This is a genomic window from Halomonas sp. TG39a (assembly GCF_000744395.1).
GTDB classification, from domain to species: Bacteria; Pseudomonadota; Gammaproteobacteria; order Pseudomonadales; family Halomonadaceae; genus Vreelandella; species Vreelandella ventosae_B.
Genome location: NZ_JQLV01000001.1, coordinates 1 through 922746, shown reverse-complemented (window position 1 = coordinate 922746; position 922746 = coordinate 1). Strand labels below are relative to the sequence as shown.

The following is a 922746-nucleotide window of genomic DNA, read 5'->3' as shown; positions in this document are numbered from 1 at the left end:
TGAACCGCAGACGCCTTCACGGCAGCTGCGACGAAACGCCAAACCGCTGTCTTGCTCCTTCATCATATGAAGGACATCCAGCACCATCACATCGCGGCCTTTGGTATCGACCTGAAACTCCTGCATGTAAGGTGCGGAGTCGGTTTCCGGATTGTAGCGGTATACGGATACCTGAAGATTGGACATAGTGACTCCCTCTCGTCTATGCGGCGTTTAGTAGGTACGAACCTTAGGCTCGAACGTATCAACAGTTTTCGGCTTGAAGTTAACGTCGCGTTTTTTCAGCTCTTTCGTCGCCGGGAAGAACAGCGAGTGCTTCAGCCAGTTGACGTCATCACGGTCTGGATAGTCGTAGCGCGAGTGGGCGCCGCGGCTCTCTTTACGCTCAAGGGCAGCGATCGCCGTCGCTTCAGCCACTTCCATCAAGTTATCGAGTTCCAGCGCTTCTACACGGGCAGTGTTAAAGGCATTGGACTTGTCAGGCAGGTGGGCATTGGCGATACGCTCACGCAGCAGCGCTAGCTTGTCGACGCCTTCCAGCATGTTTTTCTCTTCGCGGAATACGCCGAAGGAGGTTTGCATGATTTCCTGAAGCTCAGCCTTCAGTTCAGGAATGCTTTCGCCGCCTTTAGACTCGTTCCAGCGCGTGATCCGCTTCATGGCCGACTCAATGTCAGACTCAGAAGCGTCCAGATACTCAATGCCTTCGTTCAGCGCACCTTCGATAAACATACCCGCGGCACGACCAAACACTACCAGATCCAGCAGCGAGTTACCGCCCAAGCGGTTGGCACCGTGAACAGATACACACGCTGCTTCACCACAGGCAAACAGGCCGTTAACGATATGATCCTTACCGCTTTCGTCCATGGTAATGGCCTGACCATGAATATTGGTCGGAATACCGCCCATCATGTAGTGGCAGGTGGGTACAACCGGGATCGGATCTTTCGCCGGGTCAACGTGAGCAAAGGTCTTAGAAAGCTCAACGATACCGGGCAGGCGCTTACCAAGCACTTCTTCACCCAAGTGATCAAGCTTCAGGAAGACGTGATCGCCCTTCTCGCCACAGCCGCGACCTTCCAGAATTTCCATGACCATCGAACGGGCGACAACATCACGGCCCGCCAAATCTTTGGCGTTCGGCGCATAACGCTCCATAAAGCGCTCGCCGTCTTTGTTGATCAGGTAGCCACCTTCACCGCGGCAACCTTCTGTGACCAGCGTGCCCGCACCGTAAATACCGGTCGGGTGGAACTGCCACATTTCCATGTCTTGCATCGGGAAGCCCGCACGCAGCGCCATGCCAATGCCGTCGCCAGTGTTGATCAAGGCGTTGGTCGTAGAGGCGTAAATACGCCCTGCACCACCGGTGGCCAGTACCGTGGCCTTGGACTTAACGTGAACCACTTCGCCGGTTTCGATGCACATGGCAATACAGCCGACCACGTCACCGCTGGCGTTTTTGACCAGATCCACCGCGTACCACTCATTGAGGAACACGGTGTTGTTCTTCAGGTTGTTCTGATAAAGCGTGTGCAGCAGCGCGTGGCCGGTACGGTCAGCCGCGGCACAGGTACGTGCTGCCTGACCGCCTTCACCAAAGTTCTTCGACTGACCACCAAACGGGCGCTGATAGATGCGACCGTTGTCTAAACGCGAGAACGGCAGGCCCATGTGTTCAAGCTCAAATACCGCTTTCGGGCCTTCAGAACACATATACTCCGCCGCGTCCTGGTCAGCGATATAGTCGCCGCCTTTAACGGTGTCGTACATGTGCCAGCGCCAGTCGTCGTTCGGGTCATCAGACGCGATTGCACAGGTGATACCACCCTGAGCAGAAACGGTGTGAGAGCGGGTCGGGAAAACTTTCGATAACACGGCCGTCTTTTTACCGGACTTCGCCAGTTCCAGAGCGGCTCGCAGGCCAGAGCCACCGCCACCAATAATAATGGCGTCAAACGTCAGGCTACGCAGATTAGACATGTAATCAAGCTCCCCACAAAATTTGAATGCCCCACACCAAGTACACGAAAATGCCCAGGATGATGACAGCTTGGGCACCCACGCGCAGGCGAGTGGACTTGAGATAGTCGGTGGTGACGGTCCACAGACCGATCCAGGCGTGTGCCGCTATGGCGACAAAGGCCAAAAGCGAGAAAATGCGCATCCACGTCTGGCTGAATAGGCCGCTCCACGCGTAGTAATCGAGGTTCGGATTAAACAGCAGGAAGGCAACGATAAAGACCGTGTAGAGGGCCAAAATAACAGCAGAAACGCGCTGCATCAGCCAGTCAGAAAGCCCACTACGGCCAAAACTTGTAATGTTAGTTACCATACCCAAACTCCTGCCAGAATAATCAGAACGGCGCTGACCACCACGGTGATCTGCGCTTTTTTAACGCCACCCTCAAGGGTTACTCCAATGTCGGCATCCATCAGCAGGTGCTTGATACCTGCTACAAAGTGAAATGCCAGTGCAGACAACAGCCCCCAAGCAATCAGCTTAGCCAAAAAATTATTGGCCAGCGCATCGCTAACGGCGTCGAAACCCGCAGGAGATGACAAGGATTTGCCCAGCGCCCAAAAAGCGAAAATCAGGCCAACGAACAGGATGACACCCGTGATGCGGTGTGTGATCGACGTCAGCGCCGGCAGTGGGAAATGTATCGTAGTAAGGTCTAGGTTTACGGGTCGTTTGCTATTCACGGCTTTGTACACACTCTCTTGGCCCGCTCTGCGACAGGTCGGGCATGGCCCGAGCGGGCGGTGGTTGCTGGAAGGGGCTCGGCCGTTGCCAAGTCGGGCACGACCACCTACCTGCCGGTCGCGCGACGTGGATTATAAGAACCTTCGCCCTCGCTTACAAACCGAACTCAGGCCTAACTCGACTATGGTGCAAGAAAATTGTCTTCATCCTGAGTCGATTTTGCGCTGCAGCATGGTTATAGTGGCAAGAGACTAGCAGTTTGATAAGCCTGTTAACATATTATGTTAGAATACAGGCAAAAATCTCTGGCGTTTTGCTACACTGCACGCCCTCTCATCATATACAAAAATTACCCACAACAACAATTCTTGTACAACATTCGGCTAGCGCTTAGGCTAATTGACAAAATGTCGCACGCTTCTATAGTGGGCAAGCCTTTTCGCCGGCGCGGTATGCGCAGCAATGACTTTACGTCCCAACCCGAATTCGAAAGGAGGCCAGCATGGCTGACAGGAAAGCGACATTGACGGTAGACGGTCTGGATAAACCGATCGAGCTACCCATGTATTCCGGCACACTTGGCCCCGACGTCATCGACGTACGCGGCTTAGGTGCTGAAGGCCTGTTTACCTACGACCCCGGCTTTATGGCCACCTCTTCTTGCCAGTCTGCCATCACCTATATTGATGGTGGCAAGGGCGTACTGCTTCACCGCGGTTACCCCATTGACCAACTGGCCAAAGAGTCCAATTTCGTGGAGGTGTGCTACACCCTGCTGTTTGGCGAGCTACCCAACGACGAACAGTACGCAGAATTTGAATCGCGCATTCGTAACCACACCATGGTTCACGATCAAATCAATAACTTCTTTAAAGGGTTCCGCCGCGATGCGCACCCGATGTCCATCTTGTGTGGCGTAGTAGGCGGCTTAGCGGCCTTCTACCATGACCATATGGACATCACTAAAGAAGAAGATCGCGAGATCAGCGCGATTCGCCTAATTGCCAAAATGCCGACTCTGGCGGCCATGTCGCACAAGTATAATGTCGGCCAGCCGTTCAACTACCCGCGCAACGACCTGAGCTATGCAGAGAACTTCCTCTACATGATGTTCAGCAACCCGTGCGAAGAGTACAAAATCAACCCGGTATACGCGAAAGCTATGGACCGCATCTTTATGCTGCATGCGGATCACGAGCAGAACGCCTCTACCTCGACAGTACGCTTGGCAGGCTCTACCGGCGCCAATCCATTCGCCTGTATTAGCGCAGGTATCGCGGCACTCTGGGGCCCTGCTCACGGCGGCGCCAACGAAGCCGTGCTAGCTATGCTTGACGAAATCGGCGAAGACTCCGAAGAGAACATCCAGCGCTTTGTCGATAAAGCCAAGGACAAGGATGACCCGTTCAAGCTAATGGGCTTTGGTCACCGCGTTTATCGCAACTTTGACCCGCGCGCCAAAGTGATGAAGGAGACCTGCGACGAAGTCCTCGCAGAGCTCGGCATGGCTGATGACCCCCAGCTTAAAATTGCCAAGCGTCTTGAGCAGATCGCCCTAGAAGATGAGTACTTCATTGAGCGCAAGTTGTACCCGAACGTCGATTTCTACTCCGGCATCATCTTGAAAGCGATGGGCATCCCGACCAATATGTTCACCGTGATTTTCGCGGTCTCACGCACCATTGGCTGGATCTCTCATTGGCACGAAATGCTCAGCGAAAGCTACAAAATCGGCCGTCCGCGTCAGCTCTATATTGGTCACGACCAGCGTGACTATCCGAAAAAATAAATCCCCCGCTTTATAGCACGACCAAAGGCCACCTCCGGGTGGCCTTTTGCGTATAACCCTGACTTAGGCCACCAAGGCAGCAACATGTCGCAAACGATTGATCCCATGCCTAGTGCCCTGCAAGGCAAGACAGCAGCCCAGAAGCCTCTTAGGCCCCTTGTAGTGATCGCTTGTAGTGATCGCTTGATGGGATAGCTTGATGATAGCTAGCGTGCCTACCGAGGAGGCACGCTCGATAGCATTTAACGCCGCCTTGGGGAATCATTCATTGGACCATCGCCCCACTATAGAACGCCTAAACAGCTGCTAATATCGCTTGACTTTTTTGCTGCCGGGTATTGATCAAGGTTTTCCACACTATCTGTGGATAACCCTGTTCACAACCACTTCAAAACGTCCCGAAATCGCCATGGGCAGTGGGCCAGCCTTAAATTGGTTATTTTTTAACCTAACATAACTGATTGTTTTTAAAGGGTTTAAGTTCTGTTCAAGATTTTTTGCGTCAACAACAAGGGGTTGTGCACAACCCTAAAACCAGAAACGCAAAAGTGGACAAGTCAAGCACAAAATCGTCCAAAAATTGTCGATTTGTAGCTCTTTTGTGAATGACAGACATGCAAAAACCAGCATATGAGAGGAGCTCATTGCTAGAGGAAATAAACGATTAGGAAGGGTACTGAAGTAGTGGCGTCCCATAGGGGGTTCGAACCCCTGTTACCGCCGTGAAAGGGCGGTGTCCTAGACCACTAGACGAATGGGACGTAATTGAGCCGCTTCGCAAAAACCATTACTGAAAAACCGTTACTTAAAAGTTATCACTAATTGGTGGAGCCTAGCGGGATCGAACCGCTGACCTCAACACTGCCAGTGTTGCGCTCTCCCAGCTGAGCTAAGGCCCCACATGTCGCGAAGACGGAGCGTATAATACTGATTATGCGGGTCTTCGTCAATAGAAAAAACGCCAATTCCTAAGGGTAAGAAATTGGCGCTAGCGCTATATCAATCACGGTTAAGCGATTTCACGAAGCGATTTCACGAAACTCTTTTTCAAAGCGCTTGGCCTGTTTTTTGGAGACGCCGCCTAAGACCTCTATCGCACTGCGCAAACGTGCGCGAGTAACGTCGGAGCCAAGAATTGCCATGGCGTCCATCACTGAGGTGCTTGAGCTGCTACCGGTAATGGCAATAAACACCGGTGCCAAGAAGGCCTTCATTTTCAAATCAAAATACTCAGCCAGTATCTTGACTTCGCTCAGCAATGCCTCTTTATGCCAAGCCGCAACGCCTTCAAACCGCCAGACAAGAAACTGGAGCAGTTTGACCAGTTCCTCCTCCTCGAGCTTCACGCTATCGAACGACGCTTTTGTTAGCGTCGGCAAACCCGAAAAGAAGTGCCCTGCCAACGGCATCACTTGGGAGAGCGTCTCTACCCGTGGGCGTACCTGTGGCAGTATCTGCTTAACGTAGGCTTCATTGAAGGCCCAATCGCGCAGCGCGCTCAACAGTGCATCGTCGTCGAGGTCTTCACGGATATACACGCCGTTCAACCACGTCAGTTTCTCCAGGTCGAACACCGGACCACCTAGGGAGACACGCTGAACATCGAACTCTGCCATCATTTCTTGCAGGCTGAATTTCTCGCGCTCGTCGGGCATCGACCAGCCCATCCGCCCCAAATAGTTGGTAACGGCCTGGGGTAAAAAGCCCATCCGGCGATAATAATTGATCGAAGTCGGGTTCTTGCGCTTGGAGAGTTTGGATTTATCCGGGTTGCGCAGCAGCGGCATGTGACAAAGTTGCGGCATTTGCCAACCAAAATACTCATACAGCAGTTGATGTTTTGGTGCGGAGTTAATCCACTCTTCCCCACGCAACACATGGGTAATTTGCATTAAGTGGTCATCAACAACGTTTGCTAGGTGATAAGTAGGCATACCGTCTGATTTAAGCAGAATTTGCGCATCCACCTGCGCCCATTCCACTTCAATAGTGCCACGCAGCATGTCATTGACGACACAAACACCTTCAGCAGGCACGTTCATGCGCACCACGTAAGGCCAGCTTTCCTGCTCACGGCGTGCTTGCTCTTGGCTATCCAGCGCTAAATCAGCGGGCTTCAATGCCAGCTGCAGCCCTGCGGCTTTACGCGTCTCGCGCAGCTCATCCAACTCTTCACTGGTGCGGTAGCATTTAAACGCATGCCCGGCATCCAACAGCTGCTGGGCGTATTGGGCATAAATATCGCCACGTTCGCTTTGCCGATAAGGGCCGTGAGGCCCGCCAACATCCGGGCCTTCATCCCACTCAAGCCCCAGCCAACGCAGCGAATCGAGAATCATCTGCTCCGACTCAGGCGTAGAACGCACCCGATCAGTGTCTTCAATACGCAGAATAAATTGGCCACCATGCTGACGCGCAAAACAGAGGTTAAAAAGCGCAATGTAAGCCGTACCAACGTGGGGGTCTCCAGTGGGAGAAGGGGCGATGCGAGTACGTACGGTCATGAAAACGTCCTATTGGCAAAAATGCATGGCAATATTATACGCACCTTAGGCGCAACCAACAGCGTTGCTCAGGGAACAACTAGCGCAAGAAAGCGTCAGAGAAATTAACTCAACGTTATTTGTCCACTAATGCGCGCTAAAGCACAATCGCTTAGTATGGCTCTGCAGCAACACCTTGGGCGCATACCCCAAGTTTGAGACAGACCAATAACGTATGTTCATAGCGCCACTATTTTTGTTTGTTGAAAGACATACCATAGTGGAAAACAGCCAACGAGCTTGTTTAGCTCATCATTAGGAAGACGAAATGGAATCGCTAGGCTCACGTATCAAGCAACTGCGGCTTAGGGCCAAGCTCAACAAAGCTGCCCTCGCACGCAAAGTTGGCGTGTCAGATGTCACCATTTCTTATTGGGAATCTGGGGCGATCAAACAGATCGGTCACGAACGCCTTGTTGCGCTCGCCGACGCCCTCGACTGCTCCCTGGCAACACTGCTGGAAGGTGACAGCGCCCCCGAGCTGTTAACGTTGACCCACACTGGCCCCCTCCCCTGGGAACAGGTACAGGCAACGACCATTAAAGTGCCCAGTCATCTGCCGCTGCACATCGACTGGAAAGCACCGTGCGTGATGGCAACACCCGGCCAAGGTACAGATTTTTCACCCGTTAATGCTGGTGACCTTCTGCTGCTTGGGCCAACACATGTGTTTCACAAAGCGGGCCACTATGTAGTGCAACGCGACGATCGTTTCGTCATTGAGCACTTCGCCAAAGCCCCAAGCGACACATCGATTCATGCAGTACTGTTAGCCCATTGGCATCCTGCCTAAAGCGTCTACCTCCCCGGACTCTCTAGCACCTCCACCTGGTCACGCGTTTGCCTTGGCTCACTCCCCACCAAGAAGCGCCGTGAGTAGGTGGCCACTTGGCCCAGCCCATGGCGGGATTGATTTACCAGCTCTCCCGCCAGGTGCTGGCCCTCGTGGCCAATACGCGCCTGAACGGCTTCCGGCTGCACACTGCCTTCGGAAACCTCAACCTGCACTATATAGCCACCATCGGGTAAGCCACTGCCTGGACCAAATGGCCCCGCTGCAAACACGCCATTTTGTATGCGTGTCCGCTCCCGCCAACGCACGCTGCTAATCTCGCGCTCGACGATAATCTGCACCAGTGTTTCGTCAGGTAAGTTGCTCTCGCCTTCCACCATTAAACGCCTATCGCTGCGCAGTGATACATGCGCAAATATCTCGACCACCAGCGGCGCTACTTCTTCCTCCTCATCTGCTTCTGTCTCGGCAGCTGTCGGTTCAGGGGCTGACGTTTGTGCTGCGGTTGAGGACGGTTCACTTGGTTCATCTGTTCCGCCACACCCTGCCAGTAGCGCAACAGACACTATTAACACGCCAACACTGCTCATTACATTGCGCATACACACTCCGAAATATTACTTGTTCTGCAGCTTACCACTGCATAGCCGCTACCACAGTGGAATACTCATTTTTGGCCCCGCGCAAGCCCTCGCTTCCGGTACAATATGCTTATCATGCTAACAAGACACTTTCAGGAGCAGCGGCTTTGGAGATCATTTGGTGGTTGGCCTATATAGCACTGGGCGGTTTCGTGGGTCTGATGGCGGGCTTATTGGGGATTGGCGGTGGGGGCATTATGGTGCCTATCCTAACGTCCCTTTTTGTACTGCAAGGCGTATCTTATGAGCACCTTGCCCACCTGGCCTTAGGCACCGCCATGGCGGCTATCATTCCCGCCTCCGCCTCCAGCCTGCTTTCCCACCACCGCCATGGGGCGGTTCGTTGGGATATCGTGCGTTTTATCACCCCAGGCATATTAACCGGCACCTTTTTGGCGACCTTTATCGCTGCCCTGATTCCCACCCGCGGCCTAGCCATCTTTTTCGCCTGTTTTATGCTGCTAATGTCGCTGCAGATGCTGGCGAATATCAAGCCCAAACCCAACCGCAGCTTACCTGGTCCTCTTGGGGTCAGCGGCGTCGGCCTCGGCATCGGCGGTATTTCTGCGCTCGTTGCCATTGGCGGTGGCTCACTAACAGTCCCCTTCCTCACTTGGTGCAATGTCAAACTTCCCCGCGCGATTGGCACCTCCGCAGCCGTAGGGCTACCGATTGCGGTTGCCGGGGCGCTAGGCTACGTCATCAACGGCTGGTCTACCCAAGGCCTGCCCAGTGCAGCGCTCGGCTACGTTTACCTACCCGCGCTACTATTAATGGCACCCTTCAGTATTCTTACCGCCCCTATCGGGGCAAAGCTAGCGCACAAGCTGCCCGTTAAACTCCTCAAACGAGTATTCGCTTTTATGCTGATGGGGTTGGCACTGCAGATGGTTTATGCAGTGTTTACGGCTTGAGGGGGTGCGAGCAGCAAAGCCTAAAGCGATTATTCTTAGCTAATAGCTAAAACAATCGGATAGGGACAGACCCTAAAGGGTAGCGCTGCTCAATCAGCGGGTGGGTGACGTCGCACGTATCTGATCGCGCCTGACTTTGTGATTAATGATCGCATTCACATGCCTGATCAATCGACCTTGCCATACGCCCACGCCTCGCATGAAATACTCAGGCCAATGAGGCGACTCAGGTATGGTAGAAAGAAAAGGGTGAATAAGAGAGGGGTACTGAGCTAATACACTACGCGTGTCTTTATGCCTTGATATGTCACGGTAAACATACTTGGCATAATCCAGGCTAGGCCGCCTAGCAGCGGGGTCTGAGAATATTTCAAGTGCTTGGTTCCACAGATCTTCACGCACGATTCGGCATAAGACTTCTGTACGCACTAGCTCACGTTCAACCGCTATCGGCCTCATACGCCGGTGTTTCAAATTAGCGATGCGCGTCCATAACAGCGCGGCTGGATTTAAAACATAAAAACGTAGAATTTCTTTACCGTCTTGGTGTAGATCCCACTCTACCAGCCTTGCCTTGGCGCGCATGCTATCAGCATCAAGCCCACCATACACCTGGTTCATAACATCTACTACGAAATGCCCGTCAGCCAATATTTCAGGGCGATAAAGCTCTATCAATGCCATGTTGGGTACATGGTCATCTGGCGTAGGAAAGCGTGGCACTCCTTTCCACTGCTCTGCTAATACCCTGACCCCTTCAACAGTCCCTGCTACAATGTCGAGGTCTGATGAAGTCAAAGCAGCAGTATGTACTTGATCTAACTGCCCTTCCAAAAAATAAGCACCCCAAAAAGCAATTGCCTGGCCTCCAATGAGCACCAGGCGTTCTTGATATTCTGGGGGAAGCTCTGCAATAAGTTTCAGAATAGGCTGTATTGAAAGACTATCTTCCATCCAAACTCACTACAGATAAGTAATAAATTTAGGTAGGCTCAGAGCGGCGCAGGAGCTGGAGCGCCACGAATAATTCGGGCATGCTGACGTGCGCCCTTGAACTGAGAAGCACGCTCGATTGCTTCCTTAGAAACCTGCATTTCTGCATATTCTTGGAAACGGTTGCGTTCTTTCTCTTGAAGACGTAGCACGAAACCATTCTTTTGATTTGCGCTAATATAAGAAACCATGATTTTCACCAGTAAAATCAGTTGGTTATAGAAGGTAGTGATGCTCACTCATCTGGCTAAGCTTTCTGTGAAAGCTTAGCCAGATGAGTGAGCTTCGTCAAGATTTGTTGACGTTCATAGATATTAAGTGATATTTCCACCCTGCGCAATCCCCCACCCATCCATGGCTGAGGATATCCCGTTGCCGCAATCTTCTAGCGAAACCCTGAGGAAACGCGTGCAACTAAGCGACATTTCCAGCTTGGCAAGTTTCTACCTAAATGAATGTAAGCCAACTCCGACACAATTTGTACGAGATCGCTTACACCGCCCAGCATCTCGTCTGCCTGACCACCACACACTTGAACTGCTGCGTGTTCACGAAGTAGCCCTGGCCACCATCCGGTGTCAACAATCGGCAACGGCTGCCCACACGGTGGGCTTTAAACAATCGGTACTCCCCTTCCACCTCCGCCACTACCAGATCGGCGGAGCCGAACGATCGCGCTTCATCTACCAGCAGCACATCGCCTTCCATGCACGGCCCGCCTAGGCGGGCGTCCTCGCTTATCTCCACCAGAAAGCAGCTGGGTGAAAATTTTCGATTATCCATTTCGGCTACCGCTGGGTGCTCCACGCCCACCGCTGCTGGCCCTAAGTAATTTACACGCATTCTGTTGCCATGTGCTTGCTCCACATTCGCAGTACTCGCCCCGCTAGTGGTCGAAATGGAACGCCCCAAAAACACTCGCGTGATCCTACACGCCGCCCAGCAAGCACTGGCAAAGATCTACCGGCCCAAATACGCTACAAGGCGTGATGCTGATCAATCTCACCGACGAGAAGCGCCAACAGCTCAGTTTGATGGGTACACCACAAACGGAAGAAGAACATCAACGCAGCCAAAAGCTAATGCCCACTATGGACGCGCTAAACGAGAAAATGGGAAAGCAAACGGTACGTCTAGGCTAGCGGAAAAGAACGCCCCTAGCACCTACGCTGCGCGAACCGAAGCCCGCGCTATACGACGCATTGGGATGAGTTGATGGTGGCATATACGGATGAGGGGGCGGCTAAAAGATCAACTACCATCAGAAGAAATTGAAATTAACCAGCCTATAAGAGAAGGTAAATTCCAAGTACAAACGGCAAGCATGATATAAATAAAAGCCGCTATCGCTAGAGCAAAATAGAAGGTATTTCTTCTCTTCTTTATAGGCTCTAAAAACCGGCTCTCTTTATCGTCACTAGAGGAATAATGTTGAAGTACATCAAGCCACTTTTCGCTTTCTTGGTCAGACAAAGCGATATCACGAAAATGAGCTGCAGATTGGATCATTAAAGACAAGATCAAATAACATGCTAAAACTTTAGATATAACAGACAGCCCAGCGCTACCAAGAAGCTCTGAAAAATTATCCTTATCAAACCTAGCAACAAAAGAAAAAGTTATAAATATCAATATACCAAGAGCATCACGAGCGATAGAGCTTACTAAATCTCTAACTTTTTGAGCATAAAGATCCGCCTGAGATTTCATATCTTTCATGAGTTCACGGATTTCTTTATGGTATGCATCCTTACGGTCTAGAATCACAAAAGCGTAGCTGTCCCGCGCCTGCTGTAAGGCAGCTGAAAGATGATGCTCCATGCCTGATGAAAGAGACTGGCCTCTTTCGATATCGATCGACAGCCGATCCATCAACAACCCTAACCGCGTCTCAGGTCGCTCATCATATACCCAGGAAACCGCTTCGATCATTCGTTTCAGCGTCTCTGAACTCGCTGCTGGACTGGTGTCGAGCAGTGGTAATGAAAGGCGCTTAGTGCCCTGCAACGTGGCTTCGTAGATACCATCGACACATCGTAGTTCTTGGACTAAACAGGCCGAGAATACGCTTGCACTTAATGTGACCAAGGGAGCAGTCTCGGCGCTATCGAGGTCCCCCCAGGTGAGGGCATATGCTTTCGGGCAAACCCGCAATGCCTTCGTGGCATTGGTATGTATCAAGCGATGCACATCCGCATGTTCTGGTAGTATCACTTCATCGATGCTTGGGGGCTCACCCTCTGGCGGCATAACCCAAAGCAGCGGGCCACCAACGCCATTAGAAAGCCCATGAACACGCACCGTTGTTGGGTTGGCCAAGTCAGGGATATTGCCAGTAGGATACAGAAACGGATCCCAGTTTTTGAGCCATTGATGGAATCCATCCACGCTGAAAAATACCAACGTGGTTTCGTCATCCCTTGCCTTCAAAAATTCAGAGATAGGCGTCTTTCCAAGAACCAAGCGCCAGGGACTATTATCGAAATCGTCACCTGACAGGTCATCGACATCAATCCTGTCGTTAGTATCGGCCGCCCAGATCGTTGGAGGTGATATTTCCAATTGCTCGCTAAGTGCTAAGGTATGGGATAGCTTCGCTCGAATCGACTCGTTCAGCGAATCACCTTCTATAATCAAGCGAAAGCTCTCTTCAACCGCCTTCGCAGCATGAGGGCGAAGAGCTTCAATGGCCTGTAGCAGATCCACTACGGCGGTCATGGCGACTAGCCTTTCGGTATTAAGTTATGGGTTTCAATGGTAACCCGCGACCTACCGCCATCCAAATTTTCAATCAGCATACCTACTTGTTCTGGGGTGCCTTCATAGGAGATCGTGATTCCCTCCGAAGTTTCGTAAATATGCTTGCGCTGCGCCTTGGGAAGGGAATCAGGGCGCGGCCGGAATGTTTGCCCCGCTATGCCTGCCTCTTCCAGGGCATCACGTAGAGACCGCACCAGCGCAACCTTCCTTTCTGGGTTTTCATCTCGTACTACTGTGTCCAGGAACGTATCCGTATCGAAGGTATCATGGTCCCTGAGATAGTTGAGAGCACGACCTCGATAGGTGTTCAAATCCTCACCAGGAGGCAATTGATCTTGTGGTATATCTTTCGCCCACTTCCTTACTGCCTGATCTGTCGACCTTGTCAGTACTGAATCTTGCTGACGCTCGATCACACCCAGAAAAGCTTGATAATAATCACCTAGCACAGGTTTCTTAACTCGATCGAAAGCCAGTACATCCCATGCAAACTGATTGCTAGTATCTATTAAAGCACTTTTCTGCACCGCTTTTTTGTTTTCATTCAAGGCATTCGGAATCTCATCAACAACAGCAACCTTTCGTCCCTGTATATCCTCATAGTTATAGGTAAACGATTCCTGCTGATCCATCTTGACCAAAAATACAAGTTGCTGCCAATCATGAGCCTTGGCTAAATACTTAACGACCGATACGATAAAAACACCTGCCGACATGTTACCACCATGTAGGCGCGCAAACTCTTGGGTCATCTGGTAAGAAAGGTCTACAAACCCATCTCGGTCTTCAACTAATCGTTGGCTTTGTTCCTGAAGGTTGGGCGCATCAGGATCAAAAAGATACTGAGTTCCTTCAGCTATATCACGCAGCCGGTCAAGAAAAAACGATTTCTGTTTTTCCTGCAACTGAACTTCATCAAGCTTTATGACCTTACCTGGCGCATCAGGATCAATGATATGAAAGATAAATTCGACGATCTCTAGGGTATCGCGTTGGCCCTGCGTAAGAACGCCTTCTAATTGTTGTCCTGCCATTCCGAATCCCCTTATTTTTGTGTTTCCTGCGCCGGTCACACCACATAACCTCGAGTATTACGAGGTTTAGCAAATATGCTGGCTAACTCTGCGGCGTTTAATAAACCGCCGAATACAACCTATCCTCGAGCCTCTCTGCCAGGCTCATCTTCTGCTACGCGAAACCGCCAATACCGATCAGGCTTTACCCAAACAACGTCTGACTCTGTCAGCTTACGGAAAGCCGTCAGCACCTGTGTTCCAACGACAAGATTTCCATCCGCGTTTTCACGCAGCAGTTCCTCTGCGTCCTGCTTTACCAAATAATCGACCACGTCGTCCTGATATAAGCAGCCTTCCCGCTCAATTAAAGCCAGCATCCACGCCGCTACATCGTTTGGCTTCATGATGAGGGTTGCTCAACCTTTTCGAGGGAATCTGTAGGAAAAACACCCTGCTCCAACTTCTTTCCTGCAAACCATTGGCACCTACATCTTTGACGCTCTTCGTCATAATCACTAACAGCCATTCCCGGGCCACCAGATTTGAGCTGAACGATATCCCCGACTACGAATTTCTTAGTCATTTTCTTTTCCTTTAAATCAATCAAAATAAAAATGAGCTATACCACCCGCCCAATCCAAATCTCACACCGCCCCAGAATCTCCACATCGTGCATATCCTGCGGCTTGATCATTTCCGGCTGGTAGTGGTCGTTGTCGCTGATCAAGTACAGCGCGCCGCCCGCCAGACGCTGTACCCGTTTAATTCTTCGCTCACCGCTCACCGCTCACCGCTCACCAGCAGCAAAAACACGCCTTTCTGTTTTGGGTCGCAGCATTTTGTAACATCCATTTACTAACCTTAAGAAAGCCTAACCCATCGATACGGCTAGCACCATTCACCTAATGCCCATTTACGGCTCTTTTTTTATTTCATTTTGGGTGATACCCAGCCTGATCTGCGACGTAAGCGCTATGGCAACTACCCTGCTATGTGCTGCGCGCCCTTTCTTACGTACAATAGCGCGCATACAACACGCTACCTGTGAGAAAGCTCTCAAGAAGTACCCAGATTTTGAGACATCAGTCCACTACCGCTATTGGGTAAACTTTGGGCACATCAGGTGCGTTAATTACGGAATTAAGAGGCAATATGACTGCATTCATTGCAGCTAACAGTGTTAATAAATGACTAATTTATTTAAAGAAAATAGTGCAGATCGAGGCAGGCTGTTTTCAGTCGCGCCCATGATGGATTGGACCACAAAGGACTACAGAGCATTCGCACGTACTTTAACCAAGCGAACGCTGCTGTACACCGAGATGGTCACTACCGGTGCGATTTTGCACGGGACGCCCCGTGAGCGCTTTTTGGGCTATAGCGAGGTGGAGCATCCGCTTGCACTGCAGTTGGGCGGCAGCGATGCCGGTGAGCTGGCGGAGTGCGCGGCGATTGCCGAGGCGTGGGGTTATGATGAGGTGAATCTGAACGTGGGTTGCCCGAGCGACCGCGTGCAGAACAATATGATTGGCGCATGCTTGATGGGCTACCCCGAAAAGGTGGCCGATGCCGTGCGGGCGATGCAGGCGGCGGTGTCTATACCGGTCACGGTGAAGTGCCGTATTGGCATCGATGACCAGGATGAGGACGCCGACCTTGAGCGGTTTATCGCTATCGTCGCGGACGCAGGCTGCGAAGTGTTTACCGTTCACGCCCGTAAGGCGTGGCTGCAGGGCTTGTCGCCCAAGCAAAACCGCGATGTGCCGCCACTTAACTACCCCCGCGTTCATCGTTTAAAGCAGAGTCATCCTGAGCTACATATCGGCATTAATGGCGGCATTAAAACGCTAGCCGAGTGCCGTGAACAGCTCACTCAGGTGGATAGTGTGATGGTGGGGCGTGAGGCGTACCAAAACCCGTGGCTACTCGCCGGTGTCGATGAGCAGCTATTTGGTGAAAAAGGCCCGGCGGCAAGCCGCTTGGATGCCGCGATTGCTTTCCGGCCTTATATTCAGCAGCGCTTAGATGAAGGCGCGAAGCTGAATCATATTACCCGCCACCTACTGGGATTGTTTCAGGGTTGCCCTGGAGGCAGGCGCTTCCGGCGCCATTTGTCAGAACACGCGCATAAAGAAGGTGCAGGATTGCGCCTATTTGATGACGCGCTTAGCTTGGTGAACGAACCCGAGTGCGTTGTATAAAAAACCCGCTACGCAGGCGTAGCGGGTTCGTGTTCCTAATAGCGTAAGCTTACTGACCGTTTTCCCGGCGGTTCGCCATTACGCCCTGCTCGACACGCTCGCCGATAGTTTGGTCGACGTTTTTCCAATACTCAAATACCCGTGATAGCACCGGCTCTTCAACACCGTCGGAAACGTGGCCCACAATGTTGTTTACCAATCGGTCGCGGGCAGCATCATCCATTACCTTATTGACTAGGTCATTGGCTTGGTTGAAATCGCCATCGCCCGGGCGCAGCGTGTAGGCGGCGCGAACCAACTCGCCGTCAGTCTCCCATACCGCATCTTCCGGGTACTTTTCAGGGTTGGCGTGCGCACCCCCTTTGCTATTAGGTGCGTACACCGGGTCGGTGGAGTGGGCAATACGCATCTGACCACCCTGGCTGTAGCTGTTAACCGGGACCTTGGGTGCGTTAACGGGGATATGTTGGTAGTTCACCCCTAAACGCGCACGGTGCGCATCAGCGTAGGATATTACCCGCGCCAACAGCATTTTATCCGGCGAGAAACCGGTGCCCGGTACGGCATTGCTGGGCTGAAACGCTGCCTGTTCGATTTGGCTGTGGAAATCGACGGGGTTGCGATCCAGCGTCATCTTACCGACTTCTTGCAGCGGGTAGTCGGCGTGGGGCCACACCTTGGTCAAATCGAAGGGGTTGATGTGGTAGGTCTTCGCATCTTCGAACGGCATAATCTGAACTTGCAGTGTCCAGGTGGGATAATCGCCGCGTTTGATGGCGTCAAACAGGTCACGGCGATGGTAGTCGGCATCCGCACCCGCCATCTTATCGGCCTGTTCCTGGGTCATGCACTTAATGCCCTGATCAGTCTTGAAGTGATACTTCACCCAAAAGCGCTCGCCTTCAGCGTTCACCCACATATAGGTATGGCTTGAATAGCCGTTCATGTGGCGCCAAGTGGCGGGGATACCACGATCACCCATTAGCCAAGTGACTTGGTGGGCAGATTGCGGAGAAAGCGTCCAGAAGTCCCACTGCATATCGTGATCACGCAAGCCGTTATCCGCTCGACGCTTTTGTGAGTGGATAAAGTGCTGGAATTTGAGCGGATCGCGAACAAAGAACACAGGGGTATTATTACCCACCATGTCGAAGTTGCCCTCTTCGGTGTAGAACTTCAGCGAGAAGCCACGGGGGTCGCGCCAAGTGTCTGGGCTACCCGACTCACCGGCCACCGTCGAGAAACGCGCCAACATCTCGGTTTTTTTACCCGGCTGGAGAAAATCCGCCTTAGTGTATCGGCTGACGTCGTGAGTTACTTGGAAGTGGCCAAAGGCGCCGCTCCCTTTTGCATGGGGCTGACGATCCGGAATCATTTCCCGGTTAAAGGCAGCCATCTGCTCCATCAAGTAGTGATCATGTAGAACGATCGGCCCATCGGGGCCTACTGAAAGTGAGTGTTCATCACTGTTGACTGCTATGCCCGCATCCGTTGTGGTGTGCTTAGGTTTATCGCTCGTCATCGCTTTTCCTCCATGTCACGGTAGACGTGGCGCTGGATCGCCACTCGTTCGAGTACGATGAAAGCTTAGCTGTTTGTTTTAGTTCCTATCATTTTTGCAGCCGCTAACAAAGCCCACCACTAGGTATAGTCAAACCGCTGCCAACTTGCCATTTACAGTAGCTAATCCTTAACTATCACAGCGATAGTTGTTAGCTATGAATAACGATTAATAAAACGAATCAGGGGGCGGCACCAAGCTTGAGTTAAAGCTTTCAACGGCAGTTTCAGCTTCATCAATTTCATCAAAGCGGGCAATATGGAACAACGCTTCGCCTTCGTTGGCTAGCGGTAAGCGGCTCATACCAATCACAATGCCATCGGCAACGGCGCGCACTTCGCCCTCGTCATTGCCAAAAGGGTCAGCGACTTTGCCCAGCACTTCACCTTTGGCAACGCGGGCACCCAGGCGCACCTTGGGGCGCAAAATACCGTCGATAGGCGCGCGCGCCCAGCTTGACCCTTTGGCCAGTTCCGCAGGCGCAGGTGTGCGGCGGCGCTGCTCGCCGGTCAGCATGCCTAAGCGGCGCATCACCCGCAGCACGCCGCGCACCCCTGGGGCAATCGCCCACTCGTCAAAACGCAGCGCTTCGCCTGCTTCATAGGTGAGCACCGGAATCCCACGCGTCTGGGCGTAGTGGCGCAGGCTACCTTCACGCAGTTCCGCATTCAGCACCACCGGCGCACCAAAAGCATCGGCCATACGCTGCGTTTCGCTGCCGGTTTGCAGCTGAGCACGAATTTGCGGCAGGTTGGTGCGATGAATAGCTCCGGTGTGCAGGTCAATAATGTGCGTGGCGTGATCGACAATTTTTTCGCGAAATAGCGCTGCGATGCGCCCGCCTAAAGAGCCCGACTCACTGCCCGGAAAACAGCGATTGAGATCACGCCGATCAGGTAAATAGCGCGTTTGCTGTAAGAAGCCGAACACATTCACCACCGGTACAGCGATCAAGGTGCCGCGGATACTATTGATCGCTTTCGCGCGCAGCACCCGACGGACAATTTCCACCCCATTGATTTCATCACCGTGAATGCCACCACAGACCAACAGCACCGGGCCATCCTTGCGACCGTGAACGACTTCGACAGGAATATGCAGGGGGGTATGGGTATACAAACGCGCTACCGGCACATCAATTTGTAAACGCTGACCGGGCATAATGGTATGTTCGCCCAGCTGAAAAGGAGCTCGCGCCATGCTTTATATCCTGTTTTTTTTAATCCGTTATGCTCACGTCATTAGTACGAGGTGGGCCAGTCTCATTGCCTGTTTATACGCTTTCAGTGGCCAAATGACGAATTTGTTAACCCACGTTATGAGGTAGGACATTTATCCATACAGTTTTGAATGTAAATGTGCTTCAGCTTAGGTTAAAATATGACCATACTGTGTCGATTATGAGGTTGCACTTTCATGGCAAGAAAGACCAAAGCTGAAGCCGCCGCTACTCGCGAAGCGCTGCTTGAAGCTGCTGAAGAGGTATTTTTTGCCAAAGGCGTGGCGCGCACCTCTCTAGAGCAAATTGCTCGCCATGCAGGCCTTACCCGCGGCGCCGTTTATTGGCATTTTAAGAATAAAGGCGATCTTTTCATGGCGCTGGTTGAAAAGGTGCGCATGCCGTTTCAGTCGTTGATGGATGAGGTCGACAAAGCTGACCCCGAACTATCACCGCTAGAAGCCATACGCCTAGCCTGCCATGCTGGCTTGGTGCGCATTGAGCAACCGTCTTACCAACGGGTACTGTCGATTTTGTTGCATCGCTGTGAGTTTTTCAGTGATATCAACCCGCTGGAAATGCAGGAAGAGATTGGCAACGAGTGCTTTGAAGAAATGCTCGACGTATTTATCCTTGCTAAACAGCAGGCGCTGCTGCGCGAAGATTTAAGCCCTCAAGTAGCAGCACGCTTGATGCAATCAATGATGGGTGGAGTATTCCACGACTGGCTACGTAACCCCGAGGCTTTTTCGATTCGCGAACGCGGTGGAGAGCTAATCGATGCCTCTATCCGTATGATGCAGCGCTAAACACCTCATCCAGCTCTCGCTGCAATGCAGCAAGTATGCTAATACTGGCCATATCGTTTTAGTCGTGTGAGCCAACTATGGATGCCTTAGCGTTTATCCGCGTACGCGAATTAGAAGTGGCCGTACGTATTTGGAACCCTACCGCGCCCCGCACCCTTATCGCCTGGCATGGCCTTGCTCGCCATGGAGGCGATTTTAGTGCGCTGGCGCGGGAGCTCGGTAGTGAATGGCGGATTCTAGCCCCAGACACTCCAGGCCGCGGGTTATCAAGCTGGTCGCTATTCCCTGCCCACGACTACCTTTATAGCCATTACATAACCGTTGCGATCGCGCTGCTCGATCACTTTGAACTTGATTACGTTGATTGGCTGGGCACCTCAATGGGAGGCCTGCTTGGCATGCTGATCGCCGCGGACCCACAGCATAGCGCGCGTATTTCCCGGCTAATTCTTAACGACGTCGGCCCCGAACTGAACACACAGGGCCTGATTGGTCTTTCCAGTTATTTCGGCGTTACCCACCGGTTTTCTACCTTTAGCGAACTCCAGCAAGAGCTCAACCAGCACTACGCCAGCTTCGGCATTACCGCTGAAGCGGCACGCCGCGAGCTCGCACTCAACAGTGCCCGTCGGTTGCCGGATGGCAGTTGGACGTACCACTTCGATCCGCGCATCGGTGAACAGTTTGTGCATGATACGCCCCGAGACATGTGGGCCGACTGGGCGAATATTCGCTGCCCAGTGATGGTCATTCGCGGGGAAGAATCAACGCTATTAGACCCGGAAACTCTACCAAAGATGGCCGAGGCACAGCCTAAGCTGGTAACGCTTAGCGTGCCTAACTGCGGTCACGCCCCCATGCTGGATAAACCGGCACAGGTTGATCCCATTCGCCACTTTTTAAACCGTCCCGCTCCTCGCCCAACGCCAAGTAATAAAACGCAAAACGCCACAGGCTGGCAGCTTGCAGTGCAGTGGCTGGCGCAGAAGTGGCGTCGGTGGTGGAAGTAGACCGGAATGCTTAAAATTTGTGCCTCCCGGTCACTATCTCCAGCAAAATGGCGTATCAGTGCGAGGCAGAGTAATGGGCTGAAGTGCGGTTTTTCTGATTGAGCCGCAGTCTGTTCAAACGTATCCGCGTTTCGAGATACGCCTGTTCAGAGACGCTACGGTAAGCCCCTTCTTCAGGCAAGTACTTCACCAGCACCCGGCGCTCCCCCTGCACAGGCAGGGCATCGCTTTTGCTAAGCAGCTTCACCGTGCTATTGGGCTCATCATCAATCACTGCAAACGCCTGCTCCCCCGCGCCTTGGCGCTCAGTCACTACGACCGTTTGGCCCAGTAAGCAGCGCCGGGTGAAGGGGCGGTAACGGTGTAGCCCGCGGTGCAATGCTTGGCAGAGCATCGACGCTACGGGGGAGGCAGCCACCAGCGAGCCCCATAACACCAGCACCCCTACCGGGATACGTATCAAGCCGAGAGGCAACCAACGCAGCACCAGCAGTTCGATCGCCAGTGTGATCACCGCGGCAATGGTTAAAATTACCGTTAATGCCAGCGTAGCGGGAACACCCGCGAAGCCTAAAGAGACCAGCGTGCTGGCAAGATGATCCTCTTTTAGACTATCGCGCTCAAAAAGCTCTAAGGGCGCTAAGCGGATAATCACTAATAGCCAGTAGAGGGCTAATAGTCCGAGTAATAGGGTAAAAACAATGCTCGGAAATTGCGTAGCAGCGTGCAGTAGCGATTGCATGGCGTGTTCTCCCCCGGTACTTAGCCGGTGATGTGTTGTTACTTCCAGCTTAGTCCAGGTTAGCTTTGGAATGCCACTTCTACTTTGACCTGGATCATCGCACTAAAAAAAACGGGTGCCACCCGAAGGTAGCACCCGCTTATTATCACCCTTGGTAAATCGCTAAAGGCTAGTGCTTGTCATGCTCCAGTGCGGGCTTAGCAGACTCATGTTTGTTCCCTTTCATCTTACGACCTAGCCAATCAGATGCCGTCGCAATCATGGCATAGAAGCTGGGAATAAACAGACTACCCAAAGTAGCCACCGAGAACATACCCATCGCCACTGTGGTGCCGATATGGTGGCTACTCACATCGCTGGCACCGGTGGCTAAGGCCAACGGCAAAGTGCCGAAGATAAACGCCAAGGAGGTCATTACAATGGGGCGGAAACGCAGTTCAGCTGCGGTAATAGCCGCTTCACGAATGGATTTGCCCTGTTCCTTACGCTGCAGCTCAGCAAATTCCACAATTAGGATCGCGTTCTTCGCCGCAAGCCCGACCACCACCAGCATGCCTATCTGGACATACACACTGGTATCCAGCCCACGTAGAACTATCCCGCCAATACCGCCGAGGAAGGCAAAGGGCGTTGCCGTCAGTACCGCCAGCGGTAACGACCAACTTTCATACTGAGCCGCCAGAATCAGGAACACCATCAACAGCCCGAAGACAATCGCCAGAGTCGCGGCGCTGCCCATGTTGGACTCTTGATAAGCCGTGCCGGTCCAGCCCATGCCCCAGTTAGAGCCTAGCGTCTCTTGTACGATGCTTTCCATCGCTTCAATCGCTTGGGCGGAACTGTAGCCAGCCGCAGGTTCACCCTGGAACTGAGCACCCGCGTAAACCCCAAACCGCGATACTACCGCCGGGCCGGTTTGGCGCTCAAGCTCGACAAACTCGGAAAGGGGAATACGTTCGCCGTTGCCGCCACGGACATAGACACTGCTGACGTCTTCCGGCGTTTTACGAAATTCGTCCTCGTTTTGCAGATACACCTGGAAGTTGCGGTTTTGATAGCTAAAGTAATTCACAAAACCATTACCAAACGTATTGCCTAAGGCCGAGTTAATATTCCCCAACTCCACGCCATAACTCAACGCTTTCTGCTGGTCGATATTGGCACGGTATGACGGCACATTAACGTTAAAGGTGCTGAAAACCCGGTTCAAGGCGGGATGCTGGTTAGCTTTTTGCATTATTTGCAACGAAGCTTCATAGAGCTCGCGCGTCGACGCCCCGTCAAAGGACTGAAGGTAACCGGTAAACCCGCCGGTGGTCGAAAGCCCCATGATAGGCGGCAAGTTAAAGGCCATGGCAGAGCCGCCATCAATACTGGCGCCTAACCCCATAATACGCCCGACCAGCTCAGTGGCTGTCAGTTCACGCTCCGACCAAGGGCTAAGATTGATAAACATTACCCCGCGAGCAGTATTCACAGCACTTGAAAGGATGTCATAACCCGCCACCGCCGATGAGTACTCCACCCCGGGAATATCTTCAATCGCCGAACTGAGTTTCGCCATATAGCGTTGCGTACGGTCAAGCGACGCCGCATCCGGCAAGGACACACTCACCAGCACAACCCCCTGGTCCGTTTCAGGCACCAACGTTGAGGGTGTATTAGCGTATAGCCAGTACGACCCCACCCCTGTCAGCACCGTGAGCGCCAGCGCCAACACCCAGAATCGCACCAGGCCTTTTACGACCCACATGTAAGCGGCGGTAATCCCTGCGAACATGCGATCGAACAGTCGGAACGGTGTGTTTAAAGCGCGCTTAAACTTGGACTGACCGGCACCAGCGATTTTATGTTTAATAAAGATCGCCGATAGGGCCGGTGTAAAGGTCAACGCCATTACCGCAGAGAGCGCCACCGAGATCGCCACGGTGATCGCAAACTGCTGGTAAATTTGCCCGGTAAAGCCGCCCAGGAAAGCCACTGGTACAAACACTGCGGCCATAATCAGCGAGGTCGCAATAACCGGCCCGCCAACTTCTTTCATCGCCCGGATAGTGGCGTCGCGCACGCTGATATCTTCCTCTTCACTCAGCACGCGCTCGACGTTCTCCACCACCAGAATCGCATCATCGACGACTATCCCTATTGAGAGCACCAGCGCAAACAGCGTCAGCAGGTTGATCGAAAAGCCAAATACGTAGAAGCCTGCAAACGTACCCACTACCGCGACGGGCACGACCGACATGGCAATCACGGTAAAGCGCCAATTCTGTAGAAAGATAAACAGAATGACGATTACGATTAGAAAAGCTTCAATAAACGTTTTTATAACCGTTTCTACCGACGCATCAATAAACAGCGTGGTGTCGTAAGGCGCTACATACTCAAGCCCGGGTGGGAAGCGAGTGGACAAATCTTCCATCGCAGTACGCACACCCTGAGCAGTTTCCAGCGCATTTGCGCCGGGCTGTTGGTTAATAATAATCGGCGCCATACTTGAGCCGTTCAAACGTGCGTCGACACCGTAAGAAGAGGCCCCAAGCTCAATGCGTGCAACGTCTTCCAAGCGAAGCGAAGAGCCGTCGTTATTGGTACGCAGGTAGATATTACGGAAGTCGTCGACATCATTAAGGCGACCTCCAGCGGTAATCGTATAGGTGTAAGCGCGCGGTTCACTTTGCGGCGTTGATGCCAAGCTACCGGCCGGAATCTCAGTGTTTTGCGCTCTAATCGCACTCGCCACTTCGCTAGGCGTCAGGTCGTACTGAGCTAATTTATCCGGATCCATCCAGATGCGCATGGCGAACTCACCACCGCCCAACACCTCTGCATTACCCACCCCGGGCACCTGACGCAGTTCATCAAGGACGTTCAAGGTGGCGTAGTTCTGCATGAAAATTTTGTCGTAGTCGCCGCTCGGCGAGGTCAACGCGATAAACATCAAAATAGAGTCGGAGCGAAGCTCAACGGTGACGCCTTGCGACTGTACGGCTTCAGGTAGCTGGGAGAGCGCCCCCTGAACGCGGTTATTGACGTTAATGGTATTAATATCGCCACTGGTACCGATATTAAATGCCACGCTTAAACTCATGGTGCCGTTATCAGAGCTGTTGGAGGTCATGTAAAGCATGTCCTCAACGCCGTTGATCGCTTCTGCGATGGGTGCCGCCACCGTTTGTGCAACAGTCTCTGCATCTGCGCCCGGGAATTGGGCCTGAACGGAAACCGTCGGCGGCACAACGCTGGGGTACTGCTCAATAGGCAGTATACGCATCGACATAACGCCCACCAGCGTCACGATAACTGCCAACACTGTGGCAAATATCGGGCGGCTGATGAAGAAGTTAGAGAAGTTCATTATTGCGCACCCTCTTCCCCTTCAGCGGGCTGACCATCGGCTGCCCCCTCTTCCATCTCTTGCGCCGCTTCTGCCTGCTCTTGCGCTTCTTCTTGCTCGGCCTCTTCGACCACTGCCTCCGCATCACCACTAAACGGCTGGGGATCAATCGCCATACCCGGCTCCAAACCTGCCGGATCACCGACAATCACACGATCGCCCGGCTCAATGCCTTCACGAATCAACTGCCAAGGGCCAGCGACTTCGCCCAATGAAACAGTTCTTTCGCGGGCTTTGTTATCTTCATCCAGGACAAACACTTGCGGGCCCATCAATCCTTGCGTCACCGCGATCTCTGGCACTGCCATGACATCAAAACGTTTCAGGCCCTCAATACGCACACGCACAAATTGACCGGGCAGTATGCTTGCGTCGGGATTTTCAAAGGTGGCTGACGCTTGCACGGTGCTGGTGCCGCTATCGACCCGCGAGCCCAGGAAGTCTAAATGCCCTTCCAGTTCTGAATCGCTGCCGCCACTGACGCCAGGGATGCTCAACCGCGCACGAATATCCGAGGTATCACCGCTGTCACTCAACTGGCGACGCAGTTCAAAAGCATCACGCTGGGGCAGCTGGAAACGCACTTCCAGTGGATCCAGCGGGGTGATCGTCGCTAATTCTGTACCGGAGGTAACCAGATTGCCCACGTTAATTTGGCTCAACCCAATCATGCCCGATACGGGGGCAGTCACCTGGGAGTAGCCTAGATCCAGGTTAGCGCTGGAGAGTGCCGCTTCTGCCTGTGCTACGTTGGCCTGGGCGACGCGTTGGTCTGCCAACGCCTGGTCATACTGTTGACGGCTCACCGAGTTTTGGCTGAGTAGCTGCTCAAAACGCTGGGCATCACGCTGGGCCCGGGAAAGCTCGGCACGGGCGCTCTGTAGATCCGCGTCACGCTGGTTAACCGTTGCCTGGTAAAGGTCTGGCTCGATGGTGTAGAGGAGATCACCCTCCTCGACTAGCTGACCGGGTTCGAAGTGGCGCTCCTCAAGAAAACCATTTACACGGGCAACCAAGGTGACCTCATCATCACTGCGCAGCAGCGAGGGGTACGACTTATCCAGCGGTATATCCTGACGCGCCATTTCAGCCACTTCGACCTTATGGGGCGGAGCTTCTTGACCGCCACCCTGCTGGGGCGCCTCGGCTTGCTCCTGACCACAGGCTGAAAGTGCCAACGCAGCTACCAGCGTCACCAGACTCGCTCGGCGTGAGTGAATCATCTTCTTCATACGTTGAATTCCCATATATCTTTTTTAAGGTGACCGATAGCACGCGCGCACCTGGAGCACTCCCAATCGACAAGCAATTAAGCGCCGGGCTGGGGCGGCGCACCGATGTTGAGCGCGGGTTCATAGCGGTCGTTGCCGCCGCTTTCGGGCAAGGTAAAGTTCACCTCATCGCCGGTTAGCCACGCATTGACTTCCTCAATGGCGTCTACATCCAGGCGCCCGGCCTGCTGGCGCAGCGAGAGCAGGTTCACCACATAGTCGTAGCGAGCCTCGGCGTAATTAGCGATGGCGTTATACAAATTCTGCTCAGCGTTCAAAACATCCACAATATTCCGGGTGCCGACTTCGTAACCGGCGCGGGTAGCTTCCAACGCACTTCGGTTAGAAACGATGGCCTGCTCCCGAGCCTCGACGGTTTCCACGTCATTACTGACTTGGGTATACAGCGAGCGTACCTGCTGGATCGACGAGCGACGCTGAGACTCGAAATCGTACTGGCTACTCTCCAGTTGATAGGTTCCCTGGCGAATGCTGGCGCTGGTACTACCACCGGTGTAAATCGGTAAATTAGCGCTTATACCCACCTGGCTAGAAGAATCATTCCCGGTGGTATTATCAATATCGCTGTCGCCAAATTGATAGTTACCAAAGGCTTGCAGAGTCGGCAAACGACCCGCGCGGGCAATGTCTACGCCGCTACGGGAAACCTCAATGGCCGCCTGTTGGGCCAATACTTGCGGATTAAGCTCAAGGGCTTGCTCTACCCAGTAGTCGCGGCTGCTGGGCTCAGGCAGTGCAATCGGCATGCTGTCACCCAGCGCTTCGATGCTGGCATAGCGCTGCCCGGTCAACTGCTCTAGTGCCTCAAAAGCCACCTGTAGATTGCTCTCAGCGGCAATCCGGTCAGCACGTGACTGATCAAAGGTGGCGCGAGCCTCTTCGACTTCAGTAATCGCAATCAAACCAACCTCAAACTGCTCGCCTGCTTGCTCAAGCTGGCGGCCGATGGCACGTTCTTGAGCAAGACGCGCCTCTAGGACCTCGTAAGCACGCAAAATGTCGAAATAGGCGCTAGCCACATCAATTAACAGCTGCTGTTCGGTCGCCGCTAGCAAATAGACCTGCTGGTCGATCTGTCGGTCGGCCTGGGTAACTTCCCGGCGGGTCACTTCATTATAAAGCGCCTGGGTGGCTTCAAGAGAGAGCGATACCGTGTTGTAACGGTCATCACCGGCACTCACATTCCCTGCGCCAGTACCTGCTCCCGCTTGGGATGAACCCTGACTTTCATACTGCTCGTTATGCGTCACACTGCCCGACGCATTGATTTGGGGAAGCAGCCCACCTCGTGCAACATCTCGACCTGCTTCAACGCCCAAATATTCGGAACGTGCCGAGGCAAGCTCAGCGTTATTGTCTAACGCATCACGGGTAATCGTGATGAGATCGGCAGCTTGAGCAGGCAATACAAAAGAAGCGGTAAATACCGCTAACAGTAGGGGTCGTAAAGGGGCATTGACTGCCCAGTGTGCCAGTCGCATGGGATTGCCTCTAGGTATCAGCGTCAGGTTGGCGAACGCACTCAATCAATCAGCGCACTTATTCAATCAAAGCACGGTGTCACTCAAAGTACGGTGCCACTCAGAAAGATGAGCATTATAGTTACATTCATGTATGTATGCTAGCCTTGAACAATCTAAAAATGTGTGTACAGCCTATTGTCAAGTCGCTTCCAGCTTACCTTAGTCCAAAGCATGATGGCTTGGCGATTAATGCGGCGCTCTTTTACGAAATTGCCGAGTGTCGATGCCCCATTTATTTAGCCGAGAAGCCAACGTCGTAGGCTTAATGCCAAGCAGCTCCGCCGCGCCCCCCGCCCCCGAGACCTTTCCCCCCGCCTGTTCCAGAGCGGCAATCGTGCTTTCACGCTGGCGCTGGCTCAGCGCATGCTCGGTGAGCAGCGTTGCTTCACTTTGCTCCACGCTGGCGTGAACCGGCGCAGGCACCGGGTTAGCAGAGCCTATTGAACGCGGCGAGTCCCCTAACAGCAGGTCATCAAACATCAAGCGCCTATCCTGGGTCACGATAACTTGGCGCTCAATAATGTTCTCCAGTTCACGAATATTGCCTGGCCAGGGGTAGTGCTGAAGAATCTCCAGCTGGGCGGGGGGAATGCGCACCCCTGGCTTATTAAACTTCAGGCAGGCGCGCTGTAAAAAGTGTCGCGCCAACAGCGGCACATCCTCAATTCGCTTACGCAGCGGCACCGAATCGATTGGAAACACATTGAGACGGAAATAGAGATCTTCGCGAAAATGGCCCGCGTCAATCATCTCGCGCAGCTCACGGTTAGTGGCGGCGATCACACGAACATCGACCTTCCGAGTACGGTTATCGCCCACCCGCTCAAACTGCTGATCCTGCAACACCCGCAGCAGCTTGCTCTGAAGCTCCAGAGGTATTTCACCAACCTCATCCAAAAACAGCGTGCCACCGTGGGCCAGTTCAAAGCGCCCGGTGCGATCTTGAACAGCACCGGTAAACGCCCCTTTAACATGGCCAAAAAACTCGCTTTCAAATAAGTCCCGTGGAATAGCCGCACAGTTCACCCGGATCAGCGGCCGGTCGCTACGCGTACTGCCAGCATGAATGGCGCGGGCAATCAGCTCTTTACCGGTGCCCGACTCGCCGCTGATCAGCACGTTGGCGCTGGTGGGAGCGACCAGTTCAATCTGCTGGATTAACTTTGCCACCGCCGGGCTGTTGCCGACAATATCACGGTGGTTAAGCTCCGCTTTTATCTCTTCTTGAAGGTACTCATTTTCCAATTCCAAACGCTGCTTGAGCGACTCCACTTCAGCAAGAGCATCGCGCAGTTGCTGCTCAGCGCGCTTGCGCTCGCGAATATCGCGAAACAGCACTACCGCCCCGACCAACCTGCCCATTTCGAAAATCGGCGTACTGGTGTATTCAACCGGAATCGCTTCGCTATTTTTATGCCAGAACACTTCGTTATCGACGTGATGTACTTGGCCGTCGCTAAACGAGGCATGGATCGGGCACTGCTGTACCGGAAAGTGGCTGCCATCGGCGTGGGTGTGATGGAACATCAGGTGGGCGTCGTGGCCCACCATATCCTCGGTGCTCCAGCCTAAAATGCGCTCGGCAGCAGGATTCACAAAGGTGGTTTTGCCTTCGGCATCCAGGCCGTAAATGCCCTCCCCCGCTGCGCCAAGAATAAGCTGGTTCTGCTTCTCAATCCGCTCAAACACCTGCTCGACCCGCTGCCAGCCCACTTCGCCCTGGCGGTGCTGGCGGCCTAGCTCCGCTTTTGCCCGCCGCTGTTCGGCTTTATTGCGATCAATCAACGTCAATAAAAGCTGCGAAGAGTCTTCAATATGTTGAGCATATACCTCGACCCGATACGGCTGGCGCAGCATGTCGAGCATCACCAAGTCATCTGACCAGGCCGCTTTCTGTGCCAACGCCTCACCGGTGAAGTTCACCCATAGCGGCAGTGAAGCGCTCAAGCGATGGCTAAAGGGAGCCCTCAGCGGTAGTGCTTCATCAATATTGAGCATCTCGCAGGCGGCAGGGTTTGCGTCGAGTAGTTGGTCGGCAAAAGGGTCGACCACGAGCATCGCAAGGGGGGAGATGCGGCCCATTAGTGCGGCGGTGTGAAGGCTTGCTGGCTCATCCATTGGCGTTAGGCTCGAGTTAGTTGTCCCTTAACCATTCAATTCCCGCGCCATTCACGACATTTCGTCAATAAAACAACGGAATATCGTGAATTACGATTTTTCGTAACACACAAAACGCTCCAAAAAGACTCGTGAAATAAAAAATAAATATATTAAAAACAGATATTTATAAAAAATACGCGCGAGTTGGCACACAAATAGCAACGGTAGTGAGGATAGTGCGATAGCGCCACACGCCTAATCTCTTTTGCACCAGGACGGCGCAGCCATCGGTTTTATTGCTTCTATTTATTGCTCCTACCAGGAAACACTAAAACTTTTGGGTTAGGCGTTAATTAACCGAAATGACACAGGAGACATACTTATGTCTTATTTAATGCCCAGTGAATTTGTCACCAAGTTGGTGGATCAGGGTGAGTCAAAAGTCTATATGGGCACCCGGGATACGCTTATCCGTTCCTTTATGGCAGGGGCGACCCTAGCGTTGGCAGTTATTTTTGCCATTACCATAGCGACACAAACAGGCAACTTTTTGATCGGGGCGCTGCTTTTTCCTGTCGGCTTTGTGATGCTTTATCTGATGGGTTATGACCTGCTCACAGGTGTTTTCACGCTGGTGCCCCTTGCATGGCTCGACAAGCGGCCTGGCGTCACACTACCTCGAATGCTCAAGTGCTGGGCGCTGGTGGGGCTCGGCAATCTTGGGGGCGCCCTGTTTATCGCCACCTTTGGCTACCTGAATTTCACTATGGGCGGAACCGAGGAGATCAACGCTGTCGGCCAAACGATGATGACTGTGGGTGAAAGTCGCACGGTGGGTTACCAGGACGCGGGACTTGCCGGTTGGATTGTGCTCTTCATGAGAGGCATGTTCTGCAACTGGATGGTCTCAATGGGCGTGGTAGGTGCTGCTATCTCCACAACGGTTTCTGGCAAAATCATGGCCATGTGGATGCCGATTATTGTCTTCTTCTATCTCGGTTTTGAGCACTCCGTGGTCAACATGTTCTTGTTCCCGATTGGCCTCATGATGGGCGCTGACTTCACCCTGTATCAATACATTATGTGGAACGAGATCCCCACGGTGCTGGGTAACCTGGTTGGCGGTCTGACACTGGTTGGTTTGGTGCTCTACACCACCCACGTCCGCACTCAAGCCAAAAAAGTCTTTTCTTGATTACTGCCTATTAGCCAAAAAAGGGCCTCAAACGCCCTCCACTCCAAAGGAGAACCATCATGGATAAGCTCGAAATGCGTCACACTCTGCTCGCCGCCAAAGCGCGTAAAAAGATGAGCTGGGACGATATTGGCAACGCGGTGGGTATGTCGCCGGTGTGGGTCGCTTCCGCCTGTTACGGCATGAACAGCGCCAGCCAAGCGATTGCCGATAAGCTTTGTGACTCCCTCGGCGTGGACAGCGATGTCGCCGAAGCTTTAGTGGCTTTCCCCACCAAAGCCTGGGACGAAGCGATCCCCCAAGACCCCTTCATCTACCGCCTGTATGAAGTCGTTGGCGTTTACGGGGAGACCCTGAAAGACGTGGTGCAGGAGAAATTTGGCGACGGCATTATGAGCGCCATCGACTTCACCATGGAAGTCGATAAAATCGAAGACCCCAAAGGTGACCGGGTACTATTAACTTTGAATGGTAAGTTTTTGCCCTATAAATCTTGGTAAAACGTAAGTCCTGGCAAGTCAGGCGAAAGACTCGAGCCTCGCCACGCTGCGCTCAACCGCCGAACGATAACCGGCACCGAACAGCAGCAGGTGATTCAGCAGCGGGTAAAGCTGAAACAGCGCTTCACGCCTCGGCCAATCGGTCGGGGCGTCGCCATTCCAGTAAGCATCAAAAAACGCCTCCCCCGGCGAGCCAAATAGCGTTAGCATTGCCAAATCTACTTCCGCGTAGTGACGGTACACCGCGGGGTCGATAACCGCGGGCCCCTTTGTCGTGAAGAGCACATTCCCCGACCATAGGTCACCATGGAGCAAGCTGGGCGGCGCATCCGGCAGCCAACTCTCCAAATCGTGAGCCAAACGCTCGATACGCCTCCGCAACTCGCCGTCCAATAGCCCACGCTGGTGACACGCCTCACACAGGGGTAATAAACGCCGCTCACGCTGGAAGGCCCGCCCGTCACTAAGCGCTGCATTAGGCTGGGGCGTGCGCCCACAGGCATTATCCTGATGCCAGCCGTGGGCGTCGCCAATCACACCGTGCAGCCCGCGCAGCCCTTCACCTAGCGCGGCTTCGCTCTGCGGCCCACCTGGCACGGTATCCAGCGACTCAATGACTAGCCAGCCCGCTGACAAACCTAACACTTCAGGCACCACCAACTGCGCAGAGGCGCTGCGCAGGGCACGTAGCCCTTCGGCTTCACCGCGCAGTTGTGTCGCGTCGTCGTGTTTAATCACCACCTGCCCCTGGCGCGTCTCCAGGCGGTATACGGCGGCGATATCCCCCCCACTTAGCGACTGCAAGTCTCCAGCAGGGGTTAACGAGATGGACTCTAACAGCTGGATTAGGGTGGCATCCATGTCACTCTCCCCGTTGCTCGAATTTAGCTCGATCGACTGACTTATGGCGCTTAGCCTAGTCGTTTATCGATCAGGCTCTCTAGCTCAAGCTGGTCATCGTGGAAGCGGCGGATGCCTTCGGCCAGCTTGTCATTAGCCATGGCGTCTTGATTGTGGCCCCAGCGGAAGGCCGATTCACTTAACGGTTCAGTCGGTTTGCCGCGACCTTCGCCAGATTGAATCTGCGCATTGACGCTGCCTTCTGTTGCTTCCAGCTCCTCCAGCAACGCCGGCGAAATCGTCAGCCGTGGGCAGCCCGCCAAGGCCAGTACTTGGCCGGTAGTGCGGAAGCTCGCGCCCATTACCACGGTGTCGTAGCCACCTTGGTTGGCACGCTGGCAAACGCCTTGAACAAACTGAACGCCCGGGTCGTTTTCTGGCGTGTAGTCGTTGCCGGTCGCTTTTTTGTACCAATCGGTCACGCGCCCCACGAAGGGCGAGATCAGAAACACTCCAGCATCAAAGCAGGCCTGGGCCTGGGCTTCGCTGAACAGCAGCGTCAGGTTGCACTGAATACCCTCACGCTCAAGCACCTCGGCGGCACGAATGCCTTCCCAGGTAGAGGCCAGCTTGATCAACACGCGGTCACGAGACACCCCGCGGGCATCATACAGCTCGATTAACTCGTGGGCCTTGGCTATGCTGGCCTGGGTATCAAACGACAACCGCGCAGCCACTTCGGTGGAAACACGCCCCGGAACAACGGCAGAAATCTCGCTGCCCATGGCCACCGCTAAGCGGTCAACGGCATATTTGACCTGCTCTTCACGGCTGCCGCCGGAGGCTTTTACACTGCTGAGCTCTTCGTCAATCAGCGCTTGGTAACCGGACAGGCTAAACGCCTTAAGCAGCAACGAGGGATTGGTGGTGGCATCCTGAGGCTGATACCGACGAATAGCGTCCAGATCACCGGTGTCGGCGACGACAAGCGAATGTTGCTTTAACTGCTGCAGCTGACTGGTCATAACATCTCCTTAATATCCGTCTAATTCTTAATAATCACTTCACGCCGCCATGGCGTTGTTCAAGTGCTGCGCAATAACGCGCATAAATCGGTTGGTAGGCGGCCACCCGTTCTGGATGGGGGTCGGCCAGCGACTGCGTATCCAGATGGACTAATTTTTCGCACAGCGCTTCCAGGGTGACCCCCTCTGAACGCTGGTCGCACCAGGCCGCCTGTATCGCCGCGCCCAGGGCGGCCGCGTCGGTAATCTCGGGGCAAATCACCTGGGTGTCGGTAATATCCGCGACCATCTGCCGCCATACGGGGCTGTTAGCGCCGCCACCGATCAGGCGAATCTGGCTAGCCCCGGCGGTTAAATCACCCAGCAATTCCAGCCCGTAGCGTAGCCCGAAAGTGGCCCCCTCCACCACCGCCCGGCACATATTAGCCTGGGTGGTATTAAGACTGGTCAGACCCAGGAAGTCCGCTGAGGCATTCGGCAGCATAGGCACCCGTTCGCCGTTGAAAAATGGCAGTACGGTAACGCCCTCGGCGCCGATTGGCGCGTTGGCCACTTTCCCGCTAAAGGCCGCCAAGTCCAAACCAAACAGCTCGCGCACCCGAGTTGTGGCGGAAGTGACATTCATGGTGCAAATCAGCGGCAGCCAGCCGCCGGTGCTGGAGCAGAAGTTGGCGACCATGGCGCTATCGCACTCCACGGGGGTCGCTGAGTAGGCGCAAACGGTGCCGGAGGTGCCCAAACTCAGCGTGATCAGCCCTGGGGTAATATTGCCGGTGCCAATAGCGCCGAGCATATTGTCGCCGCCGCCGGAGGAGACAACCACCTGATCAGTCAGCCCCAACTCGCGGGCCACGGCTGAACGCACGATGCCTACTGGCTCATGGGCTTCCAGCACCCGGGGAAGAACCCGCGTGGGGTCTAATTCAGGGGCAATTTCAGCAAATACGTCTAGCTGCCAGCAGCGCTTGCGGGTATCGAAGTAGCCGGTGCCTGAAGCGTCGCCCGCTTCGGTGACGCGTTCACCGGTGAGCCAGAAATTGAGGTAGTCGTGAGGCAGTAGCAGGCTCTCGATACGCTGATAGGCGTCCGGCTGCTGCTCGCGCAGCCAGGCGACTTTGGAGGCGGTATAGCCGGTTTGCAGTACCAGCCCCAGCTTCTCCAGGCAGCCCGCTTCGCCGCCCAAGCGGGCGACTAAAGCGGCGTTCTGGGCACTGGTTTCGGTGTCGCACCAAAGCTTGGCGGGGTAGACCGGCACGCCCTCTGCATCGAGAGCCACCATACCGTGCTGCTGGCCGGAAACGCCTATACCTTGCACTTGGCTAGCCGAGACACCGGCTTTGTCGAGTGCGGCAAAAAACGCCGCTTTCAAGGCCGCCAGCCATTCAGCAGGCGCCTGCTCGCGACGGCCATTCTCGCCTTCATCCAGGTGATGAGCACGGCTTGCTTCCGCAAGAATTTTGCCCTGCTCAACGTCTACTACCACTACCTTGGTACTCTGGGTACCGCAATCTACCCCGATATACATCACAATGTTCCTTTGGACGACGCCAGACCCTCTAGCGTAGCGCGTGCGCCGCGTTCGTGCAGTGAACTTAGAGCCGCTAAATAGGCTTCTACAAAACGGGTGCTGTCGATTAAGTCGCCAAACAGCTCACGATTTTCGATAAAGGCCGTGGGTCGAGCGCGGTTCTCAGCGGCAATCACCATCAGCGGGGCCTTCAAGCGGTCAACGATGTCAATCGACTCGCCCTGCTCGTCTACCCCTTCAGCGTAGCGTGCCCAGCTGGCCACCACAGCGGCGCTGCGCTCTATCTCGCCACCTTGCGCCAACTGCTGCCGAATCACCGGCACTAGCCACTTAGGAATGCGGTCAGAGCTCTCGGCGCAGAGGCGTGCCAAGGTATCTTTGATTTGCGGGTTGGCGAAGCGCTCAATCAGCGTTAAGCGGTAGGTTTCCAAATCAACCCCCGGCACTGGAGCCAAGGTCGGCGTGCCCTCTTCGCGCATATAACCCAGTAAAAAATCAACGAATAGCGGATCTTGGCACACCTCATGGGCGTAGCGGTATCCGGCTAAATAGCCAAAATAGGTCAACGCCTGGTGGCTGGCGTTGAGCAGACGCAGCTTCATCAGCTCGTAGGGTTCGACATCCTTGACGACTTGGACACCCACTTTATCAAACGCCGGGCGGCCAAGGGGAAAGTGATCCTCCAATACCCACTGGGTGAAGGGCTCACAGACCACCGGCCAAGCATCTTCAACGTCAAAGCGCTGGGTCAGCTCATCAATATCCGTGGTCGACGTTACCGGGGTAATACGATCCACCATAGCGTTGGGGAAGGCCACCTCTGCTTCCAGCCAGGCGCCTAGCTCCGCATCCCGCGCCTGGGCATAGGCGCCGAACATGCGTTTGGCCACGTCACCATTACCTTGAATATTATCACAGGACATTACGGTGAACGGTGCGATGCCCCGGGCGCGACGGCGAGCGAGCGCTTCCACCACCAGCCCGAAGCTGGTGGTGGGCTGGGTAGGATTGGCAAGATCGGCGCGCACTTGAGGGTTGTCGAGATCGAATTCACCGTTCACCGGGTGAAAGTTATAGCCACCTTCGGTTACCGTTAGCGACACAATGCGAATCGCCGGATCGGCCATCTGCTCGATCACGGCCTCTGTTTCTTCAGGCGCAAACAGATAATTCAGCATGCTACCGATCACCCTGGGCTCATACTGGCCGTCTGGATGTTTGACCACCAACGTGTAGAGATAGTCCTGCGCTGCCAGTGCCTGCTGCATGCGTTTGTCGCCGGGCATCACGCCCACACCAACAATGCCCCAATCCAGCGCTTCGCCCTGGTTCATCAAGGCATCCAGATACATCGCTTGGTGGGCGCGGTGAAAGCCGCCTACCCCGATATGCACGATGCCGGGGGTGAGCGTTTGGCGGTCATACTGAGGTTTGGCAACATCGTCGGTTAGCTTGCCCAGGTTGTGATTATTAAGACGGGTCATGGGACTCTCCAGCCAAGGCCTTCTTGGCGCGATGGGGTGAATAAAGGCAGGTAACAAGCGGCGCTATCAATGGGCTAACACACAGTACTAGCGCCAGCGCTGGTCAGGCGGTAAACAGCAACTCTTCACTAATTGAGCGTTAAGCATGTCTTTGTGGTGGGTGCGTTCCAGCGCACCGGTGCGATCCTCGCCCATCTCAAGCCAGCGATTGATCAGCCGCTCAACCAGCACGACGTCATCGACGTCTAGAAATAGCGTCCAATCAAACAGCGGTCGCAGTTCGCGCCAGGGGGAACGGTCAAGCAGCAGGTAGTTGCCCTCGACAATGACGATGCGCTGTTCAAGGGTGATCAGTCGTCCACCGGCACGGGCTAGATCCAGTGGGCGGTCAAAAACCGGCACCGCTACCGGATGAACCCCTTGGCGGATGCGCTCGAGGTCGCAGCGCAAACCCTCTACATCGAAGGTATGGGGCGCGCCTTTTACCGGCACCTGTTGCTCGCCCAACACAGCGTTATCGAAGTGGTAGCCATCCATGGGCACTAGTCCAGCCTGGCCTGGTAGGTGCTGATTAATGGCATCACAGAGCTGGGCGCTGCGATAGGATTTCCCCGCCCCCGGCGGCCCTGCCAGCGCTACCAGATAGCGTGAGGCGCCTTCGGCGGCGCGAATAATCTGATGGGCTAACGTATCAAAATCAGGGGTCATGGCCATCTCAGCTCATCCAGTTGCCGCCATCCACATTGAGCGTCTGGGCGACCACGTAATCACTGTCTTGGCTGGCCAAAAACACCGCCGCGCCGGTGTGGTCTTCGGGCAGGCCCATTCGCCCAAACGGCACCGCCTCGCCCACTAAGCGCTTCTTCTCGCCGAGTGGGCGGCCCTCAAAACGGGCGAACAGCGCGTCGACTTCTTCCCACATTGGCGTATCCACCACGCCGGGGGCGATGCCGTTAACATTGATGCGGTGTTTGATGAGATCAAGCCCGCTGGATTGAGTGAGGCTTATCACCGCGGCTTTACTGGCGCAGTAAACGCTTACTAGCGCTTCACCGCGACGGCCTGCCTGGGAGGCCATATTGATAATTTTGCCCCCCTGCCCGCGAGCCACCATAGACCGGGCAACCGCTTGCAAAGTAAAAAACATACCTTTGGTATTGACCGCAAACTGCTTGTCGAAGCTGGCTTCAGTCACCTCCAGCACCGGCGCCATATCAAAAACAGCGGCGTTATTGACCAAAATATCGATGCCGCCGAAGCGCTGCGTCACCGCGTCGACCATGGCGTTAATCGATGCCTGATCACAGACATTCAGCTCAATGCCCATGGCTTTTTCGGCGGGGGCTTGCTGGCCCAATGTTGCCAAAGCCGCCTCAATGGCGGCACCATCAATATCAGCCACCACCACACTGGCACCTTCGCTTAAATAACGCTGAGCAATGGCCAAGCCGATGCCCCGAGCGCCGCCGGTAATCACCGCGATTTTGCTATTTAGTTTCATTGTCATGCTCTCACTGTTAACTGCACTATTATGGGCAAGAAGCCTTTATCAAGTGGATAAATGGCCATTGGCTTGCCACTCATCCACCAAGGCTTCCAGGCCGTGCATATGCTCTAAAATACGCCAGGCACCGACTTGAGTAAGGCGCGCCGCTTGATCAACATCCACATGGCTGGCGCCGATAAACCCAATCACGCACATACCTGCAGCACGGGCGGCCGTCACCCCGGCCACGCTATCTTCTACCACTAGACAATCACGCGGCACTTGGCCTAAATGGGATGCCGCCAATCGGTAGAGTGCGGGGTCGGGCTTGGGATGCGCTACCTGATCAGCGGTAAAAATAGGCACCTCGCCAAACGCATCGGCCAACCCTGTGCTGGCCAGTGATGCCAATACACGACTGCGTCGACTGTTGGAAACCACCGCCTTTTCCAAGGTAATGCCACGAATCGCCTTGTCGGCGCCGTCTATAGCTTTAAGCTCCTGCGCCAAACGGGCCTCGATAGCAGTATCCACCTGCTCGGTGGCATCAGACGGCAGCGTGTGGGCGCTTAACGCTTCAAGATGAGCAAGAATAGCCGCCGTGGTCATCCCCAGCGCTTGGCCTAGTTCCTGGTCGATATTCAGATCGGGCAGCCAGCGGGAGAGGTACTCCACCAGCGTACCTTCAGCCAGCGCCTCGCTGTCGACCAGCACGCCATCACAGTCAAAGATGAGTGTCCTCATGCAGGCTCCTCAGAAGGCGAACCGGGCGCGCGGTTATCGTGTCGGGTTAGCCCTGCCAAGGGGTGCTGTTGCAAGCTGGGCAAGGCCAGGCCGCCAGCGTCAAACAGGTGGGCGCGCTCGGGGGCAAAGCCGAAATGCACCGTATCGTTAACCCGATAGGCCACGTCGCCATCGGCCATAATCGTGATGAGTTCGTCGTCCATCTGGACATAAAGCGAGGTTTGGCCACCTAGCCGCTCCAGCACTTTGATCTCGCCACTCAGGGGCCCCTGCTCTTCGAGTACTAAGTGTTCCGGGCGAACACCCAGCTCAAGGGGGGCGTTGGCCTCCAGGTGCTGACCGTCCACCGGAACGCTGCGTTCACCGCCGCCGGGCATACGAATCCCCACGCCTTCAGGCGAAACGCTGGTCAGCGTTACCGGCAGAAAGTTCATTTTCGGCGAGCCGATAAAACCCGCTACAAAGCGATTGCGCGGATGATGGTAGAGCGCCATGGGCGAGCCCACCTGCTCGACGACGCCGTCGTGGAGCACAACGATTTTATCCGCCATGGTCATCGCTTCGATCTGGTCGTGGGTGACGTAGATCATGGTAGCGTCCAGCTCATCGTGCAGGCGCGCTAACTCAATACGCATCTGCACACGCAGCGCGGCATCCAGATTGGAGAGCGGCTCATCGAACAGGAAGATGCTGGGGTTACGCACAATCGCCCGGCCAATCGCGACCCGCTGGCGCTGACCGCCGGAAAGCGCTTTGGGCTTGCGGTCCAACAGCGGTTCGAGCTGTAGAATCTTGGCTGCTTCCAGTACCTTGGCGCGCCGCTCCTCTTTGGATACCCCCGCCAGGCGCATGCTAAAGCCCATGTTGCCCTCTACCGTCATGTGCGGGTAAAGCGCATAGCTTTGAAACACCATGGCGAGGCCTCGGTCTGCGGGCCCAACGTCATTAATACGCTGACCGTCGATCAAGATATCGCCATCCGTCGCGCTCTCAAGCCCAGCGATCATGCGCATCAGGGTCGATTTACCGCAGCCGGAGGGGCCAACGAAGACCACAAATTCTCGGTCATTAACCTCAAGGTCGATACCCTTGATGACCTCGGTGTCGCCGAAACGCTTGGTAATATTGTGTAGTTGTAGTGTTGCCATGAGGAAGATCCTTTACTTGACGGCACCAAAGGTCAGGCCACGCACCATCTGTTTTTGTGTCATCCAACCGAGTATCAAAATCGGCGCAATGGCCATGGTGGAAGCGGCAGACAGCTTGGCCCAGAACAGCCCCTCAGGGCTTGAGAATGAGGCGATATAGGCAGTTAATGGCGCGGCTTTTGAGGTAGTGAGATTGAGACTCCAGAACGCCTCGTTCCAGCTCAAAATGACCGATAGCAACCCTGTGGACGCGATACCCGGCAGCGTGAGCGGCAGCAGCAGGAAGAACACTTCCTGGAGGGTGGAAGCACCGTCCATCCGCCCCGCTTCAAGAATGTCTTTAGGCATATCTTTAAAGAAGGTGTAGAGCATCCACACCACAATCGGCAGGTTCATCAACGTATAGACGATGATCAGACCGGTGCGGGTATCGAGTAGCCCAACGTCGCGAAAAATCAGGTAAATCGGCACCAGCACACCTACCGAGGGCAGCATTTTGGTAGAGAGCATCCACAGCAACGTGCCCTTAGTGCGCTTAGTCGGCAAAAAGGCCATGGCGTAGGCTGAGGGAATCGCAATCAGCAGCGCAAAGAACGTGGAGCCAAAGGCCACCGCGACGCTGTTAAGCGCAAAGCGGGTATAGCCAGAACGCGCGTGTACCGCCTGATAGCTTTCCAGGGTGGGCGAAAAAATTAGCGTGGGGTCGGCAATCGCCGCGGTTTCCGTTTTAAAGCCAGTCAGGATCATCCAGAAAATCGGAAAGAAGATCACTAACGCTACCGACCAGCCCAGTACCGTTATCATGGCTCGCTTGCTTTGCGCCGACCGCCATCCCGACACCGAGCGGGGCGCTGCGGGTTTGGAATTTAATGTTGTCATCGAAGTACTCCCAGGACACAAGTGCCGGTCTACTCTTCCAGGTTTTTGGCCACCATACGGACCAGGAAGATCGCCACGATATTAGCGAGAATGATCGCGATCACCCCACCGGCGGAGGCAGTGCCCACGTCAAAATCGAGCAGCGCACGAATGTAAATCAAGTAGGCCAGATTGGTGGTCGCCAAGCCCGGGCCACCGGAGGTGGTGACAAAAATCTCGGCAAAAATGGTCAGCAGGAAGATCATCTCGATCATGATGACCACGCTGATGGCGCGTTTAAGATGCGGTAACGTAATGAAGAAGAAAATCGCCACCGGCCCCGCGCCGTCCATTCTTGCGGCTTCCACCTGATCCTCATCCAGCGACTGCATAGCGGTTAGCAGAATCAGCAGCGCGAACGGCAGCCACTGCCACGCTACGATGATCACAATCGAGGTCAGCGGCAGCGAGGAGAACCAGTCGACGGCGGGCAGGCCGATAGACTCAGACAGCCACGCCAGCACCCCATTGGAGGGATGCATCATCATGTTTTTCCACACCAAGGCACTCACGGTGGGCATCACAAAAAATGGCGAGATCGCCAGCACCCGAGCGATCCCGCGCCCGGCAAACTCCTGCTGGAACAGCACCGCCAGCAGGGTGCCGCCAACAACGGTAATCGCCAGCACCCAGCCCACCAGCAGCAGCGTGTTACCCATGGCCGCCCAAAGGGCTGGATCAGTGAGCAAATATTGGTAGTTTTCAAGTCCGGCAAAGCCGGTCATGCCCGGCATTAGCAGGTTATAACGCTGGAAGGAGAACCATAGCGTCATGCCCAGAGGCACAATCATCCAAAGCAATAACAGCGTTACAGCAGGCGCTTGAAGTGAAAGCGTCCTTAGCCCGCCGACCGTCCGGCCAGAAGCACGTGTTTTATTCATGGGAATACCTGCAGAAACAGTGTGGGTGCAATGCCTGCCTGGCTAGCCAAGGCAGGCATTGCGGCCATCAGTCTAGATAACCAGCCCGCTGCATGGTGCGTTCGGTGGCACGCTGAGCACTGTCTAGCGCCTGCTCCACCGTGGTGTCACCGGTTAGCGCCGCGGCAATGGTTTGGCCAACCTGGGTGCCGATCGACTGAAACTCTGGAATGCCCACAAACTGCACGCCCACATAGGGATTGGGTTCCAGGGTGGAGTCGGTAGGGTCGGCGTCTTGAATAGCCTTCAGCACGAAGTCTGCAAAGGGGGCTGCTTCGGTGTACTGCTCGTTGGCGTAGGTCGACTCACGGGTGCCTGGGGGCACGCTGGTCCAGCCTTCGGTTTCACCGACCAACTCAATGTACTCTTGCGAAGTGGCCCAGGTAACAAACTCAAGCGCCGCTTCCTGGTTTTCTGAAGAAGCCGGTATTGCTAACGCCCAGGACCACAACCAGTGTGAACCTTTCGGCGTTTCGGCCACGGGTGCTGGAGCAAAGCCTAAGCTATCCGCCACATCGGACTCATTGCCGTCATACAGCTTGCCCGCTGCTGAGGTGGCATCTACCCACATCGCGCAATTGCCGCGGGAGAACAGCGCCAGGTTCTCGTTAAAGCCATTGGAGCTTGCGCCTGGCGGGCCGTAGTCATTGAGCAAGTCGACATAAAACTGGATAGCGTTAACCCACGCCTCAGAGTTGAGCTCGGGGTTCCACTCTTCGTCAAACCAGCGGCCACCATAGGTATTCACCAGGGTGGAAACAAAGGCCATGTTCTCGCCCCAGCCGGGTTTTCCGCGCAGGCAGATTCCCGCCACCCCCTCTTCGCTGCCGTGCAGCTCGCCTGCCCACTCGCGTACCTCTTCCCAGGTGGGCTGCTCGCTCATCTCAATACCCGCTTTCTCAAACAGATCCTGGCGGTAGTACATCATCGAGCTTTCGGCATAAAACGGCAGAGCGTGGAGCGTGCCGTCCAAGCTCAAACCATCGCGCACCGAGGCCAGCAGATCGTCTTCGTTATAGTCGTCGGGCAGGTTATCCAGGGGAGACAGCCAGCCGCGCTCTGCCCAGATAGGTACTTCGTAGGTGCCGATGGTCATCACGTCGAACTGGCCACCATCGGTGGCAATATCGGTGGTCATCCGCTGACGTAGCACGTTCTCCTCGAGCACCACCCAGTCCAGGGTGATATCGGGGTGAGCTTCTTCAAAAGCCTCGGTGAGGCTCTGCATTATCACCATGTCGTTGTTATTAACCGTGGCCACGGTAATTTCGGTCTGCGCCTGGGCATGGCCTGACATGGCAATGGCGGCCGCTAGCGTGGAGACGGGCAAGTGACGTGCGAGTCGCATAAAGAACTCCTAGTGGGCTGGTATTGGCATTGTTGTCGCCTTGATCTTATTGATCATCTATCGAACAAATGATCGTACGTAAGCCAAAAAAAAGCAAAGCCGATTAACTTAGACTTTACGCTAACTTATCACCTTTGACGCATGTTGCAGCGCACGCGCTACCACTCCAACCCCTCTCAACTTATAGCGCCTCAACAATCTGCCGTGCGGCTATTTCGTCGGTGACTAACCCTTTCAGCCAACCGCCACGCAGCGCGGCGTGTATCGCCGGGGCTTTTTCGTGCCCTCCCGCAATGGCTACCATATGGTGCTTCCCAAAGCGCTCCAGAGGCAGGCTAGTGACCCGTCGCGTAATTGAGCAGTCGATCACCTCACCGTCGCGGTTAAGCGGCCAGCCAAGCAACTCTCCCACCGCTTTTAGGTTCAGCAATTCATCCAGCTCGCTTTCGCTAATAAAGTGGTCTTGGAACAGCGTGGCCTGGCGGTCAATACGCCCGATGCCGATAAAGGCAGCCTCTGACTCTCTGGCCACATCAGCAATCGCCTTAAACAGGCGTTGCGCTAGCATCGCCTGTTTTTCAGCCAGCGACTCGGCGACTACCGGCGCGGGCAGTAAAAAGCGTTCGCCGCCGGTTTTATCCGCCATCACCATCACCGCATCGTAGCGGTTAGCTGAGCCATCCCTGGCAACATTCCCCACCAGCGACACAAAGCGGTGCTGAGGCCGCTCAACGCGGCTCAGCGCTTCAACCGCTGCCCGCACCGAACGCCCGGTGCCTAACGAAAGCGTCAACGGTTCGCTGCGTTCAACCAGTTGGGCAATGCGCTCAGCGGCAGCCACGGCCAAGTAAGCGGCGGCACTGTCGGCGGCGTGGTTATCGGCGGGCACCACTTCGCAGTAGGTCAAACCAAAGTGATCGCGCAGCGTGCTGCCCAGCGCCATGCAGTTCGAAATGGGGTGATCTATATGCACTTTCACCAGCCCTTCCTGGCGAGCCAACGCCAATAGGCGCTGCACCCCTGGCCGCGAAACGCCCAACTGGCTGGCAATCTCATCCTGGGTCATGCCACCGACATAGGACATCCAAGCGGCTCTGGCTGCTTGATCCAGCTTTACCTCAAATTTATCCATTCGATGGTTCCCGTATTGTTGATCAGGCATCATCATACAAAGCTAACCCCGCGACCAATAGTCGCCTATCCGCTAACATAGCCAGAATTACGCGTTTCACAATGGATCGACCGTTTGGAGATACAGCATGTACAAACTGGCTTTTTTTGTTCCTGTGGAAGATGCCGAAAGCGTTAAGCGAGCCGTATTTGAAGCTGGTGCAGGACGTATTGGCGATTATGAAAATGTCTGTTTTCAAACCCGAGGCACAGGGCAGTTTCGCCCTACGGAAGGTGCCCACCCGCATATCGGCTCGGTGGGCAGTCTGGAAACAGTCGAAGAGTTCAAAGTCGAATTGTTGTGCGATGAAGCGCATATCCATGGCGCCATCGCCGCCTTGAAACTTGCCCACCCCTACGAAGAAGTCGCTTATGATGTGTGGCCGTTAGCCGATCTATAATCAGCTGGTTAACGTCTTACGCACTGCCAAAATAGCGCTCCCGATCTTCGGGAGTCACCATGCTGATATGCAGCGGAAATTCGTTGTGGGCGCGGTCGGCGTAGAAGTGGCGTAGCGTGCGTTCAATGGTGGTGAAGGCCAGTTCATCCCAGGGAATTTCGTGCTCTTCAAACAGCGCGACTTCCAGGCTTTCCGGCCCGGCGCTGAAGCCACCGATTAACTCGGCGCGAAAGATCATATACACCTGATTGATATGCGGCAGGTCGATTAGCGTGTACAGGTTGGCCAGTTCGACCTCCGCACAGGCCTCTTCACGGGTTTCTCTGGAGGCCGCCTGCTGAGTTGATTCGGCGTTTTCCATATAGCCAGCGGGCAGCGTCCAGTAGCCTTTGCGCGGTGAAATCGCCCGCTTACAGAGCAGCACTTTACTACCGCTAACGGGCAGCGTACCGGCCACGATGCGCGGGTTCTGATAGTGAATCGTACCGCAGGCATCGCACAGGTAACGCGGGCGGTCATCGCCTTCTGGGACAGCAAAACGTACTTTATCACCACACTGGCTGCAAAAGTTCATCGCGTATTCTCAACGGCTAGTGAATAGAAGCCTCGACGCGCTTGACGTCAACGACCGCTGCTGGGTAAAAGAGAACAAAGTAACTGGATGCCCCATGTTAGAGAAACTGCGTAAACAGCTGCAACAACTGACGCCTCAACGCTTGGATCACATCGTGATGCCCGAGGCCGCCGTGCTGTTGCCGATTGTCGAACGTCCAGCGCCTACCTTACTGTTTACTCGCCGGGCCAGCCACTTGAGCACCCACAGTGGCCAAGTGGCGTTCCCAGGTGGCAAGCGCGAGCCCTTTGACAGCGACCTATACGCCACGGCACTGCGCGAGGCAGAAGAGGAGATTGCCCTCGACCCCGGTCTGGTGCAACCCCTGGGACGGCTGTCGGATGTCATTTCGTTGCACGGTATTCGCGTTACTCCCTGGGTCGGCATTATTCCACCCGACTTACCGCTGATTGCCGACCCCGGCGAGCTAGACGCCATTTTTGAAGTGCCGCTGAGTCACTTTTTAGACGACCACCGAACGCATACCGATGTGATTACCGTCGATGGCGTTGCCCACTACGTGCCCAGCTACCACGTAGACGGCCACGTTATCTGGGGGCTCTCGGCGATGATGTTAGTGGAGTTACTGGCCGAAGGCTTTGGTATGCCGATTGATTTGTATCAGCGACCTGCTGGGCCGCTGCACCACTACCCTGAACGCACAAGCCGACTCTCAAAATCCTCCACGAATACTTCGCGCCCGGCGCCATCGAGAACCAGCAAATGACCCCCAGTGTTGCTACTTCGTCACCTGCACTGCAGCCAGCGACTCAGGTCGCCCTTGTGGATGCACTGGTTGAACAAGGCTGGTATGTGGGCCGCGGGGTCATTGACCTTGGGCTATGCGAGGCGCTGAATCACGAACTTCTGCATCGGGCGGCCTATAACGGTCTGGATGAAGCGGGGATCGGTCGTGGCCAGCAGCACCTGCTGCGTAAAGATATTCGTGGTGACGCCATTCACTGGCTTGATCGCGAGAGCGCTGCCCAACGGCGTTACTTAGATACCATGAGCGAGCTACAGCAAGCGCTTAACCATGCGCTGTTTTTGGGCTTATTTGAGTACGAAGCCCACTTTGCCCACTACCCGCCGGGGGCTTTTTATCAGCGCCACCTGGATAGCTTTCGTGGTCGCGCTAACCGCGTCATCTCCACCGTTGGTTATTTGACACCAGACTGGCCAAGCGACGGCGGCGGTGAAATGGTGGTTTACCACCCGGACGCCCCCAACCAGGAGGTCGCCCGCGTAGTACCCGAGGCAGGCACTTTCGCCTGCTTCTTATCGGAAACCATTCCCCACGAAGTACTGCCTACCCGCCACCCGCGTACCAGCATTGCGGGCTGGTTCCGGCGCAATGCCTCGCTGGGTGGCGTGCTAGATCCAGCCCGCTAGCGTTTTCAGCCCCCCAACAGGCTAACCCCAATAGACTAACTAAGCGGAACGATTTGACCGTTGGCCTGCTCCAGCACTTCGCGCACCTGTTCGTAGTCAACGCTAGATGAATTGCCACCTTCGTGTTGCTCAATCAAGCCCACAACGTTTAACAGCATATCCATGCCAAATGCCTGTTCATCCGTTGCGGTAAAGGCTTGGATGTAATTTGTCCCGCTTTCACTCCAGCCTACTTTGATCGGTGAATCGATAATATTGACCTGAGTGCCCACCGGCACACGCCAGAAAACTGATTCAATATCCTCTGGATGCATACGGATACAGCCGCGGCTGGCACGCATACCAATGCCGTCCGGCTGGTTAGTGCCGTGAATCAGATAACCGGGGATATCCAGCAAAATAGCGTATTTACCTAAGGGGTTATCGGCACCGGGGGGCACAACCGCAGGGGCGGGATCACCACGCTCAGCGGCTTCACGCCGAATCGACTCAGGTGGGTACCAGGCCGGGTTTTCAAGCCGCATGGTGGTTTCGGTAATCCCCAGCGGCGTATTATAGGCATCGCGCCCAATACCAATGGGGTACGTCTCAACACGCGGCGTCTCGCCCGCCTCTACCTCTGGGTAATAATAAAGGCGCAGCTCCGCCACGTTGATGACAATCCCGGTTCGCGCCTCATCGGGCAAAATAAACTGCCCGGGAATCGTCACCTCGGTTCCCTCTCCCGGCACCCACAGGCTGGTATCCGGATTAGCCATACGAATTTCTTCGTAACCCACATTGTGTGCTTTAGCAATATCCAGCAGCGTGTCCTCTTCGGTCGCCGTGATGGTATACACTTGGCCCACAATATTGCCCTCTTCAGGCAGCAGAAAATGACCTTTGGGCAGCTCGCTGCTATCAGCTGTAGCGCTCAAGGCTAACAGCCACGCGCCTAGCGCAACGCTGCTGACGCAGAGCTGTTTTAACGTCTGCAAAGGGTGGGAAGTCATGGTCAGGGAGTCTCCTTTTTATGCGACCTCACTTTTCTCAAGGCGGGGATGAAAAGCGAGCCATTTGGAGACGAATATGAACACTGGACGGAAGCAGGTCAACTCGACAGACTGTCGCACGGCGGCCCAGTGGCGCCGTTAGGAGTGGGCTCAAAGCGATTCTGATACCTAAAAATTCACATTATTTGTTGTATTTCTGAGCACAGCGACTAGTCTAATATTTGTCTTAGCGCAGTGACGCGCAAGATAGCGTTAATTAAGCCAATGCATTAAATGCTATGTATTAAATACTCTGTATCAAATACCAAGCATAAAGTGCATAGGCGCAATTAACACAATCAGGAATGATAGCACCGGCGTTGATATCGCTTCTATTAAACGAAGTCAGTACCGTCGCTATCGATTTATTTGGGTTGTGACGCGGAGTCGTTAAGCCCCAATAAAATCGCAAGGAGCAAGCAAAATGAAAATGATCAAACCCGCTATTCTAGGTACTCTCATGGTGCCGGCCGTTATGTTCGCCGTAGGCACTGTTAACGCCGAAGAAAATACCACCACCATGGAAGCGACTTACCTGACGGAAACGCCAGCAGGTACTTTCCATTCCGATGCTTTAACCGGCAACCAAGTCAAAAGCAGCGTCGAAGATGATGAAGATATCGGCACCATCACTGACTTGGTGATCGATGAAGATGGCCAAATTAATGCTGTTGTCGTTGGTGTCGGTGGTTTCCTTGGGATGGGTGAGAAAAACGTCGCTATCGAATGGGACTCACTTGAGTTGACCAAAGAAGAAGATGGCGAAGATTATGTCATTACCGTTAATGCGTCAGAAGATGCACTTGAAGCTGCTGAAGAGTATCACCGTAGCGAAGATAAAAGCGAAGATGAGTAAATGCTAATTAGTTCTAAAAAAGCCTTGGCATTTGCCAAGGCTTTTTTATTATCAACACTCTTTCCTACTCGTTAAGACAATAAAAAATAATTAAAAATGCCGCCACATCAATCAATGTGGCGGCACCATAACTTATGCTATTAAAAAACGTAAGCTATCAAAAAGCTTATCGTCAGCCTTTTAATTTAGCCGTCATACTTACATCTGCATTAAGAACCTTGGAAACAGGACAGTTAGCTTTAGCCGTTTCCGCTGCTTCCTGAAAAGCGGCATCGTCGGCGCCGCTTATCTCAGCCACAACGTCCAAGTGAATTTTCGAGATATCAAACCCGGCATCGCTTTGGGAAAGAGTCACTTTGGCGCTGGTTTCGATAGAATCAGCGGTGTAGCCTTTCTCGCCCAAAATCATTGACAGGGCCATTGAGAAACAGCTGGCGTGCGCCGCGCCAATCAGCTCTTCGGGGTTGGTACCTTTTTCATCTTCAAAGCGCTTGCTGAAGGAGTACTTGGCATCTAAAACGCCACTTTCGGTTGAAACGGTGCCTTTACCATCCTTGAGACCACCTTCCCAACGTGCGCTAGCTTTACGATCCATGAACAACTCCTTGTGTGTGCCAATATGCATAGACATGTTGTCAGACAGGGCCTAACGACGGTTGCCGCTCGACCACCTAACCAGCGTAGCTGATTTTTTACGGTTTTGCTGTCCCCGCATGCTCAATAGCTTCCATCCCCCTCTATTCAGCCGTAAGCTAGTTAGCTACCTAATTGATTAGACGTTAAGGACTCACCATGTCGTCGGCTGATACGCTGCGCTTGATACTGCTCTCTTCGCTATGGGGGTTGTCATTTATCTTTATGCGCGTGGCCGCCCCCGAGTTTGGCGCAGTGCCGCTAGTGTTTGTGCGCATGGGGATTGGTGCCCTGCTCTTGGTGCCGCTGCTGATCAGCCTGCACTATCTGCGACTCATCTGGCAGCATAAGGGGCCGCTGTTATTGTTAGGGGTGGTCAATCATGTATTGCCTTTTTCACTACTGGCGCTCGCCACCACACAACTTGAGGCGGGCTTCACTTCACTGATTAACGCCACCACGCCGATTTTCACTGCGCTGCTTGGCGCGCTGTTCTTCGCTACCGCGATACAGCGCCAGCAGTACGTGGGGCTCGCCTTGGCGCTACTGGGTGTTTACATACTGTCTGCCAATCGGCTCGACTTTGCCCTGGGCGGGGACGGCTGGTTTATTTTAGCCGCCCTGGGGGCGACGTTTTGCTACGGCATTGCGAGTAACTACTCCAAAACGCGCCTGAGCCACCTACCGGCGCGTGTGCTAGCCGCAGGCAGTAGTGCCATGTCGGCACTTGTGCTGCTGATTCCCGGCATATTGCTGTGGCCAAACGACCCGATCAGCCCTTTGGCGTGGGGTAACGCCCTGGCTCTGGCTGGGCTCAGTACCACGCTGGCCTTCCTGCTCTACTTTGGCTTGCTCGCCAGCGCGGGCGCCACGGCTACCTCAACGGTGACCTTTCTGGTACCGGTTAGTGCGCTGATATGGGGCTATTTATTGCTTGGCGAAACCCTGAACCTACAGATTATCGCCGGGATGGTGATTACCCTGATCGGCACGGCCATCGCCACCAAATTACTGCGTATCAGGCGTCGCGAATCGTCACCACCAGTCTATCCCCCACACGAATAACGCTGTCTGCACCTTCAAGCAGCGTGGCGTTTTGGCCAAAGTACGCACCTTTTTGGGTGGGTTGAGTATTGAGCTCAATCAACGTTTTCAGCGGCTCTGCAGGGGCAGGCACTGCCGCCGTATGCTGATCAATGGTGGTGACTTTGCAGCGTTTACAGGGCTTACGCAGCGCCAACTGAAAGGCTCCGCTTTGCTCGGCCAGCGTTGCCCAACGATCCTCCGCCCACGCCTCATCGCTCTTTATCACGATATTGGGCCGAAAGCGGTTCATGGGTACCGGCGCCTGTCCCTTCGCTACCAAAGCTTGATTAAGAGCATCTAATGAGCCCGTGGTGGCAATCAAAAAGGGGTAGCCGTCGGAGAAGTAGGTATGCGCCGCGCCGCCATCCAGAAAATCCTCTTCAACGGCACGGGTAAACTCGGTGGCAAAACGCACCATGCTAAGCCCTTGGGCCTGTTCGCCCAAGGCGGCAACCAGCCAGCGCGAGACTTCTTCGCTCTCCGGCAGCGCTTTGCAGTGGTCATTCCACACGCTAACCAAGCGCAGATTTCCCTCAGGCTGGGTCAGTGGCACGTTCAACGGCTCGACATTGGGATGTGACAACACTAAGTGTTCGTCGGTCAGCGCGACCTCGACGGTGGCCAGCGCCGGGAGTTGGCGCTGAGTAACGAAACGCTGCTGCGCATCCACCAGCATCCAGCGCCGATCCCAGGCTAGTCCGTGCTCATGCACAGCACTGTGGGCAAGGCTGATGCCCTTGAGCGATTTAACGGGGTAGATGTTGAGTTGAGTAATCTGCACGGTGGCCTCGCGACATATGTAAAACACTACTTTAGCCACTCCCAACATTCGCGGCTACTCGAAAACGCGCCGCTTTGCTAACACCGCTGTACTAGAGCGTCATGCCTGCTTCGATGCGATAGCCCAAGTCTACTACTTGTTGGGTCAACGGCTCACCGCGAAGCCGAGCAAGCAGCTCCCCCGCTGCAGCTTCACCAATAGCCTGACGCGGGGTGACCACGCTGGCGAGCCGAGGGGTCATCACGTGCCCTACATCGTGGCCGTGGAAGCCGGCCAGTGCCATTCTCCCAGGCACATCAATGCCGCGCCGCAGGCACTCGAAGTAGGCGCCTACCGCGACGTCATCGTTAGTACAGAATAGTCCATCCGCAGTAGGGTAATCGGCAATCACCTGTTGCAGCAGCGCCGCCCCTACGCTGTACGAGGAGCGCTGAGTGCTTTGCAGAGTAACGGGCGTTAATGAATGCTCTTGCATGGCTTGGCGATAGCCCAGTTCGCGCTGGCGGGTACGCTCATCCAAGCGCACCGCTAGATAAATCACCTGGCGGCGACCGCGTCTGATCATCTCACTCACCATGTCGTACGCGGCTTGGACATTGTCGTAGCCTACGGCCTGCTGCAGTGGCGGGCGGTGGGTGTCCATGATTTCCACAATCGGGATACCGGCGGTTTCCAGCATCCTCAGGCTGCGCGGGGTATGGTCGCGATCCGAAAGAATGATTCCGTCGACGTTATAGGAGAGCAACGAGGCGAGGCTGCGCTCTTCAAGCTCGGGGCTATAGCCATAGTGAGAAAGCATCAGGTGATAGCCTGCCGGTTCCGTTAGCGTTTCGATACCGAGGATCACATCGGCGAATACCTGGTTGGTGAGCGACGGCACCAGAACTCCGATGGAGTGGCTGGTCGACCTGGAGAGTAAATCCGGCGCGCGGTTGGGAATATAGCCAATCTGTTCGGCAATCGAGAAGATGTGTTCACGCAGGCCTTCCGAGACGGTTTCAGGATCACGCAGGCAGCGGCTTACCGTCATTTTGGTAGCCCCTACGTGGTCGGCTATATCCTGTAGGGTGGGGCGTTTTTTCTTCAAAAAGTGACTGCCTTATGCAAGGTGTAAGCATTGTGGCCTACCTGAAAGAGGCGACCCCAATGCCCATTATCTCCTTTAATTTACTGTCCTTTAACTTACCTCCCTTGCGCTTATTTTCCTCTAAACGGACGAGCGGCTGGGCGGCGGCAGCGTAGCAGCAAATTGCGTCACGATCTCTTGGGGTGATAAGGCGATTGAGGCATTGAAGGCCTCCTCTTCACTAGGCGGCTCCAGGTCGGCCAGTTGACTGGCCAACATGGTATCGCCTTTAAAGAAGTGGCCTGCTCGGGTTTCAAGCCTTTCAAGCAGTAGCTCCCGGCTGCCCGCTAAATAGAGTATCTGCAGGGCGGGGTCGCCTTGTCTCAGCCGATCGCGGTAGCGTTTTTTCAACCCCGAGCAGGCAATCACCAGCGACTCTCCCCTTGCCCGATACTCGGCGAACAGCGCTGCCAAGGTATCCAGCCACTCGCTCCGGTCATCGTCGTTAAGCGGCGTACCACTGGCCATTTTGGCCACGTTGGCCGGTGAGTGATAATCGTCACCGTCAATAAAGGTCGAGCCCAGGGTGTCTGCCAGCTGCTGCCCAACATGTGACTTCCCACAACCAGACACGCCCATCACTAAAATACGCTGCGAGAGGTTCTTCACAGAGGCTCTCCTATTATTTAATTGCCGCGTACGGCAGTAAGATCAGGCAGCCAAGTGACGATACCGGGGAAAGCAATCAGGATCACTAGCACGACCAAAAGCGCCGCGTAGTAGGGCAGCATGGCTTTGACCAGCGACTCCATGGAGACTTTACCTACACCGCAACCCACATAGAGGCAAGTACCCACCGGTGGCGTTAATAGCCCGATGCCCAATACAAAGGCCATCAGAACACCGAAGTAAGCGGCATCGACGCCCACTGAGGTCACAATGGGTGCAAGCATAGGCGCCATGATCACCATCGCCGGGGTTAAGTCCATTACGAATCCCACCAAAAGTAGCAAAGTTGCCACAATCAGTAGCAGCATAAATGGGTCCTGGGTGATCGCCTGCACTTGGCTGACCAGGGTCTGCGGCACCATATTGATGGTAAGAAACCAAGCAATAACCGTCGCGAACGCCAGCAGCATCATCACCATACCGGTCAAACGAGCAGTGCGAATCAGCATACCGACCAGCTCTTTAAGCTTGAATTCGCGATAGACCACCAGCGAAATAGCCAGCGCATAGAGCAGGGCCGCAACGGCCGCCTCGGTCGCGGTAAACACGCCAAAAATGATACCGCCAATCACAATAACCGGAAGCACTAGTGCCAGCCAGGCAGCTTTAAAGGCTTTCCAGAGACGATCCCAGCGAAACTGCTGCACGCCACCACCATCCTTTTTAGCAAGAATATAGGTGGTCACCATGAGTGCAAAGCCAATCAACAGGCCGGGGATGATACCGGCGATAAACAGGCGGCTAATGGAGGTTTCGGTGACAATGCCGTAGAGAATCAGTGGAATTGAGGGTGGAATAATGATCCCGATCACCGACGAGACGGTATTAATCGCGGTGGCATTGGCCGCCGTGTAGCCCTGCTCTTTCATAGAGGGAATCATCATCGCACCAGTGGCAGCCGTATCGGCCACTGCAGAGCCACTGATACCGCCAAAGAACATCGAGCCGGTAATCGCTACCTGTCCCAACCCGCCGCGCATAAAGCCGACCAAGGCAGCCGCCAGTTCCATCAAGCGACGCGCGATACCGCCATTACTCATCACCTCGCCAACTAAAATAAAGAACGGGATCGCCAGCAGCGGAAAGCTGTTCACCCCGCGAATAGACTGTTCGATCATGATCGACAGTGGAATATCAGAGAGTACTGCCATCACCAACGCTGCAACGCCTAAACCAAAGGCAATCGGCAGCCCAATAACGATGGAGGCCAATAAAATGGCCAGAAAAATCCATAACATGATTAGCGCTCCCGCTCAGGGTGGCGAATAACGTTCAGGCTGACCCACATCCGCCACATCGAAACCACCGCAATAAAGATAACGCACAGCACCAGCGAAAGGCTGATCAAACTCAGCGGCACGTTCATAATCGCTGAACGCCCACTAGAGCGTGCCAGCACTTGGTAGCCGCCCCAAATCATTACCACCATCAGGCCGGTAATAATCAGGTGCTGCAGCAGATAGAGCATATGCGCCAAACGCAGCGGCAGGCGCCGCACCAGTGCGTCAACGGCAATATGCTCGTAGCGGGAAAAAGCGGCAGCGGCGCCGATAAACACCAGCCATATAAACAGCATGCGCGCTAGCTCATCCGCCCAGGGCAGCGAGTAATTAAACAGCGCACGCCCCACCACATTGCAGGAAACGGACACAATCAACGCCACTAAAATAGCGCCGATCAGATACTCCATCCCTAAGGTCAGCCAGCGGAACAGGGCTGGCCCTTGCCGGGTGTCGGTATCGATTTCCAGTGATTTGCGGTTGGGATCATCCAGATACACCGAGGGGTCTTCAATCGGCGTAGACGTATTGGGGGGTGTAGAGGAGAGTGACATAGGAACTCCAGGGCACTGACGCGTCGGGCAGGCGCAACGGCCTGCCCGAGTCGTGCGCTAAACGTAAGGTTTAGTTGCTGCTCTCTTCAACAATCTTTTGAATGTCGGCGATCAGGTCTTCACCAATGCGCGGCGCCCACTCTTCGTATACCGGCTGAACGGCGTCTTGGAACGCGGCTAACTGCTCGTCGTCCAGGCGGGTAATTTCCATACCACGCTCTGCTAGCTGGTCGCGAGACCAATCATCGTATTCAGCAGAGAGCTGAATTTCGTACTCTGCGGACTGGCGCGCGGCTTCCTGCACAAGTGCTTGATACTCAGGCGCCATACGATCCCAGGTACGCTCGGAAAGCATCATGATAAAGGGAGTATAGACATGACGCGTCTCGGTGCCGTAATCCTGCACTTCGTTAAAATTAGAGGTCAGGATGGTGCTCCAAGGATTTTCCTGGCCATCAACAACGCCCTGCTCCATCGCGGAGAACAGTTCACCAAACGCCATTGGCGTGGGGTTAGCGCCTAACGCTTCCCAAATCGCCAAGTGCACCGGGTTTTCCATAGTGCGAACGCTTAAACCGCGCACATCAAGACCGGCAACGTCGTCAGGGCTAGACACCGGGCGAGCGCTGTTAGAGAGCTGACGATAGCCATTTTCAGAGAAGGCCAGCGCCTTCAGACCGGTACCTTCAAAGGCGTCTAGCATGCCCTGAGCCACATCGCTCTGCATAACCGCCACGGCGGCTTCACGGCTAGGCAGCAGGAAAGGCAGGTCGAAGGCCGCCAGCGCTTCGACATAGCCCGTAGTCGCTGAGCTAGATGGATAGGTCATGTCCAGCGTGCCGGTTTGCAGCATTTCCAGCATTTGCACGTCGTCACCTAACTGGCTGTTAGGGAAAACGTTAACCGTGATACGGCCGTCGGTGCGCTGCTCCAGAATCTCACCAAAGTATTGACTGGAGAGGAACTGAGGTGAGCTTTCCGCAAGACCAATGCCCATGCGCAAAGTATGCGAACCGTGATCGCCGACTACATCGCCTTCTATCTCAGGCGGATCAGAGAGCTCAGGGCTTTGAGCATGAGCCATACCCAATGTCAGCGTGGTCGCGCCGACGAAGGTCAGTGTGTTGCGCCAAATAGCGGTCATAGCGTTATCTCCAAATACTCATTGTTGTTTATAGCAAAACTTAAAGACCGGTAAATTGTTACCGGTAACATTCAGTAAGCGAAGGCTAGCCACCTGCCCTGTGCGTGTCAAAACAAAACTGCCAACTTACGACCAACGTCTAGGGATAGCCACTAACTGCTTCCCGCGCTACATTAGGCGATGTATTTCGGATCGGAAACCATACTTGTGCAACCATCTTGTAGCGAATTAGAGCTCGATCACCAGCTTTGCTTTGCGCTCTATTCAACCTCGTTGATGATGACCAAAGTTTATAAGCCCCTACTCAAAGAGCTGGGGCTTACTTACCCGCAATACCTGGCCATGCTGGTATTGTGGCAAAACGATGGCATCACAGTAGGCACTATGAGTAAGCGCCTACTAACCGATCCTGGCTCACTGACGCCGCTGCTAAAGCGTCTTGAAGCCGATCAGTTGTTGAATCGCAAACGCAGCCATGAAGACGAACGCGTGGTTGAGCTTTATCTCACCGACAAAGGCAAAGCATTGCGCGAACAGGCATACCATATTCCTAGCTGTGTAGTGCATGCCAGTGAGCAGTCGATTGAGGCACTGACCACGCTGAAAGAGGATTTGGTGCTACTACGCGATAGCCTCCAAAAAAACCAGTAACCCTTCGTTTCTTGGCGAAGGGCTTCGATTTTTATTTGTCATTTATATTGCGCGCAAAATAAAGCTGCGCTAAATTAAAAGCGCAAGTTCATAATTATTAAAGCTAACAGGAGATTCAGAATGACGACGACCACTATCGAGAACGTTGTTTACCGTGCCCATGCTACCGCTACGGGTGGCCGTGAAGGTCACGCCAAATCATCCGACGGCGCGCTGGATGTCAAACTCAGTACGCCTAAAGAACTGGGCGGTGCAGGCGGTGATGGCACTAACCCCGAGCAACTCTTTGCCGCTGGCTACTCGGCCTGTTTTTTAGGCGCCCTAAAACACGTGGCGAGCCAGGAAAAAGTAACGCTTCCCCAGGACACGAAGATTGATGGCCATGTGGGTATCGGTGCCATTCCGACCGGCTTTGGTATCGAAGTTGAGCTAAAAATCAGCCTGCCCGGTCTTGAGCAAGACGTTGCCCAGCAGTTGGTCGATAAAGCCCATGTTGTCTGCCCTTACTCCAACGCCACCCGTGGCAATATTAACGTCACCCTGACACTGGTCTAAGCGTTATTAGTTGGATTAATCACTGAGTGCCCACACCACCGCTTTCTGAGCATGCAGAGCGGTGGTGTCGTAAAGCGGCACTGAGGTATCGCGCTGGCTCACCAGCATGGCGATTTCGGTACAGCCTAAAATTACCGCCTGGGCTCCTTGGGCATGCAGTGAATCGATGATGGCCAAATAGCGCTGTCGTGAGTCATCTTCAATGCGGCCCTGGCAGAGCTCTTGGTAAATGATCTGATGAACGACATCGCGCTCGGTCTGATCCGGCACGACGACCTCAATGCCGAACTGTTCTTCTAAGCGGCCGGTATAAAAGTTCTGCTCCATGGTAAAGCGCGTACCTAATAAACCGACGCGCGTAATGCCGTCCGCGGTGAGTTGTTCAGCAGTGGCATCGGCAATATGCAGCAACGGAATCGTAATCGCCTGTTCAATAGCGGGTGATACCTTGTGCATGGTGTTGGTGGCAATCAGCAGACAGTCGGCGCCCGCTCGCTCGATGCTTTGGGCAGCGCTGGCCAGCAGATTTCCAGCAGCGTACCAATCACCCTGCTGCTGCAGTGCTTCAATTTCGGCAAAATCGACGCTAACCATCACGATCTTAGCCGAATGAAAGCCACCTAGCGCTGCTTTTACGCCCTCATTTAAGGCTCGGTAGTAGCCTTGGGTAGATTCCCAGCTCATGCCGCCTAGCACACCAATAACACGCATCCGCCACCTCATTTGGGAAAATGAACTACTTTATTATCAGGCTAAGCACTAGCTAACCCTTGTAGCCGCTTTGTCACCGATAGAATATTTATAGCGAGGAAACTAATGAGCGACAACACCTATACTCCCCCGAGCGTTTGGAAATGGGAACCTGGCAACGGCGGTAAATTTGCCAACATCAATCGCCCCATTGCCGGCCCGACCCATGAAAAAGCACTGCCGGTGGGTAAACATCCTCTGCAGCTTTACTCCCTTGCCACGCCTAACGGCGTCAAGGTCACCGTGATGCTGGAAGAACTGCTGGAAAGAGGTGTAACAGGCGCCGAGTACGACGCTTACCTGATCCAAATTGGCGAAGGCGATCAGTTCAGCAGCGGCTTTGTCGAGGTGAACCCCAACTCCAAAATCCCCGCACTCATGGATCACTCTACTCATCCACCTCAACGGGTATTTGAGTCCGGCGCTATCCTGCTTTACTTGGCTGAAAAGTTTGGCGAATTTTTACCCAGCGACCCGGCGAAACGTACCGAGTGCCTCTCCTGGCTGTTCTGGCAAATGGGCAGCGCCCCGATGCTAGGCGGTGGCTTTGGCCATTTTTACGCCTACGCGCCGGAGAAATATCAGTACCCGATTGACCGCTACACCATGGAAGTAAAGCGCCAGCTTGATGTACTTGATCGCCATTTGGCGGAAAACCGCTTTATGGCGGGCGATGAGTACACCATTGCCGACATGGCGATTCACCCTTGGTACGGCGCGCTGGTGAAAAATCGCGTCTATGAAGCGGCTGAATTCTTGGAAGCCCACACTTACAAGAACGTTCTACGCTGGACTGAAGAGATTGATGAGCGCCCAGCCGTTAAACGCGGTCGGATGGTCAACCGCTCCTTTGGCGAGCCACACGAGCAGTTGCACGAACGCCATGATGCCAGCGACTTCGAGCTCAAAACGCAGGACAAACTGACTGATAGCGAGTAAGTAGCCACCAAAAAAAAGGGCCTACGCTTGATCTCTCAACGTAGGCCCTCATGGATGCTAAACACGGGGTTGCTCTCTTTAACGCTATTCAACCCGCGAGTTATTCAAAGCGCGAGTTATTCAAAGCGCGAATTATTCAAAGCATAGTTCCAAACCCGATAGAAGTAGAAAATATACCCTAAGCCAAAGGTGACCAGTGAAATCAGCATCCATAGGATGATGTGGCCGACATTGCTGAATAGATTGATATCGCAGACCATTTTTCGCTCGACGCCAGTGCTGGCATCCACTACCGACGTGCGATTAATGACGAACCGCGCAAACGAATAAGGGAAGAAAAATAGCGCTATGCCAAGCGTGATAATACTCAACACCACCCAGACAAGTAGATGGCCAATGATATCTAGAATGGAGAGGTCTGCTTTGATCTTCACAGGTTGCCCTTAGTATGCGTGGAAAGCGGCAGAGAGTAACACCGCAAGCCCCAACCGTGAATTATAAATTAATATAAATTAGGGGAGCTGCCCCCACCACTCGGCATAGGAACTGTTATGGGGCGCCAAACCGCCTTCATCGGGGGCGTCATCATCCCACCATACCGGGCCACGCTCTCCAAGGGCTTCTTTAGCGATTTGCACCGCGTTGCGGGCTTGGCGCAGCGCGTCTTCATCATCTTGCTGCTGGGCTGATCTAACCGCTCGACGGGCTTTCATCAATGCTTTGATATGGATGCGCTTTTCATCTTCACCTAAGCCCGGGTCGGTGCAGCGCCAAAGCCGGTTTTTGGCGACAAAATAGCGCCCATCAGGGGTGTGGGGGTACTTGTTAGCCATAAGAAATACTCCTTTCCCGTTGGGCGCTTCTACTCACCTCACCTAACCGTTTAGAAGCGCTTAGATAGGGTGATAGAACCGAATTTATCCTGCTCTTCCTGGCCATCGAATTCCCGAGAGCGTTGAACAGCCGCGTAAGTCACCTGCCAATCTTCCCAGGCCAACGCCAGCCCTGCTGATACGTCGCCTACCCACTCTTTGCGATCAACCGAGTGGCTATTTCTGAACGTATTGCCATCAAGCGTCAGGTTTTGCGCCATATAGTAACCATCGACGCTGGCAAACAGGTACCACTGCCAGCCCTCTTTAGCGGTCAAATGGTAGCGACTGCCGGGGTTTGGCGTCAGCGTAGGTATGCCGGGCGCCTCATCGCCCCAGCGAACGCTATACCCAGCACTTGCGTAGGTGTAGAGGTTGCCCAAAGCGGCGCTGACACTAGGGCCATGGGCAAACTGCTTGCCGATTAATGGGGAGCTGTGCCACCACTGGCGCCGCATGGCTACGTTGACGATCGCTTCATCGCCAAGCTGATTCTTCCAGCCATTGGGGCGATCACTATCGGTCACCCTGTGTACCTCACGCTGAATACTATCGGCAAGTGACGAGGGCCCAACCAAACCAATATCCAGATGCAGGTCAGTCGCTTGTCGCCAGCTCCCCATGGGCACATCTTCATAGAGCGATATACCTCCGTAAACAATCCCTGCGTAGGGGCGATCATCTTCGATCAACCCACGCTGCTCAATATTGTTGGGCGTATAAATTTGATGCACGAGCCGGAAAGCGGCCATATCAGCGTTGCCAATGAGGCTATCGGGCAAAGCAGTCGCCAGGCGCTGTGTCCAGCTTTGCGCTTCGGGTTCAAACGCCCAATTGAGCTCAAAACCGCTGGTAAAGTGGCCATCATCACTACTGGCCATGCCATCATTTTCGTGCTTAATCGAGAGGACGCTATCGTTGGCCTGCGCCAGCGTCGACAGCAAGCTTACGACAGCCACTAGCGGGAATAGCTGCCATCGTAAAGGGGTCATTGCTTTCATTACTCGTTCCTTGAGATTTTTCTAGGGAGCGTTTTTGGAGGCTGCTTTTTGATGAATATCAACAAACATTGTTGATTGTATGTAATTGTGCAAAAAGATAGCAAGCATACTTTTGCAAATTTCTACGCAAAAAGGCTAAAACACTAAAAATTAAGGATGGCTCATAGGCCACCCTTATGCTGTTGATTGCTTAGATTTATAGCGTAGTCGACTAGACGAAAGTTGGTAGGCTAATGATCAAGAATAATCACTATCTGTCACGCAGCAGCCACTGCGGGGTAATTTCATGCTGACCGTTTTCATCGGTAATAAACAGCGAGCCTTCGCTGATCATTACCGCCCAATTGATAGCCCTTGGCAAATCTTTAGCGATGGTTGCGAGCGCCTCTTGGGGCAGCCCCGCCACGTGCACATTTTTCAGCGATGCCACATTGGCGAGTACTTTGCTCTCCCATAGGTCTACCCGACCGTAGGCTAGCAGCGTCACGCGCTCGGCCCGGCGCGAGCACCAGGTGATACGCTCAGCATCCGGCAAGCCTACTTCAATCCAGTGCAGCAAACGCCCATCTAAGCTTTTCTCCCATAGCGCTGGCTCGTCCACATCGGAAAGCCCGCGCCCGAAGGCCAGCGTTTCGCTGTACCACAACACATAAGCCAGTAAGCGGGCGGTCATGCGCTCTTCGGTCTCTGAGGGATGACGAGCCACGGTAAAGCGCAGCGTTTCATATACCCCGCGATCCAGGTCGGTCAGATTAATATCAACTTTGTAGGGCGTTGCGCTAAGAGCCATGGACGTTTCCAAACGAAATTTGCGTCAGTGTACCCGATGCTGGGTACCCCTGGTGAATTGCCAAGTGGGTTAAAGTTTACGGTGATCAGCTGTTGCTTGGCCATTTTTCAGCGTATCAGTCTCATGCATGGGCTCGCGCCAGGGCTCCTCAAGCGCGGCTTGATACCAGGCTTGCATGGCAGGCAGTGCTAATAAGTGCTCAACATACGCCTGGGAAGCGTCACTGAGCGGTAAGTTGAACGTCTGCACGCGAAACGCCACGGGCGCATAAAACGCATCGACCGCAGTGAAGCCTTTGCCTGCTAAAAACGGCCCACCAAAGCGTTCAAGCCCCTGCTGCCATAGCGTATCCAGGCGAGCCACGTCGGCTTTGAGCTTGGCCGACAAGCTATTTAACGCCACTCGCATGCCACAGTTCATTGAGCATTCGTCACGCAGAGCACTAAACCCGCTGTGCATTTCGGCAGTAGCTGAGCGCGCCCAAGCGCGGGCGCCCTTATCGCTCGGCCAGACGTTAGGGTATTGCTCAGCCAGATACTCGACAATCGCCAAGGAGTCCCATACCGCCAGCTCGTCATCCACTAAACAAGGCACTAAGCCCGAGGGTGAAAAGCGGATAAAGGTGTCGTGGCTCGCACCGGTGCCCCCTTCAAAGGGCATTAGATGCTCGTTAAACGGAATTTCCAGTGCCTTCATCAGCACCCAAGGGCGCAGCGACCAGGACGAGTAATTCTTGTTGGCAATATACAAATCAAACATGCAGCGCTCCTTATATGAGGGTAAACAATTCGCCGGTTTGGGCAGGCATCCTTAACGCGCCACTTGCGCCAGCGTGTTACCGCCCAGCCCCATTAATACGCCACCGCCAATGCGCTGAATCAGCCGGGAAGAGCCGTGGGATTTTTGTAGCCATTTACGTAAGGGGCTCGCCAGTAGCACCACCACGACATCCGCAGATGAAAACAGCACATTGGTGGCAATCCCTAGCCAGAGCAGTTGCCAGGCCACCGGCATCGCGCTTTCGGGCTGCACAAACTGGGGCAGAAAAGCGACAAAGAAGAGCGCTGTTTTAGGGTTGAGCACTTCCACTAGAAAGCTATCGCGCAGCACGCGTTTAGTGGTGGCCAACGGAACTTCATCGCCTTGGGCACGGATACCCTGCTGCCATAGGCGCAGCCCCATCCACAGCAAGTAAAGCCCACCGATAATTTTCATGGCGATATAGGCAGGCGGAATCGCCGCAAACAGCAGCGCCAGGCCAAGAGCGGCGGCAATAACGTGGACATAGCAGCCTATATGCACTCCCAGAACCGCTAACCACCCTGCTCGTCGGCCACGCCCTAGGGTTTGCGCTGCGGTGTATAGCATCGCAGGCCCTGGAAGATAGGCAAAACCAAGCGCGGCGAAGATAAATGCGGCCCATTGCATCGTGGCAACTCCGAAGAGATTAGTAGTAAGAAGCCTTTGAGAATAAAACGGGGGTGGCGCAAGCGCCACCCCCTAAATAAGCAAAACTGGAACGAATAAAGCTGTAATTAATAAAAGCCTAGAAGTTAGCTTTACGCTTCTCGATAAAGGCCGACATGCCCTCTTTCTGCTCGTTACCGGCAAAGCAGAAGGCGAACAGGCTGGTTTCCAGCGCTAGCGCGCTGTCCAGGTCTTGATCTAACCCGTCGTGAACAGCTTGCTTGGCGCCACGCACCGATTGCGGGCCGTTACCCTTGAGCTGCTTGGTTAACTCTTCAACGTAGTTTTCTAGCTCCGCTTGCGGCATTACCCGGTTCACCAAACCGATACGTAGCGCCTCTTGGGCGTCGATTTTGCGCCCGGTGGTGACCAGATCAATCGCCATGGCAGGCCCGACGCGGCGTGGCAGGCGTTGTGTACCCCCAAAGCCAGGAATGACGCCCAGCAGCACTTCCGGCTGGCCGAAGACGGCGTTCTCGCTGGCTACCGCCCAGTCGCAGGCCAGCGCCAGTTCGCAGCCGCCGCCAAGGCAAAACCCGTTCACCAGCGCGACCACCGGCACGGGCAGTGTCTCTAGGCGTTTAATGGTACGCAGCGCCTGGCTGGCAAAGGCCCGCGCCTCTTCTGGCGTTTTATCACGCATTTCGGTGATATCAGCACCGGCTACGAAGGACTTCTCGCCCGCGCCGGTAATCACTACACCGCGTAGGCTGGGGTGAGACTCAAGTTCTACTAAGTGCGCTTCCAGCGCGGCAAGCACTTCACTGTTAAGGGCATTTAGCGCTTTAGGACGATTGATGGTCAGCTGTACCATCCCATCGTTATCAACCTTCTCGATGACTGCTTCGCTCATAGCGGACTCCTTATTTGATTTGTTATTGAACATTAAGTGAACACCACCCAACCCTAGCGAACGCTTGGTTGAGTGGCAATAACTTCTTTACGCCACGCTCTTTACGTCAGCGCAAGCTAATCGTAGTGATAAAAACCACGCCCGCTTTTACGCCCTAGGTAGCCCGCTGCAACCATGCGTTTGAGCAAGGGGCAAGGGCGATATTTGGGGTCGCCAAAGCCCTCTTGAAGCACCTCCATAATCGCCAGGCAGACATCCAGGCCGATCAAGTCCGCCAGCGCTAACGGCCCCATGGGGTGAGCCGCGCCGAGCTTCATGGCGTTATCAACCGCTTCAGGGGTCGCGGTGCCTTCCTGCACGATAAACGCGGCTTCGTTGATCATGGGCACCAACAGGCGATTGACCGCAAAACCCGGGGCATCGCCAACCGGCACGGCGGTTTTGCCCAGCGCCGTAGCGAGCGTTTCAATTTCAGCCACGGTCGCGTCCGAGGTCTGCTCCGCACGAATGACTTCCACAAGCTTGAGCACCGGCACCGGATTAAAGAAGTGCATACCCACTACGCGCTCGCGGTGCTCGCACACTGCCGCTAGACGGGTGAGTGATAGCGAAGAAGTGTTGGAGGCCAGAATGGCGGTACTGCTCAACTGGCTGAGGTCACGAAACAGCTTCTCTTTGAGTTCGGGTTGTTCTGGAGCTGCTTCGATAATCACCGCGCAGTCGCTTAGCGCGTCCAGCTCGGTGGTGGTGGAGAGTCGTGCCAGCGCGGCGTCTTTATCCGCCTCGCTAAGCTTGTCTTTAGTGACGAGCTTGCCCAAGCCTTTATCGATATTCGCTTTAGCACGGCCAAGCTGCTCCTCGGCCACATCGTAAAGGCGCACGTGAAAGCCACTAACAATCGCCACTTGGGCAATCCCCTGCCCCATGGTGCCTGCGCCTACAACGCCAATAAGTTGGTCGCTCATACACTCTCTCCTCTATCGATTATCAACATTAGGCGATTATCCATGCTGCTTGGCTTCTTCGCGCAAAACGAATTTTTGGATCTTGCCCGTTGAGGTTTTCGGCAGCTCGCTGAAGATGACCGTTTTGGGGACTTTGTAGCCCGCCAGGTGTTCGCGACAGTGGGCGATAATATCCGCCTCGGTGACTTCGCCATAACCGACTTTAAGCTTCACAAAGGCACAGGGCGTCTCCCCCCACTTCTCATCAGGTTTGGCCACTACCGCCGCCTCTTCAACCGCAGGATGGCCGTAAATCGCGTCTTCTACTTCAATGGTGGAGATATTTTCACCGCCGGAAATAATAATGTCCTTAGAGCGGTCTTTAATCTCGATATAACCATCCGTGTGCCACACCGCCAAATCGCCGGTGTGATACCAGCCACCGGCCAGTGCCTGTTCGGTGGCCTCAGAATTCTTTAAGTATCCTTTCATGACATTGTTGCCGCGCATCAGTATCTCGCCCATGGTTTTGCCATCTTTGGGGACGGGCTCCATGGTCAGCGGATCGGCAACGCAGAGCGCTTCGAGCATATGGTAGCGCACGCCCTGGCGGGCCTTAATTTTGGCCCGCGCTTCAATGGGTAGTTCATCCCACGCCTCACGCCAGGCGCACACCGTTACCGGGCCGTATACTTCGGTCAGGCCGTATACGTGGGTGACCTCAATGCCTAGCTTTTCGACCCCTGAAATCACTGAGGCTGGCGGCGCAGCACCGGCGGTGGTCACTTTCACCGGGTGATTAAACTCGCATTTGTCTTCAGCCGGTAGATTCACCAGGCCATTAAGAATAATCGGCGCCCCGCTGAAGTGGGTGACCTTTTCATCGGCGATCAACTGCATGATCTTTTTGGGATCAACGCGGCGAAGGCAGACATTCACCCCGGCGTTGGCGGCAATCGTCCAGGGAAAGCACCAGCCGTTGCAGTGGAACATCGGCAGCGTCCACAGGTAGATCGGGTGGTGGGGCATTGCCCACTCCATGATATTGCTCACCGCATTGAGATAAGCGCCGCGGTGGTGATAAACCACGCCCTTGGGCTTGCCGGTGGTGCCAGAAGTGTAGTTGAGCGAGATCGCATCCCACTCATCGGCAGGCAGTTGATAGGCAAAGTCAGCATCGCCCTCGTTAAGCAACGCCTCGTACTCAATTTCCCCGATGCCCTTAGCCTCGCCAAGAAACTCACTGTCAGCCACATCAATGATCAGCGGCTTTTGCTCTAGCTTGGCAACCGCTTGTTGGATGACCTCGGCAAATTCGGGGTCGACCAGAATAGCTTTCGCCTCGCCGTGCTCGAGCATATAGCTGATCGCCTCGGCATCCAGGCGAATATTCAGCGTGTTTAATACACAGCCAGCCAGCGGCACACCGAAGTGCGCTTCAAACATGGCGGGAATATTGGGCAGCATCGCCGCGACGGTTTGGCCCGGCTGAATGCCCCGCTTTTCGAGTGCAGAGGCAAGCTGGCGGCAGCGCGACCAGGTTTCGCCCCAGGTGCGTCGCGTGCTGCCATGTACCACCGCCGGGTAATCGGGATAGATCGACGCCGAGCGCTCGATAAAGGTCAGCGGGGAAAGGGGTACATGGTTGGCTACGGTTTTGGGTAAGCCTTGCTCGAAAATAGCGGTCATGGTCGGCTCCTGGCATTGTGGAAATCGTTGTTATTAAAAGCGATCGTTTTAAATAGTCGTTTTGATCGTTTGGAAACAACACCGCCGCCTCAAGGGGCGGCGGCGCGAAGCTAAACATTAGCGTTAATGAACCTCAAAATCGCTTAAACACTGTATACCCGCCTCAATCACGGCGCGCTGAGCACGGCCTACCGGCAGCCATTGAGTGATCGCAAATTCTGCGCTGCGCATCTTGGCCGTATAGAAGGGATCATCGCTGCCGTTGTTAAGGGCTGCTTGGGCACTAAGCGCCGCCTGACCCATTTGCCATGCACACAGCACGTGACCTGCCAAAGTGAGAAACGGTGTGGCGTAGGCCTGCACCGCATCCGCACCGTTGTCAGGATCGCTGCCTTGTTCCAGCACCATCGCTTGGGCGGCTTTTAAATCTTTCAAACCTGCGTCCAAGCCGCGGCCCAACGCTTTAAGTGCCGGGTCGGCGTTTAACTGCTCCACGGTGGCGGCAACCTCATGCAATAGTGCAGTGAGCGCTTCGCCGTTGTCGCGCTGGAGTTTACGGCCTGCCAAATCGAGCGCCTGGATACCATTCGTGCCTTCATAGATGGGGGCAATGCGCGCATCGCGCAGCAGTTGGGCGGCGCCGGTCTCTTCCACGTAGCCCATCCCACCGTGTACCTGAATCCCCATGGAGGCGATGTCTACCGCTTGATCGGTAGAAAAGCTTTTGATCACCGGAATAAGAATATCGGCGCAGGCTTGGGCAGCCTGGCGAGCATCGTTACTTTCAGCGTGGCGGGCGGTATCCAGCTCGGCGGCGCAGTACAACGCCAGGGCACGCAGCGCATCGGTGCGTGAGCGCATGGAGAGCAGCATACGGCGCACGTCTAAATGATCGCTGATGGTGCATTCAGCGCCGCCCCGCGTTTTTGGAGAGCGCCCCTGACGACGCTCCAGCGCGTAGGCAAAGGCGTGCTGGCAGGCGCGTTCGGCCACGCCAATGCCCTGAATACCGACTTTGTGACGCGCTTCGTTCATCATGGTGAACATATGGTTCAGGCCACGCCCCTCTTCACCGACTAAATAGCCAATGGCGCCACCATTTTCGCCAAAGCTTAGGGTGCAGGTAGGCGAGCCATGAATGCCCAACTTGTGCTCAATTGAGGCGCAGGTGACGTCGTTTCGCTCACCCAGAGAGCCGTCGTCGTTAACTAGAAACTTGGGCACCAGAAACAGCGAGATGCCTTTGTTGCCTTCCGGTGCGTCAGGCTTGCGGGCCAGTACCAGATGGATAATGTTTTCGGCGGCGTCGTGCTCGCCCCAGGTGATATAGATCTTCTGACCACTGATGCGGTAGTGGTCGTTTTCAGGTACGGCGCGGGTGCGCACTTGGGAGAGGTCCGAGCCCGCTTGGGATTCGGTAAGGTTCATGGTGCCCGTCCAGGTACCTTCCACCAGCTTGGGCAAGTAAGTCGCTTTTAATTCATCGCTGCCGTGGTGGGCCAGCGCCTCAATGGCTCCGGCGGTCAGCATAGGGCAGAGCCCTAGCGCCATATTGGCGCCGTGAAGCATCTCTTGAACGGCGCTGGCGACGACTTCAGGCAGGTTCTGACCGCCCAACGCCTCGGAGACGCCAATCCCGTTCCAGCCGCCGTCGACATACGCCTGATAAGCCGCCGCGAAGCCTTCCGGGGTCGTTACACTGCCATCGCTAAGGCGCTTAGCTCCCTGGTGATCACCACTCTTATTGAGCGGGCCCCAGACGTCGCCGGCTAGCTTTGCGGCCTCTTCAAGCACCGCCTCGACCAAATCCGGCGTGGCTTCTTCAAAGCCCGGCAGGCTGAGCGAACGGTGCGCTAATAGCTCTTCGAGTACAAAGCGCAAATCGCGTACCGGTGCGACGTAAACATTCATGGCGAACCTCGGGCTGAAAGTTAAACAATTGTTTGAAAGTATGCCCTAGATAGTAGTAATACTCTCTCACGTGCACCATTAGCCCAAGGTATCACCCGCTACCAATAACGTCTCCACTCGGTTTTATTTTCGCTCATTTGCTTGCTCCACATCATCATAGTAGGTGATATGGCTTTCATCTTCTGCGGGCGGCCCCACCACCGGTTCGGCGGCGTCGACGTCCCATACGGCATCGGACAGGTCCTCCAAGTGCTCATGCTCCAACGCGCCCTGCATCAACTCTTCGGTCACCACCAGCTCAGCACCTGCAGCGGTCATCGGCGTCGTAGGCGTAAACGGCGCCACGGGCACCGGCGCTGGGCGCACGCTGCGGCGCCAGGAGAAGAACATTAAGAAGAATAGGCTGAGTGAACCGAAAGCCCAGAACAGGCCCGCATCGCCCATCACGGTCATCACCGGGGAGATCATCAGCGGGCTGATCGTGGCGCCAATGGAGTTGATCAGCAGTAGCCCCTGACTCATGCGCACGAGTGCCCCTGCGGGGGCACGGTCGGCGGCGTGACTCACTGCCACCGGGTAGAGCGCGAATACTCCACCGCCGAGCAAGAACAGCAGCAGCGCCAGCAGTGGCGTCGAGAGCGGCAGCCAAAGCATCGCCGCGGAGATAAGCACACAGAAACCGCTAATACCGATCAGCACCATTTGCCGATCATGGCGATCCGACCAGCGGCCAATCGGGTACTGCAGCAGCATGGCCCCCATAATCACCACGGCCATCATCTGCCCAACCTGGCTGACACTCATGCCATTTCGCTGTAGGTAGAGTGGCAGTAGCGTATACGCCGCGGCAACCACCATCCCAGAGCCTAAGCTGCCCATTACACCGGTGGGCGTCAGGGTAATCAGGCGATGCGGAGGAAGCGGTTCGGCATGTTCCATAATTGGCGATACGCGAGGAATCATCGCCATGGGCAGCACAGAGAGCGAGGCCAGCAGGCCGATCACCATAAAGGGCGCGGTGACGCCCATAGCGTTGGTTACCCCCAGCAGCAGCTGACCCAACACACCAGCGGCATAGAGCGAAATCATATACAGCGCCAGCAGGCGGCCACGGACTTTTTGATCACCGGAGGTGAGTAGCCAGCTCTCAATAACGAGATAAACCCCTACCGTGGCCCAACCGCCAATTAGGCGCAGTACAAACCAGGCCCAGGGGTCGAAGAACAATCCCTGCAGCAGCACCGTGACGGCCACTAGTGAGGCAAAACTGCCGTAAGCGCGAATATGGCCAATGCGCAGCAACAAGCGGTCATTCACCATTGCGCCTAAGGCCAAGCCGATAAAGTAAGCCGACGAGACAATGCCGATGACCGTGGCCGACTCACCAGCGGCATCCAGACGCACGGTAATTAAGGTGGCGAGAAAACCGTTGCCAATCCCGAGAATAAAGAGCCCTAAAAGGGGCGCCAGCGCCATGGCTAGCAGTTGCCGCGACATGAAAACCTCGTCTTGCCTAAAAGTGGTGAAACAAAGGGCTGAAAACAGGCGTAAAAACGCTACTAAGCGTGTCCACAGAAACCGTCATCTCACCTGGCACATCGAGTCAGGCCGGGATAGCGGCGCGCAATTATTGCCCCCAAGCGGGCAAAGTCAATGCTTTTCTAACGTTACAATTATTCACGATAGCGTTTTGTGTAGAATAACCGTGTCAGGCCCAGGAAATTCCACTACTAAACTATTCTTTTGTGCCCACCAACGAAAGGTCTCCTCACTAAAAAAGCTGATATGGGTGGGGTCGCTAATATAGTGCCAGCGGGCAAACGCCTCCGGCGAAGTGACGCGCTTGGTCATTAAGCCCAGATAGCCACCTGGCGAGAGCTGAGCCGCCAACTGCGTAAGCACCTTGCCGGGCTGCGCCAAGTGCTCAACAACTTCTGTGGCGGTGATAAAATCAAACGTCTGGGTGAGAACCGAGGCATCAGGGGCATAAAAAGGGTCGTAGATGGCCATCGGGAGGCCCCGCTCGGCGAACATCACCGACAGCGCTGGCCCCGGTCCAGAGCCAAAATCGAGGCCGCGGGCGTTAGGTGCAAGCTTCGCTAACAGCGGGGTAAATAAACGCCCTAAGAAGCGTCGGTATCCCGTATCATGCGGCGAGTTTTGATGTTTATCGTATTCGGCCTTTTCTGCAGCGGCGCTCAAATGATGCTCGGGGGGGACAAATACCAGCTCGCACGTGGCACACTGGTAGTAGTCACGACGCCTATCCTGGTGGTAGAGCGCAGTAGTGGATTCCGCGCATAGCGGGCAGCGACGCATCATCGTATTCTCTGGTTTATCGTTAGGTATTAAGGAAGGTGGCATGCTATCAGGTCTGGATCATCTTGTTGTTACCGTGACCGACATGGGTCGCGCAGTCGATTTTTATTCACGTGTTCTTGGCTTAGACGTCCGCTATCGCGATGCTCAACGGGTCGATTTAATGCTCGGAGATACGGCGTTACGCCTGCATCAAACCGATACCGACATTGCCCCCATTTCAGCAACGCCTACGCCTGGCAGTCTGGATCTATGCCTGCGTTGCCAATTGCCGCTGGATGAGTTCAAGCAGCATTTGGATGCCCTGGCGATTGAGGTTGAGTTGGGCCCAGTCGCCCGCCAAGGCGCCAATGGGCCGATCGAGTCGATCTACCTACGCGACCCGGATGGCAATTTGCTAGAGATTTGCCGCCCCGCCTCACGCTAATGCTAAGTCTAATGAATCAAGGTATTATATGTCGCGCTTAAACAGCGCGAACTGATGTGCCATAGGCATCTTCACCCACTTAAGTATTTATACAGATTGAACGAAAGGAAACATTATGCTTGATAACGAAACTGATTCCCCACTCGAAGGCAACGTCGTCAGCGAAGAGCAAAAATCTCAGCCCGACACCACCATGGCGATGGTTATCTATGCGCTCTACCTGGCCAGTTTTCTCCTTGGCGTTACGTCGATTATTGGTGTGGTTATTGCTTACGTCTATAAAGGCAAAGGCCCTACGTGGTTGGACGAACACTACCGCTATCAGATTCGTACGTTTTGGATAGGTTTTGTATACGGCACTATTTGCACGGTGTTGCTCTTTGCAGTGATTGGTTTCCCACTTTTTGTGGCACTAGCTATATGGTTTATTATCCGCTGCTTTAAAGGGCTACAAGAGCAACGCGCGCCCTCCAGCGTAGACACTTGGTTGATTTAACGATGGCACCACAGGGGGCTAATAACGCTCGGCGTTTTTCCAAAGCCAGCGCGAGCGCGATCAGCTGGCTATGGCGTCAGTTGTCACGCTGGCCACTTGCGCGCCTATGGCGTATTGCTTCGGCGCTCGGCCCCCTGGTTTACCGCTTTAATAAGCGTGAGCGCTGGGTAACCGATCGCAACTTAGCGGTTGTTTACCCAGACCTCTCCATTGCTGAACGTAAAACCCTTGGTCAGCACAGTTTACGCCACTCAACGGCTACGATGCTGGAGCTGGGGCACGCCTGGATGGCGGAACCAAACAAGGTAGAGACCAGCATTTTAGCGGTACACGGTCGCGACAAGCTCGATAACGCCCGCACCGAAGGCCGCGGCGTGATTGTGCTTGCCCCCCACTTCGGCAACTGGGAGGTGCTTAACTTTTGGCTCTCGAGCCATTTCCCTTTCACCGCCATGTACGAGCCACCCAAAATCACTGCCCTCGATCCTGTGATTCGCCATGGTCGCGAGCGCATGGGGGCTAGCCTGGTGCCCACCAACCCCCGCGGTGTGGCGGCGCTGCTTAAAGCGCTGAAACGCAGCGAAGCGATTGGCATACTCCCCGACCAGGAACCCGACTGGGGCAGCGGCGTTTTTGCACCGTTCTTTGGCCGCGAGGCCTACACCGCCACCCTGCTACCGAAACTGGTCGCCCGGACTCAGGCACGCGTGGTCACAGGCGTCGCGCTACGTATCCCTGGTCAAGGATTTGAAATCCATTTTTTGGATGCCGACGAGCGGGTCTATAGCGACGATGATGTGCAGTCTGCCACCGGTGTGAATGCCAGCGTGGAGGCCGCGATCAACTTGGCGCCTGCGCAGTATCAGTGGGAATACAAACGTTACCGCAAAGTGGCGCAAGAGCAGCAAAACCTCGCCAACTTTCGCGACTATCGTCTTTACTAACAAGGGCTTACTGATGATGCAAAACGACCAATCGGGCGATGAAACACGCCCACCGCAGATTATTTACGCGCTTTACCTAGCGGGCATCGTCACTGCTAATATCACCCTGCTGATCGGCGTGGTGATTGCTTATGTTTACCGCAAGGAAGCGGCGCCCTGGCTGCAGCAACACTACCGTTACCTGATACGCACCTTCTGGATCGGTACGCTGTATGCCTGCATCGCCTTTCTACTCAGTATTGTGATTGTTGGCACCCTACTCTGGCCGCTGCTAGCGGTATGGTTAGGCGTGCGTTGCCTGCTGGGCTGGATCAATGTACGCAAGGGCCAGCCCCCTGCACGTCCCGCCAGTTGGCTGTGGTAATTCGCTCGTCACTCATCGTTATCGCGAGCATAAACATCATCTAAACGCTCGATATCGTCTTCACCCAGATAGCTACCCGACTGGACTTCGATCAGTTCCAGAGGGATTTTTCCGGTGTTTTCCAGCCGATGTAATGCCCCAATGGGGATATAGGTCGACTGATTTTCACTTACCAAGAAGCTTCGCTCCTCAAGCGTTACCCGCGCAGTACCTCTTACCACAACCCAGTGCTCAGCGCGGTGATGATGGCGCTGCAGCGATAGCCGCCCGCCAGGCTTCACCGTAATGTGTTTGACCTGATAGCGCTCACCGCTGTCCATCGCCTGAAAGCTGCCCCAAGGACGCTGCACCTGGGGTGCCGAGCACGGTTCGTTGCGCCCCGCCTGGGAAAGCGATGCCACCAGTTGCTTTACCTGCTGTGCCTGATGACGGTGGGCCACCAGCACGCTGTCAGAAGTCTCCACCACAATAAGATGTTGCACGCCCAACGTAGCCACCAAACGGTGCTCGGCAAACACCAATGAATCCTGGGTATCGGTCAGCCACGTATCGCCTTTAGTGGCGTTACCCGCCGCGTCGAGCGACGCTATGGCCCTCAGCGCATCAAAACTGCCGATATCGCTCCACTGGGCGACCAAAGGCACTACCGCAGCGTGGTCGCAGTGCTCCATGACCGCGTAGTCGATAGAGTCCGCCGAGCAGCGACGAAATGCTTCTTCACCCAAGCGTAGAAAATCCAAGTCGCGATGCGCGCTGCTTACCGCTTCCTCGCAGGCTTTAAGCATTGCTGGCTGCAGGCGCGTTAGCTGATCCAGATAGCTTGAGGCACGCAGCAAAAACATACCGCTGTTCCACAGGTAATCGCCGCTTTCAACCAGCACTGCCGCACACTTGGCATCAGGTTTTTCAATGAAGGCCGCCAGGTGGTGGCCCCCTTCCAGCGGCTCGCCGCAGGCAATATAGCCATAACCCGTTTCAGGCTGTGTCGGAACGACCCCAAAGGTGACGAGATAGCCTGCTTCGGCCAACGGCACGGCGGCTGAAACACTGTGTTCAAACGCTTGAACATCGCCAATCGCATGGTCTGCCGGGAGTACTAGCAGTAGCGGGTCATCGCCAGTTTGACGTGCCAGAAGCGCGGCACAGGCAATCGCCGGGGCGGTATTGCGGCCCTCGGGTTCAAGTACCAGAGTGGCGGTTTGATCCATTTCTCGCAGCTGTTCAGCCATTAAAAAGCGATGGCTATGGTGACCCATCAGCATTGGCGCAGCGGCGTGGAGCCCCTCTAGACGGCTCAGCGTTTGCTGAAGCAGGCTTTGTGATGAAGTTAAACGCAAAAACTGTTTCGGCATCTGCTCGCGGGAGAGCGGCCAGAGCCGCGTGCCGCTGCCACCGCTTAAAATCACTGGCTGAATCATTACTGCGTCCTTGTCGTTGTCCTTGAATCAGAAAACTCTCTTTCCTCAGAGGCTATCCCTGTTGCTGAACCAGTGCCTAGGCCAACCGTTAACTCACCAAAATCAGCCTGCAACCAGTGGCGAAGTTGGCTCATCCTGGGCGCAGTACTCGCCTGTTCGAGCGCAGGCAGGGTGCCGGGAACGAAGCCGCGCTTTATAAAGGGCGCCAATAATGCCGGGTCACCGCTGATAATATGCACCGGGACGGCCGCGCTGGCCTCGTCGCCGGTAATCAAAGGCGCGGCCTGATGGTCGCCCAGCACAATCATCAGGGTATTATCATCCACTACGCGCTCGGCCCAGCGGCCAGTGACTTTCACAGCGTAGTCAACAGACCAGGCATAGTGATCGCGAATACGTTCCACCTCCTGCCACAATACTTCGGGCGGATCGCCTGCGTCTTCCCAGGGGGCAAAAATACGCCCATCACCAATGGATGACCAATCATCCAGCACCGGCAGGATCGGCGTCCAGGGGGCATGACTGGAGATCAGTGCCAATTGGGCAAACACCGGTGTCTCGCCTAGCAAGTAACGCTGGGTGTAATCGAGGGTGAATTGATCCGGCATGGTGACCCAGTTCAGTGCGGGGCCGGCGTAGGCGATATCTCTCGCTGCGGCAATTTCATCGAAACCATAGGCCTCCCCTTCCGGCCACGCCATCGTAATGGCGGGCATCACACCAAGGGTGCGTTGGCCGGTAGCGCGAAAATCATCGATTAAAGTCGAGTGACCACTGTCTAACATCAACTGATACCACAGCTGATTATCGATCCAGCGGCCACTGAGGGCCGTCGCATGGGCCAGCCAGGACTGCCCACCGCTAATCGGCGACGCCATCAGACCAGAAACCACGTGGAGGTCACGCTCGCCTAGCCGCTGCTGCATCTCAGCTAAAGTAGGCAGCAGAACCTCTGCATAGCGTGGTTTTTCCAGCGCCGAGATACCGTAGGACTCAATAAAGGTGAGCAGTACGTTGCGGCCCTCAAGTCCCGGTAGCGGCTGGGCTTCCAACGGTGCGGCTTCCAGCTGGGCGGTAAAGGCGAGGCGTGCAGCGTGGGTATCGGTCACTTGCTGCCACTGAAAGCGCGTAGTGTTCACCATCGGCAACCGCGCGCTATCGATCAGCCGCACCCCATTGAGTTCAAGCGCCGCGCAGGTGGTGGCAATAACCAGCAGCGTTAATGCGGCCGCTCCAGGCAGCCGTTTGATCGAGTAAGCGACTGGTGGAAGCAGCAGGCGCGCCAAACCCAGGGTAATGGCGATTAGCACGGCCGCTCCTACCAGCATTGCGCAAACTGCCAACAGTTGGCCTACATTACCTACTAATAGGTGATAAATTGAGCGCAGCAAAGGTACGTCAAGATAGAGATTAAGTGGCCGGGCAAAGGCCATTTGGGTGGCGGCAGTGCCAAGATTCGCGGCGGTTGCCAGCATCACCCAACTGACCAGCCCAATCGCCACGATGCGGCGCGCTTTTCCAGCGGGAAGCAGTAACATGATTGGCGTGATGATCAGCGCCTCCCAAGCGAGCAAGTGTGTACTGATATCGCCAAAGCGCCACCAAAGTGGCACGATGAGTAGGAGATTCAGCATTAGCAGCGTTAGTAATAATCGACTCATTGCACCCTCTGTGTGCCTGCTTTAGCGAACAGTTTCAAAGATATAACCTTTAGTCTCAAAGCAAAGCTGTACCCAGTCGCAAGACAAGAGAGCAAGGAATAAGGCTGCTGAAAAACACAACAATCATGTACTGTAATATTTTATCGTATAGTTATTGTGTAAAAATTTCACGCTTTGCTTGATCATGCGTTTTGCAGGCCTTCACCGGAAAGGATTTCGCGTATGCGTTGTAACTATTTTGCTAGAAAGCTGGTTGCTAGAAGGCTGGTTGGTAGGTGGCGGGCCGATAAATGGATAGTTTTACTCAGTTGTACGCTAGCCTTACCGGCGTTTGCCGAAGACGATCAACATTTCAGCATGGTCATTGAACGCGCCCAACAGCTGGCCGAAGAAGCTTATCAAGCCCCGGAAGAAACACTGCCCCAGGTATTACGTGAGCTTAACTACGATACCTACCGGCAAATCCGTTTTAACCCAGAACACGCCTACTGGAAAGATGAGAGCCCCTTTAGCTTGCAGCTATTTCACAGCGGCTTTCTGTTTCAAACCCCGATTACCTTGAACGTTATCGACAACGATACGGTAGCGCCGCTGCCCTTTTCAGCACAGGATTACACCTACGATGGCAATGCCGCGACGCTGAAAGAGCAAGACTTAACCGGCAGCGGCCACGCAGGGTTTCGTCTTCACTACCCCCTTAACAGCAACGAGTATGACGATGAGTTTGGCGTTTTTCTCGGCGCCAGTTATTTTCGCATCGTTGGGCAGGGACAGGCTTACGGGCTTTCGACCCGGGGGCTGGCGATCGATACCGCCTCCCCTGAAGGCGAAGAGTTCCCAGCATTCCGCGAGTTTTGGCTGTATAAACCCGACGCTGATGCCAAACAGATTGAGCTGTTGGCGTTAATGGACAGCCCTTCGGTTAGCGGAGCCTACCGGTTTATCATCCAACCCGGCGAAAACACCCAGGTTGAAGTAGAAGCCGAACTATTTGCCCGGGAAGATATTGCCAAGCTTGGCGTCGCCCCGCTCACCAGTATGTTCACTTACGGTGAAGCAAGCCGCGAACGGCCGGACGATTTTCGCCCCCAAGTGCACGACTCCGACGGTCTGCTGATGCATACCGGCAGCGGCGAATGGATCTGGCGCCCGCTGAGCAACCCGGCTCACTTACATACATCGGCCTTTATCGACGACTCTCCCCAAGGCTTTGGTTTGATGCAGCGGGAGCGTGACTTTAACCGCTATTTGGACACCGAAGCCCAGTACAACCGCCGCCCCAGCCAGTGGGTTGTCCCGCTGGATGAGTGGGGACCGGGTCACGTGGAGCTAGTCGAGATTCCTACCCCCGATGAGACCCACGACAATATCGTCGCCTATTGGGTCGCGGACGACACGCTAGATGCAGGCGAGTCCCGCCGCCTGCACTACCTCACCCACACGCTGAATACCCAGCCTGACGCGCATAACCTTGGCCGTGCCATTCGCACTCGTCATGGCAGCGCAGGCGTGCCGGGGCAAGCGGACTCCCCTTCACAAGATCAACGCCAGTTTATCGTCGATTTTCAGGGCGGAGCGTTAGCGGATATTAGCGCCGACCAGCCCGTGGAGTTAGCTATCAGTTCCCAACCCGGTGAGGTTCTGTTGCCTCAGGTCACCGCGTTACCTGACGACAATGGCTGGCGGGCTAGTTTCCGGCTGCCCGCTAGCGACCAGCCCAGTGATGTTCGCCTAAGGCTCACCTTAAACGGAGAACCGATTAGCGAAACCTGGAATTACGTGTGGTATCCCGATGACCAATAGCACTGATAAAGCACTCCCTATATCGCCAGCGTCTGTGCGGATAAAGGCACGCCCATTCAGAGAGCCCAGCTAATGCGGCGCATGGCGCTGCAACGGCTGCGTAGCGCGGGTGGGCTAGCCCGCTCGCTGTTTATTTATTGGCGGCCGGGGCGCCAGCGGGGGCTAAAACGACTTTACCAACCGTTTATTCAGCCCGGCAATATCGCTTTTGATATTGGCGCCCACCTAGGCGACCGCAGCGCGGCTTTTCATGCACTGGGCGCCAGGGTGGTGGCGTTAGAGCCCCAGCCCGACCTCGCCAAGTGGTTTAAACGCCTTGTGAAGCCGCCGACTATCACCCTGCTGCCAGTGGCGGCTGGCCCAACGGCGGGCTTCGCCGAGATCGCGATTAGCCCCAGTAACCCAACCCTCGCCACGCTTGCCACCGAATGGCGTGAGCAGATTGGCCAACGCAACCCAGGTTTTAGCCAAGTACGCTGGGAACAACAATTACGCGTGCCGGTGACCACGCTGGATGCGTTAATTGACGAGTACGGCGAACCTAGCTTTATCAAAATCGACGTTGAGGGTTTTGAAGCGGAGGTTCTAGCCGGGCTAAGCTGCCCGGTGGCGGCGCTTTCGGTGGAGTTTGTAGGCGGTACATTAGAGGTAAGTCACGCCTGCGTGAGCCATTTAAGCCGCCTTGGCGAGTACCGTTATAATGTGGTGGCCGGTGAGCAGCGGCAATTCCGCTGGGCCGAGTGGCAAACGCCGCAAGCAATTAGCGAGTGGCTAAGTGCAGGGGCCGACGACCTGCCCTCTGGGGATCTTTACGCCTGTCGCTCAGACCATCCGCTGCTGTTGAATTTACTTTGATTATTTTGAATACTCCTATAGGCACGTCACGCAATGATTCACCACTGGCAAACCCTGACCGCTCCACAGTTAGCCGAATTCGCTCAGCACGACCCGGTAGCGATACTGGTACTCGGCGCCATTGAACAGCACGGCACTCACCTCCCGCTAGCCACCGACCTGACCATTGGCGAGGGACTGCAGGCCGCTATGCTGAAGGAGCTAGATCCGAACCTGAACGTTATCTGCCTACCACCGATGGCGGTCGGAGCCAGCGACGAGCATGCCAGTTTTCCCGGCACACTCAGCCTGCCCGCTCCGCTGGCGATTGCCACCCTAGAAGCCTACGGCGACAGTTTAGCCAGGGCAGGCATTCGCCGCCTGGTGCTGCTTAACAGCCACGGCGGCAATAAAGCGGTGATGGATCTAGCGGGGTTAACCCTGCGGCGGCGGCATGCCATGCGCGTGGTCAAGGCCACCTATACCCGCCTACCGCCTTTGGAAGCGGCTATTGATGCCGACGAATTGCGCTACGGTTTGCACGGTGGACTGCTCGAAACCGCGATGATGCGCTATTTAGCCCCCACTCTGGTACAGCTAGACGGCTACCAAGCGGCACCGCCCGCGGCGCCCCAAGGTGATGCATTAGTCAGTGCCGAAGGGGCCGCAGCATTTGCTTGGTTGGCGGAAGACCTGAGTGCCCAGGGCGTGGCCGGGGATGCCAGCCACGCCAGCGCTGAATTAGGCGAGCGGTTGGTGCAGCACTATGCTCGTCAGTTAGCGGCAGTGGTGACAGAAACCGCCCACCTACCGCCACTGACCAACTAAAACCGCTTTATCAATGGAAGACAGCTTTAGCTCGTGGCCGTTTTGCGTTCAGCGCTGATCGCTTAACACGTCTTCCAACAGGTGCCCGCCACGGGTTGCTTTGGCATTCAGGTAGCGCTGATTATGGTCGGTAACACTGCCATACAGCGCCTGACGTGAGACCACCTCAATGCCCCCCTGGCGCAGCGCTTCCATCTTCAACGGGTTGTTGGTCAGCAGTTGAACCTGATCAATATCGAGCGCATTGAGCATATCCACCGCCACCGCGTACTGGCGCTCATCGTCGCCAAAACCGAGTACCTGATCCGCATCCACGGTATCCAAGCCCCCATCTTGCAAGGTGTAGGCGCGCAACTTATTGGCTAAACCAATGCCCCGGCCCTCTTGCGCCAAATAGAGCAGTACACCACCGCCCATGGCTTGAATATCCGCCACGGCATTGCGCAACTGCTCGCCACAATCGCAGCGCAGGCTGCCAAACAGGTCGCCGGTTAAACACGCCGAATGCAGGCGCAGCGGCACCGCACCTTCCCAGCGCTCCGGCTTACCGATCACCACGGCAACGTGCTCGCGCAGGCCATCCGGCTCCCGGAAGAGTACAAAGCGGCTGTCGGCAGCATCCTCAAGGGGAATATTCGCTTCACTTACCCGTTTGAGCATACCCGGCGCCCCGGCTAGGCACTGCTCAGCGTCTTCAGCGGTGACCTGCAGCAGTCGCCCTGCTGCCAATTGCTGTTCTATACCCGCCGTGGCCTCTTCGCTAACAAAGGCACACAGCGCTGCAGGAACCAGCAGAGCACGGCGCATCAGCGTCACCGCGCCTCGCTCGGCTAACCCTGCGGGTTTCAAGCCACTGAGTAGCCCACCAGCGGGTTGCGAGAACGTTTCCGAAGTGGCCAGACGATGCAGTTCATCGGTGCTAACGTGGGCGGCCAGCGGCAGGCTGGCAGCCTCAGCGGTTAAGTTCATACCCATCGCCGCCAAACGGTGACGGGTAAGCACCAGAGAAGGTCGCTCGCCCGCTAACAGGGCAAGCGCTTCAACTGACTCACTGCCTTCCAACGCCTGCACGAGCAAACGTTGCTCGCCAGCATTTACCACCACGGGCAAGCCACGTCGAATATCGAAAATAGCGCGTTCAATCTGGTACATGTAGGCCTCCAGGCTTCCTTACGAGGGGGATGGCGCACGCTTGCGCTGAGCTATTTGTTTTAAACTGAACTAATGGTTGCCCTGAACTGCTTGCTCTTGACCAAGTAGCACCCGCATGATGAGACGGATTTTTTAGCACGGAGGCGTCATGCCCGAACCCCATGTCAACACTATTGTGCTGGCCGATGCCTGGGAATGGCTGTTGGCGTTGCGTCATCGGCACTCTTGCGATGCAGCGATCACCTTGACGCCAACCGGCGAGTGGCATACGGCCAAGCCGGTCGCCGCTGAGGCGCGAGAATTGCTCGATTGCCTGACCCCGCTGGCCAGTAGACCGGCCTGGGTAGTAGCACAACTGGGGCAGAGTATGGATGGCCGCATTGCCACAGAAAGCGGCCACTCCCACTACATCAACGGTCATGAAAGTTTGGTTCACCTGCACCGCCTGCGCGCTTTGGTCGACGCGGTGGTGGTCGGTGCGGGCACCGCCAGCGCCGATAACCCGCAGTTGACCGTGCGTCACGTTAGCGGCACTCACCCGACGCGGGTGGTGCTGGATCCGCGAGGCCGTATTCCCAATGACCTGGCACTGCTGAATACCGATAGCGCCCCAACGCTGCATATTGTGGGGCCTGTTCTGGGGCCTGAGTGGCAGGCGACAACGAGCCTGGCCCACGTTGAACGTTTCGTATTGCCGCTGAATGCCAGCGGTCAGTTCAACCCACACGACGTCATCACTCTGCTCGCTGGCAAAGGATTGCCCCGGGTGCTGATTGAAGGTGGCGGCATTACGGTGTCTCAATTTATCGAAGCAGGCGCCGTTGACCGACTGCACCTGCTGGTGGCCCCGCTGCTGATTGGCTCCGGCAGGCCAGGGCTTAAAATGACGCCCATTGAGACCCTTGAGAGTGCGCTGCGCCCGCCCTCGCGAACTTTCCGCTGCGGCGACGACACGCTGTTCGACCTGCGACTGCGGGATACCACCGCCTGACGGGTGGGCTTTTTCACGCCGGCTCAGCGCCACCCAAATGCCCGGTAGGCTCGCCAACAGCACCAGCACACCGTAAGCCAACGAGACTGCCACCCCTTGGGCAGACGGCAGGCCTACCAGCGTCCAGACACCGGCAGCGGCGCCTTCGCGCAGCCCCCATCCAGCCACCGAAAACGGAATCAGCATGGCCAGCAGCAATACCGGGGTAAGCGCGAGCACTTGCAGCGCCGGTAGCTCAACGCCAATCGCCCTGGCGGCGCACACCATGACCAGGCCATAACTCAGCACAATCGCTAACGATGACAGCAACTGTAGGGGCCATACGCCGTGCTGGAACAGGCCACGCCGTACATCACGAGCCAGGGCTTGGCACCAGCTCGGCAGTCTGGTCAGCCAGTGGCTAAAACGTTGACGCAGCAGCAGGCCGCTGACGATGGCCAGCGCAAGGCCTACCATCACGCTTAAGCCCACCGCCGTAATCACTGACCCACCCAGCGCGGTATGCCAGAGCGGTGAAAACAGCAGCGCCGTTAGCGTTAGCACCACCACGGCGACCTGCCCCGAGGCGCGCTCGATAATCACCGCTCGCCAAGCGCGGCCCCTAGACTGCGCTTGAGTGGCATGGCGGTGCGCCCGCCCGGCGTCGCCTAATACCCCGCCGGGCAACAGCTGATTGACCAGCAGCGCCAAGTAGTATTCACGCAGGGCGTAAGCAAACCGCAGCGGCACATCAATAAGCCCGGCAGTAAACTGCCAGCGCCAGGCGCAGAGCATAATCTGTAGCGTGCTGATGCCTAACGCCAGCACGACCCACTCAGCGGAGAAGCCCTGCACCTCTGCTACGATAGCCTGGGGCTCAACCCACAGCGCCACCGCACCCAGCAATGCCATGCTGACCACCACGCGGCGTAGCCATGGGCTTTGCAAGCCTATGCTTCTAGAAACACTGAACATCCGCTGAACAGGCCTCATAGGCTTAAGCCTCTTCCCTGGGCTTAGCAAAAAGAGGCGTCGCAAACAGATCGCGGTGCCCTACCCCAATACCCAGTTCGCCATTGGCCACTGCTTGCTGACGCAGCTGCAGCCAAGTGGCAATACGTGCTGAGGCTTGCGGGGCTTGTTCGGTGGCGGCTTCGGCCCAGCCCTCAAGCAGCGCCATCATTAGCGGCTGCTGAGCGTGGCTATCCGCGGCGAGTAGCCACGGCGTTTCCGCTTGTTCAACGCGATAATGGGCTGCCTCTAGCGCGCAGACTAACGCCTGGTGAGCCTGACCGCCCAACGCATCACCCAAGCCCTTATCGCGCTGCTGATGGGCAATAAACATGGCCCGCAGCCAGTGATCTTCATCATCCAGTACCGGCGCGCCTTGCAGGTCGATAAAATGCCACTCGCCGGTCACGCTAAGTGCTATCAGCAGCGCCTGCTGCTGCTCGGCAATGCTGGCCACCAAGGCATCAATCCACTGCTGGGAAACCAAATCCAGCAGCGCCGAGGCGGTCACCAGATGCGCATCATCGAGCGGCACATCGGCAAGCGGTTCAAGCGATACGCAGTGGGTCTCCACCGCCACGGGCTGCCCTTGACGATCACTTAGCCCGGCGGCTCGCTGGCGCGCCTGGGCTAACAAGATGGCGTCGTGATCAATCAGTTTCCAGCGCTGTTGGCCGCTCAGGCGCGGGGCCAGAAAGCGCATATTACTGCCCCGGCCACAGCCAAGATCCGCGATCAGTGGCGTTGGGTTGCGCGTGCTCAGCCACTCCGCAGCAAGCTCCGCAAGACGCTGGCTGCGGGAAGCGACATCTGCCGCCTCTCGCAGCGTTAGCCAATCGGACGCAAACTGGCTGCCTGCGCGCAAAGTCGGGGCATCGATTGGCGCGGTTAACGCCGTGGCGAACTCAACACCCGACTGCTGCCAGTCGCTAAGACCGTCGCGGGCCTGGGCAGCTCCCTGGCGCAGTTTTTGGCGCAACTTGGCATCATGGCAAAAGCGACTCAACGCGTCTTGAAGAGCGTCAGCATCGCCCGGCTCAACGTTTAACCCTGCACCTTCCGGCAAGGTATCGCGAAGCGCCCCGCCAGTGGTGGTAATCACCGGCAGGCCGTGAGCGAGGGCTTCGGTGACCACCATGCCGTAGCCTTCATACCAGGAGGGCAGCACCAGCGCGTGGGCCCCACGATAAGCCGCTTCCAGCGTCTCGCTATCGCACTCGCCATGCAGGTGCACGCTGGCCTGCAAGCCGTTCTGCTCAATCAGTTGCTCTACGCGCCGAGTGAACTCAGGGTCACGTGCACCGCCGTAGCAGTCACACTGCCAGTGATCACCGGCAACGCCCGCCAGCGCTTGCACCAGCACATCCTGCCCCTTGCGCGGCGTTAGCGTTGCCACACACAGCAAACGTAGGGTTTCATCGGGTTCTGCTGCAGGGCTGATCGGCGCCTGGGCTACGCCCGGCTCAACCACTGTTACATTAGCGTTTAGGGGTAGAGCGTAGTGGGCAGCCAGCTCGGGCAAGCGTCGGGCGGTAAAGTGACTGGTGACAATAATCCGCGCCACGGGGGCAAGCGCGGTTAACTCACTGCGATGAAAACGCTGCTGATCGGCTTCGTTCAGGCCCAATTCATCGCCTAAGGGGTGATGCAGCAAGGCAGTGATATCCAGCCGCTGGGCATGCTGAGCCACTATTTCGGGCAATGCGCCCATGGCCAAGCCGTCAATGACTACCGCCCCATGATCGGGTAGCGCATTAAGTGCCTGGGCAAGGGCTGCGGCTGCCTCGGCATCCGCGTCAGGAAAGGTACCCGCCAAGCCGACAACATTAATCGCCCAGCCCTGGTCACGTAAGGCCGAGACGATATGCGCATCGTAGATATAGCCGCCGGTGCGTTGAGCAGGGTCACCGGCAACGATTAACGTAAAACGCCGACTCATAGCGCGCCTTCGTAGCTGGCCCAGGCCACATGGGATTCATGCAGCTTGACCTCCATATGGGTAATCCCTTGAGCAGTGGTGCCCATTTTGCCCTCACCGATCGCCTTAGCGAGCCGGTCGAAGATCACCTTGGCCATAAACTCGGTAGTGGTGTTTTTACCCGCGAACTCAGGCACTTCATCCAGGTTGCTGAAGTTATAACCGGCGAGGACTGCCTTCACCGTTTCGCTAGCCAGGCCGATATCGATCACCAGGCCATCCTCATCCAGCTCAGGACGCTGAAAGACCACATCCACCACGTAGGTAGCGCCATGGGTGCGCTGGGCGGGGCCAAAGATCTCGCCATTAAAACTGTGGGCGATCATAAAGTGGTCACGAACACATAAACGAAACATAGCGTCTCCAAAAAATGAGCAAATGAGTTATACGGGATAGCGCAGGCGGTGACAGAGTTCAACGCTGCCGCGGCCAAACAGCCTAGGGGCCAGCGTTGGTAGCTGCGCGAATTCACTTTCGCCGCTGATCAAGGCATCCAACCGCTCGTCCACCAGCAGGCTCAGCGCTAACCGAAGGCGGCGTTGGTAGTCCCAGCGGGGGCGTAGTTTGGACGGTAGCTGGCCGACTTGGCTGGCCTTGAGCGTTAGTCGCTGAGAGTGGAAAGCACCGCCCAACGGAATGGCAACATCCCCCTCGCCAAACCAGCTCATTTCAATAATGCGCCCTTCACTACCGACTAATTCAAGCGCTTGGCGTAAACCCGCTGATTGGCCGCTGGCGTGGATCACACAATCTTGGTCAAGGGAGGCTTGTTCAGGCGTAGCGAAAGCCACACCCAGTTTCTCGGCCAATGGGCGACGCTCTGAATTAATATCGACCAACTGGACGGTCACACCGGGCACCTGGGCGCACAGATAAGCCACCAGTGCACCGACAACACCGGCGCCAATCACACAGATTCGTTCACCCAGCATGGGCTCTGCGTCCCACACGCCGTTAATGGCGGTTTCCATATTAGCAGCCAATACGGCGCGTTTCGCAGGTACATTGGCGGGCACTTCGAGCACCGCCGAAGCAGGCACAATGTAGCGATCCTGATGGGGAAACAGGCAGAAAACGGTTTTATTCAGTAGAGCGCTTGGCCCTTGCTCAACGCGACCAACGCTACAGTAGCCATACTTAACCGGGGCAGGGAACTCCCCCGACTGAAAGGGAGCCCGCATGCGCGAAAATTCGCTTTCAGGCACGCGGCCATTGAACACCAGCGACTCGGTGCCGCGGCTGATACCGCTGTACAAGGTGCGCACATACACCTCGTCTGAAGCGGGCGTAGTAAGCTGTTCACGCCGCAACTCGCCCTGTGCTGGGTGAGTCACCCAGAAGGCATTGGCCCAGTTTTTTGGGCAATCATAGGAAGTTTCGCCAACCTCGTCAGGCGCCGACATGAGCGTTCCTTTTCGTTACGAGCCCACATAGTCTGGGCTCTGTTTCATTCCGTTGAATGTGGCGTGGCACCATTAGGCTGCAAGTTAAGACTAAGGGAGACCCTGTGTGTCTTAGCCTCTTGCCCGGCCACTTACCATAATGATTGACCGCATATTGCATGGCCCTAGGCAGAACAGTTTTCAATGGTTCACCATCTTCAGCTTAGCGGGTGAAAAGAAAATATTCGATTAACCAGTTGCAACTAATCCGTCAAACTCTTGATCATATGGACAACCCTACCTTCTTCTACAAGAATGGTACATATAAAAATAGTTGCATCATTTATTTTAACTGCGGATAGCAACGCCGCTTCGTGAGAGACCATGCCGCTTTTCACTAATGCCTCCCTTTCACCCCAGCCCAAGCGGCTTTACAGCGCTGCAGAGCTACTGCTGGCCGGCTTGCTGCTAATCGCCGTGGGCAAAGGCCTGCCACTATTAATGGCGACGCCGGCTAACTGGGGGGTGGCCATTGCCTTCTACACCGTTATATCCACCCTGATCATATTTTTCTGGCCCTACGGCTCACTGGGGTGGGCAAACCGGGTCACGCTGGCCCGTGCGGTATTGGTTGCCCTGGTAGCGGGCGCGCTCGCCGATAATACGTTTACAGGGGCTATAGGCCAGTGGCTGGTTATCGCGGTGTTCGCCCTACTGCTGGATGGCGTTGACGGCTGGATTGCCAGGCGCACCAAAAGCCACACACCGTTCGGTGCCCGCTTTGATATGGAGTTGGATGCCCTACTGATTTTACTGCTTTGTGCGGGATTGCTGCGGTTGGAGTCACTAGGCGTTTGGGTACTGTTAATCGGTGGGATGCGCTACCTGTTTATCGCTGCCAGCTGGCAGTTCCCGTGGCTCTCACAGCCGCTGTTTGCAAGCTATCGCCGCAAGGCGGTGTGTGTTTGGCAAGTAGTCGCACTGCTGCTGGCATTAACGCCGCTTACTTCGCACCTTGTCGCCAGCCTGCTGGCCATTAGCGCATTGATATCTTTAACCTATTCGTTTGGTTTTGATATCTGGTGGCTTTATCGGCACCGCCACCGTTAAGCCACTCAATATTACAATACAGGGGCGGTAAAACTAAAAGCTCATGTGCTTGAAGCCTTGAAAGCAAGCCTGATGTTGATGAAGGCTTTTTTCTGAAGATAGTGTCTGCAATGTCGGTACGACTCTATTTTATCCTGTGCTTGTGAGGAGCTGCGTCAATAGAGACAGCGCAGCCCCAAAGCCTTAGGCAAGGATTAACTAGCCGTTTTGCGTTTGATATGGTCAATGACTAGGCCATGCTCATGTTGAGGGCTAAACATCACGATATCCGTATCTTCTTCCGCCCGAACGCTATGCCCAGGAGGCCAGTAAAACATGTCGCCTTCTCGAGAAGTTTCCTCTGTGTGATCGGAATACAACGCGGTAATCGAGCCTTTTACTACATAACCCCAGTGCGGGCTTTGACAACTATCCCCTTCCAGGCCGTGCAACAAATCGGTGATATCAGTACCGTTGCCAAATGAGAAATACTCAGCACCCATCTTCCCAAACCCCGTTACATCACCAAAATCCTTTTGTTGTCGGGCGACTGCTCCGGGTAAGTCTATCTGGACTGGAATGTCTTCTTTTGCAATATGCATAGCACGCCCTCCTTTTCGAGGTATAGGGCCAATTGGCCCATAAAAAGTGTAGCCGAGTGGAGGTTAAAAGCCATACGGGCGCAGTTATTCCAGAATTTCTGGTGCCTCCTCCTGCACTAAAGTTTTATCCAGGGCAGCGACAGAATACGCCGTCAGAGCAAACAGCTACCGCCAATAAAAAAGCCAGCCTCCTGTGTGCATAGGAAGCTGGCTAGCTCAGTTAAGGTAGTTAACTTTCTGTTTTTAAATATATTAGGCAGCCATAGCAGTGCATTCATCAGCGCAATGCAGACACGCTTTGGCACACTCTTGACAATGCTTGGCGTCGTGCTTGAAGCACTCATCACCGCAAGCCTTGCAAATATCAGCACATATCCGGCAGATATCTTTGGCGTATTCACTACCCTGTGCCATGAATGACGCCGCTAAACGGCATATTTGAGCACATTGGCGATCTAGACGAACGCACTCGGCCATCATTTTTGCATCATCTTCCTTTAAGCAGGCAGTGGCGCAAGATTCACAATAAACCGCACAGATATTGCACGCTTCGATACACGACTTATATTTTTCAAATTCCATCTTCCTAACCTCCTTTTATACAACGAATGCACAACCTGTCACCTGAACATCAGTTACAAGTTGCACTCTGAGCTCCCTGCGGAGCTCGTATAGAAGGTTAGTACAGATACCTTATGAAACAAGCGGGCCCCCCTCCCTCTAGCCCTAGCGTTCCAACCCCAGGCGCTGGTGCCACTCAGCAAGGCTTTCATCCGGGTACTCATCAAAGCATTTGTCTTGGAACTGCGCATTTACCTCCACCCAATCCGCCCTGCTTCCCAACATCATGTGTGTTCGCTTGGGTGGTGTCGGCAGTGGTGTATCGATTGCTGATGCGAAAGGGTGCACAAGCTCGGGCCAGTCGGGATCGTAAACCCATAGCGACGTGGCGCAATGCTTGCAAAAATGCCGCTCGCCCGTGCTTTGCACGCCATCGATGATCGCTCGATAGACCGAGATGTGCTCATCGCCACTCACATTTAGGGTTTTACTATCACCGCTGAGGTTGATGGCATAGCCGCCACCGCCCGCCGTTTTACGGCAAATAGAGCAGTAACAACGGTTGAATGGATAGGGATGCTGAGACCTTACATTGAACGTCACGGCCTGGCAGTGACATGATCCTTTGAGCAGCATAGTTACCTCCGTTTGCAGCGGTTACTCAACATGAGTATCGAAGCGCGACTGCATGAACCACGTGCGGTCTTCAGCTCTCTTTTAAGTTCTTTTTAAGCTCTCTCTTAACATTTTAGCGCATAGGTTATCCGGCGCCTTCAACGGGAAAGATTGACGCTGTTGGCAAGTCAGCGTGTCAGCGCTCATCCTTTAAGGCTTGCAACAGTTCAGCCACGGCCAATTCGCCTTCGGGTTCGTCAAACGCTTGAGCCAGCGAGCCTTGCACAAAGCTCAAAAAGCGATAGGCGGCGGGCGGTAAGCGACGCTCCCGACGCACCACAAAGTGCCAGCGGCTTTTCAGCGGAAAATCCTGCAAGGGCAGCTCTTGAACACCTTTAGGGGAGTCCGCAACCACATGTCGCGACAGCACTGCCAACCCCATTCCCGATGCCACTGCAAGCCGGATCGCCTCGTTGCTGGCGATCTGCTGAGTGGAGCGCAGCTCAATACCCGCACTGTATAACCAGGCATCAAAGGTATGCCGGGTCGCGGATCCCGGTTCGCGCAGTAGGAATCGCTCATTTTTGAGAGACGCCATGGTGAGGCCCTCCATGCCTGCCCAACGGCAATCCGTCGGCCCCACGACGACCAGCGGGTTGCTCAGAAAAGGCGCAGCGAGCACCGCGTCATCGCTGGGCGGGTGGCTAAAGACATAGATATCGTCTTCGTGACGCTCAAAGCGATTAAGCATCTGCTGACGGTTACCGATCTCCACCGTGACGTCTACCTGCGGGTTAGCCTGGCTAAAGGGCCCTAAAAGACGGGGCAGCACGTACTGGGCTGTGTTGACCAGGCCAATACTAAAATGGCCGCGGCCACCCCGGTTGTATTCGCCCAGATACTGGCTAAACACATCGGCACGGCTGAGTAAGTCCTGGCTTAGCTGATAGAGCGCTTGTCCGACTTCAGTGGGCACCACGCGACCATCCTCCTGGCGCACAATGGGTTCACCGACAATTTCCCGCAGCCGTTTCAACTGCTGAGACACCGTAGGTTGAGTCAGGTGGAGCCGATTCGCGGTGGCGGTAATCGAGCCTGTGCGTACCACGTCGGCATAAACCTGCAGCAGGCGGAAGGTCAGTTGTCGTACTTTCATCCTTTACACCATAGATAATTATCTATGACTGTATAAAGTTTATTTGTTTTCATCAATCTCTTTAGGTCGCTAAAGTAGCCGCTTTAAAACCCTGTAAAGGAGATCTTCCGTGCCGGATATTGTGGTCATGTTCTTTGTGCTAGGTGTGGTGGCCGGTGTGGTGCGCTCCGATCTCAGCATTCCCAAAGCCGCTTACGACATACTAAGCCTACTGCTGATGCTCACCATCGGCCTTAAAGGCGGCATGGCGTTGCACGGCAGCTTGAGCCTTTCACTGCTTATCGAGTTGGCCGGTGTCACATTATTGGGGATCATTATTCCGCTGGTTATCTTTCCGGTCGGCCGCTACCTAGTACGGTTGTCTATTGCCGACAGCGCCAGTCTCGCGGCCCACTATGGCTCGGTGAGTGCCGGTACTTTTGCTGTTGCACTAGCGTATACCGAAGCGCATAACCTGGTGACCGGCGGGCAAGTCACCCTTTACCTGGTGTTGCTGGAGCTTCCAGCCATTATGCTGGGGCTGATGATTTACCGGCGTTTTAGCCGTAATGGCACAACCAGCTCGGCCGCGGGCCTATGGCACGAAACCCTGACCAATCGCGGCGTTATTCTACTGGTAGGCGGTGTTCTGATTGGCTGGCTTTACGGCCCGAATGCAGGCGAATCGGTGACTGGCCTATATACCCACGCCTTCAAGGGTATATTGGCGCTGTTTCTGCTGGAGATGGGTCTGGTCGCGGCAGAGACACTGCGCAGCCTGCGCTGGGGACACAGCCGCCTAATCATCTTTGCTATGGCAGCGCCCATTGCGCTCTCCTGCTTAGGTTTGATGATGGCGTACTGGCTTGGGCTACCCGCAGGCTCCGCGGTTATTCTGGCGAGTCTTACTGCCAGCGCGTCATACATTGCCGCGCCTGTGGCCATTCGTGCCGCGATTCCAGACGCCAACATTGGCCTTGCCATGCTGGCGTCACTGGGGCTCACCTTCCCCTTCAATGTGCTAATTGGCATTCCGCTCTATCATCAACTTTGGGGATGGCTGGCGGGGTGAGCCACCGCGAGAATAATCTGTTGATTCTCATCAGAGAAACAATTCTCGTTAATGGCAATATAGTGCATCAGCCTGGTCTGCTTCATGGGGCCACCAGAACCAGCGAACGGGTACGTCGTCATCGTGACGGCTGGCGGGTAAAGGAAGGACTTTCGCCTGTTCGACCAACGCAAGCGCTCGGGCAAAACAATCCACGGATTCCTGCGTCTCGGCTGGTTCTGTTAAAGCGTCCTGATGCAAAAGCGTATCCAACAGTTGTGGTGTCACTGGCGCCTCAGGCTGAGTAGGCCGTTTCTGATACTGAGCGACCCAGACACCGGTGGCTTCATCGACTGAATATAATTTCAGCAATACCGGCGCATAACGGGCAATAAACTCGACTGCAGATATTATATAGTTAGCCGTCTCATTACTAAAAAAGAAGTTAAATCCGAGCCTTACCCAGCCTGGGCGATATATGCTTCTACCCTTTTGGACTAAAGCTTCATGCTCTGCTGCGGTCTCACTATCAATGGCGAGCAGTTCATGACCATAAGGCCCTGCACAGGAACACCCCCCTCTCGCCTGAATACCAAACAGGTCATTCAACATGGCAACCACCAGATTATGATGAATAGCCTTGCCACCGGCAGTAATGTTGAAAGAAAAAATCGCCAGCCTGGGCACATCAAGGGCCCCCAGCAGACGCACGTTAGCGACTTTTTGCCAGCGTGCCACGGCCATCGCTACCAGCGCTTGCTCGCGTGACTCAATCGCCTCGACCCCAACGCTTTCCTTAATACGAAACGCCAGCCCGGCTCGAATATCACCCAGGATATTCGGTGTTCCCGCCTCCTCCCGGCGCTCAACATCGCGCACATAACGGTGATGGGTCGCCGTCACATAGGAGACTGTGCCGCCCCCGGCTATGGATGGCTTGGCATTGCGGCACAGGGCTTTTCGAATCACCAATACGCCGGAACTGCCCGGCCCGCCAACAAACTTATGGGGCGATAGGAAGATGGCATCCAGGTGATCATCGTGGCCGCTGCCTGCCATATTGATCTTCACATAGGGCCCGCTCGCCGCATAGTCGAAGATAGCCAAGCCGCCGTATTGATGCGCTAGCCTTGCCACTTGGTGCACCGGTGTCAAAATGCCCGTTACGTTGGAAGCGGCCGAAAACGCTACCACTTTGACATCCCGTTGAGCATAGGCCTGCAACTCCTGTTCAAGCACCATGAGATCAGGGAGGCCATGGCCGCCAAGCGGAATGCGTACCACGTCCACATCGCACTCTCGCCACATCAGGTCATTGGAGTGATGCTCGTAGGGGCCAACAAACACCACGGGCTTGGCCGCTTGCGAAGTCCTCTGCTCAGGCGTCAACTCAAGGATCCGACAGCAGCGATCTATCGCCGCTGTCGCCCCGGCGCCAGCAAAAATAACCGCATATTCGTGATTGGCACCGACCGATTCCGCGACAGCCTGGCGGGCGGCTTCGCGCAGCCGCGTGGTCATCTTGCCGGTGTAAGAGGTTTCGGTATGGGTGTTGGCGTAGAGAGGCAGCACTTCTTTCTGAATTGCGCGCTCCACTATCTCCAGCGCCCTTCCCGATGCCGTGTAATCGGCATAGAGCAAGGGGCATGCGCCAAACGGGCCAGGGATCAAACGCCCTTCACCAATCACCCCGCTCTGCAGGCACTGCATCCACTCATGAGAGATCGCCGAGGGGGAGCTCGTTGGTTTTCTTGACTTGTTCCATTGAGAAGCACGATGTGACATTACTAAGCTCTATTCTCGCAATAAGCCTTTTATAAAAGGCGTCATAAGACTGGTTATCACGCGTAATGACCTTGAGTAAGTAGTCGTACTCACCTGCCAGGCGATTCACCTCTACAATTTCAGGAAATGCCTGTACGGTTTCCTGAAATGCATTAAGCCAAGCCTGATTATGTTTATCCGTTTTAACCATCACAAACACGGTGAGTCCAAGATTCAACTTTTCAGGGTTCAATACGGCAATTCTTTTTTCAATGACGCCGTCTTTTTCCAGTCTTTGTATTCGCCGCCAGCATGGCGTAACAGAGAGTCCAATCCCCTCTGCGAGCTGTGCTATAGAAAGAGTATCATCGCGCTGCAGCTGTTCAAGAATTTTCAAATCGAAACGATCAATAAGCAATTTATTTCCCCATGGCGAGCTTATTGAGCATTTTTTTCTAAAACAAGCGTTTTATCAAGGGATAAATGAAATATTTTTTCATGCCCCATAGCGTTTTTCTCAACACCACGTTAAATTTTTAAAGCGCACCATTAAGCGGGCACTCCAAAAGTAATTTTCAAAAAAATAAGCACATTAAAATATGCATAAAACTAAACACTAGAATTTGAGATTTACTTATCCAACCCGCCATCAGGCAGCCGTTTAACCGGAAAGGGGAAACCCACTGCCCAATTGATTAGTGAAAGAGGAGCAGTGGATTTTTATAGCAGAACTAAACGTTTTTAACCATGGCTACCTTCAGGCAAATTACCCTGATCGGCGTCTAAAGAAGTGCTGTGATGGCTGACCAGTGGGCCTGACAACTTGCGCAGCGCCACGTAGAACACCGGCGTGAGGAATAGGCCGAACAGGGTGACGCCGATCATGCCGGCAAACACCGCAGTTCCCAGCGCTGCCCGCACCTCGGCGCCTGCGCCAGTGGCCACTACCGAAGGTAACACCGCCGCCGTGAAGGCAATCGAGGTCATGATGATCGGCCGCAGCCGCAGTCGGCAGGCTTCCAGGGCCGCTTCCACTACGCCCTTGCCCTGCAGTTCCAGCTCACGGGCGAATTCCACGATCAGGATGGCGTTCTTGCACGCCAAGCCAATCAGCACCACCAGCCCCACCTGCACGAAGATGTTGTTGTCACCCCCACCAAACCAGACACCAATCAACGCCGCCAGCATCGACATGGGCACAATCAGAATCACCGCCAGCGGTAGCGTCCAGCTCTCGTAGAGGGCCGCTAACACCAGAAATACCAGCAGAATCGACAGCGGGAAGACCACCAGCGCCGCATTCCCCTGAGTGGATTGCTGGTAGCTCAGGTCAGTCCACTCCAGCGCCATGCCCGGCGGCAGCACCTCTTCCGCCAGAGCGTTGATGGCGTCCATCGCCTGGGCGGAAGAAAGCACGCGGGGGTCAAATTCGCCGGCTAGGTCTGCTGCTGGGTAGCCGTTGTAGCGCAGCACCGGGTCTGGTCCAAAGGTTTGCGTGATGTTCACCATCGTGCCGATAGGCACCATTTCTCCCTGGTCGTTGCGGGTGCGCAGGCGGGCGATATCTTCCACGCTGCTCCGGTAGGGAGCGTCCGCCTGGGCGATCACCTGCCAAGTGCGCCCAAAGCGATTGAAGTCATTCACATAGGTCGAGCCAAGATAGGTCTGCAGAGTGTCGAACAGCTCGGTCAACGGCACGCCCTGAGCCTTGGCCCTCAGCCTATCCACCTCGGCATCCAGCTGCGGCACGTTGGATTGATAGCTGCTGATCGGAAAGCCCATTCCCGGTGTTTGCGAAATAGCCCCCTGGAGCTGGTTCACCGCCTGCTGCAGCGCCCCATAGCCAAGATTGCCGCGATCCTCGATGAACAGCTGGAAGCCCGACCCATTGCCTAGCCCCAGAATCGGCGGTGGCATGAAGGAGAATGCGAAGCCTTCTTTCAGGCCGCCAATGCCCTGATTAATGCGGGCGTTTATCTCCGCTGCGCTAAGGCTGCGCTCACCAAAGGCGCTGAGGGTAAGAAAGGCCACCCCGGTGTTGGAGGTATTGGTGAACTGCAGCGCGTTCAGGCCGGGAAAGGCAATGGCGTGCTCCACGCCCTCGGTCTCCATGGCGATGTCCACGACGTCCTGAAGCATCTGGTCGGTTCTCTCCAGCGACGCGCCTTCCGGCAGAATGACGCCCGCGATCAGATAAAGCTTGTCCTGCACTGGAATAAAGCCGGGTGGCACCGCCTTGAACATCACGCCGGTGCCCAGCAACAACAGCGCGTAGACCACAAACACCGCGCCACGATGCTTCAGGGAGCGAGCCACGCCGCCCTGGTATTTGTTGGAGCTGGCGTTAAAGAAACGGTTGAAAGGACGGAAAATCCAGCCGAACAGCTTATCGATCACTCGGGTGAGGCGATCTTTGGGCGCGTCATGGGGCTTGAGTAGCATCGCTGCCAACGCAGGCGATAGGGTCAGCGAGTTGATGGTGGAGATCACCGTGGAGATGGCAATCGTCACCGCAAACTGGCTATAGAATTGACCGGTCACCCCCGAGAGAAAGGCCATGGGGATAAACACCGCACACAGAACCAGCCCCACCGCGATGATAGGCCCGGAGACTTCTCTCATGGCCTGATGGGCGGCGGCCTGAGGTTTTAGGCCCTCCTCAATGTTCCGCTCCACGTTTTCCACCACCACGATGGCGTCGTCCACCACGATACCGATGGCCAACACCAGGCCAAACAGGGTCAGCGTGTTAATGGAATAACCCAGTAGGTAGAGCGCGCCAAAGGTGCCTATCACCGAGACCGGTACCGCAAGCAATGGGATGATGGAAGCACGCCAGGTCTGCAGGAACAGCGTGACCACCAACACCACCAGCAGCACGGCTTCAAGTAAGGTGGCTATCACTGACTTTATAGAGTCATTAACAAAGATCGTAGTGTCGTAGACGGCTTCGTACTCAACACCTTCCGGGAACTGCTCAGACAGTTCCTCCATGGTGGCTATCACCTGCTCTCGGATATCCAGCGCATTGGCACCCGGTGCCTGGAATATTCCCACCCCCACCGCGTTGTTGCCGTCCAACTGCGAGCGCAGCGTATAGTCCCCGGCGCCCATTTCCAGCCGAGCCACATCCGCAAGCCTGAGTATCTCGCCGCTGTCGCCGCGGCTCAGCACGATGTCACCAAACTCTTCCACCGTTTCAAGCCGCCCACGGGCGTTAATCAGGGTGAGAAAATCACTATCCGCGATGGGTTCGGCTCCCAACTGCCCAGCGGACACCTGGACGTTCTGCTCTCGCATAGCCCCCACCACATCGCTGGCCGTTAGGCCGCGGGCAGCGATCCGATCGGGATCCAGCCATGCTCGCATGGCGTAGTCACCTCCGCCGAAGATTTGCGCATCCCCAATCCCTTCGAGCCGGGCCAGGCGGTCACGAACATTCAGCCGCACATAGTTACGTAGGTAGAGAGTGTCGTATTCACCACTGGGAGAAGTCAGGTGAACGACCATCAGAAACGTCGGTGACTGTTTCTGGGTGGTGACGCCTTGGCGGCGTACAGCTTCCGGCAACCGAGCCTCTGCCTGGCTAACGCGGTTCTGTACGCGAACAGCAGCCTGCTCAGCATCGGTACCGGGACGGAAGGTGATGGTCATTTGCAGTACGCCATCAGAACCCGCAACAGACTTGAGGTACATCATGTCCTCGACGCCATTGATGGCTTCTTCCAGCGGCGTCGCTACCGTCTCGGCGATCTCCTTCGGGTTGGCACCAGGGTAGACCGTGCGCACCACAACCGAGGGAGGAACCACGTCGGGGTACTCGCTGATCGGCAGGTTGGGAATAGAGATCAGCCCCACCGCAAGAATAATGATCGACAGCACCGCCGCAAAAATCGGTCGGTCAACGAAGAAACGGGAGAAATTCATGACGGTTTACTCCTCCCTGGCCGCAATGGTGGGCTGGTCGTCGGAAATAGGGCCATCAGCCGCCGGGGCGGCCGCTACGCTTTGCGGGCTCACTTCCATTCCGGGGAAGAACACTTTTTGCACACCATTGACGATCACTCGATCACCCGCTTGAAGCCCGTCGGTGATAACGGTTCGTTCTGCCACCTGCCGCCCTGTGGTCACCTGGCGCTGCTCTGCCAGGTTATTCTCATTGACGACATAGACGTAGCGGCGATCCTGATTAGTCAGCACTGCCTTACGGTCGACCAGTAATGCTTGCTCTAAACGAGCGACCGGCATTTCGACCCGTGCAAACTCTCCAGGCCGAATGCGACCCTCCGGGTTGGCCAGCACCGCCCGGAATTGCAGAGTGCCCGTGTTGGGGTTTAAACGGTTGTCGATAAAGTCCAGGGTGCCCGTGTACTGCCGCTGCGGGTCGCCGCCCAGCTCGATGGTCAGGCTATCCGTCGCGTCAACGGTCAATAGTGTCTGACTGGCAAACGCGGCCTGCTCATCTGCCTCAAAGTAAACGTGTACCGGATCAATGCTTACCAGCGTGGTCAGCAGGCTCTGATCGGCATTGGCCAGATTACCCCGGGTCACCATGGCCCGGCCGACGCGGCCACCGACCGGTGCGGTAATGCGGGTGTACTCAAGGTCGAGCTCGGCGGTATCTAACGCCGCTTGGGCGGCATCTACCATAGCGCGTGCGTTGTTTAGCGCCGATTGACGCTGATCATGTACTTCTTGAGAAATGGCCTGACGCCCCAGCAACACCCGGGCACGCTCGGCTTCACTGCCAGCCTGAGCCAGCTGGCTCCTGGCTTGGGCAAGATCCGCTTGAGCGGCACCTATACGCGCCTGATAAGGGCGCTGGTCGATCAGGAACAGCAGGTCTCCTTGCTCTACCAGTTCGCCCTCTTCAAAGGCCACTTCTTGGATATAGCCGCTAACCCGGGCTCTTAACTCCACCGTTTCTGCGGCTTCTACCCGCCCGGTGAATGACTCGCTCAGCACCACCGGCTGCGCTTCGATTTCCGCTACGTCAACCTCTGGTGGCGGCGAAGGCGCTGCCGCTTCCTCGCTTTTGGCTTCACAGCCGGCTAGTAAGACCGTTATTAGCAAAAACGGGATCACCGCTCGGCTGCTTGCAAAGCGGGCTCTTTGAGACAAACTTCCCATGATGACTTGCTCCCCTGGCTACCGGCATCCGGTAGCGGCGTTCGTTATATAGATGGGTAACGCGTTGGTAGTTATGTAGTCGGTTGAGCAGCGCCAGATTCGACCAGAGACCAAGCACCGACCGGATATCAGCTAACATAGGTGAAGGGGGCGTGGGAGAGGTATCGGGTTCCTGCGGGAAGATTGCCTAATTCTGTCGTGGCGGGTAAAAGCTTAAATAAGAGGGTGAGGCGAGATAACGACCTATTTCGGTGCATAGGCACGATGACAACGTGATGACACTTGGTGCGAATTGTCGGTTTCTACGGGGTGCTTGCCTGATTCTGCAAAACCAGCCGAAAAACCTTCGATTCCTCAAGCGAGGGCATATACTGCAAACTGTTAAGGAGGAGAGCCCGTGACCGTTATCGCACCTGAACAGATCACCCAATTCAGCGACAGCCTGCCGCAGCAATTGAGCCAAGTCGTCCGCCGCTGGTCGCCCCTTGAAGCACTTCAGGACACGGCGATTGCCGAAGTTCAATTGGTGCGCACTGACGCCCCTTCCAGTTTTCACTGCGCCGTCTATGAACCGTGCCTGTGCTTTGTCATTCAAGGCAGCAAGACTGTGTTACTAGGTGACAAAGAGATCGTATACACCGGCCCCAGCTACATGGCGAGCGCCGTTCACTTGCCAGTGGTAGGCAGGATTGACCATGCCTCCCCAGAAAAACCCTTTCTGGCGGTAAAAGTCTCTGTGGATCCTCAGGAAGTAGCGGGGCTGATACTGGAACTGGGTGATAAGGCACCGCTCTCGGGGAGTGATGCTATCTGTTCCGAGATGGACTGCGGATTAAAGTCGGCTCCCATGGATGCCCGTATGCAGGGCGCACTCTTTCGCTTATTAAGCCTGCTCGACTCCCCGGAAGATATTAAGGTGCTTTCGCCCTTGGCCCGGCGGGAACTGATCTACCGGGCATTAATGGGCGCATTGGGGCCACATATGCGCCGGTTTGCCGCCTCGGACTCCCAGGCTAATCGGATTGCGCAGGTTATCTACACCCTTAAAGAGCACTTTGCCCAGCCGCTTAAGATCCGTGAGCTGGCAGATGCAGCCAACATGAGCGAATCGACGCTTTATCACAGTTTCCGTCAAGTCACTCGCATGTCGCCCCTGCAGTACCAGAAGAAACTTCGCTTGCATGAGGCCCGGCGACTAATGCTGGCCGAAGGACTGGAAGCGGCCACCGCCAGCTATCGTGTGGGTTACGAAAGCCCTTCACACTTCAGCCGCGAATATAGCCGCATGTTCGGCGCGCCACCTCGCGCTGACGTCATTCAACTGCGGGCAGCGGGAACAGCTCCGCAGACTGCATGACTTCCAGTGTGATCGGCCTCTGGTTTTCCCGATGATTCTGATAAATGGCTATTTAGTCTTTTATAACTTCAAGCTACTTAATCTTGAATCACTGCAACTAAATCACCAACAACAATAACGCTATAGATAACTATAAATCTTTAACCTTAAAAGCACATCACAACGTCATCAAACATGACGAACACAATAGGTTCACATCTTTATCAAAAGTCACACAAGTATATTAAAAGCAAACAAAATCAGCTAACACACACATTGTTAGCCAAGGCTATGATAGTTCACTATTACAAACTTTATTTTTAAAGCTCTGTCTTGTTTGTTTAATAAATCGTGGTAGGATTCATCGCTATTGAATACCCGACTCTTACACTCAAGCATAGTATTACTACTCTGCCACTGGGTAAATGTGCGCGGTACTTTTCCAGCGAGCGAGTTCACACTCCATGACACCGATTACCCTGCTGTTTCTGGCCGTATCCATGTCGGCGGATGCCTTCGCCGCCTCCATCAGCAAAGGCGCCGAGCTGCAAAAGCCACGGTATCGTCACGCCATCAGTATTGGCCTGGTCTTTGGTGTGATCGAAGCCATTACCCCAGTACTCGGCTGGGTAGCGGGCAAGGCATCCCAGCAGTATGTGCAAGCCTGGGATCACTGGGTGGCCTTTACCCTGCTGACGCTTATCGGCCTTCACATGATGCATGCCGGGCTCAAAAAGGAAGACAAGATAGAGCATCGCAAACAGACGCTCTGGTTATTGGTGTTGACCGCCACGGCAACCAGCATTGATGCCATGGCCGTGGGCGCCAGCCTCGCCTTTGTCGATGCCAATATAATCGCCACCAGCCTAGCTATCGGCCTCGCTACTACGGTAATGGCCTCTATAGGCACTTTTCTGGGCAATAAGCTTGGCAAGTTTGTCGGTCACTGGGCAGAACTTATCGGCGGTATTGTGCTAATCGGAATTGGCTTAGCAGTACTGGCCGAGCACACGGCTTTTTTTAATGCTTAACCAGCAATTTATAACCGTTCCCCCTTTTAAACCTGGAAGTCCGACTTAATCAACATAAGCGCCAAAAGGGTGACACCACTTACTGCGGCGGCCATATTTATACCTTGCGTAAACGCAGACTGTGCTTGCTCAAGTATCTCATCGGAAAGCCGTTCAGCAACTTCACCGGGTGTTGAAGCAAAACTTTAACCGTCACAAGATCTCTGCTTCACGTGCTTCACTCGGCGGGTGTCCAATAATGCGTTTGAACGCGCGACTGAATGAAGCTTCGGAGTCATAGCCAAGCCGGTTCGCGGCCACGGCGATGCGCATATTGTCCCGGGCTATCCACTGTCGAGCCTGAAACATCTTTACCCGCGCCACATACTTGGCGGGAGTCACACCTAACATCCGGCTGAACTTATCGTTAAAGCTTGAGCGCGAAGCCCCCATGACATCCGCTAACTCGGCGACTGACCAATCGCGCTCCGGTTGTGTATGGATGGCTGCCAGCACCTTGCCTAGCTGTGGGCAGCGCACGGCGGCAATCCAACCGCTGGAGTCGTCACTGCAGGCACACTCAATCCAAGCGCGAATAATACTGGCGGCCAGCACATCGGCCAAACGGGCAAGTATGCCGCAGGCACCGATCCGATCCAGGCTAATTTCTCGCTCCATTGCCTCCAGTAAAGCAGGTACCGATGGGTCACGTTTAGCCAAATCGCTAGCGCGCATCATGTCAGGCATCATCGCGATCAGTGGATGTAGTGGGTCGAGGTTGAAGTGCATGGCGCCACAGAAAAGCACATCCGGCTCAATATCGCCCTCTTTGGTTCCACTGTTCACCAGATAAATATTTTCAGAGACCGGCCTGCGAGCCAACGTAGCCTTACCCACTGCAGGCACGTCCTGCGAGCTGGCCATGACGTGGGAAGCTCCGCGCGGAAAGAGCACCGCATCGCCAGCGTTCAGGTATGTCCACTCGGTTGTCTCGGTACGCAACCAGCACCCGCCTTGCGCCACAAAATGAAAATGTGCTGCTGGCTGGGCAGGGGTTGCGACGGCCCAAGGGGGGCGCAGCAGGCATCGTCCATACTCCACACCCTCAAGGCGCAGGCCGAGCAGAATTTCAGTTAAGGTGTCGCGCATATTAATGAACTCGGTTTGGACAAATAGTCATGCTTTACGTTTTTTATATCATAAAAAAGCCAAAACCTTAACTTTACACTGCAGCTTCAACTAACACTTTAGTAGGCCTGCAATGAACAACACTACTTGCTCCGCCAGCCCGTCATTACTAACAGCAACACCCACCGCTGAACCTACCTCAGCCAATTGGATGGGCATTGTCAGCCTCGCGCTGGGGGTTTTTGGTTTAGTGACTGCCGAATTTTTACCGGCCAGCCTGCTGACGGCCATGGCAGCGGATCTCAACATCTCCGTTGGCGCCGCGGGCCAAGCCGTCACGGCTACTGCTGCAGTGGCTGCGCTTGCCGCGCTAACAATCCCACTCCTGACCCGCAATTTTGATCGTAGGTTTGTGCTGCTTGGTTTATCGCTGCTGCTCGTCATTTCCAACGCGTTGGCAGCGACGGCGAATAGCTTTTTTGTTTTAATTTTTGCTCGAGTACTGCTGGGAATTGCCTTGGGAGGGTTCTGGTCGATGGCCGCTGCTCTGGCAATGCGCATGGTGCCCGACAATCTGTTTGCACGCGCCATGTCTATTGTTCTGACCGGCGTATCTGTCGCTACCGTTTGTGCAGCGCCTCTGGGCGCCTATATCGGTGGTCTCTGGGGGTGGCGAAGTGCGTTTATTGCCGCTGGTTTCCTTAGTCTGATAACGCTCGTGACTCAGCTTTTCACCATTCCCGCTATGCCGCCAAAAGACAATCCAAGCCTGCGCATTCTCTTCCAACTGCTTAAACGCACGCAGGTTCGCGTTGTGCTGCTAGCCGTAGTGCTGATGATTTCAGGCCATTTTGCCGGATTTACCTATATACGACCGCTCCTTGAAGAGGTGGCGCAGCTATCCGTCAGTGCAATCTCTGCGGTACTGCTCGGCTTTGGTATTGGTGGTTTTTTTGGCAATTTCGCCGGTGCATTTATCGCAGAACGTAGCGAGCGCAACGCCATTATCTTTGGTGGGGCACTCATTATTGCGATCACCATTACGCTACTGTTCGCGGGTAGTCTGGCCAGCGTTACTGCTGTATCTATCGCATTGTGGGGGTTTGCTTTCGGCGCATTTCCCATCGGATTTCAAGCCTGGATTGTTCGCGCCGCACCTGATCAGGTTGAAGCTGCGGGGGGCTTGATAGTTGCCGCCTTTCAGGTTGCTATCGCCAGTGGCGCCATAGGCGGTGGTATATTAGTGGATTACCTCGGCGCTTTAGGTGGCCCTCTATTAGCCCTGATCACTACCAGCCTGGGAACATTGCTTGTGTTGTCATTTGGGCCACGCACACAACGCCCAGCCTGGTAGAAGGAGAGCCGGGGTGAGTGAAACTCCCGGCTCTTCTGTTGACTAGCCCTCCAAGCGAGTACGCAATGGCTTAAGCGTTACATGCCCCTTGGAATTTCCGCTGTCCACCGTTTCATTGCCGCTCTATATCGAACAGAAAACTTTCTAAAATGGCACGGCTTTGGGCCAGTTTGGCTGCTTTCTGGTCGGCAAACTCAATTTGTTCGTGCAAGACATTGCGTAGTTCGTCACAGGGCTCGAAGACTGGGCCCTCCCCTCTCACACACGGTAGGAATTGCTTGATGGTTGCCAGAGTCATGCCTGCTGAACCGAGCAGTTTGATCCGCTCGACAGTACGGATCTCACCCTGCCCATAATGACGATAGCCATTGGCGGCGCGCGTTGGCTTAAGTAGGCCTTCCGCTTCATAGTAGCGCAGCATGCGAATGCTGACTTCGGTGCGTTTAGCCAGTTCTCCTATTTTCATTTCACTCTATTGACTCTTACAGCGCTGTTAGGGTTTAGGGTAGTGGCTCCTCACTGCAAATTCAATCAGGAGTCAATGCCATGTCCACTAACGCCAGCAATTTTCAGGCCCATATTAATGGGCAACCAGCCACTCTTTCAGAGCTGATCCCCCTAGCCTTTGCAGGGTTTGCCCATTTCACGGCCATGCAGGTACGAGATCGAGAGGTCAAAGGGCTAGATCTTCATCTTGCCCGTCTGCAGAAAGCGTCAAAAGAGTTTTTTGGAAAGATGCTTCCCGAAGAGCAGCTAATCTCCTACATCAAAACAGCTATTGATGAAGGCCCGAAAGACCAGTCATTAACGGTTACTCTCTTCTCCCGTCACGGTGAATTCACCGCGGCCAGCATGGATGCAGAGCCAGACGTACTCGTCCGTAGCAGCGCAGCGGCTAATGGCCCTAAAGGGCCGTTGAGGCTGAGTAAGGTAGATCACGAGCGACCTCTGGCTTCTATTAAGCACGTTGGTGAGGCGGGCAAAACTTACTATCTACATCAAGCTCTGCGCCAGGGCTTCGACGATGCAGCCTTTGTCGACCGCCATGGGCGATTGAGCGAGGCAACCATCTGGAACCTTGTTTTTTGGGACGGGGAGACGGTTATCTGGCCCCAGGCGACAATGTTGCAGGGCACCATGATGAGCATCGTCCAACGCCAACTGAACCGCCTTGGTATTGCCCAACGCCATGAGGAGATCACCATTGTTCGTCTTTCGGAACTGTCCGGTGCCGCGGTGATGAATTCATGGACACCCGGGATCGCAGTCACTGCCATTGCTACCACTGTTTTTGAAGAAGCAACACCACTCATCAGTTTGCTCCATAAAGCCTATCAGGCTGAGCCCAACAGTGTGTTGTAGGAGCCTACTTTGACTGCTTTTTAAATTATCGGAATGAAAGTTTGGAGCCGCGGCAATGCTCTAAGGAAGGGCATTGATTAGGCCGATTTTGGCGGCGGCTCATCACTTACAAGTCTTCCATATAGCGCGGAATCTGAACGGCAATGCAGAGGCTACAGCGCTAGTCGGCCGCTTTAGCTTTAGGTGGGCTAAACGCTTTACTGTAATAGCCAGATGGATCGAAGCAGCAAACGCGGCGCTTTCCAGAAGCAAGCATGTCGCAAGCATCGAGAATCCGCTTCGCTCGAGTCTTGGACTGCTTGGCGGACGTAATCCAATGAATCCAGTCCAGGCGAGCAATCGTCGTGGTATCGCTCCAAACGGCTTGAGCTTCTGGAGACTCTGCAAGGGCATCCTGCAAATCAGCGGGCACCTCGGGTTCAGGCTCCTGCTCTACAGGCGTAATCTCAAAGGTGACATCGTCGCCACTGTTAACGCCTGCCGATTCAAGCAGCTCTTTACTTACCCGCAACCAATGGCTCAATTGGCCGTCCGGTTCAAGAGTAGCCTGGAAGGCATAAGTATTGAGAGTGCCCTCTACCGTTGTCCTGCCTCGCCGTGGGAGCTTCTCACTCACGCTTTTGGGCAGCACGACAAAAGCCCATGAATTATCGCTATCCTGCTTGGCGGGACGAAGAAGCGTTGCTTTAAACTGAGATGTCATAGCTCTTTGTATCCTATGTTTAGTGTGGCAATTAACAGTACTCCAATCAAAAGGGGCAGCCCCTCCTTCAGAACGGGCTGCCTGTGGCATGCTGCTGCATAGCTCAAGGCCCCTAATCCTGATTATAGTCAGAGTGAGGCCCTATATTCAGACGCGATTTATTGATACTCCACCATCTGCCAATAGTGCCGTTCCGGTCGTAAAGCTGGATGCATCTGAAGCCAGGTAGAGGGCGGATTGAGCAATCTCTTCAGGCTTTGCCGTCCGCTTCATTGCATGCAGGCTGGCTACGAACGCTAACGCTTCGGGAGTGTTGGCAAACTCCCTGGCTGCAGCGGTATCCGTTCCCCCCGGCAGTAACGCATTCACCCGAATGTTATCAGGGCCATACTCGCAGGCGAGCACCTGCGTCAACCCTATTAGTCCCGCTTTACTGGCCGCATAAGCCGCCATGCCAGGCATTCCGGCGCTATAGCCAACAAATGTTGAAGTGAAAATTAACGAGCCACCGCCAGCCGACCGCATGGCAGGCAGTTGATACTTAGCTGCCAGAAAAGCGCTTGTTAAATTAGTCGTGATTACCTGATTCCAATCAGCCAATGACATCTCGGGCACCGGCCCCATCGCGCCTAAAATGCCTGCGTTGTTAAACGCAACGTCCAGTTGACCAAACCGCGCGAGTGTCTCGTCAACAAGCTTTTTGGCGAAAGACTCATCACCTACGTCGCCAGCAACCGCTAACGCTTGGCCACCCTCCTCTTTTATAGCGCTGACCAGCACCTCCAGCTCTGACTCTCTTCTGGCCGCTACCACGACAGTAGCTCCCTCCCTAGCGAAAAGCCGGGCAGTCGCTCTGCCAATACCTGCGCTGGCACCAGTAACAATGGCGACTTTATTTTCGAGTGCATTCATCTTTGTAATCTCCATCATTGTTCACAGATAGGGAAACCTCCCCATCAACAGCGAGGATCATAAGAAGCCGCTTACCTGGCGCCGACCCGAAACTTGCTACATTTCGCTGGTACATTAGTGCTGAACATGCCTGAAGCCTTTTAAGCGCACGGCGCACCCGATTCCCGGTGCAGCGGGTATTCACCTGTACTGTTCACGCTTAAGGGCGTAGGGTAGCCCTCCGGATCGACTCCCCCAGCGCTTTGTTGCGATTCACTGTGGAAATCCATCTGCCTCCCTATTTAAGGCGTTTCCAACGCCTGACACTTGCACGACCTGATCGCCAACCGCGATCTCATCTCGCTACAGACATACCTAGAAAGATGTTCTGTTTTTTGCTTACGTCCTGTCGCGGCCACTCCTTCAAGGGAACTGTGGTTGCTATTTAGGATGCTAGGGCTGCAAAGCCTATGGGTATTCAATGAACGAAGAAAATTTCTATCAATTCTCGACCGTGACTGTGCTCGCCTTGTTGGCGTTTTTTTACGGCGGCACTTACCTGCTGACCCTGCTGATTAAGAAGAAAAAGGAAAATACCGACGCCTTTATGGTGTCTAATCACCAGATCGGCTTTGGCCTTGGCGCTGCCAGCATGACCGCCACCTGGATCTGGGCAGCCTCGTTCTACGGCGCTGCTACCTCGGGCTATACCTACGGCATTTCCGGCCCTTTGCATTACGGGCTGTGGGGTGCGCTGATGATTCTGTTCATCTACCCCTTTGGCCGCCGCTTTCGCAAACTGGCGCCCAATGCTCACACCCTGGGCGAGCTTATCCATGCCCGGCACGGCTCTTCCAGCCAGTTGATTCTCGCCTCCTCCAACATTCTGGGTAGCATCATCAGTCTGATGGTGAACTTCACGGCTTCCGGCGCGCTGGTCTCGGTGCTTTCACCACTCTCGTTCCAGGCCGGTGTGGTGATTGCCGGGGTCGGGGTGCTCTCCTATACGCTGTGGTCAGGTTTCCGCGCCTCGGTGCTGACGGATTTCGCCCAGCTAATGGCGATGATGGCCGTGGCCATCCTGATTATTCCAGCGGTGATGTTCGCCCTCGGCGGCCCAGAAACGCTGTCAGATGGCATGAGTCTTCTTACGCCAGAACAAGCCAACCTGTTCTCGATGGACGCGATCCTCAATCAGGGTGCGCCCTTCTTTGTAGCGGTGCTGGCCTACGCCATTGGCAACCAGACTATTTCCCAGCGCCTATTCGCCGTGCGTGAAGACCATATAAAACCAACCTTCATCACCGCGACCATTGGTTACGGTGCCATTGTCATTGGCCTTGGCATGATCGGCTTGATGGCATTGATGACCGGCATGGAGCCCATCGATGGCGACATGAACAACCTGATCCCGCAGATGGTTTCGATGTACCTCTCGCCGGTGTTTATCGCGCTGTTCTTTATCCTGGTAATCGGTTCGCTCTCTTCTACCGCCGACTCGGATCTTTCCGCCATGTCAGCGATTGTGATGGCCGATGTATATGGCAAGAACATTGCTAAAAACAAACCTAATCCCACCAAGATGCTGTTTATCGGCAGGCTGACCATGGTCGTCGCAACGCTGATCGGGGTGATTCTCGCCAGCTTCTCGATGGATATTCTGATCATGCTGGTCTTCGTTGGCGCACTTTGGGGGGCGATTGTGTTTCCGGTCATCGCCAGCTGTTTCTGGGATCGAGTCACCAATACGGCCTTCACCTCTGCGGTCATCGCGGGGCTGGTGATGTTCTGCGTCGCACGCTTTGAGCTGCTGCCCTTGGTCGGCGTGGTCGGAGGGCTATTCGAATTACTCGCTGCCGTAGGTGGTGGTGTGGTGCTCGGTCTGATGGCCTTCGGCTTCTGTGGGCGCCGGGTCGGTGTGATCTTCGGCGCACTCAGCGCCATCGTGCTGGCCTACTTCAGCATTGGCTTCCTGCGCGACTACACAGTGCTGCTGGCGTCACTGATGGCCTACGGCGTTAGCACGGCTGTCTGCATCGCGGTCAGCCTGATGAGCTCGAGCAAGTTCGACTTCTCACAGATCGATCAGAAAGTGATCAACTACGATCCGGCCAAGCCTGCTGCTCAGGCCTAAGCCCTGTGCGAGCTCTTTGAAATAAGCCGAAATCACTTCATCAACTGGTGCGCCATTACGCACCAGCGAGACAATAGGAGAGCATATGCAAACCTTTATATTGGCATTATATGTACTGATCTGGCCGCTGATCTCACTTGTCATCTTGGCGGTAATTGGCATTGCTACCGTCAAAGATATTCGCGTGGCTAAGCGCGAGAAGCGTGAGCTGGTTTGAAACAACGGTTAATAGATGGACAGTAACAGTGTCAATTGGAAGGAAGCGGGACGCGGCAAAGGATTGCCGTGGTTGTAGCCACCTTTAACGAGAATGGCCTGACCAACCGCGCCTGCCCTTTTGGCGAGCGCCAGTATTCTTAAACATCATACTCGTCATGGCGGCGGTTCCATTCATATGGCTTGGTCTGAGGCCAGCCGTCTGGAGAGTCTTCCCACGTTTCCTGGCGACCATAAGGTGTTAAATCCAGGTACGTCCAGAAGCTACCTAAATATTCGACCCCACGCGCCCCGGTAAAATAGGTGCGATATATGTCGTTTCCGTCGCGGAGAAACACACTGGCTCCATGCCTTTCTCCATCCGCTGTCGTCACCCCAAAATCATAGTTAAAGTCACTCTCAAACGACGAGTACCAGGGAATCGTCCAACCCATACGCGTTTTGTACTGGTTGATTTTCTCTAGAGGAGCCCGTGAAACCATTACCAGCGAAGTATCACGAGCATGTAAATGAGCCGGGTGAGTCATGGCATCGGCAACCCACGAGCACCCGTCACACCCCGCTTTCCAATCAGGCGCGTACATAAAATGATAAACAATGAGCTGCCGACGCCCACCGAACAATTCAAGGAAGGATATGGGGCCTTCGTCGCCATGGAATTCGTAGTTTTTTGCTACTTTCACCATGGGTAGCTTTCTACGCTCCGCACTCAAAGCATCGCGTGCTCGGGTCAGCGCTTTCTCTTTTATAAGAAGCTGATCCAGCGCTAATTTCCACTCTTCTGAAGATACGATACTTGGCAGCGGCTGTTTAGTGGTTGCCATTACCTCACTCTCCTATGTGTTTCATGAGCGACTTCGAGTCGCACCAGCACTAACTATCTTCACCAAGACGGTAAGGGCTACTTACACGGCCAAACGGCGATTGTATGCATCAAGGCATTTATGCCACGCAGGCCGATCATGGCAGCGCGTTAAGTAGGCCGTCACATTAGGGAACATATCTAGAAGGTTTGTATGCTGTACCTGACTTAATGCAGCAACCATCAAAATGTCTGGATAGGTGAACTGGTCGCCAAGCAAATAATGCTTGCCGATGAGCACATCATTGATGACCTCAAGATAGTTCTTAGCCATCTCTACGAGCGCTGGACGTCGCAATTTTGCCCACTCTGCATCTGCTTCAAATAAGTCAATCACCGCAATTTGGGTCATGGGTGGTTCAACTGTATCCAGCGCAGCAAATGTCCATTGCAGGGCTTTGATGCGCTCTGGTTCGCTCGTTGGCAGAAGTCTTCCTGATTGCTCCGCCAAGTAGATAACAATGGCGCCTGATTCAAAAATAATCACGCCGTTATGATCGATAGCTGGCACTTTACCAAATGGGTTGATTGCCAAATAATCAGCGCCATGTAGTTCCCCAGCAACGTCATCGAGCCCATGAACCTGATGAGGCAATTCGCACTCTTCCAGCGCCCACAGCACACGTAAATCCCTTGTAATCCCAATTACCTGTGACGTTACTTTTCCAAATCCATACATAGTAATCATCATCAATTCCCTCACGAAAGCTGCTGCCCCAAAACTGGGCTGCACTCGAATGGTCAAACTATTACCTAGTCGTTCGAGAGTGAGCGAAATCGACAAGCTCCGATGTATTTTCTTGTTGGCAATATCTGCCATAACCGGCACGATGAGTGAGCTGTTTTCAGCAATATTCATTCTGATCGTCAGAACCTTCTCGCTGCCAGGTACCAAGACACGCCTCAATAGATTTTCGCAGACAGCAGGTGAGCGCTTTGAACTCCCACTGCTTCTCGTCCCAGCGATCCTCAATATTTCCGAGGTAACCTTGCTTAGCGTAGTCCAATAAAGCTGCGTGTTCCTTTGCTAGTTGGCCTTTTGCCCATTCAGCCGCGACATCTTTTGAAGCAATTTCACCCGTTGCTGCCGTTAGCCACATGCGAGACAAGGTTAAGACCACATTGCGTTCATCACCTGCTGTCTCTGACAGCAACGTAGGCAAGGAATCACGAATCGCTCTTTGGATATCAGCCATTGGCACTGGCTCAAGCACCTCAGCGGCATTGATCCCATATAGCGGCAGGCTATTATCGACCACTTTTTTCAGAACAATCGCTAGGTCAGGATCATAGGCTGGTTTCGGGATGTGCCCTGCCTCGAATTCATCCCGCAACCACTCACCGTATATAAGTTCCGCACGAGGCGGAAACCGCCAGGGCACAACATCAGAGACTGTGATAACCGTCAGCTCTATTGGCCTGGTAGCTTGTGCATTTCCAATCGTCCCAGAGACCTTCATTAGCTGGGCAATGAGGGCTTCCCTCTGCTTATGGGTTGGCGAATCATTAACAACCACCAGAATATCGACATCGCTATTACGCTTTAAGCCACCGGTAACAGCAGAACCAAATAGATAAATACCCACAATCGACTCACCATGCACGTCTTCAACGATGGACTGCGCTTGTCTTGCTTCGTCTGGAACCACGGGATACACCACTTTTGCTGGTATTTAGCTTCCTACAACAATGAAACGCGGCGATGGAAAAAAGCTGACCGGGCAGAGAGTATTTATGTGTTTTTTGGTGGCTCGATATCTTCACCAAAAATGATTTTATACCCCTCGGGAGTTGTGACACCAAACTCACGCATGCCTCACGATTTACCAGCAATTGCCTGAAAAATATCAGCTCCACGGCCCTGATAGTCATTATAAATTTCGTCAATACCTACACAGTTCACATAGGCAAAGTACGAATGTTCTTGCGTTTCACGAGCGGAAATTTCATCAGGGCAGTGGCCTAACATGATATGAAAACTGCCAAGGCTGAAAAACGACCAACCCTCCACGCGAAATTGGACAGAAAAGCCAAGCTTGTCGAGAAAGTAGCTTTCGATACGCTCAATATCCTTGACCGCAAGAACATGCTGGGTTGAGGTGACTGCAAACATTGATGGCTCCTTTCAGCGGTATGAATACTCACCATACCTGCAGAATTCATGGTTATTTACAGTTATCTACTAGCAAACTCTTCGAGCGCTTTGCCTGCCAATCGGTAGCCAACCCATTCATTTTGCGGCTTTGCGCCTATTGACTCATAGAACTGGATAGCCGGTTCATTCCAATCAAGTACGCTCCACTCAAAACGACCGCACTCTTTCGATACAGCAATACTAGCTAGATGTTTCAGAAGCGCTTTACCAGCACCAACGCCCCTATGTTCAGGAGAAACATACAAATCCTCAAGATATAACCCATGCTTACCAAGCCATGTTGAGAAATTGAAAAAATAAACAGCAAAACCAATAGGTTCGTTATTAAAGGTACAAATAACGGCTTTCGTAGTCGTGTTGGCACCAAACAAAGCGTTTTCTATATCCGCGACTGTCGCTAATACTTCATGCTCTGCTTTCTCATAAATCGCAAGTTCTACGACAAACTTATGGATTAAAGCCGAGTCTTCAATGGTCGCTTGACGGATGTCTACTCCTGACATTTTACACTCCAGTATTCAACAATATATAGCAGTAACTATAAGCCCAGACACGTAAACTTTAACCACCCGTGGCAGTGCCTCTTTAAGTGAATAGCGGCGCCCCCCTTATCAACTAAGCGGGTTGTAGCCACCGCCAGACTAAACCATGGGCATTAAACATCAGCAGGTTGCCACTCACAATCATTGCTAACCCTATAAGTGCATCCGCATGCCACTGGTAACCCTCGAACACCGTTGACAGCGCCAGCGCAACCAAAGGAAACAATACCGTCGCGTAGGCCGCTTTACCGGCACCAATCCGGCCAACCAGCATAAAGTAGGCACCAAAGCCTCCTACCGAGCCTATTACCGCCAAATAAACCAAGGCTCCCAAGTATCTCGGTTCCGCTGGCAGGCTAAAACTGGCCCCCTGCGACCATGCAATCGACCCCATTAGCACTCCCCCATACAGCATGGCAAAGGCGTTGGTAGTGTTGATTTTCAGACCCCGCCGCTGGTGCCTGACCGACACCATGTTACCCAGCGAAAACCCGTAGGTGCCCAGCAACGCCAAGCCAATGGCGCCCAGCAGTTCCCACGTAGCCTCAACGGTGACCAGATCCTGCCAGAAAATCAGCGCCATACCCGGCAGACCAAGGGCCAACGCCAGGTAGAATACCCGCGGAACCGGTGTGCGAAAGAACAGGTAGCCATTGACCGCATTAAACAGTATCGACATCGAAAACAGGATAGCAATCAGGCCGCTGGGTAGATAACCCGCAGCGGTATAGAAGCAGTAGAAATTCAGCCCAAACACACAGCCACCCTGCAACAGGCAAAAAAGATGATCCCTGGCTTGCAGAGCCTGACGCCTGCGAAACAACGCAAGCCCGCCCAGCAACACCAGCGCAGCGATGAGGAAGCGGTAAAACACCGAGACTGGCACCGCCACGTCGCCCACTTGCCAGGCAATAGCCAACCAGGTCGATCCCCAGATCAGAACCGTTGAGATATATAAAAAGCTATTCATGGCTTGCCCTTCCCTGAGTGGTTAGCGTCAGCCATAGTGTCGCTTCCAAGGTACAGACTGGCTTGCCAGCGATTGCCCTTGTTTGTCTATTCTTGCGGTTGAATGATCCGTTGGATTGAGTTTCGAACTGAGCCTGAGTACTGTTAACGAAGTGCCCAGGAGCCGCCAATGTTCACCGATACCTTGAACCACTATCCCAGGATGAGACAGACGCAGGCGCGTCTGGTGAGTAGCACCCAGCTAAAAAACGGCATGGCGCTGGCACGTTGGAGTAACTTAAAAGACCGTATTGAGAACATTCACTCAAACCACCACACTCTGAGCGTTTATCTTAACGGTGCAGAGAACTCCCTGCGCTGGCAGGGTTCACAAACCATTGCCAGCGCGACCAGCAACAGCGTGTGTTTAATGCCCGCCAACCTGGACACCAATTGGGAAGTACGCGGGCCTATCTCACATCTGCATTTCTATTTCAGCGACACTCACCTGAGCCAGTTGATCGAACAGGTATGGGATAAAGATGGCCAACGTGTACAACTGGACGAAATCGACTTTGCCGAGGACGCCCTGCTCACTCAGCTGTTTTGCACTACCCTTGGCCAGAGCAACTGGCAAGACCCTCTAGATCAAATAGCGCTGGATTCCGCCACCCAAACGGCATTGATACATACTCTACGCCACTACAGCCAGCGCCGCCTGCCGACTTTGCGCCCCACTGGTGGCCTGCCTACATGGCAATTAAAACGCGTGGTGGAGTTTATTGAGCATCACCTGAACCAACCGCTTACGCTAACAGACATGGCGGGCGTCACCGGCCTGAGTGACTTTCACTTCGCCCGTATGTTCAAACAAACCACTGGCTACCCACCACATCGCTATGTGCTGAACCGTCGTCTTACCCAGGCGCGCCACTTGCTGGTGGAGTCATTTCTGAATATGACCGAGATTGCATTACAATGCGGTTTTGGCTCTAGCAGTCATTTCAGTAACCGCTTTCGCGCAGAGACAGGCGTCAGTCCTACGGAGTATCGGGCGAAACAACGTAGCTAGAGACTAGCCCGCGTCTTATTCTGCTTTTCATTACTCATAGTTTTCCGCTGCCTACGTACAAATGCACAGGCAGCTTATATATTGCATTAGCGAACCAAGCTAGCCTAATAATGGCCCTGCCAGGCGTTGTTTCTGTGCACGAACAGTTTCTGTTAGAAAATCCATAAACGCATGAATCCTCACTACGCCACGTAGATCCGGGTGCATTAGAAACCACAAGCCGTATTCCAGCTCGGGGATGGGATCAGTGAGCTGGATAATGTCTGGGTCTTCGTCGGCAAGATAGCAGGGCAGAACGGCCAACCCCATACCGGAGCGAACAGCGCTGAGTATATTGACCAGGGTATCCACACGGTAGACACAGGCCGTTTTTAGCGCGTGCTTATCCATCCACTGATCCAATGCTGAATCCTGCAATCGTGATCCGGCACCAATCCAGGGTTGGCTAGCAAGGCTCTTGATGGAAGCCCCTGGTGTCAAATTGAGGCTTCGGTGTCCGTAGACAGCTTGTCCAATAGCGGTCAGCGGTCGCCCAATCAGATTTTCAGGGGGAGCGTTGGATGGACGGATGGCGACGTCAGCTTCTCTGCGTGTCAGGTTGAACAACTGGTTGGATACGGCGACATCCAGCACGATGCCTGGATATGTATGCTGAAACTGTGTGAACAGCGGAGAGAGCAGTCCCATCAACAAAGAGTCCGTTGTGGTAGTCCAAATTTCCCCTTTCGGCTCCAAGTCGCGCCCGGCGACTTTACGTTCGGCGTCCAAAGCTGCTTCATCCATTATTCTGGCGGTGCCGGCAAGCTCTTCTCCAGCAAGCGTTGGCCGGTAGCCAGTTCGGCTTCTTTCAAAAAGAGAAACACCCAGACGCTGTTCGATATCACCCAGCCGTCGGAAAACCGTGGCGTGACTGACGCCCAGAGCGCGTGAAGCACCAGACAAAGAGCCTGCATTCGCTATTGCCAGGACAACCTCAAAGTCATTCCAGGCCAGATGGCTCCTTGTATTCTGTGGAATGGCAGGGGGTTGCCGGAGATTCTTGCCTGTTCGTTTTTGCAAAGTTAATGCTCGCTTTTATGGAATACCTTGCAGTTTAGAACAAGATTAGCATGAACCTGAACCTATGAAACCACGCTTTCATCCCGTCACCTGGGACGACGCAATAGAGGTCAGGAACATGTTGAACTCAAGAAAAGAGCAGAACTTGCAACGCCACGTCTCGTTACCCTGCGGCGATAAAGATGGCATGCCAAAAGGAAGTGCCGACGATTCGCTCAAGGAAAGCATCCCTTCCAGATACTGCGATGGCCGAGGAGGCATTAATCTTGAGCGTGTGCGGCTGGATCAGCACGAGGCTCGGCGACAGGTCATTCAGTCGATGATACGCCATCTCCAACAGGTGTGGTCTCGCTGATGAGACACCGCATGAGCAACGTCTAATGCGGCCAATACGCGTAGCTTCGCTGTGGGTCTGGGCCACAATGGAAAGCCATCACTGTGACTACGCTTACTAGGCTCTTAAAGATCCCCAAACATTATTTTTTGTAATGCCAAAACATTAATGGCACATCAATACTCGGGCGGGGCGCCGGAGCACCCCTTTCTCAGTTTCAGTGAATGTCAGTCATACCAGTGGTGGATTACGCTCAGCGAACTGGCCGTTCCAATAGGGATAATAGGGGTAAGGCGGAGTCACCGCACTCGCCTCATCCAGACGTGCGACCTGGGTTTCATCAAGGCGCCAGCCAACCGCACCGAGATTCTGCCGTAACTGGGTTTCGTCCCGGGCCCCCATCAAAACCGATGACACCGTTGGACGGCGCAGCAACCAGTTAATCGCTACCTGGGGCACGCTCTTGCCGACTTCTTCAGCGATCTCAAATAGCACGTCCAGTACTCGGTACAGTCTTTCATTCGGCACCGGCGGCGCGAATTCTTCGGTCTCGTGAAGACGGCTCCCGGCGGGCAGTGGTTGGCCACGCCGAATCTTACCGGTCAGGCGGCCCCAGCCCAGCGGGCTCCACACCAGAGCACCCAGGCCTTGATCCTGCCCCAACGGCATCAGCTCCCACTCGTAATCCCTGCCCACCAGGGAGTAATACGTCTGGTTCGCTACGAAGCGCGCATAGCCATAACGCTCGGCAACGCTCTGGGACTTCATCAACTGCCAACCAGAGAAGTTGGATGCCCCTAAGTAGCGAACCTTACCAGCCCGCACCAGATCATCCAGTGCGGACATCACCTCCTCCACCGGGGTCATGGCATCGAAGTGATGCAGTTGCAGCACATCGATATAATCGGTTCCCAGCCTTTTTAGTGCGCGCTCGGTGGCGCGGATCAAGTGGTGTCGAGAGCTGCCCACGTCATTGGCGTCCTCCCCGCTGCGTAGTGACAGCTTCGTGGACACGATCACCCGGTCACGACGGCCTTTGATCGCCGCACCAAGGATCGCTTCCGATGCACCATCGGAATAAACATCTGCGGAGTCGAACAGATTGACCCCAGCGTCCAGGCATATATCGATCAGCCGCTTCGCTTGCTCAACATCGGTATTGCCCCAGGCACTGAACAGCGGCCCCTTGCCACCAAAGGTGCCAGCTCCAAACCCCAATGCAGGCACTTTGAAACCAGACCGCCCTAGATAACGATATTCCATCACACTCGCTCCTGTTCGCAGGAAATTGCCGAGGCAGGCCCAATGGACTCGCCATGCTCACGCTTGATTGCCCAGACGGCCACTGCCAGCCCGGTAAGAGCAACCAGTGCGGCGGCGCCAGGCACGGCGGTAAAGCTGCCGCTTCGCTCGATCACCACACCACCCAAGCCCGCACCAATGGCATTGCCCAGATTGAACGCACCGATATTGAAGCTGGACGCCAGGCTGGCCGCGCCTTCCGCCCGGTTAAGTACCCACAGTTGCAAGGGCGCCACCGTCGCGAAACCGGCCATGCCCAGCAGGCCGACGAAGACCACCGTTGTCCACTGATAGCCGAGCGCAAAAGGAAACAGGCCCAGCACCGCCGCCAGCACTGCCAATGTGGTTATCAGGGCCGGTGTCAGCCCACGATCCGCGAGACGTCCGCCGAGCAGGTTACCGATGATCATGCCGACGCCGAATACCAGCAGAATCAGCGACACCACATCCTGGGAGAAACCGGCGATGCCCGTTAGCATCGGCTGGATGTAGGTAAACACGGTGAACACCCCGGCGATGCCAAGCGCTGTCATCAACAGCCCCAATAACACCGTGGGTCGACCGATCGACGCCAGACTCTTTTGCCAACCCAATGTCTCACCGTCACCGCTGTCACGAGGCACCATGAGGGCGATCACCAGGGTCGCCAGTACGCCCACACCGGTAATTGCCCAGAAGGTGGTGCGCCAGCCGTATTCGTGCCCCAGCCAAGCGCCAGCGGGCACGCCCAGCAGCGTCGCCACGGTCAAGCCGGTGAACATCGTGGCGATGGCACTGGCCCGTTTGTCCGGCGCTACCAGGCCAGTGGCGACCACCGAACCGACGCCGAAAAAAGTGCCGTGTGCTAGAGAAGTCGCCACCCGGGCAACCATCAGCATCGAGTAGTTCGGAGCCAGCGCGCAGGCTAGGTTGCCGAGGGTGAAAATAATCATCAACGCCACCAGCACCCTCTTGCGAGGCCAGCGGGCGCTAGCAATGGTGAGCAACGGCGCACCCACGAACACACCCAAGGCATAGCCGGATATCAGCAGGCCCGCTTGGCGGATGCTCACATCCAGGTCAGCGGCCACTTGCTCCAGCACGCCCATGATTACGAACTCGGTGGTGCCGATGCCGAAGGCACCAATGGTCAAAGCGTAGAGCGCCCAGGGAACCGGGCGCGAAGAGATTGAAGTCATCATCGAAACATCCATCAGGGAGTGATGAAACGAATGCTAGACCCGCATCGCCCTCCTTGATACCTTTAGTATCTTCAATGACTTTCAAGATTTAATTGATAATGAGACGGCCATGGATCGCCTGAGCGACATCGCCCTTTTTCTTCGCGTGGTGGATCTGGGCACGATCAGCGCTGCCGCCCGCAGCCTTGACCTGTCAGTGGCCGTGGCCAGCCAGCGGCTACAGCGGTTGGAAAAGGGTCTCAATGTCCGGCTGTTGCACCGCACAACCCGTCGCCTCCACCCCACCCCAGAGGGGCTCGCGCTGGCGGAACAAGGCCGCGAGTTGGTGGAGGGGCTGGAAGCACTCACCCAGGATCTACGCGGCAGCGCCGACAACGTCACCGGCACCCTGCGCGTCACCCTGCCCCACTCCTTCGGGCGTCAGTACATTTCACCGCTGTTGCCCGAGTTCCTTAACCGTTATCCCCGGCTGGATCTGTGTGTCGGCCTGACTGACCAGGTAGTGGATCTGGTGGGTGAGGGCTACGATCTGGGCATTCGCATCGGCATTCTGGAAGATTCCAGCCTGGTGGCCCGACGCCTGGCCGACGACGAGCGGGTACTGTGCGCCTCTCCCGACTACCTGAAACGCCACGGCACCCCACAACACCCCGGCGACCTGGCCGATCACCAATGCCTGGTACTTTCCAGCAGTCGGCGTCGGCAGGATATCTGGCACCTCACCGACAACCAGGGGCAAAGCGAGGCGATACAAGTAGGCGGCCGCATACGCAGCAATCAGGGTGAAATGCTCACCGAGGCGGTACTCGGCGGCCAGGGGATCGCGCAGCACTCGGTGTGGCACATCCACGAATACCTGCGCAACGGCCAATTGAGCGTGGTGCTACCGGATTACCGGTTAACGGAAACCGGCATCTACGCGGTGATGCCCCAGCGGCAGCTGGTGCCGCCTCGGGTGCGGGCGTTTGTGGCGTTTCTAGAAGAGCGGCTCGCTGAACACCCTGTCTGGGCGTTGCGGCGGGAAAAACAGTAAGGGTCAATAATCCGCTTTACCTGCAGCTGTGTGTAATATTTCTGGCGGCCATAATCGTTGACCAAAACGTTATGCAATTTCTCTATGTAGCTTTTAATAGCACGCTTCTTCTTAAAGTTATCGAGTAGCCCCACCCTTAACCTCTATTCTTTAATAAATACCAGGAAACCTCTGGTTAACTATTACGCTTGGCCATACTCTATTAAGAATCGGCTCGTGCACGAGTCCAATCAAAGCACTCATTTACAACCCGTAACTTCGCACGCGAATCCGATTCTTTTTAATAGGCTGTGTCCTTACCTGGCCTGCGCACGCCGACTTTTCAGAAAAATCCTAGGCATTAGTCAGACTCTATAGGCAACTGTTTTTAAACTTCCCCTGTGAGCTCGTTAAGACGCTCTGTTTACTCATGGCCCAAACAAACCCTGTGACACCGCAAAGAGTGCGAAGAGAGGAATTGCCACGACCGTTGCGGCCGCATCAAATGTAATGGCAACAGGCGTTGCGATAACACGCCCGGCTGTATCGATGGGGCCCCTGGGCATGCTCATACTGACTTGATACTCCTTTTCGAGCTTTTCAAGCGGCAAACTTCCTTCAATGGTATATCGCTCGCCTCTAATCTCCCGTATCAACTGGAAGCTATCGGTGACGGGGTTTTTCGTAAAGCCCAATGCGGTTAATTGACTGACAAGTTCGGCTGAAGGGTTCTGTTCATGCAGTGTAAGCTTAATGCTGCCGGTCACCACATTGGAGCTAGAGAGCGAGAAGCCGCTAAATTCGGGAAGAAACTCAACTTCTCGGCTAAGCATCAGCGCCTGGCCAAGTTGCTGCTGAGAGGGAAATAAAAAAGCTTCACGCTGCGTGGTGACCACTAAATCGTTCGTTTCTTTATTAACGTAGAAGCCGTTGACGGCCATCACTCTCTCTGGCTTGGGCTCCCACAGTTTTGTGGTGCAGCCCGCTAAAAAAATACATAGAACGATCACTACTCGATACATGCTTCCCTCCTAGTTATGGCTCATGGCAGTCAAAGTAAACTTTACCTGACCAGAGCTTTAAAAAACCAGGTTTTTTATAAGTATAATTTCATATAAACCTGAAATGGGAGGAGAACGACTCTTCATCGCTATGATCAATACTACGGCGCACCAGCTCCTCGCTATGTTTCGACTGCCGACAGCCGCACATACTCAGGAACCCTTTCCTTGAGCAAGGTGATGAGTTCAGGCTGCATTAACTCGTAGTGGTCGGGAATATCCAGGCAGACTAATCTCTTCCCCTTGAGTAACTCCCCGTACGTCTTGGCGACTTCATTCCGATGGCTCTTTTCCATCACTAGGACGATGTCAGCCCACTCAATTAAGCACCAAGAAACCGGCGTTTTAGCACTCGAACTTGTTCCAGCTCCGATTGCTTGAATACCGGGGTAAGCTGAAAAGATACGTTCAGCCGTCGGACTGCGGAGTCTATTTGCGCTGCATATAAACAGAAGATTCAAAGCTCCTCCCTGGCCCGGCTTTACGACGTGCCTAAAGCACAGCATAATTAATTAGCAGTATTTCGTGCCGTCTATCTTTGCACTTTGCAACCTTTGTAACTTTCTCACGTTATTATAGTTGCTTAGAGCTAGTTAATTACTTAGAGCCAGCTAGTTACTTAGGGCTCGTTAGCTGCTTAGAAGAATTACGGCCCCCACGCCGCCACTCAACCGTAGAAGAGCTGTCATGGACGATAATCGCCTAAATACCCTGGACCGGGCCACCAGTCTGGGCTTGATTTTTCTCGCCTTTGTACAGGGTTGTGCGCTCTATGCGCTACATTTGGCTATCGACCATGAGTACTGGCTGGTCGCCGACCAGCGCTGGCTTAAGGCGCTCTACACCGTCGCAGTCGCCTTGCCAGCGTTTTATCTGATCAGCATCGTGCGACTGCGTGATCGCATCAACTTCCTACCGCTGCTGCTGGCTCCCCTACTGTTTTGGCTGGGCTGGCACCTTGGCTGGGTTGAGCAGGTGCCCGAGCCGCAGCAGTGGGGAGGCCACCCGTTTACCTTTGCCTTTTGCATGGCCGTAGGAGTTGCCTTGTTTATTCTTGCGCTGCTCTTTCGTAGCAGCGCCGCCAGTGGCACTTGGCCAAAAACCTATCAGCCCATGCTGGATTACTCATGGGAGCACGCCCTGACAATCGCCCAACTAGGCCTATTCATTGGCGTTTTTTGGAGCTTGCTATCTTTGTGGGCAGCGCTCTTTTCAGCCATTGGCTTAGACTTTTTCAAAACATTGTTCCAAACACCCGCTTTTTTCTATCCAGTCACCTGGCTGGTGATTGGCATGGGGCTGGTGATGATCCGCAATCGCTTTCGTTTTATCGCGAGCGTAAGACTGATGTGCGAAGCGCTTATCAAGGCGCTACTGCCGCTGGTCGCCCTAATCATATTGATGTTCTTTGCCGTGCTGCCCTGGACCGGGCTACAGCCGATATGGGATACCGGCAGAGCTGCGCAAATACTTATGGCGCTGATGCTGACCCTGCTGCTGTTCTTCAACGCCGTTTTCTATCAAACCGATAACAAGCTGCCCTATCCTATATGGTTACGCAGCGCCGTTATGCTCGCCGTCGTATTGCTGCCGATAGGTAGCCTGCTGGCCGCCTGGGCGCTCTGGCTACGAATCGACCAATATGGACTCAGCTTGGATAGGCTCTGGGCGGCACTGCTGCAAGTGCTAACCGCGGCCTTTACCTTCAGCTATAGTTTGATTCTGCTTTGGCAACGGCAAGCAGCAGTACCCAATCTACAGCGCGCCAATGTTGGCTTGGCCCTGCTGGTGGCCGGGGCGCTGATCGTGGTTAATACGCCGCTGGCGGATATGCGCCACTGGGTGGCCCAGCATCAGGTCAAGCGGTTGATAGACGGACGCACCACTGTGGATGCTTTCGACTACCGCTATCTACGCTTTCACCTCGGCCAGCCGGGCAGTTTGGCATTACAAGCACTCGCTGACAGCGAGTTTGCCCAATCGCGACCTGAGCTGATACGGCGTATTGATCTCTCGCTAAAGCAAACCAATCGCTGGAACCAGGATCCACTCGTGGATACCCACAACCTGGATGATGTCGCCCAGCAGTTTAGCGTGAACCCTGAAGACGCCACGCTACCCGAGCCACTGCTCGCCTTGTTAATTGAGCAGGGCTCAGCCTGCCTAAGCCAAGTTGAACCCTGCCAAGCGTTTCAGGTAAGCAATGAGCATGAATTACAATGGCTTATCTACGCGTCCTACAGCTCGCATGGACAGGTCTATACCGAGCACAATGCAGGCTGGCAGCATTGCGGCCCACCCTCGAAAGCGTCAGGCAACAAATACAAGCCCGCGCAGAGTCAAACGATGCTCGGATTAATTAAGGTGCCGGCTCCCCGCCTTGTCGAGGGTTTACGCGGGGGCTAAAGCCTTACCTCCACGGCTGGATCAGTGCCGGGCTCTAACTGCTCACCGACCCAGAGTCGATGCAACCTGGTTTTGAGAATATCGCCAGGCCCAGAGATGAATTTAGGTTGTCCGAAGTGAGTCATCACTTCGTGCTGGCGCTCTAGTGCACGACGATCCTGCGAGACCACTGGGGCCAGGAACAATCGTATGGCTGCTTGTTTGAGCCAGCTTGGCGCCAACCCCTTGGGTGTCGAAAAGCGCGCGAAAGGAGTGAAACTACTTCCTGTCGCTGGTGTGAAAATGGCGGTGACACACAGGGTTAGCTTGGTCTCACCTTCCCAGCGCGCTTGAACCGTAGTGGGCGGATAATAGCGCGATACACTGCGCGAGCGGTCGCGCTCCAAAAAGCGCGACATCAGACCATAGTCAGGCTGGGTTTGCTCGATGGCCATATCGATCCCGTCGCCGTGGCTGGTAACAATCAGCTCCACTGGCAAGCGTCGATCCCGGCGACGAATAAAACCATGATGCAGATGATTGGTGTGGAACGGATCCATCACATTTTCAACCGCATCGTAGGCGCGACCCACCCAGGTGCCTTGTTGCCACCAGAAATGATCAAGTTCAGGGTTGCCAAAATCAGGCGGTAACACGGGCTCGGGCGGTGCCGCGTCAGAAAGCGCCACAAAGATCCCGCCGTGCCGTTCGACTACGCGCAGTGCGTCGGCCTTCAGCTTTTGATCATGGGCCGTATCGACCAAACAACCGGGCACTTCGATACAGGTTCCATCGCTTGCGAAGCGCCAGCCGTGGTAAGGGCACTCGAGTGCCCCCTTGTGCACACGCCCTTCAGAAAGTGGGTAATTGCGGTGCGGGCAGCGATCAACCAAGGCGCCAATCCCCTCTTCGCTGCGAAAGAGTGCAATCGGTGTATCGCAACACATGACCTTTTGCGCTTTGCCGCGTTTCAGGTCTTTCGATAAGGCAACCATGTGCCAGGCATCACGGACTGACTGGGGGAATGTCATTAAGGCAGCTCCTCACCATTCCACTCGAGATCGTAAGTGGCGGCGGCATTCGTCGAGATATTGTGTTTGAAACCCGTCAGGGAGAAGGAGGCGGCGTCGCAAAGCGCACCAAGCAAAGGCCAGCGATCGCCAGGCCGAGACACCACGTCGCGCCCGGTAGCAACGCAGCGCCACCAATCGCGCATACGCGCACCACGCACCGCCTGCGACAGGCCAAATACGACCATCGCCGGGCCAAGATAAAGAGTGCGTGGCGCGGCTTCAGGTGCGGCGATCCCGTCACCGATTGCATGGGCAAGATGACCGGCACCAGTGAGCAGATGCACACCGCTGGTCGCGCGCGGATTGCACTCAAGCAAGTAAGCAACGCCAGCTTCATCGAACATTGCATCGCAGGCGAACTGCCCATGAATGGCGGCACACTGCGCCAGGCGAACAGCTATTTTTCGTAGCGCTTCGCGATGCTGATCAGCGACAGGTTCGAAAGCATAGCCAGCCCCTCCGCCCAGGCGCCAGCTGGAACGGTAGGCAGCAAAGGCAACCAACTCTCCCCGATGCGCCACGCCGTGAAAGCAGACTTCTTCGCCGTAAATACGCGTTTGTGCCATCCAGGGGTTGTCGTGGCTGGGTGTAATAGCGGACAACGCACGCCGGCCTGGGGCGACCAGTGCGCTATCACCGAATCGGCTAAAACGCGGTTTGAACACCCACTCGCGACTTCTGCTAGCGAAGCGAGTCAAGTCTTCTACGGAGTCTATCGGATGGCTGTCCGGCACGGGCAGGCCCCATTCGCCACAGTGGCGCGCAAAGGCGAGCTTGTCGTGTAGTTGGCGCAACGTGGCAAGGTTAGGCACAAACAGGCGCTCACCCAATCGGCACTGAAGGGCGGGCGCCGCAAGATGGAAAACCTCCTCGCAGGTCGGCACCACCCGCTCGAAACCGAAGGTATCGACTAGCTCGACAATACGCGCGCGAAAGGCTTCGCCCTGCTGCCGTGGCGCGGGATAGCGGTGAACCCGCGCAGGTGCTTGCGACCAGCGCGCCATGCGCACCGGTACGCTGTCAGCCAGATGCGGCTCCCATCCGGCGGCGGCGAAATCCCGGGCAATATCCAGCGCGGCAACCGCCCGGGCGCCGGTAATAAGCACGCGTCTAGCCATCACGCCACACCACTTTACGGCGCTTGGGGCCGCTCCACGCGCTTAGATCATGAAAGACCTCAACCGGCACCGGCAAATCCCATGCCTGGCTCAGCGCCTGTGCAGCCGTGGTTGAAATCGTGGCTGGGCAAGGCGGCGACAAATGCAGCACGACGCGCTCAGGCCCCGCTTCAGCCTGCCAGATCTTGTCGCCCCCCAGCACCGTCTCAAGCGCGGCTACCACTTGGGGTGGCGTAACGCTCTGATCTGCAAAGCGCCAGATATCGTTCACCCGGCCTTGAGGCGCATGGATGACGCGACCCGCAAAACCGCACGGGCAGGAACAAGCGTCGAGCTCAAGATAATCGTCGCCGCGAACACGGACAATCGGTTGGCTGGTGCGGCGAAGGTCGGTAATGATCGGTCGATAGCCGGGCGTGCCGGGAACCGGCTCAAGCTCGATAGCCATCGCATGATCGTTGAGATGCAGCCGGCCGTTGGCACACTCAGCGGCCAGAAACCCTTCGGTCGCTTGGTATATTTGGCGTGGCCTTACCCCTAACCGCTCAGTAAAGAAGTGGCGCTCAGCTTCACCGGCGGGTTCGCTGCCGCAAAACAGATGCTGCAGCGAGGGGAAATGCGCCCCTGCTTCAGCGAAAGCGGCCAGCCGATGGGGCGGTGCGATCAGGATCGTCGGCTCGAATTGCGCCAATTCCGCAACGCTCTGTTCAATCGACGCTTCGAGGGGGAAATGGGCAAACGTAAACCGCCCTCGCCCCACATCGCTGTAGAGCGCATTACTGGCGCGCAAATGCAGGGCGAGCCGCTGGCGCTTGAGCAAGGCACGCGCCGGTAGCAGTCGGGCCAGGCTCTGGCCGATGTAGTCGGCACGTTCTGCGGGGCTGGAGAGAAATAGCCCTCGCGCACCGCCTCCCGTTCCGGTCGACCAGCCTGCCGACAATTCGCCAACGGCTGTGCCTTGCTCTGAGGCGGCGGCCAACCCGCGCAGTTCCTCATCGCTCATGCCTAGGCTATTCCAAGCGCCGTAATCAGCACGAAGATCCGCGATGTCAGTGACCGGAAACTCCGCCAGATCACGACCGGCATATCTTGCCAGTGCGGGCGTAAGGGCGATGACAGGCTGCAGCTTGCGCCACATGCTGGCTCGCCGCGCAGCCAGTTGCCCCGGCGACAGGCTCAGCGCACGCCGCGTTCGTATCCATGCGGCTAAGACCCGGTCAGTTCGCATAATGGTCACCAAAACGCTTGGCACTGGCAGCGCAATGCGAAGGTAGGATGACCAAGTCGCCATTGCAGCACGACCCCTCGCTCAACAGGTTTAGCGTTGCTCGATAACGACGGGTATCACCGAGAAGCGTGGTGGTAAGCCACGGCGGCGGCCGGCGCTGCGTGATTGATTTGCCAAGCCACACCGCATCAGCAGCCAGCAAGACCTGGCGATCGTCGGTGGTGCGCAGTGCCAGCCCCCAGTGGCCGACGCAATGACCGGGCAGTTCGACGGCGATCAGACTACCGTCACCCAGGATGTCACGACCTTCGCTGAAGGGCGCGAACCCACTGGGTAACGCCACTGCTGGCGCATCTTCGAAAAAGCGAGCATTTGCATCGGCTGCCTGGGGAACCAGCGCAGGCAGCAGGCCCTGGCGCACGCGGCCAAAGCGACCCGGTCGGCGCAATTCGGAAAGGCCCGCACGGGCGCAATAGACCGGCCGCTGGGCAAGGTGGGTCATTCCCGCGACGTGGTCGCCATGAAAATGCGAGATGATGGTGCCAGCAATCGCGCTGTCTTCAATCCCATGGGTCGCGAGCCAGGCGCTCCACGCCTGCTGTGCATCAATTTTGACCGGCGTTGTCCAGCGATAGAACCGCTCGGGAAACGTCTCGGTTGCATCGATAAAAGCAGGATCATAGCCGGTATCAAACAACAAAATATCCCGCGTCGGGTGCTCAATCACCCCCACCATGGCGGGAAAATCAACCGCACATAGGCTCCCACCTGAGAGAGTGGCGATCTCTGGATGGCGGCATAAACCGCGTTCAAGCCAACGGAATCCGACGCGGATCATGGCTGCTTTTCCTGCGTGGCAAGCTGCCGCGCTTCGGCCAGCAGAGTCGCCAGTGCATCATGCTGGGGTCGGTAGCCGAGTAATCGCTGAGCAGGCTCGAGATCAAAGGTCTGAGAGTAGGCCAGCGTCGCCAGCTTGTAACGGGTCAGCATCGGCTCGCGAGCAGAGCGCATCAGCAGCGCAGCGTTTTCACTGAGCACAGCAATAGCACGCGCCAAGCCAACCGGCAGCGAGACAAGCTGCGGTGTTTTTCCCAACGCATCGGCGAGCTTACCAGCCACCTCTCGTACCGCAATGGGGCTACCTCCCGATATGTTGATTGCCTTTCCGGCAAGCCCGACTGCCTGCTCCTCAGCGGCGCAGATAGCCCATGCGGCGTCGCGCAGATCGGTCAACTCAATCAGCGCCCTGCCGCCACGCGGAAGCGGCATCCGCTCGCGCCCCGCAAGCTCGGCCAGCTTGGGCAGGATCACCTGATCGCCCGGCCCCACTAGCGCCCGCGGGCGAATGGCGCAGCAGGCCATGGCGTCTTCCCGCGGCGCAAGCACGCTGCGTTCCGCCGCGTGCTTGGTACGTGCGTAATGATTAAGTGGCTGAAGCGCGGGGCCGTCATATTCGCCGATGGCTATCCGGTCACGATACGCAGCAAAAACTGACGGCGAAGAAACAAACACGAAACGCTCAACGCCCGAGCGGCTGGCCGCTTCAAGCAGGCGTTCGGTCAGTTGAATGTTGTGAATCTCAAATGCTCGCCGGGGGCCCCAGCTGGCCGATAAGGCGGCGGCATGAATCACGCTATCGACATCCTTTAAGAGCCCGCGAAAATCAATTTCTGGCTGGGTAAGATCCGCCCTAACAAACTGCGCGCCGAGTGACGTAAGCGCCTCGCCCGCCGCCTGCGAACGCCCTGTGGCTCGCACAGCATGCCCGCGTTTTAGCGCCTCGCGCACCAGCGCCATGCCCAGCCCGCCGGTCGCCCCGGTGATAAGGATACGCCGTTGACTCATAGATTGAGCACCATTGCACTGGCACTGATCCCCGCGGCAGTGCCCAACAGCAGGATATAGTCACCCGGCTTGGCGACCCCCGTCGTGAGTGCGTGGGCGAGCACGCTCGGGATTGAGGCGGCGATCTGGTTACCGGTCGTTGGGAAGATATTGACCACGCGGTCACTGTTGGGCGCGAAAAGCCGCTTGATATGCTCGACCCCTGGCGCACTCGCCTGGTGGCAAATCACGCAGGCGAGATCATCCTTGCTTATTTCCGCCTGCTCGAGCGCACGCTCGATGACGCCAGGCAACGCTTTGGCAGCGGCCTTGAAGATGCCAAAGGCGTCCATCTCGAAATAGGAACCGGCGACCAGCGCCTGGTAACCTTCAGCGATGCGCAACTTTGTGCCGCCCGCGCGAAGCTGCGCTAGCGCATGGTGAGCACCATGGGTAACCGAAACGCTTGAACGCATTCCACAGATTGGGTCTGACGTCGCCTCAATCGCCAGTGCCGCTGCGCCATCGCCAAAGATGGAGCGCGTTTTCGGTTCCTCAGGATTAAGCCCTGCCGACGCAATATCGCTCGCAAATACAAGCGCTCGCCGCCAGCGCCCGCAGGCAATTCCCATAGCGGCGATATCCAGTGCCACCATAAAGGATAAACAGGTCTGGTTAACGTCGAAGCTAGGCACGCCGGACTGGCCAAAGCCGAGACGGTTCTGGACTAAAGCGGCTGTAGACGGAATCGGTTGCTCCATAACGCCACAACCGCCAATGATGACGTCGGGCGGTGTATTGCCCCAGCCAGCGCGGTTCAACGCCTCGCGGGCGGCCTCGGTCGCCATCATCGAGGTAGTCTCCTCCTCGCTCGCGACATGGCGCGCGGCAATGCCAAACTGACGTTCAGTCCAGCCGGGCGATTGACCTTGACGCTCGTCCAGGGCGCGCGAAGTTAACAGGGTGCGAGGGCGATAGCTGCCCCACCCGGCAATCGTAAAGTTGCTAATCATATGTCCAATTCTAATCGATTCGCTCTCATACTCTAATAAAGCTTAATATCAATCAATTAGAAATTAGACGATGTTCATTTTATGGTTAACTTGGCGGATTGCGTAAAGGAGAGCCAATCACACGCTAAATATAGTCTTCCAGCTGTCAGACCGGCGGCACCATCGTCAATGGCTGAGGCGAGATCCCACTCGATCACATAAGGCATGGCTGCGATGAACCACGACACCGATCAAAAACCCCAGCGCTGGCTTAATAGTGCCACCCATCACCACTGGCTGACCCGCGAAGGGCTCGCATTGTTCGAATTTCATCGCCAGGCGCGTCTGGCCTCTGGCGGTTTCGCAGTACTCAATGGTGACGGGCGCATTCCCGACGGCGCCAGCGCCGACACCATGCTCACCGCACGCATGGCGCACAGCTGTGCCCTGGCGGCGCTACAAGGCTTACCAGGCGCTGCAGCACTGGCCGAGCATGCCATTCGCGCGTTGTCTGGCAAGCTGCGCGACGAGCATCACGGAGGCTGGTTCGGGGCCGACCCCGCCACCAGCGAAGACCTCACTAAGCAGTGCTATACCCATCACTTCGTCGCCCTCGGTGCCGCCACTGCAACCCACGCCGACATTCCCGGCGCGGCGGCTCTGCTCGAAGAGGCCATTGGAGTGATCGACACCCGCTTCTGGTCGATGGATGAGCAAGCTTTTGTCGAGAGTTTTAGCCAGGACTGGAGCGAACTGAGCGACTACCGCGGCGGTAACAGCAACATGCACGGCGTAGAGCTGTGCTTAGCACTAGCCGATGTGCGCGACGAACCGCTATGGCTTGACCGGGCGCTAGCCATCGTTGAACGGCTGATTCACCACCACGCGGCTCCCCGGGATTACCGCATCCTCGAGCATTTTCATGGCGACTGGTCAGAATGGCCGGAGCACAACGCCGACCGCCCCGACGACGGGTTCTATCCCTATGGCGCCACGCCGGGACACGGTTTCGGGTGGTCGCGACTGATGCTACACCTGGAGGCAGCGCTTGAATCTCGCGGCCGCGCAGCTCCTTCTTGGTTATTCGCTGACGCCGCGGCGCTATTTGACGCCAGCCTGCGTGACGGCTGGGCCACCGACGGCGCCCCGGGGCTAGTGTATACCGTGGATTGGGAGGGTCGCCCAAACTCCCTGCGGCGTCGCCACTGGACTCACGCCGAAGCACTGGCCGCCTCTGCCGCGTTTCTACGGCGCACAGATCAGCCCCACTACGAGCGCTGGTATCGGCGGCTTTGGGATTTCATCGATACCACTTTTATAGATCGCGCGCGGGGCGGCTGGTATCAGGAACTCGACGGTAAGCTACAGATCGACACTACCGAAGGCGACATCAAGCCCGATCTCTACCACGCTTACCAGGCAACGCTGCTACCGCGGCTCCCCTTGGCACTCAATTTAGCGTTGACTGTCGAGCGGCTGTAGTAGTTCAATCTTATTAACTTATAGAGAAGTCTAGTCCCGCTGAAACGTCGGCAGGTTATCTGTCACCTCATCGACAACCAGGGCAAATAACGATGGCAATGTCTTCGCCCACCAATGTCGTTGCGCCAACGTCCTCGTTGAAAGCGCTTCCGAAAGACGAGTACCAGAGAATCATCCAGCCCATACGTGCTTTGTAGTGCGGCAGTTTAAGACACTACGTTATGATTTGTTGTACGCGACACACGTTTGAACAGCACTCGAAAATCGAGCCGGACTCTCCGCCATCATTAGATGCCCTGTGTCCGCAATGTTAATTCGCATCGTGCATGTCCGAGTTAACCAATCGGGTACGTCCCAACCATCAGGCGATCGAGAGCCAGCAATTAAACTGACGGCAAGGCCAGAATCGATAAGGCGAGAGAGGGTTTGGAGATACGTACTCGGCTTCGTCGCTTCGACTACCGCTTTGGCTTGCGCTTTTATGGTCGTCGCTGGCTGATTGGAAAGCCAGGAGGTAGCTAAACGCGACGTCCATTCCGTAATAGGCACGCCGGCGCTCGCGAACCAATCAGATGGCGCGTGCCTATAACCGGCCACTATTTCTTCAACTTTCTCTATCGGCATAGAGGCCAATTCGGCAGACCAGAAAGCGTCTTTAATAGTGAGGTTTCCTTCCACGCTGATTAAAGACGCCACTAGCTCTGGAAAACGATCGGCCAGCAAAACTGCAATTGCGCCTCCTACCGAGTGTCCTACGATGTGAGCCTGTTCAATTCCGGCGTCTAAAATGTACTTAGCAACGTGTTCCGCTTGAGCGAGTAAATCGATGCCTGCTGTTTCTTGCTGGGAAAGCGCGCCGTAGCCAATCAAGTCAGGCGCATGCACCTCTACTTGATCGAACTCTGCCAATATTTTCGGATCGTTCAAAGAGCCAAACAAACCGTGAATAAGAACGACCGCTTGCTTTCTATGCGTCATTTCAATTTCCTCGCTCAATAAGATTCTCAACATTATGTCGCTCGTTGAGCATACTCAAGGAGCGTCCGATGGATTGCCGTGTTGGTTGATTGGTAGCTTATACTCCTTCGGGTGGTTACTGCATTTAATGAACATGAGTCGGAACAGCATCACAACCGGGAAGAGACTATGCAGACGATCGAACTAGGCGGAGAAAGTGTACCCCGCATAGGCCAGGGAACCTGGCATATGGGCGAGAATGCCGGGCAGCGGCAGGCTGAGGTCAGGGCGCTGCGCGAAGGGCTGGATCTGGGCATGACGCTGATCGATACCGCCGAGATGTATGCCGAGGGTGGCGCTGAGGAGATCGTTGGCCAAGCTATCCACGGTCGGCGCGATGAGGTGTACCTGGTCAGCAAGGTCTACCCCCACAACGCCAGCACTAAGGGTGTACAAGCCGCCTGCGAGCGCAGCCTGCGCCGATTGGGCACTGACACTATCGATCTGTACCTGCTGCACTGGCGCGGCCAGTATCCATTGAGCGAAACAGTGGAAGCGTTTGAGCGGCTGCGCGAGCAGGGAAAGATACTGCGCTGGGGCGTGTCGAACTTTGATATTGACGACTTAGTAGAGCTCGACGCGCCAGCTTGCGCCACCAATCAGGTGCTCTATAACCCTGAAGCACGGGGCATTGAATACGACCTGCTGCCCTGGCAAGCGCAACACAACATGCCGCTCATGGCCTATTGCCCCATTGGGCAAGGCGGCGCGCTATTGCATAACGCCGCCCTGCAACGCATAGCCGACAAACACAGCGCCACCACCGCGCAAGTCGCCCTCGCCTGGGCACTGCGCCACTCTGGCGTGATTGCTATTCCTAAAGCCGTAAATCTGGAGCACCTCAAACAGAACTTTGATGCAGATAACGTCAGACTCGATGAAGATGATCTGGCCCAGATCGACGCCGCCTATCCTCCGCCAACGCGCAAGCAGCCTTTTCAGATGGTGTGAGCCCGAGCAATTAACGGCACAGCACTGGAGCGATGTCATGTCACTGCCCGCCCCAAAACCAACCCCCTGGATCAGTTTTCTCGCCGACCCTGAGTGGTCGATCTGGCGCACCAACTGGTTTGTGAATAAGGTATTTGTGCTGACATGCTTTGTGCTGGTGTTGGCTGCCACGGTGCCGATTCAAAAAAACCTGAAGGAGCGACCGCTATGAAGCCTCACATCAAGCATCGCATCACGCGCAGACAAAGCCTTACGCTCATCGGCGCCACGCTCGCCGCCATGACGCTCCCAACGGCATCACTTCTTGCCAACGCGGTCGGGATGCAACAGAAGGCTTTTGCGGGCACTGACAAAAAGCTGCCCGTTATCGGCATGGGCACCTGGCGCACCTTCAACGTTGGCAGCGACCCTGAGCTGCTCGATGCGCGTACCGAGGTGGTTAAGGCATTTTTCGAGCATGGCGGTGGCCTGATCGACTCTTCGCCCATGTATGGCTCGGCGCCGGATGTGATGGGCTATGCCTTGCAACAGCTCGGCACGCCCGAGAGTCTGTTTGCTGCAGAGAAGGTCTGGAGCCCCGCCGGTGGCTCCGCCCGCGAGCAGGTGGCGGAGCTTAAAGAGCGCTGGAAGGTGGAGCAGTTCGATTTGGTGCAGGTACACAACCTAACCGACTGGCGTGAGCACTTGGCAGCACTACAGGAGATGAAAGCCGAAGGCACCATCCGCCATGTCGGCATCACCACCTCCCACGGATGCCGCCACAGCGAGATCGAGCAGATCATGACGTCAGAGGATATCGACTTCGTTCAGCTCACCTACAACATCACCCACCGCGAGGCCGAAAACCGGCTACTCCCCCTGGCAGAAGAACGGGGCATCGGCATAATCGCTAATCGGCCATACGATGGCGGCAGCCTGATCAAGAACCTCAAGCGACGTAACGCGCCGTTGCCCGAGTGGGCCAATGAGGAATGCGGCTGCACAACCTGGGCGGACTTTCTGCTGAAGTTTATCGTCAGCCACCCGGCTTTAACCTGCGCGATACCCGCCACCACCCAGGTCGAGCACATGCGCGAGAACATGCGCGCCGGCCACTCCCCCATGCCTTTGGCCAATGCCCGGCAACGGATGATCGCCTATATCGAGTCGCTATGAACGAGTGGACAAGCTACCAGCTGCAGGACTTTATTCCCTTCACGGCGGAGGTTTACTTTCGCTTACTGGAGCGCATGGGCGAAACCTTCTGGCCGCTGCATCTACTGACACTCGGGCTCGGCGCCGCAACCCTTGCGCTGGCGCTGAAAAACCGCCCGCGAACAGCCTGCCTGCTACCCGCCCCGCTCTGGGCCTTCGTCGCCGTCGCTTTTTTCCTTCAGCGCTATGCAGAACTTAACTGGGCCGGAGGCTATGTTGGCTACGCCTTCATCGCCCAGGCCGTGCTGCTGGTAGTGATGGCGTTAACGGGGTGGGGAATGGATAACGCGCCACGCGCAACAAACCCACCGGTTGCGACAGGCATCACCATCACCCTCTTCGGCCTGATCATCATGCCGCTGATGGCGCCCCTAAGTGGCGGTTCCTGGCATCAGGCGGAAGTGTTCGGCATACATGCCGATCCCACGGCGGTGACCACACTGGGCCTGGTGCTTATCATACTCCGGGGTTTCGCCCTCTGGATCGCCGCCATCATTCCCGCGCTCTGGCTGGTCGTTTCAGGCCTGACTCTGCAGGCACTGGATTCAACAGGTTCCGTCGTGCTGTTCGCCGTGTTGGCGATCACTCTGGTTGGGCTGGTCTGGAAAAGCATCAAACCCAAGCGATAATGTCGTAGCATCGATTTCGTTGACGCGTAGGAAAAGGGGCTACGTGCCACGCTTGGTTAACGGTTTTGTTCGATATTTAAGCGGCGCTTGGTGTTATACCCAAGCTGCGCCATTAGCAGAACCAGCGCTTGAGTATCTTGGTGGGTTTATCTTCGATAAACTGTCTTCATGTTCCTACTATAGCGTTAAGCGCGAAACAGAGCCGCCAACAGTGACGATCTAAAGGTTTTCTAAACGCTGCAAAATGAACGTCGCGCGTTCTTCCACAGTATCACGCGGCACTTCCAGCGTTTTGTAACCCCATTGCGAATACCAGCTTTTCATCCCCTCGAATACCTCAAGGGACTCCTCAAACGTTTGATCACGCTCTGAATCTATAGCATAAATGTCTTCCCATGGCGGCAGAAGAAAGACAACGGGATTATAGAGGATCATTTGAACATAGTTGGCGATGTCCGCCCGTGACAACGCACTCTCCGCATTCAGCATGTACAGCGCATCCAGCACCCCACGATCAAAGAACGTGGCCTGCTCGCCAACAGCGACACTTCGGTACTTTTCAATATCGGATTTCAGAATATCCTGAGCGAAAGCGACCGGGTCTGGCCGAGGTGATAGCTCCGCCGCCAACCGCTCTTTGATGATGCTACGGGCAGACTCAGGTACAACGCGATAGCCCCGCTCCGCTAGGGCATCAAGGAGAGCAGTTTTGCCGCCACCGGGGCCACCGGTGAGTACGAATAGATGGTTCATATTATTAACGCCCTACAGCAGACAAGGAAAACGCTATTGAGTGAGATGCTGTCTCCCCCAACACAATAAAAGCCCAGGCTCCCCCATGATCTCATCTAGCTGCTCGCCCACTCGCACAAAACACCATGTTTCATAGGTGTACTCTGTTGGCGTAGATGTTAGATATTTATATCAACGCAGTGCTCCTTTTTAAAGACTTTTCTAGCCCACTTAACTAAAAAAAGCGTTAGCAAAAATACTAACGCTTAAAGCAACCTTACGATGCAGCAAGGTTCAGATCACTATACGCACAACTAGCCATAGACATATAATCAATTACAACTTTTTATTCAGGCCGAAGCCGCAGGTTAAAACCGATAGATAACACTCCCTTGTAGACGATCGACACTTCCACTACGGCCATCCACAGTATGCCGTGCAGCATGAGCCAACTCAATTCCGTAGGTTACGTTATGACCAGGACTCCATTGGTAATTAATATGCACAAGTTCACGTTCTTCATCATAAGCGCTTATAAACTCACTTGAACTACCAGTATTAACAAGAGAAACGCCATCGCGCTCGGCATTATCCCAATCTGCATTAACAAGTGAGTATGAAACGTTGAAAGCACCAGGGCCTATATCGTGACTAATGCCAATCGTTCCCCCCCATGCAAAGATGGTCTCTAGCTCGTTGCCTGCTCGATAAGCTGAGGGTGCCGGGTTTACTTTCATGTAAGCCCCAATCCCCTCACCGCCGGTTATTTGGCCACGCAACGTCGTATTTGGCGTAAGAGCGTAATTAGCCGCGACAAAAGCTCCCCACCCGATCTTTGAGTCCTTTGCTGCACCATCGTCAAAGGCCACTTCTCGAATCATGGCAGCTGATGCCCAACGTAATGCGCCAGCCAATGATTCGTACCGAAGCGTAATGTCTGGCAAGCCATCTTTACGATCAACATCAGTACCAGCAATGGATCTACCACCAGTCACTGCATCGTAGCCTCCGTCAAAAGAGTTGCCAGACATGGCACCACTCGGATCCTCAATAGCAACATGAAAATTATCTACTGAATACCGCAATTGTGCTTGTCGAAGGAATGCATCGCGACCTGCGGGGCCAGTAAAATCAAGAGTAGGAGTAGTGCTGAGAAAGGTGTGAAAATTGCTCCACGTTTGCCCTGCCGTAATACCGTTCCATGAGCCATAGGCCTGACGAAGCCGGAGATTACCGAAGAAAAAATCACCCTCGATATTGGTAATCAAGTCACCTTTCTCTGTCGACGTTGTAGTGCGGATACCTAGGCGTGACTCATTCGCATGCAGATTCGAATGCCCACTTGTATTTGGTTGGCCATCCACAGCAATTTTAGAGAAGTTCACACTATCGCCCATGCCACTACTATTCCCGGTCTTAACGTCGCCAATGTCATACATCACATCAAGCTTAGCGTAACCGTATAAAGAAACGTTGGTTCCATTCACATCATAATCAATTGCAAATACAGAAGGAGTAACGAATAGAAAAGAATAGCCTAAGAAAGGAAACACTCTGCGCCACAACAAAAACTTATTCATATCTTTATCTCTATATTTGTAATACTTTTATTTTCAACTTAACCCAGGAGCCTAAAGACAAGCTGAGAAGACATTGCGAAAATGGTCACCAACCCCACTAGAGCAAGCGTGGTTTGTAGAGGGCCATTTTTTAGATCCCCCATCACATCTTCACGTCTTGTCAAAAGAAAGAGAATAATTCCCAAAAAAGGTGCTACTAGGACGGTTAGGGCTTGAGCGATGATAATTAGCTCAATGGGAGAACCTTTCGCCACCACAGCAACCGTAGCTCCCCAAGCCAACACCCCATATACAAGCAGCTTGACTCTCCATCCGGATAAACTGCTGTTCCAGCCCAACGCATCCGCTAATAGCGTTCCTCCCGCAGAAGCATTTGCCGCCATTGATGAAAAGGCTGCTGCGAAGAACCCAAGGCTGAACAGTACCGCACCCACCTTTCCAGCCAGTGGCTCCAATACGCTTGCCAGCTGTGGAAAAGTCGTAGCTACAGTACCAGTGGAGTGAAGTACCGCTGAGGCTACAATGATGATGAGCATCGCCATAAATGCGGTTGCTACATTCCCCGGGAGAGTATCCATTAACGTAATAGCTCGGTACTGCTGCCTATTCAGCTTTCTTTCATGGATGGCATAGCCAGTATAAAAAGCTGAGTTAATGGAGAAATTTGTACCGATCAAAGCAATTAAAAGAACGCTGGCCTCAGCAGGAAATTTAGGAATAAGACCTTGCGCAGCAGCCGCCCAATCTGGGTCACTCAGTATGGTTGATGCTAAAAAACCTACAGACATAAGCCCAATCAAAGCGACCAACAAGCGCTCCATCGCCTTATAAGTATTCCGCATGGCTATTAATAAGCCTACCGCCACAGTGCTAGCGAGCGTCCAGCCTACTACCGAACCTCCTAAAAGCAGGCTTAGCGCTAAACCAGAGCCAACGGCATTGCCTACAGCAAACATCAAAGTGATAGAGAAAACACCGAAGCCAGCCATGACACCGATTGGGCGACCAAGTTTTTGCTTGGTGACTTGAACCACCGAGTCACCAGATGCAAGGCCCAATCGCACGGCCATATCATTAAACACAAACATTAGCACTGCAGACACAAGAATTACCCAAAGCAGCATGTAGCCATATTGGCTGCCTGCCTGGACAGCGGATGTCAGCGCACCGGGTCCGAAACGCCAAGCGCCAGCGACAAAAGCAGGCCCCATTAGCGCAAGCATTTGCGGCAACGTCAGAGAAAACCGATTTCGAGCGTTGTTTGTCGCAGGGGAAAGTGGCCCTGAATCATGTTTGGTATTCATACTCATCCTACGCTCCTATTAAATTTGTTATTTAGGATGCATAAGGTGATGCCTCATTGGCATCACCGTTCGGGGACGCCCAGCGCCTAAGGAGTAGTCAATCTCGGTTAGGCTAACCCGGCTTGTTTCATAGCAGCAGCAATTTCACGATCTGCGCCTTCGGCAAGCGGACGAAGCGGAGAGCGCACAGTAGCGTGATCAAGAATCCCCCGGGCTACTAGGGCCCACTTCAGAGCCACAGTTCCTTCCATATGCGAACCACGGTGATAGACATTCTTGGTAACGGGCAGGAGGCGATCATGCAATTCGCGCGCCTTAGCATAATCCTTGGCTTTTCCAGCTTTGATCAGTTCGATCAAAGGCTCCGGTGCAATACAGCCATAGCCAACTAGCGCACCATCGACATCAAACATGGTGTGAAGCAGGTACTCATCATGACAAGTCAGAATTTGTAGATCCGGATGCTCAGCGCGAATGACAGGAATTTCAGTATCCCAGCGCTTCATATTGCGAACACCATTTTTCATCGCAAACACACCAGGTTGGGCCGCAATATCAAGCTGCGTCTGGAGATTGTAAGTGGCTTTCGTGTTGTCCGGATACTGGAAAAGAATCAGCGGTAACCCACTTTCCTCATGAATGCGGCGATAGCGCTCTTGAGGCGCTCCCTCCTGATAACCAAACCTGAGCCAGCCATGAGATGGGTAGACTAGACCAGCAGATGCGCCCGCCTCGACAGCACGTTTTGCTTCTTCGGCTGCAATATGGTCACCTTCGCGAGTGATGCCCGCGATAATAGGTATCTCACCTTTTACCGATTCAACAAATGCCTCAATAACGCGCCTCTGCTCGTCAGAGGTCATGAATGTACCCTCACCAGCGTGGCCAAGAACAACGAGACCTTTCACGCCGTCGATGCCGCCCAACCAAGAGCCAAGCTTCTTGATTGCAGCAAAATCAACCTCGCCATCGCGAGTGAAAGGAGTAACCGGTGCGGGGGTCAAACCTCGGAGATCGAGAGACATGATGATTCCTCTTATATGGTTGTGTTATCGTTCCTGGGAACGATTGCAATCCTTTCACCAAATACACCACATCGAAAATTAGACGTTAGTCTACGACTCACAAATGATGTGTGGCTACGGAAAGCAAACTAATAGTAAATCAGTGGGGTTAGCGTCATATCGCTTATAAGATCGCTGTAAAACCGATAGAATGGTTCGCCTAAATGCCTGTTTATGCGAGCCAACACAGAGGTTCAGTAATCCACCTCACGTCATGGAATAATATATTCATGAACGGTAAGCCTATAACTATGCAAGACGTTGCCAAAGCCGCGGGCGTCAGCACGTCTACAGTCTCTCGCGTTCTTGATGAGCGCCTTCCGCCTTCCAATAGCCCAGCCGCTCAACGGGTTAAAAAAACGGCGGAAGAACTCGGCTATAAGCGTGACATTCTTGCCTCCAGCTTGAGGCGAGGTGGTACAGGCACTATTGGTGTACTGGTGCCTCGACTGAGCGATACAGTCATGGCTCTTATCTACGAAGCGATCTCTAAAGTTGCTCAAGAACGTCACTATTTCGCTATCGTAGCAACTAGTGGTGACGATCCTGAAAGCGAGCGTCAAGCGGTTGAATTGCTTCTTAATCGACGTGTGGATGGCCTAATTTTGGCTACCAGCCGACTTGATGACCAGTTGCCATCTCAACTGCGTGAAAGGGGAGTTCCGCACTCGTTGGTGCTTCGTACCGATGGTAAAAGCCCTTCTGCCTTGGGTGACGATATTCAAGGTGGATACCTTGCTACCCGGCACCTCATCGACCTAGGGCACCGCGACATTGGCCTTGTTGCAGGGCCTAGCTTTACCTCGAGCGCTCGTGACCGACAAAAAGGCTTCCGCAAAGCAATGAGCGAATCTGGGATTGCTGTGCGTGAGTCATGGATTATCGAGTCAGGCTATGGAATCGAAGCTGGCGAGGAAGCAGGGCTGGCTCTGCTCTCACAGGATGAGAAGCCAACAGCCATTTTTGCAGTCAACGATAACCTCGCTATTGGCGTGATGGCTGCTGCACATAGACTTGGCATTGAGGTAGGCAAAACGCTTTCATTAGTCGGATATAACGATATCCCTCTTGCCAGTCGCCTTCCTGTGCCGCTTACGTCTGTATACATACCTTTTGACTATATTGCACAACAGGCTGTCGACTTACTACTTAACGATAAACACTCTGGCTCGTCGATCAGTAGAGTGGCTATGCCTAGTTTGATCCCGAGATCATCATCAGTCCGACATATATAAAGTATTTATCAAATAAAAGAGATCAAACGAACCAACTCAGTCGCATTATCTGGATGGGCGCTTGCTCCGGCGGTCAAATAATCGCACTAATCGGGCGCGAGCCATACCTCGCACTGGTTCTGCCCGCGATCAACCCGTCAACCGGCATGTCGTCACGAAACAGGCCTTCGGCAACCACGTAACCCTTCATCCTCCTACTCCAGCAGCGCGCCGCAGGCCAGCGTTTTAAAGGTGCTGGACATAGCTAAGCGCTCATCCGCACTCACTTCCAAGCGCTGGCCAGTTTTTACTTGACCACTACAGTTGATGATGGTCGTGAGAGTGTCTTTTCACTTCATCATCATAGGTACGTATGTGCAGGCCAATATCTGGATGTTTCATGACCTTACTCAGCAATCGTGGGTATATTCACTTCCTTGACCTGATTCACCGGCCCTGTGAAGTGGGCCTTTGGGTAACGACGAAAAAGGCAACCCTCGCGGGAGCCTCCAGGCTCGGCGCACCATGAGTCAGGCACCGATGTCATTTCAACGGGTATGCCAATACTTTTTGTGTCATGACACGCCACAGTTGAAAGCTCCGCATCTAACGCTGCAAGCATGCACGTCTTTTTACTGGGGACGAAGCCGCAACGAAAACGGTTCACTTTGACGCCCAGCGCCTTAAGGCCCACAACGCCACTCGCCCTGCCAGTCACGCTGAGCGCCGTCGGCCCGGTCATATGTCAACGTCGCCGGCCTTGGCGGCGACTCCCCGCCTTCGGAGGGATCACCGGTGACCTCAATGTGGACGGTCTTGCCCTTGCCATTGAAGGTTGGAGACTCCGTAATGCCATTAAAACCACCAGGTGCCGACACGCGCTCCACATAACCGGCGACCTTGACCACCCCCTGCGCCGCATCGGACGACCCCACATTGCCCATGGCAAGCAGTAAAACCTCCCTATCATCCGTGGTGAATTGGCACCCCAGCTCACCGGGAAGGCTGGCCTCGTTCATGTCCTCCTCCGTAAGAGCATTCAGTGTAATCTCGGAACCATCACCACCCTGGGCCTGCCCTGCGGGAGCGGCACTTTCCTGTTTGTCGGAATCATTGGGTGCCTCGGCTGACGGCGGAGTCGACGACGGTTGCGCCGCCTCTTCCTCTGCGTCCGAGGACGGGTTCGAGCAGCCGGTGATCAAAGTGATGACCAGCAAACTTGCTAACAGGGTGGCGATGAGATTTGCACCGCGTTTGGGAAAGGGCATGGTTCCTCCTGGGAAAACAAAAATCTACTGTAGAGTAACTCGCACCACCATGAATAACCGCTCCTTGAAAGCCTGTAAAGGCCACTGGGAATCTATCTCAGCGACGTCCGGGCCCGAAGGGCCGTATTGCTTGCGATTGTTAAGGAGCAATGGCCACATAGCGCTGGACAACCTTTCCGTCATAGAGAATCTCAGACTCCAGGCTTCCACCATTCGCTTTAATCATTCTCGCCGAAGGCTCATTGTGTTTGTGGCAAAGCAACAATTACGCGCTTGTCGCGTGCATTGCTAAACGGTTCGTTGGCATGTCGTATCGTCAGAAAGCTCGAGAGTCAATCTCAGCATATCTTTATGCTGAACTCCATTTTCAAAGATTGGCTCCGGATAGTTCTTCAAAAAGAAACCCTTATCAATACAGTCCACTCTAAAACCCTGCCTTTGGTAGAAGGTCAGTTGGTAACCGAAAGTGCCGGTTCCGACCTCTAGGCTCTTTACACCAGCCTCCTTCATTTTATCGATAACTGTTTCTAGAAGCTGCGTTCCGATGCCACGCTGTTGATTCGATGGATAAACAGCAATATTCATCAATTCCAATATCCCCCCTCCGAGTGGCTTTAGAACGCAAGATCCGATCACCTCATCGTTGGTAAATGCAACAAAACACCTTGCCTGTTTCAGGTACTCTTTGATGGCATTTTCAGACGGATCTGCCAAAAGAAGTAGGTCTATCGGAACCTCTGAAGGTGGAACTTCGTCTATTCGCAACGGTATTTACCCCCGAAACTCGGTATTAGATTTAATGTCCCGCTCACACGCCGGTTAGAGCCACGAAGCAGCGGAAAATCGGTCGCTGTGCAGTCGATTGTTAACCCCACCAAGGTACGTCCTGCACATGACTAGAATCCTGTACAGGTGCGACTTAATGGATGCCATCAGCTACACAGCCGCTAGAACCAACCTAGCAAAAACGATGGAACAGGTCTGTGAAGACCATTCTCCGGTGATCATCACACGGAGCAAGTCGCAGTCCGTGGTAATGATCTCTCTCGAAGATTATGAAGCGCTGCAAGAGACAGCCTACCTTCTGCGCGCACCTAAGAACGCCCGCCCTTTGCTGGAATCCGTTACCGAGCTGGAGCATGGTGGTGGTCAGGAAAAGGAACTTCTTGAATGAAACTGATCTTCTCCGAGAATGGAGCCAAAGCACAATGTAAAGGTCGTCGCGGTGCCTGCTCTTGTCAGGAGTCCTTTAGCCAGCCTTGGTTCACGGCGTACTCAACCTTTGAAATAAACCAGTCGTATATTTCTGGGTTTTCCTGCTCTATGAACCCATGCATTTTCAACACTTGGCTCTTCCGTATACCATGGTCTCTCCAGGCACGGCCCTCGCTCGTTACATTGTGCAGAAAGGGTAATAGACGGTCGATGACTTTCAGAAGCCTTGCTTCCTTAGTTTCCCCAGTCTCTTGCTCTTCCCAGAGCTCCGGAAGATCTCCGATTGGGTTACCGGGATGAGAAGCCAGTTTCTCGATATACTTACGCTCTTCAATGTGGGCATCATTGCGGTTTGCGCTATAGAGAAATGTATCTCCTGCACCAATCTCACCAAGATCATGCACCAGGGCCAGTTTGAGTAATTTTAAGAGGTCAAAGTCTTCCTGTGACTGCTCCGCAAAAGCCCAGCAAGCCATCGCCAAGTGCCACGAATGTTCTGCTGAGTTCTCAACTCGCTCTCCGCAGTTGATGTAGGTTTTGCGGTTTACCGATTTTAACGCATCAAACTGAAGTAAAAACTCCGATATCTGAGTGACTTTTTTGGTCACGTATTTCTCCTAACTCCGAGCACAGCGGCGATCTTGAAATGGTGACGAAGGAGCCATGAAAGGGCGCCCGGCGGCCGCAGGCCGCGTACTGATGCGAGTTGTTATGGCGAACCTGCACTTAATGATTAGCGAAGAGAACTAAAAGCAAACCAATTGCTCCTGGCAATGCCTGGACAAATAGAATTTTCCGGTTTGCTGTTGCTGCACCGTAGATTCCGGCCACAACAACGCACGCCAAGAAATATAACTTGAAATCGTATCCTGCCGCACCTTGAAAGATACCAACCAAAAGACCGGCTGCAATAAAACCGTTATAAAGACCTTGATTCGATGCCAAAACTTTTGTCGTTGCGGCTTGCTCTTTGGAATGACCAAAGACTTTAAAGCCCATCGGCTTATCCCAAAGAAACATCTCCAATATCAAGAAATATCCGTGGAGCAAAGCTACCAATAACACTACCAAATCAGTAATCATTGCCATGTGCACTTACCTACTTTTGAGACATAATTGAGCTCATGTAGCCATCAAAATTAACTCTACCCCATTGATTCTTCAGGTGGCAAAGAAAATTTCGGCAGCACATCCAAGATTCGGGTGCTTGCGCGTTTTGCTCAACTCGATAACGCTGTATATAAGCACACATTTTGTAGGGAGCGTCCCCTATGAAACTGTTGGAGCGGGTGAAGGCTACCCTCAGAATCAAACGCTATACGGATTCAATATCTCGACCTTCCCCACTGATCACCATTGACCATTCAGGGAAAGCTACTCAGGAACGATCAGAATGTAGCTTCCCACCTTTAGCCCAATGCTCATCATCAAAATCTTGCAAGAATATTGTGACTGCCTCAGGGCTGGTTCCATATGCTTCTGAAAATGCTTCGGTTATCCGCTGCACTAAGAGCTCACGTTGCTCTTTAGTCCTGCCTGGAGACTGCTGAACGGTTACGATTGGCATATAGCTCTCCTAAAAAACCAAAGGTATATATAGGATTAAATGAGGCACGCTGGGCAAGCTTATTACACCTGACGGCTCTTCCATTGAAGTTCTATTAACTCGATCTTGACTCTACTCCACACTCTCACAACCAAGCAAAGCCTAATTCGGCAGTATCAACCTCCCCTTTGCATCTCCCCCACCTGCCTCCTACACTCCGCGAACGAACAGCTTGACGGGGTGCCGATGAATCCGGCTGAGATGGCGCAGGGCGTAGCAATGTTGCTGCCAAGCGCTCTGGTTCCGCTGAACCTGATCCGGCTAATGCGCTGCTCATATAAAGAGCGGCGCGGGTACCGGCGTAGGGATCAAGCGATGGCCATGGCTAGCTCTCTCTCGCAATCGCACGCCACCTTTCCGCGCCATTTCCTCGATCTGTCTCGCCTACCGTCCGGATCATTACCACCGGCGGCAACATGAGCTACCGCTTTACTGACCTCACCGCCGCCTGCCAGCAAGATTGGCGCGCCCTTATTGAGCGCGATGCTGGACTGTTGCGAAGCACTGAAACGCTGCCGGAAGCACTGACAAATCCTACTTAACACAAGCACTACTGAGCTGTATGTATGTCAATTATGCTGAACGATGTAAAACTGCTGTTCGCTGATTCCAGAGGTTTGTGTGTATCAAGTGTTAGGTATTCAAAGTCTTTCGATCAACATATCGATAAAGGCGCGTACAGCGGGGTTGGTGCTACGACTCTGTGGCCATAGCGCAACGATATTATGCCGCTCTACGCCGAAGTCGGACAGGATTGGTACCAGTTCCTTTCGCCTAACCCGCGGGGCAGCCATGAAACTTGCAGCCATCCCGATGCCTGCACCCGCGGTCATAGCGGCTATGACGGCTTCGCTTGAATCAACGACAACAGGGGAAGACGGCACTATCTCGATCTCTTTCTCGCCGATCCGGAACGGCCAGCGAAACATTTGCCCCGTACTTTGGTAGCGCAAATTGATCGTTTCGTGCCCCACCAGTTCATCTGGATGCTCGGGAGCACCATACCTAGCCAGGTAGTCTGGCGAAGCGTAGCAAGAGAGCCTGTAAGGTGAGAGCCGCCTGGATAAAAGTGACGAATCCGCAAGTTCACCGATCCGCACTGCAAGATCAATGCTCTCTTCAACCATACCGACGATATGGTCGCTCAGCCGCAGGTCGATCGTTACCTTCGGGTAGCGCGTTCGAAAATCCGTAATAGCAGGAGCAATCAGATGCAGACCCAATGGGAGTGATGCCGCAATTCGTAACGTGCCTGCGGGCTCGGAACGAGCAGACTTCACTACCTGCTCTATCTCTTCTGCCTGGCGCAACAGCTCTAGCACACGTCCATGCAAGTCGCGGCCCTCGGCCGTAAAAGACAGCGATCGTGTCGTACGAGTGAAAAGAGAGACGCCGAAGTGACGCTCCAACCGCTGGATGCTTTTGCTTATCGCAGAGGGCGAAACAGACAGCGAGCGCGCCGCAGCGGTGTAGCTGCCTAAGGAGCCGGCGCGTGCAAATGCGATAAGCCCCGTGAGGCGTTCCAATCCGATTTGTTCCTTCATGGAATTATTAAAACGAATCTACGCACCATTATCAATGACAAGGAACTTCCTTACTATTTGCCATGTGACTATTCTTGAGTGAGGTTGTGATGAACGACATGATGAAAGCAGTGCAGCTGCATAGTTTCGGTGGCCCAGAGGTCTTGCTTTACGAAGATACGCCCCGACCCGAAGTACAAGCCGGTGAAGTGCTTATCCAAGTTAATGCGGCAAGTCTTAACCCACCAGACCTTTACCTGCGCGACGGCTATCGGGCGCTACCTCCAGAATGGCAGCCTAGCCCACATTTCCCGTTGATATTGGGCACTGATGTGTCAGGGGTCGTTGCTGCCATTGGCGACGAGGTTTCCAAAGTCAGCGTAGGTGACCACGTCTTTGCAATGGGGCGTTTTCCCGAAGACCTGATGACGGGCAGCAGCACCTATGCCGAATATGTCAGCGTTCCTGAAAGCCACCTAGCGTTGAAGCCAAAGGGCATTTCTCATGTCGAGGCAGCAGGTGCCCCAATGTCACTGCTTACTGTCTGGCAGTTTCTGGTTGATCCTGGTAATGACCTACCCAATCCATTCCAGGCATTTCGGCATGTGCCTGTCCCACTCGAAGGCAAGACCGTCTTGATCAATGGAGCTAGCGGTGGCGTGGGGCATCTAGCGGTTCAAGTCGCTAAATGGAAAGGGGCGCGTGTGATCGCGGTTGCTTCAGGTAAGCATGAAGAGCTTCTTCGCGAGCTGGGTGCTGACGACTTCATTGATTACACCAAGGCAGCCGCCGAAACGGTCGCACATGACGTGGATCTGGTGCTTGACGCTGTGGGTGGCCCGAACATAGAACGCTTCCTCAGCATTATTAAACCAGGCGGCTCGCTCTTTCTGGTCAACCCCTTGGGCTTTTCTGCCAGGGATGAAGCCGACAGGCTAGGGATTACGGTTTCCTCACTACAGGTGCACTCAAACGGAATGCTGCTGGCGCAGGTCGGTCGCTTGCTCGACGACCGTACCATTCGGATCGTTATCGACAGTACCTATTCGTTGGCAGAAGCATCGGCTGCGCATCAGAGAGCTATGCAAGGCGGCGTTCAAGGTAAGGTCGTGCTTGTCGTTAAACAGTAAATTGTTGCCGCCAATCACAGCAATTCCTTGCTCCAGCGGCGGTATTATGAGGAATAAAACATGCTCATCGTTACCGGATATTTATACGTCGCCCCGGCTGAATTAGCGCGATTTATGACCCACCTAAAAGTACTTGCCGCCACCACGCGGCGGCGTGGTGGAAACATTTCTTATGACGCTGCGGTGGATGACGCGGACGCCGGACGATTGATAGTTTCGGAGCGCTGGGTTGATCAAGCCGCACTGACTGCCCACCTAAACGCCGACAAGACCGTACAGTTTGTCCATCAATGGAGCGGGAGGATGCGCGCTGATATCCGCAAGTACGATGCATTGAATGAACGTGGCCTCAGGGAGGATTAGAAACTCTGTAAACAAAGCCTTCGCGCATAGCTGGACTATATCCGTTACACCTGTGAAGCAGCCCGACTAAGAAGTGTTTGTGGTGCATTGCAGCTCGTTAAGCAAATTTAACGAACCTCTTCTCCGATGTCGCAAGCGCGCTCCAGTCCGCCTTCTGCAGCCATAGGGCTAGGCGCTATAGCCTCAGCATAGCGACGGCCTACCACTATCACATCAACTTCCACCTTTACCCAAGAGCAATAGCCAGCCCCTTGCATCTCCCCCGCCCGCCTCCTACACTCCACCAACGAACAGCTTGACGGGGTGCCGGTGAAATCCGGCTGAGATGGCGCAGGGCGTAGCAATTAATGCTGCCGAGCGCTGGTCCCGCTGAACCTGATCCGGCTAATGCGCTGCTACTTACACAAGTCGCAGCGCGGGTACCGGCGTAGGGATCAAGCGATGGCCACGGCTTCATTTCACGCCACCTTCCGCGCCATTTCCTCGATCTTATTCGCCCACCCCCCGGATCATTACCACCGGAGGCATCATGGGCTACCGCTTTACTGATCTCACCACCGCCTGCCAGCAAGATTGGCGCGCCTATATTGAGCACGATTTCGTGCGTCAGTTGGGCAATGCCACGCTGCCTGAGGCGTCGTTTCGACACTATTTAAAGCAGGACTACCTGTTTTTGATTCACTTCGCCCGCGCCTATGCGCTGGCTGTCTATAAAAGCCCCACCCTTGCCGATCTTCGCCAGGCCCATGAAGGCTTGAAAGCCATTGTGGATGTGGAGTTGGGCCTGCACGTGGGCTTTTGTCAGGAGTGGGCGATTTCCGAGCAAGAGCTGGCCGAACTCCCCGAAGCCAGGGCCACCTTGGCTTACACCCGCTATGTTTTGGATACCGGAAACCGCGGCGACCTGCTGGATTTGCACGTGGCGCTGGCCCCCTGCCTGGTCGGCTACGGCGAAATTGCCAACTGGCTGAACGACCAGCCTTCTACCCTGCGCGGAGCGCAAAACCCTTTTGATGCCTGGATTGCCATGTACGAAGGCGAGGAGTTTCAGGCAGCCATGCAGGCTGAGCTTGAGTGGCTCAATGCCCGCCTTGCCGATGTGTCGCCCGCCCGCTTTGCCGAACTGAGCAAAATCTTCCGCGACGCCACCCGCCTGGAAATCGATTTCTGGCAGATGGGCTTAGCGCTGATAGACGCAGACCCCACTCACTAACCCTGCAAAACAACAATCGTAAGGAGACCGTAATGAGCAAAACCAGCCATTTTTTAGCCGAAACCGCCCAGGTCGATGCCGCCGCCATTGCGCCGCTGCCCGGTTCACGTAAGGTATATATCGAAGGTTCGCGCCCGGATATCCGTGTGCCGTTCCGGGAAATTTCACTGTCACCGACCAAAACCACCGGCATTGATGAAGAGAACCCACCGCTGCTGGTCTACGATACTTCCGGCCCCTACACCGACCCTGACGCCAAGATTGACCTACGCCGTGGCCTACCGGCACTGCGCCGGGTCTGGATTGAAGAGCGTGACGATACCGAATTTCTATCAGGCCCCACGTCTGATTACGGCAACCGCCGCGCCAACGACCCGACGCTTGCCCAGCTGCGCTTTGATCTAACCCGCACACCACGCCGAGCAAAACCGGGCAAGAACGTGACCCAGCTGCACTACGCCCGCCAGGGCATTATCACCCCGGAAATGGAGTTTATCGCCTTGCGCGAAAACCAGCGCCGTCAAGCGCTGGGTACCGCTGAAGTAGAGCGCATTCTGGGCCATCAGCACAAAGGCCAGAGCTTTGGCGCCAGCCTGCCCGAAGAGATCACCCCCGAGTTTGTGCGCGATGAAGTGGCCCGCGGGCGGGCGATTATTCCCAATAACATCAACCACCCAGAAAGCGAGCCGATGATTATTGGCCGTAATTTCCTGGTCAAAATTAACGGTAATCTGGGTAACTCGGCGGTGACTTCTTCTATCGAAGAAGAGGTGGATAAGATGACCTGGGGCATCCGCTGGGGCGCGGACACCATCATGGATCTCTCCACTGGGCAGAACATCCACGAAACCCGCGAGTGGATACTGCGCAACTCGCCGGTGCCGATTGGCACGGTGCCTATCTATCAGGCGCTGGAGAAGGTCAAAGGCGTGGCCGAAGACCTCACCTGGGAAGTGTTTCGCGATACGCTGATCGAGCAGGCCGAACAGGGGGTGGACTACTTCACCATTCACGCGGGCGTACTGCTACGCTATGTGCCGCTCACCGCTAAGCGGGTCACCGGTATTGTTAGCCGCGGCGGCTCAATCATGGCCAAGTGGTGTTTGTACCATCACCAGGAGAGCTTCCTGTACACCCACTTCGAAGAGATCTGCGAGATCTGCAAGCAGTACGATGTGGCGTTCTCCCTCGGCGATGGCCTGCGCCCCGGCTCAGTGGCTGATGCCAACGATGAAGCGCAAATGGCGGAGCTAAAAACCTTGGGCGAGCTGACCCATATCGCCTGGAAGCACGATGTGCAGGTGATGATCGAAGGCCCCGGCCACGTGCCCATGCACCTGGTGAAAGAGAACATGGATAAGCAGTTGGAATACTGCGACGAAGCGCCCTTCTATACATTAGGGCCGCTGGTAACGGATATTGCCCCCGGCTATGACCACATTACTTCTGGCATTGGGGCGGCGATGATCGGCTGGTTTGGCTGCGCCATGCTCTGCTACGTCACCCCCAAAGAGCATCTGGGCCTGCCCAATAAAGACGACGTCAAAACCGGCATCATTACCTACAAGATTGCTGCCCACGCGGCGGATTTGGCCAAAGGCCACCCGGCGGCGCAGCGGCGCGATAATGCGCTATCCAAGGCGCGCTTCGAGTTCCGCTGGGAAGACCAGTTCAACTTGGGGTTGGATCCGGATACGGCCCGCGAATACCACGACGAAACCCTGCCCAAGGATTCCGCAAAAGTGGCCCACTTCTGCTCCATGTGCGGGCCGAAGTTCTGCTCCATGAAGATCAGCCAGGAGGTGCGTGACTATGCTAATGAGCACGGGCTAAACGGCGATCAGGAAGCGGTTATGAAGGGCATGGAAGAGCAGGCGGAGAAGTTTCGCCAGAAAGGTAGCGAGCTGTATCAGGAGGTGTAGGCCTACTTAACAGCTTCGCTGTGGAATGTGGCTCTTGAGTCTTAGCGAAACTCAAGGGCCACCTTTATGCCGCATGATTTTCCGACCTCTCCATTGATCAATACGCTTTGGAGTAATGATAAATTTTCACTCAAGTAGAGATTAATTATACATTGCTCGTGTATGATTCCCATTTACAGAGCGCTCAGCCCAACTCGGCTCATTTAAAACCAACACCATTCAAAGAACTGATTCCAGATGAAAACCAAACTTTCCATAGCGGTTACCCTTGCCCTCTTCAGCGCAGGCCTGCTCAGCGGCTGCAGCGATGATAACGAGCCAACCGAAGCGGCAACACAAGAGGAAGCGCCGAAAAATAACGTAGCGCCAATGCTGAAATACGTTCCGGCTAACTCCCCTTATTTCATGGCCACGCGCGAAGCGATGCCTGAACAGGATGTCTTTGATCTTTATCAGCGTATGCAGCCCATGGCGACCCTTGATTCTGATCTGGATGAACTGCGCGATACGCTGCCCCAGATAGAAGACGATGAAGTGCTGCATTCGATGATGACGCTGTTAATCGCCATGGGTGAAGAGTTAGTCGGGGTTGAGTCACTGGAAGATGTGCATGCGCTGGGGCTCAAGATGAGCCCTCAGGCTGCTTTCTATGGGCTGGGTATTTTGCCTGTTTTGCGCATGCAACTGCAGGATGAAGATGCCTTTCGCGAAACGCTGCAGCGCATCCTCGCCAAAGCAGACATCACTCCACGCACGGCCACCACTAACGGCACCGACTACTGGGTACTGACGCCTGAGGGCCCACTCCAGGCCATCCTAGCCATTGACGACCAGCAGCTACTGGTATCGGTGGTGCCGCAGGATGCCAGCGACGAGCTGCTGGCACAGGTGCTGGGTAAAGCGCTGCCCGACAGCAGCATCGGTGATACCGATGCACTGGCAGAGCTTGAGCAGCGCCATGACTTCACGCCTTACGGTGCCGGGCAGATCGACTCCTCACGGCTGTTTGATGAGCTAAGTAGCCCTACGCATTCGGGTACTCAAGCGTTGATGAATGCCGTCGATGCAGAACCTCTGGATCTATCCACCTGCCAGGCAGATATTGACCGCATTACCAGCCGCTTCCCTGGTCTGGTAATGGGCATGCGTGATTACAGCCTCGACCGCATGGAGATGAATCTCATCCTTGAGACCGATGAAGATATTGTCAGCGATCTGCGTGCCCTGACCACACAGGTTCCGGGCCTTGGCAGCACCGGTGGAATGGCCAGCTTTGGATTGGGTCTGGACCTGCCTGTACTGCTTCAAACCGTTCAAAAATATGCGCAGGAAGTGCGTCAAAACCCGTTCAGCTGTGATGAACTACAGGAGCTAAACGGTACTTGGAATGAAATTAACATGGCGCTCAATAACCCGATCACCATGATGATTGGCCCGTCGTTGTCTGGTTTCAATGCTCGCATTGACAGTCTAACGATGAAAAACGGGGCGCCCAGCGGTCTCGGTATCCTCACCCTCGCCTCACAAAATCCGCTGGCGCTGCTGTCTACAGTGAGCGCTTTCATGCCGGAGCTAGGGGCTCTTGGACTTGAACCAGGCGGAAAAGCCAAGCAAGTCAAGAGCATGATGCTGCCACCAGACGCACCAGCGCTTTACGCCGCTATGTCTGACACGGCGGTTGCGTTAGGCGTGGGTATTAGCGATTCAGCGACGCTGCAGTCAGAGCTACAAGCCCCTACTTCAGAGCATGACCTACTGTTTCACAGCCACATGACAGGCGAGTTTTATCATTCGCTGGCCGATGTTATGGAGCAGATACCCTCGGATGAGATAGCAGCGTCTGATATTGATATGCTCAAGCAATATGGTGATGCTTATAAGAACACTGAGTACTGGCTCAGAGTGGATGATGCAGGCGTTGAAATGAGTTTCTCACTGGAATTGAACTGATACCCGATAGTTCTTTCAATCCGAAAAACCCGCTGATATTAGCGGGTTTTTCTTTGATAGCCTCACTGCTGAGTATGTCACTTGAGTTTTATGAAACCTCAAGCGCCACTTTCAGTACCCCGTCGCGCTGGTGGGAGAAGAGATCGTAGGCTTCGACGATATTCTCCAGCGCGTAGCGATGGGTGACCATGGGGCCAAGATCCAACCGTCCCGCGGCGATGATGCTCATCAACCTGCGCATGCGCTCTTTGCCACCGGGGCATAGCGAGGTAATGATCTTATGGTCGCCAAGGCCAGCACAGAAAGCGCCTAGCGGAATCGTCAGGTCTTGGGAGTAAACGCCAAGGCTGGATAGCGTTCCGCCGGGTTTTAGTACTCGCAAAGCTGATTCAAACGTTTGTTGCAGGCCGAGTGCTTCAATGGCGGAATCGACCCCGCGCCCACCGGTGAGTTTGAGTATCTCCTCAACGACATCGACCTTGCGAAAATCCAGCGTCACGTCGGCGCCCATCTGCTTGGCCATGGCTAAGCGCTCATCAACGCCGTCGACAGCAATAATCAAACCCGCTCCACGCAGCCGCGCACCTGCAGTTGCGCATAGCCCAATCGGACCTTGGGCAAACACCACCACCGTGTCGCCAATTTTTATACCGGCAGCTTCAGCGCCAGCAAAACCGGTGGACATAATATCCGGACACATCAGTACTTGTTCGTCGGTTAGGCCATCGGGCACGGGCGAAAGATTGGCCTGTGCATCGGGTACCAAAAGGTATTCCGCCTGGGCGCCGTCGATGGTATTACCAAAGCGCCAGCCGCCCATCGGCTTGTAGCCGTGGCTGTGGTGGCCGCCATCCTGTGAGCAGCAGTCATCCTGGCAAGCGTAGGAGGTAAAACTCGGACAGATTGCCCCGGCAATCACCCGCTGCCCCTCCTGGTAGCCCTTAACGTTAGCACCCAATTTTTCAATAACGCCCACCGGCTCGTGGCCAATGGTTAAGCCGCGCTCAACCGGGTATTCGCCTTTTAAGATATGGATATCGGTGCCGCAGATCGTCGTCGTGGTCACGCGCATTAACGCATCATTGGGGCCAATCTCGGGAATGGGTTTGTCATCTATCTCGATGCGGCCGGGTTCAACTAAAATGGCCGCTTTCATCATGGTAGGCATGGGTCGCTTCCTCAGTGAGGGGAGTCATGGCACTTCACCATTAAGTCATAGCTAACAGCGTGAATGATTGCGCTAGATCAAGCTTCTAATTGACGTGGGGCAAGTCGCCAATCGTCCATCCGCTCTAGACTTAAGTCGCAACTCAAGCACTGCTTTATTGCCTGTGAGCGTACTGCACAGCCACCTACTTACTATAGGGCTCCACGATGCCGACGCTGCCTTTCAAACCCTGGCCAACCGCTATTGCGGTGGCGATCACTCTACTGATATGGCTGGCTATTCCCTTGCCAGAAGGTCTCACCTCTGATGCCTGGCTAATGCTGGCTATTTTTGTGGGGACGATTGCCGCGATTATTGGTAAGGCAATGCCCATAGGGGCCATCTCAATCATTGCCATTGCGATTGTGGCGGCGAGCGGGGTGACCAGCGACAACCCAGGCACCGCCATTAACGATGCTTTAAGCAGCTACTCCAACTCACTGATCTGGTTAATCGCTATCTCGATTATGATCTCGCGAGGGCTGATTAAAACGGGGCTAGGCGCCCGTATCGGCTACTATTTCATCTCTATCTTTGGTAAGAAGACGCTGGGAATCGGCTACAGCCTGGCCTTTTCAGAGCTCTCCATTGCCCCGGTAACCCCCAGCAATACCGCCCGTGGTGGCGGCATCATGCACCCCATAATGCGCTCTATCGCTAAAGGCTTTGACTCACGCCCGGAAGATGGCACGTCGAGCAAAATCGGCAAATATTTGGCACTTGTTAACTACCACAGCAACCCGATTACCTCAGCGATGTTTGTCACTGCCACTGCTCCCAACCCATTGACCGTAGAGCTGATATCTATCGCCACCGGGGCGGAAATCCAGCTGAGCTGGATGACCTGGGCGCTCGCTATGCTACTGCCTGGTTTGGTCGCTATCCTGGCTATGCCCTATATTCTTTACCTGCTTTATCCGCCGGATATTAAACAGACACCCCACGCCACGCAGATGGCGCGGGATAAACTTGCCGAAATGGGGAAGATCAGCCGAGACGAAGGCATTATGCTGTTTGTCTTCTTGGTGCTATTGCTGCTGTGGGCAGATATCCCGGCGCTATTTCTGGGCGATGCAGTCACCCTCAACACCACCACGTCAGCGTTTATTGGGCTATCGATACTACTGCTGACAGGCGTATTAACCTGGGACGATGTGCTGGCGGAAAAGAACGCCTGGGATACTCTACTCTGGTTCGGCGCCTTAATAATGATGGCCTCCCAGCTCAACCAGACCGGGTTGATCGACTGGTTCTCTACCAATATGCAGAACTGGATCACCATGATGGGCATTGGCTGGATGGGAGCATCCGCCCTGCTGGTGCTGACCTTCCTCTATACTCATTACTTCTTTGCCAGCACCACCGCACATATCACCGCAATGATGGCAGCTTTTCTTACCGTTGGATTAACGCTCGGCGCACCGCCCATGCCGTTTGTACTGATCATGGCCGCCACTTCCTCGATCATGATGACCTTAACTCATTACGCGACCGGGACATCGCCGGTCATTTTTGGCTCGGGCTATCTAACGCTGGGCGAGTGGTGGAAAGCGGGCTTTATTATGAGTGTGGTTAATCTTGCGATCTGGGTGGTGGTCGGCGGCTTGTGGTGGAAAATACTGGGTCACTACTAAGCAAACTTCTCCATGCTTCAGCGCTGAAGATGAGAAACGGGAGTTTCCAGACCGCATAAACGCCAACAGGGGGCCGAAGCCCCCTGTTGGTATCTGTGTTACATGACTAGCGCTGTTTTTTCTGGCTCTCCTTGGCGTCGCCTTTGCCTTTTTGCAGTTCGCCTTTCGCCTGCTGGGCCTTACCTTTAGCTTCAGTTTTGGTGCTACCTGTTGCCTTGCCCGCGGCTTCTTTCACTTTGCCTGCAGCTTTGTTGGCCGTTCCTTTTGCTTTATCTTCTTTACCTGTTGCCATGACGAACACCTCTAATCCGTTAGTAGGGAAACACATCAAATCACACGTCGACACACTCATCAGAGTAGCCTGTATTAAAAAAGTTGCGCTGATTTATTTGTGGCAGCTGTATTTATGACAGGCTGCTTTCTGGTAAGCGCGTTGACGTCCAGCAGTTCAGCGCAAAGTGCAGGCAGGCCATCGTCAGCAGTGTAAGCGCTAGCGCGACACTCATTGAGGAGAACCGGTAGAGTGCGCTGTAAACCAGATCCTGCTGCGGGCCCAGCGACTGGCCAAACAGAATCCCCAGGGTGGTCATCCCGCCAAAGCCAATCCCCGAGCCGCCGCCTTCATGAATATGCTCCCGGGCGAAGAGCATGAGCCCCAGCCAATAGAGCAACACCACCAGCAGGAAATGGTGGCTCTGGGTATACAGGAGTAGCTGCATGAGTAGCGCTAAATTACACCCCAACAGCGTTCCTACGGCTCGCTTGGCAGCTGATACCCGCGCACCGGAGTAGCCCAGCGTAAATAGCACCAAGATGGTCGCCATCTGCGCGGAAAGCGACCCCTGCAAGTCAAAAACTTGAAATACCACAAACGAGAGCGTCGCGGTTAGGCCGCCGATTAAGGTTTCATGGCGAATCTGGGAGGAAGTCTTGGTCACTCTGGGTGGCGGTTTACGCGCTTCCACGTCAGGGAACAGTGTATGCATCAGCATGGCAATAAACACCGCCAATAGACTGGCGACGAGGTTGCAGGCCAGTAAATCGCTCAAGTCTACATTGGGGTAGCTGGCAAAGTGGAGCAGGATGCTGAGCGTCAGCACGCCGTTGGCGCCGAATAGAAACAGCGGCCCTTTCGCCATCAAGTTAAAGCGAAATAGAAATATGCCCATGACCACCAGGGTCATCACTACCGGCATATGCTTGAGCAGTCCGACCACTAGACTCACCTCAAGCACATTGATAGATACGTTGGCCAAAAACTGACGCACGATATGGCCGTTCAAGATGGGTACCATACCCAGCAAGAACATTGGAAAAACGGTAAAAAACACCCCATAGTTCCAGCCCATCAATTGGCTGACCACAAACCCCAGCGCGCCTCCCCCGGCCACTCTCAGGCACTGACGCAGGCCATTCTTTGAGAGTTCGGGCTTACGCTTAGGCGCCGCTCTGCTAGACGCCCGCGCTCTGGCAAGCCTCTTTTTAATAAACCTGGCAGACCTCTTTTTAATACACATAATGCAGCCAACTGATCATATGCGCCTGTAGCCACACAAAGGGTTTGGCCAAGGCAGCATCACCGGGTTGAAGCTGCACGGTGGCGCGGGCACCGCTGGGCAATAAGTTGGCGATTGGTTGGCTTAGCTCCAAGTGAACGCGCATGCGCTGAGCATCGCGCACCCAGCGGTCAGTGGTAGGAATATCGGCCAATTGACCATCGGCGGCCAACTGCCCATCGCGAACCCCGGCATCCATGGCGAATACTTGCGCATCAAATACCTGCCCCGGCCAGGCATCAAACACCACTTTCGCTACATCGCCGGGCACCACATGGCGCAGGCTCTTTTCACGGAAATCGGCAATAATATCGATTGCATCCGCCACTACCGCTACCGCTGGTTGACCCGCCTGAACGTAGTCACCTACGTCTAGCTGAAGATTGGCAACGCTACCGGCTTGCGCGGCGCGTACCTGGGTATGGGCAAGATCCAACTGCGCCTGGGAAAGCGCGTTTTCCGCTTGGCGCAAACGCAGGTTCGTCTCACCAGCATCGCCCAACTGCACTTCCAGGCTCACAATTTTCGCCCTGGCCGCCGCCACGCTGGCCTGTGCAGTGCGTTCAGCAGCCACCTGCTGTTCGTACTGCTGGCGGGATACGCTCTGCTGCGCCACCAGAGTTTCCGCACGCTGCAGTTCACCCCGCCGCTCTGCAGCTGTGGCTTCAGCAGATGCCAATTCCGCTTGTGCGGAGGCTAGCTCTGCTTCCAACTGAGCATTCTCTCGTTCGGCCTGCTCGCGATTTAGCTGTGCCTGCTCAACCGCTAATCGAAACGGCGCGGGGTCTACCTGAAACAGCACATCGCCTTTGGTAACGTGTTGGTGATCACTCACCAACACCTCGCTCACTGGACCACTGAGTTCGGGCGCAATACGGGTTACCGGCCGCAGCACCCTCGCCTCAGGGGTCATGGGCATAAAGCTATCAGCCACCAGAAAATAAATAAAAAGCAGTACAAAGGCAGCCAGGGCTACCTTCACCCAGCGGGCAAATGTTTGATCGGGGGTCATGCAGGGCTCACTTGTTTGCCACCAGGCAACCACCTGGCCAGCGCCTCTATACGGGCGCGTATCGTTTAGGGGATAGCATTAGAGACGTTAGTCTAACAATTAATTAGCGCGCTAACAATATTCGAATACCACTTCCCAAAACGCACGATGCCGCCCTTAGGCGGCATCAATCACAACAATACGCACTTAACTCATTACCAAGATGGTCCGCTCATCAAATCAGGCAGCCATAACGCAAGACTAGGGAAAGCCAACACCAGCGCCAGCACCACTAACTGCGCGATGATAAAAGGCACTACACCCCAATACATATGCTTGAGGGTAATTTCTGGTGGAGTAATGGCTCTTAAGTAGAAAATTGCCGGGGCAAGCGGAGGTGTTAAGTAGCTCGTTTGTAGCACTACCAGAAAGGCTACGCAGAACCATATTTCATCAAAACCTAGCATACGCACAATCGGCATTGCCACGGGGATAATGATCAGCACGACAGAGATCAAATCCAACACGAAGCCCGCAATAAAGGCGATGAGTAGAATCAACCCGAGAATCATCCAGGGGCTTAATCCGGTATCCATCAGCATCGACTGCACCGTTGCCATACCGCCAGAGGCAAAGAAGACACCCGCAAACATACTGCCGCCCATTACAATCAGCAGAATCATTGCCGAGATGTTCATGGTTTTGATAGCTGCGTGCCACAGTACATCCCGCGTTAAATTGCGATAAGCCAGTGCCAATAATACTGAGCCAAGCGCTCCACAGGCTGCCGCCTCTGTTGGTGTAGCTAAGCCCATTAAGATGGTGCCAAGCACGGTAAAAATCAGCAGCATAGTAGGCAGTAACGCAACCGCCGTGACGCGTATTTTTTCCTGCCAACTTTCCTCTGGCTCGCTCTCGTCTACCCGAGGGGCCATCTGCGGCTTCAAGTAGGCCACGCCGACAATGTAGATCAAAAACATCGCCGCCATTAAAAAGCCAGGAATTAGCAAGCCACTGAAAAGCGACCCGACTGAAACGCCAGCAACAGGCCCTAACACCACCACCGTAATAGAGGGCGGGATAGCGGTGCCAAGCGAACCACTTGCACAAATCGTTCCTGAAATCAGGCTCTTGTTGTAGTGGTGTTTAAGCATTACCGGGATCGCAAGCATGCCGATAACCGCTTCGGTAGCGCCCACTACACCACTAGAGGCAGCGAAGAGCGTACCCATAATAATTGCGCCCACACCCAAACCACCGGGTAAGCGACGTGTCCACATATGGATTGCTTCGAATAGCCTTTCGGCGATTCCTGAACGCTCGAGCATTGCCCCCATAAAGATAAAGAGTGGCACGGCGGCGAGAATAGAATTAGACGCGGTATCTTCGATTTTGGTCAGCAGCTGATAAGCCGCCACATCACCAAACTGGATAATCCCAAAGCCTGTTGCCACCAAAATCATCGAAAATGCAATGGGAAAACCGGAAAAGATAAACAGCATCAACACCGGAAACATCATCAACGATAAATAACTGCTCATGATGCATCCTCCTCAGGTAGCGGCTGGCCACGCAGTACCGCTACCGCCTTTAATAGCTCTGCTACCACCTGCAGTGCTAGCAAGGTAAAACCGATACACCACACCGTCAAAATCGGCCACACAATAGGATTCCATGCGGAACGGCCCGAGCGCTCATTAGAGTTAAACGCTTGCAGTGCATAATGAAAAAGCTCCCACACAAGCCACGCTAAAATGGGCAAAAACAGTACATAGCCAATAATGCGCAGCAGCGCGTTAGTTTTGGCATTCAGCTGCATCGACACCAAATCCACACTGACGTGGTGGCCAATTCGCAGTGCATTGGCCATACCCAGCATGAACATGGCACCCATGACCATATAGCTAATTTCAAACGCCCATAGCGTTGGACGTCCGGCCACATAGCGGCTGAATACTTCCACTACTAGCGCGCCAACTAACGGAAAAATCAATATCGCACCTACCCAACCTGCCCAACGGGTTAGCGACTCAATCGCTTGAATTAGTTTCATGATGGCTACTCATCAACACGTCATAAAAGAGAGACTTGAACGTATGAAAGAGAGGCCAGAGACCTCTCTTTCATTTCGTTGATGGCTCGATTATCGACCCATACTGCCAATCGGTAAGCGATACTCAGGCCATACGCTCATGGTGTCTTTAAAGCTGCGCTGGGACTCAACGACGCGAGCAAACCACTCATTATCAGCCGCATACTCGTCTTCCCATTTCACAGTCTCTTCGTAGATAGTATCGATAAACGCCTGATCAAGATGAACAATTTCGTTGGGGCCATCGAGTAAGGCTTGATAGGCATCCAAGTCAGCAAAAGAGCTTGCCAGCCAGGTTTCAAAAACACTTAACTTGCCCGCTAAACGCAGCATGTCCTGTTCATCTTCACTTAATTCGCTCCAGGTATCTTCATTAACCTGGCACTCTAAAAAACCACCTGACTGATGCACGCCTGGAATAATCACGTACTGGGCCACTTCCTGAAAACCCGTGGGCTGATTCATTTCAGGGCTACCCCACTCGGCTGCATCAATTACGCCACGCTCAAGCGCGCTATAGATATCGCCGCCGGCCATTACCACCGTGGAGGCACCAAGCCGGGAAGCTAATTCAGACCATGCACCGGAAGTACGCAAGCGTAAGCCCTGGAAGTCTTCAAGAGTTTCAACACGTTTATTGGAGTGCAGGAAAATTTCGGTACCCAAAATCGCACAAGGGAAAGCGACAACGTCAAAGACATCGCGGCGGTACTCTTCATACAGTTCAACGCCTCCCCCTTCGTACATCCACATCATGAACTCTTCAGGAGTCAAACCACTTGAATGGCCTGCTAGAAGCGCGGTAGTGGGATCGGTGCCATAGTCATAATTAATGTAGTTGTGGCTTACTTCCGCAACTCCAGACTTGACCGTATTCGTTACCTTCAGTGCACTGCCTAAGGTGCCGCCAGGATAAACCTCAATGGCAATTTCACCATCAGAAAGCTCATTGACACGATCAGCAAACATTTGTGCATCACGTTCAAGCCACGGCCCACCACTCCAAGGTGTTGCCATACGCCAATTTTTTTCAGCGGCTTCAACCATAGCGGATGCTGCCATTAAACTTGAACATAAACCTACAGCTACAGCTACAGTCATTTTGCTTATTTTATACATGATAGTTTCCTCTTGAACGGAGCTTAATCAAGTTGAGCGCTGGACTTTATATTTTCGTTTCTTGCCAACGAGTCACTTCGACATTATCACCTTCGCAGTTGCAGCATTTGGCCCAAACTACGAAAAATTATGCCGAGTCTCTGACAGTCACCAAGCTGGAAATTAAGAAATGCTTGATGACCTAAGTGAGCACACACCTACACCGAGATATAATGACAGTAACTTCAAGCAAAAAACGTTCCTTTGCTCGCGAGGAAAGTATGGGGGGAAGCAAAAACCCCATGGCAAGAAGCCATGGGGTTTTTAGATATAACTAGCGATTAACGTTAAATTTTACACCGCTATTAGAACCGGTAACGTAAACCAACGCTGGCCGCATCAAAGGTGTAGTCAGATTTATCCAGGTAGCGCATGTAATCTGCGTTCACCGATAAATTAGGTGCTATGTCCATTTCAGCGCCGCCACCGTAGGAGAAATCGCTCTCCCGGTTGTCACTCACTTCAACTTCCGTGAAGCCCGCTAAACCGTATAACCGCACTTCAGGCGCTACCGGGAAAATCCCTTTGGCATAAGCACCGGCCAGATGGTCTAGATCAGCACCACCATCCGAGCCGCCCGTACCTAAATGGCCCTCAAGGGCAAAGTAGTCATTGAACTGGGCACCACCGCGCAGACGTAAGCCTACGTCGTCACGTGAAGAGCCTCTCTCTGGGTCAAGACTCCAAAACATGGCGTCACCACCCAAGTAAGCTTGTGGATAGTCGAAAGACTGTTGAGCTTGAGCAGACGTTGCGAAAGCGCCTACGCCAACCAGGAGTACCGCCGATGTAAGTGATAATACGGACATCTTCATAGCTTGTACCTCAGTTAAAAAACAGTGTTTCCTTACACGTTTGTATTGTGATCCATAACTATGAAGAACGCAAATATTTACCGCCCCTTGGATAGGCTCAGCACGATAATACCGCCGACTACCACGGCTCCCCCGACTAGCTGCCCTGGGCTAAGCATTTGTCCCAGCACGAAATAGCCCAACACCAGGGAGGCCACCGGTTCGATATTCATCACTGGCGCGTTACGCGCCATATCGAGTCGTGGCACAAAAATAAACAGCGTTGAGAACGCCGAACCATACAGCAGCCCGAGCAGCCCAAGCCCCAGCCAGCCGGTACTGTTATCCGGCAGACTCATCCCCCCAGGCACCACACCGGCGATGCCGCCAATGATCATGACGATAAACACCGTTTGCATGGTCAGCAGGCTACGCAATGTGCTGCCCACTCCGGCTAGGCGGTGCTCAGTGACCCATAGCGCGCAGGCAAATACGAAGGCCGCCATTAATCCAAAACCAATCCCCGCGATCCAGCCTGGCCCCATACCATCAGCACTGGCAATCCATGAAGGGATATCCAGCACCACCAGCAAGCCGATTAAAATAGTGCCCATAATCAAACAGCTACGTAGCGTCGGGCGTGGGCCGCCCAATGCCCAACTGAGCAGCGCCAGTTGAATCGGGAAGGTATTGACCAATAGCAGCGCAATCACCACCGGTAGCCTTGCTACCGCCGAGTAGAGGCTAACGCTCTGGATCGCGATCAGCAGACCCACCGCGAGCTGCCACGGCCAAGAACCAGCGGGCAGCCAAAGCCGCTTTCTCTGCACGATGACTAGCGCCACTAAAATCAGGCAGGCAACCCCTGAGCGGGTTAATACCGCCAGCAATAGCCCGGTTCCGTTATCAAACGCCAGCCGCGCGGAGACGTGATTGGCGGCGAACATGGTGGCCACGGTCATCATTAACACAATGGCCAAATGGCGCGGCAGTAGTTTTGGCAGAGAAGGCGCTGACATAGGAACGAAACGGCTCGTTGTAGTGGTTAAGGTGTAAGATGGGTGGCGGTCATGCAGGTCGCTAGAGCCCAGCATGCCTAGCTTTCACATAGAAGGCTAACGAAATCCTAGCGCTGCTTTTCCGCACTGCAGCATGTTATACTAAAGTCCAATGCTTTGCTCACTAACCTCCTAGCGAAAAGGTTTTTATGAACGCACCGGTGCTGGTAATTAACTGCGGTTCCTCCTCTATTAAATACGCGTTGATTGATTCAGACCCTCAGGCACCGCGACTTGAAGGCATAGCTGAACGCCTGAGTAGTGGGGAGGCACGTTTAAAGGGCAAAAACAGTGCCGGTGAACGTTTTACTCAACCACTGCCTGATGCCGACCATACCCAGGCACTTAACGCGATTCTTGAGCGGATGGAGGGCCGCTTACCGACGGCGGTGGGCCATCGCATCGTGCATGGCGGGGAGCACTTCACCCAAGCCGCGCTCATCGACAATAGCGTCATCACCGCGATCGAAACCACCGCAGCGCTCGCCCCCCTTCACAACCCTGCCAACTTAGCAGGCATCGCAGCAACCCAAAACGTATTCCCTGAACTGCCGCAAGTGGCGGTTTTTGATACCGCTTTTCATCAAACCATGCCGCCGCGTGCCTATCGTTACGCGCTGCCTGAAAACCTCTACGCCGAGCATGGTATTCGCCGCTATGGCTTTCATGGCACCAGCCACGCTTACGTTAGTCAGCGGGTGGGCAAACTAAGTAGCCGTGGCACAGGCGGTTGGCTAACCGCCCACTTAGGCAATGGCTGCTCTACCAGCGCGGTGTGGAACAATCAAAGCCAGGATACCAGCATGGGCCTTACCCCTTTGGAAGGCTTGGTGATGGGCACCCGCAGTGGCGATGTTGATCCCGGCCTGCACGCTCACCTGCACCGCCAATTGGGCTGGTCGTTAGACAAAATCGACGACGTGCTCAACAAACACAGCGGCCTACTGGGGCTTTCAGGCTTAACCAACGATATGCGTGAAATTGAAGAGGCCTCCGAACAGGGCCACGCCACTGCACAGCTGGCAGTGGAGGTATTTTGCTACCGGATCGCTAAATCGCTGGCGGGGCTCTCCTGCGCGCTGCCCCAGCTCGATGGGGTTATTTTCACCGGCGGAATCGGCGAAAACTCACCTATCGTGCGCCGTAATGTATTGTCACTGATGCCCCACTTCGGCTTTGCGTTGGATAACGACGCTAACGAAGCCACCATTCGCGGCAAAGAGGGCAAGCTGGATAGCCCTGACCACCAAGGCCCCCAGGTGTGGGTGATCCCTACCGATGAAGAGGGCCGCATTGCCATGGAAACCCGCCACTGCTTAGAGACCCGTGTATGACTGCCCACCCCGACCAGCCACAAGCCATTCTATTAGTGCCCACCAGCCAGGGTGCCGGGCTCACCTCCGCCTGTCTGGGGTTAATTCAAGCGCTGGATACCATCGGCCTGAAAGCCGGGTTTTTAAAGCCGTTTATGCAGAACGAGCTGAACGGCCCGGGGCTGGATCGCTCCACCGCGCTGGTCTCGCGGGCACTTAATCAGCGCCCGCCTTCGCCGATTTCCCAGGCTCGGCTGGAGCGCTTGCTGCGCGACGACCAAACCGATGAGCTCATGGAAAACGCCGTCGAGCTCTATGAACAGGTTGTCCAGCAGGCCCACCGCGATGGCAGCACCTTAGACCTTGTCGTGGTAGAAGGCGTGGTGCCCACCCAACACACCACCTACGCGACGCAAACCAATGCCCAACTCGCCAACGCGCTGAATGCGCGGATTATTCTGGTGGGCACCGGTGACTTAAACGAACCCCAGGCCCTGGCCGACCAGCTGGATATGCACGCCCGCAGCTTTGGTGGGGTTAGCTCCAGCCGCACTCTGGGCGGCATTTTGATGCGCATGAAAAACCTGCCCTACGCTCAGGAAGATGACCTTTCTGCGGCACCGGGCACTTTCAAACCACAGTTGGAAGAGTCGGTGCTCGCCGAGCTACGGCAATACTCTCCGGCCCTGGCGACGGATAAGTTCCACCTGATCGGCGTGGTGCCTTACAGTAAAACACTCAGTGCGCCGCGCACCCTGGATGTAGCCCGAGCGCTCAATGCCAAACTGCTAAACGAAGGCGATGCGGCCAGCCGCCGGGTGCTTTCCACCAGCCTCTGCGCCCGCAGCGCTGCAAATGCGCTGCATATTTTCACCCCTGGCAGCTTGATAGTGGCCTCCGGCGACCGCGACGATGTGGTGCTGGCCTCCGCACTGGCCACCATGAACGGCATTCAATTAGCGGGCGTACTGCTGACTAACGGCTTTATGCCCAACGACAATATGATTGAGATGTGCCGCCCCGCGCTCAAAACGGGCCTGCCTGTTTTGGCGGTAGAGACCGACAGCCTGACCACCGCCCAGCACCTCAGCCAGTTAAGCGGCGAAATTCCCATGGACGATTTCGAGCGCGCCGAACAGGTGGCTCGTTATGTGGCGGCCCATATGGATCTTGAGTGGCTGAAAGCCCACCTAAGCAGCGGTTATACCCGCCGCCTGTCGCCTTCGGCGTTTCGCCACCAGTTGGTGAAACTTGCTCAACTGGCCAAAAAGCGCGTGGTGCTGCCGGAAGGCGATGAGCCGCGCACCGTCGAAGCGGCGATTATCTGCCAGCGCCGCGGCATTGCCGACTGTGTACTACTCGGTAAGCGCGATGATATTGAAAATGTGGCGCGTAACCGCGGGCTGACGCTGCCCAAAGCGCTGACGATTATCGATCCTGAAAGCAGCCGCGCGCGCTATATTGGCCCGATGGTCGAGCGTCGTCGTGGCAAGCTCAACGAACTCACCGCCGAAGCGCAGTTGCAAGACAACGTGGTGCTCGGCACCATGATGCTGCAGCTGGATGAAGTCGACGGCCTCGTCTCTGGGGCAGTACACACCACCGCCAACACCGTGCGTCCCGCGTTCCAGCTGATTAAAACTGCGCCAGAATACAGCCAGGTGTCGTCGATCTTCTTTATGCTGCTGCCCGAACAGGTGGTGGTCTACGGCGACTGCGCGGTGAATCCCGACCCGGACGCCGAAACCCTGGCCGAAATCGCCCTACAAAGCGCCCGCTCCGCGGAGGCCTTTGGTATTGAACCGCGTGTCGCTATGATCAGCTACTCCACCGGTGACTCCGGCACCGGTGCCGATGTGGATAAAGTCCGCGAAGCCACCCGGATTGCTAAACAGCGCGCACCGCACTTAGCCATTGACGGCCCGCTCCAGTACGACGCCGCCGCCATTGAGAGTGTAGGCAAACAAAAAGCGCCCGACTCCCCGGTTGCCGGTAAGGCGACGGTGTTTATTTTCCCCGACCTCAACACCGGCAACACCACCTATAAAGCAGTACAGCGTAGCGCCCGCGTAGTGAGCGTTGGCCCCATGCTTCAAGGGTTGAACAAGCCGGTGAACGACCTTTCCCGAGGCGCACTGGTCGACGATATCGTTTACACCATTGCGCTAACCGCCATTCAGGCCAGTCAGCGGGAAAGCTGAGTTACAGAATTTTTCCCTAGCCAATAAAAACGCCCCGAGCAGATAACTGCTCGGGGCGTTTTATTAACGACTTAACGGTGTGTGAGGCCTAGACCCACATTGGCACCATCGATTCCAGCACCATGACTAAGCTCATCGCGGTGATGGTTAGGATAGAGACGCCAAATACTTTCTTGGCCCAGCGCACATCGTCGTCTAAACGGTAGCCGCGCAGCGCCAGGTAGAGCCAGTAGCCGCCCATGGTCAGCGCCACACACAGATACCCAGCGCCTGCCTGACTGGCCAACCCTAGCGCCAGCGAGGCGGGAATAAACGCCACAATGTAGCCAAGGATATGGTGTTTGGCCATTTTCACCCCGCGCACTACCGGCAACACCGGAATCGATGCCCGTTGATAATCAGCGTAGCGGAAGATCGCAATGGCATAGGAGTGCGGCATCTGCCACAGGCAGAAAATCACCAGTAGCATGATCGCACCGCTGTCGAACTGACCGGTCACGGCGCAGTAGCCAACCACCGGCGGCATGGCGCCGGAGAGGCTGCCTACCAAGGTGCCGTACTCCGAGCGGCGCTTCATATAGAGGCTATAAAGCCCCACATACACGCCCCAGCCAATCACCGCCAAGGCAACGGTTAGCCCATTGGTGCCCAGCGCCAGGCACACCACCCCCGATACACCCAGCAGCGCCGAAACGCCCAGTGCCTGGGTAATAGAGATGCTGCCTCTTACCAGAGGGCGATGGCGCGTACGCGCCATCAATGCATCAATATCGCGGTCAATAACGTTGTTACACGCACAGCCTGACGCGATGATTAATGCAATCCCCACCATGACCGAGACAAAGCTGAGCCACTCGAACTGCCCCTGGGCGGCGAGAAAATAGCCCCCCAGGGTGGCAATCAGGTTGCCGCCGATAATGCCCGGCTTGGTCAGCTCGAGCAGATCCCGCCAGCGGCTGGGCGCTGAGATTAGCCGATCATCATGTTGAGATGCAGATGCTGCATGATCCACAGCGAGCCTCCTACCACTAGGACGAGAATCGTCAGTGTGAAGACGAAGGACATCAGATTCCAGCCCTCGTCGGCTTTGGTACTCATATGCATAAACATGACCAGTTGCACCAGTATCTGCAACACCGCGGTCACGGCTATCACAATCACGGTAGCCAATACGCTAAAAGCGCCACTCATCACCACCGCAAAAGGGATAATGGTCAGTATCAGCGACAATACCAGTCCTGTCACATACGACTTAACGCTGCCATGGGCATTGGTTGAACTTGCACTCATCTCACAACACTCCCATCAGATAGACGAATGAGAAGACACAGATCCAGACAATATCGAGGAAGTGCCAGAACAGGCTTAGGCACAAAATCCTCGGCCGGGTCATATCGTTCAACCCTTTGGTCGACAGCTGTACCAACATGACCAAAATCCAGATCATGCCAAACGTAACGTGCAACCCGTGAGTACCTACTAGGGTAAAGAAGGCCGATAAAAAGCCGCTACGGTCCGGACCGTACCCTTCATGGATCAGATGCTGGAATTCATAGACTTCCATCCCCAGGAAGCACAAGCCCAGTAGAAAGGTAATAATCAGCCACACTTTCACTTGGCCAACACGGTTGGCATGCATTGCCAAAACGCCCATACCGAAGGTGAAACTACTGATCAGCAGTGCAAAGGTTCCGAAAAGGATCAAAGGTAATTCAAAGATATCAGCGCCGGTTGGCCCACCCGCCGTGCCTTTCATCAGCACGGCGTAAGTGGCGAACAGTGACCCGAAGATCACCAAATCGCTCATTAAGTAGACCCAGAAACCAAATAGCTTCGTGCCCGAAGCATCGTGATGCTCATGAGGCTCGGCCGTTGCGCCGTGATGTAACGTATCGGTTGCCATTACGCTTGCGCCTCCACGCGTTGTTGATGCTCACGTTCGATTCGCTCAACTTCAGCAGCGGGAACGTAGTAGTCGATATCGTCGTTAAATACCCGTGCCATAAAGCTGATGAATACACCCACGGCGCCGACGCCGGCTAACCACCAGATATGCCACACCAGGGCGAAACCGATGACCAGCGCAAAGAAGCTGATAACTGGCCCGGCCACGGTATTACGCGGCATATGAATATCGGTATAGGGGGCTTCTTCAAGCTGCTCTTCGCTACGCTGCTTTTGCGACCAGAAGCTGTCGATATCGCCCACTTCCGGTAGACGTGCAAAGTTGTAGAACGGCGCTGGAGAAGAGGTTGACCACTCCAAGGTGCGGCCGTTCCAGGGGTCGCCGGTGACATCAGCGTTCTGTTTGCGGTCGCGAATACTCACCCAGAACTGGATGATGGTGCAGACAATGCCCAGCATAATGATTACCGCGCCTACCCAAGCCAGAATCATCCACGGTTGCCATTCGGGGTTGGCGTAGGACTGCATGCGGCGTACGGCACCAAAGAAGGCCAGTACGTAAAGCGGCATAAAGGCGACGTAGAAGCCAATAAACCAGCACCAGAACGAACGCTTGCCCCACTTTTCGTTCAAAGTGAAACCGAACGCTTTGGGGAACCAATAGGTAAGCCCCGCCATCATGCCGAACACCACGCCGCCGATAATAACGTTGTGGAAGTGCGCAATAACGAACAGGCTGTTATGCAACACAAAGTTAGCTGCGGGCACCGCCAGCATAACGCCGGTCATACCGCCTAGGGTAAAGGTGATAATAAAGCCCAGCGTCCATAGCACCGGCGAAGTGAGTTCCAGGCTGCCGCGGAACATGGTGAACAGCCAGTTGAACACTTTCACCCCGGTAGGAATGGCGATGATCATTGTCATAATGCCGAAGAAGGCGTTGACGTTGGCGCCCGCCCCCATGGTGAAAAAGTGGTGCAACCAAACCACAAACGAGAGCAAGGTGATCGAAATGGTCGCCCACACCATGGTGGCGTAGCCGAACAGCCGCTTACGGGCAAAGGTCGCAATCACTTCAGAGAACACGCCGAAGGCTGGCAGAATCAGGATATAAACTTCCGGGTGGCCCCAGGCCCAGATGAGATTGACGTACATCATCATGTTGCCGCCAAAATCATTGGTAAAGAAGTGCATGCCCAAATAGCGGTCCAGCGTTAGCAGTGCGATGGTCGCGGTCAAAATTGGGAAGGAAGCAATGATCAGCACGTTGGCGCACAGCGATGTCCAGGTGAAGATCGGCATGCGGAACATCGTCATGCCTTTGGTGCGCATTTTAATGATGGTCACGAAAAAGTTAATACCGGTCAGCGTGGTGCCTATACCGGATATCTGCAACGCCCATATCCAGTAGTCGACCCCCACCCCGGGACTAAACTCGATCCCCGATAACGGCGCGTAAGCGAGCCAGCCGGTTTTGGCGAATTCGCCCACCACCAGCGAGATATTGACCAGTATCGCGGAGACCGCAAACAGCCAAAAGCTTAAGTTATTCAGGAAAGGGAAAGCAACGTCGCGGGCACCAATTTGCAGCGGCACCACCAGGTTCATCAAGCCGATGACCATGGGCATGGCGACAAAGAAGATCATAATCACGCCGTGGGCGGTAAAGATCTGGTCGTAGTGCTCGGGGGGTAAATAGCCCGCTGCATCCCCGGCGGCCATCGCCAGCTGGGTGCGCATCATTATCGCATCCGAGAAGCCGCGCAGCAGCATCACCAGGGCGACGATGAAATACATAATGCCGAGCTTTTTGTGGTCAACGGAGGTAAACCACTCGTTCCACAGCCAGCCCCACTTACGGTAATAGGTGATTAAACCAAACAGTGCGATCCCACCAATGGCCATAAAGGCCGCGACGACCATGATGATCGGCTCGTGGTAGGGAATTGACTCTAACGTGAGTTTTCCAAACACGGCTTAACCTCCCACTTCTACGCTAGAGGAATGGCTGCGCATGGCATTATCCTGACTAGCATGGTTGTTAGTGACATGACCTGATTCGGCCGCGTGATCGGCAGTCTTCTCATTTTCGCCATCGTGGGAGTCAGCATGATCGCCGCCCATCTGATGCTCGCCGCCGGTATGGAAGCTTCGTAAGATGCTTTCATACAGCGATGGTGAGATGGCTGAGAAGTACTCAACCGGATTCGATTCGCTAGGTTCCGCCAACGCTTCATAACCTTCTGGGTAGGTCAGCGTTTGTGGAGCAGCGCGTACCGTTTCCACCCAGGCGTCAAAATCCTCGGGGTTGGTCACCTTGGCTTCAAAGGTCATGCCAGAGAAGCCTGCGCCACTGTAGTTGGTGGAACGACCAGGGTAGCTACCAATTTCATCGGCGATGAGATGGACATCGTTATCCATGCCCGCCATGGCATAAATCTGGCTGCCAAGATGGGGGATAAAGAAAGCGTTCATCACTGAGCCTGAGCTGACCCGAAAGCGCACCGGTGTATCTACCGGAAAGGCCACTTCGTTAACACTGGCAATACCCTGCTCGGGGTAGATAAACAGCCACTTCCAATCAAGCGCCACCGCCTGTATTTCGATCGGCGCCACATCGCTTTCCAGCGGTTTGTGGGGATCAAGGCTATGGGAGGTCTTCCAGGTCAACAGGGCGAGCACCGCGATAATCGCACAGGGCACGATCCACACCACCGCTTCAATCACGTTGGAGTGCGCCCAATCAGGCGTGTATTTAGCCAGGCTATTACTACGCCGGTAACGCCAGCCAAACAGCAGCGTCATGACAATCACAGGAATAACTACAATCAACATTAGGCCAAAGGCGGTCAGAATCAGTGTGCGCTGCTCAGCGCCAATCTGGCCTTTTGGGTCTAGCAGCGCTGAACTACAGCCTGCTAGAAACAGACACAGCGCAAGAAGCACTAGCGTGCCTCGCCTGCGCCAAAGTGAGCGTCGTTGCATGGTGTGATCTCGTCAGAGGTTGTTTAAAACACTAGCTAGCCATGTCGCCCTTCTACATAGCAGGCTAACTACCACCCCATACTCTTCCCAAAACATGCTCTGCATGACGCTCTTGAAAACGTGCTAGGAAAACGCTCTCAAGGACAGTGCACACGTGACGCTGGGCGCCATTGCTCCGGGAAAAATATGCGTCGCCGGATGGGAATTGGCGACGAGCCTCGCTGGCCTAAGCACTAAAGGCTTAAGCAGTTAAGACTAAAGTATTTTCTATTGATCGAGATCATGAAAGAAGTGGCGCATTGCCGCACCCCAGGTATTGACTGCTATGAGCCCCCTCGCCATCGGTGACCACCACATCAAAATCGTCCAGGGCGGCGAAATAAGCCGGGCGCACCACGCCGAACTTGCTGGCATCTACCACTAACAGGCGCTGCATAGCGGTGGCAATGGCCGCTTGTTTCGGTGCCACTTCGTGAAAGTGGAAACAGCTTACCCCCCGCTCTAAATCCACCCCCGCCGCAGATATCAACGCTTTATTAATGCCTAAACGTTCGATAGCGGCGGCCATATTGTCGCTGCCAAATGATTGTGAGGCGGGATAAAATAACCCACCCAGCAGCACCAAACGCACGTTGGGGAGTGCGGCGACGGCATTGGCGACGTTAAGCGCATAGGTCACTACCGTCAGCTCATTAAAATGGCTTAATTGGCTCAACAGCGGCATCAGCGTTGAGCCGCAGTCAATAAACAGCGTATCGCCCTCTTCAATAAAGGCGAGTGCTCGCTGGCACAGGCGATGCTTCGCCTGGTAGTGGCTGGCCTGCTGCTCGGTTAGGTCATAAATAGGCGTGACGCCGGGGTAATTCGCCATCACTAAGCGCCCCCCCAGCAGGCTAATGGCGGAGACCTGGGTTGTTAGGTCGCGGCGGATGGTCATTTCGGAAACATCGCACAGCTCTGCTGCATCGCGCAGATGAAGAGTACCGCCACTGGCAAGCGCTTCCTGAAGTTTGGCAAGGCGCTGAGCGCTACGGCCATTCATGGTGGGCATCTCCTGACAAACCCCTCTTGTTGTGTTTTTCGCAACGACAGCATCGGTGTTGCGTCAATTTCTATGCTGAGCGAGCTGCGGCGTAATTTCCACTGCTACGACGGCTATTGATACTATTAGTGCCACAGTGAGAGCCATATGACATTTAAATAGCGTTGATGTGACAATACTTGCAAATCAACGTTAGAAAAATAACACTAAATGTTATAATTTTAACATTAACGCCAGCCCGCACAATTACAACCCTCGGATAGCCACACCCAAATGGCTCCGCGATAACCTTGTTGAGGCTTTTATGACAGTTCGTACACACTCTCACTCTTCTCGCTCCTCGTCTTTTGTCGCGCTTAGCGCTGGCGTAACGGGCGTATTGACGACGATGCTCACCACACCGCTAATGGCAGATGATGCTCAGCCCCATCCGCTTGATCGGCTGTGGTCATTCGCCAACGTCTCGGTCAACTATCTGGACTGGTCGAACGGCACCGAAGCGCGCACCGCTTCCAATGCGGCTAAAAGCGACTTTATGTTTCTCGAAATCGAAGGCGGCGCTGGCTTTAGCTGGGGCGAGTTTTATGGCTTCTTTGATTTCGAGAACCCCACCAACGACCAGTTTGATGAATCCAGCGGCGGCAAGGACAACTTCCGCACCGCAGGTAAAGTGACCTCGCACATTTATCTGGGCGATAGCCCGCTGTCGATTTATGCCCACCTGTATGACTTCCGCGATTACGGTTATAACAGCCGCGAGCAGGATCAGATTCTGGGCCTGGGCTACCGCACTACCTTCGACAATGGTCTGTGGTTTAAACCCTTTATCGGGGCGGCGCGGGTACAAAGTAATAGCTATACCGGCATGAACGGCTATATGGCAGGCTGGGTCGCGGGTTATGATTTCACCGCGCTCAACCAGAATTTCAGCGTCACCAACTGGCACGAACAGACGTTTGGCCGTGACGATGAGTATCTGGAACAGAACTACGTGGGCGATACAGCAGGCAGTGTAGGCACCAACGGTGCACTGAGCCTGTGGTGGCATCCGAGCGATTTGATCACCACCGGTATTCAGTATCGCTACTCTGACAACAAGTTGGGTACCCCCAACAATTATCAGAATGCGATGATTTACTCCGTCAAGCTCAACTTACTTTAAACGCGTTACTGTCTATAAAAACGTTACTTACGCGCTGACGCGAAGGATCCCCATATGACACTCCTTATGAGCTTGGTGGGTATGGTCACTCTGGTGGCCATTGCCCTGATCTTCTCTTATGACCGTAAATCGATCCGGCTGCGTACCGTGCTGGGCGCCTTTGCTATCCAGGCGGGTATCGGTGCCTTTGTACTTTACGTGCCGTTTGGCCAAGCGGTGCTGCAGGCCATTTCGTCCGGTGTTAGCCAAATATTGGTGTATGCCAACGACGGTATCGGCTTTCTGTTCGGTGGTTTAGCGGATGTTGATAACGTCGGCTTTGTATTTGCGATCAAAGTACTCCCCGTCATTATCTTCTTCTCGTCGCTAATTGCCGTGCTTTATTACATCGGCATTATGCAGTGGGTGATTCGTATCCTGGGTGGCGCCCTGCAAAAAGCGCTGGGCACCTCACGCACGGAATCACTCTCCGCAACGGCAAATATTTTCGTCGGCCAGACCGAAGCACCGCTAGTGGTGCGCCCGTTTATCGCCCGCATGACGCCATCGCAACTTTTTGCCGTTATGTGTGGTGGTCTGGCGTCGGTCGCCGGTTCAGTATTGGCGGGCTACGCCGCGCTGGGGATTCCCATGGAGTACCTGGTAGCGGCCTCCTTTATGGCGGCACCGGGCGGGCTGCTGTTCGCCAAGCTGATCATGCCGGAAACCCAAGACGTAACCGATAGCGACAGCGTTTCCAAGGTGGAAGAAGAGATTGACGCCCAGGAAGATAAACCTGCCAATGTGCTAGATGCTGCGGCATCGGGCGCCACCTCGGGTTTAATGCTGGCCGCCAACGTGGGTGCGATGCTGCTGGCATTTATCGCCCTGATTGCCCTGATCAACGGCATCCTGGGTGGCATTGGCGGCTGGGTGGGCTTTGACTCGCTGAGCCTGGAGCTGATCTTGGGCTGGTTGTTTGCTCCACTCGCCTTCCTGTTGGGTGTACCCTGGGAAGAAGCGACCCTGGCGGGCTCATTCATTGGCCAAAAACTGGTGGTCAACGAATTTGTCGCTTACATCAATTTAGCCCCCTACATTGACGGGGAACAAGTTGTTGCCGCCACGGGTCAGTTAATGACACCGCACACTATGGCGATCCTCTCTTTTGCGCTGTGTGGCTTTGCTAACCTCTCCTCCATTGCGATTCTGCTGGGCGGTTTAGGTAGCATTGCCCCCACGCGTCGTAAAGAGATTGCCCGCTTTGGTGTCAAAGCCGTGCTGGCCGGTACACTATCCAACTTGATGTCGGCCTCGATTGCTGGCTTCTTTATTGCGCTAAGTGGCGCGTCTGCATAGCGCTTGCCATTGCTAGCGCAGTGACGGCTACTTAACGCATCGGGCACTGCGGTTTTATCCGCAGTGCCCGTTTTTATCTTTTACTGATTTGTGAGAACTCCATGACTGCGACTGCCTCCCCTCATATCGTCCAAGCCGCCCGACAGGCACTCACCCTCATGGACCTGACGAGCCTGAACGACAGCGACACTGACAGCACCATCGAGGCGCTTTGCCAGCAGGTGAAAACGCCTTTCGGCAATCCAGCCGCGGTCTGCGTCTACCCGCAGTTTATCGTTACTGCCCAGCGCGCGCTTACCGCGCATAAACTCGATAACCAAGTTAAAATTGCCACGGTCACCAACTTCCCCAACGGCGACGACGACATTATGGCCGCCGCCCGTGAAACCCGCGATGCGGTTGCCTCCGGCGCCCATGAAGTTGATGTGGTCTTTCCCTACCGCGCGTTGATGGCAGGCGACGAAGAGACCGGCCTTGAGTTGGTTGAAATGTGCAAAGCCGCCTGTGCTGGCCAAGCGCTGCTCAAAGTGATTATTGAGTCCGGCGAGCTTAAAGAGCCCGAGCTGATTAAACGCGCCAGCGAACTCGCTATTGAAGGCGGCGCTGATTTTATTAAAACCTCGACCGGCAAAGTAGCCGTTAACGCTACGCTGGAAGCCGCTGAGATCATGTTAAGAGCCATCAAGGCCAGCGGCCAAGATGTTGGTTTTAAAGCGGCGGGTGGCGTCAAAACTGCCGAAGACGCGGCAGCATATCTGGCCCTTGCCAACAACATTATGGGCCCAGGCTGGGCAACGCCCGCGCACTTCCGCTTTGGAGCTTCCAGCCTGCTGGGCAATCTGCTGGCAACGTTGACCGGCAATACCAACGCCGCCGCCACAGACGGAGGTTACTAATGGCTGCCAACACGACTAAACACGCCCTGCTCCCCCAGGAACTGATTCGCCTTAAGCGTGATAACCAGCCGTTGCCGGCTGAAGAGATCAAAGCCTTTGTGCAAGGCATTGCCGATGATCGCATTAGCGACGCACAAATTGGCGCTTTCACCATGGCGGTGTTTCTTAACGGCATGAGCCGTGAAGAAGTCGTGGCGCTGACTACCGCCACCCGCGACTCCGGTCATGTGATGCAGTGGAGCGACCTGAACCTGCCCGGCCCGATTGTCGATAAGCACTCCACTGGCGGTGTAGGCGACTTGGTCTCGCTGGTGCTTGGCCCCTGGGTCGCCGCCTGCGGCGCCTTTGTACCGATGATTTCTGGCCGCGGCCTGGGACACACCGGCGGCACGCTGGATAAGCTTGAATCGATCCCCGGCTACGACCCCTACCCTGCGCCAGAGCGTTTCCGCGAGGTGGTGAAATCCACCGGCGTGGCGATTATCGGCCAGACCGGGGATCTTGCCCCTGCCGATAAGCGCATTTACGGCGTGCGGGACGTCACCGCCACGGTAGAGTCTATTCCGCTGATTACCGCCTCTATCCTGGGCAAAAAGCTCGCTTCAGGCCTGGACGCGCTGGTCATGGACGTTAAAGTCGGCAGCGGCGCTTTTATGCCCACGCCGGAAAAATCCCGCGAGCTGGCAAAAAGCATCGCCAATGTGGCCACCCAAGCGGGCACGCCCACAACTGCCCTGCTCACCGACATGAGCCAACCGCTGGCCCCCTGCGCCGGTAACGCCGTTGAAATCGTCGAGACCTTGGCGCTACTGCGCGGCGACCGCCCCAACAGCCGCGTGATGCAAGTCACCCGCGAGCTGGCGGTAGAGATGCTGATCGCTGGCAAGCTGGCTGGCTCACGTGAAGAAGCACTAACTAAGCTTGAGAAAGCGCTGACCTCCGGCGCTGCCGCGGAAGTATTCGCCCGCATGGTGCGCGAACTTGGCGGCCCCAGCGACTTTATGGAGCGCTCAGATCACTACCTGGCCAAAGCCGACGTGATTAAACCCGTGTATGCCGAGCAATCGGGTGTCGTCCAGAGTATCGATACCCGCGCCGTGGGCATGAGCGTGGTGGAACTGGGTGGTGGCCGCCTGCGTAACGATGCCAGCGTCGATCACAGCGTCGGTTTCACCGACATCGTCGAAATCGGTGAGAGCGTGGATAGCCAGCGGCCCATTGCCATGGTGCACGCCCGCAGTGACGCCGCCGCCGAGCGCGCCGCCGAACAGCTGCGTGCAGCGTTTACAATTGGCGAAGGTGCCGCCAACGCCGACACCCTGCTACAAGACACTTTCCGTGGAGAAGCCTTATGAGCCGCGCGATTGTACTGGTACTTGACTCCTTTGGGATTGGCGCCGCCCCGGATGCCGCGACCTTCGGCGATGAAGGCTCCGATACCCTGGGCCATATCGCCGCCGCATGCGCCCGTGGCGAGGCGGATAACGCCAACCGCTCAGGCCCGCTCAAGCTGCCCAACATGGCCAAGTTGGGGCTATTTCACGCCCACCGCGATGCCACGGGCAGCGTTGCCGAAGGCGTCACGCTGCCGGAAAGCCTGGAAGGCGCTTACGCCCACGCCAAAGAAATTTCCAGCGGCAAAGACACCCCCTCCGGCCACTGGGAAATTGCCGGCGTACCAGTACGCTTTGACTGGGGTTACTTTCTGGATAAAACCGACAGCTTCCCCCTTGAGCTGCTCGACGCCATTGTTCAGGAAGCCGACCTCACTGGGGTGATTGGCAACTGCCACGCCTCCGGTACCGAGATCATCGCCCGCCTGGGTGAAGAGCACATCGCCACCGGCAAGCCAATTGTTTACACCTCGGCGGATTCGGTCTTTCAGATCGCCGCTCACGAAGAGCATTTCGGCCTTGAGCGGCTTTATAAGCTGTGCGAAACCGTCCGCGAGCTGCTGGAGCCTTATAACATTGGCCGCGTCATTGCGCGTCCGTTTATTGGCGAAGACAGCAACACCTTCGCCCGCACCGGCAACCGCCGCGACTATAGCGTTGAGCCACCGGCACCGACCGTGCTGCAAAAGCTTGATGATGCCGGTGGCGAAGTGGTCTCGATTGGAAAAATTGCCGACATCTACGCCCACTGCGGCATTACTCACAAGGTAAAAGCCAGCGGCCACGATGCACTGATGGACGCCACGCTCAACGAGATCGAGCGCACCAGCCAGCGCGGCTTTGACAAGAAAAATCAGGGCGAGCGCGCCATGATCATGACCAACTTTGTCGATTTTGACTCGGTCTATGGCCACCGCCGGGATGTGCCGGGCTACGCTGCCGCACTAGAAGATTTCGACGCCCAGCTACCTAAGCTGCTGGCTGCGCTAAGCGAAGATGATCTGCTGATTCTCACCGCCGACCACGGCTGCGACCCCAGCTGGCACGGCACCGAGCACACCCGCGAGTACATCCCCATTCTGGTACATGGCCCCGGCTTTACCCCCGGCTCGCTGGGTGAGCGCGGCACCTTTGCCGATATTGGCCAAACCCTGGCCGACTTTTTCCTGCTTCCGGCCATGGCCGATGGCACAAGCTTTCTACCTGACGCTGCTTAAAGGCGAGCGCCGCTTAAAGGAGACCTTTGATGGCAACCCCACATATCAACGCTGCCCCCGGTGATTTTGCCGATACCGTACTGATGCCCGGTGACCCGCTGCGCGCCAAGTACATTGCCGACACCTACCTGGAGAATGTTCGCCAGGTCAACGACGTGCGCAATATGTTTGGTTATACCGGCACCTATAAAGGCCGCGAGATTTCCGTGATGGGCCACGGCATGGGCATTCCGTCGGTCTCCATCTATGCCAAAGAGCTGATCACCGACTACGGCGTAAAATCGCTAATTCGCGTGGGCTCCTGCGGCGCGGTACGCGACGACGTCAACGTGCGCGATGTGGTCATCGGCATGGGCGCCAGCACCGATTCAAAAGTTAACCGTATGCGCTTCAACGACCACGACTTCGCCGCCATCGCAGACTTTGAGCTGACCCAGCACGCCGTTGCTGCCGCCAAAGCCAAAAAAGTGCCAGTCAAAGTCGGCAACATCTTCTCAGCGGACTTGTTCTACAACCCGCAAACCGAAATGGCTGAAATGCTTAAGCGCTACGGCATTGTCGGCGTCGAGATGGAAGCTGCTGGTCTATACGGCGTCGCCGCCGAGTTTGGCGCCCGCGCCATGACCATCTGCACCGTATCGGATCACATCCTGAAAGGCGACTCGCTCTCCAGCGCAGACCGTCAAACTACCTTTGACGACATGATGCTGATTGCTTTGGACACCGTGTTACGCGACGACGCTGCCCGCGCTTGAAGCGCTGACATGGCCTAAAGCAAGGTTCTTCTTCGCTCAGTATGGAATTATCTCTACCAGCCTGATAGTTGCACCCGTGGGAGGTAGCTTTAGCTCGCGACCGCTTAGGCTGCCAGCCTGACAACACCGGGGTACCTTCGGCACCCTTCGCCCGCTGGAAGCGGCCTCCCACAATTAGCTTCCAGCCTGATAGTTGCACCTGTGGGAGATGACGAAGAACCAAAAGGAAAAATGATGGAACAGGTATCAGAAGAGATCGTTCAGAAGTTATTCAGCGCCCGGGCTAACGCCTATGTGCCCTACTCCGCGCATCCGGTGGCATCAGTGATGGTGACTCCCGATGGTCAGCAGTTTGCGGGCACCAATGTGGAAGTGGCGCACTACAAAGGCCTGTGTGCCGAAGCCTCGGCCATTTCCGCCATGATCACCGCAGGGCAACGCCAGTTAGCCTCCGTCTACGTCATGGGCCCAGGCGATCACTTATGCACGCCCTGCGGCGATTGCCGTCAGCGCATCCGCGAGTTCGCCACGCCAGAAACGCAAATCAAGGTGCTATCCGGCGGCGGCGAACTACTGAAAACCTACACCATGGAAGCCCTGCTACCCGATGGTTTTGGGCCAGAGCAGCTGCCGCCGCGCTAACTCGTTTCCCGTAGCACCAGCGCCACCGGCAGCGATACGTGCCGGGGCGCTTCTCCCGCCCTTGCTTCTGCCAGTAGTGCCATGCTCGTCGCCGCTATCTCAGCAATATTCTGCCGTACGGTGGTGAGCCCAGTGGCGAGGGTGGGCAGGTCATCAAACCCCGTTACTGCGACCTGAACAGGCACTTCAATGCCGCGGTCTTCCAGCGCGGCCACACAGCCCAACGCTAGTTCGTCGGTGGCGCATACCAGCGCATCAAAAGGCAGTGGTTGAGTGCCCTCTTCGTCTAAATAGCGATTTAGATAGCGATAGCTGTTAAGGGAGTCTGACGCTAGGCGGTGCGGTAGGCTGATCAAGCGTTCGGCAAGCCCTGCCTCTTCCAACGCACGCCGGTATCCTTCCAAACGGCTATGGGGACGCGGCACCTCTAGCTCACCGCCCATAAAGGCCAGCCGCTGGCGGCCCTGGGTAATGAGGTGGTGCGTTATTTCATACAGACCCTGCCTATCGTCTGGGGAGACGGAAAAGCCTTCCCCGGCGTCACCTATGCGTACAAAAGGAATCGCAGCGGCCTTAAGCAGCGCTGGGCGCTCATCGTCTGGGGCTTCACCAAGCAAAATGGCCGCCCCCGCGCGTTCGGGTAATTCAGCGGTTTGCTGGTGATTAAAGAACACCGGCACCATACCCTGCTGATGAAGGGCCACGGTAAGGTGTTGGTAGAGCAAAATATAGTAAGGACGCAGTTCGATATCCTGTCGCCCCAGTGATATGCCCACTACCGCCGTTTTGCCGCTGATGAGCTGGCGCGCGGCAGCACTGGGCTGGTAAGCAACCTCGCGGCTAATCGCCAAAATCCTCTCACGCAGGTTATCGCTGAGCCCCGGTTTGCCATTTAGGGCTCGACTCACGGAGGCAATTGATACTTCGGCCCGCCGGGCAATTTCTCGGATGGTGGCCGTTTGGGCGTTTTGTTTGCTCTTTATCACCGAATCTCTCACCGGCTATTTCCCGCCCTATTTTTCACCTGGAATGCCTCCAGTGTGCCGAAAAACGCCCGGCGTTGCGACGCTGATTACACTGCAATTTCCAGACTGCGATCTTCCTGACTGGATATAACGCAGGCATCAAGAACGGTTTGGATCGCCGCCCCTCGGGCAAAGTCCGGCTGGTCGTTTTCACCACTGCGAATGCTTTCCACAAAACGCTGATAGATACTGGGTGTTGGCGGTGCCTTCACTGTGCTCCAGCGCGCCGGGTGAACGTCATCGTCCAAACACACCTGCACGTTCTCTTTTGAGGCATCTAAATCGATTCGAATAGCACCTTTATCGCCGTGTACGCTCAGGGTTAGCGAGTTATGGTGCCCCGTCGCCCAGCGGGTGGCTTGAATGGTGCCCTTGGCCCCATTGGCAAAGGTCACTCGCATTAGCGCGGTATCGTTGGCATCCAATAGATAATCGCCGATGCGGTTATTCGGGGCTTTTTCAAAGCAGGTCAGTTCGCAGTTCACGCGACTAATATCACCGACCGGGAAGCTGGCGAAATCGACAATATGCACACCCACATCGCCCAATACGCCTTTGCTGCCATGGGCTTCCGAAAGCCGCCAAAGCCACTGACTCTCCTGATCCCAGCGCCCCCACTCATTGCTGACCAACCAACTTTGCCGGTAGCTGGCATCTACGTGGCGAACTTGACCAATCGCCCCAGCGGTAATCAGTGCACGAGCGTGCTGAATGGCCGGCGCATCGCGATAGCTAAAATTGACCATATTGATGACCTTGGCGGCCTGCGCCGCTTGGGCCATTTCATGAGCATCATCCGCATTCGTCGCCAGCGGCTTTTCGCACAGAATGTGCTTACCTGCGGTGATCGCGGCCAGTGACGTGCGCTTATGAACACCATCCGGCGTGACGTTGCTAACGGCTTGGATATCCTTCCGCGCCAGCATAGTCTTCAGGTCGTCATACGCATCGGCGATACCATAACGGCCAGCAAAATCACGGGCCTTGGCCAGCTCCATATCGCACACCGCCACCACTTCCACTCCCTCGATCCGGCTAAAGTGCTTGGCGTGTTCCCCCGCCATACTGCCAGCGCCAATAATCGCCAAGCGGATCATTTGAAGCCCCCTTCGCCGGGTTTATGCAGCCCTTCGCCTTTGATTTCCACCGGGTTGGGGGCCTGATCGGCAGGAATATTGGGGCAGCTGTCGATCCACCGGGAGCCTTCCGGGCGCGCCCATTTCACAGCGTTCTTCAGTACCGTTTTCACCTGTGCGTCGTAGTAGATTGGGTAGGTTTCGTGACCAGGGCGGAAGTAGAAAATCTTGCCGTTGCCGCGTTTGTAGGTCAGCCCTGAACGGAATACCTCACCACCCTCAAAAGCACTGATAAAGACCACTTCATCGGGGTTGGGTACCGCAAACGGCTCGCCGTACATTTCGGTGTGCGGCAGTTCGATATAGTCGCCCAGGCCCTGCACAATAGGGTGACCAGGGTTAACGACCCATAGCCGCTCGCGCTCTCCCGCTTCCCGCCACTTGAGCGAGCAGGTGGTGCCCATCAGACGTTTGAAGATTTTTGCGTAGTGCCCAGAGTGCAGCACAATTAGCCCCATACCCTGCAACACGCGCGCCTGCACGCGGTCGACGGTTTCCTCAAGCACATCGCCATGGGCAGCGTGGCCCCACCACAGCAGCACGTCGGTATTGTCGAGGAACTCGTCACTTAACCCCTGTTCAGGGTCTTGCAGAGTGACAGCACGGGCATTGAGCCCTTCAGCTTCGTTTAGCCCTTCGGCGATGCAGTGATGCATACCATCAGGATAAATTCTTGCTACAACTTCATTGGTTTGCTCGTGAACGTTTTCACCCCACACGGTGACGTTAATGGTCATATTTTCTCCTTAGCCATAGCGGCCTAACAGCGTAAAAACGGCTTTAAGTGACACCCAAGGTACAAAGTAAACGTTTACTATAAATACGTAAACGTTTACTTTTCTACATCTTTAGTCGCTATCCCCACCTCGACTATGTAGACCATCACTATTGGCATCGCGCCGAGGTTATCCGTATTCTGAAACGCTACCTCACGCTTTAGCGTGGCTAACAATGCGTGTTTAATTATTTGCTTCTAACAACAGGCTGTTCCACGACAGGCTGTTTCTAAAAACAGGAGAACGCCATGGCTGGTTTACTGCCCAACGTCGACCCCGACGGCTTGCTTGAGTACTCGGTGGTCTACACAGACCGCTCGCTGAATCACATGTCGCAGCAGTTTCAAGGTGTGATGCGGGATATTTCCGCCACGCTGAAAGAGGTGTACAACGCCCATGCAGCGGTCATCGTGCCCGGCAGCGGCACCTTTGGCATGGAAGCGGTGGCGCGCCAGTTTGCCCTTGACCAGAAAACCCTGGTCATTCGTAACGGCTGGTTCAGCTACCGCTGGACGCAAATTATCGAGATGGGCCGTTTAACCGATCAGCACAAGGTACTTAAGGCGCGGCGCCTGAATGGCGATGACCCTCGCTCGCCTTTTCAGCCGGTTCCCATTGATGAGGCCGTCGCGCAAATTCGTAGCGAAAAGCCTGCCGTTGTGTTCGCCCCGCAAGTCGAAACCTCTGCTGGTTTGCTGCTTCCGGATGACTATATTCAAGCGCTCGCCGAAGCCACTCACGAGGTAGGTGGCATGTTTGTGCTGGATGCCATTGCCGCGGGCACTCTGTGGGTGGATATGCAGACACTCGGGATTGATGTGGTAGTAAGCGCGCCGCAAAAAGGCTGGAGCGGTTCGCCCTGCTGCGCCATGGTAATGCTCTCAGAACGCGCCACACAGCGCTTAAGTGAGACCCAGAGCAACAGCTTTGCCTGTGATTTGGGCAAGTGGCACAGCATTATGCAGGCCTACGAAAATGGCGGGCACGCCTACCACGCCACCATGCCTACCGATGCACTGCGGCAGCTAAGGGACATTATGCAGGAGACCCGCGCTTACGGCTTTGCCAAGGTAAAAGAGGAGCAGCAGGCGATTGGCCGGGAAGTCCGCGCCATGCTTAAACGCCACGGTTTTGTGAGCGTTGCTGCGGAAGGTTTTGAGGCCCCGGGGGTAGTAGTGTGCTATAGCGACGATAGCGGCTTAGTGGGCAAACTTGCCCAGGCGGGCGTGCAAGTGGCGGGAGGCGTACCGCTGATGTGCGATGAAGGCGATAACTTCCAAACCTTCCGCATAGGTCTATTTGGCCTCGATAAACTGCATCACACAGAGCGCAGTGTGAATAGCTTGGAGCAGGCGATTAAAGCAGTGGTTTAAGAGCGTGTTGAAGAGAGTGCTTAAGAGAGCAAGGAAGGAAAAGCCCGCTATTTTAATAGCGGGCTTAAAGTCACATATAGCCCACGCCCCGCGGCATCATACCCAGATGGTTTTCGACTTGGGTAACCCCAGGTACGTTTTCCGCAGCGACGGTCACCGCTTGCTTCTGCTCAAGCGATTCGACCAGCCCCCATACCTCCACAGCACCGCCATCCACAATCACGCTAATACCTTCAACCTGTACGCCGGCATTATTCTCAACCTCGTTAAGAATAGCCTCGCGAATTTGCCGATCATTCGTGGGTGACTGGGTCGGCGCCACCGCCGCATTGGCAATACCTTGTAGCAGGTTTGCACGGCTGACGATGCCCACCAGTTTACCTTCACGCAGCACAGGCACCCGCTTGATATGGTGTTTTTCCAACATGCGCGCAATGGTGTGCAGCGGCGTGTTCTCTTCGACGGTCATTGGATTCGGGGTCATGACCTCGTGGGCTTTACGACCATGGGACTTAACGTAGTCGCCAGCATCCTTGCCGCCGGTAAACAGCGATAACCACCAGGAGTCGCGATGGTCACCGTCGCCTTTTACCCGGCGCATTAAATCGCCTTCACTGACAATGCCAATCACCTGGTGAGCCTCATCCACTACGGGAACGGCACTGATGCGGTGACTGAGCAACAACTGGGCAATTTCTCGCACTTCAGTATCAGGCCCCACACTCACCACTTTGGGGGTCATAATATCGATAGCTTGCATGGTTCTACTCCTTGCGCTCAACCCTTAAAGACTGGGCCGCAGATGCAGGTTAGTCTGCCTGTACTTTGAGACTAGTTCGCTGCTGGCAATTTGCCCATGTCGAGAGGCGATATCAATGAACGCATTGAGGCGGCGTTGATCTGGCGCAGTTTATTTGCCCCTTTCTTATTTGTGCTCCTTCACCACACTGCTCTCTTCGACTTTCTCAACATCGACAATGCCCGAGCGGCTAACAACCACCTTCCAGCGGGCGAGGTAGGGCGCATCCTCACTACCCGTCTCCCGAATCACCAAGTTGAACAGATGGCGGCGCTCGACGCCCTCACGCACCGCTTGGCCATCTTTTAAACGGTAGATATGATGCTTGCCCTTACTCATTAGCCGCGTCAGCATGGAGATATCCAGATTGAGCGTTTCGCGGGTGTGCTCGTAGCCGCTTAAAAAGCGCGTGGGCGACATACGTGAGCTTGAGCGGTAATGCAGCACCACCTCTTCCCGCTGAGCCACCTTGCGACGGCGCATCTGCTGAATATCCTCGCCCAGCGAGGCAAATCGCTTGTAGTCGAACCATTCCAGTTGACGCCCCACCAAGGCGTTATGCGTGGGGTCGCGATACTGTCGGCGCCACTTGGGGCGTCCTTTACGCAGCCAGCGCCAAAGGGTATTGCGCAAATCATCCTTAAACACTTCACGCATGGCGTAGAGCAGCGCCATAGCTAAGACGAACAGGGCAGTAATCCCGCCCAGCACGCTGCGCAATTGCAGTACACCCAAGGTCACAAATGTCATCACCACGGCTGTCGCCAGGGCCTTGACCGCTTTCTGCTCACCGCCACCCAGCTCTAACGCCGCTTGTTTCAGGGTAATCGGGTGCTCAATCAGCCGCCGCAGCAGGCGCATTTTATTCGACATGCGTGTTGGGTCTGCCATAACCCGCTCGGCGTTGTACTGCTGCTCGCGGCGGTACTCATCCTCTCGATGGCAGACGCTGATAAAACGGCGACGAATATCGGTAAACTCTCCTCCACGGGGCATATGGGCTATCAACGCCAGCAACTGCTGTTCGGTAAACCAGGAGAGGTAGTTATCGATATTGGCAAAGTACTTATTGAAGCTTTCATCATCGGGCTTATGGCGTCGCAGCCGCTTGAGAATGCCGTCACTTAGGTCGATCATCTCGTGCAGTTGGTCGCGTAGGGCGACAGCACTCTGTTGCACCTCACGGTTTTCTTCCCGCTCCTCTTGGCGAGCGTGGCGCAACTTATTGGCGTTCACCAGCATCGCTCGAGTCGTGCGCTCCATCGCTTCCACGTATTGGTAGGCGTAGAGGCTCAGACTCAACCGGTACGAATCGCTGCCGAGGCGGTTACGACTGGCCAATCGACTGTGCACCAAGGGTAAGAGATACTCGTCACTGTAGTAGGTGCGCGAGACATTGATGGCCGCATGATAAAAGGCTTCTTCTGAGATAAGCTGGGTGCTTAATCCAAGCTCGCCAGGCACAAAAAGATAGACGTCGAGGTTATGCGATGTCTCTTCCTTGAGCCGCCGGGTAAGACGCAGCTGAAAGCTGTTTTTACGCTCAACGTTGATCAACTCATCAATCTCCTACTCCTTTGGCTAACGTGATGATATACCATGGCTAAAATGATCATGGGGCTGCGCAAAGCCACCGCCCTTTGTTTACCTCTTCGTCTGTGGAGCTAGGAAATGCCCATTGCCCGTTTTTCACCCTTTGAGCTGCTGCTATTAAAGAGCCGTAGCCAAGTGGATACGGCAACCCTGCTGCTGTTGGCCTGGGTGCTGGTGCACCGCCAACACGTCTCAGAGGGGCAGCGGCGACGCCGCCTAGCTCAGGTGACCGCACAGTTTCGCCACGGGCATGAGTTAGGCCCGGTGATGAGTATTGCCCATAGCCAAGACCTGCAAGCGATCCAACTAGCGGCCGAGGTGGTTCGCAAAGAGTGCGGCACAGAGCGCTGCCTCAGCGTTATTCATCAAGCGATTACCGTTGCCACCGATGACGGCGAGCTGTCGCTGGCCAACCACTATATTTTGCGCTTTTTGGCCGATTTGCTAAGCGTTGCCCCAATGACCTTAAACACCCTGTTTAAGGAGCTCACCGGCACCTCGCTTACCACCCCCGAAGACCCCAGTCGTGATGCCTACTGGAAAACTCACGACCCAGATTACCATGCCCGAAAAGCACGCGAGGCAGAGGCGGCGGAACGGCAGCACCAACAGGCCAACGCCCAGGCCGAACAGCAACAGCGAAAAAAAGAACAGCGCCACCAACAGAAGCAGCAAAAACAGCAGGAGAAGCAGCAGCGCCAAGAGCAGGCTCGCCAAGCCCGCGATCACGAACGGCAACGCCAGCGGGAACAGACGCGCCAGCAGGAGCAGCACAGGCAACAACAGCAGCGCGAACAAGCCGAGCGGGAACAGCAACGCCGCTCTCGCGATCACTCTTCTCAGCAACGCTCTCGTCAGCAAGACTCTTATCATCAAGAGCAGCGCAATCGCCAGCAACGCGCTTCACCGCCACCGCCGGACCGCACCACGCGGGCGCTTTCGGTGCTGGGACTTACCCCAGGCGCCACCCGTATAGAAGTGCGCCACGCCTATCGGCGAATGGCACAGCTCCACCACCCAGACCGCTTCTATTCGGAGAGCGAGCACCAGGTAGCCCTGGCTTCAGCGCGGTTTCAGCGTATTAAAAACGCCTACGATTATTTGATGCAAACTTATTGAAGCCATGCAACGCTAGCCTGCTCGCACACCCTGTTTGGCCTACAAGAATTGACAGTCCTAAGAGAAACGATAGCCCCCTATGCGCGATTTGTACCAGCGCCTCGCGGTTTCCCCCGAGGCCAACGACCAAGAAATCAGCCAAGCCGTTGCTAGCTGCCAGCATAGCGCTCTACGCCAGGATGCCGAGGCGGTGTTCGCCGTTGCCGAACGCCGTGAAACCTACGATACGCTGCACGACACCGTCAGCGATATCGGCAGGCTACGCGCGCGCCTGGGGCTCAGCCACGGCGCCCACTGGCAGGGCGATGTCGCCAACGACTTTTCACTGCCCCCCGACCACGCTATTTCCCGTCACGACGAACTGGTTGACCGCGTTAGCCACGCGGTCTCGCTTTACAACCGCTGGCGCCGCTGGCGCGGGCCGTGGCTACTGATCGCCATGTTCGCCGCCGGGGCTGGCATAGGTATCGCTCTGGGGCTCGCCCTGTGCCTGGGGTTTGTGCCGATGTGAAGCCGCACGATTAGCCGTGTTATCGTGTTTACGCTCCTGTTCATCCTTGCGAATCTCGGCTTTTGTGGGGCGCGGCGCCGGTTTCGGCGGCGCGGGTTTCTTATGTTCCTCTGGATTTGATGTAGCTTCTTGGGCTGATTCACCCTTGCCCTGTTCACGCTCAGGTGGGTCGTTTTCTTGCGAGTCTGTGTCTAGCGAGAACGAAGTCCCCGCGGTAGCCTCCATACGGTCTTCGGAGCGCGCTTCCATACTGACACTGAGACGCGGCACGCCCAGGTCAATCTCTTGGGCTTCCATGCGCTGCTTCAGCAGCAGGTTAAACGCCCGTGAGACATCCCACTGCATCTCCGGTGCGGTACGAAAACGCATGCGTAGGATAGGGCAGCCATCCTCAAAGCCCTGGACCCCCTGCATTTCCAGCGGCGACCAAATATAGTGGCGCATCATCGGATCGCGGCGCAGCTCCTGGGCGGTCTCCTGCATCAGCGTAATCGCATCGTCGATTTTCATATCAAACGGAATACGGATACGCATCAGCGCGATGCCAAACTGGCGCGACATGTTATGAATCGACTCAATGCGGCTAAAGGTGATGATATGCACAATCCCATCCAAATCGCGCAGCCGCACGGTGCGCAGCGTCAGCCCTTCGACCGTACCCATATGGTTATTGATCTGTACAAAGTCATCTACCGCCAGCGAATCCTCAATCAAGATAAAAATACCGGTAATCAAATCCTGTACTAACGTCTGGGCGCCAAAACCAATCGCTAGACCGATCACACCCGCACCGGCTAGCAGCGGCGTGACATTGACACCCAAATTCGCCAGCCCAGCGATGAAGGCAATAATCAAAATGGTGACGAAGATAACATTGCGAATCATCGGCGTGATGGTTTGCGCCCGGGCCTGATTAACCCGCCGCCCCCGAGAGCGTGCCGACGACGTAAGTGCCCGCTGAATGGCGGTGTCAGCGAAGATCCACACTAGCCATGCCAATAGTACGGTGGCGCCCAGGCTCACCAGCGCTTGACCAATCCGCGCGCTGGCCACGGCCTGCTGGCCCAGCCCAAAGAACGAACTGCCCCACACCTGCATGGAGAGCTCGGCAAACACCATCCATGAACAGATATGCGCCAGCACAAAACCGAAGCGCTCTAAACGCTTACGATACTGGCTCTGGCGGTGTCGGTGTCGGCGCTTGCCCATCCGTTCCGCTTGGCGGCGCAGCAGCCCAGTGACCACCAGCGTTAACACCAACAGGCTGGCGGAAATAATTGAGCGTGCCAGCGCGGTGCCTACATCGCCAACGGTGATAAAAATCGCCAACAGTGAACCACTCACCATCAGTAACGCAGGTATGTGCCATAGCCCACCCAGGGAGCGGATCATCTCGACCGCGGCGCTGGCATCACGACGCTGCTTGAAGGGGCGATTGCAAATCAAATGGCGTACGGGGCGTTTGAATTTGATAATAAACCGCGCCGCGAGCAGCGCCGCCAACATATTGGAAAGCACCGACACTAGGCTCGATAGCTCGCTGCCAAGCATTTCGACCAAGCGAGAGGAGTTAACCGCATCGCCAAGCGCAATTAAGGCACCGATCACAAACAGGCCGCGCAGCGCGTGCTGTTGAAGCAGTTGAACCGCGGTAAACCGATGGCCGCGGCTAAAGAATGCGATAACCGTTTCAAATACCACCGAGAGCGCCCGACCACACAGGCAAATATAGGCCACCACCAGCACCAGCGTTCGCCCAGGGCTATCAGGCAGCACCTGACCAATGCCCAGCGTGATAGCAAACGACAACGCCCAAGGCAGCATACGGCGCAAGAAGTGCACCGCCATCAACCAGCCTTTTGGGTCCCGGGGTAAATCCAGCGGCCACTCCCGCCGGGTGGCCACCATGCGTCCAAAGGCAATCATGACGACCAGCAGCACGCCCCAAATCAGCGCAAGCACGGCGCCCTCGGCCACCGCCCGAATCGCCTCGCCCTGGTCGGCATCATCGTTAAGCGCGCGCAAATCATCTGCGCCTTGAACCAACTGGCGTGACCACTGATCAACCGGCGAGTCCCCCGCCTGGGCCTGATCACCCAGGTCACTTAAGGTGTCAGCGAGAGCCCCCAGCAGCCCTTGGCGCACCACGCCTTCATCCTCACTGGCAGCGTCAGCGGTGACCTGCAACTCGCGTAGCGATTTAAGCAGCTCGGTGCGCTGTTGCTCGCTTTCGAGCATGGTGATGACGTCATTCAAGGACGCCTGGAACTCTTCACCACTGACCTCGGCCGTTTGCTCTTCAGAACCACCGCCCAAGCTGGGAAGCGACACCGTTTGCGCCTGGGCCTGCGTAATTGCCGTACTCGTCAATACCAGGCTTGCCAAGACAAACAAGACAAGGCCTGTTAGCGAGTTGATTAACCAGTGCTGTCGCACGCCTTACTCCTGAAAATTAGCTTAGATGGCGCTCTGCTTATCATCTGCTGCCGCTACGCCAGTAATACGCACAGTCTCAACGCGTGACTATGATAGGCTGGAAACCTAAACGTTCACCTCAAGGATGGCGAGATGACGCTACAAGCTCCACCCAACCGCTTAAACAGCCATGGGAAAATTCGGCAGGTTGGCGTTGAAATTGAATTCGCAGGCCTGCCGCCCCGGGACACAGCGATGATTGTACGTGAGCTGTTTGGCGGGGAGCTTAACGTGGTAAGCCCTCATCGGCTACTCGTAGAGGATACACGCTGGGGCGAATTTGGTATCGAGCTCGACACTCAGTACGCTCATCCTGACAAAACACTCGTTGACGACCCGCACGCCCAAGACAGCGAGTGGGCGCGCCATCAGCATCAGCGGCGGATCGAGTTTCATCAAAAAACCCGCGAATTGATTGGTGATATGGTCACCGGTCTAGTGCCTACCGAAATCGTTTGCCCCCCCATCCCCTGGGATGAGCTGGAAGATTTAGACACGCTATTCGAGGCTCTGCGTAAGCATGGCGCCAAGGGCACCGATGCCAGCCTGTTGTATGGGTTTGGGTTACACCTAAACCCCGAAGTGGAGCGTTTCGACGTTGACTACTTGCTGGCCATGCTGCGTGCGTACCTGCTGCTAGCTAGCTGGCTGCGTGACGAAATTAAAGTCGATATTACCCGTGAGATGCTGCCCCACGCGAATCCATTCCCCAAAGCCTATGCGTTAAAAGTGCTTGATAGCCGCTATTCGCCGGATCTCGACACGCTGATTGACGACTATTTGGGCTACAATCCAACGCGCAACCGCGAGCTGGATATGCTGCCGCTATTTGCCTACCTACGACCCGATCATGCCCATGAATTACTGCATAAGCAGCTTACCAAGCCGCGCCCTACCTTTCACTATCGCCTACCCAACGCCCAGCTTTCACAGCCGGGGTGGGGCTCCGTGGTCGAGTGGAATCGCTGGGTAGAGGTTGAGAAACTGGCCGCTAATGCTGACGTTTTGCTCGCCCGGTGCGATGAGTACATCGCCGATCATAACCGCCCCATTTTGACCCGTGTAAAAGAGAAACTGACCCACTGGCTACGCCGTAAACACTAGTTTTTTTTCGTTCTTTATTTCCCGCAACAGTGAGTAACCACCCGCATGTCTCGGCCGCTTATCGGAATTACTACCTCTGACCAAAAAAGCCATTTAGCGTGGTGTTTCGATTGGTTTGCCGTCTGGCGGCATGGCGGCAAACCGCTGCGTTTATCGCCTTCGCGCCCGCAGCCAGAAAGCCTTGATGGTTTAATCATCGGCGGCGGCGACGATATTCAGGCCCACCTTTATGGCGGCGAAGTCCAACTGGATGTGCGCCTTGACCCCGCCCGGGATGAGCTGGAGCTCACCCTACTTGAGCGCTTTATCCCGCTGGATACCCCTGTACTGGGTATTTGCCGAGGGGCGCAATTAATCAACGTACACCTTGGCGGCACCCTGGACCCCGACATCTACACGACCCATGAAGGGCTAAAGCGGCGACGCACCGTACTCCCGCGCAAAACCGTTGATATCGTAGGAGCGAGTAAATTGCATCGCTTGCTAGGGGTTACCTGGTGTCGGGTTAACAGCCTGCATCATCAAGCCGTTTATCAAGCGGGTAAAGGGATTGAAATCGTTGCACGTGACAGGGATGGTTTGGTGCAGGGCATTGAGTCGCGGGAACACGGCTTCTTGATTGGCGTCCAGTGGCACCCGGAGTGGTTGATTTTCAATCGCCCCCAGCAGCGCTTGATTCGCGCGCTGGTGAGGGCGTCAGAGCGGCATGCTAAACGGCATACGAGCTAGTTCAGTACCGCCAAGGCAGCCTCATAATCAGGCTCGTTCTTCAACTCGCTCACCAGCTCACTATGCAGCACCCGGTTATCGGCATCCAGTACCACGACTGCACGGGCGCAAAGGCCTTCCATGGGGTTGTTGCACAGCGCTACGCCCCAGGCTTCGCGAAACTCAGCGTGACGGAAAGTCGATAGCGTTTCGACGTTATCCAAACCTTCCGCCCCACAGAAGCGCTTGGCCGCAAACGGTAAGTCCGCAGAGACAACCAATACTACGGTATCCGCAAGGTTAGACGCCAGCTCGTTAAAGTGCCGCGTAGACATGGCACAAGTAGGCGTATCTACACTGGGAATGATATTCAGCACTTTACGCTTGCCTGCATAGGTATCGAGCGTAACGTCTTGCAAATCAGTGTTGGTCAGCGTCATCGCAGGTGCCGGCTGCCCTTTTGCAGGCAGTGTGCCAGCCACATCTAGCGGTTCGCCTGCGCGGGTAATCTGTTGCATTCTCGTCTCCTTATAAGGTTAATAATGAATACGTGTTGGCCATTTGATAAGCCATGGTAGGCTATCTTCATGCCTTTGCGTTCTGCCTGAAAGGCCTTTGTTCAATGTTTGCGTTTCATCCTACCGAGGGAGTGATATGGCCTGTGTATTAATCATTAAAACCGGCGACGCTTTTCCGGAAGTTGTCGACCAGCACGGTGATTTTGAAACGCTATTTGAAAAGCAGCTTAGCACGGCTCTACCGGCACATTTAGATTTACAGGTATGGGATGCAACCCGCCAACCCAGCGCACCTGATCTTAAAGCACCCGCGGGCATTGTGATTACCGGCTCGCACAGCATGGTCAGCGAAGCCGAACCCTGGAGCGAGGCGCTTAAACCATGGCTGCAAGAGGCGCTGGCAAACGAAACGCCGATGCTAGGCGTTTGCTATGGTCACCAGTTAATGGCCGCCGCTTTTGGTGGCGTGAGCGACTACCACCCGGCGGGAAGGGAATCCGGCACGCGTACCGTGCGGCTAACCCAAGCGGGGCAGCAAGACCCTTTGTTTAGACAGCTACCGGAAAGTTTTTCCGCCCACCTGACCCATGCCCAATCGGTGATGCAAGCGCCTCACGGTTGCACAGTGCTGGCCCATAACAGCCACGACGCCCACCAGGCGCTACGCTACGGCCCACGCCAGTGGAGCGTCCAGTTTCATCCTGAGTTTACTGCGCCGGTGATGCGCGCCTACATTGAGCGCCAACGTGCCGCGCTGCGCGACCAGGGCGAAGAGCCCGATACTCTGCTGGCGAACATTGTGGACTGCCATGAAGCCACCAGCTTGCTGCGGCGCTTTTTGGCGTTTGTATAGCGCGTGGCCACTGCCCTTAGCCAATGCGACGCTGATCTCGACGTGAGGCCAAGCGATCCGCCAGCCGCGTTGGCTCAGGCAGCTTGGTACGTCCTAAGCAGCGCATCACCCATTCAAGCGATGTTTCCAAGGTGATGCGGTGCCCAGGCGATACGTACACTGGTTTAACCTTGGTACGGGAGCGCAAAACCGCACCAATGGTCTCTTGCCCCGCGTAAAGCGGCACCCTGTCACCGCGCTGCTCGCCCACCTCAGCGTGTTGACCACACAGGCGCGACTTGGCAATCCCAATGGTGGGCAAATCCAGCCATAGCCCTAGATGAGCCGCCACCCCTAACCGGCGTGGGTGCGCAATACCCTGGCCATCGACCATCACCAGCTCAGGCATCACGCTGAGTTTTTCAAACGCGCCCAGCGCAGCGGGGATTTCGCGAAACGACAGCAAACCAGGGATGTACGGCATGCGCGTGGGTTCGCGGTGGATCACCTGCTCTACCACGCTTAAATCGGGTGCGGTGGCAGGGTCCCACTTCAATACCACCACCGCTGCCCGGGTGATTTCGCCACGCTCTTCAAAACCGATATCTACCCCAGCGATATGCGTTACCGGCGCTAGGCGGTCGGTCATTTCCAAGCGCTTGGCCAGCTCTGTCTGCAGGGCTCTCGCCTCTTTAGGCGCCAAATTCCATTCGTGTAACGGTGCTGACATATCATCCTCCTTGATCTAGTGAATGGTAATCAAGGTAGCAAAAAAACGCCCCCGCACCTGGAAAGGTACGGGGGCGTTTGAGATTTTCTCAGGCGCCGTTTAACGGCGACTGATCAATCTTTAGGCGCGTTCGCGACGACGAACCGGCGCATCGCCTTCGTCGCGACGGCGGCGCGGTGCACGCTCTGCCGGTGCGCTATCTTCGCTGATTTCCAGCGGACGACCGGCAACACGGGCACGTGCCATCTTGGTCAGAATCGTTGCGGGCAAGCCGCTCGGCAGTTCGACCACAGAGAAAGCGTTGCGGATATCGATACGGCCGATACGCGCGCCTTCAATACCACCTTCATTAGCCAGGGCACCGACTAGTTGACCCGGCTTAACGCCATCTTTATGACCCACGGAAACGCGGTAGCGCGTCATGCCTTCGGTCGGGCCGCTAGTACGTTCACGACGAGCGCCCGGCTTACCGGCGGGTGCGCCATCACGCGAAGGCTTCTCTTTGCGCGGCGCCTGTAGGCGACCAATCGGCGCCTCGTCAGCGCGTGCCATGGCAGCAAACGCACAGGTCAGCTCAATCGGGTCATGACCTTCTTCGACCAGACGCTCAATCAGCGCACGCTGCTCTTCGGCGCCTTTGGTTAAAGAGGCAATAACGCGCTGATAGAAAACGTCATCGCGGTGGGCGCGAATCGCACTTTCATCAGGCAGCGGCATTTCGGTCATTTTCTGACCGGTTGCCTGCTCCATCCAGCCTACTTTACGGCCTTCACGGAAACCCGCAAAGGTAATCGCGATGCCGCTGCGGCCCGCACGACCAGTACGACCGATACGGTGGGTGTAGGCTTCCGCATCTTGGGGTAGATCGTAGTTGATAACGTGAGTAATGCGCGATACGTCTAGACCACGCGCAGCCACATCAGTCGCAATCAACACGTCGACTTTGCCACGCTTCAAGCGCGTAATGGTGCGCTCACGCAGGCTCTGATCGAGATCACCCGACAAGCCTGCGGCGTTAACGCCACGTGCAGTCAGTTGCTCAACCAGCGTGGTACACGCAGCACGGGTACGCACAAAGACGATAGCGCCATCGACCGGTTCAACTTCAAGAATACGCGACAGCGCTTCCAGCTTAGCGCCGCCATCAACGCGCACAATGCGCTGTTCGATGTTCTCGCCGGTAGTGGTGCCAGACTCAATGGCGACTTTCACCGGATTAACCAAATAGCGGTTAACGATGCGCTCAATTTCAGTCGGCAGTGTCGCCGAGAAGAACACACGCTGGGCATCTTTCGGGGTATCGGCAACCACGCGTTTTACGTCGTCGATAAAGCCCATGCGCAGCATTTCATCAGCTTCGTCCAGCACCAGGGCGGACAAGCCATCAAGCTTCAGGCTACCGCGATCCAGGTGGTCGATAATACGGCCTGGGGTACCCACAACCACTTGCGCGCCACGCTTCAGGGCGCCCAGCTGCTCACGGTACTCTTGACCGCCACATAGGGTGGCAACTTCAAGGCCTTTGAGGTTTTGGCCATACTTACTAAAAGAGGCGGCTACTTGCTGCGCCAGCTCGCGGGTTGGCGCCATCACCAACACTTGCGGCTCGCGGCGGGTCAGTTCTAAACGTGACAGTAACGGTAATGCAAACGCTGCAGTTTTGCCGGTACCCGTCTGGGCCTGGCCCAGCATATCGCGGCCTTCAAGCAGCGCAGGGATGGTTTGTGCCTGAATCGGTGAAGGAACTAGGTAGCCCTGTGATTCAACAGCAGACAGAACGGCAGGCAAAAGAGCCAGATCGCCGAAGCTCGGCGAGGCGACAGAAGTCGAGGTCATTAATCACACCTTGGTAGGCCGGTAAATACCGGCAAAAAACATCATAAGCGTCTCTGACTCTGTCATCGCACAACGGCATAAAGTGTGGTCGTTGTCGATAACAGGCACCGCCGTAGCGGTTAAAGCCATCAATGGAGTCGGAGACGCCGGTCGCACCTAGCATCCGGTTGGCAAGCACCGCGTTAACGGGCCAACCGTTGTGGCGACCTACTGCGCCGATCTCACCCGTGTGGTGAAATACTGGAGGCGCGCCATCTTCACAGCAATGAACATCTAGCAATTGGCGAGATGTTCCCGTAAGCGCCGCTACGCGTAACTATTAATATTGACTCATTAATAGCAATGTCATTAATAACTATCTCACTAACGACTACGTAGACAAACACTCACCGTCATGATGGAGGGGTCAACACATGCGAGGAAGGCGCATCCTAACACCGCATTTTACTCATGACCAGTTTTTTCACGTACACTCTCTTACCTCTCAATCTTGCACCACAATGAATCAAGAGCTTGCACTTGTGCATATATAGTCTAACCTAAGAATTGCCTAAACAAGTTCACTATTCTCAAGGAGCGATGCGATGAACTGGGATCAAATTGAAGGCAAATGGACAGAAATGAAGGGCAAGGCCCGTTCCAGCTGGGGCGAAATTACTGACGATGAATGGGATCAAATCGGCGGCAAGAAAGACCAGTTGGTAGGTAAGCTTCAACAGAGATATGGCATTGAACGTGAAGAAGCAGAGCGTCAAGCCGACGACTGGGCTGATAAGCAGTAGATTCCATTTTAAGTAGGTCGGCATTGTCAGCTATATCCGCTAAACGACCTACCCTTTATCGTAGCCACATGGAGAGATGCTATGCGTAAGACAATTCTGACTACAGCGATCAGTACTGCCCTACTGGGAAGCTTTGCGATGGGCGCTCATGCCCAAAACGAGCCCCAGGGCATGTATTCTGCCGACGATATTCTGGATGCAGAGGTCTATTTTGCCGGCGGTTCCGGTGAAGAGATCGGCGATGTTGATGACATCTTGTTTGATGAAGAGATGCGTATCAGCGCCATCGTGATTGAAAGTGGCTCAGTGCTTGGCCTGGGCGGTCGCGAAATCGTTGTCGATACCGATTACTTCACTCTCGAAACCGAGACTGAAGGCGACGGTGACACCGAGCACCGCATCATGGTTGAAGCCAGCCAGGAAGAGGTGGAAGCCTTCCCCGCTTATGATAATGACTGGTGGGAACAGACCAAAGCCAACGCCCGTGACGCTTGGCAAACCACCCAAGAAGGCGCTGAGAGCGCTTGGCAGCGAACTCGTGATGCGGTAAACGCAGACGAATAAAGTTAAGCCAAGCCAGTAAGCACCTATAAGCAAAAGGGCCACCCGTTTGGGTGGCCCTTTTTGATGGAAACCGCCTAGTGGCGCGTTCACTACTTACGCTACACGTCTATTTACGCCGCACCCCTTTGCCCGGCAAACGCTCTCGGTCGTGGGGCTGCTGAAAATCAAGCAGCGGTCCGGCAGGCACAATCCGCGTGGGGTTAATCGTATCGTGACTGTAGTAGTAGTGGCGCTTGATATGATCCATATTGACGGTCTCAGCCACTCCCGGCCACTGATAGATTTCCCTCACGTAATTGGAAAGATTGGGATAATCTTCAATGCGCTTAAAATTGCATTTGAAGTGGCCATAGTAAACCGCGTCAAACCGGATCAGCGTGGTAAAGAGACGAATATCCGCCTCGGTTAACCACTCCCCGGCCAAATAGCGCTGCCCGGCCAAGCGCGCTTCCATACGCTCTAGGGCGTCAAACAATGCCTTCACATGCTTCTCATAAACCGCCTGCTCGGTGGCAAAGCCTGATTTATACACCCCATTATTGATATGGTCGTAGACATCGGCATTGACGTCATCAATAACGTCACGCAGGTCGTGTGGGTAAAAATCCAGGTCGTTGCCGGTCAACGCATCAAACCCATGATTAAATATGCGTAGCAGATCCGCGGACTCATTATTAACGATGGCACTGCGCTGTTTGTCCCATAGCACGGGGACGGTCACGCGACCGGTGTAGTGCGGGTCGGTCATGGTATACAGCTGGTGATGGAAATCGACGCCGTTAATGGGGTCACCACTAGCGCCTTCGTCCTGGCGGTATGTCCAGCCTTGGTCGAGCATCAAGGGGCTTACATGGGACGTGCCGATCAACGGTTCCAGCCCTTTCAGCTTACGCATCATCAAGGTGCGATGCGCCCAGGGACAGGCGAGCGAGACATATAAATGGTAGCGCTCTTTTTCAGCCGGGTAACAGTGGCCGTCGGTCTCAGCCTGGTCGCCCACCCAATCGCGTAGCTGAGCTGATTCCCGGACAAATTCGCCGCCGTGTTTTTTGGTGTCATACCACTGGTCTTGCCATTCGCCGTTTACAAGTAGTCCCATGGGGCGTCTCCTGAACAGTTGTTTGGGGTGCTGAGCTAATACATTCTTTTTTTCAGCATACGCCCGCTTCAAGGAGGCTCAAGCGGATGTTTTACGGTCTTTCATTCGAGTCAGTCGAATCATGCAGCACGCACTCGCTTACCACGGCTTGTTTCAGTGCAGCCGCCATCGCATGCGCCGCAGGCCCAGCGCGATCCCGATCGCGAAAAATCAGCTGAACCGGCACTTCGCGAATCCCTCCCGCGGGCAGTGGCAGTGGCTTTAATTGGCCGCTTTTCAACTCATCAGCAATGCGTGTCTCGGGCATCCAGGCAAAGCCAAGTCCACGCCTTAGCATATCAAGCGAGGTGTTTAGGTGGCTGACGGTCCAGCGCTGCTCCGCTTTCAACCAGCCAGAATTGGTTGATTGGCGCAGGGCTGAATCACGCACCACCAACTGCCGATGCTGGGCCAGGTCGCGCAGGTCTAATGAGCGCCCCAGCTGGTGCAACACATGCTGGGGGTGTGCCACGGCAACAAAGCGCACCGTTACTAACGGCTCGCCCAAGAACCCCTGCGCCTCAATGCCAGAGACCACTAAATCGGCGCGGCCATCGTAGAGCATTTCAATGCCGCCATTGAGCACACTCTCGTGTAACTGAACGCGCACCTGGGGGTAGGTTTCAGAGAAGCGCTCTAACGCTTTGGCTTGAGCGGCGGCAGGAAACACCTGATCAATGGCCACCACCACTTCTGCTTCTAAACCTGCGGCTAGCCGGGTGGCGACATCCTCAAGTGACGCCGCGCTCTCGATTAATTGGCGCGCACGTCGAAGCAACAGCTCCCCCGCCTCGGTTAACCGCACCTGTCGGCCAATAGGCTCTAACACCTGGACGCCGAGCTGCTCTTCTAATTTATGCACGGCATGGTTCAGCGTAGAAGGGCTTTTATGTACCGCCTCTGCCGCACGCGCAAACCCACCGTGGTCAACCACGGCGGCCAACATTTGCCATTGTGAAAGTGTTACCCGGGACATTTCGATTTCCTCAACGCAATACAGCGAAACAATGCGCTTAATGTTCGAAAAAACTTGTGTTCGAAAACATGGCTAGAATGCCAGGAAATAGCCAACACTTCCGCCCATGCTTGTAAAATGCTTGAGAATAACCGCTGGCAACAGGCGAAAAGGCGTCCAACGCCCGCCCAAATACTCGACATCTCTTATAGGTAAACCTTAAAAAGCTTTGTTTTCATCTATCGTTAACATCAGCTATTTAGTTAGCACGCCTTATCGGTTACATTTGTTAGCAAACACTGTTTATAAATAGTGATTTGCGTTTATTATTATCATTTTCGCATTTAATTACATTTTATGTATAGGCATACAGTCTATGCACCCCTGCCTTCATCGGGTATGGTTTCTGGGTTTATTCACTTAATAGTTAATTTTAATCACGAACTCGGCGGTCCATTTACCCATGTTGCGAATCCTCCATTCGCTGCCTCGCACGCATAAATTATTACTGTTACCCGTGGCCACAATGGTCACCGTGCTGGGCACACAAAAATTATTGACGACATACCAAGATTTAAATCAGCCACAGACACCACTTGAAAGCGTGCTGGTACCGCTTCCAAGTGATTCTACTCCGGGCGTTCCTTCCCTGCGTCAAGAACGCACCCCGGTGGCAGATGCGATCGACCGCGCCTCACGCGCCCTCGACGCCACCCGCGAAAACATCCCCCTCAGTGAACTCACCGCAACCGAGATCGTTGATCTTGACGTCATTGCTAGCGCAGAAGCCGATATGGCGGTCCAACCCGCCTTGGGTGGCGATGCCACGGCACTGAATACTGCCGCACTGACAGGTGGCGGCCTTGATGGTGGGGCGCTGCATATGGCGATTGTGCTGGGCACGCTGACCAGCGGTATGCTGGATGTCGATCACGACGACTCCTCCGTTGAAATTGCCGATGCCACCTCTTATGAGGACTACGGCATTGAGCTATTCGATGATATCTCGTTTCTTAATTTAGAGCTGGCAGCTGAAGAGCCGTTTGTGCCGGAGTGGGAAACGCACATTGTCGAATCTGGCGAAACCTTCGCGGTACTGGCACAGAATGAATTAGGCCTTGGTTACAGCGAAGTGATGGCTCTGCTTGAGGATTTACCCGATCAGCGCTTGCTAACGAACTGGCGCGCCGGGCACAGCTTTGATTACCAGCTGGATGAAGATGGGCGTTTGTTATCGCTACGCATGATGAAAAACACCCGTGATGGCATATTGTTGGAGAAAGATGCAGACCACTTCGCCATCACCACAATTGAACGCCAGGGCGAGCCTGTTCAACGCCTCTATGCAGGCAGCGTCAGCGGTAGTTTCGCGCGTTCCGCTCAGGCGACAGGCTTGAACAGCGGCTCGGTAACAGAGCTGACAAAGCTGCTTGAGAAGAAACTCGATTTTCGGCGTGACAGCCGTCGTGGCGACCGCTTTCAGGTGCTGGTTGAGTCAGACATGATCGATGGGGAAACGCTGGATTCCCGCGTATTGGCGGTTCATTACGACGGCGAACGCATGGACTTAACCGTTGTACGTAATGCCAGCGACGATAATTTCTATACGCCCGAGGGTGGTAGCCTGGACCCTGCCTTTGCCCGCCACCCGTTTGAGGGCAGCTACCGCTTAAGCTCTAGCTTCAATCCTCGGCGCAAGCACCCGGTCACTGGTCGCATCAGCCCCCATAACGGCACTGACTTTGCCATGCCTATTGGCACACCGGTAACGGCTCCCGCCAATGGTGTCGTTGAGCGTGTGAGCAACCATCACGCCGCTGGTCGCTATGTCGTTATCCGCCACGACAATGGCTACCGGACGCGCTACTTGCATCTCTCCCGGCCGTTGGTTGAGCAAGGTGAACGAGTGACCATGGGCGAGCGCATTGCCCTTTCAGGCAATACAGGCCGTAGCACTGGCCCTCACCTGCACTATGAAGTCATCGTTAACAACTCGCCTGTGAATGCGATGACCGTCCCTCTGCCCGAAAACACCAGTTTGAGCGGCGACACGCTTATTGCCTTCCAAACCCAGGCCTCACCGATACTGGCTGCACTGGAAAGCGGCGAAACAGGGCCGGTTAATGTGGCTAACTATCAGCAGGAAAGCGACGACTAGCGCTTCGCTACGCAATAACGAGCGCTTATAAGTAACGCACCGCCCTCGGGCGGTGCGTTACGTTGGGGTGCACTATTTTAACTTTGCAGATGCTTAAACCGGACGCCGCAATGCGGCCAGTAGCGTTGCATCGCGGCGGTAGATGTCAGGCCTAAACTCCACCTCGCCTTCGGCATTCGGCCACGCGGTTAAGTAGTGCAGCGCAATGGGAATACGCTGGGTCAAACTCACGTTGCGATCGCTCCCGCCACTCAATAGCGTACTCATTTGGTAACGACTGCCGGTGTCTTGCAACAGCATCTGGGCTAGCTCAGCCACACCTTCAACTCGAATACAGCCCGAACTGAGCGCGCGCTGTTCACGCTGGAATAACCCCCGCGCGGGGGTATCGTGCAAATAGATCATGTCATCGTTGGGAAACCGCACCACGACACGGCCTAGCGGGTTACCTGAGCCCGCCACTTGACGCAACATAACGCCGCCCGGGCGCTGCCAATCAATCTCCTCAGCAACCAACTGCTCACCCGACAGACTAATCACCTGGATGTTTTTACGCGCCAAATAATCGATATCGGCACGTACCTGGGGTAACACATCCTCACGCATAATGGTCGGCGGGATCGTCCAGGAAGGGTTAATGGTTAAATGACTGATCGTGGAGTGGATAATCGGCGTCTCACGGCGCGATGAACCGACCACCACCCGGGCATCCCAATGCTGGCCGTTAGGCCGCACGTAGTGCATCCGGTAGCCCGCAATGTCGACCCACACCCGTGGTTCGGCAGACTGCATCGGACGAATCCAGCGCGCGCGCTCTAGATTGACCCGTAGTTGGTCGATTCGCGCCGCCACCGAAGTGTTCAAGGCCAAACGGGTTTGCTCACCCACCACGCCATCTTCCTGCAGCAGATGGCGGCGTTGAAAACGTCTCACAGCGGCCTCTAGCGGTGCGTCAAAGGTGCGACGGTTAGACGCCGCCTGCACGCTAATCATTGGATAAGCACTACCGTCGGCCACCTGCAACTCCGCCTCCCCCCATAGCGCTAAACGTTGGCGCAGCACGCTTACATCGTCGGCTTCGTCACCTGGGCGCAGCGACTCATCCCGAGCGTCTAGATAGGGCACGCTGCCCAAGTTAGCCAATTGATAATGCTGCTTCAATGTAGCGCGCAACTGCTGATATTCGGCGGATGAGGGCCGAGCTAACGCCATGGCGTTTTCAAGCTCACGGTCATCGACGGCATGCACAACCCGCAGCAACGAGTAGCCACGTTCAGGGCGCGGCGCATCCCACTGGGACTCGACATCACGCGGGTTCACCTTGCCGCGCTCTAAATGATCCAGCGCCAGCAGCAGCGACCGAGTCGCTTTAACATCAAACGACGCCTGGGCGGCTTCATCACCGGCCTGACTGCGCTGAAACTCATCCAGCAGCGTATCAGCGTGGTAGTCTTCGGGTGCCAGACCATCAATTGCCAAGCTATTTAGCCCAGCGACCAATGACTCAACCGCCACTGCCGACTGCCAGGCGGGCTGACCATCGCGCAGCTGATAAAACTCAGCGATGGGGAGCCGATGCGCTTCCACCGACGAGCTTAACTGCTGGGCTAGCGCCTGTTGTAGCGGCGCTGAATCCGCATACACAGTGCTGATGCCTAAAGGGCTGTGGGTAAGCGTTAGACCTAGAGCGACCCCTATCGCCCATCGTCTTAGTGGCAGTATCTCGTTCATCGCCCTCTCCTTGCGTTACTATAGTCTTCCACATCGCCGACCCTGTTTTTTTATCTTAGTCGGCTAATCTTCATAATGACTGATATTGCTTGTAGGATCGACTTTTATGGCTCTTCGATTAAATGTTGCCTCGTTATTATTCACCTTACCTTTTACATTATTTACATTACCGCTACACGCTGCCAGTTTCTTTGCCCAAGTTGATTCAACGCCACCCCGCGGCGTATTGCCTTTAAACCACCAGTTGCAGCAGCTCGCCCCTCAGGCATCACCCGAGGCACTGCGCTTAGCCGCTCAAGCCCTTAACTGTGCCGAACCTAATGCCGAGCGTCTGGCAGTGATCGATTACTCCCTGCCGTCTACCGAGCCGCGCCTATGGGTGTTTGATTTGCGCCAGCATAAGCTGCTCTTCGAAGAGCTGGTCTCTCACGGCCAAGGCTCCGGTGACGCCCAAGCCGAAACGTTTTCCAACACCCCCGACAGCCACCAGTCCAGCATTGGTCTATTTCGTACTATGAACAGCTATTATGGCCGCAACGGCTATTCGCTACGACTAGAGGGACTGGAGCCCAATGTTAATGACTTGGCGTTCGAGCGCGCGATTGTGATCCATGGCGCTGACTATGTGAGTGACGCGTTTATTACCCAAACCGGGAGGCTCGGGCGCAGCCATGGCTGCCCGGCAGTACGTGAAGACGTGACGTACCCGCTGATTGACAGTCTAAAAGAGGATCAGTACGTGTTCGCTTATTATCCTGATGCCGAGTGGCTTGCCACCTCAGCCTTTCTAGGCTGCACAGCTGCCGCCGCACAGCTTGCCCGGCGCTAATGTCCGGGCTTTTAATAAGCATAAGCGTTAACAACCTCAGTCTTGCAGGCAACCAATAGCTCATTTTCATCATTCACGGCAGCTAAATCATGCGCACAGCGGAACTCTCTGCAATACTTTGTGACAAATCAACACAAAACGTTGCTATCTGCCGTAGGTGTCTCTGCCATGTTCACCTTTATGCACCCATATCAAAAAATTCATCGCCTGGAACAGGAAGTCGCCGACTTACGCGCTCAGCTTGACGCTGCTACCCCGTCTCCCAGCTGCCGCCTGTTAAGCCTGATGAAACCAGCGCACTCCATCGGCATGCTGCAAGCAAGAGGAGCCGATATGCTGGCTTCTCTGAATAGCGGCATTCAAGAGTACGCCGACCAGTTGGCGGGTGAGCGCGCTACTCTAACGGAGACAGTTAATTTGATTGCCGCGGCTGAACACGCGATCAATGCCCTTGATCAGCGTTGCCACGACACAGAGCATGCCGAAGCGTTACCCCCGTTAGTCCTCGCCAAAACCTTACACGCCCTAAGCCAAATGCAGGTCGGTCTTGCACGCAGTGCGGGCCACGCCCAAGCGCTAGCGGTTAGCACGGCGCTCGAAACGGCCCATAGCCAAGGTCTACTTGGCAGCACTGACGCCGCAACCCAGCCATCGCCGGGGTTAGCAGCCATTGCTGATGACGTTCACCGCTTAGCACTTACGATGCATCGATTGAGCCACCAACTCAGCCTGCTGATGGAACAAGTGAATTGCCAGGTAAGAGAGCACTCACGGGCCGTGGTGAAAAAGCGCTTGGCTGACGATGAGATTGCCCTCTCGGCGCAAACAGCCAAGCAGGCAGTGCATCAACTGGCTGACCAATCCCAGCATATGCACAAGGTGATTCATCACAGCGCCACCGCTGCATTTTTACACTCCGCTAAGCTTGATCATGCGGTGTGGAAGTGCAGACTTTATAAGCAGCTACTGTCTGCCAACACAGACACTCCCTTAGAGGATCACCACCAGTGCCGTTTAGGCCGCTGGCATCAACAGGGAGAGGGTTACCAACGCTACGCACGCAGCGACGCTTATCGAGCGCTAGCGGCGCCCCATCGTCGTATGCACGACAGCGGTGCTGAAGCACTTAAGTTTGCCCGCCTGGGCGACCGCAATGGCCAACTGGCTGCCTTAGGCGTAATGGAAGAGGCCAGCCAGCAGCTTGCCCGGCAGCTGGACAAACTTATGGAGCACGCCATATTCGAGGCGCCCTACTCAACCAGCCATCGCTCTCCGCTAGCAGGGGCGCCTTAAGCGCCCATCATAGAGCTGCCCGCTAAATAGCCTTTCGTCTTCTCTAGCTGCCTATGCCATGCTGTTTCCACTGCAATCACTATTCCCACTAGTGACAATAGGAAAAAGCATATGGCACAGGTCAAAAAGCTAGACCTCGCGTTACAAGGCGGCGGCGCTCACGGAGCCTATACCTGGGGTGTCATTGATCGCCTACTGGCCGATGATCGTATTGAAATTGAAGGTATCAGCGGTACCAGCGCCGGAGCGATGAACGGCGTGGTGATGGCCGATGCGCTGACACGAGGTGATAAAGAGACCGCTCGGCAAGCACTGCACGATTTTTGGCAAGCAGTGAGCCGAGCAGGCATGGCCAGCCCCATCCGCCGCTCCCCCATGGATATCTTAACCGGCAACTGGAGCCTGGATCACTCGCCCGGCTTTGTTGCCATGGATCTGTTAAGCCGAGTGGCCTCCCCCTACCAACTCAACCCACTCAACATAAATCCGCTGCGCGATATCGTGGCCGATCACATTGATTTCGAGCGGGTGAGACAATGCCAGCAGCTCAAGCTGTTTGTGGCAGCCACCAATGTACGTACGGGCAAACAGCGCGTGTTCCGTCGTGAAGAGATGAGCGTTGACGCCGTGATGGCCTCCGCCTGCTTACCCTTTGTGTTCCAGGCGGTGGAGATCGACGGCGAAGCGTATTGGGATGGTGGCTATATGGGTAATCCAGCGCTGTTCCCTCTCATGGAAGAGTGCAGCGCGCGGGACATCCTGCTGATACAAATTAACCCTATCAGCCGTAATGAAGTACCTACCTCAGCGTCGGCGATTATGAACCGCCTTAACGAGATCACCTTTAATTCAGCACTGATTAAAGAGATCCGCATGATCGCACTACTTAAGCACGCCCTTGATGAGCAGGGCATTGAAAACTGTTATCAGCAGGCTCTGTTCCACCGCATCAGCGGTGAGCAGGCGCTTGAGGAGCTCTCGGTCTCTAGCAAATCCAATTCCGAGTGGCCTTTTCTATGCCATCTATATGAGCAGGGCCAAGCCGCCGCCGAACGCTGGTTATGCGAGCACTTCGATGCCATCGGTAGCCACTCCACACTGGATATAGACGCCGTCTATTTACATGAATAACCGGCGCCATAAACCACCATTGTTAAAAACTCCTCTAGCACCAAGATGCCGCAAAACCAGCACTGCATGCCCAATCATGCAGCATACTGTTGGCCTTTCAATTCTCACATGCTTAGCAAAAATAAATTAACATTTTGATTTTTATCAACAAACAATCAACTGGCAAACTACCTGCATAACTCCTACCAGTGGTGGTAGGCGTGGACCAGGCCCAACTGGGTACGAGTGCGTCGAGCCTGACCTTCAACGATGAAGGCATGTTCTCGTCAATTGTTTGCGTAACGCGCTAACTCGTTTGCGTTGCGTAGCGATCAACTCGTTTTATGCCCCGTGAGGCCATCCCATGGACATACGCAACAAAGCCAACCGCATTCGGTTATTCAATTTCTCGACCCCTCAAATGCGCGCTTTCCACTTTTCATGGTTCGCGTTTCATATCTGCTTTTTCGGCTGGTTCGGCATCGCCCCTCTTATGGCGATTGTTCGCGAAGACCTTTCGCTGACTCAAACACAAATCGGCAATACGATTATCGCTTCAGTGGCGATTACCGTCATTGTGCGCCTTGCGATTGGCGTACTGTGCGACCGCATCGGCCCGCGTAAAACCTATACCGGGCTACTGTTGCTAGGTGCTATCCCGGTGATGGGCATTGGCTTAGCCGACAGTTTTGAAACTTTTCTATTGGCACGCTTAGCCATAGGGGCGATTGGCGCCTCCTTCGTCATTACCCAGTACCACACCTCGATGATGTTCGCCCCCAATGTGGTTGGCACCGCCAACGCTACCAGCGCGGGGTGGGGCAACTTAGGTGGCGGCACTACACAAATTCTGATGCCGCTGATCTTCTCCGGCATGCTGATGCTGGGCGTTAACGAAGCCTTTGGCTGGCGCCTGGCAATGATGGTACCTGGTGTCGTGATGTTCTTTACCGGTATTGGCTACTGGTTCTTCACTCAAGATGCGCCCAATGGTAACTTCAGCGAACTTCGCGCACGCGGCGAATTGCCTGAAGCCTCGGGTGAAAATGGTGCCGCGCAAAGCTTTCTAGCCGCCGCCAAGGATATCCGTGTTTGGGCGCTGTTCGTCGTTTATGGCCTCTGCTTTGGCGTGGAACTCACGATCAACAACATTGCCGCCATCTACTTCTTCGATAAGTTTGATCTCACCCTGGCCACCGCTGGTCTGATTGCTGGCTTGTTCGGGTTAATGAATATTTTTGCGCGTACCCTTGGGGGCGTTTTCTCAGACCTTTTCGCCAAGCAAGGGGGATTGAAAGGACGCGTTCGCTGGCTGTTTATTGCCTTGGTTTGCGAAGGTATTGCCTTGGTGGCATTCTCACAGATGCACGTGTTAAGCCTTGCGATAGGTATCATGCTGGTGTTCAGCCTGTTTGTGCAGATGGCAGAAGGCGCTACCTACGGTGTGGTGCCGTTTATCAATAAAAAAGCCTTGGGGGCCGTCGCGGGTATTGTTGGTGCTGGCGGTAACGTGGGCGCAGTAGGCGCAGCATTTTTGTTCCGTAGTGAAAGCCTAACGTATCAACAAGGCCTGTTCTATTTAGGCCTCACGGTACTGGTGCTGGCCTCCTGTGTGTTGCTAGTACGCTTTAGCGATGCAACCGAAGCAGAAGAGGCCAAAGCCTACCGCGACGCGGTGGGTGATGACGTAGGCGCAGGCGCTCTGTCGTTACGTTAAACGCTTTCCAGTACAGTCGCGTACACTCCCATCTCGCTACTTAGCAGTATGGGAGTGTATTCATTTAGGGTTATTCGTCATCTAATGTGGATTTAATAGTAACCGGCACATTTTGTGCTTCACGGTTCAGACAGAAACCACCAAGCCAACTGTCTGTTGTGGGAGGCCGCTTCCAGCGGGCGAAGGTACCCCGGTGTTGTCAGGCTGGCAGCCTAAACGGTCGCGAGCTAAAGCTACCTCCCACAGGTCAACTGTCAGGCTGACAGAAATAATTCCATACCGAATGACGAAGAGCCTCATTTAGGTGGCAAGCCACTAAGGAAATTTCTATGTCTTCAGCGCAGCAACTGCTCTTAACCGCCATCCGTTGCGATATCGACAACCTTACCCACCTTGCCACCACCGCCGATATAGTCGGTGATATTAGCCGCTTTATTCATATGCTCCAGCGTGAACGGGGCGCCTCGACGATTTACCTTGTCTCCCAAGGTCAACGCTTCAAAACCCGCCGCGACACCTACCGGGAGCACAGCCAGCAGGCTGAGACATTAATGCGCCAACGGCTGGAAGCGCTCAGCGAGGAGGCTCGCCCTCAGGCCGCCGCGCGCTTACTGCGCCGGATTGCTGCCGTTTGGTACGCCCTAGACGAACTTGGCGCGCTTCGCCAGGCCATCGATACCTTTGCCATCACGCCCGATGCGGCGACACAGGCATTTAACCAGTTAACTAGCGGGCTGCTGGCCATTGTGTTTGAGGCCGCAGACACCTCTATAGATCCTGATATTACCCGCACGCTAGTGGCCATTTTCCACTTGATGCAGGGCAAAGAGCTGGCTGGCCAGGAACGCGCCTGCGGCGCTTTTGGCTTTACCCATGGCCACTTCGACGAGCCCCATCGCGCGCTGCTCAATCAACTCATGGCAGATCAACAGCGCTGCTTTGACACCTTTGTCGAGTTCGCGACACCTGAAGCGCAGCAGGCCTGGCAAAAGGAGCTTTCACCACGCACGCTGTCAGGTATCTGCCAACTGAGAGACACTGCCTGCCAGCGCTCATCGACAACGCCATCACCCTCCAAAGAGACACCTGATACGTTGGGTGAAACCTGGTACGAATTGACCACCCTGCGTATCGACTCAATGAAAAGGGTTGAAGATGCGCTGATCTCACAGCTGAGCGTACTGTGCCACCGCAAAATCGCCCAAGCGCAAGACGCTTTAGAGAAAACTAAAACGCAGCCTTGTACTTATGCACCTGCGCCGTGCGAACAACTGCTGGCGCTTAATGATGGGCAACCGTTAGGCGATCTGACCGCCAACGCCCTCACCTCACCATTAGGCCGCTCGCTAATTGAACTTACCCAAGCCCAGGCCAGCCGTTTGCAGGGGCTTAGCGATGAGTTGGAAAATACCCGCAAAGCGCTGCGTGAACGCAAACTGATTGAACGCGCCAAAGGGCTGATCATGGCCCACCAGGACATGAGCGAAGAAGAGGCCTACCGCTTTCTGCGTAAAACCTCGATGGATCAGAGCAAAAGCATGGCGGATATGGCCCAAGCAATACTGGATCTCTCAGCGATGCTAAAGCGTAAAGATGCTAAAACCTAACGCTGATGGGCATTCCCGTTAATGATTAATGAGCAGTGCCGTACCTGGCGGATCAAGGGATGTTTGCAGGATGGCATGAGGTTAGCCATGCTTAAGACTTAACTGTCTAAACGAGCAAGGAGCGCACCCCATGCATAACGGCGTGCTATTAATTACCGGCGCATCCAGCGGCATTGGCGCAGCCACCGCCCGAGCAGCCGCACGTGAAGGCTACAAACTGGTGCTGGCCGCCCGTTCTAGCGACAAGCTCACCGCACTTGCTCAAGAGCTGGGGCCGGAAAACGTGCTGACCTGCGAGCTAGACGTGACCAACATGGAGCAGCAACAAGCCATGGTCGAGCAGGCACTGGAAACCTTTGGTCGGCTGGATGCCGTCTTTGCCAACGCTGGCCGTGGCGGCTCACCCGGCGGCTTTAGCGAGGCTGACCACAACGCATGGCGTGAGATGATCCTTACCAACATCTACGGCGTGGGCCTCACTATCCAGGCTTGCTTGCCTGCCCTTAAACGTAGCAAAGGCCATGTGTTATTAACCGGTTCAGCGGCAGGCCGCACGACTATTCCAGGCTCTATGTATAGCGCAACCAAATGGGCGGTCACGGGAATCGGCTACAACCTGCGCGAAGAGCTCCGCGGTACAGGCATGCGCGTCACGCTGATCGAACCGGGAATGGTCGACACGCCCTTTTTTGATGAACCCCCAACACATGCCTTAGAGGATCGCGACATTGCCAATGCGGTGGTTTACGCGCTTGCACAGCCTGCCCATGTAGATGTGAATGAAATTCTTATTCGCCCCACCCCGCCGCTTGAGTGAATGTTTATGGTGCAGCGAACACCACCTGCACAATCCACACCTTGCAATTCACCTGCACTGGCCGCATAACGTGTAATTACCAAGCGCGCTAAGTAATTTTTTCACTCTACGCGCCCACGAATTTATTTGCAGGTGACCCATGAGCCAACTCGCTTCCACGGCACTTTCCGTCCTCGACCTGGCACCTATTCGTCAGGGGGGCAGCGCCGCTGAGACCTTCCGCGATAGCGTTGCCCTTGCACAATTAACCGAGCGGCTAGGCTTTACCCGTTACTGGCTCGCTGAGCACCACAATATTGCCGGTATCGCCAGCGCCGCCACCGCGGTACTGATTGGTCATATTGCCGGACAAACGTCCACTATCCGCGTAGGTAGCGGTGGCATTATGCTGCCTAACCATCCGCCGCTGGTGATTGCCGAGCAGTTCGGCACCCTGGAAACGCTCTACCCTGGCCGTATTGACCTGGGCTTAGGGCGTGCGCCGGGCTCGGATGGCGCCACCATGCAGGCGATGCGGCGCAACGCCCATGCGGGGGTCGACGATTTTCCACAACTGCTTAACGAGCTGCGCAGCTACTTAGCCGATGCAGAGCCCCAGCAGCGCGTGAAAGCGGTGCCTGGCCAGGGTACCCATGTGCCTATTTGGTTGCTGGGCTCCAGCGGCTACAGCGCACAGCTGGCGGCTAAGCTGGGCCTACCCTTTGCGTTTGCTGCTCAGTTTGCGCCGGGTTATTTATTTGAAGCCCTGCGCTTATATCGCGACAACTTCCGTCCATCGCAACACCTCGACAAGCCCCACGCCATGGTCGGCCTACCGGTGATGGCCGCAGAGAGCGACGCGATGGCTCACTACCTGGCCACGACCGCGCAGCAGAAGTTTTTAAACCTGATCCGCGGCAAGCCAACTCAGTCACAGCCACCGGTTGAGCAACTGGATTGGTCCCCGGTTGAGCAGGCCCAAGTCAGCCAGTTTTTAGGCGCGGCGATTATTGGTGGGCCAGAGACGGTGAAAGCGGAGCTGGAGGAGTTCCAAGCGCGCACTGGCGCCGATGAGCTTATGATTAATAGCGATTTTTATAACCACGCTGACCGCCTGCGTAGCTACGAAATTGTGGCTGAGGCAGCCCGTTAAGCGCTTCGCTGTACAGGATACTTATGACCACACTCGCTTTCTCTCCAATGACGGATGACGATTTTGCTGCTTTCTGGCCAACTTTCCAAGCCATTGTCGCAGCGCAAGAAACCTATGCGTTTGATCCCGATATCAGCTTTGAAGCTGCCCGTCAGCTATGGTGTAAAACGCCTAATGCGAGTGTGGTTGCCAAAGATGAAAATGGCCAAGTGCTGGGTGCCTACTACTTAAAAGCCAACGCGGCAGGCCCTGGTGGCCATGTATGCAACTGTGGCTATATGGTCACCCCTGCCGCACGGGGCAAAGGCGTAGCGCGTGCCATGTGTGAGCACTCCCAGCAACAGGCACGCGAACTAGGGTTTCTAGCCATGCAGTACAACGCCGTGGTAGCCACCAATGAAGTCGCCGTCGCCTTATGGCAGAAACTTGGGTTTAGCATTGTCGGTACCGTTCCTAATGCCTACCGTCATGCGCACCTTGGGTTTGTCGACACTTATGTGATGCATAAGACACTTTAACCGTTACGTTTAAGGTAACGATTGAAAGCACTGGCTTGAGTTAGGGGTTTACGCTCCTAATTCAGCCTTTGTTTCTTCCCTCCTTTACTCTACCCTCTTTCACTATAGAAATTAAAGCCCCTCTTTTAATCATCGAAAAAGCCTAAAAGCTTTTATTTTAAATAAAACTTAATACAAAAACTCTTCAAATAGCAAGCAAACATTTAACTATACAACTTTATCGTGATTAAGCATTTAAAAATATAATACATTAAAAACAGCTTAATTAACCCGCCAGCTTACCAAGCAATTGGTACCTTTTAAAACTCCCCTAGACACCAATTCAGGTGCGGGGAGTATTAGGAGAAGTATCAATGCAAAATATATCAGTTAAGAGAGTGATTGCTGGCGCACTGATTGTGCTTTTAGCCATGCTTATCATTTTGGGTGGCATGGGCGCCATGGCAGAACGCGAAGGTGCACAGCTGCTGGCAGAAATTAATGAGATCAGCGCTCAACAAGCGAGTGCTGCTAATCGTGCAGAAACAAATCTAATGGAAATGCGGGTCAGGCTAGAGCGCATGTCACAGCACTACCGCAATGGCAACGAAAACTATGCTGAGCGTGCGCTAGGAGAAGCGCTGGTGGGTTTGGAGAACTCCGACCAGCGTATTGCAGAACTTACTCGCCTTGAACTCCCAAGCGATTCTGATCGTCGCCCGCTAATCGATGCAATTGTCGATAGTTACAACCTTATTGTCACTGACACCTTACGAAGTGATTTAGCCAATGAGCGTTATGAGGCACTGGACGAATACCGTGATCCCATGAATCAGAAGTTCTCCGGCTTTAGCACTGCGATCAGTAATTTTAATGACTATGCACTGAGCAGAGGCAACCAAGTTCTCTCAGAAGCACAGCGCGACAGCATCATTTTTGGTATTACCGTAGGCGTTCTCACTTTAACCGCGATTGTGCTCTATATTGTGGTACAAATAATTATTAATCGGCTCGTTATCAGCCCCCTACAGCGGGCAGTCAGCATTTGCGAAAACATTGCAAAGGGGGATTTGACCAGCCATATCGACGACCTAGGGCGTAACGAGATCGGTCGCCTTTATAGCGCCATGGAGGATATGCAAGAGCGTCTGGAAGAGATGATTGGCACACTCAATCAAAGTAGCGAAGCCGTCGCCTCTAGCTCCAAGCAAATCGCTAGCGGCAGCCAAGACCTCGCCTCACGTACCGAGCAACAAGCTGCGGCTTTGCAGCAAACTGCTGCGAGTATGGATGAAATTTCATCGATTGTGCGGCAGAACGCGGATACCGCTGGTCAAGCACAGCAGCTAACCCAAGACGCAGCACAACAGGCGAATACCGGCAAACAGGCCTCTGAGCGCACTAGCCTACTGATGCGCGAACTGGAAGAAACCTCACACAAAGTCAACGATATTGTGCAGGTGATTGATTCGATCGCCTTTCAAACCAATATTCTGGCGTTGAATGCGTCGGTGGAAGCTGCCCGGGCAGGCGAACATGGCAGAGGGTTTGCAGTGGTGGCCAGCGAAGTCCGCTCATTAGCCACAAAAACGTCCACCTCTTCGAAAGAAATACGCACCATGATTGAAGATATCTCGCAGCGTATTGTGGTGGGTGCGGAACAAGCAGCGAAAAATGGCCATGATATGGCGGAAATTAACGAAGCAATTCGTAAAGTGACGGAAATGATGCAAGAGCTGGCTCTCGCCGCAAAAGAGCAGGAGTCGGGCATTAGCCAAGTGAGTACGGCAGTTTCTCAAATGGATTCCGCCACTCAGGAAAATGTTTCGTTGGTTGAAGAAACCAGTACGGCATCTGCATCACTCCAGGATGAAGCCACCCGTCTGGCCGAGTTAGTCACCACCTTCAAACTGAAGCGCGTGACTAATAGTGGTGCGGAAAGCCCCGCTGTCACTAGCTCGCAGCAGAAGTTTGCAACTACTCGCGCTTATCCATCTAAACAATTGCCTAGCGCCACGCCCGATTGGGAAGAGTTTTAGGCCACACTTCGGGGCCAGCTCGGCTGGCCCTTTTGCCACTGAGTTGCCACTAACGTTAATAAAAAATAACAACCAGTTAAATGCAAATATCGACAGAATAAGGTACGTTTTCCTACATAATGACAATTAAGTAAGTCACTCCTTTCCTATGTAATGGCAAATTATGTCTGTTGATACTTGGTTGTTTTCACGCTTCTCGTTGCGCTCTCGGTTTATTGCCCTGATTGCCACATTGGTGTTTGCCACGACGCTGCTACTGGGCTGGGTGGCATCGCGTGAATCAGCACAGCAAATGGAAGCCAATATTGGTAATGCAGCCTCTGAAGCCGCCTATCAAATGGTGGATAAGCTGGATCGCAGCATGGACGCACGCATCAAAGAGGTAAAACTCCTATTAGGTATGCAGGCGCTCACTAATGACACCACTACTAGCGCTCTACGGGAGCAGCTAGAGCGCCTGCAAGACAACCACAACGTCGTTTCGTGGATTGGCTTTACCGACCCAGAAGGTACTGTTCAAGCAGCTACTGGAGGAATTTTAGAAGGCGTTTCGATAGCGCAAAGGCCCGTATTTATTGAAGGACGCGAGGCACTCTGGATAGGCGATGTTCATGAAGCAGTGCTACTCGCTCAACTACTGCCTAACCCCAGCGGCGAAGAGCTTAAATTTGTCGATATTGCCACTCCAGTGTATGACCGCAATGAGGAACTCCAGGGCGTTCTGGCGGTACATTTGAGTTGGGAGTGGGCCGAATATATTCAGCAATCCATGTTTTCGCCCGCTAAGCAGCGGCAAGATAACGAAATACTACTACTTTCAGCCAATGGTACCGTACTGCTCGGGCCAGAGGCACTGATGGGAAAACCGTTAGGCAGCCTTGAACACCTACCTAGCCCTACCAATACATCGCCACAATGGGCCATTGAAACCTGGCCCAATGGCGAGAAATTTGTCACCGGCTATGCGCGCAGCAGTGGCTTTGAGGACTTTCCTGGATTGGGATGGATAGCCATTACCCGTAACCCCGTCGCATCAGCCTTTGCCCCTGTAGAGCAGCTTCAGGCAGCCATTATGGGCATAGGCATTCTACTGGCGCTGCTATTTGCAATGATTGGTTGGGTGATTGCCTCTCGAATGGTGGCTCCTCTCACCCGCTTAGCCAGGGCCGCCGATCAAATACAGGAGGGTGAGCACGCCGATTGTATTCCCCCGGAAAGCGGCTCTCCTGAAATGAAACGCCTATCGACCTCTATGCGTAACATGGTTAGCCGCTTGCTGGATCAACGGCAAACGATCCATCGTTTGGAGGATTTAGCCAATACCGACCCGCTAACAGGCCTGCCTAACCGTTCGTTTCTTAATCAATACCTGCAGCTGGCCATCCCAGAGGCTGAAAGAAACCAGCAAAGCATGGTGGTGATGTACATCGACCTGGATGGTTTCAAACAGGTCAACGATGAGCTCGGCCACCACGCCGGGGATCTGCTGCTCATTGAAGTCACTCAGCGGCTGAAAAACGCTCTGCGCAGTGGCGATGTGGTGGCACGCCTGGGTGGCGATGAATTCGTCATGGTACTTAAAACCAAGCCAGAACACCTGGAAATGCTTACTCACGAGGTTAGTAGGCGTTTACTTACTGCTATCGCTCAACCGATTTTATTACCCGAAAATAAGCGCGCTCACGTGGGCTGTAGCTTGGGCGCTGCTTGGTGGCCGCACCACGGTTTGCATATTGAGACGGTGCTAAAACTTGCGGATAGCGCCCTGTACGCAGCCAAAAGCAAAGGTAAGCACCAGCTAGTGATTCACAAGCCTGAGCCCTTTTAATTTCAAACCCAGGCCATAAAGCTCAAACGCTAGTCCTTCATATCAAAACAGTGCTGCAACTGCTGCTCAGCGGCTTCGCTGCCCATTGCCGTTAACTTAGCAATATTGCGCTTAGGGATAGCGTCGGTATCGCCGTAAAACTCAATCGCTTTTTCGACGCTCTCTTCGCGCAGCAGATGCACCATGGCATAGGGGGAGCGGTTGGTATAGTTAGCGGCGTCATCCGGCTCAGCACCGTCAAAACAGTAATCGGGATGGAAGGTAGCGAGCTGATAGATCCCTTCATACCCCTGGTCGACCAGGATGCTCTCGGCCAGCTCAACAAAATCCAGATAGTGATCAAAGCTTTTGAACAGCGTTGGAAATACCAGCAGCGTGGTTTCTGTTGCTGGGTGCTCGTCCAGCCACTGCACCTCGACCATTAACTCCTCAAGCGCCACTTCGATTTTCTTGGAGCGCACGACCTCAACGCGGACAGCTTCGCGCGAGAGCTCCCGCTGAGCGAACGGGCAAATATCATGCGCTACAATGAAGGTGCGCACCCAGTTCAGGGTTTGCACCACTATTTGGTTGTCTGCGTGCATAGCACCCTCTTTACTCCATTAGGTCGGCTGATAGCCAACACACCGCGGGCGGCAGTTTATCAATGGTTAACAGCTAATGTGTGTGACTAATGCTTCTTTACGCACTATACGTGCTCTTGGTAACGCTTCAGGGCGACTTCGTAAGATTTATGAATATGGTCATCCATTAATTCTCGCGCCATTTTAGCATCACGCTGCAGTGCCAGCTCCACGAGTTGATGATGCTGTTCATCCAGCTCCTGGCGAATCGTCGGCATTTTTGGGCCCAGACGCCGGTAGCGGTCAAATTGATCATGCAACTGCTCAATAAAGCGTAGTAACCAGACCGACCCACACGGCGCCACCAACGTACGGTGAAACTGGGTATGCAGATGCTCCCACTCCTCGCCTTTATCCAAGGTAATATCGGCCCGTTTCAGGCGATGCGCGGCGGCCAACAAATCGGCCTCCCAAAGCGAGTCGCCGTTAGCGATAGCCCGCTCGAGCGCCATTCCCTCCATTTCCAAGCGCATCTGAGCAATATCGTCCAGCTCATCACGCGACAACTTCGGCACCCGAAAGCCGCGCTGGTTCTCCTGCACCAGCAATCCATAGGCCGCCAGTTTATTGAGCGCTTCACGTAACGGGCTTAAACCGACCTGATAGCGATCTTTAAGCGCATTGATCGCGAGCTTTTCGCCGGCAACAAAACGCCCGCCGACTAAATCTTTGCGCAAATTATCAAATACACGGCTTGATGCTGTCCCGGCTAGCCCAGCTGGCCCTGCTGACTTAGGTAAAGAATTATTCATGACGATGTCCTTTATGCATCTCAGCTCCCGCTGTCCATTCCGTATCCACTGTTGACGTCGGATCGAGCACTACCTATATTCTATTTTAGACAAGATAATCGATTTTTTAATCTACAAACGATAAATAAGGCTCGGGTATGCTTTTAATCTCCTCATCGGCTTTACGGGATATGCGTCCATGAAACCACCCGCCGTTACCTGGCAACTGTTCTGGGCCTTTTTCCGTATCGGCATTTTTGGTTTCGGCGGCGGTCCAGCCATGATTCCTTTAGTGCGCGCCGAAGTCGTCACCCGCCACCACTGGCTTACTGATGAAGAGTTTGCCGATGTGCTGGCGATTGGCAATACCTTACCCGGCCCTATTGCGACCAAAATGCCCGGCTACATTGGCTACCGCGTAGGCGGCGTAATCGGCTGTATCGCCGCCGTTATTGCCATCATCGTGCCAATGATCGTGGCGATGATTGTTATGTTAGGCATTTTCAGCCGCTACCGCGATGTGGCATGGATTCGCGGTATGGGCCAAGCGGTCGTGCCCGTGGTCATGGTTATGATGGCACAGCTCACGTGGGATTTTTTTGATAAATCCCAGGCTGCCTTAGGCTGGCTGGCAAGCGCCATAATGGCAATCGTGGCCGCTGGGCTAATTTACTGGCTTGGTATTCACCCTGGCTGGGTGATTGGCGCCATTCTCGTTGCCGCCCTGCTACGCCCCTCAGGCACTAAACCTTCGGGAACTAAAAAAGCGGAGGGGCGCGCATGATTTATTGGGATCTCTTTTTAGCGTTTTTTATCCCTAACATTATTGGTTACGGCGGTGGCCCAGCGATTATCCCACTGATTGAGGCCGAGGTGGTGGGCCGCTATGGCTGGATGACGTCCCAGGCCTTTGCTGAAACATTAGCCTTAGGCAATGCGCTACCCAGCCCCATCGCCACCAAAATGGCAGGCTATGTGGGCTATGAAGTAGCCGGGGCTGGTGGCGCTTTCATCGCCGTGGCCGCCACCGTGATCCCCACATTGCTCTTGATGCTAGGCGCACTGGGGCTGCTGTACCGCCACCGTGACTCACCCCGCGTTAAGCGCATGAGCCAGTGGGTTCGCCCAGTTATCGCCATGATGATGGCCTGGCTGACCTTGGGGTTTCTGCTCGAAAGCCTCGACAACAGCGGTGCTATCCACACGCTGGTTATTGGTGTAGTGGCGGCTATTGCACTGATTCGCTTCAAAACACATCCCGCCTTTGTGGTCATGGGCGCCCTGGTTTATGGAGCCTTACTTCTCGGCTAACACCCACTTGCAGGTGCTTTTGCAAGACAACAAGAACCCGACAACGGGACCACGCGCTCACAACGTCGCCGCAGTAAAGGCGGCATCCCACAACACCAACCCTAATCTATAAAGGTGTATAAGAATGACGCGTTCAACATTTACTCTAAGCACTACATTAGCTGCCATCGGACTTGCGTCTAGTATGGCGTTCACCACCACGGTACAAGCTGACTATCCTGAGCAGGATGTACGCTTGATCATCCCGTACGGCCCGGGGGGAGCAACTGACATACTCTTCCGGCTGATTTCTCAGGAAGCCGAAAAGAGCCTTGGAGAGTCCATCGTTCCGGTCAATATGGCGGGTGCAGGGGCAACATTAGGGTCACGTAACGTAAAAGATGCTGACCCCGACGGCTACACGCTGCTGGGCAGCCACGACACCATTGCGCTTTCAAAACTAGCGGGCACCGTCGACTACTCATTTGATGCCTTCGAACCCATCGCACTGCTCACCCAAACCATCAATATTCCCACCGCCCATGCCAATCATCCTGTGCAGAGCGCCGACGAAATAGCTGACTTTGTTCGCGAAAACCCAGGCCAAGTGCGTTTCAGCATGATCCCCAGCTCCACTGACCACTTCTTCTGGGCGCAGTTCTTCCAGGAAACGGGCATCGATATGGCAGATGTACGCTTAGTGGGTTACCCAGATACCGGAGAGCAGGTATCGGCTCTAATGGCGGAGGAGGTTGATTTCGCAATGTTCAACCTTCCCTCGGGCGGCGCGTTCTTTGAGGACGGCACCTTCCGCGCTCTAGGCATCGCTCATCCGGAGCGTCTCGATAGCATGCCGGATGTGGCCACCCTGCGCGAACAAGGCATTGAGATGGATCACTCCACTAGCCGTGGTATTTTTGCTCCCAAAGGCACACCTCAAGAAGTTCTCGACACCATCGCTGATGCATACGAGCAGGCTCTTGAGAATGAAGAGGTACAAAGCCGTATCGAGAATGAATTTGGCTCTGTGGTGAGATTTCTAGCGGGTGATGATTATCAAGCGTTCTTGGATGACAACGAAGCGGCCCTCTCTGCTGCTGCCGAAAACATCGATTTCCAGAACTGAGGACGCATCCCTCTAGCCCTCGTAGCTACTTGGGCTAGCTACTTGGGCTAGAGCCATCCGGAGGCATCGCTAATGCTTACACTAACGAAAGACCGCGCCTTGGCGCTGGTACTGCTCTTGATTGTGGCCGTCATGTGGATGGAATCAGGCAGCATTGCGCCTCCTACCAGTTGGCAGCCCTATGGGTCGGCGCTGTTCCCACGCATTTTATTGGTAGTGATCGGGGGGCTGTCGTTAATGATTTTGGTGCGCTCATTATTAGTAAAAGTGCCTGAGCGTGCGGGCGCAAAACAGCTTCTCACAGATTGGTTTAAGAGCCGACGCACTATAGTCGCGCTATTCCTACTGTTTGGACTTTATGCCGCGTTACTCCCCTTAGTGGGTTATATCGCGGCCACGATAGGTTTCTTAGTCGCCTCTCTTGCCCTGTTGATGGGCACCAATACACGACGCAAGTGGATCATTAATCTCACTCTCAGTTTCACCCTGACGCTGGTGATTTTTGTGGTTTTCCGCTTCGGCCTGAATGTATGGCTGCCTTAACCTGTGGAGTAAATAATGACTAACTTTTTCCTCCAGGCGCTCGCGGAGGTCGGCACGCCATCGGTTTTGGGCCTGATCGTTATCGGAGTGCTGTTTGGGATTATTGGCGGCAGCATTCCTGGTTTCACCGTCACCATGGCCATCCTGGTGGTCTTCCCTTTCACTTTTGCGATGGATCCGGTGAGTGGGGTCTCGTTGATGGTCGGTGTGTTTGTGGGCGGCTACTCAGGAGGAATTGTATCGGGCGTAATGCTCGGCATCCCCGGCACTCCCTCCTCCATCACTACTGTTTATGATGGCTACCCCATGGCGCAGAAAGGCGAGCCTGGCCGTGCATTGGGGATTGGTGTTGCAGCTTCGTTTTTAGGCACCTTGATCAGCGTGGCGGTGCTCGTCTTTTTCGGGCCGCTGATTGCCAGCTTTAGCATGAACTTTCGTCCGTGGGAGATCACCGCACTGATTGTGTTCGCCCTAACGCTTGTGGCGGGGCTCTCCAGCGGTGCACTACTCAAAGGCCTGATGGCCGCGGCTTTAGGGCTTTTAATCACTACTGTGGGCTATGACCGCAACAGCAATCTGCGCTTTGATTTTGGCCTACCCGCACTAGGTTCAGGGTTTGAAATCCTACCGGTGATGATTGGTATTTTTGCGTTCTCACAACTACTGGGCAATATCGAAAAGCTAAAAGATGAGAAGAGCGGTGCCCAAAAAATCGATACCAATGTAACGATTCCCTACGGCCAAATACTCAAAGATATGGCGGGGCAAAAGCTCAATACGCTGCGTTCTTCTTTAATTGGCAGCTTGGTGGGCGCGCTACCTGGCACGGGTGGCACCGTGGCGAACTTCTTGAGTTACGACCAGGCTAAGAAATTCTCTCGACATCCTGAAGAGTTTGGCACCGGCACCCCGAGTGGCATCGTGGCATCTGAAGCCTCAAATAGCGCGGTGGCGGGTGGCGCTTTTGTGCCCACACTGGCGCTGGGGATACCCGGCGATTTGCCTATGGCGATCATGATGGGGGTACTGATTCTGCATGGCATTACGCCAGGGCCAATGATGTTTGAACAAAATCCGGTATTGGTCGGCGCCATTTATGCCAGCCTGCTGATTGGCGCGGTTGTCATGGTACTTTGCAACCTACTGCTGGTGCGCTGGTTTGCCAAAATATCGCTGATCCCCCAACAGATCCTCGTCCCCGTGGTGCTAATGCTGTGTGCCATTGGCGCCTACGCCTTGAATAACAACCTGTTTGATATCTGGGTGCTATTCATTTTCGGAATCATCGGCTACCTGCTCTGGAAGGCGGAAGTACCGCTCACCCCGCTGATACTTGGCGTAGTGCTTGGCGACAATCTTGAGCGCCAACTATTCCGGGCCTTAGAACTTAATGAAAGCTGGTTAACGTTCTTAACTCGGCCTCTCTCTGCGCTTTTCTTAGCATTAGCTGTCGCTTCTATTCTATTTTCGCTCTATCAAGATCGTAAAATTCAGCGCTTAAAGAGCGCCAGTCAGCAAGAGAACATTTGATGCGTAAATAAGTTTAGTCAACAACATTCTTTTAATAGGAAACTGTTATGCAACAAGACGCACTCTACTACCCCAGCGCCTCGCGCCGAATGGCAACCTTCGGTAAGCGTGGCATGGTGGCGACCTCACAACCGCTAGCCGCCCAGGTGGGCATTAGCATATTGCAGCAAGGCGGCAATGCGATTGACGCTGCCATTGCTACGGCAGCTGCATTAACCGTGGTTGAACCGACCTCTAATGGAATCGGCAGCGACGCCTTTGCCATTGTCTGGGTCGACGGCAAGCTACATGGCCTCAACGCCAGCGGCCCTGCCCCACAAGCAGCCACTATTGAAGCACTTAAAGCACTTGGCCACGACGCTATTCCTAATCACGGCATGCTGCCTGTCACAGTGCCTGGCGCCCCGGCTGCCTGGGCGGCGCTGTCTGAGCGCTTCGGTAAGCTGCCGTTTGCAACGTTGTTAGCGCCTGCGATTGCATTGGCCGATGAGGGCTTCCCGGTATCTCCCGTGATTCATCAGATGTGGAAAGAAGCTTTCAACACCTACTCGGCTTACGACGAGACTGCCTTCAAACCCTGGTTTGATACTTTCGCCCCCGAAGGACGAGCACCGGAAGCAGGCGATCTATGGCGATCTGAAGGCCATGCAAAAAGCCTAAAAGCGATTGCTGATACCCACGCCAAAGCCTTTTACGAGGGCGAGTTGGCCGAGGCCATTGACGCTTTTTCCAGGGAGCATGGCGGCTTGTTACGCAAAGAAGACCTGGCCGCTTATCAGCCAGAGTGGGTTGACCCGATTAGCGTGCGCTACAAAGGCCACGACATTTGGGAAATCCCACCCAATGGCAGCGGCATGATTGCACTACAAGCATTGGGGATGCTGGAGCACCTGGGCGAAGCGGGAGGCGATCAGGTCGAAATCCTGCACCGTCGTATTGAAGCTACCAAACTGGCCTATGTCGATGGCTTTGCCCACATTACCGATCTCGACGCCATGCGCCCAAGCATTGCGCAGATGCTTGACGATGAGTACTTAAAATCTCGTGCCTCACTGATCAACGAGCAGGCCGTTGACCCCGTACACGGCAACCCAATCAAGGGGGGCACCGTTTACCTGGCAACCGCAGATGATGAAGGCAATATGGTGTCATTCATTCAAAGCAACTTTAAAGGCTTTGGTTCGGGCATGGTAGTGCCCGGCACTGGCATCAGCCTGCAAAACCGTGGCTGGTCGTTCTCGCTTGATCCGCAGCATCCTAATGCCTTGGCGCCAGGCAAACGCACTTATCACACCATCATTCCAGGCTTTATCACCAAAGATAATCAAGCCGTTGGGCCTTTTGGTGTGATGGGCGGCTATATGCAGCCCCAGGGTCATGTGCAGGTAGTCACGGCCATGCTTGAAGATCAGCTCAACCCTCAGGCAGCGCTCGATATGCCACGCTGGAAGTGGACCAAAGGCAAAACCATTGAAGTCGAAGCCGACTTCCCCAACCACTTAGCCCTGGCGCTGGCCCGCCGCGGCCACGACATCGTCAAAGTTGCTGATTCCATCAGTTTTGGCCGTGGCCAAATCATTCTGCGCGCCCCTGATACAGGTGTACTGCAAGGTGGCACCGAGCCGCGCACCGATGGGGCAGTATTGCCTTGGTAAGTCGTTTATCTGGCAAGATCCTGCCCCACTAAACGTTATCCGCCGCGTTGCCGTTGAAGGCAACCGGCGGTTGTTATCTAGCTATCCTTACTCAATCCCCGCATCATGGCAGTTCCCTTATGCTAGGTAATCGCCCGTCATTTTATGCCTCCTTCTGAAACTACCTCTTCTTCGCCTGTGAGCGGTTTTTTTGGCGTCTTTCGCTATAGTCGCCGTGCCCTGGGCTTGGTCTGGGAAACCTCCCGCTGGATGATGCTGGGCTTAGCGCTGTGTACCCTGGTCGCCGGGGTTCTGCCTGCCGTGGCCGCCTGGGTGGGCCAGTTAATTGTAGACGGGGTGGTGAGCGCGATGGAGGCTCACCAAGCAGCCACTGACCCCAACCTGCTGGTGTCCATTACGCCAGTGCTAAAACTAGTGGGTATTGAAGCCGTTATTATTGCGCTCATCGCCCTTGCCCAGCGCGGCCTTTCGGCCCAGCAGTCTTTGTTGCGCGCGCTACTGGGGCAGAAGGTCAATGTGATGATTCTGGAGAAAGCCGGCCAGCTGTCACTTAGCCAATTTGAGGATTCAGAGCTTTACGACCAACTCACGCGCGCACGCCGTGAAGCCTCTACGCGCCCCCTTGCCCTGGTGAATAAAACCTTTGGACTGCTGCAAAACGCTATCTCACTAGGCAGCTTCGGGGTGCTGCTAGTGCAGTTTTCCCCTTGGGCGCTGCTGATCTTGGTGGCAGGCGCCCTGCCAGTATTTATCTCGGAAGCCAAATTTTCGGGCGATGCCTTTCGGTTGTTCCGCTGGCGCTCACCGCAAACCCGTATGCAGATCTATTTAGAAACGGTGCTGGCAAGGGAAGACAGCATTAAAGAGGTCAAACTGTTTGGCCTTGAAAGGCTATTTCTCAAACGCTATCGAGATATCTTTACCCAGCTATTTGCCGAAGACCGCCGCTTAACGTTACGCCGTGAAAGCTGGGGGTTTCTACTCGGTTTGCTGGGCACCTTAACCTTCTACGCTGCTTACGCTTGGGTAGTGATTGAAACGATTGCCGGAGCGCTTACCCTGGGTCAAATGACCATGTACCTAATGGTTTTTAAACAGGGTCAAGCAGCGCTCTCCGCCAGCCTGACGGCCATTAGTGGTATGTACGAAGATAACCTCTACCTCTCCAATCTTTATGAGTATCTGGAGCAGCCGGTGGAGGGCGGGGACGGTACGCTCACCCAGGGTACACTGCCCGGCGACGGACTCCGTTTCGAACATGTTAGCTTCTCCTACCCCGGCGGTGCCGATGTTCTTCACGATATCTCGCTGCATCTATGCCCTGGTCAAAGCTTGGCTTTAGTCGGCGAAAACGGCTCAGGCAAGACTACCCTTATCAAACTGCTAACACGTCTCTATCACCCTACCCAGGGGCGGATTCTGTTAGATGGCAGCGACCTACGGGAGTGGAGCACTCAAGCACTGCGTGAGCGCACCGGCGTGATCTTTCAAGATTTTGTGCGTTATCAACTACAGGTGGGCGAAAACCTGGGCGTTGGCGATACCCACGCCTTTAACGACGAACAGCGCTGGCAACGCGCCGCCCAACACGGTATGGCCGATGAGTTTATTACCCGCATGGCCAGCGGCTACCAAACGCAGCTAGGCCGCTGGTTTAAAAATGGTCAGGAGCTCTCCGGCGGCCAGTGGCAAAAAATTGCCCTCTCAAGGGCTTATATGCGCGAAAACGCTGACATCTTGGTGCTGGATGAACCCACCGCCGCCATGGATGCGGCCGCAGAAGCCGAGATATTCGCCCGCTTTCGCGAGCATAGTCGCGATAAGATGGCGATATTGATCTCCCACCGTTTTTCCACAGTACGCAGTGCTGATCTCATTCTGGTTATTGATCAAGGACATATTATTGAACGCGGCACCCATGAAGAACTCCTGGCCACGGCTGGCCATTATGCGAAACTATTTCAACTACAAGCGGCAGGTTATAAATAAACACTTAAACATAAACAATTCTTATTACAATCATGTTTAAATCGTTACACCGCTAATTAAAACGTGGAACGTGAACAAAAGTCACAAGCGTTACAAAGCTATCGACCTTTCTAATACTTTAAGGGTAATGTGCTCTCATGGTTTGACACTACAGGAGTGGCACATATGAACCGTCTTCATCAGATAAAAGTTAAGTATGCTCTTGCCTTTATTAGCGTTGCGTTAGCACTATTGGTTATTGTGGTTGCCGATGCACTGCTGGTTAATATGGTCAAGAAGCGTTTAGATACATTTATCACCAACTATATTCCGGCCACTTCAGCCACACTCAACGGCGACCGAGACCTTTATCAAGCACGCGTTGCTGAGATCGAATATCTGCTATCCGACCCCAGCTCCGAGCGAGCATCTGCGCTTATTGCCGACTTTGAAGAGAATGCTCAGCAGGCTTATGAACGCATGGGCCTCTATGCCGAACTGATGCAGAACTATCCTGAGTTAACCACGCAACTAGCTAACTTTGAAACGCTGTATAACGATTGGAAACAAGAGGCAACGCGTGTTTTTGAGCTGCACCAAAACGGCAATACCGCAGCAGCATTAACGATGCTTTCTGGTTCATCATTAGACGACTTTAATGCACTACGTGATATATATGATGTATCGGGAATAAATATTGAGACAGCCACTTATCAAGCGGAAGCAGCGGTAGTTGATAGAATCCAAGTTCAGCAAACATCCACTATTATCGTTGCATTAATCATCTTTATTGCAGCGACGCTTATTGCTCTACTAGGCCCATTAATGATGTCCCGGGCTATTCGCCAAATTAGTAGACGTATCAAAGAAATCACCGAGGGTGATGGTGATTTAACTGCCCGTATTGAGAGCCAACGTCGCGATGAAATTGGTGAACTCGCTCAGCAGTTTAATGGCTTTATTAAGCGCATTGACGATACGCTACAGTCAGTTAGCAACAGTACAGTTAGCCTCCAGCATGCCTCAACGGAAATTGCCAAAGGCAGCCAGGAACTTTCGGCACGCACTGAACAAGCCGCTGCGAATTTACAGCAAACCTCTGCTTCTATGGAAGAAATTGCAGCGGTGGTTAACAACGCCTCTGACTCTGCCCAACAAGCTGATCAACTAGCACTTTCAACCAAGGAGCTCGCACAACAGGGCTTACACTCCATGCATAGCGTCGAGCAGACCATGGATACCATTAACGACTCTTCAGCTGAAATCAGCAATATCGTTAGCCTGATTGATAGTATCGCGTTTCAAACCAACATCCTGGCGCTGAATGCGTCTGTAGAAGCCGCACGAGCCGGGGAACACGGTCGGGGCTTTGCAGTGGTGGCTCAGGAAGTACGTATATTGGCCAGCCGTTCCAGTGATGCCTCAAAGAGTATAGCTACGCTGATCAATACGTCGTTAAGCCGCACAAAATCCGGCGTCGACCAAGTTAAGCAAACCGGCAACACCATGCAGGAGATGGTAAAAAGCATCGAACGTGTGGCTGACGTGATTGCTGAAATTAGTGCCGGTGCTAAAGAGCAGAGCGTGGGTATAGGCCAAGTCAACGACGCGGTCAATGAGCTGGACAGCATGACCCAGCACAATGCCTCCATGGTTGAAGAGACCAGCGCTGCCGCCGCTGAACTCAGTGATCAAGCGAACCGGTTGAGCACTCTAGTGGGCGCCTTCAAACTCAGTAATAGCGATGAACAAGCCCTTTTTGGCAAAATAGCGCCTTCCTCAATGGTTAATAAGCCCTCGACTACGCCTGCCGCTCCGCGTCGTTTGGTGAGCACCCAGCCACCCGAGTGGGAGTCCTTCTAAGTATTCTCGGCTTCTCTCTCCCTAGGGTCTTGATAAGGCCCTAGGGGTTTAACCATTTGCTTTCAAGGCATGCGCTTTTCCAGCCACCGCGCCACGCGATAACCAATAGCCAATAGCCAATAGCCAATAGCCAATAGTAAGGGTCATCAAAGGAACCTCTATGCTGTCGAATGCGTTAATTATTGATGATGATCCGGATGTTCGACTGCTCGGCAAGACACTGCTCAGTCAACACGGCTATGAGGTACTAACGGCAGGTAGCCTTGGAGAGTTAGTGCGCCAGCCTGCGCTACTCAATGCGGAGCTTATTTTACTTGATTTCGGATTGGGCGAGTTTACGGGCCTAGATATACTCGACTACCTGTACGATTTGCGTATAAAGGCGTCAATCCTATTTATTAGCAGTTGTTCACAAGAAACCGCCGCGCTGGCGATTACAGCGGGTAAGACAATGGGTTTTCACATGCTCGGTTTTCTAGCTAAGGACAAGCTATTCACGGATCTAGCATCATTCCTTGAGCTATTAAAAAAAGCTCCCAAAGCCCCCACAAGCGATGAATTGGCGAGGGCTATCCAGGACAACCAGCTGTTTCTCGCCTATCAGCCCCAAATAGACCTTCAAAACAACCACGTTATCGGGGCCGAAGCACTGGTACGCTGGCAAGATCCCCAACGCGGGGTACTGTACCCCGATAGCTTTATTCCCTTGGCCGAGCAGAGTGACCAGATGGTTTCACTCACCTGGTACGTGATCGAGCTTGCCTTACAGCAACAAGCCCAGTGGCAAGCGCAAGGCTGGCACTTGAACATCTCGATTAATATACCAGCAGCCTTTATTCAAGCAGAAGGCGTACTGGAAGCGTTTGATCAGCTTACCCAACGCCACCATGCGGTGCTTAGCAAGATTACCCTGGAGCTCACTGAAACAGCCGGCGTTGAGTGTTTGGGCTACGCAAACTATGTGCTTAAAGCATTGCGGCAACGCGGTTGCCAACTGGCGTTAGATGATTTTGGCACCGGTCACTCGTCGTTAACTCAGCTCTATCGATTGCCTTTCAGCGAACTCAAAATTGATCGTAGCTTTGTGTCACTGATCGACCAGGACAAAGAAGCACTGGTGATAACAGCGTCGATTATCGACTTAGGCAAACGACTGGGACTGACCGTGGTCGCTGAAGGTATAGAAACAGCGGCGCAGCATGCTCTTCTCGCTGAAGCGGGGTGTCCGGTTGGGCAAGGTTACTTTCTCTCTCGCCCTTTAACCGCCGCTGCCTTTAATGCCTGGATGTGTGAACGTTCACTGCCCGACGTGATGACTCAAGAAGAGAGCATGTTTGCCCGCTGCAACGCTTGCTGTGTAGAGGTATGCAGCGCCACTAAACGCTCCAGATAGACAGCCAATTCGCTGAACGGGGCGTCTGAAGCCGCTTGCTCCAATTGGCTGGCTTGTTCAGCAATCGCCGCACAGCCGAGCGAAGACGCAGCACCCTTGAGTGAGTGAGCCTCTTGGCACAAGGCTGGACGATCCTCTGATTGCCAGTAGGCGTTAAGACGGGCACTACGCTCACCAAGCCGCGTTAAAAATGTCGTCAGCAGTGCCTCCAGCGCTCTTGGCTCAAAGGTGCTTTTCAGCTCTTCACAAAGGCGCTTATCGAGCACCTGAACGGCGCCGGCGGTGTCACCCAGTGATTTGGAGCTATTAGACGAGTGAACGTGAACGCTATCAGCCGCTAAGGTTTCGGCATTAGAGAGATAGCGGCAGATCACCAAGTACAGCTCATCCCGAGTAAAGGGCTTATGGATCATATCGTCCATACCGCTTTGCATACAGCGTTCGCGGTGCTCAGGCATCACATTGGCAGTCATCGCTACAATCGGCAGCCGGGGTAACTGATGCACGGTTTCGTAATCGCGCCACCGTTGGGTGGTTTCGGTTCCATCCAGCTTAGGCATCTGCATATCCATTAAGACCAAATCGACCCTGCCATGGTCTACTTTAAGCTGGTCAAGTGCTTCCAAGCCGTTCTCTGCGATGGTCACCTGCTGGCCAAGGCGTTCCAGCATCACCCGTGCTACCGTTTGGTTTAGTGGGTTATCCTCCACCACTAAAATATGCTGCTTAGCAGTGAGTGCGAGCTGGCTATCACCGGCTTGGTAAGCTGTCAGTAGTTCGGTTTCCGGCATGCTAACGGAGAACCAAAACCGACTGCCAAGCCCATGCTGGCTGTTAACCCCGATCTCCCCCCCCATGGCTTCGACCAAGCGCTTACAGATCGCCAGCCCAAGCCCTGTACCTTCATGCCTACGCGCCATGGAGGTATCCACTTGGGAGAATGCCGAGAACAGCTGTGCATGATCCGTGTCAGCGATACCACAACCGGTATCGTGAACTTCGACGAGGATATTGTCGTCTCCAAGTGGCTTTACTTGGCATTTAACGAAGCCCTCTTCTGTGAACTTCAACGCATTATTGATTAAGTTCATGATGACTTGACGCAGCCGTGCGATGTCGCCCATCACATAACGCGGTAGCAAAGGATCGATAGTATAACTAAAGGTGACCTTCGCCTTCGGCTCGCGCAGCGTGTAGCTTTCACATAGCTGGTCGATGCACTGATGGAGGTCAAACGGCTGACAGTCCAGATCAAGACGTCCAGACTCAATTTTGGTGTAATCAAGAATATCGTTAATCACCGCACGCAAATTCTCCGCACTGCGCTTTAGCGCGGCTAAATACGTCGCCGCGTTGGGTGTTTTCACCTCTTCGCTTAACAAATCCGCCATACCCACTACACCATTCAACGGGGTACGGATCTCATGACTCATTACGGCCATAAACTCAGATTTTGCGAGACTTGCTTTCTCTGCTTGCTTGGCAGCCTCATTTAACTCTTGGCTCTTGGCTTCTAACGCTTGAGCCTTGCGATCACTTGAGCGACGTTCCAGAATCAGCGCGCGAACCAGCATACCGCCTGACAACATTAACAGGACAATAAGCAACAGCACCAATCCGTAGAGGCGCGTCAATGTGCGGTGTTCCTCACTATGCATATGGGAGACATGGGCGTTGGTTTCGACCAAAATGGTACCGGTGAGCCGCTGTAGCTCACCCGCTTCCTGCAGGAGGGTAGCCGTTAAAGCGCTATTTAAATTGGTAGGGTTGTCCCATAGCGTTTCGAGTAGGGTTTCCATCTCTAAAATGCGGATTTGAGTTTGTCGAATGATCTCCTCAATATTTTCAAGTTTCGCCACGATTTTTCCTATTTCACCTTGAAAAAAAAGTGACTGTCGGCTGAAGAGGATTTCATAACGCAGCAACACGTCATCAACCGTAGCTTTCCCAGTACTCGTTTCGAATAGCGATAGGCGTAATTCGCGCACCTCTCGATCAAACTGATACCCGGCCCATAATAAGTTTTCGAGCAACCGATTCTCCAGCTCATGCTGACGGTTATAAATAACCCCACCGGTAGTAAGCGCAGAAAGAAAAAAAAGGATCGCCGAGAATGTAGCGACCCTCGTACTACGGGAAAAATAGAACTTAAAAAAGGCCAGCATGACAGCTACTCGGTTATATTATTCAATGTCAATTCTCGCCACCTGCCACACAGAGCGCGAGAATATCTCCTCATTTAGAAGCTCGGGATGCTTGTCAAAGGGGTAAATAACAAATAGTGGCCCCTGATCACGAATTCGCAATACTTCTCCGTTTGCCTGCATGGCTAGAATGACATCGTAATGCTCAAAATCACTGAGAGGTACTGTCGCCGCGTATTCATTCAACGCTATTACGCGAACATTCGCCCCCTCGGCACCGGCGGCTTCCAAGATAGCTCGCCCCAATGGGCCAGAGAAGCGCATCAAGCCATCGTGCCAGGGCGTACGGGTAACCGTTTCGTGCTGCCCCAATGCCTCTAGCATCGCTTTATCAAAATGGGCTTCATCACCCACATTTGGCTGACCAACCTTACCACTCACCACTAACATTACCGGGCCTTCAGGTGCTTCCAGGGCTATAGCATGAGTCGACGGCAGAGCAATGCTCAACGCGACGATAAAAGTCCTAAATTTAAGAACCAAAGAACGACGCATGAAGCTGCACCTCAGTATTAGCGATTGAAAGTGCAAGGAGTATATATCGGCCGTCTGCGAGCGAACTGTAAACCTTTGTGTCAACGCATCATTATCAACTAAACTTTATGCATGAGTTTTCCACGTCTACGCGTGTGACGTTTATAAGACGACAATAAGGGAAATCACCATTATGCATATTGGCGTACTTGAAGATGATCTCGACCAGCAGGCCTTTATTGAGCAGTGCTTACTAACGGTAGGCCACCAGGTTTCTTTATTTACTCGCGCTAGCGAGCTTCGTCGCGCGACACAACAACACAGTTTTGATTTGCTGATTATCGATTGGCGTCTCCCTGACAGCGACGGTATGGATGTTGTTGCCCATCTGCGCCAACACGACAGCTGGCGCGGGCCAATCCTGTTTATTACCGCCAGTCAGGGTGAAGACGACGTCGTGAAAGCACTCGAACAGGGCGCAGATGACTTTCTCGCTAAACCCCTTCGCCCCAGTGAGCTTATTGCCAGAGTAAGCGCACTAGGTAGGCGCTCAGGGTATGCCACACCGCGCCCAGCGCTGACCTGCCCCGACACCTTTACCCTGCATACCGAGGAGCATTACATCAGCGTGGCCGGTAACGCCGTGGATTTAACCGAACGTGAGTATCGGTTAGCTGCACTCTTCTTCTCAAAAATTGGTGAGTTAATTACCCGCGCGCACTTGCTAGAGCTGGTATGGGGCATCAAAGGGGACGTTTCGACGCGCACCGTGGATACCCACGTAAGCCGCCTACGCCGAAAGTTAGAGTTGGATGGTCGTCATGGCCTGCGTCTGCGCAGCGTTTACCAGTCGGGGTATCGCATGGAGACCTGCCAAACCACCAACATAGAACAAGTGGCTAATTAGACTTGACGCTCCCATAAACATCGGTTAAAAGATAAGGGCTGCCTTTAAAAAGGTAGCTCTTTTTATTAACCAGATTTTCAAAGTAAGACTTTTCAGAGAACCTCATTATGCGCTGGCAAATCCCCGCGACACGAATGAATAAGCTGTATCGCATTATTAATAATGCGGTATCAACTTATTGTTGTCGCGCGCCAGATATGTAGTGAGAAAATTGGCCGCGGCAGGTGTCGCGGCCATGTGATTTATCGTTACCTTTGATACTCCCTGATCGCGATGTTGCCCGGCCTCCTAACCCAGGAGACCTACCCCATGGCAATCGCAACAATGACTCGCAAGCTACTCAACGCGTTAAAGCACTCGCGCACTCAGCGGCGTTTTTATGAAGACCCACGCTTTCACGATCCGCACCTGTTAAAAGATATCGGCTTACGCTGGGAACAGGGCCAACTGGTATCCATTCATGGTGTAGAGGAGCCAAGCCAACGCAACCAGCGCCATCAGGCTGAAACCCGCGATGCCTACGAAAAATGTCCACATTGCGGGAGTAGTTTGGCATAGCCAACGCCCCGGTCACAGGACGTGGCCGGGGCGTTCGATCGTTTCAGGGTATAACAGAGATATAGCCAAATCGCTTATTTCAAACGGCTTAGCTTAAACAAGCAAGCTCAAGCGGCTTGGCTATATCCCTGCTTGACTCCTTTCTCGGTAACCCGGCCTTTACGAGAGTAACTGCCCTTACCTTTTTTCGGGGTTTGCTGCTGCATTTTAAACATTGGCGTCCGCAGCTGCGCTTTTAAAGCGTTGTCTTTTATCTTGCGCTGTTTCATCGTTTTCTCCGTTCTTTTTTTAAAGATGCCTGCTTGGCAGGCATCCACTACGACACACACTATCAATTGAAGTTCATCTATTAGCGTCCATCGTTTAGCGTTTCAAGCCTTGGTAATGCATTCCCCTTACTCATCCCAGGCAGGCGCAATTTCCGGGTTGGCAATACGCTCTTTACGATCCAGCTTGGCGATTTCAGCCATTTCGCTTTCGCTCAAGACTAAATCAAAGGCGGCGATGTTGCTTTGAATATTACGCGCCTTAGTGGAAGATGGAATGGTAATCATATTGCGCTGTTTTACCCAAGCAAGGGTAATTTGCGCGGGCGTGACGTTATGCGCCTCGGCGATCTGCTTAAGGGTCGGGTCGTCCATTACTTTGCCCACGGCCAGTGGCATAAACGCAGTGATCTGAATACCGTGCTGCTCGCAGTGAGCAACCAGTTTACGGTTCTGTAAGAAAGGATGAACCTCGATCTGGTTGGTGAGAATTTCACCTTTGCCCAGAATGCTGACCGCTTCGTCCACCTGTGCGCAGGTAAAGTTGGAAATACCAATGTTGCGCGCCTTACCCTCGGCTTTCACTTCTTTAAGCGCCGTCAGGTAATCGACCATTGGCACTTCGTCCTTAGGGGACGGCCAGTGGATTAACAGCAAGTCGACATAATCAGTGCCCAATTTCTGCAGACTTTCGTCCACGCTGGCTTTCAGCGTGGCGGGCTCTAGCTTATCGAACCACACCTTGGTGGTTAGGAAAATATCGCTGCGCGGGATGCTGCTATCGCGAATTGCTTCACCCACACCGGTTTCGTTACCGTAAAACTGCGCCGTGTCGATGTGGCGATACCCGGCCTCAAGCGCCGCGTGAATACTCTGTTTGAGCGTATCGCCTTCCAGGCGAAACGTACCAAAACCGGGGTTAGGCATCACATTTTGCATCATTAACATCCTTTTCTATTGATAGCGTGTTAACTAACATGGGGTGGCTACGGCACCACTTCAACCCTTTGCTATTGAAACTCTTACCATGATGACGCCATGACCTTCGCTAACGAAACATCCGCCAGCGACGAAGCGCCCTTACTCCCGCTTCACCGCCAATCAGGCTTTTTAAGTTTTTTGCTGTCGCGATTAGCCGCGGTATTTGCCATGCAGATTCAGGCCATTGTAGTGGCTTGGCAGGTTTACGATATCACCAGGGACCCGATGGCACTGGCCTATGTGGGTTTGGCGCAGTTCCTGCCAATGGTGCTATTGCTGCTACCTGCAGGGGATTTCGTTGATCGCTTCTCGCGCAAACGTATTTTGCAACTTAGCTGGATGGTGCAAGGGCTATGCAGCGCCCTGCTGCTGACCCTTTCGCTGAATGAAAGTCATAATGTGGGCGGCTATTACGCTGTTCTGGCGCTGTTTGGTGCCGCACGCGCCTTTACCGGTCCTGCCTTACAAAGCTTGCTGCCCAATATTGTGCCCCGGGCGCAGCTTGCCTCTGCGATTGCCTTGAATAGCTCTATCATGAAAATTGCCGTGATCGCCGGCCCGTTATTGGGCGGCATTCTGTATGGGTTAGGCGGTGGCAGCCTTGCCTACGGCGTGTGCTTAGGCTGTTTTATTGCGGCACTTGTGCTGCTGCTCCCGGTGCCCATTCGCTACGCTGAAACCGCCAAAATACTGGAAAGCACTGCCATAAAGCGCTTTACCGCAGGTATTCGTTACATCCGCCATCAGCCGATTATTTTGGGCGCCATTTCGTTGGATCTGTTTGCCGTGTTATTGGGTGGCGTCGTGGCGCTACTGCCTATCTACGCCCAGGAAGTGCTGCACGTTGGGCCGGAAGGGTTAGGCGCGCTGCGTAGCGCTATTGCGGTGGGCGCCCTCCTAATGGGGCTCTACTTAGGCATCCGCGGCATTCAGCGCCGCGCCGGGTGGGTAATGTTTATGGCAGTGGCGATTTTTGGCATTGCCAATCTGGTGTTCGCCGTTTCAACGATTTTTTGGCTCTCCCTGATAGCCATGTTGGTGGCGGGCGCCGCCGATATGATTAGCGTCTACGTGCGCATGACGCTGATTCAGCTTGCCACCCCAGATGAGATGCGCGGCCGCGTGAATGCCGTCAACATGTTGTTTATCGGTTCCAGCAATGAGCTAGGCGAGTTCCGCGCGGGCAGCATGGCAGCAGGGTTTGGCGTAGTGCCTGCGGCCATTATTGGCGGCGTGGGCACTTTGGCGGTGGTCGGCGCCTGGATGAAGCTGTTCCCAACCTTGCGCCGGGTTGACCGTTTTGACGATGCGCGCTGATAACACTGCATCCCACCATCATTAACGCACTAACAGAGCAATCACCACAATAGCCAGCGCTAGCGATACACTTTTCCAGAACAGCACCGGATCACGTTCCAGCAGCGGTAACTGGGCGCGCTTCAGCATGTCTGGGCTTGGCGAGCGTAGCTCGAAGATAAACTCCGAAAGCGCCGGAAAGCGTTTGTGGGGAGTGGGATGTAATGCCTTTTTGAGCACCTCATCCACCCAGGCGGGCAGTTCACGGTTTTCGCTAAGCGCCGATTGGTAGGCAAGCTTATGCTGCGCCGCCTGGGTGCGGGTTTTAGCCACCTCGGTGCCATAGGGCAGCGTGCCGGTTAGCATCTGATAAGTGATCACCGCCAGGGAGTATTGATCCGAAAGGGTCGAGCCCCCTTCGCCCAGAAAGTACTCTGGCGCGGTGTACTGGGCGGTGCCAAGGATATCGTCGCTAGCCGCACTGCCCTCTTCAGCGATCCCCGCCACCTTGGCAGCGCCAAAATCGATCAGCTTTACCGTACCTTGGGTGTCGATCATAACGTTGTCAGGGCGTAAATCCTGATGCAGCATTTCCAGGCGATGAAAGGCGCGCAGCCCCTTGGCGATCTGCTCGACGAGGGGCCGCACACTGGCCAAATCGGCATCCGGATGGTCGCGCATCCACTGGGTCAGGGTTTGCCCTTCGATATACGCCAGCACGGTATACAGGTAGTGGCGTGGCCGCTGTTGGGCAGGCGCTTTAAGCACGTGCACATTATTGATACGCCGGGCAATCCACTCCTCGCGCACGAACCGTTCAATGCTTGCCGGATCTTGGCTTAGCTCAGTCGAAAGCGTTTTTAGCGCGACTTTTTCACCACTCTCTATCTCTTCCGCCAGAAAGACATGGCTGCGGCTGCTGGCATGCAGCTGGCGCACAATGCGGTAGCCATCCAGTTCGCTTCCCTCACGCAACTCAGGCGGCTGCGGTAACGCGCCTAACGGCGCGTAAAGCTCATTGGAGTGACGTTCAGGCAGGCTATCAATGCGCACAATCTGTACGGTGAGGTTGTCATCGCTGCCGTTATCGAGGGCAGCAGCGATCAGTGCCTCGGCCGCCGCGTCCAGATCGCCCCAGTGGGCATGAATCAGCGCGACCATTTCGGCACTGGTCAGCCACTCATAAACACCATCAGTGGCGAGTAAAAACACATCACCGGCACTTAACGATACCGGGCGATAATCCAGCTCCAGATGCTGGCTGGCTCCCATGGCGCGGCTTAAGTGGCTGACTTCCCGCGAGGCCCAGAAGCGGTGATCCTCAGTTAACGGCTCCAGCGTATTGCCAGAGAGCTGATAGATACGGCTATCGCCAACATGGAAAAGGTGCGCGGTGGTGGACTTAATCACCATCGCGCTCAGGGTACACACATAGCCACGGTCCAGGTTGTAGCGATACTGGCTCTGGCGGGTTTGGGCGTAAAGCCACGCATTGGTGGCCTGCAGTACTCGTTGGGCAGAGGTTTTGACCGTCCAGGTCGCCGGGGTAGCGTAATAATCCGTCAAAAAACCGCCCACTGCCGCCTCGCTAGCCTCGCGGCTCACTTCGCTGCTGCTGATCCCATCCGCCAAGGCTATCGCAATGCCTTTAGTAGAACGCTGAGGTTCAGTGGGCAGGTAAACGCCATAAAAATCCTGATTGCTTGGCTTGCGCCCTTTATCAGAGTGCTGGCCGAGCGAAATGGTCAGCGCTGCCATTATGCTTCCCCTAAAAAAAGCCTCCGCCGCAGCGAAGGCTTGGTCAATGACAAACGGCTACCTATCAAATCATAGGGCTTTTTGCGGCGCGGTACGCACGTGAGTGGTGTAGAGCGTGAGCCCCGTTAATGCCAAGCCACCGATCAAGTTACCCAGCACTACCGGAATTTCGTTCCAGATCAGGTAATCCATAATCGAGAAGTTACCGCCCATCATCAACCCGGAGGGGAACAGGAACATGTTGACCACCGAGTGCTCAAAGCCCATACCGAAGAACAGCATAATCGGCATCCACATGGCAATCACCTTACCGCTCACCGTGGTTGAGATCATTGCCCCCACTACCCCCAGCGACACCATCCAGTTGCACAGTATGCCGCGAATAAAAATCGTCGCCATGCCGCCAGCGCCATACTCTTTATAACCGACGGTGCGCCCCTCTCCCACTTCGCCGATCACCCGCCCTACTTCGCTGGGTTCGGTGCTAAAGCCGTAGGTGAACACAATCGCCATGAGAAAGGCGACCGTTAATGCCCCACCAAAATTACCGATAAACACAATGCCCCAGTGCTTGAGAATACGATTAATCGTCACCCCAGGCCGTTTATCCAGCCACGCCAGCGGCGTTAACACAAATACCCCGGTCAGCAGGTCAAAGCCCATTAGATAGAGTATCGAGAAGCCCACCGGAAACAGAATCGCACCAATAATCGGGTAGCCGGTTTGCACCGCCACGGTCACCGCAAACACCGCCGCAATGGCCAAAATGGCTCCCGCCATAAAGGCGCGAATCAGCGCATCGCGGGTAGACATATGCAGCTTGGCTTCGCCAGCATCGACCATCTTGGTGGCAAATTCGGCAGGCAATAAATAGGACATAGAGTGCGTTTCCTTTGTTGTGAGTTTCAGGGTCAGATGAGAGGTGAAGCGCAAACATCAGTGATTTTTACAGCAGGCGTGGTGGCGACTCGCTGCACAACGCTGCCCACTACAATCAAACAGGGGGATGGCAAGGGAGTGGCGGCGAGTTGCTCGGGCATATCTGCAAGCGACCCCACCAGCGACTGCTGCTCGGGCTGACTGGCATTGGCCACCAGCATGATCGGCCACTCATCCGGCAGGCCTGCCTGGCGCAGGCCGTGACAAATCGCGTCGACCTTGGAAAGTCCCATATAAAACACCAGAGTTTCATCCTTACGCGCTAGCGATGACCAATCCGGAGTGCCATCTTCGCGGCATAGCTGGGCCGTCACAAAGCGCAGCTGCTGCGCATGGCCGCGATCGGTGAGCGGAATGCCCATACAGGCTGCGGCGGCTGAAGCAGCGGTGATCCCCGGCACAATGGCCGTGGGCACCTGGGCGGCGGCCAGGGCATCCAGCTCTTCGCCCATCCGCGCAAAAACCGCCGGGTCGCCACCTTTCAAGCGCACCACCGATTTACCTTCGCCGGCGAGTTTTACCATCAGCTCACCGATCTCAGCTTGGGGTACGCTGTGGTGACCGCGGGCTTTACCCACGTAGTAGCGCTCGCTGCCGTTAGGAATCAGCGCCAGCACGTCATCCCCTACCAAGCGGTCATACACGACGGCGTCGGCCTGCATCAGTAAGCGTGCGGCCTTGAGGGTTAACAGCTCTGCATCGCCGCTGCCCGCGCCGACCAGGTAAACCTGCCCGGCGCGGCACTCGCCACGCAGTGGCAAACGTATGTCTGCAGCCTGCTGAACCAACGGCGTTAGCGCGCGGTGAGACAAGCGCATAAAGGCGTTAAACCACTTCTGTAGCAAGGGGTTGCTTAGTGCGGGCATTGGGCCGCTCCTCTTCAATCAGTGATTTCAATTCAGGAATACAGCTACCGCACTGGGTGCCGCAGGCGAGCCTAGCGCCCAACGTTTCTACGCTGGTGTCGCCCTCTCGGATAGCATTGACGATGGTGGTTTGGCCCACCTGGTGGCAACTGCACACAACCGGGCCGGTATCCGCAGCGCCGTCGTCGCAGCCAGCCAATAGACGCCGGCGGTGAGTATCGCTCAGCGCTGCATCGCTAAAGCGCGCTTGCAGCCACGCCAACCCTGGCAACTCACTGGGTGGGCCAACCATTAGCCACCAGCGCAACTGACCATTTTCCACGCAGGCAGCGCGTAGCCGTCCGTTAGTGGGGTCTTGGCTGACCACCGAGACGTCCCCAGGTAGCCACGCTTTCATCTGCGCCAACCAATCATTGACCGACTGTGTATCGGCAAGCTGCCAGCGCTGGCAGCCCGCCATGGGAATCCGCGTCCAATAATGGTTCGCGCACCACGGCGTTAATTCCGTTACGCCATCGGCCACCAGCAGAGTCGCCTGCCACTCAGTGGCGAGGGGTGCCAACGCTACGGCGCCGTGTTTCGATTCCGGCTGCCCAGAGAGCGGGTCGGTAATACTGTCGATCAGCGCGCTGCTTCTGGCCTGCTGGGTGAAGCAGTCAGTCCAGTGGATGGGTACGAAGACCTCACCGCGGCGCTGGGCGTTGGAGACCCGTACCCGGGCGCGAAATTCGCCTTTCTCGGCGGTTAGCACCGCCAACCCCTGATCGGTAACACCGGCGGTGTGGGCATCGTCCGGGTGCACGTCCATAAAGGGTTCGGCGCGGTGATTCATTAACCGCGGTGAGCGAGCGGTGCGGGTCATGGTGTGCCACTGATCACGAATTCGACCGGTGTTCAGCCGCAGCGGGTAAGCGGCACTCAGCGCCTGTTCAGGCCCTTGGGGATGGATCGCCAGCAGCTTGGCGCGACCATTGGCGGTGGCAAACTCGCCATGCTCAAACAGTCGAGCAGTGCCATGGGGTGCGGCCGTTGTGACCGGCCATTGAATGGGGGCTAAGGCGTCGTAGCCATCCTGGCCCAGACCCACCAAACCCGATATATCAAACAACCGCTGCGGGCTGCCAGGCACCGTGCTGTTATCAATACTGTTTTCAAGCCCGTTTTCAAGCCCGTTTTCAAACCCAGAGAGACGCGCGTGCTCGTCGAAAATCTCCCAGGGGTGAGCGTAGTTAAACGCCTCGGCAAAACCCAACCGTTTCGCCACCTCACACATTATCCACCAGTCGTGGCGGGCTTCACCTGGGGGCGGCAGCATGCCCCTCTGGCGAGAGATACGCCGCTCAGAGTTAGTCACGGTGCCGTCTTTCTCGGACCAACCCGAGGCGGGCAGCACGATATCCGCGTAGGGCAGCAGATCGGTGTGGGCGGCGCACTCGGAAACGATGACCAGCGGGCACTTTTCCAACGCAGCGCGAACCCGCGCCGCATCGGGCAGACTAATGGCGGGGTTGGTGGCCATCACCCACAGCACTTTTATTTCACCGCGCTCGATGGCTTCAAACAGCGCTACGGCTTTATGGCCCGGCTCTTCCGGCAGGATCGGTGTAAGGCTGTCGGTAGCCCAGAAGCGGCTGACCAAATCCAGGGCGCCTGGGGTGTGGTAATCCATATGCGCGGCTAACTGGTTGGCCAACCCGCCTACTTCGCGGCCCCCCATGGCGTTGGGCTGGCCAGTAATAGAGAACGGCCCTGCCCCCGGCAAGCCGATTTTGCCGCCGGCCAAGTGGCAGTTAATAATGGCGTTGCACTTATCGGTTCCGCTGGCGGATTGATTAACCCCCTGGGAGTAGAGTGAGACCACATGCAGTTGGCTAGCGAACCAGTAATAGAAGGTTTCCAGCCGCTCGGCGTCAACATCACAGGCCGCCGCTACCTCCGCCACCGACCCCGCCGTTTGTTGCGCGGCTTCCAGGGCCTCGTCGAAACCTTCGGTATGGCGCTCAAGGTAGAGGGTATCGAGCTTGCGCCGCTTTGCCATCCACGCCAGCAGGCCGTTAAACAGGTAAGCATCGCTGCCTGGTTTAATCCCCAGGTAGAGGTCGGCGATTTCGCAGCTGTCGGTCACCCGCGGGTCGATCACCACCAAACGCATCAGCGGATTGCGCTCTTTAGCGACTTTAATGCGCTGATAGAGCACCGGGTGATTCCAGGCCAGGTTAGAACCCACCAGCACGATCAGCTCTGCCTCTTCCAAATCTTCATAGTTGCACGGCACCGCATCGGCACCGAAGGCGCGCTTATACCCCGCCACCGCCGAGGCCATGCACAGCCGCGAGTTGGTATCCAAATGGGGGGTGCCCAAAAAGCCTTTAAACAGCTTATTGGCGACGTAGTAATCTTCAGTCAGCAGCTGCCCCGAGAGGTAGGCCGCCACGCTGTGATGACCATGCTCGGTGCGCAGGGTGTTTAAGCGTTCGGCGGTGGTGCTTAGCGCGGTGTCCCAAGAGACCTCAACACCATCGACCCGAGGATGTGTCAGGCGGCCCTGTTCGCCCAGGGTTTCGTGTAGCGCAGACCCTTTGACACACAGCCGCCCGAAGTTAGCCGGATGCTCGCGGTCGCCCTCGACAGCGCTTAGCGTGCCCGCTTCAATGGTTGCCGTCACGCCACAGCCGACACCGCAATAGGGGCAAGTCGTTTTGGCCTGAGTCATAGCTACTCCTCGGGTTGCTAATTAACGCCACGCATAAAAAAACGCCCAGTCCCTTTCTCTAAGGCGCTATATAAACGCATTAAGAGAAGAGGGCTGGACGTCGTTGCCGCAGCGCACCTTCGTCGGTGCAAAATTTACATTAATTCAAACAGCTACAATTTAAACAGCTACACATTTTCTAACGGCTAGTTATTTTTCGAACGGCTTTGGAATTGTTCGCTGCCATCGCCTAACAATGAGCGCTTATCACTTGTTAACTAACTTGTTGCTTAGTAAAGATGCAAAAGCCAAGCCTAAAACCACCTCATTAAAAATTAATTCATAAAAAACAAATATTTAAAAATTAAAAAACAGTAATGAAGCGCTCGTTTTAGCACTCATCGCGGGCGAAATGGTGTGTGAGAGTGCAAACCACCCCACTTCTCGCACCATCACTGTGCAGAGAAGCCAAGGAGCCACGTTACTGCTTATCTTTTATCTATATCTAAGCAACTGACGTTGTTGAATAAATATTGATTAATGGCCAGTTGGCCAGTTCCTTGCTTGAAACAACACAAGGTTTTTAACCATCTGACAGCCAATGGCGGTTGTCGCACGTTTAAAACATACGCTTTTAAACAGCGCTATCGGGCAACGACGCCCCTGCTGTGCTCTCCTTCTGCAAATTGCAGAACAGAGGGCGCGACAGGGGCGTTTTTTTGTTTGGTGCTCACGCAGCCGCAACGACAAGAGGAGCCACCCATGGAAACCACTTCCCGGTGCTCACCCCACGACCATCTGGTGATTATTGGCAATGGCATGGCCAGCCACCGCCTCATCGAGGCGCTGGTCAAACAGCCCGCGCGCCCCCAGCGCATCACGGTGATTGGCGCCGAGCCCAACCCTGCCTATAACCGTATTCTGCTTTCGCCACTGCTTGCCGGTGAGATGCAGCAAGACGCGCTGACCCTGCGTGATACCGCATGGTACGCAGATCAAGGCGTCACCCTGATACTGGGTGAAAAGGTCGAGACGCTTGATCGTGCGCGCCAAACATTGATTACTGATAGCGGCCAATCGTTTGATTACGATCATCTGGTCATCGCCACCGGCTCGCGCCCAGCGCTGCCCGATGTTCCCGGTATTGAGCTTGAGGGCGTACACGGCTTTCGCGACCTGCAAGATGCCGAAGCACTTGAGGCCATTGCTCAGCGCGGCGACGACGCTGTCGTGATTGGTGGCGGCCTACTCGGTCTTGAAGCGGCTGAAGGGCTGCGTAAGCGTGGCAACGGTATCAACGTTAGCGTGCTTCAGCGCAGCGAGCGGTTGATGAACCGCCAGTTGGATACCACCGCCGCGCACCTGCTTAAAGACACCCTCACTCAACGCGGCTTGAACATTATCACCGGTGCCCAGCTAGCACGACTAGAAAGCGACGCCCAGGGCCGGGTCGCCAAGCTGCATCTTGCCGATGGCCGCCAGTTGAACGCCTCTAGCGTGATCGTTGCCGCAGGCATTACACCCAATGCAGCACTGGGTGATCAGGCGGGCCTCAAAACCGAACGCGCCATCATGGTGGATGAATTTCTGACCACCTCAGACCCAACGATCTCCGCCCTTGGCGAGTGTTGCCAGTTTGATGGCACCACCTACGGCCTGGTGGAACCGATCTGGCGCCAGGTAGAAGTGCTTGCCGCAACGCTGTGCGGCGCGGCCACCCAAGGCTACGCAGATGCCCCCAGCGCCACCAAACTTAAAATCAGCGGCGTAGCGCTCTATGCCTTTGGCCCCACCGAGGCTAGCGCCGAGCATGACGTACTGAATTACCACGACCTTGAACGCGGCGACTACCGCCGCCTGCTCTTGCGCAACGGCCAGATAGAGGGCGCGGTGCTTTACGGCGACACCAGCCAGGGCCCCTGGTACTTCGAACAGGCGCTTGCAGGTACCGACCTCAACGCTTACCGCCAAGCGTTGCTGTTTGGTGCGGCGGATGTCGAGGTGCTACGCGAAGCGGCATCTCCCCATACCCCTGATTCTTCTGAGCACTCTTCCACATGCTCTTCTTCAAAACACTCTTCTCATACAACGTCGGAGGCGGCTTAGATGTCTACCCAAACGATGGCTTCACAACAACAGCTTATTATTATTGGTAACGGTATGGTCGGCCACCACTTGGTCGAACAGCTGGTCGATAACGGCGCCCTTGAGCGCTATCAGGTCACCGTGTTTGGCGAAGAGCGCCATCGCGCCTACGACCGGGTGCATCTGTCTGAATACTTTAGCGGCCGCGATGCCGACTCGTTAGCGCTTTGCGAGGCTGATTACTACGCCACCAGCGGCGTTACACTGCGCACCGGTGAAGCAGTGATTGAGATCGACCGCGACCAGCAAGAAGTAATCACCGACCAAGGCCGTTACCCCTACGACCGCTTGGTGCTGGCCACCGGCTCCTTCCCCTTTGTACCGCCGATTCCCGGCAACGACCGCGAGGGCTGCCTGGTATATCGCACCCTGGACGATTTAGACGATATCCGTGCTGCCGCCGAAAACGCCACTACCGGTGTAGTGGTGGGTGGCGGCCTGCTTGGTTTGGAAGCGGCTAACGCCCTACGCGGTTTAAATCTCGATACGGCGGTGGTGGAATTCGCCTCACGCCTGATGCCCATGCAAGTGGATAACGAAGGCGGCGAGCTGCTGCGCGAAAAAATCGAAGAACTGGGGGTACAAGTACTCCTGGAACGGGCCACCCAGCGTATTGAGGATGGCGAAGCCAGCCGCCACCGCATGGTCTTCCAAGACGACAAAGTGCTGGAAACCGACCTGATTGTGTTCTCGGCAGGCATTCGCCCCCGCGACCAGTTGGCCCGGGGCTGCGGCCTGGAGATTGGCGAGCGCGGCGGTGTGGTGGTGGATAACCAGTGCCTGACCAGCGACCCGGCCATTCTGGCGATTGGCGAAGTGGCACTGTGGAACCAGAGCATTTTTGGTCTGGTGGCCCCCGGCTACCAAATGGCCAAAACCGCCCTTTCAACCCTGACCGGCGGTGATAGCCATTTTGGCGGCGCCGACATGAGCACCAAGCTCAAGCTGCTGGGGGTGGACGTAGGCTCAATTGGCGACGCCCATGGCAACCAGAACCCCGGCGCGCGGATGTTTCGCTACCTCGACCCGATCAAGCAGGAGTACCGCAAGCTGGTGGTTTCCAGCGACGGTAAAAAACTGCTCGGCGCGATGCTGGTGGGCGACAACGGCGTTTACGACACGCTTTTGCAGTACTACTCCAACGGTATTGAGCTACCCGATGAGCCCGCCTCGCTGATACTGCCACAAAGCAGTGGCGGAGCACCCACCCTCGGCCCCGGTGCGCTGCCGGAAACCGCCACTATCTGCTCCTGCCATAACGTCTCCAAGGGCGATATTTGCGCCTCCATTGATGCGGGTGCGATAGATTTAGGCGGGGTGAAAGGCGATACCAAAGCCAGCACCGGCTGCGGCGGCTGTACGGCGCTGCTTAAAAGCGTGGTGGATCATGAGCTGGAAGCCCGCGGCGTCGAAGTCGATAAATCGATTTGCGAACACTTCGCCCATACCCGTCAGGAGCTTTACGATATTGTGCGCGTGGAAGGCATCAAAACCTTCACTGACTTGATTGAAAAACACGGCAACGCCGACACCCACCGCCTGGGCTGCGACATCTGCAAACCCGCCGTGGCGTCCATTCTGGCCTCCTGCTTCAATGAGCCGATCACCGACGCAGCGCATATTCCCCTGCAGGATACCAACGACACCTTTATGGCCAACATGCAGAAAAACGGCACCTACTCGGTAGTGCCGCGTGTGGCCGGTGGCGAGATTACCCCAGACAAACTCATCGTACTGGGCGAAGTCGCCAAAAAATACAGCCTCTACTCCAAAGTCACCGGCGGCCAGCGGATCGACCTGTTCGGCGCCCGCCTGGAAGACCTGCCGGATATCTGGAGCGAGCTGATTGCCGCCGGTTTCGAGACCGGCCACGCCTACGGCAAATCGCTGCGCACGGTAAAATCCTGCGTGGGCAGCACCTGGTGTCGCTACGGCGTACAGGACAGCGTCGGCATGGCGATTCAATTGGAAAACCGCTACAAGGGCCTGCGCTCACCGCACAAGATCAAGTTTGGCGTTTCCGGCTGCACCCGCGAGTGCGCCGAAGCTCAGAGCAAAGACATCGGCATTATCGCCACCGAAAACGGCTGGAACCTCTACGTTTGCGGTAACGGCGGCATGCGCCCCCGCCACGCCGAGCTGTTTGCCACCGACCTGGACGACGAGCAGCTCTACCGCACCATTGACCGCTTCTTGATGTTCTACGTGCGCACCGCCGACCGCTTGCAGCGCACCTCGGTATGGCGCGAAAACCTCGACGGCGGCCTGGAGTACCTCAAAGAGGTGATTCTGGAAGACAGCTTAGGCATCAATGATGAGCTAGAGCGCCAGATGCAAACCGTGGTGGATACTTACCAATGCGAATGGGCGGACGCGATCAGCGACCCAGAGAAGCTCAAGCGCTTCCGCAGCTTCGTCAACGACGACCGCCCGGATCCGTCGATCATTATGACCTCCGAGCGCGGCCAGCTGCGCCCCGCTTAAGCGACGCTGGGCCCTGACACTGACAACGACACTGACACTGAATAAAAACGAGGCAACCCATGACCGCAACGGCACTGAAAAAAGAGAGGGATATGGCGGATATTCAAGACAGCCAAGCGTGGCAAAAAGTCTGTACCAAAGCCGATCTAGTCGCGTTCTCCGGCGTCGCCGCCTGGCTGGAAACCGCCGAAGGCCCCGCCCAGGTCGCTATTTTCTACTTGCCAGGCCTGGGACAAGGAAAGGGCGATGAGCTTTTCGCCCTAGACCACCATGATCCCTTCTCAAACGCCAACGTGATCGCCCGAGGCATCGTTGGCGACCTTAAAGGTGCGGCGGTAGTCGCCTCGCCTATCTATAAGCAGCACTTCCGGCTCAAAGATGGCCAGTGCCTAGAAGACGAAGAGGTCAAACTGCGTACCTGGAAGATTGAATTTAAAGGTGATGAGGTATGGGTTGAGGGGTAACTCAATTTTTATGCTACTGAAGTAATGCAGGCATATGGTCGCTGAGCGTCGGCCAGTCGGCCATATGCAACACATTAGTCTTGACTTAAAAAATGAAGTTTATCGAACAAAGTTGCTATGCTTGTCAGCCTTTTGGTTAGGTAAGCATAGGAGCAGAAAAAGTTCGTGAAGAGTGAATCAAGCACCTTATCCTTCTCCGCCTTTATGGCGCTGCTGATTGGCTGTGCTGGCATCGTGGCCACATTGGCATCTAACTCCCAAGCGATCTTGCTGGATGGGCTGTTTAATCTGATCTATTTCAGCGTCGCGCTGGTAACTATCAAGGTGAGCAAATTAGCCAGCCGTCCCGATAGCGAATCCTACCCGTTCGGCTATAGCTACTTTGAGTCGCTGGTGAATCTGTGCAAAGGGCTGCTTATTTTAGGCGTGTCTATTTTTGCCTTGGTCGATGCTATTGCGGCTCTGCTCACCGGGGGGCGTGAGATCGCAGCGGGCTTGGCAGTGCTGTATGCCCTGTTTGCCACCGCGGCCTGTTCACTAACAGCCTGGGTGATGCACCGCAGCCAGCGCCACGTCAGCAGCCCCTTGGTAGCGGCAGATAAACTCAACTGGTTAGTCAACAGCGTTATTTCGGCGGCCGTGTTAGCCGCTTTCTGCCTGGTGATGCTGTTTGAGCGCTTCGGTTGGCAAGCTATTCTGCCCTACGTGGATTCGGTGTTGGTGATTGCGGTGGTGGTGCTGTGCTTGGGCGTGCCTGTGCGTATGGCCTCCCAAGCGCTTCGGGAGCTGCTCAACAAAACCCCAGATGAGACTATCGCGGAGCCTGTACGCCAAGCCGTAGCGCGGGGTCTCGCTGATATCGACACCGTTGAAGTGCGCGTGCGCATGGTGCGTCCCGGGCGCTTACTGTATGTGATTGTGCATGTGGTGCTTCCCGAGGCATCTGACGTTTCGGTCACCAGGCAGGATTCGTTGCGGGTAAGAATTGATGACGAAGTGCGCCGCTACTACTCCCCCGTCGTATGTGATGTGGTGTTTACCACCAATACCCGCTGGGCGGCGCCCTCCTGTGGATTGTTGGTAGAGAAGCATCCCGCCTAACAGCTTGAAAGCGATTAGCTACCGCGCCTTGCGCAACAGAACTAGCGTGGCGATCACACCGCCCAGTAGCGCGAGGCCAAATAGTGTTAACGCCACGGTGTGCCCTACGGCATCAATCAGTATCCCGGTGGTGATCACCGGGATACTAAAGCCCAGATAGGCCATCAGAAAATAGCCCGCACTGGCTTGTTGGCTAGTCGACACATTCGCAATCGCCAATACACCGCTTAGCCCACCCAAATAGATAAACCCATAGCAGGCGCTACTGGCGGCCACCGTGCCCAGCAGCACCGCTGTAAGATAACCATGAACGGCACCCCAGGCGATCAGTGCATAGGCAATCGGCAGAATCACCAGCCCCAGCTGAGTAGCGGTAGGTGGCTCAAGCCGTCTCGCCCAAGGCTGAAACAGCACCCCGCAGCTGCAAATACCGAAGGTGGCGAAGCCGCTCCAGGCGGATAAACCGTGTTGGTTTAATGCCGAAGGTAGAATCGCGATGACCAACCCCACCGTGGCCCAGGCGAGCAAAATCGCCAGTCCATAGCAGAGCGCCCCCTTGGGGTAGCTGGGAAGGCGTAGCATAGGGCTTTTAGTCACATTCGGCGCACGATCCTTAAGCGTGGTGACCACCACCAGCGCCAGCGCAGCGATAGCGAGATAAAGCCACAGACTAGGAGGCGATACGCTTGGGGTGTGGAAAACAAACAGGCTGGTGACCGCCGCCCCCAAACCAAACCCCAGCGCGGTACTGGCAGTGACATAGTGGGTCGCCAAACGGTTATCCTGCCCACCCAACAGCAGCTGCATATAAGCGGGCGCCACGGCTGATGTCAGTCCTGTGCTGATACCCAGCAGAAAGCGTGCAACCCCTAGCGCCAATAAACCGGGTGCTATCAGGGTTATCGCGGTCGCCAAGAGACATAACAGCAGTGCGGTAACGAGTAGGGGCTTACGCCCTACCCGATCAGCCAGGCCATTTAACCCCAGCAGCACCGGCACAATACCCAACACATAGCAGGCGAAAGCGATGGTGGTGGCCCCAACGCCCAAACCATCCCGCGCTGCCAGCGCATCGTAAAGCGGGGCCTGTAAATTAACCGCCGTGGTGATCGTACATAGCGCAAACGCTAGGCAGGCGGCACTTTTTGTATTGATCGTTAGAATAGCAGCGCGATTCATAGCAAAGTCCTAAATAAGCGAGTCGTTGAACTGCTAAGCTCGCACGCTTACCGGGCAGCGGTAAGGTACACTTATTCACCACTTTTCAGACACTGTTCCGCCCTTTTAGCGAACAGTTGAAAACAACAGGGCACGTTATGCAGCTAGAGGTTAATCGGCACTCTGCAACTCCCATCGCGCATCAGCTCGAAGCGGGCATTCGTATTTGGATTGCAGCACACGGTGCCGGTGGTGGCCGTCGGCTGCCCTCTATTCGCCGCTTAGCGGCCACTCATCACATTAGCCGTAACACAGTGATTGAAGCCTACGAGCGACTTGTGGCGGCTGGATTAGTGCGCTCACAACCCGGCTCGGGGTTTTACGTCGCGGATAGCGCAGCAGCACTGGTGTCGCCATCGACCACAACGAACGGGCTGGAAGAGGTCACCAACGGGCTGTGGGGACTTTTCAGTGCTAATGAGCACACGCTAAAACTCGGCTGCGGCTGGCTGCCAAGCGATTGGCGCGAAGGCGACGACCTAACCCATGCTATTCGCCTAGTGGCACGTAAAAGTCGTTCTGGAATCTTCGAGTACAGCACCCCGCAAGGGCCGCAGGATCTACGCGGTTTGATCCAGGAACGCCTGCGCCCATTAGCGATTACCGCTGACGCACAGCAGATCGTGATGACCGGCGGCGGCAGCCATTCGTTGGATTTGCTGGTAAGAATGCTGCTTGAGCCCGGCGACGTGGTGCTTGTAGAGTCGCCAGGCTATTACAACCTGTTCGGCCTACTGCACTTACAGCGTGTTCGCGTGATTGGCGTGCCGCGGCTTGCGGACGGGCCGGATATTGAGCGTCTGGAGGCGTTGTTAGCCGAGTACCGCCCTAAACTGTTTTATATCAACAGCGTGTTTCATAACCCCACGGGCAGTACCCTCACCCCGGCGGTTGCGCACCGAGTGTTACAGCTCGCCGAGCAGCACGATTTTAAGATGATTGAAGATGATATTTACGCGGATTTTCAGCACACTCCCACCACCCGACTGGCCGCACTAGATGGCTTAAACCGGGTGTTCTATCTGGGCAGCTTCTCAAAAAGCCTCTCCTCTTCGCTACGAGTCGGTTTTATCGCCGCCCCGCCTGGGCAAGTACAGCGCTTGGTGGATATCAAGATGTTGACCAGTATTTCGGCTTCGCGCTTTGCCGAGCATGTCGTCACTACCATGCTGCAAAACGGCAGCTACCGGAAACTCACCGAGAGGCTACGTACCAAGCTCGCCAAGCAAATGGCGATGGCCTTAACGATGCTTAAAAATGCCGGCTGGGTGGTTTATAGCCAACCGGCAGGTGGGATGTTTGTGTGGGCAAAACCACCGGCGACCATCACGCCTGAAACCCTGAACGAGCTGGCTAACCGCTGGGAAGTCACCCTCTCGCCAGGACACTTATTCTTTGCTGACCACCAGCCGACGCCCTGGCTGAGGCTTAACGTTGCCTATATGCAGGATCCCAGGGCGAAGGCGTTTATTGAAGCAGCGAGTTAAATCCTTACCCTTCTGTTGCTTCTGTCTTTTTGGCTTCTTTCACTGGCCATACATCCGCATCCACCAGTTCAGGGCGCTTAAGAATGGCCGGGTCAAATATTGGTTCATGAATACCTGCGCGGCGCTGGCGCTCATAATCTTTCAGCACGGCGACAGCTATCGGCCCCATGATCAGAATGGCAAACAGGTTGGTGGTCGCCATCAGGCCCATCGCCAGGTCGGCAAAGTCCCAGACCACGCTTAACTCCGCGACTGAACCTAACAGCACCATGGCGATAATAATCACCTTGAACACGCTGACCGCTTTTTTGGCGTGGCGGCGAAATAGAAATTCGATATTCACCGACGAGAACGAGAAGTTGGCCAAGATAGACGTAAAGGCAAAAAACAGAATCGCCAGGGCGATAAATATCTCCCCAAAACCACCTAAGTGGTCGACCATGGCATCCTGGGTGAGCTGAATACCTTCGATGCTGTCTCCCGGCGACTCCGACATCAGCCGCTCATACACCCCGGAAAGCAGAATCACCACCGCCGTACAGCTACAGATCACGATGGTATCAACGAACACCCCAAAGGATTGCACCAGCCCCTGGGCGGCCGGGTGCTTCACGGTTGCCTGAGCCGCCGCATTAGGAGTGGAACCCATGCCCGCTTCATTGGAGAACAGGCCGCGCTTAACGCCATTTTCCATCGCCGCTTTAATGGCGTACCCCGCAGCGCCGCCCACCGCGGGGCCAAGCCCAAAGGCGCTCATCACAATCAGCGAGAGCATATCGGGCACGGCAGAAAGATTGGTTACCAGGATCCATAACGCCACTAGCAAATAAGCAATCGCCATCGCGGGGACAATTTTCTCGGCAGTACGCGCCACCGACTTGAGGCCGCCATAAATCACCAAGCCTGCCAAAATGGCAATCACCACACCGGTGAGCCAATTAGGAATGCCAAAGGCGCCGTTCATGCCTTGTGCAATGGTATTCGACTGCGCAGCGTTAAACGCTAAGCCATACGCAATAATCAAAAACACCGCGAACAACGCCCCCAGCCAGCGCCATCCCAAGCAGCGTTCAATATAGTAGGCAGGCCCGCCGCGGAATACGCCATCTTCATTACGGTGCTTATAAACCTGTGCCAGCGTCGATTCGATAAATGCGGTAGCGAACCCAAGTAGCGCGGTCACCCACATCCAGAAAATCGCCCCCGGCCCGCCAACCCACAGCGCCAGCGCCACCCCTGCTAAATTACCGGTACCCACACGCGCCGCCATTGAGGTGGCGAACGCCTGGAAACCGCTAATGCCGCTTCCCGCGCCGCGGGCGGTGAAAGTCACATAAGCCATATGCCTAAACAGACGAAACTGCATGCCCCGGGTCATGATAGTAAACAGTAAACCGGCACCTAGCAGCAGATAGACAAGAATATAGCTCCAGATAAAGTTACTGACCGGCATCATGATGGTATAGAGACCATCGCGCAGCGGGGCAATTAGTAAATCGAGGGTCTCCATGGGAATACTCTCCAGTTCGTTTTTCTTCACCCCTAAGTATTTACCCTACCTCAGGGTGCTGAGTCCGCTCGCCTAAATGGCGATGCCACCCCACGATTCTAGACAGTTTTTGACCCCGCCCCAAAAAAACGCATTAAAAACTAGCCAGCTGCAAGCTGCGTAAGCTCATCATATAGCGCCTTGGGAAAGCTAAAGCCATTGACTCGGCTCCGCTCTCTTGCCTCAAAGCGGCGCTGGGAAGGCAAGCGCGCACCTTGGCCCAGAATACCCTCGAAAAGAACTTCAGCGTGTTTGAGATGGCTCTCTGCGTCCTTGCCCAAAAAAGCCTCCGGCGACATGGCGATAATCAGCTCGCCATGAAAGGGCTTGCCGGTTTTCTCAGCATTCGCTGCCTGGGTTTCGTGGCCTAGCAGGTCGCCGATCAGCGGACCCGCTAACAGCTCCACCATGGTGGAAAGTGCGGAGCCTTTATAACTACCAAAGGGCAGCATAGCACCAGCTAGGGCTGCCACTGGATCCGTTGTCGAGTTCCCCTCGCTATCAATCGCCCACCCTTCGGGGATCGATTTACCCGCTCGCCGATGCAGCTCTATCTCGCCACGGGCGACCACGCTGGTGGCAAAATCAAACGTATAGGGCGTACTCCCTGGGCGTGGCCAAGAGAAAGCGATTGGGTTGGTGCCAAAAAGGGGCGAAGTACCACCCGCCGGAGCCACAAAGGCGTGGCTGGGGGTCATCGCTAACGCTACCAGCCCTTCTGCTGAAATCGCTTCCACTTCGGGCCACAGCGCTGAAAAGTGGAAACTGTTATTAATCGCAAGCGCCGCAATCCCGCTGCGTTTAGCCTTCTCAATCAAATGCGGCTTACCCATTTCAAACGACAGCAGCGAGCAGCCCTTATTCGCATTAACGTTGACGACGCTTGCTGCCTGGTCAGTGATCGTCGGCTCGGCTTGAGTATCAACACCGCCGTTTAAGGCGGTTTGGACACAGCCAATGAGCCGGTATAAACCGTGGGAATGGCACTCATCACGCTGGGCCGCCATGACGCTGCGCGTAATCGCATCGGCATGGGGCTGGCTAAAGCCGTTATGGGTGAGCACCTTATTACTCAGCGCTTCGGCTTCTTGTACAGAAATAGTAATATTGTCACTCATGGCATCACCTAAAATACTCTTTTTGTTACTTATTTATTTAAATCTTCGTTTAAAAACCGCACTAAAAAAAGCAGGCATTCAATGCCTGCTTTTGGACTGCAATAGTGGCAGCTGTCTTTTAAAGTTCGCGTTTGCCGTCAACTAACCGCGACACTTTCAGCGGGTTGCCCTCTTTAAGCGCCTCGGGCAGCAAGCCTTCCGGTAGTGACTGGTAACAAACCGGCCGTAGGAAGCGGTGAATGGCCGCCGAACCGACAGAGGTCGTACGCGAATCAGAGGTGGCTGGGAACGGGCCACCGTGCACCATGGCATGACAAACCTCGACACCCGTGGGCCAACCATTGGCGAGAATACGTCCTGCTTTACGCTCAAGCGTAGGCATCAGCGCTTTAGCGGCATCCAGGTCGGCGTCGTCCATATGCAGTGTGACGGTGAGTTGGCCTTCTAGCTGTTCAGCAACACGCTTTACATCCGCCGCATCTTCGCACTCAACAACCAGCGATGTGGCACCGAACACTTCCGCCTGCAGCGCTTCAGACGCAAGGAAATCACTCGCTGATGCAGCAAACAGCCCCGTTTGGCATTGATACTCGCTGCCGGTATGACCACGGGCGATTTCACGCACCTGGGCCGCACCGCTCAGGCTGGTTACACCCTCTTGATAAGCACGGTGGATCCCCGGCGTTAGCATGGTCTGTGCGCCGCTGGCTTCCACTGCACCACGTGCCGCCTCAATGAAGGCGTCCAGCTCCGGGCCTTTTATCGCAATCACCAGCCCCGGGTTAGTACAGAACTGGCCGGCGCCCATATTGAGCGAACCGACAAACGCTTCACCGAGCGCTTTACCACGCGCTTTTAGTGCTGCGGGTAGCAAGAAGACAGGGTTAATACTGCTCATCTCAGCGTAGACCGGGATCGGCTGAGGCCGTGCTTGGGCGGTTTTCATCAGTGCCATACCGCCGCTGCGCGAGCCGGTAAAACCAACGGCTTGAATGCGCGGATCATCCACCAGCGCTTGGCCGATTTCGTTACCGGCACCAAACAGCAGCGAGAACACGCCTTCTGGTAACTGGCAGGCTTTCACGGCTTTTTGAACCGCCTTGCCAACAAGCTCGGAGGTGCCGGGGTGTGCAGAATGGCCTTTTACCACTACCGGGCAGCCAGCCGCCAGGGCTGAAGCGGTATCACCACCCGCTACCGAAAATGCTAGCGGGAAGTTGCTGGCACCGAAAACAGCCACTGGGCCCAGGGCAATATGGCGCTGGCGTAGGTCAGCGCGGGGTAGCGGTTGGCGCTCTGGCAGCGCTGGGTCAATGCGTACATCCAGCCATTCACCGGCACGCACAACTGAAGCAAACAAGCGCAGCTGGCCGCAGGTTCTGCCCCGCTCGCCCTCGATGCGTGCCTGAGGCAGGCCTGTTTCGGCCATGGCGCGCTCAATCAGCTCACTACCAATCGCTTCAATTTCACTGGCAATAGTTTCTAAAAAGGTCGCCCGCTCTTCGAGGGACGTTTCACGATAGGTGGTATAGGCCGCTTCCGCCAGCTCACAAGCCTGCTCAACGTGTGCACGACTGCCGCCGACATAGATAGGTTCAAGCTTTTCGCCGGTAGCGGGATTAACTGCTTGAATGTTGGCCTGGGTGCCGGTCACTGATTGTTGACCAATCAGCATTTCGCCTCGCATTGTCATACATCGCTCCTTAGATGGTCAGTGATATCACTGGTCGCCATATCATGTGTCGCGTTGCTACTGTGCACGTTACTTCTGTCCGCGATACTACTTTTCCAGATACTGGGCATAGGTGTTGCGCGCCCGGTTAAGGTGCTGAAACATTGTTTCGCGGGCAGCTTGCGCATCGCGGGAAAGAATGGCTTCGAGAATATAGCTGTGCTCTTCCTGAACGCGCTCTAAATAGCGCTCGGAGGAGATCGGGTTAATATCAATACTCAGCAGTTTGGCGCGGGGAATCACGCTCTGACTCCACTGCTTATAAAAAGATTGGAAAAAGGGATTTTTGGTCGCCGTGGCAATCGCAAAGTGAAACAGATAGTCCTCTTCACGGGCTTGGGTTTTTGCAGCATAGGCGTTACTAAAGGCAAGGTGCTGCGCCTCAAGTCGCTGACGATCTTCATCGTCGTGGCGTAAGGCAGCCAGTTCAGCTGCCGCTGGCTCTAAGGTTAGCCGCAGTTCCAGCAGGTGCAAGATATCTTCCACAGTCGTCGGGTTAATACGCTCTGCAGGACGCGCCTCTACTGTGGAAGAGCGCAGCACCGAGGTACCTACACCTCGCCGGGTTTCCACCAGCCCCAGAGACTTCAGGTGGGTAATCGCTTCACGAATCACTGTGCGGCTAACGCCAAAGGAGTCACACAGGCTGTTCTCGGTAGGGAGTTTTTCCCCCACCGCGACTTTACCCTGGGTGATCAACGCTTCCAGTTGGTCGGCCACATGCACGGACAAGCTTCCCTGCTGCGTCACTTTAGTTACTTTAAGCGGTTTTAGGGCAGATGCCGTTGCGCTGGGTTTGGCCATGGAAGCTATCCTTCATTAATCAACTAGTTGTATTATATCGTACAACCTAGGTCTTATAAGCACCACTAAGCATCGTTAGGATGGCCTATTTTAGTAAATTTACCGCCCTGATACCTCACGGCTAGGTCATCTTTATCAATATCGCGGTCAAGCTGTTCCGTTTCAACCCGCCATGGCTCAGAGCTATCCTGCGGACGCCAGCCTAAGAAGCCAGCATGAGAATTGTCCCACCACTTCTCAGCATTATCCGACGCTCCGTAGATCACCGTATACCCTAAACGCGGCGTTACAAACGCACGCTGCAAAAGACTGACGAAATCGGCTAGGCTCAGCCAAGTTGCCATCATGCGGGTATCAGCAGGCTTATCAAAACACGAGCCGATTCTAACACTCAGTGTCTCGACACCAAATTTGTCGTGATACAGGCTAGCGAGGTTTTCACCAAAACATTTTGACACGCCATACAGGGAGTCCGGCTTTTGTACTACCTGGGTGTCGATACGCTGATGGCGCTCATAAAAACCGATGGTATGGTTGGAACTGGCAAACACAATGCGTGGTTTACCTTGCTTCCGAGCCGCTTCATAAAGGTGGTAAGTACCCATAATATTGGCCTGCAAAATGGCTTCCCACGGGCTCTCTACCGACATCCCACCTAAATGAACAATACCATCACAATCGCGCACTAGACTGGCAACAGCCTGCGCATCGCTTAAGTCAGCTTGAACCAGCTCTTCGCCCTCGCCCGCCGTACCTAAATCAGCAATATCGGATAGCCGGACATGTTTGGCGAGTGTACGAAGATGAGGTCGCAGGCTTTTGCCAAGCCCCCCGGCCGCACCGGTCACGAGAATACGGTTTAACATATAAACTCCTTACTCTATTTTTAGCTACAGACTTTTAATAACTGAAGGGTTAAAAGCCATAAAGCGCTGCAGGGTTATCCACCAAAATCTTTTGACGAGTGCTCTCATCCGCCCAATGCAACAAAACATCTAACTGTTCGGGATCGCTTGGAAACTGTTCTCTGGGTACGCCAACATGCGGCCAGTTGGATCCCCATATAATCCGTTCAGGAGCGTGCTCAATAAGCCGCTTAGCGATGGGGCCGACATCGGCATACTCAGGTCCGCCGCTCAGGCTGGCTTCATAACCCGCGCAGATTTTCATCCATGCATTACCGCGATCCAGCAAGCTAAGCAGTTGGTCAACGCGGTGATCGTCAGCGGCCACCGGCGGCATAAATTTGCCGATATGGTCGATGATGTAATCGGTTTCGATCGCTTTTAGCGTGGCCAGATAGTCATCAAGCTCACGGCCATTGAACTGCACCATCAAGTGCCAGCCGAAGGCTTTTATCCGTGCTTCAACCTCTGCTAATCGATCTATTCCAACAGCACCACCGGGCAACTGCATAATCCTGGCACCGCGTGCCCCTTGAGCGTGAAACGCTTCAATTTGGGATTCGTCAGCATCCGGCGCTATCGCTACAATCGCTCGGGCGGACTCCTGCCCGATTTCCGCCACACCCTGTAAAATCGCCCGATTATCAAACTGGTAGGCATTGGGCTGGGTCACCACAACGCGCTCCAACGAGAGCCATTTCTGAAGCTTTTGGTAGTCAGCAACGGTGGCTAGCTCAGGGATTTTGGGGCCACCCGGCTGCGCTTCATAGCCGGGTAGATAAAGGTGAACATGGCAATCTGTTGCCCCTGCAGGCGCTTTTAATGCAGGTGGTGGTCCTGTTAACGGACGTGTATTAGCGGGAATAGACAACGTCATTTCTCCTTGAGCGCGTAGGTGGACAGCGCGTCGCGATTAATCTCAATACCCAACCCAGGGCCATCAGGAATCATCATTACGCCCTGGTGATGCTCAAGGGGCGTTTGAACAACAGCCTGGCGGAAGGGGTTTTCGGTACGGTCGAACTCCATAATAGGTTCAATAGGCTTGCGGCGCGGCGGATTGGGCGGTAGCGCGGCCATAAACTGCAGGCTGGCGGCCAAACACACCGCGGTACCCCATACATGGGGCACCAAACGCACGCCGTGCATGGCCGCCATATCAGCGACCCGGCGCATTTCGCTAAAACCCCCTACGCCACAAATATCCGGCTGCACAATATCCACCGCGCGGCGGGCCAAGGGCTCATGCATGGCATAGCGACCGTGCCAGTTTTCACCGCTGGCAATAGGAATCGGCTGACCTGCCCGAACGGCTTCGTAGGTAGAAATTTGTTCGGGCAACACAGGCTCTTCAAACCAGTCGATACCAAACGGCGCGGCACGCTGCCCTAGCTCAATCGCTTCCAGGTAGTCGTAACCGTGATTGGCATCGATCATCATGCGCATATCCGGCCCGATGGCATCACGCACGGCGGCAATCACTTCCAGATCTTCCTCGACGTCAAAGCCGATTTTAATCTTGACGGCATGAAAACCTTCGCGGCGATAACCGGCCACTTCGGCAGCTATATCGGTTACCCGGTCAACACCTGCCCGGGCGAACGAACCAGTTGCGTAAGCGCGCACGCTATCTCGAAAGCGCCCGCCAAGCAGCGTTGAGATCGGCACGCCAAAGTGCTTGCCTTTGATATCCCACAGCGCAATATCAATACCGCTTAATGCCGTAACCGTTAAGCCGCGCTGGCCTTGATCACGTAATCGGTTATAGAGCGTTAACCAAACTTTTTCCGTTTGCAGTGGATCTTCGCCTATAAGTGACTGAGCGTAGACCTCCACAATCGCTGCGTTAGGCTTAGCCGGCCCTAAGCACTCGCCCCAGCCAATGGTGCCATCATCGCAGACGATTTCGACCAAACAATGCTGGCGGCGCGAAAAGTGCATGGAAGCGCTCTCAAACGCTGTCTCAAGCTGGTAATCGAGTATATGAGTCTTGACGGCGACGACTTTCATAATTGATCTATCCTTTTTAGCGGCTTGTTGAAAGTGCCCTTATTGGAAAAAACTGGGTAACGTCAAAGAGATAGCAGGTACGTAAGTCACCAGCATTAAGGCCACAAACAGCGCTAAGAAGAACGGCCAGATCGTGCGCACCGCCTCCTCGATTTTAATTTTGCCAATCACACAGCCAACAAACAGACAGGCACCGACGGGTGGTGTACATAGCCCTAGCCCCAGGTTCATCATCAAAATAATGCCGAACTGGATCGGATCCATACCGAACTGCATAGCAACCGGCAGGAAAATAGGCGTACAGATAAGGATTAACGCCGCCATGTCCATAATCATGCCTAAAATCAACAGGATGATATTAAGCATAAGGAAAATAACCAGCGGCTTATCGGAAATAGCCATCAAGCCCGTGGTCAGCATTTCCGGAACATTGTAGAGCGCGAGCAGGTAAGAGAACGCTGATGCACACCCGACTAGAATCATCACCAGCGAGGTGGTTTTTACCGCCTGAACAACAGCAGCTTTGAAAGAGGCCCAGGTCAATTCACGGTAAACCAAGCCGGTCACGACAATAGCGTAGATAGCACCGAAGGCGCCTGATTCAGTGACGGTTAGAATACCTGACAGCACCCCACCGACGATGATCACTGCGGTCATGAGCCCAGGTAAGGAGGCGAAAAAACTGATCATCAACGCATACCAGCCAGGGAATGCTTCACCCTTATAACCGCGTTTCACCGCAACGATATAAGCCGCAACGGCCAAGCTAACGCACATTAAAATGCCTGGAACAATACCGGCGATGAACAGCTGGGTAACGGAGATACCACCACCCGCCGCGACGGCATAAAGAATCATGTTATGACTAGGGGGGATCACTACGCCTGCGATTGATGAGGTCACGGTGACATTCACGGCATAGTCGGCGTCGTACCCTTTCTCTTTCATCACCGGGATTAGGATAGAACCCAATGCGGAAGTATCCGCCACTGCCGAGCCGGATATTCCTCCGAACAGCATGGAAGAGCTAATATTTACCATCCCTAAACCACCGCGCACCTTACCTACCATTGCAGATGCTAAGCGCACAAGGCGAGTGGAGATACCGCCGTGCATCATTAACTCACCGGCAAAGATGAAGAAAGGAATCGCGAGCAAAGAAAAAACCGAAATACCAGACAGTATGCGTTGAAAGGCGACAAATAGCGGCAAGCCTTCATACAGGAAGGTAACAACAGCGGCCAATCCGACGGCAAACGCAACCGGGGCGCCGACGATAAGACCTAAGAAAAAGATCCCGAAAAGAATAATAAGCCCCATCGTTTATACCCTCTTAACTTTTCGAGACAGTAAGCGCTGCGCTATATCAGCGGCTGCAAAAAGCATGATTAGCACCCCACAAATTACTAAGGGAGCTGCACGCCAACTCTCAGATAGACCTATCATGGGTATGGCTCTGTTCAGGTTTGACATAACTAATGTCCAGCCCTGAAAAGCCATGAACCCCCCAAAGGAAAGAATAAAAATGTCAGCCAGGTGATGCATTAAGCTACGGATCGGACCGGTAAAACTTTCACGAATAAAATCAATATTCAGATGGCTATGATGCCTGACCCCTGCCGCTGCGCCTAAGCAGGTGATATAAACAACCAGCACTAACGAGGCTTGTTCTACCCAAGTCGGGGTGTTGTTTAGCACATACCGGCCGAAAACCAACCACCCAAATATAATAATAAGGGTGACTAATAAGACCCCTGCAATAAGAATACATAAGCTGGCAACACCATCTAAGATTCGATTCAGCGAGCCGCTTTCTTCCGCGTCTTCCTTATCGACCTGCGATTCAAGTTCGATACTCACGGCACATTTCCTTTTCAACTCCCGGCAGCGACTAAGCAAGACCTAGCTAACTGCCGGAAGCGTGTGGGCGACAAATTTTACTCGGTAGCGCGAATTTCCTCGATCAACTCACCCGTGCCAGGGTTATTCGCAATGAACTCTTCATACATGGGTTCCATGAGCGCCTGGAAGGCGGCTTTATCGTCAACTTCATTAATCTCGACACCGTAATCAAGAACGATCTGACGACTCTCTTCTGAGCTTTCTACCCACAGTTCACGCTGACGTTTGGAAGCCTCTTCGGCTACTTCACGAACAATTTCCTGATCTTCTTGTGAGAGCTCTTCCCAGCTGGATTTAGCCACACACAAGCATTCAGGAATAATCAAGTGCTCGGTTAACGAGTAGTAACCCGTTGTCTCATAGTGGTTACTTGATTCAAAAGAGGGATAGTTATTTTCAGCACCATCGAGCACGCCGGTGGTTAAGCTTTGATACACCTCACCATAAGACATCGGCGTGGCATTACCCCCCATAGCGGCGATCATATCGACGTAAAGATCGTTATTCATTACCCGAATCTTTAAGCCTTCGACATCTTCAGGGGTTTTAATAGGGCGTTGAGTGTTGTAAATGCTGCGAGCACCCGAATCGAACCAGGAAAGAACTACCAAGCCTTTATCTTCTAAGGCGTCGGCAAAGCGCTCACCAATTTCACCGTCCATTACCGTATGCATATGCTCTACGTCATTGAATAGGAAGGGCAGCGAGAACACATTGGTTTCTGACACGATGGGGCCCATCGGTCCCATATTGAAATTGGCAAAATCCAGCGCCCCGTTGCGGGTCTGCTCAATAGCGTCTGATTGATCGCCTAGTACAGCATTGTTATATACGCGAGGCGTGACGCGGCCTTCTGTTTGCTCCGCAACAGCTTCAGCAAACTCCTCTAACGCCACTGTATTAGGATAACCGTCAGGGTGAATGTTCCAGCCACGCCAGTTGTCAGCTTGGGCAGGCAGTGCCAACGCCATGAGTGCCATTACGCTAGCGGTAGGCAGGATAGCTTTTAAAGAGCTGGTTTTCATAGTGCTGGCGATCATGCAGTTATTGTGTGTGCGCATGTCTAACTTCCTCTTATTATTGGCAATTGCTTACTAACTATTAGTGATAGTTAGAGTGGATTAATACTTCTTTGCTACATTGATAAGCGCTTCAAGCTGCTGGCACTCATCTTTAGTGGGCATAGCCAGCGGTGCGCGGACACTGCCTGCAGGACGGCCGACAATGTCAGCGCCTGCTTTGATGAGGCTCACGGCATAGCCTGCTTTTCGATCCCTGAGATCCACGAAAGGAATAAAAAAGTCGTTGGTAATCTGTTTCACAACCTCTTTATTGCCTTTGCGCAACTCCTTGTAAAACGTCACAGCCATTTCAGGCACAAAGTTGAAAACGGCCGAAGAGTAAGTATTCACTCCAATGGAGACGTAGGCTTCAGCAAAAATTTCAGCCGTAGGCACGCCGCCGATATACACCAATCTGTCGCCAACGGTTTTGACGATTTTATTTAACGCCTGAATATCGCCTTTGCCATCTTTTAGCCCCACTAAATTAGGGCAATGATCGGCCAACTGCTGAACCGACGAGGCGTTCAAAATACCGTTACCGCGGTTGTAATAAATCACGTTGATTGAGGTGGCATCACAAATCTGGCGGGCATACTCAACCAAACCATCCTGCGGGCACTCGGTGAGGTACGGCGGCATCAATAGAATGCCGTCGGCGCCTGCCTCTTCAGCCGCTTTTGCAAAGGCTTTGCCTGTCTCCACGCTTAAGCCAGCACTGGCGATCACCGGCAAACGTCCGTCAATCACCTCAACCGCCACGCTAACGATTTCGCGATACTCCTCTAGTGAGAGACTGAAAAACTCCCCCGTACCGCCCGCGACAAAGACCGCGGAAATCTCGTGGCTAATAAACCACTCAAGCCGCTTGCGATAGCTCGCTTCATCAAAACGGCCCTGACTATCGAAGTCCGTGATGGGGAACGACAACAAACCATCGCCAATGGCGTTTATGACTGCTTGTCTTGAAAATGTCACCTTAAGCCCTCTTTATTAATGCGTTGGCCATTGGGTGAGTAGACGCTACCGACCGACCAACAGATTATGTAATACATCATACAACAAAGAAGATAAGTACCGCTCCACCAAGGCGCAAGCAGAACTATCAAAATTCAAACCAAAGTCTAGGGTCAACGGACCAAGGCAGGCTTCTTTGGATCGAACTCCCAGCCTGTAATTAAAAACTGCATGGCCATGGCATCATTCCGCTGCATGGTACCTAACGACTTATAAAGATGGTGCGCTTCCATAAGCTTCTCTTCATCCAGCTCAACCCCTAACCCTGGTGTTGTGGGCACCTTGAGTTTGCCGTCTTGAATCTGGAAAGGGTTGTGCGTAATACGCTGGCCATCTTGCCAAATCCAGTGAGTATCAATCGCGGTAATCTTGCCAGGGCAGGCGGCAGCAACGTGGGTCATCATGGCTAACGAAATATCGAAGTGGTTATTGCTGTGAGAGCCCCAGGTCATGCCCCACTCATTGCAAAGCTCACCGACTTTGACAGCACCTTGCATGGTCCAGAAATGGCAGTCCGCCAAAGGTATATCAACCGAATTAAGCTGGACGGCGTATTGCAGCTGTTTAAAATCTGTCGCAATCATATTGGTAGCCGTGGGCAGGCCGGTGCGCTTTTTGAACTCGGCCATGGTCTCACGACCGGAGTAGCTTTCTTCCTGACCACAGGGATCTTCAGCATAGCTGAGTAGATGCTTAATCGGATCGAGTACGCGCACCGCTTCATCAAGTTTCCAGGCCCCGTTGGGATCAAGCGTCAAACGCGCTTCAGGGAAAGCTTCGTGGAGCGCGCGAATGCAGTCGGCTTCTTCCTCGCCTCTCAGCACACCACCTTTAAGTTTGAAGTCCTTAAAGCCATAGCGCTCATAGGCGGCTTTGGCCAAATTAGCCACGGCGTCGGGTGTTAGTGCTTCTTGATAGCGTATTTCGTCCCAGGTGTCCTGGGGGTTATGCGCTTTAGGGTATGGCAGGTCTGTCTTGCCAGGGTCTCCCAGTAAAAATAGGTAGCCCAATGCCTCGACTTCATCACGCTGACGACCGTACTGACCGAGTAGGTCAGCCACGGGCAGCTGTAGCGCCTGTCCATAGAGGTCTAACAGCGCCGACTCAATACCTGTAATCACATGCACCGCTACGCGCAAATCAAATGTTTGACGACCGCGCTCTTCGCGCCCGTTCTGGGCTAATCGCAGGCGAACCTGATTGAGGGTGTGCTTAATATTATTGATCGGCGAACCTTCAACTAACTCACGGCACTGCTCCAGCCTGTTAAGAATACCGCCACTGGAAGGAATCTCACCCACGCCCTGATTACCCGCATCATCCTCAAGAATGACCACACAGCGAATAAACCAAGGGGCATGGCCGCCACTAAGGTTAAGCAAGAAGCCGTCATAGCCAGCGACGGGAATTACACGCATTGTTTTGATTTTTGGATACATATGCCTACTACACTGTTAGTTAATAAGCAGATTGATGCTCTAAGTAATACATCATACAACAAGAAGATAAGTATCTGGGCGTAGGAGCGCAAGCAGAACCAGCGGAATTTAAACCAAAGTAGCAGTAGCGGTCATGCCGCTCACATCGCTATAGGCAGCCTAGGCCTATAGCTAATCTTTTGAAAAACCGAGCCTTTAGATATCAACCACCCACGCTGGCTTAAACAGCAGCGGATTAAACTCATCAGGGTATCCACCGGGGTTGGCAATGATACGCGTGCCGTTACGCAGAATATCCACGGGTTCGTGCACATGCCCATGCACCCAAACGTCCATCTTGCCCATTAAATGGGGCAAGTCGGAGGCAAACGCCGGGGATAACGCATCTTCCAAGTATTGATCAGGAATACAGTCGTGCAGTGGGGCATGGTGACTAATCACAACCTTAGGGCCATCAAAGGGTTGAGCAAGCTCGTTTTCAAGCCAAGCAAGTGCTTCAGCGTGCACCTGCTGGCTCGCCTGTGGTGTGAACGTAACGCCTGGTGACGTTTGAACGATTTTAAAGTCGGGCATGTATCGTAGTGCCTTAGCCTCTGTATCGGCGGGGTTTTGAGTTGGGTCTCCGGCGTAAAGTGCAAAGTCTGTCCATAGCGTAGTGCCATAAAAGCGCACGCCATTGAGGGTTATGGCACGATTGTCCAGAAGCTCAATGTCGAGCCGCTCGGCTTCGAGCGCCAGCTCATCACGCAGCAGCGGCATGCAGGTACCGTAAAACTCATGGTTGCCTAATACATAGATAATCGGCGTGTCCGGAAAGCGGCAACGCGCCCAGGCAAGACCTTCGCACTGACGGTGAATATCTCCAGCAAGGATGACTACATCGACATCCACCTCAGGCAACTCGCGGTTTCCGTCAAAAAACTCCAGGTGCAGGTCAGACAAAATACGCAAACGCATAGGGCTCCTCGTGGCAAATACTTATTCAAACTATCTTATCCAGCCTAGGTCATTTTGTCGCAGGCCAGCGGTGCAATGTCACTTTATGCTGCATTGCAACAAAAAAGCGCTATACTAAGAATGTAGTCCCACTAGGAGGACCACATATGACTTTTCTGATAACACCCCCTGCATACGATAATGAAGTTCTAGAGTTCTGGAACTTGAATGCTCAATGGCATCGTGCCGCAGTTGAAGCAGTGAAAGCCTATTTAGGCTAATTCAGGTGCTTTCTTCCCCTTGAGACCCAAAGCTAAACACCGAAGCCGGATTAATTTCCGGCTTTTTTATGCGGTTGAAAACATTCACCAGCGCGGCAATGAATGTAACGTCGACAGTTCCTGATGTCCTCCTACTGAAATTTGTAAGCTATAGCTTACAAAAAATGGCAAATCGCCTACATCGTTAGGACTAGCCCTCTGCAAAAAAAGCTCTTAATATCTCACCACAGCTAAATTGCTGCCCTGCACAATATCAGCTGTACATAACAAAATATTTCACACAACACACACCCTGAAAAAGGAGTGAACGCCATGCAACGAGCAGCCTCCCAAGGTCATACGTTGGAAGTTGATGTTATGGAAGTATGGGCACAGCGTGCTATACAGCAACGTGCAGCACTTGACGCTATTAAAGCTTATCTGCGTTAAGCCTGGATGCGGTACGCTACTCAGCCCCACACAACGTCTCGTTTTAGCGAGGCGTTTTTTAAGCCTTTTGTAGCCATTGAACAGAAAAATTCCGCCATCAACAACTGGATGCGATAAGCAACCTTCAAGCTGTACCTACGCTTTACACAACGATTTTCACACTGCCAAGTTTCAAAATCATACCTCTCCTTGACAAAATACGCCTGCGCAAGAAAGCCCTCTTCTAACAGGCTTCTATGCTCGTAAAGATGAATATTTTTAATGCTGCTACGGCTACGATTAATTACGCTTTGTGCAGATTTAACAACAACGCTTAGCGCAATCCTGCAATGAATGTAGTTAATCTCCATCGTTTCTGCACGAGTAGGTATGGAGTTATATAAAGAAATAGTCTAATATTAATTTGGCTAATGAAGGCGCAATACTCAACGTGCAGACTCTTCTTGTTATGCACGCATATTGACGAAGGAACGGACGATGCAAACACCTTTTTTGGTTCGCAAAACATCTTATGCTTTAAGTTTAGCGGCGACACTCGCCCTCAGCGGCTGTCAATCCGGCGCTGATCTCGGCGGCCTAATATCTGCGGGCTCCGGTTTCGCTGGCGCGGCTACGATGTCTGACCAGCAAATGCAACAACTTGGCGATCAAACCATTGCTCAGCTTGACTCCCAAAATCACCTGATAGCAGATAACAGCCAGTACGCAGAACGTTTGGCAAAATTAACTCAAGGTTTGGAAACAGTCGACGGCCATACGCTTGACTATAATGTTTATCAACTAGACGAAGTGAACGCTTTTGCGGTTCCAAACGGCTCCATTCGGCTGCATAGCGGGCTGATGGATGAGATGACCGACGATGAAGTGCGCTACGTTATCGCCCACGAGATCGGACACGTCGCACTAGGACACTCCAAGCGTGCATTCCAGGTCGCCTATGCCGCGTCTGCTGCACGTGAAGCAGCGGCTGCCAGCGGCAGCAGCACCGCTGCCGCACTTTCAAGCTCTGAGCTTGGTGACTTGGGCGAAAAACTTGTCAATGCCCAGTTCTCGCAAAGCCAAGAGAGTGAAGCTGATGACTATGCCATTGAGCTAATGCAGCGCCACAACATGAATGCAGAGGCTTCAGTTGCAGCCCTACGCAAGATAGAAGCCAAATACGGCAACGACAGCAGCCTCTTCTCCAGCCACCCAGCAGCGGGTGACCGTGCAGAACGCCTAGAAGCTTCGTTCCAGTAAAGCTCAGGCACCAGTACTCCTGCCAAGTTAGTCTTGATAATGAATGGCAGGAGTATTGGTTGCTAGGGTTTAAAGATTTTTTCTTACCTCCACTAAGCCCACTCGCCACCCTCTTCTTGCTGTTCGGACAGTTGCGTTAGGTAAGTGTCCTGCAAGATATACATCCGCTTTACATCACGGTACTTGCCATTAATAAAGAACTCCTGCACCAAGTGGCCCTCTTCTATAAAGCCACTTGCCTCGTAAAGATGAATCGCTTTAACATTTTCCACCGCCACTATGAGGTATACTTTGTGCAGGTTTAAAATGGTGAAAGAGTAATGCAGCGCTTGACGAATTAACGTGCGCGCAAACCCCTTGCCCTGATACTCTGGAGTAATAATGATTTGAAACTCGCCGCTGCGATGGATATAGTCGATTTCAATCAGCTCTACCAGACCAATGGCATTTCCATGGCTATCTTCAGCGACAAAGCGCCGTTCGGCGTTGTCATGGATGTGCTTGTTATACAGCTCTTCCAGCTCATCGAATGACTCGTAAGGCTCTTCAAACCAATACGACATAATGCTCTGGTTATTATTTAGTTCATGCACAAAGCGCAGGTCGTTGCGCTCCAATGCACGCAAATAAAGTGTGTGGCCCATTTCCCGCTATCCTTATGAATATCCGTTAAGAATACTCGTTTTAAACTTGCTCGCTACCCGGTTCTTGCATTTAGGTTAGGCCATTTTGGCCAGGCGTCTAAATGAAAACAGCTCCGCCAAAGGGTGTTCTCTACCCTCTATAAGCGCTCGCAGCAGTTTGGCGCCTATCATGCTATAGCTAATGCCGTTGCCGCCGTAGGCCATGGCAAAATGAACGCGAGGGCCTAGGGCGTCATGCGGGCCGAAAAAAGGTAGACCGTCGTCGGTTTCAGCAAAGGTGCCACCCCAAGAGAATGTAGGATTAATCTCGAGTTTAGGCCATAGCGTTTCTATTTTAGCAGTTAGCCCTTCGGCCTTCTCTTCTACCCGCGCATCGCGGCGCTTGGGAATATCTTCATCGTCGTCGTCGCCCCCTACGAGAAGTCGTCCATCGCAGGTAGTGCGCATATACAGGTAGGGGCGCGATGATTCCCACATCATGGTGTGGCGCAGTTTGCCCAATGCCTCTGGCGGTAGTGGGTCGGTGATCAGCGCGTAGCTACTGCGATTGACGGCCACCTTTTCTGGCAGCCAGGCTTGCGACTCATACCCTGCGGCCATCACTACGTACTGGCAACGCAGCTTGGCGCCATTGGCCAGAGTGAGCGTGACGCCTTGATCATCCGGCGTCATCGTCTCCATCTGTGTGCGGTCATATACTTCTCCCCCACGCGCGACCACCCTGGAAAACAGCTGATATGCCATGCGATAAGGATCAATAGTGGCGGCTAGCTGAGTAAGAATAGCGCCGGGTGCCTCAAAGCCGTACTCCGCCAAAATAGCCTCGCGTTCAAGCCATTCGGCTTCAAAACCGTGTTGTTGGCGCAGCGCCAATTCCTCCTGAAGCGATGCGACATCCTCTTCGCTACTGGCATAGTAAAGGCTTTGCTGACGCTCAAAGTCCACATCGCCCAGCCCTGCCGCCAGGGACTCAAGCTCACCAATGGCCTCTGCACAGGCGCGGTAAGCACGCACTGCATCGCCTTCCCCGTAGCGCTCGGCTAACTCTGTCATATGGGTGTCAATTTCGTACTGCAGTAAAGCAGTACTGGCGGCTGAACTGCCCCACCCAACATCCCGGCGTTCAAGCACCACCACATGGTGGCCACTGCGGCTTAGCTCATCAGCAATCAACGCCCCCGTAATACCGCCACCAATCACCACAACCTCGCATTGGTGATCGCGAGTCAATTGAGGAAAGGTTTTCAACAGGCCATTTTTGACCGCCCAAAAGGGATAACCACTTTTCAGATCCATCTGTTTGCCTTTGCTTGAGAGACTTGCAGTATGCTGTTAACCATAGATGGTTCCCCGGAACTTGCTTGAGAAAACGCTTCTGAGTGATCGCCCCACACAATAAAGGAGATGCACATGATTGATTTACGCAGTGATACGGTGACCCGTCCGACCTCTGCCATGAAAGACACCATGATGGCCGCCCCGGTTGGCGATGATGTGTGGGGCGATGACCCAACGGTCAACGCGTTTCAAGCCAACCTGGCCGAGCAGGCAGGTAAAGAAGCGGCGCTGCTGTTTCCTAGCGGGACTCAAAGCAACCTGGTGGCGCTAATGGCCCACTGCGAGCGCGGCGATGAGTACATTGTTGGGCAGTCCGCACACGCCTATCGTTGGGAAGGCGGTGGCGCCGCGGTGCTGGGCAGTATCCAGCCCCAGCCCATTGAAAACGCCGCCGACGGTAGCCTGCCACTGGAAAAAATCAGTGCCGCGATTAAAGCCGACGATTTTCACTTTGCGCGTACTAAGCTGCTGGCATTAGAAAACACCTTTGGCGGCAAAGTGCTGCCCGCAGAGTACGTATTAAAAGCCACTGAGCTTGCCCGCGAGCGTGGTTTGGCAACGCACTTAGACGGCGCGCGACTGTTTAATGCAGCGGTCGCCACGGATACCTCGCTCAAGCAGCTCTGCCTACCGTTCGATAGCGTATCGCTGTGCTTCTCAAAAGGCCTGGGTACGCCAATAGGGTCGGCACTGGTGGGCTCACAAGCATTGATCGACCGCGCTCGGCGCTGGCGTAAAGTGGTGGGTGGCGGTATGCGCCAATCAGGGATTATCGCCGCCGCCTGCCAGTATGCGTTAGATCATCACGTAGCCGACTTAGCCGACGATCACCGCCGCGCTGCTCGCCTGGCAGAGGGCTTAGCAAAGCTGCCAGGGGTCAAGATTACCGCCCAGGCAACCAATATGGTGTTCGTGCATTTCCCCGATGCGCATGTAAAGCCACTCTCCGCCTGGCTAAAAGAGCACGGCATTTTGATTGAGCTGCTTTACGCCACGCGCTTCGTGACCCATCGCGATCTTAATGATGCGGATATCGACAAAGTCATCGCGGTGATGGAGGCTTATTTTAGTCGGCATTAACCGGTGATCGGCTTAGCTAAGCGATGTCGCCCCTAGAGCAAGATGTACAGCGATGCCTGCCATCATCAAGCCAATCAGGCCATCGATAATGCGCCATGCGATGGGTTTTGAAAGCCAAGGCGAAAGCGCAGCGCCGCCCCAGGCCAGCAGACTAAACCAGAGTATGGACGCGGTTGATGCCCCCGCCACAAACACACCGGCGCTCTCCTGCTGGGCGCCAATGGCGGGTATTAGCAGCAGCGTATCCAGATACACCTGGGGGTTAAGCACGGTGACGGCAAGAGTGGCGAAAATCACTTTGGTTAAGCTGCGCGCTTTTCCGGCCTCAGCGCTTAACCCTTGCCGTCCGCTAAAGGCTCTAAATAATGCCTGGGCCGCCAGCCAGCTTAAAAATACTACACCCACCCAGCGCATGGCCTCCAACGCGCTGGGCATCGTCAGCAGAAAAGCACTCACGCCAAACATGCCCGCCGTGAGCAAGATAATATCCGCACTCATGCACAGCCCTGCCGACCACCAGTGGTACTCACGACGAATCGCCAGTCCTAGGATGTAGGCGTTTTGCGCTCCAATCGCCATGATAATCCCACCGCACACCACCAGCCCGGTAATATAACTTTCCCACATTGCCCTGCCCCTATTGCCGGAATTAGCGTCGCGTTAATTAATCTGGCAATAAAGTAACTGGGAATGCTGATTGCTAAAAATCATCCTGCTAATGGGGTATTAGTTTTACTTATAGAAGAGCCAGTCATTAAATTTTAAAAATGGTTCAACATGTTAAGAATCATGGTTGTCCTAGAGCCCTACCCAACGAGATCCGCGCTCAAAGCTGACTACCCGCATCAGCGCTACTCAGCCACCCGAGCCACCGCATCGCGGCTGGCGGCTTCTCGCTGTTCGCCGGTGAGTTCAACCAACTGCCCCTGGCGCATTTCCAGCAGCCGGTCGGCCTGGTCGAAGTAGTGGTCGTCGTGGCTGATCACCACCAGCGTCTTGCCCAGCGCTCGCAACTGCGGCAGCAGCTCACGGTAGAAGACCCGGCGGAACTGCGGGTCTTGGTCGGCGGCCCATTCGTCAAGCAGCAATAGGTCGCGCTGTTCAGCGACCGCCAGCAGCATCGCCAGGCGTTTGCGCTGGCCCTGGGAGAGGTTGACGTTGGTGATGCGATCGCCGTCGAAGTCAAGCTTACTGCGCATGCCCAGTGCGGCAAGCCACTCCTCCATCAGCGCGGGGTCGGGTGACTCGCCCGCAGGGCCCATCAAACGGTCAAAGAGATGCAGGTCGGTGTAAATGGCCGAGAAGTGCTGGCGATAGCGTGTCCAGTCCTCCTCCTGCAGCGGCCTGCCATCGACTCGGACACATCCACTTTGGGGTTGGTAAAGCCCGGTTAGCAGTCTCGCCAAAGTCGATTTCCCGCTGCCGTTACCGCCGATCAGAAATACCACTTCGCCACGCTTCAAGGTCAGATCGATAGGGCCGATGGCAAAACCTGATCGAGCCTCCTCATCCGGGTAGCGATAGCTGACCTCCTCCAGGGTTAGTTCCTGCCAGTCGTGGCGCAGCGCAGAGTGGCCGAACGCTTCGCGGTGCTCGGCCAGGTCTAAACTGCTGATTTTTTCAAACGCCACTCGGGCGTTAATCAGCGTCGGGAAAGCGCCTATGGCCTGCATCAACGGCGCGCGCAAAAACAGCAGCGTGAGTGAGAAGGTCGTGGCTACCTGCACCGATGCCCAACCCAGGCCGTTGGCCAAAAAGAACGCCACACCAATGGCGCCCAGCATCATGATGTTGAACCAGTTCACCGCGCTGAGATGGTAGGTATCACCAAGAATAAAATGACGCCGACAATCCTGTGCGTTAGGCGTATAGACATCACGATACAGCCATTCGGCACGGTCACGGTTGAGCGCCAGCTCCTTGCGTCCCTCGATCACCGACTGGTAATCCGCGTAGAGACGATCCTGTATTTCGCGCAGTTTGGCCATATGCCCATAGACCCGAGCCACCAAACGCATGCCAATCAACACCGTCACGATCACCCAGAGCGCGGTGACGCCCAGCATGGCAGGCGAAAGCCACGCCAGGTAAAGCGTGGCGCCTATCGTCAGCACCCCGCCCTGCACCAGCTCCGGCAAGCGTATAAAAGCAACGGTCACTGAACTCACGTCGGTGGAGAGACTCGCCAACAAACGCGCACTGCCAATCTGCTCAGCGCGTTCGATATTGGTATCCAGAATTCGCTTGATCAACTGCCCCCGCAGCCGGTAGACGAAATGGTGGCCCAACGTGGTCAGCGCCAACTGTGATGTCAAGGTAATGACCAGTAGCAGCGCTATCAGACCCAGGAATTCGGGCAGGATGCGCCAGGGGTCGGTGAAGGTGCCCAGCAGCCGTTGATTGATAAAGGCGATGACACCGATGCCCAAGCCAGCGCTTGTCAGGCTAAGCAGCACTACGGCCACAAAAGGCCAGCGGTAATCACGCCATACAATTCTCAACAGCTCCATAACCACAACTCCCCGGCATTCTGTTTTCTTTAACAGCTAAAAGCGCTGGTGATTACAAACGCCGCAGCCCCCACATAAAGTAGGCACCGCCAATCAGTGAAGCGACCAAGCCCGCCGGTATCTCATAGGGGAAAATAATCTGACGCCCCACCCAGTCGGCCAGCACCATCAGTAGCATGCCGATCAACGCAGCACCCAGCAGGTGCTGCCCTGCACGGGAGAAGCCCACCAAGCGCGCCATATGCGGCGCCAGCAGGCCAATAAACGAAAGCGGCCCCACCACGAGGGTGGCGCAGGCGGTGAGCAGTGCTACCAGTAACAGCAACGCCAAGCGGGCACGGTTGAGGGTTACCCCAAGCGCCTTAGCCGTCGGCGCGCCTAAGGGCAAGATATCCAGCCAGCGGGTGAAGGGCAGCGTGACCAGCGCCAGCACAGCGGCAATCCCCCCTACCACCACCGCATTGGTGACATCCACGTAATAGGTAGAGCCCGCCAGCCAAGCGATCACCTGCTGGCCACGAGGGTCGCCGCCCGCCAGCATCACACTGCGCACTGCATCAAACAGCGCACTGACCGCCACCCCGGTGAGCAGCAAGCGCTCGGGGAGATAACCGCTCTTGCGGTTGATACCCACCAACACCAGCAGCGTCGCGAAAGCACCCAGGGTGCCCACGCCAATCAGCATCATATTGGTGGGTGCGGGCAGTAGGAAAATCCCTAAAATCAGCGCAATGGCACAGCCACCGCTGATACCCAGCACTTCGGGGCTGGCCATGGGATTGGCAGAAAGCCGCTGAAGTATCGTCCCGGCAATCGCCAACATCAATCCGCTGGCAGCGGCCGCCATCACCCGGGGCATACGCCACTGCATGACATTCCAGTTATTGGGCGCCAGCCAATACCAGCCATCTACGCCCTGGCCAAACAGCAAACCGAGAACCGTTGCCCCCAGTAACGCAAGCAGTAATCCAGTAACTAAACGTGAAGGCGCTGGGTGACGACGGGCGAAAACACCGGCCCCTTTCGGCGGCTGGTCGCCCTGCAGTTTCAGGCGCGGAATCAGCCACATTAACAGCGGTGCCCCCAGGGCACCGGTAATCGCCCCGGTAGGAATAAAGGCTGCCACCATGCCACCAAACTGCTGCAGCAGCAGATCCGTGGTAGCCAGCAGCACGGCCCCTAATAGCGTCGACCAGATTAGCCGCGGCCCTAAGCGGCGCGCACCGGTCATGCGCACGATATTGGGCGCTGCCAAGCCGATAAAACCGATGATGCCTACCACGCTGACAATGCTGCCGGTAATAAATACTGCCAACCCCATCCCCGCAAAGCGCAGATAGGTCAGCGAGACTCCCAGGCTCTTGGCGCTAGCATCATCCAGTTCCAGCACAGCCAAGGGGCGCAGCAAAAACCACGCGGCCACGCAGCTAATCGCCAGCCGCGGCCAGAGGATTGCAACGCCGTCCCAACCGTTTTGTGCCAGCGAACCGGCCCCCCAAATCAGCAGCCCCGAGAGTGCCTCGTGGTTAAACAGCAGCAGCGCCGTAGACAGCGCCCCCAGGTACAGATTGACCACCAGGCCCGCCAGCACCACCACGATCGGCGCCAGCCCGCGCCGCCAGGAGAGCAGAAACACTAATCCAACCGCTAGCGCGCCACCCAATAAGGCGACCCATTCGCGCCCGGCGACAAGCAGCCCCGGCGCCAGCAAGGTGGCGGTCATCAACGCCAGGTTAGCGCCCGATGCCACCCCTAGGGTGGTGGGCGATGCCAAGGGGTTGCGCAAAACCTGCTGCATAAGTACGCCCGCTAGCCCTAACCCCCCCCCGGCTAACAGCGCAATCGAGAGGCGCGGCCACCACGCGTAATAAAGCAGCAGCTCGTCAACGTTTTCAAAAGAGGGCGCCACTAACGCCTGCAATCCCAGAGTAAAACCACCCTGCCCCTGCAGGCCCACCCAAAACAGCACGACCATCGGCAGGCTCAGCAACAGGCAGGCTTTCGCGGGCGACATTCCTCCCACTCGTTGGGCAACTTGTGAGGCGCCTAGCATAGCGAGCACCCTTTTGTGAGCACCGAACAGCTCGCCACGCGTGGCGTAATAGGCAGCAGCGTCATTGTCTAAGCCTTAATCGTTCTGGAGGTTAATAGTTAAATTATTGACAACGATTCTAAATGATAATAATTAGCACTACAATTGACTCCTTAATTGATGCACAAGTAACGGAGCCTCCTTATGGCAGCCAAACCGAGCTACCAGCTTTTTGATATCACCCTCGCCCGGCGCACCCAAGTCAGCGCCTCATTAGTCAGGTTTACTTTCACTGGCCCGGAAGTCAGCCAAATGGCGACCTATGCCCCGGATCAGCGCGTCAAGCTGTTCTTCCCCGAAGGCGGTGGTAGTCTCGATCCGCTGTTTGAAATTACCAAGCTGGAAGAGCACGACTGGTACGGCGCCTACCGCGCACTGCCGGATGCCCAAAGGCCCTCAGCGCGCACCTACACCATCCGTGCCCTGCGCCCGGAGAAGGCCGAGGTGGACGTAGAATTTGTACTCCACGGCGATAATGGCCCCGCATCGCGCTGGGCAATGCGTGCCCGCCCTGGTGACCGGCTAGCCATGACAGCCCCCGACGCCAGTGCGGAAGGCCCAAAGCTGGGCTACGAGTGGAAGCCGCCCCAAGGCGTGCGCCGTATTCTGATCATCGCCGATGAAACCGCCCTCCCCGCTGCTGCCGGTATTCTGGAAACCCTTGATGACTTGCCGCTCAAACCCAAGGTCGAAGCGCTATTCGAAGTGCCTCGTGGCGACGACGTTCAGCCGCTGCCCCAGGCCGCCAAACTGCGCTGGCTGGCCCGCGACGCGGAGCCCGCCTGCCAACACGGTGAGCTGCTGATGAGGGCGCTGCGTGATATCGATTTGCATAGGGAAATTCAAGCGCTAGGCGGCATGCCTGCTAATACCACTACCAGCACCACTACCAGCGCCACGACCAACGACGAAAGCGACGATGAGGATGGCCCACTCTGGGAACCCGCCACCCTAGATGACAGTGCGCCCTTCTACGCATGGATCGCCGCTGAAACCAAGGTCGCCATGAAGCTGCGTCGCTATTTGGTCAACGAGTGCGGGCTACCCAAGCAGTACGTTACCAGCATGGGCTACTGGCGCCTGGGCAAGGCCAATGGTTAAAGGAACGGCAAACAACACGGCGTTAAACAGTGATCTCACAAGCAAGCCAGCTCAAATGCCTATTGGCTGGCGAGACAGCCCCAACGGCTATGGGCGGGTCAGCCGTACACTTCACTGGTTGACCGCCGCGCTGGTCACGCTGCAATTTACCGTGTTGCTGGCCTGGAGAGGAATGGGCGAAAACGCTATCACGCTGTTCTTGGCGAGCATCGGGCCTCACGGCTCATTGGGTTTTATGATTCTGATAGTGACCCTGGCGCGCCTTGGCTGGGCATGGAACAACCGCAAGCAACGCCCGCCCCTATCACCTGGTCTAGGCGGGCGCATGGCGCGCTTTGTCCATATCACGTTTTATGGGCTGCTGCTGTGGCTGCCCGCTTTCGCTATTTTGCGCCAGATCGGCCGCGGTGGAGCGCTACGCTTTTATGGCATTGAGCTGCTACCCGAAGCGGAACGCGACATCACCTGGATGGTCGCCCCCGCCGAGCTCCTTCACGGCCCGCTTTCGTGGCTGTTATGTGGATTAGTCATCGGCCACATCATGATGGCGCTGATTCACCGCTTCTGGCTCAAAGACCGGGTACTGGCGCGTATGGTGGGGGCAAGTGGCCGATGAGGGTTCCGCTAGCGGCTCTTCGGCAGTCTCAGACTCAGCAGTCAACAGCTTGCCGCTCTCCAGCCGCACCAATTGATCCGCGAGGTGGAAATAGCGGTCATCGTGGGTGATGACCAACACCGCTTTGCCCATGCGTTTTAGCTCGGGCAACACCTCGCAGTAAAACACCTCTTTGAATAACGGATCCTGATCCGCCGCCCACTCGTCAAACACCAAGAAGGGCCGATCCTCAAGGTAGGCCACGACAAGCGCCAAGCGCTTACGTTGCCCCTGAGAGAGTGCTTGGGTGGTGAACGCACCGTTTTCAACCCGCACCTTGTGCTGCAGGTGCAACTTGGCCAGCAGGCGATTACCCTCCTCGTCCAGGCCATCACGCGGTGCCTCTAACAGACGTTCAAAGAGATGGAAGTCTGAGAACACCACCGAGAAAAGCTGCCGGTAGGCATCCAAGCCATCCGCTTCGACCCGCTCGCCATTGAGCAATACCTCACCACCTTCAGGCGGATAAAGCCCCACCACTACTTTGGCCAGCGTGGTCTTACCGCTACCGTTACCCCCCACCAGAAAAACCACTTCCCCCGGCGTAAAACTCAGATTAATCGGCCCCAACTCAAAGAAGTCATCGCTCTGCTCGTGGTAGTACTGATGGGTGACGTCGCGCAACTCGAGACGCTGCAAGGCAGGCACCTGAGGTGACACCTGCCTCTCCTGCCCCTGGGGCATCTCGCGTGTGATGTCATCAATTCGACTAGCAGCTACCCGCGCCATATTGATCCGCGGGATATTGATCAGCAAGCCTTCAAGGGGGGTCACCATAAACACAAACACCAGGGCAAATCCGGTCATTACCTGGGTTTGGTTAGGCCCATCGCCCGCCAACACAAACAACACCAGACCGATAAAGGCGTACATCAGGAACTGCCCCCAACTGGTCGAGATCACGAACAGCGACATGCCATAGGTACGCAGCCGCCGCACGCCTTCAACCGACTCCCCCAGTATCTGATCCATAAAGACACGGCTCTTGCGTTGGTGTAGCCGCAGCTCTTTTGCACCATCGGTCAGCGCGCGGAAATGTCCAAACAGACGATCCTGCTCGGATGAAGCGGACTGTAGGTAATGAATAGCGCGTAAGTGCACCAGATGGTAGCCGACAGCGCCCAGCCCAATCACCCCTAAAGCAAACAGGAACACCTGCCATGAGAGCATCGCCAGGTAGCCCAAGCACCCCACCACGATGACCGTATTGGTCAAAATCACCGGCAAGCTAACGAACAGTACCGCCACGTTATTGCTGTGCTCGGTGAGTGCCGACTGGATCCGCGCACTGCCCACACGCTCGAAGTGAGCAAAAGGGGTCTCGGCCACACACTGGGCGACAAAACTGCGTAACTCGGCCAGCGCACGCTGCCCCAACCGCTCAAACAGCGCCGTCGACACCATCCGACAGAGCATTAGGGCCACAGCAATCCCCGCGAAGCCCCAAGCCGCATTGGCACGGCTGGCGGCATCGCTGTTTAACGCCGCATTGATTTGGGCAATCAGCAGCACGCTGAAAAGCCCCGAGAGAATGCTGGCCAGCGCAGCAGCGGTCATCAACCCGCGAGTTCGACGAATCAGATAGGGAAGCACATTCACCTCATTGGAAAGCCATTAGAAAAAGCGACTGGAAATCGGCACCTACCTCTAATGACGAACCGCTCGCGTAAAAAGTTAACCAATTTTATGTAAACAAGCCTCATTCTCATTCGTCATTAGATAAGGAAGTCAGTAACGCCGCCCTCCGGCGGGGTGATTTTAATTCGTTTCTTTGATTCGTTCTTATTGATAGGAGCTTAGCGGTGTCCAGTTCTGTCCAGGCACAACCACAGGTACACGTACCCTCTGAAAGCCACGCGGTGGCCTCGCTGATCTCACGCCCCGAGGGCTACGACTATCAAGTCAGCTACGAGGTCACTACACAGTCGCTTTATGTGAAGGGTGATCAAGAGCGCCTTGAGTGGGCACTGGTGGATGACAACCACTGCTTGACGCTGCGCTGGCCGCAGCGCTCAGCACCACCGCTCCCGGCACTGCTTGCCGCTATCGAAGGCGCTTTTGCCTTTTACCCAGGCACTGTTGCATTACGCCTTCAGCTACCTAGTGCTTTGCACGCCAACCTGTGTGCCGCCGGCATCGCGGTTAAAGATAGCCATGGAGAGCTCTGGGTATATGCGGAGCTATTTTGGCAGTTACCCACGCTTTGGCTTAACTCGCCCCCCACGCGCCCTTACCCGCAGCAACCCATTATGGTGAGTGGAACACGACACCCACGCCGCCCGCCGCGCCCCAGGGGCACGGTCTATCAGCGTCATATTGCCTGGCTGGATGCCACCTTGAGCTTTCGAGTGCTTGACCTTGCACTTGACCTTGAACGCTTCAACCGCTGGATGAACGACCCGGTTGTCGCTCACTTCTGGGAAGAGCAGGGTGATTTGCAACAGCACCGCGAACGGCTGGAGAGCACATTGCAAAACCCCAGTGTGGTACCACTTATCGGCTGTATCGACGGCGAGCCCTTCGGCTATTTTGAGACCTACTGGGCCAAGGAGGATCGCATCGGCGCTTATTACGATGTCGGTGACTTTGACCGCGGCTGGCACGTGCTGATCGGTGAAGCCGCTTTTCGCGGGCGGCCTTATGTCGCCGCTTGGCTGCCCTCTATCTCGCACTACCTGTTCCTGGACGACTGCCGCACCCAGCGCCTGGTGATTGAACCCCGCGTAGATAACACCAAGATGCTGCGCAATCTTGCACAGTGCGGTTATGCCCATGTGAAGGCGTTCGATTTCCCCCATAAGCGGGCCATGCTCGGCATGCAGCTACGCGAACACTTTTTTAACGAGCGCAGTTGGATTCCGCTGCCCTCGCACCCTGGGTCAGCGCCACGACCCGATCCACGCTTCACCCCATAGACACATCAGCCACGAGGACTCTTATGCATATTCACGATTTGATCGGCATCGGCTTCGGCCCCTCCAATATTGCCCTGGCCATAGCTCTCGACGAACAGCGCCAGGCAGGGCAAGCGAAGGATGCCTTGTTTATTGAGCGCCAGCCCTGCTTTGCTTGGCACCCGCATATGCTGCTGGAAAATGCCCATATGCAAATCTCTTTTCTCAAAGATCTGGTCACGCCGCGCAACCCAGGAAGCCGTTTCAGCTTTCTCAATTACCTCCACAGCAAAGGCCGCCTGCAGGACTTTATCAATCTGCAGACCTTCTTCCCCAGCCGCCACGAATTCAATGACTACCTAAGCTGGACTGCCAGCCACTTTGAACACCAGTGCACCTATGGAGAGGATGTGTTTGAAGTGCTGCCCGAAACTGATAACGACGAGGTCGCCTACCTCCGCGTGCGTTCACGGGATGAGAGTGGCGCGGTGCAGGAAAGGCTCACCCGTTCATTGGTAATTAGCGTGGGGGGCGCGCCCAATGTACCTGAATGCTTCGCCGGGCTAAAAGACGACCCACGGGTCTTCCACTCCAGCCACTATCTGAGAGAGCTGGCGAAGCAAGACGCCCCCAAACGCATCGCGGTGATCGGTGCGGGCCAGAGCGCCGCTGAGATATTCCTTGATCTACACGGCCGTGAAGGCATTCAGGTGGATCTTATTAGCCGGGCATGGGCCTTTAAACCCTCCGACGATAGCCCTTTCGTCAACGAGATTTTCAATCCCGAATACACCGACTACGTGTTCAACAACCCCACCGGCCAGCGGGAAGCACTGCTGCAGGAGTACAAAAGCACTAACTACTCAGCCCCTGACTTGGCGCTGATTCAGGAGATTTACGATGTGTTCTATCAGCAAAAAGTAACCGGCCAGGCCCGCCACCGCTTCCGCCGCCGCCATGAAGTTATTGGTAGTCAAGCAGGCCCCGAAGGTATTGAGCTAAATGTTCGCGATTTAGAGAGTGGTCATACGGACTCCACTCGCTACGACGCAGTGGTATTAGCAACAGGCTATATACGCGACACCCATAAACAGCTATTGGCCCCCGTCGCGGACTACCTGCCTGACTTTGCCGTTAACCGCCACTATCAGCTCTACACCAAGCCTGCGTTCAAACCGGCTATTTTCCTGCAAGGCAGCTGCGAGCCCACCCATGGTTTAAGCGATACCCTGCTGTCGATTTTGGCAGCCAGGACAAGTGAGATCTGTGAAGTGCTTAATGAGGCACTGCCAACATCCTATTCAGGAGTATCAACTCCCTCACTAGTAGGCGCGGACTAACCAAGCACTATTAACGCATGGCCGCTTTCTCAGAGCGGCCCCTAATACCGAGACTTACGCCCATTATGTCCTTACATCCTGATGTCGCCGCTTTCTTAGACCTGGTCGCCGATAGCAGCAATCCGCCTTTCCACTCGCTCTCACCACAACAGGCACGCGCTGCCTACGAGGCATCATCACAGATGCTTGATGAGCCAATATCTAACGATGCAACGGCACTGAGCATTACCTGTCGAGATGGCCACCCTCTTGAACTACGCCGCTACCAAGGCGAGCAGTCTTTAGCGCCCACCCTGCTCTACTTCCATGGTGGCGGCTACCTACTGGGCAGCCTGGATTCTCACGATTCGCTCTGCCAAAGCATCGCTCAAGCAACTGGCTACACAGTGTTGGCTGTCGACTATCGCTTGGCCCCCGAGCACAAGTTTCCGACGGCTTTTCACGATGCTGAAGATGCCTATTGCTGGCTGCTGAAGCATGGCGAAGCGATGGGCATCGATACCTCACGTATCGCCGTGGGTGGTGACAGTGTAGGTGGCACCCTGGCCACGGCTCTTTGCATGTCAGCGCGTGATAATGGTTGGCACCTTCCACGCTGCCAGATTTTGCTCTACCCCTGTACCAGTGCCTGGCAGGACAGCGAGTCTCACCGCCGATACGCACAAGGCTACCTACTGGAAGCAGACACCCTGCAGTGGATGTTTGGCCACTATCTAAATAGCGATGAGGAACGCCACGACTGGCGTTTTGCGCCGCTGGAGGCTGCGGATCTCAAAAGCCTACCACCTGCATTTATCGCCCTGGCCGAACACGACCCCCTGGTCGATGAAGGCATCGCCTACGTGAACCGCTTACAGGAAGCGAACGTGAATACCCAACTGACCATATACCCCGGCATGGTGCACGACTTCGCACGCCTGGGCAGCATTACGCCCGATGCCACCGGTCAAGTACGCGCGGATATCGCCAAAGCACTTCAGCACCATCTTAGTAAGCACCCCAGCCCTGTTGATTTTTAATTTCCTCCCATGGGGCACGTCATGATTGGTACCTGTGGCGTCTCTTGCCCCAGGTACCATTTTGGGCAACAGAGTGTTGCAAGACAGTACAAATTCAGAACATAATACTAATAATAACAATTACCATTAACACATAAATATCATTCAAGGGGATTATCATGCACCAATTTCGTACCGGCCTGCGCAGGAAACTGCTCTCCGTGGCCATTGCTAATGCCTGCGCTGCGACGCTATTCGTGGCACCAGCTGCTCTCGCTCAAGACACTAATCTACAGCCAAATGAAAGCAGCGATACAAGCACCACACTACCGACCCTACAAGTAACCGAAAGCCGCCTCTATGAAGAAGCAACGGGACCAGTTGATGGCTATGTGGCCACACGTAGCGCGACTGGCACAAAAACTGACACTCCTCTTAACGAAGTGCCACAGTCAATATCTGTTATTACCCGCGATGAGGTTGAAGCGCGGGGAGCTCAGTCCATCGGTGACACCTTGAGTTATACCGCAGGCGTTATTGGTAACTCTAACGGGCTAGACCCAAGACGTGACTTTGTTTCCATACGTGGTTTCAGTGCTACAGAGCTTTTTTATCGCGACGGATTGAGGCTCACTGCGTTCAACAACCAGGGAAGAACCGTCTCAGAACCTTATGGTTTAGAGAGAATTGAAGTTCTCAGGGGGCCTTCCTCGGTTCTTTATGGACAAGGCGGCCCAGGGGGAATCGTCAATCTCGTTAGTAAAAAACCCACCGACATACCCCAAGGCGAAGTTCGAGTTTCTACAGGAAGTAACGATCTCAATCAGATCGCTACCGATGTTAGTGGTTATCTAGATGACCAGGGAGCACTGAAGTATCGTTTTGTAGGTTTACTAAGAGATGCGAATGCAGAAATTGACTATACAAAAAATGACCGTACTTATCTTGCACCAAGCCTCTCCTGGACACCGAATGATAGAACTTCTCTCACCTTATTAGCAGAATATAAAGAACTGGATACTGTTGGATCTTACTATGCACTCCCTCAGGCAGGTACATTGGATAGTAACCCCAATGGTGAAATCCCTCGCTCGCGTTTCATCGGTGAGCCTGGCACTGACAACTTCGAACAAACTTATTTTTCAGTGGCAAGTTTATTCGAGCATAAGTTCAATGACACAGTAACCGTTCGGCAAAATACCCGCTATCGTGAAGCAGAAACAGATATTACAAACATTTATGTTGGTCAATTGATGGATGACCTTCGTACAGTACCACGATATGGATTGAGACGAGATGAAAATGTTGACGCTATCACGACGGATAACCAGCTACAATTTGATATAAATACGCAAGGAGTTGATCATAAAATTCTGGTAGGTGTGGATTGGCAAAAAGCCAATAACGATTTCACTGTGGACTTACCTCAAGGCCTCACACCGTTAGATGTCTTCAATCCCGTTTATGGTACTAGCAGCCTCACGTGGACGACCCAAGGCAGCGCTTCACAAGAGTTAGAGCAGACAGGTTTATATCTTCAGGATCAAATAAAAATTGATGACCGCTGGGCTTTAACACTTGCTGGTCGTCATGACTGGAGCAGTCAAACTGATCGTAATCGTCTAACAAATACAGAAAATAAAGCAAGTGACAAAGAATTCACATATCGAGCAGGACTAGCTTACACTGCAGATAATGGATTAACACCCTACATTGGCTACTCTACCTCTTTTTTGCCAGTGGTAGGCCAAGGTGCTGATGGTGCAACTTTTGAACCAGAAACAGCCCAGCAATATGAGACTGGCATAAAATACCTTTCTAATGACGGCAATATTTCAATCACTGGTTCAATATTCGACCTGACTCGCCAAAATGTTACGACTTCCGATTTAAACAACCCAGGTTTCAATCAGCAGACCGGAGAGTGGCGCTCTAGAGGTCTTGAGCTTGAAGGAAGAGCAAGTTTACCAGTTGGTTTAGACCTAGTAGCCAGCTACACTTACTTGGATCTAGAAGTCACTGAAAGCAATACTGACAACCTAGGAAAAAGACCAACAGGACAACCTGAAAATATGGCGAACCTATGGGCCAACTACCACTTTAATAGTGGAACATTGAACGGTTTAGGTCTGGGTGCCGGTGTTCGCTACATAGGCTCAAGTTTCTATGATAGCGCCAATGAAAACTCACTACCTTCTACGACACTTTTTGATGCATCCATGAGCTATGATTTTTCAAGTATCGATGCTAGCTTTGAAGGCTGGCGTGCACAGGTCAATGCGAACAACGTTACAGATAAGGAGTACGTAAGTGACTGTGGATATTTCGGAAACTCGTGTAAGTATGGCGTAGGCAGGAGCGTAATAGGATCTATATCCTACGCTTGGTAAAACAAAGCCCCGAATTTAAATTCGGGGCTTTTTATTTAACCTATTCAATGTCAAAAACATGCTAAAAAAACTTCTACTTACTTTTATTGTTTGCCTATTCTCAAGCTACTCTGCTGGTTCTGAAAGACTGGCAATTGTCACTTCCGATTGGGCTACTGCTGAAACACTTAGCATGCTAGGAGTAACGCCTATAGCAATCACTCAGCTTAGAGGCTATCATATATGGACTGGCAATGAGACCCCATTAGGCGACGCTATCGACATAGGCTTAAAACCTATGCCCAACTTAGAGTTAGTAGCAGACTATAACCCTACGTTTATATTTGGTGATAATTCGATTTTATTACAGCATATTTCAGAGATGGCACCAACTTCTAATATCTCTCTTTACCCTTTTAAGGAAAACCCATGGGAATCTATTATTAATTTTACTTTCGACATTGCAGCACAACTTAATCTCTTGCAAGAAGCTGAGAGAGTTACTGCGCAAGCAAGCCAAAAAATGGCGATTTTAAGGGAAAAAATAGAAGATAAAGCCACTCCAGTTCTGATTGTTCAATTCAGAGATGATCGCCATGCTTGGGTTTACGGGAAAAACAGCTTACTACAAGGTGTTATTGATGAGCTAGGGTTAACCAATGCTTGGGATCAGCCCACAAGTGATATAGGGATTTCACTTGTATCTATCGACCAATTGGCAAGAACAGGAGGTCACCTACTTATTATTGAGAGCCCTGCTTTTCAGGCAACTATCCGTAATCGCCTTGAAAATAGCGGCATCTGGCGAGTACTTATTAGCCAACGCGAAGGAAAAATTACTTATCTTCCCGCCAAGTATTGGCCAATAGGAGCTCTTCCATCCGCTCTTCGGTTTGCAGACTCTTTGACCACCGCACTGACAGATGGTGGTAATGGCTCATAAATAATTGACTCTTCCCAGCATGAAGCTGGGAAGAGAGTTGCATGGTATAACAGCTACTTAGGCTAGGCCTTTATTAGCAATAGGCATATAACGTGAAGCTTCTCTTTCCTGTAATAACTCCACTAATTGCGAAAGTAATGTTTTACCAATGACGATTGAGTAATGATCATCAAAAGTGTTGATTGTGCGCCTCAATAGCTGGCCCAACTGATACTCTAGAGCTTGTCGCTGCTCCTTCGGTCGTCCATCTGCCCACCAGCAGTCTGCTGTACAGCGTAGTTTTGGCAAAGTACTAGTTTTTAATGAAAGAAACTTCAAGTGCCGCGCTACACAAAATATCCGGGCTAATTCCTCGCTACCCAATGCAGCGTAACCCTCACGGCCAGATGCATCGTATGATGCAATCAACCTTTCCAGATTAATGGCAAACTCCTCCTCACTAGGTTCCTTCACGCACGCCTCATTACCGTCGAGCGTTTCAAGCGATACACCTGGCAATATTACTGATGCAAAGTTAACAAAATCCTTCTGCCAATCATCAGCGCTCTTCTGGCCGCTACCGGGGATATAGGGATCCACCAGCGCCAACAGGCTCACCTCCTGGCCTTGCTTTTCAAGCCGTGCCGCAATCATTGCGGCCAAGGTACCACCTAAAGACCAGCCCAATAATCGATAGGGGCCCTGAGACTGCAAGCCCCGGATAGTTGATGCATAATCATCAGCCATCGCTTCCAACGACGTATCACAATGTTGAGGGTCGGTTAGCATTCGGCACGGTAGCCCATATACCGTGCATACTCCCTGTAGACGCCGTGCCAACGGTTGATAGTCGTAAAGGGTGCCCATACCTGCATGCAAACAGAATAATGGTGACTGCCCCTGGCTTTCGCCATTGAGCTTAACCACACCATCTAGCGAAGCATCCGAGGACTCTCCCAGCCCTAACAAGCCAGCAATGGTCGGCTTCTGCATCAGGTCGCGAAGTTTGAAATCGAGCTTAGCAGACTTAAGAGCCCGCACACGGCTTAATACCTTTAGACTTAACAGGGAGTCTCCACCCAGTTCAAAGAAGTTGTCGGTTTCGCCGACTCGTTTGACCCCCAAGACCTCCTGCCAAATTTCAGCCAGCTGCCAAGCTTCTGTAGTTGAAGGTGAAATGTATTCACGGGTTTCTTCTAAATAAGTTTTTGGTAGGGCATTGCGCTCCACTTTACCATTTGCATTCAGCGGTAGTGCATCAAGCATGACCACGTATCCCGGCACCATATAATCCGGCAACTGTTTTCCCAGTCGCTCGCGTAATGCACTTGTGTCTAGCTCAGTACCGGCTTGGAATACTACATAAGCCACCAGACTCGAACTACCGTTGCCTTCTTGGGCAACCACTACTGCTTCTCGAATTTCCGGCTGCGCTAGCAGTTCAGCTTCAATCTCACCTAGCTCAATGCGTAATCCTCGAATTTTTACTTGGTGATCAAGGCGGCCCAGGTACTCGAGCTGGCCATCTTCCCGCCAGCGCACCAGATCGCCGGTGCGGTAGAGGCGCTCACCCTCCGTGAATGGATCGGCGATAAAGCGCTCCGCTGTCAGATCACTGCGATTGAGATATCCACGGGCCAGGCTTACCCCGCCGAGATAGAGCTCTCCAGCGACTCCTGGCGGTGCCATGTTAAGATCACCATCCAAGACGTAGGTACGGGTACCGCTAATGGGTCGCCCAATGGGAATCTGGCGGTGAGCGTCATCACGACACCACCAGTGAGTGACATGAATAGTAGTTTCAGTAGGGCCATAGAGATCATGCAGGTGGGCACCATCAAGACACTCAGCCACATCTTGCTGTAGCGTCGCTGGAACGGCCTCGCCACCGCACATAATATGCTTGAGCCGCGTCTTGGTTTTAACATCGGGATAGGCCAGAAAGGCCTTGAGCATTGAGGGCACAAAATTGAGCGTGGTGACTCCGTGCCGCTGAATTAGCTCAATGATGCGTTCTGGATCCCGGTGGTCGCCTGGCTGGGCAATCACCAAACGTGCCCCGACACTCAGCGGCCAGAAAATCTCCCATACCGAAACATCGAACCCAAACGGCGCCTTGTGCAGTACGGCATCGGTATTGGTGAGTTGATAGGTCTCCTGCATCCAGACCATGCAATTGGTCAAGGCATCATGGCGGATGGCGGCGCCCTTGGGCCGCCCGGTGGATCCTGAGGTATAAATCACATAGGCAAGATGCTCGCCGTGCAGCGTCACCGCTGGATTGGTAGAAGCATGATGCGCAACATCTAGTCGATCCAACTCAACAACGCTTAGTCCATCAGCTACCGGCAATGACGCGCGCAAGTGGTGCTGAGTCAGCAACAGTTCAATGCCACTATCTTCGGCGATGAAGGCCAGCCGCTCCGAGGGGTACTCAGGATCCAGCGGCACATAGGCGCCCCCCGACTTGAGAATAGCCAAAAGGCCCACCACCATATCAATGGAGCGTTCCATGGCGATACCCACTCGAACCTCGGGTTGCACTCCCATCCCAATCAGATAGTGAGCCAAGCGGTTTGCACGAGCATTGAGATCAGCGTAATTGAGATGCTGATTATCAAAGATAAGAGCTGTACTCTCGGGGGTTACCGTAGCTTGACACTCAATCAGATGTTGGACTGGAGAAGGGTTGAGATACTGTTGAGCATTCTCACCCCACTTGCCCAGCAATTGACGTTCGTCTTTTCCTAACAGACTGATCTCGCTTATTGATTGCTGAGGCGCCGTTTGAAGACTCTTCACAATCCCGGCCATCGCAGCACTCATGTAATCACACAGCCGCTGGGCACCGATTACACGACTAACTTGCCCTTCCAGTTGGAAGCCATTACCCAGGTCATCCACCGACATAGTGATCGGGTAGTTAGTACGCTCTTGACCACCTAACATTTCCATACCTTCCCAGGTATGAGCGGGACGTCCCTCTCGTTGAGGGGCGCTATAACGGTAATTTAGCAAACTGGTAAACAGTGGAGTCCCTCCAGGTAAACCACTGCAGCGCTGTGCCAGTCCCAGGCTGGCATGCTCATGATGAAGTAGTTCAGACAGAACGTCATGAGTGTGGCGAAGACACTTACCGATACTTTGAGGCCCCATTTTAATACGCACCGGTAGCGTATTGATAAACATACCCAACGCCCGTTCGGCTCCTTCCACGCCTTGCATGCGTCCGAATAGCACGGTACCGAATACCACATCGTCATGCCCCGTGATTTTGCTCAGAACCAACGCCCAGGCTAAGTGGAACAGGCTGGCCGTGCTGACACCATGCCGCTGCGCCTGTCGCCGCACATGCTGGGCTAGCTCTGTTTCCACAGGAACGCGCACTTCTTCAATATCCCCACCATCGCCGAGTACGTCCAGCAATCCGAAAGGCGCTGTTGGCTCATCTATATCGCCCAGCCGCGCACGGAAAAAGGCCTCATGCTCTGCTAGGCTCACCCCTAACCGGGCCTGAGCTACAAAGTTGCGGAATGGGATCGGTCTAGGCAACTCGTCTTCACGGCCTTGTTGAATCAGAGCGATCTCATCTACCAATAGCTCAAGGGTGGTGTGATCCATCACCAAGTGGTGGCTAGGTAACTGCAAGAGCCAGCGGTTTTGCTCGGCATCGTATGCAGCAACCGCTCTTAGCATGGGTGCTCGGCGCACATCCAGGCGGTGATATTGGGGATCCACCTCGACGTTCAGCTGTTCGGCAATATTGAGAGAGGAATCTTGACTCACTTCCAGCCACTCAAGCTCCAGGGCAGCATGCTGGTACACCACCTGCACCGGCTCACGAAGTCCCTCCCAGAGTACGGCGGTGCGAAGAATATCGTGGCGCGCAATGAGCTGATTGAAACTAGCAATAAACTGTTCCAACCGTTCCTGACTATCAAAGCCCAACAGCCGAGGGGTCACATAGGCATCTCCCTTCTCCTGCAGCCGATGGTGGAAGAGAATTCCCTCCTGTAGTGGTGCTAGTGGGTAGATATCCTGGATGTTAGCAGCGCCGCTCGGCACTAGCGCTTCAATCGCGCTGATTTCTTCAATATTGAGTTCAATTAGCGTCAACATCTCAGGCTGCAGCGTTTGGCAGTCATAAGGAATCCGGTTGATGGGGATGACGACCTCGGCTTGCTGTGGCGCTTGTATCAGCGCTTGAGCGAAAGCCTCCAACTCCGGGTATTGGAACAAAGTGCGCACCTGGGCCTTCAGACCTCGATACCGCATTTTCTCCAGCACTTTCAGAGCCAGCAGCGAATGTCCGCCTAACTCGAAGAAGTTATCGTATCGGCCAACACGCTCTACGCTCAACACTTCAGACCAGATCTCTGCTAAGACTTCTTCCACTCCGCCCAGAGGCGGCTCGTACTCCGAGCCACTGTCTAAATCAGGCTCAGGCAATGCTTTACGGTCTACTTTGCCATTGGCATTCAACGGCAGCGCCTCCAGTGTGACCACAACTCCCGGCACCATGTAGTCCGGCAACCGTTGCCCTAGCGCCTCACGTAGTAAATTGGTGTCGAGTTCAAGGTCGGCCTGGGGAACCACGTAGGCCACCAGTCTCGAACCAGTGGAGCTTTCCTGCGCTACCACCACCGCCTCGCGAACCTTCGGCTGCGATAGCAGTTCAGCTTCGATCTCACCTAGTTCAATACGCAGGCCGCGTATTTTCACCTGGTGATCGAGTCGGCCCAGGTACTCGAGCTGGCCATCTTCCCGCCAGCGCACCAGATCGCCGGTGCGGTAGAGGCGCTCGCCCTCCATGAACGGATCGGCGATAAAGCGCTCCGCTGTCAGATCACTGCGATTGAGATATCCACGGGCAAGGCTTATCCCGCCGAGATAGAGCTCTCCCTCAACGCCCTGTGGTACTAGGTTCAGCTCACCATCCAAGACGTAGGTGCGGGTACCGCTAATGGGTCGCCCAATGGGAATCTGGCGGTGAGCGTCATCACGACACCACCAGTGAGTGACATGAATAGTAGTTTCGGTGGGGCCATAGAGATCATGCAGGTGGGCACCGTCGAGGCACTCAGCCACATCCTGCTGTAGCGTGGCTGGAACGGCCTCGCCACCGCACATGATATGTTTGAGCCGCGTCTTGGGTTTAACATCGGGATAGGCCAGGAAGGCCTTGAGCATGGAGGGCACAAAATTAAGCGTGGTGACGCCGTGCCGCTGAATCAGCTCAATGATGCGTTCTGGATCCCGGTGGTCGCCTGGTTGGGCGATCACCAAGCGTGCCCCAACACTCAGCGGCCAGAAAATCTCCCATACCGACACGTCGAACCCGAACGGCGCCTTGTGCAGTACGGCATCGGTATCGGTGAGTTGATAGGTCTCCTGCATCCAGACCATGCAGTTGGTCAAGGCATTATGGCGGATGGCGGCGCCCTTGGGCCGCCCGGTGGATCCCGAGGTATAAATCACATAGGCAAGATTTTCGCCGTGCAGCGTCACCAATGGATTGGTAAAGGCATGATGAGCAACATCCAGCCGATCCAACTCAACAACGCTTAGGCCATCAGCTACCGGCAATGACGCGCGTAAGTGGTGCTGAGTCAGCAATAGTTCAATGCCACTATCTTCGGCGATGAAGGCCAGCCGCTCTGCGGGATACTCGGGATCTAACGGCACATAGGCTCCACCCGCCTTTAGGATAGCCAGTAGCCCCACCACCATCTCGATGGAGCGCTCCATGGCGATACCCACTCGGGTCTCAGGTTTTACGCCTAGGCCGATAAGGTAGTGGGCCAACTGGTTGGCGCGGGTATTGAGTTGGGCGTAGCCAACTGACTGATCTGCAAATATTAATGCAGTAGACTCTGGCGTTAACGCGACTTTGTGCTCAATCAGTCGATGGATTGGCTGAGCAGCAAGATACTGGTATGAATTCACCCCCCATTCACTTAACAACCGCCGCTCTGCTTCTCCTAACAGGCTGATCTCACTTATCGCTTGCTGCGGTGCCGTTCGAAGCCTTTCTACGATGCCGACCACAGCCGAACGCATGTAATCACACAGCCGATGGGCACCAATCGAACGACTCACCTGGCCCACTAGCTGAAAGCCCTCTCCCAGATCGTCTACCGCCATGCCAAGAGGATAATTGGTACGCTCCTGGCCGCCCAACACTTCCATGCCCTCCCAGGTATGGCTGGAACTTCCTGCTTGCTGGGGAGCGCTATAACGATAGTTCAGCAAACTGGTAAACAGAGGCGCCCCCCCAGATAGATCACTACAGCGCTGCGCGAGACCAAGGCTGGCATGCTCGTGGTGCATTAGATCAGATAGAGTATCGTGGGTGTGACGCAGGCATCTATCGACACCTTGAGTGCCCATTTTGATACGCACAGGGAGCGTATTGATAAACATCCCCAGTGCCCGCTCAGCACCTTCGATGCCCTGCATGCGCCCGAACAGCACGGTGCCGAACACCACATCGTCCCTCCCAGTGGTCTTGCTCAGCACCAAGGCCCAAGCCAGGTGGAACAGGCTAGCCGTGCTCACACCATAGCGCTGAGCCTGTTGCCTCACCTGCTGGGCCAGTGCCGTTTCCAAAGTAACGCGAAATTCCTCGATCTCGCCGCCATCTCCTCGAATATCTAGCATCCCGAAGGGCGCGGTTGGTTCTTCAACATCGCCCAACTGCTCACGGAAGAAGGCCTCATGCTCTTCTTGGTTTATCCCTAGTCGGGTCTGGGCAACGAAATTGCGGAATGGGAGTGGTTTGGGCAGCTCATCTTCACGACCTTGCTGGATCAGGGAAATTTCTTCCACCAATAGCTCGAGGGTAGTGTGATCCATGACCAGGTGGTGGCTAGGTAGCTGCAGCAGCCAGCGTTTTTGCTCAGGATAATGAGCTGCTACTGCTCGCAGCATGGGAGCTCGACGTACATTGAGGCGGTGGTGCTCAGGGTTCACCTCGGCATTCAGTTGTTCGGCAACGCTTTGTGATGAGGCGCCATCCACGTTTAGCCATTCGAGAGCTAACTCGGCATACCGGTAAACCACCTGTACCGGCTCACGCAGGTACTCCCATAACACAGCAGTTCGTAGAATATCGTGACGGGCAATAAGCTGGTTAAAACCATCAATAAAGGCTTCCAGACGTTCTCGGCTGTCGAACCCCAGCAGACGCGGGGTGACATAGGCATCACCCTCTTCCTGCAAACGGTGGTGGAAGAGAATACCTTCCTGCAATGGTGCTAGCGGGTAGATATCCTGGATATTGCGGGCACCACCCGGCACGGCCGCTTCGATGGCGCTGATCTCTTCGCCATTGAGCTCAATCAAAGTCAGCATCTCGGGTTGGATTGCCGAGCAGCCACTTGGAATGCGGTTGGGGGGAATGATGATTTCCTGCTGCTCTGATGTCTGCGTCAATGCCCGGGCAAAGGCCGCCAGTTCTGGGCATTGGAACAGCGTGCGTACCTGCGCCGTCAGTCCCTGATGCCGCATTTTCTCCAACACCTTCAGAGCCAATAATGAATGGCCACCCAGCTCGAAGAAATTATCGTGTCGACCCACCCGCTCGATGCCAAGTATCTCCGACCAGATTTCCGCCAACGCTTCTTCTACATCTCCGTGAGGCGCGTCATACTGCGAGCCACTAGCTAAGTCCGGCTCTGGTAGCGTCTTGCGATCTACTTTGCCGTTGGCATTCAACGGAAGTGCATCAAGCGAGACCACAACGCCCGGCACCATATAATCTGGTAGCTTTTGACCTAGCGCTTCACGTAGTGAGCTAGTGTCGAGTTCACTATCGACTTGGGGAACCACATAAGCGACCAACCTAGAACCACCGGGGCCTTCTTGAGCGACCACTACTGACTCGCGAACTTCTGGCTGAGCTAATAGTTCGGCTTCGATCTCGCCTAGTTCGATACGCAGGCCGCGGATCTTTACCTGGTGATCAAGACGGCCCAGGTATTCGAGCTGACCGTCCTCCCGCCAGCGCACCAAGTCGCCGGCGCGGTAGAGGCGTTCTCCCTGCACAAAGGGATCAGCGACGAATCGTTCCGCCGTTAAGCCTTCGCGATTCAAGTAACCCCGTGCTAAGCCCACGCCACCGAGATAGAGTTCACCCGCGACCGCGGGCGGCACCATGTTGAGATCACTATCCAGTACGTAGGTGCGGATACCGGCGATCGGTTGACCTATAGCGACTTGGTTGAGTCCATCGTCTTGGCATGTCCAGTGAGTAACGTCGATGGCCGCCTCGGTAGGGCCATAGAGGTTGTAGAGTCCCGTGTGAGGCAGTCGTGCAAACACTTGGTTCTGCAACTCCGCCGGCAGCGCTTCGCCGCTGCATACCACGCGCATCAGACTCGTACAGGCTTCTTCTATCTCACCCACACCACCGCCATGCGCCAGGAAGGCCTGCAGCATCGACGGGACAAAGTGTAGCGTGGTGATCTTGTGGGTACGGATCAGCTCGACCAGTTGTGCCGGTTCGCGATGGGCACCTGGTGGCGCCATCACCAGTCGCGCCCCCTGCATCAGCGGCCAGAAGAACTCCCACACCGAGACGTCGAAGCTGAACGGCGTTTTCTGTAACACCACATCGTTGGCCGTTAGACCATAGGCCTCCTGCATCCACTGCAAGCGATTAGTCAACGCGTGATGGCGATTGGCCGCGCCCTTGGGTCGCCCAGTAGAGCCCGAGGTGTAGATCACATAGGCAAGGTGCTCGCTATGCAGCGCCACAGCTGGATTGGTAAAAGCATGATGAGCAACGTCCAGCCGATCCAACTCAACAACTCTCAGAGCATTGGTTACCGGCAATGATTCACGCAAGTGGTGCTGGGTGAGCAGCAGTTCGATGCCGCTGTCCTCGACCATATAGGCCAATCGCTCGGCGGGGTAATCCGGATCCAACGGTACATAGGCGCCCCCCGCCTTGAGAATACCCAACAGCCCCACCACCATCTCAATGGAGCGCTCCATCGCAATGCCCACTCGAGTTTCGGGACATACGCCTAGATCGATTAGATAGTGCCCGAGGCGATTGGCGCGAGTATTAAGCTCGCTATAGCTAAGCGACTGATCTTCAAATACTAGCGCTGTGGCCTCTGGATTTTCCGTAGTCTGCCGCTCAATCAGGTGCTGGATCGTACCAATTCCTATGAAGCGCGGAGAGTTATCCCCCCACTCGGCCAACTCTCGTCTCTCACTGGCGCCGAGAATATCAAGCTCTCCCAGGCGACTATTGTAATTCTCGCAAAGTGTCGTCAAGACCTGCTGGTAGCGCTCGAGCAGCTTTTCAGCAGTCCCCTGCTCGAAGAGATCGGTACGATACTCCAGATCGCATTGAACGCCTTCCTTTCCAATCACACAATTGAGGGAAAGCTCGAATTTAGTCGTGCCATTTTCTGCCCTCATTGGCTCAGCAATGACGCCATCAAATTCCAGTTGCTCGGCGTCACCATCCATCTGTACGCCAAACATAACCTGGAACAGAGGATTGCGTGACGGATCGCGCTGCTCACTACGAGCTTCCAATAGTATCTCTAGGGGCAGATCCGCATGATTCATCAACCCGAGAGCATCTTTCCTAACCTGCTGGACGATATCGCGAAGCGTCATAGCAGGCGATAAGTTGGCGCGAAACACTTGAGTAGATACAAAGTAGCCCATCAGGTCTTGCAGCTCATCGAACGGCCGACCAGCATGAGGCACTCCAACAGCGAACTCCATCTGATCGCTGTAGCGCGCCAGTAGGGCTTGCCATGCCGCTAATAGGATCATGAATGGCGTACACTTTTCTTTCCGACAGAGTTGTCGCAGCGCATCAACAAGGTCAGCAGGCAGAGCTATAGAAGAACGGGCACCTGAAAACTTCTGCACCCCAGGGCGCTTATAGTCAGTGGGGAGCTCGATGTCTGGTACTTGGTCACCCAGATAACTATTCCAATACGCTAAACTTTTCTCAAACTCACCACGCTCATATCTCTCGCGTTGCCAGGCTGCATAGTCTGTATATTGGATATTCAGTTCTGGTAGAAAGGCCTCATCCTGGGATGCCACTGCCAAGCAGTAAGCTGTTTTCAAATCCTTGGCGAGAATAGGGTTCGACCAAGCATCGGAAACGATGTGGTGCATACACACAGCAAGCACTTGCTCTTGCTCACCCACTTTTATCCATCTCGCCACTAAGGCCGGTGAGACGGTAAGGTCAAAGACATGGCTTGTAACTTCATTAATGGATACAGCCAGCCGAGCTTCTCGCTCTGACGGCGTTAGTATTGATAAATCCTCGCACTGCAGTTCGAACTTTGCACCGGTGGTAACCACTTGCATCGGTTCGCCGTTTCGTTCGACGAAATGAGTACGCAGTACGGCATGTCGTGCAATAACAGCCTTAAAAGCTCGCTCCAGTGCCTCAGGATTTACTTCCCCCTTTAGGTGAAAGACCCGTGGAAGATTGTAGGCACTCAACCCTGGCTCCATGTTCTGCAGTAGCCATAACTGATGCTGAGAGAAAGAGAGGGGAACGTGCTCTCCTACCTGGGTGCTCGCTACGATACTCTCTTGATACCGCCCACTCTGATTAGCGGCTAGAGATTCCTGACTCATACCATTCATTGATGAATCCTTAACTAGAGGCTGCTATTCGATTGAAAAGGAAGGATGTGCCTCTTCCTGTATTCCGTATTCACTCTCGCGTAGAGCGGCCCTCAGCTCGGCAACGGTGGGATGATCGAACACCACACCGGGGGCTATCTCGATGCCGAACTGCTTACGAATGCGTGCCACCAGCTTGATCACCAGCAAGGAGTGCCCACCCAGCTCGAAGAAGTCGTCATCAATGCCTACCTCATCGCGACCAAGCAGCTCAGCCATGGCCTGACACAGGTTGGCTTCCACGGCATCCCGGGGCTTCACCAAGGTTTTTCTTTCCGCTGTTTTTTGGGCCAAGGCTTCCAGCGCGGAGGTGTCTACCTTGCCGTTACCTAGGCGCGGGAAATGCTCAACAGGGATAAAACGAGAAGGAAGCATGGACTCAGGCAGTAGCACAGCCAGCTGCTCGCGAAGCTGGGCTTGGCCCTCAACGGACGTTACCTCGGCGTCAGCGATCAGGAACGCTACGAGTTCCTGGGTATCACCGCCCCGTCCCATCAGGCGAACCAGGCTCTGTTTAACCCCTGGCTGTGCTTGCAACATGCTTTCGATTTCCGCCGGTTCGATCCGGAAACCACGCAGCTTGACCTGATCGTCGGCTCGCCCAATAAGGCGTACGCCACCCTCGGGCAGCACACACGCCAGATCGCCTGTGCGATAGAGACGTTCACCGGGAATAAAGGGATCTTCGACAAACGCGGAAGCATCGCTATTGAGATAGCCGCGCGCCAGTTGGGCGCCGCCCAGATACAGCTCACCTACGCCACCAGTGGGGGTCGCGTGCAAGTTATCGTCAAGTACTCGGAAGCGGCAATTCGGCAGCAACTGGGTTAGCGGTAGCGGGCCCTCAACGTCTTGCGCCAGCGATACCGGGTGCACCATAACGCCCACCGTGGCTTCTGTGGGGCCATAGTGGTTGTATAGCTGGCACTCGGGGGAGATCCGCGCGATGCTCGAAAGTAAGGCAGATGAAGTTGCCTCACCGCCTAAAATCAGTGTTTTCGGCAACCGGGGAGCTTCGCACTCCAGCAGGGCCTCCAGATGGGACGGCACTATCTTGAGTGCATCGATATCGGCCGCCGACATAAAGCGCGCGAAGTGGTCGCCATCCTGCATATCGTCAGGTGCGGCGATCACCAGGCGGGCACCATTGAACAAGGCGCCGAACAGCGCCGTATTGCCCAGGTCGGTGGCCAGCGACCCGGTCAACGCCCAGCGCTGGCATACCGATAGCCCCATGGCCTTTGTGGCACCGGCGACGTAATTGAGCAGTTGACCATGCTCAATTACCACGCCTTTTGGCGTGCCGGTGGAGCCAGAGGTATAGAGAAGGTAAGCCACCTCGCCGAGGTCAGGCTCTGGAAACGACAAGGCACTACCCGCTTCATCCACTTCTTTTGGCAGCCCCACACTGCGGATGCCGGGAAGGGCCAGTGAAGTGGGTTCCGCCTCGGCGTTTTCAGCGCTTACTACTAGCGCGGGCTGGGCATCCTCAAGCACCCGCCGTTTACGATCTACGGGCCACTCTGGATCAAGCGGCAGGTAGGCGGCACCTACACGCCATACTGCCAGTAGCAGCACGACCAAATCAGTGGAACGGGGCAAATTGAGCGCTACATAATCTCCATGTTTGACGCCCTGATTATCCAACCACCGCGCGATACCATTGATGCGGGCTTCTAATTGGGCGTAGCTCAGCGTGCGGCCCTGCTCTTCAATGGCAATGGCATCAGGCGCCGAAGCCGCCCAGGCAGCGATATGGGCCGCTACGCTACGTTCCCCAACATCAACTTTTTCATCGTCGGCCAACAACAATGCCCGCTGCTTTTCAGGGGAAACAAGCGGCACCAAAAATAGTTTTTGCGCGGGGTCGGCTAGGCCCGCCTGTAGCAGCGCCTGGTACTGCCCCAGCAGACACTCAGCCGCCGCTCGGCTATAGCAAGATGGGTCGGCGCAGAGCGTCGCCACCACGCCGCTCTTACTGCGGCCTATCTGCAAGGCAAGTTCAAATTCTGCCGATGGCCCTGGCAACTCTCGCAAGCGCCACTGCAAACCTGCCGTATTTAACTCATTCACGCCTTCTGAAAATGCGAACCCCACTGCGAGGTGGCGCTTATCAGGCAGCGCATCAATCGACCAATACTCTTGGGCTTGGGTATGCGCTTCTAACTGCTCTGATAAACGGGCGATACAGCCAGAGAAATCGCTATCAGCGACACCTTCAACCAGTACCGGCAGTACCTTGTCGAAGAGCCCGATCGCCCCTTGCATCACCTCGTAATCCTGACGGCAGTCGTGTTGCCAGCCACCTAGCACACTCTCATTGCCGCTAATTCTGGCGAGTAACGCCCACCAAGCTGCCTGCAATACTGCCTCAGCGGATACTTGAAGCTCGTCTGCAAGGCTATCGATACGCGCCACTTGGTCTGGTTCGAGCCGACAAGCCACATATTCATGCTCTACCCGCACGCCATAGCGATTCGCTTGCCTTGCAGGTAAACAGCATGCGCCTGCCTGCTCGGCATGCTGCTGGTGCCTTTGCCAATACTCACGGCCCTCTTCAGCGTCATCGTCGTTTTCGAGAGAAGCGCGCCACTCGATGAACTGGGAATACTGCAGCGCAGACTCATCATCGGCTCCTCCGCTCTGATCGTAAGCCTCCACCAACGCCGAGAACAGCGACTGCAGGCTGCCGCGATCCGCCACCAACGCCGAAACAGCCAGCACTAATACCCAGTTTTTTTCACCAGTACGCAGCAGCGCTGGACGTAGCAGCTCGCCACTCTCGACCGCCATGGGCCGAAGCTTGAGTGCCTCGCTATAGTTTTTGAGAGCGTCATTGAGATCACCGTCGAGCAGTGGTTCCTGTTCATATCTGCCGCGTAAGTCCTCATACCGCCACTCAATAGCAGGTAGTTCTTCAAGCGCCTGGTGTCGCAGCCCGCGATACCCCGCTACGCTCTTCAGAGCCGTCGATAGGGCTTCATGCTGCTGCCTAACATTACTCAGTGCGCTTTCTAGCCGTGAGCTATCAAGTGCACCTTGAATATCGGCCACCATAACTTTGGCTTGCACCATGACATCGACCTGCGCAGACGCTGCCTGCTGGGTGCCACCTTCATTAGTTTCCGCCGCCGTCAGTACCGCGCGCTGTTCAGGGCTAAGCGGCCAATGGGCAAGGCTCTGCTGTTCCGTTATCGCATTCATTTATTGACTCCCAATACCCGTGACTTCATTGACCGACCAACTCGGCATCGGCACTTGCTCCTTGAGCCTCTTCCAGCGCCGAACGCTCATAGATGTCTCCCATCGCTACCACGATCTTGCGTGGCCCCTCGTAAGGATCCCGGGCATGGGCCGCTAACATGTTGTCGACCATCACCACATCGCCCCGGCGCCAGTCGAAGCGCACGGCACAGGCTTCGTAGGCCTCGCCGACAACCTTCATCATCTCGTCGCTAATCACGGAGCCGTCGCCGAAATAGACATTACGCGGCAGGCGCTCCTGGCCAACCATGCCAAGCAGGTCTTCTTTCACATCAGGCTCAAGGCAACTGACGTGGTGGAGCTGCACCTGATTGAAGAACACCCGGTCACCGGTCACTGGATGAGTGACTACCGCAGGGCAGCGCGTGCGTGTCTGCAGCTCATCGTCCCCAAACCACTGCCACTCGATTCCCGCTTCTTTGAGCCGCGCCTCCACTTCCTCCTTGCTATCGGTTTTGAAAAAGTCTTGCCAGCTCACGTCCAGGTTGCGGGTGAAGGTGCGCACATAAAGCAGCCCTTTACGCTCGAACTCCTCCACAACATCGGCGGGCAGTTGGCGCAACATCTCCCTGCAGTCAACGATCGGGGTGGCACCTCCCACGGGAGAAGGGAATTCGCAAAAGAACAGTTGCTTGCGCGGCCAGCGCTCCAAATGCGAGCTTTCGTTGTGATAAAGAATCATCTGGCGCTCGGGATAGGGGGTTGAACGGTAGGTATTGCGCCCCCCTTCTTTCTTGGGCAGGTCACCATAATTGCCGTAAAGTCCCGGCTGGATAGCCTCGGCAAAGGCTTCAAACTCTTGCGGTGTGGTCAGACCAAAGTTACGGAACAGAATGCCTGCATGCGTGCGTAAGTGTTGCTCAATAAAGTCGCGCTGGGAGGTTGCCCACGCCACCGCATCAAGGTCAGGATCCGTCGCTTCGATCACGAGAGGAAAGACCCTTTTTTCGTCGAGCAGCGCCGTTCGTATCGGTGAGTCACTGTTGGTCGAGGGGCGCGCACCTGGCTGGGATTTCAGGCTGCTAAGCTTGTTGAGTTTGGAACCTTTTGAAAGCTTGTTTTGCATAGCGTGTTTCTCCATTTGGGGTAAGCGAAACTCCTCGACGGGCGTGTTGGGAGCTTCCACGATCTGCGCTAGTAGCGACTGCCAGGCACCGGTTAAGTGCTCAATGGTTTCGCGTCGGTACAATGCGGTGGCGTAGACCCACTCGACTGATAGTCCGGTGTCACTCTCATTGACGAATATCGCCATATCGAACTTCGACTCTTGCCGAGGCTGAGGCATTACCTCCACTTCCAAGCCCGGAATTGAGAACCGCTCGGTTGGCGTGTTTTGTAGTACGAAGAGGGTTTGTATCAGGGGGGAACGGTCGCGCTCACGACCAATCCCCGAAAGCTCGACAATTTTGTCGAAGGGAACATTTTGATGATCGAAGGCATCCAGCACGCTGGTCTGTACTTGCTCAAGCCAGTGGCCGAAATCAATCTGGCCATCAGACAAACGAGACCGCAGCGGGATTACATTGACAAAAAAGCCAATCAACGGCTCAACATCGGGATGGCTACGGCCAGCGACATCGGTTCCCACAATCAGGTCGTGTTGACGGGTCTGGCGATGCATCAACAGCTGAAAACTCGCCAATAGAAGCGTAAATAGCGTGGTGCCACGCTGTGCGGCAAGCTTGTTCAACGCTTGTGATAGGTCTGGACTCAGTGTCATGCTCAGGGCACTACCGGCATGCGATATTTGGCTGGGCCTAGCGAAATCCCCCGGTAGTGTTGAGAGCGGGGGAGCATCACTTAGATAGCGACGCCAGAAGGTTGCACTTTGCTCGAAGGCCTCTCCCGACAATGCTTTCTCATGCCAAGCGGCGTAGTCCACGTACTGGATGGGGAGATCGGTCAACACATCTTCACCTTCTCCGATAAGCGCCTGATAGGTAGTGACGAACTCCTTGATGAAGACAGCTTCTGACCAACCATCAAATACAATGTGGTGAACACAGAGCAGCAGCAGATGCGACCGTGGTGCCAACCTAATTACGGCGGCACGGAGAAGCGGCCCCGAGGAGAGATCAAATGCGCGCTGGGCATGCTCCTCCATAAGCCACCGGGCTTGCTGACTCTGCTGGTTGCTCTCCAGGTTAACCAAGTCGACCCATTCAACCTCCATAGGGTTGCCGGATGCGACGACCGCAACCGGTTCACCTTCTTCGTTCTCAGGGTAACGGGTACGCAGTACTTCATGGCGATCTACAATTACGTCAAACGTTGACTTAATCGCTTCTGCATCAAGCCTCCCTGTGAGGGTTAGAGCAGTGGACATATTGTAGGCAGTTCGCTCGCGGGTAGAGCCTGCCAGCCGATCAACCATCCATAGCCGCTTTTGGGCCGGGGACAATGGCATTTCCTCACGCCGAGGGATGGAAGTTAGTGGCTCTCCACCAGCCATGTCATTCATACCGGTAGAGATAAGGGGGGCCAATTCGCACAGAACCGGGGACTTAAATAATTCACGAAGAGCCAAGCTATGCAGGCCTGCCGCTCGTATGCGTGCAAGCACCTGCATTGCCAACAGAGAATGACCGCCTAGCTCAAAAAAGTTGTCGTGGCGGCCGACCCGCTCAACACCCAAAACCTCAGCCCAGATTGCCGCTAGCGTTTCTTCCGACTGCCCCTGGGGAAGCTCGTACCGTGTGCCACTGGTCAAGTCAGGCTCAGGCAGGGCCTTACGATCCACCTTGCCGTTGGGGTTCAGTGGTAACGTATCGAGCGTGACCACGACTCCCGGCACCATATAGTCCGGCAGTCTCTGCCCCAGCGCCTCACGCAGTGAACTAGTGTCGAGTTTACTGTCGGCCTGGAGCACCACATAGGCCACCAGCCTCGAACCACCGGGGCCTTCTTGAGCGACCACCACCGCTTCACGAACCGCCGGCTGAGAGAGTAGTTCGGCTTCAATCTCGCCAAGCTCGATACGCAGGCCGCGGATCTTCACTTGGTGATCGAGGCGGCCCAGGTACTCAAGCTGGCCGTCCTCCCGCCAGCGCACTAGGTCGCCGGTGCGGTAGAGACATTCGCCCTGCGCAAATGGATCGGCGACAAAACGTTCTGCGGTAAGGTCAGGGCGGTGCAGATAGCCCCGTGCCAACCCAATGCCTCCGAGATAGAGCTCCCCCGCAACTCCCGGTGGCGCTAAGTTAAGATCTCCATCCAGCACATAGGTGCGGATACCGGCGATGGGTTGACCGATAGCTACGTGGTTGCGCCCATCGTCTTGGCAGGCCCAGTGAGTGACATCAATGGCCGCTTCGGTGGGGCCGTATAGGTTGTAGAGCTCCGTATGAGGCAAGCGGGCAAATACCTGATTCTGCAGTTCGGCCGGCAGCGCCTCACCGCTGCATACCAAGCGTGTCAGACTGGTGCAGTCTTCAACCTTGCCATGAGCCAAGAAGGCCTGAAGCATTGAAGGTACAAAGTGCAGTGTAGTGATGTTATGGCTACGGATTAGCTCGACCAATTGTGCCGGTTCGCGATGGGCTCCCGGCGGCGCCATCACCAGCCGCGCCCCCTGTATCAGCGGCCAGAAGAACTCCCACACGGAAACATCGAAACTGAATGGCGTTTTCTGCAGCACCGCACCGTCGGTCGTCAGCCCATAGGCGTCTTGCATCCACTGCAGGCGGTTGGTCAGCGCGTGATGACGGTTGGCCGCACCCTTAGGACGCCCGGTAGAACCCGAGGTGTAAATGACATAAGCGAGATGTTCACCGTGCAGTGCCACCTCCGGGTTGGTTGACGCATGATGCGCCACGTCCAATTGATCCAGCTCGATAACGCCAAGGCTCTCAAACACCGGCAACGTATTGCGAAGGTGCTGTTGGGTAAGCAGTAGCTCAATACCGCTGTCTTCAACCATATAGGCCAGACGTTCGCTGGGGTAATCCGGATCCAACGGTACATAGGCGCCCCCCGCTTTAAGAATGCTCAGCAGCCCCACCACCATCTCGATGGAGCGCTCAACAGCGATGCCTACTCGAGTCTCAGGTTGTACGCCTAAACCAATCAGATAGTGGGCCAAGCGATTGGCCCGGGTGTTAAGCTCGGCGTAGCTGAGATGCTGATCATCGAAAATGAGGGCTGTAGCTCCAGGCGCCATATCGGAACGACGCTCAATCAAACGATGGATCGGGGCTTCCCATTCGTAATGCTCATCATTGACGCTCCACGTCTCAAGCTGTTGCTGCTCAACGTCACTTAACCAGTCAATGTCACCGACTCGGCGAGTAGCCGACTCACTCAACTGTTTCAGCACTCCCACCAGATGCTGGATCAATATCTCGGCAGCGGCATCATCTAACTGTGACCGTGAATAGCCGCAGCAAAGCTCCAACGCCTCCTTATGGAAGACGACCAGCGTGACGGGATAATTGGTTTGCTCGCGGTTATCCACTTCGCCGAACGTCAGCCCGCCTGGCAAATTCTGGTGTAACGCGGCATCAACGGGATAGTTCTCGAATACCACCAAGCTATCGAACAGTGCCTGGCCACCCTGCCCCGCCCAGCGTTGGATTTCGTATAGCGGCGTATGCTCATGCTCGCGACTCGCCAAGTTTTGTGCCTGTAACTGGCACAACCACTCGTTGACGCGAAGCGAGGGGTTCAATGAAACAATGACTGGCAAGGTATTAATAAAGGGGCCGATCAAGTTTTCTGCTGCCGGTAGCTCAGCGGGTCGTCCAGCCACGGTAGCTCCAAAACAGATGCTATCTTGCCCCGTATAACGTGCCACCAGCAGCGCCCAGGCACCTTGCATTAAAGTATTGAGCGTTATGCGAGTCGCTTTGGCGAAACCCTCCAATCGTTGAGTGGTCGTGCTATCCAGTGACAGGGTTATCTCTTGATGCCCAGCTTGCGCCTCGTAAGGTCTAGGGGTGGTGCTCACTAGGTGCGTGGGTGCATCGAGACGCTGCAGCTGGTCACGCCAGTAAGTCTCACTGGCATTGGTGTCACGACGCTGTAACCATGCAATGTAATCACGATAGCGTCCTTCTGCAGATGGCAAGGCCTCTCCGGCGTAACAGCGCAACACCTCGCCCATCAGTTGCGACGTACTCCAGCCATCCAGCAGCAAATGGTGGCGCGTCCAGATAAAGCAGTATCGGGTTTCTGCAATTCGCACCAACGCCAAGCGCATCAGCGGCGGCGCCGTCATGTCGAACGGTTTCCGCTGCTCCTGGGACAGTCTCTCAAGCGCCGCTTTTAGATCCACTCGTTCGCGCCAATCCACTTCAAACCACGGCAGATCAACGTTGCGCGCCACCCACTGCAACGGCATTCCAGCACTCTCCAGGAAGCCACTGCGCAGAACCTCATGGCGCGCGAGTACTGCTTGCCAAGCGAGCTGGAAGCGTTTGACATCCAGGTCGTCAATTTCTACCTGCAACTGGTTCAGATAGGCTGAATCTTGGTCATCGTAAAGGCTGTGGAACAGCATGCCCTGCTGCAACGGGGACAGTGGGTAGAGATCCGCCAGCTGGTCAGTGTCAACAGGCAAGCCGTCAAGCTGCTCTTGACTCAGCCCCGCCAGCGGGAAGTCCGAAGGTGTTGCGCCACGAACGCCACTAGCACAGTGCTCAATCAATGCCTCTAGTTGCGCTTGGAAGCTTACTTGCAAGGCATGTATCGCTGCCTCGCTGTGAATCTCACGACTGTAATTCCAGTCGAAGCGCAGTTGGCCATCTTGAACCCAGGCCACCACCTCAATCCAGGTACGGCGCTTGCTTTGGGGCGCGCGAGCCTGCCCTGCATTCTCTTTAGCGAGCCGCCAGGCCCCATCGCCCTGTAGGGAGCGATCCAACTGGCCTAGATAATTGAAGGTGACCTGGGGGTAGGCACCACCGACCAGCGCGGGCTCTTCTTTCAAATAGCGCAGCACGCCGTAGCCGAGCCCCTTTTCAGGCACTTGGCGAAGTTGCTCTTTGATTGCTTTTAGGCTTGTACCGGGCTCCGCATTACCTGGGGTCAGGCGAACCGGGTAGAGCGAGGTGAACCAACCTACGCTGCGACTGAGATCGATACCGTCGAACAGGTCTTCGCGGCCATGGCCTTCCAGTTCGATTAGTACACTGTCTCGCTCCGCCCATTGGCACAGGGCGCTCGATAGTGCATTGAGGAGCAGGTCATCTACCTGGGTACGATAGGCTTTATGCACCGGCCCCAGCAGTTGCGTGGTGGCCTCGGTAGGCAAGCTGCCAACGAGCGATGCGGTATCGGCGACGGTGTTGCTGCCATGGGGATTCCGTGCCGGTAGGCTGGGCTCTGGCGCTGTGACGAGACTTTCCCAATAGGAGCATTGCTCAGCCAAAGCCTCCGATTTGGCATAGTCGGCCAGGGCACGCGCCCACTCATCTAGCAAGGTGGTTGCCGGTGGTAGGTCGACTGTCTTTCCTGCACTTAACTGCGCGTAGGCCGCTTGCAGGTCGTCGAGGATCACGCGCCACGAGACGCCGTCTATCACCAGGTGGTGAGCCACTAGCAGCAATCGCCCTCCGCGCTCGCCTCCCAGTGCCATCCAGATAGCACGGAACGGCCGCGCCAAACTCAGACTGCGTTGCGCAGCATCGGCAGCCTGGGTGATGGCCTGCGCCGGATCCGCATGATCGCTTACGTCCACGTGCTCGAAGAGATCGTCGGCTAGCTTGCCATAGGCTTGTTGCCAGCTATCGCCAACGCGCTCAAAGCGCAGCCGCAAGGCGCTATGGTGATCTACCACTGCCTCAATGGCACGCCGTAGCAGCGCGGTATCTACACCACTGGCCGCTTCCAGCATCAACGACTGATTCCAGTGCTGTGGCTCGGCAAAGTTCTGCTCGAAGAACCAGCGCTGTACCGGCAGCAGCGCAAAGGAAGCTGCTTTATTGGGCGCAGCCGCTTGTTTAGGAGCGGTAGCAGCTAGAGGCGTGGCCATCGCCGCCACGGCGGCCACAGTCTGCCCTTCCATCAACTGCTTAGGCGTTACCTTGTAGCCACGTTTACGCGAACGCGCGACGATTTGCAGACTGAGGATTGAGTCACCACCCAGCTCGAAGAAGTTGTCGTTGCGCCCCACCTGCTCGCAGCCGATTACGTCGGCCCAGACTGCGGCTAGGGTTTCCTCCGCTGCTCCCTGGGGAGCTTCGAATGCTTTACCACCACCCGCTTGTACTGGCTCGGGCAGCGCCTTGCGATCTAACTTGCCATTGGCGGTTAGCGGTAAGGCATCTAGCCGTACTATGGCACTGGGCACCATATAGTCCGGCACGCGTTCGCCAAGCTGCGCGAGTAACGCGGCGTCATCGATGTCGCTTCCGGCTGCCATAACCACGTAGGCGAACAGTTGCGCACGGCCTTCCTCGTTTTCCCGCGCTACCACTTCGGCCTCCGCGATGCACGGTTGATCGCGCAGCAGGGTAGCGATTTCGCTCGGTTCAACCCGATAGCCGCGAATCTTGACCTGATCATCCACACGGCAAAGAAACGTCAAGCTACCGTCGGCCAGTTGGCGCACACGGTCACCGCTGCGATAGAGCCGCTCCCCCGCATGGAAGGGGCTGGCGACGAAACGTTCCGCCGTTTGCCCCAGCCGCTGTAGATAGCCTTGAGCCAGTCCTGGGCCACCCAAGTAGAGCTCGCCGGCAACACCCTTCGGTACCGGATTAAGCCAGGGATCCAGCACCCAGGCCTGAGCATTGGCCAGCGGTGTGCCGATAGGCAGTGTGCTGGCAGCTCGATCGGCTATGTCAGCTTGCTGGGTGAGAATACCTACCGTGGTTTCCGTAGGCCCGTAGTGATTAAGCACTTGGCAGGTTGGCTTAAGCTCGGCGATACGTTCCAGTAGCGCCCAGTCGGTCGCTTCGCCGCCCAGAATCAGGCGCTCGTGCGGAAGCACGTCAGCCGGGGTTGCCGCACTCAGCAGTGCCCGCAGGTGGCTGGGCACAATCTTGAGCACATCCACCCGCTGTTCCCGCATATAAGCTGCAAAGGCATCCGGGTCAAAGGCGCACTCGGGAGAAATGAGGTGCAAGGTGCGGCCGGTGCACAAGGCACCAAACAGCACCGTATGCCCCAGATCCGCCGCCACCGTCGACACCATCGCCATGTTGCGGGCACCTTCTGGTAGCGCCAGCGCCTCCAGAACACCCTGTACGTAATTGGCCAGAGCACCGTGACTAACCGCCACCCCTTTAGGCTTGCCCGTGGAACCAGAGGTATAGATCACATAGGCAGTCTGCTGAAGATGGATGACGGGGGATTTATTCTCTACGGCAGCCGGAACATCGTCGGCAAACGCCAGCTCCATTACCGGAACAGCATCGCTCCAGTCGCAAGCCGTACTGCTCAGCATCAAGCGAGCGCCACTGTCAGCCAATTGATAGGCCAAGCGCTCGCGCGGCAGTTGCGGATCCAGCGGTACGAAAGCCCCGCCCGCTTTGAGTACGGCGAGGATACCGAGCACGTACTCGCACGAACGCTCGGCGTGAATGGCAACACGCACCTCGGAACCAACGCCTTTTGCGATTAGTGCCTGTGCCAGACTCTGGGCTTGGGCATCCAGGCTGGCATAGGTATAACGGTACTGCCCGTCGTTTACGGCTAACTCATCAGCATGAGCTACCACCACTTTCGACAGCAGGGTGGGTATAGCCTGAGTGAGAATCTCGCTTTGGTTTCCTTCCAACACGGAGATAGGCTCAGGTAGCGACAGCATCGCAGTGTGAGACCGCGGATCAGCTACGACCTGCTCGGCCAGGAATCGGAATGCCTGGCAGAAACGCTCGATCGTGGTGGCATCGAATAGCTCTGCGGAGTAAGCGAATAGACCTGCTATTCCCTCGGGCTCATCGCAAAAATCGAGACTCAGGTCGAAGTGAGCAATACCCGTGAATACCTGCTCGGCTTGAATGACTAGGCCAGCCACGTGACGCTCCGCCTGCCACATTTCCTGCTGAGTACACTTCACCTGAAATAGCGGATGTACCCCCGGTTGCCGTTCTAGCTGTAGCGCCTCCACCACTTGATCGAAGGGGACATCCTGATGCAGCTGGGCATCGATCAGGGTAGCGTTCACCTCATCTAACAAACGTTCGAAATTTCCAGTGGGATCAATCTGAGTGCGCAACACAACGACATTGATAAGGTACCCAATTAAGCCCTGAAGCTCGGCTTTATGCCGATTGGCAATCGGCGCCCCTACCTTGATATCTGTCTCACCGCTAAAGCGATACAACGTCTGCTTCAATAGCGCCAAGATCACGGCGTAGAGTGAAACGTTTCTTTCACGGGCTAGGCTACGTAGCTGCTCGCTCAACTCACCGGGAAGCGTAAAGCGCAGTTGGCCTTCGCTCGGTGCGGACATCGCTTGGCGTGGGCGATCCAAGGGCAACGCTAGCGGGGGATGATCCCCCGAGAGGCGTTCACACCAGTGAGCAAGTTGGCCCTGCCGCTCACTACTATGTCGCTCACTACTGTGCTTCTGACGCTGCTGCCAAACCGCATAATCTGCGAACTGTACTGGCAGTGGTGCAAGCTTGACTTCTTGCTGTGTGCACGCACCCTCATAAAGTGCGCATAGATCATCGATGAGCACCTGCACTGACCATCCATCGCCAGCAATGTGGTGCTGCACGACAGCTAACACATGGTGCTCCGTGGACAAGCGGTAGAGTGCGATGGTTAAGGGAGGTGCCTGATCCAGGGCAAAAGCCTTCCGGGCCAGTTTGGTGAGTGCGTCATGCAGTGCCTGCTCCCGTTCATCCACGGTATCACCGGGCATCTCGTCACAGATCAACTCAGGATGCCAATCCTGCGCTAGCCGCTGAACAGGTTCTCCCGCCTCACTCAAGGGGTAGTAAGTACGCAAAATGTCATGGCGTTGCACGAGATCCTCCAGCGCTGCATTGAGCGATGATGGATCCAACACCCCCTTGAGATGCAGTGCCCCTGCCATATTGTAACCAGCGCTCTGGGGATCAAGTTGCCACGTCAGCCATAGGCTGCGCTGTCCTTCCGACAGCGGTATGTCGCCTTGGCGCTGATCATCTTCAAGACGGGGGATGGCCATCCCTCGTTGATCCGATGATGCCGCCAAACGTGCTTCGATAGCTTTAGCCATGGCAGACAAGCGCGGTTGCTCGAACAGCGAGTGCAGAGATAGCTCGACGCCCCAGTAATCACTGATGGTGGCGGCTAGCCGCACCGCCGCCAGAGAATTACCACCGCTGGCGAAGAAATGAGCATCGCTGCCTAGCGGCTTACTTTGCGACTGGGTGTCGTCATCCCCCAGCACCTGGTGCCAGAGCTTCGCCAACGCCTGCTCCGTTTCGCTCCCAGCTTCCGCAGGCGATGGCGATGACTTTCCTCCGCCCTCAGCGTCACCATCACTGACAAAACGCCCAAAGGCGTGAATGGCGTAGGCATCCAGGCTACCCGCCTCCCAGCCTTGGCGGCAGGTGCTGCGCTGCAATTTACCGCTGGAGGTTTTGGGAAGACCGCCTGGGTTAAGCAGTAGCACTACCGAAAGCGGCTCGTGGCAAGCGGATCCCACCGTCTCGCTTAGTGCTTCGACCAGCTTCTCGGCGGGCACTAGCTTCTGTATGCCGCGGGAGACCTCTGCCGCGACGCCAATCCCCTCGGCGCCTTCAGGGGTGGTCACTGCAAAGGCTGCCACGCGCCCTTTGCGCACTGCTTCCACTTCCGCCTCGATAGCGCTCTCGATATCCTGAGGGTAGACGTTATGGCCGCGCAGAATGATCAGGTCCTTAATACGCCCGGCGATATACAGCTGCCCTTCGTGCAGAAAGCCTAGATCGCCAGTGCGCAGCCATCGATCATCGCGGGCGTCGTGGTTCTGTGCATCAGCATCATCGGTGCGCTGCCAACTGACCCCATCGCGGGTGACAAAGGCTTGCGCTGTTGCTTCTGGGTTCTGCCAATACCCGTGCGCCACGCTGGGCCCATTGACCCAGATCTCGCCGACGTCACCACTGGGCAGCGAGTGAAGCCCCTCAGGGTCGACAATATCGATAGCGTGACCGGGTTCCGGTGTACCGCAGCCCACCAGGGTGTTGCCTTCAACCGCTGAAACAGCCTTTCCCTCGGCCAGCGATTGTTGAGAAAAAGCAGTACCCACCACGCCCGTACCGCGCGAATTACAGCTAACCAATAGCGTTGCTTCGGCCAAGCCATAACAGGGTGCTGCGGTATCAGCGGCAAAGCCCGCTGGGCGGAAGCGTTCGATAAAGCCCGTGAGGGTATCGTGGCGTACCGGCTCGGCGCCTGAGAACGCGACCCGCCAGCTAGATAAGTCGAGCGCCTCAAGCTGCTCGTCACGGATACGCTCAAGACACAGTCGATAGGCGAAATCGGGGCCACCACTAATGGTGCCCCGGTGGCGGGAGATCGCTTCCAGCCAGCGTACCGGCCGCTGTAAAAAGAAAGTGGGGCTCATCAATACCGCAGGGATACCGCGATAGATGGGCTGCAGCAGGCCACCGATCAGCCCCATGTCGTGGTAAAGCGGCAGCCAACTGACGAAAACATCGTCGGCACCAATCGAGAAGCCCGTCTCAATAGCACGCTCGTTCGCCATCAGGTTCCCATGGCTAACCATCACCCCTTTGGGAGTGGCCGTGGAACCTGAGGTGTACTGTAAAAAGGCGAGATCACCACGCTTTGGGCGATGCTCAATCCAGTGTTCAGCGCGGCTCTCATCTACGGCATCCACGGGGATCAGTTCGGCGCTGCCGAAGCCTTCGCTTGCAGATGCGACCACATCGATAATCGTTGTAGAGGTGAGCACACAGGCGGCCTGGGAGTCGGCGGCAATGGCGAGCAGACGTGCCAGATGTTGCTGCTTGGCCGACTCTGGAGGGAAGACCGGCACGGCAATCACCCCGGCATATAGGCAGGCGAAGAACGCCACCACATAGTGTTCATCGTTATCCAGCAGGATCAAGGCACGCTCACCAGCCGGGAACCGCTGCTGGAGCTCGCTGGCCAGGGCGCGGGAACGCCGCTCCAGGGTGGCGTAGTCAAGGGTGGTCTCACCTTGTGCGTTCACTACAATCAGCGCCCTGTCGCTGGGCCTTTCCCGGGCCAGGCGACTTAAATGCTCAACGAAGCTGTGGTTAACAACGTTATGGGACGGGTGGCTGTTCATCGTCTGGGCGTGCCTTATATTCATATGCGTACCTGCTGGAACTCCTGGCCGTGGCGTGGGATTGAGCCGTTGTATTCAGTCTTTGGAGAGGTTGCCGTGACCTTCCGCCATGGCGACGACGACTTTGCGCGGCCCTTTGAACGGCGTGCGTGCATGGGCGACCAGCATGTTGTCGAGCATTAGCACATCGCCTGCCTGCCAGGGGAACATCACCGTTTCGTCGGCCAGTACGCCGCGGATCTCATCGAAGATGGCATCGTCGATGGGGCTACCATCGGCAAAGAAGACGTTGCGCGGCATGTCTTCGGGGTCAAGCAGCTCTTCCAGCGACTCTCGTACTTCTGGCTGCAGGTTGGAGACATGGAAAAGATGGCCTTGGTTGAACCACACCTGCTCACCGGTGACAGGGTGAGTCTCTATGCTTTGGCACAGTTGGGTGGTACGCAGGTCGCCATCGGGCTTCCACTCACAGCGAATACCCGCGCGCTGGCAGAATGCCTCCACTTCAGCGCGGTCTTCGGTGTTAAACACCTTTTGCCAAGGCATATCGAAATCACCGTAGTTGCGTACGTAGAGAATGCCTGGAGCAAAGCGCTCACGAATCTCTACTGGCATACGGCGGTAAATAGCGCGGCTATCGGCTATCGGCGTCTCTCCCCCTTCGGGGGAAGCGGTGACACAGTGGAACCAGATTTTCATCGGCCACTCGCGGGTGTAGGCCTGCTCATTGTGGAGGGGAATATGTTGATGGGCGGGGTATTCGGTGGAGGTATAAATGCCTGACGAAACCGCTGAGCGTGGCGTAGAAGCGAACTCATAGCTCAGCAGAGGATGACCAAAGGCGGCAGCAAACTGCTGAAAATCGTCCACGGAGGGAACATCGAAGCCTCTTAGCAACACCCCGCCGACTCTGGCCACCAACGTCTCAATATCAGCACGCAAATCGCCAAAGGCTTCCAGCAGCGGCTGCCCTGGATAGGTGGGGGAAATCATAATGGGCAGCTCCGAATCAGCAGGCCCCTGACGTTTGGATATGGTGTTGGTTTGTTGCGTTGGTGTTGCGCTTTGGCTGTCCATTATTGATCTCCTAAAAAGTCGTTGAGTAGCGTTAACTCTGGGCATAGCTCTTTGCATAGCCCAGGGCAGCGGCATAGCCACTCGGCGCTGGCAGCGGCCATGCCTGCAGAGGTGATGACACGGGAAGCGAGTGCTTAAGGCAGTAACTAGCAGGCGGCACTGCCGCTGGGCTAACCGAGAGCGCTTGCAGATGGTCCGCGATTCCTAAACCCAAGGTCTTGAGTACCGCTTCTTTAACCACCCAGCGCTCCATGAAGGGCAGCGTGGCACCGCGAATGTGGTCGCGCTGCTCGCTCGGCGATAGCACCAGCCCGTGCAGCGGCGCCAGTTCGGCCTCGGATCGACGACGCTCAATATCGACCCCCACCGAGCCGCCGGGAGCGAGCGCGATTAGGGCGACATGGCCAGAGTGGGAAACATTGAAAGCAGGCCCATCAGCGTTTTCCAACTCGGGTTTGCCGTAAGCGTTCTGAGTGAACACCAGCTTTTCTGGCGCTATACCGGTGTGCGCGGATAGCAGTCGCCGCAGGGCAGCGCGTGTCGCCACAGCGCGTACGACATCGGCGTGATGGCGAAGCCGCTGGGCGCGCTGCCACCCGGCTCGGCTCAGCAGCCGGCCATCGTCGTCGGCTACCGGGGCATTCAGGTCGAGCGCTAAGCGCCATACCTCAAGCCCCTCTGGCACCCCTTCAGCTAACCGCAGGCGCTGCATGAGGCACCTCCTCGAGCCGTCGGGCCAGTGCCCGCCTTAGGGTATCCAGCACTTGCGGTTGCTGCTGGCGAATAAAGAAGTGCCCTCCTTTGAACCAGTCTAAAGAGAACGCCCCGCCGGCTTCCCGCTGCCACGCTTCCAGACGCTCTTGCTCAATATCGTCTTCACGCCCGGCGAGTACCTGCAGTGGGTAAGCAAGCGGCGACCCGCCGCGATAGCGAAAACTGCGGCAGAGGCGATAGTCCGCCATCAAGATATCGAGGGTAAGGCGCAGCAGCTCAGGGCTTTCGAAGACCTCCTCTGGGGTGCCGCCCTGTTGGCGCAGATCTGCGATTAAGGCCTTATCGTTATCAAGCCCCGCCAAGCGCTCTGAGTCACGCATTGAGGGCGCCGCGCTGCCTGAGGCGAATAGCATCCGTGGCTGAGGGCGCCCCACATCGCGTAAGCGTACCGCCATGCCATAGGCCAGCAGCGCCCCCATGCTGTGGCCAAACAGGGCAAAATCACCGCGCATCCGCGTTGCCTGCTCTTCGCACAGCCGCACCACCTGGGTCTCGAAGTCATCGATAAGTGGCTCACCCAGGCGTTCGCCACGCCCAGGCAATTCGACGGGATATACCTCGACCCAGGCGGGCAACTTGCGCTTCCAGCGTAGATACATGGTGGCACTGGCCCCGGCGCAGGGCAGGCAGAGCAGCCTTAAACGCTTAACCTGCATTCACCTGCTCCGCCTCACTTTTGGCCTGCGCATCCATCCACTGGCGTAGCGACAGCGGCCGCATATCAGTCCAGGTCTTTTCGACGTAGTCGAGGCAGGTTGGCTTATCGCCGAGCACACCGGTATCGGTCCAGCCAGCGGGAATCGCTTTCCATTCTGGCCAGAGGGAGTACTGCTCTTCGTGGTTGACTAATACGCGGAAGACACCATCTTCACGATCAAAACAACTTGTCATGGAATTAACCTCATCGTTGCCAAAGGAATGAGAAATAAAACGCAATTGCTTCTCATTACTTAGTGACGAGTGAGGAACCAGAAAATTTAATGCTGGAAAGGAAGAAAGTAGAAAAAATAGGGGGAGGGGTCGCTAGGGCGTCGGCATAGCATGACTCTTGCCAGGCTAAAAATTGCTCCAGCGGGAGGCAGCGTTAGCTAGCGACCATTGAGTTAGCCTGAAAATCGAAGGAGGAGAGTAAAAAAAGTGGCTTATCAGCTGCGCTCATCACCGCTTGGGATCAGCCCTGTTAGCATCCAGAGCTGTTCTGCTTCATGAAAGACTCGGCGGTGCTGAGAAGAAGCCGCTAACCACGCATGCAGCGCCTCGCGATCAGCGTCGCTCAACGTCTCTTCATGCTCGCGCATCAGCCAGTCTAGCGCCGTTTGCCAAACGGCATCGTCGCCGCTGTCGTTATCCATCGTTACTGTCAAACCTCGCTACTGCTGCCTGCTGAACACCTGTCTCGGGAAGCGTGTAATATTATCAACGCTATTTGCTGACAGTGTAACAAAGCGACAACAAAGAAGGGACGGAACGTGGGCTTACCGATCTGGCAACGTCTGACCTAGGGTGCCTCTGATTAACGTAATGAGCGAAGGCTAGACAAGGCAAAAATCAACGAAAAAGCGGAGTTTACGAGCTGTAAATGAGCATTTTGAGGCGATTTTTAACGCCGTATAGGCAAGCGCAATAGTTAATCAGAGGTTCCCTTGTAGCGACTGGCGGCAATGAGTCATTGCATCGCGAATCATAAAATTAACTAACGTGGTGGAAATACCTAACAAGTGGGCCACTTCCCGCTGCGTATGACTTCCCGAACGATAGAGCTCAAAGGCGCGCCGCGTACGCTCGGGCAGCTCGTCCAACGCGTCCACCACCTGTGCCAAGGCCTGGCGGTCAATGGCGATCACCTCTGGGGAGTGTGACGCGTAAGAGGTGGTATCCCCTTCCTCTTCTTTTGCAAACAACGTTGACTCAAACACGGAACGACGGCAACGGTCAATGGCGAGATTGCGCACCACCCGTGACACGTAGGATATGGGCTGCTTTACCTCAAAAAGCGTGGTTGCCTCTGAAATTTTTAGATAGGCGTCTTGCACGACATCATCGGCTTGATCAGCATTGCCCAAGACTCTTGCGGCGACACAACAGAGCCGGGGCCGCTGATTAACGAAGATGTCTTCTAACTCAGCGCTCCAGGTCTGGGTATCCACAGCACGGCCTCCTGCCTTGATTAACACTACGGAATAAATGGCAATAATTATTATTTGCGTTATAGCCTGGTAAGTCAACGGGTGAGAGCTAACTCACTTTTTATAACGATATGCCTGCTGGTAAAGCGCCGGTGTGAGGCATTTATACCCCTGGCGCCTGCGCAGCGTTGACTTCGCGGCAAAGATACTCATAATGCAAACAAAAACAATTATCACTTAACCACGTGCTAAAATAGCCTTCCGTACGGAAGATGTCGACGCGTTGGGCTGACTGTGTAGATATGGACACTTAAACATTCGCCATGACGCTTTTATCCACAAAACACAGGCATGATCGTGGAATATCAACAGGGTACTTTCTGTCACTACGTACGCCGTAAAACCACTGCATTATCGGGTACTCTGCTAATCAGTTTATTGATGAGCACCGTGTCAATGGCGGGAAATGGAAGTATTGAAGCGCCCGTAGCGACGTTTGATTTCGCCATTGCCGAGACCCTCAACGCGATTGGTCATCCCCCGAGGTTTTTAGCGGGTCTAAAGGGATACGAAACCTACTCACGTCAAGATGGCGCTATCCCTAATACGACTAACCTTGGTTACCGTTTTCTGCCAAACTATGAACTACTGGCAAGCCACCCTCCGCAGCATATTCTGATTTCACCACCCGCCCATACCAGCTTATTGCCAAGGCTCAGTGAAATTGCCGATGTTAAGGAGTATCCGCTTTACAACTTTTCCGAAATTAATAGCGGACAGAGCCATTGGGAAGCAGTGGAGGCGTTGACGCGTCAGCTTGGAACCCTCGTCAATGACTCCGCTGCATCAGAGCAGTACATTGAGCAAACCAACCGCTACTTTGACGATTTAAAAAGCCAGCTTGATAGCATCGATGAAGCAGTTTTAATGGTACGTCTAGTGGATGAGCGCCATGCCCGCGTTTATGGCAAAGGAAGCGTGGAAGGTATGGTATTAAATCGCCTTGGCCTCCAGAACGCTTGGCAGGACGACTTAGGTCAGTGGGGGATGACGACCATTAGCGCGACACCTCTATTTAGCATCGACGCTAAAATGATATTCCTTGAAAGCCCCTACGACCCTCCGGGTGGGCAGCGTCAACTACTCGCTGATGGCCAGTGGCGGCATTTACCAACCGTGAAAGAAGGCAACTATCTCATTATTCCTACTAACTACTGGTCTTGGGGAGGCCTACCTGCGGCACTGCATTTTGCCGACAGTCTTGCCAGCCATCTTCTTGAAAGCGCCGCACCGCCATTAAGATAGGCGATGCGGCGCGAGCGATTAAAACACCCAATTCAGTGCCTATGCGCTACCACTTGTAGGACACAGTACCCAGCACAGTGCGTTCGGCCCCCCAATAGCAACGCCCTCCGTTGTTACAGCGAGCCACATACTCACGATCAAAGAGGTTATTGGCGTTAAGATTGGCACTCCAGTTATTGCCAAAATCATAACCGATGGCCGCATCAACGAGTGTCTCACTACCTACCTCTAGAGTGCCATAATCTAGGCTCTCCGGCGGGTAGGCGTAGGACTTGCCCAAGTAACGGACACCGAGACCCGTTTGCAGGCCGTTCAAAGCCCCCTGCCGGAAAGTATAATTGGCCCAAACAGAGGCCTGATGACGCGGAATCCCTGTAATTTGCTCATCTTCTAAACGCGAACCGGCATCTTCGACAATCCTGGCATCGATATAACTATAGGCAGCAGTCAGGCTCAGGCTTTCGCTAATACCGCTCTTAACCTCTACTTCTAAACCCTGGGATTGTGTCTCACCAATCTGGCGATAGTCACCGGAGCTGCCGTCGTAGCTAACATCATCTTGCTTAGTGATGTCATAAGCAGAAACCGTTACCTGGGTATTCCAACCCTCCGGCTCGTATTTCACCCCTAGCTCTACTTGGTCGCCGGTAATAGGTTTGAAGTTGTCTTCAGTGTTAAGTTGAACCGGCACGAAAGTGGTAGAGTAACTCACGTAAGGAGAGATGCCGTTGTCAAACTGATACATCAACCCGGTTTGCCAGCTGAATGCTTCGTCGGAGCGCTGAGTATCTTCATTAGCTGCAGTATAATCATCGTATTCACTATCCGCCCAGTCGTAACGACCTCCCACCAATGCAATCAACCCGCCGACTTTGCCCTGCCATTGAGCATAAGTTCCGGCCAAATTTTGCTTTAGATCGCCATCACTAGAGAGACTGGAGGTTTGCGGCTCGCTGCTATACTGAGGGTCAAAAATATCAATAAGATAGAATTCACCACTGGCAATGTCACTAGCATACTGGCTCTGTACGAATGACGTCCTATCGAAGCTGGCGCCGAACAACATAGTGTTTTCGAGCGCTCCGGTGGTCACATTGCCGACCACTTGGTTATCAATGGAGTAGATTCTAGACTCGTTGGCGCGATCAAGATTATAGGCGCCAATGTTAGAACCGTAACCTGCATCAACGAACTGCAACCAGGTTTCCTGCCGATCTACCAGAGATCGCGTATACCGCCCGTTTTGGCGAAACGTCCAATCATTATCAAAGCGGTGCTCGTATTCGTAACCTAATGTCCAAAATTCCCGCTCAAAGCCATCCCAGTCAGGGTGCCCTAGGTTGGTGTCGGTGCTCAATTTACCGCCTGGATTGTCGAGCAGAGTACCCGACGCCGGTAGCCCTAATTGAATCTCGGTGCTGTCTTTTTGATATTGTCCCAGCAATGTCAGGGTATCCCTATCGCTCAGATCGATGGCCAGCGAAGGGGCAAAGTAGATCCGGTCGTCCTCCATGCTATTGATTTGCGTATCAGCCTCGCGAATCAGGGACACCATTCGACCACGGACGCTGCCATCTTCATTCAGAGCGCCCGACACATCAGAGGAGAACTGCCGTCGGTCATGGGTTCCATAGCTAAGATTGACCTCTCCCTGTCGTTCATAAGTTGGGCGTTTACTGACCAGGTTTACTAACCCACCGGGCACGTTTTCGCCGTACAGAATTGAAGTCGGCCCCTTGAGTACTTCTACTCTCTCTAGACCATAAGGCTCGGCCGAAGTGGCATAGGCATTGGACTGCACGCGCAAACCATCGCGGTAGGTACCGTAACCATAATCCCTTTGGTTCATGCCGCGAATGTAGAAAATATCGCCTGCCAGAGCATCACCGCCAGGGTAGTTAGCACTGTTAACACCTGGCACATAATCTAAAATGTTACCTAGTGTTTGTGCTCCCTGATCCTCAATCTGATTCCTCGTTACCACCGAAATGGCGCGTGGTGTTTCAGACAGTGGGGTATCAGTTTTAGTTGCCGTTAGACTGCGATCTGCCTGATAACCCACATCTGGCCCCTGTGCCCCCACTCGCTCTGCTGTTACCGTCAGACTCTCCAATTCGGAGACCGATTCTTCTTCCTGAGCTGCTGAATAAACTGGCACCGCAACCAATGTGACGACCAACAACCCGCTTTGACAATACAGCGCGTATTTTCCCTTGAGCATACAACCGTTCCCCTTTTAAAAGGCTGATAAATTTTCAATAAAATAAATTATTATGATTATCATTTGCATTTTATGGTAAAAACTTTCCTCACCTCAAGTTCTCTTTGCCATTTCCCGTTCTCAAACCATAAGCAAATTCTCTTTTTTCAGAACGCTTACTTATTCCCGCTCTTTCACCTGAAGAGCAGTTTTGAACAGCGCGCCGCACAGAACATTCGAACTAGAACCTCGCTATGCAGAATGCCATCAGGGATACAGGGGTCGTTTAAAGCCAGCAGACTTAGTTTCTGCCCTGCTAAAAGTGCGAAGATCATCACTGTCATCTCCGTGTCATGAATGGCTAGTTACATTGAATAGATACAGTTTTGCCATTCACTAATACACGATGAATGCCCAGGGGAAATACAATGCTTGATAGCAGCAATGACCTACTCGAAACGGTGAAACAGGCGGCGTACGAGGCAGGTGCGCTGTTACGCGAGGGGTATTCGCTAAAGGGAAGAATTGCCTTTGAGCAAAAGGGGGCGTCAGACTTTGTCAGCTACTACGATACGGCCGCCGAGAACATCATTATCGACTGTATCAACAGCGCTTTTCCCGATATCGCTTTCCTAGGTGAAGAGAGCGGGCTGACGCCAACCGATAGTGACTATACCGTCATCATTGACCCTCTTGATGGCACCAGCAACTTTCTGCATGGGGTGCCTCACTTCTCGGTCTCCATAGCGGTTACCAAGGGCGATGAGCTGATCATCGGCATTGTCTATCAACCGCTGCTTGATGAAATGCTTTGGGCCAGCCTTGGCACCGGCGTCTTCCTCAACGACACGCCGCTCACGACGCCTGAACCGCGCCCACTGAACGAGATGCTGGTAAGCACCTGCCTGCCCTACCACGCTAAAGGCGACTGCACGACGTCCATAAATCAACTCGCCGTGCTAATGCCCCAAGTGGCTGGCATCCGCAGCCCAGGTTCTGCGGCGCTGGAGATCGCCTATCTCAGTCTAGGCCGCTTTGATGCCTTTTGGTCTCAAGGCGCGGCGCTTGAATTTTGGGATATCGCCGCCGGTATTGTGATTGCCCGAGAGGCTGGTTACACCGTCACGGATCTCACTGGCGAGCCGAACCCCGCTCAATGGAACAGTTTACTTGCGGCACACCCCGAAAAACATAGCCAACTGCTAGCGTGTTTAGCGCCTTACTGATAAACGATCAACGTCATTTCTAATCGCATCGGTTAGCCAATCAAGCAAAGGCTAACCGCCTAAGACCTACCCCTCGTCTGCTTTCCCCAAGGACGTTTACCCTCTATCACGTAAATCTTTTCATTTTTTTGTTAAAAATGAGAACCATTAGCACTAGAATGGAGGCATTATCATCAACCCTATCGCTAGGAGTCATTCATGTTCGAGGTCAAAGGCGCCACCTTTGAAATCAATGGTAAGCAGATTTTAAATCCCATTGACCACAGCTTTCATGAGGGCAAGGTTTACGGCCTGATTGGCCATAACGGCTCGGGTAAGTCGACGCTGATCAAGCTCATGGCCCAGCAGCAGCCAGTAAGCCAGGGGGAGGTTCACTTTGACCAGCGCCCGCTGAGTGACTGGGGAAATCGTGAGTTCGCCCGTCAGGTGGCTTACCTGCCCCAGCATTTACCAAGTGCAGAAAGTCTTACCGGGCGTGAGCTAGTCGCCTTTGGCCGCTACCCATGGCACGGGCTGCTAGGCCGCCACACCCAGAAAGACAAAGATGCCATTGATCGCGCCATTGCCCTGACCCACACAGAGGCCTTTGCCGACCGCTTGGTCGACACGCTCTCCGGTGGTGAACGTCAGCGAGTCTGGCTGGCGATGCTACTCGCCCAGGGCAGCCGCTTCCTGCTGTTGGATGAGCCGCTAGCGGCCCTGGATATCGCCCACCAAATCGAAGTGCTGGCGCTGATCCGCAAGCTGTGCGACGAGCTGAACTTGGGGGTTATTATCGTGCTGCATGATATCAACATGGCCTCGCGCTACTGCGACGAGCTGATGGCACTGCACAGCGGCCGCCTACTCGCCCACGGCGCCCCCAACGATATGATGTGCGACAGCACCTTAGAGGCTATTTATGGTCTACCGATGCAGGTCATGAAACACCCCAACGGAGAGCACAATATCGCCGTGGCGCAATAACGCTATTGTCCGAGGCAAGATACTTTTTAAAAGCACTCATTCGCAATCAAATGCTTCAACTGATACGCATTATCGATTAAGCTGAATGCCACATGTCCCTGTGTGCTGTGTCAAAACCTATGTGAAAGCCCTTGTTTGAAAGACCTGCGATGGAGCCTCGCGATGCCCTCTGCTCTGCGTCAGCCACAACTGTTCGAGCCTTCGTTAGCGTCCTGCTACACCGGGCCGTTGGCGAACTTTACGCCGCCGTTAATAGGTGGAACGCCACCGCTGGAAGCGTTCAAAACAGCCCGTTGGCGGAATGCCGATTGGCTTAAAGAGGATCTCTCCCGTTTCGCTGGGCAGTACCCAGACGGAGACCAGCGGGCAGTGGTATCGATCTGGTCGAAGTGGCACTTAAGCGCGCTAACCGTTCCCACACTGACAGCCAATCTGCTGCTTAACCGTGACTTGCCGGTGGGGCTAGACGACATGCAGGTTCTCTTTAACGATAAAGGCGCTACCTCGCGGCTGTGGGTACCCCACGAAGGCACCCCGATAACCACGCAAGATCCTTTTGAGCGTTTTGCTACTTTGATTGAGCAGCACTGGGCACCGTTAATTGAGCAATTAGCGGCCATCTCCGGCGCCGCTCAGCGGGTGTTCTGGAGCAATGCCGGTGGCTATCTGGATTTTTACGTCAATGCGCTAGGCGAGCACCCACTGGCTAATCGGCAGGCGTTTGAAGCAGCCAAGTCGCTGCTGGAAGCACGCACCCTGCCCAACGGCAAGCGCAACCCGCTGTTTCAGCCGGTGCGTTACTTTACGCCTAAGGGGAGTGAGGAGGTTAAGCGGGTGCGCAAGCTCTGCTGCCTGCGTTACTTACTGGATGAGTTTGATACCTGCGGTACCTGCCCACTTGAGGGCTGCGACCTGGAGGCGCGCAAACGCGCCAAACAGGCCGCCCGTTAAAGCGGTTTAGATATTTATTTGCGCCACCGCATCTTCACTTGCTCGCGCACGCTGCTCGCCTTTCAGCTCGCTTAATTGCCCCTTCGACATCTCCAGCAATCGGTCGGCGTGGACGAAGTAGCTGTCGTCGTGGCTGATCGCAAACACAGTTTTCCCCATCGCTTTTAAGTGCGGTAATAGCTCGCGGTAGAACAGCCGTCGGAACTGCGGGTCTTGATCCGCCGCCCACTCGTCGAGCAGCAAGATATCGCGTTTTTCGGCAATCGCTAGTAGCAGTGCCAAGCGTTTACGCTGCCCTTGGGAGAGCTGGGTGTTGATGACGCGATCACCCTCCCACTGCAATTTGTGCTGCATCTGCAGTCGCTCAAGCCAGGTATCAACGACCTGCGGGTCAGCAGGCAGGCCTTCAGGGCCCATGGTCTGATCAAACTGATGGAAATCGGTAAAAACGCTGGCAAAGCGAGCGCGGAACGCTTCCCACTGAGCAGCAGTGACCACCTCGCCATCAATCTTAATAGTGCCGCTTTGGGGGCGGTATAACCCCGAGAGTAGCCTTGCCAGGGTCGACTTACCGCTGCCGTTGCCGCCGATCAGAAACACCTGCTCACCGCGCTCTAGGGTCATATTGAGCGGCCCCACCTGGAAGCCCTCGCCTTGGGCAGTGTCCGGGTAGTGATAAGTGACTTCCTCCAGCTCCAGATGCTGCCAATCGGCCAGCGTATCGTCAACGGCAAAGCTTGATTGGTACTCGGCTAGCTCCAGGCTGCTCAATTTATCAAACGCGACCTGGGCACTGATCAGCGTTGGCCAAGCGCCCACCGCCTGAATCAGCGGCGTACGCAGGAACAGCAGCGTCAGCGCGAAGGTGGAAGCCACCGTGGTATTCGCCCAGCCCAATCCATTAGAGAGGAAAAACACCACCCCGATGGCACCCAACATCATAATGTTAGACCAGTTGTTAGCGCTTAAGTGGTAGGTATCGGCGCGGATAATGTGGTGACGGTAGTCACGGGCATTGGCGGTATAGCGCTCATCATAAAAGCGCCGGGCACGGTCGCGGTTCAGCGCCAGCTCTTTGCGCCCTTCAATGGCTGCCTGGAAATCTTTATAGAGGCTGTCTTCGCTTTCACGCACGAGGCGAAAATGGCGATACACCCGCGACACCAGCACCCAACCCACGCCCATGGTGAACGCGATCCACAGCACGGTGATCACCACCATTTGCGGCGAAAGCCATGCCAAATAGGCCACCGAGGCAAGCGTTAGCACCACGCCCTGAATCAGCTCCGGCAGACGCACAAAGCCAATGGTGATGTTACGCACATCGCTGGACAGGCTAGCAAGCAAGGTGGCGTTGCCCAACTGCTCCAAACGCTCAATATCGGTGTCGAGGATCCGCTTCACCAGCCGCGAGCGTAGGTCAAACACAAAGTGGTGCCCCAGCACGGTGAGCGCCAATTGCGTACTGAGTGTGACTGCCAGGAGCACCGCCAGCAGGCCGAGAAATTGCGGCAACGCCGCCATACTGCCTACTTCAATAAGCCGTTGGTTGATAAAGGCAATCACCCCGACCCCTAAGCCAGCGCTCAATAGGCTCAGAGCAATGGCGCCTAAAAAGGGCCAGCGGTAGTGATGAAATACTAAGCGCAGCAGTTCCATGGGGCTCCTTGCCTTCTGTAAAGAGCGCTGAAGTCTACCAGCAGCACCGCTCACCAAGAAGACGTCATTTATAATGGCTTCAAACCGGTGGTCTGACAGCCTGTTTCAGAGGGCTATCTCAAAGAGCTATTTCAAAAACCATATCAAAGCGCTATTCCTAAGAGCTATTCCTAAGAGCTATTCCTAAGAGCGGTTTCAACTGGCTATGTCTAACTGGCTAAGTCAGATGGTTATCCCAGCGGAGTTCCAGGCTGGCGAGTAGCTCAGGCATCGCCAAGTCAGGCGTTACTCGATAGAGCCCGCCCTGGCCGGAGGAGACCAGAAAACCGCCATTGCCATCACAGCGGGCACCAGCGGCGTCAGGGAGTGCCAGGCTGGCGACAAGATTGCCTTGTGCGGCATCCAGCAGCAGTACCCGGTTGCCGCGAGGGGCAGTCACCAGGACATTGCCAGAAACACGGCTAAACGCCACGCTGGCAGTGTAGTGCTTCAGACTGGCGGTGACTTCATCGGCCAGCGACAGTTCGGAGAAGTGCCCCTGGGCATCCAGTCGGCAGATCAGTGGGTGGGTCTCCCACTCGGGGCCTTCAAACTGATAACCCGCGATCACCGTACCATCCGCCGCCACGTCGAGATGACGGCAGCTGAGCTGGTGGTGTGAAGGTTCGTGACGGGCCAGTACCTCACCACTGTTACGATCCATCAGCATTAGCGCTGGTGCCATAGTGTCCAGGTTGAGCTTAACCCGGCCGTAGTCAGGGTGTGTCTGGATACCCCCCAAACCAATCACCAGAGTGTCACCATCCGGCATCAGCCTCAGCTCATGGGGCCCAATGCCGTCCAGCGGCATATCGCGCACATGGGCGTAGTCGTTGTCAGCGTCGTAAACGCGCACTAGCCCGGCGCTGTCCTCCAAGCGGTTGGCGGTGACATACAGATAGCGCCCGTTCAGGTCGAACACGCCATGCCCGTAGAAGTGGTAGCCCTCCCCAGCCGCAAGGGTGTGGGCTAATTGGCGGCTGTCCCCATCGATCACATGCATCCGTGTACCAGGGCGGCGAGCGAACAATACGGCCTGGCGGGAGTCAGGCCGTAAACAGCCGCCGTGGCAGCGCTCGGGCACCTCGATCATAAAGCGGGTCTCACCATCCAATGCCACCCCGGCGATGTAATGCCCTCCGCTGGGGTCGTCGACCGCGCTGAACAGCCAAGCGGCTTCCTCTCGCGCAGGCAGCGCCCAGCTTAACGGGGTCAGCGCCATGGCGACGCTGCCCAACCCCACTTTGAGAACCTGGCGTCGCTGCATGGTTTAATCCCCATCGCTGGAGTTAAAGCCTCGCACCAGCCCCAGTTCACCAGCGATCTCATTACCCAGCAGGTGGCGTAACTGGCTGATATCGAGGTAAAGCGACTGTAGACCGCGAAACGCCGCTTCGTCGTCCAGGGCAAGCACTAAGCCCGACGGCTGGTCGCGGGCCTGGGCGAGCGTCTTATCGAGCTGGTCACGAAATGCCTCGGCGAGCGGCAGTGCCTCGGCCTCGCGCAGCAGCGCGGTAAGGCCCGGCAAGAAGCCGGTACGCAGGCCCTCCAGGCTGCTCTCTACCAAACGGACCGAGTTGCCGCTACGCCAAGCTTCGGACAGGTAGCCGTTGGCGGGGGCGCCCTTAAGGCCCATGGGTTCCCCAAGGCGTTTATCTTCTAGGAGCTCAAGGGCCTGGATGGCGCTGGCCAAGGTGGTTTCCGTGTAGTCAGAGGTGCCAAGATAGTGCTCACCAAAGGCCTGCCAGTCGCGATGCAGCGCATTTGTGGTATCCGCGATATGCGTCGTGATGGCCTGCATCAAGTCGCAGGCGGCAGGATCGCTAAGAGCCTGTCCATCCATGGCGTCGTCATAAAGCAAGTACTCAAGGGCGGGAAAGCCCTGGACCGCCACGCTATCGCCGGCAATCACCTGGGCATCCAACGCGCTGGTTGCTTTTAACCACCCGTTCACCTTGCGGCCTACCAGGTTTTTGCGATCTGGCCAGAACTGGAGTTGCCAGCCCCGGCTGTTCTGCTCGACGGGGCCGAACTGTATAAAACGCACCGCCTGCCAGGCCTGATAGGCGCTCAGCCAGTCATTTTCTAACCGCTGCCTTAGTGCCTCGTCGGGGCTCTGACAGAAACGCACGGCGCTAGTCTCCAGGCGTTCAGAGGCGACGCTCAGTTCGGCATATTGCATCTCTACCGCGCCGTGCCATATATCCCGCGGCGTGGTGTTCTCCGTAGCAAAAGATAGCGGTGCAGCCAAAAGTGCACAGGCCAGCAAACCCAGCCGACGAAACGTAGCCATCACATAAACTCCTTGGCAATTAAGCCTTCCAGCAACACTTATAGGGATTCAAGAAAGCGAATGAGTTCAGCGCGCTGATCCTCAGGCAAGTCACGATAGCTCTGGGTGGCCTCTTCCGCCTCACCGCCGTGCCAGAGAATCGCCTCTTCCAGGGTGCGAGCACGGCCATCGTGAAGAAAGCCCGCTCTAGGGTTTACCGTTTGCGCCAGCCCGATTCCCCACAACGGCGGGGTGCGCCACTCGCGGCCATCGGCCTTGAACTCGCTGCGCTGGTCGGCCAGGGCGTCGCCCATGTCGTGGAGCAGCAGGTCGCTATAGGGCCATATTATCTGATCCGCTAGAGCCGGGCGTGCGGCATCCGCAGCGGTGCGATGGCGAGGGGTATGACAGCTGGCGCAGCCCAAAGCATTGAATCTTTCGGCACCCTGCTTCACCGCCGGGTCATCCATATCGCGGCGCATCGGCACTGCCAGGCTGGAGGCGTAGAAGGTCACAAAGTCGGCCACGTCATCACTGACTTCTGGCGTGCCTCCGTTGGGAAAATCATCGCAGCCCTGGCTCTCCATGCAGTCGGTCTGCGGCACCAAACTGGAGGTCAGCCCCATATCGCCAGCAAAGGCGTGCAGGCCCTGCTGCTCAATGCTGGGTTCACCCGCTTTCCAGCCGAAACGCCCCATAACGGTGCTGCCGGTACGCAGATCCCAAACCCGATTGGCGCGCCCGGAAATGCCGTCGTCATCCGCGTCGTCAGGGTCGGCGGCCGCCAGCAGGTCGGCTTCAGGAATTGCCGCCAGCAGCCCCAGGCCAATCATCGGCGGAGCCAGCCGCGGCGAGGTCTGCAGATCCTCGGGCAACTCACCGTAGGCGGGCTCGGCAATCGAGTAAAACGGCGCCTGCAGGGTAACGCTAGTGCCATCGGCAAAAGTCACCTCTCGAGGACGATACTCGATCAACATTTTTGCCTCTGGCTGCGCGCCGGAAATCGCCGCGGTTTGTAGCTGCAGGCCGTAGTTGGGCACCGGAAGCGCGCCGCGCTGTTCCAGAATCTCGGGCTCCGCTTGCTGAGAAGGTAGCGAAAGGCGCAGGAATAGCGCGATGGGGTTTTCATCACCGGCTGGTGGGTGGCCGCGACCATCTTTGAGGTGGCACCCTTGGCAGCTATTGGTATTGAATAGCGGGCCCAGGCCGTCGCGGGCATCGGTGCTGGCGGGAGCCGCCACCCAAGGGTTACGGAAGAAGCTATTACCCACGCTGAAATCCAGCCGTTTGGTCATCGACATATTACCCAGCGGCAGCGAATAAGCGTTATGGTCAAACTGCTCCACCGACCCATCGCCGCCACTCATGGGTGTCGATTGGAGGGGATAATCTTGGGTAGGTGGCTCATTTTGAGTAGGCGATTCATTTTGTATAGATGACTCGGCTGCCTGCAAGGGTGCTACCAACAGGGCCAGCAAGAAACTGCTTCTGGCTAATGTGCAGGGCACCCACTTGGCTAGGATAATAAACCGGGGTAAGCGGTACATGGTGATACCTTGAGAAGGATGTTACTGAATACGAGCCATTCGATAAAAGGCAACAGAGCCGCTCGATAGTAGAACTATCGGCGGCTCATGGTAGACGCTAGTTCGGTCTAGAACTGGTGACCGGCGTCATCGGGCTGCAGAGATGTCACCCCAAGCACGCCAGCGGATTCCTCAAGCGAGCCGGTTTGCGCCACCAACGCTAAAATCGCGCCGTTGATCAACTCGCTGCCCTTCACGTTACCCGGCGCGATCATCATATCGAAGGCCATTGGCGAGCTCTCAGTTTCTGCCGCCTGTTTGATCGCATCAAGGCGCGCCATACTGGCGTCAAGCTGCTGGCCCAGAGTGTCAGCAAGCTCGCTATCTTCTTGAGCCAACAGGTCTTGCAGCGAAGGTCCATCTACCACGCTGCCGTCTAGGCGCTGATAGCTGCCGGTGTAGATATTCTGAACACCCTGGCCGTTGTAGTAGTGGGAGTTGTGGGTATTGTCGCTGAAGCAGTCGTGCTCATCCTCAAAAGAGTTGGCCTCCAGAGCGACTTTTAAGCGCTCACCTGCTAGCTCGCCAAGCGACAGTGAGCCCATGCCGAACAGCATGCGGCGCAAGCCTTCCTGGTCGCTTTCCGCCAGCAGCTCCTGGCGGTAATTGCCCTCGGTGTCCGGCGCCCACTGGGCCACCATCCACTCAAGATCATCGACTAGCAGGTCGGACACCGCGTCCAGATAAGTGCGGCGACGGTCGCAGTGGCCGTGGGTGCAGTCATCGCCGGTTTGGTAATCGCTGACCGGACGTTCCCCGTTGCCTGCCTCAAAACCATGCAGATCCTGGCCCCACAGCAAGAATTCGATGGCATGGTAGCCGCTGGCAACGTTGGCTTCAGAGCCGCCGATTTCATTAAGATCGGCCAGGAGTTGCGGGGTAATCTCGCTAACGTCCAGGCTTTCGCCCCCAACATTGATTTGCTCGTTGGCAATGATATTGGCCGTGGCGCCTTTATTGCCCAGCTCATGCTGGTAGTCATCGCCTTCGACGTAATCAATCATGCCCTCGTCCAAGGGCCAGGCGTTTAGCTGCCCTTCCCAATCGTCGACCACCGCATTGCCGAAACGAAACACTTCACTCTGCTGATAAGGTACCCGCGCCTGCAACCAGGCTTGCTTGGCTCCGCTCAGGGTTTCGGCCGTGGGATTGGCGAGCAATTCGTCGATACGCTCGTTCAATGCTTGGGCAGCATTCAGTGCATCGGCGTAATTGGCATAAGCCAGATCGGCGTAGTGTTTAACCACGGCGTCAGCGCTAACGGTGTCGTCAGCAGCAGCGGTGTCGACAGCAACTGGGGCAAAAGGCATCAGCGCACTAAGCGCAACGATGCCAGCAAGAGGGCGACGGAGCATGATGGAGGGCATTACAGTGTCCTTTAGGCTATGGCGTTACAGAAACGACTAAAATAAAGTGCTAAGTCATCTCGCTAGGATGGGATGTTGCGCCCAATCTGAAATGTAATTCATTGGCTTATGAGACTCAATCCTATTTAATCTCATATCAATCGCACCGCCGGGTTTATTCGTTCTTTTTTTGCTTTACGTCACTTTTTGCTGCTCTGGGAATACCGCTATGCTGGATTACAAACTGCTTCACGCCTTAGCGACCGTAGTGGAGTGCGACGGTTTCGAGCGCGCAGGCGACGTGCTGGGGCTTTCGCAGTCGGCAGTCTCCCAGCGCATCAAGGCACTGGAAGTTCGCCTGGGCCAGCCGGTGCTGATTCGCCACCCGCACTTAGCCCCCACCCCTGCGGGCCAGCGGCTGTTGACCCACTACCAACAAGTCCAGCTATTAGAGCGTGACCTGCGGGGCTCTCTGCCCACGCTGGATGACCAGGCTCCGCGACTGCGTATCGCTATCAATGCAGATAGCCTGGTCACCTGGTGGGCCGAGGCCGTCGCACATATCTGCCAGCAGGAGGGAGTGCTGCTGGATCTGGTGATCGAAGACCAGGATGTCGGGCTCAAGCGCTTGCGCGATGGCGATGTAGCCGCTTGCCTGTGCGCAACACCACAGCCGATTGCCGGAGCACGCTGTGTGGCGCTGGGCGAAATGCACTACCATCCGCTCGCCTCACCCGATTATGTGGCGCGACACTTCCCGGATGGACCCAACGCTGAAGCTTTTCAAAAGGCCCCGGCCATCGTCTTCGGCCCCCATGATCAGTTGCAGCACCAGTTTCTCGCCCTGTGCGGTTACCATGGCCGCTTTCCTTACCACCTCTGCCCCTCTTCAGAAGGGTTTGTACGCTTGGCCGCGGCCGGGATCGGCTACGGCATGATGCCCCAACTACAGGTCGGCGAATTAATGGCAAGTGGCCAATTGACCAGTGTTGCTCCCGGCCACTCTTTAGCAGTGCCTCTTTATTGGCATTTTTGGCGCCACAGCGGCCAGTTAATCCAACGGCTTACCCAGCAATTGAGTCGTATCATGTATTAAGTATGAGGGTTTTAAACGCTATCTTTTGCCAAAGCCGACTACACTCAAATAGCTGATCGCGACACAGGTAGTTTAAGCAGCTAGCGCTATGTCGACGAATTAGCGCCCCCGGCGGGCAAGGGAACCCAGGGAACAGCGCACGGGGTAATAAAACGAAAAAAGCGATACCCTATGCATGCAATACGTTTAACGACGGGTGTTTACACTGGCCTATTGTTGCTGCTTGCGGTTTTGTTTATTCCGCGGGCTCAGGCAAACACTCTTTTATCCGCATCGCCAAGCCAGGCGAGCTATTCGCTTGCCCCTTATAACGAGTTCTGGCACGCCGACGAACCGTCTTTATCGATTAACGATTTACTCGCAAAACCGCGTACCTTTAAGCCCACCCACCAAGCCAAAGATTTAAATTTCGGCTATACCCGCGGTGATGTGTGGCTGCGCACCCAAGTGCGCAACGATTCGCCGGATCCCCAGAGCTGGGTGGTGGAGTTTGAGTACCCGTTCCTGGATTACGTTACCCTTTATACGTTTCGCCAACAGCGCAGCGAAGTGCAGCTAAGCGAAGTGCAACTAAGCGGCAGTGCGGTTCCCGTTGAACAGCGTGCGCTCGCCCACCGGCAGGCGGTTTTCCCCCTTCAGCTAGCCGCCCATGAAACGGTCACGCTGTATACCCATGTGGCTGCATCAGGCAGCAAGATGCTTAGCTATAACTTACTAGCACCCGAGGCATTTTATACCCAAAACGACCGACATAATTTTTGGCTGGCCACTTACTTTGGCATGCTGCTGGCGATGGGCTTATATAATTTACTGCTATTTTTTGGCTTCAAAGAGCGCGTATTTCTTCACTACTCGCTATTCGTCGCGGGCTTTGGGCTTGCCATCCTGGCGTTTAACGGCATTGGCACTCTCATGTTTTGGAGTTTTTTAGGTGAAAACACGTCACGCTTGGTGGCACTCGGCTTCACCTTTGCCTCCACCATGGCCACGCTGTTTGCGCAGAGTTTTCTTAACACCGAGACATACTGCCCACGCTGGCATCAGGTATTGAACACCTTTCGCAGCTACTGCTGGCTGGCCGTTATCGCGTCGCTGCTGCTACCCATTCCTGCGGCGCTTCACCTCATGGATGTGACAGGGTTTATGGCAGCCTTACTGCTGCTGATATGCGGCAGCTACTGCAGCTTGCGACGCATACCCAGCGCTAGGCTGTTCGTGTTTGCGTGGTCGCTATTTCTGCTGGGGGCAGGTGTCTTTGCACTGCGCAACCTGGGCGTACTACCCGCCAATTTTATTACTCTTCACGGGATTCAAATTGGCTCTGCACTAGAAATGTTGCTGCTTTCGTTTGCGCTGGCATCACGCTTTAACAAACTTAAACGGCAAAAAGAGCGTGCTCAAACCGCTATGTTAGCTGCGCTTAAAAAGCAGGAAGCCGTGCTGGAGCAAAAAGTCGCCGCCCGCACTAAAGCACTGGAGCATTTAGCCAACGGCGATATGCTGACCGGTTTATTAAATCGTCACGGCCTGGCGCGCTGCGCCGAAGAGGTTCTCGAGCGTAATCGTCAACTTGGTCAGCGCTTGGCGTTACTGATGCTCGATCTTGATCGTTTCAAACCCATTAACGACTGCTACGGCCATGAGGCAGGAGATTTTGTATTACAACAAATAGCTAAGCGCATCGCTAACCTGGCGCGTGTTGGTGATCACTGCGCACGCTTTGGCGGCGATGAGTTCATTATTATCATGGAGAATATTGAGCCCGACGATACGCTTGAGAATATTCAGGCCCGTATCGGGGAAGCCATTCGCTCACCGATCAAACTCCCCTGCGGCGAACGAGTCAGTGTGGGCGTAAGCATCGGCGTTAGCACTTGCCAGGGGACAGACAACACCACGCTAGAGAGTTTACTGCGTGAAGCCGATAGCCATATGTACGCTGTCAAATCTCGCCAAGCAGTAGAGTGCTATCGCTACGGCTCGGCGGGTTAGTCTTTAGCCATTTTCAATGGCCGTTAATCAAACAGGCTCATACGCTTCATCACGTTATCGCGTTTGATTTTCCAATGGAATATGGCCCCCGCGACGTGCAGTACCACCAAGCCTAAAATGGCCCACCCCAGGCGCTCATGCCACATAAACAGCTGTTCAGATAGCTGCTCGCGCTCGCCAATTAACCCTGGCAAATGCCAGTGGAAAAACTCAACGGGAAATCCGCCACTTGCCGTTGCTGCCCAGCCCAACAAAGGCATGATAATGAGTGCTAAATAGAGCAAATGATGGACGCTGGTACTGACTACTCGCTCAAAGGCGTTTAAAGGCGGTTCATGGTCGGGCACCACAAAGGCCAGTCGGGTAATAATACGTAGCGTCATTAGCAATAGTATCAACACCCCCAGCGTTTTATGGCTGGTATAAAGCAGGTTCGTAAGCATATTGCCGACTAGCGCAACGGTGCGCTCATAGCCCAAAAAGCCTAACGTTAAACCGCTGGCCAAAGAGAGCAACACTGCGCCCGCCACCAGCCAGTGCAACACCCGATGCGGGTAGATATAGTGATCCAGTTCGTGCATGTAGTGCTCCTAACTGCCAATGCATTGGCTTTTTAGTCTAGTCAGTAACGCTCCCTTACGCTGATTAAAGCACTACGCGGCCATCAACGCTAAACGTTACTAACGAAATACCTTATAGCGCCTGCTCGGGCGCTGCCAGCTGTTCGCGTATTAACTCGCCCAATCGGCGCGCAGGCTCCGAAGGCCGGTGCGGCGCACGGTGCAGCGCCAGCTCAATCATCGGCAGCGCCGGCAGCCCGCTGCTCTCATCCAGCGGCCTCAGCGCTGGGGTTAGCATGCTGCGAGTCACCACCACGATGGCCAACCCAGCGGTAACAATTGGTGCCAACCCCGCCATGGACTGGCTGGTATAGGCAACCCGCCAGCTACGCCCGGCTGATTGCAATGCCTGCTCGGCCACTTCACGAAACACATCTGCCCCAGGGGAGTAGAGCGCCAGCGGCAGCGGGTCACTAAGCAGCGGCTGCTGGTTCATTCCTACGGCCCACAATAAAGGCTCCCGGCGGATAACATCGCCGCCTGGCGAGTTACGCTGCCGGGTTACCAGGGCTAAATCCAACTCTTTGGCTTTCACCTGCTCGACGAGGTGCGTGCTGGTACCGCAGATCACCTTTAACCCGACCGCGGGATAAAGCTGATGAAAGTAGGCAAACACCGAGGGCAGCAGCGAGGCGTAATCTTCAGGAATCCCCAGGGTAAGATCCCCGGTGACCTGACGAGCCTGCATATCACTCCATGCTTCATCATTAAGCGCTAATAGCCGTCGGGCATGGCTGAGTAATCGCTCACCTTCTGAAGTAAAGCGTATTCGCCGCCCTTCCCGCTCGTGCAGCGTGAGCGATAACTGCGCCTCTAACCGCTGTAGCTGCATGCTCACGGTTGACTGGGTATACGCTAACCGCTTTGCCGCCGCCGTTACACTGCCGGTGTCCGCGATGGCCACCAGGGTACGTAGCAGGGTTAGATCCAACGTGGGTGCACGCATATACCAGTCCTCATCTATCAGCCCTTATTCATCTGCCCTTATTCATCACCATTCTTGATAATAACGATCATAAAAGATCGATATTGTGATGTGTTCATAATGAGTATGCTGCTCAGCACATTCACTAATCAAGGAGAACTCTTATGCATCCCGTTCACTCCCCCGCGTTATTTCCACGTTGGTACAGTGTTGGTGCGGCGTTAGTGGCCGTGATGCTTTGGAGTGCGGCGCCGCTGCTGGCCGAGTTTGCCAAAGCGACACCGCCCTTGCAGCTAACCGCCGTTACCCTGTTAGCAGGGTCATTAGCAACGCTACCGTTAAGCCGCCGGGTTAACGTCGCCGCCTGCGGCGCGGGCTGGCAACTGAGTGTTTGGGTGGGTATCCCGCTGCTCATCTTTGGCGCCGTCAGCACCTACTTTATTGGCATGCGGTTAGCGCCCGCCGCCGAAGCGGCGCTGATTACCTACACTTGGCCGGTGCTGTTTGTACTACTCAGCCAATGGAGCCGTTTTGGCCGCCTGCAGATTGCGGGGGTTGTCGGCGCACTGATTGCGTTTTCGGGTGCGGCGCTGCTGCTGGTTCCTCAAGCTATCAACGGGGGCTTGGGAGGCGCCACCACGGGCTACGCGCTAGCCTTGTTGGCCGCCTGCTGCTGGGCAATCTATTCATGGTTAAGCCAAGCAGCGCCAGTGGCGTTAACGCCGCTGCTGCCGCGGCTACTGCTCATCGCCTGTGCTATTGCCTTGACCGCGAGCCTGGCACTGGAAGGCACGCTAGCTTTTCCCAGCGGGGAGGCATTGCTGGCAGGTATCGCCCTGGGGTTAGGGCCGTACGGAGTAGCCATGGTGGCGTGGGATAAAGCGTTGCGCTGGGGGCACGCGAGCCTGGTGGGCAGCTTGGCCTATGGCGTGCCGATCCTGGCCGCCCTGCTGCTGGTGCTGGCAGGCATGAGCGTACTCGACTGGCGTTTACCCGCCGCGGCCGTGCTGGTGGTGGTAGGCTGCCTCAAAGCGAGCCGTTAATCTCCTCACGCCTAACTATTTACACCTTACGCCTCACCATTTACTCCTCACCACCGACCAATAGAGTAACGCCCCTATCACGATAAGCGACAGGGGCGTTGGGCATTATTGATTAACGCTGATAATTAAAGCTCTGGGGGAATATCCGTCGGCTCCATCTCAAGGCTTAATTCGAATAAGCCGCTACCGGTAGCGCTAAAGCCTCGTGCGCTTACCGTGTAAGTGCCGGGCAGCAACGGCTCTTGAAGACGTGAGTCGGTACCGCCTGCGCCGTCGTCATCGCTGATGGCAACGCCTTGACCACTAACTTCGATAAAGGTGTCAAAATCGGCAGAGCGCATCTCCAACGTCACTAACGAGCTCTCTTCTACCTCCAACTGGTACGTCAGCGGCTCTCCGCTGTACCAACCGTTCAGCGCTTCACCAGGGGTAAGCGTGCCTTCATTACGCAGTTCAACATCGGGCATATCGCGCGGCTCCATGGTGAGCGTAAACATGCCGCTGCTCTCGCCATAGGCTGTGCGTGCCGTTAACTGATATTCACCGGGAGCCAGAAAATCAGCGATGCTGGCATCTAGATTACCGGCACTATCATCATCTTCTCGGTAGTAACCGTTAGGCCCCTCAAGTACCAGATACGAGTCGATGTCGCTGGAGCGCATGTCAATCTGGTACATGCCAGCTTCTTCTACTTCTACTTGGTAGCCAAGGTCCTGACCACTGTACCAACCGTTGAGAGAGTCATCGGGAGTGAGCGCTCCATCATTGCGCAGCTCGCCATCTCCCGGTAACTCGTGAGGCTCTACTGAAAGCGTATAGATGCCATCACCATCACCGTAGGCGCTGCGTGCCGTTAGCGTATACTCACCGGGCTCCAGGAAATCAGCAATACGTGCGTCTAAATCACCGGCACTGTCGTCGTCTTCACGAGCGTAGCCATTCGGCCCTTCAATCTCTAGGTAAGCGTCGAAGTCGTCGGAGCGCATTTCCAGTTGGTAAAGGCCCGCTTCTTCTATATTCAGAGTGATTTCACGGGCATCCCCCTGCAGCCAACTGTCGATAGGCTCACCCACTGCCACTGTGTCCGCGTCCGTCAACTCAACGGCGCGGCTGTCAACGGTAAACGGGCCATAGCTGTGGGCATCAGCACCGCTAACCACCACCACGTAGTCACCACTCTCCTCAATACGGTGGCGCACGACGGGGGCATTATCGAGTAGCTGTAACTGGTCATCATAAAGCGCCACAACGCCCTGCAAGGCACCGTTGAGAGAAATCTCAACGATCTCATCCTCTTCCAGTGAAATGGCATAGCGCATGAAGCGGCTACCATCGTTACCGTTCAGTTCGCTGGCCGAGGTTATTTCGCCACGCAGGCGCTCATCAAGGGTGAGCTTTTCAAGGCCAACAATAGCCTCGGCAACCGCCGGCTGATCAGTTGTGTCTACGCTTTCCGCAGACGTTTCATCAGCAGTTTGCCCTGGCAAGGGAATAAGTTGCGCGGCGAGAAAACCCACGGCGGCGCCACCAACCGCCACCAATACAAACGCAAACGAAGAGGATTTAGCCATGAGCTGTTCCTTGTTGAGTCGTAATGACAATCATTAATTAGATAAGCAGTCGTGATTATAAGCTGCTTACTCAATTAAAGTGAGCGTTTCATAAAAAATGCTGCATTGCGCAACGACCATTCTTTATGCATCTCATACCTGGGCTGATAAGTCACTGAAACCCAAGGCCACATAAGCAGAGATTAAAAAATCTTGAAATTGAACCTATTTGCATCGATCTTCTCAAAGCTTGCTGACTCGTTGCGACAAGGGTAGTATCGACAAGCCTATCAGGCACCTCATCAAGAGTGCGGGATTCGCAACACGAAAAACTGAGGTACTCCTATGGGAGCCCAAAAACGACTGATCCGAACGATTTGTTTGGCAGCGGTACTAGTCAGCAGCGCTGCCAACAGTGCTTTTGCACACGAAACAGAAACACAGCAAGGCGTCGCCTCTTTTTACAGTGACCGCTTTCAAGGAGCGACCACCGCAAGTGGGCAACCCTTTGATCAACAGGCACTGACCGCCGCCCATCCGAGTTTGCCGTTTGGAACAAAGGTGTTGGTGACACGCCCGGACACGGGACAAGAAGTAGAAGTTCTGATCAATGACCGCGGCCCTTTCATTCAAGGACGCATTATTGATTTATCTAAACGCGCGGCAGCGAAGCTTGGCATGATTCGCCGCGGTACAGCTCCAGTGATGGTAACGCTGTTGGATTAACGGATAACACATCCTTGGTTGTTGTGTGATACCCATTAGCCTAATCAATGCGACAGCACACGAAGCATCGTTATCTTAAGCAGTCAACAGACAGGGCGACCAGCAATGGTCGCCCTGTTTTTTTTTATATGACTTACCTCATGTGAATTGCTTCCCGATACATTAACGAACTTGCAAGCAGGCTAAGGGTCTCTATGCTGCAAGGAGTTCGAACGCCCAGCCCAAAATACACAGCTCAAAACGCTAAGTATTCGCAGGAGAAATTTATGCAGTCACAATTTTATACGCTTACCGATTACCCCAAGGGCCTTCCCGACCGCGCGCTGTTCAAGTTAGAGACACAAACGCTTCCCGATCTGGCCGAAGGCGAAGTGCGCATTCGTAACCACTGGCTTTCCGTTGACCCTTACATGCGCGGCCGCATGAGCGGCATTCGCACCTATGTGGACCCGTTTGAACTCGGCAAGCCCATGGAAGGCGGCGCCATTGGCGAAGTTATAGAGACCAATGATCCCAGCCTGAAAGTGGGCGACAGCGTCAGCCATATGGGCGGCTGGCGGGATATCGCCCAACTGCCTGCACAAGGGGTCACAAAACTACCCGATCTTGATGTTCCTGAGCAGGCCTATCTAGGTGTACTGGGAATGCCCGGCATGACAGCTTGGACAGGCCTCAACCTGATTGCCGAATGTAAGCCTGGCGATAACGTTTTAGTCAGCGCCGCCAGCGGTGCAGTTGGCTCGCTAGCCGTCCAACTGGCTAAAGCGAAGGGCTGCCATGTGGTGGGTATTGCAGGCGCCGCTCATAAGCTAGCTTGGCTGGAGTCATTGGGCGTCGAGCCGGTCAGCTACCGAGATAGAGATGCTCACGAGCTTAGCGATGCCATTAAGCTCGCCAGCCCCAACGGTATCGATGTCTATTTCGAAAATGTCGGCGGCATTTGCCTTGAAGCGGCGCTTAGCCAGCTGAATGAAGGCGCGCGGATCGCCGTGTGCGGGATGATTGATGGTTACAATGCCAAAAAGCCGGCTCCTGGCCCTAGCAACCTTGCCCAGCTAATTATGCGCAAAGCCAAAATGCAGGGCTTTATCGTCACCGATCACTGGTCGAGTTACCCCTATTTCCTGAACGAAGTAGCTCCTCAGGTAGCGGAAGGCAAGCTGGACTATAAAGAGACAGTGAAAGAGGGCTTAGAAAGCACGCCCGACGCCTTTCTCGCCCTGTTTGATGGCGCCAACACCGGTAAAATGCTGGTCAAACTGTAGCGCTCCGTTCACCTCTATCCCATCCTCATTGCACTCTGGCCGCAGCACGCTTTTCGCTGCGGCCAGCGCTGCAGCTAAGAAAAAATTGTCAAAACGTTAGACCAATAGCGAATTGATAATTAAAATCATCTTTCAGAAATGTGTGTTTTAACCCATCGGCACTGTCGATGGGTTAGAGCGCGTTGTCGGTAGGTTGTAACAAGGGGACACCTCATGGAAGAAAGCACGCGTGATCACGGTAAATGGCCAGCGATTATCGTTGGCCTACTACTCCTTATTGTCGGCTTGGCGCTCGCTTTTGGCGGTAGCAAGCTCGTCAGCGTAGGCGGCAGTGCCTACTACTTAATCGCCGGGCTTAGTATTATTGCCTGCGGCGTTTTATTTACCCTGCGTCGCGGCGCCGCTCTATGGCTCTACGCGCTGATTCTTTTTGCCACCTTGGTGTGGGCCCTGTGGGAGGTTGGCCTCGACTGGTGGCAGTTAGTGCCCCGCGTCGCCATCCTCTGCTTAATCGGCATTCTGCTGCTCCTGCCCTGGTGGCGTAAGCCGCTAGGCTCAAAAGGCGGCAGTCTGGCGCTTGTTGGCAGCATTGCTGCCGCTGTTATCGTGGCCATTGCCAGTCAGTTTAACGATCCTGGCACTATCGAAGGGTCGCTGGCAGATAGCGAGACAGCCACCGCCGATAGCGTCAACCCTGCCCAAGTGGCAGGCGATGACTGGCCCGCCTATGGCGGCACCAATGCGGGCACCCACTACTCTTCGCTCGATCAGATCACTCCGGAAAACATCGGCGAGCTTGAAGAGGTATGGCGCATTCAAACCGGTGACGAAGCGGGCCCCAATGCGCCCCCCGAAATCACCAATCAGAATACCCCGCTGAAAGTGAACGACAGTTTGTATATCTGTACCTCGCACAGCCGGGCGATGGCGCTGTCTCCCGAAACGGGAGAAACCCTATGGGCGTTTGATCCTGAAATCAGCACTATGGGGGCGGATGACTTTTCTGGCTGGGCGCATATGACCTGCCGCGGCCTCGCCTACTATGACGCCGCAAACTATTCTACTGACACTAACGACGCTGCCACCGATAGCGCAGAAGAAACAAACAGTGACGCTGCGCCGAGCAGTGCAACGGCTCTCTCTTTCGACATCTTCGATGACAGCGATATTTTCAGTCTGGATCTCTCCTTCTTGTCCCTGCTGTTTGGTGTTGAAGAAGAAAACGGCGCCCCGCAGCAACCCATGCTCAGCGAGACCGACGTCATGTGCCCTCGCAGGCTGTACCTACCCACGGCAGATGCACGCTTGATTGCGCTGAATGCTGACACCGGTGAGCGGTGTGCCAGCTTTGGCAATAACGGTGAAATTGATCTCACCAACAATATTGGCGAGTTTTCTCCAGGCGGGTACTACTCCACCTCCCCTGCTACGGTGACTGAGAACCTGATTATTCTAGGCGGACATGTCACCGACAACAGCTCTACCGACGAGCCGTCCGGCGTTATCCGCGCCTTTGATGTACATACCGGCGAGCTGGTATGGAACTGGGATAGTGGCAACCCAGACAATACCGACCCGCTACCAGAAGGCGAAACCTACACGCGCAACTCCCCCAACGTATGGGCACCGATCAGCGTTGATGAAGCGCTAGGCTTGGTTTACCTGCCCATGGGTAACGCTACGCCTGACCAGTATGGCGCCGACCGCACTGAGAACGATGAAACCTACAGTGCAGGTCTAGTGGCACTCGACCTGGAAGATGGCCAGGTTGAGTGGGTTTACCAGTTTGTGCATCACGATCTATGGGATATGGATACACCCGCGCAGCCGGTACTGATTGACCTGGCCACCAATAATGGCACCCAGCCCGCGGTTATTCAGCCGACCAAGCAAGGCAGCCTGTATGTATTGAACCGCGAAACCGGCGAACCGATTGTACCCATTGAAGAAGTACCGGTTCCGCAAGGGGCTGTGGAGGGCGACTGGACGGCCGAGACACAGCCGCGTTCAGCGCTTAACCTGCTACCACCGCCGCTCACCGAGCGCGATATGTGGGGCGCTTCCCCGTTTGATCAAATGATGTGCCGCATTCAGTTCAACTCTTTGCGCTACGAAGGCCAGTACACGCCACCTTCACTGGAAGGCAGCATCGTTTATCCAGGTAACGTGGGTGTGATGAACTGGGGTGGCGTCGCAGTTGACCCCGAACGCCAAGCGCTCTTCACCGGGGCTAAATACCTGGCGTTCGTTTCCAAGCTGGTACCCCGCGAAGAGGTTGAAGAGGGCCAAGGCTCTGCCAGTGAGCAAGGCCTACAAGTTAATGAAGGGGCACCCTATGCTGTTGAACTCGGCCCGCTGCTTTCAGTACTCGGCCTGCCCTGCCAAGCGCCTTCCTGGGGCGATGTGGCGGGTATCGATCTGCAAAGTAACCAAGTGACCTGGAAACACCCCAATGGCACCACACGCGATAGCATGCCGTTTGACCTGCCAATTGGTTTGAACGTTGGCGTTCCGGCGCTAGGCGGCCCGCTGACCACCGCAGGCGGTGTTTCGTTCTTGAGTGGCACGCTGGATCAGTACCTGCGCGGATACGATATCACCACCGGTGAGGAGCTGTATAAAGCGCGCCTGCCAGCAGGTGGTCAGGCCACACCGATGACGTACACGGGCCAGGATGGCCGCCAGTATGTGGTCGTTACGGCGGGGGGTCACGGTACCTTTGGTACCAAGATGGGCGATTACGTGATTGGCTACGCACTACCGGAGTAACCGGTTAGCTTAGCCTCATCACCAACGAGAACGGGCGGCCTCATAAATGAGCGCCGCCCGTTTTTATTTATAAAGCTTTTAGAAACGTACCTCTAGCCCGCCATAAACACTGCGCCCTGGGGCCGGTTCATAGAAACGTCCATAAGTGCCATTCAAGCGAACATTGGCGTAGTGCTCTTCATCTAGCAGATTGCGCACGCCGACATAGGCATTCAACCGCGTATTGCTACCTAACTGCCAGCCATCCCCCACCCGCAGGTTTACTAACCAGTAGCTATCCACCTCTGTCTCATTGGCGTTGTCCGCCACCAAGTCACCTACGTACTGGGTTTCCAGCGTGGCAAAGCGCTCATCCAGACCCTGCCAAGTGAGTTGATTGACCCAGGTTTGCTCGGGCAGGCCAGGAATGCGATTCCCGCCAAAGCTTTCAGTTGGTGTAGCAAATTGATCAAACTCATAGCTCGCCAGCGTAAGAGCGCTATCCAACCGCCATTGGTCGGCGAGCTGCCAGCCTAGCGCCAGCTCAATGCCGTCGCGGTCGGTATCGCCTGCGTTTTGGTAGAAGGTGCGACCGCCGTCATCATAAGGCACCAGCTCATCGCGCACGCGTACCGAAAACAGCGCCAGATCGTAATCCATCGCCAGTGGCTCAATATAACCCCGCAGACCCACCTCACGGTTCCAGGCTTTTTGCGGCGACACCGACGGGTTAAAACCACCGCCCGCCGGATTGGCAAACTCGGAGAACGTCGGCGTTTCAAACGCCGTACCGGTATTGATATAGGCTTGATGCTGCGGACGATAACGGTAACTTAACCCCGCCGAACCGCTCCACTCATTGAAGGTCTGGTCACCGCTTTGATCGCCATCGTCCTGATAGCGATCATCTACTTCTAGCTCCACTCGGTCAAAGCGTGCGCCAAGCGAGAACGTTACCTGCTCGGTCAGCGCTAAATCGCCCTGGGCAAATACCCCAGCGGAGGTCGCCGTTTGGGTCTCTTCCGCCAACTGCTCGCCGACAACACCTTGGCCGTTTACATCGTTGCGGAAGCGCTCATCGTCTTGGCGGGCCACATCAACACCGGTGATATAGCTCAACGGCAGGCTACCCAGGCTGACTTCATGGTGATACTCAGCGCTCGCGCCCAGGTAATCACGCTGATAGCCAATGCGGCTATCACCCACATAGGGCAGCTGCTGCTCAAAATCGCGCTGGGCGATAAAACCTTTGAGATACAGCTCGCCAGGGCCAGCGGACAAATCCTCGTACTGTAAGCCAATAAGCTGCTGATCTACGTTCTGTCCTGCATCCAACGCTAATGAGTTCGGCGCCGCTTGATCACGGCCACTGGCCACTTCACCGGCGTTCAGCGCGCCGGGGTCTTCGGAGCGGGGATTGTCCAGTAGATTGATAATCGCGGTTAACGCCCGGTCGCTGCCTAACTCCCGGCGCAGCTTGGCATTCAGCAAGTATTTCTCTGTTGAGCTCTGCTCCCGATAGCCATCCACATTGAGCGCTGAAAAGCTCACATGGTGCGACCAATCCCCCTGGGCGCCCCCTGTTTGCACAACCGCCTTACGGTAACCATCGCTTCCCACTTCGGTACGCACACTCGAGCCAGGATTATCACGCCCATCGGCGGTGGTGATATCAATCACCCCACCTGCTGCGTTGCCGTAGAGCACCGAAGAGGGCCCACGAATCACTTCGATGCGCTCGGCGCTGTCCAGATCAATGGCATCTAGCTGCGCCTGGCCATCCGGCAGCGTATAGGGAATACCATCCACCATCACGGTAATACCGCGCACCCCAAACGGCGCCCGGGCGCCAAAGCCGCGAATGGAGATTCGCTGGCCTTGGGCGAAGTTATCGCGATTCTGCAAGAACACCCCTGGCACACGAACTAACGCCTCATCCAGTCGTGTACGCTGCTGCCCCTGAGCAATCACTTCGTGGTCAAGCGTTGAAACCGCAGCGGGCGTCGCGTAAAGCTCCCGCGATAGCCGAGGCGCCGTCACTTCCAGCGTGGCCAAGCTATTGCTATCGGTCGGACTCTCTTGAGCCCAGCCTGGGCTTGCACCAAGGCAGCTGAACAAGCAAAAAGACGTGGTGGTGACTTTTAACGGTACTTTTTTTAACGATGCTTTGAACACGGGATCCCTTCCAAACAGCATAGAGCGGAAATAAATGGCGGAGTTGAACGATTGTCTACTCGGCTAGTCGTAGAGAATTAGCCAAGGCATGGATAAATAGATTGATCGTGCCTACACTTGTACAAGTTACCCCAATGAAAGCAAAGGAGGCTTCATGGCGTTTACAGCGACTGATCCAATCAAGATGATTTTTGCCGTAATACTTCCCCCACTCGGCGTATTTTTTGAGGTCGGTTTTAAAGGGCATTTCTGGCTGAATATCATTCTAACGCTATTTGGCTTCGTACCGGGCATCATTCATGCGTTTTATGTAATATTGAAACACTAGGTTTTAATAGCCGGTTTTTAAGAGCCACGTATAGTCAAAACGATGCCGCCCAAGTTAACGCTTGGGCGGCTTTTTTATATCATCACGATAGGCGGGCATGGCGCCGCTTATGCAACGCATGAACGCGCTCATCCAGCTCCGCTATCGGGCCTTCCACCTTGAGCCCAGGCACCACCTGCTGAATAGGCAGGGTCGCGACTGGCGACGGGGCCACACCCAAATCGGCCAGCCAGAGACTCAGCTGTTGAGATGAACTGACGTAGACAATACGCCCAAGTCCTACCCAACCGTGGGCAGCGGCACACATAGGGCAGTGTTCACCCGACGTATAAACGGTCGCCGTTGCTCGCTCCGCCGGCGTCATATGCTGCGCTGCCCAGCGCGCCAGGAAGAATTCAGGGTGCTGAGTAGAATCCCCTTCAGCAATGCGGTTACGATCTTCTGCCAACACATCACCTGCGGCACTTACCAGTACGCTACCAAAGGGTTCATCACCCGCGTCAAGAGCCTCTTCGGCTAGCTCAACGGCACGTGTTAAGTAAGCGAGCTCTCGATCATCCAAAATGGGCTCTCCTTATAGTCGTCATTGGCCTACTGCATTTACCCCTTTGCCGTCGCTGGTGCTTTTTCGACAAACTCCTCTTGCAACTTCTCTCCTTCACTACGCGCTATCACGGAGGTGCCTACCAAGTCGCCTGTCACGTTCAGCGCCGTACACCCCATTCCTACCAGTGCATCGATAGCGGTGAGCAACGCGACGGTTTCAATTGGTAGGCCCACCTGGGCAAACACCGTGGCGATCATGATGATTCCGGCCCCCGGCACCCCTGCCGTGCCCACCGACACTAACGTGCCGATCAACACTATTTGCACCATGCTAATGAAATCCAGCGGTGCACCAATCACGTTGGCGGCAAACACCGCCGAGATGGCGATACGAATCGCCGCCCCATCCATATTTAAAGTAGCCCCTAACGGCAGACTAAAACCATAGATGCTTTTGGGAATTCCTAAGCGGTGGGCAGCATTAACCGTTAGCGGTAACGTACCCGAGCTGCTTTGGGTGGCAAACGCCGTGGCCATGGGCGTACGGGCTTCGCGAAAAAAGGTGCGCAGCTTCACGCTAAACAGCCGCATGATGCCGCAATAAATCAGCAGTTGAGTTGCCAGGGCGATATACAGCACAACCACCATATCACCTAGTGAGAGTAGCGTTTCCAGCCCCTGCTGACTCACCGTTTCGGCAACAATCGCAAACACGCCGATGGGCACGTAGTGCAATACCCCTGACATCACTTTTAGAGTGACCTCGTTTAGCGCTTCAATCACGCCATAAAGGCGTTCACCCATGGCATGCTGCCGCTCCGACTGGCGCATCTTTAGCAATGCGATGCCAAACACCAGCGCCGTAAAAATAATGCCCAACATGTTGAGCTCGGCAAACGCACTAATAATATTATCCGGCACTATATTCAGCAGCGTATCGACAACGCCTGGATTCTCGGGCACAGAGAAACTGGCACTCTCATCCAACGTCATACCGCTGCCAGGGCTAAACAGCGTGGCAACAGCTAAGCCCACCATAATAGCCAGCGCCGAAGAGGTAAGGTAATAGCCGAACACCTTACCGCCCACGCGACCCGCACTGCCCTCGCGGGACTGATTCACCCCCACCATTAGCGTAAACAGCACAATCGGGACAATCAGAAAAGTGAGCAGCCGTAGCAGCAAATCGCCTAACGGCGCTAACCAAACCGCTACCGGCTCCCCGCCCACCAGTCCGACCACAACACCCAACACCAGTGCGATGGTGACGCGTAAAATCAACGACGCCTGACAATAGGCCTTCCATATGCGAGTCATTTAAGTCCCTATAGGTTTGCATGTGTGAGCGGGTCTAATGTGAGCAGCACGTGCCCCATTTATACGTCTCATTCTATTAGTGTGGCACAGCGATATCGATAAGACAGGAGGCGGTAATAAATCAATGCGGTACGCACTTCCTCTGCAGACAGCCGGAGAAACAGCCCATCAATGTGGCAGGCCCGGTGGCTTTTTATAGTGCGCAGACGTACCAAGCATGCGCAGCCTTGTGCATGCTTGTTAATTTAGCGATTACTTTATGGACACCGATGGCGTTAACATACACTGGAAAGCCAAATACCCTCATTCAAGCATTGAGGTATTGTTAGCCCTAACGAAGCCCTCTGCAGCTAACGTATCAAGTCAGATTATCTTTACAAGAAAAGGAGTTTTCGCATGCGTTTTTCTCTCACCTGTTTAACGGTATCCACATTGGCATTGATGACAGCAGGCTGCGCACAACATTCCGCCACGACCAGCGAAAACAGTCTGGCTGAAATCCGTTATGAAGTAGGCCCTTGCTACGGCACCTGCCCTGTCTATAGCGTTGCGGTTGAGGCGGATGGTACGACCCGCTACACAGGTGAACGCCACACGGCCGTGGAAGGTGAGCGTACTCAGGCAGGCAATGAGACCATTTTTCGTTCGCTGCAAGAGCGACTAGCTGCCATGCAACCCGACATGGGAACAACGCAGCAAACCCTTGATTGCGAACCGCGTGCCACCGACCTGCCAAACTATACAGTGACTTGGGTTAATCAGGATGGCGCACAAGCGGTACTTGAGCACGATACTGGCTGTCACTCTGAAAACGGTCGCGAACGAACCGAGATCCTAAAGAGCCTTAATGCAGAGCTTGGCATTGAAAATTGGGTACAACAGTAAGTGCGATAGCCAGTGCATAATCACTAATGGCAGCTAACACGCGATATCTTTGCCCAAGGAGCGTCAATGCATACGATCAACCCGCGCAAGCTACACCAAAGCAAATGGACGGCTGCCCAGCCAAGCAATAAAGAGAAGCACTTTATGGTTACCCAGCTGCTGCGCGATGAAGAAGAGAACCTAGTAGAGGTCGTGATTGAGGCTGTGTACTCTCATCGCGAGCTCATTTTGCCGTGGCAAAGCTTAAAAGATGACAGCGTGTGGAAAGTGGGCTGGCAATAGAGGCTGTTTAGTGGGCACAACGGTAAGATAGTCAACAAAGGCTTTGACATACGCAACATTTCATGACACTGTAGCTACAGTTGGTTAGCAAGCAAGCATGGTTTCAGAAGTGTACGAAAAAGATTTAGAAATGTACGAGATAGACGTGTACAAAATCTTTCGGCAAGACTGTAATTGTATTCCTTGTTTTATCCGCTATTAATCTGGGTGATACCAGGAACTTTACTAAGCGCTTTGCGCGAAAGGATTTTTACTATGTCTACTGGCACAGTTAAGTGGTTCAACGATACTAAAGGCTTCGGTTTTATTGCTCCTTCTGACGGCGGCGATGACCTGTTTGCCCATTTCTCTGAAATTCAAGCAGACGGCTTCAAAACCCTGCAAGAAGGTGCTAACGTTTCTTTTGACGTTACCCAGGGCAAGAAAGGCCTTCAAGCTTCAAACATCAAGCAAATTTCCTAAGCCTAGGTCTAACAAGACATAGCGCTTTAGAATTTGCTCGAACCTTCCAAGGTTCGGATAACAAAGCCCGCTCATGCGGGCTTTGTTGCGTTTAGAGATATTACTTTTAGCAGATTCTTTTGGACATAGCCCAGGCTAGGTACGCAGCCACTGCACTACCCGCACATCTACCGTCACTTCCAGCCTATCAAGTGCCGCTGCGCGAGCACGCCCCTCAGCGCTGGCCCGGTAAAGATGCGGCGTCATCGCCAACAGATCGGCAATTTCCTCTTTTCCATTTAGCGCTAGCGAGTAGCTTACTCTCTCGCTGCTATGGTGCGTAAAGCCCGCTGGTGTTTCTACCTCGCTTGAACGCTCAGGCTTTAACGTCGGGTAGATAATCTCCCGTAACTCTCGCAAATGATCGGGCCCTGCCTCCACTTGTAGCCATACACCGCCAGTTTTCAATACCCGAGCAAACTCGCCCACTACCGGAAAGCCAAACATGCACAGCACGCTATCCAGCGCACCCGCCTGCACCGGTAAGTGCGCATTGCTGCCCACCACCCAACTGCTTAGCGGTGCCTGTTTCGCATCCTGCTTGGCGGCAGCCAGTACCGCCCACTTGGAAATATCCAGCCCCATCAGCGAAAGTGATGGTGAGGAGGCAGCAGCGTGAGCTAATTGACGCAGGTAGTAACCTTCGCCACAGCCTGCATCCAGGCAGCTAAACGGCTCACTGCTTAGCGTTTGGACCTCAGCGTGGTTCAAGACTGCACGACTGACGGCGTCCGCAATGGGCTGGTAGTGCCCCGCCTCAAGAAAGCGCTGGCGAGCAGCTACCATAGCCTTACTATCGCCCGGGTCATGGGAGCGCTTTTGCTGCACCGGCAGTAAGTTAATGTACCCCTGTTTAGCGATATCAAAACTGTGCCCGGCCGGGCAGCTCCAAGCGTTGCCCGATCGACTTAGCGGTTCGCCATCTAATGGGCAGGCCAGCGCCTGGAAGGGAGTGATGCTCATAGCTGTTTCTGTAACCATTGTGGAAGAGGTGTAAGCGCAACGGAGAGCGGATCACTTAGCGCGTCACCAAGACAATACCCGCCAAAATAACGCCGCCACCCAGCACGAAATTGATACTGAGCGGCTCATTGAGCAACAGGGTACCAAAAAGCACGCCGAAAAGCGGGCCTAGAAAAGAGAACACGCCCAACTGGGACGCGCGATAGCGGCGAAGCAGCGTGAACCACAGCATCAGCGCAGCAAATGAAATAATCAGCGCCTGAAAAACGAGGCTAGCAACCGCCATGGAAGTAAACTGCGCGCTCATTAACTGCCCCGACAGCGCCGCCACTGGCAGTAGCAGCAGCGCTGTCACACTCAGTTGATAGCTCAGGGTGAGCTCCGCGGGGGCCTCGGAAAGTGAGGTCTTGCGGATCACCACCGTCGTAGCCGCCCAAGAGAGCCCGGCGAGCAAACCCAGCGCATCGCCGATGATAATCTCGGTGCTATAGGAGCCGCTCGGCGCCATGGCAATCACCATGCCCAGAAAGGCCAGACCGACGCCCCACCACTGACGAGTGGAGAGCTGCTCCCCAGGCACCCAAAGATGCAGTCCAAGCGCGGCGAAGATGGGCGCGGTGTAGAGAAAGACCGACATATGCGATGCCAAGGTGTAGGTTAGTCCCCAAGCGACAAAAGCGAACTCAGCAGCAAACCCGAGCCCAACAAGTAACCCAGGCCCCCAGTGGTGCCCCACATCCACCCAGCGAATGCCGCGCCAATAGGCGAGCAACGCGACCAGGCAACCGGCGATGGTTGAGCGCAGGGCTATCTGCACCACAGGTGAGATATCCTCAGCCACCCCTTTAATTGCCACTTGCTGGAACCCCAGCACCAGACAAAACAGTAGCATTAGCGATGCTCCCATAGCATCCACAGACTTTCGCTGCGAACGCCCTACCCTGCTTGCAACATGGGCATTTGAGGCTAGCCTTTGATTATTCACTGTGAGCTCCTATAACATTAAGGCGCTCATTGCAGCAGGAAGCGAAACGGCATACAAACGATTACTTGTCGGGCCTAGGCTTAGGAAAACTCATGCTATGAGAATTGAGAGACTACCGCTGAATGCACTGCGTGCGTTTGCCGAAGCGGTACGAGAAAATAGCTTCAAAGCCGCCGCGTATCGTTTGGGGGTTACCCCTGGCGCCGTTAGCCGACAGGTCAAACAGTTGGAGGATCACTTGGGCGTGGTGCTGTTTGAACGTCACGCCAATGGCGTGTGTGCAACCGAAGCAGGCCGGGGGCTTGCTGAAGATGTGCAAGCGGGTCTTTTGCGCATCGCCAGCGGCGTGCAGAACGTCACCGAGCGCTCAGAAGACGCTTTTCGCTTGCTACTGAGTGCGCCACCCTCGTTCCTACAACTTTGGCTACTCCCCCGTTTACCCGGTTTTGAAGCCAATGAGCGGCAAATAGAAATCTCCCTGGATGCCGAGGCGCGCTTAACGCCGCCGTTATGGATGCCCAATAGGGCGCGCTTATCGCTGCGCTATGGCCAGGGGCCTTGGCCCGGCGTTACCAGCCAGCGTCTATTTGAAGACACCCTCTTTCCTGTTTGCTCGCCCACCCTGTTAGCGCAGGAAAATATACACGAGCCCGCTGACTTGCTGGCCCAGACACTGCTCACCGTGGATTGGTGCAGCCATGCGGTTCACCCTATCCCAAGCTGGCACGATTGGTTTAAAAACGCCGGGATGGCAATAAAAAAGATCCCCCAACAACGTCAATACTCGCTCTACAGCTTGGCGCTCGATCAGGCTATTGCCGGGCAGGGCGTGGTACTGGCCAGCTACCCATTGGTGGCCGACCGGCTCGCCAGCGGGGTATTGGTGCGCCCATTTGCGGAACGCTATCCGCTCGCTTCTCCGTTTGCCTATGAACTGATCCTGCCTTCTGAAGGCGTAACGCCACCGGCGGTGGCACGCTTCATCGAGTGGTTGGAGCAAGAAGCCGCTCGATTTCGGGACACATCGCTTTAGCCTTCTCGTTTGTAATCCTGAAACAGCCCATACTGCCACTGCCTTACTGCCAGCACTGAAGTGGTGCCAAATCGCTGGTGAATAGGCAGCCCGCTTTCCCGTTCACACAGGGAATGAAACTCTTTAGCAAGGCGCTGCATGGTCTGCTGCCATTCGGCATTACCCGCTGGGGATAGCAGGCCATTGAGCACTACGAGCTTTTCACGGTCACTATCAAAACGGGAACGGAAAAACTCATTGGCAATATGTTGTTGAAAGAAGCGTTGGATCGGCCCGTCCGCCCGCCAGCGGAAATTGGCGGCTACCCGCCGCCTGATGCGGTTGCCGGGAAGTAGCTCAATAAGTTTAAGCCGCTCAAGCTTGAGTAGCTGCCGGGTACACTCCGGTTCACTTAGCTGGTACTGGTGATGAATTTCGTCGAAGCTATAGCCATTGATAACGCACACAGCTACCAGAAACAGCTCTCGGTCATCGACAATGCTTTGCTCCTGGGCCTGGGTCAGCTCCTGCAGACGCTGCTCCTCTGCCTGCATGGCCTGCACCAGTTCAGCAAACTCAAGATTAAGCTGATCACAGATGCACTCTAGCCGCGCCAAGGTAAAGTGCTTTTCAGCGAACAGGCGCTTCACCGAGGCCTCGCTCAGCGCCAACCACTGAGCAACATCGGCATAGGTTTTACCCTGAGCGCGAAGCTGGCGTTTTAGCATTTCAATCAGCGAATCGGCTTGGGACATAAAAACCTCATTAGGCAACGTGAAAGGGCACGACGCATAAAAGTAGCAAATACTACTACCAATCAGCACCCATGACACAACTTCGCGCATCAGAGTTGCATCCAGCGAGCCTCATGTAGAAAGTGCTACGACTTCCAGAAATTGATAAGGCAACACCACCATGCATCGACTGCTGCACTTGAAGGGCGCCTTGCCCTATCTGATCGCCATCTTTCTCAATGCGTTTGTGGACCTAGGCCACAAGATCGTGATTCAGAATACGATCTTCAAAAGTTACGATGGCACTGCCCAGGTTGTGCTCACCGCGCTGGTCAACGGGCTTATCCTGCTGCCGTTTATCCTGCTGTTTAGCCCGGCAGGCCATGTGGCCGACACTTACCCCAAGGTACGCATTCTGCGCACATCGGCCTGGGCCGCGGTGGTAGTTTCTCTGGGCATTACGGCGGCTTACTATCAGGGCTGGTTTTGGCTGGCATTCGCGATGACGCTACTGCTGGCCATTCAGTCGGCCTTTTACTCACCGGCCAAATACGGCTTGGTGAAAGGGCTGTTCGGCAAGCCTCGCCTGGCGGAAGCCAACGGGCTGATCCAAGCCGTCACTATTGGGGCCATTCTGGCGGGCACCGTAGCGTTTACCGCGCTGTTTGAGACCTGGGTAATGCCAGATGATCAAACCCCAGCGCAGCTGTTGCGCCAAATAGCACCACTGGGCTGGCTACTGGTACTCAATAGCGCTATTCAGGTGGCGACGCTTTACCGCCTGCCGCTGGATAACACCACGCGACCGGATACCCCGCTCACCTGGCAGCGCTACATCAAGGGCGCTGCCCTGAAAGATAACCTGCGGATTATCGCTCGCCAGCCCGTGATCAGGCTGTCCATTATCGGCCTTGCCACGTTCTGGTCGGTGGGCCAAGTGCTCCTGGCTGCCTTCCCCGCGTATGCCAAAGATGCCCTCAGTATTGATAACACCCTGGTACTGCAAGGCATTCTAGCCGCTAGTGGTATCGGGATCGCGCTGGGCTCTATGCTTGCCAGCAAGCTTTCACATAACCGCATAGAAACGGGCTTGATTCCCGTCGGTGCCGTCGGGGTGGCCGTGGGTTTATGGTGCCTGCCGCTGTTAACCACACCTGTTGGCCAAGCGCTGAACTTTGTGTTTATCGGCATGATGGGTGGGCTGTTTATTGTGCCACTTAACGCGCTGATTCAGTTTCACGCCGCCGACAACGAGCTAGGCACCGTCCTGGCCGCCAATAACTGGATTCAAAACATCGCCATGCTGGGCTTTTTGCTGCTCACGGCGCTGTTCGCACTGGCGGGTGTTGATAGCCACTACCTGCTGCTACTCATTGCCACGGTGGCGATGGTCGGCGGCGGCTACACCATTATTAAGCTGCCGCAGAGTTTGGTTCGCTTTCTGTTGAGCTTCCTGCTGACACGCCGCTACCGGGTCGATGTACATGGCTTGCAGAACCTACCCGCCCAAGGCGGCGTGCTGCTATTGGGCAACCATATCAGCTGGGTGGATTGGGCCATGGTGCAGATCGCCAGCCCCCGCCCTGTGCGCTTTGTCATGCTCAGATCGGTTTACCAACGCTGGTACCTCAACTGGTTCTTCAAAGCACTCGGCTGTATTCCCATTGAGCGCGGCAGCGGTGCCGAAAAGGCCTTGTCCGATGTCGCTGAACAGCTCAACGCGGGCGAGGTAGTGTGCCTATTTCCTGAGGGGGCGATTAGCCGCACTGGCCAACTGGGCGAATTTCGCCGCGGCTATGAGCGCGCCTGTGAAATGGCTAACCCCGATGTAAAAATCGTGCCTTTCTACCTGCGCGGCCTGTGGGGCAGCCAGTTCTCCCGCTCCTCCAGCAAATTAAAAGAGCTACGCAACGCGCCGCTGCACCGTTCGGTAGTGGTCGCCTTTGGTAAGCCGCTGCCTAAAGATACCCCCGCTGATGTGCTTAAACGGCGTATTTTTGAGCAGGCTACCCGTTCCTGGCAGCGGGCCATGGGTGCGCTACCCACCCTGCCTAACGCCTGGATTCAAAGCGTTAAGCGCCGCCCTAGCGACCTTGCCCTGGCGGATACGCTGGGCCGCCCACTCAACGCAAGCCAAGCGCTCACCGCCAGCCTGCTGATGGCAAAACGTATTCGCAAGCTCAATCCAGGGCAGAACGTTGGCCTACTGCTGCCTACCAGCAGTGCCGGGGTTATCGCCAATATGGCCACGCTGCTAGCGGGTAAAACGCTGGTGAATCTTAATTACACCGCCGACCAAGAAGCGTTGACGTCCGCCCTTTCCCAGGCAGAAATCACCACCGTGTTCACCTCACAGCGCTTTGTGAAGAAGCTTGAGCAGCGCGGGCTCAACGTTAGCCAATTGCTTAGCGAGAAGCAGGTGGTCTTTTTAGAAGACCTGCAGACCACGATTGGCCATGCCGAGCGTTTGAGCACTTGGCTTGCCGTGCGCCTATTACCCACGTGGCTACTGCAGCGCTGCTTCTGCCACGGCCATGATGCCGATGCCACCGCCGCCATCCTGTTCTCTAGCGGCAGCGAAGGCGAGCCCAAAGGCATAATGCTCAGCCACCGCAACCTGATGGCCAATATCAAACAGACCTCTGACGTGCTTAACACCCAGAGCAACGACGTGGTAATGGGCTCACTCCCGCTGTTTCACGCCTTTGGCCTTACGGTCACCCAGTTGCTGCCGCTGATTGAAGGGCTGCCGCTGGTGTGCCACCCCGACCCCACCGATGCTCCTGGCATTGCGGGCGCGATTGCCAAGCACAAGGCCACTATCATGTTTGGCACCTCCAGCTTTTTAAGGCTGTTTGTACGTAGCTCAAAAGTGCATCCGTTAATGCTGGAAAGCTTGAGAGTGGTGGTTGCCGGGGCGGAAAAACTCGACGACAACGTACGCACCAGCTTTGCGCTGAAATTCCACAAGCCCGTATATGAAGGCTACGGCGCCACCGAAATTGCCCCCGTCGCTTCGGTCAATCTTCCCGATGCCATGGGCGTTCACTATCAGCAGGTGCAGCGTGGCAGCAAGCCAGGCACCGTGGGGATGCCGCTGCCCGGCACCAGCTTCAAAATCGTCGACCCGAAGAGCTTTGAAGAACTGCCCACCGGCGAGGCAGGCATGATATTGATCAGCGGCCCGCAGATCATGCAAGGCTACCTCAATGACGCCAAGCGCACGGCCAAGGCGCTCCACGAGTCCGATGGCCACCGCTGGTACATCACAGGAGATAAAGGCTTTATCGACGAAGACGGCTTTTTAACCTTGATTGACCGCTACGCCCGCTTCGCCAAGATCGGCGGCGAAATGATCAGCCTCAGCGCCGTTGAAGCGGCAGTTAAAGCGGCCTTGGAGAATACAGACACGGCGTTGATGGCGGTTAGCATCCCCGATAGCCGCAAAGGCGAGCGCATTGTGCTGCTGTCAGAAACAGCGTTAGACGCCAAAACCGTCAAGGCCACCATGCTCGCCAACGGTACGCCAGCCATGATGGTTCCCAGCCACTGGTTTACGGTGGAGACCATTCCTCATCTTGGCTCTGGGAAAGCGGATTTCGCAGAGGCGAAACGTTTGGCTCAAGCGCAGCTGGAAGATACTCGATAGGCGCTAAAGAACAGGAATGCTTTACCAACATGCCCCTCTTAGCTGCCAAGAGGGGCTTCTTTATGGAGGGGAAAATACTGAACCTTTATTCCATGAACTCAGGATTTAAAGGTGTTTTAAAAAGAAGCCTAACAACAGCTCGTAATGCTTATTCTGCCCAGCGCTACTGGGTATATGATCTTCGCCTTCGTAGTAATGCACTTCCGGGCTGCGGCCATGCTTGAGTAGGCGCTGTTCCAAGCGCTTGGTCATTTCAACCGACCACATACGGTCTTGCGTGCCATGGGAAAGAAACAGCGGCCCAGGGTAGCGTTCGATTTCAATCGGCGTGGTCGGCAGCAAGCCTTCGTGACTATCACGCCATGTCCAGGCGCGTTTGCTGACATCCCAGGCTTGCCAGCCCGGGTCACCCGCATCTCGGAAGCTACGGGCATCAAAGGCACCGCACACCACATCGGGCGGGCTATGGGCGGCGATAGCATCAGGCAAACCAGCAACGGTATCTCTAGCCATCAGCGAGCCGAGCAATAACGCGTGTTCGGCACCGCGTGAAATACCATAAAGCCCTACCCGCTCATCAACGAACTGGAAATCCCTTAAGGCTTTAAACGCTTCCACGCTGCGATCCAGTGGGTAATCAATAATATGCCCGGCGTTCCAGGCATTACCACCGCTTGAGTAGCCATAAGGAAACGCCAGGAAACCATGGGCGGCGAATAGCATCGCGTCACGATGGCTCCACCCCGCCCACGCGCCTTCAGAACCATGCAACAACATGACGGCTGGAAAAGGGCCATCACCCGGTGGGCCATAGGTAACGCCCCAGCCGGGTAGTAAACGCTGCAGGATATTTAAAGGCATCTAGCCAACCCGCCTTTCACCATAAACTTCTCTTTCCTCACCATGATACTTACCAAGCACAGTAAAAAGAGTGAAAGTGATGTAGAAAGCGGTCACTTCTTGTACCTAGGTAGTCTCAGCGCCATAAGGCTTTATAAGGTCAAAACACGTAGTTTTTCCCTGGGTTCTTTAAACGAGTCGGTAGCGATGCCAAACCGCTCCGAAAGCTCGCAGATTTGGCGCCAGTTCAGCTTGCGGCGCCCACTGAGAACTTCAGACACCACCGATTGAGCGCCAATTTCAGGTAGCTCGCTCTGCGCTATCCCATGCTCTTGCATAAGGTAGCGAAGTACCTCATTTCCAGACACCTCAGGCATCGGGCGATGTGCTTCATCATAGGACTCAATGATATCACCCAAGCGATTCGCCAGGCCGGCAAGTGGGTGTGTCTCATCGTCACCGACAAGATCAAGAATTTCATCAAGCGCCTCGACCCGGGCATCGTATTCAGCTTCGGAATGTGGATCGCTAAGAAGAGGGGCAAGATAAACCCAGTGTTCCGTCGCTTGCTCAACGAGTGCGTGCATAGTCACTCCTTTTTCCACTTACCCTTGTCATAACAAGACTACTTTATGGGTAAAATACGCGAAAGCGTTATCTGCCGCTGCACAAACACCCTTTATTCAGATGGTTTTACCTCAACACTATCCACTCCCCCCGTGCTTTTGCCTTGGGCCCCACGGGCGATATCGTTGTGACTGATCACCACAATTTCTCTTGGCCACCACTCGGGATGATTATCGCGGATAAAGGCCAACAGCTGCTCGCGTACGTTCATTTCCGCTGTCCAACCCGCCAAAGGGTCTGAGGTCATGAGGTAGCAGGTGACGGTTTGCGCCGTTCCTGTTTGTGCCGTTACGTAACAGAGCAGCTTATGGTGTTCGATAACGCTGTCTTCTTCTTTGGCGAATTCGAGGAATTTATCCCTTAGCAACCCAATATTGGCACTTAGGTGAAGCGTCAGCGTCAATGACCGGTACATCTTGGTACTTTTTACCGACAAATTATCGAAAGGCTTAGAGGTAAAATAGGTGACGGGCACAATCAAACGCCGCTCGTCCCACGACCTTAATCGAATAAAGGTATAAAAGATGCCTTCGACATAGCACCATTCGCCTTCAAAGATCACCAAATCGCCAATGCGAATGGGTTTAGCAAACGATAGCTGAAATGAGGCGAGGATATTGCCAAGCACCGTTTGGCCCGCCACACCGACTAATACAGCCAATACGCTGGCAGACGCCAGAATCGATAAGCCAAGAGTTTCGAAGAGCTGAACCTGACCCAGTATGTAAATTGATACGGCTGTCACGGTGAGCAGAATAATCCCCCGACGCAGCGCATAGAGTGAGGTTAGCAGTCTGCGTTCGTCTCTAGGCTTAGTATCATCGATTTCGCCTACGATACGACGCGTCAAACGTAGCATGATGGTATCCACCAAGCGCAACGCAATGGTGCCAACTCCCCAGGCCATAATACTGATTAACAGTACCCGAAAGGTTGTGGTGGCAACCGCAGAAAACGACACCACATAATCCAGTACCATCTGAGTGACTAGCGACATCGCAATCAGCGCTGCTGGCATACCAATTTGACTGGCAAAGATGCTGGATACCCCGGAAGGCAGCCATTTCGACATCAAGCCAATCGAACGGTGAACTCCACACCCTACAAGCCCGATAAATAGTACAAACAAGGGAATCGCAATCCACTCCCAAATTCTCAGGATGCCAAACGAGGCCTGGAAGCGTTCGGGAATATAGCTTTCCAATGCTGAGGGACCGTACTGCTCATAAAGCGCCGGAATGTAGGACACGCTGATGGGCATAATCAGCCAGGCTGGCTCCTGGTCACCCACACGGTATCGACCCAAGCGAATATCGTAGGTTTCGCCATCGGCTTTTAAAGAGGAGACTTCAACGTTGCGGCGGGTCTCGCCAACGCGGGGGTTTTGACCTGCGGGATCTTCAATCACCGCGTCTTCACGACCGGGCAGATCGGAAACGCTCAACCACTCGCCGCGTTGAAAAATCTCTGCCAGTTGCCGAGCCAGCTCACGCCCCTGCTCGCGCTGTTCCGCTTCCGAGAACTCGGAGAGGTTGAGTATATGGGCGGCGGCTGCATACTCCTCCTGATCCGTCAGTTCCAGAAAACTCCTGATCGCTTCCCGTGGTGTTACCCGGTTTACCTCTTCTGGGGCCTCACCAAGCCCGATATTCAGCGAGTCAACGGTAAACCACCGACTGTCCTCGCTCTCTCCTCCTTGAGTTTGCGCCGCACATAGGCTGGAGAAGGTCAGTGCCAGAACCAACAACCCCCATGCGAGCCACGAGCCGTTTGCTTTCATATATGCCTTATTCATTGAAGTGGGCCAATTTGCTGACCACCGACAGGCCAATTACATAGCCAGCCCCGCGTAAAACACGGCGCCATCCTTGTCAGTAGAAGCGCAAATTACAGCCTACCTTGCTTGATGGTGCAAGGCGCACCATGGTTATTGCAGGTGAAAGGTGGCCAACAACACGAAAACTGGCAATTACTTAGTCGTTTCACCCAACTGATTAAGCTCATCATCGTACATGGCTACCAATAGCGGCTCACCCTGGGTATTCACCCGAAACTGCCCGTAGCGGGCAGGCTCGTAGCGTTCGGCGTGGCCTTCCTGGAAAAAGAACGCATCGGTGGCAAAGCGCACTTGGCCATTGCGCAACCGATAGCGCAGTTGCCGTTCGTGATCGGCTAAAGAAGTGCCATCATCCAAGCGCTGGAAGTGAGCGATACGCTGTTCATCCAAGCGCACAACCACCACCCCATTGCTGGCTTTCAATAAATCGTTGTCACTCTCAGCTTGATGAAGCATGGTTTGAATTTGGTCTCCCAGCGCAAAGTTGAGCGCCATATAGTCGCCCTGCATCAGTGAACGCGGGTCGACGGGCGCCAGCTCCAGGTAGACGATTTCTCCCTCGGCCAAATGGCGCTCTTTCTGCCAAATCGCCCAGTTCACCACTGCGAGCATCAGCAGTGTGGTCACAATAACGACTGTCCGGTTCCACTTAGCGCTACACATCATGGTTTTGGCTCCCGCTTATCATCAAAAGGATCAAGCCGCCGTAAAAACCAACGTAACGATAAGAGCATTACCCCTATCACAATCAGCGTTAATGCCTTGATTAATAACGTGGTATCCAACCAGTAATAATAACTACCAATGGCCAGCAGTAACGAAAACACACCTAGCCCCACCAGCAAGCGATGGCCAATCGCAAAACCCAATAGCAACAATACAACGCCTTGCACAACCGCTGGCACGTAAACTGAAATCAGCAGTATCACGGCCACACCTAGAGCAGCACGCCGATACAGCATGGGTGAGCGATGGGTAAAAATGCTATGCAGCAGTAACGCTAGCGTCAGCGCTAGCAATGCGGCGCTTAACCCAGGGGCTATCCAACGATCTATCCAAATGTTCATCCAGGCGCTGTCGCCGCTGATTGGCCCTTCAAACCAAAACCAGAGTGGCTTGCCGCTATGCGCTAACCCTTGCATGACCAGCAGCCCCATTAGCAAGCCATAGCCCCACGCCTGCACACTCTTTATACGATGTGGCCAGCGAAACTCATTGAGCCAAACCAACGTCACTGCTAACAGCACCAGTCCACTGGCCGTTTGTTCCCCGCTGCTAATCGCCAAGGCCATATACAGCGCCAGGCTGGCGGCAAAAGCAGAAAATACTCGGTGCACGTAGCTTGGCATCACCAGCGCCAGCAAAGCCTGCAAGCCAAATAACGACCATCCCAGCAGCGACCAAAATGGGTAAGCGGAGCCACCCCAGAACTCTATAGCGGCCCAAGCCACTAGCAATTGCCCAGCCAGGCTCACCGCCAGCGCCAAGTGTTCAAGCACATCACTGCGCGCCGTGCGTAGTAACGCAAACGCAGCGCTTATCATAGCAAGCCCAAGGCCTAACGACGCCGCCGGACTCTCCACTACAAACACTACGCCCATGGCAATAAAGCCGAGCAGGAACAGCGCCGCCAGCCAACCGGAAAACGCCTGTAGTACGCGCACAAACCAGGGTGTTTCAAGCGGTGCTGGGGGAGCGGGCTCATTCAGCGTAACGCCTGCTTGGATCAGCCTAGCTTTTAAACCATCGACACTGCGCGTCACTGGGCAATCTCCCGATGTAGCCGCTTCAGCCATACCACTGCCCCTGCGCCCATGGCAAACACAGCTATCGTCAGCAGTAACAAACTGCCCGCTTGCCAATCGCCCTCCCATAGCAAGACCCTGGCAAGCAGTAGCGTGGCCACCGTTAACAACGAAATACAGCCACCCGCAATCATAAACAGCTCCGGCCGCCAGAAGCGGTAAACGCCATACAGCCCGGCCAGCCAGAGTGGGTAAATCGCCAGTACAGAAGACCATAAGAGGCCTGCATCGACGATCAAGGTGATCATTAACAGCGTTATCGGCACGCCGCTACCCACCGCCAGCAAGCGCACTGCCCACTGCCGTGGCCAACCTCGGTAACCGGCGCCCCACTCCCAGGCTGCCAAGGCCAGGGTATTAAACAAAAACAGCCCCCATTGAGCGGCCTCACTACTGGCCAAAACGCCAAATGGCCCGCCCCAGGTACGAAAATAGAGCCCGATGGCCAAATTGAGTACCCCCAGCCACAGCACCCAAAGCAGTTCAAAGCGCGCCACCCACACCCATGGCAGCGTAAGTAACGCCCAGGCAAAGAACAGCTGCCAAGTGTCAGCACCGGTTTGGTAGACCTGCCCAACTAGCGCCAGCAGAACGCCGACCAACAGCGACGCTGCCGTTAGCGCGACACGCCGAACCGTCGGGCTAGCCTTGCCCCAAACGGCGATACCCACCGCCAGCACTATCGCCACTTGCACCAAACAAAAGCGCAGCCAGCGCCCCATTTCTGCCCAGTTGTAGGCCACGAAAAACAGCACCGCGAAGGCCAACGCCAAGCCGCCTAGCCACAGCAGCAGGCGATCGATAAATACCGCCCAGGCGCGGGGAGAAGGATGTAGCCCGGCAACCTCTACGCCGCGCACCACCTGCTCAGGCGGTATTACTCCCTGTTCGATCAAGGCCACTAATTCACGGCGTGCCGCAGCCATCGCGTTTACTCCAGTTTGGTGAAACGAAGTCGAGCAATCCGAGCAGGCGGCAGGAAAGAGTCTGAGCGGGCATCTTCCCAATAGTGCTTGAACACCGTGTGCTCGCACTTTGCATTGAGCAACTCATTGGGCTTCAAGAAAGCAAATATCTGATCGTAGGACTGAATCTCATTTTCCGAGACACGCCGGATAATGTGCTCGGGCCCCAGTTCGCTAGGGTGGCTAAGCCCTGCGGCGCCCAGCATTTCCGCCAGCGCTTTTAGGGTATTACGGTGGAAGTGGTAGACCCGCGCAGTCTTATCGGCCACATCCAAATGGCGGCTGCGGCTGGGGTCTTGAGTAGCTACGCCGCTGGGGCACTTGTCGGAGTGGCAATTAAGCGCCTGAATACACCCCAGTGAAAACATAAAGCCCCTGGCCGAATTGCACCAATCAGCCCCTAGCGCCATGGTTCGGGCAATGTGAAAGCCGGACATGACCTTGCCCGCCGCACCAATACGAATCTCCTCGCGCAACCCGGCTCCCACCAGGGTGTTATGAACCAGCGTGACGGCCTCGGTTAATGGCACCCCCATGCGATTGATAAGTTCTAGCGGCGCCGCACCAGTTCCCCCTTCACCACCGTCCACGACAATAAAATCAGGCCGCTCACCGCTTTCCAGCATGGCTTTAACGATCGCAAACCACTCCCAGGGGTGACCAATCGCCAGCTTAAAGCCAACCGGTTTACCACCCGAAAGCGAACGCAGGCGGGCAATAAACGCCATCAGTTCCAGCGGCGTCGAAAAGGCCGAGTGAGCAGCAGGGGAAATCACGTCCTGCCCCATGGGCACTTCCCGCGCTTCGGCAATTTCTGCGGTGACCTTGGCCGCTGGCAGTATGCCGCCATGCCCAGGTTTGGCGCCCTGGGAAAGCTTAATTTCGATCATCTTCACCTGATCGTCACGGGCGTTGGCAGCAAAGCGCTCCTCGTTAAACGAGCCATCATCGTGACGGCAGCCAAAGTAGCCAGAGCCTATTTCCCAGACCAAATCACCACCGTGCCTGCGATGGTAACGGGAGATCGATCCCTCCCCGGTGTCGTGATAAAAACCGCCCTTACACGCCCCCGCATTAAGCGCTTCAATGGCGTTGCCCGAAAGCGAACCAAAGCTCATCGCAGAAATATTCAGTACGCTTGCCAGGTAAGGTTGACTGCAATGGCTGCCGCCCACGCGCACACGGAAGTCCGCGTTTTCAATAGCGCAGGGAAGTAGCGAATGGTTGATCCATTCATGCCCCGGCTGATACATATCCAGCAGAGAGCCGAAAGGCTTCTTGTCGCTCTCGTTCTTAGCGCGCTGGTACACCACAGCACGCTGCTCGCGGGAAAAAGGCCGCTCATCGAGATCCGATTGAATAAAGTACTGACGTATTTCCGGCCCGATGGACTCCAAGACATAGCGGAGGTGGGCCAAGATCGGGTAGTTACGGCTGACCGTTCGCCGCGTTTGGCGTAGATCATAAAGCCCCAGCCCAGCCAACATGCCAAAGATCGCCACGCCCCACAGCCACGTTAATGAGACTCCCAACCCTACCAGCGAAACCGCCAGCAGTATCAGGCAGACGACAAAGACAGTATTACGCAGAGGAATACGGGTTAACCCCCGAGCTTCGATCATCAGTACACGAGCTCCTTCTTAACACGCCGCCACAGAGGAAGGCCCTTCAAACCGGCGCTATTTAAACGTAATGGATTTGTGTAAGTTCTGGCGAACTTACGACACCCATTGATATCGAATGCAGCATTCACCCCGTATGCTACCCGTACAGGCTCTAGTGGAGACACCTAATGCTAATAAAGATTGCCAAACCGAGTGATTTACACGAATCCGATGTCACGCCGGAATCCATCTACCTCTCCCGGCGGCGCTTTATGGGCGGGATGGCAGGCCTAAGCGCGGGACTCGCCCTATCCGGCCACGTGCAAGCCAATGCCGACTACTCCGATGTACCCGAAGGCGATGCCCCCGCGTGGCTAAAGGAGAAAATCAGCGACACTCAATGGCGAGCTATTACCCCTAGCGACCCAGACAAAGATAAAATCGCCCCCTTTGATGATGCCAGTGGCTACAACAACTTTTTTGAATTCGGCACTGACAAGGGCGACCCCGCCCGCCATGCGGGTAGCCTGGAAACCCAGCCCTGGAGCGTGGTGGTCGATGGCGAAGTCAATAACAGCGGGCGTTTTGCCCTGGAGGACTTCGCCAAGCCCTCACAGTTTGAAGAGCGCATTTACCGCCTGCGCTGCGTCGAGGCGTGGTCGATGGTGATTCCCTGGCTGGGTATTCCGCTGGCGGAAATCATCAAGCGCGCCGACCCCACCAGCAAAGCCAAGTACGTGCGCTTTGAAACCCTGGTAGATCCCGAGCAGATGCGTGGCCAGCGCTCCTCGTTCTCAATCATCGACTGGCCCTACGTGGAAGGGCTACGTTTAGACGAAGCCATGCACCCGCTAACGCTGCTGGCCATGGGCATGTACGGCCGCGAGCTGCCCAATCAAAATGGCGCGCCCCTACGGCTGGTAGTGCCCTGGAAGTACGGCTTCAAGAGTATCAAGTCGATTGTGCGCATTTCGCTGGTGGAAGAGCAGCCGGTTAACTCCTGGCAGCAGATTGCCTCGGATGAGTACGGCTTTTATGCCAACGTTAACCCCGAGGTTGACCACCCCCGCTGGAGCCAAGCCACCGAGCGGCGTTTACCCAACAGCCTATTCAACCCCAATACCATCGATACCTTGATGTTTAACGGCTACGCCGATGAAGTCGCCGAGATGTATGCGGGGTTAGATTTGAGGAAGAACTACTGATGACAACGCAGCACAAATGGCTAGCCTGGCGCGTCGCGGTATTTCTGGCGGCGCTAGCACCACTGCTGTTTTGGAGCTGGCAGGTGGCGAATAACGCCGCAGGCCCCGAACCGGGGCGCTACCTGCTACTGAATATCGGCATTGGCGCGCTGTGGTTGCTGCTATTCACCCTTAGCCTTACCCCACTGACCAAGCTCACCCGCTGGAAAGGCTTTGCGCTGATCCGCCGCCAGCTGGGCCTCTGGACGCTGGCCTACGCCACCCTGCATATGCTCAGTTACGCGCTGTTTATTCTGGGGCTTAACTGGGCATTGCTGGGTAGTGAGATCGTCAAGCGTCCGTATATTATCGTCGGTATGATCGCGCTAATCGGCCTTGCCGTGCTGGGGGCGACGTCTAACAAGTGGTCGATGAAGCGCCTAGGCAAACGCTGGAAGCCGCTACACAAATTCTCCTACGCCATTTTGGGGCTGGTGCTGCTGCACTTCTTCTGGGTGGTGCGCGCGGATATGCAGGAGTGGGCCATGTATGCCGCTATTGCGGCGCTCATCATGTCCACTCGCCTGTCCCCAGTTGCCCGTACACTGCCTAAACTTCGCCATCGATTGAGTCGTACTTAGGGCTTGTAAGAAAAATCAACCGACGAAACCTAGCCAAGTACGCAGCGAAGATGCTTACGATAAGCCGCTTTATCGCGATCGACATCCGGCATCTTCATTACATCGTTGGCGATAAAGGTCGGCAGGGCTTCTAAGCCGATAAATTCCTGCGATTTGTGGAACGGGAAATAGACACCATCCACACCGCGCCCTTCGAAGAAGTTGTCAGGCTCATCGAACGCTTCCAAAGGCGCGTTCCATGTCAGCGATAGCATATAGCGACGGCCCTGCAGCAGGCCACCACTGCCGTACTGCTTGGTCGGATCTTGGCGGCTGCGGCCATCGCTGGCGTAGAGCGAACCGTGGCCTTCTGTGAATACCTCATCGATGTAGCGCTTAACGATCCAGGGCGTTCCCATCCACCAACCCGGCATCTGATACACAATGGTGTCCGCCCATAGGTAGTTCTGCACTTCGGTCTCAAGATTGTAGCCTTGATCAACTACCGTCTCGCGCACCTCATACCCCATTTCCTGCAACGTACTCACTGCCACGCCGTGCAGGGTATTGTTGAGCTCACCGCCAGAGTGGGCAAACGCTTTACCGCCATTAATCAACAGAACTTTCATCAAAACAACCTCTCACGATAGCTAGCACCCCCATGCTCAAAAGCTTTTGCATGGCGCTTAATGAGCGGTATTGTGGATTCAATGCATGCGAAAAAATAGCGACATTCAATCAAGACACTTTTGACTTAAAATCAACAACCCTATTATTTACCATTAAGGCAACTGATAACGTTATGAAAAGCACCCTTGAAGAGCAGCAGGCCTTTGTGACGGTCGTCGATAGCGGCTCCATCACCGGTGCCGCCGAACGGCTTGGCATTACCATTTCAGGGGTTAGCCGTGCGCTCAATCGCCTGGAGCAAAAAATCGGCGTTACCCTGCTACGTCGAACGACGCGCCGCTTAGAGCTGACTGAAGAGGGCGAAACATTTCTAAACCATTGCCGCCGTATTCTGGCCGCCGTGGAAGAGGCCGAAGAGGCTATGTTGGATCGCCATAACCAGCCCCACGGCCGGTTACGAATCAACGCCGCCCCCAGTTTTATGCAGTTCGTTATTGCCCCGCTGATTGGCGAGTTCCGCACCCGCTACCCTGGCATTACACTGGAACTCGACACCCATGACCGTTTTATCGACCTGCTGGAACAGCGGGTTGATCTGGCCATCCGCATCGGCAAGCTGGAAGACTCATCGCTTCACGCCCGCCTCCTCGGCTACAGTCCGCTGCGCCTTCTGGCCAGCCCCTCCTACCTTGAACGCCATGGTACGCCGCAAAGCACCGATGACCTTCTACAGCACAGTTTGCTAGGCTTCAGCCAGCTCGATCATCTTAACCAGTGGCCGCTTACCTGCGCCGACGGGCAGCGCTTACATATTACGCCAGTGCTCGCCGCCTCAAGCGGCAGCACGCTGATAGAACTGGCCATGGCCGGACAAGGCATTGTTTGCCTAGCCGACTTTATGACCATCACTCCGCGTCAGCAAGGCACCCTGGTGGATGTACTATCCGACTGTACTGAACTGCAGACCCAAGCTGTGAACGCCGTGTATTATCGCCAAACCACGCTTTCTCAGCGCACCCGATTGTTTATGGAGTTTTTAGCTGAACAACTGCCAGGGAAGTATTTGATCGCTTAAAACACTCGGTCAGCCGCCCCGAGTGCCCAGAAGCTGTTTGAGAACACGCGACTCCAGCACAAAGGGAACGGACATATGATCTTCGCCCTCCACTTTGTGGAAACTGCTACGTAAACCGTATGCCGACAGGTCTTCAAGCCGCTGATAAAGCTGACTAGCATCCTGCTGGTTCTGGAGTGAGTCGTTGTCGGCCACGATCAATGACAAGCTGTGATGAATAACACTGGTCTCTCCGGCTTCAACCTGCTGCCTGAAGTCGCGTTCATGTTTCAACAGATAGCTATTATTCCACCACAGGCTGGGACTGGCGGCGACGATGTGATTAAACAGATCCGGCCGAGTAAATAAGGCATAAATTGCAAACATACCGCCAAAAGAGTGGCCATAAAGACTCTGGTGATTAGCATCAACAGGAAAGCGCTCGGCGACGGTAGGCATCAAGCTGTGCTCGATAAAATCCAACAGCTCATCCTGTCCGCCCTGAGGTGGCGTGTTTTGCTCCTCGGCCACCGGCGGTGATAAATCGTAAGAGCGCCGCAGGAAGTTATGCGGCGCTTCGCCCGGATAAGCGATGCCCACAATAATGGCCTGGCGGAACGGCTCCTGTGCCCGCTTGGCCTCATGCAAGGAAGCGAAATAAGCGTTGCCATCCAGTACATAGATCACCGGGTAACCGCCGCTGTAGGGCACCTCGCCTTCCGGTTTGCTGATCAGGATACGATAGACGGCGCCTTGCTCGTTTTGCATCGTCCACTCCAGCGTCTGATCCAGAGTCACTTGACGCTCGTCCATTACTGGCGACGTCTGAGCATGCGATGTGGGCACTGATGCAGCCAACAAAACCAGCCCGGCAAACACTAAATTATTAACGAACAGTTTCATAAATCGTTGCCCCCACGATGCTGGTTCTCATCACCATTGGTAAGCGATGCTACCAATCAGACTGCGACCGGCTCCGCGATAGCAATAGATGCCCTCACAGGAGATATGCTCTTCATCCGTTACGTTGGTGGCGTTGAGGCTGGCACGCACCCCCTGCAAAGAGCCCGCAAAATCATAGTGTGCCGCCATATCAATCAAGCTGTATGCAGCGTTTTTATTGCTGTTGGCATTATCAATGTACTCACTACCGATATAGCGCACCCCACCGGAAAGACGCAGTCGTTCCAGCGCAGGAACGCGATAATCCAACCACAGGGACGCCAGGTGACGCGGGGTATTCGCCAGGTCACTGCCCTCGTTGCCATCATTATCCGCGGTGATTTCGCTGCGGTTGTAGTTGTAGCTTGCAGTCATGCGCAGGTCGTCGGTGACATTCCCGACGGCCTCAAGCTCCAGTCCACGGGTACGCACTTCTCCGGTTTGTACTTGAAATAGCGGGTTCTCGAGATCAGTGGTTTTACGATTGGCTTCATCGATCTGGTAGACCGCCGCAGTCAGCATCGCATCACTGCCCGCTGGCTGATATTTCAGCCCCAGCTCAAACTGCTCACCTTCGGTAGGATCGAAGTCATTGCCGCTCACATCGGTACCGCTCTCAGGCAGGAACGATTGCGCATAGCTGAAGTACGGCGACAGCCCCGAATCAAATGCGTAGAGTGCGCCAAAGCGCCAAGTGTTTTTCTCATCCCGGCTTTCGCTGGCAGTACCGGTGAGGTTGTTGCGAGTCTCGTCACGCGCCCAGTCGCGGCGGATTCCTGCGGTCAAACGCCAGTTATCGAGCTTGACCTGATCCTGTAAATAAAGACCTCTACGGTGGGCTTTCCCACTGTCTTTTGTCCACACGTTACTCGGCTGGGCTACAGGCTGACTGTAATCCGGGTTGTCGATATCGATCGACGGCGCGCTGCCGCCCGCATAAATGACATCGTTCTCGAGATAGGCGTAATCGGCGCCTAGCATCACCTCATGTTCCACCCCGCCCTGATCGAAGGTTGCCATCAGCCTAGTATCAGTACTAAGAGACTCCATCTCTTCGTAAAGGCCGACACTGCTGCGGCTTAGCGTTGTTCCGGACAAAGTGCCTGCTGAAAGGTACTGGTTGGTGGTATCCACCTGACCGTAGCGCACATTTTGCTGCAGTTGCAGCTGGTCACTCCAGCGGTGGTTAAATTCATAGCCCAGTGCCCACTGCTCTTGATCCAGCTTGTCAAAGTCTTCATCGCTGGACCAAAAATGGGTCAGGTTATCACCGTCCTGGTAAGGGCGCGGCGATGCCGAGGTCTGGCGCTCCTGGTACTGGGTAATGAAGGTAATGTCGGTACGATCGCTAATCTGCCAATAAAGAGATGGCGCCAGCAGCGAGACGTCATTATCGACCTGTTCAATGTCCGTTTGCGCATCGCGCATAACGCCCACCAAGCGGTACTGCACATCGTTGCCCATATCACCACCCACATCGAACTGGCCTTGCAGATGGTCATGGCTGCCCACCTGCAGTTGCACTTCCTGTGGCGCATCAGCACTTGGACGTTTGCTAACCCGGTTCACCAGCCCACCCGGTGATAGCTGGCCATAGCGCATCGAATCAGGGCCTTTGACTATCTCAATTCGTTCCAGATTATAGGGCACGGTGGAGTAGTAGGAGAGCCAACCGCTATTGGGTTGGCGCAAGCCATCCAGAAAATCGCCATGATATACCGTCGGATACCCCCTCACCGATATCAAGTCAAAGCGCGGATCCATCCCCGCTGCTTCAACCCGAACCCCAGCCGTATAAGCCACCGCCTGCTCTACTGACGACGGCTGCCGGTCACGAAGCTGCTCTTCGGTGACCACACTGATACTTTGCGCAAGCTCTATCAGCGGTGTATCGGTTTTGCTGCCCGCTGAGGTGCTGTAAGCTAAATAACCGTCACTACTGATTCGGCTGCCTACCACTGCCACGGTATCCAATACCATGTTTTCTGCCGTACCTGTTTTTTCCATTACATAGTCCGCAGGCCCGCGCTTGACCACTTTCAAACCACTGCCCTGAAGCAACTGGGCAAACCCCTCCTCCACGCTATAACGCCCATTCAATCCAGCGCTTTGCAGGTCATCAGTGAGATCAGCGGGGAAGGACAACACAATGCCCGCATGGCTGGCGAACTGGCTCAATACACTGCCCAGCGATCCCGGCTCGATGCTGTATGCCTGCTGGCTAGCAGCCTGTTGCGCCTGCCCGTCCGTTGTTTGCGCCTGCGCTGCTTGTAGGGGCAACAGTGCCATCGAACTCATCAGGGCACAGCCCAATGCGATACCACCAAGCGCGCACGTGGGTTTGCCATGGTGGTATCGGATGGATATGAATGTCTGCTTGGGGTTAAAGGGTGTGGTCATCTTTATCTCGTTAATTCCAGAATCGGTTGCTTTATCTCTGGGTCGAACGAGATCGAAAAAGGGACAATAAATAATCCAACTTTTTATTCGCTAGATTTGAGAGCTACCCAATATTGGGTCAGTCGGTCGACGCTAACCGGCAGCGCATTGGCAATGGCTTGCAGCGCCCGGTCGGTATCATCAATAGGGAAAGCGCCTGATACCCTCAGCCCGGCAATGGCGGGATCAAAACGCAGCACGCCTGTACGGTAACGGCTCAACTCTGCTACCAAACGGCTCAACGGCCAGTCCACCGCTACCAGCAGACCGCGTGTCCAGCTATCCGCCTGGGCGGTGGCGGTGGCAACCTCTACAGAGCGTGAGCTCATCTGCGCCTGCTCTCCAGCAACAAGGCGCTGGGTCTTGCCACCAGCCAACTGCGGAATCAACTCGACCTCATCCTCCAGCACGGTGACTTGGGTAGACGTGCCCTGCTTGCGCACGGTAAACACGGTGCCCAACGGCACAACAGTGCCTTGCTCGGTATGCACCTGCAGCGCTTTAGCGGCGGCAACGCCTTTCGCCCCTTGGCCCGTGCGAATAAAGATTTCGCCTTCATAGAGGCGAAGCAACCGCGTGGTCGAGGTTTCCACTACATCCAGCGCGGTGGCCGTGTTAAGTACCAATTGCGTACCGTCGGCCAGGGTATATTCGCGGCGCTCGCCCCGTGCGGTGCGGTGACTGGCCATCCAGCTTTCTATTGGCGCCTGCTGCCAGGCCAACGAACCCAGAACACTGCCTGCTGCCAACAAGGCAAAACTGCGCAGCACTGCTCGACGGCTATGCCCCTGGCGCTGCTTGATCTGCAACGCATCAAGCGAAGGGGCTCCAGGAATCTTCTGCAGTTGCTGACGCAGTTTTTCTACCTGCTGCCAAGCCCGAGCGTGGGCCGGATCCTCCGCTAACCACGCATCATGGGCGTTTTTTTGCTGTTCGGTAACCTCCTCCGAGCACAGCAGCGCATACCAGCGGGCGGCAGATCTGAGGATATCTTTGCGGGCTACCCGGGTATCGCTCATAGCGGTTCATCGCACATCAGTAGCAGGCAGTGCTCGGTGGCTTTGGCTATGTATTTTTTTACCGAACTGACAGAGACCCCCAAACGCTCGGCGATTTCGGCATAACGAAGACCTTCCAGGTGGCAAAGCAGAAACGCCTGGCTAACCTTTTTGCCCAGCCCTTCCAACATTTCATCGACCTGAAACAGCGTCTCCAGAATCAGGACCTGCTCTTCCGGCGAGATAAACACCGGCTCGGGTTGCTGCTTCAGGGCTTCCAGCCAGGCTTTTTCCAAGGCATCCCGACGCACAAAATCCACCCACACCCGGCGGGCAATGGTGGTCAGAAAGTTACGCGGTTCATGGAGTTTGCTAATTTGGTCGGCGTTACTCGGAGAGGTGAGAATGCGCAGAAAGGTATCCTGAGCCAGATCAGCCGCCTGCCAGCTGCAGCCCGTCTTGCGCTGCAACCAATGCTGCAGCCAGCCATGGTGAGCACTGTACATATCAGCCAGCGGCGTACTTTTAGCTGAACCCGGCATTCTCCCCCCCAAACGATCAGCAAACGGAGGGTAATTCTAATAACAGCATTCAGTTAATACAAATCATTATTATTTTCTTTAACTATATTGTCGCTCGCTTTAGTGGTGACCCACTCATTAAAGACCCGCTGCGTAGTATCGGTTCCCTTGTGGGCATAGTAGACCAGCCGCAGGTGGCGCTCTTCATCAACGGTGAGCGTCGTGTGTTCAAACGCGACAGCGCCGATCCCATCCAGATAAAGATGGCGCACGCCCTGACAAGGCGCGTTGACCTCCTGATTTTTCCACCATGCCTTAAACTCAGGCGCCACTTTGGTTAGCTCTTCAACCAATGCCTCTATGGCGGGATCTTCGGTCGCACGGGCAAAGTCGCGTCGGAAGCTGGATAGCATTTCGCAAACCTGCTCTTCCCAGGGTGATAACAGCTGACGCATGGCAGGCTCGGTAAATAACAACCAGAGCATATTGCGGCGTTCAGGTGCATGGGCAGAGAAGTTGAACAGCTTATCAGCGGCAGCGTTCCAGGCCAGCACGTCCCAGCGTAGGTTCAGGATATAGGCGGGCCGTGTGGGCAGGTCGTCCATCAAGGTTTGCACCAGTGGCGGCACGCTGCACCAGGTTTTGCCTAGCTCAGAGGGTAAACGCTGATGGGCAAGCAAGAACAGATGGCGGCGTTCAGCCGCATCCAGCTTGAGCGTCTTGGATAAGTTGTCCAGAAACGTCGCCGATACGCTAATATCGCGGCCCTGCTCCAACCAGGTATACCAAGTCAGCCCCACGCCCGCTAAAGCGGCGACCTCTTCGCGCCTTAACCCAGGCGTGCGCCTTCGACGGCCATGAGGCAGCCCCACCGCTTCCGGGGCAATTTTCTCGCGATGCTTGCGTAGAAACGCAGCCAAGTCTTCCCGCGTTCGATTTAGCGTCCGGGCAGCAGTCATTTTATTACCTTTAGTAACTTATCACTTTTAGTAATAGTATAAATAGTTAAATTGTACCCCTTTAAAAGCCTCTCCAGAATAGCCCTTCGCTGGCAAAACAGCGCTGGCGGATTCTCTTCTAATGCTTATGCCTGGAGTGCGTTATGGCTGACCAATCTCGTCTATCGGTATATCTCGTGGCACTGGGTGCGTTTGCACTTGGGATGGCCTCTTATGTCACTGCGGGACTAATTCCCCTCATTGAAGACGCCTTTAGTGTCTCTGCGGCCACGGCTGCTCAGTTAGTCACGGCATTTACCTTAGCTTATGGCTTAGGCTCGCCTGTAATCGTTGCGCTACTGCCTGGCAAGCACCAACGCCTGGGCCTACTACTAGCGTTAGCCGTTTTTATTGTGGCTAATATCGCCAGCGCCCTCGCCACCAGTTTTATATCCCTCGCCATATGGCGGGCGGTCGCTGGCGTTGGCGCAGGGGTTTACCTTGCCATGGGCATTGCCGCCTCAGTCGCCATAACTGCTGAGGCTCACCGCGGTAAAGCGATTGCCATCATTATGGGTGGTATGGCGAGCGGCACGGTACTGGGGGTGCCTATCAGCCTGTTACTGGCGGAGCGTTTCGGCTGGGAGTCAGCGATGTGGCTTATTTCAGCACTTGGGTTAATCGCCTACACAGGGCTACAGGTAAAACTACCTGCGATTCCATCCGCACCAACGCTTTCACTTGTTCGCAAACTCGCTATTTTACGAAGCCCTCATGCCATGGCCATACTGGCGGTTTCCTTATTGGGCGCCATTGCCAGTTTGGGCATGTATACCTTTATCGCCCCTTTTATGGCGGCCACCGAGTCAGGCGCTGTTCAGTCGATTACCGGTTATTTATGGGTATGGGGAATTGGCGGCGTCGTGGGCAGCTTTCTGATTGGCCCATTGGTCGACAAATTCAACGGTCCGGTAGTTACCTTGGCGATTATGCTGCTGCTCTTTATAGCGCTCATCGCCCTGCCTTTTTCGGCGTCGGTTCATCCTCTGCTAACGTTACTTCCGGTCGCGCTTTGGGGCGCCGTGGGCTGGGCGTTGCAAGTGCCACAAAACAACGAGCTCGTTCGTACGAGACAAACCCATGGCGACGGCAACTTGGCGGTCGCGCTCAATGAATCGGCGCTCTATTTAGGCAGTGCCATTGGTGCGGCGTGTGGCGGAGTTTTGCTTTCCCTCCACCTGCCCGTTTCGACATTAGCAGTGGTCGCGGGGGCTATCGCTGCAGTAGGGGCATTAGTACAGTTGGCGCTTTTGATAAATGCCCAGCATTAGTGCGCCAGTCTATCTATTAGCGGAGGGCGCTCAGGTACACAGCAAGCCTGATGCCAATGCAGTTTAGTCAATCGTAACTGTGCGACCGGCGAAGGGACGTCACTACCCGTTAGGCTCTTCTGGCGTCCATCAACTTACTTGCCGTACGCACTGTGATAACAATTGCGCTCAAGGGAACGATCATCAAAACCACCCCCAGCCCCAGCATTGCCTTGAAACCAAACAAATTGAACAACACAAATCCGACGACACACCCCGTTAGAAATGAAAAAATCGTCGTCAAATGCGTATAGAGTTGCTTTCGGCAAGAACGGCGGTCGGTCGCCTCACCCCGTGCCACCAAGGATGATAGGAACGAGCCTAACGCGATACCAGCATCCGTTAGTGTGCCGGTCACGTGAGTCGACCTCACCCGCCCGTTTGAGAGTTGCGTTGACGTCGCGTTGTGTACACCCATCAAGAAGCCCAGTGCTATCAGCACTTCCTCGTTGAAGCGTGTCGAGTAAAACAGCAGTTCAAACACCGACACTGCAGTCAATGCCACGCCCTCCGCCAAGAGAATCAGGCAGAAGATGGTTCTGAGTTTCTGCCCCACGACCACGGCAACGCGTGCGAGCGTACTGCCTATCACGAATGCCAAGAGCAGGGCTGCCAGAAACAACAAGCCATAGGTATCGGGGCTGACTACTTCCGTCGACATTTGTGAGGCGTTGCCACTCATATGCGAAGGGAGAAACCCAAAAGCACCCAACGCCATGGCATTGAGGATACCGGCAGCCGTCGCCAGTACCAGAGCCAAGCAGCGATCCTCGGTATGAGACCGAGCTTTCTTCTTTTTGATTAACAAACGCCTTCTCCGACTACCTAAGAGTTGGCAAGTACGACACTAATACTAAAGCATAGTTCTAATTTAACTAATTGAGAGTTAGCTTACATATCGACAGCTGAAGCCAAGCATTAAATGCCAGACATTAGCGTTCTATGGGTAGAAAGCCCTGCCATGGCGCCGTCGGCAACGGCAAACGTCACCGAGCCCGCACCACGCGCTAAGTCGCCGCAGGCGAACACGCCCGGGATTGAAGTAGCCTGCATTGCATCGGTTTTGACGATATTACCCATGGGAGACTCTTCAAGCTCGCAGCCCAATTGTGCTGCCAGTGGGCTAAGGTGAATGCGTGGCGCGACAAATAGACCCTCCAGTGGAAATACGCGGTCATCCTGCATTACCAGCTCGACACCCTCTGCTTGCGCACTAATACGTGCCGCTGCGCCATACTCTACCTGGGTGCCACGCGCCTTAAGCTGAGCCAGCTGTTCGGCATTGGGTTCAAAGGCATCGTTAAGAAACAGCGTGGTGGCGCCCCAGTCGGGCAGCATTAAGCCGTGGGGCATCGCGAGTTCTGAGGTTGCCAGCACACCGATACCCTCTTTGCCCAGCTCATAGCCATGGCAATACGGACAGTGAAAAACGCGTTTGCCCCACAGCTCGGCGAGCCCCGGTAAGCCTGGAAGCTCATCGGTAACACCCGCGGCCAGAATAATGCGCCGTGCCTGATAGGTGCTTCCATCAGCCAGCGCCACCAAGAAATTATCAGCCGCCCCCGTTACTGCCTCCACCCGCCCCGTGTGCCACTCAACCGTTGGGTACTCCATCAGTTGGCTACGGGCCTCTGCTGCTATCTCTGCGGGTGGCGCACCATCCTGGGTTAAAAAACCATGGGAGTGAGACGTAAAACGGTTGCGGGGCTGTCCCGCATCTATCAGTAATATTTTCCGCCTTGCTCGGGCCAGCTGTAGCCCTGCCGCCATACCCGCGTAGCTGCCACCGATAATCACTGTATCAAAACTCATTGCTCTTCCTCCGTGTGCACCCAGCCTTTTAAGCCCATGGTGAATAAACTAATTTCATGTATCTTTTATTGATGCATTAAAAAGCGCACAGAGGTCAATGGCAATGTTGAGAATGCCGATTAACGTCAATCGGGTAGGTGTTGAAGTATTAAGGCGTCGGCAGTTGGTAGCCTTTGCGCGTCGCAATATCGTCAAACTGAGTGGCCAATTCCGCTAGCGTGATCGCTCCCAAGCGGGCGATCAGTAGCGCTTCCGCTTCGCGCATGGCATCAAAAAGCGCCGCATTAACCACCTGCTCTACCGCGCAGTCCGGGTTATCACGGTCGGTGCCGATAGCGAAAATGCGCGGCCCGCCTACGGCGTTGTGTATATCCAGCAGCGTTACGCTGTGCAAATCACAGGCGATGCGCCAGCCACCGTTGTGGCCCTTCTCAGACTTTACATAGCCCGCTTTCCGAAGGCCCGCCATAGTGCGCCGTACCACGGCAGCGTTGGTGCCCAGCATGGCACCAATCTGTTCTGAAGTAATCGGTTGGGATTCCCGCGCGATGTGCAGTAGCACATGCAGCATACGAGAGAGGCGGCTATCTGTTCTCACGGGCAACAGTCAACTATTCAGAGGATAAACAAAGGAAAACGACGAAGCTGCACTTTAGCACACCCGCGAATAGGGCTGGGAATGAACCCTACCAGGGCCACCGCACACGAACCTACACCTCATTCGCCGTTATAAGGCAAACTATGCTCTCGCTCTCTATACTGGTGCTGAGTCACTTTCACTGGCAGGGGATAAATGTCTGGCACGTCATTAGCCCCATTTAGCGCCTCCCATTGTCGTTACTTCCAGGCCACTTAAGGATGTTATGGGTCTTCAAGAAATCGCTGTCGGTGGCATCTACTTAAGCCCTCTGTTGATCTACGCGCTGATCGGCTTTGTTGCTACGCTGACCGTTCGTTCACTACTGCACTGGGTGGTCGGCGAGTACGCGCTCTGGTACGAGGCGTGGTTCGACATTTCATTATTTGTCATCCTCACCGCTGCCACCACGTTCATTTTTACTGTTTTGCTTCAAAGCCCTTAAGACAGCCCTTGAGAGAATCGCCGATGCGCCCTTCGCTCCGTATTTTGCTCACCCTCGTTATTGTCGCCATTGCCGTTGCCGCCGGTGCATGGCTATGGCACTACTACCTCTATACCCCCTGGACTCGTGACGCTCGGGTTCATGCGGAAGTGGTGACGATTGCCCCCGATGTCTCTGGCTGGGTACGCACACTTGAAGTGGTGGACACCGACTATGTTGCCCAAGGTGATACGCTGTTTGAGATCGACAACACGCGTTACCAAGCAGCGGTGGACAGCGCCCAGGCGACGGTTGAACATCGTCAGGCGACCCTGGAGCTAAGCCGCGCCGAGGAGAGTCGACGTAACCAGTTGAGCAACAATCGGGCGATTAGCGCAGAAAACCAGCAGATTGCCCAGATCAACTCGCGCATTGCCGCTGCCGATTTACAGCAGGCCCAGGCAGAGCTGGCCAGCGCCCAGCTTGATTTAGCGCGCACCCAAATAACCGCACCGGTCAGTGGTCATATCCTCAATGTCCATCTTACCGCTGGTACTTACGCTAATCGCGGCACGCCGGTGATGGCGCTGATCGCGGATAATTCCTTCTATGTCGTGGGTTACTTCGAAGAGACCAAAATGACGTCGATCGACGTGGGCGATCCGGTGGATGTGATTCTGATGAACGGCGACACCCATCTGGCGGGCCGCGTAGCGGGTATTGGCCGAGGCATTGCCGATAGCAACACAACCCTTAACCAGCAGTTGCTACCGCAAGTGGAGCCCACCTTTAGCTGGGTGCGCTTGGCGCAGCGCATTCCGGTGCGCATTGCACTAGAAGACGTTCCTGATGACACTCTGCTAAGCGTCGGCATGACCGCAACCGTGCGTGTCCGCCCTGCTAAAAACGCTGCCGATCAGTCTGAGTAACCCATGTCGCCGTTTGTTAGCACCTACCTGACGCCCAACGCCACAGCGGTCAAGTTTGCCATCAAGACCACTCTGGCAATGATGCTCGCTCTCTATATCGCGCTGATGTTCGACTTGGAGCGCCCCTACTGGGCGCTGATGTCGGCAGCGTTTCTGCAGATCCGCCCCATGAGTGGCATGGTGGTAGAGAAAGGCATCTGCCAACTTGTCGGCACCTTTATTGGTGCCGTGGCGGGTATCGCGATCATGGCCCTATTTGCCCAGGCCCGAGTACCCGCGCTTATCGTGCTGACCGCTTGGATTATGCTGTGCACCTACGTGGGCTCACTATGGCGTAATAACTACACTTACGGCTGCCTGATGGCATCCGTCACCGCGATGCTGATCGTGGTTATCTCCAGCGGCAGTTCGCCCGCCGGGATTTTCGATATCGCTGTGGCGCGCCTTACCGAGCTTGGGCTGGGAGCCATCTGTGCCATGCTGGTCAGCTCGCTGCTCTGGCCGTCCCATGTGGGCACCCACCTGGCCACTCAGGCCGACAGCGTGATCAACGAAGCCTTCGAGCATGCCGCCCTGCGCTTAGAAGCCAGCGGCGATATTCCGGCAATGCAGAAAGCCCTGCGCAGCAGCCTCGTGCCGTTAACTCTGCTGGAAACCGACAGCCAGGCCGCCCGCTTTGAAGGCCCGGTAGGCCCCGGCCGAGTGCGCGCAGCCCATGTACTAACCCGCCGCACGCTGCGCTTTTTCGCCAATCTGCAGGCGCTGCATCAGCTAATGCACGACCACGCCGACCGACTCGCCCCACAAAGTATCGAACTCGCAGGTGAGGTCGCAAAAGGCTTTCGCGATGCTGAACACGTCAAAGGGGTCGTTGAGGCCAGAAAAGCCCTCCAGTCGCTACGCCACCGGGTTCATGAAAGCGAGGAAGAGGCCAGCTTAGCCCCTCTCGATCGGCGTCTGCGGTTGGGGCTCCGTGAATCGATCGGCCACGCCATGATCATGCTCGATGCCCGGGAGGCGATTGCCTCGCCGGAGAGCCATAAACTGCGCTCATCGCCACTGGCCTGGCACCGCGATCACCTCGCCGCCGGTATTAACGCCATTCGCTCAGGGCTAGTATTTTCGCTACTGGCGACTTTCTGGATCGTCACCGCCTGGCAGAGCGCCATGATCGCGATGATGCTGGGCACGCTGTTTTCAGCTTTTTTCGCCAGCCGTGATAATCCCCTGGCGATTACCATGATGTTCTATAAGGGCATGCTGGCGGCGATTCCCAGTGCTTTTCTGTTCGGCCATGTGCTGCTCTCACAGGCCAATGGCTTCCCGATGCTGGCCATGCTGTTTGGCACGCCGCTGTTTTTAGGCCTGCTGGGCGCCACTAACCCGGCGACCATGGGTTACTGCCTGGCCTTCACCATTTTCAATATTCTGCTCACCATGCCCGGAAACGGCATGGACTTCTCGTTCGATAGTTTTGCCAACCGGGTGGTGGCCGTAGTGATCGGGCTAAGCTGTGTGGTCATGGGCTTTCGCCTGCTGCCGGGGCTGGGCACCCGACTTCGGCGGCGGCGTTTAATCAATGCAATTTCCACCGATATCCATGAGCTAAGCCAGCGCTCGATTCGCGACGCCGAAACCCGCTTCAGCGGCCACATGGCGGATCGGCTTCTGCAACTGGCTCAGCATGACGACATGCTACCCGAAGACCAGCGCCACCTGTTTATTCTGGGTTTGACCGGACTGGATGTTGGCACCGCTACGCTGCGCCTGCGTGATCGGCTTGATGATGCACCTCACCCGAGCATCCGCGAGGCGCATCGCCACCTACTAGGCACGCTAGCTAGCGGGTTTGAAGAGAGCGCCAACGGGCGGCCACCTCAAGGGATTCGCGAAGCAGGTAAACAGCTGGATGAGGCGATTATGGCCTATGGCGATGTCCCCGCCGACCGCCGCGTACTGCTGGAGGGTTTGATTGAACGGCTCGAACTGGCCCTAGAGCGCCTTGCGCGCATCATGGCGGAGCGGCCTAGGTAGGCGGAGGCTTCTGGCAACTGGTAAGGGAAGCAAAGCTTAGGCCGAGGTGGTAGATGAACACTCAATCCGGGGCACTTTCCTCCAGTTTAAACTCGTCTCATCCAGCTTAAACTCGCCTCTCTTGCAGCAGATCGATGAAGGCACGCAGGCTTGGCGGCACAAGCCGATTATTCGGGTAGTAGAGAAACAGCCCAGGGATCCGTGGACACCACTCATTGAGCACGGTAACCAGCCTTCCATCGCTCAAATAGGCTTGAGCATAAGACTCTGGAACATAGGCAATGCCTAACCCATCCGCGGCGGCTTCCACCATAAGTGGGCTGCTATCCAAGGTCAGAGCGCCAGGCACATCAACCGCCACGTCCTGGCCATTCTGGTGGAACTCCCAGCGGTAGAGCTTGCCACTCGGCAGCCTCTGTCTTATGCATCGTTGAGACGCAAGGTCGCTTGGCGTTTCGGGTATCGGACGGCCCTGTAGATAGCTAGGTGAGGCAACGGCAAGAAAGCGCAGATCATGACCCACGGGGATGGCTATCATATCCTGAGGAACTGCCTCTCTCAGCCTGACGCCCGCATCAAACCCCTGCCCGACGATATCCACAAGCCGCCCCTCTGCCACAAGATCAAGCTCGACACCTTCATGAAGGGTGAGAAACTGCGGCACAACAGTTTGCAGCAACAAGCGAATGGCCGCTTCGCTACCGTTGATACGCAACCTGCCCGTGACCTTTCCTTCGAAGCTTGATGCATCTTCGAGAATCGTGTCCAAGTCACTCAATAGCGGACTCAAACGTAGTAGCAGGCGCTCACCGCTCTCGGTCAAAGAGACGCTACGGGTGGTTCGGTGCAGCAGCCTGGTTCCCAACCTTTGTTCCAGCGTACGTACGGTGTGGCTAAGTGAAGAGCGGCTGACGCCCATTAGGTCGGCTGCTCGGCGAAAGCTGCGGTGTTCGGCCACTGCCTGAAAGGCCTTGAGGTCGGCTAACGTTGGCTTACTCATTAGTGAATTACTTTCACCTCCTCGTGCCAATTGTTGAGTATTCTTTAACCAGTGATACTGCCCTAGCCTATGTCTTGCAACATTTGTTTAATGACTTAGGGGATTTCTTATGACTAAAACCTGGCTTATCACAGGCACATCCACTGGCCTCGGCCGCCTACTTACTGAACGGCTGCTCGAACGCGGCGACCGCGTTGTGGCCACGCTAAGACGCAAGGGTGCGCTGGACGACTTGTTAGCCCTACACGGAGATCGTTTGCGGCAGTTGACCTTCGACGTAACCGATACATCGACGATGAGAGATGCCATTTCACAAGCATTCGCAAAACTCGGTCGAATCGATGTGGTGGTCAGCAATGCGGGCTATGGTCTCTTTGGCGCTGCCGAAGAAGCTAGCGACCAACAGATCGAGCGGCAAATAGCGACGAACCTCACCGGCTCCATTCAATTCATCCGCGCAGTGCTCCCCCATCTTCGCGAACAAGGGGGCGGCCGCATTGTTCAGGTATCGTCGGAGGGCGGCCAGATCGCCTATCCAAGCTTCAGCCTTTATCACGCCACTAAGTGGGGCATTGAAGGGTTTGTCGAGTCAGTGGCGAAAGAAGCCGCACCTTTTGGAATTGACTTCATTATCGCCGAGCCTGGCCCCACGGCCACCAACTTCGCGGAAGGGCTAGACCGCACACACCCCATGCCAGCTTATGAAAACACCCCTGCGGGGGAGCTACGTAGAGCACTGGTATCAGGCGCCTTTGCCATTAAAGGCGATGCGACCAATACCATTGATGCCATTATTAAAGCAGCGGATATGCAGAACCCGCCATTACGCTTGGCGTTGGGAAGCACCGCCTATAACTCAATTAGTCATGCGCTAAACGAGCGGATTGATTCGCTTGAAAAGTATAAGGACATTGCCCTATCTGCCGACAAAGATGAGGCAAACTGATATGCGGTTAAACTTTGGTTACGCCTTTTATTGGGGATACCCGAGCTGACCGTCGAGTACTATTTAAAGAGGAAGGGCTGCACCGTTAGCGTTTATGCATCTGTCGATCAACGATAGGCGCATGCTGCGCCATCAAATCTACCACCCAATCAATGAACACACGCAGCTTGGCGCTGACGTGCCGATTCGGTGGAAAAGCGACGTACATCGGCATTGGGTCGAGATGCCAGCCATCAAATAGGCGAACCAGCTCCCCGCGAGATACGTGCTCACTGGCCATGTAGTCAGGAAGCCAAACTACGCCGAGCCCCGCTATTCCTGCTGCAAGACCGGCATTACCGTCATCAACCGAAACCACATAGCGCCCTTGTACGGTGACGCGCTCTCCGTTGCGGTACATGGCGTAGGGAGAACCCACCCCGGCCCGGGCCCACCGGAGCCCTACAATGTAGTGAGGGGGAGCTGAGAGTTCTTGCGGGTGTGAAGGCAAACCAGCACTTTTCAGATAGCTCGGCGCTGCGTAAATACCGATCTTCAGGTCGCCTACGCGGCGCGCCACTAACGATAAATCAGTGAGTTCTCCGCCGCGCACCACACAGTCCACGCTTTCACCTATCAGATCCACCATGCGATCACTCGCCCCCATATCGATTTGAATATCGGGATAGCGAGCGTGAAACGCGGGCAAGGCGGGAATCAGAATCATCCGGGCAAAAGGACTGGGTACGTCCACTCTTAATCGACCACGCGGCAACACCGAGGCATTGGAGAGGCTGGTTTCAGCATCATCCATATCGGCCAGAAGCTTGATAACGCGCTCGTAGTAGGCCGCGCCATCCGCCGTGACGTTAACCTTGCGAGTGGTGCGGTTGAGCAGCTTTACACGCAGCCGTGCCTCTAGCTGTTGCACCAGTTGCGTCACGCTGGTCTTGCTCATGTGCAGTGTATCAGCTGCCTTGGTAAAGCTGCCCGTCTCCACGACTCGGGCGAATGCCTGCATTGCGTTAAAACGATCCATGGCTAAGTCAAACACCTTGTGATTGTTTGAAAACTACAAACAATGTTGAACAGAATTCGCCGTTTATCCACCACGAATGCAGGCTTAAAGTGACTTCATCGTAAACAACGGGTCGGTTCCGGCCTACTGATGGAGATACCCATGGCTAAGCGTGACGTCGTTTTCCCCCAAGGCCGCCAGGCGCTTTATGAACAAAACACCTATTCCGCTGCTGTCCGCTCTGGCGATTTTCTGTTCGTGTCGGGCCAGGTCGGCAGCCGTGAAGACGGCTCGCCCGAGCCAGACTTCGCCGCTCAGGTACAGCTCGCGTTTAATAACCTGCAGCGTGTTCTGGAGGCAGCAGGCGCAAGCTTTGACGATATCGTCGATGTGACGAGCTTCCATACCGACCCGGAAGCCCAATTCCCTATCTGGTTGGAAGCCAAGGCGCGCGCGTTTCCGGAAAAACCTTACCCTAACTGGACAGCGGTCGGCGTCACTTGGCTGGCGGGCTTTGATTTTGAAATCAAGGTCATTGCCAAACTCCCCGAGTAAGCAGCCATGTACCTCAAGCGCCTATCCGTCTCGGCGGAGCGGCGCTTCTACTGGCGGCCCCGATGGTTTTCTGCAAGCGCAGTGCGTCACGCTTTGGCGGCGATTTGAAAAGACGGCCGTATTCGCGAGTGAACTGAGAGACACTTTCGTACCCCACTTCAAAGGCGGCATTGCTCGCGGTAACACCTTCGTCAAGCATCAGGCGGCGCGCTTCGATCAAGCGCAGCCGCTGCTGGTATTGGCCCGGCGTTAGCGACGTCATCTGCTTGAAGTGCTTGTGAAACGAGCTAAGGCTCATGCCCGCCTCAGTCGCCAACTGTTCCACCGGCACGCGTGAGGTGTAGTTAGCTCTGAGAATCTCGATAGCAGCGGCGAGGCGGCTTGCGTAACTATCCGGATCGGCAATCTCCCGCAGTGCATTGCCGTGAGGCCCCGAGAGCAGCCAATAATGCAGCTCCTGCATGATGCCGGGGCGCAGAAGCGGCTCGGATTCGGGACGATCCAGCAGTTTCATCAGCCGGGATGCGCAGTCAATCAACTCGGCTTCGGTGTCTTCGGCGAATAACGTCTGCATCTCGGATGGCCGCTGGGTACGCACGCTGCCCATGTGGGCGGTAAGCTCGCGCAAGATCCTTCTATCCAGGTCAATCGCAACGGCCAGATAGGGCTCACTCGGGCTGGCTTGGACAATCCGCCCGACGACCGGCATATCCGCGCTCACAATCGCCGACTCACCGGCCGCTACCACTCGGCTCTGGTGCCCAACCACCATGCGTTTTGCTCCCTGTAACACCAGGCAAACCAACGGCTTGTATACCGACTGCAAATCACCAGCAGGGGTTTCGACGCTCATCATGCTAAGCCCCGGCAATGGGGTTATCACCAGGCCATCGTGATTGGCATAGGTTTGAACCGCCTGTTTGAGTGAGTTCATATGCATTCCTCCAGCATCCCATCTCAACGTTAGCATGGCTCAGAAAGGGTTTCTCCACACCTGCAGGATCAGGCAAGTTTTGCGCAAGGCTTGGCAAGCCTTGCCATCAGCAAATGCCTACACTGAGATGACTCAGCCATTATCGCGGACGCCTCAATGGTCTTGAGTCATGCAGCGTTATTCACATTGATGGAGGGTTTAAAAGTGAAAACTTCAGGAAATACCATGCTCATCACCGGCGGTGGATCAGGCATTGGCCGTGAGCTTGCGCTTCGCTTCAACTCGCTTGGCAACACCGTAATCGTCGCCGGGCGGCGCATGGAAACGCTGGAGGAAACCATCGCTGGCCAGCGCGACATGCACGCGATGGTTGTCGATGTTGAGGATCCAGAGGAGATCACCGCCTTTGCTGAGCGTGTCATCGCCGAGCATCCCAACCTCAATGTGCTGATCAACAATGCGGGCATTATGCGTCGCGAGGACTTGTCCTGCACCCGAGACCTGAGCGATGCCGAGCAGACAGTCGTCACCAACTTGCTGGGGCCCATCCGACTGACAAACGCGCTCACTGACCACTTGGTAAGCCAGCCCGACGCCGTTATCGTGAACGTTTCCTCTGGCCTAGCTTTTGTACCGTTGAGCGGCACGCCAACCTACAACGCCACCAAAGCGGCCATTCACTCCTATACGATCTCCCTGCGCGAACAGCTCAAGGGCAAGGTCGAGCTTATTGAGCTGGCTCCTCCTGCGGTTCAGACAGAACTGACACCTGGGCAGTCGACCCGTGAAGGCTATATGCCGCTTGATGACTATATCGAAGAGGTCATGACACTGTTTCAACAGCAACCGACACCCAAGGAGATTTTGGTGGAGAAAGTCAATTTCTTACGCTGGGCAGAGCGTGACGGACACTTCGATCAAGCGGTCGAGATGCTCAGCAAGATGTGAGTTCCCCTATCCTCTAGCCTTCTAACTCGCACATGCACTGTTTGCTGATGGCCGCAGTGCATTTGTCCATTCACGTCTGCCAACCATGCTCAGAGCGAATAAAGGATAGAAGACAAGCCCTTACCTCAACGCAAGCTAACGATTACCCACCCTTCACTGCAATATTTTTAATTATGCGAGCAGGATTACCGCCTACCACCACATTATCGGGTACATCCTTGGTTACAACAGCGCCCGACGCTATGACCACGTTATTGCCTACTCTAACGCCTGGATTAATGATGGCTCCACCACCAATCCAGACGTTATCGCCAAATGTAATCGGCTTTGCGTATTCTTTACCCGCATTGCGCTCATGCGGATCAAGCGGATGGGTCGCCGTATAAATCTGCACATTCGGCCCAAGCATGCAGTTATCGCCAAAGCGTATTTCACAAACATCCAGCAGGATGCAGTCGAAGTTAGCGAAAAAGTTTTCACCTACATGGATGTTATACCCGTAATCCAAACGTAGATTGGGCTCTATATAGAGATTTTCTCCCGTCGATCCGAACAATGCTTTCAAGGCTTTCAAACGCTGGACGTCAGTTTCCAATACGTGATTGTAGAGCCTCACTTGTCGTCGTGTTTCTTCACGCTCTTTTAGCAGTACCGGATCAGCAGGGTTATAGAGCTCCCCTGCTAGCATCTTGTCTTTTTCTGAACGCATTAGTTGTTTTCCTTGCTAAAACCCATCGTTAATCAACGCTAGCCGTTATTATCCTGACGCCGCTTCGTCGTAACATAACGCAGCTGGTTGACGAGCAAGCATCGAGGTCATCAGTCCCTGAACACGGCTAAGACCATAGGGACGCTAAAGCTTGGATCGATGATCGCGCGCCCCAGCGATTCAGGCCGTGATCTTTCCACGCCCAGAGATTATTCCTGAACGACAAATGATCCATTGGGGTAATAGTTGCAGATGAACTCCACAAAGGCCCGGACTTTGGGGCTCTGTAAGCGTCGAGAGGTATGCAGAACCCAAAGCTCGACTTCGTTGCCGGCGGCGCCCCACGACACCAGCTCGCCTCTTTCCAGCAGGCCTCCAATGATGGATTGCGGCAACATGGCCGCTCCTGCACCCGCCACAGCGGCATCTCGAACAGTCAGGAGCGAGGACAGCCGTAAGACAGGCTGTGGTTCGACGGACAATTGGCCATCCTGGACGAACCAGACCTCACCTTCTCGATACGTCGGCATGACAATCGCCGGAATGCGGAGCGGCTCATCCCCGCTCTGCTTTGGTATCTGAACCGAGGGAGCTGCCACCAAGACAAGTCTGTCTCGGGCAAAACACCTGCCCACCAGCATGCTGTCCTTGTGCGGATTGATGCGGATGGCGACATCGAAATGCTCTTCGACGAGATCGGCGAGCCGGTCTTCGGCCACCGCTTCTATCTGCACGTCGGGATGGATCGCCTGGAAGGCGGCAGCCAGTCGCCCAAGCGCCACCTGCGAAAACAACAACGGTGCCGCTACGCGCAGCCTTCCTCTCGGGGTATCAAGGCCATCTCGCGCCGCCGCTACTGCTTCGGCCACCTCACGCATTGGCCCCTCAATTCGTGCGAGCAGCAGTTGGCCAGCTTCGGTCAGCTCGAGGCTGCGGTCACTTCGTTCGAAGAGTCGAACGCCTAGGTTTTCTTCCAGATCAGCCACTCGGCGCGACAAGGTTGCCTTGGATCTGCCGCTGGCCCGGCTTGCACGTCCAAAACCGCCGTGGACGGCCACCAGTTGGAAATCATTCAGAGCGTTTAGATCCATGATGTCTCAAATTTGATACGAACCATCTCTAATTTAGCGTCTTTGTTTTGAATATGAAACCACCTATTGTTCGGTCATACGCAACCCGAACCAAAGGAGTTCTTATGAAAAGCCCTAAGACACTAATCCTGACTTCCCTGGCAGACGAGCCGCGCGGTAACCATTCGGATGGGAATAGTAGCGACCCTGCTACCCATCGCGCCGAACGGCCAGGAATCGCCGTCACGCTAGAGTGCTTTATTCCTGGCGAAATCAAAGACGTTTTCGACTTCGTTGCTGCACAGGACGTACTGCCAAAGATCCTCACGGGTTACGGGCTTGTGCCAGCTGTGGCGTCAACGTCAGATGTCTCTGGCCCCTGGGATCGGCCCGGCTCGACACGCACCGTGCACCTTCACGATAGCAGTAGCGTGCGCGAAGGCCTCACGCATTACGACCGTCCAGCCTTTTTCGCCTACCACGTCAGCGACCCGAGCTTTTCGCTGAAGCACCTGATGTCGCATGCATGCGGCCAGTGGTGGTTCGTGGCAGTGGAAGGCGGAACGCAGGCTAAGTGGGCCTATACGTTCCACGCAAGAAACGGCCTGGCGGCGATTCCGCTTAGGCTTTTCGTAGGCACCCAGTGGAAGGGATACATGAAGGTCTGCTTGAACAACATCGTCGACCATTTCGACGCCGCGTGACGTCTTCACGCCCAAACCAGTATCAGTCAACAACCCGCAACCCAAGGAAATCATCATGACCATTCTCGTTACCGGCGCCACCGGCACTGTCGGCCGCCAAGTTGTCGAACAACTCGTCAAGCGCGATGCCGATGTCCGCGTGCTTGTCCGCGATACCCCTAAGGCCAACTTTCCTACGAGTGTTGGCGTCGTCCAGGGTGATCTGCTCGACGTGGACTCGCTACGCAATGCCTTCTCCGGCGTCTCGACGCTCTTTTTGCTCAACGCGGTGGTGCCCGACGAGTACACCCAGTCGCTGATCGCGCTTAATCTCGCCCGTGAGGCCGGCATTGAGCGAATTGTCTACCTCTCGGTCATCCACAGCGATCTGTACGTCAATGTGCCGCACTTTGCCGGCAAGTACGGTGTGGAGCGCATGATCGAGCAGATGGGCTTTAACGCCACCATCCTGCGGCCCGCTTACTTCATCGAGAACGATCTGACCATCAAGGAGGTAATCACCGGATACGGCATTTACCCAATGCCGATCGGCAGTAAGGGCCTGGCGATGGTCGACACGCGTGACATCGGCGAGGTCGCCGCCCTTGAGCTCCTGCGCCGCGAACAGTCAGCCGTACCGCTACCGATCGAGCGAATCAATCTCGTTGGCCCCGACACGCTAACCGGCCAGGACATTGCCGCTATTTGGACCGATGTACTTGGTCGCCCCATCGCCTATCCGGGTGAGGATACCGTCGCGTTCGAACAGAACCTATTGCAGCACATGCCGAGTTGGATGGCTTACGACATGCGCCTGATGAGCGAGCGTTTCATCACCGAGGGGATGCTCCCCGATACCGGTGACGTTGACCGGCTGACTGCCCTTCTGGGTCGCCCCCTTCACTCTTATCGCGAATTCGCCACCCAGGTCGCGGCCTCAGTCTGACGGCAGCGCACTCCCAATCAACATAAGGAAACTCACCATGATCTACTCGACCGCTACTGTCCCGGTGAACCCGGCAGGGGAAACCACTCTGACCCGCACGCAGGCCTGGCAAGGCCTGGTGCTCAAGGCCCGCGACGCCCGCCTATTCTTGCCCGAAGGCCTATGCACCCGCTGCGACGTCGTGGAGGAAAGTGCGACGCACTTCGTGCGCGAAGCCACCATCGCCGGCACCAATCTGCGTGAGATCATCACCCTGGAGCCGGAAAGCAAGGTCACTTTCTTCCAGGCCACGGGCCCCCGCGAAGGCGCGATCATCAACGAACTGTTCGAGGACGAGGCGGGGGCGCTCCAGCTTCGCTTTTACTGCTACCTCGGCCTGCGCGGTAAAGAGCCGGGCAGCACTGAGGAGCAGGCCGAACAGGCCCAGTTCGACAGCGACAAGGGCTACAAGGCCGCCTTGCTATCGACGCTCAAACGCACCCGCGAATTGATTGCGGACGGCAAGCTCTGAAACGGCCGTACGCTAATGCAGCTCTATCGTTGCGTAGCGAGCAACGATAGAGCTGAAGGCAAGACCAACTCCAGGGCTAAATTAGGTGCCCATTGTGTATGTGCCTTGCTTCACACAACGGCGCAGCCAATTCACTATGCCACTACACTTGTTGTATCTGGTCATTGAAACCACCGAACCTTCAACGCCGCACCGGGGTTCGGGGTCGAAGACCTGCAGCTTGTCGGGTTACCCATTGGCCTGCTCAACAGATGGTTATAGGGATTGAAGCCATGGTTGATTCACTCCGTATGCTGAAGCCGGCAATGCACCATCCTTGGTGTCTTAGCGATAGAACCTCGACAGCGCCCTGAGTACCTGGTTCGACACCCGGGCCTCAAGCTCGGTATCGTCGAGTTCGTTCATGCGGTAGTCATAGACCTCGAAGGCCCCTGTGGGATGCACGGCCACCTGATAGTCGGGCATCAGGATTCCATAACCCATATAGCTGCCTGAAAGCATCCAGTCGCGATGGGGGTCGACGTCCAACAAGCTTTGCCCCAGGGTGTAATGTTGAGGAGCCGATTCACAGTCGAGCAGTTCCTCGAGCAGCGTCGGTGCGATATCGGCGTGGTGCGTTCGCCGCTCCAGCACCCCACCGGACCGTCCCGGCAAATGCATCACCAGCGGAACCTGAACCTGCTCCGGCGTGTAGTTGCTGCCATGTCCCCAGTAGTTCTTGCCATATTCGTTGAAGGACTCTCCGTGGTCGGCAGTAATCACTATCGCAGTATCCTCAAGCCGCCCACGGCGCTCCAGGTCATCGAGTACACGTCCCAATTGCTGATCCACATAGCGCGCTGCCGTGCGATAGCGGTTCCAGTAAGGTTCGGGATCAAAGTCAGGCCCCAGGCTCATGTGGTTGATATGCTCCCAATAGGGTGTGAACCGTGGGAAGTCTGGCGGATGGCTGTAGCCGTGCACGGCATCATAGAACAGGAAACCAAAGAACGGGCGCTCATCTGACCTTGCCTCTTCTTTGTCCATCCAGGCTAGCCAGTCATCGGTGATCTGCTGGTCGCGCTCCCAAGGCTCACCCTGTGCTGCCTCCAGCGAGACATCCTTGAGGCCGGCGAAAACGTTACGGTCAAAGGCAGGGCTCACCAGCGTCGCCGAAGAGAGAACCTGAAAGCGGTAATCGGCAGCCTCTAATCGCTCCATCAGCACCGGGGGCGTCTGGCTGGCAGTAAATGCATCCCAGTAGGTGACTGGCAGGCCATAGAAGAGGCTGAAGACGCCTGCCTTGGTGGAGTTGCCACCACTGATATGCTCACGCGCCCTGAACCAACCGGGTTGATTGGCGTACCGGTAAAGATTCGGCATCACTTCAGGAGTAAGCATGTCGTGACGCAGGGCATCCAGCAACACCAGCAGCAGGTTGTCGGAAGGCACCGACGGCGAGCAGCTCAGCGGCGCAGAGGGGTAGACCAGATCCTGCGCCTTTCCCTCCGTCGCCTCGAGATCCACCCGATCGCGCACCGCCTGGGGGTCGACCCACCCCTGCTTGACGAAGAAGCGCTTGGCAGTGGCCGGATAGAAGACCGGCACATGACGCGTCATGCCGGTGATGTCACGGTCATAGTGGGCATCCGCCCAGGCATGCCAACCGTGCACCCCCAGCAGGGCCAACAAGCTCACTACCAGCATAGCGACCGCAGGACGTGCAGGTGGACGTCGCTTGAACAGCAGCCCGAGAGCACCCTGAACCGCCAACATGCCCAGCACGCCGCCGACGGCCAGTGTCCAGGCGACCCATGAGAAGCTGAACACGTCTCCCCCGGCGTTGAGCAGTAGGTCGAGGATGAAGCCGCTCAGGTGGAAACGATACTGAGCGTAGACGAAGGTATCAAGCAGCAGAAGCAACTGCAGGCCACTCGCCCACAGGGTGGTCAACAGCCATAGCCCGATGCCGCGCAAAAGCGTGGCCAGCACGAACATCGGCAAAGCTCCCAGCCATACCAGCAGCGAGAGATGACCGAGGAAAACCATCAGCAGGTAGCTCCACTGCTCGGCCCCCTCGGGCTGGATATAGCCGACATAGCGCAGCGAGATCATCCAGGCAAGCAGCAGGTTGGCCAGGGTCCAGGCGCCAAGCCAGCGCCACCGGTGCAGGAGTCGATAGATCATGCGCGAAGTCTCCAGAGACCCGAGGCTCTTCAGTCGACGTTGGGTGGAATAGAGCGTTGACTGTCGCAGCCGCTGGCTTACTGAAAACTTACGCAATACTTCTTGATCGTTCCGATCCCCCGCTAAGACTTCTGAATGACGCATTACCGGGCAGCCTCGTCCCATGCGACGAGGACACCACATGCTTCCATCCACCGATGTCATTCCTGATGCCTCTATGCCTTGCCGTCGCTGCTCAATGATGGGCCTCGACAGGTCTGTATTGGCCTAGACATGATCGGAGAACGGCAGACTACGGATCCGCTGCTGTGTGGAGGCGAACAGCGCGTTGGCCAGCGCAGGCGCGAGCGGGTGAATGCCCGGCTCACCAACGACGCTTGCCGGGAACGCGATGGTGACGTCGTCGAGCGCGACGATGGCGGACTCGCCAGAGCCGTATCGCTTGACTGCGCCGACGAGCATGGTCGTTGCGTCATCAGCGTTGGATGGCAGCGCCCTCCTGGACCGCCGATTGACGACCGTGGAATCTGGATTGGGGGACATGAGACCTCCGATGAGTGATTGGCCACTATGAGGGAGGCAAGAGGCATCGCTTGGCATCCTTTGGCTGTACTCTTGAGATACAGCCAAAGTGATCTCCGGTTATGGCCCGCTGACACCAATCGGCATCATTCGATCCCGGTCGGATGCGTCAGACCTTTATTCCAAACAGCTTTTCTGCATTTCGGAACGCAATTTTTTCCTTGGCTTCACGGGGCAGATCCACCGCCCGAAACCAGTCGGTTCCTTGCTTCATGTCTGCAAACGGGTAATCCGTTCCAAACATCACCCGATCCACACTGATGTACCTCAGCAAAAGATGAAGCAGTTCATCCTGGAAGAATGCGCTGGTTGTGTACCAGAAATTGTCACTGAAATATTGCCCGATAGGCTTGTTCAGCGAGTCTTCCGTCGACTCGCTCATATCTCCCACGATACGCTCGTAGTAGAACGGAAGGCCCTCTCCCATATGGCCGATAATCATCTGCAGTTTAGGAAATTTATCGAACACCCCAGTGATGATCAGTCGAAGACATTGAGTCAGCACCTCCTGGTGCCATCCATATCCTGATCCGCTGAAAATGTAGTTCTGGAACAATTGGTCATACCCTGGCCGCATGGTGTTGTAATAAATATTGAACACGTCTTCCGGGGGGAAGCCGGGATGCAGGTATATCGGCACATCAAGTGCCTCGGCGCGCGCCAGAAGGGGCTCGAAATCCGGGTGGTCGAGGAATTTGTTGCCAATGAATCCATTGGTCATGGCCCCCAGAAAGCCATCTTCCCGAACGGCGCGTTCCAGTTCGTCCGCTGATGCTTCCGGGTTCTGCAGAGGCAAGGTTGCATAGGCCTGGTACCGCCCCGGATGGGTGGCCATCGGGCCACCGGCAATCATCTTGTTGAGACGATAGGCAAAATCGATGCCCTCCTGACCAGGGACATTCTGCACGCCCGGCGTATGCGCGGAGAGGATTTGAACATTGATCCCCGCCTTATCCATTGCACCGATGCGGCCAGGGCCGAGTTCGGCAAGACCCGTTTCCCTGAGGTACTCTACGTGTTGATCGTTAATCGCGTTCAGCGCGATCAGTTCCTCGGTGGTATAGGTCTCTTCCGTGGCGATAAATGGCAGATCCTGGTCTCGCAATGCGATGACCGATTTCTCTGTCGCGGCAGCACTGGAGATAATGCCAGGCGCGGACAACCCAGCACCAACACCAAGTGCCGCCGCGCCAGTTAGAAAACTGCGGCGTCCCATTGTCAGGCTCTCTAGGTTTTTTTCGATCTGTTTCATGACAATTTCTACTCCGATGTTTGCGTTGCGTGGTTTGGGGGCAGCTTGAACCGCCCCGGGATATTGCCGATGTCATCCACGTAGCTGTACACCACCGGGATAACCAGCAAGCTCAGAAGCGTTGAAGTGAGCAGCCCACCAATGACCACGAAGGCCATGGGGGCCCGGAAGCTGGGATCGCCAGCCCACCCTAGGGCGATCGGCATCATGCCCGCCCCCATGGCAATGGTGGTCATCACGATGGGCCGGACACGTTTTTTGCAGGCATCGAGAATGGCGTCCACGCGTTCCAACCCATGCACCCGACGGGCGATGATGATGTAGTCCACCAGCAGGATTGAGTTCTTGGTGGCGATGCCCATCAGCATGATCAATCCGATCATGGCAGGCAGCGACACGGGCGTCTGCGTGAGGAACAACGCCAGGAAAGCCCCGGGGATGGAGAGCACCAGCGCCACCAGAATGGTGACCGGCTGCGTGAAATCCTTGAGCAGCAGCACCAGCACCATATAGATACACAGCACGCCGGTCAGCATGGCAATCCCGAAGCTTGAGGCAAGCTCCGCCATTTCCTCTGCATCGCCTTCTGGTGTCTGAAACACGCCGCGCGGCAACTGACGTAAACTGGGCAGTGCCTGCACGGCCTCTTCGATTTCTCCCAAAGGCTGCCCTTGCAGGCTCACCTCGAAATTGACGTTGCGCAGACGATCATGCCGGGTGATTTCCGAAGGTCCGCTGCCCCACTCAAAGGTAGCCACGCTCTCCAGCGGCACTGGTCCGTTCGCACCAGGCACTGGTAGCCGTTTAAGGGTCGCCATATCCTCCCGCGCGGCATCCGCCAGTCGGACCATCACCGGCACCTGACGCGAGCTGAAGTTCAACTTAGGAAGGTCCTCAGCGTTGTCGCCTACGGTCGCGATGCTCAGCGTGTCGGCGATGGCCTGAGCCGAGACCCCAAGGTCGGCGGCGCGGGCAAAATCAGGGCGTACAATGAGTTCAGGCCTGACCAGGCTGGCCGTCGAACTCACCGCGCCGATGCCGGGAATGGCGCGCATCTCCCGCTCGACTTGACGGGCATGCAGTTCAAGCACCCGGCTATCCTCACCGGCAAGCACCAACTCATAGCCATCCCCCTCATCACCTACGCGAGTTCGCACGCCGGGAAGCGTGGCGAGTGCAATACGTAACTGCTGCTCTATGTCTTGCTGCGTAACGCCCGCGCGGGTTGCGCGATCCGCCAAACCGACGGTCAGTTCCACAGAGGTCACATCAGAGTCACTGCTGCCGGAGTTCTCACCGATGGCCGCAAAAACGCTGACTACATGCCGTTGCGTCACCAGTCGTGAGCGTGCCTGCTCGGCAAGCGCCTCCGCTTCAGACAAGGTGCTGCCGGGCGGCAAGGTGAGCGTCGCCTGCGTCTGGGAATTATCATCGGGGGGTATGAAGGTCCCCGGCAGGGTCGAGGCCAGCCAGATACCTCCTGCAAAGCAGGCCGCCGCCGCGAGGAGCGTCGTCTTACGGTGGCGCAGGCACCCGTTAGCAACGATCAAGTAGTAGTTAATCCACGTTGGATCGCGCGAGGGATGTTGGGGTTTGCGCAGCAGATACGCAGCCAGCATGGGCGTGAGAAGGCGCGCCACCAGCAGCGAAAACAGCACCGCTACCGAGGCCGTCCAACCGAACTGAACGAAGAATTGCCCGACGGTGCCGCTCATAAAGGCCGTGGGTAGAAAAACGGCAATCAATGTAAAGGTGGTGGCGACAACGGCCAGGCCAATTTCCGCCGCCGCGTCCATGGCGGCCCGGCGCGGGGGCTTGCCCATTAGCAGGTGCCGTTCGATATTCTCAATCTCGACAATGGCATCGTCCACCAGCACCCCGATCACCAGCGAGAGCGCCAGCAACGTCACCACATTGAGCGAGAAGCCCATCAGGTGCATGAAAGCGAAGGTGGGGATGATCGAGAGGGGAAGCGTGACCGCCGCTATCAGTGTGGCTCGCCAATTGCGTAGAAAGCAGAACACCACCAGCACCGCCAGCGCCATCCCCTCGAATAGCATGTGCATGGAACCCTGGTAGTTCTCCAGCACCGGCCCAACAAAATTGAAGGCTTCTTCGACCTCGACATGGGGATATTGCGCCTGCAAGTCGGCAACAGCAGCCTGCACCCCCTCGGCCACATCCACCTCACCGTACTCCTCGGCACGGGTCATCTCGACGCCGACGACGGGCGCGCCATCAAGCAATGCCATCGAGCGCCGCTCGGCCACGGTATCGGTGACCGTCGCCACCTCATCAAGGCGAATACGGCGACCGTCGCTGAGTGCCAGCTCCATCCTCGCCAGCTCGGCTGCGGATTCAGCGTTGGCGATGATGCGCACGGCCTGTTCGGCTCCGCCGACATCCACGCGCCCACCGGGCGCCTCCAATTGCGCCTGGCGCAGCTGGCGTGAGATATCCAACGCTGTCGTGTTCATCGCCAGCAGGCGGTCCGGATCCAATGCCACGCGGACTTCGCGATCGACCCCGCCGATACGCCGAACCGAGCCAACGCCTGGCACCGACAAGACGGCCTTGGTCATTTTGTCATCGACGAACCAGGAGAGTGCCTCATCGTCTAGATCAGAGGAGGTCACCGCGTAACGTACAATCGGCTCACTGAAAAACTCACCCTTGCGAATCACTGGATCACGCAGGTCGGCGGGTAGATCCGAGCGGATGCGAGCAACAGCGTCGCGCACATCCTCAAGAGCCTCTTGCAAGGACTTTTCCAGCCTGAATTCAATAGCAATGTCGGCATTGCCATCCGTCAGCGTTGTAGAGATGTTTTTGACGCCGGAGACGGTAGCGATGGAGTCCTCGATCTTACGGGCAACCTCGTTCTCCATTAAGGCGGGAGCCGCCCCCGGCAATGAGGCGGAGACCTCCACGAGGGGCAGCTGTACATCCGGCAAGTCCTGAATAAACAAGCCTCGGAAGGAGATGAGTCCCCAGAAGGTCAATAGGATGAAGAGCAGAACAACCGGAATAGGATTGCGAATCGCCCAGGATGAGGTATTGAGCGTCATACCCCCTCCTCGGCGTCGGTCTCAACCACCCGCACCTGATCACCGTTGCCAAGAAAAGCACCGCCCGAGGCGACCACTCGGGCATCGGGTTCAAGCCCGGCGCGAATTTCGATTCGATCCTCCGTGTGCTGGCCCAGGGAAACTTTCTGCTCCGTTATCTGACCTTCATCGCTGACGCGATGGACGTAGCCAAAGCCATCGCGAAGCTGCACCGCGGCGCGGGGTAGCGTCATCACTTGGCGGGTGCCCAGCTCAAATTCACCCCGGGCAAACATTCCCGACCGAGCGATGTCGCTTAACGGTAGGTCGACATAAACCAGACCATTGCGTGTAGCGGTGTCCACTAGCGGCGCAATGGTGCGCAAGCGCCCTTCGAGCTCATATCCACCGGGCACGGTGACCCTGGCAGTCTGGCCCGGTCGCAGCTCATTCAGATCAGACGCGGCGACCTCTGCCCGCCACTCCAGGCGACCATGGCGCGTCAACCGGAACAGCTCCTGATCAGTGCCGGTGATAGCACCAACAGTGGCCGTGCGGGAGGTAATCAAACCGTCGTCCGGGGCGACCACCTGCGTCTGAGCCAAGCGTAGCGCTTGGGCTTCATGCTGCGCTTGCGCAACGCCTAGCCGCGCACGGGCGGTAAGTTCGGCGGTTTCGTATTGCTGAATTTGCTGCTCTGAAAGCGAGCCGGTGGTTTTCAAACTTCGGGCACGCTGGGCATTGGCATTCGCTTCCGCAAGCGTTGCCTCGGCTTCCGCCACGGCGGCGCGGCTCCTAGCCAGCTCTGCGCGCACCGTCGTGTCGTTATAAACGGCCAGCACCTGCCCTTCCGTGACCTCATCACCCACGTCTACCTTGACGTCTACCAGCCGCAGGCCACCGATTTCGGTACCGATAATGATTTCCTGCCACGCAGCGATATCACCATTGGCCGCAATCGTCGTCGGAAGCGTCTGAGGTTCTAATGTCGTCACGTTGACTGATAGTGAGGGCTGCGCTGTCGGTTCGGCGACGGCATCGCTTTCCGACGACACCGCCTGCATAAATGCCAGGGCGGCGGCGCTAGCGATCACGGCAATCGTAATGCCGAAACAACATTTTCGTTTTGGAAATGGCATAATCCAGGCCTGCTGCAAAGGGTTCAATTCATTGATGAAAAAGAAAATCCAAGAATTTCAGTTGAACCACTATCGGCCTGTCTTCCTTTCTCATTTCTTACTGACGTAACGTTTTAAATAAATCGGCACCAGTAAGAAACGCGTAAGATAGCGCTCCTGATGATGGCACTTTCATACCACTCTCACTTTCAAACCCTGCTAGGAGTACAACTATGAGTCCTCATCAATCGCTATTACTGAACGGCCGCCTCACCACTATGAGATTGGTGACAGCCGCATTTCTCGGTGGTCTTGTTATTGCCTCTCCGTTGGCGTTCGCCGACGAAGAACATTCAGACGAAACCACTTGGGGATTGGGCGTAGGTGCAATGAGCGACCAGGATCCCTATGCCGGCATCGACAGGGAAACCACCCCATTTCCCTTGCTCCTGATCGAAAACCGGTACATTAGTGTCTTCGGACCGGAAATCGAATTTAAACTGCCGAGTCTTGTCATCAGCGACTCACAACAGCTCAATTTCGGTATCGTCGCCCAGTACGATGAGAGCGGCTACGAGCAAGGCGATGCTCCGATTCTCAACGGCATGAGTGAGCGCGAGGGCGGCTTCTGGGCGGGGGCAAAAGTAGAGTGGGAAAGCGAGCTGTTCGAGGTCAGCGCCGAATGGCTCACCGACGTCTCCGGCAACAGCGACGGGCAGCGCTTCGATCTTGGCCTGGAGAGAACGTGGGATTTCGGCGAACATATAATGCTAACCCCATACTTAGGGGCGTCCTGGCAGGACGACAAGAACGTCGATTACTACTTCGGTGTTCGCGATAGTGAGGTTCGCTTCGATCGCCCCGCCTATAAGGGAGAGTCGGCTACCAATATCGAGGCGGGGGTGCGCGGCGTGTACCAGTTTGACCAGCATCACTCTGTGCTGGTAGGTGTTGAGGTCACGAGATTGGCGAACGAAATCAAAGATAGCCCGCTGGTGGATCGTTCGACCCAAAACGCCGTGTTAGTTGGCTATCTTTATACATTCTGATGAGCCGCATACTGCTGATCGAGGATCATGACCGGCTAGCCCACTTGATGTGCAAAGGGCTGGTGGACGCCGGTATCGGCGTTGATGTGGTCGACCGCATCGATTCGGCTTGGGCTGCCGTTCAGCAGATGCCCTACCAGGCACTGGTACTCGATCGTGGCTTGCCGGATGGCGATGGGCTGCTATTGCTCAAGAAGTTGCGCAACGCGGGCCTTAGCGTGCCCTGCCTGGTGTTAACGGCTCGCGATGCGCTGCATGACAGGCTAGAAGGCCTCGAAGCCGGTGCCGACGACTACCTCCCCAAGCCGTTTGCCATGGATGAGATGGTGGCACGTGTCCGTGCCTTGCTACGCCGCCCTGCGGAATTCCATTCAATCGACCCCATTCACGGCGACCTGAGGCTGCATACGGAAAGCGGCGTTCTGTTTAGCGGCGACAAGAGCATTACCCTCGCCCCGGCGGAGCTGCACATCATGCAGTTGCTGTTATATAAGCACGATGAGGTAGTTCGCCGCAGCGCGCTGGAAGCAGCGGCCTGGGGGCTAAGCGAGGCGGTGACACCGAACGCCTTGGATGTCGCCCTGCACCGTTTACGCCGCAAGCTGCTTGCCATCGGTTCGCGCCAGCGGATCGCCAACGTGAGAGGGATGGGATATGCGCTTCGTCAAGCGGATGACGCTCAATAGCCTGAGGCTGAAGGTGCTGCTGGCCTATTTGGCAGGTATGGTGCTGAGTATCACACTGCTGGTAATTGCCGCAGCGGTGGTGCTTCAGAGCGATCTACTGCCTCGTATGGATATGGCCGACGCGGCCGATGGGCTGGTGGACAATGTCGAGTTCGACACTCGTGGCCGGCCCGTTGGTTTCGACGCCAGCATGGACGACCGCGCTTGGCTATACGAAGGCCCACAACCCGAAACGGCGTACCGTATTCTGGATGATGCCGGGAACGTGGCGGTGGCCTCGAGTGCCGGAGAAGCTTTCTGGCCAGCCGACGGCGAGGTTCTACGTTTGGCGCGGGGCACCTTTTCCTTTGAGTATGACGACAGAACTTTCTACGGTGCCACGGAGCCCTTTGAGCATGGTGAAAGAACGTGGTATCTGCAGTTCGTCGCTAGTTCAAGATTCGTTGATGTCCTCTATCTCGTCGCCTTTCCACTGGTGGCAGCGGGCGTACTGGTGTTTGGCTTTGTCATGTTCGTTGCCTTCGGTCTATGCGCCTACATTACCTTGCGCTTAACCCTCAAGCCGCTGCGCGATGTTTCCAAATCGGCGGCGGCTATCTCGCCGCGCTCTATAGACGCCCGGCTCGATACGGACGCCGTGCCTGTGGAAATTGCCCCGCTGGTACATAGCTTCAATCACGCTCTGGAACGCCTTGAGCGGGGTTATCGCCTGCAACAGGAGTTTCTCGGCCACGCGGCCCACGAGTTAAAAACGCCCCTGGCGCTGATCCGCGGGCAGGTTGAGTTGCTCGAGGAAGGGCGAAATGACCGCAAGGCGCTATTGAGCGATGTCGAGTACATGACCCGCCAGGTGCAACAACTGCTACTTCTGGCCGAAGCGAGCGAGGCGCACAACTACCAGTTTAGCGTTGTTCGAATGCACGACATCGCCCACGAAGCTTCCATCTACTTGCAACGCATGGCGGAGTCCGCCGACGTGCATTTAACGGTACTCGCCGCCGACGATAAGGTGACATGGGAGGCTGATCGCGGGGCATGCTTCACTCTGCTCAAGAACTTGCTGGAGAACGCTATCCAGCACGCCCCCGAGCAGACCCTAGTCAGCATGGAGATCCAGGAAAATATAATAACTGTGCGTGACCGTGGCCCAGGCGTCGAATCAGAGCAATTGGCCCTGCTGTTCTCACGCTTCTGGCGTGGGGCGCATCGACGCGACCATGGAGCAGGCTTGGGGCTGGCCATCTGCCAAGAGATTGCCATGGCACACGGTTGGGAGCTTTCGGCCCACAACGCCCATCCCGGGTTGATCATGACCTTATGCAGAGAAAACGAGTCCAGTGAAAGCGATTCCCGCGAAAATATTACCAGCGAACGAGTGTACCACCGTCAAGATGAACGCCCACCCCAAGGTCATTTGAAAAGGCAGTGACATGGGTGGTTCCCCGCCTCGGTGATCGCCATGCCACCCCAGGAGTTGCCAACCAGGACAACGTCTCCAGGCTGGTTATCAATGGTGCGAGTAATAAAGAAGCCGCCCGCGCTCTGGGTATCAGCCCCAGCACCGTCGGTACCCATGTTGAGAGCATTTTCCGAAAACTAAACTGTGCCACACGTGCTGCAGCCACACTCAAGGCGCTCACGGCAGGCCTGCTTTAAATGGTTGGTCTTACGAATTGCAATGCGGTTTGGTGAAAACGCAATGCCAGTAAGAAACGAGAAAGAAAAGTAGGCCGATAGTGGAACCATAGGCTCGTCGAACATAGAAACTCCTAACCAGAATACAAATTAGCGACGACGTTGACTGCATGTATTGAAGACATGCTGACAACCAGCGGCCATTGCTCATCCAACAGAGTATCAGGCGCGATTGAATGGTCATCCTTACAAGCGACCCTATGAACGTACTAAGGAGGTGGTCATGCAAATTTTAAGACGCAAACCATTAAACCCGCCCAACCTGCCCAATACTTTGACCGAAGGCCATAGCCAAGCCGTATTAGTTCAGGGTGGCACCCGGGTGCTGATGTCTAGCCAGGTGGGCGTCGACACCGAGGGCCATTTAGCGGGCCCAGAGTTGCCCGAGCAGACCCAGGCAGCACTCGACAATATCGAACGGTTACTAACAAGTCTTGGGGGCGATCTCACGCGGGTGGTAATGCTACGAATCTACTTAGCCGAATCCGTGCGGTATGAACAGCAGGTGGTGATGGAGGCGTTGAAGCATCGATTCCCTATCGCGCCGCCGGCCGCCACCTGGTTAATTGTGTACGGCCTTGCCGAACCGGAATGGTTAATCGCTATTGAGGCCGAGGCAGTGCTGCCGGGGTTTGCCTTAAACAGCTAAATGATTGCAATACTTGAAATAATAATGCAACTCGTTATACACCGCACAGCCTGCCTGCCCGGTCATTCAAGGATAAGGGGGAGCACATTGGTGACTCTCTGTCAGAGGCAAGCAACTACAGAGAGGCTTCCATGATTCGCCGGCTTAGCGTTCTACTTTTCACACTTTTCTTGCTGACCTCCTGCGCCGTGCCACCGGATTCTCCACGCTTTCAATCCTCAGGCAGCCTGCCTCGCTATGATCAGGAGAGTTTCGATCAATATGTGCACGATACACGTGCATGGATTGCGGATAACCGCGCTTTCATCAGTGAAGATCGCGACCTTGAAATACAGCTCAATACGCCGTTCGAACTCCGCCCTGATAAACCGGCGAAACGCGGTATCCTGTTAGTTCATGGACTGGGTGCAAGCCCGTGGTATTTCATCGATATTGCCACCGCCATGGCGAATGACGGCTGGCTGGTTCGCTCCATTCTTCTGCCTGGCCACGGCACACGCCCCGCCGATCTGATGCTGCCTGATAATGATGATTGGGAAAAAATCATTGCCCATCACGCCAAACTGCTAGCAGCCGAGGTCGATGAACTTTGGCTTGGCGGTTTCTCAACCGGCGGTAACCTGGTCACCTCCCATGCGTTCACAGACGACAATGTCGATGGCCTACTGCTGTTTTCTCCTGGATTTTACCCCGATACCCACTATCTATTTCTCGCCCCGACCATTTCCTATTTATGGGACTGGCTCGATATCGATGATGAGGACAATATTGTCACTTACCAATCATTTCCTGCGCGTGGGGCCTCGCTCTATTACCACTCGGTCAGTACCGTGCAAAAAAATCTCAAAACCGCACACTTTAATAAACCTGTCCTGATGACGATGAGTCAACATGATAGCGTCCTTGACCCCAACGCGACGCTCACTGCCTTTCAAAACCGCTTTCCCAATCTACAATCGCGCTTCGTCTGGTACGGCGATCCACCACAGCACCGTGACGATCCCCGCGTCACCGCCCTGACCAGCCACCTTCCCGACCGGCGAATCAGCAACTTTTCCCACATGAATGTGCTGTTTGCACCCGAGAATACCTATTACGGTCAAGCGGGCAGCTACCTCATGCTGGAAAACGGCCAGGACGGCCTCGCGCCACCCAATGACCCCAACACCCTCTGGTTCGGCGCATGGGGTCAGAGCGACGCGGAAAAATACCACGCCCGCCTGACCTGGAATCCCTACTTTGACGACCTCCTTGATGATATTCGCGAGGTAACAGGAGACTGATCGACATCCCCCCGCCTGAGTTTTTCGGGGCTCATGGAGAATAGGTGCAATAAAATGGTTATATCTATACTTTCACTACCCAAGCGTTTTTTTGTGCTATGCATGAAAGAGAAAACGTCATTCTCAAATGTTTGGTTCCCGGAATCCCCTGGAACACTAAGCCATTCACAGTGCTTTGCGTTACGCATAACAATAACGTTAACTGCTTTTTTAGCTTTGCCCTTGATGCTTCTTAATGCTGGATCAATTGAAAGCGTCATTGCCGTCTTCAGCGTTGAAGCTAGCACTACGGCCTTAATCTTTTCAAAAATAAAATCAAAAAGCACTACAGCTTGGCTACTAAGTTATATTGAGGATGAGATAGTGGAATCCACAAACACAATAGGAATGGCAGGCGCAGGTACACTAATCTTTATATATCTTTTATCCTGACTGATTGCTTAATTGTCGTGCTTAAGGCCGGATAATTGACTGAATATTTACAAAAACTGAGGCGCAAAATCTAAGAGCAACTTCCGGAAAACCTACCAAGCAGTTCTCGCACTCACTAAACCATGCTCAGAATTGAAGGGCTTGCCACGATACTGCCGTGGCGAAGCGCCCATGAGGTGCTTTCGGATTCTTAGCCGAGGGAGAGAAATATAACGGAAACAGGATCACTGTAATTTTCTAACCTATCCACCACAAGAAGCATACGCCATCGCGTCACGTATCCCATGGATGACGAACCAATTGTCTCTATGAATCAAGAGCTTGCTGCGAAGACATTGACTCGAGATAAGCAATCTCTTTATCTTCACCGGAACCTCTCTCAACGGATGCTACACCTGTGTAAATGCTAATGTAAGAATTTAGGCTGCATTTAAAATCCTCATAACCTACTTCTTATCTTTAAACAACTAGCCATCTCTCAATAAACCCAGTGACATGTGATTAATTTAAACCTACATGCCACCGAGTAGCTTCAATGACTTTAAGTCACTTCATAACACACTACCTACAACCGCCCTATTAGGTTCGTTTAAGGATTGTCAGAAAGTACCTGGGAGGCCGGAACGTCCTGTGTGCCATTATCTGCAGATGTCGATCCAGAATAAACAATTCTGTTATCTTCATCCGAGCCTCTTTCAGCAAGCACTACGCCTGAAGAAAGCATTAATGCAATAATTAAGGCCGCGTTTAAAAACTTCATGATTTACTCCTTACGTTTAACTAATCGATCAACCTACTGAGCTAAAACCAACCTTATGGATCGCTTCCCCTCTAACTTCATACCTGTGAGTTAATCAGCTCTTTTAGAGAAGAAGGCTTGGTTTGCTAGTCGCTTCATCAGCACATGAATGATAGATTCAAAATGAATGGATCAGAATGCCAAATACTCTTCCTTTCTTGCCTGATCCAGTCTTTCGGTATACTCCCGATAATCTTTTAACATTGAGAAAAGAGATGCCAGCATGACGCTCTCGTCAGACAGCTCGTAATGAATAAAGGCAACTGCTAACCAAAACCTTCACCGAAATCGTGGATATAAGCATTTCGCCCCTCAATAGGCATATTCAGGACTACCACTGCAACGAGTCCGCTGCAGTATCAAAAAACACCGAGGCTGGGGACAATCCGGTAGCTTTTAGTCAAAAGCCCCCATGTCATCATTTAAGACGGAAAGCCTTTTTAATCCTCCCCACCAGCGAAGTGGGTGTCTAAAAAACACTACCCACAATTGTCCTGTTCTGATATCTCCACACGGTCGTAGACTTTGACCGTTTGGGAGTAATTGAGTAGTTCCAACGCCTTCTCTCCGTAGCCCTGTGCCACAAAAAACTGGTTCACACCTAGCGCTCTTCTAATGAATCAATGCTCGGCGAATAGTGAGAGGAAGGACTGACGGGCAGAAGACATGAAATCAGGCGTCACTGTTCATAGGAATGGGTATTAGTTGTGGACGCAAAGCAATCTGTCGCTCGTATCAACTGGTCGCAAATGCCGGGCTCGCTCCACGCGTGCCCTGCTCCTTCGACCAAATGGAATTCGGAATCTGGCCACGCTTGGTGAAGCGCCAACGCATTTCGAACGGGGCATGGCATATCGTAACGCCCATGAACAATAACGCCTGGGATGCCTTTCAAACGATAGGCGTTAGCGAGGAGTTGCCCTTCTTCCAGCCAAGCACGATGGGTAAAGTAGTGGTTCTCCAAGCGTGCAAATGCCAACGCATAATGCCCATCTCTGTACGGTTCTGATAACGCGGGATCAGGCAGGAGCGTGATGGTTTCACCTTCCCATATTGTCCACGCCTTAGCTGCTACGAGCTGAACATCAGGGTCATCTCCCACCAGGCGTCGCCGATAAGCGGCAACCATATCGTGTCGCTCTTCTAACGGTATGGGCGCTTGAAACGCCGCCCACTTGTCGGGAAACATCTCAGACACACCGAACTGATAGTACCAGTCGATCTCAGCCTGGGTGAGCGTATAGACGCCTCGCAAAATCAACTCACTGACACGTTCAGGATGCGCCTGGGCGTACGCAAGGCCCAGGGTAGAACCCCAAGAGCCGCCAAAAACCATCCACTTGGTTACGCCAACATGCTCACGTAGCCTCTCGATGTCTTCGACTAAATACCACGTAGTATTGGCTTCGATACTGGCATGGGGCTCTGAACGTCCACAGCCACGCTGATCAAAGAGAAGAACATCGTAGTGCTCAGGGTTAAACAGACGTCGATGATCAGGCGAAATTCCACCGCCGGGGCCACCATGCAGGAACACCGCAGGCTTACCGCCCGGTTTGCCAACACGCTCAAAATAGACCGTATGGCCATCCCCAACATTGATCATGCCTGTTTCGTAGGGTTCGATCGGTGGGTATAGGGTTCTCAAGTTCGTCATTCAAGTCTCCCGATTCAGTTTCACCTTTCCAAACACCGTTTGACACTTCCACCTTCGCCGACGACTTTACTACAGGCGATTCTCAAATGACCTCGAAGAGCGGTCAGGAATGCTAGTATCTAGGAAAGGAAGTGACCCCGGAAGTGGTACAGCCAGCACTGGATCAATCAGGCAATAAATGAAAGGACCTCATCATGATTGAATCAATAGAAGAACTCGACGCCATCCGAAAGTCGTGTCACTCGATGGTCACTAAAAGCTCGGGCCTTTCTGCGGGTACCGCGATCATCCCAGTACCTGGGTTGGATATTGGCTCAGACGTGGCCATATTGATGCGATTAATTCCCAAAATTAATGAAAAATTTGGCTTATCGCCAGAACAAATTGACGGTATGGATACTCAATCCAAGCTCTTTGTGATGACCGCTATTTCAAATACTGGAAGCAAATTGGCCGGGAAATACATCACCAAGAAACTTATCGTCATGCTGCTACGCAATATGGGCGTCAAGGTAGCGTCCAAAGGTGTTGCTAAGTTCGTGCCCTTTGTAGGTAGCGCTGTGGCAGGTGGCATTAGCTTCACCGCCATGAAGTACATGGGTAACAGCCATGTTGAAGATTGTTATCAAATTGCCTTGGCGGCACTGGAAAAAGAGCGTCGGGAACATGAAATAGTGATTGAATCAGAGCCAGACGTATAACCCGCCCCTCACTGCAGAGATACTCAGTAAAGCTGAATAGCGGTCTTTCTAATGTGGCTCCGCTAGTGGGCGGTGATATGCTCTAGCTGATTTCTTAACGATTACATCAGGAGAATTTAATGCCCGCTTACGTCGTACTAACTCGTGAACATACTCACGACGCCAAGGAAATGGAGCGCTACAGCGAGAAGGCGAAAGCCGCTCGTGAAGGCCACGATCCGCAACCGCTCGCTTTTTATGGCGATTTTGAAGTGCTTGAAGGTAGCGCTATGGAAGGTGCGGTGATTCTGCGCTTTCCGGATATGGCTGCCGCCCGCGCCTGGTATCAAAGCCCCGCCTACCAGGAAGCCCGCAAGCATCGCTTCCAGGGCGCCGACTACCGCGTTTTTATCGTTGATGGCCTAACAGAAGCCTAAAGAACCTCACCTGCAAAGGCGATGGAACCCTCGCCTTTGCGGGGCCGATTTTCCCTACCCCAATCATGACGCAACGATTACCCCCGCGTTAGCGCTCAACTTTCTTTAAGCAGTACAAAATGCTCAATCAATCGAATCATCAGCGTTTTCTGATCGGGCAGACTTTCCGCCACTAATAACGCTAACGCGACCAGCGTGTTGTCATTAATAAGCTGCTCAACAGGGCGTGCCAGTAACGCGGCGTTGCGGCGCAGGTACCACAAAAACAGAAAAGAGCCACAGCGCTTATTTCCATCAGCTAGGGGATGGTTCTTGATAACAAAATAAAGCAGGTGCGCCGCTCGGGTAGCCACATTGGGGTAAAATAGCTCATCACCAAAACCTTGTTCGATGGTGGCGAGAGCTGATGTCAAACCATCACCCCGCACCTGTCCAAAAAGCTCGGTTGCTTCGCCTTTGCTAATGAGAGTTCGCTTCAACTCACTAATGGCTTTCAGTGCCTCTTCCAACCCTAGCGAATGCATATCAGGCTGCTTGATGTTTAACTCAGCTAATTGCTGTTCATCGTAGCCCTGCAGCAAACTCCAGGAGCGTGCGTAGTCGCTAATAACACGCGCAACGGCTTCGCCCTCGATAGATACCAGCCCTTGGTTGGTCAAGGTTCGGCTGAGCAGATTGACTGCCTGTTCAAACTCGATACCGCGCTCGGTTAGTCGGCGTTGGTTAAGGGTATAGCCTTGAACCAGATATTGTTTGAGTACATCGGTAGCCCACTTGCGAAACTGTACACCACGCTGAGATTTCACGCGGTAGCCAACTGAAATAATGACATCAAGATTGAAGTGATCAACCTGATAAGCTTTGCCATCTTCGGCAGTATGTGCAAATTTTGCACATACTGAATTTCGCTCCAGCTCTCCCTCGTTAAAAACGTTACGAATGTGCTTTGTAATAACCGAACGCTCGCGCCCAAACAGTTCACACATCTGCGCCTGACTCAACCACACGGAGTCCTGTTCCAACGCCACTTCCAGCTGCGCTTTGCCATCTTCGCTGGTGAATATCTGTATTTGCTGGTCATTCATCGATTGCGCCCCCGTTTTTATCCCGATCTACCTGTCGCTAAAGCGACTCTCTTAGTTAGCTAAGTATAAATCGCGACTTAAACTGTACACCCATACAGCAAAAATCCCAAAAAATGTTTGCTGTTAAACATCCACGAACGCTCTGGGTGATGGAAAACGCGATACCAAAACGCCCCGAACCAAGTCGGGGCGTTTAGCGGTTGTTGCACCTCTGGGGTACAGGCGGAATTAAATCACCAGCGATAGCTCACTTTCGCGCTGATTTCGCGACCCGGATTATAGTAATCGGCGGTGCTTGAACCGACCACGTGCTGCTCGTCAAGCAAGTTGCTGACATTGACGGCTAGATCGGCGTCTTTGGTGAGCTGATAGCTGAAGGCCGCGTCAAAGAGCGTTGCCGCACTGCTTTTTGACGTATTGGCGACATCAAAGTAGTAGGAGCCGATGTAACGGGCGCCGAGGCCAACACTCATATCCTGGCTTGGCAAGGTATAGTAGCCCCACAGCGACGCCGTATGTTTGGGTGCTGCGGTGAACTCCTTACCCTCTCTGGCTGCGTTGCTGTCGCGTACCACTTCCGACTCCATATAGGAGTAACCACCGGCCACGCTAAAGCTATCGGTCAACTCAGCCTTCGCTTCCAGATCAAGGCCCCGTACGCGGGACTCACCTACGGTTTCCCGCTCGATAACGCCATTGTCCTGTACAACCGAGATGGTGACGTCGTCCCTGGTTAGGTCATAGATGGCCGCCGAAAACAGCGCATTCGTACCAAAGGGAGAATATTTCGCACCAATTTCGTACTGCTCGCCCCGTTCGGGATCGACACCAATCGTGGGCGGTGCGACCGACTCCACCATGCTGACATAGGTAGAGATTTCGTCGGTGACCCGATAGGTCAGCGCACCGCGAAGTGAGGTCTCAGAGAAGTCATCGGAATCGGTAACGCCCGCCATGTTGGTGCTTGAGACATCCATCGAGTCGTTGCGCACACCCGCTGTCACAATGAATCGGTCATAGAAGGACAAATTCTGAGTCAGGAAAACCGACTCGGTGGTGAAATCCTGCTTGTTGCTGCTATAGACGTTGAGGCTACTCGGCGCACCGCTAAAGACAGGATTTGCGATATCAATGGAGGTCGCATCCCCGTAAAACGAACTGTCTTCGGTTGAGGCATCGCGATACTCGACACCCACAAGCGTGCTGCTATCGACCTGATCAAAGCGGGCGTCGTATTGCAGGATAGCGTTGCCGATCAACTCCTGAGCTTCGTTGTCGGTACCAAAATAGTCGCGATCCACCACGCTGCCAACTCGCGCTGCAGAGTCAGTGATATAGACGTATCCGAAGTCGTCGGTCAGGTCGCTATAGCGCAGATTACCGCGCAGCGTCAGGCCGTTGTTGAAATCATGGGTGAGCTGCCCGGTGAGGCTGGTACGCTCAACATCGTGATAGTTGAAGCCAGGCTCGCCGAAGAAGTCGCTGCGGTCGTACTCCCGGTCGAGCGGATAACCACCGCTATTGGGGGTGTCATCACGCTTCAGGTAATCGAAGATAACGCTTGCTGAGGTGTACTCCGTCGGCTCCCAGGCCAAGCCACCCATCAAGAAACCATTATCGTCTTTGGAGTGATCGTATTCGCGGTCGCTGTCTCGGAGGGTGCCGGTAAAGCGGTAGGCCACTGTCTCGTCAGCGTTCAGCGTGTCCCCCACATCAACACCGGCCTCTTTGGCGTCGAATGAACCGTAGGAGAGATACCCCTCCCCAAAACGCTCAAAGCGTGGCCGTTTGCTCACGAAGTTGACCGAACCACCCGGATCCGCCGGACCAAACAGGGTGGAGTTGGCGCCGCGCAATACTTCAACGCGCTCGTAGGCGTAAGGCTCTTCGCGTACACCGCGCATTGAGCCTAGCGTCAGCCCGTCACGGTAAGTGGTGGCCTCGAATCCGCGAATTTTAAAATAGTCGTTACGGTCATCGGTGCCGTAATAATCAGTGAGCACGCCTGGCGTATATTGCAGCACTTCCTCAGTGGTAGAGGCGCTGCGCTGCTCAATCTCCTTCTCGGTGACGACCGACACGGAGGCAGGTGTATCAAGAATACTGGTGGCGACCTTACCACCCACCCACAGCTCCTGAGCCACTATCGAATTGGCATCATCATCAGCGTAGGCCTGGGCGTTGACGATAATGGGGGCGAGGCGATATCCCTCGTTATCGTCACTGCCTTCGCCGGTCTCCTGGGCGTTCCCGAGCATGGGAATACTCACCAGCGTGGTGCCGCACAGAATAGCGGTAGTGGTCTGCTGCCACCGTAACCGGCTTGCGCCGCGCCGGACTGTGCTACTGCTATCAGTCATGTTGAAGATCCCTTGAAATGATTAAACCGGCCCTGCTCGCCTTATGGTTTTCTTTTAAAAGGCCGTGAGAGTATCCAAAGGTGGCAGCACCTAGTCAATAGTAATAACACAAATCATAATCATTTATTTTGAACTTTAGTTCATGATTGCAATACACGTATGAGGTCATGCACCAGCCGACTACCCGTCCTATATCTGCAGCGCTCGTGTACCAGCGGCATCTGATCAACAAATAAAAAAAGCCCCGTGTTATCCAAAACACGGGGCTTTTGACAAAGGAGTGTGGCCTGGCTCAGTGTGCCTCGACAGCGGCACGCCCTTTGATGATAGAGCGGGCAAGCATCACATACCCCACCGAACCACAGGCGGCCATGGCCAGAATGACCGCTTCAAGCGTATGCGGTAGCAGTGCAGACAATCCACTCAGAATCCCAGCGATGCCGAACTGGGCGGCACCCAGCAGCGCTGCGGCCGTACCACTGCTAGTGGGAAAGAACTCCAAAAAGCAGGCCTGAATATTCGGCGAGATCGCCCCCACCGCGCCGATGGTCAGCATCATGGCGGCGAGGAAGGCGTAAAGCGACCAATCCATAAAGGCAGCCATCACCAGCAATAGTATGCCGACAGCCTGACAGCCCGTTGCCAACTGTAGGATACGCAGTGACGGTAGCCTGGAAAGCAAGACTCGATTGAGAATATTGAAGATAAGCATCGCGACGATATTCGCCGCAAACAGCATCGAAAAGCTTGAAGGTGACTGGCTGAAATGCCCCTGATAGATAAATGACGCATAGGTGATGAACATCATCAGGGTAGAAAAAGAGGCAGCCTGCCAAACGATGAACGGCAGGGCGGGTTTTGTCGATAATACCAATTTGTAACGCGCCAGCAGGCTCATCTTAGGGCTTTTCGCGCGCGACACCTTGCCCTTGCCAGTAAACAGCACCCGCACCAGCAACGGCACCAGCAGCACCGCGTACACCGCCAAGGCGAAAAAGATAGTGTGCCAGGAACCCAGCAACAAAATCGCGCTGCCTACGCTTGGCGCAATGCCAGGCGCCAGCACCATGATAAAGCCCATCATCGAGAACAGCTTCGCGGCGTCGCGCCCCGCCACCCGGTCACGCACTAACGCCGGTACCGAAACCAGAGTCAAGCCGGCGCCAATGGCCTGAATTGCCCGCCCACCGAGCAGGGTGTTCAGGGAATCCGCCATACCAATGACAATGCTTGAGAGCGCAAAAATCGCCAGCCCGCTCATCAACACCCGCTGGCGCCCGAAGCGGTCTGAAAGCGCACCGCCGATTAACTGACCCAACGCCAACGCAAATACATACACCGAAACACTCAACGATACCGCCTGCTGAGAAATCCCCAGCGATTCACCAATGACCGGAAAGGCCGGCAGATACGTATCCATGGAAAACGGGCCCAGCATCATGGTCATTGCCAGGCTCAGCACCACAATGAAAGGCGTTTTAGATTGGGTCATAGAAGCTCGCGGTAAAAGGCGTAATGATGGACAACACCCACGATATGATACCGACTGATGTCATCATGGCAATCGAATAGAAAATGAGGGGGTGGGCTGCAGGGCGGTAATCGACTAAACACTTAGCCAGTTTGTTATCGGTTTGCTCGGCCATACATTAAAAACTATTCTTAAAAACATGCTTAAAACCAAGCTTAAAAACCATGCTGACAGCACATCCCCAACGAGGAATGAGGAGGCAAGGATGTCTATGCCCCAGCCAGAACGACTTCATCTCGACAGCGATGCAGCGACCGGCTACCCCAATTCCCCTCTACCAGTGCTGATTTATCGTCAGGTTCTCGATATCAGCAATGCAGAGGAGCGGGCCGAGGCGTTCGAAGTGATGTTCAAACGCCACGGCTGGCCCCCTGCGTGGCGCTACCACCTGTATGACTTTGACCACTTTCACTCCACCGCCCATGAAGCACTGGGTATCTTTCGCGGGCGGGCACGGGCGCGGCTGGGAGGCCCTAACGGCCAGGAGCTGATGCTTTACCCAGGCGATGTACTGGTGCTGCCAGCGGGAGTTGGGCATGCCAGCCTAGAGGCGGATGATGATTTCTGCATGGTAGGCGCCTACCCTCCCGACCAAGAGCCGGAAATAGAGCGCGGCGACCCCGCACAGCTTGCGGCGGCACAAGAACGAGTGGCTGCCGTGGCCTTACCCGAGGATTCGCCGGTCGGCGGGTCTCTGGCAGGGTTGTGGGGGTAAAGCGACTGTTGCTCAACTGTTCGATGGAGGGGGCAGATAGATAAGGCTGCAACAGCACCCCACAACATTCACTTTGGCAGCTAACATCGGAGCTAGTACCGCATGGATGTACACCAGTGCCCAACCAACATCACTCGTGCGCACCCACCTTGTCTGGGTGGCTACCCAGCATCAGAAAAACCACCACCGACAGCAAGGCGATGAGAATCGCAGCAGCTGTTAGCAGGATCGAGTGCGTGGTGGAGAACGCTGCCTTCGCGGCCATGATGAGTGCATCCGCCTGATCTGCAGCCAGCCCTTGTGCCACAACGATGCTATCGCTCATTGAGCGCGCTGCCTGTGCAGCGAGGGCTGGCTCCAAGTGTGGCGGCAGTACAATAGTGCTGGTATAGACGCTCGCCATGAAAACCCCGAACAGGGTGATGCCGAGCCCACTGCCCAATTCGTAGCCGGTGGCTTCCAAAGAGCCTGCAGCCCCTCCTTTCCTGGCATCCACAGCCCCCATGATGGCAATCGAGGAAGCGGTCAGGCCAATGCTCAAGGTTAGCCCCAGCACGGCCAAGGCTGTTGGCACTGTCCAGTCAGGCGCGTGGAAGTCAGACTGCGCCAAGTAGCCCAACGCTGCTGCCGCGATCACCATCGACAGACTGGCAACCAGCCGTAAGCCAAACCGGTTGGACAGGTAACCTGCAACGGGCCCACCAACTGCAGCGGCCGCCATGATCGGCACCATGAACAGACCGGCCTGCAGCGGTGTCTTGCCCAGCACATATTGCAGCTCTTGCGCCAGCGTCAGCTCGACACCTGCCAGTGCGCCGGCAGCCACTAGCGCCATCACCAGGCCAGCGACAATGGCCGGATGACGAAATAGCGATAAGTCCAGCATCGGCTCCGCCGAACGCAGCTGGATACGTGCAAACCAGGTCAGCATCGCTAGCCCCAGGAAGAGCACCAACCCTGCACGCCATAGTGGCTGCCCCGCTCCCACCCCAGACTTGATGCCGTAGACCACCGAGATAATGCCAACAAGCAAAATCAACGCCTGGCCGAAAGACCACTTGCCTGGTGTCGTTGCCTCGCGGCGCGGCAGCAGACCATAGACGACCGCCACCACCACTAGCATGATCGGTACATTAATGAGGAATACCGAGCCCCACCAGTAATGTTCCAGCAAAGCCCCACCCACCAACGGTCCCACAGCCGCACCTGCGGCCCCCACCGTTCCCCATAAGCCAAGCGCCATCGCACGCTCGCGCTCGTCTTCGAAGGTTTTGCGGATGACACCTAGCACACAAGGCATAATCATCGATCCGCCAATAGCGAGCAGCACTCGAGCACCGATCAACATGGCGGGTGTCGTCGAGAATGCCGCCAGTAGTGACGCCACCCCGAACACGACGAGCCCGGTCAGCAGCACACGGCGCGTTCCGATTCGGTCAGCCAGCGTGCCCATCGGCACCAGCAGGCCAGCCATCAGCAGCGGATAAATATCGATGATCCACAGCACTTCGGTGCCAGTGGCACCCAGCGCTGGCGTCAGCACCGGTACCGCGACGTGCAGAATCGTCATATCGATAACAACAGGCAGGAACGCCAGCATGACGGCAAACAGCACTAGCCAACGTTGTGGGATAGCAGAAAACATTAAACACTTAACTCCTAAATAGTGGATATCACTTCCGACGCTGCCACTGAAAAGGTGTCTGACACAGGGGACGCCGACAGCGTTAGCACGATAGGCGGAATCAGTCGGCGCATGGCATTAATGCTCTATATCGTTATCGGGTTGTAATGATGAAGGGCGACGAGCCGTACGCCAGCTACTAACGCGCTCCTGAAGGCCTATCACGAAAACGAAGAACACCGGAACAAAGAGAATTACCAGAAGCGTTCCGCTAACCATGCCGCCGAAAACGCCCGTGCCTATCGCATGCTGGGTTTTGGCACTGGCGCCAAACGCGACCATCAACGGCACCACCCCTAAGCCGAAAGCGAGTGAGGTCATAAGAATCGGGCGCAGGCGCAGGCTGGCGGCTTCCACTGCGGCCTCCATCAGCCCTTTACCTTGCTCACGCAACTGCTTTGCGAATTCAACAATCAGGATCGCGTTTTTCGCAGACAGTCCGATCACGGTGACCATACCGACTTTGAAGAAAACATCGTTAGGCAGGTCACGCAGCAACATGGCGGCCACCGCCCCCAGCAACCCCAGCGGCACAACCAGGATGACCGACAGCGGAATCGTCCAGCTCTCGTAGAGAGCGGCTAACACCAGAAACACCGCCAGGATGGATAGCGCCACCAGCATGGGTGCCTGGGCAGCGGACTGGCGCTCCTGAAGGGACTGCCCCGTCCAGGCCACTGCGAAACCGGGCGGAAGTTGCTGCGCCAGACGCTCCATTTCAGCCATGGCGTCACCAGTGGAAGTCCCCTTCGCCGCACCGCCAGAAATACTAGTGGCGGGATAGCCCAGGTAACGCACCATTTGTAGCGGTGTTTCGTCCCACACCGGCGTGACCACCTCTGACAGGGACACCATCCCTCCCCTGCTATTACGCACGTGCAGCTTGAGCACGTCATCAACCTGCATGCGTGCCGACGCATCCGCTTGCATAATCACCTGCTGCATCCGGCCTTCATTCGGGAAATCGTTGATGTAGGATGACCCCATTGCGGTAGACAGGATTTCGCTAATGTTGGCGAACGACACGCCAAGCGCTTCGGCTTTCTGGCGATCAATATCAAGGCGAATGCTCGCCCCTTCTGGAAGGCCGTCGGAATAGACGTCGCTGACGACCTTGCTCTGCGCCGCCAGTTCCAGCAGCGTCGTCTCGGCAGCCTTAAGGGCGGCCGGCCCCTGGTTGCGTCGATCCTGCAAGAACATCGTAAAGCCGGACTTGGTGCCCAATTCATCAATGGCCGGCGGCAACATACTCATCACCGTCCCTTCGTTCAATTGACTCATGGCTGCCTGAGCTCCTTCCGCTTCACTCGCCGCCGTGGCACCGTCACGCTTCCCCCAATCCTTTAGCGTGGTGAACGTCAGCGCTGTATTCGCGCCAGACCCAGAGAACCCGAAGCCCAAAATAGACATATTGCCGTCTACGGCAGGGCGCGCCATGACGTACTCCTCATACGCCTTGACGACATCCAAGGTACGCTCGGTTGTCGCATTAGCGGGTAGCTGGATACTGGTCATGAAATAGCCTTGATCCTCTTCCGGCAGAAAAGCCGAAGGCAACTGGCGGAAGGCGAACACCAGCACGCCTGCGATGACCACAAACACCAGCATGACCCGACCACTGCGGGCGACCAGCCTCCCCACACGCGATTCGTAACGGGCGGTCATACGTTTAAGCGACCGGTTGAACACGCCGAAGAAACCGCCTTTGTCGTGGTGCCCCGGCTTAATGGGTTTGAGAAGGGTGGCGCATAGCGCCGGTGTTAGCGTCAACGCCAGAAACGCTGAGAACAGAATCGAGACCACCATCGCCAGCGCGAATTGCTGGTAGATCACACCGACCGAGCCACTCGAGAAGGCCATCGGGATAAACACCACCGTCAATACCAGGGTGATGCCCACCACCGCACCAGTAATTTCCTTCATCGCCTTGATGGTGGCGTCCTTTGGCGACAATCCCTCTTTGGCCATGATGCGTTCAACGTTCTCGACCACCACGATAGCGTCATCGACGATGATGCCAATCGCCAACACCATGCCAAACATCGTCAGCACGTTGATTGAGAAACCTGCCAGCAGCATCACCGTGAAGGTTCCCAACAACGCAATCGGCGCGACCAGTGCGGGAATCAGCGTGTAACGGATGTTCTGTAGAAACAGCAGCATCACCAGGAACACCAATACCATCGCCTCGATAAGGGTATGGATGACCTTCTCGATAGAAACCTTAACGAACGGGGCCGTATTAAAGGGGACCGATGAGCTCATACCCGCGGGTAGCGCCTGGTTTAACTCAGCCAAACGCGCTTGCACACTTTCCGACGTGCGGACAGCATTGGCACCGGGTGCCAGCTGTATGGCTGCCGCCGTCGCTGGCTGGCCATTCTCACGATTGGAGAAGCCGTAGGATTGGGCGCCCAACTCAACTCGCGCCACATCGCCCAACACCACTTTGGAGCCGTCGACATTAGCGCGAAGTACGATAGCGGCGAACTCTTCCGGCGTGCTCAATTGCCCCTGTGCGGTCAACAGCGAGGACACCTTTTGGCCGGGTAAGGCCGGAGACGCGCCGATGCTGCCCGGCACAATCGGTGCGTTCTGCTCCGTGATCGCGGTCGAGAGATCATTCACCGACAAGCCGAAAGCAATCAGCTTCTCCGGCTCTATCCAGATTCGCATTGCCTGCTCAGCACCGAACAGCTGCACACGACCAACACCGTCAATGCGGCGCAGTTCCTCGACGATATTGCGCGCCATATAATCGTTCAGGGCGATCTCATCAAAGCGCCCATCATCGGAATTCAGACCTACGATCATCAGAAAACTGGATGACGCTGACTCTACGCTCAGCCCATCCTGACGAACCGCCTGGGGTAACCGAGGCTCGACTGCCTTGAGTCTATTCTGCACATCCACTTGGGCCAGTTCCGGATTTGTCCCTGGCTTGAAGGTGGCGGTGACAGATGCCGACCCTGAAGAGTCCGCCGACGATTCGAAGTACAGCAGATTCTTGACGCTGGACAGTTCTCGTTCGATGAGACTGAGCACGGCATCGTTCATGGTCTGCGGTGTGGCGCCGGGGTAAGTCGCAGTGATGGTCACCGAAGGGGGCGCTACCGAGGGGTAGTGAGCGACCGGCAGCTTAGGAATGGCGATCACGCCCAGCAGGATGATAAACAGCGCGACCACCCACGCAAAGACTGGGCGCTGGATGAAGAACTGAGGCATTGCGGAGACTCCTGAAGCTTAATTAAGAAGATGCCACTGAAGCCTCAAGAGGCGATGACCTATGCCAATCAGTCGCGCTGACTTCGACACCATCAGAAAGTCGCTCTATACCCTCGACGACAACCTTCTGCCCCTCTGTCACCCCCGTCTTAATCCGATAATTACCGTTCGCCAATTCACCAAGCTCCACTGAGACCATCACCGCCTTGTCGCTGTCACCAATCAACCACACGTAGGGCTTACCGCCGATGCGCACCACGGACTGTTGCGGCACCGTCAACGCGTTGTCATAGCGTGCGTAGGGCACGCGGGCGCGCACAAACATACCGGGCAGCAGGCGTCGATTGGGATTGTCCACGAGTACACGCAGTAAAAAGTCACCCGTGCTGGCATCCACATTGATGCCCGAAAAAAGAATGCGTCCGGTGACATCGTAGGGTGTACCGTTGCTGCCGAGGATGGTGACCGGTAAACCATTATCTAGCGAAGGTTGCGCCGCCATCGCATCTTGAAGCGATTCAAGTGAGGAAGCCGAACGCTGAACATCGACATAAACTTTATCGATCTGCTGAACACGGGCCATGGGCGTGCTATCGCTGCTGCCGACAAGCGCTCCCACCGTTACCAACTCTTGATCAATTCGGCCAGCAATGGGAGACGCCACCGTGGAAAACTCTAAGTCAAGGCGGCGACGTGACAGCGTGGCACGCGCTTGAGCCACCTCAGCAGCGGCCTGCTGACTTTTGGATACGGCGTCGTCATAGGCCTGGCGGCTCACCGACTGCCCCCTGACCAGCGACTCCAACCGAGCGGACTGCGCACGGGCATTCGCAAGCTCGGCTTCGGCTTTCTGCAAAGCGGCTTCTGCCGTTTCCACTTCCGCTCGAAACGGCGCTGGGTTGATTTCGAATAATGGCTGCCCCGCACTCACGTCGGTTCCCTGTTCGAAAAGTCGACGTTGGACAATTCCGCTGACCTGCGGACGAATTTCCGCCACTTGAAAAGGAGCGACCCGGGCCGGTAAGTCTTCGGTCAGCTCCAATCTAACGGGTTCCAAGGTAACGACAGACACTCGGGCAGGAGACGGCGTTACTTCTTGCTCAACTGGCCCGCAGGCGGTTAGCACGCTTAGCAGCAAGGCACAGAGGCCACCATTGCGGTAAATATGTCGGATCGTCATGCATCTTCCCTTCAGGCATCGTTCTTTCAGACCTAGCTCATTGAGAAATAGGTAAACATTTGCCTAGCAATAAAATTGAAGGGGACTATATCGCTATAGCGTGGTATTAACGTCGACGGTATGTGTAGATATGATGGAGAACACAATTAATGTTTCATTAGGCACTTTTATGTCCACGACTCAACAGTCGCCAAATTCTTCTTCTGGCCTGCAAGCACTGGTTCTCATCGCCGAAGACGAGCCTGAGATCGCTGATATTCTTCAGGCTTATCTGAGACGTGAGGGCCTTCGAACTATCCACGCAGAAGATGGACGCAAGGCATTGGAAATGCATTTGTCGATGAAGCCCGATCTCGTCTTACTTGATGTAAAGATGCCTAAAATGGATGGTTGGCAGGTGCTGTCGGAGGTTCGCCATCGTGGTGAGACGCCCGTCATCATGTTGACCGCGATGGATCAGGACATCGATAAACTCATGGGCTTGCGTTTTGGTGCCGACGACTACGTCGTCAAGCCGTTTAACCCTGCTGAGGTTGTCGCACGCACTCAGGCAGTGTTAAGGCGCACCATGGCTGATGCTAGCCATCAACCCCGTGTCCTCCGGGTGCCGCCCTTTGAGATCGACCTGGAACAACACGAAGCCTTTGTTCAGGTAGGAGGAGACTCGCATAGCCTTGCGTTGACGCTCACCGAATTCAGGTTGTTGACGCACCTTGCACGCGCGCCCAAAAAAGTTTGCACCCGCGCAGAGTTATTGGCCGCCTGCCTCCCCGAGGGTGAGGCGCTTGAGCGCACTGTCGACAGCCATATCAGCAAGCTGCGTAAAAAACTGGAAGACGTCGATGTGAGAGGCATACCCGTTGGCATACGCGGCGTTGGGTATCGGCTGTGGGGAACAGAATGAAACTCATTGGATTGAGCCGGACAATCGCATTGACCATGGCAGCGATGGCGTTTGGGATAACACTGCTAGTCGTGGTGACCTCTTATGTGTTCTATTTCATTACCTTCCATTTTTGGCAGGGGTCGATTAACGAACCAAACATGTTCCCGTCGGGGCTAGAGTGGGCTTGGCTCGTTAGCACTACGCTGGTTGGGCTGGCGTTCGCCGTGATAGTGGGCATGCACTTGGCACGTCGCATTCTGGTACCCCTAAACTCCGTAACAGAAAGCATGCGTCGCGTCGCGCAAGGCGACCTGGACGCACGCGCCGCTACGGGTGATCGCTCTTTAGGCGAGGCCGCCGTTTTGGCAAACGACTTCAATGCCTTGGCAGACCAACTACAGCGTATGTCCAAGGAAATGACGTTCTGGAATGCGGCTATTGCCCATGAGCTGCGTACGCCCGTTACTATTTTACGCGGACGCCTGCAAGGCTTGGCAGAAGGCGTATTCCCCCCCGAAAAACCCCAGTTTCTGAGTCTCCTTACCCAAATCGATGGCATGGCACAACTGATTGAAGACCTTCGCGCCGTGAGCTTGGCCGAAAGCGGCCATCTGAACCTTGAGATCAAGCAATGTGACCTTTCTGCTGAAATTGAATCAGTTGTTGAATTTTGTAGACATACCCTAAATGCATCAAATCATTATCCAACCCTTGATCTGCAAGCTGGCGCCGTTTATTGCGACCCTGTCCGTATTCGTCAGGCATTGCTTGCGTTGCTGGAAAACGCTCGCCAGCATGCATCACCAGGGTCACTCATCATCCAAACGCGCCAGAATGACGGGTGGTGTGTTTTGCGTGTTATGGATTCCGGCCCAGGTATCCCTCAGGAAGATGCCTCTCAGATTTTCACGGCCTTCCGGCATGCGCGGGACGCTGACAGTGGTATGCCAGGAGACAAGCGAGGAAGCGGGCTAGGATTGGCGGTAGTCGCGGCTATTGCAAGAGCCCATGGTGGCGAGGCTAAATGCTACCCCTCTGATGAGGGTGGCTCTTGTTTTGAGTTGCGCTGGCCTTCTCAATCACACAGTACGTGATGACATAGCGCGTGATGACATAGCGCGTGATTGCTGAATGGTCGGCGGTCGGTGCCTATCCACTTCCACTAAGCCACGAGCCATAGGCAGAGCGCGACGACCCCGCACCACTGGCGGCAGCACAATCTCGAGCTGCTGCTAAAAAATGGCGAGCTGAGCTACAAGAGCCCAACCGCTTTCTCCAGTATGTTTCGTAAGGTGCTCGGCCAATCTCCAACGGCCTTCATTCGGGCGGCTAGTCGCCCGCCGGAGGAAGGCGGCGGTTCTGGCTTGGTTTGCTGTCGTAAACTTATGCAGCAGATGGGCAAGTAGATGAGGTATTCGGAGCCCTGCAGATAGTCCTTGTCGCTTATTTAATCACCCGGGACTCAACACATAGATAGGAAAGTATTACCTCGACCGCATGGGCACGCCGCTCAATCAACCAATCCGGGTCAGCCAGATCCTGCTCGAAGATGATGGATAGCGTGTCGCGTTGATTGATGTGAATGATTGATAGCGAAAGAATAGAAATGTAGAGCTGGGTAGGGTCTACAGCCGAGCGAAATACCCCTGCTGCTTCCCCTCGCTTTAGGGTATCCCGGATCATGCCTACGAGCGGCGTCGTTTGCTGGACGACTTTGCTCGATTTGCGCAGCATGCGCCCACCCAGCAAGTTCTCATTACGCACCAGGCTGGTGAACTCGGGATGCTCGGCCATATGATCGAAGGTGAATTCGACCAGCGCGCGCATACCTGCAACGGGCTCGAGATAGCTTAAATTGAGTGCCTGCTCCTTGGCGCGCAACTCCTCATAGACTCGTTCGAGAACAGTCAGGTAAAGACCTTCCTTGTCATCGAAGTAGTGATACACCATGCGCACATTACAATCGGCTGCACGCACGATACGTTCCATGCGAGCGCCATCGTAGCCGCGCTCGGAAAACTCTTGAGTCGCCGCTTGAAGCAGGCGCTCGCGTGTTTCATGAGCATTACGGCGGGTTTTTCCCCGGGTACGGGCACTCTGTTTCACATCGAGCGTATCGCTTTTTGTCATGTACACATCCTTGTTTCTATTGGTGCTATAGCCCTAACGCGATGCCATCGCTGCGAGGATCATGAGCCGCGTAAAAGCCTTTCGCCGGGTCGATAACGACCGCGCCGGGGTGGCCAGCTAGGGCACTTTGTGCGGGTAGCGGGCTCATCTGATGACCACGCCGGGTCAATTCAGCGAAAATAGCATCTCCCGCATCCTGTTCAAGTTTTAGCGTGTCACGTCCATCGGAAAAGGTTCGCCCCAGTAGGAAGCGCGGCGCTTTAAGCGCACTGAGCGGATCCATGCCATAGTCTATCAAGCGCGTCAGCACGGCAGCGAGGGTTTGCGGCTGTCCATCTGCTCCTTGAGTACCGTAAAGTAAACGAGGCTTTCCATCGACACGATACATACCCGGGTTAAGGGTATGAAAAGGACGCTTTCCGGGGGCAAGCGCATTCGGATGAGCAGGATCAAGACTGAACGCGGCACCACGGTTATGCCACAAAATCCCCGTATCACCGACACTGACACCGCTGCCCCAATCGTAATAAATCGTCTGCAGCATGGAGACGGCATTACCGAAACGATCAGCTGCCGCTAGATAAACCGTATCGCCATGCTGATAAGCGAAGGGCCAATCCAATGCTTTCCCCGCCTCCACTTTTGCCGCTTCAGCATCAAGATGGGCAGGCGATAACAACCTTTCACAAGGCACCGACGCGAAGTCGGGATCAGCCAGGTAGCTATTACGATCCAGGAAAGCGCGCTTTACCGCCTCCACCAGCAGATGGTAATAATCGGCGCTGCCCTCTTCGATCCTGAAGAGGTCAAAACGCGCCAGGATACCCATTATCTCTAGTGTCGTCATACCCTGGGTTGGGGGACGATGGGCCAGCAGCTCGCCACCCCGATAGGGCACCGACAGCGGCTTTTCTACTCGTGCTCGGGTAGCCGCCAGATCAGCGCCGGTGAGTGGAGACCCTGCCGCTGCCAGTCCAGCGGCGATTTTCTCCCCCAACTGCCCTTCATAGAAGTCTCGGTAGCCGTGGGTCGCAATGGACTGTAGTGAAGCGGCCAGCTGTGGCTGGTACAGTTTTTCACTCTCATGGGGAATCTTCCCGCCTGGCATAAAGTGCTCTCGCACGCCTGGCATCATAGCCATCTCATCACGACGAAAATCAAGCCAGAAGCGCTGCGATGGCGTTATCGGGAAGCCTTCCCTCGCTAGCTGTATCGCTGGCTCCATCAGCGCTGCCCAGCCAATTTGGCCGCCACAGTTCTGACGGGAAATCTCATGCGCCTGCCCCCAGGTGTCGACCGTGGCAGCCGTCGTCAACATGGAACCTGGCCCTCTCGTAGGCAATTGGCCAGACAGTTCCAACTTAGCCTGTGGCGCCTGGCCAATGCCTGACAGGGTTTGCACACCACCGTTTGCATCCGCAATGATCATGAAGGCATCGCCGCCAAGACCGGTAAAATGCGGATACGTCACTGCCAGACAGGCCCCCATGGTGATAGCAGCTTCAACCGCATTTCCACCTTTACGAAGTACCTTAAGACCCGCTTCTGTTGCCAGTGTATGTGGGCTGGTTACGACCCCCTCATGGGAATGCGCCAACGCTGATGAAGTTGTGCTAATAGACATTGCTACCATCCTTATTCTGGCTGTTTAGCCGCCATACACCATATTGGGTAGCCACATACTGATCGCGGGAATATAGGTCAGCAGTATCAAGGCAAACAGCGCAATGCCAATAAAGGGCAATGCACCACGTACCGCCTGGACGTAATCGACACCGTTGATAGTGCCCGCCACAAACAAGTTGAGGCCAAATGGCGGCGTAAACATACCAATCGCCCCATTCACGGTCAGTACTGCCCCCAGGTGGACAGGGTCAATACCAACGCGCATACCCACGGTGTAAAACAGGGGTGCGAGAATCACCATGATGGAGGAAGCATCGAGGAACATGCCGGCAATCAGTACCGTCACATTGATCAGAAGGAAGATATGGTACGGATTCTCTGATAACGACAGGATAGCGTTGGCCAACATCGCGGCTAACCCATTACTGGAAAGGAACCACGCCAGCACTGACGCAGCAGCGAGAATAATCATTACCTGAGCCGTTGTGGTCGCCGCTTCAATCATGCTTTGGAATAGCTCTGCAAAGCTCTTCTCACGATAAATCAGGGCGGAGACCAACAGGGCATAGATCACCGATACAGCGGCTGCTTCAGTGGGCGTAAAGATACCCAGGTAGATACCACCCAAGACGACGAGAGGCACACCCAACCCCCACGAAGCATCTTTGAATCCTGCTAAAACCTCGCCCCAACTGGGCGGCTCCACGGGCGTTACACCGTCCTTTTTGGCGCGGTACCAACAGTAAGGCAACAAACAGGCGGCGTATAATAACCCGGCACCGACCCCTGCCATGAACAGCGCGCCCACGGACACCCCAGTGACAGCCGCGTAGACGATCATCACTACCGAAGGGGGAATGATGATGCCCAATGAACCGGCAGACACCAGCACGCCAATCGAAAATTGACCGGAATATCCCTCCTTGCGCATGGCCGGATAGAGCAATGACCCAACCGACACAACGGTGGCCGGACTCGATCCGGAAATAGCACCAAAAAACATACTCGCTGATACCGCCGTCATCCCCATGCCACCGGTAAAACGCCCCACCAACAAGTTGGCCAAGCGGATAATACGCTGCGATAACCCACCCGCACTCATCAAACTACCGGTGAGAATAAAAAAGGGTATTGCCATCAATGGAAACTTATCCAACCCAGCAAACAAGCGCTCGGCAACTATGGTCAACGGAATATGGCTAAAACTCCCCATCGCCACCGTGACGGAACCCGCCAACGCAATAAAGATGGGCGTTCCCACTAACATCAAAACAGCTAATAGAACCAGGAAAGTGATGACCATATTCTTATCCAATTTGATCAAGGTGGGCAGAGGCTTGCTCTCGACCAAGCAACGTCCGGAAGAAATGCTGGGTAAAGCGAATGCCCATTAAGAGAGCGCCCACTGGAATGGCCAACTGAACGATCCACATAGGCGCCTGCAGAGCAGAGCTCACCTGACCGAACCGATGGGTTTGCTCAGTTAACTGGATACCGTAAACCACCAGGAAGAGGCAGAAAGCGATAGAAACCGCATGAACTAGCAACTCTATCCACTTCACCATAAGGGGAGGACTAAACCTGCGTAGAATATCGATCCCAATATGAATCCCTTGCCGTGCAGCAACGCTCGCGCCAAGCAGCACCATCCATACAATTTGGTAACGCACCAGCTCCTCAGCCCATGAAAAACCATCGTTAAACACGTAGCGTGCAATGACGTTGGCGAAAAGAATGAACGAGGCGGACAAAATCAGCAGGCCAATCAAAACCTCCTCGGCACGCGATATTAGGCGATCAAGTTTGCGCATAGCGGACTCCACCAGCGATGAAAACAATGGGGGAATAAAAGGGCTATCGGGATCACCGATCAGCCCTTTAATGGGTTACGCGCTACTACTCGGCATCAGCAATGGCTTGCTGGAATTCCGCCATTAGATCTGCGCCAATTTCATTGGCAAACTCATCGTGCACCGACGCTGTCGACTCTCTGAAAGCCGTCAGTTGGGCATCATCCAGTGTGCTCACGTTAGTGCCACTGGCTTCGATAGTGGCAATGTAGCCCGTTTCACGGCGGGCGGTTTCTTCACGCTGGAATGCGGTGGTTTCACGTGCAGCGTCCGTCAATAGCGCCTGGTTTTCAGGACTTAAGCTATCGAACCAACTCTGGCTAAACAGAAATGCATAGGCTAGATAAGCGTGGTTGCTGATAACCACATCCGACTGCACTTCATAAAATTTCATTTGTGTAATCGATACCAGCGGATTTTCCTGGCAGTCGACAATGCGTTGTTGCAGCGCGTTGTAAGTTTCGCCGAAGGCAATCGGTACCGGGTTAGCGCCCATCGCTTTAAACTGTTCCATGATGATAGGGCTTTGCATCACGCGTACCTTTTGGCCTGCGAAGTCTTCCGGGCCATTAACGGGTTGGTCGCAGGTAAATTGCTTGAAACCACTTTCCCAAAAAGTAACCCCCTTCAGCCCCACCTGTTCCACAGTCGCCAATAGATCATCACCGGCCTGCCCATCAAGAACGGTGTGGGCGATATCGGGAGAAGGGAACAAGAAAGGCAGATCGACGATCTGCATGGCGGGAACGAAGCCCGATAACTTGGCGGTCGGAATAATGGCAGCTTCCACAGCTCCCATCTGCAACTGTTGGGTGACTTCGACATCATCACCGAGTGTGTTATTAGGGAAAATTTCTACTGAAATCTCACCGCCGCTTCGCTCAGCCACCATGTCCCTGAAGCGCTCAGCCGCCAGGTGCTGTGCGCTATCTTCAGGCAAATCATGGTGAAACTTGATATTAATATCGGCGCTTGCCATACCAGTATGTGCCAAAGCACCCAACGCGAAACTACAAGCGAGAGCCTTCAGCTTCATATTCTTAAATTGCTTTTTCATGGTGTGATCCTTGCCATTGCGCCCATTCAGAAAACACTCTTCATGGAGCGAGTTAAGTAACTATTTACTTACTTAAAGAAATAGCAATTATCATGCCACCTTGAAAAATGAGAGATTCTGCGGGTTGTTGAGCGTACCGACGCATAAATTCGCACCAACTTTGTGCTGAAGGACTCAATATGGTGCGAATTTATTCGGGGCCTGATGCCACCTATCAAGCCATCGTCCTCTTAGTCAATTCTTGGCAGGATCGGGCCGGGAGCTCTTTGCCGCCCGGCAGTGTTTGAACAGCTTTTGCATCGAGGGCTTGGGGGTCGAACAGAGCGCGCTACTTGAAGGCTTTGAGGCAGCGCGCAGTTACTCCGTTACAAAGACGGCCAGCGGTGCTATTCCCAAATATACATAAGCCGACTGCTCATTAAGCCAAGCTCTGACGGCCGGATCAGGTTCGAGTTTCATCGCCTCGGAAATAACATTGGTATCAAGAACGATCATTCAAACCTCATCGGGTCGCGAGCTAAAGCTCGCCTCCCACAGGTCAGACCGCCAGAAATAACGAAGAGCCAAATTAAGGCATTACATTCAGTTTCTACGGCCAATTGGCATTACGATCCAAGTACAACACTGTCTGAGGCATTATAAGCAATCTAGATTAGCCATTATCATCATACTCGGATTAAAAAATACGGATTATAAAGCGCTCAAATACCGCTACTATAAAGATAATTAAAGACAAAAGGAGGCTTACTTATGTCTCGTGAAGGATCGCACTGCCCCTCGTGTCATATTGGTTTGATTGTAGGGGGGCACTGTAATAACTCTAAATGCTTGAGCAGTCCGTTTTACACACCAGGTGGTAGAAAAAATGGTAATGGAAAGAAGTTAGTGCCTCCTAAGAAGAAAGGCAGTTGGTCAACAACACTATTCCTTCTCATTATCATCGTGGTTATATTTGCCTTTTTGAACAAATAGAGATATTTATCGATTATTTACTTTACGGTTGAATGCAGTGTCAGCGTGCGGCTACCTTGAGCACATGCTCGCGCATCCAACTGAGGCGCCAATTATGGCGGGTTTGCTGCTACAGCAGGCAGCGCGGGACATACACGATCTGGTAGGTTTAGAGGCCCCACCTTGCTGTGGTACATAACATCCGGAACGGTAAGGTGGCGCGATCTGTCGACGAAAGGTTCACTGAACATAATACGGCTATCAAAAAACTCTGCACAGTGAATGCGAGGTTTATAGAACAGCTTTTTAGATCACTATTAGTGAGCCTATTGGCTACATTATGAACCCGCAATGTTATACCTGCGTAAGAAGGGTCGCGTTCAACACTCCCTCAAAAGTTGCTTACTCATAGGATTAAGCGACTGCTTTTTGGCCAAAAGGCAATCAGGTTGCGGTCATCCCCGCTTCTTTGCTCAGCGGGCACTACTGATCCACTTCAAGCGACTATGCATTACTGAGTATGAGCCATTGCATCAGATTCTTTCGTGGCATGGGAATGTCTGCCATCCTCAGCAGCCAAATACAGAAAGGGCAGTCACTTAGACGGCCCTTTCATTTTACGTGTTATGAGTGTGTATCGCCTAAGTGACGACGTAGCCACGCCTTGACATCGACGGTATCGATGCCCTTTTTATGATTATAAGTTTTTGATTTTTCCCACCACATACCGGAGCCGAGGGCGAATGCGGCACGGTAACGTAGCATTACATCATCCGGGGTAAGAGCGAGTTGGTGATTAAGCTCATCAAGGGATAACTCGACACACTTGACGGGTTTGCCTGTTAGCTCTTCGACGACAGCGGCCAGTTGGCCGTACGAAAGCGTATCGCCAGCGACAAAGACAACTTCGTTGGAGATGCGAGGATCCTCAAGATATATCTCGGTCGTTAGGCGACCAATATCCTCGGGTGTAGTGACCGTAACACGCGTATCCCAGCTTCCGAGTGCTCGGACGGTATTGGTCTCAAGGTCGACTACCCCAAAGGCAGGCTCGAACAAAAAGCTCGTAAACATCCCTGTTGAGATAATTACCCATTCTGTTTTTTGCTGTGAGCGTAGTAGCTTTCTCACTTCATATTGCTCGTCGAACACAGGCTGGCCGCTGCCTTTCCCAACGATGTCGTAATCGACCCCGAACTGCCAGGGAAAGTATCGTGAGACACCTGCCTTTAGGACTGCGTGCGCAATCTTTGTCTGTGTGCCAGATCCCGCCACGAACCCCGTACAGCAGATAACCGTATGAAATTCAGAAAATAATGCGGCTAGGTTAGCTTCAGTTCCATCAGACAAGTCGAAGGGAATGATCTCGACCCCATGCATCTCAAGCTCATTAGTGCTGTTCTTTTTGTACGCATCCGAAGATGTGGTGAAACCAGGTTCAACCAAGACGCAGACAGAATCAGAGTTAACCCTGGAGATCATATTTCTGATCACTTGCATACCGAGCTGGCCAGCGCCAAGAATAAGAACTTTTCCAACATCGCGGTTTTCGGTAACGGGCATGTGTATCACCTAGAAAGTATTCAATTGAGGTATCGTTGTTATTCAGGTTTCAGCAAAGGTTATGCATGGATCCAGTAAACCATCGGTTGATTGCTGCCTGAAACAACTCTCAAGCAGGCTAGATGCGAATGCATGGATTGTTAATGGCTATAGTTGGAAAAGACAATTCGGAATATCTAAATAGCGTGCCCGTTAAAATTATTGGCATTTATAGAAAAGCATTTTGCTTTTAATGGAATTAAAAGTAGTCAAGTGAACGTCTACCATGTGGGCAATGTTTTATTGATAGAGTTGCTCCATACCAATGACTTATTCTCCAACAGCACAAGTAGACTCACGAATCCCTGCCTTGGGCTATGGCTTGTGGCAGATACCCCCGGAAACGAGCGCCGAGCTGGTCAGTCGCGCTTTGCAGACCGGCTATCGACTGATTGATACAGCGGAGGCTTATTACAATGAAGAAGGGGTTGGCGAAGGGATTCGCGACAGTGGCGTAGCGCGTGAAGAGATCTTTGTGGCCACGAAGGTATGGAATACTCATCACGGCTACACTCAAACCCTACACGCCTTCGATGCCAGCCAGCGACGACTAGGCCTTGAGTGGATCAACATGTATCTGATGCATTGGCCCTCACGAATGCGTGATACCTATGTGGAAACATGGCAGGCAGTGATCCGCCTGCGTGACGAGGGCCGGGTCGGTGCCATCGGCGTTTGTAACTTCTCTGTTGGGCAACTACAACGCTTGATGAAAGAAACGGGGGTGACACCGGTACTCAATCAGGTTGAATTACACCCTTTCTTCCAGCAGAAGGAACTGAGAAAGTTTCACCGCGAGCAAGGCATCATAACCCAATCATGGAGTCCATTAGGTTTGTGGTGGCAGAAACCGAATCCTAGCTTATCGCCGCTGCAAGCCCCCCAGATACTCAAACTAGCAGAGCGGTATGGGAAGACTCCTGCTCAAATCATTCTGCGTTGGCATCTCGATAGTGGCCTAGCGGCAATCTCGAAATCCGTGCGGCCTGAACGTATTGTAGAAAACTTTCAGCTATTCGACTTTGCTCTGACGCCTGAAGAGACGAGGATGTTAGCCCAGCTGGACCGCCCTGATGGCCGCCTAGGGCCAGACCCAGAAACGGCCGATTTTTGACCCAACGAACCCAGCATTCGTTATGCTACCTAATCAGACGTTAGAGAGAACGCAACATGGATCGGCTGCAAGCCATGCAGATATTTGCCCGAGTGGTTGAGATGCACGGCTTCAGTAAAGCCGCAGAGAACCTGTCCATCCCTCCCTCTACGGTTACTCGCGCTATTAAGGAACTAGAGAATTTCCTGGGTGTGAAACTGCTCCAGCGTACCACGCGACACTTGAACCTGACCCCAGATGGCAGCCTTTACTACGAGCAATGTCGTCGTTTACTGACAGAGCTGGAAGCTGTCGAGGCCAGCTTTGCCGGTAGCGCCGGACGAGCCAAAGGCAAGCTACGCGTCGGCATGACAGCCTCAATGGCCCGCTTATTCGTATTGCCTGCCATTAAGACGTTCCAAGCCCGTTATCCCGATATAGAGTTAACCCTGACGATGAGTGACCGAACAGTAGAACTGGTTCCGGAAGGTATCGATTGCGTTATTCGAGCAGGAGTACCTCAAGATTCTCCCACCTTGGTAGCGCGCCGTATTGCGAGCTTTGAATGGTTAACGTGCGCCTCACCTGGGTATTTGAAAGAGCACGGTGAGCCACAGTCATTGGAAGATTTGAAGCACCACCACGCTGTCGGTTTTCTGCCTGGGCATCAAGGGCGATCAATGGATTGGCGCTTCGTGGTTAATGACGAAGAGCGAGTCGTACGGATGTCCGAGAACTTAATCGTTAACGACACTGACACCTATATCGCTTGTGGCCTGGAAGGCTTAGGCCTGATACTTGCAGCAAGTTATATGGTGCTGCCGCACCTTCATAGTGGAGAATTGCAGCGAGTACTGAGCCACAGCCAAGCTCCCGCAGTGCCCATATCGGTTATGTATCCACAGAACCGCCACCTATCACCCTCCGTGCGGGCATTCGTGGATTGGGTCATTGAACGCATACAACTTGCCGAACCACGGTGGCAAATTAGCAATATCATTTAAAGGTTTGCGCTCGCCCCCCTTGCTGTCCGGCACACGACTGTTGCCTAGGCAGAGCGATGCTTCGCAACGTGGGTACTACAGCTCACGGCTCCAAACTTGACCGACAAGATCCTTGCCGAAGCTGTGATGGGGCGTTTCCTCAACCAGTTCGAAACCCGCCCTTTCATAGATCTTTCGCGCACCAATAAGAACACTGTTGGTCCACAAGATGATTTTTTTATAGCCAGCTTGGCGGGCGAATCTTAGGCATTCATCGACAAGACGGCCACCTATTCCAAGACCGCGGGCGCAGGGATCGACATAAAGTAACCGCAGCTTTGCGGTCGCTTCGTCTTCCCTAACGACGAACACGGAGCCAACGACGCTGCCTTGCTTCTCGACGACCCAGCACCGTTCCCATTGCGGGTCATAATCACGCAGATACTTGGCGACGATGTCTGCTGTCAGTGCTTCATATTCACTGTTCCAGCCGTACTCCTGGGCATACAGAACTGCCTGTCGATGGACGATCCATCCCATATCGCCCGGCTGCGGGTCGCGCAGCATGTAACTCGAATCGGTATCGCCAAGCAGGCTCTCAATTTGATGCATTGCCTCAATCAACTGGTTTTGCTCAGGCTCCGAAAGCCGCTTGAGCATGGCAACAACTTCGCGCTGCGACGCATCACTCAACGGCAGGTAAGTTTCCCGCCCATGATCAGTCAATTGCAGTTGCGCCGCCCGGCGATCGGAGGGCAAGGGGATTCTGGTGATGAGCCCCTTCTTCTCGAAGCCTTTCAGCACCCGGCTCACGTAACCGGCATTGAGCCCCAGCTCCCGGCAAATATCTGAGCTGGTAAGCATCGGCCGATGCGCCAGCTCATACAGAATGCGAACCTCCGTTAACGAGAATGGGCTTTCCAGCAGATGCTCGTGCAGCACACCAATCTGACGCGTGTAGAAACGGTTGAAGCTTCGCACCGTTCCAGCTCGCTCATGCAAGCGTTGTTCTGCGGCCATGGAAGAGGCCTCCAGTTAGTTGCTTTAAGCACATAATTAATTGCTTTAAGCAACCATGTCAACAAGATCTCATAAGAAACTACTGACAAAATAAATGAAGCTCTCTCGACTGCGCGACGCCCTGAATATCAAGCGCCACACATCTCCCAAACAGGCATCTCCCAAGCAAGCAACACTCAATGAACAAAAACCATCACCACCAGCACCATGGTCAGCAATAGCAAGTACACCCTGGCATGAAGACGGTCAGGAATGCGTCCGATCCAGGTCGATGCCAAGCAGATACCGAGCCATGAGCCCACTGCCAATACCAACAAGGCGCGCAGATCCACATAACCGGCATACCAGTCCCCCACCGCTGGGTGATTTGCCGACAGCAACACATACGTCGCGGTGCCACTCACCGCCATGGGCAACGACAACGGATTGGCCATGGCAGTAGCTGCCGTCATACTCGCGCCTCTACGGCGCATGAGCGGTACGGTCATCACACTGCCGCCAACGCCCAGCAAGGCGGCCACCGCACCAATCACTGTCCCCGTCATCGCCGTTACCCCACGACCCATAGGATGCACATCACTCTCCGCCTGATGCAGAAAACCGGGTCGCAGAACAGCATCCGCAATCGTAATACTCAGATAGCCGATAAACGCCCAGCGCACCCACTCGCCACTTAATGACACGGCAGCCGCCGCGCCAAGCACGGCTCCCATGGCAATATAGACCACCAGCGGCCGCACCAGGTGCCATTGCACGGTTTGTCTTAGATGGTGGCGCCATGTGGACAGGGAAGCAGCAAAGATCATCAACGCCGTCGAGGTGGCTACCGCGATATGCATGGCCGCCTGACCGATACCACTATCCGGCCCGTGGACGTAAATCAGCAGGGTATACAGCAAGGGAACCACCACAAACCCACCACCGAAACCGAACAATACGGTGGTCACTCCCGCCAACCCGCCACAAAGCAGCAATACGCTATACACCGGCACTCTCCTGATGAAACCAAACAGCAGGCACTATATGCTGGCAAGGATTGGCCGACATTCGTCGTTCGGACAACCATCAACGCGTTTCAGCCAGGTTAACGCTAATGCTCAATACGCCTCTTTCAGATGTGGATCATGTAGCACGGCCCGTGGTGGCCATCGGCACTGACTACCGCCCCGGTACCCTCCTCGACTTTCATACCCATCGACGTGCCCAGTTTCTCTATGGCATGACCGGCTTGATGGAAGTCAATACGGATGACGGTACCTGGATGGTGCCGCCCTATAGCGGCGTCTGGTTACCTGCGGGCAAGCGCCACCAAGTGCGCATGAATGGGGTGAGCACCCGAAGCTTGTATATCGAACCCCACGTCGCGCCACGTGCTTCGAGCAACTGCGAGGTGCTGGTCGTGACGCCTCTCCTGCATCACCTGCTGCTGGCTTCCGCCCACATCCCCGCGCTCTATGATGAAAACGGCCGCGATGATGCCCTGGCTAAACTACTCCTATACGAACTGGAACAGGCTCAGGCCCTGCCACTATTTGCGCCTTTGCCCCATGACCTTCCGCTCGCCCGCCTGTGCAGAGAGTTTCTCGGCCAGCCGAGCATTCACACTCTTCCGGAGGAGTGGGCGCGGCAGTTACATTGCAGTCAGCGCACCTTCAATCGTCTATTCCGTCAGCAGACCGGACTCTCCTTTGGCGTATGGCGCCAACAGGCCTGCCTGATGGCGGCAATTCCCAGGCTGCTGTCTGGCAGTTCCGTTACCCGAACCGCACTGGAACTTGGCTACGACAGCCCAGCCGCTTTCTCCAGTATGTTTCGCAAGGTGCTCGGTCAATCTCCCAGCGCTTTTGTTCGGGCGGCTAGTCGCCAAAAGGAATAACTTCCTTAACAATACCTAGCTTTTCCACTTACTCTTGGGCAATGTGATTACCCCTTGCAGATAAGGCGCCACGCGGCCTTTGATAATCACGCGCTCGCCTTCCACGCTGCAGCTGAGCGCGCCTTTTCGGGCGCCGCCCTGGCGTGCGGTTAGCGTTTGCTTGCCTAACCGCTTAGCCCAATAAGGTGCAAGCGACGTATGGGCCGAGCCTGTCACCGGGTCTTCTTCAACGCCCACCTTGGGGCCAAACCAACGGGAAACAAAGTCCACATCATGGCTTTTAGCGGTGACCGCCATCCCCCGCCCCGGCAGCTGTTTAAGCTGTTGCATATCCGGTGCTAACGACTCAATCAACGTCGCATCATTAATCACCACCACGATATCGTCAGAGATCAGCAGCTCTTGAATGTCGATGCCGTTGAACGCCGCCGCTACCTCAGCGTGCATTGCCAAGGGTTCTAGCGTTTTCGCGGGAAAATCCATCGCCAGCTCGTCACCCTCACGCTTTACCAATAACTGCCCACTGCGGGTCTGAAATTGCAGAGTTTCTGAGCTATCACCTAGGGCATTAAAAATTACCCACGCAGCAGCTAAGGTGGCGTGACCGCACAGATCCACTTCTACCGAAGGGGTAAACCAGCGCAGATGGTAGCCTGCCTCCGTAGGTACAAAAAACGCGGTCTCGGAAAGGTTATTCTCCGACGCAATGGCTTGCAGTAGCGCATCATCCAACCATACTTTCAGGGGACAAACGGCCGCGGGATTACCTTCAAAGGGCTGGGAGGCAAAAGCATCTACTTGGTACAGGTCAATTTGCATGGCATTAGCTTCAAGAAAAAAGTTGGGTGGACATAAGGTTTATCAAAAAGCGATATAGCACACTATGAGTGAGCGCATTTAAAAATGTTTAAACTCCACAGCCAATAGGCCGAGCTCTTAACTACGGGGTAATACTCTACCTGTGTGTTTGCCATTCGTATTTTCCAGACGAGCCGACCATTCGCGGCTCCACCAACCAACACGTATTTCCCCCAGTCCCCCACCTGCCCTAGCATCATTTCCAGCTCATGACGTTGTTCAGCATGTTCGGTGGTGTTTTCGTTTTTCAGCTTGATGAGCTTCTCTTCACCGTCAACACGAGATGATAAATTATAATTTATCTAATATATTACGTCACTCTAATAACGTGATCCCTTAAACCCCAACACTAATTTAAGAAATTTTATGAACAAAGAACATATAAGATATACGGCGAGGTTATTTTCAGCGGCTTTCACAGTGATACTACTAGTGGCGGGCAAACCAAGTTATGCGACCAGTTTAGAGCCGGAAGATGGTTCACAGCGCCAGTACTATATTGGTATGCGCTCTGGCACAGGGGCCTCGGATACTATCACCGATAAGCTAGCTATCGAAAATATCGCTCGCTACGGCCTCAGGACACGAAACAACCATGCGCTTACCCTAAACATCGAGCCACGTTTTCTACGAATCACCTCGGGTGTCAGTGACGTGCTGTATGAAAGTAACCGGTCTAAAGAGCGCGAGCTTACCAGCGCAAGTACAATGGAAACTGATTTTGGTCTTGAAGTAACCAGCGATGGTAACGCCACACCCAATACAGAAAACAGCGCGTTCTGGAAGACAATAAATTCGCGGCAAGACGCATTCACTTCTGAGCAAGTGGGACAGGCACTCAGCATTCCTGGCCTAATAACTTCACTACCGTTGGAGGTGGGTGCAACGGCCGCTTTAAATGGTTTGCCGTCGCTTCCTGAAATGACACTGACGGTAACTGAGATAACTGACGAATGGATCACTGCCGATATCAGCGCGTCGGAGCATACGCAACCGGTGGTTTTACCCGTTGGAGCCGATGAAAGTGAAGTAACGGCAAACCTTGTCGAATCACATGGCCGCATACGCATTAACCGCGATACCGGCTGGCTCGAGTCGCTGGCGCTTTTTATTGAGCAAGCCGTTCATCATGGCGAGCGGACGGTGCCAAGACATTTACTCCTATATGTAACGGCCCTACCCGACGATACCGCTACCGGCGAGAACTTCCTCGACCTTTTGCGCTTCAGTTCTTCCGGACTGCCTACTAGTCTCAAGGACGATCCCACAACTTACGAGTTCGAGTACACGCTTCCTCAGGTCGAGACTAAAGCGCCCCTAAATAATACCCAGCCGACTGATGATATCGAAACACTCTTTCCTGATCGCGACCAAGCGATCTATAGAATCGATGAAGGAGACAATGTGCTGATACTCAGAGTGCCTTTTAATATCGAAGATCATCAAACGCCAGGCTACGCAAGCTTAAGCGAGCTAACGCTGACGGATGCTCAAGGAGAGAAAATCGAGTTCCCTCTGTTGACCACCGATGTCCTCCAAGGAGTAAGAAATACCGACGGCGTGACCATCGAGATAAGACTGAAGCCATTGGGGTGGAATGAAGTCGACTGGGGTGCTATCCACGGCGTATCGGCAACGCTTGCTTACCGTACTTATACGGTGGAAGAGCAGCTTTTTATCGAACTAGCCGATACGCCCCAAGAGATAACCAGGGGCGAGGCAACAGCAAAAACAATTCCGCTCGAAAGTGAGCCCAACCAATGGCGCTTGGTGCTTGAAAATCAACAGGATCAACTCATGATTGATCGCAGTGCGGGTTATAAAGACATCAATGCGTTCTCTACCTCCCGACTATACGATTCACCGCTGTCACTGACCGAAAAGAGCTTTTTGTATGGCATAACGGATCCTTTGTCTTGGGTTATGCAATTAAGGCTTGAAGGTGATCCCCAGCGCTTTCCCTTAATCCACGTGAAGTACGCAGACGTGCCAGAATACGTTGATGTCACATTTGAGCCAGGGCTATCCGCGAGGCGTTTGATGGATTGAAGGAGCGCAAGGCCGTCACGCTGGCAGCCGATATGAAGAATTTATCGACAAGCGTGCTCCATGCCTGCAGAGCAGAAAATGAGCCTATCACGGTGCCTATTCGGCTCAAGGGCTAGTCATAATGTGTTCCACACCTCGGCAGAACACAAAAGCAAATTGGAGGCACTACGGTGGAGCCTAACCCAAGATGCCGTAGAAACTAGAGCCGGTGTATTCGCAGACGTTTTTTCGACGGATGCCTTAATAAACGGTTTAGATAGCGAAATGCGATGCTTCAGAAAGGGCAGCCAATTGGACTGCCCTTTCTTTCGATGCGCTATGCACGAAAACCAGATACGTAATAAAAGCCAGATCAGCGCTTACCTTCAACACGCAGCTCAGCCACTTCATCTAGCGCCAAGCCTATCGCTTCAGCAATCTGCTCATCACTCAACACCTCACGCAGCCAACCCAATAACGCCTCGCTGCCTGGGCGCTGAGGTGCGCCTTGACGTGTGTATAGGACAATAGCATCGTGCTGGGGCGATGGGTGTCCGGAATCAGTGAACCACTACATAAAGCTGTTTAGTGCCGTAAAGTTGGCGCGGATCCTCGTGTAAACCAACTACTCGCCAACCAATGAAATTGGCTGGGCAAAAAGTTATTATCCAGCTAAATAATTTTTCTACCGAATTCATGCACTTTTATATCCTCTAACTGGACACTCTATGCATAACCTATGGATTCCCGTCGTCGCCATTTTCGTCGTTGCTGGCCTGGTATTCGGTAGCCAGGCCTATTCCGAGGCCCAGCGTGATGCCCACATCGCCGCGACTATATCTGAACGCCTCGACAGTCAGGCACCGGCCGAAATTTCCCACTTGACGCAAGTCAACAAGGGCTATGGGGTGTGCGGCGACTATGAGCTTTCAAGCGCCGAGTCCGGTCGTTTCTACTACAATCACGCCACCAAGCGCCTAGTGTTGGGCACCGATGCCCCGCTGTATCACGACAACTGCGAGGGCGTCTCTGACTGACCCCTTAGAACCTGTTCACGATCTTTTCAGCAGTAAAGTGATTGCGCACAAACCCCATACCCCTCCTCACGCAGCGCTTTTCTATGCCGCTGCTTTAGTGGCCCTTTTACCCCTCGAAACTTCCACCATATTCTCTCGGGACGAGATCAGTCTCTTCATCGCCAGTCCTGATAAGGTTGACGATCATTTGCGCGACCAATGACGGTGGGTGAGCTATCGAAGTAGCCCCATCTTCTTGCTCCTGTGCGGTGCTCAGGCCTGATTTCACCGAGCCATAGAACTCGGTCGCTGTCATGAAAGGGTGTATCAACGAGACGGTGATGCCTGCATCCTCCAGCTCAAGCCGTGCAACTTTCGAGATCATGTTGAGTGCTGACTTTGAGCTCGTATAAGCAGCCGAACCGGGGTAAGTCGCTAAAGTCGCGCCCGAGCTAACATTGACGATGCATCCGGCTCCTTGTTTGCGCATAAGAGGGATCACCGCTTGCATCATAATCAGTGGTGCAACTGTATTTAGATTGAGCAGTCCCCGAAAATCTTCAATGGCGATGTCTTCAATCGAGGCATATAGCCCCTGTCCTGCATTGTTGATCAAGACATCGATTCGACCATACCTCCCCTGCGCAATCTGGACAGTTTTTGTAACCTCGACTGGGTTGGTGACGTCGCAGGGTAAGGCAAGAACATCATTTCCCAGCTCTATCGCCAAATCGTCGAGCCTATCTTGACGTCTCGCCAACAACACAGCACGCGCGCCAGCTTGAACGACCGCGCGAGCTGTCGCTTCACCAATGCCTGATGAAGCCCCCGTCACAAGGACTACCGAATTTTTAATTTCCATAGCGTATTCCCTTTCTGTAAGACGTGAAGTTGTGAAAATAAACAGGGCTGTAACGCTAGAGCGTCCATGAAAGAGCCCAACGGGATCGTCAATATTTATAACAGTGCACCTAAACGGTGGCGTGTCTATTCCAGCCTATAAATTGCACATTCCTGCTTAATTCATGGATGCGCCATGCAAGCCATGCTAGAAGTAATGACATGAATAATTCGATTGAAAAACTCAGATCGCTTGTAGAGAAACGTGCGAAATCCGTTCTTACCCAAACTCATATCCCGCGTTTGGATATTCTCCGGGTTTGCGCACCGACCGAGCTTTTTCCTGAGATCTATCAGCCCCTGATTAGCCTGATCCTGCAAGGTAGCAAGAGGATTGTCATCGGAGATCAAGTCGTCAACTATCAGGCAGGACAAAGCTTTATTTCATCCGTCGAGCTGCCCGTGATTGGAGAAGTCGTAGAATCGAGTCCGACCACTCCCTACTTGGCTTTGCGCCTATCTCTCGACCGAGCTTTAGTCACAGAGATGTTATGCAAGGTTGATAGTCCTTTGAGCATGTCTGAGACGAGAGGCTTCTGCATTGACCACGTGAGTGACGATCTTGCTGATGCTTGGTACAGGATGGTTCGCCTTACCGATCAGCCGGAGGATATAGCCTTAATCGCGCCTCTCATCGAACGTGAGATCCTGTATCGAATGCTGCGCGGCCCACAAGGTGCGGTGCTAAGACAAATAGCAGGCATCGATGATCGCTTTTTCCAAATCCGGAGTGCTATCACATGGATTCGCCAAAATTACGCAACGGCATTCCGGGTTGAGGAGCTTGCGGCGACAGTAAATATGAGCCCTTCAGCTTTTCATCGACGCTTCAAAGCGACGGTTAGATTGTCGCCTCTTCAGTATCAAAAACAGATCAGACTCTATGAAGCGCGCAGAATACTCTTCACTGAATCTGGCGGTGTCACCGCCGTCGCTTTATCGGTTGGCTACGAGAGTCTGTCGCAATTCAGTCGAGAATATTCTCGGCTGTTTGGCGCGCCCCCTGCGCGCGACATAAGAACGCTTCGCCAAGATGCACGAGAGGGAGAGCCAACAGAGTTCACTGATCCCGACACTTTCAGTGCTCTGAGCCGTTAAAAAGCACCACCGCAAACACCGGCGTAAACCCTATTCGACATGCGCCTTCTTAACAGGAAGTAGGTGCACCACGCCCACCACCACCGAGCCCACCAAACAGCCAATCACCGCAGAGCACAGTGTATTGAAGCTCCAACCCAGCGTGCCGCCCAAGGCACCGGTTGCCTCGCTAATACCATGCTCAATATGGTGTACCCACTCATAGGGCGCGTTGAACCAACCCGTACCATCGGCACCTAGATTGGCCATCAGTATATGCCCACCCACCCAGAGCATGGCGACAGTACCCACGACCGAGATGGTCGCTAGCACCTTAGGCATATGGCTGTCACCAGACCACGGCCCAGTGTCTGCATTCCCGAACTATCCCCCTGGGCGAGCCTCAGGCCGATATCATCCATCCTGACCAACAGCGCCACTACGCCATACACCAGAAGTGTGATGACAAACGCGACCACCACCAGGCTAACCATCTGCGACCAGAACCCTTGATGGGAGACAGTGGCAAGCGCGATCACCATGATTTCGGCGGACAGAATCAGGTCGGTACGAATGGCGCCACCCACGATCTGTTTCTCGGCCTCTGGCCCCTTCTCTACCGCTGGCTTATCGTCGTCATGCTGACCAGAGAGCTTGTGCCAGACCTTCTCAGCGCCCTCAAAGGCCAAGTAGGTGCCGCCCACCATCAGGATGATCGGCAATAGCGCGGGCAAAAAGTGATTCAGCAGCAGCGCCACCGGCAGGATAAAAAGCAGCTTGTTGCGAATCGACCCCAGCGCGATCTTCTTCACAATCGCCAGTTCCCGCTCCGCTGTTACCCCCTGCAAATATTGCGGCGTCACCGCTGTATCATCGACCACCACCCCGGCCGCCTTCGCCGTCGCACGCCCAGCGGCGGCACTCACATCGTCCAATGATGCTGCGGTCAACTTCGCCAATGCGGCAATGTCATCCAGTAATCCTATCAAGCCGCCTATGGCCATGGATGCTTCCTCCGTGAATAACAGGTGCAGATAGTAGAGCACAAAGCGGCTGGGTAAGAGCACCAATAAGAGTAAGTATCGGGCACGACAGCCCAAAGCAGCCCTGCTGGCCCTTGCTAACGGCCATTCTGATGATAAGCGACCATGCCCGCGTATTTGTTAAGCTGGATATGGTCGCTTGGTGGGGAACGTCAGGTAGCGATCTGCGGTGAAGTAGCAGTTGCCTGCCCTGATGGCTCCACCATTGCCGCCTCTGCCGAGGAGAACTGTTTAGAAGGTTTGGTTAGCAAATAAATCTGAGCGCCAACGCTGATAGGCAACAGGCTGAGACCGACTGTTTTGGCCAGTAGAAACAGCCACTTATTATCATAAAACTCGTTTACTGCCAGCCAGACCGTACCGCCTCCGATGACGACTATCAGGGCTATACCCCAGCAGAAAATTACCGCCGTAGCATCGGTGAAACTGTTTAATCGCTTGACGATTAGCGTGAGGATCCAGATACCTCCCAACACTGCCAGTAGCAGCAGGAAAAAGCCACCGGTCTGCAACGTTGACTCGGCTGCCCCGTAGTAATCCATCACTGATAGGTTGTTCAAACGCCAAACCATGATGCCGCTAATTGCGACGCCCATTACGCTGATCACCAAATGGGCAAACAGGTAGCGACGCAAGAAGGCCAGGCAGTCCAACTGCTTTTCCGCAGGCATATCCGGGCGCTGACGCATGAGCGCATGTGACGGTTCGACGTCGCGGAGAGTGCATAACGTGAACCCCATTAACAGTGCCACGATGCCAATGATTGCCAGCACTCCTATCAATAGTAGCGGGTACCCTAAGTACTCCTCTATACGGTTCGATGACGCCCAATTGATCATTAAGGCAATAGCCCCTAATGAGTAGGTGCCGATCCCGGCGAGGCTACCCCAAACGCGACCGAAGGCATTGATACCCACGACGATGTGCAGAACAATCAACGCGAGATCTATGGATACGTACGGAGTGAAATAGCCCTCCCAAAAAAAGACGTCATTATAGTAGCGTGGTGCCATGTCCCATAAGAAATTGTCTTGGAGCAAGAGAAGAGCACTACCTATCTGTAAGCTCAATAACAGGTAGGCAGCCAGCCAGTAGCGGTGCCGATCCATGCGCGGCTCGCTCTTTGAGCGGAACCAGTAAAGTTCTTTCAAGATGTGAAACATATCATTCCCTTGGTATTACAGTAACATTCGAGGTGGGCGTACAGATGCTGAACAACAAGCAGGATATTGACCAGCAGTTGTTGAAGCGTGTTTACAAGATCATTCAAACTTTGAACACCTCCAATAAGCCCGAACCAATCATACTTTGCTGCTACTCCTCTTTGTAGTCTAATTCAATTTATTTAAACACACTGGCGCTTTATCCATTTATTCAGCTCTTCAGCGCTGGGGTTGGAAGTCACTTCTTGGGTTGGGCCAGAATATGCCTTGCCCAACCGCAGCAGGAATGACATTGATGGCACTCAGCTTCTATACGATTCCTTCCCCATATAGCCAGGAGGCCAATACCGTTATACTCAACGCAATGGCTACTCATATTCGCAATACAGCTATTCCTGAGTAACCGCATAACGTTCTGGGTCGCATCCAATGCTGTGACCTGAATGAAACGTGCAGCCTACTGGCACTGGGTCAGTTTTCTAATGTGGACGATAGTGTCAAGATAGCATCCTTCGGGAATATCGAATCATTGGATACGTATTCTGATACCATGCTTGATATTTCTACGTTTTAGGTAAGAGATGCATAAAGAATCGACGGTTTCCATCTATGTAAACGGTGAAAACAAAACTAGGCAGATCAACGATTGGAAGATAAGGCAAGGGGCTACATGGGATGCTCTAACGCTGACTTGCTACTTCCCCTCTGGCAAGTCTTACTCCCGCCCACTTCGCGAGTGCGAGATCATTCCTACCCAGGAATTGCATGAACAACTTGTCGTAAAAAAGGGGAGCACAGTATTTAGCGTCGTCGAGAAGCTCGTGTTATACGGTAACAAATGTGCCGTCATTCAATATCCCGGAAATCCAAAAGCCTACGTAATGAATATAGACGACATTGAAGTCTTACCAAAAACGGCGATGAAGGATGAATCGATATTCCAATATTTCATTTCTTTAGCAAACGAAAGAGTCAAGCAAGCGGCACCAAAAGATAAACCAATTGCCGAAAATGTGCTTCGCCAACTGAATCAGATTCTACCTCACGCTGAGACTGCGCTGCACGCTTACTGTAGCGGGAGCAATCAACCGCGAGAACCCGCAGGAAACGTTATCTACCCTTTCGGGATTAATGAAAGCCAGCTGGAGGCGGTGGAGCGTGCTTTCACTTCACAAATCAGTCTAATCGAAGGCCCTCCAGGCACAGGCAAGACGCAGACGATATTAAATATCATCGCTAATATCCTGCACCGTGGAGAAACCGTTGCCCTCTTGTCCAATAACAATGCCGCCGTGGAGAACGTCTACGAGAAATTAGATAAAGTCGGGCTGGGTTATTTGGTAGCCAAGCTGGGTAGCAAGGAGAACCGCGAGAGCTTTTTTGCCAGCGCATCCACCCCGCCATTGGATTCCCCTGCCCCTGCTCCCGACATTGAGCATATCCAGGCTCTTCTACAACATCTAAGGCAGTACTTGCATGCTCAGAATGCGGTGGCCCGGCTGCAAGCTGAAATCGACGAACTGACCATTGAACGTCGCTACCTGTTGCAATGGCAGCACGAAAATAGCGTGGAAGCGTCCACCGACCTAGATAAGTACAAGTTGTCTCCGCAACAAACAACGGATCTGTTGGCGTACTTAAACCAACTCGCCGAGCGGCGTATCGGTATCAAAGACCGAATTAAACTACTGCTCAACTTTAAAATTCTGCGCATAAAACCTTTCGATGAGTGGGAACAGCGCAAGTCCGCAATCTATACATTACAGCGTCACTATTACGACAAGGCTCTTCTGGAGAAAGAAGCGGCGTTAACAGCTTATCGTGAAGAACTGCAGCGCGGTCAATTCGAGACATTGCTGAATGATCTAACGTCCAGTTCTATGGCGTACCTAAAACACCATCTTCACCAACATACTCCCAGCCAGGGGACTTTCAATTCAGATAACTACCGCCGGAATTTCGATGAGTTTTTACAGCGTTACCCAATCATTGGTAGCAGTACGCACTCTATCGTCAACTCGCTCGGCAAGGGTGCGATTCTCGACTATGTCATCATCGACGAAGCCTCCCAACAGGATATTGTTCCTGGAATCCTGGCGCTGGGATGCGCGAGAAACCTGATCATCGTTGGCGACAGAAAGCAGCTCCCGCACATTCCAACGCCATTAGGTATCCCCACTCCCTCCGAATTTTACGATTGCGAAAAGTACAGCCTGCTCGACTCATGCGTCAGCGTTTTCAACGAATCGATCCCGATGACACTGCTGAAAGAGCATTACCGGTGTCACCCTAAAATCATCCAGTTCTGTAACCAGCAGTTTTATGGCAACCAGCTCATCCCGATGACGCAAGACAACGGCGAGAAGGCGTTGACGCTGCTCGTCACCGCCAAGGGAAACCACGCACGAAATAACGCGAATCTCAGAGAACTGGACTCCTTACTCAATAAGCTCGAAGGGGCTGGTGAGAGCGAATGGGATAGCGAGAATGGCAGAGGTTTTATTGCGCCTTACAACGCACAGGTTTCTCTTTCCCGCACTCACCTGCCCGCTGATTTCGCCAAGAACACCGTGCACAAATTCCAAGGCCGGGAGTGCGACGAGATAGTATTTTCCACCGTACTGGACAAGAAACATGGTAGCCAGAGCAGTCTAAGCTTTGTGGATGACCCTCACTTGGTCAATGTGGCGGTATCCAGAGCCAAAAATAAATTCACCTTGGTGACGGGTGATGATGTATTTGCCGCAAGCAATGGGCACATTGCCGCACTGATGCGTTACATCGAGTACTACGCCGATGAAAAGCAGATCCACCGTGCTCCTGTTGTTTCAGCCTTCGACTTACTTTATGAGGAGTACGACCAGTCGCTGGAAAGACTGAACGCTAGGCTGCTGGCCAGCGACTCACAATTCAAGTCTGAACAGATCGTGGCGCGGATACTGCGTGATACCTTGTTCCAGAAAGCATATCAGTCAATGATGTTCCACTCCCAGGTCGCACTTATTCAACTCGCTTCATCGGCCAACGAAGCCTTGACGGCGCGCGAAAGAGAATTCATGGAAAACCGCGCAAGTTGCGATTTCGTGATCTATTTCAGGGTAGGAAAGACACCGCTGGGGGTGATCGAGGTCGATGGCGGGGATCATGACAAACTACAGCAGGTTGAACGAGATGCTTTGAAAAACAGCATTCTGCAGAAGAGCAATATCCCCTTACTCCGGTTACAAACCGTCGAAAGCCAGATTGAAGAAAAGATCGCGGATTTCTTGTTTCAGTGGACAAACATTGCCTCAGCCGCAGAGTAGCTTAGCCCCCTGTGTCTCAACCTGAATCCAGGCCCCTCGGTAGCGTGATCTGATATAGCGGATACGAGTGTCCATTGGATACCAGAGCGCGTTTAAAGTTGGCATCTTTCCAGGCGGAAACAACCATTAGCTCTACCACCTATCAGAGTAGAAGAATCCATTAACTGGGCAATCTCGGCGGGCAGTATCAGCGCATTAGGGCTAACGCTGTATGTGTTATCGCGGGAGGGCCTGTAGCCATTATCAGCATTGTGATTGTGTCGATGTACCCAGTGATTCCCGTCGTGTTTGGATCACTGGTGCCCAGGCAAGGTTTAGCGGCAACGTTGTAAAGGGGATAGTGTTTTCAATTATGGCGATGGTGTTGATAGTGGCGGGGAGTGGTTAAAGCGTTTACAATAAATTAAAACTAACATGGAAGTTTATGAACCAACCTGCACACTCCTCAGATTTAAACTATAGCAAAGCTCAAAAGCCAGGGCTTAGCTTGGATATTTTGAATAGTCGCGGCCGATTAGGGAGGTTGCGCTTTTTAAAATATTCGCTGCTTATCTTTATTATATGGGCGGCAATAGGTGCTGCCAGCAATGTTCTATGGAGTCTTTACTATCCTGAGTGGCATAACGCACTGAGTCTATTCATGATTTTTGTAACAATTATGGTCTCAGTGATGGGAGTTATCTTTTGTACACGTAGATTAAATGATTTCAATGCAACAGGATGGTGGATGTTGATTTTCTTCGTTCCCATTGCGACACCTATAATGCTATTACTGATGTTATTATTACCAGGTACTAAAGGGGAGAACCGTTTCGGCCCCGTACCTCCTAAAAATAGTAAATGTGTATATGTGTCGTTACTATTGATGTTGTCTTTACTCTTTTTAACGGCAACTCTATAACGCATAAGTCACCATCGCAATTGGGCTCTCGTTGATTTTTCTTGGCGCGGGCTTTCAGTGCGTTGTGTACTTCCTCAGGAATGCTGCTGATCGTCATCATGCCCAGAGCTCGACCTCCTATCGCATGTGGTAAGCGCAGCGGCGCTCTATGTACATTCAAAATAGCATGTCGAATACATAAAGAAAGCACGTGGACGATGCTTTCGTCAGAGAGCTAGTTCGCTGAGGAGGCCGTTATAAACCTTCCGTTTGCAACGGTCATGGTGGTGCTATTCCCAGCGCCACACGAGCCGATTACACCGATGATAAAGATCATATTTTGAGCCGATTAAAATTTATATTCGGCTCATCACCCAACACCTCACGCAGCCAACCCAATAATGCTTCGCTGCCTGGGCGTTTAGGCGCGCCCTGGCGTGTGTATAGGGCGATGGCATCGTGCTGGGGCAAGCTCTCGGCCACCGGGCGGATCAGTTCGCCATTTTCTATTAATCGTTGCGTTGTGCGCCGCCATCCCAAGGCGATACCGTGCCCCGCGATAGCCGCTTGCAGCAGCAGCGGATAGCTATCGAAAACAGCACTCTCTGCTGATGAGAGTTCAAAGTGCCCCATGGCACGAAACCAGCCATCCCACTCCAGCCAATCCGCCGGGTCAGCGTGGTGGTGGAGTAGCCGCTGATTCAGCAAAGCGTTGAGGCTCAACGGGGTAGTGGCCCCTTTCAAATAAGCTGGGCTGCAGACCGGAAATATCTCGTCCTCGGCGGTAAACACCAATTGATGGCTCCCGCTAGGCCTACCGTTGGTTTGCAGCGCAATGTCGAAGTTGCCACTAAATTCGGTAATCGGCCTTGTCGACGTCGCCAGCTGTATCTCAATTTCAGGATAGCGACGATTGAAGTCAGCCAGCTGTGGCATCAGCCAATAGAACGCTTCGCATAACTGGCAGAACAACACGACGCGCTTATCATCCGGGGCGCCGCGCAGCGCCTGAGCCCCCGTGGCGACGCTTTCCAACGCCTGGGAAACCGTACGGCCAAACTCGTGCCCCTCGCGGGTAAGAAACACACTGCGATTACGGCGCTCAAAAAGCATCACGCCGAGGTCTTCCTCCAGAGCACGGATCTGTCGGCTGATAGCCGCCTGGGTCAGGTGGAGCTCATCCGCCGCGCGCGAAAAGCTTTCAAGCCTGGCGGCAGCCTCAAAGGGGCGCAGCGTCGCCAGCGGTGGAAGAGACTTGATGAAGTTATCCATAATCTGAGCTCATGCATTGTGACGCAGAAGTCGTTTGAAGCACTGCTAGAGGCAGCGGCATTCTAGAGCGGAATTCATATCTGGAACGCTGCAATGAAGGCCACCGCTGAACCACAAGATAATATCCTACAGGGCATCAGCCTTATCGTGGGGGCTGTCTTTCTGCTGGCGTTGACCGACGCCCTGGTTAAGTATCTCAGTGCCAGTATGTCGCTATGGCAACTCTATGTCATCGCCTCAACACTATCGCTGCCGATACTCTTTGGATTGATCATTGGTCATTCAGGCCCCCGCCCCAAGGTAAAAGCACGCCGCTGGGTGGCGATAAGAAGCCTGCTTCTGTTGCTGATGTGGATAGCCTACTACGCAGCACTGCCGCTGGTTCCACTCTCGGTGGCGGCGGTCGCCATTTACACCACGCCGCTGTTTATTGCCGTGCTGGCTGCTTTTGGGGCGGGCGAGCATCTTTCACGCCAGGCGTGGCTGGGCATACTCTGCGGATTCCTGGGCGTGGTGGTGGTGTTGCGCCCTGACGGCGACACCTTCACACCCGCCACACTGCTACCCGTGCTTGCCGCCCTCTTTTATGCGCTAGCCATGCTGGTCACTCGCCACCACTGCCAAAGAGAACACCCCTTACTTCTCACTCTGGGATTAAATCTAGCCTTCCTGGCAGCAGGCACTCTCTTCAGTGTGCTGGTCGCAATCCACAGCACAGCAACACTCGCCGAACGCGCGCCGTTCCTGTTCGCCGGTTGGCAACCGCTAGACGCCGAAGCGTTATTGATCGTGGGCGCCTACGCGCTACTGCTGATCATTGTGAATACCGGGGTGGCAAGGGCTTATCAAATTGCCCCTTCGGCGTTGATAGGCACCTTTGATTACGCCTACCTCATCTTTGCCAGTATTTGGGGTTACCTGCTATTCAGCGAAGTGCCCGATGCCATGACTTGGCTGGGTATGGGCATGATCTTAATCGCGGGAGTGATGGTGTTACGGCAACGGCGGGGCTAATCGAAATTTCTGCTTACTTATTCGCAACGTGCACCTATTTAGCATGCGCCTTCTTGGTAGGCATAAGGTGCCCCCCCCCCACCACCACCGAGCCCACCAAAAAGCCAATTACTGCAGAGCACAGCGTATTGAAGCTCCAGCCCAGCGTGCCGCCCAAGGCACCGGTTGCCTCGCTAATGCCTAGCTCAATATGGTGTACCCACTCATAGGGTGCGTTGAACCAACCTGTGCCATCGGCACCCAGATTGACCATCAGGATATGCCCACCCACCCAGAGCATAGCGACGGTGCCCACGACCGAGATGGTCGCTAGCACCTTGGGCATGGCCGTCACCAGCCCACGGCCCAGGGTCTGCATGCTCGAACTATCCCGCTGGGCGAGCTTCAGGCCGATATCATCCATCCTGATCAACAGCGCGACCACGCCATACACCAGAAGTGTGATGAAAAACGCGACCACCACCAGGCTCGCCAGCTGGGACCAGAACCCCTGATGGGAGACCGTGGCCAGCGCGATCACCATGATTTCAGCCGACAGAATCAGGTCGGTACGAACGGCGCCACTTACGATCTTTTTCTCAGCCTCCGGCCCTTTCTCAACCGCGGGCTTGTCGTCGACATGCTTGCCGGAAAGTTTATGCCAGACTTTCTCCGCGCCCTCAAAGGCTAGGTAGGTACCGCCCACCATCAAGATGATCGGCAATAGCGACGGCAAAAAGTGATTCAGCAGCAGCGCCACCGGCAGGATAAAAATCAGCTTGTTGCGGATCGACCCCAGCGCGATCTGCTTCACAAGCGACAGTTCACGCTCCGCTGCCACCCCCTGCAAATATTGCGGCGTCACCGCCGTATCATCCACCACCACCCCGGCCGCCTTCGCCGTCGCACGCCCAGCAGCGGCACTCACATCGTCCAGTGATGCTGCGGATAACTTCGCCAATGCGGCAATGTCGTCCAATAATCCTATCAAGCCGCCTATGGCCATGGATGCTTCCTCCGTGAATAACAGTTGCAGATAGTAAAGCATACGGCGGCTGAGTTACCTTCAAAGTGTTTTGAGGCAAAGGCATTCAGTTGCTATAGGTCGGTTTTCAATGCAAGCGATATGGTCTTACTGACAAAGCCCACTACTTACTGAGTGCCTTCATGAGTTTGCCCAAGTAACACCGAATAACGCGTGCTACGCCCACCGCCGGGTAGTTTGGAAAGGCAGCCCTTCTCCAGCAGTTCTGCCAAATCCCGCGTTGCGGTGGCTTTACTAACTTTGGCCAACGATTGGTACTTACGCGCATTGATGCCCTGCGCAAATTCCTCTCCTGCTGTATCCAATAAGCGGTTCAGCACCTTGATTTGCCGTTCGTTCAGCACGGTGGTCGCATGACGCTGCCAGGAGGTGGCTTTCATTAACACACGGCCAATCCTTAAAAGAGCCTGTTCGAGCGCCTCTTTCAGCGTGTCCAGAAACCACAACAACCACGGCGCAATAATGAGGCTTCCTTTCTGAGCGCTTTCAAGATAATCGTATTAAGCTTTGCGTCGCGACATGATAGCTATGCTCCTATATCTCGCGAAAACAAATGATAGGCTAGGGGTTAGCGGTGGTGTTCAATTGAATAAGAGAGTGCGCGCGTGAGCTATTTTCAGAGAAAACTGTGGTTTGCCGACCAAAGTGGTCAGCACCAACTGAAGCAAGACGACCTGCTTATGCTCCGTGAACCTATCGTCGTGCTTGGCGAGCCTGGTATGGGGAAGACCCAATTACTTAAGGAGCTAAGCGCGAAAGGTGGCAACGCTTTCTGCCGCGCTCAGCAATTGATTAATAAGCCGCGTCCACAGACTCTTCTCGGCGACAATGAACGTCTAGTTATCGACGCGCTCGATGAGGTTTCCTCTCAATCCGACGGCGATGCGGTCGATTTAGTACTGCGAAAGCTAGGGGAACTCGACTACCCCCCATTCATTCTCAGTTGCCGAGTGGCGGATTGGCGTGCTGCTATCTCAGCACAGGCGATTGCCGACCAATATGACGATGTGGCACCGCTGGAAGTGCACTTAGAACCACTCGACGAAGATGAACAGCATGAACTGCTCACTCAACTTATCGGCAACGCGAAGCGTGCCCAGACGCTGCTCGATCATTTCGTGCGGTTCGGCCTCGATTTCCTTGGAAATCCACAGACACTAGAGCTGGTAGCCGCCCTGCCTGAAGATCGGCAGTTGCCGACGACCAGCAGTGATCTTTTCGAGGATGCAATCGAAACACTCCGAAAAGAGCATAACCCTCTGAAAAACGAGCTGCCCCATGACGCGGTTCTTGATGCGGCGGGCGCAGCATTTTCAGCTCTGATACTCACGAGCAATGCACGCATCACCGATCAACCGAGCGGTGCGATTCATCCCACTGACAAGGCACTGCCATTGGCAGAGGTTGAAGCATTTGATAACGGCCACGTGAAGTTGGCGGCAAACACAAAACTTTTCGCAACCGATCTGGACGGCCTGACCTACACCCATCGCCGCATCGGTGAGTTTGTTGGCGCGCGCTGGCTAGCCGCGCGGGCCGATACGCGAGCGAAGCGACAACGTCTTCTCAGGTTGTTCCAGTCGCACGGGCTAGTGCCCGCTTCGCTGCGCGGTCTCCACGCCTGGCTGGCACGCGATCCGCAATTAGCAGATGCGGTTATAGACGCAGATCCAATGGGAGTAGTCGAGTATGGCGACGCGGAGGCACTAGCGCCCGAGCAGGCGCGGCGGTTATTCACAGCAATTGAACGGCTCTCTGCCAATAATCCTCGATTCAGCGGCTGGCAGGAATACCGCGCGGCGGCGTTGGTAACACCGCCTCTGATGAGTGAAGTTGTACGCGTAATTAGTAACTCTGGGGCCGAATTCGGACTAAGGGCATTCTTGTTGCAGCAACTCAAAGGCGCACCAACGGCTGAGAACCAACGCACGTTATTACGCGATCTCATGCTTGATGAGGCCGAGCCGTACGGTATACGGCATGAAAGCGCTCAGGTACTGGTTGCACTTGGTGACGAGAACTGGCCCGCGCTGCTTGAACAGCTAAGGCTGCAGGTGCGGACTGACTCCCTTCGGCTCGCGCATGAGCTGCTTGATGACATCGGCGTAGATACTTTCAACGATGAGCAAATTGTAGCGATTATCCTTGCCCGCGATGGGCTATCGGTATGCCCGATTAGAGCAGACTCCGAGAGCACTACTGTCTTTGGTTTCTATCGCCTTGCTAAGCATGTACCTATAGCTCGGCTGGACGGTTTGCTTGACCTCTTCGCAGCTCAGGCAGTCTCGCTTCTGCCCGAGCATGCGGGGATCGAAGAAAACGACTTGACCGATCTTCAATATGCCCTTGTACTCAAGCGCCTCAAAGATGGCAGGCCAGTCGAAACGCTGCGGCTATGGCAATGGCTCGAACCCTTCTGGGAGCAAACCTCCTACCAACGTGACCAAGGTAAAAAAACAGGAGAGTGGCTAAAGGCTAATCCGTCGGTACGCCAAGCGATCCAACGGCACGCCTTAATTGACAAAGTTGGCAACAAAAATATATGGCAGAGAGCTTGGCGACTCCAACAGGGGGTCATCGACCTGTATCCCACACAGGGCGAAATTATTCACCTGCTCCAATCGCTGGATCCCAATGACCGCACCGACGAACGCTGGCGAGAAATTATTATGCTTGGCCGCCCTTGGGGAAAGGAGGGTAAGGCACTGCGTGAAGCGTCTAAGCCCTTCGCGAAGCACCGGCCTGACCTGCTTACCTGGATTGATAGCTTAGCAGAGAGACAGATTCCGAACTGGGAGCGCAAGCAAGAGGAAAACAAACGACAACGCAGGGAGAAGCAGACTGCCAAATTCGCCAAGCGTCGCAGCAACTATCTTGCGAATATCGAAGAGGTCAAGTCGGGCCAATTTAGCCGAATCCTCCCGCCTGCAAAAGCATACCTCAACTGTTTCCAAGAGATTAGCGACGACCTACCAGCACACGAGCGTGTTGCCGAGTGGCTTGGGGAGGAGATCGCGGCAGCCGCGATGAAAGGCTTCGAGGCGTTTATGCAGGCTAGTCCGCCTAGACCTAGCGCTAGAGAGATTGCTCGGAGCTACGCCCAAAGTGAATTTTATCCTGCAGCCTATATCATCGTCGCAGCACTCGCCGAGCGAGTACGCACGCGAGGTGAGCCGTTTGAAAGTGTTAGCAGTGAGCGGCTAGCCGCAGGCCTATTCGAGTGCTGGAATGGGGCGACCGGCGATCAAGACGGGTTGAATGAACTTGCCCCCAAAATCGAAGCCGAATTGAAGCGGCGCGAACGATGGAAGCAGGTGATGCGGCTCTATATAGAGCCTCAGTTGAGGCGGCAGGTTCAGCATGTGGATCACCTTGGGGCGTTCATGCGAAGCGATGATGGTGGTTTCGGCACTGATCTCGCCGAAAACTGGCTAGCCCGCTATCCCCATATGTCGAGCGAGGCAGAGATAGAGATGATCGACCGATTGCTGCGAACCAACCGCCGTGATGTGTTGCGCTTGCTGATAGCTGACCGACAGCGCCGAGAGATTAGCGACGAGCGGCGACGGAATTGGGAAGCAGTAGCCCTGCTCATCGATTTCGAAGCGGCAAAAGAGGGGCTGGGCGATGTGATCGAGCCCGAGTTGCTGTGGCACCTCCAAGCTCGTGCTGGGCATGGTAGGCATAATAAGGAAACTGGCACGTTCCTAACGGTTGATCAGCTCACTTGGATGATAGCAACCTTTCGAGAGCAATGGCCCGAAGTTAATCGACCAGTGGGCGTAACAACTGGGGATACAAACCCATGGGACGCATCGCAATACATCCGAACACTGATCACTCGTTTAGGGAATGATATTTCAACTAAAGCCGTTACGGCACTTACTACTTTAAAAGACGCGCCTAGGGATGATTACACATGGGCTCTGCAGATAGTTTCTGCAGAGCAGTGGCAGAAGCAGGTTGACGAAAGCTATGCCCCGCCAACACTCGACCAGATCAAGATGATACTAGATGACGGCCCACCTAACAGCGTTGCCGACTTGCGCGCGATCGTGGCCGAAGAGCTTCGAGAGCTAGGCAGGCGACTACGTGGTAGTTCAGAAGATGAGATCGACCTGTACTGGACTGATGGTGGTCTCCCGCACACCGAGAATAAGTGCCGCGACAGGACCGTCTCATTGCTGCGCGGCCACCTCACGCCCCTATCAATCTTCACTGCTAATGAGGCTGACATGCCTCAGGATAAGCGCGCCGATATTGTCTTCCAGCACGACGCTTTGCTGTTGCCATTAGAGGCCAAGCGTCAGCAGCATCGGGAATTGTGGAACGCAATTGATGGTCAGCTTGAAGCATTCTATACCGGCCACTGGCAGGCGGAAGGACAAGGCTTATTCCTAGTATTCTGGTTTGGCTCCGGCTACCAAGTTCCCACACTTCCCGGAGGTGGAGCCAAACCGACCAGCGCCGACGATTTACAGAATAAGCTTGAACAGCACTCATCAGTGAGAGCGGGTCGGGTCGAAGTTATAGTGCTCGACTTATCGCGCTAAACCTCACCCTATTTTCAGCAAACGAACATCAAAATTAACACCAAATAGATAACGCCTTGCAACACAAAAGCCTGCCGGTAACGGCAGGCTTTCGCAGGAAGCGTGTGATGCGTCGGTGTTAGGGATCAATCAACGGCCCTGTTCTGCACTCACTCCCACTCAATAGTAGCAGGCGGCTTGCTACTCACGTCATAAGTCACCCGCGAAACCCCTTCCAACTCATTGATAATCCGGTTGGAAACCTTCTCCAGGAGCTCGTAAGGCAAGTGCGCCCAGCGGGCGGTCATGAAGTCGATGGTTTCTACCGCGCGTAGCGCGATGACCCATTCGTAGCGGCGGCCATCGCCGACTACGCCTACGGATTTCACCGGCAGGAATACGGCAAACGCTTGGCTGGTTTTTTCGTACCAGCCAGAGGCGCGTAGCTCTTCGATGAAGATAGCGTCGGCATCGCGGAGGATGTCGGCGTACTCTTTCTTCACTTCACCCAGAATACGCACGCCCAGGCCGGGGCCAGGGAACGGGTGGCGGTACACCATATCGTAGGGCAGGCCGAGTTCCAGGCCGAGTTTGCGCACTTCGTCTTTAAACAGTTCGCGCAGCGGCTCGACCAGCTTGAGCTTCATGGTTTCCGGCAGGCCACCTACGTTGTGGTGGGATTTAATCACGTGCGCTTTGCCGGTTTTGGAGGCGGCGGATTCGATCACGTCCGGGTAAATGGTGCCCTGGGCCAGGAACTCGACGCCGTCGATCTTGCTGGCCTCTTCATCGAATACATCGATAAAGGTATTGCCGATGATTTTGCGCTTGGCTTCCGGGTCTTTTTCACCCTTCAGCTTGCCGAGGAACAGGTCTTCGGCGTCTACGCGAATCACCTTCACGCCCATGTGCTTGGCGAAGGTTTCCATGACCTGATCGCCTTCCGCTTTACGCAGCAGGCCGTTGTCGACGAATACGCAGGTCAGCTGGGTGCCAATGGCTTTGTGCAGCAGCGCGGCAACTACGGAAGAGTCCACCCCGCCGGAGAGGCCAAGCAGTACATGGCGGTCGCCCACTTGCTCGCGCACACGCTGTACCTGGTCTTCGATGATTTGTGCAGGCGTCCACAGCTTCTCGGCTTTGCAGATATCCAGCACGAAGTGCTCGAGAATGCGCTGGCCCTGCAGGGTGTGGGTCACTTCCGGGTGGAACTGTACGCCGTAAAACTGCTTCTCTTCCCAGGCCATGGCGGCAATCGGGCAGCTCGGCGTGGAGGCGGTCACGGTGAACTCGGCGGGCGCTTCGGCCACCTTGTCGCCGTGGCTCATCCATACGTCCAGCAGGGCTTTGCCACTTTTGGCGTCTACGTGGTCTTTGATGTCTTTGAACAGCGCGTTGTCTTCGTCGATTTGAATCTGCGCGTAGCCGAATTCACGCTGGTTGGAGCCTTCTACCTTACCGCCCAGCTGCTCGGCCATGGTTTGCATGCCGTAGCAGATACCAAACACCGGCAGGCCCATCTCGAACACGCACTGGGGCGCACGCGGGGAGTCCAGTTCCGTCACGGATTCCGGGCCACCGGCCATGATAATGCCGTTGGGGTTGTACTCGCGGATCTCTTCTTCGGTGATATCAAACGCGCGGACTTCGGAATAAACGCCGATCTCGCGTACGCGGCGGGCGATCAGTTGGGTGTACTGCGAGCCGAAATCGAGAATCAAAATCTTATGGGCGTGAATGTCACTCATGGCGGGGTCTCGGTTAAGCGGTGTGGGTGCCGCTGGTAAGGCCAAAAAGCAAGCGGCGAGCTGTTGTGCCCGCCGCCGTTTTAACTAACTACGCTGGTTAGCTCACCCGATAGTTGGGAGCTTCTTTGGTGATCTGCACGTTGTGGACGTGGGATTCGTTAAAGCCAGCGCCGGTAATCTGAACAAACTCCGGCTTGGTGCGCATTTCCTGAATATCGCGGCAGCCGGTGTAGCCCATGGAAGCGCGCAGCCCGCCCATCAGCTGGTGGACAATAGCGCCCATCATGCCTTTATAGGGAACGCGGCCTTCAATGCCTTCCGGCACCAGCTTCTCGGCGCCTTCGCTCTTATCCTGGAAGTAGCGGTCGGCGCTGCCCTGGTTTTGCGACATGGCGCCCATGGAGCCCATACCGCGGTAGGCTTTGTAGGTACGGCCCTGGTAAAGCTCTACTTCGCCCGGTGCTTCTTCAGTACCGGCCAGCAGGCCACCGACCATCACGGCGCTGGCGCCAGCGGCAATCGCCTTGGCCAGGTCACCGGAGAAGCGGATACCGCCATCGGCAATCAGCGGAATGTCGTACTCTTTGAGCGCTTCGGCCACGTTGGAAACCGCGGTAATTTGCGGTACGCCTACGCCGGCTACAATGCGCGTGGTGCAGATTGAGCCAGGGCCGATACCGACTTTGACGGCATCCGCGCCCGCTTCAGCCAGCGCACGGGCCGCGGCGGCGGTGGCGATGTTACCGCCAATCACTTGAATGGCCGGGAAGTTCTCTTTGATCCAGCGTACGCGGTCGATCACGCCTTTAGAGTGACCGTGGGCGGTATCGACGATAATCACGTCTACTCCGGCTTCGACCAGTGCCGCAACGCGATCAGGCGTTTCCGGGCCAGTGCCTACGGCGGCACCTACCAACAAACGGCCATCGCTGTCTTTGGCGGCCATTGGGTAGGTGCGGGCTTTTTCGATATCTTGGAAGGTGACCAGGCCGCGCAGGTGGAACTCGTCATCCACAATCAGCATTTTTTCGATGCGGTGTTCGCGCATCTTGGCTTTGCTGGTTTCGAGATCGGTGCCTTCCTTGACGGTAATCAGCCGCTCGCGGGGGGTCATGATGTCCGCTACGCTGTCACCGTGGTTAGGCTGGAAGCGCATATCACGCTCGGTCACAATACCCACGAGCGTCTCACCTTCCACTACAGGGAAGCCGGAGAAGCCATTTTCACGGGCCATGGCGAGCAGGTCTTCCAGCTTGGCTTTCGGGCTAACGGTGACTGGGTCTTTTACAATCACGCTTTCGTGCTTTTTGACCTTGCGTACCTCGGCGGCTTGCTGGGTCATGGCCATGCTCTTATGGATGATGCCGATGCCGCCTTCCTGGGCCATCGCAATCGCTAGGCGCGCTTCGGTAACGGTGTCCATCGCGGCAGAGAGTAGCGGAATATTGAGCGAGAGATTGCGGGTCAGGCGGGTTTTGAGGCTGACATCCTTGGGGAGAATATCGGAGAAGCCGGGAACGAGGAGTACGTCATCGAACGTTAGTGCTTCTTGGGCCATACGTAGCATAGCGGCAACACCCTGATTGAGAGGAAGTGGGGCGTGAAAGGTTAATCCCCCATTATAGCGTTTTGAGGGCCTTCCCAGCAATGCAGTCAGGCTGTTGTGCTTATACCAATTGCTAATGACGTATGCTGTTAGGCTGATAGTGGGTTATTTTTTATTTAAAGGGGGCCTTTTGTCTCAACAGATTATTGTCTACACCGATTACGTTTGCCCCTTCTGCCTGCTAGCCGAAGAGGCCATTGTTCAGGCAACCGAGGGAATGGATGTGGAAATCCGCTGGCGGCCTTTCGAGCTGCGCCCTGCCCCGGTGCCCACGTTGAAGGTGGAAGACCCTTACTTGCCTAAGATATGGCAGGATTCGGTTTATCCCATGGCCAAAAAGCTCGGCGTGCCCATCAAGCTGCCCAATATTTCGCCGCAGCCGCGCACCGACAAAGCCTTTGAAGTGTTCGCCATGGCCGAAGAGCAAGGCTTGGGCCACGCCTACTCCATGGCAGCGCTGAAAGCGTTCTTCCAGCAGGAGCGCGATATAGGCGACCCGGAAGTGCTGGCGGATATTGGTGAGTCGGTGGGCCTGGAGCGCCAAGCGGTGCTTGATGCGCTGGCCGAAGGCCGCTACCGCGAGCAGCACCAAACGGCTCAGCGTCACGCGGTGGAAGAGGCGCTTATTCAGTCGGTGCCTACCTTGGTCATCGATGGCGAAGTGATTCAGGGCGTGCCTGATCCCGACGCCCTCAAACGTTTTCTATTAGAGCGGGCTTAACCCTATGCCCTCCCCCACTCCCCAGGCACTCTCCGTCAGTCAACTCAACCAGCGCGCCAAGCAAACCCTTGAGCGCGATGTGGGCGAGGTGTGGGTGGAGGGCGAGCTCTCTAACGTTTCCCGCCCGGCGTCGGGGCATGTCTATTTCACCTTGAAGGATGACCGGGCGCAGATTCGCTGCGCGCTGTTTCGCCAGCGGGCGAGGTTTGTCTCGGCGCCGATGCGCGACGGTGATCAGGTCAAGCTGCGTGGGCGGGTGTCGCTATTTGAACCCCGCGGCGATTATCAGCTAATTGCCGAGGCCGTTCAGGCGGCAGGCCTGGGCGAACTGCTGGCGGCGTTTGAGCGTTTAAAAGCGCAGTTGGAAGGTGAAGGTGTGTTTGCCAACGCCCGGCCGCTGCCCTTCCCGCCCCGCAAGCTGCTGATATTGAGCTCTGCCACCGGGGCAGCCATTCGCGATGTGCTGGCGGTGCTGGAAGCGCGCTGGCCGCTGGCGGACGTGACACTGATTCCGGTGCCGGTGCAAGGCGCCGAAGCCGCCCCGGCAATGATTTCGGCCCTAGGGTTATTAAACCGCCAAGCGAAGCTAGACCCGGAACGGGATGTGGTGCTCATTACCCGTGGCGGCGGCAGCTTGGAAGACCTGTGGGCGTTTAATAACGAGCATTTGGCGCGGGCAATTTTCCATTCCCGGCTGCCGGTAATGTCGGCGGTGGGCCACGAGGTGGATATCACCCTGGCAGATTTTGCCGCGGATATGCGCGCTCCCACCCCTTCTGCCGCTGCTGAGCGCCTGGTGCCGGATCAAAACACCCTTAAGCGCCAGCTGGAGCATCAACACAGCCGCCTGCTGCGGGCCATGCAGGCGCGCCTAGAGCGCGACAGCCAGCGGCTGGATACCCTGCGCGCCAAGCTGCGTCATCCCGGCGAGCAGCTCAACCGTCAGCGCCAGCACTTAACCGCCCTCAATCAGCGCTTGAATCGCGCCATGCAGCACACGCTTGGCCTGCAGAAAGCCCAGGTGACACAGCTGAGCAGGCGCTTGGCCAGCCAGGATATGGCGCGGTTGCACCGTGCAGAAAGCGAGCGTGTGAGCCAGTTACAGCGCCGTTTGGGGAGTGCGATGCAGCGCCAGTTGGAGAGCCGACAGGCACGCTTGAAAGCCGCCGCACGGGAGTTAAACGCGGTCAGTCCGCTAGCGGTGCTGGGGCGTGGCTATGCAATTGCCCAGGATGAGCAGGGCCAGGTCATTCGCCGCGCGGAAGATACCCAGCCCGGCCAGAAGCTGAAACTGAAGCTAGGTGAAGGCAGGCTAAGCGTGGAAGTTAAGCGGCGTTTAAAGTCCTAAGTTAAATGGCCGATATCTTCTAACAATGAGGAGAGGATACCGTCATGAAGATTGGATTTTCGTCTTTTACACTGATTAATCAGCGCCAAGATAAGCCGCAGTTTTTAACGCCCACCCGCGTCGCTCCCCAAAAGAGCGAGCCTGCTGAAGACGACCCGTTCACAAAGCGGCTTAAAAAGCAGCAGGAAGCGTTGGAGAGCTTGGCGTCGCTACCTACGCCAAAGGAAGCCTCCCAGCAGCAGGCCAGCGATAAAGTGGGCTTCCTGCGCCAGCGGATTGAAATGCTGAAAGCCATGATGGCCTTCGCCTCTCCTGAACAGCTTAAAAACATGGCCAAGGAGCTCAAGAGCATCGCCCGTGAGCTTGCCGGTGCGGCTAAGCTGTTGAACAATCAAGGTGGCGGTGGTGCAGGCATGACCGCGATTCCGTCCGTGGTTGCAACGACCGCAGTTCCCACGGCAGGAATCCCCACGACAGCAGCTCAACCGGCCGTCTCTCAAACCAGCGGAGCCGAATCAGCCGGGGCCCAGGCGGGTGGTGGTGAGAGCGCCCAGTCAACGGTTTCCAGTGACGCGCAGCAAGCCGAAGCGAATGCGCAAACAGCCGAAGATGATGCTGAAAAGGCTGCTGAGCAAGAGGCCGAGAAAGCAGCGGGCGAGCCTGAAGGTGATACATCCACCGAGGTCGGCGTATTACCTACCCTACCCACTCTCATTCAAAATGAAGACAACCGCTCGAAAGGCAATGGTTCCAGCGCTAGTGAACACGCCCTTCGCGGCGTACTGACTGACGCTCAGAAAGAGCTACGCGAAGCGGTTAACGCACTCAACGTTAGGCTGAACGAGGAGGATAAAGAAGCCCGCCGTGAGCTAAAGAAAGCTGAAGAAGCCATGGAAAAGACGGATCGTGCGGTTGCAGCATCCACTTCAGAGGCCCTCTACTCCTCATTGGGGCAGCTGCTGCCTACCTCGCTAGGTGACGTTGCCGTATCAACGTCCTCTATCAACATAGAGGTTTAGCGCTAATAGAAAAGGCGCTACTGAGAAGTAGCGCCTTTTTGTTTAGCGTTGGCCTAAACAATTCTGCATAGAAACAGTGTTGCATAGCTTATTTTTTGGAATCCTTACCTGACTTTTTATCGTCATCGGACTCCGGGTTTACATGATGGGTATCCGGCATCGGATTGGCCTCATCATGGTGGTCATCCTTCTCTTTAGGGGCTTTCTGGTCTTTATCGGGAACTTGAGTCATCGCTTCTTCCTTACCGTGGTGGGTGAGCGAAAGAGTGGGAGGCGTGCGTGGTGCCTCCTATCCCTGGCTGACTTAACTGTAGCCCTTCCCCTTCAACTTGCAATTCACCCTCATAAGCACACACGACATAACTGCAATTAAACAATATTTAAAACAAACACTTAAAAGAAGAAAATAGCTTTATAGCAGCTACATTAGCAATATTGATAGCTTCAATAACCTGCCACTATCATTTCTCTGGATGACCAGCCGCTTTATTGCTCAGCGTTCGCTTCCTGGTTTGCCGTTGTTACTACCTTGGTCTACGTTTACAGCGTGTAAGGTACTCGAGGATACGAGGGCCTGAACAGTGGTTAGTAAGTGATGTTTTACGATGACTAGCCGTATGTGCCAACCAAATTGTGCCAACAATGGAGTGACCGCACATGAGTGATCAACACCAACCACCCCAGCACCAGGATAAACAGCCTGGTGATGAACACGCCATGCGCCCAGAGCCCGAATACATTCGTGAAAGCTACCGGGGCGCCGATAAGTTACTGGACAAGGTCGCGATTATTACCGGTGGCGATAGCGGCATAGGGCGTTCAGTCGCCGTTCACTATGCCCGCGAAGGTGCCGACAGCGTGATCGTGCACCTTAAAGAAACCAAAGATGCGGAAGAGACCAAGCGGCTGGTGGAAGCCGAAGGCCGTCGCTGTTTGGTTTTGAAAGGCGATGTGGCAGCGCCAGCGTTTTGCCGTGAGATCGTTAAGCGCACCCTCGACCACTTCGGCAAGATCAATATCGTCATCAACAACGCCGCAGAGCAGTACGACTGGGACGATATTACCGAGATCCCCGATGATCAACTGCTGCGCACCTTCCAGACCAATATCTTCAGCCACTTCTATCTGAGCAAATCAGCCCTGCCGCATCTCAGCGAAGGCGACACCATTATTGCCACCTCATCGATCAATGCCTTTAAGGGCAACGATACGCTGATCGATTACACCGCCACCAAGGGCGCTATTCAGGGGCTGGTGCGCTCGCTGGCGATGTCGCTGATGGATCGTGGCATTCGCGTGAACGCCGTAGCGCCAGGGCCGGTATGGACCCCGCTGATTCCCGCCAGCTTTGAGGATGAGAAGGTGGCGTCGTTCGGCGGCCAGGTGCCCATGAAGCGTGCCGGGCAGCCAAGCGAAATGGGCCCTGCGTACGTCTATTTGGCCAGCGAGGAGTCCTCCTACATGAGTGGCCAAACCATGCACCTGAATGGCGGGGTTATCTTGAATACCTAAGGCATACAGCTAGAAATATAGGGGCAGCTTGGCTGCCCTTTCGCCAGCAACTTGCTGCCGCTCTAGATTCCCGCTCGGTAATATTTACAGCTCTCGATCTTTTCTAAAGGCTAAAAATTACCGATCGGGAATAATCGTTGGGTTTTATCCACTGATCCGCGTAAGCCTCTATCTACTATTACTTTTCTTGCTCATCGCCACTTACCAACCTCTACCCCGCCAACGCCTTCACCAGCACCTTCGATTTACGGGCGTGGTTGTAGGTTTCGCGCTTCAGTGGAGGCAGGTCTTCCAGGCTGGCGGCGCGAAAGCCGTGCTCTACAAACCAGTGGGCGGTATGGGTGGTGAGCACGAACATTTCTGTTAAGCCGCGCTGGCGGGCACGGCGTTCCATGGCTTCCACCAAGCGCTCGCCGCGCTCGCCGCCGCGGTAGCTGTCGTGCACTGCCACGCAGGCCAGCTCGGCAATGGTGGTATCCGTAAATACGTGCAGCGCCGCGCAACCAATCACCATGCCGTCGCGCTCAATGACCATGTAGTCATCAATCTCGTGTTCCAGGCGCTCACGGGAGCGTGCCACTAGCATCCCTCTCCGCTCCAGCGGTTCCAGCAGCTCCAACAGGCCCGCCACATCGTTAAGCGTGGCCGGGCGCAGTTGCTCGTAGCGGTGCTGGGTGATCATGGTGCCCACGCCGTCGCGGGTGAACAGTTCCCCCAGCAAGGCATCGTGGTTACGCCAGGAGAGCAAGTGCGTGCGCGCCACGCCTTCCCGTGCGGCGGTGCAGGCGGCCTGCAAATGGCGGGCGAGCTCGCTGCCTGGCACTGCGGCGCTTAAACGCGGCTCGGCTTCCGCTGGCGAAAGCTGACGCAGCAGCGCGCCCTGCTCATCTTCCAAGCCTTCGGATTCCCCCAGCAAAATCAGCTTGTCAGCTTTCAGCGCCACGGCGGCGTGTTGGGCCACTTCGGAAGCGTCTAAATCGAACACCTCACCGGTACTGGAGAACCCCAGTGGCGGCAGCAGCACCAGCGAGCCTTTTTCCAGCAGGCCTTCAATGGCGCTGGCACGCACCCGGCGCACTTCGCCGCTGTGGTCGAAATCCACCCCTTCGCGCACGCCTAGGGGCTTGGCGGTGACTAGATTTCCAGAGATGACGCTGAGCTCCACACCGTGCAGCGGTGTGCTGGGCAAGCCAAGAGAAAGCCGCGCTTCCAGCCATAGCCGCTGGTGAGCAGCTACCTGCTCCACATGGGCCATCACTGCGCGGTCGGCCACCCAGCGGCCATCGATGCGCGTGGGCTCTACGCCGGCAGCGGTTAGCGACTCGTGCACCTGGGGGCGAATGCCGAACACTACGACTAAGCGAACGCCCAGGGTATGCAGCAGGGCCAAATCCTGAATCAGTTGCTCCCCTCGGCCAGACGCCATGGCTTCGCCTTCAATTAAGATGACAAAGGTTCGTCCCCGGTGGGCATTAATGTAGGGGGATGCGTTACGAAACCAATCAACAAAGGGGAAGCGCGTATCCAAGGGCCGCTCTCCGGCAGCAGGTGAAAGAAAAATCAGACGTTTACCACATCTAATCAGGTTACTTTACCAGAGCACAAAAAACAGCGGCACCTTCTAATGCAAATCTGCTCAATCTAATGCAGATATACATGAAGATGCCGCTGTGATTTTATCGCTTAGGTCGTTCTTAATGCGTTCGAGCTTTGGCGTACTGCGCTTTTGCTAGCTTATTTATGAGCCGAACATGCCTTTGAACATAAAGAAGAACAGAATCGCGAGGCCCGCACCGGCAGGCAATGTGATCAACCAAGACGCCGCAATCGTACCAATAACCCGTAGGTTAAGGGCGGCCATGCCGCGCGCCAGACCAACGCCTAAAATCGCACCTACCAGTGTGTGCGTCGTGGAAATTGGCAAGCCGGTACCCGAGGCCAACACCACGGTAGTGGCCGCTGCCAAGGTAGCGGCAAAGCCACGGCTGGGGGTCAGCTCGGTAATCCCCGTGCCCACAGTGGCAATCACTTTATGACCATAGGTGACCAGACCCACCACGATACCGCCACCGCCGAGTACCAGCACCCACCAGGGCACCAGCGCGGAGCCGCCAATTTCGCCGCCGGTCTGTACCACGCTGATGACTGCCGCTAGCGGGCCTACCGCATTGGCCACATCGTTGGAGCCGTGGGCAAAGGCCATGGCACAAGCAGTGAAAATCATCAAAACGCCGAACACACGCTCAACGTTGGCATAGCCAAAATGATCATTGGCATTGTGTTCAAACTTGATACGCCGTTGCAAAATCAAGCCGATGCCCATAATCACCAGGCCCAGGAGGATCGACAGTAGCAGGCTCTGATTAAAGGTCAGATCCAGCCCCACGTGGGATAACCCTTTGGTCAGCGTGACCATCGCAACGATGAAACCTACCAGAAACACATAGCCAGGTACGTAGCGTTTGGCAGCTGTGAACGGGTTGGCGTCCTCGAATATCAAGTGGTGTACCGATTTAAACAGCACGAAACCGATGGTGCCTGCCAACAAGGGGGAGACCACCCAACTAGCGGCAATCGTGCCTACCGCGCCCCAGTCCACCGTGGCAGGGCCTAGCCCTGCGACCGCAAAGCCTACGATCGCGCCGACAATCGAGTGCGTCGTGGAAACCGGCCAACCTTTCATGGAAGCCACCAACAGCCATGTTCCCGCTGCCAGCAGTGCTGCCAGCATGCCGTAAACCAGCAATTGCGGGTCGTCCTGTAGCAGTTCGGGGTCGATGATACCTTTACGGATCGTATTGGTAACTTCACCACCGGCTAGCCAAGCACCCAGAAATTCAAAAATGACAGCAATCAGGATGGCTTGCTTGATGGTGATCGCTTTCGACCCCACCGAGGTTCCCATGGCGTTGGCTACGTCGTTCGCACCAACGCCCCATGCCATAAAGAAGCCAAACAAACAGGCCAAAATAATGAAGATTTCACCGTACTGGGCAATAATCAGCATGAAAGTCCCCTTAGCGGGCAGTCAGGATCTGCAGACGGCTACCTACGCGCTCGGCGCGATCGGATAGTTCGCCAACCCATTCAATGATCTTGTACAGAAAGATCACATCCACCGGCGGTAGCTGGCTCTCAAGCGCAAACAGCTGACGGCGAATGGTGATCTGTTGATCATCGGCTTGGTGTTCGAGGGTGTGCAGCTCACGGATCATCTTCTGCATCACGTCTGAGACGTTTTTGCCAAAGCCGGACTCCAGCAGGTCTTTCAACTCTTCTAGCGCTTGGCGTGCCTGGGCCACGCAGGCAACGCTGGTTTGGATATAAGCACGCATTGGCTCGGCCAACTCATCCGGCACGCGCATTTTACGCCCCAGCATAATGCCGGTAATGTCACGTACCTTATTGGCGATTTTGTCCTGCACGCTGATCAGATCGAGCAGGTCAGAGCGCGACACCGGTAGAAACATGGTGTTGGGCAGGTTCAACCGCAGCTCTGTTTTCAGCGTATCGGCGTCGTGCTCTAAGCGGGTGACGTTTTCGCGCAGTTCTGCCGCTTTGTCCCAGTCATCAGCTAGGGTTGCTTCAAAAAACGGCAACAGCTGATCGGCGCACTCATTGGCCTTGACGATATGCGCCAATAACGGCTGGAATGGCGAGCGGCCGAACATCGAAGAAAAAGGGTTGGAGGTAACCATAATGCCTTTTAGCCTGTTTTCGGGGAGCCTGGAAATGGCGGCGCCAGTATAAAGAGTGCGCCCGTCGCCGTCATGAAAAGTTCACAAATGTAATCAAATATTCATCTAAATGTCACGATAACGAGGTGGCTAGCGTCATGAAAAGCCCAACCCCCATGGAAGTGGAACTTAAACTGGCCCTTGCCCCGACTGGGCCTGCGGCGCTTACTCAACACCCGTATCTCGCTTCACACGCCGCGCGTAAACAAACGCTGACCAATACCTACTTTGATACCCCCCAGGGCGATTTGGCCAAGGCACGTATTGCGCTACGCCTACGCCAGGTAGACGGCCAGGTGCTGCAAACGGTAAAAACCGCAGGCCAGGGCGGCGGCGGGCTCTCGCAACGCGAAGAGTGGGAGTGGCAGGTGGCTGGCCCGCAGCTGGACCTCACCTCGCTTGCCGCGCTGCCCCCTTTTCAAGGTGAGCTCAGCGGTGTACTTGATGCCCTCGCCCCCCAGCTCAGCACTGATTTCACACGGCGTAGCTGGCAGCTAAAAGAGGGCGCACAAGGTCAGCAGAGTCATATTGAATTGGTGTTGGATGAAGGTGAGATTATTTGCGGCGGCTACCGCACGCCAATTCGCGAGGCAGAGCTCGAATTAAAAGGCGGCGAGCCGGAAGCGTTGTGGGCGCTGGCGCTTAAGCTTGCCGAACAAGTACCGCTTCGGCCTTCGGATAGCAGCAAGGCGTCCCGTGGCAATGCCCTTAGCACCCAACACTGGCCGCTACCCGAAGCGCACTCTCCGGCGGAGTGGCTGCACCGCGCCACGCTGGCGCTGGACGCCTATCACGACAGCCAGCAGGCCAGCTTTCTTAGCGACGCCCAGCAGGCGTTGATCGCCCTCGCCGACCATCCCGCGCTGGACACTACTGCGCGCAGCTATGCCCAGGCGCTTCCCAGCGCGCTTGATAAGCATGGCCAGCCCAATACGGCCTACGGTAAAGCGGCGTTGGCACTCGCCCATCGCTTGGCGTACCAAACCGCGCTACGCTAGCGGTTTAGCGCTCTATTTAGAACGGCATTGAGGCCCACTTCAGGATGATGCAATGAATTTAAACTTAACCCCTGGCGCGGAAGGCCTACGCACCCGTCTGTTTCACATTATTTTTGAGTCTGACACGCCGGGCGCAAAAGCCTTTGATATCGCCTTAATCGTGGCGATTCTGTTAAGCGTTGCGGTCATTCTGCTGGGCAGCATTGAGATTTATGCGGAGCGCTACGGGCATATATTTTTCTACGTTGAATGGATATTTACGCTGCTGTTCAGCCTTGAGCTAATTGTGCGCATTTACTGCCTTGAGCGCCCGCTGCTGTATTTAAAGAGCTTTTATGGGATCGTCGACTTAATCGCCGTATTGCCTACCTGGCTGGTATTGCTAGTACCGGGCGCCCACGGTCTGGTCATTGTTCGCTTGCTGCGAGTGCTGCGGATTTTTCGAATTTTGCGTCTCATGGAGTTTGTCGGCGAAGCCAGCCTGCTCATGGATGCCCTCAAACGCAGCATGCGTCAAATACTGCTGTTTTTCTCGGCAATTTTTATGGTGGTCACGCTATTCGCCGCGCTGATGTACACCATTGAATCACCGGAGGCAGGCTTCACCAGCATTCCGATGTCGATGTACTGGGCCATCGTTAGCATGACGACGGTCGGCTACGGCGATATCGTGCCCGCCACCGCGTTAGGCAAAGCCATCACCATGATTCTGATGTTGCTCGGCTACTCGATTATCGCCGTGCCCACAGGGGTATTCTCCGCTCAGGTAATCCGCTCGATTCGTGAGGATCGTTACTCAGAGGAAGCCTGCCCCGGCTGTGGTCATGACCGCCATGACAAGCGCGCCCGCTACTGCCTGCGCTGCGGCACTTGGCTGGACGAAGACAGCGAAGACCCGCGCAAGAAAGATGCCGACAAAAAAGACGACCAGGAAGACAAAAACGCGCCCCAGGACAGCTAAACTAGGTTGCTAAACCAAGTGTAGCTAAGCCGGGGGCGCGTGGTGTTCATTTAATACGGGAGGGAGTGGTTATCTCACCGATCACTCCACTTCGTGAGGGGCATCCCAGGGGTCTAGCTCGGCCTCGCTCCAGGCGCCATAGGTCGCATTGGGGAACACAATCCAGTCCTTGCCAAACCGCTCGGCATTCTCCTCAACGAGCGCGTGCTGCTGATACAGGTCGGCACCAGCGAACTCACCCGCGAAATCGTGTAGCGAGTCGCCTAGCTGCATTACCAGGGTGTGGTTATCCACCACCTCTGCGCGGCGCTCCGCCTTAGCAGGCCCCAGCAACATCACGCTCTGTTCCGAGACTTGGGGCAGCTCTAGCGCTTCCAAGGTGGCGATCGTATCGGCCTCGTTCTCCTGGTAGCGGTCAGAGACGTAAAAAATGGCTACGCCCTGCTCATCCGCGTAATCCAGGAACGCTTTAGCCCCCGGCATTAAACGCGGCTCGCCTTCACGCTCCCAATGCTTCCAAGTATCCCAGGTGGTGTAGTCGTGGCATGCCTGCATATCGCGAACCAACAGCGGGCTATTATCCAGCACCGTTTCATCCAGGTCGGTAATGATCGCCAAGTCGTCACTGCCGCCATGCGCCTCAATCTGATCTTCAAGCCGGTAGGTGGCGAGGGCAAACCCCTGACGCTGCAGAGCAGCCGCTTCTGCAGACTGCTGCTGATAGCGTAGGCCCATTGCATAAGCTTCCTGGGCACACATTTCTGCGTCATCACTATTTGCATGGCTGGTCAGTGGTAACGCGGTAAGGCTGGCTAACACTGCAAGGCTACATAGGCGAGAGGTAAAAGGCATCGTCATTAAATGATCTCCTGAGATAGGCGATCTCAAAAAGACGAGGCGACTCCTCGCCTTAAAGGATCACGATTTATTATCGAAAAGAACCGTTAGGATCATATTTTATTTTCATTGAACATTCAAATAATGAAAAATAGGCAAATTCCCTGCTCATTAAAGCTAAAAGCAGGGATTGCTCTGAAAAGTGTTCTTAGACGACGAAAGGAGAAATATCGCCGCGTCCTTCACGGATGATTTTCGGCGGCAGTTCGCGCAGGTCGATGACGCTGGTGGGGTCTAAGTGGCAGGCGCCGCCGTCGATAATGGCGTCCAGGTGGGCACCAAAACGTTCGCGGATCTCTTCCGGGTCGTTCATGGGCAGGTCATCGCCTACCGGGATCAGCGTGACGCTCATCAGTGGCTCACCCAGTGCGGCCAGCAGCGCGTGGGTAATGCGGTGATCCGGCACACGCACACCAATTGAGCGGCGCTTGGGGTGCAGTAATAGGCGCGGCACCTCGGATGTGGCATCCAGAATATACGTGTAAGGCCCTGGGGTATGTGCCTTCAGCAACCGGAACACATCGTTATCCACCTTGGCGTAGGTGCCGATTTCCGAGAGGTCGGAGCACACCAGGGTGAAGTTGTGTTTATCGTCCAGCGAACGTATCCATTTTATCTTCTCAATGGCTTTCTTCTCACCCAGATGGCACCCAAGGGCGTAGCCCGAATCAGTGGGGTAAGCCACCACACCGCCTTTACGAATGATCGCAATCGCCTGATCGATGAGGCGTTTTTGAGGGTTTTCCGGGTGAATCTGAAAATATTGACTCATTACTTACTCCTATCCGTAGGCATTATTCATACAGCATAGCTTAAGCGCTAAGCGAATCATCCCGCTTCCAGCCTACCTGGCGGAGCATCGCGCAGGTGAACCAGCCGGGGGTGCTGCCATATGGGTGGCGCCGCAGTGCGTGGCACCAGGCTCATGCTGCCGGGGGCTGCGTGGCTGCCGGGAAAGTGAAAATCGCTGCCCATGGACGCATACAGTTCGCGCTCCACTAGCTGACGCGCCAGGTCGCGGGTGCTATCCGGGTTCTGCTGGCCACTGACCAGTTCAACCGCTTGCCCGCCTGCCGCCTGGAAAGTATCCATCAACAGGCCCCGTTTGCGCCGGGTTAAGCCGTGGCGAAGTGGGTGGGCAATCACGGCCACACCGCCGGAATCGACAATCCAGCCCACCGCTTCGCTGATTTCCGGCCAGTGGGCTTTAACATCGCCCTTTTTGCCGCTGCCCAAATAGCGCTTGAAGGCGCTGGCCCAATCGGGCACCACGCCTTCCGCCACCAGCGCGCGGGCAAAGTCGGGGCGGCCTAAAGGGCGGTCACTGCCTGCGTGCAGGCGGGCTTTTTCCAGCGCGTTAGGTAAACCGACTTTTTCCAACCTTTCAGCGATGACTTCAGCGCGCTGAATGCGCGCTTCACGCTGCTGAATCAGACCTTCTACCATTGCCCCCTGCAGGCCGCCAGGCATTAGCGCCACCACGTGGATATTGACTCCCTGCCAGCGTGTGGATAACTCACAGCCGGGGATAAGGCATAGCCCTGCTTGCTTCGCCGCGTGGCCCGCTTCTTCAATGCCGTCCATGGTATCGTGGTCGGTGAGCGACATGTGCGTCAGCCCGCGCTCAAAGCACAGTGTCACCAGCTCGGTGGGCGATAGCGCACCATCGGAAGCGGTGGAGTGCATGTGCAAATCAACCGGGTAGCGCTGATCGGCATCAAAGGTATAAGGAAGTCGAGGCATAAGCATGACGCCGTGTGGCCAGTTTGTCAGAATGCGCTTTTCAGCTGTGAATAAAGCCTTCGCAATGGGTAAGATATGGTGCGCGCTTATGCCAGTGCGGTCAATTAGCGGTCACTTTGCATCCTCGTTTAATCAAGGAGTTAACCCCAAATGCTGTATGCCATTATGAGTGAAGATGTCCCCAATAGCTTAGAGCGTCGCTTGTCCGCTCGGCCCGACCATTTGGCGCGCCTGGAAGCGCTGCGCGATGAAGGCCGCATGGTACTGGCAGGCCCCCACCCCGCCATCGACGCAGAAAACCCCGGCGATGCGGGCTTTTCCGGCAGCTTGGTGGTGGCGGAATTTGCCAGCCTGGAAGACGCCAAGGCGTGGGCCGATGCCGACCCATACATGATTGCGGGGGTGTATGCCAAGGTAATTGTTAAGCCGTTCAAGAAAGTTTTGCCTTGACCCCAGTAGGCGAGTGTGGAGGGTTCGTCGGCTTTTTCACAGAGCCTGTGGAAAACTCTGTGCAAACCCGGCGGACGCTTTGCGCTAAGCCAGAGATAACGCCAGCGCCGACAAATTGATCATTTTTTAACCACCTGTTCATCAATACGGATAACCGCGTGACCCAACGTTCAAACGCTTTGCCCCCGCTGGCGGCATTAACCACGCCCATGCTTACCTGGAACGAGGGAGCCCCCCACGCAACAGCGTTTGATGATATCTATTTCACCCGCGGCGATGGGCGCGCGGAGACCGAGCATGTGTTCCTGGGCGCCAACCACCTTCCCGAGCGCTTTGCCGCCTGGGAAGCCGCGCGGCCCTTTGTGATTGGCGAAACCGGCTTTGGCACCGGGCTTAATATGCTCTGCGCCTGGGCCTGTTTCGAACAACACGCGCCCCCCAGTGCCCGATTGCATCTGTTATCCACAGAGAAGTTTCCCCTTGAGCTTAGCGCCCTTGAACAAGCACTAGCGAGCTGGCCCTCCCTTGCCACTTATGCACAGGCGCTTTGCGCCCAGTGGCCCGCTGCCGTTAGCGGTATTCATCGCCTGCACTTAACCAAGCGCGTCACCCTGGATCTGCATTTCGGCGATACTACCGAGCGTCTGGAGCAGCTGGATGGCCAAGTCGACGCCTGGTTTTTAGACGGTTTTGCGCCGTCTAAAAACCCCGATATGTGGCAGCCTGAACTGTTTAGCGCCATGGCCGCCCGTTCGCGCCCCGGTGCTACTTTCGCCACCTTTACCTGTGCAGGCATCGTTAAGCGGGGCTTGAAAGCGGCGGGCTTTAAATGGAAGAAAGTGCCGGGCTATGGCCGCAAGCGCGAGATGCTTGCGGGCAGTATTGAGTCGCCGCCAGCAGATATCCGCCGCCAAACAACGCCCTGGTTTACGCCGCCGCCTTTAGCCTCAGTCAAGCACGTTGTCGTCGTCGGCGCCGGGCTGGCTGGCAGCAGTGTGGCAGCAGCGCTGGCGCGACGGGGAGTGAAGGTAACCGTGGTAGAGCTCGAAGCCCCCGGCGCGGGCGGCTCGGGTAATCGCCAGGGCGCGCTGTATGTAAAGCTGGCTGCTGAGACCAATCAGCAAAGCCGGGTTTATCTCGCTGGGCTGCTGTATAGCCAGCGCTGGCTTTCGCAGCAGCTATTCACGCAGGCATTATCCACAGCTCCCTTATGGCAGCCCTGTGGCGTGGTGCAGTTGGCGAGTAGCGATAAAGAGGCGCGCCGCCAGCAGCGTTTTATTGAGCTGCATCCACTGCCCGGCGAGGTTGTCACCGCCATGGAAAACCCGGCGCTATCCAAGACGGCGGCCATGGCCATTGACGCCCCTCACGGGCTTTATTATCCACAGGCGGGCTGGGTGAGGCCCAAGGCGCTGTGTGAGCATTTACTTCAGCAGCCAGGCATTACTCTTCTACAAGGCGACGTTAACGCCCTGACCCAGCTAGAGGACGGCTGGCAGCTTAACTTGGCCGATGGCAGCACGGTCGAAGCGGATCAGGTGGTGATTGCCAGCGCCCATTTGGCTAACCGCTTTGCGCAAACGGCGGAGTTGCCACTGCAGTCGGTGCGCGGTCAGATTAGTGAATTACGGCTACCCGATGAAGTAGCAGGCCCTAAGCGGGTGGTGTGTGCCGGGGGTTATGTGGCACCTGCACTAGAGGGCGTGCTGACCTTCGGCGCCAGCTTTGTGCCCAATAACGCGACGACTGATGTGACGGTTGACGACCATCAGCGCAATATCGATGAGCTACGCCAAACGCTGCCCGCGTTGGTGGAGGAGTTGGCACAGGCAGGCATTGAGCTAACGCCGGAACAGCTTCAAGGCCGCGCGGCGGTGCGGGCGGCAAGCCCCGACAAAACCCCTTACGCGGGGCCGGTGCCGGTGGCAGCAGCATGGCGCGCTGACTATGCATTACTCAGCAAAGATGCCACCCGGGTGGCGGATACGCCAGGTGAGCACTACCCGGGCCTGTGGATATCCACCGCCCATGGCTCGCGGGGATTAGCCAGCGCGCCACTTTGCGCCGAGGTGATCGCCTCACGAATATGCGATGAGCCAATGCCGCTAGAAGCGCCGCTGGTGGATCATCTTCACCCAGGGCGGCGGATTATTAGCGCGATTATTCGTGGTGGGAACGCTTAGAAAAAAGGCTTAGATATCGCCCTCTTCCTCGTCGTCGGCGATATCGCGGCCAAAAGAACGCCACTGGGCCAGGGTCATCACTTCGGTCATTTCCAGCTCAAGGTCATGGGCGATGATCAGCTCATTGCGCTCTAGCTGCTTTTTAAGCTCGACTACCCAGCCGTGCATGCCCTCGCCCGTGGTATCGGTAGTGTCGTAGCCCTGACGGGTCACAAACGCCTCTAGCAGGGCATTGAGGGTATCCGGTGGCAGCATTCTGGCGGGTACTTCAATAAAACGGCTCATTAGCGCTGCTCCCACTCTGCCAAACGTTCAATAAAGGTAGCTTCGTCGACGACTTCCACGCCCATCTGTTCGGCTTTGGTCAGTTTACTGCCCACCGCTTCGCCAGCAACCAAACAGGTGGTCTTTTTCGATACGCTGCCTGCCACCTTAGCACCCAGCGCCTGCAGCCGCGCCTTACCTTCATCGCGGGTCATGCTCTCCAGCGAGCCGGTGAGCACCCAGGTCTGGCCTTCCAGTGGCGTTGGGCCCTGGGTGACTTCCGCTTCTTGCCAGGTAATGCCTGCGTCAATCAGCGCGGCAATGGTTTGCTGATTGTGGGGCTGACGAAAGAAGGTATGCACATGGGCGGCAACAATCGGGCCGACATCGTTAACCGCTTCCAGCGCTTCCAACTCAGCGGCTTGAATGGCGTCTAGGGTACCAAAGTGATTGGCCAGGTTGGCCGCTGTGGCCTCGCCTACTTCACGAATTCCTAACGCATAAATAAACCGCGCCAAGGTGGTCGACTTAGCGGTTTCAAGCGCGTTGACCAAGTTAGTGGCGGACTTCTCGCCCATACGCGGCAGGCTTTGCAACTGCTCGACGGTTAAGTGGAACAGCGCCGCGGGGGTTTCCACCCAGTCCAAATCGACCAACTGCACGATCAACTTTTCGCCCAGGCCGTCAATATCCAGCGCTTTACGGCTGGCGAAGTGCTTTAGCGCCTCTTTGCGCTGCGCCGCGCAATAAAGACCGCCGGAACAGCGCGCCACCGCTTCGCCTTCAAGGCGCTCGATATCCGAACCGCACACGGGGCAGTGTTCGGGAAAAACAATCGCCCTTGCATCCGCTGGGCGCAGCTCGGTATGGACACTCACCACTTGGGGAATTACATCACCGGCCCGGCGAATCGAGACCGTATCACCAATCATTACGTCTAAGCGCTTAATCTCATCAGCGTTGTGCAGCGTGGCGTTAGAAACCGTCACACCGGCCACGGTGACTGGTTCAAGTCGCGCCACGGGAGTAATCGCCCCGGTGCGGCCAACCTGAAATTCCACATCGTTCAGGGTGGTGACCTCTTCCTGAGCCGGATACTTGAACGCCACCGCCCAGCGTGGCGCGCGGGCAACAAAGCCAAGTTCACGCTGGTGGCGCAGGTCATTCACCTTGATCACCACGCCATCGATATCGAACCCTAGACCGTCGCGCTTCTCGCCTAACTGCTCGCAGTAGTCAGCAACGGCTTGGGGGCCTTTGACGACTTTAAGCTCTGAACTGGCACGAAAGCCTAGCGTGGCTAACCGCTTCATTAATTCACTGTGAGTCGCATCGCCCAGATCCGGCTCCAAGCGCGCAGCCTGGTAGGCGTGAAACTCTAGCGGACGTTTAGCGGTGATGCGCGGGTCTAGCTGACGCAGGCTGCCCGCCGCCGCGTTGCGCGGGTTGGCAAATACCTTACTGTCCTCTTGCCGGGCACGCTCGTTCAGGGCTTCAAAACCCGCATGGCGCATAATCACCTCGCCCCGCACTTCGAGCAGCGCAGGCACGTTTTTGCCCAGCAGCTTTAACGGTACCGAGCGCAGCGTGCGCAGGTTAGAGGTAATACCTTCCCCGGTACGGCCATCGCCTCTCGTTGCCCCGCTTACCAGTACGCCCTGTTCGTAGACTAGCGAGACGGCTGCGCCATCCAATTTTGGCTCGCAGGTAAACTCAACGTCGTCTGCGGCGCATTCAAGGCGCTCGGCAACTCGCTCGGCAAAGGCGTGGATATCGTCACGGCTAAAGGCATTATCCAGCGACAGCATGGGGATCGCATGGGCTACCGAGGGAAAGCCATCCGCGGGGGCAGCGCCAACGCGCTGGGTTGGCGAGTCAGGCGTGACCCGTTCTGGATGTTCGCTCTCCAACTGCTGCAAGCGCTGAAATTTGCGATCGTAGTCGGCATCTGTGAGCGTCGGTTCATCGAGCACGTAGTAACGGTAGTTGGCCTCGTCCAGGGCGGCCCGCAGTTGGGTAATCTCTTCCAGCGGTTGTGAATCAGACTGACTCATTTGAATGGGTTCCAGACTCGCAGCAAAAGTGCAAAAATTTGAAAATACAAAATGTGCTGCGTATTGAACAGAAACACCCGCCTTCTGGCAAGAAGGCGGGTGTTACGCAGCAACTGATGCTTCGTCGGTTAATGGTCGCCGTTTAGCGCGCTTGCATCTGACGATGCAGTCTATGGCGGCGCTCAAACTCACGCACCCGCTGACGGGCGAATTCGATTGTTTGCGCGGTCATTACGCTGCGGTTTTCGTCTTTCAACTCACCGCCCATATGGCGTACCACGACCATGGCGGTTTCCACCATCGCCTCAAAGGCGACTGAGCTATCAACAGCGCCGGGCAGCGGCATCAGCAGCGTGATACCGGGGGTCATAAACTCACCCATCTCTTCGATGGGGAAAGTGCCCGGTTTCACCACGTTCACCATCGAGAACTGCAGTTCGCTGTCATCGCTCTCGGTTTCAAAGCGGTGGAAAACGCCCATCGCACGACTGTAGCGCAACCCGCATACCATCATCAGGTCGAGCAGTTTGGTGCCGTCGAAACCTTCCGGGTCTCTGGAGAGAACGCTAATCACCACGACTTCTTCTGCGTTGGTCAGCGTTTCTTTGGCATGTTCACCATTTACGTCGTGACGTAAGGCTTTTTCTAACGTTGGGTGAACACGGACTCTCTCATTGACCTCACGTTCGTCGATAGCGTGGCTGTCATCAGCGGCGAAACGCTCGTCGGAATTATGTGCAAAGTTATCCTCGTGGGCAGCATACTCGCTGCTTGCGTAGCGACGCTCTTCTTCGTCAGCGACACGCTGCTGGGCGGCGAGCCTTTCTGCGGCGGCCGCATTGGCCGCGGCTTCTTCTTCACGAGCTTGCGCCTGCTCTTGAGCAAGGCGCGCACGCTCTGCGTCAGCGGCTTCTTTGGCTTCACGCCGTTGCTCTGCTTCCAGCGCTTTGCGCCCAGCCTTCTGCTGCGCCAAGGCTTTATCACGCACTGCTTTTTCGGCTTTTTTGCGCTGTTTCTCTTTACGCCGCGCAATCAAACGACGCTTTAGTGAGCGCCCCATGCCTTCAAAGTCGACTAAGCGATACTCATCAACTTCATCATCGTCTAACTCATCTTCTTCGCCTGCTGTGTCAGAACGCAACTGACGCCGCTTAGGCGAGTGCTCATTGGCATGCTTGGCAAATACGGCGTCTTCTGGCTCCGCCCTCAGTACCGGCTCTTGCTCAGACTCTGATGCATGTTCTGGTTCGGAGCGATGCGTTGTCGCCATTTCAGTATCTGCTTCGCTGGCAGACAGCGAGATGGCGTCAGAAGCGGCGGGTTGAGTCGCTTCAACTTCAGTTTTAACAACATCAGTTTTAGCCGCTTCAGTTTCAGCCGCCGCTGCACTGGGCGTCGCAGCAGCGTATGCAGGCTGCTGAGGTGCAGCCGCCTTGTCATGAGACATTTCAGCGGGCGAAGAGTCGGTCATTGAGATACTTGGCTCGCGGCGCTCCTGTTCTGACGCCTGCGTAGTAACCGGCCGTTCTGCTTTAACCGCTACACTGGGCGATGGCTGCGCAATTGATGCCGCTTTATCTAGTTTGTCTGCCTTATCTGCTTTGCGCTTGGCCGCTTTAGCAGAGGCTGAACGTCTAAACTCGGAAAGCACTCTGGAAGGCCCAGGATGCTCTTGACGTTCTAACTTTGGTTTATTACCTAAGCCACTATAGTCTGCCGGTTTAACAACTCGAGCACCGCCATTAGGAAGTTCCCAATTGATCTCCGCGGCTTTAGCAGCCTCATCGGGATCATCTAACGAACTGCCGGAAAGGTCTCTCTCCGCCTGATCTAGACGGGGTACACGTCGCTGACGTTGAAGCCTTCGCGCACCGTCAATAACGATGAGCGATACCAACGCCAGACCTAAGGAGGCTCTGAAAAAGTCTCTGCCTTCAGCGATAATACGAACATCGTCAACTGCATAGGGTTCAGTGCTGCCATGGATCAGATCACCTTCTCCGAAGCCGAGTACCAGAACAAAAAGCGAAAGACTCGCCGCGAACTCTTTCTGGAGCGGATGGACAAGCTGATCCCCTGGACGCAGCTGGAGAAGAAGGTAGCCCGTTATTACCCCAAGGGCGAGAGCGGGCGGCCTCCGTATCCATTGTCTGCCATGCTTCGAGTTCACTGTATGCAGTTGTTCTACAACTTGAGCGATCCGTCAATGGAAGATGCTCTCTACGAGATCGAGTCCATGAGGCATTTCGCCGGTTTGAAGCTAGACCGATTGCCGGACGAAACGACGATTCTCAAGTTTCGTCATTTTCTAGAACGACACAGCCTTGGCAAGGTGCTGTTCCAGGAAGTGAACAAACACCTGACGAAAAACGGCCTAATGTTGCGCGAAGGCAGCATTGTTGATGCCACTATCATTTCTGCGCCTAGTTCTACCAAAAACAAACATGGCAAGCGCGATCCGGAGATGCACCAGACTAAAAAAGGTGGCTCCTGGCACTTTGGTATGAAAATGCACATAGGTGTCGACGACAAACTTGGGTTGATTCACAGCATCGACACCACGGCTGCTAATGTGCATGACATTGTGCCTGCCGATAAGCTGCTTCACGGTGAAGAGCAGCGCGTCTTCGGTGATGCCGGTTACCTGGGCATTCAAAAGCGAGACGAGCTCCATCACCGCTGCGACGTCTCTTGGTATATTGCCAGACGGCCTGGCACGCGAAAGAAGTTGGATGCCAAGCAACAGAAAGTCGAAAAGATCAAAGCCAGCATCCGAGCCAAGGTGGAGCACCCTTTTCGGTACATCAAGCAAGTCTTTGGTTATGGCAAGGTTCGCTATCGTGGTCTTGCTAAAAACACCCAGCGCCTGCACCTGCTGGCGGCGTTCAGCAACCTGCTGATCAGTGAAAAATACCTGTGGGAATAGGGCTATTGCGCCCGTTTTCCGCTTAATGAGCGGTTAACGGGCAAAAAATGCACAAAGAACGGGAAAATAGTGCCTAAATTTGCAATTTTTTATCAGCTCAAGTGAGCGTTGACGAATATCGGTAATTATTCAGACCTTCCCTAATATGATTAGCCACTCTCTTAGTTCCATGTCGAACGTTCCATGGTCGTCTTGCCGTTTGCTAAGGCACTGGGTCTAAAAAGGCATGCCTGAATTTGGATAACTGTAACTGCTATTTAATAAGTACTTGTCACCAAGCATAGCGCGATTATGGTGAAAATGGCCAATTTTTGCTGCATTTAACGCGATTTTCACGCCTTGCCAAAATTCTGACACTGTTTAAGCCAAAGAAATCCGACCTTAACTTCAAACAAAAGTGCCACGATCATTAGATCTAACATCTATGATTAGCTTTATAAAGGAATCCTAGATGCAAGAAAAGCCGTTTTGACAACCGCCTCATCCACCAGAGTATATTCCCTCTATAAGCCGTTTAACCATCTCGCCCGCGCTATTGATAGGGGTAATATAGTTAAGTTGAACGCTTTAGGACATTTTTTTACGCATTTAGCCAACAAAAGATTACCCACTTGGCGTTTGTCTCTCCCACTCTGTCGCTCGAAATACACTCTTCAGCGCTTACTCAGAATACTTCCACAGCTTTGCTTGGCGAGTTTGGGAGAGTGTGAGTTTAATCAACCAACGCCGCGGCTTCTTCAATACCCACGGAAACCATGCGCGAAACGCCGGGCTCCTGCATGGTGACCCCCATCAGGCGCTCGGCGGCTTCCATGGCAATTTTGTTGTGGGTGATGTAAATAAACTGAACGTTTTCAGACATCTCCTTCACCAGCCTAGCGTAACGCCCTACGTTGGCGTCATCCAGTGGGGCGTCAACTTCGTCCAGCATACAGAACGGCGCGGGGTTAAGCTGAAAGATCGCAAATACCAGCGACAGCGCGGTCAGCGCCTTCTCGCCACCCGAGAGCAGATGAATGGTGCTGTTCTTCTTACCCGGTGGGCGGGCCATAATTGCCACGCCGGTTTCCAATAGATCATCGCCGGTCAACGTCAGCCATGCCGCACCGCCGCCAAACACCCGGGGAAACAGAGCTTGCAGCCCGGCATTGACCTGATCAAAGGTTTCCCGGAAGCGCACACGAGTTTCTTGGTCAATGCGCTTAATCGCCCGCTCGAGGGTTTCCAGCGCCTCAGTAAGCTCAGCGTGCTGCGCTTCCAGATAGTTACGCCGCTTGGCTTGCTGGTCATACTCCTCAATGGCGGCCAGGTTGATCGCCCCCAAACGGCGAATTTTATCCGTGGTGCTTTCCAGACGTTCTTGCCAACGGGTTTCAGTGGCCTCCTGAGGCAGCTGTTCGGCAAGGGTTTCGACGTTATGGCCTAGTTCAGCCAGCTGCTCATCCTGGGTGGTCGCTTTAAGTGCCAGCGCCTGCACATCCATTCGCCGCTGCTGCAGTTGCTCGCGGCTCTGTTCCAGGTTGCGCTCGTGCTGTTGGCGGGCAAGTTCATCACTGCGCAGCTGCTCTGCCAGCCCCTGAGCCTGCTGCTTAGTGGCGTTTAAGCGCCCCTCCTGCTGCTCGCGCTGGTGAAGCAGCTCTTCGAGCTCTTCTCCCGCCAGTTCATCGGGCTCGATCAACATTTCCCGCGACTCTTCCAGCTCGGCAATACGCAGTGATAGACGCTCTTCAGAGTCGCTGGAGCGCGCCTGCTGGGAGCGCAGGCTATCGCGCTCGGCACTCAAACGTTCGCGCTCAAGGGCTAACGCCTGCTGCTGTGCTTTGAGTGGGGCATGCTGCTGAGTAAGTTGCTCTCGCGCCTCGCGCTGCCGGTTGCGCTGCTCGGCGCTGGCTTCCCGCGCTTGCGCTGCGCTTTCCAGCTGTTCCATCGCCACGTCCCAGCGGGCGCGTTGCTCGTCGATGGTAAGCGCTAACTCTGCTTCATCCTCTTGCAACTGGGCAAGCTCAGCATCAAGTTCAGTGGCACGACTCTCTAGATGTTCCAGGCGCTGAGCCAGGCTGCGCTCTTTGACCGCCAACTGCTGCAGGGTGGCGGCGTGGGAACGCTCCTGTTCGGCCTGCTGCTCACGGGCCTGCTCCAGCGTTGCAATCGTCTCGTTGGCCGCCTCACACTGCTCCTCTGCCAACGCCAGCGCTTGTTCTTCACTTTCGCGCTGGGCGGTCAGCTCGGCGTAGCGGCGACGGGTTAGCAGCAGCCCATCGATACCTTCGCCGTTGGCCTGCTGGTTCAGCCAGCCGCGACCCAGCCAAACCCCATCCTGACTCACCACGCTTTCACCTGGGGCCAGGTGCGCTACCTGCTGCTCCGCCTCTTCGGCGGTTTGCGTATAGTGAATACTTGCTAACCATTCACCCAGCGCGCCTGCGCCTTTGACTAAACTGGCTAAGCGCTGCCCGGACGTTGAGGCAACAGGTGCCGTTTGATCAATCAACCGCCAGTCCGTGGCTAAGGCCTCGGGCAAAGCGGCCAATTGCTCGCGCGACACCAGGCGGGCATTCAGCCAGGGCGCCAGCAGCCAGGACACCAGCGTTTCCCAGCCGGGCTCCACCTGCAGCACTTCCCCCAGCTGGGGCGCATCCGCCAAGCCATGCGCTTCTAATGTGGTGCCAATGGCAGGGTCATGATCCGCCAAGGCGGCGTCTATTAACGCTTGCAGCGAGGCCAGTTCCCCCTGACGCTGGCTGAGCTCAGCACGCTGATGGTCGCGCGCTTGATTGGCCTGCTGGTAGGCCGCTTTGGCATCGCCGTAGCGCTGCTGCCACTCATCGCGCTGGGTTTGAAACCCTTCTGCCTGCTGCTGGGCATCGGCTAACTGCGCCTCACACACGGCGTGTTCTTCGCGTAGCGCGGTAAGGTCGGCGACCTCGCTGCGCTGCTGGCGGCGGCGCTGATTTTCCGCCTGCAAGCGCGCAATACGTTGTTCAAGGTCGCGTAGTTGATCCTGGCTGCGATCCGCATCGCGGCTGGCATCTCGCCAGCGCGTTTCGGCATCGGCCCACTGCTGTTCAGCGGCTTCTAGCGCGGGGGTTGCGTCGGCTAGCGCCTGTTCCAGGCTTTCAAGCTGCTCTTCCAGCGCTTCGTGTTCGGGGAGCAGGTCGTCAAAGCGCTCGTCAATGGCGGCTAAACGCGTCTGGTCGCCTTCGCTGACCCGGCGCTGCTCGTCCAGCTCACGCCGCGCCGTGGCGATGTCGCTGGCCAGCTGGGTTTCGCGGCTGCGGCGGTGGGCCTGATCCTGCTCTAAACGCGCAATCCGGGTGGTGGTTTCAAAGAACTGCTGCTGGTGGCGGTCAAGCACTTCCGAAAGTTCGTCGTGCTGCTCGCGAGCTTGTTCCAGCCGGGTTTCGCACTGGCGTACGCCGAAGACATCTTTTTCAACGGCTATTTCCAGTTCACGGACGCGGCTCTCCTGCTGGGACTGCTCCGCCCGCAAAGTGCGACCACGCAATAGCGCAAGCTCGCCCTTGAGCCGATACTCCTGCTCCTTTAGGTCTTGATAGCGCTTGGCGGCTTCGGCCTGACGTTTTAGACGCTCTAGCTGCTTATCCAACTCTTCGCGAATATCGTCCAGACGCTCCAGGTTTTCCTGGGTGCGCCGCATGCGGTTTTCGGTTTCCCGGCGGCGCTCTTTGTATTTGGAGATCCCCGCGGCTTCTTCCAGCGTCGAGCGCAAGTCGTCGGGGCGCGCTTCAATCAGCCGCGAAATCATCCCCTGGCCGATAATCGCGTAGGAGCGCGGGCCCAGGCCGGTGCCCATAAACAGGTCGGCGATATCCCGGCGGCGGCACTTCTGGCCGTTAAAGAAGTAGTTGGATTGCCCATCACGGGTGACCAGGCGCCTTACGGCAATTTCCGCATACTGGGCGTAAACGCCGCCCATGCCACCGTCGCGATTGTCGAATTTGAGTTCTATAGAGGCTTGGCTGATGGGCTTACGGCCGGTGGAGCCGTTAAAGATAACGTCGGCCATGGATTCGCCGCGCAGGGTTTTGGCGGAGGACTCCCCCATGACCCAGCGCACGGCGTCAATAATATTGGATTTACCGCAGCCGTTGGGGCCCACGATGGCGGTCATATTGCCATCGAAGGGCACCGTGACAGGGTCCACAAAGGACTTGAACCCGACTAAGCGAATCGACGTTAAGCGCATACCGAGGCGACGTTCCCGTTGCGGTTATTCAAAGACACGGTTAATCACCACTTCAGCCGTTTCATCTTCAGCTATCGGGCCGATGCTGACGCTCTCAAGGTCACCAAACAGGTCCCCTGGCTGGGGCGTTGCTTGGCCGGAGGGGGAAACGCGCACCACTAAGCGCGCTTCACGTACCTGGGAGATCTGCGCCTGGGGCGACATCGCAGTGCTATCGTCTAGCGTTACCGTCATGGGCAGCTCAGATACTTGCGCGCGCACCACAGCCAGCGGCGGCAACTCGCCTTCAAGATCGCGGGCAGTGATAAACACCGTGTCGTTATCGTTAACGCGCCCAGCGAGCTGTTCGTCTAACGCAACGCGCACCCGAATGCCATTGCCCTCGGCTACAGCCTCTTCAGGTTCAATGCCCATGCGCTCCTGAGCCACACGAATACCGTCGCGCAGCGAAGACACAGTGTTAGGGTCTTCAATGTTGGCGATTGCCCGGCGCCAGTGATCGATGGCCTGCTCATAATCGCCGTTGTCGAAGGCATTAATGCCTAGCAAACCCAGTACGGTAGGCTGGCGGGGATCCTGCTCCAGGGTTTCATCGACCAGCGCCTGCACGTCGTCGGTCAGTTGGCGCTCGGCCATAAAGAACCGAATTTGCGCCAGTTGCGCAAGCAGCGGCGGAATCCGCCCTTCAATCTCGATTAAACGCTCCAGGGCATCCACGGCTTTGGGCATCTGGCCGGTTTCGCGATAGAGCGGAAACAGCGAGCTCCAAACGTTGGGATTATCCGGCTGGCGTTCGGCCTGCTCTTCCATGCGTTCGATATACATGGCAAGCGAGCCATCAGGATCGTTCTGTACTTCTTGTTGCACCGCAAATAGCACCAAGTCGCCTTCCGCGCCCTTTTGCTGGTACCAAATGACGCTAACGGCCACTACAGCGAGCATCACTACGGGCACCACAATTCGGCCGGCACTGGCTGACTTGAGCGGCCGACGCTCGCTATAGGCGGTATCTTCCAGCAGGCTACGCTCAAGCTCCAAACGGTCTTCGTCGAAGCGGGCAGCATCGATATCACCACGCTCCCGGGCCGCTTCCAAGGACGCCAGGCGGCGCTGAAAAATCGCCACGTTCTGCTCGGCGGAGGTGTCGTTGGCTTCAAAGTCGTGCTGCTGGTCGTGCAGCGCACGCGCTTTTCTTAGCGGCGACACCAGCAGCCACAGCGCGGGGAGCAATAAAACGGCAATCGCAATCCAAAGCAGCGTCATGAAGACCTCTTACGGTTAGTCAGCGCTTCTATACGCTGGCGCTCTTCGGCGCTCAATGCTTTAGCAGAGGCGTTGCGGCGGGCGCGTATCATCATGACGACCACAATAGCCCCCAGCAACACCAGGGCGATGGGCAGGCCCCACAGCAGATAGGTGCGGCTCTCTAAACGCGGGTTGTAGAGAATATATTCGCCAAACCGCTGCACCATGTGATTGATGATTTCGATATCCGACTGCCCGTCTTGCAACAGTTGATAAACACGTTCGCGCATATCTGCCGAAATAGGCGCGTCGGAGTCGTTAATCGCCTGGTTTTCACACAGCGGGCAGCGCATGGAGGCGGTCAAGTCGTGATAGCGCTTCTCGGTGACTGGGTCGTCAAACTCGCGCAGTTCGATACCCCCAGCCACTGCACCAAACGCCATGACTAGCAGTAGTAGCGCTGTTAGGGTTCGCATTAGCGCCATTTTTCCACCTCCGGAAGAATTCGCTCGCGCACGTCTTGCGGTGATACATAGCCTTTATGGTGGTAGCGAATCACCCCATCGGCATCGACCAGAAAGGTTTCCGGGGCACCATAAACGCCAAGATCAAAGCCTAGCTCGCCGTCAGGATCAAAAATATTGGTTTCAAACGGATCACCAAACTCGCCGAGGAACTCCATGCCCTTCTCGCGAGTATCGCGGTAGTTAACCCCGACCATGCGAATTCCGTGATCAGCTAGTTCAAGCAGTTGCGGCATCTCCTGCTTACAGGCTGGGCACCATTCGCCCCACACATTCACCAGCGTCACTTCTCCCTCTAATAGCGTTTGGTCAACTCGGCGATTTTCATCACGCAGCGTGGTGGCTTCAAAGGTCGGGAACTCCCGCGCCATCAGCGCTGAATCGCGCTGGGAAGGGTCCAGCGAGAGGCCATGGTAAAAGAACAGCGCCAGGCCTAAAAAACACACCGGCAGCAGCAGTAGCAGTAGTCGTCGCTTCATACCGTCGCCTCCCTTGCGCTATCGCCCTTGCTGGCCACGTTCGGCGCTTCACGAGTAACCGTGGCGCGGCGGTAGCGCTTGTCGAGCACTGCCAGCACACCACCTGTCGCCATAAGCAGCGCACCTAGCCACAGCCAGCGAACAAAGGGCTTGTACTGCACCCGCATCGCCCAACTGTTATCGCCAAGATTTTCACCCATAGCCACATAGAGGTCGCGGAACAGCCCTGGGCGCAGGGCCACTTGGGTCATCGGCATACCGGTGGCCAGGTAAAGGCGTTTTTCAGGCCGCATGGTAAAGCTGCGGCCTGACTCGCCCCGCTGAACCTGAAGGATCGAGGTATCCGCCAGGAAGTTAGCCCCGCGACGCTCAGTGAGTTCGGTCATGGTGAACTGATAACCCGCCACTTCGACCGTGGTACCCGGTGACATACGCACATTGCGCTCGATGTTGTAGTTGGAGACGACCGTCACACCCACAATGGTAACGGCTACGCCCACGTGCCCCAGCACCATCCCCCAGTACGCCAGGGAGAGCTTGCGCACCCCGGCCACAAACGAGCTGGCATGGCGGGTTTTATCGAACACATCACGCACCATCGGCAGCACAATCCAGAGTGCGGCGACAATACCCAGCGAGACGAACAGGTTCCACTCACCGCGATACAACAGCGGCATTAAAATGCCTAGCACCAGCGCGGCAACGCCTGCCAGCCACAGCTTACGGATCAGATCCCGCGCTGCCATGCTTTTCCAGCGCGTTACCGAGCCCAGCCCCATAAAGATACACATCACCACGGTGAGCGGTACAAACAGGGCGTTAAAATAGGGCGGGCCGACGCTTATTTTCCCCAACCCCAGAGAGTCCAGAATCAGTGGGTAAACGGTACCCAGCAGCACGGTGACGGTCATAATCACCAGGAAGATATTATTGACCAGCAGCAGCGCATCCCGGGAGAGCCAGTTAAAGCCCACTTTATGACTTACCCGCGGTGCGCGTAGGGCAAATATCAGCAGCGACAGCGTTACCGTAATGGCCAACAACATCAGGATAAAGAAACCGCGGGCAGGGTCGTTGGCAAACGCGTGTACCGACGTCAGCACCCCGGAGCGCACCAGGAAAGTACCCATCAGCGATAGCGAAAAGGTCGAGATCGCCAGCAGCACGGTCCAGCTCTTAAACGAGCCGCGTTTTTCGGTGACCGCCAGCGAGTGAACCAGCGCGGTACCCGTTAGCCAGGGCAGTAGCGAGGCGTTTTCGACCGGATCCCAGAACCACCAGCCGCCCCAACCAAGCTCGTAGTAGGCCCACCAGCTGCCCAGCGCGATACCCACGGTAAGGAACGCCCAGGCCAGGTTTGTCCACGGCCGTGCCCAGCGGGTCCAGGCCGCGTCTAAACGCCCGCCCATCAGCGCCGCAATGGCAAACGCAAAGACCACGGAAAAGCCCACATAGCCCATGTAGAGCATTGGTGGATGAACCACCAGCCCGAAGTCTTGCAACAGCGGGTTAAGGTCGGCGCCATCCTGAGGCATATCGGGCAGTAGCCGCTCGAAGGGGTTTGATGTCATCAGAATAAACAGTAAGAAGCCGACACAAACCATGCCCATCACGCCCATTACTCGCGCGACCATATCCCGCGGCAGGTTGCCGGTAAATAGGCTGGCCGCAAACCCCCAGCCCGCAAGCATAAAGCTCCACAGCAGCACCGACCCTTCGTGGTTGCCCCACACCGCGCTGAACTTGTAGTACCAGGGCAGCAGCGAGTTGGAATTGTTAGCCACGTTGGCCACACTAAAATCGTCAAGCATATAGCTAGCGGTCAAACACGCGTAGGCAATGGCAATAAACACAAACTGCCCCACCGCCATGGGTTGACCATAGGCCATCCACAGTGGTCGCCTAGTCGCCGCACCGGCCAGCGGCATCACTGCCTGCACTATCGCCATCAGCAGCGCAATGATAAGGGCAAAGTGGCCAATTTCAGGAATCAGTTTGATCAGCATGCGTGCTCCAAATTGGGCTATCTACCCTAATATTCGCTTGCCTGGGGTACGCCTTCTTCGTCCAGGCGTTTGCCCACCTCGGCGGCTTTAGCTTGGTAATCGGCGGGCGAGTAGCCTGCTTCTTCCAATGCTTGGGCCACTTCAGGGGGCATATAGTTTTCGTCGTGACGGGCAAGGACTTTGTCGGCATACAAGCGACCATCGGTCTGAAGTTCACCCACAACAACAACGCCTTGTCCTTCACGGAACAGATCCGGCAGGATGCCGCTGTAATAGACCTCCAGGTCATCGACGTAATCGGTGACGGTAAATTCGACGTCCAGGCTTTCAGGGTCACGGGAAACCGAGCCCTCTTTGACCATGCCACCGGCGCGAATCTGCCGCTCCATGGGCGCATCGCCCTGGGCAATCTGTACCGGGCTAAAAAACAAATTAATGTTCGCGCGTAGCGCGTACAGGGTTAGCCCCACGGCAATCGCGGCCAGCGACACAATGCCCAGAATAACAAACAGTTTCTGTTTACGTTTAGGCGTCATTGGCCACTCTCCTCGCTCTGTTTTCGCGTCTTGCGCGACGCTTCAAGCCTTTCAGCAGTTGGCGTTGCTCTGCACGGGCATGCCAAACGATGGCGAGCAACAGCAGCGCGGTAACGCCCCAGGCAGACCATACATAAGGCGCGTGGCCACCCATGGCGAGAAATTCAGCAAGTGAGTCAAATGCCATTAGCGAGCCTCCTCGGCGTGTACGTTCACCACTTGGCCGTTGACCAGATCCTGTACCCAGCGCTTGTTAGCTTCGCGGCGCAGAATCTCGCTGCGCGTGCGCATCAGCGTTAAGGCAATAAAAAAACTGTAAAAACCCAGCACCATAATCACCAGCGGTAGCCACATCTCGGTCGGCATGGTCGGGCGCGACGTCAAGGTAAAAGAAGCGGGTTGGTGCAGGGTGTACCACCAATCCACCGAGTATTTGATGATGGGAATATTGATCACCCCTACCATGGCCAGCACCGAGGCTGCCCGTGAAGCGCTATCCCTGCTGGTGAAAGCGCCGCGCAGGGCAATCACGCCCAAATAGAGAAACAGCAGGATCAACATGGAGGTCAGCCGTGCATCCCACATCCACCATGTCCCCCAGGTGGGCACGCCCCACACGGCGCCGGAGAACAGCGCCACAAAGGTCATTGCTGCGCCAAGAGGGGCCATCACCGCTGCCGCCATATCAGCGACTTTAATTTTCCAGACCATAAACACCAGGCCGGAGACCGCCATGGCGATAAAAATGGATTGGGCTAAAAAGGCCGCAGGCACATGGACGTATATAATCCGGAAGCTATTACCCTGTTGGTAATCCGCCGGGGCAAACGCTAGCCCCCACAGCGAGCCAACGACCAATAACAGCACCGCCGCGGCCCAGAACCAGGGCTGCAGCTTGGCGCTAATGGTGTAGAACCACTTGGGTGATCCCAATTTATGTATAAAGGCCCACATAGCGTGTCCTGTCCTTAACCGTTGATACTGATACGCAGCGATGCGGCAATCGCCCACGGCGCCAACATGAGTGAGGCAGCGAGCAGCGCGCCCAGGATAGCCAGATGGGCAGCGACGCCGTCTCCGAAAATGGCTGCCTGCACCGCACCGGCGCCAAAAATGAGCACCGGGATATACAGTGGCAGCACCAGCAGCGAGAGCAGCACCCCGCCCCGCGCCAAGCCGACGGTTAACGCTGCACCAATCGCGCCAATCAAGCTCAAGCTTGCCGTGCCCAGGGCAAGCGACAGCGCCAGCACGGCGTAGCTACCCGCTGGCAGCGCCAGCATAATACCCAATATCGGCGCCATCAGCGCCAACGGTAGGCCGGTCAGCAGCCAGTGCACGGCCACTTTGGCCAAACTCAGCGCGGCTAACGGCTGCGGCGCCAATAACAGTTGCTCCAGACTGCCATCGTCATAATCGCTACGAAACAGGCTGTCTAATGACAGCAGCGCGGCTAACAGCGCCGCCACCCACAGCAAACCCGGCGCAATGACCGCTAACAGCTCAGGGTCGGGCGAAATCGCGATCGGAAACAGCGTGATCACCAGGGCAAAAAACACCAGCGGGTTGAGCACTTCGCCACGGCGCCTCAGCAACAGCGTTAAGTCACGCACTAGCGTGGCCTTCACGGCGATCATCAAGCCACCTTTGTGCTCACGCAGTGGCACTGCTAGCACCTGTTGGGTGGCATCTGAAGCTTGTGAAGAGCTGTGTGAAGCGCCATGTAAAGAGCTGTGCAACCCTTTCTCCTTTACCCGAGGGATATCCGTCTCAACAACGGTGAGGCGGTCAATTCGTGGTGTGTCGTTACCAGCACACAGCCCCCCGCCTGAGCGTGGGCCACAAGCTGCCTTTCCAGCTCAGCGACGCCGTGACGGTCTATCGCGGTAAAAGGTTCATCCAACACCCAGAGAGACCGGGGCGTCAGCGTTAAGCGTGCCAGCGCCACGCGACGCTGCTGGCCAGCAGAGAGTTGCCCTGCAGGCACATCTTCAAAACCTGCCAGGCCAACCCGCTCAAGGGCGTCCAGGCGCTGATCCTCGTTACCGTTTTCCCCGCTGAGCGCCTGATACCATGCCAGGTTTTCTAACGGGGAAAGCCCCAACTTAATACCTGGGGCGTGCCCTAAATAGAGCAAATTAGCGAGGAAATGTTCACGCGCCTCTTTCATCGCAGCGCCATTCCAGAAAAGCTCGCCCTGATAGTCACTGAGCTGCCCGGAGAGGATTTTCAGCAGGCTGGTCTTACCACTGCCATTGGGCCCCTCGATACGCACAATTTCACCGCTGCGAATATCTAGATCCAGCCCTTGAAACAGCCAGCGGTCGTCGCGTTCACAGGCAAGCTGTCGGGCTTGTAGACACAGGCTCAAGCGTCTCTCCTGGCATATTGATTTTGCGTCGAACTCTACACGTAAAGCCCCTTGCTCGCCACTCACACAATGCGGCGCTGGGTCGCAGCGTGATCTCCATCAAAGAGGGTTAAGACTAATTACTGCTAGCACTGTATGCAAAAACAGGTCTATACTAAAAACCACTGTATGAAAGAACATGCAATGGAGATTTCATAATGACCCTATCGATGGCATCACCTACCGCTACGTTCGGCCACATGCAAGCAGTACCACGTCCCTATGCGATGGCAGCTAACGTTACCCGACGCAATACCTATGCGCTCAAAGTGCGCGGCAATGCATTGTGTGATTGCAACTTATTCGATGGCGATGTCATTATTATCCGGCGCTATCAACACGATACCCAGATAGAAACCGCCGTTGCCGAAATTAACCAGCAAACAATAGCCTTGAAGCAGCTCTCTATCAGCCGCTTTGGCGTTGAGCTATGGCCAGAGGATACTCAGCAGCCAGCGCTTTTTTTGCATAACCGGGATATTCAGGTGCTCGGCATGGTAATGGGTGTGAAAAGTGAGACTACCTTCACGGAGCATTAATGCGCTATCGGGTTCCCGAGCTGTTCCCTGCGTCATGGCATACGGCTGACATTGAAGTCGAAAAGAGCCAATTTATTACCTGGGTCTGCTACGCCCCAGATATCAATGCATTCACTAGTCTGTTGAATGCGGCAAAAACCGCGCACCCTAATGCCAGCCACCACTGCACTGCCTATATTGCCGGGCCACCCGGCGAGCAAAATCTGATTGGCTTTTCCGATGATGGTGAGCCAGGCGGCACCGCTGGCCGACCCATGTACCAGGTTCTCCAAGGCAGCCAACTGGGCCAGATTGGCTGTGTGGTGATTCGTTATTTTGGCGGCACCAAGCTAGGCACCGGAGGTTTAGCCCGCGCCTACGCCCAGGCGGTTAGCCATGCCCTTGAGACGCTACCTACACGGGAAGTGGTTGAGCGCAACAGCTACACCCTGCGACTCACCTTTGCTAATGAAGCGATTGCCCGCGCCTGGTGCGAAGAAAGTGCGATCCCTATTGAGCAAGCCGACTATGATGGTGATGGCGTGCGCCTGACCATTGGCTGGCCACGGGACTGCCCATTTGATCTTACTCCACTGGAAAACCGTTTAAAAAGTGCTATCCATATTATCACTGACTAGCTCCCTGGCTAGAGCACCCATCTATACTCAACATCCCCTCTAGACTAAACAACACGCCTATAAAAAACGCGACATACCGAAAGTGTCAGTATGCCGCGCTCTGTTGACCCACTATTAAAACAGGCGGTGAACACCTGCCTTAAGCGTTACCCCAGGTACTTGATCATTACGCCTGCGGCGACTGCCGAGCCAATCACACCCGCCACGTTGGGGCCCATGGCGTGCATCAGCAGGAAGTTATGCGGGTTCGCCTCAAGCCCCACCTTGTTAGCCACTCGCGCGGCCATCGGCACAGCAGATACCCCCGCGGCGCCGATCAAGGGGTTGATGGGCATTTTGCTCATCAGGTTCATCAGCTTGGCCATCAATACCCCGGCGGCCGTGCCAATGCCAAAGGCAACAATCCCCAAGCCTAATATCCCCAGCGTCTCGAACGACAGAAAACTCTCAGCCATCAGCTTGGAGCCTACCGACAGGCCGAGGATAATCGTGACGATATTAATCAGGGCGTTTTGCGCGGTATCCGACAAGCGCTCTACCACACCGCACTCGCGCATCAGATTACCGAAGCAGAACATGCCCAGCAGCGGAGCGGCATCGGGCAGAAACAGCGCGACCAGAATCAACAGCACCAGTGGGAAGACCACTTTTTCCAGCTTGGAGACCGGCCGCAGCTGAGTCATCTTGATCTCACGCTCTTTCTGGGTGGTCAACAGACGCATAATCGGCGGCTGAATCAGTGGCACCAACGCCATATAGGCGTAGGCGGCCACGGCGATAGCCCCCAGCAGCTCCGGCGCCAGCACGCTGGAGACGTAGATGGAGGTCGGGCCATCGGCGCCACCAATAATACCAATGGCGGCGGCCTGATTAAGCGAGAAGTCCATCACCCCCATTGAGGTGAGCAACACGGCGCCAAACAGAGTGGCAAAAATACCGAACTGAGCCGCTGCACCTAAAAACAGCGTACGTGGATTGGCCAACAGCGGGCCGAAGTCGGTCATGGCGCCCACGCCCATAAAGATAATCAGCGGAGCAATACCCGAGGCAATCGCCACACTGTAGAAGCTATAAAGCATGCCATCGCCGTACCCAACGTTCATGGCGATATCCCGTGCAGCACGCACCTGATCAGGCGCAGCCCCCTCATGGGCTAGTGATTTTAACGACTCCCGCCAGGCGTCTAAGTTCGATAGCGGATCGAGGTTTGCACCCAGCGCTGCCGCCATCTGCTGCAGCACTGCAGGCTTGGCAACCTCAATCGCTTGGTCGAGCGCTGAAATGGCCAGCCCGGCCTCAGGGATATTGGCGAGAATGCCGCCAAAGCCAATAGGCACCAGCAGCAGCGGCTCAAACTTCTTATAGATCGCCAGGTAGAGCAGCAGTAGCCCCACGACCATCATCACCGCTTGGCCAAGCTCCAGGTTGTACAGCCCCGAGCCTTCCCATAACGTTACTAATTTATCCATTATTGGGCCCTTAGAGCTCGATCAGCGTGTCGCCTACGGCGACGCTATCGCCTTCGCTGACATTAACCTTAGACACAGTGCCTGCACTGCTGGCACGCACTTCGGTTTCCATTTTCATCGCTTCAAGGATGATCACCACATCGCCCTCTGCGACGTTGTCGCCGGGGCGTACATTCACCTTGAAGATATTACCGGCCAGCGGGGCATCGATGCTTTCTCCACTACCGCCACCGCTCGGCGCAGGCGCTTCGCTAGAGGATGGCTGGGCCGACGCCGTGCCAGAGGCAGTTTGCTCTTGCACTTCGCCCAGCTCACCGCCTTCAGAGACCTCTACCACGAAGGCTTTGCCGTTGAGTTTCACGGTATAGGTTTCCGGGCCGCTGCTAGCGACCGGCGCTTTGCTTTCCACCTTGGCGGGTGTCTTTTCGGCGCTTGCTTCAGCTGCTTGGGGGACAGGCTCAAAGGCGTCGGGATTGTCGCGATTTTTAAGGAACTTCAGACCAATCTGCGGAAACAGGGCATAGGTCAGTACGTCATCCACTTCGCGCTTACCTTCGGCCAAGCGGATACCTTCAGCGCTGGCTTTGTCTTTCAGTTCGGTGGCCAGCTTGTCCATCTCGGGCGAAAGATTATCCGCCGGGCGACAGGTAATCGGCTCGCCGCCTTCCAGCACGCGCTTTTGCAGCTCAGCATTGAAGGGCGCTGGCGCGGCACCGTACTCACCTTTGAGCAGCGCCTGAACTTCCTTGGAGATCGACTTATAGCGCTCGCCCATCATCACGTTCATCACCGCCTGGGTGCCGACAATTTGCGAAGTGGGCGTTACCAGCGGAATAAAGCCAAGGTCTTCGCGGACGCGGGGAATCTCGCTCAGCACGTCGTCCAGCTTGTCGCCCGCGCCCTGCTCTTTGAGCTGGCCTTCCATATTGGTCAGCATGCCGCCCGGCACCTGAGCAATCAGAATGCGCGAATCAATACCACGCAGCGAACCTTCAAAAGCAGCGTACTTCTTGCGCACTTCGCGGAAATAACCGGCAATATCTTCCAATAGCTCAAGATCCAGCCCCGTATCGCGGCCGGTATCTTTGAGCATGGCCACCACGGACTCGGTGGGGCTGTGACCGTAGGTCATCGACATGGACGAAATCGAGGTATCGACATTATCAATGCCTGCTTCCACCGCCTTCAAAATGGTTGAGGTAGAGAGGCCGGTGGTGGCGTGGCAGTGCAGGTGCACCGGAATCGATAGCTCTTTCTTGAGCCGGGTGACCAAATCGAATGCCGTATAGGGCGTCAGTAGCCCCGCCATATCCTTGATAGCCAATGAATCTGCGCCTAAGCCAGCAATGGTTTTGGCGAGATCGACCCAGCTATCCAGGGTATGTACCGGGCTCACAGTGTAAGAAATAGTGCCCTGGGCGTGACCTTCGACGTTACGCACCGCCTGAATGGCGCGCTCTAAATTGCGCGGGTCATTCATGGCATCGAAAACACGGAAGACATCAACGCCGTTGGTTTTCGCCCGCTCAACAAACTTATCGACAACATCATCGGCGTAGTGGCGGTAGCCCAATAGGTTTTGCCCGCGCAGCAGCATGGCCTGCGGGGTATTGGGCATGGCCTCTTTTAACGCACGAATGCGCTCCCACGGATCTTCACCCAAATAACGAATGCAGGCGTCATAGGTAGCCCCACCCCAGGTTTCCAGCGACCAGTAGCCAACGCGATCCAGCTTTTCGGCGATCGGCAACATATCGTCCAGGCGCATACGCGTGGCAAACAGCGATTGATGGGCATCGCGCAGCACGACATCGGTAATGCCTAGAGGGCGTTTTATTTCGTTCATGGTCTTGGCTCACAGTAGAGAGTTGTAAGTTTGTAGTAAAAATAACAAAAAAATAGCCAAAAGAGGGCTGAAATGGAAAAAATTGAGAAAGTTAGCGACGTCGCGTTGTGCGATAACGGTGCACTGCAGCACAGATCACTGCCATGACCTCGTCACTTTGATCAGAGGGGGCCGAAGGTTGCGAGGCTTTTTTACCCGAATCAACAGCGACGGGAACAGGTTGAAAACGCCCGATAAGCTTCGACATCAGCGTGACGCTAATAACTAAAACTGTAAGAAAAACAAACACTACGCCCATACCAAGCGCCATCAATGCTAACCCATCTTGTAATAGTTCTTGATCCTGCATAAGACGCTCTCCTTTCTTAAAGTACCGTTCAAGCACTGTTTTACGCACATCATTACGCCAATACGACGAAAGGCGCTTGGCTCAGTAAGGGGAATACACTAACCTGCCACACCCAGAATAGAATGCAATGGCGCGATAGTGGAAGTCATGGTTGTTAATTTACTACAAAACGGCAGAATCGGCCTAGCCCCGATGGAAGGGGTAATCGACGCACTGACTCGTGACCTGTTAACCCGTCACGCCGGGTTCGACTGGACGGTTACCGAGTTTGTCCGCGTTGTGGATGCTCGCCTGCCGCCCAGAGTGTTTTATAAGCACTGCCCCGAGCTTACGCAACCGCCTGTCGCAACGCCGAGCGGTATTCCCGTGCACTTACAGCTGCTGGGCTCAGACCCTGCTGCTCTGGCCGCCAACGCGCGCCAGGCGCTTAGCTTAGGCGCAGTGAGCGTCGACCTTAATTTCGGCTGCCCTGCCAAACTGGTTAACCGGCACGATGGCGGCGCCTCGCTGCTACGCCAGCCGGATCGCGTCTATAAGGCAGTTAAAGCCGTTCACGACGCTTTAGAGGGAGCAATCCCGGTGACCGCCAAGATTCGCCTGGGCTTCGCCAATCGCCGTTTAGCGGTTGCTTGCGCCCAGGCCACTGAAGCGGGCGGCGCCGCGCAGCTAGTAGTGCATGCGCGCACCCGAGACGAGGGCTACCGCCCACCGGCGCACTGGGAGTGGATCGGCAAAATTCGCCGGCAGGTGAATATCCCGGTTGTCGCCAATGGCGATATCTGGACGTTGGAAGATTACTGGAAGGCCCGCACGCTGTCCGGGTGCCGCGATGTGATGCTAGGGCGTAGCGCACTGGCCGACCCTTGGCTGGCGCCACGTATACGCCACTGGCTGCAAACCGGCGAGCGACTGCCCGCAAGCAGCTGGGCCATGCGCGCCAGCGTACTCAAAGAGTACGCCGCCCTGCAGCGCCAGCAGCTGCCTGACCGCGTCGTGGTCTCTCTAGTGAAGCAGTGGCTCGCCCAAATGCGCCAAGGCAGTAGTGAAGCCGAAGAAAATTTTCAGCGTGTGAAGCGCCTCACCGAGCTGGATCAACTGCTCGACAGCCTCGTGGTTGACGATCACCACGTCGCGCTAGCTTAGGCCACCACTTGATCGAGGCAAAAAAAAGCGCCCTACCGCAAAGCGGGGGCGCTACACACGATCGCAAGACCGGGGTGCGAGCCTTAGCCGGTCAGGCTTGAAAATAGGCGGTTAGACCAAGAACAGGTAATAAGGCTGGAAACAGAAAACCCGCCCTCGATAAGAGAGCGGGTTTTGGAATCTGGCGCGCCCGGGAGGATTCGAACCTCCGACCCCCTGATTCGTAGTCAGGTACTCTATCCAGCTGAGCTACGGGCGCGTAATATTTTGCTAATGCTAATTCTGCTAGGACTAAAATCCACCAGCATACTTACGACTACTGAAAAGCAGCTTCTAGGAAGGTGGCGCGCCCGGGAGGATTCGAACCTCCGACCCCCTGATTCGTAGTCAGGTACTCTATCCAGCTGAGCTACGGGCGCATACCTTCTAACATGCAATTGGCGGAGAGAGAGGGATTCGAACCCTCGATAGGGCTATAAACCCTATACTCCCTTAGCAGGGGAGCGCCTTCAGCCACTCGGCCACCTCTCCTCAACGGCACGGCGCGAATATTACCGATTTAGCTTTCTTGTGTCTAGTCCCCTAAGGTTTTTTTTCGCACCGGCCATACCTTACATATAAGCTTACGCTTTAAGCATCGTTTCATCATGCAAGCCCGCAAGTCTTATTCCACTTCGTTTTCACTGTCTCGTTCACGCTGAATCCGCTGGTAAATCTCTTCACGGTGAACTGCCACATCTTTCGGCGCATTAACGCCTATACGTACTTGATTGCCTTTCACACCTAGAACGGTGACGGTGATTTCATCACCGATCATCAGGGTTTCGCCAACACGGCGAGTTAGGATGAGCATGGCTGATCTCCTTTTCAGACGTTTTATGCAACGGGATATGTCAGCCGGAGGCAACACCATGCCATTATGCGGCATAGCGCTGCCTGTCACCAATGACTCCGGCTCCATGACACCTTAACCTCCCGTTGAAAGAAAGCTCACCACCACACGGCAGCAAGTACCCCTTCAGCGTAGAAGGTTTAAGGCATAAATGTTATTCAGATTCGATATCTGATTTATCTAAGCCAAAAGCTTTGTGTAATGCGTTAACCGCAAGTTCCATATGTTTCTCATCAATCACAACCGAGATCTTAATCTCAGAGGTAGAGACCATACGGATATTGATATTCTCGTCAGCTAGAACGCGGAACATTTTAGATGCCACACCCGCATGAGAACGCATACCAACACCGACCAAAGACACTTTAGCAATATTGTCGTCGCCGCGCAGCTCACCGCCGCCCAAATCAGGAATCACCGTCTCTTCAAGCAGCTTCTTAGTGGCCTTGTAATCGCCCTTAGCAACGGTAAAGGTAAAGTCGGTATAGTCACCGGCCGGCGCCACGTTCTGCACGATCATATCAACTTCGATATTGGCATCGGCAATGGGACCTAGAATGCGCGAAGCTACCCCTGGTACATCCGGCGTATTGAGCAGGGTTAGTTTTGCTTCATTCTTGGTAAAGGCGATACCGGAGATCAGTGGTTCTTCCATAGCGTCCTCGTCTTGGTCAGCTTCTGCAACAATTAGGGTACCGGGGCCGTCTTCAAAGCTCGACAGCACCCGCAGGGGCACGTTGTACTTACCGGCAAACTCTACCGCGCGGATCTGCAGCACTTTAGAGCCGAGACTGGCCAGCTCAAGCATCTCTTCCACGGTAATGCTGGTTAAGCGCTGTGCCTTTGAGCATACGCGGGGGTCGGTGGTGTATACCCCGTCAACATCGGTGTAAATCTGACACTCATCGGCGCCGAGCGCAGCGGCTAGCGCCACACCTGTGGTATCGGAACCACCGCGACCCAGCGTCGTGATATTGCCGTCTTCGTCGACCCCTTGGAACCCAGCCACAACCACGACCTGCCCAGCTTCAAGGTCGGCCTTCAGGTCGTCGGTTTCGATACGCTGGATACGCGCCTTGGTATAAGCGCTATCGGTATGAATGCCTACCTGGGCACCAGTGTGCGACGTCGCCGGCACGCCGATTTGCTGAAGCGCCATGGCGAGCAGTGAAATAGTCACCTGCTCACCGGTCGACAGCAGCATATCCATCTCGCGCGGTGCCGGATCCTCGTTAAGCGCTTGGGCCATATCGGTCAGGCGATTGGTTTCGCCGCTCATGGCGGAGACCACGACCACTACCTGATGGCCCTGGTCGCGGAAACCCTTAACCTTTTCCGCTACGGCCTTGATACGCTCGACAGAGCCCACCGAAGTGCCGCCGAACTTCTGTACGTATAGTGCCATATGCCGTTTTTCCTATGCGTTCGGGAATGGAGGGTGAAAGTGTTATAAGTTTTAAATAAATAATAAGGCCGGTAGCAATAATGCCACCGGCCTTAAGGTTTAGCTAAGAACGTTTTCCAACCATGCCGGTACGCTCTTCAACGCATCCGGCAAGGCGTCGGGTTGACTACCTCCCGCTTGGGCCATATCAGGACGGCCTCCGCCCTTACCGCCTACCTGAGAGGCGACATGGTTAACCAGCTCACCGGCTTTCACACGGCCAGTCAGATCCTGGGTGACCCCAGCGATCAGGCTCACCTTGCCCGCCGCCTGGTCGGCAACGCCAAGGATAATCACCCCGGAGCTGAGCTTGTTCTTAAGCTGATCAAGGACGCCGCGTAGATCTTTGCCTGACACGCCATCCAGCTGCGTTGCCAGCAGCTTAACGCCGTTGATCTCCTGCACCTGACTCAGCATGTCGCTACCCGCAGCGCTGGCCAATTTGGCCTTAAGCTGCTCAAGCTCTTTTTCCAGGCTCCGGTTACGCTCAACCAGTGATTCTACCCGCGCTTCAAGCTGCTCTGGCTTGGTCTTCAAACGTTCGCCAAGGCGCTCAAGGCGGGCTTCCTGCTCGCGGAAGTAGGCCAGCGCATTTTCGCCGGTGATTGCTTCGATACGGCGCACGCCGGAAGCAATGCCTACTTCGCTTATCACATGGCAACAGCCAATATCGCCGCTACGCGCCACATGGGTTCCACCGCACAACTCAATAGAGAAGTCGTCGGCGCCAATGGTCAGCACGCGCACGTTGTCGGCGTATTTGGCCTCAAACAGTGCCGCAGCGCCCTTGGCTTTGGCCTGGTCCAGGCTCATCTGCTCGGTTTTGGTCGGCGCATTGGCCAAAATCTGCTCGTTAACCAGCCGTTCGACCTCCGCCAGCTGCTCGGCGGTCATCGGTTCGAAATGGCTAAAGTCGAAGCGCAGGCGCTCGGCATTCACCAGCGAGCCTTTCTGCTGTACGTGATCGCCCAGCACCATACGCAGCGCTTTGTGCAGCAGGTGGGTGGCCGAGTGGTTGCGGAGGGTGGCGGTACGCAGACTGGCGTCCACTTCGCCGCGCACGCTGGCTCCGACACTTAGCGAGCCTTCAACCATTATGCCCTGGTGAAGGTGATGCCCACTCTGCTTCTGGGTATCGGTGACCTGGAAACGGCCGCCGTCGACATACAGATAGCCGGTATCGCCCACCTGACCACCTGACTCGCCGTAAAACGGCGTACGGTCTAGCACCACGACGCCTTTTTGACCTGCTTCCAAGGCGGCCAGCTCGTTGCCTTCGCTGTCGACCAGCGCCGTTACCTTGGCTTGATCTTCCAAGCGGTCGTAGCCGGTAAAGGCTGTTTCGCCCTCCAACTCAATAGAGGCGCTGTAGTCGGCGCCAAACTGGCTAGCCGCCCGTGCACGCTCACGCTGAGCCTCCAAGGCCTGCTGAAAGCCCTCTTCGTCCAGGGTAACGCCACGTTCACGGCACACATCGGCGGTGAGATCGAACGGAAAGCCGTAGGTATCGTAAAGCTTGAAGACGGTTTCACCCGGCAGCACCTTGCCGTCCAACTCCGCCAGGGCCGCGTTCAATAGCCCCATACCGTGATCCAGAGTACGCGCAAACTGCTCTTCTTCTTTTAGCAGCACGCGGGCAATTTGATCGCTCGCTTCACGCAGTTCCGGATAGGCATCGCCCATCTCAGCGTCCAGCGCCTCGACCAGCTTATGGAAGAACGGCTCAACCGCGCCCAGCTTGTGGCCATGGCGAATTGCACGGCGAATGATTCGACGCAGCACATAACCGCGCCCTTCGTTGGAAGGCAGCACACCATCGACAATCAGGAAGGCGCAGGAGCGGATATGGTCAGCAATCACGCGCAGTGAGGGCGTAGCGGTATCAGGGTGTCCTGTCGCCTTAGCCGCAGCCTGCAGCAGGTTCTGGAACAGGTCGATTTCGTAGTTAGAGTGCACGCCCTGCATCACAGCGGCGACCCGCTCCAGCCCCATACCGGTATCGATAGAGGGCTTGGGCAGCGGGTTGAGCGTGCCGGCAGCATCGCGGTCAAACTGCATGAAGACCAGGTTCCAGATTTCGATATAGCGGTCGCCATCCTCTTCCGGGCTGCCCGGCGGGCCACCCCAAACCTCTGGACCATGATCGAAGAAGATTTCTGAACTGGGGCCGCAGGGGCCGGTGTCGCCCATCTGCCAGAAGTTATCTTCATCCAGCTTGGAAAAACGCTCGGGATCGATGCCGATCTCATCTTTCCAGATGCGTTCGGCTTCGTCATCGCTGATATGCACCGTTACCCACAGTTTGTCTTTAGGCAGACCCAGCGTTTCGGTCAGAAATACCCAGGCAAAGCGAATAGCATCGCGCTTGAAGTAGTCACCAAAGCTGAAGTTGCCCAGCATTTCAAAGAAGGTGTGGTGACGCGCGGTATAGCCGACGTTGTCCAAATCGTTATGCTTGCCGCCCGCCCGCACGCAGCGCTGCGCAGAGGTGGCGCGCACGTAGGGGCGCGGGTCGCGGCCTAGAAACACATCTTTAAACGGCACCATGCCGGCATTGGTAAACAGCAGCGTCGGGTCGTTGCCCGGCACTAAGGAGCTAGTGGGCACAATAGTATGCCCCTGCTCTTCGAAGAAGGTGAGAAAGGCCTGTCTAATCTCTGCGCTTTTCATAGGGTATCCGTAACAAGAAAGCGTGATGTCCCAGGGCGCTGTTGCCGCTACCCTCAGGGGTCGCAAAGCAGCCATTATAGCGCAGTTGTCAAACGACTAAAGCCGCACTTAGTGGCAGAAAGGCAAACAACTCGCGACAGAAGGGCAACAACGATGAGAACAACCAGATCGACCAGCGTATTAGAGCGCTACTAGAAATGTAAGAGGGGGGATGTTTTACCGGCTGGAGAAAACGTATTACAGACAGGAGAGCGCGTAGCGGATCTGCTCAAAATCGAAGCCGCGGCTGGCGAGAAAACGCTCCCGCCTGGCGCGCTCTTTGGGTGTCTCACCGGGGCTATCGAAGCGCCGCGCCAGGGTTTCCCGGGCCAGCTCAAACCAGTCGATCTGCTCACCCTCCTCTACCTCTTCAAATGCACTATTGAGGGTTTCCTGGTCAACGCCGCGCTGGCGCAGCTCGCCTTTAATACGGATCACGCCCTGCCCACGCAGAATACGTGAACGGACGAAACTGGCCGCAAAGCGAGCGTCAGACTGCAGACCTTGTTCGATCAGAGCGTCTAGGCACTCATCAATAGCGTCGTCGTCGAAGGATTTCTTCTTTAGCCGTTGGGCAAGCTCGGCGCGGGAGTATTCGCGCCGAGCCAACAAGCCAATAGCGATGTCACGGGGCGTGGCATCGCGCTGGGAGGTGAATGCCATCAGCTTATCTTAGCTAGCATTAGCTTAGTGAATATCGTCTTAAAGCAGATCGTCATCACCCGCATCCAATTCTGCCGCTGCTTCGGCAGGCGCATCTTCCTTCTCCTTTTTAGGATCAGGCTTGGCCAAGAGCTGCTCACGAATCTGCGTTTCTATTTCGAGCATAATCTCCGGGTGCTCTTCCAGGTAAAGCGCTGAGTTGGCTTTACCCTGACCGATTTTCTTACCTTTATAGCTGTACCAGGCACCGGCTTTATCAACCAGATTGCACTGCACACCCAGGTCGATGACCTCACCGGCATGGTAGATACCCTTGCCGTAAAGAATCTGGAATTCAGCCTGACGGAATGGTGGTGCTACCTTGTTTTTGACTACTTTCACGCGGGTTTCGTTACCGGTGACTTCATCACCCACTTTCACCGAGCCGGTACGACGAATATCCAGACGCACGCTGGCATAGAACTTCAGCGCGTTACCACCAGTGGTGGTTTCGGGGCTACCGAACATAACGCCGATCTTCATGCGGATCTGGTTGATGAAGATCACCAGGCAATTGGCGTTTTTGATATTACCGGTGATTTTACGCAGTGCCTGAGACATCAAACGCGCCTGTAGGCCAACGTGGGAATCACCCATTTCGCCTTCGATTTCAGCGCGCGGCGTTAGAGCTGCGACCGAGTCGATAACAATCACGTCAACACCGCCGGAGCGTACCAGCATGTCGGTAATTTCCAGCGCCTGCTCGCCAGTGTCCGGCTGGGAAATCAGTAGATCATCCAGGTTGACGCCCAGCTTTTCTGCGTAGCTGGGGTCAAGCGCATGCTCGGCATCCACGAAGGCACACACTTTGCCTTGCTTTTGCGCTTGCGCAATCACCGAAAGGGTCAGTGTCGTTTTACCCGAGGACTCCGGACCAAAAATTTCTGCCACTCGGCCAAACGGCAGCCCGCCGATGCCAAGTGCGATATCAAGACCCAATGAACCGGTGGAAACCGACGGCATGACGACACGCGGCGCGTCGCCGAGACGCATAACGGTGCCCTTGCCGAACTGACGGTCAATTTGGGTGAGTGCAGCGTTTAGCGCTTTAGTGCGGTTGTCATCCTGAGCCATTCAGAGATTCCTCATAACAAGCTGTATAATTAGCCAGTAGTATGCCAAAGATTACGCCGTAAACAAATCCTTGATCGCGCTTTCTCTCATCTATTTTCATAAGGGCCTTTTTTCGTAAGGACCTTTTGCTTACGACGGGTTTGTCTTGCTCGCCTTCTCGCGCTCATTCAGGCGCGCCACCAGCCCTACCAAGGCCTGACGTACGGCCTGCTCGCGCACCGACTGGCGGTCACCAGGGAAGTGGAAACATTCGGCCTCCTGGGCAGCGGTATCTCCCCAGGCCAACCAAACCGTCCCCACGGGTTTCTCAGCACTGCCGCCATCCGGCCCGGCCACGCCGCTAACGGCAACGGCCAAGCCCGCGCCACTTTCACGACAGGCGCCCGCCACCATGGCATTAACCACCGCTTTACTTACCGCACCATGTTCGGCGAGCGTGGCCTCAGGCACCCCTAATAAGCGCGTCTTGGCGCCATTCGCGTAGGTGACATAGCCCGTCGTAAAATAAGCAGAACTCCCCGCCACCCCGGTAATGGCACTGGCAATACCGCCCCCGGTGCATGATTCAGCAGCAGTCACTTCCACATCCAACTGCTTACAAAGCCGCCCCAGCCGCTGAGCCAACAGGTTTAAATCAAGGTTTTTCAGGCTAGTTTCGCTGGGCACTATCGTCGCTCCTTCAAGTAAGTCGTCTGTTCAGCGTAGAATACTGCGTTTAGCTTGCTTAAAGAAATTGCCAATGCCGTAAGCCGAGATGGCTTACGCCACGCTCAATCAGGACGCCCATGTCACAGGCCATTCCCCCCAACACGCCAATGATCACCCAGTATTTAAAGATCAAACGCGAGCACCCCGAGGTGCTGCTGTTTTACCGCATGGGTGATTTTTACGAACTGTTTTTCGACGACGCCAAGCGCGCCGCCGCGCTGCTGGATATTACCCTTACCCAGCGCGGCCAGTCGGGGGGTAAGCCGATCCCCATGGCGGGTGTACCCTACCACAGCGCTGAAGGCTATCTAGCCCGCCTGGTCGCTGGCGGCGAGTCGGTGGCCATCTGCGAACAGATTGGCGACCCCGCTACCAGCAAGGGCCCCGTTGATCGTCAGGTGGTGCGGATCGTCACCCCCGGCACGCTCCACGATGAAGCGCTGCTTGATGCCCGCCGCGACAACGTACTGGTGTCAGTCTCCCCCGGTAAAGAGAGCTGGGGGCTTGCCTGGCTAGAGCTCTCCAGCGGGCGTTTTAACGTGCTGGAAGTGGAGAGCGAAGCCGAGATGCTCGCCGAGCTTACTCGCCTCTCCCCCGCGGAGCTGCTGGTGCCCGAAAGCCTGACGCTACCCGATGCCTGGTCACAAAAACGCAGCCTGCGCCGTCAGGGTGAGTGGCTGTTTGACCTGGAAAGCGCCACCCGCAGCCTATGCGACCAGTTTGAAGTGCAGGATTTACGCGGCTTTGGCTGCGCGCATTTAACTACTGCGCTCATTGCTGCCGGGGTGCTGATCGATTACGCCCGGGACACCCAGCGCTCACGCCTACCCCACGTGACCGCCATCAGTGTTGAGAACCGCGACGACGCGGTGGTGATTGACGCCGCCAGTCGCCGCAATCTGGAAATCGACATTAATCTGGGTGGCAGTAGCGATAACACCCTGGCCAGCGTGCTGGATACCTGCACCACCGCCATGGGCTCACGCTTACTCAAACGTTGGCTTAATCGCCCACTGCGACAACGTGAGATCGTCCAGGCCCGTCATGCGGGTGTGGCGCTGTTAAGCCTGGACGCAGCCTATATGCCGCTGCGCGAGACGTTAAGCGATGTAGGCGATGTGGAGCGCATCCTGGCCCGAGTGGCACTGTATAGCGCTCGCCCGCGGGATTTGGCGCGGCTGCGCGATGCGCTGGTAACGCTGCCTGAACTGGAACAGCAGCTTAGCGAGGTAGAGAGCGGCAGCGCTTTGGACAACCTGCGCCCGCATATTCGCCCCTACCCGGAAATGGCCGATATGCTCAGCCGTGCGCTGGTGGAGAACCCACCGGTGGTGATTCGCGATGGCGGAGTGATTGCCGATGGCTTTGACGCCGAGCTCGATGAGCATCGTGGCATGGCAGAGAACGCCGGCGACTACCTGATTCAGCTAGAGATTCGCGAGCGTGAGCGCACCGGCCTTGCCAATCTCAAAGTGGGCTACAACCGCGTACACGGCTACTTTATCGAACTACCGCGTTCACAAGCCCAGCAGGCGCCTGCCGACTATATTCGACGCCAGACGCTGAAAAATGCCGAGCGGTTTATTATTCCTGAGCTCAAAGAGTTTGAGGATAAGGCGCTATCGGCCAAATCTCGTGCGCTCACTCGCGAAAAATGGCTTTACGACCAACTGCTGGGCGACCTTAACAACAGCCTTCACGCGCTACAAAGCACCTCTCAAGCGCTAGCCGAGCTGGACGTACTGTGCGCCTTTGCTGAACGCGCCGAGGCGTTGAACTGGGTACGCCCAACGCTAAGTGAATCCACAGGCATTCAAATTAACGCTGGGCGCCACCCGGTAGTGGAGCAGGTGAGCGAGACGCCCTTCGTACCCAACGACGTGACGCTCAACCCTGACCAGCATATGCTGATTATTACCGGCCCCAATATGGGCGGTAAGTCGACCTATATGCGCCAGACGGCGCTAATCGCCCTACTGGCCCATTGCGGTAGCTTTGTGCCCGCTGACGCCGCCGAGATCGGCCCGCTGGATCGAATATTCACCCGCATTGGCTCATCGGATGACTTGGCGGGCGGCCGCTCTACCTTTATGGTCGAGATGACCGAAACGGCTAATATTCTCCACAATGCCACCCAGCAAAGCTTGATCCTGATGGATGAAATTGGCCGTGGCACCAGCACCTTTGACGGCTTGTCGCTGGCCTGGGCAAGCGCCGAACATTTGGCCAAAGGGCGTGCGCTAACGCTGTTTGCCACCCACTACTTTGAAATGACGGCGCTGCCTGAGCATATGGAAGGGGTGGCCAATATCCACCTAACGGCGACCGAGCATGGCGACAGCATTGTTTTTATGCACCGCATCGAAGCGGGCCCGGCCAGCCAGAGCTATGGTTTGCAGGTGGCGCAATTAGCGGGTGTACCCAACCATGTGATTAAACGTGCCCGCGAGAAGCTGATAAGTTTGGAGCAGCGCGATGTGGACAACACGGCGCAGGCACCGCGAACCGCTCCGCAGCAAAACGATCTGTTCGCCGCTGCACCACACCCGGTGGTCGAAGCGTTGGAAAACGTCGATATGGATGGTTTAACGCCGCGGGAAGCGCTATCACTGTTGTATCAGTGGCGAGACCTGATCTAATAGTGCTCATAACTTGGAAGGCCATAAGTGAGCTTCTAGTGCCAGGGCAGGTTGGAGCGAGGGTCTTTTTCCAAGGATGGAAAAAGTAGCGCCCAAGGATGGGTTCACAGCGCCCTCGCGGAAACCTGTACTGGCATTGCTACCAACTGGAATCATATGGCGCTTGCCGACAGGTAGGCGCACCTCTAGAATGTCGCTCAAACTTTTAGCTTATAAAAAACGGCTGATTTATAACCATTCACGATTGACCATGGCCGGGAGCATCCCGGCCCTGCAAGAGGGATAGCAAGATGACGTTTGTCGTTACCGAGAACTGCATCCAGTGCAAATACACCGACTGTGTGGAAGTCTGCCCGGTCGACTGTTTTTACGAGGGCCCGAACTTCCTGGTCATTCATCCTGACGAGTGTATCGACTGCGCGCTGTGCGAGCCCGAGTGCCCCGCCGAGGCGATATTCTCCGAGGATGAGCTACCGGATGGACAGGAGGCCTTTATTGAGATCAACGCTGAAATGGCCGACGTATGGCCCAACATTGCCGAGCGCAAAGATCCGCTGCCTGACGCCGAAGAGTGGGATGGCAAGCCTGGTAAGCTTGAGAAATTAGAGCGCTAAATTTCGCGTTACTCTTTTCAGCTCCATTTTCAAGTGCCATTTTTCTTAAAGCCAGCGTCCACGCTGGTTTTTTTATGGTTTAGACAAACTTGCACTGGCAAATTCCAGACAAAAAAAGGCGGCCCGTAGGCCGCCCGCTCCAAGCACTTCCTCTGACCACTCCCTGGATCAACTTCCTCAGATGACGTCCTTGCCGGGGCTCACCTCACTGTATCACCCAGCGCATCTGACCTACATCCCGCTGCATCCTGACTGAAGCATCCTTGCCTCCCCTTGTCCTGTGTATATTGTGTCAGATCACGGCAGCTTCTCAACAAAGCCAAAATGTAAAAGGGCGAGTCGCAGCGACTCGCCCTTTTTTTAAAAAACCTTTAAAAACAACAACTTTAATTTAAATTAATGGAAAATTACGTTGTTTTTTACCCAAATCGAGCGATTCTCGTCAGTATTTGTAAGATATCTCTTACAAAATCTTAAGACATCTCTTACAAGCCCCGCTAAAAAATCGCTCGATATTGGCTTTTACTGCCCTTTAATGGCCTTCAGACCCGGGTAAGTCACATCACCCAGCTCCGCTTCAATCACCAGCAAACGGTTGTACTTGGCAACCCGATCAGAGCGGCACAGTGAACCCGTTTTGATCTGACCGGCGCAGGTGCCCACTGCCAAATCGGCAATGGTGGTGTCTTCGGTTTCACCAGAGCGGTGTGAAATAACCGCGGTAAAGCCCGCATCCTGAGCCATCTTGATAGCATCCAGCGTCTCGGAGAGCGAGCCGATCTGATTGAACTTGATCAGGATAGAGTTACCGATCTGCTCATCGATACCGCGCTTGAGAATCTTGGTATTGGTCACGAACAGATCATCGCCCACCAACTGCACTTTATCGCCCAGCTTGTCGGTTAGCGCTTTCCAGCCCGCCCAGTCCGATTCATCCATGCCGTCTTCGATAGAGACGATCGGATAATCGGCGCACAGGCCTGCCAGGTAATCGGTAAAGCCTTGGGCGTCATAACTTTTGCCTTCACCGGAAAGGTTGTACTGGCCGTCTTTATAGAACTCAGACGAAGCACAATCCAGCGCCAAGGTAACGTCTTTACCCAGGGCGTAACCGGCATCAGCAACAGCTTGTTTAATCACTGCTAGCGCATCGGCGTTAGACGCCAGGTTAGGCGCAAAGCCGCCCTCGTCGCCGACGGAGGTGGAAAGCCCCTTCGCCGAGAGTACTTTTTTCAGCGCGTGGAAAATTTCCGCGCCCATGCGCAGCCCTTCACGGAAGTTGGGCGCACCTACTGGCTGCACCATAAACTCTTGGATATCGACGTTGTTATCCGCGTGCTCGCCGCCGTTGATGATGTTCATCATGGGTACCGGCATGCTGTACTGACCCGGCTGACCGTAGAGCTCGGCAATGTGGGCATACAGCGGTACGCCTTTGGCATTAGCAGCGGCTTTAGCCGCCGCCAGGGAAACCGCTAGAATCGCATTCGCCCCCAGGTTCGCTTTGTTCTCAGTACCGTCTAACGCCAGCATGGCATCGTCCAGGCCACGCTGGTCGCGAGCATCCATCCCCATCAACGCATCACGAATCTTGCCGTTGACCGCTTCAACTGCTTTCAGCACGCCTTTGCCCAGATAACGCGACTTATCGCCGTCGCGTAGCTCTAACGCTTCCCGGGAACCGGTTGAGGCACCGCTTGGGGCACAGGCTTCGCCGACGGCGCCACTGGCAAGGCGTACGTGCGCCTGCACGGTCGGGTTTCCACGCGAATCCAGCACTTCCAACGCACTGATAGCAACAATTTTGGTCATGGCAGTTTCCTTTACGGTAGGTCGGATAAAATTATTAATATAACGCCCTGCTTAGCGAATCGTTAGCGGCTCAAATCCTTTAACCAGCGCATCCAACTGGGCAAGCTGGGTTAAGAACGGCTCTAGCTGATCCAGTGGTAGCGCACAGGGGCCATCGCACTTAGCGTTATCAGGGTCAGGGTGAGCCTCTAAAAACAGCCCGGCAAGGCCAACAGCTACCCCTGCCCGCGCCAGTTCAGCTACCTGGGCACGACGCCCATCAGCACTGTCCGCACGCCCACCGGGACGCTGCAGCGCATGGGTGACATCGAAAACCACTGGATAGCCAGTTTGCTTCATATCACCAAATCCCAGCATATCAACAATTAGATTGTTGTAACCAAAGCTTGAGCCTCGCTCGCAAAGCATCAGCTGGTCGTTACCCGCTTCCTGGAACTTGCTGAGGATATGGCGCATTTCATGGGGGGCCAAAAACTGCGGCTTTTTGATATTGATGACCGCACCGGTTTTGGCCATGGCGACCACCAAATCGGTTTGGCGGGCCAAAAAGGCCGGCAGTTGGATAATGTCGGCAACTTCAGCGGCCGCTTCGGCCTGCCAGGGCTCATGCACATCGGTAATAATGGGTACATTGTGGCGGGCTTTGATATCCGCCAGAATCTGCAGCCCTTTCTCGATACCCGGGCCGCGGTAGGAGTTGATTGAGCTGCGGTTGGCTTTATCGAAGCTGGCCTTGAACACGTAGGGCATACCCAGCTTTTGGGTCACCGTAACGTAGGCTTGGGCGACTTCGTCGGCAAGCTCGGCAGACTCCAGCACGTTCATGCCGCCCAATAACATCAGCGGCAAGGAGTTACCGGCGGTTAAGCCGGCAACGTTAATATGACGCTCTTGTGATCCATCTTGAGACTGCTCTTGAGAACGGTCTTGAGAAGCCATGCTTTTGCCCTCTTATTCCTGAGAATTCGCATGGGCGCGACTGCGCGCTGTTTTATGCTCCAATGCGGCGTTAACAAAGCCCGAGAATAGCGGGTGGCCATCACGCGGTGTAGACGTGAATTCCGGGTGGAACTGACAGGCCACATACCAAGGGTGATCCGCCAGCTCGATCATTTCCACCAGCGACTGATCAACGCTCTTACCTGAGATTACCAGTCCCGCCTTTTCAAGCTCATCAATAAACTGGTTATTGACTTCGAAGCGATGACGATGGCGCTCAACAATCTCTTCTGAGCCATAGGCTTCGCGCGCCTTAGAACCCGATGCCAAATGGCATACCTGACCACCTAAGCGCATGGTGCCACCCAGGTCAGACGCCGCATCGCGCAGCTCGATTTTGCCTTCCGGGTTCAGCCACTCGGTGATCAACCCCACCACCGGATGCTGGGTATCATGGGTAAACTCGGTAGAGTTGGCGTCGTTCCACCCCGCCACGTTACGAGCAAACTCAATCACCGCCACTTGCATACCCAGGCAGATGCCTAGATACGGCACCTTGTTTTCGCGGGCGAACTGAGCGGTCATGATCTTGCCTTCTACGCCGCGTTCACCAAAGCCGCCGGGCACCAGAATGGCATCTTTACCTGCCAGGCGCTCAGTACCGTGACGTTCGATATCTTCGGAGTCAATATAGTCAACGTTGACCTTAATGCGGCCCTGGATACCGGCGTGAATCAGCGCTTCGTTGAGCGACTTGTAGGCATCCAGCAGCTCCATGTATTTACCCACCATGGCGATGCTGACCGACTTGAGCGGATTGAGCTTGGCATCCAGCACCTTCACCCATTCAGAGAGATCGGCTTCAGGCGCTTCCAAACGTAGCTTATCGCAAACGATCTCGTCGAGGCCGTGTTCGTGAAGCATCAACGGAATACGATAGATGGTATCGGCATCCTGCAATGGCACCACCGCACGCTCTTCAACGTTGGTGAACAGGGCGATTTTGCGACGCTCGCTCTCTTCCAGCTCCACTTCGCTCCGGCAAATCAGAATATCCGGTTGGATACCGATAGAACGCAGCTCTTTAACGCTGTGCTGGGTGGGCTTGGTTTTGGTCTCACCCGCCGTTTTGATGTAGGGCACCAGTGTCAGGTGCATGAACAGCGCGCGGTTGGCCCCCTGCTCACTACGGATTTGGCGGATCGACTCCAGGAAAGGCAGCGATTCGATGTCACCCACCGTGCCGCCGATCTCTACCAGCGCCACATCAAACCCTTCACCGCCAGCGTAAACGCGCTCTTTAATCTCGTCGGTGATGTGCGGAATGACCTGAACGGTGCCACCAAGGTAGTCGCCACGGCGCTCTTTACGCAGTACGTGCTCGTAAACACGGCCGGTCGTAAAGTTATTGCGCTGGGTCATTTTGGTGCGAATAAAGCGCTCGTAATGCCCGAGATCAAGGTCGGTTTCGGCGCCATCTTCTGTGACGAACACCTCACCGTGCTGGAAGGGGCTCATGGTGCCCGGATCCACGTTGATGTACGGGTCGAGCTTGAGCATGGTGACCTTAAGGCCGCGGGCCTCTAAAATCGCCGCAAGCGAGGCGGAGGCGATGCCCTTGCCAAGAGAGGACACAACGCCGCCGGTCACGAAGATATATCGTGTCATGGATAACCTGTCGAAACGTGATCAGAAGGCACGGCAGAAAGCCACGCCAGGATGGGTCGACAGACTAGCAGATTACGACCTAAGGCTCAATTTGAACTGAGCAGTCATTAAACCGCCCCAGCGATAGGTCTACGCGAGGGCGCTGTGAACCCTTCCCTGGGCGCTACTTTCGCCATCCCTGGCGAAAGACCCTCGCTACGACCTATCCCTGGAGCTGCTCTATGCATCAGACACGTTCTATACGCCTAGGTAATCCAGAATACCTTCTGCAGCTTGGCGGCCTTCGTAAATCGCCGTGACCACCAAGTCAGAGCCGCGCACCATATCGCCACCGGCAAAGATTTTTTCGTTGCTGGTTTGGAAGGCGTACTGGCCGTGCTCTGGCGCGGTCACCCGGTCGCGTTCGTCGACCTGAATGTTGGCGCTATCGAACCACGGCGCAGGGCTTGCCTGGAAACCGAAGGCGATGACCACGGCGTCCGCCGCAATGATCTCTTCAGAGCCGGGCACTACTTCAGGACGCTGACGGCCGTTTTCGTCCGGCTCGCCCAAGCGGGTGCGCACAACCTTCACGCCTTCGACCTTCTCTTCACCGACGACCGCCACCGGCTGACGGTTGAACAGAAACTCAACGCCCTCTTCACGGGCATTGGAGACCTCACGGCGCGACCCCGGCATGTTGCCCTCGTCACGACGATACGCACAGGTCACGCTGGCCGCATTTTGACGGATAGAGGTACGGTTACAGTCCATCGCCGTATCGCCGCCGCCCAGCACCACCACGCGCTTTCCTTCCATGGAGATATAGTCGTTGGGATCCTTCTCGAAGCCTAAGCAGCGATTGACGTTGGCAATCAGGAAGTCGAGGGCTTTGTACACGCCCGGCAGATCTTCACCGGGGAAGCCGCCTTCCATGTACTTATAGGTACCCATGCCCAGGAAGACCGCGTCGTACTCCTGCATCAAGGTCTCAAATTCGATATCGGAGCCGATTTCGGTGTTAAGACGGAACTCGACCCCCATCTCCTCAAAGACTGCCCGGCGGCGTTCCATCACGCTTTTTTCCAGCTTGAACTCAGGAATACCAAAGGTCAGCAGGCCGCCAATTTCCGGGTACTTATCGAATACCACCGGCTTAACGCCGTTACGGGCCAGGATATCCGCACAGCCCAAGCCCGCAGGGCCTGCGCCAATGATGGCGACTTTTTTATCTGTCCAGGTGACGTGTGACATATCTGGACGCCAGCCCATGGCAAACGCGGTATCGGTGATGTACTTCTCCACCGAACCGATGGTCACCGCACCAAAGCCGTCATTTAGCGTGCAGTCGCCTTCGCACAGGCGATCCTGCGGGCACACGCGGCCACACACTTCAGGCAGCGAGTTGGTTTTGTGGGAGAGCTCAGCGGCTTCAATAATATTGCCTTCCACCACCAGCTGTAGCCAGTTAGGAATGTAATTGTGTACCGGGCACTTCCACTCGCAGTAGGGGTTACCGCAGTGCAGGCAGCGGTGCGCTTGACTGGCCGCATCGGTGGGTTTGTACGGTTCGTAAATTTCCGCAAACTCTTTGGCACGGGCGCGGGCGTCTTTCTTTTCCGGGTCTTTACGACCCACATCAACAAACTGAAAATCGTTATTTAAACGGTTAGCCATGATCTCTCTCCTGTCAGCGTGAGGGGCATAAGCGGGTTATTGCGGCTGACGCCGAGACTGATCCAGCAAACTACCTAAGCTTGCCGCTTTTGGCTTCACCAGCCAGAAGTGGCGCGCATAGTCGCTGAAGTCTTCCAAAATAGCCGCCCCACGCGCCGAACCCGTTGCAGCCACATAGGCTTCGATCATTTCACGCAGGTGACGACGATACGCCTCCATGGCCTCTGTGTTAACGCGGTGAATCTCGACCAGCTCGTGGTTGTACTTGTCCACGAAGGTGCGTTCTTCATCCAACACATAGGCAAACCCACCGGTCATCCCCGCGCCGAAGTTCACGCCGGTTTCGCCAAGTACGCAGACCAAGCCGCCGGTCATATATTCGCAGCAGTGGTCCCCCGCGCCTTCAATTACCGCTGAAGCACCGGAGTTACGCACGGCAAAACGCTCGCCTGCGGTACCGGCCGCAAACAGCGTACCGCCGGTGGCACCGTACAGGCAGGTGTTGCCGATAATGGCGGTTTTATGGCTCTCAAACTGGCTGACTTTAGGTGGCACAATCACGATACTGCCGCCGTTCATGCCCTTGCCGACATAGTCGTTGGCGTCACCTTCCAGGTAGAGGTTCAGGCCACGGGCGTTCCACACCCCGAAGCTCTGCCCCGCCACCCCGGTAAAGCGGGCGGTGATCGGCGCAGCTTCCAGACCCTCTTCGCCATAGCGCTTGGCGATGGCGCCGGACGTTAACGCGGCCACGCTGCGGTCACAGTTGGTGATGGTGAAATCAAACTCACCGCCTGACTGGTTTTCGATAGCGTCTTTCAAGGCCGCCAGCACTTCCTGATTTTTGGCCCCCGGATCGTGAGGTACGTTACGGCTGACCTTGCAGAACTGCGGCGCGTCTTTAGGTACAAAATCATTGGCCAGCAGCGGCGTTAAGTCGAGCTTACGCTGAGAAGGCGTATTACCTTCCAACACTTCCAGCAGGTCAGTACGTCCAATTAGATCGGTCAGCTTGCGCACACCCAGCGCTGCCATCAGCTCGCGCACTTCTTCAGCGATAAAGCGGAAGTAGTTTTTGACCATATCCACGGTGCCGCGGAAGTGCTCGCCGCGCAGGAAATCATCCTGGGTGGCCACACCGGTGGCGCAGTTGTTGAGGTGACAGATGCGCAGGTACTTACAGCCCAGCGCTACCATCGGCGCGGTACCAAAACCGAAACTTTCAGCACCCAGAATCGCTGCTTTAACAACGTCTAAGCCGGTTTTCAGGCCGCCGTCGGTCTGCAGGCGAATCTTGTCACGCAGGCCATTGATACGTAGCGCCTGGTGTACTTCCGGTAGCCCCAGCTCCCAGGGCGAACCGGCGTGCTTGATGGAGGTCAACGGACTCGCCGCCGTGCCACCGTCGTAACCGGAGACGGTAATCAGGTCGGCGTAGGCTTTGGCAACGCCGGTCGCGATAGTGCCGATACCCGGCTCAGAAACCAGCTTCACCGACACCTGGGCTTCAGGGTTAACCTGCTTAAGGTCAAAAATCAGCTGAGCCAAGTCCTCGATAGAGTAGATATCGTGGTGGGGCGGCGGTGAAATCAGCGTCACGCCGGGCACCGCATAGCGCAGCCGGGCAATCAGTTCGTTCACTTTACCGCCGGGCAGCTGACCACCTTCGCCGGGCTTGGCGCCCTGGGCGACTTTGATCTGCAGCACTTCCGCATTGACCAGGTAATGTGGCGTCACGCCAAAACGACCGGAGGCGATTTGCTTGATCTTCGAGCTACGCACCGTGCCGTAGCGTGCCGGGTCTTCGCCGCCTTCCCCTGAATTGGAGCGACCGCCCGCTTCGTTCATGGCCTGGGCCAACGCTTCGTGGGCTTCTGGCGACAGCGCACCAAGCGACATGCCCGCACTGTCAAAGCGTGGCAGCAGCGCTTCAACCGGCTCGACCTCGTCAAGTGGCAACGGCGTTTCAACCGGTTTGAGCTTGAGCAAATCGCGGATGGTGGCTACCGGGCGCTCGTTCACCAACTGGGCGAACTTCTTCCACTTGGTGTAGCTGCCCTCTTGAACCGCGGCCTGAAGCGACATCACCACATCGGGGTTATAGGCGTGGTACTCGTGGCCGTGAACGTATTTGAACATGCCGCCTTGGGAGATTCCTTTGCGGGGAATCCAGGCATCTTTGGCCAGCAGCGCCTGCTGCATCTGCAGCTCGGCGAAGCCGGTGCCTTGGATGCGCGATGCCATGCCGACAAAGCACATATCCATAACTTCATCCGCCAGCCCCACGGCTTCAAACAGCATCGAGCCACGGTAAGAAGCCAGCGTCGAGATACCCATTTTTGACAGGATCTTGAACAAACCTTTTTGCAGACCTTTGCGATAGTTCTCGCGGCCATCCGCCGGGTTACCGGTCAATTCGCCTGTACGGTGCATATCCGCCATTACCTGGTAGGCAAGCCACGGATACACCGCCGTAGCACCTACCCCAAACAGAACCGCCATTTGGTGGGCGTCCCGGGCGTAGCCGGTTTCCACCACAATATTGGCATTGGGGCGCAGCGCCAAACGACCTAAGTGAGAGTGCACGGCACCCACCGCCAAGGCAGCCTGAATCGGAATTAGGCCTTTCGCCAGCTCGGCATCGGTGAGCACCAGGATCACTTTACCGGCGCGCACTTGGGCTTCGGCTTCTTTACACAGCGCTTTAAGCGCTTGGTGCAGGCTCTGCTGCTCCGGGTCGTAGCCCAGCGACAGCGTATAGCTGGCGAAGGCCGGGTCGTCCTGGCTGACCAGCGCAGTAAATTTACGCGGCGACAGCACCGGCGTGGTCAAAATCAAGCGGTGCGCATGCTCAGGCGTGGCTTTAAAGACGTTCAGCTCAGCGCCACAGCAAGTTTCCAGCGACATGACGATCGCTTCGCGCAGCGGGTCAATGGGCGGATTGGTGACCTGGGCAAACTTCTGACGGAAGAAGTCCGTCAACAGGCGCGGACGGCTCGACAGCACCGCCATGGGGGTATCGTCGCCCATTGAGCCAACGGCTTCCTGGCCGCTCTCCGCTAGCGGGCGCAGCACCTGATCGCGCTCTTCAAAACTGACCTGGAACAGCTTCTGCTGAACATTGAGCGCATCGGCATCCATGGTTTGGAAACGCGCCAGCTCGGTTAGCGCCGACTCCAAATAGCTGGCTTCCTGCTTTAGCCAACGCTTGTAGGGGTAGGCAGATTTTAGCCGTTCATCAATATCGGTGGTGTGAAGCACTTCGCCAGTTTGGGTATCAACCGCCAGCATCTGCCCAGGCCCAACGCGGCCTTTGGCGACGACATCTTCAGGCTTGTAGCCGTAGGTGCCCGTTTCCGAGGCCAGGGTGATATAGCCGTTTTTGGTAATCACCCAGCGCGCCGGGCGTAGTCCGTTTCGGTCGAGCATACACACCGCTTGGCGGCCGTCGGTCATCACTACGCCCGCCGGGCCGTCCCACGGCTCCATATGCATGGAGTTGTATTCGTAGAAGGCACGCAGCTCGGCGTCCATGGTTTCGACGTTCTGCCAGGCAGGCGGCACCATCATGCGCACCGCACGGTGCAGCTCCATCCCGCCGGTGAGCAGCACTTCCAGCATGTTATCCATGCTTGAGGAGTCAGAGCCGGTGGTATTGACGATCTCGTCCAGTTCGGCGATATCCGGCAGCCGCTCATTGACGAAATTCGCCTTACGCGAGTTCGCCCAACCGCGGTTGGCTTCAATGGTGTTGATCTCACCGTTGTGTGCCAGCAGGCGGAATGGCTGCGCCAATGGCCAGCGCGGTGCGGTATTGGTCGAGAAGCGCTGGTGGAAAACACAGATAGCAGTTTCCAGACGCGGGTCGTTCAAGTCCTGATAGAACGCCGGTAGATCTTCCGGCATCACCAAGCCTTTATAGGAGACCACTTCTGACGACAGGGAAGCGACGTAGAAGTCCGCTTCGTCGCGCAGTGCCTGTTCGGCACGGCGGCGGGCCATAAAGAGGTCAACATCGAAGTGCTCGCCCTGGCCTGGCTGCACAAACAGCTGGCGAATGCGCGGCAGGCAATCCAGCGCCATGGGTCCACAAACGCTCGGGTCTGTGGGCACATCGCGCCAGCCCAGCACGTTGAGCCCGCGTGCTTCCAGCTCGCGGGTTAGGGTATCGCGGGCATGCGCTTCACGGGCGTCATCGTTGGGTAGAAAAACGACACCCACGGCAAAGCGTTCGCCAAGCTCAGTATCAAACGCCTCTTTGGCCAGTTCCTGCATAAAAGGCGTGGGCATTTTAAGTAGCAAACCACAGCCGTCGCCGGTCTTTCCGTCGGCAGCGATACCGCCCCGGTGGGTCATGCAGGTCAGGGATTCAATGGCAGTTTTCAGCAAGTCGTGGCTAGCCTGGCCTTCCATATGGGCAATCAGGCCAAAACCACAGTTATCGCGAAACTCGCCAGGCTGGTGAAGACCTCTATTCATGGGCGTGCCTCTACTAGTCAGCGTATTTTTTTAGCAGCGTGCTTATGGTATAAAGGACGGTTTCGCTTTTTTTATGGTGCTTATAACCTGCCCAGAATGGGGTGTTTCCCACGTTCGCTGCCGCAACAAAATGGCCGGTCAGCATAGCGATTGGTAACCACTTTGCGCAATCTCTTGGCACCTACAACGTTAGAGAAACTCTTTTCAAATCCGGTATTTGCATTCTCATTCAAGGAAAAAATACATATACTTCAAACACTTGTAATCATACAAAACGCTATTTTAACGCTTTTTATTTTCCATTAAACTTTAGTCTAAATAGGGCTCACGCACCCATGCCGATAGCGCATAAGGCATGCGGATTATATAGAAACACTGTTCTACTACTTGGCTGAAAAATAACGCTGCGCGCATGCAAAACTGCCCTCATTAACGCGCCTGGTTTTACACGGCGGCTAATGAGGGCTGGGCCTCTCTCTTAACTAGAACGCGCTTTAATGAGCTTGCGACTGTCGTTGCTCAGCGGCGCGGATAGTCATCAAGCAGCGTGCGGAGAACGTCTACGGGCGTAGCATCGCTGACGCAGGCATCGCCTAGGGCGTTAAGCAGCACCAGGCGCAGGCGGGTGTCGATATTTTTCTTATCCAGCCGCATACGGGCTAAAAAGTCATCGCTGGTCATATTCGCCGGGGCCGCTAACGGCAGTTCGGCGCTCTCGATCACCGCCAGGCTGCGTGCCAGGGCCGCATCGTCAATCCAGCCTAAGCGATGAGACAGCGTTGCCGCCATGGCCATGCCCGCGCCCACGGCTTCGCCGTGTAGCCAATTGCCGTAGCCCTGGTGGGCCTCAATGGCGTGGCCAAAAGTGTGGCCCAGATTAAGCAACGCCCGGACGCCCTGCTCGGTTTCATCTTCGGCGACAATGTCCGCTTTGATTTGGCAACTGCGCGCTATGGCGTCGGCGACAATCTCCGGCACCACATCCAGCAGCGCGGCCATATTGGCTTCTAACCAGCTTAAAAACGCTTCATCACGAATCAAGCCGTACTTGATCACCTCGGCCATCCCCGCTGCGAGCTCACGGCGGGGCAGGCTCTTAAGGGTGTCGATATCCACCAGCACGGCTTTGGGCTGCCAGAAAGCGCCGATCATGTTTTTACCCAGCGGATGGTTAACGCCGGTTTTACCGCCCACGGAGGAATCCACCTGGGAAAGCAGCGTGGTGGGCACCTGGATAAAGGCCACGCCACGCTGATAAGAGGCGGCGGCGTAGCCGACCATATCGCCAATCACCCCGCCGCCCAAGGCGATCAGGGTGCAGCGGCGGTTAAAACCGGCCTCCAGCAGCGCATCCCAAATGCGGCTGACCTGATCAATCGTTTTGTATTGCTCGCCATCGGGGAGCACCACGGTGCGAACATCCAAGTGATCCGGCAGGCTGGTGCATAGCATTTCCAGGTAGAGAGGCGCGATCGTCTCGTTGGTCACCACCATCACCTGCTGTCCGGCCAGGTAGGGGGTCAACATATCGGCACGGCCCATCAGGCCGGTAGCAATATGAATCGGGTAGCTGCGCTCTTCTAGGGCAACGTTAAGCGTGCGTTGCGCGCTAGCGGTCGAGGTCATGGGGATACCTTATGATTAAACGTTCCAGCCGACGATGATGGGGATTCAAGCGGGTCTACCAGCCGATGGACCCGGCGCAGGATTTCATTGACCACCGCCCTGGGGCTGCGGCGGTCGGTGCGCACGGCAATATCCGAGGTGGCTCGATAGAGTGGATCGCGCTGGGCGAACATGTCGTTGAGCACCTGCTCGCGGTTAGCGCACTGCAGTAGCGGCCGGTTACGATCTTTCGCCGTCCGTTTGAGCTGCTGGTCGACAGTGGTCAACAAGTAGACCACCGTGCCCCGCTCGCGCAGGGCACGGCGATTCTCTTCGCGCAGCACCGCGCCGCCGCCAGTGGCGACCACCACCGGAGAGAGCTGGGTTAACTCATCGATCATATGAATTTCCCGCAGTCGAAAGCCCTGTTCGCCCTCCACATCGAAAATCCACGGGATATCAGCCCCGCAGCGGTCTTGGATGGCGTGGTCACTGTCGTAAAACGGACGCGCAAGCTCGGCCGCCAGTAGGCGACCAATGGTGCTTTTGCCAGCCCCCATGGGGCCTATGAGAAATAAATTGGGTAAATCCTGCATCAGCGAACCGTTAAGCCATCGTCTAGGAGTCGTGGAGTAATAAAGACTAACAACTCTACCTTCTCATTGCTCTCTTCGGTATAGCGAAACAGTCTACCGAACAAAGGAATATCACCCAAAAGCGGTGTTTTGGCGATTTGGCGCAGCTCTTCGGTGGTCAAAATACCACCTAACACTACCGTTTGGCCGTTATCTACCAGCACTTGGGTCTCAATCTGGTTGGTATCAATCGGCGGCTCGCCGCCAAATTCCGATTCTCGGAAACTGTCATTTTTGATCACCAGATCCATAATAATGCGGTTATCCGGCGTGATTTGCGGAGTGACTTCCAGCGAGAGTTCGGCTTCTTTGAACTCGGTATCCGGATTATCGTTGCCATCCACGCTCTGGAAGGCGCGCTCTTCACCCTGGCTAATGCGCGCGGTGCGCTGATTAGCGGTAATAATTCTGGGCTGTGAAATGGTCTGGCTTTTACCTTCACTCTCTAGCGCGCGCAGCTCTAAATCCAGCAAAATATCGCCGGATAAATAGCCAAAGCTAAAGCCGGTGCCTGGCCCGGTGGCCTCCCCCAAATCTACAGCTAAGCCGCCCTGCGCGCGGTTGATACCATTAGGATTGATATCGCGTCGACTGAAGGTGCCGTCAACCCCCTCTTGAAAGCCGCGGGTGCTCGACACACCCCAGTTAATGCCCAGTTCACGGGAAGCGGTGTCTCGAGCGATCACAATGCGGGCTTCTATTTGTACTTGGCGGACGGCGACATCCAAACGATCAATGATACGCACAATATCGCGCACCTGTTCGGCGGCATCCTGCACCAGCAACGTATTGGTGCGCTTATCAACGCTGACACGACCACGCTCGGTGAGAAGTCCAAAGCCATCCTCATCACCACCGCGCAGCAACTGGGCTAAATCTTCGGCCCGGGAATACTTGATCTCGATAAACTCGGTGACCAGCGGCGAGAGTGTTTCACGCTGGTTGCGCGCCTCTAGCTCCTGGCGTTCAAAGTCAGCCAGCTCACTGGCGGGCGCCACGACAATCACATTGCCCTGCTCACGGCTCGATAACTGCTGGCTTTGCAGAATCAGTGCCAACGCCTGATCCCAGGGAACATCATTTAAGTTGAGCGTCACGCGCCCCGTTACGCTATCGCTGGCAACTAAGTTTAGCCCGGTAAATTCGGCCAGCGTGGCCAGCACCGAACGCACTTCGATATCCTGAAAGTTAAGACTCAAACGCTCGCCGTTGAAGCGTTCACCTGTCGCTTCAGAGGGTTGTGACTGTTGGCTGGCGGGCTGCACTTCCACCGTCAGCGTACGGCCACTGTGCGAGGAGATCATCGCATAAGCGCCCTGGATGGCGATCGCTAACTGGGTGTCGCCTTGGCTGGCGCGGGGCGTAATCCGCGTGATGGGGGTCGCAAAGTCGGTGACATCGTAGACCTGGTTAAGCGCGTCAGGAATGGCCACATCGCTCAGGCTCACCAGCACCTGGTCGGGGGCCCCTTCCCGCACGTTGGCTTCGACCCCTTCGCGATCAAAGGTGACTAGCAACCGACCGGCGCCGTCTGCGCCGCGGCGAAAATCAATATTCTCAATCTGCGGCCCTTCGTCGGTTTCAAGCCCCGCTGAAGCGATGCCAGGCGATGAGCTAAGCGAGCGGCTGGCATCTGAAGTAAAGGTAATACGTAGACGATCATCCAGCACGCTAGACGTGAACGCCTGAGGCTCGCTGAGATTGACCACCAGGCGAGTACGGCCATTGCCCTCCAAGGCGGTAATCTGCGCAATGCCAAGACGATTAACGTTAATGCGCCGGTTATCGAGCCCACTTTGGGTCTCTGCCAAATCCAGCGTCACTCGCGGCGGAGAGTCCAGGCGATAACTCCGCAGCGCGGGCACGTCGCCGGTGAAATGCAGGTCAAGGTAGGCTCCAGCGTTCTCGGCGGGCAGGACGTCAATATCTGTCAGCACCGCGGCAGCCGCCAGTGAAGGCAACAGTAAACATAGTGCGAAACATAGTGCGGCCATGGCCATAAAAAGAGTCATTCGCCAAGCTGTAACTGCCATGAGCTATTTCCGCTTACTGGTTGTTTTCGTTAATGACCAGCGACACCTGCCGCTCCTGCCAACCGTCCTGCTGGGTGAACACTCGCTCGGTAACACGTATTTCTTGTGCCCTGATCTCGGCGATACGCCCATAGTCGGCGCCCATATAGTTGCCCTCTTTGGCGCTGGTCACATTGCCATCCGGCGAGGCAATCAATGCTACCTGCCGCTCCCCCATACGCATGGTACCGACCAATCGCAGCTCTTGCAGCGAGAAGCGCTCCAGCGGCTCTGGGGCGCGCTGCGGATCAGGCGCAAGGGCGCCCTCGCCTCGATCAGCGCCGCCCTGAGCAATCGCGTCGGGGGGCAAAAAAGGGCTACGTCCGTCGCTATATAAATAGGCCAAATTCTGGCTTTCGGGCAGCGCGATAGCCACAACCGGCGGCTGCCCGCCTGGGGACTGACGAATATCGGCCAGCGTGCCATCAAGCTGCGCTAGGTCGGCGTCCGCACAGCCTGTCAGTAGCGCCACTGAGGCCGCCAGCGTGATAATAGGCGTTACCCTTACCGCCAGCAGTGCCGTCGATTTAGCTCTCATGGCGCGTCCGCCCCCTCGCTGGAGGACGGGTCATCCTCCTCCACATAGCGGTAGGTGCGCGCGAGTAACGAAAGGCGCAGCGTGTCGCCACGACCATCAACGGGCGCCAAGGTAAAATCGTGCTGGGTCACCATACGCGGCAGCGCGGCAATATCGGCACTAAAATGCGCCAATTGGTGATAGCCGCCGCGCACCTGTATATCCAGCGGCTGCTCGGCATAATGGGCCTGGGTTTGTGTTGGCCGCAGTCGAATCGTTTCAATGGTCAGATGATTATCAACGGCGGCATCGAAAATGCTATCGAGTAGCGAGGGAATTTCCGCCTCGGTGGGCAGCATGGTGCGCAAACGCCCCAGCTGACCTTCCAGGGTCACCAACTGCTCGCGCATTTCCGGCAGAAAGGCCGCTTGCGAGGCTTTACTGCGGTATTCGCTCAGCAACCTGACTTCTTGGCGCTGGGCGGCCATCAAAGCTTCGCGCTGCTCGCTCACCACTAACCACATCATGACACTCAGTGCGGCCAGCAGCGCCAGACAGCAACTCAACACCTTTAATAGCCATGGCCAGCTACCGGCCTCTTTAACGTCTAGATCCCGCCAGTCAACAGCGCGCAGGCGCTGCCACTCAATCGCCCACTGTTCGCGGTTAAGCGTCATGGAAGCGCCTCCTCAACGCCTTGCGGAAGCGCTGCAGCGGTCTGTTCCACATCAAAACGAAACACACGGCCTGAGCCGTTTGGCTCACTTTCGACCGCCGAGAGCGAGGGCACGCCTAAACCCGGCAGCGCAGCAATTCGGCGCAGCTGTTCGGAAACCTGGCGATCGCTGCCCGCCACCGCGGTGACGCTCACGCTGCCACCATTTTTCGCTAAGCGTTGATAAATAACGCCATTAGCCACGCTCTCCGCCACGTCGTTAAATAGCTGTACGGCATCCGCTCGTTCTGACTGCAACGTTTGGAAGACGGCGATCTGCTCGCCTAACCGCTCGGCATCGCTGGCGTAACGTGAAACGCTGGCGATATCGGCATTAAGACGCTCAATATGGCCGCTGATGTAAGCATTACGCTGCTGCTGGGCCGCTAATTTAAACTGGTAGAGCTGAGAGATCAGCAGGCCAAGCACCACGCCCAGCGCCAGCATAGCCGCCACAATCACATAAAATTTGCGGGTTCGCCTTTCACGCTGGACTTCCCGCCAGGGCAGCAGGTTAATGTTCATGCTCATCGGCTAATTCTCACTAACTAATTCTTACTAACTAAGCCTCACTAACTAACTCTCACCAACTAGCTCTCATTGACTCACCCTCATGGCCAAGCCACCCGCGGTGAGCATTGCCGGAGCATGGTTGCTCAATGCCTGAAGGTTTAAGCGCTTATTGACCTGCATGCGCTGAAAAGGGTTAGCAACAGTCACCGACATACCACTATCTTCAGCAATGCGCTCGGCAAGCCCTGGAATCACGCTTGACCCGCCCGCCAGCACAATGTGCTTTACCTCTTGCTGACGCCCGGCGGTGTAATAGAGCTGCAAGGAGCGCCCCACCTGCTGCACCACGGTTTCCAGAAACGGGTTGAGCACCCGCTCATGGTAATCACCGGGCAGCCCGCCACGCTTTTTGGCGAAGCCGGCTTCTTCCATGCTCAGGTCGTAGCGGTCACGAATGGCATCGGTGAGTTGACGGCCGCCAAACGCCGTGTCGCGGGTATAGACGATATGCCCACCACGGACGACGTGAAAGGCATTCATATTAGCGCCAATATCCACCAACCCAATGCAGGCGGTGGGATCATTCTCCACCTTTAGCTGGCGACGCAGCTCGGCGAGCGAACGCTCCATAGCAAAGGTTTCCACGTCTACCACCGCGGGCTCTAAGCCAGCCCGCTCCAGCGTGTCGGTGAGCTGGGTCACATCCTGCTGCCGACAGGCAACCAGCGCTACCTGCTGCTGCTCATCGTCAAAGGGCGCCGGGCCCAGGCACTCAAAATCAAACGCCACTTCATTGAACGGAAACGGAATATGGCGGTCTGATTCGGCCACGATATGTTCTTCGATCTCCTCTTCACTTAACCCGATGGGGAAGCTCAGCGTTTTGGTAATCGCGGCACTGGCGGGAACGGCCACCGCCGCTTTACGGGTAGAGGGCTTGGCGTGCTCCACTGCACGGCTAAGCACACTGGCGACGTCATCAATATCGCGGATACGCCGTTCCACGACCGCTCCTTCGCGCAGGGGACGTACGGCATAGCTTTCTACTTGGTAATTATCGTGGCACTGTTTAAGCTCAAGCAGCTTGACGGTCGCCGAGGTAATATCGACGCCGATCAACCCTTTAGCAGATTTTAGAAAGCGCATATTGGGGTTTGGCTCCACCTGCTTGTCGCCCGTTTGTTACATATGGTTTGAGGTTACATTATTTTTAATTTAGTCACACGCGAACCAACTTAGCGCATATCAACACTGGTGGCCGCCGCCTCAGGTTCCTATAATGGCTGCCAATTGCATGATACGGCCGCTTAGATGCCGATCTTTTTTATTCTTCCCAGGGTGTTTTTCGTACATGACGTTTCTTCGAACCCTTATTGTGTCGCTGTTTTTCCTCATTGTGTCGTTGGTGGGCGCCACCGCCTTAGCCGTGATTGGCGCCGCCATTTACTTTGCCCCAGGATTGCCCGACGTTCGCCAACTGCAGAATTTCGAACTAAGCACCCCGCTGCGAATTTTTACTCAAGACGGCAAATTGATTGGCGAATTCGGTGAAGAGCGCCGCATGGCGATCAACTTTGACGAAATTCCACAGGATATGATCGACGCCTTGACCGCCGCTGAAGATGCCAGCTACTTCGACCACGCCGGCGTCGATCCGCGTGGTTTGGCGCGGGCCATGCTTCAACTGACGATGAGTGGCGATATTCAATCCGGCGGCTCGACAATCACCATGCAGGTCGCGCGTAACTATATGCTGACGCTGGATCAGACGTTTACGCGTAAAATTCGTGAAATCCTGCTGGCGCTGCAAATGGAGCAGATACTCAATAAAGAGGAAATCTTCGAGCTTTACGTGAACAAGATTTTCCTGGGTAATCGCGCCTACGGTATCGCTGCCGCCGCCGAAACCTACTACGACAAACCACTCGCCGAGCTTAGCCTGGCGCAAACAGCCATGATTGCCGGCTTACCCAAGGCACCGTCTGCCTTTAATCCGCTGGCTAACTCCGAGCGTTCGTTGATTCGTCGTAACTGGATCCTATTCCGCATGCGCGAGCTGGGGCATATCGATGACGCCACCTATCAAGCTGCCGTTCAGGAACCCGTCACCGCCCGTCGTCACTACACGCAAGCAGAAGTCGATGCCGCCTATGTCTCTGAAATGGCCCGTCAGTATGCGGTGGAGCGCTTTGGCGATGAGGCTTACACCGGCGGCTATCGCGTTTACACCACCATCGATAGCGAGCTGCAGCCCTTTGCCCGCCAAGCGCTGGCCAATGGGTTGGCTGCCTACGATCTGCGCCATGGCTGGCGCGGGCCAGAGCAGAGTGATATTGCCGCCAGCCTTCTCGAAGCCCAGGAGCAAACCGCGACCCAAGGCCTAGAAGAGGAGCTTTCCGAGTCGCCCGAGATTCGCCAGACCGCCCGCCAAGCCGCCCAGCGCAGCCAGACGGAAGTCGAAGGCATCGATGGCGACGTGAGCAACTGGGTTCAGGTGCTTGAGCGCACGCCCAACTATGGCCTGCTTCAGCCCGCCATTGTGGTAGAGAGCAGTGGCCGTGAAATGCAGGTACTGACCCGCGACGATGGCCTACAGACGGTTGGCTGGGACGGCTTGAGCTGGGCACGCCCTTACCTGAGCCCGCGTAGCCGTGGCGCCGAGCCCAGTTCGGCGGAAGAGATTGCTGTACGCGGCGACCTGGTACGCGTCATTGAGAATGAAGATGGCTCGCTGCGCCTCTCTCAACAGCCAGACGCTGAAGGCTCGTTGGTCGCTCAAGACCCGCAAACCGGCGCTATTCTGGCACTTCAGGGCGGTTTTGATTTTAACGCCAGTAAGTTCAACCGCGCGGTACAGGCACGACGTCAATCGGGCTCAATCTTCAAACCGTTTATTTACTTAGCAGCTCTGGCAGAGGGAGAGATGAACGCCGCCAGCGTGGTTAACGATTCGCCCGTGGTACTCGACGACGGCAGCAATTCGTTGTGGCGGCCGGTCAACTCTAGCCGCGATTTCCAAGGCCCTATGCGCTTACGTCCGGCCCTCGCCCGTTCGCGTAACCTGGTCACTATCCGTGTGTTGCAAACCATGGGGCTGGATTACACGATTAACTTCTTGGAAGGTTTCGGCTTCTCTCCTACCCAACTCCCGCGCGGCTTATCATTAGCGCTAGGTAGTGCGAGCTTAACGCCGATGGAGATGACTAACGCCTATGCAGTACTCGCCAATGGCGGCTTCCAGGTGTCGCCTTGGTTTATTGAGCGGGTAACCCGTGACGATGACAATGAAGTGATCGATGAAGCTACACCACAGGTGGCATGCCCCAGCTGTGCCGAAGACCAGGAGACGGTGGAAATTGATGGCCGCGAATACCCGATCGCCAAACGGGTAGTCGACCCGGCGGCTGTTTATATCCTGCGTGATATGCTGCGCGACGTTATCACCTCGGGCACTGGCCGCGGTGCATTAAGCCTTAACCGTGACGATATCGTCGGCAAAACCGGCACCACCAACAGTCAGCGTGATGCCTGGTTTGCGGGCTTTAATAGCGATCTGGTGACCACAGTCTGGGTGGGTAAGGACAGCAACGAAACCATCTCTGAGTATGGTGCTCAGGCCGCGCTCCCCATTTGGGTAGAGTTTATGGGGGATGCCCTGGAAGGTACGCCAAGCGCCGTGCCCGAACGCCCTGAAACGGTGGTCACCGCGCGCGTAGATCCGGACACCGGCCAACGCTTAGCGGACGGCCAGTCTGGCGGGATTACCGAGCTGTTTCATCAGGATCATCTGCCGGATTACCAGCAGCGCCGCATTAGCCGCGAGCTGGAAGAAGCCAGTGGTTCCGAGGGTTCAGGCACCGCTGAGTCGATCTTCTAACTCGATCTTCTAAACCAGCCAATGCCGTAGCACACCAAACAAATGGCCCACCAAGCAAAAGGCCCGGAGATTATCTCTCCGGGCCTTTTCTGTTACTGGCTACCTTTGGGTCTGTATGTAGGGTCGCCTAACGTTTAACCACTAACGGGTGTCGCCGGCGTTTCGCGCTTACTGGCCAGCCAGTTAGCGCCAATAGCGACGATCATAACCACTACCCCGGCAATTTCAGTCATCAGGTTGGGGTAGAACACGCCAAAAATCGCGGCGGTAATCGCGATGCGCGGTAGCCACGACATTTTGGTAAACAGATAGCCCTCCAGCGCCGCAGCAAAGGCACCTAATGCCAGAATCGCAATCACCCCGTTCCAGATCACCACCGGCACAGGGCCACCAATAATGATTTCGGGATTGAAGACCATAAACAGCGGAATTAAGTAGAGGCCTTTAGCAAATTTCCACGCCTGGAAACTGGTTTCCATCGGTTTACTGCCTGCAATCGCCGCCCCGGCAAAGCCTGCCAAGGCGATGGGCGGCGTCACATTAGAGTCCTGGGAGTACCAGAACACCACCAGGTGCGCGACCAGTAGCGGCACACCGAATTCAGCGGTAAGTGCCGGTCCCACGAGTACGATGAGCACGATATAGCTGGCGGTAACGGGAAGCCCCATCCCCAGCACCAGGCTTGCCAACAGCACCATCACCAGCGCCAACACCAGGTTGCCACCGGAGAAAGCCAGCATCATGGAAGAGAACTTAAGCCCTAAACCGGTCAACCCCACCACGCCAACAATAATCCCAGCTACCGCACAGGCCATGGAAACCGCTACCGCGTTGCGAGCACCGAGTTCCAAGCCCTCGATCAGCTTGGCAAAACCAGCGCGCACCACGTCTTTGACGGCCGATGCGGTCACCGGCTGCCCCTGCCGAGGCGCTACAAAGAAGAACCACAGCACATAGCGCAATACTGCCACTGCCAAAATGGTGACAACTGCGTAGTAGCCAACCCGCATCGGCGACATGCTCATCGCCAACAGCCACACCAGCACGGCCAGCGGCAGCAGGAAGTGCCAGCCATCTTTCATAACCTGACGCATCTGGGGCAACTCGTCTTTGGGCAGGCCCTGCATACCTTGCTTAAGCGCAATGATATGGACGAACAGATAGACCGTGGCGAAATACATAATCGCCGGCAGAATGCTGACTTTGACGATATCCAGGTACGGCGTATTGGTATACTCAGCGATCAAGAACGCCCCGGCGCCCATCAGCGGCGGCATAATCTGCCCGCCGGTCGAGGCCGCGGCTTCGATGCCACCTGCCTGCTTGGCTTTGTAGCCAAGTTTTTTCATCAACGGAATGGTAAAGGCACCGGTGGTGACCACATTGGCAATCGCGCTGCCGGAAATCGAGCCCATGCCCGCCGAGGCTAATACCGCCGCTTTGGCGGGCCCGCCGCGCTGACGGCCAGTCGCTGCGTAGGCCATATCGATAAAGAACTTGCCCGCCCCGGTACACTCCAAAAAAGCACCGAATAGCACAAAGATAAAGATGTAGGTCGCCGCGACGCCCAGCGGCAGGCCAAAGATGCCCTCTTGCCCCAGGTAGAGCTGACCGGCCACCCGGTCAATGGTGTAGCCACGGTGCTCCAGAATGCCCGGCATCCACTCACCCAGCCACGGCAGCTCACCCCGCGGCCCGGCAAAGGCGTAGACAATGGCCAGTAGGCCGATCACGGTCATCCCAAACCCCACCGCGCGGCGGCTAGCTTCCAGAACGGTCACCGTGGCAATACAGGCAACCAGAATATCGGTGTCATTCCAGAACCCCGCACGGCTAAAGATCTCATCCAGGTTGAGCACTAAATAACCACCGGTCAGCACCGCACCGGCAAAAAACACCAGATCAAGCCCCCAGCCCAATACACCACGCTTACGGGTGGGGCCAAAGGCTGGAAACATTAAAAACGCCAGTATCATGATCAATGCGAGGTGAATGCTGCGCTGATAAAAAAGCCCCAAGGGCTGTATACCGGCTGAATAGAGTTGGAACAGGGAAAGACCCACCGCCACAATGGTGATCGACCACAGCACCATGCGGGGTTGAATCACATTACCGCCCGGCACCACGCTCGACGGTTGCTTGGATTCGCTCATGAAGTCCTCGGAAGCGTTAACTAATGTCGTTTTTATTCACGCAGGGGTGCGTGAGGGGCTATTAGCTGAATGGTCACGCGTTGCCCAGCGGCGTGTTCACTTAGGCTCACCGGCGCATGCTCACCGTCTGGCCACACTACGCGATGGTTGACGGCAGGAGAACCGACCCTCAACACATAACGGTTATTGGCGACAGGCTCGTTAATCGCATTAATCCAGTAGCCGCCCTCACCGTCGGAGACCTGTTCACCACGACCAAAGATATGCCCAAGCCCAGCGGCAAAGTCGGGTTGATGGCTACGCTCCAACTGCATGACACCCGCCGCATTGCGATAGCAGTCCAGTACCGTAAAGTGTTCAACAGAGTGTTGCCACTTAATACACCAGCGACCGCCCGCAGGCACCGTTTCATCCACCAAGGCGTCGCCTTGTTCGGTCACCACGGCTAAGCGCATAAACGCCGACGCCGAAGCGGGGGAAGCCCCCACTTCGGCGAATGGACAACATGCAATGAGTAGCGCCACCAGTCGTTGCTGCCACTGCATGACAATATCCTTCAATGTCCTGTGGTAGTTACGGACTGTAGTAGTGACGGAGAGTGGTTACGGACGTAGACGATCCGGGATTTCGGCACCCACTTCTTCGAAGTAGCGCAGTGCACCGGGGTGTAACGGCACCGGAGTAGAGTCCATGGTGAACTCAACGGTGGTGTCGTTCGCCGCCGGGTGAACCGCAATCAGCTCGTCAGTATTTTCGAACAGCAGTTGGGTCAACTGGTAAGCCAGCTCTTCATCCATCTCAGAGTTAACAACGAGAACGTTGGGGATACCAATGGTCTGTACAGCTTCATCCATACCGTCATACATACCGGCGGCAAGCTCGTAGGGAGCGAAGACTTCCTCTTCTGCCTGAGCGTTGGCTACTTCTTCATCAGATAGGCTAATCAGGCGAATATCGCGGGTCGCGGCCAGGTTGAGAATCGAGCTGGTAGGCGGCCCAACGCTCCAAAAACCGGCGTCGATATCACCATCGCGAATCGCATCAGCGGTTTCGTTGAAGTTAAGGCGCTGGGGAGTGAAGTCCTCATAGCTGATGCCATTGGCTTCCAGCAAAGCGCGGGCGTTTAGCTCGGTACCGCTACCCGGCGCACCGACGGAAACGCGCTTGCCTTCAAGGTCAGCAATCGTTTCGATATCCGACTCGGCCAGCGTCACCAGCTGAACCGCGTTGGGGTAAACCGAGGCGAGCGCGCGGATGTTTTCAACCTGACGACCTTCAAAGTCATCCGTGCCGTTGTAGGCTTGATAGACCGTATCAGCCAGTGCCAGGGCAAGATCCGCATCGCCGCGCATGATCAGGCCCATGTTCTCAACCGAGGCACCGGTGACTTCGGCGGTCGCTTGAGCGCCTTCGATATGGTTGTTGATCATTTCGGCAAAACCACCGCCGATTGGATAGTAAACGCCGCCAGTACCACCAGTGGCGATAGAAAGCTGTTGGGCGCTTGCCGGGAGCGCGACCGCGAGCATAGATGCAGCAGCGGCTGTGGTGTATAGAGAGCGTAGAGTTCGCATGAGCGTTTCCTCCGTCCTGCTTGGACTTATAGGTATGGTTGACGATAAAGGAAGTGTTGAATCCCCCTGCTTCTGATCGCCATCAACTAGCAACCAGAAGCGGTGGAAGAGAAGTTAGCACGGCTAATGCGTTAGATGCTAATAGGGCGTTATCAGCGCAGCGGCCCCTTTACGTGTTCAACAATGGCGGCATAACAGGTAAGGCCGAGCTAGCTTCCTAAGCGGTTTAAAATAACGAAATCCTGCATAAATGTCTTACCCTATGCCAAATTGTTAATATTTATTGATAATGGCCGTTAATTTTCCGCCACCCCCTTTGTTATTGATTCAGGATAGGAGCCACACTGCTATGGAGCCCGGTTTTAAAGAAGAAAATAGTAGGGAGAAAGACGCACCGCGGCAAAATCTCGCCATCAGCGCTTACCGCCAACTCAAACATGACATTATTCGTGGCCGCTACGCCCCTGAACAAAAGCTGCTAATGAGCCACCTGAAAGAGCAGTACGGCGCCAGCACCGGGCCGCTCCGGGAAGCGCTCTCACAGCTGGTCGCTGATCGTTTAGTCGTGGCCATTAGCCAGCGCGGCTACCGGGTGGCGCCAATGTCGCTGGCCGAACTAAACGATATTTACGACGCCCGGGCCCAGCTTGAAGGGCTGATCCTGAGGTTGGCTATTGAGCGCGGCGACGACGACTGGGAAGCCACCGTGCTGGCCACCGCCCATCGCCTGGCCAAGGTCACCGACATCAATACCCCCGACGACCTGCTCGACCTTTGGGATCAGCGCCATAAAGCCTTCCATACCGCCATCGCCAGCGGCTGCAACTCCCCTCACCTGCTACAAATGCGCAACACCCTGTTTGATCAGGTAGAGCGCTACCGCCACCTATGGCTGCAGGAAACCGTAATGTCGCCCCAGGCGTTGGAGCTCAAGCGTCAGGAGCACGCCGCGCTGGTCGATGTCATTCTGGCTCGCGACACCGCTGAAGCCGACACGCTGATGCGCGACCACTTGATGACCCCGGTGCCGATTATTACCCGCGTCCTTAAGGATCGTGGCATCAGTTAAGCGCTGCGTCGCAAAAATTAAATTCTGCGTTTTAAAAAAATGTAGATATTTTAAAAAAACGGCGATACATTGGCCGTAGACTACTTTGCAACCAATCCATCGCTATCGGTTCTCTATACAACCGATCGAACAAATAAATCGAGGACTCCACGCCATGACACACTTTAACTGGGACGACCCGCTACTGCTGGAACAGCAGCTCACCGATGAAGAGCGCCAGATTCGTGATGCGGCCTACGACTACTGCCAGGAAAACCTTCAGCCCCGCGTACTAACCGCCTTCCGTGAAGAGCGCTTTGACCGCGAGATCATGACCGAAATGGGTGAGCTTGGCCTACTCGGCGCCACCGTTTCCCCCGAGTACGGCGGCGCAGGCGTTAACCACGTCGCTTACGGTTTGATTGCCCGCGAAGTAGAGCGCGTTGACTCCGGCTATCGTTCCGCCATGAGCGTACAGTCGTCGCTGGTGATGTACCCCATAGAGACCTACGGCTCCGAAGAGCAGAAGCAGAAGTTCCTGCCCAAGCTTGCCAGCGGCGAAATGGTCGGCTGTTTTGGTTTGACCGAGCCCGATCACGGCTCTGACCCCGGCAATATGATTACCCGTGCAGAAAAAGTCGACGGCGGCTACCGCCTGACCGGCGCCAAAATGTGGATCACCAACAGTCCGATTGCCGATATCGCGGTGGTTTGGGCAAAGTCAGCGGCCCACGACAACCAGATTAAAGGCTTTATTGTTGAGCGCGGCACTGAAGGCTTCACCACGCCGAAAATCGAAGGCAAGGTCTCGCTACGCGCGTCGATTACCGGCGAAATCGTGCTGGACAACGCCTTCGTTCCCGAAGAGAACCTGCTGCCCAACGTCAGCGGTCTGAAAGGCCCGTTTGGCTGCTTAAATAAGGCGCGCTACGGCATCGCCTGGGGTGTGATGGGCACTGCGGAGTTCTGCTGGCACGCGGCGCGTCAATATACCCTCGACCGCAAGCAGTTTGGCCGCCCGTTGGCTGCCAACCAGTTGATCCAGAAAAAACTTGCCGATATGCAGACCGAGATCACCCTTGGCCTGCAGGCCGCGTTGCAGGTGGGCCGCCTGATGGATAGCGGCAACTGGGCACCGGAAATGGTTTCGCTGATCAAGCGCAACAACTGCGGTAAAGCGCTGGATATCGCTCGCCAGTCCCGGGATATGCACGGTGGCAACGGCGTTTCTGATGAGTACGGCGTGATTCGCCATATGGTCAACCTGGAGTCGGTGAATACCTACGAAGGCACCCATGATGTGCACGCGCTGATTCTGGGTCGCGCGCAGACCGGTATTCAGTCGTTCTTTTAATCACCGCATCTTGACCACTTGTCACTTATTAATGGAGCCTCTATGAGCGAGCTAACCAAACCACTGGCCGGTATTAAAGTACTCGATATTTCCCGGGTGCTGGCCGGGCCTTGGTGCGGACAAATGCTTGCGGACATGGGGGCGGACGTGATTAAGGTCGAGCGACCCGGTAGTGGCGATGACACTCGCCACTGGGGGCCTCCGTGGCTCGCGGGCAGCGAAGAATCAGCGTATTACCTGTGCGCTAATCGGGGCAAACGCTCGGTCACCGTCGATATGGCCAAGCCCGAAGGCCAAGCGGTGATTAAACAGTTGGTCGCTCAATCAGACGTGCTGATAGAGAACTTTAAAGTCGGTGGCCTGAAGCGCTACGGCCTGGATTACGCCAGCTTAAAGGCGTTAAACCCCAGGCTGATTTACTGCTCCATCACCGGCTTTGGCCAGGAGAGCCCCTACGCTCATCGCGCCGGTTACGACTTTATGATCCAAGCCATGGGCGGGATCATGAGCCTGACCGGCAAGCCTGACGACGAGCCCGGCGGCGGCCCGGTAAAAAGCGGCGTCGCGTTTACCGATATCTTCACCGGACTGTATGCCGCCAATGCAGTGCTGGCAGCGCTTTACCAGCGCCGCGACAGCGGTGAGGGCTGCCATATTGATATGGCGCTTATGGATGTTCAGGTGGGCGTGCTTGCCAATCAGGCACTGAATTACCTCACCTCGGGCAATGTGCCCCAGCGGCTGGGTAACGCCCACCCTAATATCGTGCCTTACCAAGCGTTTGCCACCCAGGACGGCCATATGATCATGGCTGTGGGCAATGACGAGCAGTTCAAGCGTTGCTGTAACGTGCTTTCACTCCCCGCTTTGGCCGAAGACCCACGCTTTGCCACCAACGGCGCCCGAGTCAACCACCGCGCCCTGCTGGCACCCCAGTTGGAAGCAGCATTGGCGCAGCACAGCACCGACCATTGGCTGGCCGCCTTTGAGGCGGTGGGCGTGCCCTGTGGGCCGATTAATACGCTAGATCGGGTGTTTGACGACCCCCATGTGAAAGCCCGTGGACTTAAGCAGACCCTGCCTCATGACCAAGCGGGCCAAGTGGATCTGGTCGCTAATCCAATCCGTTTTAACGGCGCCCAGATGAGTGCCACCACGGCGCCCCCCCACTTAGGCCAGCACACAGAAAGCGTGCTGGAAGAACTCGGTATTAGCTTGGAGCAACGCACTGCGCTTCGCTTAGCGGGCATCATTTAATAGCATCGACTTTCCATCGCATCAATGCGTTACGCTTTTCCCTCTTGAGCGCCTCACCTGGCGCCTTTTTTTGCCGTTAGTACCGACCGGCGGTGCGAGCCTACAGTTGGAGAGCCATTGGCTAGCACTTTACAATAAATATCTATACAATACCTATACAAAACATGCATCAAGATCTAGGCTAACTTCCGTTGAATGCTTCGGCGTAGGCTTTAGGCATTATGCTTGCTAATGCTATGGCGTTAACAGCAACATACGATCCCCATCTCCAGGAGCCGCTATGAGCCAGTGCGCACGCGTCAATGGCCACTGCAAACGCTGTGAAGGCGATTTGCCCTTTGAGTTCACCATGGCCTTTCAGCCCATCGTGGATTTATCGCTGGCTCGAATCGTCACCTACGAAGCGTTGGTGCGTGGGACCCAAGGCGAATCCGCCGGGAGTGTGATTGCCCAAGTTACCGACGATCTGCTCTACCGTTTTGATCAAGCCTGCCGGGTGAAAGCAATAGAGATGGCCAGCGCACTGGATATGCCAACCGATCTCTCGATCAACTTCTTGCCCAACGCCGTTTATGAACCAGAAGCGTGTATACAGGCAACGTTAGACGTTTCCAAACGCGTGGGCTGGCCCACCCATCGGCTTATTTTTGAAATCACCGAAACCGAGCGCGTCCGTGACCGGCAACATCTATGCAATATTATTGATGCGTACCGCTCCATGGGCTTCAAAACGGCGCTTGACGACTTTGGTAATGGGTACGCCAACCTGGACTTACTTACCGAATTGACCCCTGATAAGCTTAAAATCGACCGTGAACTGGTGATGCATTGCGACAGCGATTTTCGCCGCCAAGCGCTGTTAAACGCGATCATCTTACTCGCCCAAGAGCTTGATATGACGCTCATTGCAGAAGGTGTGGAGACCCGCGGTGAAGCTTTATGGCTGGCCCGCGCCGGGGTTGTTCGCCAGCAGGGTTTCTATTTTGCGAAACCCGCGATTAATTCTTTGTGTACTCATATCACCCCGCTATTAATGGGGTTAAAAAGTGAACTAGAAAGCAGTTCAGGAGCGGTGAATGAAAGAGATTAGCCCTGATAAGCTCTATCAGCTTTTTAACCGCTCAAAGCGCAATACTGAAAACGTGATCAAAGCGTCCCCCATCGGGATCTGTATCACGACGCCTTCTGGCCACTTTGAAATGGTCAATCCCGCCTACTGTGAGTTTTATGGTTATCGGCCCGATGAGCTTTTAGGCCAGCACTTCACCATGATGGTGCCAGAAGCGAACCGGGCTATTTTGTCGGCGTTACACGATGAGTTTATTCAAGGCAGCGAAAACCACGAACTGCGCCAAGAGTGGGATGTCATCAACAGAAACGGTGAATTACGTACCATTATTGCCGAAGCTGCGCGCATTGAAGCTGACGATGGCGAGCTGCGCAAAGTCACTTTTGTTATCGATATTACCCAGCGCAAGCAGCTCGAAGAGCGGCTAAAGCAGGCCAATGAACGCCTGGATCATCTTGCCCACCACGATGAACTCACCGAGCTGCTCAATCGCCGTGCGGGTTTGCAGCGTTTAGAGGAAGAGATCAAGCGCTGCGAGCGATATAGCACACCGTTTAGTATCGCCATGTATGATCTGGACGACTTTAAAGCGATTAACGATACCTATGGACACAGCACGGGCGATAGCGTTCTACAGCAGATCACTACCTTAGTGAGCAGCGTACTGCGCGACACCGATTTACACATCCGCCTGGGTGGTGAAGAGTTTTTGATCATTATGCCGGGCGTGAACGCCGAAGAGGCCTATCAGGGAATGGAGCGTGTGCGTAAAAGCGTCGCGCAACAAACCTTTAGCGAGCATCAATTAACGGTGACGCTCTCATCGGGGATTGCCAGCTACGTTGAAGCTTCGGGCACACGGCTACTTGATCGTGCCGATAAAGCTATGTATCAAGCTAAACAAACGGGGCGCAATCGTGTTGTCATTGCCTCGTCATCAATGTAATCAAAGCTATTAAGCACTATGCTGAAAGATCCTCCCTCATCAATTAGGAAGTAAGCCATGAGCAGCAATGCCGAACTGAACGAGCTGAAACATAAATACGTCGCTGCTGGCGCCGCAAGCCCTGCAACGGCGTTCGCCGACCACGCTGAAAACGCTGAAATCTGGGACGCGGACGGCAACCGCTTTATCGACTTTGCGGGCGGCATTGGCGTACTCAACGTAGGACACCGTCACCCTAAAGTGGTCGCGGCGGTAAAAGCCCAGCTCGATAAGCTGATGCACACCTGCCAAACGGTCATGCCTTATGAAGGCTACGTGAAAGTCGCGGAAAAGCTCAGCCACATCGTACCGGTGCGTGGCCATGCCAAAGTCATGCTGGCCAACTCGGGTGCGGAAGCGCTGGAAAATGCGGTCAAGATCGCCCGCGCCGCTACTGGCCGTTCTAACGTTATCTGCTTTGACGGCGGCTACCACGGCCGTACCTTCTTCACCATGGCCATGAACGGCAAGGTAGCCCCTTACCAGAGCGACTTCGGCCCCATGCCGGGCACCGTTTTCCGTGCCCCCTACCCGGTGCCTTACCACGGCGTTAGCGAAGACGAAGCCATTCGCGGCCTGAAGATGACGCTGAAAACCGATGCCAACCCCAAGGATACCGCAGCCATCGTACTCGAGCCGGTACTCGGTGAAGGCGGTTTCTACCCAGCCTCTACCAGCTTCCTGACCAAGATCCGCGAGATCTGCGATGAGCACGGCATTTTGATGATCATCGATGAAGTGCAGTCGGGCTTTGGCCGTACCGGCAAAATGTTTGCCATCGAGCATAGCGGCGTTGAGCCGGACATTATGACCATGGCCAAGAGCATGGCCGACGGCATGCCGATCTCCGCCATTGTGGGTACTGACAAGGTGATGGACGCTTCAGGCCCTAACTCGTTGGGCGGCACCTACACCGGTAGCCCCACCGCCTGTGCGGCGGCGCTAGCGGTCATGGAAGTGTTTGAAGAAGAGAACATTCTGGAGAAGAGCCAGGCCCTGGGCGACAAGCTGGCCAAGCGCTTCAACGTGTGGGCAGACAAGTTTGATTGCATCGACCACGTGCGCAACATGGGCGCCATGGCTGCCTTTGAGCTGGTGTCGAACAAAGCCGACCACACACCTAACCCAGAGCTAGCTGCCGCGCTGTGCAAGAAAGCCCGCGAAGAGGGTTTGATCCTGCTTTCCTGCGGCATGTACGGCAACACCATCCGCTTCCTGATGCCCGTCACCATCCAAGATGACGTGCTCAATGAAGGCCTGGATATTATTGAGTCCTGCCTGGATTCACTGGTGTAACACCATTTGAACCGAAACAAACGCCGCCCAATCGGGCGGCGTTTTGGTTTAACGAGGTCGGCGATCGCCTTCTAGAAAGTTAGCCGTAAAGACCGCTTTGCCATGGGTCTCAAACGACCACTTCATCACATCGCTTAACGCTGCCATTACTTCGTCGAACTCGCCAAACACCTGGGTACTCATGCGATTCGGGTGTACTTCCAATCCCGTTGCCTCAAGGCGTTTCACCACCTCTTTGACCACCGGCTTGAAGCCATCGGCCAGTGGGTAGTAGCTAAGCTGTACGGAAAGATACATAACGCCTCCTTACGCTGTGTTTGAAGACCGACTAGCGTTCGCTAAGCGCTGCCAGGCAGCCAAAATAGCGGCACGTGTCTCATCCGGATGCTCCATGGGGAACATATGCGTACCGGGAACCTCGCTCACCGTTAACCCTTTACGCTTCAAGCGTTTTATCCGTGAAGCGGTCAGCAGGTGGGACTCTTTGCCTGCTACCAGTTCAAGCGGTACGCCCAACCGCTGGGGCAGGCGCGAAAGGTGATCGGGCAGATGGCGGAAAATTTCCACCTCAATACTCGGGTCAAAGGTCAGTTCAGCACTGCCGTCATCTAGTAAGCGCGTCCCTGCTTCAATGTAGTCGTTGAGTGCCTCGGGGGTAAAGCGGCGAAATAGCCCCCTCCTTCCCAGCGAACTCGCCATCGCTTCGCGACTCGGCCAAACAGTGCGCCGTCCCAAGGTTTTACCCGCAGGTGTGACCCGATCAACAAAACCAAACCGCTTGGCGGCTTTCATCGCCCAGGCATCGGTGCCCAGCATCAACGGCGGGTCGAGCATGATCACCCCGCAGAAGCGCTCAGGCTGTTTATCAGCGGCCATGGCCATTAAGGTGCCACCCAATGAGTGCCCCACGCCCAGCAGCGGCGTATTCGTCTCGGGTAGGTAGCTCAGCAGCTCATCCACCAAGTTGCCCCAGTTATGATTAACGGGGTAGTCAGGGTGGTGACCCAGGCGATCCAGAGGATGCAGATCAAAGGTCTCTGCCAGTGGGTTCAGCAGGCTGCGATAGCTTAAGCCCGGAAAACCATTGGCATGGGCAAACACTAAACGGGGACGTTGGGCAGCATTAGCAGACATGGCAAGGCTCGCGCGTTAAAAAGGCAGGAAGACAGCTAGTGTGAAACATGATTATTTACGCCGCCTATCATACATCTGTTTTAACGCGCTCCTGCATGAGCGTCAATCGACAAAAGGATTAACAGGCTAATTAAAACAGCGACAGCTGGTGTTCTTGGCTGTTTTCCGCCAGCCGATACCCCACGCCAAGCAGACGCACGGGACGCTCGCCCCTGGCCCAACCAACGTTAAGCAAGGTTTCAAACTGTTCAAGGTTGGGCGCTGGGTCGGCGTGCTCGACGGTGGTTTGGGTAAAATCGCTAAACTTCACTTTGACGATTAGCCCGCGCACCGCCAAGGGCGGATCAAGCCGAGCGTAGCGACGCTCTAAATCCTCGATCAGCGCCGGTAGCTCTCTACGGCAGGCATCCAGGGTGGGTAGATCCTGAGAATAGGTTTGCTCGGTACTAATCGACTTACGCTCCCGGTGGGTTTTTACCGGGCGTTCGTCGCGCCCCCAACTCAGCTCATGCAGCCGCCGCCCAAAACGGCCAAAGTGCTCGACCAGGTCGGTTAGCGTGCGGGTACGCAGGTCAGCGCAGGTGTGAATATCCAGCCCCGCCAGTTTCTCAGCCGTGCGGGGCCCTACCCCGTGGATTTTCTTGACCGGCAACTGTTGTACGAAGCTATCGACCTTATCCGGCGTAATCACGCACAGGCCGTCAGGTTTGTTCCAGTCGCTGGCAATTTTGGCCAGAAACTTGTTGGGCGCTACGCCCGCCGAAACGGTGATTCCCACTTCGCGGCTGACCCGTTCGCGGATCGCTTCGGCCATGAGTGTCGCGCTGCCGTGATGCTGGGTGACCTCCGAGACATCCAGGAAGGCCTCATCCAGGGAGAGCGGTTCAATCAGTTCAGTCACATCGCGATAAATGGCGAAGACCTGCCGGGCGACCACTTTGTATTTGGCCATATCGCCGCGAATCACGGTGAGATGCGGGCAACGCTTAAGCGCTTGCCCCATGGGCATTGCCGAATGAATTCCAAACTCACGAGCAGGGTAGTTACAAGTAGCGACCACCCCGCGCTGCTCGACGCTGCCGCCAATGGCAATGGGGATATCCCGCAGCGCAGGGTTATCACGCATTTCCACGGCGGCGTAAAAGCAATCACAGTCGCAGTGAATGATTTTGCGCACTGGCTACCCTTTTACCTGTAAAAAATCACAGTTTATCACAGGGATTAGCTTTTTATGTGCCGCAGAAGGTTCTTAGCACCTGCTCATTTTCCGTCGCAGGCGCTGCCAAACGACGCGCCTCAACCGACTCATCAAACGGCTTGGTCACCACCGCGAGAAGGGTATGGAAAGGCGCAAAATCACCGTCGTAAGCGGCATCAATGACCTCTTGAACCCGGTGGTTGCGGGGAATAATCACCGGGTTGGCGCTTCGCATGGCAGTAAAGCGCTCGACATCTTGATTGGCCACCTGCGCTTGCTGCCAAGTATCCAGCCACGCAGCTAGCTCATTCGGCTGGGTAGTCAGCGCCAGCAGCGCGTCACGCCCCTCAGCGCCCGGCGAGGCGGCGTACTGGGTCAGCGCGTCGAAGGTAGCGGTCATATCCATCCGCCCCTGATGCATATGGCTTTCCAGCGCTTCCATCAGCGGCACTGCCTGATCGCTGTCTGCTGCAAGGCCAAGTTTATCGGCGTGCAGGCGGTGCTGTTCGGCGCTGAACAATGGCTCAAAGCGGCGGATGGCAGCAGTGGCCTGCTCCACCAACGCGTCGCCTTCCTCACGCATTAACGGCAGCAGCGTTTCGGCAAAGCGGGCCAGATTCCACTGGGCGATCGCTGGCTGGTTGGCAAAGGCGTAGCGGCGGCCTTGATCGATGGAGCTGTACACCTTCTGCGGGTCGAACTGCTCCATAAAGGCGCAGGGGCCGTAATCGATGGTTTCACCGGCGATGCTGCAGTTATCGGTATTCATCACGCCGTGGATAAAGCCAACGCTGATCCAGCGGGCAATCAACACCGCCTGGCGGTCTACCACCGCTTCCAGCAGCGCCATATAGGGATCTTCTGCGTTGGCGGCATCCGGGTAATGGCGCGCAATCACATGATCTACCAGGGCTTTGAGCAATGCTTCATCCCGTTGCGCAGCGGCAAACTGAAAAGTGCCTACTCGAACATGACTGCTGGCCACGCGGGTAAACACCGCTCCGGGCTCTGCCATCTGCCGCACCACCCGCTCGCCGCTGGTCACCGCGGCCAGAGCGCGGGTGGTGGGAATGCCCATCGCGGCCATAAACTCGCTGACCAAGTACTCACGCAGCACCGGCCCTAACGGCGAACGGCCATCGCCACCGCGGGAAAACGGCGTGCGGCCGCTGCCTTTTAGCTGCACATCGCGGCGAACGCCATTCTGATCGATCACTTCGCCCAGCAGCAGCGCACGGCCATCGCCCAGTTGCGGCACAAAGTTGCCGAACTGATGCCCGGCGTAACCTAAAGCGCCCGGCTTGGCATCCGGCATGGGCTGGTTACCGCTAAACCAATCGGCAAGCGTTGTAGAGTCAGGTATCTCTTTGGCCCCTAGCTCATGGGCAAGCGGCGCATTGAACGCAATCAGCTCCGGGCTGGCCACCGGCGTTGCTTGGGTGGCGACCCAAAGGGGTTCAGGCAAGGTGGAATAGAGATGTTCGAATGGCAGCACGATAGGCTCCGCTATTGATGGCGATATCTACCTAATACCCTAGCACTTTAGTCAAGTAAACGCCGCTGCAAACAGCTCACAGCCTGCTCGAGCACCGGCGTCAACGGCGCCCGCCACTGGTGGGTCAATAGCGCATCTGCCCGGGTGACGCCGAGGGAGAGCGATGCTAGCGGGATGCCCCGCTCATGGGCGGCACGGCAGAAACGGTAGCCGGAAAACACCATCAACGACGTGCCCACAGCCAGCACCGCCTCCGACTCGGCTAATGCTACCTGCGCTGCCAGCCGCCGTTCGGCAGGCACCACATCGCCGTAAAACACTACGTCAGGCTTCAGGATGCCGCTGCAGCGCGGGCAGTCGAAAATACGAAAGGTGCTGAAGTCAGTTTCCAGGTCAGCATCGCCATCCGGAGCGTGCCCCGCCTGCAAACCAGTAAAGGTTGGATTCATACACGCCATTTCGGCATGCATGGCGTGGCGCATCATTTGATAGTCGCACACCATGCACTTCACCATGTCCGCTCGACCATGGAGGTCGATCACCCGGCGGGAACCGGCGCGCTGATGTAGGCGGTCAACGTTTTGAGTCACCAACTGCTGGATATAACCCTGGGACTCCAGCGCGGCCAACGCGCGGTGGGCGCCGCTGGCTTGGGCTTCGCGCATGGCGCTAAAACCGATCAGCGCGCGGGCCCAGTAGCGCTGGCGAACGTGATGAGAACTCATGAAGTCGCCATGCTGCACTGGGGGTGGCCGCTTCCACTGGCCATCCGCATCGCGATAATCGGGAATACCGCTGTCGGTACTCACACCGGCACCGGTAATCACCCACAGTTTTGGGTGCCGCTGAATAAAATCAGCCAGTTCCTCGCCCGCCTGGGCAACGCTTTCTGCAATTTCCACGGCCTGCGTCAATCGTTCACCTCTAGGCAATGTGGCTCAAACTCAACGATACTGTATAGCAACAGCGGGCCATGCAACGCGCCCTTTAACGGTTATTGTGCACCCAGGAGATACTCTTATGCAGCACGATCATGACATTATTATTGTCGGTGGCGGCATGGTGGGCGCCGCCATGGCGGCCCGCGTGGGTCATGCGGGCTTCTCCGTGGGGTTGGTGGAACACGGCGATGCCCCTACTCCCCCTAGCGGTGACTATGACCTGCGTATTTCCTCGCTGAATGCGCGCTCGTTAGCCTTTGTTAAGGCCAGCGGCACGGCTTTACCTGAGGAGCGTTGCTGCCCTTTTCGGCATATCGATGTTTCCAACCAGGACGGTACCGGCCACTCGCTGTTTTCCGCTGAAGATAGCGGCATGGATGACTTCGGCATCTTTATCGAAAACCGCACGTTGCAGTACGCGCTATGGCAACGGCTAGAACAGCTGCCCAGCGTCACCTGCTACACCCAATGCGCGCCGTTAAGTACGATCACCTCAAGCACTGGCCGCCTGCTGGAGCTGGATAATGGCAAAACCCTAAGCGCCCGTTTGATCGTCGGCGCCGACGGCGCGCAATCGACCCTACGTGAGCTAGCGGGGATCAACGTTAGTAGCCACGACTACCATCAGCGGGCGATGATCATTAACGTGGAAACCGAGCTGCCCCAGCAGGATGTCAGTTGGCAGGTCTTCACCCCCACTGGCCCCATTGCCATGCTGCCGTTACCCGGCCATCGCGCTTCCTTGGTGTGGTATGACACAGATAAAACCACCCAAGCCCGTGAACAGCTTGACGATGACGCGCTTAAAGCTGCCATCGAAATGGCCTTCCCTAAACGCCTGGGCAACCTTATCCGCATCGTCGCCCGGGCCAGCTTCCCCATCAAACGCCAACACGCCCAGCGCTACATCGGCAAGCGTCTGGCACTCATTGGCGATGCCGCCCATGTGGTGCACCCGCTGGCAGGCCAGGGGTTAAATATCGGCCTGCACGACGCCGACACCCTTGCTGAAATCATTATCCAAGGCCGCGACCCAGGTGACTATGTCAACCTACTCCGCTTTGAGTGCCAGCGCCGCGCGGCTAACCAAGCGATGATCGCCGCCACCGATACGTTTCATCATCTATTTACCGGTGCCAAGCCGCTGCGCCAACTGGGCGATTTAAGCCTGCAGGTTGCTGAGCGCTTCCCGTTCGCCAAGCGCATGATGATGCAGCAAGCCAACGGGCTGAATCCGTTTAAAATGCGCTGAGTCTCGTTTGGGCCGACACCGCTTTACATGCATACTGCCAAAACGGTAGGCCAAACAACCGACGATGGCATTAGCTTCAGCCGCGAGGACGGCCCACAGCTTCTCCGCCCGGGTGACGGCGAAGCCACAGGCGCTGCATCACTGGCCATCCTCTGCTTCAGAGGTCGCCTGTACATGTCTCTCTACGGCATCAATCAGCGCTTGCATACCAAAGGGGTCTAAAGGTTCGCCATTGATGAAAAAAGTCGGTGTTTGGCGAATCTGGTTTGCTCTGACATCCGCCATGTCTTGGTCGATCACCGCCTGTACGTCAGCAGAGGTAAGTTGTTCCTCGGCAGCCGCTCGATCAAGACCCGCTTCGCTGGCGATTTCCAGGATAGCGGATTCATCAAAACTGCCATGAGATGCCCACTGCTCCTGGCGAGCCAGCAGTGCCTCCAGTACCGGTTCGAACACCCCCTGACGACGCGCGACTTCCAACACACGAATGGCCTTATCAGATACGTCGCCGTGGAAAGGCGTGTAGCGCACGATTAGCCGTACTTTTTCCGGATAGGTTTCCAGAATACGTTTGGTAAGTGGATAGAAGGCGCGGCAGGCTTCGCAGGCCGGGTCTAAAAACTCAACAATCGTCACTGGCGCGTCTGCTTGCCCCAGGATTGGGGAGTGTGAACGCACCAAGGAACTCTCGGCCTGGGCACCATTCTCACTGGCCGCCTCAGCTTGCATATCCAAGAGTGCAGGTTTTGATACCATCACGATGGCAGCCGTTAGCATCAACGTACCCGCAAGCATAAAAGACGTTTTTTTGAACATTTTTCTCTCTCTGTTTCAAAGGTGTAGTTAAAAAGCTAGGTCGGGACGCTACGACATGAAGCCAAATGGTAAATAGACATCTAAACGAGCGTGCTTTGGCCTGTTACTCATGCCCATAAAGGTTGGCATCCTGATGCGCGTGATCAACATGCTCAAACTCCAAGCTGGAATGGACAATGTTGAAGCGCTTTTTTAGCTGATCTTTGATCGCTGCTTTCACTGATTCAAGCCGCTGCCAACCTGCTTCCGTCATGACCACGTGGCAATCAAGGGCGGCCGCATTTTCCTGCATCTGCCACAGGTGCACATGATGAATATCCTGGACACCCTCGATGCTTCGTACGGTTTCAATGACGCCTTGCCCGTCAATGTCAGGCGGAGATCCCAGCATCAGCGTGCGGATAGGGCCACCAATTTCTGAGAAGGCAAGGTAAAGAATATACAGCGCAATCCCTATCGTAATGGCGGGATCTACCCAACGCATGTCGTACAGCAAAATCAGTGAGCCGCCGATAATCACGGCGATGGAGGCAAACGCATCCGATAAGTTGTGCAGAAACAGAGCGCGTATATTGACACTCTCTTTTTGCATCGACCAAGTGAGCATGGCGGTAAGTGCATCGATGACAAGCGCGACCCCACCAATGATAACGATGATCCAACCCTGTATCTCAGGGGGATGGATCATGCGCATAGCACCTTCGTAAATCAGATAGACGCCGACGATAATGAGCGTGGTGTAGTTAATGAGTGCTGCCACTATCTCGATGCGGCCATAACCAAAGGTCATGTGCGCATCGGCGGGTCGTCTTGCGATTTTGCGGGCGGCAAAGGCAATGACGAGCGCTGCCATGTCAGAAAAATTATGCAGCGCATCAGCGATAAGCGATAGGCTTCCCGACAGAATGCCACCGACGATTTGGGCGATGGTTAACAGACCATTGGCCCAAATTGAAATGCTGACACGCCGGTCGCCAGAGGCCGGATCAATGTGGGCATGATCATGATGATGTCCCATCTGTTAACCTCATTTGGATTATTCATTCCCTTCACTATAAAACCTCTAGCCACTAAAGCTTCAACCCTTGAGTATTGTCTATTTGCACCGCTCCGGTGGGGTAACGCTTGCCTAGATACTGGCGTAGCGATCGAGCTGCAACTGCTCCGCAAATTGATTGATCGTCTTGGTTAGATTGGCAAAGGTGGGTAAATCCGGTGCCACTACGTGATACCTATAGGCAAGCGCCTCAATCACATCGCACCACATTTACGAGGGGGCAGCGAATCCGTTTAAAATGCGCTAGAACCGACTACGCTGAGAAGGCAGCGGCTCACTGTCGCCAATAACAACCACAATAACCTCTCATCTAAGGATCGCTTATGGCGCTTATACAACGGCACCCTCTGCTCACTGCCTCGGCCGTGATCGGTATCAGCCTAGTGGCCTCTTCATCGGTAATGGCCTGGGATGGCGTGATCGAAAAACAGACCTTCGAGATGGAAAACTTCACGACCCAAGGGGGCATGACCATTCCCGAGGTCACCGTGGGCTGGGAAGCCTACGGCGAGCTCAATGACGCCCGCGATAACGTCATTCTAATCACCCACTTCTTCTCAGGCACCAGCCATGCGGCTGGCCGCTATGAGGAAGATGGGCAGCCGACCGGCTACTGGGATGCCATCATTGGCCCTGGCAAACCACTGGATACCGATGAGTACTACATCATCTCCTCGGATACCCTGGTCAACCTCGGTGCCAATGACCCTAATGTCACCACCACCGGGCCCGCTTCCATCAACCCCGATACCGGCGAGCCCTGGGGGATGGACTTCCCGGTCGTCACCATCCGCGACTTTGTCGAGGTACAGCGCGAGCTGTTAGAGAGCCAAGGGATTGAATCACTGCATGCGGTGATGGGTGCCTCAATGGGCGCGCTACAGGCCATCGAGTGGGCCAGCGCCTACCCTGACCGAGTCGAGCGCTTAATCTCAGTGATCGGCGGCGGCGTTGCCGACCCCTGGCTGCTGGCCACGCTAAGCGCCTGGGCCGCGCCGATTCGGCTGGATGCCAACTGGAACGAGGGTAACTACTACGACGGCGAGCCGCCCACCGACGGCCTAAAAGAAGCACTGAAACTGGTCACTCTCAACGCCAACCACTGGCAATGGGCCAACGAAACCTTTAACCGCGACTGGGCCGATGAAGAACGCGACCCGGCTAAAGATATCAACGCCCGCTACGCGATTGAGCAAACCCTGGATGACATCGCCGCCGCCCGTGCCGCCACCTCCGATGCCAACCACCTGCTCTACCTGGTGCGCGCCAACCAAACCTTTATGGCAGGCCACGGCGATTCACTAGAGGAAGGACTTGCCGCTATCGAAGCACCAACACTGATGCTATACAGCGAAAACGATCTCGTCTTCGCCCCCGAAGGCGTGCGCGGCACCGCAGAGTTGATTGAAGCAGATGGCACCGACGTGACGCTTGAAACCCTGGAAGGCAACCGAGGCCACTTGGATGGTGTTGTTTCCATCAATCAAGCGAGTGATACGTTGCGGGCGTTTTTGAGGTAAGGGGGGGAGCGCTGGCTTTTAGACTAAAGCCAGCGTTTATCACACCAGCGCTGCTTTTTTTGCCAACATTTTAATGCATTCATTGCAGAGCAGCTCAAGTGCGGCCAATACGACGCAATCGGTGAAATACCTACAAGCTCAACCTTAAAATCCCAAAAACAGCATATCCAATGCCGCAGAAATTTCGTCTTGCTGCTCAGCAAGGCTACCCGCAATAAAACGCAATTCGCTTTCAGGCACAGCAGCCATGTACTGAGTCGCCATGACAACCTCTTGGCCCTGAATGTTGAACACCGGGTTTAGCCTTTGAGCAGGAGACGGTGCCGAGGATTTGGGCAGCAGTGGCACGACCACTCGAGTGTTCAAGCCACTGAGAAGATCTGTCTGAACATCCAGCAGATAGCCATCTCCACCCTTGTTTTCAAAGATATCGAAACGGGCCATTAGAACTGACGGTGCCGTGCAAGAGGCAATCCATTCGCGTCAACGTATGCATTCGAGCTTGCAAGGGCTGTGGCATTATCCTCCAACCACTGCTTCTGCTTATGCAGTTTTACCGCCTCCGCAATCCCTGCCTCTGCTGATCGTGAAACATTGATTCCCAGCGCTTTGGCCTCTTTTAGAAGGGCACTATCTAGCGATAGGTTCGTCGGCTTGCGTAGGGATTTGGGAACTTCGGCGGCTTGCATGATGCACTCCTCGCACATAACGATGCACTTAATATATGCGCATATTTATAGCACATCAATGTTGCGCGGCGCCAAGTTCAGAGCTACCTCGTGGATCAGCCATACTTCATTAAACTGGATAGTCTGGCTGCCTTTTTGCTCGGGCTAGCTTCGCCTTCTTTATACTGAAGAAGGTAGAAGGTAGAAGGTTTTAACATCCTGCCGTTTCCCATGCGCTCAGGCGAAACGCCTACTGAGCAACCCCTGCATGGCATTGCCGCCGCCCGCATTACTGCTCTGATTGAAGTGGGCGGCACCGGTAACCCAGGAAGGCAATCGAGGCCACTTGGATGGTGTTGTTTCCATCGATCAAGCCAGCGATACGTTGAGAGTTTTTGAAGCAAGGGCTTGAGCGCTGGCTTTGAGAGAGCCAGCGCTCTGACTCAATGTATAGGCGAATTAACTACCGAGCCTCATGCAAGCGTCCTTCCACATATTTATGAAGAATGCTGGCATCTTTCTTGAGCATCGCCTCAGCATACTGCTGATGCCTTGCGTTTCTGTCATTAACATCTGTCGCTCGTTGCAATTCTGCCGCATCGAATGCGTCCAGAATATCCTGCTCTTCTTTATTCAACCTACTCGTTTTGGATCTCCCAAATAGGCTGGATTGCGCTAACGTCTCCGCTGCCCTGATTTGTGAGCAGAAATGTCCTTGAGACCACCGGAAACATACTTGTGCAGAACACTAGAGACCAGAGATTGGTATGGCAGACCCTCTTCCAACGCTCGGCGCTGAAGCGCCTCAAGATCCCGACTGGAAATACGGATATTGATCCGCTTGTCTTTCTTGAACGTTTCTTCCGCTGCCTTCGTGAGATATTCCCGACGATCAGCATTCAGATCCGATTCAAACTCCTCGGAATCATATGCCTCAAGCAACTCTTGCTCTTCAGGCTCTAATTTAGTCCTAGCCATATTGCCCTCCTAGAAATTTCTTGGTGGCCTTGCGACTGGGAATAATCGTTTTGAGAAAAATTTCTCTCTCATTCTCGACGTACGGTACCAGCCAAGCGTAACCATCAATTCGAATCACAAACAGCCGCTGATTCGGATACCTATCCCTGTTTGGATGAGGCCCATCATCAAGCAAGCCACCTGACTGAAGAGCAAACAGGACATCTTCGAAGGAGACGCCACGCTCGCTCATCAACTGCTGGCTTTTTCAGGATTCCAGTTAGTTTGCTTCATGGGATGAGTGTAGCAAGCATGTGCCTATTGGCATCTTGCTAGCGCGAAGCATAGTGGAACAGGGACATTAGCGGCTAGCGTTTTCCTCGGCCACCTGACGAAGCGCATCGACCAACACGTCGGCGGGCTGGGCGCCCGAGACCAGGTAGCGTCCATCGAGAATAAGCGCCGGTACGGCGTTTACCCCTGCCTCCATGAATCGCTGCTCTGCCGCGCGCACTTCATCCGCGTACTGATCGGAGCGGGCGATGGCCTCAGCGGCGTCGCCGTCAAGCCCGACCTCAATGGCCTTCTCGCGTAGAACCTCTGGGTCTGAAGGGTTTTTCGCCTCACCAAAGTAGGCATCAAACAGTGCCAATTGCAGGGGCGTCTCTAGGTTCTGCGTTGCAGCCCACGCAAGCACGCGGTGGGCAGCGAACGTATTGTTCGCTCGACGCTCCTGGGCGCCACGAAAATTTAACCCAAGCTCTTCGGCCACCGCCATAATCTCACGCTGGGACTGCGCCATGCTGGCAGCATCCTTGCCGTATTTGCGGCACAAGTGCTCCAGGATCGGCTCGCCCTCAGGCGGCATGTCAGGGTTGAGTTCAAAGGGCTGCCAGAAGAGTTCAACGTCGATCTCGCCATCAAGGGTTTCTAGCGCTTGTTCCAAGCGCCGATAGCCGATCGCGCACCACGGGCAGGCTACATCGGACACCAAGTCAATTCTTACCTTTTGCATTTTGTATATCCCTTCGACATATCCCAAAATTCGATCAAACTAAAGAAAGTATGGTACGTGTATATTGTGAGTAACGGCAGTAGTGATTAGGAGACAGATATGGAAAAAGTAGCGTTAGCGTTAAGCACCCTATTACTGATCAGCGGGTGTGCTCAAAACAACAATACCGCCGCATCAGGCACGCCGGACTCAGATGTGTCGACCGAGCAAAACCAGCCCCACCACCCGGAGACCGATCAATGGGTTGGCCGATGGACAGGCGTAGAAGGGCTATTTCTGGACATCAGCAAGAACGAGGCTGCAGGCCCCGGCCATTATCTGCTTGAAATGCAGTACGGCCTGGATGCCGATCAAAGCGGGACCTTCGAAGGGCAGGCCACCGCCGAGGGCATTCGCTTCAACCGCGGGGACGGCCCGCAGTTGCTTCGTGCGGGCGACGGCGAAGCCACCGGCATGAAGTGGCTATTGGAAAAGGAAGACTGCCTGGTAGTCGCAACAGGTGAAGGCTATTGCCGCGACTGACCTGCCCGGCAAGCTTCAACGGGTGGTGGATGAAAGCAGTTATTCTGCCGCCAGTAGTTCAGCAAAGTGGCCCGCTTAATCCAGGGTGTACTTAAACCACCGCTGCTTTAAGCGGCAACCAGCCTCTTTACTTTAAGCTCTTTGCGATGCTGTTCGGCATGCCAAAGCTCGTATTGGGACTGCTGGTTCAACCAGCTTTCCGCAGAGGTATCAAACGCAATAGAAAGCCGCACCGCCATTTCAGGGCTAATACCGGCCTTGCCGTTCAGCACAGCACTGAGCGTTTTGCGACTTACGCCGAGCGCTTCCACAGCGGCTGTAACAGTAAGACCAAGGGGCTCCAAGCAAAGCTCGCGTAATACTTCTCCAAGGTGGGGAGGATTGTGCATCAGCATAGTCGGTACCTCAGTGGTAATCTTCGTAATTCACTATCTCGGCATCTACGTCCTCGAACCGGAACGTCACGCGCCAGTTACCACTAACCGTGACTGACCAGATTCCAGAGCGCTTACCTGGGAGTTCGTGCAAGCGAAGACCTGGCAAGTCCATATCGTTGGCATCTGACGCTACATTGAGTTGACCAAGAATAAGCCGAAGCCTCTTTGCATGCGCGGCCTCTCCCACTTCATTGCTCTGCCCTTAATTCTTCCTCTTATATTGTAGACAATACCGCTTCGGAAAATTCTCGTGGCGCTTCTTGCGGGAAATTGTGACCAACCCCGGGCATCACTCTGTGCTCATACTGTCCGGTAAAGAAATGATGATGATCCGCAGATCCGGCTAAAGGGGCAACGCCATCGTCGTGTCCATCTAACGAGATAGTTGGCACGGATATTTTGGGCAACTTAGTCAGACGCTGTTCGGTTTCTTCGGCTGAAGGGTCTCCAGGAACCAGACCAAAGCGATGCCGGTATGAATGAATCACCACGTCAACAAAGTCTGGATTATCAAATGCGATAGCTGTCTGGTTGAAATCTTCGTCCGTAAAACTCCAGGTAGGCGACCAAAGCTGCCAAAGAAGTTTACAGAGCTCACGACGGTTTTGAGATAGCCCTGCCCGCCCTCTTTCAGAGTGAAAATAGTACTGATACCAATAACGGTATTCATTTTCTGGAATCTGAGGGTTAGTCGATCCTAGAATGTCCTGAATGTTATAACCACCTACCGACACAAGTGCTTGAACACGCTCAGGCCAAAGAGCAGACAATATACATGCAGCACGACCACCCCAGTCATATCCGGCGAGCACAGCCCTCGAAATCTCAAGTGAATCCATCAATGCAAGAAGGTCATGAGCAAGCACTGCCTGCTGACCGGAACGTGGGGTATCTGAACTTAAAAACTGCGTTGATCCATATCCACGCAAATAAGGCACGATTACACGACAGCCCTTTGAAATCAAAATAGAACTTACCGCATCATATGCATGCACATCATATGGAAAGCCGTGAAGAAGAAACACTGGCGTCCCGGTTGGCGGGCCGTTATCAAAATAGGCAATGCTCAAAACGCCCGCCTCGATCTGCTTCAACATGGTCGCTGCCCCCTTAATGTCTCATGGTCTCATTACCGTTCAGCACGATGCTCATCTGTTTGCGGCTTACTCCCAATGCTCCGTAACAGTAAGGCCTAAGGCTCCAAGCAAAGCTCACGTAATCCTTCACTAGGATGGGGAGGTTTATGCATCAGCATTGGCGGCACTTCAGTGGTAATCTTATGTGCATTATAAAAGCGTGTCAGCCTATTACCATGCTTACAACAGCGTTAGCTTTCAGCGCTCTATTACTTATCAGCGGGTGCGCCCAAAACAGCAATACCGCCGCATCAGGCGCACCGGCCTCAGGTACGTTAACCGCTCACCACCAGATGACCGACCAATGGGTTGGCCGATGGATTGGCGTTGAAGGATTATTCCTGGAAATCAGCAAGGACGAGACTGCAGGCCCGGGCCATTATCGCCTTCACATGCGCTACGGCCTGGATGACGACCAAGTCGGCACCTTTGAAGGACAGGCCACCGCCGAGGGCATTCGCTTCAACCGCGAGGGCGGCCCACAGCTGCTTAGTGCGGGCGACGGCGAAGCCACCGGAATGAAATGGCTATTGGAAAAGGAAGACTGCTTGGTAGTCGCAACAGGTGAAGGCTATTGCCGCGACTGACCTGCGCGGCAAACACTCCAGGGGCGGCGGGATGAAGTCGGTTAATCACCCGCCAGTTCAGAAAACTGGCCCGCTTTATCCAAAGTGTATTCGCCAAAATCCCGCGCCAGGTAAAGCGAGCCCGAATAGGCGCGCTGGGCCTCGTTTCGGATGTCTTCAATGGAAGGCGACGCATGGGGGTTGAGCTGGTAACGGGGACTAAAGTGCGTCAGCACCAGGTTGGGCAGCTGTACCGATTCGGCAAACGCCGCGACAAGCTTGGCGTAGCTATGCCCCACATCACCGGCCTTCTGGGCCATCTCTTCGGTGTAGGTGGCTTCATGCACCAGCACCTGTGCGCCCGCGCACGCCGCAAACAACAAGTCAGGCTGGTCATTGTCCCCAGCGATCACCACTTTTCTCGGCTTGTGCTTGAAGATCAGGTAGTCATGGCTTTTTAAAAGCTCACCCTCAAACACAACATCAAACCCTTGCTTCAACTGCCCCCACAACGGCCCCCTCGGAATCCCCTTTTGCGCTAGCTTATCCACGTCCAAGGCGGCGTCGACTTTTGTCTCCGTAAATCCATAAGCGTAGGACGGCGCCCGGTGTGAAAGCCTGGAAGTGGTAACCGCCATGCTTTCAAACTCAACGCTTGGCAGCTCGTCCGAGGCGATAAACTCCAGGGTGAAGGGCAAGCATAGCTGCGTGACCTCACAGGTAGCATCCAACCATGCCTTGATGCCTGCGGGCGCCACAATGGTCAGCGGCGTTTTCCGGCCACCCATTCCCGCACTCGCCAGTATGCCCGGCAACCCATAGCAGTGGTCGCCGTGCACGTGGGTAATAAAGATGGCTTTCAGCGAATGGAAAGACAGCTTCGTGTGCAAAACCTGATGCTGGGTGCCCTCACCACAATCGATCAGGTACCAGCCCTTCCCTTTGCTCTCTTGTAAGGCGACCCCGGAGACGTTTCTGGTTTTAGTGGGTACACCAGCGGAGGTGCCGAGGAACAGTAAGTTCATAGTTTGCTCGTCATTTATTACGCCTCCGCTTGAGAAGCAAGGGCCTGAACTTCCAAAGGGCGAAGAACATACAAATTAACCATAGGGCGCCCATGGATCATATTTATGAGAGAAAAACGCTCAGACTAGAGTGAAGTGGGGATACGGTAAGTTATGCATCATCATTAGCCGTTGTACTCATGAACAATAAGTCATCTGTAGACTCAGACTCGATAACAAAGAAGCCAAGGCTTGAATACAAAGAACGAGCAGCATGGTTATCTCGATAGACACGCAGCGTAACCGTCGATGCGACTGTTAATTGCCTGGCCTTTTCGATGAGCTTTTCGCAAAGCAAGCGGCCTGCGCCATTCCCTCTTGCTTCAGGCGAAATGATAATCCTCCCGATATGAACAGAGCCCTGCTTTCCGGGCCAGAACTGGCCAAAACCAACGCAGTTGTTATCGATATCGGATAAACAATAGTTAGAGCAACCTTCTACAGCGAGTAGCTCAGGCAAATTGGCTGCAACAAAGGGAAACGGCACGGATGAGCCAGCCCAGCGAGCACAGGCCTTCTCATCACTGATCCAAGTCGCAATAGCGTCATAATCGGTTTTTACGGGTGTTCGCAGAGTTGTTTTCATATGTCTAACGCCGTTCAAAATGCGCGGTTACAAAATGGCGGCGAAGCCGCAATAGAGTAGGCGTCGGCGTAACGGGTCTTGTTATGGTTTGAATCCAGGTGGAATGTCCCAAAGTTGCACCTCAATATAGAGTTCAAAATCAGTTTCCCAATATCGCTCATAAGGAACCACCTGATCATTATCAGGAACCCCAAACCGCTCAACGATTTCGCTCACCTCGCTAAGCAAAAACACTTGATTGAAGTAAGGCTTATCGCCTCGGATAACGCAACAAAGCTATCCGGATAGGTCAAGGACGTTGTTTCAGGATCAAGCTCCAATAGAGGTATTTTCAGCTCACTTTGGTCAGCGTTCAAATCACGAAACCAAGGAGATTCTCCAAGCACGAGATAATAGGGATGACGACAGCGCGGCTTACCTCCTCGCGCAACGAAAAGTTCACGCAGCCGAGCTTCAACCTTGCTGCGAACTTCAATGTAGTTCCTGCCGTAGCGCCGTCGATAGCCGGGATCACGCTGATGACGCGTCAGAAGATCTAAGAAGATTGGATCTTTTGAGCCCGCTGGAAGTTCGGAGAGACTCCGAAATGGGCCAATCTCAGGTAGATAGTAGTGGGTAGCAAATTCTGGGAGTCTCATCTCTGCATCACGACTGAAGCGTTGGTTGGGATGAAATAATGACGGTTTTCTCAAAGGCACTTTCCGACTGACATAGCCTGAGAAAATCATTCGCAAACTGCTCCCACCCAACCGCTGTAAGTGCAATCGGCCGCACGCGGCGAACATGCGCAATGGCCTCTTGCGAAGCTAGGCCGTAATATCGAACAAGTATATAGGCCAATAAAAGGCCCGTACGATCTTTACCATGAGTGCAGTGTACAAGCACGGGGTTTCCACTCTGAATCTGCTCCCATACCCAGCGGCTTGTCTCCTCCAGAGCAGGCCAAGCAACTTCAAACGCATCGGGCTGCGGGGGTTCCTGGACGAGAATTGGAATTCTTTTATGAGCGATGCCAACAGCCTCCAAACTGGTAACATCAACCCCATATCCGCGGTTTAGGGTGAGGACTGCACGAATACCACCGTTATACAACTCTTGAGGATCCCAAGCCGCATTATTAGGCCCTGGTCGTCCTGCAAGAGCCCCTTCAATGAGCCAGAATAAGTGCTTCATATTCAGTTTCCCCAACACTTCAAATAACCGGTGCAAATGTAGCGCAGCGAAATTTGGATCCGAGTTAATTTTTCTTTTTAGGCTTTTGCCATAAAAATGGCGACTCGTTCCAACCCAGCGTCGCGATGAACTTCACCTTTGTGAAATTCATCACTCTCAATGGTGGCCAGAAGGTTACGGCGCTGAGGATAGCGTACAAATATAAAATGATCCCAGCGATCAGCTAGCATACACTCCTTGTCACTGCTGAATAACCCAAGGGGCTTCCCACCATAAACTGGATATGCGCCCCTTCGCAGCAATTCAAATCCCGCAATTTTGGAGTAGCGGTCATAGGCCTGTTTGCCGCTAATACCCTTTGTGACCTCGTAAGAATTATTATATTCTGCTTTCGGTTTATATTTATTCAAATTGTAAACAAAAAGAGGCTCGTCAAGATTTTGGGCTCTTGCTACTTTCATTTGATTCTCATCGGGCCAGACTGCGTTATTCTCGGCCTTCCATGTTGCTGTAGGGATGCCTTTGTCGGTGATACCTTTGAACAACCGAACACCCCTAGAGATGATCTTAACCATATAAAACAGTGCTGATGGTTCTGGTTCAATTGCAAGAACGGTATGCTCAGCGCAAACCTGATCTAGAGTTTCATCGAAGGTCGAAAGAAACTTGAAAGCTGCTTGAGTGGATGGAAACTCATCAATGATAATTTCATCTACCCACATCCCTTCTCGTGCAACAGGGTCTGCCTTAACTCGAAACAGCCTTTTGCTATTGAAGCTATTTTCACTCTCTTTCAAAAACTTACTATAGCCATTAAGATCTTTAACTTTCAGGTGGAAAACAAAAGCCACTTTTCTTATGCCAGCCTCTTCTAAGGACTTACTGAATGACTCTTTATCAATTGAGAAGGGCATATTCATTTCGATTCCATACTCAAGCTTAGCAGTAATTATACGGAAGGCTCCAGGGCCTCAATAAACGTCTCGGCGCAGTCATTGAGGTTATGTAACCTCCTTATTCGACTCTACCTCATTGCCTCCCCTGAGAGCAAAGCCAATTTTGGTGATAAAATATCCAAAATTCGCTTAACTGCGCGCTTTTCCAGATATAATAATACTTTACTCATGGAAATGAGTATTCAGACGATGGCATATTGCGGGCAGGTCTTGTTATCACAGTGAAAGAGTCGCTTCGATTTTATGGATAAGAGTAACCGAGCCGAGCAAGGTTAAAACTAACTGAGAGGCCGCTGGCGGTGTTCGAAATGTTTGGCGATCGCGAAGCTGATAAGCAATATTAGCGGCACGAAGCATTCATTAAGGCTTGTAGCGTGTCAACGTAATGCCGCAAGCGATGAGGCCTGAAGAAACAAACCGCCACACGCCGAAGCCTTCTTTTAGAATGATGGTGGAAATAAGCGCCGCGAACAGCACACTGGTTTCGCGTAGCGCCGAGACCATGCCGAGTGGGGCGTAGGCCATGGCCCAGATAACGATCCAATACGCACCGACCTGCATTCCACCGCCGACAACGGCGGGTGCCAAATTGCTGGATATAACTCTTTTTATCTCCGTGGCTTTCCATGTCAAAGCAATCGCAAACGTCAGCAAGCCGTTGCCGAGGGTCAATAAAACAGCAAAGCCGAGCACCGAGCCAGCTTGTCGTGCGCCCAGGCCACCCACCAGAGTGTAGGAAGCAATAAAGGCACCAGTACCTAGAGCAAGGAGGATAGCGCGGGGATTGCTGGTAATACCGGTGCTTGTATCGAACGCTAGCGACATCACGCCAACCCCGAGAAACAGCACACCGAGTAACGGGACAAAACCCAACATTTCGCCAGCGAACGCGGCAGCGCCAAGGGTAACGAGTAAAGGCGCCGATCCACGCGCGATGGGATAGACCTGGCCAAAATCGCCATAGTGGTAAGCCATGGGCAAACAAAAGTGATATGCGGTATGAATCAAAATGGCTAAGCCAAGTAGCGGCCAGCTTGCAGGATCGGGGAGCGTAACAAAAGGCAGAGCGAATGCAGAAACCAGACTGCCCAACAGGGTGATCACCGCCATGACGGCGATCCTGTCGCCACTCACTTTAACGATCGCATTCCAACTGGCGTTAAAGATGGCGGCGAGCAGTACAACCATTGTTATTTCTAGGCTCATGTCATCGTATCCTTGAGCGGCAGGATGCTACGTTAAGAAAAACTAGTTTTCCCAGCATAGTCCAAATTACGATGCACGTAGGTGGCTGCACTCGCCAGTATGCCCGGCAGCCCATAACAGTGGTCGCCGTGCACGTGGGTAATTAAGATGACTTTCAGTGAATGAAACGACAGCTTTGTGTGCAACACCTGATGCTGGGTTCCCTCACCACAATCGATCAGATACCAGTCCTGACCCTTGCTCTCACGCAAAGCAAACCCGGAGACGTTTCTTTGCTTAGTGGGCACACCGGCGGATGTGCCGAGGAAGAGTAAGTTCATGGCTTGTTCGTGCTCTCGCTTATGCGCTCTCTTTGGGAACAAGGCAGTGGATTGCCAGATCGCTAAATTTAACCAGTAGTGCTTAATACCTGCCTCCAACCCCTCGCTTGTAGCGAATGACCAGAGGAAAGTGGGTCGACTACAAGGCATTGTTGGGCATCAATCTAACTCGGAATTTCCGGACATATGCGCCAACTCATAGTGTCGAACCTCCTTCGCATAAGTAGCATATTTTGTAGAATCAAGAACTTCATGCTTCTTTTTGAATTGAATCCTGCTACCGGGAAACTCGATGTTAGCATCATCTACCAAACCGAGGATTAGTTGGCTTTTATTCGGTTTGTTGCTGACTATAAAGTTAAGAATGTTGGAGAGGTTTCCTTGATCTTGCTCCTGTTGATTCGGAGCATCAATAACAAGAGGAAAATTCAAATTCCCACTGCCCTCTATTACAAGAGAGGCAACTGAAAAAAAGTATGCCAATACGCCTCTTGGAAGGTCACTTCCACTTTCATCAATAGACGCATTTACGTTTTTAAACACCTGATCACTTAATCCTGTGACATGCAACCTTCTAGCATTTTTTTCAAACCTTTCCCCATATTCTCGAACTATTTCTTTGCGTCTATCAGCATCATCAAACTTGTCTGCCGATTCTTTTAGGGCAGCTTGACTCAGCTCAACTTCTCCTAGGTGAATTTTGATATCTTCAGCTTCTTTCTTTAGGTGATTCATGAGAGATTTCTTGCCTTCAATATCGATGACATCTTTAATTTTTAATTTTCCACGCTTTTGGGCAAGTATTTTATCGATTGAACGTTTTGTAAAAGAAGCATTCTCTAATTCTGCCCGGATAGATATAGTTTCCTTTTTGGTTCGCGTTAAATCTTCGCGAAGCGACGCGAGCAAATCTGTGCAGGTTTCAGCATCTTGAGCTATTGCAAACCTTTCCGTGAATGAGTTCTCATACTCTGCTCCACAAGTTGGACAATCTACTAATTTTTCTAAATTTGATTGAACATAGGAATAATCAGCATTCAGTTCATCGCGGGTATGAGCAACAATTTCTATCTGAGCTTCAAGGCGGATTTGTTCTGTCCTAGTTTCAGAGATTCTATGCTTGTATTGAGCTTGTTTTTTCTGCAATTCGTTGCATTTTGAAACAAGTCGTTCAATGTCTTTTTTGAATTCATTTAAATCAATATTGAAATCGACTGAAGAAAGCTCTTTGATAGTTTTTAGTTCAATAGATTCGATTGACTTTAACTGCCTCAAGGGTTCTTGCTTTTCTTGCTCCAGAATTTTTATTCTCGCATTTAATGCGTACCATTCATCGGGCCTTAGACCGAGAAAATAGCTGGTTAATGTTTGTTTCCAGTTTGCATACTGTCCGAGCTTATTGAATGAGCACCATGTTCCTGACCAACCTTTGTCTTGATCAAGGTAAAAGGGCAAAAGCATATATGCTGGGGGTGGCGTCTCTTGAAGCCCTTGCCTGTTTGTAATCTTGAGGTTGAAGCCGAACAACTTCGCCAGCGCAGGCGCAAGTTCATTGGTGACGCTTTCGTATGAGCCTATTAGCTGGCCTTCCTCTGAGAAAAGAGAAAAGGCACCTCTGTAACGATATATAGAGTAGCTCTCTTCATCAAGTTTAAAGTGAACTAATGACCCAATGTCCGCAGCTTTCCAGTTTCGATGTATTTTTGGCGGTTCCGCGCCAAATGTTGACAATAAAGTTTTAATTACAGACGACTTTCCAGTGTCATTATCCCCTTGGATAAGGGTGATATCAGGATCGAACTTTAGCTTCAGAGCTTTCTTTTCTACGTGCGATACGAGAAGCATGCTTTTTAACAGCAATTTTTTCATGGCTTTTGCTCCTCAGATTCCGAACTAATTTCCTGTAATGGTTCATTTCTGGTTATCTCCCTACAAATCATTGCCGCTATTTTGACGGTGTCGAATACTGCAGACTCAGCTGGATCAAGCTTTTCCACAACTTCAGCAGCAAGCGATATAATCGTGCTGTTGCCACTTTGAGCTGCGATGTTTACTGTTGATTGAACAAGCTCTGATACATCTATAAATTGTTCATTACTGGAATTCATTTCATCTACTAAGACTTGATTCCATGCCTTCCTAATGTTTTTTAATGTCAATCCGTTACAACCTTCGTTAAGGAGTATTGAACATGCATCGCTCCATAACTGAGCATTACTTCTTTGACCTACCATTACCGCAAGCATGTTGTCAAATTCTTCTTTAGAAAGACTTTTTTCCTTAATTAGGCTGTGTGATCTGACTCCAGTGTTCTCGAAATTTGTTTTTCTCCTCACTTCGTCGAAAACCGCTCTGTAAGCTAAGCCTATATTTACTGTTTCGTAGGGAAATTGCTTTTCAAAAAAATCAGACAGTTTTCCTTTTGTCTGATTAACATGATCTTCAATAGTCAGTAACGTACGCTCAAATTCGAAGAGGTTTAAGCCAGACAAATTCGAATGTGATTTATTTTCTGCTTCTAATGCATAAGCGCAAATTGACTTCTCATCAGCATGCATCTCAGAGAAGCATAATTCCGAAAAAACAGCTTTTTTACCAGACTTATTATCTTTTGTACTGAGGCCTTGATTCGAAATAAATGCCAGTTTTACTGTGAAATCCGGAAAATTTTCGTAATTTTTATAAAGTTTTCTAAGTATTGATGACTCGTGATCTTTGTTCGTGCATTTTGCTAAGTTAGCAATAGTCCATTTTCCACTTTTCTTAGATTTGACTTGGTAGAAGCAAGCAGAATCTGGGGTTCTGCCGTGATTGAAGACCACAATGTCTTCGTGGTGATCAAATACAACCAAGTAATTTTGTCCATCTTCATGTAATTCTAGAAAATGGCAGATTGACCAATTTTTCTGGTAGTCGAAACGATTCGACGAGCTCGATCCCGCAGTTTCTCTTGGGGGGAGGTTAGAAAACTGGTTCAGAGCACTGGATGTCACGATACTTTCCTTGAGGCCTAACATTGATTATATGCCAGGCTGCATAACCTCAATGAACGCGCTGGCACGGTCATTGAGGTTATGTAGCCATCTCGTTCGACCCTACCCCATTGACTCTTCTGCTTGCAAAGCAAATTTCGGCGTTATAGCCAAAATTCGCGCCATCGTGTTTTGCTCCGCCCAATTCTAGCTAAGCGCCACACAAACCATCTCCCCACCAAACCACTGCTGCTTAAGCCCCCGCTGCTTTTCCAGCAGCAGCGTTAGGTAGTCGCGCAATGGATGAGCGGCTGGCAGCGCAGCGAGGTGTTTGCGCAGCCTACGCTGGTAAGAAAACTGTTCAGCAGGCACATGCAATGGCGTGGCGTTTTGAGTAAGCCATTCAATGCCGGGCAGGAGTATATGCGTGGCGTTGCTGTCGAGCGCTAGCGTGACGCCTTTAACATCGAAGTCACCGGCGTAGATGTGTGTTCGGCGGGTTTTGTGCCAAGCATCAACCAGTAACACAAAGCCACCGCCGTAGTGGCTGTCACCGCGGTATACGACCAGCGGGTTTGTGTAGCCGTTTAGCGCTGGGAGTTCCGGCGAAAACTCATAGAAGCTGTCCAGGTTTTCTACCTGAATGAGGGCGCTAAAGGCGCTCAGCTTTAACGCATGCACATCCACGTCACGAATAGCGCGTGGCTCGTTGGCAAGCCCGGTTGTTGGCTGCGGCGGAAAGCTGACGAGTACCCTTCGTCCACGGGGGCTTTCGCGGGTTGCCTTGTCTTCCTCTACGCCCTCTTTCGCCTGGGCGCTGCTGGTCAGGCCGCTGAGCGAGCGGCCTAGCGGCGCTATTCGCGCGCTCTCTAATACGTCATTAATCTGCGCCAGAAAGGCGGCGTCAAAACGCAGCGCTTTACTGTTGATTCGCGTGGCCAGGTCAATGTCGTGCTGGTGGCACCAGGCTACTACGTCGTCTACCCACTGGCGGCGGGGCTTCTCCACCGTGGGTTGGCGGAGAAGTTCACGGGCGACGCCGTTAAGGCCATTGCGTGCGCGGCTGGGTAGGTTCATACGGCCAGCTGCAGTTCTACATCGTGGATCAGGCGCAGGTGATTGAATTGGCTGGCCTGGCTCTCCTGCTGTTTGAGCCGGAACGCTTTCTGATCGCTGCGCGGCAGGCCTTGGTATTCGGAAATCACCTGGAAGAGCCAAATTTCATCCGGCCACTCCAGCGGGCTTTCGCGCAGGTACTCAAGGGCGCTGATCGGTTCCGCCTGGGGCTGGTCGATCACGCTTAAATAGAAGTGTTCTACATCCTGCTTGAGCGCCTGCTGGCGGGCGGCGGCGAGGCTGCTCTCTTGCGCTTGTGCTGGGGCCGCCGCTTCAACCGTTTGCGTGGTGTGACGCGGTTGGGGTAGCTGGTGCAGCAGCTCGGCAAGCAACCGGCTATCCAGGTTGCGATCCAGCGCCGGGGCGGCCGCCGCGCTTAGCGGTGCGGCTTGATTGACCAGCCCTGGTACCTCGCTGCGCCGGGCGTAGTTGCCCGGCACAAAGCCGGGATGTTCGCGCATAAAGGCGGCCATGCCACTGATCAGGCGGCTGCGCGCCTGCTGTTTGCGAAAGCGTGCCATTAGTTCGATCAAGCGCCGCTGCACTTCGCGCAGGCCGGTGTAGTGGTTACTTAACTGCTGTTGAAGCTGGCTGATCAATAGCTTGCGCAGGCTGCCGTCGCTGCCCACTAGCTCGATCAGCTCGTCGAAGTCGATAAGAGCCAGGCCATCCAGCAGCCTTGCGATCTGCTTCTGGGCGCGGTCGTTTTCGCGGATCTTGTCGTTGAGCTGGCTGACGAACCCAAAATCGCTATTCAGCCGCTGCCATAGGCTGTCGATGGCATCGGCGAAGCGCCCGTTCAGGTCATCGACTTCCTGGCGCAGGCGCATTAACTGCTGCTCCAGCCGCCAGTGCTCGCCGCGGCTGCGCGCCTCCCGGTAGCTGTGTACCAGGGCGCGAATCAGCTCCAGGGTTTCCGCTACATCGGCATTCACATGGCGGCGGGTCTCGTCGGCGAGCATTTCGGCGATCAGTTCGCGCACCTTGGGCGCCAGCTTCACACCGCTCTGCTCGTCCGGCCGCCATAGAATGCGCGCCGCCAGCAGCTTGCGCAGCGCACTATCGCTAAGCGATTCCAGCGGCACTTCATCGCGGGTGTAGGCTTGCATCAGTACATCGGCGTGCTTGCCGAGCAGCGCCAGCCGTTCGCTGCCGGTTTTGAGCAGGCGGCTTTCCAGGGCATGTTCTCCGTTCGAACTCACAACAGGGCCTCCTGGGAACCGGAGCCCTCCTCGCTACCCTCTTCAATGGGAAGGTTCTCTTCATCGCGAATAAAGCGCACCAGATCCACCAGGTAGTCGATCTTGCCGGTGACCACGAATACCTGCCGCTCGGCGTGGGGCTGAAGCAGATAGCCGTGCTCTTTCAGGCGCTTGAAGACTTGCTTAACCTGGGCATCGAGCTGGTCACTTTGCGAGCCAAAAAAGCTGTCGGTGGCCAGGCGTTCCAGGCGTTCGCGCAGGCTTTGGTTGTCTTCGCACTTGGCGCTGAATTCGGCGGGCTTGAGCACATCGCCGGGGGCGGCCAGGGTGTCGCGGCCCAGGGCCTCTTGAACCAGTTGCAGCCACTCCAGCAGCGGCAACAGGCTATTGAGCGTATCGCCGAGCTGGCGGGAGAGCTGATCCCGAGCGTTGTCATTGAGCTGACGCCAGGCCAGAAAATAGACGCTGCCGTCTTCGTTGCTGGCCAGCCGCCGGTTAAGCGGCCGCAGGTATGTATCGATCTCTTCCCGGGTCTCTTCATTGGTGAGATGGCGATAGCCGCTCTCATCGCTGATCGGGCAGACAAACTCCCCGGCCAGCAGGCGCTCTAGCAGTGGGCCATGTTCGATCATACCGTCACCTCCTGCTGATGTTCCTGGAGCCGTTCGGCCAGGCGGCTTAGCCGTGGCTCGATGCGTTTTAATACCCGCTTGTTGGGGTTAGCCTCATCGCGATCGATCAGGTAGCGGTTGGCGAACAGCAGCAGCACATCGGACTCGGGGTTGGGAAACGCGCCGACGATATGAATGCGGTTGCTGTCGCAGGCGTCGAACAGTTTTTCGACGTTGTGGTACGCCAGGGTGCCAATCTCATCGATGGGCCAGTGGATGGCGATGTCCGCATCGCCGCGCAGCAGGCGGGTAAAGGCGAGTAGGAACTTGCACAGAATCAGATACGCCATGCCGTGGCTGGAGGACTCCAGCAGTTGGCGGTCGTTCTTGATCACTAGATCGGTGCCGCCTTCGTTCAGGTGCAGCTCCAGACGCAGCAGGCTTTCGAAGCTGTACTGCTGGTCGCTGCGCAGCAAATCGACCACGTCCGCTAGGGCGTTGAGGTAGTCGTCGCTGGGTAGCGTCTGGCCGGATTCCCGCCACTCTTTATAGCGCTGGGCGAACAGCTTCAGCGGCTCCCAGAAGCCCAGTTCATCGATGGTGGACTGGATGCGCACTTCGGCCTTGGTGATGCCTTCCAGGCGCAGGTCATCGGCGACTTCTTCGGAAAGTCTACGGCTTTGGGCGCTGATGCGCCGGTTCAAATCCCGGAACACGGTGAAGAACTTATCCAGGTCGTCACTGAGGTTGCGCCCTTCCTGAATCAGCTGCTGCTGTTGATCTTCCAGCAGTTTAAGCATGTCGCGCAGTAGCGGCAGCTGTAGGCGCGGGTTGTCGCTCTGCAGTTTGCTGCGCTCGCTCTCCAGCGCTTCGGCGAATCCGCTGCTGGCGTCCTTGATCAGTTGGCTTTCGACCTCCAGGCAGCCGCGGCGCAGCTGCTCGATGAGCTGGTGGCGATTGCCCAATGCCTGGCGGGCGCGCTCGATACGCTCGTCCACATCGCCCAGTGGCGTACCGGGCGCTTGGCCGTCGGGCTCGATGGCCAAGCTTTCCAGTTGGGTGAGTAGCGGCTTCAAGGCTTCCAGGCAGGCGTATTGGCTCTCCCGCTGGGTTTTTAGCGTGCTGACCGTGCTCTGGTGGGTTTTGCGCGCGGCCTGAAAGTCATTTTTCAGGTGTTCTTTATCGCGCTGCAGCTTTTGTTCCGCCTGCTCCAGCTCGGCTTCCTGGGCGACCAGCTGCGGCTTATGCTGCCCCCACTCGACGCGCATAAAGCGGGTGTATTCGGTGAGTTCATCCTGGCGGGCGGCGGTGACGCGGATGCGTTCATCCTGGCTGGCCAGCCGCGCCTTGGTATCTTTTAGCTTGGCGGGGTCGACGCCCTGCTCGGCCAGCTCCTGGCTAAAAGCCTCTTCCAGTTCCGCGCGCTGGCGCTGGTGTTCGCTGTTGGCGTCGCTCAACTGCTGCTTATACTGGCGCAGTTGGGCATCCAGGCTATCCACTTGGCTCTGGCCGTCGGCTTTTAGCTCCAGCAGTTGGCTTTGATGGGTCTCGCTTAGCGCGACGAGCGCCTGCTGCTTCTCTTCGCGCAGCTCCTTTTGTGCCTGCTCCTGGCTGGCTAACGCGGTTTGATGGGCTGCGCGACGCTCCTGCTGGCGCTTAGTGTGGCGCTCCTGCTGCTGGCGGCGGGCCTCTATCGCAAACTCTACTTCCTGCTCGGCGCGTTTGTGGGCCATGCGGCCCTGATCCTGGGCTTCATCGGCCTGCTGCACCCGCTCGTTCTGCTGCTTGAGTGCTTTCTCGGCGGCCTGGCTCTCCGTTTGCACCCGGCGTTTGGCGGTGTCCGCCTCTTCGATGGCGGCCAGCAGGCTGGCTTCATCCTGGGCGTAATCCGGCAAAGCAATGGCGGAAAGATCCAGCGCCAGCCCGAACAAGTCATCGCTCGCGCCTTCCGCCAACTGCGGGGCGAGGTCACGCCGCTCCAGTAGCTCCGGGGCAATCACCTTGCCCAGCTGCTGCTCCCAGCCGGGGCGGTGGTAGCGCAGGAAGTGGCGCAGGCTGCCCTGCTCCGGGTCGCGCTGCTGATAAAGCGCAAAGCAGCGCTGCTCGGCGCGCTCCAGCTGTTGGCGAAGTTGCACCAGCTGTTGTTCGGCACTGTCGCGCTCGCGTTTGCGGCTTTCAAACTCCCGGCGCAGGCCATCCAGGGTAGCGGCCGATGCGTTGCGCTCCTGCTGGGCCTGATCCAGGCGCGCCTGGGCAAGCTCCGCTTCGGATGCCTCTTCGGCGGTCTGGGTCGATAGCGAGAGCTGCGCTTTGAGTTCAGCTAGCTGCTCGACACCGAGTTCCAGCTGCGCCTGGTACTCGCCCTCCAGGCGTTGGCGCTCCTGCTGATAGCGTTCGTTGAGCTGCTGTTCGGATTCCCACTGCTGCTCCCGACGCAGGGCTTTCTCTTCGACCAGGGCGTCGATCAGCTCCTGGGATTCACGGGTCTGGCGGGCCAGTGCTTCGGAAAGCTCGCGCAGCCGCCCATCCAGGCGCGCCTGGCTCTCTTTTACCGCGTCCTGCATCACGTTCAGGTGGGTGCGCAGCTGGTCGCGCTGCTCCCGCCACTGGGGCAGCGCGTTGATGTCACGCTCCAGGGCGGGCATGTCTGCATCAGCGTAGTGCTCGTACTGGGTTTGCAGGTCGTTGAGGCGGCGCTGGGTCTGCTGCAGATCGCTAACCACTTCGCTGTGGCTGTCGTTCAGCTTATCCCGCGCTTCTGCGTAGTCGCTTTCCCGCTGCTGGAATTCGCGCTGGTGGCGGGCAAGCTCAGCATCCACATCGGCCATGCGGCGCTCTGCTTTCTGACGGTCGTCTTCCAGTTGGGGTTTCAGTTGCCAGAGCGTGGCATCCAGGTCGGCGAGTTCACGGTCGATACCGGCAAGTCGGGCCAGCGATGCCTGCAGCGGTTCCAGGCGCATGGATTGGCGCATCTGGGCAATCCACTCCCGCGCCTTGGTGTTGCGAATCCGGGTTACCGGGAGTTCAACGCCATCCTCTTCGAAAATCGCCGCCAGCATGGTTTTGAGGGTGTCCATCTTGCCCTCTTTGGCATGCACCGCAGAAACCAGCTTTTCGATATGGCGGATGCGTCGCTCGGGTTTCACAAGGCTGAACTGCGACGCGATCTGGCGCAGCTTGAGGCCGTCGCGGCTGTTGCCGTGCAGTTGAGTAAAGTCGTTCTGGATCACCGAGCGAAATTCAGAGGTAGCACCCAGCTTGGGCGACACCGGCGTACCATTTCGTCGCAGGCCGCTGGCCCACTGGGTGTAGTCCAGCGCCGCCACGCCCGCGTCGCTCTCCACCAGATAGTCTTCCGGCTGGTAGGGCGCGCCGACAAAGCGATACTCCACCCCGCCCTCGGCCTTGCGGGTCAGCACCGCCTGGCAGATATTGCCCGCTTCGCGGCGGTACTCGTACACCAGGTAGCTGTTGCGATTAGGCAGGTAAAACGCATCGAACTTCATGCGCGTTTTGGGCACGACCTTGTTGGGTAATTCGCCGTAGAACACCGGCACCAGCCGCTGTAGCGTGGTTTTACCGGAGGCGTTGGTGCCGCAAATATTGGTGTGACCGTCCACACTCAGTTCAACCACCCCTTCCAGGTGGCCGTGAATCATCACGATGCGTAGCAGGTGGGCCATGCCGTGTCCTTTCGTTTACTAATCGGATCGTTATGCTGATCGCTGAAAGTGGCTATATTGCCAGACACAGACCAAAGCGGCTACGCGGCTAAACATAGGGGCGCTAACATAGCACTAAGTGCTATATATTAATGATAAGAATTACAATGACAAAGCATTAACCGAAGCCATTAAGCATGGCGCATTGATTGAGGTAAAAAACGATGGATAAATCAATCTTAGATATGGTGCATGAAACGGCTCAAGATCTTAACGCGGCTGGTGTGATGAAAGAAACCACGCTGCGCGAGTTCGATGCGCTCTGCCTGCCGCCTGTAAAAGAGTACACAGCCATACAAATCAAGCGGATTCGCACCAAGAATCACGCCAGCCAAGGCGTGTTCGCGGCCTACCTGAATACCAGTGTGTCCACGATTCAAAAGTGGGAACAAGGCCAGAAGAAACCCAATGGCCCTTCGCTTAAGCTGCTGAACCTGGTGGCCGAAAAGGGGTTGGAAATACTGGCTTAATCGTTATTACTTTCTACTCCGCCCAGCAGCCCCTCAAAGAAACTCACTGCATTGGCCTCCAACCCTTCCAAGTAGTAGCCGCCTTCCTGCACCACCAGCGTGGGTACGTTCAGGCCCGCTACTCTGCGGCCAAGCTCAGCAAAACCCGCGGTAGAAACGGCGACCTTGGCTTGAGGGTCGAGTTCGTAGATATCAAATCCCAGCGCCAGCACGATGGCGTCAGGTTCGAACAGGCGAATGGTTTGGCTGGCTTGTTCCAGGCGGTCAAAGAACACCGACTCCTCTGATCCATGGGGCATTGGCAGGTTGAGGTTATAGCCCAGCCCTGCGCCCTGCCCGCGCTCGTCTTCAAAGCCGGTTACTGCGGGATAGAAGTTGGTGGTATCGCCGTGGATCGAGATATACATCACATCATCGCGCTGGTAGAAAATCTCCTGAATGCCCTGGCCGTGGTGCATATCGGGGTCGAGCACGACGATGCGGGGGTAGCGCGAGGTAAGGTGCTGCGCGGCAATGGCGGCATTGTTGAGAAAGCAGAAGCCTCCGGCGGAGTCGATGCCCGCGTGGTGGCCCGGCGGGCGCGATAACGCATAGGCGAACCGTTCGCCCGCCAATAAAGCCTCAGCCCCGGCGACCGCGCTTTGCGCCGACCAATAAGCCGACTGCCAAGTGTGCTGGCCCACGGGTGCGCTGCCGTCAGCCATATAGCGTCCGGCTTCCGCTAATATGCCGTGCAGGGCATTGGGCGAACGCACAAAAATATTGGAAATCACCTCTTCGCCCCAGTCTTCCCCAAGGGCATGCCAGCGCCGATGGGCACTTTCCAGAAAGCGCAGGTAGGCCAGTGAATGCACTGCTCTGAGCGGTGCCACGCCATAATCTTCGGGTGCTTGAATATCAAAGCCCAGCCGCTTGGCGGCGGCCAGCAGGTGCGTGGCGCGCTCAGGCACTTCCTGGGGCGTGCGCATTTTGCCCCGGGAGAAGTAGGTTTGCGGCTGATGAAGCAGTTGGTCAGCGTGGAAGAACGTCTTCATCGGCACTATCTTCATCAGAACTATCTCCGGTTTCGCCTACACCCTTGACCACAAAATCACGAGCAACGCCTATGTGGTAGTCAATCGCCTCGCGGCAAGCGGCAGGGCTGCCGCTATCCAGCGCGTCGAGCAGTTTAAAGTGGCTGGTGGCAATGGTGTCGGGGGCTTCATGGGTTTTGGTAATTAGAGTGATGCACAGGCGCAGTTCATGGGTCAGATCATCAAAGGCGCGCAACAGCCGCTCATTGCCCGCGTAGTGCAGCATCAGGCGGTGAAACTGCAGATCCTCCTCGATGCGACGGGTGCCATCGTTCCCAGCTGCCGCTTCACATAGCACCTCTACTTGCTGCTTAAGCGCGCGCTGGGCATCGGGGGTATAGCGTTCGGCTAGGCGGTGAATTGCGTGGCGCTCAAGACAGAGCCGCAAATCAAAGACATCTTCGAGTTCAACGGCATTCAACGCGCGAACAAAGAAGCCTCGGCGCGGTTTCGAGATCAATAAACCACGGCTTTCCAGCAAACGAGCGGCCTCACGCACCGGCGCACGGCTAACACCCAGGTCGCGGGAGAGTTGCACTTCCGAGAGCCGTTCGCCGGGTAAAAAGTGTTGCTGAATAATCGCTTGGGTTAAATAGTCAGCTACTTGCTCTACCAAGTTTTGCTGCTGGATAAAGGCCCTGGGAGCCGCCGTTGGTGAGGCCATCGCATTCACTCATGGGATATGACGTGTTCTTCCCAGTATGACGAAAAAAAGCCACTTGTCGACGAACGATTGCCGACTGTCGACAGTTTTACCAAGTACTGCTATGGTCAAAACAGATCCCTAACAAACATCACAACCGGGTCTGACACGCCTCGCTCGCCTAACGACTACGTAACCTCATTACGTGCTAATAACCGAGGAGCAGGAAACATGAAAAAACCTTTAGCTTTGGCTATTTCCGCTGCAGCACTCGCTTTTACCTCCGCCGCTATGGCAGACGACCCTAAAGAAGGGGGTGTCGTTAACACCATCATTCAGCCCGAGCCGCCAGGCCTGGTGCTGGGCATGATTCAAAACGCCCCTACCCGCACCGTGGCAGGCAATATCTACGAAGGGTTGTTGCGCTATACCACCGACCTAGAGCCCATGCCGCAACTGGCGGAGTCTTGGGAAGTCAGTGAAGATGGCCGCACCTACACCTTCCATCTGCGTGAAGGCGTTACCTGGCACGACGGCGAAGCCTTTACCGCCGATGACGTTGTGTTCTCCGCCGATGTCTTCCACCGTGAGTTGAACCCCAGTGCCCGCGCCGTGCTACAGCACGTGGAGAGCATCGAAGCCACCGACGACCACACCGTCGTATTTACCCTGACCCAACCCTTCGGGCCTTTCCTGCTCTCCTTTGAAGCGGGCACCTTTACCATGGTGCCCGAGCACCTCTACGCGGGCACCGACTTCCGCGATAACGAGCACAACGATCACCCCATCGGTACCGGCCCCTTTAAGTTCTCCAACTGGGAGCGGGGCACGGTCATAGAGCTGGTCAAAAACGAAGAGTATTACGAAGACGGCCTGCCCTACCTGGATGGCGTGAACTGGCACATCATTCCCGACGGTGCATCCCGTGCGGTGGCGTTTGAGAACGAAACCATTGACGTGCTGCCCAGCGGTACCGTCGAGAACTTCGATATTCCCCGCCTGGCCGAGATGGATAACGTCTGCATGACCGAAGAGGGCCACGAGTACTTCAGCCCCTTTGCCATGCTGTGGATGAACAACCGCGAAGGCCCCACGGCGGATAAACGTTTCCGTCAGGCGGTGATGTACGCCATGGATCGCGAGTTCGCCAAAGATGTATTGTGGAACGGCCTGGGCAATGTACCGCTCTCCGCCTTTGGCTCCAATGCACGCTTCCAGAACGATGACCTGGAACCCTACGATCACAACCCCGAACGCGCCCGTGAGCTACTGGATGAAATGGGCTACGACGGGGAAGAGATCACCATTCTGCCGCTGCCCTATGGGGAAACCTGGACACGCTGGGCCGAAGCCGTGCAGCAGAACCTGCGCGAAGTGGGTATTAACGTTGAAACCCAGGCCACCGACGTAGGCGGCTGGAACCAGCGCCTGGGCGATTGGGATTACGACCTCGCCTTTACCTATCTCTACCAGTACGGCGACCCGGCACTGGGTATTTCACGCACCTACCTTTCCGACAATATTGCCAAGGGTTCGCCCTGGAATAACGTGGAAGGCTACGAAAACGAGCGCGTCGACGAGCTGTTCAACGAGGCCGCCACGGCTTTCCCCGACGAAGAGCGCGAAAAACTTTATCGCGAAGTACAGGAAATCCTCCATGAAGACGTGCCCGTTGGCTGGCTGATGGAACTGGGCTTCCCGACCCTGTACCGCTGTGATGTGCAGAACCTCGTCACCTCCGGCGTGGGTGTCAACGACGGCTTTAAAGATGCTTGGCTAGATCGCTAAACCCAAGCCACCCAGGTAGCGCGAGCTACCTGGGTTTTTTAGCTATGTCTTGAAGGTATTCGTCAGGAAACGACTTATGGTTTACGCGCGCCTCATTCTGATGCGGCTGTTTAAAGCCGTGATTGTGCTGTTTTTAATCGTTATTTTTAACTTCTTGCTGATTCAGCTGGCCCCCGGTGACCCGGCCGCCATTCTGGCCGGTGAAGCGGGTGCCGCGGATCAGGAGTTTCTCAACCAACTGCGCGAGCGCTTTGGGCTCGACCAGCCGATGTATGTGCAGCTGTGGCGCTATGTGTCGGGCATTGCCATGCTCGATTTTGGCTACTCCTACCGCTTGGGCGTCCCGGTGTTTGACCTTATTATGGCGCGCCTGCCCGCCACCCTGCTGCTCACCGGCACCGCCTTTGTGCTTTCGCTGGTACTGGGCATCGTGGCGGGTTCCATGGCCGCGTCACGGGTTAAGAAGCCTTCCGGCTCGATCATCATGGCGCTGGCGCTGGTGTTCTACGCCACCCCGCTGTTCTGGGTGGCACTGATGTCGGTGGTGGTGTTTTCCGTCTACCTGGGCTGGCTGCCCGCCTACGGACTTTACACCGTGGGGGCAGGCCATACGGGGTTTGCGCTGGTGCTCGACGTTGCCAAGCACCTAGTGCTCCCGGCGACCACCCTGGCGCTCTTCTTTATGGCGATTTACACCCGCATGACGCGCACGTCGATGCTGGATGCCGCGCAGCAGGATTACGTCAAAACCGCCCGCGCCAAGGGCTTGAAGCCCAGCATTATTCAGCGGCGTCATGTGTTGCGTAACGCCCTGCTGCCGATCATTACGCTAGCGGGCCTGCAGGCGGGACAGATGGTCGGTGGGGCGATTCTGACCGAAACCGTGTTTGCCTGGCCCGGCATCGGGCGGCTGATGTTCGAAGCGTTGCAGCAGCGCGACTACAACCTGCTGCTGGGCATTTTCTTCTTCTCGGCGGCCTTGGTCATCGTCTTCAATATCATCACCGATTTGGTGTACAGCCTGGCTGATCCACGCATCAAGAAGGGGGCCTCATGAGCTTTTTCGCACGCTTCGCGCAAAACCGTGGCGCCCTCGTCGGGCTGATTATCCTGCTGCTGATTATTGCCATGGCGATACTCGCCCCACTGCTGTTTCCTGAATCGCCCTGGCGCATGGTGCAGCGGCCCTTTTTACCGCCGCTATCCCAAGATGGCTTTCCGCTTGGCACCGACACCATGGGCCGCAACGTGGCCTCGGGCTTGATGCACGGCGCCTGGGTATCGCTGCTGATTGGGCTGGTATCCACCAGCGTGGCGCTGCTGATTGGCGTTCCCTTGGGAGCCATTGCAGGCTACTACGGCGGCATCATTGACGACATATTGATGCGCTTTACCGAGTTCTTTCAGACCATCCCCAACTTCGCGCTGGCGATTGTACTGGTGGCCATCATGCAGCCCAGCATCACCTCGATTGTGCTGGCGATTGCAATTGTCAGTTGGCCACCGGTGGCCCGCTTGGTGCGCGCTGAATTTATGTCGCTGCGCAACCGCGAGTATGTCGAAGCCGCGCGCCTGGTCGGCCAGTCCAACAGCACGATTATTCTGCGCCAAATTCTGCCCAATACACTGTCGCCGATTATCGTGCTGGCATCGCTAATGGTGGCCACCGCGATTTTGCTGGAGTCGGCGCTGTCGTTTCTCGGCCTGGGCGACCCTAACGTGATGTCCTGGGGCTATATGATCGGCGCGGCGCGCACGGTGATTCGCCAGGCGTGGTGGCTAAGCTTCTTCCCGGGGGTGGCGATTCTGCTGACGGTACTCGCGTTAAACCTGGTGGGTGAAGGGCTAGACGACGCTTTAAACCCCAAACTATCACGCGAGCGCTAAGGACTTTATATGCCTATTACAGAGAACCAATCGGCTGACACCGTCCTCAGCATTCGCGACCTGAACATTGCGCTCCCCAAAGGAGCGGATCGCGCCCTGGCGGTGGAGGACGTTAGCTACGAGGTGAAGCGCGGGGAGATCATGTGCGTGGTGGGCGAGTCCGGCTCCGGTAAATCGATGGCCGCCAACGCCGTGATGGGGCTGCTGCCCAAGGGCGTGAACGCCACTCAGGGCGAGATACTCTTTGAAGGGCAGGATTTACTTGCCCTGACGGAAAAGCAGCACCGCGCCCTGCGCGGGCTAAAAATTGGCATGATCTTCCAGGAGCCGATGACCGCCCTTAACCCACTGATGCGGGTAGGCGCGCAAATTGCCGAAGTGTTCGAAGCCCACGGCCAGTTCAACCCCAAAGAGCGCCAGGCCCGCGCGCTGGAGCTGTTGATCGAAGTGGGTATTCCCCAGCCGGAGAAGGCCATTCGCGCCTATCCGTTTGAGCTTTCCGGCGGCCAGCGCCAGCGGGTAATGATTGCCATGGCACTGGCGTTGGAGCCCATTTTGCTGATTGCCGATGAGCCTACCACGGCGCTGGATGTCACCACGCAAGCGCAGATTCTGGAGCTTATTCGCGACCTTCAGCAGCGGCGCGGCATGTCGGTGATGTTTATCACCCACGACTTTGGCGTGGTGGCCGAAATTGCCAATCGCGTCTGCGTCATGCGACACGGCAAGATTGTCGAGCTGGGTGACGCCAAGCCGGTGCTTGAGAACCCTCAAGACGCCTATACCCAAGCGTTGATTGCGGCGATTCCCAGCAATGCGGTGCCGCCCCACCGGGAGACCAGCCAAGTCGCTCCGCTGCTGGAGATCAAGCAGCTCAATAAAGTCTTTCGCTCCCGAGGCGGGTTGTTTAAGCCTGCCCGGGAAGTGCGCGCCCTTGAGAATGTATCGCTCACCTTGGCGCGGGGTGAAACGGTGGGCATCGTAGGCGAATCCGGTTCCGGCAAGTCCACCCTCGGGCGCTGCGTGGTACGCCTTGAGCACCCCGACAGCGGCGAACTGCTGTTGGATGGGGTGAACCTTTCCCAACTCAAAGGCGATGCGCTGCGCCGAGAACGCCACCGGGTGCAAATGATCTTCCAAGACCCCTACGCCTCGCTCAACCCACGCACCAAAGTGGGCATGGCGATAGCCCAGGGGCCGATTGCCAACGGCACACCCAAAGCCGCGGCGCTTAAACAGGCCGGCGAACTGCTCGACATGGTGGGCTTGGGCGCCAGCGCCGTGGAGCGCTTCCCCCACGAATTTTCTGGCGGCCAACGCCAGCGCATCGGCATTGCCCGTGCGCTGGCGCTCAACCCCGAGCTGATCGTCGCAGATGAAGCCGTTTCAGCCCTGGATGTGTCGATTCAGGCCCAGGTGTTGGAACTGCTGGAGGAGCTTAAACAGCGGCTTTCGTTATCGCTGCTGTTTATCACCCATGATCTCCGCGTCGCCGCGCAAATTTGCGACCGTATTGTGGTGATGCAGCACGGCCGGATTGTAGAGCAAGGCAGCGCCGAGCAGATTTTCCTCGCCCCACGTGAGGCGTATACCCAAGACCTGCTCAAGGCAATTCCCGGCCGCGAAGCGCCCGTGGCGGCAACCGCATAAGTTTGCAAAGCAGGTTTTTCAAAAGCTAGTTTACCGAATGGACAAGACACGTTAAGGAACACACATGCACATAACCCTGGAGGCTCTGCGCGCCATCGTCGGCCCGACCCACGTATTAACGGGCGACGATGTTAGTAGCCGCAGTGTCGATTGGATGACCGGCGCGCCCTGCCAGGCAGGCGCTATTGTACGCCCGGCGGATACCGAACAAGTCGCCGCGGTGATGCGCGCTTGCCATCAGGTGCAGCAGCCAGTGGTGACCCACGGTGGCCTAACAGGCTTGGTACACGGCGCTGAGGCGAGCCCAGATGAGCTGGTGATATCGCTAGAGCGGATGACCGCGATTGAAGAGATAGACCAGGTAGGCGGTACGCTTAGTGTTCAGGCCGGGGCACCACTGCAACGGGTTCAGGAAGCCGCTAAAGAGGTCGGGCTGCAATTTCCGCTGGATCTGGGCGCCCGGGGCAGCTGCACCATTGGCGGCAATATCGCCACCAACGCCGGGGGTGTCCGGGTCATTCGCTACGGCATGATGCGCCAGCAGGTGCTCGGCCTAGAGGCGGTGATGGCCGATGGTCGGGTGGTCAGCTCCATGAACCGCATGCTGAAAAATAACGCAGGTTTCGATTTGAAGCAGCTGTTTATCGGCAGCGAAGGCACGCTGGGGATTGTGACCCGCGCGGTACTGCGCCTGCAGCCACCCACGCCTAGTGAACAAACCGCGATGGTGGCCTGCCCCTCATTTGAGGCACTCACCGGGCTGCTCAGCCATATGGGCAAAGCGCTTGGCGGAGGCCTGGGTGCTTTTGAAGTGATGTGGCAAAACCACTACCGACTGCTGACTGAAACCCTGGGGCGTCATACCCCACCTATTGCTACCAAGCACCCGTTTTATGTGATTATTGAGTCCCTGGGCAGCGACACCGAGCGCAATGCCACTCAGTTCAGCGAAGCATTAGAAAGTGCGTTAGAGAGCGAGCTGATTGTCGATGCGGTGATTGCACAGTCGACTACCCAGCGCGATGGGCTATGGGCGATTCGTGAGGATATTGAGGGGCTGGTCAAAGGCCTGGCGCCGGTGCTTACCTTCGATGTCAGCCTGCCGATTGCCGATATGCAGCGCTACACCAATGCCCTGGAAGCGCAGCTAACCCAGCGCTGGGCAGAGGCGAAACTGGTGGTATTTGGCCATCTCGGCGATGGCAACCTGCATATTTCCGTTAGCGTGGGGAGTGCTGAGATCGAAGTTCGGCGAGAGGTTGAAGCCATGGTTTACCAGCCGCTGGCCACACTGGGCGGTTCAGTCTCCGCAGAACACGGCATTGGCCTGGAGAAACGCCCCTGGCTCGCCACTTGCCGCTCCAGCGCCGAGATTGAATTGATGCATACGCTCAAGCAGGCGCTAGACCCACATTGCCTTCTCAATCGCGGTAAAATATTGAGTTAATAATTGTTTTTAGGATATCAACATGCCCCGCTACCCCAACCACTTACTGAGTGAAGGCCCTGCTAATCCATTTCCGGGCATTAAGGTGCTAGAACGCCGACTTGGCAAGGTGATCCCCCATCGGCTGGGCTCTAACGAAGGCCTGGATATGCCTCACCGCGCCCTGCGCGATCACTTTGGCGATGCCCTGGTCGAACACGTTTACTGCTACGGCGACGCCGAGGCGCTGGGTGTTCGCAAACGTATTAGCGAACAACAGGGTATGGCGCTTGAAACCCTGCTGGTAGATGCCGGTGCCGATAGTTTGATTGCCCTGGCCCTGCGCACCACCTGCGAACCGGGTGAAACCGTGGTGAGCACCGCAGGCACTTACCCCACCTTGGGTTATTTTGCCAAAGGCCAGGGCTGTAACCTGGTAGAGCCCAGCTATTATGAAGCGCCCGGCGTGCTGGCCCCCGACCTGGAAGCTCTAGCCGCCGCTGCCCATCAGGAAAACGCACGACTGGTGTATCTGGCCAACCCGGATAACCCCAGCGGCCACTTACACAGCGACAGCGACATCCTCAAGCTGCGCGATGCGCTGCCCGATACCTGCTGGCTGTTGTTGGACGAAGCCTATGGGGATTTCCGCGATGACGCAGGTAGCGAGTTCGCTGCTAAAGCAATACAGGGAGTGATTCGCCTACGCACGCTATCCAAGGCTCACGGTCTGGCGGGCCTACGCATTGGCTACGCCATCGCCGATCCTGAAGTGCTAGCGATGATGATGAAGGTGCGTATTCACTACGCAGTATCGTCATTGACCCTGGCCGCTGCGGAAGTGGTGCTTGATCACCCTGACGAAGTTCACCAACACGTCGCTGATGTAAAAGCCCGGCGTGAACAGTTGGCTGAGCACTTTCGCGCACTTGGTGCCGACGTACTCCCCAGCGCCACCAACTTTATCGGCATTCGCCTACCTAGCGCGGAACTCGCCGCCGAGGTACACCAGCAACTGCTCGCCGAAGGCGTTTTGGTCGCTCGTTTGGCGCACCCAGAGCTTGCCAATGTAATACGCATTACCGCCGTGCAAGCCGCGCTGGAGCCGGGGAGATTGGATGCTCTCGAACAGGCTATTAAAGAGCACGCCTGATTAAATTAGTAAATTTGATAAAGGATGTATGCATGCAGATAGCTGTAAGCATCGAGGGCAGGTTTCCGCGAGGGCGCTGTGAACCCATCCCTGGGCGCTACTTTTGTCATCTGACCGCCATGGATGGCGGGAATGCCGGAATGGTTGGGAACATTTTCCGGCCATGACAAAAGACCCTCGCTTCAACCTGCCCTCGCAGCGGGTGACAGGGGTTGCATAGTTCTTACTTCCAACCCCAATAGCCCTAAGGCGTTAACCAATGCCTGAAATCGTCCAACTCTCCCCGCACCGCCTGGCGATATAAACCCTGCAGTTGAGCAGTAACACTGTCGGGGCTGATAGGTTCGTTAACAGGCGGTGCGCCAGCACGTCCACCAATACGGCGACCATCCAGCTCGCGCAGCGGCAGTATCTCGGCGGCGGTGCCGGTCAGGAACGCCTCATCGGCGGTGTATAACTCATCACGGGTAATCCGACGCTCGCGCACTTCAATACCCAGCACCTTTTGCGCCAGCTGAATCACGCTATCCCGGGTGATGCCTTGCAGGCAGGAGGTTACTTCCGGGGTATGCAGCACGCCATCACGGAGCAAAAAGACGTTAGCCGCCGAGGCTTCAGCCACATAGCCCTCCGGGTCGAGCATGATGGTTTCATCGAAACCGGCTTTGATCGCGGTATTCAGCGCCAGTATCGAGTTGACGTAGTGGCCATTGGTTTTCGCCCGGCAGAGGCTGATATTGACGTGATGGCGCGCCCAGGAAGAGGTCAGCGCGCGTAAGCCGTGGGTGGCGGCCTGGGGCGAAATGTAGGGGCCTAAATCCCACGCTGCCACCATCACGTGGGTAGTCAGCCCCTGGGCGCGTAGACCCATGCCTTCCGCACCAAAAAACACGGTAGGTTTCAGGTAGGCATTGCTCAGGCCGTTTTTGGTCAGGCACTCGCGCTGGGCATCGATCAACTCCGCTTCACTAAACGGCAGCGGCATATCCAGCGAATGGGCACTTTCTGCCAAGCGGCGGGTATGTTCAGCAGCACGAAATAAATGCGTGCCGCTGGGGCCATCGTAAGCGCGTACGCCCTCGAAACAGCCCATGCCGTAGTGCAATGTATGGGACAACACATGCACCTTGGCATCGCGCCACGCGCGCCATTCGCCATCCTGCCAAATCCAGCCATCGCGATCGTAAAGCGGTGTCATTGTTTGCGTTGCTCCCACTGTTGGCGCCAGCTATCAATTAAGGTTTGCTGGTGCGGTTGCAGGGCCTGATAGCCCCAGGCGGCAATTTCATCGTTTTGCGGGTCGGGCACGGCAATCGCACTACCCGCCAGGGTTTGGATCACCGCGTGGCCACATAGCGGCACGTAGCCTTCCGAGTAGCCACCTTCGTGGATAAACACCAGCTTGCCATCGCAGCAGCGCTCGGCCAGCGCTTTAAGCTGGGCGGTCATGGTGGCGAACGCCTGACTGTTGAGCAACATTTTGCCTAATGGGTCTTTGGCACAGGCATCGTAACCACAGGCCACCACAATCATATCGGGGTTAAAGGCTTCCAACGCAGGCAGCACCAGCGTTTCCATAGCGTATGCGTAAGCGCCCAGGCCACAGCCCGGCGGCAGCGGCAGGTTAAGGTTGGCGCCCACCCCAGCACCTTCGCCCTGCTCGTCAAAGCTGCCGGTTTCCAGCGGGTAGTTGGCCGCCTGATGGAGTGAAACGGTCAACACATCGGGCTCACCATAAAACGCCGCTTGCTGGCCGTTGCCGTGGTGAACATCCCAATCGAGTATCGCCACGCGCTTAACCTGCCCCAAAGCGCGGGCGCGCATCACCGCCACGGGGATATTACCCAGCAGGCAGAAGCCACGCCCCTGGTCAGCTTCCGCATGGTGGCCGGGCGGGCGGCATAGGGCGTAGGCGTTGCTCACCTCGCCCTGCGCCACGGTTTCAACAGCCGCCACGGCTAGCCCCGCTGAATGAGTGGCCGCCGCCCAACTGCCCGGCATATAAGGCGCGCAGTCACCGCCATTGCCGCCCCGCGCTTTATCGCCTGCCTGCAGCTCGTCTAAATAGCGAAGGGTATGAAAGCGCTGCAGGTCTTCCTGCGCGGCAGCGGGCGGTTTCATCACGCGAAGCTCATCAATCAGGCCGCTTACTTCAAGGATATTTTTCAGCCGCCGCTTGCTCTCGGGGCTTTCCGAAGCGGCCTGGGGCTGTAAAAACTCACCGGGCGCAGAAAACACGCCAATGGCGCCCAACTCATGCCAAAAGCAGCGTTCGTGCCAGTAAAAACCGGTCGTTTTTTTACTCATGGGGCCTCTGCTGGTAACCCTGCATAAAGGCGGCTAAGTTGGCACTTAGATGCTCGGTGGGGTAACCGCCCTCTTGAATAATCACTGTGGGTAGCGAGAGCGCTGCCAAACGTTTTCCTACCTCGATAAACGCCTCGGTTTCCACTGTAAGCCCCGCTAGCGGGTCATCTTTATGGGCGTCTAAGCCTAGCGCCACTACCACGGCATCCGGCTGGTAGCGCTGTAGGTGGTCAATTAATACCGCCAGGGCATCAAGATAAACCTCCCCGTCGCTGCCTACCGGCAAGGGCAGATTAACGTTAGCGCCTACGCCCTCCTCGCCTCCCTCTTCATCAGCGCCGCCCCAAAAGAACGGGTAGAAGTCGCTAGGGTCGGCGTGCAGCGAACCTGTCCAAACATCACTGCGATGATAGAAAATATCCTGGGTGCCGTTGCCATGGTGCAAGTCCACGTCAATGATCGCCACCTTGGCAAAGCGTTCACGCAGCACCGTAGCGGCCAGCGCCGAGTTATTCAGCAGGCAAAAGCCTCCGGCGCGTTCAGGCCCAGCATGGTGACCCGGCGGACGGCACAGCGCGTAGGCCGCTGGCGCACCATTAAGCACCTCTTCAGCCGCCGCTTCGGCACTGGCAGCCGAAGCCAGCGCGCCTTGAAAGCTGGTCGCACTTAGCGGACAGGCCATATCGTGAAGGTGCCAGCCCGCCTGGCCAATCGGGTGGCGCGGGTAGTGGTAGCCGCCACCACAGGGGTGAATATTAGGCGCAACTACCTCTGCCGCATTGGGCAGAGCCTGCCAGCGGGCGTAAATAGTGTCCAGAAACGTTAGATAGCGCGGCGTATGGATCTGCTCAAGGCGCTTACGCAGCGTAGGCGAATCCGCCTCTTTAGGTGCAGTCAGAGTCAGCCCTGCGCTCGCCAAGCCTTGGGTAAGTAGCTCGGCGCGCAGCGGGCCTTCCGGTGAAGGGGCAGGCTGGCCGCGCAGCAGAAAGGTCGGCGGCGCGTGGTATTCCTGATCGGAATGGTAGAAGCATTTCATATTTAAATTCGCAATCCTTGGCAGCCCGCTAGAGTAAAGAAGGAATCCAGGTAGAAAGCGCTGGAAAGGCAGCCAGCAGCACAATCACCACCAAAAACGACACATAAAACGGCAGCGAGGCAATAATCGCCCGTTCATAGGGCACCTCGGCTATTCGTGCGGCGGTCATTAAGGTCATCCCTACCGGCGGGGTTACATTGGAAATATTCAGTACCACGATCATCAAGATGGCGAAGTGCAGCGGGTCAAAGCCCAGCTGGATCATCGCTGGTACCAACACCGGCGCAATGACCACCAGCGCCGGCAGCACATCCATCACCGTGCCAATCACCAAGAGTAGCAGACACACCAGCATCAGCTGCACAAAGGCTGCATCGCTAAAGGTGGTGATCATGATGGCCGCATCTCTGGCTATGCCCGAGCGGGTGACGAACCAGCCCAATACCGCCGATGTTGCGAGTAGAAAAAACACCACGCCGGAAAAACGTACCGTGGTCACCAGCGCATCCCAGATTTTGCGCCAGGTAAGATTACGGTAGAACACCACGCCAATCACGATGGCGTAAACCGCCGCAAAGCCCGAGGCTTCGGTTATCGTGGTTAAACCAGAGAGTATCCCGCCAAGAATAATCAAAGGCACTACCATGGCGGGCAGCGCGACTAGAAAGGCGAGCATTGCCGCTTTAAAGGGCGTCGGCGCTTCCTTGGGGTAATTGCGCTTCCAGGCCAGAAAGAAGCTCACGCCCAGCAATGCCAGCGCCATTAACAAGCCGGGAATAATACCGCCTGCGAAAAGGTCAATCACCGAGATATCCCGCAGCAGAGTAGCGTAGACCACCATCACCACGCTGGGGGGAATAATCGGCCCGATGATGGATGAGCAGGCGGTGACCGCGGCGGCGTACTCGGCATCGTAGCCCTGCCTTTTCATCTCAGGAATCATTATTTTGCCGATAGCCACCGTATCGGTGACCGCCGCGCCGGTCAGCCCGGCAAAAAACACTGAAACCGAAATATTCACATGGGAGAGCGAACCGCGCACCCGGCCAAACAACGCATTGTTAAACGCAATCAGCTTATGGGTTAGCCCGCCCTGGTTCATCAATTCTGCGGTAAAAATAAAGTAAGGCACGGCAATCAGCAGAAACCCCGAAACGCCGGAGAACATGCGGTCGGCGATAATGCCCAGCATGCGCTCGCCACCTAGGGCGAAACCACCTGCCAGCCCCGACATCGCCATCACCACCGCCACCGGCGCGCCGATAAACAGCAGCAGTACGAATACTACAATGGCAGGCGTCATGAGCGGTGCTCCCCATCGGCGGTATCTATGAGTTCATCAATCAAATCGTGCTCATCCAGAAAATGCTCCAGCAGGGCAAAACCGTGCACCAAGTGCAGCAGCATGATGACGCCACTAATAGGCACGACAATGGCGGTAACCTTGCTGGGAATGCGGATCTGGTCGGAGACCATGTAGACCTGGGTGGCACTGGTGAAGTAATCCCAGCCGTACCACGTCAGCATCAGTGCAAACAGGCCAATCACCGCCAGGCAGAGCCCGGCAGCCACTTGCACCATCACTCTGGGCAAGCTGCGCACCAGCAGGGTCATGGCGACATGTTCGCCGTAGCGCAGCGAAATCGTCATGGAGAGAAAACCGATCCAGGGCAGAAACAGCCGCGCCAGCGAGTAGGTCCAGCTAAGCGTGCTGCCAGTGAGCAACTTATAGATAAACGCAGTGAACGATATGCCCAGCATCGCCAGGATACAGCCCACACACACCACGATGGCCACCTGATTGACGAGATCGCTCAAGCGGCGCAAAGGAGTTAAAACGCCCATTGTTTTTCCTCACGCTGGGGCCTCACATCGCCCCAGCGTTTATCGTTCGCTAACCGTTATTGACTCTATTTTTTTGATCCAGCTTTATTAGCCCTGCATTTATTGGCCATAGATGCGGAAATCATCGTCAGCCAGTTGCTGGCCGACGCGTTCAACTTCATCCAGCAGCCCCTGTACGCGGGCTTCGTCCATGCCGAAGTCATCGACGATCCACTCTTGCCAAGCGGGACGGGCAATTTCCGCCATCCGCTCGCGCTCGGCGTCGGGCATCAGGTAGCACTCTTCAAAGCGCTCACAGGACTCCACCCAGCTCGCAGTGGCCAAGGCACCCGACATGCCGTGGCTCAGTTGAATCGCTTCCCGGGCGGAGCTGATGACCGCCTGCTGATGCTCTTCCGGCAGGGACTGGTACCAGGACTCGCTGACCATCCAGGGGGCGCTGTTATACACATGCCCGGTGAGCGTGGTGTAGTCAGTCACCGCATCGAAGTTGAAGGTGGTGTTGAGCACCGGCGCATTGAACTGACCATCGGCAAGGCCGGTTTCCAGCGCGGTGATCAGCTCGCCCCAGGGCAGCGGCGTGGCGGAAGCGCCTAGCGAGCGCATGATTGCCACGTGGGCGGGGTTCTCTTCAGTACGAATATTGAGCCCTTCTAAATCCTCGACGGTCTCAATCAAGCGCACGTTGTTAGTGAAGGCGACGAAGCCACCGCCATCGTCGAAGGTACCCAGGTAACGCATGTCGGCAGCTTCGACGGTGCCGGACATAAAGTCAGCAAACCATTCACTATCAAAGAAGCTCCACGCCTGTCGCCAGTTGGTAAACAGGAACGGCGCCGTGACTACTTGGTAGTCTTCATAGAAGGAGGACATCGCCCCGGCCGACATAATCGTCGACTGCAGCGTCCGCCCGCCCTGCACTTCCGAGCCGTTTTCCACCTCGGAACCTAACTGACCGCCGCCGAAAATCGTGACCTCAAGATCCCCGTCGGTGCGCGCTTCTACCAGATTCTTGAAGTGCACCAGCGCCGGATAGATTTCGTTATTGCTCATATCTTCCGGAATCTGCGTGGCGATCACCATCTCATAGGATTGTGCTTGGGCATTGGCGCTGGCAATAGCCAGTGGGAGTGCAGCCAGGGCGGCGATAAATACAGTTTTTTTAGCGTTCATAACACACCTCGTTTTGATTATTGGTCGGTCTTCGTTATGAGTGACGTGGCTACCCATCGGGTAGCGATGGTGTTGTTGTTATGGCAATCGTTATGACTGTTCGGGCAGCGACTCCCATACTTCTATCGCCGCCGCTAAGTCTTCAAGTGAAGCGCCTACCGATTTGAATAACGTGATGGCGTCCGGTGCGGAGCGCCCCGATTTAGTCCTGGATAGCACCTCAGCAAGCTCCGCCTGGATCTGCTCAAACTGGAACTCGCCTTCATCAATGGCTTGCAGGATGTCCCCCGCCTCGCCTTTCGCTCCGGCGTAGGTGTCCACAAACACCTCCGCGCGGCGCAGGCATAAGGCATCGGTTTCGCGCATTTGCGGGCGAAAAGCGCCGATCAAATCCAGGTGAGTGCCAGGGGTCAGCCACTCGCCTTTAATCAGCGGCTGGGTGGAGAGCGTGACGCAGCTGATGATGTCCGCTTCTGCCACTGCATCCGCTAATTCCTCCACCACATGGGTTTCGAAGCGTTCGGCGTACTCGTCGGCAATCGCCGTCGCTTTACTGGGATTGCGGCCCCAGATCAGCACGCGTTTGATGGGGCGTATGCTGGCGTGGGCTTCAATCACCATAGGCGCCAGCTTGCCCGTGCCCACCACCAGCAGCGTTTCTGCATTCTCATTCGCCAAGGCTTGGGCAGCCAGCGCAGAAGCAGCCGCCGTGCGGCGCCGGGTAAGCTCACTGCCATCGATACACGCCAGCGGCTGGCCGTGTTTGCCCTCGCTGAGCAAGTAAAGCCCCGAGATCGCCGGGATACCGTGGTCGGCGTTTTGCGGAAACACGTTGACCATTTTCACGCCGATGTAACCCGCCGCTTCCCAAGCGGGCATTAGCAGCATGGTGGCTTCTCCATCCGGCCGGTGCATCGCATGGTGATGGCGAGGAGGAGACTCCACGCCGTTCACAAACGTGGTGTGTAGCCGCTTGATTAAGCCGTCCCACTTCAGGTGGCGAGCGACCTCTTGGGCAGAAACAACCCGCATATCAGGCCTCCGGCAGCGCGGCTACCACCATGATTTCCACTTTCCACTCGGGTTTAGCGAGCTGGGCTTCAAGCGCTGCACGCACGGGCGGGCGACCAGGCACCACCCAGGCATCCCAAGCGGCGTTCATTTGGTCAAACTCCGCCATACTGGTGACCCAGATTTGTGCTGACAGCAGGTACTCTTTGGTCGTGCCCGCTTGGGCTAACAGTTGATCAATGCGCGCCAGCACCTGCTCGGTTTGACCACGCATATCTGCCGTAGCATCTGCGGGCACTTGGCCTGCGAGGTAAACGGTGCCGTTGTGAACCGCCACTTGGCTCATTCGCGCATTGCTGTCTTGATAGGTAACGCCCATGGTGTTTCTCCTTGAAAAAAGCGCTGCTGATATAAGGCTTCTTCAAAGACTAAAGCGCACGGCAACAAATTACTTGCCCGACACTGAGGTAGATTTGCCCGTAAGTCATGCAGGCGGCTTTCAGAGAGAACCTAACGGAAGGGTGGGCACTAACGGTCTGTGGAAGGGGAAATTTCAAAGTAACGCCGATAGGCGCGGGAAAAACTGCCTTGATCGCGAAAGCCCACCAGCATGGCGATATGCCCTAGGCTAAGGGTGCTATGGCGGACTAACGTACGCGCGTGTTCCAAGCGCCTGCGCTGGACATAGGCCAACGGCGTCACGCCGGTTAGTTCGCGAAAGCAGCTGTGAAAATGCCCTGGACTCAAGGCACACAGCGCGGCGAGCTGCTCCACACGGATCTCGTCGGCCAGGTGTTGATCCAGCCAAGCGTCCAAACGGGCTAGGTCGAGGCGTTCACTAATACAGTGCTGCCCCAGCTGCCCAGCGGCGGTTGGCGTCGCATCCTGCAAATACATATAAAGAGCGCGCAGTAGCAGAATGGCAATTTCATTCTGTAGTGCCGGGCACTGCTCGAGCTGATTGGCCAGGGCGTGGGTGAGCTGGTTTAACGCCGGAGGCACGCTAAAAAAGCGCGGCTTATCGAACAGGCGCTCAATCTCGCTGCCTTTTTCAAGCGTGGCTAAGTGCGCAACCGGGATATCCAGCACCAGGGTACGGTTGCTGCCATCACCCTGAAACTCGTGATGACGCGACGAGGGAATCAGACAGCCACGGCGGGCGGTCACCCTTTCCCCTTGCCCTTCCATGGAAAGCTCTGTAACGCCACAGGTAGCCAAAATCAGCTGGTGAAAATCGTGGGTATGGGCCACCTGCTCTTGGGCTAAGTTGCGGCTATGCAGCTCAAAAAGGGCCATGGTGAAATACCATCTTTCGTCGAATGCGAGTTATTCACTATAAAACGGCTAAGCAACAAAAAGCGAGGGAGTAGCCAACTGTGGGTTAACGCTCTCCAGAGTGGCGCAAAGCGGATGAAAAGCTGTCATCTGCCAGTCATGGGCTCAGGTTAGGGTGGGAATAAGCTGCCATAAGAGTTTAAACAACATGCCACAGCGTCGACGCCCCCCTCTCAGCGCCTCTCTCAGTGACCAGGAAGTCGCGGCTCTCACCCAGTTAGCCAATGGCAATGCGCTGCACCGGCAACGTGAAGCTGACCGTCAGGCGCGGCAGGCATCTGCGTTGACGCTGCTTCACGCAACGGCGTCAACGGCTGAGACTCAACCGGGAAGCATGAAAATACTGATGATTTCGGATGTTTACTTCCCCCGCGTCAACGGCGTGTCTACCTCTATCGCCAGCTTTCGCGGCGCCCTTGAACGCCTGGGTCACTCGGTCACGCTGATCTGCCCCGACTACCCGTTGGGCCAAGTGGACGAACCAGGCGTGATGCGTATCCGTTCGCGCCGGATACCCGGCGACCCAGAAGATCGCATGATGCGCTACCGGGATCTGCTCGCCCTGACACCACAGCTTGCAGATGTGGCTTTTGACCTTATTCATGTCCACACCCCCTTTACTGCTCACTATGCCGGTGTTGCTCTGGGTCGTCGGCTCAACATTCCAGTGATAGCCACTTATCACACGCTCTTTGAAGAATATATTCATCACTATATCCGCTGGCTTCCGCGAGGCTGGCTGCGACTTGCCGCGCGCAGGCTTTCAGTGCACCAGTGCCAGCAGCTCGATGCCTTGGTCGCTCCTTCACGGGCAATGCAGGACGCACTTTCCCGCTACGGTGTGACCACGCCTACCACGGTAATTGCTACCGGCCTGGCGCTGGAGTCGTTCTGCCACTCACAGGGTGGCCAGGATGACAGCGACTTTCGCACCCACTACAACCTGCCACAAGAAGCACAATTGCTGCTCTATGTAGGCCGCGCCGCTTTTGAGAAGAACATCGATTTTCTGATTGATATGCTGCCCAAGGTATTAGCAGAACACCCCACCACCCGGCTAATCATTACCGGCGAAGGCCCGGCCCACGATTCGCTGGTGCAGCGTGCCCGGGAAATTGGCGTGGCAGAATCGGTGCTGTTCCTTGGCTATCTCAACCGCAGCGGCCCGCTGCAAGCGGCCTACCGCGCCGCCGACGTTTTTGTATTTGCATCACGTACGGAAACCCAAGGGCTAGTCCTGCTGGAGGCGATGGCACTGGGCACTCCGGTGGTTTCCACCGCCATGATGGGCACGCTGGATGTACTAAAAGAAGGTGAAGGCTGTCTAATCGCCGAGGATAACCATGACGACTTCGCCACCAAGGTAAATCGCCTGCTAAACGATGAACCCCTGCGCCAACAGCTCGCCGGACGCGCCCAAACCTACGCCGCTAGTTGGCACGAAGACGCCAAAAGTACCGAGCTAGTGGGGCTCTATCAACAGCTTGCGGCTGAGCATTTGGAGAAGACAGTGAAGTAAGTCTCAAAATCTCCGTTGACAATTTCTTTAATAATTCAGGTATTTAGGTAAAAACACACAAAACAATCTCTTTAGTTAACCAGTGCCTGTAAGTAACATTGATATTAGTAAAGTTCGTCATGATATCAGCTCATTTTTTTGACGCTGAGATCACCTCTGTACAGTTTATTTTCCACAAACTCACTCCTTGATAAACTATTGTCTAATTTTCCGTTTAGAATTGCTTCTATAGCTGTACATAAAGGCAGTCAGACAAGTCAAAACCATATATCAATCTAAGTCTTCCTTCCTATTTATTTTTTGAGCATAGCATTGTACTTTAAAATAAAACTTGCCTGAAAATTAAAAACACCTTACCACTTATCTTTCATTTTGATTATTTAAAATGAGGCTTAGGCAATGGAATACCGTAAAGAGATTGATGGATTGAGAGCGGTCGCTGTGCTACCTGTAATCTTTTTCCATGCTGGCTTTTCACTGTTTTCCGGCGGTTACATAGGCGTTGATGTTTTCTTTGTAATCAGCGGCTATCTGATTACATTAATATTAATAAAAGACTTAGATAATAATTGCTTCTCAATATCTAAATTTTACGAGCGAAGGGCTAGAAGAATTCTCCCAGCTCTTTTCTTTGTTATGTTATGTTGCATCCCCTTTGCCTATGCATGGATGATACCGCAACAATTCAAAGACTTTTCACAGGCATTTGTAGCCGTAAGCTTCTTTTCATCTAATATTTTGTTTTGGGCTAAAGAGGATTACTTTGCTCCTTCTGCTGAGCTAAATCCTTTATTACACACTTGGAGTTTGGCAGTTGAAGAGCAATTCTACATTTTCTTTCCCATTCTTCTCTTTGCATTATGGCGATTTGGTAAACATCCAGTATGTTTTGTAATTTTTGGATTATCATGTATTAGTCTACTGTTATCGGAATGGGGCTGGAGAAACTCGCCATCGGCTAATTTTTATTTATTACCTACTCGAGCTTGGGAGCTTGGAATTGGCGCCATGTGTGCATTTTATATGCATAAACACACAATAAAGGCGAGTCAAACATTTTCCGCACTCGGTCTTGTACTTATCTTTTATTCAGTTTTTATGTTTGATGAAGACATTCCTTTCCCTTCAGCTTACACATTGGTTCCGGTTTTAGGAACAGCGATGATTATATTGTTTTGTTCTACCGGCACTCTTGTTTATAAGTTGCTTTCGTTGAAATACGTTGTTGGGATTGGCTTGGTGAGCTATAGCGCTTATCTTTGGCATCAACCTTTGATGGCTTTCGCTAGGATAAAAATATTTCCGCACCCTCATTGGACGACTATGCTAGCACTGTGCTTTATAGCATTATTGCTAGCTTATTTCTCCTGGCGCTATGTAGAGCGGCCATTCAGAGCAAAAGATGGCTCTTGGATTAACAGCAGAGTAAAAGTATTTTCTACGGCTATTGCCGTATCCTTGGCTGTTTTTTCTTTTGGATTATATGGACATTTAAGTAATGGCATGCCCGATAGAATTCGCTTAAGTGAAGAGCAAAGCTCATATCTTTCAACAGCAACAGCGAGCCCGATGAGAAACATGTGCCACGCTAGCTCAGATCATATAATAGAACCCGAAGATGCTTGCCGGTATAACAATGAAAGTGCAGCCATAGCCGTTTTTGGTGACAGCCATGTGGTTGAACTTGCTTACGCTTTAGGTGAGCAGGTAAAAGGAACTGAAATTGGCGTTGCGCATTTCTCGTTCAGTGGTTGTGCTGCATCGTATGGACAAGCAGACAGTTCGACTTGTTCAGAATGGGCAAACAATACTGTCAACTATATTATAGAGAGTGATGAGTTCACTCATGTGATCGTATCTTATCGTATGGCGTCAAAAATTTGGGGAACCCCACGGGGGGTCTATCCTAATTTACCTCGAATTAGAAGTGAGAATAAATACAAACCTATTATTGACAGCTTAAGGAGCACGCTTTTAGATATTGCAGCTAGTGGAAAACAGGTAATCTATGTCGATCAAGCACCGGAGTTACCATGGAGTATTCAAGAGCTTGTGTACTCAGACAGAATAGTAAATGGAAATATTCACGGTCTTTCGAGAGGTTGGTGGGATTCATTTAATACCTTTTTTGAAAATACATATGCTGTCCCGGAATTCATTGATCGTGTCCATGTTGACGAAATCCACTGTGACGATGAAGTTTGTTATGCAGGAAGAGAGGGCACTTCTTTTTACTTTGACGAAGACCATATGTCTGTTGAAGGGGCAAAAAGAGTAGCTGACCTTATTATAATGGAGACGGATCTCCTTGCTGGAAGATAACAAAATGAACGGATTGGCACCTTAAGGAGTTCACCTACCTTACCCATAAAAGTATTGTCGTTTTGTTCAATGTGCTGCGCATTGGCTGTGTCACGTTCACCGGTATGACCTAAATAAACCATCGCTGTGACCATGCGTTATCCGCACCTGTCTTCCAACCATTTAGCCGATGCAATTAGGTTCGCCCCAAAAATAGAGGTGGACTAAAAGTGGACAGATTCGGATATTCAGGAGAGAAAAGCTCAAATCGCAGACACAAAAAAGGCACCTAAGTGACTGATTTTAAATGTGGTGCCGGTAGCCAGACTCGAACTGGCACACCCGTAAAGGCGGCGAATTTTGAAGCCTTGGGGCACCTGCTCACTATGGCATACTGAATAGATTTTAAAGGATTTTAACCACAAAAAATGCTCGTTTTGGCTCGTTAAAGCTAAGTAATGTTGTCGTAATGTGGACACTTAGCACCCACTATGCCGAAGCGACCAAAAATGCGAATTTTTCTGATTTGGGATACCCTGCCCTCATCATTCTTTGATAAGATCCCAACACCTACTTTAAGTTAGGCGTTAGGAACGATGAAAAAAACCGCGTTGCTTGCCCTCTTGGCACTGTCACCCCTCACAGCCAGCACAGATATCCACAAGTGCTTTGCAATTGGCAGTACATTTTATCATCAGTCCCATAAGCGTAAGTGGATTCAAAAATATTAACTTATGTTTTATACATTATACGTACGTAGCCAAAATAATTAATATATTTAGCTACCTGGCTTATTTCTTCCCGCCATCTTAGAAATTGGTTCTAACACTGCAGCTAAGCCATCGTATACATTTATATTTTCTATACTCACATGCTCAACTGGCCTGATAATAGCCATTTGTATGGCTTTATCTAGTTCAGGGTCAATTTCTTTTCCATCATTTACGATTTTCATTGCACTATAATAGTTAATTATTGATATTTTGTTATCTAACCCCCATATCATAGATTTCAATTTATTTTCTTCACTTTGCGTCAACCTGAAAAAGTATATAAACAATATTGTTAAAGCTGTAAAAGGAAATAGCAAACCGATATAATATCTCAACTCTATTAAAACTGATTCATCAAAGAGTATCAAGTAAACCAAGTAAACGCTCACAAGCGGACATGCTAAGGTTAAAATCTGTATTATCCACTTTAAAGCCTTAACATTGCCAAGCTTATTATTTAATTCTTCTTTAAAATTATCAAAACTCTCTGCAAGCTTTCCTAAATTTTCCTTATCATTTAGTATTGTTGATTTTCTTTCTATTTTATCGAGCTTTACTTCTAATTCATTAATTCTTGCAGCCTTATCTCCTATTGAGCTCTCTACTTCTTTATCTATTTCTGAATACATTTTATTTAAAAAATATTCTTTTACTTCTTTTAGTAAATATTGTGACTTCCACTCCTCAATTTTTCTAACTGCCAATATAGCTTCAGAACCTTCAGTTTTTTTTATAATATGAAAGTAGTATTCATTTTTTATTTTAGCGACGCTATCTGCATCTAACTCGGCCAGAGATAACTCCATGAAGCTTAAAATCTCATAAATACCAAACAATAAATTAGAACAAGACTGACTCCCTTTATCTTCGTCGGTTGTTTTAAATAAAGAAATTAGCATTTTACTTAACTCATCAACTTTATCATTAACTTTCTCATCAGGGGCATTCTCATTTGCTGCAAACTTATATTTATCAATCGCATCTAAAGCTTTAAGTATAAACTCAATACTAATTTCATCGCCTGAATCCCCATATATTTTGCGTTTAAACTCAGACTTTTGGTAAGCATTAAGCGAATTATATTTATCAGCGAACCGCTCTGCAATTTCCTTGCTATTATTTCTCACTGTATTTTTTCCTATTCTTTTTTTTAAATCTTCTTAACAACTTGCCTTCAATCCATATATACACAACAGATAATACAGTTAATAAAATAGCCAATTTTATTACATGGTGAAAAATCTCTCGCATTGCATCTTCTGGCCCCACAACCATTCCCCTTTATCCACAACGCCTTCCCCCCTGAACACCATCTATCCACAACCCTTTGTGCTAGTTGGTACCCGTCCCTGTTTGCTTCAACTCGCGGCGAGCCCTCTCTATCTCGGGCCTTCTAACTAATTTGCTCACGAAGCCTGCCGGGTTAAATCATGAAAGTGTACACCAGTGGCTTTTATTACCGCAGTCATTGTGCGCAAAGTAGGGTTACCTTTAGGCGATAACGCACGATACAGGCTTTCCCTTGATAGCTTGGCCCGTTCAGCGACGACTGCCATTCCACCCTGAGCCTCCACCACATGGCGAAGCGCCATAAGAAAAGCCGTTTCCCCGCCTTCATCATCCAACTCATCAAAAGCGGTGCGTAGATAATCGACAGCCATATCAGGATCTTCACGAAGCATGGTAATCACAGCATCATCATGGCTTTTCATTTCTTCACCCTCATGTTGTGAGAATGAGCTAGGTGATAGGCAGCCTGTCTCGCACAAACACAGCTGAACAAAAATAGTAGCCTAGAAGCTACAGCACTGCAGCTAAAACTAAGCATAGCTAGTCAACGCTATAAAGTACGCCCCAAAAATTGAGGTGGACAGATTCAGGAGGGGAAAACTCAAACCGCAGACACAAAAAAAGGCGCCTAAGCGCCTGATTTTAAAGTTGGTGCCGGTAGCCAGACTCGAACTGGCACACCCGTAAAGGCGGCGGATTTTGAATCCGCTGCGTCTACCAATTCCGCCATACCGGCAATGGAGGCGAATTATACAGACACTATCCCTCGCGTCAATAAAAGCATGTGGTTATCAGCTAGATCCGTAAAAATTCATGCACCGGGCGACAGCCTATTTTCAATCAGCCTTGAAAATAGGCTGGCCCCAATCGGCAGGATATCGTCGCCGAGCACGAAGGCTGGGTTATGCACTGGGATATTGCCACTGTGGCCCACCCAGCAGTAGGCGCCAGGTACTACCTTGAGCATATCCGCGAAATCCTCACTGCCCATCAATGGCTGATTATCAGTGCTTACATTAGCCTCGCCGACTATTTCCCGGGCGGCGTCGGCGAGCAGTTCCGTCTGCATGGGGGCGTTCTCCAGCACGCTGAAAACATCGCGAATGTCGATATCGATATCAACTTCATAGCTTGCCGCAATGCCAGCGACCAGCGTCCGCATACGCTCACGGGTTTGCTCGCGAACGCTGTCGGAAAAGGTTCTTACGGTGCCTGCCAGGGTGGCTGTCTGGGGAATAACGTTATAGGCCGAACCAGAATGTACCTGAGTGATCGAGAGCACCACCGGGTCGTGGGGATTGATATTCCGGCTCACAATACTCTGAAGTGCTTGAATCAGTGCGCCGCTAACGACCACAGGGTCGCGGGAATAATGTGGCATTGCCCCGTGGCTTCCGCGCCCGGTCACGGTGATATCAAAGAAATCGGCACCCGCCATCGCCGGACCTGCACAAAGCGCCACTTCGCCGGGGCCATGCAAAGGTGAGTTGTGAAGCCCATAGATTTCATCGCAAGGAAAGCGCTCAAAAAGTCCTTCGGCAATCATGCGACGAGCGCCGCCCAGCCCCTCTTCCGCAGGCTGAAAAATCAGCACAACGGTGCCAGCAAAGTTGCGGGTTTCGGCAAGATAGCGGGCGGTGCCGAGCAACATGGTGGTATGCCCGTCGTGGCCACATCCGTGGAAGCGTCCAGGTGTTTGTGAGCTAAACGAAAGACCACTCTCCTCCTCCATGGGTAACGCATCCATATCGGCGCGTAGTCCGATGCGCTTACCCTGGCCAAGGCGACCGTGGATCAAGCCGACCACCCCGGTGGTGGCGATCCCGGTGTGAATTTCATCGACGCCGTACTCTTTCAGCAGGCCCGCGACGATGGAAGAGGTTCGCTGCTCTTCAAAGCCAATTTCGGGGTGGGCGTGTAGATCATGGCGGATAGCGCGCAGCTCATCGCCATACTCTTCAATGCGGGCAATCGTGGTCATCATATTCTCCATATTCTATTCAAGCGTTATGAAAAGGCGTTGATGGGCTGCGCCACTGGCATTCCGGCAGCGAAGTCCCAACCTCGCCCTGGGGCCGCTTCCATCAGCTGTTTTGTATACTCAGCCTGGGGCTTGCCAAGCACCTGTGCCGCCGGGCCGTACTCGACCAGGCGGCCACGCTGCATCACCAGCACATCGTCACAAATCTGCGCGGCAACGCGTAAATCGTGGGTGATAAATAGCACAGCAATACCCAGACGAGCCTGTATCTCACTGAGTAACGCCAGCACCTGGGCTTGCACCGAAACATCCAGCGCGGAGACTGCCTCATCGGCGACGATTACCTCGGGCTCCATGGCCAATGCCCGGGCAATAGCGATACGTTGGCGCTGACCACCGGAAAACTGGTGAGGGTAGCGGTCAATGGCATCAACCGGGAGCCCCACCAGTTCGAGCAGTTCACGCCCGCGCGCCAGGGCCTCGCGGCGCGGCGTACCGTAGTTGGTCGGCCCTTCAATTAGGCTCTGCCCCACCGTCATACGCGGGTTTAGCGAGCGATTGGGATCCTGGAAGATCATCTGGATGCGTTTGCGGTGCGGCTTGAGCATCGATTTAGGCAGCTCAGTAATCTGCTTACCGCTGACCCTGATGTTGCCGCCTGTTGGGGTAATAAGTCGCATCACGCAGCGCGCCAGCGTCGACTTGCCGGAGCCCGATTCCCCGACAATACCTAACGTTTGCCCGCGTTTGAGCACAAAGCTGACATCATCCACAGCGCGGGTTGGCGTTACGGGTTTACGCAGCCAGCGCAACACGCCTTGGTTAGCGTTAAACACTTTTTCAAGCGACTGCACTTCCAGCACGGTTTTATTGCTGGTGGCCTCCCGCGGCGGGCGTGGCAACAAGCTAGGCACGGCGGCAAGCAGGCGTTGGGTGTAAGCCTCTTGAGGGTTACCCAGCACCTGGTCAACAGGGCCACTTTCCACCAGCTGGCCATGATGCATGACGCATACCCTATCAGCGATATCCACCACCACGCCCATATCGTGAGTGATAAACAGCACCGCGGTGCCATGCTCGCGCTGGAGCTGTTTAATCAGCGCCAAAATCTGATGCTGAGTTGTCACATCTAAGGCGGTGGTAGGTTCGTCAGCAATGAGCAATTGAGGTTTAAGTAGCAACGCCATGGCAATCATGATGCGCTGACGCTGGCCGCCCGAGAGCTGATGAGGGTAGCTGGTATAGATACGCTCAACGTCAGGAAGATGGACCTGTTCAAACACTTCGAGCACTCGGGCTCGGCGCTGCGGGGCTGTTTGTGAGGTGTGCTGGCACAGCACTTCGTCCAACTGGCGGCCTGCACTTAGCACCGGGTTAAGCGCGGTCATCGGCTCCTGAAAGATCATCGCCATATGCCGCCCGCGCAGGGCTCGTAACTGGGCCGGTGTGGCGGCGAGCACATCCTCCCCGGCAAGCCGAATCTGCCCACTGCGCGCGACCAGCGCTCCGGGGGGCAGCAGTCCCATTGTGGCAAGCGAGGTGACCGATTTACCCGAACCGCTCTCCCCCACCAGGCACAGCGTCTCGCCAGCGCTAATGGTGAATGAGATAGCGTCCAGAATACGCGTAGGCTTATGCCCAGCGGTTTCGACAACCAGGTTTTCAACCTCAAGTATCGGGGTGTCCGCCATCATGACATCCTCCGTTTCATCTTCGGATCGAGTGCGTCGCGAGCACTATCGCCGAGCAGATTAATCGACAGGATGCAGGCAGAGAGCAGCAGCCCGGCCCAGAAGATAAGTGAAGGCTTAAGCTGAAAATAGACCCGACCTTCAGACATGATATTGCCCCATGAAGGTGTCTCAGTACCGATCCCCGCGCCCAGAAAGGAGAGGATGGCTTCAGTGAGAATGGCCGAAGCGCAGATATAGGTACCCTGCACTATTAATGGCGCTAAAGTACTCGGCATCAGGTGTCGCCACAGCAGCCGAGGGGTGGAGGTCCCCATTAATATCGCGGCCTCTACAAACGCCTCTTCGCGCGTCGCCAGTACTCGAGAGCGCACCAGGCGTACCACTTGGGGGATCTCGGGAACCATAATCGCGATCATCACCGTCCATAGGGAGGCGCTGGTGAGCGAGACAATGGCAATTGCCAGTAGGATGCCGGGGATCGCCATTAATCCATCCATGATTCGCATGAGTACGGCGTCAAGGGTACGGAAGTAACCCGCCAACAAGCCTAGCGGTAAGCCTATAGCCACACTTGTTACGGCCACCCCTAGCCCAACAGTTAGCGACACGCGGGCGCCATAGATAATCCGTGAGTAGAGATCGCGTCCATAGGGGTCGGTGCCGAGCCAAAACTCACTCCCCATGGGCTTCAGGCGGTTAGCGGGCGATAGCGCCAGCGGGTCATGATTCGCTAGCCAAGGTGCAAACAGGGCGACAGCGACGATCAAGATCAGCACAAGACCAGCGGCCAGGGTAACTCCCTGCGGGCGAGTCTGGCTTAGTCGCGACAGTAGGCGGCTAACGCCGCGCCCTTCGGGGGCGACGGTAAAGTGGGAGTGCGAGGCATGCATCAGTAGCGAATCCTCGGGTCGGTGATCGCGTAGGAGAGGTCGATCAGTAGATTGATAATCACGTAGAGTCCGGCAGTGAGCAGAATCAACGCCTGAATCACCGGGTAGTCGCGGGCCAGCACGGCGTCCACAATCAGCCGCCCTAAACCAGGGATATTGAAGACGCTCTCGGTGACCACAACGCCAGAAATCATCAGGGCAAAGCCAGTACCAATCACGGTTAGAATCGGTACCGCTGCATTACGCAACGCATGACGGAAGAGAACCGCACGCTCGGGAAGTCCTTTGGCGCGGGCGGTACGGATATAATCTTCGTCGAGCACCTCGAGCATACTGGCGCGAGTCATGCGCGCGATCAGCGCGATATAGATCGAAGATAGCGTTAGCGCTGGCAGCACGATGCGGCTGGCGAAAGGAGCAATTCCCTCACTGAGACTTCGAAAGCCCTGCACCGGCAACCAGCCCAGCTCAAGGGCGAACAACTGAATCAATAAATAGCCAATCACAAATACCGGTACCGAAAATCCCACCACTGAGGCCGACATCACTAGGTTGTCGAGAAACCGTCCATGGCACCACGCGGCGATCACCCCGAGCGGAATCGCGATAGTCACAGTGAACAGCATCGCTACCACCGCTAGACTTCCGGTTGGTTCAAGACGCTGCCCGATCATGGTTAGCACAGGGGTCTGTGAGATAAGCGATGTGCCGAAATTGCCGCGCGCCAGCTCGCCAAGCCAAACGAAGAACTGGATATGCAGCGGCTGATCGAGCCCTAATGCAGCGCGAATATTGGCTAGTTGAGCGGGACTCGCCATATCCCCAGCAATAATGGCTGCCGGATCCCCTGGCGATAGGCGCAGTAGTAGAAAGACAAACAGCGCTACCACGAGCATAACGGGGATCGACGCTAAAATACGGCGAATAAAGTAAGCGAACATGCGGTGCCTGCTATGAGTTGTGGATAGGCATGGTCGAATAACAAGGCCAGTGCGCAGGTTCACTCGCGAACGTAATGTCCCTCGCGCACTGGCAATACCTTATTCGCTCTTAGTCAGGTTCCAGAACACCGGCACAGGCCCTTTGAGCACACCGTCGAGCTGGTTGGACCAGGAGGAGACCGAGCGATAATCGCCTAGCGGCACATAGATAACCTGTTCAAGCGCATGGACTTGGATCGCCTCTGCGATGCGCTCCCGCTCTTCATCACTCTCCGCCATGGCAAAGTCCAGGCGCATGGCTTCCAGCTCTTCATCCTTGGGCCAGCCGAAGAAACTACCCTCTCGCCCTTGGGCGTTGAGCATCGGGTTGACGATAGGATTCCACACTTCCGGGATAATCCAGTTGGTAAAGAACATGTTCCAACCTCCATCCGCGGGATCATTCTGGCTGGCACGTCGCGTCACCAGCGTCTGCCAGTCCATCGGCTGCATTTCGACATTAAAACCGGCCTGACGCAGTGCTTGAGCAGCCACCACCGGCTGGGGAGAGACCGTTGCCACATCGGTGGGCTGTAGCATGACTACCGGAGTACCATCATAATCGGCCTCTTCCAGCAGCTCGCGGGCTCGCTCAAGATCGCCTGTGGCCATCCAGGTATCGGTACCAGCATCACTGCCTAACGGCGTCGTGCAACCGAAGAAAGAGCCACATGTTTCGTAGTAATCAGCATTGCCAACCAAGGCCGCAAGCACATCCTCTTGATTCATAGCCAGCATCGCCGCCTGACGAATACGCACATCATCAAAGGGTGGGTAGAGGAAGTTCATCCGCCCCATGGTCTGGCTGCCCATCTCGCTGAGTGTCTCAAGGATTAGGTCGTCATTGGTTTCAAGCAGCGGCGCCAGATCAAGCGGCACCTGCTCAATGAAATCGATATCTCCACTGCCCAAGGCGTTAATAGCCGTTTGTTGGTCGGGCATGGTGATCCACTCGACGCGGTCAACATTGACCACCTTGCCGCCCGCCGTCCAACTTGGCGGCTCATCACGGGGCACGTACTCCTCGAACTTGGTATATACAACCCGATTACCGGGCTGGAACTCGTCAGCAACAAAACGGAAAGGGCCAGAACCGATCTGCTCAGGAATTGCCTCTTCAGGACTTGTGCTCGCCAGACGCTCGGGCATCATGAATGCGGGAACAGAGGAAGGCTTGGCAAGCAGCTCAAGTACATAGCTAAACGGTGAAGATAAGGTCAGGGTAATGGTGCGTTCGTCGCTGGCTTCAAGCGATTCGACATGGTCCATCAACATCAAACCACCGGAGTCGCGTTTTGCCCATCGCTCAAGGGAGGCAACACAGTCGGCAGCGGTGACCGCCTCGCCATCGTGCCAGGTAAGTCCGTCGCGCAGCGTGAAGGTATATACCAAGCCGTCATCAGAGATTTCCCAATCGGCCATCTGCGGCTGTGGCTGGAACTCTTCATTCATGCCGAGCAGGGTATCGAACACCATATAACCGTGATTACGGGTGATATGCGCCGTGGTCAGGATTGGATCAATGATCCGCACCCCTGAATGCATAACTGCGTTGACGGTTTGCGCCTGAGTCTCGGCAACAAATGACATTGCACCAAAGCTGAGCAGCGTCGCACTTAGCAGGCTCCGAACCATGCCAGGAGACGATTTAATCAATACTGTAGATTGCATCGTGATACCTCTTTTTTCTTGGTGATAGAACTACTCTGAGTGGCCAACCAAATTAGATTGCGAAGCCTCATCAGGAGGAACAAAAGGCTCTCCCATGGGACGAGTTCGGATACCCGGCGCTAAGTAGCGCCAGGGCAGCTCACTGGGGTCAGCCGCCATTGGGCCAGGCGATTTGGCGATCAAAATAGCCGCAGCGATCGGCTGAAAATCGGCACGAAAATGTACCGAGCTTTTGAGCACTAAAATCTTCTTTACCTCAGGCTCAATACCCACCATGCGCAGCAGGTTGCGATCTAGTAGTTGGCTCTTACGACTGGTCACTAAGATCGCCACGCCACCTACTCTTAACTGCGCACTGGGGCCGAGATCGACCTGATTGCCGTGCATCATTGGGCCGTCGAAACGACAGCGGCCATCGCTCAGGCGCACCACCTCGAACTCGGCTTCCAGTGGTGCATCGCCAACACTTGGCTCTCCACCCAACGCAAGCAAAATCCGTGCCCCCTCACCCCCGGCATGTGCTTTTGCAGCCGCCACCGGGTCACAAATCAACCCTAAGGCGGCGTCTTGGGCATCCGCTTCCACCAGCGCACGCAACATACCGGTGGTGGTTGCATCTCCCCCGGCACCTGGGTTGTCCTGGGTATCGGCGATAACCACTGGCTTGCTTTCACCACTCGCAAGCCGCATCGCTTCAGCAACAGCCTCTTTAGGCGTCAGGAAAGGGACTTGCCAGTGGGGTTCAAGAGTGACGATTTCGTCAGCAAGCCTTGCCACTTCAGTCTCTAATAGCTCACGGTCAGGCCCGTGCCCCCACACCACTGGCCCGCATTCAGCAAAGTCGGCCGCAGGGAAGCCAGCGGCGAATGAGCACATGCCATTACTGCGCCGGTCATGCTCGACAAGCCCGTGATAGACACCCTGGGCGGGTTCAAGAAAGGTGCTGCCAGCGGAGATAGGAATAAGGAAAGGAATTCGCCGCGACACGAGGTGTAATTGCTCGCCATCGAAGATGCGTTTGAGCAGTCCCATTGCAAGGGCGCCCGTTTCAGCCATATCCACATGCGGATAAGTGCGAAAGGCCACCAGGCCCGAAGCGGCTTCAAGCATGCGCTGGGTAACATTAGCGTGGAGGTCAAGGCTAGCCACTATTGGCATCTCACTGCCGACGATCTCACGCAATCTAGCGAGTAATTCACCTTCGCCATCTGCAAGATGTTCGCAAACCATCGCCCCGTGCAAATCGAGATAAATAGCGTCAAAACTGTCTGATGCGGCAGCAGCCGTTATTTCACCGGAAATACGCTCGAAGGCCTCCTGAGTCACATGCGCCGAAGGGCTTGCTGCTGCCCATATCACTGGTAAAACCTGATGCCCATCGGCTAAGGCAGCAGTGATAAACCCTCCAATCGGTATATTTACCTTTTCTAACTTAAGTATCTCATCGGTTCGACATAGAGCGGGGAATCCTCCCCCTTGAACAAAGCTTGAGTAGCCCGCCCTGGTAGGCGCAAAGGTATTGGTTTCATGCTGAAAACCTGCGATCAAGATATTCATGCACCACTCCTAGACTTAAGTATATGACGCAGTGCAGCAGCATCATGTTTTTCACTCTAGGCGTGGCATAGACAGACATGCAATGACCAATGCATCATGAAAGTGTTGCCCATTGAGCAACACTTGGCTAATTAGATGGAAGCAGACATGTCACAGCGTCCCTCATTAAGTAAGGAAGGATTTAATTCACGTCGAATGCGCTACGCCTTCGAAGCCATTACACAAGGCTCTATACGCCGGGCAGCCGATAAACTCGACATCGAACCATCCGTGATCAGTCGTCAAATTGCCCGTCTGGAAGCCGAGCTAGGCGTAAAGTTGTTGGAACGTCATGGGCGTGGGGTGCGCGCCACTGAAGCGGGGGAGTTGCTGCTGGATTTTCAGCGCGAGCGCCAAGCAGCGGAAACAGCTCTGTTAAGTGATTTTTCTGAGCTAGACAACCTCAGTAGAGGCACGCTACGTCTAGCGATTAGTGAAGGCTACAGCGCCACCTTGATGAGTGAAGTCATCAACAATTTTTCCCAACGACATCCGCAGCTGTTTTTTGAAGTAACCCACGCGAGCGTCAATCAGGTAGTTACTCGGGTGATGGAGGGAGATGCACACCTAGGGGTCGCTTATTCACCGCACCTACTACCGGGCGTTCAATCGATTGCCTCAGCGTGCCAACCAGTATGCGCGGTGATGCACCCCGACCATCCACTTAACTGTCTTCCATTACCACTGTCACTGGATGACATTCTTCACTACCCGCTCGGGCTGATTTCCCAGGGCTATGGCTTACGTCAACTGGTTGACACTGTGGAAGTCATCGACAAACGCCACTTCACGCCAAGCCTAGTCAGCAATTCATTAGCGACCCTGAAGCAGTACGTATCGGCCGGTCATGCGGTAACGTTTATGCCAGCGGTGGCCCTCAGGCATGAGCTCGCACGTGGCCAACTAGTAGCGCTAAGCATTGCTCACCCCGTCTTTGCTGAGGCGGAATCGCATCTTATTGTGCGTCAGCACCGACCGCTATCATTGGCTGCTTCCCGGTTAATCGAAGAAATATGCAGCATTTATCCTTTTGCCAGAACCTCGCTATGAAACTCTCGCCGACACGCCTGACTTCAAGCGAGTAGTCGAGTATCCTATCGCCTCTCTGCTGGGCCGCTCTCAGCTCCTTCTACCACTGGTGAAACGTTTTACCTCATGCAGCGCTCCGATTTCTATTACCAGCTACCCGACGAATTAATTGCTCGCTACCCTTCTGAGCAGCGTAGCGACTGCCGTTTGCTGTGCGTGGATGGCCAGAGCGGCGCGTTGGAACACCGCCGCTTTCCTGATTTGCTTGAGCTTCTTGAGCCTGGCGACCTGCTGGTGTTTAACGATACCCGGGTGATTCCAGCGCGCCTGCACGGCCATAAGGCCAGCGGCGGCAAGGTGGAGATGCTGCTCGAGCGCCCGCTGGATGCTCACCGTGGCCTGGCGCATATTCGTTCAAGCAAATCGCCGAAACCTGGTACCGAGCTGATTTTCGAAGGTGACGTTCACGCCGTCGTAGAAGGCCGCCGCGATGCACTGTTCGAGCTGCGCTTTCTGGGCGATACGCCAATGATTGCGCTGCTGGAAAAGCACGGCCATATGCCGCTGCCACCTTATATCACCCGGGAAGATGAGCTCAGCGACCGTGAGCGCTACCAAACTGTTTACGCGCGGCGTGACGGCGCGGTGGCGGCGCCTACGGCGGGGCTGCATTTTGACCAACCGCTGCTGGATGCCCTCGCGGATAAAGGTATTAACCGCGCCTTTGTTACGCTGCATGTGGGCGCAGGCACCTTTCAGCCGGTGCGGGTGGACAATATTCTTGAACACCATATGCACAGCGAGTGGATCGAAGTTACCGAAGAGACCTGCCGGCAGGTGCGCGAGACCCTGGCAGCAGGCAAACGTGTAGTGGCGGTCGGCACCACCAGCGTGCGTTGCCTGGAAAGCGCCTGCATGAAAAGCAGCGATGGGCAGATCGCGCCCTATAGCGGCGACACCGATATTTTCATCTACCCCGGTTACCAGTGGCGCTGTGTGGATGCTTTAATTACCAACTTCCATTTGCCTGAATCGACGCTGCTGATGCTGGTCTCCGCCTTTGTGGGCTATGACACCACCATGCACGCCTACCAACGGGCAGTGGCCGAGCGCTATGCGTTTTTTAGCTATGGCGATGCCATGCTGCTGACCCGCTAGTTGTTGACTGCTGATTGTTGACCCGCTGGCCCTGCACCCGTCGCGCCAAACGAACGAGATTAACGAGTTACTTTATATGCGAAACGAATGCTTTATGCGCTTTGAGCGCCTGGCCGACGATGGCCGCGCCCGCCGCGGCCGCCTCCACTTCCCCCGCGGCACGGTGGAAACCCCGGCGTTTATGCCAGTAGGCACCTACGGCACGGTAAAAGGTATGACGCCAGATTCCGTCAAAGAGATCGGCGCCGAAATCATCCTGGGTAACACCTTTCACCTCTGGCTGCGCCCCGGTACCGAGGTGATTGAAGCCCACGGCGACCTGCACGATTTTGCCCAGTGGGATAAACCCATCCTCACCGACTCCGGCGGTTTTCAGGTCTTTTCGCTAGGCGAGACGCGCAAAATCACCGAGCAGGGCGTGCATTTCCGCTCGCCGGTGGATGGCAGCAAAGTCTTTATGGGCCCGGAAGAGTCCATGGCGGTTCAGCGCTCGCTAGGCTCCGATGTAGTGATGATCTTTGACGAGTGCACGCCCTACCCGGCCACCTTTGATGAAGCCGAGAAGTCGATGGAGCTGTCGCTGCGCTGGGCCAAACGCTCCCGCGAAGCTCACGGCGATTCGCCTTCCGCGCTGTTCGGCATTATTCAGGGCGGCATGCACCCTGAGCTGCGCGAACGCTCGCTCAAAGGGCTGCTTGAGATCGGCTTTGATGGTTTGGCGATTGGCGGTCTCTCGGTGGGCGAGCCTAAAGAAGAGATGATCAAAGTGCTCGACTACCTGCCCACCTGGATGCCCGATGAGAAGCCACGCTATTTAATGGGGGTCGGCAAGCCCGAAGACCTGGTGGAAGGCGTGCGCCGGGGTGTGGATATGTTCGATTGCGTGATGCCTACCCGCAATGCCCGTAACGGCCACCTGTTTACCTCGGAAGGCACGGTTAAAATCCGTAACGCCAAGCATCGTTTCGATACTCGCCCGCTTGATGAAGAGTGCGACTGCCATACCTGCCAGCATTTCTCCCGGGGCTATTTACACCATCTGGATCGCTGTAATGAAATGCTCGGCTCGATGCTTAACACCATCCACAACTTACGCTACTACCAGCGTGTAATGGCTGATTTGCGCGCGGCAATTGAAGCGGGTACATTGACGGCCTTTGTGGAAGGCTTTTATGCACGGCGCGGCCTGTCGGTGCCTCCCCTAAGCCAGCCCTAGCGAATTAATCGCCACGCGCCCTGGCGCGTGGTTTAAACTGTTTGGCCATGTTTTATAAACTATGTTTTTAAAACCAAGTTTTATAAACCAAGCTTAAGCTTTTCTAACTCAGGAGTTCTCTGCAATGCTGGATTTCTTTATCTCACCAGCCCATGCCCAAGAAGCCGCCGCTGGCGGTGGTATTGCGCAAATCGTGATGCTGGTTGGCTTCGTGCTGATTTTCTACTTCCTGTTGTGGCGCCCGCAAGCCAAGCGCGCTAAGCAGCACAAGCAGCTGGTCACCAATCTGGATAAAGGCGATGAGATCGTCATTGGCGGCGGTTTGGTGGGTCGTATTACTAAAGTGAGCGACGAATTCCTGACCATCGAGATCTCTGAAGGCACCGAAGTTAACGTGCAGAAGAACGCCGTTGCCGCCGTACTGCCTAAAGGCACCATCAAGTCCATCTAAACCTTGTAATTCCCCCTGCCGACCAGTGCCAGCCACCCCGGCAGGGGTGACATGGTATAAATGATGGTGAACTTTGCTGTGCACGGCGTGTCCGTGCACAGCATTCCGTTTGTAATTGAAGGCAGGGCTTGCATGCTCAACCGTTACCCCCTGTGGAAGTATCTGCTGATACTGGTCGTCCTGGTGGTTGGCCTTATCTACTCGCTTCCCAATCTATTCCCCGAAGATCCCGCCATCCAAATTAGCAGCGCCCAAGGCGACTCGCTGGATGCGCGTCAGATAGACCGTGTTGAAACCGCGCTCAGCGAAAACGATATTGCGATCAAAGCGCTCGAAGAAGAGAACGGGCAGTGGCTCATTCGCTTGCGCCACGACGATGATCAACTTCCTGCACGCGACATTGCCACTGACCTGTTAGGCGATGAGGCAACGGTAGCCCTGAACCTCGCTGAAGCAACGCCCGAGTGGCTGCAGGCGTTTTCCGCCTCACCCATGACGCTGGGCCTTGATTTACGCGGGGGCGTGCACTTCCTGCTGGAAGTGGATATGGACGCGGCGCTTACCCAGCGTCTTGAGGTTAACGCCAGCGCCATGCGTGAACTGCTGCGTGATGAGCGGATTCGTTACCGCAATACCGATATCGAAGAGCGCTCGCTGTCGATCGATTTTGCCAGCGCCGAAGACCGCGATACCGCGCGCAGCCTGATCAGTCGTGACTTCCCTGACTTTGAATACAGCAGCGAGGGCGATGGTCGCGCCTCAACGCTGGTGATGACGCTGAGTGATCAATCCGTCAGCGAAATCCAGGACTACGCGATCAACCAGAACTTGACCACCCTGCGCAACCGGGTCAATGAGCTGGGTGTGGCGGAGCCGATGGTGCAGCGCCAAGGCCCCAACCAAATTGTCGTAGAGCTGCCGGGCATCCAGGATACCGTGGCAGCCAAGCGGATTGTGGGCGCTACCGCTAACCTGGAATTCCGCCTGGAAGCGCGCAACGACACGCCGGATAACGAAACAGAAACGCTTGGCTTTCGTAATGACACATCGCGCACTGCTGAGCTAATGCGCGATGTAATTATTACCGGCGACAGTGTTTCCAGCGCCAGCAACAGCTTCGATGAAAACGGCCGCCCGCAGGTCAATATTGATCTGGATGGCACCGGCGGTACGCTGATGAATCGCGCTACGCGGACCAATATTGGTCGCAATATGGCGGTGCTGTTTATCGAGCACAAAAGCGAGGACACGGTAGTCACCGACCCGGAAACGGGCGAAGAGACTATTGAGCGCGAGCCCTACGTTGAGCGCGGCTTGATCAGCTTGGCGACGATTCAAAGCGCGCTGGGCAACAGCTTCCGGATTACCGGGCTGGACTCGCCTACTGAAGCCGCTGAGCTTGCGCTGCTGCTGCGTTCAGGCTCCCTTGCGGCACCCATCTACTTTGTCCAAGAGCGCACCATTGGGCCAAGCTTGGGCGCTGAAAACATTGAGCGTGGTTTGCTATCAGTCCAGATCGGCCTACTGCTGGTCGTGCTGTTTATGCTGGTGCGTTACAAGGTGTTTGGGGTATTTGCCAACATCGCCCTGGCGCTGAACTTAACGCTGCTGGTCGCGGTAATGTCGATGCTGGGCGCTACGCTGACGCTACCGGGCATTGCCGGTATCGTGCTGACGCTAGGCATGGCGGTGGATGCCAACGTGCTAATTTTCGAGCGAATACGCGAAGAGTTGCGCAATGGCATGTCGGTTCAGCAGGCGATTCAGGCTGGCTATGAGCGCGCTTTCACCTCCATCGTCGATGCCAACATCACTACGCTGCTGGTGGCCGTTATCCTGTTCTCGATTGGCACTGGCCCGGTTAAAGGGTTTGCCGTCACGCTCTCGATCGGCATTTTGACGTCGCTGTTCACGGCGTTAATGGTGACTCGCGCCATGGTCAACCTGACCTATGGCAGCAAACCCGTCAAAAAGCTGTGGATTTAAAGAGCATGAATTTAAACAGCATGGCTCTAAACCACGTGCTTAGCCCAGAACTTAAGAGGTGGTAATGAAACCCCTATCACACCTGCAAATCGACTTTATGGGGCGGCGTAAATTTGCGTATATCGTCTCAGCTGCAATGTTAATCGCGTCGATTGCTGCCATCATTTTTCAACAGCTTAACTTCGGGCTGGATTTTACTGGCGGCACGCTGATTGAGGTGCGCTACGGTGCTGCACCTTCATTAGATGCCATTCGGGTATTGCTCGAAGAGAGCGGCTTCCAAGATGTCTCGGTGCAAACCTTTGGGGCCTCGACAGAAGTACTGATCCGCCTCCAGCAGGCGTTTGATGCCGATGTGGGTGGCGAGGTGGTTAACCTGCTGCGCTCCAGTGGCGATAGCGTCGACCTTGTGCGCTCCGAGTTTGTTGGCTCCCAGGTGGGTGACCAACTGCGCGACCAGAGCGGACTGGGCATGCTGGTCGCACTCGGCGTGGTCATGCTCTATGTCGCCTTCCGCTTCCAGTACAAGTTTGCGATTGGTGCGCTGCTGGCCCTAATGCACGACGTGATCATCGTCGTCGGCGTTTTTGCGCTGTTCCAGCTCGACTTTGACCTCACCGTGCTGGCGGCTATCCTGGCAGTCATCGGCTACTCGCTGAACGACACCATCGTGGTTTATGACCGCGTCCGCGAAGCCATCCGCACCTCGCGTATCGACGATATGCCGCAGATCTTCAACGAAGCTATTAACGCCACGCTCTCGCGCACCCTGGCAACCTCGGGCACCACCTTATTGGTACTGCTCGCGCTGCTACTGTTGGGCGGCGATATGATTGAGAACTTCGCCATTGCGCTGCTGATTGGCATTGTGGTGGGCACTTTCTCCTCTATCTATATTGCTGCAGCGCTGCTGCTGCCGCTGAAGCTATCGCGGGAAGATTTGATCCCCACCAAGAAAGAGCTCGACGAAGAAGAGGAAGAGCTGCCTTAACGCTTACCGTAAAAGCACTCTTCTGGCATAACAAAATGCCCCTGCCGGTTTCCCAGCAGGGGCATTTTTTATTCGCCGTCGATGACGCAGGCAGAGCGGCTTAGAAGTGCGGCGTCAGCTGCTTGGTCAACGCTTTGTAGAGACGCGGCCCGGCAGCCATTAGCTGCCCTTCCACTTTCACCGAGGGCTGGCCGTCTGGCGTGCCCATCAAGGCGCCCGCCTCTTTCAAAAACAGCGTACCGACCTGCATGTCCTGCTCTTCAAGACCCAACACGAACGCACTGTCGACACGGCCACAGGCCAGTTCACAGAGATCCAGCAGCCCACAACCCGTGGCCAGCAGGGTTTCTACCTGGGGAGCAAGCTGCTGGGAAACGGTTAAATAAGCGGGTAGATGACGCGTGCGCAGCCAAGCTTCCGGCAGGCTCATGGCCAACCGCGTACCGCTAATGGCGGTCGGCTTGCTAACGCGCATACGCTTATCGTTGTGCTGGGCGCCGCGGCCGCGGCTAGCGATATATTCGTCGTCGGCGAACGGGCAGATGATCACCGCGTGCTCGGGACGACCTTTGATAAGACACACCACTGAGAGTGCAAAGCCCTTACCGGCAACGGCTAAATTGGAGTAGCCGTGCATTGGTTCAATTTTCCAGACGATATCCGCGCCTTCGCCTTCACCCGCGCGATGCGGCGTAAAGCGCCCGGAAACACCGTGCTGGGGGTAACCGCGTTCCAACTGCTGAACAATCGTCGCTTCGGCCTTGCGCGCTGTCTCGTCGAGCAGGCGGTCAAGATTAAATTCATCGTGAGCGTTTTCAATACGCTCGCGAACACGCAGGAAATGCTCAACAGCGCTGCGCGCTGCGCGCAACGTAAATTGGACCATCGGATTCATGGTTGGGCCTTGTCACAGTGATGTTAAAGAACGTGAAGCTAATAATAGGTTGGCGCAATATCCGCCTTTGGCGCGTAATTCTAGCAGACCGCTCTCGGGCATGCCATCGACTCATGCTAGACTGCGCGTTTTACGCTTATTTACCGAGCACTATTTCACCGGGCCCTATCATGCTTGAGCGCATTCGCATTGTATTAATCGGCACCAGCCATCCTGGCAATATCGGCGGCGTAGCCCGCGCCATGCACAATATGGGCTTGGCTGATTTGGCCCTTGTCGCCCCCCGCTGCGAGGTGATTACCCAGGACAGCATTTCCCGGGCGTCAGGCGCTGACCACCTCCTCCATCAAGCCAACGTTTACGCTACCCTAGAAGACGCGGTGACGGATTGCACGTTGACTGTGGGCGCCAGTGCACGTTCGCGCACGCTGCCCTGGCCGATGCTCTCGCCCCGGGCACTGGCCGACCGCCTGCCCGGCGAGTGCCAGCCTGCTGATGCCCGCGTGGCGCTGGTATTCGGGCGCGAAGACAGCGGCCTGACCAACGCAGAGCTACAGCGCTGCCACGCCCATGTGCATATCCCCACCAACGCCGATTTTAGCTCGCTTAATTTGGCCGCGGCGGTTCAGGTACTCGCCTATGAGTGTCGTATGGCCTGGCTAAGCCAGGCTGACGCCCCCGCAGTCGAAACTAATGCTGACGATGAGCTGGCCACCCACGCCGAGCTTGAGCGCTATTTTGAGCACTTAGAGCGCACGCTGATTGGTATTGATTTTCACGACCCCGATCAGCCGCGGCAGCTAATGGCAAGACTGCGCCGTTTATACCTGCGCGCCCGCCCAGAGCGTATGGAAATAAATATTTTGCGCGGAATTCTATCGGCCACCGAAAAGGCTGCGAACACCAAGCTGCCCAAACCGTAATGCATTAGGCTGGAAGCACTAACTTGAAGTTGACGCTGCGCGCCCCAACTTCGCTATTCTTAACGTGATTCCATTATTGATAGACGCCGCCCTTCAACGCCAAGGAACACCTCATGTTTCAACGTCTACGTGAAGACATCAACAGCGTATTTGACCGCGACCCAGCCGCACGTAACTTTCTTGAGGTGCTGACCAACTACCCCGGCCTGCACGCCCTGCTGCTGCATCGCTGCGGCCACTGGCTGTGGAAGAAAAACCTCAAATGGCTGGCGCGGACGCTGTCGACGTTTTCACGCTGGCTGACCGGTATTGAAATTCATCCGGGTGCCACTATTGGGCGGCGCTTTTTTATCGATCACGGCATGGGCGTGGTCATTGGCGAAACGGCACTGGTCGGCGATAACGTCACGCTCTACCAAGGAGTCACCCTGGGCGGCACCAGCTGGAGTAAAGGCAAGCGCCACCCAACCCTGGGCGATGGCGTCATTGTCGGTGCAGGCGCCAAGATACTCGGGCCTTTCACCGTGGGTGCCGGGGCCAAAATCGGCTCCAACGCGGTGGTTACCAAAGAAGTACCGCCGGGGTCTACCGTTGTTGGCATTCCCGGCAAAATTGTTAAACGTGCCGACCCAGATGTGGAAGAGGCATTGGACGTCGACCCTGCCCGCCGCGAAGCCATTTGCCAGAAATTTGGCTTTGATGCCTACGGCGTCAGCCAAGACATGCCCGACCCGGTGGCCCGCTCGATGCAGGCCATGCTCGACCATATGCACGCCGTGGATGAGCGTATTGAACGCATGTGCTCTACCTTGCGCAAGTTAGATGACAACTACCGCGATGGGCAGTTACCAGCGCTGCGCGATGAAGATTTTGCCGATATTTTGGATGAGCAGGATACCGGCTGCCCTGGCGTTGGCAAGCACTCGACCGATGAGTCGACCAGGGAGCACGAAACGCTGCCACCGCGTAATGGTTGACCAAAGCACTCAGGTTTTCCCATAATGGCAGCACATTTGCCGTTAGTGCGCTGAGCGTTCAGCGTCGAGGGGCTTGCCATGCGCTTGACCACCAAAGGCCGTTACGCCGTTACCGCCATGCTCGATTTAGCCCTGCATGCCCACAACGGCCCGACCAGCCTAAGCGATATCTCCCAGCGCCAAGAGATATCGCTCTCCTATTTAGAGCAGCTTTTTGCTCGCCTGCGGCGTGCAGGTTTGGTCAATAGCGTACGTGGCCCGGGCGGCGGCTACCTGCTTTCCCAACCCGCGGACGCGATTAGTGTTTCAAAGGTGATTGACGCGGTGAATGAAAGCGTTGATGCCACCCGCTGCCAGGGGCTTTCCGACTGCCAGCAGGGCGACACCTGTTTGACGCACCATTTGTGGTGCGAGCTTTCCGTGCAGATACGCCACTTTCTGGACGATATGACGCTGGCACAACTGATGCTGCGCCCTGATGTCATACGTATTGCATCGCGACAGAAACAGCGTGCTGAGGCGGGTATTCTCGCCTCGGCACCCTGATCTCACTTTTCCTGACCGAACAACCGCTGGAACGTAACGATGACCACACCCACGCTGCCCATTTACCTGGATTACGCCGCTACCAATCCGGCAGATGCCCGCGTGGTTGAGGTGATGCAGCGCTACCTGACGGTTGACCAGCTGTTCGCCAACCCGGCTTCGCGCAGCCACATGCTCGGCTGGCAGGCAGAACAGGTGATTGAGCAGGCGCGCCGCCAGGTGGCCGACGCCATTGGCGCCGATCCGAGAGAGATCGTCTGGACCAGCGGCGCGACAGAAGCAGATAACTTAGCGCTAATTGGCTTTATGCGCGCCAACCGCGAACGTGGCCTACACTTAGTCACCTCGACCATCGAGCATAAAGCCATCGTAGATACCGCCCTTGCGCTGGAAAAAGAGGGCTTTGAAGTCACTTGGCTAACGCCTGGGCGAGATGGCTGCATTCAACCCGAACAGCTGCGCGCGGCGATGCGCGACGACACCGCGCTGGTCTCGCTAATGGCGGTTAATAACGAACTGGGCAGCATCAACGATATCGCGGCCCTGGCGGCCGTCGCCCATGAGTTTGGCGCGGCCTTTCATACTGATGCCGCCCAGGCGGTAGGGCGTATTCCGCTAGACGTTGTGGCCCAGCAGATTGACCTGATGTCGCTGTCCGGCCATAAAACCTACGGCCCCAAAGGCGTGGGCGCGCTGTATGTGAAGCGCCACCCGGACATTCGCGTGGAAGCGCTGATTCATGGCGGTGGACATGAGCGCGGCATGCGCTCCGGCACACTGCCAACCCACCAGATTGCTGGCATGGGTGAAGCCTTTGCGCTAATGCACCAGCAGTACGACGAAGACAACGCCCATATTACGCATCTACAGCAGCACTTTTTGCGTGGCCTTGAGGGTATCGAGGGTGTTTTTGCCAATACCCCCTTAGACCACGCTGTTCCCAACATTCTCAACCTGGCGTTTGAAGGCGTCGACGGCGAGTCGCTACTGATGGCGCTACGCGATGTGGCGGTTTCTACCGGCTCGGCGTGCAACTCAGCCAGCGTCGACCCGTCCTACGTGCTGCTCGGCATCGGCACGCCGCGCTCGCTGGCGCTTTCGTCGCTGCGCTTTAGCTTCGGGCGCTTTACCACCGAAGCCGACATTGATCATGCGCTAACGCTCATACGCCATGCGGTGAGCGGTTTACGGACACCGCCACGCAAAGCGGCTGACACTTTTTAAGGAGGACGCCTCATGGCAACACTCAATATTACCCCGGCTGCCGCACAACAGATTCGCAACGTGCTTGACGAGCGAGGCCAAGGGCTCGGCCTGCGCGTCTCGGTCAAGCCCAGCGGCTGCTCTGGCTATAGCTACGTGCTCGACTTTGCCGACACCGTCAGCGACGAAGAAGTGCATTTTGAAGCTCACGGGGCCAGCGTCTATGTCGCGCCTGATGCGGTGGAGATGCTGAACGGCAGTGAAGTGGATTATGTCAGCGAAGGGCTGAACCGCTTTTTCCGCTTCAATAACCCGAACGTCAAAGATGAGTGCGGCTGCGGCGAAAGCTTCACCGTCTAAGCTTTGTCGTGTCGAGTTTCATCACCGGTATTCATCCCCCGGCTTAAGCGCTATAATCGCGCACCTGGATACACACGCTCAGGCAGTTGGGTCATACCCGCATGCTTTTTAAAATGTTAGCTGATTAAACGTTAGCTGCTGAAGCGCCATTAACCGAATCATTTTCTGGGCCGCCCTGGCCTTCTGGGGCGGCACTTTTTGCTTAAGCCTTTTTGAGGAGACCATTAACATGGCTACTGAACGCACTCTTTCTATTATCAAGCCTGATGCCGTTGCTAAAAATGCGATCGGTGAGATCATCGCCCGTTTTGAAAAAGCTGGCCTGAACGTTGTTGCCGCGAAGATGGTTCACCTCTCCGAAGAGAAGGCTGGCGGTTTCTACGCAGAGCACAAAGAGCGCCCGTTCTTTAAAGACCTGGTTGGCTTCATGACCTCTGGCCCGGTGGTTGTTCAAGTGCTTGAAGGTGAAGGCGCCATCGCTAAAAACCGCGATCTGATGGGTGCAACCAACCCGAAAGAAGCGGCACCCGGCACTATTCGCGCCGACTTTGCGGAAACAATCGACGCTAACGCTGTCCATGGTTCTGATTCTCCGGAAAGCGCTGAGCGCGAAATTAGCTACTTCTTTGGCAACGACGAAATCTGCCCGCGCTAAGCCTTCAAGGTAGCGCCGCCGAATCAACTTTCGTTGCCGGCCATTTTGCGGGGGCTTGTCCCCCGCCCCTTTCTATAACGCTGACCGCCATGACCACCACTGTAGCCCAACATACGCCCGCCCCCCGTGACGCTGATAGCTCAGACGCCGCCAGCACACCTGCTGCCAAAGCGACGCCTGAGCTTCAAAACCTGCTTGGTATGTCCCGCGAGCAGATGGAAGCCTTCTTTTTGTCGATCGGCGAAAAGAAGTTCCGTGCTGCGCAGCTAATGAAGTGGATTCACCAGGAAGGCAGCGATGACTTTGCCGCCATGACGAATCTCTCCAAAGCGTTGCGGGAAAAACTAACACGGCTGGCAGAAATTCGTGGGCCAGGGGTGATCTATGAAGGTACTTCCAGCGACGGCACGCGTAAGTGGGTGCTGGAAGTGGAAGATGGCAGCTATGTAGAAACGGTATTGATCCCGGCGGAGAACGGTAAGCGCCGCACGCTGTGCGTGTCATCCCAGGTCGGCTGCTCGCTGGACTGTAGTTTTTGTTCCACCGGCAAGCAGGGCTTTCAGCGTAACTTAACCGCCGCTGAAATTATCGGTCAGGTCTGGGTTGCTCAGCGCAGCGTTGGCCCGCGGCGTGACACGGCCAATCGCCCGGTGACCAACGTAGTGATGATGGGCATGGGCGAACCACTGCTCAACTTCGATAACGTTGTGCCCGCCATGAAGCTAATGCTCGACGACAACGGCTACGGCCTGTCCAAGCGTCGGGTAACGCTGTCGACCTCTGGCGTGGTGCCAATGATCGACAAGCTTGGCGATGAAATGGACGTCAGCTTGGCCATTTCGCTGCATGCGTCGACTGACGAATTGCGCAATGAGCTGGTGCCCATCAACCGCAAATATAATATTCGCGCGCTGCTGGATGCCTGCCATCGCTATCTTTCCAAGTGCCCGGACAATCGTCAGGTCACTATTGAGTACACGCTCATCAAAGACGTCAACGATCAGCAGGAGCACGCCGAGCAGCTTGCCGCACTGCTCAAAGAGCTGCCGTGCAAGATCAACCTGATCCCGTTTAACCCGTTCCCCAATTCAGGGTACGAAAAACCGTCGCGCAACCAAGTGATGCGCTTCCAGCAGTGGCTATACGATTTAGGCTACAACGCGACGGTAAGAACGACCCGAGGTGAAGACATTGACGCCGCCTGCGGCCAGCTGGTTGGTCGCGTGAAGGACCGCACCAAACGCAGCGCGCGCTATATCCAGTCGGTACAGCTTGATGCGGACTAAGGTGAGGTGTAGAAAATTGGGCTTATCTTGACTTCCGCTTGGCACGGCGCTTTGATGGACACGGTTTTTATGTAGCATAGGGTTGGTTTTCGGACGTTTACCACAAGAGGATTTACATGATCGCTCACCACAGGCGCCAACACCCATCGCGGGTGCCCATGCTCACCGTGTTGATCGGTAGCTTGTGGCTTGCCGGCTGTGCCTCGTCCAACAACCTTACAGCGCAAGCCAATCCCGCGGCGGCAGATGCCTATACCCAGCTTGGCGTCGCCTACTTAGAGCGCAATAACCTTCCCCGCGCACTCAACGCACTGGATCGGGCGCTTGAAATTGCCCCACGCCATGCCGAAGCACTGCAGGCGCTGGCCCTTGTTTACCAGCGTCAGGGCGAAAGTGACCTAGCCAACGACTATTTTCAACAGGCGGTGGACGCCGACCCTGACTTCACCCGTGCCCGTAATAACTACGCGGCGTTCTTATACGGTCAGGGCCAGTACAACGCTGCCTGTGGGCAGTTAGAAACCGCATCAAAAGATGCCCAGTACGCCAACCGTGCCCAGTTATTTACCAATTTAGGGCAGTGTTATCTGGCGCTGGAAGAATTTGATAAAGCGCGCGCTCGGTTGAAGCGCTCGCAAAGTATCGATCCGCGTAACTCACGCGGCTATTTAATGTTAGCTGAACTCGAATATTCGCAGGGCAATTACTCTCAGGCCTGGGCGCCGCTGCAAACGTATTTACAGCTCGCCGAGCCCGACCAAGCAGCGCTAACAATGGCGGTGGATATCGCCCAAGCGCAGGGCGAGCATAGCACCGCCGCCGAATACCAGCGCCTGCTTGGCAACGACTGACTGATTGACGCCCTGATCACCGCTTATTAAATGAAGGATGCTCAGCCATGAGCGATACACAGTCACAAGAAAGCGTCATTGATAGCACTATCACGAACGACCAAAACACTAGCGCCTCTCCCGGCGAACTGCTGGCTCGCCAGCGCGAGCAGTTGGGTATTCCACTCGCCGATGCGGCCCGGGCGCTAAACCTGCGCCCCGCCGTGGTGGGCGGGCTGGAGCAGGACAACTATCAAGAAATTCCTGTCGCCGCCTATCGCCGCGGCTATCTGCGCTCCTACGCTAAATACCTGGGGCTGGATGATCGGCTGGTGCTCGAGGCTTATCAGGCTCGCAGTGGCGGTACCGATACCGAACGCAAAGTCACCCCGGTCTCTACGGCAAGGCCGCCCTCCCGCATTGGCGCTTGGCTGTTCAAGCTGGTGACTTTGTTGGTCATTGTGGGCCTTATCGCGGTGACGGTGATGTGGTGGCAAAGCCGGGGTGGCAACGAGCCGCCGGGCTTTGGCTCTACCTCCACGGAAGAGACCGCTACCGCCCCTGCAGAGCCGGCCAGTGAACCAGCTGAAGCAGAAGAGAGCGCGAGTTCAAGCTTCACCAGTGGTGACGAAAGCGAGACGCTACCCAGCAATGCTACCAACGTCACGCCCTCACCGTCGGCCACGCAAGATCCAACACCCAGCGGCCAAGATGATGCTGACGCCATTGCCGGCCTTGACGAGCCAGCACTAGATGATACCAACGATACCGCTAGCAGCGCTGATGGAAGCGACGAGCTGGCCAGTACTCAACAAGACAGTGAAGAGCAGAGCAGTGCGGACAGCGAGCAAACCGCCGCTGCCGAACAGACCGCTAATGCCAATGTCCTAGAGCTGACGTTTAACGAGCAGTCATGGACTGAAATTTTTGATGCCACCAACCAGCGCGTCTTCGTTGGCCTGCAAACGCCTGGCACCTCGACAACTGTCGAGGGCGAACCCCCGTTTCGTTTAACCGTGGGCAATGCCACCGGTGTCGAACTACGCTACCAAGGCGAGGAAGTTGACCTTCCCGCCCAAGCAGGTGCCAACAACGTCGCCCGATTTACCTTGGGAGAGTGACCCGTCCTATGCACGCCCCTTCTCCGATAAAACGCCGCCTTTCCCGTCAGATTCAGGTCGGAAACGTCGCGGTGGGCGGTGATGCCCCCATTGCCGTTCAAAGCATGACCAATACCAACACGCTCGATGTGGCCGCCACCGTTGCGCAGATCCAGCAGTTGGAAAAAGCCGGTGCGGATATCGTGCGCGTCTCAGTGCCCGATATGGACGCCGCCGAAACCTTTGGTCAGATCAAAAAACTGGTCAACGTACCGCTCGTTGCCGATATCCATTTTGATTATAAAATTGCCCTACGCGTCGCCGAGCTCGGTGTTGACTGCCTGCGCATCAACCCAGGCAACATTGGCCGTGAAGACCGCGTACGCGCGGTGGTTAGCGCAGCCCGTGACCATGGCATTCCGATCCGCATTGGCGTCAACGCAGGGTCATTGGAAAAAGACCTACAGAAGAAGTATGGCGAACCTACGCCAGCGGCGCTGGTGGAGTCCGCCATGCGCCACATTGATTATCTCGATCGCCTCGACTTCCCCGACTTCAAAGTCAGTGTAAAAGCTTCGGATGTGTTTATGGCTGTGGCCGCCTATCGCGACCTTGCCGCGCGTATCGAACAGCCGCTGCATTTAGGGATTACCGAAGCCGGTGGTTTGCGTTCGGGCACGGTAAAATCATCGATTGGCCTGGGCATGCTGCTGATGGATGGCATCGGCGACACGATTCGCGTCTCGCTGGCAGCCGATCCGGTGGAGGAGATCAAGGTCGGCTTTGATATGCTGCGCAGCCTCAAGCTGCGCTCGAAAGGTATCAACTTTATTGCCTGTCCCAGCTGCTCGCGCCAGAACTTCGACGTTATTAGCACCATGAACCAGCTTGAGGAACGGTTGGAAGATGTCATGACACCACTCAACGTCTCGGTAATCGGTTGCGTGGTTAATGGCCCCGGTGAAGCCAAAGAGACCGATATCGGCCTGACCGGCGGCAGCCCCGCCAACTTGATTTACATTGATGGCAAACCGACCAGCAAGCTGCGCAACGACCACTTGGTCGATGACTTAGAAAAGCTGATTCGCGATAAAGTGCGTGAAAAACAGCAGCAGCAAGACGCTATGATTGCCCGCAGCGTTTAACGCTGGGGCTGGCTGCCAGCCTGGGTGAGCAACGCCTGATGGCAGAATAAGGAGTTTTCTTTGAGCAAGTCCGCCGTTAAAAAGATTCAAGCCATCCGTGGTATGAACGACTTACTGCCCAGCGACAGTCCGCGCTGGCATTTTTTTGAAGCCAAAGTACGCCAGCTGATGGTGCGCTACGGCTTTAATGAAATTCGCACGCCTATTGTTGAACAAACCGCGCTGTTTGCGCGCTCTATCGGTGAAGTCACTGATATCGTCGAAAAAGAGATGTACACCTTCGATGATCGCAACAGCGAAAGCCTGACGCTGCGTCCTGAAGGCACCGCCAGCTGCGTGCGTGCAGCCATGGAACACGGCCTGCTGTATAACCAAACCCAGCGGCTATGGTACCAGGGGCCGATGTTTCGCTATGAGCGCCCGCAGAAAGGCCGTTACCGCCAGTTCCACCAGATTGGCGTAGAAACCTTCGGTTTTGATGGCCCGGATATCGACGCCGAGGTGATCCTGCTTTCGGCACGCCTGTGGCAAGAACTGGGACTCATGGAGCACGTGACCCTGGAGCTTAACTCGCTGGGTTCATCGGAAGCACGGGCGGCCTACCGAGACACCCTGGTGAGCTACTTTGAGCAGCACCATGACGTCCTTGATGAAGACTCCAAGCGCCGTTTGACCAGTAATCCACTGCGTATTCTCGATTCCAAAAACCCGGCTATGGCCGAGATGCTCGACGCCGCGCCGCAGCTGATGGACCACCTGGATGCCGAGTCCCGGGAACACTTTGAGCAGCTCACTAAGATGCTTGAAGCGGCGGGTATTGATTATGTGATCAATCCGCGCCTAGTGCGTGGGCTCGACTACTACTGCCGCACCGTGTTCGAGTGGACCACCACCGCCCTGGGCAGCCAGGGAACCGTCTGCGCAGGCGGTCGTTACGACGGTTTGGTCGAACAGCTGGGGGGCAAACCGACCCCGGCAGTCGGCTTTGCTATGGGCATTGAGCGACTGATTTTGCTGCTCGAAACCCTTGAGCTGATTCCCGATGATGCCCTCGGCGGTTGTGATGTTTATCTGCTGCCGATGGACGATAACGCCACCACGGCGGCCATTACGTTGGCCGAACAGCTGCGTAGTGAACTGCCTGAGCTACGTTTGCAGCTTCACTGCGGCGGCGGCAGTTTCAAAAGCCGGATCAAAAAAGCCGACAAGAGCGGCGCCACAATGGCCATTCTGATCGGTGAAGATGAAATCGCGGCGCAGTCAGCAACCGTCAAATTTCTGCGCGATGACCGCGAACAACAACACGTTCCCCAAGCAGCATTAGGCCGCACGCTGCGCGAGTTTTTGACGGCTAACGCATAAGCCCTGCAGGCTAGCCGCCTGCTCGCATGCGACAGTCTAAACATACGATTGTAGAAGAATAGGAGCCCGCCCGTGGTGGAGCTGAGAAGCGAAGAAGAGCAGCTAGACGCCGTCAAACGCTGGTGGAAAGAGAACGGCATGTCATTGATTGCAGGCGCTGTCCTGGCAGCGGCTGGGGTATTTGGCTGGAATGCCTGGCAGAACTATCAACAGGGCCAGGCCGAAGCAGCCTCAATGCGCTACCAGCAGCTCGCCAATATGACCGCTGGTAACGAGCTTGACGAAGAACAGCTAGCAAGCGCCCGGGAAATGGTCAGCGAACTGACCGACGAGCATGGCGATACGCTCTACGCGGAACTCGCGCTACTGCTGGATGCACGCCTGGCTGTGCAGCAAGGCGATCTGGAAAGCGCGCGAACTGCGCTGGAAAGCGCTGCCGATTCCTCGCGCCGCTATGTACAAAGCCTTGCATGGCTGCGTTTGGCCCGTGTTGAGCTCGCTGACGGCAACCCGACTCAGGCACTGGCGCTGCTAGACGAGCCGATTAGCGACGCGCTAGCGGCTCAACGGGCCAACGTACGCGGCGATGCGTTCGCTGCCCAGGGCGACACCGAGGCGGCCCGCGAGGCATGGGAAACCGCCCTACAACTGGCACAAACCCAAGACCAGCCGCTTTACGGCGTGCAGTTCAAGCTTGACGATCTCGGCGCTGAGGAGGCGACACAATGACGATTAGCACTTCAAATACGTGGGGCATTTCAAAACAGCTGGTACGGGCAAGCTTAGGCGCATTAGCGCTGGCTCTGCTGGCTGGCTGTGCCAGCAAAGGCGAACCTGCCTATACCCCCAAAGAGCTAACGAGTTTCGACGAGACCTCCTCGCTAGAGACTCAGTGGCGGCGCAACGTCGGTGATGGCTTTGGTCACTCGCGCTACCCCATTGAGCCTTCCCGTGAAGGCGACAGCGTGTTCGCTGCAGACGCAGAAGGCGTGGTGATGGCGATGGATGCCAATAGCGGCGACGTTGAGTGGGAAATCGACCTGGATACTACTATTTCCAGCGCGTTAACGGCGATTGCCGGGCAGCTGTATTTGGCCACCGGTAACGGCGAAGTCATCTCTTTGGATCAGCGTGATGGCAGCGAAAACTGGCGCTCACGGGTATCCAGCGAAGTGCTTGCCGCCCCCCAGGCCAATCAGCAGCTGCTGGTCGTACAAAGTGTCGATGGCCGCGTGACCGCCATGGACCGCGCCACTGGCGAAGAGCGCTGGGTATACACCAGTTCGCAGCCGTCACTCACCCTGCGTGGTACCGGCACGCCGATGGTGATTGATCCCGTCAGCTTTGTTGGCCTCGCTAACGGCCGCTTGGCCACACTGGATAACCGCAGCGGCCAGCCGCTATGGGAGATGCAGATAGCCACCCCCAGTGGGCGTAGCGAAGTAGAGCGCCTGGTAGACCTTTCCGGCCAGCCGATCATCAGCCCCGATGGCCGCCTGTTTGTAACCAGCTACAACGGCCGTGTGGTAGCGCTGGAAGCGACCCAAGGCGACGTCCTTTGGGAGGCGGATCTTTCCAGCCGCCATACACCCATTCTGGTCGGCGACTTCCTGTTTGTGGTCACTGACGATAGCCAAGTCGTCGCCCTCGACGCTAACAGCGGCCGCGAAATCTGGCGCAACGACGATTTAGAAGATCGTTGGCTGACTGCCCCGGCCTTCGCCGATGGACGTTTAGTACTCGGCGATTTTGAAGGTTATGTTCACCTGATCGACGCTCGTGAAGGCAACATTGTAGGCCGCACCCGCGTGCACAGCTCGGGCATCAGCGTACGCCCGGTCACTGAAGGCAGCACCATTCATGTCCAGGCCAACAATGGTCGCCTGGAAACCCTGGAAGTCACTCCATGACACCCGTCATTGCTTTAGTCGGTCGCCCCAATGTGGGCAAATCGACGTTGTTTAACCGCCTAACGCGCTCGCGTGATGCCCTGGTGGCCGATTTTCCTGGCCTCACCCGCGACCGCAAGTACGGCAATGGCATGCTGGGCGATAAGGTCTATACGGTCATTGACACCGGCGGCATCAGCGGCGACGAAGAGGGTATCGACGCCGCCATGGCGGAGCAGTCACTCGCTGCCATTGATGAAGCCGATATTGTGCTGTTTATGGTCGACGCCCGCGCCGGCCTTATCGCTGCAGACCAGGCGATTGCCAACCACCTGCGGGTTAACCAGAAAAAAACCTGGCTGGTGGTGAATAAAACCGACGGGCTGGAAGAGCATTCGGCGATGGGCGACTTCTGGTCGTTGGGGCTAGGCGACCCCTGGCCGATTGCGGCCGCCCATGGGCGCAACGTTTCTACCCTGATTGACGTGGTACTCGAACCGTTTCCCGAGCGCGATGCCAGCATTCCCGCGGATACCGGCAGCAAAGGCGTTCGCATTGGCGTGATTGGTCGCCCCAACGTGGGCAAATCCACCCTGGTCAATCGCCTGCTGGGTGAAGATCGGGTGGTGGTCTTTGATGAAGCGGGCACCACCCGCGATGCTATCGAGATTCCTTTTGAGCGCCGCGGCAAGCCCTATGTGCTGATTGATACGGCGGGTATTCGGCGGCGCAAGAACGTGAGCGAAATTGCCGAGAAATTTTCCATCATCAAGACCCTGGATGCGATCAAGGAATCGCACGTGGTGATCATGGTGCTGGATGGCTCCAGCGGCCTGGTGGAGCAGGACCTGCACCTGCTTGACTACGTGTTGACCTCAGGTCGTGCACTGGTGCTGGCCGTCAATAAGTGGGACGGCCTAGAGACCGAGGCCAAGGATAAAATGCGCACCGAGGTGAAGCGACGCCTAGGCTTTGCGGATTACGCCGAGCTGCACTTTATCTCTGCCCTGCACGGCACGGCGGTGGGCGATCTCTACCCCTCGATTGATCGCGCCTTTGACGCCGCTAATGCCCACTGGTCGACCAACCGGCTAACCACCCTGCTTCAGGACGCGGTAAGCCAAAACCCACCGCCGATGGTGCACGGTCGACGCATTAAACTGCGGATGGCTCACCAGGGTGGCAGCAACCCGCCGATTATCGTCGTCCACGGAAACCAGACCGAAGCAGTGCCGGAAGCCTACCGTCGTTATCTGACCAACACTTTCCGCAAGGTATTGAAAGTGCGCGGCACGCCGATTCTCTTTGAGTTTCGCTCGGGCAGTAACCCGTTCGATACCATGGCGGGCGCCAGCGACAAAGAGAAGGCCAAAAAGCGCGAGCTCAACCGCACCAAAGAGGCGCGCAAGAGCCGTCGCTGATCGCTTTAGTAGCTGTCTTTTGAACCCGCCCGCTTGCATCGCCAAGCGGGCGTTTTGGTTCTAGCCTTCAATAAGCACCTGAACACGCAAATTGTCTTGACAGAAAATGGCTTCAGCCCTCAAATAGCCGCGCTTATTAGCCCAAACCTAGTAAGTTCGCATCAGCACCTTACTCTTGGCGCCATTACCCCACTACTTACGCCCTACTTAAGGGGAGTCTTATGTTTTATATTGCTCGCTACTGGCGCTGGCTGACCCTGTTTGGCCTTGCCAGCCTGCTCACGGGCTGCCTCGCCCTGCCTCAAACCGGCCTGTTTGCGTTTCGTTTGGCGGTGACCTCTCTGGGGGTCGAGGATGTTCGCATTGGGCCTTACAGTATTAATGCGGGGCTGGACACCAGCGATTTAACCAGCCTGATTGCTTCCAGCCTTGGCGCTGGCAGCCTGCCCGTTCAGGCCACCATTGCCATGGGGCTGGGCTTACCTGCGGGTATGCCCCCGGTGGAGATGTCGGGTTTTCGCTGGGCACTGGATATGCCTGGGGTTGATCCTGTGGAAGGTAACTATGAACAGGACGTCACGCTGACCTCTGGCGATGATGCTAATTTACGCCTACCGGTAGCCTTTGATGTCCTCGCCACCGACACCCAGCGCATGGCCCCCATGCTAGAGCTTGCTAGCCAGTTGGCCTCCCAAGGCGAGCTACCGGCCGGCAGCCAACTGGCCATCACCCCAGGCGATCTACGCGGTTTAGGCATGCGGCTTCCAGCTGGTTTATTGACGCCCACCATTCGCCTAAATGTCGGCGCCGATGGGCAGTTAGTACCCCAGCGCTGAGGGTTTGTGTCTAGAAGCTTACAGCCAATCCTCTGCGGCCTAGCCTTGGTTCAGAGGGGTGGTCAATTCAGCATCCATACTCACCCTCAAGGTGGGTTATGATGGGGGATTGATTTACTGCTATCAGCGGTTATCTTGTGTGCAAGAAATTCTTTCGTTTATAAGGAAACCGACTCATGCGCTGGCTTCGCCCTCTCGCTGTTACCGCTTTATGTGCGTCTATCGCCGCTTGTACCACCTCTCCCACCGGGCGCTCGCAGCTGCTGCTGCTCTCTGACGGTGAACTCAATGAGATGGGCCGTCAGGCATTTTCTCAATATCAGCAGGAGCTACCCAGCGCTGGTCAAGCCAGTCAGCGCTATGTGCAGTGTATTGCCGATGCCATCGTGGCGGAACTCCCTGCACAGCAGCAACAGTTAGACTGGCAAATCCGCGTGTTTGAATCCGAGCAGCCCAACGCCTTCGCGCTACCGGGCGGCTATATGGGGGTGAATACCGGCATGCTGGATATTGCCACTAGCCAAGACCAACTTGCCTCCGTGATTGGTCACGAAATTGGTCACGTGTTGGCCAACCATGCCAATGAGCGCGCCTCAACCGAGAGCGCCACCTCGTTAGGTCTGTCGGTTATTTCCAGCACTTCCGGCATGCAGTCCGCAGGTGGCCAGCAGTTGATGGGCGTACTCGGCATGGGCGCGCAGTACGGCATCGTCCTGCCGTTCTCACGAGCTCATGAAAGTGAGGCTGATGTGATTGGCCTAGAGCTTATGGCGCAAGCCGGTTTCGACCCACGTGAGAGCGTTACTCTGTGGGAAAACATGCAGGCGGTGTCCGGTGGTGGCTCACCCCCGGAGTGGATGTCCACTCACCCTGGCCAAGGCCAGCGCATTGAAGGCTTGCAAGGTAATATGGATCAAGCCCTGGCCGTCTATGAGCAGGCTCGCAGCAATGGTCGTACACCCAACTGCCCGCGTCCCTAATGCTTCGCTGAGTGAGTCGGCTATTGAGGTTTAAATGATCAAGCTGGGATTACTGCTGCTGGTACTGCCGCTGTTTGTGCTGATGGGCGTGTATTTCTGGGAGCTCAACGATGTGCGCGCCTGCCAGCTTGATGGCGGTCATTGGAACTATATCGAAAGCGTCTGTAGCGACACACCACAGCCCTTCGTATCCTGGCTCCAACGCTCGCCGCTGTTAGTTAATGGCGGCATGCTGCTTTCGGTGGTGGGGCTGGTGATGTGCACTGTGGGGTTGTACGTTAAGCGCGCTAATTGAAGCATTTTTAGCGGCATGAATAAGAAGCGGGGGCGGATACATTATCCGCCCCCGCTTTTTTAGCAGCGTTAACTGATGCGGTTATGAATAGTTAAGCGATTGGCGCAGCATTTCGCGCACGGGTGCCGTATCTGGGCGCACATTGCGCCACAGAAAAAACGACTCGGCGGCCTGTTCGACCAGCATGCCTAGGCCATCGAGCAGTTTTGCACCGCGGGGGCCAGCCCATTGTAAAAACACTGTCGGCTCGGATCCGTACATCATGTCGTAGGCCCAGGCATGCGGAGCAAAAAGCGCATCCGGCAGCGGCGGTAAATCGCCGCTGAGGCTGGCGCTGGTGCCGTTAATCACTACATCAAAAGTGCCGTTAACGGTATCAAAACCACCGCCGTGGATAGGCCCAAGATCAGCAAAATCGCTGGCCAACTGCTCGGCTTTGGCGGCGGTGCGGTTAACCACGACGACCTCACTGGGCTGCTCGGCAAGTAAGGGCTCCAGAATGCCGCGCACGGCGCCACCGGCGCCTACCACCAAAATACGCTTCCCCGCTAACGCTACGCGGTGATAGGCCAAATCACGCACTAAGCCAATACCGTCAGTGGTATCGCCGTAGGTGCGGCCATTACCACCAAGTATCAGTGTATTCACCGCCCCTGCACGACGGGCGCGGTGGCTTAAGGTATCGCACAGCGCAAAGGCATCCTCTTTGAACGGTACGGTCACATTGGCGCCACGCCCGCCCGCATCGTTAAAGGCGCGCCAAGCACCGGCAAAGCCATCCAGCGGCGGCGCTTCGGCGGAGTACTCAAGCGCTTGTTGCGTTTGATGGGCAAACTCAGCGTGGATCTGCGGAGATTTGGAGTGTTTGACCGGGTTGCCAAACACGCAGTAGCGATCGGTCATAATAATTTTTCCGTCGTTTCAGCGAATTCGCCGAGCCAGTCCCGCGCGTGTAGAAATTCAGTCAAGCGCGCCTCAGCACTGCCGGGGTCTGGCTCAAAGGCGTACTCCCAGCGCGCTAACGGCGGCATCGACATCAAAATGGATTCAGTGCGCCCGCCGCTCTGTAGGCCAAACAAAGTTCCGCGATCCCACACCAGATTGAACTCCACGTAACGACCACGACGGTAGAGCTGAAAGTCACGCTCGCGTTCGCCCCAGGCGTCGTTTTTACGCCGCTCGACGATGGGCAAATACGCCGCTAAGAAGCTGTCGCCCACCGCACGCTGCATGGCAAAACAGTCGGCAAACTCGCCGTCGTTTAAATCGTCGAAAAACAGTCCGCCCACACCGCGGGTTTCATCGCGATGTTTAAGATAGAAGTACTCGTCACACCAAGCTTTGTAGCGGTAGTAAACGTCGTCGCCAAAAGGATCGCAGGCGGCTTTTGCCACTTGGTGCCAGTGCACAACGTCTTCCATCACAGGATAAAATGGCGTTAAGTCATAACCGCCGCCAAACCACCATACCGGCGGCTCGCCGACTTTCTCGGCAATAAAGAAACGTACGTTGCCATGGCTGGTGGGTACATGGGGGTTTTCCGGGTGCAGCACCCAGGAAACGCCTACCGCGTGAAAGCTGCGTCCGGTCAGTTCAGGGCGCGCGGCGGTGGCCGAAGGCGGCAACTGGGTGCCATAGACATGGGAGAAGTTAACGCCACCCTTTTCGAACACGCCGCCATGGGTCATCACCCGTGATCGACCGCCGCCGCCCTCTTCACGTTCCCAGCTATCCTCTTGGAACTGGGCAGCGCCATCGGCCTCAGCCAATCCAGCGCATAGCCGCTCCTGCAGATCAAGAAGGTAGCGTTTAACGTCATCAAGGTGCTCGTGGGCCACAGTATCTCCTGAGGGGTCATTGGTGAGTCGTAATGGGTGAATAGAAAATGGTGAATAGTGAGTTAAACGACAGCTAGGGGCGCATGATTTTACCGGTGGCTAAATCCCTGATAGTGCTGGGTTTAGCGTTGCCACCGAGCGCACCTTCCACCACATGGGCAACTTCATCGCCAAAGATTGCAGTGATCTCAGCGGCGCTCATCGCAGGCGGTTCCCCCGAACGATTGGCCGAGGTGGATACCAGCGGCCCCCCAAAGGCTTCGCACAGCGCTTTCATCACCGGGTGGTCGGTCACCCGTAGCGCTACGCGCTCGTGGGCGCCACGCACCAGCCCATGGCTACGGCCATAATCAGGCACTAGCCAGGTATTAGGCCCCGGCCAGCTTGCCGCAAGAGGAGCATGCATCGCGAGCGGAAGCTGGCTCAACCAGGGTTGGAACTGGCCAATATTGGCAGCAACAAGGATGACGCCCTTGGCAGGATCGCGCTCTTTCATGCGCATTAGATGGGCTAAGGCTTCGTCGTTTTCGGGGTCACAGCTAAGCCCCCAAACCGCTTCAGTGGGACAGGCAATCACTCCCCCACTACGCAGCGCGCTAATCGCAGGGGCTAGATCGGTCGCCAAACTCATGGTCTCTCCTCACGGCTAACAGGCCTTTAATGGTTTTATCCTATCATGGCCGCGGCAACCGCACCCAGCCTCCCGCTTGCTGGCTTACCCAGCCCTCCAACTCAAGCATAAGTAGCCGCTGCTGGCAGTCGCTGACCGATGTGCCCGTAGACGCTACCAGCGTGTCGATAGGTGTTGGCGTGGCCGATAGAGCTGTTAATAAGTTGTCTGGCAAGGGCTCATCTCTAGGCAGTTTTTCTACCGTCTCCGGTAAGGGCTGCTGAATAGCGGCGTCAGGCGGGATAAACGCCTCCGCCCAGTGGCCAAGGTCAGCGATAACATCGTCGACGCTGCAGGCTAAGTGGGCACTGCCCTGGCGTAGCAGTGACAAGCAGCCGCGGGCCTGAACGTTGTGCAGTGAACCGGGTAGCACAAACAGTTCCCGATTTTGCTCAATGGTGAGCCTTGCACTGACCAGCGAGCCACTTTTTTCGGTCGCTTCAACCACTAGCGTACCGAGCGAGAGACCAGTCACGATTCTATTCCGGCGTGGGAAAAATGCCGGGCGCGCCAACGTACCCGGGGGATGCTCGGACAACAGCAGGCCGCCGGGCAGACGACCAAGCTGCTCATGAAGATCACGATTCGAGGCGGGATAGATCACATCCACGCCGCAGCCTAGGACACCGATCGTGCGGCCTCCCGCATTCAGGGCTGCGCGCTGGGCAACGCCATCCACCCCTAACGCCATACCACTGACCACACACCAGCCGCGGCGGGCAAGATCACGGGCAAAGGTTTGGGCGTTGTGGGTACCTTCGCCGGTAGGGCGGCGGGTGCCCACCATGGCAAGTTTCGGGCCTTCAAGAGCGCCAAGATCCCCCTGGGCCCAGAGCACCACGGGCGGGTCGGGCAATTCATTTAACAGTCGAGGCCAGGCGGGATGGTCGCGATGCAGTACGTGTCTGCTTGGGCCACCTTGCTGCCACGCCAGGGTTTCATCAATCACCCTTTGCAGTGGGCTGCGGGCAGGGTGCTCAAGCCACAGGCGCAACTCACTGGCTGCACGGCTGGGCAGTGCGGCCAGCCACCCTGCCGGCCACTGGGGCTGACGGGCTACTAATTGCGCGATACGCAGCGCCCCCATACCGGGCAAGGCATTGACCACCAGCCACGCCTGGGCGTCCATACTACCTCCTTATCAATACGTTTTATGCCGCCGGCTAATCGGCCGGTGATTCAACTTGATCGCCAACCTCTAGCACCCGGGATGCCTGCATCACCAAGGCGTAGCTGACACGGTCATAGGGCTTAAATACCATCACAGTACCCGCCTCGGTGCTCGGTAGTTGAACCAGCTCCTGGGTACGCGGGTCGTTGATTAACTCCCCCTGTTGATTAACCCGCAGCACATGCCCTGCCTGCAAGCCATCCAGAGTACCGAGATCCAGCGTAACGATCTGCAAGCGGCCAATAAAGCGCACCCCGCCGGGGACGGCAATAATATGTCCTTCGATAGGATTCAGCGGCGCGCGCGGGACAAGTTCGCTGCTCAGCTCGCGCTCTTCCAGCGGCAGGACGATGTCGTTAACCCGCACTTCCTGGTGGGAGCTAATCACTTCAAGCTGCGTCATATCGTCTTCACTGCTGACATGGTGGGCGACGCCTACGTTAATCAGCTCCAAGCCAAGTGGCGTGCCATCCATGGCGAGGTAGGCTTCCGACTGACGATAAATGCCCACCTGACCATGGCGCGGTACATCCCCCCGCAAGTACACCTTTTCTCCCGCGCCGCTAATCACACGGCGATCATCCCCCGCCACTACGTAAGCCAGCTCCTGCAGCGCCTCGGCATCCTCCACAACGCGGTGGTCGCGCAGAAAGGCCTGCGCTTCCTCCAAGGCGATGGGCTCAATCGCTTCTCGATGGGGCAAGGTACGCACCTGCGGCGAGAGTTTAATCACCTGCTGATCACGCTCCCACGCGGCGACTTCGCTACTCATCAGCATCACTGCACTCAGCAGCCAACCACTTAATGCCCCCCGGTAGGCGTGTTGCTTTGCTGCCATTCTGCTCCCCTTAAAAGGTGAATAGTCTGATTATTATGCGGGTGATGAGCCGCTATGCGCCTATGCCCAGAAACGTTGACAGCATGATATAGTGACCCATCATAAAGTACCTAGGTGAGAGGACACTCGTCACTGCCTAGCTTGACTTAATTTAGACTCAGCATAACGGTGATTGTAACGCCATGGCCAAACTTCCTATTCTTGAATTCCCCGATGAGCGCCTCCGCACCAAGGCCGCTGCGGTGGAAACCGTCGACGATGAGGTACGCCAGCTCGTCGACGATATGCTGGAGACCATGTATGACGCCCGTGGTATCGGTCTAGCCGCGACCCAGATCGATGTCCATCGCCGTGTTGTCGTCATGGATGTCAGCGACGACAACTCCCAGCCGCTGGTGCTCATCAACCCGCGCTATACCCCGATTGGCGATGAAAAAGATCTGCTTTCGGAGGGCTGCCTGTCGATTCCCGAGCACTACGCCGAAGTGCCGCGCTATCTTAAGGTGCAGCTTAACGCGCTGGATCGTAATGGCGAGGCCTATGAGTTAGAGGCAGAGGGTCTACTGGCACACTGTATTCAGCACGAGTACGACCATCTTGAGGGCGTGCTGTTTGTTGACTACTTGTCGCCGCTAAAGCGTGACCGTATCCGCAAAAAAATGCAGAAACGTCACAAGCAGATGCAGGACGCCTAACACTTCTCTCATTCACGCCAGGTAGCCCTCTTTATATGTCACGATTGCGCGTTGTTTTTGCCGGCACGCCTGAATTCGCCGCTTCAAGCCTGGCAACGCTGCTGGAAAGCCAGCACGAGGTGGTCGCGGTGTACACCCAACCCGACCGGCCCGCTGGTCGCGGCCGTAAGTTAACGCCCAGCCCAGTCAAACAGCTGGCTCTAGAACACAGCCTGCCTGTCTATCAGCCTCAGACGCTAAAGCAGCCCGAGGCTCAAGCCGAGCTGGCCGCGCTCAATGCCGACATCATGGTCGTTGTGGCTTATGGCCTGCTGCTGCCCCAGGCCGTGTTGGATATACCACGATTAGGCTGCGTTAACGTGCACGCCTCACTGCTGCCCCGCTGGCGCGGCGCTGCCCCCATCCAACGGGCGATCGAAGCGGGTGATAGCGTATCGGGTGTAACTATCATGCAGATGGACGCTGGCCTGGACACCGGCGCAATGCTCTCGGAAGTGCGCACGCCCATTACGGGCCGCACCACCGGCGGCGATTTGCACGACCGCCTCGCGATTCAAGGCGCCAATGCGCTAACCAACACGCTGGATGCCCTGGCCACCGGCACCGCGCATGCCACGCCTCAGCCCGAGGAAGGCGTCACCTATGCCGCCAAGCTGAGCAAAGCGGAAGCCGAGCTCGACTTTGGACAGTCCGCCCAGCAGTTAGCCAGCAAGATTCGCGCCTTTAATCCCTGGCCGGTGGCCTGGTGCGCGCTGGGCGATGATCGCCTACGTTTGCTAATGGCCAGCGCAGAGGAAGGTGAACACCCTTCCTGCGCCCCTGGCACCCTGCTTGAACATGGCGACGACCATTTGCGGATCGCCTGCGGCACCGACGGTCGCGACGTGCTGTGCGTCACCAGCGCACAGCTGCCTGGCGGTAAAGCCATGGCCGTGCGTGACTTACTGAATGCCCGCCACGCGCGCCTTGCTACAGGCACACAGCTTGGTGCTCGTCTTGGTGCTCGTTTTGAAAATTCCGCGGCTCAGGCCAGCAAAGGAGAAACACCATGAGCCAAAAACACTCCCCCCCAGGCGGTAGTGGCCAGGAAGTCCGCGCCGCCGCCGCCCGCGCGCTGGCCCCGGTCCTCAGCGACCAAGGCTCCCTGGCGGGGCTCGATGAGCACAGCGTAGTGGCTCGTGACCGCGGGCTGCTAAAAGAGCTCTGCTTTGGCACCTGCCGCCGTTTGCCGCGCCTGGAAGCCCTTGCAGGCGTGCTGCTGAAGCAGCCGTTTAAAAAACGCGACAGCGATGTTCAAGCGCTGCTGCTGCTGGGTATTTACCAGCTGCTGTATATGCGCATTCCGGCCCACGCGGCGGTAGGCGAAACCGCTGGCGCTGCACGCTTACTAAAGAAGGAGTGGGCCACCCGCGTTTTAAATGGCTGCCTGCGTCGCCTGCAGCGCGAATCCGAGGCGCTCCAAGCCCAGGTAGACCGGGATGAGCATGTCGCTCTGGAGCATCCCCCCTGGCTACTTAACGCGCTGCGCCAGGCGTGGCCAGAGCAATGGCGCGATATCATTGAAGCCAACAATCACGCAGGCCCGATGACGTTAAGGGTGAACCAACGCTACAACGACCGCGAGGCCTATTTGGGCATGCTCACCGAGCAGGGCTTGAACGGCCATTTATGCCCCCATGCCCCAGACGCCATCACCCTGGAAACGCCCTGCGATGTCACCGCGCTGCCCGGCTTTGAAGAAGGCCATGTGAGCGTTCAGGATGAGGCTGCTCAGCTCTCGGCGGCATTACTTGGCCCCACGCTCGCGCCACGGCCCGGGGCTCGTGTACTCGATGCCTGCTGCGCGCCAGGCGGTAAAACAGCCCATTTGCTAGAGCAGTTTGATATTGCGCTGACGGCTATCGATAGCGATAACCAGCGCTTGGCGCGGGTGGAAGACACGCTCAGCCGTTTAGGCGTCGAGGCGGTACTCGAGCACGCCGATGCCACCGAGCGCGACTGGTGGAGCGGCACGCCGTTTGATGCCATCCTGCTCGACGCCCCTTGCTCTGGCACCGGCGTTATTCGCCGTCACCCGGATATCAAGAAGCTGCGGCGCAAAGACGATATCCGGCCGCTGGCCAAGCTTCAACGCCAGCTGTTAGACAATCTTTGGCCGATGCTGCGCGAAGGCGGCACCCTGCTGTATGCCACCTGCTCAGTACTGCCGGAAGAGAACAGCGAGCAGATTGAGGCATTTCTCGCCCGAACGCCCGACGCTCATGTCACCACGCCTAACGACGTTGCTTGGGGTATTTCCAGCGGCGCGGGTCGTCAGCTGTTTCCGGCCCAGAGCAGTCACGATGGCTTTTTTTATGCCAGACTAGAGAAGCGCACTGCCTAAGCGCTCACTGATGCCAGGGCAGTGAATTTATGACAAGGAAGGAGGTACTATGAGTCATCATACTTATAAGCATGTGGAACTGACCGGCTCTTCCGAGAAAGGTATTGAAGAAGCGGTACAGAACGCTCTGGCCAAGGCGTCAGAGACTATTAAGCACATGCGCTGGTTGGAAGTAGTCGATACCCGTGGTCATATTGAAGACGGTCAGGTGGCCCACTGGCAGGTAACGGTTAAAGTTGGCTTTACGCTAGAATAATCCCCACCTGCTTTTCGGCGGCGGCTGGTTTACACTGGCCGCCGTCTTTATTGCAGCGCATGATAGACGTACCTGAACGACAATTTACGTCTTCAACGTCAGGACTGAGTCCTAAGACCGCCTGCTGGTCTTAACGATATTGCGCTGGCGCTTTTAATGGAACCGATGCTCAGCAATGAAAATCATCATTCTCGGCGCCGGCCAGGTCGGCGGCACACTGGCAGAACACCTCGCCCGCGAGGAAAACGACATCACCGTCGTTGATACTGACGCCAAAAAACTGCGCGACCTGCACACCAAACTCGATATCCGCACCGTTACCGGGGCGGGCTCCTACCCCATTGTGCTGCGCCAGGCAGGCTGCGAAGACGCCGATATGCTGATCGCCGTGACCAACAGCGACGAGATCAATATGATCGCCTGTCAGGTCGCCCATACGCTGTTCCGTACCCCCACCAAGATTGCCCGAGTGCGCGCCACGGCGTACCTGACCCGCAAAGGGCTGTTCGCCCACGAAGCCATTCCCATTGATGTACTAATCAGCCCCGAGCAGGTGGTTACCGACCATGTGCGCCGCTTGATCGAGCACCCTGGCGCCCTACAGGTGCTGGAATTTGCCGGAGGGCTGGTGCAACTGGTGGCGGTGAAAGCCTTCTACGGCGGCCCGCTGGTGGGTCAGGACTTGGCCTTTCTGCGCCGTCATATGCCCAACGTGGATACCCGGGTGGCGGCGATCTATCGCCGCAGCCGACCGATTATTCCCCGCGGCGATACGGTGATCGAAGCCGACGACGAAGTGTTCTTCCTCGCCGCCCGCCGGGATATTCGTGCGGTGATGAGCGAGCTGCGCCGGGTGGAACGGGACTTCCGCCGCGTCGTGATTGCCGGGGGCGGCAATATCGGCGAGCGACTGGCGGAGCATTTGGAGCATAGCCACCAGGTCAAAATCATCGAACACAGCCTGGAGCGCTGTACCACGCTGTCTGAGCGCTTGGATCGCACCGTGGTGCTCCACGGCAGCGCCACCAGCAAACGCCTGTTGGAAGAGGAGAATATCGAAGAGTGCGATATCTTCTGCGCGCTGACCAACGACGACGAGGTCAATATCATGTCGTCGCTGCTCGCCAAACGGCTAGGCGCCAAAAAGGTGCTGACGCTGATTAACAACGCCGCCTACGTGGATCTGGTGCAAGGCGGCGACATCGATATTGCGATTTCACCTCAGCAGGCGACCATCGGTAGCCTGCTCACCCACGTGCGCCGCGGCGATATTGTTAACGTTCACTCGCTGCGCCGGGGTGCGGCCGAGGCCATTGAGGCCATCGCCCATGGCGACAAACAGTCGTCTAAAGTGGTGGGTCGCACGATTCGTGAGATCGACCTGCCCGACGGCACGACGATTGGTGCGATTGTACGCGGCAAAGAGGTCATCATCGCCCACGGCGATGTGATGGTAGAGAGCGGCGACCACGTCATTCTGTTTGTGATCGATAAGCGCCGCATTCGCGATGTGGAGCGTCTGTTCCAAGTCGGTCTAACGTTCTTTTGATAACCCTCGAATCACTGCCACTGGCAGCTAATAACAGGAGCATGCGACAACCATGAGTCTGCGGGTTATTTTGCGCATTTTGGGGCTGCTGCTCATGCTGTTCAGCCTAACCATGCTCCCTCCCACGCTGATTTCACTGTGGTTTCGCGACGGCGTGTGGAGTGCCTTTATTAGCGGCATTGCGATCTCAGTCTCCACCGGGCTGCTGCTCTACCTGCCCAATCGGCGCTCGCAAAAAGAGCTGCGCATCCGCGATGGCTTTATTATTGCCGCGATGTTCTGGACGGTGCTGGCACTGTTCGGCTCGCTGCCGCTGATGCTGTTCGGCGAAGGCTCGCTGGGCATCACCGATGCGGTCTTCGAGTCGTTTTCCGGCTTGACCACCACCGGCGCCACCGTGATTACCGGCATCGATTTTTTACCCGAATCGATTCTGTACTATCGTCAGCAGCTCCAATGGCTGGGCGGCATGGGTATCGTCGTTTTGGCCGTCGCCATTTTGCCGACCCTAGGGGTGGGGGGTATGGCGCTTTACCGGACCGAGATTCCGGGGCCGCTGAAAGACTCCAAGCTCACCCCCCGTATCACCGAAACCGCCAAAGCGCTGTGGTACATCTACGCCACCCTGACCCTCGCCTGCATGATTGCCTATATGCTAGCGGGCATGAGCTGGTTCGATGCCTTAAGTCATAGCTTTTCGACTGTCGCTATCGGTGGTTTTTCCACCTACGACGCCAGCATCGGCTACTTCGATAGCGCCGCCATTGAAATGATATGCGTGGGCTTTATGTTGATTTCAGCATTCAGCTTTAGCCTGCACTTTATCGCCTGGCGTGAAAAAAGCCTGATGCACTACTTTCACGACCCCGAAGCGCGTTTTTTAATGCTATTTCTGCTCGCGCTGTCCGTAGTCACCGTACTCTCCCTGTGGTTAACCGACACCTACGACACGCTGCGCGGCCTACGCCATGGGGTTTTCCAGGTCGTTTCGGTGGCAACAACCGCCGGTTTTGGTGTCGCCGACTTCTCAATGTGGCCTGGCGCCTTGCCCTTTCTGCTGTTTATGGCCGCGTTCGTGGGGGGCTGCTCCGGCTCTACCGGTGGCGGCATGAAGGTCATTCGGATTATTTTGATCATCAAACAGGGCATGCGCGAAATCATGCGGCTGATTCACCCCAATGCGGTGATTGCGGTCAAAGTGGGCAAAGTCAGCGTGCCCGACAGCATTGCCCAGGCGGTGTGGGGGTTCTTTTCGGTCTACGTGATGCTGTTCTTTTTAATGCTGGTGGGCGTCATGGCCACCGGGGTTGATCAGGTAACCGCCTGGTCGACGGTGGGATCTGCCCTCAACAACCTTGGCCCCGCCCTAGGCGAAGCCAGCACTAACTACGGCGACATGCCCAGCTTGGCAAAATGGATATTGGTTATGGCCATGCTGCTCGGCCGCCTGGAAATTTTTACGGTACTGGTGCTGTTTACGCCCGCTTTCTGGCGGCGCTAAGCCCTCCACATAAGCCCTTCACATAAGTTCCTTTACATCAGACCCACTTATTGATTTTGAGAGCTGTGAATGAACCACGACGATACGTCTCACGAAGAAGCATCTCACGGAGACACTGGGCCACTGGCGGCAACGCCAACCACGTTTCCAGCCACTAGCGGGCCGCTAAAAACGATCACTGTGGGTGAAACCCGCTACACGCTGCTGGGCACGGCCCATGTGTCGGCGGAAAGCGCCGACGATGTGCGCGCGCTGTTGGATAGCGGTGCTTTCGATGCGGTAGCGATTGAGCTGTGTGATGCTCGCCACCACAGTATGTCCAACCCGGATGCCATGGGCGAGCAGGATCTATTCCAAGTATTTAGGCAAGGCAAGGCGGGCATGGTCGCCGCGAGCCTGGCCCTGGGCGCTTTTCAGCAGCGGATTGCCGATCAGTCCGGCATTCAGCCGGGGGCCGAAATGCGCGCCGCCGTTGAAGAAGCCAGCCGCCGGAAACTGCCGTTACTGCTGGTCGACCGTGATGTGGGCTTAACCCTAAAGCGTATCTACAGCAATGTGCCCTGGTGGCAGCGTTTCTCGCTCTTTTCAGGGCTGATTGGCAGCGTGCTCTCTCGCCAAGATGTCTCTAAAGAGGACATCGAAAAGCTCAAAGAAGGCGATATGCTGGAAGCGACCTTCAGCGAGTTTGCCGCCGAATCTGAAGCGCTCTATACGCCGCTAATTCGCGAGCGCGACCGCTATATGGCGCTGCGTTTGGCCGAAGATGCACCGCCAGGGCGCTATCAACACGTATTGGTGGTGATCGGTGCTGGTCACCTCAAAGGCACCGGCGAACACCTTGAAGCCCCACTGCCCGCCGACCCAAAAGTAGAGCGTGAATCGCTGGAAGCCACCCCGCCGCCATCTAAGCTCTGGAAGGCGCTACCTTGGCTGATTACCGCACTGGTACTCACCGGCTTTGCGATTGGCTTTTCGCGCAACACCGACCTGGGCTGGCAACTGGTACTTGAGTGGTTCTTGATTAATGGCATTCTCTCCGGCGGCGCGACGATTATCGCCCTGGCACACCCAGTGACCGTTATTGCCACCTTTTTTGCTGCCCCGCTGACATCGCTAAACCCGACCATCGGTGCTGGCTTCGTAGCCGCCGGGGTTGAGCTCTATATGCGCAAACCCAAAGTGCGCGATTTTTCATCGCTGCGCCACGATGTCACCCAGTTGAAAGGCTGGTGGCAAAACCGCGTATCGCGCACCCTGCTGGTGTTTATTCTCGCCACGCTAGGTTCAGCAGTGGGTACCTGGGTAGCCGGGTTCAGAATCGCCGGTACATTGTTTGGCGGCTAGGCGCCGCATTGCTGCTGTCGGCGGGTCGATTTTGTGATGCAATCGGCTCGCCGCGTAGCTGTCGTTAAACACCTCAAAGTAATCGTCCAGCACGTCCGCAGCAACGGTATCCCCGCCCTGGCGCAGCAGCTCGATCGCCACTTCCGCAGTACATAAATGCGCTTTTGATGCAGGCTTGCGCAGCCGATAGCGGGTCTCGCGCTCACTCTTCAGTGGCAATACCGGCAAATCATCCAGGTAAGCGCTTTTACGAAACATACGCCGCGCCTGACGCCAGGTGCCATCCAGAATAATAAATACCGGAATGCGCGCCTGCGCTTTCGCCGCATGCACCGTGTCTATGCCAACCACCCGATCCGCATAGTCGGGCTGATCGTCCGGAAAAATCACAAAGGGCGCGTAGCGAGGGTCTGTTAGCAGCGCGGCTAACTGGGCATCCGGCGCCACGCGGTACCAGGTAAATACCTGCGTCGTGGTGATCACGTCGCGAATCAAACGCCCGGTATTGGTCGGTTTATAGTGCTCTATCGGATGGGTCAACAACCACACCTGAGCATGACTCTCTGCCTTCACCTGATAGGGGCACAGGCAGTTCAGTACGGGTAGCTGGCAGTGATCGCAGCGGGTGACAAAACTACCCCGCGCTTTAAACTCACGCCGCGGCGGAGGCGTATGCTCACTGGTTGGGCTATCTGCAGAGCCAACAGCAGAAACAGAGCCTTCTTTAAAAGAGCTATCAAAAGCAGACATCCGCGCTCCAGGAGAGGGAAACAACTAACAGTAAAAAGGGCGCAGAGTATAAAGCAGGGGGTTACTAATCAGCTAGGTGCTTATCTATGAGATCAGGGCTATGAGATGGAAGAGAGTGCAAGCTTTTGGTCAATACGTTTCAGAATCGCTTCCAAACTGGCTACCGACTCAATCGCCAGCATTAAAATGGCCGCATTTTTATCGGGATCATCCGGGTACTCATGAGCGAAACGATTTCGTAGCATGCGTAACGCTTGCCATTGCTCACTATCTTCGATGTAACCCAGCTTTTCGAGACGATGAAGTTTATCGAGCATAGGCCGATCTTCAAAAGGCTCCTGGAGGTACAGCAGTACTGAAGGGAGTAATCGCGCCCCAATAGCATCCTGTAATTTACCAAATCGAAGTACGAACTGATCCAAGCTTTGGATCTCAGCATCACTTAATAACGCAAGTCTCTCGCCGGACAGTGGCAACGGTGTTTGCAAAGACGATAACGCATAGTCAATAAAATGCCGATGACGCTGACACTCGCGCCAAGCATCTAGCAAGCGATGTTGAGAAACATCTTGGCTCATAGTGGTATCCCCGACTGTTCGGCGAGGCTGAAAATAGGTGGATAATTTCCTCGACCTGGATAATCGATCAACATATCGATTTTTTGTTCGCCAAGCGCTTGCTGCAACTGTACTTGGCAACGCATTTCGGCTCGTACAATATCGTTAACATCCTGTATGTCGGTGGTGATCAGCAGATCGATATCACCACCACGGCGACCATTATCGGTACGGGAACCAAACAGCTTTACACGCGCCTGGGCGCCAAAGCAGTTTTTCACTGACTGGACGATCATTTGTCGCTGATAGTCGCTCAAACGCATAGCCGCTCTCCTTGCCTACTTTTTTCAACACGCTAATTTTATAAAGGCTAGCATATTTCCTCACCACCACCGTAAACCTAAAAATTTTCCAACGTTGACACCCAAAGCGCAACGCCGCTAAAGTCTCGTCAACTATTAAAGGTAAAAAGGTTTACACCATGACCGTGCATCACGAACAGCTTCTTCATGAACATTGCCTTCATGAACAACGTCACGACTGGACGCTGGATGAGATCAACGCGCTTTTTGCGCTGCCGTTCAATGATCTGCTGTTTCAAGCCCAGCAGGTTCATCGTGCCCACTTTGATGCTAACGCGGTGCAGGTCTCTACCCTGCTGTCGATCAAGACCGGCGCCTGCCCGGAAGACTGCAAGTACTGCCCGCAGTCCGGCCACTACAACACCCAGCTGGAGAAAGAGAAGCTGCTGGAAATTGAAAAGGTAGTCGAACAAGCCAAGGCAGCCAAAGAAGCTGGTGCCAGCCGTTTTTGCATGGGTGCGGCATGGCGCAGCCCCCGGGACAAAGACTTACTGCTGGTCGAAGAGATGGTTCGTCAGGTGAAAGCCGTAGGCCTGGAAACCTGCATGACCCTGGGGATGGTCGATGGCGAACAGGCTAGCCGATTGGCTACTGCCGGGCTTGATTACTACAACCACAACCTGGATACCTCGCCGGAGTACTACGGCGAAATTATCACCACCCGCACCTATAGCGACCGGCTGGAAACGCTCTCTAACGTACGCGATGCGGGTATGAAGGTCTGCTCTGGCGGCATTCTTGGCATGGGCGAAGATGCCCAGGATCGTAGCGCCCTGCTGCAACAGCTGGCCAAGCTTAACCCGCATCCGGAGTCCGTACCCATCAATATGCTGGTCAAAGTACCCGGCACGCCGCTGGAAAACGTCGAAGATTTAGACCCCATTGAGTTTATCCGCGCTATTGCCGTCGCCCGTATTATGATGCCCCAGAGCCATGTGCGACTTTCCGCTGGCCGTGAGCAGATGACCGAATCGACTCAAGCGCTGGCGTTTTTAGCGGGCGCCAACTCGATATTCTACGGTGATAAGCTGCTGACCACCGGCAACCCCCAGGTAGATCGCGACCGCGCCCTATTTGCCAAGCTGGGCCTGCACCCGGAAAAGCGTGAAACCTGCGAGAGCGAAGATGTTCAAGCGACACGGCTCGCCCAACAAGCCCAGCAGCAAGCGCGTGCCGAACGCGTTGCCGAGCTGGCGGTAGATGCCAGTGTCTGACCCGTGGCAACAGCGCTTAACCGCTGCCCGCGCTAATCGCCAGCTGGCACAGCGTTGGCGAACTCGGCAGGTAGTCGCCAATAGCACGCTGGACTTTGCCGGAAACGACTACCTGGGCTTGGCTCAAGACCCACGAATAAGCGAAGCCCAAGCGGCAGGTGCACGCCTTTACGGCGCGGGTGCCGGTGCATCGCATCTGGTGAGCGGCCACTTGGCGGTACACGATGCCCTGGAAGACGCCTTGGCACGCTGGACAGGCCGCGAGCGTGCGCTGCTTTTCTCTACCGGCTATATGGCCAACCTCGGCGTGCTGCAAGCATTGGCAGATCGCCATACGGCAATCTTCCACGACCGCTTGAACCATGCATCGCTCATCGATGGCGCCACATTAAGTGGCGCCCGCTCACGGCGCTTTCATCACCGCGACACAAGCGATCTGGAGAACCTGCTGGGGCGCAGTGAGTGCGCACATAAACTCGTGGTCAGCGATGGCGTGTTTAGCATGGATGGTGATGTGGCTGACATCGCCAGCTTGGTCACTGTCAGCCAACGCCACAGTGCATGGCTAATGGTGGACGACGCCCACGGGGTGGGCGTGCTGGGTGACAATGGCAGTGGCTGCGTGGGCAGCGTCTGGAACAGCACCGAGGTGCCGATTTTGGTCGGCACCCTGGGCAAAGCGCTGGGCACCGCTGGGGCTTTTGTGGCCGGGGATGCCGAGTTAATCGGTCACTTAATCCAATTTTCGCGCAGCTATATCTACACCACCGCCCAGCCCCCAGCGATTGCCGCCGCCACCCTCAAAGCGCTGGAAATCGTTCAGGGTGAACCTGAACACCGCGCCCAGCTAAATGCCAACATCGCTTACTTTCGCCGCGAGGCACTGCGCCTAGGGCTTCCACTAAGTACCTCCGCCACCCCCATTCAGCCGCTGATCTTGGCAGATGAAGCGCGCACTTTACGCTGGGCGGGACAGTTGCAAAAGCGAGCCATTCACGTGGGAGCCATTCGCCCGCCAACGGTGCCCAAGGGAGAAGCCCGGCTGCGCATCACCCTAAGCGCCCGCCATCAGCGGGGCGATATTGACCAGCTGTTAGCCGCGCTCGACCAGTGCCGGCATCACGAGGCGTTATGCAGCCCCTGCGTTTAATACTGCTCTCCGGCTGGGGAGTCGACCAGCGTATCTGGCAGCCGCTTGAGGCACATTGGCCCGCCCACCTAGCTGCCCAGACGATTGAGTGGCCCGGCTACGGTAATGCGCCCCCACTGGGGGCCAACGCGACGCTGGAAGATCTGGCAGATGCTATGTCCGAGTCGTTAGACAGCGATGCGATATGGGTCGGCTGGTCGTTAGGCGGGTTACTGGCGACGGCACTCCTTGAGGAGCTGCCCCCACCACGCGGGCTGATTCTACTGGGTGCGGGTAATACCTTCTGCACAACCGGCGGTGTCACTTCTGCCGAGCTAAGCGCCTTTCGACGTGCTTTTCAGCGCGACCCCACCGCGACCTGGCAACACTTTTTGCGCTGGCAGGCGCAAGACGAGCCCAGCCCCCGGCAGGCATATCGGCAGCTAGGTGACTTACTGGGTGATACGCTACCCGCCGACATCACCACACTCGCTACCGGCCTGGACTGGTTGGCGTCGATTGATAATCGCCGACGCCTAGCAGCAGCCCCTTGCCCGGTGGTACGGCTCAGCGGCGAACACGACCCATTTATCAGCCCTGACCAGCGCGGCACCAGCGAACGCTTAAGCGGTGTTGGCCACTGTCCTATGCTCTCCCAGCCCCAGGCTCTCGCCGCTGCAATTAACCACCATGCCACCCAGATGGCTAACGCCGATATGGCGGCTTTATGAACGTTCTAACGCTGAACAGCGAGGCTAACTGGCAGGCGCGGGTTGCTCACGCATTCTCTCGGGCCGCCCCAAGTTACGATGCGCTCGCCAGCGCACAGCGCCAAATAGGTCAACGGCTGTGGGATTCGCTACCCAACAGCGCTTATAAAATACTCGATCTAGGTTGCGGCACCGGTTACTGGACTCAGCGGTTGGCTGAACGTTACCCCCGCACTCAGGTGTACGGGTTAGATTTAGCTCCCGGCATGCTGTCACGGGCCCGCCAGCGCTATGGTGACCATATCCACTGGCAGCAGGGCGACGCGGCGGCGCTGCCGTTTGGTGCCCATGACTTTGATCTGGTGTTTTCCAACTTGGCAGTGCAGTGGTGCCGTGATCTTGGTGCAGTGATGCATCAGCTTTATCGGATTCTCACTCCCGGTGGGCAGGCGCATATCACTACGCTGCTACCCGGCACCCTGGAGGAAATCGCCTTTGCCTGGCAGCGCCCCGAAGCGTTGCTGCAAACACCTAATCGCGCCAGCGTCGAACGGGCGATTGGTAAAAGCGGCTTAACCATCAACCAACAAACGGCCATCGTTGAACGTTTTTACTACACCGACCTGCAAGCCGTGATGGCCTCTATTAAAGGCGTGGGCGCCCAGCTTCCCCGACCGAACACAAGCCTTACCCGAGCGGATATCGCCGCTGCAAAAGCGCGCTTTGAGCAGTTGCGCCAGCCGGAGGGCCTGCCGGTGAGCTACCACTGTTTAACACTGCAATTGGAAAAATCGCCATGAACGTTTGGTTTGTGACGGGCACCGATACCGATGCGGGTAAAACATTAGTGACGAGCGGCTTATTGCACGCCGCCCGCCAAAGGCAGTTGAGCACGCTGGGCCTTAAGCCGGTGGCTTCCGGCAGCGAGCAAACTAGCGAAGGTCTGCGGAATGATGATGCAGTGGCGTTACAGCAGCAGAGTGTGCCGCCGGTCGCCTATGCCACGATAAACCCCATCGCCTTTGCCCCCGCCATTGCGCCCCATCTTGCCGCGTTAGAGGCGGGCCAGCCGCTTGAGGTTAGCGCTATCGTTAGCTTGTTGCGCGAAACGCTTAGCCAAACACCCAGAGATATCACCCTGATTGAAGGCGCCGGTGGCTGGCGCGTGCCGTTAAACGACCAGGAGGATTTTGCCGACCTCGCGATGGCCCTTGAGCTGCCGGTGATTCTGGCCGTCGGCTTAAAGCTAGGCTGCTTAAATCATGCCCGCTTAACGGCGGAAGCCATCCGTGCCGACGGCTTGGCACTCGCCGGCTGGGTGGGCAGCGTGGTGGATTCCGCTTTTGCCACTAACGCGGCACGCTTTGAGGCCAACATCGCGCATCTAAATGCCAAACTTGAAGCCCCTTGTTTAGGCATTATTCCGCATCTTGATGCCCCCAGTGCCGCGACTGCCGCCCCCTACCTATCCCTGGAGCCGTTATGAACACGCCGGTTTGGCATCCTTATGCACACCTAAAAACCCAGACACCCGCCCCCAAGGTAGTGAACGGCGACGGCGCTCACTTTGTGCTTGAGAGCGGCGAACGCCTGCTGGACGCCACCTGCTCCTGGTGGTGCATGATCCACGGTTACGGCCACCCGCGCTTGGTGGCGGCCATTCGCGAGCAGGCAGGCCAGCTATGCCATGTGATGCTCGGCGGCTTAACCCACGACCCCGCCGACCAGTTGGCCCGCGAGCTGGTGCGCATTACCCCCGCCGGGCTGAACCACGTTTTCTATTCAGACAGTGGTTCGGTGGGCATGGAAGTGGCGATGAAAATGGCCCTCCAGTACCAGGTGCTCACCGGCAACCCCGGTAAGCACAAGATGCTCTCGCTGATGAAGGCCTACCACGGTGACACCACCGGCTGCATGGCAGTGTGCGACCCTGAAGAAGGCATGCACAGTCTGTTCGCCAGCCTACTGCCCCAGCACCATTTTGCTCCGGCCCCCACGGCCCCTTTTGATGCCACCGCTGAACAGGTCGAGCACGACCTTAGCGCCCTGCGTAGCGTACTTGAGCGCCACCATGATGAGATCGCCGCGCTGTTGATGGAACCACTTTTACAAGCAGCTGGCGGGCTCAATATGACCTCGCCGGACTATGTTACTGGCGCCAGGGAACTGTGCGATGAGTTTGGGGTGCTGCTAATTTTTGACGAAGTCGCTACCGGCTTTGGCCGCACCGGTAAGCTGTTTGCCGCTGACCACGCAGGCGTCACGCCGGATATTATGGTGCTCTCCAAAGGCTTGACCGGCGGCTATTTAGGTCACGCCGCAACGCTCGCCACGGATCGTGTCCACGACGCCTTTATCGGCGATACACCCCAGCACGCCTTTATGCACGGGCCTACCTTTATGGGCAACCCGTTGGCCTGTCGGGTGGCGCTGGAAAGCCTGCGCGTCTTCGAGGAAGAGAATTACCTGGGCAAAATTGCGAAGCTCAGCCAGCAGCTGCAGCGTGAGCTACTCGAAGACCAGGCGCTGAACGCGCAACCGGCCGTGGCCGACGTTCGAGTGCTCGGTGCCACCGCTGTGATTGAAGCGCACTCCGCTGAAGCGTTAAAAGGCGTAGGCGACTTCGCCCGCGAGCGGGGTGTCTGGCTGCGCCCTATTGGCCGTTGGCTCTATACCATGCCCGCCTATATCACCTCTGAAGCGGAGATGGTAAAGATCACCGACGTGATGAAGGCGTGGTTTCTGGATCAGTAAACAGCTCAGGAAAGCAGTAGATTGCCCTGCTGCTTCCAGCGATTAACCAATGCCGGAACGCCCTCGCCAGCGGTAGTATTGATCGCCAGCACTCCCGGCGGGCTAAGGCTATCCGCCTCTGGGTCGACCAGTGCGCAGGGCGTATCGTAGTCAATATAAGATAACAGCGATGCTGCAGGCATCACCGCCAGGGACGTGCCGACCACCAGCAAAAAATCAGCCTGGCTGACAAGCTCACAGGCCTCGGCAAATAGCGGCACCGACTCGCCGAACCAGACCACGTCGGGTCTCAGCTGGCTGCCTTTATCGCAGACATGACCCAGCTCAATTCCCCCCTTGAGCAGCGGGTAGCGCATGCGTTCGTCGATGGAGGAGCGCGCTTTTAAGATTTCACCATGTAAGTGCAGCACTTGGCGGGAGCCTGCTCGCTCGTGCAAGTCGTCAATATTCTGGGTAATGATGCTGACGTTAAAGCCGTCATGCTCAAGGCCAGCCAGCGCTTTATGGGCGGCATTAGGCTTGGCGCGACGAATCTGCTCGCGGCGCTGATTATAGAAATCCAACACCTGCTGCGGATTACGCTGCCATGCCTCGGGGGTAGCCACATCCTCAACCGGATGGTTCTCCCACAGGCCATCGCTGGCACGAAAGGTTTTAATCCCGCTCTCGGCGCTAATCCCCGAGCCGGTAAACACCACCAAATGCGGGCTTGCTGCCATGATTACCTCGTCGTTTATGATTCACTGCACCTTACAATAGCCACCTAATATACTAGCTGGCCGATGCTGCCCGCAAAGCGCTGCTTGTTACGGTAAGGGTAAACGTCAATGACGCGACCATCGATAATGGCCTGCTGCAGCTCCAGCCAGTAATCCGGGTCGAAGAGCTCTGGATGCTGGTGCATAAACATATCGCGCAGCGCTTTATTGGCAAACATAAAGGGCCCAAACTCCTCTGGGAAAATATCGTTAGGCCCAATGGATAAGGTGTCGCCTCCCTGGAAGTCATTGCCGTAGGATTTAGGGATACGCCGGAAACGGCACTCGGTGAGGTAGCAGACTTCATCGTAGTCGTAGAAGATCACCCGACCATGGCGGGTAACGCCAAAGTTCTTCAGCAGCATATCGCCGGGAAAGATATTGGCTGCCGCCATTTGCTTAATGGCATTGCCGTAATCCTTAAGCACCATCTCCTGCTCTTGGTCGCTGCAATGCTCCAGATAGATATTCAGCGGCGTCATCATGCGCTCGGTATAGCAGTGTTTGATGATGACCTTGTCGTCTCTTAGCATCACCGTGGAGGGGGCCACTTCCAGTAAGTGTTCCAGGCACTCCGGCGAAAAATGGTCCTGACGTACGGTAAAATTGGAGAACTCCTGGGTGTCCGCCATGCGCCCTACCCGGTCATGGCGTTTTACCAGCCGATACTTTTCGCGCACCACGGCGTGGGTCACGTCTTTGGCCGGGTCGAATTTATCTTTAATGATCTTAAAGACGGTGCGAAAGCTGGGCAGTACAAACACCGCCATCACCATGCCACGCACACCTGGGGCGATAATAAACTGATCTTCACGCTTCGCCACCTGACGATTCAGCGCCCGGAAAAACTCGGTTTTACCATGTTTGAAGAAGCCGATGGCAGCGTAGAGCTCACCTTCCGGCTTATGCGGCATTAGCTGCTGCAGGTAATCGACAAACTCCCTGGGCACGGGTACCTCAACCTGAAAGTAGGCGCGGGTGAAGGAGAAAATAATCGACACTTCGTCGGTTTCGATGAGCACCGTATCCAGGTGCAGACAGGGGTCTCCGCCCTGCTGCTCGCCAAAGCCCTCACCATGAAGCACGGGCAGTACCAGCGGCACTTGTTCGCCGCCACCGCGGATACGCCCCACCAGGTAGGCGCCTTTATTGCGGTAGAAGACACTATTCAGCAGCTCGATTTCAGTGTCATCAGCTTCCAACATCGCCGCGGGTAAGTGCTGCTGTAAGAAGCTGGCGCCGAGGTGGGTGTCCTGATCTATATCAGCAAAGCGATTATCCAACGGGGCATCGAGAAGCGCCCACTTGAGCGCGGCCTGCCAATCGCCCTTGACCTTGTGCCGACGGCACAGTTCAATCCCCGAGCGGTGGGCGGCATCCTCCCGGGAGCTATACACAAACATCCAGTCGTTGCGGATATGGCGGTGGTGGAAAATGGCGCAGAACAGCGAGTTAAAAAAGGTTTCCGCCAGCTCAAAGTCGAGCCGGTGACTGATCAGTTCGGCGTAGTAGTTACGCGCTTCCCGCCAGCACTCACAGTGTGAAACCACCTCCGGGTCAAAAGTACGCTTTAAGCGCCCCAGGGTGACGTCGATTTTTTCCTTATACAGATTGATGCGCTCCGCCGAAGCCAACTGGGCATCACGCCACGCAGCTTCACGGAAGCGTCGGCTGGCGTCAAAGGTGATCTCTTTAAAGCGCGCACGATACTCGTCAAAGCCGTGCAAAATCGTTGTCGCTAAGCGCTGCCCCGGTGAGTGTTTCACTGGCTAAACTCCTGATTATTTCTACCAGCTTCGCGTAACGGCACACTACATGCGAGACGACCTTGGTGGGTAGCCCATGCGCGTTAGCTCACAGACTCAATACGCTTGACCTGCAAACAGAAAGGCCCAGCGGTGCGGTCAGCGATTAAGAAGCCAAGTTGGTAAATATCACTCGGTTTAATAGTGGGGGCGTCGCTTAACACGGTTCCCCGCCGCACTGCTTCAAAGGCGCTCCAGGGGAAGTGCAGCGTTTCCCAGGTATCCTGGGCAGGGGTAAATTTCACGCGGTAAGCGGAAGCATCGCCCAGAGAGGTGCTTTTCAGGCGAAGTTGATAGGTGCGGCCATCACTCCGCACGGTTAGCGCTATGCCCTGGGCATCCGCCAGCGTGGGTTCAAAATCGTTGGGTTCGCGACGAACGGAGGCAAAGCCACCGCCGTTTTCCAACGACACGTCGCCATGAAACCGGCCTTCACCCTCGATAACGCTAAACCCGCTATGGGAAACACCGCCCATGACACCATCGTCAACCGCGTACCAGCGCTGCTGTTCGCCAGGATTATTAAAGGTCAGCGCCATAAGGCCACCTCGTAACGGTTAATAGATAAGAAAAAGCCCCTGGCGTCTTACCGCCAGGGGCTTATCACAGTAGCCTAATCGTTGGCTCGCTTACAGCTTAGCAGCGGCTGCCGGAGCGGGGTCGCTCTCGTCTAGCTCCTCCGGTGAAGCGGACACAAGCGCAAACTCCTCCTCGGCGGTTTTCGCCACCAGATGATTTTTACTGTAGAAGAAGTAGTAAGCCGCCCCGGCGATAAATAGCACGATGGTGTAGTTAAACGCGCGGGGATCAAAAGCGTACACCCCGGTGAGCGCGACCAATGACAGTACCAGCGCAATACCTGACGTCACCACACCGCCAGGGGTTTTATACGGCCGCGGCAGGTCAGGTTGTTGTACCCGCAGCATAATGTGGCTCAGCGCCATCAGCGCATAGGAAATAGTCGCGCCGACCACGGCCATCCCCAACATCAGGTCACCTTCACCGCTGAGTGACACCAAAAAGCCAAATACACCCGGCACGATCAGCGCCAGATAGGGCACTTTACGCCCGCTGGTCAGCGATAATTGCTTAGGTAAGTAGCCTGCCCGGGAGAGCGCGAACACCAAGCGGCTGTAGCCATAAATAATCGAAAAGAAGGAGGCAATCAGCCCCGCTAAGCCCAGCACGTTGACCAGCGTAGCAAGCGTCGGGTTACCCGCCGCGTTCAGCGCATCAACCAGCGGCACGCCGCTTTGGCCGATCATTTCAGCCCCCGCCGCACCGGCGAGCAGCACCACGACTAACAAGGCGGTGAACAGCAAAAATAGCATCGCCCCGATAATGCCTTTGGGCATATCCCGCGCCGGGTCTTTGGCTTCTTCCGCCGCTAGCGGCACGCCTTCTACCGCCAGAAACAGCCACATACCAAACGGCAAAGCAGCCCAAACCCCGTACCAGCCAAACGGCATAAAGGTGCTCGCGCCCGCCGCATCGGTGGGGGCAATATCAAACAGGTTGGCGGCGTCAAAATCACCAATCAGCGCTACCGCGGTAGCCAGAATGGCAAACACCGCCAAGCCGCTAATCACCATCATGACCTTGAGCGCTTCCCCCACGCCCGCCAGATGGATGCCAATAAACACGGCGTAAAACAGCAGATACACCAGCGGGCCGTTAATGCCCAGCAATGACTCCACCGCGGCACCGATAAAAATCACGATCGCCGCTGGCGCCAGTGCGTATTCGATCAATACCGCAAGTCCGGTCAAGTAACCACCGGCCGGCCCCATGGCCTGGCGGGCAAAGCTGTAGCCGCCCCCCGCGGCGGGAATTGCTGCGGACATTTCCGCCAGCGACAGCACCAGCGCTAAGTACATCAACGCCATTAAGCAGGCGGCAATCGCAAACCCACCCCAGCCCGCTTCGGCGATGCCAAAGTTCCACCCGGCGAAGTCACCGGAAATCACGTAGGAAACCCCAAGCCCTGCCAGCAGTATCCAGCCGGCGGTGCCTTTGCGCAGCTGGCGTTTGGCCAGATACGCTTGATCAACTGATGGTTGCGTCATCGTTTTGCCCTCATGGTGTGGAACGAAATAGTCGTCAGCGGCGTGCTGTACTATGGGCTACTTCATGCGTTCCACATTGTTATTGGAGAATTGTTACGTCCTGATTGTTATACGTTTGCTGTTATACGACTGCTGTTATACGACTGCTGTTATACGGTTGTTGCCGTGTACCAAGGTCGTTAATCAGCGACCAGAAAGTTGCGTGTTGAACCGGAAGCGGAGTCACCCTCCAGCACATCGTCCTCACTGCGGTCTTTTAACTTAACCCCGGATACCTTGAGCTGACGGGCCTCTTTTAACAGCAGAAAGAAGCGTCGAGCTGCCTCCTCGATCTGCAAACCCGCCGGACGCACATTGGAAATACAGTTGCGCCGGTCATCTTTTAGCCCCGGCTCCGGTGCCCAGGTCATATACAGCCCCAGGCTGTCCGGCGAGCTTAGCCCTGGCCGTTCGCCGATCATCACCAGCACGGCGTCAGCGTTGAGCAGAGCGCCAATCTCATCCCCTATGGCCACTCGGCCCTGCTCAACAATGGTTAGCGGCGCTAGCTGCCAATCAGCGGCTTCATTGCCTAACATCTGATAGAGCGTGCTAAGAAATGGCGCGCTGTTCTGCTGCACGGCCAGCGCAGAGAGTCCATCGACAATCACCACCGCAAGGTCATAACGCTGCTGAGAAGCAGCCGCTTGCTGCAACTGCTGGCGGGTTTCATCGCTAAGGCGACGACCATAGTCAGGTCGCTGAAGATACATAGCGCGGTCTTGGGCATGGCTATGCAGGCGAATTGGCGCTGTGGTTAAACCAAGCGTATCCGTCAGCTCGGTGGCCAGCGCTGCTACATCCAGCGGGCAGTGAACCGCATCCTGGGCTTGGGCGTGGGCCAACTGAAACGCCAATAGCTTGCTAGTGGGCAGGCTAACCCCCGCACGCCCTAAACCAATGCGCGCATCGGTAAACGCATTCAGCCGCTCCCAGGGGTTTTCGACGACGATGGGCGATGTTGGCTTATCAACCATGACGAGGCTCCTGGGGCAGGTGGCGCAGGCTGTTGGCAAAGGCAGCAGGCAGTTGGTCGTTGAGCCGATGGGTGCTGATATCCTGGAAAATCTGCATCTCTTCGAGCCAGCGCTCAAACTCCGGTGCCGCTTTTAGCCCCAGCACCCGCCGGGCGTAGAGCGCGTCGTGAAAGGAGGTGGTCTGGTAATTGAGCATAATGTCGTCGGAGCCGGGAATGCCCATAATAAAATTACAGCCCGCGACACCCAGCAAGGTGAGCAGGTTATCCATATCGTTCTGGTCGGCCTCGGCGTGGTTGGTATAGCAAACGTCGCAGCCCATGGGCACGCCCAACAGCTTGCCGCAGAAGTGGTCTTCCAACCCCGCCCGGGTGATCTCCTTGCCGTCGAACAGGTATTCAGGGCCGATAAACCCCACCACGGTATTCACCAGCAGCGGATTAAACTTGCGCGCCACGGCATAGGCGCGGGCCTCGCAGGTTTGCTGGTCGAGCCCGTGATGGGCATCGGCGGAGAGCGAGCTGCCCTGGCCGGTTTCAAAATACATCACGTTGCGCCCCACCGTGCCGCGGTTAAGCGACTGCGCCGCCGCTTCCGCTTCCGCCAGGGTGCTTAAGTCAAAACCAAAGCTGCGGTTAGTCGCCTCGGTGCCGCCTATTGACTGAAACACCAAATCAACCGGGGCACCCTGCTCAATCGCCTCAAGCGTATTGGTGACGTGGGTAAGCACGCAGGATTGAGTAGGGATCTGATATTTCTGAATGACTTCGTCCATCAGGCGCATCAGCTTGACGCTCTGGGCGACGTTATCGGTGGCGGGATTGATGCCGATCACCGCGTCGCCGCTGCCATACAGCAACCCATCGAGAATACTGGCGGCAATGCCGGTGACATCGTCGGTGGGGTGATTAGGCTGGAGTCGGGTAGAGAGCCGCCCCGGCAGGCCGATTGTGTTGCGAAATGCCGTGGTGACCCGGCACTTTTTGGCGACCAGAATCAGATCCTGGTTGCGCATTAGCTTGCTGACAGCGGCGGCCATTTCGGGAGTAATTCCCGCTTTCACCTCCGTGAGTACCTCGCTGGTGGCGTGATCGGAGAGCAGCCAGTTCCGAAAATCGCCCACGGTCAGGTGGCTTATAGGAGCGAAGGCGGCGGCATTATGGTCATCCATAATCAGCCGGGTGATCTCATCCTCTTCATAAGGAATCAACGCTTCGTTTAAAAAGGTAGTGAGCGGCAGTTCGGCCAATACCATTTGGGCGACCACACGCTCTTCGGCACTCGCCGCCATTACGCCGGCCAAACGGTCGCCGGAACGAGGCGGCGTGGCCTTGGCCATCAGCTCGGTTAGGCTTGCGAAGCGGTAGCTGCGGCTCCCCACCGTGGTGTGATAGGTCTGCGCCATGGGGCTTTCCTTTTTTATATGACGTCTGCTGTTTAATCGCGCTGACTGCGCGTTGAGGTATAAAACTTGCTTGTTTCTACCATAGCGTTATCAATAGATAGCGAGTATCGAGTTTTGGCAAACCCGGTAATATTTTATAAATTTAAACAAATACAGAAAGTTAAGGCGTTAACCAAGCAGTATTGAGCGCGCATAACGCCTCGAGGAGCCCCCCATGACCACGCTCGACAGCGCATTTGCACCAAAAAGATGCGTCCAGGAAGCGTTTGATGCCGATGAGCACGCGCAAAACCTGACGCGCTGGCAGCAGGAGTACGACCAGCTTAGCCCTGGCAGCTTCTATGGTCGCTTGGATGAAGTGGCATTAGAAACCATGCAGGTGTTTAAGGAGCATACTGGGCAAGCACTACGCCAGGACTGTCGGGTGTGGCCTAACTCACTGTGGATCGGGCTTCCCACCACTCGCCAGGGGGCGCGTATCAATGGTCAAGCGCTTAGCGCAGGCGAGGTGATGTGCCGCCCCGGCGGGTGGGATTTTGAACTGGTCACCCCAGAGGACTTCGACATCTACGGGTTAGTGATTCAGTTGCCAGCATTAGCAGAGGCCGCCCAACGGCAGGGCGTAAGCTTGGATAAAAGCTGGCAGGCAAGGCCACGACGGCAAGCGAATAAGGAAACGCTTAATGCGGTGTCGTTTCTTATCGAACGTTTACTCACCTGCCAAACCCTGGCGATCGCCAGCCATATTCATCAAGATATTCTGCTTATGGCGCTGCTGGAACTGCTACAAACCGAGCAGCCTGGCGCTGAGCTGCCGCCCAGCTACGCCCACCGCAAGGAAGTGGTTGATCGCGTTAAGCGCTATGTTGACGAGCACTTGGATGGTCCGGTGACCATGGAGGAGCTTTGCCAGCTAACCCATGTTAGCCGCCGCACGCTGCAATACAGCTTTACGACTATTCTAGGCATTAGCCCACTACAGTTTTTACGCCTGACACGACTGAATCGCGTGCGTCGGGCGCTGAGAGCAGCGTCACCGGAGCAGTCGGTAACCGGCATAGCCACCTATTGGGGTTTTTGGCATCTGGGTCAATTCGCCCACGACTATAAGCAGCAGTTTGGGGAGTCTCCTTCACAGACGCTGCATGCGAAAGCGTTGTGAGCAACTCGGCAATAGCGATAGGCAATACAAGCCAGCCTCTCAGCTGGCCTGATCAAATGCGGTAGTTATTAAACGTGCGTTAGTAAGCTTAGTTAAAGGTCGGTAGGTGCTTGGATTCACGCCCTGGCAGACCACAATCAAACCAACTGTGGTGCGCCTTGCGGTCGTCCCAAATGTGGTAATGCAGTTGCGACAGCATCACCGGGTCGTCGAGGAAATCCAAACGCTCTAATCGACTCATTGCCGCTGGCCCCATCCTTACTCCGCGTGCAACCCGCTCGGCTCGACGTCGGCGTAGTGGCTCGGCATCGGTGTGCCGCAACGTGCCTAGGGCAGTGGCCAATGCATTTGGCACGGGGTCTACCACCACTTGGGCAAAAGACGGTGCCGCCATTCCTGTGTTCATGCGGGATAGCAAGCTCACCATGCGCCGCAGCACCCGTGGCGGCTGCGTTTCTTCGGGAATCCGGAACAGCCGCTTTTGGAAGCAGAACCGCCCTAACGAAACACGGCTCGACAGCGCCGATACCGGGATCGACAGCATCAAAGCGAAAACGATGGGCGAGAGCCACCACAGAAATGTCGGCTCCATAACGTAAACACCCGCTGCCCACACAGCCCCTATTAAAGTTTGGCTCCAATGAGCCCGGAAGGCATCGCCCCACGTCGTGTCACTGTTTTCCCGCGATGGTGAGCGCCATTGAACCGCCCACCCCATCAATGACGTGAGTACAAAGCGGGTGTGAAACAGCATCCTGACTGGCGCCAATAGCATCGAGAATAGCGACTCAAGCACCATGCTCGCTAACACCTTGAGTGGCCCGCCAAATTGACGGCTACCCTGTATCCACACCAGCAATACGCTGAGCAGCTTAGGCAAGAACAGCAGTAACGCTGTCACACCAAACAACCCCACCGCTAAGGTGGGGTTCCATTGTGGCCAAACAGGGAACAGCATCCCCGGCTCAGGAAAGTAGTCGGGCGTGCTAAACGTATGCACGGCTAAAAGTGCGGTAGACAGGACTAAGAAAAGACACCATAGCGGCGCAGAAAGATAAGACATTAAACCGGTCAGGAAAACGGCCCGATGCACGGGATGAATGCCTTGCGAGAAAAACAGCCGGAAGTTCATCAAATTGCCGTGGCACCAGCGCCGGTCACGATTGAGCTCATCAAGCAGGTTAGGCGGCATTTCCTCATAGCTGCCTTCCAGTTTGTAGGCAATCCATACCCCCCAACCAGCGCGTCGCATCAGCGCTGCCTCGACAAAATCGTGGGATAAAATTTCGCCCGACATGGAGCCTTTCCCGGGCAGTGGCGCTAGGATGCAGTGCTGCATAAACGGGGCTAGGCGAATGATCGCGTTATGGCCCCAATAATGCGACTCACCTAACTGCCAAAAATGCAGCCCGGCGGTAAACAGTGGCCCGTAAACCCGCGTCGCAAACTGCTGCATGCGAGCGTACAAATTGAGACGTCCGGAAGCGCGTGGCGCCGTTTGGATAATACCAACCTTGGAATGCACCTCCATCATTTGCACCAGCCGGGTAAGGCATTGACCACTCATGACGCTATCGGCATCCAGTACCAGCATATAGCGATAGAGTGCCCCCCAGCGCCGGCAAAAATCGTCAAGGTTACCGCTCTTACGTTTCACACGACGCTGTCGACGGCGATAGAAGACCTGCCCGAAGGCCTCTAGGTCGCGGCATAACACCAACCAGGCATAGGTTTCTTGGATGGCAGTATCGGGATCGGACGTATCACTCAGGATGAAGATGTCAAAATGCCGATCATTACCCGTGCTGCGCAAAGACTCCAGGGTGGCGCGCACTCCGGCAAATACCCTGGCAACGTCCTCGTTACAGATGGGCACCAGCAACGCTGTGCGTGCCTCATCATCAATCGGCTCGTCACCCACCTCGCTATCAATGGCGTAACGGTCATGGCGGCGTAATAGCTGGAAAAACCCCATCAAGGCCGTCCAAAACCCGGCGGATACCCAGGCGAATAGCAGCACAAACAACGATAGGATAGTGATCTCAAGCCACTGCAGGCCTTGGCCGGGGAGTACAGTGCGCATCTGATTGGCGGCAATGATACTTTGACCAAAAATCAGCACCAGCAAAATCCAACGACGCCTTGAGGCGACCCACTTCCAAGACGCGGAGGGTGACGCTCTTTTGCGCCGGCGGAAATCACCGTTAGCCCAGCGCTTGAAGCGTCGACCAATATTCACAAAAGGATTGGTCGACCACTGTTGAGGGGCCAGCGGCGTTCGCTTCATCGCTGGCGCAGTGCGCAGTCGTGTAATGCCCGACGTGTCCGTCGACAGCGCTTCCTGCGGCGCTAGCGGCGGCTCTGCATAGGCAAGCGCCAAGCGCCGCCCCACAGATAATGCCGCTGGGTCATTGCTGTCGTCACTTTGGTCTTCAATAGCCCCGCCTAACGCCGCATGCAGCGAAGCCATTTCGTGTTTATCAAGATCACCGACCAGTAACTTGTAGCGCTCCTCACGATCCTGGGTCTCCAACGCCAACCGCTCTAAATAAAAATCCGTTGGCGTTGCCTGCGAAGAAGACATTTTCTCAGCCATTGGCAGGCAACCTATAGTACCAAGTCTCAGATAGTGGCTTGCCATCAAGCATTAGCTTGGCCCTAATATCCAAAGGCTGATTGCCGTTATTGCGCTTCACGTTGACAAACACACGCCAACCATTAGTGGCCGGATTATGTACAACCCGGCTAGCGGCCAATTCGCCATTCTCGCCTACGCTTGCCTCAACGCTTATATTTGCACCGTTGCCGATACCTTCAAGCGAGGGCCCGACAAAATCGAGAACGAAGGCGAGTGTACCGTCTGGCTCACGCACTAAGTCATCGCGAACCACCTCGCCCCGTGAGCGACGCGTCTCTTCAACCCAGGCAAGCTGAGGATCAAGATGACGGCTTTCATCAGTAGTGAACATAAGGCGGTAATCGAACGCCAGCGGCGTGCCCGGCTCATGGGGTTCATCAGACAGCCACATCGAGACGATATTATCGTTGGTCTCGTTGTCAGTCGGAATCTGAATCAGCTCAACGCTACCCGCCCCCCATTCGTTTTGTGGCTGAACCCAGGCGCTTGGACGCAGATCATAACGTGCGTCTATAGCCTGATAATCGCTAAAGCTGTGACCGCGCTGCATTAGGCCATAACCGCGTAACTGAGGCGTTGCATGTCTATTCATCATTAATCTGGCCGGATTGGCTAGCGGGCGCCACAGCCAGCCATTCTGGGCATCATCGATTAATAGGCCATTCGAGTCATGAATTGCCGGGATATAGTGTTGTGTCGATGAGGGCTGCTCCGGGCCGTAGAGATACATACTGGTTAGCGGTGCAATCCCCAACTTCTCAACCGCCCGACGCAGATAGAGCCGTGACTGTACGTCGACTAAGGCATCTTCTCCGGGACGTAGCACGAAGCGGTAGGCACCGGTAACGCTAGGCGAGTCCAGCAGGGCAAAAATCGTCAAGTACTGACTTTCTGGGCTTGGTTCGACGATCCAAATTTCGCTAAAACGGGGGAACTCTTCGCCCGAAGATAATCCCGTATCAACGGCCAACCCACGCCCTGAAAGACCGTAAACCTGGCCACTGCCCACGGCGCGAAAATAACTTGCGCCTAGAAATACCATCACCTCATTACTATCAACACCATTGAGTGAGTGGTTGATTCTGACGCCGGCGATACCCAAGCCATCGCTCTGCTTAACATCGTCGGAGATGTCTAAATCACCGTAGGTAAAGTCGTCAGGGTTGTAAGCAAAGGCGTGAACCTCGCCCTCCTGATCAATACTGTTTAATTGGATAGCACTGTCATAATGCATGCCTTCAGGGATAAAGCTCAGTGTGAAAGGTGCGCCTTTACCGCTCCATACGTCGCGATCGCGCTTGTACTGTATTTGCGCATACTGTGCATAGCTGAGTTCGCGCAGTTCGTCTGGCAACGAGGTTTCTGGGGCACGGTAGCCCTGCTGGGAGAGCTCCTCTGCTCTTCTGGCGACATCATCAAAGCCAAACGCCAAAGCCTCAACAGGGAGACTTCCAACCAGTAACCCGCCTAGTACGGCTACTGAAAAAAAGCCTTTTCGACGTGAAAGTTTATTTCGCGGGGTCGATCCACTCATTTAGCGTAATGCTCCTGTACAATCCTTTGACTGAATTCAAATTCGCTTATTTGCCGAACCGACATACGATTGAGTCCTTTCGATCAGCTAAATGCGTCCTTTTGCTATTGCTCACCATCGCTAAAGCACACACCGTGAGCGCATATGAAGTTGAGATTACAGCTTAGGTATAGCATGAGTCTAGACTACTTGGCACCCTGACTGACCGGGCTTTTTGAAAGGGCTGAGGCAAAAATTAGAAGTTGCTCGATTCGTTTGGCCGCGTGAACAGGCGCCACCTTAAGCGGGTGGTCTAATAGTGATAGCGGGCTTGGAGGGAGTCCTTCGCGAACGCTTTAGGCAAAATCGCTCTACTGATTTAGCGAAGCCAGCGATGGGCAAACATTTCGGCGGGTAAAGGTCGGTCAAAGTAGTAGCCTTGCCCCTGAGCACAGCCCATTGCCAGCAACGCGGTGATTTGGTCTTGGTTCTCTATGCCTTCTGCAATGGTCTCAAGGCCCAGCGTGTTCGCCATGGCAATAATAGTCGCCACAATGACTCGGTCATTGTCGCTGGTAAGCATATCGCGCACAAAAGAGATATCAATTTTGATTTTGTCAGCGGCGAAACGCTTTAGGTAAGCAAGCGATGAATACCCGGTGCCAAAATCGTCAATGGATAGCCCTAGCCCTTTGCTCTTTAACACTTCAGTGATGGCAATCGCCTTTTCAGGATTCTCCATAATGCCACTTTCGGTAATTTCCAGGCTCAGTTGTGACGCTTCAATGCCGAACTGGGCACAGCGATTGAGCACGCTGGCCACCAAGTCCTCCTCTTCAAATTGCTGTGCGGCAATATTAATCGCCAACTGACCCGGCATCATGGTGTGCCCCTGCTCTCGCCATGCAGCAAGCTGCCTGCAGGCTTCCTCGACTACCCAACTGCCGAGCGCAACGATCATGCCGCGCTCCTCCGCAATAGGAATAAATTTACCCGGCGAAACGTCGCCCAGTTCCTCATCGTGCCAGCGACACAGGGCTTCAGCGCCAATTAGCCTGCCGCTGTGTAAATCGACCTGGGGCTGAAAGTGGAGACTCAGCTGTTTTTCTGCAATGGCAGACGCTAAGCGTTTGGCGATATGCAGCTGTTCCGCAACGAAACGCCCCATCCAAGGCTCAAAGACACACACGGAAAGCTTCTGCCGTTTGGCTTGATACATGGCAATGTCCGCGTGTTTCAACAGCTCTAATGGCGTTGCCGCATGCTGAGGATAAAGCGCGAGGCCGATGCCCACCGAGAGTTCGAAAGAGTGCTGCTCAACAATAAACGGCAGCGCGATGCTGTCACACAGCCGCTGAGCAGTGGCTAACGCGCCGTTTGCTTCAACACCTGGGCAAACCACCACAAATTCATCGCCACCCAAGCGGGCCAGGTATTGCCCCTCCGTTAACGAGGCTACAAAGCGTTCGGCAACGGCCTTAAGGACTAAATCACCCAGGTCGTGCCCAGCGGTGTCGTTAATCTCTTTGAAATGGTTAAGATCTAACAACAGTAGCGCCAGTTCAGAGGTCTGGGTATCAGCAACCACCCACTCTAAATGACGCATAAAGGCAGCGCGATTGGGCAATTGAGTGCCGGGGTCACAAAAGGCGAGTTGGCGTATACGTACTTCGTCTTGCTGGCGTTCAAGTTCGGACGCCGCCCGTGCGGCAAATATCTGCAATACGTTGCGCACAACCTCCACATCGTCCAGCGGCTTTTTAAACATGACGCCAATCAGCCCCATGGGCTGACCATGGCTATCATCCAGCCGTCGACCTACATAGCCGTTTACCCAAGACAGCGCCCCGTTGCTTTCAGCAGGCAGCATAATGGCGGCGCCCTCGTGAACGATACACTCCTGCTCCACCATCACCTTGTGGCAGGGAACACCGGGAAGATAATAGGCAAAATTGCTTTGCCGCTGGCCATTTACATACAGCGTTAAGGTATGCGCTATATCAGTATCTTGCGCATCCAGCAGCCCAATAAAGCCTACTTCGGCTGATAATGCCTCGGCCATATGGGCGGTGAGTTGGTGCAGAAACGCTTCGCCATTTTCAGCCGAAACCGCCGTCGCCACACTAACCACGGCGTGCTGAAAACGTTGCTGCGCATTAATCGTGTTGATCAGTGCTTCATTGCGTTGACCAATGCGTTGCAGCGCCCGTTGCTTATATAGCAGGCGTTCGCGCGTATGACTCTCCGCTAACTGGCGCGCCAACTCGACGCCCGCTAACGCCGCAGCGATACGCAGCACTTCGTCGGCATACGGAGGCAGCCTCAAAACAGAGGAGTGCATCAGCGCAATAACACCCAAAAAACCGCCGCCAGGCGCGGCTATGGAGATACCCAAGTACCCCTCCGCACCCAGGGCAGCCAGGCGCTGATCATCCGGGAACCGCTGTTGAACTTGGGAAGCAACAAACAGCCTGGAGTGATCAGCGACCTGCTGGCATGGCGTACCTTGAAGTGAATATGGAACCATCTCAATGAATTCACCCTGAGACCACTCCGCCAGCGTGGTCGCAATGCTCTGGTGGCTATCGACATGTTCAACAATGGCATGATCAACCCCGAGGATATCCGCTAAGGATCTCGCAAGGTGCTGAAAAAAACCCTCTTCACTGACGCAGGACAACTTATCCGCCAACTGTCGAAAAATCTCTGGTGCAGAAGTAGGTGGCATGTTATTAAGCGCCTTCAGATTTACACATCAAGCTTCTCTCGTTCATCCTGAAAAGTTTCTTTAAAAACACACCCGTCGCGCCATTAACGCTTCCGGCAACTGATCCAATGCTAAAACCTCTAAATGGAAAACCACTCAACACTTAATAACTCTTTACATTTAAACCCTTAAAAAACTTTCCAAAAAGACTAAGACCACTCAAACATTAATCTTTAAAACCATTCAACTATTATGTCTACCGATACACGTTCAGCTATTGAAATCATAGCTGTAGGTTTTTCATCTATGCAGCCATATACACCTAAGTGTTTATGCTTATTTGGATACCCAATTAACTTCCCATCGCTGCATCACACATTTCAGAGAGTAATCCAATGAAACAAAAAGTAACTATCGGCATCCAAATCAACCTTAGAAGATGATATTCAACCTAAACAGTCCTTCATGTCAATAGGTCGTTCCTCAACCATCTAGGTCTAATGGAGGGCATTGTGAATAAAACAGAACAGAAACGGCTAGCGGGCAGTATCGGCAGGGCCATTGCAAAACAGCGGGTTCGCAGTCAATTAACCCAGGAAGAAGTTGCTGAGCGCTTGGGTGTTGGCAATGAAGCCGTTTCGCGCATTGAGCGCGGGCGGGTGATACCCAATATTGTGCGTCTAATAGAGCTTGCTGAAATTTTCAACTGCGAGGCTGCAGAGCTGTTTGGGCAAGCCAGTTTTCATATCGATGATCAGTCAAGCAGAATGAAGCAGCTTTTGGCCCCATTAAATCAAAATGATCGCAAACTCGTTATCGATATTGTTGAAAACTTAGCCACACGCCTACAGAAGGGATAATGATGCATAATGACAAACACTCGCCACTATCATCTTAAGGCCAATCAACACTCGTTACTTATATTCAACTAGAGAGAAATCAATCTCCTACCAGTTTATAAAAAAGTGAATTAAACATGACTTATTTTATAAACTTTACAACACTGGTTTTTTAAAATGAGTTACATAACATGCGCACTCGCGATTGGTTGAATGATTGCTTTCATGCTATAGGTAGTCTGACCAGCCGTTCAGCAATCGCAGCGTTGCGCTGCAAAGAGGCGTTATGTTCAACACCACTGCATGGAACCGACTGCGCTATACCGCTTACGCGCCCTTCTACGATGCGGTCGCCGCCAGTGCGTTTCGCCGGCCCCGACGTATCGCACTTGGCCAAGTGGACTGGGAGCCCGGTATGCGAGTGCTACTGGTAGGCGCCGGAACGGGGTTAGACTTACCTTTTCTGCCCCATGATATCGAAGTGCACGCCACCGATATTGCACCTGCCATGGTGAAACGCACCGCAAAACGGGCCGAGGCACTGCGCCGCGATGTGGAGTGTGGTGTGATGGATGCCGAGGCACTCAGCTACCCCGACGAACACTTTGATGTAGTGGTGATGCACTTGATTCTGGCGGTTATGCCTGACCCACAGCGAGGACTGGCCGAAGCTAACCGGGTGCTAAAAGTAGGCGGTCAACTGTGCGTAATGGATAAATTTCAACCCGATGCTCAACTGGCAGGTGTAGGCAGGCGTACTCTCAACCTATTCACTTCGGCATTGGCAACCGATATTACCCGCCAAGCGCAGTCACTGCTCAGCGAGGCTGGGTTCCAGATTCGCCACGATGAGCCGGTGCTGATGAATGGACTATTTCGTGCACTGCTAGCCGCCAAGCTAGCACCTTCAAGCCGTTAAACGTGTGACTTTTTACCGCTGCCTCAAGGCTAGCGATCGCTAAGTAAACTACCTAAGCTGTCTGACTATTTTACCGATACCACTCGGATTCAAGCCAATGACAGCCCGCTTTCCTACCCGCACTGGTAAACTGCTTTTTGCCCTAATTAGCCGCCTACACTTATATATTGGCCTCTTTATCGGTCCTTTTATTCTTATCGCGGCATTATCCGGCATTGCTTACTTGCTGAGCCCACCACTTGAAGAGTGGTTCTACCATGACACCCTATATGGCATTACTCAGGGTGAGCCTCAACCGCTTGCCGAACAGATCGCTGCTGGGCAGCGTTATCTAGGCGCCCCAACCTTACCCAGTGCGGTACGTCCAGCTCCGGCGCTAGGCGACACCACACGACTGATGTTTAGCGAGCCAGGCTTAGGGCCCTCGGAACACCGTGCTGTATTCGTTGACCCCATTTCCCTGGCAGTGACCGGTGATACAACGGTATACGGCACCAGCGGCATCTTGCCGCTGCGCACCATGATCGATCACTTTCACCGCCAGCTATTAATGGGCGATATGGGCCGTCTGTATAGTGAACTGGCTGCCTCATGGCTCTGGGTTGCCGCGCTGGGTGGCGTAATACTGTGGGTTTGGCAACGCCGCACGCTAAAAGCGCGTTCAAGGCCTCATACAGCCCGCCGACGCCACGCAACGCTTGGATGGGTCTTATCGCTCGGGCTCCTGTTCTTTTCCGCCACAGGGCTTACTTGGTCACAGTGGGCGGGCAGCAATATTGCCGAGCTACGGCATGCATGGGGCTGGAGTACGCCAAGCGCCTCAACAGCGCTGATCGATACCGATACACAACCACACGATGAACATGCAGAACATCGCGGCCACATGGCAATGGTGTCCACAGCCATCACGTCAGACGACTTTGATCGGGCGCTGAGTGCTGCGCGTCAGGCGGGCATCAGCGCTGCACGACTGCAGCTAACGCCCCCGAGTGGCCCTCAACAGGCATGGAGGGTAGCCGAAATTGATCGCCAGTGGCCTACCCAAGTAGACCAAGTAGCGCTGGACCCGCATAGCATGGCAGTGACCGATCAAACCGACTTCAACACGTTTCCTTTGGCAGCCAAACTCACCCGCTGGGGGATTGATCTGCATATGGGGGTGCTGTTTGGCATCGTTAATCAAGTCATGCTGGCAACGATCGCTGCGGGGCTTGTGACATTGATAGTATGGGGCTATTTGATGGCATGGCGGCGACTGCGCGCGCTAAGTGGTCAGCGCTTTCCCACGGTGGCTGAGCCCTGGCTAATGCTGCCTACCACGGCCAAACTAAGCATACTGTTTGTCGCTATTGCGCTGGGCGTGGCGCTGCCAGTATTGGGCGTCAGCCTTGCGGTTTTTATCGTGATTGATGCGCTGCGCTGGTATGTTAAACAACGCTACAGCGCACACCGCCTAACCCAATTAAACGAGGTGAAAGATGCCAAAAGCCCCCGTTAAGCGCTTTCGCCGGTTACCCGACGACGAACAGTCGCGCGTTATCGAAATGGCCTGGGAAGACCGCACACCGTTTGAAGCCATCGAAACGCTCTATGGCCTTGCCGAACCCGATGTGATTGAAGTGATGCGTGATCAGCTAAAACCGGCTTCCTTTCGCCTATGGCGCAAGCGCGTCACTGGCCGCGCCACCAAACATACTGCATTGCGTTCACCCGATGTGTTACGCGGTTACTGCCCAACGCAATATAAGCGCTGACGCTCCTTAACAGATATAAGCAGACGTGTTGCCCCTCTAAACGGGGCTTTCTCTTAACGCCTCTTTATTGTTATATTATCACATAACATAAACCCATTTAGAGGTGACCTAGCAATGGCCGCATTTTCTCCCCTCCCCGTGACGGTGCTCTCGGGTTTTCTGGGTGCTGGTAAAACCACCGTGCTCAATCATATTCTTGCCAATCGCGAAGGTCGCCGGGTGGCGGTGATCGTTAACGATATGAGCGAGGTGAATATTGACGGTGCGCTGGTGCGGGGTGGCCCTGGCGAGTCGACGTTGGATGGCGATGTTGCTCTGAACCGCTCTGAAGAGCGTTTAGTAGAGATGAGCAACGGCTGCATCTGCTGCACCCTGCGCGAAGACTTGCTAGTAGAAGTCAGCCAGTTGGCTCGAGAGGGCAAGTTCGATTACCTGGTCATTGAGTCCACCGGGATTTCAGAGCCGCTGCCCGTGGCGGAAACCTTCACCTTTGAAGATGAAAGCGGCCAGAGCCTTTCCCACGTAGCGCGGCTGGATACGCTGGTCACCGTCGTCGATGGCGCCAACTTTCTTGAACAGTACCGCGAAGCGCAAAGCCTCGCTGAAGCGGGCGAAAGTTTAGGCGAAGACGACGAGCGCAACGTCGCCGACCTGCTGGTTGATCAAATCGAGTTTTGCGATGTGCTGTTGATCAGCAAGACTGACCTGATCAGTGAGAAAGAGTTAGCAGCGCTGAAGGCGATTCTACACTCGCTGAACCCCGACGCGGAGCTGGTACCGATCACTCAAGGCGGCGTGCCGCTAGACAAAGTGCTGGATACCGGCAAGTTCAACTTTGAGCGCGCCCAGCAAGCGCCAGGCTGGCTAAAAGAGATGCGCGGTGAGCATGTACCAGAAACCGAAGAGTACGGGATTGCCAGCTTTGCTTATCATGCCCGTCGTCCCTTCCATCCGCAGAAATTCCACGACTTGCTCAACCAGGAGTGGTTCGGAAAAGGCTTATTACGCTCGAAGGGCTTTTTCTGGCTCGCCACTCGCCCTCAAGCCGCTGGTCAGTGGAGTCAGGCAGGCGGCATCGCCCACCACGGCCCGGCAGGCGTGTTCTGGAAGACAATTCCCGAAGAGCGCTGGCCAACGGATCCAGAAACGCGTCAGTTTATTATGGAGAAGTGGCAGGAGCCGTTCGGTGATATGCGCCAGGAACTGGTCTTTATCGGCCAGAACCTGGATCAAGCTAAAATGCGTGAAGCGCTGGATGGCTGCCTGCTAAGCGAAGCGGAACTACTGGAAGGCATGAACGCGTGGAAGAAACTGCCCGATCCATTCCCGTCCTGGGAATAAGTAAGAGCTAATAACGCTTAAATGCAAAGAGAGAGGCCGCAGCCTCTCTCTTTTTTATTGCCTGCACTTTTTCTTGCTAAAAGCTCTATTGCAGCATACTGGGCAACCAAGTCGCGAGGCCCGGAAACACGATCAGCACCGCGACCAGCAGCATCGAACAGAGAATGTAGGGAATCGCTGCCGAGTATATTTCACGCATGGTAGTACCTGCCGGAGCGACCCCTTTCATGACAAACAACAACAGACCCAAGGGCGGCGTTGAGAAACTGATTTCAAGCGCAAGCAGAACAACGATACCGAACCACACCAAATCAAACCCCAGCGCCTGGGCGAGTGGGAAAAAGATTGGCACGGTCAGCATCATGATAGAGATCTGCTCCATAAAGGTGCCCAGCACCAGTAGCACCGCAAACATCGCCAGGAGCATCAGAATCGGCGACAGATCAAAACTGGTCGCCCAGCCGATCAAGCCACCCGAAGCGCCAGAGAAGCCGAGCAACTGACTGAAGGTAGCCGAGCCAAACACGATCAGGTAGGCCATCAGCGTGACTTTCAGGGCCCCGGTGACCGAAAGCTTAAACGCCTCCCAGGTCATGCAGCGGAAAATAAACGCCAGGATAATCACGCCTAGCGCACCAAAGGCTGCAGCCTCTGACGGCGTGGCAAACCCAATCAGCATTAGTGTGACGATAATCACCATCACACTGAGCATGGGTAGAATATCGGTCACGATCAGTTTGAGCTTCGCGCTCAGCGGCACCGGCTCAAGCTCATAATTCGGGGCGGCCAAAGGATCCAGCTTGGTTTGAATAAAGATGGTCGCGATATAGAACCCCGCCAGCGTTAGCCCCGGCAGAATACCGGCGATAAGCAGTGCGCCAATATCCACTTTCGCCAAGGTTGCTAACAGCACTGCCAGCGCGGAGGGCGGAATGATAATCGCCAGGCCGCCAGTGCCCAGAATCGGGCCAATCGCCATTTTCTTTTTATAGCCCCGCCGCTCCATTTCCGGCACCAGTAACGAACCCATTAATGCCGTAGAGCCCATGGAGGAGCCACTCAGCGTTGAGAACGCCGTACCACCCACCACTGTGACGTAAGATAAACGCCCCGGCACCTTGCCCATTAGCTGATCCACAGCGTTGAACATTTTCATGCCCAGCCCGGTACGGAAAAACAGTTCGCCCATCAACAGGAACAGCGGAATGGGCACCAAGTTAAAGCTGGAGAGTGCGCCGAAACCGTTGTTGAGCATCTGTAAAATGCCGGTTTGGCCCCCCATAAAGTGCCAGGCGCCAATCACGTTGGCGGCCAAAAACGCTAAAGCAATGGGGGTACCAATGGCCATGAACAGGAGAATCAGCGAGAGCAGGAAAGCGAGCGCAAAGTACCATTCCATTATTCTTTAATCCCCGCTTCGCCGCTGTGAAGAATTTCATGGCCCACCACAAAGCGGCCAAATTCGATCGCCATCAGGGAAAAGCTGATGGGGAAGACGATGGTTAGTATCCATTTCGGCACAAAGAAAGCCCGTACGTCATAGTCAGTGCGCTCAATATTGAGCAGCACCAGATCAAGCCCCTTCCACGCCAGCACACCGCACACCACGACACAGAGCAGCGACACCCCACGGCTGAGGATATTCAGCGCTGCAGGTGGCAACACCGAGGTCAGCAGCTCGATATGCACATGCCCTTTTTGGCGCACCAGCCAGGGAGCTCCGAGTAAGGTGAGGTAGAACATGGCGTATTCGGTGGAGAGGAAAAACCACGCAGAAGGCTGAAGGCCTAAGTTACGAATCACCACCGAAAGCACCACGGCCACCATCAGCCAGACCAGCATGATGGCGGCCAGCAGTGCCATGCCGTTGAGCAGCAGCAGATAGCCGCGTTGTGCGTAGCGCATAAAAAACCCTAGAAAATAAGCCACACAAATAGGGCGCTCAATCGCTCGGCGCCCCTACGTTTCTATAGATCGTTGAATTTTTCGATCAGCGTATCGTAATGCTCAAGCCCCATGGGGTGGCGCTCCATCTGGCCGCGCATACGCTCCCAGGTGGCATCCCGGGCAGCGTCTGAGAAGCGCTGTGCTGCTTCGCCTTCCAGGGTGATGACCTGCATGCCATCAGCCTCAAGCTCGGCTTGCTGTTCTTTGGCTAATTCAGCCAGTTGTTCGGCGCTGTCGCGCTCATGCTCAATGGCGACTTCCTGAAGAATTTGCTGCGACTCTTCGCTGAGCTGGTTCCACTTATCCAGGTTAACGATCACCCCCATATCGGTAGAGAAGAAGGCAGGGTCAACCCGGTAGTTAAGGAAACGATCCCAGTTGAGGTCTTTCAGGCCAATCTGCGTCCAGCCGGTCGCGTTCACTACGCCTCGCTCCAGGGCCGCATAAACATCGGTGGTCGGCAGGCTGATTGGCTGCGCGCCCAGGTAGTCCTGGAAGAAGGCGTCATACACCGGGTTACTGCGTAAGCGTAGGCCCGAAACGTTTAGATTACCTTCGTCATCAATGGTGGGCTCATCAATGGTGTAGAAGTTGTAGCTGACCCCACTGTCGAACCAGCCCAAGTAGTAGGTGCCCATTTTCTCCTGATGAATTTCATTCAGCAGATCGATGCCGCCATTTTCACGGGCGAAAATAGCGTTGGTGTTCGAGGCAACCATGGCATCGCGCTCTGGCACGGTGCCCGCGTAGAAGCTCGCGGCGGTGTAGGCCATATCGACCACGCCGTTGCGCACTGCGTCGGGCTGTTCGGAAAGACCAATCACTTCAGGGCCGCCGCGCACGTTAATTTGCACCACACCTTCACCGCGCTCGTTGACCTTATCGACGAACTCTAAAAAGCTCTGGGTATAGATCAGCGAGGGAGGAAACGCATGCACGGCGGTGATTTCATCCAGCGCCAGCGCCTGAGTAGATGCCAGGGCTGTCAACACGCCCATCGTTAGCGTTACTTTTTTCATCGGTTAGTCTCCTGCACAAAGGGAATTACGTTATTGGGTGTTTTTGAACCATTGATGCAAGCGTGCGTGCTGTTTTTATGGTGATCTACTATTTGAGTAACACTAGGTGCCGCTACCCTTTACTGATAATGGTGGATTCTGGAGACTGCGCCGCCGTCCAGGGAAACTGCTTGGCGTACATATCTGCAAAACAGGTAATAGTGTCAGCATGCTGGCGAGTCATATCGATATCATCCCAGCCGTTGAGCAGTTTGGTACGCCATACGGGGCTAATAGAAAAGCTAACCTCTACTTCGGCAACACGAATTAACTGCTGCTCCAAATCAACGTAAATTGCGGCTGGTGAATCGCCAAGGGCTGCCAGCAGGCGCTCGACGTCATCCTCTTCAACAACAGCAGGTAGTAAGCCGTTATTGACGGCGTTAGAGGCAAAAATATCGCCGAAGCTCGGTGCCACTACGCAGCGAAAGCCGTAATCGACTAGCGCATAGACGGCTGCTTCCCGTGAGGAACCAGCGCCAAAGTTACGGCGGCTAACCATCACTTCGGCATCTGCTGCTCTGGGGCGATGAAGAATAAAATTTGTATCCGGCGTGCCCTGCTCATCGTGACGAACGTCGTAAAGTAGAAATTGACCGTAGCCCACACTGCGTGGCTCTTTCATAAAGCGCGCAGGAATTAGCTGGTCGGTGTCCACGTTAGCTGCAGCAAGGGCAACGCCGAGAGTGTCTAGTACGGTAATGGGTTGCATTAGTGCGCTCCTGAAGTCTGGAAGAATGAATCACTGCCAGCAGGTAAAGAACGTACATCGGCTAACCGCCCATTGACCGCCGCGGCAGCCACCATCGCAGGCGACATCAAATGGGTGCGCGCCCCTGGTCCCTGGCGGCCTTTAAAGTTGCGGTTGGTGGTGGACGCACAGCGCTCACCGCTGGCGACTAAATCACCGTTCATACCCACGCACATGGAGCAACCGGAGTGGCGCCACTCAAGCCCGGCATCAATAAAGATACGGTCTAACCCTTCGGCTTCGGCCTGGGTTTTCACCAGGGTTGAGCCTGGCGAGACCATGCCGGGCACGCGGCTTTTGTGGCCTGCCAGGACAGCCGCAGCGGCGCGCAAATCTTCAATGCGGGCGTTGGTGCAGGAGCCAATAAACACCCGGTCAATGGTGATATCGGTGAGCTTTTGCCCCGCCGTTAGCCCCATATAGGACAAGCTATCCCGGGCTTGGCGCGCTTTCGCCGGATCGCTCAATTGATCAGGATCAGGCACCGCCTGGTCGATCGGCAACGCTTCTTCCGGCGAGACACCCCAGGTCACTGTCGGCGCAATCTCATCGGCGTGCAGCGTCACCTCAAGATCAAAGCTGGCGCCTGGGTCGCTGTAGAGCGTGGACCAGTAAGCGCAGGCTTGGTCGAAAGCCTTCCCTTTAGGGCTCCAGGGGCGCTCGCGCAGATAGTCGAAGGTGGTTTGGTCTGGGGCAATCATGCCGCAGCGACCGCCGCCCTCAATGGAGAGATTACACAGCGTAAGCCGCGCTTCCATGGAGAGCGAGCGGATCGCCTCGCCAGCGTACTCAATGGCATAGCCGCGAGCACCGTCGGCGCCCAGGCGCGCAATCCAGGTCAGCGCAATATCTTTAGCCGTGATGCCCTCGGCGAGTTGACCCTCGACGGTAATCCGCATCACCTTGGGTTTGCTTTGCCACAGGGTTTGGGTGGCCAGTACGTGGGCCACTTCCGAGGCACCAATACCAAAGGCAATGCTGCCAAAGGCGCCATGGGTGGCGGTGTGGCTATCGCCGCACACCATCACCATGCCCGGCTGGGTAAGCCCCTGCTCGGGGCCTAGCACATGCACAATGCCCTGGCGTGGGTCATCCAAGCCAAACAGCGTCACCCCATGTTGGTGGGTATTTTGCGACAGCTGTTCAATCATCAAACGCACCTTGGGATCGGCAACGCCGGCTAAATCGCGGGCTAGCGTCGGTACGTAGTGGTCAGCAATGCCGAAGGTTAAATCGGGCCGAGCAACGGGCAGTTGGCGCTCACCCAGCTTATTGAACGCATGAAAGGAGCCTTCGTGAACAAAGTGACGGTCAATCCACAGCAGGCTCTGACCACTTTCACTGCGGTGAACCTCGTGGGCGCGCCAAACTTTGTCAAATAGCGTTGTAGGGGTACTCATTGTCGTCGCTCGTTGCCTCAGCCTTCGTTGGTCTTATCGTCACCACCCCAATACAACTAGCGCAGTTTCACAACACAGGTCAAATGTATTTTTTGTAATTTTTTATCTGTATTAAATTTAATACATTAAAAAACAATCTCATCCTATCACTCAGCCTTGCTGCTGGTGGGCATTCCACCCACTTTTGGCTCCCAATAGCGTGAGTTATCGTCGCCGTTGCGCTCTAGGTCAATCTGGAAGCGATAACGATCCGGACGGTAAAGCGCATCCAAGTGCTCCACGCCACGCCCCTGCTCATCAAACACCACGCGGGTGAGTGAAATCAGCGGCGAACCCACAGCGACATTCAGCGCCTCGGCCACCTCATGGCTGGCCAAGGTAGCGGAAATCGACTGGGAAGCGTGGTCGACTTTCACACCGCTGCGCTCCAACAGCACAAACAGCGGCGTATTGGCTAAATCCATCTCGTTGTAGTGCAGGGCGATCGATTCAGGTACGTGGGTCACCAGGTATGAAAACGGCTTATCGTCGACCATACGCACCCGCACCGAGCGCTGAACCTTGCCCCCCTGGGCCATACCCAACTGCTCGCGGATCATGTCCGGCGGCAGCACATAGGCAAATTCCAGCAGCCGCACTTGAGAAGCCTGGCTCATTTTGACCATGTTAGGCATCAGGTTGGACACGCTTGCAGTCATCACCGTAGCGTCCAACGGCTGTTCCAGCACCAACGTACCCACGCCTGCCTTACGCTCTACCAATCCAGTCGCCTGCAGCGCCTCCATGGCACGTCGGACGGTTACCCGCGATACGCCATGCTGCTCCGCCAGCTTGTTCTCGCCTGCCAATTTACTGCCCGCGGGCAGCCGACCACTCAAAATAGCGTCTTTCAACAGCAGGTAGATACGGTGTGATTTGGTGCCGCCCACCGCAGAGGGTTGTGCCTCGCTCATCCACGCCTCTCTTCAGGATATTGTTCAAAAATGTCATGTCAGGCTTGACGTAGGGATAATAATAGACATAAAAATGTATTACATATAATACATATCAATAGTCAACTGATAACACAATCGCTGACACTTGAAAGCCATTATTACAGAACCAGCACGGTTAAGTATCGCTGACAACTGGGTTTCAGATGAGGGCTTCAGATAAGCAACGAGAGACACGAGAATCGCCAATGTTTAACGCGGAAAGTCGTAGCGGAGAAATCAATGGCACCGAGCAGGTGCGCGCTTTCCTAAGCGCTATGGAAGCCCGCGACCTAGTCAACGCCGAGCGCTATCTCGCAGACGATGTCGTTATGCAATTTCCTGGCGCCCCGTCAATGCAGCGGCTAAGTGAGGTCGTGGAGTGGGCGCGAAATCGCTATCGCAGCGTTAGCAAAACCTTTCACGCCGTTGATCAATGCGACTATGCGACCCACTGCGTCGTGATTTGCCATGGCGAACTGACGGTGAAGTGGCTGGATGGCACGACGTCAACGGGGGTGCGCTTTATTGATCGATTTGAACTAACCGAAGGCCTAATTACCCGCCAGGATGTCTGGAATGACTTGGCGCTTACTCAAACAATGACGAGACTGCTATGACACGCCAAACAATGTTGTCACCACAATCTTCACACCAGCCCGCCCAACTTAAACAGCAGTTGCAAGACGCATCCATCGTGGTCGCCCCCGGCGTGTTTGACGCCCTAGGCGCGTCTCTTGCCGAGCAGGCGGGCTTTGATACCGTCTACCTTTCCGGGGCCAGCCTAGCCTATACCCAGCTAGGCCGCCCCGATATTGGCCTGCTCAGCATTACCGAAATTTGCACCGCAATGTCGCATATTCGCGAACGCACGCATCTTTCGGTGGTGGTGGATTGCGACACCGGTTTTGGCAACGCCATGAACGTGATGCGTAGCGTGCGCTTGCTAGAGCGCGCAGGCGCCAACGCGATTCAGCTTGAAGACCAAACCTACCCCAAACGCTGCGGCCACCTGCGCGGTAAAACGCTGGTCTCCAAAAGCGAAATGGTCGGCAAATTGCATGCTGCATTGGATGCCCGGGCGAGCGATAGCACGCTGATTATTGGCCGCACCGATGCACTTGGCGTGGAAGGCACCGACAGTGCCATCGAACGTGCCCAGGCCTATTACGAAGCCGGCGTGGATATGCTGTTTATCGAAGGCATTCGTAGCGACGACGATATCAGCAAGATCATGACCCAGTTCAAAGGCAAGGTGCCGATCATGGCCAATATGGTCGAAGGCGGCGACACACCGCTGCAGAACGCCCAGGCCCTGGAAGACCTTGGCTTCTCGCTGGTGATTTTCCCCGGTGCGCTGGTGCGGGCGATTACCCATATGGCCAGCCGTTTCTTTGCCACGCTAAAACAGGATGGCACCACCGATGCCTTCCGAGACCAGATGCTCGATTTCAAACAGCTCAACGACTACCTAGGTACCGATGCGATGCTGGAGCTTGGTCAGCAATACGACAATCGCTAACGACTCAGCACACATCAGCGCCAACCAACAAAACACAGGAGACGACGATGCAGACCACCGACAAAACGGCGAAAGAGATTTTTAACGATGTTATGGCCAACCCCCAGCGGGTGCCATTTGGTTTTGGCAACAAAGCGGTGCTGGTGAATGTCGATCCGCAAAAGGCCTATACCCGTACCGATCTCTTTAACACCGCTTACGAAACCGACCCTAAACAGTTGGAGTACACCAACCAACTGGCCCGCGGTTTTCGGGAGAAAGGCTGGCCGGTAGTCTGGACCCATGTGGCATTTCTAGACTCCGCAGAAGATGCGGGGGTTTGGGGTACGCGCACCGATACGCCTGATTCGCTGCAAAACATTAAGTATGGCTCTGAGCGCGCCGAGTTCGACGAACGCTGTGAAATCGATCACAGCCGAGATGTGATCTACACCAAGCGCATGCCCTCGGCGTTTTTTGAAACCCCGCTGCAATCGCTTTTAGTGTGGCATCAGGTCGATACGGTGATCATTACCGGCGGCTCAACCTCTGGCTGCATTCGTGCTACCGCCGTGGAGAGCCTGTCCCGGGGCTACCGCACCATCGTGCCCATGGAGTGCGTAGCGGATAAACACGAAAGCTACCACTACGCCAACCTGACCGACCTGCATCTCAAGTATGCCGACGTTCTGCCGGTTGCCAATGTACTCGAATGGCTGAATGGCAACGCCTAAGGCCTGCCAAGTTTCAAAGGAGCCGGTTATGAAAGAGTCACTAGGCGTTTACGACTACTGGGCCTACGACCAACGCCCTAAAATCGAGTGGCCAGGAGGCGCCAAGGTGGCCTTCTGGGTCGCACCCAATATCGAGTATTACGAACTCGACCCGCCGCTGAACCCGCAGCGTAACCCTTGGCCGCATCCGCACCCTTCGGTGCCCGGCTACAGCATTCGCGACTACGGTAACCGGGTTGGCCACCAGCGCCAGATGGCCCTGCTGGATAAGTACGGCATTCGCGGCTCGGTGTCGCTTTCGGTGGCGCTGTGCGAGCACCACCCCGAGATCATTAAGATGTGCCGCGAGCGTGACTGGGAGTTTTTCAGCCACGGCATTTACAACACCCGCTACACCTACGGCCTTAGCGAAGACCAAGAGCGGGCGATGATCCGCGACAGTATGAAAACCATACACCGTCATACTGGCCAGGCCTGCGCTGGCTATCTAGCCCCGGCACTCTCTCACTCAGAGCGCACCCTGGATCTGTTTGCAGAAGTGGGCGAAGAGCTTTTCGGCGACAAAGGCGGGCTTTACACCTGCGATCTGTTCCACGACGACCAGCCAACGCCGGTCAGCGTTCGCTCCGGTAAGCGGTTTATCTCCATGCCCTACTCGCTGGAGATGAACGACACCATCGTCTACGCGGTAAATAAAGTAGAGCCGCGCCAGTACACCACCATGCTCAAGCGCCATTTTGACCGGCTGTATGCCGAGGGCGAAGAGTCCGGCACGGTGATGTGCATTCCCACGCACAACTACCAAGTGAGCTGCCCGCACCGTATTAAGGCATTCGAAGAAGCGCTTGAGTACATCACCGGCCACCCGGATGTGTGGGTCGCCACCGGCCGCGAGATTGCCGACTACTACTTGGCCAACTATTACGATGCCGCCCTCGACAGCATCGCGGCCCAGGCCGCCAGTAAACAGGGGTAACGCTATGGCGCTTAATGACGACTATCTCGACTACCCTCACCGTCGCCACGGCTACGACCATGAGCGCTATGAATGGTCGATGCTGAGTGAGCGCGCGCCGGTCACCTGGCCTGAGGGTAAAACCCTGGCGGTGTGGATCAATATTTCGCTGCAATTCTACCCGCTCAACCAGCGCGGCAAGCCGTTTAAAGTCCCCAACGGCATGACCATGCCTTATCCAGATTTGCGTCACTTCACGCTGCGGGATTATGGCAACCGCGTGGGCATTTATCGCGTGCTCAAAGCGCTGGCGGCGCACAACATTACCCCCACCTTTGCAATCAACGCACAGTTGGCGGAGCAGACGCCCTATCTGGTGCAGCGCTTAAAAGAGTACGGCGGTGAATTTATCGCCCATGGCTGGAATATGGATCATCTGCACTACGGCGGCCAGCCGATTAAAGAAGAGGCCGAGCTGGTCAAACGCTCCGTGGAAACCCTGCGACGCGTGACCGGCCAACCCGTTCGCGGCTGGCTAAGCCCCGCCAAGCACCAGAGCTTCAACACTCCCGACCTGCTGGCAGAAAACGGCATCGAATACTGTGCCGACTGGGTCAACGACGATATGCCCTACGCTTTTCATAGCCAATCAGGCCCCTTGATGATGATGCCACTGGCCACCGAGATCGAGGACCAGTTTGTGATCGGCCAGAACCTGCACTCGGAGGATTCCTGGGTGACTCAGGTGAAAGACGCTTTCGACTTCCTGTTGGCAGAGTCCCGCGAGCAGGGCGGGCGACTGCTTGCCTTGAACCTTCACCCCTGGTTGGTCGGCCAGCCTCACCGGATTGCCTGCCTGGAAGAGGTGCTGGCCCATATCAGCGGGCACCCAGAAGTATGGCAGGCCCCGGCGGGCGAGATTCTTGATGCGTTTCATCATGCAGCGGAGCAGGCGTAATGGCGATACTTCCCTATAACAACGACAGCTTTGATGCCCATCTGCCGTTACTGATTATTGGCGCAGGGGCCTGTGGCTTGGTCGCCGCACTGGCTGCCCAAGAGGCGGGTGTGGAGCTGGCGGTGCTGGAGCGCGACGCGCTACCCCGCGGCAGCACGGCGATGTCGTCGGGTTTTATTCCTGCTGCTAATACGCGCTTTCAGCATGAACTTGGCGTCACGGATTCCGCCGAAGTCATGGCAGAGGATATCCAGAAGAAAAATGGCTTTGAGGCAGACCCGGCGATTGTTGAGTTACTCGCCAACCAATCCGGCCAAACCATCGAGTGGCTAGCGGATCAACACCATGTGCCCTTTGAGCTGGTAGAAGGCTTCCTCTACCCCGGCCACCGCCACCTGCGCATGCACGCCACGCCTCGACGCACCGGGGAAGAGCTGATGGGTGCGCTGCTTAACGCTGCCGAGTCGGCGGGCATCGATATTTTGACCCAGGCACGGGTAGTCGATTTGTACGTTGATGCCACACAGCGAGTGCGGGGCATTACTCTCGAACGCCCAGATGGCAGCCGCGAAAGCATTGGTTGCGACGCGCTGATCTTGGCCTGCAACGGTTATGGCGGTAACGTGGAACTGGTGGAGCGCTATCTGCCGACGCTAAAAAACGCCTTGTATTACGGCCATGAAGGCAACCAAGGCGACGCGCTGCTTTGGGGGCAGGCCATGGGCGCCAGCACCAAAGATTTAGGTGCCTGCCAGGGGCATGGGTCACTCGCTACGCCCCACCAGATTCTGATTAGCTGGGCACTGATAATGCAGGGCGGCATTCAGGTCAACCTAAACGGCGAGCGCTTCTCCAACGAGCACGGCGGCTACTCCGAACAGGCGGCCAAGGTGCTGGCGCAACCTGATCAGGTGGCCTGGAACCTTTATGACGCCCGCATTCATGAATCCGCACAGGCCTTTGAGGATTACCGCAATGCCCAGGAGAGCGGCGCAGTGCGCAGCTTTGCCAGTATTGAAGAGATGGCAACTGGCTTGGGTCTGCCACTAACCACACTGCAGGCCACCTTCGCGGAAATGCAGCAGCATGCCGAGCAACAAACGACGGATACCTTTGGCCGCCGTTTTGAACCCGCCAACCTACTCAAACCGCCCTATTACGCTATTCGCGTAACCGGTGCGTTGTTTCACACTCAGGGGGGGTTAGAAGTGAATCGCACGGCCCGGGTGCTCAACACCCAAGGCCAGGCGCTGCCCAACCTGTTCGCCGCAGGCGGTGCTGCTCGCGGGGTTTCCGGCTCCAACGACAGCGGATACCTTTCCGGTAACGGGCTGCTCAGCGCTGTGGTGCTGGGGGCCGTAGCAGGCAGGAGTGCCGCTGAGCTGTTGCACTTACAGCTAAGCTCAGCGGTATTACCTTAACTGCCTAGCGACAGCATCGCCTCTGTCCACTGACGCACGTCGGGGTAGCCGCGCTGCTCGAAAACCGCGAAGCCGCTAATGCTACGCGCTTTGAGCGGCGTAAAGACCGGCATGGTTAAACCGCACAGAAAGTGCGCCAGCCGCTGGGCATTTGGCGGCTGGCCCAGTTGTTCGGTGTGGCGCTGTATAAACGGAGCGGCAAAGCGCGTGAAGTCGTTATCCGATAGCGTGGGTAGTGGCGGCGCTTCCGGTAGCCTAACGGGGTGCCCGTAACACACCGAACAGTGGCCGCAGCGGCCCTGCTCGGTGTCGGATGGCGCATCAAAAGTGCTATCGCCAAAGTGCTCGGCCAGCCACCGCGTCAGGCAGCTCTCCGATTCAAACAGTGCCAGCATGGCCTGGAGCCGTTCGATCTCAATACGCTCCCGGTTCAGGCAATCTTCAAAAAGCTGCCTCGCCAGCATCTCAATGGCAAAATTCGGCTGGCAGACCTCGTAAACGTCGGTCATCCGCTTGCCTTCCAGGGTCAGCCAGCCTTTGTCCTGAAAGTACTCAAGGGCCGTAATCACGCGAGAGCGGGAGGCATCAATCTGCTGGGCCTGCCCGGCATGATGTAAGCGGTCAAAATCCACCGTTCCCCAGGTGCGGGCAATAGGGATATTGTCGACCAGCAGACGTACAAAGGCCGCCCGCTCGCCTTTAAAACGGCCCACCAGCGCCTCCGCTTCGATGTGATAGCGCAGCCGATACTCGGCTAAAAACGCAAAGCGCGGGGCGATAATGCCGTGCATCTCCAGCCGCACCAACAGTGTTTTCAGCGGCAGCGGGCGGATATTGGTATCCCGGGAAAGTGTATTAAGCAGCACTTCCCACTGCGGATCTGCCACATTGCCTGACGCGCAGCCTGCCGCAGCAATCTCTTCCAACAGGCAGTAGATACCCGCGTATTCAGGGGTATCGCCGTAAACAAAGTTTTCCAGCACCCGCAGGCCATCGCGCCCGGCCATGGTCAGGCAGGTAGAAGGCAGGCCATCACGCCCCGCCCGGCCGACTTCCTGGCTATAGTTCTCGATGGATTTGGGCAGGTCAAAATGCACCACGTTGCGAATATCGCCCTTATCGATGCCCATGCCAAACGCAATGGTGGCCACAATGCAGGGCGACTCACCGCCCATAAACTGGCGCTGAATCTCATCTCGGCGCTGGGAATCCAGCCCCGCGTGGTAGGCCTGGGCGGCAATCCCTTGGGCCGCCAACGCCTTCGCCACCTGCTCGGCGGTTTGCTGCAGGGTGACGTAAATAATCGTCGGCGCTTCGCTGCCCGGCTGCATCTGCGGCTTCAGCCAGTTAATCAACTGCTGCTGGCGATCCTCCATGGCGGGTGCCACCAGCAGCTCAAGATTGGGGCGGTAAAAGCCGGTGGTGATAACGTTATCGTGGGCAATGGCAAACTTCTCGCCCATATCAGCAATCACCGTCGGCGTTGCCGTGGCGGTTAGTAGCAGCACCTGGGGGATGGCGAACTCGCGCTGGTAGTCCGGTAGCTTCAAATAATCGGGTCGGAAGTTATGCCCCCATTCAGAAAGGCAGTGTGCTTCGTCGACCACCAGTAGCGATATCTGCACCTGGCGCAGAAAATGGCGAAAGCGCTCGTTCTTAAGTCGCTCCACCGACACCATCAGGATTTTCAGCTCACCACTTTTGGCGCGCTCCATGACATCTCGAGTCGTTTCGCGGTCTTGAGTGGAATCAATACTGGCCGCCGCCACGCCATGGCGCGTTAGAAACGCCAGTTGATCCTGCATCAACGCCAGCAGTGGCGATACCACCAGGGTGAGATGGGGAAGATGCAGCGCCGGAAGCTGGTAGCAAAGTGACTTGCCCGCGCCGGTGGCAAAAATTGCCGCCGTGGAGTGCCCCTCCAACACTCGTGACACCACCGCCTGCTGGCCGCCGCGAAAGTCGTCAAAACCGAATACGTCTTTCAGCGTTTGCTGGGGTGATGATGAGGTCATAAACACTGCCTGCTAAGTGATGACTAGCTAAGTGAAGATCTAAGTAGTGAAGATCTAAAACGCCTTCTCCAGCGCAAAGCGGGGCTGAGTGTGGCCTTCTTTGTTTACGCTTTCAGTGAACATCTCAAGCGGGCGCACCCAGAGGCCGTAGTCGCCGTAGAGGGCACGATACACCACCAGCGGCTCTTCGCTTTCGCTGTGTTGGGCAGTGCCAAGCACTTCGTAGAGGCTGCCTTTGTAGTGGCGGTAAATACCGGGAACGGGGGTGGTCATGAGCTCTCCTCTTGGGTGGCGTTTGCGACAGCTGGCTGGTTGGCTTTTTTGGCCAGGCGTTCCAGCACTTTGGAGGCGGCCACAAAGCCAAAAGTGCCGGTCAAAAAGGTAGCGGCACCAAAGCCCGAAGCGCAGTCCAACCGGGTGGCGTCGCCGCTGCCGGGCTTTTGCAGGCAGACTTCACCGTCGGCGCCGGGGTACACCAACTGTTCGTCAGAGTAGACGCACTCCACAGAGAAGCGCCGTTTGGGATTGCGAGAGAAGCCGTAATCCCGACGCAGCCGCGAGCGCACTTTGGATAGCAGCGGGTCGTGCTCGGTACGGGTGAGATCCGCCACTTGAATACGCGTCGGGTCGGTTTGCCCGCCCGCAGCACCGGTCACGGTAATCGGTATTTTGCGTCGCTTGCACCAGGCGATCAGGGCAGCCTTGGCAATCACGCTGTCGATGGCATCCACCACGTGGTCGGCATCGTCGGGAATCCGCTCGGCCAGGTTGGTGGGTGTCACAAAGGCAGTGTCGGCTACAACCTCGATTTCCGGGGCAATCAAACGGCAGCGCTCAGCAAGCACCTCCACCTTGGGCTGACCAATCGTGCCATCCAAGGCGTGGAGCTGGCGGTTAACGTTGGAAACGCACACGTCATCAAGATCAATCAGCGTCAGTTTGCCAATGCCCGAACGCGCCAGTGCCTCAACCGTCCAGCTCCCCACCCCGCCAACACCCACCACTACCACGTGAGCGTGGCGAAATGCATCAAAGGCACGTTGACCGTAGAGGCGGCGAATCCCACCAAAGCGTAAGTCATGGTCTGTAGAAGCTGAGCCTGCAGCGACAGGAGGTGGCTCGTTCGATGACACAGTTGAGGACATTGCAGACTCACTCATAGCACTTGAAGGGCTGAAGGCTTGGCGTGGGGTGGCGTGCGCAGACTATCCAGCGGTAGATGCCCCGCCCAGCCAAGGTGATTAAACAGCGCGACCATGGTGTCATCCAAGGCACAGCTTAATTGTACCCGCTTGTCGAGCAGCGGATGGTTAAAGGCCAAATAGGTGGCCGCCAGCAATAATCGTGGCGCCCCCAGCTGTTCGGCAAAAAAGCGGTTGTGGACACTTTTACCGTGCTTGGCATCGCCAATAATCGGATAACCCCGCCGTGAAAGATGGCGACGAATTTGATGGCGCCGTCCGGTCAGTGGGCGCGCTTCGACCAGCGAATAACGCGCCACCGGGTAGCGGTCGACCTGCACTGGAAGCTCGACGCTATCCAGACGGCGAATATCCGTCATCGCTGGCATAGCGGGCATTTCCGCCTTGGGTCGCGTGCCATCCTCTTCCCGCAGCGGGTAGTCCAAACGCTCACTCTCCGGCGCTTTACCGCGTACCACCGCCAAGTAGCGCTTCTCCACCTGACGCTCGCTAAAGGCGTCGCTGAGTAGGCCTGCTACTGTTGAAGAGAGGGCAAACACCATCACGCCGGATGTGGGTCGATCCAGCCGATGAACAGGATAGACCCGCTTGCCGATCTGGTCGCGCAGGCGCTGAAGTAGAAACTCGGTTTCGCCACGCGCCAACGCCGAGCGATGCACCAAAAGCCCTGACGGCTTGTGCACCGCGACGAGGTGCTCATCCTGGTAAAGGAGGTTGAGTGGCGTCATAACGCTCCTGGGTAATAATGACTAGTAGCCGTAGCGAGTATCAAAACAGGGCGCTATTGTCGCGGCTTGGTTATGAGATGTCACCCACGCAATACAATAATGCTTCTCATCAAGCCTTCTCACCAACAGGGCAGTGTTATAAGGTAACTTTAATTATTAATAAGGATTCTCTTATGAAATGCTCTTCTGCGGCGTGGCTGATCATTCTAGCCACTTTCAACACCTGGGCGGCAGAACGCAGCCTTGATATCGTTGCCCCCTGGGAGGTTAAAAGCGCGGATCCATCCACATCGGGATATGTGTTTAGCCGCATGCAGGTGGCGGAAAACTTGGTGACCACCGACAACCTCGGCCAGCTTGCACCTAGTCTAGCCAGTGCCTGGGCGGTATCAGACGATGGCCTTGAGTGGCGCTTTACACTGCGCCAAAGCGCCCGCTTTCATAATGGCACGCCGGTGAATGCCGATGCTGTCGTCAACAGTTTAGAGGCTGCCATTGCCAAACCCGGCATACTGGATACAGCGCCTATTGCTAGCGTCGAAGCCGATGGTGATGACGTCGTCATCAGGCTGGAAAGCGCTTTTGCGCCCCTACCCGCGCTATTGGCGCACTCGACAACGCTGATTCTCGCCGAAGCCGCCTATGCCGAGAATGGCGACGTCATTCAGATGATCGGCAGCGGGCCCTATCAGGTCGAAGAGTTGAGCCCTCCTCAGTGTATGACAGTGACTCGCTTTGACGATTACTGGGGCGGAGCCCCTGACATAGAAGCCGCTAGCTATTTAGCGGTGAGCCGTGGTGAAACCCGCGCGCTGATGGCGGAAAGCGGCGATGCGGATATCGTTTTCACCCTCGACCTCGCCAGCCAAGCGCGCCTAAAACGCAACGCCAACCTCTCCATATACAGCGAGCCACTGCCACGCACCCTTATGCTCAAGCTCAATGCAGGCCATCCGTTCCTTGAGGATAAACGCGCCCGCCAAGCCCTTAGCTTGGCTATTGATCGGGCAGACATTGCCACCGAATTGCTGCGCATGCCAGAGGCAGCGGCGGCAGAATTATTCCCCGCGAGCCTAGGCGCTTGGCATATTGGCGTTGACCCTTCCAGCGGCCACGATATTGAAAAAGCGCAAGCGCTACTGGTCGAACTGGGCTGGAAGCGAAGGGAAGATGGCCTGCTGGCGCGCAATGGTCAGCCGTTTAAGCTGACCCTGCTCACCTTAGCTGACCGCCCCGAGCTACCGCTGGTGGCGACTGCACTCCAGAGACAGTGGCACGAACTGGGGGTTGAGCTTGGAATTACCGTAGGCCATGCCAACGCGATCGCTTCCAGCCACCATGAGGGCAGTTTAGAGGTGGGGTTAATGGGCCGAAATTACGGCCTGGTGCCCAATCCACTCGTTACGTTACTCGATGACCTGGGCAGCGATCCAGACAACATGGGCGGTGACTGGGGCACCATGAATTGGCGCGATGACGAGGTGGCTGAGTGGCTGGACACCCTGCGTCAATCCACCGGTGAGCAGGAACTCAACGACTTGGCACCGTTAGTAGCGGAGCGGTTACATCAACAGATGCCGCTGATTCCGGTGGTTTGGTATCAGCAAACAGCCGCCGTTAGCGATGAGGTTGAAGGCTTTAGCATCGATCCGCTAGAGCGCAGTTACCGCATTGATCAGATGGAGTGGGCTGAATGACAGATCGAGTTGGCGCGGGAATCAGCCCGCGCAGTGATGTTGCTCAGCCACGCTCCGGCGCTGATTGCGAAGGTATGTGATCGGCAGTGGGCATTAGCGGGTTAGGCGAAAGCGGCAATTGCCCCGTTGGGATGTGTTCTTTGAGAAACGCTAAAAACGCCTGCGTCGCAGTCGGTAATGTTCGCTTGGCAAGGGTCTGGACTTCGATAAAGCGGGAGTCCATGCCCTGGTCTCGAATAGGAATCGCGACCACACGCTGCTGTTGAATGCGGTAGCGCACCGAGATTTCCCCCGCCAGCGCCACACCGCCCCCGAGCATGGCGAAGTTAATCAAAGCCTCGGTGTAATCGCTGCTAAAAATGGATTCAAACGCCAAGTTTTGACGGCTACAGCAGATATCAAATAGCTGGCGCAGGGTCGTGTCTGGCGAGGGTAACGCCAGCGGATAGCGCTGAAGCTGCGCCAGCGAGATATGTTTTTTAACGGCAAGCTCATGGTGCGGAGAAACCAGCGCCATAATGGGCGCGGGCTGCCTAAGGGCAACGGTAATATCCGCCTCAGGCTTGAGGCTAAAAGTAATGCCGATATCTGCATCGCCTTCCCTGACATACCGAGTCGCTTGGGCGGGCGCCCCCACCATCAGGTGGAAATGTATACCGCTGTAACGCTTGCGAAAAGCCGCGATTGCCGCGGGTAAAAAATCCACGGCAAAGCCTTCCGAACTAGCCAAACGTACCTTACCCCGCTGTAACCCACGCAACGCCATTATTTCGCTACCAATGCGGTCTGCTTCAAGCTGCATATGGCGAGCATGCACCGCCAGCAGCTCGCCTGCGGCGCTGGGCACCATACCGCGGGCACGGCGTTCAAACAGCAAGGTATCCAGCTCACTCTCCAACCGGGCAATCTGACGACTGATGGCTGAAGGCGCCACATTTAGCTTCCCTGAGGCTTCACTGATAGAGCCACAGCGCACCACCTCGAGAAAGTAGCGTAACGCCGTTTCTTGTAACACGCGTGGATTCATAACGTCTCCCTGAGCCATAAGCATTGCCAAAACGGCAATGATAAATTCTAAACATTGCACTGGCGGCATGACTAATCAATAGATTAGTTTTAACTCAAGGCGGCGGCTCATCTAAAAAAATAAAAGCCTCGCTGGTACGCCAAACGCTCATAACCTTCCTTTATTAAAAAACGAGGTATGGCATGCAAACACCTAGAACTCTCTACTGCGTTACGTCACTTGCTTTACTCAGCATCGCGACACCCGCATTAGCTGGCAAGGCCAACGATACGCTGGTCTATGCGTCTGACAGCGAACCCGAGAACGTTAGCCCCTACCATAACAATCTGCGTGAAGGCGTTATCCTCGCCCACCTAGCGTGGGACACGCTGATTTACCGCAACCCGCAAACCAACGAGTATGAGCCGCGCCTGGCCACCGAGTGGGAGTGGGCCGATGATAAAACCCTGGACCTTGTGCTGCGCGAAGGAGTGACCTTTCACAACGGCGAGACCTTCAATGCCGACGATGTGGCATTCACTTTCAACTACGCGGTGTCCCCCGAATCACGGGTGGTGACACGCCAAAATGTTGATTGGATTGAAAGCGTCGAGAAACTGGATGACTATCAGGTGCGCATCCACCTCAAAGAGCCTTTCCCCGCAGCCCTTGAGTACCTTTCCGGCCCAATGCCAATTTACCCCGATGAGTACTTCCAGGAAGTGGGTATCGAGGGATTTAGTCGTGAGCCCGTAGGCACCGGCCCTTACCGGATTACCAACGTCCGCCCTGGGGATGGCGTTAGCCTAACTCGCTTTGATGACTACTTTGCCGACAGCCCCATTGGACAACCCGAGATCGGTAATATCGAGTTCAAGGCCATTGCCGATGCGGACTCACGTATGGCGCAATTAATGTCAGGGCAAGTCGATTGGATTTGGCGTGTACCTGCTGATCAAGCTGAGTCGTTAAGCGGTATGCCTCAGCTTAGCGTGCTTGGCGGCGAAACCATGCGGGTGGGTTATATCGGGCTGGATGCCGCAACACGGGAAGATTCACCGCTAAATGACCTTCGCGTACGCCAAGCCATCAATCATGCGATGAACCGGGAAGGGCTCGCTAACGACCTAGTACGCGGCGGCAGCCAGCCCCTCTACGCCCCCTGCTTCCCGACTCAGTTTGGCTGTGAAACACAAGACGTTATTGAGTATGAGTACGACCCTGACAAAGCCCGCGAACTACTCGCCGAGGCCGGTTACGCCGACGGCTTCGACATTGACCTTCACGCCTACCGTGAACGTGACTACGCCGAAGCGATGATTGGCGACCTGCGTGCAGTGGGCATCAATGCCAATCTGCGCTTTATGACCTCCCCCGCGTTGCTGGAGCTTCAGCGCAACGGTCAAACCGATATGTCGTTCAAAGCCTGGGGCTCCTTCTCTATTAACGATGTCTCGGCGTTCGTCAGCGTCTACTTCACAGGCGGCATTGACGATCTCTGGCAGGACACCCAGGTGCAGGAGTGGCTGCAGGTCGCCGATACCTCGGTAGATCCTGATGTACGCTTAGAGCACTACCAAAAAGCGTTCGCCCGCATTTCCGAGCAAGCGTACTGGGCACCGCTGTTTTCCTACTCCACCTACTACGCCCACACCGCTGATCTTGAGTTCACTGCTTACCCCGACGAACTACCGCGCTTTTACGAGGCAAGCTGGAAGTAACGGCGTGATATTTGAACTATCGGCAGCCGTGGCTCTTCCCACGGCTAGCCTTCTATAGCGAAGGGGTGATGCTTTATGTGGGCATTTGTTTTCAAGCGCACGCTAATAGCGCTTAGCGTCGCTCTGACTATTTCGGTTCTCTGCTTTAGTCTGCTGCAGCTCTCGGGTGACTTGGCGCTCTCCATTGGCGGCCCCGAGGCCACCGCCGAGCAGGTAGAACAAATCCGCGTTGATTACGGCCTGGACCGCCCGGTGATTCAGCAATTTACCACTTGGCTGTGGGGAGCCGTGCAGCTCGACTTTGGGCGTTCATATTACTACCAAAGCGAGGTAATGGATCTAGTCGTTGAGCGACTACCGGTGACGATGACCCTAGGAATCTTGGCCTTGGCGATTGCGCTGGGCGTGTCTATTCCCCTCGGTGTGGTCGCCGCGCTCAAACGTGGCAGCTGGATAGACCGTATGGCCATGGCGATTGCGGTCACCGGCCAGGCAATGCCCAACTTCTGGTTTGGCTTAACGCTGATCATCGTGTTTGCCGTCAAGCTGCAGTGGTTTCCAGCCGCAGGTAGCGATAGCTGGCAAGGCTTTGTGCTACCGGCCGTTGCACTGGGCTATTACGCCACCCCCGCCATGATGCGCCTGACCCGCAGCGGCATGCTGGAGGTGCTAGAGGCCGATTACATTCGCACCGCACGGGCCAAAGGGCTGCGCACCGGCACGGTTATCTTCAAACACGCCTTGCGCAATGCGGTGATCCCGGTGGTCGCGCTGGCCGCCGTGGAGCTCGGGTTTATGCTCGGCGGGTCAGTGGTTATCGAAACCGTGTTTTCACTACGCGGACTGGGGCAGTTGGCGTGGAATGCTATTTCACGCAATGACTATCCGGTCGTTCAGGCCATCGTACTGATCATTGCGCTGTTCTATATCGTGTTGACGCTGCTGGCCGACATTCTCAACGCAGCCCTCGACCCACGCCTGCGCGCGCGCTAACGGAGAACACCATGACAGACTCTCTTACCCCATCGGCTACCGCGCTACAAAGCCAATTACCTCCTGCTTGGCAGACGCGTCTATGGCGCAGCACGCTCAATAATCGCAGCTTGGCCATCGGCCTCTTAATCATTGCCTCGTTGGGGATTGTGGCGCTTCTAGCACCGTGGCTGGCTCCCCATGATCCCTACTTACAGGACACCGCTAATCGCATGGTGCCGCCTTTTTGGCACGACACCGGTAGCTGGACGCACCCCTTAGGTACCGACCGCCTTGGCCGCGACTACCTGAGCCGCCTTATCTTTGGCGCGCGAATTTCGCTGTTTATTGGGTTGGTGGTCGCGCTGATTTCCGGCCTGATTGGTACCACTCTGGGGGTCTTGGCGGGCTACTTTGGTGGTCGCGTTGATGCGGTGGTGAGTTACCTGCTGACCACCCGCCTAGCCATGCCCGTGGTGTTAGTGGCGCTGGCCATGGCCTCGCTGATCGGCGGATCAATGCTAACCGTTACGCTACTGCTAGGCCTGCTGCTATGGGATCGTTTCGCGGTCGTCGCCCGCTCGGCCACCCAGCAACTGCGCGATGCCGAGTATGTGCAAGCCGCCCAGGCGTTGGGCTGCCCTCTGCCCTACATTCTGCTACGCGAAGTGCTTCCTAACATTGCAGGCGCGTTGATTGTCGTCGCCACCCTTGAGGTCGCCAACGCCATTTTGCTCGAAGCAACGCTGTCATTTCTAGGCATGGGTGTGCAGCCACCCTCGCCCTCCTGGGGGCTAATGATCGCCGAAGGCAAAACCTATATGTTCTTTCAGCCCTGGGTGATTACGATCCCCGGCGGCGCGCTGTTTATGCTAGTGCTGGCGATTAACTTGCTGGGTGATGGACTGCGCGATCTCAGCGCACCGGGAGGCCGCAATGAGTAATCTATCAACCGCTGAGCATTCCGCGGCAACAAGCTCGCCTCTACTGACGGTTAAACAGCTGCGCGTCGACTTGCCCGTGGCAAAGGGCACCCTTCACGCGGTACGGGGTATCGACTTTCACGTTGAGCGTGGAGAAATGCTCTGTCTTGTAGGTGAGTCAGGCTGTGGTAAATCCATGACCTCACTGGCATTAATGGGCCTGCTACCGGGCAAGGCGCAGATAAACGCCGATTGCCTCAACTTTGACGGTGTCAATCTGCTCACGGTTTCTGAGCGCGAACGCAGCAATTTACGTGGCGCACGCATGGCGATGATTTTTCAGGAACCCATGACCGCACTCAACCCCGCCTATACCTTGGGCAATCAGCTCTGCGAAGCCCTGCTTCGTCATCAGCGGGTGTCACGTAAAGCGGCCCATGACCGCGCCCTCTATTTGCTTGAACGAGTCGGCATTAGCGCTGCAGAAGAGCGAATGCGCCAATATCCCCACCAGCTTTCGGGCGGGTTGCGCCAGCGGGTGATGATCGCCATGGCACTAATGTGTGAGCCCGATTTGATCATTGCCGATGAACCCACCACTGCATTAGATGTGACGATTCAGGCGCAAATTCTGCACCTGCTACGCGACTTACAGCAGGAGTTTGGCACGGCGATCATTTTCATCACCCACGACTTGGGTGTCGTTGCGCGTATCGCCGACCGGGTCGCCGTGATGTATGCCGGCGAAGTGATTGAAACCGCCTCTGCACAGGCGCTCTTTAAAGCCCCCAGCCATCCCTATACCCAAGGTTTGTTGCGCTGCATACCGACGCCCGGCAAGACACTGCCAGGCAGTCGTTTGCAGGCGATCCCAGGCGTAGTGCCCAGCTTGGTAGGCAAGATCGAGGGCTGCGCCTTTTGCAATCGCTGCGATCAAGCGGATGAGCGGTGCCGAACCACGCCCCCCTTACAGGCAGTGGCAGGCGAGCACTTTTCACGCTGCCACTTTGCCCATCAGCTAGCCAGCCCAGCGCCACTAAACGATCAGGAGGTAACGTCATGACAAGCACCACCTCTCCTGCAAACAGTATGGATCCTCTTGCCCTTGAACTCTGCGCGCTGTCTAAAACGTTCAAACTGGGCGGTGGCATGCTACATAAGCCTCAAACCTTAAAAGCAGTCAATGAGGTATCGCTACGCGTTCCGCGCGGCCAGGTGATGGGGCTGGTGGGCGAATCAGGCTGTGGCAAGAGCACCTTGGCCAAGATGCTGCTGGGGCTGACACCCCCTAGTTCGGGCGATGTGCTGATCAATGGCAAAGCGATTGTTAACGCTAACCAAAAGGCACTGGCCCGGCATATACAGCCGATCTTCCAAGACCCTTATTCGTCGCTTAACCCACGCCAGCGGATTGCTCAGATCGTTGGTCTACCGCTACGTATTCACGCGCTAGGCACGCCCCGTGAACAGGCAGCGAAGGTCGATCAGATGCTTGACCTGGTCGGCCTACCCAAACGCGCCGCCCAGCAATACCCCGGGCAAATGTCAGGGGGGCAGCGCCAGCGGGTGGCAATTGCCAGAGCGCTGATTATGCGCCCTGATCTGGTGATTTGTGACGAACCCACTTCCGCGCTGGATGTATCGATCCAGGCGCAGATCCTCAATCTACTGCTCGACCTTAAAGATGAGTTTGGCCTTACCTACCTGTTTATTAGCCACGACCTCGCCGTGGTCGAACATCTCGCGGACCGGCTCGCGGTCATGTATCTAGGCCAGATTGTCGAAGAGGGTACCCGTGAGCAAATCTTCACCTCACCACGCCACCCATATACCCAAGCGCTACTCGCTTCCGCGTTGACCCCGGAGCCAGGTCTAGGCGTGCCCGACATAGGCCTGGGGGCAGGCCAGCCCGACCCCACTCAGCCACCTTCAGGCTGCGCTTTTCACCCCCGCTGCCCAATCGCTCAACCGCAATGCTCAGAGCAGACACCCAAGCTGAGCGCTATTACGCATGCTTCCGGTCAAGCTTTTGGCAAGGGCAGCCAGGCGCGTGTCGCCTGCCACCTTGCCTAAACATATTTAATCAATATTAACGTTAAAAGGAGTGCCTATGACGCGCCAACACGCCTTAGATCAAGCCAAATCTTACTTTGACAGCGGCGATTTTTATGACCAGCTTGCCCCGCGCATTGCCATCCGCAGCGAAAGCCAGGAATCGAATAGACAGGAAGAGCTTCACCGCTACCTTACTGAACAGATCATTCCGGATATTGAGCAGCTCGGTTTTAGCTGGGACATTGTTGATAACCCGGCGGAAGGGTTTGGGCCGTTTCTGCTTGCTGAACGCCTTGAGCCAGAAGCCTCGTTCAGCGTATTAACTTACGGTCATGGCGATGTCATCCGCGGCTATGACGACCAATGGGCTGAAGGGCTTTCGCCCTGGAAAATCACCCAGCAAGGGGATCGCTGGTACGGGCGTGGCACGGCGGATAACAAAGGCCAGCACACCATCAATTTAGCCGCGCTGGGCTGCGTGCTGAAAGCGAGCAACGGGCGCCTGGGCTATAACGTTAAGCTGGTGCTGGAAATGGGCGAGGAGACGGGCTCCCCTGGCTTAAAAGAGATCTGCCACCGCTACCGTGACCGCCTCGCCGCCGATGTGTTTATTGGCTCAGATGGGCCACGTTTGAATGCCGACGCTCCCACGCTGTTTTTAGGTTCACGGGGTTCCTTCAATTTCGACCTTAAACTCCAGGCCCGTGAAGGCGCTCACCACTCGGGCAACTGGGGTGGCGTATTAAAAAACCCTGCGGTGCGTCTGGCCAATGCACTCGCCACACTAGTGGATGCCAACGGTGTTATTCAAATCCAAGGCCTACGGCCTGACCCAATACCCGAAGCCGTGCGTAAAGCGCTCGCCGCATTGGAAGTCGGCGTCGGCGACAATGCCCCCACTATCGACACTAACTGGGGTGAGCCAGGACTATCGCCCGCTGAACGACTGTTTGGCTGGAACACCTTAGAAGTACTCGCCATGAAGGCGGGCAACCCGGATGCCCCGGCCAATGCTATTCCGCCAAAGGCCTATGCCCACTGCCAACTGCGTTATGTGGTGGGCAGCGACCAGGACAATTTTCTAGTCCATTTACGCCATCATCTGGATCAACACGGCTATCACGATATTGAGGTAAGCGCTGCGCGCATGTCGCAAATGGCGGCGACACGACTCGATCCTGAAGACCCCTGGGTGGGCTGGGCGTTGGCCTCTATGCAACGCTCCACCCATAAAACGCCGACGCTGCTACCCAACTTAGGCGGCTCGTTACCCAACGATGTGTTTGCCGAAACCCTGGGCTTACCCACGCTATGGGTTCCACACTCCTACCCCTCCTGCTCCCAGCACGCGCCTGACGAACACCTATTGGGGAGCATCGCTTCAGAGGCACTGATCTTAATGGCGGGGCTATTCTGGGATTTGAGTGACCAAGGATCAGACATCATGAGAGAGAAAGCCTTATGCAAGACGAACTAACCCAACAGGTTTGCGCGTGGCTGGAAGGCCAGCAGCAGGCGATGCAAGATTGCCTTGAGGCGTTGGTCAATATCGACTCCAACAGCTATGACAAAGCGGGTACCGATGCGGTCGCCGACCTGATCACTCAGTGGCTTGAGCAGGATGGCATCACGGTTATACGCCACCAGCGCCCTGACTCAGGCGATATTTTGGAAGCTCATCTGGGGGGAACGGGTCAAGGCCATGTCTTACTCATGGGCCACCGGGATACGGTTTTCCCCACCGGTACGGTGGCGGGCCGAGGCTATACCCAGCAAGACAATATCGGCTTTGGCCCAGGCGTTGCCGATATGAAAAGCGGCCTGGTGATGAACTGCTTTGTTATGCGTGCGCTAAGCCGCCTGCCCACCTGCCCCCTACCCGTTCGCGCCCTGTTTACCGCCGATGAGGAAATTGGCTCGCCGGATGGGCGGGCGTTTATCGAAGCGGCTGCCCAGGGGGCACGCGCCGCCTTAAATGTCGAGCCAGGGCGGGTCAGCGGCAATGTGGTGACGGGCCGCAAAGGGGGCGCTGGTTTCTTAATCGAAGTCGCTGGCAAGGCCGCCCACTCGGGCGTTAGCCATGCCGATGGCGCCAGCGCGATAGAAACACTCGCTCGAAAAATCATCAAGCTGCATGCGTTAACCGACTATGAGGCAGGCATCACCACCAATGTGGGCACCATCGCCGGAGGCGTGTCACGCAATACCGTCGCGCCTTTCGCGTCAGCACAGTTGGACACTCGTTTTGTAACCACTGCCCAGCGTGATCAGCTGTATAAAGCCATTGAGGCGATTATCGCGGAACCCGACGTTCCCGGCACTCTTGCGACCATAGAACAAACCTCTGAATTTTATCCTCTCGAAGCGCGTATGAGCAGCGCGCTGTTTGAGCTTTATCAGGTTCAGGCTAAGGCGATCGGGTTTGCTGTTGACGGCGAATTCACTGGCGGCTGTTCTGATGCGGGCTGGACGGCCAGCCTGGGCATTCCCACTCTGTGCGGTCTTGGCCCTATCGGCGCAAAAATGCACACTGACGAAGAGTACTGTTTGCTGGATACACTGGTGCCGCGCACTCAGACACTCGCTGCTACGTTATTGAATTTGCACGATGTATCCTTTGCTTCGGCACGTTAAATTGGCAATGTAACTGCTAGCCAACTACCTTGAGTAAGCAACGCTGCTACAGCGTTTCCATGGATTCGGAAGGAGATCAACATGCGCTATTCAACTATACGTTTCTCAACACCGCTTACCGCTATTGCCGCCTCGCTGCTGCTCGCCACCTCAGCGGCACAAGCCAATGAAACGCTTGATGTCGAGATGCATAAAGTCAGCACCGAGGGTAATGAAGAGTCAATCGGTACCGTATCCCTTGAGCATACGGATCACGGCTTACTGCTGACACCTTCGTTGACGGGCCTTGAGCCTGGGGTCTACGGTTTTCACGTTCACCAGAATGCCAGCTGTGATCCCGCCGAGAATGACAGTGGCGAGATGACCGCGGCACTGTCGGCTGGCGGACACTATGACCCTGAGGAAACCGGCACTCACCAAGGCCCCTATGGAGAAGGTCATTTAGGCGATCTACCGGTGCTAACGGTTAATGAAGATGGCGAAGCCAATCTCCCCGTCTTGGCGCCGCGCTTGAGCATGGAAGATATGCCTGGCCGCAGCTTGATGATTCACGAAGGCGGCGACACCTACACAGATGAGCCCCACCTGGGCGGCGGTGGCACCCGGATGGCCTGCGGCGTCGTTGAGTCTTAAGATTTGCCTTTGCTAACCGATAAATTGGGCAGCCACTAGGCTGTCCATTTTTTTGCTTAAGGCCCACTAAAGTCTAGCTGTGATTTTATAGTGCTTATCTGTAAATTCAGCCCTGCTAAAGAAGTACCTGCTTGCATGCTCACCGGTATGCTCGCCCATTCCCCTCACTGCTCTAGGTACCTTAGATGATCACCTTTATCGTATCGATCCTGCTGCTGATAGCGGGCTACTTTACCTATGGGAAGTTCGTTGAACGCGTGTTTGTGACTAACCGCAAACGTCAGACCCCTGCCTTCAGCATGCGCGACAACATCGACTACGTGCCGATGAACACCACGCGCAACTCGCTTATCCAATTATTGAACATTGCCGGGGTGGGCCCCATTTTCGGCCCCATTCTTGGTGCGCTGTATGGACCGGTGGCCTTTATCTGGATTGTGGTCGGCTGCATCTTTGCCGGTGCCGTGCACGACTACCTGACCGGTATGATCTCAATCCGCAACCACGGCGCTCACTTACCTCAGCTGGCCGGCAAGTTTCTGGGTAAAGCGATGAAGCACGTCGTCAATGGCTTCGCGATCTTGCTGCTGTTGTTAGTCGGCACGGTATTTGTGACCTCCCCCGCGGCGCTGCTGGCCAATATGACCTCGCTGTCACTGACACTGATCATTGTTGCCATCTTTATTTACTACCTGATCGCCACGCTGCTGCCAATCGATAAGGTCATTGGCCGTATCTACCCCTACTTTGGCGCCCTGCTGCTGTTCAGCGCCGCAGGTATCGGTATTGGCTTGGTTGTCACCGGCGCTCCGATCCCCGAGCTTTCGCTGCAAAATATGCACCCTGACGCCGCACCGATTTTCCCGCTACTGTTTTTAACCATCTCCTGCGGCGCGCTTTCCGGTTTTCACGCCACCCAAACGCCGATTATTTCGCGCACCACGCAAAACGAAACCAATGGGCGCAAAATCTTCTACGGCATGATGATCACCGAAGGCATTATCGCGATGATCTGGGCGGCCGCCGCCATGAGCCTGTTCTACGGCGACCAGTCGCTTTCCGATGTGCTGGCGGCCGGTGGCCCTGCCGCGGTGGTCAGCGAAGTATCTACCACCATGCTCGGCGCGGTGGGTGGCACCCTGGCCGTGCTCGGCGTTATTGTGCTGCCGATCACCTCGGGCGATACCGCCTTTCGCAGCGCGCGGATGATCATCGCCGACTACATTAAGATCGATCAAAAGCCGATTATGAAGCGCGTCATGGTCGCTCTACCGCTGTTTGTGGTGTCTTACGCGCTAACCCATATGGACTTCACACTGCTATGGCGCTACTTCTCCTGGGCGAATCAGACCACCGCCGTGATCGCGCTGTGGGTAGGCACCATGTACTTGGTGCTGTCGCGTAAGCCTCACTGGATCACCTCGATCCCAGCCACCTTTATGACCATGGCCACCTTTACCTATTTAGCCTACGCGCCGATCGGTTTTGGTCTGCCGCTGCAGTTAAGCTACGTGGTCGCGGCGCTAGGTACGCTCCTTTGCATCGCGCTGTTTATGAAGCGTGTCCGTCGTCTAAGCCGGGCAACTTTTGCCGTTGATGAGCCGGCGGTACCGAGCCAGTTTGTGGACAGCGGCGAGGTGATGGCAGCTAAATAGTTAGGCGCTCCATAACGTTACCGCCACACTCTCTTCACAGGACGCTCTTCACAAGACATTCTCCACACAAGAGCCACTCCACAAAAAAGGGCACACATCAGCCACATAACCGTGTTTGATGCGTGCCCTCGCTTTTTCTCCTATCTCGCCTATCCTTCCTTTTTTCCCCTACTCCTCATGTTTATCGCTTCCATGCTGCTGCGGTATAGACGAATACAGGCAGGGACTACTCCAGCGGTATCGACCAGAAGTAGGTCTCGCCAGAGCTATCGTCCACACCGTCGTTGTCACTGACCAGCCAGGCGTTGCCATTATCGTTAATCGCCATTCCTTCAATCTTGTCCACCACAAAGCCGTTGTAGCTGGCTAGGTCGGGAATCAGGTCGCGCACTAGCTGTTTCTCGGCCACCGGCAGCTCACCGCCCAGCGGGGCAGGTTCCAGGCCATCCAGGGCAATGCGGGTCACTTGCTTAACCTTAGCCTCGGCGCCGATCTGGTTGTCGCGCTCGATCAAATACAGCCAATCGCCATGGGCGGTGATTTCGGAGAGGCCAATCCAACCCTGTTCCACGTTATCCAGCGGGTAATGAACAGCGCCCCACTCGCCACTGTCGATATCAAAACGCAGTAGCTTGACCATGCCTTCGGGGTCATCCTGCCAGGGGCGCTGCAACGCCAGCCACAGTTGATCATCAATGCGCGTGACGCCTTCTAATCCCCACTTCAATGCCTGTTGAGCGAGCGCCTCGGGAAGTGCAATTCCTTGGATAATCTCACCGTCGGAACCCACATGATAAAGGGTGTTGGCAAGGCCTTTGTCGTTACCTTCGGAAGCGACCCAGAAGCCACCTTCACCATCGGTGGTAATGCCTTCCATATCCAGGCCTAGCGCAGGTTCACCGTTGCGGGTCACGTCCAGTGCTGCCGTAATCCGCGCTGGGGAGGCTGAGGGGTCGATGGTAAAGATGCGCGGCTGGGCGCTGTAGAAGCTGTCATTGACCGCATAAAGTACGTCGTCAGTGGCGACTAACCCGGAAAGTGCGCCCCAACCGATCAGTTCATCGGCGCCCGCCGAGGTCAGGGTAGGATAGACCGCTGGCGCATCCTGATATTGATAAATCATGACATGGGCGCGGGGGCCGCCGTCTTCGCCCAGATCCCCTTCATTGGCGGTGGCTAACAGGCCACGGCTGGGAATCGCCACGGCGCCTTCGGGAGACAGGCCCGAGGGCAGTAGCTGGGTGAGCTGCGGTTCGGCCAGGTTGCTAACGTCATAAACGCCCACCAGCGAGCCGCGCTCGGAAAGCAGGAAGACATAGGGCGTACCTTCGAACACCGCAAGCTCCATCCCCTCCGGCTCGCTGCCTTTGGCATCCGAACGCTTATCGGGGTAGTGACCCGCTTCAATCACCGCGCGCTCGAATGAAGTACCTGACTCGTATACCACCTCGCCGCGCTTGTTGAAGATCGTCCAGCCGCGCGCGCCGCCATCCATATCGCCTTCGTTGGCAATAGCGAAGTGGTCGTTGTCGATCCACTGCAAAGCGTCCGGCTCACGCAGGCGCTCGGCTTGCTGCTCGTTGAAAATCAGCGCACCGTCATCGCTGGCGTCAATGCCGTCCAGCTCGACAGTCCCGGCACTGAAATCCGCCACCACCTTTCCGGCGTAGTCGAGCACCACCAGGTGGTTGTTCTCCTGCACGGTGACGACGGTCTCACCCAGGGTATTGATATCGACAAACTCCGGCTCGGGATCCTCGGGGGCGATCTCGGCGAGCCCGGTTACGTCGGCGTAGAGCAGGCTGTCGCAGTTAACCAGCCCTTCCGCATTGATCTCCACCAGTGCCACGGAACCGCCGGGCATCTGCGGTACACGTCCATCACCCGCCTCTTCGTCGCGTTCGTTCTCAATGGCGACAGCGACAAAGCGCCCATCGGGGGCCGCAGCGGAAGCCACACTATCGGGCTGTCCGTCCAGCGGGCAGGAGGCGAGTATCTCGCCACTGGCTAAATCGACCGTACGCAGTTCCCCGGAAGGTTCGCTGTAGGAAGCCGATGTATTCACTCCGACATAGGCCATATTGCCGAGCACCGATACGGCCGTAGGCTCACCGTCCATAACGATATTACCCAGCGGTTGCGGATTAGCCGGGTCGCTGATATCGATGCGCCCGATCACGCCCAGCGGGCTATCGGTATACACCAGCGTCATGCCATCACCGGAGGCAGCAATGATTTCAGGCGCGGTCTCGCGTGTACGATCCTCGCCCTCGGCCATGTTATCGGGAACCGCGAAGCTGGCGATGCGGTTGAAATGCTTATCTGCCGCACCTGCCGCTTGCGTGGCGGCCAGCACAGCAGCCAGCGCCAATAGGATTGGTCTGCGTTTGAGTATCATGATGGAGTTAATCCCCTGCTTAAGCTTAAGAAACGACTGATTAAGTTATTAAACTTGCTATGCCCGATTAACTATCCAACACCATGGCGATGTCAGGCTTATGACACTCACAGGCTAAGTTAGCGCCGTTGGCTATCGGCACACCTCAACGCTAAACCCAGGCTGCCGCGAAGATGGGTAAGTAGTGAAGGAACGCATAGGGGAAAAGGGAAGCAGGAAAATCGATAGATAAAAGGAGACTTTAGAACGAAAGCAGCCAGTCAGTTAGCCCTGACTGGCTGCTTTTTAGCTAGTTTTGGTTGCTAGCTTGCTTCTATACATACGACATACGCGCGATAGCGTTTTACTCGTCGCCTGCCATCTGCATTTGACGCTGCATATAATTCTGAATACCCACCTTGTCGATCAAACCAAGTTCCGTTTCGATGTGGTCGATATGGTCTTCTTCGTCGGCGAGCAGGTCACGCAGCATATCGCGAGTCACGTAATCTTTAACGCTTTCGCAATAGGTGATCGCTTCGATGTAGTCGTTGCGGCCGTCGTGCTCAATTTTTAGATCGCTTTCGAGCATCTCTTTGACGTTTTCGCCGATGTGCAGCTTGCCCAGGTCTTGCAGGTTGGGGATACCTTCGAGGAACAGGATACGCTCGATGATCTTGTCAGCGTGCTGCATCTCTTCGATGGACTCATCGTATTCCCATTTGGCGAGGGCTTTCAGACCCCAATCTTTATACATTTTGGCGTGCAAAAAGTACTGATTGATCGCAACCAGTTCGTTGCCGAGCGCCTTATTAAGATGCTCAATAACTTTCGTATCACCTTTCATAACGTCACCTTTTCTACTGTAATGCTGATGTTTAATCTAGTTTAGACAATACGATCAAGCAGTTACGTTTGGAGAAGAGCATAGACGCAAATAGCTATACTCCCAGCGTTTCTGAGAGTATAGATAAGGTGATTAAAAGTTCAAGTAAATCAGTTGTTTGCTAAAGATAACCCTAACAATAGTGATTCGCGTCACACGGCGTAAGCGAGCCCCATATTGGCTTCCTGGCGCGCTTCCTGAACGGCATCGCGGGTAATAGATTTAGCATAGCACGCGCACTTACCACACTGCGTTGCGCAGCCGGTTGCCTCGCGTACTTCTCGCCAGCTTCGCGCACCGTCGTCAACGTGCTGGCGAATCTGATGGTCGGTTACTCCCTTGCACACGCAAACGTACATGGCGACACCTCATAGAAATCATGAGATGAATGTAAATGATTCGCATACATCTTATCAAGTAGAAATTACTGCTTTTTGCTAGCCATTCGTCTTAGTAAATATGAAGAGCGCGATAAGATATTGTCGAAGCGACGCTTTTTTCAAAAAAAATGGCCGATGCCCGGTAAAACTATTTTTTCGGCAAAACCACCGTTTGTGTGTTGGAAGCAATATCCGGCCAGCTACGGCGCTGTTTATCGAACAGCACCCATAAGTAGCCCAAACCCAAGGCCAGTAGCGAGAGCCACGCCACCGCGCAGCGAATCAGGCACTGCTTCAAGTTCAGCGAATAGCCATCTGCTGCTTGCACCCGCAGCCGCCACGCCTGCATGCCCAGGGTCATACCACCGCGTGACCAGGAAAAAACAAAAAACAGCGTGACAAAAAACACCAGCATGAGGCGCAGGCTCCAAATATCGCTGGCCGTGGTGCCAATCTCTTCGGGCTGCTGACCAAGCACATAACGGAAAAACAGCATATGTACGACCGTCACGGCGATCCATATGGCAATGACTAAAAAACCGTCATACAGCATGGCGCCCAAACGGCGGCCAAGGCCCGCTGGCCATACGCTATCCAACTGAGTAAAGCGTCGTGTTTCCCTCATTCTTTCCCAGCTCCTGGCTGTTTATTGGCGGTTTTCAGGCGATAAGCAGCAGCGATGCCGTTGCGGCATTAACCGTTGCGACGTAGAAAGTAGATCCCGACCCCGGCGCACGCCAGTGTCGGCACCAGCACCGCCCAGACGGGCGAGAAGCCAAAAATCGTCGAGGCGGGCGCCAGAAGATCCTGAACATACTTAAAGCTCAGCCCAGTGATCACGCCGTAAAATACCCGGGTGCCTGCAGCCACCGTACGCAGCGGTCCAAACACAAAGGAGGCAGCAATCAGCACCAGCGAGCCCATGGTCAGCGGCATCAGCATCTTCTGCCAAAAATACAGCAGCGCTTGGTCATTCTGCAGGTTTTGCGCTTCAAGGAACTGGGCATAGGCCCACAGTTCGCTGGGCGCCTGGCTCTCGATATCGCGCAGCAGCCGCTCTAACTGGGTGGGGGTAAAGGACGTTTCCCAGCCCATGCTTGCCGTCTGTTCGGACTCGGTGTGGTCGTCAAAAATGCGCGTGGTCGCCACGTTTTCCAACCGCCAGGCATCGCCTTCCCAACGTGCCCGCTGGGCGTAGGTGGCTTCGACAAGCTGGCGGTCATCAAAGCGATAGCGGGTTAAGTCGAGCACCACATCATCGGCACGAATCGCCCCGAAACGGTAGACGCTGTCGCCCTCGATCTGCCAGCCGCTGCGGCTGGTCAGCATAGCGCCTTCGCCCTGAAGTTTTTCCAATCGCCACGCCTCGGCATACTGCTCGGTGCGCGGGCTGACATACTCAGCGACCAGCAGCACCACAACGACGACCACCAGCACCGGTTTCATCACGCCCCACACGATGCGCGCCAGCGAACGCCCAGCAGCGCGCATAACGGTGAGCTCGTTACTTGAGGCCATACTGCCCAAGCCAATTAGCGCGCCGATTAATACCGCCACAGGGGCATACTGATAAAAGCGCCAAGGCGTGCGCATAAGCAGGTAAAGCAATGCATCGAGCGCGGTATAACCCGCCTGTACATCACCTAAATCATCGATATAGGCAATGGTAATATCCAACCCAAGCAGCACGAACTGGACGACGATAATGGCCGCCAGTACGTTGCGGGCGATGTAACGATCAAGACGATCAGCTACCGTTAACAACTTCAGCATCAGCGCATCCCCTTACGTTGCGAGCGCCACAGCATTAGCAGGCCCAACCCTAAGAACAGTCCGTGTACCGGCCACACCCCCAACGTAGTCGGCCAGGTGCCGCTGCCAGTAGCATCGACCACCGCCAGAAGCAGACTGAGATAGGCGACGTATAAAAATACCGCGGGCAGCAGTTTACCAAAGCGCCCCTGGCGGGGATTAACCCGGGAAAGCGGCTGCGCCATCAAGGCCAGCACAAACACCATAAGCGGGAGTCCTGCCCGCCACTGCCATTGTGCTTGGGCACGGGGGCTTGGATTATTCCACAGCGCAGGCGTGGTGGCGTATTCCAATGAATCCAGCTCCTGCCGGTCACGATTCAACCCCAGTCGCAACGTATAACGCTCAAACGTGAGCCGCTCGGCGCTCTTATCGCCCGGCGTCACCCCGTAGCGCTCGCCGTCATCCAACACCAGAAAACGGCTACCCGTTTCGAGTCGGGTTTCCTGATAGCCCGATGCCGCCCGGGTAACGTAGTCGTGAGTGCCTTCGTCGCCCTGCTGGTTCTGCTCGTGCACCAGCACATCCTGCATTTCCGTTCCGTCGCTAGAGAAGCTGCCGATATAGGCGGTACGGCCACCGCCGAACTCTTGAAAACGCCCCGGCGCCAACACGGAAACATCCAGACGACTGCGCTGCTCTTCCAGCGCGGTCTCGGTTTGCAGCGCCCCAAAAGGCGTCAACCACAAGCTACAGACACCGACTAGTACCGCCACCACGCTGGCAGGCAGCAACGTCACCTTCAATAGACGCGTGGGGCTCATCCCACAGGCGACCATTACAGTGATTTCGCTATTCATATAGAGCTGCCCGTAGGCGAGCAGGATGCCTAGAAAAAACGACAGCGGTAGAATGAGCTCCATAAAGCCAGGCAGGTGAAACATCATCAGGCTGCCTAACATGGTGACGGGGATATCGCCTTCCGCTGCGTCCGAAAAATAGCGGATAAAGCGGCTGCCCATGATCACCAGCAGCAGAATGCCAGCAACCGCTGACATGGTGAGTAACACTTCGCGAGTTAGATACCGAAATAAAATCAACGCGCTCTCCGGCTAGACGTGCAGGATGCCATGCAATAAGCGTATGGCTTGGGTACACTAATCAAACTATTCACAGTCCCTTTTCAAAATCAAAAGCAACGGGGCATTATCCCGAATCCCTCGATGCTTGTCTTGTTGGAGCCGTCATGGAATTTTCCGTTCAGACCGCAAACCCAGCCAAAGCTGAAACACCCTGCCTCTTGGTGCCGGTTTTTAAAGGGGGCGACTTACTGCCCACCGTCGCCAAACTGGACGACGCCAGCGAACGCCTAATCGGCCAGTTGCTGGAACGCGGCGACTTCGACGCCGCGCTGGGCAACGTGCAAATGGTGCCCTTTGCACCGGGCCTGGGCGCTGAACGTATCTTACTGGTGGGCTTGGGTGAGCGCGAAAAATGTCAGGAAGCGGCCTTTATCAAGGCGCTGGATGCGGCCATGACCGCGCTGGTGAAACTGCCCATCGACGAAGCAAGCGTGGTATTTGGTGATATCCCATTGGCCGATCGCGACGCGGCCTGGAACGCGCGCAAGGTCATGGAAGCCGTTGAGCGGGCTATTTATCGCTTTGATCAGTTCAAATCGTCGCCTGCGCCAGCCCCCAGCCTAGCCAAGCTGACATTAATTATCAGCGATGCCGACGCTGTCCCGCAGGTGAAGCAAGGCGCATTAGTGGGCAACGCCATTGGGCAGGGGATAAACTACACCCGCACCTTGGGTAACCTGCCCGCCAATATCTGCACCCCCCGCTACTTAGCCGAGCAGGCAGAGCAGTTGGGCCGCGACTCAGAAGGCGCGCTCGAGGTGGATATTCTTGATGAAGAAGCGCTGGAAGCCCTGGGTGCAGGCTCGCTACTATCCGTAGGCCGCGGCAGCAAAGAACCCACACGCCTGATCGTGATGAAGTACCAGGGCGCCGAAGAGAGCGAAGAAGCGCCCCACGTGCTGATCGGCAAAGGCATTACCTTTGATACCGGCGGCATTTCGCTCAAACCTGGCGAAGGTATGGACGAAATGAAGTTCGACATGTGCGGCGCCGCCAGCGTGTTCGGCACTGTCAAAGCAGTGCTGGCGATCAAGCCCAAGCTCAACCTGGTATTTATCGTCGCCGCGGCGGAAAACATGCCCGACGGCCACGCCACCAAGCCCGGCGATATCATCAAAACCCTTAAAGGCCTGACCGTCGAAGTGCTTAACACCGACGCAGAAGGCCGCCTGGTACTGTGCGATGCGTTGACCTACGCCGAGCGCTTTACCCCGGCCAGCGTCGTGGATATTGCCACCCTGACCGGCGCAGTCATTGTCGGTCTGGGTCACCACGCCACCGGGCTGCTCTCCAACGACGATGACCTAGCGCTGGATCTATTAGACGCAGGTGAAGGGGCTTGGGATCGCGCTTGGCACCTGCCGCTTTGGGATGAGTACCAAGAGCAGCTTGAGTCCAACTTTGCCGACCTGGCCAATATTGGCGGCCGCCCGGCAGGCACGATTACCGCTGCGTGCTTTTTATCGCGCTTTGCCAATCACTTCCCCTGGGCACACCTGGATATCGCCGGAACCGCTTGGCACTCCGGCAAGCAAAAAGGCGCTACCGGGCGTCCCGTCGGGCTGTTAACTCAGTACCTGCTTGACCGTGAAGCAGACGCCCAAGTAGAAAATAGCGACGTCTAACAACACAATCAGGCAATCAACGGTTGCCTTTATTTGACGCAACCGTTACACCTAAACCCATTAGCGTGTGCCTTATCTCAAGGCACACGCTACGACCACTTTAACGCTTATATTACGACGCCTATATTTGCCCTTCAGGGCTTGGATCAAGTAGAGAGAACATGCCGTGCCCACTAACTTTGAGATTTTGCCATCCAACCAGCCGATAGCCGATGAGATCCGTGACAGCATTCTCAAAAACCCCGGCTTTGGCAAACACTTTACCGATCACATGGCCCATGTGCGCTGGACCGTCGACGCCGACTGGCACGGCCACCAAGTGCGCCCTTACGGCCCGCTCACCCTCGACCCGGCTGCCTCTGTACTGCATTACGGTCAGGAGATTTTTGAGGGCATCAAAGCTTATCGCCACGCCGACGGCTCTATCTGGACATTCCGCCCAGAGAAAAACGCCGAGCGCTTCCGCCGCAGTGCCCGTCGTTTGGCGCTGCCGGAGCTGTCCGATGAAGACTTTATCGGCTCGCTGAAAGCGCTATTAGCGCAAGATCACGCCTGGGTGCCCACGCCTGCCAGCGCATCTGACGAGTGCAGCCTCTACCTGCGTCCGTTTATGATCGCCTCGGAAGCCTTCTTGGGCGTACGCCCCGCCCACGAGGTCGACTACTACGTCATCGCCTCCCCCGCGGCGGCGTACTTTAAAGGTGGCGTTGCGCCGGTGTCGATCTGGCTCTCCTCGAACTATAAGCGCGCTGCCGCAGGCGGTACTGGCTTTGCCAAGTGCGGCGGTAACTACGCCGCCTCATTAGCCGCGCAGAAAGAGGCCGAAGCCCACCAGTGTGGCCAGGTCGCATTTCTTGATGCTGCTGAAAACAAGTGGGTGGAAGAGTTGGGCGGCATGAACCTGTTCTTTGTCTTCAAAGATGGCCGTTTGGTGACGCCGCGCCTGACCGACACCATTTTGGAAGGCGTCACGCGCAACTCGGTGCTCACGCTGGCCAAAGATGAAGGCCTAACGCCGGAAGAGCGCGCTATCAGCATTGACGAGTGGCGTGAAGGCGCGGCGTCTGGCGAGATCACCGAGGTATTTGCCTGCGGTACCGCCGCGGTCATCACCCCGGTGGGCGAGCTGGTCACCGAGAACGAGCGTATCAAGCTAGCTGCCGGTGGCAATAATGAGATTGCCATGCGCATCCGCACCAAACTGCTCGACCTGCAGTACGGCCGCAGCGAAGATAAGTACGGCTGGTTAACCCAGCTGGTTTAAGCGGTTTTAAAACCAGCGCTTATCCTTTCAGCACCGCCGCATTCTTGCGGCGGTGCTGTTTGCCATCGACGTATCTGAAATCGTTTTACCTGGAACCGCTATGGCGCGCATTGATTTCTACATTCTGCCCGATACCACGCTAGAAGCGCGCTTGCAGTTTGCTTGCAAGCTCGCCGAGACCATCTGGCGTAAAGGCTACCGGCTGCATCTGCACTGCGAAGATAAAGCCCTCGCCGAGCAAGCTGACGACGCGCTATGGAATTTTCGCCCGGACGCTTACCTGCCCCACGCCTTGGAAGATAGCGAAATGGCCGCCAGTGTACCGATCACACTAGGCTGGCAACAATTGCCGGTGCCCACGGAAGAAACCGCACTGCTTAATCTACACCCGGAAATACCTGAAGGCGTAGAGCGCTACGCCCGCATTGCCGAGATCATTAACCAGCACCAACAAGTGCTGGTTGCCAAACGTGCCTGCTGGCAGCGCTATAAAGAACTGGGTCATGAGGTCGTGCCGCATAAGTTGGGGTGAATGGCCGAGGAGACCATCCACCACAAACAAGTGACCCCGCACTTGGCGGGGCCGTCAACAGAAGTTAGGCAATTGCAATGAGTGTGGCCAGGCAGCTTTCGCCTTAGCCTCCCTGTTGCTGCATCTGCTCCTGCATCTGCTCCTGCATCTGCTGTTGCATTTGCTCCTGCTGCTGAGCCACGGCCTCATCCAGTTGATCGCGCTGCTCCTGAGTGAAAACGCCTTCGATCTGAGACTGTATGATAATGCTATCCGCGGTCATCTCGGCCGTTAGGTCACCAAGACGCTCTGCATCTGCCCGAATGGCGGCTTCGTCATAATCAGTCTGAACGTGCTCACTGAGTTGCTGTTGCAACTGCTGGGCTTCCTGCTCATTGGCACCAACGTCGTCTTGCATCTGGGTCAAAAGGTTGCTGAGTTCTTCCTTCTGCCCATCATTCAGATCCACCATTTCGTCGAGTTGGTTAACTTGGTCATCGACACTGGGGGTGCCGCCACCCATTTGCTGGGCCATGGCGGGAACACTGAATGCCAGTGCTGCAACTGCTGGAAGGAAAAGCTTGGCTACGTGCATAAAAACTCCAATTGCGAACAAATTTGTACTTCCTGCCCGACGAATCCTGACGGGTCTTGTGATCCGACACTGCTGTTTTTAAAAAATTCGTCGTAACGGTAAATTGTTGATTACCATTAGCGGGCTCTGGCCGCGCCCTTTGCCCTCATGGAGACGTAAACGTGTTCACGCGCTACCCGCTTGTTACGATTGTCATCGCCCAGCTGTTTGGGACCTCGCTATGGTTTAGCGTTAATGGCGTTGGCTTGGCGCTGCAGGAGGCCGTCGGCCTTAGCGAAAGCGACTTGGGTCTGCTAACCATCGCCGTTCAGGCAGGGTTTATTACCGGCACGCTGCTGATTGCAACCACTGGTCTTGCCGACCGAATTCGTGCCAGCCACCTGTTTGCGATTTCTGCCGCTCTCGGCGCACTGATCAACGCCGCCTTTATCGGCGTGGCTGAGAGCGTGACGCTCGCCGCTGTTGCTCGTTTTGCGACCGGGCTTTGCCTGGCGGGGATTTATCCGCTAGGCATGAAGCTGGTGGTGAGCTGGACACCCAGCCACGCCGGCGCCGCGCTGGGTTGGCTGGTGGGCATGCTCACCCTGGGCATTGCCTCGCCACACCTGCTGCGCGGTTTAACGCTGCATTTACCCTGGCAGTGGCCGCTGCTGCTGGCTTCACTGCTGGCGCTGGTCGCGGCGCTAATGATTTTCAAGCTAGGCGTTGGCCCCCACCTCCCGGCCACCGCCAAAAGCGGACGCCCTTGGGCAGGTCTGGCCGCTTTCAAACAGCCTCGCTTTCGTGCCGCCGCACTGGGTTATTTCGGCCACTGCTGGGAGCTTTACGCCCTTTGGGCGCTGGTGCCGTTTCTGGTCGCCCGGGAACTGGAGCGCTTAGGGGCTTCAAACAGCGTCCAGCCATGGCTAAGTTTTGCGGTGATCGCGTTGGGTTTGCCGGGCTGCGTGCTCGCGGGCAAATGGAGCCGCCAGATTGGCAGCGATCGAGTAGCCTGCGTGGCATTGGCCACCTCAGGCGCGCTCTGTTTGGTTTATCCCCTGTTGGGCAGCGCCTCGCCCTGGCTGCTGTTGGCGCTTCTCGGCTTATGGGGAGTCAGCGTGATTGCCGACTCCGCGCAGTTCTCTGCGCTGGCCAGCGCCACGGCTCCACCCGAGCGGCTAGGCGCAGCGCTGGCAATGATGAATGCGATCGGCTTTGGGCTGACCATTCCCTCCATCGCCCTGGTCACCGCGCTGTGGTCGAGCCAGTCTCTAGCGGTGATCTGGTGGCTATTGCCGGGCCCCATCCTCGGGCTAATCGCCATGCGCGGGTTTTCTGCCCATAAACAGTTTTCATAAATACATCGCATAAGTACTGTGCACCTACAATAGAGCGTGAGTAGCCCCTGACGACCACGGCCCTTACGCGGTATACTCACACCCATTCATTTATGCACTTATGCACATTTCTCGCCAGCCGTGAGCCAACTCTCCATGGAAAAGACCTACCAACCTGAACAGATCGAAACCCGCTGGTACGAGCGCTGGGAAGCTGACAACCGTTTTGCCCCCTCCGGCCAGGGCACGCCTTTTTCGATCATGATTCCACCGCCCAATGTGACCGGCAGCCTGCACATGGGCCATGCGTTCCAGGACACCATTATGGATACCCTGACGCGCTGGAAACGGATGCAGGGTAATAACACCCTGTGGCAGGTAGGCACCGACCACGCCGGCATCGCCACCCAAATGCTGGTGGAGCGTAAGGTTGCAGCGGAAGAGGGCAAGACCCGCCACGACCTGGGCCGCGATGCGTTTATCGACAAGGTGTGGGAGTGGAAACACGAATCCGGCGGCCATATTACTCGCCAGTTGCGCCGTATGGGCGCCAGCGTCGACTGGTCTCGCGAACGCTTCACCATGGACGACGGCTTCTACAAAGCGGTGCAAGAAGTGTTTGTGCGCCTGCACGAAGAGAAGTTGATTTATCGTGGCAAGCGCTTGGTCAACTGGGATCCCACGCTGCACACCGCCATTTCTGACCTGGAAGTAGAAAACAAAGAGCAGCAGGGCAGCTTCTGGCACTTCCGCTACCCGCTGGCAGACGGCATCAAAACCGACGACGGCAAGGATTACCTCGTGGTTGCCACCACCCGCCCGGAGACCCTGCTCGGCGATACCGGCGTGGCGGTGAATCCAGACGATGAGCGCTACGCCTCTCTGGTCGGCAAGTTCATTGAGCTACCGCTGGTCGGTCGCCGTATTCCGGTAGTTGCTGACGAGCATGCCGATATGGAAAAAGGCTCGGGCTGTGTGAAAATCACCCCCGCCCATGACTTCAACGACTACGAGGTCGGCAAGCGTCAGAACCATCTGCTGATCAATGTCTTCTCCAAAAACGCGGCAATTCTTGAACAAGCTGAAATTTTTGATCTTAAAGGCCAGCCCCAGCCGGACGAAGATGCGACCCTGCCAGCCAAGTACGCAGGGCTTGACCGCTTTGAAGCGCGCAAGCAGATCGTTGCTGATATGGATGCCCTAGGCCTACTGGAACAGGTCGAAGCCGTTAACAACACCCTGCCCTACGGCGACCGCTCCGGTGACGTGATAGAGCCGCTGCTCACCGATCAGTGGTTTGTAGCCGTGGAAAGCCTCGCCAAGCCCGCCATTGAGGCGGTTGAAAACGGCGATATCCAGTTCGTGCCCAAGAACTACGAAAATATGTACTTCGCCTGGATGCGCGACCTGCAGGATTGGTGTATCTCCCGCCAGCTGTGGTGGGGCCACCGCATTCCGGCCTGGTACGACGCCGAAGGCAATGTCTACGTTGCCCGCACGGAAGCCGAAGCCCGCGAGAAACACGGACTGGGCGATGATATTGCGCTCACCCAAGACGAAGACGTGCTGGATACCTGGTTTAGCTCAGGCCTGTGGACCTTCGGCACCCTGGGTTGGCCGGAACAAACCCCGGAGTTGGAGACCTTCCACCCCAGCAGCGTGCTGGTCACCGGTTTTGACATCATCTTTTTCTGGGTCGCCCGGATGATCATGATGACGCTGAAGTTCACCAAGCAGGTACCGTTCAAAACGGTTTACGTGCACGGCCTGGTGCGCGACGGTCAGGGTCAGAAGATGTCCAAATCCAAGGGCAACGTGCTTGACCCCATCGACCTGATTGACGGCATCACGCTGGATGAGCTACTCGAAAAGCGCACCGGCAATATGATGCAGCCAAAACAGGCAAAGGCGATTGCCAAAGCCACCAAGGACGAGTTTAAAGACGGCATTGAAGCCCACGGCACCGATGCGCTGCGCTTTACCTTCCTCTCCCAGGCGACTACTGGGCGCGATATCAAATTTGATATGAATCGCCTGGATGGCTACCGTAACTTCTGCAACAAGCTGTGGAACGCCTCGCGCTACGTGCTGATGAACGCCGAAGGTGAAGACTGCGGTACAGACGGTAGCGACGTTGAACTCTCTCTGGCCGACCGTTGGATTATCTCGCAGCTGCAGAAAACAGAAGCCCAGGTCACCAAAGCGCTGGATGAGTACCGCTTCGACCACGCCTCCCAGGCGCTGTACGAATTCGTTTGGAACGAGTATTGCGACTGGTACCTGGAGCTTTCTAAGCCGGTGCTATGGGATGAAAATGCCACGGCAGAAGCCAAGCGGGGAACACGCCGCACGCTAGTACGCGTGCTCGAAGCGATTCTGCGCCTTGCTCACCCGATGATGCCCTATATCACCGAAGAGATTTGGCAGCGCGTCTCGCCGCTGGCCGGTGTATTTATGGGCGATGGCGCGTCGATCATGCTGCAAGCGTGGCCAGAAGCCGACGAGAGCAAAATCGACGATCAGGCCAGCCTGGATATCGAGTGGTTGAAAGGCGTCATCATCGCCGTGCGTAACATCCGCGCCGAAATGAACATCGCCCCAGGCAAGCCGCTTGACGTGCTGCTGACCAAAGGCAAGCCCGAAGACGCCGAGCGTCTGGAGAGCAACCGTCGCTTCCTGTCCAAACTCGCCAAGCTGGAAAGCGTTACCTGGCTTGAAAACCCAGACGATGCCCCGCTCTCAGCCACGCAGTTGGTGGGTGATATGGAAGTGCTGGTGCCGATGGCCGATCTGATCGATAAAGACGCCGAAATCGCCCGCCTTAGTAAAGAGATCGAAAAGCAGGACAAACTGATCGGCGGCATCGAGAAGAAGCTTGGCAACGACGGCTTTATCGCCAAAGCCCCCGTCGCCGTGGTGGATAAAGAGCGAGGCAAGCTGGCCGAATTCCAAGCCACCAAGCAGCTGCTGGAAGAGCAAAAGGCGAAGATTGAGGCGTTGTAATCGCACACTAAGACACTAAAATCGGCACCCAAAAGGTGCCGATTTTAGTTTCGCCCTACTGCCCAAGCACTGCTTGAATCCGAAACAAAGCCCATGACAACCTGACCAATGACTATAAGATCGCTTGGCTCTGGATCTCAGCTGCCTTTCGCTGCAATCACGGAGCTGAGCCATTTCGAATTCACTCATTGAGATCGCTCGAATATGGCAACAACCGATAAATTCAGCAGCATCCCACCCACCATACCGCCGCTAGACCCTGGCCGTATCACGCTGTTTGAGAAGGCGGGATTGACGGTGAAGCAGTTGGAACCGCTTGGCGTGGAAATCTACGGCGCCGACGTTCGTTCCCGACTTTCAGAGCCAGTCATCGAAGCGTTAGCAGTGGAAATGGCGAATCGGGGCTTTATCGTCTTTAAGCACCAAACGGATCTCTCAGCAGATGAACTGGTCAGTGCGAGTAAATGGTGGGGCGCTGGAGAAATTCATTCCACGCATGGCGTCCACCCCGCCACGCCTGATATGAACCGGGACATATTCCGCTGCTCCAATGACAAGCGCTATGGCATCCTCGGCGTTGGCCCCCAGTGGCATAACGATGGCAGCTTCGAAGCAGCAACGTTTTCTCACTCCGCCTACTACATGGCGCGCGCCCCTGAGCAGGGCGGCGGAACGCACTTTGCTCATCAGGGGGCAGCCTACGACGTGCTGCCAAAGGAAAAGCAGGCGTTTTGGGAACGGCTTGTCTCTGTGAATTCTGATTCAGGGGTCAGTCACCCCGTCGTCCATACCCATCCTATTTCGGGGCGAAAGAGCGTATGGCTTCATTTAGGGATGACCGGCGCCGTTATAGAGCGGTTACCAGAAGAAGGCGTTGCAATCGATGAGCTGCAACAAGCCCCCGCCTCTGCCGATAAGCTTCGTTTACTCAACGAAGATGAAATGAAACAGCTTTTCAATGACTATAACGATCTTCTCGATGCGTCCTTCGAGAAGGGCTATGGGATCCGTTATCACTATCAAACGGGTGATTTACTCTACGTTGATAACTGGGCACTGGCTCACAGGGCTGCGCCTGAAGCGCATATGTCGGCTGAGGAGCAAGGGTTGAGGATAATGGATCGCGTGACTATCAAGTCCAGGCAGAACCTGGCACCTCACTTTGGCTTGCCGCAGTACATCAATTTATCCGGGCCACACCCTTTTAATCGCGATGGCGTATGGCAAGCAGGTGGTGTGGGTTTTCGGTGGAAAGATGACATTCCCATGCAAAACTAGGGTCTGTTGACGTGTCATCTACCGCCTACCAGATCAGCGTCGCTCTTTAAGCAGGGTGACGTTATTAGCTGTATGACACGTGAAAAGTCATGCCTGACTCTGCTCGCAGAACGTAAAAATTGCTCTCAGGGTAACTTTCACAAATCCCGAGCAGTAGAGACCAACCGCTTAACCATGGGCTGCACCATAAGCTCGGAACCCACCCTCAGTGGTTCAAGCGGCCCATTAGGCGCATACCCATATGAAGTATACAAACCAACTGCAGCTGCATTGCTTGTCGTTACCGCAAGCTTTATACACTCACACCTTTTGTTGATAGCCCATGTACTCATTTCACCCAGCAGAGCCTTGGCTATACCTTTTCCTCGCAGTGTCGGGGACACCCACATTTGGTAGATTTGGGCGATTTTCGTATCGGGCTCATGTATTACCCCCCAGGCTAGGCCAACCGATTGACCCTCCAACTCAGCAATTAAGGGCAGAGCCTCCAGGCCTCGCAATTTCAGATCCAAGCGTGTCTGCCACTCAGCGTCTGAGAGCGTTACTTCCTGCTCATAAGTTGAGCCAAAAGAGTCAGGCGACTCCTCAAGAGATTTCAACCGCGCCGACTTATAAAGCTGCCAATCTTGCGGGGTTAATACTCTGATCCTTACGTCACTCATGATTTTCCTGCATACAGCAATCAAGCCCAAGGCTGTGATGAATAGGAGTAGGAGTAGGAGCTAAAGACTCTGCACGTAAACTCTTCCTGTGACTCTGGAGAGCCGCTGCGTCCTGTTTGCTCTTGAATCATCTGCCCTACCGTCGGAAAGACACGTTTTCATGAGCGGTAAATATATCGAAGATAAGTAGCTTATTAGTTATGGCTCATAATATCTATGCAGCGCTCGCGCATGACATATTGGCCCCTTACACCCCACTTTAACCACATTTTCTTACGAAACGTGTAAGGTTGGTACAAGTACGGCCACTAAGTGGCATCGCTGATTCAGCAACGACACGGACGGCTCTATGCCAATACCAACTGAAGCACGCTTACAGGCGCTGGCCAGCGAATTAAAGCGGGCCGGGATTGCCTACCAAGCGCTTACCCCGATGGCGGATACTGGGCTTGCCCACGATCATGTCTGGCTGCATCGCAGTGATGGCGATGACTGGGTAGCGCGGCTGCCGAAGCAGAGTCAGATGAATCTACCGCCTGAAGAGAACCTGGCCTATCAGAGAGCCTGTTACCAGCGCTCTAGCCCTGGCGGGCACACGCCGACACTTTATGACACCCTGCCGCCCAGCGAGGCATTGCCCAGAGGCGGGTTGCTGGTAGAGGCTATACGTGGGCGTTTGGCGCAACTACCCGACGACCTCCCCGCCATCGCGGATGCCCTGGCCAGCCTACATCGCCAAACGCTACCTAATGCCTCGGCGCAGACGCCGCTGCTGGCCCCTAAAGACCCATGGCAGGCGATGGTGGATGAAGTGCGCCAGCAGGCTAACTGGCTAGGCGATGCGCAGCTTTCGAGTAAAGTGACCCAGCGGATTAAGCAGGAACTGGACTTACTTCCGCCCCGCCTAAACGATGAAACCGCGACGCTGATTAGCTTTGACACCCACCCTGGCAACTTCTTAATCCGCGACGATGGCCGCGCGGTGTTGGTGGATTTAGAGAAGTGTCGCTACGGCCTGCCGGGCATTGATCTCGCCCACACCAGCCTCTACACCTCCACTACCTGGGATGTAAACAGCCAAGCGGTGCTATCGCTGAATGACGTGATTAACTTTTACCGCCGCTGGCAAGCAGCCATGAGTGAATCACCCGATACCGACACCCTGGTCGCCTGCCGTCGCGCTACCTGGCTGTGGTCATTGACCTGGTGCGCGAAATGGCGCGCCCAGCACCTAAACGCTAAAGATGCCCAGCAACGGGGAGAAGACTGGTCGGCAGAACTCACCGACCCTGCCGTGATTGACCACGTACGTGACCGCGTTGAGCACTACCTCTCGCTGCCGATTATTGATCACGTTCATAGCGAGCTGCAGTGCTTGCAAGCTTCCCTATAACGTTTGTGCTTCCTACCCAAGAGATATGCGATGCCGATTAACCGTCACCCTATACGCTTCACGATCGCCACCACGCTGTTAGGCCTTGCGCTTCCTGCCATGGCCAACCCTGATCCGGACGACTGGCAAAGCGTCGTGTCACAAGCCGAAGGCCAAACCGTTTACTGGAATGCCTGGGGGGGTGATACGCGCACCAACCGTTATATTGACTGGGTGGCGGAGCAAATGCAGGCCCAGTACGGCGTCGATGTGGAGCACGTTAAGCTGGACGATACCGGCAGCGCGGTGGCGCGGGTGCTAGCCGAAAAGCAGGCGGGTAACCACGACGAGGGCAGTATTGATCTGATTTGGATCAACGGCGAGAACTTCGCAGCCATGCGCGACAACGATCTGCTGTTCGGCCCCTTCGCCGAGGCGCTGCCCCATTTTGCGCTCACCAACGCTGACGAAAACCCCGAGGTTGTCACCGACTTCACACTGCCTACCGAAGGCTACGAGTCGCCCTGGGGAAAAGCGCAAATCACCTTCTATTACGACAGCGCCCAAACCGAGACTCCCCCCAAGGATATGCAGTCGCTACTCGCCTGGGCTCGAGCCAATTCGGGCCAGTTTAGTTATCCACGTATTCCCGACTTCACCGGCAGCACCTTTTTGAAACAAGCACTGATCGAGCTTACCGAGCAGGATGAGGCGCTTTACCAGCCGCTCTCAGAGAGCGATTTCGAGACCGTGACAGAGCCGCTTTGGACCTATTTAGATGCGCTGCACCCGCACCTGTGGCGCAGCGGGCGCAGCTTTCCCGACTCCGGCCCCAATTTGCGTACATTGATGAGCGATGGTGAGCTAAGTCTAGCGTTTTCTTTCTACCCCACTGATGCTGCCGTGGCGGTCATGGAGTATGAATTACCCGATAGCGTACGCAGCTATGTGCTGGAAGGCGGCACCCTGGGTAACGTCCACTTTGTGGCAATTCCCTATAACTCGCCGCATAAAGCTGGGGCCATGGTGCTCGCCAACTATCTACTTTCAACGGAAGCCCAGGCCGAAAAACAGTCGTTAGCGATGTGGGGCGACCGCAGTGTGCTGGATATCAACCAGCTAGACACTGACGCCCAAGCGCTGTTTGAGCAGGGAGATCGACACCCTTCAGAGCTACCCGCGGACGCGCTGTCTAACACCCTACCCGAACCGCACCCCAGCTGGATGACCGCCCTGCAAGATGCCTGGCTTGAGCGTTACGGCGTTAACTAGACCATGCTGCGACTGGCCCCGGCGCTCATCATTGCCCTGCTAGTACTACCGGTAGCCGCAGGGCTACTGATGGTGCTGCTGCCAGCATTTGGCTACTTGCCTGCGCTAGGCGGACATGGCGGTAGTTTAGCCCCCTGGCAGATGCTGTTCGCCCAGCCGGGGCTGTGGCGTTCGGTGGCGGTGAGCTTTACCAGCGGGTTAGTCAGCGCAGCCATAGCGCTGGTTATTGTGGTGCTGTTTTTGGCCGCCAGCCGGGGCACATGGCTAGACCGCAGCATTCGGCGGCTGGTTTCGCCTCTACTCGCCATCCCCCATGCCGCTATCGCGTTTGGATTTGCCTTTTTGATTGCCCCTTCGGGCTTGTTGGCGCGGCTCATATCGCCATCGCTAACCGGCTGGGAGCGCCCGCCGGATGCGCTGATCATCAACGATCCTTGGGGGCTTTCCCTGATCGTGGGGCTGGTGCTAAAAGAAGTGCCGTTCCTACTGCTAATGAGCCTGGCAGCGCTGCCGCAGCTAGTGCCTGAAAAGCGCTTAATGCTGGCGCGATCACTGGGCTATTCACCTACCATTGCGTGGTTAAAAACCGTGCTGCCTTCGCTCTACCCGCTGATTCGCCTGCCCGTGTATGCGGTGATCGCCTACGCCACCTCGGTCGTCGATATGGCGCTGATTCTCGGCCCGACCTTGCCTCCCACGCTGAGCGTGTCTATCTTGCGCTGGTTCAACGACCCCGATATTAGCCACCGCTTTATGGCCTCGTCAGCGGCAGTACTACAACTGGGGGTCACCATCGCCGCGCTGCTCTGCTGGTGGCTACTGGAACAACTGACCCGCCTGCTGGCGCGAGGCTGGCTGACCAATGGCAGCCGCCAGCGAGGTGAAATCGCCCTGCGCGTAGTGGGCCGCTCGGCGTTACTATTTGCAAGTATGACGGCGCTGGCGGCCTTGGTCGGGTTGGGGCTATTTTCGCTGGCCGGTTTTTGGCGTTTTCCTGAGCTGTTACCGCAGATGCTAACGCTGGATCACTGGCAACGCAGCGGCCCTATGCTGGTCACACCGCTCGTCAATACCGCGCTGATTGGGCTGATTTCAACGACGCTGGCCACGGCGCTGGTGTTAACGACGCTGGAAAACGAGCATCGCCAGCACATTCAACCGAGGCGCGCACTATGGCTGCTCTATCTACCGCTACTGGTGCCGCAAATTGCCTTTCTGTTTGGTCTGATTGTGGCAGCGGAGAGTTTGGGCGTTCGCCCCCAACTAGGCTTGGTGATCGCAGGTCACCTGCTGTTTGTGCTGCCTTATGTCTATCTATCATTAGCCGAGGCGTATCGTCGCCTGGATCCACGCTGGCTACAGGTAGCGCGCTCCCTGGGTGTGTCACGCAGTGCTGCATTTTGGAAAGTGCGCCTCCCGCTAATATTAGCGCCCATATTAACTGCCTTTGCGGTGGGCCTGGCGGTGAGTATTGGCCAATACTTACCCACCCAACTGCTGGGAGCCGGGCGGGTCACTACCGTAACGACCGAGGCGGTGGCGCTTGCCGCAGGCGGTAACCGACGCTTAATCGGCGTTTGGGCATTAGTGCAGGCGGGCCTGCCACTGATCGGCTTTATGCTTGCTCTGGGGCTGCCCCGCTTATTGGGCACCCACCGCCGTGAACTGGCTACCTAAGAGGGACATTGTGACAGTTTATTTCAGCGCGTCGCTGCGCCTTGAGCAGATTAGCATCGCCCTTGCGGGCCGCGAGTTACTGGCAGTGGATACCACCATAGCCCCAGGCGAGGTGCTCACCGTAATGGGTCCATCGGGCTCAGGAAAATCGACCCTGCTGGCGTATATTGCGGGCTTTATTACTCGAGATTTTAGCGCCAGCGGCGGCGTATGGCTGGGCGAGCAAGACCTGTTAAGCCTCCCCGCTGAAAAGCGCGGCATCGGGCTTTTGTTTCAGGATCCGCTGCTGTTTCCGCACCTAAGCGTGGGCGGCAATTTGCGTTTTGGGCTACCTCGCCATATTCAAGATAAACACCAACAGGTCACCCAAGCGCTTAAACAAGTGGGGCTGGCAGGCTTTGAAGCGCGCGACCCCGCCACCCTTTCTGGCGGCCAGCAGGCTCGCGTGGCATTGATGCGCCTGCTGCTCTCCAAACCGCGCGCCGTGCTGCTGGACGAGCCGTTTTCCAAGCTGGATACGGCACTGCGCCAGGAAATGCGCACCCTCGTGTTTAACCAACTGCGCGACGCAGGCCTGCCTGCACTGCTGGTCACCCACGACCTCGCAGATGCCAAGGCAGCAGGAGGGCCTGTGCTTGAACTCGGTTGAAAACTCGATTGAAAAGGCACCTCAACTCAGCATCGTGATACCGGTACTTAACGAGGCAGCCGGTATTGAGGCAACACTGTTGCCGCTACAGTTACTACGCGCTCAGCGCCTTTCGGCACTGGTCGAAGTCATTGTGGTCGATGGCGGCAGTGGCGACAGCTGCGTTCGCATCGCCACACCCCTGGCTGACCGCGTGCTCGGCAGCTCACCCGGCCGAGGTGAACAAATGAACCTGGGCGCGCAACATGCCCGAGCGCCTGCGCTGCTGTTTCTGCATGCGGATACTCAACTGCCCGATGATGCCGTTGAACAGATAACACGGGGGCTTAACCGCCACGCCTGGGGGCGCTTTGCTATTCAGCTTTCAGGCCGCAGCCGCTGGCTGCCCATGGTGAGTTGGATGATGAATCAGCGCTCGCGGCTGACCGGGATGGCCACCGGCGACCAGGGAATCTTTGTCCGCGCCAGCGCCTTCAGGGCCGTCGGTGGTTTTCCCGAACAGCCACTGATGGAAGATATTGAACTGTCCAAACGGCTTAAGCAGGTATCGCGCCCCGCCTGCCTAACGGCGAAAGTGATAAGCTCGGGCAGGCGCTGGGATCAATACGGCGCTTGGAAAACGATCCGTCTGATGTGGCGGCTACGCTACCGCTACTGGCGCGGCGTTAGCGCAACCCAACTCGCCAAGGAGTATCGCGATGCCCGCTGAAACGCCCCATCTACACCTGCTGGCCAAAGCGCCGCTGGCGGGGCAAGCCAAAACGCGTCTGTCGCCTTTACTGGGAGCAGAGGGCGCCGCCAACGCCCACGCGGAGCTGGTACGCCACTGCGTCGCCAATGCTTGCAAAGCATTGACGGCAGAAAAAGTCACGCTATGGACGGCGCTGGATCACGCACACCCGCTGTTTATAGAGCTTCGTGAGCAGTTTGGTTTGACGTTAACCCCCCAACCAGACGGTGATTTAGGCGCACGGGTTCGCCACGCCCTGAACAGCACGTCTGGCCCTGCCATGCTGATGGGCAGCGACTGCCCGAGCATTACCAGCACGCTGATGACTACCTGCGCGCAGCAACTGGCCAGCTACGATGTGGTGATTCTGCCCGCCGAAGATGGCGGCTATGGCTTTGTAGGCACCCGGCAAGACTACCCTACGTTGTTTGCAGATATCCCATGGGGCACCCAAAGCGTGCTGACCACCACTCAGCAGCGCATTAAGGAGCTGGGGCTGCGCGCCGCTTACCCGGCGACTATCTGGGACGTGGACCGCCCCGAAGACTGGCAGCGCTGGAAAGCGCTAGCCAACCTCTGATTAGCCGTTTCAGTGTAAGGAATCAGGCGCCCTTCTCACTCAGTAACAGCAGATACTTACCTTCTTAGCGCTGGAGTTTTTTATTGTGACCCGACAACGTCTGATTATTGCCGCGCTACTGATAACAGCCATTGGCGTGTTTTTCCTTAGCGGTGCCCATCAATGGTTCACGCTAGAGACCCTCAAGGCATACCAAAGCGACTTTCAAGCGGCGTTTAATCAACACCCTTGGCAGGTGGCGGGCCTGTTTTTCGCCGTATATGTCTCAATGACCGCGCTTTCGCTGCCCGGTGCCACGCTGCTAACCCTACTGGGCGGTGCACTATTTGGCTTAGGTTGGGGGCTGCTGATTATCTCTTTCGCCAGCACAATGGGCGCCACACTGGCGTTTTTACTCTCGCGTTTTCTGTTTCAAAAGCCGATTGAGAGACGCTTTCCGCGCCAGTTTTCCTCTGTGAATCGTGGTGTCGAGCGCGACGGTGCCCTGTACCTATTCACGCTGCGTTTAGTGCCGGTATTTCCGTTCTTTATGATCAATCTGGTCATGGGCCTAACGCGGATCAAAACCCTCACGTTTTACTGGGTGAGTCAGGTCGCTATGCTGCCCGGCACTGCTATTTATGTGAACGCGGGCGGCCAGCTAGGTGATTTGGAGAGCCTGGGAGGCATCCTTTCGCCAACGCTTATCGCGTCATTTTTACTGCTCGCCATCTTCCCCTGGATCGCGCGGCGGATTGTGCTGCTGGTGCAGAAGCGCAAGGCCTACCAGGGTTTTACCTGCCCCCAACGCTTTGATTACGACATTGTGGTGATCGGCGGCGGCTCGGCGGGACTGGTAACCAGCTATATCGCCAGCGCTGTTAAGGCCAAAGTCGCGCTGGTGGAAAAACATAAAATGGGCGGTGACTGCCTGAATACCGGCTGCGTACCTTCCAAAGCGCTAATACGCGCCGCCCGCGCTGCCCACGAGATTCGTACCGCGCCACGCTTTGGCGTGACATCTAGCGAACCTCAGGTCGATTTTGCCAAGGTGATGGAGCATGTAAAACAGGCGATTAGCGCTATCGAACCCCACGACAGCGTAGAACGCTATAACGGCTTAGGCGTTGAGGTGTACCAAGATCACGCCAAGCTAACCTCGCCTTGGCACGTCCAGGTGGGCGAAAAAACCCTCACCGCCCGCCATATCGTGCTGGCCACCGGTGCCCGCCCCAAGGTGCCGTCGCTACCGGGTATTGAGCATGCTCCCGTGCTCACCTCTGAAAACCTATGGTCACTGACAGAACTGCCCAAACGCCTGGTAGTGCTCGGCGGCGGTGCGATTGGCTGCGAGCTAAGCCAGAGCTTTGCCCGCCTGGGTAGTCAGGCCACGCTGGTGGAAGGCATGCCCCAGTTGCTGGGCCGCGAAGACCCAGAAGTCGGCGAAGCCGTCGAAAACACTCTGGCGAGCGAGGGTGTAACGGTGATGACCGACGCCAAGGCGCTGGAAGTACTCAACGACGACGCAGGCTACCAACTGGTCGTGGAGCATCACGGTGAGCGCAAGCTACTGCCCTTTGACTACCTGCTGGTTAGCGCCGGTCGCCAAGCCAATGTGGAAGGCCTAGGGCTTGATGTGCTGGGTATTACAACCACCCAAGCGGGCACTTTAGAACTTAACGAGCGGCTGCAAACCCGCCTACCCAACATCTGGGCCTGCGGCGATTTGGCTGGGCCGTACCAGCTTACCCACGCGGCGGCTCACCAAGCGTGGCACGCAGCGGTCAATGCGCTGTTTGGTGAACTGAAAAGCTTTGCGGTGGACTATCGCTATATGCCCGCGGTCACCTATGTACAACCGGAAGTCGCCAGAGTCGGGCTGAATGAAAAGGAGGCCAAGGCAAAAAGCATTGAGTATGAAATTACCCGCTACGCCATGGCAGAAAGCGACCGCGCCATTGCCGAAGGCGCCACAGAGGGGTTTATCAAGGTGCTCACGGTGCCGGGCAAAGACAAAATCCTTGGCGCAACGATCGTGGCAGAAAACGCGGGCGAGTGGCTGGGTGAGTTTACCCTCGCCATGAAACACGGCCTGGGGCTCAATAAGCTACTCGGCACCATTCACCCCTACCCCACGCTGGGTGAGGCGGCAAAGGCCACTGCCGGGGTGTGGAAAAACGCCCACAAGCCCGAACGAGTGCTGGCACTATTGAAGCACTACTTCAATTGGCGACGCGGTGACAAGTCAGCTAAAACAATTGATTCCTAGCGCACCAAGTTGAAGCATAATTAGGAAAAAGAAGTACGCCTAGTCGTTTCGTCCGTTAGCAGGCGGGTGCACTTTGGCGAATGTTTCAATAATTTCGCGCACTACTTTACGCTGGGCAGCGGGAAGCTCCCTGTAGAGTGCCAGCAATTGGCGCTCTTCACTGGTAGATGAAACGTCCCAACTTGCGGAAGGTTCGCTGACCGTATAAGCGGTGCTGGCGCCGTAGCGCAAGTGGTGCGGATCGACTAACAGCCAGCGAGCCAACACCTGGAGCTTATCCTGACTGGGGATTGAGTCACCGCGCAGCCAGCGCCTAACGGCCTGGAACGTGATCGGCTTTCCCCAGTAACGCAGGTTAAATTCCCGTTCTAGCACTGACGGTCGCGGTTCGTAACCGGCTGCTTCTAGCGCCGCTTTCAGACGTTCGGCGAACATGATTTTTTCATTCATGCCGCCAATGTGAAGCGATTGTTCAATAATAGTTGAATAACGGTTCACCTTTTGATTGAATCATTAATTCAATTTTGAGCTTTCGCTTAGCCGAAGCGGGCGAGTGGCTATGCTAAACGCTGAAGCGCGGCGCTTGAGGAGTCATTCAGGATGAGTGGCACACTATCTCCATCGGTGCAAAATATTGACCACCTGTGTCATGAGCTGGCATTACTCTGCAGCTCGGCCACTCCTCTTGAGCTTTTTGAGCTGCTGGCAAAAATGCTGCACTCGCTCACACAGGCTAAACCGATCACGCTTTATCGTCGCTTGAGCTCAGGCAATCTCCGCTTGGCATACTGCTACCCGATGGAAAGTACCCTGACCTCTCATTCCCCCCTGCTCGCTATTCGTTGTTACGACGACCTAGCGGCTTCAGAACTGCAACTTTATGAGCTAAATGGCGAACATGGCGTGTGGGGCTATATTGGGCATCCCCCTGCGGTCGACGCTGGACCAGGCAAATGGATTCAGTTGCTCATCGATATTGCGTCCCAACGCTTACGCTTGTTAAAAGCAGAGCGCATGGCCGCTCGCCAGTCAGGTTTAAAGTCGCGCCGCAAGCTGCTATCACGAGATATTAAACGCCTGACGTCCATCGATGGTATTTTGCAGCATCATGGTGCCAGTTGGTGCGATATTTTTCAGGCTGAGGGTATCGCACTGACGTATCAGGGCGATCTACACTGCTTTGGCGAATGTCCCTCCAAGCACCAGTTATTTCATCAGCTACAGCAGTTGAACCAACAGAACGCCCATGACGAAATCGCCGAGCTAACTGGCAGTTGCCAAGGAGGCTTGGCGGCCCCGCTCAGCGTTGCGAATGCTTCATTGGGTTGGTTACTGCTGTTTCGTCAACAGCCGCTACACCCCACCTTGGCTGCGGATGTAACGCTTCAAGACGCCTTGAGTTATTGGATGCCACTGGAAGCCGCTATGATGATTGAGCTGGCCGATGATTTGGCAGTGGCTATTACAGCCCAGGAGGTCGTTCGCCTCAATCGCCAGTTAACCAAAACTAATCAACGCCTTGAGGGCCTGGCCCATACCGATCCTTTAACGAAATGCTGGAATCGTTACTACACCGAGCTAGTGATTGAGGATTTGCTCGATTCGTCAGTCAGTTTCGCCATGTTGATGTTTGATATTGATGATTTTAAAAATATTAACGATACCTATGGGCATGCAGTAGGCGACGACATCTTGCGTGATATGGCACATTTAGTGCAGAAATCGTTGCGAGATGATGACCATCTTGGCCGCTGGGGAGGCGAAGAGTTCGTCGTCATCACCAAGGGACATGACCAAGATGCCAGCCTAGCCCTGGCTAACCGGCTTTGCCGCAATGTGGAACAACACACTTTCGCCACCGCTGACCAATTAACGATTAGTATCGGCCTAACCCTTGTGCAGCCCGGTGACCAGCCCCGCCAACTATTTGAGCGGGCGGATCGAGGCATGTATCTGGCCAAGATGGCGGGTAAAAATCGGGTCATTATTTGCTAATCACCCAACAGCACACAGTTTTCGAATAGGCGATGCCCATGCAGCGGTTATTACTGATTGGTGCGGGCCATGCCCACGCCTTTGTACTCGAAGCCTTTGCCCTCCAGCCGGAACCCAACATCGCGATTACCGTGGTGAGCGATAGTCCGTTAGCGGCTTACTCAGGCAGCGTGCCCGCGTGGCTGGCGGGAGAGTGCACGCTGCGCGAGACGCAAATCAACGTGGCTGCGTTATGCCAACGGGCCAACGCTCGATTGATTCTTTCCCCAGCTAAAACTATTAACACGCTACTACGCCATGTGGCGCTGGAGAATGGCGAGCAGGTTAATTTTGATGTGGCCTCCTTCAATATCGGCTCGACCCTGACGCTCCCCCAGCAGCACGGAGAGCAACTCCCCAAGCTACTCGCCATGCGCCCATTAAGCAGCTTGCACCAGCGCTGGCAGGCACTGCAGAACGAAATTAGCCATTTACCTGACGGCGGCACCCAACGGGTGATGGGCGTTGGCGGAGGCGCCGCAGGCTGTGAAACGCTAATGAGCGTACTGGCCCAGTTGCGCCAACAGCGCCCGGATATTGAGTGGCAGGGGCATTTGCTCAGCGCTGCTAACGAACTGCTGCCGGATGCCGGGCGCTTACCACGCTGGCTAATAAAGCGTGCGCTCTCCAAAGCAGGTATCTCCGTTCACTTTGAGCAACGCGGAGAAACACTGATTGCAGGCGGCGTCGCAACCCATGATGATAAACGCCTCGATGCGGATATCGTGCTATGGGCAACCGGCGCGGTTGGCCACCCTTGGCTTGAGGACACCGCGCTGCCGTTGGACAAACACGGTTTTATCCGCGTAGAGAACACGCTGGAAGTCACAGGCCAGCCGAGTGTTTTTGCCGTTGGCGACTGTGCAGGTTTGACCCCGGCGCTGCCCAGCGCAGGGGTTTATGCGGTGCGTATGGGTCCGCACTTGGCAAACAACCTACGCCGCGCCTGCCACGGTGAGCCACTATCCCCCTGGCAGCCACCCAAACGCGTATTGGCACTGATTGGTACCGGCGACGGCCGCGCCATTGCCAGCCGCGGCGCCCTTGGCCTTTCAGGCAAATGGGTATGGGAATGGAAAAAGCGCATTGATGCGCGCTTTATTGCCCGTTTCAATCCGCCTTTTGAGGACTGACTGTCCGTTAGTTTCCTTCGCGCCAACCGCCTAATACTCGGCTGTCTGGGCCAAAAAAGACCAAGCGATCATGGTCGATCAAGTAACGATAGGCGCTCTCCAACATATTCGTCACTCGCTGAGCGTCTTCCATTTTAGGGCACGCCATGCGCGTGGTGGCCAGTTCGCTAAATTCAATGCGTTGGTTCTCGCCGAGCGTTACCTCGCCGGTAAAACGGTTACAGCCATCGTGGCCGGTGACGCTTCCATTCGGTGAAATCTGGAAAAAGGCTGCTTCCGGCATCGACAACCTTTCATCGGTGCCCACTAACAGCAGGTTCCAACGTTGATCGACGATAGCACCCGAGAGCGAGGAGCCACTTGGGCCGTCTTGCGGTACCGAGCTTGGTCCAGGCGCACTGCTACACGCACTTAACAGCAGTGCAGCCGAGGCTAACAGTGGCAGTAAACGCCAACCTTTCATGGTCATGGTGATCTTTCCCTTGTTTAACGATTACCGGCTAGTTCTTAACAATAGTTCTTAACAACGGTTCTTAACAACAGTTTTTAACACCAAGCTCTTACCAGCTACCGCTGTTTTCCATTGAGGCCCAGGGCTCTTGCGGTGCCAAGGCATCGCCCTTCTGCAGCAGTTCAACAGAGATGCCATCGGGCGATTTCACAAACGCCATATGGCCATCACGGGGCGGGCGATTAATCGTCACGCCGTTGTCTTTAAGGTGCTGGCAGAGCGCATAAATGTCGTCCACCCGGTAAGCCAGGTGGCCAAAATTACGCCCGCCAGTGTACTCTTCAGGATCCCAATTATAGGTCAGTTCTAATTCTGGTGCGGTCAGCCGCTCCGAGCGCGGCTCATCTGCTGGCGCGGCCAGGAATACCAGCGTAAAGCGCCCTTTCTCATTCTCTTTACGGCGCACTTCTTTAAGCCCCAGCAAATCGCAGTAAAAACGCAGCGAAGCATCTAGGTCACTGACACGCACCATGGTATGTAGATATTGCATATCAACTCCTGAGAGAAAAAAACGTCCTAGTCATACTTTACAAAAACGTGACAGCGGAAATAAATCGCTGCAACGCTGTATAATTAAATAATACCCTTTATCTTAGCTGGGTTTACCCGTCGGAGAAACCTGTGGATTCAGTCACTCAAGCCGCGCTTGGCGCAGCCATTGGCGGTGCCGTATTGGGCAAGCGCTTAGGGCGCAAGGCCATTCTAATCGGCGCCGTACTGGGCACCCTGCCCGATCTTGATGTAGCGTTGGACTATGGCGATGCTGTAGCCAATGTCACTGAGCATCGAGGCTTTAGCCATTCGCTTTTTGTGCTCACCGGGTTAGCTACCCTATTGGCGCTGCTGTGCACGCGATTTGCTCCCGCAAAAGATATCAGCCTGCCCCGCTGGTGGAGCTTCTTTACGCTAATACTGATCACCCATCCACTGCTCGACGCGCTCACCACGTACGGCACTCAACTGCTTTGGCCGCTTGATCTGTCCCCATCGGCATGGCCGATTATTTTTATAATCGACCCGCTCTACACCCTTCCGTTACTGATTGCGATTGGGGTTGCACTGGTATCACAGCGAGTAATGAAGGCGTGCGCTTGGGGATTAGCGATCACTTGTGTTTACCTCATGATGGCCGCTGGGGCTAAGTTAACGGTGGAGCAACGCCTTGCCCCGGCACTGGCGGAGCAGGGGCTGGAGGAAGCTCCCCTACTGATACAGCCAACGCCGTTTAACATTGTGCTATGGCGTGCCACGGTCATGGGCGAGGATCGTTATTATGAAAGTCTGGTGAGCGTGTTCGACAGTGACCGGCAACCACGTCTTGAGCCGCTGGTTAGTAACCCTGAATTGGCGGAGTATGCCCTGGCCAGCCAGCAAGGGCAGCGCTTAACGTGGTTCACGGGGCCTTTCCTGCGCTATGAAACACGACTTCTGGACGGAAAAGAGACGCTGATCGCCACCGATATTCGGCTCGGCTTCCCTGGTTTTCATCCGTTTAGCTTTACCCTGGCAACGCTTGAAAGTGATCGCTGGCACCCGCTGGCGGTGAGCGAACAAGTGGAGAGTACCCGCGGTATTCAGTTGGAAACACTATCACGGCTTGCCGCTCGCGCCACTGGCAACACCTCAGCCCTTTGCGCCAGCGACTTTGTGCCGCCAGAGTGGCGGGCCGAGCGTATTGTCTATCGTTGCTGAGCTAGCTCTTTATGAGATTCGGCTAGGGGGCAATACCTTGGCCGCAGCCACTATATTGCTCGCCGCCATAGGTTAGCGTAACGCGGGCGGGAAAAGGCTTTCCGCTCATATTGTCAAAGCAGGCACCGGCCTCAATGCGCACGCGGAAAAAAGGCTCCACATCGGCGTTTTCAATCACAACCCGACCTGCGTCGTTGTCCATCACGCTAACCATATAGGGCAGTTGAAGACGCTCTTCCCCATAGTTCGTCTCCATCGTCAGCGTGGGCGTGTCATTCGCTAGCGCAACCGTCCAGCCCGGCTCATTGCCCTGGCCAAAAAACATTACACCGGGCTTCTCGGTTCGAGTTAAGGCATCACGCTGCTCAGCCTGCGAACACTTCAGCTGCCCCCGCGGCGTTTCCACTAGCGCCTTGTCACCCCGGTTCCAGAAGCTAATCTCACCGTCTTGATAGCGCGCGCCGCTGGCCACGATCGCCTGGGGGAGCCGCCATGCGCCGTGCAGCGACCATAGACGTAGGTCGTTGGCATTGGTCGCGGTCACTAAGTTCTGTTGTGCAGGCTCACATTGCCAAGCGGTAAATTGGGAGGCTGAGCCAGGGAATAGCGCCGAGGGCAGAAAAGGCGCTCGGTTATCCAGCGTTGCTTGGTTAGCGGCGGCAGTTTCTTTAGAGGCTATTGTTTCTGCGGAGGGGGTTGCTGCGCAGCCCCCGAGCACCGCCATCACACCGGCAGCGGCGATGGCACCACCCCATGTTTTTAACGTATTCATACATCGTGCTCCCTGTAAAAATGCTGCTATTGCCTACTGAGCGGCTTACCCACGTTTGAACGCCTGCAGGTCATGCGTATCAATACTCTCGACCTGCGGGGGTAACTCCAGCTCTTCGCGTTTGATTTTAACCTGCATTTTTTCCGCTAGCCGTTCGGCGTCGTCGTCGGTGGTGCGCCCGTTAAGCTCCGCCAACTGTGCCATGCCCTGATGATAGAAAGTGAGTAAATCCAACGCCGTACGGTTGTTCTCTTCCACCGCTTTGCGCAGTTGCGAAAGGTAGCCACTGACTTGCGATAGGTGATGTTTTAGCTGCCAGACGTAGCGAACCTCCGTCATCCATGGGCGCTCGCGCAGCACGGCAAATAACGCACTGGTGGCCAATAACCCAAGCAGCACGCCGAGGGCGTTGAGCCATAGGCTACTGCCAAAGGTGGAGGTAAGGAGCATTGAGAATAGGAGGCCAAAAATAATCAGTTGCCCCGCCATGGCAAAGCTGATCATTCGGGCTTTGCGGCGGTAGGTCTCGGGATCGTGATGTTCTAGGGTAAATACCATGGCCAGCCTCATTATCGCTGCAAACGCCCTATGATACGGGGCTGGCCAGGGCAAACAAGTAATAGCGTTTACAAATGCAATTACGCCAAACGCTCCGCGGCCGTTTTAAGTAAGTGTTCGGTCGTTTCCCAGCCCACGCAGGCATCGGTGACCGATACGCCGTAGCGCATGGCACCAGGCTTGAGCGGCTGTTTGCCCTCGAACAAATGGCTTTCCAGCATCAGCGCTACCAGGTTAGCTTCGCCCGCCTGACGCTGCGCCAACACATCCAGCATCACTTCACTCTGGCGGCGATGATCTTTACGCGCATTGGCATGGCTGCAATCCACCATCAGCCGTGGGTTTTGCCCGGCGTTACGCAACGCAGTAGTGGCTGCCCGCACATGGTGACTCTGGTAGTTGGGCTCACCGTGACCGCCGCGCAGCACCACGTGGGTGTGCGGGTTACCCGTGGTTTGCTGAACAACCGGGTGGCCGTGAGGATCTACCGCGAAACGCTGGTGCGGGTGGGCCGCCGCACTCATGGCATCAATCGCCACTTGCACATCGCCGCTGGTGGCATTTTTAAAGCCCACCGCTGCTAGCAAGTCACTGGCCAGTTCACGGTGCAACTGCGATTCGGTGGTGCGCGCGCCAATCGCTACCCAGCTCAGTAAATCATCCAAGTAAGGCGCCAGCATCGGCTGCAAAAGCTCGGTGGCCACCGGCAGGCCGCGGGCGGCTACCGCATGCATGAGTTCACGGGAGAGCGCCAAACCGCGGGGCATATCGCCGCTGCCATCTAAGCCTGGGTCGTAGGCCAGCCCTTTCCAGCCCACGGTGGTGCGCGGTTTTTCAACGTAGACGCGCATCACCGGCAAAATGTGCTCGCTCACTTCTTCACTGAGTGCGGCTAGGCGGTCGGCGTATTCAAGTGCTGCGTCTGGGTCATGCACGGAGCAGGGACCCACCACAACCAGTAAGCGATTATCGTGACCGCTCAAAATCTGTTGGACGGCGTGGCGTTGGCGGGCAACCTGCTCACTCAGCGAGTCACCTAACGAGATATGCTGATGAAGCTGGGCAGGGGTTGGCAGCCGCTGTGTGGAAGAGTTGGCTTCCGGCATAGGCCGTAGGCTGGCGTGGGCCGTGTTTACAACAGGGTTGTTTACAACAGTGCTGATAGGCGCATTCATGATCAATTCTCCGCAAGCGTACATCGTTTAACTAGGTGACCACCCAGGCGTACGCGGTCGGAGGTGGCAGCTAGCACCGACCGCGCGTCGCTAAATCGCCAGCTATAGCCGTAACCCACAAAATAGGTAGCGAAAGCGTTAGTCAGTGCGCGATAGATCATGATGCTGCTCCTTGATGAAATAATAATGAAAACTCACTAAGCCCAACAATAGCCATGTTTCACAATACAAGGCCCAAAAACGCCAGAAGCCCCGGCGGGGTTACCGACCGGGGCTTCTGTGCTTGCGGCAGGCAACCGAGTGGTGTGCCTGGTGGCGCGACGTTAGGCGTCGGCCAGGGGCACACCGTGGCTAAACCAATACCCATAAAACGCAAAGCCACCAGCCAATTCTGGCTGTGGGTTTACTATATGTGGGGTGGTTAGTCGCTGCATGCCCATATTCCGTTAGATTCTGTTAGTTCCGCTGGCAATCCCTAGCCCAAGTAAATCGTCTGATAGGGCTGCCGCCATGGCGTTGAGGTTTTATCCTGCCTGCAAGCGCTGCAAATGGCAACACTCAACCGCTAAAAGCTTGCACCCAACCAATAGTAGCGGGCAGCGCGCTCATACTTACCAGCACCACCAAGCCTAGAAAGATGGACAGGAAACCAGAATCGTCTTTAAAGTTTTCGTCGTGTTGGGCCATGTTAGCCTCCTTTTTTTTATCAACACTATATCAGGGGGGAAGTAGCCAAAATCTGAGGCCATATTAAGTAGATCGAGGTGCGTAGGCAAACACATCCGAAAACACTCGCTCTAGTTTAGTGCCTTTTGCATCCAGCGCATCCAGGCAGGCATAGACCATGTTGGGCGACCCCGAGATATACACGTCGTGGGTGTCTGGTGTGATATCGGCGCTTTTTAATACTTGGTCAACACGCCCCAGGTGATGGGTGATCCGCTCTCCGGCCGCCAACGGCTCTTCTAAAGGTGATTCGGTCACCGCATGAAAGCAGACGTTAGCATGGGTTTGCGCCCAGTGGCTGGCCAGTTGCTCTAAATAGAGATCGCGGTGCTCACGGGCCGCCCACCAGAGTGAAATCTCTCGCTCCGGCTGTTCGTGCAGCACCGCTTCAATGATGGCTTTCATCTGCGAAAACCCCGTACCTGCAGCAATCAGCAGTAGCGGCCTTTCACTCTCGCTATCAAGCACACACTCACCGCCGGGCAGACGCAGTGTGAGCTGGTTGGCGACCTGTAGCAGTTCACGCAGCCGCGCTGAGTTATCACGCTCCGGCCAGTGCTGAATATGCAGCTCGATCACGCCATTGCTGCGATCTGCACTGGCGATCGAAAACGGCACCCAGGTTGTATCGTCCAGCTTAAGCTCTAAATATTGCCCCGGCGCATGCTGCATGGCTTCGGGGCGCCCGGCTAGCGTCACACCAAACACGTCCGGGTTTAAGTTCTCAACCTCGGTGACTTGGCACGTCAACGTCCTTGCACTCATGAAAGCCTCTTTTAACAAATTCGGTCAGCGATACGCTGCATGATCCACTACTGAATTAACCGCATCAAAGGCGAGGGGGCGGTAGCTCAAGGCCAATACCCAGCGCTTCCCAACGCTCATCCACGCGCGCTTTAACGGCATCGTCCATCACAATCGGGGTGCCCCATTCGCGGTCGGTTTCGCCTGGCCACTTATTGGTGGCATCGAGTCCCATTTTCGAGCCTAGCCCTGAGACTGGCGAGGCGAAATCGAGATAATCAATCGGGGTATTTTCGACCATCACGGTATCCCGCGCAGGATCCATCCGGGTGGTAATCGCCCAGATCACGTCTTCCCAATTGCGCGCATCCACGTCGTCATCCAGCACAATCACAAACTTGGTGTACATAAACTGGCGCAGGAAGCTCCACACCCCCATCATCACGCGCTTGGCGTGCCCGGGGTACTGCTTCTTCATGGTGACCACCGCCATGCGGTAAGAACAGCCTTCCGGCGGCAGGTAGAAGTCGACAATTTCGGGGAACTGCTTGCACAGAATAGGCACAAAGACTTCGTTGAGCGCCACGCCCAAAATCGCCGGTTCATCCGGCGGACGCCCGGTATAGGTCGAGTGATAAATCGCATCACGGCGCATGGTCATCCGCGTGATGGTAAATACCGGAAAGTGGTCGACCTCGTTGTAGTAACCGGTGTGATCGCCAAAGGGGCCTTCCGCCGCCATATCATCTGGGTAGATAAAGCCTTCGAGGATAATCTCGCTGGACGCAGGCACATCCAGGTCGGCGTGGCCGCACTTGACCAACTCGGTACGCGAACCGCGCAGCAGACCCGCAAAGGCGTACTCCGAGAGCGAATCCGGCACCGGAGTAACCGCACCCAGAATCGTCGCCGGGTCGGCGCCAAGCGCCACAGCGACCGGGAAAGGCTCGCCAGGATGGGCTTTTTGAAACTCAAGAAAGTCCAGCGCGCCGCCGCGATGGGAGAGCCAGCGCATAATCAGGCGGTTTTTGCCGATTTTCTGCTGACGGTAAATGCCCAGATTCTGACGCTTCTTATGCGGCCCTTTGGTAATCACCAGCGGCCAGGTGACCAGCGGCGCCGCATCGCCCGGCCAGCAGTGCTGAATCGGCAGCAGGCCAAGGTCGACCTCGTCGTCTTCATACACCACTTCTTGCACCGGTGCATGCTTGACGTTTTTCGGCCCCATGCTGAGCACTTGCTTGAAGATCGGTAGCTTGTCCCAGGCGTCTTTCAAGCCTTTGGGCGGGTCAGGCTCTTTGAGAAACGCCAACAGCTTACCCACTTCTCGTAGCGCTTCCACCGAGTCTTGACCCATGCCCAGCGCCACCCGTTTAGGCGTACCAAACAGGTTGCCAAGCAGCGGCATGTCGTGGCCTTTGACGTTTTCAAACAGCAACGCCGGGCCACCGGCACGCAGGGTGCGGTCGCAAATTTCGGTGATTTCCAGATAAGGATCGACTTCGACGGAGATACGCTTGAGCTCACCCTGCGCTTCAAGCGCTGCGATGAACTCGCGCAAGTCTTTATACTTCAAGGCACGCTCCCTGGCTGGCAAGTGCGCCGCCTTAGCGGCGCTTCATCGCTTCAAAGAACTCAAGATTGGTCTTGGTATCTTTCAGACGGTCGATCAGGAATTCAGTGGCGGCGGTGTCTTCCATCGGATTAAGCAGCTTACGCAGAATCCACATGCGCTGCATTTCATCCTCAGAAGCCAGCAGGTCTTCACGACGGGTGCCGCTGCGACGGATATTGATTGCCGGGAATACGCGACGCTCTGCCAGTTTGCGGTCCAGATGGGCTTCCATATTACCGGTACCCTTGAACTCTTCGAAGATGACTTCGTCCATCTTGGAGCCGGTATCGACCAGCGCCGTGGCGATAATCGTCAAGCTGCCGCCCTCTTCGATGTTACGCGCCGCACCAAAGAAGCGTTTCGGCTTTTCAAGGGCGTGGGCATCGACACCACCGGTAAGTACTTTGCCGGAGCTAGGTACCACGGTGTTGTAGGCACGCGCTAGTCGGGTAATCGAGTCAAGCAGGATGACCACGTCTTTCTTGTGCTCAACCAAGCGCTTGGCTTTCTCGATCACCATTTCGGCCACTTGCACGTGACGCGCAGGCGGCTCATCGAAGGTCGACGCCACTACTTCGCCACGCACGGTGCGCGACATTTCGGTCACTTCCTCAGGGCGCTCATCGATCAGCAGTACGATCAGATGACACTCTGGATTGTTGCGCGTAATGGAAGTCGCGATGTTTTGCAACATCAGCGTTTTACCCGCCTTGGGCGGCGATACCAGCAAACCACGTTGGCCTTTACCGATCGGCGCGGTTAGATCGATGATCCGCGCGGTAAGGTCTTCCGTGGAGCCGTTACCGATCTCCATACGCATACGATCGTCTGGGAACAGCGGCGTTAAGTTCTCAAACAGGATCTTGTGCTTGGCATTTTCCGGACGGTCAAAGTTAATTTGACTGACCTTCAGCAGGGCGAAGTAGCGCTCACCCTCCTTCGGCGGACGGATTTTGCCGGAAATGGAGTCACCCTTGCGCAGATTGAAACGGCGGATCTGCGAAGGCGATATGTAGATATCGTCGGGACCGGCGAGATAGGAGCTGTCAGCGCTACGCAGGAAGCCGAAGCCATCCTGAAGAATTTCCAGCACACCGTCGCCGTAAATATCCTCGCCACTTTTGGCGTGTTTTTTAAGGATGGCGAAAATGATGTCCTGCTTGCGCGAACGGGCCAAGTTATCAATACCCATTTCACGGGCGATATCGAGGAGCTCGGGAACGGTTTTTTGCTTGAGTTCAGTGAGATTCATCGGTGTGTTAGAAAGTTGCTCATGGAAGCTGGGCGCCAGGCGCCGGGAGTATGACAGGAGGCGTGAAAGTGACGCCGTGTGATGCGTTCAGACCCCGGTAAAGGCACGCGCTCGAAGATGAAAGGAACTGGGTTGGACTTAACTAACAACGCTGTAGCTTGTCATCATTAAGACTCAACTCGAGGGTGCTAACAGTTGTTTAATCTGGTTCCCACAGGAGAGTGGTTGAACCAGTGGGCTATCTGACGACTTGGAATTCTGGCTGACGCTAACGGGACAACAGTGAGTAACGTCTGGGGCGACCAAGGTGCCGTACTTGAGCAACGCATGCAAGATTTTTTATCTGAACGTCAGTTACCTAAACGGCAGTCATCTCAACAGCGAAGCACTTGTGGACACACTAACTAACCAGGTCAGATCAGGCCAGTAGCTCGATGGTAGTCAAGCGCCGCGATAAACGCAAGCCTTTGGCAATTGACAATAGATAAAGGTCGCCGCAACCTTGGCACAGCCAACACCAAGGAATGCTCATGCCCACGGATATTTCGCCCCCCATTGCCACCTCTGCCGCCGAGGCAGACAGCGGTGCACCGCAGCGCTTAGCCGCTATTGACCTGGGCTCCAACAGCTTTCACCTACTGGTGGCCAACTACCAGCATGAACGCCTTCAGGTGGTGGCCCGCTTGGGTGAAAAGGTGCAGCTAGCCGCGGGTTTGGACGATGACGGCCTGCTCAGCGAAGAGGCGATGCAGCGCGCGTTGGACTGCCTGGGGCGCTTTGCGCCGTTTTTAAGCGACATTACCCACGCTAATTTACGCATCGTAGGGACTAATGCACTGCGCGATGCCGATAATAGCCAAGCGTTTATCGAGCGCGCCGAGGCCCAGTTAGGCCATGCCATCGAAATTATTGCCGGTCGCGAAGAGGCCCGGCTGATTTATTTAGGCGCCGCCCACGCTCTGGCCGAAAATGGCCGCCGCTTAATCGTCGACATTGGCGGCGGTTCGACCGAATTTATTATCGGCGAAGCTTTCGAGCCCAAAGCGCTGGAAAGCTTGCGCATGGGCTGCGTGACTTTTTCCCGACGTTTCTTCGCCGACGGTGAATTAAACGAAAAACGCATGCGCCGTGCTGAGTTAGCTGCGCTCTCAGAACTGGCCAATATTCAGCGACCCTACCAACGCCTAGGGTGGGACGACCCGGTTGGCTCCAGCGGCACAATTAAGGCTGCCGCCAGCGTATTGCATGCTTACGGCGACACCCCCCACGAAGGCGTTATCACCCGTGACGGTTTGAAGCAGCTGCGCGAACGGCTGCTGAAGTGTAAGCAGCTGGATAAAGTCGTGCTGGATGGACTCAAAGCCGACCGGGCCAAAGTCTTCCCGGCAGGTATTGCCATTCTTGGGGCGATTTTTGAAGCCTTCGATTTAACTCAAATGCGCTATGCGGATGGCGCCCTGCGTGAAGGCGTGCTCTACGACATGGCCGGGCGTAACACAGCAGAAGATTCTCGCTCCAAGAGCCTGGAGTCGCTCAAACGCACCTACGATGTGGATACGCGCCAAGGGCTCAACGTCGCCGACACCGCCGAGCGCCTGTTCGACCAGGTGCACCAGGTGTGGTCACTAAGCCCTGAACAAGGGCGCTACTTGCAGTGGGCATGCTTGGTGCATGAAATCGGCCTGGCGATCTCCCACAGCCAGTTCCATCGCCACGGCGCCTACCTGCTGGAGCACTCTGACCTGGCCGGTTTTTCACGCCCTGAACAGCGCCAACTGGCGTTTTTAGTGCGTGCCCACCGGCGCAAATTTCCGCTCAAGGAGTGGCAGGCCCTGCCCGAGGCGCAGCAAGCGTCTACCCAGAAGCTCGCCCGGCTGCTGCGCTTAGCCGTACTGCTCAACCATTCGCGTCCTGAAGTCGCCCCGCCGCTACCCGAGATTAGCGCTGACAGCCATAGCCTGACGCTCACCCTGCCTGCCAGCGATGAACCCACTCTGTTGAGCACCGACTTGGAGCAGGAGCAGGCGTTTATGGAAGCTGCAGGGTTTAAGCTGGTGATTAAACAAGTGAAGTTAAACGGCTAAAGGCGACCCCCTCGGCCTGCCATAGTAGCTTGGCAGGGGGGCAAATGACGCCAATACATGCATCCGCCTGCATAATCACCACCAGCCGCTCGCGTTCCCAGGGCGGCATATCAGCCTCTTGTAACAGCCGCTTAAGATCACGCCGCCCCCGTTTAGGCAATTGAATAACCTCGCCTCCCTGGCGCCAAGTTACCCTCAGCACGTGAGAGTGCGGCTGAGATGATGCCAGCTGCCAGCCTAACGGCCCAACGGGCGTTTCCAGCGGGGCTTGACCATCCCAGCGGGCCTCCCATGGCGGCAGCATTTCAAGCGGTGCGATCAGATAGAGCCGCTGGCGCCACAGGCGCGCCTGGGCGCCCGGCCACTCAACGCACACCTCAGCATCAGCCTTCGCCGTCAGCTGATCCAACAGGCTATCTAAGCGCTTCTGCGGCGGCGTAGGTAAGCCCTGCTGCTGACAGAGAGTGCGCACCAGTAGCCGCTGGCGCGCACGGGAGCGCTGCCTAAGCGCGCTCGCATCTACATGCCCTTCACCGGTGGTGAGCGCTACTAACTCGGCCGCTAAATATTCGCTAAGCACAGCATCTGCTTCACTGGCGTGGGCTGCGCTATTCGCTAAAGCAACGTCGGCGGCGGGCCAGCGCTCACGCAGTGCAGGTAATATCCGGTGACGCAGTCGATTACGGTCAAAGCGAATATCCTGGTTGGTAGGATCTTCGCACCAATTCAACTCAAGCAGACCCGCTGCAGCTTCAAGTTCAGCTCGACGCACGGAGAGCCATGGACGCACCAAGGTAATTCCCTCGGCCTCGCGCAGAAATGGCATGCCCGCCAGGCCACGCAGTCCACTGCCGCGCAGGGCAGCAAGCAGAAAGGTTTCTGCCTGATCATCCTGGTGCTGAGCCAGCCACAGCGTGTCACCAGCGGGAAGCGTTGCCTGAAATGCGGCATAGCGGGCGTTGCGTGCCGCACCCTCGACGCCTTTACCTTGGGCATCCACCGACACGCGAACCACCGTTAGCGGAACGTTCAACCGCACGCAGAGCGTTTTACACTGCTGTTCGAATGCCGCCGCTGCCGCCTGGAGGCCGTGGTTAATATGAAGGGCGCGCAGGGGACGGTCTGCTTGTTCGCAGACGGCTGCGGCTAATGTAAGCAGCAAGCAGGAGTCCAGACCGCCGGAGAGTGCCACCCAAATAGAGCGCCCCGGCGGGGTTTCCGCCAGGGCGTCTTCAAGCAAGCCTTGCAGTAATTTACGCGGCTGGGGCGCCATAGCTCATTAAACGCTTGTAGCGACGCTCTAACAGCGCGTCGGTGTCCATCGCCTGCAGACGTTCCAGGCTGGCGGTTAGCGCCTCTTTGACCCGTTCAGCGGTGGTCAGCGGGTGGCGGTGGGATCCACCCAGCGGCTCTTTAATGAGCGAATCGACAAAACCCAACTCTTTCAGTCGCTCGGCGGTAATGCCCATTGCCTGGGCGGCGTCCGAGGCTTTGGTGGCACTCTTCCACAGAATCGAGGCGCAGCCTTCTGGCGAGATCACCGAGTAGGTGGAGTACTGCAGCATTTGCAGCTCGTCGCAGACACCAATGGCCAGTGCGCCACCTGAACCACCCTCACCCACTACCGTCGAGATAATCGGGGTTTTCAGCCGCGACATAACGGCCAGGTTGTAGGCGATGGCTTCGGACTGACCGCGCTCTTCGGCGTCAATGCCTGGGTAAGCGCCCGGGGTATCGATAAAGGTCAGCACCGGCATTTTAAAGCGCTCAGCCATTTCCATCAGACGGCACGCTTTGCGGTAGCCCTCCGGGCGTGGCATACCAAAGTTACGGCGCACCTTCTCTTTTACATCGCGGCCTTTTTGATGGCCAATGACCATTACCGGTGCATCGTTCAGCCGCGCGATGCCACCGACTAGCGCGGCATCATCGGCGAAGTTGCGGTCGCCGTGCAGCTCGTCAAAGTCGGTAAAGATGTGCTCAAGATAGTCCAGCGTGTAGGGGCGCTGGGGATGCCGTGAAATCTGCGAAACCTGCCAGGGAGTCAAATCCTTGAAGATCGATTCCGTCAGCTTGCGGCTTTTCTCTTCCAGCCGAGCAATCTCGTCAGAAAGGTTCACTTGGCTATCGGAGCTGACTAAGCGCAGCTCCTCAATTTTTGCCTGAAGTTCGGCAATCGGCTGTTCAAAATCGAGATAATTAGGATTCATCGGCGCTGCCTATAAAAAGTAGCCTGATCAAAATAAGCATTGATAAGTAATGAGAGAATAAGCGCATTATCGCACCCTGACCCAGCCACGCAAGTTAGGCTCTCTTTAGCGATAACGGAGCTGAACACCTGCCTGGCCCTGCACATCCCGCAGCGCCAGCAGTAAATCGTCACTAGGCGCCACTTTCCACTCATCGGCAAGCTCGAGCCAGGCAACCGCTGCCGGGTGGCGGTACTGCAGGCGTACCGGCAAACCTTCCTCGTCGCGGTACGGCGTCAAGCTGTCGCGCAGGGTCTCAATTAAACGACCATTGATTTGCCCCGCATCCAGTGCCAGCTCCACCGCCTGACCGTAGCGAATGCGCGCGGTCACCATCGGCGTGACATCCTTGCCGCGCAAGCGCAGGCCGCCGGAAAATTCATCGCTGGAGACTTCGCCCTCAACGATCAATACCTGATCGGCCTCAATCTGACCGCGCAGTTGCTCAAATAGCTCCCCAAACAGCGAAGCTTCAATGCGCCCGGTGCGGTCATCCAGGGTAATAAATGCCATGGTATCGCCGCGTTTGGACTTCATGGTGCGCACGCCGACCACTAGTCCAGCAACGCGCTGGGGGTCGCGAGAGGGTTTTAAATCACTGATCCGAGTCGACACAAAGCGCTTTAATTCGCGCTCGTATTCGTCGATCGGGTGGCCGGTGAGGTAAAGCCCCAGGGTATCTTTCTCGCCTGAGAGTCGCTCGCGGTCGGTCCACTCGCGGGCGTTGATATACTCAGCGTAAACGTTACTGTCGCCTTCACCAGCCCCTTCGTCGGCGCTAAACGCATCACCGAACATATCCAGCATGCCCAGATTCTGGTTAGCGTGGTTCTGGGCGGCGGCTTTTAGCGCGTCTTCCATCGCCGCGAACAGCACCGCGCGATTGGGGCCGATGGTATCCAGCGCGCCGGAGCGAATCAGTGCCTCAAGGGTGCGCTTATTCATCCGCTTGGGGTCGATACGACGACAGAAGTCGAAGATATCCTTAAACGGGCCATCTGCTTCACGTGCTTCGACAATGGCGCCAATGGGGCCTTCGCCCACGCCACGAATCGCGCCTAGCCCATAGACCACCCGCGCATCGGTATCGACGGTAAACTTGTAGCCACCGACGTTGACGTTCGGCGGGGTCACGGTGAGCCTGAGGTTACGACACTCCTCAATCAGCGGTACCACTTTATCCAGGTTGTCCATTTCCGTGGACATAACCGCGGCCATGAAGGGCCCTGGGTAGTGGGCTTTCAGCCACGCGGTTTGGTAAGACACCAGCGCGTAGGCGGCCGAGTGGGACTTGTTAAAACCGTAACCGGCGAATTTTTCCACCAGGTCGAAGATGTTACCGGCCAGGTCTTTATCGATGCCGTTGGCGGCACACCCCTCCATAAAGCCGTCGCGCTGTTTGGCCATCTCTTCGGGCTTTTTCTTACCCATGGCCCGACGCAGCATATCGGCCTGGCCGAGGCTGTAGCCTGCCATGACCTGCGCGATCTGCATGACCTGCTCTTGGTAGAGAATGATGCCGTAGGTAGGCGCCAGCACGGGCTTTAACAGCTCATGCTGGTAATCAGGGTGGGGATAAGAGACTTCGGCCCGGCCGTGCTTACGGTTGATAAAGTCATCAACCATGCCTGACTGCAGCGGCCCGGGTCGGAACAGCGCCACCAGGGCGATCATGTCATCCAGGGAGTCGGGCAGCAGGCGCTTGATCAGTTCCTTCATACCGCGAGATTCAAGCTGGAAGACCGCGGTTGTCTCGGCGCGCTTGAGCATCTCAAAGGTGGGCGCGTCGTCCAGCGGGATGCTCTCGATATTGAGCGGCCCCTGACCATTAACGCTGCGCACCTTATCGACCATCTCCAGCGCCCAGTCGATAATCGTCAGCGTACGCAGGCCCAGGAAGTCAAACTTAACCAGCCCGGCCTCTTCAATGTCGTTTTTATCAAACTGAACGACCAAGCCGGAGCCGTCTTCATCGCAGAGCAGCGGCGAAAAATCGGTCAGCTTGGTGGGAGCGATAACCACCCCACCGGCGTGTTTACCAGTACCGCGAGTGGTGCCCTCTAGTTTGAGCGCCATCTCCCAGATCTCTTCGGCTTCGTCGTCGTTGCCGATAAATTCTTTAAGCGCGGGCTCCTGCTCAATCGCTTTGGCCAGCGTCATGCCCACTTCAAAGGGAATCAGCTTGGAGAGCTTGTCACCCAGCGAATAGGGGCGCCCCTGGGCACGGGCCACGTCACGCACCACCGCCTTGGCCGCCATGGTGCCAAAGGTAACAATCTGAGAAACCGCGTTACGCCCGTAGCGCTCGGCCACGTACTCAATGACTTTGTCGCGTTTCTCCATGCAGAAATCGACATCAAAGTCGGGCATCGAGACACGTTCAGGGTTCAAAAAGCGTTCGAACAGCAGGTCGTAACCAATCGGGTCTAAGTCAGTGATCTTCTGCGCGTAGGCCACTAGCGAACCGGCACCAGAGCCTCGCCCAGGGCCTACCGGTACACGGTTGTCCTTGGCCCACTGGATAAAGTCCATCACGATCAGGAAGTAGCCTGGGAAGCCCATCTGAATAATAACGTTGAGTTCGAACTCCAGCCGGTCGCGGTAGCGCTGGTCGATCGCCTGATACTCTTCGCTGTCGCGAGGGTAGCGCTGTGCAGGAAATAGAAAATCCAACCGCTCGGTTAAACCGTCGTGGGAGACCTTGCGGAAGAACTCGTCCTGGGTCATGCCCTCGGGAATGCCGAACTCGGGCAGGAAAATCTCGCCCAGGCGCACGTTAACGCTGCAGCGTTCGGCAATCATCACGCTGTTTTCCAGCGCTTCAGGAATATCCGAGAACAGCGCCGCCATCTCGTCGGGGCTTTTTAGATACTGCTCTTCGGTGTAGCGGCGTTCGCGGCGCGGGTCATCCAGTGCTTTACCTTCGCCGATGGCGACCCGGGTCTCATGGGCCCAGTAGTCGTCTCGCTCCAGAAAGCGCACGTCGTTGGTGGCTACCACTGGGGTGCCCGTTTCAATGGCCAGCTTGACGCTGGCGTGAACACAGGCCTCTTCCAGCGGGCGCCCAGTACGAATCAGTTCCAGGTAAAAGCGCTCAGGAAACGCTGCCTGCCACTCTTCAAGCAGCACCCGAGCGTCCTGTTCGTGGTCAGACAACAGGTGGCGACCAATCTCGCCCTCCCGTGCGCCGGAGAGCGCAATCAAGCCCTCGCTCTGTTCCAGCACCCACTGTTTATCAAGAATGGCGCGCCCCTGGCGCTGGCCATGGGTCCAGCCCTTGGAGATCAGCTCAGTCAGGTTGCGATAGCCAACATCGTTCATCGCCAGCAGCGTTAGCCGGTAGGGGTGCGACTCGTCATGGGGATTGTGCAGCCATAAATCGCTGCCAATAATCGGCTTCAACCCCGCCCCCTGGGCGGCTTTGTAGAACTTCACCAGGCCGAAAAGGTTGGCTTCGTCGGTCAAGGCCAATGCTGGCATCGCCCGCTCAGCCGTGGTGCTGACCAGCGATTTTAGCTTCACTAAGCCATCGACCAGGGAGTATTCACTGTGCAAACGTAAATGAACGAACGGAACCGTCATGGGACTCTCAGCAAAACGCTAGGTGAAGAAAAAATACGTTAAAGCAGCGCCAACTGGCGCTGCACCGGCGCGAAGCTACGACGATGTTCGGCCAGTGGCCCGTGAGCGGCAAGCGCCGTCAGGTGCTCTTTGGTCGGGTAGCCTTTATGGCGCGCAAAACCATACTCAGGATAGCACTCATCCAAGGCGACCATCTGTGCGTCGCGAGCGACCTTGGCCAAAATCGACGCCGCGGCAATGGCACAGTGGCGTGAATCGCCCTTCACCACGGCCTGGCCAGGCAGCAGATGATCAGGTAATTTGTTGCCATCGACGAGTAGATATTCCGCCGCCGGTGCCAGCGCATCAATGGCACGACGCATGGCCAAGTGGGTGGCGTGGTAAATATTCAACGCATCCACTTCCGCTGCGCTGGCTTCTGCCACGGCAAAGGCCAGCGCCCGCTCGCGAATCTGGCTATCCAGCGCTTCACGTTTGCGCGCCGTCAATTTTTTAGAGTCGGTAAGACCGTTTATTGGCTGCGCGGGGTCGAGAATCACCGCTGCGGCCACCACGCTACCGATCAGCGGCCCTCGGCCTACTTCATCAACCCCCGCCAGCAGCTCGCCGCTGTAGGCAATGTCTAACGTTGGAAAATCCTTGTGCTCGATCAACCAGTGCGCTGTCACCCTATTTTTAATGGCCATCAACAGTCTCCAGCGGCTGTCCCGCGGCCAACAGGCTAATTGCCTCGGCGGCGCGACGGCTGGCGTTACGCTGAAGGGTGGCGTGCATCTGGGCAAAGCGCGCCTCCAGAGCATGGCGGCTATCTTCGTCCGCCAGCATGGCGCTGAGCTGATCGGCAATCGCCTCCGGCGAGGCCGCGTCTTGAATGAGTTCGGGCACCAGCGTTTCCTGGGCAATCAAATTAGGCAGCGATACCCACTGGGTTTTGACCATTCGCTTGGCCAGCCAGTGGGTGGTCGGGGCCATCTTGTAAGCCACCAGCATGCTGCGGTGACACAGCATGGCTTCCAGCGCGGCGGTACCAGAGGCCAGCAGCACGATATCGCTGGCTACCATCGCTTCGCGGGCTTGACCATCCAGCAGCGTAGTACGCTCGGCCAGCTGTGGGTAGTTGGCCAGCAGCGCGCTAATTTCATGGCGGCGATCAGCGGTAGCCGCGGGAATAACCACGTGCAGCGCAGGGTGGCGTTGGCAGAGCTGTGCGGCGGCGGCAAGAAAGGTATCGCCCAGAAAACGAATTTCGTTGGCCCGGGAGCCAGGCAGCAGCGCTAACACCTGCAGATCAGGCGCGAGTTCCAGCGCCTGGCGGGTGGCAACACGGTCATTTTCCAGCGGCATTTCGTCGGCCAGGGGGTGGCCCACAAAAGCGACGGGCACACGATGTTGGCGATAGAAAGCAGCCTCAAAAGGCAGCAGCGTCAGCATGCCATCGACCGACTTAGCGATGCCTTTTACCCGCCCCTGGCGCCACGCCCACACGGAAGGACTCACGTAGTGGGCGGTGGTGATCCCCGCTTCGCGAAGCTGGCGCTCAAGGCCTAGATTGAAGTCAGGTGCATCGATACCCAGCATAATATCCGGCTGCCAAGCTAACGCTTCGGCTTTTAGGGTGCGCCGTACACGGATCAGTTCAGGGAGGTGCTTCAGCACTTCAACCAGCCCCATTACCGCAAGCGTTTCGAGAGGAAAGCGGCTCTCCATGCCTTCCGCCTGCATACGCGGTCCGCCGATACCACGGAACTCGACATCAGGATGGCGAACCTTGAGCTCACGCATCAGACCAGCACCAAGAATATCGCCAGATAGTTCTCCGGCCACGAGGTAGACGCGTTGCAGGGTCATCATTGCAAGATCATAGCCGGTAAAACATGGGTTAGCGGGTGATCCCGCGGGTAGAGCGCTCAATAGAGGCGGCAAAATGCGCGACTTCGGGTAGTTCAAAACGGCTGCGCATTTCGGCCAACGCCTGTTCCGTGGTTAATCCTTGGCGGTAAACCATTTTATAGGCGGCGGTTAAGGCATTAATCGCATCGCGGCTAAAGCCACGACGCTTTAAGCCCACAAGGTTCAGGCCACGTGCTTCAGCAGGGTTGCCATTAATCATGATATAGGCGGGGGTGTCTTTGGTAATGATCGAGCCACCACCGGCCATGGCGTGATCGCCAAAGTGGCAGAACTGATGTACCGCCGCCAAGCCACCCAGAATGGCATGATCGCCGACGGTGACATGGCCCGCCAGAGTGACCTGATTAGCTAAAATGCAGTCGTTACCAATCACGCAGTCATGGCCGACATGCACGTAGGCCATAAACAGGTTGCGCGAACCAATCGTCGTTTCGCTACGATCCTGAACCGTGCCACGGTGAATGGTGGCGCCTTCGCGGATGACGTTATCGTCGCCCATGACTAACCGTGTGGGCTCGCCTGCGTATTTTTTGTCCTGGCAGTCTTCGCCTACCGAGGCAAACTGAAAGATACGCGTGCGCTCACCCAGCGTGGTGGGACCTTTAACCACCACATGAGGGCCAATCACTGAGCCCGCGCCGATCGTGACATCGGGGCCAATAATGCTAAAAGGGCCTACCTCAACGTCGTCGGCAAGGCGCGCCGTTGGGTCGACCAGGGCAGTAGGATGTATCAAGCCACCTTCCTCTCGGCACAAATAATTTCCGCTTCGCAGGCCAGCTCGCCGTCCACCGAAGCGCGGCATGCAAACTTCCAGATACCCCGTTTACCTTTAATCACGTCGGCCTCTAAGGTGAGCTTGTCACCCGGCATTACCGGGCGCTTAAAGCGCACTTTGTCACTGCCGACCAGGTAGTAGACATAACCATCGGCAGGCAGTTTATTAACCGTTTTAAAGCCCAGAATGCCGCACACCTGGGCCAGGGCTTCAATTACCAGCACGCCGGGCATAATCGGATGATGCGGGAAATGACCGTTGAAGAACGGCTCATTAATGCTGACGTTCTTATACGCAACGATGGATTCACCGATGGCTAGTTGCGTTACTCGATCCACCAGCAAAAACGGGTAGCGGTGGGGCAAGTATTCGCGAATTTCATTGATATCCATAACCATCGTAGCGACCTCTAAAATAACAAAACGCCTGATGTACTTCTGAAAAGAGTCAGGCAAATACCAGCGCGTCCGCTGATTAAAAGGCTGGGATTATACCCCGCTGCCATCTAGCCTCAAAACAGCAGCAGGTAAATTTCATTCAGCACTCATTAATCACGCTGTTTTTTTTCCAATCTTGCTAGGCGCTTAGCGATATCATCGAGCTGTTTAAAACGCACCGCATTTTTTCGCCACTGGGTATTGGCCATGGCGCCGGTACCCGAGGAGTAGACCCCCGGCTCATGAATTGAGTTGGTGACCAGGCTCATCCCCGTCACCTGAACGCCGTCGCAGATGGTCAGATGGCCGGACAAACCTACGCCACCACCCAGCATGCAGTGCTTGCCTACTTGGGTAGAGCCAGCAATACCCACACAACCCGCTAACGCGCTGTGATCGCCAATGATGACGTTATGGGCAATTTGTACCTGACTATCAATTTTGACGTCATCACCAATCACCGTATCGCCCAGCGCGCCACGATCAATGCTGGAGCAGCTGCCCACTTCAACATCATCACCCAACACGACGCCCCCCAACTGGGCGATTTTATGCCAGCCGGCACCGTCGTGGGCAAAGCCAAAGCCGTCACCGCCAATCACACACCCGCTTTGCAGAATTACCCGCTTGCCGACCACCACGCCGTGACACACAGTGACGTTGGCATGCAGACGCGTTGCTTCACCGATAATGCTGTCGGCACCTACCACGCTGCCTGCCCCAATCACTACCCGGTCGCCCAGCACTACGCCCGCTTCAATCACTGCGTGCGCTTGAATACAGACATCAGCGCCCAGCTTAGCGTCTTCTGCCACTACCGCCGTGGGGTGAATGCCGACGACATCGCGGGCAGGAAGAGGGTCAAACAGCTGCGATAGTTTGGCATAGCCCAGGTAAGGGTTATCAATTTCCAAACGCGCTACCGGGCAGTGTTTGCCATGTTCAGGGTGCAGCAACACTGCTGCTGCCTGGGTCGTCGCCAAATCCTTGAGATAGGCGCGGTTAGCGAGGAAAGCCACTTGATCCGGCTGCGCTTCTTTTAGCGTCGCCAAGCCACGTATCGGCTGCTGGGCATTGCCACTAACGGCAATACCCAATTGGCGCGCAATGTCTGCGAGGGTAAGGTGATGAGAAGCGTGCGTCATGGGAACCCAGGGAAGCATTGGTGTGGCCAGGCCACACCATTCTTCGATTAAATTTAGTTCAAGGTATCAAAAATCTGCGTGACCTCATCGGTCACATTAGGCAGATCCACCCCTGAGTGCAGTACGCCCTGAGGCTCAACCAGAACATCAATACCGTGACGCTCCAGCACCTCGGCAACCGCCTGCTCCAGCTTCGGCTCAGCGCCTTCTAAAAACTGCTGCTCAGAGCGCTGCTGCGCCTGTAACACTTCCTGGCGGAGCTGCTCAAAACGGCCGCCCTTTTCTTGTAGTTCGCTAATCAGCGTTTCTCGCTGGGACTGGGCCATAGTTTCGCCTTCGTTCTGTAGGCGCTGTTGTAACTGCTGGAGTTCATTACCCAGGTTCTGCGCTTCACGCTGCTGATTGCCGATCTGCCCTTCCAGGCTACTCATAGACGCCTGTGCGGACTGAGTATTCATCAGTGCTGCTCGCCAGTCCAACACCGCTACTTCTGCAGCGTGAGCGGGCAAAATCATCGCGCCCAACAGGCATACCACCGCTGTTAGTCTACGCATTATGTTATCTCCTTAGGTCACGCTAGCGCGCACCGCCATGGCACACGATCTAGCAAAATTAGCACGATTGCGATTTAGAACAACGGTCGCTTAGAACGTTTGCCCTAACGAGAACTGGAAGAACTGGGTATCGTCACCGCTCTCATCATTCAAGGGTTCAGCAACACTGAAGGTCAGCGGACCCACTGGCGTCAGCCAAGAGAGACCGATACCGGCGCTGTAGCGCAAATCGCCTAAATCAACGCCAGAGTTACACTGCTGGCGACCGGCATCTTCCGCGAGCACATCGTAGCAAGAGCTCAGGAAAGTATTACCGCCATCCAAGAATAGCGATGTCTGCAGCGCGCGCTGATCTTCAATAAAGGGCAGTGGGAAAATGATCTCGGCGCTACCTTCTACTGAAACGTTACCGCCCAGGGTACGGTCACGGCCACCTTCGGTAGCTGGCGTAGTGCGCTGCCCCAGCGTATTGGAGGTATAACCACGCACCGAGCCAAGACCACCGGCGTAGAAGTTTTCATAGAAGGGGAAGGGATCGTTGCCTCCCAGCGTATCGGCATAGCCGAGGTTGCCGGTGAATTTGAACGCCCAGGACTCGTCATCGTTAATCGGGAACAGCTGTTGTGCCCGCGCACGCAGCTTGTAGTACTCCGAATCGCTGCCCGGCGCGCCGGTTTCCAGCGACAGGCGCTGATAGCTGCCATCGGTCGGCATAATACCCCGGTTAAGGTTATTACGCGTCCAACTGGCCGTTAGCTTCAGGCTTTGCGCATCTTCGCCCTGATCTTCCACATAACGACGAATTTCAGAGGCCGTGTCAAAGTAGGTTTTCACCGTTAGATCTTCAACGCTGGCACCGAAATTAAGACGCGACAGCTCGCTAATGGGGTAGCCGAAATTAATACCGGCGCCGTAGGCATCGGTTGAGAACGTCGAAATATCCGAATCGGCATAGTCGGTTTCGCGGTAGAACAGGTTATAGCCGCGGGAAATGCCGTCCAGTGTCCAGTAGGGGTCGGTAAAGCCAAAGTTCACGCTGGTAAAGGTATCGCTGCGCTGCGCCCCCACATTGACGCGGTTACCCGTACCCAGGAAGTTGTTTTGCGACAGGCCGACACCGTAAATAATCCCGGCACTCTGGGAGAAGCCAACGCTTGCAGAGACCGAGCCGGAGGGCTGCTCTTCGACGTTATAAGTAACGTCGAGTAAATCCGGCTCGCCAGGTACCGGTTGGGTATCTACCTCTACTTGGCTAAAGAAGCCGAGGCGTTCAAGGCGCTGACGCGATTGCGTAATGGCTTCAGTGGAAGCAGGAGCACCCTCCAACTGGGTCATTTCACGGCGCAGCACTTCATCCTGAGTCGTGGTATTACCAAAGAACTCGATGCGGCGCACATAGGCACGCTCACCGGGATTGATGGCAATCACCAGATCCACCGTTTCACCATCATCTGACATTTCAGGCACGCCCTGAATATCAGCAAAGGCGAAGCCCTCGGCACCTAAACGCTGGCGCAAAGCCTCCGTTGAGGTATTCACATCACCTCGTGAGAAAATCTCACCTTCCTTAACAGTGAGCAGCTGGCGCGCTTCGTTTTCGCTGATCTGCAAATCACCCGCGAAACGAATATTGCCAACCCGATACTGAGTACCTTCATCGACGTTGAGGGTAATAAATATCTCGGATTTTTCCGGGCCAATCGATACCTGAGTCGACGTCACATCAAAGTTGACGTAACCGCGATCCAAGTAGAAAGAACGCAGCCGCTCAATATCGCCCGACAGTGCTTCACGGGAATACTCATCGCTAGAGAACCAGCCGAAAATGCGCCCAGGCCGATCATTTAGCTCAAATACCTCACGCAGCGTTTCATCGTCGAAGGCTTCGTTGCCAACGATATTGATCTGGCGAATTTTGGCCACTTCACCTTCGTTGATATTGATATTGACCTGAACCCGGCCCTCATCAACCTCTTCAACTTCGGTATCAATACTGGCGCTGTAACGACCTTGCGACTGGTAAACAGCTTCCAGCTCGCGCTGAATCTCTTCCAAGGTGGAGAGCTCCAGCACCTGGCCTTCAGAGAGCCCCGATTCACGCAAACCGTTGCGCAGATCCTCTTCGGAGATCTGATCGTTGCCACTGATTTGTAGCCGCGCAATGGTCGGCCGTTCAACGACCTGAATAACCAGCACATCGCCTTCGCGCGCTAACGAGACATCGTCAAATAGCCCTGTGGCAAATAAGTCACGGGCAGCGTCGGCCAGCTGTTGTTCGCTGACGCGCTCGTTGGCACTGACCGGAAATGCATTGAAGACCGAGGCGGCGGATACCCGCTGCAGTCCCTCCACTCGAATGTCTGAAACATCAAAGGATTGTGCTTGGGCGCCGCTGGCGCCTGCCAGCAAGAGTACCGCCATTCCAAGGGTCTTGATTTTCATGCAGTCAATTCGCTCGCGTTGGTCTGCCGATCATTCCAGAAAGGCACCATATACATTTGTGCAGGCAGATGACAAGGCATCCTGCGCGCTACACGCGTCATTACCACAGGCGCATCAGATCAAAATAGAGGGCCATCAACATCAGGGTGCCGACCATGGCAAGCCCGATGCGCAATCCTACGGCTTGGGTTTTTTCAGATACTGGCCGTCCACGCACGACCTCCATAAAATAATAAAGCAAGTGACCACCATCGAGCACGGGGATGGGTAATAAGTTCAGCACCCCAAGGCTGATAGAAAGATACGCTAGAAAGCCAATAAACGCTTCTATCCCTGCTCGGGCTGAATCACCTGAAACCTGCGCAATGGTGATTGGCCCGGACAAATTGGAAGGCGAGATAAGACCCACAAACATTTTGCGTATGGCATCTAACGTTAAGAGCGTCATCGCTCCAGTGCGTGAAACAGCCTGACCTACCGCTTCGATAGGGCCGTAACGGATTTCACGCTGGAACTCTGCTGGCCACTCGACCTCCTCGGCGCCTGCACCGATATAACCAATCTCAACCCCAGTGTCCAAGCGGTTACGCCCGGGGGTTAAATCAACACTCGACTGCTCGCCATTACGTTCATAGGTGAGCTGCAGCGTTTCACCTGGACTACCTCGCACCATGTTAACGAAGTGCATCCAATCATCCACTGGTTCGCCATTAACCGCCACCATCCTATCGCCAGCTTCTAGGCCCGCTTGTTCGGCGGCTTCTCCGCTGACGACCTGGCCTAAGACAGCCGGAAATTCCGGCTGCCAAGGGGTAATACCCAGCGTTTGCAGCGGCTGCGGCGGATCTTGTCGAACCAAATAATCAGTGACCGATAAGCCAAAACGTCGGGTGTCGCTCGCCCCTTCGGAACGGGCGTCGATATCCAACTCACCGCTAAAGCCAATAATCGATACTAGCTTTAGGTTAACATCTTCCCACGAACGCATCTCATCGCCCTGAATGGCGACAATTTCATCGCCATTGGCAAGCCCGGCCTCAGCAGCTGGCGAGTCAGGCGCAACGCTACCCACCATCGGCGACACCACCGTAGTGCCCGCCACAAATAACGCCCAGTAGGCCACAATGGCCAGCAAAAAGTTGGCGATAGGGCCCGCTGCCACAATCGCAATGCGCTGCCAAACGGTCTTGCGGTTAAACGCCTGGTCAAGCTGCTCTTCCGGTACCGGTGCCTCACGCTCATCGAGCATTTTGACATAGCCACCCAAGGGAATGGCGGCTATAGCGAATTCGGTGCCCTGGCGGTCAACCCGCGACCATAGCGGTTTGCCAAAGCCTACCGAAAAACGCAGCACTTTGACCCCACAGCGCCTTGCCACCCAAAAGTGGCCAAACTCGTGGAAGGTCACTAGCAGACCCAACACCACGATGACCGCTAAAATATTCTGTATTAGGCCCACACTCACTCCTTAACGCCCCGCACTAACGACCAGCTCAGCGAATGCTTAAGCGGACCACCTTGTTATCAGTTCAAGCGCCTGCTGCCGCGCCCATTGATCGGTTGCCAATACGCTGTCCAGGCTGTCGACCCGGCCCTGATAGGGCCGCGACAGGACGTCGGCCACCAGTTGTCCAATCGCAGTAAAACCGAGCCGACGCTGCAGGAAGGCGTCTACCGCGACTTCATTGGCCGCGTTAAGCACAACCGGCGCCATGCCGCCCTGCTGCATCGCTTGACGAGCGAGCCCCAAACAGGGAAAGCGGGCCTCATCGGGCGCTTCAAAATCGAGCCGCGCCACCTGAAAAAGATCCAGTGTTTCGACGCCGGCGTCAATGCGCTCTGGCCACGCTAGACCATAGGCAATGGGGGTGCGCATATCGGGATTACCCAACTGTGCAATCACCGAGCCATCATGATACGCCGCCATGGAGTGAATCACGCTTTGCGGGTGCACCACCACCTGGATCTGTTCGGGCGTGGCATCAAATAGCCAGCAGGCCTCGATAAGCTCTAGCCCTTTGTTCATCAGCGTGGCGCTATCCACCGAGATTTTACGCCCCATTGACCAGTTCGGGTGAGCGCAGGCCTGCTCGGGGGTGACATTGTTGATATCCGCCTGGTTCCAGGTTCGAAACGGCCCCCCAGAGGCCGTTAGCAGCAACTGGCGAACGCCGTGTTTGGCAAGCCCGCCGCGATGCTCCGCAGGTAGACACTGGTAAATGGCATTATGTTCGGAATCAATCGGCAGCAGTGTCGCCCCCGAACGGGAAACCGCCTCCATAAACAGTGCGCCACTCATCACCAGCGCCTCTTTATTGGCCAGCAGCACGCGCTTACCCGCTTCAGCAGCCGCTAGCGCAGGCAGCAAGCCCGCAGCACCGACAATGGCCGCCATCACGCAGTCGACACTCGCGTCCCGGGCAACCTCACACAGCGCCTGCGGACCTGCGCTCACTTCGGTTGCCTGGCCAGCCCTATGAAGCGCTTGGCGTAGCCAAGCGGCATCGGCTTCATCATCAAGCACGGCGACCGCAGGCCGGTGCGCTAAGCACTGCGATAACAGGGTCTCTTTCGAAGTGTGTGCGGTCAGCGCATGGACGCTATAACGGTCAGGATGACGACTAATGACATCCAGCGTGCTAGTGCCAACAGAGCCTGTCGACCCCAGTACCGTCACACGTTGTAGCGATGACTGGCTCATAGCGGCGGCACCTTGGCAAATACCTCAACAAGCACTTCCACATAGAACAGCGCAAATAGCGGGATCGCCGCCGTCAGACTATCAATGCGATCCATCACACCACCGTGGCCAGGAAGCAGCTGGCTTGAGTCTTTGATATTGCGGTAGCGTTTGAGCATGCTTTCCAGCAGATCCCCTAGCACAGAGGCCAAGGTGACCACGGCAGTGACCAGTATCAGGGTAATCCCGCCCACTAAATCCAGCGGCAACCACAGCGCAAACAGAATGGCCAGGATAGCGGTCGCCGCTAAGCCACCGAACACACCCTCCCACGATTTGCCTGGGCTCACGTGGGGGGCCAACTTGCGCTTACCCCAGAGCCTCCCCACAAAGTAGGCGCCAATATCCGCGCTCCAGACCAGCAGTAGCACAAACAGCAGCCAAGCCATACCAATATCACGTAGAACGTTAAACCCCACCCAGCAGGGCAACAGCACCCACAGGCCCATCGCCAAGCGCCGCGTAGTGGCCTGCCACTGCTCACCTGCAGCGGGGTAACGGGTTACCCAGTAGAGATTCACCAGCCAGCCAGCGGCGGCCAGCCAAAGCGGCCATATCGCCATGGCGGTGCCCGTCAGCCACATCGCCAGCATCAGTACTGCCATTACGGCGACTAGCTGGGCACGCCGCACCGTGCGGGTAACACCCGCCAGATTAGTCCACTCCCAGGTGGCGAGCAGCACCATTAGCGCCGTAAATAGCGCAAAAGCGCCGCCATCTAAACCAAACAGGCCAACCAGCACCAGGGGTGCTAGCCAGGCTGCAGTGATAATCCGCTGTTTAAGCACCCTGCGCCTCTATTTGTTCGTCCGTCATGCCAAAGCGACGACGGCGCTGACAGAAGTCGTTTAATGCCGCGTCAAAGGCTTCCGCACCAAAATCGGGCCATAGCAGCGGGGAAAAGTGCAGCTCAGCATAGGCCAACTGCCAAAGCATGAAGTTGGATAGCCGCTGCTCACCGCTGGTGCGTATACACAGATCCACCGGCGGCACATCATCAACCCCCATTGCCGTGTCGAAGCACGCTTCATCGATTTCCGCAGGTGACAACACCCCTGCCGCCACCTGTTCGGCCAAGGTGCGCGCCGCTCGTGCGATATCCCACTGGCCGCCATAGTTGGCGGCAATCACCAGGTGCATGCCCGTGTTGTCTGCCGTTAACGCTTCAGCGCGCTGAATATGCTTTTGGATGGCATGGGAAAAACCGCGCTGCTCGCCGATGATCGAGAGGCGGACATTACGCTCATTGAGCTTTTTGACTTCACGCTTGAGCGCCATCAAAAACAGCTCCATCAGCGCGTTGACCTCCGCGGCTGGGCGTTTCCAGTTTTCGCTGGAGAAGGCGAACAGGCTGAGCGTTTGCACCTCGCGTTCGGCGGCTCGCTGAATCACCGCACGCACAGTTTCCACTCCGGCCCGGTGCCCGCGCACCCCTGAAAGCCCTCGCGCACGCGCCCAGCGGTTATTGCCATCCATAATAATGGCAACATGAGACGGCGGGGCCTCCCCGGCCAGTGAAGGCGCACAGGCGTCGTCCGGCTGTTGTTCCGGAAGCTGCGGAGACGTCATGGATTCTCGCACCAAAGATCAGTCATAAAAAAACCAGCCAGAGTGTGGCAAAACGGGCAGCCTAAGCTGCCCGCGGCTGAATAAAGCACAGGTTTATACCTGCATGAGATCCTGCTCTTTTGCAGTCAGCGCCTTATCGATCTCAGCGATGTACTTATCGGTCAGCTTTTGAATCGCGTCTTCGCCTTCACGCTGATCGTCTTCGGTAATGTCTTTATCTTTTAACAACGACTTAAAATCACCGTTAGCATCGCGGCGTACGTTACGCACGGCCACACGGGCGTTTTCAGCTTCGCTACGCGCCTGCTTGATGTAACCTTTGCGGGTCTCTTCGGTGAGCATCGGCATCGGCACACGGATCACGTTACCTGCACTGGCTGGGTTAAGCCCCAGATCAGAGGTCATGATAGCCTTTTCGATTTTCTGCACCATGCCCTGCTCCCACGGCGCAATCGTCAGCGTGCGAGCGTCTTCAACGTTGACCGATGCCACTTGGCTCAGCGGTACCTGGCTGCCGTAATAATCCACGGTAACGGCGTCTAAAATGCTCGGATGAGCACGACCGGTACGAATTTTATTGAAGTTGCTATGCAGCGCTTCAACGCTTTTTTGCATGCGCGAATCGGCATCTTTCTTAATATCGTTGATCACGTCATTACCCTCTGTATATCAGCGTGCCTTCCTTGCCCCCTACGACCATATTCAGTAGGGCACCAGGCTTATTCATATCAAATACCCGCACCGGCATATTATGGTCACGTACCAGGCAGATAGCGGTCAAATCCATAACGCCCAATTTTTGATCCAGGGCGTCGTCGTAAGAGAGCTGGTCGTACTTCACCGCATCCGGATGTTTTACCGGGTCTTTATTGTAGACGCCATCGACTTTGGTCGCTTTAATCACCACGTCAGCGTCCACTTCAATGCCCCGTAAACAGGCGGCAGAATCAGTGGTGAAGAAGGGGTTACCTGTGCCCGCAGAGAACAGCACGACGTCCCCTGAGGTCAGGTAGCGAATGGCGGTACGCCGGTCATAGTGCTCCACCACGCCGCTCATCGGGATAGCCGACATCACTCGCGAGCGAATATTGGAGCGCTCCAGCGCGTCACGCATGGCCAGCGCATTCATTACGGTGGCCAGCATGCCCATATGGTCACCGGTGACACGGTCCATACCAGCCTCGTTGAGTGCTGCACCGCGGAACAAGTTACCACCACCAATCACGATACCTACCTGCACCCCAATACCGACAAGCTGGCCGATTTCCAGCGCCATGCGGTCAAGTACCTTAGGATCAATACCAAAATCGTGCTCCCCCATTAGCGCTTCGCCAGAAAGCTTGAGCAAAATACGTTTGTATTTTGACTTGGTACCCACTGCTTTGCTGGGTGCTACATGGGGGGTAGGCTCTTGAACATCACTCGACATGGCATCTCTCCTGAGGCAGACCTGAAAACAGGCAGGCGGGGCAGCCCCTTGGTATAAACTAGTATATAAACCCGTTATATCGGGGCCGATTATACTAGCATTATTTATACAGGGGCCGGATACGCGAAGGCGTGCGCTCGCGCGCACGCCATCTTCTTTCTGAAACCTCTGACCTCAGCGACGGCCAGCCTGTTCCATAACTTCTTTAGCAAAGTCGACTTCTTCTTTCTCAATACCTTCGCCAACTTCAAAGCGCGTAAAGCCAACCACTTCGCCGCCCGCCGCTTTGACGAACTCAGCCACCGTCTGGTTCGGGTCTTTCACAAACGGCTGCTCGGTCAGGCTGTTTTCTGCCAGGTACTTTTTCAAGCGGCCTTGCACCATTTTCTCAGCGATTTGCTCCGGCTTACCGGCCATATCCGGCTGGGCCAGAATAATCGCTTTTTCCTGATCCAACTGCTCTTGGGGCATATCGGCAGGATGCGCAACCGCAGGGTTGATCGCAGCAACGTGCATCGCAACGTCTTTTGCAACTTGCGAAGTGCCGCCGGTCAACACGGTAAGAACGCCAATGCGGCCACCGTGAACGTATTCGCCGACTAGACCGCCGTCAGCAGCGTTAACGACGATGGCGCGACGCACACCGATGTTTTCACCGATTTTCTGCACGAGCTGCTCGCGAGCAGTCTCAAGCTCGCCCGCCATAACGGCGGCAACGTCTTCGCTTTTCGCGGTGAAGAAAGCACCGGCGATTTTGTCGGCAAAGGCGATGAAGTTGTCATCACGAGCCACAAAGTCGGTCTCGGAGTTGATTTCAACCATTACGCCGTAGCTGCCGTCTTCTGCTACGCGCGTTACTACTACACCTTCTGCGGCGATACGATCGGCTTTCTTCGCCGCTTTTAGGCCGGAGCTTTTACGCAGGTTTTCAATCGCAACTTCGATATCACCGTCGGCTTCGGTGAGTGCTTTTTTACACTCCATCATGCCGAGACCGGTACGTTCGCGAAGTTCCTTGACCTGAGAGGCGCTGATAGCTGCCATGAGAATTCACCTCTGAAATGGTTCTATGAGAGTTAAACGCAACACAGAGTATAGGCATGATAAATGACCATCATGTATCACGCTGCCCTATGTCTCTCTGCATTGCGGGGCCGGCATCTAGCAGCCGGCAAATTCGTCCCGCCTAAACGCTTCACCTGCAGCGAAAAAACCACAGTGGAAAGCCTGTAGTGGGAAAAAGGGGGCATAGCCCCCTCTCTTTTATCATGATGCGGCAGCCCTGCTCACCGCACCCACTGCTGCGATTACTCGGCGGCAGTGTTGTCTTCAGCTGCAGCGGCCTCTTCGGTCACTTCAACGAACTCTTCAGCGTTACCTGCTTTGGCACGGCCACAGGCGTCCGCAATCGCTTTTACGTAGATCTGGATAGCGCGGATAGAGTCATCGTTGCCGGGGATTACGTAGTCAACGCCATCGGGGTTGGAGTTAGTATCCACCACGCCGATAACCGGGATACCCAGTTTGTTGGCTTCGTTGATCGCGATGCGCTCATGGTCAACGTCGATCACAAACAGTGCGTCCGGCAGGCCGCCCATGTTCTTGATACCGCCGATAGAACGCTCAAGCTTGTCCTGCTCACGAGTCGCCATCAAGACTTCTTTCTTGGTCAGCTTCTCGAACGTGCCGTCTTCGCGCATGGTTTCAAGATCACGCAGACGCTTAATGGACTGACGGATGGTCTTGAAGTTAGTCAACATGCCGCCCAACCAGCGGTGGTTGACGAAATGCTGACCGGCACGGTTCGCTTCTTCTTTAATTACCTTGCTAGCGCTGCGCTTGGTACCAACAAACAAAATTTTGTTGTTGGATGCCGCCATCTTCTCGACCACATCGATCGCTTCGTTCAGCGCCGGAAGGGTGTGCTCAAGGTTGATGATGTGAATCTTGTTGCGCGCGCCGAAGATAAATTTGCTCATCTTCGGGTTCCAGTACTTGGTCTGGTGACCGAAGTGAGCGCCTGCTTTAAGCAGGTCACGCATATTAACGTGAGACATGGTAAAACTCCTAAAACTCGGGTTAGGCCTCCACGCACCCCATGGATCCGACCGTTGACGACGTTAGACGCTGCCAGCGGCACCCGGGACCATGTGCCGGTGCATGTGTGTTTTTAAGGCTTGGTCGTTAAGTAGTACGCCCCTTAGTGGCACACTACAGATTCATCGCCCCGCCCTTCAGCGTGCTACCCAGCCAACAAAGAAGCTCGGAATCACGATTGCAGGAAAGCGCGCGGCTTTATACCATAGATCATTGCCAAGATGAAGTCGCACCCCGTTTGACGGTCTTAAATTGCGCCATTCAATTTTCCACTCTGCATTCATATCGAGCATTCATGAACGTTCCTATCAAGACGCCTTCTGAAATCGAATACATGCGCGAAGCCGGGCGCCAAGCGGCTAGCGTGATTGAAATGATCACCCCGCACATCCAGGCGGGCATTAGTACGGGGGAGATCGACCGTCTTTGTCACGACTATATTGTTAACGAGCTGGGCTCGACTCCGGCCCCGCTGAACTATCATGGCTTCCCCAAAGCGACCTGCACCTCGCTCAACCATGTGGTGTGCCATGGCATCCCCGACGACGGCAAGAAGCTCAAGAAAGGCGATATCATGAATTTGGATATCACCGTTAAGACCCAAGATGGCTACCACGGTGATTCCAGCGTGATGTTCGTGGTAGGTGAAACGATCCAGGGCGAACGGCTGTGCCGCATCACCCAGGAGTGCCTGTATAAAAGCATTGAGTTGGTCAAGCCCGGCGTGCGCCTGTCTGAACTGGCTAGGGTGATTCAAAAACACGCCGAAGAGCACGGCTACTCCGTGGTACGCGATTTCTGCGGTCATGGCATCGGCGCCGAGTTTCACGAAGAGCCGCAGTTCTTGCACTATGACGGCTACGCACCGGATGCCGACATCACACTCGCCGCGGGGATGTGCTTTACCATCGAACCGATGATTAACGTCGGCGGCTATAAAACCAAGGTGCTGCGCGATGGCTGGACCGCCGTGACCAAAGACCGCAGCCTCTCCGCCCAGTGGGAACATACGCTGCTGGTCACCGAGGGCGGTGTTGAAGTGCTGACTGCGCGCGGTGATGAAGACTTCAGTTTTCTAACCAACTGATGCTTTTACACCACCACCGGTTTGAGCCGGACACCACGCTTTACGACCTGGATCTTTTTCGCACCGAGCTTGCCGGTTCGCGCTCCCCGGTCGCGCCCTTTAAAGCCGCCCTGCGCGAGTTACAGGCGCGCCTGGACGAGCAGTTTCGTGCCGGAGCAGACATTCGCGACCTGGTGCGTGGCCGCGCCTGGTACCTGGATCAACTGCTGGCCATTGCCTGGGCCCAGCATGATTGGCCCGATGAGGGCATTGCTCTGGTGGCGGTCGGCGGCTACGGCCGTGGTGAGCTACACCCCCACTCGGATATCGACCTGCTGCTGCTGCTGGAGCAGGACGACGACACCGCCTATCGCGAACCGCTGACCGCCTTTATCACCTTCTTATGGGATATTGGCCTGGAGATTGGCCATAGCGTGCGCTCGCTCAGCGACTGCGAGCGTGAAGCCGAAGCGGATGTCACGGTGATTACCAACCTGCTCGAATCGCGCTTGATCGCCGGGCCCGAAAGCCTGCGCGAAGCGATGCGCGAACGCCTCAGCGCCGAACATATTTGGCCTGCCGACCGCTTCTTTGAAGCCAAGTGGCAGGAGCAGATATCCCGTCACTACCGCTACAACAACTCCGAGTATCACTTAGAGCCCAATCTCAAAAGCTCCCCCGGCGGGCTACGGGATATCCAGATGATCGGCTGGGTGGCCAAGCGCCACTTCGGCACCGAGCAGTACACCGACATTGTCGCCAACGGCTTTATGAACGACGCCGAGCTGCGCATTTTAAGCCAGGGGCAAGCGTTCTTGTGGCAGGTGCGATACGCCCTGCACATGCTCACCGACCGGGCCGAAGACCGTCTGCTGTTTGACCACCAGCGCACTATCGCCGAGATGTTTGGCTTCCGCGATACGCCAGAGCGCCTGGCGGTCGAGCAGTTTATGAAGCGCTACTACCGCCATGTCACCGCGCTGGCGGGCCTCAACGATATGCTGCTGCAACATTTCGACGAAGTGATCCTGCGCGGCAGAGAGGCGCTGGAAACGGTCAAGTTGAACGAGCGCTTCGAGACCAAGGGCGGCTATATCCAAGTACGTTCGCGCAACCTATTCCGCGAACGGCCAGCGGCGATGCTGGAGCTATTTCTGCTGATGGCCAAGCACCCCGAAATCGAAGGGGTTCGCGCCGACACCATCCGGCTAATTCGCGATCATCGCCACCAGATTGACGACCACTACCGGGAAGACCCCCGCCACCAGCGGCTATTTATGGCCATTATGCGCGCCCCGGGCAACGTACCGCGCCAGCTACGCCGCATGAACCGCTACGGCATTCTGGGCAAATACCTGCCCGAGTTTGGCCGCGCCGTGGGGCTCATGCAGCACGACCTGTTTCATATTTACACCGTCGACGCCCACACCCTGCGGCTGCTTAAGTTTCTGCACGGCTTTCGCAAACCGGAGGCCAAAGACGACTTCCCGGTAGCCGCGGCCCTCATGCAGCAACTGCCCAAGCTGGACCTACTCTGGGTCGCCGGGCTATTTCACGATATAGGCAAGGGCCGCGGCGGCGACCACTCGGAGATTGGCGCGCGGGACGTTGCACTGTTCTGCCAGCGTCATAACGTCTCGGTGCACGATACCAACTTGGTTAGCTGGCTGGTGGAGCACCACCTGTTGATGTCGATGACCGCGCAAAAACGCGATATCAGCGACCCCGACGTGATTCGTGATTTTGCCTTGATCGTGCGTAACGAAACGCGCCTGGACTACCTGTACGTGCTCACCGTTGCCGACATCAACGCCACCAACCCGACGCTGTGGAACGGCTGGCGGGCGTCGCTGCTGCGCCAACTTTATGCCGAGACCAAACGCGCCCTTCGCCGCGGTCTGAACAATCCGCCCGACCGCGACGACTGGGTGCGAGAAACGCGCACGGAAGCGCGCTCGCTGCTACAAACCATCGGCGTTAATCGTGAGCAAATTGATCATCTTTGGGAATCGCTAGGGGAAGACTACTTTCTGCAGTACGCGCCCAGCGAAATCGTTTGGCAGACCCAGGGCATTCTCAATCACAACCAGTCGCCGCTGCCGCTGGTACTGATCAGCGCGCCTACTGCCGATATGGCCGAAGGCGGCACCAAGGTATTTATCCACACCCGCTCGGTAGATGACCTTTTCGCCGCCACCGCCGCTGCCATGGAGCAGCTGGGGCTGTCGATCCACGATGCACGGATCGCCACCTCCCATAACGATTGGACGCTGAATACGTTTATCGTCCTCGACAGCCACGGTCAGCCGATCCGGGATCCAGCGCATATTGAAGAGATGCGCCAGCACCTGGTCGAAGAGCTCGATGACCCGGACGACTATCCCAATATCGTCACGCGCCATACGCCACGTCAGCTCAAACACTTCAAGGTCTCCACCGAAGTACTGATTGAGCAGGATCCAGCCAATGAGCGCACTCTGCTGGAACTCACCGCCCCCGACCGCCCCGGCCTACTGGCCCGGGTAGGGCGTATTTTTATGGAGCAGGATATCTCACTCTCCGCGGCAAAAATCGCCACACTGGGCGAGCGGGTAGAAGACGTTTTTTTCATCACCACCAAGGCAGGCGAACCGCTCACCGACCCCGAGCGCCAGCAGCAGCTACGCGAACGTTTGATTGAGGTGTTGGGGGTTTAAGCCTCTCCGCAGTCCCGGTTAGGTTTGAGCCTGCACCGGGGCTTGCCTATAATCGACGGTTTACGCCGCCAGCCATCAACGGACACCTCATGAACGCCGACCTCGACGCCCTGCATCCTTACCCGTTCGAAAAGCTGGCTGCGCTTAAGGCAGCGCTTACCCCGCCAGCCGAGCTCTCCCCAATTTCGCTGACCATTGGCGAACCCCAGCACGCGCCCTACCCCGCGGCGCTTGAAGCGCTGGTGACGCACCAGTTGGAAATGGCCCGCTACCCGGCGACCAATGGCCTGCCAGCGCTGCGCCAAGCCATCGCTACCTGGGTAGCACAACGCTTTCAGCTGCGCGAACTCGACAGCGAGCAGCATGTCGTGCCAGTGAACGGCACTCGGGAAGCCATTTTTGCCTTTGTACAGGCGGCGTTGGATCGCAGCCGCCCGGCGAAAGTCGCGATGCCCAATCCGTTTTATCAAATCTACGAAGGCGCGACGCTGCTGGCAGGCGGCGAGCCGCTCTATTTAGACTGTACCGCTGAGAATGATTTTCGGCCCGACGTTAGCGCCGTGCCCGCCGCTACGTGGCGCGATGTGCAAGTCGTCTTTATCTGCTCACCGGGCAACCCCACTGGCGCAGTCACGCCCCTTGATGAATTTAAGCATCTGATTGCCCTCGCCGACGAACACGACTTTATTATCGCCTCGGACGAGTGCTACTCGGAGCTCTACCTCGACGAAGCCGCCCCACCGCCGGGGTTACTGCAAGCCTGCGCCGAGCTGGGTCGTGATGATTACCGGCGCTGCGTGGTCTTTCACTCACTCTCCAAGCGTTCCAACTTGCCGGGCCTGCGCTCCGGCTTTGTGGCGGGGGATGCGGCACTGCTCACGCCGTTTAAGCGCTACCGCACGTACCATGGCTGTGCCATGTCGCTGCCGCTGCAGCACGCCTCCATCGCCGCTTGGCAAGATGAGCAGCACGTACGCGCCAACCGCGACGCCTACCGCGAAAAATTTAGCGCGGTGACCGATGTACTTGCCCCGGTCATGGATTTTCCCGCACCGCAAGCTAGCTTTTACCTATGGCCTGCGGTACCGGGTGGCGACGATATCGCCTTCACCCAGCGGCTGTTTGCCGAGCAGCACGTTAGCGTACTGCCCGGCAGCCTAATGGGCCGCACGGGAGCAAACGGCGTTAACCCCGGCGCAGGCCGTTTACGCCTAGCGCTAGTGGCTGAGCTGGCACCCACGCTGGAAGCCGCCCAACGCATTCGTCATCTTATAGAGCGCGGTTAACCGCGAGATTTAACCTTTCAGGGAGGCCATATGCTGACGCTGTATATCATTGATAACTGCGATACCTGCCGCAAAGCGCGCAAAGCATTGGATGAGAAAGCACTGCTGTATAAAACCCACGATCTGCGCAAAGATGGTCTCTCCGCTGCGCTGCTGGAGCATATTTTACATCGCGTGCCGCTGGTTGAGGTCATTAACAAACGCAGCAAAACCTGGCGCGAGCTTTCCGCTGATGAAAAGGATTACGACGCCAACTCGGCCCGTCAGCTGCTAATGAAACACCCCACGCTGCTTAAACGGCCGCTGCTGGAAGTCGACGACTCAACCATATTAGTCGGCTACCGCGACGGCGATTACGACAAGCTAAGCGGCTAAGCAACCAGGCTCTTTTTGCTAACATTCACTTCCCAACACCACAGGAAAACTTCTTATGCTGAGCTTTGCGCTTGGAATCGGCACCCAAAACACCCAGGGCGACTGGCTGGAAATCTACTACCCGGCACCGCTGTTCAACCCACCTGCAAGTCTAGTGGAAGCCGCTCAGCAGGCCCTGGATGCCCCCCAAGGCAACGCCGCCATCAGCTTTTTGCCCGAAGACTGCACACGGTTGGCCAAAGCCCTGGAAGCCGCCGGGCACTCAGCCCAAGCCGAGCTTGCCGAAGCGCTCTCTGCCAGCCAGCGCCCGCTGGTCGCCATGTTTCTGGACACCGACCAACCACCGCAAACCGCGCCAGAGGTGTATCTAAAACTGCACCTGCTGTCGCACCGGCTGGTCAAGCCTCATGGCCTTGATCTCACCGGCATGTTCGGTCTGCTGCGCAATATTGCCTGGACAAACGAAGGCGCCATCGACATTGAAGAACTGCCTACCCGGCGCCTGAAAGCGCGCATGGCGGGCCGCGCGCTGTCCGTCGACTGTGTCGATAAATTCCCCAAAATGACCGACTACGTGGTGCCCTCCGGTATTCGCATTGCCGACACCGCCCGCGTTCGCCTGGGTGCCTACCTGGGCGAAGGCACGACGGTAATGCACGAAGGCTTTGTCAACTTCAATGCGGGCGCCGAAGGCCCCGGCATGATTGAAGGCCGTATCTCGGCGGGCGTGGTGGTCGGCAAAGGCTCCGACTTGGGCGGCGGCTGCTCCACCATGGGTACGCTCTCCGGTGGCGGCAATATCGTCATTAAGGTTGGCGAAGGCTGCTTGATCGGTGCCAACGCTGGCATCGGCATTCCCCTGGGTGACCGCTGCACGGTGGAAGCAGGGCTCTACATCACCGCAGGCTCCAAGGTCGCGCTACTGGATGATCAAGGCCAAGTAGTGAAGACCGTCGCTGCACGCGAACTGGCCGGCCAAGACGACCAGCTGTGGCGCCGCAACTCGCAGAGTGGCCGCATTGAGTGCTTGACCAACAAAAGTGCCATCGCCCTGAACGAGGCGCTGCATGCCCACAACTGAGCCTGAAGCGCTGTCGCCGACGCTCACGCTGGCCTTTGAACTGCTCAGCCGGGCCTCGGTAACGCCAGACGACGAAGGCTGCCAGGAGCTAATGATCGAGCGCTTAACCGCGCTCGGTTTTCATATTGAGCGGCTGCCGTTTGGCGACGTAAAGAATTTCTGGGCGGTGCGCGGCCATCACGGCCCTGTGGTGGCTTTCGCGGGTCACACCGACGTGGTGCCCAGCGGCCCCTACACCAACTGGCAGTACCCTCCGTTTGAGCCCTGTATTGATGACCAGGGCATGCTGTGCGGGCGCGGCGCGGCGGATATGAAAGGCAGTCTGGCGTCGATGCTGACCGCCACTGAACGCTTTGTGACCAACCACCCTGATCACGATGGCCGTATCGCCTTTCTGATCACCTCAGATGAAGAGGGCCCGGCAGTCGACGGCACCCGCGCGGTGGTCGAGCACCTACGTGAGCGCAACGAGCGCCTTGATTACTGCATCGTTGGCGAGCCTTCGTCCACTCAGCGTTTGGGCGACGTGATTAAAAATGGCCGCCGCGGCTCACTGGGCGCCACGCTGCACATTAAAGGCGTGCAGGGTCACGTGGCCTATCCGCATTTAGCGCGCAATCCTATTCATCAGGCGATGCCAGCGCTGGATGCATTGGTCAATGAACACTGGGACGCGGGCAACGATTTTTTTCCCGCCACCAGCTTTCAGATTTCCAATCTGCGCGCAGGCACCGGGGCGACCAACGTGATCCCCGGCGACGTGGAAGTGGTGTTTAACTTTCGCTTCTCCACCGAGGTGACCTCTGATGAGCTCAAAGCGCGCACACAAACCCTTCTCGACCAGCATGGATTGGAATATCAGGTAGACTGGACACTCAACGGCGAACCATTTTTAACCGCGGAAGGCGCGCTGGTTGACGCCGCCATTAAAGGCGTTGAAGCGGTGACCGGCGAGCGCCCGACGCTCTCTACCAGCGGCGGCACCTCGGATGGCCGCTTTATTGCCACGCTGGGGGCTCAGGTGGTCGAGCTAGGCCCACTCAACGACACCATCCATAAGGTGAATGAGCGCGTTCGCGCCAGCGACCTGGACGATTTAAGTCGGATTTATGAAGCGACGCTACAGGCGCTGCTCACTCCCGGCGAGGTAAACGTATGATGGAGCGTTATCCCGATATCGAGATTTACCTGGCCAGCGTCTCGCTTGAAGCGCTCAATGAGTGGCTTAAAAGCACATTAATAGCGCCCCCGCTAAGTCCCGCTGGCAAGGGGCAATGGAAAACCCGTGGCCAATACCAAGGCGACTGCGTGCCGGTGCTGCTGGTTGACAAAGCCGCCGACGGCTTTGCCAGTCTCTGGTTCGATAGCAACCACACCCCTTGGATAACCGATCAGGATTGCGCCCAGCAAGCAGCGGAAGCTCTTCAAACCGAAGTGCGTTGCTCCCTGGGTGGCTGGCATCCCGGCGATGACCCAGACCGCTTCTGGCAGGTGTTTCCCGGCGGTAAGGAAGGCGCAATCGAGTGGCCTGACTCTGGCCGTTAGCAAGCACCTCTAAACGCAAACGACCCCGCAAAAGCGGGGTCGTTTTTTACTATCAACCGTTATTACCTAGCTGACGATACAAAAGCCAGCCCTTCAGCTTACTCAATAATGCTCACATCGTCGGCCTGCAAACCACGCTCATTTTTAATCACGTGGTAACGCACAATTTGGCCTTCTGCCAGCATACGCGGGCCACGACCACGAATGGCGCGAAAGTGTACAAATACATCTTCGCCATTATCGCGGGTTATAAAGCCGTAGCCTTTGTTGGTATTGAACCACTTCACTTCACCCTCTTCACGGCCATCGTTAGGATCGATGATGTCTTCTTCCTCATCATCGCCCATAGGAGCAGCCGCTTGCGGCTGACGCGATGCTGGCTTAGGACGCGCCACCACATCAGATGCCACCACAATCGAGGGCGCAAAAGCAGCTGACGCTAATGTGCCAACCCACAGAACAATAAAACACCCTATAGCAACGGCAACATAGACACTGCTAACTCCACTGATTGCCAGCTCGGCCATCCACAGCTCGGCGAGGGCACTATCGGTTAAATGAACAATCCCCGCCAACAGAAGTGGCGTGGGGGCGGCTAGTAATACACTGATTAAGAAACAGCGAAACACAACTTTTGGATTCATAGAAAAAAAAAGCTCTCTTGTTGTATGGGTAACAGACGAAGGACAATACCCGCACTATCAGGCCCATTCCCAATAGCACCGGCATACTACTACATAAGGTTGCAATGATATCATGACCCACGAATTATCGCCTGTTGACCTAGCTCAACGTCTTGAATCTTTAGAGAGCCGATTAGCCCATCAAGAGCACTGGCTGGACACCCTGGATCAAGCAGTGGTTCAGCAGGAGCGGCGCCTGGAAAAACTTGAGCAACTCAGCGGGCTAATGCGCGAACGCCTGCGCGAGCAGCACCAGGCGCTACAAGCCAGCGAACCCCAGGGCGACCAGCGCCCCGAGGATGAGCTTCCGCCCCACTACTGAGCCAACGACAGCACTGATCAATAGTTCTGATCGATACCCTCGATGCAACTAATTAATTAACCGTCAGCAACTAGCCTCTAAACGCTTAGCTGCCAACAACGCTTGCAGGATCGCTACTTGCCAACCCAAAGGCGTCTGCCACCGCTTGATAAGTCACTTGGCCTGCGTGCACGTTAAGACCCGGCAGGAAGTGCGGGTCGTCACGTAGCGCCTGCTGCCAGCCTTTATCCGCCAGGGCTAGTACAAAGGGCAGCGTGGCGTTGGTCAGCCCTTGGGTAGACGTTCGCGCCACCGCGCCAGGCATATTCGCCACGCAGTAGTGCACCACCCCATCGACGATATAGGTCGGCTCGGCATGGGTGGTGGGCCTGCTGGTTTCAAAACACCCGCCCTGATCGATGGCGACATCCACCAGTACACTACCGGGCTTCATATCGGCCAGCATGGCGCGAGTGATTAACTTGGGCGCAGCGGCGCCGGGCACCAGCACTGCGCCAATAATCATATCCGACTCACGCGTGGCTGTTTCCAACGCGTCTGCGGTGGAATAAACCGTTTTAATGCGGCCCTGATAGCGGTCGTCCAGCACTTCCAACCGCGCTAACGACTTATCCAGAATAGTCACCTCGGCACCCAACCCCAGCGCCATGCGAGCAGCGTTCTCCCCCACGACACCGCCACCAATCACGGTGACCTTTCCCGGCGCCACACCAGGCACACCGGGTAGCAGCACGCCTGCACCGCCTTGGGCCTTCTCCAGGCTATGGGCACCCGCTTGCACCGCCATTCGGCCTGCTACGGTGCTCATCGGCGCCAGTAGCGGCAAGCCACCACGGGCGTCGGTAATCGTTTCATAGGCGATACAGGTGGCACCGCTTTCCATTAGGCCGCGGGTAAGGGGCTCTTCGGCAGCAAGGTGTAGATAGGTGAACAGCGTGTGCTGTGAAGTGAGGCGCGCCACCTCATCCGGCTGCGGCTCTTTCACCTTGAGGATTAGCTCGGCGTGGCGCCACAAAGCATCCACATCGGCTTCTATCTGCGCGCCAGCGGCTTGGAAGTCCGCATCAGCAAAGCCAGCACCTTCACCAGCGCCCGCCTGAACGCTCACCTGATGGCCACGCCCGGTTAACTCCCGCGCGCCGGTCGGTGTTAAGGCTACCCGATATTCGTGATTTTTAATCTCTTTGGGGACAGCGATTTTCATTGGCGTATTCCTGTGCTTTTAAAGGTCAGTGGTCTTGTTAAGCAAATTACAGCACAGCTAACGTTGACCACCACCCCAGGAACGCAAAACAAAAAAAACGCCGGTTAAGGCGTTTTTTAGGAGAAAAATCTAGCGATTGCCGGTTCTGCACGAAAAAATCCACTTCGCTCTACGTCACTCCGCAATAACCGCGCCGCCGTATATGCGCCGATACTCCTCGGGGAGGCGTTTGGGCCGCCCCGTTGAGAGTGCCACGCAAGCAAAGCGCGTGCGAGCATAAAGCAGTGTTTTAGCGTCTCTGACGCGCACCAGTTGAAAACGACGGGTCAGACTAAAACGCTCGTCGCAATCAACAATCCAAGTCGCTAACTGTAGCTCGTCGCCTGCAAAAGCCGGTGCTAAGTAATCCAGCTCGTGGCGATGAACTACCATGGCCCGGTCAAGCTCTCGGTAGCGCTCAAGCGATAGCCCCAGCGCTTCTGAATGCGCCCAGCTGATTTGCTCAACCCAGCGCAGGTACTCGCTATTGTTGACGTGCCGGTAGGCGTCGATGGCCTCATCCGTCACGCGGATATCAATCACAAAAGGCTCGGGTAGCGCCCACTCCATTGCCTTGGCTCCTTCACCGGTTGCTGTACGACCTAGTCGCGGAACACCCGCACACCCAGGGCTTTCAGATAAGACGTTTCGGGGATAGCCGGATGCACCGGGTGATCAGGCCCTTGGTGGCCTTGGAAAATAACCTGACCGTGACGATCCTGATGGCGAACCGCACCGCGCACCACATCCATTAGCCGCTCGGGCGCCAAATGCATCGAGCAGGAGGCTGACAGCAATAGGCCGTCGCGACCCAACAAACGCATGGCTTCACGGTTCAAACGCGCATAGGCGCGCTCGCCATTGGGGATATCTTTACGCTTTTTGATAAACGCCGGCGGGTCAAGAATGACCACGTCGAATTCTTCACCGTCCGCCTTCAATGCCGCCAAGGCTTCAAACGCATCTCCCTCACTAACCGCTACCTTCTCCTGCACGCCGTTCAGCTCAGCGTTACGTGCGACTTGGTCCAGCGCCGGGCCCGAAGAGTCCAGGCACAGCACCTCTTTTGCGCCGTGAACGGCCGCCTGCACGCCCCAACCACCCACATAGCTGAATACGTCCAGCACGCGCTTACCTTCCACATTCCGATTGACCCATTCGCGATTAACGCGGTGATCAAAGAACCAGCCGGTTTTCTGACCATTGAGCACCGGCACTACAAAGCGGGCGCCGTTCTCTTCGAGCACCACTTCGTCAGGCAGCGTGCCTTTGATGACGTCAACGTGAGCCTCAAGGCCCTCCTGTCGACGGCCGCCAGTATCGTTGCGGAAGACAATCACTTCTGGTTTGATCACTTTTTCCAGCGCATCGACAATTTCATCCGCCAGTGCCTGCATACCGGCGGTATTGAGCTGCACGACGAGGACATCACCAAAGCGGTCAATCACCAGACCTGGCAGCAAGTCGCCTTCGCCATGAATCAAGCGGTAGAACGGCTGCGCATAAAGGCGCTGACGCAGGGCTAATGCCTGATTAAAGCGGTGCACAAACAGCGAGCGATCCAAGCGCATTTCAGGGTCGCGGGACATGACCCGGGCCGCAATGAGCGAATGGGGATTAACATAAGCCACCGCCATGACTTTGCCATTGGAGGCTTCGACCAGGGCGGCTTCGCCTGCCGCGAAGTTTTTCAGCGGCGTCTCCTTAATATCTACCTCATTGGAGTAGATCCAGAGATGGCCCGCTTTAAGGCGGCGGTCAGCATTCTTATTCAGGCGCAGGCGTTGAGTCACAGCAATCTCCAAAAAACGTAAGCAAAGCAAAACAGTAGCATTTATAGGTAGCCATTAACGTTGGCAGCCCGGGCAGAACACACTGGCGCGCTGGCCAAGGGTAATGCGGCGAAGCTCAACGCCACAGCGCAAACAGGGCTGGCCGTGGCGGCCATAAACATTCAAGCGCTGGGCAAAGTAGCCGGGCTCGCCCTGGCCACTGACAAAATCCCGCAGCGTGGTGCCACCTTGGGTGATTGCCGCCGCCAGCACCTCCTTAACAGCAAGGGCTAAGGCGTCGTAACGCGCACGGGAAACCCTTCCCGCCGCGCGGCGCGGATCAATACCCGCCATAAACAGCGCTTCCGCCGCATAGATATTACCGGCGCCAACCACCACCTGGTTATCCATCAGAAACGGTTTTACCGCCACGCGCTTGTGGCGCGAAAGCGTGTAGAGCCATTTGCCGTTAAACGCATCAGACAGCGGCTCGGGCCCCAAGTGCGCAAGCCGCTTATCCTGTGTTTCGTCTTCGGCCTGCCAATCCACAAAGCCAAACCGACGGGGGTCGTGATAGCGCAGTACATAGCCGCTGGCAGTCACCACATCCACATGATCATGTTTTTTAGGCAAATCCCCTACCCGCGCAATTCGCAGGCTTCCCGACATGCCCAAGTGCCATAGCAGCGTCGCGTTAGCGTCGCCTTCAAGCGCATCAGCAGGCTGGATAGGAATCTGCAGATACTTAGCACGCCGCTTCAATACGCCAATGCGTGCCCCTACCAACCGCTCGGCAAGGTCATCAGGCACGGGGACACGCAGCCGCGGCTGGCGCACCAGCACTTCGGTCACTTCCTGACCTTCAATATAGGGCGCAATCCCACGGCGGGTGGTTTCAACTTCGGGCAGTTCGGGCATATTTCAGAATAGTAACGGCCTGTAATGACAGCCTAGTGAAGGTAAGTTCGCGCAGCATGCAACGGATAAAAGGCATGCATGCAAAAACCCGGCTTGAGGCCGGGTTTTTGAACAGGCGCTCGCCTGCAGTGGAAGCCGATCATTATCGCGTAAGCGATTACTTGATCTTGGCTTCCTTGTAGATCACGTGCTTACGGATGACCGGGTCGAATTTTTTAAATTCGAACTTATCCGGGGTATTCCGTTTGTTCTTATCAGTGGTGTAGAAGTGACCTGTACCGGCACTGGACACCAACTTGATTTTATCGCGCATGGTTTAATCCTTCCAAAATGCTTGGTCCGAAGCGCTAGGCCCCAAAAGCTGGCTTAGATAGCGTCGCCGCGCTTACGAATATCAACCAAAACTGCGTCGATACCGTTTTTATCAATAATACGCATTCCTTTAGTAGAAACGCGCAGCTTGACGAAGCGGTTTTCAGACTCAACCCAAAAACGATGGGTGTGCAGGTTTGGCAAGAAACGACGACGTGTCTTACGCATTGAGTGTGAAACGTTATTTCCAGTTACCGGACGCTTGCCGGTAACCTGACATACTTTGGACATTAGAGCCTCCAACTGCTTGGCCAGGATATAATAACCTGAGTGTTCAAAACTGTCGGGCGGACCGGAAGGGAAGGTGTCGACGCCGTTAACCGCCAAGCTTTATCCAAATCCGTTATTCAACCCAAGTTTAAAGGTGGCACTTTATACCAGAGCACTCGACTTGCAGCAAGCAAAACCCACAAAAAAGGCTGAAAAAGCGCTTTTCTGCTCATTTTACTTAGTCAGCACTGCATTGAGCAGTGCATCTTTGGTGCTGCTTATAGCCAGCCGCGCTCGGCAAAAGAAATCACTTCTCCATCCCCCACCACGAAATGATCTAACACGCGCACCTCAAAGAGTGCCAGCGCGTCTTTTAAGCGCTCCGTGATACGTCGATCAGCATCGCTTGGCTCTGCCACACCCGAAGGGTGATTGTGAGCCAGGATAACGGCGCCTGCGCTAAGTTCTAATGCGCGCTTGGCAACTTCGCGGGGGTAAACAGAGGCGCTGTCTAGGGTACCGCGAAACAGCGATTCATAGCGAATAATTCGGTGCTGGGTATCCAAAAAAAGCACCGCAAACTCTTCATGCCCTAAATGACGTAGCTGCGAACTCAGGTAATGACGCACCAAGGCCGGCGATGTTAGCGCATTGCCTCGCGCTAACTGGCTGGCTAAATGGCGCCGCGATAGCTCAAGCGTTGCCTGAAGTTGGGCGTACTTGGCGCTGCCTAACCCACGGGCAGTACAGAAGCTTGCCTGATCGGCCTCTAGCAGTTGGCGCAGACCACCGAAACTACTGAGTAAATCCCGCGCCAAGTCGACCGCTGAACGCCCCTGCACGCCAACACGCAAAAAAATTGCCAACAGCTCCGCATCTGAGAGTGCCTGAGCTCCCGCATTTAACAATTTTTCCCGGGGCCGCTCACCTTCCGGCCAGTGATTGATTCCCATCGCACCCTACCCGCGCTGTCCACCTTTATTGCTTCAAGCCCGCCTCATCGAACTGATACTTGCAGCAACAAGCTCATTAAACCTAGCTTAACCTTGTTTGCACCTAATATGCCAAATTGTTGGTGCCAATGGTATGGTAAGCCTCCTTACGCATGTGAAGATGGATCACTGACCATGGCCTCTGCTGTTAACTCGACAAGCACCTCGAGACTTGTAGGCAAACGGGTACTGCTCGGCGTCAGTGCGGGTATCGCTGCCTACAAAAGCGCGTTGATTGTGCGCCTGCTCAAGCAGGCGGGCTGCCATGTGCGCGTGGTGATGACCAGCGGGGCACAGGCTTTTATTACCCCGCTCACGCTCCAGGCGCTCTCCGGCGAGCCCGTGCGCACCTCCTTGCTCGACCCCGAAGCCGAAGCAGGCATGGGGCATATTGAGCTGGCTCGCTGGGCAGATGTGGTGCTGGTCGCTCCTGCCACTGCCGACCTGATCGCCCGCTTGGTGCACGGCATGGCCGATGACCTGCTCACCACGCTCTGCTTGGCCTCAGAGGCGCCCAAACTGATTGCCCCGGCGATGAATCAGGCCATGTGGCGCCACCCTGCTACCCAGCGCAACGTACAGCAGCTGGCGGATGATGGCTGGCAGCTGATTGGCCCCGCCGCCGGAGATCAAGCCTGTGGCGACGTGGGGCCTGGCCGCATGAGCGAACCTGAAGAGATATTTAGTGCCCTAACGACGCTGTTTGCAGCCTATCTCGCCGATGCTCCGCACAGCACTGCCCCCCATGTGGTGATTACCGCCGGCCCTACCCGGGAACCGCTGGATCCAGTGCGCTACCTCTCCAATCACAGCTCGGGAAAAATGGGCTTTGCCTTGGCCGCAGCGGCAGCCGCGCAAGGCGCCAAGGTCACGCTGATCAGTGGCCCGGTTAACCTGTCCACCCCTCAGGGCGTGACGCGCATTGACGTTGAGTCCGCCGAGCAAATGCACAATGAGGCGCAGCGATTAGCGCCTCTTGCAGCGCTGTTTATCGGCTGCGCGGCGGTCGCTGATTATCGCGTGGCAGCGCCTGCCGGGCATAAGCTCAAAAAGCAGGACGATAGCGATACGCTTACCCTGACGTTAATTAAAAACCCTGACATTATTGCCAGCATCGCGGCACTGCCCGCCGGGCAGCGCCCGCTGGTGGTGGGTTTCGCCGCCGAAACCCAAGATGTAGAGCGCTACGCACGGGATAAATTACAGCGCAAAGGGCTGGATATGATCGTCGCCAACGATGTTTCCCAGGCGGGCCTGGGGTTCGGCAGCGACCAGAATGCTGCGTTGCTGCTATGGCGCACCGCAGAAGGCGTTGAGAGCCGTTCTGAATCAGCCCAACCGAAGTCCCAGCTGGCCACTACCATCATCCACCAAGCGTTCGCCCTGCTACCTACGCAAGCAGCGCCCCAAATATCTTCCAACGCTTCCGGAGAGCCCCAATGAGTGCCCGCCCCCGCCTGCAATGCAAAGTATTAGACGAGCGTTTGCATGACTACATGCCGCACTATGCCACCGAAGGCTCGGCGGGAATGGATCTGCGCGCCCTGCTGGATGAACCGTTACCATTAGCCCCCGGCGAATGCCAGCTCGTACGCACCGGCATTGCCATCTATATTGAAGATCCGGGCTTGGCGGGCATGATTCTGCCGCGCTCCGGTTTGGGGCATAAACATGGCATCGTGTTGGGCAATTTAGTCGGTTTAATCGACTCTGATTACCAGGGCGAACTGATGATTTCGGTCTGGAACCGTGGTCAGAGCACGTTTACGCTAGCCCCATTTGATCGACTGGCACAGTACGTGCTTGTGCCTGTGGTACAGGCCGAACTATCGCTGGTGGACGCTTTTGAAGATTCCTCACGAGGCAGCGGCGGGTTTGGCAGTACGGGCAGTCAGTAGCGAGTGATCACGTCTGCTTAGCCGATCTTTTAAGGAAACGTCTGTTTAGCTGGGAAGCCCTATGAACGCACAGTCTGTACCCGCTTCGATTTTCCGCGCCTACGATATTCGCGGTATCGTTGACGATACGCTCACTGAAGAGACAGTAGAAATGATCGGGCGTGTTGTCGGCTCTGAGGCCGCCGCGCGGAGCGAATCCAGCGTTGTCGTTGCCCGCGACGGTCGCCTTTCAGGCGCCCGGCTGCAAGCAGCGCTGATGCGTGGCCTGAACGCCGCAGGGCGCAACGTGATCGATATCGGCATGGTGCCCACCCCGGTGCTCTACTTCGCCACTCATATACTGGAAGGCACCCAATCAGGCGTGATGGTCACCGGTAGCCACAACCCGCCTGACTACAACGGTTTTAAAATTGTGCTGGGTGGCGAAACCCTCTCCGGTGATGCCATCACCGCCCTGTTTGAGCGCATTCAGTCCGGCGCGCTGGAAACTGGACAAGGCAGCATCACCCGGCAGGATATCCGTGAAAGCTACTTAACGCGCATTTTAGGTGACGTTAAGATCAATCGGCCGATCAAAGCCGTCGTCGACTGTGGCAATGGGGTAGCAGGCGAGCTCGGCCCGCAGCTGCTGGCCCGCTTAGGTATTGATACCCTCCCCTTGTTCGCCGAAATCGATGGCCATTTTCCCAACCATCACCCTGATCCTGGCAAGCCAGAAAACATGCAGGACCTGATGCGCAAGGTGCAAGAAACCCAGGCCGACATTGGCCTGGCCTTCGACGGAGATGGCGACCGCCTGGGTGTTGTAACGCCCTCGGGTAAACTGATCTATCCCGACCATCTGCTGATGGTATTTGCCACCGATATGCTCGCGCGCCAGCCTGGCGCGAAGGTTATTTTTGATATTAAGTGCACCGGCAACCTGGTCAAAGTGATCAGCGAGGCAGGCGGCGAACCGGAAATGTGGCGCACCGGGCACTCAATGATCAAGGCACGCATGAAAGAGACTGGCGCCCAGCTTGGCGGTGAGATGAGCGGGCACATTTTTTTCCAAGAGCGCTGGTACGGCTTCGACGATGGCCTCTATGCCGCCGCTCGGCTGGTGGAAATTCTCGCCAACCAAGCCGACGATGCGGATACGTTTTTTGCCCGCTTCCCCCAAGACGTTGCCACCCCGGAAATTAATATAGCGGTTAGCGACGCTGACAAATTTTCTCTGGTGGATAAGCTTGCTCGCGAGGGCGACTTCGGCGAAGGTATTAAAACGACGCTGGACGGTATCCGCGTTGACTACCAGGATGGCTGGGGGCTGTGTCGCGCCTCCAACACCACGCCTGCACTGGTTATGCGCTTTGAAGGTAAAGACGATACCGCCCTGGCACGCATCAAAGCAGTTTTTAACGACGCGCTACAGCGTATCGCGCCAGATATTGAGCTACCCCACTAAACAGGCAGCTCTAAAGTTAGCTCTTCAAATAGCTCGGCGCTGAAGGGATCGCGACCACCTAGAAAGCGCGACCCTCATCACTCAATCAGCATCAACGTTAGCAGCATAATAAACGTTAGCAAGGGACAACCTCATGAGTTCAGCCAGTCGCGACCCCCAGGTCGTTGTGGAGGTGCTTTCCGAAGCCCTCCCGTATATTCAGCAGTTCTCGGGCAAAACTGTGGTGGTCAAATACGGCGGTAACGCCATGACCGAAAGCACCCTCATTGACTCCTTTGCCCGCGACATCGTGTTAATGAAGGAAGTCGGCATTAACCCGGTGGTCGTGCACGGCGGCGGACCGCAGATCGGCGAACTACTCAAAAAGCTCAACATTGAGTCGCGCTTCGTCAACGGCATGCGGGTTACCGATTCACAAACCATGGACGTCGTGGAGATGGTGCTGGGCGGTTTGGTCAACAAAAGCATCGTCAACCTGATCAACCAGAGCGGTGGCAAAGCGATCGGCCTGACCGGTAAAGACGGTTCACAAATTCGCGCTCGCCAGCTCAAGGTAGAGCACCAAAGCCCCGAAATGACCGCCCCGGAAATCATTGATATTGGTCATGTGGGCGAAGTGGAGTCGATCTCAACCGAGCTTATTGAGATGCTGGCGGCACGCGACTTTATCCCGGTGATTGCCCCAATTGGCGTCGACGCCGCAGGACATAGCTACAATATCAACGCTGATCTGGTCGCGGGTAAGATTGCGGAAGCGCTCAATGCTGAAAAGCTGATGCTGCTGACTAATGTCGCTGGATTAATGAATGCCGAAGGCGAAGTCCTCACCGGCTTAAGTACCGCTCAGGTGGATGACCTGATCGCCGATGGCACGATTTATGGCGGCATGTTGCCCAAAATCCGCTGTGCACTGGATGCGGTAAAAGGTGGCGTTAATAGTTCGCATATTATTGATGGCCGTGTCCCCCACGCAGTGTTGCTGGAAATTTTCACCAATGCTGGGGTAGGTACTCAAATCAAGGACGCGAGCTAACCGCGACGGAGGCCACATTATGAGCGAAGATCGCAAACCACGCCGCCGCGAGCAGATTCTCCAAGCCCTGGCGTTAATGCTTGAGGAAGATAGCGGCAAGCGCATTACCACAGCCGCTCTCGCCCGCCAGGTCGGCGTTTCAGAAGCGGCGCTCTACCGCCACTTCCCCAGCAAAGCGCGTATGTTTGAGGGGCTGATCGACTTTATTGAAGAGAGTATTTTTGCCCGCATCACGCGCATTCTGGAAGACGTTCCAGACGCCACCACTCGCTGCGGCACCATACTTGCACTGCTGCTGGGCTTTGCTGAAAAAAATCCTGGTTTGGCGCGGGTGATGGGCGGCGACGTGCTCACCGGTGAAACCGCAAGGCTACGACAGCGGGTAAACCAGCTGTTTGAGCGCCTGGAGATGCAGCTTAAGCAGATCCTGCGCGAAGCCGAGATACGTGAAGGGCTGCGCCCCACGATCCCCGCCTCTGCCGCTGCCAACTTGCTGGCGGCCCAGGCGGAGGGGCGAATTTCACAGTATGTGCGTAGCGACTTTAAGCGCCTGCCCACCGAACACTGGGAAGATCAGTGGTCACTGCTGTCAGCTCAGTTACTGCGTGCCACGGCGCAGCCTGCTTAAGCTAAAGTACTGATAGAAGCACCAAGCGTCCGCTGTAAAAAAACCGGCTCCTTTTACAAGGGCCGGTTTTTTAATGCGACTGGGGTAAAGACCGCTAAGCCTGATTACGCAGCCAGCGTGTCGCCCATTTTCTGACGCAGCTTTTTCATGGCATTTTTTTCAAGCTGACGAATACGCTCGGCGCTGACCCCGTAAACATCGGCCAGATCATGCAGCGTCTCTTTGCTATCGGCCAACCAACGGCGCTGCAGAATATCTCGCGAGCGCTCATCCAACCCCTCAAGGGCAAGCTGTAAACGGCGCGTCGAGTCTTCCTCGAAGTTGCTATCTTCCAGCTGTGTGGCAGGGTCGGAAGCAGCATCGTCCAAGAAGTGCACTGGCGCTTGATAAGTGCTCTCTTCATCATCGCCTGCCGGTGCGTCGTAACCCGCATCGTAAGAAGAGAGCCGCCCTTCCATATCGCGCACGACCTCAGGTTTGACGTCGAGGTCTTTAGCAATCGCATCGACTTCGTCGTTATTCAACCAGGCCAGACGCTTCTTGGCACCACGCAAATTAAAGAACAGCTTACGCTGAGCTTTAGTGGTCGCGATTTTAACGATTCGCCAATTGCGCAGCACAAATTCGTGAATTTCCGCTTTGATCCAGTGCACGGCAAAAGAGACCAAGCGAACGCCCTGATTGGGATCGAAGCGCTTGACGGCTTTCATCAAGCCGACGTTACCTTCTTGGATCAAATCTGCCTGGGGCAACCCATAGCCCGAATAGCTACGCGCGATATGCACCACAAAGCGCAGATGCGAAAGTACCAAACGCCGAGCGGCTTCCAAATCGCCCTCATCGTAGAGACGATAGGCAAGCTCGCGCTCTTCATCGGCTGTTAATACCGAAATTCCATTGACCGCGCGGATATACCCGCCGAGGTCGCCGCCGGGTGAAAGTTGCCCCACCGGTAGAAGACTAGTGCTCATGTGCAGGTGGTCTCCCCTGTAACCCATCGTGGTTGACGTAGCACGTTATCAATAACCTATTACAAAACCGTGATACTAATTCGGTGATACGAAATCTGTGGTACTGAGACCTTAACGCAAGCATAAAGTTCGCACGTTAAGTAATTCAGCCGTATCGCATTAGCCGCCTAAAACGCATCCATCATCTTGGCCGAATGCTTGAGAGATGACGTGTCACCGCCAACCAAGCACCCAGCCAGCCTAATAGTGTACTGCAAGATAGCAGAATTGTAGAGCCTGTCACGTCGAGTTGGGGTAACGAGAAGCTCGCCCCGTAACTCGCCGCCAGCGCAGCGACCGGCAGTGACAGCCAGTGATTGCCCACACCTAACAGCCCCAGCGCTAACAGCCCACCGCCCAGCCCGTACCAAGCGCCGCTATATAGGAAAGGCCGCCTAACAAAGGCATGGGTCGCGCCAATCAGCATCACCACTTCAATTTCCCGGCGACGACTCTCCACCGAGAGGCGAATGGTATTGCCGACCACCAATAGTACGCCCAACCCAAATAGCGCGCCCAGCGCTAGTGCCACACGGCGGCCTAATTCTGCCAGATTTCGCAACCGCTCGACCCAGGCCAGGTCAAGGCGAACCTCATCGATACCAGCAAGCGTTTCAAGGCGGGCAGCCAACTGTTGCATGGCGGCAGGCTCAACGCTTTCTGGGCGCACCACTATACTGATAGGTAGCGGGTTGCTCTCCAACCCCGCCAGAGCATCATCAATCCCCAGCGACTGCTGAAACTCCGCCATGCCTTGCTCGGCGCTGATCAGCTGCGTCTCGAGCACGCTCGGCTCCGCGTCGACCGCCTCTTCGATACGCAGCGCTTGAGCATCATCGGCGCTCAATTCCAGGTAGACCGTTAAGGTGGCGCTCTCATCAAGCTCCGCATCCAACAGACGCGCGCTATCCAGGGTTAGCCACAGCGCGGCGGGCAGCACCAGCGCAATAGCAATCGCCAGCATGGTCAGTAGGTTGCCCAGCGGATAGCGCACTAAGCGCTGAAAGCTATCCCACGCCATGCTGCGGTGGTGACGCCCCCAAGCCCGTAAGCGGCTGGAAAAGCGCGTCTGTTGCGATCTGGCGCCCCGCTGGGGGACTTTATCGACCGCTGGTTTAGTAGCGGCTTTGCGCGGCGTCTTTAATGCCGCTCCCTGTCGACGCTTTGGCGTTGTGGACGGCTTCATACCGCCCCCTCATCGGCGACCAGACGGCCATCGCTTAAGCGCAGGATACGGTGGCGTAGTCGAGCAATCAGGGCCAGGTCGTGACTAGCGATCATCACCGTGGTACCAATCCGGTTAAAGTCCTCAAACAGTCCCATGATGTCCGCTGAGAGCTGGGGGTCCAGGTTGCCCGTTGGCTCATCGGCCAGCAGCAGCGCAGGCTTATTGACCACCGCCCGGGCAATCCCCACCCGTTGCTGCTCGCCGCCCGACAACTCGATAGGCAGGGCTTTTTCACGATGCAACAGCCCCACTTTATCTAACGCAGCGCGCACGCGCCGGGCAGCCTCACGGGGCTCTACGCCCTGAATTTCCAGCGGCAGGGAGACGTTGTGAAAAATACTGCGATCAAAGAGCAGCTGGTGATCCTGGAAGACCACGCCAATTTGACGCCGATAGAACGGCACCTGACTGGCATGTAGTTGGGCAATATCGTGGCCCGCCACAACAACACGCCCCCGGCTGGGCTTTTCAAGGCGCATCACTAAGCGTAGTAGCGAGCTTTTACCCGCCCCGGAGTGGCCGGTCAGAAACACCATCTCGCCCCGGGCAACCCGAAAGTTAAGATGCGCCAACGCCTCGAAGCGTCCGCCGTAGCGCTTTCCCACATGCTCAAAAGCGATCATGCGCTGGCATCGTCCCCTTGGCGGTCAAACAGCGCTTGGACAAAATCATTGGCCTCGAAGGGGCGCAGATCGTCGATGCCCTCCCCCACGCCAATAAAGCGAATCGGCGTTTCCAGTTGTTTAGCCAGCGCGAAAATAATCCCGCCTTTGGCGGTGCCGTCCAGCTTGGTCAGCGTGATACCACTGACCGGCACGGCGTCGTTAAAGGTGCTGGCCTGGGAGATAGCGTTTTGGCCAGTGCCCGCATCCAGTACCAGCATCACTTCGTGAGGCGCGGTGTCATCTAGCTTCTGCATCACCCGGTGGACTTTTTTCAGCTCTTCCATCAGGTGGCTTTTGTTATGTAGCCGACCGGCGGTATCGGCGATCAGCACATCAACTCCTCTCGCAGTAGCGGCCGCTACCGCATCGTAAATCACCGAGGCGCTGTCAGCGCCGGTGTGCTGGGCGATCACCGGCACCTTGTTGCGCTCGCCCCATACTTTGAGCTGCTCGACAGCCGCTGCACGGAAGGTGTCACCGGCCGCCAACATGACGCTCTTGCCTTCGCGCTGAAAGCGCTGGGTGAGCTTGCCGATGGTGGTGGTTTTACCCACGCCGTTAACGCCCACCACTAAAATGACAAAAGGCCCCGTGCCCGATTTTTCAAGCACAAGCGGCTTGGCGACCGGCGCCAGCATAGTGGACAACTCTTCCTGCAAGCCACGGTAAAGCGCTTCGGGATTGTTCAACTCTTTGCGCGAGATACGCGCTTCCAGGCGGCCAGTAATCTCGCTAGTGGCGTCAATCCCCACATCGGCCATCAATAGCTGCGTTTCCAGATCTTCCAACAGTTCGTCATCGATCTGTTTTTTACCTAGGAACAGATCGGCGATACCGTCGGTTAAATTGGCGCGGGTTTTCCCCAGGCCTGACTTGATACGCGCAAACCAGCCTTTCTGGTCGCCTTTGGTGGCCACCGGCTTGTCTTGCAAGGCGGGCGTCGGCTCTGGCTCTGGCTCTGGCTCTGGCTCTGGCTCTGGCTCTGGCTCTGGCTCTGGCTCTGGCTCTGGCTCTGGCTCTGGCTCTGGCTCTGGCTCTGGCTCTGGCTCTGGCTCTGGCTCTGGCTCTGGCTCTGGCTCTGGCTCTGGTAAAGTTTCCGGCGCTTTTGAAGTCTCTTCAACCGCTTCAGCTGCAGCGTCAGACGTCGCAGTGTCCACCTCATCGGGTTGATTTTGCTGCTGCTCTTCCTCTTGATGCGCCTGCTGCGGGTCTTGAGGCGACTGCTGCTGATCCTGCTTATTCTTACGCTTAAAAAAACCAAACATGAGTGTTACCCGACATAAATAGTGAACATTAGGGTTATGCTAACACCGTAACCCAAGACTTTGGATAAGCAGCCCGCTACAATCCGCTTTATGACACGACAACGCTCCCCCCGATCCTCCGCTTCCCGCCGCACACCTGCTCAGCGGGCGGGCAAATCACCTGGCAAGCCACTCGGTAAGCCATTAGGTAAGTTACGCATTATCGGCGGCGAATTCCGCCGCCGCCAGTTGCCTGTGCTGGATAGCCCCGGTCTGCGGCCAACCCCCGACCGCGTGCGTGAAACGCTGTTTAACTGGCTGGGGCAGCAGCTTTACGGCCAGCAGGTACTCGATCTATTCGCAGGTACCGGCGCGCTGGGTATTGAAGCCCTGTCCCGTGGCGCTGCGGGGGTCGATTTTGTCGAGCGGGATGCGCGGGTGGCGGCACAGCTGTCGACCAATCTGGCAACGCTCAATATTACCGCAAGCGCAGTGCATGTTAACGATGTTCAGGCCTACCTGGCGCGCCCAGCCAAGCCCTATGCGCTGGCCTTTCTCGACCCTCCTTTCCATCAGCAGCTAGCTGCACCCTGCTGCGCTGCTTTGGAAAGCGGCGGCTGGCTAGCGGATAGGGCGATGGTTTACCTGGAAACCGAGGCATCTCTGCCCCCCGAAGTGCCCGCCAACTGGCAGTTACACCGCGAAACCCAGGCGGGAGAAAGCACCGCAAGGCTCTATCTACGTCAGCAACCTTAAACAGCGCTTGCCGCCACGCGGCGGTGGCGTTACGCTCGCCTCATTCGTCCCTACTGACAAGCTTTGCGCTTGTTTTTTTGAGCTTATTTTTGCTTAACATTTTATGCTATGGAGCTATACATGAGTCTGGAACTATTTAACCAGCTTGAACAGAAAGTCACCGATACCGTTGATGCACTGGAAATGATGAAACTGGAAAATGAGGAGCTGCGCGGCGAAAACGCCAAGCTTAAAGAGGAACGTGAAGAGTGGGAACGTCGCCTCAATGGCCTACTCAGCAAATTCGACAGCCTCGAAACATCCACCACGTCCTAACCGCCTGATAGATACGTTGCTGCCTAGAGCACCAGAGACATCAGCAGCGCATCCTCGCGCCCGGCGGCCCCTTTTGCCGCTGGGTAGTAGCCCCGCCGACAGCTATCTTCGCTAAATCCACAGCGTTGATAGAGCCGTATGGCGCTAAGATTACCCACCCGCACTTCGAGCAGCAGCCGCTCACTGAGCCAGCCTTTTGCTATCGCCAACACGGCATCCATCAACGCCAGGCCCGCGCCACTTCGGCGACACTCGGGTAAAACCGCGATCGCTTGCAGTTCCGCTTCAAACGGCAGTCGTACCACGATGGCATACCCTAGCAGCTGTTCATCTTGCCACCAGCCCAACACGCAGGTGTCCTGACTGCCCAAGGACTCAAGCATTTGCGAGTCGGAGGTGCCACTTTGCGCCTGACGCTCAAGCGTAATAAGTAGCGTCAGGTGCTCAACATTGAGTTCAGCGATCATTAGCTGTCTGCCCTGCACTTGGACGCCCACTGCTGACCTAGCGTTTTCAGCGCTGGCCAGAGGTCGCGTTTACGATGGGTACCGTCGAGCAGCGACGCAAGCGCAGGACCCTGCCATACAGGCAACGCGAGCGTCTCGCTCTGCCCTTCGGTGACATTCAGAATGCGATCCAGCGGCGCCTGGTCAGGCCCCAACTCCCCCCACCAGAGAAGCCGCTCTAGCTGCCACCCCTGCCGACTCGCGCCGCCAGCGATAAAGGCTGCCAGACCTTCGCGGGCTTCATCTAGCGGATCTTCTACCGCAAAGGCGTTGGCCATTTGCGGCCAGGTGAAGTGGCTCGCTTCCGGCAGTGCGCCCGGCTGAATATCCACGGCCTGTAGCAAGTTAGCCAGCAGCTGCTGCTCAAGCACGCTCATGGCGCCTGCCTGCAATACCAGCCAGCGCCCCTCTAGACATACACACGAGAGTGAGAACGCCAATGGTTTGGCGGGCTTGTCAGTGGCTGCTTCAGCGGCCGTAACAGATTGCTCAGCCATCGGGTTGGCTGGCCCCGGTTTGTCTTGACCCAACAGTGCCCGCACCGCCGAGGGCGAGGCAATGGTCTCAGCTGAGGTTTGAGTTTCAGACGAAGGGGGCGCGGGTGCTTGGGGTTTAGCCGTTTGACGCCTAGGTGCGGGGGCGTCGTCCAGCAACGCCTGCAACCGCTCCCGGGGCGGCGTCGGGGCAGGCGTCGTCTCCTCCCACTCACAGGCCTCAGTAGGTAGTGCGTTAGGCAACTGGTATTTGGCAGCCCAGGCAGTAATGCCCATGGCATCCAGATAGTGGCGCCGTGTGACTTCCTGGTTCACTGACCGCCGCCGAGGCAGTTGGGTGAATTCGGGCGTTCCCCGCCCCGCGCCTGCCACTCATTGGGCGTATAAAGATGCAGTGCCAACGCATGCACCGGGCCTGAAAGCTCATCGGCCAACAGCGCATAGATTTGCTGATGGCGCTTCACCGGCATCATACCGTCGAAGGCGTCGCTCACCAGGGTCACCTTGAAGTGGGTTTCCGAGTTAGCGGGCACGCTGTGCATGTGGCTTTCATTTTCTACCTGCAGCACGTCGGGCGCGAGCGCCGTTAACTTCTGCTCAATCTGTGTCTGCAGCGTCATGAGGTTCTCCTTGAGATCACAAACCACTTTATTGTACGCGCTTACTGCCCCTTAGACGATGCCCTCCGGGCGTGTAACGCGCGTCTTGCCAGCGGCATACGCGCAACGCTTGCCAATAGCGCCAGCAGCGTGGTCGCAGCCCCCAGCCAGAGCGTTACCTGTACCGGCCACCCGAGCGCCAGGGCTGCGCCGACCAACGCCACCCCAAACGACTGCCCTACGGTGCGCGTAGTGCTCATTACTCCCGAGACGTTGGCGCTTCGCTCCGGCGGCAGGCTGCCCATCATTTCGCGATTATTGGGCGGCTGAAACAGCCCGAAGCCAATGCCGCATAGGGCGGTACGCCATAAACTTCCCGCGACACCGGTCGACTCATCCACTAGCGCCAGCGCTATCAGGCCAATAATGAGTAGCCCAAGCCCGGTGCTGGAGAGGATGCTAGGGTTAATATGGTCAGCCAAGCGGCCAGCAATGGGGCCAACGAGCATGATGGCCAGTGGCCAGGGGGTAAATAGCCAAGCGGTTTCCAGTGGTGAAAAGCCCATCTGCTCCTGATAGAAAAATGACAGCGCCACAAAGGTAAGCCCCTGGCCGATAAAAGCAAGCCCAGAAGCAGAGACAGCCAGTGTAAAACGCGGCTCAGCAAAGACGCTAAGGGGCAGTAGTGGATAAGGCGCGCGGCGCTGACGAGCAATAAACCCGACGCAGGCCAGCACCGTCAGTAGTGCCCAACCCCCGCTTTGCCACAGCGGGGCGGCGTGGCTTACGGCGTCCATGGCGATAAAGAAACTCGCCAGCATAACGATGGAGAGCATCGCCCCGGCCACATCAAAACCGCCTTGACGACGCTCTTCACGGGGTAACGCCCGCTTGGCCAGCCATAGCGAACAGAGCCCCAGCGGCACATTGAGCGCAAACAGCCAGGGCCAATCGGCAAACGACAGGATCACGCCGCTGAGCGTGGGCCCTGCTGCGTAGCCGCCGGCCACGACCAATGCACTCAAGCCAAGGGCGCTGCCCAACAGCCGCGAGGGGAAAATCGCCCGATAGAGCGACGGGCCAATCGACAGCGTGGCGGCGGCACCCAACCCCTGAAAGGCACGAAACACCAGCAGCGTTTCCAGGTTGCGCGACAGCGCCGCCCCCAAAGCTGCCGCCACAAAGGTGGCCAACCCAAACAAATAGAGCCTACGACGAGTGATTAGCTCACTAATGCCCGCGAACACCAGCAAAAATGCCGCACACACGACTTGAAACAGGTTGGTAATCCAGACTGCCCGGGAAGCGGACACATTCAAATCAGCCGCAATGGTGGGCAGTGCCAGATTGATCATGGTGGTGTCGACCACCGCCATCAAGGTGCCGGTCACCAGTGCCAGCACAGCAAGGGCGCGTTCAGGGCCGGGTAAACCATCATCTCCCGGACGGGTTTCAAACAGTCGCATGGGTGGCGTCCTAAGCGAAACAGCTAAAAGCAGAAAACCGGCCTAAGCCGGTTTTTCGATACACTTGCGCTAGGTGTTACTTGGAAAGTCAGCTAGCAAGCGCCAGGCAGAGCCCAATATTAGCACGCTAATAGCTAATCCTGCTCACTATCGAGCAGCAGCGCATCATCAACTTCTGAAATCTCTAACGCCGTTTCGTCATCCAGGTCGATGGCCAGATAGCTGTGTTCGACACGCACAAATTCCTGGAACAGGGCCCAGTCCAGCTTATCCGGCCACTGGCGTTCATCCTCTTCCCAAGCGCGCAGCTCAGTCTCAAGGATTTCCGCGTAACGCTCGCGCACGAAGGTTTCCAGCGCTTCTGGGGTATCCATCTCTGGGATCAGGTAAATGGTACTTTCACGTTCGACGTCGTCCAGGGTCAGGTCGTCGTCTCCCATGGTGGGTTCCAGCGCGTTGATCCAGTCCACAAAGGGCTGGGTCGGCCTGACGCTCAGTGCGGAGCGGTTAAGCAGTTTCATGGGATTCTCCTCGCCGTCGAAACGTTGACCATTATGGGCGCTATAACGCGCCCTTACCAACTTTTAGTCCACTTCAGGGCGCATCGCCGGAAACAGCAGCACATCACGAATCGAAGCACTATCGGTGAAAAGCATCACCAGGCGGTCGATCCCGATGCCTTCACCGGCGGTGGGCGGCATGCCGTACTCCAAGGCACGCACGTAATCCGCGTCGTAATACATCGCCTCTAGATCGCCGGCGTCCTTTTCCGCCGACTGGGCACGGAAGCGCTCCGCTTGGTCTTCAGCGTCGTTGAGCTCCGAGAAACCGTTGGCGATTTCGCGACCACCCACAAAGAACTCAAAGCGGTCAGTGACGAAGGGGTTGGCATCGTTACGCCGTGCCAACGGGCTAACTTCCGCCGGGTATTCGGTGATAAAGGTCGGTTGATCAAGCTTGTGCTCGGCCACCTCTTCAAAGATCTCCGTTTGCACCTTACCCAGGCCCCAGCTCCCTTTGACCTTGATGCCGAGCTTTTCAGCAGTGGCCCGCGCCGCTTCCAGCGAATCCAAATCACTGTCGGCAATGCCGTCACCGTGATCAAGAATCGCCTGACGCAATGTTAAGCGGGCAAAAGGTTTGCCGAAATCGTAGCTGGCGCCCTGATACTCAATGATAGCGCTACCGAGCACTTCTTCGGCCGCTGTGCGCAGCATGGCTTCGGTCATATCCAGCAGGTCACGGTAATCCGCATAGGCCCAGTAGAACTCTACCATGGTGAACTCTGGGTTGTGGCGGGTCGAAAGACCTTCGTTACGGAAGTTGCGGTTAATCTCGAACACTTTTTCAAAACCGCCCACCACCAAACGCTTGAGATAAAGCTCCGGCGCGATACGCAGATACATATCGATATCCAACGCATTGTGATGGGTAATGAAGGGGCGCGCCGCCGCACCGCCAGGAATCGGCTGGAGCATCGGCGTTTCCACTTCCATAAAGCCGCGGGCTTCAAAGAAGCGGCGCATGGAGCTGATGACCGCTGCGCGGGTTTCAAACACCTTACGCGACTGCGGGTTCATGATCAGATCCACATAGCGCTGGCGATAGCGGGCTTCCATATCGGTCAGGCCGTGAAACTTATCCGGCAGCGGGCGCAGGCTCTTGGTGAGCAGCTGCGCCTCTTTCATCATCACGTATAGATCGCCCTTGCCGGATTTATGCACCGGCCCGTGGGCAGCGACGATGTCACCGATATCCCAGCTTTTAACGTCTTCCAGTATGTCGGCGGGCAGGCCCTTTTTATCCACGTAGAGCTGGATTTGCCCGGCCACGTCCTGAATGACGATGAAGGGGCCACGTTGACGCATCACACGACCCGCCACAGCGGCGTGGTGATCCAGTGCTTCAAGCTCAGCCTTGTCTTTATCGCCAAAGGCGTCTTGCAGCTCAACGGTTAAGCTGTCGCGGCGAAAATCATTGGGAAACGCACTCTTTCCCTGCTCAGCGGCGCGCTCGCGGCGAGCAGTCAACTTGGCTCGGCGCTCGGCAATCAGGTGGTTTTCGTTGTCTGCAGGAGACGCGTCTTGGTTAGCCATGGGGCACCCTGTTCATGTTCAAACGCTAAAAAGATTACAAACCTTGCTTCAAGCTGGCGACGATAAATTGATCAATATCCCCGTCGAGCACTTTATCGCAGTTACTGGACTGCACGCTGGTGCGCAAATCCTTGATGCGCTGATCATCCAGCACGTAAGAGCGGATCTGGCTGCCCCAGCCGATGTCAGCCTTGGAGTCCTCGGCCTCCTGCTTGGCGGCGTTGCGCTTTTGCATCTCGTGTTCCCACAGCCGCGCTTTCAACTGCTTCATGGCAAAATCGCGGTTGGCGTGCTGGCTGCGTTGCCCCTGGCAAGCCACCACGATACCGGTCGGCTCGTGGGTAATCCGCACGGCCGAATCGGTGGTGTTTACGTGCTGACCGCCCGCGCCGCTTGAGCGGTAGGTATCAACGCGCAGATCCGAGGGGTTAATCTCCACCTCAAAGCTGTCATCAATTTCCGGGGACAGAAATACCGATGCAAAGGAGGTATGCCGACGGCCACCGGAATCAAACGGGCTTTTACGCACTAGGCGGTGCACGCCGGTTTCGGTACGCAGCCAGCCGAAGGCGTAATCGCCTTGGATATGCACGGTGGCCGACTTAATGCCCGCCACTTCGCCAGCAGAGATTTCGGTGATATCGGCTTTGAAGCCGTGACTCTCCGCCCAGCGCAGGTACATGCGCAATAAAATATTGGCCCAATCCTGTGCCTCGGTGCCGCCGGAGCCGGACTGAATTTCCAGGTAGGCGTTGTTCTGATCCATTTCACCGGAGAACATACGCCGAAACTCAAGCTTCTCTAACGCCGTCTGCATGCTGTCCAGCTCTTTGCACACTTCTTCGACGGTGCCTTCATCCTCTTCCATTTCTGCAAGCTCCAGCAGATCCCGGCTATCGCCAAGGCCCTGCTCAAGTTCATCAATGGTGGCCACTATGGCTTCGAGGGAGGCGCGCTCTTTGCCTAACTTCTGCGCGTAGTCTGGATCGTTCCAGACATTGGGGTCTTCCAGTTCGCGGGTGACCTCTTCTAGCCGATCTTTCTTCTCGGCATAGTCAAAGATACCCCCTAAGAACGTCTGTCCGCTCAGACAGGTCCTTGAGCTGGTTGTGAATCGGATTGGTTTCCAACATGGGATCGCCCTAGCTTGGTCTACTCGGATCGTACAGAGGTGTATCGATCAGAAAAGCGCATAGTGTAGCGAAATTGGCTTCCAACAACCATTAGCCCCGTCACTATCGAAATTGCGTATAGCTACATGTGTAATTTCTGATAGACGCCTGCTTTTCACCGATGCTAGTACTTAATTGGAGTTTAGATCTTCAAACAACCGTATTAGAACAATATTGGAGGGATCAATATGCTTAAAAATCGCACTCTCATGGGCCCTGTGGCGATAGCGTTGGCTTTTGGCTTTACCGCCCCTCTTCAGGCGGATACGCTCCGCTTAGCGATTATGGGCGAACCCGCTTCTTTAGATCCGCATAAAATCAGCGGCACCTGGGAAAACGATGTGGTGGGTGACCTTTTTGAAGGTCTAGTCACTGAAGCAGCCGATGGCACTCGCATTCCCGGTGTTGCAGAATCCTGGGAAGTCTCCGCTGACGGCACGGTGTACACTTTCACGTTGAGAGACGATGCCAAGTGGTCGGACGGCGAACCAGTGACGGCTGACGATTTTGTTTTCGCCTTTCAGCGCATTTTATCGCCAGCCACCGCCGCTAATTACGCCTATCTGCTGTACCCGATTAAAAATGCCGAAGCTGTCTATGCGGGCGAAGCCGATACCAGCACACTGGGTGTCGAGGCCCTGGACACGACCACCCTGCAAGTAACCCTTGAGCGTTCAACACCTTACTTTTTAGACCAGCTTTCCCACTATACCGCCTACCCGGTGCCCAGCCACACGGTAGAGACTTTCGGCGACGACTGGTCTCGCCCGGGCAACATGGTCTCCAACGGCGCTTTCCAGCTCGAGGAGTGGCAGTCACAAACGCGCATTACAGCAACACGCAACCCTCATTTTCACGACGTTGACAATGTCGCCCTGGAAGAGGTCGTCTACTTCCCCATTGAAGAGCGCAATACGGCGCTGAACCGGTTTCGCGCAGGCGAAATCGATATCGCGCGGGAGTTCCCCACCCAACAGTACGACTGGCTGATGGATAATCTACCCGAGGCGGTTCAGGTAGCCCCTTACCTGGGCATCTATTACTACGTTTTCAATGCCCGAGACGGCCATGCGACTATTGATCCACGTGTACGTGAAGCGCTTAGCCTAGCCGTTCGCCGCGAAGTCATCACCGACCAAATACTGGGTACCGGCGAAGTACCGGCTTACAGCTTTGTTCCACCCGATGTCAGCCACTATGAAGCGCCCACAGTCAGTTTCGCCGAGCTATCTCAAGAGGAGCGATTAGAGCGTGCACGTGAATTGCTCCAAGAGGCAGGCTATGGCCCGGATAATCCGCTGGAGCTCATGCTGCGCTATAACACCAGCGAGGACCATCGCAAGGTCGCCATCGCCATTGCTGCCATGTGGAAGCCCCTGGGCGTCGAGGTTGAACTCTATAATTCGGAGGTGGCCGTTCACTACTCGGATATTCGTCAGGGCGACTTCGACGTTGCTCGAGCCGGCTGGATTGGTGACTACAACGACGCCCAAAACTTCCTGAGCCTGCTGGAAAGCAACGTATCCAATAATTATGGCGCCTACAGCTCGCCTGAATTTGATGCGCTGATGAGCGAAGCCGCTAATACCCAGGACCTGGATAAGCGAGCCGAGATCATGGCCGAGGCAGAGACCATTGCCCTGGAAAATAGCGCCACGCTGCCGATCTACTACTACGTCTCGCGCAACCTTGTCAGCCCCGACCTGTCCGGCTGGGAAACCAACATTGAAGATATCCATCGCTCACGCTGGATTCACTTCGACGATTAATTCCCTTTAGTTCGTTGTTTTTTTCATCACAACTGACTGCCGCTATATCCTCAGGCCTTCGGCCTGAGGAACGAGGCTCGATAATGCTCAGCTACACTCTAAAGCGCTTACTTCAGGCGATCCCGACGCTGTGGATTGTGATTACGCTGTCGTTCTTTTTAATGCATCTGGCCCCCGGCGGGCCTTTCGACGGCGAGCGTCAGCTCCCGCCGGAAATCGAGGCCAACTTAATGGCCTCCTATGGCCTGGACAAACCCGTCTGGGAACAGTATCTCACCTACATGGGCAACCTGCTCCAAGGCGACCTTGGCCCCTCGTTCAAATACAAGGATTTTTCAGTTACCGAGCTGGTCGCTCAAGGCTTTCCTGTCAGCCTGGAACTCGGCCTATGGGCAATCGGCCTCGCACTCCTGGTCGGCATTCCCATGGGGGTTATAGCGGCGCTTAAACGCAACTCCACCATTGACTATATGGTGATGGGCACGGCGCTGGCCGGGGTGGCCATTCCCAACTTTGTAATTGCCCCGCTACTGGCACTGGTATTCGGCGTATTTCTGGCCTGGCTACCGGTCGGCGGTTGGAACGACGGTCATTGGAAGAACATGATCCTTCCCGTGGTGGCACTCTCTATTCAGCAGATTGCGTATATCGCGCGAATGATGCGCGCCAGCATGATTGAAGTACTTAGTAGCCATTTCATCCGCACAGCCCGAGCCAAAGGCCTTAGTGAGAGCGAGGTGATCTTTCGTCATGCCCTGCGCCCATCAATGCTCCCCGTAGTCTCCTACCTAGGTCCCGCCATTGCCGGGATTATTACCGGCTCGGTGGTCATCGAGCAGATTTTCGGGATACCGGGTATTGGCCGCTATTTCGTCCAGGCGGCGCTCAATCGCGATTACACCCTGGTAATGGGCACCGTCGTCTTCTACGGCGGCCTGATTGTTCTTTTCAACCTAATCGTCGATTTACTCTACTCGGCTCTGGATCCGCAAATTCGCTATGATAATGAATAATGCAACGTCGGCCCCTCCGGTCGCCAGCAACAGCCTAGCCCGCGAAGCATGGCGGCGGCTTCGACAAAACAGTGCGGCGACCGCAAGTCTTGTGCTCCTCATCGTCATTTCCCTGGCCTGCTTATTGGGCCCCTGGTTAACCCCCTGGGCACTTGATGAAGTGGACTGGAATGCCTTTTTGACCCCACCAAGTTTAGAGAGTGGCCACTATGCGGGCACTGACGCCAATGGACGCGACTTGCTCACACGGGTATTTCATGGGGGGCAGATTTCGCTATCCGTCGCCTTGATGGCAACCCTTGTTTCGCTGGTGATCGGCGTCCTTTACGGCGCGATTGCCGGCTACGTGGGTGGCCGGGTTGACAACTTGATGATGCGCTTTGTCGACATCATGTACTCGCTGCCATTTATGTTTATGGTCATCCTGCTGATGGTGGTATTTGGGCGGAATATCCTGCTGATCTACGCTGCCATTGGCGCTGTTGAATGGCTCGACATGTCGCGCATAGTGCGCGGACAGGTGCTCGCTTTAAAACGCCGCGAGTTCGTTGAAGCCGCCCATGCGCTGGGCGTAAGCAGCTTTAAGATCGTCACACGCCACCTGATTCCCAATGCTATTGGGCCGGTGATCATTTATGTCACTCTCACCGTCCCCAAGGTCATTTTGCTGGAAAGCTTTCTCTCCTTTCTCGGCCTCGGCGTGCAAGAGCCCCTGACCAGCTGGGGAGTACTGATCAGCGAAGGCAAGGACATGATGGAAACGGCGCCGTGGATGCTGATTATTCCCTCTGCGTTTCTGGCCACCACGCTGCTGTGCCTTAACTTTTTGGGGGACGGTCTGCGAGACGCCCTTGATCCCAAGACGCGCTAGCAAAACGCAAGGAATCTTCATGTCACAGCCACTGCTGGAAATTGACCGTCTGCGGGTCGACTTCGACCTTCCCAATGGCACCGTTACGGCTGTCAAAGACGTTAGTTTTACTCTTCATAAAGGCGAGACGCTGGCTTTAGTCGGTGAATCAGGCTCAGGTAAGTCGATTACATCAACCGCCGCGATGGGGCTACTCCCAGAACTAGCTCGTGCCACCGGCACCATTCGCTGGCATGGCGGTTCCGGTGATGAAAATTTGCTCACCATCAGCCGTAAGCGCCTGCGGGCCATTCGTGGCAATGAGATCTCCATGATATTCCAAGAGCCGATGACCTCGCTCAACCCGATGCACCGCGTGGGTAGACAGATTCGTGAAGTCCTGCATAAGCACACGCCCTTGCGAGGCAACCATGCTTACCTGCGGGTACTGGAACTACTCGAACAGGTGGGGATTCCCGAGCCTAAACGTCGCATCGACAGCTTTCCTCACGAGCTTTCCGGTGGCCAGCGCCAGCGGGTAATGATTGCCATGGCGCTGGCCTGTGAGCCTCAGTTGCTGATTGCTGATGAGCCGACCACCGCTCTTGATGTGACCGTCCAGGCACAGATTCTCGCGCTGCTTAAAGACCTCCAGGCCCGTTATGGCATGGCCATCTTGTTTATCACCCACGACCTGGGGGTTGTCCGACACTTAGCCGATAGCGTGTGCGTCATGCAAAACGGCGAAATCGTCGAAGCGGAGGCCACCAAGGCGCTGTTTCAATCCCCCCAGCACGCCTATACCCGAATGCTGATTGACGCCAACCCAAGTGGCCATAAGGCGCCTGTTCCCGACTCAGCCCCCATCCTGCTCACAGCGCAAAGTATTGGCGTTCGCTTCCCGATCAAAAAGCGTCTGTTTGGCCCAAACCGCTATTTTGAGGCGGTGAAAAACATCGACCTCACGCTGAGGCAAGGCCAAACCTTAGGCATCGTGGGCGAATCGGGGTCAGGAAAAACTACCTTAGGCCGCGCGCTACTTCGGCTGGTAAAGAGTCACGGCAAGATACGCTTCGATGATATCGACGTTGCCCAACTTGACCGCGCAGGAATGCGCCCGCTGCGATCACGCATGCAGGTTGTCTTTCAAGATCCCTTTGGCTCGCTTTCCCCGCGTATGACAGTAGGTGAGATTATCGGCGAGGGACTACGCGTTCATCAGCCACTGCTGGGGCGCGCCGAACGCGATGCCCTGGTTATTCAAGCCCTAGAAGAAGTCGCCCTGGACCCCGTCCACCGACACCGCTACCCCCACGAGTTTTCCGGCGGACAGCGGCAAAGGGTTGCCATTGCCCGGGCATTGGTCGTCAAGCCCGAGTTCCTGCTGCTTGATGAACCAACGTCTGCCCTTGACCGTTCAGTTCAAATGACCGTTATTGAGCTGTTACGGGATTTGCAACAACGCCATGGACTGACCTACCTATTTATTAGCCATGACCTCGCCGTGGTACGCGCGCTAGCCGATGAGGTGATCGTCATGCGACAAGGCGAAATCATTGAGCAAAGCGACACGCAATCACTGTTCAACGCTCCCCGCGAGACCTATACCCGCGAACTGATGCGCGCTGCATTTCTAGATAGCCCTGGGATATAGACTTGTAAACTTTCGCTTTTACCCTCGCATCTAATAAAAAACCCGGCGTGCGCCGGGTTTCATTGGGGTTTAGCTCTCTCAAGCTTAAAAGCGATAGGTTAACTGCGCACCAAAACCGTGGGCTTCGTTTTTGTAGTCGGCTGAGTAGGACGCGCCGCCTGCACCTTGGAGCAGATCGTTACGATCCTGTTCAACAAAGGTGCCTCGCTCCGTGAGATAGGAGTACGCCACGTCAATGGTCATATCAGGCGTTGGGCTCCATCCTGCCCCCAGCGAGAAAATACGCCGATCGTCAGAAGGAATACGCACGCTGCGGTCTTCATCATTGGTGGGTGTAAAGTCCAACGTTACCCCAGCACGAAGCGCTAATGTCTTCGTTAACTGATACTCGCCGCCGGTGGCAAACGCCCAGGCGTTTGAATAGTTCTGAACTTCTTGGGTAATCGTATCGCCTTGGCTACCGGTAACCAAAATTTGATCAAATTGGCTCCAGCGAACCCAGGACGCCCCGAACATCAGTTTGAGGCGATCGGTCATCTGCTGGGTTACGGAGAAGTTAACCGTCTCTGGGGTGGTTAAATCCAGGTTCGCGGTATCTGAGCGAAGGACATTACCCAGGGGATCGGTAGCGCTAAAATCCCCTTCCAATGTGTAGTCTACTTTTGAACGGTAAGTCAGACCCAAGGTGGTTTCGGGTATCGGGCGATAGATCACGCCTAAGTTGTAGCCCCACGCTTCGTCTTCGCCGTCAACGCGCGAGTCGATGTCGGTAGCTGGATTAAACGTAGCCTCAGAGGGTAGCTGGCGACGCAGTTCACCTTCTACTTGGTTGTAGGTAATACCCGCACCAACCGACCATTGATCGTTAAAGCGATAAGAAACCGTCGGCTGCGCACTGATCACTTTGACTTCGGTATAGTCGCCAAAATAGCGTCCCTGGAAATCATCTTCGTAGTCGGTTTTGGAGCCAAAGGGTGCATATACCCCGAACCCAAACGCTAACTGATCAGTCACTGGCTGCGCATAGAACGCAAAAGGAATGGGAGTACCTGGCACCATATCGCCATCATTCCCCCCAGGAATGCTGCCGATGGGAATCTGATTGCCATTGGGGGCGCCACCAGCAGCCACGCCCGAATCAATAAAGCGGCTAGCTTCGACATTAGAAAGATCAGTATTTACGTTTAGATAGGTTCCCCCAACCGTCACTTGCGCACGATCCAAAAACGACATACCTGCAGGGTTACCGTACACAATGGTTGCATCATGGATATTAGAGCTGCGCCCGGCATGGCCATAGCCCTGGCCACTCACGCTCTGCTCGTTGACTTGATACCCGCCCGCGTGGGCTTGGCTGGCGAAAGCAACCGCTGCAATAGCAGCGGCCAGGGTTAGCTTATTAAAGTTATTATTCATAGTGGGCCTCTCTTCCCGATGATCCAGTGGATACCAACGATCCACCCTCTTTATTTTTACATGACTGTTTTCTCGCAACTGGGCCAAAGGTTCAAGGGCAAACGTTCGTTTTATTTTATTTTTGGCTTATACATTAGTCGCACGGTCGTTTTAAATCAGTGTTTTAGTCATTTGAGCTTATTGCACAAAGTCGCCCTTGACCTATGGGTAACCCATAGGTTCTACACTAAAGCGGTTACTATTTAACCGGTCGGGAGAACAGGCCATGAAAGTTACTGAGCTTGCCAAACGGGGCGGTGTTACCGCTGAGACCGTGCGTCACTACGCTCGTGAGCGGCTACTTGCTCCTCAGCGCCACCCGGATAACGGCTATCAGCTATTTTCGGATACCGACTTAGAGCGGCTGCGCTTTATTCAGCGGGCACGCAAGCTCGGTTTTAGCGTGGCGGAGATTCGCGACATCCTGACCCACGCCGACCAAGGCGACTCCCCCTGCCCCTTGGTACGCGACTTACTCGCCAGCCGCCTGCCACAAATCCGCGCACGTATTGCCGAGCTGGAAGCGCTAGCCGAACGAATGGAACAGGCTATGGAGAGCTGGCAGCAGATGCCCGACGGTTCCCCCGACGGCCACAGCGTGTGCCGCCTGATTGAGAGTTTTCCTGACGCCACGTCTACCAAGGAGACCCCATGAGCGACGCCTCTACCGAAGCCGCCTCAAGCGTAAGCCCTGCAAATGGAGCCACCACGCGAACCATCCCCGGCATGAATTGCCAGGGCTGCGTCAAGCGTATGCGCGAGGCGATTCAAAGTGGTGACCCTGAAGCAGACGTCACCGGCATGCCTAGCGAAAAACGCCTCGAGGTTGTTTCGACTCTAACCGACGCCGAGCTTGATCAACGCTTGACCGCGGCGGGCTACCCGCCAGGCGAAGCAGCTCTGGAGGAAGCAGCCCCAGACGATGCTGATAATCAGCCAGAAACCGCGGCACCCGCTGATGCCGAAGCTGAAAAAACCGCAAGTGCTCACTCCCAGTCTCAAGGGCAAGGCAAGAAACAGCGCTTGGCGATTAGTGGGATGACCTGCGCCAGCTGCGTCAACAGCGTGCAGAAAGCACTAGAGCGCACTGAGGGAGTCGACACCGCCAGCGTCAATTTTGGCACCCACTCCGCCCAGGTGTTTGGCAGTGCCGAGACCCAAGCGTTAATCGCCGCCGTTGAGTCAGCCGGCTATGGCGCCGAACCGATTGTGGATATGCGGGAAGCAGAACGCACTCGTGCAGAGCAGGACGCCAAGACATACCAAAAACGGCTGCGCGGAAGTGCCATCTCGCTGGCACTGGCGGTTCCGCTGATGATGAGCATGTTTTTTTTCCATCCCCACCCGATGGGCATGGGGCGTCTCTACTGGCTGGTGATCGGCTTATTAACCTTGGGCATTTTGGCCTTCCCAGGACGCCACTTTTTCGTCAACGCCTGGAAGCAGCTTAAGCACCACCAAGCCAATATGGATACCTTGGTCGCTATGGGCACTGGCGCCGCCTGGCTATATTCCATGGCCGTGGTGCTGTTTGCGCCGTGGTTACCCGAGGTTGCCCAGGGCATCTACTTTGAAGCCTCAGCGATGGTAATCGGGCTGATTCTGCTCGGCAATGCCATGGAGCTACGCGCCCGGGGCCGCACCAGCGATGCGCTAAAGCGCCTGCTCGATCTGCAGAGCCGCACGGCGCGGGTGATTCGCGACGGTCACGAGCAGGAGATTGAGATTGACGCGGTGCGTGCTGGCGACCACGTACGGGTGCGCCCCGGTGAGCGCTTGCCGGTGGATGGTGACGTCGTTGAAGGCCAAAGCCATATCGATGAGTCGATGCTTACCGGCGAGCCACTACCGATCGCCAAGGGCGCGGGGGATGAAGTCAGCGCTGGCACGGTGAATGGCAAGGGCAGCTTGATCTATCGCGCAACGCGAGTGGGCACCGACACTCGCCTGGGGCAGATTACCGAACAGGTAGCGAGCGCCCAAAACTCGCGCCCACCGATTGGCGAGCTAGCCGACCAGGTCTCCAGCGTTTTTGTGCCTGCGGTAATGATCATTGCCGTATTGACTGCCCTGGTGTGGTTCAACCTAGGGCCCGCCCCCCAAGTGATCCATATGCTGGTGACGGCGACCACCGTGCTGATTATTGCCTGCCCCTGTGCGCTCGGCTTGGCGACGCCGATCTCAACCATGATCGGCGTCGGTAAAGCAGCTGAGCAAGGGGTGCTGGTGCGCAGCGGCGAGGCGCTCCAAACCGCCAGCAAGCTGACCACGCTAGTGGTCGATAAAACCGGCACGCTCACCCAGGGCAAGCCCAGTGTTACCGATGCGCAGATGTTTGGCGTAGAGCAATCCACCGCGCTAGCGTTGGTGCACGCGCTGGAACGCAGCTCCGAGCACCCATTGGCGGCGGCGTTAATGACCTACGCGGATGAACACGACGCTAACCCTGCCGAGATTAATGGTTTCGATAGCGTGACTGGTGGCGGGGTAAAAGCCCAAACCGCCGACGGCAAAGCGCTGCTGCTGGGCAATGCACGTCTATTGAGCGAGGCAGGGGTGGATCTCAAGGCAGGTGAAGGGCAAGCACGCGCCCTAGAAGAGCAGGCTCGCACGCTGGTGTACTTGGCGGTGGATGGCAAACTGGCCGCCCTGTTTGGCATCAGCGACCCGCTTCGCCATGACACCGTGGCCGCGATCAAGCGCCTGCAAAAAGACGGCTTAACCATTGTCATGTTAACCGGCGATAACGAGCACACCGCCAAGGCCATTGCTCAGGAAGTGGGTATTGATGAGTACCATGCAGGCCTGCTACCCGAGGACAAGCACGCCGAGATTGAGCGCCGTCAAAAGGCGGGAGAAATCGTTGGCATGGTGGGCGATGGCATCAATGATGCCCCGGCGCTGGCCCGAGCAAATGTGGGCTTTGCGATTGGCCAAGGCACCGATGTGGCCATTGAGAGCGCGGGTATCACGCTAATGCGCGGCTCGCTGCACGGGGTGGCGTCAGCGATAGAGATCAGCCGCGCCACGCTGCGCAATATCAAACAGAACCTGGTCGGCGCGTTTGGCTACAACCTACTGTGTATTCCCATTGCTGCGGGGGTGCTTTACCCGCTCACCGGCATGCTGCTTTCACCGATGATTGCGGGTGCTGCCATGTCACTCTCGTCCATCACCGTGGTGAGTAACGCCAACCGCTTGCGGCTGTGGAAGTCACCCAGCCAGGAGGACGTCGCATGAGTCTATTGATCAACTTGGCGGGGCTTGGGCTTATCGCCGCTATCGTGTGGTGGTTCTGGCTTAGCAAAGCTGGCTAAGCCAACGTCTTCAACTTTCGTTTCGCCACACTTCTCGCCACGCGTTTACAACTGCCGTTTTTTACAAATGCCTTATTGTCACCCATAATGACGTAAACATACGCCTATATGGGTGACATTTATGAGTCCTGACATCAACAGTGCCGTGGATAATGAAGGTTTTATCATCACCGATGCACTACTTGACGAGTTGCATATTACCAAACGTGAGTTCGCCCATGCGATTGGGCTTAGCCACAACGCCATCATCCGTAAAGACCGTCTCCACGCCGTCTCCACACAGCAGCGCCTGCGCCAAGCGATGGAAATACTTAAGCGCATTGAACCCTGGGCGGGGTCGATAAGCGCCGCATGGTCTTGGTATCGCAGCTACCCTATCGCGCCGCTGGGGGATTTCACCGCTGAAGAACTGGTTAGTCACGGGCGGGCGGATGATGTCCGTGCCTACCTCTCCCACATTGCCGAGGGAGGCTATGCGTGAGTCTGCTGGCACTTGGGTTTCAATACACAGGGCTGGTCTATCGTGGGCACAACCCCAGATGGCAGCATGCACCCACATCAGGAGCAGGCGCCGCACGCAACGGCGGCCGCTGGAACCCCGTTGACCTGCCCGCGCTGTACACCAGTGAGCGGTTCGAAACAGCCTGGCTTGAGGCTCAACAAGGCTTTCCCTTTAAGACGCAACCGCTGACGCTGTGCAGCTATGAGGTAAATTGCGGTCCGATTCTCGATCTCTGTGACCCAGCTATCCAAACGCGCGTTCGACCGCATCCAGAGAACTGGATGCAGGAAGCATGGTTAGATAAGAAAATAAGGCGCGAGCCCGTTATCGCCTGGGAAATCGCGGAGCAGTTGATCACGACCGGATTCGCGGGCATTCGAGTGCCGTCCCAAGCCAAGGGAGCGACCCATCGAGACGTTAATATTGTGTTCTGGAAATGGTCGCACCAAGTGCCTACCAAGGTCTGCGTGATAGACGATGAAAAGCGGTTGTCTTAAGAAATGTCTCCTCTCAACTCACCCCAATATAACGCCCTGGCTTATGGTTCAGAGCGATAATCAGATTGAGGGTCAGTGCGCCCAGCACTGAGTAGCCCACGCGATCCAGCGGTAGCTGCGTTAACGCAATCAACAGAATAACGCCATCGATGGCGAGTTGAACGTAGCCTGCACGCAGGCCGTGTTTATCCTGCAGATAGAGCGCGAGGATATTGATACCGCCCAGACTGGTGCGGTGGCGAAACAGCATCAGCATGCCAATGCCCATCAGCGCGCCGCCCATTAAAGCAGCGTAAAGCGATGGCACGTTGGCAAACTGCACCCAGCCCTGGGTTAGCTCGGAAAACAGCGAGACCAAGCCGATGGCGGCGAAGGTACGCAGGGTAAAACTCCAGCCCATGCGTTTAACCGCCAAGTAGTAAAACGGCAGGTTAATGGCAAAAAACCACACCCCAAACCCCCAACCGGTGACGCTGCTGGTCATATAGCTGAGTAGCAGCGCCAAGCCTGCGGTACTGCCGGTGAGCAACACCGCATGGGTATAAAAGGTAACCCCCAGCGCGACGAAGAACGTCCCCAGCAGCATCGCCATGACATCTTCATAGGGACGATGCTGATCCGTTGGTAAATCTTCCACGCGCATTGGAGCGTCCTTACGTGAGTTGTTAAGGTTATAAAACGCTTAGTTTAGATAGCGCTGGCGTGCTCGACCATCAGCTGCAGCGTTTCACGACCGCGCCAGCGGTTGCGATTAAGCTTATAGGCGCAGTGCAGCGTATCGCCGACGCTAAACCCAGGCAGTTCCCCCGGCGTTAGGGCGCGAAACCAGATCGCTTTACAGGTCACCGGGCCAGTGGAGAGCTCCAGCATCAGGTGCGCGCCGTCGGCACCCACCGGACGCAGCGCTTCGACAATAAAGCGCCCCTCAAATAGCGGCGGGTCAAATTCCCGTCCGTAGGGGCCAAGCGTTTCGATCTCCTGCAAGGTGGTCAGCGAAAGCTGCGCCTTAGAAAGTTCACCATCTGTCCAGAGTCGCGGGTAAAGCGTCCGCCCCTCCAACTGCTCGCCCACTGCCTGCAGGAAAGCCGCTTTAAAGGCGTCAAGCTGATCTCTGGGCACGCCCACCCCTGCCGCGCCACTATGGCCGCCAAAGCGCGGTAACGCCTGAGGAGCAAGCTCAAAGGTACGTTGTAGGGCATCGCGCAGGTGCAGCCCGTCAATCGAGCGGCCGGAGCCGGTGAGCATGCCCGGTGCCGATGCCTGGGTAAGCACCAGCGCTGGACGCCCGTAGGCCTGCACCAACCGCGAGGCAACGATGCCCTGTACGCCGGGGTGCCCGTCTTCCAGCAGTACCACCACGGCGGGCTCATCAGCGGTTAACGCACTCACCGCCAAAGTACGCGCCTCGGCAGCCATATCAGCCTCAATCGCTTTGCGGGACTGGTTATCCTGATCCAAAACGTCGAGCTGGCGATTGGCGACCCCATCGTTCTCGGCGAGCATAAAGTGCAACGCCGCGTAGGGGTCGTCCAGCCGTGAGCGGGCATTGATGCGCGGCCCCATCTGAAACGCTAATGTCTCGGCGTTAAACGGCACGCTGTCAGCGCCTAAGCGCGTGGCCATAGCGCGCCAGCACGCCGCATCCATACGGTTGATCAGCTTTAACCCTTGATTGACCACCGCGCGGTTGGCGGGGCTGCCGCCTAAGGAGACACAATCCGCTACCGTGCCCAGCGCTACGTATGAGAGCCAAGGCGACAGCTTGGGCGTCGATTCCGAAAGCGCTCCCCACTCAATCAGCACACCGCGGGCGAGCGACATCAATAGCCACGCCACCATACAGCCGGCGATGGTTTTATCAGGATACTCGCAGTCATCCCGGGTAGGGTTAACGCAGGCAAATGCCGAACTTGGCGGCCCCTCAATGGGCAGCGCGTGGTGGTCACTCACCACCACATCGATACCCGCTGCCTTAAGGCGTGCGATGCGGGGCTCATCAGAGCTACCGCAGTCGGCGGTGATAACCAGGGTGGGAAACGGCTTTTGCGCCAGCGTGCGTTCCACCAGCGGCAGGCTAATGCCGTAGCCGTCATGAATACGGTGGCCAATCAGGCTGTGCAGCTTGCCTTCCGGGACTCCAAACAGCTCCACCAGGGTGCGCCGGATCACCACGTGGGAGGTGATACCATCCACGTCGTAGTCGGTAAGAATGCCGATGGCTTCGCCCTCTGCCACCGCCTGAGCAATACGCTCAGCGGCGCGGCGACCGTCGGCCAGTTTCTCCGGGTGGGCCAGATAACGCAGGCTGGGCTCGATTAACGGTTGCAACTCACCGCTGTAACCAGGCAAGCGGGAGGCTAGCAATCGCGCCTGCAGTTCGCTTAACCCTTCCGCTTGTGCACGGGCATAGAGCGCCTCGTCCACGGGACGAGGCTCTAAGCGTGGCCGGGTGGTGCTATGGGGTAAATCGACGACTGAGGTCATTGACACTTCAACGCCGATTTTCCACGACAAACTGCTGCACGGCGGCAAGCTCGGCGGGCAACACGGTATAGCGCTCTTCCCGCTCAATCAGGTCTTCCATATGCGGCGGCAGTGGCACGCCCAGAAAGCCCGCTTTGACAACGGCTTCGGCAAACTTGGCCGGGTGCGCAGTGGCCAGCGTTATCATCGGCGTTGACTGATCTGCGCGGGCGCGCTCGGCGGCACGGTAGCCGGTGGCGGTATGCGGGTCGAGCATTTCGCCGGTGCGCTTATGGGCGTCGCGAATCGCTTCCAGAATCGTTGCATCGTCCACGCTGTAACTGGAAAACTTCTCGCGCAGCTTGGCCAGCGGCGCATCGGCCAGCGCCGTCGGCTCCTGCTGGAAGCGCTCAAGCAACGCCGCCACGGCCAAGCCATCGCGGTCGTAGGCGTCAAACAGCAGGCGCTCAAAGTTAGACGACACCACGATATCCATGGAGGGCGCCAGCGTTGCCGCCAGCTCTTTTTTGGAGAAGTCGTTGGCGGCCAACGTACGGTGGAGAATATCGTTGGCGTTGGTAGCGATGATGAACTGTTTCACCGGCAAGCCCATTTTGTAGGCCATATAGCCTGCAAAGACGTTACCAAAGTTAGCCGACGGCACGCAGAAGCTCACCTCCCGGTGCGGCGCGCCCAAGGCAACACCTGACGCAATGTAGTAAACGATCTGCGCCATAATGCGCGCCCAATTGATCGAGTTGACTGCGACCAAGCGGGTGCCATTAAGGAACGTCTGGTCGGCAAAGCTGGCTTTGACCATCGCCTGGGCGTCGTCAAAATTGCCTTCGATGGCAATGTTAAAGACGTTATTAGCCAGCACCGAGGTCATTTGGCGACGCTGAACTTCCGAGACGCGGTTATGCGGGTGCAGGATGAAAATATCCAGGTTGTCACAGTGGCGGCAACCTTCAATCGCCGCCGAGCCGGTATCGCCAGAGGTCGCGCCCATGATCACTGCGCGCTCGCCGCGCTTTTTCAGGAAGTGATCCAGCAGACGGCCAAGCAACTGAAGCGCTACGTCTTTAAACGCCAGCGTCGGGCCGTGGAACTGCTCAAGCAAGAAATGATTGGCGTCCAACTGCTTGAGCGGTAGCACGGCGTCATGATTGAAGGTCGCATAGGCCTCAGTCACGATGCCATGGAACGTCGCGTCGTCAATTTCACCGTTCACAAACGGCTTCATCACTCGGAAAGCGATTTCCGCGTAGGAGAGCCCGGCCATGTCGGCCAGCTCTTCGCGGGAGAATTCTGGCAGGGTTTCCGGCACATAGAGGCCGCCGTCGCTAGCCATACCGGTGAGCACCACTTCCTCAAAGGAGAGCGCGGGCGCCTGCCCACGCGTGCTGATATAGCGCATCTGGGTTTACTCCCCCTCGTCCAGGCTTTCCACGCGAATGCGTGTTAGCGGCCCGGCAATATCGGCCATAGACTCAATTTCACGGATCGCTGCGTTCATCTGCTTCTCTTTGGTGCGGTGGGTCAGCAGGATAATCGGTACCAGCTCGCCTTCAGTGGCCTCTTTCTGAATCAGCGCTTCAATAGAGATGCCTTGTTCAGCAAGAATCGTTGCCACCCGCGCCAGCACACCGGGACGATCAACCGCCAATAGTCGCAGGTAGTAGGCGGTAATGATCTCTTCCATCGGCATGATGGGCAGTTGGCTGACATCTTCGTCGATGCCGCTAAACGCCAGGTAAGGCACCCGGTAGTGGTGGTCGGTGGAGATATCCCGCGCCACGTCGAGTAAATCGGCCACCACCGCTGAAGCGGTCGGTTCCGCGCCTGCACCCGCGCCGTAGTAGAGCGTCGGCCCAACGGCGTCGCCCATTACCGCAATGGCATTTTTGACACCGTGAACATTGGCCAGCAGGCGCTCTTTGGGAATCAGCGTGGGGTGAACACGCAGTTCAAGGCCCTGGTCGGTACGCTTGGAGATACCCAAGTGCTTGATCACGTAGCCTAGGTTGTCGGCCTGCTCGACGTCTTCAGCGGTGATGCGCGAAATGCCTTCGGTAAAGGCTTTCTCAAACTGCAGCGGCACACCATAGGCAATCGAGGCGAGAATGGTGAGCTTGTGTGCGGCGTCGATGCCTTCCACATCGAAGGTCGGGTCGGATTCGGCGTAGCCTAGCGCCTGGGCTTCCGCGAGCACGTCTTCAAAGGCACGGCCTTCATCGCGCATATGGGTAAGAATGTAATTGCCGGTGCCGTTGATAATGCCCGCCACCCACTCGATACGGTTGGCACCCAGGCCTTCGCGCAGCGATTTAATCACCGGAATACCGCCAGCGACCGCGGCTTCAAACGCTACGATCACACCCTTTTCATGCGCGGCCTTGAAGATTTCGTTGCCGTGGACGGCGATCAGCGCCTTGTTGGCAGTCACCACATGCTTGCCGTTTTCAATCGCGGTAAGTACCAGTTCACGGGCGATGTCGTAGCCGCCAATCAGCTCCACCAGGACATCTACATTAGGGTTAGTCGCCACTTCAAACACATCGGAAGTGGCATTGATGCCGGTAATATCGCAGTCAGGATGAATACTGCGGTGAGCAATCTGCTCAACCACAATAGGGCGGCCAGCACGACGCGCAATATCGTCGGCGTTGCGGGTCAATACGTTAAAGGTGCCGCCACCGACAGTGCCTAAACCACAGATACCTACTCTTACCGGTTTCAAAATACTTCCCCTTTCGTGTTGTGCACCTGGCGGTGCTGGCCTTAATTACGGTTATGAATTCGATCTTAAAGACCGTGTCTCAGCGTTTTGTATTATCTTTCAATGTGACGTTATTCGTCATCCAAGCCTAACATGGCGGAGAGCCGCTCGGGGGGCACAAATCCCGGCACTAGCTGCCCATCGGGCAAAATAATCGCAGGGGTGCCCTGTACGCCCAATGCTTTGCCCAGATCATACTGCCCTGCTACGGGATTGTCGCAGTCTGCTGCGCTGGAAATAGTCTGGCCTTCCTTGGCTTGGGTCATCGCTTCGCTGCGGTTATCCGAGCACCACACCTGCTGCAGCGTGGTGGCGGCTTGGCTTCCCATGCCCGCACGGGGAAACGCCATATAGTGAACCGCGATACCGCGTTCATTCAACTCTGGAATGGTGTCGTGTAACCGCGCGCAGTAGGGGCAAGTCGGGTCAGTAAACACCGTTATAGTGGCTTTCGGTTCATTGGCACCGCGGAAGATCACCAACTCACTGTCAGGCACGGCCGCCAATGCATCGGCACGTTCTTGGTTCTGCTCTTGTTCAGTCAAATTGACCAGCCCTTCATCGGCATTTTCGTACAGGTCACCGACCAGAAAGTGGCTACCGTCAGCATTGGAGTAGAAAGACTCGCCGCTCTCTAAGCGCACGTGATAGACGCCTTCCATAGGCGTTTCGGTGACCGCCTCTACGGGCATCTGCTGGCCATTGACACTTAGTGATCCCGCCAGTTGGTCTGCCACGTCATCAGCCTGGGCAGCGGCGGGCAACAGGCTGGCGGAGAACAAACACGCCAGCATCAAGGAGGGTGTCAATAAAGGGAGTGCTACAAAACGGCGTTGACGCATTATCAATTCAACCTCTTGGGTGGTGTTCTGCATGTAGGCTTTCCAAGCGCGCCTGGGCTACATGGGTATAAATTTGGGTCGTCGACAGGTCGCTATGACCTAGCAGCAGCTGTACGACCCTCAAATTGGCCCCATGATTCAATAAATGGGTGGCAAATGCATGGCGAAGCGTATGTGGCGACAGTGGCCGGGTAATCCCTGCGGTGATGGCATGCACCTTAATCCGGTGCCAAAAGGTCTGTCGGGTCATGGCTTTATCGCCCCGGCCGGGAAATAGCGCGGGCCGGGTTGGGTCGCTCATCAGCACTAGCCGTGCGGTCTGCATATAGTGCGCCAGCCAATCCGCCGCCTCTTCACCCATGGGTACCAGGCGGTCTTTATCGCTTTTACCGCGGACCCGCACCACGTTTTGACGCAGGTTGACCGCGTCGCCGGTGAGCCCTACCAGCTCTGATACCCGCAAGCCACAGGCGTACAGTAGCTCCAGCATGGCACGGTCACGGACGCCCAGCGGGGTGTCGGTATCTGGTGCTAAGAGTAAGCGCTCGACCTCGTCCTCTTCCAAGGTATTCGGTAAGCCGGGGATCACGCGCGGCAGCTTGATGTCGGTGAGGGGGTCGCTTTCCACCTGGTTATTTAAACGCCCCCAGCGGTAGAAGCTGCGCAGCGTCGATAGCAGCCGGGCATTACTGCGCAGTTGATAGCCTTCCTCCCGGCGGCTTGCCAGCCACTCACTGAGTCGCTCCGGTGGCGGCGCCAAGAGCGCTTCGCCGTGGTTCTCCAAGTGGGCTTGCCAGGCGGTTAAATCACGCCGATAGGCGGCTAACGTATGATCGCTGGCGCCCTGCTCTAGCCACAGGGCATCTAAAAATGCATCGATAACGCTCATACGTTAGTCACCTTAAGCCGCTTTTACTCAGCGACATAAACATGCATGTAGATAAAAAAAAACCCGCCCCGCAAAGCGGTGACGGGGTTTTGGTATCCAGGCGCAGCTGTTCGAGAACAGCGTGCGCCCGCAGAATAGCGGCGTTTAAGCCAGCTTTTCCTTGATACGTGCAGAACGACCGCTGCGCTCGCGCAGGTAGTAAAGCTTGGCTTGACGCACGTCACCACGACGCTTGACTTCAATCGAGTCAACCAGCGGGCTGTAGGTCTGGAAGGTACGCTCAACGCCAACGCCGTGAGAAATTTTACGCACGGTGAAAGCGGAGTTCAGGCCACGGTTACGCTTACCGATGACCACACCTTCAAACGCCTGTAGACGCTCGCGGGTGCCTTCTTTTACTTTTACCTGAACGACAATGGTGTCGCCGGGAGAAAAGGCAGGAATTTCCTTGCCCATTTGCTCAGATTCGATCGCCTGGATCACTTTGCTTTTACTGCTCATCATCATACTCCTGAATAACGTGTTGGCTTGACCGCTCAATCATGGGTGGCGGAAGCCGTGATCCCGGCGCTCGAAACGAGCTACGCGGGAGTCGTTATGGGTGACACAGGTGCGCTTTTTCGCCCTGCACCGCCGCTCTGCGCTACGTAGTTGAAAAGCAACTACTTAGTGGACAGAGCGTGTTCCTCGATAAACTCGTTCAACAGCTTGCGCTGTTCGGCATCTAATGTTCGCCCTTCTAAAAGGTCGGGTCGACGTTGCCATGTCCGGCCTAGTGACTGCTTTAATCGCCAACGCTTGATAGCTGCATGATTACCGCTTAACAGCACATCCGGCACTTGGCGCCCGTCGATGATTTCCGGACGGGTATAGTGCGGGCAGTCTAACAGACCGTCATTAAACGAGTCTTCGACAGCGGAATCCTGATGGCCCAGCACGCCGGGAATCAGCCTTGCCGCTGCATCAATTAGCACCATTGCTGGCAGCTCGCCGCCGCTCAACACATAGTCACCAATCGACCACTCTTCATCGATGTCACTCTCCACCACGCGTTCATCAATGCCTTCATAGCGCCCTGCCACGACCACTAAAGGCCCGGCAGAAGCCAGTGCTTGAACGCCCTGCTGATCCAGCTTACGCCCTTGGGGCGAGAGGTAGATCACCGTCGGCACTAAGCCGGTGGCTTGCTGCGCCCGTTCCCGGGCCGCAAAGATCGCTGCGCGCAGGGTGTCGACTTTCATCAACATACCTGGACCACCACCATAGGGGCGATCATCAACGCTGCGGTGGCGGTCAGTGGCGTAATCCCGCGGGTTCCAAAACTCCAGTGCGATGCGTTGTTTCTCTACCGCTCTGCCGACTACACCTTGTTGCGTTAGCGCGTCGAACATCTCGGGAAACAACGACACAACGCCAATCCACATTGCTGGCGACACGACTGCATTTTCACCTAGCACCGGCTCTGCCGAGTCGGTAGACATATCACCGCTCAAACTATTGATCAGTTTGGTCAAAACTCAGGATCCCAATCGACGACCATGTGGCCCTCTTCGGCACTGATTTCGACAATGACATCGTCTGGCAAAAAAGGCAGCAGTCGCTCGCGCTTGTCGATTGACTCAGAATCGCCGCGAACCACCATGACATCGTTGGCGCCGGTTTCAAACAGGTAGCTTACCCGTCCTAGCCGTTCGCCGACCTGAGTGAAGACCGCCATGCCTTCAAGCTCATGCCAATAATACTCATCGTCGGAAAGCTCAGGTAGCGCCTCTTTGGGCATTAAGATATCCGTTTGGGCTAATGCTTCCGCCGCACTACGGTCATCGACCCCTTCAAGCTGCACTACAAGTCCTTTGCCCTGCCGACGCCCCTGAACAATGCTTATGCGCTTAAGAGTTTCACCCTGGCGCACCCACCATTCTGGGTAGTCTAGAATGCTGTCCATCGGGCTAGTGTAGGAATACACCTTGAGCCAACCTTTCACCCCATAAGGGCTAGTCAGCTTGCCTAGCACCACATGCGTGTCGTCAGTTTGGCTTATTTCAAAACGCGTCATCGACGACCTCAGCTACCCAGCAGCACTCATACGTTCTTAAACAACAAGTCCCACAAGCAGGCTTAAGCCTGTTTGCGTGCTTCTTTGACCAGCTCAGCAACACGACCAGACAGCTGGGCGCCTTGGCTCTGCCAGTGAACAACGCGGTCTAGGTCAACGCGCAGACGCTCTTCCTGACCACGGGCAACCGGGTTGAAGAAGCCGATACGCTCGATGAAACGACCGTCGCGAGCGTTACGCGAGTCGGTAACGGTCAGGTGGTAAAAGGGACGCTTCTTGGCGCCACCACGGGCCAAACGAATGGTAACCATACGATAACTATCCTTCGGTTGAGGTTACGAGAGTGTGTTGTTAGCGCTATCGGCTATCGAAACACTCGTCGTGCTATAGGCTATATAAAGGCCTTCATTGAGAGGTGCTGCTACCGCGATCGACGCGCTTTTACGCAACACCCACGCATGAAGAGGCCGCATTCTACGCAAATGCGCTCGGCTTGGAAAGCCTGATAGCCAGAAAACTCATAGACCGTCAACCTTACCCAGCGAGCTGGCAGCTAATTAACGGCGGGGCAATCCGCCAGGGCCACCCATACCGCCCATGCCGCCGGGCCCGCCCATTCCACCTGGGCCTCCCGGGCCACCGCCGCCCATCATGCCTGACATACCACGCATCATTTTCTGCATGCCGCCTTTTTGACCCGCTTTCTTCATCATCTTCTGCATCTGCTTATGCTGCTTGAGCAAACGATTCAAGTCAGGCACCTGCAGGCCCGCACCAGCGGCGATGCGGCGCTTGCGAGAGCCATTGATGATATCAGGCTTGCGGCGCTCTTTAGGCGTCATTGAGTTAATCAGCGCTTCCAGCTTACCCAGCTCTTTCTCAGGGCCAGGGCCTTGGGCCATTTCAGCCATCTGCCCCATGCCGGGCAATTTGCCCATCAGACCACCCATGCCGCCCATTTTCTTGAGCTGCTGGAGCTGGTCGCGGAAATCTTCCAGATCAAAACCGTCGCCTTTCTTGACCTTTTTGGCCAGCTTGTCGGCTTTAGATTTATCGACGGTGCGCTCGGCTTCCTCGATCAGCGACAGCATGTCGCCCATGCCCAGGATACGCGAGGCTACCCGGTCGGGGTGGAACGGCTCCAGAGCGTCCACTTTTTCGCCCATCCCCATAAACTTGATGGGCTTGCCAGTAATGTGGCGTACCGACAGCGCGGCACCGCCGCGGGCATCACCATCAGCTTTGGTCAGGATCACCCCGGTCAGCGGCAGCGCTTCGCTAAATGCCTTGGCGGTATTGGCGGCATCCTGGCCGGTCATGGCATCGACAACAAACAGCGTTTCCTGAGGGGAAACCGCTTTATGCAGCGCCTGGATCTCCGCCATCATGGCTTCATCAATCGCCAGACGACCGGCGGTATCGATCAGCACCACATCGTGAAACTGAATCTTGGCGTGCTTGATGGCAGCTTCGGCAATCGCAACCGGCTGCTGGTCAGAGCGTGAGGGGAAGAAATCTACCTCGACCTCTTTGGCCAGGGTTTCCAGTTGGTCGATGGCCGCCGGGCGGTAGACGTCGGCAGACACTACCAATACTTTTTTCTTTTCGCGCTCGCGCAGGTAGCGGGCCAGCTTGGCCACAGAAGTGGTTTTACCCGCGCCTTGCAGACCGGCCATCAACACAACGGCGGGAGAACCCTTGAGCACAAAGCCGTCGTTGGCTTCGCCCATAATCGCTTCCAGCTCTTGCTGGACGATTTTGACGAACTGCTGGCCAGGCGACAGGCTTTTGGATACTTCCTGGCCGACCGCCCGCTCGCGTACGCGCTCGATAAACTCCTTGATGACCGGCAGTGCTACATCGGCCTCAAGCAGTGCGCGGCGTACTTCGCGCAGGGTATCTTTAATATTGTCGTCGGTCAGGCGAGCCTGACCCTTAATCGACTTTAACGTCTGGGAAAGACGCTCACTTAGATTCTGGAACATGGGGCCTCTCTGCCTCCGTCACTGCCGTCGGCGCGCACGCCCTGGACTAATTAGTGAAAAGATTATACGCGCTCACGCTTTGAGTCTCCATGGGAGAGTACTAGCGATTCCTGCCAGGGCAAGCTGACGCAAGGGCGCTGTCAACCCACCCATGGCGAAAGCCCCTTGCTTACAGCTTTCCCTGGCATTCCTGCATACTTACTCTGGGTTCTTACCTATTTTCATGCGTTTGCCCCGCTGGGCGATGCCGCTTGGATTAGTTATAGTAGTCGGATAGCTTTTTGTCGTAATCCGTTTAATTCGTTTATTTATTCACAGCAACGCGCTGCAAGGCGCACGGATAGCATCATGCAGGCGCTCCCTTTCGCCACGATTGCTTTTATTGTTTATGTTGCCGCTGCCATATGGCAGGGCATGACGCTGTTCCGGCGTGTACCGCCCCGCCAGGGCATGGTGCGCCTGCTGGCCTTACTGGGTTTACTGCTCCACATTCCTGTCGTAGTCATACTCGTGGGCCAATCCCCAGGCCTACTGCCGGGCTTTACCACCAGCGCTACACTGTTGATGGCGGTGGCGGTTAACGTGGTGCTGGTAGCCAGCCTATTCAAACCGGTGCTTAACGCCGGCATTGTGCTGTTCCCGCTGGCGGGCATTGCGCTGCTCGCCGCCACTTGGCTGCCTAATCAAGGCGGCCACACCGGGCTGACGCCGGGCATTTTATTGCATGCGATAAGTTCAGCGCTGGCCTTTGCCGTATTGGCGATTGCCGCCGTTCAAGCCGTGCTGGTCGGCCTACAGAACCAGGCGCTGCGCCATCATCATATTCGCGGCATTGTGCAGTCGCTGCCACCGCTGACCACGATGGAACGGGTGCTGTTCGAGCTGGTGTGGGCGGGCATTATTCTACTGACCCTCTCCATCGCAAGCGGGCTTATTTTTCTCGACAACTTTTTTGCCCAGCATTTGGCACATAAAACGGTGCTGTCACTGCTTGCCTGGATAATCTTCACAACGCTTTTGATCGGCCGTTACCGCTTTGGCTGGCGCGGCATGCGTGCCGTACGCTGGACACTGGGCGGCTGCGGCTTGCTGGTGCTGGCCTACTTTGGCAGTAAGTTCGTACTTGAGGTTGTACTCAACCGATAACGGCTCAACCGCTAACGGGGCGCAACCACGCCTTTGGTTGTCTTGACACACCACTCGCTACCTTCTACAAATCGAGCCTAATTCGCCACAAAGGACTTTTCGACTTGAGCGACGACTTCCCCCTGGGGTTACTGTTCGGCCTGCTAGCCTTACTGATACTGCTTTCTGCGTTTTTCTCCAGCTCTGAAACCGGCATGATGTCGATTAACCGCTACCGCTTGAGCCATCAGGCCAACAGCGGTGACCGCAGAGCCAAACGGGTCATGCGCCTGCTCACCCGCCCGGACCGCCTGATTGGCGTTATCCTGATCGGCAACAACTTCGTCAATAACCTGGCGGCCTCCATTGCCACCATTATAGCCATTCACTTCTTTGGCGACGTATCAGGGCCGGCGATCTCTACCGCCCTGCTGACCATTACGATTCTTATTTTTGCCGAAGTAACGCCGAAGACCTACGCCGCGATTAAGCCCGAACGGATCGCCTACCCTACGTCCTATGCGCTTGAACCGCTGTTGAAGCTGCTTTACCCGCTGGTCTGGCTGGTCAACGTCATGTCTAACGGCCTGCTCCGGCTGGTGGGCGTAAAAAGCGTTGATAACGGCGGTGACAGCCTAACCCGCGACGAGCTGCGAACGGTGGTACACGAAGCGGGCACGCTGATTCCCTACCGCCACCGGGCGATGCTGCTGTCGATCCTTGATCTAGAGAACGTCACCGTCAACGACATTATGGTGCCGCGACACGAGGTGCTGGGCATTGACCTGGATGACTCGCTCGAAGAGATTTTGACCCAGATTCGCACCAGCCAGCACACCCGGCTACCAGTCTACAAAGGCGATATCAATAACATTATCGGCATGCTACACCTGCGCAATGCAGCACGCTTTCTCTCCCGCGATGAAGTCACCAAAGCGTCGATTGTGCAGGAGGCTCGCGAACCCTACTTCATTCCCGAATCCACACCGCTACATACCCAGCTGCTCAACTTTCAGAAGCAGAAGCGGCGTATTGGCATTGTGGTGGATGAGTACGGCGACGTGGAAGGCCTAGTCACGCTGGAAGATATTCTGGAAGAGATCGTGGGCGAGTTCACCACCGATGTTTCTGAGGATGAAGAGATTCACCAGCAAGATGACGGCAGCCATGTGATTGAAGGCACCGCCAATATCCGTGAAATTAATAAGATGCTTGGCTGGCAGCTACCTACCGACGGCCCCAAGACGCTCAACGGGCTCATCCTTGAGCACCTTGAAGCCTTCCCAGAAGGGCCGGCGTGCCTGCAGATTGGCAATATGCGCATGGAGATTTTGGAGATTCGCGATAATCTCATCACCTCAGCGCGCTGCTGGCAAAAGCTGCGGGTGCCGCGCCGCTAACGACCAATAAGCGCGTTAGCGGCGGTTGGCAAGATCCTGATCCGCCGCCGCTTTTAACGCCCTAACCCGCGCTTCAAGAAACCGCCGCAGCGCTATGTCATCGGCGTCCAGGCGGTTGAGCGGTGAGCCAAAGTGCAAGCTCACCGGCGCCCGAAACCGCTTAGGGCACTTTTTGAGCGCCTTGCCGTTATGGTGGGATGTCCACGACCCCCATAAGCCTGCCAGCCCTGCCGGAATCACCGGCACATCATCCCGAGCGAGAATCGCCTCTAAGCCGCGCCGGAAGGCGTGAATCTCGCCATCCGGGGTCAGTCGCCCTTCAGGAAAGACCATCACGACCTGCCCCTCGCGTAGCGCTGCGCTGACGTCATCCAACGCACGCCTAAGGGCGCCAGGGCTGCGCCGTTCAGACTCAATGGGAATAGCACCGACCAGCTGAAACCACCACTTAAGCCAGGGAGAGTCAAAAATCGGTTGATCCATGACAAAGCGCAGTGGCCGGGGGCTAGCGCCACCGAGCACCAAGGCATCCATAAAGCTGACGTGGTTACACACCACCAGCGCGCCCCCCTGCTTGGGGATATGCTCGCGCCCATGCACCTGCAGTCGGTAGCAGAGGCGCATTGAGACAAAAATCAGCCAGCGTAGCGCTTGGCGGGCCGCATTGACCCACCCCGTCACGTCGCCGCCTCACGATGGCGCAAACCGGCCAAAATAGTGCTCATCAGTTGATCCAACAACTCATCCACTTTCAACTGCTGCCCCTGCCAGTAGCCCAACCGCTCATTCAGCCCAAGCTGGACTAGCCCGTGAACGCTACCCCACAGCGTTCGCCCCAAACGGCGGGCTTCGAGATCATCCAGCGCTGGCTGGTAAGCTTTGATCGAGGCCTCCACTTGGGTAAATAGCGCTTCGATCAAATCGCTTTGGCGCTGATCCAGCTCACCCTCTTGGGCCAACGGGTAATCGAACAGCAGTTGCCAGCGGTAACAATCCTGCTCGGCGAACCGCCAGTAGGCACGCGCCAGGGAGCGCAGCCATGGCTCAGGGTCATCATCGACCAGGCTGGTAATGGTGTGTTGTAAGCGTGCCAAGGTTTCCACATTGACGTGCTGCAATAAGTTATTGAAGCTGCCATATAGCTTCAGTAGGGTGCTGGGGGCGCAGCCGACTTCTCTGGCCAAAGCACGCAGTGAGAGGCCATGGACTGGCTGCTCAGCCAACCACTCATCACAAGCGTGCATGACCTGCGCGTGGAGGGCATCGGGCGCATGCTGTCTAGGACGGGCCATGGCGATCTCTTAAGGTCAACGGCAAACAAGAAGGAATGCCTCACTGCGCTTTAGCGGGAGCAAGGGATACGATAGGATACCTTACATCGAACACTGTTTTCGACACTAAAACACACCATTTCGTGCTTTATTGCGCGAAGTCCCCCGCGATGCAGGTACACTTCCTCGACGATTTTGCTTAAGGAGATAGCTATGACGGGGCGACTGCATGTGCAACATTTACCGCTGACCCGTTTATTACCGACGCTAGCCACTCCTGAGCCACTGGTTGAATCGCCCAACTTAGCGCCTAGAAGGCCCATCTCGGCGATTCGCCTTGAGCAGGGGGAGTATCGACTATCGTCAATTTTCTGGGGCCTGACCCCCCCTTGGCTGGAGGTACTGGATCACGCCCCCCACTGCGCCCGAGCCGAAACCCTTGAAACACGTGCTATGTTTCGCGATGCCTTTAGCGCGCGCCGCTGCGTGATCCCGGTTAGCGGTTTCTATGTTTGGAAAAGCCAGCCGCGTAGCAAGCAGCCCTATCTAGTCACCCAGGTATCCCGTGCGCCATTGCTGTTGGGCGCACTCTGGTGCCGCTACCACACCACGTTAACGGCGTTCACCGATTCCGCAGCCCTGATCACCGTGCCCGCTAATTTACTTTTATCGCCATTAACCGACCGTTTGCCGGTCACTATTCCCAGCCATGCGCTATCCGCCTGGCTCAACCCGGATACGGATTTAGCAACGCTTAATTCGCTATTAACCCCGGCGCCATTGGAACTGTTGGGCGCTTTTCCGGTATCTAAACATGTCAATAATCCCGCCTACCAGTCACCGGCTTGTGCCCACCCCACCGGGTCGATGCTGCGCTGGGCTGTGTCACAGGAGCTGTAATGTTGCAATCCACTTGCTTAACCCGCCGGCGGCTTTTCCCCCAGCGTGCACTGCTTGGCATTATTGCCAGCATCGCGATGATGCCACTCGCCTTCGCCGCGAATGATGACGCCGTTGACGACGCCATTGCTGATACGGTCACCCCGATCATTAGCCCGTATGACAGCCGCGACTACCGGGTTTTGACGCTTGAAAATGGCCTCAATGTATTACTGGTCAGCGATCCGGAAGCTGACAAAGCGGCAGCGTCGATGAATGTACGGGTCGGCAGCGCCCAAGATCCCGATGATCTTCAAGGATTAGCGCATTTTCTCGAACATATGCTGTTTCTAGGCACCGAACCCTACCCAGAATCCGACGGTTACCAGCGCTACATTTCCAATAATGCGGGTTCTCACAACGCCTTTACCGCGCAGCAGGATACCAATTACTTCTTTGATATTGAGCCGTCGGCGCTGCCGGGTGCGCTTGACCGTTTCAGCGAATTTTTCCTTTCACCGCTGTTTAACGCCGACCACCTGGAGAGCGAGCGCAATATCGTTCACTCGGAGTATATGGCGCGCATTCGCGACGAATCCCGGCGCGAAAACGATGTGCTCAACCAACTGCTCAACCCTGACAACCCCACCACCGGGTTTGCCGTGGGTAGCCGGGAAACCTTAGCCAGCCCGCCTGAAGGCGAGGCAACGCTTCGCGAGCGGGTGATCGATTTTTATCACCAGCATTACGACGCCAATGTGATGAACCTGGCGATTGTGGCGCCGCAGCCGCTGGATCAATTGGAAGAGCTGGTAGCCAAACGCTTTGCCGATATTCCCAACAACGACTTAAGCGTGCCGACGATTGACGCGCCGCTGGTTGATGCAGACACGCTTCCCCACTATATCGAGCGTCAGTCGCTGCAGGATCGCCGTCAATTACGCTTCTACTTCCCGGTACCCGACCCCACCGATGACTACCGCACAAAACCCACTCAGGTAATCGCTCACCTGCTTGGCGATGAGGGTGAAGGCAGCCTGCTCGCCGTACTGCGCGATGCTGGACTGGCCGACGGCCTTTCCGCCGGCGTTGGCCGCGGTGATGGCAACCAAGCACTATTCACAGTCTCCATCAGCCTAACGCCCGCAGGCGCCGAGCGCCTTGACGATATTGAAGCCACCCTGTTTGCGGCCATCGAGCAACTGCGCAACGACGGCCTCGCTGAGTGGCGTTACCAGGAACAAGCAGACCTCAATGAACAGGCCTTCCGCTTCCAGCAACATGGCGCCCCGCAGCAGGAAGCCACACGCCTCTCCATGAGCCTATCGCGCTACCCGGTAGAAGACGTGCAGTACGCGGCCTACCGCATGGATGGCCCAGACGCTGAGCGCCAGCAGGCTTACCTGGATGCCCTAACGCCGGATAACATGCTGCGCTTCTACTCGGCGCCGGATGTCGAAAGCGACACCGTCTCACCGTGGTTTAATACTCAGTGGAAAGAGCAAGTACCCGACCAGCCAGGTCAGGCACTGAGTGGCTTGGAGCTCCCTGGCCCCAACCCCTTTATTGCCAGTGATTTAACACTGCAAGAGGGCCAGGATGAGCGCCCCAGCCTGCTGGTCGATACGCCATCGTTTAGCGCCTGGCATATGCAGGATGAACGCTTCGACACCCCGACAGTTGAGTGGCGCGTTAGCCTGCAAAATCCCACCGCCAGCTACTCTGCAGAAGAAGCAGTACTCACCCGACTGCTCGCCAGCTGGCTCAACGACAGCTTGAATGAATCCCTCTACCCAGCATGGCTGGCAGGACAATCGTTTAGCGCTTACCCCCACGCCAGGGGCATGACGCTGTCGTTCTCGGGCTGGCGTGATGGCCAAACCCCGCTGATTGAACAAGCCCTTGAGCAATTAGCGCACGCAGAGATCAGCGACAGCGCCTTTGAGCGGGTGCGTTATCAGCTACAGCGCGAGTGGCGCAACGCGCCCCAGGCGTCGCTCACCGGCCAAGCCAGCCGTACGCTAGGCGAAGCCCTGCTCACACCGCAGTGGTCTAACGCAGAGCTTCTCGCCGCCAGCGAGCGATTTGATCGGGGGCACCTGGAAAATTTCCGCAAGCGCTTTCTAAACGACCTGTACGTCGATGCTATGGCGGTGGGCAACCTGGATGCTGACCTGGCCCGTGAACAAACTCAGCTGATACGCGCCAAGCTCAAGCCACGGCTAACCCGCGACGCCATTGCTAACTTAACCCCCCTTGCGGCCAGTGAGGAGCACCGCGTGCTGCACCCTCACAGTACGCGGGACGAGTCCTTGGTACTGCGCTATTTGCAAGGTCGCGATCAGACCCCAGAGGAGCAAGCCACCACCGCCGTGATCGCCCAGTGGCTGGAAACGCCGTTCTACCAGCAGCTGCGCACCGAGCAGCAGCTCGGCTACATCGTCAACGCAGGTTATTCACCGCTGCTCGAAGCACCAGGCATTGCCCTCATGGTGCAATCCCCCGACGTAGACAGCGATACCATTGCCGAACGTATGGATGCATTTCTTGACGAGGCTAACCAGCGTCTTGAACAACTTAGCGACGATGACTTAGTGCCTTATCGCCAAGCAGTTCACGACCAGTTACGCCAGCGCGATACCAGCCTTTCAGGCATGGCTAACCGCTATTGGCAAGCCACGGCGCTTGAAGACGTTCGCTTCGACCGCCGTGATCAGTTGGCCGAGCTAGTGCTTAACGTTAGCCTTGAGGATATTAAGGCTCTCTGGCCATCGCTGCGCGAGCACACTCTGGACATACGCTTTAACCCAGGCGACGAACCCAGCGATGTCAGTACTTATCGGGAAGCGCGCTCAGCGCTGCCTAAAATGCGTGAATAAACAGCGCTGTTAGACCATCGGTACCGGCTCAGGCATCAAATGCCTGGGCCGGCATCATGGCTTCCACGAACATCACCAGCTCTTCCAGAACCTGCCGCTCGCGATCAGTGAGGGTTTGCTGATTGTACTGCTCGATTTCCCGCGCAAACGCCTTAAGCGTAAAGCCCGCCAAGGCCGGGTCATTGATCCGCATCCAGCGAAACGCCTCCCACTGCTCGCGCTCTTCGCCTTCCAACGTGTCGGGGTAACTGCGCGCACGAAAGCGAAACAGCATCTCTTCCAAACGCGGATCCTGAAACGCAAAGCGCTGACCGACCAGGTCCCACGGTTCCATCTCTCGCACCCGCTCCATCTGCTGACGGTCAGCAGCGGAGAAGAAACTGCCCGAATAGAGCATTAGATCAGGGTCTTGGGGTACATCGTCGTAACCGGCACTAAACACCTCGGCGACCTTAGCGGCGACACCGCTGGCATCGCGCAGGGTTTTCCAGTGCTGCCGACAGGCAGCCACATCTAAGCCTAAGCGCGCGACGATGGTGCCATACTCGCCCTGATGAGGCCCCTCAACGTCTTTCAAAGCACTAGCGGGGAACACCACTGGGCAGCGGTTGATATGGATGATCTTTAGCGGAATGCGCGCCTCGCCTTCGGCGAGATCCTGCTGACTGACAAACACCCGCTCACGAATTTGCTCCGCCGACATGCTCAGCATATCGCTGGGATCAACGCTCAAATCGTAAACAATCACCCCATTAGGGTTTGTCGGGTGCTCGGCCAGCGGCATGACTAGTGCACTACAGCCCCGGCTAGCAGGATAACGGCGGGAGATATGCAGCAGCGGTTTGGCGTTGGGCAAGTCGAGCTGCTTGGCCACCGCGCGCTTACCGCGCAGGCCGAGCAGATAGTCAAACAGCTTGGCATTGCGCACTTTGAGCAACCGCGCCAAGGCGATAGTAGCGCGGACATCTGCCACCGCATCGTGGGCACCCTCATGGGCAATGCCGTTGGCGGCAGTTAAGTGCTCGAGCTTAAAGCTGGGTGCACCGTCTTCGCGCAGCGGCCATTCAATGCCATCCGGGCGCAGCGCATAAAAGGCGCGCACAATATCGATTAAATCCCAGCGGGAATTGCCGTTTTGCCACTCGCGGGAATAAGGGTCAAGCAAATTGCGGTAAAACAGGTGGCGCGAAACTTCGTCATCAAAACGCAGGCTGTTGTAGCCCACTACGCAGGTACCCGGCTCGCTCATGTGGCGCTGAATCTCACCCGCGAACTCTGCTTCGGGGAGACCATGGCGCTGGGCTTTTTGAGGGGTAATACCGGTGATCAAACAGGCAGCAGGATGAGGCAGGTAGTCATCGGCGGGTTTGCAGTAGAGCTCGATGGGCTCACCGATCTCGTTCAGTTCTGCATCCGTGCGCAGTGCAGCGAACTGAGCGGGCCGATCGCGGCGCGGGTCAGCCCCGAAGGTTTCATAATCATGCCAGAGAAAACTGGCAGGGGCAGCATTGGGTGATGCCATGAATAAACACTCCGCTGGGCAATGAAAAGCCCAAGCCTAGCACACCCGCCGCCCCTTTCGCCCCGTCTTCAGTTCCTGGACTTAGCTAAAGGGCTCAGCTCTTTGGAAGCGTAACGTTAAGCTCCAGTACAGAGCAGTTGTCTTCGCTGTCCAAGGAAATTTGAATGGCGTCGTCGTCCACGTGCACGTAACGACGGATCACCTCAAGCAGTTCGCGTTCAAGCATCGGCATATAGTCAGGCTGGCCGCGCTGACTACGCTGGTGCGCCACAATAATTTGCAAACGTTCTTTGGCTACCGAGGCGGATTTCCTGCGCTCACGCTTCAAGAACTCCAGCAGTTTCATCGACGACCTCCCCCGAACATACGGCTTAGCAGGCCTTTGCGTTGCATTTCATGGAAACGCAGCGGCATGTCTTCACCAAGCAGGCGCGATACTGTGTCGCTGTAAGCTTGGCCCGCGTCGCTGGAGATATCGTGGGTGACGGGCACGCCCTGGTTGGAAGCACGCAGTACGGCTTCAGACTCCGGAATCAGGCCCAGCAGATTAATCGCCAAAATTTCGCGAATATCGTCCAGCGTCAGCATATCGCCAGAGGTGACTCGCTCGGGGTTATAGCGGGTAACCAGCAGGTGCTCCTTGATGGGGTCATCGCCCTGCTCAGCGCGCCGGGTTTTAGAGGCCAGCAGGCCTAAAATACGGTCAGAGTCGCGCACTGACGATACTTCGGGATTGGTGACCACAATCGCTTCATCGGCAAAATACATGGCCAACTGCGCACCGCGTTCAATACCCGCGGGAGAATCACACAGAATGTAATCGAAATCTTCTTTCAACTTCTCCAGGATCTCCGCGACGCCTTCCTGGGTTAAGGCATCTTTATCGCGGGTTTGTGAGGCAGGCAGAATGAACAAATTCTCAACGCGCTTGTCGCGAATCAGCGCCTGATTAAGCCCTGCTTCGCCCTGAATCACGTTGACTAGGTCATACACAACACGCCGCTCGCAGCCCATGATCAGGTCGAGATTACGCAGCCCCACATCAAAGTCGATCACGACGGTTTTTTTACCGCGCAACGCAAGCCCTGTGGAGATTGCCGCCGCGCTGGTGGTTTTACCGACCCCTCCTTTACCAGAGGTCACTACAATTATCTTGGCCAAAAGTCACTTCCTTCTTGAAGTCGTTCGTTGCGAGCGCAAGTCAGTGGGCGCTCTGCGCATAACGGGAACGTCAATGTCATCAACATGCCATACTGTAACGGATAGCGTCTTCTACGTCGCTAGGCATGAAGCACCAACGTGCGCTCATACGGAAACATTACCCTAATGGCTTAATTTCGAGCTGTTCTTGCGCAAAGTGCACCTCTGCAGGCTGACCCCGCAGCTGTGCATCGATATCTTCCGAGCGCTTATAATTACCCGCCACCGAAAGCAGCTCGGCGGCCAGTTCACGGCAATAAATGCCCGCTTGGGTGTTACCATGAATCCCCGCCAAAGCACGACCGCGTAGCGCGCCATAAACGTGAATACTGCCGGCTGCCAGCACTTCTGCACCGGCATTCACCGCCCCGATGACGACTAAATCGCCATCAGCAGCGCTGACTTGCTGCCCCGAACGCACGGTGCCACGATACAGCCGGGTGGCAAGCGTTGGCGCTTCCGTCTCGCTCACTGTCTCCTCACGGGTAACCTCATGCACCGGCGAGCTGCTAACACTCTCCAGCACCCGGGCACGCCCCTCTGCCACCGGCGGAAACCACCCCAACCCCAGCGCCCAGGCCGACTGGCGTACTGGCTCGGTGCCGCCGCGCACGGCCACCGGCAACAGTTTATGGTCACGGCACACGGCACAAATGCGCTCAAGAGCTAAGTGGGGTTCATCGAGTTTTTCCACGCTGAGCACAACCGGTGTATGCTGAAAGAAAGCAGGCGACTGGGAGAATTTGCCAGCCAACTGCTGCCGGATTTGTTCCGGATCAGCGCTACTTAACTCCATGACGGTCATCGGCAGCATGCCGCCTTTGAAGGTAAAGGCCACTGCGGCACTATCCACGTTAAGGCTCATGGCCGAACTCCCCGTCATGTTCAGATAAGATAAAGGTAGCGTACTATCACGCATTTCGTCGTCTAGAAACACTGTAGTCTAAAAACAGTGTGTTCTAGAAGCAGTGTGGCCTAGAAAATAGATGCTTGTCACACCATAGTAAGGCCAAGCTAAGCGACAGCGCCGGTGACTGCAACCACCGAGCCGTTTTTTTCACGCTACGCATTTCATACTAGCAGGATGATCCATGCACGGACTGTTAAGACGCCTGTTCGCACCTCGGTGGCAACACCCTGACCCCGAGGTGCGCCGTCAGGCCCTCCAACGACTGAATCCAGAGCAAGCCGAACAGCGCCAGGCGCTGCAATCGCTCACTCAAGATAGCGATAGCCAGATTCGCCTTGCCGCGCTGCTGGCCCTGGATGACTGTGAGGGACTGGTCAATGCTTACCCCCAGCATCAGCAGGAAGAAGCCTGGTTCAATGCCGTTTGCCAACGGCTCAGCGGACGAGAAGGCCATACCGACCTGCACCAGCGCCAATCACTGGTCGAACAGATCGAAGAGTCGCGGGTGCTGAGTGCGGTAGCCTTGCAGGGCGACAACCTTAATCTGCGCCTAGTCGCACTGAGCAAGCTAAGCGATGAGAATGACCTTATTCGTCAAGCCTGCCATAACGGTGTGGCCGCTGTTCGCCATCAGGCCGCCGAACGCATTGAGGACGAAGAGGGGCTTAAGCGGTTAGTAAAAGAGGCGCGCCGCGACCGTCAGGTGGTTCGCTTGGCGCGGGAACGCCTAAACCGCTTGCGTAGCGATGCCCAGTGGCTGGAGGCGGAAGCGCAGCAGCGCGAAACACTTCTGAAACAGCTGGAGCAGCACGCCCGTGCGCCCTGGGAACCACTTTACGGCGGCCGTTTTCGGCATCTTGAACGCCAGTGGGAGCAGCTGACGCAGCCACCCAGCGAGGAGCAGGAGCAGCGCTTTCACCAAGCCCTGCTCAATTGCCGCAAAACGCTACACGACCATGAAACCCAAGAGCAGGCTCGTCAGCAGAGCGACGAGCGCCGCGAGGAAGCCGAAAATACCCGCGAACAGCTGCTTGAAGGGATCGAAGAGACCTTCGATGGCCTGCGCCACGCCTCAGCCATGACCGTGCAGGATATCGACAGCCTGCGCGCCCAGCGCCAACTGCTCGGCCAACGCTGGCAGGCGCTTTCCGATATGCATCCGCCCAGCGAGACCCTGCGCCAGCGCTACACGCAGGCGATACAGCACTACGACCAGTGCTTAGAGGCATGGCAGCGCTGGTGTGCGGTAAGCGCCTCCATCGAAACCGCACTGGCCAGTGGTGACCACGCTACCCTGGCCACACTGATTAGCGAATGCCAATGGCCGGAAGCCTTAACGCCCCCAGCACTGCTCGGCCGCGCCCAAGCGGCTCTCAAGACTGACAACACTGCTCCCGCGCAGCCTACAGAAGACAGCACCACACTGGAGGCCCATGGTGCGGAACTCGACACCTTTGAGCACTTGCTAGAACGCGGCGCCTTTAAAAGCGCCAGCCGCCTGCATCAGCGGCTAAAACCACGCATCGAAGCATTGGAAAGCCCCGCTGCTCAACCGCTCAAAACGCGCTTAAAGCATTTAGCCGCCCGGTTGGCAGAACTACGCGACTGGCGGGGGTTCGTCGCCGGACCCAAGCGCGAGCAGCTATGTGCCAGCATCGAAACTCTGGCTAACGACCCCCATATGGCGGAAGAAGCGCTTGACCGCCACCATCGCCAACTGGTCAAAGAGTGGAAATCACTGGGCGATGCGGCGGCCAACCGCGAACAGTCCGCGCGTTTTCGCAGCGCTTCGGATCGCATCCACGAGCGCCTCGCCCCCTGGCGGGATCAGCTTAGCCAAGAGCGTGAGACCAACCTGCAAGCCCGCGAGGCGCTGTGCGATCAGCTTGAAAGCCTACTGGCCCAGCCCGCTGAAGACGCCGACCCTGATGTGCTGCGGCAAATTCGCGACAAAGCGCGCCACCAATGGCGGCACTATAGCCCCGTGCCACGCGAGCGCTCTGAAACCGTTGGACGTCGTTTCGGCACTATTCGCCACCGTTTGCAGACCTTAATTGATCAACGCGCTGAGACGATCGCCTCACAAAAACGCGAACTGATTAGCCAAGTGAGCGCGCTGCGCGGCGACGACAGCCAACCGTTAGCCCAGCGTATTCACCAGACCAAACAGCTACAGCAGCAGTGGCGAACGCTAGGCCGTGCCCCCAAAGGCGAAGAGCAAACGCTGTGGAAAACTTTTCGCCATGAGTGCGACCAACTCTTTGCCCAGCGCGATGCGCATAAAAATGAGCAGGCAGCGCGCCAGCAACAGCAGTTGGATGAGATGCAGACCCTGATCGACGAAATGGATAGCTGGCAGCCTATTGAGGCCAGCGAGGCGGCCGCACTGGATCGCTTTATCGAACAGGCCAACCAGCTTGAGCCGCTGCCACGCAATCGGCGCAGCGAAGGCATGCAGCGAAGAATGAGCGGGATTGTGCGAGCGCGTCGCGAACGCTTAAATCGCCTGGCGGTTGCCGATACGGTTCAGCAGTGGCACGCACTCATGCCATTAGTAAACGCTCACTTAGCTGCCGACCAGCGCTACCTCAGTGAGGGAACCCCCATCGATGTGGATGCCCAAACGGTGCTTAGCGCCTCGCTTCCCCCCGCCTTTAATGAGGCACATGACGCACGTAATCAACAGCGCCATAACGTGGCAGCACCGCTATCAGACGCAGATCACGCCCGCATAGCCGACTCTCTCGCCAGGCTAAGAGTGCACCTGTCGATGCTGGCCGTGGGTAGCGTGCGTCAAAGCGACGAACCGCTGCGTCTGGCAATTCAGGTAGAGCGCTTGAATGAAGGCTTCAACCAAGCGCGCAGCCGTGATCAAGACGTTGCCGACATCCTGGTTGCGCTATTGGCGCTAGGGCCAATGCCCGCCACGCTATGGGCCGCTGAAGTGGAAGAGCTGGATAACCTGCTAAGCCGACTGGCGCGGGTTCCGTTGCCGTAGCGTTAGCAAGAAAACGGGAGGCTTAATAGCCTCCCGTTTGCGTTCTCCTCTTGAGCTAACCACTAGCCCATAAACTGGCCACCGTTGATATCAATGTTCGCACCGGTGATAAATCCTGACTCCTTATCGGCTAAGAAGGTGACCAGTCGGCCAATCTCCTCTGGCGTGCCATAACGCTTCACTGGAATTGTTTCCCGGATTGCTTCGCGCACTTTTTCTGGAATATTCATAATCATATCGGTGGCGATATAGCCAGGCGATACGGTATTAACGGTAATCCCTTTGGTCGCGGTTTCCTGCGCCAGCGACATGGTTAGGCCATGCATACCGGCTTTCGCCGCCGCGTAATTGACCTGACCAAACTGGCCTTTACGACCATTGATGGAGGAAATATTGATAATCCGACCATAGCCATTTTCAAGCATCATCTCAATGACGCTACGGCAGGTGTTAAACACGCTGTTGAGGTTGGTGTCGAGCACTTCGTACCACTGCTCATAGGTCATTTTCTTCATGGTGCCATCACGGGTAATCCCCGCACAGTTCACCAGCACACTAATGGGGCCATACTTGTCATGGATTTCGCGGGCACCTTCCAGGCAGGCATTGTGGTCAGCAAGATCGACACCCGACAATTCGATATTGTTATAGCCGTCGGCATGCTGCGTTTCTAGCCAGGATTTAGCCTTATCGGGGTTGCGATAACCCGCCACGACTAAATATCCCGCATCTGCCAACGAACGACAAATTGCCGTACCGATACCACCAGTTCCACCAGTTACCCAGGCGACGGGGGCTTGATTGGCCATTGACTACCTCCCTGATATGACAAATGGCTTGGGTCTAAAAGCACCTACATTGCGCCGCAAGCCATTGTGAATAAGCGCGACTGCGCTTGTATTACCCTAGTGCATTAATTGCGTGAACAATGCACCAACGTAAGCTTTTTGTTATGGCTACTTAAAGCATAGCTGCACTTGCCCCATGTTGCCCCAGGTCATAATCAACGGCTATAAGCCAAACGTGTTAATCACCCCATTGACTTCATCTAAAACTTCTGTAGAATACGCCACACGTTGATGCGGGGTGGAGCAGTCTGGTAGCTCGTCGGGCTCATAACCCGAAGGTCATCGGTTCAAATCCGGTCCCCGCTACCAATATTTTGAAAGGCAGATCAGTTACTTACTGGTCTGCCTTTTTTGTTGCCCGCCTTTTCAAAGTCCTCTGTGCCCATATTGTGCCCATACCGTGCCCAACATTTTCATTGCCCCTGAAGATCAAAAATTTGCATGACCTTCAGGCACCTGACGGCAAATTCCTACCCACCATTAATTTCCATACTACGCTCTTAGTCAGACACTGGCGCAGATCTATCTTTAGCCTCCTTGATATGAGTCACCAACTGCTCGATCTCACAATCAAAGTAGTCGCAGAGCTTATCTAGGTTATCCGTCACCGTACTATGCCCTGGATGGTTGATGATCTTAGACAACGTCATCCGATTAATACCCGTTTCTTTTGCTATCTCGCCTATCGTAATCCTGCGCCGTTCTTCAAATTCTTTCTCCGCAATCAGCTCTTTTAAGTGATACCGAATCATCTCTTTGTCCAGTGTGATCATTAAAATTATCAAAAAGGTGTTGAAATAATCATTTGATCGTTTATATTTATAATCGAACGATTAAAAATATTATCAAATGATCACTTGGTCGAGGAGATAGTCTCATGGCCTGCACTTTTTTGACAACAGAAGAGCTAGCATCACTTATCAAGTACGATGCGCGTACTATTCGCCAGCAACTCAAAGATAGTGTGCTCATTGAAGGCACTCATTACATCCGCCCCTTTGGGCGTCGGAAAATCCTTTATATCTGGGAAACTATTCAGGAAGAAATGCTGAAAGCGCCCCCTCGTGAGCAAGCAATCGCCATTCCAATGGCAAACGGAGGCGTATGCCATGGGTAAGGTTCGCGTCCGCCAAGAGAGCAAAAAGCTTTTTATCGACTTCAGGTATGACGGGCAACGTTTTCGTGAACAAACGCTTCTAGACGACAACGCAAAAAATCGTAAGCAGTTGGAGCAGCTTTTACAGCGCATGGAAGCAAAAATGCTGCTCGGCGAATTCATTTATGCAGAGTTTTTTCCTAATAGCAGCAACTTGCAGAAATTGAAGACTTCTCAGCCTACCAATACAGCTAAACCTCGAGTTGTCAGCGATTTAGACACACCGCTCTTCAATGATTTTTCTGATCAGTGGTTCGACGAGAGCAAAATCCAGTGGCGTGCTTCCCACGTCCGCAATGTGAGTTCGATCTTGGATAGCTCGTTGAAGCCAGCGTTTGGGAAAAAACACATCGGAGAGATCACCAAGGCGGACATCCTGGCGTTCCGCACCAAGCTAGCCAAGCGCAAGGGCCGTGGGGCCACGGGGCTGGTATCGCCTAAAACGATCAACAGCCATATGTCCATTTTGCGTATGGTGCTCGATGAGGCGGCCGAGCGTTTCGATTTTGAGACGCCCTACAAAAATATTAAGCCGTTAAAGCTCCAGAAGACGCACATCGAGCCGTTTTCGCTACATGAGGTGCAACGCATCATCGATAACGTCCGCGCAGACTATTGCAACTATTACACGGTGCGCTTCTTTACCGGCATGCGCACCGGTGAGGTCGATGGGTTGAAGTGGAAAAATATAGATTTTGCTAAGCGGGAAATCTTGGTACGCGAAACATTGATCAATGGTGAAACGGAATACACCAAGACCGATGGGTCGCAGCGTGAAATCCCCATGTTTGGTCAAGTGTATGACGCGCTAAAAACGCAGTATGCCGCCACTGGGCATATGAGTAAGTACGTGTTCTGCAATCAGTTGGGGCAGCCACTTGATCACAATAATGTGACGAAGCGCGTGTGGTATCCCTTGCTCAAGTCTCTTGGGCTGACCAAACGCCGTCCTTATCAAACACGCCATACTGCCGCGACACTCTTTTTGGCTTCTGGTGAAAACCCAGAATGGGTAGCGCGCATGCTGGGTCACAGTTCCACCGAAATGCTGTTCAAGGTCTATTCCCGTTACGTCCCCAATGCCACCCGTATGGATGGCTCTGCCTTTGAGCGTTTGTTAGGCAACACCACGCCCACTAAGCCCCAGAAGGAGCAGCGCCATGAAACGGCTTGATAACGCCCCTACTCACCTGTCTCGCACCTTCACGGGCACTTACCGCCTTACCGGACGTGTGGTGGAGTTTGACAACGCGAAAACGCCATTCTTAAAACTGCGGCTGAGTGATTGCATGGGAGATCAAATCGCGATGCTCAACTTGAGCAAAACAACAGTACCTGAGCGCATCGGCCATCTGGACTTTATTACCGCCTCCGGCGTGAAGTGTTTGTCAGGCCAATTCATTCTTGATGAGTTCCGCAGGGCGTCCCGGAATGAAGTGGCCTCTATGGATACCCTGCAATCGCTGCCACGGGTGTACTCCCCGATGCCTGAGGTATTCGACAAGTTAGTCGCGACCGTACAGTCGCTTCGATCAGACTGCCTTCGAGTGTTTTTGACACGGGTACTGGAACGGAAGGATCGTCTTGAAGCTTTTTTGAATGCGCCCGCCAGCGCCAATTATCACCATGCGTATCCAGGTGGTTTGCTAAAACACTCGCTGGAAGTTGCCAATCACTCAGTGGCTATGCTGCGCCTTAACGAGCCAACCATGCCTCGACTCATGCAGGAAGCCTGTTTCGTGGGAGGACTATTGCACGACATTGGTAAGACATATACTTATGACTCCAAGGGCAAGCCAAATGCCGCCTGGAAACTCTGCAGCCATGACGTGTTTACGCTAGAGGCTTGTGCCTACGGGCTTACATACTTGGATGCACATGAACCCGACATTGCGATGACATTACGCCATGTTTGGACATGTGCTTCGCCAGGCGCTCGCTACGGACAACCCGCAGCAATGACGTTGGCCCGTTATATTCGTGACGCGGATGGGCAAAGCGCGATGGCCGATAACCAACAGCGGGCTTTTCGCCGTCAAACTAACAAGGGATTTGGCCGACTCGGACAAAACCTTTTTTGGCAACCTCAACTACCTGCCGCAGCATCTCATTGATGCCGTCTTCTACTCATCGACTTGAGCCGCCAGCTTTTGGTGTGGCGTTTCTATCAAAGCAAAAGAAAAATTTTATGACCATGCCAAGTGAACGCACGCGCTCGGTCATCCAGACCCGAGAGTTCTTGATCGAGCTAAGCCGTAACACTGACTTTCCAGAAACCATCCGCAGGCAAGCAAAGCAGCTATTAAGGCATTACCCGTCACAGATAGAGATGCTAGACGCTGGCCAACTGGAAGAGCACCTTACTGATGGGACTATATTCCAGCCTATTTTTAGCTCTGCTATTGAGGGACTCTAAAGTGTAGCACTACTCATTCAGGGGGTGACGTCGCGACAACCGACAATTACTGTATACCGGCTAATTGATCACGCCATGCCCCGCCGAAGAGCATTCGGTAAAGAGCTCCTTCTAGTGTCATTCGTGGATCGGGCTTTAGATAAATGCCTTATTTAAGCAGGATAATTTTCTGCTCCGAACAGTGCTCATTGTTGAGCATTAATCGAGGCATTACAGGCTCGTTAGGTGGGGGCTTGGTAATCTCTACTCTGCGGGTTTGGTTTTATTCTGAAAAAATTCCTGTCCAGAAATTTCAATAGTCCCTAGTAAAGAAAGGAAATGCATTGCCTGTGCTAGATTGCTAGTTATAACGCTTTTATAGAGACGAAGACCCTGCCATAAGAAGATGGCAGGGTCGGTGTCAGCGAAAAGATTACGCTGTCTTATTACGCTTTCGCTGGCGGTATTGATCTACCACCACGGCAGCCACAATGATCGCCCCTTTTACGATGTCCTGGTAATAAGCATCGACACCGAGAAAGGTAAAGCCGCTGAGCATCACGCCTAGGATCAGGGCGCCGATCACGGTTCCCGCAATGCGCCCGACGCCACCCGCGAGGCTGGTGCCGCCAATGACGGCGGCAGCGATAGCATCAAGTTCATACATGATGCCCATGCCCGCCTGCCCGGTCCCGGCGCGAGCAGCAGCCACCACCCCGGCCAACCCGGCCAGCGTGCCCGCAATAGCATACACCACCACTAGGTGACGACGCACGTTGATGCCGGAGACACGAGCCGCCTGAGGGTTGGCACCGATGGCATAGGTGTACTTGCCGTATCGGGTGTATTTCAGGGCGATATGGAAGACCACCGCCACGGCGAGGAAGATGATCACGGGGTTGGCGCCGGAGCCGATCCAGGTGAACTGGTCGGTGAGCATGCTCACTGGCTGACCGTCGGTGTAGGCACGCGCAAGGCCACGGGCACTGACCATCATGCCCAGGGTGGCGATGAAGGGCGGAATCATGGCGAAGGCAATCAAGGCGCCATTCACCAACCCGGCCAGAGCCCCAACCAGTAGCCCCGCCAGCAGCGGTATAATCCAGGGCAGGTCGGTCAGCGCCGGATAGACCGCCCGCAGGTACTCAGACTGCTGGGCCAGACTGGCCGTGACCATGGCCGTTAACGCTAGCACCGAGCCGGAGGACAGGTCGATGCCGGCGGTGATGATGACCTGGGTGACACCGATAGCAATAATACCGATGATCGATACCTGCAGGATAATGATCAGCAAGCGCTGCTGATTCATCAGGAAAGAATCACCGCGCAAGACCCAACCGAGGATCTCGAAGAGGACGGCAATGCCGACAAGGACGAGAAATATGCTGACTTCCGTCGGTATCTTACGCTTGCGTTTCCGAGGAGCTTCGAGATGTTGTCCGATATCCTGCTTCTCTTTAGCATGGGTAGCCATGTTGGTTCACCTGTTTATTGTCGATAACGAGAGTCAGTGCTCGGCGACCGGCGGTGCCACCTGCGAGGAGGCGAGTGACATGATGTTGACCTGGTTGGCTTCGCTTCGATCCAGGACGCCAGTAACCCTGCCTTCATGCATGACCATGATGCGATCGCTCATGCCAAGCACTTCGGGTAATTCTGAGGAAATCATGATCACCGCCATGCCCTGGGCAGCAAACTTACTGATCATCTTGTGGATCTCGGCCTTCGCGCCTACATCGATGCCTCGGGTCGGCTCGTCAAGAATCAAGATGCGAGGATTGGTCATCAGCCAACGACCAATCAGCACCTTCTGTTGGTTGCCACCAGAAAGATTACTGATGCGCTCATCGAGACTCGGTGTCTTGACCCGCATCATCTCCCTCATCCCGTCGCATTCATGATCCAGACGCCCCTGCTCCACGAAGGGGCCCTTGGTATAACCATCGCGGAGTACGGCCATTTCCATGTTCTCGATCACCGAGAGGCCCAGAAAAAGCCCCGTCTCCTTGCGGTCCTCGGTGAGCAGAGCGAGACCACGCAACATTGCTTGGTGGGGCGAGGAGATTACCGTCTTCTGGCCATCGATGGCGATGCTACCGCCGGTGGCTGGCGTAATGCCGAATAACGTCTCGGCGACATTGGTTCGGCCTGAGCCCACCAGGCCAGCGATGCCGAGGATCTCTCCGGCGCGCAGATGGAAGCTGACGTTTTCGAAGACGCCATCCAAGGCAAGGTCCTTGACAGAGAGCACCACGTCCCCGATCGGGACCTCCTCCTTAGGGAACATCTGGGTGACTTCGCGACCCACCATAAGCTGGATGATCTTATCGGACGACAGTTCACTAGCGGGCGCCGCATGAACAAACTGACCATCGCGGAATACCGAAATGTCGTCGGCGATCTCAAACACCTCGTCCATCTTGTGGGTGATATAGATGATTCCCTTCCCCTGGCTCCGCAAATCACTGATGATTTTGAACAGGTGTTCCACTTCACGATCGGCCAGGGACGAAGTGGGCTCATCCATGATCAGTACGTCAGATTCATAGGAAACCGCCTTGGCGATCTCGATCATCTGACGCCCGGACACGGTAAGGTGACGTACCTCCTGCTCCGGATCCATTTCGATGCCCAGGCGCTCGAATAGGGCTTCGGTCATCTGGTTCATTCTGCTATGATCGACAAAGCCGAAGGCGTTGAGGGGCTCACGGCGAATCCAGATATTCTCGGCGATGGTCATGAAGGGCATCAGGTTGAGCTCCTGATGAATCATGGCGATACCGGCCTCCAGGGCATCCAACGGACCGTGCAGGGTCAGTGGCTTACCACGCAGTCGCACTTCGCCTTGGTCGGGGATGTAGACGCCGGCGATGATTTTCATCAGGGTTGACTTACCCGCACCATTCTCTCCCATTAAGGCATGGACGGTACCCGGCTTGACCTTTAGCTGGACATTGTCCAGGGCGACCACACCAGGGAAGGTCTTACGAGCCTCGAAAACTTCCAGCAAGTAATCGCCTGCAGGACTAGAGGACTGGTGTTCAGTAGTCTTTGTCACCATGGGATATACACTCCACAAGCGCAGATATCGACCCACCGTCGGCGGGTCGAATTCAGCATTATTCGGTGAGGAAGTTGTCGAGATTCTCGGGGGTCACCAGTTCAAATGGCACCATGGTGCGCTTGTCCACTGGTTCGCCATTGATCAGGCTGAGGGCTGCATTAAGGGACGCAACAGCCTGCCCCTTTGCGTCCTGAAAGACGGTTACCGCCAGCTCGCCACGCTGTATGGAATCGAGAGCAGCAGGGGTGCCGTCAATGCCGGCGACAAACACTTCATCAGGGGATACACCATATTGACGCATAGCAACGAGAGCTCCGAGTGCCATTTCATCGTTGTTGGCGGCGACCGCATCGATCTGTTTGCCACCTGCGATCCAGTTGGTCATCAGGTCCATGGCTTGAGTCCGAAAGAAATTGGCAGACTGCTCGGCGACTATCTCGATATCGGGATAGTCGCCGAGGACCTCTTTAACGCCTTCGACGCGATCGAGCGCCGAGCTTGAAGTCAACTCACCGACCATGATGGCAACATTGCCTTCCCCACCCATAAGCTCGGCCAACCTCTCCATCTGCAATCGACCTGCTCGGACATCGTTAGCGCCAACGAAGACTACGTTATCCTGTTCGAGGTCATTTCCCACAGGTTCCTTGTTGACATAGACCAATGGGATATCGTTCTCCGATGCCGCCTTCGTCATCATGCCAGTGGCAGCAGAATCTACTGCAAAGGTGATGATGGCATCGACATCCTGTGCGGCTAGGCTCTGGACGTTACTGAGCTGGCGACCGATGTCACCCTGAGCATCCAGAAACTGAATATTGATGTCTCGAGAATCAGCTTCTTCTTGCATCGATTGACGAAGAGAGGTAAGCCAAACATCATCGAAGTAAGCTAAGGACACACCGATGGTTGTCTCGGCCATGGCAGAAGTGGAACAGGCGGCGAGTACGGCAGCACCAAAGAGTAGACGTTTCATGGTTATTTCTCCTAATTAAGGTTTTGTTATGATCACCAGCTAACGGACGTCGGTTTTACATTTTTTGGCAAATACGCTGGAGAGTTCATTGCTTCCGCGTCCGTTGAAGCTTGTGGATGAAACATATACTGCGCTTGCAGACGCATCAAACACGGCTCCTATACTTTAGTACAATCAAAAAACCCAAAAATCGCCTGACAAAAAAATATAACCCACTGATTTAAATTAATTTATTTTTTACCTTCATACCATTTTTGCGTTTATCGAAAAAGAGATTTTGCTCTTAGGTATTTCGTGAGAACAAGCACTTACCTATGCTAAATATGCCTAAACAGAGGCCCTGAACTAAAGGCCACCTCATTCGCCATGGGCCTACCACTTCAGAATGCCCGATGGCAACTCATTGATCACAAAGCGTAATTATAAAACAGGAGGCGATATGAAGATCAGTCCCACTACCCGATTAGGAGTAGCGTGCTTAGGGATTACCCACCCGCATACCTCAGGACGCGTCAAAGCCCTTAATAAGATGGAAAATGTCGAAGTCACATGCGCCGTGGATGACAGCCATCTTACACCCGTTTTTGCCGATGCCTTTGGCTTGGAGATTCGCAACAAGCAGCAAGTGATGGAGGACCCTAACACCCAAGTGGTCATCATTCACTCCAAGAGCGACAAGATGGCAGACCTTGCCATTGAAGCGCTTGAGGCAGGTAAGGCGGTACTCGTCGAGAAGCCAGCAGGACGCAACTCGGACGACGCAAGACGCATTCGAGATGCCGCAGAGCGTACAGGTGGTTTGCTACAGGTCGGCTACTGCTGGCGGCACGCGCCATCCGTAGCTGCCATGCACGAGGCGCTGAAGAGTGGACGCCTGGGCAAGGTCATGCAGGTACGCGCTCACGGAGGCACCTCTCATGATGAGGCTGCCACCAGTCACCTGAACCAGCCCGAAGACATGGGTGGGGCGATGTTCGTCATTGGCTGTCACCTTATCGATCAAATCATCCACCACTTCGGTATGCCACTTTCTGTAAACGCCCGGGTCTCCAAATTCCCTGGCCAGATGGATGAGAACTTCCGGGAAGATGCTGCCGGGGCTGTCCTCAACTACCGTGACAAGATGGTGGTGGTGGACTTCTTCTCTTGGGATCCCCTTCCCTGGCTGGAGAGCTGGAACATTACGGCCTATGGCACCGATGGCATCATGCATGCCAACCCCCTGCCAGCCAGTTACAAGATTTACGACACTGGCCGACAAGGCCACAATCGTGGCTGGAGCGCGTGGCAAGATACGACCTTCCCGCTGCAGTGGGCATCGAAGAAAACCGAGTACTCTCCAGAACTAGCTGAGATTGGCAACCCCTTCTTCTTCGAACGCGAGGCGGAGGCTTTCGTCAATTCGATCCGAACCGGTACGCCGTCCCAAGTACCGGCCCAACAGGCCCTCAATGTCAACCTGCTGATCGAGGCATTGTTCGCGTCATCTCAGCAATCTGGCGCCGAGGTCATCCCTGGAACCTAAAAAGACGAAGTAAAAGGTTGCTGCCCAGGCCACCAACCTAGGCTTAAAGCAAAGTGTTGGCACTTTTGTCAGCGCTTTGCTTATATGTGTTAATACTAAAAGTAACCCTCCTCTTCCCCAACAGTTTTGATTCCCAACAGAGAAACTATATTAGTTGATACTGCAAAACCATTCTCTGTGCAAGATCAATGCTATCCCTTGATTTATCTTCTATTCTTTACCGGACGCGTTATCCCTACTAAGTGAATAACGATAGTCCTGGCCATGAACCGCTTTGCTGCCCTATGCTCAAACATTAACCGCCGCACCTGCGGTTTTCAGCGCTTCTGAATACCCTCCTTGGAACACCTGTGATGTTTTCCGATACCCCCAAGCGTTTTCTGAAGCGATTGTTAAGCTTTGCAACACCCTTCCTCAGTGCTAAATCGATTTCCTTCGGAAAATATTGGCTAAACAGTCCACTGGTATTTTCATTAATGCCATGTTGGCATGATCAGTACGGTCACAAAAATAGGACTTTCTCAGCAGCCGTCCCAGTGCTCGGTGAACTCCTAACCGTTAACCGTAAGAATAACGTTAGGGAGGCTCTGAAAAAGTCTCTGCCTTCAGCGATAATACGAACATCGTCAACTGCATAGGGTTCAGTGCTGCCATGGATCAGATCACCTTCTCCGAAGCCGAGTACCAGAACAAAAAGCGAAAGACTCGCCGCGAACTCTTTCTGGAGCGGATGGACAAGCTGATCCCCTGGACGCAGCTGGAGAAGAAGGTAGCCCGTTATTACCCCAAGGGCGAGAGCGGGCGGCCTCCGTATCCATTGTCTGCCATGCTTCGAGTTCACTGTATGCAGTTGTTCTACAACTTGAGCGATCCGTCAATGGAAGATGCTCTCTACGAGATCGAGTCCATGAGGCATTTCGCCGGTTTGAAGCTAGACCGATTGCCGGACGAAACGACGATTCTCAAGTTTCGTCATTTTCTAGAACGACACAGCCTTGGCAAGGTGCTGTTCCAGGAAGTGAACAAACACCTGACGAAAAACGGCCTAATGTTGCGCGAAGGCAGCATTGTTGATGCCACTATCATTTCTGCGCCTAGTTCTACCAAAAACAAACATGGCAAGCGCGATCCGGAGATGCACCAGACTAAAAAAGGTGGCTCCTGGCACTTTGGTATGAAAATGCACATAGGTGTCGACGACAAACTTGGGTTGATTCACAGCATCGACACCACGGCTGCTAATGTGCATGACATTGTGCCTGCCGATAAGCTGCTTCACGGTGAAGAGCAGCGCGTCTTCGGTGATGCCGGTTACCTGGGCATTCAAAAGCGAGACGAGCTCCATCACCGCTGCGACGTCTCTTGGTATATTGCCAGACGGCCTGGCACGCGAAAGAAGTTGGATGCCAAGCAACAGAAAGTCGAAAAGATCAAAGCCAGCATCCGAGCCAAGGTGGAGCACCCTTTTCGGTACATCAAGCAAGTCTTTGGTTATGGCAAGGTTCGCTATCGTGGTCTTGCTAAAAACACCCAGCGCCTGCACCTGCTGGCGGCGTTCAGCAACCTGCTGATCAGTGAAAAATACCTGTGGGAATAGGGCTATTGCGCCCGTTTTCCGCTTAATGAGCGGTTAACGGGCAAAAAATGCACAAAGAACGGGAAAATAGTGCCTAAATTTGCAATTTTTTATCAGCTCAAGTGAGCGTTGACGAATATCGGTAATTATTCAGACCTTCCTTAGGTAGCCAACGTTGTAAGGCCAGTTGATCCAAAATTCACGTTAAAAACAACACACCAATAGCACGCTAGGGCACGATGGTCACGGCTTCATGGGCAGCTTCGTCGACAACAGTGGGGTTCTTTATCACGCGCCTGTCGGCGGTACGATCAAACACAAAATTCATTGACCAGACCTGCTGGACGGTACAAAGAGTGCCCAGCTGCTTTCGATCAGCCATGGGAACCTTATTGCGATTGCGTTGAAGTCAGGTAGAGGAGCTCAACACACTTATAATTGACCTGCTCTCCGAGTTGACGCAGTTTCATGCAGATCAAGCCAGCCTCGTAGCGACGCGATACCAATACACGTTCACGCAATGTCTCATCGCAGTCAGGGGCGGGTTAATAGCGCAACGTACCGGCACTCATGAAGATGACAAGGAGCCCTCGACACTCACTTAAGCCGAGCGAGATTTCACACGCACCACGTATCAGTGTGCTGGGGTGCTCACCATTTTTTTCACCGACTCGCTAGCGATCTCCTGATCTTGCCCAGTAACGATGGACATCTCAAGAATGTAATACACTGCAGTGAGGTGGACCATGGCAAGATCGACGACATCAATGAAGAAAAAATCCTATACCCGTTACTCAGAAGCTTACCGGCAAGAAGCGTTAGCACTCGCTGATCGCATTGGCGTTGCTGCAGCGGCTCGTGAATTGGGTCTACATTCGAGTCAGCTTTATCAGTGGCGTTCTAAGGTTCAGCAACAACAAGATACATCGGAGCGAGAGCGGTCACTAGCAGAAGAAAACGCTCGCCTGAAGCGACAGTTAGCCGAAGCCAATGAGGAGCTGGCCATCACAAAAAAGGCCGCGGTGTACTTTGCGAAGAGCCTGAAGTGAAGTACGCCTTTATCCATCGTCATCGCCAGGCTTTCAGTGTTCAGCGCATGTGCCATGTTGTTGGGGTCGCTCGAAGCGGCTACTACGCTTGGCGACAGCGCGAAGGAGGTCTGTCTCTAAAGCGCAGCCAGCAAGCCGTTCTCGATAAGCGTGTGGCTGCGGCGTTTCACCAACGTAAAGGCCGCTCAGGCGCCCCGAGATTAGCTCTAGACCTGCAAGATGACGGAATACCGGTGAATCGCAAGACCGTGGCTGCCAGCTTACAGCGACAAGGCCTGCGTGCTAAAGCTGCCCGTAAGTTCAAGGCCACCACAAACTCTCGACATTCGCTACCTGTTGCGCCAAACCTGCTAGAGCAAGACTTCAGGGCTTCAGCCCCTAATCAAAAGTGGGTGGGTGATATCACCTACTTGGCGACGGGTGAAGGTTGGCTTTATCTTGCTGTGCTAATTGATCTTTACTCTCGCAAAGTCGTTGGTTGGGCAATGAGCGAGCGTATGACGGCAGATCTTGTCTGTGATGCACTACAAATGGCGCTATGGAAACGTAAAATGCCAACAGGCGTGATCGTCCATTCAGATCGAGGTGGTCAGTACTGTTCGACGCTGTATCAGTCGCTACTGACGCGACATGAACTCAAGTGCAGTATGAGCGCGAAAGGCAACTGTTATGATAACGCCTGTGCCGAAAGCTTCTTTCACAGCCTCAAGGTGGAAGCGATCCACGGCGAGAACTTTAAAACGCGAGATATGATGAGACGCCAGGTGTTTGAATACATCGAACTGGACTACAACAAGCAACGACGGCACAGTGCTATAGGGATGATCAGCCCAGAGGCGTTTGAAGTCCGAATGATCGCTTAAACGAGTGTCCACTGTTGCTGGGTAAGATCATCCATCTCCAGTAGCGAATCAGCGAGCAGCTGCTTTAATCGCGTATTTTCGGTTTCGAGTTCTTTGAGTCGTTTAGCATCCGGTAAGCTCATTCCGCCAGAATTGCTGCGCCAAAGATAACAACTAGCTCCCGAGAAACCGTGCCGATGGTATATCTCCTTGATGGATCGCCCTACTTCGGCTTCGCCCGGGAACCAATGATCTGTTCTTCACTGAAAAGCTTCTTCATGTTCAATCTTGTTATCTATAGAACCCGGCTCTAATGTGTAGCGCGCTATTCAAGCAGAGGAAAACGTCGGCTGAATCAGACTATCTGCCAGCTCATTGATAAACTGCGGAACCAGAAAAGTCTAAGAGCTCTGAGTCAATTGCGGATCCGCTTGAAAGTGACCTGCGAGTGCCGCGAAAAGCCGGTGTTGGGGATCGTCATCAAGATCAACAGCAGGAGCATCATCGTGTTGACTGAGGGGAGTACCCAACAATACAAGGTCAAGCTGGAGTTATTAAGACGCTGCATGACGTAAAGTAAATCAATTATGTCGCGAAATGAACGCTTACGCTGAAGTTACGCTCTCAGGTGCAGATGGATGATTGATCGTGTCGAAGAAAGCCTGAATGTCCAAGACGGTGACACAGCCAACGCCATTCTCTATAGGCCATCCCATACTATATTAATCGTCTGTTTGCCCTGAGCAAGCAGTCAAGGAAATCATGCTCGTAGGAGGGATCCAGCAGGGCCAACCGGCACACTGCAGGATCTTGTCTTTAAGATGCGAGTTCTGTTCGGCCAAGTGGTTCGCCTATCTCTCTTGGGAATAAGAATACACCTCACCAGCGGGCCCCGATAGCGACCAACCTTGGCGGCCTACAGCAACCGTTGGAAGGCAAGCTCCTTGGAGAATATAAGCCCCTTTTAAACCGCATAGTCAACTTGATGCCTTGCGATACGCATGCCGTCTAATTCTTTACTCACACGCAAATGCTCTGGGTGTGAAGCATAGCTTTTTAGTGCATCCAAAGAATCGAACTCGGAATACAGCACCACGTCGCAAGCATAATCAATATTGCTAACATCCACACCTATCTCAATCACTCTCATACCCGGTATTTTTCCCTTTAGACCCTCGAATGCTGTCTTCAGCAATTCAATATGTCGGCGCCTTTCATGATCAGTCTCACCCTTGACGTCCCACATGACGATATGCTTTACAGTACTCATCCGCATTTCCCTCTACTTGAAAAAGGCTCGACAGCGCCTTCGCACATCGGGCCAAGAAAAGAGCCTTTACTCGGCTTCAGTATTTAATACGAAATCGAAATCCATGGTATAAAATGGGATGTCGGAATGATTACCGTAAGGTGTTATACCTTTTTCATGGCGGATCCAATTGGCGATGAGCGATGAGCGGACGCCAAACACAGCATCGGAATCCAGATAGTCGCCCCCTTCACGAAAAACGTGTGTTACGAGGCGCTCATAACCGGGAGCTGTGATCATGAAGTGCAAATGAGCGGGGCGCCATGGGTGTCGATTCAAGGCCTCCAGCATTTGTCCCACTGGTCCGTCATGAGGAATCGGATAGGCCTCGGGTATGATCGACTTAAAATAATAGTTTCCCTGCTCATCGGCGTTCAGTACTCCACGTCCCTGGTATTCTTCTAGGTTGGATGACTGCACATCATAGAAACCAGCATCGTCTGCCTGCCAGACTTCAATTCTGGCATTTGGAATGCGATCACCCTTTTGGTTAATTATCTTGCCTCGAACATACCATGGCTCCCCTGTCATACCATTGCTGATATCGTCGCCTAGTTTGTAATGAGGGGCCCCCTCCACATGGAAAGGACCGAAAACGGTGGCCTCTGTGCATCCTGCAGGCTTTTTGTGATTCTGCGCAATGACTAACGTCGATAGCCCTAAGGTGTCTGACAAGAGAATGAACTCCTGGCGACTCGGACTGCATATCTGCCCGACTGATGTCAGAAACTCAATACCATACTGCCACTCTTCTTCGGTAAGGTTGACCTCACGGGCGAACGCGTGCAGTTGCCGCACAAGGCTGCCCATTATCTCTTGAAGACGGTCATCGCCGGTTCTTTCGTTGCTTTTCAAAACAGCTTGTGTAATGGTTCTTTCGTTTAAGTTTTGCATTATTCCTCCTTCAAATTAATATTACCCAAAATACCTTTTCATTAAATAATAGATAACAGCCCGATCTAACAAAACATCGTTATTGAAAAAGGCTTTTTCTATACGGAAAAACTGCTTTAAAAATGGAGAGCCCACATAATGGACAGAATAACCGAGCTTGAGCTTTTTGTTCATGCAGTGGATCTAGGCACATTGTCCAAAGCCGCCGAGCTTCTCGATATTTCCAATGCCAGTGCCACACGACATTTAAATTCGCTGGAATCTAGACTGAAAGTCCGTTTACTGGAGCGCAACACTCGTCGCTTATCACTGACTAAGATCGGTCATGACTTTTATCAGCGCAGTAAGAATTTATTGAACGAATATCACGAAGCGGAAGCCGCCGTTAACTCATCCGTCGTAGAGCCAACAGGAACTCTTACCGTTACGGCGTCTATTTCATTCTCAAAACTACATATCGCACCACTGCTACCTGAGTTCAAGAAGCGTTACCCAAGAATCAAGATTCATATCGTAGGCGCAAACCGTTACTACGACATCATGGATAGTGGGATCGACCTTGCCATACGTACTCGAGAATTCGAGCCAGACTCCAATATAACGGTTCGGCGACTCGCAGAGAATCGGCGTGTGCTTGCCGCTTCACCCGAGTATTTGCGCCGCAGAGGGGCCCCTAAAAAAGTAGATAAACTTAGTCATCATGACATGATAGTTTATAGTCATGCTTACAACCCTTATCGTCTCAATTTTAGTCGTGGTAGCGACAAGGCCTCGGTAAATATTGAGCCCATACTTGAAAGTAATGATGGACAGATAATCCGCTCAGCTGCTCTCGCGGGCCTTGGCATTCTCGTACAGCCGATGTACGTTATCTATGACGATCTAGTTGCAGGACGGCTTATTCCCGTTTTACAAGACTGGCACCTTCCCAAGCTAATCATTAACATCGCTTTTCAAGAACGACGCTATATGCCCGCCAAGACACGCCTGTTCATTGATTTCCTTCTGGAAGACTTCCGCAAGAAAGGCTTTGAGGGAAACTGGAACACGCTATGAGTCGCAGAGGCACGCCTAGGTTACAGGCGTGCCGGGCTCTCATCTTTATGATGGTCGGACTCCCTCGAAGGCATCCTGCAACAGTTTCCGAATACCCTCGCGCTCTATTGGACGAGGGTTCCAGTAAGGATTGGCGAGAGCAATGTCCGTAGCGCGATCCAAGTCGGTTTCAGTTAGTCCCAATTCACTCAGCTTCAAGGGCGCACCCAGGCGCTTTGCAAGATCGTAAAGTGCTGCCCCTGGCGAGGATTGCTCGTTGCCCAATGCTCTGGCTATGCGCCTTGCCGCTTCCGGTGCGGCCTCGGCATTGAACGCGATGGCGTGGGGCAACACCACAGTGTGGGTCGGAGCATGAGGTAAATTGAAACTACCCCCCAACGTATGGCAGAGTTTGTGGTGCAACGCCATGCCCACATGCCCCAGCACTGTGCCGCAGAGCCAGGCACCATACAAGCAATCGCTGCGTGCAGCGTAGTCATCAGCATTACTCACAAGCGCCGTTAGTCCCTGCGCCATCGACCGAATGCCTTCTTCGGCCATCAATGACATTACCGGATTACCATCCTGGGCATAGAGACCTTCGGCAGCATGGGCAATTGCATTCATGCCACTGGTGATCGACAGCTCGATCGGCAGGCTCAGAGTCAGGCTAGGATCATAGATGACTGTCTTGGGTAGAACTCGCGGGTCCTTGCCGGTCCTTTTCAGCCCCTGTTCGGTCAAACCATAGACCGGCGTCATTTCGGATCCCGCATACGTGGTCGGGATCGCCAGGATCGGCAGTTCGGACTCCATGGCAATGGCCTTGCCAAGTCCTGTCGTCGATCCGCCACCAATGGCCACGGCACAGTCAGCCTGCAGCTGCTTGGCCACTTTTTGAGCCTCACGGGCCGTTTCAATCGGCACGTGCATGACGGCCTTGTCGAAGATTCCCGCCGCCCGAGAACCCAGTAGATCGGCAACGTGTTCGGCCTGCTTCCGCTGATCAGGGGTACACAGAACGAGCGCACGATGTGCTCCGAGACGCTCGATTTCACTTGCTAACTCTTGCAGCGAATCTTTGCCGAAAATCACCCGAGCGGGTTGAGCACTGTAAATGAACTTGTCTTTTGCCATCAGTGGCTCCAGAAAAAGCCGACGCACACAGCCACCTGACCTGAATGAAGCGCCGAGTCGGTAAGGCACGCCGGAAGGGAGGAAACTATCGTGTTTTGAGGGAAATCGTGCATCCGTGCTGGGACGCCACATTCGCATGTTGTCTTGATCGCTTTTCTATTCAGAGAATTTCATTTAGTGCCACACGACGACCCTCGCGAAGTGATAGTTCGGCAGCTTCGGCCAACCGAAGCGCCTCAAGTCCGTCCTCGGCGGATGCCAGGGGCTCGCTTTGTTCGCGCCAGGCCCGGGCAAAATCCACGATTTCTCGTCCATAGGCTTCGGCATAGCGCTGCAGGAAAAACCACTTCGGCTTCTCCTCGACTTCGCCAAGCTCACCGGTGAAGCGTAGCCGTGTCTCACTCTCGTTCTGCGCCTGGAGCATGCCGGAGCTCCCGAAGGCTTCGATGCGCTGATCGTAGCCGTAACAGGCGCGACGTGAATTATTGATATGGCACAACCGCCCACTCGACGTAGTCAGGGTGACCATGGCGGTATCGATGTCTCCCGCATCACCGATGTCCTGATCAATGAGGCAGCTGCCGGCGGCCTGGATATGCGTGATCGGTTCATTCAGCAGCCAGCGTGCCATGTCGAAGTCGTGAATCATCATATCGCGAAACAGTCCCCCCGATGCTGCAACATACTCGGCCAGCGGAGGCGCAGGATCGCGGCTGATGATGGTCAGGGTCTCCAGCGTGCCGATACGCCCCTCTTCGAGTCCATGTTTGAGAGCGGCGAACTGCGGATCATGACGACGGTTGAAACCAAGCGCACAAGTCACCGGATGCTCAGCCAGCACCTTAAGGGCTTCTCGAGTCCGCGCCAAATCCAAGTCAATCGGCTTTTCACACAAGATCGCCTTGCCGCTACGCGCCGCTTGCTCGAGATAGTCCGCATGAGTCGGAGTGCTCGAGGCAATCAACACGGCATCTATATCGGGCGAGGCAAACACCTCCTCGGCATCCATCACTCGGCTACCATACCGTTCGGCCAATTCCTCGGCCGCCGGGCGATGAAAATCGGTCACCGCGGCCAGAGTGATCTCTGGTTGGGCAGCAATGGCTTCGGCATGCACCTTGCCGATACGTCCAGCGCCAATCAGGGCAATTTTCATGAGACTCCTCGCAATGTTGTTGGAAATGAAATATTGATTAGGACATGGATGAGAGGCTCGGCATCCACTCGCCTACCGCTCGGTTATCTTTACAAATTGCTGCATAGTGGTGTCGTACGACTCCCGGGCCATCTCCTCCAGCGGCCGCTGGCGAAACTCCCTGGACAGAACTTCGACACCGTAAGGACCCCGATAGCCAGCTTCCTGTATCGCTTGAAGGAAGGCTGGCACGTCCAGATCGCCCTCTCCGCATAAACGGCGATGGTGGGTGGAATCCTCGAACAGTGACGGCAAGGGTTTACTTGAGGCATCGTTGACCTCTACGGCCTTGATGAATCGTAACGGTACCTTGCGAATCTCCTCGAACCCCATACCTCCCCGCTTGATATGCCAGATATCCAGCAACAAACCGCCATTAGGCTGGTTGGCACCCTCAACAATGGCGAGCGCCGTATCAATCTGACTCACATTGCTGAACGGCAGAAACTCGAAGGCGATATTGACACCGTAAGGAGCCGCGTCTTGGCAAAGGCCAGCAAAGGCGTCGGCCATACGTGGGACGTCGGCCTGCCGGGTCTCCTGGATGCTGGGCCCCACCTTGACCGTCTCGGCTCCCAGAGCCTGGGCTGCAGTTAGTATCTCGTGGCGATACTTGTCAGAGGCAACCCGCTCTTTACCACCTAGGTACCAGTCCACAAGGAACTCAAGATGGATATGCTTCATACCATGCTCATCCAGCATGTATCGGATACTTGACATGCCATATTGGTTTTTGGCGGCCTGTAGGTCCTGAAGCAGGAGGCCTATTCCCTTATATCCCGCTCGTGCCGCGGCTTCGATCCGATTCTGAAGCGCATGCGGGCTAACCTCGGATGGTGCTGACGGATAAACGTCGCCTGAGATCGTGAAGTATGACGCCACCAGCTCAATGTCTTGTTCTCTCATAGCCGAGTCTCCTGATAAATCATCTTATGGCTGTCTGGACGCGGCTAACGTTAGGCTTACCGAGACCTGATCACGAATAGATGTCATAGCAAATTGACACCGTTGAGCTAAAGAGAGCATAGGACGCCTGCCGCAGCCTTGGAAGCTCACGGAATAAAATGTTATTTTCATTTTGCGAAAAACTGAAACTCTGCCAGGGTTGTTAAAAGCCTTATATTTTCAAGCAATTGTGTCACAAATCCGCCATATGACTGACCGTATTTCATAAGCCAACCTGTCGTGCTGATCGACAAGCTCTTTTACCGCCTTAACTATCGAGCCGTCTGCAACTGACAAAACAATGTTGAGATAGAAAATGGCTTACTCGGCGATGATTTCGCGCCGATTCCGCGTCCAAATCGTAGCGGCTACGAAGTAGATCACCGTCAGAGGAACGATCAACCACTTATAGGCCTCAACGTAATCGATGGCGCAGCCCCCCAAAGATCCAAGGCCAGAAACTTCACCTTATCGCGTTGACGGTTGCCGAAAACAAACAGCGCCTTATCGAACGGATTTGGCGCCATGGCTTCCTGAACAAGCAAAGCCAAGCCATCGATTTGTTTACTCATATCCACGGGGTCGCTGCACAAGTACACTTTTAGGTCGGCACTTGAGCTAATCATATCGCCATTTCCACCGCTACAAACCGGGCGGGACGTCAGCGTGGTGGCACCGGCAGCCCTTGCACACTTAGCCGCTTCTCCCATGTCAGCGGATCGGTGAGGGTTAACACCTGTGAGGCGGCGTAATCACTTAAAGGTATTTTCAGCGCCGATGCACAGTAAAGATAGCCAAGCCAAAAGGCGCGAGTGGGATTGATTTCTCAGGTCATGATGATCTCCAAAACCAACGAGAGACCAGTAGTGTGAATAGATGAAATTAGCTTGGGTAGATGGGTTTTGTGGACTTGCAATTACCCACAAGTCGATGATGCATCTGCATTGGCAGCTTGGAATCCAGCAACGAGATCTGCTAAGCGGATGAAGCCTCGCCATAGAACAGTCCGTCCAGGGAGAGGATCACTTGAGCGATCCAGATAACCACCCAGGCGAGCAACAGCGGTTATATAAAAAGCTATATCGCGTCGTGTGCCTTGACTGTTTGACGGCATGGATCGGTCAAGAAGAGCTCTTTCAATATCCGTAAAAACAGCTGCAGGAGAGGTCGTTGAGGATTGGCGCTGCAGTATAGTCAACCATGATATTCGCCAGGACACGACACAGCAGAGCGCAATGCAGTTGGCGAGTCGATCAGCTGTGGTGAGGCGTATATCCTCAATCCGGCAGCCCGTTTTCAAGGTCTTGAAGAAGGTCTCGATGTTCCAACGCCGTGAATACCAAACAAGCTTTTGCACTGCGTCGGCGTGATTGGCAACGGGAAGGTTAGTGGCCAACTTCCAGGTGATAGGGGAGCGCCCTTCGGGCGGGTTTTCTCTTCTGCAAAAATAATACTAAGCTTCTGTTTTGGGTATTTTTTCTGTTTTCCAATCGGTGGACAAACTGTCATCTCTGCATGCTTGACCGATAAGGTCGCCTGCTGTTGATTGCCTCGCTTGTCACGAAAGTGGATATTGGAGTGCCCCAGGTTTTTAGACACGTCGAAGCCTCACGCTAAGGCTATCTCGAAAGCCTCTGGGCTCAAGCCGCCCAGATGGCTGTGGCGCCGATTTCGATTATAGAATACTTCGATGTAATCGAAGATATCTGCTCGAGCTAAATCTCTGGTTTTGTAGATGCGTTTTTTAATTCGCTCTTTTTTCAAACTACTAAAAAATGCCTCCGCAACAGCATTGTCCCAGCAATTGCCGCGCCGACTCATACTGGGTTCAAGATTGTGGTGAAGACAGAATCGTCTCCAGTCGTCGCTTCCATATTGAGACCCTTGATCTGAGTGAACAGTACTCTACTACGAGGCTTGCGACGCCAGACAGCCATCATGAGTGCGTCTAAAACGATCTCGCGTGCTAGCGTCGGCTTCATGGACCAGCCCACTACTCTGCGTGAGAACAGATCCAAAACAACCGCCAGGTACAGCCACCCTTGCCATGTCCTGATGTAGGTAATGTCGGTTGCCCAAACGGTGTCTGGTGTGCTCACCTTAAACTCCCGGTTAAGCGTATTAGGCGCCAGGATCGATGGGCGGCCGTTCACAACTCTTGGTTTTTTATAGCCGTGTATCGCTTTGATATTATGGGCCTTCATGATGCGATAGATTCTGTGCTTACCGCACGATTCACCAATCTCTTTCAGGTCCATTGATATCCGCCGATAGCCATAGACGCCAAAGCTGGCACTGTAAGAAGCATGTATCAAAGGCAGGAGCCGAGCATCTTCGATAGCTCTGTCGGACAAGGGCCGGAAACGCCATTCGTAATAGCCGCTTCGCGAGATATCAAGCAGGTTGCACATGGTGCGCACTGGGAGCTCGTCACTGTGGTCTGCAACAAACCGGTACTTCACTCGGGCTGGCTTGCGAAGTACCGAGCGGCCTTTTTTAATATATCTCGCTCCTTCTCAGTTCGTCGAAGCTGGGCGCGCAGTTTAAGAATTTCCTTCTTTGCGTTGTTGAGCTCTGAGGCCTGTTCGTCGGATTTACTCGGCTTAAAGGCCTTAACCCATTTGTGAAGGCTGTGGGCAGAGACGCCCAGCCGCTCCGACACCTCGGTTACTGGGTATCCCCTTTCGACGATCTGCCGGATCGCTTCGTCTTTGAATTCGGGTGAATATCGTTGGTTACTCATCACTCCCTCCTATGCTCAAATAATAGGCTAGGGGTGTCCGGAGAACATAGGGCAGTCCAGTATAAGGCCTGGAGGTGTCTACGAAACCTGGGGCGATTCACCCATACCTATTTCAGAGCTCGACACCCGCCAGCTCTCATTCAAACCAACATCAGACGTCAGAAAAGCGTTCAAATTTTGCCTGAACGCCGTCTCTTTCATATGGATCTACGCAGTGGTGACAATGTCCTGGTGATGCCATGTGGGCGTGTCTACCTAGTTGATCTTGCATCCATGGTTAAGCTGTGAGCCTGGGCCTACCCATTCGCTTGATGCTTTCGACGTTGCGATGAGTATGGATTGCAAAAATGGGGGGAGAGTCATTTCATTTTTAGCCGCACGAAAGGAGATTTTATCAACTAAAAACCGACTAGTCGGTTTTTAGTTGATCCAAGTCAAAACCTGGACTATAAATAATTAGATAATAGCAACAACAATCTAATTGCTTATGTTCACTCAGGGTTTAGCGACGAATCTGATCGCTCCAACTTTTTTTCAATACAAGCTCATACCACAAAAATGGGCTCAGAGCTAACTCTCCACATCTGGCAGGAAATTAGCGGTGCGCATACCGCTTGAAACCAGGACAACTTTACCTAGCCATGTCAGCCAACCCATCGGCGCAGTAATTGAGTAAGTAACGTTAACCAAGCAATCGACTGCCAACCAAGGATGCAACATCATGAAGTCAAGCAATAAAAGTCAAAGGATCAAAGGCTTGGTGGCTATTGCCGTTATCAGTATTGCGGCATGGCTAGTTTGGCAGGAGCTGCAGCCAGAGGGCCCGAGCGAAGGTATCTCAAGCGGCAACGGTCGCATCGAAGCCACTGAGATCGATATCGCCACCCGTGTCGCTGGCCGCCTTAAGGAGGTATTGGTCGAAGAAGGCGAGTTCGTCGAAGTCGGCCAAGTGGTCGCCCGCATGGATACCGCCACCCTGGAGGCCGATCTAGCTCAGGCCAGAGCACAAACTCGCCGAGCCGAGAACGCCCTAGAGACAGCCCGAGCCATGGTTGCCATGCGCCAGAGCGAGCTGGAAACCGCACGCGCTGTAGTCAACCAGCGACAAGCTGAACTGAATGCCTCTCGAAAGCGATACGAGCGTTCGGCTGAATTGGTAGAGCGAAACGCCATCTCTCGCCAGCAATTCGACGATACCCTAGCCGACTACCAAAGCCAGCAGGCCGCCCTGGCTTCAGCCAATGCACAGGTGCTCTCCGCCCAAGCCGCTATCCGCGCTTCCGAATCCCAGGTAATCGAAGCCGAGTCAGAGGTGGAAGCCACCCAGGCCTCGATCCAGCGCATCGAGGCCGACCTGGAGGACAGCGAGCTGAAAACTGACCGCTTGGCCCGAGTACAGTACCGGGTGGCCGAACCAGGCGAGGTGTTGGGTGCCGGAGGCAAGGTACTCAACCTAGTCGACCTCACCAAAGTCTATATGACATTCTTCTTGCCCACTAGCGAGGCAGGCCGGGTTGCCATCGGCGACGAGGTTCGCCTAGTGCTAGATGCTGCGCCGGACTATGTGATTCCTGCCCGGGTCAGCTTCGTAGCCAGCATTGCACAATTCACCCCCAAAACCGTAGAAACGGAGAGCGAACGAGAAAAGTTGATGTTTCGAGTTCGTGCTCAGATAAATCCTGATCTGCTTCTCGAGCACATCAGTCAGGTCAAGACAGGCCTACCCGGTATGGCTTACTTAAAGCTTGAGGATGACGCCAGCTGGCCCGCCAATCTCAAGGTCAATGTTTCACCATGAGCCATGAGACACACTCTGTCGCCCACGTCAGCGCGCTAACATTGCGTCACGGGCGCATCACCGCACTTGACGCACTGAATCTGGAATTGCCAGCTGGCTGCATGATCGGGTTGATCGGCCCAGATGGTGTCGGAAAATCCAGCCTGCTGGCGTTACTCGCTGGCGCTCGCAAAGTGCAAGAGGGCGAGGTTACGGTGCTAGGCGGCGACATGCGTGACAAGCGGCACCGGAGCCGCGTAGGGCCATGTATCGCCTACATGCCCCAAGGGCTAGGTAAAAACCTCTATCCCACCCTCTCCGTTGAAGAGAATCTGCAGTTCTTCGCCCGGCTGTTCGGCCACGGAGCCAGTGAGCGTCGCCGACGTATCGACAACCTGACTCGCAGCACCGGGCTACACTCGTTCTTGGCGCGCCCCGCTGGAAAACTCTCAGGCGGCATGAAGCAGAAGCTCGGGTTGTGCTGTGCGCTGATTCATGACCCCGACCTGCTGATTCTTGACGAACCCACCACCGGCGTCGACCCGCTGGCCCGCGCCCAGTTCTGGGACTTGATCACCCGCATCCGCGTCGATCGGCCACAGATGAGCGTGATAGTTGCCACCGCCTACATGGACGAAGCCCAGCGTTTTGACTGGCTAGTGGTAATGGATGCAGGACGCATACTCGCCACCGGCACCGCGCAGGAGCTACTTGAGCGTACCGCCAGCGACTCGCTGGACGGCGCCTATATCGCGCTGCTACCAGAAGAGAAGAAACGCGACTATCAACCTGTGCATATCCCTCCGCTGGAAGTCGATACCGAGACCGATATTGCCATCGAAGCCAAGGGCTTGACCATGCGTTTCGGCGATTTTGTGGCCGTCGACCATGTCAGCTTTCGCATCCGGCGCGGCGAAATCTTTGGTTTCCTCGGCTCCAACGGCTGCGGCAAGTCAACCACCATGAAAATGCTCACCGGCCTACTGCCTGCCAGCGAAGGCCGGGCTTGGCTGTTCGGTCAGGAGGTCGATCCACGGGATATCGATACCCGCCGACGAGTGGGCTACATGTCCCAAGCATTCTCATTGTATGGCGAGCTCACCGTGCGCCAGAACTTGTTGCTACACGCGCGTCTATTCCAGATTGCAAAGCACGACATCGCCGACCGGGTCGCCGAGATGGTCAAGCGATTCGAGCTCGATCATGTACTCGACGACCTGCCGGAGAGTCTACCGCTGGGAGTGCGTCAGCGGCTATCGCTGGCAGTCGCGATGGTTCACAAGCCCGAACTATTGATACTCGACGAGCCTACCTCAGGTGTCGACCCGATCGCCCGTGACAACTTCTGGCGCCTCCTGGTCGAGCTGTCGCGACGGGATCGGGTGACCATCTTCATCTCCACTCACTTCATGAATGAGGCCGAGCGCTGCGACCGCATGTCGATGATGCACTCAGGCCGTGTACTCGATAGCGACATGCCAGCGGCGCTGGTCGAGAAACGTGGCGCGGCAACACTGGAAGAAGCCTTTATAGGCTATCTTCTCGAGGCAGGCGCAGATAAGGAGAGTTCAGCGCCGCAAACTACTCCGCAGAAAGTGAGCATTACCACAGAATTACCCCCTATCGTCGAAGAGACTCACCTTGCCCCACCACCACGCCACCAGCATTTCAGCCTGCAGCGCATGCTTAGCTATATGTGGCGAGAAACCCTGGAGTTACGCCGAGACCCGGTGCGTGCGGCCCTGGCACTGGTCGGCTCGCTTATCTTGATGTTTGTGATTGGTTTCGGTATCAGTATGGATGTCGAGGATCTCAGCTACGCCATCCTCGACCGTGACCAAACCTCGCTTAGCCACAATTACGCTCTGAATCTCTCTGGAGCCCCTCACTATTTTATCAAGCGCCCCCCACTGACTGACTATGAAGAGCTTGATCGCCGCATGCGCAGCGGGGAACTGGCTCTGGCGATCGAGATACCTCCGGGATTTGCACGTGACGTGATGCGTGGACGCAACGTGGCGATCGGGGCCTGGATCGATGGCGCCATGCCCCAGCGCGCTGAAACCGTGCAGGGCTACGTCCAGGGCATGCATCAGCAGTGGCTACAGGAGCAGGCAAGGCAGTCTGGAATGGCGACCAGCGCGATGGCGGCCAGCATCGAGAACCGCTACCGCTACAACCCTGATATCCAGAGCCTTCCGGCCATGGTACCTGCCGTGATCCCACTACTGTTACTGATGCTCCCGGCAATGCTTACCGCGCTGTCGGTAGTACGTGAAAAAGAGATGGGCTCGATCATCAACCTCTATGTCACCCCGGTCACCCGAGCCGAATTCCTAATCGGCAAGCAGATTCCCTACATTGGCTTGGCAATGATCAACTTTCTGTTGATGACCGGGCTTGCGATCACGCTGTTCGGCGTGCCGATCACCGGCAGTTTCCCTACGCTGGCACTTTCGGCGCTAGTGTTCTCGATCATTGCTACGGGGATGGGTTTGTTGGCATCCACTATCACCAAAAGTCAGATCGCCGCCATGTTTTTCGCCATGATCGGCACCCTCATCCCCGCTACTCAGTTCTCAGGCCTGACCGACCCGGTCTCGTCACTAGACGGTGTCGGGCGATTCATCGGCAATATCTACCCGGCAAGCCATATGTTCACCATCAGCCGCGGCGTATTCAGCAAGGCACTCGACCTTCGCGACCTCATCGGTTCGTTCTTACCGATGCTGTTGTCGGTTCCCGTGATCATGGGAATGGCGATCATCCTACTCAAAAAGCAGGAGCGTTAAGATGCGCCAGATTGCCACTATCTTTCGTCTCGGCATCAAGGAGTTCTGGAGCCTGCTGCGAGACCCGATCATGCTGGTGCTTATCGTCTACGTGTTTAGTATCGCCGTTTATACCTCCGCCACGGCGATGCCCGAGACGCTGAACAACGCGCCTATCGCTATCGTTGATGAAGACGACTCGCCGCTCTCCGCGCGGATCACTTCGGCCTTCTACCCTCCCCAATTTGTGAAACCGACAATCATCTCGTTTCCAGAAATGGACGCAGGGCTGGATGCTGGGGACTACACCTTTGTGCTGGTCGTTCCCGCCAACTTCCAGCGTGACGTACTGGCCGGACGCACGCCCGACCTCCAGCTCAATATCGACGCCACCCGCATGAGTCAGGCCTTCTCGGGCAATAACTATGTACAGCAGATCGTCATGGGCGAGATCAATGGGTTCGTCCAGCGGTACCGCGCGAGCGCCGTACCGACTGTCGACCTGGCCCTGCGCGCACGCTTCAACCCCGGGCTGGAGCAGTTCTGGTTCGGCTCGCTAATGTCAATCATCGACAATGTCACGATGCTCTCCATCATACTCACCGGAGCCGCACTGATCCGCGAGCGTGAGCACGGCACCATCGAACACTTGCTGGTCATGCCAGTCACCCCAACGGAGATCATGCTGGCCAAGGTATGGTCGATGGGGGCGGTCGTCTTGATCGCCGTGACACTCTCGCTAACCTTCGTTGTACGGGGCCTGCTGCAAGTACCGGTAGAAGGGTCGGTCGCCCTGTTTTTGGCAGGTGCTGCACTGCATCTTTTCGCTACTACCTCGATGGGTATCTTCCTGGCCACCCTGGCACGCAGCATGCCTCAATTTGGCATGCTGATGATCTTATTTCTAATGCCGCTTCAAATGCTTTCGGGCAGTGCTACGCCACGCGAAAGCATGCCCGAATTCGTCCAGCACATCATGCTCATCGCCCCCACTACACACTTCGTCGAGCTGAGCCAGGCCATTCTATTCCGTGGGGCCGGCATTGATGTCGTTTGGGGTCAGTTTCTGATGCTGCTGATAATTGGCAGCGTGCTATTCACCATCTCATTGACTCGCTTTCGCAAGACCATCAGCCAGATGGCCTGAGGAAAGCAGCGCCCATTCGCGCAACAAACCAGAAGGAGCACACAATGAACCACAACATCAACCTACCTCTGGCGCTTTTTCAAGCCAATCAGGATCTTTGTTATCAAACGATGGAACTGACACAGAAAAGTCAGCAAGCGTGGCACATATTCGACACTCAACCCTACGCTAAGGGCACATACATACAGCAGTCCTTTGATAAACAGAATGCTCTGCTAATGGGCCTGTATGAAGCTCTATTAGGTTGGCAGGTTCAAACGACAAAAGCCTTGCTTGACACTACCTGTGCTAACTCTCCAGCGCTCTACTGGCTATACACCTGCACACCAGACGCCCAAGACACAGCAAAAAAAGGAGAGTGAACGGATGACAGCTCAACACACAGCACTTGTAACTGGTGGCATGGGCGGCCTCGGTGAAGCTATCGCGCGGACACTACACGATGCGGGACATCACGTCCTGGTCACTCACTCGCCCAACAATGACCATGTCCAAACGTGGCTGCAGCAGCAGGCCAGTAAGGGCTACCACTTCTCCGCCTACGCCGTCGATGTGGCCAACTTTGACGATTGTCAGCGACTGGCAAGCGATATCGAGGCCGAAGGCACCGTTGTCGACATTCTGATCAATAACGCTGGCATCACCCGCGATGCCACCTTCCGCAAACTGACAAAGGTCGACTGGGATGCGGTGATGCGTACCAATCTGGACTCGATGTTCCATATGACCCAGCCATTTTGCGACGCAATGGCCGAGCGCGGCTGGGGGCGTATCGTCAATATCTCCTCGATCAACGGTTCCAAGGGCCAGTTCGGCCAGACCAACTACGCCGCTGCCAAGGCTGGCATTCATGGCTTCACCAAGTCGCTGGCCATGGAAGTGGCGAAGCGTGGCGTTACCGTCAACACCGTCTCTCCTGGCTACCTAGAGACCAGCATGGTGATGGCGGTACCCAAGGAGGTATTGGAGTCGAAGGTGATCTCCCAGATTCCGGTTGGGCGGCTCGGCAAACCGGACGAGATAGCCACATTGATCGCCTTCATCTGTAGCGAACAAGCTGGTTTCATGACCGGCAGTAATGTGGCGATGAACGGCGGGCAGCATATGTACTAAGCGGCCCGCGTAACGGAAGCGGGACATCGCCCCTCCCACTCGGCACTATTCTCTTACAAAGGAGAAGATCCCATGGTAAAAGCGCTTAATGAACCCACCCAACGCCCTGCTAGGTGGCCACTACTGGACATGACTCAGGGCTATGCGGCGGCTACACTGGATTACTTGACCGATGCTTGGCAACGCGCGGTACTCTATGCTGATGTGATGCGTCAGCGTGGTGACCAGTACCGGGAGCATCTGGAAGATGACGCCCCGCATGTGCTCGACTTCGCCTATGACGTCGTCGTCTCAGGTCGCGATCTACCGCGCCCAGTGAACTATGGGCTGGCGCTAATTCCAGCATTGGAAGATGTCCCTGTAGAACCTCACAAGCGGCCCTTCGTGGTGGTCGACCCGCGTGCTGGCCATGGCCCTGGCATTGGCGGTTTCAAGGCTGAGAGCGAGGTCGGCGTCGCACTTGCTGCCGGACATCCCTGCTATTTTATCGGCTTTGGCCCCGACCCCGAGCCGGGTCAAACCGTCGAAGACGTAATGCGCGCAGAAATCGCTTTCCTTGAGAAGGTCACCGAGCTGCATCCACACAGCGAAGGCAAGCCTGCGGTGGTCGCCAACTGCCAGGCCGGGTGGCAGATACTGATGGCCGCGGCCCTGCGTCCCGAGCTGTTTGGCCCCATCATTGTCGCTGGCACCCCAGTATCGTACTGGGCCGGCGGGCCGGGTAAGAACCCCATGCGCTATGCTGGTGGTCTGCTCGGCGGCAGCTGGGCAACTACGCTGGCCAGCGATCTGGGCAACGGTCGCTTCGACGGCGCCCACTTGGTACAAAACTTCGAAAATCTCAACCCCGCCAACACCCTGTGGGGCAAACAGTACAACCTGTACGCCAATATCGATACCGAGGCGCCGCGCTACCTAGGCTTTGAGAAATACTGGGGTGGCCATGTCTTCCTCAATGCCGTGGAAATGCAGTATATCGTTGACAACCTGTTTATCGGTAACCGTCTGTCGAGCGCCGAGCTGGTCACCTCGGATGGAATCCGCCTGGACTTACGCAATATCCGCTCACCGATCGTGGTGTTCTGTTCCAATAGCGACAATATCTCCCCTCCTCCGCAGGCACTTGGCTGGATCACCGACCTCTACCGCGATGATGATGAAGTGATCAGTCACGACCAGACCATTGTCTACGCAGTACACGACAACATCGGCCACCTGGGGATCTTTGTTTCCGGCAGCGTAGGCCGCAAGGAGCACCAAAAATTCGCCAGTAACATAGACTTAATCGACGTGCTGCCCGCCGGTATCTACCAAGCAGAGATTCAGGATAAGACCGAGGACATGCCACAAGCCGAGCTGGTCGAGGGCGACTTCGTATTGTCGTTCAAGGCTCGCCGTGTCGAAGACGTCCGCGCAATCGTTCAGCCAGACGAGGAAAACGACCGAAAATTTGCAGCTGTCAACCAGGTATCACGAATTAACCTGGGGCTTTATCGTCAGTTCGTTCAGCCCTGGGTACGCTCCCGGTCCACGCCTGCATTAGCCCACTGGCTGCAGAGCGTACATCCACTGCGTATCGCCTACGAACGCTGGTCGAGCCGGCACCCCTTGGCCTCGACGGTGGCCGAGCAGGCACGCCATATTCGTGAAGCGCGTCTCCCCGTCGCCAGTGACAATCCCTTTGTGCAATGGCAGCAAGCTTACTCCGATGCCCTGGTGTCGGCGCTGGATCATTGGCGCATACAGCGTGATAACACTTACGAGCGCACATTCAACCTGATCTACGGGTCCCCCTGGGTACAGGCCGTAGCTGGGCTAGCCGCCGATGACCAGCCCTCACGTCCGCATCCCGGTGTCTCGCCGGAGCATCGTGCCTTCGTCGCGGAGGAGAGCAAACGCCTACGCGCAGAGATCGATCAGGGCGGCCTGCTGGAAGCCGCTATTCGTGCACTGCTCTTTGTCCGACGTTTTCAAGGTGAAGCCGATGAGCGACGGGCTAATCTCGCGGCCCAGATGCAACAGCCGGACTACCTGGCTACTTTCAACATGACCACCTTCCGCGCACTGTTTCGACGCCAAGCCAAGCTGATGCGCCTCGACCTCGATGCGGCGATCGCTGCCATACCCGCATTATTGGCGGGTAGCCGCCCCCACGAGATACGGGATATGGCGAGACTTATCGAGCAAATGCTGACCGCTACCGAACCGTTCCTGCCGGAAGAGCAAGCCAGCTTGGAGCAGATGCTGGCGTTATTCGCCGCAGCGGCCCATGAACAGGATTGAGAGTCGTAGCCGCAAGGTTTCACAGCAACCCGTTCCTCTAAGAAAGAAATTTTCAGGAATCAACTATGTACAAAAAATTGCTTGTACCCATCGACGGCAGCCGCACCTCCCTTTTAGCCTTGGCTCAGGCAAGTTCCCTGGCCAAGTTGACCGGCGCCAGCATCGAGCTACTTCATGTCGTTAATGCACTGGAGTACTCCAATGGCTTCGAAAGCCCACGGGCCTATATCGAAAAAGTCAGGCCCTATTTTCTGAAAGTGGGCAATACTCTTCTCGACAGGTCACGCGGCCAGCTAGAGGCACAGGGGGTCATCGTCACTACAGTACTTCTAGAGGCCGATGGAAAGCGGGTATCGGAACTCATCGCTGACCATGCAACGACATCCTTGGCCGATCTCATTATTCTGGGCACCCATGGTCGGCGCGGAGTGCAACGCTTACTTCTCGGCAGCGATGCGGAGCAAGTGGCACGTATCGCTCCTGTCCCCGTTATGCTGGTCAGGGATACTCTCGAGCATGCAGTTTCTCGCACTGGAGAACAAGAAGTGATAAAAAATAACGCCTTTCATACGCCTACTGATGAGTAACTTCGCTTTGTCTTATCCTGCTATTAACCCTATTCGCAAACATCGCCGTCTTCCTTCTGACGTTCGTATAGAACAAATACTCCGTGCGGCCCTGGTGGAATTTTCACAACATGGCTTCTCCTCTGCCCGTATGGAGGATATCGCCCAGCGAGCAGAGCTTTCGAAAGGTGGCCTTTATGCCCACTTTAAGAGTAAAGAGTCGATATTTGAAGCATTGCTGTTAAAGCGCCTGACGCCAAGCTTCAACAATCAGCAATGGGTACTAACTGGCGGTGAGTCGCTGAATGAAGCGATAAAATCCTTTATTGACCATCTTTATGGCCAACTGGGTGACCCAGACGTCATTGCTACATTAAAACTGCTGCTGACGGAAAGCCGACGTATTCCTCACCTAGTTGACTTTTGGCGCAGAGAGATTATCGACAAGTATCTCGCCGAGCAGCAGGCTATTTTGAAAGCCGCTGCCAATAATGGCCACCTCCGCCACAGCGCCTTCCTTGATGACGCTGCGCTATTGATGGCTCCAGCACTGTACGGTGCTGTCTGGCAAATGATTTTTGACGAAACCACCGCTACTGCCACCGTTGACTCCCTGCGACATGCTCACACGCGGATGCTGCATGAACTTCTAGCACCATGACCATCTGGCATTTTTTTCTACTCAACGACAATAAAGGCACCATATGCCGCCATCGTTAGAGATCAACGCCTTTCTCAGTTTCACTCTGGCTATCCTATTGCTGTTCATCGGCAAAGGGCTCACCCAGCGTTGGTTCTTACTACGCCGCTACAGCATTCCCGAACCGGTGGTCGGCGGTGCGTTATGCGCGGCCATCGTCTGTCTTCTATATTACGTTTTCGATATTAGTGTTTTCTTTGAGCTTAGTGCGCGTGACATGCTCTTGCTGTATTTCTTCGCCGCCATTGGCTTGAACTCCCAGATCAGTAACTTGGTCAAGGGTGGGCGTCCATTAATGATACTTCTGGTATTGGCAAGTAGTTTCATCGTGCTGCAGAACTTCACTGGCATGGCTATCGCTACCGGTTTTGGCATGGATGCCCGCGCGGGACTAATGGTTGGCTCAATCTCACTGACTGGCGGCGTTGGCACCACTATGGCCTGGACACCTTACTTCGTTGAGGAACTCGGCATCATCAATGCCGGCGAGCTTGGCTTGGCCGCCAATATGATTGGGTTGCTAGCGGCCTGCCTGATTGGTGGCCCAATTGCCGGCCTCCTTATACGCAGATATAACACCCGCCCTTCCGGCGACGCCGAGCTTGAAATCAGCACTCTACACAAAGATGAGCCATTACTGCGACTCGATTATCATGGCGTGCTGCTAGCCCTCTTCTGGCTCAATCTAACCCTAATGCTAGGTCAAGGATTGACTGCACTGATCAGCATAAGTGGCCTGAAGCTACCAAACTTCGTGGGCTGCCTGCTGGCTGGCATCATGTTGCGCAGCTTGTGCGATTTAATCACCCATGAAGGCAGAGGTCGATTGTGGAACTGGCCGAGTATGCAACCCGGCATCGCCCTGATCTCAGATATGAGCCTTGGACTGTTCCTGACCATGGCGCTAATGGGGCTGCAACTCTGGGAGCTACAAGGCGTTTTGGGCTTCATCGCTATCTCCCTGGCCATACAGATATTACTAACTATCACGTTCGTGATCTTTGTAGTGCACCATGTCATGGGGAAAGACTACGAGGCATCTGTAATGTGCGCCGGTTTCGGCGGTATCGCACTCGGTTCCACCGCCACGGCTATCGCAAATATGACCGCAGTCACACGCCAGTACGGTGCGGCGCCGAATGCCTTCATCGTCGTTCCGCTAGTGTGCGGGTTCTTCATCGATCTAGTCAATGCGCTAATCATCGGCACCATGGCCGGATGAAGAGAACCCCATACACTTAAAATTAATAAGGTGTCATTGTGAACCCAGCTAGGCTTTTCATCATAATCCTACTGTTTACCACGCTGTCGAGCGGTTGCGCCATGGTCGGCGTCTCTTCGCTCACTCCTGGTGAGTACATTGCACTTAAGCGTGGGGACCTACTTACCACGGGCGAGCTGAGCGCAGCCACGCAGGAAACTATTCATGTTATCGGTCTGGACGAAGGCCCATGCCGTGAGTCCTCCCAAAATTGTGTCGTTGCCTTAGCCAATGCGCTTGGCATAGATGATGAGCGGCAGCTTTCAGCACTTGCAGAGCTGTGGCTTCAAGTGGCAATGTCGCGCACAGGGTCATCAAGCAATATTCCTCGCTCTGAGACTGACATTAACGCGTGGGTAGAGGTTGCCAGACATGCCTATGCCTACCTATTCTTCACTGAACGATCACCTGGGGAACGCGCCTTCGAAGATCGTCAGATGCAGGTACGGGACTACTATAATTATGCAGTTCAACAAGTTATTTCCGGGCTGTTTCAACAGAATATCGCAGCTGCCGAAAGCAGCGCTAGCCTCTCTGCTTATGACACGCCTACTCTTACTGGTTGGAATATTACCACTGACATAACCGGGCTCCATTTCGCCGACGAGAACGATGTGCCCGAGGAGCTTATCCCAGCATCTTCACTGGTATTTTCTGGTTTGCGCAGCACGTATCGACGTGACGGTTTTGGTGCCGAACTGGTAGCAGTAATAGACGATAGCCTTGCGCTTCATCGTGCTAGGGTCTATAGCGAAATGCCTTTTCCGGCACTTACCGCACTGCTCCATTTTCCCGGCGAAGACCTCGCTCATGTGCTATCCACCGATGCACTTGATGTGATAATACGCAATCCCTATCAAGATGAGAGCATCGAACTACATGGGCAGCAGGTTCCTTTAGCCGCGAATTTCACCGCAGGTTATGGCTTGTGGTTAGCAAAATCTGGATTCTCACGTCAGGCCCTCCGCTCACTACTCGGCCAACGTCAAGGTATCAATCGACCGCATCTCTATATGATGCAGCCCTTCGATCCTGAACGGCGTGTCATACTTATGCTGCATGGTCTTGGCAGCAGCCCTGAAGCCTGGGTTAATGTTGCCAATGAAGTTCTGGGCGATGAAACCTTACGGCAAAATTTTCAAGTGTGGCAAATCTACTATCCCACCAATATGCCACTCGCCCTGAATCATGCGTGGATCCGTCGTACCGTTGCCGAGACCCTGCAGCAGTTCGACCCAACCTCTGAGACACTTGCTTCACAAGGTATCGTTTTGATTGGTCACAGTATGGGAGGCGTTTTGGCACGCCTGATGGTCTCCTCCAGTGGAGACAGTCTGTGGAGACTAGTGGAAAGTCACGACATGTCCCAAGAGCAACTGACGCTCGTCCAGGAACACCTAGACCCCTTACTGCATTTTGAACCGCTACCCGAGGTTCATCGAGCAATCTTCATTGCTGCTCCGCATCGAGGTACGCCAGTGGCGGGCCATCGCCTAGGGAGAGCAGTGGCCCGTCTTGTGCGACTGCCGCTAACCTTACTGGAAGAATTCGATGATGTTATTAAAACGTTGGCCAATATCCAAAAACAGTCAGACGGGAGCCGCCAGCGTTTCCCCAACAGTATCGACAACCTGAGCGAGACAGACCCCTTCATCAGCGCCACGGCAACGCTCCCTATTTCTTCTCGGGTTCAATACCATTCGATCATTGCCCAACGTGACCCCAGCGTGCCTTTAGAGGCTTCCGACGACGGGCTAGTACCCTACGCTAGCGCCCGCTTGGCAGGAGCAGCTTCTGAAAAAGTACTTATTTCCGGTCACAGTGTCCAGGAAACCGCTAAAGCAATTCTGGAAATTAGGCGTATTTTGCATAGTGATCTGACCGAATATATTAATTATAATTAATATATGACTGAACTTTTGCCAGCAATGACCGTATGCTTTGCATAGGGTGGAGATGATGAATGGCATCAAGAAGTAAGCTGGAAAAATTAAGAACGCCGTGACTGATGGACACGGCGCAAAGCAAGCGAAGAAAATTAAAGTGTTGGCATGGTGAAGTGGTTGGTCTCTTCACGAATACCGCTAGGCCAGCGTTGGGTAATGGTTTTCATGCGTGTGTAGAAACGCACGCCATCCGGGCCGTGCATATGCAGCGGGCCAAACAGTGAGCGTTTCCAACCGCCAAAGCTGTGAAACGCCATGGGCACGGGAATGGGAACGTTAACGCCGACCATGCCGACCTGAATCTGCTCGCAGTATTGACGCGCGGCATCCCCATCACGGGTAAAGATCGCCGTGCCGTTGCCGTACTCATGCGCGTTGACCATGCTGACTGCTTCATCGAAGCTGGCAGCGCGGGTAATCGCCAGCACTGGGCCGAAAATCTCTTCAGAGTGAATGCGCATACCGGGCTTGACGTGATCAAACAGCGTGCCGCCAATAAAGAAACTATCACCAGCGCCGTCCACCGCCGTTTTGCGGCCATCCACCACCAGTTCAGCGCCTTCGTCTACGCCGGTTTGAATATAGCCTTTGACCTTTTCCAGGTGTTCACGAGTCACCAGTGGGCCCATATCGTTATCGGGGCCATCGACCAGGCCAGGCCCGACACGCAGGTTCGCGAGTTCAGCTTCAAGCTTCTTGCGCAGCTTCTGGGCGGTCTCCTCGCCCACGGGCACCGCCACCGAAATGGCCATGTAGCGCTCGCCAGCGGAGCCGTAAGCGGCGCCCATCAGTGCACTAACGGCTTGATCAAGATCGGCATCCGGCATGATCACCATGTGATTCTTGGCACCGCCCAGCGCCTGAACACGCTTGCCATGTTTTGATGCCGTGGCGTAGATGTACTCGGCAATCGGGGTAGACCCCACAAAGCTGACGGCTTGAACACGCTCATCGGTCAACAGTAAATCCACCGCTTCTTTATCACCATTGACGACGCCATCCGGCAGGCCCGCCTCTGTCAGCAGCTCTGCTAAGCGCAGCGGCGTAGAGGGATCTTTTCCCGACGGTTTCATGACAAAGGTATTGCCACAGGCCAGCGCAATGGGGAACATCCATATGGGCACCATTGCCGGGAAGTTGAACGGCGAAATACCGGCGCACACGCCGAGCGACTGCATCATGGAGTAGCTATCGACGCCGGTGCCGACGTTCATGGAGTGCTCGCCCTTCTGCAGGTGCGGAATGCCACAGGCAAACTCGACCACTTCAAGGCCACGGGTTACTTCGCCTTTGGCGTCAGAAAACACTTTGCCATGCTCGCGGGAAATAAGCCGCGCCAGCTCGTCGGTGTGCTCCTCCACCAACGCCTTGAATTTAAACAGAATACGCGAGCGCTTAAGCGGAGACATTTTCGACCAAGTGGCAAAGGGCTCAACGGCAACGCGAACGGCTTCCTGGGCCTCCTGCGCAGAAGAGAGCACCACCTACAGGCTCTGCTCGCCAGTGGCGGGATTATAGACAGGCGCGGTGCGGCCGCTTTGGCTTGCAACGGCTTGGCCATTGATAAAATTACCTAAGATACTCATCTCTCAACTCCTATCGGTGTTCGGTTTACGCATCGACGGTTAAACGGGCTTCGGCACAGAAGCGGCGTAAATTGTCATACCCTAAACAGGCGTAGGTAAGTGGGTGCGCAACCGCAGGATCCTGCTCCGCCTCAACCACCATCTAGCCTGAATAACCACTCTCCCGAAGTCCTTCGAATAACGTGGTGTAGTCGATATGGCCATCGCCAGGCACGGTAAACATGCCGTTCAGTACTCCGTCGAGAAAACTGAGATCCCGATTGCGCACGTCCGCCAGTACGTCTTTGCGGATATCTTTGCAGTGCACATGATTGATACGATCTGAGTACTTCTTCTGCAACGCCACCGAGTAGGCGATAGACCGCGTTGCAGAGCCGATCAAACGAGAGATACGCACTCAACGGCAGCCATGCGTACTTCATCTGCCGCCATAGAATCTCAATCAGATTCAGCTCCGGCGAGTAAGCTGATAGATAGACCAGGTGCACACGATGCGACATCCACTCTACTATCTTCCGCCTGAAGGCCTTGGAGCGATGCATGCTGGCATTGTCGAGCACCACGATGGCGAAGGTATCGGGGTCTTTCTTGGCCACAAACTGGTCAAACGCTTCGATGACCGTCTCGGTTGTTACCAGGTCCGTGGTGGTGTGGTAGACCAGCTTCCCGGCTCGGCTGAGGAACCCTAGTACATTCAGCCTTCGGCTATGGGAGTAGGCGGTCACCTCGCAGGGCTTATCGATGGGGCTCCACGCGTATGGCACTGACGACGATTGTGAAAAGCCTGACTCATCAAAATAATAGAGCTCGTGTTCGTCCCGGTCTTCACCTTGGTGAAGCGCCTTGAGGAGGCCCTGGGTGTTGCGGAAATCCGTTTCGTTACGCCGTGCCTTCAGTGAATGCCGAATGCGCTTGAAGCTATGGCGATTTTTTTTCAACGCCCGGCGAAGGGTCACCGTGCTGACCGTCTTGCCGGTCTCTTCTTGTAGACGAGCCTGCAAGGATCGAATCTGATGAGGCTGCTCGGCGACCAATTCCTGCAGTCGCTGGTGGTCGTGCTCATCCAGGATCGGCATGCGACCACTGCGGGGCTTGTCGATGAGCCCGTCGAGCCCCGACGCCTCCCACTGTTTGAGCCATCGAGAAACGGCATCGCGGCGGACCTGCAATACCTCACTGATCTGATCGATGGTATGGCCTTGATCACTCAGCAGGATGGCATGCGCGCGCCAACATAGGGCGCGCTTCTCACCATGGTGATAGGTGTAGGTCAGCGTCTGCTGTTCAGATTCAGTGAGAGGGTGCAACGAAGCGCCGTGCCATGATTCCGTCCGTGTCAGGGATCTTGGCATGGATGCTACACGAAGATTTTAGATCAGGCACTTATCAGCTACTCCTCAGCAGGTGGGTCATTCAAATCCTACCGCGTTAGTGCAACTGTACTCGATTAAATCACCGTGTTGGACGTCCGCTTTTGAGGACCAATTAATAACGCTTCTAATAAGCTGGTTAGGAACGCAGCGCCGACGGCCCCGACCAATGTGAGAATGACCCGCGATACGGTTGAATCAAGCGGCGCATTAGTCGTCAGCGCGCCAACGATCAGCGCAATCATTACTGAAAAGGCAAACTGGTAAACCATGTGCGGGGCCCGGCCGCTGATCATCCGGCTCGCCAGAAACAGTCCGCCAAGAAACATCAGGATCACCAACACGCTCAGATGCGCCACCAGAGTGAACAGCCCCAGGATCAGCAGCGCCAAGCCGCCACCGAGAGCGGTGGCAAAGGTGCGCTCCAGCGCTTCGGACCAGAGTTTCTCGCGGGTTGGGAATACCAGCACGAACACTGCAGCAACCGCTAGCATCAGGCTCGATTCATCCACCACCGTATATAGCCAAAATATAAGTCCGAACAGGACTGCACCGCGGATCACGGCTCTGAGTAGATGTTGCCCCTGCTCATCGGGCTGATAGACCTCGACCAGATTCTCCTTGGCCGCCGCCGGCAGTAAAAAATAGAGCACCGGGATAATACCCAGCGCAGCAATGCTGGCTTCAATAAAGGCATCACGCATCATTTCCATGACCATGATCGAGTGCATGCCCATCACCGACATCAGGACAGTGCCGATCAGGATGAGCATGCCAATGGGGCTTCCGGTACGCAGGATCAGGTAGTACGGAAATATGCAGCACAGCGCCATGATGACGAGTAATACACCGGGCATCGGCCTGGTCAGCGAGACGATCGTCGAAAACAGGGTAATCACCACCATCATTGCCACCGGCCCACCAATGGCTTTCTTGATATCAAAGGCCTTACGCATGCCACCCATCAGGCCCACGATCAAGGCAGGCATGAGCATGGGCATGGGCGACTGCACCAGCAGTGCAATCAGCAGCCCGAGTACGGCTCCACTGGCCAGACGAATGGCAAACAGTGGGTCATCTTCCCTACGCGGGCGTGGTGCTACATACATTGCCATTGACCTCAATACAGATAAGACAGATAGGCACGTATACGCAAAAGCAGCGATGACAGCCAGGCTACCGGATTGCTGGTGCCACTGGCATACACCACTACACCGACCTTCCCACCGGCACGTACTCTTTGCGGCCAGTCCTTCAGCCCGTTTTCAAGTTCCACCTGAACAGGCATTCGCCGGGCTGGCTCAAACCACTCGCTCTCCGGTTGATTCTGCATCAGTCCTCCGGCCGAAGGCCGCCCCGGGTCAATACCCCAGGCAATGCTCTTGACCCGGCCTTTGAATAACTTGCCCGGCACCGCATCGAACAGTATGTGGACCTGATCGCCGGGCTCGACATTACCAAGCTGGTTCTCGCGCAGGTCAGCAGTAATCCAGGCGCCCCTGGCATCGAAGAAGGTCATTGCCGGTGTACCCGGTGAAACGTACTGACCGATAGCAAGCTGCATGTTGGTGATAGCTCCGCGGGTGGGCGCGGTGACGGCAGCAAACTCTAGATCCAGCTGGGCCTGCTCCAGTCCGACCTGTGCTGCACGGATATCGGGGTTTTCCATGCCGCTCTCTCCCAGCGCCAGCATGGCACTTTCCAGATCTGCCTGGGCCCGCTCAAGCTCTGCCTGGGCCGTTCGGAGTTCGGCCCGCGCATCGTCACCCTGCATTTCCGACATGACGCCCCGTCGTACCAGCTCCAGGATGCGACTGGAGGAGGACCGGGCATTCTCCAGGTTGGCGCGGGCCTGAATGACTGCTGCCTGGGACGCAACAATCCCCGCAGCTGAGGCGTCGGTGGCCTGAATCGTCTGGGCAAGGCTGGCCTCGGCCTGCCTTACGGCCAACTCAAAGGGCCTGGCATCCAGCTGAAACAGCGGCGTGCCAGCTTCGACGATGTCGCCATCCTGCACATGCACCTGGGTTACCTGGCCAGCGACCCGCGGCGTCAGCTGGGCAACATATCCAGCCACGGCCCCGCGTGGGGTATAGGGTGCCATGCGATCAGTGACCACATACCAGATCATCAATAGAACCAGGACCCCCAGCAAAATACCGGCGAGTTTTTTTGCCGGTCCGGCTTTGGCCGGGGCTGGCTCTTCCTGTTCCGTGGTAGCTATGGTCTGTTCTGCTTCCAGCGGTTGCGCGTCATGCTGTCGGATCATTTCGTTTCCTGTCGGTAAAGAAGGATGCATTATTGTCAGTAATAAATGCCCAGCGGGTATTTATTAACCAATCCGCCGTCCGGGCGGCCCATATCAGAGCAGCCATTCAATCGGCAACATCGACAGGAGGAATACGCCACTGCGCTGGATAAAGCCGGTGTTCGGCTCTTGATCATAGCGGATCTCCCTATCACGCACGCGCTCAACCCAGTAAAGCCGATCATTATCGTCCAAGCGAACCTCATAGGCATTGGCCGGAATGGCGCTTTTAAAGGCGTGATGCACCGTCTGAGACAATGTCGGGCTGTCGATGACAAAACCCAGTTCAGTATTCAGATTGGCCGAGCGCGGATCGAAATTGAACGAACCTACAAACATCCGCTCGCCATCCACGGCAAAGGTTTTTGCATGCAGACTGGAGCCGGAACTGCCAAACGGGCCAGCGCTCCCATTGCGTTCAATGCGCGGCGACAGTTGGCGCATCTCAAATAATTGAATGCCCGCCCTGAGCAGATCCTTGCGCCGCTTGGCATAACCGGCATGCACCGCAGCCACGTCGGTGGCATTGAGCGAGTTGGTCAGAATGCGGATGTCAATGCCCTGATCGGCCAAGGCAGTGAAGGCTTCGACGCCGGCGGCTGTTGGCACGAAGTATGGTGAGACCAGCACTACTCTGTCTTTCGGCTCACCGAGAATTTGTCCCAACTGATAGGTCAGTCTGCCCTCGCGCGGCGTCTCCCCCAAGCCCTTGGCCGGATCATCGCTGACCATACGGGTCTCAGCCCATTCCAAAGGCAACTCTCCGGCCAGTAGCACACGAATAAAGTCTGACTGGGAAACCGCTTCAACATAATCCTTGGCAGCGTCATCTCTTTCCAGGATCGCCGCGGTTTGGCTCAACTGCGCGAGGCTTTCATCAGAAACCGCAGGTACGATCTGTTCAACAGGATACGAGGAGCCGCTGGCCCAGTAACGGTCAAAATCGGTCGAAACATGTTCGACAATCGGACCGACCGACAAGACATCCAGGTCGGCAAACAGAATGCCCTCGGTCGCACCGAAATACTCATCCCCGACATTCCGCCCGCCGACAATGGAGGCCTGGCTGTCTGCCGTGAAGGCCTTGTTATGCATACGCCGATTGGCCCGGGAGAAATCCGTGATATAGCCCAGCCACTTGGGGTTGCGTACCTTGAATGGATTGAACAGGCGCACCTCGATCTGTGGATGCAACGCCAATGCAGCCAGTTCGGTATCCAATCCCGCGGTGCCATTGTCATCCAGCAACAGCCTGACGCGCACGCCGCGGTCAGCCGCTTCGTGGAGCTCCTCAAGCAATAACGTGCCGGTAATGTCGCCATGCCAAATGTAATACTGTACATCCAGTGTCCGCTCCGCCGCTCGGGCCAGCAGCACCCGCGCCGCAAAGGCGTCATGGGGATCGGCCAAGGCGTATATACCGCTTTTGCCTGGGTGCTTGGCCAGCCTCGGTGCCAAAGCCTGGCCAAGCTGGGTAGCCTGGCCTTGCTCAGTGCTCAAGGCAGTAGATGCGACCTTGTCAGGCGTGGGCAAGGCGCAACCTCCTAGCAATGCAGCAGAGAAAAAGATCACAGGCAGGCATTTGCCCATTCGCAGGGTGTGGAGAAACTCAGAAATGAACGCGTTCAATGATATCGTCCTGACATACGCCGTTAGGGAGCCTCTGAAGAACGTAGCGAGCGAAGGTCAGACTAGGCGAAATCCGACGAAAAAGCACAGTTTACGTGCTGTAAATGAGCATTTTGAGGAGAATTTCAACGCACCATGGCCGAGCGCAGTAGTTATTCAGAGGCTCCTTAGGGGCTTGTGTTGTGTTCCGGGTCCGCCCAAGGCGAATCGCTGGTAAGTAACATATCATAGGCGCCATCGAGCGTGACAGTTACCGTGCGGCCGGCTATCAGCTCGATACCCGCAGGCACCTGATCAATACTGATGCGCACCGGAATCCGCTGGGCCAGACGAATCCAGCTGAAGGTCGGATTGACGTTGGCCAACAAGGTTCCCGCAGCGGTGGTACGCTCCCGGTCATCAATACCGGCAGACAAACCCTCCACATGACCGGTAAGAGGCTGATCTTCACCGACGAGATGTATGGTCGCCTGGTCGCCCACATGAATGTGCTTCAATTTGGTCTCTTCAAAATATCCCGCGACATGAAAGCTGTCGCTATCCACCAGCGCCATTACCGGTTCGCCGGCGACCGCATAAGCACCCGGCCGCAGTGACAGATTGGTGACGATACCATTGACCGGCGCCCGCACTTCGGCCCGCTCCAGATTAATGTAGGCCAATTCGAGGTTGGCCACCGCTTCCTGGTATTGCGCCTGGGTTTCTTCCATGGCGGATTGGCGGTTATCCCGCTCCTGCTGGGAAACCGCATCACGCAGTGTTGCATAGCGGTTCCATTCCCGCACCGCCGAGTCCTGCCGGGCTTTTGCCGAGGCTACAGCAGCGGTGGCACGATTGAGCGTATTCTGCAGCCGGCTGCGATCCACAATGAACAATACATCGCCGCGCTGCACGACCTGGTTGTCACGCACCTGAACAGTTTTTATCCGTCCCGATACGTCCGCCGCAAGGGGCACTACATCTGCGCGAATCTTGCCGTCGCGGGTTTGTGGAGCATAAGTGTAAGTGCCTGATCTAAAATCTTCGTGTAGCATCCATGCCAAGATCCCTGACACGGACGGAATCATGGCACGGCGCTTCGTTGCCCCCTCTCACTGAATCTGAACAGCAGACGCTGACCTCCACCTATCACCATGGTGAGAAGCGCGCCCTATGTCGGCGCGCGCATGCCATCCTGCTGAGTGATCAAGGCCATACCATCGATCAGATCAGTGAGGTATTGCAGGTCCGCCGCGATGCCGTTTCTCGATGGCTCAAACAGTGGGAGGCGTCGGGGCTCGACGGGCTCATCGACAAGCCCCGCAGTGGTCGCATGCCGATCCTGGATGAGCACGACCACCAGCGACTGCAGGAATTGGTCCCCGAGCAGCCTCATCAGATTCGATCCTTGCAGGCTCGTCTACAAGAAGAGACCGGCAAGACGGTCAGCACGGTGACCCTTCGCCGGGCGTTGAAAAAAAATCGCCATAGCTTCAAGCGCATTCGGCATTCACTGAAGGCACGGCGTAACGAAACGGATTTCCGCAACACCCAGGGCCTCCTCAAGGCGCTTCACCAAGGTGAAGACCGGGACGAACACGAGCTCTATTATTTTGATGAGTCAGGCTTTTCACAATCGTCGTCAGTGCCATACGCGTGGAGCCCCATCGATAAGCCCTGCGAGGTGACCGCCTACTCCCATAGCCGAAGACTGAATGTACTAGGGTTCCTCAGCCGAGCCGGGAAGCTGGTCTACCACACCACCACGGACCTGGTAACAACCGAGACGGTCATCGAAGCGTTTGACCAGTTTGTGGCCAAGAAAGACCCCGATACCTTCGCCATCGTGGTGCTCGACAATGCCAGCATGCATCGCTCCAAGGCCTTCAGGCGGAAGATAGTAGAGTGGATGTCGCATCGTGTGCACCTGGTCTATCTATCAGCTTACTCGCCGGAGCTGAATCTGATTGAGATTCTATGGCGGCAGATGAAGTACGCATGGCTGCCGTTGAGTGCGTATCTCTCGTTTGATCGGCTCTGCAACGCGGTCTATCGCCTACTCGGTGGCTACGGAGCTGATCACGCGATTAATTTTGAATAGCCACTTACTCTTAAATAAATAGTCGCTCACTGAGTAGTTCAGAGAGCGACATAGGTAATGAATTAATGTGCTGTGCGTATTCTCTTAGAAAGTTAGACTTCTATTATGCAGTTTCTTCAACGACCCAACCAACAACCTCCTCATTGCCAAATTTAGCTTTCCACTCTTGAATAACCTTATGGTTGCCACCGCGAGTTTCTACCACCTGACCTGTATGTGGATTTTTATAAACCTTTAAAGGACGCTTTTTACGACCGTCTGTAGTGCTAGCCTTAACGCTTTTACCTGAAGTAGAGCGATATGAGGGATCTAGCATTTCGCATACGTCACGTGCTAATCTACCATGCTCCGTCATGAGCGCTTGCAATTTTTCTTTAAATTCAAGTTCTTTTCTCAATTCACTGCTACTGCCAAGTGCATTCAGTTCTTCCTGAAGCTGCTTCAACATCTGTTCTTTCTTGATATAATCACTTAACACTGATGACATTCTTTATCTCCACAATTGAAGTTAATTAAAGCAATTAACTTTTTATGATGCACTCTATCTAACCGTTAGGGAATCGCATTCACCAGTAGAGCTTATAACCTGGAGGCTAATTTATTTCTGTCAATTTAGCCAATACCCACAAGACTCCGTATCATTTGTTACAAAGACAGGTGCGTAGCGAGCAGGGATGGATGTGGCATATTGAAACTTCAATCTATGAGTTCAGCACAGCATTACTGAGGGAATATGTTCACAGGGTCCATAAGGTTTTATCATAGGCATAAAGTCTTTTATTTACCCTTAGAGCGCTTCATATTCTTGTATACCATATAGCCGCCAGCAATTAATGTAGCGATCATGATAAACAAAATCGGCGATATACCTATCCAAAACTGAGACGCATCATTCATTATCTCACCTCTAATAATGCCACGCTTGGTTTAGATGATAGCAGAAAATACACGAGTACTATATATATGCCAAATGGCTAACTATTCAATAACCTGCACAATCATGATCCGCTTATCCTAGTATCCAGCTTCTCGAGCGTCTCCTCTTTGCGCCGATACTGTCAGCAACGGTAGCTCACTCTTCTCGACCGACTTTTTTAAGATTCTGCCAAGCAATCATATCATCAGCCTCAGGTGCTACCGGATCACACTGATAAAGCAGTTCGTCGAGTGTATACCTGGGTGAATCGCCTAAGGTCTCCCATTCATTTTCATTATCAAAAGCAACAACATCCCTGTGGCTGTTAACACTGCCTCGCAATGTATCTATAGGACATTTCATAGCATACCGCCTTATTAGAAAGAACAAATATACCTTAGAGATTGATACTGACAGTGACTTTTAACGCTTTCGTAAGCACGGTGTGTAACTCGCTATTCTGATTACGCCATTCGCGTACTGCTCTACCTTGCGGTTAAAGGCGAAGAGCGCACTACGATCAGTGAGATAGCAGAGACGTTCTCTATCTCACGCAATCACTTAATGAAGATCGTCCAAGAACTCAGTCAGAAGGGGTATCTCACCACCATACGCGGTAAAAATGGCGGGTTACTGCTTGGTCGCCAACCAGAAACGATTTCACTGGGGAAGCTGGTTCGGGATACCGAGCATGAGATGGCGCTGGTTGAGTGTTTTCGCGATGAGAATAACTGCGTCATCACGCCCTCATGCCGCTTGAGGCCAATTTTGGCAGAAGCACTCGCGGCTTTTCTTAACGTATTGGATCAATATACGCTTGCCGACTTGTTAGCAGATCGTACATCACAGCTCTCAACGCTGATGCGTATTCCTGCCCTCTCCGTTCACAACTAACCGCTCGGCAAGAAAATAAACGAAGGTTCGCATACGCGGCCAGCTGTTAGGACAAGCCTGGCGCCTGCCTCGACCCCCATTAAAGCCGCGTAACTGGCACTGATGCGCAGCCATGTTGATGGCTGTTACCTATACACGTGAGCTCTTCTCCTTGAACCACCAACGGCCGCTCAAGTTGCCGCCTTCAGCCACTACCTTGGGCAACGCTTCCAGATCATTTGGGTGTGTTGGCTCGCCGTCGCTGGGCCAACCAAGGAGGGCTGACGTGTATCACCTGCCGCACCTCGCCAACCAGCACGGTCAAGTGCTGACAAACTCAGGTACGTGGCCGATACACCCCGACACATCAATGCCTTCCTCTTGCAGGTTAGCAGATTCGGTGGGCATCTCGTGGAAATGGAGCCGGGACCGTGGGATATAATCCTTGCTGAACCTACACTCCAGGCAATGCTACCGCTGCCCTTCTCGATGATTTACGTGGCACTGCAATGGTTGCTAGGCTTTATCTTCCTTCGCTAAAAGCCTCCGCCCAATGCAACGCCGGAACATTAGTAAGAATCTATCCGTGACGCCTGGTAGGTAAAACGTTACATATTAAATTGCCAGGCATTGGCATACTTCCTTCCGGTAGGAATCGCTATATCTACACTTGCTATAGTGCGTTTCTTTCAGCAGACACAATTGTCAAGTATCAACTAACTCCCCCACGCGAAGCTGGTAGGCCTGTGCAGTACGATCACCGGCATGATGTGATCATGTTTTTCTGGCCACCGCCGCCATAACGATACAAGCCATTACCAGCACATAGCGCACGGGGTAGCCACTTCGAGAGCGCTTATTCTTATTAACAACATAGAATGTAACGTTGCCCGTGCCCAGCGGATTTGAAAAACGGTTGCCTGGTGCCTTCGATTGCCATTCCACCTTATGTTGATGCGAGGGTAATCGCTTCTTCCATTCGCTAACCTGCTGCTTCTCAGACAGGGACGATCGCGCACTGGGTGTCACCTCAACGACTGCTCTGATGCGAGCATCCAGACCCAGCACCCAACTCACAAAGGCCAAGCCATCATCGGCATCGCGAATCCATACATGACCGTCGGTGGCACGGTGGTAGCGGTAAAAAAAACGAAGATGCCTACGCAATGCATCCGGATGATGGCTAAACCACCGCGACCAGATGGCTTGGTACATCGCATTCGCCACTGGACGTTCCTTCAGGGAGCGCGGCATTGCCAGGCGTGGGTGGGTAAAATCATTCGGTGCTGGCTGCTTACCTTTCGTCATCCGGTAGTGACGAAACGCGCTCATCCCCTGCCGCGTGCGCGCTGTTAGAACCCGCCGCGCGCAAGACGTTAGCCGCTCTGCCTCGCCTTTACACAAATTAAAGATATGCTCAACGTCGTCAAAATCGCGTTGATACAAAGCATCCAGCGCGGCGGCAACCTGCTCCAGCGATAGCTGGCTCAGACCTTGGCGCTCAAGCAGTATCTTGGCTGGCAATTCAGGATAGGGGGCAAATGCCTGCTGAGCTACGTCTATCACAGAACATTTGGGAAAGGCCTTATTAAGCCAACGTGGCGGTTTTTCGCCGAAACGCTCTTTCCACTTACGCAGGGTCGCCGGCTTGATTTGGAGCACGTTGGCCAAGGGTTCCAACTGAGCAATTGCGTGGCTCGGAATACAGCTCTCCATCGAGGAGGACTGCTTGTGACAATAATGGTCAAGGAGCAGGCAGGTAAAGTGCAAGTAGCTTCGTAATGTCACATCGGGGGACGCATGCCCCATCAGTTGTGCGATAAAGTACAGCCCTGATCGCGTGGGACCCTCAGCGACCTTGTCCCAAAGAAAAGCATGATGTGAAGGCGCTGACCAGGGTATCTCCACCCCATGAAAAGAGAGCAACAGATAATTAGCCAGTGAATGACGCAGGTGATGAAAACGCAGACGGTAATCCCCGGTGATACGTCGCATGGCTTCGTGGATCTCTGCCTGCACCTCATCATCGCGTAGCGGTGCCACCGAACCACTTCCCTCACCGAACAGCATGACACGACCGTGAAGGGTCACCTCTTGTCGATTGGCGATGAAGGCCTTGAATGCTTCCAGCTCGGTGTCTGTCAGCAGATAATGAAGCGGAAGCTGCCGCCGTGAATCATGGCTCTTCACCCCCACATACTCGTTGTTACGAACCAGAAGCGTAACGTCAGTATCCTGCACCTCTTGATGGAGCAAGACATCATCTAACTGAATGGAAAGTGCTTCTCCTATCCTGAGACCAGCGCGAAATCCAAGCACAAATACCCAATAGCGAATTTGCCCCATGATGTTTGCCGAGCGGGAGGCCAGAAAGCTAGCTATCAGACGATACTCATCCTCTGACAGACAATTGGCATCGGCGTGATGCGCGATAGTTGCCCCACCGTCAGCAAACACCATAGAGACGTTGGCCAGGCCTTGATCAATCACAAGAAAAGAATGGAATGAGCGCAACACCGCCCAACGGTAGTGGCGGTTTTTCTCGGTCTTGGCCTGTTCGACCACGAACTGATAGGCCTCAATGAGAGCATCCATCCGGTCCTGATCAACCGGCGTCTCCCCCAAAGCCTGCAGAAGCGGCATGCTTATACCGAGATACTTGTACAGCGTCGACTGCTTTCGCTTCTGCTTCTGATGCAGAAACAGCAGCCAGCGACACAAGCATTCAATGATGGGAGCCATACGCTGAGAAGCAACAATGGCACTTTCCAGCTCGCGAGAAAGGTCTCGAAACCTGAGGCGTTTCTGGTTACGACGCTTATAGAGCGTATCGTGTAACGATTTCAGCAGCGCACGCCCTTCATATAACGGTTGGTCCCGCTCACAACGCTCGGTCACCATTGGCGTTAGCCCGGATCCTTCTCCTGGAAGCACATCCTCCTGCTCGGCTTTTGGCTTGGCATGCTTTACGTACCCACCGGTGAGCAGCTGATGCCAACGCTCTTCAGCAATTGACGTGCTTGGGTGTTTGCCGTGTGCGCTGTTCACGATATAAGCCGGTACATGTAAGCGAAAGGCGGTCGAGGCATGCTCGCTAAACGTCGGAAGTGACACCGGCTCAGTCTTTAAAGCGCCACAGAAATGCAGCCAAGCCGTCTGGGTATAAGTCCTCGCCTGCTGATAACCGCCACACTTCTCGCCAGGGTGGCCAAAATGCTGAATGTGGCGCATCAACACCGCTAAGGCCGACACTCCCAACAGCCAACGGCTACGTGGCAACACCCGTTTCGATTTTGGCATGCCTTCCGGTACTGTCTCATGCAGCACCAACCAGGCAGAAGCCCCGTGCACTGCCAATGTAGTGGTGGCCAATGGTAGTGAGTTCAGGTGCTTGCTGCCCAGCAGGCCGTCATTGGCAATCACACAATAAAGAAACAGCCCCCAACTGATCATTTCAGGCTCAAGCCGACGGTGTCCCTTTTTTCCATTGCCGTGCCAAAGAAGCGCCTGAAAGTCTGGCTGCTGAATCTCATGATCGGCATCCTGGCACCAGTCACGGTAATCGCTTAAATTTTTGAAGGACAAGGGCGTAAAAGGACTCGCCGCTGGCCTGACCAGGTGCAGCGGCGCTGGAACGCGCACGTCCCACCCCAACTCACGCTGCCCACGCGACAGCCCCAGTGATAAGAAGTTAACCTTGTTGCGAATTTCGACGACTGAACGGTTGTCACCGGTTTGTAGGGCTTCTTCCCACTGCTGGGCGATATCCGTCGGCACGCTGACATCCGATTCACCGCGGACAAGGCCAGGGTGCGTTTCCTGTAGCAGTTCCAGCACTGCCATTTGGTGACGACGCCTATTTAGCAGATGCTGCCGATGGCGTGCCTCGGCACCACCTGCCCCTTCCGGAACTTGTATTAGCTTCCAGCCGCTCCAAACTTCCTCGACATGATCAGTCATCCGCTAGCCCCTGCTGCACTGTCCATCCCGCTTCCCGGCGCATTTTACTGAGGACAGGCGCTAGCTCCCGAAACATTTCCACGGGGGTCAAGGTAGAGAAAGCGCCAAACGGCTCCTGCCCTTGTTGAGCGTGCCCCATAAAGGCATTAACCAGTTCGCCACGAACCCCTTCAGCACGCAAAGCACTGCGAAGATAGTGCCGACTTGCGTTGACTGGCAGCGTAAAGAGCGGTACGTGGCGCCGCAGATTCTCTGGAGAAAGCTGAACCATCTGCCAGCTGTCACTGATAAAAAACATCAGCGGCACGTCTGGCTGAGGCTCACTCAACACTGCTTCGAGGTGCTCGTAAAGAGACGCACGTTGATAAAACCGGGCCTGTAGCACTTCCAAGTGGCTCGCATACTGGCGTATTTGATCACGCAACTCCGGCAACAGCCAAACCACCCGTGCCTGACTCATCGCTTCGTCGTCCTTGTCGGAAATGGCCAGAAAACCGGACGCAAAGTCGATTTCCCGCCAGCGAAAAACCAAGTCATTGACAGCACGGTAGCCCGTCGCGAACAGTATCCAGAAAGCGATATAAGCCACGTAGTGATTATGCGTTTGTCGCCAACTCTCCTCCCCAGGCTGAAGACGCCTAGCTGCCCGCAGTTCGCCTTTCAAGTGTTTGACCAGGCGTGTCAGCAATATCGGTTTGAGGTTCAGCTTACTGCCATGGTCACCCTTGTTTTGAACGACTTGTTTGAAGGCGTAGTAATGCTTCTCTTCCACGCTAAGGTACTGATAGATGCTGTTACGCAGCGAAACAGCAGCAGCATGATAGAGTGTCTCAAGATAGCCAGCCGGCACGCTGTAATAATGTGCGGCCACATCAGCGACGGTGAAACGGTGCCCGGTCAACAGGTAAGCATCAACCCAATCGCTGGAGTGGCCGACGATCTCATCGAATAGCGCTTGACTGATCCGACGGGGTGTCAGCCGCATACGGTGGGTGCGGTTGATCTTTGAAACCGCCACCCGCATTGCCTCCTCAATGCCGCCATGACGCCATTCGGGAAACAATTCGCGATATTTTGTCCGACTTTTCCGCACCAAGCTGAGACGCGAGATAAACTTCCCCATCCGCACGGGACTGGCGACCACTACCACCTCATCCACCAATGCAGGCGTGCTCCCACCGGCTGTAAAGAGCAGTTTCTTTGCGTCGTCCTGGAGACTGTTACGCCACTCCGGCGACGGAATGGGGAGCACAAAGGCGTGCTCTTCAATCAAAAAAGCGAGTACGTCCTTGCGGTGTTTCGGTAGCTCATGTCGATGGTTATAGACCCGCATCCCCAGAATCTGCTCGACGGGACGTCCAAGCCAGATCATCAACAGCAGCAGTAGACCGGCATAGACATCTTCGTCATCACGCTGTTCAAAGCGGCCCCGGCCCGTAAATAGCTCGAAAGCTGCTTTCGCTGCCAGCGATAGCTCGACCCGACTTAAGCTGGCGTAGCGAAAAGGAAGCCTCTGGTTGGACTGGCTGATATGTTGGATACGGCTGCTCTGGCGCCGGATCAAGTCCCTTAGATCAAACCCTAATGTCGGTGATGCTTTACTTTCCGTGAAGGAAACAGCACGCAGTGTCTGGGATTCTTTGGGGTGCAAACCGGCGGCACGCTGACGGCCCTGCGCCTGCTCGTCACCGGCCGATTCCAACAGTTGCATCGACTTTTCTGGCCCCTCATTTTCCTCGTCATCCGAATCCGACACATCAACGCGCCGCTCGATCGTTCGGGCCGGGTGGCCACCCCCACCTCCACCGTCTCTCGTCTTTCCCTTATGGTCGAGTACTTTTCGAACGAGCAGCTCGATACCCGACAGCGGCTCGAGGATCTCGTCGCTCTTCAGCAGATATTGTTGATGGTAGCTTTTAAGCGTGGTGTCCATCTCAATCTCTACTAACAGCCCGAGCGACTTCTTGCCATTGCCAATCGTCCGGATATCACGACAAGCAGCGGTGATTTCGGAGCCGATATGTGCTTGGTGCCGCTTTCGCTGAACGGCTGAGCACGCCATAACTACACCGGCATGCTGCCAATACGCATCATTGCCATAGCACTCAGCATCGGGGGTAAGAATCAGCATCGCCCACTCAGGGTGGTCATTGATAATGCCGCGCTGCTTCCCCGACTGATCTAACCACGTCTCTGGACAGCTTTCGCGATCACATCCCTTTAGCACGGCGGTAATCTGGGTAATGACAGGAAGGTAATGAAAGAGGTCTTTCTCCTCCTTTTTCTCGGTCGCATCATCAAGATCCTCCCGAATTCTTTGGGTTCCCTGAACTGCCTGTAAAGCACGGTTCACGTTTTCCAACACCAGACGAAGGTGGGTTAGATCATCCGGCGCTTTAAGCAGCGCAAACAACTCTTCCAGGCAGGAAAGCTCCACGCCACTCAATGTTACCAGTTGCTCTAGATCCGCCTGGATCACCATGTCATTGGGACTCCATGATCCGCTGGAGTTCTGACTTCCGCTTCCTTGAATGCGTGATGCGGCGCTCTTCTAATCCCATTAATGCCTTTAGATTGCGTGTGGACAGACTCTTAGGCACCTTGATGCCGTGCGTCTTACGCAGCGTAATGGAGAGCTCTTTTAACTGTCGATAGACGCGCTCTTTCGCATCCACAGCCTCAGGACAGTGCATCAGGCTATGGCTAATAAGCTCAAACAACGCTCCTCTGACCAGATCAGATTCGTGAGCATCTGTGATGCCTACCGAGATGGAGGCCTCTGGATCCAGTAAGGCACTAGCGGCATGAAACGCGCGAAATCCACTGACCACTTCGTAATGCCTCGATACCTTTTGCACAGAAACGGGATGGTAGGCAAGTAAGGTACCGGCTAATTCAGCATCCAGCCATGACGACACGGGCAATTGATTGGCAATGTTAATGTTGACTCGCTCGATCTCAGCGAGCGCTCCGGAAGGGGATTTGATCTTCGATATTACCAACTTTGTCACACCATGCCTCAGTGTTGTCAGTCCAATGCATTACTATTATATCAAAATAGATCGCCGTAAATTTTTATGGTGACGAGTGTGGTCTGTCAGCCGAGTGCTGACGATAAGCTAGACTACAAATAAGCGTCTCTAACCTGTTAAACCGTAGACCCCTATAGCTTTACTGGGCACGAGGTAGGTATCCGCACAGATCAAGAACTCGTCACTATTGAGCTGAGACTATCAGAGCTTGAACAAGAAAAGGCTGCTCTCCTTTCTCGAAAGCAAGAGCTGTATCGCTCTGCAAACCGACATGATTTACCGCTACTCACCCCTGGCCAGAAAGTTGAAGTATACCGAAAACTCTTTCGAGGCAGGCAGGATGTTTATGCGGTTCGCTGGCAGAGTTCCGGCGGTCGTTCCGGCTATGCTGTCGCTTGTGCGAACGAGTGGATGCCGGTCATCTGTCAGAAACCAAGGATCAAGTGCGGAGAATGTCGACACAAAAATTTCAAGCCCCTCGATTTTGATGCAGTTTATGACCACCTGTCTGGCAAACATGTGACCGGCCTTTACCCTTTACTGCCGGATAGCTCTTGTTACTTGCTGGCGGCGGATTTTGATAAGGGGGACTGGAAAGCGAATGTTCGTGCACTAGCCCAGGCCTGTCGTGGTGAAGGCGTACCCTATCTTATGGAGGTTTCTCGGTCCGGTGCGGGTGCCCATCTATGGGTTTTCTTTTCAGAAGCTGTTCAAGCTTCGTCAGCGAGGAGGTTGGGATTCAAATTGTTGGATAAGGCCATGGAGCTTCATCCAGGCTTATCCTTCGACTCCTATGATCGGCTATTTCCCAACCAAGACACCATGCCTGATGGTGGGTTTGGCAATCTGATTGCCCTGCCGCTTCAACACGAGGCGCGAAGTCGCGGATGCACCGTCTTCGTCGACGACAACTTTGCGCCATACCCGGATCAATGGGCACTGCTCAGTCAGCAACAGACACTTGCATCAGCTCAACTTGAAGAGCTGATCGGCAATGAGGCTAATTCCGGTGTGACTGTAGATACTGTGTTGCCTTGGGAGTCAACGTTACCGGTTGATACAGAGAAGCTTTCTGGATGTCCTGAAAGCATCACGCTCATCCTGACCAGTCACATTTATATAAAGTTATCAGGCATTCCAGGAACATTGGCGACACGAATAAAGCGAATGGCCAGCTTTGCTAATCCTGTATTTTTCAAAACACAGTCGCTTCGTTTCTCGACGCATGGCATCCCTCGCTACATATCATGCGCCCATATTGAGCAAGGTTATCTTTCTATTCCCAGAGGCTGCTTGGATGAGCTTCAAGATCTGCTGCTGAAACAGGGAATCACGGTGGACATTGATGACCGTAGAATATCAGGCCAGTTTTTACCTGGAGTCAGCCTAAAAGCAACGCTGCGTAGCGACCAGGACAAGGCGGTGCAGGCACTTATCCAACACGATACCGGAATACTTCATGCACCGACCGCTTTCGGTAAAACCGTAACGGCTATTGGCGTGATAACCAGGCGGCAAGTCAACACACTGATCCTCACGCACAGTCGTCAGCTACTTGATCAATGGAAGGAGCGACTCGACACCTTCCTTGAGGGTGCGCTCATCGGTGTAATTGGCGGCGGTAAAAAGAAACCTACTGGGCAGGTCGACGTTGCCACTTACCAAAGCTTGATCAATAAGAAAGACAATACAGTCTCGAAGCAGGTCAAGGAGTACGGGCAAGTCATCATCGATGAATGCCATCATATCTCAGCGCCACGTTACGAGATGTTGCTTAATGAGGTCAGCGCTCGATACGTCATTGGTTTGACAGCAACGCCTGATCGTCAGGATGGCCACCAAAAAATCATGTTGATGGTTGCAGGGCCCATTCGTCACAAAGCCCAGGCGCACCACAGTAACCGATTTATCCAACACGTCATTGTTCGAGAGCATCACGAAACGCCACCCACCCACATCTGCCAGCCTAGTGTGCGGCCCCATATCGCATCGGTTTACCATTGGCTTGCCCAGAGCAGCGCCCGAAATGAGGCCATTGTTCAGGATGTTGCAAGCTGTGCGCACAACCAAGCAAATTGCCTTGTGCTGACGGAACGACGAGAACATGCCGAGACCTTGGCGACACTGCTGGATGCTGAATCCATATCGTCAGTTATCTTACGTGGTGGGATGCGCGTCAAAGAGCGCCAGTTGGCAGAAAAAGAGTTGCATAGGGTTCAAGTCATCGTTGCAACTGGGAAATACATTGGAGAAGGCTTTGACTTGCCTCGACTGGACACCCTGTTTTTAGCTCTGCCCATCGCATGGAAAGGAACGCTGTCACAGTATGCAGGCAGACTCCATCGAGACACCGAAGGCAAACTAGAAGTCACTGTCTATGATTACTTGGATACTGGCCTGCCTATGCTTGAGCGAATGTTCCGAAAGCGTGAGAAAGGCTATAAGGCTATGGGGTATAAGTCTATCGCTCCCGGGCAAACCAGATTGCTTTAGCCTTTGAGAGGCAGTCAGTCGCTAAAAGCTCATCAAGTGAACTGAGGCCAGGAATTTCTTCACTTGTCTAGCTGAACCCAGTTTATCTGGTCACTCTCAGGCGGCTACTTCCTTCTCGTCTTCAATCTCCAGTTCGAGATGGAAGTTAGCTGGCCCCGTCAGGTTGACCAAAGAATCGAGACTGAACTTATTAATACGACCGTTCAGCAAGTCGTTGAGGCGTGGTTGGGTGATTCCCAGACGATGTGCAGCCTGTTTCTGAGTAATATCCCACTCCCTTACACGGCCAGCAATCCTCGCCATGAGTTCGGAGCGCAGCCGCATGTTTAGCGCCTCTTCAGGAGTGTCCTCGATGGCGTCCCACACACTGTCGTAATACTCGATGGCCATTTTCTAACCTCGCTTGGCGGTTGGGCTCAGGGCAGCTCCTTGTATCGCTGCTTGCCCAAGTCGATGTCTTTTTTGGCGGTCTGCTGGGTTTTCTTCTGGAAGCAGTGGAGCACAAATACCGCGTCGCCCCGGTTGGCCACGTAGAAGACCCGAAAGGCCCCGTTGTGTTCCCGAATGCGGATTTCCATGACACCAGGGCCAACGCTTGGCATTGGGCGGAAATCGTCCGGCTGGTCTCCAGCCTGAATCTTGTCTATCTGAAACCCCGCTTCTCGCTTGGCGTCCAGAGAGAAGTCGCGCAGCCGATCCTTCGAGTCTCCAACGAATGCAACAGGTTTCTTGCGCGCCACGCTGGCTCCTTGACTGCCATAAATTTATATCAGTTCAGATATAATAAACTCATCAATTGAATGCTTCAAGCTGCTTCCACTGTAGCCGTATCACCAATAAGATGCCGTTGACTATTCGCACCTGGGTTGGCCAAATGCAATATCTGACCCTCCGGTATGGTTTTGCCACGACTCACTGCTATTGCGACCTCTCTACTGAAGACCGAGCCGCCATCATGCAGATGCGGGTTCACTACTAAATCCGAACCATCGCCCGACAATTGGAACATCCTCCCAGCGCCATCTCACGGGAACTGGCATACCAAACAATCCGTTCTGACAAAACTTATGATGCCAGTCTCGCCGGTATCAGAGTCCGGCTAACCCGCTGCCGACCTCAGCAGCAGCCTAACGGTCATTTATGCTGTAAATTTTATATTTTATTTTGTGACACTCTTTAGCGTGCGGAATTGACCTTAAATTACCTAAATAGCATTTCAAAAACCGACGAAAATCCTTGCATAACAGCTACTTTGGACAAATAACAACAAATAAAGCAATGCTAAGGAAATCAAATCAATCCGGCTCATAACCCGAAGGTCATCGGTTCAAATCCGGTCCCCGCTACCAAATATAGAAAAAGCCGTTACCGAAAGGTAGCGGCTTTTTTGTGTCTGAACGCTCGTCACTTAACTCTGTCCCCTCCTGCTCACGCCAGCGATCCCAGCTCGGCGCAGTTCCCACCATCTCAAACAGATGATCCAGAAATACACTCACCTTGCGGGTGTGCAGACGACGCTGAGCATAGAGCACGTGGATATCGCGCCTGCCCGGCATAACTTCGCACTCCCACGCTTCGAGTATCGGCACCAGTGCGCCGGATGCCAATTCGTCAGCGATCAGCCAGGTGGGGAACATCACTAGCCCCTGCCCCATTAGTGCTGCTCGTACCAGGCTCTCGGCATCGTTACTGTAGAGGCTGCCGTCGACTTTATAAGTGCAGGCTTGTGACTGGTCGGCAGTATTGAAATACCAGCGCTGGCGGCCCATTTCGCCCTGGTAGAGTAGGCAGTCATGCTGGCTCAGATCATCCGGGCGGGTGGGCGTACCACAACGTTGCAAATAGGCGGGCGCCGCGGCCACCACATAGTTCATTGGCGCTAGGCGGCGCGCCACCAAGGTGGAATCCGCCAATGCTCCGACGCGAAAGGTGATATCGATGCCCTCACGCACCGGGTCGGTCAATTGATCGGTGAGCATCAGCTCGGCTTTGATCGCCGGGTAGCGGCGCTGAAAATGGTGCAGAATCGGCACGATCTGCCGCTGGCCGAAGGCCACTGGAGCGTTAAGGCGCAGCACACCGCTGGGCTCGGTATTGGGTGCCATCAGCGCTTCAGTCGCCAGGTCGAGCCGCTCAAGAATCTCGCGAACCTCCTGATAATAGCGCCAGCCCGCTTCGGTCAGCGTCACGGCACGGGTGTGGCGATAGAAAAGCTGCTGTCCTAGCGCCTCTTCTAACGCGGCGATCTGACGCGAGACCGACGACACGGCGCGATGAAAATGACGTGCGGTGGCGGTAAAGCTTCCTGTCGCGGCCACGCGCTCAAAAATACGTAGCGCATTGAGATCCATCGACTTGCTCCTGATGCAATAAAGATTTGCGATTTTTCCAATTGTAGCAATGATCATCAAAGACCAAACTGCTTTTCATCGGGCACGAGCACAACGTTTTTTGCCCGTTCCGAATCTCTTGTTTGCATAAGGAATTAACGATGCGCAAAGGCACAGCACTTGTAGTAGGCGCTACCGGCATCACCGGCGGCAATCTGGCCAGCTATCTCGCCGCTAGCGGTTGGACCGTTTACGGTTTATCACGTCGCCCCTCTCAACAAGAGGGTGTCATTCCCGTCACCGCCGATCTGCTTGATCGCGAAGCGACGGCTAAGGCGCTCGCGGGCTTACCCATTACGAACGTTTTCTACTGCACCTGGGTACGCCGTGACAACGAGAAGGCCAATGTTGAGGCTAACGGCGCGATGATGCACAACCTGCTCGACGCTTTGCAGGGTGCAAGCGTGGTGCATGTCTCGTTGGTCACCGGCACCAAGCAGTACCTGGGCGCCTTCGAGAACTACGGTAGTGGCAAGACCGAGACGCCGTTTCGTGAATCAGCACCCCGCGTACCGGGTGAGAACTTCTACTACACCCTCGAAGACATCATGTTCGCAGCGGCGGAGCGCGACGGCTTTAGCTGGAACGTGCACCGTCCGCACACCGTGATCGGCTATGCCCGTGGTAATGCCATGAACATGGGCGTAACGCTGGCGGTTTATGCCTCTATCTGCAAGGCAACGGGCAAGCCGTTCATCTTCCCAGGCTCGCAGACCCAGTGGAACGCTTTAACCGACCTAACCGATTCGCTGGTGCTGGCGCGGCAGATGGAGTGGGCGGCAGCATCGCCCGGCGCGCATAACGAAGCCTTTAACACCGTCAATGGCGATATTTTCCGCTGGCGTCGGCTGTGGAATGAAATGGGTGAGTTTTTCGGCCTTGAGGTGCCAGACTGCCCGGAAACGCCGCAGCCGCTTGAAACGCAAATGGCCGACATTGCGCCAACCTGGGCTGAGATTGCCGAGCAACACGACCTGATTGAACCTGACGTTTCCAAGTTGGCCTCTTGGTGGCACACCGATGCCGACCTGGGGCGCGAACTTGAGTGCGTCAACGACGTGACCAAATCACGCGATTTCGGCTTTGACCACTTCCGCGAAACCCGCGCGGCGTTTTTCGACTTGTTCACCCGCCTCCGCGCTGAACGCATCATTCCTTAAGCAATACCAGCAACAAGGCCAGAAAAATAGTGCTACCAGGGCGCGTATCATCGCGCCCTGGGTTTTATTTCCCTTCCTTTCCTTGAATCCTCCTGGGCATGCCTGCATATCATGGGGAACTATTGTTCATTTTTTGATATCGAGCCTACCCATGCAGATTATTGATCCCCGCTCAGGTAAACCGCTAACTGCGGATACAGGAAATGCCGACGCCCCCGCGCCTGACGCTAACCAGGCAGCGGTGCGCCCTGAAGACGTTATTATCGAGCTTAATGCAGGCAATATTCAGCAGGTGCTGGAAGCCTCTATGCAGGTACCGGTACTGATGGGCTGCTACTCGCCATCCAACGCTGGCAGTAGCACCCTCCTCGCGGTGCTGGACAAACTGGTGGTTGAGTACGCGGGTGCCTTTCTGCTCGGTAAACTCGATATTGAAGCGAACCCGGAAATAGCTGGCCAGCTGGGCGTACGCTCGGTGCCCGATGTGAAGCTGATTAGCCAAGGCGGCTTAGTCGATGGTTTTCAGGGCGCTCTGCCGGAGAAAGACGTCCGCGAGTGGCTGAACCGCTACTTCCCCGCACCCGGCGAAGCACCCCCCACCCCTGAAGAGCAGGCGGAAGAAGCGCTTAAAGCCGGAGACACTGCCGCTGCCGGCGAGATTTATCAAACCCTAATGGGCCAGTACCCAGAGCACTATGCCTACCAAGTAGCCTTCGCACGGGTATTGGTGGCCGAAGGGCGCGGCAGTGAGGCCCGTGAAGTACTCGACAACCTGCCCCCGGAAGAGCGCGACGCGGCACCTGCGCGTGGCGTACGCGCCAGCATTGAGTTTAGCGAGCAGGCACTCTCAGCCGAAGAGATTGCCGCCCTCGGGGATCGCACCGATAGCGAAGCGCAGTATCAGCGCGCCCTGCGTCAAGTGGCCGACGGTCATTACGATGCAGGACTGGAAGCACTGCTGGCGCTGATGAAGCAGGATCGCGCCTATAACGACGACGCGGCGCGTAAAACGCTGCTGCAGGTGTTCGATGCCCTCGGCGCCGACCACCCGCTTACCGTTGCTTACCGCCGCAAACTCTTTGCGATGCTGTACTAGGGTCTTCCGAAGGCTTTCAATCCCGCTTCAGCAGGGAATCCATACGAGACAGCGCCGCTTCCAGCTGGGAAGCGGTGGTACCAAAGTTAAGCCGCACAAAGCCGGGGCAACCAAAGGCAGCCCCGTCCGAAAGCGCTACTCCCGCCTCTTTCAGCAGCGTCTTATGCGGCGCGTCGCCTAGCCCTGCCTCGCGCATATCCAGCCATGCTAGATAGGTCGACTCCGGCGCACTCCAACTAACACCCGGCCAACTCGCTAACCGCGCCTGCAGCGTTGTGCGATGCTCTCGCAACACGCTTAACAGCGCCTGACGCCAAGGCTCGCCATGGCGATAAGCCGCCTCTGCGGCGACCAAGCCAAGCACATTGCCATCGGGCAGTAGCCCTTTGGTTGCTGCCGCAAAACGCTCACGCAGTGCAGGATCGGGAATCACCGCACAGGCACTGGTCAGCCCGGCTAGGTTGAACGTTTTCGACGGCGCCCAGAGGGTAATAGTGCGCTTCGCCAGTGCAGGAAATGCCGCGGCTAACGGGCGGTGCTGGGCGCCTTCGTCTAACAGCAGATCGCAGTGCAGCTCATCGGAGACCACCCAAAGATCGTGGCGCTCGACCAGCTCAGCCAATGCAGCAAGCTCCTCATGGCGCCATACACGGCCCGTCGGGTTGTGGGGCTGACACCACAGCAGTAAGCGGGTACGCGGCGTAATCGCTGCTTCCAGGGCGGCAATATCGAGCTGCCATGGCGCATTAGCCGTCGAAGGCGCAGCCATCATCGCCTGTTGGGGCAGCCGCCCGGTGCGCTTTGCCACGTCTAAAAATGGCGGGTAGATCGGTGCCACCGTTAATACGCCGTCGCCCGGCTCGGTTAGCGCTAATGCGGCGATGTGCAAGGCCGGCACGACGCCCGGTAGCCACTGCTGCCACGCCGACTGAATCGGCCAATCATAGTGGTGGGCACTCCACTCACACAGGGTTTCTGTTAACGTAGCAGGCACTTCGCCATAGCCGTATACACCATGAGCCACCCTAGCCTGCAGCGCATCGATCACCGCTGGCGGGGAGCGAAAATCCATATCGGCGACCCAAAGGGGTAACACATCGTCGCCGTAACGGTGCCACTTTTGCGATACCCAGCCACCTTCTGGGTGGCGTCGCTCTACAGGCGTGGCAAAATCATAGGCCATGAAAAATCTCACTCATTGAATAGGGGTTGTGCCAAGCATGCCGCAAGATGACTTTTATACCAAGATGCGCGCAGGGCTATCTGCGCTGCTGCGGCAATGGCGCTCGCTAGGTCAAGCGGATACAGACCAGCTAGCGCTTATTTTGGCTGAAACAGCACGGGTAGCGAAATTAGGCACGCCCGATGCCACGCCCAGTGGCGCGATTCTTGAACAGTGGAGTCACGATGAGCTTGGCGAGATGCCGCTATGGGCACCCCGTACCGCGGTGTTTTTGCTTAATCAAATGCCCGCTCGCCCGACCCCCTATAGCGATGCCGAGGCCTGCGCCTGGGCCTACTGCTGGCTACGTAATCGCTCCTTTGATTCACTGCAAGACGCTCATGACGCGCTCCCAGGGCACTTAAAAGTCCCCCTGGAAGAAGCGCTTGAAGCCGCCTGGCGCGACCAGCAAGGGCTGCGTTTAGTGTAACGGGTACTTGACCAAGCGCTTGCTTGGGTTAATTCTGAAGAGCTTCGTTATGCCAATAGCTGCTTCTTTCATACCCCTGTTCATAACTACAAGGACATGCCATGTTTACCCGTACCATTGAGCCCGCGTTTTACGATACCGATGCGTTAGGGCACATTAACAACACACGCTTGCCTGCTTGGTTTGAGCTTGCCCGCAATGACCTGTTCAAACTCTTTACCCCTGACTTAAACCCCAAGCAGTGGCGCTTGATTATGGCGCGTATGGAAGTCGACTACCGGGCTGAACTGTTTTACGGTCACGATATCGAAATACGTACTTACTTAACGCGATTAGGCAATAGCTCGTTTACGGTGACCCAAGAGGCGCGGCAGCATGGCAAGCTCACTAACCTGGGGCATACCGTTATGGTGCAGTATGACCACCAGGCCAAGTGCGCCATGCCTATTGAGGGTGACCTGCGCGAGGCGCTAACGTCGCACCTCCAAGACGCGCCTGAGCCCGCCTGATTGACGCTGCCCCGCACTACCGGGGCAACCAGGAGCCTTATAATGGCAATCCGCTACAACCTCTGGATAGACCCTGACAACGTCGCCCAGCACCGTGCCGTAGAGGCCGATCTGGAAAACTATTTTGTTGAACGCTTTGCCGACTATCCGCATATCCGCTTGTTTGGTGCCGACCCCTACGATTATGATGCCCCCTTCAACCGCCTTTATGACGTGCTAATGGCACGAGCCGCCGAATACTGTGAGCGGACGTGGTGCTATGTCGCGTCCCCTGAACAGCTCAATCGCTGCTTTTTCCGTGCCGTTGGCCGCTCGACTAAATTTGTTCAAGACGACCGTTCGTGAGAGACCAACCCGATGGTGATACGCACCAACCAAGCGCCTGACGAACGTCAGCTCGCCATTATTGCCCAGCAGCTTGGCCGCGCGCCGCGTGGTATCGAAGCGGTAGCCGCCACCGACGGTGAAGGCACACCGCTAGTACTGCGTATGGCGCCGATTGTCGACGGCAAACCCTTCCCCACCCTGTATTGGCTCTGTTCCGATGTGCTGAAAGTTGAGATTTCCCGCATCGAAGCCGTTGGGGTTATTAAAGCGCTCGAACAACGCCTGCAGGAAGAGCCTGAATTTCTTGAGGCTTACCAACAGAGCCATCGCGACTATGTGACCGCCCGCTGGGACGCTATGAGCGATGCTCAGCGTGAAGAAGTTGCTAAATTGGGTTATACCGACGTGATGACCAAACGCGGGATTGGCGGCATTAGCAACTGGCACCAGATACGCTGCCTGCATACCCAGTACGCCCACCACCTTTGCGGTGACAATGCGATTGGACAGTGGATGGATGAACACTATCAGGTAGACCGCTGTTTACCCTAAGCCCCTTTTACCCTAAGCCTCGTAGTAATCTCGTTTTCTTTTTGGCTACGTTTTAGTTACGTTCATTTTTAACGACAGGAAATAAACGAATGGCTCGAATTTGCGTTTATCTTGGTTCCCGTGAAGGTAACAGCCCGGCGTTCCGTCAGGCGACTAATAAACTGGGACGCACGCTCGCTGAACGCGGTCACAAGCTGGTTTATGGCGGGGCGCGGGTTGGTCTGATGGGTGAGCTGGCTAACGCAGCACTTGAGGCCGGTGGTGAAGTCATTGGTGTTATGCCCGACCACCTGGTGGAGCGCGAACAGGCGCACTTTGGCTTAAGCGAGCTGATTCGGGTGCGCAATATGCACGAACGCAAAGCCACCATGGCGGCCAACGCCGACGCTTTTATTGCGCTGCCCGGCGGGATCGGCACCTTGGAAGAGCTGTTTGAAATATGGACGTGGGGCTATCTAGGCCTGCATGAAAAACCCATGGGGTTGCTGAACATCGACGAATTCTACTCGCCGCTACTGACTTTTTTAGACAGCACGGTCAGCCATGGCTTTTTGGCGTCTCCCACCCGCGAAATGCTACTCGACGCACCGTCACCAAATGAGTTGCTTGATGCGCTAGAAGCTCTGTTGTAGCGCTTTGGGAAGCGTCACTAGCGTCCCGGGTGCTCGGTGAGCTTGCGGGTATGCTGATAGGTAAGCTGCAGCAAGCGGGCATCTTCACCTGCCCGATGGCGGTGAATCCCCTGTTCGGCGATCAGCGCTTCTTTGGTATCGCTCCAAACTGCCTGCTGATCTTCGCTAAGCAAAATCCTTAACGCCTCAAGGCGAAAACGCGGCAGCATGCCTGCGTGATGAAAGAGCAGCGACAGCCAGGTGTTGTCGTAACCCCAACTATCGCTGTACGCCTTACCCAGCTCGCGTAGCTCATCGTTCAGCCAGTGGGCGACCTGGCGTACCGGGTAGCCCTCCTGAATGAGGCGATCACGGGAGATACCATGCAGCAGTTCGGCCTTGGGATCCCAGTGCGTCCACTCTTCCAGCGGTTGAATGAGAAAAGCACAGCAGCTTCCGTCGGCACGTGCGATGCCGACTTCAATCGGGTAGCTGCCACGCCCAAATCCGGACGCTTCAATATCTAGTACTGTGGGTAGCGTCTCGGACACAACCTTCCTCACTCAATCAAAACGCGGTAACGCTTCATGCGGCGGCCACGTTATTTAGTGTCTGCTGTTCCGCCTGTCGCTGCCAGTAAGCCGCTCGTTCGCCGTCCACCGCCAAGCCTAACTCACCCAGGCGATAAGCACGGGCAAGTCGCTCCGCCGCTAGATAGTGCCCCGACTGAGCGGCACGGGCGTACCACGTGACCGCGTAGTCTTCGCGGCGCGGGTATTGAGCACAGCCGTGCTCGTGGATTTGTGCCACCTGGTACTGTGACTTTACATCCCCGGCATGCGCCGCTTCCAGAACGTACCGCGCACCGCGCGCTTTGTCCTGGGGCGTCTGACTGCGATGAAACAACATATGGCCATAAACAGAGAGCGCGTCAGGGTGACCCGCCTCTGCACAGCGCTTGAATAAGCGCATCGTTAAACGCTGGGTGCGCGGCGAACGCGGCAACAACCAGTGATTATGGAACAGCCGTTCAGCTAGGCGAAATTCTAGCCGAGTAAATAACGTTGATGCCTGCAGCATGGCAAACCACCCTGCCTGTCTGTTGGAACCTTGGGCCAGCAGTCATGAAATAGCTGCCAACCACACGAGAAACCGGCCTTTAGCCGGTCGATGGGCTGGCAAGCATACGCCTGCCTTTGCGACGACTCAACCCCATTAATTTGCTGCTTTCCCAGAGCCTCGCTAACATGCCCTTCACAGGCCGTAAACCATCCTGGTTATGGCAGCTTATCTTGTGGCAATTTCGCCTTAGCAAGGAGAGAAAAATGCAAACGCGCCCACTTGGCAGAACCGGCATGGAGGTAAGTCGACTCTGCTTAGGCACGATGACGTTTGGCGAGCAAAATAGCGAAGCCGAAGCCCACGAACAGCTCGACCGGGCAGTGGCTTTTGGCATCAACTTTATTGATACCGCAGAAATGTACCCCGTCCCGCCCATGGCCGAGACCCAGGGCCTGACGGAACGCTATATCGGCAGTTGGCTTAAGCAGCGCGGCGCCCGAGACGATCTCATCATAGCCACCAAAGCCGCAGGCCCAGGGCTTGACCATATACGGGGTGGGCCGCGCTTAACCCGTGAACATATTCATCAGGCCATTGACACCAGTCTAGAGCGTTTGAATACCGATTACGTTGACCTTTACCAACTGCACTGGCCAGACCGGCAAACCAACTTCTTTGGCAAGCTGGGCTACGTGCATAGCGAAGACGAAGACGCGACGCCGCTAGAAGAGACGCTTGATGCGCTGAAAGAGCTGGTTGATGCCGGCAAGGTGCGGGCTATAGGGCTCTCTAATGACACCCCCTGGGGTGTGATGCGCTCATTGCAGCTTGCCGATAAGCTGGATTTACCGCGCGTGGCGTCTATTCAAAATCCTTATAACCTGCTTAACCGCTCTTTTGAAGTCGGCTTGGCGGAAATTGCCCACCGTGAAGATGTCGGCCTACTTGCCTATTCACCGCTAGGGTTTGGGGTACTCTCTGGTAAATATCTGAATGGCGCGCAGCCACCCAAAGGTCGTTTGACGCTGTATGAGCGCTTCAAGCGTTACACCTCGCCCGAAGCCGAGGCGGCCACCCAGGCTTACGTTGCGCTTGCTGAAAAGCACGAGCTAGACCCTGCACAAATGGCGCTGGCGTTTGTTAATTCACGCAGCTTTTTAACCAGCAATATCATTGGTGCCACCACAATGGAGCAGCTGGAAAGCAATCTTGCCAGCGAGAGCCTCAAACTGGATAACGAAGTGCTAGAGGCAATCGAAGATATTCACCGCCGCATGCCGAATCCCTGCCCTTAAGCGGCTGCTGAGCTCCGCCTATAGGCAGTAAGCGGCTCTGCCAGAACTATCGAAGCTATAGCCTCGGCCTTGGCCGAGGCTTGGTATACTACGTTCACTTATGATGGCCCTAGGAGCATGCGATGCTGAGCGTTATCTCTCCCGCTAAAACGCTAGATTTTGAAACCCCACCGACCACAGAGCAGGTGACACAACCTGACTTTCTAAAACACAGCCAAGCGCTGATCACTATTTTGCGCGACTACTCGCCCCAGCAAATCAGTGAACTTATGGGCATCAGCGATAAACTGGCGGGGCTGAATGCAGCGCGCTTTGAGGAGTGGCGCCCCCCTTTCACGCTGAGCAATGCCAAACCTGCTGCGCAGGCGTTTCAGGGCGACGTTTATACCGGCCTGCAAGCGGAAAGCTTCAGCGAAACAGAGAACCGTTACGCGCAATCCCACCTGCGCATACTCTCTGGCTTATATGGCCTGCTACGGCCTCTGGATTTGATTCAGCCCTATCGGCTAGAGATGGGCACCAAGCTGTCCAACAGTGCCGGTAAGGATTTGTATGCCTACTGGAAGCCTATACTAACGCCTGCGCTCAATGAGGCCATTGCTGAAAGCGGCTCTGACGTGCTGGTGAACCTCGCTTCTAATGAGTACTTCAAAGCGGTAGATATCCAGCAACTCAATGCCAGAGTCATTACGCCGGTGTTTAAGGATGAGAAAAACGGCACCTTTAAAATCATCAGCTTCTACGCCAAAAAGGCCCGCGGGCTGATGAGCGCCTGGTTGATTCAGCAACAGGTCAACGACCCAGAGCAACTCAAGGCATTCGATGTAGCAGGCTATCGTTTCGATGCCTCGGCATCCGAGGGGGATACCTTCGTTTTCGCTCGCAAGGAGAGTGATCGCTAGAGCGAGGCGAACAGCTAGAAGAAACGTACGGGGCGAGCCGAACGTGGCTTTAAAAACCGCTGATGTGCCTCTTTAAATAGCGCAGTGTCACAGCGGTGTAGCCACTCATAAGCCACCATGTCTGCCGTCACCGCCACAGCACCGCTTGCGCAAGCGCGCTCACGGGCAAACGCAGCCTCTTGCGGGCGGCGGCTGGCAGATGCGTCACACAGCCAATACAGCTCATAGCCTGCCGCTAATAGCCCCAGACCCGTTTGCAGTACGCAGATATGCGCTTCTGTTCCACACAGTACGATCTGCGTTTTTCCCGTTGCGTTTAGCGCTTCACCAAACGCAGCTTCCGCCATGGCGCCAAAATGCTGTTTTTGCCAGAGCTGATAGTCATTCAGGCAAGCAAGTAGTGGCATTGAGGTGCCGCCCAGCTTTTCTGGAGACTGCTCAGTTAGCCATACAGGTACCTCAAGCAAGCACGCCATTTCGCCTAGCCAAGCCGCCTCGTTAACGGCTTCTTGACCACCATCGATCACAGGCAGTAACCCCGCTTGGAAATCGACCATTAACAGCAAACTTTTATCGCGTTGTAGTAGCACGCTGCCACCTCATTTTTTATCGTTATATAGGCTAACCATAATAGACGCGATACAAACAATAAAGCAGCCGCTTTTAGCGACTGCTTCGGTTAACTCATCAAGCAAATGCTCGGCCTAGTTCTCGGCCGCCTCTTCCATATCTTCGCCGAGCTCTTCCATGCTCTCCCCGGCATCTTCTGTAGCATCATCAATGTTTTCACCCGCTTCTTCAGCCGGCCCTTGATCATCACAAGCGATCAATCCGCCTGCCATCAAGGCCATAAATAGGGCGATTGCTAACTTCTTGGCTACTTGCGTCGTCATACCGTTTCTCCTCCTGAGATTTTACTTCTGGGTACGTGCAGCATAATACTAGATGCTGCTTGGCAACAATACCATGCCGAATGCACAAGCTATTGTTATATCTGGAATAAAATACCTGGAAATCGCGTTGAGGTGTGAGGTGTGAGGTGTGAGGTGTATCATTTTCTACTCACGATTTACCCCTTACGCCTCACCCAACACGCAAAAAAAAATCCCCCAAGGCATCAGCCCTGGGGGATTTTTCGTAATAAGTGCCTGACGATGACCTACTCTCGCATGGGGAGACCCCACACTACCATCGGCGCTAAGCGGTTTCACTTCTGAGTTCGGCAAGGGATCAGGTGGTTCACGCGTGCTATGGTCGTCAGGCGTAACTGTTAATGTACATCATGCTGACTAGCGTTTTTGCTATCTTGTGATCGTCTCATTGCCTGTCGCCCTGGCGTTATGTCGCTTGGGCCACACGCTGCGTATCCGGCTTTGAATGTTGCGTCATCATCACGACCAGACCCCTTGGGTGTTATAGGGTCAAGCCTCACGGGCCATTAGTACACGTTAGCTCAACGCCTTGCAGCGCTTCCACACCGTGCCTATCAACCAGCTGGTCTCGCTGGGCCCTTCAGGAGGCTCTAGGCCTCAGGGATGTCTCATCTTGAAGGGGGCTTCCCGCTTAGATGCTTTCAGCGGTTATCCCGTCCGACCATAGCTACCCGGCAATGCCACTGGCGTGACAACCGGAACACCAGAGGGTCGTCCACTCCGGTCCTCTCGTACTAGGAGCAGCCCTTCTCAAACATCCAACGCCCACGGCAGATAGGGACCGAACTGTCTCACGACGTTCTAAACCCAGCTCGCGTACCACTTTAAATGGCGAACAGCCATACCCTTGGGACCGACTTCAGCCCCAGGATGTGATGAGCCGACATCGAGGTGCCAAACACCGCCGTCGATGTGAACTCTTGGGCGGTATCAGCCTGTTATCCCCGGAGTACCTTTTATCCGTTGAGCGATGGCCCTTCCATACAGAACCACCGGATCACTAGAACCTGCTTTCGCACCTGCTCGACGTGTCTGTCTCGCAGTCAAGCACCCTTATGCTCTTGCACTCAATGCACGATGTCCGACCGTGCTGAGGGTACCTTCGTGCTCCTCCGTTACTCTTTAGGAGGAGACCGCCCCAGTCAAACTACCCACCACACACTGTCCTCGATCCGGATAACGGACCTGAGTGAGAACGCCAATGATGCCAGGCTGGTATTTCAAGGTTGGCTCCACCCGAACTGGCGTCCGAGTTTCAAAGCCTCCCAGCTATCCTACACAGGCAACATCAGCGTCCAGTGTGAAGCTATAGTAAAGGTTCACGGGGTCTTTCCGTCTAGCCGCGGGTACACCGCATCTTCACGGCGATTTCAATTTCACTGAGTCTCGGGTGGAGACAGCGTGGCCATCATTACGCCATTCGTGCAGGTCGGAACTTACCCGACAAGGAATTTCGCTACCTTAGGACCGTTATAGTTACGGCCGCCGTTTACCGGGGCTTCAATCAAGAGCTTCGCCTTGCGGCTAACACCATCATTTAACCTTCCGGCACCGGGCAGGCGTCACACCCTATACGTCCGCTTGCGCGTTAGCAGAGTGCTGTGTTTTTAATAAACAGTTGCAGCCACCTGGTATCTTCGACCGGTTCGGGCTAGGAGAGCAAGTCTCTTCACCCTACGCCGGCGTGCCTTCTCCCGAAGTTACGGCACCATTTTGCCTAGTTCCTTCACCCGAGTTCTCTCAAGCGCCTTGGGATTCTCACCCTGACCACCTGTGTCGGTTTGGGGTACGGTCGCACATGATCTGAAGCTTAGAGGCTTTTCCTGGAAGCGTGGCATCAGTGACTTCCTGACCGTGGTCAGTTCATCTCGTGTCTCGGCCTTGAAAGGGTCCGGATTTACCTAAACCCTCAGCCTACTCACTTTCACCAGGACAACCAACGCCTGGCTCACCTAGCCTTCTTCGTCCCCCCATCGCAACCATGTCCGGTACGGGAATATTGACCCGTTTCCCATCGACTACGCCTTTCGGCCTCGCCTTAGGGGCCGACTCACTCTGCTCCGATTAGCGTCGAACAGAAACCCTTGGTCTTCCGGCGAGGGAGTTTTTCACTCCCTTTATCGTTACTCATGTCAGCATTCGCACTCGTGATACCTCCAGCAGACTTCTCAATCCACCTTCATTGGCGTACACGACGCTCCTCTACCGCTCATCCCAAGGATGAACCCGTAGCTTCGGTACCTGGTTTAGCCCCGTTACATCTTCCGCGCAGGCCGACTCGACTAGTGAGCTATTACGCTTTCTTTAAAGGATGGCTGCTTCTAAGCCAACCTCCTAGCTGTCTGAGCCTTCCCACATCGTTTCCCACTTAACCAGGATTTCGGGACCTTAGCTGACGGTCTGGGTTGTTTCCCTTTTCACGACGGACGTTAGCACCCGCCGTGTGTCTCCCACGCGTTACTCACCGGTATTCGGAGTTTGCCTCGGGTTGGTAAGTCGGGATGACCCCCTAGCCGAAACAGTGCTCTACCCCCGGCGGTACTACGTGAGGCGCTACCTAAATAGCTTTCGAGGAGAACCAGCTATCTCCGAGCTTGATTAGCCTTTCACTCCGATCCACAAGTCATCCAAATCTTTTTCAACAGATCCTGGTTCGGGCCTCCAATTGATGTTACTCAATCTTCACCCTGCTCATGGATAGATCGCTCGGTTTCGGGTCTATATCCAGCGACTGTGTCGCCCAGTTAAGACTCGGTTTCCCTACGGCTCCCCTATACGGTTAACCTCGCCACTGAATATAAGTCGCTGACCCATTATACAAAAGGTACGCAGTCACAGAACAAGTCTGCTCCTACTGCTTGTACGCACACGGTTTCAGGATCTATTTCACTCCCCTCTCCGGGGTTCTTTTCGCCTTTCCCTCACGGTACTGGTTCACTATCGGTCAGCCAGGAGTATTTAGCCTTGGAGGATGGTCCCCCCGTCTTCAGTCAAGGTTTCTCGTGCCCCGACCTACTCGATTTCACATGATCAGATTTTCGACTACGGGGCTATCACCCGCTACGGCCAGACTTCCCAATCTGTTCGCCTAATCAGTCACATGCTTAAGGGCTGGTCCCCGTTCGCTCGCCGCTACTAGGGGAATCTCGGTTGATTTCTTTTCCTCAGGGTACTTAGATGTTTCAGTTCCCCTGGTTCGCCTCGTACACCTATGTATTCAGTGCACGATACTCATCTTATGATGAGTGGGTTTCCCCATTCAGAGATGTCCGGGTCACAGGTTGTTGCCACCTCACCGAACCTTATCGCAGGCTACCACGTCTTTCATCGCCTCTGGCTGCCTAGGCATCCACCGTGTGCGCTTCATTGCTTGACCCTATAACCCGAAGGAGTCTGGACTCGCAATGATCACGTTTCATTTTGCCGGATACGCTGACGCGTATCACAATTTAAGACCACTTCTTGCGAAGTGTTCTTGTCAGCATGATATACATTGTTAAAGAGCAACTGTTCAATGAACAGTGATAAAGCGGCATTCTGTAGCTATAACAACACTTATAGCGACTACAGCGCAGCGACTTATCAATGGTCACGAAACGTTCACAAACGGTATTTAAGTTAAAAAGTAGTACTAAATGGTGGAGCCAAGCGGGATCGAACCGCTGACCTCCTGCGTGCAAGGCAGGCGCTCTCCCAGCTGAGCTATGGCCCCATTAATACATAACTTTTCCGGGAAATTTTATTCAGAACAAGGCATTTTATGGCGAAGCATAGCCTGACTATGCGAGTCATAAAATAACGCAGTGCTGAATAAAATATAATTTGTGTGAGACTAGGCGCTTCAGTGCGACGCATAGCCTGCTATGCGAGTAGTGAAGCAACGACGTATCACGCAAATTTGGTGGGTCTGGGCAGACTTGAACTGCCGACCTCACCCTTATCAGGGGTGCGCTCTAACCAACTGAGCTACAGACCCGGCTATTCAGCCATTACAGATCTTGAGAACCTGTAGCAACTAAATTAACTACCGTTTGCTCTATCTTTGATCAGGTAATTCATTGTGGACGCTTACCGACTGTGACGCATCGTTTAAGGAGGTGATCCAGCCGCAGGTTCCCCTACGGCTACCTTGTTACGACTTCACCCCAGTCATGAACCACACCGTGGTGATCGCCCTCTTGCGTTAGGCTAACCACTTCTGGTGCAGTCCACTCCCATGGTGTGACGGGCGGTGTGTACAAGGCCCGGGAACGTATTCACCGTGACATTCTGATTCACGATTACTAGCGATTCCGACTTCACGGAGTCGAGTTGCAGACTCCGATCCGGACTGAGACCGGCTTTAAGGGATTCGCTGACTCTCGCGAGCTCGCAGCCCTTTGTACCGGCCATTGTAGCACGTGTGTAGCCCTACCCGTAAGGGCCATGATGACTTGACGTCGTCCCCACCTTCCTCCGGTTTGTCACCGGCAGTCTCCTTAGAGTTCCCACCATTACGTGCTGGCAAATAAGGACAAGGGTTGCGCTCGTTACGGGACTTAACCCAACATTTCACAACACGAGCTGACGACAGCCATGCAGCACCTGTCTTACAGTTCCCGAAGGCACACCAGAATCTCTTCCGGCTTCTGTAGATGTCAAGGGTAGGTAAGGTTCTTCGCGTTGCATCGAATTAAACCACATGCTCCACCGCTTGTGCGGGCCCCCGTCAATTCATTTGAGTTTTAACCTTGCGGCCGTACTCCCCAGGCGGTCGACTTATCGCGTTAACTTCGCCACAAAGTGCTCTAGGCACCCAACGGCTGGTCGACATCGTTTACGGCGTGGACTACCAGGGTATCTAATCCTGTTTGCTACCCACGCTTTCGCACCTCAGTGTCAGTGTCAGTCCAGAAGGCCGCCTTCGCCACTGGTATTCCTCCCGATCTCTACGCATTTCACCGCTACACCGGGAATTCTACCTTCCTCTCCTGCACTCTAGCCTGACAGTTCCGGATGCCGTTCCCAGGTTGAGCCCGGGGCTTTCACAACCGGCTTATCAAGCCACCTACGCGCGCTTTACGCCCAGTAATTCCGATTAACGCTTGCACCCTCCGTATTACCGCGGCTGCTGGCACGGAGTTAGCCGGTGCTTCTTCTGCGAGTGATGTCTTTCCTACCGGGTATTAACCGATAGGCGTTCTTCCTCGCTGAAAGTGCTTTACAACCCGAGGGCCTTCTTCACACACGCGGCATGGCTGGATCAGGGTTGCCCCCATTGTCCAATATTCCCCACTGCTGCCTCCCGTAGGAGTTCGGGCCGTGTCTCAGTCCCGATGTGGCTGATCATCCTCTCAGACCAGCTACGGATCGTTGCCTTGGTAAGCCATTACCTTACCAACTAGCTAATCCGACATAGGCTCATCCAATAGCGGGAGCCAAAGCCCCCTTTCTCCCGTAGGACGTATGCGGTATTAGCCTGGGTTTCCCCAGGTTATCCCCCACTATCGGGCAGATTCCTATGCATTACTCACCCGTCCGCCGCTCGTCAGCGGGTAGCAAGCTACCCCTGTTACCGCTCGACTTGCATGTGTTAGGCCTGCCGCCAGCGTTCAATCTGAGCCATGATCAAACTCTTCAGTTTAAGATCTATGCGGTTCTTACCCGCCACTCGAAAGTGACAGAAGCGAACCAAACTTGGCTCAAGGTTCAAACGAATTCATTCAAAACAGATCCCAAAGGACGAATCCTTTAAAACCTTATTGCTTGAGTCGCTTGCCTTGATATTTGGTGATTTGTCACCAACGCCAGCAAGCGCCCACATGAATTACCTGATCAAATTGTTAAAGAGCTGTTTCGCTGTACTTGACTGGCTAACCGTTGAACTGGCTTGCCGCAGCGAGGAAGGCGTATTCTACGCATTTCCTGGCGGTTGTCAATATGCGACTCTCAAAACCGCTAACTCGTTGACAAACCAAAGGTTTTCACCTTCATTCACCGCTGGAAACGCTTAGCGTCCCCGGCAGCGGATGCGTACTTTACGGTTTCACTGACGGGTTGGCAAGGGGTTTTTAAAATTAAAAGAATCAGTACTCTTATCCAAGGTGGCGGATCGAATCTGGAACCAGCGAGTCCGTACCAAGATCAGCAATGCTATGCGCTCCGGTGAGCGTCATTGCAACCCGCATCTCTTTTTCGAATAGCTCAAGCAGATGAGTCACCCCGGCCTCTCCAGCAGTGGCAAGCGCATAGATGAAAGCTCGCCCAATCAATACGGTGTCAGCCCCCATGGCGATCATCCGCACCACGTCGAGCCCGCTGCGCACGCCGGAATCGGCCAAAATGGCCAAGTCACCCTTTACCGCATCGGCGATAGCAGGCAACGCACGTGCAGTAGAGGGAACACCATCGAGCTGGCGGCCACCATGGTTGGAAACAACAATACCATCCGCACCGAAGCGAACCGCATCACGGGCATCCTCGGGGTCAAGTATGCCCTTAATGATCATAGGGCCATCCCATTGCTCTCTAATCCACTCCAAATCCTTCCAGGAGATGGACGGATCAAAGTTATCACCCAGCCAGGCAATATAGTCCTCAAGCTCCGTTGGTTTACCGCGATAATCAGACACGTTACCCAAATCATGAGGACGACCATGGATACCCACGTCCCAAGCCCATAAAGGATGTGTTGCGGCCTGAAGCATGCGCCTCACTGGCCCGCTCTTTCCGCTCATACCAGAATGAGCATCGCGATAACGCGCACCAGGAACAGGCATATCAACGGTAAAAATCAGCGTCTTGACGCCAGCAGCCTTGGCCTTCTCCAGCACATGCTTCATAAAACCCCGGTCTTTCAGCACATAGAGCTGAAACCAGATGGGCCGATCAATTGCCGAAGCCACCTCATCAATAGGGCATACCGATACCGTCGACAGCGTAAACGGTATACCTTTATTAGCCGCTGCCCGCGCCGCCTGCACTTCCCCGCGCCTGGCGTACATACCCGCCAGCCCCACCGGCGCCAGGGCAATCGGCATGGCAAGCTTTTCACCAAACAGCTCGGTTTCAAGTGACAGCGACGACATATCCTTCAGCACACGTTGGCGCAATGCGATGCTGGCAAGATCCTGAACATTATGGCGCAGCGTATGCTCCGCGTAGGATCCACCGTCGGCATAATGAAAAAGAAAGGGAGGTATACGACGCTTGGCGGCTTGGCGGTAATCCGTAGATGCTGAAATGATCATGAGGAGCCCTATGCGATGGATGCGCTAAACACTGACGCTCCAAAGTGGAAAATTGGTTTTACCAATTTACAAAAAATTAGCATTAACAGTAGTGAGCCACCCTAAGCGTGTCAAACAGTGATAACGATTAAAAGCGCTATACTTTAGTTTAAATGCACTACCAACAAACATTACAAACGCCAAAGCTCATCCTTCAGACGCTTGAGATCGACTTCCAAAGCTTTTAATATTGGTCTTACCAATTGCGGACGCTAATCGACATGAGCTATTAAATATGAGCTACCCACCGCTCCGCCAACAGCGCTTGGCCGATGTTATTACCGAGCGCTTAGAAGCCATGATGCTGGAAGGCAGCCTAAAGCCAGGCCAGCGCTTGCCCCCTGAACGTGAGTTAGCCGAACGCTTTGGCGTCTCGCGCCCCTCTTTGCGGGAAGCCATCCAGAAATTAGCCGCGCGAGGCTTACTGACCAGCCGCCAAGGCGGCGGCACCTTTGTTAACGACGACCTCAGCAATGGGTATACCGACCCGCTACTGGAAATGCTTTCCCGTCACGGCGAATTTAACCTGGATCTACTTGAATTTCGCGATGCCATGGAAGGGATATCCGCCTACTACGCTGCGCTACGCTCCACACCTGCTGATAAGGCCGTCCTGATCCAGCGCTTTGAGGAACTCGACGGCGGCTTTGCCGGGGCGGATCCTATCCAAGAAGCTAAGCTAGATGCAGCCTTTCACCTAGCGATTGCTGAGGCCGCCCACAATGTCTTGCTGCTACATACCATTCGCGGCATTTTCCACCTGTTGGAAAAGAGCATTGTGAATAACTTGGCTCACTTGTTTGCCAAGGAGGGTTCGCGAACCCAGCTTATGCAGCAACACCGAGCCCTGCTCAACGCCATCTTGGAAGGACGGGCAGAAGACGCCCGTGCTCGCGCCCATGAACACTTGGTATTTGTTGAAGAAGGCCTACTTGAGATGGCAAAGGCTGAGACACGGGCTCAGCGCGCCCTTCGCCGTGCCCAAGGCAGTGGTAAGACGTCGGCATGAACAGCGCTGCTGGCATCAACAGCCAAGCGCCGGCCCCTTTACCGCCACGCTGGCGACGCCTATGGCTGGTGCTCATTGCACTTGGCTTACTATTTTGTATGTGGCAGGCCGCCCAATTAGCCCGTGAACAAGCGCTGTCTAACTTACAGGACGAAGCGGAAAATGAGCTTCGCCTGTCTGCCGCCAACTTAAACGGCTATTTGTTACGTTATGACTACTTGCCACAAATGCTTGCCACCCGGGAAGGCGTGCAGCGTTTTTTGGCCTCTCCCGATAACCAAGACCCAATGCCCCTGAACATGCTGCTGGATCGTTTCCGTTTTACAGCGGGGGTATCGGACGTCTATTTACTCAATCGCGATGGTGACACGGTCGCCGCCAGTAATTGGCATCGACCCAACACCTTTATAGGTCAGAACTATGCATTTCGCTCCTATTACACCGATGCCATTGCCGGGGGCCAGGGGCGTTTTTTTGGCTTAGGCATCAAGTCGCTTGAGCGGGGCTACTACTTTTCGTCCCCCGTGTGGCTAGACAACACCTCGCCCGATGCGCAGCCAGACGGCGTGCTAGTGGTTAAAGTACTGTTAGATGACGTTGAAGAGAGCTGGGCAGAGCAAGATGCCGAGCTCTTTGTCACCGATAGTGACGACATTATCTTTATGGCCAGCCACCCCGAGCTGCGCATGAACGCACTCTACCCGCTCACCGATGAGCAACGCCAAAGCCTGCGGGCAACACGCCGCTATGCCATGGAGCCGCTGACGCCTTCGGGCATCGAAGTCGATGCGCCTTACCGGCAGGGCAGTCAGTTGGTCAGTTTCTCCCAGGGCCCGCTAAGCAACGGCGACTACCTTAGCCTGACCCGGCATATCCCCGAGTTTGGTTGGCAAATGCATATTTTAAAGCCGCTAACGCCGGTGATAAGCGCCCAATGGATCGCCGCCCTTATGGCAGGTGGTCTTTACGGCGTGGTCACTCTCGGTGCGGGCATTGGCTGGCAGCGCCTGAGGCTGCGCCGAGAGCGTGAAGCGTTCGCCGAGCGGGAGCGCAACACCTTGGCACGCGTTCGTGATGAATTAGAGGTCAGCGTGGAACGCCGCACCCGAGACCTAGTGGCCAGCAACCAACGCCTTTCGGATGAAATTGAAGAGCGCCGCCGCGCTGAAGCCAACCTACGCCAGACCCAGGATGAGCTGATTCAAGCGGCCAAACTCGCGGTACTGGGGCAACTTGCTGCGGGCATTAACCATGAGCTTAACCAGCCACTGGCGGCTATTCGCGCCTACGCTGAAAACGCCCGTCGGTTTATGGAACTGGCCCGCCACGACAAGGCGGATGCCAACCTTGAACAGATTGTTGAGCTAACCGAACGGATGGCGGATATCAGCGCGCAGCTGCGCCAGTTTTCGCGTAAGAGCAGCGAGCGCCAGGAAACTATTTCGGTACAAGCCTGTATCGACTACGCCCTACGCCTATTTCAAAGCCGCCTGCGCGAAGGCAATATCACCATTGTTCAGGATTGGCCTGCTGAAACGCTATGGGTCAAAGGTGACCTAGTACGCCTGGAGCAGGTATTGGTGAATTTAATCGGCAATGCGCTGCAGGCGATGAAAAGCGTACCTGCCCCACAGCTTACCCTGGGCGCCCATAGCCACCAGCAGCAGGTCATTATTAGCGTTAGCGATAATGGCCCCGGCATCCCCGAGGAGCACTTAGGGCAGATTTTTGAACCCTTTTTTACCACCAAAGCGCCGGGGAGTGGTTTAGGCCTGGGGCTCTCGATTTCGTCGCGTATCATGGACGATTTAGGCGGCAAGCTGCAGGCTTCTAATCAGCCCGATGGCGGCGCCAGCTTCACCATTACCCTGCCCCACTCACCGTTAACCCACCCTCAGGAGATCCCCTCTTATGCATGAGCCGTCGACGCTGCCGGTCATGGTGATCGACGACGAACCGCATCTGCGGATCACCGCCAGCCAAACCCTCGAACTTGCCGGCTATACGCCCTACTGCTTTGAATCCGCAGAACAAGCGCTGGCGGCGTTGACGCCTGACTTTCCGGGGGTCATTGTCAGCGATATTCGCATGCCGGGGATGGATGGCATGGCGCTGCTCCATGAGCTACACAGCCGCGACGCCACTCTGCCGATTATTTTAATCACCGGACACGGCGATATTTCCACAGCCGTAGAAGCCATGCGCGCCGGGGCCTGGGATTTTCTCGAAAAGCCGTTTGCCGGTGATCAACTGCTGGATGTGGTGCGCCGGGGCATTGAGAAGCGCCAGCTCAGCTTGGAAAACCACCGTCTTAAAGCCGAGCTGGAGGTGCAGCAAGCCGCGCTAGGGCCACGACTGGTGGGCCGCACACCGATCATTTCGCGGCTGGCCGCCATGATTCAGCGCATCAGCCAAGTCGAAGCAGATGTACTGCTGTTTGGTGAGACCGGCACCGGTAAAGATCTGGTTGCCCGTGCCATTCACGAACGCAGCGGGCGGCGTAACAGCCCCTTTATGGCGATTAACTGCGGCGCGGTGCCCGAGAACACCATAGAGTCCGAGCTGTTTGGCCACGAAAAAGGCGCCTTCACAGGTGCCGTCGAACGGCGCATCGGCAAGTTCGAGCACGCTAACGGTGGCACGGTGTTTTTGGATGAAATTGAGTCGATGCCCATGGCGCTGCAAGTCAAACTGCTGCGGGTACTGCAAGAGCGCAGCGTCGAGCGGCTAGGCGCCAATGAAACCGTGCCGCTCAATATCCGCGTGATTGCAGCCACCAAGGTGGACCTCAAAACCGCGTCAGAGGAAGGACATTTTCGTGAAGACCTTTACTACCGGTTAAACGTCGTCACCCTGCCATTGCCCGCCCTGCGTGAAAGGCGGGAGGACATTCCCTTACTGTTCCAACACTTTGCCGTGGTCGCTGCTAACCGCAGCGGACTGGAAGCGCCGACCCTCGATAGCCCTGCAATTGCCGCTCTGCTGGCCCATGACTGGCCCGGCAACGTGCGCGAGCTACGCAACCTTGCCGAGCGCTACGTGCTGCTGGGCGCTGCCTTTGACTATCGTTTGGATGCGCTTCTGGAAGGGGTCAACGCTGATACCGAAGAGCCGACTCTGCCGCGCCAGGTAGAGCTGTTTGAAAAGAGCCTGATCAGCCAATCGCTGTCGCGCTACCATGGCCGGGTAACCGACGTCTGCCGCCACTTGGGCATTCCACGCAAAACGTTTTACGACAAGCTTAAAAAGCATGGTCTCCATGCCGATGACTATCGCCACAGCAGCGAGCCCTGATGCAGCAACTCGCCCAGCACCGACCAGGGCGGCGCCCAAGGCACCAAGGTCAGTGTCGCAATCAGCATTAGCAGATTGGACATTGGCCGACGGCTATCGCCTAGCTTAAGCGCCGTTCCAAACGAGCGCTTAAGCCGCGCGCCTTCAAGGTCAACGCTGTATATCTCATCCAAACTCAAGTGGATCAAAAACCCTACCAAGGTGGCAGCACCGTGAGACCAAGCCAGCCACGCTGGCTGGTTGAGTAAATTAAAACTTAGCGCAGCGGTGAGCAGACTACATAGTCCACCCGCTAGCAGCGAGTGCCAAATACCACGGTGTACGGTAAAGCGCGAGAACAGCACCCCCGCCAAATAGCGCACGCTAAAATAGATCCCACCGCAGGCAATCAACAACGCTCCCGGCGTCAACCATGGCTGCAGCAACAGGACGCCCAACACCAGAGCGGGCACCGAAAGAAGATTGAATATCAAGCGGATAGAATGGGATCGATCGGCATCAATATCGGGCAAAATCCCCCCGAACGTGACCAGCGCAATCATCACCACCGCCTGGGAGGGCGGCCACCATTGGCCTTTCCAGCCTGCGTAAGCTACCAGCATGCCGCCCGCCGCTGCCACCGTAATATGCGTGCGAAAATTAGCCATGACGCGGCATCCCAAAGTCTGCAAAACAGAAAACTGTATAAATTAACAGACTTTTGCCGTCCGCGACATGGCTAATAAAGAAAAAAGGTTGCTAGGCCAACCGCTTAGGGTTGATTTAGCTAAGGCACCTAAAGGGAGGATTCAGCCAGAAAGCGATCTTTTAATTTAACGTAGTTGCCTGCGGTGTAAGGGAAGAAGGCACGCTCTTTATCTTTCAGTGGGCGCAGCGCTTTAGCCGGATTACCGGCATACACATAGCCACTTTCCAAATGCTTACCCGGCGTTACCACGGCGCCCGCGGCAATAATCACCTCGTCCTCAACGACCGCGCCATCCATCACAATCGCGCCCATACCGACAAGAATCCGGCTTCCCAGGGTGCAGCCATGCAGAATCGCTTTATGGCCGATGGTGACATCATCACCAATGGTGAGCGGAAAACCATCCGGGCTGAAGTCACTGGCATGGGTAATATGCAGCACGCTGCCATCCTGCACGCTGGTACGTGCGCCGATGCGAATGCGGTGCATATCACCACGGATCACTGTCATCGGCCACACGGAGCAGTCGTCGCCCAGCACCACGTCACCGATGACCACACTGGCCGGATCAATATAAACGCGCTCGCCCAATTGGGGCTCCATACCTTGATAGCGCCGTAATGCACTGCTCATAACTTGCTCCTGAGATGTCGGATGGAAAACGGAGACATTGATCAACTCACTATAGCAATTCGTTAAAGCAACCCCGCCAATAGAACAATAAAGGTCAGCGGAATCGACACCCAGCGGATGATATTGCGCCACACCAAATAACCACTTTCACCCACACCTAACGCGCTCACCACCTTCTCACGGGGCATTACCCAGGCCGCGAAAATCGCGATCAGCAGCCCGCCCAGGGGTAGGAAAACATCCGGCGGTATACTGCTGACTAGCTCGAAGACATTGCGCCCAAATAGCGGCCGAAACTCCGCCAGCGTTGAAAAAGAGAAGGCTGATAGCAGCCCGATCAACCAGACGCTGAGCGCCACGATCGCCGTCGAGATACTGCGCCGTAGCCCCAAGCCCTGCAGCGTGGCGACCATCGGCTCCGCTAGGTTAATCGCCGATGTCCAAGTGGCCAGCAGCAGCAATAAAAAGAACACGCTTAACCACACAGAGCCCCACGGCAGCTCAGCGAACGCAATCGGCAGGGTGACAAACATTAACCCTGGGCCGTCGGTGGGATCCATCCCTTGGGCGAATACCACCGAGAAAATAGCGATCCCTGCCAGTAACGCCACGCTAATATCAAGCACCGCGACCGCGACCGCGGCTTTAGGCAGGCTTTGCTCTTCCGGCATATAAGCGCCATAGGCCATCAAGGCACAGGCCCCTACCGCCAGAGTAAAGAACGCATGGCCCATGGCATGCACCACCACTGAGGGGGTCAGCGCCTCGAAAGAGGGCAGGAATAACCACGCTAACGCTGGCGCAAAACCATCGGTGGTCGCGGCATAGCCCGCCAATAGCAGCAATAGTAGATAGAGTAGCGGCATCAGCAGGTTATTGAGCCGCTCAAGCCCCTTGGCGACCCCCGCCGCGACAACTGTCATGGTCATAAACAGAAACAGCGAGTGATTGAAGATCAGCAGCCCTGGGTTGGCTAAAAAAGCCTCGAAACCAGCGCCAATTTCAGCGGCACTCGCACCATTGAAGTTGCCGTTAACAGACGCGACCAAAAACTCAATCGACCAACCCGATACCACCGAGTAGAACGACAAGATGCAGAAGACGGTGAATGCCCCGAACAACCCCAGCCAACGCCAGTGGGGCGATGCGCCAGCCTCGGCTGCCAGGGCACCCAAGGCTTGCATCGGCCCCCGCCGGCCGGCGCGGCCAATCAGGATCTCCGCCATCATGACTGGGATACCCAGCAGCAGCACAAACGCCACGTAAATCAGCAGGAACGCCGCACCGCCGTTCTCTCCCGCCACATAAGGGAAGCGCCAGATGTTGCCTAACCCCACCGCAGCACCTGTTACCGCCAAGATAAAGGCCCGTTTCGACCCCCAGCGCTCCAGCGTCTCGCTCATCACATGCTCCTGCCATTGGTGGCATTAAAAGGCGGCAAGACTAGCAGGCACTTGCGCGCAGGCCAAACCCTGAGATTAAACCTAACATTGTGTCCCGCATTGAACGTCGCATTAAACCCAGTGTTGAACCTAGTATTGAAACACGGCTTAACCGCCCGCACTGTGTCATTATTGTTGCGTGTTTTTGCGCTCCCTAACGATCTTAAAAATGTTGCCAATCGAGGTACCCATGTCCACCAATCCGCTGCTTGAAACGCACGAGCTCCCCCCTTTTGCCCAGATTCGCGCTGAGCACGTGGAGCCTGCCGTGGACACGCTGCTAAGCGAAAGCCGCGAGGCCATTGATCACCTCGCCGAACAAGCAGCCGCCACCCCGCCCAGCTGGGACAATTTTGCGGCCCCCCTTGAAGCGGTGAATGATCGGCTCACCAAGATGTGGTCCCCTGTTTCTCACCTCAATGGCACCATGAACTCGCCGGAAATGCGCGAAGCGTACCAGGCATGCCTTGAGAAGCTCTCCGACTTTGGCACCTGGGTAGGCCAACATGAAGGCCTGTTCCATGGCTGGCAAGCGTTGAAAGATGGCCCCGCATGGGAGCACCTGGAGGCCGCCCAACGGCGTACTGTAGAGAACGCCCTGCGCGATTTCCGCCTGGCCGGCGTTGACCTACCCGCCGATAAGAAAGCCCGCTATGGCGAAATTCAGTCACGGCTTTCCATGCTATCCAACCAGTTCTCCAATAACGTGCTAGATGCCACCCAGGCATGGCACAAGGATATCGATAGCCAAGAAACATTAGCGGGGGTGCCGGAAAGTGCTCTCGACACCCTGAAAGCCACCGCCGAGGCCAAAGGCGTGCCGGGCTATCGCATTACCTTAGACTTCCCCAGCTTCTTTCCGGTGGTGAGTTACGCCGATAACCGCGAGCTACGCCGCGAGGTGTATACCGCCTTCGTTACCCGTGCCTCTGATCAAGGCCCGGATGCGGGCAAGTTCGATAACGCAGAGATCATGGAAGAGATCCTGGCGCTACGTAGTGAAATGGCCCAGCTGCTGGGTTTTGTCACCTACGCCGATTACTCGTTGACCACCAAGATGGCGGACTCTCCCGAGCAGGTGCTCGATTTTCTCAACGACTTGGCCCGCCGTGCGCTGCCTCAAGCGAAGGAAGAGTTTGCTGAACTCAGTGACTACGCCCGAGACGAACTAGGCCTAGAGACGCTGGAGCCGTGGGACGTTGCCTATGCCAGTGAAAAGCTGCGCGAAGCGCGCCATTCGATCTCCCAAGAACAGCTACGCCCCTATTTTCCGGCCCCCCAAGTGGTCGATGGTCTGTTTCAGGTCGTTGAACGTCTATACGGCGTGCGCTTTGCAGAAGATACCCAGGCGCCTCGCTACCATGATGACGTGCGCTATTTCCGTATCACCGAAAATGGCCAGCCGATTGCCGGTTTTTATCTCGATCTCTACGCCCGCGAAGGCAAGCGCGGTGGCGCCTGGATGGCCGACTGTCGAGTACGCCGCCAAACGGAGCAGGGGCTGCAACTGCCGGTCGCCTTTCTTACCTGCAACTTCACTGCCCCGGTAAGTGGCCGCCCTGCACTGCTCACCCACGATGAAGTCACTACCCTGTTCCATGAGTTTGGCCACGGCCTGCACCATATGCTAACCCAGCAGCAGATCGCCGATATTTCCGGCATTAACGGCGTCGCCTGGGATGCGGTCGAGCTACCCAGCCAGTTTATGGAAAATTACTGCTGGGAGCGTGAAGGCTTAGATCTACTCGCCAAGCACGTAGATACCGGCGCACCGCTACCTGCAGAGCTTCTTGAGCGCCTGCAGTCAGCCAAGAATTTTCAGTCGGCCATGGGCATGATGCGCCAAATCGAGTTTTCGCTGTTTGACCTGCGCTTACACCATGAGCTTAGCGCCCCCAGCGCCAGCGATGTTCAAGCGCTGCTGGATGAAGTGCGTTCAGCGGTCTCTGTGCTGCCGAAAGTACCGTTCAACCGCTTCCAGAATAGCTTTGGCCATGTGTTTGCGGGTGGCTACGCGGCCGGTTACTACAGCTACAAGTGGGCGGAAGTACTGTCAGCCGATGCCTGGAGTGCCTTCGAAGAGGCTGGGATTTTCGATCCCGAAACAGGCCAACGCTTTCGCAGCGAAATTCTTGAGCAGGGCGGCGCCCGCGATGCCGCCGACCTGTTTGTCGCCTTTCGGGGCCGTGAGCCGAGCGTTGAGCCACTGCTGCGCCATAGCGGCATTCGCGCGGCTTAATGCGCTTTCAAGCACGCTTTTAAACACTTTCTTCATGCGCGGCGTCTTTTGTGAGCGCCGTGTATGAAGAACCTAGGAGTCTTTCATGTCGACTATTAAGCGATTTATCGCCGGTGTTACCTGCCCCAGATGTGCGGCGATGGACCGTGTCCGCGCCTGGGAGCAAAACGGTATTCGCTACCGGGAATGCGTCAGCTGCGATTTCTTCGAGCAACTACCCATTGAGGAAGACGCACTTACCGAAATGACCACCCGGGTCAATCAGGTACGCGATGATCAGAAGCAGCAGGATGTGCAGCCCGTGCGCATTCTAGATCCAGGTAAACCCTCGCGTTAACACCTCATTTCTATCCCCTCACCCTTATCTCCTCGCCACCACGGCTGGCCTATTCAACTTTCACCAGCCGGGTAGCCCTACGTTTACGACCCGACTTATAGCCGTTAGCGTACGGACAACTCAATTTGTGTGCGGTTATCCGCACACAAAAAAACCGTCATCGTGCGAACACTCGGACACTTCAGCTGTTAGCACTTGCCACCAAAGTTGAATAAAAAATTTATAAATAACTGATTTTAAAAGAACAAACTTTAAATGGCACAACTATCGCTGTTATATACAGGCATACCTGCTTAATGCAGTATCCACTGGCGGTATTAATAGAGGCCGTCAGTATATAACCCCAATAACAGCTAGGAATTTTCGCCATGCGCAAACATATGCCTAAAACGTTCACTCTCCTCGCCAGCAGCGCCCTGCTTGTCGCAGCGGCCAGCAGCGCCCAGGCTCAAGACCGTTCCGGGTGGCCCGACAACTTCACTGTTGGCACCGCTAGCCAAGGTGGCACCTACTTCGTTTACGGTTCAGGCTGGGCGAACTTTATTGCCGATGAGTTAGGCGTATCTGGCGGCGGTGAAGTCACCGGCGGCCCCACTCAAAACCTGGCACTTGTGCACACGGGCGACATGGCATTTGGTTTAACCACCATGGGCCCCGCCTCTGATGCCGTTAAAGGTGAAAGCCCGCTAGCGCCTGGCATGGCAATGGACAATGTATGCGCCATGTTCCCCATGTACGAAACGCCGTTCTCCATTACCGCGCTTTCTGACAGCGGTATCGAGTCAATTTCCGACATTCCTGATGGCGCGCGCATCGGCTTTGGCCCGGCTGCCTCAACCTCTGACACCTACTTCCCAGCAATCCTAGAAACGCTAGGCGTTGACTTTGAGCGCCGCAACGGCGGTTGGTCAGATCTGGGCGGCCAGTTGCAGGATGGCTTGCTTGACGTTGTTGCCTTCGCTGCCGGCATTCCGATTCCCGCCGTTAGCCAGTTGGAAGTACAAACTGACGTCAATATCATCGAATTTAACGAAGAAGAGCTGGCCACGGTGCTAGAAAACTTCCCCGTTGCTGAATTCATGATCCCGGCCAGCACCTACACAACGCTGGAAGAGGACGCTCGCGCTGTCTCCATGTGGAACTTCGCTATTGCGGGCTGCGACCTGCCGGAAGATTTCGTCTACGAAGTCACCAAGGCCACCATGGAAAACAATGACCGCATGCGCTCTGTGCACCGCAGTGCTGAAACCACCATTCCAGAAAACATCAAGCACAACACCGTGCTGCCGTTTCACCCCGGCGCGGCACGCTGGTACGAAGAGAACGGCTATGAAATTGATGATGACATGATCAACTAAGCAACCTTCAACGTTCTAACTGCCCCGTTTCCGGCCCTGCCGGGCGGGGCAGCTTTCGCTGCTACTACCCCTTTGTCTGCTTTTGCTGTGAGGGTGAACTCTAATGAGTCACAAAACCGACCAAGAACCCGATGACCTCAAAGATGATGCCCACGCGGCGTCAGCGATACCCGAGTCCATTGCCGATGGTGTCGATGAAGACCTTGTTGAACCCAATCGCCGCCTGTTTACCGGCTGGCAATTCCTGCTATTTGCGGCATTAGCGATCGCTTACTCAAGTTTCCATCTGATTTCACTCAACGTGTATCCGATGGAAACCTGGTCGTTTCGTATCGTGCATATTGCCGGCGCGCTTATTCTCGGTTACGGGCTATTTGCCGGTGCCCGCTTTGCCGATGACGATCACCAAGCATCAGGTGCCTGGATTAAGTGGGTGAGCTACGCGTTACTGATACCCGCCGCCTACACTCTGGCGCAAGTCTTTTTGATGTATCAGACACTCAGCGGCGGTGCCATGCGTATCGACCCGAGCGTCGAAAACTGGCACTACGGCTACCCGCTCATGGCGACCACCGCGGGGGCAATTGTCCTGTCATGGTTTTATAGTCAGGCACGGCATCGCTTCAACCCTGCCGATTTGGTACTGATGGTCTGTGCACTGGCCAGCGCTGGCTATTTACTGGTGGCGTATAACACCAATATCCGTATGTCGACGGGCACTTCTTTCGCCCCCTCAGGCATCTCCTGGGCGGCCATCGCGGGCTCATTGCTGATTCTGGAGCTCACCCGCCGGGTAGCGGGTTTAGCGTTGGTAGTGATCTCCGCGATCTTTTTGACCTACGTTTTTGCCGGCCCTTATTTGCCGGGCTTTCTGGGCTATCCGGGGCTGTCACTGCAGCGCTTCTTTAGTCAGGTGTATACCGACGCCGGTATTCTCGGCCCCACCACTGCGGTGTCGTCGACCTATATTATTCTGTTCATTATTTTTGCGGCTTTCCTCCAGGCCTCTAAAGTCGGCGATTACTTCGTTAACTTTGCCTTTGCCGCAGCAGGCCGCGCCCGTGGTGGCCCGGCCAAGGTGGCTATTTTTGCCTCTGGCTTGATGGGTATGATTAACGGCACCTCGGCAGGTAACGTGGTTTCCACCGGCTCGTTGACCATTCCATTGATGAAGAAAGTCGGCTACCCCGCACGTAGCGCGGGTGCCATTGAGGCCGCCGCCTCAACTGGCGGGCAAATCATGCCGCCGATTATGGGCGCGGGTGCGTTCATCATGGCGGAAGTGACCGGCATTCCGTACACCGAAATTGCCCTTGCCGCGGTCATTCCGGCGATTCTGTATTTTGCCTCTATCTACTTTATGGTCGACTTTGAAGCCGCCCGTAAAGGCATGCGCGGGATGCGCAAAGATGAGATCCCGCTGTTCTCTAAGCTGGTCAAGCAGGTCTACCTATTTGCGCCGATTATTATCCTGATTGTCGCGCTGTTTATGGGCTATTCGGTGATTCGCGCCGGCACCCTGGCGACGGCTTCAGCCGCGGTGGTTAGCTGGCTTTCACCCAATAAAATGGGATTTCGTGCGATTCTTAAAGCGCTGCAAATAGCGGGCACCATGTCGATTCAGATTATCGCCGTGTGTGCCTGTGCGGGCTTAATCGTCGGGGTTATCTCGTTGACCGGTGTTGGCGCGCGCTTCTCATCGCTACTGCTGGGACTAGCAGGTGTTAGCCAACTATTGGCGCTAGTGTTCGCCATGCTGATTAGTATTCTGCTGGGTATGGGGATGCCGACCACTGCCGCCTATGCGGTGGCCGCTTCTGTGGTCGCGCCAGGCTTGATCAATATCGGCATTGAGCCGCTAATTGCTCACTTCTTCGTGTTCTACTTTGCGGTCGTCTCAGCGATTACGCCGCCCGTTGCCTTGGCCTCCTATGCCGCCGCCGGTATCTCTGGCGATAACCCCATGGGCACCTCGGTGGCCTCGTTCAAGATTGGCTTGGCTGCGTTTATCGTACCGTTTATGTTCTTCTACAGCCCGGCCATGCTGATGGAAGGCTCACCGATGCAGATTCTGCGCGTTGGGTTAACTGCGACGCTAGGTATTGTGCTGCTTTCTGGTATGGTTCAAGCGTGGTTCTTTGGCCCCGTTAACCTAGTGCAGCGTGTCGTCATGCTGGTAGGCGCGCTGTTTTTAATCTACGGCGGTATCTATACCGACATTGCCGGCCTTGCGATTGGTATCGTGCTATTCATGATGCAGCGTAAGATGCACGGTGGTGGTAGCAAAACGGCGCAAGCTGGCTGATTGATTTAAGCCGCTAAACGCTAAGCGTTAAAAACCCCGCTCAACAATTGTTGAGCGGGGTTTTTAATGAGCGCAAGGTAGGCAAAGAAAAGAGGCTTGGTTAATCGGTCAGGTTATCGACGATTTTCAGCACCGGCGCCGCTTGGTTAAGCGTGTAGAAGTGCAGGCCTGGCGCGCCGCCATCCAGCAATCGCTGGCAAAGACGGCTCACCACATCGGTGCCAAAGGCAGCAATGGCTTCGCTGTCGTCGCCATAGGACTCTAACTGTTTGCGAATCCAGCGTGGTATCTCGGCACCGCAGGCGTCAGAAAAACGCGCCAGCTTGGTGTAGTTGGTAATCGGCATGATGCCGGGAATAATCGGCTGCTCGACGCCCAGCGCGCGGGCTTTATCGACGAAGTTAAAATAGGCATCGGCGGTAAAGAAATACTGGGTAATGGCCATATTGGCCCCCGCCTTCATTTTACGCGCAAAGTTTTCCACATCCTTATCAAGGTTGGGCGCCTGTGGATGCGATTCAGGATAGGCCGCCACCGCAATATCGAAATGATCGCCGGTTTCTGCGCGAATAAACTCAACCAGTTCATTGGCATAACGCAGTTCGCCAATGCTTCCCATACCTGAGGGCATGTCACCACGCAGCGCGACCAAGCTATCCACGCCCTCCTCGCGGTACTGCGCCAGCAGATCACGCAGTTGGGCTTTTTCACTGCCGATGCAGGAAAGGTGCGGGGCGGTCGTGATGCCGCTCTCACTGACCTCGCGCACCACCTGGCGGGTACGCGCCTGGGTAGACCCGCCAGCACCGTAAGTCACCGAAAAAAAGCGCGGATTGCGGGCGGCCAGCTCATCGCGAACGTAGATCAGCTTGTCGCGCCCAGCATCGGTATTGGGCGGAAAGAATTCAAAGCTGATACCTAGCGGATGCTCGTGGCTGCTCATGGGACTTCCTTATTAGTGATTAATAGTGGTGATATTTTGCGGTATTCTCGCTGTTCCATCGCGCTGGGGCTAATGAAAGATTCCACGCTTGGCCTTTAATTCGGCTCATGTTAGCCGTTCATATCATTTTACCGGGAGCCATCATGGATTTAGCACCCAGCGCCTTAATGGGGCCACTGCTGATGTTATTGGGGTATGTCGGGCTAGGCTGGATAGCCGCACAACGGTTAAAAATAGATCCCCGCCCGATTGCGACGCTGCTGGTGTACCTCATTGCCCCCTTTACGATTTTTCGCGCGCTGATGAACGGTGGCCCAACCCCTAGCTACCTGTTACTCACATTAGCGCTATTTATGCTGGCGAGCCTAATGGCGCTGGTGGTGCAACGCATCACACGCCACCGTTTTGGTGAACAGGAAGCCGCTCTGCTGGCGTTCTCTTCAGGAACGGGCAATACCGGCTATTTTGGTTTACCGATTGCGTTGATCTTGCTGCCCCCCGAAGGTGTCACCCTTTACCTGTTCTGTATGCTGGGGATTAATATCTACGAATTTACCGTGGGCTTTTATCTCAGCGCACGCGGGCGTTTTTCGGTGCGCGAAAGCCTGATCAAAATTTCGCGCTTACCGCTTATCTACGCCTTCCTGTTAGCGTTACTGCTTAGCACCCTTGACGTCGCCCTACCCGCCGCGGTCATGAGCTCACTGCAAGTGTTCCCTGCCACCTATACCCTGCTGGGTATGATGATTATTGGTATGACGCTGAGCCAAGTGACGCTTTCCGCCTGGGATACGCGCTTTGTAGCCGCCTGTTTAGGGCTACGCTATCTGATGTGGCCATTGGTCATGCTAGTGGCCGTGTTAATACTGCAGTGGGTCACGCCACTTTCCACAGAGTTAGCCCTAGCGCTGCTGTTGATAGGCGTGGTGCCCATGGCTGCTAATGTGGTGGTGGTGGCGATGGAACTGGGTATTCAGCCACAAAAAGGCGCGTTAGCGGTGCTGGTCACCACGCTGCTTGCGCCACTGCTGATTCCACTCTATCTCGGTTTAATGCTGCGCCTCACCGGGTTGGGCTAAAAGCCGGCAACACCCGCTTGGTTAAGCTGTGCAGCCATGCGCTGCATTTCCGGGTGACTGAAAAATGCGACCAGCGCGTCAGCACGCACAGGGCCAACGCCTGGCACGGCTTGCCACTGTTCGCGCCGATAGCCTGCTAACTCATACCAATCCCCGCGAGCCGCGTCACTGCCCGGCGGCGCGCCCAGCGCACTTAGCCAAGCTGCAAATGGTTGACCACGGGCTGCTTGAAATTGCTCAGTGAGCGAGGCGGCAGTGGCCTCGCCAATGCCGTAGGCCTCGCGCAACTGGCGTGGCTCAACGTTCAGCCAGTCGAGTAACTGCGTGACGACGCCCGCCTCCATCAGCGCTTGCCAAGTACCTTCACCGATACCCTGCATGCCTAGCTGCTCGCCCAGGTAGGTAAGCCGCGATAGCAGTTGGCTTTCGCAGCCGGGGGTTAATTCAAAACAGCTCAGCAGGTGGTAGCGCTGCGGTGACGGGGGAGTCAGTGGCGAGCGCTCCTGGGTATGCCACACCACCTCGCTTAGCTGGGGAATCGTTAGCCCCGCTAGCGAAATCGCCACTTGGTCTCCGGGGCGGACATCCAGTGATTCCCAGCGATCCAAGGAGCCCAGTGAAACGCGGCTAATGCGCCGCCCTTCTAACAGTACGGGATTGAGCCATACCAGCGGCGTTACGCGCCCGGTGCGCCCAACGCGAAACTCAATGCCGCGCACCTCCGCCAGCGCCTGCTGGGCAGGGTATTTCCAGGCAATGGCCCACTCCGGTGGTGACGAAGACCAGCGGCGCACGCCAGGGCGCTCGGCTTGTTTAATCACCACGCCGTCAGTGGCAAACGGCAGCGGGCCGTTGAACCAGGTATCGCGCCAGTAGGCGGCATCACGGCGATCATCCAAGGGATAGGTGTAGTCGGCGCTATCAAAGCCCAGCGCACTCAGTTGGGCTAAGCGGCTTTCCATGTCGGTCGGGCCGTCAGGCCAGCCCCACACAAACAGGCCAATACGCTCAAGGGTGGTCGCTTCAGGCGAAGACTGCGCCATGGCGCCTGCCACGGCGCCTCGGGCACCCGAAGAGGGTGAGCGCGACTGAACGTGTGCTTCCAAGCGCCAATACAACTCGCCTTGGAGTAGCGCAGAAATCGGCTCGGGTAGCGTATTGGGAACGGCAGGCAACTGTCGGGCACGGGCTGTCCAGTCTTGCCCTCTTTCGCCATCGCCACGGCTAACAGCTTCGACCAGCTCACCATCGGCATAGCGCAGCGTCACCGCTACGCCGTCCACTTTGGGTTGGATCCACAGGTCTTCGCGGCGACTGGTAAAGCGCCTGACGCCATCGTCATCGGCTTTATTGAGACCGCGCTGGGCCGCTGGGTGCTCTAGGGTGCCGCTACTGCTGGTCACCCGCGTCAGCGGGCGATGATCCGGTTCTGCGCCTAAACAGCGCTGCCAGTTGGCTAGTCGCTCCACGGCTTGGTCGTAGAGAGCATCGTCGATCAACGCAACGCCTTCTTGATGGTAAGCGATATCCCAATATTCAACATGTTCCGCAAGCGCCTGGCTTTCACGGCTTAAACGCTCTTGCGACCAATCAGGGCATTCGGCAGCCTGTGCGGAAAAAGTGACAAGCCCGATAAGGCCAGCGAATACCCACCCAACGACGCCTCTCGTCATCTCTCGCCTCCACAAAAAATAATTAGCCAACAAACTCAGCCTAGCGCAGAGTGCTGATACAGGGCACAAAAAAAGCCCCCGGCCAGAGCCAAAGGGGCAATTTCATACATTGCTTACAAACGGAATAGCAAATCTCTTACAAACCGGCGGCCTTGCGCAGCGCATCAGCCTTATCAATCTTTTCCCACGGGAAGGCGGTAAAGGTTTCGGTATGCGATTGGCCTTTATCGTCGCTCCAAGTGTAGCTGTGCTCAAACGGCACCCGACCAAAGTGGCCATAAGCGGCGGTGAGCTGATACATCGGGTGCAGCAGATCAAGCATTTTGGTGATCGCGTAGGGGCGCAGGTCAAAGTGCTCGCGAACCAGCGCAACGATCCTGGCATCGTCAACCTTACCGGTGCCGAAGGTGTCGATGGAGACCGAGGTCGGCTCGGCCACGCCAATCGCGTAGGAGACCTGAATCTCGCACTTGTCTGCCAGGCCTGAGGCCACCACGTTCTTGGCCACGTAGCGGCCGGCATAGGCGGCGCTGCGGTCAACTTTAGAGGGGTCTTTGCCCGAAAATGCACCACCGCCGTGGCGCGCCATGCCGCCGTAGGTGTCGACAATGATCTTACGACCGGTCAGTCCACAGTCGCCCACCGGGCCGCCAATCACGAATTTGCCGGTCGGGTTGATATGGTACTGGGTACTCTCATCCAACCACTCAGCGGGGATCACCTGCTCAATGATCTCGCGCTTGATCATTTTGCGCAGGTCTTCTTGATCAATGTCAGGATCGTGCTGGGTAGAAAGAACAATGGCGTCGACACCACAGGGCTGGCCTTCGGCGTTATAGCGGAAGGTCACCTGGCTTTTGGCATCCGGGCGCAGCCATGGCAGTAGGCCATTTTTACGCAGTTCGGCCTGACGCTCGACTAAACGGTGCGAGTAGTGGATCGGTGCCGGCATAAACGAATCGGTTTCGTTGGTCGCATAGCCGAACATCAGGCCCTGGTCGCCAGCGCCCTGATCTTCCGGTTTGCTGCGGTCAACGCCTTGGGCAATCTCGACACTCTGCTTACCGATCAGGTTAACCACGCCGCAGGTCGCGCCATCAAAGCCCACGTCGGACGAGTTATAGCCAATGCTGATAATCACATCACGCACGAGGGTTTCTAAATCGACCCAGGCGGAGGTGGTAATTTCACCCGCAATGATCGCCACCCCGGTTTTCACCATGGTTTCACAGGCAACACGCGCCTGTTTATCGCGGGCGATAATGGCATCTAGCACCGCGTCAGAAATCTGATCGGCAATCTTATCGGGATGACCTTCGGAGACGGACTCGGAGGTAAACAGGGAATATTCGCTCATCGCGCACTCTACCCTCTGTATGACGGCTGTAGGTAACCCACAGCATCAGCAGGAAATCATGGCAGGTGTCCCCTGCCCATATTAGCGAAGTAATGACGTTCTTCATCACTTCGGGAGGCAGAGTCTACACGCTGTCGGCGATGCTTCCCAGAACGTGATTCCTAGAATTTGCTGTCACATTTGCCGCAACATGGGAAGTCAGCGACAATAGCGCCTTTATAATTTCTGTTTTCAGGCGAGGAGCACCCCCATGCCGTCCCGTTTTGAGCTAGCCAATGCCATTCGCGCCCTCTCCATGGATGCCGTTCAGAAGGCCAAGTCCGGCCACCCTGGCGCCCCCATGGGAATGGCTGATATCGCCGAGGTGCTATGGAATGACTACCTCAAGCACAATCCCGAAGACCCCAAGTGGGCCGATCGTGACCGCTTTGTGCTCTCCAATGGTCACGGCTCCATGCTGCTTTACTCGCTGCTCCACCTCAGTGGTTACGAGCTAAGCCTGGAACAGCTGCAGAATTTCCGCCAGCTGCATTCGCCCACCGCGGGCCACCCGGAATTCGGCTACGCGCCCGGCATTGAAACCACCACTGGCCCACTGGGTCAGGGTTTTGCCAATGCCGTGGGCTTTGCCATCGCGGAAAAAACCATGGCGGCGCAGTTCAACCGCCCCGGCCACACCATCGTTGACCATCACACATGGTGCTTTGTAGGTGACGGCTGCTTAATGGAAGGTATCTCCCACGAAGCCGCCTCCCTGGCCGGTACCCAGCAGTTGGGTAAGCTGATCACTGTATACGACGATAACGGCATCTCTATCGATGGCGAAGTGGAAGGCTGGTTTACCGACGATACCGCCAAGCGCTTTGAAGCTTACGGCTGGCACGTGGTGCCCAATGTGGATGGCCACAAGCCTGAAGAGGTGAAAGCCGCTATTGAGCTGGCCAAGAGCCACGACGATAAGCCGAGCCTGATTATCTGCAAAACCATTATCGGCTTTGGTGCGCCCAACAAGCAGGGCAAAGAGGACGCCCACGGTGCGCCCCTAGGCGATGACGAAGTGGCGCTGGCACGCACCCAGCTCGACTGGCCCCACGCGCCCTTCCATATCCCCGAGCCGATTTACTCGGCCTGGGATGCCCGCAACGCTGGCAAAGCAGCCCAGCAGAAGTGGGAGGAGCGCTTTGCTCGCTACGCAGAGGCCTTCCCCACGGAAGCGCGGGAATTTACCCGCCGCATGAAGCGCCAGCTGCCGACGGAACTGCCCACCGAAGCCTTGATTGAGCAGGCCCAAGAGCGCGGCGAGACCATTGCCTCGCGTAAAGCCTCCTTTGAAGTGTTAAATGCCATTGGCCCGCAAATGCCGGAACTGCTGGGCGGCAGTGCCGATCTGGCGCCGTCTAACCTGACCTTCTGGAAAGGCGCCAAAGCGATCACCCCGGAAGATGCCAGCGGCAACTACCTGCACTACGGTGTGCGTGAGTTTGGCATGGGGGCGGTTATGAACGGCATCGCCCTGCACGGCGGCCTGGTGCCTTACGGCGCGACCTTCCTGATCTTTATGGAGTACATGCGTAACTCGATCCGTATGGCGTCGTTGATGGGCCAGCAGGTGATTTACGTATTTACCCACGACTCCATTGGCTTGGGGGAAGATGGGCCGACTCACCAGCCTATCGAGCAACTGACCAGCCTGCGCACCACGCCTAACCTCAATACCTGGCGCCCTTGTGATGCGGTGGAAACAGCAGCCTCCTGGGATGCGGCCATTAAGCGTCACTCGGGCCCCACGGCGTTGGTACTCTCTCGCCAGAATCTGCCCCATCAGCAGCGCACCAAAGCGCAGCTGGCATCGATTCAAAACGGGGCGTATGTCCTGAAAGATAGCGAAGGGACGCCCGAGCTGATTCTGATTGCCACCGGTTCAGAAGTCGCCCTGGCGATGGACGCCGCCGCCGAGCTTGAGCAGCAGGGCAAAGCGGTGCGGGTAGTCTCGATGCCGTCAGCCTACCGCTTTAACGGCCAGGACGCGGAGTACCGCGAAAGTGTACTGCCCAAAGCGGTCACCAAGCGTATCGCCATCGAAGCCGCCCACGCCGACTACTGGTACAAGTATGTGGGCCTGGAAGGCCGCGTGATCGGCATGACCACCTACGGCGAATCCGCCCCGGCGGGGGATCTGTTCAAGCACTTCGGCTTTACCGTCGAGAATGTGGTCAAGCAAGCCAACGAACTACTCGGCTAAGCCATGCCCGCGCTCAGTGGCTTTCTATGGCTGATTAGCTACTGGCTGATCGGTGAAGTGGTGATCCACTTCACCGGTCTGCCGATCTCGTCAGGCGTGATCGGCATGCTGCTGCTCTGCGCAACGCTCGCTGTGCGTGGTCGTGTCCCGAGCAGTATTGCCGCAGCCGCCCAGCCGCTCATTGCACTACTGGCCATGCTGATTATGCCCGGCGTTGTGGGGGTGTTTTTCATCATCGGTGAGCTGGCTGGCCAGTGGAGCGCCATTCTTATTGCCTTAGTGGTGGGCACGTTACTCAGCGTGACGACGACGCTTTGGCTGCTCAAACGCCTAATCGGGCAGCCCCATGCACGCTAATACACCGCTACTCGAACTGTTAACCACTACCCCGCTATTTGCGGTGGGCTTAACGCTCGCCGCTTATTTGCTGGGTAGTGGTCTATTCCAACGTTTAAAGCGCCCTGCTTGGCTACCCGCCATTTTGATTGCGGCGCTGCTGCTGGCGGGGGCGTTAGCGCTGATAGGGCTGCCCTACGCCACCTACCAGCAGGGTGCCACTTGGCTAACGGTGCTATTGGGGCCCGCCACGGTGGCGCTGGGGATGCCGCTTTATCAACAGTTGCCGCGCATCGTTGAGCTATGGCGACCTTTGGCGATTTGTTTACCCATCGCCGCCACATTGGCGGCTTGCTACTCGCTGGCCATTGCTTGGTTACTGGGCAGTACGGATACCATACTCGCTTCCATTGCCGCCAAATCGGTGACCGCACCTATCGCCATTGGCATTACCGAGCAGCTGGGCGGCACCACGGCACTACTGTTGGGCGCACTGCTGGTGACCGGTGTGATAACGATTCCCTGTGTTAGCCTAGCGGCGCGTTGGCTACATATTGAGGATGACCGCTTGATCGGTTTTGCCCTGGGGCTTAACGGCCATGCCATTGGCACGGTAAGAGCGTTTGAGATCAGCCCCACGGCCGGCGCTTTCGCGTCACTGGGCATGAGCCTCACGGGTATATTCACCGCGGTACTGCTGCCACTTGCCTGGCGATTGATAGGCATGGCCAGCTGATAGGCGCAGTTAGCCGATAACAGTCGCCCGCTGAAATACGTTATCATCGCAACGAGTTCTAGCCTATTTAGATCATTGTCGATTCACTTTTAAGAGCCACCCTTCTGCATGGCTAATTCAGCTTCCAGCTATCGCATCGCCATTAACGGTTACGGGCGCATTGGCCAATGCGTGCTGCGGGCGCTCGTTGAGCGGTACCACCCCGAACTTGAAGTGGTCGCCATTAATGAGTTGTCTGACCTTGCGACGATCACTTACCTGACCCGTTACGACACGACCCATGGTCGCTTTCCCGGTGACGTCGATAACGACGGCCAGGCCCTTATCGTCAACGGCCAGCGCATCCAGGTACTCTGCGAACAAGATCCACGCAAGCTGCCCTGGAAGGCGCTTAATGTGGATCTGGTACTGGAGTGTTCAGGAAGCTTTAAAGATCGCGCCACCGCTGAGCTACACCTAGAGGCTGGCGCTAAGCGGCTACTTTTTTCCCAGCCAGCGGAAAACGATGTCGATGCCACCATTGTGTGGGGCATTAATGAGGACAAGCTAGCGCTGTCCCAGCGCGTTCTCTCTGCCGCTTCCTGTACTACCAACTGCCTTGTGCCGCTGCTGACCGTTCTGGATGAAGCTCTCGGTCTTGAACATGGTGTCACCACGACGATTCATTCGGCGATGAACGACCAGCCAGTGATCGATGCCTATCACCAGACCGACCTGCGCCTTACCCGCTCAGCGATGCACTCCATAGTGCCAGTGGATACCGGTCTGGCGCTCGGCATTAGCCGCTTGATGCCCCATCTTGCAGGCCGCTTTGAGTGCCTACACGTACGCGTACCGACTATCAATGTCTCTGCCATGGACGTAGCGCTCACGGTTAGCCGCGACACCCACCGAGACGATGTGAATGCGCTGCTGCTGGCTGCCAGTCAGCAGCGTTTAAAGGGCGTGCTTGGCTATACTGAAGCCCCTATGGCATCGGTTGATTTTAATCACGACCCGCGTTCAGGCATTCTGGACGCTACCCAAACCCGGGTGGCTGGCAAGCGCCTTATCAAACTGCTGTGCTGGTTTGATAACGAGTGGGGGTTCGCTAACCGTATGCTCGATATTAGCCAGCGGCTGGCCAGCCTTTCGGCACAGACGTAACCTGTTTGCATTAGCTGTTTATATTTAGTTCAACGGCCTAAACACGAGGAAACCGCTCACATGAACGTGAAGAAGATGACTGACCTTCCCTTGGAAGGACAACGCGTGCTGATCCGTGAAGACTTGAATGTGCCCATCAAACATGGCCGCGTTTCCAGCGACGCCCGCCTGCGGGCCGCGCTGCCGACGATTCAGGCAGCCGTGAAGGCTGGGGCCAAAGTGATGTTGATGAGCCACTTGGGCCGTCCCACCGAAGGCGAACCCGCCGAGGAGTTTTCCCTCGCGCCGGTGGCGGAACATTTAGGTGAGCTATTAGGCCGCCCAGTACCGCTGGTCAAAGCATATCTTGGCGAAACCCTTGAGCTTGCCAACGGCGACGTGGTGCTGCTGGAAAACGTGCGCTTTAATAGCGGCGAGAAAAAAGACGATGAACAGCTGGCAAAACAGTACGCCGCGCTGTGCGATATCTTTGTGATGGATGCGTTTGGCACCGCCCACCGCGCCCAAGCCTCCACCCATGGCGTGGCGCGCTTTGCCCCTAGCGCCTGCGCGGGGCCTTTGCTTGCCCAGGAGCTGGATGCGCTTGAAAAAGCACTGGCGCATCCGGCCCGGCCCATGGCCGCCATCGTCGGTGGCTCGAAGGTCTCTACCAAGCTGGATGTACTCACCGCGCTGGCGGAAAAATGCGATCAATTGATTGTCGGCGGCGGTATCGCCAACACCTTTATTGCCGCTGCAGGCTACAATGTCGGCAAATCACTCCATGAGGCCGATTTGGTGGGCCAGGCGAAAGCGCTGATGGAGAAGGTGTCAATTCCGCTCCCGACCGATGTGGTCGTCGCCACCGAGTTTTCTGAATCGGCCAAAGCGGTAGTCAAGCCCGTGGATCAGGTGGCTGACAACGAGATGATTTTGGATATCGGCCCAGATACCGCCGCTCATTTGGCGAGCATGCTCAAAGACGCTGGCACCATCCTATGGAACGGCCCCGTCGGCGTCTTTGAAATCGATCAGTTTGGTAAAGGCACCCAGGTGATCGCCCAGGCCATCGCCGATAGCGCGGGCTTTTCTATTGCCGGTGGCGGCGATACCCTAGCGGCCATTGATAAATACGCCATTGCGGATCGCGTCTCGTACATTTCCACCGGCGGCGGCGCCTTTCTTGAGTATGTCGAAGGCAAGCAGTTGCCAGCCGTGGCAGCACTCGAAGCAGCGGCCAAACGCAGCTAACATAAAGCAACTTGAACCTGGGCGCTTATGGTGCTCGTTCAGATAACCCAATTGACAACGCAAACAGGTAAGATAATTTTATGGCTCTGATCAGCATGCGCCAAATGCTCGACCACGCCGCCGAATACGGTTACGGCATTCCGGCGTTCAACGTCAATAACCTTGAGCAAATGCGCGCCATTATGGAAGCCGCTGATGCCACTGACTCGCCCGTCATCGTGCAAGCTTCTGCGGGCGCGCGCAAGTATGCGGGTGCGCCTTTCCTGCGCCATCTGATTTTGGCAGCCGTCGAAGAGTTTCCGCATATCCCTGTGGTGATGCATCAGGATCACGGCACTAGCCCGGCGGTCTGCCAGCGCTCTATTCAGCTCGGCTTCTCCTCGGTCATGATGGATGGCTCGCTGGGCGAAGATGGTAAAACGCCCACCGACTACGACTATAACGTCAATGTTACCCGCCGCGCGGTGGAAATGGCGCACGCCTGCGGCGTTTCCGTAGAAGGCGAGCTGGGCTGCCTGGGCAGCCTGGAAACCGGCATGGCCGGCGAAGAAGACGGTATCGGTGCGGAAGGCAAGCTGGATATGGAGCAGCTGCTAACGGACCCGGAAGAAGCCGCTGAATTTGTTAAAGCGACCCACGTAGACGCGCTGGCGATTGCCATTGGCACTAGCCACGGTGCTTACAAATTCACCCAGCCACCGACCGGCGACACGCTCTCCATCCAGCGTATTAAAGAGATCCACGCACGGATTCCAGATACTCACTTGGTCATGCACGGCTCCTCCTCTGTGCCCCAGGAGTGGCTCGAAGTGATCAACCAGTACGGCGGAGAGATCCCTGAAACTTACGGTGTTCCCGTCGAAGAGATCGTTGAGGGTATTAAGCACGGCGTGCGCAAGGTCAACATTGATACCGACCTGCGCTTAGCCTCTACCGGGGCAGTGCGTCGCTTCCTGGCGGAGAACCCGTCTGAATTCGATCCGCGTAAGTTCTTGAAAGAGACCGTTACCGCCATGCGTGATCTGTGTATCGCTCGCTACGAAGCCTTTGGTACGGCGGGCAACGCCAGTAAGATTAAGCCAATCAACCTGGAAGAGATGTTCCTGCGCTATGAGCGTGGCGAGCTGGCGCCTAAGGTAAAATAAACGGGTAGCTGATACGCCTCGAAAAAGACGACCTTCGGGTCGTCTTTTTTTGGCCGCTCTTTTTATATAACACAGGTTATGGCTAACGAAATAGATGTTGCAATGCAGCATTGATACCTTAACACTGGTAATGAGGCCACGACGTTTCGTGTTCCAGCAAGGAAGGAGGCCACAACACTTATGAAATTGACGACTCCCCTGTCCCTACTGCCCACTACTCCGGTAGCAATGTTCGATATATGGAAAGTCGGCATCATGGCCTTCGAGCTATGGTCGACGTCTTTGTCGACGATCACTATGCGAAATCATTTATGGCAAACACAGCCGTTTTTCAGTCCTAAAATGATGCAAGAAAATCAGCGCATGGTCACCGAAAAACTCGAGGCCAGCATGGAAGCTGGCCTCGTCATGCAAAAAGCGCTGCTCAATTCAATGAGCGGGCAGCAAGCCCCCTGGTGGGTTACCAGCCAGCGTACGATGAAACCCTACCATCAGCGTAGTAGCGCTAACTCGCGGCGACTCGCCAAGTAGCGCTGGGGCACTGACGCTACTCATTATCGTCGGTGCCCTCTTCATCATCCTCACTATTCTCTTCTTCGCTGCTATGGATAGCATCGTCAGGACTCCCCGTACCGCCTGTGCCAGCCTCTGGGTTGCGCTCTTCACTCTTGCCAGGCTCTAGCTCTACATCAGCTTCACCCGCGCTGGTGGCGACTTCTTCGCCCTTCTCTTCCTCCTCCTCTTCTTCACGAGCGCGTGCCTGCTCATCAGTGCCATCGGAATCGCTAGAGGACGTCTCTTCATCGCGTTTTACCGACCCCGCTTTAATACCGTACTCCTCTTCTAGTGCCTCATCATCCAGAGGCTCGTGCTGTTCGCCCTCTGCGTCATGATTATCAGCAAGCACATAACCAGTCGTCGTTAGCAACGCAGCGCTGAGTGCAAAGGGTAGAAACCAAGGGGCTAGTCGCATTGGGTGTTCTCCATGTTGTGGTTATAACAGAATAGTGTATCCCTACTATCTCTTCAGCGCAGCTTGGCTGTTTCTAACGCTAGCGCTACAGCGTGTCCTGAAGCCTAAATGACATACACCAGCGGCCGCCAAAATGAGCGTAGCTGTTTAAGCTGGCTCAAGAGTAACGTGCAAGCAAGCAAAAAATTACAAAACAGTGTTCACAAATGGCGTAAAATCCCGTTCAATAGCAGTATGGATGGCTTCAACTAACACTGGCAGCGCTTGAGCCGCTGCAAGGAACCGCAATGCCGCTCCCACTTTTGCTGTTTGACTGTGATGGCACCCTCGTCGATAGCGAGCCGCTACTGGCCGAAGAGATGGCCGCCGGACTTAATTCAGTAGGCCTGCCTTTCGCTGTTACTGATTATCTAGGCGAATTTCGTGGGGCGCGCTTTCGACGTATCGTGGCTGAACTGCAACAACGCCATGGTGACGTTGATCCTGTCCAGCTTGAACACATGGAAATCTCTATGCGGGCCAATTTAGCTACACGGCTTGCTCAGGAGTTAACGACGATACCTGGCGCCCACGAAGCGCTGGATATTTTGGCCGCTTATCCCAGTGCCGTGGTGTCTAATGGGCCTGAAAGCAAAATTCGCACGGCTTTAGAGGCGACAGGACTTAGTCACTATTTTGGCAAACGCTTTTTCAGTGGCTATACCGCCAATTGCTGGAAGCCCGAACCCTGTTTACATTTACACGCAGCGAGTATCATGGGCTATTCAGCGCGTGACTGCATTGCTATAGACGATGCCTTGGTCGGTGTGCGTGCGGCGCTTCAAGCGGGAATGACGGTGATTCACTTAAACCGTTTTCCTGATGCCGAGACAACGCCTGAGAACGCTATCATGATCAGCAATATGTATCAGTTGCCTGCCGTGGTGGAGCGACTCACGCGTGAGTATTGGCAAACCCCTGTGCCTCAACACTCAATGGGAGGATGATAATGCCCTCTTTACGTGACCAGCTCGGCGGGCTGGTTTACTCCACTGAACATGGCAAAACCTGCCCCACCTGCAGGGAACCACTTGATGCCTGCCAATGCGATGAGCTGAGCGAACAGCAGCGACTGGCGGCACTTGATGGCGTGGTGCGCATTCGCCGTGAAACGAGTGGTCGGAAAGGCAAAGGCGTTACCACCATTAGTGGCATTCCCCTGCCTAGCGAAGAGCTTAAAACCTTGGCCAAAACGCTTAAAAAGCGCTGCGGAACGGGGGGAGCCGTTAAAGAGGGTATTATTGAAATTCAAGGCGACCACCGCGATACCCTGCATCAAGCGTTAAGCGCACTCGGCTACCAGGTTAAACTCGCTGGAGGTTAGGCCTCTACACCACCCTGACTTACCTGCGGGTAAGTCGCTATAAAGCAAGGCACTGCAATGGCTTGGCTGGAATACTTGCTACCCCTGATTTTTCTATTCCCCATGGCGGCAATGGCCAGCATTGTCCTTGCGCTGCGCAGCCTGCACGATGCTCGCGTTCACTCCCCCTTCAATGCTCCGCTTCATGAACCGGGCCAAGCACTGCGCTACCGCCTTGACCAAGCGTTTTCCAGCCTATTTTTAAACGCCGCATTAGGCCCCATTATCAGCCTCGCCCCGCTTGTTTACGGAATGGGGCGCATGCTGTTTGTTGACAAGCAGGATTGGGTCGAGTGGGCACTGTATGGCCTACTCAGCACCTTACTTGTGCTGACATTTTCCTTGCTGCTGGTCCGCGACTATCAGCGTATCCGGCGACTCAAGCTAGGTTTAGCCTGCGAGCTTGCCGTTGGCCAAGAGCTGGAGCGCCTGGTCCGCCCTGATGCGCACCCTTACTATGTGTTTCATGATGTGCCCACCGATAGTTTCACGATTGATCACGTGGTAGTCACACCCCACGGGGTATTTGTGGTCGAGACGCGGGCAAGAACACACGCCATCGGCACCGATGGTAATGAGCTCAACACTGTAGCGGTGGAGCGTGAGCGGTTACGCTTTCCACACTGGCAAGAGCGTCGCCCATTACATAAAACACGCCAAGGGGTTAGCTGGCTGGCTCACTGGCTTGAGCGACGCTGTGGCGTGTCCGTACCCGTAC

The 922746-nt window shown here is 55.4% G+C and carries 810 protein-coding genes, 9 tRNA genes, 3 rRNA genes, 11 pseudogenes and 2 riboswitches (1 of these 835 only partly in view); of the genes and pseudogenes, 343 read left to right on the top strand and 490 right to left on the bottom strand.

Going from position 1 to position 922746, the window contains the following annotated elements; genetic code table 11:
• The 4 genes in view from U738_RS04070 to sdhC are tightly spaced (at most 27 nt apart) and all read right to left on the bottom strand, a layout consistent with a single transcriptional unit that may run on beyond the window.
• Positions 1-186, bottom strand: the 5' portion of a protein-coding gene (locus U738_RS04070; RefSeq protein WP_009287296.1) for a succinate dehydrogenase iron-sulfur subunit. Its footprint begins 525 nt before the window's first position; only the first 186 of its 711 coding nucleotides appear in the window; the start codon lies at positions 184-186; its stop codon lies off the left edge, out of view.
• Positions 187-213: 27 nt separating this feature from the next.
• On the bottom strand, positions 214-1986 hold the full coding sequence (gene sdhA, locus U738_RS04065) for a succinate dehydrogenase flavoprotein subunit (RefSeq protein WP_035577580.1): 1773 nt from the start codon (positions 1984-1986) through the stop codon (positions 214-216).
• A gap of 4 nt (positions 1987-1990) precedes the next feature.
• Positions 1991-2338, bottom strand: a complete 348-nt coding sequence (gene sdhD / locus U738_RS04060) for a succinate dehydrogenase, hydrophobic membrane anchor protein (RefSeq protein ID WP_035577578.1) — start codon at positions 2336-2338, stop codon at positions 1991-1993.
• Positions 2332-2709: a succinate dehydrogenase, cytochrome b556 subunit gene (gene sdhC, locus U738_RS04055; RefSeq protein ID WP_196518187.1), complete on the bottom strand. Its 378-nt coding sequence runs from the start codon at positions 2707-2709 to the stop codon at positions 2332-2334. The genes sdhD and sdhC overlap by 7 nt, the downstream gene beginning before the upstream one ends.
• A gap of 503 nt (positions 2710-3212) precedes the next feature.
• On the opposite strand from sdhC, the gene gltA reads away from it, so the two are divergent.
• Positions 3213-4499 carry a citrate synthase gene (gltA, locus tag U738_RS04050; protein WP_035577576.1) on the top strand — a complete coding sequence of 429 codons (1287 nt, stop codon included), beginning with the start codon at positions 3213-3215 and terminating at the stop codon, positions 4497-4499.
• A gap of 685 nt (positions 4500-5184) precedes the next feature.
• Here the strand turns inward: gltA and U738_RS04045 are convergent.
• From U738_RS04045 to gltX, 3 genes are all read right to left on the bottom strand, one after another.
• Positions 5185-5260, bottom strand: a tRNA-Glu gene (locus tag U738_RS04045).
• Positions 5261-5322: 62 nt separating this feature from the next.
• Positions 5323-5398 (bottom strand) — tRNA-Ala (locus U738_RS04040).
• Between the two features lie 120 nt (positions 5399-5518).
• Entirely contained in the window at positions 5519-7003 is a 1485-nt protein-coding gene (gene gltX, locus U738_RS04035) for a glutamate--tRNA ligase (RefSeq protein ID WP_035577574.1), read from the bottom strand.
• A gap of 307 nt (positions 7004-7310) precedes the next feature.
• On the opposite strand from gltX, the gene U738_RS04030 reads away from it, so the two are divergent.
• On the top strand, positions 7311-7835 hold the full coding sequence (locus U738_RS04030) for a helix-turn-helix domain-containing protein (protein WP_035577572.1): 525 nt from the start codon (positions 7311-7313) through the stop codon (positions 7833-7835).
• Between the two features lie 5 nt (positions 7836-7840).
• Here U738_RS04030 and U738_RS04025 read toward each other — a convergent pair whose 3' ends face one another.
• Positions 7841-8437, bottom strand: a complete 597-nt coding sequence (locus U738_RS04025; RefSeq protein WP_035577570.1) for a hypothetical protein — start codon at positions 8435-8437, stop codon at positions 7841-7843.
• Between the two features lie 146 nt (positions 8438-8583).
• Between U738_RS04025 and U738_RS04020 the strand changes: the two genes are divergently transcribed.
• Positions 8584-9390, top strand: a complete 807-nt coding sequence (locus tag U738_RS04020; protein WP_035577568.1) for a sulfite exporter TauE/SafE family protein — start codon at positions 8584-8586, stop codon at positions 9388-9390.
• A gap of 93 nt (positions 9391-9483) precedes the next feature.
• Here the strand turns inward: U738_RS04020 and U738_RS04015 are convergent, their stop codons facing one another.
• The 3 genes from U738_RS04015 to U738_RS04005 form a co-directional block, all read right to left on the bottom strand.
• On the bottom strand, positions 9484-10344 hold the full coding sequence (locus tag U738_RS04015) for a hypothetical protein (protein WP_035577566.1): 861 nt from the start codon (positions 10342-10344) through the stop codon (positions 9484-9486).
• 38 nt (positions 10345-10382) lie between these two features.
• A complete protein-coding gene (locus tag U738_RS04010) occupies positions 10383-10622 on the bottom strand; it encodes a hypothetical protein (protein ID WP_035577563.1) in 240 nt (79 codons plus the stop codon).
• Positions 10623-10875: 253 nt separating this feature from the next.
• Complete coding sequence (locus tag U738_RS04005) at positions 10876-11226, bottom strand: hypothetical protein (RefSeq protein WP_035577560.1); 351 nt, start codon at positions 11224-11226, stop codon at positions 10876-10878.
• A 146-nt stretch (positions 11227-11372) separates the two neighbouring features.
• On the opposite strand from U738_RS04005, the gene U738_RS23165 reads away from it, so the two are divergent.
• Both U738_RS23165 and U738_RS23780 read left to right on the top strand, forming a co-directional pair.
• Positions 11373-11525: a DUF4113 domain-containing protein gene (locus U738_RS23165; protein ID WP_152561123.1), complete on the top strand. Its 153-nt coding sequence runs from the start codon at positions 11373-11375 to the stop codon at positions 11523-11525.
• A gap of 22 nt (positions 11526-11547) precedes the next feature.
• Positions 11548-11658 (top strand): annotated as a pseudogene (locus U738_RS23780) (DUF4113 domain-containing protein); the annotation flags it as partial.
• Here the strand turns inward: U738_RS23780 and U738_RS04000 are convergent.
• The 5 genes from U738_RS04000 to U738_RS23315 all read right to left on the bottom strand — a co-directional run bounded on the left by U738_RS04000 (position 11635) and on the right by U738_RS23315 (position 14943).
• Positions 11635-13101, bottom strand: coding sequence for a hypothetical protein (locus U738_RS04000; protein WP_035577558.1), 1467 nt, complete (start codon positions 13099-13101; stop codon positions 11635-11637). The pseudogene U738_RS23780 and the gene U738_RS04000 overlap by 24 nt on opposite strands.
• Positions 13102-13106: 5 nt before the next feature.
• Entirely contained in the window at positions 13107-14177 is a 1071-nt protein-coding gene (locus U738_RS03995) for a nucleoid-associated protein (protein WP_035577555.1), read from the bottom strand.
• Between the two features lie 119 nt (positions 14178-14296).
• Positions 14297-14563, bottom strand: coding sequence for a DUF6953 family protein (locus tag U738_RS03990; RefSeq protein ID WP_035577553.1), 267 nt, complete (start codon positions 14561-14563; stop codon positions 14297-14299).
• The gene (locus tag U738_RS03985) at positions 14560-14742 is read right to left on the bottom strand and encodes a YodC family protein (protein ID WP_035577551.1); all 183 of its coding nucleotides are present in this window, start codon (positions 14740-14742) and stop codon (positions 14560-14562) included. Before U738_RS03985 ends, U738_RS03990 begins: the two co-directional genes overlap by 4 nt.
• Before the next feature lie 36 nt (positions 14743-14778).
• Complete coding sequence (locus tag U738_RS23315) at positions 14779-14943, bottom strand: S24 family peptidase (RefSeq protein WP_157693182.1); 165 nt, start codon at positions 14941-14943, stop codon at positions 14779-14781.
• A gap of 403 nt (positions 14944-15346) precedes the next feature.
• On the opposite strand from U738_RS23315, the gene dusA reads away from it, so the two are divergent.
• Positions 15347-16360 carry a tRNA dihydrouridine(20/20a) synthase DusA gene (gene dusA, locus U738_RS03980; protein ID WP_035577548.1) on the top strand — a complete coding sequence of 338 codons (1014 nt, stop codon included), beginning with the start codon at positions 15347-15349 and terminating at the stop codon, positions 16358-16360.
• A 49-nt stretch (positions 16361-16409) separates the two neighbouring features.
• On the opposite strand, the gene U738_RS03975 is transcribed toward dusA, so the two are convergent.
• Both U738_RS03975 and U738_RS03970 read right to left on the bottom strand, forming a co-directional pair.
• Positions 16410-17882, bottom strand: coding sequence for a catalase (locus U738_RS03975; protein ID WP_035577546.1), 1473 nt, complete (start codon positions 17880-17882; stop codon positions 16410-16412).
• A gap of 207 nt (positions 17883-18089) precedes the next feature.
• A complete protein-coding gene (locus U738_RS03970) occupies positions 18090-19121 on the bottom strand; it encodes a succinylglutamate desuccinylase/aspartoacylase family protein (protein WP_035577544.1) in 1032 nt (343 codons plus the stop codon).
• Positions 19122-19337: 216 nt separating this feature from the next.
• Here U738_RS03970 and U738_RS03965 point away from each other — a divergent pair, with 216 nt between their 5' ends.
• Complete coding sequence (locus U738_RS03965) at positions 19338-19949, top strand: TetR family transcriptional regulator (protein ID WP_035577543.1); 612 nt, start codon at positions 19338-19340, stop codon at positions 19947-19949.
• 77 nt (positions 19950-20026) lie between these two features.
• Entirely contained in the window at positions 20027-20959 is a 933-nt protein-coding gene (locus U738_RS03960) for an alpha/beta fold hydrolase (RefSeq protein WP_035577541.1), read from the top strand.
• Positions 20960-21014: 55 nt separating this feature from the next.
• Here U738_RS03960 and U738_RS03955 read toward each other — a convergent pair whose 3' ends face one another.
• From U738_RS03955 to U738_RS03935, 5 genes are all read right to left on the bottom strand, one after another.
• Positions 21015-21701: a hypothetical protein gene (locus U738_RS03955; protein ID WP_035577539.1), complete on the bottom strand. Its 687-nt coding sequence runs from the start codon at positions 21699-21701 to the stop codon at positions 21015-21017.
• 169 nt (positions 21702-21870) lie between these two features.
• Positions 21871-25059: an efflux RND transporter permease subunit gene (locus tag U738_RS03950; RefSeq protein ID WP_035577536.1), complete on the bottom strand. Its 3189-nt coding sequence runs from the start codon at positions 25057-25059 to the stop codon at positions 21871-21873.
• Positions 25059-26330: an efflux RND transporter periplasmic adaptor subunit gene (locus tag U738_RS03945; protein WP_035577533.1), complete on the bottom strand. Its 1272-nt coding sequence runs from the start codon at positions 26328-26330 to the stop codon at positions 25059-25061. The genes U738_RS03950 and U738_RS03945 overlap by 1 nt, the downstream gene beginning before the upstream one ends.
• A 77-nt stretch (positions 26331-26407) precedes the next feature.
• Positions 26408-27871 carry a TolC family outer membrane protein gene (locus U738_RS03940; RefSeq protein ID WP_035577530.1) on the bottom strand — a complete coding sequence of 488 codons (1464 nt, stop codon included), beginning with the start codon at positions 27869-27871 and terminating at the stop codon, positions 26408-26410.
• Positions 27872-28099: 228 nt separating this feature from the next.
• Positions 28100-30031, bottom strand: coding sequence for a sigma 54-interacting transcriptional regulator (locus U738_RS03935; protein WP_035577527.1), 1932 nt, complete (start codon positions 30029-30031; stop codon positions 28100-28102).
• A 364-nt stretch (positions 30032-30395) separates the two neighbouring features.
• Here U738_RS03935 and U738_RS03930 point away from each other — a divergent pair, with 364 nt between their 5' ends.
• Positions 30396-31208 carry a formate/nitrite transporter family protein gene (locus U738_RS03930; protein ID WP_035577524.1) on the top strand — a complete coding sequence of 271 codons (813 nt, stop codon included), beginning with the start codon at positions 30396-30398 and terminating at the stop codon, positions 31206-31208.
• Positions 31209-31267: 59 nt separating this feature from the next.
• Complete coding sequence (cynS, locus tag U738_RS03925) at positions 31268-31708, top strand: cyanase (protein WP_035577522.1); 441 nt, start codon at positions 31268-31270, stop codon at positions 31706-31708.
• A gap of 18 nt (positions 31709-31726) precedes the next feature.
• Here the strand turns inward: cynS and U738_RS03920 are convergent, their stop codons facing one another.
• From U738_RS03920 to U738_RS03865, 12 genes are all read right to left on the bottom strand, one after another.
• Positions 31727-32569 (bottom strand): fructosamine kinase family protein, encoded by an 843-nt coding sequence (locus U738_RS03920; RefSeq protein ID WP_035577519.1) that lies wholly within the window; start codon positions 32567-32569, stop codon positions 31727-31729.
• Positions 32570-32619: 50 nt separating this feature from the next.
• On the bottom strand, positions 32620-33573 hold the full coding sequence (tal, locus tag U738_RS03915; protein ID WP_035577517.1) for a transaldolase: 954 nt from the start codon (positions 33571-33573) through the stop codon (positions 32620-32622).
• A 34-nt stretch (positions 33574-33607) separates the two neighbouring features.
• Positions 33608-35098: a xylulokinase gene (xylB, locus tag U738_RS03910; protein WP_035577514.1), complete on the bottom strand. Its 1491-nt coding sequence runs from the start codon at positions 35096-35098 to the stop codon at positions 33608-33610.
• Entirely contained in the window at positions 35098-36585 is a 1488-nt protein-coding gene (locus tag U738_RS03905; RefSeq protein WP_035577512.1) for a mannitol dehydrogenase family protein, read from the bottom strand. Before U738_RS03905 ends, xylB begins: the two co-directional genes overlap by 1 nt.
• Before the next feature lie 87 nt (positions 36586-36672).
• Positions 36673-37293 (bottom strand): nucleoside triphosphate hydrolase, encoded by a 621-nt coding sequence (locus tag U738_RS03900; RefSeq protein ID WP_035583158.1) that lies wholly within the window; start codon positions 37291-37293, stop codon positions 36673-36675.
• Between the two features lie 7 nt (positions 37294-37300).
• Positions 37301-38086, bottom strand: a complete 786-nt coding sequence (locus U738_RS03895; protein ID WP_035577510.1) for an L-iditol 2-dehydrogenase — start codon at positions 38084-38086, stop codon at positions 37301-37303.
• A gap of 48 nt (positions 38087-38134) precedes the next feature.
• Positions 38135-38815, bottom strand: coding sequence for an HAD family hydrolase (locus U738_RS03890; RefSeq protein WP_035577508.1), 681 nt, complete (start codon positions 38813-38815; stop codon positions 38135-38137).
• Positions 38812-39963, bottom strand: coding sequence for an ABC transporter ATP-binding protein (locus U738_RS03885; RefSeq protein ID WP_035577507.1), 1152 nt, complete (start codon positions 39961-39963; stop codon positions 38812-38814). The genes U738_RS03890 and U738_RS03885 overlap by 4 nt, the downstream gene beginning before the upstream one ends.
• A 12-nt stretch (positions 39964-39975) precedes the next feature.
• A complete protein-coding gene (locus U738_RS03880) occupies positions 39976-40842 on the bottom strand; it encodes a carbohydrate ABC transporter permease (RefSeq protein WP_035577505.1) in 867 nt (288 codons plus the stop codon).
• A 29-nt stretch (positions 40843-40871) separates the two neighbouring features.
• Positions 40872-41762 carry a carbohydrate ABC transporter permease gene (locus U738_RS03875; RefSeq protein ID WP_035577503.1) on the bottom strand — a complete coding sequence of 297 codons (891 nt, stop codon included), beginning with the start codon at positions 41760-41762 and terminating at the stop codon, positions 40872-40874.
• Between the two features lie 67 nt (positions 41763-41829).
• Positions 41830-43149, bottom strand: coding sequence for an ABC transporter substrate-binding protein (locus U738_RS03870; protein WP_035577501.1), 1320 nt, complete (start codon positions 43147-43149; stop codon positions 41830-41832).
• A gap of 181 nt (positions 43150-43330) precedes the next feature.
• On the bottom strand, positions 43331-44281 hold the full coding sequence (locus U738_RS03865) for a sugar-binding transcriptional regulator (protein ID WP_035577498.1): 951 nt from the start codon (positions 44279-44281) through the stop codon (positions 43331-43333).
• Between the two features lie 127 nt (positions 44282-44408).
• Here U738_RS03865 and U738_RS03860 point away from each other — a divergent pair, with 127 nt between their 5' ends.
• Positions 44409-44720 (top strand): NGG1p interacting factor 3 protein, NIF3, encoded by a 312-nt coding sequence (locus tag U738_RS03860; protein WP_035577495.1) that lies wholly within the window; start codon positions 44409-44411, stop codon positions 44718-44720.
• Between the two features lie 16 nt (positions 44721-44736).
• On the opposite strand, the gene U738_RS03855 is transcribed toward U738_RS03860, so the two are convergent.
• Entirely contained in the window at positions 44737-45294 is a 558-nt protein-coding gene (locus tag U738_RS03855) for an NUDIX hydrolase (protein WP_035577492.1), read from the bottom strand.
• Positions 45295-45388: 94 nt separating this feature from the next.
• Between U738_RS03855 and U738_RS03850 the strand changes: the two genes are divergently transcribed.
• Positions 45389-46060 (top strand): CoA pyrophosphatase, encoded by a 672-nt coding sequence (locus U738_RS03850; RefSeq protein WP_172821681.1) that lies wholly within the window; start codon positions 45389-45391, stop codon positions 46058-46060.
• Positions 46057-46725, top strand: a complete 669-nt coding sequence (locus U738_RS03845; protein WP_035577488.1) for a 2OG-Fe(II) oxygenase — start codon at positions 46057-46059, stop codon at positions 46723-46725. The genes U738_RS03850 and U738_RS03845 overlap by 4 nt, the downstream gene beginning before the upstream one ends.
• A gap of 35 nt (positions 46726-46760) precedes the next feature.
• Here the strand turns inward: U738_RS03845 and U738_RS03840 are convergent, their stop codons facing one another.
• Positions 46761-47717 carry a L,D-transpeptidase family protein gene (locus tag U738_RS03840; RefSeq protein ID WP_035577486.1) on the bottom strand — a complete coding sequence of 319 codons (957 nt, stop codon included), beginning with the start codon at positions 47715-47717 and terminating at the stop codon, positions 46761-46763.
• Between the two features lie 463 nt (positions 47718-48180).
• Between U738_RS03840 and U738_RS03835 the strand changes: the two genes are divergently transcribed.
• Complete coding sequence (locus tag U738_RS03835; RefSeq protein ID WP_035577485.1) at positions 48181-48612, top strand: PRC-barrel domain-containing protein; 432 nt, start codon at positions 48181-48183, stop codon at positions 48610-48612.
• A 172-nt stretch (positions 48613-48784) separates the two neighbouring features.
• Here U738_RS03835 and U738_RS03830 read toward each other — a convergent pair whose 3' ends face one another.
• On the bottom strand, positions 48785-49207 hold the full coding sequence (locus U738_RS03830; RefSeq protein ID WP_035577483.1) for an OsmC family protein: 423 nt from the start codon (positions 49205-49207) through the stop codon (positions 48785-48787).
• A gap of 197 nt (positions 49208-49404) precedes the next feature.
• Between U738_RS03830 and U738_RS03825 the strand changes: the two genes are divergently transcribed.
• On the top strand, positions 49405-50310 hold the full coding sequence (locus tag U738_RS03825; protein ID WP_035577481.1) for a DMT family transporter: 906 nt from the start codon (positions 49405-49407) through the stop codon (positions 50308-50310).
• Here the strand turns inward: U738_RS03825 and U738_RS03820 are convergent.
• The 6 genes from U738_RS03820 to U738_RS03795 form a co-directional block, all read right to left on the bottom strand.
• On the bottom strand, positions 50264-51112 hold the full coding sequence (locus U738_RS03820; protein WP_035583156.1) for an MOSC domain-containing protein: 849 nt from the start codon (positions 51110-51112) through the stop codon (positions 50264-50266). The two genes, U738_RS03825 and U738_RS03820, sit on opposite strands and share 47 nt — an antisense overlap.
• Before the next feature lie 91 nt (positions 51113-51203).
• Positions 51204-52199: a gluconate operon transcriptional repressor GntR gene (gntR, locus tag U738_RS03815; protein WP_035577479.1), complete on the bottom strand. Its 996-nt coding sequence runs from the start codon at positions 52197-52199 to the stop codon at positions 51204-51206.
• Positions 52200-52319: 120 nt separating this feature from the next.
• The gene (locus U738_RS03810; RefSeq protein WP_035577477.1) at positions 52320-52847 is read right to left on the bottom strand and encodes a gluconokinase; all 528 of its coding nucleotides are present in this window, start codon (positions 52845-52847) and stop codon (positions 52320-52322) included.
• A 17-nt stretch (positions 52848-52864) separates the two neighbouring features.
• The gene (locus U738_RS03805) at positions 52865-54145 is read right to left on the bottom strand and encodes a TRAP transporter large permease (protein ID WP_035577475.1); all 1281 of its coding nucleotides are present in this window, start codon (positions 54143-54145) and stop codon (positions 52865-52867) included.
• Positions 54146-54147: 2 nt separating this feature from the next.
• Positions 54148-54741 (bottom strand): TRAP transporter small permease, encoded by a 594-nt coding sequence (locus U738_RS03800; protein WP_035577472.1) that lies wholly within the window; start codon positions 54739-54741, stop codon positions 54148-54150.
• 70 nt (positions 54742-54811) lie between these two features.
• On the bottom strand, positions 54812-55885 hold the full coding sequence (locus U738_RS03795) for a TRAP transporter substrate-binding protein (RefSeq protein ID WP_035577470.1): 1074 nt from the start codon (positions 55883-55885) through the stop codon (positions 54812-54814).
• Between the two features lie 207 nt (positions 55886-56092).
• Between U738_RS03795 and U738_RS03790 the strand changes: the two genes are divergently transcribed.
• Complete coding sequence (locus tag U738_RS03790; RefSeq protein ID WP_235208630.1) at positions 56093-56536, top strand: MarR family winged helix-turn-helix transcriptional regulator; 444 nt, start codon at positions 56093-56095, stop codon at positions 56534-56536.
• A 120-nt stretch (positions 56537-56656) separates the two neighbouring features.
• Positions 56657-57091 (top strand): organic hydroperoxide resistance protein, encoded by a 435-nt coding sequence (locus tag U738_RS03785; protein WP_035577466.1) that lies wholly within the window; start codon positions 56657-56659, stop codon positions 57089-57091.
• 15 nt (positions 57092-57106) lie between these two features.
• Here the strand turns inward: U738_RS03785 and U738_RS03780 are convergent, their stop codons facing one another.
• Complete coding sequence (locus U738_RS03780) at positions 57107-57802, bottom strand: aspartate/glutamate racemase family protein (RefSeq protein WP_035577463.1); 696 nt, start codon at positions 57800-57802, stop codon at positions 57107-57109.
• Between the two features lie 105 nt (positions 57803-57907).
• Between U738_RS03780 and yghU the strand changes: the two genes are divergently transcribed.
• Positions 57908-58780 carry a glutathione-dependent disulfide-bond oxidoreductase gene (gene yghU / locus U738_RS03775; protein WP_035577461.1) on the top strand — a complete coding sequence of 291 codons (873 nt, stop codon included), beginning with the start codon at positions 57908-57910 and terminating at the stop codon, positions 58778-58780.
• A 116-nt stretch (positions 58781-58896) separates the two neighbouring features.
• On the opposite strand, the gene U738_RS03770 is transcribed toward yghU, so the two are convergent.
• The 12 genes from U738_RS03770 to U738_RS03715 form a co-directional block, all read right to left on the bottom strand.
• Positions 58897-59214, bottom strand: a complete 318-nt coding sequence (locus U738_RS03770; protein ID WP_035577460.1) for a DUF6693 family protein — start codon at positions 59212-59214, stop codon at positions 58897-58899.
• 78 nt (positions 59215-59292) lie between these two features.
• Complete coding sequence (locus tag U738_RS03765) at positions 59293-59613, bottom strand: hypothetical protein (RefSeq protein WP_035577459.1); 321 nt, start codon at positions 59611-59613, stop codon at positions 59293-59295.
• A gap of 50 nt (positions 59614-59663) precedes the next feature.
• On the bottom strand, positions 59664-60653 hold the full coding sequence (locus U738_RS03760) for a lipid A deacylase LpxR family protein (RefSeq protein ID WP_050713745.1): 990 nt from the start codon (positions 60651-60653) through the stop codon (positions 59664-59666).
• A 250-nt stretch (positions 60654-60903) separates the two neighbouring features.
• A complete protein-coding gene (locus U738_RS03755; protein ID WP_035559495.1) occupies positions 60904-61443 on the bottom strand; it encodes a YaeQ family protein in 540 nt (179 codons plus the stop codon).
• A 69-nt stretch (positions 61444-61512) separates the two neighbouring features.
• On the bottom strand, positions 61513-62202 hold the full coding sequence (locus tag U738_RS03750; protein WP_035577458.1) for a glutathione S-transferase family protein: 690 nt from the start codon (positions 62200-62202) through the stop codon (positions 61513-61515).
• Between the two features lie 51 nt (positions 62203-62253).
• On the bottom strand, positions 62254-62871 hold the full coding sequence (locus U738_RS03745) for a LysE family translocator (RefSeq protein ID WP_035577457.1): 618 nt from the start codon (positions 62869-62871) through the stop codon (positions 62254-62256).
• A gap of 118 nt (positions 62872-62989) precedes the next feature.
• Positions 62990-63763, bottom strand: coding sequence for an enoyl-CoA hydratase/isomerase family protein (locus U738_RS03740; protein ID WP_035577456.1), 774 nt, complete (start codon positions 63761-63763; stop codon positions 62990-62992).
• Positions 63764-63879: 116 nt separating this feature from the next.
• Complete coding sequence (locus tag U738_RS03735) at positions 63880-64728, bottom strand: 3-hydroxybutyryl-CoA dehydrogenase (protein WP_035577454.1); 849 nt, start codon at positions 64726-64728, stop codon at positions 63880-63882.
• A 36-nt stretch (positions 64729-64764) separates the two neighbouring features.
• On the bottom strand, positions 64765-66396 hold the full coding sequence (locus U738_RS03730; RefSeq protein ID WP_035577452.1) for an acyl-CoA synthetase: 1632 nt from the start codon (positions 66394-66396) through the stop codon (positions 64765-64767).
• Between the two features lie 123 nt (positions 66397-66519).
• A complete protein-coding gene (locus U738_RS03725; protein ID WP_035577450.1) occupies positions 66520-68307 on the bottom strand; it encodes an acyl-CoA dehydrogenase in 1788 nt (595 codons plus the stop codon).
• 123 nt (positions 68308-68430) lie between these two features.
• Positions 68431-69804, bottom strand: coding sequence for an MFS transporter (locus U738_RS03720; RefSeq protein ID WP_035577448.1), 1374 nt, complete (start codon positions 69802-69804; stop codon positions 68431-68433).
• 180 nt (positions 69805-69984) lie between these two features.
• The gene (locus U738_RS03715; RefSeq protein WP_035577446.1) at positions 69985-70629 is read right to left on the bottom strand and encodes a class I SAM-dependent methyltransferase; all 645 of its coding nucleotides are present in this window, start codon (positions 70627-70629) and stop codon (positions 69985-69987) included.
• A gap of 40 nt (positions 70630-70669) precedes the next feature.
• Here U738_RS03715 and U738_RS03710 point away from each other — a divergent pair, with 40 nt between their 5' ends.
• The 4 genes from U738_RS03710 to U738_RS03695 all read left to right on the top strand — a co-directional run bounded on the left by U738_RS03710 (position 70670) and on the right by U738_RS03695 (position 72857).
• On the top strand, positions 70670-71053 hold the full coding sequence (locus tag U738_RS03710) for a VOC family protein (protein WP_035577443.1): 384 nt from the start codon (positions 70670-70672) through the stop codon (positions 71051-71053).
• 115 nt (positions 71054-71168) lie between these two features.
• The gene (locus U738_RS03705) at positions 71169-71549 is read left to right on the top strand and encodes a DUF4870 family protein (RefSeq protein ID WP_035577441.1); all 381 of its coding nucleotides are present in this window, start codon (positions 71169-71171) and stop codon (positions 71547-71549) included.
• Positions 71550-71551: 2 nt separating this feature from the next.
• On the top strand, positions 71552-72493 hold the full coding sequence (locus U738_RS03700) for a lysophospholipid acyltransferase family protein (RefSeq protein WP_035577437.1): 942 nt from the start codon (positions 71552-71554) through the stop codon (positions 72491-72493).
• Positions 72494-72506: 13 nt separating this feature from the next.
• Positions 72507-72857 carry a DUF4870 family protein gene (locus U738_RS03695; RefSeq protein ID WP_035577435.1) on the top strand — a complete coding sequence of 117 codons (351 nt, stop codon included), beginning with the start codon at positions 72507-72509 and terminating at the stop codon, positions 72855-72857.
• 8 nt (positions 72858-72865) lie between these two features.
• On the opposite strand, the gene U738_RS03690 is transcribed toward U738_RS03695, so the two are convergent.
• Both U738_RS03690 and U738_RS03685 read right to left on the bottom strand, forming a co-directional pair.
• Positions 72866-74275, bottom strand: coding sequence for a mannose-1-phosphate guanylyltransferase/mannose-6-phosphate isomerase (locus tag U738_RS03690; protein WP_035577433.1), 1410 nt, complete (start codon positions 74273-74275; stop codon positions 72866-72868).
• Positions 74275-75936, bottom strand: coding sequence for an alkaline phosphatase (locus U738_RS03685; protein ID WP_035577432.1), 1662 nt, complete (start codon positions 75934-75936; stop codon positions 74275-74277). Before U738_RS03685 ends, U738_RS03690 begins: the two co-directional genes overlap by 1 nt.
• A gap of 222 nt (positions 75937-76158) precedes the next feature.
• Here U738_RS03685 and U738_RS03680 point away from each other — a divergent pair, with 222 nt between their 5' ends.
• The 3 genes from U738_RS03680 (at position 76159) to U738_RS03670 (ending at position 79401) form a co-directional block, all read left to right on the top strand.
• Complete coding sequence (locus U738_RS03680; RefSeq protein ID WP_051912752.1) at positions 76159-77739, top strand: glucan biosynthesis protein; 1581 nt, start codon at positions 76159-76161, stop codon at positions 77737-77739.
• 72 nt (positions 77740-77811) lie between these two features.
• Positions 77812-78594: an FkbM family methyltransferase gene (locus U738_RS03675; RefSeq protein WP_035577430.1), complete on the top strand. Its 783-nt coding sequence runs from the start codon at positions 77812-77814 to the stop codon at positions 78592-78594.
• Positions 78595-78627: 33 nt separating this feature from the next.
• Positions 78628-79401, top strand: a complete 774-nt coding sequence (locus U738_RS03670; protein ID WP_035577428.1) for a creatininase family protein — start codon at positions 78628-78630, stop codon at positions 79399-79401.
• Positions 79402-79449: 48 nt separating this feature from the next.
• On the opposite strand, the gene ribA is transcribed toward U738_RS03670, so the two are convergent.
• The gene (gene ribA / locus U738_RS03665; protein ID WP_035577426.1) at positions 79450-80553 is read right to left on the bottom strand and encodes a GTP cyclohydrolase II RibA; all 1104 of its coding nucleotides are present in this window, start codon (positions 80551-80553) and stop codon (positions 79450-79452) included.
• 148 nt (positions 80554-80701) lie between these two features.
• On the opposite strand from ribA, the gene U738_RS23310 reads away from it, so the two are divergent.
• Positions 80702-81544: a RibD family protein gene (locus tag U738_RS23310; protein WP_161786298.1), complete on the top strand. Its 843-nt coding sequence runs from the start codon at positions 80702-80704 to the stop codon at positions 81542-81544.
• Positions 81545-81601: 57 nt separating this feature from the next.
• Here the strand turns inward: U738_RS23310 and U738_RS23555 are convergent.
• From U738_RS23555 to U738_RS03645, 4 genes and pseudogenes are all read right to left on the bottom strand, one after another.
• Positions 81602-82435, bottom strand: a pseudogene (locus tag U738_RS23555) (lysylphosphatidylglycerol synthase transmembrane domain-containing protein); the annotation flags it as partial.
• An 85-nt stretch (positions 82436-82520) separates the two neighbouring features.
• Positions 82521-84473, bottom strand: coding sequence for a glycosyltransferase (locus U738_RS03655; RefSeq protein ID WP_035577424.1), 1953 nt, complete (start codon positions 84471-84473; stop codon positions 82521-82523).
• Positions 84470-84868, bottom strand: coding sequence for a 6-pyruvoyl trahydropterin synthase family protein (locus U738_RS03650; protein ID WP_035577422.1), 399 nt, complete (start codon positions 84866-84868; stop codon positions 84470-84472). The genes U738_RS03655 and U738_RS03650 overlap by 4 nt, the downstream gene beginning before the upstream one ends.
• A gap of 27 nt (positions 84869-84895) precedes the next feature.
• A complete protein-coding gene (locus tag U738_RS03645) occupies positions 84896-85915 on the bottom strand; it encodes a zinc-dependent alcohol dehydrogenase (protein WP_035577420.1) in 1020 nt (339 codons plus the stop codon).
• A gap of 363 nt (positions 85916-86278) precedes the next feature.
• On the opposite strand from U738_RS03645, the gene U738_RS03640 reads away from it, so the two are divergent.
• A complete protein-coding gene (locus U738_RS03640; protein ID WP_035577418.1) occupies positions 86279-87004 on the top strand; it encodes a CDP-alcohol phosphatidyltransferase family protein in 726 nt (241 codons plus the stop codon).
• A gap of 194 nt (positions 87005-87198) precedes the next feature.
• Here the strand turns inward: U738_RS03640 and U738_RS03635 are convergent, their stop codons facing one another.
• From U738_RS03635 to U738_RS03620, 4 genes are all read right to left on the bottom strand, one after another.
• Entirely contained in the window at positions 87199-87585 is a 387-nt protein-coding gene (locus tag U738_RS03635) for a hypothetical protein (RefSeq protein ID WP_035577416.1), read from the bottom strand.
• A 252-nt stretch (positions 87586-87837) separates the two neighbouring features.
• A complete protein-coding gene (locus U738_RS03630) occupies positions 87838-88167 on the bottom strand; it encodes a four-helix bundle copper-binding protein (protein WP_035577415.1) in 330 nt (109 codons plus the stop codon).
• A 144-nt stretch (positions 88168-88311) separates the two neighbouring features.
• Entirely contained in the window at positions 88312-88782 is a 471-nt protein-coding gene (locus U738_RS03625; protein ID WP_035577413.1) for a GFA family protein, read from the bottom strand.
• 175 nt (positions 88783-88957) lie between these two features.
• On the bottom strand, positions 88958-89917 hold the full coding sequence (locus U738_RS03620) for a LysR family transcriptional regulator (protein ID WP_035577411.1): 960 nt from the start codon (positions 89915-89917) through the stop codon (positions 88958-88960).
• A 109-nt stretch (positions 89918-90026) separates the two neighbouring features.
• Between U738_RS03620 and U738_RS03615 the strand changes: the two genes are divergently transcribed.
• Positions 90027-90968, top strand: coding sequence for a sodium-dependent bicarbonate transport family permease (locus U738_RS03615; RefSeq protein ID WP_035577409.1), 942 nt, complete (start codon positions 90027-90029; stop codon positions 90966-90968).
• Positions 90969-91016: 48 nt separating this feature from the next.
• Here U738_RS03615 and U738_RS03610 read toward each other — a convergent pair whose 3' ends face one another.
• From U738_RS03610 to U738_RS03595, 4 genes are all read right to left on the bottom strand, one after another.
• On the bottom strand, positions 91017-92657 hold the full coding sequence (locus U738_RS03610) for an aminotransferase class V-fold PLP-dependent enzyme (protein WP_035577407.1): 1641 nt from the start codon (positions 92655-92657) through the stop codon (positions 91017-91019).
• A gap of 4 nt (positions 92658-92661) precedes the next feature.
• Positions 92662-93129 carry an Lrp/AsnC family transcriptional regulator gene (locus U738_RS03605; protein ID WP_197671946.1) on the bottom strand — a complete coding sequence of 156 codons (468 nt, stop codon included), beginning with the start codon at positions 93127-93129 and terminating at the stop codon, positions 92662-92664.
• A gap of 323 nt (positions 93130-93452) precedes the next feature.
• A complete protein-coding gene (locus U738_RS03600) occupies positions 93453-96638 on the bottom strand; it encodes an efflux RND transporter permease subunit (protein WP_035577405.1) in 3186 nt (1061 codons plus the stop codon).
• Between the two features lie 6 nt (positions 96639-96644).
• Complete coding sequence (locus tag U738_RS03595) at positions 96645-97841, bottom strand: efflux RND transporter periplasmic adaptor subunit (RefSeq protein ID WP_035577402.1); 1197 nt, start codon at positions 97839-97841, stop codon at positions 96645-96647.
• 397 nt (positions 97842-98238) lie between these two features.
• On the opposite strand from U738_RS03595, the gene U738_RS03590 reads away from it, so the two are divergent.
• The gene (locus U738_RS03590; RefSeq protein ID WP_035577401.1) at positions 98239-99198 is read left to right on the top strand and encodes an AraC family transcriptional regulator; all 960 of its coding nucleotides are present in this window, start codon (positions 98239-98241) and stop codon (positions 99196-99198) included.
• 443 nt (positions 99199-99641) lie between these two features.
• Positions 99642-100208, top strand: a complete 567-nt coding sequence (locus tag U738_RS03585; RefSeq protein ID WP_035577399.1) for a manganese efflux pump MntP — start codon at positions 99642-99644, stop codon at positions 100206-100208.
• Positions 100209-100400: 192 nt separating this feature from the next.
• Here U738_RS03585 and U738_RS03580 read toward each other — a convergent pair whose 3' ends face one another.
• On the bottom strand, positions 100401-101336 hold the full coding sequence (locus U738_RS03580; protein ID WP_035577397.1) for an AraC family transcriptional regulator: 936 nt from the start codon (positions 101334-101336) through the stop codon (positions 100401-100403).
• Positions 101337-101448: 112 nt separating this feature from the next.
• Between U738_RS03580 and U738_RS03575 the strand changes: the two genes are divergently transcribed.
• Positions 101449-102669, top strand: a complete 1221-nt coding sequence (locus tag U738_RS03575; RefSeq protein ID WP_035577395.1) for an MFS transporter — start codon at positions 101449-101451, stop codon at positions 102667-102669.
• A gap of 112 nt (positions 102670-102781) precedes the next feature.
• Here U738_RS03575 and U738_RS03570 read toward each other — a convergent pair whose 3' ends face one another.
• Positions 102782-103135, bottom strand: a complete 354-nt coding sequence (locus U738_RS03570; RefSeq protein WP_035577392.1) for a MerR family transcriptional regulator — start codon at positions 103133-103135, stop codon at positions 102782-102784.
• 80 nt (positions 103136-103215) lie between these two features.
• Here U738_RS03570 and U738_RS03565 point away from each other — a divergent pair, with 80 nt between their 5' ends.
• On the top strand, positions 103216-104031 hold the full coding sequence (locus U738_RS03565; RefSeq protein WP_035577389.1) for an aminotransferase class IV family protein: 816 nt from the start codon (positions 103216-103218) through the stop codon (positions 104029-104031).
• A 160-nt stretch (positions 104032-104191) separates the two neighbouring features.
• Here the strand turns inward: U738_RS03565 and U738_RS03560 are convergent, their stop codons facing one another.
• Both U738_RS03560 and U738_RS03555 read right to left on the bottom strand, forming a co-directional pair.
• On the bottom strand, positions 104192-104734 hold the full coding sequence (locus U738_RS03560; RefSeq protein ID WP_035577387.1) for a YdeI/OmpD-associated family protein: 543 nt from the start codon (positions 104732-104734) through the stop codon (positions 104192-104194).
• 147 nt (positions 104735-104881) lie between these two features.
• Complete coding sequence (locus U738_RS03555) at positions 104882-105646, bottom strand: SDR family oxidoreductase (RefSeq protein WP_035577384.1); 765 nt, start codon at positions 105644-105646, stop codon at positions 104882-104884.
• Positions 105647-106106: 460 nt separating this feature from the next.
• Between U738_RS03555 and U738_RS03550 the strand changes: the two genes are divergently transcribed.
• On the top strand, positions 106107-107759 hold the full coding sequence (locus U738_RS03550; protein ID WP_035577382.1) for a sodium:solute symporter family protein: 1653 nt from the start codon (positions 106107-106109) through the stop codon (positions 107757-107759).
• Between the two features lie 85 nt (positions 107760-107844).
• On the top strand, positions 107845-107976 hold the full coding sequence (locus tag U738_RS23550) for a putative transporter small subunit (protein ID WP_222425819.1): 132 nt from the start codon (positions 107845-107847) through the stop codon (positions 107974-107976).
• Positions 107977-108115: 139 nt separating this feature from the next.
• On the opposite strand, the gene U738_RS03545 is transcribed toward U738_RS23550, so the two are convergent.
• The 6 genes from U738_RS03545 to U738_RS03520 form a co-directional block, all read right to left on the bottom strand.
• Positions 108116-108799, bottom strand: a complete 684-nt coding sequence (locus U738_RS03545) for a DUF899 domain-containing protein (protein WP_035577380.1) — start codon at positions 108797-108799, stop codon at positions 108116-108118.
• 81 nt (positions 108800-108880) lie between these two features.
• The gene (locus U738_RS03540; RefSeq protein ID WP_081899032.1) at positions 108881-109696 is read right to left on the bottom strand and encodes a glutathione S-transferase family protein; all 816 of its coding nucleotides are present in this window, start codon (positions 109694-109696) and stop codon (positions 108881-108883) included.
• Positions 109683-110486 (bottom strand): aminoglycoside adenylyltransferase family protein, encoded by an 804-nt coding sequence (locus U738_RS03535; RefSeq protein WP_231896739.1) that lies wholly within the window; start codon positions 110484-110486, stop codon positions 109683-109685. Before U738_RS03535 ends, U738_RS03540 begins: the two co-directional genes overlap by 14 nt.
• 167 nt (positions 110487-110653) lie before the next feature.
• The gene (locus U738_RS03530) at positions 110654-110950 is read right to left on the bottom strand and encodes a VOC family protein (RefSeq protein ID WP_231896740.1); all 297 of its coding nucleotides are present in this window, start codon (positions 110948-110950) and stop codon (positions 110654-110656) included.
• 62 nt (positions 110951-111012) lie between these two features.
• A complete protein-coding gene (locus U738_RS03525; RefSeq protein WP_035577376.1) occupies positions 111013-111495 on the bottom strand; it encodes a GNAT family N-acetyltransferase in 483 nt (160 codons plus the stop codon).
• 112 nt (positions 111496-111607) lie between these two features.
• The gene (locus tag U738_RS03520; RefSeq protein WP_035577374.1) at positions 111608-112504 is read right to left on the bottom strand and encodes a DMT family transporter; all 897 of its coding nucleotides are present in this window, start codon (positions 112502-112504) and stop codon (positions 111608-111610) included.
• 168 nt (positions 112505-112672) lie between these two features.
• Between U738_RS03520 and U738_RS03515 the strand changes: the two genes are divergently transcribed.
• Positions 112673-113554, top strand: coding sequence for a helix-turn-helix domain-containing protein (locus U738_RS03515; protein ID WP_035577371.1), 882 nt, complete (start codon positions 112673-112675; stop codon positions 113552-113554).
• A 99-nt stretch (positions 113555-113653) separates the two neighbouring features.
• Here U738_RS03515 and U738_RS03510 read toward each other — a convergent pair whose 3' ends face one another.
• Positions 113654-114613, bottom strand: coding sequence for a LysR family transcriptional regulator (locus U738_RS03510; protein ID WP_440870492.1), 960 nt, complete (start codon positions 114611-114613; stop codon positions 113654-113656).
• A gap of 118 nt (positions 114614-114731) precedes the next feature.
• Between U738_RS03510 and U738_RS03505 the strand changes: the two genes are divergently transcribed.
• Entirely contained in the window at positions 114732-114968 is a 237-nt protein-coding gene (locus U738_RS03505) for a hypothetical protein (protein WP_144810280.1), read from the top strand.
• Between the two features lie 210 nt (positions 114969-115178).
• On the opposite strand, the gene U738_RS03500 is transcribed toward U738_RS03505, so the two are convergent.
• Both U738_RS03500 and U738_RS03495 read right to left on the bottom strand, forming a co-directional pair.
• Complete coding sequence (locus U738_RS03500) at positions 115179-116210, bottom strand: aldo/keto reductase (RefSeq protein WP_035577367.1); 1032 nt, start codon at positions 116208-116210, stop codon at positions 115179-115181.
• Complete coding sequence (locus U738_RS03495) at positions 116210-117430, bottom strand: MFS transporter (protein ID WP_231896741.1); 1221 nt, start codon at positions 117428-117430, stop codon at positions 116210-116212. The genes U738_RS03500 and U738_RS03495 overlap by 1 nt, the downstream gene beginning before the upstream one ends.
• A gap of 109 nt (positions 117431-117539) precedes the next feature.
• On the opposite strand from U738_RS03495, the gene U738_RS03490 reads away from it, so the two are divergent.
• Positions 117540-118463 carry a LysR family transcriptional regulator gene (locus tag U738_RS03490; RefSeq protein WP_035577365.1) on the top strand — a complete coding sequence of 308 codons (924 nt, stop codon included), beginning with the start codon at positions 117540-117542 and terminating at the stop codon, positions 118461-118463.
• On the opposite strand, the gene U738_RS23775 is transcribed toward U738_RS03490, so the two are convergent.
• The 3 genes from U738_RS23775 to U738_RS03480 form a co-directional block, all read right to left on the bottom strand.
• Entirely contained in the window at positions 118346-118597 is a 252-nt protein-coding gene (locus tag U738_RS23775; protein WP_369333475.1) for a DUF6559 family protein, read from the bottom strand. The two genes, U738_RS03490 and U738_RS23775, sit on opposite strands and share 118 nt — an antisense overlap.
• A gap of 273 nt (positions 118598-118870) precedes the next feature.
• A complete protein-coding gene (locus U738_RS03485; protein WP_152561122.1) occupies positions 118871-119383 on the bottom strand; it encodes a hypothetical protein in 513 nt (170 codons plus the stop codon).
• 242 nt (positions 119384-119625) lie between these two features.
• On the bottom strand, positions 119626-119964 hold the full coding sequence (locus U738_RS03480; RefSeq protein ID WP_035583136.1) for a low molecular weight protein tyrosine phosphatase family protein: 339 nt from the start codon (positions 119962-119964) through the stop codon (positions 119626-119628).
• Between the two features lie 226 nt (positions 119965-120190).
• On the opposite strand from U738_RS03480, the gene U738_RS03475 reads away from it, so the two are divergent.
• A complete protein-coding gene (locus U738_RS03475; RefSeq protein ID WP_081899031.1) occupies positions 120191-121909 on the top strand; it encodes a DUF4153 domain-containing protein in 1719 nt (572 codons plus the stop codon).
• Here the strand turns inward: U738_RS03475 and U738_RS03470 are convergent.
• From U738_RS03470 to U738_RS03445, 6 genes are read right to left on the bottom strand one after another with little or no spacing between them, the layout of a single operon-like run.
• A complete protein-coding gene (locus U738_RS03470) occupies positions 121906-122919 on the bottom strand; it encodes an aromatic ring-hydroxylating oxygenase subunit alpha (protein ID WP_050713765.1) in 1014 nt (337 codons plus the stop codon). The two genes, U738_RS03475 and U738_RS03470, sit on opposite strands and share 4 nt — an antisense overlap.
• Positions 122919-124079 (bottom strand): ATP-grasp domain-containing protein, encoded by a 1161-nt coding sequence (locus U738_RS03465; protein WP_035577360.1) that lies wholly within the window; start codon positions 124077-124079, stop codon positions 122919-122921. The genes U738_RS03470 and U738_RS03465 overlap by 1 nt, the downstream gene beginning before the upstream one ends.
• Complete coding sequence (locus U738_RS03460) at positions 124072-125307, bottom strand: hypothetical protein (protein ID WP_050713766.1); 1236 nt, start codon at positions 125305-125307, stop codon at positions 124072-124074. Before U738_RS03460 ends, U738_RS03465 begins: the two co-directional genes overlap by 8 nt.
• On the bottom strand, positions 125297-126145 hold the full coding sequence (locus U738_RS03455; RefSeq protein ID WP_035577358.1) for an MBL fold metallo-hydrolase: 849 nt from the start codon (positions 126143-126145) through the stop codon (positions 125297-125299). The genes U738_RS03460 and U738_RS03455 overlap by 11 nt, the downstream gene beginning before the upstream one ends.
• A complete protein-coding gene (locus U738_RS03450; protein WP_035577356.1) occupies positions 126142-127152 on the bottom strand; it encodes an NAD-dependent epimerase/dehydratase family protein in 1011 nt (336 codons plus the stop codon). The genes U738_RS03455 and U738_RS03450 overlap by 4 nt, the downstream gene beginning before the upstream one ends.
• A complete protein-coding gene (locus tag U738_RS03445; RefSeq protein WP_035577354.1) occupies positions 127149-128144 on the bottom strand; it encodes a 3-oxoacyl-[acyl-carrier-protein] synthase III C-terminal domain-containing protein in 996 nt (331 codons plus the stop codon). The genes U738_RS03450 and U738_RS03445 overlap by 4 nt, the downstream gene beginning before the upstream one ends.
• Before the next feature lie 213 nt (positions 128145-128357).
• Here U738_RS03445 and U738_RS03440 point away from each other — a divergent pair, with 213 nt between their 5' ends.
• A complete protein-coding gene (locus U738_RS03440; protein ID WP_035577352.1) occupies positions 128358-129605 on the top strand; it encodes an AGE family epimerase/isomerase in 1248 nt (415 codons plus the stop codon).
• A 67-nt stretch (positions 129606-129672) separates the two neighbouring features.
• Here the strand turns inward: U738_RS03440 and U738_RS23160 are convergent, their stop codons facing one another.
• Together U738_RS23160 and U738_RS03435 are read right to left on the bottom strand one after the other, a co-directional pair.
• Positions 129673-129810, bottom strand: coding sequence for a DUF899 family protein (locus tag U738_RS23160; RefSeq protein WP_268746293.1), 138 nt, complete (start codon positions 129808-129810; stop codon positions 129673-129675).
• 14 nt (positions 129811-129824) lie between these two features.
• On the bottom strand, positions 129825-130616 hold the full coding sequence (locus U738_RS03435) for an alpha/beta hydrolase (RefSeq protein ID WP_197671949.1): 792 nt from the start codon (positions 130614-130616) through the stop codon (positions 129825-129827).
• Positions 130617-130751: 135 nt separating this feature from the next.
• Between U738_RS03435 and U738_RS03430 the strand changes: the two genes are divergently transcribed.
• From U738_RS03430 to U738_RS03420, 4 genes are all read left to right on the top strand, one after another.
• Positions 130752-131573 carry an aldo/keto reductase gene (locus U738_RS03430; RefSeq protein ID WP_035577350.1) on the top strand — a complete coding sequence of 274 codons (822 nt, stop codon included), beginning with the start codon at positions 130752-130754 and terminating at the stop codon, positions 131571-131573.
• Positions 131574-131610: 37 nt separating this feature from the next.
• A complete protein-coding gene (locus tag U738_RS23410; RefSeq protein WP_157693183.1) occupies positions 131611-131784 on the top strand; it encodes a hypothetical protein in 174 nt (57 codons plus the stop codon).
• A gap of 110 nt (positions 131785-131894) precedes the next feature.
• Positions 131895-132728: an aldo/keto reductase gene (locus tag U738_RS03425; protein WP_231896742.1), complete on the top strand. Its 834-nt coding sequence runs from the start codon at positions 131895-131897 to the stop codon at positions 132726-132728.
• Entirely contained in the window at positions 132725-133396 is a 672-nt protein-coding gene (locus U738_RS03420) for a hypothetical protein (RefSeq protein ID WP_035577346.1), read from the top strand. Before U738_RS03425 ends, U738_RS03420 begins: the two co-directional genes overlap by 4 nt.
• Before the next feature lie 219 nt (positions 133397-133615).
• Here the strand turns inward: U738_RS03420 and U738_RS03415 are convergent, their stop codons facing one another.
• The 4 genes from U738_RS03415 to U738_RS03400 all read right to left on the bottom strand — a co-directional run bounded on the left by U738_RS03415 (position 133616) and on the right by U738_RS03400 (position 138037).
• Positions 133616-134149, bottom strand: a complete 534-nt coding sequence (locus U738_RS03415; protein WP_035577344.1) for an AAA family ATPase — start codon at positions 134147-134149, stop codon at positions 133616-133618.
• A 347-nt stretch (positions 134150-134496) separates the two neighbouring features.
• Positions 134497-135708: a DcaP family trimeric outer membrane transporter gene (locus U738_RS03410; protein ID WP_035577341.1), complete on the bottom strand. Its 1212-nt coding sequence runs from the start codon at positions 135706-135708 to the stop codon at positions 134497-134499.
• Positions 135709-135746: 38 nt separating this feature from the next.
• Entirely contained in the window at positions 135747-137018 is a 1272-nt protein-coding gene (locus tag U738_RS03405) for an Nramp family divalent metal transporter (RefSeq protein ID WP_009287220.1), read from the bottom strand.
• A gap of 101 nt (positions 137019-137119) precedes the next feature.
• Positions 137120-138037, bottom strand: coding sequence for a dihydrodipicolinate synthase family protein (locus U738_RS03400; RefSeq protein WP_035577338.1), 918 nt, complete (start codon positions 138035-138037; stop codon positions 137120-137122).
• Between the two features lie 269 nt (positions 138038-138306).
• Here U738_RS03400 and U738_RS03395 point away from each other — a divergent pair, with 269 nt between their 5' ends.
• The gene (locus tag U738_RS03395; protein ID WP_035577335.1) at positions 138307-139311 is read left to right on the top strand and encodes a LacI family DNA-binding transcriptional regulator; all 1005 of its coding nucleotides are present in this window, start codon (positions 138307-138309) and stop codon (positions 139309-139311) included.
• 662 nt (positions 139312-139973) lie between these two features.
• On the opposite strand, the gene U738_RS22605 is transcribed toward U738_RS03395, so the two are convergent.
• Both U738_RS22605 and U738_RS03380 read right to left on the bottom strand, forming a co-directional pair.
• Positions 139974-140558 (bottom strand): hypothetical protein, encoded by a 585-nt coding sequence (locus tag U738_RS22605; RefSeq protein ID WP_050713770.1) that lies wholly within the window; start codon positions 140556-140558, stop codon positions 139974-139976.
• Between the two features lie 288 nt (positions 140559-140846).
• On the bottom strand, positions 140847-141272 hold the full coding sequence (locus U738_RS03380) for a GNAT family N-acetyltransferase (protein WP_231896743.1): 426 nt from the start codon (positions 141270-141272) through the stop codon (positions 140847-140849).
• 208 nt (positions 141273-141480) lie between these two features.
• Between U738_RS03380 and U738_RS03375 the strand changes: the two genes are divergently transcribed.
• Positions 141481-141732, top strand: coding sequence for a type II toxin-antitoxin system Phd/YefM family antitoxin (locus U738_RS03375; protein WP_035577326.1), 252 nt, complete (start codon positions 141481-141483; stop codon positions 141730-141732).
• 64 nt (positions 141733-141796) lie between these two features.
• On the opposite strand, the gene U738_RS03370 is transcribed toward U738_RS03375, so the two are convergent.
• The 3 genes from U738_RS03370 to U738_RS03360 all read right to left on the bottom strand — a co-directional run bounded on the left by U738_RS03370 (position 141797) and on the right by U738_RS03360 (position 143340).
• A complete protein-coding gene (locus U738_RS03370) occupies positions 141797-142381 on the bottom strand; it encodes an HD domain-containing protein (RefSeq protein ID WP_035577324.1) in 585 nt (194 codons plus the stop codon).
• A gap of 118 nt (positions 142382-142499) precedes the next feature.
• Positions 142500-142862: a DUF1304 domain-containing protein gene (locus U738_RS03365; protein ID WP_035577322.1), complete on the bottom strand. Its 363-nt coding sequence runs from the start codon at positions 142860-142862 to the stop codon at positions 142500-142502.
• Between the two features lie 289 nt (positions 142863-143151).
• A complete protein-coding gene (locus U738_RS03360) occupies positions 143152-143340 on the bottom strand; it encodes a tautomerase family protein (protein ID WP_035577320.1) in 189 nt (62 codons plus the stop codon).
• A gap of 205 nt (positions 143341-143545) precedes the next feature.
• Positions 143546-143704: riboswitch (TPP riboswitch) on the top strand.
• A 91-nt stretch (positions 143705-143795) separates the two neighbouring features.
• Here U738_RS03360 and U738_RS23695 point away from each other — a divergent pair.
• Entirely contained in the window at positions 143796-143921 is a 126-nt protein-coding gene (locus U738_RS23695) for a hypothetical protein (protein WP_268746277.1), read from the top strand.
• 99 nt (positions 143922-144020) lie between these two features.
• Here the strand turns inward: U738_RS23695 and U738_RS03355 are convergent, their stop codons facing one another.
• Complete coding sequence (locus U738_RS03355; RefSeq protein WP_231896860.1) at positions 144021-144713, bottom strand: substrate binding domain-containing protein; 693 nt, start codon at positions 144711-144713, stop codon at positions 144021-144023.
• Between the two features lie 15 nt (positions 144714-144728).
• Positions 144729-144923: pseudogene (locus U738_RS23545) on the bottom strand (LysR family transcriptional regulator); the annotation flags it as partial.
• Positions 144924-145012: 89 nt separating this feature from the next.
• On the opposite strand from U738_RS23545, the gene U738_RS03350 reads away from it, so the two are divergent.
• From U738_RS03350 to U738_RS03330, 5 genes are all read left to right on the top strand, one after another.
• Positions 145013-146032: an NADP-dependent oxidoreductase gene (locus tag U738_RS03350; protein ID WP_035577316.1), complete on the top strand. Its 1020-nt coding sequence runs from the start codon at positions 145013-145015 to the stop codon at positions 146030-146032.
• Between the two features lie 60 nt (positions 146033-146092).
• Positions 146093-146395: a putative quinol monooxygenase gene (locus tag U738_RS03345; RefSeq protein ID WP_035577313.1), complete on the top strand. Its 303-nt coding sequence runs from the start codon at positions 146093-146095 to the stop codon at positions 146393-146395.
• A gap of 289 nt (positions 146396-146684) precedes the next feature.
• Positions 146685-146846: riboswitch (TPP riboswitch) on the top strand.
• Between the two features lie 78 nt (positions 146847-146924).
• A complete protein-coding gene (gene tenA, locus U738_RS03340) occupies positions 146925-147608 on the top strand; it encodes a thiaminase II (RefSeq protein ID WP_035577311.1) in 684 nt (227 codons plus the stop codon).
• Positions 147609-147640: 32 nt separating this feature from the next.
• Positions 147641-149530: a phosphomethylpyrimidine synthase ThiC gene (gene thiC / locus U738_RS03335; RefSeq protein WP_035577308.1), complete on the top strand. Its 1890-nt coding sequence runs from the start codon at positions 147641-147643 to the stop codon at positions 149528-149530.
• Positions 149531-149767: 237 nt separating this feature from the next.
• Positions 149768-151480, top strand: a complete 1713-nt coding sequence (locus tag U738_RS03330) for a hypothetical protein (protein WP_035577305.1) — start codon at positions 149768-149770, stop codon at positions 151478-151480.
• An 88-nt stretch (positions 151481-151568) separates the two neighbouring features.
• Here the strand turns inward: U738_RS03330 and U738_RS03325 are convergent, their stop codons facing one another.
• The gene (locus tag U738_RS03325; protein WP_035577302.1) at positions 151569-152648 is read right to left on the bottom strand and encodes an NAD(P)-dependent alcohol dehydrogenase; all 1080 of its coding nucleotides are present in this window, start codon (positions 152646-152648) and stop codon (positions 151569-151571) included.
• Positions 152649-152854: 206 nt separating this feature from the next.
• Between U738_RS03325 and U738_RS03320 the strand changes: the two genes are divergently transcribed.
• On the top strand, positions 152855-154321 hold the full coding sequence (locus tag U738_RS03320) for a DASS family sodium-coupled anion symporter (protein WP_035577299.1): 1467 nt from the start codon (positions 152855-152857) through the stop codon (positions 154319-154321).
• 106 nt (positions 154322-154427) lie between these two features.
• Here U738_RS03320 and U738_RS03315 read toward each other — a convergent pair whose 3' ends face one another.
• The 8 genes from U738_RS03315 to U738_RS03280 all read right to left on the bottom strand — a co-directional run bounded on the left by U738_RS03315 (position 154428) and on the right by U738_RS03280 (position 161931).
• The gene (locus tag U738_RS03315; protein ID WP_035577297.1) at positions 154428-154613 is read right to left on the bottom strand and encodes a CsbD family protein; all 186 of its coding nucleotides are present in this window, start codon (positions 154611-154613) and stop codon (positions 154428-154430) included.
• Positions 154614-154725: 112 nt separating this feature from the next.
• Positions 154726-155838 carry a DUF2955 domain-containing protein gene (locus U738_RS03310; protein ID WP_035577295.1) on the bottom strand — a complete coding sequence of 371 codons (1113 nt, stop codon included), beginning with the start codon at positions 155836-155838 and terminating at the stop codon, positions 154726-154728.
• Positions 155828-156889: an HlyD family secretion protein gene (locus U738_RS03305; RefSeq protein WP_035577292.1), complete on the bottom strand. Its 1062-nt coding sequence runs from the start codon at positions 156887-156889 to the stop codon at positions 155828-155830. The genes U738_RS03310 and U738_RS03305 overlap by 11 nt, the downstream gene beginning before the upstream one ends.
• Before the next feature lie 194 nt (positions 156890-157083).
• Positions 157084-158409: a TRAP transporter large permease gene (locus tag U738_RS03300; protein ID WP_035577290.1), complete on the bottom strand. Its 1326-nt coding sequence runs from the start codon at positions 158407-158409 to the stop codon at positions 157084-157086.
• Positions 158406-158921, bottom strand: a complete 516-nt coding sequence (locus U738_RS03295; RefSeq protein WP_035577287.1) for a TRAP transporter small permease subunit — start codon at positions 158919-158921, stop codon at positions 158406-158408. The genes U738_RS03300 and U738_RS03295 overlap by 4 nt, the downstream gene beginning before the upstream one ends.
• A 90-nt stretch (positions 158922-159011) precedes the next feature.
• The gene (locus tag U738_RS03290; protein ID WP_231896744.1) at positions 159012-160022 is read right to left on the bottom strand and encodes a C4-dicarboxylate ABC transporter substrate-binding protein; all 1011 of its coding nucleotides are present in this window, start codon (positions 160020-160022) and stop codon (positions 159012-159014) included.
• Between the two features lie 401 nt (positions 160023-160423).
• The gene (locus U738_RS03285; protein WP_035577281.1) at positions 160424-160933 is read right to left on the bottom strand and encodes a porin family protein; all 510 of its coding nucleotides are present in this window, start codon (positions 160931-160933) and stop codon (positions 160424-160426) included.
• A gap of 77 nt (positions 160934-161010) precedes the next feature.
• Positions 161011-161931, bottom strand: coding sequence for an EamA family transporter (locus tag U738_RS03280; protein WP_035583121.1), 921 nt, complete (start codon positions 161929-161931; stop codon positions 161011-161013).
• Positions 161932-162119: 188 nt separating this feature from the next.
• Between U738_RS03280 and U738_RS03275 the strand changes: the two genes are divergently transcribed.
• Both U738_RS03275 and pta read left to right on the top strand, forming a co-directional pair.
• Entirely contained in the window at positions 162120-163304 is a 1185-nt protein-coding gene (locus U738_RS03275) for an acetate/propionate family kinase (protein WP_035577280.1), read from the top strand.
• Positions 163301-165484 carry a phosphate acetyltransferase gene (gene pta, locus U738_RS03270; RefSeq protein WP_035577278.1) on the top strand — a complete coding sequence of 728 codons (2184 nt, stop codon included), beginning with the start codon at positions 163301-163303 and terminating at the stop codon, positions 165482-165484. The genes U738_RS03275 and pta overlap by 4 nt, the downstream gene beginning before the upstream one ends.
• Positions 165485-165572: 88 nt before the next feature.
• Here the strand turns inward: pta and cyoE are convergent, their stop codons facing one another.
• The 6 genes from cyoE to U738_RS03240 all read right to left on the bottom strand — a co-directional run bounded on the left by cyoE (position 165573) and on the right by U738_RS03240 (position 171416).
• Positions 165573-166496, bottom strand: coding sequence for a heme o synthase (gene cyoE / locus U738_RS03265; RefSeq protein ID WP_009287204.1), 924 nt, complete (start codon positions 166494-166496; stop codon positions 165573-165575).
• Positions 166454-166774 (bottom strand): cytochrome o ubiquinol oxidase subunit IV, encoded by a 321-nt coding sequence (gene cyoD, locus U738_RS03260; protein WP_022520636.1) that lies wholly within the window; start codon positions 166772-166774, stop codon positions 166454-166456. The genes cyoE and cyoD overlap by 43 nt, the downstream gene beginning before the upstream one ends.
• 1 nt (position 166775) lies before the next feature.
• Positions 166776-167387 (bottom strand): cytochrome o ubiquinol oxidase subunit III, encoded by a 612-nt coding sequence (gene cyoC / locus U738_RS03255; RefSeq protein WP_035577276.1) that lies wholly within the window; start codon positions 167385-167387, stop codon positions 166776-166778.
• Positions 167387-169363, bottom strand: a complete 1977-nt coding sequence (gene cyoB, locus U738_RS03250) for a cytochrome o ubiquinol oxidase subunit I (protein WP_009287202.1) — start codon at positions 169361-169363, stop codon at positions 167387-167389. The genes cyoC and cyoB overlap by 1 nt, the downstream gene beginning before the upstream one ends.
• A gap of 3 nt (positions 169364-169366) precedes the next feature.
• Positions 169367-170374 (bottom strand): ubiquinol oxidase subunit II, encoded by a 1008-nt coding sequence (cyoA, locus tag U738_RS03245; RefSeq protein WP_009287201.1) that lies wholly within the window; start codon positions 170372-170374, stop codon positions 169367-169369.
• A 280-nt stretch (positions 170375-170654) separates the two neighbouring features.
• Entirely contained in the window at positions 170655-171416 is a 762-nt protein-coding gene (locus U738_RS03240) for a DeoR/GlpR family DNA-binding transcription regulator (RefSeq protein WP_035577274.1), read from the bottom strand.
• Between the two features lie 388 nt (positions 171417-171804).
• Between U738_RS03240 and U738_RS03235 the strand changes: the two genes are divergently transcribed.
• From U738_RS03235 to cdd, 7 genes are all read left to right on the top strand, one after another.
• On the top strand, positions 171805-172578 hold the full coding sequence (locus tag U738_RS03235) for an outer membrane protein OmpK (protein WP_442905699.1): 774 nt from the start codon (positions 171805-171807) through the stop codon (positions 172576-172578).
• Between the two features lie 54 nt (positions 172579-172632).
• Positions 172633-173916, top strand: a complete 1284-nt coding sequence (locus tag U738_RS03230; RefSeq protein ID WP_035577272.1) for a NupC/NupG family nucleoside CNT transporter — start codon at positions 172633-172635, stop codon at positions 173914-173916.
• 101 nt (positions 173917-174017) lie between these two features.
• On the top strand, positions 174018-174812 hold the full coding sequence (deoC, locus tag U738_RS03225; protein WP_035577270.1) for a deoxyribose-phosphate aldolase: 795 nt from the start codon (positions 174018-174020) through the stop codon (positions 174810-174812).
• Positions 174812-176167, top strand: a complete 1356-nt coding sequence (gene deoA / locus U738_RS03220; RefSeq protein WP_035577268.1) for a thymidine phosphorylase — start codon at positions 174812-174814, stop codon at positions 176165-176167. Before deoC ends, deoA begins: the two co-directional genes overlap by 1 nt.
• A complete protein-coding gene (locus U738_RS03215) occupies positions 176164-177423 on the top strand; it encodes a phosphopentomutase (protein WP_035577266.1) in 1260 nt (419 codons plus the stop codon). Before deoA ends, U738_RS03215 begins: the two co-directional genes overlap by 4 nt.
• A gap of 29 nt (positions 177424-177452) precedes the next feature.
• Complete coding sequence (deoD, locus tag U738_RS03210) at positions 177453-178178, top strand: purine-nucleoside phosphorylase (RefSeq protein ID WP_035577264.1); 726 nt, start codon at positions 177453-177455, stop codon at positions 178176-178178.
• 234 nt (positions 178179-178412) lie between these two features.
• The gene (cdd, locus tag U738_RS03205; protein WP_035577262.1) at positions 178413-178820 is read left to right on the top strand and encodes a cytidine deaminase; all 408 of its coding nucleotides are present in this window, start codon (positions 178413-178415) and stop codon (positions 178818-178820) included.
• Here cdd and U738_RS03200 read toward each other — a convergent pair.
• From U738_RS03200 to U738_RS03190, 3 genes are all read right to left on the bottom strand, one after another.
• Positions 178817-179806 (bottom strand): LacI family DNA-binding transcriptional regulator, encoded by a 990-nt coding sequence (locus tag U738_RS03200; RefSeq protein WP_035577260.1) that lies wholly within the window; start codon positions 179804-179806, stop codon positions 178817-178819. The two genes, cdd and U738_RS03200, sit on opposite strands and share 4 nt — an antisense overlap.
• Positions 179807-179892: 86 nt before the next feature.
• Positions 179893-180942 (bottom strand): Gfo/Idh/MocA family protein, encoded by a 1050-nt coding sequence (locus tag U738_RS03195; protein WP_035577258.1) that lies wholly within the window; start codon positions 180940-180942, stop codon positions 179893-179895.
• Positions 180939-181718: a ThuA domain-containing protein gene (locus U738_RS03190; RefSeq protein WP_035577256.1), complete on the bottom strand. Its 780-nt coding sequence runs from the start codon at positions 181716-181718 to the stop codon at positions 180939-180941. Before U738_RS03190 ends, U738_RS03195 begins: the two co-directional genes overlap by 4 nt.
• A gap of 287 nt (positions 181719-182005) precedes the next feature.
• Here U738_RS03190 and U738_RS03185 point away from each other — a divergent pair, with 287 nt between their 5' ends.
• Positions 182006-183130, top strand: coding sequence for an aminotransferase class V-fold PLP-dependent enzyme (locus tag U738_RS03185; protein WP_035577255.1), 1125 nt, complete (start codon positions 182006-182008; stop codon positions 183128-183130).
• A 70-nt stretch (positions 183131-183200) separates the two neighbouring features.
• Here the strand turns inward: U738_RS03185 and U738_RS03180 are convergent, their stop codons facing one another.
• Together U738_RS03180 and U738_RS03175 are read right to left on the bottom strand one after the other, a co-directional pair.
• Positions 183201-183890 (bottom strand): CBS domain-containing protein, encoded by a 690-nt coding sequence (locus tag U738_RS03180; RefSeq protein ID WP_035577253.1) that lies wholly within the window; start codon positions 183888-183890, stop codon positions 183201-183203.
• Between the two features lie 165 nt (positions 183891-184055).
• Entirely contained in the window at positions 184056-185486 is a 1431-nt protein-coding gene (locus U738_RS03175; protein ID WP_035577251.1) for a hypothetical protein, read from the bottom strand.
• Between the two features lie 114 nt (positions 185487-185600).
• Here U738_RS03175 and U738_RS03170 point away from each other — a divergent pair, with 114 nt between their 5' ends.
• Both U738_RS03170 and U738_RS03165 read left to right on the top strand, forming a co-directional pair.
• A complete protein-coding gene (locus tag U738_RS03170) occupies positions 185601-186641 on the top strand; it encodes a J domain-containing protein (RefSeq protein WP_035577249.1) in 1041 nt (346 codons plus the stop codon).
• Positions 186642-186720: 79 nt separating this feature from the next.
• Positions 186721-187152: a hypothetical protein gene (locus U738_RS03165; protein ID WP_035577244.1), complete on the top strand. Its 432-nt coding sequence runs from the start codon at positions 186721-186723 to the stop codon at positions 187150-187152.
• Here the strand turns inward: U738_RS03165 and U738_RS03160 are convergent.
• The gene (locus U738_RS03160; protein WP_035577242.1) at positions 187069-189588 is read right to left on the bottom strand and encodes a mechanosensitive ion channel family protein; all 2520 of its coding nucleotides are present in this window, start codon (positions 189586-189588) and stop codon (positions 187069-187071) included. The two genes, U738_RS03165 and U738_RS03160, sit on opposite strands and share 84 nt — an antisense overlap.
• A gap of 132 nt (positions 189589-189720) precedes the next feature.
• Between U738_RS03160 and U738_RS03155 the strand changes: the two genes are divergently transcribed.
• Positions 189721-190731, top strand: a complete 1011-nt coding sequence (locus U738_RS03155; RefSeq protein WP_035577241.1) for an amidoligase family protein — start codon at positions 189721-189723, stop codon at positions 190729-190731.
• A gap of 45 nt (positions 190732-190776) precedes the next feature.
• Complete coding sequence (locus tag U738_RS03150) at positions 190777-191460, top strand: gamma-glutamyl-gamma-aminobutyrate hydrolase family protein (RefSeq protein ID WP_035577238.1); 684 nt, start codon at positions 190777-190779, stop codon at positions 191458-191460.
• On the opposite strand, the gene tpx is transcribed toward U738_RS03150, so the two are convergent.
• Positions 191457-191957, bottom strand: a complete 501-nt coding sequence (tpx, locus tag U738_RS03145; protein WP_035577236.1) for a thiol peroxidase — start codon at positions 191955-191957, stop codon at positions 191457-191459. The genes U738_RS03150 and tpx overlap by 4 nt on opposite strands.
• A gap of 136 nt (positions 191958-192093) precedes the next feature.
• Between tpx and U738_RS03140 the strand changes: the two genes are divergently transcribed.
• Positions 192094-192810, top strand: coding sequence for a glutamine amidotransferase (locus U738_RS03140; RefSeq protein ID WP_035577234.1), 717 nt, complete (start codon positions 192094-192096; stop codon positions 192808-192810).
• 16 nt (positions 192811-192826) lie between these two features.
• Here U738_RS03140 and nfi read toward each other — a convergent pair whose 3' ends face one another.
• Together nfi and U738_RS03130 are read right to left on the bottom strand one after the other, a co-directional pair.
• A complete protein-coding gene (gene nfi / locus U738_RS03135; RefSeq protein ID WP_035577233.1) occupies positions 192827-193519 on the bottom strand; it encodes a deoxyribonuclease V in 693 nt (230 codons plus the stop codon).
• A gap of 120 nt (positions 193520-193639) precedes the next feature.
• Positions 193640-195355, bottom strand: a complete 1716-nt coding sequence (locus tag U738_RS03130) for a DEAD/DEAH box helicase (protein ID WP_035577231.1) — start codon at positions 195353-195355, stop codon at positions 193640-193642.
• A gap of 584 nt (positions 195356-195939) precedes the next feature.
• Between U738_RS03130 and U738_RS03125 the strand changes: the two genes are divergently transcribed.
• Both U738_RS03125 and U738_RS03120 read left to right on the top strand, forming a co-directional pair.
• Entirely contained in the window at positions 195940-196137 is a 198-nt protein-coding gene (locus U738_RS03125; protein ID WP_035577228.1) for a CsbD family protein, read from the top strand.
• Between the two features lie 81 nt (positions 196138-196218).
• The gene (locus tag U738_RS03120; protein ID WP_035577225.1) at positions 196219-196701 is read left to right on the top strand and encodes a PRC-barrel domain-containing protein; all 483 of its coding nucleotides are present in this window, start codon (positions 196219-196221) and stop codon (positions 196699-196701) included.
• 106 nt (positions 196702-196807) lie between these two features.
• Here the strand turns inward: U738_RS03120 and U738_RS03115 are convergent, their stop codons facing one another.
• Positions 196808-197800: a glutathione S-transferase family protein gene (locus tag U738_RS03115; protein ID WP_035577223.1), complete on the bottom strand. Its 993-nt coding sequence runs from the start codon at positions 197798-197800 to the stop codon at positions 196808-196810.
• 91 nt (positions 197801-197891) lie between these two features.
• Complete coding sequence (locus U738_RS03110) at positions 197892-198815, bottom strand: LysR family transcriptional regulator (RefSeq protein ID WP_035577219.1); 924 nt, start codon at positions 198813-198815, stop codon at positions 197892-197894.
• A 442-nt stretch (positions 198816-199257) separates the two neighbouring features.
• On the opposite strand from U738_RS03110, the gene U738_RS03105 reads away from it, so the two are divergent.
• Entirely contained in the window at positions 199258-200952 is a 1695-nt protein-coding gene (locus tag U738_RS03105) for a peptidoglycan DD-metalloendopeptidase family protein (protein ID WP_035577216.1), read from the top strand.
• 93 nt (positions 200953-201045) lie between these two features.
• Here U738_RS03105 and U738_RS03100 read toward each other — a convergent pair whose 3' ends face one another.
• Positions 201046-202683 (bottom strand): L,D-transpeptidase family protein, encoded by a 1638-nt coding sequence (locus tag U738_RS03100; RefSeq protein WP_035577213.1) that lies wholly within the window; start codon positions 202681-202683, stop codon positions 201046-201048.
• A gap of 106 nt (positions 202684-202789) precedes the next feature.
• On the opposite strand from U738_RS03100, the gene U738_RS03095 reads away from it, so the two are divergent.
• The 10 genes from U738_RS03095 to U738_RS03050 all read left to right on the top strand — a co-directional run bounded on the left by U738_RS03095 (position 202790) and on the right by U738_RS03050 (position 215552).
• Positions 202790-203512, top strand: coding sequence for a murein L,D-transpeptidase catalytic domain family protein (locus tag U738_RS03095; protein ID WP_035577210.1), 723 nt, complete (start codon positions 202790-202792; stop codon positions 203510-203512).
• A gap of 168 nt (positions 203513-203680) precedes the next feature.
• Positions 203681-204805 carry a CZB domain-containing protein gene (locus U738_RS03090; RefSeq protein ID WP_035577208.1) on the top strand — a complete coding sequence of 375 codons (1125 nt, stop codon included), beginning with the start codon at positions 203681-203683 and terminating at the stop codon, positions 204803-204805.
• Between the two features lie 111 nt (positions 204806-204916).
• Complete coding sequence (locus U738_RS03085; protein ID WP_035577207.1) at positions 204917-205936, top strand: patatin-like phospholipase family protein; 1020 nt, start codon at positions 204917-204919, stop codon at positions 205934-205936.
• Positions 205937-206279: 343 nt separating this feature from the next.
• On the top strand, positions 206280-207632 hold the full coding sequence (locus U738_RS03080; RefSeq protein ID WP_035577204.1) for a NarK family nitrate/nitrite MFS transporter: 1353 nt from the start codon (positions 206280-206282) through the stop codon (positions 207630-207632).
• Positions 207633-207961: 329 nt separating this feature from the next.
• Positions 207962-209239 carry a nitrate regulatory protein gene (locus tag U738_RS03075; protein WP_035577200.1) on the top strand — a complete coding sequence of 426 codons (1278 nt, stop codon included), beginning with the start codon at positions 207962-207964 and terminating at the stop codon, positions 209237-209239.
• Positions 209240-209369: 130 nt separating this feature from the next.
• Positions 209370-210056, top strand: a complete 687-nt coding sequence (locus U738_RS03070; protein WP_035577198.1) for an SDR family oxidoreductase — start codon at positions 209370-209372, stop codon at positions 210054-210056.
• Positions 210057-210195: 139 nt separating this feature from the next.
• Positions 210196-211188, top strand: coding sequence for an LLM class flavin-dependent oxidoreductase (locus tag U738_RS03065; RefSeq protein WP_035577197.1), 993 nt, complete (start codon positions 210196-210198; stop codon positions 211186-211188).
• Positions 211189-211211: 23 nt separating this feature from the next.
• Positions 211212-211706 carry a GNAT family N-acetyltransferase gene (locus U738_RS03060; protein WP_035577196.1) on the top strand — a complete coding sequence of 165 codons (495 nt, stop codon included), beginning with the start codon at positions 211212-211214 and terminating at the stop codon, positions 211704-211706.
• 353 nt (positions 211707-212059) lie between these two features.
• On the top strand, positions 212060-213724 hold the full coding sequence (locus tag U738_RS03055) for a methyl-accepting chemotaxis protein (protein WP_035577195.1): 1665 nt from the start codon (positions 212060-212062) through the stop codon (positions 213722-213724).
• 163 nt (positions 213725-213887) lie between these two features.
• Positions 213888-215552 (top strand): sensor domain-containing diguanylate cyclase, encoded by a 1665-nt coding sequence (locus tag U738_RS03050; RefSeq protein ID WP_051912750.1) that lies wholly within the window; start codon positions 213888-213890, stop codon positions 215550-215552.
• Between the two features lie 29 nt (positions 215553-215581).
• Here the strand turns inward: U738_RS03050 and U738_RS03045 are convergent, their stop codons facing one another.
• Together U738_RS03045 and U738_RS03040 are read right to left on the bottom strand one after the other, a co-directional pair.
• Complete coding sequence (locus U738_RS03045; protein WP_035577194.1) at positions 215582-216136, bottom strand: DUF1415 domain-containing protein; 555 nt, start codon at positions 216134-216136, stop codon at positions 215582-215584.
• A 104-nt stretch (positions 216137-216240) separates the two neighbouring features.
• Complete coding sequence (locus U738_RS03040; RefSeq protein WP_035577192.1) at positions 216241-216927, bottom strand: GntR family transcriptional regulator; 687 nt, start codon at positions 216925-216927, stop codon at positions 216241-216243.
• A gap of 178 nt (positions 216928-217105) precedes the next feature.
• On the opposite strand from U738_RS03040, the gene U738_RS03035 reads away from it, so the two are divergent.
• The 9 genes from U738_RS03035 to U738_RS02995 all read left to right on the top strand — a co-directional run bounded on the left by U738_RS03035 (position 217106) and on the right by U738_RS02995 (position 228274).
• Positions 217106-217690 carry a chromate transporter gene (locus U738_RS03035; RefSeq protein ID WP_035577190.1) on the top strand — a complete coding sequence of 195 codons (585 nt, stop codon included), beginning with the start codon at positions 217106-217108 and terminating at the stop codon, positions 217688-217690.
• The gene (locus U738_RS03030) at positions 217687-218217 is read left to right on the top strand and encodes a chromate transporter (RefSeq protein ID WP_035577188.1); all 531 of its coding nucleotides are present in this window, start codon (positions 217687-217689) and stop codon (positions 218215-218217) included. Before U738_RS03035 ends, U738_RS03030 begins: the two co-directional genes overlap by 4 nt.
• Positions 218218-218341: 124 nt before the next feature.
• On the top strand, positions 218342-219322 hold the full coding sequence (locus tag U738_RS03025; RefSeq protein ID WP_235208628.1) for a Bug family tripartite tricarboxylate transporter substrate binding protein: 981 nt from the start codon (positions 218342-218344) through the stop codon (positions 219320-219322).
• 72 nt (positions 219323-219394) lie between these two features.
• On the top strand, positions 219395-219865 hold the full coding sequence (locus tag U738_RS03020) for a tripartite tricarboxylate transporter TctB family protein (RefSeq protein ID WP_035577186.1): 471 nt from the start codon (positions 219395-219397) through the stop codon (positions 219863-219865).
• Positions 219866-219880: 15 nt separating this feature from the next.
• Positions 219881-221395: a tripartite tricarboxylate transporter permease gene (locus U738_RS03015; protein ID WP_035577184.1), complete on the top strand. Its 1515-nt coding sequence runs from the start codon at positions 219881-219883 to the stop codon at positions 221393-221395.
• A gap of 47 nt (positions 221396-221442) precedes the next feature.
• On the top strand, positions 221443-223050 hold the full coding sequence (locus U738_RS03010) for a gamma-glutamyltransferase family protein (protein WP_035577181.1): 1608 nt from the start codon (positions 221443-221445) through the stop codon (positions 223048-223050).
• A gap of 144 nt (positions 223051-223194) precedes the next feature.
• Complete coding sequence (locus U738_RS03005) at positions 223195-225039, top strand: ABC transporter ATP-binding protein (protein WP_035577179.1); 1845 nt, start codon at positions 223195-223197, stop codon at positions 225037-225039.
• 165 nt (positions 225040-225204) lie between these two features.
• A complete protein-coding gene (locus tag U738_RS03000; protein WP_035577177.1) occupies positions 225205-226881 on the top strand; it encodes a methyl-accepting chemotaxis protein in 1677 nt (558 codons plus the stop codon).
• A 160-nt stretch (positions 226882-227041) separates the two neighbouring features.
• Positions 227042-228274 (top strand): EAL domain-containing response regulator, encoded by a 1233-nt coding sequence (locus U738_RS02995; RefSeq protein ID WP_051912749.1) that lies wholly within the window; start codon positions 227042-227044, stop codon positions 228272-228274.
• Here the strand turns inward: U738_RS02995 and U738_RS02990 are convergent.
• Both U738_RS02990 and U738_RS02985 read right to left on the bottom strand, forming a co-directional pair.
• The gene (locus U738_RS02990) at positions 228199-230133 is read right to left on the bottom strand and encodes an ATP-binding protein (protein WP_231896746.1); all 1935 of its coding nucleotides are present in this window, start codon (positions 230131-230133) and stop codon (positions 228199-228201) included. The two genes, U738_RS02995 and U738_RS02990, sit on opposite strands and share 76 nt — an antisense overlap.
• A 324-nt stretch (positions 230134-230457) precedes the next feature.
• Positions 230458-230973: a molybdopterin-dependent oxidoreductase gene (locus tag U738_RS02985; RefSeq protein WP_035577173.1), complete on the bottom strand. Its 516-nt coding sequence runs from the start codon at positions 230971-230973 to the stop codon at positions 230458-230460.
• 172 nt (positions 230974-231145) lie between these two features.
• On the opposite strand from U738_RS02985, the gene U738_RS02980 reads away from it, so the two are divergent.
• Together U738_RS02980 and U738_RS02975 are read left to right on the top strand one after the other, a co-directional pair.
• Complete coding sequence (locus U738_RS02980; RefSeq protein WP_035577172.1) at positions 231146-231859, top strand: response regulator transcription factor; 714 nt, start codon at positions 231146-231148, stop codon at positions 231857-231859.
• Between the two features lie 309 nt (positions 231860-232168).
• Positions 232169-232417 carry a hypothetical protein gene (locus tag U738_RS02975; protein ID WP_035577169.1) on the top strand — a complete coding sequence of 83 codons (249 nt, stop codon included), beginning with the start codon at positions 232169-232171 and terminating at the stop codon, positions 232415-232417.
• A gap of 107 nt (positions 232418-232524) precedes the next feature.
• On the opposite strand, the gene arfA is transcribed toward U738_RS02975, so the two are convergent.
• Positions 232525-232686 (bottom strand): alternative ribosome rescue factor ArfA, encoded by a 162-nt coding sequence (gene arfA, locus U738_RS22850; RefSeq protein ID WP_081899030.1) that lies wholly within the window; start codon positions 232684-232686, stop codon positions 232525-232527.
• Positions 232687-232812: 126 nt separating this feature from the next.
• Positions 232813-233631: a 2,5-didehydrogluconate reductase DkgB gene (gene dkgB, locus U738_RS02970; protein ID WP_035577167.1), complete on the bottom strand. Its 819-nt coding sequence runs from the start codon at positions 233629-233631 to the stop codon at positions 232813-232815.
• A 90-nt stretch (positions 233632-233721) separates the two neighbouring features.
• On the opposite strand from dkgB, the gene U738_RS02965 reads away from it, so the two are divergent.
• Positions 233722-234981: an MFS transporter gene (locus U738_RS02965; RefSeq protein WP_035577165.1), complete on the top strand. Its 1260-nt coding sequence runs from the start codon at positions 233722-233724 to the stop codon at positions 234979-234981.
• 21 nt (positions 234982-235002) lie between these two features.
• On the opposite strand, the gene U738_RS02960 is transcribed toward U738_RS02965, so the two are convergent.
• The 4 genes from U738_RS02960 to U738_RS02945 all read right to left on the bottom strand — a co-directional run bounded on the left by U738_RS02960 (position 235003) and on the right by U738_RS02945 (position 241236).
• The gene (locus U738_RS02960; protein WP_035577162.1) at positions 235003-236718 is read right to left on the bottom strand and encodes a bifunctional protein-serine/threonine kinase/phosphatase; all 1716 of its coding nucleotides are present in this window, start codon (positions 236716-236718) and stop codon (positions 235003-235005) included.
• Positions 236719-236787: 69 nt separating this feature from the next.
• Positions 236788-237597, bottom strand: coding sequence for a formate/nitrite transporter family protein (locus tag U738_RS02955; RefSeq protein WP_008957727.1), 810 nt, complete (start codon positions 237595-237597; stop codon positions 236788-236790).
• A 32-nt stretch (positions 237598-237629) separates the two neighbouring features.
• Complete coding sequence (gene cobA / locus U738_RS02950; protein WP_035577160.1) at positions 237630-238523, bottom strand: uroporphyrinogen-III C-methyltransferase; 894 nt, start codon at positions 238521-238523, stop codon at positions 237630-237632.
• Entirely contained in the window at positions 238483-241236 is a 2754-nt protein-coding gene (locus U738_RS02945; protein WP_035577155.1) for a nitrate reductase, read from the bottom strand. Before U738_RS02945 ends, cobA begins: the two co-directional genes overlap by 41 nt.
• 741 nt (positions 241237-241977) lie before the next feature.
• Between U738_RS02945 and U738_RS02940 the strand changes: the two genes are divergently transcribed.
• The 4 genes from U738_RS02940 to U738_RS02925 all read left to right on the top strand — a co-directional run bounded on the left by U738_RS02940 (position 241978) and on the right by U738_RS02925 (position 247409).
• Complete coding sequence (locus U738_RS02940) at positions 241978-243321, top strand: NAD(P)/FAD-dependent oxidoreductase (RefSeq protein ID WP_035577152.1); 1344 nt, start codon at positions 241978-241980, stop codon at positions 243319-243321.
• A gap of 15 nt (positions 243322-243336) precedes the next feature.
• Positions 243337-245844, top strand: a complete 2508-nt coding sequence (gene nirB, locus U738_RS02935; RefSeq protein WP_152561151.1) for a nitrite reductase large subunit NirB — start codon at positions 243337-243339, stop codon at positions 245842-245844.
• A 59-nt stretch (positions 245845-245903) separates the two neighbouring features.
• Positions 245904-246308 (top strand): nitrite reductase small subunit NirD, encoded by a 405-nt coding sequence (nirD, locus tag U738_RS02930; protein WP_035577147.1) that lies wholly within the window; start codon positions 245904-245906, stop codon positions 246306-246308.
• Between the two features lie 165 nt (positions 246309-246473).
• Positions 246474-247409 (top strand): cation diffusion facilitator family transporter, encoded by a 936-nt coding sequence (locus U738_RS02925; RefSeq protein ID WP_035577145.1) that lies wholly within the window; start codon positions 246474-246476, stop codon positions 247407-247409.
• 18 nt (positions 247410-247427) lie between these two features.
• Here the strand turns inward: U738_RS02925 and U738_RS02920 are convergent, their stop codons facing one another.
• Positions 247428-248588 (bottom strand): MFS transporter, encoded by a 1161-nt coding sequence (locus tag U738_RS02920; RefSeq protein WP_035577142.1) that lies wholly within the window; start codon positions 248586-248588, stop codon positions 247428-247430.
• Between the two features lie 137 nt (positions 248589-248725).
• Between U738_RS02920 and U738_RS02915 the strand changes: the two genes are divergently transcribed.
• Entirely contained in the window at positions 248726-250114 is a 1389-nt protein-coding gene (locus U738_RS02915; protein ID WP_035577138.1) for an aminotransferase-like domain-containing protein, read from the top strand.
• Positions 250115-250118: 4 nt separating this feature from the next.
• On the opposite strand, the gene U738_RS02910 is transcribed toward U738_RS02915, so the two are convergent.
• The 14 genes from U738_RS02910 to U738_RS02845 all read right to left on the bottom strand — a co-directional run bounded on the left by U738_RS02910 (position 250119) and on the right by U738_RS02845 (position 265647).
• On the bottom strand, positions 250119-251624 hold the full coding sequence (locus U738_RS02910; protein ID WP_035577135.1) for an alanine/glycine:cation symporter family protein: 1506 nt from the start codon (positions 251622-251624) through the stop codon (positions 250119-250121).
• Positions 251625-251764: 140 nt separating this feature from the next.
• Complete coding sequence (locus U738_RS02905; protein WP_035577134.1) at positions 251765-252781, bottom strand: Ldh family oxidoreductase; 1017 nt, start codon at positions 252779-252781, stop codon at positions 251765-251767.
• 118 nt (positions 252782-252899) lie between these two features.
• On the bottom strand, positions 252900-254474 hold the full coding sequence (locus tag U738_RS02900; protein ID WP_035577131.1) for an aldehyde dehydrogenase (NADP(+)): 1575 nt from the start codon (positions 254472-254474) through the stop codon (positions 252900-252902).
• Between the two features lie 87 nt (positions 254475-254561).
• Positions 254562-255317, bottom strand: a complete 756-nt coding sequence (locus tag U738_RS02895; protein ID WP_035577123.1) for a FadR/GntR family transcriptional regulator — start codon at positions 255315-255317, stop codon at positions 254562-254564.
• 65 nt (positions 255318-255382) lie between these two features.
• Positions 255383-256183: an NAD-dependent epimerase/dehydratase family protein gene (locus tag U738_RS02890; RefSeq protein ID WP_035577121.1), complete on the bottom strand. Its 801-nt coding sequence runs from the start codon at positions 256181-256183 to the stop codon at positions 255383-255385.
• A 49-nt stretch (positions 256184-256232) separates the two neighbouring features.
• On the bottom strand, positions 256233-257099 hold the full coding sequence (locus U738_RS02885) for an amidohydrolase family protein (protein WP_035577119.1): 867 nt from the start codon (positions 257097-257099) through the stop codon (positions 256233-256235).
• Positions 257096-258232 (bottom strand): mandelate racemase/muconate lactonizing enzyme family protein, encoded by a 1137-nt coding sequence (locus U738_RS02880; protein WP_035577117.1) that lies wholly within the window; start codon positions 258230-258232, stop codon positions 257096-257098. The genes U738_RS02885 and U738_RS02880 overlap by 4 nt, the downstream gene beginning before the upstream one ends.
• Positions 258233-258271: 39 nt before the next feature.
• Complete coding sequence (locus tag U738_RS02875; RefSeq protein ID WP_035577114.1) at positions 258272-259552, bottom strand: TRAP transporter large permease; 1281 nt, start codon at positions 259550-259552, stop codon at positions 258272-258274.
• 3 nt (positions 259553-259555) lie between these two features.
• Positions 259556-260092 (bottom strand): TRAP transporter small permease, encoded by a 537-nt coding sequence (locus U738_RS02870; protein ID WP_035577113.1) that lies wholly within the window; start codon positions 260090-260092, stop codon positions 259556-259558.
• 77 nt (positions 260093-260169) lie between these two features.
• Positions 260170-261195: a TRAP transporter substrate-binding protein gene (locus U738_RS02865; protein WP_231896747.1), complete on the bottom strand. Its 1026-nt coding sequence runs from the start codon at positions 261193-261195 to the stop codon at positions 260170-260172.
• 60 nt (positions 261196-261255) lie between these two features.
• On the bottom strand, positions 261256-262173 hold the full coding sequence (gene kdgD, locus U738_RS02860; RefSeq protein WP_035577112.1) for a 5-dehydro-4-deoxyglucarate dehydratase: 918 nt from the start codon (positions 262171-262173) through the stop codon (positions 261256-261258).
• Positions 262174-262325: 152 nt separating this feature from the next.
• Positions 262326-263651 carry an enolase C-terminal domain-like protein gene (locus tag U738_RS02855; RefSeq protein WP_035577107.1) on the bottom strand — a complete coding sequence of 442 codons (1326 nt, stop codon included), beginning with the start codon at positions 263649-263651 and terminating at the stop codon, positions 262326-262328.
• A gap of 195 nt (positions 263652-263846) precedes the next feature.
• Positions 263847-264608, bottom strand: a complete 762-nt coding sequence (locus tag U738_RS02850) for a metallophosphoesterase (RefSeq protein WP_035577106.1) — start codon at positions 264606-264608, stop codon at positions 263847-263849.
• 709 nt (positions 264609-265317) lie between these two features.
• The gene (locus U738_RS02845) at positions 265318-265647 is read right to left on the bottom strand and encodes a hypothetical protein (RefSeq protein WP_035577105.1); all 330 of its coding nucleotides are present in this window, start codon (positions 265645-265647) and stop codon (positions 265318-265320) included.
• 127 nt (positions 265648-265774) lie between these two features.
• On the opposite strand from U738_RS02845, the gene U738_RS02840 reads away from it, so the two are divergent.
• A complete protein-coding gene (locus tag U738_RS02840; RefSeq protein ID WP_035577104.1) occupies positions 265775-266536 on the top strand; it encodes a M48 family metalloprotease in 762 nt (253 codons plus the stop codon).
• 92 nt (positions 266537-266628) lie between these two features.
• Here U738_RS02840 and speG read toward each other — a convergent pair whose 3' ends face one another.
• Positions 266629-267180 (bottom strand): spermidine N1-acetyltransferase, encoded by a 552-nt coding sequence (gene speG / locus U738_RS02835; protein WP_035577103.1) that lies wholly within the window; start codon positions 267178-267180, stop codon positions 266629-266631.
• Positions 267181-267255: 75 nt separating this feature from the next.
• On the bottom strand, positions 267256-268476 hold the full coding sequence (locus tag U738_RS02830) for an NAD(P)/FAD-dependent oxidoreductase (protein WP_035577102.1): 1221 nt from the start codon (positions 268474-268476) through the stop codon (positions 267256-267258).
• A 114-nt stretch (positions 268477-268590) separates the two neighbouring features.
• On the opposite strand from U738_RS02830, the gene ltaE reads away from it, so the two are divergent.
• On the top strand, positions 268591-269598 hold the full coding sequence (ltaE, locus tag U738_RS02825; protein WP_035577101.1) for a low-specificity L-threonine aldolase: 1008 nt from the start codon (positions 268591-268593) through the stop codon (positions 269596-269598).
• A gap of 12 nt (positions 269599-269610) precedes the next feature.
• Here the strand turns inward: ltaE and U738_RS02820 are convergent, their stop codons facing one another.
• The 3 genes from U738_RS02820 to fhuB form a co-directional block, all read right to left on the bottom strand.
• A complete protein-coding gene (locus U738_RS02820; protein ID WP_035577096.1) occupies positions 269611-270225 on the bottom strand; it encodes a LysE/ArgO family amino acid transporter in 615 nt (204 codons plus the stop codon).
• Between the two features lie 224 nt (positions 270226-270449).
• Positions 270450-272108, bottom strand: a complete 1659-nt coding sequence (locus U738_RS02815; RefSeq protein WP_035577095.1) for a multidrug ABC transporter permease/ATP-binding protein — start codon at positions 272106-272108, stop codon at positions 270450-270452.
• A gap of 52 nt (positions 272109-272160) precedes the next feature.
• Positions 272161-274161, bottom strand: a complete 2001-nt coding sequence (gene fhuB, locus U738_RS02810; RefSeq protein ID WP_035577094.1) for a Fe(3+)-hydroxamate ABC transporter permease FhuB — start codon at positions 274159-274161, stop codon at positions 272161-272163.
• 183 nt (positions 274162-274344) lie between these two features.
• Between fhuB and U738_RS02805 the strand changes: the two genes are divergently transcribed.
• Entirely contained in the window at positions 274345-275301 is a 957-nt protein-coding gene (locus U738_RS02805; RefSeq protein WP_035577093.1) for a siderophore-interacting protein, read from the top strand.
• 55 nt (positions 275302-275356) lie between these two features.
• The gene (locus U738_RS02800) at positions 275357-275917 is read left to right on the top strand and encodes a cytochrome b (protein ID WP_231896748.1); all 561 of its coding nucleotides are present in this window, start codon (positions 275357-275359) and stop codon (positions 275915-275917) included.
• Here U738_RS02800 and U738_RS02795 read toward each other — a convergent pair.
• Entirely contained in the window at positions 275825-277549 is a 1725-nt protein-coding gene (locus U738_RS02795) for a cyclic peptide export ABC transporter (protein WP_081899029.1), read from the bottom strand. The two genes, U738_RS02800 and U738_RS02795, sit on opposite strands and share 93 nt — an antisense overlap.
• Before the next feature lie 209 nt (positions 277550-277758).
• On the opposite strand from U738_RS02795, the gene U738_RS23405 reads away from it, so the two are divergent.
• The 5 genes from U738_RS23405 (at position 277759) to U738_RS02770 (ending at position 284500) form a co-directional block, all read left to right on the top strand.
• Positions 277759-278871: a GNAT family N-acetyltransferase gene (locus U738_RS23405; protein ID WP_035577091.1), complete on the top strand. Its 1113-nt coding sequence runs from the start codon at positions 277759-277761 to the stop codon at positions 278869-278871.
• 23 nt (positions 278872-278894) lie between these two features.
• Entirely contained in the window at positions 278895-280190 is a 1296-nt protein-coding gene (locus tag U738_RS02785; protein ID WP_035577090.1) for a lysine N(6)-hydroxylase/L-ornithine N(5)-oxygenase family protein, read from the top strand.
• Between the two features lie 65 nt (positions 280191-280255).
• Positions 280256-281209 carry an alpha/beta hydrolase gene (locus tag U738_RS02780; protein ID WP_035577089.1) on the top strand — a complete coding sequence of 318 codons (954 nt, stop codon included), beginning with the start codon at positions 280256-280258 and terminating at the stop codon, positions 281207-281209.
• 158 nt (positions 281210-281367) lie between these two features.
• Positions 281368-283578, top strand: coding sequence for a TonB-dependent siderophore receptor (locus U738_RS02775; RefSeq protein ID WP_035577088.1), 2211 nt, complete (start codon positions 281368-281370; stop codon positions 283576-283578).
• Positions 283579-283636: 58 nt separating this feature from the next.
• The gene (locus tag U738_RS02770) at positions 283637-284500 is read left to right on the top strand and encodes an ABC transporter substrate-binding protein (protein WP_035577087.1); all 864 of its coding nucleotides are present in this window, start codon (positions 283637-283639) and stop codon (positions 284498-284500) included.
• A gap of 57 nt (positions 284501-284557) precedes the next feature.
• Here U738_RS02770 and U738_RS02765 read toward each other — a convergent pair whose 3' ends face one another.
• The 9 genes from U738_RS02765 to U738_RS02725 all read right to left on the bottom strand — a co-directional run bounded on the left by U738_RS02765 (position 284558) and on the right by U738_RS02725 (position 314614).
• On the bottom strand, positions 284558-295114 hold the full coding sequence (locus tag U738_RS02765; RefSeq protein ID WP_051912748.1) for a non-ribosomal peptide synthetase: 10557 nt from the start codon (positions 295112-295114) through the stop codon (positions 284558-284560).
• Between the two features lie 24 nt (positions 295115-295138).
• On the bottom strand, positions 295139-298357 hold the full coding sequence (locus U738_RS02760) for a non-ribosomal peptide synthetase (RefSeq protein ID WP_035577082.1): 3219 nt from the start codon (positions 298355-298357) through the stop codon (positions 295139-295141).
• Positions 298358-298382: 25 nt separating this feature from the next.
• A complete protein-coding gene (locus tag U738_RS02755; RefSeq protein WP_081899028.1) occupies positions 298383-310640 on the bottom strand; it encodes a non-ribosomal peptide synthetase in 12258 nt (4085 codons plus the stop codon).
• Positions 310641-310691: 51 nt separating this feature from the next.
• Entirely contained in the window at positions 310692-311693 is a 1002-nt protein-coding gene (locus tag U738_RS02750) for a TauD/TfdA family dioxygenase (protein WP_051912747.1), read from the bottom strand.
• Between the two features lie 31 nt (positions 311694-311724).
• Positions 311725-312405, bottom strand: coding sequence for a 4'-phosphopantetheinyl transferase family protein (locus U738_RS02745; protein ID WP_035583102.1), 681 nt, complete (start codon positions 312403-312405; stop codon positions 311725-311727).
• Positions 312383-313123, bottom strand: coding sequence for a thioesterase II family protein (locus tag U738_RS02740; protein ID WP_035577081.1), 741 nt, complete (start codon positions 313121-313123; stop codon positions 312383-312385). The genes U738_RS02745 and U738_RS02740 overlap by 23 nt, the downstream gene beginning before the upstream one ends.
• Positions 313113-313358: an MbtH family protein gene (locus U738_RS02735; RefSeq protein WP_035583099.1), complete on the bottom strand. Its 246-nt coding sequence runs from the start codon at positions 313356-313358 to the stop codon at positions 313113-313115. The genes U738_RS02740 and U738_RS02735 overlap by 11 nt, the downstream gene beginning before the upstream one ends.
• Positions 313359-313612: 254 nt before the next feature.
• Positions 313613-313831 (bottom strand): FecR/PupR family sigma factor regulator, encoded by a 219-nt coding sequence (locus tag U738_RS02730; protein ID WP_231896749.1) that lies wholly within the window; start codon positions 313829-313831, stop codon positions 313613-313615.
• Positions 313832-314098: 267 nt separating this feature from the next.
• Positions 314099-314614: an RNA polymerase factor sigma-70 gene (locus U738_RS02725; RefSeq protein WP_035577079.1), complete on the bottom strand. Its 516-nt coding sequence runs from the start codon at positions 314612-314614 to the stop codon at positions 314099-314101.
• Positions 314615-314950: 336 nt separating this feature from the next.
• Between U738_RS02725 and U738_RS02720 the strand changes: the two genes are divergently transcribed.
• A complete protein-coding gene (locus U738_RS02720; protein WP_161786291.1) occupies positions 314951-315898 on the top strand; it encodes an ABC transporter substrate-binding protein in 948 nt (315 codons plus the stop codon).
• 46 nt (positions 315899-315944) lie between these two features.
• Here the strand turns inward: U738_RS02720 and U738_RS02715 are convergent, their stop codons facing one another.
• Positions 315945-318119, bottom strand: coding sequence for a TonB-dependent siderophore receptor (locus tag U738_RS02715; protein WP_081899025.1), 2175 nt, complete (start codon positions 318117-318119; stop codon positions 315945-315947).
• Between the two features lie 407 nt (positions 318120-318526).
• Here U738_RS02715 and U738_RS02710 point away from each other — a divergent pair, with 407 nt between their 5' ends.
• The 3 genes from U738_RS02710 to fhuF all read left to right on the top strand — a co-directional run bounded on the left by U738_RS02710 (position 318527) and on the right by fhuF (position 321241).
• Positions 318527-319324, top strand: a complete 798-nt coding sequence (locus tag U738_RS02710) for an inositol monophosphatase family protein (protein WP_035577076.1) — start codon at positions 318527-318529, stop codon at positions 319322-319324.
• Between the two features lie 198 nt (positions 319325-319522).
• Positions 319523-320290 (top strand): ABC transporter ATP-binding protein, encoded by a 768-nt coding sequence (locus tag U738_RS02705; protein ID WP_035577068.1) that lies wholly within the window; start codon positions 319523-319525, stop codon positions 320288-320290.
• A 162-nt stretch (positions 320291-320452) separates the two neighbouring features.
• A complete protein-coding gene (gene fhuF / locus U738_RS02700) occupies positions 320453-321241 on the top strand; it encodes a siderophore-iron reductase FhuF (RefSeq protein WP_035577067.1) in 789 nt (262 codons plus the stop codon).
• Between the two features lie 6 nt (positions 321242-321247).
• Here the strand turns inward: fhuF and U738_RS02695 are convergent, their stop codons facing one another.
• The 5 genes from U738_RS02695 to U738_RS02675 all read right to left on the bottom strand — a co-directional run bounded on the left by U738_RS02695 (position 321248) and on the right by U738_RS02675 (position 328164).
• Positions 321248-322900: a multidrug ABC transporter permease/ATP-binding protein gene (locus U738_RS02695; protein ID WP_035577065.1), complete on the bottom strand. Its 1653-nt coding sequence runs from the start codon at positions 322898-322900 to the stop codon at positions 321248-321250.
• Positions 322901-323117: 217 nt separating this feature from the next.
• The gene (locus U738_RS02690; protein WP_035577063.1) at positions 323118-324206 is read right to left on the bottom strand and encodes a DUF1513 domain-containing protein; all 1089 of its coding nucleotides are present in this window, start codon (positions 324204-324206) and stop codon (positions 323118-323120) included.
• Between the two features lie 3 nt (positions 324207-324209).
• Positions 324210-325232, bottom strand: coding sequence for an imelysin family protein (locus tag U738_RS02685; RefSeq protein ID WP_035577061.1), 1023 nt, complete (start codon positions 325230-325232; stop codon positions 324210-324212).
• Positions 325233-325270: 38 nt separating this feature from the next.
• Positions 325271-326758, bottom strand: coding sequence for a di-heme oxidoreductase family protein (locus tag U738_RS02680; RefSeq protein WP_035577058.1), 1488 nt, complete (start codon positions 326756-326758; stop codon positions 325271-325273).
• 107 nt (positions 326759-326865) lie between these two features.
• Positions 326866-328164 carry an imelysin family protein gene (locus U738_RS02675; RefSeq protein WP_092490867.1) on the bottom strand — a complete coding sequence of 433 codons (1299 nt, stop codon included), beginning with the start codon at positions 328162-328164 and terminating at the stop codon, positions 326866-326868.
• A gap of 208 nt (positions 328165-328372) precedes the next feature.
• Here U738_RS02675 and U738_RS02670 point away from each other — a divergent pair, with 208 nt between their 5' ends.
• Together U738_RS02670 and U738_RS02665 are read left to right on the top strand one after the other, a co-directional pair.
• Complete coding sequence (locus U738_RS02670) at positions 328373-329239, top strand: LysR family transcriptional regulator ArgP (RefSeq protein WP_035577056.1); 867 nt, start codon at positions 328373-328375, stop codon at positions 329237-329239.
• A 171-nt stretch (positions 329240-329410) separates the two neighbouring features.
• A complete protein-coding gene (locus tag U738_RS02665; protein WP_035577054.1) occupies positions 329411-331231 on the top strand; it encodes a diguanylate cyclase in 1821 nt (606 codons plus the stop codon).
• Between the two features lie 23 nt (positions 331232-331254).
• Here U738_RS02665 and U738_RS02660 read toward each other — a convergent pair whose 3' ends face one another.
• Positions 331255-331812, bottom strand: coding sequence for a cytochrome b (locus U738_RS02660; RefSeq protein ID WP_035577052.1), 558 nt, complete (start codon positions 331810-331812; stop codon positions 331255-331257).
• A 112-nt stretch (positions 331813-331924) separates the two neighbouring features.
• The gene (locus U738_RS02655) at positions 331925-332797 is read right to left on the bottom strand and encodes a LysR substrate-binding domain-containing protein (RefSeq protein ID WP_035577051.1); all 873 of its coding nucleotides are present in this window, start codon (positions 332795-332797) and stop codon (positions 331925-331927) included.
• A 143-nt stretch (positions 332798-332940) separates the two neighbouring features.
• Here U738_RS02655 and U738_RS02650 point away from each other — a divergent pair, with 143 nt between their 5' ends.
• Positions 332941-333819, top strand: coding sequence for a DMT family transporter (locus U738_RS02650; RefSeq protein ID WP_035577048.1), 879 nt, complete (start codon positions 332941-332943; stop codon positions 333817-333819).
• 125 nt (positions 333820-333944) lie between these two features.
• On the opposite strand, the gene U738_RS02645 is transcribed toward U738_RS02650, so the two are convergent.
• The gene (locus tag U738_RS02645; protein ID WP_035577046.1) at positions 333945-335390 is read right to left on the bottom strand and encodes a hypothetical protein; all 1446 of its coding nucleotides are present in this window, start codon (positions 335388-335390) and stop codon (positions 333945-333947) included.
• Positions 335391-335714: 324 nt separating this feature from the next.
• On the opposite strand from U738_RS02645, the gene U738_RS02640 reads away from it, so the two are divergent.
• From U738_RS02640 to U738_RS02630, 3 genes are all read left to right on the top strand, one after another.
• Positions 335715-336095 (top strand): septal ring lytic transglycosylase RlpA family protein, encoded by a 381-nt coding sequence (locus tag U738_RS02640; protein WP_035577043.1) that lies wholly within the window; start codon positions 335715-335717, stop codon positions 336093-336095.
• 266 nt (positions 336096-336361) lie between these two features.
• Entirely contained in the window at positions 336362-337360 is a 999-nt protein-coding gene (locus U738_RS02635) for an NADP-dependent oxidoreductase (RefSeq protein ID WP_035577041.1), read from the top strand.
• A 213-nt stretch (positions 337361-337573) separates the two neighbouring features.
• Complete coding sequence (locus tag U738_RS02630; RefSeq protein ID WP_035577039.1) at positions 337574-340129, top strand: glucose/quinate/shikimate family membrane-bound PQQ-dependent dehydrogenase; 2556 nt, start codon at positions 337574-337576, stop codon at positions 340127-340129.
• Between the two features lie 78 nt (positions 340130-340207).
• Here U738_RS02630 and U738_RS02625 read toward each other — a convergent pair whose 3' ends face one another.
• A complete protein-coding gene (locus U738_RS02625; protein ID WP_035583093.1) occupies positions 340208-342226 on the bottom strand; it encodes a TonB-dependent receptor family protein in 2019 nt (672 codons plus the stop codon).
• A 211-nt stretch (positions 342227-342437) separates the two neighbouring features.
• On the opposite strand from U738_RS02625, the gene U738_RS22840 reads away from it, so the two are divergent.
• Positions 342438-342611 carry a YqaE/Pmp3 family membrane protein gene (locus tag U738_RS22840; RefSeq protein ID WP_009722289.1) on the top strand — a complete coding sequence of 58 codons (174 nt, stop codon included), beginning with the start codon at positions 342438-342440 and terminating at the stop codon, positions 342609-342611.
• Positions 342612-342693: 82 nt separating this feature from the next.
• On the opposite strand, the gene U738_RS02615 is transcribed toward U738_RS22840, so the two are convergent.
• Together U738_RS02615 and U738_RS02610 are read right to left on the bottom strand one after the other, a co-directional pair.
• On the bottom strand, positions 342694-343173 hold the full coding sequence (locus U738_RS02615; RefSeq protein WP_327050248.1) for a nucleoside deaminase: 480 nt from the start codon (positions 343171-343173) through the stop codon (positions 342694-342696).
• Positions 343174-343211: 38 nt separating this feature from the next.
• On the bottom strand, positions 343212-344474 hold the full coding sequence (locus tag U738_RS02610) for a dicarboxylate/amino acid:cation symporter (RefSeq protein WP_035577035.1): 1263 nt from the start codon (positions 344472-344474) through the stop codon (positions 343212-343214).
• Between the two features lie 396 nt (positions 344475-344870).
• Between U738_RS02610 and U738_RS02605 the strand changes: the two genes are divergently transcribed.
• From U738_RS02605 to U738_RS02595, 3 genes are all read left to right on the top strand, one after another.
• On the top strand, positions 344871-345359 hold the full coding sequence (locus tag U738_RS02605) for a DUF6438 domain-containing protein (RefSeq protein WP_035577033.1): 489 nt from the start codon (positions 344871-344873) through the stop codon (positions 345357-345359).
• A gap of 66 nt (positions 345360-345425) precedes the next feature.
• Positions 345426-345641: a TIGR02450 family Trp-rich protein gene (locus U738_RS02600; RefSeq protein ID WP_035577031.1), complete on the top strand. Its 216-nt coding sequence runs from the start codon at positions 345426-345428 to the stop codon at positions 345639-345641.
• A gap of 255 nt (positions 345642-345896) precedes the next feature.
• Positions 345897-346103 (top strand): cold-shock protein, encoded by a 207-nt coding sequence (locus U738_RS02595; protein WP_007111402.1) that lies wholly within the window; start codon positions 345897-345899, stop codon positions 346101-346103.
• 135 nt (positions 346104-346238) lie between these two features.
• Here the strand turns inward: U738_RS02595 and U738_RS02590 are convergent, their stop codons facing one another.
• Both U738_RS02590 and U738_RS02585 read right to left on the bottom strand, forming a co-directional pair.
• The gene (locus tag U738_RS02590) at positions 346239-347105 is read right to left on the bottom strand and encodes a putative RNA methyltransferase (protein ID WP_035577030.1); all 867 of its coding nucleotides are present in this window, start codon (positions 347103-347105) and stop codon (positions 346239-346241) included.
• Between the two features lie 55 nt (positions 347106-347160).
• Complete coding sequence (locus tag U738_RS02585; RefSeq protein WP_231896750.1) at positions 347161-347997, bottom strand: DMT family transporter; 837 nt, start codon at positions 347995-347997, stop codon at positions 347161-347163.
• Between the two features lie 190 nt (positions 347998-348187).
• Here U738_RS02585 and U738_RS02580 point away from each other — a divergent pair, with 190 nt between their 5' ends.
• The gene (locus U738_RS02580) at positions 348188-349123 is read left to right on the top strand and encodes a LysR substrate-binding domain-containing protein (RefSeq protein WP_035577025.1); all 936 of its coding nucleotides are present in this window, start codon (positions 348188-348190) and stop codon (positions 349121-349123) included.
• On the opposite strand, the gene U738_RS02575 is transcribed toward U738_RS02580, so the two are convergent.
• Positions 349120-349857, bottom strand: a complete 738-nt coding sequence (locus U738_RS02575; protein WP_035583091.1) for a helix-turn-helix domain-containing protein — start codon at positions 349855-349857, stop codon at positions 349120-349122. The two genes, U738_RS02580 and U738_RS02575, sit on opposite strands and share 4 nt — an antisense overlap.
• A 160-nt stretch (positions 349858-350017) precedes the next feature.
• Here U738_RS02575 and U738_RS02570 point away from each other — a divergent pair, with 160 nt between their 5' ends.
• Entirely contained in the window at positions 350018-353485 is a 3468-nt protein-coding gene (locus U738_RS02570; protein WP_035577023.1) for an acyl-[ACP]--phospholipid O-acyltransferase, read from the top strand.
• A gap of 105 nt (positions 353486-353590) precedes the next feature.
• Here the strand turns inward: U738_RS02570 and U738_RS02565 are convergent, their stop codons facing one another.
• From U738_RS02565 to U738_RS02535, 7 genes are all read right to left on the bottom strand, one after another.
• Complete coding sequence (locus tag U738_RS02565) at positions 353591-354346, bottom strand: alpha/beta hydrolase family protein (RefSeq protein WP_035577020.1); 756 nt, start codon at positions 354344-354346, stop codon at positions 353591-353593.
• 131 nt (positions 354347-354477) lie between these two features.
• Positions 354478-354912, bottom strand: coding sequence for a helix-turn-helix domain-containing protein (locus U738_RS02560; RefSeq protein ID WP_035577017.1), 435 nt, complete (start codon positions 354910-354912; stop codon positions 354478-354480).
• 92 nt (positions 354913-355004) lie between these two features.
• Positions 355005-356732 (bottom strand): mechanosensitive ion channel family protein, encoded by a 1728-nt coding sequence (locus U738_RS02555; protein ID WP_035577015.1) that lies wholly within the window; start codon positions 356730-356732, stop codon positions 355005-355007.
• Positions 356733-356921: 189 nt separating this feature from the next.
• Positions 356922-357455, bottom strand: a complete 534-nt coding sequence (locus tag U738_RS02550) for a GDYXXLXY domain-containing protein (RefSeq protein WP_035577014.1) — start codon at positions 357453-357455, stop codon at positions 356922-356924.
• The gene (locus U738_RS02545) at positions 357452-358585 is read right to left on the bottom strand and encodes a DUF4401 domain-containing protein (RefSeq protein ID WP_231896751.1); all 1134 of its coding nucleotides are present in this window, start codon (positions 358583-358585) and stop codon (positions 357452-357454) included. The genes U738_RS02550 and U738_RS02545 overlap by 4 nt, the downstream gene beginning before the upstream one ends.
• Positions 358549-359520, bottom strand: a complete 972-nt coding sequence (locus tag U738_RS02540; RefSeq protein WP_035577012.1) for a DUF2157 domain-containing protein — start codon at positions 359518-359520, stop codon at positions 358549-358551. The genes U738_RS02545 and U738_RS02540 overlap by 37 nt, the downstream gene beginning before the upstream one ends.
• Before the next feature lie 5 nt (positions 359521-359525).
• Entirely contained in the window at positions 359526-361181 is a 1656-nt protein-coding gene (locus U738_RS02535) for an FMN-binding glutamate synthase family protein (protein WP_035577011.1), read from the bottom strand.
• A gap of 170 nt (positions 361182-361351) precedes the next feature.
• Here U738_RS02535 and msrP point away from each other — a divergent pair, with 170 nt between their 5' ends.
• Together msrP and msrQ are read left to right on the top strand one after the other, a co-directional pair.
• Entirely contained in the window at positions 361352-362368 is a 1017-nt protein-coding gene (gene msrP / locus U738_RS02530) for a protein-methionine-sulfoxide reductase catalytic subunit MsrP (RefSeq protein WP_035577010.1), read from the top strand.
• Positions 362368-362988, top strand: a complete 621-nt coding sequence (gene msrQ, locus U738_RS02525) for a protein-methionine-sulfoxide reductase heme-binding subunit MsrQ (protein WP_035577009.1) — start codon at positions 362368-362370, stop codon at positions 362986-362988. The genes msrP and msrQ overlap by 1 nt, the downstream gene beginning before the upstream one ends.
• 29 nt (positions 362989-363017) lie before the next feature.
• Here the strand turns inward: msrQ and U738_RS02520 are convergent, their stop codons facing one another.
• Positions 363018-363596, bottom strand: coding sequence for an NAD(P)H-dependent oxidoreductase (locus U738_RS02520; RefSeq protein WP_035577008.1), 579 nt, complete (start codon positions 363594-363596; stop codon positions 363018-363020).
• A 173-nt stretch (positions 363597-363769) separates the two neighbouring features.
• On the opposite strand from U738_RS02520, the gene U738_RS02515 reads away from it, so the two are divergent.
• Positions 363770-364672: a LysR substrate-binding domain-containing protein gene (locus tag U738_RS02515; protein WP_035577005.1), complete on the top strand. Its 903-nt coding sequence runs from the start codon at positions 363770-363772 to the stop codon at positions 364670-364672.
• A gap of 9 nt (positions 364673-364681) precedes the next feature.
• On the opposite strand, the gene U738_RS02510 is transcribed toward U738_RS02515, so the two are convergent.
• The 5 genes from U738_RS02510 to U738_RS02490 all read right to left on the bottom strand — a co-directional run bounded on the left by U738_RS02510 (position 364682) and on the right by U738_RS02490 (position 370510).
• Positions 364682-365554 (bottom strand): alpha/beta hydrolase, encoded by an 873-nt coding sequence (locus U738_RS02510; RefSeq protein WP_035577002.1) that lies wholly within the window; start codon positions 365552-365554, stop codon positions 364682-364684.
• Between the two features lie 30 nt (positions 365555-365584).
• Entirely contained in the window at positions 365585-367882 is a 2298-nt protein-coding gene (locus tag U738_RS02505) for a TonB-dependent siderophore receptor (protein ID WP_235208627.1), read from the bottom strand.
• Between the two features lie 194 nt (positions 367883-368076).
• Positions 368077-369051: a FecR domain-containing protein gene (locus tag U738_RS02500; RefSeq protein ID WP_035577000.1), complete on the bottom strand. Its 975-nt coding sequence runs from the start codon at positions 369049-369051 to the stop codon at positions 368077-368079.
• Positions 369048-369572, bottom strand: coding sequence for a sigma-70 family RNA polymerase sigma factor (locus U738_RS02495; RefSeq protein WP_035576998.1), 525 nt, complete (start codon positions 369570-369572; stop codon positions 369048-369050). The genes U738_RS02500 and U738_RS02495 overlap by 4 nt, the downstream gene beginning before the upstream one ends.
• Positions 369573-369625: 53 nt before the next feature.
• Positions 369626-370510 (bottom strand): helix-turn-helix transcriptional regulator, encoded by an 885-nt coding sequence (locus U738_RS02490; RefSeq protein WP_035576995.1) that lies wholly within the window; start codon positions 370508-370510, stop codon positions 369626-369628.
• 143 nt (positions 370511-370653) lie between these two features.
• Between U738_RS02490 and U738_RS02485 the strand changes: the two genes are divergently transcribed.
• Positions 370654-371820: an MFS transporter gene (locus U738_RS02485; protein ID WP_035576992.1), complete on the top strand. Its 1167-nt coding sequence runs from the start codon at positions 370654-370656 to the stop codon at positions 371818-371820.
• Between the two features lie 109 nt (positions 371821-371929).
• Here U738_RS02485 and U738_RS02480 read toward each other — a convergent pair whose 3' ends face one another.
• The 3 genes from U738_RS02480 to U738_RS02470 form a co-directional block, all read right to left on the bottom strand.
• Complete coding sequence (locus U738_RS02480; RefSeq protein ID WP_200882480.1) at positions 371930-372619, bottom strand: YoaK family protein; 690 nt, start codon at positions 372617-372619, stop codon at positions 371930-371932.
• A gap of 158 nt (positions 372620-372777) precedes the next feature.
• Positions 372778-373671 carry an NAD(P)/FAD-dependent oxidoreductase gene (locus tag U738_RS02475; RefSeq protein WP_035576987.1) on the bottom strand — a complete coding sequence of 298 codons (894 nt, stop codon included), beginning with the start codon at positions 373669-373671 and terminating at the stop codon, positions 372778-372780.
• Positions 373672-373819: 148 nt separating this feature from the next.
• On the bottom strand, positions 373820-374269 hold the full coding sequence (locus U738_RS02470; protein ID WP_035576985.1) for an Rrf2 family transcriptional regulator: 450 nt from the start codon (positions 374267-374269) through the stop codon (positions 373820-373822).
• Positions 374270-374534: 265 nt separating this feature from the next.
• On the opposite strand from U738_RS02470, the gene U738_RS02465 reads away from it, so the two are divergent.
• The 3 genes from U738_RS02465 to U738_RS02455 are packed head-to-tail and all read left to right on the top strand — an operon-like array spanning position 374535 to position 377695.
• Positions 374535-374753 (top strand): DUF1656 domain-containing protein, encoded by a 219-nt coding sequence (locus tag U738_RS02465; protein WP_035576982.1) that lies wholly within the window; start codon positions 374535-374537, stop codon positions 374751-374753.
• 23 nt (positions 374754-374776) lie between these two features.
• Positions 374777-375661 carry an efflux RND transporter periplasmic adaptor subunit gene (locus U738_RS02460; RefSeq protein WP_035576980.1) on the top strand — a complete coding sequence of 295 codons (885 nt, stop codon included), beginning with the start codon at positions 374777-374779 and terminating at the stop codon, positions 375659-375661.
• 3 nt (positions 375662-375664) lie between these two features.
• On the top strand, positions 375665-377695 hold the full coding sequence (locus U738_RS02455) for an FUSC family protein (protein WP_035576978.1): 2031 nt from the start codon (positions 375665-375667) through the stop codon (positions 377693-377695).
• 106 nt (positions 377696-377801) lie between these two features.
• Here the strand turns inward: U738_RS02455 and U738_RS02450 are convergent, their stop codons facing one another.
• Positions 377802-378695, bottom strand: coding sequence for a LysR family transcriptional regulator (locus U738_RS02450; protein WP_035576974.1), 894 nt, complete (start codon positions 378693-378695; stop codon positions 377802-377804).
• A 109-nt stretch (positions 378696-378804) separates the two neighbouring features.
• On the opposite strand from U738_RS02450, the gene U738_RS02445 reads away from it, so the two are divergent.
• Positions 378805-379641, top strand: a complete 837-nt coding sequence (locus U738_RS02445) for an SDR family oxidoreductase (protein ID WP_035576971.1) — start codon at positions 378805-378807, stop codon at positions 379639-379641.
• A gap of 85 nt (positions 379642-379726) precedes the next feature.
• On the opposite strand, the gene U738_RS02440 is transcribed toward U738_RS02445, so the two are convergent.
• Positions 379727-380659, bottom strand: coding sequence for a LysR family transcriptional regulator (locus U738_RS02440; RefSeq protein WP_035576967.1), 933 nt, complete (start codon positions 380657-380659; stop codon positions 379727-379729).
• Between the two features lie 141 nt (positions 380660-380800).
• On the opposite strand from U738_RS02440, the gene U738_RS02435 reads away from it, so the two are divergent.
• On the top strand, positions 380801-381193 hold the full coding sequence (locus U738_RS02435; protein ID WP_035576965.1) for a RidA family protein: 393 nt from the start codon (positions 380801-380803) through the stop codon (positions 381191-381193).
• A gap of 13 nt (positions 381194-381206) precedes the next feature.
• Here U738_RS02435 and U738_RS02430 read toward each other — a convergent pair whose 3' ends face one another.
• Positions 381207-382127 (bottom strand): AraC family transcriptional regulator, encoded by a 921-nt coding sequence (locus U738_RS02430; RefSeq protein ID WP_035576963.1) that lies wholly within the window; start codon positions 382125-382127, stop codon positions 381207-381209.
• A gap of 204 nt (positions 382128-382331) precedes the next feature.
• On the opposite strand from U738_RS02430, the gene U738_RS02425 reads away from it, so the two are divergent.
• A complete protein-coding gene (locus tag U738_RS02425) occupies positions 382332-383075 on the top strand; it encodes an SDR family oxidoreductase (RefSeq protein WP_035576961.1) in 744 nt (247 codons plus the stop codon).
• Between the two features lie 142 nt (positions 383076-383217).
• Here U738_RS02425 and U738_RS02420 read toward each other — a convergent pair whose 3' ends face one another.
• Complete coding sequence (locus tag U738_RS02420; protein WP_035576959.1) at positions 383218-383784, bottom strand: sugar O-acetyltransferase; 567 nt, start codon at positions 383782-383784, stop codon at positions 383218-383220.
• Positions 383785-383993: 209 nt separating this feature from the next.
• Entirely contained in the window at positions 383994-384875 is an 882-nt protein-coding gene (locus U738_RS02415) for a LysR family transcriptional regulator (RefSeq protein ID WP_035576957.1), read from the bottom strand.
• Positions 384876-384979: 104 nt separating this feature from the next.
• On the opposite strand from U738_RS02415, the gene U738_RS02410 reads away from it, so the two are divergent.
• The 3 genes from U738_RS02410 to U738_RS02400 are packed head-to-tail and all read left to right on the top strand — an operon-like array spanning position 384980 to position 386994.
• Positions 384980-385558 (top strand): SRPBCC family protein, encoded by a 579-nt coding sequence (locus U738_RS02410; protein ID WP_081899023.1) that lies wholly within the window; start codon positions 384980-384982, stop codon positions 385556-385558.
• Positions 385559-385613: 55 nt separating this feature from the next.
• Positions 385614-386483: an SDR family oxidoreductase gene (locus U738_RS02405; protein ID WP_035576956.1), complete on the top strand. Its 870-nt coding sequence runs from the start codon at positions 385614-385616 to the stop codon at positions 386481-386483.
• Between the two features lie 37 nt (positions 386484-386520).
• Positions 386521-386994: an SRPBCC family protein gene (locus U738_RS02400; protein ID WP_035576954.1), complete on the top strand. Its 474-nt coding sequence runs from the start codon at positions 386521-386523 to the stop codon at positions 386992-386994.
• Positions 386995-387318: 324 nt separating this feature from the next.
• Here the strand turns inward: U738_RS02400 and U738_RS02395 are convergent, their stop codons facing one another.
• From U738_RS02395 to U738_RS02375, 5 genes are all read right to left on the bottom strand, one after another.
• Positions 387319-389160, bottom strand: coding sequence for a DUF3413 domain-containing protein (locus U738_RS02395; protein WP_051912746.1), 1842 nt, complete (start codon positions 389158-389160; stop codon positions 387319-387321).
• 267 nt (positions 389161-389427) lie between these two features.
• Positions 389428-389703, bottom strand: a complete 276-nt coding sequence (locus U738_RS23400) for a hypothetical protein (protein ID WP_035576952.1) — start codon at positions 389701-389703, stop codon at positions 389428-389430.
• Between the two features lie 148 nt (positions 389704-389851).
• Complete coding sequence (locus U738_RS02385; protein WP_035576950.1) at positions 389852-390994, bottom strand: amidohydrolase family protein; 1143 nt, start codon at positions 390992-390994, stop codon at positions 389852-389854.
• Between the two features lie 8 nt (positions 390995-391002).
• On the bottom strand, positions 391003-394062 hold the full coding sequence (locus U738_RS02380; protein ID WP_035576948.1) for an efflux RND transporter permease subunit: 3060 nt from the start codon (positions 394060-394062) through the stop codon (positions 391003-391005).
• Complete coding sequence (locus U738_RS02375; protein ID WP_231896753.1) at positions 394059-395180, bottom strand: efflux RND transporter periplasmic adaptor subunit; 1122 nt, start codon at positions 395178-395180, stop codon at positions 394059-394061. The genes U738_RS02380 and U738_RS02375 overlap by 4 nt, the downstream gene beginning before the upstream one ends.
• Before the next feature lie 212 nt (positions 395181-395392).
• Here U738_RS02375 and U738_RS02370 point away from each other — a divergent pair, with 212 nt between their 5' ends.
• The 7 genes from U738_RS02370 to U738_RS23135 all read left to right on the top strand — a co-directional run bounded on the left by U738_RS02370 (position 395393) and on the right by U738_RS23135 (position 400953).
• Positions 395393-396208 (top strand): MipA/OmpV family protein, encoded by an 816-nt coding sequence (locus U738_RS02370; protein WP_035576943.1) that lies wholly within the window; start codon positions 395393-395395, stop codon positions 396206-396208.
• On the top strand, positions 396208-396894 hold the full coding sequence (locus tag U738_RS02365) for a response regulator transcription factor (protein ID WP_009286853.1): 687 nt from the start codon (positions 396208-396210) through the stop codon (positions 396892-396894). The genes U738_RS02370 and U738_RS02365 overlap by 1 nt, the downstream gene beginning before the upstream one ends.
• On the top strand, positions 396863-398323 hold the full coding sequence (locus U738_RS02360; RefSeq protein WP_051912745.1) for an ATP-binding protein: 1461 nt from the start codon (positions 396863-396865) through the stop codon (positions 398321-398323). Before U738_RS02365 ends, U738_RS02360 begins: the two co-directional genes overlap by 32 nt.
• A 5-nt stretch (positions 398324-398328) precedes the next feature.
• Positions 398329-398550 carry a response regulator transcription factor gene (locus U738_RS02355; RefSeq protein WP_035576940.1) on the top strand — a complete coding sequence of 74 codons (222 nt, stop codon included), beginning with the start codon at positions 398329-398331 and terminating at the stop codon, positions 398548-398550.
• A gap of 262 nt (positions 398551-398812) precedes the next feature.
• Positions 398813-399238, top strand: coding sequence for a Rid family hydrolase (locus tag U738_RS02350; RefSeq protein WP_035576937.1), 426 nt, complete (start codon positions 398813-398815; stop codon positions 399236-399238).
• A 131-nt stretch (positions 399239-399369) separates the two neighbouring features.
• A complete protein-coding gene (locus U738_RS02345) occupies positions 399370-400521 on the top strand; it encodes an alpha/beta hydrolase (RefSeq protein ID WP_035576934.1) in 1152 nt (383 codons plus the stop codon).
• Positions 400522-400623: 102 nt separating this feature from the next.
• Positions 400624-400953 carry a hypothetical protein gene (locus U738_RS23135; protein ID WP_152561120.1) on the top strand — a complete coding sequence of 110 codons (330 nt, stop codon included), beginning with the start codon at positions 400624-400626 and terminating at the stop codon, positions 400951-400953.
• A gap of 589 nt (positions 400954-401542) precedes the next feature.
• Here the strand turns inward: U738_RS23135 and U738_RS23395 are convergent.
• Both U738_RS23395 and pip read right to left on the bottom strand, forming a co-directional pair.
• Positions 401543-401713 carry a hypothetical protein gene (locus U738_RS23395; protein WP_172821683.1) on the bottom strand — a complete coding sequence of 57 codons (171 nt, stop codon included), beginning with the start codon at positions 401711-401713 and terminating at the stop codon, positions 401543-401545.
• Positions 401714-402431: 718 nt separating this feature from the next.
• Complete coding sequence (pip, locus tag U738_RS02340) at positions 402432-403409, bottom strand: prolyl aminopeptidase (protein WP_035576931.1); 978 nt, start codon at positions 403407-403409, stop codon at positions 402432-402434.
• 194 nt (positions 403410-403603) lie between these two features.
• Here pip and U738_RS02335 point away from each other — a divergent pair, with 194 nt between their 5' ends.
• Positions 403604-404110, top strand: coding sequence for a hypothetical protein (locus U738_RS02335; RefSeq protein WP_081899020.1), 507 nt, complete (start codon positions 403604-403606; stop codon positions 404108-404110).
• A 119-nt stretch (positions 404111-404229) separates the two neighbouring features.
• Positions 404230-404526 carry a DUF1330 domain-containing protein gene (locus tag U738_RS02330; protein WP_035576926.1) on the top strand — a complete coding sequence of 99 codons (297 nt, stop codon included), beginning with the start codon at positions 404230-404232 and terminating at the stop codon, positions 404524-404526.
• A gap of 95 nt (positions 404527-404621) precedes the next feature.
• Here the strand turns inward: U738_RS02330 and rhuM are convergent, their stop codons facing one another.
• From rhuM to U738_RS02315, 3 genes are all read right to left on the bottom strand, one after another.
• Entirely contained in the window at positions 404622-405611 is a 990-nt protein-coding gene (gene rhuM, locus U738_RS02325; protein WP_022519810.1) for a virulence protein RhuM/Fic/DOC family protein, read from the bottom strand.
• 233 nt (positions 405612-405844) lie between these two features.
• The gene (locus tag U738_RS02320) at positions 405845-407971 is read right to left on the bottom strand and encodes a TonB-dependent siderophore receptor (protein ID WP_035576922.1); all 2127 of its coding nucleotides are present in this window, start codon (positions 407969-407971) and stop codon (positions 405845-405847) included.
• A 292-nt stretch (positions 407972-408263) separates the two neighbouring features.
• Positions 408264-409463: a Bcr/CflA family efflux MFS transporter gene (locus U738_RS02315; protein ID WP_035576918.1), complete on the bottom strand. Its 1200-nt coding sequence runs from the start codon at positions 409461-409463 to the stop codon at positions 408264-408266.
• 244 nt (positions 409464-409707) lie between these two features.
• On the opposite strand from U738_RS02315, the gene U738_RS02310 reads away from it, so the two are divergent.
• Complete coding sequence (locus U738_RS02310) at positions 409708-410217, top strand: cupin domain-containing protein (RefSeq protein ID WP_035576916.1); 510 nt, start codon at positions 409708-409710, stop codon at positions 410215-410217.
• A 130-nt stretch (positions 410218-410347) separates the two neighbouring features.
• Here U738_RS02310 and U738_RS02305 read toward each other — a convergent pair whose 3' ends face one another.
• The 3 genes from U738_RS02305 to U738_RS02295 all read right to left on the bottom strand — a co-directional run bounded on the left by U738_RS02305 (position 410348) and on the right by U738_RS02295 (position 416306).
• Complete coding sequence (locus U738_RS02305; RefSeq protein ID WP_035576914.1) at positions 410348-411862, bottom strand: MFS transporter; 1515 nt, start codon at positions 411860-411862, stop codon at positions 410348-410350.
• A 117-nt stretch (positions 411863-411979) separates the two neighbouring features.
• Positions 411980-415126: a multidrug efflux RND transporter permease subunit gene (locus U738_RS02300; protein ID WP_035576912.1), complete on the bottom strand. Its 3147-nt coding sequence runs from the start codon at positions 415124-415126 to the stop codon at positions 411980-411982.
• A gap of 22 nt (positions 415127-415148) precedes the next feature.
• Positions 415149-416306: an efflux RND transporter periplasmic adaptor subunit gene (locus U738_RS02295; RefSeq protein WP_035576910.1), complete on the bottom strand. Its 1158-nt coding sequence runs from the start codon at positions 416304-416306 to the stop codon at positions 415149-415151.
• 169 nt (positions 416307-416475) lie between these two features.
• On the opposite strand from U738_RS02295, the gene U738_RS02290 reads away from it, so the two are divergent.
• The gene (locus tag U738_RS02290) at positions 416476-417210 is read left to right on the top strand and encodes a response regulator (protein ID WP_022519776.1); all 735 of its coding nucleotides are present in this window, start codon (positions 416476-416478) and stop codon (positions 417208-417210) included.
• Complete coding sequence (locus U738_RS02285) at positions 417207-418286, top strand: ATP-binding protein (protein ID WP_035576908.1); 1080 nt, start codon at positions 417207-417209, stop codon at positions 418284-418286. The genes U738_RS02290 and U738_RS02285 overlap by 4 nt, the downstream gene beginning before the upstream one ends.
• 349 nt (positions 418287-418635) lie before the next feature.
• On the opposite strand, the gene U738_RS02280 is transcribed toward U738_RS02285, so the two are convergent.
• The 7 genes from U738_RS02280 to U738_RS02255 all read right to left on the bottom strand — a co-directional run bounded on the left by U738_RS02280 (position 418636) and on the right by U738_RS02255 (position 426369).
• Positions 418636-419322 (bottom strand): TetR/AcrR family transcriptional regulator, encoded by a 687-nt coding sequence (locus tag U738_RS02280; RefSeq protein WP_035576907.1) that lies wholly within the window; start codon positions 419320-419322, stop codon positions 418636-418638.
• Positions 419323-419347: 25 nt separating this feature from the next.
• Positions 419348-420946 (bottom strand): gamma-glutamyltransferase, encoded by a 1599-nt coding sequence (gene ggt, locus U738_RS02275; RefSeq protein WP_235208626.1) that lies wholly within the window; start codon positions 420944-420946, stop codon positions 419348-419350.
• Between the two features lie 24 nt (positions 420947-420970).
• Positions 420971-422251 (bottom strand): TRAP transporter large permease, encoded by a 1281-nt coding sequence (locus U738_RS02270; RefSeq protein ID WP_035576903.1) that lies wholly within the window; start codon positions 422249-422251, stop codon positions 420971-420973.
• 4 nt (positions 422252-422255) lie between these two features.
• The gene (locus tag U738_RS02265; RefSeq protein WP_050713846.1) at positions 422256-422759 is read right to left on the bottom strand and encodes a TRAP transporter small permease; all 504 of its coding nucleotides are present in this window, start codon (positions 422757-422759) and stop codon (positions 422256-422258) included.
• Between the two features lie 85 nt (positions 422760-422844).
• On the bottom strand, positions 422845-423855 hold the full coding sequence (locus U738_RS02260; protein WP_035576900.1) for a TRAP transporter substrate-binding protein: 1011 nt from the start codon (positions 423853-423855) through the stop codon (positions 422845-422847).
• Between the two features lie 357 nt (positions 423856-424212).
• Positions 424213-424350, bottom strand: coding sequence for a hypothetical protein (locus U738_RS22835; RefSeq protein WP_231896755.1), 138 nt, complete (start codon positions 424348-424350; stop codon positions 424213-424215).
• A gap of 1080 nt (positions 424351-425430) precedes the next feature.
• The gene (locus tag U738_RS02255) at positions 425431-426369 is read right to left on the bottom strand and encodes an aromatic alcohol reductase (protein ID WP_035576899.1); all 939 of its coding nucleotides are present in this window, start codon (positions 426367-426369) and stop codon (positions 425431-425433) included.
• A gap of 304 nt (positions 426370-426673) precedes the next feature.
• On the opposite strand from U738_RS02255, the gene U738_RS02250 reads away from it, so the two are divergent.
• Positions 426674-427522 (top strand): aldo/keto reductase, encoded by an 849-nt coding sequence (locus tag U738_RS02250; protein WP_035576895.1) that lies wholly within the window; start codon positions 426674-426676, stop codon positions 427520-427522.
• A 56-nt stretch (positions 427523-427578) separates the two neighbouring features.
• Complete coding sequence (locus U738_RS02245; protein WP_035576893.1) at positions 427579-428505, top strand: LysR family transcriptional regulator; 927 nt, start codon at positions 427579-427581, stop codon at positions 428503-428505.
• A 75-nt stretch (positions 428506-428580) separates the two neighbouring features.
• Here the strand turns inward: U738_RS02245 and U738_RS02240 are convergent, their stop codons facing one another.
• Together U738_RS02240 and U738_RS02235 are read right to left on the bottom strand one after the other, a co-directional pair.
• A complete protein-coding gene (locus U738_RS02240) occupies positions 428581-429504 on the bottom strand; it encodes a bifunctional helix-turn-helix transcriptional regulator/GNAT family N-acetyltransferase (protein WP_035576890.1) in 924 nt (307 codons plus the stop codon).
• Between the two features lie 176 nt (positions 429505-429680).
• Positions 429681-430490 carry a sulfite exporter TauE/SafE family protein gene (locus U738_RS02235; RefSeq protein WP_035576888.1) on the bottom strand — a complete coding sequence of 270 codons (810 nt, stop codon included), beginning with the start codon at positions 430488-430490 and terminating at the stop codon, positions 429681-429683.
• Positions 430491-430597: 107 nt separating this feature from the next.
• Between U738_RS02235 and U738_RS02230 the strand changes: the two genes are divergently transcribed.
• A complete protein-coding gene (locus tag U738_RS02230; RefSeq protein ID WP_035576886.1) occupies positions 430598-431380 on the top strand; it encodes an AraC family transcriptional regulator in 783 nt (260 codons plus the stop codon).
• 15 nt (positions 431381-431395) lie between these two features.
• Here U738_RS02230 and U738_RS02225 read toward each other — a convergent pair whose 3' ends face one another.
• Positions 431396-432199, bottom strand: coding sequence for a PhzF family phenazine biosynthesis protein (locus tag U738_RS02225; RefSeq protein WP_035576884.1), 804 nt, complete (start codon positions 432197-432199; stop codon positions 431396-431398).
• A gap of 405 nt (positions 432200-432604) precedes the next feature.
• On the opposite strand from U738_RS02225, the gene U738_RS02220 reads away from it, so the two are divergent.
• Together U738_RS02220 and U738_RS02215 are read left to right on the top strand one after the other, a co-directional pair.
• Positions 432605-434287: a hypothetical protein gene (locus U738_RS02220; protein WP_152561119.1), complete on the top strand. Its 1683-nt coding sequence runs from the start codon at positions 432605-432607 to the stop codon at positions 434285-434287.
• Positions 434288-434994: 707 nt separating this feature from the next.
• A complete protein-coding gene (locus tag U738_RS02215; RefSeq protein ID WP_035576879.1) occupies positions 434995-435303 on the top strand; it encodes a hypothetical protein in 309 nt (102 codons plus the stop codon).
• Between the two features lie 106 nt (positions 435304-435409).
• On the opposite strand, the gene U738_RS02210 is transcribed toward U738_RS02215, so the two are convergent.
• Positions 435410-436144 carry an SDR family oxidoreductase gene (locus U738_RS02210; RefSeq protein ID WP_035576876.1) on the bottom strand — a complete coding sequence of 245 codons (735 nt, stop codon included), beginning with the start codon at positions 436142-436144 and terminating at the stop codon, positions 435410-435412.
• 200 nt (positions 436145-436344) lie between these two features.
• Here U738_RS02210 and U738_RS02205 point away from each other — a divergent pair, with 200 nt between their 5' ends.
• Positions 436345-437280 carry an AraC family transcriptional regulator gene (locus U738_RS02205; RefSeq protein WP_035576873.1) on the top strand — a complete coding sequence of 312 codons (936 nt, stop codon included), beginning with the start codon at positions 436345-436347 and terminating at the stop codon, positions 437278-437280.
• Between the two features lie 30 nt (positions 437281-437310).
• Here the strand turns inward: U738_RS02205 and U738_RS23690 are convergent, their stop codons facing one another.
• From U738_RS23690 to U738_RS02195, 3 genes are all read right to left on the bottom strand, one after another.
• The gene (locus U738_RS23690; protein WP_231896756.1) at positions 437311-437601 is read right to left on the bottom strand and encodes a DUF808 family protein; all 291 of its coding nucleotides are present in this window, start codon (positions 437599-437601) and stop codon (positions 437311-437313) included.
• Positions 437586-438263, bottom strand: coding sequence for a DUF808 domain-containing protein (locus tag U738_RS02200; protein WP_231896757.1), 678 nt, complete (start codon positions 438261-438263; stop codon positions 437586-437588). The genes U738_RS23690 and U738_RS02200 overlap by 16 nt, the downstream gene beginning before the upstream one ends.
• A 191-nt stretch (positions 438264-438454) precedes the next feature.
• Positions 438455-439411: a hypothetical protein gene (locus U738_RS02195; protein WP_152561118.1), complete on the bottom strand. Its 957-nt coding sequence runs from the start codon at positions 439409-439411 to the stop codon at positions 438455-438457.
• 635 nt (positions 439412-440046) lie between these two features.
• Here U738_RS02195 and U738_RS02190 point away from each other — a divergent pair.
• On the top strand, positions 440047-442770 hold the full coding sequence (locus U738_RS02190; protein ID WP_035576868.1) for an AAA domain-containing protein: 2724 nt from the start codon (positions 440047-440049) through the stop codon (positions 442768-442770).
• A gap of 424 nt (positions 442771-443194) precedes the next feature.
• Positions 443195-443671, top strand: a complete 477-nt coding sequence (locus U738_RS22825) for a DUF805 domain-containing protein (protein ID WP_081899018.1) — start codon at positions 443195-443197, stop codon at positions 443669-443671.
• 312 nt (positions 443672-443983) lie between these two features.
• On the opposite strand, the gene U738_RS02185 is transcribed toward U738_RS22825, so the two are convergent.
• Positions 443984-444922, bottom strand: coding sequence for a LysR substrate-binding domain-containing protein (locus tag U738_RS02185; RefSeq protein ID WP_035576865.1), 939 nt, complete (start codon positions 444920-444922; stop codon positions 443984-443986).
• Between the two features lie 93 nt (positions 444923-445015).
• Here U738_RS02185 and U738_RS02180 point away from each other — a divergent pair, with 93 nt between their 5' ends.
• Positions 445016-445936 (top strand): DMT family transporter, encoded by a 921-nt coding sequence (locus U738_RS02180; protein WP_035576863.1) that lies wholly within the window; start codon positions 445016-445018, stop codon positions 445934-445936.
• Between the two features lie 34 nt (positions 445937-445970).
• On the opposite strand, the gene U738_RS02175 is transcribed toward U738_RS02180, so the two are convergent.
• Together U738_RS02175 and U738_RS02170 are read right to left on the bottom strand one after the other, a co-directional pair.
• Complete coding sequence (locus U738_RS02175; RefSeq protein WP_035583080.1) at positions 445971-446921, bottom strand: DUF808 domain-containing protein; 951 nt, start codon at positions 446919-446921, stop codon at positions 445971-445973.
• A gap of 146 nt (positions 446922-447067) precedes the next feature.
• A complete protein-coding gene (locus U738_RS02170) occupies positions 447068-447340 on the bottom strand; it encodes a DeoR family transcriptional regulator (protein ID WP_231896758.1) in 273 nt (90 codons plus the stop codon).
• 225 nt (positions 447341-447565) lie between these two features.
• Here U738_RS02170 and U738_RS02165 point away from each other — a divergent pair, with 225 nt between their 5' ends.
• Positions 447566-451513, top strand: coding sequence for a hypothetical protein (locus tag U738_RS02165; RefSeq protein WP_035576861.1), 3948 nt, complete (start codon positions 447566-447568; stop codon positions 451511-451513).
• Between the two features lie 149 nt (positions 451514-451662).
• On the opposite strand, the gene guaA is transcribed toward U738_RS02165, so the two are convergent.
• A complete protein-coding gene (gene guaA / locus U738_RS02160) occupies positions 451663-453240 on the bottom strand; it encodes a glutamine-hydrolyzing GMP synthase (RefSeq protein ID WP_035576859.1) in 1578 nt (525 codons plus the stop codon).
• A gap of 97 nt (positions 453241-453337) precedes the next feature.
• The gene (guaB, locus tag U738_RS02155; protein WP_035576856.1) at positions 453338-454807 is read right to left on the bottom strand and encodes an IMP dehydrogenase; all 1470 of its coding nucleotides are present in this window, start codon (positions 454805-454807) and stop codon (positions 453338-453340) included.
• Positions 454808-454976: 169 nt separating this feature from the next.
• Between guaB and U738_RS02150 the strand changes: the two genes are divergently transcribed.
• The 3 genes from U738_RS02150 to U738_RS02140 are packed head-to-tail and all read left to right on the top strand — an operon-like array spanning position 454977 to position 457934.
• A complete protein-coding gene (locus U738_RS02150; RefSeq protein WP_035583078.1) occupies positions 454977-455567 on the top strand; it encodes a DsbA family oxidoreductase in 591 nt (196 codons plus the stop codon).
• 4 nt (positions 455568-455571) lie between these two features.
• A complete protein-coding gene (gene xseA, locus U738_RS02145) occupies positions 455572-456915 on the top strand; it encodes an exodeoxyribonuclease VII large subunit (protein WP_035576854.1) in 1344 nt (447 codons plus the stop codon).
• Between the two features lie 44 nt (positions 456916-456959).
• Positions 456960-457934, top strand: coding sequence for a hypothetical protein (locus U738_RS02140; RefSeq protein WP_035576852.1), 975 nt, complete (start codon positions 456960-456962; stop codon positions 457932-457934).
• A gap of 88 nt (positions 457935-458022) precedes the next feature.
• Here the strand turns inward: U738_RS02140 and U738_RS23390 are convergent, their stop codons facing one another.
• On the bottom strand, positions 458023-458166 hold the full coding sequence (locus U738_RS23390; protein ID WP_172821685.1) for a hypothetical protein: 144 nt from the start codon (positions 458164-458166) through the stop codon (positions 458023-458025).
• Positions 458167-458591: 425 nt separating this feature from the next.
• Between U738_RS23390 and U738_RS02135 the strand changes: the two genes are divergently transcribed.
• Entirely contained in the window at positions 458592-459446 is an 855-nt protein-coding gene (locus U738_RS02135; RefSeq protein WP_022519933.1) for an SDR family oxidoreductase, read from the top strand.
• 211 nt (positions 459447-459657) lie between these two features.
• On the opposite strand, the gene argA is transcribed toward U738_RS02135, so the two are convergent.
• The 3 genes from argA to U738_RS02120 all read right to left on the bottom strand — a co-directional run bounded on the left by argA (position 459658) and on the right by U738_RS02120 (position 463144).
• Positions 459658-460974: an amino-acid N-acetyltransferase gene (gene argA, locus U738_RS02130; RefSeq protein ID WP_035576849.1), complete on the bottom strand. Its 1317-nt coding sequence runs from the start codon at positions 460972-460974 to the stop codon at positions 459658-459660.
• Between the two features lie 210 nt (positions 460975-461184).
• Positions 461185-462453 carry an inorganic phosphate transporter gene (locus U738_RS02125; RefSeq protein WP_035576847.1) on the bottom strand — a complete coding sequence of 423 codons (1269 nt, stop codon included), beginning with the start codon at positions 462451-462453 and terminating at the stop codon, positions 461185-461187.
• A 10-nt stretch (positions 462454-462463) separates the two neighbouring features.
• A complete protein-coding gene (locus U738_RS02120; RefSeq protein ID WP_035576845.1) occupies positions 462464-463144 on the bottom strand; it encodes a TIGR00153 family protein in 681 nt (226 codons plus the stop codon).
• 137 nt (positions 463145-463281) lie between these two features.
• Here U738_RS02120 and U738_RS02115 point away from each other — a divergent pair, with 137 nt between their 5' ends.
• Positions 463282-464181: a CYTH domain-containing protein gene (locus tag U738_RS02115; RefSeq protein ID WP_035576842.1), complete on the top strand. Its 900-nt coding sequence runs from the start codon at positions 463282-463284 to the stop codon at positions 464179-464181.
• A 52-nt stretch (positions 464182-464233) separates the two neighbouring features.
• Complete coding sequence (locus tag U738_RS02110; RefSeq protein WP_035576840.1) at positions 464234-465142, top strand: ion transporter; 909 nt, start codon at positions 464234-464236, stop codon at positions 465140-465142.
• 81 nt (positions 465143-465223) lie between these two features.
• Here the strand turns inward: U738_RS02110 and U738_RS02105 are convergent, their stop codons facing one another.
• From U738_RS02105 to U738_RS02095, 3 genes are all read right to left on the bottom strand, one after another.
• Positions 465224-466000 (bottom strand): 5'-nucleotidase, lipoprotein e(P4) family, encoded by a 777-nt coding sequence (locus U738_RS02105; protein WP_035576839.1) that lies wholly within the window; start codon positions 465998-466000, stop codon positions 465224-465226.
• 187 nt (positions 466001-466187) lie between these two features.
• Positions 466188-466811 (bottom strand): L-threonylcarbamoyladenylate synthase, encoded by a 624-nt coding sequence (locus U738_RS02100; protein ID WP_035576837.1) that lies wholly within the window; start codon positions 466809-466811, stop codon positions 466188-466190.
• A 56-nt stretch (positions 466812-466867) separates the two neighbouring features.
• On the bottom strand, positions 466868-467788 hold the full coding sequence (locus U738_RS02095) for a PHP domain-containing protein (RefSeq protein ID WP_035576835.1): 921 nt from the start codon (positions 467786-467788) through the stop codon (positions 466868-466870).
• Between the two features lie 144 nt (positions 467789-467932).
• On the opposite strand from U738_RS02095, the gene U738_RS02090 reads away from it, so the two are divergent.
• Entirely contained in the window at positions 467933-468232 is a 300-nt protein-coding gene (locus tag U738_RS02090) for a YciI family protein (RefSeq protein WP_035576833.1), read from the top strand.
• Between the two features lie 158 nt (positions 468233-468390).
• A complete protein-coding gene (gene mnmC / locus U738_RS02085) occupies positions 468391-470415 on the top strand; it encodes a bifunctional tRNA (5-methylaminomethyl-2-thiouridine)(34)-methyltransferase MnmD/FAD-dependent 5-carboxymethylaminomethyl-2-thiouridine(34) oxidoreductase MnmC (RefSeq protein WP_035576831.1) in 2025 nt (674 codons plus the stop codon).
• Positions 470416-470424: 9 nt separating this feature from the next.
• Here mnmC and U738_RS02080 read toward each other — a convergent pair whose 3' ends face one another.
• From U738_RS02080 to U738_RS02070, 3 genes are all read right to left on the bottom strand, one after another.
• Positions 470425-470700, bottom strand: coding sequence for a YheU family protein (locus tag U738_RS02080; protein ID WP_035576829.1), 276 nt, complete (start codon positions 470698-470700; stop codon positions 470425-470427).
• Positions 470700-472733, bottom strand: coding sequence for an NAD-dependent DNA ligase LigA (gene ligA / locus U738_RS02075; protein WP_035576827.1), 2034 nt, complete (start codon positions 472731-472733; stop codon positions 470700-470702). Before ligA ends, U738_RS02080 begins: the two co-directional genes overlap by 1 nt.
• A gap of 142 nt (positions 472734-472875) precedes the next feature.
• The gene (locus tag U738_RS02070) at positions 472876-474630 is read right to left on the bottom strand and encodes a cell division protein ZipA C-terminal FtsZ-binding domain-containing protein (RefSeq protein ID WP_235208625.1); all 1755 of its coding nucleotides are present in this window, start codon (positions 474628-474630) and stop codon (positions 472876-472878) included.
• A gap of 84 nt (positions 474631-474714) precedes the next feature.
• Between U738_RS02070 and U738_RS02065 the strand changes: the two genes are divergently transcribed.
• Positions 474715-475659, top strand: a complete 945-nt coding sequence (locus tag U738_RS02065) for an IS5 family transposase (RefSeq protein ID WP_035576486.1) — start codon at positions 474715-474717, stop codon at positions 475657-475659.
• 712 nt (positions 475660-476371) lie between these two features.
• Here U738_RS02065 and smc read toward each other — a convergent pair.
• The 10 genes from smc to ccmA form a co-directional block, all read right to left on the bottom strand.
• Positions 476372-479866 carry a chromosome segregation protein SMC gene (gene smc / locus U738_RS02060; protein ID WP_035576824.1) on the bottom strand — a complete coding sequence of 1165 codons (3495 nt, stop codon included), beginning with the start codon at positions 479864-479866 and terminating at the stop codon, positions 476372-476374.
• 24 nt (positions 479867-479890) lie between these two features.
• The gene (ccmI, locus tag U738_RS02055; RefSeq protein WP_035576821.1) at positions 479891-481129 is read right to left on the bottom strand and encodes a c-type cytochrome biogenesis protein CcmI; all 1239 of its coding nucleotides are present in this window, start codon (positions 481127-481129) and stop codon (positions 479891-479893) included.
• Positions 481126-481596, bottom strand: coding sequence for a cytochrome c-type biogenesis protein (locus U738_RS02050; protein ID WP_035576819.1), 471 nt, complete (start codon positions 481594-481596; stop codon positions 481126-481128). Before U738_RS02050 ends, ccmI begins: the two co-directional genes overlap by 4 nt.
• Positions 481587-482114 (bottom strand): DsbE family thiol:disulfide interchange protein, encoded by a 528-nt coding sequence (locus U738_RS02045; RefSeq protein ID WP_035576816.1) that lies wholly within the window; start codon positions 482112-482114, stop codon positions 481587-481589. Before U738_RS02045 ends, U738_RS02050 begins: the two co-directional genes overlap by 10 nt.
• A complete protein-coding gene (locus tag U738_RS02040) occupies positions 482111-484120 on the bottom strand; it encodes a heme lyase CcmF/NrfE family subunit (protein ID WP_035576815.1) in 2010 nt (669 codons plus the stop codon). Before U738_RS02040 ends, U738_RS02045 begins: the two co-directional genes overlap by 4 nt.
• Positions 484121-484146: 26 nt before the next feature.
• Positions 484147-484656, bottom strand: a complete 510-nt coding sequence (gene ccmE / locus U738_RS02035) for a cytochrome c maturation protein CcmE (protein ID WP_035576812.1) — start codon at positions 484654-484656, stop codon at positions 484147-484149.
• On the bottom strand, positions 484646-484843 hold the full coding sequence (gene ccmD, locus U738_RS02030; RefSeq protein ID WP_035576810.1) for a heme exporter protein CcmD: 198 nt from the start codon (positions 484841-484843) through the stop codon (positions 484646-484648). Before ccmD ends, ccmE begins: the two co-directional genes overlap by 11 nt.
• The gene (locus U738_RS02025; protein WP_035576809.1) at positions 484843-485610 is read right to left on the bottom strand and encodes a heme ABC transporter permease; all 768 of its coding nucleotides are present in this window, start codon (positions 485608-485610) and stop codon (positions 484843-484845) included. Before U738_RS02025 ends, ccmD begins: the two co-directional genes overlap by 1 nt.
• Before the next feature lie 14 nt (positions 485611-485624).
• Complete coding sequence (ccmB, locus tag U738_RS02020; RefSeq protein ID WP_231896862.1) at positions 485625-486293, bottom strand: heme exporter protein CcmB; 669 nt, start codon at positions 486291-486293, stop codon at positions 485625-485627.
• Positions 486294-486406: 113 nt separating this feature from the next.
• Entirely contained in the window at positions 486407-487027 is a 621-nt protein-coding gene (gene ccmA / locus U738_RS02015; protein WP_035576807.1) for a cytochrome c biogenesis heme-transporting ATPase CcmA, read from the bottom strand.
• A gap of 197 nt (positions 487028-487224) precedes the next feature.
• Here ccmA and U738_RS02010 point away from each other — a divergent pair, with 197 nt between their 5' ends.
• The gene (locus U738_RS02010) at positions 487225-487605 is read left to right on the top strand and encodes a LexA family protein (protein ID WP_035576805.1); all 381 of its coding nucleotides are present in this window, start codon (positions 487225-487227) and stop codon (positions 487603-487605) included.
• Positions 487605-488222 (top strand): IMPACT family protein, encoded by a 618-nt coding sequence (locus tag U738_RS02005; RefSeq protein WP_035576802.1) that lies wholly within the window; start codon positions 487605-487607, stop codon positions 488220-488222. The genes U738_RS02010 and U738_RS02005 overlap by 1 nt, the downstream gene beginning before the upstream one ends.
• Positions 488223-488368: 146 nt before the next feature.
• On the opposite strand, the gene U738_RS02000 is transcribed toward U738_RS02005, so the two are convergent.
• The 3 genes from U738_RS02000 to U738_RS01990 all read right to left on the bottom strand — a co-directional run bounded on the left by U738_RS02000 (position 488369) and on the right by U738_RS01990 (position 491886).
• Positions 488369-489691 carry a sodium ion-translocating decarboxylase subunit beta gene (locus tag U738_RS02000; RefSeq protein ID WP_035576799.1) on the bottom strand — a complete coding sequence of 441 codons (1323 nt, stop codon included), beginning with the start codon at positions 489689-489691 and terminating at the stop codon, positions 488369-488371.
• A 10-nt stretch (positions 489692-489701) separates the two neighbouring features.
• Entirely contained in the window at positions 489702-491537 is a 1836-nt protein-coding gene (gene oadA / locus U738_RS01995; protein ID WP_035576797.1) for a sodium-extruding oxaloacetate decarboxylase subunit alpha, read from the bottom strand.
• 91 nt (positions 491538-491628) lie between these two features.
• Positions 491629-491886 carry an OadG family protein gene (locus tag U738_RS01990; protein WP_035576795.1) on the bottom strand — a complete coding sequence of 86 codons (258 nt, stop codon included), beginning with the start codon at positions 491884-491886 and terminating at the stop codon, positions 491629-491631.
• Positions 491887-492033: 147 nt separating this feature from the next.
• Between U738_RS01990 and U738_RS01985 the strand changes: the two genes are divergently transcribed.
• The gene (locus U738_RS01985; protein WP_231896759.1) at positions 492034-493029 is read left to right on the top strand and encodes a tRNA dihydrouridine synthase; all 996 of its coding nucleotides are present in this window, start codon (positions 492034-492036) and stop codon (positions 493027-493029) included.
• Positions 493030-493211: 182 nt separating this feature from the next.
• On the opposite strand, the gene U738_RS01980 is transcribed toward U738_RS01985, so the two are convergent.
• The 9 genes from U738_RS01980 to U738_RS01940 form a co-directional block, all read right to left on the bottom strand.
• Positions 493212-493288: transfer RNA gene (locus U738_RS01980), tRNA-Arg, on the bottom strand.
• 83 nt (positions 493289-493371) lie between these two features.
• Positions 493372-493448: transfer RNA gene (locus tag U738_RS01975), tRNA-Arg, on the bottom strand.
• Between the two features lie 19 nt (positions 493449-493467).
• Positions 493468-493560 (bottom strand) — tRNA-Ser (locus tag U738_RS01970).
• Positions 493561-493693: 133 nt separating this feature from the next.
• Entirely contained in the window at positions 493694-493882 is a 189-nt protein-coding gene (gene csrA / locus U738_RS01965; protein WP_035576792.1) for a carbon storage regulator CsrA, read from the bottom strand.
• 193 nt (positions 493883-494075) lie between these two features.
• A complete protein-coding gene (locus U738_RS01960; RefSeq protein ID WP_035576789.1) occupies positions 494076-495326 on the bottom strand; it encodes an aspartate kinase in 1251 nt (416 codons plus the stop codon).
• 99 nt (positions 495327-495425) lie between these two features.
• A complete protein-coding gene (gene alaS, locus U738_RS01955; protein WP_035576787.1) occupies positions 495426-498035 on the bottom strand; it encodes an alanine--tRNA ligase in 2610 nt (869 codons plus the stop codon).
• Positions 498036-498272: 237 nt separating this feature from the next.
• The gene (locus U738_RS01950; protein WP_035576785.1) at positions 498273-498737 is read right to left on the bottom strand and encodes a regulatory protein RecX; all 465 of its coding nucleotides are present in this window, start codon (positions 498735-498737) and stop codon (positions 498273-498275) included.
• Between the two features lie 39 nt (positions 498738-498776).
• Entirely contained in the window at positions 498777-499850 is a 1074-nt protein-coding gene (recA, locus tag U738_RS01945; protein ID WP_027957359.1) for a recombinase RecA, read from the bottom strand.
• 129 nt (positions 499851-499979) lie between these two features.
• Entirely contained in the window at positions 499980-500519 is a 540-nt protein-coding gene (locus U738_RS01940) for a CinA family protein (protein WP_035576783.1), read from the bottom strand.
• 116 nt (positions 500520-500635) lie between these two features.
• On the opposite strand from U738_RS01940, the gene mutS reads away from it, so the two are divergent.
• Together mutS and fdxA are read left to right on the top strand one after the other, a co-directional pair.
• The gene (gene mutS / locus U738_RS01935; protein WP_035576781.1) at positions 500636-503197 is read left to right on the top strand and encodes a DNA mismatch repair protein MutS; all 2562 of its coding nucleotides are present in this window, start codon (positions 500636-500638) and stop codon (positions 503195-503197) included.
• A gap of 290 nt (positions 503198-503487) precedes the next feature.
• Positions 503488-503811 (top strand): ferredoxin FdxA, encoded by a 324-nt coding sequence (gene fdxA, locus U738_RS01930; RefSeq protein ID WP_035576779.1) that lies wholly within the window; start codon positions 503488-503490, stop codon positions 503809-503811.
• 522 nt (positions 503812-504333) lie between these two features.
• On the opposite strand, the gene eno is transcribed toward fdxA, so the two are convergent.
• The 12 genes from eno to pilM form a co-directional block, all read right to left on the bottom strand.
• The gene (eno, locus tag U738_RS01925) at positions 504334-505623 is read right to left on the bottom strand and encodes a phosphopyruvate hydratase (protein ID WP_035576778.1); all 1290 of its coding nucleotides are present in this window, start codon (positions 505621-505623) and stop codon (positions 504334-504336) included.
• A gap of 51 nt (positions 505624-505674) precedes the next feature.
• Positions 505675-506562, bottom strand: a complete 888-nt coding sequence (kdsA, locus tag U738_RS01920) for a 3-deoxy-8-phosphooctulonate synthase (protein ID WP_035576776.1) — start codon at positions 506560-506562, stop codon at positions 505675-505677.
• 12 nt (positions 506563-506574) lie between these two features.
• Complete coding sequence (locus tag U738_RS01915; protein WP_035576775.1) at positions 506575-508230, bottom strand: CTP synthase; 1656 nt, start codon at positions 508228-508230, stop codon at positions 506575-506577.
• A 237-nt stretch (positions 508231-508467) separates the two neighbouring features.
• Complete coding sequence (locus U738_RS01910) at positions 508468-509886, bottom strand: FAD-dependent oxidoreductase (RefSeq protein ID WP_035576774.1); 1419 nt, start codon at positions 509884-509886, stop codon at positions 508468-508470.
• Positions 509887-509922: 36 nt separating this feature from the next.
• Positions 509923-514365, bottom strand: a complete 4443-nt coding sequence (gene gltB / locus U738_RS01905; protein ID WP_035576773.1) for a glutamate synthase large subunit — start codon at positions 514363-514365, stop codon at positions 509923-509925.
• 519 nt (positions 514366-514884) lie between these two features.
• Complete coding sequence (gene aroB, locus U738_RS01900) at positions 514885-515991, bottom strand: 3-dehydroquinate synthase (RefSeq protein WP_035576772.1); 1107 nt, start codon at positions 515989-515991, stop codon at positions 514885-514887.
• The gene (gene aroK / locus U738_RS01895; RefSeq protein ID WP_035576771.1) at positions 515988-516566 is read right to left on the bottom strand and encodes a shikimate kinase AroK; all 579 of its coding nucleotides are present in this window, start codon (positions 516564-516566) and stop codon (positions 515988-515990) included. Before aroK ends, aroB begins: the two co-directional genes overlap by 4 nt.
• Positions 516566-518638 carry a type IV pilus secretin PilQ gene (gene pilQ / locus U738_RS01890; RefSeq protein ID WP_035576770.1) on the bottom strand — a complete coding sequence of 691 codons (2073 nt, stop codon included), beginning with the start codon at positions 518636-518638 and terminating at the stop codon, positions 516566-516568. Before pilQ ends, aroK begins: the two co-directional genes overlap by 1 nt.
• A 13-nt stretch (positions 518639-518651) precedes the next feature.
• Positions 518652-519215, bottom strand: a complete 564-nt coding sequence (locus U738_RS01885; RefSeq protein ID WP_035576768.1) for a pilus assembly protein PilP — start codon at positions 519213-519215, stop codon at positions 518652-518654.
• Positions 519212-519871 carry a type 4a pilus biogenesis protein PilO gene (locus U738_RS01880; RefSeq protein WP_035576767.1) on the bottom strand — a complete coding sequence of 220 codons (660 nt, stop codon included), beginning with the start codon at positions 519869-519871 and terminating at the stop codon, positions 519212-519214. The genes U738_RS01885 and U738_RS01880 overlap by 4 nt, the downstream gene beginning before the upstream one ends.
• On the bottom strand, positions 519868-520440 hold the full coding sequence (locus U738_RS01875; RefSeq protein WP_035576765.1) for a PilN domain-containing protein: 573 nt from the start codon (positions 520438-520440) through the stop codon (positions 519868-519870). The genes U738_RS01880 and U738_RS01875 overlap by 4 nt, the downstream gene beginning before the upstream one ends.
• Positions 520441-520506: 66 nt before the next feature.
• Positions 520507-521568 (bottom strand): type IV pilus assembly protein PilM, encoded by a 1062-nt coding sequence (gene pilM, locus U738_RS01870; RefSeq protein WP_035576763.1) that lies wholly within the window; start codon positions 521566-521568, stop codon positions 520507-520509.
• 205 nt (positions 521569-521773) lie between these two features.
• Here pilM and U738_RS01865 point away from each other — a divergent pair, with 205 nt between their 5' ends.
• Positions 521774-524299, top strand: coding sequence for a penicillin-binding protein 1A (locus U738_RS01865; protein WP_035576760.1), 2526 nt, complete (start codon positions 521774-521776; stop codon positions 524297-524299).
• Positions 524300-524433: 134 nt separating this feature from the next.
• On the opposite strand, the gene U738_RS01860 is transcribed toward U738_RS01865, so the two are convergent.
• From U738_RS01860 to U738_RS01850, 3 genes are read right to left on the bottom strand one after another with little or no spacing between them, the layout of a single operon-like run.
• Positions 524434-526452, bottom strand: coding sequence for a TRAP transporter permease (locus tag U738_RS01860; protein ID WP_035576758.1), 2019 nt, complete (start codon positions 526450-526452; stop codon positions 524434-524436).
• A 32-nt stretch (positions 526453-526484) separates the two neighbouring features.
• The gene (locus U738_RS01855) at positions 526485-526997 is read right to left on the bottom strand and encodes a DUF1850 domain-containing protein (RefSeq protein ID WP_035576754.1); all 513 of its coding nucleotides are present in this window, start codon (positions 526995-526997) and stop codon (positions 526485-526487) included.
• A gap of 57 nt (positions 526998-527054) precedes the next feature.
• Positions 527055-528026, bottom strand: a complete 972-nt coding sequence (locus U738_RS01850; protein WP_035576752.1) for a TAXI family TRAP transporter solute-binding subunit — start codon at positions 528024-528026, stop codon at positions 527055-527057.
• A 349-nt stretch (positions 528027-528375) separates the two neighbouring features.
• Here U738_RS01850 and csiR point away from each other — a divergent pair, with 349 nt between their 5' ends.
• The 6 genes from csiR (at position 528376) to gabT (ending at position 535035) form a co-directional block, all read left to right on the top strand.
• Positions 528376-529095 carry a DNA-binding transcriptional regulator CsiR gene (gene csiR, locus U738_RS01845; RefSeq protein WP_045812169.1) on the top strand — a complete coding sequence of 240 codons (720 nt, stop codon included), beginning with the start codon at positions 528376-528378 and terminating at the stop codon, positions 529093-529095.
• Positions 529096-529249: 154 nt separating this feature from the next.
• The gene (locus U738_RS01840) at positions 529250-530428 is read left to right on the top strand and encodes an acyl-CoA dehydrogenase (protein WP_035576748.1); all 1179 of its coding nucleotides are present in this window, start codon (positions 529250-529252) and stop codon (positions 530426-530428) included.
• A 42-nt stretch (positions 530429-530470) separates the two neighbouring features.
• Positions 530471-531685, top strand: a complete 1215-nt coding sequence (locus tag U738_RS01835) for a CaiB/BaiF CoA transferase family protein (RefSeq protein WP_035576745.1) — start codon at positions 530471-530473, stop codon at positions 531683-531685.
• A 280-nt stretch (positions 531686-531965) separates the two neighbouring features.
• Entirely contained in the window at positions 531966-532775 is an 810-nt protein-coding gene (locus U738_RS01830) for an EAL domain-containing protein (RefSeq protein WP_035576743.1), read from the top strand.
• Positions 532762-533700: a sensor domain-containing diguanylate cyclase gene (locus U738_RS01825; protein ID WP_035576741.1), complete on the top strand. Its 939-nt coding sequence runs from the start codon at positions 532762-532764 to the stop codon at positions 533698-533700. The genes U738_RS01830 and U738_RS01825 overlap by 14 nt, the downstream gene beginning before the upstream one ends.
• A 57-nt stretch (positions 533701-533757) precedes the next feature.
• Entirely contained in the window at positions 533758-535035 is a 1278-nt protein-coding gene (gene gabT / locus U738_RS01820) for a 4-aminobutyrate--2-oxoglutarate transaminase (RefSeq protein WP_035576740.1), read from the top strand.
• 48 nt (positions 535036-535083) lie between these two features.
• Here gabT and U738_RS01815 read toward each other — a convergent pair whose 3' ends face one another.
• The 5 genes from U738_RS01815 to U738_RS01795 all read right to left on the bottom strand — a co-directional run bounded on the left by U738_RS01815 (position 535084) and on the right by U738_RS01795 (position 539776).
• On the bottom strand, positions 535084-535332 hold the full coding sequence (locus U738_RS01815; protein ID WP_035576738.1) for a YkoF family thiamine/hydroxymethylpyrimidine-binding protein: 249 nt from the start codon (positions 535330-535332) through the stop codon (positions 535084-535086).
• Between the two features lie 9 nt (positions 535333-535341).
• The gene (locus U738_RS01810; protein ID WP_035576736.1) at positions 535342-536169 is read right to left on the bottom strand and encodes an alpha/beta fold hydrolase; all 828 of its coding nucleotides are present in this window, start codon (positions 536167-536169) and stop codon (positions 535342-535344) included.
• 130 nt (positions 536170-536299) lie between these two features.
• Complete coding sequence (dinB, locus tag U738_RS01805) at positions 536300-537346, bottom strand: DNA polymerase IV (RefSeq protein WP_035576734.1); 1047 nt, start codon at positions 537344-537346, stop codon at positions 536300-536302.
• Between the two features lie 52 nt (positions 537347-537398).
• Complete coding sequence (locus U738_RS01800; protein WP_200882479.1) at positions 537399-538862, bottom strand: protein adenylyltransferase SelO; 1464 nt, start codon at positions 538860-538862, stop codon at positions 537399-537401.
• 47 nt (positions 538863-538909) lie between these two features.
• Positions 538910-539776 carry an NAD-dependent protein deacetylase gene (locus tag U738_RS01795; RefSeq protein ID WP_035576732.1) on the bottom strand — a complete coding sequence of 289 codons (867 nt, stop codon included), beginning with the start codon at positions 539774-539776 and terminating at the stop codon, positions 538910-538912.
• A 106-nt stretch (positions 539777-539882) separates the two neighbouring features.
• Between U738_RS01795 and U738_RS01790 the strand changes: the two genes are divergently transcribed.
• Entirely contained in the window at positions 539883-541055 is a 1173-nt protein-coding gene (locus tag U738_RS01790; RefSeq protein ID WP_035576731.1) for a UbiH/UbiF/VisC/COQ6 family ubiquinone biosynthesis hydroxylase, read from the top strand.
• A gap of 138 nt (positions 541056-541193) precedes the next feature.
• On the opposite strand, the gene U738_RS01785 is transcribed toward U738_RS01790, so the two are convergent.
• Together U738_RS01785 and U738_RS01780 are read right to left on the bottom strand one after the other, a co-directional pair.
• A complete protein-coding gene (locus U738_RS01785) occupies positions 541194-541871 on the bottom strand; it encodes a DsbA family protein (RefSeq protein WP_035576730.1) in 678 nt (225 codons plus the stop codon).
• A 103-nt stretch (positions 541872-541974) separates the two neighbouring features.
• On the bottom strand, positions 541975-542889 hold the full coding sequence (locus tag U738_RS01780) for a cation diffusion facilitator family transporter (protein WP_035576729.1): 915 nt from the start codon (positions 542887-542889) through the stop codon (positions 541975-541977).
• A gap of 362 nt (positions 542890-543251) precedes the next feature.
• On the opposite strand from U738_RS01780, the gene U738_RS01775 reads away from it, so the two are divergent.
• The gene (locus U738_RS01775) at positions 543252-544448 is read left to right on the top strand and encodes an E22 family MetX-like putative esterase (RefSeq protein ID WP_035576728.1); all 1197 of its coding nucleotides are present in this window, start codon (positions 543252-543254) and stop codon (positions 544446-544448) included.
• A 144-nt stretch (positions 544449-544592) separates the two neighbouring features.
• Here the strand turns inward: U738_RS01775 and U738_RS01770 are convergent, their stop codons facing one another.
• The 6 genes from U738_RS01770 to U738_RS01745 form a co-directional block, all read right to left on the bottom strand.
• A complete protein-coding gene (locus U738_RS01770; protein WP_035576726.1) occupies positions 544593-544892 on the bottom strand; it encodes a CcdB family protein in 300 nt (99 codons plus the stop codon).
• Positions 544892-545137, bottom strand: coding sequence for a type II toxin-antitoxin system CcdA family antitoxin (locus U738_RS01765; RefSeq protein ID WP_035576725.1), 246 nt, complete (start codon positions 545135-545137; stop codon positions 544892-544894). Before U738_RS01765 ends, U738_RS01770 begins: the two co-directional genes overlap by 1 nt.
• A 216-nt stretch (positions 545138-545353) precedes the next feature.
• Entirely contained in the window at positions 545354-545482 is a 129-nt protein-coding gene (locus U738_RS23685) for a hypothetical protein (protein WP_261377662.1), read from the bottom strand.
• 97 nt (positions 545483-545579) lie between these two features.
• A complete protein-coding gene (locus tag U738_RS01760) occupies positions 545580-545753 on the bottom strand; it encodes a hypothetical protein (protein WP_231896760.1) in 174 nt (57 codons plus the stop codon).
• Positions 545754-545791: 38 nt separating this feature from the next.
• On the bottom strand, positions 545792-546094 hold the full coding sequence (locus tag U738_RS01755; RefSeq protein ID WP_035564496.1) for a CopG family antitoxin: 303 nt from the start codon (positions 546092-546094) through the stop codon (positions 545792-545794).
• A gap of 340 nt (positions 546095-546434) precedes the next feature.
• The gene (locus U738_RS01745) at positions 546435-547088 is read right to left on the bottom strand and encodes a DsbA family oxidoreductase (RefSeq protein ID WP_035576724.1); all 654 of its coding nucleotides are present in this window, start codon (positions 547086-547088) and stop codon (positions 546435-546437) included.
• A 99-nt stretch (positions 547089-547187) separates the two neighbouring features.
• On the opposite strand from U738_RS01745, the gene U738_RS01740 reads away from it, so the two are divergent.
• Positions 547188-547610, top strand: a complete 423-nt coding sequence (locus U738_RS01740; RefSeq protein WP_035576723.1) for a hypothetical protein — start codon at positions 547188-547190, stop codon at positions 547608-547610.
• Between the two features lie 107 nt (positions 547611-547717).
• Here U738_RS01740 and U738_RS01735 read toward each other — a convergent pair whose 3' ends face one another.
• Genes U738_RS01735 through U738_RS01730 form a run of 3 tightly spaced genes read right to left on the bottom strand, consistent with a single transcriptional unit; the run spans position 547718 to position 549144 of the window.
• Positions 547718-548005, bottom strand: coding sequence for a HigA family addiction module antitoxin (locus tag U738_RS01735; RefSeq protein WP_035576722.1), 288 nt, complete (start codon positions 548003-548005; stop codon positions 547718-547720).
• 10 nt (positions 548006-548015) lie between these two features.
• Positions 548016-548234 (bottom strand): type II toxin-antitoxin system RelE/ParE family toxin, encoded by a 219-nt coding sequence (locus U738_RS22815; RefSeq protein WP_081899015.1) that lies wholly within the window; start codon positions 548232-548234, stop codon positions 548016-548018.
• 28 nt (positions 548235-548262) lie between these two features.
• A complete protein-coding gene (locus U738_RS01730) occupies positions 548263-549144 on the bottom strand; it encodes an alpha/beta fold hydrolase (protein WP_035576720.1) in 882 nt (293 codons plus the stop codon).
• A gap of 215 nt (positions 549145-549359) precedes the next feature.
• Between U738_RS01730 and U738_RS01725 the strand changes: the two genes are divergently transcribed.
• Complete coding sequence (locus tag U738_RS01725; protein WP_035583067.1) at positions 549360-549770, top strand: hypothetical protein; 411 nt, start codon at positions 549360-549362, stop codon at positions 549768-549770.
• 41 nt (positions 549771-549811) lie between these two features.
• Here the strand turns inward: U738_RS01725 and U738_RS01720 are convergent, their stop codons facing one another.
• The 12 genes and pseudogenes from U738_RS01720 to U738_RS01665 form a co-directional block, all read right to left on the bottom strand.
• Complete coding sequence (locus tag U738_RS01720) at positions 549812-550774, bottom strand: ribonuclease Z (RefSeq protein WP_035576719.1); 963 nt, start codon at positions 550772-550774, stop codon at positions 549812-549814.
• A gap of 151 nt (positions 550775-550925) precedes the next feature.
• Entirely contained in the window at positions 550926-551399 is a 474-nt protein-coding gene (locus U738_RS01715; protein WP_035576718.1) for a GNAT family N-acetyltransferase, read from the bottom strand.
• 645 nt (positions 551400-552044) lie between these two features.
• Complete coding sequence (locus tag U738_RS01710; RefSeq protein WP_050713884.1) at positions 552045-552572, bottom strand: protein-tyrosine phosphatase family protein; 528 nt, start codon at positions 552570-552572, stop codon at positions 552045-552047.
• A gap of 77 nt (positions 552573-552649) precedes the next feature.
• Complete coding sequence (locus tag U738_RS01705) at positions 552650-553492, bottom strand: hypothetical protein (protein WP_035576717.1); 843 nt, start codon at positions 553490-553492, stop codon at positions 552650-552652.
• Positions 553493-553888: 396 nt separating this feature from the next.
• Positions 553889-554734 carry an EamA family transporter gene (locus U738_RS01700; protein ID WP_035576715.1) on the bottom strand — a complete coding sequence of 282 codons (846 nt, stop codon included), beginning with the start codon at positions 554732-554734 and terminating at the stop codon, positions 553889-553891.
• A gap of 83 nt (positions 554735-554817) precedes the next feature.
• Positions 554818-555054 (bottom strand): annotated as a pseudogene (locus U738_RS01695) (MBL fold metallo-hydrolase); the annotation flags it as partial.
• Between the two features lie 159 nt (positions 555055-555213).
• On the bottom strand, positions 555214-556923 hold the full coding sequence (locus U738_RS01690; protein WP_035576713.1) for a hypothetical protein: 1710 nt from the start codon (positions 556921-556923) through the stop codon (positions 555214-555216).
• On the bottom strand, positions 556920-558047 hold the full coding sequence (locus U738_RS01685; RefSeq protein ID WP_035576712.1) for a DUF4297 domain-containing protein: 1128 nt from the start codon (positions 558045-558047) through the stop codon (positions 556920-556922). Before U738_RS01685 ends, U738_RS01690 begins: the two co-directional genes overlap by 4 nt.
• Before the next feature lie 186 nt (positions 558048-558233).
• Complete coding sequence (locus U738_RS01680; protein ID WP_035576711.1) at positions 558234-559103, bottom strand: DUF7281 domain-containing protein; 870 nt, start codon at positions 559101-559103, stop codon at positions 558234-558236.
• Complete coding sequence (locus U738_RS01675) at positions 559100-560344, bottom strand: hypothetical protein (RefSeq protein WP_035576709.1); 1245 nt, start codon at positions 560342-560344, stop codon at positions 559100-559102. Before U738_RS01675 ends, U738_RS01680 begins: the two co-directional genes overlap by 4 nt.
• Positions 560341-560976, bottom strand: a complete 636-nt coding sequence (locus U738_RS01670) for a condensin complex protein MksE (RefSeq protein WP_035576708.1) — start codon at positions 560974-560976, stop codon at positions 560341-560343. The genes U738_RS01675 and U738_RS01670 overlap by 4 nt, the downstream gene beginning before the upstream one ends.
• Positions 560973-564638, bottom strand: coding sequence for an ATP-binding protein (locus U738_RS01665; RefSeq protein WP_035576707.1), 3666 nt, complete (start codon positions 564636-564638; stop codon positions 560973-560975). Before U738_RS01665 ends, U738_RS01670 begins: the two co-directional genes overlap by 4 nt.
• Positions 564639-564841: 203 nt before the next feature.
• On the opposite strand from U738_RS01665, the gene U738_RS01660 reads away from it, so the two are divergent.
• Positions 564842-565147 carry a helix-turn-helix domain-containing protein gene (locus U738_RS01660; RefSeq protein WP_035576705.1) on the top strand — a complete coding sequence of 102 codons (306 nt, stop codon included), beginning with the start codon at positions 564842-564844 and terminating at the stop codon, positions 565145-565147.
• Here the strand turns inward: U738_RS01660 and U738_RS01655 are convergent.
• Both U738_RS01655 and U738_RS01650 read right to left on the bottom strand, forming a co-directional pair.
• A complete protein-coding gene (locus tag U738_RS01655) occupies positions 565144-566181 on the bottom strand; it encodes a histone deacetylase family protein (RefSeq protein ID WP_035576704.1) in 1038 nt (345 codons plus the stop codon). The genes U738_RS01660 and U738_RS01655 overlap by 4 nt on opposite strands.
• Entirely contained in the window at positions 566159-566884 is a 726-nt protein-coding gene (locus U738_RS01650; RefSeq protein ID WP_035576703.1) for a GntR family transcriptional regulator, read from the bottom strand. Before U738_RS01650 ends, U738_RS01655 begins: the two co-directional genes overlap by 23 nt.
• Positions 566885-567094: 210 nt before the next feature.
• On the opposite strand from U738_RS01650, the gene U738_RS01645 reads away from it, so the two are divergent.
• The 6 genes from U738_RS01645 (at position 567095) to U738_RS01620 (ending at position 574767) form a co-directional block, all read left to right on the top strand.
• Positions 567095-568651 (top strand): ABC transporter substrate-binding protein, encoded by a 1557-nt coding sequence (locus tag U738_RS01645; protein WP_035576702.1) that lies wholly within the window; start codon positions 567095-567097, stop codon positions 568649-568651.
• Between the two features lie 76 nt (positions 568652-568727).
• Positions 568728-569708 (top strand): ABC transporter permease, encoded by a 981-nt coding sequence (locus U738_RS01640; protein WP_035576701.1) that lies wholly within the window; start codon positions 568728-568730, stop codon positions 569706-569708.
• A complete protein-coding gene (locus tag U738_RS01635; protein ID WP_035576699.1) occupies positions 569705-570538 on the top strand; it encodes an ABC transporter permease in 834 nt (277 codons plus the stop codon). Before U738_RS01640 ends, U738_RS01635 begins: the two co-directional genes overlap by 4 nt.
• A 9-nt stretch (positions 570539-570547) precedes the next feature.
• Complete coding sequence (locus U738_RS01630) at positions 570548-572188, top strand: ABC transporter ATP-binding protein (RefSeq protein WP_035576698.1); 1641 nt, start codon at positions 570548-570550, stop codon at positions 572186-572188.
• A 64-nt stretch (positions 572189-572252) separates the two neighbouring features.
• Entirely contained in the window at positions 572253-573635 is a 1383-nt protein-coding gene (locus U738_RS01625) for an FAD-binding oxidoreductase (protein WP_035576697.1), read from the top strand.
• Between the two features lie 22 nt (positions 573636-573657).
• Positions 573658-574767, top strand: coding sequence for a pyridoxal phosphate-dependent aminotransferase (locus U738_RS01620; RefSeq protein WP_035576696.1), 1110 nt, complete (start codon positions 573658-573660; stop codon positions 574765-574767).
• A 244-nt stretch (positions 574768-575011) separates the two neighbouring features.
• Here the strand turns inward: U738_RS01620 and U738_RS01615 are convergent, their stop codons facing one another.
• The 9 genes from U738_RS01615 to U738_RS01575 all read right to left on the bottom strand — a co-directional run bounded on the left by U738_RS01615 (position 575012) and on the right by U738_RS01575 (position 583435).
• A complete protein-coding gene (locus tag U738_RS01615; RefSeq protein ID WP_035576695.1) occupies positions 575012-575965 on the bottom strand; it encodes a branched-chain amino acid transaminase in 954 nt (317 codons plus the stop codon).
• A complete protein-coding gene (locus tag U738_RS01610; RefSeq protein ID WP_035576694.1) occupies positions 575962-577074 on the bottom strand; it encodes a class II histone deacetylase in 1113 nt (370 codons plus the stop codon). The genes U738_RS01615 and U738_RS01610 overlap by 4 nt, the downstream gene beginning before the upstream one ends.
• Complete coding sequence (locus tag U738_RS01605) at positions 577067-578110, bottom strand: histone deacetylase family protein (RefSeq protein ID WP_027957413.1); 1044 nt, start codon at positions 578108-578110, stop codon at positions 577067-577069. The genes U738_RS01610 and U738_RS01605 overlap by 8 nt, the downstream gene beginning before the upstream one ends.
• 28 nt (positions 578111-578138) lie before the next feature.
• Entirely contained in the window at positions 578139-579413 is a 1275-nt protein-coding gene (locus U738_RS01600; RefSeq protein WP_035576693.1) for a TRAP transporter large permease, read from the bottom strand.
• Complete coding sequence (locus U738_RS01595) at positions 579410-579955, bottom strand: TRAP transporter small permease (protein WP_035576692.1); 546 nt, start codon at positions 579953-579955, stop codon at positions 579410-579412. Before U738_RS01595 ends, U738_RS01600 begins: the two co-directional genes overlap by 4 nt.
• Before the next feature lie 99 nt (positions 579956-580054).
• Positions 580055-581128, bottom strand: a complete 1074-nt coding sequence (gene dctP, locus U738_RS01590; RefSeq protein ID WP_035576691.1) for a TRAP transporter substrate-binding protein DctP — start codon at positions 581126-581128, stop codon at positions 580055-580057.
• A gap of 90 nt (positions 581129-581218) precedes the next feature.
• Positions 581219-582160: an ornithine cyclodeaminase family protein gene (locus tag U738_RS01585; protein ID WP_035576690.1), complete on the bottom strand. Its 942-nt coding sequence runs from the start codon at positions 582158-582160 to the stop codon at positions 581219-581221.
• A 1-nt stretch (position 582161) separates the two neighbouring features.
• Positions 582162-582518, bottom strand: coding sequence for a RidA family protein (locus tag U738_RS01580; protein ID WP_035576689.1), 357 nt, complete (start codon positions 582516-582518; stop codon positions 582162-582164).
• A 149-nt stretch (positions 582519-582667) separates the two neighbouring features.
• Positions 582668-583435, bottom strand: coding sequence for a helix-turn-helix transcriptional regulator (locus tag U738_RS01575; protein ID WP_035576688.1), 768 nt, complete (start codon positions 583433-583435; stop codon positions 582668-582670).
• 187 nt (positions 583436-583622) lie between these two features.
• On the opposite strand from U738_RS01575, the gene U738_RS01570 reads away from it, so the two are divergent.
• Together U738_RS01570 and U738_RS22810 are read left to right on the top strand one after the other, a co-directional pair.
• Positions 583623-584993 carry a glycosyltransferase gene (locus U738_RS01570; protein WP_081899014.1) on the top strand — a complete coding sequence of 457 codons (1371 nt, stop codon included), beginning with the start codon at positions 583623-583625 and terminating at the stop codon, positions 584991-584993.
• Positions 584994-585392: 399 nt separating this feature from the next.
• Positions 585393-587315 (top strand): acyltransferase family protein, encoded by a 1923-nt coding sequence (locus U738_RS22810; RefSeq protein ID WP_081899013.1) that lies wholly within the window; start codon positions 585393-585395, stop codon positions 587313-587315.
• A 757-nt stretch (positions 587316-588072) separates the two neighbouring features.
• Here U738_RS22810 and U738_RS01560 read toward each other — a convergent pair.
• The 9 genes from U738_RS01560 to U738_RS01520 all read right to left on the bottom strand — a co-directional run bounded on the left by U738_RS01560 (position 588073) and on the right by U738_RS01520 (position 598130).
• The gene (locus U738_RS01560) at positions 588073-589194 is read right to left on the bottom strand and encodes a hypothetical protein (protein ID WP_035576687.1); all 1122 of its coding nucleotides are present in this window, start codon (positions 589192-589194) and stop codon (positions 588073-588075) included.
• A 279-nt stretch (positions 589195-589473) separates the two neighbouring features.
• Positions 589474-589779, bottom strand: coding sequence for an addiction module antidote protein (locus U738_RS01555; protein ID WP_035576686.1), 306 nt, complete (start codon positions 589777-589779; stop codon positions 589474-589476).
• A 227-nt stretch (positions 589780-590006) separates the two neighbouring features.
• Positions 590007-590093: transfer RNA gene (locus U738_RS01550), tRNA-Leu, on the bottom strand.
• Positions 590094-590168: 75 nt separating this feature from the next.
• Positions 590169-591338: a M20 aminoacylase family protein gene (locus U738_RS01545; RefSeq protein WP_035576685.1), complete on the bottom strand. Its 1170-nt coding sequence runs from the start codon at positions 591336-591338 to the stop codon at positions 590169-590171.
• A 26-nt stretch (positions 591339-591364) separates the two neighbouring features.
• Entirely contained in the window at positions 591365-593032 is a 1668-nt protein-coding gene (locus U738_RS01540) for an ABC transporter ATP-binding protein (protein ID WP_235208624.1), read from the bottom strand.
• Positions 593029-593922 (bottom strand): ABC transporter permease, encoded by an 894-nt coding sequence (locus tag U738_RS01535; RefSeq protein ID WP_081899012.1) that lies wholly within the window; start codon positions 593920-593922, stop codon positions 593029-593031. Before U738_RS01535 ends, U738_RS01540 begins: the two co-directional genes overlap by 4 nt.
• Complete coding sequence (locus U738_RS01530) at positions 593922-594863, bottom strand: ABC transporter permease (protein ID WP_035576684.1); 942 nt, start codon at positions 594861-594863, stop codon at positions 593922-593924. The genes U738_RS01535 and U738_RS01530 overlap by 1 nt, the downstream gene beginning before the upstream one ends.
• A gap of 99 nt (positions 594864-594962) precedes the next feature.
• Positions 594963-596573 carry an ABC transporter substrate-binding protein gene (locus tag U738_RS01525; RefSeq protein WP_051912743.1) on the bottom strand — a complete coding sequence of 537 codons (1611 nt, stop codon included), beginning with the start codon at positions 596571-596573 and terminating at the stop codon, positions 594963-594965.
• A gap of 30 nt (positions 596574-596603) precedes the next feature.
• The gene (locus tag U738_RS01520) at positions 596604-598130 is read right to left on the bottom strand and encodes a M81 family metallopeptidase (RefSeq protein ID WP_051912742.1); all 1527 of its coding nucleotides are present in this window, start codon (positions 598128-598130) and stop codon (positions 596604-596606) included.
• Between the two features lie 147 nt (positions 598131-598277).
• Between U738_RS01520 and U738_RS01515 the strand changes: the two genes are divergently transcribed.
• From U738_RS01515 to secF, 6 genes are all read left to right on the top strand, one after another.
• Positions 598278-599219, top strand: a complete 942-nt coding sequence (locus U738_RS01515) for a LysR family transcriptional regulator (RefSeq protein ID WP_161786290.1) — start codon at positions 598278-598280, stop codon at positions 599217-599219.
• Between the two features lie 105 nt (positions 599220-599324).
• Entirely contained in the window at positions 599325-600356 is a 1032-nt protein-coding gene (gene queA / locus U738_RS01510; protein WP_035576682.1) for a tRNA preQ1(34) S-adenosylmethionine ribosyltransferase-isomerase QueA, read from the top strand.
• Positions 600357-600450: 94 nt separating this feature from the next.
• Entirely contained in the window at positions 600451-601572 is a 1122-nt protein-coding gene (gene tgt, locus U738_RS01505) for a tRNA guanosine(34) transglycosylase Tgt (protein WP_081899132.1), read from the top strand.
• A 124-nt stretch (positions 601573-601696) separates the two neighbouring features.
• Entirely contained in the window at positions 601697-602023 is a 327-nt protein-coding gene (yajC, locus tag U738_RS01500) for a preprotein translocase subunit YajC (protein ID WP_007111584.1), read from the top strand.
• Positions 602024-602155: 132 nt separating this feature from the next.
• On the top strand, positions 602156-604009 hold the full coding sequence (gene secD / locus U738_RS01495; protein ID WP_035583050.1) for a protein translocase subunit SecD: 1854 nt from the start codon (positions 602156-602158) through the stop codon (positions 604007-604009).
• Positions 604010-604073: 64 nt separating this feature from the next.
• Complete coding sequence (secF, locus tag U738_RS01490) at positions 604074-605000, top strand: protein translocase subunit SecF (protein ID WP_035576680.1); 927 nt, start codon at positions 604074-604076, stop codon at positions 604998-605000.
• 100 nt (positions 605001-605100) lie between these two features.
• Here secF and U738_RS01485 read toward each other — a convergent pair whose 3' ends face one another.
• Positions 605101-605895, bottom strand: a complete 795-nt coding sequence (locus U738_RS01485) for an inositol monophosphatase family protein (protein ID WP_035576679.1) — start codon at positions 605893-605895, stop codon at positions 605101-605103.
• Between the two features lie 170 nt (positions 605896-606065).
• Between U738_RS01485 and U738_RS01480 the strand changes: the two genes are divergently transcribed.
• From U738_RS01480 to U738_RS01400, 17 genes are all read left to right on the top strand, one after another.
• The gene (locus tag U738_RS01480; protein ID WP_035583048.1) at positions 606066-606818 is read left to right on the top strand and encodes an RNA methyltransferase; all 753 of its coding nucleotides are present in this window, start codon (positions 606066-606068) and stop codon (positions 606816-606818) included.
• Between the two features lie 113 nt (positions 606819-606931).
• Entirely contained in the window at positions 606932-607795 is an 864-nt protein-coding gene (gene cysE / locus U738_RS01475) for a serine O-acetyltransferase (RefSeq protein ID WP_035576678.1), read from the top strand.
• 78 nt (positions 607796-607873) lie between these two features.
• A complete protein-coding gene (iscR, locus tag U738_RS01470) occupies positions 607874-608341 on the top strand; it encodes a Fe-S cluster assembly transcriptional regulator IscR (RefSeq protein ID WP_035576677.1) in 468 nt (155 codons plus the stop codon).
• 39 nt (positions 608342-608380) lie between these two features.
• Positions 608381-609565, top strand: a complete 1185-nt coding sequence (locus U738_RS01465) for an aminotransferase class V-fold PLP-dependent enzyme (RefSeq protein WP_035576676.1) — start codon at positions 608381-608383, stop codon at positions 609563-609565.
• Between the two features lie 12 nt (positions 609566-609577).
• Positions 609578-609904 carry a HesB/IscA family protein gene (locus U738_RS01460; RefSeq protein ID WP_035576675.1) on the top strand — a complete coding sequence of 109 codons (327 nt, stop codon included), beginning with the start codon at positions 609578-609580 and terminating at the stop codon, positions 609902-609904.
• A gap of 229 nt (positions 609905-610133) precedes the next feature.
• Positions 610134-610559 (top strand): nucleoside-diphosphate kinase, encoded by a 426-nt coding sequence (ndk, locus tag U738_RS01455; RefSeq protein WP_008959763.1) that lies wholly within the window; start codon positions 610134-610136, stop codon positions 610557-610559.
• A gap of 89 nt (positions 610560-610648) precedes the next feature.
• Positions 610649-611845 (top strand): 23S rRNA (adenine(2503)-C(2))-methyltransferase RlmN, encoded by a 1197-nt coding sequence (gene rlmN, locus U738_RS01450; RefSeq protein ID WP_035576674.1) that lies wholly within the window; start codon positions 610649-610651, stop codon positions 611843-611845.
• A gap of 116 nt (positions 611846-611961) precedes the next feature.
• Complete coding sequence (pilW, locus tag U738_RS01445) at positions 611962-612696, top strand: type IV pilus biogenesis/stability protein PilW (RefSeq protein WP_035576673.1); 735 nt, start codon at positions 611962-611964, stop codon at positions 612694-612696.
• Between the two features lie 47 nt (positions 612697-612743).
• Positions 612744-613796, top strand: a complete 1053-nt coding sequence (locus U738_RS01440; RefSeq protein ID WP_035576672.1) for a RodZ domain-containing protein — start codon at positions 612744-612746, stop codon at positions 613794-613796.
• An 8-nt stretch (positions 613797-613804) separates the two neighbouring features.
• Positions 613805-614920, top strand: coding sequence for a flavodoxin-dependent (E)-4-hydroxy-3-methylbut-2-enyl-diphosphate synthase (gene ispG, locus U738_RS01435; RefSeq protein ID WP_035576671.1), 1116 nt, complete (start codon positions 613805-613807; stop codon positions 614918-614920).
• A gap of 60 nt (positions 614921-614980) precedes the next feature.
• Positions 614981-616282 (top strand): histidine--tRNA ligase, encoded by a 1302-nt coding sequence (hisS, locus tag U738_RS01430; RefSeq protein WP_035576669.1) that lies wholly within the window; start codon positions 614981-614983, stop codon positions 616280-616282.
• A 72-nt stretch (positions 616283-616354) separates the two neighbouring features.
• Positions 616355-617011 (top strand): YfgM family protein, encoded by a 657-nt coding sequence (locus U738_RS01425; protein WP_035576666.1) that lies wholly within the window; start codon positions 616355-616357, stop codon positions 617009-617011.
• Complete coding sequence (gene bamB, locus U738_RS01420) at positions 617008-618192, top strand: outer membrane protein assembly factor BamB (RefSeq protein WP_035576664.1); 1185 nt, start codon at positions 617008-617010, stop codon at positions 618190-618192. Before U738_RS01425 ends, bamB begins: the two co-directional genes overlap by 4 nt.
• Positions 618189-619592: a ribosome biogenesis GTPase Der gene (gene der / locus U738_RS01415; protein ID WP_035576663.1), complete on the top strand. Its 1404-nt coding sequence runs from the start codon at positions 618189-618191 to the stop codon at positions 619590-619592. Before bamB ends, der begins: the two co-directional genes overlap by 4 nt.
• A 221-nt stretch (positions 619593-619813) precedes the next feature.
• Positions 619814-620428, top strand: a complete 615-nt coding sequence (locus tag U738_RS01410; protein WP_035576662.1) for a hypothetical protein — start codon at positions 619814-619816, stop codon at positions 620426-620428.
• Between the two features lie 176 nt (positions 620429-620604).
• Positions 620605-621408, top strand: a complete 804-nt coding sequence (locus tag U738_RS01405) for a M48 family metallopeptidase (RefSeq protein ID WP_035576660.1) — start codon at positions 620605-620607, stop codon at positions 621406-621408.
• A gap of 34 nt (positions 621409-621442) precedes the next feature.
• Positions 621443-621703 (top strand): hypothetical protein, encoded by a 261-nt coding sequence (locus tag U738_RS01400; protein WP_035576659.1) that lies wholly within the window; start codon positions 621443-621445, stop codon positions 621701-621703.
• A gap of 81 nt (positions 621704-621784) precedes the next feature.
• Here the strand turns inward: U738_RS01400 and aroE are convergent, their stop codons facing one another.
• The 5 genes from aroE to U738_RS01375 all read right to left on the bottom strand — a co-directional run bounded on the left by aroE (position 621785) and on the right by U738_RS01375 (position 626220).
• Complete coding sequence (gene aroE, locus U738_RS01395; RefSeq protein WP_035576658.1) at positions 621785-622606, bottom strand: shikimate dehydrogenase; 822 nt, start codon at positions 622604-622606, stop codon at positions 621785-621787.
• On the bottom strand, positions 622603-623541 hold the full coding sequence (hemF, locus tag U738_RS01390) for an oxygen-dependent coproporphyrinogen oxidase (protein ID WP_035576656.1): 939 nt from the start codon (positions 623539-623541) through the stop codon (positions 622603-622605). The genes aroE and hemF overlap by 4 nt, the downstream gene beginning before the upstream one ends.
• A gap of 73 nt (positions 623542-623614) precedes the next feature.
• Positions 623615-624172, bottom strand: a complete 558-nt coding sequence (locus U738_RS01385) for an L-threonylcarbamoyladenylate synthase (protein WP_035576655.1) — start codon at positions 624170-624172, stop codon at positions 623615-623617.
• Between the two features lie 43 nt (positions 624173-624215).
• Entirely contained in the window at positions 624216-625340 is a 1125-nt protein-coding gene (gene dprA, locus U738_RS01380; protein WP_035576654.1) for a DNA-processing protein DprA, read from the bottom strand.
• Positions 625341-625374: 34 nt separating this feature from the next.
• Complete coding sequence (locus U738_RS01375) at positions 625375-626220, bottom strand: hypothetical protein (protein ID WP_035576653.1); 846 nt, start codon at positions 626218-626220, stop codon at positions 625375-625377.
• 182 nt (positions 626221-626402) lie between these two features.
• Between U738_RS01375 and def the strand changes: the two genes are divergently transcribed.
• The 7 genes from def (at position 626403) to U738_RS01340 (ending at position 633948) form a co-directional block, all read left to right on the top strand.
• A complete protein-coding gene (def, locus tag U738_RS01370) occupies positions 626403-626915 on the top strand; it encodes a peptide deformylase (protein WP_035576652.1) in 513 nt (170 codons plus the stop codon).
• A 35-nt stretch (positions 626916-626950) separates the two neighbouring features.
• Positions 626951-627967, top strand: coding sequence for a methionyl-tRNA formyltransferase (gene fmt / locus U738_RS01365; RefSeq protein ID WP_035576651.1), 1017 nt, complete (start codon positions 626951-626953; stop codon positions 627965-627967).
• On the top strand, positions 627964-629298 hold the full coding sequence (rsmB, locus tag U738_RS01360; protein WP_035576650.1) for a 16S rRNA (cytosine(967)-C(5))-methyltransferase RsmB: 1335 nt from the start codon (positions 627964-627966) through the stop codon (positions 629296-629298). The genes fmt and rsmB overlap by 4 nt, the downstream gene beginning before the upstream one ends.
• Positions 629299-629347: 49 nt before the next feature.
• A complete protein-coding gene (locus U738_RS01355) occupies positions 629348-629554 on the top strand; it encodes a dodecin (protein ID WP_008959783.1) in 207 nt (68 codons plus the stop codon).
• A 175-nt stretch (positions 629555-629729) separates the two neighbouring features.
• Positions 629730-631103, top strand: a complete 1374-nt coding sequence (gene trkA / locus U738_RS01350; RefSeq protein WP_035576649.1) for a Trk system potassium transporter TrkA — start codon at positions 629730-629732, stop codon at positions 631101-631103.
• A 52-nt stretch (positions 631104-631155) separates the two neighbouring features.
• On the top strand, positions 631156-632604 hold the full coding sequence (locus U738_RS01345) for a TrkH family potassium uptake protein (RefSeq protein WP_035576648.1): 1449 nt from the start codon (positions 631156-631158) through the stop codon (positions 632602-632604).
• Between the two features lie 69 nt (positions 632605-632673).
• Positions 632674-633948, top strand: coding sequence for a TraB/GumN family protein (locus U738_RS01340; protein ID WP_035576647.1), 1275 nt, complete (start codon positions 632674-632676; stop codon positions 633946-633948).
• Here the strand turns inward: U738_RS01340 and U738_RS01335 are convergent.
• The 3 genes from U738_RS01335 to U738_RS01325 form a co-directional block, all read right to left on the bottom strand.
• On the bottom strand, positions 633889-634698 hold the full coding sequence (locus U738_RS01335) for a tRNA-uridine aminocarboxypropyltransferase (RefSeq protein ID WP_050713910.1): 810 nt from the start codon (positions 634696-634698) through the stop codon (positions 633889-633891). The genes U738_RS01340 and U738_RS01335 overlap by 60 nt on opposite strands.
• 98 nt (positions 634699-634796) lie before the next feature.
• The gene (locus tag U738_RS01330) at positions 634797-635276 is read right to left on the bottom strand and encodes a hypothetical protein (protein ID WP_172821688.1); all 480 of its coding nucleotides are present in this window, start codon (positions 635274-635276) and stop codon (positions 634797-634799) included.
• A complete protein-coding gene (locus U738_RS01325) occupies positions 635273-635578 on the bottom strand; it encodes a hypothetical protein (protein ID WP_035576646.1) in 306 nt (101 codons plus the stop codon). Before U738_RS01325 ends, U738_RS01330 begins: the two co-directional genes overlap by 4 nt.
• A gap of 158 nt (positions 635579-635736) precedes the next feature.
• On the opposite strand from U738_RS01325, the gene bioB reads away from it, so the two are divergent.
• The 6 genes from bioB to bioA are packed head-to-tail and all read left to right on the top strand — an operon-like array spanning position 635737 to position 641424.
• Entirely contained in the window at positions 635737-636831 is a 1095-nt protein-coding gene (gene bioB, locus U738_RS01320; protein ID WP_035576645.1) for a biotin synthase BioB, read from the top strand.
• Positions 636818-637981: an 8-amino-7-oxononanoate synthase gene (gene bioF / locus U738_RS01315; RefSeq protein ID WP_035576644.1), complete on the top strand. Its 1164-nt coding sequence runs from the start codon at positions 636818-636820 to the stop codon at positions 637979-637981. The genes bioB and bioF overlap by 14 nt, the downstream gene beginning before the upstream one ends.
• Positions 637963-638691 carry an alpha/beta fold hydrolase gene (locus U738_RS01310; protein ID WP_035576643.1) on the top strand — a complete coding sequence of 243 codons (729 nt, stop codon included), beginning with the start codon at positions 637963-637965 and terminating at the stop codon, positions 638689-638691. Before bioF ends, U738_RS01310 begins: the two co-directional genes overlap by 19 nt.
• On the top strand, positions 638688-639470 hold the full coding sequence (gene bioC, locus U738_RS01305; RefSeq protein ID WP_035576641.1) for a malonyl-ACP O-methyltransferase BioC: 783 nt from the start codon (positions 638688-638690) through the stop codon (positions 639468-639470). Before U738_RS01310 ends, bioC begins: the two co-directional genes overlap by 4 nt.
• Positions 639467-640156 carry a dethiobiotin synthase gene (gene bioD, locus U738_RS01300; RefSeq protein ID WP_035576640.1) on the top strand — a complete coding sequence of 230 codons (690 nt, stop codon included), beginning with the start codon at positions 639467-639469 and terminating at the stop codon, positions 640154-640156. Before bioC ends, bioD begins: the two co-directional genes overlap by 4 nt.
• Positions 640153-641424 (top strand): adenosylmethionine--8-amino-7-oxononanoate transaminase, encoded by a 1272-nt coding sequence (gene bioA / locus U738_RS01295; RefSeq protein WP_035576639.1) that lies wholly within the window; start codon positions 640153-640155, stop codon positions 641422-641424. The genes bioD and bioA overlap by 4 nt, the downstream gene beginning before the upstream one ends.
• Positions 641425-641429: 5 nt before the next feature.
• Here the strand turns inward: bioA and U738_RS01290 are convergent, their stop codons facing one another.
• The 6 genes from U738_RS01290 to U738_RS01265 form a co-directional block, all read right to left on the bottom strand.
• Positions 641430-642143, bottom strand: coding sequence for an SIR2 family NAD-dependent protein deacylase (locus U738_RS01290; protein ID WP_035576638.1), 714 nt, complete (start codon positions 642141-642143; stop codon positions 641430-641432).
• A gap of 44 nt (positions 642144-642187) precedes the next feature.
• Positions 642188-643948: a bifunctional isocitrate dehydrogenase kinase/phosphatase gene (gene aceK, locus U738_RS01285; protein ID WP_035576637.1), complete on the bottom strand. Its 1761-nt coding sequence runs from the start codon at positions 643946-643948 to the stop codon at positions 642188-642190.
• An 83-nt stretch (positions 643949-644031) separates the two neighbouring features.
• Positions 644032-644526, bottom strand: a complete 495-nt coding sequence (locus tag U738_RS01280; RefSeq protein ID WP_035576636.1) for a CIA30 family protein — start codon at positions 644524-644526, stop codon at positions 644032-644034.
• A gap of 90 nt (positions 644527-644616) precedes the next feature.
• Entirely contained in the window at positions 644617-646053 is a 1437-nt protein-coding gene (eat, locus tag U738_RS01275) for an ethanolamine permease (RefSeq protein ID WP_035576635.1), read from the bottom strand.
• A 179-nt stretch (positions 646054-646232) separates the two neighbouring features.
• The gene (eutC, locus tag U738_RS01270) at positions 646233-647069 is read right to left on the bottom strand and encodes an ethanolamine ammonia-lyase subunit EutC (protein WP_035576633.1); all 837 of its coding nucleotides are present in this window, start codon (positions 647067-647069) and stop codon (positions 646233-646235) included.
• Positions 647062-648474 (bottom strand): ethanolamine ammonia-lyase subunit EutB, encoded by a 1413-nt coding sequence (locus U738_RS01265; RefSeq protein ID WP_035576632.1) that lies wholly within the window; start codon positions 648472-648474, stop codon positions 647062-647064. The genes eutC and U738_RS01265 overlap by 8 nt, the downstream gene beginning before the upstream one ends.
• A gap of 214 nt (positions 648475-648688) precedes the next feature.
• Here U738_RS01265 and U738_RS01260 point away from each other — a divergent pair, with 214 nt between their 5' ends.
• Positions 648689-649636, top strand: coding sequence for a helix-turn-helix domain-containing protein (locus tag U738_RS01260; RefSeq protein ID WP_035576631.1), 948 nt, complete (start codon positions 648689-648691; stop codon positions 649634-649636).
• An 88-nt stretch (positions 649637-649724) separates the two neighbouring features.
• Here U738_RS01260 and mdoH read toward each other — a convergent pair whose 3' ends face one another.
• From mdoH to U738_RS01245, 3 genes are all read right to left on the bottom strand, one after another.
• A complete protein-coding gene (gene mdoH, locus U738_RS01255) occupies positions 649725-652220 on the bottom strand; it encodes a glucans biosynthesis glucosyltransferase MdoH (RefSeq protein ID WP_235208623.1) in 2496 nt (831 codons plus the stop codon).
• Positions 652221-652224: 4 nt separating this feature from the next.
• Entirely contained in the window at positions 652225-653808 is a 1584-nt protein-coding gene (locus U738_RS01250; protein ID WP_035576629.1) for a glucan biosynthesis protein G, read from the bottom strand.
• Positions 653809-654166: 358 nt separating this feature from the next.
• Positions 654167-656515: a putative bifunctional diguanylate cyclase/phosphodiesterase gene (locus tag U738_RS01245; protein ID WP_035576628.1), complete on the bottom strand. Its 2349-nt coding sequence runs from the start codon at positions 656513-656515 to the stop codon at positions 654167-654169.
• 491 nt (positions 656516-657006) lie between these two features.
• Here U738_RS01245 and U738_RS01240 point away from each other — a divergent pair, with 491 nt between their 5' ends.
• The 5 genes from U738_RS01240 to zigA all read left to right on the top strand — a co-directional run bounded on the left by U738_RS01240 (position 657007) and on the right by zigA (position 661347).
• Positions 657007-657354: a helix-turn-helix domain-containing protein gene (locus tag U738_RS01240; RefSeq protein ID WP_035576627.1), complete on the top strand. Its 348-nt coding sequence runs from the start codon at positions 657007-657009 to the stop codon at positions 657352-657354.
• 265 nt (positions 657355-657619) lie between these two features.
• On the top strand, positions 657620-658252 hold the full coding sequence (locus U738_RS01235; RefSeq protein WP_035576626.1) for a class I SAM-dependent methyltransferase: 633 nt from the start codon (positions 657620-657622) through the stop codon (positions 658250-658252).
• 97 nt (positions 658253-658349) lie between these two features.
• Positions 658350-659750, top strand: a complete 1401-nt coding sequence (locus U738_RS01230; protein WP_050713921.1) for a PepSY-associated TM helix domain-containing protein — start codon at positions 658350-658352, stop codon at positions 659748-659750.
• Positions 659731-660006, top strand: a complete 276-nt coding sequence (locus tag U738_RS01225; protein WP_035576625.1) for a TIGR03643 family protein — start codon at positions 659731-659733, stop codon at positions 660004-660006. The genes U738_RS01230 and U738_RS01225 overlap by 20 nt, the downstream gene beginning before the upstream one ends.
• A 114-nt stretch (positions 660007-660120) precedes the next feature.
• The gene (gene zigA / locus U738_RS01220) at positions 660121-661347 is read left to right on the top strand and encodes a zinc metallochaperone GTPase ZigA (protein ID WP_035576624.1); all 1227 of its coding nucleotides are present in this window, start codon (positions 660121-660123) and stop codon (positions 661345-661347) included.
• Between the two features lie 85 nt (positions 661348-661432).
• Here the strand turns inward: zigA and U738_RS01215 are convergent, their stop codons facing one another.
• From U738_RS01215 to U738_RS01190, 6 genes are all read right to left on the bottom strand, one after another.
• Positions 661433-662746 (bottom strand): TRAP transporter large permease, encoded by a 1314-nt coding sequence (locus U738_RS01215; RefSeq protein ID WP_035576622.1) that lies wholly within the window; start codon positions 662744-662746, stop codon positions 661433-661435.
• Positions 662746-663252: a TRAP transporter small permease gene (locus tag U738_RS01210; protein ID WP_035576621.1), complete on the bottom strand. Its 507-nt coding sequence runs from the start codon at positions 663250-663252 to the stop codon at positions 662746-662748. Before U738_RS01210 ends, U738_RS01215 begins: the two co-directional genes overlap by 1 nt.
• Before the next feature lie 62 nt (positions 663253-663314).
• The gene (gene dctP, locus U738_RS01205) at positions 663315-664313 is read right to left on the bottom strand and encodes a TRAP transporter substrate-binding protein DctP (RefSeq protein ID WP_035576620.1); all 999 of its coding nucleotides are present in this window, start codon (positions 664311-664313) and stop codon (positions 663315-663317) included.
• A gap of 112 nt (positions 664314-664425) precedes the next feature.
• Entirely contained in the window at positions 664426-665064 is a 639-nt protein-coding gene (gene leuD, locus U738_RS01200; RefSeq protein ID WP_035576619.1) for a 3-isopropylmalate dehydratase small subunit, read from the bottom strand.
• A complete protein-coding gene (gene leuC, locus U738_RS01195; protein ID WP_035576618.1) occupies positions 665064-666503 on the bottom strand; it encodes a 3-isopropylmalate dehydratase large subunit in 1440 nt (479 codons plus the stop codon). Before leuC ends, leuD begins: the two co-directional genes overlap by 1 nt.
• A 146-nt stretch (positions 666504-666649) precedes the next feature.
• On the bottom strand, positions 666650-667456 hold the full coding sequence (locus U738_RS01190; protein WP_035576617.1) for a GntR family transcriptional regulator: 807 nt from the start codon (positions 667454-667456) through the stop codon (positions 666650-666652).
• Positions 667457-667683: 227 nt separating this feature from the next.
• On the opposite strand from U738_RS01190, the gene U738_RS01185 reads away from it, so the two are divergent.
• From U738_RS01185 to U738_RS01160, 6 genes are read left to right on the top strand one after another with little or no spacing between them, the layout of a single operon-like run.
• Positions 667684-668094, top strand: a complete 411-nt coding sequence (locus tag U738_RS01185; RefSeq protein ID WP_035576616.1) for a nuclear transport factor 2 family protein — start codon at positions 667684-667686, stop codon at positions 668092-668094.
• Positions 668091-668996, top strand: coding sequence for an isocitrate lyase/PEP mutase family protein (locus U738_RS01180; protein ID WP_050713923.1), 906 nt, complete (start codon positions 668091-668093; stop codon positions 668994-668996). The genes U738_RS01185 and U738_RS01180 overlap by 4 nt, the downstream gene beginning before the upstream one ends.
• 47 nt (positions 668997-669043) lie before the next feature.
• Positions 669044-669709, top strand: a complete 666-nt coding sequence (locus U738_RS01175) for an isochorismatase family protein (protein WP_035576614.1) — start codon at positions 669044-669046, stop codon at positions 669707-669709.
• A 28-nt stretch (positions 669710-669737) separates the two neighbouring features.
• The gene (locus tag U738_RS01170) at positions 669738-670685 is read left to right on the top strand and encodes a polysaccharide deacetylase family protein (protein ID WP_035576612.1); all 948 of its coding nucleotides are present in this window, start codon (positions 669738-669740) and stop codon (positions 670683-670685) included.
• A 4-nt stretch (positions 670686-670689) separates the two neighbouring features.
• Positions 670690-671622, top strand: a complete 933-nt coding sequence (locus tag U738_RS01165) for a polysaccharide deacetylase family protein (RefSeq protein ID WP_035576611.1) — start codon at positions 670690-670692, stop codon at positions 671620-671622.
• Complete coding sequence (locus U738_RS01160) at positions 671622-673043, top strand: FAD-dependent oxidoreductase (protein WP_035576610.1); 1422 nt, start codon at positions 671622-671624, stop codon at positions 673041-673043. The genes U738_RS01165 and U738_RS01160 overlap by 1 nt, the downstream gene beginning before the upstream one ends.
• Here the strand turns inward: U738_RS01160 and U738_RS01155 are convergent.
• Genes U738_RS01155 through U738_RS01140 form a run of 4 tightly spaced genes read right to left on the bottom strand, consistent with a single transcriptional unit; the run spans position 673040 to position 676988 of the window.
• Entirely contained in the window at positions 673040-675058 is a 2019-nt protein-coding gene (locus U738_RS01155) for a RecQ family ATP-dependent DNA helicase (protein WP_035576609.1), read from the bottom strand. The genes U738_RS01160 and U738_RS01155 overlap by 4 nt on opposite strands.
• Before the next feature lie 54 nt (positions 675059-675112).
• A complete protein-coding gene (locus tag U738_RS01150; protein ID WP_035576608.1) occupies positions 675113-675331 on the bottom strand; it encodes a DUF1653 domain-containing protein in 219 nt (72 codons plus the stop codon).
• Positions 675328-676203 carry a tRNA cyclic N6-threonylcarbamoyladenosine(37) synthase TcdA gene (gene tcdA / locus U738_RS01145; protein ID WP_035576607.1) on the bottom strand — a complete coding sequence of 292 codons (876 nt, stop codon included), beginning with the start codon at positions 676201-676203 and terminating at the stop codon, positions 675328-675330. Before tcdA ends, U738_RS01150 begins: the two co-directional genes overlap by 4 nt.
• Before the next feature lie 11 nt (positions 676204-676214).
• Entirely contained in the window at positions 676215-676988 is a 774-nt protein-coding gene (locus U738_RS01140; protein ID WP_035576606.1) for a pseudouridine synthase, read from the bottom strand.
• Between the two features lie 173 nt (positions 676989-677161).
• On the opposite strand from U738_RS01140, the gene U738_RS01135 reads away from it, so the two are divergent.
• A complete protein-coding gene (locus U738_RS01135; RefSeq protein ID WP_035576605.1) occupies positions 677162-678685 on the top strand; it encodes an ABC transporter substrate-binding protein in 1524 nt (507 codons plus the stop codon).
• A 43-nt stretch (positions 678686-678728) separates the two neighbouring features.
• On the opposite strand, the gene U738_RS01130 is transcribed toward U738_RS01135, so the two are convergent.
• Complete coding sequence (locus tag U738_RS01130; protein WP_050713928.1) at positions 678729-679712, bottom strand: LysR family transcriptional regulator; 984 nt, start codon at positions 679710-679712, stop codon at positions 678729-678731.
• A 182-nt stretch (positions 679713-679894) separates the two neighbouring features.
• Between U738_RS01130 and U738_RS01125 the strand changes: the two genes are divergently transcribed.
• The 9 genes from U738_RS01125 to U738_RS01085 all read left to right on the top strand — a co-directional run bounded on the left by U738_RS01125 (position 679895) and on the right by U738_RS01085 (position 690284).
• Complete coding sequence (locus tag U738_RS01125; RefSeq protein WP_035576604.1) at positions 679895-681412, top strand: ABC transporter substrate-binding protein; 1518 nt, start codon at positions 679895-679897, stop codon at positions 681410-681412.
• Positions 681413-681487: 75 nt separating this feature from the next.
• Positions 681488-682405: an ABC transporter permease gene (locus tag U738_RS01120; RefSeq protein WP_009288365.1), complete on the top strand. Its 918-nt coding sequence runs from the start codon at positions 681488-681490 to the stop codon at positions 682403-682405.
• Between the two features lie 11 nt (positions 682406-682416).
• Complete coding sequence (locus U738_RS01115) at positions 682417-683328, top strand: ABC transporter permease (protein WP_035576603.1); 912 nt, start codon at positions 682417-682419, stop codon at positions 683326-683328.
• Complete coding sequence (locus tag U738_RS01110) at positions 683321-684370, top strand: ABC transporter ATP-binding protein (RefSeq protein ID WP_051912741.1); 1050 nt, start codon at positions 683321-683323, stop codon at positions 684368-684370. Before U738_RS01115 ends, U738_RS01110 begins: the two co-directional genes overlap by 8 nt.
• Positions 684367-685380, top strand: a complete 1014-nt coding sequence (locus U738_RS01105) for an ABC transporter ATP-binding protein (RefSeq protein ID WP_081899009.1) — start codon at positions 684367-684369, stop codon at positions 685378-685380. The genes U738_RS01110 and U738_RS01105 overlap by 4 nt, the downstream gene beginning before the upstream one ends.
• Before the next feature lie 37 nt (positions 685381-685417).
• A complete protein-coding gene (locus U738_RS01100) occupies positions 685418-686839 on the top strand; it encodes a M20 family metallopeptidase (protein ID WP_035576602.1) in 1422 nt (473 codons plus the stop codon).
• On the top strand, positions 686824-687996 hold the full coding sequence (locus U738_RS01095; protein ID WP_035576601.1) for a M20 family metallopeptidase: 1173 nt from the start codon (positions 686824-686826) through the stop codon (positions 687994-687996). Before U738_RS01100 ends, U738_RS01095 begins: the two co-directional genes overlap by 16 nt.
• An 81-nt stretch (positions 687997-688077) precedes the next feature.
• Positions 688078-688629 (top strand): superoxide dismutase family protein, encoded by a 552-nt coding sequence (gene sodC, locus U738_RS01090; protein ID WP_035576599.1) that lies wholly within the window; start codon positions 688078-688080, stop codon positions 688627-688629.
• Positions 688630-688814: 185 nt separating this feature from the next.
• Positions 688815-690284 carry a carbon starvation CstA family protein gene (locus U738_RS01085; protein ID WP_035576598.1) on the top strand — a complete coding sequence of 490 codons (1470 nt, stop codon included), beginning with the start codon at positions 688815-688817 and terminating at the stop codon, positions 690282-690284.
• Positions 690285-690510: 226 nt separating this feature from the next.
• Here the strand turns inward: U738_RS01085 and U738_RS01080 are convergent, their stop codons facing one another.
• The 6 genes from U738_RS01080 to lptF all read right to left on the bottom strand — a co-directional run bounded on the left by U738_RS01080 (position 690511) and on the right by lptF (position 696779).
• Positions 690511-692682 carry an esterase-like activity of phytase family protein gene (locus U738_RS01080; RefSeq protein WP_035576597.1) on the bottom strand — a complete coding sequence of 724 codons (2172 nt, stop codon included), beginning with the start codon at positions 692680-692682 and terminating at the stop codon, positions 690511-690513.
• 343 nt (positions 692683-693025) lie between these two features.
• Positions 693026-693508, bottom strand: coding sequence for a bacterioferritin (gene bfr, locus U738_RS01075; RefSeq protein ID WP_009288515.1), 483 nt, complete (start codon positions 693506-693508; stop codon positions 693026-693028).
• A gap of 191 nt (positions 693509-693699) precedes the next feature.
• Positions 693700-693906 carry a (2Fe-2S)-binding protein gene (locus U738_RS01070; RefSeq protein ID WP_035576596.1) on the bottom strand — a complete coding sequence of 69 codons (207 nt, stop codon included), beginning with the start codon at positions 693904-693906 and terminating at the stop codon, positions 693700-693702.
• A 169-nt stretch (positions 693907-694075) separates the two neighbouring features.
• Entirely contained in the window at positions 694076-694552 is a 477-nt protein-coding gene (locus U738_RS01065) for an RDD family protein (RefSeq protein WP_035576595.1), read from the bottom strand.
• A gap of 68 nt (positions 694553-694620) precedes the next feature.
• Positions 694621-695700 (bottom strand): LPS export ABC transporter permease LptG, encoded by a 1080-nt coding sequence (gene lptG, locus U738_RS01060; RefSeq protein ID WP_035576594.1) that lies wholly within the window; start codon positions 695698-695700, stop codon positions 694621-694623.
• The gene (lptF, locus tag U738_RS01055; RefSeq protein WP_081899008.1) at positions 695700-696779 is read right to left on the bottom strand and encodes an LPS export ABC transporter permease LptF; all 1080 of its coding nucleotides are present in this window, start codon (positions 696777-696779) and stop codon (positions 695700-695702) included. The genes lptG and lptF overlap by 1 nt, the downstream gene beginning before the upstream one ends.
• Before the next feature lie 146 nt (positions 696780-696925).
• Between lptF and U738_RS01050 the strand changes: the two genes are divergently transcribed.
• The 3 genes from U738_RS01050 to U738_RS01040 all read left to right on the top strand — a co-directional run bounded on the left by U738_RS01050 (position 696926) and on the right by U738_RS01040 (position 700242).
• Entirely contained in the window at positions 696926-698446 is a 1521-nt protein-coding gene (locus U738_RS01050; protein ID WP_035576593.1) for a leucyl aminopeptidase, read from the top strand.
• 166 nt (positions 698447-698612) lie between these two features.
• On the top strand, positions 698613-699710 hold the full coding sequence (locus tag U738_RS01045; RefSeq protein WP_022520154.1) for a branched-chain amino acid aminotransferase: 1098 nt from the start codon (positions 698613-698615) through the stop codon (positions 699708-699710).
• 100 nt (positions 699711-699810) lie between these two features.
• On the top strand, positions 699811-700242 hold the full coding sequence (locus tag U738_RS01040; protein ID WP_035576592.1) for a DNA polymerase III subunit chi: 432 nt from the start codon (positions 699811-699813) through the stop codon (positions 700240-700242).
• A gap of 103 nt (positions 700243-700345) precedes the next feature.
• On the opposite strand, the gene U738_RS01035 is transcribed toward U738_RS01040, so the two are convergent.
• Positions 700346-700816, bottom strand: coding sequence for a Spy/CpxP family protein refolding chaperone (locus tag U738_RS01035; RefSeq protein ID WP_050713934.1), 471 nt, complete (start codon positions 700814-700816; stop codon positions 700346-700348).
• A gap of 161 nt (positions 700817-700977) precedes the next feature.
• Between U738_RS01035 and U738_RS01030 the strand changes: the two genes are divergently transcribed.
• The 3 genes from U738_RS01030 (at position 700978) to U738_RS01020 (ending at position 706413) form a co-directional block, all read left to right on the top strand.
• A complete protein-coding gene (locus U738_RS01030) occupies positions 700978-702153 on the top strand; it encodes an MFS transporter (RefSeq protein WP_035576590.1) in 1176 nt (391 codons plus the stop codon).
• A gap of 135 nt (positions 702154-702288) precedes the next feature.
• Positions 702289-705135, top strand: coding sequence for a valine--tRNA ligase (locus U738_RS01025; protein WP_035576589.1), 2847 nt, complete (start codon positions 702289-702291; stop codon positions 705133-705135).
• Between the two features lie 204 nt (positions 705136-705339).
• Positions 705340-706413 (top strand): TauD/TfdA dioxygenase family protein, encoded by a 1074-nt coding sequence (locus tag U738_RS01020; protein WP_035576588.1) that lies wholly within the window; start codon positions 705340-705342, stop codon positions 706411-706413.
• A 137-nt stretch (positions 706414-706550) separates the two neighbouring features.
• On the opposite strand, the gene U738_RS23770 is transcribed toward U738_RS01020, so the two are convergent.
• Positions 706551-707075 carry a GNAT family N-acetyltransferase gene (locus tag U738_RS23770; RefSeq protein ID WP_035576587.1) on the bottom strand — a complete coding sequence of 175 codons (525 nt, stop codon included), beginning with the start codon at positions 707073-707075 and terminating at the stop codon, positions 706551-706553.
• 349 nt (positions 707076-707424) lie between these two features.
• Here U738_RS23770 and U738_RS01010 point away from each other — a divergent pair, with 349 nt between their 5' ends.
• The 7 genes from U738_RS01010 to U738_RS00980 all read left to right on the top strand — a co-directional run bounded on the left by U738_RS01010 (position 707425) and on the right by U738_RS00980 (position 715603).
• The gene (locus U738_RS01010; protein ID WP_035576586.1) at positions 707425-708468 is read left to right on the top strand and encodes an aminoglycoside phosphotransferase family protein; all 1044 of its coding nucleotides are present in this window, start codon (positions 707425-707427) and stop codon (positions 708466-708468) included.
• Between the two features lie 30 nt (positions 708469-708498).
• Complete coding sequence (locus U738_RS01005) at positions 708499-709719, top strand: ABC transporter substrate-binding protein (RefSeq protein ID WP_035576585.1); 1221 nt, start codon at positions 708499-708501, stop codon at positions 709717-709719.
• A gap of 3 nt (positions 709720-709722) precedes the next feature.
• Complete coding sequence (locus U738_RS01000) at positions 709723-711396, top strand: ABC transporter permease (RefSeq protein WP_035576583.1); 1674 nt, start codon at positions 709723-709725, stop codon at positions 711394-711396.
• 10 nt (positions 711397-711406) lie between these two features.
• Positions 711407-712045 (top strand): ATP-binding cassette domain-containing protein, encoded by a 639-nt coding sequence (locus tag U738_RS00995; protein WP_035576582.1) that lies wholly within the window; start codon positions 711407-711409, stop codon positions 712043-712045.
• Positions 712032-712754: a TIGR04283 family arsenosugar biosynthesis glycosyltransferase gene (locus U738_RS00990; protein WP_235208622.1), complete on the top strand. Its 723-nt coding sequence runs from the start codon at positions 712032-712034 to the stop codon at positions 712752-712754. Before U738_RS00995 ends, U738_RS00990 begins: the two co-directional genes overlap by 14 nt.
• Positions 712744-713355 (top strand): TIGR04282 family arsenosugar biosynthesis glycosyltransferase, encoded by a 612-nt coding sequence (locus U738_RS00985; RefSeq protein WP_035576581.1) that lies wholly within the window; start codon positions 712744-712746, stop codon positions 713353-713355. Before U738_RS00990 ends, U738_RS00985 begins: the two co-directional genes overlap by 11 nt.
• Before the next feature lie 85 nt (positions 713356-713440).
• Positions 713441-715603, top strand: coding sequence for an FAD-dependent oxidoreductase (locus U738_RS00980; protein ID WP_035576580.1), 2163 nt, complete (start codon positions 713441-713443; stop codon positions 715601-715603).
• A gap of 39 nt (positions 715604-715642) precedes the next feature.
• On the opposite strand, the gene U738_RS00975 is transcribed toward U738_RS00980, so the two are convergent.
• Complete coding sequence (locus U738_RS00975; RefSeq protein ID WP_306448728.1) at positions 715643-716038, bottom strand: transcriptional regulator; 396 nt, start codon at positions 716036-716038, stop codon at positions 715643-715645.
• A 165-nt stretch (positions 716039-716203) separates the two neighbouring features.
• Between U738_RS00975 and U738_RS00970 the strand changes: the two genes are divergently transcribed.
• Together U738_RS00970 and U738_RS00965 are read left to right on the top strand one after the other, a co-directional pair.
• Positions 716204-717598: a GGDEF domain-containing protein gene (locus U738_RS00970; RefSeq protein ID WP_035576579.1), complete on the top strand. Its 1395-nt coding sequence runs from the start codon at positions 716204-716206 to the stop codon at positions 717596-717598.
• A 32-nt stretch (positions 717599-717630) separates the two neighbouring features.
• On the top strand, positions 717631-718770 hold the full coding sequence (locus U738_RS00965; protein ID WP_035576578.1) for an FAD-dependent oxidoreductase: 1140 nt from the start codon (positions 717631-717633) through the stop codon (positions 718768-718770).
• Positions 718771-718777: 7 nt separating this feature from the next.
• Here U738_RS00965 and U738_RS00960 read toward each other — a convergent pair whose 3' ends face one another.
• The gene (locus tag U738_RS00960) at positions 718778-719239 is read right to left on the bottom strand and encodes an META domain-containing protein (RefSeq protein ID WP_035576577.1); all 462 of its coding nucleotides are present in this window, start codon (positions 719237-719239) and stop codon (positions 718778-718780) included.
• A 91-nt stretch (positions 719240-719330) separates the two neighbouring features.
• Positions 719331-719771, bottom strand: a complete 441-nt coding sequence (gene gloA / locus U738_RS00955; protein WP_035576576.1) for a lactoylglutathione lyase — start codon at positions 719769-719771, stop codon at positions 719331-719333.
• Between the two features lie 131 nt (positions 719772-719902).
• Between gloA and U738_RS00950 the strand changes: the two genes are divergently transcribed.
• The gene (locus tag U738_RS00950) at positions 719903-720973 is read left to right on the top strand and encodes a metal-dependent hydrolase (RefSeq protein WP_035576575.1); all 1071 of its coding nucleotides are present in this window, start codon (positions 719903-719905) and stop codon (positions 720971-720973) included.
• A 22-nt stretch (positions 720974-720995) separates the two neighbouring features.
• On the opposite strand, the gene U738_RS00945 is transcribed toward U738_RS00950, so the two are convergent.
• The 8 genes from U738_RS00945 to rho form a co-directional block, all read right to left on the bottom strand.
• Positions 720996-721745, bottom strand: coding sequence for an MliC family protein (locus U738_RS00945; protein ID WP_035576574.1), 750 nt, complete (start codon positions 721743-721745; stop codon positions 720996-720998).
• Between the two features lie 45 nt (positions 721746-721790).
• Positions 721791-722303 carry a DUF3087 family protein gene (locus U738_RS00940; protein ID WP_035576573.1) on the bottom strand — a complete coding sequence of 171 codons (513 nt, stop codon included), beginning with the start codon at positions 722301-722303 and terminating at the stop codon, positions 721791-721793.
• Between the two features lie 80 nt (positions 722304-722383).
• On the bottom strand, positions 722384-723478 hold the full coding sequence (locus tag U738_RS00935) for a 3-deoxy-7-phosphoheptulonate synthase (RefSeq protein WP_035576572.1): 1095 nt from the start codon (positions 723476-723478) through the stop codon (positions 722384-722386).
• A gap of 2 nt (positions 723479-723480) precedes the next feature.
• On the bottom strand, positions 723481-723639 hold the full coding sequence (locus U738_RS23385) for a hypothetical protein (RefSeq protein WP_172821689.1): 159 nt from the start codon (positions 723637-723639) through the stop codon (positions 723481-723483).
• A 397-nt stretch (positions 723640-724036) separates the two neighbouring features.
• A complete protein-coding gene (locus U738_RS23680; protein ID WP_261377686.1) occupies positions 724037-724165 on the bottom strand; it encodes a hypothetical protein in 129 nt (42 codons plus the stop codon).
• A 63-nt stretch (positions 724166-724228) separates the two neighbouring features.
• On the bottom strand, positions 724229-724969 hold the full coding sequence (locus U738_RS00930) for an NAD(P)H-flavin reductase (protein WP_035576571.1): 741 nt from the start codon (positions 724967-724969) through the stop codon (positions 724229-724231).
• A 64-nt stretch (positions 724970-725033) separates the two neighbouring features.
• Positions 725034-726524 carry a 4-hydroxy-3-polyprenylbenzoate decarboxylase gene (gene ubiD / locus U738_RS00925; RefSeq protein ID WP_035576570.1) on the bottom strand — a complete coding sequence of 497 codons (1491 nt, stop codon included), beginning with the start codon at positions 726522-726524 and terminating at the stop codon, positions 725034-725036.
• A gap of 31 nt (positions 726525-726555) precedes the next feature.
• The gene (gene rho, locus U738_RS00920) at positions 726556-727815 is read right to left on the bottom strand and encodes a transcription termination factor Rho (protein ID WP_007111700.1); all 1260 of its coding nucleotides are present in this window, start codon (positions 727813-727815) and stop codon (positions 726556-726558) included.
• 530 nt (positions 727816-728345) lie between these two features.
• Here rho and ppx point away from each other — a divergent pair.
• Positions 728346-729899, top strand: a complete 1554-nt coding sequence (gene ppx / locus U738_RS00915; RefSeq protein ID WP_035576569.1) for an exopolyphosphatase — start codon at positions 728346-728348, stop codon at positions 729897-729899.
• Here ppx and tilS read toward each other — a convergent pair.
• The 18 genes from tilS to rpsB all read right to left on the bottom strand — a co-directional run bounded on the left by tilS (position 729874) and on the right by rpsB (position 750792).
• Complete coding sequence (tilS, locus tag U738_RS00910) at positions 729874-731172, bottom strand: tRNA lysidine(34) synthetase TilS (RefSeq protein WP_035576568.1); 1299 nt, start codon at positions 731170-731172, stop codon at positions 729874-729876. The two genes, ppx and tilS, sit on opposite strands and share 26 nt — an antisense overlap.
• On the bottom strand, positions 731153-732109 hold the full coding sequence (locus U738_RS00905) for an acetyl-CoA carboxylase carboxyltransferase subunit alpha (protein ID WP_035576567.1): 957 nt from the start codon (positions 732107-732109) through the stop codon (positions 731153-731155). The genes tilS and U738_RS00905 overlap by 20 nt, the downstream gene beginning before the upstream one ends.
• Before the next feature lie 105 nt (positions 732110-732214).
• Entirely contained in the window at positions 732215-735730 is a 3516-nt protein-coding gene (gene dnaE / locus U738_RS00900) for a DNA polymerase III subunit alpha (protein ID WP_035576566.1), read from the bottom strand.
• 38 nt (positions 735731-735768) lie between these two features.
• Positions 735769-736416 carry a ribonuclease HII gene (gene rnhB / locus U738_RS00895; protein ID WP_050713940.1) on the bottom strand — a complete coding sequence of 216 codons (648 nt, stop codon included), beginning with the start codon at positions 736414-736416 and terminating at the stop codon, positions 735769-735771.
• Positions 736406-737578: a lipid-A-disaccharide synthase gene (lpxB, locus tag U738_RS00890; protein WP_035583025.1), complete on the bottom strand. Its 1173-nt coding sequence runs from the start codon at positions 737576-737578 to the stop codon at positions 736406-736408. The genes rnhB and lpxB overlap by 11 nt, the downstream gene beginning before the upstream one ends.
• Positions 737579-737609: 31 nt before the next feature.
• Entirely contained in the window at positions 737610-738377 is a 768-nt protein-coding gene (gene lpxA / locus U738_RS00885; protein ID WP_035576565.1) for an acyl-ACP--UDP-N-acetylglucosamine O-acyltransferase, read from the bottom strand.
• Positions 738374-738817 (bottom strand): 3-hydroxyacyl-ACP dehydratase FabZ, encoded by a 444-nt coding sequence (gene fabZ, locus U738_RS00880; protein ID WP_035576564.1) that lies wholly within the window; start codon positions 738815-738817, stop codon positions 738374-738376. The genes lpxA and fabZ overlap by 4 nt, the downstream gene beginning before the upstream one ends.
• 149 nt (positions 738818-738966) lie before the next feature.
• The gene (lpxD, locus tag U738_RS00875; RefSeq protein WP_035576563.1) at positions 738967-740001 is read right to left on the bottom strand and encodes a UDP-3-O-(3-hydroxymyristoyl)glucosamine N-acyltransferase; all 1035 of its coding nucleotides are present in this window, start codon (positions 739999-740001) and stop codon (positions 738967-738969) included.
• 53 nt (positions 740002-740054) lie between these two features.
• Complete coding sequence (locus U738_RS00870; RefSeq protein WP_035576562.1) at positions 740055-740555, bottom strand: OmpH family outer membrane protein; 501 nt, start codon at positions 740553-740555, stop codon at positions 740055-740057.
• Between the two features lie 90 nt (positions 740556-740645).
• Positions 740646-742997 carry an outer membrane protein assembly factor BamA gene (gene bamA, locus U738_RS00865; protein ID WP_369333477.1) on the bottom strand — a complete coding sequence of 784 codons (2352 nt, stop codon included), beginning with the start codon at positions 742995-742997 and terminating at the stop codon, positions 740646-740648.
• A 100-nt stretch (positions 742998-743097) separates the two neighbouring features.
• A complete protein-coding gene (rseP, locus tag U738_RS00860; RefSeq protein WP_035576560.1) occupies positions 743098-744456 on the bottom strand; it encodes an RIP metalloprotease RseP in 1359 nt (452 codons plus the stop codon).
• Positions 744457-744501: 45 nt separating this feature from the next.
• A complete protein-coding gene (gene ispC / locus U738_RS00855) occupies positions 744502-745698 on the bottom strand; it encodes a 1-deoxy-D-xylulose-5-phosphate reductoisomerase (protein ID WP_035576559.1) in 1197 nt (398 codons plus the stop codon).
• Positions 745695-746525, bottom strand: a complete 831-nt coding sequence (locus U738_RS00850) for a phosphatidate cytidylyltransferase (RefSeq protein ID WP_035576558.1) — start codon at positions 746523-746525, stop codon at positions 745695-745697. The genes ispC and U738_RS00850 overlap by 4 nt, the downstream gene beginning before the upstream one ends.
• The gene (uppS, locus tag U738_RS00845; protein WP_035576557.1) at positions 746518-747306 is read right to left on the bottom strand and encodes a polyprenyl diphosphate synthase; all 789 of its coding nucleotides are present in this window, start codon (positions 747304-747306) and stop codon (positions 746518-746520) included. The genes U738_RS00850 and uppS overlap by 8 nt, the downstream gene beginning before the upstream one ends.
• A 93-nt stretch (positions 747307-747399) precedes the next feature.
• The gene (gene frr / locus U738_RS00840) at positions 747400-747957 is read right to left on the bottom strand and encodes a ribosome recycling factor (protein ID WP_035576556.1); all 558 of its coding nucleotides are present in this window, start codon (positions 747955-747957) and stop codon (positions 747400-747402) included.
• 4 nt (positions 747958-747961) lie between these two features.
• On the bottom strand, positions 747962-748735 hold the full coding sequence (gene pyrH / locus U738_RS00835) for a UMP kinase (RefSeq protein ID WP_035576555.1): 774 nt from the start codon (positions 748733-748735) through the stop codon (positions 747962-747964).
• A 174-nt stretch (positions 748736-748909) separates the two neighbouring features.
• Positions 748910-749779 (bottom strand): translation elongation factor Ts, encoded by an 870-nt coding sequence (gene tsf / locus U738_RS00830; protein WP_035576554.1) that lies wholly within the window; start codon positions 749777-749779, stop codon positions 748910-748912.
• 263 nt (positions 749780-750042) lie between these two features.
• Entirely contained in the window at positions 750043-750792 is a 750-nt protein-coding gene (gene rpsB, locus U738_RS00825; RefSeq protein ID WP_035576553.1) for a 30S ribosomal protein S2, read from the bottom strand.
• 335 nt (positions 750793-751127) lie between these two features.
• Here rpsB and map point away from each other — a divergent pair, with 335 nt between their 5' ends.
• The 7 genes from map (at position 751128) to U738_RS00790 (ending at position 758881) form a co-directional block, all read left to right on the top strand.
• Positions 751128-751919: a type I methionyl aminopeptidase gene (gene map, locus U738_RS00820; RefSeq protein WP_035576552.1), complete on the top strand. Its 792-nt coding sequence runs from the start codon at positions 751128-751130 to the stop codon at positions 751917-751919.
• The gene (locus tag U738_RS00815) at positions 751919-754594 is read left to right on the top strand and encodes a [protein-PII] uridylyltransferase (RefSeq protein ID WP_035576551.1); all 2676 of its coding nucleotides are present in this window, start codon (positions 751919-751921) and stop codon (positions 754592-754594) included. Before map ends, U738_RS00815 begins: the two co-directional genes overlap by 1 nt.
• Before the next feature lie 89 nt (positions 754595-754683).
• Positions 754684-755880: a succinyldiaminopimelate transaminase gene (gene dapC, locus U738_RS00810; protein WP_035576550.1), complete on the top strand. Its 1197-nt coding sequence runs from the start codon at positions 754684-754686 to the stop codon at positions 755878-755880.
• Between the two features lie 30 nt (positions 755881-755910).
• Positions 755911-756255, top strand: coding sequence for a Spx/MgsR family RNA polymerase-binding regulatory protein (locus tag U738_RS00805; RefSeq protein WP_035576549.1), 345 nt, complete (start codon positions 755911-755913; stop codon positions 756253-756255).
• 55 nt (positions 756256-756310) lie between these two features.
• On the top strand, positions 756311-757336 hold the full coding sequence (dapD, locus tag U738_RS00800; protein WP_035576548.1) for a 2,3,4,5-tetrahydropyridine-2,6-dicarboxylate N-succinyltransferase: 1026 nt from the start codon (positions 756311-756313) through the stop codon (positions 757334-757336).
• The gene (gene dapE / locus U738_RS00795; protein ID WP_035576547.1) at positions 757323-758495 is read left to right on the top strand and encodes a succinyl-diaminopimelate desuccinylase; all 1173 of its coding nucleotides are present in this window, start codon (positions 757323-757325) and stop codon (positions 758493-758495) included. The genes dapD and dapE overlap by 14 nt, the downstream gene beginning before the upstream one ends.
• Positions 758492-758881, top strand: coding sequence for a hypothetical protein (locus U738_RS00790; protein ID WP_035576546.1), 390 nt, complete (start codon positions 758492-758494; stop codon positions 758879-758881). The genes dapE and U738_RS00790 overlap by 4 nt, the downstream gene beginning before the upstream one ends.
• A 98-nt stretch (positions 758882-758979) precedes the next feature.
• On the opposite strand, the gene U738_RS23745 is transcribed toward U738_RS00790, so the two are convergent.
• Positions 758980-759525: a cold-shock protein gene (locus U738_RS23745; protein WP_035576545.1), complete on the bottom strand. Its 546-nt coding sequence runs from the start codon at positions 759523-759525 to the stop codon at positions 758980-758982.
• Positions 759526-759637: 112 nt separating this feature from the next.
• Between U738_RS23745 and U738_RS00780 the strand changes: the two genes are divergently transcribed.
• On the top strand, positions 759638-759886 hold the full coding sequence (locus U738_RS00780; RefSeq protein WP_035576544.1) for a SlyX family protein: 249 nt from the start codon (positions 759638-759640) through the stop codon (positions 759884-759886).
• 85 nt (positions 759887-759971) lie between these two features.
• Here the strand turns inward: U738_RS00780 and ald are convergent, their stop codons facing one another.
• From ald to radC, 7 genes are all read right to left on the bottom strand, one after another.
• On the bottom strand, positions 759972-761090 hold the full coding sequence (ald, locus tag U738_RS00775) for an alanine dehydrogenase (protein WP_035576543.1): 1119 nt from the start codon (positions 761088-761090) through the stop codon (positions 759972-759974).
• A 174-nt stretch (positions 761091-761264) separates the two neighbouring features.
• Positions 761265-761699, bottom strand: a complete 435-nt coding sequence (locus U738_RS00770; protein ID WP_035576542.1) for an acyl-CoA thioesterase — start codon at positions 761697-761699, stop codon at positions 761265-761267.
• 32 nt (positions 761700-761731) lie between these two features.
• Entirely contained in the window at positions 761732-762922 is a 1191-nt protein-coding gene (locus U738_RS00765) for a class I SAM-dependent rRNA methyltransferase (RefSeq protein WP_035576541.1), read from the bottom strand.
• A gap of 54 nt (positions 762923-762976) precedes the next feature.
• Positions 762977-763819 carry a bifunctional DNA-formamidopyrimidine glycosylase/DNA-(apurinic or apyrimidinic site) lyase gene (gene mutM, locus U738_RS00760; protein WP_035576540.1) on the bottom strand — a complete coding sequence of 281 codons (843 nt, stop codon included), beginning with the start codon at positions 763817-763819 and terminating at the stop codon, positions 762977-762979.
• Between the two features lie 157 nt (positions 763820-763976).
• Positions 763977-764132 (bottom strand): 50S ribosomal protein L33, encoded by a 156-nt coding sequence (gene rpmG, locus U738_RS00755; RefSeq protein ID WP_022520204.1) that lies wholly within the window; start codon positions 764130-764132, stop codon positions 763977-763979.
• Between the two features lie 53 nt (positions 764133-764185).
• The gene (gene rpmB / locus U738_RS00750; RefSeq protein WP_008959893.1) at positions 764186-764422 is read right to left on the bottom strand and encodes a 50S ribosomal protein L28; all 237 of its coding nucleotides are present in this window, start codon (positions 764420-764422) and stop codon (positions 764186-764188) included.
• 257 nt (positions 764423-764679) lie between these two features.
• A complete protein-coding gene (radC, locus tag U738_RS00745; protein ID WP_035576539.1) occupies positions 764680-765354 on the bottom strand; it encodes a RadC family protein in 675 nt (224 codons plus the stop codon).
• A 174-nt stretch (positions 765355-765528) separates the two neighbouring features.
• Between radC and coaBC the strand changes: the two genes are divergently transcribed.
• The 5 genes from coaBC (at position 765529) to slmA (ending at position 770399) form a co-directional block, all read left to right on the top strand.
• Complete coding sequence (coaBC, locus tag U738_RS00740; protein ID WP_035576538.1) at positions 765529-766836, top strand: bifunctional phosphopantothenoylcysteine decarboxylase/phosphopantothenate--cysteine ligase CoaBC; 1308 nt, start codon at positions 765529-765531, stop codon at positions 766834-766836.
• Positions 766833-767291, top strand: a complete 459-nt coding sequence (gene dut, locus U738_RS00735) for a dUTP diphosphatase (protein ID WP_035576537.1) — start codon at positions 766833-766835, stop codon at positions 767289-767291. The genes coaBC and dut overlap by 4 nt, the downstream gene beginning before the upstream one ends.
• Before the next feature lie 61 nt (positions 767292-767352).
• Positions 767353-768738: a phosphomannomutase/phosphoglucomutase gene (locus U738_RS00730; protein WP_035576536.1), complete on the top strand. Its 1386-nt coding sequence runs from the start codon at positions 767353-767355 to the stop codon at positions 768736-768738.
• 133 nt (positions 768739-768871) lie between these two features.
• Positions 768872-769771 (top strand): acetylglutamate kinase, encoded by a 900-nt coding sequence (gene argB / locus U738_RS00725; protein WP_035576535.1) that lies wholly within the window; start codon positions 768872-768874, stop codon positions 769769-769771.
• Positions 769772-769790: 19 nt separating this feature from the next.
• A complete protein-coding gene (slmA, locus tag U738_RS00720) occupies positions 769791-770399 on the top strand; it encodes a nucleoid occlusion factor SlmA (RefSeq protein WP_035576534.1) in 609 nt (202 codons plus the stop codon).
• Between the two features lie 104 nt (positions 770400-770503).
• Here the strand turns inward: slmA and rpoH are convergent, their stop codons facing one another.
• The 4 genes from rpoH to ftsY all read right to left on the bottom strand — a co-directional run bounded on the left by rpoH (position 770504) and on the right by ftsY (position 774567).
• Entirely contained in the window at positions 770504-771370 is an 867-nt protein-coding gene (gene rpoH / locus U738_RS00715) for an RNA polymerase sigma factor RpoH (RefSeq protein ID WP_035576533.1), read from the bottom strand.
• 181 nt (positions 771371-771551) lie between these two features.
• Positions 771552-772595: a permease-like cell division protein FtsX gene (gene ftsX, locus U738_RS00710; protein ID WP_035576532.1), complete on the bottom strand. Its 1044-nt coding sequence runs from the start codon at positions 772593-772595 to the stop codon at positions 771552-771554.
• Positions 772592-773260, bottom strand: a complete 669-nt coding sequence (gene ftsE / locus U738_RS00705) for a cell division ATP-binding protein FtsE (RefSeq protein ID WP_035576531.1) — start codon at positions 773258-773260, stop codon at positions 772592-772594. Before ftsE ends, ftsX begins: the two co-directional genes overlap by 4 nt.
• The gene (gene ftsY / locus U738_RS00700) at positions 773257-774567 is read right to left on the bottom strand and encodes a signal recognition particle-docking protein FtsY (RefSeq protein WP_035576530.1); all 1311 of its coding nucleotides are present in this window, start codon (positions 774565-774567) and stop codon (positions 773257-773259) included. Before ftsY ends, ftsE begins: the two co-directional genes overlap by 4 nt.
• Before the next feature lie 90 nt (positions 774568-774657).
• On the opposite strand from ftsY, the gene rsmD reads away from it, so the two are divergent.
• On the top strand, positions 774658-775302 hold the full coding sequence (gene rsmD / locus U738_RS00695) for a 16S rRNA (guanine(966)-N(2))-methyltransferase RsmD (protein ID WP_035576529.1): 645 nt from the start codon (positions 774658-774660) through the stop codon (positions 775300-775302).
• Between the two features lie 120 nt (positions 775303-775422).
• On the top strand, positions 775423-775617 hold the full coding sequence (zapB, locus tag U738_RS00690; RefSeq protein ID WP_035576528.1) for a cell division protein ZapB: 195 nt from the start codon (positions 775423-775425) through the stop codon (positions 775615-775617).
• Positions 775618-775640: 23 nt separating this feature from the next.
• On the opposite strand, the gene rimI is transcribed toward zapB, so the two are convergent.
• The 7 genes from rimI to prfB form a co-directional block, all read right to left on the bottom strand.
• On the bottom strand, positions 775641-776084 hold the full coding sequence (gene rimI / locus U738_RS00685) for a ribosomal protein S18-alanine N-acetyltransferase (RefSeq protein WP_035576527.1): 444 nt from the start codon (positions 776082-776084) through the stop codon (positions 775641-775643).
• A complete protein-coding gene (locus U738_RS00680) occupies positions 776084-776932 on the bottom strand; it encodes a hypothetical protein (protein WP_035576526.1) in 849 nt (282 codons plus the stop codon). Before U738_RS00680 ends, rimI begins: the two co-directional genes overlap by 1 nt.
• A complete protein-coding gene (locus tag U738_RS00675; RefSeq protein ID WP_035576525.1) occupies positions 776929-777237 on the bottom strand; it encodes a BolA family protein in 309 nt (102 codons plus the stop codon). Before U738_RS00675 ends, U738_RS00680 begins: the two co-directional genes overlap by 4 nt.
• 41 nt (positions 777238-777278) lie before the next feature.
• Entirely contained in the window at positions 777279-778682 is a 1404-nt protein-coding gene (locus tag U738_RS00670; RefSeq protein ID WP_035576524.1) for an MFS transporter, read from the bottom strand.
• 134 nt (positions 778683-778816) lie between these two features.
• The gene (locus U738_RS00665) at positions 778817-779203 is read right to left on the bottom strand and encodes a hypothetical protein (protein WP_035576523.1); all 387 of its coding nucleotides are present in this window, start codon (positions 779201-779203) and stop codon (positions 778817-778819) included.
• A gap of 63 nt (positions 779204-779266) precedes the next feature.
• Positions 779267-780778 (bottom strand): lysine--tRNA ligase, encoded by a 1512-nt coding sequence (lysS, locus tag U738_RS00660; protein ID WP_035576522.1) that lies wholly within the window; start codon positions 780776-780778, stop codon positions 779267-779269.
• Between the two features lie 34 nt (positions 780779-780812).
• Positions 780813-781911, bottom strand: a protein-coding gene (gene prfB, locus U738_RS00655; protein WP_144810681.1) for a peptide chain release factor 2 whose coding sequence is annotated in 2 segments (ribosomal slippage) — positions 780813-781835 and positions 781837-781911 — 1098 coding nt in all. Because the reading frame shifts where the segments join, the coding sequence is not laid out codon by codon here.
• A 227-nt stretch (positions 781912-782138) separates the two neighbouring features.
• Between prfB and U738_RS00650 the strand changes: the two genes are divergently transcribed.
• The 4 genes from U738_RS00650 to U738_RS00635 all read left to right on the top strand — a co-directional run bounded on the left by U738_RS00650 (position 782139) and on the right by U738_RS00635 (position 787236).
• A complete protein-coding gene (locus tag U738_RS00650; RefSeq protein WP_035576520.1) occupies positions 782139-783719 on the top strand; it encodes a peptide ABC transporter substrate-binding protein in 1581 nt (526 codons plus the stop codon).
• Between the two features lie 83 nt (positions 783720-783802).
• Positions 783803-784732: an oligopeptide ABC transporter permease OppB gene (gene oppB, locus U738_RS00645; protein WP_035576519.1), complete on the top strand. Its 930-nt coding sequence runs from the start codon at positions 783803-783805 to the stop codon at positions 784730-784732.
• Positions 784725-785603: an ABC transporter permease subunit gene (locus U738_RS00640; protein ID WP_081899005.1), complete on the top strand. Its 879-nt coding sequence runs from the start codon at positions 784725-784727 to the stop codon at positions 785601-785603. Before oppB ends, U738_RS00640 begins: the two co-directional genes overlap by 8 nt.
• A 19-nt stretch (positions 785604-785622) precedes the next feature.
• Positions 785623-787236, top strand: a complete 1614-nt coding sequence (locus tag U738_RS00635; protein WP_035576517.1) for an ABC transporter ATP-binding protein — start codon at positions 785623-785625, stop codon at positions 787234-787236.
• An 84-nt stretch (positions 787237-787320) separates the two neighbouring features.
• Here U738_RS00635 and U738_RS00630 read toward each other — a convergent pair whose 3' ends face one another.
• Entirely contained in the window at positions 787321-788652 is a 1332-nt protein-coding gene (locus tag U738_RS00630) for an OmpP1/FadL family transporter (protein WP_035576516.1), read from the bottom strand.
• Positions 788653-788917: 265 nt separating this feature from the next.
• Here U738_RS00630 and U738_RS00625 point away from each other — a divergent pair, with 265 nt between their 5' ends.
• The 4 genes from U738_RS00625 to U738_RS00610 all read left to right on the top strand — a co-directional run bounded on the left by U738_RS00625 (position 788918) and on the right by U738_RS00610 (position 793007).
• Positions 788918-789346 (top strand): MerR family transcriptional regulator, encoded by a 429-nt coding sequence (locus U738_RS00625; RefSeq protein WP_035576515.1) that lies wholly within the window; start codon positions 788918-788920, stop codon positions 789344-789346.
• Positions 789343-791931, top strand: a complete 2589-nt coding sequence (locus U738_RS00620) for a heavy metal translocating P-type ATPase (protein WP_035576514.1) — start codon at positions 789343-789345, stop codon at positions 791929-791931. Before U738_RS00625 ends, U738_RS00620 begins: the two co-directional genes overlap by 4 nt.
• 198 nt (positions 791932-792129) lie before the next feature.
• Positions 792130-792489 carry a hypothetical protein gene (locus tag U738_RS00615; RefSeq protein WP_035576513.1) on the top strand — a complete coding sequence of 120 codons (360 nt, stop codon included), beginning with the start codon at positions 792130-792132 and terminating at the stop codon, positions 792487-792489.
• Positions 792486-793007 (top strand): RES family NAD+ phosphorylase, encoded by a 522-nt coding sequence (locus U738_RS00610; RefSeq protein WP_200882478.1) that lies wholly within the window; start codon positions 792486-792488, stop codon positions 793005-793007. The genes U738_RS00615 and U738_RS00610 overlap by 4 nt, the downstream gene beginning before the upstream one ends.
• Before the next feature lie 13 nt (positions 793008-793020).
• On the opposite strand, the gene U738_RS00605 is transcribed toward U738_RS00610, so the two are convergent.
• The 11 genes from U738_RS00605 to ffh all read right to left on the bottom strand — a co-directional run bounded on the left by U738_RS00605 (position 793021) and on the right by ffh (position 804021).
• Positions 793021-793650 carry a YitT family protein gene (locus U738_RS00605; protein ID WP_035576512.1) on the bottom strand — a complete coding sequence of 210 codons (630 nt, stop codon included), beginning with the start codon at positions 793648-793650 and terminating at the stop codon, positions 793021-793023.
• Positions 793651-793694: 44 nt separating this feature from the next.
• Positions 793695-795491 carry a single-stranded-DNA-specific exonuclease RecJ gene (locus tag U738_RS00600; protein WP_035576511.1) on the bottom strand — a complete coding sequence of 599 codons (1797 nt, stop codon included), beginning with the start codon at positions 795489-795491 and terminating at the stop codon, positions 793695-793697.
• Positions 795492-795498: 7 nt separating this feature from the next.
• Positions 795499-796887, bottom strand: a complete 1389-nt coding sequence (thrC, locus tag U738_RS00595) for a threonine synthase (protein WP_035576510.1) — start codon at positions 796885-796887, stop codon at positions 795499-795501.
• 6 nt (positions 796888-796893) lie between these two features.
• Positions 796894-798210, bottom strand: coding sequence for a homoserine dehydrogenase (locus U738_RS00590; protein ID WP_035576509.1), 1317 nt, complete (start codon positions 798208-798210; stop codon positions 796894-796896).
• Positions 798211-798320: 110 nt separating this feature from the next.
• Positions 798321-799124 (bottom strand): DsbC family protein, encoded by an 804-nt coding sequence (locus U738_RS00585; RefSeq protein ID WP_035576508.1) that lies wholly within the window; start codon positions 799122-799124, stop codon positions 798321-798323.
• Complete coding sequence (xerD, locus tag U738_RS00580) at positions 799099-799980, bottom strand: site-specific tyrosine recombinase XerD (RefSeq protein ID WP_035576507.1); 882 nt, start codon at positions 799978-799980, stop codon at positions 799099-799101. Before xerD ends, U738_RS00585 begins: the two co-directional genes overlap by 26 nt.
• Before the next feature lie 144 nt (positions 799981-800124).
• A complete protein-coding gene (gene rplS, locus U738_RS00575) occupies positions 800125-800481 on the bottom strand; it encodes a 50S ribosomal protein L19 (protein ID WP_035576506.1) in 357 nt (118 codons plus the stop codon).
• A gap of 161 nt (positions 800482-800642) precedes the next feature.
• Positions 800643-801404, bottom strand: coding sequence for a tRNA (guanosine(37)-N1)-methyltransferase TrmD (trmD, locus tag U738_RS00570; protein WP_035583021.1), 762 nt, complete (start codon positions 801402-801404; stop codon positions 800643-800645).
• An 86-nt stretch (positions 801405-801490) separates the two neighbouring features.
• Positions 801491-802036: a ribosome maturation factor RimM gene (rimM, locus tag U738_RS00565; RefSeq protein WP_035576505.1), complete on the bottom strand. Its 546-nt coding sequence runs from the start codon at positions 802034-802036 to the stop codon at positions 801491-801493.
• A gap of 62 nt (positions 802037-802098) precedes the next feature.
• Positions 802099-802347 (bottom strand): 30S ribosomal protein S16, encoded by a 249-nt coding sequence (rpsP, locus tag U738_RS00560; RefSeq protein WP_007111767.1) that lies wholly within the window; start codon positions 802345-802347, stop codon positions 802099-802101.
• 246 nt (positions 802348-802593) lie between these two features.
• Positions 802594-804021, bottom strand: coding sequence for a signal recognition particle protein (gene ffh, locus U738_RS00555; RefSeq protein WP_035576504.1), 1428 nt, complete (start codon positions 804019-804021; stop codon positions 802594-802596).
• 348 nt (positions 804022-804369) lie between these two features.
• Here ffh and U738_RS00550 point away from each other — a divergent pair, with 348 nt between their 5' ends.
• Together U738_RS00550 and U738_RS00545 are read left to right on the top strand one after the other, a co-directional pair.
• Positions 804370-805167, top strand: coding sequence for a cytochrome C assembly family protein (locus tag U738_RS00550; protein ID WP_035576503.1), 798 nt, complete (start codon positions 804370-804372; stop codon positions 805165-805167).
• 104 nt (positions 805168-805271) lie between these two features.
• Positions 805272-806546 carry an HlyC/CorC family transporter gene (locus tag U738_RS00545; RefSeq protein ID WP_035576502.1) on the top strand — a complete coding sequence of 425 codons (1275 nt, stop codon included), beginning with the start codon at positions 805272-805274 and terminating at the stop codon, positions 806544-806546.
• Between the two features lie 15 nt (positions 806547-806561).
• Here the strand turns inward: U738_RS00545 and U738_RS00540 are convergent, their stop codons facing one another.
• Together U738_RS00540 and U738_RS00535 are read right to left on the bottom strand one after the other, a co-directional pair.
• A complete protein-coding gene (locus U738_RS00540) occupies positions 806562-807227 on the bottom strand; it encodes a 1-acyl-sn-glycerol-3-phosphate acyltransferase (RefSeq protein WP_035576501.1) in 666 nt (221 codons plus the stop codon).
• Positions 807224-807838 (bottom strand): TetR/AcrR family transcriptional regulator, encoded by a 615-nt coding sequence (locus U738_RS00535; RefSeq protein WP_035576500.1) that lies wholly within the window; start codon positions 807836-807838, stop codon positions 807224-807226. The genes U738_RS00540 and U738_RS00535 overlap by 4 nt, the downstream gene beginning before the upstream one ends.
• Positions 807839-808030: 192 nt before the next feature.
• On the opposite strand from U738_RS00535, the gene U738_RS00530 reads away from it, so the two are divergent.
• Both U738_RS00530 and U738_RS00525 read left to right on the top strand, forming a co-directional pair.
• Positions 808031-808717, top strand: a complete 687-nt coding sequence (locus U738_RS00530; protein ID WP_035576499.1) for an SOS response-associated peptidase — start codon at positions 808031-808033, stop codon at positions 808715-808717.
• 77 nt (positions 808718-808794) lie between these two features.
• Entirely contained in the window at positions 808795-811575 is a 2781-nt protein-coding gene (locus U738_RS00525; protein ID WP_442905698.1) for an insulinase family protein, read from the top strand.
• A 28-nt stretch (positions 811576-811603) separates the two neighbouring features.
• Here U738_RS00525 and sbcB read toward each other — a convergent pair whose 3' ends face one another.
• The 4 genes from sbcB to minC form a co-directional block, all read right to left on the bottom strand.
• Entirely contained in the window at positions 811604-813097 is a 1494-nt protein-coding gene (sbcB, locus tag U738_RS00520; protein WP_035576497.1) for an exodeoxyribonuclease I, read from the bottom strand.
• Positions 813098-813191: 94 nt separating this feature from the next.
• Positions 813192-813443 carry a cell division topological specificity factor MinE gene (minE, locus tag U738_RS00515; protein ID WP_007111776.1) on the bottom strand — a complete coding sequence of 84 codons (252 nt, stop codon included), beginning with the start codon at positions 813441-813443 and terminating at the stop codon, positions 813192-813194.
• Positions 813440-814258 carry a septum site-determining protein MinD gene (gene minD / locus U738_RS00510; RefSeq protein ID WP_035576496.1) on the bottom strand — a complete coding sequence of 273 codons (819 nt, stop codon included), beginning with the start codon at positions 814256-814258 and terminating at the stop codon, positions 813440-813442. The genes minE and minD overlap by 4 nt, the downstream gene beginning before the upstream one ends.
• A 157-nt stretch (positions 814259-814415) precedes the next feature.
• Positions 814416-815162, bottom strand: a complete 747-nt coding sequence (gene minC / locus U738_RS00505) for a septum site-determining protein MinC (protein WP_035576495.1) — start codon at positions 815160-815162, stop codon at positions 814416-814418.
• A 226-nt stretch (positions 815163-815388) separates the two neighbouring features.
• Here minC and U738_RS00500 point away from each other — a divergent pair, with 226 nt between their 5' ends.
• A complete protein-coding gene (locus U738_RS00500; protein ID WP_035576494.1) occupies positions 815389-818205 on the top strand; it encodes a DUF349 domain-containing protein in 2817 nt (938 codons plus the stop codon).
• A 62-nt stretch (positions 818206-818267) separates the two neighbouring features.
• Here the strand turns inward: U738_RS00500 and phbB (U738_RS00495) are convergent, their stop codons facing one another.
• A complete protein-coding gene (gene phbB / locus U738_RS00495) occupies positions 818268-819014 on the bottom strand; it encodes an acetoacetyl-CoA reductase (protein WP_035576493.1) in 747 nt (248 codons plus the stop codon).
• Between the two features lie 271 nt (positions 819015-819285).
• On the opposite strand from phbB (U738_RS00495), the gene U738_RS00490 reads away from it, so the two are divergent.
• Positions 819286-819362: transfer RNA gene (locus U738_RS00490), tRNA-Met, on the top strand.
• A gap of 191 nt (positions 819363-819553) precedes the next feature.
• Here U738_RS00490 and U738_RS00485 read toward each other — a convergent pair.
• Complete coding sequence (locus U738_RS00485; RefSeq protein ID WP_200882477.1) at positions 819554-819826, bottom strand: helix-turn-helix domain-containing protein; 273 nt, start codon at positions 819824-819826, stop codon at positions 819554-819556.
• A 104-nt stretch (positions 819827-819930) separates the two neighbouring features.
• Between U738_RS00485 and U738_RS00480 the strand changes: the two genes are divergently transcribed.
• The 4 genes from U738_RS00480 to U738_RS00465 all read left to right on the top strand — a co-directional run bounded on the left by U738_RS00480 (position 819931) and on the right by U738_RS00465 (position 822625).
• Positions 819931-820170 (top strand): hypothetical protein, encoded by a 240-nt coding sequence (locus tag U738_RS00480; protein WP_035576492.1) that lies wholly within the window; start codon positions 819931-819933, stop codon positions 820168-820170.
• Complete coding sequence (locus U738_RS00475; protein WP_035576491.1) at positions 820163-821383, top strand: tyrosine-type recombinase/integrase; 1221 nt, start codon at positions 820163-820165, stop codon at positions 821381-821383. The genes U738_RS00480 and U738_RS00475 overlap by 8 nt, the downstream gene beginning before the upstream one ends.
• Positions 821370-822323, top strand: coding sequence for a TraI domain-containing protein (locus U738_RS00470; RefSeq protein WP_035576490.1), 954 nt, complete (start codon positions 821370-821372; stop codon positions 822321-822323). Before U738_RS00475 ends, U738_RS00470 begins: the two co-directional genes overlap by 14 nt.
• A 74-nt stretch (positions 822324-822397) precedes the next feature.
• A complete protein-coding gene (locus U738_RS00465) occupies positions 822398-822625 on the top strand; it encodes a BPSL0761 family protein (protein ID WP_035576489.1) in 228 nt (75 codons plus the stop codon).
• A 412-nt stretch (positions 822626-823037) separates the two neighbouring features.
• On the opposite strand, the gene U738_RS00460 is transcribed toward U738_RS00465, so the two are convergent.
• The 3 genes from U738_RS00460 to U738_RS00450 are packed head-to-tail and all read right to left on the bottom strand — an operon-like array spanning position 823038 to position 826644.
• Complete coding sequence (locus U738_RS00460) at positions 823038-824078, bottom strand: ABC transporter permease (RefSeq protein ID WP_051912740.1); 1041 nt, start codon at positions 824076-824078, stop codon at positions 823038-823040.
• 33 nt (positions 824079-824111) lie between these two features.
• Positions 824112-825665, bottom strand: a complete 1554-nt coding sequence (locus tag U738_RS00455; protein ID WP_081899004.1) for a sugar ABC transporter ATP-binding protein — start codon at positions 825663-825665, stop codon at positions 824112-824114.
• A gap of 58 nt (positions 825666-825723) precedes the next feature.
• On the bottom strand, positions 825724-826644 hold the full coding sequence (locus U738_RS00450) for a substrate-binding domain-containing protein (protein ID WP_035576488.1): 921 nt from the start codon (positions 826642-826644) through the stop codon (positions 825724-825726).
• 439 nt (positions 826645-827083) lie between these two features.
• On the opposite strand from U738_RS00450, the gene U738_RS00445 reads away from it, so the two are divergent.
• Positions 827084-828169, top strand: a complete 1086-nt coding sequence (locus tag U738_RS00445) for a Gfo/Idh/MocA family protein (RefSeq protein WP_035576487.1) — start codon at positions 827084-827086, stop codon at positions 828167-828169.
• A gap of 288 nt (positions 828170-828457) precedes the next feature.
• Here U738_RS00445 and U738_RS23540 read toward each other — a convergent pair.
• Positions 828458-828685 (bottom strand): annotated as a pseudogene (locus tag U738_RS23540) (IS30 family transposase); the annotation flags it as partial.
• A gap of 136 nt (positions 828686-828821) precedes the next feature.
• Between U738_RS23540 and U738_RS00440 the strand changes: the two are divergent.
• Entirely contained in the window at positions 828822-829766 is a 945-nt protein-coding gene (locus tag U738_RS00440; RefSeq protein ID WP_035576486.1) for an IS5 family transposase, read from the top strand.
• A 208-nt stretch (positions 829767-829974) separates the two neighbouring features.
• On the opposite strand, the gene U738_RS23305 is transcribed toward U738_RS00440, so the two are convergent.
• Complete coding sequence (locus tag U738_RS23305; protein WP_161786289.1) at positions 829975-830127, bottom strand: hypothetical protein; 153 nt, start codon at positions 830125-830127, stop codon at positions 829975-829977.
• Between the two features lie 364 nt (positions 830128-830491).
• Between U738_RS23305 and U738_RS00425 the strand changes: the two genes are divergently transcribed.
• Positions 830492-831657, top strand: a protein-coding gene (locus U738_RS00425) for an IS3 family transposase (RefSeq protein WP_092490829.1) whose coding sequence is annotated in 2 segments (ribosomal slippage) — positions 830492-830753 and positions 830753-831657 — 1167 coding nt in all. Because the reading frame shifts where the segments join, the coding sequence is not laid out codon by codon here.
• Between the two features lie 29 nt (positions 831658-831686).
• On the opposite strand, the pseudogene U738_RS00420 reads toward U738_RS00425, so the two are convergent.
• The 3 genes and pseudogenes from U738_RS00420 to U738_RS00410 form a co-directional block, all read right to left on the bottom strand.
• A pseudogene (locus tag U738_RS00420) lies at positions 831687-831916 on the bottom strand (transposase); the annotation flags it as partial.
• A gap of 684 nt (positions 831917-832600) precedes the next feature.
• Positions 832601-832906, bottom strand: coding sequence for a Dabb family protein (locus U738_RS00415; RefSeq protein ID WP_035576483.1), 306 nt, complete (start codon positions 832904-832906; stop codon positions 832601-832603).
• 66 nt (positions 832907-832972) lie between these two features.
• Positions 832973-833839 carry an intradiol ring-cleavage dioxygenase gene (locus U738_RS00410; protein WP_035576482.1) on the bottom strand — a complete coding sequence of 289 codons (867 nt, stop codon included), beginning with the start codon at positions 833837-833839 and terminating at the stop codon, positions 832973-832975.
• 138 nt (positions 833840-833977) lie between these two features.
• Between U738_RS00410 and U738_RS00405 the strand changes: the two genes are divergently transcribed.
• Positions 833978-834895 (top strand): LysR family transcriptional regulator, encoded by a 918-nt coding sequence (locus tag U738_RS00405; RefSeq protein WP_035576481.1) that lies wholly within the window; start codon positions 833978-833980, stop codon positions 834893-834895.
• Between the two features lie 45 nt (positions 834896-834940).
• On the opposite strand, the gene U738_RS00400 is transcribed toward U738_RS00405, so the two are convergent.
• The 7 genes and pseudogenes from U738_RS00400 to U738_RS00380 form a co-directional block, all read right to left on the bottom strand.
• Positions 834941-836011, bottom strand: a complete 1071-nt coding sequence (locus U738_RS00400) for a maleylacetate reductase (protein ID WP_035576480.1) — start codon at positions 836009-836011, stop codon at positions 834941-834943.
• Positions 836012-836171: 160 nt separating this feature from the next.
• Entirely contained in the window at positions 836172-837167 is a 996-nt protein-coding gene (gene iolG / locus U738_RS00395) for an inositol 2-dehydrogenase (protein WP_035576479.1), read from the bottom strand.
• A 72-nt stretch (positions 837168-837239) separates the two neighbouring features.
• Complete coding sequence (locus U738_RS00390; protein ID WP_035576478.1) at positions 837240-838112, bottom strand: sugar phosphate isomerase/epimerase family protein; 873 nt, start codon at positions 838110-838112, stop codon at positions 837240-837242.
• 437 nt (positions 838113-838549) lie between these two features.
• Positions 838550-838777, bottom strand: coding sequence for an IS66 family insertion sequence element accessory protein TnpB (tnpB, locus tag U738_RS22800; protein WP_161786288.1), 228 nt, complete (start codon positions 838775-838777; stop codon positions 838550-838552).
• Between the two features lie 290 nt (positions 838778-839067).
• Positions 839068-839508: a transposase gene (locus U738_RS23765; protein ID WP_161786287.1), complete on the bottom strand. Its 441-nt coding sequence runs from the start codon at positions 839506-839508 to the stop codon at positions 839068-839070.
• Positions 839448-839750, bottom strand: coding sequence for a hypothetical protein (locus U738_RS23375; RefSeq protein ID WP_152561114.1), 303 nt, complete (start codon positions 839748-839750; stop codon positions 839448-839450). The genes U738_RS23765 and U738_RS23375 overlap by 61 nt, the downstream gene beginning before the upstream one ends.
• A gap of 9 nt (positions 839751-839759) precedes the next feature.
• A pseudogene (locus U738_RS00380) lies at positions 839760-840894 on the bottom strand (IS3 family transposase).
• A 721-nt stretch (positions 840895-841615) separates the two neighbouring features.
• On the opposite strand from U738_RS00380, the gene U738_RS00370 reads away from it, so the two are divergent.
• The 10 genes from U738_RS00370 (at position 841616) to U738_RS00325 (ending at position 854416) form a co-directional block, all read left to right on the top strand.
• Positions 841616-842692: an HlyD family secretion protein gene (locus U738_RS00370; protein WP_035576476.1), complete on the top strand. Its 1077-nt coding sequence runs from the start codon at positions 841616-841618 to the stop codon at positions 842690-842692.
• On the top strand, positions 842689-845463 hold the full coding sequence (gene rbbA / locus U738_RS00365) for a ribosome-associated ATPase/putative transporter RbbA (protein ID WP_035576475.1): 2775 nt from the start codon (positions 842689-842691) through the stop codon (positions 845461-845463). Before U738_RS00370 ends, rbbA begins: the two co-directional genes overlap by 4 nt.
• A 70-nt stretch (positions 845464-845533) precedes the next feature.
• Complete coding sequence (locus U738_RS00360) at positions 845534-846589, top strand: ABC transporter permease (protein ID WP_442905666.1); 1056 nt, start codon at positions 845534-845536, stop codon at positions 846587-846589.
• 44 nt (positions 846590-846633) lie between these two features.
• Positions 846634-846951: a hypothetical protein gene (locus U738_RS00355; protein WP_035576473.1), complete on the top strand. Its 318-nt coding sequence runs from the start codon at positions 846634-846636 to the stop codon at positions 846949-846951.
• Between the two features lie 4 nt (positions 846952-846955).
• Positions 846956-847702: an acetoacetyl-CoA reductase gene (gene phbB / locus U738_RS00350; RefSeq protein WP_035576472.1), complete on the top strand. Its 747-nt coding sequence runs from the start codon at positions 846956-846958 to the stop codon at positions 847700-847702.
• 72 nt (positions 847703-847774) lie between these two features.
• Complete coding sequence (locus tag U738_RS00345) at positions 847775-849985, top strand: DUF3141 domain-containing protein (RefSeq protein ID WP_081899001.1); 2211 nt, start codon at positions 847775-847777, stop codon at positions 849983-849985.
• A gap of 65 nt (positions 849986-850050) precedes the next feature.
• Positions 850051-850572, top strand: coding sequence for a universal stress protein (locus tag U738_RS00340; protein ID WP_081899000.1), 522 nt, complete (start codon positions 850051-850053; stop codon positions 850570-850572).
• Positions 850565-851212 (top strand): TetR/AcrR family transcriptional regulator, encoded by a 648-nt coding sequence (locus U738_RS00335; RefSeq protein WP_051912739.1) that lies wholly within the window; start codon positions 850565-850567, stop codon positions 851210-851212. The genes U738_RS00340 and U738_RS00335 overlap by 8 nt, the downstream gene beginning before the upstream one ends.
• Positions 851213-851255: 43 nt before the next feature.
• A complete protein-coding gene (gene gltS, locus U738_RS00330; RefSeq protein ID WP_035576471.1) occupies positions 851256-852473 on the top strand; it encodes a sodium/glutamate symporter in 1218 nt (405 codons plus the stop codon).
• Positions 852474-852574: 101 nt separating this feature from the next.
• Positions 852575-854416, top strand: coding sequence for an esterase/lipase family protein (locus U738_RS00325; RefSeq protein WP_081899129.1), 1842 nt, complete (start codon positions 852575-852577; stop codon positions 854414-854416).
• A gap of 134 nt (positions 854417-854550) precedes the next feature.
• Here U738_RS00325 and U738_RS00320 read toward each other — a convergent pair.
• The 7 genes and pseudogenes from U738_RS00320 to U738_RS00285 all read right to left on the bottom strand — a co-directional run bounded on the left by U738_RS00320 (position 854551) and on the right by U738_RS00285 (position 862385).
• Positions 854551-856044 (bottom strand): annotated as a pseudogene (locus tag U738_RS00320) (CoA-acylating methylmalonate-semialdehyde dehydrogenase).
• 25 nt (positions 856045-856069) lie between these two features.
• Positions 856070-856390: pseudogene (locus U738_RS23535) on the bottom strand (TIM barrel protein); the annotation flags it as partial.
• Positions 856389-857367 (bottom strand): annotated as a pseudogene (locus tag U738_RS22790) (IS630 family transposase); the annotation flags it as partial. The pseudogenes U738_RS23535 and U738_RS22790, both read right to left, overlap by 2 nt.
• A gap of 124 nt (positions 857368-857491) precedes the next feature.
• Complete coding sequence (locus tag U738_RS00300) at positions 857492-858529, bottom strand: FUSC family protein (RefSeq protein WP_081898999.1); 1038 nt, start codon at positions 858527-858529, stop codon at positions 857492-857494.
• Positions 858530-858534: 5 nt separating this feature from the next.
• On the bottom strand, positions 858535-859683 hold the full coding sequence (locus U738_RS00295) for an HlyD family secretion protein (RefSeq protein ID WP_081898998.1): 1149 nt from the start codon (positions 859681-859683) through the stop codon (positions 858535-858537).
• A gap of 93 nt (positions 859684-859776) precedes the next feature.
• On the bottom strand, positions 859777-861351 hold the full coding sequence (locus U738_RS00290) for a phospholipase D family protein (RefSeq protein ID WP_235208621.1): 1575 nt from the start codon (positions 861349-861351) through the stop codon (positions 859777-859779).
• 167 nt (positions 861352-861518) lie between these two features.
• Positions 861519-862385 carry an efflux RND transporter periplasmic adaptor subunit gene (locus U738_RS00285; protein ID WP_235208620.1) on the bottom strand — a complete coding sequence of 289 codons (867 nt, stop codon included), beginning with the start codon at positions 862383-862385 and terminating at the stop codon, positions 861519-861521.
• A 31-nt stretch (positions 862386-862416) separates the two neighbouring features.
• Here U738_RS00285 and U738_RS22785 point away from each other — a divergent pair.
• A protein-coding gene (locus U738_RS22785; RefSeq protein ID WP_152561112.1) for an IS630 family transposase occupies positions 862417-863431 on the top strand; the annotation gives its coding sequence in 2 pieces (ribosomal slippage) (positions 862417-862437 and positions 862439-863431; 1014 coding nt in all).
• A 103-nt stretch (positions 863432-863534) separates the two neighbouring features.
• Here the strand turns inward: U738_RS22785 and U738_RS00275 are convergent.
• Positions 863535-863918, bottom strand: a complete 384-nt coding sequence (locus U738_RS00275; RefSeq protein WP_035576467.1) for a histone-like nucleoid-structuring protein, MvaT/MvaU family — start codon at positions 863916-863918, stop codon at positions 863535-863537.
• A 585-nt stretch (positions 863919-864503) separates the two neighbouring features.
• Complete coding sequence (locus U738_RS00270) at positions 864504-864710, bottom strand: hypothetical protein (RefSeq protein ID WP_035576466.1); 207 nt, start codon at positions 864708-864710, stop codon at positions 864504-864506.
• 96 nt (positions 864711-864806) lie between these two features.
• Between U738_RS00270 and U738_RS00265 the strand changes: the two are divergent.
• A pseudogene (locus tag U738_RS00265) lies at positions 864807-865241 on the top strand (RrF2 family transcriptional regulator); the annotation flags it as partial.
• Between the two features lie 753 nt (positions 865242-865994).
• On the opposite strand, the gene U738_RS00260 reads toward U738_RS00265, so the two are convergent.
• The 3 genes from U738_RS00260 to U738_RS00250 are packed head-to-tail and all read right to left on the bottom strand — an operon-like array spanning position 865995 to position 872191.
• Positions 865995-869180: a tyrosine-type recombinase/integrase gene (locus U738_RS00260; RefSeq protein ID WP_035576464.1), complete on the bottom strand. Its 3186-nt coding sequence runs from the start codon at positions 869178-869180 to the stop codon at positions 865995-865997.
• The gene (locus U738_RS00255) at positions 869173-871662 is read right to left on the bottom strand and encodes a hypothetical protein (RefSeq protein ID WP_035576463.1); all 2490 of its coding nucleotides are present in this window, start codon (positions 871660-871662) and stop codon (positions 869173-869175) included. The genes U738_RS00260 and U738_RS00255 overlap by 8 nt, the downstream gene beginning before the upstream one ends.
• Before the next feature lies 1 nt (position 871663).
• Entirely contained in the window at positions 871664-872191 is a 528-nt protein-coding gene (locus U738_RS00250; protein ID WP_035576462.1) for a hypothetical protein, read from the bottom strand.
• Between the two features lie 180 nt (positions 872192-872371).
• Here U738_RS00250 and U738_RS00245 point away from each other — a divergent pair, with 180 nt between their 5' ends.
• The gene (locus U738_RS00245; RefSeq protein ID WP_035576461.1) at positions 872372-874705 is read left to right on the top strand and encodes a DEAD/DEAH box helicase; all 2334 of its coding nucleotides are present in this window, start codon (positions 872372-872374) and stop codon (positions 874703-874705) included.
• A gap of 96 nt (positions 874706-874801) precedes the next feature.
• Here U738_RS00245 and U738_RS00240 read toward each other — a convergent pair whose 3' ends face one another.
• The 3 genes from U738_RS00240 to U738_RS00230 all read right to left on the bottom strand — a co-directional run bounded on the left by U738_RS00240 (position 874802) and on the right by U738_RS00230 (position 877056).
• The gene (locus U738_RS00240; RefSeq protein WP_035576460.1) at positions 874802-875095 is read right to left on the bottom strand and encodes a helix-turn-helix domain-containing protein; all 294 of its coding nucleotides are present in this window, start codon (positions 875093-875095) and stop codon (positions 874802-874804) included.
• Positions 875096-875121: 26 nt separating this feature from the next.
• Positions 875122-875445, bottom strand: a complete 324-nt coding sequence (locus U738_RS00235) for a type II toxin-antitoxin system RelE/ParE family toxin (protein WP_035576459.1) — start codon at positions 875443-875445, stop codon at positions 875122-875124.
• A gap of 603 nt (positions 875446-876048) precedes the next feature.
• Positions 876049-877056, bottom strand: a complete 1008-nt coding sequence (locus tag U738_RS00230; protein WP_050714220.1) for a LysR family transcriptional regulator — start codon at positions 877054-877056, stop codon at positions 876049-876051.
• Between the two features lie 140 nt (positions 877057-877196).
• On the opposite strand from U738_RS00230, the gene U738_RS00225 reads away from it, so the two are divergent.
• Both U738_RS00225 and U738_RS00220 read left to right on the top strand, forming a co-directional pair.
• Positions 877197-878255, top strand: a complete 1059-nt coding sequence (locus U738_RS00225; RefSeq protein WP_035576458.1) for an SDR family oxidoreductase — start codon at positions 877197-877199, stop codon at positions 878253-878255.
• Between the two features lie 151 nt (positions 878256-878406).
• Positions 878407-879351 (top strand): co-chaperone YbbN, encoded by a 945-nt coding sequence (locus tag U738_RS00220; RefSeq protein WP_035576457.1) that lies wholly within the window; start codon positions 878407-878409, stop codon positions 879349-879351.
• A gap of 16 nt (positions 879352-879367) precedes the next feature.
• Here the strand turns inward: U738_RS00220 and U738_RS00215 are convergent, their stop codons facing one another.
• Positions 879368-880534, bottom strand: a complete 1167-nt coding sequence (locus tag U738_RS00215) for a MalY/PatB family protein (protein ID WP_035576456.1) — start codon at positions 880532-880534, stop codon at positions 879368-879370.
• 37 nt (positions 880535-880571) lie between these two features.
• On the opposite strand from U738_RS00215, the gene U738_RS00210 reads away from it, so the two are divergent.
• The 5 genes from U738_RS00210 to U738_RS00190 all read left to right on the top strand — a co-directional run bounded on the left by U738_RS00210 (position 880572) and on the right by U738_RS00190 (position 883023).
• A complete protein-coding gene (locus U738_RS00210; protein ID WP_035576455.1) occupies positions 880572-881003 on the top strand; it encodes a hypothetical protein in 432 nt (143 codons plus the stop codon).
• Between the two features lie 101 nt (positions 881004-881104).
• Positions 881105-881512 (top strand): acyl-CoA thioesterase, encoded by a 408-nt coding sequence (locus tag U738_RS00205; protein ID WP_035576454.1) that lies wholly within the window; start codon positions 881105-881107, stop codon positions 881510-881512.
• Between the two features lie 42 nt (positions 881513-881554).
• Positions 881555-881857 (top strand): hypothetical protein, encoded by a 303-nt coding sequence (locus U738_RS00200; protein WP_035576453.1) that lies wholly within the window; start codon positions 881555-881557, stop codon positions 881855-881857.
• Between the two features lie 12 nt (positions 881858-881869).
• Complete coding sequence (locus tag U738_RS00195; RefSeq protein WP_035576452.1) at positions 881870-882391, top strand: DUF501 domain-containing protein; 522 nt, start codon at positions 881870-881872, stop codon at positions 882389-882391.
• Positions 882392-882480: 89 nt separating this feature from the next.
• Complete coding sequence (locus U738_RS00190) at positions 882481-883023, top strand: TIGR00730 family Rossman fold protein (RefSeq protein ID WP_035576451.1); 543 nt, start codon at positions 882481-882483, stop codon at positions 883021-883023.
• A gap of 17 nt (positions 883024-883040) precedes the next feature.
• Here U738_RS00190 and U738_RS00185 read toward each other — a convergent pair whose 3' ends face one another.
• A complete protein-coding gene (locus U738_RS00185; RefSeq protein ID WP_035576450.1) occupies positions 883041-883553 on the bottom strand; it encodes a hypothetical protein in 513 nt (170 codons plus the stop codon).
• A gap of 34 nt (positions 883554-883587) precedes the next feature.
• Positions 883588-884082, bottom strand: a complete 495-nt coding sequence (locus tag U738_RS00180) for a tetratricopeptide repeat protein (RefSeq protein ID WP_035576449.1) — start codon at positions 884080-884082, stop codon at positions 883588-883590.
• A 245-nt stretch (positions 884083-884327) separates the two neighbouring features.
• Between U738_RS00180 and U738_RS00175 the strand changes: the two genes are divergently transcribed.
• Together U738_RS00175 and yaaA are read left to right on the top strand one after the other, a co-directional pair.
• On the top strand, positions 884328-885359 hold the full coding sequence (locus U738_RS00175; protein WP_035576448.1) for an NADP(H)-dependent aldo-keto reductase: 1032 nt from the start codon (positions 884328-884330) through the stop codon (positions 885357-885359).
• 122 nt (positions 885360-885481) lie between these two features.
• On the top strand, positions 885482-886261 hold the full coding sequence (gene yaaA, locus U738_RS00170; protein WP_035576447.1) for a peroxide stress protein YaaA: 780 nt from the start codon (positions 885482-885484) through the stop codon (positions 886259-886261).
• 14 nt (positions 886262-886275) lie between these two features.
• On the opposite strand, the gene U738_RS00165 is transcribed toward yaaA, so the two are convergent.
• The 8 genes from U738_RS00165 to lldD all read right to left on the bottom strand — a co-directional run bounded on the left by U738_RS00165 (position 886276) and on the right by lldD (position 894422).
• Complete coding sequence (locus U738_RS00165; RefSeq protein WP_035576446.1) at positions 886276-886851, bottom strand: isochorismatase family protein; 576 nt, start codon at positions 886849-886851, stop codon at positions 886276-886278.
• A gap of 114 nt (positions 886852-886965) precedes the next feature.
• Positions 886966-887154, bottom strand: coding sequence for a hypothetical protein (locus tag U738_RS00160; RefSeq protein WP_035576445.1), 189 nt, complete (start codon positions 887152-887154; stop codon positions 886966-886968).
• A gap of 253 nt (positions 887155-887407) precedes the next feature.
• A 5S ribosomal RNA gene (gene rrf, locus U738_RS00155) occupies positions 887408-887523 on the bottom strand.
• A 155-nt stretch (positions 887524-887678) separates the two neighbouring features.
• Positions 887679-890569: ribosomal RNA gene (locus U738_RS00150) — 23S ribosomal RNA — on the bottom strand.
• Between the two features lie 260 nt (positions 890570-890829).
• A tRNA-Ala gene (locus U738_RS00145) sits at positions 890830-890905 on the bottom strand.
• Between the two features lie 187 nt (positions 890906-891092).
• Positions 891093-891169: transfer RNA gene (locus tag U738_RS00140), tRNA-Ile, on the bottom strand.
• A gap of 114 nt (positions 891170-891283) precedes the next feature.
• Positions 891284-892816 (bottom strand): 16S ribosomal RNA (locus U738_RS00135).
• Together the 16S, 23S and 5S rRNA genes with 2 tRNA genes alongside form the textbook arrangement of a ribosomal RNA operon.
• A gap of 451 nt (positions 892817-893267) precedes the next feature.
• Positions 893268-894422 carry an FMN-dependent L-lactate dehydrogenase LldD gene (gene lldD, locus U738_RS00130; protein ID WP_035576444.1) on the bottom strand — a complete coding sequence of 385 codons (1155 nt, stop codon included), beginning with the start codon at positions 894420-894422 and terminating at the stop codon, positions 893268-893270.
• Between the two features lie 274 nt (positions 894423-894696).
• Here lldD and U738_RS00125 point away from each other — a divergent pair, with 274 nt between their 5' ends.
• The 3 genes from U738_RS00125 to U738_RS00115 are packed head-to-tail and all read left to right on the top strand — an operon-like array spanning position 894697 to position 898764.
• Positions 894697-895470, top strand: coding sequence for a GntR family transcriptional regulator (locus U738_RS00125; protein WP_035576443.1), 774 nt, complete (start codon positions 894697-894699; stop codon positions 895468-895470).
• Positions 895467-897389 carry a sensor histidine kinase gene (locus tag U738_RS00120; RefSeq protein ID WP_035576442.1) on the top strand — a complete coding sequence of 641 codons (1923 nt, stop codon included), beginning with the start codon at positions 895467-895469 and terminating at the stop codon, positions 897387-897389. Before U738_RS00125 ends, U738_RS00120 begins: the two co-directional genes overlap by 4 nt.
• The gene (locus U738_RS00115) at positions 897382-898764 is read left to right on the top strand and encodes a sigma-54-dependent transcriptional regulator (RefSeq protein ID WP_035576441.1); all 1383 of its coding nucleotides are present in this window, start codon (positions 897382-897384) and stop codon (positions 898762-898764) included. The genes U738_RS00120 and U738_RS00115 overlap by 8 nt, the downstream gene beginning before the upstream one ends.
• Here the strand turns inward: U738_RS00115 and U738_RS00110 are convergent.
• From U738_RS00110 to U738_RS00100, 3 genes are all read right to left on the bottom strand, one after another.
• Complete coding sequence (locus U738_RS00110; protein ID WP_035576440.1) at positions 898740-899411, bottom strand: metal-dependent hydrolase; 672 nt, start codon at positions 899409-899411, stop codon at positions 898740-898742. The genes U738_RS00115 and U738_RS00110 overlap by 25 nt on opposite strands.
• Before the next feature lie 128 nt (positions 899412-899539).
• On the bottom strand, positions 899540-900085 hold the full coding sequence (locus U738_RS00105) for a gamma carbonic anhydrase family protein (protein WP_035576439.1): 546 nt from the start codon (positions 900083-900085) through the stop codon (positions 899540-899542).
• A 62-nt stretch (positions 900086-900147) separates the two neighbouring features.
• The gene (locus tag U738_RS00100) at positions 900148-901488 is read right to left on the bottom strand and encodes a sodium-dependent transporter (RefSeq protein ID WP_035576438.1); all 1341 of its coding nucleotides are present in this window, start codon (positions 901486-901488) and stop codon (positions 900148-900150) included.
• Between the two features lie 229 nt (positions 901489-901717).
• Between U738_RS00100 and prlC the strand changes: the two genes are divergently transcribed.
• The 4 genes from prlC to U738_RS00080 all read left to right on the top strand — a co-directional run bounded on the left by prlC (position 901718) and on the right by U738_RS00080 (position 907766).
• Positions 901718-903766, top strand: coding sequence for an oligopeptidase A (gene prlC, locus U738_RS00095; protein WP_035576437.1), 2049 nt, complete (start codon positions 901718-901720; stop codon positions 903764-903766).
• Positions 903767-903851: 85 nt separating this feature from the next.
• Positions 903852-904103 (top strand): YheV family putative zinc ribbon protein, encoded by a 252-nt coding sequence (locus U738_RS00090; protein WP_035576436.1) that lies wholly within the window; start codon positions 903852-903854, stop codon positions 904101-904103.
• A gap of 368 nt (positions 904104-904471) precedes the next feature.
• A complete protein-coding gene (locus tag U738_RS00085; protein ID WP_035576435.1) occupies positions 904472-905461 on the top strand; it encodes a TAXI family TRAP transporter solute-binding subunit in 990 nt (329 codons plus the stop codon).
• A 103-nt stretch (positions 905462-905564) separates the two neighbouring features.
• Entirely contained in the window at positions 905565-907766 is a 2202-nt protein-coding gene (locus U738_RS00080) for a TRAP transporter permease (protein ID WP_035576434.1), read from the top strand.
• Positions 907767-907866: 100 nt separating this feature from the next.
• Here U738_RS00080 and metF read toward each other — a convergent pair whose 3' ends face one another.
• The gene (metF, locus tag U738_RS00075; protein ID WP_035576433.1) at positions 907867-908709 is read right to left on the bottom strand and encodes a methylenetetrahydrofolate reductase [NAD(P)H]; all 843 of its coding nucleotides are present in this window, start codon (positions 908707-908709) and stop codon (positions 907867-907869) included.
• A 143-nt stretch (positions 908710-908852) separates the two neighbouring features.
• On the opposite strand from metF, the gene U738_RS00070 reads away from it, so the two are divergent.
• Positions 908853-909788 (top strand): AEC family transporter, encoded by a 936-nt coding sequence (locus U738_RS00070; protein WP_035576432.1) that lies wholly within the window; start codon positions 908853-908855, stop codon positions 909786-909788.
• On the opposite strand, the gene ligB is transcribed toward U738_RS00070, so the two are convergent.
• Both ligB and metK read right to left on the bottom strand, forming a co-directional pair.
• Positions 909785-911461, bottom strand: a complete 1677-nt coding sequence (gene ligB / locus U738_RS00065; protein ID WP_035576431.1) for an NAD-dependent DNA ligase LigB — start codon at positions 911459-911461, stop codon at positions 909785-909787. The two genes, U738_RS00070 and ligB, sit on opposite strands and share 4 nt — an antisense overlap.
• 136 nt (positions 911462-911597) lie before the next feature.
• Positions 911598-912818 carry a methionine adenosyltransferase gene (metK, locus tag U738_RS00060; protein WP_035576430.1) on the bottom strand — a complete coding sequence of 407 codons (1221 nt, stop codon included), beginning with the start codon at positions 912816-912818 and terminating at the stop codon, positions 911598-911600.
• Between the two features lie 250 nt (positions 912819-913068).
• On the opposite strand from metK, the gene tkt reads away from it, so the two are divergent.
• The 7 genes from tkt (at position 913069) to U738_RS00025 (ending at position 920184) form a co-directional block, all read left to right on the top strand.
• Positions 913069-915060 (top strand): transketolase, encoded by a 1992-nt coding sequence (gene tkt / locus U738_RS00055; protein WP_035576429.1) that lies wholly within the window; start codon positions 913069-913071, stop codon positions 915058-915060.
• Between the two features lie 3 nt (positions 915061-915063).
• Positions 915064-915417, top strand: a complete 354-nt coding sequence (locus tag U738_RS00050) for a CidA/LrgA family protein (RefSeq protein ID WP_035576428.1) — start codon at positions 915064-915066, stop codon at positions 915415-915417.
• Positions 915407-916132, top strand: coding sequence for an LrgB family protein (locus U738_RS00045; protein ID WP_035576427.1), 726 nt, complete (start codon positions 915407-915409; stop codon positions 916130-916132). Before U738_RS00050 ends, U738_RS00045 begins: the two co-directional genes overlap by 11 nt.
• A 108-nt stretch (positions 916133-916240) precedes the next feature.
• Positions 916241-917278 carry a type I glyceraldehyde-3-phosphate dehydrogenase gene (locus tag U738_RS00040; protein WP_035576426.1) on the top strand — a complete coding sequence of 346 codons (1038 nt, stop codon included), beginning with the start codon at positions 916241-916243 and terminating at the stop codon, positions 917276-917278.
• 60 nt (positions 917279-917338) lie between these two features.
• Positions 917339-918508, top strand: coding sequence for a phosphoglycerate kinase (locus U738_RS00035; RefSeq protein ID WP_035576425.1), 1170 nt, complete (start codon positions 917339-917341; stop codon positions 918506-918508).
• Between the two features lie 80 nt (positions 918509-918588).
• Complete coding sequence (fba, locus tag U738_RS00030; RefSeq protein WP_035576424.1) at positions 918589-919653, top strand: class II fructose-bisphosphate aldolase; 1065 nt, start codon at positions 918589-918591, stop codon at positions 919651-919653.
• 180 nt (positions 919654-919833) lie between these two features.
• A complete protein-coding gene (locus U738_RS00025; protein ID WP_035576423.1) occupies positions 919834-920184 on the top strand; it encodes a hypothetical protein in 351 nt (116 codons plus the stop codon).
• Between the two features lie 16 nt (positions 920185-920200).
• Here U738_RS00025 and U738_RS00020 read toward each other — a convergent pair whose 3' ends face one another.
• Complete coding sequence (locus U738_RS00020; protein WP_035576422.1) at positions 920201-920626, bottom strand: hypothetical protein; 426 nt, start codon at positions 920624-920626, stop codon at positions 920201-920203.
• Between the two features lie 287 nt (positions 920627-920913).
• Between U738_RS00020 and U738_RS00015 the strand changes: the two genes are divergently transcribed.
• From U738_RS00015 to U738_RS00005, 3 genes are all read left to right on the top strand, one after another.
• A complete protein-coding gene (locus U738_RS00015; RefSeq protein ID WP_035576421.1) occupies positions 920914-921612 on the top strand; it encodes an HAD-IA family hydrolase in 699 nt (232 codons plus the stop codon).
• A gap of 2 nt (positions 921613-921614) precedes the next feature.
• Positions 921615-921989, top strand: a complete 375-nt coding sequence (locus U738_RS00010; protein WP_035576420.1) for a translation initiation factor Sui1 — start codon at positions 921615-921617, stop codon at positions 921987-921989.
• 57 nt (positions 921990-922046) lie between these two features.
• A partial coding sequence (locus U738_RS00005) for a nuclease-related domain-containing protein (RefSeq protein WP_035576419.1) occupies positions 922047-922746 on the top strand: 700 nt, incomplete at its 3' end.

Bases quoted from the DNA above. Each gene is read 5' to 3' on its own strand.
- U738_RS02555 (WP_035577015.1), bottom strand. From the start codon at position 356,732: ATGAAAGCAAACGGCTCGTGGCTCGCATGGGGGTTGTTGGTTCTGGCA.
- U738_RS03845 (WP_035577488.1), top strand. From the start codon at position 46,057: ATGACCCCCAGTGTTGCTACTTCGTCACCTGCACTGCAGCCAGCGACT.
- U738_RS02920 (WP_035577142.1), bottom strand. From the start codon at position 248,588: ATGAATCGCGCTGCTATTCTAACGATCAATACAAAAAGTGCCGCCTGC.
- U738_RS03180 (WP_035577253.1), bottom strand. From the start codon at position 183,890: ATGCAAGCTATCGATATTATGACCCCCAAAGTGGTGAGTGTGGGGCCT.
- U738_RS02415 (WP_035576957.1), bottom strand. From the start codon at position 384,875: ATGGATCTAAACGCTCTGAATGATTTCCAACTGGTGGCCGTCCACGGC.
- U738_RS02090 (WP_035576833.1), top strand. From the start codon at position 467,933: ATGCTGTATGCCATTATGAGTGAAGATGTCCCCAATAGCTTAGAGCGT.
- U738_RS03930 (WP_035577524.1), top strand. From the start codon at position 30,396: ATGTCTTATTTAATGCCCAGTGAATTTGTCACCAAGTTGGTGGATCAG.
- U738_RS03305 (WP_035577292.1), bottom strand. From the start codon at position 156,889: ATGACCCCCGATCAAACATTTGCCCGCTGGGTGAAGGTAGCCCTGGCT.
- bamA (WP_369333477.1), bottom strand. From the start codon at position 742,997: ATGAAAATCAAGACCCTTGGAATGGCGGTACTCTTGCTGGCAGGCGCC.
- gltA (WP_035577576.1), top strand. From the start codon at position 3,213: ATGGCTGACAGGAAAGCGACATTGACGGTAGACGGTCTGGATAAACCG.
- U738_RS00935 (WP_035576572.1), bottom strand. From the start codon at position 723,478: ATGAATGCGCCTATCAGCACTGTTGTAAACAACCCTGTTGTAAACACG.
- U738_RS02980 (WP_035577172.1), top strand. From the start codon at position 231,146: ATGCATATTGGCGTACTTGAAGATGATCTCGACCAGCAGGCCTTTATT.
- U738_RS02080 (WP_035576829.1), bottom strand. From the start codon at position 470,700: ATGAGCCGTTTTATTGAAGTACCCGCCAGAATGCTGCCACCGGATACC.
- U738_RS03735 (WP_035577454.1), bottom strand. From the start codon at position 64,728: ATGAGCGACCAACTTATTGGCGTTGTAGGCGCAGGCACCATGGGGCAG.
- xseA (WP_035576854.1), top strand. From the start codon at position 455,572: ATGCCCTCCCCCACTCCCCAGGCACTCTCCGTCAGTCAACTCAACCAG.
- U738_RS03300 (WP_035577290.1), bottom strand. From the start codon at position 158,409: ATGAGCAGTTATTTATCGTTGATGATGTTTCCGGTGTTGATGCTGTTT.
- cyoA (WP_009287201.1), bottom strand. From the start codon at position 170,374: ATGCAACGACGCTCACTTTGGCGCAGGCGAGGCACGCTAGTGCTTCTT.
- U738_RS01130 (WP_050713928.1), bottom strand. From the start codon at position 679,712: ATGAATCCACGCGTGTTACAAGAAACGGCGTTACGCTACTTTCTCGAG.
- U738_RS02510 (WP_035577002.1), bottom strand. From the start codon at position 365,554: ATGAAACTGTTCGTTAATAATTTAGTGTTTGCCGGGCTGGTTTTGTTG.
- U738_RS02225 (WP_035576884.1), bottom strand. From the start codon at position 432,199: ATGCAAATTGACCTGTACCAAGTAGATGCTTTTGCCTCCCAGCCCTTT.
- U738_RS23410 (WP_157693183.1), top strand. From the start codon at position 131,611: ATGTCACTGCCCGCCCCAAAACCAACCCCCTGGATCAGTTTTCTCGCC.
- nirB (WP_152561151.1), top strand. From the start codon at position 243,337: ATGGCTTCACAACAACAGCTTATTATTATTGGTAACGGTATGGTCGGC.
- U738_RS02675 (WP_092490867.1), bottom strand. From the start codon at position 328,164: ATGCCCTCCATCATGCTCCGTCGCCCTCTTGCTGGCATCGTTGCGCTT.
- U738_RS23390 (WP_172821685.1), bottom strand. From the start codon at position 458,166: ATGACTCAAGTTCCCGATAAAGACCAGAAAGCCCCTAAAGAGAAGGAT.
- U738_RS02820 (WP_035577096.1), bottom strand. From the start codon at position 270,225: ATGTGGGAAAGTTATATTACCGGGCTGGTGGTGTGCGGTGGGATTATC.
- U738_RS00480 (WP_035576492.1), top strand. From the start codon at position 819,931: ATGGCCTGCACTTTTTTGACAACAGAAGAGCTAGCATCACTTATCAAG.
- rbbA (WP_035576475.1), top strand. From the start codon at position 842,689: ATGAGCCATGAGACACACTCTGTCGCCCACGTCAGCGCGCTAACATTG.
- U738_RS02370 (WP_035576943.1), top strand. From the start codon at position 395,393: ATGAGTCCTCATCAATCGCTATTACTGAACGGCCGCCTCACCACTATG.
- U738_RS00415 (WP_035576483.1), bottom strand. From the start codon at position 832,906: ATGAGTACTGTAAAGCATATCGTCATGTGGGACGTCAAGGGTGAGACT.
- U738_RS02760 (WP_035577082.1), bottom strand. From the start codon at position 298,357: ATGAATGCGATAACGGAACAGCAGAGCCTTGCCCATTGGCCGCTTAGC.
- U738_RS02755 (WP_081899028.1), bottom strand. From the start codon at position 310,640: ATGAATATAAGGCACGCCCAGACGATGAACAGCCACCCGTCCCATAAC.
- U738_RS03550 (WP_035577382.1), top strand. From the start codon at position 106,107: ATGAACGAAGAAAATTTCTATCAATTCTCGACCGTGACTGTGCTCGCC.
- pyrH (WP_035576555.1), bottom strand. From the start codon at position 748,735: ATGTCGAGTGATGTTCAAGAGCCTACCCCCCATGTAGCACCCAGCAAA.
- U738_RS01310 (WP_035576643.1), top strand. From the start codon at position 637,963: ATGCAGCCCCTGCGTTTAATACTGCTCTCCGGCTGGGGAGTCGACCAG.
- U738_RS02440 (WP_035576967.1), bottom strand. From the start codon at position 380,659: ATGGATCGTTTTAACGCAATGCAGGCATTCGCCCGAGTCGTGGAGACG.
- U738_RS00535 (WP_035576500.1), bottom strand. From the start codon at position 807,838: ATGGCCCGTCCTAGACAGCATGCGCCCGATGCCCTCCACGCGCAGGTC.
- U738_RS00815 (WP_035576551.1), top strand. From the start codon at position 751,919: ATGCTTTTACACCACCACCGGTTTGAGCCGGACACCACGCTTTACGAC.
- U738_RS01530 (WP_035576684.1), bottom strand. From the start codon at position 594,863: ATGTTCGCTTACTTTATTCGCCGTATTTTAGCGTCGATCCCCGTTATG.
- U738_RS01840 (WP_035576748.1), top strand. From the start codon at position 529,250: ATGACACACTTTAACTGGGACGACCCGCTACTGCTGGAACAGCAGCTC.
- U738_RS01465 (WP_035576676.1), top strand. From the start codon at position 608,381: ATGACCACACCCACGCTGCCCATTTACCTGGATTACGCCGCTACCAAT.
- U738_RS03985 (WP_035577551.1), bottom strand. From the start codon at position 14,742: ATGACTAAGAAATTCGTAGTCGGGGATATCGTTCAGCTCAAATCTGGT.
- U738_RS02540 (WP_035577012.1), bottom strand. From the start codon at position 359,520: ATGGCTGCGGCACGCCGTGAATTAGTGGCCTTGATCGAACAGGGAGTA.
- U738_RS03045 (WP_035577194.1), bottom strand. From the start codon at position 216,136: ATGCACGCAGACAACCAAATAGTGGTGCAAACCCTGAACTGGGTGCGC.
- U738_RS01655 (WP_035576704.1), bottom strand. From the start codon at position 566,181: ATGAAGACGTTCTTCCACGCTGACCAACTGCTTCATCAGCCGCAAACC.
- U738_RS03825 (WP_035577481.1), top strand. From the start codon at position 49,405: ATGTCGTCGGCTGATACGCTGCGCTTGATACTGCTCTCTTCGCTATGG.
- U738_RS02865 (WP_231896747.1), bottom strand. From the start codon at position 261,195: ATGCGCACACACAATAACTGCATGATCGCCAGCACTATGAAAACCAGC.
- U738_RS00770 (WP_035576542.1), bottom strand. From the start codon at position 761,699: ATGGAGTGGGCGCTACCCGAGCCTTTTGTGATTGATATCCGCGTGACG.
- U738_RS02380 (WP_035576948.1), bottom strand. From the start codon at position 394,062: ATGACGCTCAATACCTCATCCTGGGCGATTCGCAATCCTATTCCGGTT.
- U738_RS23385 (WP_172821689.1), bottom strand. From the start codon at position 723,639: ATGATCTATCGCGCACTGACTAACGCTTTCGCTACCTATTTTGTGGGT.
- U738_RS03310 (WP_035577295.1), bottom strand. From the start codon at position 155,838: ATGTGTATTAAAAAGAGGTCTGCCAGGTTTATTAAAAAGAGGCTTGCC.
- U738_RS22605 (WP_050713770.1), bottom strand. From the start codon at position 140,558: ATGCCCTTTCCCAAACGCGGTGCAAATCTCATCGCCACCCTGTTAGCA.
- U738_RS02220 (WP_152561119.1), top strand. From the start codon at position 432,605: ATGAACAAAGAACATATAAGATATACGGCGAGGTTATTTTCAGCGGCT.
- U738_RS03705 (WP_035577441.1), top strand. From the start codon at position 71,169: ATGCTTGATAACGAAACTGATTCCCCACTCGAAGGCAACGTCGTCAGC.
- U738_RS01355 (WP_008959783.1), top strand. From the start codon at position 629,348: ATGAGTCATCATACTTATAAGCATGTGGAACTGACCGGCTCTTCCGAG.
- U738_RS03500 (WP_035577367.1), bottom strand. From the start codon at position 116,210: ATGGAATATCGTTATCTAGGGCGGTCTGGTTTCAAAGTGCCTGCATTG.
- U738_RS01700 (WP_035576715.1), bottom strand. From the start codon at position 554,734: ATGAGCCTAGAAATAACAATGGTTGTACTGCTCGCCGCCATCTTTAAC.
- cysE (WP_035576678.1), top strand. From the start codon at position 606,932: ATGTTTCAACGTCTACGTGAAGACATCAACAGCGTATTTGACCGCGAC.
- U738_RS00945 (WP_035576574.1), bottom strand. From the start codon at position 721,745: ATGAATACGTTAAAAACATGGGGTGGTGCCATCGCCGCTGCCGGTGTG.
- U738_RS02185 (WP_035576865.1), bottom strand. From the start codon at position 444,922: ATGGATAACTTCATCAAGTCTCTTCCACCGCTGGCGACGCTGCGCCCC.
- U738_RS02495 (WP_035576998.1), bottom strand. From the start codon at position 369,572: ATGCCGGGTTCAGCTAAAAGTACGCCGCTGGCTGATATGTACAGTGCT.
- U738_RS02630 (WP_035577039.1), top strand. From the start codon at position 337,574: ATGGAAGAAAGCACGCGTGATCACGGTAAATGGCCAGCGATTATCGTT.
- U738_RS00400 (WP_035576480.1), bottom strand. From the start codon at position 836,011: ATGGCAAAAGACAAGTTCATTTACAGTGCTCAACCCGCTCGGGTGATT.
- U738_RS01575 (WP_035576688.1), bottom strand. From the start codon at position 583,435: ATGGCCCTTTTTGAGCTGCATAGCCGCAACTTAGCCCAAGAGCAGGTG.
- U738_RS03065 (WP_035577197.1), top strand. From the start codon at position 210,196: ATGAGCCAACTCGCTTCCACGGCACTTTCCGTCCTCGACCTGGCACCT.
- U738_RS03095 (WP_035577210.1), top strand. From the start codon at position 202,790: ATGGCTCTTCGATTAAATGTTGCCTCGTTATTATTCACCTTACCTTTT.
- U738_RS01095 (WP_035576601.1), top strand. From the start codon at position 686,824: ATGCAAGACGAACTAACCCAACAGGTTTGCGCGTGGCTGGAAGGCCAG.
- U738_RS00445 (WP_035576487.1), top strand. From the start codon at position 827,084: ATGAAGATCAGTCCCACTACCCGATTAGGAGTAGCGTGCTTAGGGATT.
- U738_RS01545 (WP_035576685.1), bottom strand. From the start codon at position 591,338: ATGACCACGATTGCCCGCATTGAAGAGTATGGCGATGAGCTGCGCGCT.
- aroK (WP_035576771.1), bottom strand. From the start codon at position 516,566: ATGCAGGATTTACCCAATTTATTTCTCATAGGCCCCATGGGGGCTGGC.
- U738_RS03725 (WP_035577450.1), bottom strand. From the start codon at position 68,307: ATGAATGTTTACGTCGCACCGGTACGCGATTTGCGCTTTGTACTCGAA.
- U738_RS00205 (WP_035576454.1), top strand. From the start codon at position 881,105: ATGTTTACCCGTACCATTGAGCCCGCGTTTTACGATACCGATGCGTTA.
- kdsA (WP_035576776.1), bottom strand. From the start codon at position 506,562: ATGGCTTCTCAAGACCGTTCTCAAGAGCAGTCTCAAGATGGATCACAA.
- gloA (WP_035576576.1), bottom strand. From the start codon at position 719,771: ATGCAATATCTACATACCATGGTGCGTGTCAGTGACCTAGATGCTTCG.
- U738_RS02005 (WP_035576802.1), top strand. From the start codon at position 487,605: ATGCGCTATCGGGTTCCCGAGCTGTTCCCTGCGTCATGGCATACGGCT.
- mutM (WP_035576540.1), bottom strand. From the start codon at position 763,819: ATGCCCGAACTGCCCGAAGTTGAAACCACCCGCCGTGGGATTGCGCCC.
- U738_RS22810 (WP_081899013.1), top strand. From the start codon at position 585,393: ATGGAATACCGTAAAGAGATTGATGGATTGAGAGCGGTCGCTGTGCTA.
- U738_RS04015 (WP_035577566.1), bottom strand. From the start codon at position 10,344: ATGGAAGATAGTCTTTCAATACAGCCTATTCTGAAACTTATTGCAGAG.
- U738_RS01635 (WP_035576699.1), top strand. From the start codon at position 569,705: ATGAGCTTTTTCGCACGCTTCGCGCAAAACCGTGGCGCCCTCGTCGGG.
- U738_RS00625 (WP_035576515.1), top strand. From the start codon at position 788,918: ATGAAAGTTACTGAGCTTGCCAAACGGGGCGGTGTTACCGCTGAGACC.
- U738_RS03185 (WP_035577255.1), top strand. From the start codon at position 182,006: ATGGCTGGTTTACTGCCCAACGTCGACCCCGACGGCTTGCTTGAGTAC.
- U738_RS01260 (WP_035576631.1), top strand. From the start codon at position 648,689: ATGACCACGCTCGACAGCGCATTTGCACCAAAAAGATGCGTCCAGGAA.
- U738_RS00410 (WP_035576482.1), bottom strand. From the start codon at position 833,839: ATGCAAAACTTAAACGAAAGAACCATTACACAAGCTGTTTTGAAAAGC.
- U738_RS01000 (WP_035576583.1), top strand. From the start codon at position 709,723: ATGCTGCGACTGGCCCCGGCGCTCATCATTGCCCTGCTAGTACTACCG.
- U738_RS03025 (WP_235208628.1), top strand. From the start codon at position 218,342: ATGACGCGTTCAACATTTACTCTAAGCACTACATTAGCTGCCATCGGA.
- U738_RS03410 (WP_035577341.1), bottom strand. From the start codon at position 135,708: ATGAATAAGTTTTTGTTGTGGCGCAGAGTGTTTCCTTTCTTAGGCTAT.
- U738_RS00450 (WP_035576488.1), bottom strand. From the start codon at position 826,644: ATGAAACGTCTACTCTTTGGTGCTGCCGTACTCGCCGCCTGTTCCACT.
- U738_RS00805 (WP_035576549.1), top strand. From the start codon at position 755,911: ATGCTGACGCTGTATATCATTGATAACTGCGATACCTGCCGCAAAGCG.
- tpx (WP_035577236.1), bottom strand. From the start codon at position 191,957: ATGCAACAGATTACCCGCGCAGGCGAACCGCTAGATGTGGCTGGCACA.
- U738_RS00220 (WP_035576457.1), top strand. From the start codon at position 878,407: ATGCAGATTATTGATCCCCGCTCAGGTAAACCGCTAACTGCGGATACA.
- U738_RS03600 (WP_035577405.1), bottom strand. From the start codon at position 96,638: ATGAATTTCTCCCGTTTCTTCGTTGACCGACCGATTTTTGCGGCGGTG.
- rimI (WP_035576527.1), bottom strand. From the start codon at position 776,084: ATGATCGCTGAACTCAATGTTGAGCACCTGACGCTACTTATTACGCTT.
- U738_RS01670 (WP_035576708.1), bottom strand. From the start codon at position 560,976: ATGATCGAACATGGCCCACTGCTAGAGCGCCTGCTGGCCGGGGAGTTT.
- U738_RS00325 (WP_081899129.1), top strand. From the start codon at position 852,575: ATGGTCGGCGTCTCTTCGCTCACTCCTGGTGAGTACATTGCACTTAAG.
- U738_RS03805 (WP_035577475.1), bottom strand. From the start codon at position 54,145: ATGTTATGGATTTTTCTGGCCATTTTATTGGCCTCCATCGTTATTGGG.
- U738_RS00605 (WP_035576512.1), bottom strand. From the start codon at position 793,650: ATGCGCGTGGAAGATTTACCAACGGATCAGCATCGTCCCTATGAAGAT.
- U738_RS03860 (WP_035577495.1), top strand. From the start codon at position 44,409: ATGTACAAACTGGCTTTTTTTGTTCCTGTGGAAGATGCCGAAAGCGTT.
- U738_RS00360 (WP_442905666.1), top strand. From the start codon at position 845,534: ATGCTGGTGCTTATCGTCTACGTGTTTAGTATCGCCGTTTATACCTCC.
- fhuF (WP_035577067.1), top strand. From the start codon at position 320,453: ATGCCCTCTGCTCTGCGTCAGCCACAACTGTTCGAGCCTTCGTTAGCG.
- U738_RS02420 (WP_035576959.1), bottom strand. From the start codon at position 383,784: ATGCGTTCAGAAAAAGACAAGATGCTAGCAGGGGAGCTCTATAACCCT.
- U738_RS02955 (WP_008957727.1), bottom strand. From the start codon at position 237,597: ATGTCCTATTTATTGCCTGCCGAATTTGCCACCAAGATGGTCGATGCT.
- U738_RS00470 (WP_035576490.1), top strand. From the start codon at position 821,370: ATGAAACGGCTTGATAACGCCCCTACTCACCTGTCTCGCACCTTCACG.
- rpmG (WP_022520204.1), bottom strand. From the start codon at position 764,132: ATGCGCGATAAAATCAAGTTGGTGTCCAGTGCCGGTACAGGTCACTTC.
- U738_RS00345 (WP_081899001.1), top strand. From the start codon at position 847,775: ATGGTAAAAGCGCTTAATGAACCCACCCAACGCCCTGCTAGGTGGCCA.
- U738_RS04005 (WP_035577560.1), bottom strand. From the start codon at position 11,226: ATGCGTGTAAATTACTTAGGGCCAGCAGCGGTGGGCGTGGAGCACCCA.
- dctP (WP_035576620.1), bottom strand. From the start codon at position 664,313: ATGAAAAAAGTAACGCTAACGATGGGCGTGTTGACAGCCCTGGCATCT.
- U738_RS03215 (WP_035577266.1), top strand. From the start codon at position 176,164: ATGAGCCGCGCGATTGTACTGGTACTTGACTCCTTTGGGATTGGCGCC.
- U738_RS03330 (WP_035577305.1), top strand. From the start codon at position 149,768: ATGAAAACCAAACTTTCCATAGCGGTTACCCTTGCCCTCTTCAGCGCA.
- U738_RS01745 (WP_035576724.1), bottom strand. From the start codon at position 547,088: ATGCAAAAGGTAAGAATTGACTTGGTGTCCGATGTAGCCTGCCCGTGG.
- U738_RS02120 (WP_035576845.1), bottom strand. From the start codon at position 463,144: ATGGTTACCTCCAACCCTTTTTCTTCGATGTTCGGCCGCTCGCCATTC.
- U738_RS23770 (WP_035576587.1), bottom strand. From the start codon at position 707,075: ATGAGTGACGTAAGGATCAGAGTATTAACCCCGCAAGATTGGCAGCTT.
- U738_RS01850 (WP_035576752.1), bottom strand. From the start codon at position 528,026: ATGCGAACTCTACGCTCTCTATACACCACAGCCGCTGCTGCATCTATG.
- U738_RS02985 (WP_035577173.1), bottom strand. From the start codon at position 230,973: ATGCGTCGTTCTTTGGTTCTTAAATTTAGGACTTTTATCGTCGCGTTG.
- U738_RS02520 (WP_035577008.1), bottom strand. From the start codon at position 363,596: ATGAAAGTTCTGTTGATTAATGGCGGTAAAGCGTTTGCCCACTCTGGC.
- U738_RS03275 (WP_035577280.1), top strand. From the start codon at position 162,120: ATGAACGCACCGGTGCTGGTAATTAACTGCGGTTCCTCCTCTATTAAA.
- U738_RS03190 (WP_035577256.1), bottom strand. From the start codon at position 181,718: ATGACCATTAACGTCACCGTGTGGGGTGAAAACGTTCACGAGCAAACC.
- U738_RS01235 (WP_035576626.1), top strand. From the start codon at position 657,620: ATGTTCAACACCACTGCATGGAACCGACTGCGCTATACCGCTTACGCG.
- U738_RS03690 (WP_035577433.1), bottom strand. From the start codon at position 74,275: ATGATTCAGCCAGTGATTTTAAGCGGTGGCAGCGGCACGCGGCTCTGG.
- U738_RS02505 (WP_235208627.1), bottom strand. From the start codon at position 367,882: ATGGCACTGTTGCCCCTACAAGCAGCGCAGGCGCAAACAACGGACGGG.
- U738_RS02260 (WP_035576900.1), bottom strand. From the start codon at position 423,855: ATGAAAAAGCAATTTAAGAATATGAAGCTGAAGGCTCTCGCTTGTAGT.
- U738_RS01225 (WP_035576625.1), top strand. From the start codon at position 659,731: ATGCCAAAAGCCCCCGTTAAGCGCTTTCGCCGGTTACCCGACGACGAA.
- U738_RS03890 (WP_035577508.1), bottom strand. From the start codon at position 38,815: ATGAGGACACTCATCTTTGACTGTGATGGCGTGCTGGTCGACAGCGAG.
- U738_RS02290 (WP_022519776.1), top strand. From the start codon at position 416,476: ATGTCCACGACTCAACAGTCGCCAAATTCTTCTTCTGGCCTGCAAGCA.
- U738_RS03505 (WP_144810280.1), top strand. From the start codon at position 114,732: ATGTTGAACTCAAGAAAAGAGCAGAACTTGCAACGCCACGTCTCGTTA.
- U738_RS00525 (WP_442905698.1), top strand. From the start codon at position 808,795: ATGATGCCACTCGCCTTCGCCGCGAATGATGACGCCGTTGACGACGCC.
- U738_RS02695 (WP_035577065.1), bottom strand. From the start codon at position 322,900: ATGGAACTGCTGCGCTTAGTATTTCATCACTACCGCTGGCCCTTTTTA.
- U738_RS03435 (WP_197671949.1), bottom strand. From the start codon at position 130,616: ATGTTGAGAATCTTATTGAGCGAGGAAATTGAAATGACGCATAGAAAG.
- U738_RS01625 (WP_035576697.1), top strand. From the start codon at position 572,253: ATGCACATAACCCTGGAGGCTCTGCGCGCCATCGTCGGCCCGACCCAC.
- U738_RS02115 (WP_035576842.1), top strand. From the start codon at position 463,282: ATGAAAAGCCCAACCCCCATGGAAGTGGAACTTAAACTGGCCCTTGCC.
- iscR (WP_035576677.1), top strand. From the start codon at position 607,874: ATGCGCTTGACCACCAAAGGCCGTTACGCCGTTACCGCCATGCTCGAT.
- U738_RS02515 (WP_035577005.1), top strand. From the start codon at position 363,770: ATGAAAAGCACCCTTGAAGAGCAGCAGGCCTTTGTGACGGTCGTCGAT.
- U738_RS00035 (WP_035576425.1), top strand. From the start codon at position 917,339: ATGAACGTGAAGAAGATGACTGACCTTCCCTTGGAAGGACAACGCGTG.
- slmA (WP_035576534.1), top strand. From the start codon at position 769,791: ATGAGCGAAGATCGCAAACCACGCCGCCGCGAGCAGATTCTCCAAGCC.
- U738_RS03970 (WP_035577544.1), bottom strand. From the start codon at position 19,121: ATGGCGCGAGCTCCTTTTCAGCTGGGCGAACATACCATTATGCCCGGT.
- recA (WP_027957359.1), bottom strand. From the start codon at position 499,850: ATGGCTCAGGATGACAACCGCACTAAAGCGCTAAACGCTGCACTCACC.
- U738_RS01135 (WP_035576605.1), top strand. From the start codon at position 677,162: ATGAAATGCTCTTCTGCGGCGTGGCTGATCATTCTAGCCACTTTCAAC.
- rpoH (WP_035576533.1), bottom strand. From the start codon at position 771,370: ATGAGCACTAGTCTTCTACCGGTGGGGCAACTTTCACCCGGCGGCGAC.
- U738_RS02690 (WP_035577063.1), bottom strand. From the start codon at position 324,206: ATGCAGCGACGCCAGGTTCTCAAAGTGGGGTTGGGCAGCGTCGCCATG.
- U738_RS01580 (WP_035576689.1), bottom strand. From the start codon at position 582,518: ATGGGCGTTACCTATCAAGACAGCAATGCGCGAATGAGCCAAGTGGCG.
- radC (WP_035576539.1), bottom strand. From the start codon at position 765,354: ATGGGAATCAATCACTGGCCGGAAGGTGAGCGGCCCCGGGAAAAATTG.
- U738_RS01790 (WP_035576731.1), top strand. From the start codon at position 539,883: ATGCAGCACGATCATGACATTATTATTGTCGGTGGCGGCATGGTGGGC.
- U738_RS01245 (WP_035576628.1), bottom strand. From the start codon at position 656,515: ATGCCACCTACTTCTGCACCAGAGATTTTTCGACAGTTGGCGGATAAG.
- lysS (WP_035576522.1), bottom strand. From the start codon at position 780,778: ATGGCTAACCAAGACGCGTCTCCTGCAGACAACGAAAACCACCTGATT.
- U738_RS01595 (WP_035576692.1), bottom strand. From the start codon at position 579,955: ATGGGCGTTTTAACTCCTTTGCGCCGCTTGAGCGATCTCGTCAATCAG.
- U738_RS02680 (WP_035577058.1), bottom strand. From the start codon at position 326,758: ATGTACCGCTTACCCCGGTTTATTATCCTAGCCAAGTGGGTGCCCTGC.
- U738_RS01265 (WP_035576632.1), bottom strand. From the start codon at position 648,474: ATGGCGCAGACCTATCACACCACGGTGGGGAGCCGCAGCTACCGCTTC.
- U738_RS00210 (WP_035576455.1), top strand. From the start codon at position 880,572: ATGCCGCAAGATGACTTTTATACCAAGATGCGCGCAGGGCTATCTGCG.
- U738_RS01190 (WP_035576617.1), bottom strand. From the start codon at position 667,456: ATGAGCGAGGCACAACCCTCTGCGGTGGGCGGCACCAAATCACACCGT.
- dnaE (WP_035576566.1), bottom strand. From the start codon at position 735,730: ATGACGGTTCCGTTCGTTCATTTACGTTTGCACAGTGAATACTCCCTG.
- U738_RS23305 (WP_161786289.1), bottom strand. From the start codon at position 830,127: ATGGCTGATCGAAAGCAGCTGGGCACTCTTTGTACCGTCCAGCAGGTC.
- U738_RS02685 (WP_035577061.1), bottom strand. From the start codon at position 325,232: ATGGCTACGTTTCGTCGGCTGGGTTTGCTGGCCTGTGCACTTTTGGCT.
- U738_RS00355 (WP_035576473.1), top strand. From the start codon at position 846,634: ATGAACCACAACATCAACCTACCTCTGGCGCTTTTTCAAGCCAATCAG.
- U738_RS04000 (WP_035577558.1), bottom strand. From the start codon at position 13,101: ATGACCGCCGTAGTGGATCTGCTACAGGCCATTGAAGCTCTTCGCCCT.
- U738_RS01385 (WP_035576655.1), bottom strand. From the start codon at position 624,172: ATGAGTTTGGCGACCGATCTAGCCCCTGCGATTAGCGCGCTGCGTAGT.
- U738_RS03485 (WP_152561122.1), bottom strand. From the start codon at position 119,383: ATGGCCGTCAACGGCTTCTACGTTAATAAAGAAACGAACGATTTAGTG.
- U738_RS03675 (WP_035577430.1), top strand. From the start codon at position 77,812: ATGCGGCGCATGGCGCTGCAACGGCTGCGTAGCGCGGGTGGGCTAGCC.
- U738_RS03110 (WP_035577219.1), bottom strand. From the start codon at position 198,815: ATGTCCCGGGTAACACTTTCACAATGGCAAATGTTGGCCGCCGTGGTT.
- U738_RS23165 (WP_152561123.1), top strand. From the start codon at position 11,373: ATGCTGATCAATCTCACCGACGAGAAGCGCCAACAGCTCAGTTTGATG.
- eutC (WP_035576633.1), bottom strand. From the start codon at position 647,069: ATGGTTGATAAGCCAACATCGCCCATCGTCGTCGAAAACCCCTGGGAG.
- U738_RS03035 (WP_035577190.1), top strand. From the start codon at position 217,106: ATGAAACCACCCGCCGTTACCTGGCAACTGTTCTGGGCCTTTTTCCGT.
- tgt (WP_081899132.1), top strand. From the start codon at position 600,451: ATGCGCTTTGAGCGCCTGGCCGACGATGGCCGCGCCCGCCGCGGCCGC.
- U738_RS02175 (WP_035583080.1), bottom strand. From the start codon at position 446,921: ATGGCCATAGGCGGCTTGATAGGATTATTGGACGACATTGCCGCATTG.
- U738_RS00050 (WP_035576428.1), top strand. From the start codon at position 915,064: ATGCCCGCGCTCAGTGGCTTTCTATGGCTGATTAGCTACTGGCTGATC.
- U738_RS03750 (WP_035577458.1), bottom strand. From the start codon at position 62,202: ATGTTTGATTTGTATATTGCCAACAAGAATTACTCGTCCTGGTCGCTG.
- U738_RS03115 (WP_035577223.1), bottom strand. From the start codon at position 197,800: ATGGGACTACTTGTAAACGGCGAATGGCAAGACCAGTGGTATGACACC.
- ftsX (WP_035576532.1), bottom strand. From the start codon at position 772,595: ATGAAGCCGTCCACAACGCCAAAGCGTCGACAGGGAGCGGCATTAAAG.
- U738_RS00960 (WP_035576577.1), bottom strand. From the start codon at position 719,239: ATGACCATGAAAGGTTGGCGTTTACTGCCACTGTTAGCCTCGGCTGCA.
- U738_RS02455 (WP_035576978.1), top strand. From the start codon at position 375,665: ATGTCGCCGTTTGTTAGCACCTACCTGACGCCCAACGCCACAGCGGTC.
- U738_RS00405 (WP_035576481.1), top strand. From the start codon at position 833,978: ATGGACAGAATAACCGAGCTTGAGCTTTTTGTTCATGCAGTGGATCTA.
- U738_RS03785 (WP_035577466.1), top strand. From the start codon at position 56,657: ATGACGACGACCACTATCGAGAACGTTGTTTACCGTGCCCATGCTACC.
- dprA (WP_035576654.1), bottom strand. From the start codon at position 625,340: ATGGACGCCCAGGCGTGGCTGGTGGTCAATGCCTTGCCCGGTATGGGG.
- guaB (WP_035576856.1), bottom strand. From the start codon at position 454,807: ATGCTACGTATGGCCCAAGAAGCACTAACGTTCGATGACGTACTCCTC.
- gltB (WP_035576773.1), bottom strand. From the start codon at position 514,365: ATGAATAGAGGTCTTCACCAGCCTGGCGAGTTTCGCGATAACTGTGGT.
- U738_RS03885 (WP_035577507.1), bottom strand. From the start codon at position 39,963: ATGGCAACACTACAACTACACAATATTACCAAGCGTTTCGGCGACACC.
- U738_RS01525 (WP_051912743.1), bottom strand. From the start codon at position 596,573: ATGCAATCTACAGTATTGATTAAATCGTCTCCTGGCATGGTTCGGAGC.
- U738_RS02170 (WP_231896758.1), bottom strand. From the start codon at position 447,340: ATGAAAGCCACCTCCTGGCAGCGTCATGCGACCACCGTGCTGAACGAA.
- U738_RS01180 (WP_050713923.1), top strand. From the start codon at position 668,091: ATGACACGCCAAACAATGTTGTCACCACAATCTTCACACCAGCCCGCC.
- U738_RS02640 (WP_035577043.1), top strand. From the start codon at position 335,715: ATGGGAGCCCAAAAACGACTGATCCGAACGATTTGTTTGGCAGCGGTA.
- U738_RS02430 (WP_035576963.1), bottom strand. From the start codon at position 382,127: ATGAACTCACTCAAACAGGCGGTTCAAACCTATGCCAATCACGATGGC.
- U738_RS01340 (WP_035576647.1), top strand. From the start codon at position 632,674: ATGAACCACGACGATACGTCTCACGAAGAAGCATCTCACGGAGACACT.
- U738_RS01770 (WP_035576726.1), bottom strand. From the start codon at position 544,892: ATGGCCCGTTTCGATATCTTTGAAAACAAGGGTGGAGATGGCTATCTG.
- iolG (WP_035576479.1), bottom strand. From the start codon at position 837,167: ATGAAAATTGCCCTGATTGGCGCTGGACGTATCGGCAAGGTGCATGCC.
- U738_RS02265 (WP_050713846.1), bottom strand. From the start codon at position 422,759: ATGCGCAAACTTGATCGCCTAATATCGCGTGCCGAGGAGGTTTTGATT.
- sodC (WP_035576599.1), top strand. From the start codon at position 688,078: ATGCGCTATTCAACTATACGTTTCTCAACACCGCTTACCGCTATTGCC.
- U738_RS03625 (WP_035577413.1), bottom strand. From the start codon at position 88,782: ATGCTGCTCAAAGGATCATGTCACTGCCAGGCCGTGACGTTCAATGTA.
- U738_RS01915 (WP_035576775.1), bottom strand. From the start codon at position 508,230: ATGACACGATATATCTTCGTGACCGGCGGCGTTGTGTCCTCTCTTGGC.
- pilW (WP_035576673.1), top strand. From the start codon at position 611,962: ATGATCGCTCACCACAGGCGCCAACACCCATCGCGGGTGCCCATGCTC.
- U738_RS03795 (WP_035577470.1), bottom strand. From the start codon at position 55,885: ATGACCGCTATTTGGCGCAACACACTGACCTTCGTCGGCGCGACCACG.
- msrQ (WP_035577009.1), top strand. From the start codon at position 362,368: ATGACAACGCAGCACAAATGGCTAGCCTGGCGCGTCGCGGTATTTCTG.
- U738_RS02195 (WP_152561118.1), bottom strand. From the start codon at position 439,411: ATGGATCGGCACCGCTACTGGCTGGCTGCCTACCTGTTATTGAGCTTA.
- U738_RS03040 (WP_035577192.1), bottom strand. From the start codon at position 216,927: ATGAATAATTCTTTACCTAAGTCAGCAGGGCCAGCTGGGCTAGCCGGG.
- U738_RS03620 (WP_035577411.1), bottom strand. From the start codon at position 89,917: ATGAAAGTACGACAACTGACCTTCCGCCTGCTGCAGGTTTATGCCGAC.
- U738_RS03955 (WP_035577539.1), bottom strand. From the start codon at position 21,701: ATGCAATCGCTACTGCACGCTGCTACGCAATTTCCGAGCATTGTTTTT.
- U738_RS03560 (WP_035577387.1), bottom strand. From the start codon at position 104,734: ATGACATCTCAGTTTAAAGCAACGCTTCTTCGTCCCGCCAAGCAGGAT.
- U738_RS01715 (WP_035576718.1), bottom strand. From the start codon at position 551,399: ATGAAAACAACTCTGCGAACACCCGTAAAAACCGATTATGACGCTATT.
- U738_RS03010 (WP_035577181.1), top strand. From the start codon at position 221,443: ATGCAACAAGACGCACTCTACTACCCCAGCGCCTCGCGCCGAATGGCA.
- U738_RS00070 (WP_035576432.1), top strand. From the start codon at position 908,853: ATGGATTTAGCACCCAGCGCCTTAATGGGGCCACTGCTGATGTTATTG.
- rsmB (WP_035576650.1), top strand. From the start codon at position 627,964: ATGAGCCAAAAACACTCCCCCCCAGGCGGTAGTGGCCAGGAAGTCCGC.
- U738_RS02880 (WP_035577117.1), bottom strand. From the start codon at position 258,232: ATGAAAGTCGTCGCCGTCAAGACTCATATACTCGATTACCAGCTTGAG.
- U738_RS03495 (WP_231896741.1), bottom strand. From the start codon at position 117,430: ATGATGACTTCAATCTCTTCGCGCCCGGTTCCCTGGGCGCTCTACGCT.
- U738_RS01705 (WP_035576717.1), bottom strand. From the start codon at position 553,492: ATGAATATGCCCTTCTCAATTGATAAAGAGTCATTCAGTAAGTCCTTA.
- U738_RS01785 (WP_035576730.1), bottom strand. From the start codon at position 541,871: ATGTTCAAAAAAACGTCTTTTATGCTTGCGGGTACGTTGATGCTAACG.
- U738_RS03655 (WP_035577424.1), bottom strand. From the start codon at position 84,473: ATGAGTCGGCGTTTTACGTTAATCGTTGCCGGTGACCCTGCTCAACGC.
- fdxA (WP_035576779.1), top strand. From the start codon at position 503,488: ATGACGTTTGTCGTTACCGAGAACTGCATCCAGTGCAAATACACCGAC.
- U738_RS01375 (WP_035576653.1), bottom strand. From the start codon at position 626,220: ATGGCAGCAAAGCAACACGCCTACCGGGGGGCATTAAGTGGTTGGCTG.
- U738_RS03870 (WP_035577501.1), bottom strand. From the start codon at position 43,149: ATGCGACTCGCACGTCACTTGCCCGTCTCCACGCTAGCGGCCGCCATT.
- smc (WP_035576824.1), bottom strand. From the start codon at position 479,866: ATGCGCTTAACGTCGATTCGCTTAGTCGGGTTCAAGTCCTTTGTGGAC.
- U738_RS00300 (WP_081898999.1), bottom strand. From the start codon at position 858,529: ATGGCAATGTATGTAGCACCACGCCCGCGTAGGGAAGATGACCCACTG.
- ligB (WP_035576431.1), bottom strand. From the start codon at position 911,461: ATGACGAGAGGCGTCGTTGGGTGGGTATTCGCTGGCCTTATCGGGCTT.
- U738_RS02330 (WP_035576926.1), top strand. From the start codon at position 404,230: ATGCCCGCTTACGTCGTACTAACTCGTGAACATACTCACGACGCCAAG.
- ispG (WP_035576671.1), top strand. From the start codon at position 613,805: ATGCACGCCCCTTCTCCGATAAAACGCCGCCTTTCCCGTCAGATTCAG.
- U738_RS03195 (WP_035577258.1), bottom strand. From the start codon at position 180,942: ATGATCCGCTTGGCGATTATTGGCGCTGGCAGTATGGCGGGGGAACAC.
- tcdA (WP_035576607.1), bottom strand. From the start codon at position 676,203: ATGTCCTCAACTGTGTCATCGAACGAGCCACCTCCTGTCGCTGCAGGC.
- U738_RS00905 (WP_035576567.1), bottom strand. From the start codon at position 732,109: ATGAATCCTAATTATCTCGATTTTGAACAGCCGATTGCCGAACTTCAG.
- U738_RS22835 (WP_231896755.1), bottom strand. From the start codon at position 424,350: ATGATCGTTCTTGATACCAATGTTATTTCCGAGGCGATGAAACTCGAA.
- U738_RS02305 (WP_035576914.1), bottom strand. From the start codon at position 411,862: ATGTTTTCTGCTATCCCACAACGTTGGCTAGTGCTGTTTGCCGTCATG.
- U738_RS03950 (WP_035577536.1), bottom strand. From the start codon at position 25,059: ATGAACTTCTCTAACTTCTTCATCAGCCGCCCGATATTTGCCACAGTG.
- secD (WP_035583050.1), top strand. From the start codon at position 602,156: ATGCTCAACCGTTACCCCCTGTGGAAGTATCTGCTGATACTGGTCGTC.
- deoD (WP_035577264.1), top strand. From the start codon at position 177,453: ATGGCAACCCCACATATCAACGCTGCCCCCGGTGATTTTGCCGATACC.
- oppB (WP_035576519.1), top strand. From the start codon at position 783,803: ATGCTCAGCTACACTCTAAAGCGCTTACTTCAGGCGATCCCGACGCTG.
- U738_RS02890 (WP_035577121.1), bottom strand. From the start codon at position 256,183: ATGTTAAACCGTATTCTCGTGACCGGTGCGGCCGGGGGGCTTGGCAAA.
- rpsP (WP_007111767.1), bottom strand. From the start codon at position 802,347: ATGGTTACCATTCGTTTGGCCCGTGGTGGCGCCAAGAAGCGTCCCTTT.
- rimM (WP_035576505.1), bottom strand. From the start codon at position 802,036: ATGACGCGTTTTGAAATAAGCCAAACTGACGACACGCATGTGGTGCTA.
- U738_RS02545 (WP_231896751.1), bottom strand. From the start codon at position 358,585: ATGGCTGAAGCGGCTACATCGGGAGATTGCCCAGTGACGCGCAGTGTC.
- U738_RS03020 (WP_035577186.1), top strand. From the start codon at position 219,395: ATGCTTACACTAACGAAAGACCGCGCCTTGGCGCTGGTACTGCTCTTG.
- U738_RS03130 (WP_035577231.1), bottom strand. From the start codon at position 195,355: ATGACCTCGACTTCTGTCGCCTCGCCGAGCTTCGGCGATCTGGCTCTT.
- U738_RS00335 (WP_051912739.1), top strand. From the start codon at position 850,565: ATGAGTAACTTCGCTTTGTCTTATCCTGCTATTAACCCTATTCGCAAA.
- U738_RS02535 (WP_035577011.1), bottom strand. From the start codon at position 361,181: ATGATCGAAGCTCGGGGGTTAACCCGTATTCCTCTGCGTAATACTGTC.
- U738_RS01585 (WP_035576690.1), bottom strand. From the start codon at position 582,160: ATGCGGGTTGTTTCTGCCCAAGAGGTCGCTCGCCACCTGAAGTGGGAC.
- pip (WP_035576931.1), bottom strand. From the start codon at position 403,409: ATGACGAACTTGAGAACCCTATACCCACCGATCGAACCCTACGAAACA.
- U738_RS03800 (WP_035577472.1), bottom strand. From the start codon at position 54,741: ATGTCACTCTCCTCTACACCCCCCAATACGTCTACGCCGATTGAAGAC.
- U738_RS02450 (WP_035576974.1), bottom strand. From the start codon at position 378,695: ATGAGTAAGCCAACGTTAGCCGACCTCAAGGCCTTTCAGGCAGTGGCC.
- U738_RS01680 (WP_035576711.1), bottom strand. From the start codon at position 559,103: ATGAACCTACCCAGCCGCGCACGCAATGGCCTTAACGGCGTCGCCCGT.
- U738_RS01600 (WP_035576693.1), bottom strand. From the start codon at position 579,413: ATGACGCCTGCCATTGTAGTATTCGTACTGCTGCTGTTTATCGGCGCG.
- xerD (WP_035576507.1), bottom strand. From the start codon at position 799,980: ATGAGCGTTATCGATGCATTTTTAGATGCCCTGTGGCTAGAGCAGGGC.
- ftsE (WP_035576531.1), bottom strand. From the start codon at position 773,260: ATGATCGCTTTTGAGCATGTGGGAAAGCGCTACGGCGGACGCTTCGAG.
- U738_RS01150 (WP_035576608.1), bottom strand. From the start codon at position 675,331: ATGACCACCCCCGTTCCCGGTATTTACCGCCACTACAAAGGCAGCCTC.
- U738_RS02315 (WP_035576918.1), bottom strand. From the start codon at position 409,463: ATGACCCAATCTAAAACGCCTTTCATTGTGGTGCTGAGCCTGGCAATG.
- U738_RS01665 (WP_035576707.1), bottom strand. From the start codon at position 564,638: ATGGCCCACCTGCTACGCATCGTGATGATTCACGGCCACCTGGAAGGG.
- U738_RS03425 (WP_231896742.1), top strand. From the start codon at position 131,895: ATGCAACAGAAGGCTTTTGCGGGCACTGACAAAAAGCTGCCCGTTATC.
- U738_RS02845 (WP_035577105.1), bottom strand. From the start codon at position 265,647: ATGGAGATTAACTACATTCATTGCAGGATTGCGCTAAGCGTTGTTGTT.
- U738_RS03120 (WP_035577225.1), top strand. From the start codon at position 196,219: ATGCGTAAGACAATTCTGACTACAGCGATCAGTACTGCCCTACTGGGA.
- guaA (WP_035576859.1), bottom strand. From the start codon at position 453,240: ATGAGTGACATTCACGCCCATAAGATTTTGATTCTCGATTTCGGCTCG.
- minE (WP_007111776.1), bottom strand. From the start codon at position 813,443: ATGAAACTGCTGGAGTTCTTGAAGCGTGAGCGCAGGAAATCCGCCTCG.
- xylB (WP_035577514.1), bottom strand. From the start codon at position 35,098: ATGTATATCGGGGTAGATTGCGGTACCCAGAGTACCAAGGTAGTGGTA.
- U738_RS03635 (WP_035577416.1), bottom strand. From the start codon at position 87,585: ATGCATATTGCAAAAGAAGACATTCCAGTCCAGATAGACTTACCCGGA.
- U738_RS03835 (WP_035577485.1), top strand. From the start codon at position 48,181: ATGAAAATGATCAAACCCGCTATTCTAGGTACTCTCATGGTGCCGGCC.
- U738_RS03940 (WP_035577530.1), bottom strand. From the start codon at position 27,871: ATGCGACTGGCACACTGGGCAGTCAATGCCCCTTTACGACCCCTACTG.
- U738_RS23135 (WP_152561120.1), top strand. From the start codon at position 400,624: ATGAAAGAGAAAACGTCATTCTCAAATGTTTGGTTCCCGGAATCCCCT.
- U738_RS03015 (WP_035577184.1), top strand. From the start codon at position 219,881: ATGACTAACTTTTTCCTCCAGGCGCTCGCGGAGGTCGGCACGCCATCG.
- U738_RS03780 (WP_035577463.1), bottom strand. From the start codon at position 57,802: ATGCGTGTTATTGGTGTGCTAGGCGGCATGAGCTGGGAATCTACCCAA.
- U738_RS01885 (WP_035576768.1), bottom strand. From the start codon at position 519,215: ATGAGAGCTAAATCGACGGCACTGCTGGCGGTAAGGGTAACGCCTATT.
- uppS (WP_035576557.1), bottom strand. From the start codon at position 747,306: ATGACGTCTCCGCAGCTTCCGGAACAACAGCCGGACGACGCCTGTGCG.
- ffh (WP_035576504.1), bottom strand. From the start codon at position 804,021: ATGTTCCAGAATCTAAGTGAGCGTCTTTCCCAGACGTTAAAGTCGATT.
- U738_RS01740 (WP_035576723.1), top strand. From the start codon at position 547,188: ATGGAAAAAGTAGCGTTAGCGTTAAGCACCCTATTACTGATCAGCGGG.
- U738_RS22825 (WP_081899018.1), top strand. From the start codon at position 443,195: ATGAACCAACCTGCACACTCCTCAGATTTAAACTATAGCAAAGCTCAA.
- U738_RS03740 (WP_035577456.1), bottom strand. From the start codon at position 63,763: ATGAGCGAAGCAGTCATCGAGAAGGTTGATAACGATGGGATGGTACAG.
- U738_RS02830 (WP_035577102.1), bottom strand. From the start codon at position 268,476: ATGGATCTGAAAAGTGGTTATCCCTTTTGGGCGGTCAAAAATGGCCTG.
- U738_RS01825 (WP_035576741.1), top strand. From the start codon at position 532,762: ATGAAAGAGATTAGCCCTGATAAGCTCTATCAGCTTTTTAACCGCTCA.
- U738_RS01345 (WP_035576648.1), top strand. From the start codon at position 631,156: ATGAGTCTGCGGGTTATTTTGCGCATTTTGGGGCTGCTGCTCATGCTG.
- U738_RS03645 (WP_035577420.1), bottom strand. From the start codon at position 85,915: ATGTCGGCGCCTGACGAGGTTGGCGAAACTTCCTATGATTGCCCAAAA.
- ispC (WP_035576559.1), bottom strand. From the start codon at position 745,698: ATGAGCCAGTCATCGCTACAACGTGTGACGGTACTGGGGTCGACAGGC.
- U738_RS00455 (WP_081899004.1), bottom strand. From the start codon at position 825,665: ATGGTGACAAAGACTACTGAACACCAGTCCTCTAGTCCTGCAGGCGAT.
- U738_RS02135 (WP_022519933.1), top strand. From the start codon at position 458,592: ATGAGTGATCAACACCAACCACCCCAGCACCAGGATAAACAGCCTGGT.
- dapD (WP_035576548.1), top strand. From the start codon at position 756,311: ATGCTGAGCTTTGCGCTTGGAATCGGCACCCAAAACACCCAGGGCGAC.
- U738_RS02245 (WP_035576893.1), top strand. From the start codon at position 427,579: ATGGATCGGCTGCAAGCCATGCAGATATTTGCCCGAGTGGTTGAGATG.
- rho (WP_007111700.1), bottom strand. From the start codon at position 727,815: ATGAATCTCACTGAACTCAAGCAAAAAACCGTTCCCGAGCTCCTCGAT.
- U738_RS00190 (WP_035576451.1), top strand. From the start codon at position 882,481: ATGGCTCGAATTTGCGTTTATCTTGGTTCCCGTGAAGGTAACAGCCCG.
- sdhA (WP_035577580.1), bottom strand. From the start codon at position 1,986: ATGTCTAATCTGCGTAGCCTGACGTTTGACGCCATTATTATTGGTGGC.
- U738_RS02475 (WP_035576987.1), bottom strand. From the start codon at position 373,671: ATGAGTTTTGATACAGTGATTATCGGTGGCAGCTACGCGGGTATGGCG.
- U738_RS01335 (WP_050713910.1), bottom strand. From the start codon at position 634,698: ATGTCTGCTTTTGATAGCTCTTTTAAAGAAGGCTCTGTTTCTGCTGTT.
- U738_RS02600 (WP_035577031.1), top strand. From the start codon at position 345,426: ATGCATACGATCAACCCGCGCAAGCTACACCAAAGCAAATGGACGGCT.
- U738_RS02045 (WP_035576816.1), bottom strand. From the start codon at position 482,114: ATGAAGCGACGACTACTGCTACTGCTGCTGCCGGTGTGTTTTTTAGGC.
- U738_RS02580 (WP_035577025.1), top strand. From the start codon at position 348,188: ATGAGAATTGAGAGACTACCGCTGAATGCACTGCGTGCGTTTGCCGAA.
- U738_RS03430 (WP_035577350.1), top strand. From the start codon at position 130,752: ATGCAGACGATCGAACTAGGCGGAGAAAGTGTACCCCGCATAGGCCAG.
- U738_RS03375 (WP_035577326.1), top strand. From the start codon at position 141,481: ATGGATGCCATCAGCTACACAGCCGCTAGAACCAACCTAGCAAAAACG.
- U738_RS02605 (WP_035577033.1), top strand. From the start codon at position 344,871: ATGCGTTTTTCTCTCACCTGTTTAACGGTATCCACATTGGCATTGATG.
- U738_RS01735 (WP_035576722.1), bottom strand. From the start codon at position 548,005: ATGCTGATGCACAATCCTCCCCACCTTGGAGAAGTATTACGCGAGCTT.
- U738_RS03755 (WP_035559495.1), bottom strand. From the start codon at position 61,443: ATGGCTCTTAGCGCAACGCCCTACAAAGTTGATATTAATCTGACCGAC.
- U738_RS03030 (WP_035577188.1), top strand. From the start codon at position 217,687: ATGATTTATTGGGATCTCTTTTTAGCGTTTTTTATCCCTAACATTATT.
- U738_RS01645 (WP_035576702.1), top strand. From the start codon at position 567,095: ATGAAAAAACCTTTAGCTTTGGCTATTTCCGCTGCAGCACTCGCTTTT.
- bioF (WP_035576644.1), top strand. From the start codon at position 636,818: ATGCCAGTGTCTGACCCGTGGCAACAGCGCTTAACCGCTGCCCGCGCT.
- ald (WP_035576543.1), bottom strand. From the start codon at position 761,090: ATGAAAATCGCTGTCCCCAAAGAGATTAAAAATCACGAATATCGGGTA.
- U738_RS03345 (WP_035577313.1), top strand. From the start codon at position 146,093: ATGCTCATCGTTACCGGATATTTATACGTCGCCCCGGCTGAATTAGCG.
- U738_RS23400 (WP_035576952.1), bottom strand. From the start codon at position 389,703: ATGTCCCCCAATCCAGATTCCACGGTCGTCAATCGGCGGTCCAGGAGG.
- U738_RS03595 (WP_035577402.1), bottom strand. From the start codon at position 97,841: ATGGGAAGTTTGTCTCAAAGAGCCCGCTTTGCAAGCAGCCGAGCGGTG.
- U738_RS02670 (WP_035577056.1), top strand. From the start codon at position 328,373: ATGCTGGATTACAAACTGCTTCACGCCTTAGCGACCGTAGTGGAGTGC.
- tnpB (WP_161786288.1), bottom strand. From the start codon at position 838,777: ATGATTAGCTCAAGTGCCGACCTAAAAGTGTACTTGTGCAGCGACCCC.
- U738_RS01460 (WP_035576675.1), top strand. From the start codon at position 609,578: ATGGCAACACTCAATATTACCCCGGCTGCCGCACAACAGATTCGCAAC.
- U738_RS01330 (WP_172821688.1), bottom strand. From the start codon at position 635,276: ATGAGCCAAGATGTTTCTCAACATCGCTTGCTAGATGCTTGGCGCGAG.
- U738_RS02255 (WP_035576899.1), bottom strand. From the start codon at position 426,369: ATGCCCGTTACCGAAAACCGCGATGTTGGAAAAGTTCTTATTCTTGGC.
- U738_RS00240 (WP_035576460.1), bottom strand. From the start codon at position 875,095: ATGGCCATCGAGTATTACGACAGTGTGTGGGACGCCATCGAGGACACT.
- U738_RS02765 (WP_051912748.1), bottom strand. From the start codon at position 295,114: ATGAATGGTATGAGTCAGGAATCTCTAGCCGCTAATCAGAGTGGGCGG.
- U738_RS01215 (WP_035576622.1), bottom strand. From the start codon at position 662,746: ATGGAATGGTACTTTGCGCTCGCTTTCCTGCTCTCGCTGATTCTCCTG.
- rpsB (WP_035576553.1), bottom strand. From the start codon at position 750,792: ATGTCTCACGTTAATATGCGTGACCTGCTTAAAGCAGGCGCTCACTTC.
- U738_RS01835 (WP_035576745.1), top strand. From the start codon at position 530,471: ATGAGCGAGCTAACCAAACCACTGGCCGGTATTAAAGTACTCGATATT.
- U738_RS03565 (WP_035577389.1), top strand. From the start codon at position 103,216: ATGTCCACTAACGCCAGCAATTTTCAGGCCCATATTAATGGGCAACCA.
- U738_RS02095 (WP_035576835.1), bottom strand. From the start codon at position 467,788: ATGCTTATGCCTCGACTTCCTTATACCTTTGATGCCGATCAGCGCTAC.
- oadA (WP_035576797.1), bottom strand. From the start codon at position 491,537: ATGAACGAAATAAAACGCCCTCTAGGCATTACCGATGTCGTGCTGCGC.
- U738_RS02715 (WP_081899025.1), bottom strand. From the start codon at position 318,119: ATGCTCAAGGGAAAATACGCGCTGTATTGTCAAAGCGGGTTGTTGGTC.
- U738_RS02385 (WP_035576950.1), bottom strand. From the start codon at position 390,994: ATGAAACAGATCGAAAAAAACCTAGAGAGCCTGACAATGGGACGCCGC.
- U738_RS01120 (WP_009288365.1), top strand. From the start codon at position 681,488: ATGTGGGCATTTGTTTTCAAGCGCACGCTAATAGCGCTTAGCGTCGCT.
- U738_RS01610 (WP_035576694.1), bottom strand. From the start codon at position 577,074: ATGAGTAAAAAAACGACCGGTTTTTACTGGCACGAACGCTGCTTTTGG.
- U738_RS03285 (WP_035577281.1), bottom strand. From the start codon at position 160,933: ATGAAGATGTCCGTATTATCACTTACATCGGCGGTACTCCTGGTTGGC.
- gltS (WP_035576471.1), top strand. From the start codon at position 851,256: ATGCCGCCATCGTTAGAGATCAACGCCTTTCTCAGTTTCACTCTGGCT.
- U738_RS00200 (WP_035576453.1), top strand. From the start codon at position 881,555: ATGGCAATCCGCTACAACCTCTGGATAGACCCTGACAACGTCGCCCAG.
- U738_RS00015 (WP_035576421.1), top strand. From the start codon at position 920,914: ATGCCGCTCCCACTTTTGCTGTTTGACTGTGATGGCACCCTCGTCGAT.
- U738_RS03280 (WP_035583121.1), bottom strand. From the start codon at position 161,931: ATGTCAGCGCCTTCTCTGCCAAAACTACTGCCGCGCCATTTGGCCATT.
- U738_RS00440 (WP_035576486.1), top strand. From the start codon at position 828,822: ATGGATCAGATCACCTTCTCCGAAGCCGAGTACCAGAACAAAAAGCGA.
- U738_RS03730 (WP_035577452.1), bottom strand. From the start codon at position 66,396: ATGACCGCTATTTTCGAGCAAGGCTTACCCAAAACCGTAGCCAACCAT.
- U738_RS02295 (WP_035576910.1), bottom strand. From the start codon at position 416,306: ATGACGATCCGACATATTTACCGCAATGGTGGCCTCTGTGCCTTGCTG.
- U738_RS23685 (WP_261377662.1), bottom strand. From the start codon at position 545,482: ATGGAAACAACACCATCCAAGTGGCCTCGATTGCCTTCCTGGGTTACC.
- U738_RS00020 (WP_035576422.1), bottom strand. From the start codon at position 920,626: ATGCGACTAGCCCCTTGGTTTCTACCCTTTGCACTCAGCGCTGCGTTG.
- U738_RS00270 (WP_035576466.1), bottom strand. From the start codon at position 864,710: ATGAAATGTCCTATAGATACATTGCGAGGCAGTGTTAACAGCCACAGG.
- U738_RS02215 (WP_035576879.1), top strand. From the start codon at position 434,995: ATGCATAACCTATGGATTCCCGTCGTCGCCATTTTCGTCGTTGCTGGC.
- U738_RS00225 (WP_035576458.1), top strand. From the start codon at position 877,197: ATGCGCAAAGGCACAGCACTTGTAGTAGGCGCTACCGGCATCACCGGC.
- U738_RS01125 (WP_035576604.1), top strand. From the start codon at position 679,895: ATGCAAACACCTAGAACTCTCTACTGCGTTACGTCACTTGCTTTACTC.
- U738_RS03975 (WP_035577546.1), bottom strand. From the start codon at position 17,882: ATGACGAGCGATAAACCTAAGCACACCACAACGGATGCGGGCATAGCA.
- U738_RS02400 (WP_035576954.1), top strand. From the start codon at position 386,521: ATGATCTACTCGACCGCTACTGTCCCGGTGAACCCGGCAGGGGAAACC.
- queA (WP_035576682.1), top strand. From the start codon at position 599,325: ATGCAGCGCTCCGATTTCTATTACCAGCTACCCGACGAATTAATTGCT.
- U738_RS00670 (WP_035576524.1), bottom strand. From the start codon at position 778,682: ATGCGACTGTTTGAAACCCGTCCGGGAGATGATGGTTTACCCGGCCCT.
- U738_RS01175 (WP_035576614.1), top strand. From the start codon at position 669,044: ATGCAGACCACCGACAAAACGGCGAAAGAGATTTTTAACGATGTTATG.
- U738_RS01480 (WP_035583048.1), top strand. From the start codon at position 606,066: ATGCTTGAGCGCATTCGCATTGTATTAATCGGCACCAGCCATCCTGGC.
- U738_RS02230 (WP_035576886.1), top strand. From the start codon at position 430,598: ATGCTCAATACGCCTCTTTCAGATGTGGATCATGTAGCACGGCCCGTG.
- metF (WP_035576433.1), bottom strand. From the start codon at position 908,709: ATGAGCAGCCACGAGCATCCGCTAGGTATCAGCTTTGAATTCTTTCCG.
- U738_RS02100 (WP_035576837.1), bottom strand. From the start codon at position 466,811: ATGAGTCAATATTTTCAGATTCACCCGGAAAACCCTCAAAAACGCCTC.
- U738_RS02270 (WP_035576903.1), bottom strand. From the start codon at position 422,251: ATGGTCATCACTTTCCTGGTTCTATTAGCTGTTTTGATGTTAGTGGGA.
- U738_RS03350 (WP_035577316.1), top strand. From the start codon at position 145,013: ATGAACGACATGATGAAAGCAGTGCAGCTGCATAGTTTCGGTGGCCCA.
- ltaE (WP_035577101.1), top strand. From the start codon at position 268,591: ATGATTGATTTACGCAGTGATACGGTGACCCGTCCGACCTCTGCCATG.
- U738_RS03700 (WP_035577437.1), top strand. From the start codon at position 71,552: ATGGCACCACAGGGGGCTAATAACGCTCGGCGTTTTTCCAAAGCCAGC.
- U738_RS01630 (WP_035576698.1), top strand. From the start codon at position 570,548: ATGCCTATTACAGAGAACCAATCGGCTGACACCGTCCTCAGCATTCGC.
- U738_RS01080 (WP_035576597.1), bottom strand. From the start codon at position 692,682: ATGATACTCAAACGCAGACCAATCCTATTGGCGCTGGCTGCTGTGCTG.
- U738_RS03900 (WP_035583158.1), bottom strand. From the start codon at position 37,293: ATGACCCCTGATTTTGATACGTTAGCCCATCAGATTATTCGCGCCGCC.
- U738_RS02490 (WP_035576995.1), bottom strand. From the start codon at position 370,510: ATGACTGCTGCCCGGACGCTAAATCGAACGCGGGAAGACTTGGCTGCG.
- U738_RS00790 (WP_035576546.1), top strand. From the start codon at position 758,492: ATGATGGAGCGTTATCCCGATATCGAGATTTACCTGGCCAGCGTCTCG.
- U738_RS03555 (WP_035577384.1), bottom strand. From the start codon at position 105,646: ATGAATGCACTCGAAAATAAAGTCGCCATTGTTACTGGTGCCAGCGCA.
- U738_RS22840 (WP_009722289.1), top strand. From the start codon at position 342,438: ATGGCGTTTACAGCGACTGATCCAATCAAGATGATTTTTGCCGTAATA.
- U738_RS02445 (WP_035576971.1), top strand. From the start codon at position 378,805: ATGACTAAAACCTGGCTTATCACAGGCACATCCACTGGCCTCGGCCGC.
- zapB (WP_035576528.1), top strand. From the start codon at position 775,423: ATGAGTCTGGAACTATTTAACCAGCTTGAACAGAAAGTCACCGATACC.
- U738_RS00870 (WP_035576562.1), bottom strand. From the start codon at position 740,555: ATGCGTAGACTAACAGCGGTGGTATGCCTGTTGGGCGCGATGATTTTG.
- U738_RS03945 (WP_035577533.1), bottom strand. From the start codon at position 26,330: ATGAAGAAGATGATTCACTCACGCCGAGCGAGTCTGGTGACGCTGGTA.
- U738_RS00370 (WP_035576476.1), top strand. From the start codon at position 841,616: ATGAAGTCAAGCAATAAAAGTCAAAGGATCAAAGGCTTGGTGGCTATT.
- U738_RS01990 (WP_035576795.1), bottom strand. From the start codon at position 491,886: ATGCAGGATCAAGAACTATTACAAGATGGGTTAGCATTGATGGCGCTT.
- U738_RS03005 (WP_035577179.1), top strand. From the start codon at position 223,195: ATGCCTCCTTCTGAAACTACCTCTTCTTCGCCTGTGAGCGGTTTTTTT.
- phbB (WP_035576472.1), top strand. From the start codon at position 846,956: ATGACAGCTCAACACACAGCACTTGTAACTGGTGGCATGGGCGGCCTC.
- U738_RS01960 (WP_035576789.1), bottom strand. From the start codon at position 495,326: ATGGCACTATACGTACAGAAGTTCGGCGGCACTTCGGTGGGCTCTGTC.
- cyoC (WP_035577276.1), bottom strand. From the start codon at position 167,387: ATGGCAACCGATACGTTACATCACGGCGCAACGGCCGAGCCTCATGAG.
- U738_RS02365 (WP_009286853.1), top strand. From the start codon at position 396,208: ATGAGCCGCATACTGCTGATCGAGGATCATGACCGGCTAGCCCACTTG.
- thiC (WP_035577308.1), top strand. From the start codon at position 147,641: ATGAGCAAAACCAGCCATTTTTTAGCCGAAACCGCCCAGGTCGATGCC.
- U738_RS02975 (WP_035577169.1), top strand. From the start codon at position 232,169: ATGGCAATCGCAACAATGACTCGCAAGCTACTCAACGCGTTAAAGCAC.
- map (WP_035576552.1), top strand. From the start codon at position 751,128: ATGAACGTTCCTATCAAGACGCCTTCTGAAATCGAATACATGCGCGAA.
- U738_RS02885 (WP_035577119.1), bottom strand. From the start codon at position 257,099: ATGACGTTGTCTATTCCCGCTAATACACGTCCGTTAACAGGACCACCA.
- U738_RS01025 (WP_035576589.1), top strand. From the start codon at position 702,289: ATGGAAAAGACCTACCAACCTGAACAGATCGAAACCCGCTGGTACGAG.
- U738_RS00340 (WP_081899000.1), top strand. From the start codon at position 850,051: ATGTACAAAAAATTGCTTGTACCCATCGACGGCAGCCGCACCTCCCTT.
- U738_RS00965 (WP_035576578.1), top strand. From the start codon at position 717,631: ATGCCCATGCAGCGGTTATTACTGATTGGTGCGGGCCATGCCCACGCC.
- U738_RS02435 (WP_035576965.1), top strand. From the start codon at position 380,801: ATGGCTAAGCGTGACGTCGTTTTCCCCCAAGGCCGCCAGGCGCTTTAT.
- U738_RS01160 (WP_035576610.1), top strand. From the start codon at position 671,622: ATGGCGATACTTCCCTATAACAACGACAGCTTTGATGCCCATCTGCCG.
- U738_RS00640 (WP_081899005.1), top strand. From the start codon at position 784,725: ATGAATAATGCAACGTCGGCCCCTCCGGTCGCCAGCAACAGCCTAGCC.
- U738_RS00465 (WP_035576489.1), top strand. From the start codon at position 822,398: ATGACCATGCCAAGTGAACGCACGCGCTCGGTCATCCAGACCCGAGAG.
- U738_RS02205 (WP_035576873.1), top strand. From the start codon at position 436,345: ATGAATAATTCGATTGAAAAACTCAGATCGCTTGTAGAGAAACGTGCG.
- U738_RS01755 (WP_035564496.1), bottom strand. From the start codon at position 546,094: ATGGCTAGGACTAAATTAGAGCCTGAAGAGCAAGAGTTGCTTGAGGCA.
- U738_RS04025 (WP_035577570.1), bottom strand. From the start codon at position 8,437: ATGCGCAATGTAATGAGCAGTGTTGGCGTGTTAATAGTGTCTGTTGCG.
- U738_RS03545 (WP_035577380.1), bottom strand. From the start codon at position 108,799: ATGGCAACCACTAAACAGCCGCTGCCAAGTATCGTATCTTCAGAAGAG.
- U738_RS02735 (WP_035583099.1), bottom strand. From the start codon at position 313,358: ATGACAAGTTGTTTTGATCGTGAAGATGGTGTCTTCCGCGTATTAGTC.
- U738_RS02010 (WP_035576805.1), top strand. From the start codon at position 487,225: ATGACCCTATCGATGGCATCACCTACCGCTACGTTCGGCCACATGCAA.
- U738_RS02855 (WP_035577107.1), bottom strand. From the start codon at position 263,651: ATGTATCCAAAAATCAAAACAATGCGTGTAATTCCCGTCGCTGGCTAT.
- U738_RS01515 (WP_161786290.1), top strand. From the start codon at position 598,278: ATGTCACAGCGTCCCTCATTAAGTAAGGAAGGATTTAATTCACGTCGA.
- U738_RS00675 (WP_035576525.1), bottom strand. From the start codon at position 777,237: ATGACGCTGCAGACACAGATTGAGCAGAAGTTAACGGCGCTCGCGCCC.
- U738_RS01005 (WP_035576585.1), top strand. From the start codon at position 708,499: ATGCCGATTAACCGTCACCCTATACGCTTCACGATCGCCACCACGCTG.
- U738_RS00460 (WP_051912740.1), bottom strand. From the start codon at position 824,078: ATGGCTACCCATGCTAAAGAGAAGCAGGATATCGGACAACATCTCGAA.
- U738_RS03830 (WP_035577483.1), bottom strand. From the start codon at position 49,207: ATGGATCGTAAAGCTAGCGCACGTTGGGAAGGTGGTCTCAAGGATGGT.
- rhuM (WP_022519810.1), bottom strand. From the start codon at position 405,611: ATGAATGACCAGCAAATACAGATATTCACCAGCGAAGATGGCAAAGCG.
- U738_RS01105 (WP_081899009.1), top strand. From the start codon at position 684,367: ATGACAAGCACCACCTCTCCTGCAAACAGTATGGATCCTCTTGCCCTT.
- U738_RS02840 (WP_035577104.1), top strand. From the start codon at position 265,775: ATGCAAACACCTTTTTTGGTTCGCAAAACATCTTATGCTTTAAGTTTA.
- U738_RS03710 (WP_035577443.1), top strand. From the start codon at position 70,670: ATGCTATCAGGTCTGGATCATCTTGTTGTTACCGTGACCGACATGGGT.
- U738_RS03315 (WP_035577297.1), bottom strand. From the start codon at position 154,613: ATGGCAACAGGTAAAGAAGATAAAGCAAAAGGAACGGCCAACAAAGCT.
- U738_RS03070 (WP_035577198.1), top strand. From the start codon at position 209,370: ATGCATAACGGCGTGCTATTAATTACCGGCGCATCCAGCGGCATTGGC.
- U738_RS00940 (WP_035576573.1), bottom strand. From the start codon at position 722,303: ATGGTATTTACCCTAGAACATCACGATCCCGAGACCTACCGCCGCAAA.
- U738_RS01185 (WP_035576616.1), top strand. From the start codon at position 667,684: ATGTTTAACGCGGAAAGTCGTAGCGGAGAAATCAATGGCACCGAGCAG.
- U738_RS02815 (WP_035577095.1), bottom strand. From the start codon at position 272,108: ATGGAGCTGTTGAGAATTGTATGGCGTGATTACCGCTGGCCTTTTGTG.
- U738_RS02575 (WP_035583091.1), bottom strand. From the start codon at position 349,857: ATGTCCCAAGCCGATTCGCTGATTGAAATGCTAAAACGCCAGCTTCGC.
- U738_RS03055 (WP_035577195.1), top strand. From the start codon at position 212,060: ATGCAAAATATATCAGTTAAGAGAGTGATTGCTGGCGCACTGATTGTG.
- U738_RS01535 (WP_081899012.1), bottom strand. From the start codon at position 593,922: ATGCATGCCTCGCACTCCCACTTTACCGTCGCCCCCGAAGGGCGCGGC.
- arfA (WP_081899030.1), bottom strand. From the start codon at position 232,686: ATGAAACAGCGCAAGATAAAAGACAACGCTTTAAAAGCGCAGCTGCGG.
- U738_RS02345 (WP_035576934.1), top strand. From the start codon at position 399,370: ATGATTCGCCGGCTTAGCGTTCTACTTTTCACACTTTTCTTGCTGACC.
- U738_RS00630 (WP_035576516.1), bottom strand. From the start codon at position 788,652: ATGAATAATAACTTTAATAAGCTAACCCTGGCCGCTGCTATTGCAGCG.
- U738_RS01485 (WP_035576679.1), bottom strand. From the start codon at position 605,895: ATGAATCCGATGGTCCAATTTACGTTGCGCGCAGCGCGCAGCGCTGTT.
- U738_RS03165 (WP_035577244.1), top strand. From the start codon at position 186,721: ATGCGCGATTTGTACCAGCGCCTCGCGGTTTCCCCCGAGGCCAACGAC.
- U738_RS03360 (WP_035577320.1), bottom strand. From the start codon at position 143,340: ATGCCAATCGTAACCGTTCAGCAGTCTCCAGGCAGGACTAAAGAGCAA.
- eat (WP_035576635.1), bottom strand. From the start codon at position 646,053: ATGACGCAACCATCAGTTGATCAAGCGTATCTGGCCAAACGCCAGCTG.
- yghU (WP_035577461.1), top strand. From the start codon at position 57,908: ATGAGCGACAACACCTATACTCCCCCGAGCGTTTGGAAATGGGAACCT.
- U738_RS02705 (WP_035577068.1), top strand. From the start codon at position 319,523: ATGTTCGAGGTCAAAGGCGCCACCTTTGAAATCAATGGTAAGCAGATT.
- def (WP_035576652.1), top strand. From the start codon at position 626,403: ATGGCCAAACTTCCTATTCTTGAATTCCCCGATGAGCGCCTCCGCACC.
- U738_RS03685 (WP_035577432.1), bottom strand. From the start codon at position 75,936: ATGAGTCGATTATTACTAACGCTGCTAATGCTGAATCTCCTACTCATC.
- U738_RS01405 (WP_035576660.1), top strand. From the start codon at position 620,605: ATGCGCTGGCTTCGCCCTCTCGCTGTTACCGCTTTATGTGCGTCTATC.
- U738_RS00970 (WP_035576579.1), top strand. From the start codon at position 716,204: ATGAGTGGCACACTATCTCCATCGGTGCAAAATATTGACCACCTGTGT.
- U738_RS02210 (WP_035576876.1), bottom strand. From the start codon at position 436,144: ATGGAAATTAAAAATTCGGTAGTCCTTGTGACGGGGGCTTCATCAGGC.
- U738_RS03650 (WP_035577422.1), bottom strand. From the start codon at position 84,868: ATGTTTCGTTTATGTGTTCGTGACCACTTTATGATCGCCCACAGTTTT.
- U738_RS01020 (WP_035576588.1), top strand. From the start codon at position 705,340: ATGGCAACAACCGATAAATTCAGCAGCATCCCACCCACCATACCGCCG.
- U738_RS03320 (WP_035577299.1), top strand. From the start codon at position 152,855: ATGCCGACGCTGCCTTTCAAACCCTGGCCAACCGCTATTGCGGTGGCG.
- U738_RS00295 (WP_081898998.1), bottom strand. From the start codon at position 859,683: ATGATCCGACAGCATGACGCGCAACCGCTGGAAGCAGAACAGACCATA.
- U738_RS01230 (WP_050713921.1), top strand. From the start codon at position 658,350: ATGACAGCCCGCTTTCCTACCCGCACTGGTAAACTGCTTTTTGCCCTA.
- dapE (WP_035576547.1), top strand. From the start codon at position 757,323: ATGCCCACAACTGAGCCTGAAGCGCTGTCGCCGACGCTCACGCTGGCC.
- minC (WP_035576495.1), bottom strand. From the start codon at position 815,162: ATGAGCCTTAACGTGGATAGTGCCGCAGTGGCCTTTACCTTCAAAGGC.
- mutS (WP_035576781.1), top strand. From the start codon at position 500,636: ATGTCACAGGCCATTCCCCCCAACACGCCAATGATCACCCAGTATTTA.
- tenA (WP_035577311.1), top strand. From the start codon at position 146,925: ATGGGCTACCGCTTTACTGATCTCACCACCGCCTGCCAGCAAGATTGG.
- U738_RS02895 (WP_035577123.1), bottom strand. From the start codon at position 255,317: ATGGCCAAACCCAGCGCAACGGCATCTGCCCTAAAACCGCTTAAAGTA.
- U738_RS01210 (WP_035576621.1), bottom strand. From the start codon at position 663,252: ATGCGCTACGCACAACGCGGCTATCTGCTGCTGCTCAACGGCATGGCA.
- U738_RS02780 (WP_035577089.1), top strand. From the start codon at position 280,256: ATGTCCTTACATCCTGATGTCGCCGCTTTCTTAGACCTGGTCGCCGAT.
- U738_RS03460 (WP_050713766.1), bottom strand. From the start codon at position 125,307: ATGCGAACTGACCGGGTCTTAGCCGCATGGATACGAACGCGGCGTGCG.
- ccmB (WP_231896862.1), bottom strand. From the start codon at position 486,293: ATGATCGCCGTGAAGGCCACGCTAGTGCGTGACTTAACGCTGTTGCTG.
- U738_RS03155 (WP_035577241.1), top strand. From the start codon at position 189,721: ATGACGCTACAAGCTCCACCCAACCGCTTAAACAGCCATGGGAAAATT.
- U738_RS01615 (WP_035576695.1), bottom strand. From the start codon at position 575,965: ATGACACCGCTTTACGATCGCGATGGCTGGATTTGGCAGGATGGCGAA.
- bioA (WP_035576639.1), top strand. From the start codon at position 640,153: ATGAACACGCCGGTTTGGCATCCTTATGCACACCTAAAAACCCAGACA.
- U738_RS03465 (WP_035577360.1), bottom strand. From the start codon at position 124,079: ATGGCTAGACGCGTGCTTATTACCGGCGCCCGGGCGGTTGCCGCGCTG.
- U738_RS03895 (WP_035577510.1), bottom strand. From the start codon at position 38,086: ATGAAACTAAATAGCAAAATCGCGGTGATTACCGGCGGCGCTCGGGGC.
- ccmD (WP_035576810.1), bottom strand. From the start codon at position 484,843: ATGGCATTTGACTCACTTGCTGAATTTCTCGCCATGGGTGGCCACGCG.
- fabZ (WP_035576564.1), bottom strand. From the start codon at position 738,817: ATGGTTATGGATATCAATGAAATTCGCGAATACTTGCCCCACCGCTAC.
- U738_RS00195 (WP_035576452.1), top strand. From the start codon at position 881,870: ATGGTGATACGCACCAACCAAGCGCCTGACGAACGTCAGCTCGCCATT.
- U738_RS03365 (WP_035577322.1), bottom strand. From the start codon at position 142,862: ATGGCAATGATTACTGATTTGGTAGTGTTATTGGTAGCTTTGCTCCAC.
- U738_RS03855 (WP_035577492.1), bottom strand. From the start codon at position 45,294: ATGAACTTTTGCAGCCAGTGTGGTGATAAAGTACGTTTTGCTGTCCCA.
- U738_RS02410 (WP_081899023.1), top strand. From the start codon at position 384,980: ATGAAAAGCCCTAAGACACTAATCCTGACTTCCCTGGCAGACGAGCCG.
- U738_RS01650 (WP_035576703.1), bottom strand. From the start codon at position 566,884: ATGGCCTCACCAACGGCGGCTCCCAGGGCCTTTATCCAGCAGCAAAAC.
- U738_RS03865 (WP_035577498.1), bottom strand. From the start codon at position 44,281: ATGGATAAATTTGAGGTAAAGCTGGATCAAGCAGCCAGAGCCGCTTGG.
- U738_RS01620 (WP_035576696.1), top strand. From the start codon at position 573,658: ATGCCCCGCTACCCCAACCACTTACTGAGTGAAGGCCCTGCTAATCCA.
- gltX (WP_035577574.1), bottom strand. From the start codon at position 7,003: ATGACCGTACGTACTCGCATCGCCCCTTCTCCCACTGGAGACCCCCAC.
- U738_RS03850 (WP_172821681.1), top strand. From the start codon at position 45,389: ATGTTAGAGAAACTGCGTAAACAGCTGCAACAACTGACGCCTCAACGC.
- cynS (WP_035577522.1), top strand. From the start codon at position 31,268: ATGGATAAGCTCGAAATGCGTCACACTCTGCTCGCCGCCAAAGCGCGT.
- U738_RS01035 (WP_050713934.1), bottom strand. From the start codon at position 700,816: ATGCACGTAGCCAAGCTTTTCCTTCCAGCAGTTGCAGCACTGGCATTC.
- U738_RS01720 (WP_035576719.1), bottom strand. From the start codon at position 550,774: ATGAACTTACTGTTCCTCGGCACCTCCGCTGGTGTACCCACTAAAACC.
- leuD (WP_035576619.1), bottom strand. From the start codon at position 665,064: ATGCAACCCATTACCGTACTAGACACTCTCGGCGTTGCCCTTGCTGCA.
- bfr (WP_009288515.1), bottom strand. From the start codon at position 693,508: ATGAAAGGTGATACGAAAGTTATTGAGCATCTTAATAAGGCGCTCGGC.
- coaBC (WP_035576538.1), top strand. From the start codon at position 765,529: ATGGCCTCTGCTGTTAACTCGACAAGCACCTCGAGACTTGTAGGCAAA.
- prlC (WP_035576437.1), top strand. From the start codon at position 901,718: ATGTCCACCAATCCGCTGCTTGAAACGCACGAGCTCCCCCCTTTTGCC.
- U738_RS00930 (WP_035576571.1), bottom strand. From the start codon at position 724,969: ATGAGTGCAAGGACGTTGACGTGCCAAGTCACCGAGGTTGAGAACTTA.
- U738_RS03450 (WP_035577356.1), bottom strand. From the start codon at position 127,152: ATGAGTCAACGGCGTATCCTTATCACCGGGGCGACCGGCGGGCTGGGC.
- U738_RS01440 (WP_035576672.1), top strand. From the start codon at position 612,744: ATGAGCGATACACAGTCACAAGAAAGCGTCATTGATAGCACTATCACG.
- U738_RS00260 (WP_035576464.1), bottom strand. From the start codon at position 869,180: ATGACTGATCATGTCGAGGAAGTTTGGAGCGGCTGGAAGCTAATACAA.
- U738_RS00025 (WP_035576423.1), top strand. From the start codon at position 919,834: ATGAAATTGACGACTCCCCTGTCCCTACTGCCCACTACTCCGGTAGCA.
- U738_RS00110 (WP_035576440.1), bottom strand. From the start codon at position 899,411: ATGGCTAATTTTCGCACGCATATTACGGTGGCAGCGGCGGGCGGCATG.
- U738_RS02190 (WP_035576868.1), top strand. From the start codon at position 440,047: ATGCATAAAGAATCGACGGTTTCCATCTATGTAAACGGTGAAAACAAA.
- secF (WP_035576680.1), top strand. From the start codon at position 604,074: ATGAAACCCCTATCACACCTGCAAATCGACTTTATGGGGCGGCGTAAA.
- U738_RS03400 (WP_035577338.1), bottom strand. From the start codon at position 138,037: ATGTCTCTCGATCTCCGAGGTTTGACCCCCGCACCGGTTACTCCTTTC.
- U738_RS03290 (WP_231896744.1), bottom strand. From the start codon at position 160,022: ATGGCAGCATCCGCTATGGTTGAAGCCGCTGAAAAAAATTGGCGTATG.
- U738_RS02050 (WP_035576819.1), bottom strand. From the start codon at position 481,596: ATGGCGCTAATGCGAACCCTAACAGCGCTACTACTGCTAGTCATGGCG.
- U738_RS02960 (WP_035577162.1), bottom strand. From the start codon at position 236,718: ATGGCAGCGCTGACCATTTCGCTCGGCCAGCACTCTGATAAAGGGCGC.
- U738_RS00180 (WP_035576449.1), bottom strand. From the start codon at position 884,082: ATGCTGCAGGCATCAACGTTATTTACTCGGCTAGAATTTCGCCTAGCT.
- aroE (WP_035576658.1), bottom strand. From the start codon at position 622,606: ATGACCGATCGCTACTGCGTGTTTGGCAACCCGGTCAAACACTCCAAA.
- U738_RS03570 (WP_035577392.1), bottom strand. From the start codon at position 103,135: ATGAAAATAGGAGAACTGGCTAAACGCACCGAAGTCAGCATTCGCATG.
- deoA (WP_035577268.1), top strand. From the start codon at position 174,812: ATGGCTGCCAACACGACTAAACACGCCCTGCTCCCCCAGGAACTGATT.
- dctP (WP_035576691.1), bottom strand. From the start codon at position 581,128: ATGAACGCTAAAAAAACTGTATTTATCGCCGCCCTGGCTGCACTCCCA.
- U738_RS01690 (WP_035576713.1), bottom strand. From the start codon at position 556,923: ATGAAAAAATTGCTGTTAAAAAGCATGCTTCTCGTATCGCACGTAGAA.
- U738_RS02140 (WP_035576852.1), top strand. From the start codon at position 456,960: ATGAAGATTGGATTTTCGTCTTTTACACTGATTAATCAGCGCCAAGAT.
- U738_RS02635 (WP_035577041.1), top strand. From the start codon at position 336,362: ATGCAGTCACAATTTTATACGCTTACCGATTACCCCAAGGGCCTTCCC.
- U738_RS00485 (WP_200882477.1), bottom strand. From the start codon at position 819,826: ATGATCACACTGGACAAAGAGATGATTCGGTATCACTTAAAAGAGCTG.
- ggt (WP_235208626.1), bottom strand. From the start codon at position 420,946: ATGTCTATTAGCACAACTTCATCAGCGTTGGCGCATTCCCATGAGGGG.
- U738_RS02915 (WP_035577138.1), top strand. From the start codon at position 248,726: ATGCAGCTAGAGGTTAATCGGCACTCTGCAACTCCCATCGCGCATCAG.
- thrC (WP_035576510.1), bottom strand. From the start codon at position 796,887: ATGCGCTATATCAGCACGCGTGGGCAGGCGCCCGCGCTCTCCTTTGAG.
- tal (WP_035577517.1), bottom strand. From the start codon at position 33,573: ATGACCAGTCAGCTGCAGCAGTTAAAGCAACATTCGCTTGTCGTCGCC.
- U738_RS03050 (WP_051912750.1), top strand. From the start codon at position 213,888: ATGTCTGTTGATACTTGGTTGTTTTCACGCTTCTCGTTGCGCTCTCGG.
- U738_RS03540 (WP_081899032.1), bottom strand. From the start codon at position 109,696: ATGAATATTGCTGAAAACAGCTCACTCATCGTGCCGGTTATGGCAGAT.
- U738_RS03415 (WP_035577344.1), bottom strand. From the start codon at position 134,149: ATGAACCATCTATTCGTACTCACCGGTGGCCCCGGTGGCGGCAAAACT.
- U738_RS02775 (WP_035577088.1), top strand. From the start codon at position 281,368: ATGCACCAATTTCGTACCGGCCTGCGCAGGAAACTGCTCTCCGTGGCC.
- U738_RS00115 (WP_035576441.1), top strand. From the start codon at position 897,382: ATGCATGAGCCGTCGACGCTGCCGGTCATGGTGATCGACGACGAACCG.
- U738_RS00105 (WP_035576439.1), bottom strand. From the start codon at position 900,085: ATGAGCAGTGCATTACGGCGCTATCAAGGTATGGAGCCCCAATTGGGC.
- U738_RS01765 (WP_035576725.1), bottom strand. From the start codon at position 545,137: ATGCAAGCCGCCGAAGTTCCCAAATCCCTACGCAAGCCGACGAACCTA.
- pilQ (WP_035576770.1), bottom strand. From the start codon at position 518,638: ATGGCAGTTACAGCTTGGCGAATGACTCTTTTTATGGCCATGGCCGCA.
- U738_RS02900 (WP_035577131.1), bottom strand. From the start codon at position 254,474: ATGACAATGCGAGGCGAAATGCTGATTGGTCAACAATCAGTGACCGGC.
- U738_RS01910 (WP_035576774.1), bottom strand. From the start codon at position 509,886: ATGGCTAACCGTTTAAATAACGATTTTCAGTTTGTTGATGTGGGTCGT.
- U738_RS03905 (WP_035577512.1), bottom strand. From the start codon at position 36,585: ATGACCCGTCTTAATAATCACAACCTGGGCAAGCTAACCGACGATGTT.
- nirD (WP_035577147.1), top strand. From the start codon at position 245,904: ATGACCGCAACGGCACTGAAAAAAGAGAGGGATATGGCGGATATTCAA.
- U738_RS03075 (WP_035577200.1), top strand. From the start codon at position 207,962: ATGTCTTCAGCGCAGCAACTGCTCTTAACCGCCATCCGTTGCGATATC.
- U738_RS03585 (WP_035577399.1), top strand. From the start codon at position 99,642: ATGACACCGATTACCCTGCTGTTTCTGGCCGTATCCATGTCGGCGGAT.
- metK (WP_035576430.1), bottom strand. From the start codon at position 912,818: ATGAGCGAATATTCCCTGTTTACCTCCGAGTCCGTCTCCGAAGGTCAT.
- dut (WP_035576537.1), top strand. From the start codon at position 766,833: ATGAGTGCCCGCCCCCGCCTGCAATGCAAAGTATTAGACGAGCGTTTG.
- U738_RS00585 (WP_035576508.1), bottom strand. From the start codon at position 799,124: ATGCAGAACACCACCCAAGAGGTTGAATTGATAATGCGTCAACGCCGT.
- U738_RS02560 (WP_035577017.1), bottom strand. From the start codon at position 354,912: ATGCACGCACTCGTTGAGCAAGCGACGGAACACTGGGTTTATCTTGCC.
- U738_RS04030 (WP_035577572.1), top strand. From the start codon at position 7,311: ATGGAATCGCTAGGCTCACGTATCAAGCAACTGCGGCTTAGGGCCAAG.
- U738_RS00275 (WP_035576467.1), bottom strand. From the start codon at position 863,918: ATGTCATCAGTGTTAAGTGATTATATCAAGAAAGAACAGATGTTGAAG.
- U738_RS02285 (WP_035576908.1), top strand. From the start codon at position 417,207: ATGAAACTCATTGGATTGAGCCGGACAATCGCATTGACCATGGCAGCG.
- zigA (WP_035576624.1), top strand. From the start codon at position 660,121: ATGGCCGCATTTTCTCCCCTCCCCGTGACGGTGCTCTCGGGTTTTCTG.
- U738_RS23695 (WP_268746277.1), top strand. From the start codon at position 143,796: ATGAGCTACCGCTTTACTGACCTCACCGCCGCCTGCCAGCAAGATTGG.
- U738_RS00615 (WP_035576513.1), top strand. From the start codon at position 792,130: ATGAGTCCTGACATCAACAGTGCCGTGGATAATGAAGGTTTTATCATC.
- U738_RS01280 (WP_035576636.1), bottom strand. From the start codon at position 644,526: ATGGCGCTGACCTTTAATAATCCTGGCGAACAGCAGCGCTGGTACGCG.
- U738_RS02595 (WP_007111402.1), top strand. From the start codon at position 345,897: ATGTCTACTGGCACAGTTAAGTGGTTCAACGATACTAAAGGCTTCGGT.
- dapC (WP_035576550.1), top strand. From the start codon at position 754,684: ATGAACGCCGACCTCGACGCCCTGCATCCTTACCCGTTCGAAAAGCTG.
- U738_RS01555 (WP_035576686.1), bottom strand. From the start codon at position 589,779: ATGAAAAGCCATGATGATGCTGTGATTACCATGCTTCGTGAAGATCCT.
- pilM (WP_035576763.1), bottom strand. From the start codon at position 521,568: ATGCGCTTTCTAAAATCTGCTAAAGGGTTGATCGGCGTCGATATTACC.
- fhuB (WP_035577094.1), bottom strand. From the start codon at position 274,161: ATGCTAGGCGCCTCACAAGTTGCCCAACGAGTGGGAGGAATGTCGCCC.
- U738_RS00390 (WP_035576478.1), bottom strand. From the start codon at position 838,112: ATGAGAGAACAAGACATTGAGCTGGTGGCGTCATACTTCACGATCTCA.
- lldD (WP_035576444.1), bottom strand. From the start codon at position 894,422: ATGATCATTTCAGCATCTACGGATTACCGCCAAGCCGCCAAGCGTCGT.
- U738_RS01860 (WP_035576758.1), bottom strand. From the start codon at position 526,452: ATGAGCGAATCCAAGCAACCGTCGAGCGTGGTGCCGGGCGGTAATGTG.
- U738_RS00040 (WP_035576426.1), top strand. From the start codon at position 916,241: ATGGCTAATTCAGCTTCCAGCTATCGCATCGCCATTAACGGTTACGGG.
- U738_RS02800 (WP_231896748.1), top strand. From the start codon at position 275,357: ATGCCTATTGGCTGGCGAGACAGCCCCAACGGCTATGGGCGGGTCAGC.
- U738_RS02965 (WP_035577165.1), top strand. From the start codon at position 233,722: ATGACCTTCGCTAACGAAACATCCGCCAGCGACGAAGCGCCCTTACTC.
- U738_RS02655 (WP_035577051.1), bottom strand. From the start codon at position 332,797: ATGCGTGCACCCACGTTGGATCTAACCCTGCTACGTACCCTGGTGGCC.
- U738_RS00100 (WP_035576438.1), bottom strand. From the start codon at position 901,488: ATGAGCGAGACGCTGGAGCGCTGGGGGTCGAAACGGGCCTTTATCTTG.
- U738_RS02310 (WP_035576916.1), top strand. From the start codon at position 409,708: ATGTCTATGCCCCAGCCAGAACGACTTCATCTCGACAGCGATGCAGCG.
- dusA (WP_035577548.1), top strand. From the start codon at position 15,347: ATGACTAATTTATTTAAAGAAAATAGTGCAGATCGAGGCAGGCTGTTT.
- U738_RS01725 (WP_035583067.1), top strand. From the start codon at position 549,360: ATGCTTACAACAGCGTTAGCTTTCAGCGCTCTATTACTTATCAGCGGG.
- U738_RS03965 (WP_035577543.1), top strand. From the start codon at position 19,338: ATGGCAAGAAAGACCAAAGCTGAAGCCGCCGCTACTCGCGAAGCGCTG.
- U738_RS02110 (WP_035576840.1), top strand. From the start codon at position 464,234: ATGAATTTAAACTTAACCCCTGGCGCGGAAGGCCTACGCACCCGTCTG.
- U738_RS00090 (WP_035576436.1), top strand. From the start codon at position 903,852: ATGTCGACTATTAAGCGATTTATCGCCGGTGTTACCTGCCCCAGATGT.
- U738_RS01100 (WP_035576602.1), top strand. From the start codon at position 685,418: ATGACGCGCCAACACGCCTTAGATCAAGCCAAATCTTACTTTGACAGC.
- U738_RS01040 (WP_035576592.1), top strand. From the start codon at position 699,811: ATGGCGCGCATTGATTTCTACATTCTGCCCGATACCACGCTAGAAGCG.
- fmt (WP_035576651.1), top strand. From the start codon at position 626,951: ATGTCACGATTGCGCGTTGTTTTTGCCGGCACGCCTGAATTCGCCGCT.
- U738_RS01570 (WP_081899014.1), top strand. From the start codon at position 583,623: ATGCCACAGCGTCGACGCCCCCCTCTCAGCGCCTCTCTCAGTGACCAG.
- U738_RS03100 (WP_035577213.1), bottom strand. From the start codon at position 202,683: ATGAACGAGATACTGCCACTAAGACGATGGGCGATAGGGGTCGCTCTA.
- U738_RS03085 (WP_035577207.1), top strand. From the start codon at position 204,917: ATGGCACAGGTCAAAAAGCTAGACCTCGCGTTACAAGGCGGCGGCGCT.
- U738_RS03670 (WP_035577428.1), top strand. From the start codon at position 78,628: ATGATTCACCACTGGCAAACCCTGACCGCTCCACAGTTAGCCGAATTC.
- U738_RS03325 (WP_035577302.1), bottom strand. From the start codon at position 152,648: ATGCCTACCATGATGAAAGCGGCCATTTTAGTTGAACCCGGCCGCATC.
- U738_RS00160 (WP_035576445.1), bottom strand. From the start codon at position 887,154: ATGACGACGCAAGTAGCCAAGAAGTTAGCAATCGCCCTATTTATGGCC.
- U738_RS01155 (WP_035576609.1), bottom strand. From the start codon at position 675,058: ATGACCTCATCATCACCCCAGCAAACGCTGAAAGACGTATTCGGTTTT.
- U738_RS01410 (WP_035576662.1), top strand. From the start codon at position 619,814: ATGTTTTATATTGCTCGCTACTGGCGCTGGCTGACCCTGTTTGGCCTT.
- U738_RS02910 (WP_035577135.1), bottom strand. From the start codon at position 251,624: ATGGAGACCCTCGATTTACTAATTGCCCCGCTGCGCGATGGTCTCTAT.
- U738_RS02200 (WP_231896757.1), bottom strand. From the start codon at position 438,263: ATGGCCATAGGCGGCTTGATAGGATTACTGGATGACATTGCCGCATTG.
- U738_RS23680 (WP_261377686.1), bottom strand. From the start codon at position 724,165: ATGGCCCAACACGACGAAAACTTTAAAGACGATTCTGGTTTCCTGTCC.
- U738_RS00255 (WP_035576463.1), bottom strand. From the start codon at position 871,662: ATGGTGATCCAGGCGGATCTAGAGCAACTGGTAACATTGAGTGGCGTG.
- rsmD (WP_035576529.1), top strand. From the start codon at position 774,658: ATGACACGACAACGCTCCCCCCGATCCTCCGCTTCCCGCCGCACACCT.
- bioD (WP_035576640.1), top strand. From the start codon at position 639,467: ATGAACGTTTGGTTTGTGACGGGCACCGATACCGATGCGGGTAAAACA.
- U738_RS03840 (WP_035577486.1), bottom strand. From the start codon at position 47,717: ATGACTTCCCACCCTTTGCAGACGTTAAAACAGCTCTGCGTCAGCAGC.
- cobA (WP_035577160.1), bottom strand. From the start codon at position 238,523: ATGCCCGCACTAAGCAACCCCTTGCTACAGAAGTGGTTTAACGCCTTT.
- ccmE (WP_035576812.1), bottom strand. From the start codon at position 484,656: ATGACGCCTAAACGTAAACAGAAACTGTTTGTTATTCTGGGCATTGTG.
- U738_RS02805 (WP_035577093.1), top strand. From the start codon at position 274,345: ATGGCAGCCAAACCGAGCTACCAGCTTTTTGATATCACCCTCGCCCGG.
- lpxD (WP_035576563.1), bottom strand. From the start codon at position 740,001: ATGACGCACGCTTCTCATCACCTTACCCTCGCAGACATTGCGCGCCAA.
- U738_RS02460 (WP_035576980.1), top strand. From the start codon at position 374,777: ATGCGCCCTTCGCTCCGTATTTTGCTCACCCTCGTTATTGTCGCCATT.
- fba (WP_035576424.1), top strand. From the start codon at position 918,589: ATGGCTCTGATCAGCATGCGCCAAATGCTCGACCACGCCGCCGAATAC.
- U738_RS02405 (WP_035576956.1), top strand. From the start codon at position 385,614: ATGACCATTCTCGTTACCGGCGCCACCGGCACTGTCGGCCGCCAAGTT.
- U738_RS02570 (WP_035577023.1), top strand. From the start codon at position 350,018: ATGCATCGACTGCTGCACTTGAAGGGCGCCTTGCCCTATCTGATCGCC.
- nfi (WP_035577233.1), bottom strand. From the start codon at position 193,519: ATGTCAGCACCGTTACACGAATGGAATTTGGCGCCTAAAGAGGCGAGA.
- speG (WP_035577103.1), bottom strand. From the start codon at position 267,180: ATGGGCCACACACTTTATTTGCGTGCATTGGAGCGCAACGACCTGCGC.
- pta (WP_035577278.1), top strand. From the start codon at position 163,301: ATGACTGCCCACCCCGACCAGCCACAAGCCATTCTATTAGTGCCCACC.
- U738_RS03995 (WP_035577555.1), bottom strand. From the start codon at position 14,177: ATGGCAGGACAACAATTAGAAGGCGTTCTTACGCAGGGCCAACGCGAT.
- U738_RS03580 (WP_035577397.1), bottom strand. From the start codon at position 101,336: ATGCGCGACACCTTAACTGAAATTCTGCTCGGCCTGCGCCTTGAGGGT.
- U738_RS02750 (WP_051912747.1), bottom strand. From the start codon at position 311,693: ATGGACAGCCAAAGCGCAACACCAACGCAACAAACCAACACCATATCC.
- U738_RS03470 (WP_050713765.1), bottom strand. From the start codon at position 122,919: ATGACATTCCCCCAGTCAGTCCGTGATGCCTGGCACATGGTTGCCTTA.
- U738_RS02025 (WP_035576809.1), bottom strand. From the start codon at position 485,610: ATGTGGGCCTTTATACATAAATTGGGATCACCCAAGTGGTTCTACACC.
- ftsY (WP_035576530.1), bottom strand. From the start codon at position 774,567: ATGTTTGGTTTTTTTAAGCGTAAGAATAAGCAGGATCAGCAGCAGTCG.
- U738_RS02300 (WP_035576912.1), bottom strand. From the start codon at position 415,126: ATGCCTCAGTTCTTCATCCAGCGCCCAGTCTTTGCGTGGGTGGTCGCG.
- U738_RS01290 (WP_035576638.1), bottom strand. From the start codon at position 642,143: ATGGCAGCAAGCCCGCATTTGGTGGTGTTTACCGGCTCGGGGATTAGC.
- ribA (WP_035577426.1), bottom strand. From the start codon at position 80,553: ATGTACCAGATTGAACGCGCTATTTTCGATATTCGACGTGGCTTGCCC.
- U738_RS03765 (WP_035577459.1), bottom strand. From the start codon at position 59,613: ATGGCTAACAAGTACCCCCACACCCCTGATGGGCGCTATTTTGTCGCC.
- U738_RS03395 (WP_035577335.1), top strand. From the start codon at position 138,307: ATGAACGGTAAGCCTATAACTATGCAAGACGTTGCCAAAGCCGCGGGC.
- U738_RS00620 (WP_035576514.1), top strand. From the start codon at position 789,343: ATGAGCGACGCCTCTACCGAAGCCGCCTCAAGCGTAAGCCCTGCAAAT.
- aroB (WP_035576772.1), bottom strand. From the start codon at position 515,991: ATGACCTCGACCGCTAGCGCGCAACGCACGCTTAACGTTGCCCTAGAA.
- U738_RS03150 (WP_035577238.1), top strand. From the start codon at position 190,777: ATGTCTCGGCCGCTTATCGGAATTACTACCTCTGACCAAAAAAGCCAT.
- U738_RS01540 (WP_235208624.1), bottom strand. From the start codon at position 593,032: ATGATGGCGGACACCCCGATACTTGAGGTTGAAAACCTGGTTGTCGAA.
- U738_RS00045 (WP_035576427.1), top strand. From the start codon at position 915,407: ATGCACGCTAATACACCGCTACTCGAACTGTTAACCACTACCCCGCTA.
- rplS (WP_035576506.1), bottom strand. From the start codon at position 800,481: ATGAGCAGTAAAAGCAAAGTGATCCAGGCGATCGAATCTGAGCAAATG.
- U738_RS03000 (WP_035577177.1), top strand. From the start codon at position 225,205: ATGAACCGTCTTCATCAGATAAAAGTTAAGTATGCTCTTGCCTTTATT.
- U738_RS03295 (WP_035577287.1), bottom strand. From the start codon at position 158,921: ATGAAACTAATTCAAGCGATTGAGTCGCTAACCCGTTGGGCAGGTTGG.
- U738_RS02740 (WP_035577081.1), bottom strand. From the start codon at position 313,123: ATGCAGGTTAAGCGTTTAAGGCTGCTCTGCCTGCCCTGCGCCGGGGCC.
- U738_RS02065 (WP_035576486.1), top strand. From the start codon at position 474,715: ATGGATCAGATCACCTTCTCCGAAGCCGAGTACCAGAACAAAAAGCGA.
- U738_RS01830 (WP_035576743.1), top strand. From the start codon at position 531,966: ATGAGCCAGTGCGCACGCGTCAATGGCCACTGCAAACGCTGTGAAGGC.
- csrA (WP_035576792.1), bottom strand. From the start codon at position 493,882: ATGCTCATCCTAACTCGCCGTGTTGGCGAAACCCTGATGATCGGTGAT.
- U738_RS00975 (WP_306448728.1), bottom strand. From the start codon at position 716,038: ATGTTCGCCGAACGTCTGAAAGCGGCGCTAGAAGCAGCCGGTTACGAA.
- U738_RS02940 (WP_035577152.1), top strand. From the start codon at position 241,978: ATGGAAACCACTTCCCGGTGCTCACCCCACGACCATCTGGTGATTATT.
- argB (WP_035576535.1), top strand. From the start codon at position 768,872: ATGAGTTCAGCCAGTCGCGACCCCCAGGTCGTTGTGGAGGTGCTTTCC.
- U738_RS03715 (WP_035577446.1), bottom strand. From the start codon at position 70,629: ATGATGCGTCGCTGCCCGCTATGCGCGGAATCCACTACTGCGCTCTAC.
- U738_RS00010 (WP_035576420.1), top strand. From the start codon at position 921,615: ATGCCCTCTTTACGTGACCAGCTCGGCGGGCTGGTTTACTCCACTGAA.
- U738_RS01140 (WP_035576606.1), bottom strand. From the start codon at position 676,988: ATGACGCCACTCAACCTCCTTTACCAGGATGAGCACCTCGTCGCGGTG.
- U738_RS01070 (WP_035576596.1), bottom strand. From the start codon at position 693,906: ATGTACGTTTGCGTGTGCAAGGGAGTAACCGACCATCAGATTCGCCAG.
- U738_RS01065 (WP_035576595.1), bottom strand. From the start codon at position 694,552: ATGAGGGAAACACGACGCTTTACTCAGTTGGATAGCGTATGGCCAGCG.
- U738_RS03680 (WP_051912752.1), top strand. From the start codon at position 76,159: ATGCGTTGTAACTATTTTGCTAGAAAGCTGGTTGCTAGAAGGCTGGTT.
- U738_RS02995 (WP_051912749.1), top strand. From the start codon at position 227,042: ATGCTGTCGAATGCGTTAATTATTGATGATGATCCGGATGTTCGACTG.
- ligA (WP_035576827.1), bottom strand. From the start codon at position 472,733: ATGAGTCAGTCTGATTCACAACCGCTGGAAGAGATTACCCAACTGCGG.
- U738_RS02335 (WP_081899020.1), top strand. From the start codon at position 403,604: ATGATTGAATCAATAGAAGAACTCGACGCCATCCGAAAGTCGTGTCAC.
- bioB (WP_035576645.1), top strand. From the start codon at position 635,737: ATGACCGTGCATCACGAACAGCTTCTTCATGAACATTGCCTTCATGAA.
- U738_RS00080 (WP_035576434.1), top strand. From the start codon at position 905,565: ATGAGTCACAAAACCGACCAAGAACCCGATGACCTCAAAGATGATGCC.
- U738_RS03920 (WP_035577519.1), bottom strand. From the start codon at position 32,569: ATGGATGCCACCCTAATCCAGCTGTTAGAGTCCATCTCGTTAACCCCT.
- sbcB (WP_035576497.1), bottom strand. From the start codon at position 813,097: ATGGCATCACCCAATGCTGCCCCTGCCAGTTTTCTCTGGCATGATTAT.
- U738_RS02710 (WP_035577076.1), top strand. From the start codon at position 318,527: ATGCTTGATAGCAGCAATGACCTACTCGAAACGGTGAAACAGGCGGCG.
- lpxB (WP_035583025.1), bottom strand. From the start codon at position 737,578: ATGACCCTGCAACGCGTCTACCTCGTGGCCGGAGAACTATCTGGCGAT.
- sdhD (WP_035577578.1), bottom strand. From the start codon at position 2,338: ATGGTAACTAACATTACAAGTTTTGGCCGTAGTGGGCTTTCTGACTGG.
- U738_RS03060 (WP_035577196.1), top strand. From the start codon at position 211,212: ATGACCACACTCGCTTTCTCTCCAATGACGGATGACGATTTTGCTGCT.
- U738_RS01985 (WP_231896759.1), top strand. From the start codon at position 492,034: ATGGTTGTTAATTTACTACAAAACGGCAGAATCGGCCTAGCCCCGATG.
- U738_RS03960 (WP_035577541.1), top strand. From the start codon at position 20,027: ATGGATGCCTTAGCGTTTATCCGCGTACGCGAATTAGAAGTGGCCGTA.
- U738_RS01165 (WP_035576611.1), top strand. From the start codon at position 670,690: ATGGCGCTTAATGACGACTATCTCGACTACCCTCACCGTCGCCACGGC.
- U738_RS03630 (WP_035577415.1), bottom strand. From the start codon at position 88,167: ATGGAATTTGAAAAATATAAGTCGTGTATCGAAGCGTGCAATATCTGT.
- U738_RS03760 (WP_050713745.1), bottom strand. From the start codon at position 60,653: ATGAAAGCAATGACCCCTTTACGATGGCAGCTATTCCCGCTAGTGGCT.
- deoC (WP_035577270.1), top strand. From the start codon at position 174,018: ATGACTGCGACTGCCTCCCCTCATATCGTCCAAGCCGCCCGACAGGCA.
- U738_RS00120 (WP_035576442.1), top strand. From the start codon at position 895,467: ATGAACAGCGCTGCTGGCATCAACAGCCAAGCGCCGGCCCCTTTACCG.
- U738_RS02500 (WP_035577000.1), bottom strand. From the start codon at position 369,051: ATGAGCGATACCCGGGTAGCCCGCAAAGATATCCTCAGATCTGCCGCC.
- U738_RS02875 (WP_035577114.1), bottom strand. From the start codon at position 259,552: ATGGGGCTTATTATTCTTTTCGGGATCTTTTTCTTAGGTCTTATCGTC.
- U738_RS03610 (WP_035577407.1), bottom strand. From the start codon at position 92,657: ATGCAGTGCCTGCAGAGCGGGGTGATTGGTGAAGGGCGTTTGATCCCT.
- U738_RS03720 (WP_035577448.1), bottom strand. From the start codon at position 69,804: ATGTCGCGGCAACTGCTAGCCATGGCGCTGGCGCCCCTTTTAGGGCTC.
- bamB (WP_035576664.1), top strand. From the start codon at position 617,008: ATGACGATTAGCACTTCAAATACGTGGGGCATTTCAAAACAGCTGGTA.
- U738_RS03170 (WP_035577249.1), top strand. From the start codon at position 185,601: ATGCCCATTGCCCGTTTTTCACCCTTTGAGCTGCTGCTATTAAAGAGC.
- U738_RS01605 (WP_027957413.1), bottom strand. From the start codon at position 578,110: ATGAAATGCTTCTACCATTCCGATCAGGAATACCACGCGCCGCCGACC.
- U738_RS02850 (WP_035577106.1), bottom strand. From the start codon at position 264,608: ATGCGTTTGCGTATTTTGTCTGACCTGCACCTGGAGTTTTTTGACGGA.
- U738_RS02240 (WP_035576890.1), bottom strand. From the start codon at position 429,504: ATGGCCGCAGAACAACGCTTGCATGAGCGAGCTGGAACGGTGCGAAGC.
- U738_RS02320 (WP_035576922.1), bottom strand. From the start codon at position 407,971: ATGACTGATAGCAGTAGCACAGTCCGGCGCGGCGCAAGCCGGTTACGG.
- U738_RS01710 (WP_050713884.1), bottom strand. From the start codon at position 552,572: ATGAAGCACTTATTCTGGCTCATTGAAGGGGCTCTTGCAGGACGACCA.
- U738_RS00125 (WP_035576443.1), top strand. From the start codon at position 894,697: ATGAGCTACCCACCGCTCCGCCAACAGCGCTTGGCCGATGTTATTACC.
- trmD (WP_035583021.1), bottom strand. From the start codon at position 801,404: ATGTGGATTGGCGTTGTGTCGTTGTTTCCCGAGATGTTCGACGCGCTA.
- U738_RS02785 (WP_035577090.1), top strand. From the start codon at position 278,895: ATGCATATTCACGATTTGATCGGCATCGGCTTCGGCCCCTCCAATATT.
- U738_RS23310 (WP_161786298.1), top strand. From the start codon at position 80,702: ATGCCCGAACCCCATGTCAACACTATTGTGCTGGCCGATGCCTGGGAA.
- U738_RS01865 (WP_035576760.1), top strand. From the start codon at position 521,774: ATGACGTTTCTTCGAACCCTTATTGTGTCGCTGTTTTTCCTCATTGTG.
- U738_RS03080 (WP_035577204.1), top strand. From the start codon at position 206,280: ATGGACATACGCAACAAAGCCAACCGCATTCGGTTATTCAATTTCTCG.
- U738_RS02645 (WP_035577046.1), bottom strand. From the start codon at position 335,390: ATGGCTAAATCCTCTTCGTTTGCGTTTGTATTGGTGGCGGTTGGTGGC.
- U738_RS03575 (WP_035577395.1), top strand. From the start codon at position 101,449: ATGAACAACACTACTTGCTCCGCCAGCCCGTCATTACTAACAGCAACA.
- U738_RS03935 (WP_035577527.1), bottom strand. From the start codon at position 30,031: ATGGATGAGCCAGCAAGCCTTCACACCGCCGCACTAATGGGCCGCATC.
- phbB (WP_035576493.1), bottom strand. From the start codon at position 819,014: ATGGCCAATCAAGCCCCCGTCGCCTGGGTAACTGGTGGAACTGGTGGT.
- U738_RS03440 (WP_035577352.1), top strand. From the start codon at position 128,358: ATGAACCACGACACCGATCAAAAACCCCAGCGCTGGCTTAATAGTGCC.
- U738_RS01170 (WP_035576612.1), top strand. From the start codon at position 669,738: ATGAAAGAGTCACTAGGCGTTTACGACTACTGGGCCTACGACCAACGC.
- U738_RS02905 (WP_035577134.1), bottom strand. From the start codon at position 252,781: ATGAGTGACAATATTACTATTTCTGTACAAGAAGCCGAAGCGCTGAGT.
- ppx (WP_035576569.1), top strand. From the start codon at position 728,346: ATGCCCACGGATATTTCGCCCCCCATTGCCACCTCTGCCGCCGAGGCA.
- gabT (WP_035576740.1), top strand. From the start codon at position 533,758: ATGAGCAGCAATGCCGAACTGAACGAGCTGAAACATAAATACGTCGCT.
- csiR (WP_045812169.1), top strand. From the start codon at position 528,376: ATGGAGCCCGGTTTTAAAGAAGAAAATAGTAGGGAGAAAGACGCACCG.
- U738_RS01660 (WP_035576705.1), top strand. From the start codon at position 564,842: ATGGATAAATCAATCTTAGATATGGTGCATGAAACGGCTCAAGATCTT.
- U738_RS03235 (WP_442905699.1), top strand. From the start codon at position 171,805: ATGCTCACCACACCGCTAATGGCAGATGATGCTCAGCCCCATCCGCTT.
- U738_RS01520 (WP_051912742.1), bottom strand. From the start codon at position 598,130: ATGAATATCTTGATCGCAGGTTTTCAGCATGAAACCAATACCTTTGCG.
- cyoD (WP_022520636.1), bottom strand. From the start codon at position 166,774: ATGAGTGCAAGTTCAACCAATGCCCATGGCAGCGTTAAGTCGTATGTG.
- U738_RS02585 (WP_231896750.1), bottom strand. From the start codon at position 347,997: ATGCTACTGTTTTGTCTGGTGCTGGGGTTCCAGCAAGTGGCAATTAAA.
- U738_RS02565 (WP_035577020.1), bottom strand. From the start codon at position 354,346: ATGCCTTTAAATATCCTGCAGCGTTTACTACCCGGCTGGGGCGTTACC.
- leuC (WP_035576618.1), bottom strand. From the start codon at position 666,503: ATGAGTACCCCTACAACGCTATTTGACAAAGTTTGGCGCGCCCACGAG.
- U738_RS00215 (WP_035576456.1), bottom strand. From the start codon at position 880,534: ATGGCCTATGATTTTGCCACGCCTGTAGAGCGACGCCACCCAGAAGGT.
- tkt (WP_035576429.1), top strand. From the start codon at position 913,069: ATGCCGTCCCGTTTTGAGCTAGCCAATGCCATTCGCGCCCTCTCCATG.
- alaS (WP_035576787.1), bottom strand. From the start codon at position 498,035: ATGAAAAGCGCAGAGATTAGACAGGCCTTTCTCACCTTCTTCGAAGAG.
- U738_RS01875 (WP_035576765.1), bottom strand. From the start codon at position 520,440: ATGAGCATGAACATTAACCTGCTGCCCTGGCGGGAAGTCCAGCGTGAA.
- U738_RS02040 (WP_035576815.1), bottom strand. From the start codon at position 484,120: ATGCTGATCAAACTGATTCCTGAAATTGGCCACTTTGCCCTTATCATT.
- U738_RS00780 (WP_035576544.1), top strand. From the start codon at position 759,638: ATGACCCACGAATTATCGCCTGTTGACCTAGCTCAACGTCTTGAATCT.
- U738_RS03090 (WP_035577208.1), top strand. From the start codon at position 203,681: ATGTTCACCTTTATGCACCCATATCAAAAAATTCATCGCCTGGAACAG.
- ccmI (WP_035576821.1), bottom strand. From the start codon at position 481,129: ATGACGCTGCTTTGGATTGCGATTGCCGTTTTATTGCTCCCCGCGCTG.
- U738_RS03520 (WP_035577374.1), bottom strand. From the start codon at position 112,504: ATGAATAGCTTTTTATATATCTCAACGGTTCTGATCTGGGGATCGACC.
- U738_RS01640 (WP_035576701.1), top strand. From the start codon at position 568,728: ATGGTTTACGCGCGCCTCATTCTGATGCGGCTGTTTAAAGCCGTGATT.
- U738_RS01110 (WP_051912741.1), top strand. From the start codon at position 683,321: ATGAGTAATCTATCAACCGCTGAGCATTCCGCGGCAACAAGCTCGCCT.
- U738_RS01115 (WP_035576603.1), top strand. From the start codon at position 682,417: ATGACAGACTCTCTTACCCCATCGGCTACCGCGCTACAAAGCCAATTA.
- U738_RS00285 (WP_235208620.1), bottom strand. From the start codon at position 862,385: ATGCTACACGAAGATTTTAGATCAGGCACTTACACTTATGCTCCACAA.
- trkA (WP_035576649.1), top strand. From the start codon at position 629,730: ATGAAAATCATCATTCTCGGCGCCGGCCAGGTCGGCGGCACACTGGCA.
- U738_RS02485 (WP_035576992.1), top strand. From the start codon at position 370,654: ATGGCTGACCAATCTCGTCTATCGGTATATCTCGTGGCACTGGGTGCG.
- U738_RS01780 (WP_035576729.1), bottom strand. From the start codon at position 542,889: ATGGGACATCATCATGATCATGCCCACATTGATCCGGCCTCTGGCGAC.
- U738_RS01085 (WP_035576598.1), top strand. From the start codon at position 688,815: ATGATCACCTTTATCGTATCGATCCTGCTGCTGATAGCGGGCTACTTT.
- U738_RS00550 (WP_035576503.1), top strand. From the start codon at position 804,370: ATGCAGGCGCTCCCTTTCGCCACGATTGCTTTTATTGTTTATGTTGCC.
- U738_RS00635 (WP_035576517.1), top strand. From the start codon at position 785,623: ATGTCACAGCCACTGCTGGAAATTGACCGTCTGCGGGTCGACTTCGAC.
- rpmB (WP_008959893.1), bottom strand. From the start codon at position 764,422: ATGTCCAAAGTATGTCAGGTTACCGGCAAGCGTCCGGTAACTGGAAAT.
- U738_RS01810 (WP_035576736.1), bottom strand. From the start codon at position 536,169: ATGTCTGCTAATGCTGCCCAACGTCCCCGTTTAGTGTTTGCCCATGCC.
- U738_RS00650 (WP_035576520.1), top strand. From the start codon at position 782,139: ATGCTTAAAAATCGCACTCTCATGGGCCCTGTGGCGATAGCGTTGGCT.
- U738_RS02945 (WP_035577155.1), bottom strand. From the start codon at position 241,236: ATGACTCAGGCCAAAACGACTTGCCCCTATTGCGGTGTCGGCTGTGGC.
- U738_RS02000 (WP_035576799.1), bottom strand. From the start codon at position 489,691: ATGGATAAATTAGTAACGTTATGGGAAGGCTCGGGGCTGTACAACCTG.
- U738_RS02395 (WP_051912746.1), bottom strand. From the start codon at position 389,160: ATGATCTATCGACTCCTGCACCGGTGGCGCTGGCTTGGCGCCTGGACC.
- U738_RS00475 (WP_035576491.1), top strand. From the start codon at position 820,163: ATGGGTAAGGTTCGCGTCCGCCAAGAGAGCAAAAAGCTTTTTATCGAC.
- U738_RS03230 (WP_035577272.1), top strand. From the start codon at position 172,633: ATGACACTCCTTATGAGCTTGGTGGGTATGGTCACTCTGGTGGCCATT.
- U738_RS01855 (WP_035576754.1), bottom strand. From the start codon at position 526,997: ATGCAGTGGCAGCAACGACTGGTGGCGCTACTCATTGCATGTTGTCCA.
- U738_RS00085 (WP_035576435.1), top strand. From the start codon at position 904,472: ATGCGCAAACATATGCCTAAAACGTTCACTCTCCTCGCCAGCAGCGCC.
- U738_RS03515 (WP_035577371.1), top strand. From the start codon at position 112,673: ATGTTCACCGATACCTTGAACCACTATCCCAGGATGAGACAGACGCAG.
- U738_RS02610 (WP_035577035.1), bottom strand. From the start codon at position 344,474: ATGACTCGCATATGGAAGGCCTATTGTCAGGCGTCGTTGATTTTACGC.
- U738_RS02250 (WP_035576895.1), top strand. From the start codon at position 426,674: ATGACTTATTCTCCAACAGCACAAGTAGACTCACGAATCCCTGCCTTG.
- U738_RS00600 (WP_035576511.1), bottom strand. From the start codon at position 795,491: ATGACCTCAGTCGTCGATTTACCCCATAGCACCACCCGGCCACGCTTA.
- U738_RS03125 (WP_035577228.1), top strand. From the start codon at position 195,940: ATGAACTGGGATCAAATTGAAGGCAAATGGACAGAAATGAAGGGCAAG.
- U738_RS03875 (WP_035577503.1), bottom strand. From the start codon at position 41,762: ATGAATAAAACACGTGCTTCTGGCCGGACGGTCGGCGGGCTAAGGACG.
- U738_RS02590 (WP_035577030.1), bottom strand. From the start codon at position 347,105: ATGAGCATCACTCCCTTCCAGGCGCTGGCCTGCCCATTAGATGGCGAA.
- U738_RS02125 (WP_035576847.1), bottom strand. From the start codon at position 462,453: ATGCTGATTATTGCCCAGTACGGTGAAATCTTCATTATTTTGGCCTGT.
- U738_RS01325 (WP_035576646.1), bottom strand. From the start codon at position 635,578: ATGCGTTTGAGCGACTATCAGCGACAAATGATCGTCCAGTCAGTGAAA.
- U738_RS03105 (WP_035577216.1), top strand. From the start codon at position 199,258: ATGTTGCGAATCCTCCATTCGCTGCCTCGCACGCATAAATTATTACTG.
- U738_RS00985 (WP_035576581.1), top strand. From the start codon at position 712,744: ATGCCCGCTGAAACGCCCCATCTACACCTGCTGGCCAAAGCGCCGCTG.
- U738_RS02465 (WP_035576982.1), top strand. From the start codon at position 374,535: ATGGGTCTTCAAGAAATCGCTGTCGGTGGCATCTACTTAAGCCCTCTG.
- rlmN (WP_035576674.1), top strand. From the start codon at position 610,649: ATGACCACCACTGTAGCCCAACATACGCCCGCCCCCCGTGACGCTGAT.
- U738_RS03695 (WP_035577435.1), top strand. From the start codon at position 72,507: ATGATGCAAAACGACCAATCGGGCGATGAAACACGCCCACCGCAGATT.
- lptG (WP_035576594.1), bottom strand. From the start codon at position 695,700: ATGCTGAAGTTGTTAACGGTAGCTGATCGTCTTGATCGTTACATCGCC.
- U738_RS03640 (WP_035577418.1), top strand. From the start codon at position 86,279: ATGCCGCTTTTCACTAATGCCTCCCTTTCACCCCAGCCCAAGCGGCTT.
- bioC (WP_035576641.1), top strand. From the start codon at position 638,688: ATGAACGTTCTAACGCTGAACAGCGAGGCTAACTGGCAGGCGCGGGTT.
- rnhB (WP_050713940.1), bottom strand. From the start codon at position 736,416: ATGGCCATTAAAAATAGGGTGACAGCGCACTGGTTGATCGAGCACAAG.
- U738_RS00730 (WP_035576536.1), top strand. From the start codon at position 767,353: ATGAACGCACAGTCTGTACCCGCTTCGATTTTCCGCGCCTACGATATT.
- U738_RS01730 (WP_035576720.1), bottom strand. From the start codon at position 549,144: ATGTTGAAGCAGATCGAGGCGGGCGTTTTGAGCATTGCCTATTTTGAT.
- U738_RS23395 (WP_172821683.1), bottom strand. From the start codon at position 401,713: ATGAAGTTTTTAAACGCGGCCTTAATTATTGCATTAATGCTTTCTTCA.
- ndk (WP_008959763.1), top strand. From the start codon at position 610,134: ATGGCTACTGAACGCACTCTTTCTATTATCAAGCCTGATGCCGTTGCT.
- U738_RS03530 (WP_231896740.1), bottom strand. From the start codon at position 110,950: ATGTTTGCAGTCACCTCAACCCAGCATGTTCTTGCGGTCAAGGATATT.
- U738_RS03445 (WP_035577354.1), bottom strand. From the start codon at position 128,144: ATGATTAGCAACTTTACGATTGCCGGGTGGGGCAGCTATCGCCCTCGC.
- U738_RS02105 (WP_035576839.1), bottom strand. From the start codon at position 466,000: ATGACGATGCCTTTTACCTCTCGCCTATGTAGCCTTGCAGTGTTAGCC.
- U738_RS02550 (WP_035577014.1), bottom strand. From the start codon at position 357,455: ATGATGTGTAGCGCTAAGTGGAACCGGACAGTCGTTATTGTGACCACA.
- U738_RS00665 (WP_035576523.1), bottom strand. From the start codon at position 779,203: ATGAAACTGCTTAACCGCTCCGCACTGAGCGTCAGGCCGACCCAGCCC.
- U738_RS02660 (WP_035577052.1), bottom strand. From the start codon at position 331,812: ATGCACGAACTGGATCACTATATCTACCCGCATCGGGTGTTGCACTGG.
- U738_RS01815 (WP_035576738.1), bottom strand. From the start codon at position 535,332: ATGTATCTTTCCGTACAGCTTAGCTACTACCCACTGGCCGATGGCTTC.
- msrP (WP_035577010.1), top strand. From the start codon at position 361,352: ATGCTAATAAAGATTGCCAAACCGAGTGATTTACACGAATCCGATGTC.
- U738_RS02280 (WP_035576907.1), bottom strand. From the start codon at position 419,322: ATGACAAAAAGCGATACGCTCGATGTGAAACAGAGTGCCCGTACCCGG.
- U738_RS03140 (WP_035577234.1), top strand. From the start codon at position 192,094: ATGGCCTGTGTATTAATCATTAAAACCGGCGACGCTTTTCCGGAAGTT.
- U738_RS03420 (WP_035577346.1), top strand. From the start codon at position 132,725: ATGAACGAGTGGACAAGCTACCAGCTGCAGGACTTTATTCCCTTCACG.
- U738_RS02360 (WP_051912745.1), top strand. From the start codon at position 396,863: ATGCGCTTCGTCAAGCGGATGACGCTCAATAGCCTGAGGCTGAAGGTG.
- U738_RS02650 (WP_035577048.1), top strand. From the start codon at position 332,941: ATGCATCCCGTTCACTCCCCCGCGTTATTTCCACGTTGGTACAGTGTT.
- U738_RS02770 (WP_035577087.1), top strand. From the start codon at position 283,637: ATGCTAAAAAAACTTCTACTTACTTTTATTGTTTGCCTATTCTCAAGC.
- U738_RS01775 (WP_035576728.1), top strand. From the start codon at position 543,252: ATGGCGCTTATACAACGGCACCCTCTGCTCACTGCCTCGGCCGTGATC.
- U738_RS02180 (WP_035576863.1), top strand. From the start codon at position 445,016: ATGAAGGCCACCGCTGAACCACAAGATAATATCCTACAGGGCATCAGC.
- U738_RS00175 (WP_035576448.1), top strand. From the start codon at position 884,328: ATGCAAACGCGCCCACTTGGCAGAACCGGCATGGAGGTAAGTCGACTC.
- U738_RS03455 (WP_035577358.1), bottom strand. From the start codon at position 126,145: ATGATCCGCGTCGGATTCCGTTGGCTTGAACGCGGTTTATGCCGCCAT.
- U738_RS00530 (WP_035576499.1), top strand. From the start codon at position 808,031: ATGACGGGGCGACTGCATGTGCAACATTTACCGCTGACCCGTTTATTA.
- der (WP_035576663.1), top strand. From the start codon at position 618,189: ATGACACCCGTCATTGCTTTAGTCGGTCGCCCCAATGTGGGCAAATCG.
- U738_RS01050 (WP_035576593.1), top strand. From the start codon at position 696,926: ATGGAATTTTCCGTTCAGACCGCAAACCCAGCCAAAGCTGAAACACCC.
- U738_RS23690 (WP_231896756.1), bottom strand. From the start codon at position 437,601: ATGCCTAAGGTGCTAGCGACCATCTCGGTCGTGGGTACTGTCGCCATG.
- U738_RS03475 (WP_081899031.1), top strand. From the start codon at position 120,191: ATGGACGATAATCGCCTAAATACCCTGGACCGGGCCACCAGTCTGGGC.
- U738_RS03745 (WP_035577457.1), bottom strand. From the start codon at position 62,871: ATGCAATGGGCCGCATTTATCTTCGCCGCGCTTGGTTTTGCCTATCTT.
- mdoH (WP_235208623.1), bottom strand. From the start codon at position 652,220: ATGTCTTCTTCGCAGGCAACGCCAACGGATTTTTATTTAGAGCGGTTG.
- U738_RS01880 (WP_035576767.1), bottom strand. From the start codon at position 519,871: ATGACGCTTAACCGCGAACAGTGGGCGATTGAGTGGCAGCGCCTGCGC.
- yajC (WP_007111584.1), top strand. From the start codon at position 601,697: ATGCTGGATTTCTTTATCTCACCAGCCCATGCCCAAGAAGCCGCCGCT.
- U738_RS03240 (WP_035577274.1), bottom strand. From the start codon at position 171,416: ATGAATGGCCGTAGCGCTCAGCGCCTTGCCAAACTTCAGGAAGCGCTT.
- yaaA (WP_035576447.1), top strand. From the start codon at position 885,482: ATGCTGAGCGTTATCTCTCCCGCTAAAACGCTAGATTTTGAAACCCCA.
- U738_RS02350 (WP_035576937.1), top strand. From the start codon at position 398,813: ATGCAAATTTTAAGACGCAAACCATTAAACCCGCCCAACCTGCCCAAT.
- tilS (WP_035576568.1), bottom strand. From the start codon at position 731,172: ATGGCGCCCCAGCCGCGTAAATTACTGCAAGGCTTGCTTGAAGACGCC.
- eno (WP_035576778.1), bottom strand. From the start codon at position 505,623: ATGACCAAAATTGTTGCTATCAGTGCGTTGGAAGTGCTGGATTCGCGT.
- U738_RS01950 (WP_035576785.1), bottom strand. From the start codon at position 498,737: ATGGCATTCACCTCCCAGCGCGATGCCACGCCCCGTGACATCGCTATT.
- U738_RS02665 (WP_035577054.1), top strand. From the start codon at position 329,411: ATGCATGCAATACGTTTAACGACGGGTGTTTACACTGGCCTATTGTTG.
- U738_RS00500 (WP_035576494.1), top strand. From the start codon at position 815,389: ATGCACGGACTGTTAAGACGCCTGTTCGCACCTCGGTGGCAACACCCT.
- U738_RS01010 (WP_035576586.1), top strand. From the start codon at position 707,425: ATGCCAATACCAACTGAAGCACGCTTACAGGCGCTGGCCAGCGAATTA.
- U738_RS03525 (WP_035577376.1), bottom strand. From the start codon at position 111,495: ATGTCAGGAGTAGACATCCGTCAAGCGACCATTGAAGACTCGGCTTTA.
- U738_RS03990 (WP_035577553.1), bottom strand. From the start codon at position 14,563: ATGAAGCCAAACGATGTAGCGGCGTGGATGCTGGCTTTAATTGAGCGG.
- U738_RS02375 (WP_231896753.1), bottom strand. From the start codon at position 395,180: ATGCCATTTCCAAAACGAAAATGTTGTTTCGGCATTACGATTGCCGTG.
- U738_RS23550 (WP_222425819.1), top strand. From the start codon at position 107,845: ATGCAAACCTTTATATTGGCATTATATGTACTGATCTGGCCGCTGATC.
- cdd (WP_035577262.1), top strand. From the start codon at position 178,413: ATGGAACAGGTATCAGAAGAGATCGTTCAGAAGTTATTCAGCGCCCGG.
- tsf (WP_035576554.1), bottom strand. From the start codon at position 749,779: ATGGCAGCTATCAGCGCCTCTCAGGTCAAGGAACTTCGCGAACGTACC.
- U738_RS02745 (WP_035583102.1), bottom strand. From the start codon at position 312,405: ATGCAGCGCCTGCGGTTAGCTGAAGGGGTGCCAGAGGGGCTTGAGGTA.
- U738_RS03405 (WP_009287220.1), bottom strand. From the start codon at position 137,018: ATGAGTATGAATACCAAACATGATTCAGGGCCACTTTCCCCTGCGACA.
- U738_RS23745 (WP_035576545.1), bottom strand. From the start codon at position 759,525: ATGAATCCAAAAGTTGTGTTTCGCTGTTTCTTAATCAGTGTATTACTA.
- U738_RS03490 (WP_035577365.1), top strand. From the start codon at position 117,540: ATGGATCGCCTGAGCGACATCGCCCTTTTTCTTCGCGTGGTGGATCTG.
- U738_RS01250 (WP_035576629.1), bottom strand. From the start codon at position 653,808: ATGAGTGGATCGACCCCGCGAAATAAACTTTCACGTCGAAAAGGCTTT.
- U738_RS00230 (WP_050714220.1), bottom strand. From the start codon at position 877,056: ATGGATCTCAATGCGCTACGTATTTTTGAGCGCGTGGCCGCGACAGGA.
- U738_RS01400 (WP_035576659.1), top strand. From the start codon at position 621,443: ATGATCAAGCTGGGATTACTGCTGCTGGTACTGCCGCTGTTTGTGCTG.
- dkgB (WP_035577167.1), bottom strand. From the start codon at position 233,631: ATGTTAATGATGCAAAATGTGATGCCTAACCCCGGTTTTGGTACGTTT.
- U738_RS03880 (WP_035577505.1), bottom strand. From the start codon at position 40,842: ATGACAACATTAAATTCCAAACCCGCAGCGCCCCGCTCGGTGTCGGGA.